905 protein-coding genes, 11 tRNA genes and 11 pseudogenes (2 of these 927 cut by a window edge) are annotated in these 899,800 nt (G+C 63.3%); 447 read left to right on the forward strand and 480 right to left on the reverse strand.

All coding sequences use genetic code 11. The features are described 5' to 3' along the window. Positions 1 to 1,027: the 3' portion of an outer membrane protein assembly factor BamB family protein gene (locus tag HUTA_RS01970; protein WP_012795465.1), read on the forward strand. Its footprint begins 383 nt before the window's first position; only the last 1,027 of its 1,410 coding nucleotides appear in the window; its start codon lies beyond the left edge, outside the window; its stop codon occupies positions 1,025 to 1,027. A 355-nt stretch (positions 1,028 to 1,382) separates the two neighbouring features. Here the strand turns inward: HUTA_RS01970 and HUTA_RS01975 are convergent. After that, positions 1,383 to 1,466, reverse strand: a tRNA-Leu gene (locus HUTA_RS01975). Between the two features lie 85 nt (positions 1,467 to 1,551). On the opposite strand from HUTA_RS01975, the gene HUTA_RS01980 reads away from it, so the two are divergent. Next, positions 1,552 to 1,860 (forward strand): cyclin family protein, encoded by a 309-nt coding sequence (locus HUTA_RS01980; protein WP_012795466.1) that lies wholly within the window; start codon positions 1,552 to 1,554, stop codon positions 1,858 to 1,860. Here the strand turns inward: HUTA_RS01980 and HUTA_RS01985 are convergent, their stop codons facing one another. The 10 genes from HUTA_RS01985 to HUTA_RS02030 all read right to left on the reverse strand — a co-directional run bounded on the left by HUTA_RS01985 (position 1,861) and on the right by HUTA_RS02030 (position 13,895). Beyond that, positions 1,861 to 2,349 (reverse strand): phosphopantetheine adenylyltransferase, encoded by a 489-nt coding sequence (locus HUTA_RS01985; RefSeq protein ID WP_012795467.1) that lies wholly within the window; start codon positions 2,347 to 2,349, stop codon positions 1,861 to 1,863. A gap of 151 nt (positions 2,350 to 2,500) precedes the next feature. Continuing rightward, positions 2,501 to 2,998, reverse strand: a complete 498-nt coding sequence (locus tag HUTA_RS01990; RefSeq protein WP_012795468.1) for a winged helix-turn-helix domain-containing protein — start codon at positions 2,996 to 2,998, stop codon at positions 2,501 to 2,503. A gap of 50 nt (positions 2,999 to 3,048) precedes the next feature. Next, a complete protein-coding gene (locus HUTA_RS01995; protein ID WP_012795469.1) occupies positions 3,049 to 4,146 on the reverse strand; it encodes a glutamate--cysteine ligase in 1,098 nt (365 codons plus the stop codon). Positions 4,147 to 4,227: 81 nt separating this feature from the next. Further along, positions 4,228 to 4,854, reverse strand: a complete 627-nt coding sequence (locus tag HUTA_RS02000) for a fibrillarin-like rRNA/tRNA 2'-O-methyltransferase (RefSeq protein ID WP_012795470.1) — start codon at positions 4,852 to 4,854, stop codon at positions 4,228 to 4,230. Further along, positions 4,851 to 5,690 carry an NOP5/NOP56 family protein gene (locus HUTA_RS02005; protein WP_049941149.1) on the reverse strand — a complete coding sequence of 280 codons (840 nt, stop codon included), beginning with the start codon at positions 5,688 to 5,690 and terminating at the stop codon, positions 4,851 to 4,853. Before HUTA_RS02005 ends, HUTA_RS02000 begins: the two co-directional genes overlap by 4 nt. A gap of 68 nt (positions 5,691 to 5,758) precedes the next feature. After that, the gene (locus tag HUTA_RS02010; protein ID WP_012795472.1) at positions 5,759 to 6,145 is read right to left on the reverse strand and encodes a secondary thiamine-phosphate synthase enzyme YjbQ; all 387 of its coding nucleotides are present in this window, start codon (positions 6,143 to 6,145) and stop codon (positions 5,759 to 5,761) included. 40 nt (positions 6,146 to 6,185) lie between these two features. Beyond that, positions 6,186 to 8,204, reverse strand: coding sequence for a SpoVR family protein (locus HUTA_RS02015; RefSeq protein ID WP_012795473.1), 2,019 nt, complete (start codon positions 8,202 to 8,204; stop codon positions 6,186 to 6,188). Continuing rightward, positions 8,201 to 9,511 (reverse strand): YeaH/YhbH family protein, encoded by a 1,311-nt coding sequence (locus HUTA_RS02020; protein ID WP_012795474.1) that lies wholly within the window; start codon positions 9,509 to 9,511, stop codon positions 8,201 to 8,203. The genes HUTA_RS02015 and HUTA_RS02020 overlap by 4 nt, the downstream gene beginning before the upstream one ends. Continuing rightward, a complete protein-coding gene (locus HUTA_RS02025) occupies positions 9,502 to 11,826 on the reverse strand; it encodes a PrkA family serine protein kinase (RefSeq protein WP_012795475.1) in 2,325 nt (774 codons plus the stop codon). The genes HUTA_RS02020 and HUTA_RS02025 overlap by 10 nt, the downstream gene beginning before the upstream one ends. Then, positions 11,823 to 13,895, reverse strand: coding sequence for a PrkA family serine protein kinase (locus tag HUTA_RS02030; RefSeq protein ID WP_012795476.1), 2,073 nt, complete (start codon positions 13,893 to 13,895; stop codon positions 11,823 to 11,825). Before HUTA_RS02030 ends, HUTA_RS02025 begins: the two co-directional genes overlap by 4 nt. A 457-nt stretch (positions 13,896 to 14,352) precedes the next feature. On the opposite strand from HUTA_RS02030, the gene HUTA_RS02035 reads away from it, so the two are divergent. The 4 genes from HUTA_RS02035 (at position 14,353) to HUTA_RS02050 (ending at position 16,911) form a co-directional block, all read left to right on the forward strand. Then, the gene (locus HUTA_RS02035) at positions 14,353 to 14,739 is read left to right on the forward strand and encodes a DUF5820 family protein (protein WP_049941150.1); all 387 of its coding nucleotides are present in this window, start codon (positions 14,353 to 14,355) and stop codon (positions 14,737 to 14,739) included. Positions 14,740 to 14,765: 26 nt separating this feature from the next. After that, positions 14,766 to 15,218, forward strand: coding sequence for a UPF0179 family protein (locus HUTA_RS02040; protein WP_012795478.1), 453 nt, complete (start codon positions 14,766 to 14,768; stop codon positions 15,216 to 15,218). 5 nt (positions 15,219 to 15,223) lie between these two features. Continuing rightward, entirely contained in the window at positions 15,224 to 16,075 is an 852-nt protein-coding gene (locus HUTA_RS02045; protein WP_012795479.1) for an isoaspartyl peptidase/L-asparaginase, read from the forward strand. 209 nt (positions 16,076 to 16,284) lie between these two features. Further along, entirely contained in the window at positions 16,285 to 16,911 is a 627-nt protein-coding gene (locus tag HUTA_RS02050) for a hypothetical protein (protein ID WP_012795480.1), read from the forward strand. Positions 16,912 to 16,920: 9 nt separating this feature from the next. Here the strand turns inward: HUTA_RS02050 and carA are convergent, their stop codons facing one another. Beyond that, entirely contained in the window at positions 16,921 to 17,964 is a 1,044-nt protein-coding gene (gene carA, locus HUTA_RS02055) for a glutamine-hydrolyzing carbamoyl-phosphate synthase small subunit (RefSeq protein WP_012795481.1), read from the reverse strand. A 102-nt stretch (positions 17,965 to 18,066) separates the two neighbouring features. Here carA and HUTA_RS02060 point away from each other — a divergent pair, with 102 nt between their 5' ends. The 3 genes from HUTA_RS02060 to HUTA_RS02070 all read left to right on the forward strand — a co-directional run bounded on the left by HUTA_RS02060 (position 18,067) and on the right by HUTA_RS02070 (position 19,605). Further along, a complete protein-coding gene (locus HUTA_RS02060; RefSeq protein ID WP_012795482.1) occupies positions 18,067 to 18,480 on the forward strand; it encodes an Lrp/AsnC family transcriptional regulator in 414 nt (137 codons plus the stop codon). 267 nt (positions 18,481 to 18,747) lie between these two features. Then, positions 18,748 to 19,311: an NUDIX hydrolase gene (locus tag HUTA_RS02065; RefSeq protein ID WP_012795483.1), complete on the forward strand. Its 564-nt coding sequence runs from the start codon at positions 18,748 to 18,750 to the stop codon at positions 19,309 to 19,311. Positions 19,312 to 19,407: 96 nt separating this feature from the next. Then, positions 19,408 to 19,605, forward strand: coding sequence for a heavy-metal-associated domain-containing protein (locus HUTA_RS02070; RefSeq protein WP_012795484.1), 198 nt, complete (start codon positions 19,408 to 19,410; stop codon positions 19,603 to 19,605). 30 nt (positions 19,606 to 19,635) lie between these two features. Here HUTA_RS02070 and HUTA_RS02075 read toward each other — a convergent pair whose 3' ends face one another. From HUTA_RS02075 to HUTA_RS02085, 3 genes are all read right to left on the reverse strand, one after another. Then, positions 19,636 to 21,327: a histidine kinase N-terminal 7TM domain-containing protein gene (locus HUTA_RS02075; RefSeq protein ID WP_012795485.1), complete on the reverse strand. Its 1,692-nt coding sequence runs from the start codon at positions 21,325 to 21,327 to the stop codon at positions 19,636 to 19,638. Positions 21,328 to 21,375: 48 nt separating this feature from the next. Then, positions 21,376 to 21,627, reverse strand: a complete 252-nt coding sequence (locus HUTA_RS02080) for a hypothetical protein (protein ID WP_012795486.1) — start codon at positions 21,625 to 21,627, stop codon at positions 21,376 to 21,378. A gap of 198 nt (positions 21,628 to 21,825) precedes the next feature. After that, complete coding sequence (locus HUTA_RS02085) at positions 21,826 to 22,122, reverse strand: DUF5789 family protein (protein ID WP_012795487.1); 297 nt, start codon at positions 22,120 to 22,122, stop codon at positions 21,826 to 21,828. A 173-nt stretch (positions 22,123 to 22,295) separates the two neighbouring features. Here HUTA_RS02085 and HUTA_RS02090 point away from each other — a divergent pair, with 173 nt between their 5' ends. Next, the gene (locus HUTA_RS02090) at positions 22,296 to 22,967 is read left to right on the forward strand and encodes an MBL fold metallo-hydrolase (protein WP_012795488.1); all 672 of its coding nucleotides are present in this window, start codon (positions 22,296 to 22,298) and stop codon (positions 22,965 to 22,967) included. Between the two features lie 24 nt (positions 22,968 to 22,991). Here HUTA_RS02090 and HUTA_RS02095 read toward each other — a convergent pair whose 3' ends face one another. From HUTA_RS02095 to HUTA_RS02110, 4 genes are all read right to left on the reverse strand, one after another. Next, complete coding sequence (locus tag HUTA_RS02095) at positions 22,992 to 23,306, reverse strand: DUF7126 family protein (RefSeq protein WP_012795489.1); 315 nt, start codon at positions 23,304 to 23,306, stop codon at positions 22,992 to 22,994. Beyond that, complete coding sequence (gene guaA / locus HUTA_RS02100) at positions 23,306 to 24,223, reverse strand: glutamine-hydrolyzing GMP synthase (protein WP_012795490.1); 918 nt, start codon at positions 24,221 to 24,223, stop codon at positions 23,306 to 23,308. The genes HUTA_RS02095 and guaA overlap by 1 nt, the downstream gene beginning before the upstream one ends. Beyond that, a complete protein-coding gene (locus HUTA_RS02105; RefSeq protein ID WP_012795491.1) occupies positions 24,223 to 25,881 on the reverse strand; it encodes a CTP synthase in 1,659 nt (552 codons plus the stop codon). Before HUTA_RS02105 ends, guaA begins: the two co-directional genes overlap by 1 nt. A gap of 63 nt (positions 25,882 to 25,944) precedes the next feature. Next, positions 25,945 to 26,787 (reverse strand): hypothetical protein, encoded by an 843-nt coding sequence (locus HUTA_RS02110; RefSeq protein ID WP_012795492.1) that lies wholly within the window; start codon positions 26,785 to 26,787, stop codon positions 25,945 to 25,947. Between the two features lie 100 nt (positions 26,788 to 26,887). Here HUTA_RS02110 and HUTA_RS02115 point away from each other — a divergent pair, with 100 nt between their 5' ends. After that, positions 26,888 to 27,706, forward strand: coding sequence for a PspA/IM30 family protein (locus HUTA_RS02115; protein ID WP_012795493.1), 819 nt, complete (start codon positions 26,888 to 26,890; stop codon positions 27,704 to 27,706). A 58-nt stretch (positions 27,707 to 27,764) separates the two neighbouring features. On the opposite strand, the gene HUTA_RS02120 is transcribed toward HUTA_RS02115, so the two are convergent. Beyond that, a complete protein-coding gene (locus HUTA_RS02120) occupies positions 27,765 to 27,998 on the reverse strand; it encodes a YgaP family membrane protein (RefSeq protein WP_012795494.1) in 234 nt (77 codons plus the stop codon). Between the two features lie 182 nt (positions 27,999 to 28,180). On the opposite strand from HUTA_RS02120, the gene HUTA_RS02125 reads away from it, so the two are divergent. Together HUTA_RS02125 and HUTA_RS02130 are read left to right on the forward strand one after the other, a co-directional pair. After that, a complete protein-coding gene (locus HUTA_RS02125) occupies positions 28,181 to 30,043 on the forward strand; it encodes a threonine--tRNA ligase (RefSeq protein WP_012795495.1) in 1,863 nt (620 codons plus the stop codon). Positions 30,044 to 30,125: 82 nt separating this feature from the next. Further along, positions 30,126 to 30,560, forward strand: a complete 435-nt coding sequence (locus tag HUTA_RS02130) for a universal stress protein (protein WP_012795496.1) — start codon at positions 30,126 to 30,128, stop codon at positions 30,558 to 30,560. 29 nt (positions 30,561 to 30,589) lie between these two features. Here the strand turns inward: HUTA_RS02130 and purM are convergent, their stop codons facing one another. From purM to HUTA_RS02155, 5 genes are all read right to left on the reverse strand, one after another. Beyond that, a complete protein-coding gene (gene purM, locus HUTA_RS02135; RefSeq protein ID WP_012795497.1) occupies positions 30,590 to 31,621 on the reverse strand; it encodes a phosphoribosylformylglycinamidine cyclo-ligase in 1,032 nt (343 codons plus the stop codon). A gap of 208 nt (positions 31,622 to 31,829) precedes the next feature. After that, entirely contained in the window at positions 31,830 to 33,017 is a 1,188-nt protein-coding gene (locus tag HUTA_RS02140; RefSeq protein ID WP_012795498.1) for a GNAT family N-acetyltransferase, read from the reverse strand. 37 nt (positions 33,018 to 33,054) lie between these two features. Further along, a complete protein-coding gene (locus HUTA_RS02145; RefSeq protein WP_012795499.1) occupies positions 33,055 to 33,693 on the reverse strand; it encodes a zinc metalloprotease in 639 nt (212 codons plus the stop codon). Beyond that, on the reverse strand, positions 33,690 to 35,189 hold the full coding sequence (locus tag HUTA_RS02150) for a TraB/GumN family protein (RefSeq protein WP_012795500.1): 1,500 nt from the start codon (positions 35,187 to 35,189) through the stop codon (positions 33,690 to 33,692). The genes HUTA_RS02145 and HUTA_RS02150 overlap by 4 nt, the downstream gene beginning before the upstream one ends. Positions 35,190 to 35,255: 66 nt before the next feature. Next, positions 35,256 to 35,825, reverse strand: coding sequence for a class I SAM-dependent methyltransferase (locus HUTA_RS02155; RefSeq protein WP_012795501.1), 570 nt, complete (start codon positions 35,823 to 35,825; stop codon positions 35,256 to 35,258). Between the two features lie 262 nt (positions 35,826 to 36,087). On the opposite strand from HUTA_RS02155, the gene sucC reads away from it, so the two are divergent. After that, positions 36,088 to 37,233: an ADP-forming succinate--CoA ligase subunit beta gene (gene sucC / locus HUTA_RS02160; RefSeq protein ID WP_012795502.1), complete on the forward strand. Its 1,146-nt coding sequence runs from the start codon at positions 36,088 to 36,090 to the stop codon at positions 37,231 to 37,233. Further along, positions 37,230 to 38,099 (forward strand): succinate--CoA ligase subunit alpha, encoded by an 870-nt coding sequence (gene sucD, locus HUTA_RS02165; RefSeq protein ID WP_012795503.1) that lies wholly within the window; start codon positions 37,230 to 37,232, stop codon positions 38,097 to 38,099. The genes sucC and sucD overlap by 4 nt, the downstream gene beginning before the upstream one ends. 18 nt (positions 38,100 to 38,117) lie before the next feature. On the opposite strand, the gene HUTA_RS02170 is transcribed toward sucD, so the two are convergent. Then, entirely contained in the window at positions 38,118 to 38,915 is a 798-nt protein-coding gene (locus tag HUTA_RS02170) for a hypothetical protein (protein ID WP_012795504.1), read from the reverse strand. 81 nt (positions 38,916 to 38,996) lie between these two features. Here HUTA_RS02170 and HUTA_RS02175 point away from each other — a divergent pair, with 81 nt between their 5' ends. After that, a complete protein-coding gene (locus HUTA_RS02175) occupies positions 38,997 to 39,332 on the forward strand; it encodes a hypothetical protein (RefSeq protein WP_012795505.1) in 336 nt (111 codons plus the stop codon). Between the two features lie 7 nt (positions 39,333 to 39,339). Here the strand turns inward: HUTA_RS02175 and HUTA_RS02180 are convergent, their stop codons facing one another. Both HUTA_RS02180 and HUTA_RS02185 read right to left on the reverse strand, forming a co-directional pair. Further along, positions 39,340 to 40,404: a disk-shape morphogenesis protein volactin gene (locus HUTA_RS02180; protein ID WP_012795506.1), complete on the reverse strand. Its 1,065-nt coding sequence runs from the start codon at positions 40,402 to 40,404 to the stop codon at positions 39,340 to 39,342. A gap of 173 nt (positions 40,405 to 40,577) precedes the next feature. Next, positions 40,578 to 41,555, reverse strand: coding sequence for a DUF7139 domain-containing protein (locus HUTA_RS02185; RefSeq protein ID WP_012795507.1), 978 nt, complete (start codon positions 41,553 to 41,555; stop codon positions 40,578 to 40,580). Positions 41,556 to 41,704: 149 nt separating this feature from the next. Here HUTA_RS02185 and HUTA_RS02190 point away from each other — a divergent pair, with 149 nt between their 5' ends. Beyond that, entirely contained in the window at positions 41,705 to 42,367 is a 663-nt protein-coding gene (locus tag HUTA_RS02190; protein ID WP_012795508.1) for a glycerophosphodiester phosphodiesterase, read from the forward strand. Here HUTA_RS02190 and HUTA_RS02195 read toward each other — a convergent pair. Both HUTA_RS02195 and HUTA_RS02200 read right to left on the reverse strand, forming a co-directional pair. Further along, entirely contained in the window at positions 42,364 to 43,098 is a 735-nt protein-coding gene (locus HUTA_RS02195) for a hypothetical protein (protein ID WP_012795509.1), read from the reverse strand. The genes HUTA_RS02190 and HUTA_RS02195 overlap by 4 nt on opposite strands. Positions 43,099 to 43,152: 54 nt before the next feature. Beyond that, the gene (locus HUTA_RS02200) at positions 43,153 to 44,622 is read right to left on the reverse strand and encodes a protein kinase domain-containing protein (protein WP_012795510.1); all 1,470 of its coding nucleotides are present in this window, start codon (positions 44,620 to 44,622) and stop codon (positions 43,153 to 43,155) included. 158 nt (positions 44,623 to 44,780) lie between these two features. On the opposite strand from HUTA_RS02200, the gene HUTA_RS02205 reads away from it, so the two are divergent. The 3 genes from HUTA_RS02205 to HUTA_RS02215 are packed head-to-tail and all read left to right on the forward strand — an operon-like array spanning position 44,781 to position 48,826. Beyond that, entirely contained in the window at positions 44,781 to 47,063 is a 2,283-nt protein-coding gene (locus HUTA_RS02205; RefSeq protein WP_012795511.1) for a methyl-accepting chemotaxis protein, read from the forward strand. Further along, entirely contained in the window at positions 47,060 to 47,776 is a 717-nt protein-coding gene (locus HUTA_RS02210; RefSeq protein WP_012795512.1) for a bacteriorhodopsin, read from the forward strand. Before HUTA_RS02205 ends, HUTA_RS02210 begins: the two co-directional genes overlap by 4 nt. 54 nt (positions 47,777 to 47,830) lie before the next feature. After that, complete coding sequence (locus HUTA_RS02215; RefSeq protein ID WP_012795513.1) at positions 47,831 to 48,826, forward strand: 3-hydroxyacyl-CoA dehydrogenase family protein; 996 nt, start codon at positions 47,831 to 47,833, stop codon at positions 48,824 to 48,826. Positions 48,827 to 48,844: 18 nt separating this feature from the next. Here HUTA_RS02215 and hisD read toward each other — a convergent pair whose 3' ends face one another. The 6 genes from hisD to HUTA_RS02245 all read right to left on the reverse strand — a co-directional run bounded on the left by hisD (position 48,845) and on the right by HUTA_RS02245 (position 56,363). Continuing rightward, complete coding sequence (gene hisD, locus HUTA_RS02220; protein WP_012795514.1) at positions 48,845 to 50,119, reverse strand: histidinol dehydrogenase; 1,275 nt, start codon at positions 50,117 to 50,119, stop codon at positions 48,845 to 48,847. 88 nt (positions 50,120 to 50,207) lie between these two features. Next, positions 50,208 to 50,867 (reverse strand): ArsR/SmtB family transcription factor, encoded by a 660-nt coding sequence (locus tag HUTA_RS02225; protein WP_012795515.1) that lies wholly within the window; start codon positions 50,865 to 50,867, stop codon positions 50,208 to 50,210. A gap of 80 nt (positions 50,868 to 50,947) precedes the next feature. Further along, positions 50,948 to 51,577, reverse strand: coding sequence for a ferredoxin Fer (fer, locus tag HUTA_RS02230; RefSeq protein WP_012795516.1), 630 nt, complete (start codon positions 51,575 to 51,577; stop codon positions 50,948 to 50,950). 63 nt (positions 51,578 to 51,640) lie between these two features. Next, a complete protein-coding gene (locus HUTA_RS02235; RefSeq protein ID WP_012795517.1) occupies positions 51,641 to 52,864 on the reverse strand; it encodes a lactate racemase domain-containing protein in 1,224 nt (407 codons plus the stop codon). Between the two features lie 62 nt (positions 52,865 to 52,926). Continuing rightward, entirely contained in the window at positions 52,927 to 53,610 is a 684-nt protein-coding gene (locus HUTA_RS02240) for a sugar phosphate isomerase/epimerase family protein (RefSeq protein ID WP_049941397.1), read from the reverse strand. A 44-nt stretch (positions 53,611 to 53,654) separates the two neighbouring features. Then, entirely contained in the window at positions 53,655 to 56,363 is a 2,709-nt protein-coding gene (locus HUTA_RS02245) for an AAA domain-containing protein (protein ID WP_012795519.1), read from the reverse strand. 116 nt (positions 56,364 to 56,479) lie between these two features. Here HUTA_RS02245 and HUTA_RS02250 point away from each other — a divergent pair, with 116 nt between their 5' ends. Then, positions 56,480 to 56,755, forward strand: coding sequence for a hypothetical protein (locus HUTA_RS02250; protein ID WP_012795520.1), 276 nt, complete (start codon positions 56,480 to 56,482; stop codon positions 56,753 to 56,755). A gap of 15 nt (positions 56,756 to 56,770) precedes the next feature. Here the strand turns inward: HUTA_RS02250 and HUTA_RS02255 are convergent, their stop codons facing one another. Continuing rightward, complete coding sequence (locus HUTA_RS02255) at positions 56,771 to 57,790, reverse strand: hypothetical protein (protein WP_049941151.1); 1,020 nt, start codon at positions 57,788 to 57,790, stop codon at positions 56,771 to 56,773. Between the two features lie 101 nt (positions 57,791 to 57,891). Continuing rightward, entirely contained in the window at positions 57,892 to 60,489 is a 2,598-nt protein-coding gene (gene mutS / locus HUTA_RS02260; RefSeq protein ID WP_012795522.1) for a DNA mismatch repair protein MutS, read from the reverse strand. A gap of 133 nt (positions 60,490 to 60,622) precedes the next feature. Here mutS (HUTA_RS02260) and HUTA_RS02265 point away from each other — a divergent pair, with 133 nt between their 5' ends. Together HUTA_RS02265 and HUTA_RS02270 are read left to right on the forward strand one after the other, a co-directional pair. Further along, positions 60,623 to 60,979 (forward strand): thioredoxin family protein, encoded by a 357-nt coding sequence (locus HUTA_RS02265; protein WP_012795523.1) that lies wholly within the window; start codon positions 60,623 to 60,625, stop codon positions 60,977 to 60,979. Between the two features lie 136 nt (positions 60,980 to 61,115). Then, entirely contained in the window at positions 61,116 to 61,346 is a 231-nt protein-coding gene (locus HUTA_RS02270) for a UPF0058 family protein (protein WP_012795524.1), read from the forward strand. Positions 61,347 to 61,353: 7 nt separating this feature from the next. Here the strand turns inward: HUTA_RS02270 and HUTA_RS02275 are convergent, their stop codons facing one another. Genes HUTA_RS02275 through HUTA_RS15480 form a run of 3 tightly spaced genes read right to left on the reverse strand, consistent with a single transcriptional unit; the run spans position 61,354 to position 63,202 of the window. Beyond that, positions 61,354 to 62,088 carry a DUF7530 family protein gene (locus HUTA_RS02275; RefSeq protein WP_012795525.1) on the reverse strand — a complete coding sequence of 245 codons (735 nt, stop codon included), beginning with the start codon at positions 62,086 to 62,088 and terminating at the stop codon, positions 61,354 to 61,356. After that, positions 62,085 to 62,975, reverse strand: a complete 891-nt coding sequence (locus HUTA_RS02280; RefSeq protein ID WP_012795526.1) for an NAD(P)H-binding protein — start codon at positions 62,973 to 62,975, stop codon at positions 62,085 to 62,087. Before HUTA_RS02280 ends, HUTA_RS02275 begins: the two co-directional genes overlap by 4 nt. Positions 62,976 to 63,025: 50 nt before the next feature. Next, complete coding sequence (locus tag HUTA_RS15480; protein WP_169304879.1) at positions 63,026 to 63,202, reverse strand: hypothetical protein; 177 nt, start codon at positions 63,200 to 63,202, stop codon at positions 63,026 to 63,028. Between the two features lie 161 nt (positions 63,203 to 63,363). Between HUTA_RS15480 and HUTA_RS02285 the strand changes: the two genes are divergently transcribed. Beyond that, positions 63,364 to 64,320 carry an L-lactate dehydrogenase gene (locus tag HUTA_RS02285; protein WP_049941152.1) on the forward strand — a complete coding sequence of 319 codons (957 nt, stop codon included), beginning with the start codon at positions 63,364 to 63,366 and terminating at the stop codon, positions 64,318 to 64,320. A gap of 21 nt (positions 64,321 to 64,341) precedes the next feature. Here the strand turns inward: HUTA_RS02285 and amrS are convergent, their stop codons facing one another. Continuing rightward, positions 64,342 to 65,388 carry an AmmeMemoRadiSam system radical SAM enzyme gene (amrS, locus tag HUTA_RS02290; RefSeq protein ID WP_015788232.1) on the reverse strand — a complete coding sequence of 349 codons (1,047 nt, stop codon included), beginning with the start codon at positions 65,386 to 65,388 and terminating at the stop codon, positions 64,342 to 64,344. Positions 65,389 to 65,538: 150 nt separating this feature from the next. Here amrS and HUTA_RS02295 point away from each other — a divergent pair, with 150 nt between their 5' ends. Continuing rightward, positions 65,539 to 66,576: an AIR synthase family protein gene (locus HUTA_RS02295; protein WP_015788233.1), complete on the forward strand. Its 1,038-nt coding sequence runs from the start codon at positions 65,539 to 65,541 to the stop codon at positions 66,574 to 66,576. 107 nt (positions 66,577 to 66,683) lie between these two features. On the opposite strand, the gene HUTA_RS02300 is transcribed toward HUTA_RS02295, so the two are convergent. From HUTA_RS02300 to HUTA_RS02315, 4 genes are all read right to left on the reverse strand, one after another. Beyond that, positions 66,684 to 67,310 (reverse strand): twin-arginine translocation signal domain-containing protein, encoded by a 627-nt coding sequence (locus HUTA_RS02300; RefSeq protein ID WP_143920316.1) that lies wholly within the window; start codon positions 67,308 to 67,310, stop codon positions 66,684 to 66,686. Between the two features lie 466 nt (positions 67,311 to 67,776). Continuing rightward, positions 67,777 to 68,052, reverse strand: coding sequence for an ArsR family transcriptional regulator (locus HUTA_RS02305; protein WP_015788236.1), 276 nt, complete (start codon positions 68,050 to 68,052; stop codon positions 67,777 to 67,779). A gap of 281 nt (positions 68,053 to 68,333) precedes the next feature. After that, positions 68,334 to 68,888 carry a DUF7344 domain-containing protein gene (locus tag HUTA_RS02310; protein ID WP_015788237.1) on the reverse strand — a complete coding sequence of 185 codons (555 nt, stop codon included), beginning with the start codon at positions 68,886 to 68,888 and terminating at the stop codon, positions 68,334 to 68,336. A gap of 330 nt (positions 68,889 to 69,218) precedes the next feature. Beyond that, on the reverse strand, positions 69,219 to 69,755 hold the full coding sequence (locus HUTA_RS02315; RefSeq protein WP_015788238.1) for a DUF7344 domain-containing protein: 537 nt from the start codon (positions 69,753 to 69,755) through the stop codon (positions 69,219 to 69,221). Between the two features lie 886 nt (positions 69,756 to 70,641). Here HUTA_RS02315 and glmS (HUTA_RS02320) point away from each other — a divergent pair. Next, entirely contained in the window at positions 70,642 to 72,450 is a 1,809-nt protein-coding gene (gene glmS, locus HUTA_RS02320) for a glutamine--fructose-6-phosphate transaminase (isomerizing) (RefSeq protein WP_015788239.1), read from the forward strand. A gap of 77 nt (positions 72,451 to 72,527) precedes the next feature. On the opposite strand, the gene HUTA_RS02325 is transcribed toward glmS (HUTA_RS02320), so the two are convergent. The 3 genes from HUTA_RS02325 to HUTA_RS02335 all read right to left on the reverse strand — a co-directional run bounded on the left by HUTA_RS02325 (position 72,528) and on the right by HUTA_RS02335 (position 76,708). Beyond that, complete coding sequence (locus HUTA_RS02325) at positions 72,528 to 73,514, reverse strand: DUF1616 domain-containing protein (protein ID WP_015788240.1); 987 nt, start codon at positions 73,512 to 73,514, stop codon at positions 72,528 to 72,530. Then, positions 73,514 to 75,478: a hypothetical protein gene (locus tag HUTA_RS02330; protein WP_049941155.1), complete on the reverse strand. Its 1,965-nt coding sequence runs from the start codon at positions 75,476 to 75,478 to the stop codon at positions 73,514 to 73,516. The genes HUTA_RS02325 and HUTA_RS02330 overlap by 1 nt, the downstream gene beginning before the upstream one ends. A 297-nt stretch (positions 75,479 to 75,775) precedes the next feature. After that, positions 75,776 to 76,708: a glycosyltransferase gene (locus HUTA_RS02335; RefSeq protein WP_015788242.1), complete on the reverse strand. Its 933-nt coding sequence runs from the start codon at positions 76,706 to 76,708 to the stop codon at positions 75,776 to 75,778. A 329-nt stretch (positions 76,709 to 77,037) separates the two neighbouring features. Here HUTA_RS02335 and HUTA_RS02340 point away from each other — a divergent pair, with 329 nt between their 5' ends. The 10 genes from HUTA_RS02340 to HUTA_RS02385 all read left to right on the forward strand — a co-directional run bounded on the left by HUTA_RS02340 (position 77,038) and on the right by HUTA_RS02385 (position 87,899). Further along, the gene (locus HUTA_RS02340; RefSeq protein ID WP_015788243.1) at positions 77,038 to 78,342 is read left to right on the forward strand and encodes a sulfatase; all 1,305 of its coding nucleotides are present in this window, start codon (positions 77,038 to 77,040) and stop codon (positions 78,340 to 78,342) included. 227 nt (positions 78,343 to 78,569) lie between these two features. Next, on the forward strand, positions 78,570 to 79,151 hold the full coding sequence (locus HUTA_RS02345; protein ID WP_015788244.1) for an acyltransferase: 582 nt from the start codon (positions 78,570 to 78,572) through the stop codon (positions 79,149 to 79,151). Next, positions 79,148 to 80,242 carry a DegT/DnrJ/EryC1/StrS family aminotransferase gene (locus tag HUTA_RS02350; RefSeq protein ID WP_015788245.1) on the forward strand — a complete coding sequence of 365 codons (1,095 nt, stop codon included), beginning with the start codon at positions 79,148 to 79,150 and terminating at the stop codon, positions 80,240 to 80,242. Before HUTA_RS02345 ends, HUTA_RS02350 begins: the two co-directional genes overlap by 4 nt. Positions 80,243 to 80,256: 14 nt before the next feature. Further along, the gene (locus HUTA_RS02355; RefSeq protein WP_015788246.1) at positions 80,257 to 80,841 is read left to right on the forward strand and encodes a metal-dependent hydrolase; all 585 of its coding nucleotides are present in this window, start codon (positions 80,257 to 80,259) and stop codon (positions 80,839 to 80,841) included. Between the two features lie 100 nt (positions 80,842 to 80,941). Beyond that, entirely contained in the window at positions 80,942 to 81,676 is a 735-nt protein-coding gene (locus tag HUTA_RS02360) for a polysaccharide deacetylase family protein (RefSeq protein ID WP_015788247.1), read from the forward strand. Positions 81,677 to 81,700: 24 nt separating this feature from the next. After that, entirely contained in the window at positions 81,701 to 82,933 is a 1,233-nt protein-coding gene (locus HUTA_RS02365; protein ID WP_015788248.1) for a glycosyltransferase family 2 protein, read from the forward strand. Then, a complete protein-coding gene (locus tag HUTA_RS02370) occupies positions 82,926 to 84,053 on the forward strand; it encodes an ATP-grasp domain-containing protein (protein ID WP_015788249.1) in 1,128 nt (375 codons plus the stop codon). The genes HUTA_RS02365 and HUTA_RS02370 overlap by 8 nt, the downstream gene beginning before the upstream one ends. A 60-nt stretch (positions 84,054 to 84,113) precedes the next feature. Continuing rightward, the gene (locus HUTA_RS02375; protein WP_015788250.1) at positions 84,114 to 84,761 is read left to right on the forward strand and encodes an HAD family hydrolase; all 648 of its coding nucleotides are present in this window, start codon (positions 84,114 to 84,116) and stop codon (positions 84,759 to 84,761) included. Between the two features lie 520 nt (positions 84,762 to 85,281). Beyond that, positions 85,282 to 86,772, forward strand: coding sequence for an oligosaccharide flippase family protein (locus HUTA_RS02380; protein ID WP_143920317.1), 1,491 nt, complete (start codon positions 85,282 to 85,284; stop codon positions 86,770 to 86,772). A 71-nt stretch (positions 86,773 to 86,843) separates the two neighbouring features. Continuing rightward, positions 86,844 to 87,899, forward strand: coding sequence for a glycosyltransferase (locus tag HUTA_RS02385; protein WP_049941156.1), 1,056 nt, complete (start codon positions 86,844 to 86,846; stop codon positions 87,897 to 87,899). Positions 87,900 to 87,914: 15 nt separating this feature from the next. Here HUTA_RS02385 and HUTA_RS02390 read toward each other — a convergent pair whose 3' ends face one another. Then, a complete protein-coding gene (locus tag HUTA_RS02390; RefSeq protein WP_015788253.1) occupies positions 87,915 to 89,948 on the reverse strand; it encodes a hypothetical protein in 2,034 nt (677 codons plus the stop codon). Positions 89,949 to 90,344: 396 nt separating this feature from the next. Here HUTA_RS02390 and HUTA_RS02395 point away from each other — a divergent pair, with 396 nt between their 5' ends. The 6 genes from HUTA_RS02395 (at position 90,345) to thiD (ending at position 97,269) form a co-directional block, all read left to right on the forward strand. Further along, on the forward strand, positions 90,345 to 91,634 hold the full coding sequence (locus HUTA_RS02395; protein ID WP_015788254.1) for a DegT/DnrJ/EryC1/StrS family aminotransferase: 1,290 nt from the start codon (positions 90,345 to 90,347) through the stop codon (positions 91,632 to 91,634). A gap of 364 nt (positions 91,635 to 91,998) precedes the next feature. Further along, positions 91,999 to 92,970 (forward strand): Gfo/Idh/MocA family protein, encoded by a 972-nt coding sequence (locus HUTA_RS02400; RefSeq protein WP_015788255.1) that lies wholly within the window; start codon positions 91,999 to 92,001, stop codon positions 92,968 to 92,970. Beyond that, positions 92,967 to 94,355, forward strand: a complete 1,389-nt coding sequence (locus tag HUTA_RS02405) for a nucleotide sugar dehydrogenase (protein WP_015788256.1) — start codon at positions 92,967 to 92,969, stop codon at positions 94,353 to 94,355. The genes HUTA_RS02400 and HUTA_RS02405 overlap by 4 nt, the downstream gene beginning before the upstream one ends. Then, entirely contained in the window at positions 94,346 to 95,497 is a 1,152-nt protein-coding gene (locus tag HUTA_RS02410) for a DUF354 domain-containing protein (protein ID WP_079891666.1), read from the forward strand. Before HUTA_RS02405 ends, HUTA_RS02410 begins: the two co-directional genes overlap by 10 nt. After that, on the forward strand, positions 95,494 to 95,745 hold the full coding sequence (locus tag HUTA_RS02415; protein ID WP_015788258.1) for a hypothetical protein: 252 nt from the start codon (positions 95,494 to 95,496) through the stop codon (positions 95,743 to 95,745). Before HUTA_RS02410 ends, HUTA_RS02415 begins: the two co-directional genes overlap by 4 nt. A 183-nt stretch (positions 95,746 to 95,928) precedes the next feature. Then, positions 95,929 to 97,269: a bifunctional hydroxymethylpyrimidine kinase/phosphomethylpyrimidine kinase gene (gene thiD / locus HUTA_RS02420; protein ID WP_015788259.1), complete on the forward strand. Its 1,341-nt coding sequence runs from the start codon at positions 95,929 to 95,931 to the stop codon at positions 97,267 to 97,269. Between the two features lie 9 nt (positions 97,270 to 97,278). Here thiD and HUTA_RS02425 read toward each other — a convergent pair whose 3' ends face one another. Continuing rightward, complete coding sequence (locus HUTA_RS02425; RefSeq protein ID WP_015788260.1) at positions 97,279 to 99,933, reverse strand: CARDB domain-containing protein; 2,655 nt, start codon at positions 99,931 to 99,933, stop codon at positions 97,279 to 97,281. 95 nt (positions 99,934 to 100,028) lie between these two features. Here HUTA_RS02425 and mutS (HUTA_RS02430) point away from each other — a divergent pair, with 95 nt between their 5' ends. Beyond that, positions 100,029 to 102,776 (forward strand): DNA mismatch repair protein MutS, encoded by a 2,748-nt coding sequence (mutS, locus tag HUTA_RS02430; protein ID WP_015788261.1) that lies wholly within the window; start codon positions 100,029 to 100,031, stop codon positions 102,774 to 102,776. A 12-nt stretch (positions 102,777 to 102,788) separates the two neighbouring features. Here mutS (HUTA_RS02430) and HUTA_RS02435 read toward each other — a convergent pair whose 3' ends face one another. Further along, positions 102,789 to 103,370, reverse strand: coding sequence for a DUF2391 family protein (locus tag HUTA_RS02435; RefSeq protein WP_015788262.1), 582 nt, complete (start codon positions 103,368 to 103,370; stop codon positions 102,789 to 102,791). A gap of 87 nt (positions 103,371 to 103,457) precedes the next feature. Beyond that, a complete protein-coding gene (gene aroA, locus HUTA_RS02440; RefSeq protein WP_015788263.1) occupies positions 103,458 to 104,744 on the reverse strand; it encodes a 3-phosphoshikimate 1-carboxyvinyltransferase in 1,287 nt (428 codons plus the stop codon). Between the two features lie 123 nt (positions 104,745 to 104,867). Between aroA and HUTA_RS02445 the strand changes: the two genes are divergently transcribed. Next, complete coding sequence (locus HUTA_RS02445; RefSeq protein WP_015788264.1) at positions 104,868 to 107,558, forward strand: PAS domain-containing protein; 2,691 nt, start codon at positions 104,868 to 104,870, stop codon at positions 107,556 to 107,558. 14 nt (positions 107,559 to 107,572) lie between these two features. On the opposite strand, the gene HUTA_RS02450 is transcribed toward HUTA_RS02445, so the two are convergent. Both HUTA_RS02450 and HUTA_RS02455 read right to left on the reverse strand, forming a co-directional pair. Continuing rightward, positions 107,573 to 108,433 (reverse strand): ABC transporter permease, encoded by an 861-nt coding sequence (locus HUTA_RS02450; RefSeq protein WP_015788265.1) that lies wholly within the window; start codon positions 108,431 to 108,433, stop codon positions 107,573 to 107,575. Next, the gene (locus tag HUTA_RS02455) at positions 108,430 to 109,512 is read right to left on the reverse strand and encodes an ABC transporter ATP-binding protein (protein WP_015788266.1); all 1,083 of its coding nucleotides are present in this window, start codon (positions 109,510 to 109,512) and stop codon (positions 108,430 to 108,432) included. Before HUTA_RS02455 ends, HUTA_RS02450 begins: the two co-directional genes overlap by 4 nt. 184 nt (positions 109,513 to 109,696) lie before the next feature. Between HUTA_RS02455 and HUTA_RS02460 the strand changes: the two genes are divergently transcribed. Then, positions 109,697 to 110,302, forward strand: a complete 606-nt coding sequence (locus HUTA_RS02460) for a TetR/AcrR family transcriptional regulator (RefSeq protein ID WP_015788267.1) — start codon at positions 109,697 to 109,699, stop codon at positions 110,300 to 110,302. A 31-nt stretch (positions 110,303 to 110,333) separates the two neighbouring features. After that, entirely contained in the window at positions 110,334 to 111,512 is a 1,179-nt protein-coding gene (locus HUTA_RS02465; RefSeq protein WP_015788268.1) for a M24 family metallopeptidase, read from the forward strand. A gap of 31 nt (positions 111,513 to 111,543) precedes the next feature. Here the strand turns inward: HUTA_RS02465 and HUTA_RS02470 are convergent, their stop codons facing one another. Next, on the reverse strand, positions 111,544 to 112,506 hold the full coding sequence (locus HUTA_RS02470) for a carbohydrate kinase family protein (protein WP_015788269.1): 963 nt from the start codon (positions 112,504 to 112,506) through the stop codon (positions 111,544 to 111,546). A 69-nt stretch (positions 112,507 to 112,575) separates the two neighbouring features. Then, positions 112,576 to 113,754 (reverse strand): AGE family epimerase/isomerase, encoded by a 1,179-nt coding sequence (locus HUTA_RS02475; RefSeq protein ID WP_015788270.1) that lies wholly within the window; start codon positions 113,752 to 113,754, stop codon positions 112,576 to 112,578. 143 nt (positions 113,755 to 113,897) lie between these two features. Between HUTA_RS02475 and HUTA_RS02480 the strand changes: the two genes are divergently transcribed. Next, positions 113,898 to 115,760: a PINc/VapC family ATPase gene (locus HUTA_RS02480; protein ID WP_049941158.1), complete on the forward strand. Its 1,863-nt coding sequence runs from the start codon at positions 113,898 to 113,900 to the stop codon at positions 115,758 to 115,760. A 22-nt stretch (positions 115,761 to 115,782) separates the two neighbouring features. Here the strand turns inward: HUTA_RS02480 and HUTA_RS02485 are convergent, their stop codons facing one another. The 3 genes from HUTA_RS02485 to purD all read right to left on the reverse strand — a co-directional run bounded on the left by HUTA_RS02485 (position 115,783) and on the right by purD (position 118,444). Then, on the reverse strand, positions 115,783 to 116,472 hold the full coding sequence (locus HUTA_RS02485) for a hypothetical protein (protein ID WP_015788272.1): 690 nt from the start codon (positions 116,470 to 116,472) through the stop codon (positions 115,783 to 115,785). Between the two features lie 118 nt (positions 116,473 to 116,590). After that, positions 116,591 to 117,001 carry a DUF302 domain-containing protein gene (locus HUTA_RS02490; protein ID WP_015788273.1) on the reverse strand — a complete coding sequence of 137 codons (411 nt, stop codon included), beginning with the start codon at positions 116,999 to 117,001 and terminating at the stop codon, positions 116,591 to 116,593. A gap of 150 nt (positions 117,002 to 117,151) precedes the next feature. Then, a complete protein-coding gene (purD, locus tag HUTA_RS02495; protein ID WP_015788274.1) occupies positions 117,152 to 118,444 on the reverse strand; it encodes a phosphoribosylamine--glycine ligase in 1,293 nt (430 codons plus the stop codon). Positions 118,445 to 118,566: 122 nt separating this feature from the next. Here purD and HUTA_RS02500 point away from each other — a divergent pair, with 122 nt between their 5' ends. Continuing rightward, the gene (locus tag HUTA_RS02500) at positions 118,567 to 120,720 is read left to right on the forward strand and encodes a thioredoxin domain-containing protein (protein ID WP_015788275.1); all 2,154 of its coding nucleotides are present in this window, start codon (positions 118,567 to 118,569) and stop codon (positions 120,718 to 120,720) included. Between the two features lie 7 nt (positions 120,721 to 120,727). On the opposite strand, the gene HUTA_RS02505 is transcribed toward HUTA_RS02500, so the two are convergent. Then, positions 120,728 to 121,102, reverse strand: a complete 375-nt coding sequence (locus HUTA_RS02505; protein WP_015788276.1) for a thioredoxin family protein — start codon at positions 121,100 to 121,102, stop codon at positions 120,728 to 120,730. Between the two features lie 117 nt (positions 121,103 to 121,219). Between HUTA_RS02505 and HUTA_RS02510 the strand changes: the two genes are divergently transcribed. Further along, on the forward strand, positions 121,220 to 122,128 hold the full coding sequence (locus tag HUTA_RS02510; protein WP_015788277.1) for a PLP-dependent cysteine synthase family protein: 909 nt from the start codon (positions 121,220 to 121,222) through the stop codon (positions 122,126 to 122,128). A gap of 91 nt (positions 122,129 to 122,219) precedes the next feature. Beyond that, positions 122,220 to 123,572: a response regulator gene (locus HUTA_RS02515; RefSeq protein WP_049941159.1), complete on the forward strand. Its 1,353-nt coding sequence runs from the start codon at positions 122,220 to 122,222 to the stop codon at positions 123,570 to 123,572. A gap of 29 nt (positions 123,573 to 123,601) precedes the next feature. Here the strand turns inward: HUTA_RS02515 and HUTA_RS02520 are convergent, their stop codons facing one another. The 4 genes from HUTA_RS02520 to cyaB form a co-directional block, all read right to left on the reverse strand. Continuing rightward, the gene (locus HUTA_RS02520) at positions 123,602 to 124,138 is read right to left on the reverse strand and encodes a DUF5804 family protein (RefSeq protein ID WP_015788279.1); all 537 of its coding nucleotides are present in this window, start codon (positions 124,136 to 124,138) and stop codon (positions 123,602 to 123,604) included. Positions 124,139 to 124,177: 39 nt separating this feature from the next. Next, complete coding sequence (locus HUTA_RS02525; protein WP_015788280.1) at positions 124,178 to 125,401, reverse strand: tRNA sulfurtransferase; 1,224 nt, start codon at positions 125,399 to 125,401, stop codon at positions 124,178 to 124,180. Between the two features lie 94 nt (positions 125,402 to 125,495). After that, complete coding sequence (locus HUTA_RS02530; RefSeq protein WP_015788281.1) at positions 125,496 to 126,698, reverse strand: methionine adenosyltransferase; 1,203 nt, start codon at positions 126,696 to 126,698, stop codon at positions 125,496 to 125,498. 63 nt (positions 126,699 to 126,761) lie between these two features. Beyond that, entirely contained in the window at positions 126,762 to 127,307 is a 546-nt protein-coding gene (gene cyaB, locus HUTA_RS02535) for a class IV adenylate cyclase (RefSeq protein ID WP_015788282.1), read from the reverse strand. Between the two features lie 111 nt (positions 127,308 to 127,418). Here cyaB and HUTA_RS02540 point away from each other — a divergent pair, with 111 nt between their 5' ends. Beyond that, a complete protein-coding gene (locus HUTA_RS02540; protein ID WP_015788283.1) occupies positions 127,419 to 128,381 on the forward strand; it encodes an FKBP-type peptidyl-prolyl cis-trans isomerase in 963 nt (320 codons plus the stop codon). 78 nt (positions 128,382 to 128,459) lie between these two features. Next, positions 128,460 to 128,975 (forward strand): NUDIX hydrolase, encoded by a 516-nt coding sequence (locus tag HUTA_RS02545; protein ID WP_015788284.1) that lies wholly within the window; start codon positions 128,460 to 128,462, stop codon positions 128,973 to 128,975. Positions 128,976 to 129,127: 152 nt separating this feature from the next. Here HUTA_RS02545 and HUTA_RS02550 read toward each other — a convergent pair whose 3' ends face one another. The 3 genes from HUTA_RS02550 to HUTA_RS02560 all read right to left on the reverse strand — a co-directional run bounded on the left by HUTA_RS02550 (position 129,128) and on the right by HUTA_RS02560 (position 132,309). Next, a complete protein-coding gene (locus tag HUTA_RS02550) occupies positions 129,128 to 130,519 on the reverse strand; it encodes a hypothetical protein (RefSeq protein WP_015788285.1) in 1,392 nt (463 codons plus the stop codon). Between the two features lie 194 nt (positions 130,520 to 130,713). After that, positions 130,714 to 131,265 (reverse strand): hypothetical protein, encoded by a 552-nt coding sequence (locus HUTA_RS02555; protein ID WP_049941160.1) that lies wholly within the window; start codon positions 131,263 to 131,265, stop codon positions 130,714 to 130,716. 414 nt (positions 131,266 to 131,679) lie between these two features. Continuing rightward, positions 131,680 to 132,309 carry an RAD55 family ATPase gene (locus tag HUTA_RS02560; RefSeq protein ID WP_015788287.1) on the reverse strand — a complete coding sequence of 210 codons (630 nt, stop codon included), beginning with the start codon at positions 132,307 to 132,309 and terminating at the stop codon, positions 131,680 to 131,682. 211 nt (positions 132,310 to 132,520) lie between these two features. On the opposite strand from HUTA_RS02560, the gene pyrB reads away from it, so the two are divergent. After that, positions 132,521 to 133,438: an aspartate carbamoyltransferase gene (gene pyrB, locus HUTA_RS02565; RefSeq protein WP_015788288.1), complete on the forward strand. Its 918-nt coding sequence runs from the start codon at positions 132,521 to 132,523 to the stop codon at positions 133,436 to 133,438. Continuing rightward, positions 133,435 to 133,893 (forward strand): aspartate carbamoyltransferase regulatory subunit, encoded by a 459-nt coding sequence (pyrI, locus tag HUTA_RS02570; RefSeq protein ID WP_015788289.1) that lies wholly within the window; start codon positions 133,435 to 133,437, stop codon positions 133,891 to 133,893. Before pyrB ends, pyrI begins: the two co-directional genes overlap by 4 nt. Positions 133,894 to 134,176: 283 nt before the next feature. Here the strand turns inward: pyrI and HUTA_RS02580 are convergent, their stop codons facing one another. Next, positions 134,177 to 134,740, reverse strand: coding sequence for an NUDIX domain-containing protein (locus HUTA_RS02580; RefSeq protein ID WP_015788291.1), 564 nt, complete (start codon positions 134,738 to 134,740; stop codon positions 134,177 to 134,179). Positions 134,741 to 134,974: 234 nt separating this feature from the next. Here HUTA_RS02580 and HUTA_RS02585 point away from each other — a divergent pair, with 234 nt between their 5' ends. From HUTA_RS02585 to HUTA_RS02595, 3 genes are read left to right on the forward strand one after another with little or no spacing between them, the layout of a single operon-like run. Then, positions 134,975 to 135,226, forward strand: a complete 252-nt coding sequence (locus tag HUTA_RS02585) for a hypothetical protein (RefSeq protein ID WP_049941161.1) — start codon at positions 134,975 to 134,977, stop codon at positions 135,224 to 135,226. Between the two features lie 6 nt (positions 135,227 to 135,232). After that, the gene (locus HUTA_RS02590; protein WP_015788293.1) at positions 135,233 to 135,664 is read left to right on the forward strand and encodes an RNA-binding protein; all 432 of its coding nucleotides are present in this window, start codon (positions 135,233 to 135,235) and stop codon (positions 135,662 to 135,664) included. Beyond that, a complete protein-coding gene (locus HUTA_RS02595) occupies positions 135,664 to 136,371 on the forward strand; it encodes an RNase P subunit p30 family protein (protein WP_015788294.1) in 708 nt (235 codons plus the stop codon). Before HUTA_RS02590 ends, HUTA_RS02595 begins: the two co-directional genes overlap by 1 nt. A gap of 18 nt (positions 136,372 to 136,389) precedes the next feature. On the opposite strand, the gene HUTA_RS02600 is transcribed toward HUTA_RS02595, so the two are convergent. Then, complete coding sequence (locus HUTA_RS02600; protein ID WP_015788295.1) at positions 136,390 to 137,316, reverse strand: hypothetical protein; 927 nt, start codon at positions 137,314 to 137,316, stop codon at positions 136,390 to 136,392. A 257-nt stretch (positions 137,317 to 137,573) separates the two neighbouring features. On the opposite strand from HUTA_RS02600, the gene HUTA_RS15485 reads away from it, so the two are divergent. After that, complete coding sequence (locus HUTA_RS15485; RefSeq protein ID WP_015788296.1) at positions 137,574 to 137,711, forward strand: hypothetical protein; 138 nt, start codon at positions 137,574 to 137,576, stop codon at positions 137,709 to 137,711. A gap of 120 nt (positions 137,712 to 137,831) precedes the next feature. Further along, positions 137,832 to 138,467 (forward strand): METTL5 family protein, encoded by a 636-nt coding sequence (locus HUTA_RS02605; protein WP_015788297.1) that lies wholly within the window; start codon positions 137,832 to 137,834, stop codon positions 138,465 to 138,467. Between the two features lie 21 nt (positions 138,468 to 138,488). Here HUTA_RS02605 and HUTA_RS02610 read toward each other — a convergent pair whose 3' ends face one another. Further along, the gene (locus HUTA_RS02610) at positions 138,489 to 140,213 is read right to left on the reverse strand and encodes a rhomboid family intramembrane serine protease (RefSeq protein ID WP_015788298.1); all 1,725 of its coding nucleotides are present in this window, start codon (positions 140,211 to 140,213) and stop codon (positions 138,489 to 138,491) included. A 133-nt stretch (positions 140,214 to 140,346) separates the two neighbouring features. Between HUTA_RS02610 and HUTA_RS02615 the strand changes: the two genes are divergently transcribed. After that, positions 140,347 to 140,670: a DUF5789 family protein gene (locus HUTA_RS02615; RefSeq protein WP_015788299.1), complete on the forward strand. Its 324-nt coding sequence runs from the start codon at positions 140,347 to 140,349 to the stop codon at positions 140,668 to 140,670. Positions 140,671 to 140,684: 14 nt separating this feature from the next. Here HUTA_RS02615 and aglJ read toward each other — a convergent pair whose 3' ends face one another. Continuing rightward, positions 140,685 to 141,632, reverse strand: coding sequence for an S-layer glycoprotein N-glycosyltransferase AglJ (aglJ, locus tag HUTA_RS02620; protein ID WP_015788300.1), 948 nt, complete (start codon positions 141,630 to 141,632; stop codon positions 140,685 to 140,687). 47 nt (positions 141,633 to 141,679) lie between these two features. Then, the gene (locus tag HUTA_RS02625) at positions 141,680 to 143,140 is read right to left on the reverse strand and encodes a sulfatase-like hydrolase/transferase (RefSeq protein ID WP_015788301.1); all 1,461 of its coding nucleotides are present in this window, start codon (positions 143,138 to 143,140) and stop codon (positions 141,680 to 141,682) included. A gap of 223 nt (positions 143,141 to 143,363) precedes the next feature. Between HUTA_RS02625 and HUTA_RS02630 the strand changes: the two genes are divergently transcribed. Continuing rightward, positions 143,364 to 144,593, forward strand: a complete 1,230-nt coding sequence (locus HUTA_RS02630; protein WP_015788302.1) for an RNA-guided endonuclease InsQ/TnpB family protein — start codon at positions 143,364 to 143,366, stop codon at positions 144,591 to 144,593. 83 nt (positions 144,594 to 144,676) lie between these two features. Here the strand turns inward: HUTA_RS02630 and HUTA_RS02635 are convergent, their stop codons facing one another. Continuing rightward, positions 144,677 to 145,648, reverse strand: a complete 972-nt coding sequence (locus HUTA_RS02635; protein ID WP_015788303.1) for an alkaline phosphatase family protein — start codon at positions 145,646 to 145,648, stop codon at positions 144,677 to 144,679. Positions 145,649 to 145,766: 118 nt separating this feature from the next. On the opposite strand from HUTA_RS02635, the gene HUTA_RS02640 reads away from it, so the two are divergent. From HUTA_RS02640 to HUTA_RS02650, 3 genes are read left to right on the forward strand one after another with little or no spacing between them, the layout of a single operon-like run. After that, the gene (locus HUTA_RS02640) at positions 145,767 to 147,149 is read left to right on the forward strand and encodes a sulfatase (RefSeq protein ID WP_049941162.1); all 1,383 of its coding nucleotides are present in this window, start codon (positions 145,767 to 145,769) and stop codon (positions 147,147 to 147,149) included. Continuing rightward, positions 147,149 to 148,606, forward strand: coding sequence for an MATE family efflux transporter (locus tag HUTA_RS02645; protein WP_015788305.1), 1,458 nt, complete (start codon positions 147,149 to 147,151; stop codon positions 148,604 to 148,606). Before HUTA_RS02640 ends, HUTA_RS02645 begins: the two co-directional genes overlap by 1 nt. Before the next feature lie 53 nt (positions 148,607 to 148,659). Next, positions 148,660 to 150,015 (forward strand): sulfatase, encoded by a 1,356-nt coding sequence (locus HUTA_RS02650; RefSeq protein ID WP_015788306.1) that lies wholly within the window; start codon positions 148,660 to 148,662, stop codon positions 150,013 to 150,015. A 5-nt stretch (positions 150,016 to 150,020) separates the two neighbouring features. Here the strand turns inward: HUTA_RS02650 and HUTA_RS15760 are convergent, their stop codons facing one another. The 3 genes from HUTA_RS15760 to HUTA_RS02665 all read right to left on the reverse strand — a co-directional run bounded on the left by HUTA_RS15760 (position 150,021) and on the right by HUTA_RS02665 (position 152,528). Next, positions 150,021 to 151,154, reverse strand: a complete 1,134-nt coding sequence (locus tag HUTA_RS15760) for a glycosyltransferase family 4 protein (RefSeq protein ID WP_015788307.1) — start codon at positions 151,152 to 151,154, stop codon at positions 150,021 to 150,023. A gap of 39 nt (positions 151,155 to 151,193) precedes the next feature. Further along, on the reverse strand, positions 151,194 to 152,126 hold the full coding sequence (gene aglG, locus HUTA_RS15765; protein WP_015788308.1) for a glucosyl-dolichyl phosphate glucuronosyltransferase: 933 nt from the start codon (positions 152,124 to 152,126) through the stop codon (positions 151,194 to 151,196). Positions 152,127 to 152,201: 75 nt separating this feature from the next. Beyond that, on the reverse strand, positions 152,202 to 152,528 hold the full coding sequence (locus HUTA_RS02665) for a 4Fe-4S dicluster domain-containing protein (protein WP_015788309.1): 327 nt from the start codon (positions 152,526 to 152,528) through the stop codon (positions 152,202 to 152,204). Between the two features lie 144 nt (positions 152,529 to 152,672). Between HUTA_RS02665 and HUTA_RS02670 the strand changes: the two genes are divergently transcribed. After that, complete coding sequence (locus HUTA_RS02670; protein ID WP_049941163.1) at positions 152,673 to 152,966, forward strand: DUF7545 family protein; 294 nt, start codon at positions 152,673 to 152,675, stop codon at positions 152,964 to 152,966. A 35-nt stretch (positions 152,967 to 153,001) separates the two neighbouring features. Here HUTA_RS02670 and HUTA_RS02675 read toward each other — a convergent pair whose 3' ends face one another. Then, positions 153,002 to 153,664 carry a 2,5-diamino-6-(ribosylamino)-4(3H)-pyrimidinone 5'-phosphate reductase gene (locus tag HUTA_RS02675; protein WP_015788311.1) on the reverse strand — a complete coding sequence of 221 codons (663 nt, stop codon included), beginning with the start codon at positions 153,662 to 153,664 and terminating at the stop codon, positions 153,002 to 153,004. A gap of 108 nt (positions 153,665 to 153,772) precedes the next feature. Here HUTA_RS02675 and HUTA_RS02680 point away from each other — a divergent pair, with 108 nt between their 5' ends. The 3 genes from HUTA_RS02680 to HUTA_RS02690 are packed head-to-tail and all read left to right on the forward strand — an operon-like array spanning position 153,773 to position 157,466. Next, complete coding sequence (locus HUTA_RS02680; RefSeq protein ID WP_015788312.1) at positions 153,773 to 155,044, forward strand: Single-stranded DNA binding protein; 1,272 nt, start codon at positions 153,773 to 153,775, stop codon at positions 155,042 to 155,044. Then, the gene (locus tag HUTA_RS02685) at positions 155,041 to 156,711 is read left to right on the forward strand and encodes a hypothetical protein (protein ID WP_015788313.1); all 1,671 of its coding nucleotides are present in this window, start codon (positions 155,041 to 155,043) and stop codon (positions 156,709 to 156,711) included. The genes HUTA_RS02680 and HUTA_RS02685 overlap by 4 nt, the downstream gene beginning before the upstream one ends. Continuing rightward, positions 156,711 to 157,466, forward strand: a complete 756-nt coding sequence (locus tag HUTA_RS02690; RefSeq protein WP_015788314.1) for a metallophosphoesterase — start codon at positions 156,711 to 156,713, stop codon at positions 157,464 to 157,466. The genes HUTA_RS02685 and HUTA_RS02690 overlap by 1 nt, the downstream gene beginning before the upstream one ends. 132 nt (positions 157,467 to 157,598) lie before the next feature. Here the strand turns inward: HUTA_RS02690 and HUTA_RS15200 are convergent, their stop codons facing one another. Together HUTA_RS15200 and HUTA_RS02695 are read right to left on the reverse strand one after the other, a co-directional pair. Continuing rightward, positions 157,599 to 157,739, reverse strand: a complete 141-nt coding sequence (locus HUTA_RS15200) for a hypothetical protein (protein ID WP_015788315.1) — start codon at positions 157,737 to 157,739, stop codon at positions 157,599 to 157,601. A 188-nt stretch (positions 157,740 to 157,927) separates the two neighbouring features. After that, a complete protein-coding gene (locus tag HUTA_RS02695) occupies positions 157,928 to 158,710 on the reverse strand; it encodes a creatininase family protein (RefSeq protein WP_015788316.1) in 783 nt (260 codons plus the stop codon). A gap of 132 nt (positions 158,711 to 158,842) precedes the next feature. On the opposite strand from HUTA_RS02695, the gene HUTA_RS02700 reads away from it, so the two are divergent. Then, positions 158,843 to 161,674, forward strand: a complete 2,832-nt coding sequence (locus HUTA_RS02700; protein ID WP_015788317.1) for a DEAD/DEAH box helicase — start codon at positions 158,843 to 158,845, stop codon at positions 161,672 to 161,674. A 26-nt stretch (positions 161,675 to 161,700) separates the two neighbouring features. Here the strand turns inward: HUTA_RS02700 and HUTA_RS02705 are convergent, their stop codons facing one another. Then, positions 161,701 to 162,306, reverse strand: a complete 606-nt coding sequence (locus HUTA_RS02705; protein ID WP_015788318.1) for a hypothetical protein — start codon at positions 162,304 to 162,306, stop codon at positions 161,701 to 161,703. 103 nt (positions 162,307 to 162,409) lie between these two features. Here HUTA_RS02705 and HUTA_RS02710 point away from each other — a divergent pair, with 103 nt between their 5' ends. From HUTA_RS02710 to HUTA_RS02735, 6 genes are all read left to right on the forward strand, one after another. Continuing rightward, a complete protein-coding gene (locus HUTA_RS02710; protein ID WP_015788319.1) occupies positions 162,410 to 164,161 on the forward strand; it encodes a MutS-related protein in 1,752 nt (583 codons plus the stop codon). Between the two features lie 96 nt (positions 164,162 to 164,257). Then, positions 164,258 to 164,893, forward strand: coding sequence for an AmmeMemoRadiSam system protein A (gene amrA / locus HUTA_RS02715; protein WP_015788320.1), 636 nt, complete (start codon positions 164,258 to 164,260; stop codon positions 164,891 to 164,893). A 54-nt stretch (positions 164,894 to 164,947) separates the two neighbouring features. Continuing rightward, positions 164,948 to 165,232 (forward strand): DUF357 domain-containing protein, encoded by a 285-nt coding sequence (locus tag HUTA_RS02720; RefSeq protein ID WP_015788321.1) that lies wholly within the window; start codon positions 164,948 to 164,950, stop codon positions 165,230 to 165,232. A 249-nt stretch (positions 165,233 to 165,481) separates the two neighbouring features. Beyond that, complete coding sequence (locus HUTA_RS02725) at positions 165,482 to 166,474, forward strand: transcription initiation factor IIB (RefSeq protein WP_015788322.1); 993 nt, start codon at positions 165,482 to 165,484, stop codon at positions 166,472 to 166,474. A 51-nt stretch (positions 166,475 to 166,525) separates the two neighbouring features. Further along, on the forward strand, positions 166,526 to 166,912 hold the full coding sequence (locus HUTA_RS02730; RefSeq protein WP_015788323.1) for an FUN14 domain-containing protein: 387 nt from the start codon (positions 166,526 to 166,528) through the stop codon (positions 166,910 to 166,912). 54 nt (positions 166,913 to 166,966) lie between these two features. Further along, the gene (locus HUTA_RS02735; protein ID WP_015788324.1) at positions 166,967 to 167,377 is read left to right on the forward strand and encodes a GNAT family N-acetyltransferase; all 411 of its coding nucleotides are present in this window, start codon (positions 166,967 to 166,969) and stop codon (positions 167,375 to 167,377) included. Between the two features lie 10 nt (positions 167,378 to 167,387). Here the strand turns inward: HUTA_RS02735 and hpt are convergent, their stop codons facing one another. The 3 genes from hpt to HUTA_RS02750 are packed head-to-tail and all read right to left on the reverse strand — an operon-like array spanning position 167,388 to position 170,540. Next, positions 167,388 to 167,957 carry a hypoxanthine/guanine phosphoribosyltransferase gene (gene hpt / locus HUTA_RS02740; RefSeq protein WP_015788325.1) on the reverse strand — a complete coding sequence of 190 codons (570 nt, stop codon included), beginning with the start codon at positions 167,955 to 167,957 and terminating at the stop codon, positions 167,388 to 167,390. A gap of 43 nt (positions 167,958 to 168,000) precedes the next feature. Next, complete coding sequence (locus HUTA_RS02745; protein WP_015788326.1) at positions 168,001 to 170,049, reverse strand: hypothetical protein; 2,049 nt, start codon at positions 170,047 to 170,049, stop codon at positions 168,001 to 168,003. Continuing rightward, positions 170,046 to 170,540: a hypothetical protein gene (locus HUTA_RS02750; protein ID WP_015788327.1), complete on the reverse strand. Its 495-nt coding sequence runs from the start codon at positions 170,538 to 170,540 to the stop codon at positions 170,046 to 170,048. Before HUTA_RS02750 ends, HUTA_RS02745 begins: the two co-directional genes overlap by 4 nt. A gap of 159 nt (positions 170,541 to 170,699) precedes the next feature. Here HUTA_RS02750 and mbhE point away from each other — a divergent pair, with 159 nt between their 5' ends. From mbhE to mnhG, 7 genes are read left to right on the forward strand one after another with little or no spacing between them, the layout of a single operon-like run. Beyond that, positions 170,700 to 173,105 (forward strand): hydrogen gas-evolving membrane-bound hydrogenase subunit E, encoded by a 2,406-nt coding sequence (gene mbhE / locus HUTA_RS02755; RefSeq protein WP_015788328.1) that lies wholly within the window; start codon positions 170,700 to 170,702, stop codon positions 173,103 to 173,105. After that, entirely contained in the window at positions 173,102 to 173,659 is a 558-nt protein-coding gene (locus HUTA_RS02760) for an MnhB domain-containing protein (protein ID WP_015788329.1), read from the forward strand. Before mbhE ends, HUTA_RS02760 begins: the two co-directional genes overlap by 4 nt. Continuing rightward, positions 173,656 to 174,039 carry a sodium:proton antiporter gene (locus tag HUTA_RS02765; RefSeq protein ID WP_015788330.1) on the forward strand — a complete coding sequence of 128 codons (384 nt, stop codon included), beginning with the start codon at positions 173,656 to 173,658 and terminating at the stop codon, positions 174,037 to 174,039. Before HUTA_RS02760 ends, HUTA_RS02765 begins: the two co-directional genes overlap by 4 nt. Next, positions 174,039 to 175,658 carry a Na+/H+ antiporter subunit D gene (locus tag HUTA_RS02770; protein ID WP_015788331.1) on the forward strand — a complete coding sequence of 540 codons (1,620 nt, stop codon included), beginning with the start codon at positions 174,039 to 174,041 and terminating at the stop codon, positions 175,656 to 175,658. The genes HUTA_RS02765 and HUTA_RS02770 overlap by 1 nt, the downstream gene beginning before the upstream one ends. Next, a complete protein-coding gene (locus tag HUTA_RS02775; protein WP_015788332.1) occupies positions 175,655 to 176,251 on the forward strand; it encodes a Na+/H+ antiporter subunit E in 597 nt (198 codons plus the stop codon). Before HUTA_RS02770 ends, HUTA_RS02775 begins: the two co-directional genes overlap by 4 nt. Beyond that, on the forward strand, positions 176,241 to 176,531 hold the full coding sequence (locus HUTA_RS02780; protein WP_015788333.1) for a monovalent cation/H+ antiporter complex subunit F: 291 nt from the start codon (positions 176,241 to 176,243) through the stop codon (positions 176,529 to 176,531). Before HUTA_RS02775 ends, HUTA_RS02780 begins: the two co-directional genes overlap by 11 nt. After that, positions 176,528 to 176,887 carry a monovalent cation/H(+) antiporter subunit G gene (gene mnhG / locus HUTA_RS02785; RefSeq protein ID WP_015788334.1) on the forward strand — a complete coding sequence of 120 codons (360 nt, stop codon included), beginning with the start codon at positions 176,528 to 176,530 and terminating at the stop codon, positions 176,885 to 176,887. Before HUTA_RS02780 ends, mnhG begins: the two co-directional genes overlap by 4 nt. A gap of 31 nt (positions 176,888 to 176,918) precedes the next feature. On the opposite strand, the gene coaBC is transcribed toward mnhG, so the two are convergent. The 4 genes from coaBC to HUTA_RS02805 all read right to left on the reverse strand — a co-directional run bounded on the left by coaBC (position 176,919) and on the right by HUTA_RS02805 (position 180,849). After that, positions 176,919 to 178,079: a bifunctional phosphopantothenoylcysteine decarboxylase/phosphopantothenate--cysteine ligase CoaBC gene (gene coaBC / locus HUTA_RS02790; RefSeq protein ID WP_015788335.1), complete on the reverse strand. Its 1,161-nt coding sequence runs from the start codon at positions 178,077 to 178,079 to the stop codon at positions 176,919 to 176,921. 78 nt (positions 178,080 to 178,157) lie between these two features. Then, positions 178,158 to 179,321 carry a tryptophan synthase subunit beta gene (trpB, locus tag HUTA_RS02795; protein WP_015788336.1) on the reverse strand — a complete coding sequence of 388 codons (1,164 nt, stop codon included), beginning with the start codon at positions 179,319 to 179,321 and terminating at the stop codon, positions 178,158 to 178,160. Between the two features lie 151 nt (positions 179,322 to 179,472). Further along, positions 179,473 to 179,868, reverse strand: a complete 396-nt coding sequence (locus HUTA_RS02800; RefSeq protein WP_015788337.1) for a type IV pilin — start codon at positions 179,866 to 179,868, stop codon at positions 179,473 to 179,475. A gap of 351 nt (positions 179,869 to 180,219) precedes the next feature. Continuing rightward, positions 180,220 to 180,849 carry a halocyanin domain-containing protein gene (locus HUTA_RS02805; RefSeq protein ID WP_015788338.1) on the reverse strand — a complete coding sequence of 210 codons (630 nt, stop codon included), beginning with the start codon at positions 180,847 to 180,849 and terminating at the stop codon, positions 180,220 to 180,222. Between the two features lie 30 nt (positions 180,850 to 180,879). On the opposite strand from HUTA_RS02805, the gene HUTA_RS02810 reads away from it, so the two are divergent. From HUTA_RS02810 to HUTA_RS02825, 4 genes are all read left to right on the forward strand, one after another. Next, a complete protein-coding gene (locus HUTA_RS02810) occupies positions 180,880 to 181,125 on the forward strand; it encodes a hypothetical protein (protein ID WP_015788339.1) in 246 nt (81 codons plus the stop codon). After that, positions 181,125 to 181,901, forward strand: coding sequence for an NAD(+)/NADH kinase (locus HUTA_RS02815; RefSeq protein ID WP_015788340.1), 777 nt, complete (start codon positions 181,125 to 181,127; stop codon positions 181,899 to 181,901). The genes HUTA_RS02810 and HUTA_RS02815 overlap by 1 nt, the downstream gene beginning before the upstream one ends. 169 nt (positions 181,902 to 182,070) lie before the next feature. Further along, positions 182,071 to 182,508 carry a DUF7313 family protein gene (locus tag HUTA_RS02820; protein ID WP_015788341.1) on the forward strand — a complete coding sequence of 146 codons (438 nt, stop codon included), beginning with the start codon at positions 182,071 to 182,073 and terminating at the stop codon, positions 182,506 to 182,508. 80 nt (positions 182,509 to 182,588) lie between these two features. Then, positions 182,589 to 183,251, forward strand: coding sequence for a hypothetical protein (locus HUTA_RS02825; RefSeq protein WP_015788342.1), 663 nt, complete (start codon positions 182,589 to 182,591; stop codon positions 183,249 to 183,251). A gap of 26 nt (positions 183,252 to 183,277) precedes the next feature. Here HUTA_RS02825 and HUTA_RS02830 read toward each other — a convergent pair whose 3' ends face one another. The 8 genes from HUTA_RS02830 to HUTA_RS02865 all read right to left on the reverse strand — a co-directional run bounded on the left by HUTA_RS02830 (position 183,278) and on the right by HUTA_RS02865 (position 188,395). Then, the gene (locus tag HUTA_RS02830) at positions 183,278 to 183,541 is read right to left on the reverse strand and encodes a DUF7314 family protein (RefSeq protein ID WP_015788343.1); all 264 of its coding nucleotides are present in this window, start codon (positions 183,539 to 183,541) and stop codon (positions 183,278 to 183,280) included. Continuing rightward, complete coding sequence (locus tag HUTA_RS02835) at positions 183,534 to 183,905, reverse strand: DUF7315 family membrane protein (protein WP_015788344.1); 372 nt, start codon at positions 183,903 to 183,905, stop codon at positions 183,534 to 183,536. Before HUTA_RS02835 ends, HUTA_RS02830 begins: the two co-directional genes overlap by 8 nt. Further along, entirely contained in the window at positions 183,902 to 184,723 is an 822-nt protein-coding gene (locus HUTA_RS02840) for a cytochrome b family protein (RefSeq protein ID WP_015788345.1), read from the reverse strand. Before HUTA_RS02840 ends, HUTA_RS02835 begins: the two co-directional genes overlap by 4 nt. A gap of 2 nt (positions 184,724 to 184,725) precedes the next feature. Then, positions 184,726 to 185,529, reverse strand: a complete 804-nt coding sequence (locus HUTA_RS02845; protein WP_015788346.1) for a cytochrome b — start codon at positions 185,527 to 185,529, stop codon at positions 184,726 to 184,728. A gap of 4 nt (positions 185,530 to 185,533) precedes the next feature. After that, positions 185,534 to 186,403 carry a cytochrome b gene (locus HUTA_RS02850; protein ID WP_015788347.1) on the reverse strand — a complete coding sequence of 290 codons (870 nt, stop codon included), beginning with the start codon at positions 186,401 to 186,403 and terminating at the stop codon, positions 185,534 to 185,536. Positions 186,404 to 186,405: 2 nt separating this feature from the next. Then, the gene (locus HUTA_RS02855; protein WP_049941164.1) at positions 186,406 to 186,804 is read right to left on the reverse strand and encodes a DUF7318 family protein; all 399 of its coding nucleotides are present in this window, start codon (positions 186,802 to 186,804) and stop codon (positions 186,406 to 186,408) included. Beyond that, positions 186,801 to 187,439, reverse strand: coding sequence for a halocyanin domain-containing protein (locus tag HUTA_RS02860; RefSeq protein ID WP_015788349.1), 639 nt, complete (start codon positions 187,437 to 187,439; stop codon positions 186,801 to 186,803). The genes HUTA_RS02855 and HUTA_RS02860 overlap by 4 nt, the downstream gene beginning before the upstream one ends. Positions 187,440 to 187,567: 128 nt before the next feature. Beyond that, positions 187,568 to 188,395 (reverse strand): DUF7319 domain-containing protein, encoded by an 828-nt coding sequence (locus tag HUTA_RS02865; protein WP_015788350.1) that lies wholly within the window; start codon positions 188,393 to 188,395, stop codon positions 187,568 to 187,570. 145 nt (positions 188,396 to 188,540) lie between these two features. On the opposite strand from HUTA_RS02865, the gene HUTA_RS02870 reads away from it, so the two are divergent. Next, entirely contained in the window at positions 188,541 to 189,116 is a 576-nt protein-coding gene (locus HUTA_RS02870) for a DUF7321 family protein (protein WP_015788351.1), read from the forward strand. Positions 189,117 to 189,146: 30 nt separating this feature from the next. Here the strand turns inward: HUTA_RS02870 and nth are convergent, their stop codons facing one another. Continuing rightward, entirely contained in the window at positions 189,147 to 189,833 is a 687-nt protein-coding gene (gene nth, locus HUTA_RS02875; protein WP_015788352.1) for an endonuclease III, read from the reverse strand. 128 nt (positions 189,834 to 189,961) lie between these two features. Here nth and HUTA_RS02880 point away from each other — a divergent pair, with 128 nt between their 5' ends. Continuing rightward, positions 189,962 to 190,498: a GNAT family N-acetyltransferase gene (locus tag HUTA_RS02880; RefSeq protein WP_015788353.1), complete on the forward strand. Its 537-nt coding sequence runs from the start codon at positions 189,962 to 189,964 to the stop codon at positions 190,496 to 190,498. Between the two features lie 39 nt (positions 190,499 to 190,537). Next, positions 190,538 to 191,335 carry an RIO1 family regulatory kinase/ATPase domain-containing protein gene (locus tag HUTA_RS02885; protein ID WP_015788354.1) on the forward strand — a complete coding sequence of 266 codons (798 nt, stop codon included), beginning with the start codon at positions 190,538 to 190,540 and terminating at the stop codon, positions 191,333 to 191,335. A gap of 11 nt (positions 191,336 to 191,346) precedes the next feature. Here HUTA_RS02885 and HUTA_RS02890 read toward each other — a convergent pair whose 3' ends face one another. From HUTA_RS02890 to HUTA_RS02900, 3 genes are all read right to left on the reverse strand, one after another. Continuing rightward, positions 191,347 to 192,249 (reverse strand): DMT family transporter, encoded by a 903-nt coding sequence (locus tag HUTA_RS02890; RefSeq protein ID WP_015788355.1) that lies wholly within the window; start codon positions 192,247 to 192,249, stop codon positions 191,347 to 191,349. A 72-nt stretch (positions 192,250 to 192,321) separates the two neighbouring features. Beyond that, positions 192,322 to 192,813, reverse strand: coding sequence for an SRPBCC family protein (locus HUTA_RS02895; protein ID WP_015788356.1), 492 nt, complete (start codon positions 192,811 to 192,813; stop codon positions 192,322 to 192,324). Positions 192,814 to 192,890: 77 nt separating this feature from the next. Continuing rightward, entirely contained in the window at positions 192,891 to 194,147 is a 1,257-nt protein-coding gene (locus HUTA_RS02900) for a Glu/Leu/Phe/Val family dehydrogenase (protein ID WP_015788357.1), read from the reverse strand. 166 nt (positions 194,148 to 194,313) lie between these two features. Between HUTA_RS02900 and HUTA_RS02905 the strand changes: the two genes are divergently transcribed. Together HUTA_RS02905 and HUTA_RS02910 are read left to right on the forward strand one after the other, a co-directional pair. Beyond that, on the forward strand, positions 194,314 to 195,045 hold the full coding sequence (locus tag HUTA_RS02905; RefSeq protein ID WP_015788358.1) for a DUF1028 domain-containing protein: 732 nt from the start codon (positions 194,314 to 194,316) through the stop codon (positions 195,043 to 195,045). A 256-nt stretch (positions 195,046 to 195,301) separates the two neighbouring features. Beyond that, positions 195,302 to 195,511, forward strand: coding sequence for a hypothetical protein (locus HUTA_RS02910; protein ID WP_015788359.1), 210 nt, complete (start codon positions 195,302 to 195,304; stop codon positions 195,509 to 195,511). Between the two features lie 71 nt (positions 195,512 to 195,582). Here the strand turns inward: HUTA_RS02910 and HUTA_RS02915 are convergent, their stop codons facing one another. The 6 genes and pseudogenes from HUTA_RS02915 to HUTA_RS02935 form a co-directional block, all read right to left on the reverse strand. Then, entirely contained in the window at positions 195,583 to 196,188 is a 606-nt protein-coding gene (locus HUTA_RS02915) for a hypothetical protein (protein ID WP_015788360.1), read from the reverse strand. Positions 196,189 to 196,494: 306 nt separating this feature from the next. Further along, positions 196,495 to 196,835: pseudogene (locus HUTA_RS16080) on the reverse strand (hypothetical protein). Next, a complete protein-coding gene (locus tag HUTA_RS02920) occupies positions 196,832 to 197,155 on the reverse strand; it encodes a helix-turn-helix transcriptional regulator (protein WP_015788361.1) in 324 nt (107 codons plus the stop codon). Before HUTA_RS02920 ends, HUTA_RS16080 begins: the two are co-directional and overlap by 4 nt. Positions 197,156 to 197,337: 182 nt before the next feature. Next, a complete protein-coding gene (locus tag HUTA_RS02925) occupies positions 197,338 to 198,738 on the reverse strand; it encodes an FG-GAP repeat protein (protein ID WP_015788362.1) in 1,401 nt (466 codons plus the stop codon). Positions 198,739 to 199,784: 1,046 nt separating this feature from the next. After that, positions 199,785 to 199,857 (reverse strand) — tRNA-Arg (locus HUTA_RS02930). A 91-nt stretch (positions 199,858 to 199,948) separates the two neighbouring features. Further along, positions 199,949 to 200,530 (reverse strand): 2Fe-2S iron-sulfur cluster-binding protein, encoded by a 582-nt coding sequence (locus tag HUTA_RS02935; RefSeq protein WP_015788364.1) that lies wholly within the window; start codon positions 200,528 to 200,530, stop codon positions 199,949 to 199,951. 342 nt (positions 200,531 to 200,872) lie between these two features. Here HUTA_RS02935 and HUTA_RS02940 point away from each other — a divergent pair, with 342 nt between their 5' ends. From HUTA_RS02940 to folP, 6 genes are all read left to right on the forward strand, one after another. After that, on the forward strand, positions 200,873 to 202,036 hold the full coding sequence (locus HUTA_RS02940) for a thiolase domain-containing protein (RefSeq protein WP_015788365.1): 1,164 nt from the start codon (positions 200,873 to 200,875) through the stop codon (positions 202,034 to 202,036). After that, positions 202,033 to 202,416, forward strand: a complete 384-nt coding sequence (locus HUTA_RS02945) for a Zn-ribbon domain-containing OB-fold protein (RefSeq protein ID WP_015788366.1) — start codon at positions 202,033 to 202,035, stop codon at positions 202,414 to 202,416. The genes HUTA_RS02940 and HUTA_RS02945 overlap by 4 nt, the downstream gene beginning before the upstream one ends. Positions 202,417 to 202,517: 101 nt before the next feature. After that, the gene (gene purH, locus HUTA_RS02950) at positions 202,518 to 204,098 is read left to right on the forward strand and encodes a bifunctional phosphoribosylaminoimidazolecarboxamide formyltransferase/IMP cyclohydrolase (protein ID WP_015788367.1); all 1,581 of its coding nucleotides are present in this window, start codon (positions 202,518 to 202,520) and stop codon (positions 204,096 to 204,098) included. Positions 204,099 to 204,242: 144 nt separating this feature from the next. Beyond that, positions 204,243 to 205,154 carry a DUF7537 family lipoprotein gene (locus HUTA_RS15740; RefSeq protein WP_015788368.1) on the forward strand — a complete coding sequence of 304 codons (912 nt, stop codon included), beginning with the start codon at positions 204,243 to 204,245 and terminating at the stop codon, positions 205,152 to 205,154. 66 nt (positions 205,155 to 205,220) lie between these two features. Continuing rightward, positions 205,221 to 206,642: a hypothetical protein gene (locus tag HUTA_RS02960; RefSeq protein WP_143920318.1), complete on the forward strand. Its 1,422-nt coding sequence runs from the start codon at positions 205,221 to 205,223 to the stop codon at positions 206,640 to 206,642. Positions 206,643 to 206,729: 87 nt separating this feature from the next. After that, positions 206,730 to 209,171 carry a dihydropteroate synthase gene (gene folP / locus HUTA_RS02965; protein WP_015788370.1) on the forward strand — a complete coding sequence of 814 codons (2,442 nt, stop codon included), beginning with the start codon at positions 206,730 to 206,732 and terminating at the stop codon, positions 209,169 to 209,171. A 9-nt stretch (positions 209,172 to 209,180) separates the two neighbouring features. Here folP and HUTA_RS02970 read toward each other — a convergent pair whose 3' ends face one another. Both HUTA_RS02970 and HUTA_RS02975 read right to left on the reverse strand, forming a co-directional pair. Further along, complete coding sequence (locus HUTA_RS02970; protein ID WP_015788371.1) at positions 209,181 to 210,239, reverse strand: glycosyltransferase family 4 protein; 1,059 nt, start codon at positions 210,237 to 210,239, stop codon at positions 209,181 to 209,183. A 51-nt stretch (positions 210,240 to 210,290) separates the two neighbouring features. After that, positions 210,291 to 211,349, reverse strand: a complete 1,059-nt coding sequence (locus tag HUTA_RS02975; RefSeq protein WP_015788372.1) for an NAD(P)-dependent glycerol-1-phosphate dehydrogenase — start codon at positions 211,347 to 211,349, stop codon at positions 210,291 to 210,293. Between the two features lie 146 nt (positions 211,350 to 211,495). On the opposite strand from HUTA_RS02975, the gene HUTA_RS02980 reads away from it, so the two are divergent. The 3 genes from HUTA_RS02980 (at position 211,496) to HUTA_RS02990 (ending at position 213,088) form a co-directional block, all read left to right on the forward strand. After that, complete coding sequence (locus HUTA_RS02980; RefSeq protein ID WP_015788373.1) at positions 211,496 to 211,942, forward strand: ferritin-like domain-containing protein; 447 nt, start codon at positions 211,496 to 211,498, stop codon at positions 211,940 to 211,942. A gap of 143 nt (positions 211,943 to 212,085) precedes the next feature. Continuing rightward, complete coding sequence (locus tag HUTA_RS02985) at positions 212,086 to 212,538, forward strand: PPC domain-containing DNA-binding protein (RefSeq protein ID WP_015788374.1); 453 nt, start codon at positions 212,086 to 212,088, stop codon at positions 212,536 to 212,538. A 124-nt stretch (positions 212,539 to 212,662) separates the two neighbouring features. Next, positions 212,663 to 213,088 (forward strand): hypothetical protein, encoded by a 426-nt coding sequence (locus HUTA_RS02990; RefSeq protein WP_015788375.1) that lies wholly within the window; start codon positions 212,663 to 212,665, stop codon positions 213,086 to 213,088. A gap of 172 nt (positions 213,089 to 213,260) precedes the next feature. Here HUTA_RS02990 and HUTA_RS02995 read toward each other — a convergent pair whose 3' ends face one another. The 9 genes from HUTA_RS02995 to HUTA_RS03035 all read right to left on the reverse strand — a co-directional run bounded on the left by HUTA_RS02995 (position 213,261) and on the right by HUTA_RS03035 (position 225,602). Further along, the gene (locus HUTA_RS02995; RefSeq protein WP_015788376.1) at positions 213,261 to 214,016 is read right to left on the reverse strand and encodes an RraA family protein; all 756 of its coding nucleotides are present in this window, start codon (positions 214,014 to 214,016) and stop codon (positions 213,261 to 213,263) included. Positions 214,017 to 214,124: 108 nt separating this feature from the next. Next, entirely contained in the window at positions 214,125 to 215,603 is a 1,479-nt protein-coding gene (locus HUTA_RS03000) for a glutamate synthase subunit beta (RefSeq protein ID WP_015788377.1), read from the reverse strand. Next, on the reverse strand, positions 215,603 to 220,135 hold the full coding sequence (gltB, locus tag HUTA_RS03005; protein WP_015788378.1) for a glutamate synthase large subunit: 4,533 nt from the start codon (positions 220,133 to 220,135) through the stop codon (positions 215,603 to 215,605). The genes HUTA_RS03000 and gltB overlap by 1 nt, the downstream gene beginning before the upstream one ends. 223 nt (positions 220,136 to 220,358) lie before the next feature. Next, positions 220,359 to 220,814 carry a GNAT family N-acetyltransferase gene (locus HUTA_RS03010; RefSeq protein WP_015788379.1) on the reverse strand — a complete coding sequence of 152 codons (456 nt, stop codon included), beginning with the start codon at positions 220,812 to 220,814 and terminating at the stop codon, positions 220,359 to 220,361. A gap of 282 nt (positions 220,815 to 221,096) precedes the next feature. Further along, complete coding sequence (locus tag HUTA_RS03015) at positions 221,097 to 222,005, reverse strand: AEC family transporter (protein ID WP_015788381.1); 909 nt, start codon at positions 222,003 to 222,005, stop codon at positions 221,097 to 221,099. 103 nt (positions 222,006 to 222,108) lie between these two features. Further along, positions 222,109 to 222,675 carry a UbiX family flavin prenyltransferase gene (locus HUTA_RS03020; RefSeq protein WP_015788382.1) on the reverse strand — a complete coding sequence of 189 codons (567 nt, stop codon included), beginning with the start codon at positions 222,673 to 222,675 and terminating at the stop codon, positions 222,109 to 222,111. Positions 222,676 to 222,677: 2 nt separating this feature from the next. Further along, a complete protein-coding gene (locus HUTA_RS03025; protein ID WP_015788383.1) occupies positions 222,678 to 223,106 on the reverse strand; it encodes an aconitase X swivel domain-containing protein in 429 nt (142 codons plus the stop codon). Next, positions 223,106 to 224,284, reverse strand: a complete 1,179-nt coding sequence (locus tag HUTA_RS03030; protein WP_015788384.1) for an aconitase X — start codon at positions 224,282 to 224,284, stop codon at positions 223,106 to 223,108. The genes HUTA_RS03025 and HUTA_RS03030 overlap by 1 nt, the downstream gene beginning before the upstream one ends. A 16-nt stretch (positions 224,285 to 224,300) precedes the next feature. Then, the gene (locus tag HUTA_RS03035; RefSeq protein ID WP_015788385.1) at positions 224,301 to 225,602 is read right to left on the reverse strand and encodes a UbiD family decarboxylase; all 1,302 of its coding nucleotides are present in this window, start codon (positions 225,600 to 225,602) and stop codon (positions 224,301 to 224,303) included. A gap of 133 nt (positions 225,603 to 225,735) precedes the next feature. Here HUTA_RS03035 and HUTA_RS03040 point away from each other — a divergent pair, with 133 nt between their 5' ends. After that, complete coding sequence (locus tag HUTA_RS03040; protein WP_174256014.1) at positions 225,736 to 226,461, forward strand: alanyl-tRNA editing protein; 726 nt, start codon at positions 225,736 to 225,738, stop codon at positions 226,459 to 226,461. 70 nt (positions 226,462 to 226,531) lie between these two features. Here the strand turns inward: HUTA_RS03040 and HUTA_RS03045 are convergent, their stop codons facing one another. From HUTA_RS03045 to HUTA_RS14905, 8 genes are all read right to left on the reverse strand, one after another. Continuing rightward, positions 226,532 to 227,002 carry a hypothetical protein gene (locus HUTA_RS03045; RefSeq protein ID WP_015788387.1) on the reverse strand — a complete coding sequence of 157 codons (471 nt, stop codon included), beginning with the start codon at positions 227,000 to 227,002 and terminating at the stop codon, positions 226,532 to 226,534. A gap of 95 nt (positions 227,003 to 227,097) precedes the next feature. Then, positions 227,098 to 227,712 carry a HemK2/MTQ2 family protein methyltransferase gene (locus HUTA_RS03050; RefSeq protein WP_015788388.1) on the reverse strand — a complete coding sequence of 205 codons (615 nt, stop codon included), beginning with the start codon at positions 227,710 to 227,712 and terminating at the stop codon, positions 227,098 to 227,100. Further along, complete coding sequence (locus tag HUTA_RS03055; protein WP_015788389.1) at positions 227,705 to 228,583, reverse strand: 16S ribosomal RNA methyltransferase A; 879 nt, start codon at positions 228,581 to 228,583, stop codon at positions 227,705 to 227,707. The genes HUTA_RS03050 and HUTA_RS03055 overlap by 8 nt, the downstream gene beginning before the upstream one ends. Beyond that, positions 228,583 to 229,149 carry a DUF655 domain-containing protein gene (locus tag HUTA_RS03060; protein WP_015788390.1) on the reverse strand — a complete coding sequence of 189 codons (567 nt, stop codon included), beginning with the start codon at positions 229,147 to 229,149 and terminating at the stop codon, positions 228,583 to 228,585. The genes HUTA_RS03055 and HUTA_RS03060 overlap by 1 nt, the downstream gene beginning before the upstream one ends. 62 nt (positions 229,150 to 229,211) lie before the next feature. Continuing rightward, entirely contained in the window at positions 229,212 to 229,568 is a 357-nt protein-coding gene (locus tag HUTA_RS03065) for an RNA polymerase Rpb4 family protein (protein ID WP_015788391.1), read from the reverse strand. 5 nt (positions 229,569 to 229,573) lie between these two features. Continuing rightward, positions 229,574 to 229,870, reverse strand: a complete 297-nt coding sequence (locus tag HUTA_RS03070) for a 50S ribosomal protein L21e (protein ID WP_015788392.1) — start codon at positions 229,868 to 229,870, stop codon at positions 229,574 to 229,576. A 97-nt stretch (positions 229,871 to 229,967) separates the two neighbouring features. After that, positions 229,968 to 230,234 carry an elongation factor 1-beta gene (locus HUTA_RS03075; RefSeq protein WP_015788393.1) on the reverse strand — a complete coding sequence of 89 codons (267 nt, stop codon included), beginning with the start codon at positions 230,232 to 230,234 and terminating at the stop codon, positions 229,968 to 229,970. Positions 230,235 to 230,291: 57 nt separating this feature from the next. After that, the gene (locus HUTA_RS14905; protein WP_015788394.1) at positions 230,292 to 230,471 is read right to left on the reverse strand and encodes an HVO_2753 family zinc finger protein; all 180 of its coding nucleotides are present in this window, start codon (positions 230,469 to 230,471) and stop codon (positions 230,292 to 230,294) included. Positions 230,472 to 230,619: 148 nt separating this feature from the next. Between HUTA_RS14905 and HUTA_RS03080 the strand changes: the two genes are divergently transcribed. From HUTA_RS03080 to HUTA_RS15490, 3 genes are all read left to right on the forward strand, one after another. Further along, a complete protein-coding gene (locus tag HUTA_RS03080; protein WP_015788395.1) occupies positions 230,620 to 230,907 on the forward strand; it encodes a DNA-directed RNA polymerase subunit L in 288 nt (95 codons plus the stop codon). A 99-nt stretch (positions 230,908 to 231,006) separates the two neighbouring features. Further along, positions 231,007 to 231,225: a zinc ribbon domain-containing protein gene (locus HUTA_RS03085; RefSeq protein WP_015788396.1), complete on the forward strand. Its 219-nt coding sequence runs from the start codon at positions 231,007 to 231,009 to the stop codon at positions 231,223 to 231,225. Further along, positions 231,222 to 231,398 (forward strand): hypothetical protein, encoded by a 177-nt coding sequence (locus tag HUTA_RS15490; protein WP_015788397.1) that lies wholly within the window; start codon positions 231,222 to 231,224, stop codon positions 231,396 to 231,398. Before HUTA_RS03085 ends, HUTA_RS15490 begins: the two co-directional genes overlap by 4 nt. Before the next feature lie 6 nt (positions 231,399 to 231,404). On the opposite strand, the gene hisF is transcribed toward HUTA_RS15490, so the two are convergent. The 3 genes from hisF to HUTA_RS03100 all read right to left on the reverse strand — a co-directional run bounded on the left by hisF (position 231,405) and on the right by HUTA_RS03100 (position 232,913). Continuing rightward, positions 231,405 to 232,220 carry an imidazole glycerol phosphate synthase subunit HisF gene (gene hisF / locus HUTA_RS03090; protein ID WP_015788398.1) on the reverse strand — a complete coding sequence of 272 codons (816 nt, stop codon included), beginning with the start codon at positions 232,218 to 232,220 and terminating at the stop codon, positions 231,405 to 231,407. A 179-nt stretch (positions 232,221 to 232,399) separates the two neighbouring features. Then, positions 232,400 to 232,651 carry a type II toxin-antitoxin system HicA family toxin gene (locus tag HUTA_RS03095; RefSeq protein WP_015788399.1) on the reverse strand — a complete coding sequence of 84 codons (252 nt, stop codon included), beginning with the start codon at positions 232,649 to 232,651 and terminating at the stop codon, positions 232,400 to 232,402. 1 nt (position 232,652) lies between these two features. Then, complete coding sequence (locus HUTA_RS03100) at positions 232,653 to 232,913, reverse strand: type II toxin-antitoxin system HicB family antitoxin (protein WP_008524752.1); 261 nt, start codon at positions 232,911 to 232,913, stop codon at positions 232,653 to 232,655. A gap of 158 nt (positions 232,914 to 233,071) precedes the next feature. On the opposite strand from HUTA_RS03100, the gene HUTA_RS03105 reads away from it, so the two are divergent. Next, the gene (locus tag HUTA_RS03105) at positions 233,072 to 233,260 is read left to right on the forward strand and encodes a DUF7550 family protein (RefSeq protein WP_015788400.1); all 189 of its coding nucleotides are present in this window, start codon (positions 233,072 to 233,074) and stop codon (positions 233,258 to 233,260) included. A gap of 12 nt (positions 233,261 to 233,272) precedes the next feature. Here the strand turns inward: HUTA_RS03105 and purL are convergent, their stop codons facing one another. After that, complete coding sequence (purL, locus tag HUTA_RS03110; RefSeq protein ID WP_015788401.1) at positions 233,273 to 235,423, reverse strand: phosphoribosylformylglycinamidine synthase subunit PurL; 2,151 nt, start codon at positions 235,421 to 235,423, stop codon at positions 233,273 to 233,275. A 170-nt stretch (positions 235,424 to 235,593) separates the two neighbouring features. Then, positions 235,594 to 236,130, reverse strand: coding sequence for a hypothetical protein (locus tag HUTA_RS03115; RefSeq protein WP_015788402.1), 537 nt, complete (start codon positions 236,128 to 236,130; stop codon positions 235,594 to 235,596). Between the two features lie 349 nt (positions 236,131 to 236,479). Between HUTA_RS03115 and HUTA_RS03120 the strand changes: the two genes are divergently transcribed. The 8 genes from HUTA_RS03120 (at position 236,480) to leuD (ending at position 247,062) form a co-directional block, all read left to right on the forward strand. Further along, positions 236,480 to 238,330 (forward strand): SLC13 family permease, encoded by a 1,851-nt coding sequence (locus tag HUTA_RS03120; RefSeq protein ID WP_015788403.1) that lies wholly within the window; start codon positions 236,480 to 236,482, stop codon positions 238,328 to 238,330. A 60-nt stretch (positions 238,331 to 238,390) separates the two neighbouring features. Further along, entirely contained in the window at positions 238,391 to 239,743 is a 1,353-nt protein-coding gene (locus HUTA_RS03125) for a metallophosphoesterase family protein (protein ID WP_049941402.1), read from the forward strand. A gap of 155 nt (positions 239,744 to 239,898) precedes the next feature. Further along, on the forward strand, positions 239,899 to 241,116 hold the full coding sequence (locus tag HUTA_RS03130; protein ID WP_174256023.1) for a LeuA family protein: 1,218 nt from the start codon (positions 239,899 to 239,901) through the stop codon (positions 241,114 to 241,116). Between the two features lie 369 nt (positions 241,117 to 241,485). Next, positions 241,486 to 243,267 (forward strand): biosynthetic-type acetolactate synthase large subunit, encoded by a 1,782-nt coding sequence (gene ilvB / locus HUTA_RS03135; RefSeq protein ID WP_015788406.1) that lies wholly within the window; start codon positions 241,486 to 241,488, stop codon positions 243,265 to 243,267. Beyond that, entirely contained in the window at positions 243,267 to 243,884 is a 618-nt protein-coding gene (gene ilvN, locus HUTA_RS03140) for an acetolactate synthase small subunit (RefSeq protein WP_015788407.1), read from the forward strand. The genes ilvB and ilvN overlap by 1 nt, the downstream gene beginning before the upstream one ends. Positions 243,885 to 243,956: 72 nt before the next feature. After that, positions 243,957 to 244,967: a ketol-acid reductoisomerase gene (gene ilvC, locus HUTA_RS03145; protein WP_015788408.1), complete on the forward strand. Its 1,011-nt coding sequence runs from the start codon at positions 243,957 to 243,959 to the stop codon at positions 244,965 to 244,967. 56 nt (positions 244,968 to 245,023) lie between these two features. Next, complete coding sequence (leuC, locus tag HUTA_RS03150) at positions 245,024 to 246,445, forward strand: 3-isopropylmalate dehydratase large subunit (protein WP_015788409.1); 1,422 nt, start codon at positions 245,024 to 245,026, stop codon at positions 246,443 to 246,445. After that, positions 246,442 to 247,062: a 3-isopropylmalate dehydratase small subunit gene (leuD, locus tag HUTA_RS03155; RefSeq protein ID WP_015788410.1), complete on the forward strand. Its 621-nt coding sequence runs from the start codon at positions 246,442 to 246,444 to the stop codon at positions 247,060 to 247,062. Before leuC ends, leuD begins: the two co-directional genes overlap by 4 nt. On the opposite strand, the gene HUTA_RS03160 is transcribed toward leuD, so the two are convergent. Together HUTA_RS03160 and HUTA_RS03165 are read right to left on the reverse strand one after the other, a co-directional pair. Next, the gene (locus HUTA_RS03160; protein WP_015788411.1) at positions 247,063 to 247,599 is read right to left on the reverse strand and encodes a hypothetical protein; all 537 of its coding nucleotides are present in this window, start codon (positions 247,597 to 247,599) and stop codon (positions 247,063 to 247,065) included. It lies immediately after the preceding gene. 93 nt (positions 247,600 to 247,692) lie between these two features. After that, positions 247,693 to 248,289 carry a DUF7504 family protein gene (locus HUTA_RS03165; RefSeq protein ID WP_015788412.1) on the reverse strand — a complete coding sequence of 199 codons (597 nt, stop codon included), beginning with the start codon at positions 248,287 to 248,289 and terminating at the stop codon, positions 247,693 to 247,695. 255 nt (positions 248,290 to 248,544) lie between these two features. On the opposite strand from HUTA_RS03165, the gene HUTA_RS15495 reads away from it, so the two are divergent. Beyond that, on the forward strand, positions 248,545 to 248,685 hold the full coding sequence (locus HUTA_RS15495; protein WP_015788413.1) for a DUF7503 family protein: 141 nt from the start codon (positions 248,545 to 248,547) through the stop codon (positions 248,683 to 248,685). Here HUTA_RS15495 and HUTA_RS03170 read toward each other — a convergent pair. Next, positions 248,682 to 250,820: a hypothetical protein gene (locus HUTA_RS03170; protein WP_015788414.1), complete on the reverse strand. Its 2,139-nt coding sequence runs from the start codon at positions 250,818 to 250,820 to the stop codon at positions 248,682 to 248,684. The genes HUTA_RS15495 and HUTA_RS03170 overlap by 4 nt on opposite strands. Positions 250,821 to 251,118: 298 nt before the next feature. On the opposite strand from HUTA_RS03170, the gene HUTA_RS03175 reads away from it, so the two are divergent. Next, positions 251,119 to 251,988, forward strand: coding sequence for a hypothetical protein (locus tag HUTA_RS03175; protein WP_015788415.1), 870 nt, complete (start codon positions 251,119 to 251,121; stop codon positions 251,986 to 251,988). Between the two features lie 204 nt (positions 251,989 to 252,192). Here the strand turns inward: HUTA_RS03175 and fba are convergent, their stop codons facing one another. The 6 genes from fba to HUTA_RS03205 form a co-directional block, all read right to left on the reverse strand. Beyond that, positions 252,193 to 253,185 carry a class II fructose-bisphosphate aldolase gene (gene fba, locus HUTA_RS03180; protein WP_015788416.1) on the reverse strand — a complete coding sequence of 331 codons (993 nt, stop codon included), beginning with the start codon at positions 253,183 to 253,185 and terminating at the stop codon, positions 252,193 to 252,195. Positions 253,186 to 253,294: 109 nt separating this feature from the next. Then, complete coding sequence (gene pfkB / locus HUTA_RS03185) at positions 253,295 to 254,206, reverse strand: 1-phosphofructokinase (protein ID WP_015788417.1); 912 nt, start codon at positions 254,204 to 254,206, stop codon at positions 253,295 to 253,297. A gap of 142 nt (positions 254,207 to 254,348) precedes the next feature. After that, positions 254,349 to 255,329 carry an isocitrate/isopropylmalate dehydrogenase family protein gene (locus tag HUTA_RS03190; protein WP_015788418.1) on the reverse strand — a complete coding sequence of 327 codons (981 nt, stop codon included), beginning with the start codon at positions 255,327 to 255,329 and terminating at the stop codon, positions 254,349 to 254,351. Positions 255,330 to 255,431: 102 nt separating this feature from the next. Then, positions 255,432 to 256,814, reverse strand: a complete 1,383-nt coding sequence (purB, locus tag HUTA_RS03195; RefSeq protein ID WP_015788419.1) for an adenylosuccinate lyase — start codon at positions 256,812 to 256,814, stop codon at positions 255,432 to 255,434. Between the two features lie 63 nt (positions 256,815 to 256,877). Further along, positions 256,878 to 257,078: a DUF7333 family protein gene (locus HUTA_RS03200; protein WP_015788420.1), complete on the reverse strand. Its 201-nt coding sequence runs from the start codon at positions 257,076 to 257,078 to the stop codon at positions 256,878 to 256,880. Between the two features lie 71 nt (positions 257,079 to 257,149). Continuing rightward, complete coding sequence (locus HUTA_RS03205; protein WP_015788421.1) at positions 257,150 to 257,524, reverse strand: 2Fe-2S iron-sulfur cluster-binding protein; 375 nt, start codon at positions 257,522 to 257,524, stop codon at positions 257,150 to 257,152. A 414-nt stretch (positions 257,525 to 257,938) separates the two neighbouring features. Here HUTA_RS03205 and HUTA_RS03210 point away from each other — a divergent pair. Further along, a tRNA-Ser gene (locus HUTA_RS03210) sits at positions 257,939 to 258,020 on the forward strand. Positions 258,021 to 258,607: 587 nt separating this feature from the next. Continuing rightward, entirely contained in the window at positions 258,608 to 259,642 is a 1,035-nt protein-coding gene (locus HUTA_RS03215) for a ferredoxin--NADP reductase (protein WP_015788422.1), read from the forward strand. A gap of 4 nt (positions 259,643 to 259,646) precedes the next feature. Here HUTA_RS03215 and HUTA_RS03220 read toward each other — a convergent pair whose 3' ends face one another. Further along, entirely contained in the window at positions 259,647 to 259,877 is a 231-nt protein-coding gene (locus HUTA_RS03220) for a hypothetical protein (protein WP_015788423.1), read from the reverse strand. Positions 259,878 to 260,059: 182 nt separating this feature from the next. On the opposite strand from HUTA_RS03220, the gene HUTA_RS03225 reads away from it, so the two are divergent. Further along, entirely contained in the window at positions 260,060 to 260,272 is a 213-nt protein-coding gene (locus HUTA_RS03225) for a ribbon-helix-helix domain-containing protein (RefSeq protein ID WP_049941403.1), read from the forward strand. Positions 260,273 to 260,275: 3 nt separating this feature from the next. Here the strand turns inward: HUTA_RS03225 and HUTA_RS03230 are convergent, their stop codons facing one another. The 12 genes from HUTA_RS03230 to HUTA_RS03280 form a co-directional block, all read right to left on the reverse strand. After that, positions 260,276 to 260,710, reverse strand: coding sequence for a hypothetical protein (locus tag HUTA_RS03230; protein ID WP_015788425.1), 435 nt, complete (start codon positions 260,708 to 260,710; stop codon positions 260,276 to 260,278). Then, complete coding sequence (locus tag HUTA_RS03235; protein ID WP_015788426.1) at positions 260,707 to 261,381, reverse strand: hypothetical protein; 675 nt, start codon at positions 261,379 to 261,381, stop codon at positions 260,707 to 260,709. The genes HUTA_RS03230 and HUTA_RS03235 overlap by 4 nt, the downstream gene beginning before the upstream one ends. Before the next feature lie 99 nt (positions 261,382 to 261,480). Next, positions 261,481 to 261,780: a DUF5779 family protein gene (locus tag HUTA_RS03240; RefSeq protein ID WP_015788427.1), complete on the reverse strand. Its 300-nt coding sequence runs from the start codon at positions 261,778 to 261,780 to the stop codon at positions 261,481 to 261,483. Between the two features lie 590 nt (positions 261,781 to 262,370). After that, positions 262,371 to 262,565 carry a cold-shock protein gene (locus HUTA_RS03245; RefSeq protein WP_015788428.1) on the reverse strand — a complete coding sequence of 65 codons (195 nt, stop codon included), beginning with the start codon at positions 262,563 to 262,565 and terminating at the stop codon, positions 262,371 to 262,373. A 71-nt stretch (positions 262,566 to 262,636) separates the two neighbouring features. Further along, complete coding sequence (locus HUTA_RS15500) at positions 262,637 to 262,789, reverse strand: hypothetical protein (RefSeq protein WP_015788429.1); 153 nt, start codon at positions 262,787 to 262,789, stop codon at positions 262,637 to 262,639. Between the two features lie 234 nt (positions 262,790 to 263,023). After that, on the reverse strand, positions 263,024 to 263,263 hold the full coding sequence (locus HUTA_RS03250; RefSeq protein ID WP_015788430.1) for a thioredoxin family protein: 240 nt from the start codon (positions 263,261 to 263,263) through the stop codon (positions 263,024 to 263,026). Between the two features lie 42 nt (positions 263,264 to 263,305). Further along, a complete protein-coding gene (locus tag HUTA_RS03255; protein ID WP_015788431.1) occupies positions 263,306 to 264,466 on the reverse strand; it encodes a permease in 1,161 nt (386 codons plus the stop codon). A 90-nt stretch (positions 264,467 to 264,556) separates the two neighbouring features. Next, positions 264,557 to 264,916: an arsenate reductase/protein-tyrosine-phosphatase family protein gene (locus HUTA_RS03260; RefSeq protein WP_245529157.1), complete on the reverse strand. Its 360-nt coding sequence runs from the start codon at positions 264,914 to 264,916 to the stop codon at positions 264,557 to 264,559. A 95-nt stretch (positions 264,917 to 265,011) separates the two neighbouring features. Beyond that, positions 265,012 to 266,199 carry an ACR3 family arsenite efflux transporter gene (gene arsB / locus HUTA_RS03265; RefSeq protein ID WP_015788432.1) on the reverse strand — a complete coding sequence of 396 codons (1,188 nt, stop codon included), beginning with the start codon at positions 266,197 to 266,199 and terminating at the stop codon, positions 265,012 to 265,014. After that, a complete protein-coding gene (locus tag HUTA_RS03270) occupies positions 266,196 to 266,615 on the reverse strand; it encodes an ArsR/SmtB family transcription factor (RefSeq protein ID WP_049941165.1) in 420 nt (139 codons plus the stop codon). Before HUTA_RS03270 ends, arsB begins: the two co-directional genes overlap by 4 nt. A gap of 971 nt (positions 266,616 to 267,586) precedes the next feature. Further along, on the reverse strand, positions 267,587 to 268,141 hold the full coding sequence (locus HUTA_RS03275) for a CBS domain-containing protein (RefSeq protein WP_015788434.1): 555 nt from the start codon (positions 268,139 to 268,141) through the stop codon (positions 267,587 to 267,589). Positions 268,142 to 268,317: 176 nt separating this feature from the next. Beyond that, entirely contained in the window at positions 268,318 to 268,614 is a 297-nt protein-coding gene (locus tag HUTA_RS03280) for a DUF5785 family protein (protein WP_015788435.1), read from the reverse strand. A 160-nt stretch (positions 268,615 to 268,774) separates the two neighbouring features. Between HUTA_RS03280 and HUTA_RS15505 the strand changes: the two genes are divergently transcribed. Both HUTA_RS15505 and HUTA_RS03285 read left to right on the forward strand, forming a co-directional pair. Continuing rightward, on the forward strand, positions 268,775 to 268,924 hold the full coding sequence (locus HUTA_RS15505) for a hypothetical protein (protein WP_015788436.1): 150 nt from the start codon (positions 268,775 to 268,777) through the stop codon (positions 268,922 to 268,924). Between the two features lie 96 nt (positions 268,925 to 269,020). Next, the gene (locus HUTA_RS03285; RefSeq protein ID WP_015788437.1) at positions 269,021 to 269,575 is read left to right on the forward strand and encodes a DUF420 domain-containing protein; all 555 of its coding nucleotides are present in this window, start codon (positions 269,021 to 269,023) and stop codon (positions 269,573 to 269,575) included. A 39-nt stretch (positions 269,576 to 269,614) separates the two neighbouring features. Here HUTA_RS03285 and purF read toward each other — a convergent pair whose 3' ends face one another. The 4 genes from purF to HUTA_RS03305 all read right to left on the reverse strand — a co-directional run bounded on the left by purF (position 269,615) and on the right by HUTA_RS03305 (position 272,550). Beyond that, positions 269,615 to 271,042: an amidophosphoribosyltransferase gene (gene purF, locus HUTA_RS03290; protein WP_015788438.1), complete on the reverse strand. Its 1,428-nt coding sequence runs from the start codon at positions 271,040 to 271,042 to the stop codon at positions 269,615 to 269,617. Positions 271,043 to 271,050: 8 nt separating this feature from the next. After that, positions 271,051 to 271,224 (reverse strand): 50S ribosomal protein L37e, encoded by a 174-nt coding sequence (locus HUTA_RS03295; RefSeq protein ID WP_015788439.1) that lies wholly within the window; start codon positions 271,222 to 271,224, stop codon positions 271,051 to 271,053. Then, on the reverse strand, positions 271,221 to 271,406 hold the full coding sequence (locus HUTA_RS03300) for an LSM domain-containing protein (RefSeq protein ID WP_015788440.1): 186 nt from the start codon (positions 271,404 to 271,406) through the stop codon (positions 271,221 to 271,223). Before HUTA_RS03300 ends, HUTA_RS03295 begins: the two co-directional genes overlap by 4 nt. Positions 271,407 to 271,470: 64 nt before the next feature. Next, positions 271,471 to 272,550, reverse strand: coding sequence for a zinc-binding metallopeptidase family protein (locus HUTA_RS03305; protein ID WP_015788441.1), 1,080 nt, complete (start codon positions 272,548 to 272,550; stop codon positions 271,471 to 271,473). 81 nt (positions 272,551 to 272,631) lie between these two features. Here HUTA_RS03305 and HUTA_RS03310 point away from each other — a divergent pair, with 81 nt between their 5' ends. Beyond that, positions 272,632 to 272,865: a hypothetical protein gene (locus HUTA_RS03310; RefSeq protein WP_015788442.1), complete on the forward strand. Its 234-nt coding sequence runs from the start codon at positions 272,632 to 272,634 to the stop codon at positions 272,863 to 272,865. A gap of 27 nt (positions 272,866 to 272,892) precedes the next feature. Here the strand turns inward: HUTA_RS03310 and HUTA_RS03315 are convergent, their stop codons facing one another. Both HUTA_RS03315 and HUTA_RS03320 read right to left on the reverse strand, forming a co-directional pair. After that, positions 272,893 to 274,035 (reverse strand): YeeE/YedE thiosulfate transporter family protein, encoded by a 1,143-nt coding sequence (locus HUTA_RS03315; protein ID WP_015788443.1) that lies wholly within the window; start codon positions 274,033 to 274,035, stop codon positions 272,893 to 272,895. Next, the gene (locus HUTA_RS03320) at positions 274,028 to 274,411 is read right to left on the reverse strand and encodes a cupredoxin domain-containing protein (protein ID WP_015788444.1); all 384 of its coding nucleotides are present in this window, start codon (positions 274,409 to 274,411) and stop codon (positions 274,028 to 274,030) included. The genes HUTA_RS03315 and HUTA_RS03320 overlap by 8 nt, the downstream gene beginning before the upstream one ends. Positions 274,412 to 274,689: 278 nt before the next feature. Here HUTA_RS03320 and HUTA_RS03325 point away from each other — a divergent pair, with 278 nt between their 5' ends. Continuing rightward, positions 274,690 to 275,637 carry a zinc-dependent metalloprotease gene (locus tag HUTA_RS03325; protein WP_015788445.1) on the forward strand — a complete coding sequence of 316 codons (948 nt, stop codon included), beginning with the start codon at positions 274,690 to 274,692 and terminating at the stop codon, positions 275,635 to 275,637. A 23-nt stretch (positions 275,638 to 275,660) separates the two neighbouring features. On the opposite strand, the gene HUTA_RS03330 is transcribed toward HUTA_RS03325, so the two are convergent. From HUTA_RS03330 to HUTA_RS03345, 4 genes are all read right to left on the reverse strand, one after another. Next, entirely contained in the window at positions 275,661 to 276,206 is a 546-nt protein-coding gene (locus tag HUTA_RS03330) for a hypothetical protein (protein WP_015788446.1), read from the reverse strand. A gap of 115 nt (positions 276,207 to 276,321) precedes the next feature. Next, the gene (locus HUTA_RS03335) at positions 276,322 to 276,717 is read right to left on the reverse strand and encodes a DUF1667 domain-containing protein (protein ID WP_015788447.1); all 396 of its coding nucleotides are present in this window, start codon (positions 276,715 to 276,717) and stop codon (positions 276,322 to 276,324) included. Then, positions 276,718 to 278,070, reverse strand: a complete 1,353-nt coding sequence (locus tag HUTA_RS03340; protein WP_015788448.1) for an NAD(P)/FAD-dependent oxidoreductase — start codon at positions 278,068 to 278,070, stop codon at positions 276,718 to 276,720. Then, the gene (locus HUTA_RS03345) at positions 278,063 to 279,553 is read right to left on the reverse strand and encodes an NAD(P)/FAD-dependent oxidoreductase (protein ID WP_015788449.1); all 1,491 of its coding nucleotides are present in this window, start codon (positions 279,551 to 279,553) and stop codon (positions 278,063 to 278,065) included. The genes HUTA_RS03340 and HUTA_RS03345 overlap by 8 nt, the downstream gene beginning before the upstream one ends. A gap of 423 nt (positions 279,554 to 279,976) precedes the next feature. Here HUTA_RS03345 and tenA point away from each other — a divergent pair, with 423 nt between their 5' ends. The 3 genes from tenA to HUTA_RS03360 are packed head-to-tail and all read left to right on the forward strand — an operon-like array spanning position 279,977 to position 282,905. Further along, the gene (gene tenA / locus HUTA_RS03350) at positions 279,977 to 280,642 is read left to right on the forward strand and encodes a thiaminase II (protein ID WP_015788450.1); all 666 of its coding nucleotides are present in this window, start codon (positions 279,977 to 279,979) and stop codon (positions 280,640 to 280,642) included. Beyond that, positions 280,639 to 281,388, forward strand: coding sequence for a TenA family protein (locus HUTA_RS03355; RefSeq protein WP_015788451.1), 750 nt, complete (start codon positions 280,639 to 280,641; stop codon positions 281,386 to 281,388). The genes tenA and HUTA_RS03355 overlap by 4 nt, the downstream gene beginning before the upstream one ends. After that, complete coding sequence (locus tag HUTA_RS03360) at positions 281,382 to 282,905, forward strand: sodium:solute symporter family protein (protein WP_015788452.1); 1,524 nt, start codon at positions 281,382 to 281,384, stop codon at positions 282,903 to 282,905. Before HUTA_RS03355 ends, HUTA_RS03360 begins: the two co-directional genes overlap by 7 nt. Positions 282,906 to 283,010: 105 nt before the next feature. Here HUTA_RS03360 and HUTA_RS03365 read toward each other — a convergent pair whose 3' ends face one another. Beyond that, complete coding sequence (locus HUTA_RS03365) at positions 283,011 to 283,508, reverse strand: FlaD/FlaE family flagellar protein (protein ID WP_015788453.1); 498 nt, start codon at positions 283,506 to 283,508, stop codon at positions 283,011 to 283,013. A gap of 202 nt (positions 283,509 to 283,710) precedes the next feature. Between HUTA_RS03365 and HUTA_RS03370 the strand changes: the two genes are divergently transcribed. Together HUTA_RS03370 and HUTA_RS03375 are read left to right on the forward strand one after the other, a co-directional pair. Further along, a complete protein-coding gene (locus HUTA_RS03370) occupies positions 283,711 to 284,622 on the forward strand; it encodes a ParA family protein (RefSeq protein ID WP_015788454.1) in 912 nt (303 codons plus the stop codon). Then, a complete protein-coding gene (locus HUTA_RS03375; RefSeq protein WP_015788455.1) occupies positions 284,619 to 285,620 on the forward strand; it encodes a chemotaxis protein CheW in 1,002 nt (333 codons plus the stop codon). Before HUTA_RS03370 ends, HUTA_RS03375 begins: the two co-directional genes overlap by 4 nt. Here HUTA_RS03375 and HUTA_RS03380 read toward each other — a convergent pair. The 10 genes from HUTA_RS03380 to HUTA_RS03425 all read right to left on the reverse strand — a co-directional run bounded on the left by HUTA_RS03380 (position 285,617) and on the right by HUTA_RS03425 (position 295,854). After that, the gene (locus HUTA_RS03380) at positions 285,617 to 286,768 is read right to left on the reverse strand and encodes an NAD(P)/FAD-dependent oxidoreductase (protein ID WP_015788456.1); all 1,152 of its coding nucleotides are present in this window, start codon (positions 286,766 to 286,768) and stop codon (positions 285,617 to 285,619) included. The two genes, HUTA_RS03375 and HUTA_RS03380, sit on opposite strands and share 4 nt — an antisense overlap. A 65-nt stretch (positions 286,769 to 286,833) precedes the next feature. Continuing rightward, positions 286,834 to 287,805: a phosphomevalonate decarboxylase MvaD gene (mvaD, locus tag HUTA_RS03385; RefSeq protein WP_015788457.1), complete on the reverse strand. Its 972-nt coding sequence runs from the start codon at positions 287,803 to 287,805 to the stop codon at positions 286,834 to 286,836. Positions 287,806 to 287,875: 70 nt separating this feature from the next. Beyond that, positions 287,876 to 289,366 (reverse strand): NADH-quinone oxidoreductase subunit N, encoded by a 1,491-nt coding sequence (locus HUTA_RS03390; RefSeq protein WP_015788458.1) that lies wholly within the window; start codon positions 289,364 to 289,366, stop codon positions 287,876 to 287,878. Beyond that, on the reverse strand, positions 289,366 to 290,898 hold the full coding sequence (locus tag HUTA_RS03395; protein ID WP_015788459.1) for a complex I subunit 4 family protein: 1,533 nt from the start codon (positions 290,896 to 290,898) through the stop codon (positions 289,366 to 289,368). The genes HUTA_RS03390 and HUTA_RS03395 overlap by 1 nt, the downstream gene beginning before the upstream one ends. Next, a complete protein-coding gene (nuoL, locus tag HUTA_RS03400) occupies positions 290,898 to 292,916 on the reverse strand; it encodes an NADH-quinone oxidoreductase subunit L (protein WP_015788460.1) in 2,019 nt (672 codons plus the stop codon). Before nuoL ends, HUTA_RS03395 begins: the two co-directional genes overlap by 1 nt. Position 292,917: 1 nt before the next feature. Then, the gene (gene nuoK, locus HUTA_RS03405) at positions 292,918 to 293,220 is read right to left on the reverse strand and encodes an NADH-quinone oxidoreductase subunit NuoK (protein WP_015788461.1); all 303 of its coding nucleotides are present in this window, start codon (positions 293,218 to 293,220) and stop codon (positions 292,918 to 292,920) included. Then, complete coding sequence (locus HUTA_RS03410; RefSeq protein ID WP_015788462.1) at positions 293,220 to 293,540, reverse strand: hypothetical protein; 321 nt, start codon at positions 293,538 to 293,540, stop codon at positions 293,220 to 293,222. Before HUTA_RS03410 ends, nuoK begins: the two co-directional genes overlap by 1 nt. Continuing rightward, positions 293,537 to 293,809 (reverse strand): NADH-quinone oxidoreductase subunit J, encoded by a 273-nt coding sequence (locus HUTA_RS03415; protein WP_015788463.1) that lies wholly within the window; start codon positions 293,807 to 293,809, stop codon positions 293,537 to 293,539. Before HUTA_RS03415 ends, HUTA_RS03410 begins: the two co-directional genes overlap by 4 nt. Positions 293,810 to 293,956: 147 nt before the next feature. Continuing rightward, positions 293,957 to 294,787 (reverse strand): ABC transporter permease, encoded by an 831-nt coding sequence (locus tag HUTA_RS03420; RefSeq protein ID WP_015788464.1) that lies wholly within the window; start codon positions 294,785 to 294,787, stop codon positions 293,957 to 293,959. Then, on the reverse strand, positions 294,784 to 295,854 hold the full coding sequence (locus HUTA_RS03425) for an ABC transporter ATP-binding protein (RefSeq protein ID WP_015788465.1): 1,071 nt from the start codon (positions 295,852 to 295,854) through the stop codon (positions 294,784 to 294,786). Before HUTA_RS03425 ends, HUTA_RS03420 begins: the two co-directional genes overlap by 4 nt. A gap of 42 nt (positions 295,855 to 295,896) precedes the next feature. Between HUTA_RS03425 and HUTA_RS03430 the strand changes: the two genes are divergently transcribed. Then, positions 295,897 to 296,499 (forward strand): DUF456 domain-containing protein, encoded by a 603-nt coding sequence (locus HUTA_RS03430; protein WP_245529125.1) that lies wholly within the window; start codon positions 295,897 to 295,899, stop codon positions 296,497 to 296,499. 52 nt (positions 296,500 to 296,551) lie between these two features. On the opposite strand, the gene HUTA_RS15205 is transcribed toward HUTA_RS03430, so the two are convergent. The 9 genes from HUTA_RS15205 to HUTA_RS03470 all read right to left on the reverse strand — a co-directional run bounded on the left by HUTA_RS15205 (position 296,552) and on the right by HUTA_RS03470 (position 305,249). Next, positions 296,552 to 296,725: a DUF4177 domain-containing protein gene (locus HUTA_RS15205; protein ID WP_015788467.1), complete on the reverse strand. Its 174-nt coding sequence runs from the start codon at positions 296,723 to 296,725 to the stop codon at positions 296,552 to 296,554. Positions 296,726 to 296,837: 112 nt separating this feature from the next. Continuing rightward, positions 296,838 to 297,299 (reverse strand): NuoI/complex I 23 kDa subunit family protein, encoded by a 462-nt coding sequence (locus tag HUTA_RS03435; RefSeq protein WP_015788468.1) that lies wholly within the window; start codon positions 297,297 to 297,299, stop codon positions 296,838 to 296,840. Between the two features lie 49 nt (positions 297,300 to 297,348). Further along, complete coding sequence (locus HUTA_RS03440; RefSeq protein WP_015788469.1) at positions 297,349 to 298,416, reverse strand: complex I subunit 1/NuoH family protein; 1,068 nt, start codon at positions 298,414 to 298,416, stop codon at positions 297,349 to 297,351. Then, a complete protein-coding gene (locus HUTA_RS03445) occupies positions 298,416 to 300,095 on the reverse strand; it encodes an NADH-quinone oxidoreductase subunit D (RefSeq protein ID WP_015788470.1) in 1,680 nt (559 codons plus the stop codon). The genes HUTA_RS03440 and HUTA_RS03445 overlap by 1 nt, the downstream gene beginning before the upstream one ends. Further along, positions 300,092 to 300,787 carry an NADH-quinone oxidoreductase subunit B gene (locus tag HUTA_RS03450; RefSeq protein ID WP_015788471.1) on the reverse strand — a complete coding sequence of 232 codons (696 nt, stop codon included), beginning with the start codon at positions 300,785 to 300,787 and terminating at the stop codon, positions 300,092 to 300,094. Before HUTA_RS03450 ends, HUTA_RS03445 begins: the two co-directional genes overlap by 4 nt. Position 300,788: 1 nt before the next feature. Next, the gene (locus tag HUTA_RS03455; protein WP_015788472.1) at positions 300,789 to 301,196 is read right to left on the reverse strand and encodes an NADH-quinone oxidoreductase subunit A; all 408 of its coding nucleotides are present in this window, start codon (positions 301,194 to 301,196) and stop codon (positions 300,789 to 300,791) included. Positions 301,197 to 301,390: 194 nt separating this feature from the next. Continuing rightward, positions 301,391 to 302,029: a 5-(carboxyamino)imidazole ribonucleotide mutase gene (gene purE, locus HUTA_RS03460; protein WP_015788473.1), complete on the reverse strand. Its 639-nt coding sequence runs from the start codon at positions 302,027 to 302,029 to the stop codon at positions 301,391 to 301,393. A 65-nt stretch (positions 302,030 to 302,094) separates the two neighbouring features. Further along, positions 302,095 to 303,291: a 5-(carboxyamino)imidazole ribonucleotide synthase gene (locus HUTA_RS03465; protein WP_015788474.1), complete on the reverse strand. Its 1,197-nt coding sequence runs from the start codon at positions 303,289 to 303,291 to the stop codon at positions 302,095 to 302,097. Positions 303,292 to 303,377: 86 nt separating this feature from the next. Beyond that, positions 303,378 to 305,249, reverse strand: coding sequence for a flippase activity-associated protein Agl23 (locus HUTA_RS03470; protein ID WP_015788475.1), 1,872 nt, complete (start codon positions 305,247 to 305,249; stop codon positions 303,378 to 303,380). A gap of 167 nt (positions 305,250 to 305,416) precedes the next feature. On the opposite strand from HUTA_RS03470, the gene HUTA_RS03475 reads away from it, so the two are divergent. The 4 genes and pseudogenes from HUTA_RS03475 to HUTA_RS15815 form a co-directional block, all read left to right on the forward strand. Next, positions 305,417 to 306,571 (forward strand): pyridoxal phosphate-dependent aminotransferase, encoded by a 1,155-nt coding sequence (locus tag HUTA_RS03475; protein WP_174256024.1) that lies wholly within the window; start codon positions 305,417 to 305,419, stop codon positions 306,569 to 306,571. Positions 306,572 to 306,631: 60 nt separating this feature from the next. Further along, positions 306,632 to 307,300, forward strand: a complete 669-nt coding sequence (locus HUTA_RS03480) for a hypothetical protein (protein ID WP_015788477.1) — start codon at positions 306,632 to 306,634, stop codon at positions 307,298 to 307,300. Beyond that, complete coding sequence (locus tag HUTA_RS03485; protein ID WP_015788478.1) at positions 307,297 to 308,616, forward strand: hypothetical protein; 1,320 nt, start codon at positions 307,297 to 307,299, stop codon at positions 308,614 to 308,616. The genes HUTA_RS03480 and HUTA_RS03485 overlap by 4 nt, the downstream gene beginning before the upstream one ends. Before the next feature lie 32 nt (positions 308,617 to 308,648). Continuing rightward, positions 308,649 to 308,768: pseudogene (locus tag HUTA_RS15815) on the forward strand (pyridoxal phosphate-dependent aminotransferase); the annotation flags it as partial. A 13-nt stretch (positions 308,769 to 308,781) separates the two neighbouring features. Here the strand turns inward: HUTA_RS15815 and HUTA_RS03490 are convergent. The 3 genes from HUTA_RS03490 to HUTA_RS03500 form a co-directional block, all read right to left on the reverse strand. Beyond that, positions 308,782 to 309,237 (reverse strand): hypothetical protein, encoded by a 456-nt coding sequence (locus tag HUTA_RS03490; protein ID WP_015788479.1) that lies wholly within the window; start codon positions 309,235 to 309,237, stop codon positions 308,782 to 308,784. Between the two features lie 84 nt (positions 309,238 to 309,321). Beyond that, positions 309,322 to 309,750, reverse strand: coding sequence for an adenylyltransferase/cytidyltransferase family protein (locus HUTA_RS03495; RefSeq protein WP_015788480.1), 429 nt, complete (start codon positions 309,748 to 309,750; stop codon positions 309,322 to 309,324). Further along, the gene (locus HUTA_RS03500; protein ID WP_015788481.1) at positions 309,751 to 310,260 is read right to left on the reverse strand and encodes a Mov34/MPN/PAD-1 family protein; all 510 of its coding nucleotides are present in this window, start codon (positions 310,258 to 310,260) and stop codon (positions 309,751 to 309,753) included. A gap of 186 nt (positions 310,261 to 310,446) precedes the next feature. Between HUTA_RS03500 and HUTA_RS03505 the strand changes: the two genes are divergently transcribed. Continuing rightward, positions 310,447 to 312,372 (forward strand): DHH family phosphoesterase, encoded by a 1,926-nt coding sequence (locus tag HUTA_RS03505; RefSeq protein WP_015788482.1) that lies wholly within the window; start codon positions 310,447 to 310,449, stop codon positions 312,370 to 312,372. A gap of 42 nt (positions 312,373 to 312,414) precedes the next feature. On the opposite strand, the gene HUTA_RS03510 is transcribed toward HUTA_RS03505, so the two are convergent. The 3 genes from HUTA_RS03510 to HUTA_RS03520 form a co-directional block, all read right to left on the reverse strand. Next, on the reverse strand, positions 312,415 to 314,103 hold the full coding sequence (locus HUTA_RS03510; protein WP_143920320.1) for a phospholipase D-like domain-containing protein: 1,689 nt from the start codon (positions 314,101 to 314,103) through the stop codon (positions 312,415 to 312,417). A 71-nt stretch (positions 314,104 to 314,174) separates the two neighbouring features. After that, positions 314,175 to 315,446, reverse strand: coding sequence for a HEAT repeat domain-containing protein (locus tag HUTA_RS03515; protein WP_015788484.1), 1,272 nt, complete (start codon positions 315,444 to 315,446; stop codon positions 314,175 to 314,177). Between the two features lie 130 nt (positions 315,447 to 315,576). Continuing rightward, the gene (locus HUTA_RS03520) at positions 315,577 to 316,284 is read right to left on the reverse strand and encodes a protein sorting system archaetidylserine synthase (protein ID WP_015788485.1); all 708 of its coding nucleotides are present in this window, start codon (positions 316,282 to 316,284) and stop codon (positions 315,577 to 315,579) included. 130 nt (positions 316,285 to 316,414) lie between these two features. Between HUTA_RS03520 and HUTA_RS03525 the strand changes: the two genes are divergently transcribed. Continuing rightward, complete coding sequence (locus HUTA_RS03525) at positions 316,415 to 316,849, forward strand: plastocyanin/azurin family copper-binding protein (protein ID WP_015788486.1); 435 nt, start codon at positions 316,415 to 316,417, stop codon at positions 316,847 to 316,849. Between the two features lie 39 nt (positions 316,850 to 316,888). Here HUTA_RS03525 and HUTA_RS03530 read toward each other — a convergent pair whose 3' ends face one another. Genes HUTA_RS03530 through HUTA_RS03545 form a run of 4 tightly spaced genes read right to left on the reverse strand, consistent with a single transcriptional unit; the run spans position 316,889 to position 319,353 of the window. Next, the gene (locus HUTA_RS03530; protein WP_015788487.1) at positions 316,889 to 317,509 is read right to left on the reverse strand and encodes a 30S ribosomal protein S3ae; all 621 of its coding nucleotides are present in this window, start codon (positions 317,507 to 317,509) and stop codon (positions 316,889 to 316,891) included. Further along, on the reverse strand, positions 317,502 to 317,747 hold the full coding sequence (locus tag HUTA_RS03535) for a KEOPS complex subunit Pcc1 (RefSeq protein ID WP_015788488.1): 246 nt from the start codon (positions 317,745 to 317,747) through the stop codon (positions 317,502 to 317,504). The genes HUTA_RS03530 and HUTA_RS03535 overlap by 8 nt, the downstream gene beginning before the upstream one ends. Next, on the reverse strand, positions 317,740 to 318,888 hold the full coding sequence (locus HUTA_RS03540) for a hypothetical protein (protein ID WP_015788489.1): 1,149 nt from the start codon (positions 318,886 to 318,888) through the stop codon (positions 317,740 to 317,742). Before HUTA_RS03540 ends, HUTA_RS03535 begins: the two co-directional genes overlap by 8 nt. Further along, entirely contained in the window at positions 318,889 to 319,353 is a 465-nt protein-coding gene (locus HUTA_RS03545; protein WP_049941168.1) for a 30S ribosomal protein S15, read from the reverse strand. It abuts the gene before it with no gap. A gap of 301 nt (positions 319,354 to 319,654) precedes the next feature. Between HUTA_RS03545 and HUTA_RS03550 the strand changes: the two genes are divergently transcribed. Further along, on the forward strand, positions 319,655 to 321,196 hold the full coding sequence (locus HUTA_RS03550) for a DUF7289 family protein (RefSeq protein ID WP_015788491.1): 1,542 nt from the start codon (positions 319,655 to 319,657) through the stop codon (positions 321,194 to 321,196). Between the two features lie 45 nt (positions 321,197 to 321,241). Here HUTA_RS03550 and HUTA_RS03555 read toward each other — a convergent pair whose 3' ends face one another. From HUTA_RS03555 to HUTA_RS03575, 5 genes are read right to left on the reverse strand one after another with little or no spacing between them, the layout of a single operon-like run. Next, positions 321,242 to 321,991 carry a DUF7289 family protein gene (locus HUTA_RS03555; RefSeq protein WP_015788492.1) on the reverse strand — a complete coding sequence of 250 codons (750 nt, stop codon included), beginning with the start codon at positions 321,989 to 321,991 and terminating at the stop codon, positions 321,242 to 321,244. Further along, positions 321,984 to 322,484: a DUF7266 family protein gene (locus HUTA_RS03560; RefSeq protein WP_015788493.1), complete on the reverse strand. Its 501-nt coding sequence runs from the start codon at positions 322,482 to 322,484 to the stop codon at positions 321,984 to 321,986. The genes HUTA_RS03555 and HUTA_RS03560 overlap by 8 nt, the downstream gene beginning before the upstream one ends. Continuing rightward, entirely contained in the window at positions 322,481 to 323,449 is a 969-nt protein-coding gene (locus tag HUTA_RS03565) for a DUF7261 family protein (RefSeq protein ID WP_015788494.1), read from the reverse strand. The genes HUTA_RS03560 and HUTA_RS03565 overlap by 4 nt, the downstream gene beginning before the upstream one ends. Then, the gene (locus HUTA_RS03570) at positions 323,437 to 324,066 is read right to left on the reverse strand and encodes a DUF7288 family protein (protein WP_015788495.1); all 630 of its coding nucleotides are present in this window, start codon (positions 324,064 to 324,066) and stop codon (positions 323,437 to 323,439) included. Before HUTA_RS03570 ends, HUTA_RS03565 begins: the two co-directional genes overlap by 13 nt. Beyond that, entirely contained in the window at positions 324,066 to 324,632 is a 567-nt protein-coding gene (locus HUTA_RS03575) for a DUF7287 family protein (RefSeq protein ID WP_015788496.1), read from the reverse strand. Before HUTA_RS03575 ends, HUTA_RS03570 begins: the two co-directional genes overlap by 1 nt. A 182-nt stretch (positions 324,633 to 324,814) precedes the next feature. Here HUTA_RS03575 and HUTA_RS03580 point away from each other — a divergent pair. Next, positions 324,815 to 324,886 (forward strand) — tRNA-Ala (locus HUTA_RS03580). Positions 324,887 to 325,829: 943 nt separating this feature from the next. Here HUTA_RS03580 and HUTA_RS03585 read toward each other — a convergent pair. The 4 genes from HUTA_RS03585 to HUTA_RS03600 all read right to left on the reverse strand — a co-directional run bounded on the left by HUTA_RS03585 (position 325,830) and on the right by HUTA_RS03600 (position 329,173). Further along, on the reverse strand, positions 325,830 to 326,939 hold the full coding sequence (locus tag HUTA_RS03585) for an asparagine synthase C-terminal domain-containing protein (protein WP_015788497.1): 1,110 nt from the start codon (positions 326,937 to 326,939) through the stop codon (positions 325,830 to 325,832). A gap of 2 nt (positions 326,940 to 326,941) precedes the next feature. Further along, a complete protein-coding gene (locus HUTA_RS03590) occupies positions 326,942 to 327,628 on the reverse strand; it encodes a PHP domain-containing protein (protein WP_015788498.1) in 687 nt (228 codons plus the stop codon). An 85-nt stretch (positions 327,629 to 327,713) separates the two neighbouring features. Beyond that, complete coding sequence (locus tag HUTA_RS03595) at positions 327,714 to 328,919, reverse strand: TIGR04347 family pseudo-SAM/SPASM protein (RefSeq protein ID WP_015788499.1); 1,206 nt, start codon at positions 328,917 to 328,919, stop codon at positions 327,714 to 327,716. Beyond that, entirely contained in the window at positions 328,916 to 329,173 is a 258-nt protein-coding gene (locus HUTA_RS03600) for an Htur_1727 family rSAM-partnered candidate RiPP (RefSeq protein ID WP_015788500.1), read from the reverse strand. Before HUTA_RS03600 ends, HUTA_RS03595 begins: the two co-directional genes overlap by 4 nt. A gap of 422 nt (positions 329,174 to 329,595) precedes the next feature. On the opposite strand from HUTA_RS03600, the gene HUTA_RS03605 reads away from it, so the two are divergent. The 4 genes from HUTA_RS03605 (at position 329,596) to HUTA_RS03620 (ending at position 331,208) form a co-directional block, all read left to right on the forward strand. Further along, the gene (locus HUTA_RS03605; protein WP_015788501.1) at positions 329,596 to 329,973 is read left to right on the forward strand and encodes a winged helix-turn-helix domain-containing protein; all 378 of its coding nucleotides are present in this window, start codon (positions 329,596 to 329,598) and stop codon (positions 329,971 to 329,973) included. Then, positions 329,970 to 330,248 (forward strand): DUF7521 family protein, encoded by a 279-nt coding sequence (locus HUTA_RS03610; protein ID WP_015788502.1) that lies wholly within the window; start codon positions 329,970 to 329,972, stop codon positions 330,246 to 330,248. Before HUTA_RS03605 ends, HUTA_RS03610 begins: the two co-directional genes overlap by 4 nt. A gap of 101 nt (positions 330,249 to 330,349) precedes the next feature. Continuing rightward, complete coding sequence (locus tag HUTA_RS03615) at positions 330,350 to 330,649, forward strand: DUF7521 family protein (protein WP_015788503.1); 300 nt, start codon at positions 330,350 to 330,352, stop codon at positions 330,647 to 330,649. A 76-nt stretch (positions 330,650 to 330,725) separates the two neighbouring features. Beyond that, entirely contained in the window at positions 330,726 to 331,208 is a 483-nt protein-coding gene (locus HUTA_RS03620) for a halocyanin domain-containing protein (protein WP_015788504.1), read from the forward strand. Positions 331,209 to 331,248: 40 nt separating this feature from the next. Here the strand turns inward: HUTA_RS03620 and HUTA_RS03625 are convergent, their stop codons facing one another. Beyond that, on the reverse strand, positions 331,249 to 331,755 hold the full coding sequence (locus HUTA_RS03625; protein WP_015788505.1) for a hypothetical protein: 507 nt from the start codon (positions 331,753 to 331,755) through the stop codon (positions 331,249 to 331,251). 107 nt (positions 331,756 to 331,862) lie between these two features. Here HUTA_RS03625 and HUTA_RS03630 point away from each other — a divergent pair, with 107 nt between their 5' ends. Further along, positions 331,863 to 332,954: an aminopeptidase gene (locus HUTA_RS03630; protein ID WP_015788506.1), complete on the forward strand. Its 1,092-nt coding sequence runs from the start codon at positions 331,863 to 331,865 to the stop codon at positions 332,952 to 332,954. Here HUTA_RS03630 and HUTA_RS03635 read toward each other — a convergent pair. The 3 genes from HUTA_RS03635 to HUTA_RS03645 all read right to left on the reverse strand — a co-directional run bounded on the left by HUTA_RS03635 (position 332,951) and on the right by HUTA_RS03645 (position 335,018). Next, positions 332,951 to 333,235, reverse strand: coding sequence for a type II toxin-antitoxin system RelE family toxin (locus HUTA_RS03635; RefSeq protein ID WP_015788507.1), 285 nt, complete (start codon positions 333,233 to 333,235; stop codon positions 332,951 to 332,953). The genes HUTA_RS03630 and HUTA_RS03635 overlap by 4 nt on opposite strands. Next, positions 333,225 to 333,521: a ribbon-helix-helix domain-containing protein gene (locus tag HUTA_RS03640; RefSeq protein WP_015788508.1), complete on the reverse strand. Its 297-nt coding sequence runs from the start codon at positions 333,519 to 333,521 to the stop codon at positions 333,225 to 333,227. The genes HUTA_RS03635 and HUTA_RS03640 overlap by 11 nt, the downstream gene beginning before the upstream one ends. A 138-nt stretch (positions 333,522 to 333,659) precedes the next feature. Next, on the reverse strand, positions 333,660 to 335,018 hold the full coding sequence (locus tag HUTA_RS03645) for a cytochrome P450 (protein ID WP_015788509.1): 1,359 nt from the start codon (positions 335,016 to 335,018) through the stop codon (positions 333,660 to 333,662). A gap of 82 nt (positions 335,019 to 335,100) precedes the next feature. Between HUTA_RS03645 and HUTA_RS03650 the strand changes: the two genes are divergently transcribed. Beyond that, on the forward strand, positions 335,101 to 335,766 hold the full coding sequence (locus HUTA_RS03650) for a helix-turn-helix domain-containing protein (RefSeq protein ID WP_015788510.1): 666 nt from the start codon (positions 335,101 to 335,103) through the stop codon (positions 335,764 to 335,766). A gap of 6 nt (positions 335,767 to 335,772) precedes the next feature. Here HUTA_RS03650 and ilvD read toward each other — a convergent pair whose 3' ends face one another. The 4 genes from ilvD to tmcA all read right to left on the reverse strand — a co-directional run bounded on the left by ilvD (position 335,773) and on the right by tmcA (position 341,952). Further along, positions 335,773 to 337,512: a dihydroxy-acid dehydratase gene (gene ilvD / locus HUTA_RS03655; RefSeq protein ID WP_015788511.1), complete on the reverse strand. Its 1,740-nt coding sequence runs from the start codon at positions 337,510 to 337,512 to the stop codon at positions 335,773 to 335,775. A gap of 52 nt (positions 337,513 to 337,564) precedes the next feature. Continuing rightward, a complete protein-coding gene (locus tag HUTA_RS03660) occupies positions 337,565 to 339,037 on the reverse strand; it encodes an MATE family efflux transporter (protein ID WP_015788512.1) in 1,473 nt (490 codons plus the stop codon). Beyond that, entirely contained in the window at positions 339,034 to 339,618 is a 585-nt protein-coding gene (locus HUTA_RS03665; protein ID WP_015788513.1) for a TetR/AcrR family transcriptional regulator, read from the reverse strand. The genes HUTA_RS03660 and HUTA_RS03665 overlap by 4 nt, the downstream gene beginning before the upstream one ends. Positions 339,619 to 339,690: 72 nt before the next feature. Further along, complete coding sequence (tmcA, locus tag HUTA_RS03670; RefSeq protein ID WP_015788514.1) at positions 339,691 to 341,952, reverse strand: tRNA(Met) cytidine acetyltransferase TmcA; 2,262 nt, start codon at positions 341,950 to 341,952, stop codon at positions 339,691 to 339,693. 296 nt (positions 341,953 to 342,248) lie between these two features. Here tmcA and rpl7ae point away from each other — a divergent pair, with 296 nt between their 5' ends. The 4 genes from rpl7ae to ndk are packed head-to-tail and all read left to right on the forward strand — an operon-like array spanning position 342,249 to position 343,748. Continuing rightward, positions 342,249 to 342,611 (forward strand): 50S ribosomal protein L7Ae, encoded by a 363-nt coding sequence (rpl7ae, locus tag HUTA_RS03675; RefSeq protein ID WP_015788515.1) that lies wholly within the window; start codon positions 342,249 to 342,251, stop codon positions 342,609 to 342,611. Between the two features lie 11 nt (positions 342,612 to 342,622). Beyond that, positions 342,623 to 342,850 (forward strand): 30S ribosomal protein S28e, encoded by a 228-nt coding sequence (locus tag HUTA_RS03680; protein ID WP_015788516.1) that lies wholly within the window; start codon positions 342,623 to 342,625, stop codon positions 342,848 to 342,850. Further along, the gene (locus tag HUTA_RS03685; protein WP_015788517.1) at positions 342,850 to 343,269 is read left to right on the forward strand and encodes a 50S ribosomal protein L24e; all 420 of its coding nucleotides are present in this window, start codon (positions 342,850 to 342,852) and stop codon (positions 343,267 to 343,269) included. Before HUTA_RS03680 ends, HUTA_RS03685 begins: the two co-directional genes overlap by 1 nt. Then, positions 343,266 to 343,748 carry a nucleoside-diphosphate kinase gene (gene ndk, locus HUTA_RS03690; protein WP_015788518.1) on the forward strand — a complete coding sequence of 161 codons (483 nt, stop codon included), beginning with the start codon at positions 343,266 to 343,268 and terminating at the stop codon, positions 343,746 to 343,748. The genes HUTA_RS03685 and ndk overlap by 4 nt, the downstream gene beginning before the upstream one ends. Positions 343,749 to 343,796: 48 nt before the next feature. Here the strand turns inward: ndk and HUTA_RS03695 are convergent, their stop codons facing one another. Then, entirely contained in the window at positions 343,797 to 344,255 is a 459-nt protein-coding gene (locus tag HUTA_RS03695; protein WP_015788519.1) for a universal stress protein, read from the reverse strand. Between the two features lie 83 nt (positions 344,256 to 344,338). After that, positions 344,339 to 345,358, reverse strand: coding sequence for an amidohydrolase family protein (locus HUTA_RS03700; RefSeq protein WP_015788520.1), 1,020 nt, complete (start codon positions 345,356 to 345,358; stop codon positions 344,339 to 344,341). 295 nt (positions 345,359 to 345,653) lie between these two features. Here HUTA_RS03700 and HUTA_RS03705 point away from each other — a divergent pair, with 295 nt between their 5' ends. The 3 genes from HUTA_RS03705 to HUTA_RS03715 are packed head-to-tail and all read left to right on the forward strand — an operon-like array spanning position 345,654 to position 346,695. Then, positions 345,654 to 346,055, forward strand: coding sequence for a hypothetical protein (locus tag HUTA_RS03705; protein WP_015788522.1), 402 nt, complete (start codon positions 345,654 to 345,656; stop codon positions 346,053 to 346,055). Between the two features lie 17 nt (positions 346,056 to 346,072). After that, on the forward strand, positions 346,073 to 346,480 hold the full coding sequence (locus HUTA_RS03710; protein ID WP_015788523.1) for a DUF2178 domain-containing protein: 408 nt from the start codon (positions 346,073 to 346,075) through the stop codon (positions 346,478 to 346,480). A gap of 2 nt (positions 346,481 to 346,482) precedes the next feature. Next, a complete protein-coding gene (locus tag HUTA_RS03715; RefSeq protein ID WP_015788524.1) occupies positions 346,483 to 346,695 on the forward strand; it encodes a helix-turn-helix transcriptional regulator in 213 nt (70 codons plus the stop codon). Positions 346,696 to 346,727: 32 nt separating this feature from the next. Here the strand turns inward: HUTA_RS03715 and HUTA_RS03720 are convergent, their stop codons facing one another. Both HUTA_RS03720 and HUTA_RS03725 read right to left on the reverse strand, forming a co-directional pair. Continuing rightward, positions 346,728 to 347,951 (reverse strand): HD domain-containing protein, encoded by a 1,224-nt coding sequence (locus HUTA_RS03720; protein WP_015788525.1) that lies wholly within the window; start codon positions 347,949 to 347,951, stop codon positions 346,728 to 346,730. Positions 347,952 to 348,056: 105 nt separating this feature from the next. Beyond that, positions 348,057 to 348,584, reverse strand: coding sequence for a protein-tyrosine phosphatase family protein (locus HUTA_RS03725; protein WP_015788526.1), 528 nt, complete (start codon positions 348,582 to 348,584; stop codon positions 348,057 to 348,059). 128 nt (positions 348,585 to 348,712) lie between these two features. On the opposite strand from HUTA_RS03725, the gene cofD reads away from it, so the two are divergent. Genes cofD through HUTA_RS03750 form a run of 5 tightly spaced genes read left to right on the forward strand, consistent with a single transcriptional unit; the run spans position 348,713 to position 352,138 of the window. Then, the gene (gene cofD, locus HUTA_RS03730) at positions 348,713 to 349,705 is read left to right on the forward strand and encodes a 2-phospho-L-lactate transferase (RefSeq protein ID WP_015788527.1); all 993 of its coding nucleotides are present in this window, start codon (positions 348,713 to 348,715) and stop codon (positions 349,703 to 349,705) included. Then, positions 349,702 to 350,490, forward strand: coding sequence for a tRNA-dihydrouridine synthase (locus tag HUTA_RS03735; protein WP_015788528.1), 789 nt, complete (start codon positions 349,702 to 349,704; stop codon positions 350,488 to 350,490). Before cofD ends, HUTA_RS03735 begins: the two co-directional genes overlap by 4 nt. After that, entirely contained in the window at positions 350,487 to 351,329 is an 843-nt protein-coding gene (locus tag HUTA_RS03740; RefSeq protein WP_015788529.1) for a triphosphoribosyl-dephospho-CoA synthase, read from the forward strand. The genes HUTA_RS03735 and HUTA_RS03740 overlap by 4 nt, the downstream gene beginning before the upstream one ends. After that, positions 351,326 to 351,922, forward strand: coding sequence for a DUF447 domain-containing protein (locus HUTA_RS03745; RefSeq protein WP_015788530.1), 597 nt, complete (start codon positions 351,326 to 351,328; stop codon positions 351,920 to 351,922). Before HUTA_RS03740 ends, HUTA_RS03745 begins: the two co-directional genes overlap by 4 nt. A gap of 24 nt (positions 351,923 to 351,946) precedes the next feature. Continuing rightward, positions 351,947 to 352,138: a 30S ribosomal protein S17e gene (locus HUTA_RS03750; protein ID WP_008527874.1), complete on the forward strand. Its 192-nt coding sequence runs from the start codon at positions 351,947 to 351,949 to the stop codon at positions 352,136 to 352,138. A gap of 130 nt (positions 352,139 to 352,268) precedes the next feature. Here HUTA_RS03750 and HUTA_RS03755 read toward each other — a convergent pair whose 3' ends face one another. Further along, positions 352,269 to 353,456: a hypothetical protein gene (locus tag HUTA_RS03755; protein ID WP_015788531.1), complete on the reverse strand. Its 1,188-nt coding sequence runs from the start codon at positions 353,454 to 353,456 to the stop codon at positions 352,269 to 352,271. 126 nt (positions 353,457 to 353,582) lie between these two features. Here HUTA_RS03755 and asd point away from each other — a divergent pair, with 126 nt between their 5' ends. The 3 genes from asd to HUTA_RS03770 all read left to right on the forward strand — a co-directional run bounded on the left by asd (position 353,583) and on the right by HUTA_RS03770 (position 355,544). After that, positions 353,583 to 354,620 (forward strand): aspartate-semialdehyde dehydrogenase, encoded by a 1,038-nt coding sequence (gene asd / locus HUTA_RS03760; RefSeq protein WP_015788532.1) that lies wholly within the window; start codon positions 353,583 to 353,585, stop codon positions 354,618 to 354,620. Between the two features lie 67 nt (positions 354,621 to 354,687). Continuing rightward, on the forward strand, positions 354,688 to 355,074 hold the full coding sequence (locus tag HUTA_RS03765) for a hypothetical protein (RefSeq protein WP_143920321.1): 387 nt from the start codon (positions 354,688 to 354,690) through the stop codon (positions 355,072 to 355,074). Between the two features lie 68 nt (positions 355,075 to 355,142). Beyond that, the gene (locus HUTA_RS03770; protein WP_015788534.1) at positions 355,143 to 355,544 is read left to right on the forward strand and encodes a hypothetical protein; all 402 of its coding nucleotides are present in this window, start codon (positions 355,143 to 355,145) and stop codon (positions 355,542 to 355,544) included. Positions 355,545 to 355,561: 17 nt separating this feature from the next. Here the strand turns inward: HUTA_RS03770 and HUTA_RS03775 are convergent, their stop codons facing one another. Beyond that, the gene (locus HUTA_RS03775; protein ID WP_015788535.1) at positions 355,562 to 356,527 is read right to left on the reverse strand and encodes a D-2-hydroxyacid dehydrogenase; all 966 of its coding nucleotides are present in this window, start codon (positions 356,525 to 356,527) and stop codon (positions 355,562 to 355,564) included. Positions 356,528 to 356,800: 273 nt separating this feature from the next. Here HUTA_RS03775 and HUTA_RS03780 point away from each other — a divergent pair, with 273 nt between their 5' ends. The 4 genes from HUTA_RS03780 to HUTA_RS03795 all read left to right on the forward strand — a co-directional run bounded on the left by HUTA_RS03780 (position 356,801) and on the right by HUTA_RS03795 (position 359,469). Further along, positions 356,801 to 357,403: a response regulator gene (locus HUTA_RS03780; protein WP_015788536.1), complete on the forward strand. Its 603-nt coding sequence runs from the start codon at positions 356,801 to 356,803 to the stop codon at positions 357,401 to 357,403. Positions 357,404 to 357,465: 62 nt separating this feature from the next. Then, complete coding sequence (locus HUTA_RS03785; RefSeq protein WP_015788537.1) at positions 357,466 to 358,833, forward strand: NAD(P)/FAD-dependent oxidoreductase; 1,368 nt, start codon at positions 357,466 to 357,468, stop codon at positions 358,831 to 358,833. 68 nt (positions 358,834 to 358,901) lie between these two features. After that, entirely contained in the window at positions 358,902 to 359,378 is a 477-nt protein-coding gene (locus HUTA_RS03790) for a GNAT family N-acetyltransferase (protein ID WP_079891668.1), read from the forward strand. 17 nt (positions 359,379 to 359,395) lie between these two features. Further along, positions 359,396 to 359,469, forward strand: a tRNA-Thr gene (locus HUTA_RS03795). Positions 359,470 to 359,508: 39 nt separating this feature from the next. On the opposite strand, the gene HUTA_RS03800 is transcribed toward HUTA_RS03795, so the two are convergent. Beyond that, positions 359,509 to 360,147 (reverse strand): NAD(P)-dependent oxidoreductase, encoded by a 639-nt coding sequence (locus HUTA_RS03800; protein ID WP_049941175.1) that lies wholly within the window; start codon positions 360,145 to 360,147, stop codon positions 359,509 to 359,511. A 128-nt stretch (positions 360,148 to 360,275) separates the two neighbouring features. On the opposite strand from HUTA_RS03800, the gene HUTA_RS03805 reads away from it, so the two are divergent. After that, positions 360,276 to 360,689, forward strand: a complete 414-nt coding sequence (locus HUTA_RS03805) for a dCTP deaminase/dUTPase family protein (protein ID WP_015788540.1) — start codon at positions 360,276 to 360,278, stop codon at positions 360,687 to 360,689. A 49-nt stretch (positions 360,690 to 360,738) separates the two neighbouring features. Here the strand turns inward: HUTA_RS03805 and eif1A are convergent, their stop codons facing one another. Next, positions 360,739 to 361,023 (reverse strand): translation initiation factor eIF-1A, encoded by a 285-nt coding sequence (eif1A, locus tag HUTA_RS03810; RefSeq protein WP_015788541.1) that lies wholly within the window; start codon positions 361,021 to 361,023, stop codon positions 360,739 to 360,741. A 134-nt stretch (positions 361,024 to 361,157) separates the two neighbouring features. Here eif1A and HUTA_RS03815 point away from each other — a divergent pair, with 134 nt between their 5' ends. Beyond that, entirely contained in the window at positions 361,158 to 362,159 is a 1,002-nt protein-coding gene (locus tag HUTA_RS03815) for a glycosyltransferase family 4 protein (RefSeq protein ID WP_015788542.1), read from the forward strand. A gap of 100 nt (positions 362,160 to 362,259) precedes the next feature. Then, on the forward strand, positions 362,260 to 362,874 hold the full coding sequence (locus HUTA_RS03820) for a translation initiation factor IF-2 subunit beta (protein WP_015788543.1): 615 nt from the start codon (positions 362,260 to 362,262) through the stop codon (positions 362,872 to 362,874). A 79-nt stretch (positions 362,875 to 362,953) separates the two neighbouring features. On the opposite strand, the gene HUTA_RS03825 is transcribed toward HUTA_RS03820, so the two are convergent. The 6 genes from HUTA_RS03825 to HUTA_RS03850 are packed head-to-tail and all read right to left on the reverse strand — an operon-like array spanning position 362,954 to position 372,785. After that, entirely contained in the window at positions 362,954 to 363,382 is a 429-nt protein-coding gene (locus HUTA_RS03825; RefSeq protein WP_015788544.1) for a NusA-like transcription termination signal-binding factor, read from the reverse strand. A 3-nt stretch (positions 363,383 to 363,385) separates the two neighbouring features. After that, positions 363,386 to 366,217: a DNA-directed RNA polymerase subunit A'' gene (locus HUTA_RS03830; protein ID WP_394295029.1), complete on the reverse strand. Its 2,832-nt coding sequence runs from the start codon at positions 366,215 to 366,217 to the stop codon at positions 363,386 to 363,388. Further along, the gene (locus tag HUTA_RS03835) at positions 366,120 to 369,161 is read right to left on the reverse strand and encodes a DNA-directed RNA polymerase subunit A' (RefSeq protein ID WP_015788546.1); all 3,042 of its coding nucleotides are present in this window, start codon (positions 369,159 to 369,161) and stop codon (positions 366,120 to 366,122) included. Before HUTA_RS03835 ends, HUTA_RS03830 begins: the two co-directional genes overlap by 98 nt. A gap of 1 nt (position 369,162) precedes the next feature. After that, the gene (gene rpoB, locus HUTA_RS03840) at positions 369,163 to 370,989 is read right to left on the reverse strand and encodes a DNA-directed RNA polymerase subunit B (protein WP_015788547.1); all 1,827 of its coding nucleotides are present in this window, start codon (positions 370,987 to 370,989) and stop codon (positions 369,163 to 369,165) included. A gap of 1 nt (position 370,990) precedes the next feature. After that, entirely contained in the window at positions 370,991 to 372,556 is a 1,566-nt protein-coding gene (locus HUTA_RS03845; protein WP_015788548.1) for a DNA-directed RNA polymerase subunit B'', read from the reverse strand. A 1-nt stretch (position 372,557) separates the two neighbouring features. Next, positions 372,558 to 372,785, reverse strand: a complete 228-nt coding sequence (locus HUTA_RS03850) for a DNA-directed RNA polymerase subunit H (RefSeq protein WP_015788549.1) — start codon at positions 372,783 to 372,785, stop codon at positions 372,558 to 372,560. A gap of 279 nt (positions 372,786 to 373,064) precedes the next feature. Between HUTA_RS03850 and HUTA_RS03855 the strand changes: the two genes are divergently transcribed. Then, a tRNA-Asp gene (locus HUTA_RS03855) sits at positions 373,065 to 373,137 on the forward strand. A gap of 405 nt (positions 373,138 to 373,542) precedes the next feature. Here HUTA_RS03855 and HUTA_RS03860 read toward each other — a convergent pair. Continuing rightward, positions 373,543 to 373,989 (reverse strand): zinc ribbon domain-containing protein, encoded by a 447-nt coding sequence (locus tag HUTA_RS03860; protein ID WP_015788550.1) that lies wholly within the window; start codon positions 373,987 to 373,989, stop codon positions 373,543 to 373,545. A gap of 431 nt (positions 373,990 to 374,420) precedes the next feature. Here HUTA_RS03860 and HUTA_RS03865 point away from each other — a divergent pair, with 431 nt between their 5' ends. Further along, positions 374,421 to 375,080: a hypothetical protein gene (locus HUTA_RS03865; protein WP_015788551.1), complete on the forward strand. Its 660-nt coding sequence runs from the start codon at positions 374,421 to 374,423 to the stop codon at positions 375,078 to 375,080. 20 nt (positions 375,081 to 375,100) lie between these two features. Here the strand turns inward: HUTA_RS03865 and HUTA_RS03870 are convergent, their stop codons facing one another. Beyond that, positions 375,101 to 376,204: an aminotransferase class V-fold PLP-dependent enzyme gene (locus HUTA_RS03870; protein ID WP_015788552.1), complete on the reverse strand. Its 1,104-nt coding sequence runs from the start codon at positions 376,202 to 376,204 to the stop codon at positions 375,101 to 375,103. Between the two features lie 557 nt (positions 376,205 to 376,761). Then, a complete protein-coding gene (locus HUTA_RS03875; RefSeq protein WP_049941410.1) occupies positions 376,762 to 377,784 on the reverse strand; it encodes a tyrosine-type recombinase/integrase in 1,023 nt (340 codons plus the stop codon). A 584-nt stretch (positions 377,785 to 378,368) separates the two neighbouring features. Here HUTA_RS03875 and HUTA_RS03880 point away from each other — a divergent pair. Continuing rightward, positions 378,369 to 378,614: a hypothetical protein gene (locus HUTA_RS03880; protein WP_049941177.1), complete on the forward strand. Its 246-nt coding sequence runs from the start codon at positions 378,369 to 378,371 to the stop codon at positions 378,612 to 378,614. A gap of 95 nt (positions 378,615 to 378,709) precedes the next feature. Here HUTA_RS03880 and HUTA_RS03885 read toward each other — a convergent pair whose 3' ends face one another. From HUTA_RS03885 to HUTA_RS03905, 6 genes are all read right to left on the reverse strand, one after another. Continuing rightward, complete coding sequence (locus HUTA_RS03885) at positions 378,710 to 379,183, reverse strand: type IV pilin (RefSeq protein ID WP_015788555.1); 474 nt, start codon at positions 379,181 to 379,183, stop codon at positions 378,710 to 378,712. A 286-nt stretch (positions 379,184 to 379,469) separates the two neighbouring features. Further along, positions 379,470 to 379,880: a type IV pilin gene (locus HUTA_RS03890; protein ID WP_015788556.1), complete on the reverse strand. Its 411-nt coding sequence runs from the start codon at positions 379,878 to 379,880 to the stop codon at positions 379,470 to 379,472. 97 nt (positions 379,881 to 379,977) lie between these two features. After that, complete coding sequence (locus tag HUTA_RS03895) at positions 379,978 to 380,391, reverse strand: hypothetical protein (RefSeq protein ID WP_049941178.1); 414 nt, start codon at positions 380,389 to 380,391, stop codon at positions 379,978 to 379,980. 292 nt (positions 380,392 to 380,683) lie between these two features. Then, positions 380,684 to 380,941, reverse strand: coding sequence for a DUF7692 domain-containing protein (locus HUTA_RS03900; protein ID WP_015788558.1), 258 nt, complete (start codon positions 380,939 to 380,941; stop codon positions 380,684 to 380,686). Positions 380,942 to 381,399: 458 nt separating this feature from the next. Beyond that, positions 381,400 to 382,764, reverse strand: coding sequence for a deoxyguanosinetriphosphate triphosphohydrolase family protein (locus tag HUTA_RS14910; protein WP_015788559.1), 1,365 nt, complete (start codon positions 382,762 to 382,764; stop codon positions 381,400 to 381,402). 17 nt (positions 382,765 to 382,781) lie between these two features. Beyond that, the gene (locus tag HUTA_RS03905; protein ID WP_015788560.1) at positions 382,782 to 382,988 is read right to left on the reverse strand and encodes a hypothetical protein; all 207 of its coding nucleotides are present in this window, start codon (positions 382,986 to 382,988) and stop codon (positions 382,782 to 382,784) included. Positions 382,989 to 383,356: 368 nt separating this feature from the next. Between HUTA_RS03905 and HUTA_RS03910 the strand changes: the two genes are divergently transcribed. The 7 genes from HUTA_RS03910 (at position 383,357) to HUTA_RS03940 (ending at position 389,242) form a co-directional block, all read left to right on the forward strand. Next, positions 383,357 to 383,749: a hypothetical protein gene (locus tag HUTA_RS03910; protein WP_015788561.1), complete on the forward strand. Its 393-nt coding sequence runs from the start codon at positions 383,357 to 383,359 to the stop codon at positions 383,747 to 383,749. 8 nt (positions 383,750 to 383,757) lie between these two features. Beyond that, positions 383,758 to 384,513: a hypothetical protein gene (locus HUTA_RS03915; protein ID WP_015788562.1), complete on the forward strand. Its 756-nt coding sequence runs from the start codon at positions 383,758 to 383,760 to the stop codon at positions 384,511 to 384,513. Between the two features lie 16 nt (positions 384,514 to 384,529). After that, complete coding sequence (locus tag HUTA_RS03920; protein WP_015788563.1) at positions 384,530 to 386,269, forward strand: hypothetical protein; 1,740 nt, start codon at positions 384,530 to 384,532, stop codon at positions 386,267 to 386,269. Beyond that, the gene (locus HUTA_RS03925) at positions 386,269 to 386,808 is read left to right on the forward strand and encodes a hypothetical protein (protein WP_015788564.1); all 540 of its coding nucleotides are present in this window, start codon (positions 386,269 to 386,271) and stop codon (positions 386,806 to 386,808) included. Before HUTA_RS03920 ends, HUTA_RS03925 begins: the two co-directional genes overlap by 1 nt. Continuing rightward, entirely contained in the window at positions 386,809 to 387,621 is an 813-nt protein-coding gene (locus HUTA_RS03930; RefSeq protein WP_015788565.1) for a hypothetical protein, read from the forward strand. Further along, positions 387,614 to 388,744 carry an ATP-binding protein gene (locus HUTA_RS03935; RefSeq protein WP_015788566.1) on the forward strand — a complete coding sequence of 377 codons (1,131 nt, stop codon included), beginning with the start codon at positions 387,614 to 387,616 and terminating at the stop codon, positions 388,742 to 388,744. The genes HUTA_RS03930 and HUTA_RS03935 overlap by 8 nt, the downstream gene beginning before the upstream one ends. Before the next feature lie 117 nt (positions 388,745 to 388,861). After that, positions 388,862 to 389,242 carry a hypothetical protein gene (locus tag HUTA_RS03940; RefSeq protein ID WP_015788567.1) on the forward strand — a complete coding sequence of 127 codons (381 nt, stop codon included), beginning with the start codon at positions 388,862 to 388,864 and terminating at the stop codon, positions 389,240 to 389,242. Positions 389,243 to 389,292: 50 nt separating this feature from the next. Here the strand turns inward: HUTA_RS03940 and HUTA_RS14915 are convergent, their stop codons facing one another. The 11 genes from HUTA_RS14915 to HUTA_RS03985 form a co-directional block, all read right to left on the reverse strand. After that, positions 389,293 to 390,090 carry a toll/interleukin-1 receptor domain-containing protein gene (locus tag HUTA_RS14915; protein WP_015788568.1) on the reverse strand — a complete coding sequence of 266 codons (798 nt, stop codon included), beginning with the start codon at positions 390,088 to 390,090 and terminating at the stop codon, positions 389,293 to 389,295. Between the two features lie 357 nt (positions 390,091 to 390,447). Continuing rightward, positions 390,448 to 392,067, reverse strand: coding sequence for a DUF7845 domain-containing protein (locus HUTA_RS03945; RefSeq protein WP_015788569.1), 1,620 nt, complete (start codon positions 392,065 to 392,067; stop codon positions 390,448 to 390,450). 100 nt (positions 392,068 to 392,167) lie between these two features. Beyond that, a complete protein-coding gene (locus HUTA_RS03950) occupies positions 392,168 to 392,368 on the reverse strand; it encodes an RNA polymerase sigma factor (RefSeq protein WP_015788570.1) in 201 nt (66 codons plus the stop codon). Between the two features lie 157 nt (positions 392,369 to 392,525). Next, positions 392,526 to 392,705 (reverse strand): hypothetical protein, encoded by a 180-nt coding sequence (locus HUTA_RS03955; RefSeq protein WP_015788572.1) that lies wholly within the window; start codon positions 392,703 to 392,705, stop codon positions 392,526 to 392,528. After that, the gene (locus HUTA_RS15980) at positions 392,702 to 392,836 is read right to left on the reverse strand and encodes a hypothetical protein (RefSeq protein ID WP_280985283.1); all 135 of its coding nucleotides are present in this window, start codon (positions 392,834 to 392,836) and stop codon (positions 392,702 to 392,704) included. Before HUTA_RS15980 ends, HUTA_RS03955 begins: the two co-directional genes overlap by 4 nt. Positions 392,837 to 392,919: 83 nt before the next feature. Then, positions 392,920 to 393,150, reverse strand: a complete 231-nt coding sequence (locus tag HUTA_RS03960) for a hypothetical protein (protein ID WP_015788573.1) — start codon at positions 393,148 to 393,150, stop codon at positions 392,920 to 392,922. Between the two features lie 177 nt (positions 393,151 to 393,327). After that, positions 393,328 to 393,399 (reverse strand) — tRNA-Ala (locus HUTA_RS03965). 122 nt (positions 393,400 to 393,521) lie between these two features. Next, a complete protein-coding gene (rpsJ, locus tag HUTA_RS03970; RefSeq protein ID WP_198408540.1) occupies positions 393,522 to 393,833 on the reverse strand; it encodes a 30S ribosomal protein S10 in 312 nt (103 codons plus the stop codon). Then, complete coding sequence (tuf, locus tag HUTA_RS03975; protein WP_015788574.1) at positions 393,830 to 395,101, reverse strand: translation elongation factor EF-1 subunit alpha; 1,272 nt, start codon at positions 395,099 to 395,101, stop codon at positions 393,830 to 393,832. The genes rpsJ and tuf overlap by 4 nt, the downstream gene beginning before the upstream one ends. A gap of 297 nt (positions 395,102 to 395,398) precedes the next feature. Beyond that, positions 395,399 to 396,358, reverse strand: coding sequence for a homoserine dehydrogenase (locus HUTA_RS03980; protein ID WP_015788575.1), 960 nt, complete (start codon positions 396,356 to 396,358; stop codon positions 395,399 to 395,401). Continuing rightward, on the reverse strand, positions 396,358 to 396,888 hold the full coding sequence (locus HUTA_RS03985; protein WP_015788576.1) for an amino acid-binding protein: 531 nt from the start codon (positions 396,886 to 396,888) through the stop codon (positions 396,358 to 396,360). Before HUTA_RS03985 ends, HUTA_RS03980 begins: the two co-directional genes overlap by 1 nt. Before the next feature lie 185 nt (positions 396,889 to 397,073). Between HUTA_RS03985 and HUTA_RS03990 the strand changes: the two genes are divergently transcribed. After that, positions 397,074 to 398,429 (forward strand): isochorismate synthase, encoded by a 1,356-nt coding sequence (locus HUTA_RS03990; protein ID WP_015788577.1) that lies wholly within the window; start codon positions 397,074 to 397,076, stop codon positions 398,427 to 398,429. Continuing rightward, entirely contained in the window at positions 398,426 to 400,183 is a 1,758-nt protein-coding gene (gene menD / locus HUTA_RS03995) for a 2-succinyl-5-enolpyruvyl-6-hydroxy-3-cyclohexene-1-carboxylic-acid synthase (RefSeq protein ID WP_015788578.1), read from the forward strand. The genes HUTA_RS03990 and menD overlap by 4 nt, the downstream gene beginning before the upstream one ends. A 29-nt stretch (positions 400,184 to 400,212) precedes the next feature. Here the strand turns inward: menD and HUTA_RS04000 are convergent, their stop codons facing one another. Further along, on the reverse strand, positions 400,213 to 401,013 hold the full coding sequence (locus tag HUTA_RS04000; RefSeq protein ID WP_015788579.1) for a J domain-containing protein: 801 nt from the start codon (positions 401,011 to 401,013) through the stop codon (positions 400,213 to 400,215). Positions 401,014 to 401,144: 131 nt separating this feature from the next. After that, entirely contained in the window at positions 401,145 to 401,549 is a 405-nt protein-coding gene (locus HUTA_RS04005) for a helix-turn-helix domain-containing protein (RefSeq protein WP_015788580.1), read from the reverse strand. Between the two features lie 244 nt (positions 401,550 to 401,793). Here HUTA_RS04005 and trxA point away from each other — a divergent pair, with 244 nt between their 5' ends. Both trxA and HUTA_RS04015 read left to right on the forward strand, forming a co-directional pair. After that, positions 401,794 to 402,204, forward strand: coding sequence for a thioredoxin (gene trxA, locus HUTA_RS04010; RefSeq protein WP_015788581.1), 411 nt, complete (start codon positions 401,794 to 401,796; stop codon positions 402,202 to 402,204). An 89-nt stretch (positions 402,205 to 402,293) separates the two neighbouring features. After that, entirely contained in the window at positions 402,294 to 402,473 is a 180-nt protein-coding gene (locus tag HUTA_RS04015; protein ID WP_015788582.1) for a DUF7836 family putative zinc-binding protein, read from the forward strand. A gap of 41 nt (positions 402,474 to 402,514) precedes the next feature. Here HUTA_RS04015 and HUTA_RS04020 read toward each other — a convergent pair whose 3' ends face one another. After that, on the reverse strand, positions 402,515 to 402,919 hold the full coding sequence (locus tag HUTA_RS04020) for a translation initiation factor IF-2 subunit beta (RefSeq protein ID WP_049941180.1): 405 nt from the start codon (positions 402,917 to 402,919) through the stop codon (positions 402,515 to 402,517). A 281-nt stretch (positions 402,920 to 403,200) separates the two neighbouring features. On the opposite strand from HUTA_RS04020, the gene HUTA_RS04025 reads away from it, so the two are divergent. Further along, entirely contained in the window at positions 403,201 to 403,440 is a 240-nt protein-coding gene (locus HUTA_RS04025; protein WP_015788584.1) for a UPF0058 family protein, read from the forward strand. Positions 403,441 to 403,618: 178 nt separating this feature from the next. Here the strand turns inward: HUTA_RS04025 and HUTA_RS04030 are convergent, their stop codons facing one another. Continuing rightward, positions 403,619 to 404,128, reverse strand: coding sequence for a DUF555 domain-containing protein (locus HUTA_RS04030; RefSeq protein ID WP_015788585.1), 510 nt, complete (start codon positions 404,126 to 404,128; stop codon positions 403,619 to 403,621). 84 nt (positions 404,129 to 404,212) lie between these two features. Here HUTA_RS04030 and HUTA_RS04035 point away from each other — a divergent pair, with 84 nt between their 5' ends. Beyond that, positions 404,213 to 405,136 (forward strand): DNA-3-methyladenine glycosylase family protein, encoded by a 924-nt coding sequence (locus HUTA_RS04035; RefSeq protein WP_015788586.1) that lies wholly within the window; start codon positions 404,213 to 404,215, stop codon positions 405,134 to 405,136. Positions 405,137 to 405,193: 57 nt separating this feature from the next. Further along, a complete protein-coding gene (locus HUTA_RS04040; RefSeq protein WP_049941181.1) occupies positions 405,194 to 405,472 on the forward strand; it encodes an acylphosphatase in 279 nt (92 codons plus the stop codon). Between the two features lie 26 nt (positions 405,473 to 405,498). Here HUTA_RS04040 and HUTA_RS15510 read toward each other — a convergent pair whose 3' ends face one another. Further along, on the reverse strand, positions 405,499 to 405,651 hold the full coding sequence (locus HUTA_RS15510) for a hypothetical protein (RefSeq protein ID WP_020936015.1): 153 nt from the start codon (positions 405,649 to 405,651) through the stop codon (positions 405,499 to 405,501). A 109-nt stretch (positions 405,652 to 405,760) separates the two neighbouring features. Here HUTA_RS15510 and HUTA_RS04045 point away from each other — a divergent pair, with 109 nt between their 5' ends. Further along, complete coding sequence (locus HUTA_RS04045) at positions 405,761 to 407,212, forward strand: bifunctional ADP-dependent NAD(P)H-hydrate dehydratase/NAD(P)H-hydrate epimerase (protein ID WP_015788588.1); 1,452 nt, start codon at positions 405,761 to 405,763, stop codon at positions 407,210 to 407,212. 54 nt (positions 407,213 to 407,266) lie between these two features. After that, the gene (locus tag HUTA_RS04050; RefSeq protein ID WP_015788589.1) at positions 407,267 to 407,713 is read left to right on the forward strand and encodes an acyl-CoA thioesterase; all 447 of its coding nucleotides are present in this window, start codon (positions 407,267 to 407,269) and stop codon (positions 407,711 to 407,713) included. A 14-nt stretch (positions 407,714 to 407,727) separates the two neighbouring features. Here HUTA_RS04050 and hflX read toward each other — a convergent pair whose 3' ends face one another. From hflX to HUTA_RS04065, 3 genes are read right to left on the reverse strand one after another with little or no spacing between them, the layout of a single operon-like run. After that, positions 407,728 to 409,047, reverse strand: coding sequence for a GTPase HflX (gene hflX / locus HUTA_RS04055; protein WP_015788590.1), 1,320 nt, complete (start codon positions 409,045 to 409,047; stop codon positions 407,728 to 407,730). A gap of 57 nt (positions 409,048 to 409,104) precedes the next feature. After that, the gene (locus HUTA_RS04060) at positions 409,105 to 409,566 is read right to left on the reverse strand and encodes a type II toxin-antitoxin system VapC family toxin (RefSeq protein WP_015788591.1); all 462 of its coding nucleotides are present in this window, start codon (positions 409,564 to 409,566) and stop codon (positions 409,105 to 409,107) included. 3 nt (positions 409,567 to 409,569) lie between these two features. Beyond that, positions 409,570 to 409,914 (reverse strand): helix-turn-helix domain-containing protein, encoded by a 345-nt coding sequence (locus tag HUTA_RS04065; protein ID WP_015788592.1) that lies wholly within the window; start codon positions 409,912 to 409,914, stop codon positions 409,570 to 409,572. A 226-nt stretch (positions 409,915 to 410,140) separates the two neighbouring features. On the opposite strand from HUTA_RS04065, the gene HUTA_RS04070 reads away from it, so the two are divergent. Beyond that, a complete protein-coding gene (locus HUTA_RS04070) occupies positions 410,141 to 410,812 on the forward strand; it encodes a ThuA domain-containing protein (protein WP_015788593.1) in 672 nt (223 codons plus the stop codon). A gap of 10 nt (positions 410,813 to 410,822) precedes the next feature. Here HUTA_RS04070 and rpiA read toward each other — a convergent pair whose 3' ends face one another. Further along, positions 410,823 to 411,509: a ribose-5-phosphate isomerase RpiA gene (rpiA, locus tag HUTA_RS04075; protein ID WP_015788594.1), complete on the reverse strand. Its 687-nt coding sequence runs from the start codon at positions 411,507 to 411,509 to the stop codon at positions 410,823 to 410,825. An 87-nt stretch (positions 411,510 to 411,596) separates the two neighbouring features. Here rpiA and rpe point away from each other — a divergent pair, with 87 nt between their 5' ends. Further along, on the forward strand, positions 411,597 to 412,247 hold the full coding sequence (gene rpe / locus HUTA_RS04080) for a ribulose-phosphate 3-epimerase (protein WP_015788595.1): 651 nt from the start codon (positions 411,597 to 411,599) through the stop codon (positions 412,245 to 412,247). 28 nt (positions 412,248 to 412,275) lie between these two features. On the opposite strand, the gene prs is transcribed toward rpe, so the two are convergent. Both prs and HUTA_RS04090 read right to left on the reverse strand, forming a co-directional pair. After that, on the reverse strand, positions 412,276 to 413,118 hold the full coding sequence (gene prs / locus HUTA_RS04085) for a ribose-phosphate diphosphokinase (protein ID WP_015788596.1): 843 nt from the start codon (positions 413,116 to 413,118) through the stop codon (positions 412,276 to 412,278). Positions 413,119 to 413,221: 103 nt separating this feature from the next. Beyond that, positions 413,222 to 414,241 (reverse strand): NAD(P)/FAD-dependent oxidoreductase, encoded by a 1,020-nt coding sequence (locus HUTA_RS04090; protein ID WP_015788597.1) that lies wholly within the window; start codon positions 414,239 to 414,241, stop codon positions 413,222 to 413,224. A gap of 122 nt (positions 414,242 to 414,363) precedes the next feature. On the opposite strand from HUTA_RS04090, the gene HUTA_RS04095 reads away from it, so the two are divergent. After that, positions 414,364 to 414,909: a peroxiredoxin family protein gene (locus HUTA_RS04095; RefSeq protein ID WP_015788598.1), complete on the forward strand. Its 546-nt coding sequence runs from the start codon at positions 414,364 to 414,366 to the stop codon at positions 414,907 to 414,909. Positions 414,910 to 415,098: 189 nt separating this feature from the next. Here HUTA_RS04095 and HUTA_RS16085 read toward each other — a convergent pair. Then, positions 415,099 to 416,403, reverse strand: a pseudogene (locus tag HUTA_RS16085) (RNA-guided endonuclease TnpB family protein). Positions 416,404 to 416,447: 44 nt separating this feature from the next. On the opposite strand from HUTA_RS16085, the pseudogene tnpA reads away from it, so the two are divergent. After that, positions 416,448 to 416,855, forward strand: a pseudogene (tnpA, locus tag HUTA_RS14920) (IS200/IS605 family transposase). 455 nt (positions 416,856 to 417,310) lie between these two features. Here tnpA and HUTA_RS15830 read toward each other — a convergent pair. The 4 genes from HUTA_RS15830 to HUTA_RS04125 all read right to left on the reverse strand — a co-directional run bounded on the left by HUTA_RS15830 (position 417,311) and on the right by HUTA_RS04125 (position 419,773). After that, positions 417,311 to 417,601, reverse strand: coding sequence for a hypothetical protein (locus HUTA_RS15830; protein ID WP_015788600.1), 291 nt, complete (start codon positions 417,599 to 417,601; stop codon positions 417,311 to 417,313). After that, positions 417,591 to 417,917, reverse strand: coding sequence for a hypothetical protein (locus tag HUTA_RS04115; RefSeq protein WP_015788601.1), 327 nt, complete (start codon positions 417,915 to 417,917; stop codon positions 417,591 to 417,593). The genes HUTA_RS15830 and HUTA_RS04115 overlap by 11 nt, the downstream gene beginning before the upstream one ends. A 99-nt stretch (positions 417,918 to 418,016) precedes the next feature. Then, positions 418,017 to 419,390 carry a dihydrolipoyl dehydrogenase gene (locus HUTA_RS04120; RefSeq protein ID WP_015788602.1) on the reverse strand — a complete coding sequence of 458 codons (1,374 nt, stop codon included), beginning with the start codon at positions 419,388 to 419,390 and terminating at the stop codon, positions 418,017 to 418,019. Continuing rightward, positions 419,390 to 419,773 (reverse strand): winged helix-turn-helix transcriptional regulator, encoded by a 384-nt coding sequence (locus HUTA_RS04125; protein WP_015788603.1) that lies wholly within the window; start codon positions 419,771 to 419,773, stop codon positions 419,390 to 419,392. The genes HUTA_RS04120 and HUTA_RS04125 overlap by 1 nt, the downstream gene beginning before the upstream one ends. Positions 419,774 to 419,952: 179 nt before the next feature. Here HUTA_RS04125 and HUTA_RS04130 point away from each other — a divergent pair, with 179 nt between their 5' ends. Further along, the gene (locus HUTA_RS04130) at positions 419,953 to 420,327 is read left to right on the forward strand and encodes a hypothetical protein (RefSeq protein WP_015788604.1); all 375 of its coding nucleotides are present in this window, start codon (positions 419,953 to 419,955) and stop codon (positions 420,325 to 420,327) included. A gap of 27 nt (positions 420,328 to 420,354) precedes the next feature. Here the strand turns inward: HUTA_RS04130 and HUTA_RS04135 are convergent, their stop codons facing one another. Continuing rightward, on the reverse strand, positions 420,355 to 420,789 hold the full coding sequence (locus HUTA_RS04135; RefSeq protein ID WP_015788605.1) for a hypothetical protein: 435 nt from the start codon (positions 420,787 to 420,789) through the stop codon (positions 420,355 to 420,357). A gap of 102 nt (positions 420,790 to 420,891) precedes the next feature. Between HUTA_RS04135 and HUTA_RS04140 the strand changes: the two genes are divergently transcribed. After that, on the forward strand, positions 420,892 to 421,677 hold the full coding sequence (locus tag HUTA_RS04140; protein WP_015788606.1) for a sulfite exporter TauE/SafE family protein: 786 nt from the start codon (positions 420,892 to 420,894) through the stop codon (positions 421,675 to 421,677). Positions 421,678 to 421,702: 25 nt separating this feature from the next. Here HUTA_RS04140 and HUTA_RS04145 read toward each other — a convergent pair whose 3' ends face one another. Both HUTA_RS04145 and HUTA_RS04150 read right to left on the reverse strand, forming a co-directional pair. Then, complete coding sequence (locus tag HUTA_RS04145) at positions 421,703 to 422,320, reverse strand: helix-turn-helix domain-containing protein (protein ID WP_015788607.1); 618 nt, start codon at positions 422,318 to 422,320, stop codon at positions 421,703 to 421,705. 62 nt (positions 422,321 to 422,382) lie between these two features. Then, on the reverse strand, positions 422,383 to 422,643 hold the full coding sequence (locus HUTA_RS04150; protein ID WP_015788608.1) for a hypothetical protein: 261 nt from the start codon (positions 422,641 to 422,643) through the stop codon (positions 422,383 to 422,385). A gap of 574 nt (positions 422,644 to 423,217) precedes the next feature. On the opposite strand from HUTA_RS04150, the gene HUTA_RS04155 reads away from it, so the two are divergent. From HUTA_RS04155 to HUTA_RS04175, 5 genes are all read left to right on the forward strand, one after another. Continuing rightward, positions 423,218 to 423,442, forward strand: a complete 225-nt coding sequence (locus HUTA_RS04155) for a hypothetical protein (protein WP_049941183.1) — start codon at positions 423,218 to 423,220, stop codon at positions 423,440 to 423,442. Positions 423,443 to 423,444: 2 nt separating this feature from the next. Continuing rightward, the gene (locus HUTA_RS04160) at positions 423,445 to 423,822 is read left to right on the forward strand and encodes a hypothetical protein (RefSeq protein WP_015788610.1); all 378 of its coding nucleotides are present in this window, start codon (positions 423,445 to 423,447) and stop codon (positions 423,820 to 423,822) included. A 129-nt stretch (positions 423,823 to 423,951) separates the two neighbouring features. Then, the gene (locus tag HUTA_RS04165) at positions 423,952 to 424,509 is read left to right on the forward strand and encodes a carboxymuconolactone decarboxylase family protein (protein WP_015788611.1); all 558 of its coding nucleotides are present in this window, start codon (positions 423,952 to 423,954) and stop codon (positions 424,507 to 424,509) included. Between the two features lie 2 nt (positions 424,510 to 424,511). Continuing rightward, entirely contained in the window at positions 424,512 to 425,465 is a 954-nt protein-coding gene (locus HUTA_RS04170) for a sulfite exporter TauE/SafE family protein (protein ID WP_015788612.1), read from the forward strand. 80 nt (positions 425,466 to 425,545) lie between these two features. Then, positions 425,546 to 426,298 carry an HFX_2341 family transcriptional regulator domain-containing protein gene (locus HUTA_RS04175; protein ID WP_049941412.1) on the forward strand — a complete coding sequence of 251 codons (753 nt, stop codon included), beginning with the start codon at positions 425,546 to 425,548 and terminating at the stop codon, positions 426,296 to 426,298. Between the two features lie 545 nt (positions 426,299 to 426,843). Here HUTA_RS04175 and HUTA_RS04180 read toward each other — a convergent pair. Continuing rightward, positions 426,844 to 427,107 (reverse strand): hypothetical protein, encoded by a 264-nt coding sequence (locus HUTA_RS04180; RefSeq protein WP_015788614.1) that lies wholly within the window; start codon positions 427,105 to 427,107, stop codon positions 426,844 to 426,846. A 165-nt stretch (positions 427,108 to 427,272) separates the two neighbouring features. Between HUTA_RS04180 and HUTA_RS04185 the strand changes: the two genes are divergently transcribed. The 4 genes from HUTA_RS04185 (at position 427,273) to HUTA_RS04200 (ending at position 430,794) form a co-directional block, all read left to right on the forward strand. Next, positions 427,273 to 428,133 (forward strand): SDR family oxidoreductase, encoded by an 861-nt coding sequence (locus HUTA_RS04185; RefSeq protein WP_015788615.1) that lies wholly within the window; start codon positions 427,273 to 427,275, stop codon positions 428,131 to 428,133. A 23-nt stretch (positions 428,134 to 428,156) separates the two neighbouring features. Next, positions 428,157 to 429,122 carry a patatin-like phospholipase family protein gene (locus tag HUTA_RS04190; protein WP_015788616.1) on the forward strand — a complete coding sequence of 322 codons (966 nt, stop codon included), beginning with the start codon at positions 428,157 to 428,159 and terminating at the stop codon, positions 429,120 to 429,122. A 78-nt stretch (positions 429,123 to 429,200) separates the two neighbouring features. Further along, on the forward strand, positions 429,201 to 429,887 hold the full coding sequence (locus HUTA_RS04195) for a triose-phosphate isomerase (RefSeq protein ID WP_015788617.1): 687 nt from the start codon (positions 429,201 to 429,203) through the stop codon (positions 429,885 to 429,887). Positions 429,888 to 429,954: 67 nt separating this feature from the next. Next, entirely contained in the window at positions 429,955 to 430,794 is an 840-nt protein-coding gene (locus tag HUTA_RS04200) for an aldo/keto reductase (RefSeq protein ID WP_015788618.1), read from the forward strand. 78 nt (positions 430,795 to 430,872) lie between these two features. On the opposite strand, the gene fsa is transcribed toward HUTA_RS04200, so the two are convergent. The 4 genes from fsa to HUTA_RS04220 all read right to left on the reverse strand — a co-directional run bounded on the left by fsa (position 430,873) and on the right by HUTA_RS04220 (position 434,688). After that, positions 430,873 to 431,529, reverse strand: coding sequence for a fructose-6-phosphate aldolase (fsa, locus tag HUTA_RS04205; protein WP_015788619.1), 657 nt, complete (start codon positions 431,527 to 431,529; stop codon positions 430,873 to 430,875). A gap of 22 nt (positions 431,530 to 431,551) precedes the next feature. Then, on the reverse strand, positions 431,552 to 432,484 hold the full coding sequence (locus HUTA_RS04210) for a transketolase family protein (RefSeq protein WP_015788620.1): 933 nt from the start codon (positions 432,482 to 432,484) through the stop codon (positions 431,552 to 431,554). After that, positions 432,481 to 433,362, reverse strand: coding sequence for a transketolase (locus HUTA_RS04215; protein WP_143920323.1), 882 nt, complete (start codon positions 433,360 to 433,362; stop codon positions 432,481 to 432,483). Before HUTA_RS04215 ends, HUTA_RS04210 begins: the two co-directional genes overlap by 4 nt. 150 nt (positions 433,363 to 433,512) lie before the next feature. Then, positions 433,513 to 434,688 (reverse strand): ABC transporter substrate-binding protein, encoded by a 1,176-nt coding sequence (locus tag HUTA_RS04220; RefSeq protein WP_049941185.1) that lies wholly within the window; start codon positions 434,686 to 434,688, stop codon positions 433,513 to 433,515. Positions 434,689 to 434,896: 208 nt separating this feature from the next. Here HUTA_RS04220 and HUTA_RS04225 point away from each other — a divergent pair, with 208 nt between their 5' ends. The 4 genes from HUTA_RS04225 (at position 434,897) to HUTA_RS04240 (ending at position 438,189) form a co-directional block, all read left to right on the forward strand. Further along, entirely contained in the window at positions 434,897 to 436,354 is a 1,458-nt protein-coding gene (locus HUTA_RS04225; protein ID WP_015788623.1) for a family 4 glycosyl hydrolase, read from the forward strand. Between the two features lie 105 nt (positions 436,355 to 436,459). Beyond that, entirely contained in the window at positions 436,460 to 437,008 is a 549-nt protein-coding gene (locus HUTA_RS04230; protein WP_015788624.1) for a hypothetical protein, read from the forward strand. 104 nt (positions 437,009 to 437,112) lie between these two features. Continuing rightward, on the forward strand, positions 437,113 to 437,703 hold the full coding sequence (locus HUTA_RS04235; RefSeq protein ID WP_049941187.1) for a DUF7342 family protein: 591 nt from the start codon (positions 437,113 to 437,115) through the stop codon (positions 437,701 to 437,703). A 3-nt stretch (positions 437,704 to 437,706) separates the two neighbouring features. After that, on the forward strand, positions 437,707 to 438,189 hold the full coding sequence (locus HUTA_RS04240; protein ID WP_015788626.1) for a hypothetical protein: 483 nt from the start codon (positions 437,707 to 437,709) through the stop codon (positions 438,187 to 438,189). A 79-nt stretch (positions 438,190 to 438,268) separates the two neighbouring features. Here HUTA_RS04240 and HUTA_RS04245 read toward each other — a convergent pair whose 3' ends face one another. Then, on the reverse strand, positions 438,269 to 440,620 hold the full coding sequence (locus HUTA_RS04245) for a glycoside hydrolase family 3 N-terminal domain-containing protein (protein ID WP_015788627.1): 2,352 nt from the start codon (positions 440,618 to 440,620) through the stop codon (positions 438,269 to 438,271). Between the two features lie 140 nt (positions 440,621 to 440,760). Beyond that, on the reverse strand, positions 440,761 to 441,552 hold the full coding sequence (locus HUTA_RS04250; RefSeq protein WP_015788628.1) for an SDR family NAD(P)-dependent oxidoreductase: 792 nt from the start codon (positions 441,550 to 441,552) through the stop codon (positions 440,761 to 440,763). Between the two features lie 154 nt (positions 441,553 to 441,706). Between HUTA_RS04250 and HUTA_RS04255 the strand changes: the two genes are divergently transcribed. Next, complete coding sequence (locus tag HUTA_RS04255; RefSeq protein ID WP_174256015.1) at positions 441,707 to 442,666, forward strand: mannonate dehydratase; 960 nt, start codon at positions 441,707 to 441,709, stop codon at positions 442,664 to 442,666. 53 nt (positions 442,667 to 442,719) lie between these two features. Further along, positions 442,720 to 444,087, forward strand: coding sequence for a glucuronate isomerase (gene uxaC / locus HUTA_RS04260; RefSeq protein WP_015788630.1), 1,368 nt, complete (start codon positions 442,720 to 442,722; stop codon positions 444,085 to 444,087). Between the two features lie 508 nt (positions 444,088 to 444,595). On the opposite strand, the gene HUTA_RS04265 is transcribed toward uxaC, so the two are convergent. Continuing rightward, positions 444,596 to 446,662 (reverse strand): alpha-glucuronidase family glycosyl hydrolase, encoded by a 2,067-nt coding sequence (locus HUTA_RS04265; RefSeq protein WP_015788631.1) that lies wholly within the window; start codon positions 446,660 to 446,662, stop codon positions 444,596 to 444,598. 129 nt (positions 446,663 to 446,791) lie between these two features. Here HUTA_RS04265 and HUTA_RS04270 point away from each other — a divergent pair, with 129 nt between their 5' ends. Both HUTA_RS04270 and HUTA_RS04275 read left to right on the forward strand, forming a co-directional pair. Further along, positions 446,792 to 447,241, forward strand: coding sequence for a Mut7-C RNAse domain-containing protein (locus HUTA_RS04270; RefSeq protein WP_015788632.1), 450 nt, complete (start codon positions 446,792 to 446,794; stop codon positions 447,239 to 447,241). 75 nt (positions 447,242 to 447,316) lie between these two features. After that, positions 447,317 to 447,805: a DUF5797 family protein gene (locus HUTA_RS04275; RefSeq protein ID WP_015788633.1), complete on the forward strand. Its 489-nt coding sequence runs from the start codon at positions 447,317 to 447,319 to the stop codon at positions 447,803 to 447,805. A 21-nt stretch (positions 447,806 to 447,826) separates the two neighbouring features. On the opposite strand, the gene HUTA_RS04280 is transcribed toward HUTA_RS04275, so the two are convergent. Continuing rightward, on the reverse strand, positions 447,827 to 448,876 hold the full coding sequence (locus HUTA_RS04280) for a DUF5787 family protein (protein WP_015788634.1): 1,050 nt from the start codon (positions 448,874 to 448,876) through the stop codon (positions 447,827 to 447,829). A 93-nt stretch (positions 448,877 to 448,969) separates the two neighbouring features. Next, on the reverse strand, positions 448,970 to 449,665 hold the full coding sequence (locus HUTA_RS04285; RefSeq protein WP_015788635.1) for a hypothetical protein: 696 nt from the start codon (positions 449,663 to 449,665) through the stop codon (positions 448,970 to 448,972). Between the two features lie 176 nt (positions 449,666 to 449,841). On the opposite strand from HUTA_RS04285, the gene HUTA_RS04290 reads away from it, so the two are divergent. Together HUTA_RS04290 and HUTA_RS04295 are read left to right on the forward strand one after the other, a co-directional pair. After that, a complete protein-coding gene (locus tag HUTA_RS04290; RefSeq protein ID WP_015788636.1) occupies positions 449,842 to 450,132 on the forward strand; it encodes a hypothetical protein in 291 nt (96 codons plus the stop codon). Between the two features lie 174 nt (positions 450,133 to 450,306). Further along, positions 450,307 to 450,636, forward strand: a complete 330-nt coding sequence (locus HUTA_RS04295; protein WP_015788637.1) for a hypothetical protein — start codon at positions 450,307 to 450,309, stop codon at positions 450,634 to 450,636. A gap of 11 nt (positions 450,637 to 450,647) precedes the next feature. Here the strand turns inward: HUTA_RS04295 and HUTA_RS04300 are convergent, their stop codons facing one another. Further along, a complete protein-coding gene (locus tag HUTA_RS04300) occupies positions 450,648 to 451,070 on the reverse strand; it encodes a bis(5'-nucleosyl)-tetraphosphatase (RefSeq protein ID WP_015788638.1) in 423 nt (140 codons plus the stop codon). Between the two features lie 163 nt (positions 451,071 to 451,233). On the opposite strand from HUTA_RS04300, the gene HUTA_RS04305 reads away from it, so the two are divergent. Together HUTA_RS04305 and HUTA_RS04310 are read left to right on the forward strand one after the other, a co-directional pair. After that, positions 451,234 to 451,560, forward strand: coding sequence for an uS10/mL48 family ribosomal protein (locus HUTA_RS04305; protein WP_049941413.1), 327 nt, complete (start codon positions 451,234 to 451,236; stop codon positions 451,558 to 451,560). Between the two features lie 85 nt (positions 451,561 to 451,645). Next, positions 451,646 to 452,920 (forward strand): amidohydrolase, encoded by a 1,275-nt coding sequence (locus HUTA_RS04310; protein WP_015788640.1) that lies wholly within the window; start codon positions 451,646 to 451,648, stop codon positions 452,918 to 452,920. 52 nt (positions 452,921 to 452,972) lie between these two features. On the opposite strand, the gene HUTA_RS04315 is transcribed toward HUTA_RS04310, so the two are convergent. Beyond that, complete coding sequence (locus tag HUTA_RS04315; RefSeq protein WP_015788641.1) at positions 452,973 to 454,340, reverse strand: geranylgeranyl reductase family protein; 1,368 nt, start codon at positions 454,338 to 454,340, stop codon at positions 452,973 to 452,975. A gap of 128 nt (positions 454,341 to 454,468) precedes the next feature. Between HUTA_RS04315 and HUTA_RS04320 the strand changes: the two genes are divergently transcribed. Further along, on the forward strand, positions 454,469 to 454,807 hold the full coding sequence (locus HUTA_RS04320; protein ID WP_015788642.1) for a 2Fe-2S iron-sulfur cluster-binding protein: 339 nt from the start codon (positions 454,469 to 454,471) through the stop codon (positions 454,805 to 454,807). A 173-nt stretch (positions 454,808 to 454,980) separates the two neighbouring features. Here HUTA_RS04320 and HUTA_RS16090 read toward each other — a convergent pair whose 3' ends face one another. From HUTA_RS16090 to HUTA_RS04335, 4 genes and pseudogenes are all read right to left on the reverse strand, one after another. Then, positions 454,981 to 455,523 carry an outer membrane protein assembly factor BamB family protein gene (locus tag HUTA_RS16090; RefSeq protein WP_394295033.1) on the reverse strand — a complete coding sequence of 181 codons (543 nt, stop codon included), beginning with the start codon at positions 455,521 to 455,523 and terminating at the stop codon, positions 454,981 to 454,983. Between the two features lie 99 nt (positions 455,524 to 455,622). Further along, a pseudogene (locus HUTA_RS16095) lies at positions 455,623 to 456,309 on the reverse strand (outer membrane protein assembly factor BamB family protein); the annotation flags it as partial. Next, entirely contained in the window at positions 456,302 to 457,330 is a 1,029-nt protein-coding gene (locus HUTA_RS04330; RefSeq protein WP_015788644.1) for an outer membrane protein assembly factor BamB family protein, read from the reverse strand. The pseudogene HUTA_RS16095 and the gene HUTA_RS04330, both read right to left, overlap by 8 nt. Before the next feature lie 385 nt (positions 457,331 to 457,715). Then, positions 457,716 to 459,116: an FAD-dependent oxidoreductase gene (locus tag HUTA_RS04335; protein ID WP_015788645.1), complete on the reverse strand. Its 1,401-nt coding sequence runs from the start codon at positions 459,114 to 459,116 to the stop codon at positions 457,716 to 457,718. A 233-nt stretch (positions 459,117 to 459,349) separates the two neighbouring features. Here HUTA_RS04335 and HUTA_RS04340 point away from each other — a divergent pair, with 233 nt between their 5' ends. The 3 genes from HUTA_RS04340 (at position 459,350) to HUTA_RS04350 (ending at position 464,369) form a co-directional block, all read left to right on the forward strand. Then, a complete protein-coding gene (locus HUTA_RS04340) occupies positions 459,350 to 459,931 on the forward strand; it encodes a DUF7110 family protein (RefSeq protein WP_015788646.1) in 582 nt (193 codons plus the stop codon). Positions 459,932 to 460,036: 105 nt separating this feature from the next. Further along, positions 460,037 to 461,014 (forward strand): phosphoadenosine phosphosulfate reductase family protein, encoded by a 978-nt coding sequence (locus tag HUTA_RS04345; RefSeq protein ID WP_015788647.1) that lies wholly within the window; start codon positions 460,037 to 460,039, stop codon positions 461,012 to 461,014. A gap of 217 nt (positions 461,015 to 461,231) precedes the next feature. Next, positions 461,232 to 464,369, forward strand: a complete 3,138-nt coding sequence (locus HUTA_RS04350; protein ID WP_015788648.1) for a PAS domain-containing protein — start codon at positions 461,232 to 461,234, stop codon at positions 464,367 to 464,369. 19 nt (positions 464,370 to 464,388) lie between these two features. Here the strand turns inward: HUTA_RS04350 and HUTA_RS04355 are convergent, their stop codons facing one another. From HUTA_RS04355 to HUTA_RS04390, 8 genes are all read right to left on the reverse strand, one after another. Continuing rightward, positions 464,389 to 464,676, reverse strand: a complete 288-nt coding sequence (locus tag HUTA_RS04355) for a transcriptional regulator (RefSeq protein ID WP_015788649.1) — start codon at positions 464,674 to 464,676, stop codon at positions 464,389 to 464,391. A gap of 3 nt (positions 464,677 to 464,679) precedes the next feature. Beyond that, on the reverse strand, positions 464,680 to 465,309 hold the full coding sequence (locus tag HUTA_RS04360) for a hypothetical protein (protein ID WP_015788650.1): 630 nt from the start codon (positions 465,307 to 465,309) through the stop codon (positions 464,680 to 464,682). A gap of 7 nt (positions 465,310 to 465,316) precedes the next feature. Next, positions 465,317 to 466,153 carry an ABC transporter permease subunit gene (locus tag HUTA_RS04365; RefSeq protein ID WP_015788651.1) on the reverse strand — a complete coding sequence of 279 codons (837 nt, stop codon included), beginning with the start codon at positions 466,151 to 466,153 and terminating at the stop codon, positions 465,317 to 465,319. After that, on the reverse strand, positions 466,150 to 467,148 hold the full coding sequence (locus HUTA_RS04370) for an ABC transporter ATP-binding protein (RefSeq protein WP_015788652.1): 999 nt from the start codon (positions 467,146 to 467,148) through the stop codon (positions 466,150 to 466,152). Before HUTA_RS04370 ends, HUTA_RS04365 begins: the two co-directional genes overlap by 4 nt. A 488-nt stretch (positions 467,149 to 467,636) precedes the next feature. Further along, positions 467,637 to 468,074: a transcription elongation factor Spt5 gene (locus HUTA_RS04375; RefSeq protein ID WP_015788653.1), complete on the reverse strand. Its 438-nt coding sequence runs from the start codon at positions 468,072 to 468,074 to the stop codon at positions 467,637 to 467,639. Next, complete coding sequence (locus tag HUTA_RS04380; protein ID WP_015788654.1) at positions 468,074 to 468,247, reverse strand: protein translocase SEC61 complex subunit gamma; 174 nt, start codon at positions 468,245 to 468,247, stop codon at positions 468,074 to 468,076. Before HUTA_RS04380 ends, HUTA_RS04375 begins: the two co-directional genes overlap by 1 nt. A 96-nt stretch (positions 468,248 to 468,343) precedes the next feature. Next, complete coding sequence (gene ftsZ, locus HUTA_RS04385; RefSeq protein ID WP_015788655.1) at positions 468,344 to 469,504, reverse strand: cell division protein FtsZ; 1,161 nt, start codon at positions 469,502 to 469,504, stop codon at positions 468,344 to 468,346. A 175-nt stretch (positions 469,505 to 469,679) separates the two neighbouring features. Beyond that, a complete protein-coding gene (locus HUTA_RS04390; RefSeq protein WP_015788656.1) occupies positions 469,680 to 470,318 on the reverse strand; it encodes an FAD-dependent oxidoreductase in 639 nt (212 codons plus the stop codon). 136 nt (positions 470,319 to 470,454) lie between these two features. Here HUTA_RS04390 and HUTA_RS04395 point away from each other — a divergent pair, with 136 nt between their 5' ends. The 5 genes from HUTA_RS04395 to HUTA_RS04415 all read left to right on the forward strand — a co-directional run bounded on the left by HUTA_RS04395 (position 470,455) and on the right by HUTA_RS04415 (position 474,265). Next, on the forward strand, positions 470,455 to 472,227 hold the full coding sequence (locus HUTA_RS04395) for a 2-oxoacid:acceptor oxidoreductase subunit alpha (protein WP_015788657.1): 1,773 nt from the start codon (positions 470,455 to 470,457) through the stop codon (positions 472,225 to 472,227). Then, entirely contained in the window at positions 472,224 to 473,087 is an 864-nt protein-coding gene (locus HUTA_RS04400; protein WP_015788658.1) for a 2-oxoacid:ferredoxin oxidoreductase subunit beta, read from the forward strand. The genes HUTA_RS04395 and HUTA_RS04400 overlap by 4 nt, the downstream gene beginning before the upstream one ends. A gap of 67 nt (positions 473,088 to 473,154) precedes the next feature. Beyond that, positions 473,155 to 473,436: a hypothetical protein gene (locus HUTA_RS04405; protein WP_015788659.1), complete on the forward strand. Its 282-nt coding sequence runs from the start codon at positions 473,155 to 473,157 to the stop codon at positions 473,434 to 473,436. A gap of 92 nt (positions 473,437 to 473,528) precedes the next feature. Then, positions 473,529 to 473,849 (forward strand): DUF5783 family protein, encoded by a 321-nt coding sequence (locus HUTA_RS04410; protein WP_015788660.1) that lies wholly within the window; start codon positions 473,529 to 473,531, stop codon positions 473,847 to 473,849. Between the two features lie 50 nt (positions 473,850 to 473,899). Beyond that, positions 473,900 to 474,265 (forward strand): NifU family protein, encoded by a 366-nt coding sequence (locus HUTA_RS04415; RefSeq protein ID WP_015788661.1) that lies wholly within the window; start codon positions 473,900 to 473,902, stop codon positions 474,263 to 474,265. 12 nt (positions 474,266 to 474,277) lie between these two features. On the opposite strand, the gene HUTA_RS04420 is transcribed toward HUTA_RS04415, so the two are convergent. Further along, complete coding sequence (locus HUTA_RS04420) at positions 474,278 to 475,162, reverse strand: ketopantoate reductase family protein (RefSeq protein WP_015788662.1); 885 nt, start codon at positions 475,160 to 475,162, stop codon at positions 474,278 to 474,280. 103 nt (positions 475,163 to 475,265) lie between these two features. Here HUTA_RS04420 and larC point away from each other — a divergent pair, with 103 nt between their 5' ends. Further along, positions 475,266 to 476,546: a nickel pincer cofactor biosynthesis protein LarC gene (gene larC / locus HUTA_RS04425; protein WP_015788663.1), complete on the forward strand. Its 1,281-nt coding sequence runs from the start codon at positions 475,266 to 475,268 to the stop codon at positions 476,544 to 476,546. A 4-nt stretch (positions 476,547 to 476,550) separates the two neighbouring features. On the opposite strand, the gene HUTA_RS04430 is transcribed toward larC, so the two are convergent. Genes HUTA_RS04430 through HUTA_RS04440 form a run of 3 tightly spaced genes read right to left on the reverse strand, consistent with a single transcriptional unit; the run spans position 476,551 to position 479,700 of the window. Further along, the gene (locus tag HUTA_RS04430) at positions 476,551 to 478,161 is read right to left on the reverse strand and encodes a hypothetical protein (RefSeq protein ID WP_049941188.1); all 1,611 of its coding nucleotides are present in this window, start codon (positions 478,159 to 478,161) and stop codon (positions 476,551 to 476,553) included. Beyond that, a complete protein-coding gene (locus HUTA_RS04435; RefSeq protein WP_015788665.1) occupies positions 478,158 to 478,910 on the reverse strand; it encodes an ABC transporter ATP-binding protein in 753 nt (250 codons plus the stop codon). Before HUTA_RS04435 ends, HUTA_RS04430 begins: the two co-directional genes overlap by 4 nt. Positions 478,911 to 478,962: 52 nt before the next feature. Beyond that, on the reverse strand, positions 478,963 to 479,700 hold the full coding sequence (locus tag HUTA_RS04440; protein WP_015788666.1) for a hypothetical protein: 738 nt from the start codon (positions 479,698 to 479,700) through the stop codon (positions 478,963 to 478,965). 280 nt (positions 479,701 to 479,980) lie between these two features. Between HUTA_RS04440 and radB the strand changes: the two genes are divergently transcribed. Then, on the forward strand, positions 479,981 to 480,664 hold the full coding sequence (radB, locus tag HUTA_RS04445) for a DNA repair and recombination protein RadB (protein WP_015788667.1): 684 nt from the start codon (positions 479,981 to 479,983) through the stop codon (positions 480,662 to 480,664). Between the two features lie 242 nt (positions 480,665 to 480,906). Beyond that, the gene (locus tag HUTA_RS15515; protein ID WP_015788668.1) at positions 480,907 to 481,068 is read left to right on the forward strand and encodes a hypothetical protein; all 162 of its coding nucleotides are present in this window, start codon (positions 480,907 to 480,909) and stop codon (positions 481,066 to 481,068) included. 126 nt (positions 481,069 to 481,194) lie between these two features. On the opposite strand, the gene phoU is transcribed toward HUTA_RS15515, so the two are convergent. The 5 genes and pseudogenes from phoU to HUTA_RS04470 form a co-directional block, all read right to left on the reverse strand. Beyond that, positions 481,195 to 481,875 carry a phosphate signaling complex protein PhoU gene (gene phoU / locus HUTA_RS04450; RefSeq protein ID WP_015788669.1) on the reverse strand — a complete coding sequence of 227 codons (681 nt, stop codon included), beginning with the start codon at positions 481,873 to 481,875 and terminating at the stop codon, positions 481,195 to 481,197. Between the two features lie 87 nt (positions 481,876 to 481,962). Further along, complete coding sequence (gene pstB, locus HUTA_RS04455) at positions 481,963 to 482,880, reverse strand: phosphate ABC transporter ATP-binding protein PstB (protein ID WP_015788670.1); 918 nt, start codon at positions 482,878 to 482,880, stop codon at positions 481,963 to 481,965. Next, positions 482,877 to 483,671 (reverse strand): annotated as a pseudogene (gene pstA / locus HUTA_RS16150) (phosphate ABC transporter permease PstA); the annotation flags it as partial. The gene pstB and the pseudogene pstA, both read right to left, overlap by 4 nt. Before the next feature lie 1,658 nt (positions 483,672 to 485,329). After that, positions 485,330 to 486,403 (reverse strand): phosphate ABC transporter permease subunit PstC, encoded by a 1,074-nt coding sequence (pstC, locus tag HUTA_RS04465; protein WP_049941189.1) that lies wholly within the window; start codon positions 486,401 to 486,403, stop codon positions 485,330 to 485,332. 62 nt (positions 486,404 to 486,465) lie between these two features. Further along, positions 486,466 to 487,539 carry a PstS family phosphate ABC transporter substrate-binding protein gene (locus HUTA_RS04470; RefSeq protein ID WP_015788673.1) on the reverse strand — a complete coding sequence of 358 codons (1,074 nt, stop codon included), beginning with the start codon at positions 487,537 to 487,539 and terminating at the stop codon, positions 486,466 to 486,468. Between the two features lie 369 nt (positions 487,540 to 487,908). Here HUTA_RS04470 and HUTA_RS04475 point away from each other — a divergent pair, with 369 nt between their 5' ends. From HUTA_RS04475 to HUTA_RS04485, 3 genes are all read left to right on the forward strand, one after another. Continuing rightward, positions 487,909 to 488,913: a phosphate signaling complex PhoU family protein gene (locus HUTA_RS04475; protein WP_015788674.1), complete on the forward strand. Its 1,005-nt coding sequence runs from the start codon at positions 487,909 to 487,911 to the stop codon at positions 488,911 to 488,913. A 77-nt stretch (positions 488,914 to 488,990) separates the two neighbouring features. Continuing rightward, entirely contained in the window at positions 488,991 to 489,662 is a 672-nt protein-coding gene (locus HUTA_RS04480; RefSeq protein WP_049941190.1) for a helix-turn-helix domain-containing protein, read from the forward strand. Positions 489,663 to 489,747: 85 nt separating this feature from the next. Beyond that, complete coding sequence (locus HUTA_RS04485; RefSeq protein WP_015788676.1) at positions 489,748 to 490,506, forward strand: alpha/beta fold hydrolase; 759 nt, start codon at positions 489,748 to 489,750, stop codon at positions 490,504 to 490,506. 126 nt (positions 490,507 to 490,632) lie between these two features. On the opposite strand, the gene HUTA_RS04490 is transcribed toward HUTA_RS04485, so the two are convergent. Together HUTA_RS04490 and HUTA_RS04495 are read right to left on the reverse strand one after the other, a co-directional pair. Continuing rightward, positions 490,633 to 491,004, reverse strand: a complete 372-nt coding sequence (locus HUTA_RS04490; RefSeq protein ID WP_015788677.1) for a 30S ribosomal protein S8e — start codon at positions 491,002 to 491,004, stop codon at positions 490,633 to 490,635. A gap of 153 nt (positions 491,005 to 491,157) precedes the next feature. After that, positions 491,158 to 491,358 (reverse strand): ferredoxin, encoded by a 201-nt coding sequence (locus tag HUTA_RS04495; RefSeq protein ID WP_015788678.1) that lies wholly within the window; start codon positions 491,356 to 491,358, stop codon positions 491,158 to 491,160. Positions 491,359 to 491,524: 166 nt separating this feature from the next. Between HUTA_RS04495 and HUTA_RS04500 the strand changes: the two genes are divergently transcribed. Further along, the gene (locus tag HUTA_RS04500; protein WP_015788679.1) at positions 491,525 to 491,965 is read left to right on the forward strand and encodes a DUF2240 family protein; all 441 of its coding nucleotides are present in this window, start codon (positions 491,525 to 491,527) and stop codon (positions 491,963 to 491,965) included. Further along, positions 491,965 to 492,330, forward strand: a complete 366-nt coding sequence (locus HUTA_RS04505; protein WP_015788680.1) for a hypothetical protein — start codon at positions 491,965 to 491,967, stop codon at positions 492,328 to 492,330. The genes HUTA_RS04500 and HUTA_RS04505 overlap by 1 nt, the downstream gene beginning before the upstream one ends. Before the next feature lie 139 nt (positions 492,331 to 492,469). On the opposite strand, the gene HUTA_RS04510 is transcribed toward HUTA_RS04505, so the two are convergent. After that, positions 492,470 to 493,801, reverse strand: coding sequence for a hemolysin family protein (locus tag HUTA_RS04510; RefSeq protein ID WP_015788681.1), 1,332 nt, complete (start codon positions 493,799 to 493,801; stop codon positions 492,470 to 492,472). Between the two features lie 109 nt (positions 493,802 to 493,910). Then, entirely contained in the window at positions 493,911 to 494,570 is a 660-nt protein-coding gene (locus tag HUTA_RS04515; RefSeq protein WP_015788682.1) for an HAD family hydrolase, read from the reverse strand. A gap of 142 nt (positions 494,571 to 494,712) precedes the next feature. Between HUTA_RS04515 and pyrF the strand changes: the two genes are divergently transcribed. Both pyrF and HUTA_RS04525 read left to right on the forward strand, forming a co-directional pair. Further along, on the forward strand, positions 494,713 to 495,567 hold the full coding sequence (pyrF, locus tag HUTA_RS04520; RefSeq protein ID WP_015788683.1) for an orotidine-5'-phosphate decarboxylase: 855 nt from the start codon (positions 494,713 to 494,715) through the stop codon (positions 495,565 to 495,567). Between the two features lie 73 nt (positions 495,568 to 495,640). Then, positions 495,641 to 496,348: a sensor domain-containing protein gene (locus HUTA_RS04525; RefSeq protein ID WP_015788684.1), complete on the forward strand. Its 708-nt coding sequence runs from the start codon at positions 495,641 to 495,643 to the stop codon at positions 496,346 to 496,348. Here HUTA_RS04525 and HUTA_RS04530 read toward each other — a convergent pair. Next, entirely contained in the window at positions 496,339 to 496,536 is a 198-nt protein-coding gene (locus HUTA_RS04530) for a zinc finger HIT domain-containing protein (RefSeq protein ID WP_015788685.1), read from the reverse strand. The two genes, HUTA_RS04525 and HUTA_RS04530, sit on opposite strands and share 10 nt — an antisense overlap. Positions 496,537 to 496,656: 120 nt before the next feature. On the opposite strand from HUTA_RS04530, the gene HUTA_RS04535 reads away from it, so the two are divergent. The 8 genes from HUTA_RS04535 (at position 496,657) to HUTA_RS04570 (ending at position 506,099) form a co-directional block, all read left to right on the forward strand. Further along, positions 496,657 to 497,202 (forward strand): CDP-2,3-bis-(O-geranylgeranyl)-sn-glycerol synthase, encoded by a 546-nt coding sequence (locus HUTA_RS04535; protein ID WP_015788686.1) that lies wholly within the window; start codon positions 496,657 to 496,659, stop codon positions 497,200 to 497,202. Positions 497,203 to 497,286: 84 nt separating this feature from the next. Further along, entirely contained in the window at positions 497,287 to 498,408 is a 1,122-nt protein-coding gene (gene hemC / locus HUTA_RS04540; protein ID WP_015788687.1) for a hydroxymethylbilane synthase, read from the forward strand. 39 nt (positions 498,409 to 498,447) lie between these two features. After that, a complete protein-coding gene (locus tag HUTA_RS04545; protein WP_015788688.1) occupies positions 498,448 to 499,182 on the forward strand; it encodes a uroporphyrinogen-III synthase in 735 nt (244 codons plus the stop codon). Between the two features lie 126 nt (positions 499,183 to 499,308). Beyond that, positions 499,309 to 500,877: an ATP-binding protein gene (locus HUTA_RS15220; protein WP_143920325.1), complete on the forward strand. Its 1,569-nt coding sequence runs from the start codon at positions 499,309 to 499,311 to the stop codon at positions 500,875 to 500,877. 84 nt (positions 500,878 to 500,961) lie between these two features. After that, positions 500,962 to 501,996, forward strand: a complete 1,035-nt coding sequence (locus HUTA_RS04555) for a hypothetical protein (RefSeq protein ID WP_015788690.1) — start codon at positions 500,962 to 500,964, stop codon at positions 501,994 to 501,996. Between the two features lie 127 nt (positions 501,997 to 502,123). After that, positions 502,124 to 503,533, forward strand: coding sequence for a DHHA1 domain-containing protein (locus HUTA_RS04560; protein WP_015788691.1), 1,410 nt, complete (start codon positions 502,124 to 502,126; stop codon positions 503,531 to 503,533). Between the two features lie 401 nt (positions 503,534 to 503,934). Further along, positions 503,935 to 504,918, forward strand: a complete 984-nt coding sequence (locus HUTA_RS04565) for a PLP-dependent cysteine synthase family protein (RefSeq protein ID WP_015788692.1) — start codon at positions 503,935 to 503,937, stop codon at positions 504,916 to 504,918. After that, positions 504,915 to 506,099, forward strand: a complete 1,185-nt coding sequence (locus tag HUTA_RS04570) for a cystathionine gamma-synthase (protein WP_015788693.1) — start codon at positions 504,915 to 504,917, stop codon at positions 506,097 to 506,099. The genes HUTA_RS04565 and HUTA_RS04570 overlap by 4 nt, the downstream gene beginning before the upstream one ends. Before the next feature lie 43 nt (positions 506,100 to 506,142). Here the strand turns inward: HUTA_RS04570 and HUTA_RS04575 are convergent, their stop codons facing one another. Beyond that, positions 506,143 to 507,189, reverse strand: coding sequence for a phytoene/squalene synthase family protein (locus HUTA_RS04575; RefSeq protein WP_015788694.1), 1,047 nt, complete (start codon positions 507,187 to 507,189; stop codon positions 506,143 to 506,145). 99 nt (positions 507,190 to 507,288) lie between these two features. On the opposite strand from HUTA_RS04575, the gene HUTA_RS04580 reads away from it, so the two are divergent. The 4 genes from HUTA_RS04580 (at position 507,289) to HUTA_RS04595 (ending at position 509,931) form a co-directional block, all read left to right on the forward strand. Next, positions 507,289 to 507,927 carry a chemotaxis protein CheC gene (locus HUTA_RS04580; protein ID WP_015788695.1) on the forward strand — a complete coding sequence of 213 codons (639 nt, stop codon included), beginning with the start codon at positions 507,289 to 507,291 and terminating at the stop codon, positions 507,925 to 507,927. Between the two features lie 55 nt (positions 507,928 to 507,982). Further along, positions 507,983 to 508,432: a CopD family protein gene (locus tag HUTA_RS04585; RefSeq protein WP_015788696.1), complete on the forward strand. Its 450-nt coding sequence runs from the start codon at positions 507,983 to 507,985 to the stop codon at positions 508,430 to 508,432. A gap of 90 nt (positions 508,433 to 508,522) precedes the next feature. Beyond that, on the forward strand, positions 508,523 to 508,906 hold the full coding sequence (locus tag HUTA_RS04590; RefSeq protein WP_015788697.1) for a 30S ribosomal protein S6e: 384 nt from the start codon (positions 508,523 to 508,525) through the stop codon (positions 508,904 to 508,906). 149 nt (positions 508,907 to 509,055) lie between these two features. Continuing rightward, a complete protein-coding gene (locus tag HUTA_RS04595; RefSeq protein WP_015788698.1) occupies positions 509,056 to 509,931 on the forward strand; it encodes a CheF family chemotaxis protein in 876 nt (291 codons plus the stop codon). Positions 509,932 to 509,955: 24 nt separating this feature from the next. Here the strand turns inward: HUTA_RS04595 and HUTA_RS04600 are convergent, their stop codons facing one another. From HUTA_RS04600 to HUTA_RS04620, 5 genes are all read right to left on the reverse strand, one after another. Further along, positions 509,956 to 510,819 (reverse strand): CheF family chemotaxis protein, encoded by an 864-nt coding sequence (locus HUTA_RS04600; RefSeq protein WP_015788699.1) that lies wholly within the window; start codon positions 510,817 to 510,819, stop codon positions 509,956 to 509,958. 70 nt (positions 510,820 to 510,889) lie between these two features. Further along, a complete protein-coding gene (locus tag HUTA_RS04605) occupies positions 510,890 to 512,116 on the reverse strand; it encodes a HEAT repeat domain-containing protein (protein WP_015788700.1) in 1,227 nt (408 codons plus the stop codon). A gap of 1 nt (position 512,117) precedes the next feature. Next, the gene (locus HUTA_RS04610) at positions 512,118 to 512,933 is read right to left on the reverse strand and encodes a CheR family methyltransferase (RefSeq protein ID WP_015788701.1); all 816 of its coding nucleotides are present in this window, start codon (positions 512,931 to 512,933) and stop codon (positions 512,118 to 512,120) included. A 41-nt stretch (positions 512,934 to 512,974) separates the two neighbouring features. After that, positions 512,975 to 514,987: a chemotaxis protein CheA gene (cheA, locus tag HUTA_RS04615; protein ID WP_015788702.1), complete on the reverse strand. Its 2,013-nt coding sequence runs from the start codon at positions 514,985 to 514,987 to the stop codon at positions 512,975 to 512,977. Between the two features lie 5 nt (positions 514,988 to 514,992). Next, entirely contained in the window at positions 514,993 to 516,057 is a 1,065-nt protein-coding gene (locus HUTA_RS04620; protein ID WP_015788703.1) for a protein-glutamate methylesterase/protein-glutamine glutaminase, read from the reverse strand. Between the two features lie 262 nt (positions 516,058 to 516,319). Here HUTA_RS04620 and HUTA_RS04625 point away from each other — a divergent pair, with 262 nt between their 5' ends. The 20 genes from HUTA_RS04625 (at position 516,320) to HUTA_RS04720 (ending at position 533,634) form a co-directional block, all read left to right on the forward strand. Further along, positions 516,320 to 516,745: a chemotaxis protein CheW gene (locus HUTA_RS04625; RefSeq protein WP_015788704.1), complete on the forward strand. Its 426-nt coding sequence runs from the start codon at positions 516,320 to 516,322 to the stop codon at positions 516,743 to 516,745. Between the two features lie 118 nt (positions 516,746 to 516,863). After that, positions 516,864 to 517,589 (forward strand): RAD55 family ATPase, encoded by a 726-nt coding sequence (locus tag HUTA_RS04630; protein ID WP_015788705.1) that lies wholly within the window; start codon positions 516,864 to 516,866, stop codon positions 517,587 to 517,589. A gap of 203 nt (positions 517,590 to 517,792) precedes the next feature. Beyond that, on the forward strand, positions 517,793 to 518,128 hold the full coding sequence (locus tag HUTA_RS04635; RefSeq protein ID WP_015788706.1) for a winged helix-turn-helix domain-containing protein: 336 nt from the start codon (positions 517,793 to 517,795) through the stop codon (positions 518,126 to 518,128). Between the two features lie 67 nt (positions 518,129 to 518,195). Next, positions 518,196 to 518,534 carry a DUF7521 family protein gene (locus HUTA_RS04640; RefSeq protein ID WP_015788707.1) on the forward strand — a complete coding sequence of 113 codons (339 nt, stop codon included), beginning with the start codon at positions 518,196 to 518,198 and terminating at the stop codon, positions 518,532 to 518,534. A gap of 223 nt (positions 518,535 to 518,757) precedes the next feature. Then, positions 518,758 to 519,384 carry an archaellin/type IV pilin N-terminal domain-containing protein gene (locus HUTA_RS04645; RefSeq protein WP_015788708.1) on the forward strand — a complete coding sequence of 209 codons (627 nt, stop codon included), beginning with the start codon at positions 518,758 to 518,760 and terminating at the stop codon, positions 519,382 to 519,384. Between the two features lie 336 nt (positions 519,385 to 519,720). Then, on the forward strand, positions 519,721 to 520,329 hold the full coding sequence (locus HUTA_RS04650; protein WP_015788709.1) for an archaellin/type IV pilin N-terminal domain-containing protein: 609 nt from the start codon (positions 519,721 to 519,723) through the stop codon (positions 520,327 to 520,329). Between the two features lie 96 nt (positions 520,330 to 520,425). After that, positions 520,426 to 521,082 carry a DUF7500 family protein gene (locus tag HUTA_RS04655; protein WP_015788710.1) on the forward strand — a complete coding sequence of 219 codons (657 nt, stop codon included), beginning with the start codon at positions 520,426 to 520,428 and terminating at the stop codon, positions 521,080 to 521,082. 1 nt (position 521,083) lies between these two features. Beyond that, entirely contained in the window at positions 521,084 to 521,596 is a 513-nt protein-coding gene (locus HUTA_RS04660) for a hypothetical protein (protein WP_015788711.1), read from the forward strand. Next, positions 521,593 to 523,668 (forward strand): hypothetical protein, encoded by a 2,076-nt coding sequence (locus HUTA_RS04665; RefSeq protein WP_015788712.1) that lies wholly within the window; start codon positions 521,593 to 521,595, stop codon positions 523,666 to 523,668. Before HUTA_RS04660 ends, HUTA_RS04665 begins: the two co-directional genes overlap by 4 nt. Before the next feature lie 104 nt (positions 523,669 to 523,772). Beyond that, positions 523,773 to 524,132, forward strand: coding sequence for a chemotaxis protein CheY (gene cheY, locus HUTA_RS04670; RefSeq protein WP_015788713.1), 360 nt, complete (start codon positions 523,773 to 523,775; stop codon positions 524,130 to 524,132). Beyond that, entirely contained in the window at positions 524,133 to 525,353 is a 1,221-nt protein-coding gene (locus HUTA_RS04675) for a chemotaxis protein CheC (protein ID WP_015788714.1), read from the forward strand. Next, complete coding sequence (locus tag HUTA_RS04680) at positions 525,350 to 525,865, forward strand: chemotaxis protein CheD (protein WP_015788715.1); 516 nt, start codon at positions 525,350 to 525,352, stop codon at positions 525,863 to 525,865. Before HUTA_RS04675 ends, HUTA_RS04680 begins: the two co-directional genes overlap by 4 nt. A 273-nt stretch (positions 525,866 to 526,138) precedes the next feature. Beyond that, positions 526,139 to 527,860, forward strand: a complete 1,722-nt coding sequence (locus HUTA_RS04685) for a FlaD/FlaE family flagellar protein (RefSeq protein ID WP_015788716.1) — start codon at positions 526,139 to 526,141, stop codon at positions 527,858 to 527,860. Next, the gene (locus tag HUTA_RS04690) at positions 527,844 to 528,299 is read left to right on the forward strand and encodes a flagellin (RefSeq protein ID WP_015788717.1); all 456 of its coding nucleotides are present in this window, start codon (positions 527,844 to 527,846) and stop codon (positions 528,297 to 528,299) included. The genes HUTA_RS04685 and HUTA_RS04690 overlap by 17 nt, the downstream gene beginning before the upstream one ends. After that, positions 528,292 to 528,741 (forward strand): flagellin, encoded by a 450-nt coding sequence (locus tag HUTA_RS04695; RefSeq protein WP_015788718.1) that lies wholly within the window; start codon positions 528,292 to 528,294, stop codon positions 528,739 to 528,741. The genes HUTA_RS04690 and HUTA_RS04695 overlap by 8 nt, the downstream gene beginning before the upstream one ends. Then, on the forward strand, positions 528,738 to 529,499 hold the full coding sequence (locus HUTA_RS04700; RefSeq protein WP_015788719.1) for an ATPase domain-containing protein: 762 nt from the start codon (positions 528,738 to 528,740) through the stop codon (positions 529,497 to 529,499). Before HUTA_RS04695 ends, HUTA_RS04700 begins: the two co-directional genes overlap by 4 nt. A 12-nt stretch (positions 529,500 to 529,511) precedes the next feature. After that, positions 529,512 to 531,185, forward strand: coding sequence for a type II/IV secretion system ATPase subunit (locus HUTA_RS04705; RefSeq protein ID WP_015788720.1), 1,674 nt, complete (start codon positions 529,512 to 529,514; stop codon positions 531,183 to 531,185). Further along, positions 531,185 to 532,930 (forward strand): archaellar assembly protein FlaJ, encoded by a 1,746-nt coding sequence (flaJ, locus tag HUTA_RS04710; protein ID WP_015788721.1) that lies wholly within the window; start codon positions 531,185 to 531,187, stop codon positions 532,928 to 532,930. The genes HUTA_RS04705 and flaJ overlap by 1 nt, the downstream gene beginning before the upstream one ends. A 59-nt stretch (positions 532,931 to 532,989) precedes the next feature. Beyond that, positions 532,990 to 533,433 (forward strand): DUF5807 family protein, encoded by a 444-nt coding sequence (locus tag HUTA_RS04715; RefSeq protein ID WP_015788722.1) that lies wholly within the window; start codon positions 532,990 to 532,992, stop codon positions 533,431 to 533,433. A gap of 12 nt (positions 533,434 to 533,445) precedes the next feature. Continuing rightward, positions 533,446 to 533,634: a hypothetical protein gene (locus tag HUTA_RS04720; protein ID WP_049941192.1), complete on the forward strand. Its 189-nt coding sequence runs from the start codon at positions 533,446 to 533,448 to the stop codon at positions 533,632 to 533,634. 154 nt (positions 533,635 to 533,788) lie between these two features. On the opposite strand, the gene HUTA_RS04725 is transcribed toward HUTA_RS04720, so the two are convergent. Together HUTA_RS04725 and HUTA_RS04730 are read right to left on the reverse strand one after the other, a co-directional pair. Continuing rightward, entirely contained in the window at positions 533,789 to 534,856 is a 1,068-nt protein-coding gene (locus HUTA_RS04725) for a DHH family phosphoesterase (RefSeq protein ID WP_015788724.1), read from the reverse strand. Positions 534,857 to 534,858: 2 nt separating this feature from the next. Then, entirely contained in the window at positions 534,859 to 535,317 is a 459-nt protein-coding gene (locus tag HUTA_RS04730; RefSeq protein WP_015788725.1) for a universal stress protein, read from the reverse strand. 157 nt (positions 535,318 to 535,474) lie between these two features. Here HUTA_RS04730 and HUTA_RS04735 point away from each other — a divergent pair, with 157 nt between their 5' ends. Beyond that, positions 535,475 to 535,927, forward strand: a complete 453-nt coding sequence (locus HUTA_RS04735; protein ID WP_015788726.1) for a universal stress protein — start codon at positions 535,475 to 535,477, stop codon at positions 535,925 to 535,927. On the opposite strand, the gene HUTA_RS04740 is transcribed toward HUTA_RS04735, so the two are convergent. Together HUTA_RS04740 and HUTA_RS04745 are read right to left on the reverse strand one after the other, a co-directional pair. Beyond that, the gene (locus HUTA_RS04740) at positions 535,924 to 536,553 is read right to left on the reverse strand and encodes a GNAT family N-acetyltransferase (protein ID WP_015788727.1); all 630 of its coding nucleotides are present in this window, start codon (positions 536,551 to 536,553) and stop codon (positions 535,924 to 535,926) included. The two genes, HUTA_RS04735 and HUTA_RS04740, sit on opposite strands and share 4 nt — an antisense overlap. Then, on the reverse strand, positions 536,550 to 536,918 hold the full coding sequence (locus HUTA_RS04745) for a universal stress protein (protein ID WP_015788728.1): 369 nt from the start codon (positions 536,916 to 536,918) through the stop codon (positions 536,550 to 536,552). The genes HUTA_RS04740 and HUTA_RS04745 overlap by 4 nt, the downstream gene beginning before the upstream one ends. A 116-nt stretch (positions 536,919 to 537,034) precedes the next feature. Here HUTA_RS04745 and HUTA_RS04750 point away from each other — a divergent pair, with 116 nt between their 5' ends. After that, positions 537,035 to 537,796, forward strand: coding sequence for a DUF5806 family protein (locus HUTA_RS04750; protein WP_015788729.1), 762 nt, complete (start codon positions 537,035 to 537,037; stop codon positions 537,794 to 537,796). Positions 537,797 to 537,803: 7 nt separating this feature from the next. Here HUTA_RS04750 and HUTA_RS04755 read toward each other — a convergent pair whose 3' ends face one another. From HUTA_RS04755 to HUTA_RS04765, 3 genes are all read right to left on the reverse strand, one after another. Then, positions 537,804 to 539,270: a dihydroorotase gene (locus tag HUTA_RS04755; protein WP_015788730.1), complete on the reverse strand. Its 1,467-nt coding sequence runs from the start codon at positions 539,268 to 539,270 to the stop codon at positions 537,804 to 537,806. Positions 539,271 to 539,336: 66 nt separating this feature from the next. After that, complete coding sequence (locus HUTA_RS04760; protein ID WP_015788731.1) at positions 539,337 to 539,810, reverse strand: GNAT family N-acetyltransferase; 474 nt, start codon at positions 539,808 to 539,810, stop codon at positions 539,337 to 539,339. Further along, positions 539,810 to 540,382, reverse strand: a complete 573-nt coding sequence (locus HUTA_RS04765; RefSeq protein ID WP_015788732.1) for a cysteine hydrolase family protein — start codon at positions 540,380 to 540,382, stop codon at positions 539,810 to 539,812. The genes HUTA_RS04760 and HUTA_RS04765 overlap by 1 nt, the downstream gene beginning before the upstream one ends. Positions 540,383 to 540,527: 145 nt before the next feature. On the opposite strand from HUTA_RS04765, the gene HUTA_RS04770 reads away from it, so the two are divergent. Further along, positions 540,528 to 542,360, forward strand: a complete 1,833-nt coding sequence (locus tag HUTA_RS04770) for an Hvo_1808 family surface protein (protein WP_015788733.1) — start codon at positions 540,528 to 540,530, stop codon at positions 542,358 to 542,360. Positions 542,361 to 542,451: 91 nt separating this feature from the next. After that, complete coding sequence (locus tag HUTA_RS04775) at positions 542,452 to 544,227, forward strand: Hvo_1808 family surface protein (RefSeq protein WP_015788734.1); 1,776 nt, start codon at positions 542,452 to 542,454, stop codon at positions 544,225 to 544,227. A gap of 46 nt (positions 544,228 to 544,273) precedes the next feature. Here HUTA_RS04775 and HUTA_RS04780 read toward each other — a convergent pair whose 3' ends face one another. Together HUTA_RS04780 and HUTA_RS04785 are read right to left on the reverse strand one after the other, a co-directional pair. Continuing rightward, positions 544,274 to 544,675: a hypothetical protein gene (locus HUTA_RS04780; RefSeq protein WP_049941415.1), complete on the reverse strand. Its 402-nt coding sequence runs from the start codon at positions 544,673 to 544,675 to the stop codon at positions 544,274 to 544,276. Beyond that, entirely contained in the window at positions 544,672 to 544,950 is a 279-nt protein-coding gene (locus tag HUTA_RS04785; protein WP_015788736.1) for an AbrB/MazE/SpoVT family DNA-binding domain-containing protein, read from the reverse strand. The genes HUTA_RS04780 and HUTA_RS04785 overlap by 4 nt, the downstream gene beginning before the upstream one ends. 114 nt (positions 544,951 to 545,064) lie before the next feature. Between HUTA_RS04785 and HUTA_RS04790 the strand changes: the two genes are divergently transcribed. Further along, the gene (locus tag HUTA_RS04790; RefSeq protein ID WP_015788737.1) at positions 545,065 to 546,231 is read left to right on the forward strand and encodes a nicotinate phosphoribosyltransferase; all 1,167 of its coding nucleotides are present in this window, start codon (positions 545,065 to 545,067) and stop codon (positions 546,229 to 546,231) included. A gap of 10 nt (positions 546,232 to 546,241) precedes the next feature. On the opposite strand, the gene HUTA_RS04795 is transcribed toward HUTA_RS04790, so the two are convergent. Further along, a complete protein-coding gene (locus HUTA_RS04795) occupies positions 546,242 to 547,930 on the reverse strand; it encodes a sensor histidine kinase (RefSeq protein ID WP_015788738.1) in 1,689 nt (562 codons plus the stop codon). A 331-nt stretch (positions 547,931 to 548,261) separates the two neighbouring features. Here HUTA_RS04795 and dapA point away from each other — a divergent pair, with 331 nt between their 5' ends. Genes dapA through HUTA_RS04810 form a run of 3 tightly spaced genes read left to right on the forward strand, consistent with a single transcriptional unit; the run spans position 548,262 to position 550,804 of the window. Next, a complete protein-coding gene (dapA, locus tag HUTA_RS04800) occupies positions 548,262 to 549,185 on the forward strand; it encodes a 4-hydroxy-tetrahydrodipicolinate synthase (RefSeq protein ID WP_015788739.1) in 924 nt (307 codons plus the stop codon). A gap of 31 nt (positions 549,186 to 549,216) precedes the next feature. Next, complete coding sequence (gene dapB, locus HUTA_RS04805) at positions 549,217 to 549,975, forward strand: 4-hydroxy-tetrahydrodipicolinate reductase (protein WP_015788740.1); 759 nt, start codon at positions 549,217 to 549,219, stop codon at positions 549,973 to 549,975. Position 549,976: 1 nt separating this feature from the next. Further along, positions 549,977 to 550,804 (forward strand): 2,3,4,5-tetrahydropyridine-2,6-dicarboxylate N-succinyltransferase, encoded by an 828-nt coding sequence (locus tag HUTA_RS04810; RefSeq protein WP_015788741.1) that lies wholly within the window; start codon positions 549,977 to 549,979, stop codon positions 550,802 to 550,804. Positions 550,805 to 550,850: 46 nt separating this feature from the next. On the opposite strand, the gene HUTA_RS04815 is transcribed toward HUTA_RS04810, so the two are convergent. The 4 genes from HUTA_RS04815 to HUTA_RS04830 all read right to left on the reverse strand — a co-directional run bounded on the left by HUTA_RS04815 (position 550,851) and on the right by HUTA_RS04830 (position 554,347). Next, a complete protein-coding gene (locus HUTA_RS04815) occupies positions 550,851 to 551,228 on the reverse strand; it encodes a type II toxin-antitoxin system VapC family toxin (protein ID WP_015788742.1) in 378 nt (125 codons plus the stop codon). Next, the gene (locus HUTA_RS04820) at positions 551,225 to 551,485 is read right to left on the reverse strand and encodes an AbrB/MazE/SpoVT family DNA-binding domain-containing protein (RefSeq protein ID WP_015788743.1); all 261 of its coding nucleotides are present in this window, start codon (positions 551,483 to 551,485) and stop codon (positions 551,225 to 551,227) included. The genes HUTA_RS04815 and HUTA_RS04820 overlap by 4 nt, the downstream gene beginning before the upstream one ends. 763 nt (positions 551,486 to 552,248) lie before the next feature. Continuing rightward, positions 552,249 to 553,001 carry a ribonuclease HII gene (gene rnhB / locus HUTA_RS04825; RefSeq protein WP_079891672.1) on the reverse strand — a complete coding sequence of 251 codons (753 nt, stop codon included), beginning with the start codon at positions 552,999 to 553,001 and terminating at the stop codon, positions 552,249 to 552,251. After that, positions 552,998 to 554,347 (reverse strand): tRNA pseudouridine(54/55) synthase Pus10, encoded by a 1,350-nt coding sequence (locus HUTA_RS04830; RefSeq protein ID WP_015788746.1) that lies wholly within the window; start codon positions 554,345 to 554,347, stop codon positions 552,998 to 553,000. The genes rnhB and HUTA_RS04830 overlap by 4 nt, the downstream gene beginning before the upstream one ends. Before the next feature lie 175 nt (positions 554,348 to 554,522). Between HUTA_RS04830 and HUTA_RS04835 the strand changes: the two genes are divergently transcribed. The 6 genes from HUTA_RS04835 to glmS (HUTA_RS04860) all read left to right on the forward strand — a co-directional run bounded on the left by HUTA_RS04835 (position 554,523) and on the right by glmS (HUTA_RS04860) (position 565,452). Beyond that, positions 554,523 to 555,380, forward strand: a complete 858-nt coding sequence (locus HUTA_RS04835) for a CheF family chemotaxis protein (protein ID WP_015788747.1) — start codon at positions 554,523 to 554,525, stop codon at positions 555,378 to 555,380. A gap of 151 nt (positions 555,381 to 555,531) precedes the next feature. Next, entirely contained in the window at positions 555,532 to 558,459 is a 2,928-nt protein-coding gene (locus tag HUTA_RS04840; RefSeq protein WP_015788748.1) for an endo-1,4-beta-xylanase, read from the forward strand. 402 nt (positions 558,460 to 558,861) lie between these two features. Next, positions 558,862 to 561,318, forward strand: a complete 2,457-nt coding sequence (locus HUTA_RS04845; protein ID WP_015788749.1) for a BGTF surface domain-containing protein — start codon at positions 558,862 to 558,864, stop codon at positions 561,316 to 561,318. Positions 561,319 to 561,489: 171 nt separating this feature from the next. Next, positions 561,490 to 562,353, forward strand: coding sequence for a CheF family chemotaxis protein (locus HUTA_RS04850; protein WP_015788750.1), 864 nt, complete (start codon positions 561,490 to 561,492; stop codon positions 562,351 to 562,353). 97 nt (positions 562,354 to 562,450) lie between these two features. After that, positions 562,451 to 563,644, forward strand: a complete 1,194-nt coding sequence (locus HUTA_RS04855) for a sugar phosphate nucleotidyltransferase (protein ID WP_015788751.1) — start codon at positions 562,451 to 562,453, stop codon at positions 563,642 to 563,644. After that, complete coding sequence (gene glmS, locus HUTA_RS04860; RefSeq protein ID WP_015788752.1) at positions 563,644 to 565,452, forward strand: glutamine--fructose-6-phosphate transaminase (isomerizing); 1,809 nt, start codon at positions 563,644 to 563,646, stop codon at positions 565,450 to 565,452. Before HUTA_RS04855 ends, glmS (HUTA_RS04860) begins: the two co-directional genes overlap by 1 nt. Positions 565,453 to 565,461: 9 nt before the next feature. Here glmS (HUTA_RS04860) and HUTA_RS04865 read toward each other — a convergent pair whose 3' ends face one another. Then, positions 565,462 to 565,932 carry a hypothetical protein gene (locus HUTA_RS04865; RefSeq protein ID WP_143920326.1) on the reverse strand — a complete coding sequence of 157 codons (471 nt, stop codon included), beginning with the start codon at positions 565,930 to 565,932 and terminating at the stop codon, positions 565,462 to 565,464. A gap of 11 nt (positions 565,933 to 565,943) precedes the next feature. Further along, the gene (locus HUTA_RS04870) at positions 565,944 to 566,429 is read right to left on the reverse strand and encodes a DUF4330 domain-containing protein (protein WP_015788754.1); all 486 of its coding nucleotides are present in this window, start codon (positions 566,427 to 566,429) and stop codon (positions 565,944 to 565,946) included. Between the two features lie 134 nt (positions 566,430 to 566,563). Between HUTA_RS04870 and HUTA_RS04875 the strand changes: the two genes are divergently transcribed. Beyond that, positions 566,564 to 567,997 (forward strand): sugar transferase, encoded by a 1,434-nt coding sequence (locus HUTA_RS04875; RefSeq protein WP_015788755.1) that lies wholly within the window; start codon positions 566,564 to 566,566, stop codon positions 567,995 to 567,997. A 69-nt stretch (positions 567,998 to 568,066) separates the two neighbouring features. On the opposite strand, the gene HUTA_RS04880 is transcribed toward HUTA_RS04875, so the two are convergent. The 7 genes from HUTA_RS04880 to thpR all read right to left on the reverse strand — a co-directional run bounded on the left by HUTA_RS04880 (position 568,067) and on the right by thpR (position 573,109). Further along, positions 568,067 to 569,296, reverse strand: a complete 1,230-nt coding sequence (locus HUTA_RS04880; protein WP_015788756.1) for an RNA-guided endonuclease InsQ/TnpB family protein — start codon at positions 569,294 to 569,296, stop codon at positions 568,067 to 568,069. Positions 569,297 to 569,466: 170 nt separating this feature from the next. Then, positions 569,467 to 570,387, reverse strand: coding sequence for an NAD-dependent epimerase/dehydratase family protein (locus HUTA_RS04885; RefSeq protein ID WP_015788757.1), 921 nt, complete (start codon positions 570,385 to 570,387; stop codon positions 569,467 to 569,469). 41 nt (positions 570,388 to 570,428) lie between these two features. Beyond that, complete coding sequence (locus tag HUTA_RS04890) at positions 570,429 to 571,094, reverse strand: translation initiation factor IF-6 (protein WP_015788758.1); 666 nt, start codon at positions 571,092 to 571,094, stop codon at positions 570,429 to 570,431. Between the two features lie 2 nt (positions 571,095 to 571,096). After that, on the reverse strand, positions 571,097 to 571,375 hold the full coding sequence (locus HUTA_RS04895) for a 50S ribosomal protein L31e (protein WP_015788759.1): 279 nt from the start codon (positions 571,373 to 571,375) through the stop codon (positions 571,097 to 571,099). Next, the gene (locus tag HUTA_RS04900) at positions 571,372 to 571,524 is read right to left on the reverse strand and encodes a 50S ribosomal protein L39e (RefSeq protein ID WP_015788760.1); all 153 of its coding nucleotides are present in this window, start codon (positions 571,522 to 571,524) and stop codon (positions 571,372 to 571,374) included. Before HUTA_RS04900 ends, HUTA_RS04895 begins: the two co-directional genes overlap by 4 nt. Before the next feature lie 49 nt (positions 571,525 to 571,573). After that, positions 571,574 to 572,377 carry a ZIP family metal transporter gene (locus HUTA_RS04905; RefSeq protein ID WP_015788761.1) on the reverse strand — a complete coding sequence of 268 codons (804 nt, stop codon included), beginning with the start codon at positions 572,375 to 572,377 and terminating at the stop codon, positions 571,574 to 571,576. Between the two features lie 174 nt (positions 572,378 to 572,551). After that, positions 572,552 to 573,109 carry an RNA 2',3'-cyclic phosphodiesterase gene (thpR, locus tag HUTA_RS04910; protein WP_015788762.1) on the reverse strand — a complete coding sequence of 186 codons (558 nt, stop codon included), beginning with the start codon at positions 573,107 to 573,109 and terminating at the stop codon, positions 572,552 to 572,554. Positions 573,110 to 573,162: 53 nt separating this feature from the next. On the opposite strand from thpR, the gene HUTA_RS04915 reads away from it, so the two are divergent. Both HUTA_RS04915 and HUTA_RS04920 read left to right on the forward strand, forming a co-directional pair. Next, entirely contained in the window at positions 573,163 to 573,918 is a 756-nt protein-coding gene (locus tag HUTA_RS04915; protein ID WP_015788763.1) for a tetratricopeptide repeat protein, read from the forward strand. A 1-nt stretch (position 573,919) separates the two neighbouring features. Continuing rightward, a complete protein-coding gene (locus tag HUTA_RS04920; protein WP_015788764.1) occupies positions 573,920 to 574,252 on the forward strand; it encodes a DUF424 domain-containing protein in 333 nt (110 codons plus the stop codon). Positions 574,253 to 574,279: 27 nt separating this feature from the next. On the opposite strand, the gene HUTA_RS04925 is transcribed toward HUTA_RS04920, so the two are convergent. Both HUTA_RS04925 and htpX read right to left on the reverse strand, forming a co-directional pair. Then, positions 574,280 to 575,296 (reverse strand): SGNH/GDSL hydrolase family protein, encoded by a 1,017-nt coding sequence (locus HUTA_RS04925; protein WP_015788765.1) that lies wholly within the window; start codon positions 575,294 to 575,296, stop codon positions 574,280 to 574,282. A 93-nt stretch (positions 575,297 to 575,389) separates the two neighbouring features. Further along, positions 575,390 to 576,268: a zinc metalloprotease HtpX gene (gene htpX, locus HUTA_RS04930; protein WP_015788766.1), complete on the reverse strand. Its 879-nt coding sequence runs from the start codon at positions 576,266 to 576,268 to the stop codon at positions 575,390 to 575,392. 144 nt (positions 576,269 to 576,412) lie between these two features. On the opposite strand from htpX, the gene HUTA_RS04935 reads away from it, so the two are divergent. From HUTA_RS04935 to HUTA_RS04955, 5 genes are all read left to right on the forward strand, one after another. Then, positions 576,413 to 577,642 (forward strand): digeranylgeranylglycerophospholipid reductase, encoded by a 1,230-nt coding sequence (locus HUTA_RS04935; RefSeq protein WP_015788767.1) that lies wholly within the window; start codon positions 576,413 to 576,415, stop codon positions 577,640 to 577,642. A gap of 523 nt (positions 577,643 to 578,165) precedes the next feature. Continuing rightward, positions 578,166 to 578,831 (forward strand): SatD family protein, encoded by a 666-nt coding sequence (locus tag HUTA_RS04940; protein ID WP_015788768.1) that lies wholly within the window; start codon positions 578,166 to 578,168, stop codon positions 578,829 to 578,831. Next, positions 578,828 to 579,583, forward strand: a complete 756-nt coding sequence (locus HUTA_RS04945; protein WP_015788769.1) for a DUF3307 domain-containing protein — start codon at positions 578,828 to 578,830, stop codon at positions 579,581 to 579,583. Before HUTA_RS04940 ends, HUTA_RS04945 begins: the two co-directional genes overlap by 4 nt. Positions 579,584 to 579,751: 168 nt before the next feature. Next, on the forward strand, positions 579,752 to 580,888 hold the full coding sequence (locus HUTA_RS04950; protein WP_015788770.1) for a 60S ribosomal export protein NMD3: 1,137 nt from the start codon (positions 579,752 to 579,754) through the stop codon (positions 580,886 to 580,888). Next, positions 580,881 to 581,978, forward strand: coding sequence for a class I SAM-dependent methyltransferase (locus HUTA_RS04955; protein ID WP_015788771.1), 1,098 nt, complete (start codon positions 580,881 to 580,883; stop codon positions 581,976 to 581,978). Before HUTA_RS04950 ends, HUTA_RS04955 begins: the two co-directional genes overlap by 8 nt. A 193-nt stretch (positions 581,979 to 582,171) precedes the next feature. Here the strand turns inward: HUTA_RS04955 and HUTA_RS04960 are convergent, their stop codons facing one another. Together HUTA_RS04960 and HUTA_RS04965 are read right to left on the reverse strand one after the other, a co-directional pair. Further along, positions 582,172 to 582,999, reverse strand: coding sequence for a purine-nucleoside phosphorylase (locus tag HUTA_RS04960; RefSeq protein WP_015788772.1), 828 nt, complete (start codon positions 582,997 to 582,999; stop codon positions 582,172 to 582,174). A 77-nt stretch (positions 583,000 to 583,076) separates the two neighbouring features. After that, positions 583,077 to 584,843, reverse strand: a complete 1,767-nt coding sequence (locus HUTA_RS04965) for an ATP-dependent DNA helicase (RefSeq protein WP_015788773.1) — start codon at positions 584,841 to 584,843, stop codon at positions 583,077 to 583,079. Positions 584,844 to 584,990: 147 nt separating this feature from the next. Between HUTA_RS04965 and HUTA_RS04970 the strand changes: the two genes are divergently transcribed. Next, positions 584,991 to 585,848, forward strand: a complete 858-nt coding sequence (locus HUTA_RS04970) for a YkgJ family cysteine cluster protein (RefSeq protein WP_015788774.1) — start codon at positions 584,991 to 584,993, stop codon at positions 585,846 to 585,848. 184 nt (positions 585,849 to 586,032) lie between these two features. Here HUTA_RS04970 and HUTA_RS04975 read toward each other — a convergent pair whose 3' ends face one another. Together HUTA_RS04975 and HUTA_RS15520 are read right to left on the reverse strand one after the other, a co-directional pair. Next, on the reverse strand, positions 586,033 to 587,976 hold the full coding sequence (locus HUTA_RS04975; RefSeq protein ID WP_049941193.1) for a PGF-CTERM sorting domain-containing protein: 1,944 nt from the start codon (positions 587,974 to 587,976) through the stop codon (positions 586,033 to 586,035). A gap of 225 nt (positions 587,977 to 588,201) precedes the next feature. After that, positions 588,202 to 588,375: a DUF5786 family protein gene (locus HUTA_RS15520; protein WP_008525757.1), complete on the reverse strand. Its 174-nt coding sequence runs from the start codon at positions 588,373 to 588,375 to the stop codon at positions 588,202 to 588,204. Between the two features lie 183 nt (positions 588,376 to 588,558). Here HUTA_RS15520 and HUTA_RS04980 point away from each other — a divergent pair, with 183 nt between their 5' ends. The 3 genes from HUTA_RS04980 to HUTA_RS04990 all read left to right on the forward strand — a co-directional run bounded on the left by HUTA_RS04980 (position 588,559) and on the right by HUTA_RS04990 (position 590,383). Further along, positions 588,559 to 589,296, forward strand: a complete 738-nt coding sequence (locus HUTA_RS04980; RefSeq protein WP_015788776.1) for a beta-ketoacyl-ACP reductase — start codon at positions 588,559 to 588,561, stop codon at positions 589,294 to 589,296. Positions 589,297 to 589,372: 76 nt separating this feature from the next. After that, the gene (tsaA, locus tag HUTA_RS04985; RefSeq protein WP_049941194.1) at positions 589,373 to 589,861 is read left to right on the forward strand and encodes a tRNA (N6-threonylcarbamoyladenosine(37)-N6)-methyltransferase TrmO; all 489 of its coding nucleotides are present in this window, start codon (positions 589,373 to 589,375) and stop codon (positions 589,859 to 589,861) included. A gap of 120 nt (positions 589,862 to 589,981) precedes the next feature. After that, a complete protein-coding gene (locus tag HUTA_RS04990) occupies positions 589,982 to 590,383 on the forward strand; it encodes a universal stress protein (protein ID WP_015788778.1) in 402 nt (133 codons plus the stop codon). Positions 590,384 to 590,417: 34 nt separating this feature from the next. On the opposite strand, the gene HUTA_RS04995 is transcribed toward HUTA_RS04990, so the two are convergent. The 3 genes from HUTA_RS04995 to HUTA_RS05005 are packed head-to-tail and all read right to left on the reverse strand — an operon-like array spanning position 590,418 to position 593,318. Then, positions 590,418 to 591,476, reverse strand: coding sequence for an ABC transporter ATP-binding protein (locus tag HUTA_RS04995; protein WP_015788779.1), 1,059 nt, complete (start codon positions 591,474 to 591,476; stop codon positions 590,418 to 590,420). Further along, positions 591,473 to 592,312, reverse strand: a complete 840-nt coding sequence (locus tag HUTA_RS05000) for an ABC transporter permease (RefSeq protein ID WP_015788780.1) — start codon at positions 592,310 to 592,312, stop codon at positions 591,473 to 591,475. The genes HUTA_RS04995 and HUTA_RS05000 overlap by 4 nt, the downstream gene beginning before the upstream one ends. 49 nt (positions 592,313 to 592,361) lie before the next feature. Further along, entirely contained in the window at positions 592,362 to 593,318 is a 957-nt protein-coding gene (locus tag HUTA_RS05005; RefSeq protein WP_015788781.1) for an extracellular solute-binding protein, read from the reverse strand. Positions 593,319 to 593,424: 106 nt separating this feature from the next. Between HUTA_RS05005 and HUTA_RS05010 the strand changes: the two genes are divergently transcribed. Further along, positions 593,425 to 594,105: a TOBE domain-containing protein gene (locus tag HUTA_RS05010; protein WP_143920327.1), complete on the forward strand. Its 681-nt coding sequence runs from the start codon at positions 593,425 to 593,427 to the stop codon at positions 594,103 to 594,105. Positions 594,106 to 594,127: 22 nt separating this feature from the next. On the opposite strand, the gene HUTA_RS05015 is transcribed toward HUTA_RS05010, so the two are convergent. From HUTA_RS05015 to HUTA_RS05030, 4 genes are all read right to left on the reverse strand, one after another. Beyond that, positions 594,128 to 596,122, reverse strand: a complete 1,995-nt coding sequence (locus HUTA_RS05015; protein WP_015788783.1) for a MutS-related protein — start codon at positions 596,120 to 596,122, stop codon at positions 594,128 to 594,130. A 136-nt stretch (positions 596,123 to 596,258) separates the two neighbouring features. Continuing rightward, the gene (locus HUTA_RS05020) at positions 596,259 to 596,477 is read right to left on the reverse strand and encodes a YgaP family membrane protein (RefSeq protein ID WP_049941195.1); all 219 of its coding nucleotides are present in this window, start codon (positions 596,475 to 596,477) and stop codon (positions 596,259 to 596,261) included. A 156-nt stretch (positions 596,478 to 596,633) separates the two neighbouring features. After that, on the reverse strand, positions 596,634 to 598,433 hold the full coding sequence (locus HUTA_RS05025; protein ID WP_015788785.1) for a PAS domain-containing protein: 1,800 nt from the start codon (positions 598,431 to 598,433) through the stop codon (positions 596,634 to 596,636). A 102-nt stretch (positions 598,434 to 598,535) separates the two neighbouring features. Continuing rightward, entirely contained in the window at positions 598,536 to 599,564 is a 1,029-nt protein-coding gene (locus HUTA_RS05030) for an LLM class flavin-dependent oxidoreductase (protein ID WP_015788786.1), read from the reverse strand. A 719-nt stretch (positions 599,565 to 600,283) separates the two neighbouring features. On the opposite strand from HUTA_RS05030, the gene larE reads away from it, so the two are divergent. Beyond that, positions 600,284 to 601,114: an ATP-dependent sacrificial sulfur transferase LarE gene (gene larE / locus HUTA_RS05035; RefSeq protein WP_015788787.1), complete on the forward strand. Its 831-nt coding sequence runs from the start codon at positions 600,284 to 600,286 to the stop codon at positions 601,112 to 601,114. Between the two features lie 166 nt (positions 601,115 to 601,280). After that, positions 601,281 to 602,486, forward strand: a complete 1,206-nt coding sequence (locus HUTA_RS14950) for a hypothetical protein (protein WP_015788788.1) — start codon at positions 601,281 to 601,283, stop codon at positions 602,484 to 602,486. Positions 602,487 to 602,495: 9 nt separating this feature from the next. On the opposite strand, the gene HUTA_RS05045 is transcribed toward HUTA_RS14950, so the two are convergent. The 3 genes from HUTA_RS05045 to HUTA_RS05055 form a co-directional block, all read right to left on the reverse strand. Further along, on the reverse strand, positions 602,496 to 603,137 hold the full coding sequence (locus tag HUTA_RS05045) for a hypothetical protein (RefSeq protein ID WP_015788789.1): 642 nt from the start codon (positions 603,135 to 603,137) through the stop codon (positions 602,496 to 602,498). Between the two features lie 24 nt (positions 603,138 to 603,161). Then, a complete protein-coding gene (locus HUTA_RS05050; protein WP_015788790.1) occupies positions 603,162 to 603,575 on the reverse strand; it encodes a MarR family transcriptional regulator in 414 nt (137 codons plus the stop codon). 138 nt (positions 603,576 to 603,713) lie between these two features. Beyond that, positions 603,714 to 605,399, reverse strand: a complete 1,686-nt coding sequence (locus HUTA_RS05055) for a twin-arginine translocase subunit TatC (protein WP_015788791.1) — start codon at positions 605,397 to 605,399, stop codon at positions 603,714 to 603,716. Between the two features lie 129 nt (positions 605,400 to 605,528). On the opposite strand from HUTA_RS05055, the gene HUTA_RS05060 reads away from it, so the two are divergent. Beyond that, positions 605,529 to 607,706: a twin-arginine translocase subunit TatC gene (locus HUTA_RS05060; RefSeq protein WP_079891673.1), complete on the forward strand. Its 2,178-nt coding sequence runs from the start codon at positions 605,529 to 605,531 to the stop codon at positions 607,704 to 607,706. A gap of 91 nt (positions 607,707 to 607,797) precedes the next feature. On the opposite strand, the gene HUTA_RS05065 is transcribed toward HUTA_RS05060, so the two are convergent. Both HUTA_RS05065 and HUTA_RS05070 read right to left on the reverse strand, forming a co-directional pair. Beyond that, the gene (locus HUTA_RS05065) at positions 607,798 to 609,006 is read right to left on the reverse strand and encodes an inorganic phosphate transporter (RefSeq protein WP_015788793.1); all 1,209 of its coding nucleotides are present in this window, start codon (positions 609,004 to 609,006) and stop codon (positions 607,798 to 607,800) included. A gap of 95 nt (positions 609,007 to 609,101) precedes the next feature. Continuing rightward, positions 609,102 to 609,668, reverse strand: coding sequence for a flavodoxin domain-containing protein (locus HUTA_RS05070; RefSeq protein WP_015788794.1), 567 nt, complete (start codon positions 609,666 to 609,668; stop codon positions 609,102 to 609,104). Positions 609,669 to 609,764: 96 nt separating this feature from the next. Between HUTA_RS05070 and HUTA_RS05075 the strand changes: the two genes are divergently transcribed. Both HUTA_RS05075 and HUTA_RS05080 read left to right on the forward strand, forming a co-directional pair. Further along, positions 609,765 to 609,941 carry a CopG family ribbon-helix-helix protein gene (locus HUTA_RS05075; RefSeq protein WP_015788795.1) on the forward strand — a complete coding sequence of 59 codons (177 nt, stop codon included), beginning with the start codon at positions 609,765 to 609,767 and terminating at the stop codon, positions 609,939 to 609,941. Next, the gene (locus HUTA_RS05080; protein ID WP_015788796.1) at positions 609,931 to 610,635 is read left to right on the forward strand and encodes a queuosine precursor transporter; all 705 of its coding nucleotides are present in this window, start codon (positions 609,931 to 609,933) and stop codon (positions 610,633 to 610,635) included. The genes HUTA_RS05075 and HUTA_RS05080 overlap by 11 nt, the downstream gene beginning before the upstream one ends. A 24-nt stretch (positions 610,636 to 610,659) precedes the next feature. On the opposite strand, the gene HUTA_RS05085 is transcribed toward HUTA_RS05080, so the two are convergent. Then, a complete protein-coding gene (locus HUTA_RS05085; RefSeq protein WP_015788797.1) occupies positions 610,660 to 611,259 on the reverse strand; it encodes an IMP cyclohydrolase in 600 nt (199 codons plus the stop codon). 100 nt (positions 611,260 to 611,359) lie between these two features. Between HUTA_RS05085 and HUTA_RS05090 the strand changes: the two genes are divergently transcribed. Then, positions 611,360 to 612,127 carry a hypothetical protein gene (locus tag HUTA_RS05090; protein WP_015788798.1) on the forward strand — a complete coding sequence of 256 codons (768 nt, stop codon included), beginning with the start codon at positions 611,360 to 611,362 and terminating at the stop codon, positions 612,125 to 612,127. On the opposite strand, the gene HUTA_RS15525 is transcribed toward HUTA_RS05090, so the two are convergent. From HUTA_RS15525 to HUTA_RS05100, 3 genes are all read right to left on the reverse strand, one after another. After that, positions 612,122 to 612,265 (reverse strand): hypothetical protein, encoded by a 144-nt coding sequence (locus HUTA_RS15525; RefSeq protein ID WP_015788799.1) that lies wholly within the window; start codon positions 612,263 to 612,265, stop codon positions 612,122 to 612,124. The genes HUTA_RS05090 and HUTA_RS15525 overlap by 6 nt on opposite strands. 96 nt (positions 612,266 to 612,361) lie before the next feature. Continuing rightward, a complete protein-coding gene (locus HUTA_RS05095) occupies positions 612,362 to 613,042 on the reverse strand; it encodes a helix-turn-helix domain-containing protein (protein WP_143920328.1) in 681 nt (226 codons plus the stop codon). 87 nt (positions 613,043 to 613,129) lie between these two features. Then, positions 613,130 to 613,561, reverse strand: a complete 432-nt coding sequence (locus tag HUTA_RS05100) for a nucleoside deaminase (protein WP_049941197.1) — start codon at positions 613,559 to 613,561, stop codon at positions 613,130 to 613,132. Positions 613,562 to 613,706: 145 nt separating this feature from the next. On the opposite strand from HUTA_RS05100, the gene HUTA_RS05105 reads away from it, so the two are divergent. Both HUTA_RS05105 and HUTA_RS05110 read left to right on the forward strand, forming a co-directional pair. Next, on the forward strand, positions 613,707 to 614,546 hold the full coding sequence (locus HUTA_RS05105; RefSeq protein ID WP_015788802.1) for a homing endonuclease associated repeat-containing protein: 840 nt from the start codon (positions 613,707 to 613,709) through the stop codon (positions 614,544 to 614,546). Positions 614,547 to 614,617: 71 nt separating this feature from the next. Then, positions 614,618 to 614,690 (forward strand) — tRNA-Gln (locus HUTA_RS05110). A gap of 102 nt (positions 614,691 to 614,792) precedes the next feature. On the opposite strand, the gene HUTA_RS05115 is transcribed toward HUTA_RS05110, so the two are convergent. Continuing rightward, entirely contained in the window at positions 614,793 to 615,290 is a 498-nt protein-coding gene (locus HUTA_RS05115) for an RDD family protein (protein ID WP_015788803.1), read from the reverse strand. A 142-nt stretch (positions 615,291 to 615,432) separates the two neighbouring features. On the opposite strand from HUTA_RS05115, the gene HUTA_RS05120 reads away from it, so the two are divergent. The 4 genes from HUTA_RS05120 (at position 615,433) to HUTA_RS05135 (ending at position 620,447) form a co-directional block, all read left to right on the forward strand. Then, complete coding sequence (locus HUTA_RS05120) at positions 615,433 to 615,714, forward strand: DUF5789 family protein (RefSeq protein WP_015788804.1); 282 nt, start codon at positions 615,433 to 615,435, stop codon at positions 615,712 to 615,714. A 207-nt stretch (positions 615,715 to 615,921) separates the two neighbouring features. Continuing rightward, complete coding sequence (locus tag HUTA_RS05125; protein WP_015788805.1) at positions 615,922 to 617,118, forward strand: MFS transporter; 1,197 nt, start codon at positions 615,922 to 615,924, stop codon at positions 617,116 to 617,118. A 47-nt stretch (positions 617,119 to 617,165) separates the two neighbouring features. Next, positions 617,166 to 619,367 carry a beta-glucosidase BglX gene (bglX, locus tag HUTA_RS05130; protein ID WP_015788806.1) on the forward strand — a complete coding sequence of 734 codons (2,202 nt, stop codon included), beginning with the start codon at positions 617,166 to 617,168 and terminating at the stop codon, positions 619,365 to 619,367. 72 nt (positions 619,368 to 619,439) lie between these two features. Beyond that, entirely contained in the window at positions 619,440 to 620,447 is a 1,008-nt protein-coding gene (locus tag HUTA_RS05135; RefSeq protein WP_015788807.1) for a sugar phosphate nucleotidyltransferase, read from the forward strand. A gap of 25 nt (positions 620,448 to 620,472) precedes the next feature. Here HUTA_RS05135 and malQ read toward each other — a convergent pair whose 3' ends face one another. Next, complete coding sequence (gene malQ / locus HUTA_RS05140) at positions 620,473 to 621,960, reverse strand: 4-alpha-glucanotransferase (protein WP_015788808.1); 1,488 nt, start codon at positions 621,958 to 621,960, stop codon at positions 620,473 to 620,475. 139 nt (positions 621,961 to 622,099) lie between these two features. On the opposite strand from malQ, the gene HUTA_RS05145 reads away from it, so the two are divergent. Continuing rightward, positions 622,100 to 623,149 (forward strand): glycosyltransferase family 4 protein, encoded by a 1,050-nt coding sequence (locus HUTA_RS05145; protein WP_015788809.1) that lies wholly within the window; start codon positions 622,100 to 622,102, stop codon positions 623,147 to 623,149. An 18-nt stretch (positions 623,150 to 623,167) separates the two neighbouring features. Here the strand turns inward: HUTA_RS05145 and HUTA_RS05150 are convergent, their stop codons facing one another. Next, on the reverse strand, positions 623,168 to 623,539 hold the full coding sequence (locus tag HUTA_RS05150) for a DUF7510 family protein (protein ID WP_015788810.1): 372 nt from the start codon (positions 623,537 to 623,539) through the stop codon (positions 623,168 to 623,170). 107 nt (positions 623,540 to 623,646) lie between these two features. On the opposite strand from HUTA_RS05150, the gene malA reads away from it, so the two are divergent. From malA to HUTA_RS05165, 3 genes are all read left to right on the forward strand, one after another. Next, on the forward strand, positions 623,647 to 625,671 hold the full coding sequence (malA, locus tag HUTA_RS05155; RefSeq protein ID WP_015788811.1) for an alpha-amylase MalA: 2,025 nt from the start codon (positions 623,647 to 623,649) through the stop codon (positions 625,669 to 625,671). 115 nt (positions 625,672 to 625,786) lie between these two features. Further along, positions 625,787 to 630,304: a glycoside hydrolase family 15 protein gene (locus HUTA_RS05160; RefSeq protein ID WP_015788812.1), complete on the forward strand. Its 4,518-nt coding sequence runs from the start codon at positions 625,787 to 625,789 to the stop codon at positions 630,302 to 630,304. Positions 630,305 to 630,419: 115 nt separating this feature from the next. Then, complete coding sequence (locus HUTA_RS05165) at positions 630,420 to 630,707, forward strand: hypothetical protein (RefSeq protein ID WP_015788813.1); 288 nt, start codon at positions 630,420 to 630,422, stop codon at positions 630,705 to 630,707. Positions 630,708 to 630,795: 88 nt separating this feature from the next. Here the strand turns inward: HUTA_RS05165 and HUTA_RS05170 are convergent, their stop codons facing one another. Next, on the reverse strand, positions 630,796 to 631,923 hold the full coding sequence (locus HUTA_RS05170; protein WP_015788814.1) for an ORC1-type DNA replication protein: 1,128 nt from the start codon (positions 631,921 to 631,923) through the stop codon (positions 630,796 to 630,798). A 95-nt stretch (positions 631,924 to 632,018) separates the two neighbouring features. Next, positions 632,019 to 635,000: a hypothetical protein gene (locus HUTA_RS05175; protein WP_015788815.1), complete on the reverse strand. Its 2,982-nt coding sequence runs from the start codon at positions 634,998 to 635,000 to the stop codon at positions 632,019 to 632,021. A 293-nt stretch (positions 635,001 to 635,293) separates the two neighbouring features. Here HUTA_RS05175 and HUTA_RS05180 point away from each other — a divergent pair, with 293 nt between their 5' ends. The 3 genes from HUTA_RS05180 (at position 635,294) to HUTA_RS05190 (ending at position 636,889) form a co-directional block, all read left to right on the forward strand. After that, complete coding sequence (locus HUTA_RS05180) at positions 635,294 to 635,917, forward strand: helix-turn-helix domain-containing protein (RefSeq protein ID WP_015788816.1); 624 nt, start codon at positions 635,294 to 635,296, stop codon at positions 635,915 to 635,917. A 15-nt stretch (positions 635,918 to 635,932) separates the two neighbouring features. Next, positions 635,933 to 636,493: a hypothetical protein gene (locus HUTA_RS05185; protein ID WP_015788817.1), complete on the forward strand. Its 561-nt coding sequence runs from the start codon at positions 635,933 to 635,935 to the stop codon at positions 636,491 to 636,493. 108 nt (positions 636,494 to 636,601) lie between these two features. Beyond that, a complete protein-coding gene (locus HUTA_RS05190) occupies positions 636,602 to 636,889 on the forward strand; it encodes a hypothetical protein (RefSeq protein ID WP_015788818.1) in 288 nt (95 codons plus the stop codon). A gap of 128 nt (positions 636,890 to 637,017) precedes the next feature. Here HUTA_RS05190 and HUTA_RS05195 read toward each other — a convergent pair whose 3' ends face one another. Beyond that, a complete protein-coding gene (locus HUTA_RS05195; RefSeq protein ID WP_015788819.1) occupies positions 637,018 to 638,115 on the reverse strand; it encodes a DUF1616 domain-containing protein in 1,098 nt (365 codons plus the stop codon). A gap of 487 nt (positions 638,116 to 638,602) precedes the next feature. Here HUTA_RS05195 and HUTA_RS05200 point away from each other — a divergent pair, with 487 nt between their 5' ends. Genes HUTA_RS05200 through HUTA_RS14960 form a run of 5 tightly spaced genes read left to right on the forward strand, consistent with a single transcriptional unit; the run spans position 638,603 to position 644,361 of the window. After that, a complete protein-coding gene (locus HUTA_RS05200) occupies positions 638,603 to 639,949 on the forward strand; it encodes a glycosyltransferase family 2 protein (protein WP_015788820.1) in 1,347 nt (448 codons plus the stop codon). Positions 639,950 to 639,955: 6 nt separating this feature from the next. Further along, complete coding sequence (gene wecB / locus HUTA_RS05205; protein WP_015788821.1) at positions 639,956 to 641,062, forward strand: non-hydrolyzing UDP-N-acetylglucosamine 2-epimerase; 1,107 nt, start codon at positions 639,956 to 639,958, stop codon at positions 641,060 to 641,062. Further along, on the forward strand, positions 641,059 to 642,360 hold the full coding sequence (locus HUTA_RS05210; RefSeq protein ID WP_015788822.1) for a nucleotide sugar dehydrogenase: 1,302 nt from the start codon (positions 641,059 to 641,061) through the stop codon (positions 642,358 to 642,360). The genes wecB and HUTA_RS05210 overlap by 4 nt, the downstream gene beginning before the upstream one ends. 7 nt (positions 642,361 to 642,367) lie before the next feature. Then, positions 642,368 to 643,429, forward strand: a complete 1,062-nt coding sequence (locus HUTA_RS14955; RefSeq protein ID WP_015788823.1) for a DUF354 domain-containing protein — start codon at positions 642,368 to 642,370, stop codon at positions 643,427 to 643,429. Further along, a complete protein-coding gene (locus HUTA_RS14960; protein WP_015788824.1) occupies positions 643,426 to 644,361 on the forward strand; it encodes a glycosyltransferase in 936 nt (311 codons plus the stop codon). Before HUTA_RS14955 ends, HUTA_RS14960 begins: the two co-directional genes overlap by 4 nt. Before the next feature lie 78 nt (positions 644,362 to 644,439). Here HUTA_RS14960 and HUTA_RS14965 read toward each other — a convergent pair whose 3' ends face one another. Continuing rightward, positions 644,440 to 644,565: a transposase gene (locus HUTA_RS14965; protein ID WP_245529131.1), complete on the reverse strand. Its 126-nt coding sequence runs from the start codon at positions 644,563 to 644,565 to the stop codon at positions 644,440 to 644,442. A gap of 528 nt (positions 644,566 to 645,093) precedes the next feature. Here HUTA_RS14965 and HUTA_RS05215 point away from each other — a divergent pair. Together HUTA_RS05215 and HUTA_RS05220 are read left to right on the forward strand one after the other, a co-directional pair. Continuing rightward, positions 645,094 to 646,764: a hypothetical protein gene (locus tag HUTA_RS05215; protein WP_015788825.1), complete on the forward strand. Its 1,671-nt coding sequence runs from the start codon at positions 645,094 to 645,096 to the stop codon at positions 646,762 to 646,764. Positions 646,765 to 647,154: 390 nt separating this feature from the next. Continuing rightward, positions 647,155 to 648,201: a glycosyltransferase family 61 protein gene (locus tag HUTA_RS05220; RefSeq protein ID WP_169304881.1), complete on the forward strand. Its 1,047-nt coding sequence runs from the start codon at positions 647,155 to 647,157 to the stop codon at positions 648,199 to 648,201. Positions 648,202 to 648,307: 106 nt separating this feature from the next. Here the strand turns inward: HUTA_RS05220 and HUTA_RS05225 are convergent, their stop codons facing one another. From HUTA_RS05225 to HUTA_RS05260, 8 genes are all read right to left on the reverse strand, one after another. Beyond that, the gene (locus tag HUTA_RS05225) at positions 648,308 to 649,792 is read right to left on the reverse strand and encodes a hypothetical protein (protein WP_015788828.1); all 1,485 of its coding nucleotides are present in this window, start codon (positions 649,790 to 649,792) and stop codon (positions 648,308 to 648,310) included. Next, on the reverse strand, positions 649,789 to 650,265 hold the full coding sequence (locus HUTA_RS15225) for a hypothetical protein (RefSeq protein WP_143920329.1): 477 nt from the start codon (positions 650,263 to 650,265) through the stop codon (positions 649,789 to 649,791). Before HUTA_RS15225 ends, HUTA_RS05225 begins: the two co-directional genes overlap by 4 nt. Positions 650,266 to 650,830: 565 nt before the next feature. Continuing rightward, complete coding sequence (locus tag HUTA_RS05235) at positions 650,831 to 652,222, reverse strand: sulfatase (RefSeq protein ID WP_015788829.1); 1,392 nt, start codon at positions 652,220 to 652,222, stop codon at positions 650,831 to 650,833. 93 nt (positions 652,223 to 652,315) lie between these two features. Further along, positions 652,316 to 653,785 carry a flippase gene (locus HUTA_RS05240; RefSeq protein ID WP_015788830.1) on the reverse strand — a complete coding sequence of 490 codons (1,470 nt, stop codon included), beginning with the start codon at positions 653,783 to 653,785 and terminating at the stop codon, positions 652,316 to 652,318. Between the two features lie 48 nt (positions 653,786 to 653,833). Beyond that, positions 653,834 to 654,766, reverse strand: a complete 933-nt coding sequence (locus tag HUTA_RS05245; protein WP_015788831.1) for an alkaline phosphatase family protein — start codon at positions 654,764 to 654,766, stop codon at positions 653,834 to 653,836. Positions 654,767 to 655,024: 258 nt separating this feature from the next. Continuing rightward, on the reverse strand, positions 655,025 to 655,270 hold the full coding sequence (locus HUTA_RS05250; RefSeq protein ID WP_143920330.1) for a hypothetical protein: 246 nt from the start codon (positions 655,268 to 655,270) through the stop codon (positions 655,025 to 655,027). A gap of 274 nt (positions 655,271 to 655,544) precedes the next feature. Beyond that, positions 655,545 to 656,366: an IS5-like element ISHut1 family transposase gene (locus tag HUTA_RS05255; RefSeq protein WP_015788832.1), complete on the reverse strand. Its 822-nt coding sequence runs from the start codon at positions 656,364 to 656,366 to the stop codon at positions 655,545 to 655,547. A gap of 277 nt (positions 656,367 to 656,643) precedes the next feature. Beyond that, positions 656,644 to 657,627 carry an SDR family oxidoreductase gene (locus HUTA_RS05260; protein ID WP_015788833.1) on the reverse strand — a complete coding sequence of 328 codons (984 nt, stop codon included), beginning with the start codon at positions 657,625 to 657,627 and terminating at the stop codon, positions 656,644 to 656,646. Positions 657,628 to 657,711: 84 nt separating this feature from the next. Between HUTA_RS05260 and HUTA_RS15230 the strand changes: the two are divergent. After that, positions 657,712 to 657,858: pseudogene (locus HUTA_RS15230) on the forward strand (UDP-glucose/GDP-mannose dehydrogenase family protein); the annotation flags it as partial. A gap of 172 nt (positions 657,859 to 658,030) precedes the next feature. Here HUTA_RS15230 and HUTA_RS05265 read toward each other — a convergent pair. Together HUTA_RS05265 and HUTA_RS05270 are read right to left on the reverse strand one after the other, a co-directional pair. Beyond that, complete coding sequence (locus tag HUTA_RS05265; protein ID WP_015788834.1) at positions 658,031 to 659,236, reverse strand: Cdc6/Cdc18 family protein; 1,206 nt, start codon at positions 659,234 to 659,236, stop codon at positions 658,031 to 658,033. Positions 659,237 to 659,947: 711 nt separating this feature from the next. After that, the gene (locus HUTA_RS05270; RefSeq protein ID WP_015788835.1) at positions 659,948 to 660,463 is read right to left on the reverse strand and encodes a winged helix-turn-helix domain-containing protein; all 516 of its coding nucleotides are present in this window, start codon (positions 660,461 to 660,463) and stop codon (positions 659,948 to 659,950) included. Between the two features lie 335 nt (positions 660,464 to 660,798). Between HUTA_RS05270 and HUTA_RS05275 the strand changes: the two genes are divergently transcribed. From HUTA_RS05275 to HUTA_RS05290, 4 genes and pseudogenes are all read left to right on the forward strand, one after another. Beyond that, the gene (locus HUTA_RS05275; protein ID WP_015788836.1) at positions 660,799 to 661,104 is read left to right on the forward strand and encodes a winged helix-turn-helix domain-containing protein; all 306 of its coding nucleotides are present in this window, start codon (positions 660,799 to 660,801) and stop codon (positions 661,102 to 661,104) included. A 62-nt stretch (positions 661,105 to 661,166) separates the two neighbouring features. Then, the gene (locus HUTA_RS05280; protein WP_015788837.1) at positions 661,167 to 661,355 is read left to right on the forward strand and encodes a hypothetical protein; all 189 of its coding nucleotides are present in this window, start codon (positions 661,167 to 661,169) and stop codon (positions 661,353 to 661,355) included. 221 nt (positions 661,356 to 661,576) lie between these two features. Continuing rightward, a pseudogene (locus HUTA_RS14975) lies at positions 661,577 to 661,870 on the forward strand (GDP-mannose 4,6-dehydratase); the annotation flags it as partial. Positions 661,871 to 661,985: 115 nt separating this feature from the next. After that, positions 661,986 to 663,395 (forward strand): ATP-binding protein, encoded by a 1,410-nt coding sequence (locus tag HUTA_RS05290; RefSeq protein WP_015788838.1) that lies wholly within the window; start codon positions 661,986 to 661,988, stop codon positions 663,393 to 663,395. Positions 663,396 to 663,787: 392 nt separating this feature from the next. Here the strand turns inward: HUTA_RS05290 and HUTA_RS15530 are convergent, their stop codons facing one another. Continuing rightward, the gene (locus HUTA_RS15530; protein WP_015788839.1) at positions 663,788 to 663,928 is read right to left on the reverse strand and encodes a hypothetical protein; all 141 of its coding nucleotides are present in this window, start codon (positions 663,926 to 663,928) and stop codon (positions 663,788 to 663,790) included. Between the two features lie 129 nt (positions 663,929 to 664,057). Between HUTA_RS15530 and HUTA_RS05295 the strand changes: the two genes are divergently transcribed. The 3 genes from HUTA_RS05295 to HUTA_RS05305 are packed head-to-tail and all read left to right on the forward strand — an operon-like array spanning position 664,058 to position 666,829. Then, on the forward strand, positions 664,058 to 665,500 hold the full coding sequence (locus tag HUTA_RS05295; protein WP_049941202.1) for a DUF58 domain-containing protein: 1,443 nt from the start codon (positions 664,058 to 664,060) through the stop codon (positions 665,498 to 665,500). Next, entirely contained in the window at positions 665,490 to 665,972 is a 483-nt protein-coding gene (locus HUTA_RS05300) for a hypothetical protein (RefSeq protein WP_015788841.1), read from the forward strand. The genes HUTA_RS05295 and HUTA_RS05300 overlap by 11 nt, the downstream gene beginning before the upstream one ends. Then, a complete protein-coding gene (locus HUTA_RS05305) occupies positions 665,969 to 666,829 on the forward strand; it encodes a hypothetical protein (protein WP_015788842.1) in 861 nt (286 codons plus the stop codon). Before HUTA_RS05300 ends, HUTA_RS05305 begins: the two co-directional genes overlap by 4 nt. Positions 666,830 to 666,852: 23 nt before the next feature. Here the strand turns inward: HUTA_RS05305 and HUTA_RS05310 are convergent, their stop codons facing one another. Continuing rightward, positions 666,853 to 667,410, reverse strand: a complete 558-nt coding sequence (locus HUTA_RS05310; protein ID WP_015788843.1) for a metal-dependent hydrolase — start codon at positions 667,408 to 667,410, stop codon at positions 666,853 to 666,855. A gap of 176 nt (positions 667,411 to 667,586) precedes the next feature. On the opposite strand from HUTA_RS05310, the gene HUTA_RS05315 reads away from it, so the two are divergent. Beyond that, entirely contained in the window at positions 667,587 to 667,862 is a 276-nt protein-coding gene (locus HUTA_RS05315) for a hypothetical protein (protein WP_049941205.1), read from the forward strand. Next, on the forward strand, positions 667,862 to 668,938 hold the full coding sequence (locus tag HUTA_RS05320) for a DUF4350 domain-containing protein (RefSeq protein WP_015788845.1): 1,077 nt from the start codon (positions 667,862 to 667,864) through the stop codon (positions 668,936 to 668,938). The genes HUTA_RS05315 and HUTA_RS05320 overlap by 1 nt, the downstream gene beginning before the upstream one ends. Before the next feature lie 15 nt (positions 668,939 to 668,953). On the opposite strand, the gene HUTA_RS05325 is transcribed toward HUTA_RS05320, so the two are convergent. Further along, positions 668,954 to 671,134 (reverse strand): DUF4129 domain-containing protein, encoded by a 2,181-nt coding sequence (locus tag HUTA_RS05325; protein ID WP_015788846.1) that lies wholly within the window; start codon positions 671,132 to 671,134, stop codon positions 668,954 to 668,956. 110 nt (positions 671,135 to 671,244) lie between these two features. On the opposite strand from HUTA_RS05325, the gene HUTA_RS05330 reads away from it, so the two are divergent. Then, complete coding sequence (locus HUTA_RS05330; RefSeq protein WP_015788847.1) at positions 671,245 to 672,240, forward strand: AAA family ATPase; 996 nt, start codon at positions 671,245 to 671,247, stop codon at positions 672,238 to 672,240. A 4-nt stretch (positions 672,241 to 672,244) separates the two neighbouring features. Here HUTA_RS05330 and HUTA_RS05335 read toward each other — a convergent pair whose 3' ends face one another. From HUTA_RS05335 to HUTA_RS05350, 4 genes are all read right to left on the reverse strand, one after another. Then, on the reverse strand, positions 672,245 to 673,969 hold the full coding sequence (locus HUTA_RS05335) for a hypothetical protein (RefSeq protein WP_015788848.1): 1,725 nt from the start codon (positions 673,967 to 673,969) through the stop codon (positions 672,245 to 672,247). Beyond that, positions 673,966 to 676,929, reverse strand: a complete 2,964-nt coding sequence (locus tag HUTA_RS05340; protein ID WP_079891676.1) for an FtsX-like permease family protein — start codon at positions 676,927 to 676,929, stop codon at positions 673,966 to 673,968. The genes HUTA_RS05335 and HUTA_RS05340 overlap by 4 nt, the downstream gene beginning before the upstream one ends. Then, entirely contained in the window at positions 676,919 to 677,617 is a 699-nt protein-coding gene (locus tag HUTA_RS05345) for an ABC transporter ATP-binding protein (RefSeq protein ID WP_015788850.1), read from the reverse strand. The genes HUTA_RS05340 and HUTA_RS05345 overlap by 11 nt, the downstream gene beginning before the upstream one ends. A 175-nt stretch (positions 677,618 to 677,792) precedes the next feature. Beyond that, positions 677,793 to 679,391 (reverse strand): uracil-xanthine permease family protein, encoded by a 1,599-nt coding sequence (locus tag HUTA_RS05350; protein ID WP_015788851.1) that lies wholly within the window; start codon positions 679,389 to 679,391, stop codon positions 677,793 to 677,795. A gap of 239 nt (positions 679,392 to 679,630) precedes the next feature. On the opposite strand from HUTA_RS05350, the gene HUTA_RS05355 reads away from it, so the two are divergent. From HUTA_RS05355 to engB, 6 genes are all read left to right on the forward strand, one after another. Beyond that, positions 679,631 to 680,899 carry a polysaccharide deacetylase family protein gene (locus HUTA_RS05355; protein WP_015788852.1) on the forward strand — a complete coding sequence of 423 codons (1,269 nt, stop codon included), beginning with the start codon at positions 679,631 to 679,633 and terminating at the stop codon, positions 680,897 to 680,899. Positions 680,900 to 681,279: 380 nt separating this feature from the next. Then, positions 681,280 to 682,422 (forward strand): polysaccharide deacetylase family protein, encoded by a 1,143-nt coding sequence (locus HUTA_RS05360; RefSeq protein ID WP_015788853.1) that lies wholly within the window; start codon positions 681,280 to 681,282, stop codon positions 682,420 to 682,422. Between the two features lie 74 nt (positions 682,423 to 682,496). Beyond that, positions 682,497 to 683,159 carry an Sjogren's syndrome/scleroderma autoantigen 1 family protein gene (locus HUTA_RS05365; RefSeq protein ID WP_015788854.1) on the forward strand — a complete coding sequence of 221 codons (663 nt, stop codon included), beginning with the start codon at positions 682,497 to 682,499 and terminating at the stop codon, positions 683,157 to 683,159. A gap of 109 nt (positions 683,160 to 683,268) precedes the next feature. Continuing rightward, positions 683,269 to 684,384: a DUF3179 domain-containing protein gene (locus HUTA_RS05370; protein WP_015788855.1), complete on the forward strand. Its 1,116-nt coding sequence runs from the start codon at positions 683,269 to 683,271 to the stop codon at positions 684,382 to 684,384. Next, the gene (locus HUTA_RS05375) at positions 684,377 to 684,976 is read left to right on the forward strand and encodes a hypothetical protein (protein WP_015788856.1); all 600 of its coding nucleotides are present in this window, start codon (positions 684,377 to 684,379) and stop codon (positions 684,974 to 684,976) included. The genes HUTA_RS05370 and HUTA_RS05375 overlap by 8 nt, the downstream gene beginning before the upstream one ends. Before the next feature lie 42 nt (positions 684,977 to 685,018). Beyond that, entirely contained in the window at positions 685,019 to 685,636 is a 618-nt protein-coding gene (engB, locus tag HUTA_RS05380; RefSeq protein WP_015788857.1) for a GTP-binding protein EngB, read from the forward strand. A 27-nt stretch (positions 685,637 to 685,663) separates the two neighbouring features. Here engB and pfkB (HUTA_RS05385) read toward each other — a convergent pair whose 3' ends face one another. Next, the gene (pfkB, locus tag HUTA_RS05385) at positions 685,664 to 686,575 is read right to left on the reverse strand and encodes a 1-phosphofructokinase (protein WP_015788858.1); all 912 of its coding nucleotides are present in this window, start codon (positions 686,573 to 686,575) and stop codon (positions 685,664 to 685,666) included. A gap of 163 nt (positions 686,576 to 686,738) precedes the next feature. Here pfkB (HUTA_RS05385) and HUTA_RS15985 point away from each other — a divergent pair, with 163 nt between their 5' ends. After that, positions 686,739 to 686,870, forward strand: coding sequence for a hypothetical protein (locus tag HUTA_RS15985; RefSeq protein ID WP_015788859.1), 132 nt, complete (start codon positions 686,739 to 686,741; stop codon positions 686,868 to 686,870). 82 nt (positions 686,871 to 686,952) lie between these two features. Here the strand turns inward: HUTA_RS15985 and HUTA_RS05390 are convergent, their stop codons facing one another. Next, complete coding sequence (locus HUTA_RS05390) at positions 686,953 to 687,447, reverse strand: hypothetical protein (RefSeq protein WP_015788860.1); 495 nt, start codon at positions 687,445 to 687,447, stop codon at positions 686,953 to 686,955. Next, positions 687,440 to 687,922, reverse strand: a complete 483-nt coding sequence (locus tag HUTA_RS05395) for a hypothetical protein (RefSeq protein WP_143920333.1) — start codon at positions 687,920 to 687,922, stop codon at positions 687,440 to 687,442. The genes HUTA_RS05390 and HUTA_RS05395 overlap by 8 nt, the downstream gene beginning before the upstream one ends. 137 nt (positions 687,923 to 688,059) lie before the next feature. Here HUTA_RS05395 and trmY point away from each other — a divergent pair, with 137 nt between their 5' ends. After that, positions 688,060 to 688,656, forward strand: coding sequence for a tRNA (pseudouridine(54)-N(1))-methyltransferase TrmY (gene trmY / locus HUTA_RS05400; protein ID WP_015788862.1), 597 nt, complete (start codon positions 688,060 to 688,062; stop codon positions 688,654 to 688,656). Between the two features lie 26 nt (positions 688,657 to 688,682). Here the strand turns inward: trmY and HUTA_RS05405 are convergent, their stop codons facing one another. Then, positions 688,683 to 688,970, reverse strand: coding sequence for an amphi-Trp domain-containing protein (locus HUTA_RS05405; RefSeq protein ID WP_015788863.1), 288 nt, complete (start codon positions 688,968 to 688,970; stop codon positions 688,683 to 688,685). A 121-nt stretch (positions 688,971 to 689,091) separates the two neighbouring features. On the opposite strand from HUTA_RS05405, the gene HUTA_RS05410 reads away from it, so the two are divergent. Both HUTA_RS05410 and HUTA_RS05415 read left to right on the forward strand, forming a co-directional pair. Continuing rightward, a tRNA-Pro gene (locus HUTA_RS05410) sits at positions 689,092 to 689,164 on the forward strand. 411 nt (positions 689,165 to 689,575) lie between these two features. Then, positions 689,576 to 689,857: a hypothetical protein gene (locus tag HUTA_RS05415; protein ID WP_143920334.1), complete on the forward strand. Its 282-nt coding sequence runs from the start codon at positions 689,576 to 689,578 to the stop codon at positions 689,855 to 689,857. Positions 689,858 to 690,138: 281 nt separating this feature from the next. Here HUTA_RS05415 and HUTA_RS05420 read toward each other — a convergent pair whose 3' ends face one another. The 3 genes from HUTA_RS05420 to HUTA_RS05430 form a co-directional block, all read right to left on the reverse strand. Then, entirely contained in the window at positions 690,139 to 690,555 is a 417-nt protein-coding gene (locus HUTA_RS05420) for a PIN domain-containing protein (RefSeq protein ID WP_015788865.1), read from the reverse strand. After that, entirely contained in the window at positions 690,552 to 690,800 is a 249-nt protein-coding gene (locus HUTA_RS05425) for an antitoxin VapB family protein (protein ID WP_015788866.1), read from the reverse strand. The genes HUTA_RS05420 and HUTA_RS05425 overlap by 4 nt, the downstream gene beginning before the upstream one ends. 140 nt (positions 690,801 to 690,940) lie before the next feature. After that, complete coding sequence (locus tag HUTA_RS05430; protein WP_015788867.1) at positions 690,941 to 691,927, reverse strand: endo-1,4-beta-xylanase; 987 nt, start codon at positions 691,925 to 691,927, stop codon at positions 690,941 to 690,943. Between the two features lie 154 nt (positions 691,928 to 692,081). Between HUTA_RS05430 and HUTA_RS05435 the strand changes: the two genes are divergently transcribed. After that, entirely contained in the window at positions 692,082 to 692,714 is a 633-nt protein-coding gene (locus tag HUTA_RS05435; RefSeq protein WP_015788868.1) for a hypothetical protein, read from the forward strand. A gap of 45 nt (positions 692,715 to 692,759) precedes the next feature. On the opposite strand, the gene HUTA_RS05440 is transcribed toward HUTA_RS05435, so the two are convergent. From HUTA_RS05440 to HUTA_RS05450, 3 genes are read right to left on the reverse strand one after another with little or no spacing between them, the layout of a single operon-like run. Continuing rightward, positions 692,760 to 693,758 carry an NAD-dependent epimerase/dehydratase family protein gene (locus tag HUTA_RS05440; protein WP_015788869.1) on the reverse strand — a complete coding sequence of 333 codons (999 nt, stop codon included), beginning with the start codon at positions 693,756 to 693,758 and terminating at the stop codon, positions 692,760 to 692,762. After that, positions 693,755 to 694,702 (reverse strand): NAD-dependent epimerase/dehydratase family protein, encoded by a 948-nt coding sequence (locus HUTA_RS05445; protein WP_015788870.1) that lies wholly within the window; start codon positions 694,700 to 694,702, stop codon positions 693,755 to 693,757. The genes HUTA_RS05440 and HUTA_RS05445 overlap by 4 nt, the downstream gene beginning before the upstream one ends. Before the next feature lie 9 nt (positions 694,703 to 694,711). Beyond that, positions 694,712 to 695,890 (reverse strand): NAD-dependent epimerase/dehydratase family protein, encoded by a 1,179-nt coding sequence (locus HUTA_RS05450; protein ID WP_015788871.1) that lies wholly within the window; start codon positions 695,888 to 695,890, stop codon positions 694,712 to 694,714. A 181-nt stretch (positions 695,891 to 696,071) separates the two neighbouring features. On the opposite strand from HUTA_RS05450, the pseudogene HUTA_RS15240 reads away from it, so the two are divergent. From HUTA_RS15240 to HUTA_RS14990, 5 genes and pseudogenes are all read left to right on the forward strand, one after another. Continuing rightward, a pseudogene (locus HUTA_RS15240) lies at positions 696,072 to 696,284 on the forward strand (ATP-binding protein); the annotation flags it as partial. A gap of 445 nt (positions 696,285 to 696,729) precedes the next feature. Next, positions 696,730 to 697,242, forward strand: coding sequence for a hypothetical protein (locus tag HUTA_RS05460; protein ID WP_049941207.1), 513 nt, complete (start codon positions 696,730 to 696,732; stop codon positions 697,240 to 697,242). Positions 697,243 to 697,267: 25 nt separating this feature from the next. Beyond that, a complete protein-coding gene (locus HUTA_RS15535) occupies positions 697,268 to 697,429 on the forward strand; it encodes a hypothetical protein (protein ID WP_169304883.1) in 162 nt (53 codons plus the stop codon). 740 nt (positions 697,430 to 698,169) lie between these two features. Then, positions 698,170 to 698,487, forward strand: a pseudogene (locus tag HUTA_RS14985) (LamG-like jellyroll fold domain-containing protein); the annotation flags it as partial. 196 nt (positions 698,488 to 698,683) lie between these two features. Next, on the forward strand, positions 698,684 to 699,481 hold the full coding sequence (locus tag HUTA_RS14990) for a DUF2334 domain-containing protein (RefSeq protein ID WP_015788873.1): 798 nt from the start codon (positions 698,684 to 698,686) through the stop codon (positions 699,479 to 699,481). On the opposite strand, the gene HUTA_RS05475 is transcribed toward HUTA_RS14990, so the two are convergent. The 5 genes from HUTA_RS05475 to HUTA_RS15010 all read right to left on the reverse strand — a co-directional run bounded on the left by HUTA_RS05475 (position 699,471) and on the right by HUTA_RS15010 (position 705,442). Further along, positions 699,471 to 700,907 (reverse strand): lipopolysaccharide biosynthesis protein, encoded by a 1,437-nt coding sequence (locus HUTA_RS05475; protein ID WP_015788874.1) that lies wholly within the window; start codon positions 700,905 to 700,907, stop codon positions 699,471 to 699,473. The two genes, HUTA_RS14990 and HUTA_RS05475, sit on opposite strands and share 11 nt — an antisense overlap. Before the next feature lie 26 nt (positions 700,908 to 700,933). Further along, entirely contained in the window at positions 700,934 to 702,094 is a 1,161-nt protein-coding gene (locus tag HUTA_RS14995; RefSeq protein WP_015788875.1) for a glycosyltransferase family 4 protein, read from the reverse strand. A 70-nt stretch (positions 702,095 to 702,164) separates the two neighbouring features. Further along, a complete protein-coding gene (locus tag HUTA_RS15000) occupies positions 702,165 to 702,983 on the reverse strand; it encodes a hypothetical protein (protein ID WP_245529133.1) in 819 nt (272 codons plus the stop codon). Positions 702,984 to 703,253: 270 nt separating this feature from the next. Continuing rightward, positions 703,254 to 704,060 (reverse strand): class I SAM-dependent methyltransferase, encoded by an 807-nt coding sequence (locus tag HUTA_RS15005; RefSeq protein ID WP_015788877.1) that lies wholly within the window; start codon positions 704,058 to 704,060, stop codon positions 703,254 to 703,256. A gap of 293 nt (positions 704,061 to 704,353) precedes the next feature. Further along, positions 704,354 to 705,442 (reverse strand): glycosyltransferase, encoded by a 1,089-nt coding sequence (locus HUTA_RS15010; protein ID WP_169304884.1) that lies wholly within the window; start codon positions 705,440 to 705,442, stop codon positions 704,354 to 704,356. A gap of 161 nt (positions 705,443 to 705,603) precedes the next feature. On the opposite strand from HUTA_RS15010, the pseudogene HUTA_RS15015 reads away from it, so the two are divergent. After that, positions 705,604 to 706,251: pseudogene (locus HUTA_RS15015) on the forward strand (IS6 family transposase). A 60-nt stretch (positions 706,252 to 706,311) separates the two neighbouring features. On the opposite strand, the gene HUTA_RS05500 reads toward HUTA_RS15015, so the two are convergent. Then, positions 706,312 to 707,427, reverse strand: coding sequence for a glycosyltransferase (locus HUTA_RS05500; protein WP_245529135.1), 1,116 nt, complete (start codon positions 707,425 to 707,427; stop codon positions 706,312 to 706,314). Positions 707,428 to 707,622: 195 nt separating this feature from the next. Here HUTA_RS05500 and HUTA_RS05505 point away from each other — a divergent pair, with 195 nt between their 5' ends. Next, positions 707,623 to 708,822, forward strand: a complete 1,200-nt coding sequence (locus HUTA_RS05505; protein ID WP_015788880.1) for a glycosyltransferase family 39 protein — start codon at positions 707,623 to 707,625, stop codon at positions 708,820 to 708,822. Between the two features lie 330 nt (positions 708,823 to 709,152). Next, the gene (locus HUTA_RS05510; RefSeq protein ID WP_143920335.1) at positions 709,153 to 709,461 is read left to right on the forward strand and encodes a hypothetical protein; all 309 of its coding nucleotides are present in this window, start codon (positions 709,153 to 709,155) and stop codon (positions 709,459 to 709,461) included. Positions 709,462 to 709,762: 301 nt separating this feature from the next. On the opposite strand, the gene HUTA_RS15020 is transcribed toward HUTA_RS05510, so the two are convergent. The 4 genes from HUTA_RS15020 to HUTA_RS05525 all read right to left on the reverse strand — a co-directional run bounded on the left by HUTA_RS15020 (position 709,763) and on the right by HUTA_RS05525 (position 713,757). Then, the gene (locus tag HUTA_RS15020; RefSeq protein ID WP_079891679.1) at positions 709,763 to 710,113 is read right to left on the reverse strand and encodes a DUF234 domain-containing protein; all 351 of its coding nucleotides are present in this window, start codon (positions 710,111 to 710,113) and stop codon (positions 709,763 to 709,765) included. Between the two features lie 117 nt (positions 710,114 to 710,230). Then, positions 710,231 to 711,304, reverse strand: a complete 1,074-nt coding sequence (locus HUTA_RS05515) for a glycosyltransferase family 4 protein (RefSeq protein WP_015788882.1) — start codon at positions 711,302 to 711,304, stop codon at positions 710,231 to 710,233. 126 nt (positions 711,305 to 711,430) lie between these two features. Continuing rightward, positions 711,431 to 712,231 (reverse strand): SWIM zinc finger family protein, encoded by an 801-nt coding sequence (locus HUTA_RS05520; RefSeq protein WP_015788883.1) that lies wholly within the window; start codon positions 712,229 to 712,231, stop codon positions 711,431 to 711,433. Positions 712,232 to 712,308: 77 nt separating this feature from the next. Beyond that, positions 712,309 to 713,757, reverse strand: a complete 1,449-nt coding sequence (locus HUTA_RS05525; protein WP_015788884.1) for an RNA-splicing ligase RtcB — start codon at positions 713,755 to 713,757, stop codon at positions 712,309 to 712,311. A 201-nt stretch (positions 713,758 to 713,958) separates the two neighbouring features. On the opposite strand from HUTA_RS05525, the gene HUTA_RS05530 reads away from it, so the two are divergent. From HUTA_RS05530 to HUTA_RS15840, 4 genes are all read left to right on the forward strand, one after another. Next, complete coding sequence (locus tag HUTA_RS05530; protein ID WP_015788885.1) at positions 713,959 to 714,561, forward strand: GNAT family N-acetyltransferase; 603 nt, start codon at positions 713,959 to 713,961, stop codon at positions 714,559 to 714,561. A gap of 318 nt (positions 714,562 to 714,879) precedes the next feature. Continuing rightward, positions 714,880 to 715,578, forward strand: a complete 699-nt coding sequence (locus tag HUTA_RS05535; RefSeq protein ID WP_015788886.1) for a helix-turn-helix transcriptional regulator — start codon at positions 714,880 to 714,882, stop codon at positions 715,576 to 715,578. Positions 715,579 to 715,739: 161 nt separating this feature from the next. Then, a complete protein-coding gene (locus HUTA_RS05540; RefSeq protein WP_015788887.1) occupies positions 715,740 to 716,201 on the forward strand; it encodes a hypothetical protein in 462 nt (153 codons plus the stop codon). After that, entirely contained in the window at positions 716,195 to 716,632 is a 438-nt protein-coding gene (locus tag HUTA_RS15840; RefSeq protein ID WP_015788888.1) for an SHOCT domain-containing protein, read from the forward strand. The genes HUTA_RS05540 and HUTA_RS15840 overlap by 7 nt, the downstream gene beginning before the upstream one ends. Positions 716,633 to 716,681: 49 nt before the next feature. On the opposite strand, the gene HUTA_RS05550 is transcribed toward HUTA_RS15840, so the two are convergent. The 4 genes from HUTA_RS05550 to aglF all read right to left on the reverse strand — a co-directional run bounded on the left by HUTA_RS05550 (position 716,682) and on the right by aglF (position 719,471). Continuing rightward, on the reverse strand, positions 716,682 to 717,032 hold the full coding sequence (locus HUTA_RS05550) for a hypothetical protein (protein WP_245529137.1): 351 nt from the start codon (positions 717,030 to 717,032) through the stop codon (positions 716,682 to 716,684). An 80-nt stretch (positions 717,033 to 717,112) separates the two neighbouring features. Further along, entirely contained in the window at positions 717,113 to 717,631 is a 519-nt protein-coding gene (locus HUTA_RS05555) for a DUF7342 family protein (protein ID WP_015788890.1), read from the reverse strand. Positions 717,632 to 717,697: 66 nt separating this feature from the next. Next, complete coding sequence (locus HUTA_RS05560; RefSeq protein ID WP_015788891.1) at positions 717,698 to 718,684, reverse strand: GDP-mannose 4,6-dehydratase; 987 nt, start codon at positions 718,682 to 718,684, stop codon at positions 717,698 to 717,700. 43 nt (positions 718,685 to 718,727) lie between these two features. Next, positions 718,728 to 719,471 carry a UTP--glucose-1-phosphate uridylyltransferase AglF gene (aglF, locus tag HUTA_RS05565; protein WP_015788892.1) on the reverse strand — a complete coding sequence of 248 codons (744 nt, stop codon included), beginning with the start codon at positions 719,469 to 719,471 and terminating at the stop codon, positions 718,728 to 718,730. A 413-nt stretch (positions 719,472 to 719,884) separates the two neighbouring features. Here aglF and aglM point away from each other — a divergent pair, with 413 nt between their 5' ends. The 7 genes from aglM to HUTA_RS05600 all read left to right on the forward strand — a co-directional run bounded on the left by aglM (position 719,885) and on the right by HUTA_RS05600 (position 724,971). Next, positions 719,885 to 721,183: a UDP-glucose 6-dehydrogenase AglM gene (gene aglM, locus HUTA_RS05570; RefSeq protein ID WP_015788893.1), complete on the forward strand. Its 1,299-nt coding sequence runs from the start codon at positions 719,885 to 719,887 to the stop codon at positions 721,181 to 721,183. A gap of 101 nt (positions 721,184 to 721,284) precedes the next feature. Next, positions 721,285 to 721,563 carry a DUF433 domain-containing protein gene (locus HUTA_RS05575; RefSeq protein WP_008527194.1) on the forward strand — a complete coding sequence of 93 codons (279 nt, stop codon included), beginning with the start codon at positions 721,285 to 721,287 and terminating at the stop codon, positions 721,561 to 721,563. After that, on the forward strand, positions 721,560 to 721,922 hold the full coding sequence (locus tag HUTA_RS05580; RefSeq protein WP_015788894.1) for a DUF5615 family PIN-like protein: 363 nt from the start codon (positions 721,560 to 721,562) through the stop codon (positions 721,920 to 721,922). The genes HUTA_RS05575 and HUTA_RS05580 overlap by 4 nt, the downstream gene beginning before the upstream one ends. A gap of 68 nt (positions 721,923 to 721,990) precedes the next feature. Then, positions 721,991 to 722,308: a thiamine-binding protein gene (locus tag HUTA_RS05585; protein WP_015788895.1), complete on the forward strand. Its 318-nt coding sequence runs from the start codon at positions 721,991 to 721,993 to the stop codon at positions 722,306 to 722,308. A gap of 86 nt (positions 722,309 to 722,394) precedes the next feature. Further along, positions 722,395 to 723,327, forward strand: a complete 933-nt coding sequence (gene mch / locus HUTA_RS05590; RefSeq protein WP_015788896.1) for a methenyltetrahydromethanopterin cyclohydrolase — start codon at positions 722,395 to 722,397, stop codon at positions 723,325 to 723,327. Position 723,328: 1 nt separating this feature from the next. Next, positions 723,329 to 724,084, forward strand: a complete 756-nt coding sequence (locus tag HUTA_RS05595) for a class I SAM-dependent methyltransferase (protein WP_015788897.1) — start codon at positions 723,329 to 723,331, stop codon at positions 724,082 to 724,084. A gap of 215 nt (positions 724,085 to 724,299) precedes the next feature. Beyond that, positions 724,300 to 724,971 carry an HAD family hydrolase gene (locus HUTA_RS05600; protein ID WP_015788898.1) on the forward strand — a complete coding sequence of 224 codons (672 nt, stop codon included), beginning with the start codon at positions 724,300 to 724,302 and terminating at the stop codon, positions 724,969 to 724,971. Positions 724,972 to 724,998: 27 nt separating this feature from the next. Here the strand turns inward: HUTA_RS05600 and HUTA_RS05605 are convergent, their stop codons facing one another. Beyond that, positions 724,999 to 725,232: a hypothetical protein gene (locus tag HUTA_RS05605; RefSeq protein ID WP_015788899.1), complete on the reverse strand. Its 234-nt coding sequence runs from the start codon at positions 725,230 to 725,232 to the stop codon at positions 724,999 to 725,001. 123 nt (positions 725,233 to 725,355) lie between these two features. Here HUTA_RS05605 and HUTA_RS05610 point away from each other — a divergent pair, with 123 nt between their 5' ends. Then, positions 725,356 to 726,003: a class II aldolase/adducin family protein gene (locus tag HUTA_RS05610; protein WP_015788900.1), complete on the forward strand. Its 648-nt coding sequence runs from the start codon at positions 725,356 to 725,358 to the stop codon at positions 726,001 to 726,003. Between the two features lie 5 nt (positions 726,004 to 726,008). Next, positions 726,009 to 727,547, forward strand: coding sequence for an FGGY-family carbohydrate kinase (locus HUTA_RS05615; protein WP_015788901.1), 1,539 nt, complete (start codon positions 726,009 to 726,011; stop codon positions 727,545 to 727,547). 6 nt (positions 727,548 to 727,553) lie between these two features. Here the strand turns inward: HUTA_RS05615 and HUTA_RS05620 are convergent, their stop codons facing one another. The 3 genes from HUTA_RS05620 to HUTA_RS05630 form a co-directional block, all read right to left on the reverse strand. Further along, on the reverse strand, positions 727,554 to 729,593 hold the full coding sequence (locus tag HUTA_RS05620) for a glycoside hydrolase family 127 protein (RefSeq protein ID WP_015788902.1): 2,040 nt from the start codon (positions 729,591 to 729,593) through the stop codon (positions 727,554 to 727,556). 73 nt (positions 729,594 to 729,666) lie between these two features. After that, positions 729,667 to 731,178, reverse strand: a complete 1,512-nt coding sequence (locus HUTA_RS05625; protein ID WP_015788903.1) for an alpha-N-arabinofuranosidase — start codon at positions 731,176 to 731,178, stop codon at positions 729,667 to 729,669. Between the two features lie 113 nt (positions 731,179 to 731,291). Next, the gene (locus HUTA_RS05630) at positions 731,292 to 733,016 is read right to left on the reverse strand and encodes a glycoside hydrolase family 97 protein (RefSeq protein WP_015788904.1); all 1,725 of its coding nucleotides are present in this window, start codon (positions 733,014 to 733,016) and stop codon (positions 731,292 to 731,294) included. Positions 733,017 to 733,152: 136 nt separating this feature from the next. Here HUTA_RS05630 and araA point away from each other — a divergent pair, with 136 nt between their 5' ends. Beyond that, positions 733,153 to 734,640 (forward strand): L-arabinose isomerase, encoded by a 1,488-nt coding sequence (gene araA, locus HUTA_RS05635; protein ID WP_015788905.1) that lies wholly within the window; start codon positions 733,153 to 733,155, stop codon positions 734,638 to 734,640. Positions 734,641 to 734,665: 25 nt separating this feature from the next. Here the strand turns inward: araA and HUTA_RS05640 are convergent, their stop codons facing one another. Beyond that, positions 734,666 to 736,303: a GTPBP1 family GTP-binding protein gene (locus HUTA_RS05640; protein ID WP_015788906.1), complete on the reverse strand. Its 1,638-nt coding sequence runs from the start codon at positions 736,301 to 736,303 to the stop codon at positions 734,666 to 734,668. Between the two features lie 111 nt (positions 736,304 to 736,414). Beyond that, positions 736,415 to 737,113, reverse strand: a complete 699-nt coding sequence (locus tag HUTA_RS05645) for a phosphoglycolate phosphatase (protein WP_015788907.1) — start codon at positions 737,111 to 737,113, stop codon at positions 736,415 to 736,417. A 124-nt stretch (positions 737,114 to 737,237) separates the two neighbouring features. On the opposite strand from HUTA_RS05645, the gene HUTA_RS05650 reads away from it, so the two are divergent. Both HUTA_RS05650 and HUTA_RS05655 read left to right on the forward strand, forming a co-directional pair. Further along, positions 737,238 to 738,527, forward strand: a complete 1,290-nt coding sequence (locus tag HUTA_RS05650; RefSeq protein WP_015788908.1) for a TIGR00341 family protein — start codon at positions 737,238 to 737,240, stop codon at positions 738,525 to 738,527. 86 nt (positions 738,528 to 738,613) lie between these two features. Then, positions 738,614 to 739,357 (forward strand): SIMPL domain-containing protein, encoded by a 744-nt coding sequence (locus HUTA_RS05655; RefSeq protein ID WP_015788909.1) that lies wholly within the window; start codon positions 738,614 to 738,616, stop codon positions 739,355 to 739,357. Positions 739,358 to 739,388: 31 nt separating this feature from the next. Here the strand turns inward: HUTA_RS05655 and HUTA_RS05660 are convergent, their stop codons facing one another. The 4 genes from HUTA_RS05660 to HUTA_RS15540 all read right to left on the reverse strand — a co-directional run bounded on the left by HUTA_RS05660 (position 739,389) and on the right by HUTA_RS15540 (position 743,724). Beyond that, a complete protein-coding gene (locus HUTA_RS05660; protein ID WP_015788910.1) occupies positions 739,389 to 740,357 on the reverse strand; it encodes an NOG1 family protein in 969 nt (322 codons plus the stop codon). A gap of 82 nt (positions 740,358 to 740,439) precedes the next feature. After that, complete coding sequence (gene pan2 / locus HUTA_RS05665) at positions 740,440 to 741,663, reverse strand: proteasome-activating nucleotidase Pan2 (RefSeq protein ID WP_015788911.1); 1,224 nt, start codon at positions 741,661 to 741,663, stop codon at positions 740,440 to 740,442. An 80-nt stretch (positions 741,664 to 741,743) separates the two neighbouring features. Beyond that, positions 741,744 to 743,534 carry an oligoendopeptidase F gene (gene pepF / locus HUTA_RS05670; protein WP_015788912.1) on the reverse strand — a complete coding sequence of 597 codons (1,791 nt, stop codon included), beginning with the start codon at positions 743,532 to 743,534 and terminating at the stop codon, positions 741,744 to 741,746. Between the two features lie 43 nt (positions 743,535 to 743,577). Beyond that, the gene (locus tag HUTA_RS15540; protein ID WP_015788913.1) at positions 743,578 to 743,724 is read right to left on the reverse strand and encodes a hypothetical protein; all 147 of its coding nucleotides are present in this window, start codon (positions 743,722 to 743,724) and stop codon (positions 743,578 to 743,580) included. A 161-nt stretch (positions 743,725 to 743,885) separates the two neighbouring features. Between HUTA_RS15540 and HUTA_RS05675 the strand changes: the two genes are divergently transcribed. Further along, positions 743,886 to 746,174, forward strand: a complete 2,289-nt coding sequence (locus HUTA_RS05675) for a glycoside hydrolase family 3 N-terminal domain-containing protein (RefSeq protein WP_015788914.1) — start codon at positions 743,886 to 743,888, stop codon at positions 746,172 to 746,174. A gap of 24 nt (positions 746,175 to 746,198) precedes the next feature. Here HUTA_RS05675 and HUTA_RS05680 read toward each other — a convergent pair whose 3' ends face one another. The 3 genes from HUTA_RS05680 to HUTA_RS05690 are packed head-to-tail and all read right to left on the reverse strand — an operon-like array spanning position 746,199 to position 748,454. Beyond that, positions 746,199 to 746,942, reverse strand: a complete 744-nt coding sequence (locus HUTA_RS05680) for a hypothetical protein (protein ID WP_015788915.1) — start codon at positions 746,940 to 746,942, stop codon at positions 746,199 to 746,201. After that, positions 746,939 to 747,709 (reverse strand): hypothetical protein, encoded by a 771-nt coding sequence (locus HUTA_RS05685; protein WP_015788916.1) that lies wholly within the window; start codon positions 747,707 to 747,709, stop codon positions 746,939 to 746,941. Before HUTA_RS05685 ends, HUTA_RS05680 begins: the two co-directional genes overlap by 4 nt. Further along, positions 747,702 to 748,454, reverse strand: a complete 753-nt coding sequence (locus HUTA_RS05690) for an ABC transporter ATP-binding protein (protein WP_015788917.1) — start codon at positions 748,452 to 748,454, stop codon at positions 747,702 to 747,704. The genes HUTA_RS05685 and HUTA_RS05690 overlap by 8 nt, the downstream gene beginning before the upstream one ends. Before the next feature lie 55 nt (positions 748,455 to 748,509). On the opposite strand from HUTA_RS05690, the gene HUTA_RS05695 reads away from it, so the two are divergent. The 5 genes from HUTA_RS05695 to trpA all read left to right on the forward strand — a co-directional run bounded on the left by HUTA_RS05695 (position 748,510) and on the right by trpA (position 752,361). Next, positions 748,510 to 749,064 carry a GbsR/MarR family transcriptional regulator gene (locus HUTA_RS05695; RefSeq protein WP_143920336.1) on the forward strand — a complete coding sequence of 185 codons (555 nt, stop codon included), beginning with the start codon at positions 748,510 to 748,512 and terminating at the stop codon, positions 749,062 to 749,064. An 86-nt stretch (positions 749,065 to 749,150) separates the two neighbouring features. After that, the gene (locus tag HUTA_RS05700) at positions 749,151 to 749,399 is read left to right on the forward strand and encodes a CopG family ribbon-helix-helix protein (RefSeq protein WP_015788919.1); all 249 of its coding nucleotides are present in this window, start codon (positions 749,151 to 749,153) and stop codon (positions 749,397 to 749,399) included. Between the two features lie 93 nt (positions 749,400 to 749,492). Next, positions 749,493 to 750,278, forward strand: a complete 786-nt coding sequence (trpC, locus tag HUTA_RS05705) for an indole-3-glycerol phosphate synthase (protein WP_015788920.1) — start codon at positions 749,493 to 749,495, stop codon at positions 750,276 to 750,278. Then, on the forward strand, positions 750,275 to 751,525 hold the full coding sequence (trpB, locus tag HUTA_RS05710) for a tryptophan synthase subunit beta (RefSeq protein ID WP_015788921.1): 1,251 nt from the start codon (positions 750,275 to 750,277) through the stop codon (positions 751,523 to 751,525). The genes trpC and trpB (HUTA_RS05710) overlap by 4 nt, the downstream gene beginning before the upstream one ends. Continuing rightward, positions 751,522 to 752,361, forward strand: coding sequence for a tryptophan synthase subunit alpha (trpA, locus tag HUTA_RS05715; RefSeq protein ID WP_015788922.1), 840 nt, complete (start codon positions 751,522 to 751,524; stop codon positions 752,359 to 752,361). Before trpB (HUTA_RS05710) ends, trpA begins: the two co-directional genes overlap by 4 nt. On the opposite strand, the gene HUTA_RS05720 is transcribed toward trpA, so the two are convergent. The 6 genes from HUTA_RS05720 to HUTA_RS05745 all read right to left on the reverse strand — a co-directional run bounded on the left by HUTA_RS05720 (position 752,362) and on the right by HUTA_RS05745 (position 757,401). Beyond that, a complete protein-coding gene (locus HUTA_RS05720; RefSeq protein WP_015788923.1) occupies positions 752,362 to 752,943 on the reverse strand; it encodes a DUF7519 family protein in 582 nt (193 codons plus the stop codon). Continuing rightward, complete coding sequence (locus HUTA_RS05725; RefSeq protein ID WP_015788924.1) at positions 752,940 to 754,349, reverse strand: DUF58 domain-containing protein; 1,410 nt, start codon at positions 754,347 to 754,349, stop codon at positions 752,940 to 752,942. The genes HUTA_RS05720 and HUTA_RS05725 overlap by 4 nt, the downstream gene beginning before the upstream one ends. Beyond that, on the reverse strand, positions 754,346 to 754,876 hold the full coding sequence (locus HUTA_RS05730; RefSeq protein ID WP_015788925.1) for a DUF7269 family protein: 531 nt from the start codon (positions 754,874 to 754,876) through the stop codon (positions 754,346 to 754,348). The genes HUTA_RS05725 and HUTA_RS05730 overlap by 4 nt, the downstream gene beginning before the upstream one ends. Continuing rightward, the gene (locus HUTA_RS05735) at positions 754,873 to 755,559 is read right to left on the reverse strand and encodes a DUF4129 domain-containing protein (RefSeq protein ID WP_015788926.1); all 687 of its coding nucleotides are present in this window, start codon (positions 755,557 to 755,559) and stop codon (positions 754,873 to 754,875) included. Before HUTA_RS05735 ends, HUTA_RS05730 begins: the two co-directional genes overlap by 4 nt. Positions 755,560 to 755,564: 5 nt before the next feature. Further along, positions 755,565 to 756,548: an AAA family ATPase gene (locus HUTA_RS05740; RefSeq protein ID WP_015788927.1), complete on the reverse strand. Its 984-nt coding sequence runs from the start codon at positions 756,546 to 756,548 to the stop codon at positions 755,565 to 755,567. Positions 756,549 to 756,642: 94 nt separating this feature from the next. Beyond that, entirely contained in the window at positions 756,643 to 757,401 is a 759-nt protein-coding gene (locus tag HUTA_RS05745) for a hypothetical protein (RefSeq protein ID WP_015788928.1), read from the reverse strand. 123 nt (positions 757,402 to 757,524) lie between these two features. On the opposite strand from HUTA_RS05745, the gene HUTA_RS05750 reads away from it, so the two are divergent. Beyond that, positions 757,525 to 758,319 (forward strand): 2-amino-3,7-dideoxy-D-threo-hept-6-ulosonate synthase, encoded by a 795-nt coding sequence (locus HUTA_RS05750; protein WP_015788929.1) that lies wholly within the window; start codon positions 757,525 to 757,527, stop codon positions 758,317 to 758,319. 148 nt (positions 758,320 to 758,467) lie between these two features. On the opposite strand, the gene HUTA_RS05755 is transcribed toward HUTA_RS05750, so the two are convergent. After that, a complete protein-coding gene (locus HUTA_RS05755) occupies positions 758,468 to 760,141 on the reverse strand; it encodes a transcription initiation factor IIB family protein (protein WP_015788930.1) in 1,674 nt (557 codons plus the stop codon). 203 nt (positions 760,142 to 760,344) lie between these two features. On the opposite strand from HUTA_RS05755, the gene HUTA_RS05760 reads away from it, so the two are divergent. Next, on the forward strand, positions 760,345 to 761,508 hold the full coding sequence (locus HUTA_RS05760; protein WP_015788931.1) for a 3-dehydroquinate synthase II: 1,164 nt from the start codon (positions 760,345 to 760,347) through the stop codon (positions 761,506 to 761,508). Between the two features lie 42 nt (positions 761,509 to 761,550). Here HUTA_RS05760 and HUTA_RS05765 read toward each other — a convergent pair whose 3' ends face one another. Both HUTA_RS05765 and HUTA_RS05770 read right to left on the reverse strand, forming a co-directional pair. After that, the gene (locus HUTA_RS05765; RefSeq protein WP_245529138.1) at positions 761,551 to 762,012 is read right to left on the reverse strand and encodes a zinc ribbon domain-containing protein; all 462 of its coding nucleotides are present in this window, start codon (positions 762,010 to 762,012) and stop codon (positions 761,551 to 761,553) included. Between the two features lie 88 nt (positions 762,013 to 762,100). After that, positions 762,101 to 762,775 (reverse strand): type I 3-dehydroquinate dehydratase, encoded by a 675-nt coding sequence (locus HUTA_RS05770; protein ID WP_015788933.1) that lies wholly within the window; start codon positions 762,773 to 762,775, stop codon positions 762,101 to 762,103. 175 nt (positions 762,776 to 762,950) lie between these two features. Between HUTA_RS05770 and HUTA_RS05775 the strand changes: the two genes are divergently transcribed. Both HUTA_RS05775 and HUTA_RS05780 read left to right on the forward strand, forming a co-directional pair. After that, entirely contained in the window at positions 762,951 to 763,304 is a 354-nt protein-coding gene (locus HUTA_RS05775; RefSeq protein WP_015788934.1) for a MarR family transcriptional regulator, read from the forward strand. Positions 763,305 to 763,310: 6 nt separating this feature from the next. Continuing rightward, positions 763,311 to 763,709 carry a hypothetical protein gene (locus tag HUTA_RS05780; RefSeq protein WP_015788935.1) on the forward strand — a complete coding sequence of 133 codons (399 nt, stop codon included), beginning with the start codon at positions 763,311 to 763,313 and terminating at the stop codon, positions 763,707 to 763,709. Here HUTA_RS05780 and HUTA_RS05785 read toward each other — a convergent pair. From HUTA_RS05785 to HUTA_RS05800, 4 genes are all read right to left on the reverse strand, one after another. After that, the gene (locus tag HUTA_RS05785) at positions 763,670 to 764,704 is read right to left on the reverse strand and encodes a DNA-methyltransferase (protein ID WP_015788936.1); all 1,035 of its coding nucleotides are present in this window, start codon (positions 764,702 to 764,704) and stop codon (positions 763,670 to 763,672) included. The genes HUTA_RS05780 and HUTA_RS05785 overlap by 40 nt on opposite strands. Positions 764,705 to 764,791: 87 nt before the next feature. Further along, the gene (locus HUTA_RS05790; protein ID WP_015788937.1) at positions 764,792 to 765,688 is read right to left on the reverse strand and encodes a methyl-accepting chemotaxis protein; all 897 of its coding nucleotides are present in this window, start codon (positions 765,686 to 765,688) and stop codon (positions 764,792 to 764,794) included. Positions 765,689 to 765,797: 109 nt separating this feature from the next. Then, on the reverse strand, positions 765,798 to 766,769 hold the full coding sequence (locus tag HUTA_RS05795; RefSeq protein ID WP_015788938.1) for a transcription initiation factor IIB: 972 nt from the start codon (positions 766,767 to 766,769) through the stop codon (positions 765,798 to 765,800). Positions 766,770 to 767,066: 297 nt separating this feature from the next. Continuing rightward, positions 767,067 to 768,887, reverse strand: a complete 1,821-nt coding sequence (locus HUTA_RS05800; RefSeq protein ID WP_015788939.1) for a flippase-like domain-containing protein — start codon at positions 768,885 to 768,887, stop codon at positions 767,067 to 767,069. Positions 768,888 to 769,082: 195 nt separating this feature from the next. Between HUTA_RS05800 and HUTA_RS05805 the strand changes: the two genes are divergently transcribed. After that, positions 769,083 to 770,285: an MFS transporter gene (locus tag HUTA_RS05805; RefSeq protein WP_015788940.1), complete on the forward strand. Its 1,203-nt coding sequence runs from the start codon at positions 769,083 to 769,085 to the stop codon at positions 770,283 to 770,285. A gap of 34 nt (positions 770,286 to 770,319) precedes the next feature. On the opposite strand, the gene HUTA_RS05810 is transcribed toward HUTA_RS05805, so the two are convergent. Continuing rightward, the gene (locus HUTA_RS05810; protein WP_015788941.1) at positions 770,320 to 772,092 is read right to left on the reverse strand and encodes a radical SAM protein; all 1,773 of its coding nucleotides are present in this window, start codon (positions 772,090 to 772,092) and stop codon (positions 770,320 to 770,322) included. 185 nt (positions 772,093 to 772,277) lie between these two features. On the opposite strand from HUTA_RS05810, the gene HUTA_RS05815 reads away from it, so the two are divergent. Then, positions 772,278 to 772,727 carry a hypothetical protein gene (locus HUTA_RS05815; RefSeq protein ID WP_015788942.1) on the forward strand — a complete coding sequence of 150 codons (450 nt, stop codon included), beginning with the start codon at positions 772,278 to 772,280 and terminating at the stop codon, positions 772,725 to 772,727. Positions 772,728 to 772,905: 178 nt separating this feature from the next. Further along, complete coding sequence (locus tag HUTA_RS05820; protein WP_015788943.1) at positions 772,906 to 773,499, forward strand: Hsp20/alpha crystallin family protein; 594 nt, start codon at positions 772,906 to 772,908, stop codon at positions 773,497 to 773,499. A 42-nt stretch (positions 773,500 to 773,541) separates the two neighbouring features. Here the strand turns inward: HUTA_RS05820 and HUTA_RS05825 are convergent, their stop codons facing one another. The 3 genes from HUTA_RS05825 to HUTA_RS05835 are packed head-to-tail and all read right to left on the reverse strand — an operon-like array spanning position 773,542 to position 775,801. Next, a complete protein-coding gene (locus tag HUTA_RS05825; RefSeq protein WP_015788944.1) occupies positions 773,542 to 774,132 on the reverse strand; it encodes an NUDIX hydrolase in 591 nt (196 codons plus the stop codon). A gap of 41 nt (positions 774,133 to 774,173) precedes the next feature. Beyond that, positions 774,174 to 774,650, reverse strand: a complete 477-nt coding sequence (locus tag HUTA_RS05830; protein WP_015788945.1) for a DUF7109 family protein — start codon at positions 774,648 to 774,650, stop codon at positions 774,174 to 774,176. A gap of 53 nt (positions 774,651 to 774,703) precedes the next feature. Beyond that, a complete protein-coding gene (locus tag HUTA_RS05835) occupies positions 774,704 to 775,801 on the reverse strand; it encodes a glycosyltransferase family protein (protein ID WP_015788946.1) in 1,098 nt (365 codons plus the stop codon). Between the two features lie 117 nt (positions 775,802 to 775,918). On the opposite strand from HUTA_RS05835, the gene HUTA_RS15545 reads away from it, so the two are divergent. After that, a complete protein-coding gene (locus HUTA_RS15545; protein WP_015788947.1) occupies positions 775,919 to 776,089 on the forward strand; it encodes an HVO_0758 family zinc finger protein in 171 nt (56 codons plus the stop codon). 69 nt (positions 776,090 to 776,158) lie between these two features. On the opposite strand, the gene HUTA_RS05840 is transcribed toward HUTA_RS15545, so the two are convergent. The 3 genes from HUTA_RS05840 to HUTA_RS05850 all read right to left on the reverse strand — a co-directional run bounded on the left by HUTA_RS05840 (position 776,159) and on the right by HUTA_RS05850 (position 778,859). Continuing rightward, positions 776,159 to 777,349 (reverse strand): DHH family phosphoesterase, encoded by a 1,191-nt coding sequence (locus HUTA_RS05840; RefSeq protein ID WP_015788948.1) that lies wholly within the window; start codon positions 777,347 to 777,349, stop codon positions 776,159 to 776,161. A gap of 197 nt (positions 777,350 to 777,546) precedes the next feature. Beyond that, positions 777,547 to 778,446, reverse strand: coding sequence for an SDR family oxidoreductase (locus HUTA_RS05845; protein ID WP_015788949.1), 900 nt, complete (start codon positions 778,444 to 778,446; stop codon positions 777,547 to 777,549). Next, positions 778,443 to 778,859, reverse strand: coding sequence for a DUF5791 family protein (locus HUTA_RS05850; protein WP_015788950.1), 417 nt, complete (start codon positions 778,857 to 778,859; stop codon positions 778,443 to 778,445). The genes HUTA_RS05845 and HUTA_RS05850 overlap by 4 nt, the downstream gene beginning before the upstream one ends. 128 nt (positions 778,860 to 778,987) lie before the next feature. Between HUTA_RS05850 and HUTA_RS05855 the strand changes: the two genes are divergently transcribed. Beyond that, the gene (locus HUTA_RS05855; protein WP_015788951.1) at positions 778,988 to 780,067 is read left to right on the forward strand and encodes a tubulin/FtsZ family protein; all 1,080 of its coding nucleotides are present in this window, start codon (positions 778,988 to 778,990) and stop codon (positions 780,065 to 780,067) included. 26 nt (positions 780,068 to 780,093) lie between these two features. Here the strand turns inward: HUTA_RS05855 and HUTA_RS05860 are convergent, their stop codons facing one another. The 3 genes from HUTA_RS05860 to HUTA_RS05870 all read right to left on the reverse strand — a co-directional run bounded on the left by HUTA_RS05860 (position 780,094) and on the right by HUTA_RS05870 (position 783,003). Continuing rightward, a complete protein-coding gene (locus HUTA_RS05860) occupies positions 780,094 to 780,759 on the reverse strand; it encodes a hypothetical protein (RefSeq protein WP_015788952.1) in 666 nt (221 codons plus the stop codon). A gap of 48 nt (positions 780,760 to 780,807) precedes the next feature. Beyond that, the gene (locus tag HUTA_RS05865; RefSeq protein WP_015788953.1) at positions 780,808 to 782,151 is read right to left on the reverse strand and encodes an alkaline phosphatase family protein; all 1,344 of its coding nucleotides are present in this window, start codon (positions 782,149 to 782,151) and stop codon (positions 780,808 to 780,810) included. Positions 782,152 to 782,466: 315 nt separating this feature from the next. Continuing rightward, a complete protein-coding gene (locus tag HUTA_RS05870) occupies positions 782,467 to 783,003 on the reverse strand; it encodes an inorganic diphosphatase (RefSeq protein WP_015788955.1) in 537 nt (178 codons plus the stop codon). A 283-nt stretch (positions 783,004 to 783,286) separates the two neighbouring features. Between HUTA_RS05870 and HUTA_RS05875 the strand changes: the two genes are divergently transcribed. Beyond that, positions 783,287 to 783,646 carry a PadR family transcriptional regulator gene (locus HUTA_RS05875; protein ID WP_015788956.1) on the forward strand — a complete coding sequence of 120 codons (360 nt, stop codon included), beginning with the start codon at positions 783,287 to 783,289 and terminating at the stop codon, positions 783,644 to 783,646. Between the two features lie 63 nt (positions 783,647 to 783,709). On the opposite strand, the gene HUTA_RS05880 is transcribed toward HUTA_RS05875, so the two are convergent. The 5 genes from HUTA_RS05880 to HUTA_RS05900 all read right to left on the reverse strand — a co-directional run bounded on the left by HUTA_RS05880 (position 783,710) and on the right by HUTA_RS05900 (position 788,798). After that, entirely contained in the window at positions 783,710 to 784,321 is a 612-nt protein-coding gene (locus tag HUTA_RS05880; RefSeq protein WP_015788957.1) for a DUF7108 family protein, read from the reverse strand. 14 nt (positions 784,322 to 784,335) lie between these two features. After that, complete coding sequence (rnhA, locus tag HUTA_RS05885) at positions 784,336 to 784,932, reverse strand: ribonuclease HI (RefSeq protein WP_015788958.1); 597 nt, start codon at positions 784,930 to 784,932, stop codon at positions 784,336 to 784,338. Between the two features lie 102 nt (positions 784,933 to 785,034). Next, the gene (locus tag HUTA_RS05890; protein ID WP_015788959.1) at positions 785,035 to 786,573 is read right to left on the reverse strand and encodes a TrkH family potassium uptake protein; all 1,539 of its coding nucleotides are present in this window, start codon (positions 786,571 to 786,573) and stop codon (positions 785,035 to 785,037) included. Continuing rightward, on the reverse strand, positions 786,570 to 787,916 hold the full coding sequence (trkA, locus tag HUTA_RS05895) for a Trk system potassium transporter TrkA (RefSeq protein WP_015788960.1): 1,347 nt from the start codon (positions 787,914 to 787,916) through the stop codon (positions 786,570 to 786,572). Before trkA ends, HUTA_RS05890 begins: the two co-directional genes overlap by 4 nt. A gap of 138 nt (positions 787,917 to 788,054) precedes the next feature. Continuing rightward, positions 788,055 to 788,798, reverse strand: a complete 744-nt coding sequence (locus HUTA_RS05900; RefSeq protein ID WP_049941215.1) for an Lrp/AsnC family transcriptional regulator — start codon at positions 788,796 to 788,798, stop codon at positions 788,055 to 788,057. 210 nt (positions 788,799 to 789,008) lie between these two features. Here HUTA_RS05900 and HUTA_RS05905 point away from each other — a divergent pair, with 210 nt between their 5' ends. From HUTA_RS05905 to HUTA_RS05945, 9 genes are all read left to right on the forward strand, one after another. Beyond that, positions 789,009 to 789,506 (forward strand): hypothetical protein, encoded by a 498-nt coding sequence (locus tag HUTA_RS05905; RefSeq protein WP_015788962.1) that lies wholly within the window; start codon positions 789,009 to 789,011, stop codon positions 789,504 to 789,506. Between the two features lies 1 nt (position 789,507). Then, entirely contained in the window at positions 789,508 to 789,951 is a 444-nt protein-coding gene (locus HUTA_RS05910) for a universal stress protein (protein ID WP_015788963.1), read from the forward strand. 68 nt (positions 789,952 to 790,019) lie between these two features. After that, positions 790,020 to 790,706 (forward strand): potassium channel family protein, encoded by a 687-nt coding sequence (locus tag HUTA_RS05915; protein WP_015788964.1) that lies wholly within the window; start codon positions 790,020 to 790,022, stop codon positions 790,704 to 790,706. A gap of 183 nt (positions 790,707 to 790,889) precedes the next feature. Further along, positions 790,890 to 791,312 carry a universal stress protein gene (locus tag HUTA_RS05920; protein WP_015788965.1) on the forward strand — a complete coding sequence of 141 codons (423 nt, stop codon included), beginning with the start codon at positions 790,890 to 790,892 and terminating at the stop codon, positions 791,310 to 791,312. 45 nt (positions 791,313 to 791,357) lie between these two features. Next, positions 791,358 to 793,736 (forward strand): amino acid permease, encoded by a 2,379-nt coding sequence (locus HUTA_RS05925; RefSeq protein WP_015788966.1) that lies wholly within the window; start codon positions 791,358 to 791,360, stop codon positions 793,734 to 793,736. A 6-nt stretch (positions 793,737 to 793,742) separates the two neighbouring features. Further along, positions 793,743 to 794,432 (forward strand): potassium channel family protein, encoded by a 690-nt coding sequence (locus HUTA_RS05930; RefSeq protein ID WP_015788967.1) that lies wholly within the window; start codon positions 793,743 to 793,745, stop codon positions 794,430 to 794,432. Between the two features lie 86 nt (positions 794,433 to 794,518). Beyond that, positions 794,519 to 796,060, forward strand: a complete 1,542-nt coding sequence (locus HUTA_RS05935) for a TrkH family potassium uptake protein (RefSeq protein WP_015788968.1) — start codon at positions 794,519 to 794,521, stop codon at positions 796,058 to 796,060. Beyond that, positions 796,057 to 796,275 carry a hypothetical protein gene (locus tag HUTA_RS05940; RefSeq protein WP_015788969.1) on the forward strand — a complete coding sequence of 73 codons (219 nt, stop codon included), beginning with the start codon at positions 796,057 to 796,059 and terminating at the stop codon, positions 796,273 to 796,275. The genes HUTA_RS05935 and HUTA_RS05940 overlap by 4 nt, the downstream gene beginning before the upstream one ends. 209 nt (positions 796,276 to 796,484) lie before the next feature. Further along, the gene (locus HUTA_RS05945; RefSeq protein WP_008528372.1) at positions 796,485 to 797,450 is read left to right on the forward strand and encodes a transcription initiation factor IIB; all 966 of its coding nucleotides are present in this window, start codon (positions 796,485 to 796,487) and stop codon (positions 797,448 to 797,450) included. A gap of 165 nt (positions 797,451 to 797,615) precedes the next feature. Here the strand turns inward: HUTA_RS05945 and HUTA_RS05950 are convergent, their stop codons facing one another. Then, complete coding sequence (locus tag HUTA_RS05950) at positions 797,616 to 797,927, reverse strand: DUF7521 family protein (RefSeq protein WP_015788970.1); 312 nt, start codon at positions 797,925 to 797,927, stop codon at positions 797,616 to 797,618. After that, positions 797,924 to 798,277, reverse strand: a complete 354-nt coding sequence (locus tag HUTA_RS05955; protein WP_015788971.1) for a winged helix-turn-helix domain-containing protein — start codon at positions 798,275 to 798,277, stop codon at positions 797,924 to 797,926. Before HUTA_RS05955 ends, HUTA_RS05950 begins: the two co-directional genes overlap by 4 nt. A 141-nt stretch (positions 798,278 to 798,418) precedes the next feature. Here HUTA_RS05955 and HUTA_RS05960 point away from each other — a divergent pair, with 141 nt between their 5' ends. From HUTA_RS05960 to HUTA_RS05975, 4 genes are all read left to right on the forward strand, one after another. Then, positions 798,419 to 800,518, forward strand: coding sequence for a heme-binding protein (locus HUTA_RS05960; protein ID WP_015788972.1), 2,100 nt, complete (start codon positions 798,419 to 798,421; stop codon positions 800,516 to 800,518). 70 nt (positions 800,519 to 800,588) lie between these two features. Further along, positions 800,589 to 801,020 carry a type VII toxin-antitoxin system MntA family adenylyltransferase antitoxin gene (mntA, locus tag HUTA_RS05965; protein WP_015788973.1) on the forward strand — a complete coding sequence of 144 codons (432 nt, stop codon included), beginning with the start codon at positions 800,589 to 800,591 and terminating at the stop codon, positions 801,018 to 801,020. Continuing rightward, entirely contained in the window at positions 801,013 to 801,441 is a 429-nt protein-coding gene (gene hepT, locus HUTA_RS05970) for a type VII toxin-antitoxin system HepT family RNase toxin (RefSeq protein WP_015788974.1), read from the forward strand. The genes mntA and hepT overlap by 8 nt, the downstream gene beginning before the upstream one ends. Positions 801,442 to 801,623: 182 nt before the next feature. Next, positions 801,624 to 801,986, forward strand: a complete 363-nt coding sequence (locus tag HUTA_RS05975) for a hypothetical protein (RefSeq protein ID WP_015788975.1) — start codon at positions 801,624 to 801,626, stop codon at positions 801,984 to 801,986. A 44-nt stretch (positions 801,987 to 802,030) separates the two neighbouring features. Here the strand turns inward: HUTA_RS05975 and sufU are convergent, their stop codons facing one another. Then, complete coding sequence (gene sufU / locus HUTA_RS05980; RefSeq protein WP_049941216.1) at positions 802,031 to 802,471, reverse strand: Fe-S cluster assembly sulfur transfer protein SufU; 441 nt, start codon at positions 802,469 to 802,471, stop codon at positions 802,031 to 802,033. A 216-nt stretch (positions 802,472 to 802,687) separates the two neighbouring features. On the opposite strand from sufU, the gene HUTA_RS05985 reads away from it, so the two are divergent. Next, on the forward strand, positions 802,688 to 803,905 hold the full coding sequence (locus HUTA_RS05985; protein ID WP_245529140.1) for a hypothetical protein: 1,218 nt from the start codon (positions 802,688 to 802,690) through the stop codon (positions 803,903 to 803,905). Positions 803,906 to 804,090: 185 nt separating this feature from the next. On the opposite strand, the gene HUTA_RS05990 is transcribed toward HUTA_RS05985, so the two are convergent. Then, complete coding sequence (locus HUTA_RS05990; protein ID WP_015788978.1) at positions 804,091 to 805,338, reverse strand: aminotransferase class V-fold PLP-dependent enzyme; 1,248 nt, start codon at positions 805,336 to 805,338, stop codon at positions 804,091 to 804,093. Between the two features lie 162 nt (positions 805,339 to 805,500). Beyond that, positions 805,501 to 806,067, reverse strand: coding sequence for a hypothetical protein (locus tag HUTA_RS05995; protein WP_015788979.1), 567 nt, complete (start codon positions 806,065 to 806,067; stop codon positions 805,501 to 805,503). 244 nt (positions 806,068 to 806,311) lie between these two features. Between HUTA_RS05995 and HUTA_RS06000 the strand changes: the two genes are divergently transcribed. The 9 genes from HUTA_RS06000 to HUTA_RS06040 all read left to right on the forward strand — a co-directional run bounded on the left by HUTA_RS06000 (position 806,312) and on the right by HUTA_RS06040 (position 816,284). Then, the gene (locus HUTA_RS06000; protein WP_015788980.1) at positions 806,312 to 807,355 is read left to right on the forward strand and encodes a hypothetical protein; all 1,044 of its coding nucleotides are present in this window, start codon (positions 806,312 to 806,314) and stop codon (positions 807,353 to 807,355) included. A gap of 90 nt (positions 807,356 to 807,445) precedes the next feature. Beyond that, the gene (locus HUTA_RS06005; RefSeq protein WP_079891680.1) at positions 807,446 to 807,952 is read left to right on the forward strand and encodes a CoxG family protein; all 507 of its coding nucleotides are present in this window, start codon (positions 807,446 to 807,448) and stop codon (positions 807,950 to 807,952) included. A gap of 14 nt (positions 807,953 to 807,966) precedes the next feature. Further along, complete coding sequence (locus HUTA_RS06010) at positions 807,967 to 808,614, forward strand: flavin reductase family protein (RefSeq protein WP_015788982.1); 648 nt, start codon at positions 807,967 to 807,969, stop codon at positions 808,612 to 808,614. Positions 808,615 to 809,008: 394 nt separating this feature from the next. Further along, on the forward strand, positions 809,009 to 810,268 hold the full coding sequence (locus tag HUTA_RS06015; protein WP_143920337.1) for a substrate-binding domain-containing protein: 1,260 nt from the start codon (positions 809,009 to 809,011) through the stop codon (positions 810,266 to 810,268). 111 nt (positions 810,269 to 810,379) lie between these two features. Next, on the forward strand, positions 810,380 to 812,128 hold the full coding sequence (locus HUTA_RS06020) for an ABC transporter permease (protein ID WP_015788984.1): 1,749 nt from the start codon (positions 810,380 to 810,382) through the stop codon (positions 812,126 to 812,128). Between the two features lie 97 nt (positions 812,129 to 812,225). Further along, complete coding sequence (locus HUTA_RS06025) at positions 812,226 to 813,233, forward strand: substrate-binding domain-containing protein (protein WP_015788985.1); 1,008 nt, start codon at positions 812,226 to 812,228, stop codon at positions 813,231 to 813,233. A 129-nt stretch (positions 813,234 to 813,362) separates the two neighbouring features. After that, entirely contained in the window at positions 813,363 to 814,358 is a 996-nt protein-coding gene (locus tag HUTA_RS06030; protein ID WP_015788986.1) for a substrate-binding domain-containing protein, read from the forward strand. A gap of 64 nt (positions 814,359 to 814,422) precedes the next feature. Then, the gene (locus HUTA_RS06035; protein ID WP_015788987.1) at positions 814,423 to 815,529 is read left to right on the forward strand and encodes an ABC transporter ATP-binding protein; all 1,107 of its coding nucleotides are present in this window, start codon (positions 814,423 to 814,425) and stop codon (positions 815,527 to 815,529) included. Between the two features lie 113 nt (positions 815,530 to 815,642). Further along, the gene (locus HUTA_RS06040) at positions 815,643 to 816,284 is read left to right on the forward strand and encodes a MarR family transcriptional regulator (protein WP_015788988.1); all 642 of its coding nucleotides are present in this window, start codon (positions 815,643 to 815,645) and stop codon (positions 816,282 to 816,284) included. Between the two features lie 63 nt (positions 816,285 to 816,347). Here the strand turns inward: HUTA_RS06040 and HUTA_RS06045 are convergent, their stop codons facing one another. The 3 genes from HUTA_RS06045 to HUTA_RS06055 all read right to left on the reverse strand — a co-directional run bounded on the left by HUTA_RS06045 (position 816,348) and on the right by HUTA_RS06055 (position 819,637). Next, positions 816,348 to 817,343: a substrate-binding domain-containing protein gene (locus tag HUTA_RS06045; RefSeq protein ID WP_015788989.1), complete on the reverse strand. Its 996-nt coding sequence runs from the start codon at positions 817,341 to 817,343 to the stop codon at positions 816,348 to 816,350. 86 nt (positions 817,344 to 817,429) lie between these two features. Then, complete coding sequence (locus HUTA_RS06050) at positions 817,430 to 818,875, reverse strand: hypothetical protein (protein WP_015788990.1); 1,446 nt, start codon at positions 818,873 to 818,875, stop codon at positions 817,430 to 817,432. 180 nt (positions 818,876 to 819,055) lie between these two features. Next, positions 819,056 to 819,637, reverse strand: a complete 582-nt coding sequence (locus HUTA_RS06055) for a DoxX family membrane protein (RefSeq protein ID WP_049941425.1) — start codon at positions 819,635 to 819,637, stop codon at positions 819,056 to 819,058. Between the two features lie 131 nt (positions 819,638 to 819,768). On the opposite strand from HUTA_RS06055, the gene HUTA_RS06060 reads away from it, so the two are divergent. Further along, positions 819,769 to 820,317 (forward strand): NUDIX hydrolase, encoded by a 549-nt coding sequence (locus HUTA_RS06060; RefSeq protein WP_015788992.1) that lies wholly within the window; start codon positions 819,769 to 819,771, stop codon positions 820,315 to 820,317. A gap of 22 nt (positions 820,318 to 820,339) precedes the next feature. On the opposite strand, the gene HUTA_RS06065 is transcribed toward HUTA_RS06060, so the two are convergent. Beyond that, positions 820,340 to 821,518, reverse strand: a complete 1,179-nt coding sequence (locus HUTA_RS06065) for an aspartate kinase (protein WP_015788993.1) — start codon at positions 821,516 to 821,518, stop codon at positions 820,340 to 820,342. Positions 821,519 to 821,795: 277 nt separating this feature from the next. Between HUTA_RS06065 and HUTA_RS06070 the strand changes: the two genes are divergently transcribed. Continuing rightward, a complete protein-coding gene (locus HUTA_RS06070) occupies positions 821,796 to 823,562 on the forward strand; it encodes an ABC transporter substrate-binding protein (RefSeq protein ID WP_015788994.1) in 1,767 nt (588 codons plus the stop codon). Continuing rightward, on the forward strand, positions 823,559 to 824,434 hold the full coding sequence (locus HUTA_RS06075; protein WP_015788995.1) for a phosphatase PAP2 family protein: 876 nt from the start codon (positions 823,559 to 823,561) through the stop codon (positions 824,432 to 824,434). Before HUTA_RS06070 ends, HUTA_RS06075 begins: the two co-directional genes overlap by 4 nt. Before the next feature lie 73 nt (positions 824,435 to 824,507). On the opposite strand, the gene HUTA_RS06080 is transcribed toward HUTA_RS06075, so the two are convergent. Next, entirely contained in the window at positions 824,508 to 825,548 is a 1,041-nt protein-coding gene (locus tag HUTA_RS06080) for a radical SAM protein (protein ID WP_015788996.1), read from the reverse strand. Between the two features lie 223 nt (positions 825,549 to 825,771). Between HUTA_RS06080 and HUTA_RS15245 the strand changes: the two genes are divergently transcribed. Then, entirely contained in the window at positions 825,772 to 825,927 is a 156-nt protein-coding gene (locus HUTA_RS15245) for a rubrerythrin-like domain-containing protein (protein WP_015788997.1), read from the forward strand. 121 nt (positions 825,928 to 826,048) lie between these two features. Continuing rightward, entirely contained in the window at positions 826,049 to 827,827 is a 1,779-nt protein-coding gene (locus tag HUTA_RS06085; RefSeq protein ID WP_015788998.1) for a vWA domain-containing protein, read from the forward strand. 49 nt (positions 827,828 to 827,876) lie between these two features. On the opposite strand, the gene HUTA_RS06090 is transcribed toward HUTA_RS06085, so the two are convergent. Continuing rightward, positions 827,877 to 828,908: a methyltransferase domain-containing protein gene (locus HUTA_RS06090; RefSeq protein WP_015788999.1), complete on the reverse strand. Its 1,032-nt coding sequence runs from the start codon at positions 828,906 to 828,908 to the stop codon at positions 827,877 to 827,879. 212 nt (positions 828,909 to 829,120) lie between these two features. On the opposite strand from HUTA_RS06090, the gene HUTA_RS06095 reads away from it, so the two are divergent. The 3 genes from HUTA_RS06095 to HUTA_RS06105 all read left to right on the forward strand — a co-directional run bounded on the left by HUTA_RS06095 (position 829,121) and on the right by HUTA_RS06105 (position 831,248). Then, positions 829,121 to 829,681 (forward strand): TATA-box-binding protein, encoded by a 561-nt coding sequence (locus tag HUTA_RS06095; protein ID WP_015789000.1) that lies wholly within the window; start codon positions 829,121 to 829,123, stop codon positions 829,679 to 829,681. A 34-nt stretch (positions 829,682 to 829,715) separates the two neighbouring features. Beyond that, positions 829,716 to 830,168: a DUF7473 family protein gene (locus HUTA_RS06100; protein ID WP_015789001.1), complete on the forward strand. Its 453-nt coding sequence runs from the start codon at positions 829,716 to 829,718 to the stop codon at positions 830,166 to 830,168. Between the two features lie 168 nt (positions 830,169 to 830,336). Continuing rightward, positions 830,337 to 831,248 (forward strand): NAD(P)/FAD-dependent oxidoreductase, encoded by a 912-nt coding sequence (locus HUTA_RS06105; RefSeq protein WP_049941218.1) that lies wholly within the window; start codon positions 830,337 to 830,339, stop codon positions 831,246 to 831,248. A gap of 42 nt (positions 831,249 to 831,290) precedes the next feature. Here HUTA_RS06105 and HUTA_RS06110 read toward each other — a convergent pair whose 3' ends face one another. Beyond that, on the reverse strand, positions 831,291 to 831,842 hold the full coding sequence (locus tag HUTA_RS06110; RefSeq protein WP_015789003.1) for a hypothetical protein: 552 nt from the start codon (positions 831,840 to 831,842) through the stop codon (positions 831,291 to 831,293). A gap of 118 nt (positions 831,843 to 831,960) precedes the next feature. Between HUTA_RS06110 and HUTA_RS06115 the strand changes: the two genes are divergently transcribed. The 10 genes from HUTA_RS06115 (at position 831,961) to HUTA_RS06160 (ending at position 842,337) form a co-directional block, all read left to right on the forward strand. Continuing rightward, positions 831,961 to 832,371, forward strand: coding sequence for a MarR family winged helix-turn-helix transcriptional regulator (locus tag HUTA_RS06115; RefSeq protein WP_015789004.1), 411 nt, complete (start codon positions 831,961 to 831,963; stop codon positions 832,369 to 832,371). A 106-nt stretch (positions 832,372 to 832,477) separates the two neighbouring features. Then, the gene (locus tag HUTA_RS06120; RefSeq protein WP_015789005.1) at positions 832,478 to 833,434 is read left to right on the forward strand and encodes a succinylglutamate desuccinylase/aspartoacylase family protein; all 957 of its coding nucleotides are present in this window, start codon (positions 832,478 to 832,480) and stop codon (positions 833,432 to 833,434) included. Between the two features lie 95 nt (positions 833,435 to 833,529). Next, the gene (locus HUTA_RS06125; RefSeq protein ID WP_015789006.1) at positions 833,530 to 833,835 is read left to right on the forward strand and encodes a putative quinol monooxygenase; all 306 of its coding nucleotides are present in this window, start codon (positions 833,530 to 833,532) and stop codon (positions 833,833 to 833,835) included. A gap of 74 nt (positions 833,836 to 833,909) precedes the next feature. Continuing rightward, the gene (locus tag HUTA_RS06130) at positions 833,910 to 834,464 is read left to right on the forward strand and encodes a hypothetical protein (RefSeq protein WP_015789007.1); all 555 of its coding nucleotides are present in this window, start codon (positions 833,910 to 833,912) and stop codon (positions 834,462 to 834,464) included. A 103-nt stretch (positions 834,465 to 834,567) separates the two neighbouring features. Continuing rightward, positions 834,568 to 835,668, forward strand: a complete 1,101-nt coding sequence (locus HUTA_RS06135) for a DoxX family protein (protein ID WP_015789008.1) — start codon at positions 834,568 to 834,570, stop codon at positions 835,666 to 835,668. Between the two features lie 93 nt (positions 835,669 to 835,761). After that, the gene (locus tag HUTA_RS06140) at positions 835,762 to 836,832 is read left to right on the forward strand and encodes a threonine synthase (protein WP_015789009.1); all 1,071 of its coding nucleotides are present in this window, start codon (positions 835,762 to 835,764) and stop codon (positions 836,830 to 836,832) included. A gap of 220 nt (positions 836,833 to 837,052) precedes the next feature. Continuing rightward, complete coding sequence (locus HUTA_RS06145) at positions 837,053 to 838,570, forward strand: methyl-accepting chemotaxis protein (RefSeq protein ID WP_015789010.1); 1,518 nt, start codon at positions 837,053 to 837,055, stop codon at positions 838,568 to 838,570. Between the two features lie 46 nt (positions 838,571 to 838,616). Further along, a complete protein-coding gene (locus tag HUTA_RS06150; RefSeq protein ID WP_015789011.1) occupies positions 838,617 to 840,026 on the forward strand; it encodes a signal recognition particle protein Srp54 in 1,410 nt (469 codons plus the stop codon). 160 nt (positions 840,027 to 840,186) lie between these two features. After that, the gene (locus tag HUTA_RS06155; protein WP_015789012.1) at positions 840,187 to 842,121 is read left to right on the forward strand and encodes an ABC transporter ATP-binding protein; all 1,935 of its coding nucleotides are present in this window, start codon (positions 840,187 to 840,189) and stop codon (positions 842,119 to 842,121) included. Positions 842,122 to 842,139: 18 nt separating this feature from the next. Further along, the gene (locus HUTA_RS06160) at positions 842,140 to 842,337 is read left to right on the forward strand and encodes a hypothetical protein (RefSeq protein ID WP_015789013.1); all 198 of its coding nucleotides are present in this window, start codon (positions 842,140 to 842,142) and stop codon (positions 842,335 to 842,337) included. A gap of 31 nt (positions 842,338 to 842,368) precedes the next feature. Here the strand turns inward: HUTA_RS06160 and pheA are convergent, their stop codons facing one another. After that, on the reverse strand, positions 842,369 to 843,175 hold the full coding sequence (gene pheA, locus HUTA_RS06165; RefSeq protein WP_015789014.1) for a prephenate dehydratase: 807 nt from the start codon (positions 843,173 to 843,175) through the stop codon (positions 842,369 to 842,371). Between the two features lie 116 nt (positions 843,176 to 843,291). Here pheA and HUTA_RS06170 point away from each other — a divergent pair, with 116 nt between their 5' ends. Continuing rightward, complete coding sequence (locus HUTA_RS06170; RefSeq protein ID WP_015789015.1) at positions 843,292 to 844,746, forward strand: protein kinase; 1,455 nt, start codon at positions 843,292 to 843,294, stop codon at positions 844,744 to 844,746. A gap of 65 nt (positions 844,747 to 844,811) precedes the next feature. Here the strand turns inward: HUTA_RS06170 and HUTA_RS06175 are convergent, their stop codons facing one another. After that, positions 844,812 to 845,093, reverse strand: coding sequence for a type II toxin-antitoxin system RelE family toxin (locus HUTA_RS06175; protein ID WP_015789016.1), 282 nt, complete (start codon positions 845,091 to 845,093; stop codon positions 844,812 to 844,814). Then, positions 845,086 to 845,364 (reverse strand): ribbon-helix-helix domain-containing protein, encoded by a 279-nt coding sequence (locus HUTA_RS06180; protein WP_015789017.1) that lies wholly within the window; start codon positions 845,362 to 845,364, stop codon positions 845,086 to 845,088. The genes HUTA_RS06175 and HUTA_RS06180 overlap by 8 nt, the downstream gene beginning before the upstream one ends. Positions 845,365 to 845,675: 311 nt before the next feature. On the opposite strand from HUTA_RS06180, the gene HUTA_RS06185 reads away from it, so the two are divergent. Further along, entirely contained in the window at positions 845,676 to 846,149 is a 474-nt protein-coding gene (locus HUTA_RS06185; protein ID WP_015789019.1) for an SHOCT domain-containing protein, read from the forward strand. A 266-nt stretch (positions 846,150 to 846,415) separates the two neighbouring features. On the opposite strand, the gene thsA is transcribed toward HUTA_RS06185, so the two are convergent. The 6 genes from thsA to HUTA_RS06215 form a co-directional block, all read right to left on the reverse strand. Continuing rightward, positions 846,416 to 848,095, reverse strand: a complete 1,680-nt coding sequence (thsA, locus tag HUTA_RS06190; RefSeq protein WP_015789020.1) for a thermosome subunit alpha — start codon at positions 848,093 to 848,095, stop codon at positions 846,416 to 846,418. 126 nt (positions 848,096 to 848,221) lie between these two features. Continuing rightward, positions 848,222 to 849,277, reverse strand: coding sequence for an AAA family ATPase (locus HUTA_RS06195; protein WP_049941219.1), 1,056 nt, complete (start codon positions 849,275 to 849,277; stop codon positions 848,222 to 848,224). 186 nt (positions 849,278 to 849,463) lie between these two features. Further along, positions 849,464 to 850,012, reverse strand: coding sequence for a KH domain-containing protein (locus tag HUTA_RS06200; protein ID WP_015789022.1), 549 nt, complete (start codon positions 850,010 to 850,012; stop codon positions 849,464 to 849,466). An 81-nt stretch (positions 850,013 to 850,093) separates the two neighbouring features. After that, positions 850,094 to 851,140, reverse strand: a complete 1,047-nt coding sequence (radA, locus tag HUTA_RS06205; RefSeq protein ID WP_015789023.1) for a DNA repair and recombination protein RadA — start codon at positions 851,138 to 851,140, stop codon at positions 850,094 to 850,096. A gap of 140 nt (positions 851,141 to 851,280) precedes the next feature. Next, the gene (locus HUTA_RS06210) at positions 851,281 to 851,607 is read right to left on the reverse strand and encodes a hypothetical protein (protein ID WP_015789024.1); all 327 of its coding nucleotides are present in this window, start codon (positions 851,605 to 851,607) and stop codon (positions 851,281 to 851,283) included. A 179-nt stretch (positions 851,608 to 851,786) separates the two neighbouring features. Continuing rightward, positions 851,787 to 852,017, reverse strand: coding sequence for an Lrp/AsnC ligand binding domain-containing protein (locus HUTA_RS06215; protein WP_015789025.1), 231 nt, complete (start codon positions 852,015 to 852,017; stop codon positions 851,787 to 851,789). Positions 852,018 to 852,146: 129 nt separating this feature from the next. Between HUTA_RS06215 and HUTA_RS06220 the strand changes: the two genes are divergently transcribed. Both HUTA_RS06220 and HUTA_RS06225 read left to right on the forward strand, forming a co-directional pair. Continuing rightward, the gene (locus HUTA_RS06220) at positions 852,147 to 852,833 is read left to right on the forward strand and encodes a potassium channel family protein (RefSeq protein ID WP_015789026.1); all 687 of its coding nucleotides are present in this window, start codon (positions 852,147 to 852,149) and stop codon (positions 852,831 to 852,833) included. 1 nt (position 852,834) lies between these two features. Then, positions 852,835 to 853,065, forward strand: coding sequence for an Lrp/AsnC family transcriptional regulator (locus tag HUTA_RS06225; protein ID WP_015789027.1), 231 nt, complete (start codon positions 852,835 to 852,837; stop codon positions 853,063 to 853,065). 32 nt (positions 853,066 to 853,097) lie between these two features. On the opposite strand, the gene HUTA_RS06230 is transcribed toward HUTA_RS06225, so the two are convergent. Then, positions 853,098 to 853,613 carry a DUF5813 family protein gene (locus HUTA_RS06230; protein ID WP_015789028.1) on the reverse strand — a complete coding sequence of 172 codons (516 nt, stop codon included), beginning with the start codon at positions 853,611 to 853,613 and terminating at the stop codon, positions 853,098 to 853,100. A 134-nt stretch (positions 853,614 to 853,747) separates the two neighbouring features. Here HUTA_RS06230 and HUTA_RS06235 point away from each other — a divergent pair, with 134 nt between their 5' ends. Next, complete coding sequence (locus HUTA_RS06235) at positions 853,748 to 854,638, forward strand: hypothetical protein (protein WP_015789029.1); 891 nt, start codon at positions 853,748 to 853,750, stop codon at positions 854,636 to 854,638. A gap of 143 nt (positions 854,639 to 854,781) precedes the next feature. Further along, positions 854,782 to 855,282, forward strand: a complete 501-nt coding sequence (locus HUTA_RS06240) for a hypothetical protein (protein WP_015789030.1) — start codon at positions 854,782 to 854,784, stop codon at positions 855,280 to 855,282. 562 nt (positions 855,283 to 855,844) lie between these two features. Here HUTA_RS06240 and HUTA_RS06245 read toward each other — a convergent pair. Continuing rightward, positions 855,845 to 855,927, reverse strand: a tRNA-Leu gene (locus HUTA_RS06245). Positions 855,928 to 856,052: 125 nt separating this feature from the next. Between HUTA_RS06245 and trpD the strand changes: the two genes are divergently transcribed. The 11 genes from trpD to HUTA_RS16040 all read left to right on the forward strand — a co-directional run bounded on the left by trpD (position 856,053) and on the right by HUTA_RS16040 (position 870,854). Next, the gene (trpD, locus tag HUTA_RS06250) at positions 856,053 to 857,063 is read left to right on the forward strand and encodes an anthranilate phosphoribosyltransferase (RefSeq protein ID WP_015789031.1); all 1,011 of its coding nucleotides are present in this window, start codon (positions 856,053 to 856,055) and stop codon (positions 857,061 to 857,063) included. Beyond that, on the forward strand, positions 857,060 to 857,698 hold the full coding sequence (locus HUTA_RS06255; protein ID WP_015789032.1) for a phosphoribosylanthranilate isomerase: 639 nt from the start codon (positions 857,060 to 857,062) through the stop codon (positions 857,696 to 857,698). Before trpD ends, HUTA_RS06255 begins: the two co-directional genes overlap by 4 nt. Continuing rightward, positions 857,695 to 859,341, forward strand: a complete 1,647-nt coding sequence (gene trpE / locus HUTA_RS06260) for an anthranilate synthase component I (RefSeq protein ID WP_015789033.1) — start codon at positions 857,695 to 857,697, stop codon at positions 859,339 to 859,341. Before HUTA_RS06255 ends, trpE begins: the two co-directional genes overlap by 4 nt. After that, on the forward strand, positions 859,338 to 859,961 hold the full coding sequence (gene trpG, locus HUTA_RS06265) for an anthranilate synthase component II (protein ID WP_015789034.1): 624 nt from the start codon (positions 859,338 to 859,340) through the stop codon (positions 859,959 to 859,961). Before trpE ends, trpG begins: the two co-directional genes overlap by 4 nt. Before the next feature lie 118 nt (positions 859,962 to 860,079). Then, positions 860,080 to 860,736: a TlpA family protein disulfide reductase gene (locus HUTA_RS06270; protein WP_015789035.1), complete on the forward strand. Its 657-nt coding sequence runs from the start codon at positions 860,080 to 860,082 to the stop codon at positions 860,734 to 860,736. Continuing rightward, a complete protein-coding gene (locus HUTA_RS06275) occupies positions 860,733 to 861,500 on the forward strand; it encodes a cytochrome c biogenesis protein CcdA (protein ID WP_015789036.1) in 768 nt (255 codons plus the stop codon). Before HUTA_RS06270 ends, HUTA_RS06275 begins: the two co-directional genes overlap by 4 nt. Before the next feature lie 142 nt (positions 861,501 to 861,642). Continuing rightward, the gene (locus HUTA_RS06280; RefSeq protein WP_015789037.1) at positions 861,643 to 862,812 is read left to right on the forward strand and encodes a hypothetical protein; all 1,170 of its coding nucleotides are present in this window, start codon (positions 861,643 to 861,645) and stop codon (positions 862,810 to 862,812) included. A gap of 148 nt (positions 862,813 to 862,960) precedes the next feature. Further along, positions 862,961 to 866,548 carry a metallophosphoesterase gene (locus HUTA_RS06285; RefSeq protein ID WP_015789038.1) on the forward strand — a complete coding sequence of 1,196 codons (3,588 nt, stop codon included), beginning with the start codon at positions 862,961 to 862,963 and terminating at the stop codon, positions 866,546 to 866,548. Continuing rightward, positions 866,535 to 867,128, forward strand: coding sequence for a hypothetical protein (locus HUTA_RS06290; protein WP_015789039.1), 594 nt, complete (start codon positions 866,535 to 866,537; stop codon positions 867,126 to 867,128). Before HUTA_RS06285 ends, HUTA_RS06290 begins: the two co-directional genes overlap by 14 nt. 392 nt (positions 867,129 to 867,520) lie before the next feature. Further along, the gene (locus tag HUTA_RS06295; RefSeq protein ID WP_015789040.1) at positions 867,521 to 870,640 is read left to right on the forward strand and encodes an adenosylcobalamin-dependent ribonucleoside-diphosphate reductase; all 3,120 of its coding nucleotides are present in this window, start codon (positions 867,521 to 867,523) and stop codon (positions 870,638 to 870,640) included. Positions 870,641 to 870,734: 94 nt separating this feature from the next. Beyond that, positions 870,735 to 870,854 (forward strand): HVO_2523 family zinc finger protein, encoded by a 120-nt coding sequence (locus HUTA_RS16040; protein ID WP_015789041.1) that lies wholly within the window; start codon positions 870,735 to 870,737, stop codon positions 870,852 to 870,854. A 32-nt stretch (positions 870,855 to 870,886) separates the two neighbouring features. On the opposite strand, the gene HUTA_RS06300 is transcribed toward HUTA_RS16040, so the two are convergent. After that, the gene (locus tag HUTA_RS06300) at positions 870,887 to 871,567 is read right to left on the reverse strand and encodes a TVP38/TMEM64 family protein (RefSeq protein ID WP_015789042.1); all 681 of its coding nucleotides are present in this window, start codon (positions 871,565 to 871,567) and stop codon (positions 870,887 to 870,889) included. 435 nt (positions 871,568 to 872,002) lie between these two features. Here HUTA_RS06300 and HUTA_RS06305 point away from each other — a divergent pair, with 435 nt between their 5' ends. Then, entirely contained in the window at positions 872,003 to 872,368 is a 366-nt protein-coding gene (locus HUTA_RS06305; protein ID WP_015789043.1) for a DUF5830 family protein, read from the forward strand. 26 nt (positions 872,369 to 872,394) lie between these two features. Here the strand turns inward: HUTA_RS06305 and HUTA_RS06310 are convergent, their stop codons facing one another. Next, positions 872,395 to 873,627 (reverse strand): DUF7115 domain-containing protein, encoded by a 1,233-nt coding sequence (locus tag HUTA_RS06310; protein ID WP_143920338.1) that lies wholly within the window; start codon positions 873,625 to 873,627, stop codon positions 872,395 to 872,397. Positions 873,628 to 873,778: 151 nt separating this feature from the next. On the opposite strand from HUTA_RS06310, the gene HUTA_RS15420 reads away from it, so the two are divergent. The 3 genes from HUTA_RS15420 (at position 873,779) to HUTA_RS15550 (ending at position 876,840) form a co-directional block, all read left to right on the forward strand. Next, positions 873,779 to 873,914 (forward strand) — tRNA-Met (locus HUTA_RS15420). A 2,023-nt stretch (positions 873,915 to 875,937) separates the two neighbouring features. Continuing rightward, positions 875,938 to 876,570, forward strand: a complete 633-nt coding sequence (pspAB, locus tag HUTA_RS06320; RefSeq protein ID WP_015789046.1) for a PspA-associated protein PspAB — start codon at positions 875,938 to 875,940, stop codon at positions 876,568 to 876,570. Between the two features lie 132 nt (positions 876,571 to 876,702). Further along, complete coding sequence (locus HUTA_RS15550) at positions 876,703 to 876,840, forward strand: hypothetical protein (protein WP_015789047.1); 138 nt, start codon at positions 876,703 to 876,705, stop codon at positions 876,838 to 876,840. A gap of 84 nt (positions 876,841 to 876,924) precedes the next feature. On the opposite strand, the gene tmk is transcribed toward HUTA_RS15550, so the two are convergent. Next, a complete protein-coding gene (gene tmk, locus HUTA_RS06325) occupies positions 876,925 to 877,524 on the reverse strand; it encodes a dTMP kinase (RefSeq protein ID WP_015789048.1) in 600 nt (199 codons plus the stop codon). A gap of 123 nt (positions 877,525 to 877,647) precedes the next feature. Here tmk and HUTA_RS06330 point away from each other — a divergent pair, with 123 nt between their 5' ends. The 4 genes from HUTA_RS06330 to cofC all read left to right on the forward strand — a co-directional run bounded on the left by HUTA_RS06330 (position 877,648) and on the right by cofC (position 881,170). Further along, on the forward strand, positions 877,648 to 878,523 hold the full coding sequence (locus HUTA_RS06330) for a complex I NDUFA9 subunit family protein (RefSeq protein ID WP_015789049.1): 876 nt from the start codon (positions 877,648 to 877,650) through the stop codon (positions 878,521 to 878,523). 105 nt (positions 878,524 to 878,628) lie between these two features. Next, a complete protein-coding gene (locus HUTA_RS06335; protein WP_015789050.1) occupies positions 878,629 to 879,807 on the forward strand; it encodes a tubulin/FtsZ family protein in 1,179 nt (392 codons plus the stop codon). Beyond that, positions 879,785 to 880,561 (forward strand): hypothetical protein, encoded by a 777-nt coding sequence (locus HUTA_RS06340; protein WP_015789051.1) that lies wholly within the window; start codon positions 879,785 to 879,787, stop codon positions 880,559 to 880,561. Before HUTA_RS06335 ends, HUTA_RS06340 begins: the two co-directional genes overlap by 23 nt. After that, entirely contained in the window at positions 880,562 to 881,170 is a 609-nt protein-coding gene (gene cofC, locus HUTA_RS06345; RefSeq protein WP_015789052.1) for a 2-phospho-L-lactate guanylyltransferase, read from the forward strand. Between the two features lie 17 nt (positions 881,171 to 881,187). On the opposite strand, the gene HUTA_RS06350 is transcribed toward cofC, so the two are convergent. After that, the gene (locus HUTA_RS06350; protein ID WP_015789053.1) at positions 881,188 to 881,373 is read right to left on the reverse strand and encodes a hypothetical protein; all 186 of its coding nucleotides are present in this window, start codon (positions 881,371 to 881,373) and stop codon (positions 881,188 to 881,190) included. 127 nt (positions 881,374 to 881,500) lie between these two features. Between HUTA_RS06350 and cofG the strand changes: the two genes are divergently transcribed. The 3 genes from cofG to HUTA_RS06365 all read left to right on the forward strand — a co-directional run bounded on the left by cofG (position 881,501) and on the right by HUTA_RS06365 (position 885,410). Continuing rightward, the gene (gene cofG, locus HUTA_RS06355; protein WP_049941427.1) at positions 881,501 to 882,589 is read left to right on the forward strand and encodes a 7,8-didemethyl-8-hydroxy-5-deazariboflavin synthase subunit CofG; all 1,089 of its coding nucleotides are present in this window, start codon (positions 881,501 to 881,503) and stop codon (positions 882,587 to 882,589) included. A 206-nt stretch (positions 882,590 to 882,795) separates the two neighbouring features. After that, positions 882,796 to 884,748, forward strand: a complete 1,953-nt coding sequence (locus tag HUTA_RS06360) for an ABC transporter substrate-binding protein (RefSeq protein ID WP_143920339.1) — start codon at positions 882,796 to 882,798, stop codon at positions 884,746 to 884,748. 233 nt (positions 884,749 to 884,981) lie between these two features. After that, the gene (locus tag HUTA_RS06365; protein ID WP_015789056.1) at positions 884,982 to 885,410 is read left to right on the forward strand and encodes a DUF7577 domain-containing protein; all 429 of its coding nucleotides are present in this window, start codon (positions 884,982 to 884,984) and stop codon (positions 885,408 to 885,410) included. A gap of 55 nt (positions 885,411 to 885,465) precedes the next feature. Here the strand turns inward: HUTA_RS06365 and HUTA_RS06370 are convergent, their stop codons facing one another. Both HUTA_RS06370 and cofH read right to left on the reverse strand, forming a co-directional pair. Further along, positions 885,466 to 886,116 (reverse strand): helix-turn-helix domain-containing protein, encoded by a 651-nt coding sequence (locus tag HUTA_RS06370; protein ID WP_015789057.1) that lies wholly within the window; start codon positions 886,114 to 886,116, stop codon positions 885,466 to 885,468. A 252-nt stretch (positions 886,117 to 886,368) separates the two neighbouring features. Next, on the reverse strand, positions 886,369 to 887,733 hold the full coding sequence (gene cofH / locus HUTA_RS06375) for a 7,8-didemethyl-8-hydroxy-5-deazariboflavin synthase subunit CofH (protein ID WP_015789058.1): 1,365 nt from the start codon (positions 887,731 to 887,733) through the stop codon (positions 886,369 to 886,371). A gap of 127 nt (positions 887,734 to 887,860) precedes the next feature. Between cofH and HUTA_RS06380 the strand changes: the two genes are divergently transcribed. Then, on the forward strand, positions 887,861 to 889,477 hold the full coding sequence (locus HUTA_RS06380; protein ID WP_015789059.1) for an MATE family efflux transporter: 1,617 nt from the start codon (positions 887,861 to 887,863) through the stop codon (positions 889,475 to 889,477). Between the two features lie 24 nt (positions 889,478 to 889,501). Here HUTA_RS06380 and HUTA_RS06385 read toward each other — a convergent pair whose 3' ends face one another. The 11 genes from HUTA_RS06385 to HUTA_RS06435 all read right to left on the reverse strand — a co-directional run bounded on the left by HUTA_RS06385 (position 889,502) and on the right by HUTA_RS06435 (position 899,153). Next, positions 889,502 to 889,867, reverse strand: a complete 366-nt coding sequence (locus HUTA_RS06385; RefSeq protein ID WP_049941220.1) for a hypothetical protein — start codon at positions 889,865 to 889,867, stop codon at positions 889,502 to 889,504. Between the two features lie 131 nt (positions 889,868 to 889,998). Next, on the reverse strand, positions 889,999 to 891,063 hold the full coding sequence (locus tag HUTA_RS06390) for a SipW-dependent-type signal peptide-containing protein (protein ID WP_015789061.1): 1,065 nt from the start codon (positions 891,061 to 891,063) through the stop codon (positions 889,999 to 890,001). After that, positions 891,060 to 891,620: a signal peptidase I gene (locus HUTA_RS06395; RefSeq protein WP_342626758.1), complete on the reverse strand. Its 561-nt coding sequence runs from the start codon at positions 891,618 to 891,620 to the stop codon at positions 891,060 to 891,062. Before HUTA_RS06395 ends, HUTA_RS06390 begins: the two co-directional genes overlap by 4 nt. Positions 891,621 to 891,653: 33 nt before the next feature. Beyond that, entirely contained in the window at positions 891,654 to 892,211 is a 558-nt protein-coding gene (locus HUTA_RS06400; protein ID WP_218915306.1) for a TasA family protein, read from the reverse strand. Positions 892,212 to 892,365: 154 nt separating this feature from the next. Then, positions 892,366 to 893,007, reverse strand: coding sequence for a TasA family protein (locus HUTA_RS06405; RefSeq protein ID WP_015789064.1), 642 nt, complete (start codon positions 893,005 to 893,007; stop codon positions 892,366 to 892,368). Positions 893,008 to 893,503: 496 nt separating this feature from the next. Beyond that, positions 893,504 to 894,385: a potassium channel family protein gene (locus tag HUTA_RS06410; protein ID WP_015789065.1), complete on the reverse strand. Its 882-nt coding sequence runs from the start codon at positions 894,383 to 894,385 to the stop codon at positions 893,504 to 893,506. Positions 894,386 to 894,520: 135 nt separating this feature from the next. Beyond that, the gene (locus HUTA_RS15845) at positions 894,521 to 894,706 is read right to left on the reverse strand and encodes a hypothetical protein (RefSeq protein WP_015789066.1); all 186 of its coding nucleotides are present in this window, start codon (positions 894,704 to 894,706) and stop codon (positions 894,521 to 894,523) included. A gap of 216 nt (positions 894,707 to 894,922) precedes the next feature. Continuing rightward, complete coding sequence (locus tag HUTA_RS06420; RefSeq protein ID WP_015789067.1) at positions 894,923 to 895,954, reverse strand: sodium:calcium antiporter; 1,032 nt, start codon at positions 895,952 to 895,954, stop codon at positions 894,923 to 894,925. 48 nt (positions 895,955 to 896,002) lie between these two features. Continuing rightward, positions 896,003 to 897,847 (reverse strand): NAD-binding protein, encoded by a 1,845-nt coding sequence (locus HUTA_RS06425; protein ID WP_049941428.1) that lies wholly within the window; start codon positions 897,845 to 897,847, stop codon positions 896,003 to 896,005. A 105-nt stretch (positions 897,848 to 897,952) separates the two neighbouring features. Further along, entirely contained in the window at positions 897,953 to 898,861 is a 909-nt protein-coding gene (locus HUTA_RS06430; RefSeq protein WP_015789069.1) for an MBL fold metallo-hydrolase, read from the reverse strand. A gap of 142 nt (positions 898,862 to 899,003) precedes the next feature. Beyond that, positions 899,004 to 899,153, reverse strand: coding sequence for a 50S ribosomal protein L40e (locus HUTA_RS06435; protein WP_015789070.1), 150 nt, complete (start codon positions 899,151 to 899,153; stop codon positions 899,004 to 899,006). 94 nt (positions 899,154 to 899,247) lie between these two features. Here HUTA_RS06435 and HUTA_RS06440 point away from each other — a divergent pair, with 94 nt between their 5' ends. Then, positions 899,248 to 899,800: the 5' portion of an enolase-like domain-containing protein gene (locus HUTA_RS06440; protein WP_015789071.1), read on the forward strand. Its footprint extends 491 nt past the window's final position; 553 of the gene's 1,044 nt are visible here — the first part of the coding sequence; the start codon lies at positions 899,248 to 899,250; its stop codon lies off the right edge, out of view.

Raw genomic sequence — 899,800 nt, forward strand, 5'->3', positions numbered from 1 at the left:
AGCGCGCATCGAGTCGTACCGTCCGTCCGGCCGGAACAACTGGACGACCTGGACGGCTGGGACCAGCCTGGGTTTTCACGGCTCGGCAGCGATCGTCGACGACGTCGCCTACATCGGATGCTACGACGGCGATATCTACGCGCTCGATATGGACTCGGGCGACGTAGTGTGGAACGTCTCGTCCGAGGATCTCGGGGATACGCTCGCGATCGGCTCCAGTCCAGCCTATTACAAGGGCATCCTCTACGTCGTCGCCGAGTACGAAAATCCATCGTCCGGGGCACTGTGGGCCATCGACGCCGAGACCGGCGACATCATCCACGTCGACGATCGCATGTGGGGACAGGCCCACCCCTCGCCGACGATCGACCTCGAATACGGCCGGCTCATCTCCGGCTCTAACGACGGGGCCGTCTACTGCTGGAAGTTCCCCTGTCTGGAGTTCGACTGGAAGTTCCAAACCGGCCCCGAAGGCGGCCCGAACGGCGAGCCAAAGGCCGACGGCGAGTTCAACCTCGGCGCGGAGGTCAAAGGGACGGCCCCGACCTTCGACGGCCGCGTCTACGTCGGGTCCTGGGACAACCACCTCTACTGTCTCGACGTCGAGACCGGCGAGGAGCTGTGGTCGTTCGAAGCAGGCAATATCGTGATGTCGAATCCGGCGGCCGACCCCAACGAAGGCGTGGTCTACGTCGGGAGTTCGGATCACTACGTCTACGCACTCGACGCCGAGACGGGCGAGCAACTATGGTCGAGAGATGTCGGCGGTCGAGTCACCGGCTCGGTGACCGTCACCGAACAAACGGTTCTGGTCGGGTCGACTGGCAGTTATCTGTATGCACTCGACAAGGAGACTGGCGAACCGCGTTGGTCCCGCAGCAATCGCGGCCACGTCACGAGCGCAGCGGTCCCGCTCGACGGCCGGATCTACTTCGCGGAACGCGCTGTCTTCAATAACTACTACGACGACACGAAAGAAACCGAACTCGTCGAACCCGGACACGCGTACTGCCTCGTCGAAGACTAGGGCCTTGCTGTGACTGCCTCACACCCGCAGGTGGAGAATATTTGTCCCGCGTTGCCCCTCGCTGCTCACGGCTCCCTGTGGTCGCCGCTCGCCGTTCCGAGGCCCTCACTTCGTTCGGGCCTCGCTATGCGCGGGACCGGATTTGAACCGGACCGAGAAATGCTCGCTCACTTCGTTCGCTGTGCGTTCCTCGTAGGGTTCAAATCCTAATGGCGACTGCAGTCGCTCGCGATTTTGCGAGCGACAGCAATGCGCGGGACCGGATTTGAACCGCGAGGACTTCGCTTCGCTCGTCCTCTGGGCCGCAAATCCTCATCGCGATTGCTGCTGCTCGCGGAGTTGCTCGCAGCACCAATGCGCGGGACCGGATTTGAACCGGCGGACCCCTACGGGATAGCGTCCTAAGCGCTACGCCGTTTCCTGGCTTGGCTACCCGCGCGCATCCTCACCTTCGGCCCGAATCAAATGAAGCTTCCCTTTCCCTGCACGGTGATTTTATATCGCTCCACCGAAAACCCCAACGCGTGTACCGCGCCCGTGATCAGGTGGACAACGAGAAATGGGTCGAGGCCATCGAAACCATCGGTGACCGCCTCGATCTGAGTGAGACTGCCCGCTCGCGCGCGACGGACGTCTTTCTCTCGAATGTCCCCGAGAAGGATCGCTCCAAACGGGCCGTCCTCGCCGCCAGCGTGTACGTCGGCGCGCTGGTCGCCGGCGAACGACACTCGCAGTCGGCCGTCGCCGAGGCCACCGACGTCTCGCGGCTGACGATCCAGCAACGCTGGAAAACACTTCTCGAAGAAACCGGCTTCGACGCGCCCGACTGGTGACTACGCCGTCGGCTCGCGGCCGTCGCGATCCGGAGTCAGATTGCCGTATTCATCGATCTCACCACGGACGATCCGCGTACTCGAGATCGGGTCGCCGTCCTCGGCCATGACGTGATCGACGACTTCGATCGAAAGCGGCTCGCGGTCGTGTTCCTCGCGGATCTCGTTGATTCGCTTGCCCCCGGTCTCGGTCTCCGGGGACACCACCAACACGTCGAATTGCTCTTCGGTCGCGATGCCGGTCGGCTCCTCGAGTTTCCGGATCGTATACGTCCGATCGTACTCGCGAGCGTACGCGGAGAGCTCCGCTTCGAGGTCGGCCAGTCGGTCGTCGTACGAGCGGACGGGCCGCCCCTCCTGGCGGGTCGTCGGCGCAAGCTCGTCGCTCGTCAGTCCAACTGTCACGTCCCCGAGTTCGAAGGCACGGTCGAACAGTGCCCGATGGCCGTCGTGGATCGGATCAAACGTACCCCCCAGCGCGACCTTCATACTGGAAGCCACGGCAGCGGGCGATTTATCTTCTACGATGCAAGAAGCCCGATCGGCCACCGTTTGGTCAGTAAAAACGGTCAATACGTCTATAAATACCGCTCATCGGTCGCCGAAAGTGAACGCCAAGAGTCCCGCTACTGTGGGACGTTCATTCGGAGTCAGCACTGTCGTCGGTTTCCTCGGTCGCGTCCGAGACCGTGATCGAAACTGGTTCGCTCGTCTCCTCGTCGTCCCCACTCAAATACGCGTCGAGATTCACGATGGTGTTCAACTCGTCTTGAATCTCTCCGATTGCGTCCCCGACAAGTTCACTCGGGGCGATCGCACTGTACTCGTAGGGGTTGTTCCCGGTTCCCTCGTGCTCACGTTTCTCGCGAACGACGATTCCATCCGTGTGAAGCTCAGCGAGCGTCTCCCGGACGGTACTCGGGTACAGACCAGTCCCGTCTGCGACCTCTTCGCTCGTCTGTTCGGTATTGGCCCGGAGATAGACGTAAATCCTGGCTCGCGTTTCGGTGTCGAGCACCCACGAGAGAACGTCGATCACACGCTCGTCGAACTCTTCGACCGCGCGCCCGGCCCCTTCCTCCAATCGCGACCGGACGTCCTCACTCTCACCACCGTCGTTCGGGTTGTCGTCGGTCATACTGTTGGGTCTAGAGGGACGAAAGAGTCCGACCGTCAAAAGCCCTCCCCTCACCGCGGTGACGGCCGACGTGGATCCTCGACCAGCAACGACGAGTACAGTCGGTCGACGCTGTCTTCGGCGAGTCGCCGCTGACGGGTAGCCCCGCTCTCGGCGGCCACCAAGGACGCGAGGCGATCCAGGTCGAGTCGGGAGCGATCACGTTCAATTGCCGTCATGAGGTCGATGGTCTCCGCCCCGTCGCGAGTGATAAACGACGCTTCCCGTCCATGCCGGATCGCCCGCCACTTGTTCTCATCGAGTAGTTCCCGTCGAACGGCGGTAATGGTTTCGCCATCTTCGTACCGGGCAGCGAGATCAAGGACGAGTTCGTGCACGTACTCGACCAGCGCCAACACGCGGTCGATGTCGGCCTGTGCGTCAGCCGTCCGGACTTCGACCGTGCCGTACTCAGTGTGTGGCCGGACGTCGAACCAGAGTTCGCCACGGTCACTGATCGAGTCAGTCTCGATCATACGCTGTTCGAAGCGGTGAAAGGACTCGAAGGAGTCAAATGTCGTGGGCATGCCCGTGTTTGGCAAGCCCTCGAACAGCTTGGCCCGAGCGGAGGAAAGCCCCGTGTCGAACCCGTTCCAGTACGGGGAGTTAGCCGCAAGCGCGAGGACGATCGGGAGATGCCACCGGATCTTGTTGGCGATCCAGACCGCTTTCTCGGCATCGTCGACACCGACGTGAACGTGCAGGCCAGCAGTCGTATTCCGATGCTGGGGATACTGGATCCGGTCGAGTTGTGACCGATATCGCGGCTTTTCGGCGTGTTCGAGTTCCCGCCACCTCGCGCCGGGGTGTAATCCTGCCGCGGCGATTTCGAACCCGTGATCGCGAGCGTGCTCGACAAGCGCCCCGCGAACGGCAGAAAGCGTCGCTGCCGCGTCCCCCGGATCCTCGATGACCGGCGTCTGGGACTCGATCACGAACTTGAACAGTTCGTGGTCGAGGCGGTTCTCCAAGATCGCCGGCGGTTCGGAGTTATAGACGAGCGTGTCAGTGCCGGAGACCGGTCGACCGTACTCGTCGACGACGAAGAACTCCTCTTCGATACCCAGCGTTCCCAGCTCCGTAAACGGACTCTCCGAAGCCGTCTCCATCGCTTCGAGCGTTAGATTGGGGCCGGCTAAAGGGTTCTGTTCCCCGACGGTAACGGCGTATCGAATCGGTACGGCAGCAACTCAGCGGGGACGAGCGATCACGGCCAGGTGATCGTCGTGATACGGCTCCAGAGACTGGCGGTCGAGGATCTCGTAGCCGGTCTTTAGCCGGTCGATCACGTCCGCGAAGACGGCATCCGGCTCCCGAGTGACGTCCTCGCTGCGAGCTTTGATCGCCATCACGAGCCGCCCGTCGTCCCTGAGGAATCGGCGGTTCGACAGCGCCACGTCCGCCTGCCCCCGCGTCGCCACGTCCTGGATGATCGCATCGACCGGCTCGACGACGTGAGCGTACGTCTCGGGAGCACGTGCATCCTTCAGGAGGGGAAAGAGTCGATCGCGGTCGGCAGCCACCTCGAGCAGATCCCGCATCGGGCGGGGGGCAAACTCGACCGCATAGGTCGGCCCGGCGAAGTCAGCGACGTGGCTGACAGTCGTCCCGCTCGCCGCACCGAGATAGAGCACAGTCTCGCCGCCCGCCAGCCCAGTGTCGACACCGAGCTCGAACATCGCCCCGAGTTTTGATCGATCCGGCACCCACTGTCGCCACCCCTCGCTGGTCGACTCGCCGTAGACCGGTTCACCCGTTGTAGCCAGCGATTGCGTTCCGTCGAAGGCCCGACGAGTGACGCCGTCAGGTAGGCTCATGCCCCTTCACCTCGCGAGCGGATCGTCTCGATCCGGTCATCGAGTTCAGCGTCGAGCTCGGGTCGTCGGTCGCCGCTGTAATGATCGATCCGTGCGGCGATGGTGAGTTTGCCAGCCAGTGCACGGGCGGCCGACCCACGCTGGGCTGGTACCGTTCCACTGACGTACTCGTGGGTGTAGATGATGCCGTGTTTCGGCGAGGGGGCCGAGCCCTGGAGATGGGCAAACAGCGCGTCCTCCGCGCCGAGCACCTGGACAGTCCCGCTCGGCTTTTTTGCCAGCGGTTCGAGGCCGCCGGCGAGCGAGATGAGCCTGGCGGCGAGCACTGGTCCCGCGAGCGCCGAGAGGTTGGGCGCGACATCCGGCGCAGTGGTTTCGATCGTCCGGCGGAGTTCAGCGGCCTCGTCGTCGAGGGCAACGACGCGCTGGGCCAGCGAAACGAGGTCGGCATCTGCCCGGTCGCTGGTCTCGCCGGTTACTAACTCACGAGCGTACCCGACCCCGGAACCGGCATCCGCGAGTCTGGTTCCGGCCCACTCGGCGACGCGCTCGGCGAGTTCGTTGGCGGTTCGTTCACAGTCGTCCATCGCCCGAACCGCGTGTTTGAGTTGCTGATCGTCGGCCCGCTCGCGCTCCCGGACCGCTGTCTCGGCCGCCGCTGTCGTGATCGAATGCAATGCATCGTAATACGCGTCGACGTCGTCGGCATAGCCCGTCTCGACGGCGAGTCCCGGCCAGTCGGCGGGGTCGTCGGCCTCACCGTCCCTGATTCGGGCCTGGGCGGTCGAATCGTCCCCGGCAGAAACATCGTGAAACCAGGCGCCTTCAGTGTTCATGGTCGTCCGTTGGCCCCCACGGCGAAAAAGCACGCGACTGCCGAAACACCCCGAGTCCATCCTCTCGCTCAACTGGTCGTGACAGTGAGCGACCGGGTTCGCGGTCCGTCACACTCGACGAAGAGGATCGACTGCCAGGTCCCGAGTTCCAGGGTGCCGTCGCTGACGGGGACCGTCACACTCGGCCCGATCAGCGACGCGCGGATGTGAGAGTCCGCGTTGTTGTCGATCTGATCGTGTGCCCAGCCATCGTCCTCCACCAACCCGTCGAGTGCCGTTTCGAGGTCACCGATGAGCCGCGGTTCGCCTTCGTTGATTGTCACTGCCGCCGTCGTATGGGGGACAAACACGGTTGCCGTTCCGTCCGCATTCGCCGGCACCGCGGTTGCGACCTGGTCGGTCACGTCGACGACCGAGAGCCGTTCGTCAGTACTGACAGACAGCGTTGTCGCCATACCTCACTGTGGGCGATTGCCGACAAAAACGCTTGCCCCATCAGAGCCACTCCTCGGGCTTGGTGTCGTAGTCCACGTCGTCGGCCGCAAGGTGTTCGACAGTCTCCCATTCGACAGTTTCCTTCGTCACCTGCGTGCCGTCGTACCGGAGTCGCTTGCCGACCTCGACGGGATCCGGCTCCCGATCGCCATGTCGGGCCCGGTCAACCTCGCGATCGTCGAATTCCTTCGCGATCGTGAGCAGATTGACTGGCCGACCCCATAGCTCGAAAACCCGCTTCAATACGTCGGTTGCCTCCTCGATATCGAGCATGACACCGTTGTACCGATGAGCGAGCAGGAGTTCACCGCTGTTGTCCTCGTTTGCGTCCTCGACGACGATCGTCGGCTTCCCGAAGTTGGTGAACTCCAGCATGAGCTTGCGTTTGACGTCCTCGGCGTCGACGCTTGAAACCCTGAAGTCGCCCGTCTTCTGACTGTGCTCGTACGCGAAGTAGTCATTGGCCGACACGAACTCGCCGGTCAGGAACGCGTCGATGAACGTCACGTCGTTGTGACTCTCACGGATCTCCCGCATGCGATCCCAGCCGCGGGTGTAATCGACGTCTCCTAAGGCCGCCTCGACGGTGTCGTAGCGCTGGTCGTCGAAGAGATACCGGGCGATCGACTCCAGGTCCGACTTGCTCGCCCGTTCGAGAAAGCCCCGTTGCTGGGGCTTCACCAGCGAGTAGTGGCGTTGGGCCAGTCCCTCGTACGTCAGGACTTTCCAAGGGTAGCGGTCGACATCGATGTCACCGTCCCGAGCACCGGAGAGTGTGTCATCATCGACACGCGGATCGTCGGGATCGATCGATTCCAGCCACCCGGGGACGTTCTGCACCCAGGCCGGCGGTTCGAGTCGCTCACGGACGGCCGCGAAGTCGACCTCGTTCTCGAGATTGCGCCAGGTGATCCCCTCGACCCGGAGCAGGCGTTCGAGGACTTCCCGGCGGTTGGTCCGGTTCTCGACGTACTCCCAGAGCTCCTTGCCCAGCTTGTAGGGGTTCAGCCCCCCGGACCCCAGCACGCGGGCCTGGTGATCGGCGTAGGTCAGGAACTCGTCAGTGCCGGCGAAGGCCTCCTCGCCCATCATCATCGACTCCCAGTAGGCCGCCCATCCCTCATTCATAACTTTTGTCATTTTCTGGGGTGCAAAGTAATGGGCCTCCCGGCGCAGTAGTTCGAGGATCTCCCGCTGCCAGTCGGTCATCTCGAGGGCCCTGTCGGTCTCCTCGTCGTACTGTTTGCCGTGGACAGCCAGGAAGCCGATGAGATCCTCGACGGGTTCGGGCGGGAAGCCCGCGTCCTCGTCCGCCCGCTCGTCGAAGAACGCCTCGTCGAACACCTGGCCCGTGACCTCCGCCGAGAGATCGAGTTCCTCGATGGCCGCCTCGGGATCGGGGCCGTCGATCTCTCCGTCCTCCTCTGTCGGTTCGACGGGCGCATAGGCGGCGTGCTGGTCGATCGTGTCCTCGAGACACAGCACGTGGTCGATCCAGCGTTCGACGGCCCCCCGGTCGATCTCGGGGTCCTGCATGAACTCCCGGATCCGGTCGGCGTGGCGGGCGAGCATCGCCGTGGCGTCCGGTCCGCGACGGTCGGGGTCGGCCCGCTGGTCGACCCCGTGGCTGAACAGCCCGAACCACTCGTTGTTCGCGAAGAAGTCGGCGTGGGCTTCGACGTGGGTGATGACGGCCTTCTGGTCGGCCATGCTGTTTGATTCCTGGAGGAACGCGTGGGCCGGGTTGTCGTTGTTGACGATCTCGAAGGCCTTCCCGCCGAGGAACTGGCCCTGCTTTTGCTGGCGGTCGTAGGCCATCCCCCACCGCCAGTGGGGGTAGCGCTGCTGGAAGCCGCCGTAGGCGATGAGCTGGTTCATCTCGTCGTGGTCGACGATCCAGTAGTTGACGGGGTAGGGATCCAGACCCAGGGCCCTGGCCAGTTCGCCCGCTTTCTCGACCGGGTCCCGGAGCCGGCGTGCGGTCTCCTTGGCGTCAGTGCGGTTCTCGATGGGACTCATGATTCCTCCGTGCTGAGAATCTCGTAGATGGCGTCGGTGACGTCACCCGGCTCGTTGACGAACGCCACGGCCACGTCCTCATTCGCGGTGAAGTGGCGCTGTACCTCCTCGGCGTGGGTCGCGTTGATCGCCTCACCGCCCGGCTGGGTTTCGACGTATGCGTGGCGGTTGGCATCGATCTCCTCCATCAGCGGGATCACGCGATCCTCGGTATCGTTGCTGGAGTTCTCGCTGTCGCCGGCGGCCAGCACGTAGCGGTTCCACTCACTGAAAGGATACTCGGCGTCGAGGATCTCCCTGGTTCGCTCGTAGGCACTTGAGATCTTGGTGCCGCCACCCGAGCGGATACCGAAGAACTCCGAACGGTTGACTTCCCAGGCCTCGGCATCGTGGGCAATGTAGACGAACTCGGCATTGTCGTACTTCCCCTGGAGATACCAATCAAGCGGCGTGAACGTTCGCTCGACGAGTTCGCGCTTGCGTTCACGCATGCTCCCCGAGACGTCACGGATGTTGACGACGACGACATTTCGCTCCGTACGCTCGATCGTCTCCGGGTAGCGATAGCGCTCGTCCTGCCGGCGGAAGGGGACGTCGTCGATCCCCTCCCGTCGAAGCCGATCGACGGCGCGTTCACGCTCGACGGACGACTCCATCGCCTCGATCGACGGCCACTTGGTGCGCTCACCCGCCGGCAGGTCGTCGTCCTCGCCTTCGACCCAACCAAGCGAAACGGGTATCCCCTGCTCGCGTGCCCAGGCAAAGACATCCTCGGGGCCCCACCCCTCGACTTTCAGCGCCTCGCGGACGTACGACTCGTCGAAGTCCATCGCCAGCTTGCGAGTGATCCCGCGCTTGAACAGCGTCTCGAAATCGAGCGTACTGGAGGGACCAGTCCGGGCGACATCGGTAAACTCGCCGTCGACTTCCTCGATGACCTGCTTGCCCTTCGGTTCGAGGTCGAGGCCGAGTTCCTCGTCGAGTTCCTGGGCGAACTCCTCGGGATCCATCTCGTAGTAGTCGTGTTCGCCTCCCTCCTCACCTGGATCCCCGTCCTCGTCGCCGTCACCTGGCTCGGGCTGACCGACGGGATCGCCGACGTCCGGCTGTTCGCCCTGGCCCTGTCCGACGCCGCCGCGGTCACGACGGTCGTAGACGAACTCCGGAAGGTCGACGATCTTGATGGGGATCCGCACCGCGTCGGCGCGGCTCTCCCCGAGGTCGCCGTACTGAATGAACTCCGCGAGGTCCTGGCGGCGCTGTTCGCCGACCTCGCGGTAGCGCTCGAGGTCCTCCCTCAGTCCCATCTGTGGGCCACCTCCTCCAAGACGTACCGGCTGGTCAACTCCGCCGAGGCGGGGCTGTAGCCGTAATCTCCGACCAGCACGTCGATCGTCCGCTCCTTGACGCGCTCGGTCTCGGTGCCCGCCGGCGGGTCGGCCCACTGGTGGGGATCGAAGTCCTCGAAGGTGCGCCGGACGGCCTCCCAGTCGTGACTGCCGAGGATCGACTCGATGACCGGGATCGACTCGGGGTCGAACTCCTCGACGGCGAAGCCCTCGTCGCGGGACTCCCAGGCGTGGCGGTTGATCGCCGTCACGATCTTGTCGTTCCTGAATGCGCGGACGGCCTCGCCGGGTTCGTCGCCGTCGTAGTGACTCTCGTCGAAGCGCCCGAGGTGTTCGACCTCGAAGACCCGCATCGTCAGGGGATCCGGGGGCACCTCCTCGCCGCGGTCGTTCTCGACGCGGCCGTCGGTCGCCCACGCGTAGACGGCTTCGACGTACTCGGCGACGGTCTCGCGTTCGACACGCTTCTCCTTGAGCATCGCCCCGAGGACATCCGCCTCCTGACGAGTGGAGATGTGCGTCCGGACCTGGTTGACCCGCTCCTCGAACGTCTCGACCTCGCTCTCGCCGAAGACGGGGGCTTCGGATAGCCCTTCAGCCATCGCCGCCAGCACGTCCCGGGGCATGAGTACCGACTCCACATCCAGATCAGGGTGATGACGCTCGCGGTCGGCGTACAGCAGGTCGGCGATCACGTCCCGGGTGAAGGTGACGGGGATACCGCGTTCGCCGTCGCCAGCGTGATCTTCGAAGTCGAACTCGTCGGCGTCGACCCGTTCGTTTCCCTCCTCCAGATAGCCCTGGTCGAAGAGTAGCGCCTTGTCGACCAGGTCGAGTGCGTCGGGGAGATCCGTCTTCGAGAGTCGCGAGACGACGTCGTACAGTGCCGCCCCCTCGATCGTGTGGGGCGCAAGCTCGACTGCAGTCGTGCCTTCGGCCTCACGGACCTCGACATGTACCGGTTCACGAATGCGCTCGGCGAGTTCATCGTAGGTGCCAGCGGTCCAGACGGCCGTCTCGCCGGTCAGCTCCCGATGGAGGAGTTCGGCCTCCAGCGAGAGCGTCGTGAGGTAGGCGAAGCGGTGTTTGTCCAGGCGGCGCTTCAAGGCCTTCAGCGGGTCCGAACCGCCGCGTTCGGCGTGCTGGTCGAGCTGGGCCTCGAGGTCGGGATTCGAGATAATCAACAGCTGGGTGTCGACGTCCATCTCGATGCCGCGGTCGAGTTTCACCGAGCGCTCGTCGGGGACGTTCAGCAGTTTCCGCAGGAGGTCGGCGTGCTGGGCGGCGTCCTCGACGACCGTGAGCACGCCGTTGCCCTGGCTGAGGACGCCGTCGTAGGAAAAGGCCTGGGGGTTCTTCCGCCCCCGGGAGTTCAGCTCCCGGAGCATGCCGCCCATCCAGGAGCCGACCAGCCGTTCCTTGGGCGTGCCCTCGTCCTCGGCGTGCAGGACGCCGATGCCCTGCCCGACGTCGACGACGTAGTTCTTCACGCGGAGATGGCGCGGGTCGGTCACGGCCGAGAATAGCCCGTCCACGCCGTCCCGGCGGTACTGCTCTTCCAAGTACTCGTAGGCCTCCCGCGAGAACGGATCGAGGTCGGTCTCAACGGTCACGTCCGGGTGGTCGCCGAGCCGGTCGTTGAGGTCGGCGACGAGGTCGGCGCGGACCTCCCGCGGGAAGGCGGCGAGGGGGTGGGTCTGGACCGGGCTCTCCAGCCAGTCCTCCTCGTCGCTCTCGGGCACGTCGCCGTAGGTGAGTCCGCTCCCGGTACTGTCGGCACCAGAGGCGTTCCACTCGACGGTGTAGCGTCGGCCTTCTTCCGTCCGGGAGTAGGCTCGTAGGCCATTGATCAGACACCGTTTGAGTTCGGACTTGCCGGTCGCGGTCGGGCCGGCCAGCCAGATTATCTTCTCGGCCTTCCCGCGGCGGGCGGCGATCGTCCGCAGGTCCTCGACTAATCCGTTGAGTACGTCCGTGTTGCCCAGAATGGCGTGTTCGCCGTCGTTGTGCGGGTCGTCGAAGAAGCGGTATCGCTCGCGCTCCTCGCCCTCCTCGACGACGGTCCGGGTCCCGGCGGCCTCGATCGCGTCGAGGAGATACGTGCTCGCGCCCGCGGCCAAGTGGGGCTCTTCGAGGATCGTCTCGACGTAGGATTCGAGACTCATCGGGGGCTCGTAGGTCTCGGCCAGCTGGCGGTCGGCGGCGGCGACGTAGCTGTCGGCGTCCCGGCCAGCCCGGTCGGTTCCCCCTCGATCGGTGCGTTCGGGACTCATTCTTCGAGTTCGGTCTTGGCGACCTCCGCGCCCGCGAACTCCAGGACTTCGACGGCACCGTCCCGGGAGTAGCCCTGTTCGAGCAGGGCCTCGATCCAGGCGTTTCGGTCGTCGTCGTCCATCTCCGAACTGGCGACCAGCGCGGAGAAGTTGATGTTGTGTTTCTTGTCTTCCCAGAGCTTTCGTTCGAGGGCCCGACGAAGCCGTTCGTTGTCCTGCGGGCTGAAGGTGTCGCCCTCGCGCGCCCGTCGGGAAACCCAGTTCGAGACTTCCTGGCGGAAGTCGTCCTTGCGGTCCTCGGGGATGTCGAGATGCTCCTCGACGCTGCGGAGGAACTGCTCGTCGGGTTCGGCCTCCCGGCCGGTGAGTTCGTCCTCGACGGTGTCGTCGTCGATGTAGGCCATGACGTGGTCCATGTACTTCTCGCCCTGGCGCTGGATCTCCTCGACATCGTAGGCGAGCGCGTGGCGCACGTCGTCGATCGCCCGGTCGCGGTACTCCTCGCGGGTGAGTTCGAGGTAGCGGTAGTAGGTCTCGAAGCGCTCGGCGGGGATCGACCCGTGATGTTCGAGGTTGGCCTCGAAGTGGTTGAACGCCGTCAACGGCGAGAGGAAGTCCCGATCGCGGTGCATCGAGTCCATGATCGCCTCGGCGATCTCGTCGCCGATGAACCGTGGCGAGACGCCGTCCATGCCCTCGCCGATGTCCGCCGACTCGGCGGCCTCCTCCCGGAGTTTCTTGAGGTCGACATCCTCGGCCTCCTCATTCTCGCCGTTGTAGGCTTTGGCCTTCTGGAGGATCGAGACGGACGACTCGTCGGGTTCCTCGATACGGGTGAGCACGCCGAACAGGCCGGCCATCTCCAGGGTGTGGGGTTCGACGTGGATGTCCGGCAGGTCGGCGTTCCGGAGCATCTTCCGGTAGATCATCGCCTCGTCCCCGTAGGAGAGCACGTACGGGAAGTCGATGCGCTTGGTCCGGTCGTTGAACGCCTCCATCTTCTCGTCGCCCTTCTTCTCGCGGTACTCGGGCATGTTCGTCCGGCCGACGATCACCTGATCGATGTCGATCCGCGGGTTGTTGCGGGGTTTGATCGTCTGCTCCTGGGTCGCATGGAGGAAGTCATAGAGGAACTCCCGTTGAAGCTTGAGGAGCTCCTCCCCGGAGAAGATGCCGCGATTGGCGTTACAGAACGCCCCGGAGTAGTCGAACGCGCGCGGATCGCTCTCGCCATAGACGGCGATCTTGCTGTAGTTGACGTCGCCAGTGAGTTCCGTCTCGTCCTGGTTTTTCTTGTCCTTGGGCTCGAACGTCTCGATCGCCTGGCGCATGTTCTCGTCTGCGACCAGCCGGATGATCTCGACGTGGTTTTCAAGGACAGACTGGAGGTCATCGTCGTAGTGGGCGAGCAGTCGATCCATGTAGAACTCACTGGCGGGATCGGGAGACTGCTCGTTACGGATCGTATACGGTGCCTCCAGGGCTTCGTTGAGATCCTCGAGAACCCGGTCGCGCTGTTCCTGGGGCAACAGGACCAGTGGGTCCTGATTCATCGGCGATCGCACGGTATCGTCGTCAGGATCCTGGTCGGGGATGACGTCCCGGAGGTTCGTCCACCGGAAGGTGTACATCCGGCCGGCGTCCCGTATGGTATAATCCTCGAAGTACCGCCGAACCTGTCGGTCGAAGTCGGATTTGCCGGACCCAACAGGACCCAACAGGAGTTTGATCCGTTTCTCGGGGCCGAGTCCCCGCGAGCCACTCTTGACCTTGTTGACGAACTCGTGGATCGCTTCGTGGATCACCCGGCCGTAGAAGGTGTTTTCGCCCTCGTCGAGCGGGTCTGTCGCGGCGAGTGCATACTCGACGACGCCCTCGTCCTCGTCGTACTCCGTCCCGTAATGGTCGAACATGTCCGCGACCCGCTGGTGTGCGTTGCGGGCGATCTTGGGTGATGCCTGGAGTTCGTCCAGATACCACTGGAACGAACGGGTTTCCCGCAGGTCGGCCGGGATCGAATCCCGATAGTGTTCGTTGAGCGTTTCGAGGGTGTTTCTGGTGCCATTCATGCTATCACGATCGGTTCATCCCACCTCGCCTGTTTCCGGGACACGTCAACGACCTGTCCGGGGCCGGGTATTGATGCGGGCGCATATATTGTCATGCGAATTCATACCAAGGCCGGCCCGAGAGAGACGCATCCCGGCAGAGCGGCGATAGCAGGAAACCACCGACGTTTTATGCTAGAAGTTTTTCAATTACTTAAACGTTGTCCTGGCTCGGGAGAGGTGGCTTACACGAGAACCCCAGAACAGACCGAGCACACCGATACTGCGTTGAGATGGGCCGGAAAGTTGCATCGGCTTCGATGGAAACCTGAACGGGGCCACAACCGACGACGATATCACCGGCGGGTCGGTGGCGGGGGGACAGAGACCGGGGACAGTGTCTTGGACCATGCCGCGGTACACTCGGGGAGACGACTCCAAACGAGACGTTCTTGCATCGAGGGACCGAACGGAATCTGTGACCATTGCAGAGCTACCGACCGGGTGGGAGGTCTGGAGCGAAGAAGCAACCAGACTCGTCCTCGTCTATCGACCCGACATCTTCGACACCGAAACGTTTCCTGCCCCGTGTCTGCCGACGCTGTACGTGACAAAAGGGACTCGCGACCGTCGCCCTGGTCGTCCGGATCCCGACGTGGACGATCCATGGCACGTGACGCTCTATCTCGAACCCGAGGTCGAGGGTGAGAATGACGCCTTCGATGATCGGGACGAAGCGCTCTCCGGAGCACTCGAACTCGCGAGGGCGTTCGATGCGGGCGAGCTCGACTATCGCTCCTGGTATCAGGTGCCGCGGGCGGCGTATCTCGATCGTCTCGATGAACTTACCGGTCGAGGGACTTAATCGGCGTGGCGGCGTAGGCCGCTGTAATGACCCAGATAACGCTTCTCGGAACGCGACTCGCCGAACCCGGTACGGAGTTCGTCTATCAAGGTGAGTCTCCCGCCTGCGACGGGTGTCCCTACCGTGACCAGTGTCTCAATCTCGACGTCGGTCGGCGATATCACGTGACGTCCATCCGTGACGGGGCGAGTACCTTGGACTGTGCTGTCCACGACGAGGGCGTCACCGCCATCGAGGTCGAGCCCGCACCGATCCAGGCCAACGTGACGAGTCAGAGTGCATACGCCGGCAGCAAAGTCGAACTCGAGGGGACCTGTCCCCACGAGGAGTGTCCGAGCCACGGTCTCTGTGAGCCGGCCGGGGCCGACTTCGAGACGCCCTACCGGATCGACAGCGTGATCGGCGATCCCCCACACGAGTACTGCATGCTCGACCGCGACCTCACGAAAGTGGAACTCGCACCCCCCGAGTCGGAGTGACAGCCGTGCAAGTGATCGCTCACGGAGGGGCCGGGTCCTCACCCGATGATCCGTCTTCCCGCCAGGCTGTCCTCGACGACGCTGCTGCGAGCGGCCTCGAAGCGGAGACGCCCCTCGACACTGTCGTCGCGACCATCGCTCCGCTCGAATCCGACCCCGCGTTCAACGCTGGCGTCGGAAGTGCCGTACAGAGCGACGGGACAATTCGGACCGACGCGGGCGTGATGACCGACGACGGAGAGGTCGGTGCCGCCTGTGCGATGACCGGCGTCGAACACGCAATCGACGCCGCGTGTGCCGTTCTCGAAAACACACCACACGTGCTCCTGGCCGGGGAGCGAGCCGTCGAGTTCGCTGGGGCTCACGGGATCGAGACCGACGCCGATCTCTGGACGGACCGCACCCGGGATCGGTGGGGAGCGACCTCCCAACCGGGCGAGTCGGTCGCCGACCAACTCGCGTGGCTCGCCGAGCACTTCGACGGCCACGACACCGTTGGCGCGGTGGCGACCGACGGCGAACGGATCGCGGCGGGTACCTCGACCGGCGGGCGCTGGGGTGCACTCGCGGGGCGCGTCGGTGACGTCCCACAGGTCGGGGCCGGCTTCTACGCCTCGCCGGCGGGTGGCGCAAGCGCGACCGGAGCCGGCGAAGACATCGCCCGCGACGCACTCGCACGGGCAGCCGTCGACCGACTGGAAGATGGACAACAACCCCAGACCGCAGCTGAAGCAGCGATAGCTTCGTTCGAAGGATCCGCGGAGGGAACTGCCGGCGTCATCGTCCTGGATACTGACGGCAACGCCGGAGCGGCCTACAACAGTGACGCGATGCAGACAGCAACCGCCGGGTTGTGACCGAGAGTCAGGGGTAGTTGCCTAATTCCGATATTTGCCATTTTGGCCGAGATTCTTTTAGCAATTTTAATTTATTGTCGCTTAGATCCAGCATAATTAATCTTCACAGCGGCTAATACCGACACAGCCGTAACGCTGAAATCGGTCAGGGAGGATCACTCTGCCATGCAACGATCGAGCGGGTCCCGAGGGGATGGGTGGAGGCGACAATGATCGACCAGCGGATCGTCGACAGAGCCGAGACCCTCGCCGAAATGGCACCGGACGATTCGGTGACAGCGGAGGTACTAGCCGGTCGGGAAGGACGCTTTACGACGGCCACACCGCTTGCAGCACCACCGGTGACGTACCTCGAAGACACGGAGGCACCAGCGTACGTCCTGACGAACAAGAAGCGAGGTATCGGGCTCGGATCGAAACGAAATACGACAGCCCCAGCGGGGGAGCGACGGACAGTCATCCTGGTCACCGGGCGGCGGACGCTCTGTCTGGTCGGTGGGGAATCGTCCGACGATGTGATCGAAGTTCCCCACGAGTCAGTTGCAAAGGCCGTTTACAGCACTGGCTTCCGTGGCCACCGAATCGGACTGCGAACCCCTCGCCAGCAGTATCACTGCTGGATTCACCGAAATACGAAAGAATCGCTGCTTGAGGCATCGACCGAATTCATCGAAGCGCGACAGCCGGAGGACCCGGAGCCGCTCGATGGCGACGACGCGAGTCGACTCACGTATCGAGGGCGTCCGGTCACGCGCGAGCAGCTGGCGGATCAATCCGAACAATCAGCCGACGACCGTTCTCTCACGTATCGTGGACAGCCACTCGAGGATTCCTGAGTGGGGCTACTACTCGACCAGTGCGAGCACGTCGTCGAAAAACGCAAGCGAGTCGTTGGGGCCCGGATTCGCCTCGGGGTGGTACTGGCGGGTGATGATGTTCAGGTCGTCGTTTTCTAAGCCTTCCGGCGTGTCGTCATTGACGTTGATCTGGGTCACCTCGAGCGTCTCGCCGGGATCGGCCACCGTGTAGCCGTGGTTCTGGGTCGTCATCACGACCTGGTCGGTCCGGAGATCGCGGACCGGTTGATTGACGCCGCGGTGGCCGAACTCCATCTTCTCGGTGTCGCCACCGAGGGCGTTCGCGACGACCTGCTGGCCGAGACAGATACCAGCCAGCGGGAGATCCCCGACGTATTCGTCGACGAGTTCGGCCGCGGCCTCGAAGTTCTCGGGATCGCCGGGCCCGTTCGAAATGAAGAGGAGATCGGGGTCCAGATCCTGGACCGCTTCGGGCGTCGTGTCGTACGGCAGGACGTGGACGACCGCATCGCGTTCGACCAGTGACTCCTGGATCGAGCCCTTCGCGCCACAGTCGATCAGCGCGACATCGGGGCCGTCGCCGCCTTCGTTGTAGACGACGGGTTCACTCACGCTGACCTGGTTCCCGATGTCCGCGTGGTCGCTCATGTGCTTGCACTGCCGGAGTTCGGCCAGGGCATCTTCCTCGGTGGCATCCTCACCGGCCGCGATCCCGCACTTCATCGCGCCCTCGTCGCGGATCTCGGTCACGAGTTCGCGCGTGTCGATGTGATCGACGGCGGGCCGCCCCTCAGTCTGGAGCCACTCGGCGACGTCGTCGGTCAACTCGCGGGCGACGACCGCGCGCGGGTGGACGCGATCGGACTCGAATCGCTCCTCGCGGACTCCGTAGTTCCCGATCAGTGGGTACGAGAAGGTGAGGATCTGTTCCTCGTAGGAGGGGTCCGTCAGGCTCTCCTCGTAGCCGGTGTAGGCAGTCGTAAAGACCAGTTCGCCACGGGCCGTTCCCGGCGAGCGAGCGCGGGCTTCGACGACGCGCTCACCCTCCAGGGCCACATAGGCATCCGTCATTACGAGATCCGTATGAAAGGTCGGCAGATAAGCGTTGCTTTCGAAGAATCGTTACGAAATTCGTAATCCTCAAGTGATGACCCGCAGTAGCTACCAATCTCGATGGACGATCTGGACAGGGAAATTCTGAGTATCCTCCGGCGCGACGCTCGCACCCCCTATACGGAGATCGCAGACGACGTCGGCACCTCCGAGGGGACCGTCCGGAATCGGGTCGAGCAGCTCGTCGAGGACGGAACCATCGAACGGTTCACCGTCGCGACCCAGACGGGTAACGTCAAGGCGATGATCGAGATCGCCGTCGACGTCAATGTCGACCACAACGCCCTCGCGGACACCTTCGTCGAGTGGGCCGAGGTCGACTTCGTCTGGGAAGTCAGCGGCGAGGAGGACGTCGTGTTGATCGTCGATTGCACCGACACCAGCGAGGTCAACGAGCTCATCACGCGGGCACGTGAACGCGACGAAGTTATGGGGACGAAGACGAGGCTGATCCTCGAGGAGCGCGTTGGATAGTGAGCGGTTGTCGGGTTGTGTCGAGGATCCGCCGAGTGTGGCTGATCCTCGAGGAGCGCGTTGGATAGTGAGCGGTTGTCGGGTTGTGTCGAGGATCCGCCGAGTGTGGCTGATCCTCGAGGAGCGCGTTGGATAGTGAGCGGTTGTCGGGTTGTGTCGAGGATCCGCCGAGTGTGGCTGATCCTCGAGGAGCGCGTTGGATAGTGAGCGGTTGTCGGGTGTCGGAAGCGAAGACTGTTTGAACCAGCCTTCCTACGTGATAGCTATATGAGTACGGAGGCAGATTCGACGGTCACTCACGAGAATGCGGGCGAAGACGTCATCGCGGTCGACGCAGAGGACAACCCTGAAGATCTCGTCAATCGGTTGGACGCCCATACCGGTGAAGGGATTCGTCACCGGGCGTTTACCGCGCTGTTGTTCGATCAGGATGACAACATTCTGCTCGCCCAGCGCTCGCCCGAGAAACGACTCTGGGACACGTACTGGGACGGGACTGTCGCCTCCCATCCCGTCGAAGGGCAGACGCAGGTCGAAGCGACTCGCCAGCGTCTCGAAGAGGAACTCGGTGTCACACCCGACCAGTATGACAACCTGGACGTGACCGACCGGTTCGAGTACAAGCGCTACTACATGGACGAGGGCGTCGAGTACGAGGTCTGTTCCGTGCTACAGGCCACGCTGACCGACACGTCCCTCGACCCTGATCCGGCCGAAGTGGCTGGCCTGATGTGGGTGCCCTACGATCGTCTCTACGAGAACCCGCGCTGGTATCGGCAACTCCGGCTATGCCCCTGGTTCGAGATTGCGATGCGACGCGATCTGGAGTGAGCGGCGTCAATATATTTTCCGTCGAAAGTTCAGGAGGTGTCTCACTTTGACGTCTGAGCCGAAATCCCGAAAAAGCGGAGTCCCCTACCCACGGACATGGCATTGACGATCACTGTCACCGGCATGAGCTGTGAACACTGCGAACAGACCGTTCGAGAGGCACTACAAGCCGTCGACGGGGTGACGAACGCGACAGTCGATCGCGAGGCCGAACAGGCCACCGTCGAGGGGGCGGACGACCCCGGCGTACTCGTCGCGGCTGTCGAAGACGCCGGCTACGAGGCCGAAGCCTGACTGCCGAGACCGAAGCAGCGGGGTCGTCGACTACTTGGAACTATCGTCACCGCGGGGGAGCCGAACGACGACAGTCGTCCCTTCGTCAGTGATTTCGAAGGTGATCGTCCCTCCAACGGTCCGGACGATCCAGGCGACGAGCCAGAGGCCGATCCCGCTGCTGTGTTCGAGGGGCGTCTCACTGCCACGTTCGATGACGGTACGCTCTTGCTCGCCGATCCCAGGGCCGTCGTCAGCGATCCGAACCGTCACCCCGGAGTCATGAGCGTCAGCCTCGACATTGACCCGGACCGTTGGATCGGCATCGTTGTGCTCGATGGCGTTGTGCAGCAGTTCCTCGAACGCGAGACCGATCGAGGCCCCACTGTTGACCCGGATCCCACTCGCAGCTGCGGGGTCGAACTGAATGTGTGCCGACGGGTGTGCTCCCTGGATCGTCCCGATCGCGTCGCGAAGTGTGAGTTCGAGGTCGACCGATTGTGCACCCTCAGCGTCGAAGGCCCGGGTCAGCGTCCCGACCTTGTCGCTACGGTCGGTGACTGTGTCGACGGTGCCCATGATCGTCTCGACGTGGCGCTGGACCGCCGGTCCATCGACCACTTCGGCAAGTAACTCGGCGTGACCCCGTATCACGTTCATCTCGTTGCGCAGATTGTGACGTAACAACCGGTTGAGTACGTCGAGTTGCTGTTCTCGACGGGTCTGATCAGTGACGTCCCGGAGACTAAGGATTCGCGTCTCCACATCGCCGAACGGGCGTTCGATGAGCGACTGCTGAACGTCGTACTTTCGAACAGTCCCGTCAAGTTCGAGGGGCACGACGCGATGATACTCGATCGCTCCGTCGGGGAGTGTGTCGGCGAGCGTCGGCGCGACAGTCTCGAGGGGCCGACCGATCACATCGTCAGCCGTCGTGTCCAGCGTCTCGAGGGCTGCCTGATTACAATCGGCGACAAACCCTGCTTCGTCAACCATGAACACGAGATCCTCGAGTTCGGACAGGATTTCGTCGCGGCCGTGTTCCCGTGTCCCGGCGGCGACAGCGAGTAACTGTCGGCGTAAGATCGCCACGGTGAGAATCGCGCCGGTCGCGACGAAGGCAACCCCCGTTGGGTCGATGCCGCGGGGCACGAACCGAAAGAGAAACGCGGCCTGAGCGACCACCGGGACGGTGATCGATGCGAGGAGAGCCGTACTCTGGGCCCGAAAGAGTGAATCCGTACGGAGCGACAATCTGACGAGCAGAAATGCCCCCAATGCAATCAGGAGGTGCGAATAGCTCACGTGTGCCCAGTATGCGAGGCCCCGTGTCGCGAACACCCCTGTCCCACCGCCGGCAAAGACGATATCAACAGAGCGCAACACCACCTGATGGGGGTTCGTCCAGACGAGCAAAACGAACGCGATCGGTTCGATCAGGAGCGCACCCAGTTGACGCACACTCAAATACCGGTCGCGCCCGGTGTATTCGACTGTCAATAACAGCCAGGAGATCGGGATGATCGTCGTGATGGACAGCCGTAGCTTGGCCCAGAATAGCGTACTCGCCGCGCTGCCGGCGGCAATACTGAGTCCTTCGGTAAACGACCACATCGCTGCGCCGAGCAACAGGAGAGCGAGGGGTCCGGCACCTGGCGTTTCGCGGTGCACCAGCGCGTACATCGCGACACCAGTGCCGATGATGCCGGCGAAGAGGACAACTGCCAGATAGATAGCCGCCATTACGCTAGATCGACGGCCGGCAAGAGCAAAAGGATTGATGCTGTGGGTTCATTGTGATCGCCGTGAGCGGAGTGCCGTCCAGACGCCGAGCAACCCCAGTCCGACCGCCGGCACTAGCGGCACAACCAGATAGGCGTCCCGCAGACTGAACCCGACCAGGCCGATGAGTCCCCGGGCCGACGGCAGGACGATCAGCGACCACGGGATCACGACCAGTGCAATCGCCAGTGCCCCGAGCACCAGCCAGCTCCCGAAGGATGAATCGGTCTCGGGCGGCGTCCGTTCCGGCGAATCAACCATGGCGCGCCATCGGGGTGGGGCGGACAAAAACCTCGGGATCGGGGATGGCGTCCCGGACACTCGAGGGATCCCGGCAGGATGGCCCCTGACGCGTTCCGACAGTCACGTTCGATGTGCAGATCAGGACACTCGGTTGTGACGATATCGATTTCAGTGACGGATCGCTACAAAACGACGGCACCCACTAACGACGGTGCCTCAGAACGATTCCGTCTCGGCGCTGAACATGTCCGAATCCATGCCCGTCCCGCCGCGGTCGTCGTAATACTTCCGGCCGATGAAGCCGTCCTCCAGGCCGCCCAGAAGCGTGGTGTAGAGGCCGTCAGCCGAGTGATACGCGGTTTCGTTCGTCCGCTCGAGGACACTCCGGATCGTGACAACGTCACCGACCGGTGACGTCAGTTCGACATCGCCCAATTGTTCGACGACTGTGTCGTGATCGGCCGGATACTCGAAGGTCTGCTCGAATAGCTGTCTCGTTTCTGAGTGGCGCATCTGTGTTGACTCCACGATACCATCATGAAAAAAGGTTATGGATAGGGCAATGTCCGCCACGGGCGGCCAAACCAAGATCCAAGCGGTGGCTTCGGAAACGTAGAGCAACACCGGGAGAGACGACTGGACAACTCACAGCGGTCTTTTTGCCAGTTCGGCACGTATTGTCGGCTATGGCCACGGAACTCGCGGATGGAATCTGGTGGTTCGACCTCCGAGGTGTCAACGCGTATCTCCTCGAAGACAAGACGGGGGCGACGCTTATCGACGCTGGCGGACCGTGGACCCGGCGGGCACTGGTCAAGGAGTTGGCAGCGGTGGATACCGATCCTCGGAAGGCGACCCAAATCGCCCTCACACACTACGATATCGATCACGTCGGTGGGTTGGGTGCTTGTCGAAAGGATGGGACAGTATACGCCGGGCAACCGGATGCCGACGTCCTCAGTGGAGATCGCCGGCCAGACTGGGCCAACCGGAAGACCGCGTTCCAGCGAGCGGCCGCGCTCGTCCTATCCTCGCCCGAGCAGTCGATCGAGACGGTTGCCGATGGCGATCGGGTCGGTGGCCTCACCGTCTACGAGACGCCGGGTCATACCCCCGGGCATCTGGCGTTCGTCAGCGAGGAGCGATCCGTGGCGTTCGTCGGCGACCTGGTCCGGGAGCGCGAGGGCCGACTCGAAGCGTCGCCGTGGGCGTTGAGCCACGACACCGACGCCGTCGAATCGAGCATCCGCCGGCTGGCGGAGTTGGAACTCGACGTCGACATCCTGGCGATGGGACACGGGACGCCCTTCGTCGAACGCGGGGCGGCTCACCTTGCCGATCTCGCCGCCCGACTCTAAGGCAGACGGTGTCTCCACCGGTTGTCAGGCCAGTTCCTCGGCGACCGCTTCGGGATCCAGCAGCGCGGGATCGATCACCAGATCGGCCTGCCGGGTGGCGAACTCCGGCAGCGACCCCTCGGCGTAGACGACCACGCGGACGTCCGGGTTGTGATCCTTGGCGACGGCGATCGAAGTCGCCTGGGCCATCTCCGTCAGGAGGTAGACGTCGGTGTTCTCGATGCCGGCGTCTGCAAGTGAGGTGCCGTCAGCCACGTCGATCGCGGTGACGTCGTGACCCTCGGCGTCGATGGGATCGGCGATCTCGCTCTCGTCGGCGCCGGCGACAATGACCTGCATCACTCGTACTCGATGGTCGCGGGCGGTTTGTGGGTCACGTCGTAGACGACCCGCGAGACGTTCTCGTTCTCGCCGGTGATGCGACTCTGGATGCGCTGGAGGGTCTCCCAGTCGATCTCCTGGGCGCGAGCGGTCATGCCGTCACGAGATTCGACCGATCGGACGGCGACGACCCAGCCGTGGACGCGGTTGTCGCCCTTCACGCCGGTGGCCTTGCCGATGACAGCGGCCAGGGCCTGCCAGGGCTCGTATTCCTCGAGTTCCTCCTCGACGACGTGGTTGGCCTCCCGGGCCACGTCGAGTTTCTCCGCGGTCACCTCGCCGATGATCCGCACGGCGAGACCGGGCCCGGGGAAGGGCATCCGCTCGCTGATGATCTCCTCCAGGTCGAGTTCGCGGGCGACCTCCCGGACCTCGTCCTTGTAGAGGTCACGCATGGGTTCGACGATCCCGTCGAAGTCGACGACGTCGGGCAGCCCGCCGACGTTGTGATGGGATTTGATCGTCCCCTCGCTCTCGATGCGGTCGGGATAGATCGTCCCCTGGACGAGATAGTCAGCGTCGACCTCGCGGGCGACCGTCTCGAACTCCCGGATGAACTGTTCGCCGATGGCGTGGCGTTTCTCCTCGGGATCGGTCACGCCTTCGAGTTCGTCGAGAAAGCGGTCCGTGGCGTCGACGATCCGGAGACTGTCCATGTAGTCGAACGTCTCGCGGATCTGCTCAGTCTCGCCCTTGCGCATCAGGCCAGTGTCGACGTACACTGGCGTCAGCTGGTCGCCGATCGCGTCGTAGGCAAGCGCAGCAGCCGTCGAGGAGTCGACGCCACCGGAGAGGGCGATCACGGCCTTGCTGTCCCCGATCTGTGCGTCGATCTCGGCTTTCGCCTCCGGGATGAACGTCTCGACGTCGACCATCAGTGCTCAACCTCCTGGGGCTCGTCCGATTCAGAACTGTTCAGCACGGCCTCGACGAGGCCGACGAACGGTGGCGAGGCGCGCGTGGGTCGCGATCGGAACTCGGGATGGAACTGCGTGCCCACGAAGTACGGATGGCTGTCCGGATCGAGTTCCAGAATCTCCATCCGACGATTCGAGACGCCCGAGAACGTCATCCCGGCGGCCTCGATGTCGTCGATGTACTCGGGGTTGACCTCGTAGCGGTGGCGGTGCCGTTCCCGACACGTCGTGTCGTCGTAGAGGTCATGGGCCAGCGTTCCGGGCTCGATGTCTGTGTCCTGAGCCCCGAGTCGCATCGTCCCGCCCATGTCCTCGACGCCCTCCTGTTCGGGCAGGATGTCGATGACGGGATGGGGTGTATCCGGTTCCATCTCTGCGGAGTGTGCCCCTTCGAGATCCAGCACGTTCCGGGCGTATTCGACGACGGCCATCTGGAAGCCGAGACAGAGGCCGAGGAAGGGGACGTCGTTCTCGCGGGCATACCGCGTCGCCTCGATCTTGCCCTCGGTTCCCCGGGAGCCGAATCCGCCCGGCACGACGACGGCGTCGACATCGTCGAGTTGACCGTCGTGTCCGTCAGCGAGGTCCTCTGAGTGGACCCAGGTCGTCTCGACCTCAACGTTCGTCTCGAGGCCGGCGTGTTTCAGTGCCTCGTGGATCGAAAGGTAGGCGTCTTCCAATCCGTACTTGCCGACCAGTGCAACGTTGATCGAGCCTGTGGTGTCCTGGGTGACGAGTTCACGCCACTCGTTCTCGCGCTCGTCCGCAGAGAGCGCCTCGTCCGTCAGATCAAGCGCGTCCATGACGTACTGATCGAGGCCCTCGTCCTCGACGACCAGCGGGACCTTGTAAATGTCCGCGACGTCGGGGTTCGAGAAGACCGCGTCCGTGGGAACGTCACAGAACAGGGCGATCTTCTCTTTGACGTCGGCTTCGAGTTTGTCGTCACACCGACCCACCAGAATGTCCGGCTGCAGTCCGATCGACCGGAGTTCCTTGACGCTGTGCTGGGTCGGCTTGGTCTTCTGTTCGCCGTTCTTCGAGTACGGGACGAGCGTGACGTGGGTAAAGAGAATGTCGTCCTCGTCTTCCTCGTGGGCGAACTGCCGGAGCGCCTCGAGGTAGGGCATCCCCTCGATGTCGCCGACGGTGCCGCCGACCTCGATGATACAGACATCGCTTCCCTCGGCGACCTCGCGAATGCGCCGCTTGATGTCGTCGGTGATGTGCGGGATGATCTGGACGGTCCGGCCCAGGTAGTCGCCGGCGCGTTCCTTCTCGATGACCTCGCGGTAGACCTTTCCGGTGGTGACGTTGTGGTCCGAGGTCATGTCGATGTCGAGGAAGCGTTCGTAGTTCCCGAGGTCGAGGTCGACCTCGCCGCCGTCCTTGAGAACGTACACTTCGCCGTGCTGGTAGGGGTTCATCGTCCCGGCGTCGACGTTGAGATACGGGTCGATCTTGACCGCGGTCACGTCGAAGCCGGCGTTGGCGAGCAGGCGGCCGGTGCTCGCGGCGGTGATCCCCTTCCCCAGTCCGGACATCACGCCGCCAGTGACGAAAATGAACTTCCGACCCAGTTCCGGGTCGTAGTCGGTTTCGGGCTCGTTCGGCATACCGACGGTGGGCGGGCGCGAACCTAAACCGTTTCGGGACTGATTCGAAATCGCTCGTTTGTGTCACTCGATGATCTCGTACCCGTAACCGAGGCGGACGTTGAGATCCTCAAGCGCGTCCAGAACCGTTGCAACCTCCGCTGTCGCGATCGTGAGTCGCATCGGTGAGATGTCCACTTCGCGACCGAACGCGCGCCGAAGCCCACGGACCACGCGGGACCCGCCTGTGGGGGGTTCCCACTGGAAGACGATCTCCGATCGCTCGGGTTCGGGCTTGACCCTGCGTAGTCGTTCGAGGCTGATCGTGCGCCACTGATCCTCGTCTCGGCGTTCCCGAAGCGCGTCCCAGGTCAGTTCGTAGCGGCAGCCGTCGGTATTCCAGGATGCGAGTGGGCCATGGGGGACGATCGCTGTTCCCGGGATGTCACTGAGTTCCCGATGAAGTGTCCTGAGATACGCCTCGACCGCCTCGGCGTTGATCTCCCGGATATGCGTCTCGTGTGGGACGGATCGATAGAGCCACGAATCGTCGGTCACGACGGCGAGTTCCGCGAGTCCGAACAGCCGATCCAGCCAGACAGCCGTGTCCGATTCCGGGAGTGAAAGTGCGGTGGTGACGATATCTGCGTCGGCAGGGAGTTCGGCACGGTATTCGGGAGTGGCGTTTTCGAGAACGCGGGCGTCTTCGACCCCAGAGAGCGTCTCTCGAAGATGTGCGAGCCGATCCGCGTTCAGCGTGTCGTCGATACAGAGGTGGATGGCGGTGCCATGCCGCATGGCCACGTTGATGACGCGATTCTCGACGGCGAGACAGCCTGCAGGGTCAGCATCGTCGATGGCATCACGCTCGCGGACGACAAGTTGATGAGTTGGTTCCTGCGTGCCGAACGGTTCAGCGAGGCCCATCGTTTGGAATGCCGGCGGACACCAAATTTAATTTTCGCCCGTGTTCGTGGGTCACCACCCCCATAAAAGAAATTAAGGCAGGAGCCACCAACCAAGAAGCATGGGAATCCTTTCACGCGCCTCATACGTCATCCGCTCGAAGGTCAACTCGCTGCTGAACCGGGCGGAGAACCCCTCCGAGTCGCTGGATTACTCCTACGAGCAACTCAGAGACGAGCTACAGGACGTCAAGCAGGGGATCGCCGACCTGACGACACAGAAAAAGCGCCTGGAAATCCAGAAGCGTCGCCTCGAGGAGAACGTCGAGAAACACAACGACCAGGCCCGTGAGGCGGTCGAGCAGGGACGGGACGACCTCGCCCGCCGCGCCCTCGAGAAGAAAAAGCAGAAGATGAACCAGATCGAGGACTTGGAGACCCAGGTCGCCGACCTCCAGGGGCAGCAGGATCGATTGATCGAGCAGAAGAACGAACTCCAGAGCCAGGTCGAGCAGTTCCGTACCAAAAAGGAGACGATGAAAGCACGGTATCAGGCAGCCGAAGCCTCCTCGCGCGTCTCAGAGGCGATGACAGGTGCCGGCGACCAGTTCGAGGACGTCGGGAGGGCGATCGAGCGAGCCCAGGAACAAACCGAAGAGATGGAAGCCCGCTCGGCCGCGATGGACGAGCTTCGGGATAGCGGAGCGATCGATGACGCCATCAGCGACCAGGATCAACTCGACCGCGAACTCGAAGAAGTCCGGACCTCGGGGGCAGTCGACGCCGAGCTAGAGACGCTGAAATCCGAGGTCGGAGACGAGTCCGGCGACGAGGATGCCGAGGCAGACACGGAAGCTGACACAGCCGACGTCGACCTCGGCGACGTCGAGGATGCGGCCGTCGAAGAAGAGTTGGAGACACTCAAAGACGAGGAGAGCTGATTCGCCAAGGGCGTTGTCCGCCGACAGAAATCGTTCAGGGGGGTGGTTCCCCGGTCGATCAGGGCTGATAGGTGTCGATCCCCAGCAGGTCGTTGAGGACACATTGCTGGAGTCCACCGGTTACCACGAGAATCAGGCCAACGACGGCGAGAACTGCTGACCCGATCATCGTGGTAATCGGTCCGATCTCGTAGGTGAACTGTTCGGCGAACCCTGCAAGTGCGACAGCGAGCAACACGATCCCGACCGCGAGCCGGACGATACGGTCCATGCCACCGACGTTCTTTTCCATATGGACCACTCCGAAGGATGGATTCTCAGCCCGTCTACTTATATATTGCTCCTGATTGACGTGTCATGTGGGAGTGGGTCTGCACGTGATTCGAATCGGGTACCCCGGCCTGACGGCCGACAGGGGGCGATCGCGTGACCGCATTCGGCACCCTTTTTACCGGCGGCGGGAACGCTTTTGCTATGAGACTACTGTTCGTCCACTCGGACCATCTGGAGTTCGAGACGACTGACAAAGCGGGACCCGAGGGGCTTGCCGAGACGGAAGGCGTCCCGATGGAAGGGCGCATGGAGGACTGCGTGACGGTGTTCATCACTGTCGAAAGCGACGACGAGGCGGACCTCGACGGCGTCGTCGAGAACGCGCTGACGGAACTCGAAGACGTCGCCGGGCAACTCAACACGAACGACGTTGTGCTCTATCCGTACGCACACCTCAGCGAGGACCTCGCGGGCCCCGACGCCGCGAAGGAAGTCATGCAACGACTCGAAGCGAAGATGGAGGCGGCTGGCTACGAGATCCTCCGGGCACCCTTTGGCTGGTACAAGGCCTTCGAGGTCTCGTGTAAGGGCCACCCGCTCTCGGAACTGTCCCGCCACGTTGCGGCTCACCGAGACGAAGACGATGACGAAGCCGAATCCGAAGGAGAGCCCGACCGCGAACCCAGCGAGTGGAAGGTCATGACACCCGACGGGGACATGCAGGACGCGGTAGCGGCCAAAGAGTCGGTCGGGGAGGACCTCGTCTCGTTCATCGAGGACGAGGTCGAGGGGATCACCAGCAACGAAGGCGAGGAGCCCCCGCACGTCGACCTCATGCAGGAGAAGGGACTGGTCGGCTACGACGAACTCTCCGACGTCGGAAACCTCCGATGGTACCCCCGCGGGAAACTCGTCCGGGACGCCCTCATGGAGTACGTCAACGATCTCGTCGTCGACTACGGCGGGATGCCGGTCGAGACGCCGATCATGTACGACCTCGGCGCGCGGTCGATCGACGAACACGCCGGGAAGTTCGGCGAGCGTCAGTACCGCTTCGAGTCGGGCGATCGCCGGATGATGCTGCGCTTTGCGGCCTGTTTCGGGCAGTTCTCGATCATGCGGGACATGCACATCTCGGTCAACGACCTCCCGCTGCGTGTCTATGAGATGTCGACCTATTCGTTCCGCCGGGAGCAGCGCGGCGAAGTGACCGGCCTCAAGCGCCTGCGCGCGTTCACGATGCCGGACATGCACACCGCCACGGAGAGCATGGAGCAAGCCCGCGAGGAACTCCGCAAGCAGGCCGAACTCGCGCTCCAGACCTCCGAAGACCTCGATCTGAACTACGAGCCGGCGATCCGGATGACCCGCGAGTTCTACGAGGACAACGAGGCGTGGGTCGAGGACGTGGTCGCGGAACTCGGCAAGCCCTCGCTCATCGAGATCATTCCCGAACGCCACCACTACTGGTCGGCCAAGATCGACTTCGCAGCGATCGACGGGCTGGGCCGCCCGATCGAGAACCCCACGGTTCAGATCGACGTCGAGAGTGCCGAGCGCTTCGACATCGAGTACACCGACGGTACCGACAGCCACCATCCGCCGATCCTCCATTACTCGCCCTCCGGGGGTATCGAGCGTGTCCTGGCCGCTCTCCTGGAGGACACGGCCTCGATGGACACCCCCCAGTTGCCGACGTGGCTCTCGCCGACCCAGGTCCGGTTCATTCCGGTCAATCCCGATTCGCATTTGGACTACTGCGAAGGACTGGTCGACGAACTCGAAGACGCTGACGTACGGGCGGACATCGACGACCGCGACGAGTCCGTCGGCAAGCGTATCGCCAAAGCCGAGACTGACTGGGTGCCCTACTACGTCGTCGTCGGCGATCGAGAGATCGAGGGCGAGACGATCGGCGTCAACGTGCGCGCAGACGACGACGAGATCGACCTGACGCCCGCGGAACTCCGCGAGGCGGTCCTCGACGACGTCGACGGCCTCCCCCAGAAAAGCCGGTATCTGCCCCGGCACGTCAGCAACCACCCGAACTTCACCGGACGGTAACACAGAAACGGGGGGTTGCCCGGCACCGTGTGCCACCTTGGCACATACAACTATTTGCCTGGCGGTTCAATTTTCGGACGGTATGTACGAGACCATCCTCACGCCGACGGACGGCAGCAGCGGGACGTCCAAGACCCTGCAACACGCCACCGCCATCGCCGAAGACAACGACGCCACGATCCACGGCCTGTACGTCCTTGATCGCCGGATGTACCTCGCTGCCGACGACGACGCCCAGGACGAAGTCATGGAGTCACTGCAATCCGACGGCGAGCAGGCACTGGCTCGCCTGAGAGAGCAGGTTCAACAGGCAGGGGTCGCCGTCGAAACGGCACTGCAGGAAGGGATTCCACATCGTGGGATCCTCACCTACGCCGAGGAGATCGATGCCGACCTGATCGTCATGGGAACCCACGGTCGGACGGGGCGTGACCGACTCGCCAATCTGGGAAGCGTCACGCAGCGAGTCATCGAAAACGCCGACATTCCGGTGTTCGTCGTCGACATCGAGAACTGAACGCGATCGTTCGCCGGCGCTGAGCCCCCCTACTGGAGGTCCAGTCCGCGGATCGAGACGCCTTCGTCGCTATCGACCACGCGTCCGATGATCCGCCCGTCAGCAGTCTCCTCGACAACGTTCATCGCGTCGGCCGGATCGAAGGTTGCGACGAAGCCCGTCCCCATGTTGAAGGTCCGGTGCATCTCCGCGTCACTGACGTCCCCGACCGTCTGGACGAACTCGAAGATCGGCTGGGCGTCGAAGGGTTCCTCGATCTCGTACCGGTAGGGACCCATCCGAGTGAGGTTGCGCCAGCCACCGCCCGTGACGTGGGCGGCAGCGTGTGTCCCGTGCTCGCGAAGTGGATCGAGCAGGTCAGTGTAGATCCGCGTCGGCGCGAGGAGTTCCTCGCCGATGGTCGTGGACGGCTCGGGCGGGAACGGATCGTCGTAGTCGTGATCGCGCGTGACCGCCTCCCGCGCGAGCGTCAGACCGTTGGAGTGGATCCCACTCGACGGCCACCCGACGATCGCGTCTCCCGGTTCGGCCTCCCCAGCGAAGAGGCCGTCTTTGGGAGCCAGCCCGGCCGCGGTGCCGGCGATGTCGAGGCCGTCGATGACATCCGGCATGACCGCCGTCTCGCCGCCGATCAGCGCGATATCTGCGAGTTCAGCGCCGATCTGAAGGCCCTCACCGAGCTGGCCCGTCGTCGTGCTATCCGGCGCTTCGATCGCGAGATAGTCGACGAACGCCACGGGCTCGATGCCCGCCGCGACCAGGTCGTTGACGTTCATCGCGATGCAGTCGATGCCGACCGTCGAGTAATCGTCGAGTGCCTCGGCGACGAGCAGTTTGGTGCCGACGCCGTCAGTCGCCAGCGCGAGGTATCGATCGCCGATGTCGACGAGTCCGGCGAAGTCACCGGCGAACTCGCCCGCCGCGTCGAGCAGTGCCTCGGTCGCCGCTTCGCTCTCGTCGATATCGACGCCGGAGGCCGCGTACGTGAGTTCCTCGTCAGGTTCGTCAGTCGCATCCGACGACGACGCTCCATCGCCGTCGTCCGCCTCGTGTTCGGCCATACCCGAGTGGCCGTCCGGTGAGGCCAAAAGCCCACCGCTCCGCGTGTCGATTCTCTCACTGTTCGCCTTTCCGAGGCCCTCACTTCGTTCGGGCCTCGCTCGTTATATTTGAAGTCCCGTTCGCTTCACTTATCCCGCCTCGCTGCTCACGGCTCCCCTCGGTCGCCGTTCGCCTTTCCGAGGCCCTCACTTCGTTCGGGCCTCGCTATCAAAAGAACTCTCGCAGAAAGACCCGCTCGCTCGGGAACAACTCGGCAAGTGTCTCACGTGTCGCCGGATCGGCCGTGAGATCGCCGACGGTCGCCAGCGTGTCGGCCGATCGAGCTCCAATAACGAGACGTGACAGCGGGCCGACGCCGACGGTTACGTCAGGAGCGTCCGCTGTCACCGATCGACAGGACCCATCCCCGCCCTCGACGAGGAGTTCGTAGGTGCCGTCGTTTTCCGGTAACAGCGGATCGTCCACGGAGAGTGTGACGCGCTCGTCAAGACCGTCGGGATACGGGATCGCTTCGAGCGCCGCCGGAACGTCTGTGAGGCGAACCATCGGCCCCGGAAGCAGTTCGACATCGGCGGCCTGGGGGTCCCCGAGGGTGTCGAAAAGAACCGAATCGCCCGGTCGAGCGAACGAGACGGAATCGACCTGGGAATCGTGGTCGCCGAGGAATCCGAGTACTGCGCGGTAGGCCGCGTGATCGCGTGCGCCGTGGTACTTCACGTCGAGTTCAGCGGCGTCGTCACGTTCCACCGAGTAGACGACGTATCCGGCCGGGGTATCGTCACGATAGTACGCGTAGGCGTGGCGTCTGTCTTCACCCCACTCGTGGAAGATCCGGCGTCGCCACCACTGCTCCGAACGACGCATCGACAGCGTCTCCCCCCGTCCAGCTGCCAGGTGGCTCTTCCGAAGATCCCGCCAGTCATCCGGTTCGACGGGCCGGAACTCGCCAGGTTCCTCTGAAACGCCAGCGAGCGTTTCGGGCGGGACCGTGTAACGGGTGATCTCGTTGGCCGTCGCCCAGCCGAACTGTCGGTAGAACGCCGTCGAGAACGGCCACAGCGTCACCAGCGGGACGACCTCGAACGTCCGAAGTGATTCCCGAAGCATTCGCCGAACGTTACCCTCCCGGCGTCGTTCCGGTGGCGTTGCGACGGCACCGTGACCCCCGACAGTGGTCCATTCACCCCGCACCCGCATCTCGAAGGTGTAGTGAATGCAGATGCTCGCCGGTTTCTCCTCGTCGAAATAGCCGTATCGGGTCCCGATCGGCGGATGATCGTCGCCGTCCTCACCGGCATCCGTGACGTGGGGGCCGTCTTCGGCATGAAACGCGTACTGCCGAATGCGGTCGAACGCCGTGCGTTCAGCCGCCGATATCGGGCGAAACTCGCGCATGAACGTGGGTCTCACCGGGGGGAAAAGAGCGTATCGTTCAGAATCCGAAACCGAACAAGCCGGCGATCGCGAGCACGATCGACGGGACCGCGACAGCGAGGTAGACACCGCGGTTCCACTCGAGAACGGTACGCCCATCGAGAGGTCCATACGGAATCATGTTGAAGCCGGCCAACAGGAGGTTGATCGTGACGCCAAAGGAGGCCACCGAGCTGATCGTCGGGCCGGCCAGGAGCGCAAACGGCGCGAAGGCAGCCGCCAATGCCAGATTCGTCACTGGGCCCGCCAGCGCGATGAGTCCGGACTCCCGGGGCGTGATCCGGCCCCGATGGACGACCGCACCCGGCGCGGCGAAGAGAAACCCCGCCATCGCCGAGACGAGTGCGAGAAACAACATGCCGTAGTCGGCCTGGAAGGCGGCGATCTGTCCGAACCGGATCGCGACCACCTTGTGGGCGAGTTCGTGGAGCATGAATCCGACGCCGACCGTCAGGAGACTCGTGAGGAGGGACTCCCCGAAGGCCGCGATCACGGCAGTCGGATCGGGCGCGTAGGACCACCGTTCGAGCAACCGTGGGTTCAAAAAGAGGGTGAAGGCGACGCTCAGAATGAGCCACGCCGCAAAGAGGTCCAACAGTTCTTTCCGGGAAAACCGGATCGAGCGGAGTTCGATCATCCGACGAGATTCCAGAGCATTTCAGCCCCGTTCCGCGCACCCATTATCAGCAGTTCAGCGACCTCGCCGACGCCACCGACCTCGTTGGACATGAGTGGCAGGATCGTGCTCGCAAACAGCATACTCGCGATGAAGCTCCCGATATTCGTGAGTGCGACGATCAGGATGAGCCTGAATAGCGGCACTTCCCGCATCCTGGCGACCAGTTCGGGGATCGGTAGCTCCTGATCGTCGAGCAACTCGTTGAGCCGGCTGATGTCCGAGACGTTGACATCGAGATAGCGCAACTCGACGTAGCCGGCGAACCAGCCCGGGGCGAGCAGTGGGTTGACGCTCGTCAGCCAGGCGACCGCACCGCCGACGCCCGCACTGCTCCAGTGTGCGCCGGCTACCTTTGCCAGCGCAGCCGCGATGATGCCGTTGACGAGGAACCACGCTGCGAACAGCCTGAGCAACCAACCCTGATTAGCGCCGCCAAGCAGCAGCAAAACGAAGAACGCCCCGAACCCGAGCGTGAACAGATACCCAAGGATCTTGTAGAGTGAAAACCGCCGGCCGGAAATCGTCCCTGTCAGTGAATCCATCGGCGGTAGCGTTTCGGGGTTGTCCAGATAGCCCTGGATCCCCGCACGGTGGCCGGCCCCGACCACGGCGACGACATCGGCCCCCGCCTCCCGGAGCCCCACGAGCTGGTGGGCGATATAGGCGTCCCGCTCGTCGATCAGTGCCTCGGCACCGCCCGGCGAAAACCGCCGAAACTCCTCCATCATCGCGGAGACGACGTCAGTGTCGGTCAACTGTTCGATGTCGAACTCCTCGACGTCCTCGTCTTCGAATCCCGAGAATGCGGCCAACAGCGGGAGGGCGATCACCGTCCCGACACCGCCAGCCAGGAGGAGAACGTCGATTGCACTGGCAAACGGAACCGAGAGACCGACGGCCCCGAGGACTGAAACGCCAAGCGCGGAGCCGAGGATGCCGACGAACAGCCCGACCATGAGGCCGACCGTCCAGGCTGCGGCCCATGGGCCACCGATGCCGGCGAGCATCCCGCCGAAGAGCTTGAGTTTCTCCAGGCCAGTCAGTCGCTTCCAGAACCGCTGGACCGTCGTCTGGATATCCCGGTCGACCAGCGCGACGTCGATACCCGCCGCTTCGGCCGTCTCGACGCCGGCCATCATGTCCGCGCCGGGCGTCACGTCGAAGCGGTCGCCGAGCCGGGCCTGGACGTACGACAGCATCCAGTACGCCAGGAATTGAAAGACAGTGTTCCCTTCGAGAAGGTCGCTCGCCTCGATATCGTCGGGTGATTCGCCTTTGAGCTGTCGATAGCGTCCCTCGTCAAGTTCGACGGCGACGACATCGGGTTGCTCGTCCTCGATCGTCCGCTCGACGCGCTCGGCGCTCTCCGCCGAGACGTGTGCCGTCCCGAGAAGATGGACCGAGCCCTCGCCACCGGCCCCGGACGGTTCCGGTGGATCGACCGTGTCGCTCATTGTATAGGTTAGGACACCCCGCCTCCTTACGATTGTCGGGACACGCCGACGATCCCCACCCACCGATCACGCTGAGGACGGCTCGTAGCGTGCCGAAACGACAAGTGTCTCCCGGCGTTCCCTCGTTCGATCGATCGCGAACCCGTGTTCGGCGAGGTGCTCGGCGACTGTCGCCGCGTCGTACCGCTCAGCAAGCGGCGGGCCGCGCTCACCCACACCCTCGGCCGACCAGTCGGCGACCGCAACGCGGCCACCCGGCTCGATCACCCGAGCGAGTTCAGCGAGCGCGCGGTCGCTGACAAATTCGTGGTAGGTCATCGTCGAGTACGCCGCGGGAAGTGCGTCCGTCCCGACCGGCAGTCTGTCGACACTGGCAGTGAGCCGGTGGACGTTTGCCGGACGACCGAACTCCTCGAAGACGGCGTGCATCGCCGGCTGGATGTCGATCGCCAGCACCGAATCGACGTGGGTTGCGACCGATCGGGTATAAAAGCCGGTCCCGCTACCGAGGTCAGCCACGCAGTCCGTCGCCTCGAAGTCGAACAGCCCCAGCAATTCATCGACCGAGAGATACGCGTACCGAGAGTCGTCCTCCAGCGAATCCGCGCGGTCGATGTCGAACGTGTGATGGCCCATACTCGTGATTCGGTGTTCGAGGCCAAAAGCTACCGGCTACCGGCCATACGTCGCCCGCTATCGTGCCGAGGCCAGCGAGACCAACTGTCCGCAGGTACTGACGGCGTGAAGGCACCGTACTGGTTCGAACGCGATCTGGAAGTACGTGCGCCCCAGCGTGGACGCGTCACCCCAGGCGAGAAAGCGGAAGGTACTGCCGGTAGTATGTGAAATGGTACCAGAAAGCGGGATTTAAGCGTCCGCCGCTCGCCGGTCGTAATACATGCGACTCCACGAGTACCAGGCAAAGCGCGTATTCGCCGAGGCCGGGATTCCGGTCCCAGATGCAACTCTCGCGACGACCGTCGAGGAAGCGGTCGACGCGGCAGGAGAGATCGGCTTCCCGGTGGCGATCAAAGCACAGGTACACGTCGGCGGGCGGGGCAAGGCCGGCGGGATCAAACTTGCCGAGGACGCCGACGAGGCTCGGGAAGCGGCCACGGACATCCTCGGGATGGATCTGAAGGGCTACACCGTCGATCGCGTCTTGGTCGAGCAAGCGGTCGACTTCGTGAACGAACTCTACGTCGGCGTGACGATGGACCGCGGGGCCGGCAAGCCGGTCGCGATGGTCTCGACGAAGGGCGGGGTCAACATCGAGGAGGTCGCCGCCGAGAACCCCGACGCCATCGCGCGCGAACACGTCGATCCGGCCTACGGCCTCCACCCCTACCAGGCTCGCAAGGCTGTCTACGACGCGGGCGTCGACCGCGAGGTGGCCGGTGATGTCGCCTCGATCCTCTCGACGCTGTACGACCTTTGGGACGAGAAGGACGGCAGCGACGCCGAGATCAACCCCGTGATGATCACGGACGACGACGAGGTCATCGCCGCCGACGCCGTGTTCAACGTCGACGACGACGCGCTCTTCCGGCAGTCCGAGATCGCCCAACTGGAAGGCGAAACGACCGACGACGACCTCGAGGCGATGGCCAACGAGTACGGCTTCGATTACGTCCGGCTTTCGGGCAACGTCGGCATCATCGGCAACGGCGCGGGCCTGGTGATGACGACGCTCGATCTCGTCGATCATTACGGCGGATCGCCCGCGAACTTCCTCGACATCGGCGGCGGGGCCAAAGCTGGCCGCGTCCGCAACGCCCTGGAGGTCGTCTTCGCCGACGACAACGTCGACAGCGTCGTGTTCAACATCTTCGGCGGGATCACCCGCGGCGACGAGGTCGCCCGCGGTATCAACGAGGCCCTCGAAGAGTTCGACACGATTCCCAACCCGGTCACCGTTCGACTCGCCGGCACCAACAGCGTTCAAGGCATGGAGATACTCAACACCGATCTCGTGACCGTCGAGGAAACGCTCGAAGAAGCCGTCCAGCGTGCTGTCGCCGACGCCGAGGAGGTGGCACAATGAGCATCCTGGTTGACGAAGACACTCGCGTCATCGTCCAGGGGATCACCGGCGGCGAGGGCGAGTTCCACGCCGAGCAGATGATCGAATACGGGACGAACGTCGTCGCCGGCGCGGTCCCGGGTAAAGGCGGCCAGGAAGTCCACGGTGTCCCCGTCTACGACACCGTCGATCGGGCAGCACGCGAGGAGGACGCCGACGCCTCGGTCGTGTTCGTCCCGCCCGCCTTCGCTGCGGACGCACTCTTCGAAGCGCTCGATGCACCACTTGATGTTGTGGTCGCGATCACGGAAGGCATCCCGACCCAGGACGTCAGCGAGGTGTACGCCGAACTCGAAGACACTGACACGCATCTGGTCGGACCGAACTGCCCCGGCGTGATCACTCCCGGCGAGTCGAAACTCGGCATCCTGCCGGGCAACATCTTCAGCGAGGGCTCGGTCGGACTTGTCTCGCGATCCGGCACCCTGACCTACCAGATCGTCGATAGCCTGACCGAACGCGGGATCGGCCAGACGACCGCCGTCGGCATCGGCGGCGACCCGATCGTCGGGACGGGCTTCATCGACGCGCTTGAACTGTTCGAAGCAGATCCGGAAACGGAGGCCGTCGTAATGTGCGGCGAGATCGGCGGCGAGGACGAGGAAGCGGCGGCCGAGTACATCGCCGAGGAAATGGACACCCCCGTCGTCGGGTTCATTGCGGGCCGGACCGCCCCGCCGGGCAAGCGCATGGGGCACGCGGGCGCGATCGTCTCCGGCGGTGGCACGGGGACAGCACAGAGCAAGATCGACGCCCTGGAGGCCGCGGGCGTCGAAGTCGGCGAGACGCCGAGCGACGTCGCCGACCTGGTCGAAGACATCGCCTAGCCCGACGGCGGAAAGCGTCTAGTAGTGACGGAACAGCAACTGGCGCACGTCGTCCTTTGTCCGGGCCGATTTCGTCGTCCCGTCGGGTAGATCGACCTCGTAGGGGGCATCGCCTTCCCCCTTGCGCCACTTTTCACTGTGGTCGTCCAGGAGTTTGTTGACCGATGCGAGCGGTGACGTCGGGGTTGATTCAGCCTGGGATTCCGATGCCGATTCGTCGCCATCATTCGACCCGTCGCTATCCACCGATCCGGCGGTCGTCTCGTCGGCCCCGTCCATTTTGTCCGTCTCGTCGGCGTCCGTTTTGTCCGTCTCGTCGGCCCCGTCCGTGTCTGTCCCGGCGTCCCCTTGCGAGGGGTCCCCGGTTGTAGCTGGCGAGTCCTCGTCGATTCGCGGTCCGCCGGGAGTCTCGGGAGGACTGTCGGCATCGAACTCCCCAGCCGACGCAGAATCGTCGGCCGCCGACACCTCGTCTTCCTCGGTCTCTGTGTCCGCCGCCCGGAGTCGCTCGGCAAGCGTCTCCGGACCCAGCGCCGCCAGCAAGCGCCCGCGCATCTCCGCGGCCTCGATGCCGCTACCTGGAACCGCATCGACCTCGCTCGCGACGTGCTGGAGCGTCGGGTACGTCGCGGTGGCGACTTCCTCGTAGGCGGCGACGACCGCCCGTTCCTCGGGTGGCGTATAGGTATCGAGTAGGTACTCGATCGCGTCCTGTGGTCGGGTCTCACCGTACGTCTCGACGTACGCGGCTTCGACCTCGCGGCGCACCGCGTCGAGTCGATCCTGCTGGCGTTCGGTAATGGATAGCTCGGGCATTGTCGAGGGCAACGACGGCCTGTGCCATAATTCCGTCCCCGGCCGCATCACATTCATTAGCATACGGTTCTAATCTCCACTATGGAGTGTCCGCGTTGTGGGGGGGACCTGACGACGTTCGCGCTCGGGGGTGAAAAAGCCACGGCGGTGGTGTGTGAATCCTGTGGGTTCAGTGGGGTTCCGGCATCTCACCGATACGAGGGCGGCGAGCCCGAGAGTTGGGACCGGGCGATGGAACGGTTCGAGAGCGAAAACCTATCGGCGGAGCGCACCTGTCTGATCGGCCGGGAAGCTGGTGTTCGGATCCCGTTCGACGAGCCGGATGCCGAGACGAAGCCCGGGATCGATATCGACGACTTCGAAGCGACGGTGACCGTTGCAGCGTCGCTCGATGCAGGAGCAGAAGACGAGTCCTGAGACGGTTTCAGTCGTCGTTCTCGGCTTCCGCCTCGGCCTCGGCCTCGTCCGCATCCTCGGCAGACGCAGCGGCGGCCGTCGCCGTGCCGTCGCGCTCTTCCTCCGAGCGGGCTGCCACCAGCGCGCCCTGGGCGACGCTGTAAAGCGGATTCTCGGCGCGGTCGACCCCCTGAATCGAGAACGGCAGGTCCGCCTCTGCGAGCCGTTCGGCGAACAGTTCCTCGAAGCCATCCGGCGTCGAGGTCCCGCCGGTGACGACGACTGGGACGTCAAGCCCCTCCTCGATGTCCTCCTCGTCGACCTCGTTGATGATGTTCTCGATGACGTAATCGAGTAAGTTGTCGTAGTAGATGCTCAACGCGCCCTCGATCCCGCCGACGTCGGTCTCGAAGTCCAGCGCGAAGTCCTCCTCCTTGACCGAGGTGACCTTGTCGACGGGCGTCCCGGTCGCCTGGGCGGCCTTTTCGTCGATCCAGTCGCCACCCCGAGCGATCGAGAACTTCATGACCGGCACGGCGTAGTACGACAGGCAGACGTTGGTCATGCCGGCCCCGAAGCTGATGCCCAGCCCGGTGAACTCCTTGTCGGCCAGTTCCGAGTAGATGACCGCCATCCCCTCGTTGATCGGTTCGGGATCGTAGCCCATGTCACTGAGCAGCGACTCGACGGTCTTCTGGTGGTACAGCGTCGACGTATCGTCGTCGATCGGATCGGCCGGCACCGAGAAGAACAGTCGCTCGCTCGGATACTGGGGATCACCGACCACCTGTTCGGTGATGAGTTTGATCATCGGGATCGCCGACTTCTCGTCGCTCGAGAGGATCCCAGCCTGCATCGGCCGGCGCGTCTCCTCGTTGAAGATGTTCGCGAAGTTGAGCGCGTCGTCCCCGACGATGTACACCTGATCGTCCTTGCGGATGTGCAATACGTCGCTCCGAGACAGCATCTGATCGGCCATGTCGCTATAGTCGATCTCGACGAACGAGTTGCGCTGTTGTACGAAGACGGTCTCGTCACCTTCCTGTCGGGCGGACAGAAGGTTCATCGTCCCCACGTCAAGTCCCTTTGCCATGAAGGGACATAGCACCAGGGGTTAGAAATAATTTGTTGTCGGCTTGTCGTTCACGAACCGACAGTTAAACCCAATTTGTCAAACTGGAATTGTATCCTCACAGGAGGCCTGTTGATGGCTGCATCGACGATCGCGCCGGTTTCGAACAGAGCGAGAACGTGGCTCGCTCGTTGTCAGTCGAACAGTCGCCGCCGGAGTGCCGCGAGTCGTCCCTCGCCGTCGAGGCCAACCACCCGCTCTCGCAAGCGAGCGAGCAGGCCCGGGCGGTCGACCCCAGTCTCGACATCGTCGTCTGCCTGTTGTTGCTCGCGCATTGCGGCAAGCGCCGAGACCTGATCGTCCGGACTCTCAGTCCGTGCCGTCGCGTCCTCGCCACCCTGGAGTTTTCGCAACCCGTCGACCGCGTCATCAACGGAGCCACCGGCGGATCTGGTCTCCGTGACAGCATCGACGTTGTCCCCAACGTTGCCCACCTCCGCGGCATCAGGCATGTCGAATTCGAGCCGTTTCGTGGTCGGTTCGGCCTCGACGCCCCCCCACGTCAACGAGGAGTCAGCCATCGCGTCGTCGATGTCCGCACGAACGTCCTCGTCGCTGACGTCGTCTGTCGCGGAATCAGCCTCGCCGGACTGGGGACCCTCGGTCGGCTGCTCGGTGGCGCGGTCGATGTACTGCGCGACCAGCGCCGCCCCGGTCGCCCCCACCAGCAACGCGACACCAACGGCATAGAGACTGATTACGCTGGTGTCGTTGGCTTCACTCCATTGCCATGGATACACCCGCGTGAACCAGAGGATCGACACCAGACAGATGGTCGTCCCGATCGCGCTGACTGCATGCGTGCGACGGCCAACTGGCAACAGGATAACGACCGCCAGCGTGACCGCAGGAACCATGAGCGATCCGGAGACGAGCGCAATCTCACGCAGCAACCAGTAGCGGTCGGTCCCGGCAGGCGCGGTTCCACTGTACAGAAACACGACAAGTGCGACAAAACCGAACGTAACGCCGGCGAAGAACAGCCCGAAACCGCTGTAGATCTCCGGGCGACTCGTGTCGGCTTCGACGTATCGCCGGTACGTCGCAACCAGCCTGCTCTCGCCGCCGGGTGTCTCTGCGTCTGTGTTCGACGATGGCCCGTCCCCACTCATAGGTTCATGGTATGGTTCAAGCGCCATAATTATAGGTATTTATCGTGTTCCATGTCGCTAGCTCACCGTCACGACCGGGGAGCGACTACCGGGGATCGAGTTCAGCACCGCCCGAAAAGCCCTTGCAAGGTGGGGACGGAAGGGCAGGTATGCGCTGTATCGCTCACCGTGGCTTCGCTGGGTTATATCCCGAAAACACCCTGACAGCGGTCCGGCAGGCGGCTGCGCAGGCGGACATGATCGAGGTCGACGTCCGACGATGCGCCTCGGGAGAACTGGTCGTCTTCCACGACGAGACTGTCGACCGCCTCACCGACGAGACTGGCGCGGTTGCGGAGTACACGGCCGCCGAACTCGCCGACATGGACATCGACGGGTCCGGGGAAGGGGTTCCGGAGCTGTCCGCGGTGCTCGAAGCCGTGCCGCCAGACGTGGGCCTGGATCTCGAGCTCAAGGAGTCGGGTCTGATCGAAGACGTACGGGAAGCCGTCAAGGGGGCAGACGTCGACGTCTGGCTCTCGTCGTTCGACACGGACGTGGTCGCGCGGGCGACAGAAACGACGGACGTTCCGGTCGTCTTGATCGTCGACGATGCCTCCGAGGCCGCGATCGAGCGGGCGGCGGGTCTCGGCTGTGCGGGAATCGCCCCCCACTGGCGTCTCATCGATTTTGCACTGATCGAGCGGGCGCATCGCTCGGATCTGGCAGTCTACGCCTGGCCGATCAACGACATCGACCGTGCAGCGTCGCTCCAGAAGATGGACGTTGACGGGATCGTCGCCGAAGAACCGACCGCCTGTACCGGCGACTAGAGTCGGGCAAGATTCTGTCGGAGCTTGATGTTTGCCGTCATCAGCGCTGTGGCTGCCATGATCACGAAGACGATCTGGACGTGGAGAACGATCGCTCGATCGATCCCGACGAAGACGACGAGTTCGATCACGGGAACGAACGCACCGAAGGCCAACACCGGGAGCAGATGGCGCAACAGCGTATCCAGCATCGTCCCCTGGACCATCGATCGTGATAGCTGGGTCCGGCCGTGCCAGTACCCGTACGCGGTGAATGCGACTGCGCCGACGCCTGCCAGGGCAACGACGGTTCGCTCCTCGACGCCGGCCAGTTCGCCGAGAAATACCGCAACGACGACGAGAGATAACGCCAGGACAGTTGGCTCGCGTAGCGTATCTGTCTCGTCAGTGCGGTCGTCCGTCGGCGTCGCCTGGCGGGCGATGAGCCGCATCGTCAGCGCCAGCAGCAAGACGAACCCAAGCAAAACGGTGCGCCGGATGGCCGGCATCGCCGGGGTGACGATCTGGAGGACTCCGATGATACCGTAGAGCGCCGCGGCCACGCCAACGCCGGCGAGATAGGTCCAGATCGACGCCTGGGACGGGAGCTGACTCGCGCGTCGGTTCCAGAGGGCATAGACCCCGAACCGGACCCCGAGGACGCCGATCAACACGAACCCGACGAAGTAGATGAACGTCAGGTTCGGATTCCCGGCAATCTCCTGTAGCGATACCTCCCAACCACCGATCATGGACGGTCACCGCTGGTTCGGTAAATCATGGTGGATAGCCATCTGTCCGATCGTTCACGGCCGCTCACTTCCGTCACCCTCACGGCCGGTCAGTTCGTCATGCACACGCACCAGATCCTGTCGCAAGTCATTTATCGTTTCGTATCTCCGGAGCGTCCGCTTGGCCATCGCCTTGGTGATCACGCTGTCGATGTCGTCGGGTACGTCGACCACGAGTGAGGGGATGGGCGGGGCCGCGCTCATGACGTCCTCGCGGATGGTTTCGAACTCGCCGAGAAACGGGGGCCGACCCGTAAGCAACCGATAGAGGACGGCCCCGAGGTGGTAGACGTCGGTCGTGTGATCGATCCGGCCGAACTGGCGGTCGTAGTACTCGGGAGCCGCATATCGCGGGTCGAGACACGAGGCCGGCGTGACGTGAAACCGGTAGACCTCGAGCAAGCCGACGTTGATGAGTGCCGCCCCTGACCCCGTCGCCTGCTCGTCAGTGATCCCGGGAAGCCCGATCGTGCGCGGATCGAGCCCGCCGTGGATCACGCCGTGTCGATGGGCGTGTGCGAGCGCATCGGCGATGTCGATCCCGATCGATATGGCCACGGAAGGATCGACCGGGGTAACGCGATCGGCGAGGGTCGTCTCGTAGAGGTCGGTCGCGGCCCAGGGCTGGGGCGTGGCGTTCCAGTCATGGACCGTTGCGATGTTGGGATGCGCGTCGATCCCTTGCCACCGGTCGAGTGCCGCACAGAGCTCTTCCTCGAAGGACCCGAGTTCGTCCGACGGTGGGCGGTGGAACAACCGCAGCGCAAGTGCACGCTCGACGCCCTCGTCGACAGTCAGGACGCGGGCCACGTCGGCATACCGGCCGCGGTGCTGGCCCGATAACATCATCAGTTCCTCGAAGCGGCTGTACTCGACGATCTCCGAAAGTCGCTCGAACAGTTGATTCCATCGCTGGCGTTCGGTCGTGGTCATCCTCTCGCCCCCAGTGGCACCTGCCGAGTCCGACTCGTCGTGCCCGGTGAGGTTCGATCCACCACCCAGCTGCTCGCGAGCGGGGTCGTCGTGGCGCTGTGGATCCGCGGGATCGATGACGCTTCGATTCGAGTCGACGTTTCGCGGGTCGAAGCCACTGTTCGGTGGGCGGACCCGCCCGACATCGTCAGCGGGTGCGTTCCCGCCCGCCTCCGTGCGCTCGGCCGGCCGGTCACGGTGACCTGTCGGTGCCTCCATGAGTCCATCGTCGAACCGTCGGGGAAACCTCGTTGCGAGGTATGCAAAGGCGAACTCGACTTCCGCGATATCCCCGTCGAGGCGGTCGGACAGTCGACCGGCGATGTACGTCACCGTGTCAGGCTCGGCGAGCGCGATCAGACACAGTGCGAACGCGCTGGCGAGCCGCACGGCCGGATCGTCTTCGTCGAGCAAGCCGATCAGATATGGGAGTTGATCCGCCCCGGCTGCAGGCTCGTCGATGACTGACTGGACCGTCTCGAACGGATCGCGGGTGTCGTTGGCGTTCGCCATGTGGTACCACGTTCTGTGGTCAGTTGAACGTCAGTGGGTAGGAATATGATAGTTGCGGTGCCACGGCGCCGGTCGAACGCGGTTTGCCCGTTGTTGGGTTATCATGGCTGAAAATCGGGAGTGACCATTTACGGTAATTCGACCCATCGCGTCTGGTAATGCCAGAGAAACGTACCGGAGTCCTCCCGTCGTTCGTGCGCGAGCGGTACACCGCACGGCTCGGGGTGGCCCTCGCGTTCGCGGTCGTCATCATGATCGCGTTCGGTGGCGTCATCAGCGCCCAGACGTCGGGTGAACTCCGCACCGATGTCGAGGACGACCTGACGACACAGTCGAATGCACAGGCCGACCAGCTCGAAACGTGGCTGTCAGCCGTCGAAGGTGACGTCCGGACGACCACGAAGCTACCCATATTCGGATCGGGAACCGTCGATCAAATCGATCGGGAACTCGAGGCCATGATCGCGAACGGCGACGTTCCTGCAAACGTGGTCGCCGTCCACTATCTCGACACGGCCGAGATGGAGTTTCTGGTGAGTTCGAGCGACACCATGGAGGGTGTCGATCCGGCTGAACAAGGTGCGGCGTTTGCGACGGATCCGCCGACGTTCACCAGCCCGGACGAGGTCTACATCTCCCAGCCGTTCTCGGTGCCGATCGTCGATCACCCGATCGTGGCAGCCATCTCGCCGATCGAGGGCGCGGAGGACCGCGCGCTCGTCTACATGATTGATCTCGAATCCCGGGCGGCAGCCCTCTCGACGAGCGGAGCCACGTCGACCATCGTGGTCGACGAGAACGGGCAGTACGTGGCCCATCCAAACACGAGCAAGATCCTCGAACCATACGACGGCCCGGCGATCGAGACGGCCAACGCGACCAACGGCTCGTTCCTCCGTCAGGGAGACACTGTCATGGGGATGACGACGATGGGGACTCGCGGCTGGACAGTACTGACCCAGCAGCCCGCCGAGGCAGCCTATGCCCTCTCGGCGCAGATCAATTCCGATCTACTGGGCCTGGTGTTGCTCGCGATCATCAACCTGGGACTGATCGGCGTCACTATCGGTTCGAACACGGCCCTCTCCTTGCGCCGGCTTGCCAACCGCGCGAGTGAGATGGGCGGGGGCGACCTCGACGTCGACCTGACGACCCAGCGTTCAGACGAGATCGGGACGCTCTATCGGTCCTTCGCGGAGATGCGCGATTCCCTCAGACGGAAGATCGACGAGGCCGAAACGGCACAGGACGAGGCCGAAACAGCCAGGCAGGAAGCCGAGGCCGAGCGAGCGGAAATGGAGGCCCTCTCGTCGCATCTCGAAGCGAAGGCGGAGGCCTACAGTGACGTGCTCGACCGCGTCGCCGACGGCGATCTGACCCAGCGTGTCGATCCGGATAGCGACAACGACGCGATGCGAACGGTCGGTGAAGAACTCAATATCGCGCTCGAAGCCCTCGAAACGACCGTCGCGGACGTCGAAGCTTTTGCCGAGGACGTCTCCCGATCGAGTGATAGCGTTCGTCGGAACGCCGACCGCGTCGGCGAAGCCAGCCGACAGGTCAGCCAGTCGATCGACGAGATCTTCGACGGCGCAAGCGAACAGAGCGAACGGCTCCAGGACATCGCCGCAGAGATGGAAACGCTCTCGGCGTCCGCCGAGGAGGTCGCCAGTTCCGCCCAGGAAGTGGCCCAGACGTCCCAGCAGGCCGCCGAAGTCGGGGAAACCGGTCGGCGGGCCGCCGAGGATGCGATCGAGGAGATGCACGCCATCGAAGAAGAGACCGAACGGACGCGCCAGGCGATCAACGACCTCGATTCGGACCTAGACGAGATCGGCGAGATCGTCGATGTCATCACCGAGATCGTCGAGCAGACGAACATGCTTGCGATCAACGCCTCGATCGAAGCCGCCCATTCCAACGGCGGCGAAGGCTTCGCCGTGGTCGCCGACGAGGTCAAGAACCTCGCCGAGGAGACCAAGGACGCGGCCGGTGACATCGAGGCACGGATCGAGCAGATCCAGGACCAAGCCGGTGAGACTGTCGAGACGATGGAAGCGACGAGCGAGCGGATGGCCGCCGGTGTCGAGACGGTGACCGAGACAGTCGATTCCCTGGAGACGATCGTCGAGCGGGCTGAGACAGCCGATCAGGGCATCCAGGAGATCGACGCTGCGACGGAAGACCAGGCCGAAACGGCCCAGCAGGTCATGGCGATGGTCGACGACCTGACGGCGATCAGCCAGCAGACGGTCACGGAGGCAGACACCGTCGCCACGGCGGCCGACGAACAGACGGATTCCATCGCGGAAGTGACGACGTCGGCCGGCGACCTCCTGGATCGGGCGGACGAACTCCAGTCGCTGCTCGATCGGTTCACCGTCGAACAGACAGCGACAGACGGTGGCACTGGGAGAATTTCAGGAGGTGATGCCGCATGATCGAAGTCGGCATCACGCTCTGGTTCACGCTCGGCACGCTCGGCATGGCGCTCGGGAGCGTCGGCCTCGCCTACGGGTTCGTCACCCTGTCGAGTGACCGACATCGCGAATACGCCGACGTCGTCGTCGTGACGCTGATCGCGACGGTCGCCTACGGGCTGATGGCCCTCGGAATCGGCGAGGTTTCGACGGCGAGCGGGGCGGAACTCTTCGTCCCGCGGTACGTCGACTGGCTGTTGACGACGCCGTTGCACGTGGTCTTCATCGCACTCATCGCCGGGGCCGGGCGACGACTGATCGCGAAAGCCGCGGCGCTGCAGGCGGCGACGATCGTGCTCGGATTCCTCGGTGCAGTGTTCGCGACGCCGCTGAAGGAACTGTTCTTCATCGCGGGTAGCCTGGCGTTCGTCGGCGTCGTCTACCTGCTCGTGGTCGAGGCCGCCGAGACCGCAACGCACCGCGACGACGTGACCGCGGGGCTCTACCGAAAGCTCCGGAACTTCGTGATCGTGCTCTGGCTGGTCTACCCGGTCATCTGGCTGCTCGCGCCGACTGGCTACGGGTTCATGGACAACGAAACCGCGTCGCTGGTCATCACGTACATCGACGTGGTGGCGAAAGTTGGCTTCGGCCTGATCGCGCTCAACGGCCTCCAGACGCTCGAATCGTTCGACGTCTCCGACGCCACCGGGTACGGGGCCGGCGAGGACTGAACGAGGCCACGGCCGGGACAAACCCTTATCGGCCCCGCCGTCGATCCACCGTGCATGGACGTTGCGATCCTCGGTACGGGTGTGGTGGGGCGTCGATTCGCCCGGGCGTCGTTCTTTTGCACAGCACGCGCCGGACACACTGACGAGTCGACGGATCGATCGCCGTCGGAACCAGTTACGACAGATAGCGGCGACCCTGACACCACCGAGCAGTTCCCGACTGTCACGCTGTACGGGGTCGATGCCACAGCGGTGATGGACACTGTCGACGTGCTCGAAGAGACCTTTCGGGAACGTGGGAATCCGGGGCCAGCCGACCACCTCGAACGACTGGACGGCACAACCGATCTCGAAACGGCCGTCGGCGATGCGGACGTCGCCATCGAAACACGGTCGGCCGATCTCGAAACCGTCCGCCATCGCCTCGCCGGCGTCGAGGAAGGTCTCGACGATCAAACAATCCTCGCGATCCACACCGACGTCGCCGAACCCACAGCCGCGGCAGCCGCGCTCGAAAATCCGGAGCGCGCGATCGGCCTCTCGATCGTGGACGGCGGTAAGGCCCGAACCCATAATGCACAATCGCCCTCTGGGAACGGAGACCGGGAAGTCATCGAGATCGTCAGAGCGGACCAAACCGACGACGCCACCGTCGATTCGGTGAGTGGGTTTCTCGACGGTCTCGGATGGACCTCTGTCGTTGTAAACGACGCTCCCGGGTACGTCTCCGACCGGCTCCAGCTCGCCCTCGAAGCCGAGGCGATGCGGGCCGTCGAGGCGGAGGTTGCCACCCCCGCAGCGATCGACGACCTCGTCGAGACGGGATTCGGCCACGCGATGGGGCCGCTGGCCGCCGCCGACCGGGCCGGACTGGATAATCGCCTGGAAACACTCGAAGAACTCGCCGTGGAACTCGGCGAGCGCTTCGAGCCACCGGCGATCCTCCGGGCGAAAGTTCAAGCCGGCCAACTCGGCGAGAAAACTGGCTCCGGGTTCCGCGAGTGGGACGACGATCAGCCGGTCGACGAAACAGTCGGGACCGAAAGCTGACCGTCGTGCCGAGCGGCCTCAGTCCTCAAAGCGCGTTTCGACGCTCTGTGCGTGGGCCTCGAGTCCTTCGGCTTCGGCCAGTGTGGTGATCGTCTCCCGGAGCGTCTCGAGCCCGTCCTCGGAGAGTTGCTGATACGTCGCCGGACGGACGAAGTCATCGACCGAGAGCCCGCTTGCGATCGCTGCCGATCCGCCGGTCGGGAGGACGTGGTTGGTACCACTGGCGTAGTCACCCGCGGCAACCGGGGTGAACTCGCCGACGAACGCACTCCCGTAGTTCGTGATCCGGTCGAGCAGCTCGCGCTCGTTCGCCGCGTGGACGAAGATGTGCTCGGGCGCGTAGTCCTCGCTGAACGCCACGGCCGCATCCATCGAATCGGCGAGAAAGACGCCGCTGGCGTCGTTTGCAAGTGCCTCTCGCACGATCTCGGCGCGTTCGCGCTGGGGTGCCTGGCGGTCGATCTCCGCGGCGACAGCCTCGGCGTGGTCGGAATCGGGCGTCACCGCGACAACCCCGGCGTTGGGATCGTGTTCGGCCTGTGCGACCACTTCGGCGGCGACGATCTCGGGGTCTGCCGTCGCGTCGGTCAGCGTCAGCACCTCGCTGGGGCCGGCAAGCATGTCGATCCGGACGTCGCCGCGGACTTCGGCCTTCGCGGCGGTGACCCAGCGGTTGCCCGGGCCGACGATCACGTCGACGGGGTCGATCGAGTCGGTGCCGTAGGCGAGTGCAGCGATGGCCTGTGCGCCGCCGATCTGATAGACGGCGTCCGCACCGGCGGCGTGCATCGCCGCCATCGTGACCGGATTGATCTCCTCGGCCGGCGGGGTCGCCACGGCGACGTGTTCGACGTCGGCGACCTTCGCTGGCACGACGCCCATCAGCACGCTAGAGGGATAGGCTGCCGTGCCGCCGGGTGCGTAGACCCCTGCCGAATCGAGCGGGTAGTACTTCCTGCCGAGTTCGCGCCCCTCGCTTGGCTCGACAGACCAGTCCTCGGGGACCTGTCGTTCGTGGAACGCGCGGATGTTTGCGGCGGCTGTCTCGATCGCCTCGCGTACCTCGTCGTCGATCGCCTCGTAGGCCTTCGCGGCCTGCTCGGTGACGTCGAAGTCGTCGATCTCGACGCCGTCGAACCGGCGACTGAAGTCCCGAAGGGCCTCGTCGCCGTCCTGATGGACCGTTGCGACGATGTCCTGGACATCCTCGCGGATCTCGCCGATCCCGGAATCTCGCTCGAAGAGCGCTCGTCGCCGTCGGTCGTCGAGGTCGGAAATGGACTGTACGTCCATACACTATAGCCTTCCAAGCGAGGTCACAAACTACTTGCTATCCGTCGATATGGCGATTATCGAAGGTGAAGATCCTGCTGGAATGCCGTCAGCGACTGCGTGCGTACCACCAGACACCGACGATGGCGAGGATGAATACCCCCCCGAGAAAGAACGCAACGGCAGGGTCACCGAGAATCGAAAGCGGACCGGTAGCCTCGGACGCCGACTGGACCGTGTCGGCGTTCGCTGACACCTGGACTGACTCGGTATCCATCGCACCAACGCTACCGCCATTCCCGCCCGTGGAGTCCGATGTCGACTCCGTCAGGATCTGCTGGGCAGCGAACCCGAACGCCAGCGCCCCGGCGGCGAGGACGCCGACGCCCGCCAAGAGCCGGCCGACGGCCCGCTTCAACAGGGATTCGTCCTCCTGTTCGCCGGCGACGAGTACGAGCGCCTCGCTGGTTGGCGCGTAGACGTTCATCTCGTTGCCCTTCGCCGAGTAGTCCGTCCCGACCGATTCGATCAAGTCAGCTGATTCGAGTTTCTCGATGTGGTAGTGGACGTTCTGGAGCGACGTTCCGATCTCATCGCGGACCTCGACCGGCGTCCGAGGATCGTCGTAGATCAATGAGAGCACTCGTCGGGCCGTCTCCGACGAAAGGGCGGCAAACGCCTCGTCAGCAGCACCCTCGTTGAGCCCGAGCACCCGCGGCTCCTCGGCGGTGTCGGCCCGCTCACCACGGCGTGGCAGTAACTTCCCCATGTGCGATCGATAAAACGGCCACTGTAAAGGGTGTGCCGATGGGTCAAATGCGAGTTTTATCGAATACACTCCCTGCCCAGTCAGTCGATTCCGCGACTGTCGGCGGGTCGCGGCGGCAGCCGGAGGTCGGCGATCGACGGCAAGTGCTTGACGTTGTACACAACTGCGAGATCGTCCGTGATCGGTTTGCCGACACAGGAGAGTCGAATGCCCCGGTCGATGGCGTCCGCCGGCAGGATGTGATTGACGGGTTGGGAGAGTTCGCCGCGACACACGGCAACGGCACAGTTGGCGCAGGCACCGCCGCGACAGGAGTATGGCCACTCGTGGCCGGTCGCTTCGGCGGATTCCAGCAAGGTCCGTTCGGGAGTTACCGAAAACGTCCCGTAGTCGGTTGCATCCAGTCCAGCATCGGCTGCCTTCCCGAAGAGGCTGCCGTCATCAAGCGTCCAGCCCTGGTCGTCCAGGACATCGTAGTCGAGGTATTCGACGGAGACGGGACCGGCAGACCGATCCAAGCGCGCCCCGTCGTCCGAACCTTCGTGGAACTCCGATAGCAGCGCCTCGTAAGCGGTTTGGACAGCCTGGAATTCGGCAGCCGAGCCACCCTGGTCCGGATGAGCCTCCTTGACGCGTCGACGGTACGCACGGTGGATGGCATCTTCGCTCGCAGCCCGGTCGATTTCCAGGATCTGGTACGGCGACGGCACGGCCGCAGTTAGTCAAAATTCGCGGTTAAACGTTCGCTTGGCGGTAATGTCGACCCCAGACCGTCAGACCAGCAGTGTCTTGGGTGCTTTCGGGACCACGAGGACGTCACTCCCCGGTTCGATCGCGTCCTCGACGGACTCCTCGGCGTGCATCAGACACTCCTCGACGAGTTCCGGGTCCTCGCTGTTGGTGATATAGGCGTCCGCGTGACGCAGCGACCGGACCGTGACGAACCCGCGCTGGGCACCCGGCTCGTAGCCCTGTAGCATCGCCTGGTAGGCCGACTCGGCGTCCTCGGCACCCGAGAGCCACTCGTAGAAGCGCTCCTCGCCCCGACCCGCGCCGTAGCCCTCGTCGAGCACGGCGGGCACGACCACGCGACCGCCCTCCTTCACTGGCGCGCCGTCCGAAAGCACGACGTAGGTGATGCCGCGGGTCGTCTGGTAGAGCTGTGCGTCCTTCGGCGCGCCGACGCCCGAGACAACGGCGTCGTATTCCCCGTCGACCTCGAAGGCCAGCGCCTCGCGGGCGGTCTCGGCGAGGTCCCTGACCACCGCGCCGGAGTCACCCGCGGAAGCGTCCAGAAAGCCGTCGGGGCCGGGCGTGACGTTCAGACAGAAGTCCAGGCCGACCAGTTCGCCCGCTTCCTCGACGGCCTCCCGGAACGGGTTGCCGTCGATCTTGCCCAGCTTGACCGACTCCTGGCTGAGCATGTCCGGGCCGTGGGTGTACTTGATGAAGGACTCGCCGCCCGCGCCGATGATGACTGTCTTCGCGCCGCCCGAAAAGCCTGCGTACTGGTGGGGTTCGCTCTGGCCCGTGGTGAGTACGAGGTCGGCCTCGGCGACGGGGCGGTAGATCTCGATCGGCACGTCGTTGACCTCGCCGAGCGTGACCGTCTCGTCGGGATCGTGGTTCTCCGCGAGGTCGGCGTACTCGCCGAGTTCCGCCTCGATCTCCGCCTCGTCCATCGGCCGGTGCAGGCCGAGCCCGAGGACGATGGTGACCTGCTCGCGATCGACGCCGGCGGCCTCGAGTTCGTCGAAGAGCACGTCCACCAGAATCCCGTCCGGGGCGTCCCGCGTAACGTCCGTGACGACGATGGCCACCTCGTCGTCGGCGCTTGCCCGTTCGACGAGTGGCGGGCCGTGAGGATTCGCCACGGCTTCCTCGGCTGCCTCGCGGACGTCGACCGGTTCGCCGCCGGGGAGCTCCGCAATCGTCACGTCACAGTCGGGGAGATCGACCTCGACGTAGCCGTCTCCGCGTGGGACTTCGAATGTCATCTGTTCGCGTGTCGAGACGGACGCAGGCCACAAATGGATTGCCCACGACGGCCCGAAGACGATCAGTCCGCCCAGTAGTCCTCGAACACCGCCAGCGCGTCGGCCTGGGCGTCCTGGCTGACCTCAAGCACGATCGGTCCGTCGAACGCCGAGTCACGGATCGCTCTCACCGTCGCTTCGAGATCGATCTCGCCGTCACCGAACGGAAGCCCGTCGTCCCGGCGCGTGCTGTCCGTGAGATGGATGAGTCCGATCTGGTCGGGATACGTCGAGAGCAGGTATGCAAGCGCGTCGTGATACTCGCGCTCTGCCGTGTAGAGGTGGGCCGTATCGAGCACCAGACCGTTATCGCGGGCGAGGATCATCTCTTCCAGGTGCATGACGCTCGCGCCGGTGTTGTTCTCGTGGCCGTGGGCCGCATCGAAGCCGATCGCCTCCACCTCCGGCGCGAAGACGTGCATGACGTACTTCGAGTGGAGCACGAGGTAGGCATCGAGTTCGACCGCGAGGCGATCGGTCAGTTCGTAGTACTCGTGCTCTTCCGGTGTGACGTGTGGCGTGTGGACCGAGGCAGCCGAGACGGCCGCGTCCTCGACGACCTGGACCGTCTCCTCGAGCGCGTCGAGATGCTGACGTTCGAGATAGAGTTCGACGGCGTCGAACCCCCGATCGGCGGCGGCCGCGAGCGCCGCTGGTTCGGGTGCGCACTTCCCGGCGACCGTCGGTCCGTCCGTGGCAGGTGACACGCCGACCGATTGCGTCGGATGGCCCTTTTCGGTATCGGTCTTTCTCAGCGCGCCCACTCGACCATCCGCCGATACCGCTCGTCCGTCGAGAGCGCGTCGGCGTCGCCGATCAACACGAGCGCACGCTTCGCCCGCGTCAGCGCGACGTTGATCCGCCGGTAGTCCTCGAAGATCGGCCCGTCGAGGCTCCCTGTGGCGACGAAAGAGACGAGAACGACCTCCTTGCTCGACCCCTGGAAGCGATCGACGGTGTCGACGGTCACCCCGTCGGGGACGCGCTGGCCGATCTCGGCGACCTGCGCGCGATAGGGCGCAATCACGCCCACGTCTCCCGGATCGACACCGGCATCGAGATACGACTCGACCGTCTGCGCCACGGCCGCAGCCTCGTCGGGATTGGTGTTCCCCACCGCCTGCCCGTCGGGATCGAGAAACGTCACCCGGCCTCCGAGATGGTCGGGCAGTGCGGCCGGATCGACGCCATCGAGATCGGCCAGCGTCTGTCCGGCGATCTCGCCGGTCGCGGGCCGCAACTGCCCGTCGTAGAACTCCCGGGAGGAGTAGGCCTGGATTCGCTGGGCCATCCGGTATTGCCGATCGAGTAACACGCCGGCGTCGGAATGGGCGTCGATCAGGCGCTCGAACAGCGACTGCGAGAGGTCGGCGGTCGCATCTCGGTCGGCGATGTCGTCTTCCGCGCGGACGACCGGCGGGAGTTGCTCGTGATCGCCGACGAGGACGAACCGCTCGGCGCGGGCGACCGCCGCCAGCGCGCCGGGTTCTGTCAGTTGGCCCGCCTCGTCGATGACCGCCACGTCGAAGTCCTGCTCGCGCATGATCCGCGAGCCGCAGGTCGCCGTCGTCGCCGCGACGACGGGTGCGTCCGTCAACTCGTCCGCTCGTGCGTCCGGATTGCCCGCCGGATCGAGCCTGACGTGTTTGAGGTCTTCGCGGACGCCCGTCTCGGTCCCCATCCGGACGACGTCCTCGACGCCCTGCTCCAGCAACGCCTCGACGGCGTTGTCCACCGCTCGATTGGTAAAGGCCGAGAGGAGAACGCGCTCGCCGCGCTCGACCAGCGCGTCGACCAGCGTCGCGAGCGTGTAGGTCTTGCCAGTGCCAGGCGGGCCGTGGATCAGTGCGAAATCCTCGGCACCGACGGCCCGCCTGACTGCCCGGTCCTGGGCGGGGTTGTTCTCGACGAACGTCTCCGCGACGTCCTCGAACGCGGGCGCTTGGCCGCCGAACAGGACTGCTTTCTCGTCGGGTGACTGTTGCAACAGGGCGTCGTGGATCGCCGTCAGCATCCGGTCGGTCGAGAGTTCCGAGGGATAGACGTCGAGCCGCCGGAGTTCGACGGGTTCGTCGGCAGTGACGACGATTTCCGCTGAAAGTCGCTGCACGCGGGCCAGTTCCGCCTCACCCTCGATCGGGTCGCCGTCGTTCGCCAGCACGACGTCACCTTCGCGGATCTTCGAGGTCGCGCCCGTCGCTTTGGCTCGCAGTTCCCAGCTGCCGTCGTCGAGTTCGCGTTGGCCGGTGGGTTCGAGGTCGATCAGCGCGCGGTCGTCCTCGGCGCGTTCCTCTTTGTCCTGTCGCCAGAGCTTGGCGTACTCCCGGTGAGCGGCCCGGCGCTCGGCCTCGATTGCGCGGTAGTTGGCCTCGAAGTACTCGCGTTCGTCTTCCGGGATCGGCGTCCCGACCTGGCCGGCCTTCGACTCCTGGTCGAGTCGCCCCGAGACGGCCATGCAGGTGTCCTGTTCGAAGCAGTACTCGCACTTGGCGTCGGCCTCGTAGCCGGTCGGGACATCCATTCCATGCTCCATCGCGGCGATCTCGTTGCGCGTCCGGAGAACGAACTCCAGCAGCCCCGACCCGATCGAGAACTCCTTGGCCGGCGAAAGGTCGCCGCCTTCCTCGGTGCGCTCGACGGCGGCGTTTTTCGTGTAGAGTAGCGTGCCGGTGTTGGGTGGTTCCTCGCCGTGTTCGCCCAGAATGAGGGCGTAGGCGGCGGCCTGGATCTTGTCCTGAAAGCGGGGCTCGCGGTTCGTGTTCTTGCCCGTCTTGAGTTCGACGGGCATCCCCCGCCGGACGGCGTCGGCCCGCCCTTTCAGCCCGTAGCGCTGGCTGATCAGCGTCTGTTCGGAGCGCCACTCGCCTTCCGTCGGGCCGAAGGTGGTCTGGCCGCCGTCAGTCAGGTGTCCTTGCTGGAGCCAGCCCTCGATCGCGCTGGCGTGATCCAGGGCGTCCTGGCGGACTGTCTCAGCGTCCCGTCCCAGCAGGCCGAGTTCAAGGCCGACCTCCTCGACGCGTTCGGCGACGGCGTCCTCGACGTCCCGACCGCGAAGCAGATCGCCGAAGACTTCGTGGACGATGGTCCCTTTGACGACGGGATACGCGAGCGGCGTCCCTGAGAGCTTGTTCAAGTAATACATCCGGGGGCACTGCACCCACGACCGGACGTCGGTCACGTCGACGATGAAGTCGGGTTCGACAACAACCATCGTGTCCTCGCCGGTCGTGAATTGGGTCTCGCCGCGATACTCGCGCTCCTCGGCGTCGTAGACGGCGACGTCCATCCCGGCTTCGAGGACGCTGGCCGTCTCGGTCCACTTACCCCACAGCGTGACGGTGACTGGGTCCGCGCGGCCGTCCTCGGGGCGGATCGTGACCTCCGAGAGGTCGCGTTCGCCGTACTGCGTGCTGACGGTTTTGGTCTCGCTCACGTCGAGGACTGGCCCACGGAGATGCACATCAGGTGACTGGGTTGGGGTGGGAAAAACGCTGTCGGTGAGCGGCAGCGACGGTGGATTGGGCGAGGTGACCGACGACCGCAATCTACAGGACACGGCCGCCCGTCCCGGAGGATATGGCGAAAACTGTCGACGAACTCCGCAACGAGATCCGACTGGCAGTCGACCGCTTCGAGCGCCGGGGATCGGTCGGGTTCACCAAGGAGAGTCTCGCCGCGATCAGCGAGGCCGTCGGTGGGGACGTCGGCCCGGGACAGCTCCCCGCCAAAGCCGAGATGCGCAAAGCGATCGCCCACCGGATCGACGGCCTTGATGATGATCGCGATCACGAGCGGGCGTTCCGAAAAGCGGAACTCGAAATCGTCGCCGCCGTGCTCGACGAGGCAGAGTGAGAGAAAACGCCGCCGTCACTCAACGACAGTGAACGTCCCTGTCTGTTCGATCGTCTCGTCGACGTAGCCGTCGGTCACTTCGAGCGTGATCGTGTAGGAGCCGGGATCCCATTGCTCAGCCGGAGACAGCCGATCCGAGAGATACAGCATCGATGGGTCTGTGTCCGATGAGAATTCGTTGTTGACTGGAATCTTGTTTTCGGCCCAGATACTGCCTTCAGGACCAGTAAGGGTTTCGAATATCGAGATATTCGTCCGTATCGCGTCCTCGGTCTCCCGGTAGTGCATCCCCTGGATCTCGTAATAGTACCAGACCGTGTCCGTCGGTCCATACTCGGCGTTGGGCTGGGGCGTGTACTCGTCGTATCCAGTGGCCTCCCCGGCTGTGAAGAGAATCTCAGGAACCTCGAAGGGTTCTGAAGCCTGTTTCAGCTCGGGTTCGACATCGAAGGTCGCCGTCTGGGACGCCTCGTTTCCGGCGATCGTGTCCCGAACATCGATCTCGACGCGGTGGGAACCCGGCTCGAACGCCATCGACGGCGAGAAATTGAGCACCAGAAATACGGTGGTGAAGTCAGTCGACTCGACGACGGTCCGCTCGAAAGTCCGAGTAATCGTATCTAGTGCTTCTCCGTCCGGCGTGTATATTGTCCAGGACACTTCGTAAGCGAACCGACGCTCACCGTCGCCTGCCGGTTCCGTTCCGACAGTTGACGGTTCGAGATATATCCAGACAACGTCGCCCGGTCTGTAGGTCTGGTCTGGCTGTTCGGTATATTGTCGATAGCCCGTTGGTTGTTCCGCACAGAAGCGGACGTGGTCGATCGAAAGCGACGACGGCATCGTCGGGGTCGGCTCCGGAGTCTGTGTCGGCGTCGGCTCAGACGTCGCGGTCGGTTCCGGGGTCGGCGTGGCTGACGCCTGCGTTTCCGTCGTCGTATCCGCCGACGAACCGTCGTCCTCACCACAGCCTGCAAATCCAGCTACCGTAACGACACTGAGGCCCAGGACAGTCCGGCGCGTATACGAGGCCATACTTACCTGTAAGTGTTTCCGGTACATACTAACTATGGCAATAGAACATTATGTTTGGGGACAAGCTTCACCCGGACGGAGAAGCGGAATGTGACATCTCGCTACTCTCGATCGGCCCGACGCTGTAAGTCGGCCAGCGTGTTCAACGCCTGAATGGGCGTCATCTCAGCGACGGAAAGAGATCGGAGTTCGGCGACGACATCGTCTCGATCGGGTTCCTCGGGCGTTTCACTTCCACGTTCCGTCGCGGTTCGATCGGGCTCTTGACCCGGTTCCCGTCCGTCGGGGGTACTGTCACCGAGCAGTTCTCGCGAGCGACCGACGACCGTGTCCGGCACGCCGGCCACGCCGGCCACCTCGACACCGTAGGATGCCGCGGCGGGCCCGGTGGCGATATCGTAGGGGAACGACACCTCTTCGCCCGCCTGTTCGGTCCGGAAGTGTCGGTTCACTGCGCCGTTGAGATCGGCCGCGACCTCGGTCAGTTCGTGGTGGTGGGTCGCAAACAGCGTCGTCGCGCCGACCTCGTCGTGGATGAACTCCGTCACTGCCTGGGCGATCGCCAGGCCGTCGGTCGTGCTGGTCCCGCGGCCCACCTCGTCGAGCAAGACGAGTGAGTTCGCGGTCGCTCCTTCCAGGATCGTCGCGAGTTCGCTCATCTCGACCATGAACGTCGAGCGCCCGCCGGCGATGTCGTCACTCGCGCCGACGCGGGTGAACACGCGGTCGACGATCCGCAGGTCCGCCGATTCGGCGGGCACGAAGCTCCCGACCTGGGCGAGAATCGAGATCAGCGCGACCTGGCGCATGTAGGTCGACTTCCCGCTCATGTTCGGCCCAGTGATCACCGCGAGACAGGCGTCGTCGTCGAGATGGGTGTCGTTCGGAACGAACGCGTCCTCGGTGCGCTCGACGACCGGGTGGCGACCACCCTCGATGTCGATTCCGTCCCCACCGACCGAGGGGCGGCAATAATCCCGCTCGGCCGCGACGGTGGCAAAGCCAACCAGCACGTCGAGATTTGCCACAGCGTCGGCGACTGCCTGGACGCGCTCGGACTCGGCGGCGACGTCGTCACGCACTTCCACGAACAACTCGTACTCCAGATCGTCGGCCTGCCCTTCCGCCCGAAGGATCTCGTCTTCCCGCTCCTTGAGTTCGGGCGTGTAGTAACGCTCGGCGTTCTTCAGCGTCTGTCGCCGCTGGTAGTCCTCGGGAACCCGATCGACGTTCGCGTCGGTCACTTCGATGTAGTAGCCGTGGACGGCGTTGTGGCCGACCTTCAACGAGTCGATGCCGGTCCGCTCGCGTTCGCTTTCCTCCAAGTCGGTGATCCACTCCTTGCCCTCTCGTTCGGTCGCGCGCAACTCGTCGAGTCGGTCGTCGTAGCCCTCACTGATGATCCCACCCTCGGTGATTTCGGTCGGTGGGTCCGCCGCGATCGCGTCGTCGATCAACCCGCGGACGTCGTCCATCTCGTCGAGACGGTCTCGAAGGTCGGTCAACAGCGGGGCATCGATGCCGTCCAACGCCGCTTTGATCTCCGGGATCACGTCGAGTGTGTCTTTCAACGAGCGGAGGTCACGGGCGTCGGCTCGCGAGCGGGAAACGCGTGAGATGAGTCGCTCGAGGTCGTAGACGTCGGATAGTAGCTCGTGGAGCCGTTCGCGGGTTTGGAGCTCCGAAACAAGCGCATCCACTGCCGCGTGTCTCGCCTCGATCCGGTCGCGGTCGATGAGCGGACGGCGAAGCCATTCGGTCAGCCGACGACGGCCGAGCGCAGAAGCCGTCTCGTCGATCACGTCCACGAGCGTCAGGTCCGCGCCGCCGGTGACACTCCGGCGTTCGAAGATCTCTAGGCTTTCGAGCGCCACCGCGTCGAGTACCATGTACGCCCGCGGATCGTATCGTGTGAGGTGGTTGAGGTAGTCCAGCCGACCGGCTTCACCCCCGCGGGCGTACTCGGCGTAGGCCAGCAACGCGCCACAGGCCCGGACCTCGGCATCGGTCGCGAGGAGCCGATCAGGCGTCCCGAAGTACTCGCCGACGCGCTCGGCTGCCCGGTCAGTGGCGAAGTACGTCCCCTCGACGGGACTGACGGTACACGCCCCATCGAAGAGGTTCGGGACGTCGGGGCCGAGGATTCCCTCAGCGGGCGAGAATCGACCGAGTTCGTCCCTGACCGTCTCCCGGTCGTCGGTGCTGGTCGCGTAGAAGTCCCCCGTCGAAACGTCGAGGACGGCCACACCAAATCGGCCATCGTCAGCGGCCAGCGCGGCGACGTAGTTGTTCTCGGCACCACCGAGCAGTTCGTCCTCGGTGAGTGTCCCTGGCGTGATGATCCGCGTGACCGCGCGCTCGACGACGCCACTGACCTCGTCGGGGTCCTCGACCTGGTCGGCAATCGCCACGCGGTAGCCCGCGTCCAGTAACTTCTCGATATAGGATTCGGCGTTGTCGATCGGCACACCCGTCATCGCGTAGGTGCCGGTCGAATCCTCGCGTTCGGTCAGCGTCACCTCACAGATCCGTGCAAGCACCTCGGCAGCCTCGCAAAATCCCTTGTAGAAGTCACCCGACTGAAAGAGCACCAGGGCGTCGTCGTAGCGCTCGGTCAACTCGACGTACTGGCGCAACATCGGCGTGAGATCCTCGCGCCGGTCGGTCATCTTCGCCGGCGGTCCCAGGGCCGCGTCCATGCCAAAGTGGGTATGGGCCGGCGGACAAATACCCGTTGGTCGTCGGCTGACGGGGATCCGCTGGCGGTCCTCGGTCTTGTTCTAACCAGACAATATCGAGTGGTCTTTGAACCTCCAGGCCTGAAAGAAGACAATGACAGCCGCCAGTCAGTATGACGCCACAGATCCGCCCGAGCGTCCGGTCGCGCTTACGGACGCGACCGATCTCGACGCCCTCATCGAAACATACGATACCGTTCTCGTCGAATTCTACACCGACGGTTGTGGGGTCTGTGCGTCAATGGAGCCGATCCTGGGGATCGTCGCCCAAGACAGCGACGCCGTGGTCGGGACGATCAACCCGCGCGACGATCCGCCGCTGGTCGAACGCTTCGACGTGCGAAGCGTGCCCCTATTGGTCGTGTTCCGGAACGGCGAACCAGTCGAGCGCGTCGCCGACGGCTTCCAACCAGCCGAGGATGTCGTGGCGCTGCTCGAAAGCGCGACGTAAGGATCGTTTCAGCTGATCGGAGAAGAGTTCTGGCGGCCACCGATCGGATACAATGTCGAGCCGTACAGCTATAAGAAATCCCTGGCGTGCCAGGCTTAACAGATACAGTCTACTGGACAGAATATCAGAATATTCTATGCGAAAACAGGAACTCGTTCACCTGCATGGCCTCCTCGCGGAGGTGCGCCGGTACTGCGAGCAGGAGGACAGTCGGTCGCTTGATCTCTCGAAATACGAGTCGCTGGGCACGGACGAAGCCGCAATCCATCGTGGCAAAGAGCAACATCGGTCGGCGGTATTTGCCCTGGCCGAAGCACTCACCGAGGGCTCCGAGGAGAAACAGACAGTGGTGACGACGACGGATTGATTCGGTTTCACCTCATCCGGTGCAACACAAGGATCGAGGCACCGGAGACGAGTGTAATCGCAACGACGTGGCCGACGACCGCTGCCACAAGGATCGGATGGCCCACAACGAACGGGACCAGCGAGAGTTGGATCCAGGCGAAGCCGATCGTGATCGCGTCGATCCGTCGGAGTTCGTCGACCGTTTCCCGGTCAAGCGCTTCGGACAACCACAGACTCCGCCAGAGCCCGATCAGGCTCGCCCACCAACCCGTGCCGATACGATAGCAAACGTCCCAGAGAACCACGAGCGTGAAAAACACCGCTGGTGCCGGGAGTGGCTCACCGAGCAAGCCGGTGAGTACCGTCTCCCCGCCCGATCCGGGATCGAGCACGAACAGATACGTGACGAGGGCGAAAAAGGCGACCAACCCGAGGACGATCTCGATCCCAGTGCCGAACAGTGTGTGCGTGTATTGTTCGGGAACATCGAGCCGACGCGTCCGCCGCCCGATAGTCAGCATGAAGACACTCCCGGCCGAGGCGACGACCACAGCCACTGTCCCGGCCGGCAGACTGCCCCAGCGCCCGTACCCAGCCGCCAGCGCCACCACGCCGGCCTCGAAAATCACGAGCTGGAGCACCAGCGCAGCACCCCTGGAGAGTGAAACACCGGGGATCGATCCGACGATGCTCTCGTACACCCACCGCTGGTTGCTCCGGGGATCACTCACGTCCCGGCCGTCCGGTTGCCGGGGCGTCATTCGCCTGACTCACTGGCGAACGCCCGCCGGACGGCGTCCTCGAAGGAGGTTTTGTCGAGAGTGATAATCTCCTCGATGCTGGCATCGGTGACGACGACGGGGTTTTTCAGTCCCAGGATGAGTGGCCGGGAGATTGCCTTCGGGACGTCAGTGACGAACTCCACCCAATAGGAGGACAGTCGCGGCGTCAGAACGGGTACCGGGATGATGTACCGGCGCTTGCCGAGGATCGCCGCGGTCTTCTCGAGCATGTCCCGGTAGGTCAATATCTCCGGACCACCGATCTCGTAGGTGTTTCCCGCCGTTTCGGGCCGTTCGAGCACGCCAACCAGGTACGCGACCACGTCGTCGATTGCGATGGGTTGGCACTCGGTGTGGAGCCACCGGGGTGCGATCATAACCGGCAATCGGTCAACGAGTTGGCGCACCATCCGGAAACTCGCACTGCCGTCGCCGACGATGATCGCCGCTCGCAACGTCGTGAGGTCGACGTCACCGCTGTCGAGGACAGCCTCGACTTCCTGGCGTGACTTGAGGTGTTCGGAGAGTTCGTCGCCGGCCTCGCCGAGTCCGCCGAGATAGATGGTACGGTCGACGTCAGCTGCATCGGCGGCCTCCACGAAGTTCTCCGCGGCCCGGCGGTCACGGTCCGCGAACGAGTCGCCAGTCTCCAGTGAGTGAACGAGGTAGTAGGCAGCGTCGATCCCATCGGGCAGCGACAGCGACTCGGGTTCGAGCAAATCACCCTCGATGACATCGACGCCGTCGGGGGGAGCGTACGTACTCGCGTCTCGCGTCATCGCGACGACGTCGTGGCCCGCTTCGCGGAGCGCGGGCACGAGTTCGCTCCCGACAAATCCCGTCGCGCCAGTGACCAGTACGCGCATGAATGAATTCGGGGCCGACAGTGGATAAGTTGTCGGGCGACGCGACCGGTTTACTTGCGGGGACGCTGGGACTGATGGCTGATCCGCTCGGCGACGACCGACGGCACCGTCGTCTGGCACCGACTGCACCGCCAGGTCGGTCTCGTGGTGCCATCGTCCTTCTGTAGGTCCTTCTCGTTGTCCAGCGTCGCCCCGCAGCCGTCACAGATGTAGGTAGATCGCGTCACGGGACATCCCTCAACAGTGACTCCGGACGGCAGCTACTTGATGGCTTCTCCGGACGAACGGGTGTTAACGTTTGACATGCCATTGACGGTTGTCCACTAACTGACTCGACATGGCTCCGAATCTTTATCCCCGTCTGTCAATAACCCGTGACCAGATCACCATGCCGGACCAAGCAGTCAAGGGAAAAGTTGCGATCATCGGGGCGGGCGACGTCGGCGCGACGACCGCCTATGCGCTCATGATGAGTGGCTCGGTCTCCGAGATCGCCCTCGTCGACATCGACCACGAGAAAGCCGAAGGTGAAGCCATGGACCTGCGTCACGGCGCTGCCTTCGTCAAGCCGGTCAACATCTACGCCGGTGATTACGAGGATGCACACGATGCAGATGTCGTGATCATTGCGGCCGGCGCAAGTCAGAAACCCGGCGAGACCCGGCTCGAACTGCTCGAACGGAACGTCGACATCTTCCACGACATGGTGCCCCGCATCACCGACGGGCTCGCCGATGACGCCGTCGTTCTCGTCGTCGCCAATCCTGTCGATGTCCTATCATATGTCACCTGGAAAGTGTCCGATCTCCCCTGGCATCGAGTCATCGGCACCGGGACGGTACTGGACACCTCCCGATTCCGGAACGTCCTCAGCAAGAACTGCAACGTCGACGCGCGGAACATCCACGCCTACGTCATCGGCGAGCACGGCGACAGCGAGGTGCTCGTCTGGAGTGCGACCCACATGGCCGGTGTCCCCTTCGACGACTACTGTCCCGTGTGTGACAAGGACTGCGATCTCAACAACCGTGATCTGATCGCCGACGAAGTACAGGGCGCGGCCTACGAGATCATCGAACGCAAAGGGGCAACATACTACGCGATCGGACTGGCGACGACAGAGATCGTCGAGAGTATCATCCGCGACGAGAACTCGATCCTGACCGTCTCGACACTGATGGACGGCCAGTACGGACTCGAAGACGTCTACCTGAGTCTGCCCGCCGTCGTGAATCGGGGCGGTATCCGGCGGGTCGTCGATCTCGACCTCGACGAGAATGAACGCGAGCAGTTCATCGAATCCGGCGAGTTGCTCAGCAACGAGATTGCCAAATTGGATATTTAAGTCACTCCGGTAGCATCGTTCTCAAACGACGACGTCGATGTCGCGTCCGCACTCACACTTGCCATCGAGATCAGCTTCGATACTGGTTCGAAACCCATTGCGCCTGATCCAGGTGGCCCCACAGTCCGGACAGCGCGTGTCGTTGTCGGCGTGCCCCGGGACGTTGCCGACGTAGACAAACTCCAGGCCCACGTCACGAGCGATCGCCGCGGCCCGTTCGAGCGTGTCGACAGGCGTCGCGGGACGATCGCGCATATTGTGATCCGGATGGAACCGAGTGAAATGCACCGGAACCGACCGATCGAGATCCGCACGCACCCATTCGGCGAACGCCCGGATCTCCGCGGGGTCGTCGTTGAGATCCGGAATGGTAAGGTACGTAATCTCCAAGTGGGTGTCCGTCTCATAGAGCGATTCAGCCCCACGGAGCGTCGGCTCGACCCTCGCGCCCATGTACTCGACGTGAGCCCTGTCACGGAACCCCTTGATGTCGACGTTGGCGGCATCGAGATGCGGAGCCACCTCCGTGACGAACTCCTCAGTGAAGTAACCATTCGTGACGATCGCCGTATAGAGACCCGCCTGCCTGGCCTCGCGAGCCGCGTCCCGGACGTATTCGGCGTAGATCGTCGGTTCGTTGTACGTCCAGGCCACGCCCGCACAGTCCTGTTTGGTCGCACTCGCCGTCGCCTCGGCGGGACTGACGTCGCGAAGCGGCACGTCTTCCGGCTCGGCGAAGGCGATATGGTGATTCTGGCAGAATTGACACGCAAAATTACAGGATGCCCCGCCGAAGCTCAACACCCGCGTCGTCGGGTGAAAGTGATACAGCGGTTTCTTCTCGATCGGATCGGCAGTCCCCGGCGGGCCAGGGCTCGGGTCGTGGACGTTGCCGTAGGTCAACAGCCGTAACTCGCCATCGACGTTCTTTCGCACGTCACAGATACCGCGCTGCCCGGGCGAGAGCGTACACCGATGGGCACACGCAGTACACCGAACGCCCTCGCCCTCGGCTGGTTCGGCAAGGGAGGCTGGCTCCCCATCGCCGGTGCTGTCCGTCTGAGCCATTGCTACTACTGATTAGGGAGCCACGAGCAAAAGCCTACCCCGGAAGTGCATCGGGAGCCCCCAGCCAGTGTCCACCCGTCAGTTCGGGCTGGTCGATCCGCGGAGCGATGACGAGGAGTCTAAGTACCACCCGAAAGTACCACCCGGTGTATGAGTGAGCCTGAACTCGGCAAGGCCGACCGCGAATTCTTCGACGAATACATCTACCCACGGCTGGGGGCCGACCGCGACGACGTGCGCCTGCAACCCCAGCACGGCGTCGACTTCGGCGTCGCCGACGTGGGCGGTCAGGCACTGGCGATGGCGACCGATCCGGTATTCATCGTGCCCGCGGCTGGCTTCGAACGTGCGGCGTGGTTCGCGTTCCACATCCTCTTTTCGGACGTCGCCGTCTCTGGGCTGGATCCGGCCTACCTGAGCGTCGATTTCAACCTGCCGCCCGAGATCACTGACGAGCAGTTCGAAACCGTCTGGGAGACGTTCGACCAGGAAGCAGCGGAGCTAGGGGCTTCGATCGTCACAGGTCACACCGGCCGCTACGCCGGGTGTAACTACCCGATGGTCGGCGGCGCAACGACGGTGGCGACTGGTGACTTTGACGATCTGGTCACGCCAGATGGAGCACGTCCCGGCGACCGGGTGATCGTCACCAAAGGACCGGCGATCGAGGCGACAGGCCTCCTCTCCGTCCACTTCGACTCCCTGATGGACGGCGAGGTGCCGGCCGACGAGATTCAGGCTGCCAAGGATCGGTTCTACGACATGAGTCCGATTCAAGAGGCGATGGTCGCCTCAGCGGCCGGACCGGTAACCGCGATGCACGACGCCACCGAGGGCGGTGTCTACGGTGGACTCTTCGAGATGGCCCGTTCGGCCGACGTCGGTTTCGAGATCGAACGCGACCGGATCCCGGTTCAACCCGGCGTCGAGGCCGCCTGTGACTTTTTCGACATCGACCCCTGGATCTCGATCAGCGAGGGGACGCTACTGGCGACGGTCGACCCCGACGGAGCCAGTGACGTACTCTCGGCACTGAAATCCGAGGGGATCCCCGCTGCCGACGCCGGCAGGGTTGTCGAAGGATCGGGATTGACCGTCGACGGGCAAGCCGTCGATCACCCCGGCAAGGACCCTTACTGGGCCGCGTTCGAGGAATACATGGGGAAGTTACAGGCCCAAGACGACTGAGGCCGTGGCTCGGAAAACGGGGATTCAGGCGCGTTAAAGACTGTTTGTAGGGAGCTAGACGCCGTTAGTACACGGGATTCCCAAAAACGTGCACGCGCACCCACGTTTCAGCGGTGCTTGCTACTGGAGCCTTCTTGTTTGACCCATTTCTCCGGGAGGCCTGTCTTTGGATCGTGCCCCGGTCCCTTGCCGAGTCCCAACAGTTTGTGATCGTCGTCATCACAGAGTGTCTCACAATCGTACCCGCCGATCTCTCTGGCTTCCTGGACGCACGACGCGTCGTCCAACGATGGCGTCCATGGCGTCTTCGCACACCAGTGCTCGTTGGTGAAGATGCACGACGCTGAAGAGAACCTGTCCTCGCGGTAATTGTACATGATGACACCGAGTATCTTCTCACCGAGGCCCGCGAACACTTTTCGCACCCGCGCGTCACCGAACTTCCCCGGAACCTGGAACGTGTTCTCGGGGGTGAACTCGATGTCCCGACATTCAGTCGATCCATCGTGGAGCCCCACGACGACCCGCGCCACAGTCGGTGGTTCGTAGGTGACATCATCCTCGTTGACAACAATCCAGGCCAGCGAACAGCCGGTAAAGCAGACGTCCTGACGTTCCCACGCCGTGGCATTGCCGGCCATCGCGCTGACTCCGCCCACACCCACCGCCGCGCCGATACCGATCTTCCGTAGTACGTCCCGCCGGTTCATTCCCCGTGGCTTACTGTCTCGCATCACGAAGTACCTCTCGCGCTTAGCCGTTAGTTAGGAGCTGCGTGTCCGTGTTACGTTACAGCTACCAGCCGTTCGGCCGGTTTCAGTCCTCTGGTGAACCGCGAGTGTGACGTTGTCGGCGGTCTTGCGCTGGTACCGACGTGTCACTCAGTGCCTGGAAAGAGTGTTTGCCCGGCCATATGATACGTATACTAAACAGTCCTGAAACCGTTCGGGTAGTGTATGGATAGTTCCCTCACAGAAAGTGACATGCAACGCATCAGCGAGTTCGCATCGATGCCAAAATACGAGCGCGATCCCGAAATGCTGTTGCCGGAAAGTGACGACTGACTCGATCAGAAATCACTGCACAGATAGCGGAAAACAGCAAATCTGTCGCCAGTCACCAACTCACCACTGATAGGTGAGTACAGGAACAAACTGGCGTCGCACCTGTTGGCTTGCCTTCCCGGCAATCACACACCGCTCATACCAGGTCCTGTTCGCGGATGATCTCCCAGACATCCTGCCCACGGTCTGTCATACCGTAGATGCGTCCCTTTTTTCGTGATTCCGGCACCAGTAGCTCAACGAGGTTCCGGTCTCTGAGATCCTGAAGCGCCCGTGAGATGTGGGATACGGCACAGCCCGTGTCTTCGGCGATCGTCGAAGGGGGAGCCGGTGACTCCGACAAACGCTGCAGCACTTTGACCCGGTATTTCGAGCTGACGACGTAGCCAATCTCGTCCCAGTCGGAAGTCATTGAAACACCTTGTCGTAGTCCGTTCGATTGTATATTCGAATACAGCGGTGTTGAGCGCGAATCATGCGTATCTCGTTTCTGGCTGTCCCCGACCGCCGTTCGGATACAAGCAGATCGGGGCTCGTTTCATCCCAACTATGCTCACTGCCTACTCAGGTATATAGCGCTTACTCGTGTCGTTCGGGTGTCAGAATACATCTGAAACACTCCGTTCGGAAGAATCACAGCAGGATTCAACTGTCTTGGGCCGGGTGGGCATAGCAGACATACACCCCGTTGTATCATTGGTTGTACTCGATCAGTTCGAACGGAATCTCAGCCTGTCGCTGTCGGTATACCCAATACTGAATCGAACCAGACACCACGAAAACAAACAACGTGCTGAAGCTGACCAAGATGATCGGAATGTCACCGAGGACGGGGACGTTGGTCAGCGAGGAGACCATAAGCCCGGCGCTGAGGATGGCCAGGACGGCATAATGGAAAAGCCATGGATACGGCGCCTGATCGTTGGTGGTAAGGAACTGATCGACACTCCAAGTGCGGTCCGTCTGCTGGACCATTCCCTCGTCGGAGTCGTACTCGATTACGTTCATATCTGCCATTTTTGGCAGATGGGTTTGGTACAATGAGACGTAGACGCGCTTGCGCCGCTGGCTTGTCAGCTCCTCGATTGGAACCTCGTTTTCTCTCGCCGCGATCTGTTCGGCGAGGTCATTGACCGTCACCGAATCACCGTTCTGACGGAGGAAATAAAGCACCATCCGTCGGCGATGGTTGCTGAGTATATCGAAGACATCGTCGGGCGTCAGCCCCTCTTGGTCACTTGCACTCATTGTCACTAGCGGTTACCCTGGAATGTCGCACCAGTCAGGTTGCATACAGGTGGATCGGGAAGGAGCAAGTATAGTTATGGCCGGAATAACACAGGGTAATCGCGGATATCCCACACTGTAACCGTCGCGATTGCGAATCATCCGTTGTTGATGCAAACGGTGACGTGGCCACCTCCCCGGGGGATGTGATTACAGCTCGTGCAAAAAGCCATCCTGAATGTGCAACGTACTAGATGAGCCAACTGCTCGCCGACGACAGATCGGTTCTGTCATACAGCTGTTGGGTCGTCAAGCCGAAGACTGCCATCGCTGACTCGGTCGATGTCGGCGCTATCGAGCGGTATACAACGCCGCGATCAGAAGCATTGTACTGGAGAGAACGATGGTGATGGGATCCAGTACCTGCCCCGATACCAGCCATTCGAGGATGCCAAGCGACGGGACAAGAGCCAACATGAGTAGAGATAGTGGCCAGATGTCTCCCCATCCGAGGTGATCGGAATCGTCGTAAATCTGGTCGTCCGCCGGGAGATACTCCTTGACAAGTTCGTAATGCTCTCCATGGTCAACGATCCCCCGTGACTTGTTGAATGAAATCACGTCCATGTCGTCCATCTTCGGCAGATGGCACTGATAGAGTCCGACGTAGACCCGCTTTCGCTCCTGTGACGTGATCCGAGCAACATCTTTGTCGTTTTCCCAGCCAGCGATCTGTTCGGCCAACGTCCCCAGCCGAACCGAATCGTCCGTGGTCGTGAGATATTCGAGGACGTGGCGCCGTCGCTGATTCTTCAAGACGCCAAATATCTGATCCAGGCCGAGGGAGGATTCCCTCGCCCGTTCAGAACCTGACGAAAGTCGACTCACGTCTGTCTTCTGCTGTCGGAGACGCTGTCGTAAGCGATGTACAACCGGAACTCGGCGTCTCGAAGTGACCGTTCCACCGTCAGTGCGTTCGCTTGTATGCGAGTATTTCGTTTGGTTACTCATTCCTAACGGAGAACGTCAGAGTCGGCTAAGCGGATGGGATATCCGACGCTGCCGACTGTGACCCCCCTTCCCCCTTCCTGAGAAGCATGTGACGGGGGACACATAAATGTATCTATTGATGATATTATTTGTTGCCAGAACGGCGAAGGATTGCTGCCGGGATCACCCACGTCGATGGCCCATATATAAAAGGGTCAGCGGAACGCCAGAGTGGACGGATACACTGCCAGGTGCCCGTTTCCTGAGCCGCCCGTGACCCTGTGGGTGGAAGTCGGGTGCGTTCTCCGGGCATCGACCGATGCCAGATACCTAGCATCGGTGCGATCCCGGTTTGGAAATACGCTCCCAGCTATATTGTAATAGAGGACGTTATCGCCGGACAACTTGATTGACACTCTCTACCCGGTCGTCTTGGATGCCTGAGTGGTTTCTGGATTCTCGGCAACAGTTAGTCGAGCAGGTATCATCGACAACGACCGGAGACACGCTCAAGCAGGCACATAGAGTGTGCCAGCAAACAGAGTATCATTGGATTACTCGGCGATTCAGATCCCAACGCGTGCATAACAAAGACCCAACCGTGGTTCTCCCCGAATATGATTTCACAGCCGACCATGAGCCCAGCGCGGGAAGTGAGGGCGAACGAACGCCTTCCGGCTAGCAGCAAGCCAGTTCACTGCACACGGCGACAGCCCAAACAGAAACCAGCAGAGTGGAACCGCAATGGGTTGGCAGGATGGGACGCCAGTGGGAGGCGTACATAATGTGCGGAATCACCGCACAGGTTGGGCCAACCGACGCTGCCGACACACTCCTCACCTGTCTCGAAAACCTTGAATATCGAGGATATGATTCAGCCGGAATCGCACTCTCGGACGAATCAGGACTCACGATCAACAAGAGCGAAGGCACCGTCGGGGACCTCCGAGCGGGGATCAGTAGCGATACCTTCGATGGCGGGGTCGGAATCGGTCACACACGATGGAGTACGCACGGTTCGCCCTCGGACGAAAACGCCCATCCTCACACGGACTGTACGGGGTCGATCGCCGTCGTCCACAACGGTATCATCGACAACCACGAAGCCCTCCGGACGGAACTCCAGTCTCGTGGTCACGAGTTCACCAGCGACACCGATACTGAAGTCATCCCACATCTCGTGAGCGAACGTCTGGAGGCCGGCGAAGACATCGAAGCCGCATTCCGTGGTGCGGTCAGGGAGCTCGATGGCAGTTACGCGGTCGCGATGATCGTCAGCGGCGAGCAACGAGTGTTCGCCACCCGTCACGGTTCACCGCTGGTTGTCGGCCTCGGCGATCGGACGCAGTACCTTGCGAGTGACGTCCCGGCGTTCATCGAATACACCGATCGAGTCATCTATCTCGAAGATGGTGACGTCGCTGTCGTGGGTCCCTCGGGCCATCACGTCACTGACCAGGCTGGCAAACCGGTCGATCGGTCGGTCGAGACCGTCGACTGGGAACCCGAAGCAGCCGAGAAAGGCGGGTACGATCACTATATGCTCAAGGAGATCCAGGAACAGCCGACGTCACTCCGCCAGACGCTGGAGGGGCGCATTCGCGAGGAGAGTGTCTCACTCGAATCATTTCCACCGGGTTCGTTCACGGACGTCAGTACCGTCCAGTTCGTTGCCTGCGGGACATCGTATCACGCAGGACTGTACGGCAGCCACCTCCTTTCGGAAGGAGGGGTTCCCGCGACGACTCATCTGGCGAGCGAGTATGCGGTCTACCCGCCGCCGATCGACGAGGACACGCTCGTCATCGCCGTCACGCAAAGCGGTGAGACAGCGGATACCCTCGAAGCGTTACGTGTCGCGAAAGAGCACGGCGCCCGGACGCTCGCGATCACGAACGTCGTCGGTTCGACGGCCGCCCGTGAAAGCGACGACGCACTATTGATCAGGGCGGGTCCGGAGATCGGCGTCGCCGCAACCAAAACCTTCTCTTCGCAGGTGGCGACGCTACTATTGGTCGCCAATCGCCTGATCGAAGACGTCACTGGGGAGTTACTCGACGGGCATCTCGACCGGCTCGAAAGCCTCAGATCACTGCCCTCGTTCGTCCAGACGGGACTCGACACTTCACAGGCGCCAGCCGTCGCCGATCAGTATCTCAGTGACGGCCACTTCTTCATCGGGCGCGGCAACGGCGTTCCCGTCGCGCTCGAAGCGGCGCTCAAGTTCAAGGAGATTACCTACGAACACGCGGAAGGATTCCCCGCGGGCGAGTTGAAGCACGGTCCCCTGGCACTCGTCACCGCAGACACGCCGGTGTTTGTGGTCTGTACGGGCCGTGACGCGAGCAAGCTGGAAAGTGCAATTCGGGAGGTCCAAACCCGGGGTGCGCCAGTCATCGCGGTCGCACCCAGATCGATGTCCGACATCATCGACACCGCCGACGAGACGCTCACTGTTCCTGCGACCCACCCTGACCTGGTCCCGATCCTGGCGAACGTCCAACTCCAGCTCGTGGCCTATCATGCCGCAGCAAAGCTCGACCGAGCCATCGACAAGCCGCGGAACCTGGCCAAGAGTGTAACTGTCGAGTAACCGGCGGAGAAGTACTGTGTGACGAGACCACTGCTTCAGAATCAGCTTGCCTGGAAGACAAGCACCAGTCGGTTGCCTTACGATCGATTCTCTCCGACGACGTCGATCCAGTGTCGCAACGTCAGTGCTGCGTTCGCTGGCTTGGGGTCGTCCGACACTGGTTGCGTGTAGAGACGGTACTGTAACCGGAGCGATTCACCAGTCATCGTCGGATCGATCCGCCGGGGGATGACAACTGTCTCACCGTCCGCAAGTGAGACCTGACCGCGGTCGACGGTCCTGGTTTCGTTGACGGTCCCGTTCGGCCCGACGCGCTGTATCTGTCCGACGAGCGTGTACGTGATTGGCCGCCCCTCATGGTTTCCGAGGGAGACGTGCAACGTGTTCCCTTCGCCGGCGACGAACGTCACCGACTCGTTCTCGCCGAAGAACGTCTCACCGTCCCCACTCGCGACGAGTGTGGCTTCCGAGTAGGGTGTGCCCGGACTCGGCGTGATGGCGAAAAAGGCAAGCGATCCGACGAGCATCAGGACGGCGATACCGAACGTAACCGTCTGGATTCCAGAGAGGCCCAGCGTACGCGATATGGCGCTCGGTGTCCCACCGGCGGCCGGATCAGCACGCCAGTCAGGAGGGACTCGTCGGCGGCGCACCCAGGCGACCATGGAACCAGCGAACGTGATCCCACCGATACCGATGACGACAGGCGTGAGGCGGAACACGCCGAAGGCGCTTAAGACGATGCCGACGGTCGAGACGACCAGGAGGCTCCCGAGTAGCGACATCGCGACTCGCAGTGCCCAGCCCGGTCCGTACGGGCGACCGAGGGGTGAATCCGTGTTCGGTCTGACGGCAAACAACCAGCGGACATTGGGACTGGTTGGAAACATTGCCGCCACGAGTACGTACCCTGGAAGCACGAGGACGAACAGAACAGCGAGTGGCCATTCGACCGACCGGGGCAGATCAAAGAGCAGAAACCCGGCGATCGTGATTGTGACCACTGCATCCACGAGCAACAGGTCGGTCGGCAATCCGGCCAATCGTAATCGACGGGGCGTCATTACGGTGTTCCTCCAGTGGGCGTGCAGATTTTGGCCTGGTCGTTCGCGTAGGCGACGTTCCAGTCGGGCGGACAAACAGCAGTCTCGACAGCTGCCGGTACTTGTGTCAGATCGGACCCCTCCGCCCGGTGGAACGTGACTGGACCGCTTGATTGGTACTCCCGGTAGATGACCGCGTCCGCCGTCGTTGCTGCACCCTTCTGAGTCAGTTCGAGATTGATAGCACGCTCTTCGTATCGCCCATACCGTTCGATTAAACCGATGTAAGGGTGATCCGAAGCGACCGTCGCGCCGGAGGCAGGCGGCTTCATCTCACGGATGGTATCCACAGTCGCGATCTCCGCTTCCGTGTAGGCAAAGCGCTTGAACTGGTCATCGAAGACCGGGTTATCGAGCGTGGCTTTCTCGGCGACGGCCATCGATGTCGGGTAGCCCACCGAGACGAGGACAAACACCACGAGGACAACCCGACGATGTCCGGAACGGGAAAGATAGTACAGCCCGATGGCACCGAGCAGGGCCATCGAGACGTACAGGAACGCGATCCAGCGAGTGGGCAGGAGTGCGCGAAAGCCGAACAAAGACAGGCCGAAGACGGCCACGAACAGTCCGCCCCCGGCCAGCAGATAGGTGTACGTGAGGTCCGGGACGTGTTTCCAGCCGAGCATGTGAAGCCCGCCGACGACCGCCGCCAGCAACAGGAGTCCGAAGCCGAGCAGTTCGATATACGGAACGGTCTTGGCCAACAACGTCCCGGTCTCGACAGGCCCCCCGATCATCTGGGACGCTTCAGACCCCGTGCTGGCAAGGTTCAAGAACCCAGCCTTCGTCGACATAGCCTCCTGGACGACGGAGATTTCCGTCCAGAGGAACGTTCCCTGCCCCGGGAAGGGCGTGTTCGCCCACGACGCGACAGTCACCACGAGCGTGACGAGAAAGACACCACCGAGTGCACCAGCCGTTCGGTCGCCCTCGAACGCAGACCGTCCTGTCAGACCGAGCGTGACGGCGACGAGCGTGGCAATCCCCAGGAACACGATCGTGACCGCGGTCGATACCTGGTGGATGAACACGATCGCAAGGCTCGCCGCGAGCAGCAGGGCCACGACCCACCGTTCCGTGTATCCCACGAAAATCCTCGTCACGGCGTAAAAGACCACGAGGAACAACGCAAGTCCGAGACTTGTCGGAATAATGTACATCCCCCACCGGATGAATTGTTCGGAGAAGACGAGAAACGCCGTCGCGAGCAGCGCCCATCGCTCGGGGATGAGGAGCTTGCCGGTCCCGTAGATGAACAGCGCCGAGAGCGGGACAAACAGCCCAAGAGTCAGGTAGAGACCGTCGCGGGTGCTGCCGAAGAAGAGTTCGCCGGTCGCCCCGATGATGTGATATATCGGGGCCATGATATACTTGCTTTCGGCGAGCGGGCCGAGCGATCCCGTGCGGACGATCCCGTCGATGAAGACGGTGGCGTGCGTCCAGTTGTCGATGCCGACGTACCCCGGCGTCACGTACAGCGGAGCGAGCCGAAGGACGGTGCCGGCGACGAGTATCTCGAACAGAATGATCGCCGGGGTGAGATGGCCGTCGTCGACGAACAGTAACTGGGCCAGGATGGCCACACCCACCGTAGCGGTCAATAGGTAGACGAGGTTCGTTCGGGTACCAGCGCGGTGAATCGCCACGACGAACCCGGCGAGCACCACGAACGTGAGCGTGGGAAGCAACTGGGCGACGGACTTCGGGAGCGTGACTGACGCGGTTTCGAGTCGCCGGCTCCGCCAGTTGACGAGGTTCGACACCCGATCCGGCCGGTTGATGAGATACACGACGCTCCCGACACCCGCCGCGAGAGGGATCACCAGGAGGAACGCCTGCGCGGCCAGCGTCCGAAGTCCGAGCAGGAGGATCGAGGCGGCGATCCCGACCTTCGCGGCGGAAATATCTACGTCGTGATCCATAGATAGCCACTTGGTGAACCCACGGTTGCTCATCGTCGAGAGCGACAACGGGAAGTTCTCGTTCGCCCACAAGGGGTCGTGCGCAACTGGTTCACGTCACCGCGACTAGCCATGTACGGTATCGGTAGCACTGGCGATACGTACAGCGAAACCAGTGATTGTTATGATCCCCGTACCGACCGTGAAACAGCGATTGACCCGAAGCAAACACCAGCCGAAGAACAGTCATGCGGTCGGGTCGACGAGAGGAGGCAAGGGTCGACCGGTCCGATCTCGTGGTTCTCCAGGTGTGGACAGTTACCGACTGACGGATGCATAGACCGACCCAATCCGCTTGCTCATGCGGTCGACGCCGATATCCTCCACGTGGCGACGGGCCCCCGAGCGATCGTCCTGCTCGAGGACGTCACAGAGCGCGTCGATGAGAGCGTCGTCGGTTCGACAAACGAACGAGTGAGAAACGAGCGCGAGGCGGTCGCCAACGTCCCCAACGTCGGTCGAGACGACCGGTAGGTTACAAGCCATTGCCTCCTTGACGGCGTTGGGCGACCCCTCGTGTTTCGAGGTGAGCAACAGCGCGTCCGCGGCGTTCATATACAGCGGCATGCGGGCGTGCGGGACGTCATGCAACGTCTGGAGGACGACGTCGGCGTCCCGTCGTTCACGGACCCCAGAGACCACCGACTCGGCGCGTGGATAGTCCTTCACCGGGCGCTGTTTCGAGTACGGAAAGAGGACGTGGGCAGCGTCGTCTCGCCAGCCGACCAGCTCGCGCGCCGCGTCCTGTGGGATCGGCCGGAACAGGTTCAGGTCGATGCCATGGGGGATGACCGTCGTCGGCGTGTCGAGTTCCTCGGCCATCTCATCGGTCATTACGATGACCGCGTCGGCGCGTTTCGCACACCATCGACTCAGCCACCCGAACTCGCCGAAGAGATCCGATCCCCACAGCGATAGGACGACCGGACGTCTCGGTTGGGCCAGGGCCGCTGGTGCCGTCAAGCCATAATTGGCGTGAACGAGGTCATACGAGCCACGGGACTCCCGGAGGACGCGTGGATAGAATCGAAGGTAATCGACGATCGATCGGGAGCTCGTTCCCGTATCCGTCGTCAGTCGCTCTCCCGGGACGGCAAGCGTCTCCCCCGTGATCCCCCTGCGTTCGAGAGCCGTTACCTGCTGCTGGAAGAACTGTGCGTTCGGGTTCGTGACGAGATTGAGTATGTGCATCTCCACGGTGGAACCATGCTCCGGCACGGCCAGAGGACGCCACCAGACGGGATAGTAATGGGCTACATACTATCCGTCAAGTGTGATCATGCCTCCCCCATCTCGGTCCACGCGGACGGCATAGTAAACACACCATACCGTGTCACCAGACAGGGTTTTGCTGCGTGGTTTCAGTGTCGTCGGGATGTGGGGTAGCCGATCCGATCAGTCCGGCGGATGTCCCTGACTAACAAAACAGTGTCAGCCACAGAGTCCAGACCAGACGATGTCCGTCACAACGCAATTACCAGCAGGAGTTGCCCACGACCAGGCCCCAGCCAGAGAAACCGATGAGTGAAACCCGCCCAAACCTCGTCCTCGTCTCGATCGACAGTCTCAGGGCCGATCATTGCGGATTCCTGGGTGACGACCGCGGACTCACGCCGACGATGGACGAACTCGCCGACGATGGCGTCACGTTCGAGACAGCCATCGCACCCGGACCCCAAACCTTCTCGTCGATGCCGGCCGTGTTTACCAGCCATCATCGGCCGACAGGCGATCTGGAAACGTATCCTGGCGAGACAAACTGGAAGCGTCGCCTTGCCGCGATCGACGGGCACCTCCGTCGGCATCCATCGCTTCCCGAGCGGTTGACGGAACTGGGCTACTCGACGGCCGGTTTCAGCCCCAACCTCTGGGCGTCGGCAGCCTCGGGGTTCGATCGGGGGTTCGATTACTTTGCCGATCTCGCCGGTGAGCCAGCCGACAGTAGACTCCATACGTTGCTGAGCCGGACGCCAGGAGTCGACGAGACGAGCAAGCCCGTCGAGCTAACGCTTGACATGCTTTCCGGCAACTCGTTTTTCACCCGGTGGCAGCAGTTCTACGACGAACTCGACGCGGTTCGCCGTCGCCTCTCGGAGCCGTACTTTCTGTGGGTCTTCCTGCTGGACACCCACTTTCCGTTCCTGCCCACGCGCACATACCGTCAGGAACAGTCACTGCTTCGAATGTATCTCAACACGGCCCGGACCGAGAAAGTCATGCGGGGACACGCCGAAACAGTGTCGACTCGCGCCCGTGAGTCGATGCAGCGAAGCTATCGGGACACAGTTCGATCGGTCGACGGCTTCCTCCAACGAATCCGCTCGGATCTAGCGTCGGACGATCCGGTGATGATAGTCCACTCGGATCACGGCGAATCGTTCAACGAGCACGACAACTACGGTCACCATCATCGGGAACTGTACGAGGAGAACATACACGTTCCCTACGTCGTCTCGAACGCCGGCACGACGGGGACGATCACCGAACCGACCTCGCTCGCGACCATTCCGGAGGTCGCACTCACCATCGCCCGCGAAGGGGCTTTCACTCCCGAAACCGTCGCCGATACCGGCGTGGTTTCCCGGTGTGAGTACGGCACACACCAGGCAGTTCGATATCCACGGTTCAAGTATGTCGAACACGAGGACAAGCAGTCGTTGTTCGACCTCGAGAACGATCACCGAGAGACAGTCGACGTCTCCGATGAGTATCCGGGTCGGATCGCCGATAGCAGGGCGCGGCTCGCCCGGTTGGAGCGTCACGATCGAGAGACCCACGAGCTCTCGCGTGCCGCCCGGAATCTCGCCGTGGAGTGCAACCTGTAGGGCGCCCACCTGCCCGTTCGTCAATCTGCCGGGTGGCCCAGAGTCAGGGCGATCAAGTAAGTGCAGGGATGGAGCGAAGGCGCTGCATAACAAAGCGCGTATCCGGATTACCGACGGTCGACGCTGGCGGCGACGGTGCCGGTCCCACAAAACCGGCCGCTTGCCAGTATACAGACCATGACGGTGAACACAACTTCGCACGTCCACGGACGCGACAGGGAGGAACGATGACCCGCGCGAAAGTCGGTGACGACATCCATACCGACGCGCAGACGACTGTTGGCTACGAGTACGACGAGGACGCCAGCCCGGCGATCATCGGGGAAGACGCGACGATCCGGAAAGGAACGATGGTGTACTGTGACGTCGAGATCGGCTCCGGCTTTACGACTGGCCACGATGCGCTCGTCCGCGAACAGACGACGATCGGGGACGACGTTATCCTCGGGACGAAGTCAGTTCTCGACGGTCACGTGACAGTTGGATCGGATGTGAGTATTCAGACTGGAGTGTACGTTCCGCCGGGGAGCGAGATCGGAGACCGTGTCTTTCTGGGACCGAACGCCGTCCTGACTAACGACCCCTATCCGCTCCGTGTCGATGTCGACCTGGATGGGCCGACGCTCGGCGACGACGTCTCGGTCGGGGCGAACGCGACGATCTTGCCCGGAGTCACCATCGGAGACGGTGCCTTTGTCGCCGCTGGGGCCGTCGTTACGCAGGACGTTCCACCGCGTCGTCTCGCCGTCGGCGTTCCCGCCGAAATCAAACCGCTGCCGGAGGAACTCAGCGGGGGGAACGTCGCGTGATCCACGTTGCCAGTCCGACGTTCGGGACGGCAGAACAGGAAGCCGTTCAGGCGATATTGGAAAGTGGAATGGTCGCTGACGGTCCGGAAGTCCGGGACTTCGAATCTGAATTCGCCGCCTACTGCGGGAGCGACCACGCCGTCGCCACCGCGAACGGCACCGCAGCGCTGGTGGCTGCGCTCGAGGGGCTCGGTATCGGCGACGGCGATCGGGTCGTCACCACGCCGTTCTCGTTCGTCGCGAGTTCGAACGCCATCCGGCTGGTCGGGGCCGACCCCGTCTTCGCCGACATCGATCCCGAGACGTACAACCTTGATCCCGAGAAAACCCGAGAAATCGTCCGCGAGGTCGACGCCGATGCGATCCTTGCGGTCCACCTCTACGGTCTGCCGGCGGCGATGGCCGAACTCGCTGAGATTGCCGACGAAGAGGACGTCGCTCTCGTTGAGGATGCTGCACAGGCTCACGGTGCGATGTACCAGGGAGACTACGTTGGCACCTTCGGGGACGCCGCGGCGTTCTCCTTTTACCCGACCAAAAACATGACGACTGGCGAGGGCGGAATGGTCCTCACGGACGAGGAGGCGGTCGCCGACCGAGCCGCGAGTTACATCAACCACGGACGGGCAAGCGAAGACGCCCCGTACGCTCACGAACGGGTGGGCCACAACCTCCGCATGACGAGTATGGCGGCCGCAATCGGTCGCGTCCAGTTGGAACGGCTCCCCGACTGGATAGCGGCACGTCGGGACAACGCGTCGACGCTGACTGCGGCACTCGAGGAAGTACCAGGCGTCACCCCGCCGGCAGAACCGTCGGGCGCGCGCCACGCCTACCACCAGTACACAGTTCGGTGTTCCGACCGCGAACGGGTCCGCGAACAGCTCGAAGCGGCCGACATCGGGACGGCGATCTACTATCCGACCCCGATTCCGGACCTCGAGCCGTACGCGGCCTACGACCCCGACATCCCGGTCGCCGAACGGGCAGCCGAGGAGGTTCTCTCAGTGCCGGTGCATCCCGACCTCTCGGCGGCAGATGTCGAGCACATCAGTGATGCCGTACGCAACGCTGCACTCCAGGTGCAGTGAGGATGATCGGTTGAATGTGGCCGTGGGAGCACGCCGCCCTCGGGTACCTCGGGTACTCGCTCGGGTACCGTCTGCTGGGCCGGGACCCACCGGGGGATAGTGACACGGTCGCCCTTGGGCTCGCCACACAGCTGCCGGACGTGGTCGACAAGTCCCTCGCGTGGGGGCTTGGCCTGTTTCCGACCGGATTCGCCATCGCCCATTCCGTGTTCGTGGCGCTCCCCGTCGGCGTGGCCGCACTTGCGCTTGGCCGGCGAAGGGGACGCGTCCGCGAGAGCGCGGGATTCATTATCGGGTACTGGTCGCATCTGGTCGCCGACGTGGTGAACCCGCTACGGGCAGGTGGACAACCGCTGTTCGTCCGTGTCCTCTGGCCACTGGTCGAAACGACAGCCTACGACGCCGATTACGGTCTCGGCCGTGGACTCGTCTACATCCAGGAGTTCATCGCAGCAGTACGAGCGATGAATCCCCTCGATGTACTCGTCCTGTATGCCCTGCTTCCAGGGATGACTCTCGCGCTCTGGATCGTCGAAGGAACGCCGGGGACAGCGGTTTTCCGGCGCGCATGCACCACCGTTCGGCACCGTGTGAGGTAATCCGTCGGTGTCAGTGGCGCTGGAAAAGCCCGCCTACTCCCAGCTCGAACGCAGTAGGCGATGAATTACTAATCGAGAGACCCGCCTCTGCTGAGAAAGGATGGAAAGACAGATTGACCGATTGCTGCCCAGTCTCGAATTCACGTACGACTGGTATCGGGCGCTCCTGGACCGCCTCCAGCACGAGGGATACGCCTTCCGGACGTTCTCGGAGGCCGTCGAATCGAACACGGTGTTGCTCCGACACGACGTCGATCTCTCGATCGAGAAGGCCCTGACCACAGCGCGTATCGAAGCGGAGCGCGGGATCGAAGCGACCTATTGCGTCCTACTCACGTCCCCGCTTTACAACCCGCTCGAAGGAGCGGTCCGTGACAAGTTGCAAGCGATCGAATCGCTCGGTCACGAGGTGGCGCTACACTTCAGCACGCACGAATATTGGGACGACCGACCGGCAGACGGGGCGATCGAGTCGAAAGTCGAGGCCGAACGTGAGATCCTTGGGACAGTGCTCGAACAGACACCACGGACCGTCTCGTTTCACATCCCACCGAAGTGGGTCCTCGGCCGTTCCTTCGACGGATTCACCAGCACCTACAACCCGGCGTACTTCAACGAGATAGAGTACGTTGCCGATTCCGGACAACGCTGGCGAGACTCGACGCCGTCGGTCACCGATCTCTCCTCGACTGTCCAGATTCTTACCCATCCCGGGCTATGGGGGGAGACCGATCGTCAGTTCGAGGAGTGCGTCGACCGCAACGTGACCGAAGCGTGCCTTCGTGTCGACCGAAAGGCCCAACGGGAGTTCTGTGAGGGGGCGTACAGCCAGTGAGTAGAGTCATGACAGGACCGAACGATGTATAGAGAACACACCATCGCCGCGGTCGTTCCAGCGTATAACGAAGAAGGGTACGTCGGCGACGTCATCGACGGGTTACCGCCGTTCATTGACCGGGCGTACGTCGTCGACGACGGGTCGACCGACGACACGTGGGCGGAGATCCGACGCCACGCCACCGAACGCAACGACGCTCACGACGGGCATTTCGATCGGCTCATCGTCCCGATCCAGCACGACGAGAACCGGGGGGTCGGCGGAGCGATCAAAACGGGATATCTGCGTGCTCGTGAGGAGGAGATCGACGTGACCGTCGTCCTGGGCGGCGACAACCAGATGGACCCGCGGGAACTCACACGATACGTCGATCCCATCGTCGACGGTATCGCGGAGTATACGAAGGGCAATCGGTTTGCCCGACCCGAAGACCGCGCCGCAATGCCCCGGTTTCGCCTCTTTGGGAACGTCGTCCTCTCGTATCTCACCAAGATCGCGAGCGGCTACTGGGAGAGTATGGATTCCCAGAACGGCTATACCGCCATCTCCCTAGCGGCACTCCGGGAGACGGACATCGAAGGGATGTACGAGTACTACGGCTACTGCAACGACCTGCTCGTCCGGCTCAACGTGGCCGGCGTCCGAATCGCGGACGTCCCCCGGTGCTCAACGTTCGCATACACCGACGGCTGGAAGAGCCACATCGACTACAGTGAGTACATCCCGCGGGTATCACTGATGCTGTTACGGGACTTCTGCTGGCGACTCCGGGAGAAGTACCTGCTCGAATCCTACAACCCCATTGCGCCGCTGTATCTCCTCGGAGTGGGGGGGTTGAGCACGGGCCTCGCCGGTGTTTTCGCCGCGTTGTCTCGCCGGACTGGAACGGCGGGGACGTGGTTCCTCTCGGCGCTGACCGGAGCACTGGTCTTTCTCTACGCGGGAATACTTGATCGCGCTGACAACGAGTCCTTGGAACGACAAGTCGAACCAGCTTCCGGGGCCGAAGGCGACCAAGCGGCAGCGACGGACGCACCGACAGCGCCGGACGATCCATCGGCCGAGCCGGCACAAACTGACGGATCGGCGTCGGTAACACCCTCGAACCCCCATCCCGACGGCGGTTCAGACGAAGTGAAATACGATGGGTGTGACTCCGGACGCTTTCGAAACAACCGAAGACGCGATGATCGGGGGAGTGCGGGAGACGTCGAGACGGACGACCTGACCGAAGAGGGAGACAAGCATGAGTGAATCATCGACAGCCACACGAACCAACAGAAGCGACGTGACCGTTCTCATGACCGGGGCCGGCGCACCAGGTGCCTGGGGCATCATCAGGAGCCTTCGATTGACCGAGGAACGCGACGTCCGCATCGTCGGCGTCGACATGGATCCCGACGCCTACGGGTTCTCGCTCGTGGACGCGTCCTACCGGGTTCCAGCAGGGACTGACGACGGGTACGTGACCCGGATCGCCGACATCGTCACGAAGGAAGACGTCGACGTCGTCCTGCCGCTGACGACCGACGAGCTACAGCCGCTGGCGACCCACCGCGAGGACGTTCCCGCGAGCGTCATGGTTTCCGCCGCGGAGATACTTTCGATCGCGAACGACAAGGCCGCACTGTACGCGTTTCTCGACAAGCACGGTTTCGACTCCGCGCCGCGGTTCTGCCGGGTTGAGGACGAGGCGTCGTTCGTCGATGCGGTGCAAGCGCTCGAATATCCCGACAACCCGGTCTGTTTCAAGCCGGTCGTCGGGAGCGGCATGCGGGGCTTCCGGGTGCTCGACGAGGATGCCGATCAGCTAACCCAGTTGCTCGACGAGAAGCCGAGTGCGACGACCACGACGTTCGAGGAGATCCGTCCGGTACTGGCCGAGGCCGATCCCTTCCCCAAACTCGTCGTCATGGAGTACCTCCCGGGTGAGGAGTACAGCGTCGACGCGCTCGCGATGGGTGATTCCGTCGGCCCCGTGGTCCCGCGCTCGCGGGCCAAGACACGGGCCGGCATCTCGTTTCAGGGCGTCGTCGAAGAGAACGATCGCCTCATCGAGGAAGCGGGCGAGATATGCCAGAAGCTCGGCCTGGAGTACAACGTCAACCTCCAGTTCAAGTACGACGCCGACGGGAATCCGAAGCTCATCGAGATCAATCCCCGTGTCGCCGGGACGATCATCATGTGTGTCGGTGCCGGGGTGAACCTGCCGTATCTGGGTCTCAAGCACGCACTCGAAGAGCCGATTCCGTCGGTCGATATCGAGTGGGAAACGTCGATGACCCGATACTGGAACGAGGTGTTCCGATCACCCGGTGGCGACTCCTTCCACGTTGATCCGGACGGGGTCACGAACAGGATGGCGACCCGATGAACCCGTGTCAGTGGGAGTGGGGCCGATGATCGAACCACGGTGGGGGTGTACCCGGCAACGATGACGATTCGGGCAGTCTGTTTCGACCTCGACGACACGCTCTTTGCGTACCGGAAATACGCGCGGGCGGGGCTCCGTGCGGCGGCCGACCGTCTCGAAGCCCGGACCGGCGAGGAGGTACACGAGGAGTTGCTGCGGCTGTACTTCACCGAGGGGATCACCGACGGGACGTTCGACCAACTGCTCGACCGCCACGACCGCAACTCGAAGCTGGTCGACGACCTCGTCGATGCCTACCACGACGCAAATACACCGCTGTCACCGTATCCGGAGACGGAGCCGGTCCTCTCGACATTAAGCGAGGGCTACCGACTGGGACTCATCACGGACGGGCGTGGAGGTCACGCCAAACTCCGTCGCCTCGGCATCCGATCGTACTTCGACGCAGTGGTGGTCACACCAACGATCGAGTCGTCCAAGCGCGAATCCGAGCCGTTCGAGCGGGTCCTCTCGACACTCTCGGTGTCGGCCGACGCTGCAGTGTACGTCGGAGACGATCCGCGGTTCGATTTCGAAAATCCCAACCATCTCGGGATGACGACGGTTCGACTCCGTCGCGGCCGCTACAGCGACCTCGAACCGAAGACCGACGCGGCGGTACCCGATCGTGAGATACCGCACCTCGAAGCGCTCCTCGATATCCTCTGATCGGACGATGCAGCACCGATGGGAACGGCGACTCGAGCAAGCGCGCAACCTTGCCAGCAAGGGCGACGGCAGGACGGGTGACTGGCGGTTCGAAACCCGGATTCGATCGGATACATGCGAGGAGGTCGACGAAACCTCGGATGCGATGCGAGTAAACGACGGCCTACCACCGGTCGCCGATCCAGGAAATCCGTCTTATTGCCGCCCAATAGTCCAAAATTCCGCGCCAAGCCGTTCGGCGTCGTCCCGTTCGAAGACAGATCGGTCGACGAACACCGTGAGAAAATACTGGCTGGATCACTGTGAGGCGACCGGAGAATCCCCGTGCCGAGTGGGGTAGTAAACAACCAATAACTACGCGTGGCACGCGACGAGATAGTCCAGAGCCACGAGTGAGTGTCAGTAGGAGGTTCCACGTGCCGGCTGCCAGCCAGCGTTCACCCGTCGGACCTCTCGGAGAGATCCGGCTACGACTGTCCTGGCCGATACGGCGGTGTGTGAATCCCGGGGGCCGACTACCGTGATCGGAACGACGCGTCTCTTTCGCCGGTTTCTCTCCCTGCTCGGGCCGAAAGTGATGACGACAGTGATCGCGGTGATTTCGACGCCGATCATCGTGCGACTGCTCGGCCCCGGCCGCTACGGGGACTACGCCGTCTTGCTCTCGGTGTACTCGTTGTACATGATCCCGATCAGCGCGGCAATCACCGAGGGTGTCCAGAAGTTCGTCGCGGAGGACCGCGAGGACGACGACTGGATCGAACGTGTCCTGCAGTTTTACCTGGTGCTGGCGTTGCTGTTAGCGTTTGCCGGGAGCGTCATCCTCGTGATCGTGACGTGGCTGGGTGTTGGAGCTACCTTCGGCGAGGGATTTTCGTTTTACTTCTACGTACTCGCCGGCTTCATCGTCGTCGGTCAGTTCCGCGGCCTTGCGATGCACACCGTCCTTGGCTTCGGACTCGAACACATCAAGGGGCCGCTCGAAGTCCTCAAGAAATCAGTCACCGTCGTCGTCGGTATCGCGCTCGTCCTCTCAGGGCTGGGCGTCTTCGGAATGTTGTTCGGACACATCGTCGCAAACGCGCTCGTCGCACTCGTCGGTGGATACGCCATCGTGACGCGGATCTCCGTCCGGAAACTGTTTTCGTTTCCGCGGACAGTCTCTTACCGGGAATTTCTCTCCTTTAACGTACTCAACGTCGTGCTCGTGCTCTTCGTGATGTCGCTGTTTCACGTCGATATCATCATGGTCCGAACGGTAGTCGGTGACGAGGCGACGGGCTACTACAAGGCCGCGCTGGCACTGGCAGAGTACCTCTGGATCGTCCCGATCGTCCTCCAGAGCCTCCTGTTGCATTCGAGTTCGAGTCTCTGGAGCGAGGAACGATACGAGCAGATTACCGAACTCGCCGGACGGATCACCCGCTATACGACGCTGCTCATTCTCCTCATGGCTGTGGGGCTTGCCACGCTCGCTCATCGCGTCGTGCCGCTTTACTACGGCGAAGCCTTCATGGTAAGCACCGTGCCGCTCCTCCTGTTGCTTCCGGGAGCCGTGGGGTTCGCGATTGCACGACCGCTTCTGGCGATCTGTCAGGGCTCCGGGGAACTCAAGACGCTCATCCTCGCCACCGGTGCGGCCGCGACGATCAACGTCGTCCTGAACGGCGCCTTGATCCCACTCTTCGGGCTAAACGGGGCGGCGACAGCAACCAGCGTCTCCTATGGTTCGATGTTCGTGTTGCTCGTGTGGGCTGCGAGACGCACCGGATACGATCCGTTAGTTGATTTCCGCCCAGTTCGGATCGCTCTCACTACCATAACTACTGGCGTGACGATCTTCCTTGCCGACAGCCTCATCGGCAGCGACATCGTCTCACTGGTCGTGGTTCCGGTACTCGGCCTCGTGGTTTTCGCCGCTATCGCGCTGGTGACACGGGCAATCGACGTCGATGAGGTCCTCGAAATTCTCGAACAGGTGCCCCTTCCATTCGACATTCACCCGCCGTAGCCCGCCACTGTACCGCGGTCGCCGGAGTAGCCGATTCATAACCAAGAACCCGACGGCCCCTGTTTCGGAGGATGAGCGTCCAGGTGGGGAATGTCAACGACGGAATCCACAGTACCGCGGCCGCCGACGCAACGGTACAACGAGAGACGGGTCGCTCGACGGGGCCGATCGAACTCTCGGTCGTGATCGTGACCTACAACGAAGCGGATCGGATCAAAGCGTGTATCGAATCGGTCATCTCGTCGTGTCGCGACCGGGTCGACTTCGAGGTGATTCTCGTCGATTCGAACTCGACGGATGGGACCGTCGACATCGCTACCGAGTACCCGATTACGGTCGCTCGGATCGCGGATGACGAGCTCACGACGCCGGGCGCAGGCCGGTACGTGGGAACGAAGATCGCTCGCGGCGAGCGCGTGCTGTTCGTCGACGGTGACATGGTGATTCACGCCGAGTGGCTCGGACGGGCACTCGACGTGCTCGATGCGCAGCCGACTGTCGCAGCCGTTGACGGGCACCTCAATACGCCGTCGGCTATCGAGACGACAACACACGTCGAGGCTGTCCGTGGAGTTGCGCTGTATCGGGCCGAGGCACTGGATGCAGTGGGCGGGTTCGATCCGTACCTGCAGTCCCTCGAGGACATCCACCTGGGATTCGAACTGTCCGCCGCAGGGTACGAACTGCGACGTCTCCCGGAAGTGGCCGGGGACCACCCGCCTCGAACCGCTTCTGCCCCGGAAATCCTGCGACGGTGGCGACGTGGCTACACGTTCGGCACCGGACAGGCGTTGCGAAGGTCGGCCGGTTCGAAACAGCTACTCGCGAAGCACCTCTCTCGGATCAGATATCGGCTGGCGCTGCTCGCGTGGCTCTGTGCCGGCGTCGTCTCGATCCTGTTTCCGTTGATACTGCTGTCGTGGCTCGGATTCTCGACCCTTGCTGTGGTACTTCTGACCGTTCGGCTCGGCGTCCGGGATGCCATCCGGATACTCCTGGCAAAAGCAGTCGGCGTCGTCGGGCTCGTCAGGGGACTGTTCGATCCGCCAGCACCACCGGAGTCGTTTCCGCTTGCCGCAGTCGAGATCGTAAAGCGAGGAACAGTCTACACGACGGATGGTATGTAAGCGAGTCCGGAGCAATCAGTCCCAGGGCCGGTCGCCCATGCCCGGGTGACCAGGGATGACTGCTGACGGGTCGTGGGCCCGTTCGGAGCCGTAGAAGTTGCCGTCGTTCTCGACGGGGGCCTGGCCTGGGATGTCCTGGAACGCGTGGGTTTTCAGGAAGAACCAGTTGTCACGGATGGTGATACGTCCGTCTGCCGTGATGCCGTTGCCGTAGCCAGCACACCCCCAGTTCGGCTCGCCATCCGCTGTCCGGGGCTCGTCGTTCTCGACGATGTTGTGTTCCCAGACAGCGGTGCCGCTGTAGGGGTCGTGCGCGTCGATGATGTGTCGGACGCTTTTGGGCCCGAAGTGGTTGTACCGGGCGATATAACTCGTCGACGGGGCCGCCGAGACGCTGTGACGGTTATTGTTGAAGTAGTTGTACTCGACCAGGGCATTGGCCTCCATCGCGACACCGTATCCCAGTCCTTGGGCGTTGTTGTCGTAGATATAGCTGTGATGGACGTGTGCGTTCGGCGCGTTTTCGTTGACGTGGACGGCCCGATTGGCGTGACCCCATAACTCACAGTTGTCGATCTCGATGTCCCGACCTTCGCACTGAATGGCAAATTCCGGGGCAGCGAAATCGATCGGATTCGATTCCGTGACTGTCTGACCCGGATGCAGTCCACGCAGCCGGATCCCGGTGACGCGTGAGCGCTCCTGGGCGCGAATCTGACAGGTCCCTGTCCAGTTAGTGTATATCAGTGACCCGGGCGACCCATCGACGCCCCGATCACTCGCAAGGGTGACGCCGGGCGGAACGGTGAGTTCGGTCCTGCCGAGGTTGATGTCATTGGCCAGGAACACGACGTCACCCGACGCCGCACTCGCGAGCGCTCGCTTTAGTCCGCCACGTGTTCTGGCCACGGTGTCGGCGGCAGCTTTGCTGATCGTGTCCACATATCCCGCTCCGCCACCCAGCGTTGTTGCATCAGCTCCCTGCTGCCAGGGGAAGCCGTGTTTCCAATCGTCTCCCGCGGCACCCGCCTGTGGGTATCGACTGAGATCCGAGGGACGGCCGTCGACGAACGCGCTCGCATCGCCGTCGATGGTAACGTCCACAACCAGATTGTCGAATCGGTAAGCGTGACGTTCCCCAGGGTCGACACGGCCGGCCGCTCTGGTCCCGTCGTCGCTGATCCAGTGAAAATCCGATTCGATGACTGCGCCGTCTTTCGTCGAGGCGATGAGATCGCCACCGTCCTGGACTTCGAGATAATACTCTGCCGGGGTGTCGCCGGTCCCCTCGAATGAATAGCTATGCTCCGGCAGGTTCACTCCGGCCAGTTCATACGTCGAGACCGTCTGCCCGTCGAGCGAGAGCGAGAACTGCCCCTCCAGTGGCGTAAACTCGACGACGTTACCGAGAAACTCGATCGTGTCGCCGTAACCGTTGCCCGTCCGACCGGTCACCGTCCAGGTTCCGTCGTCGTTTTTTGCGACGTCTTCGTTGCTCGTCTCCGCGGTGAGATCGGTGTCGTTGATCACCCTGAAGATCTCGCCCGTCGTCCGTAACGAGTACGTGACAGAGCCGTCCGGCGGCGTCGTGATCTCGAGTCGCCTGGTCGGCGGTTCGACCAGTTCCTCACGCGAGATCGCATTACCGTTTCGGTAGAGTTGATAATCGCCACCGTCAACCTGAAAGGAGTGAACGTCGCCGTCGAGTTCGAACGCATCTGCGTATCCATCGGCGGTCGATCCGGTTACCTTCCACATCCCGTCGTCGTTCTTCTGGATGTGTTCTTCGTACGTCTCAGCGTCAGTCACGCTGTTTTCCTCGAGCAACGCGACAGTGTCGCCACAGGTGAATTGATACTGGATGTCTATCCCTTCCGGAGCGACGATCTCGAGTCGATCTGATTGCTCCTGGGCGTCACCGCGAGACATGACGACCGTGGAAGCGACAAGCCCGCCGCCGGAAAGCTGCAATAGCCGGCGACGACTGAGTGTTCTCTCTCGTGTGTCAGTCCCCCGCTCGTCAGTAGGATCCCCCTTCTGTTGTACCATAGTTAAGCATCACTTACTTACTGGAAAGAGAGTTTTTACGGCTCAACGCAGATTGGTGGTGTGTTGATACCGTTTGTATCGGCGTGAATGCAACATATCTACGGGATTGGTCCCCCAAATCATCGACTGACCCCTGCCTTCAAACTCTATTCCCCCAGCGTGTAACTGTTTAAGGAAGTCTGGTTGATAAATCTGCCGATCGTCGGACAGTTATCGAGTCTGCTCACAGACGTTCGAGTGACCAGGGATTCCCACTGAAGCACCGTCGGACGACTCCTGCGGCGAAGTGCCTCCCTGGACGGACGGGATCACGAGAAGTTGGGTGCTGGTGAACTGCCTAGGACCCCAGTAAGAAGAGTATACCCTTGTAAACAGTCCGTCTGCCCATGTGAATAGATGGAACAGCACGACGCACGGACGATCAACCGGCTGGAAGACGGTGTCGAGGACGATCGCGTGGAACGACCCCGCCGATGGCGGTTAGTTCCACCGGCCATAACGCCGATTGCGTTACGAGACGTCTGCAGCGGCCTCCTCGACAGTATACGAAGAAAGGCACGTGACGGGTTCCAACGGGATATGGAAGCGTTTTTCGACGCCGATACGTCCGCGACGTACACGTCCTACCGCCGCGCGCTTGCCAGTTGCGTTCACGAACTGCGTGCCAATACGCCAGACGAGTGTCGCGAGGTCCTCATTCCCGCGTTCTGCAGTCCGGACTTCCCCGAGACGATCGAAGGTGTCGGTCTCGAAGCGGCTCGGTATGACGTCGATCCAACCACTCTCGCTGCAAACCCCTCCGCCATCGAAGCGGCGGTCACTGAACACACACTCGCCGTCGTCGCCGTCAACGTCCTTGGATACACGTCACCGATGGAGACCCTTGCGGAGACGTGTTCGGATCGGGACGTCTTTCTCATCGAGGCGCTCGGCTACGCGCCAGGGACTGAATACAAGGGACAGCGCCTGGGCACGTTCGGCGACTGTGCGGTGTTGAACTTCCAGCAGGGAAAGCCGATTCCGGTCGGTGGCGGAATGATACTCAGTCAAAATCCTGATCTCGCCTTTAGCGATCAAGGACGCTCCCGGACCAGGGCCAACGTCGGCGCAATCACCGGCTATGCGCTCCTATCCCGGCCACGCCGGTACTACGCCTACACGCGGGCGAAAGAATGGCTCGACCGATTCGGACGGCTGAACTGGCGACCCACGACGCATCCAGAATCCAAATTTGCAGTCGAATACGACCCGCCGTTTGCGACAATGTCCGATTTCCAGGGCGCGATCGCCAGCCGCGTATTCGACCGCCTCGAAGACAATCGGGAGCAGCGCGCGAAGACGGCACAGTTCTACACCGAAGCGCTGTCGACCTGCCCGAAGGTGAGGAGTATCGACCCGATCGGCGGACTCACCAGACATCAGTACGTCAGATTCCCGCTAATTGCCGAGACGCAACCGCTTCGCGATCGGATCGGCCAGGCGCTCAACGAGGCTGGAATACAGGCCACGACGCTGTATGACTGGCCCATGATCGATCCCACATCGTTCCCCGGTGCCGGGAAACTCCAGCGGCACATCCTCACGCTCCCAACCCACCCATACGTCGACGAGAGAGACAGGCGACTTGTCGTCGAGACGATTCGGACGGCCGTTGCCCGAGACACGACCGATACTCACAGCGGGTAAACCAATCATTTCGATCCTTGAACAGTCGGTAAATGGCCATATCTGTCAGTAACTCACAGGTCAAATCGGCTGCATGCAGGGCAATCAGTCCACATCCATCCGCTAATTTATCAATCTGCATTTTCGCCAGCCATTGATGTCGTCAGACATTGCTTACCGCCCGCAAGCTGAGAATAACAATCATATTCCCAAATGGATTCATCCTCGTGACTGAACCAGTTTCGCCTCCCGAACGAGTATCGATGTCGGTGACTGACCCTGCAAAGACGACGCTGTCTCCGAGCGACGCCGTTTCGACGGCGATGGGGCTGAGGGCGTGCTGCAGCGTCCTGCAATCCGCACAGCCGTCATCGGAGGTGGTGGCGTGACTGACGACGTTCTCGCTGCGGGCGTGATCGGTGTGGGGAGTATGGGCCAACACCACGCCCGGGTGTACAGTGAACTGCCAGACACCACACTCGTCGGCGTGACGGACGCCGACGACGATCGTGCGTCCCGCATCGCCGACGAGTACGGCGTCGAGCCGATGAATCGATCGGCCCTGCTGAACAGGGCTGACGTCGTCTCGGTCGCGGTGCCGACGCCGTATCATGCCGAAACCACTCGAGAAGCCATCGAGCACGGAGTCGATGTCCTCGTCGAGAAGCCCTTTGTCGACGATCGGGAACTCGGGCACGATCTCGCCGAGGAAGCCCGCGAGGCCGGTGTGACGCTTCAGGTCGGTCACATCGAGCGATTCAATCCGGCGGTCGCCGTCCTCGCCGACATCGTGCCGGATCTGGACATCGTGTCGATCGACATCGATCGACTCGGTCCGCCACTCGACCGTGATAACGAGGACAACGTCGTGATGGACCTCATGATTCACGACGTCGACATTCTGTTGTCGCTCGTGGACGAGTCAATCGAGTCGCTGTCGGCAGTCGCCCGGGACGACCAGCACGCCACGTCCCAGTTCGAGTTCGAAAACGGGACTGTGGCGACGGTGACCGCGAGCCGGCTCACACAGGAGAAGGTGCGGAAGCTCTCGATCACGGCAGAATCGTGCCGTGTCAACGTCGACTTCATCAGCCAGACGGTCGAGATTCATCGTCGATCACTCCCCGAGTTCGTCGAGTCGGACGGTGACATCCGCTACCGACACGAGAGCGTCGTCGAGCGGCCGATGGTCGAGAACGGCGAGCCGCTGAAAGCCCAGCTCTCGGCATTTGCGGGCGCGGTGACGAACGGGACCGAACCGACGGTCACCGCGGCGGACGCCCTCAACGTACTGGAGATCATCGAACGCATCGAGTCACTGGCGTTCACTCCCGCCACGGAGGTGACGAGCGCGTGACCCAGCACGATAGCCGCGTGTCCCGGGAGACGCGCCCTCGTGACGGATTGTACGATGCGTCCGAGGATGAGGCTACCCAGCGGGCGGCCTTCACGGGCGGGGATGTACCGGTTGCGGTCTACGGGCTCGGCAAGATGGGCGTCCCGCTCGCCGCGGTCTACGCGGACGTCACCGGCAATACGGTCGGTGTCGACGTCGATCCGTCCGTCGTCGAAACGATCAACGGCGGACAGTCCCCGATCAAACGTGAGCCGGGACTCCCGGACCTCGTCGCCGAGGTCGTCGAGTCGGGCGCACTGGAGGCCACGACCGACGGGGAGGGGGCCGCTGAGCGGGCCGCCGTGCACGTGCTCATGGTGCCGACACTGCTGACTGACGACGACGAACCGGATCTCTCGATCATGGATGACGTCGTCGAGACAGTCGGAACCGGGCTCTCGCCGGGGGACCTCGTCATCGTCGAATCGACCGTGCCGCCACGGACGACAGTCGATCGGTTCCTGCCGAAGCTCCTCGAAACGAGTGGCCTTTCGGACGGGGAGTTCGGCGTCGCGGCCTGTCCAGAACGGACCGTGAGCGGCCAGGCGCTCGCCGACGTCAGAGGAACACACCCCAAAGTCGTCGGCGGGATCGACGACGAGAGTACGCGAGCGGCCGCCCTCATTTACGACGAGATATCGTCGAATGACGTGGTCACGACGACGGACGCAACCACTGCCGAGGCAACCAAAGTGTTCGAGGGAGTCTACCGCGACGTCAACATTGCGATCGCCAACCAACTCGCGGTCTTCGCCGAGGAGATGGACATCGACATCAACGAGGCGATCGACGTGGCCAACACCCAGCCGTTCTGTGACATTCACGATCCTGGGCCGGGCGTGGGCGGGCACTGCATCCCCGTCTACCCACACTTCCTCAGCGGTCAGTTCGATGCTGACGCCTCGTTGCTTTCGACGGCACGCGAACGCAACGACGACATGGCGGCCTATACAGCCTCGCTGACCGACGCGATCCTCGAGTCCGAGGGCGTCGAACCCGACGAGGCGCGCGTACTCCTGCTCGGGATGACTTACAAGGCGAACATCGCGGAACTCCGGAACACGCCGTCGATCCCGCTCGCCAGGCATCTCGCAGAGATGGGCCCGACAGTGTACGCCGTCGACCCGCTGATCGAAGACTGGAGCGCCCTTGACACTGTGGAACCGCTCACGCTGGAGGAAGCCCATGATCGGTCGGTTGATGCGGTCGTGCTCGCGACACCGCACGATGAGTTCACGACCCTAGAGTGGGATACCTTCGACGCGCCGATCCTCGACGGCCGGGCAGCCATCGACACAGAGGAGGTCGACGCGCCGGTGTACACGATCGGTGGGCCATGGCCGTGAGAACGACCCGGCCCGCCACGAGCCCAGCGCCCGACACCGACAGCGCCCGTTCGACCCGGAACACGTCGCTCCGTGTGCTGTTCGACGTCGGGCATCCCGCGCAGGTACACCTGTTTCGCAACGCGATCCGGGAGCTCGGCGAGCGAGGTCACGAGACGTTCGTAACCTCCCGCGAGAAGGAAGTCACGAACGAGCTACTCGAGGCCTACGGGATCGATCACGTGTCGCTCTCCAGGCGTGGTGATTCCACGCTCTCACTCGTGTGGGAGACACTGACCCGCGAGGTGCGGCTGCTCTCGTTCGCCCGCCGCTTCGGACCGGACGTTCTCGTCAGTCGACTCGGCCCAGTCCCGGCACACGTCTCGGCGCTTCTCGGTTGTCGACACGTCGTCGTGAGCGATACGTACGTCGACAGACCGTTCATCCGTCGAATCCACCAGAGTGTGACGCTGCCGTTCGTCGATACGATCTGTGTGCCCGACAGCTTCGAGTTGCCCATCGCCGACGAGAAGCGACGGCCGCTGGACTTTCAGGAACTGGCGTACCTGCACCCGGCGTATTTCGAGCCGGATCGGGACGTGCTCGCCGCGAACGATATCGATCCGGGCGATCCATACTTCGTCGTCCGGGTGTCCGGCTGGGACGCGTATCACGACGCGGGCCACGCTGGACTCGGCCCGGCGACCGTTCGACGACTGATCGAGCGGCTCAAAGAGCATGGGGCGGTGTATATCTCGGCCGAAGGCGACCTGCCATCGGACCTCGAACGGCACCGCCTCACGATTCCGCCGGCCGACATCCATCACGTCCTGTACTACGCCGACCTCTACGTCGGTGACTCAGGGACGATGTCGACGGAGGCAGCGGTACTCGGGACGCCCGCGATCAGAACGAACACGATGGTCGGCGAGGACGACGAGCACGTGTTTCGAGCGCTCGAGGATCGCTATGACCTCTTGCGGTCCTATGCAGACGCGGACCGTGCCCTCGAAGCCGTCGAGGAGATACTTTCGTTCGGCATCGACTGCATCGACTGGCAGCAGCGACGAGAGCGACTGCTCGCCGAACAGCCGGACGTGACCGACCGGATCGTCGAAACGATCCTCGAATCAGCATCCGATCCACGGGAGAGTCGACCATGAGCGACCGAACAACCGATCAACCGACCCGCACCATTGAGGTCCCGGAGGATACCGCCGAGGCCATTTCCCAGCGGCTCTCCCGGACGCAGTTCGATACCGTCGACGGGTACGCTGCATTCGCTCTCGAGCAATTGCTCAGGGAACTGGATCGGGAAGAAGAGGCGGAGCCGTCAAAATCGAAATCGAACGGCGACAGCCCGCCGAAGGAGACCATCGAGAACCGCCTCGAACCGCTTGGATATCTGTGAATCGGCCGACGCCGAGAACAACTAATAGTCGTCCAGCGGGCCAAAAGCCGAACCAGTAGTCGGCCAACGGGCCAACCACGATACCAGCAGTCGCCCAACGGAGCAATGACCATGTCAACAGTCTCCGAACGGAGCAGCCACCATAACATCATCACTTTATACAACACGTGAATAAGGGGATTCATGACGCGCAACCAGGCACCACACGACCCGCCGACCGTGCTGACGATCGCTGGAAGTGACTCCGGTGGCGGGGCGGGGATCCAGGCCGACCTCAAGACCATCGAGGCGACGGGTGGGTTCGGTACGAGCGCGATCACGAGCGTCACTGCTCAGAACACGACCGGCGTCCAGGGGAGTCACCTGCTCCCGATCGAACAGATCGAGTCCCAGATCGAGGCCGTTCTCGGGGATTTCGACGTCAGGGCGGTCAAGACTGGCATGCTTGCGACCGCCGACGTGATCGAGACAGTCGTTGGGTACGCCGGCGACCTGCCCGAACTGGTCGTCGACCCGGTCATGGTCGCCGCATCGGGTGATCGGTTGCTCGAACCCGCCGGCGAAGACGCCTACGAGCGCCTCGTTGCCGAGGCGAGGCTGGTGACGCCGAACGCCGACGAGGCGGCCGTCCTCACGGGGATCGAACCGACGGACGAGGCGACGGCGGTCGAGGCCGGTGAGGCGCTCGTCGAGATGGGTGCCGACGCCGCCCTGATCAAAGGGGGACACATCGCCGGGGAGGACGTCATCGACGTACTGGTCACCGGCGATCGCGTCAGGACATTCCGCCACGAACGGGTCGACACCGACGCGACCCATGGCTCGGGCTGTACGCTCTCGGCGGCGATCGCGACCCACCTCGCTCACGGGGAGGCGCTGGCCGACAGCGTGAGCGCCGGGATCGACCTGCTCGCCCGGGCCGTCCGGTACAATCTCGACGTGGGCGAGGGACCGGGCGCGGTCCATCATCTCGTCGAAGCGCGCGAGCGTGCTGAGAGAACAGAGACAGCCGAGACAGTCGAACGGCTCGTCTCCGAGTTCGTCGGGAGAGGGCAGGCCATCGAGGGAGACGTCTCGACGCTCGTTCCGGCGGTCGGGACGAACGTGGTCGGTGCGACGAAATTCGGAGAGCACCCAGGGGAAGTGGCGGCCGTCGAGGGACGAATCACGCGGACAATGGATGGCGTTCGACCGAACCGCGGCGTCCGCTTCGGCGCGTCGAGTCACGTCGCGCGATATCTGCTGGACGTCCGGGAAGTGGCCCCCGCGGCCCGGTTCGCCGTCAACTGGCGGTACGACGATGCGATGGCCGAGGCACTCGATGGACTCGATGGAGATGTCGTCCACCTCGACCGGCGACCGACGCTCGAATCCGGTATCGAACCGGGATTCGCTGCTGGAGAGGATCCAGCCGCAGTCGTCGATCCGGGTGGTGACGGGCGTGCGCCGGCAACGGTTGTGGTGGCGGCCAGCCCGGCCGAGTTGCGAACGCGAACGGAACGACTGCTCGACGCTGTCGGGTGATGAGTCTCGCTACCGCCGCGTAAATCCAAACACGGCGACGACGACCACGAGAAACGCGGTGACGGCGGTAAATCCAGGGCCGGCGGCCGCCGTCGGCTCGGCCGCATCGGTGGCTGTCGATACCTCGGAGGCTGCGGTGGCCGTTGATGAGTCCCTGTCCTCAACAGTGTCCGACGCGGCGTCCGCAGTCGGTTCGACCTCGACCGACGCAGTCACGTTATCCACTCTGATCCTGTACTGACCCGGGCGCGGCAGTGCAACTGTCTTCGAGACAGTCAGCGTCTCGTTGACGGCCAGCGAGACGGATTCGACCCCGACGGTTGTCCCATCGCGAATGAAGCGGATCTCCCCCGCAGCCGGGACCGGTGCGCCGTTGCCAACGGTGGCCGTGACGGTCACGTTGCCGGGTTCCGAACGCGCCGGCGGGTCGAGATCGAGCCTGCGGACGACCGGTGTCGCGGGGTCGCGTACCTGGACGACCGTCTGCATGTCGCCGACACTGATCCGATACGATCCAGGCTGCCGGAACCGATGTTCAAGCGTGACCGTGGTCGATTCGCCGGCGGCGAGTTCGCCCTGGGATCGTGTGGCGACGTCGCCGTCGATCGAAAGGTTCGCCGTGTACTCACCGGTCAGGCCGCCGTCGTTCGTGACGGCCACCGGGATCCGCACCGCCTCACCGACGACCAGCGGCGGCACCTCAGTCGTCGAAAGGGTCCGGTACTCCCCGTCGACGGTGATCTCAGTCGTCTCGTCGACAGCGTACGTGAACCGGGGGGGATCCACGACGACCGTCGTCGTCCGGCCGTTCACGCCGAGTTCGTATCGGCCTGCTTCCGAAAGCGTGACGCTCCTCGTGACCGTACGACTCTCGTTGGGGGCCAGCGAAACGGAACCATCGCCGATAGTCGCGCCGTTCTGCGTGAAGGAGACCGATGCCGTCGCCGGGAAGTCCTGCCGGTTACGAACAGTTGCCGAAAGCGTCACGGTCCCCGGTGCATCGAGAGTGGCGCGATCGACAGCGATCGATTCGACGACGGCACTGCCCGGATCGGACACCTGAATGGTAGTTCTGCTGGCACCGATATTGACCGAGTACGTCCCTGGCTGTTCGAACGTGTGGGGGAGGGAGATCGTCGTCGATTCGTTCCCGTCGAGAGTCCCAGTTGCCCGTGCAACGACAGTTTCCTCGACGCTGAGAGCGATATCGTAGGTCCCGGCCGACCCGCCGATGTTCGTGACGGTAACCGGGACGACCAGCGTCTCCCCGGCGGCCAGTCGATCGATGTCGTCCGTCGAGACGTTCCGGTACGGTCCCTCGATGCGATAGGACGCCGATGCCGACGCGAGTTCGTACGTGAATGCAGCCGGCGTCGAGCCGAACGCGGCCTCGTGTTGGGCACGGGTCCAGGTCGACGGCGTCGCGTCGCTCGTGAGGTATCGATCGCCAGTGGACGCGACCGTCCCGTTGGCGACCGATTCGAGCCGTTCGAGCAACTGCTCGTGCTCGATTGTGGTATCGTCGTTGAGGTCGCCAAAGACAGTCTCGAAGGTCTGCGAGCGGTTCGTCGCGAGCCGGATCTGCCTGTCGAGTTCGCCGATCACTAGCCCGCCCTTGTCGTATTCGGCCAGGTCGGTCCAGGTCGCCTGCTCGGCGAGGACGACGTCGCGGTATCGGTCAATGGTGCCGCGGGCGAGTCGCTCCTCGAAGCCGTCGAAATCCGTGAGGCCACCGTCGAGGGCGAGTTCGGCGGCGTGGTAGGTCGCGGTCGCCTCGATCAGCCACTGCGTTTCGTTCGTCGTGTTGAGTTGCTGTCTGGAGTGAACGTACTCGTGGAGCCAGGTGTTGTCGGCGGTCTCGATCGGCTCGGTCGCTTCAACCCACATGTCGCTGTCCCACGTCTGCAACCCCAGCACCGCCCAGTCCACCGATGTCGGGGCCGCCACAGTGAAGACGCGATCGTCACGATCGCCGACCCGGAGTGCGTCGGAGGCGTTCGCAAAAGCGGCGAGGACGGCGTCTGGTTCGGCTGTCAACGAGGCCGCCTCGGGAACGACCAACTCGAAGGTCTGGCCGTGGGCTGTGCGGGTGTAGGTCTCGTGTGGCCCGAGAAAGGCAAGGAGGTCACCGACAGCACCCTCGCCGGCGACGGTACGTCGGCGGTCGATTCCGACATCGACATCGTTGTCAGTCGCATCGAATCTGCCGCTGATGAATTCGAGATCCGGCGGTCGGACGAGGGCCCACGCGCCCGTGTCGGCGTACAGAAATCGCCCGCTACCTGGCTCGGGACCGGTTCCCTGTGCCGTTTCGTTGGCGTCTAGATCGTAGGTAATCGTCGCCTCGTCCATCTCGCCGGTCCACTCGTATCGTCTCCCCACGGTCGATTCGAACCCATCGGTGTCCGTGACGGTCCCCTGCCAGGGGACAGCCATCTCGAACTCGGTGGCGATGTCCGGGAAGGAGACAGTCGCTGTCACCTCTATCTGGCCGGGCTCATCAGGTTGCAAACGGTATTCCTGCGTAATGGTAACGTTTTCCCAGGTGGTTGTCGCCATCGCGGCATCCTCGCCAGCGACCGCTCCCGCGACACCGACGCCAGCGAACGTCCCGATCACGACCGCCGCGAGAATCGCCGCGGCAATGACCTGCCGGCTGTGCATGTCAAATAGTAACAGACCAGAGTATTTGAGTCCGATGGCCGTTCGCCCAATCGCGTCCCGTAGCGTTTTAACCCGCTTCGCACCCAGGGAGGAACATGACTGAAGCGACGGGGATCGTCGGCGAGTTCTTCTCGCTGAAGGACGGGGCTGACGCCGATCTACTGGCGATGCAGGTCGGGGACTTCTACGAGTTCTTCGGTGCGGACGCAGAGACAGTGGCCGACGAACTCGACCTCCAGGTCTCACAGAAGTCCAGCCACGGCTCGTCGTATCCGATGGCCGGCGTGCCCGTCAACGAACTCACACCGTACCTGACGGCACTGGTCGAACGCGGATACCACGTGGCAGTCGCGGACCAACACGAGACGGACGACGGCCACGCCCGCAAGGTCGAGAAGATCGTGACGCCAGGGACGTTGCTGTCCACGACCGACGCAGGGGCCCGGTATCTCGCGGCGATCGTCGAGGGCGAGGCGTGGGGACTGGCGTTCGCCGACGTGACGACCGGCGAGTTCTTCGTGACGCAGGTCGCCGACCGCGACGCCGTCTTCAGCGAACTCTACCGCTTCGACCCGGCCGAGGTGCTGCCCGGGCCGACTGTTCGGGCCGACGACGAAATGATCGAACGACTCCGGGAACGGACGGACGCGAGCGTCTCGCTGCACGCGACCGAGGCGTTCGCGCCCGGCCGCGCCCGTCACCGACTCCGCGAGCAGTTCGGGACCGAGACCATCGAGAGCGTTGGGATCGGGGACGCCGAATCGGCCATCGCGGCCGGCGGGGCTGTCCTCAGCTACGTCGAGGAGACTGGCCAGGGCGTGCTCGCGTCGATGACTCGCCTCCAGCGCTACGGCGCGAGCGACCACGTCGAACTCGACGCGACGACCCAGCGCAACCTCGAACTCACGGAGACGATGCGGGGGGAGCGTACCGGGTCGCTCCTGGATACGATCGACCACACCGTCACGAGCGCGGGGACCCGGACGTTGCGCGCGTGGCTCCAGCGCCCTCGACGATCGCGGGAAACGCTGGACCGGCGGGGGGACAGCGTCGAAGCGCTCGCGACTGAAGCGATGGCCCGCGAACGCCTCCGTGACGTGCTCGGGGACGCCTACGACCTCGAACGGCTCGCCAGTAAGGCTGCCTCGGGGAGCGCCGACGCCCGCGACCTCCGGGCCGCGGTCGACACACTGGAGTTGTTCGAGACAGTTCGGGCCATCGTTCGCGAGACACCGACGCTGGCCGAATCGCCCCTCTCGACGTGGCTCGACGAACCCGATCCCGCCGCCGTCGCGACTCTCGCGGCCGACCTCGACGCGGCGATCGTCGATGATCCGCCGGGGACGATCACCGAAGGCGGGATCATTCGCGAAGGATACGACGCGGAACTCGACGAGGTTATCGACGAGCACGAAACAGCACTTGAATGGATCGAGACGCTGCCCGAGCGCGAGCAGCGCGAGCACGGCATCACCCACCTCTCGGTCGACCGGAACAAGACGGACGGCTACTACATCCAGGTCGGCAAAAGCGAGACCGGGAAAGTCCCCGACCACTACGAGAACGTCAAGACGCTGAAAAACTCCGAGCGCTACACGATCGCGGAGTTGACCGAACGCGAACGGAAGATCTTCCGGCTCGAAGAGCGTCGCCACGACCTCGAACGCCAGTGTTTCGAGGAGTTGCGCGAAGCGGTCGCCGACCACGCCGATCTCCTCCAGGGCGTCGGCCAGGCCCTCGCGGCGGTCGACGTGATGGCGGCACTCGCCACCCACGCCGTCCGCAACGACTGGACCCGCCCGACGTTGCGCGATTCGCGGGCGCTCGACGTCGAGGCCGGTCGCCACCCGGTCGTCGAGCAGACCACGGAGTTCGTGCCCAACGACCTCCGGATGGACGACGACCGCCGGTTCCTGATCGTGACGGGGCCGAACATGAGCGGGAAATCGACGTACATGCGCCAGGCGGCGCTGATCGTCCTGCTGGCACAGATCGGATCGTTCGTGCCGGCCAGGTCGGCGGAGGTTGGCCTCGTCGACGGGATATACACTCGCGTCGGGGCCCTGGACGAACTCGCCCAGGGCCGCTCGACGTTCATGGTCGAAATGCAGGAACTCGCGAACATCCTCCATTCGGCGACAGAGGACTCGCTGGTCATCCTAGACGAGGTCGGTCGCGGGACGGCGACCTACGACGGCGTCTCGATCGCGTGGGCGGCGACCGAATATCTCTCTTCGGCCCAGTCGGCCTCGCCGTCACCGAAAACGCTCTTTGCGACACATTACCACGAACTCACCACGCTTGCCGATCACATCTCGGGCGTCGAAAACGTCCACGTCGCCGTCGACGAGCCCGCAGGCGGCACAGACGGCGACGATGCCGGCCCGCCCACCACCGACGGGGCCGACGACGATGTCACGTTCCTCCGGACTGTCCGGGACGGCCCGGCCGACCGCTCCTACGGCGTCCACGTCGCCACCCTCGCAGGCGTCCCGGATCCCGTCGTCTCCCGGGCGCGGGAGGTACTCCGGAAACTCCGGGCCGACGAGGCCATCGACGTCCAGAACGGTCGAGCGAGCGAGGAGACCCGGCAGGTCGTCTTCGACCTTGATTCGGGGGAACTGCGGGAATCGGACACGGACGACAGTGGGACAGGAGACCCACCGGCGGATCAGATGGGCGACACCGACGAGACGGTGGGTGGGGGAACGGGTCCGATCGTCGACCAGTTCGGCGAGGACGCTCCGGCGGTCCTCGAAGCCCTCGAATCCCTCGACATCGAGGAGACCCCGCCCGTCGAACTGCTGGGAGAGGTGCAGGAATGGCAGCGGCGATTGGAATGACCGTTCCCGTCGTCAGGACCCGGGCAAGATGTCACCCAACGCGCCACCCACTGACATCGGGAGGATCGCGGCGGCGAGCTCGCCGACAGCGACCAGCGGGGTGTCCCAGGTGAGTCGACCCCACATCGTCATCAGTATCAGGGCAGTCACCGACGCGATCACCAGCACGCCGGCGAAGCGCTGGGGGATGAACCCGAAGTACGGGTCGACCACACGGACGTCCTGGATCTCGGCGACGTAGAGGATCCCGAAGACGAGCGCGAACGTGAACCCAGCCGTCCCGACCAGAAAGTGCGGGTTGGCCGCGAGATACGCTCCGACTTCGCTGGTGCCACCTTCGACGAACATCGGGATGCCGAACAGGACGCTACCCAGCAGTGCCTCCGAGGCGTCGGCGCGGTCGAACCCCGAGATCACGCGCCCGAAGGCACCCTGTTGACTCACCGAGAGCGCGGTCTCTCTGACGACATCGACTTTCGCGCGTTCCTCGGGCGAGTCGACTGTCTCCTCCAGTTCGTCGAGTTCCGCGACCAGATCGACGACGCTGGGCTCAGACGGGGGCGCTTCGGAGTCGTGTCCGTCGAAGAGACTCATGGGAGAAGATTCCCTCGCCCCACACATGAACGTGACCCGCCGATCGGCTCGATCACTCCCGTTGAACCGACGCGCCGATCGACTCAATCACTCCCGTTGAACCGACGCGCCGATCGACTCGATCACGTCGAAGAAGTTCGGGAACGAGACGTCGACGTGTTCGCCACCCTGGACGATCGTCTCGCCGTCGGCGACCAGGCCGGCGACGGCAAGGGACATCACGATCCGGTGATCCGCCCGGCCGTCGACGACCGCCCCCGAGAGGTCGGTGTCGTCGCCGTGGATCGTCAGGACTTCTTGCTCTTCGGTGACGCTTGCACCCATCGCCGTGAGTTCCTCGGCCATCGCCGCGACGCGGTCGGTCTCCTTGTAGCGGACGTGTTCACAGTCGACGATTCTGGTGTCACCGTCGGCGACCGCACCCAGGACGGAGATCGTCGGCAGGAGATCGGGCGTGTCGGCGACGCTGACCTCGACGCCCGAGAGAGACGACCGGCTGACGGTGATCTCGCCGGCGTCCCGATCCCAGGAGATGTCCGCGCCCATCCGTTCGAGAATATCGACGATCGCCGAGTCGCCCTGCGCGCTGGGTCGCGCGCCGGTGACCGTCAGGCCATCCGGCGCGGCAAGTGCGCCGGTCGCGAGCAGGTAGGATATCGACGAGAAGTCGCCGGGAACAGCGTACTCACCGCCGGCAGGGTCGTAGGTCTGTCCACCGGCAACGTCGAATCCCGCAGCCGTCGACTCGACGTCGACGCCAAACGCGTCGAGGACTTCGATCGTGATATCGACGTACGGCGCGGACTTGAGTTCGGTTTCGAGGGCGATCTCGATCCCCTCCTCCGTGATCGCGCCGGCCATCAGCAGGGCCGTGATGTACTGTGAGGAGACGTCACCGGGGATCGAGACAGTGCCCCCGTCGACGGGGCCTTTCACCACAAGCGGGGCCTGGCCGTTCGCCCGCGTACTCTCGGCACGTCCGTCAAGTTGCCCGATCGCGTCGAGCAGCGGTCCCTGCGGCCGCGAGCGGAGGGAATCGTCGCCGGTGAGGACGGTGATGCCGTCCGCGAGGGCGGCCGTGGCCGTCACCAGTCGCATCGTCGTCCCACTGTTCTCGCAGTTGACGATGTCCGACGGGACGGCCGGCCGGCCGTCGAATCCGGTGACTTCGAGCGCATCGACGCCGCGTTCGACGCTGCCGCCGTAGGCTTCGACGGCACCCATCGTGGCTTCGGTATCGGCGCTTTCGAGTGGATCGCGGACGGTTGCGCCCTCGGCGTAGCCGGCGGCGAGGATCGCACGGTGCGTGTAACTCTTCGACGGCGGAGCCTGGACCTGGCCCGTAACGGTCGACGGGGAGACGTGAACGTCCATGTGAAAGTGGTTGTGAGGGGACGATATGAGGATACCGGTGTGATCGTTACCGTCTGCTCTCGTGAGTTGAGCGTTGGTTGTGAATGCCACACATTTATTTCTCCGTGAGAACGAGACGACAGTATGGGCAAGCCGATCCGGGTGCTCCACGTCGACGACGAACCCGACTTCCTCGACCTCGTCGCGACGATGCTCGAAGACGAGGCCGATCAGTTCGTCGTCGAACGGGCGACCACCGCCAACGAGGGGCTCGGACGGCTCGACGAGACGATCGATTGCGTCGTCAGCGACTACGAGATGCCCGGGCTGGACGGGCTCGACCTGCTGGCTGCCGTCCGCGAGGAGTACCCGGATCTGCCCTTCATCCTTTATACCGCCCGTGGGTCCGAGTCCATCGCGAGCGAGGCCGTTTCCGCCGGTGTCACCGACTACCTCGAAAAGGCGGGTGGGACCGAACAGTACACCGTCCTCGCCAACCGGATCGAGAACGCAGTGGGACAGTACCGGGCCAGCAAGCGCGTGGACACCCTCGATCGGATCAGGAGTACCGTCCGGGACGTCAACCAGGAACTCGTCCGGTCGCGAAGCCAGGCCGAACTCGAAAGCCGGATCTGTGAGATCATCACGGACGGACCGCCATACGAGTTCGCGTGGATCGGCGGGCGCGACGCGGAAGCTGGGACTGTCGTCCCGCGGGCGAGCGGTGGGGACGGTGACGGCTATCTGGCGGAGGTCTCGATCACACTCGACGAGGGTCCGACGGGGGGCGGCCCGACTGTCAGAGCGCTCGCTGCGGACGACCTCGTCGTGACCCAGTCGATCGAGGACAGCGAGGCGTTCGAACCCTGGCGTGAGGCGGCCCTGGAGCGCGGTTTTCAGGCCAGTGCTGCCGTCCCGCTCTCCTTCGAGGATCGTCAGTACGGCGTGTTGAACGTCTACAGTGCCGAGCGGGACCCCTTCGACAAGACCGAGAAGAACCTGCTTCGCGAACTCGGCGGCGACATCGGCCACGCACTCCACCGCATCGAACAGGAGCGTCAGTACCGCCGGCTCTTCGAGGAGTCGATCAACGCGATCGCCTTCCACGAGATCGTGACCGACGAGGACGGCGACCCGGTCGATTACGTCTTCCTGGACGCCAACGACGCCTTCGAGGACGCGACCGGGCTCGATCCGGCGGAGATCATCGGCAAGCGCGTGACCGAGGTCCTGCCGGATCTCGACCGGACGTTCATCGAGACCTACGGGGAGGTCGCACTCGAGGGCGAGCCGACTGCGTTCGAATACGACGCGGAGTCTCTCGGACGGCGCTATTCGATCACCGCGTTCCCGCTGGGAGAGGGGCGGTTCGTCACGACGTTCTTCGACGTCACCGAACAGCACGAACAGGAGCGGGAGCTGACCGAGACCAACCGGTTGCTGTCAGCGCTCCTGGAGCACCTTCCCTTCGGCGTCCTCGTCGAGGGGAACGACCGCGAGATCATGGCCGCAAACCCCGCGTTCTGTGACTGCTTCGATATCGGGATGGCGTGTGACCAGCTCGTCGGGACGGACTGTGCGAAGGCAGCCGAGGACGTCGCCGAGCAGTTCGCCGACCCCCAGGGGTTCATCGAGCGGATCGAGACGCTTCTCGACCAGCGTGAACCGGTCATCGGCGAGGAACTCCAGCTGGCCGACGGACGGACCCTCTCGCGGGGCTACGTACCGTTCTCCCTGGCGGACGGCGAGGGGAACCTCTGGCTGTACCGGGACGTGACAGACCGCAAGGATCGCGAACGGGAACTCCGGACGATGAACGAACAGCTGGCGACGGTCCGCGATCAGCTCGAGCTCGCCCTCGAAACGACGAACGCCTGCACCTTCGACTGGCGGCCGGCGGACCAGGAGATCCAGTGGTATCCGACCTTCGAGGCGGTCTTCGGCATCGACGCGTCGGCAGTCGAGCCGATCTTCGACGCCTACTTCGAGATGGTGCCAGCCGATCACCGCGAGCGGGTCAGGACCGCCATCCAGGCGGCGATCGACGATGGAACTGGCTACGATCTCACCTACCCGGTCGAACCCGGCGGGGAGCGGATCTGGGTCCGCGAGCAGGCCCAGGTCATGACCGACGAGGGGGAGCCGCGGGTTGTCGGGACGATCACTGACGTGACCGAGCTCACGGAGTACGAGCGTCGGCTCGAACGCCAGAACGAACGCTTAGACGAGTTCGCCGAGGTCATCTCACACGACCTCCGGAACCCGCTGAACGTCGCCTTCGGTCGGGCGGAGCTCCTCGCCGAGGACGACGAGAGTCCACACACCGGGCCGCTGCTCGACGCGCTCGAACGGATGGAGGACATCGTCGGCAACACGCTGACGCTGGCCCGCCAGGGCGATACGGTGGGAGAGACCGAACCGGTCCCGGTCGAACCGGTCGTCGAGGAGTGTGCGGAGATGATCGATAGCGAGAGCGCGACGGTCGATGTCGCCGAGGAGTTCCGGATCCGGGGTGATCGCGACCGGATCAGACACGTCTTCGAGAACCTGTTTTCGAACGCGGTCGAGCACTCCGCGGAAGATGGTGGGGACGTCACCGTCCGGATCGACCGAATCGACGACCACGGCTTCTACGTCGCCGACGACGGCCAGGGCATCCCGGCCGACGAGCGCGCGGCGATCTTCGATCCGGGCTTCACCACGACGAGGGAGGGGACGGGACTCGGCCTCACGATCGTCGAGCGGATCGCCGAGGCCCACGACTGGGACGTCTCGGTCGCGGAGAGTCGCGAGGGCGGCGCGTGCTTCGAGTTTACCGGTGTCGACATTACCTGACAGGGAGTGGAAAGTTACTGCACGCTGGCACTCGACGCGCGGTTGATCATGTAGACCGCGACCGCACCCAGGATGACGTCGAGGACGATCAGGATCGCGAGCGATGGCACGAGCGTGTTCCAGATACCGCCGAAGGCAGTAACGTCGAGCACTTCCATCACGTCTTTGTTGAGCATGATCGCCCGCGCGGCGTCGACGCCGTAGGTGATCGGGTTGTAGGTCGCGACCGTCTGGATCCAGGGTCGCATCGAACTCACCGGGAGAAAGGCACTCGAGACGAACAGCAAGGGGAGCTGGACCATGTTGGCGGCGATGATCGTCGACTCCTGGTCGCGGGTGATGAGCGCGACCGTGTTCGAGAACGCCAGAAACCAGAGCGAAAAGAGGATCGCGATGCCGATGATGGCCACCGCCCCGGGGATGCCCGTGGCGATCTCCGCGCCGAGGACGACGCCCAGCACGAGGATGATCGTGACCTGTACCACGATGCGGATCAGTTCCGAGAGCGTCTTCCCGAGGAAGACCGCGACCCGGTTCATCGGCGTCACGAGCGTCTTCTGGAAGACGCCACTCTCGATGTCGTCGACCAGGCCGATACCTGACGAGGAGGCAACGACGAGCGATATCTGGACGGCGATCGCCGGCAGGAGGTACGTCTCGTAGTTGATCCCGGTCTGGAGGGCACCGCCGGCGATGTTCCCGAACACCTGCGTGAACAGGACGAGGAAGATGATCGGCTGGAGCAACGAGGAAACCACCACGAAGGGGTTGCGGATCGCGTTGATGTTCCAGCGCATGAAGTTCGTCCAGACGTCACCCAGGAACGAGTTCGACGTGCGGGCGACCTCGCGGTCCGCCCCCGCTTCAGTGCTCATGGGTCACCTCCATCGGCAGCAGTCGTCGGACCGGCCGCCGACTCGACCGCATCGAGATCCGACTCGGCCGGATCCCCATCGTCGAGATGCTCGCCGGTGATCGCGAGGAAGACATCGTCGAGCGTCGGTGACCGGACGTTGAAACCAGTCACCGTGATCCCGGCGTCCCGGAGGGCGACGAGCAAATCGGGACCGCGCTTGCGGGACTCCCGGGACGTGACGGTGATACCGTCGTCGGTGACGTCGACGGTCGGGTCGTCGCTGAACAGTTCCCCGTCGCGGGCGATCGCCGCCGCACGCTCGCGCGCCCCGGAGCCGTCCTCCAGTTCCACGTCGAGAACCTCGCCCCCGACCTCTCGTTTGAGCGTCTCCGGGGACCCCTCCGCAACGATCTCGCCGTCGAGGATGACCGACAGTCGATCACAGAGATGGTCGGCTTCCTCCAAGTACTGGGTCGTGAGAAAGATCGTCGTCCCGCGGTCGTTGATCTCCTCGAAGTAGTCCCAGAGTCGGTTGCGGGCCTTCGGATCGAGGCCGGTCGTCGGTTCGTCGAGAAAGACCAGCGGTGGCCGATGGACCAGTGCCATCGCCGCGTCGAGGCGCTTTTTCATCCCGCCCGAGAACCCCTCGGCCTGTTTATCAGCGACGTCGGCCAGATCCACGAGATCCAGCAACTCGTCGATCCGGTCGCTTCGATCCCCCCGAGAGACGCCGTAGGCGTCACAGGCGAACCGGAGGTTCTCGCGGGCGGTCATCTCCCGGATGACGCTCGTCTCCTGGGCCATGTACCCGATCGACTCCCGGATGGCCTGCTGGTCGGCCTCGACGTCGAACCCGTTGACGCGAACCGTCCCGGCCGTCGGGGACAGCAACGTCGCCAGCACCTTGATTGTCGTCGTCTTCCCCGCCCCGTTCGGTCCGAGAAAGCCGAAGAATTCCCCCTCCGGGATCGTCATCGACACCCCAGAGACGGCTTCAGTCCCATCTGCATACGTCAATTCGAGGTCGCTGGCCTCGATCGCGAAGGCGGTTTTTTCCGGCGACTGCTCGTCGGTCGGATTGCTCCGTTTTGTCCCCATTTGGGACAGATAACGACCGTGATCTATATAAGGACTCTGAATGAATATTCAATCACAGCCGTCACGTCAGCACGCCCACATCGGCGAGTGTTCAGACGCAAGAAGATATCGATAGAATAGCAATCTGACACGACTGCACTGAAACCGGGAAACTAATCGACCCGGCAGACAGATACCATACACAATGCCACCAGGACTATTTCCGGAGGAACCATCGGAGACACGTATCGAGATTCTGAAAGCGACATATTCAGCGTTGTGCGAGCATGGGTACGCGGATCTGACGATCGAACGGATCGGTCAGCACTTCCCGAAGAGTACCTCGCTGGTGTATCACCACTACGAAGGGAAAGACGAACTCCTGCTCGATTTTCTCTCCTATCTACTCGAGGACGCCGAAGAGAACCTGGGCACTGACGCTGCCGCCAACGCCCACGAGCGACTCCAGATAATATTCGACCAGGTGTTCACCCAGGAGAAGAGTTCGGAGGAGATTGCCTTCCAGCAAGCGATGGCCTGGATGCGTGCGCAGGCGACGACCGACGAAGAGTACCGCCACCACTTCACCCAGCATGACCGGTTCTTCAGGGATCAACTCGCCGATATCATCCGTGACGGGATCGAGGAGGGAGAGTTCAAGGAAGTCGACCCCGAACAGATGGGGATCGCGCTCCACACAATTCTGTCAGGCACAATGGCCCAGCAAGTGACGTCCGACGTCGATCTGTCGACGCTCCGAGCGGAGGCAGAGGCCTACGTCGAGGCGCGCCTGCTCGCCGAGGGTCGGTAACCCTTTGGCGAGGGCGGCCCGAACTATCCGCATGGAGCCAGATCTTTCTGCAGTCGACGAACGGCTGGCCGAGTTCGAGGCCGACGGATATCTCCTTGATGCCGATGGAACCGACCCGAACCAGCAGTATCTCTCCGGGTTTGACGCCCCCGATCCGTTCGTGACGCTGTACGCTGGGGAGACGCATCTCCTGTTTGTCCGGAGTCTGGAGTTCGGCCGCGCAAAGCGGGAGGCGCGTGCCGACACCGTCGAACGGTTCGTCGACTTCGACTACGACCGACTTCGCGAGGAACACGACCGTCGTGAAGCGGCCGCCCGCGTTCGCGCCACGTTCCTTCGTGAGCACGATGTCGAGCACGTCGCCGTCCCGCCGCGGTTCCCGACGGGAACGGCCGACGCACTGCGCGAACAGAACATCGAGGTCACGGTCGATCACGACGACGCGATCGAGACCGCTCGGGCGACGAAGACCGCCGCGGAGATCGACCATATCCGGACTGCCCAGCGAGCCAACGAGGCCGCGATGGCGGCCGCCGAGGGCCTCATCAGGGGAGCCGCTGTCGACGACGAGGGGCGACTGCTCGCCGAAGGTGAGGTGTTGACCAGCGAACTGGTCCGCGAGGAGATCGAAGTAACACTGCTCCGGAACGGCTGTGCGCTCGACGAGACGATCGTCGCCTGTGGCGCGGACGCCGCCGATCCCCACGATCGCGGAAGCGGCCCCCTCGTGGCCGACGAGCCCATCATCGTCGACATCTTCCCCCAGGACAAGGACTCAAAATACCACGCCGACATGACCAGGACGTTCCTGGTCGGCGAACCGGACGAGACGGTCGAGGAGTGGTTCGAGCTGACCGATCAGGCTCGTAAGGCAGCCATCGACGCGGTCGAACCGGGCGTCACGGGCGCCGAAGTTCACGATATCGTCTGTGACGTCTACGAGGACGCCGGCCTGCCGACGCTCCGGAGCGACGGGAGCGCCGAGACGGGATTCATCCACTCGACCGGCCACGGCGTCGGGCTGGCAGTCCACGAACAGCCGAGCGTGAGCCAGCGCGGCGGGGAACTCGAACCGGGCCACATCATTACGATCGAGCCCGGCCTCTACGATCCGGCGGTCGGCGGCGTCCGGATCGAGGATCTGCTGGTCGTGACCGACGACGGTGCGGAGAACCTGACCGAGTACCCGGTGGCACTCACCGGGGAGTAACACGACGACAGCCGGGCCACCGAATCGACTGTTATTGTGCGGCGATCAATCGTTCCACGGCCTCACGGTCCGGTAGCGGTTCCATCGCCCCCGTCTCAGTCGTCGTCAGTGCGCCGACGGCGTTGCCAAACGTGACTGCGTCCGAAAGCGATCGCCCCGCCAGCAAGGCCGTGATCGTCCCCGCCGTGAACGCGTCACCGGCCCCTGTCGTATCGACGGCGTCGACGTCGAAAGCCGGCTGATCGGTCTCGGCCGGCCCCCACGGAGCGTCTGCGGTCGCCATCCCGTACGTCCCCTCAGCGCCGCGGGTAAGGAACACCGTGTGGGGGCCGTACGCGAGCAGTTCCTCGGCGACTGACGCGATCTCCTGGTCGATCGTCTCCAGCAGGACAGAGAGATCCTCGCGATCGGTCTTGACGACGTCGGCAAGTTCGAGCGCCCGCCGCATCGTCGGTTCGAGGTCGGCGGGATCGGCCCAGAGATCCTCGCGAGTGTTGGGATCGAACGAGACCGTACAGGCCTGGGCCTGTGCGCGCTCGGCGAGATCGAGCATCGCGGTTCGAACCGGCGCTTCACAGAGCATGACGCCACCGAAGTGGACCCACTCCAGGTTCGCGAGCGTCTCGTCAGGGACGGTTCCGGGCTCCATCGCCATCGTGGCGGTCCCCTCCTTGTAGAAGACGAACGACTGGTCGGCCGCCGGATCGTCGCCGACGAGCGTGTGGGCGGTCTTCCGGTCGGCGTCGACCTCGACAAAGCGGTCGGACACGCCCTGGGTTTCGAGGACGTCAGCGAGATGCTCGCCGAACGGATCGGCCCCGAGTCGCGTCCAGAGATACGGGGCCGTTCCGAGGCGGGTCATCGCGACCGCGAGGTTCGCCGGTGCGCCGCCGGCCCGGCGGTCGAACGTCTCGGCGTTGGCGAGTGGGCCGGTGGTCGTGGGAAACAGGTCGACGAGTGTCTCGCCCGCGATCAGCACGTCTGGATCGGTCATATCGAGCGGTTCGTCACGACGGCCTATCGTTCCTTGCCTTCGAGAGCGAGGGACGGATGCAACCCGAACTCACAGCGACCGGAGTCCCTCGAAGCAGGCTCCGATCGGGTGATACCCTGGCTCGACAGCGGGGCCCTCGTCGGTGTCGATCGGATCGTTCTCCCGCGTCAGCTTGAAGTAGACGTTCCCGCCGGGCGCAGTCAGGTGGTCCTGGGTATACTCCCAGAACCGATCGTACCACGACAGGTAGGTGTCGTCGCCGGTCCGCTCGGAGAGTGCGGCGGCCGCACCGATGCCCTCGGCGACCGGCCAGCCGTATTTGTCGTCGACGATCGCCTCGCCGTCGCGGTCGAACGTGTAGTACAAGCCGCCGTACTCGTCGTCCCAGCCGTGCTCGACCGCGATCTCGAACAGTTCCTCGGCGCGGTCGATCGCCCACTCGACTTCGGCGTCGCGGTCGAGAATCGCCAGCAGTTTCGCCCACTCTATGTGATGGCCAGGCTGGTAGCCCCACGGCCGAAAGAGATCCTTCGGCTTCTCGCGGTTGTATTCCATGTCGTGGTCCCACGATTCGGTGTAGTGTTCCCACAGCAAGCCATCGTGTTCGCCAGCCAGGTCGACGGTGAGTGCATGGGCGATCTCGCGAGCGCGGTCGAGATACCGAGCCTCGCCGGTCGCCTCGTGGGCGGCGAGCATCGCCTCGCAGGTGTGCATGTTGGCGTTCTGTCCACGGTAGGCCGACGCCTCGGCGAAGTCGCCGTCGAACTCACTCTGACAGAGGTGATGGGCCGGTTCCCAGAAGTGCTCCATCAGCAGATCGTACGTCCCTTCGATCCCCTCGCGGGCCCCATCGATGCCGGCCTCATGCGCCCGAGCATACGCGAGCAGGACGAACGCGTGCCCGTAGCAGACGCGCTTTCGATCAACAGTTTCGGCCCCTTCGAGCAGCCAGTCGTAACCGCCGGTCTCGGGATCGAAGTGCCCCTCCCGAAGGAATTCGACGCCGTGCTCGGCGGCATCGAGCCACGGCTCTTGGTCGTCGAATCGAGCCCCGAGACAGCAGTTCACGACGTAGCGCGTCGTGGCGACCAGGTGTTTCGACTCCGCGTCGTAGATCTCCCCGGTCTCCTCGTCGAGTTGGACGATGTATCCACCCTTCTCCTCGTCGATCCCGGTCGGATAGTAGAACGTGAGAACGTCCCGAAGGCGATCGACGAGCCAATCGGCCCGCCGGTACTGATCGGCCATACTGAGAAGGTCGGACGAGGAAAGCAAATAGGCTTCGACGGGACGAGCAAGTGCGGACGAGAAGGAGGGGCGTTGACTGCCGGCCTGACCCCTCCCGCGCCGGGATGCTGGCGTTTATCACCGGCGCGGCCCCACCAACGGGTATGAACATTGTACCGGACACGAGCGTCATTATCGACGGGCGTGTGTCCGATCGCATCAGCGATGGCGAGTTCGCCGACGCGACGGTCGCGGTCCCCGAGGCTGTCGTGGGCGAGCTTGAATCCCAGGCCAACGAGGGGAGACAAACCGGCTGGGACGGGCTCGAAGAGCTTCAACGGTTGGCCGACCTGGCTGACGACGGCGAGATCGAGATTGCATACATCGGCCGTCGACCGGAATCGAGTGAGCGACGGGCCGCCGACGAAGGCGATATCGACGCGTTGATCCGCGATCTTGCGGAGGATCGGGACGCGACGCTGGTCACCAGCGACGTCGTCCAGAGCGAGGTCGCCGGCGCGAAGGGCCTCGACGTCGTCTACATCGAACCGGTCGGCAGAGACGTCGAATCACTCGAAATCGAACAGTTCTTCGACGAGACCACGATGAGCGTCCATCTGAAGGTCGGTGTCGCGCCGATGGCCAAACGCGGGGCGATCGGCGACATGCACTACGAGCGGATCCGGGAGGACGTCTCGACCGAGGAACAGCTCAAGGAGTTCGCCCACGAAATCGAGGAGAGTGCCCGCGCCAGCCCGGACGGGTTCATCGAGATCGACGAACCCGGCATGTCCATCATCCAGTTCCGGGAGTACCGCATCGCGATCGCCCGCCCGCCGTTTGCCGACGGGATCGAGATCACCGCAGTCAGACCGATCGTCAAGACCGAGCTGGCTGACTACGAGTACGCCGACGAGCTCCGGGATCGACTGGTCGAGCGCCAGCGCGGCGTCCTCATCTCCGGTGCGCCGGGGGCCGGCAAGTCCACGTTCGCCCAGGCGGTCGCCGAGTTCCTCTCCGATTCGGACTACTCGGTCAAGACCATGGAGAAACCCCGGGATCTCCAGGTCGGCCCGGAAGTCACCCAGTACACCGAACTCGCGGGCTCGATGGAGCGGACCGCGGACTCGTTGCTGATGGTCCGGCCCGATTACACCATCTACGACGAGGTCCGCAAGACCGACGACTTCGAGGTGTTCGCGGACATGCGCCTGGCGGGCGTCGGCATGATCGGCGTCGTCCACGCGACGCGGGCGATCGACGCCCTCCAGCGGCTGGTCGGGCGCGTCGAGTTGGGCATGATCCCCCAGGTGGTCGACACCGTCGTCTACATCGAGGCTGGCGAGATCGACACCGTCTACGACGTCACCACCGAGGTCAAGGTTCCCGAGGGACTGATGGAGGAGGACCTCGCACGGCCGGTGATCGTCATCGAGGACTTCGAGACCGGCCGGCCCGAGTACGAGATCTACACCTTCAACCGCCAGGTCGTGACGGTGCCGATCGGCGAAAGCGAGGAGAGCGAGAGCGGCGTCGATCGGATCGCCCGCCAGGAAGTCGAACGCGAGATCCGGTCGATCGCCGACGGCCACGTCGAAGTCGAGGTACGGGGCCGCGACCGCGCGATCGTCTGGGTCGAGGATCGGGACATCTCCCAGGTCATCGGCAAGGGTGGCGGCCGGATCAGCGACGTCGAGAACCGCCTCGGGATCGATATCGACGTGCGGACGTTCGACGAACGGCCGGGCGGGAAGCGTCGCGGGTCGGCATCCGGGAGTTCCGGGGGCGGTTCGAGCAGTAGCTCGGCGGGCGTCGCAGTCACGCCGGAGATCACCTCACGGCACGTCATCGTTCCGGCCGACGGTCACGCCGGTGAGACCGTCGAGGTCCAGGCCGACGGCGAATACCTCTTCACCGCGACCGTGAGTCGGGGCGGCGAGATCCAGGTCTCCCGGGGGAGTGCAATCGCCGAAGAACTCGAGCTGGCGATCGACCGGAGCCAGCAGATCGTCGTGTCGCCCTCGTAAACGGTCGATATCGGTCGTTCGCTCAGTTGTCGTTTGAATCCGAGCCGTCGGCCGAGTCGTCTTCGTCCGTGTCAACGACGGATTCGTCGACTTTCTCCTCGACCGTTTCTTCGACTTTCTCCTCGACCGTTTTCTCGACGGTTTCCTCGACCTTCTCCTCGACTGTCTTGCCAACCGACTCGTCGACCGCCGCTTCGACTGTCTCTTCGACAGTTTCACCGACGGTTTCTTCGACCGTCTCCTCGACGGTTTCCTCGACGGATTCACCCACTGTTTCATCGACTGCCGCTTCGACTGTTTCCTCGACCGTCTCTTCGACCGATTCACCGACCGTTTCGTCGACAGCCGCTTCGACTGTTTCCTCGACCGTCTCGTTGACTGACTCGCCGACCGTTTCGCCGATCGTTTCCTCGACAGTCTCGCCGACTTGCTGGTCGACCGTTTCCTTGACGGTGGACTCGACGGTATCACCCACTTGCTTCTCGACCGTCTCGTCGACTGTCTCTTCGACGGTCTGTTCGACGGCCGAAACCATCCAGTCCGGATCGTACTGTGACATCTTCCAGGCGACGTGAACGAAGTACGATACCAGCACGCCGATGCCGAACGCGATCCCCACATCGTTGTCAACGACGACAATCAGCACAACCGAGACGAAGATCAACGCCCCATAAACGAGGTCAACCAGGGCGTCTGTCTGTTGTTGATTCATACGTACTGTTCCGCCCAGCGTGGTGAAATCCTTTGGGATGGAGGGCTCTGAGTAAACTGGCGACGCTCGATTCCCCGGGAAAGCGTTCGAGACGTAGTCGTGGTGACAGGTCGTTACCTCACTCCTCGATGGGTTCGGCATCGGGAACCGCCGCAAGCGCCGTTTCGAGTCGGCTGGCGACATCGGCGACGAGTGGTTCGAGGTCGTCGTTGTCGACGACGGAGAACAGCTCGGTCGGGTCGACGACACTGACGCCCGTGGCGTCGCCGTCATCGTACACGACGACGTTGCAGGGCAACAACGCACCGAGTTCGAACTCCTCGTCCAGTGCGTCGTACGCAATGCCGGGGTTGCACGCACCCAGGATGCGATACTGGCCGAACTCCGCGTCGAGTTTCTCCCGGAACGCCCCCTGGACGTCGATGTCCGAAAGAATGCCGAACCCTTCCTCACCCAGTGCCGCCGTGACGGCCTCGATCGTGTCTTCGAACGATGCGTCGACGCGATAGCGGTTCGTATACGTTGCCATGAGACGACAAACGAGGGCGATCGGGGTAATTCCTCCCCTCCGAACAAGTATTGCCCGTTATTGAACTTTATGAACAAGACTACGGCCCCGAAAGCCGACAGTCGGACGTTGCATCTACCGAAAGATCGGGCGATTCCGCCGGCCGACGGATTACTCCCCGCGCAATTCGGCCATGTGGTCGATCCGGGACTGCACAAGGTCGGCTTTGCCAATGTCCCAGCGCACGCGCAAGCCATCGGTGCCGGCACGCTCCAAGGCCTCGGTCGTGATCGCCTCGGCGTCGGTGATCGAATCCGCGACGCCGACGACCGCAAAGGAGCGTGAGGTGGTCGTGTAGATCCCGTCCTCGCGTTCGTCGACGCTCGCGTAGAACAGTGTCGCCGCGCCGGCGCTTTCGGGGTCGATCTGCACCTTTGCTCCGGCTTCCGGGTCCGCCGGATAGCCGTCGGGGACAGCGTACTTACAGACGGTCGCTGCCGACTGGAACTGGAGTTGCGGCAGCGCCTCGCCATCACGGGCGGCGACGAGGACATCGAGCAGGTCAGTCTCCATCACGGGCAGGGTGTTCATCGCCTCGGGATCGCCAAAGCGGGCGTTGAACTCGACGACTTTCACACCCTCGGCGGTGAGCATGAACTGGCCGTAGAGGACGCCCTTGTACCCCTCCAGCGCGTCGACCGTCGCTTCGAGGATGTCGACGGCTTCGAGGTAGTCCGCCCGATCCATGAACGGCAGTTCGAGGGTGGCGTCGCTGTAACTCCCCATTCCGCCGGTGTTGGGTCCCTCGTCGCCCTCGTAGGCCCGTTTGTGATCCTGGACGGCGGGCGTCACCCGGACGTCGCCGTTCGCGACGAGCGCCTGGACCGTGAACTCCTCGCCGACGAGTCGCTCTTCGAGAACGAGTCGGTCGTGATCGGACTCGCGGATGTATTCTTTGGCCTCCGCGGCAGTCACCTGATCGCCGATGACGCGGACGCCTTTCCCGCCGGTCAGTCCGGCCGGTTTGACGACGAGGTCGCCGTCGTACTCGTCGATGAACGCACAGGCGGCCTCGCTGTCGGTGAACTCCTCGAAATCCGGGAGGCCGGGGATGTCGTTTCGCTCCATGAACCGGCGTTGAAAGCCCTTGTCCGTCTCGATGCGCGCTTCGTTCTGTTGGGGACCGAAGGCGTAGACGCCGGCGTCGTCGAGCGCGTCGGCGACGCCCGCTTCGAGCGGACTCTCCGGGCCGACGACCGCAAGTGTCGCGTCGATTTCCTCGGCATAGGTCCTGACTGCCGTCGGGTTGGTGGTATCCAGCGTCTCGAACCCGTCGGCGAGACTGGCAATGCCTGGATTGCGGTTGCCGGCGGCGGCGTACAGCGAACAGTCCGAATCGGCGAGCGCACGGGCGACCGCATGCTCTCGACCGCCACCCCCGACCAGTAGTACCGTCTCTGTCATGGGAGAATCGCCACGCCAGGGGAGTGTAAAGGTTGCTCTTTGCCGGACAGCCCGCCGGACGGAGATGGCGTCCATATCGCCGCCTGCACGACGGTTTTACCGCCGGGACTCCCAACCCCGGTATGACCGATCCGACCGATCGTAACCGACTTGCCGCGGAGGGGAGCCCGTATCTGCAGGCACACGCCGACAATCCGGTTCACTGGCAACCCTGGGACGAGACAGCACTCTCGACCGCCGAGGACGAGGACAAGCCCATCTTCCTGTCGATCGGCTACGCCGCCTGTCACTGGTGTCACGTCATGGCCGAGGAGAGTTTCGAGGACGAGGCGACGGCAGCCGTCCTCAACGAGAACTTCGTCCCGATCAAGGTCGACCGCGAGGAGCGGCCGGACGTCGACCGGATCTACCAGACGCTGGCCCAGCTACTCGGCCAGCAGGGCGGCTGGCCCCTCTCGGTGTGGCTGACGCCCGATGGTCGCCCGTTTTACGTCGGAACGTACTTCGCGCCGGATTCCCGTGGTGGCCGGCCCGGATTCGCCGACTTGCTCGAAGACCTCAAGGAAACCTGGGAGAACGATCGCGACGGGATCGAACAGCGGGCCGATCAGTGGGCTGATGCCATCAGCGGCGAACTCGAAGGGACGCCCACGCCAGCCGATCCCAGCGACGTTCGGAGCGACGAACTACTCCGTGCGGGCGCTGACGCGGCCGTCCGCACCGCCGATCGGGAACAGGGCGGCTTTGGCTCCGGCGGGCCGAAGTTCCCCCAGCCCGGCCGCCTGCAGCTGTTGTTGCGCGCCGACGCCCGGTTCGGCAGTGAACGCAGTGCTGACGGCGACGGCGCTGACCCCGGCGAATACCGGGCCGTCCTCACGGAGAGCCTGGACGCGATGGTCGACGGCGGCCTCTACGATCACGTCGGCGGCGGGTTCCATCGGTACGCGACCGATCGATCCTGGACTGTGCCGCACTTCGAGAAAATGCTCTATGACAACGCCGAGATCCCGCGGGCGCTCATCGAGGGCTATCGGGTGACCGGCGACGAGCGCTACGCCCGCGTCGCCGGCGAGACGTTCGAGTTCCTCGACCGCGAACTTGGCCATCCCGAGGGCGGGTTCTATAGCACGCTCGACGCCCGCAGCGAGGGCGAGGAGGGGAAGTTCTACGTCTGGACACCCGAGGAGGTCCGGGCGGCCGTTGGGGACGAAACCGACGTCTCGCTCGTCCTCGACCGCTACGGGATCACCGAGGACGGCAATTTCGAGGACGGTCAGACTGTCCTGACGATCGCCGCGAGCGTGGACGAACTGGCCGCCCAGTCGGGGCTCGAAGTCGATGACGTCCAGGACCGACTCGATCGGGCACGCGAGCAGCTGTTCGACGCGCGGTCGGAACGCACCCGACCCCCCCGCGACGAGAAGATCCTCGCAGGCTGGAACGGGCTGGCCATCTCCGCGCTCGCCGAGGGATCGCTCGCGCTCGAGGACGATATCCTGGATCGCGCCGTCGATGCCCTGGAATTCGTCCGGGAGACGCTCTGGGACGAGGATAGCGGCCTCCTGAAGCGTCGATTTATCGACGGTGACGTCCGCGTTGAGGGGTACCTCGAAGATTACGCCTTCCTCGCTCGGGGCGCACTCGACTGCTATCAGGCGAGTGGCGATCCCGATCAGCTCGCGTTCGCGCTGGATCTCGCCGAAGAGATAGAGTCGCGATTCTTCGACGAGGATGCGGGAACGCTATATTTCACCGAGGAAGCTGGAAGCGACGCCGGGACGGACCTGCTTGCTCGCCCCCAGGAGCTGACGGACCGCTCGACACCCTCCAGCGCCGGCGTGGCTGTCGACGTGCTCGTCACGCTCGACGAATTTGTCCCGCACGATCGGTTCGGAGTGGTCGCGGGTGCGGTCCTGGAAACACACCACAGTGCTATCGCCGCTGACGCGCTCCAGCACGCGTCGCTGGTGCTGGGAAGTGATCGCGACCAGCACGGCTCGACCGAACTGACGATCGCCGCCGATGAGATCCCGGCAGAATGGCGCGAACGCGTCGGAGAGGTGTACCTCCCCGCTCGCGTACTCGCTCGACGGCCGGCGACCGAAGCCGGGCTAGCGGAGTGGCTAGACCAGTTCGGGCTCGAGGACGCGCCGCCGATCTTCGCCGGGCGGGCGGCCGACGGCGGGCCGACGATCTACGCCTGCCGGGAGTTCACGTGCTCGCAGCCGCTGCAGGACATCGAGGACGCGCTGGCGTGGTTCGACAGTGGGGCCTGAGTGCGATTCAGGCGGTCGATTCGGCCGATTCGAGCTGAGTTGCCAGATGGACGGCGATCGGTTCACGCTCCGCCTCGACGAAGCGGGCGAGTTCCTCGCCGTCGCGCTCGACGACAACAGTCGGGATGTACTCGATCCCGTATGCATCGACGCCGTCGCCCTGTTTGTCGCGGTCGACGGGATAGTGCTCGACGTGGTCATCGGGAATCTCGGCCGCATCCAGTGCGGCAGCGAAGTCAGGGAGCTGCGACCGGCAGTCGCCACACCAGTCCGCGCCCCAGATTTTGAACGTCGCGTCCGCGAAATCGCCGAGCGTCTCGACCGTGTCGGCGTGGGCGTCGGCGTTCCAGACCGGGTTGGGTTCCATCGTTTCGAGTATCATTGTTCGATCCAGGGGTCGAGGCTGAATAACAGCACCGCTTGGGGAGCCAGTGTCGACACCGGCACGACCTGCCGGTGACCGCCGGGTGTTTACTCCCGGGCTTCGAATCCGGACCCAATGGACGATAGCATTCTCGAGACGATCGGCTCGCCGCTGGTCGAGATCGACTCGCCACCGGGCGCGACCGTCGCCGCCAAAGTCGAATCGTTCAATCCCGGGGGGTCGGCGAAGGACCGTCCCGCACTCGGGATGGTCGAGGCCGCCGAACGCGACGGTGACCTCTCTCCAGGTGACCGGATCGTCGAGCCGACCAGCGGGAACACCGGGATCGGCATCTCGCTGGTCGCGGCCGCGAAGGGGTACGACGTGACCATCGTCATGCCAGCGGACATGTCCGTCGAGCGCCGCCGGCTAATGGAAGCCTACGGGGCGGATCTGGAACTGATCGAGGGCGACATGACCGACGCCCGGGATCGGGCTGATGCACTCGAAGCCGATGAAGGGATGGTCCAGCTCCGGCAGTTCGAGAACCCAGCGAACCCCCAGGCTCATTACGAGACAACGGGGCCCGAAATTCTCGAACAGGTTGGTGATCGGGAAATCGACGCGTTCGTCGCCGGCGTGGGCACTGGCGGGACGATCAGCGGGACGGCCCGGCGGCTTCGTGAGGCATTCCATGATGTGGACGTGATCGGCGTCGAACCCGCCGAGAATGCGGTCCTCTCGACGGGCGAATCGGGCTCGGACGACTTCCAGGGCATGGGGCCGGGGTTCGTCAGCGACAACCTGGATCGGGACGTGATCGACGAGGTCCGGACGATCGAACTCGCGGATGCAGAAGCGGAATGTCGGCGCCTTGCCCGTGCGGAAGGATTGCTCGTCGGCCAATCGAGCGGTGCAATGGGTGTGATTGCCCGGGAAGTAGCCGCGGAACGGGCTGCTCCCGACGCCGAGGAACCACCGCTGATCGTGACCGTCTTCTGGGACAGTGGCGAGCGGTATCTTTCAACCGGATTGTTCGATTGAGAAGAGGATAATCCCACCGCCTTCTGCGTTTTCTCCCCGTTTAAATTTGTACCACAGTTTATGAGAGTCCCTCACAATGTTCGGGACAGGAATGGACCAAGTCACCGTTCTGTGTGTCGACGACGATCCGGACCTCGTCGCGCTGACTGCGTCGTTGCTTGAAGATTCGAACGAACGGTTCGAAACGATCACGGAAACGAATCCGCGTGCGGCCATCAAGCGGGTACACGAGCAGTCTGTCGACTGTGTCGTCAGCGATTACGACATGCCCGAGATGAACGGGGTTAGGCTCCTCGAATCGATCAGAGACGAGTTTCCCGATCTCCCCTTCATCTTGTTCACCGGGAAGGGCAGCGAAGAGATCGCTTCGACCGCAATCGCTCACGGCGTGACCGACTACCTTCAGAAGGACACCGGCAACGAGCAGTACGAATTGCTCGCCAACCGGGTATCGAACGCGGTCGCCCAGCATCGCGCCAGCCAGCGGGCCGGCAACCTGGATCGGATCCGTGGACTCGTCCAGGACGTCAATCAGATGCTGGTCCGAACGACCGACCGGCAACACGTCGAACGCCGGATCTGTGAGATAATCGCCGACGCGGACCCGTATCTACTCGCAAGTATCGTCGAGATCGATTCAAACGCTACAGGGACTGGCACAGTCGAAGCAAACAGCGGAGAGGACAAACGCACGGAGACGGATGTACACGTTCGCACATCGGCAGCTGACTCACAGAAGACAACCACCATCGACAAGACGGATCTGGATTCAGTGGTCGAGTGCTGTCCGGTCGACGCCGCGATCGAATCCAGTTCGATCGAGACGGCGACTCGGGATCACACGGAATCACCAGCCACGACGTTCGATTCGGATTCGCTTTCCTGTGCGGCAGTCCCCATCCAGTACGATGGGCAACTCCGGGGAGTGCTCTGTCTCGTTGCCGACCGTGGTGACGCTTTCGACAGTCGAGAGCGAAATCTGATCGCGGAGATCAGCGAGGATCTGGGGCATGCGATCTATCGCATCGAACTCCAGGACCGACAACAGCGTTTCGAGCGGATCATCTCGAATCTGCCAGTCGGCGTCTATCGCAACGCGCCGTTGCCCGACGGAACGTTGCTGGAGGTCAATCCGGCACTCGTCGAGATGTTCGATGCAGCCGGAAAAGACGAGTTACTGGGGCGGCCGTTTCGAGAACTCTACGCGGATCCCGCGGACCGCGAGCAGTTCGTCTCGAAGCTGAAACGCGACGGGATCGTCCATGACATGCAACTCGAATTCGAGACCCTCTCAGGTGAACAGTTCGAAGCCTCCGTGACAGGGATCACGACGGTCGAAAACGACGAACGCTACTTCGACGGCATCGTCCAGGATATTAGTGACCGGGACACACCCGCGCCGGAGCGAACTGCGATCCCACAGCAGATCCAGCCGGACCGGTGATCCAGAACCCACCAGAGGGATCGGCCGACTCAGCGCGTGAACTCACGTTCGGTAACCCGGACAACGACCGTCTCCGTGACGTCACGGAGATCGTACGTCGGGATCGACCCGTCCGTCCGCGTGACGTACATCGGCTCGACGAGTCGCGGTGCTTCGGTGTCGAAACGCGGCTGACCGTCGTCGCTTGCGCCCGTTTCGGGCTCGTTCGGGGTCGGCTCAGCGGCCGACTGTAGCTGCTCGACGCCATAGAGCATGAGATACTGACCGGACGTTTCTGGCGTAACCTCGCCATCTCGGATCGCGGTAGCAAGATCACGTGAAAGCCATTCAGTGTCAGTGACGCTTGGCTCTCGAATCAGTGCGGCGTCGACGTACCGGACCAGATACCAGTTGAGGTCGTTCAACAATGCGACGGCCGCGCCGAGACTCACCGTCTCCAGTTCGATCGCGTTGTGATACGGCTCAGCGAGATCGTAGGTTGTCAACGCCTCGCGAGCCGTCTCGTGGCCCAGTAACGTCTGCCGGAGTGGAACGTCATCGCTCCCGAGGAGACAGACACGAGCCATTCGATCGAACCAACGACGCGCCAGCCCAAAGCGGTTTCGTCACCGATCGGCCGTCGGCGGCTTGCCGGAGTGTGCGGCCACGTCGACCAGTGCCGGGTCGCGAGCGGCGGATTCGGCCATCGCCAGCAAGTCGTCAGGCTCAACCGCCGTCACCGACGCCGGCGTCCCGGCCGTCTCCGGACGGGACGGGGCGACACGGTTACAGCCGGCCGGGACAGTCGCGTCGTCGTACGTCTCCAGATCCCGAGCCGCCTCGATGATGTCGGTCTTGTCCATCGTAAGCAACGGGCGGTGGATCGGCAGGTCAGTGACGCCGTCGGTCGCCGCGATGTTGGCGGTCGTCTGACTCGACTTTTGGCCGATCGCCTCGCCGGAGACGATCCCGACAGCGTCGTGCTCGCGGGCGACCGTCTCGGCGGCCCTGTACATGAACCGCCGGAGAGAGAGCATCCGTGTGTCATCGGTCTCGGCGACCAGCTCTTCGACGGCCTTGCCGCCGTCCAGCACCCGGAGCCGGAGGTCGAAGTTCGGCGCGCGCCGGGCAAGTGCCGCGACAGTGGTCTCCGCGCGGGCGCGATGGTCGACACCGCCATAATCCCCGAGGTCGACGTAAACGGGGACGACCGGTGCGCCGCGGGTCATGACTTGCCAGGCCGCGACCGGCGAGTCGATCCCGCCGCTTATCAGCGCCACCAGCGGTTTCTGGGTCCCCAGCGGCAGGCCACCCGGACCAGCCCGTTTCTCGACGAAGACGAACGCTTCGTCCGGTCGACAGTCGACGAAAGCCGTGAACGCGGGGTCGTCCAGATCAACTTCAGGCGTCTCGCCCGTGTTCTCGATCGCGTCCCAGATCGCCTGGCCGCCCTCGGATTCGAGGTCGCGACTGGAGAAGTCGTGAGTGTCCGCGTTGCCCGCCCGGCGGGCGCGGACGGCGAAGGGGCCGCCGTCGTGGCAGGCCCGCGCAGCCGCCGCAAGCGCGTCAGTGATCGCATCCATCGTCGGCTCGACCGAGACGGCTGGGCTCGCGGAGACGACACCGGGAGCGTCGACAGCGGCTGCGGTCGCGGCCTCGACGGCGGATGCCTCGGTCCGAATGTACAGCCGGTTGCGCTCACAGCCGGTGTCGCCCGGCAGGTCGCGATCCGCGAGCAGGGCGTTCAGGTTTTCCTGAAGCTGAAACTCCATTTTCATCCGAACCTGGTCGCTCTTGACGCCGACTTCGCCGTGGCGAACGACGACGACATCGGCTCCTGGCGGATGCATCTGGCTTCCGGCTACTCGACGGGGAGATAAACAGGCTTCGACACGGTCGAGCGTGACGCGTCGCCAGCGCTAACGCCCGGATCGCGGCTCCCGCTCAGAACGTCGAGAGGTCGCCGTCGATGACGCGCTCGGTGACGCCCGTAATGTCCGCGAGTTCCTCGTCGATGATCGCTTCGACCTCGTCCTCGACGTCGCTGATAGCCACGCCGTCTGCCGTAATGATGGTCGCATCGGCAACGTGTGGATCGTCGATCGGCGAGCCGATCTGGCTGAGGAGTCGGACCTGCAACTGTCGGATCCCGTCGACCTCCGCGACGACCGACTCGGCGATCTCCGTACTCAGGAGGTTGTAGATCTTCCCGATGTGGTTGACAGGGTTTTTCCCGCTGGTCGCCTCCATGCTCATCGGCCGGTTCGGCGTGATGAGGCCGTTGGCGCGGTTGCCACGGCCGACCGAGCCGTCGTCGCCCTGTTCGGCGCTGGTCCCGGTCGTCGTCAGGTAGATCGCGCCCTCCTCGTAGTCGTCGGCGGTGTTGACCTGCACCCTGACGTCCCGGTCCGTGTACTCCGTCGCGAGGTCGGCGACGAACTCCCGGACGCCCTCGACGGCGTCGCGATACTCGTGGATGTCGTTGACGTGTGCGTCGACGGTCGCGGCGGCAACGGTCACGTCGATCTCGTCGCCCTCTCGCTTGCCCATGACTTTGATGTCCTGCCCGATCTCCGGGTTCTCGTCAGTATACTCGCCGTTGAGACGACGTTCGGTGTTCAGGACGATCTGCTCGGTTTCAGTGAGTGGGGCGTGACCCACGCCGTAGGACGTGTCGTTGGCCATCGGAACCGCGCCGTCCTCGCCGAACACCTCCTGGAGATCGCCGCTGCCCTCCCCAAGCCGGACATCGACGATCACGTCCGACCCGACGTCGAGGTGGGGAAACGTCTCGTCGAGGTACTCGCGGGCCGCTTCGAGCGCGATCGTGTCCGTCGGGATTCGCGTCCCCTGGTACTCCTTGGTGGCGCGGCCGACGAGCAGCAGATAGATCGGTTCGATGACTTCGCCGCCGCCGAACGCTGGGGCAGATGTCCCGGCCACGAGTTGGGTCTCGTCGGTGTTGTAGTGCAGCACTTTCCCGACGCGATCGAGATAGGCCCCCGCGAGCGCCTGGGAGACAGCCTCGGCGAGGCCGTCACAGATCGAGTCCGGGTGGCCGATCCCCTTGCGCTCGACGACCTCGACGCGCTCATCTTCGACTGCCTGACCGCTTGCCTGCGTGATCCGAATGTTGCGTTCACTCATTGCCGAAACGTACTCAGCCCCGGCGTCTATAACTTACGGAAACCTTCGAACCCCAAACAATTACTACGGCTCATCATCGAGCAACAGCCCGAGATACGAGGTCCGGATCCCATCGGCCGGATCGAGGCCGAGGTCCGCAAGCAGCGCCGTCGCCGACTCACGTGCTGCTTCGACGTCGGCCTCGGTCTCGACGTCGGTCTCGACTTCGAGGAACTCGCCGAGGTCGGTCACGTCGTCGAGCGTAACGGTGAACTCCCGAAGGGAGTACCGGTGGCGTTCTTTCTCGACGGTGGCAGCCGGTTCGAACCCGAGACCGCGGAAAATCGCGTCGGCCGTCTCACCGTCGCCGACCGTCGCCTCGTGTTCCTCACGAGTCTTGGACGCGGCATCGATCTTTGGCCCTTTGTACGTGATCTTCGCCGTCTCCTCGCCGTGGGCGTGCTCGCGGCGGACTCGTAGTGCCTCGTCGGTCGCGGCAAAGTCCCGGTATGGAGCGTTGTAATACGTGTCGACCTGCCGGATCGTCCCGAGGGGATCGGCTCCGGCCTCGAGGAGTCGCTCCCTGACGATCCCATGGTCGGCCCGGACTTTGAGTTCGACCTCGTACATGACACGGCGGAAGACTCCATCGGGCAAAAACGGCTCGACTCGGCATGTACTGTCTCTCGGGTACGAGTCGGAAACGTTGTCCTTAAGAGCGAAACGACTGTCGGTTGGGGTATGAGCGACGATACAGCGGCCGACGAGGCCGACACCGAAGCTGAGCACGACGCCGAATCGAACGGCCTCCAGGACGGGGACTTCGTTACGGTCGCCTACACGGCCTGGACCGTCGACGGGGGCGACCTCGTCGATACGACCAGCCAGGAAGTCGCCGACGAAGAAGGCGTCGGCGAGGACCAGGAGTTCGAACCGCGGACGATCGTCCTCGGCGAGGGTCATATCTTCCCGGACGTCGAAGACGACATCACCGGCAAGGAGATCGGCGACGAGGGGTCGGTCGTCGTCCCGGCCGTCGACGCGTTCGGCGAGTACGACGACGAAGAAGTCCGGACCATCAGCGCCAACAAGATCGACGAGGACGACCGCTACCCCGGTGCGGCCGTCACCATCGACGGCGAGCAGGGCTACATCGAGACGATCATCGGCGGGCGAGCCCGCGTCGACTTCAACCACCCGCTGGCCGGCGAGGACATCGAGTACGACTACGAGATCCTCGACACCGTCGACGACCGCGAAGAGCAGGCCGCAAGCCTGCTCGACACCATGCTCGGCATGGAGCTCGACGTCTGGTTCGAGACCGACGTCGAAGAGGAAGAGGAGATCGTCGAGGAGGCCGACGACCTCGAAGAAGCTGCGGAGGAAGGAGAAGACGAGGACGGCCCGGTCACCGAAACCGTCGAGGTCGAGAAGGATACGCTGTACATCGAGGCCACGCCGCAGCTCTCGATGAACCAGCAGTGGATGTTCCAGAAACAGCAGATCGCCCAGCAGTTCGTCGAACTGCTCGGCGTCGACCGCGTCATCGTCCAGGAGACCCTCGGCGAGGGCGGCGGCATGATGGGCGGCATGGGCGGCATGATGCCCGGCATGGGCGGCGGTGGCGGCGACCTCGAGGACGCCCTCGAAGACGCCGACGTCGACGCCGACGAACTGGCCGAAGAGCTCGACGTCGAAGAGTAAGTCGCCGACATCATTGCCCTTCCGTTCGCAACGACCGTCGTCGAGCCGGTTTCGCATGAAAAGTGCTGTCTATCCTGTATGACGATCGTCGATCTCCCCGACCGAGACGACATCCGTACGACCGAGACCCGTGAGCAGATCGATGCGGACGCGTTCGCGGACGCACGCGAATCGGAACCTGTCCAATCAGGCTGGGTCGTGGTGGCGCTCACGTTCGACCCAGCGGGCAGCGTGTTGTTGATCGAAGAGCCCTGGGCCGACGGCTGGCTTGCACCGGGCGGCGCACGACAGCCCGGCGAATCACTCGAAACGGCGGTCACCAGGGAGATCGACGAGGAGACCGGCGTCGAGGCGACGCCGATCGCACCCCGCGCAGTCGACGAGTTCACCTTCGAGCATGAACGGACTGGTGAGACGGTCGGCTGGACGCTGGTCTGCTTCGAGGCCATCGCCGACGATCCCACGATCGACCGCGATCCGTCCGTCGACGACGAGGAGATTACCGACATTCGCTGGTTCGAGGGCCTGCCCGAGAACGTCTTCAACCCGGACTTGATGGTATCCGCCTACGAGGAGTGTGTGAAAGGGCCGTGATGCGGGCCGTTTTGGTTTTTGCTGGAGCTGCTATTGGTCCCTCCGGGGGTGGTACATCCGACGAGTTTGTCTTGAATTGGCTGATCACTGCTTCTGCCTACTGACCATGGCGATAACGGGCGATGATCGTCTCCGTTGATGCGACCATTGCTCTATGATTTAGGCAGTATGTGTAGCCTCCAATCGTCCGAGTGCCCCTCAACTAGTCTACTGGCGAACCACGTGACTCCCTCTAGGGCTGTCTCTACAGTTGCCCCTTCCTCTCCGGTCTCGGCAAATAGAACCTCTCGTTGCCCAGACTCGGTGTAGGCCGTTACAGCAGGAGGAAAATCGCTCTCGTTTTGAAATGTCTGGTTCTGGGCTAGCTTGATGCGCATTCCCGGCGAGAGTCGAACGGCACCAACCACCCCGTTCCATCCTCCCCCTTCAACGTGGACTTCGTCCGAAACTCCTTGAGCATGTACCTCTTCTCCCTCACCGAGTGAAATGGCTTCGAACCCGGTGTTCGATCGGAAAGCGGCCAGATCGATGAGTGTCAGTTTCCATTCGGGTTCGCTTCTCACGTCGAGTTGATACGCTCCCGGGGCGGGAACAAACGCGAACTGTCCGCCGTGCTTCCAGCCGACCCCCTCTTCGGCGATCGTCTCGATGTCCGCGAGTCGCGTCTCATCCTCGTCAGAACCCACCGGTACGAGGTCAATGGTGAAGTCGGACGCGCTTTTCGTTTCGAAATAGAGTGCATGCAACCCCCCGCGTAGCTCGAAGGAATCAGTGACGGTCGACCCAGTCCCACTCCTGCGTATGGCTCCATCATACTCGTATCCCCGCCCGTCTTCGTTGTACTCATATCCCCGCTGGTGTTCGTTGAGCAAAGCTATTGACTCCAATTCGATCGGGTCATGGCGATCGTGAGCCCTTCCCTGGATATCGGCTTCGTTCCCCCACCCGTCGATAACCGTTATGTCGTATCTGGCGGAACCTCCTATGGACTGAACAAGTGCCGACGGGAACGTGGTTTCGTTCTCTCCTTCCTCTGATGTCTGTTTTACTTTCGCCGTCCCAGTAATCGTACTTTCGTGTCTGTGTTCCATCATTTCGATTTCGTCGTATCCCGTGTGGGGACCGACCGATTCGACATATAGGAGCCCCTCACCTGGGTGTTCGGCCGCTCCCCCATAGTGAGTATTTTCGACGAAGGATTTCACATCTTCACGTCGTTCCTTGTCCACTCGCTCGAAGTCAAGCACGTCGAGAGCACTCTGCTCCGAACGGAACAATTCGACGTATCCTGTCCTGTCCGTCCCGTCACTCCACCAGTCAGCGCTCGATGAGACGGCAAACTGTGTTACTTCGAATCCAGAATAGTCCCATCGTTCGTCATCATGCTCCTCTTGTAGCTCGTTTTCGTCATTGCTCTCCTCCTGAGACTCGTTTTCGTCATTGCTCTCCTTCTGGGGCTCGTTTTCGTCAGAGTTATCGAGGCAACCACCCGATCCGAGAAGAAAACTCGTACTGCCCGCGACGAGGAGATCACGTCGATTCATAGAGGACTATATACATAAACGACATAAATAGCTACTCCAGAGGCAAAGAGCGATTTTGACTCATCACGGTTTGTTACCTCTACCGGCTGTAGTGAGCACTTTCCCTGTTCTCGTTGCGACGACCGAAATCCACCGGCTGTAGTCGGTTTCGTGACGAAATTACCGAGTCTCCCTGATGTAGTATTACGGACAGATCAGCAGGGTGACGGACATGCAACCGCTTCTCTAAAGATACTCGACGAGATCTGTCCATCCTCGTCGATTCCAATATACGTGGTCGAGTCATTACAATCGAAATAGTCGCATGGAACTCGGACCGTGTGTTGCCGTTCGATCTCTGGAACGGACACGGCAACGAGATAGTCCGAATGTTCCAGGAGCGTGATCTGCAGCTTTTTGTCCTCGGGGATCGGATGGCGCTCATCGTATACCACTGAGTCAGCCGCCAGATCGACGATACCGACGTAAATCTCCGGCACACCGAGGGGGTTCAAAATACGCACGTCATGCGGGCTATCGCCGGTGACACGATCCCCCAGCGTGACTTCCGTGTGTATGTTCTCCCCGATATCCGACGGGAGTGATCTGTCTCCGTTGCTCACCGGGACGTCTTCGGGTGAAGCCGGGATCTCAATGGTCGTCTCGTCTGATAACGTGACGACATGCTCTCCTCGAAAAACCGCCGGACAGCCAGCAAGCGTCGAAGATACCCCTACGGCAGCAAGAACCTGACGTCGCGTTATCATGTGATACATGGTAATCTCTCAAGTAAAGTGCTTTCTGGGTGGTTGCTCTTCCAGTGATAAGTGCTCATATCTGCCAGCGATGGTCCACTACCGAGAGAATATAGCAACAAGTAACTTGCTGAACGTGGGCATATACTGGCCGATTTTCGAAGAAGAATTGGTAATTTGTCTATTGAACATCCGGCCAGCGATGCGAGATCGCGTATCGATTTCGGTGAAGCGAACGTTGAAACCGTGCGCAGCGAGCGCGATTCATTCCGAGCGCGCCGCGCGGCGCGCTCGGAGGAGTTTTTGGCCGAGCTTTTTGCAAAGGGGGTCGCCGACGGCGACCCCCTGTGGTCCGAAAGAGCGCAAGCGCTCTTTCGTCATCACGAGAGAGCTTCGCTCTCTCGAACGACAGTAAAAAGGTCGTTGTTATGCGATGTCGCGGCTGGTGTCGATGCTGACTTCCTCGACCAGGTCGAGCTTGATGACGTTCGTCGGCGCGCGGCCGCCGCGGAACTTCGGGATCGCGAGTCGGTTTTCGACCTCGTCGTTCGAGATGGTCGTGTTGAGGTCGAAGACGACGTCGGCGAAGTGTTCCGTCGTGTCACGCAGCGGCGGTACCGAGCGACCGTTCAAGCAGTGCAAGACGGCGAGGCTGCCAGTGTTGAATATGTGATTCTGCAGGTCGTTCATGAAGGAACGGAATCGAGACGGTGGTTCCTGTGCTTCGAGGACATCCAGTGGGTCGATGATGAGGTTCGACGTTTCAGGCAGAGCACTGACGAGCTTCCCCGCATTATCGAGCGGTGCTTCCCCTGAAACGTGTCTGATCGTCGGTTGGCCAGTTCTGGTCGGCGACTGCTCTAGGCTGTCACTGATCGCCTGCTCGGCGCGATCGAGCGACAGGTACAGCGTCCCCCGAGTAGCCGTCAGCTCGTAGAGGAACAGCTCCGCCTGACTGGCTGGCGTGGCGTTCAACGCGACGATGCTACCGGCCGGGATGCCCCCGTCGAGTTTCCGATCGAGTACGTCGATCCCGGTCCGGAGCCGGTCGGACATAGATCAATAATCACTACAATCCCCACCTGATTAAAGATTCCGGATATGCCAGCCATAGCCGCTGTGGGAGGATCTGTCCACCGGAATGGGGCGAAATCAAGTGACTTGAATACGATCGGTCGGTCAATCGCGTGCCGTCGTCGCCGTCCGGGTCCGAAATCAATCCGGTGTGTCGGGAGATTCAATAGCCCGGGGGTCAGGAGTGGAACCAATGCGTCACGACCACATCATCAGTGCGAAACAGCTCTCCCGGTCCGACATCGAGGAGGTCCTGGACCGGGCGGCCGAGATCGCACGCGATCCGACGGCGTTCCGACAACGCCATCCGGGCGCGTTGCTCGGACTGTTGTTTTTCGAGCCGAGTACGCGAACGAAGATGAGTTTCAGCGCGTCGATCAAGCGCCTGGGCGGTGACATCGTCGATATGGGGCCGGTCGAGTATTCGAGCGTCAAGAAAGGTGAAAGTCTCGCTGACACCGTCCGAGTCGTCGAGGGATACGCCGACGCGCTGGTCTTACGCCACCCGATGGAGGGGTCGGCGAAGATGGCCAGCGAATTCGTCGACGTGCCGCTGATCAACGGCGGGGATGGGGCCGGACAGCATCCGACGCAGACGCTGCTGGACCTCTATACGATCCGCGAGAACGCCGGGCTGGACGACCTCTCGATCGGGATCATGGGCGATCTGAAGTACGGACGAACTGTCCACTCGCTGGCGCACGCGCTGACGAACTTCGATGCCAGTCAGCATTTCATCAGTCCGGAAAGTCTCCGCCTCCCACGGAACGTCCGGTACGATCTGCACGAGGAAGGGGCGACGATCCGCGAGCACACCGCGCTCGATACCGTCCTCGACAGCCTGGACGTGCTGTACGTGACTCGAATTCAAGAGGAGCGTTTCCCGGAGGAAAGCGAGTACCGGAAGGTCGCGGGCGAATACCGGATCGACGCCGAGACGCTGGAGTCCACCCGCGACGACCTCACGGTGTTGCACCCGCTGCCGCGGGTCGACGAGATCGATCACGACGTCGATGCGACCAGTCACGCCCAGTACTTCCAGCAGGCACATAACGGCGTCCCGGTCCGGATGGCCCTGCTGGATCTCGTCCTCGGGGGTGAGTCGGCATGAGCGACGATCAAGAGCTCCGGGTCAGCAAGATCCGCAACGGAACCGTCATCGACCACGTCAACGGCGGGGCGTCGATGCACGTCCTCTCGATTCTGGGTATCGAGGGAGGCGACGGTGATACCGTCAGTATCGTGATGAACGTCCCGAGCGACCGGCTCGGCAAGAAAGACATCGTCAAGGTCGAAGACCGGGAGTTGAGCCAGGCTGAAGTCGACGTCCTCTCGCTGATCGCGCCGGCGGCAACGATCAACATCATCCGGGATTTCGAGGTCATCGAGAAACGGCGCGTCGCCCGTCCGGACGAAGTCGTCGGCGTCCTCTCGTGTCCGAACCCGCAGTGTATCACGACCGAAGACGAGCCCGTCGAGAGCCGGTTTGAAGTGCTCGAGGACGGCGTTCGGTGTTGCTACTGTGATACGATCGTCCGAGATGACGTCGCTGAGCTCATCGATTGATGTGAGTCGTGTCGACCTGACCAATGGGGGCATCGGCGAACTGGCTGAGTTGGGAAGCCAGCTTCCCAAAATGTGAGTCAAAGGTTCCGGACCCAGAACTGTTTTATCACCACGGATCGAGATTGCACGTGATGTCGAAAAAGAAACTCCTGATCGCCCTGATCACCCTCGTGGTCATCGCGTACATCCTGAAGGAAAAGCGCTGACGAACAGCCCTGCAGTCGTCGTATGCGTTCTCAGAGGGCGGAGGATCGTTCGGTCCTCCCCCGCAAGCACGAACTCGTTAGTTGTCTAGCTCCCGATCCCGGAACCGTACCAGGACATCGCGATCCCGTGTATCCTCCGGGAGCGACCTGAACCAGTCGGCGTCCGTGATTTCGCCGTCCGGGTCCGCGACCGTGAGTGACGTCTCTGTCGCGTGCCCTTCGTAGATCGGCAGGACACCCCACGTTTCGTACTCGTTGCAGTAAAACTGGACGCGCCCGAGGAGCGCGAGATCATCGAAGTCGGCCCCGATGCCGGCTTCTTCGGCGAGTTCACGGCGTGCTGCCTCTCGGAACGACTCCGCCGGGCCGACTTCGCCACCGGGGAGCACCCACTTGCCGACGGCGTCGTGGCGAACGAGCAACAGGGCCCCGTCGTCCCGGGAGACCACCATGTGTGCGCCGTACGGCAGGCCGTTGTCCTGAATCCGTTCGGTGATCGTCTCGAAACGGGGACGGGAGACGTACCGAGTGCGGGTAAACTCCATGACGTCGTCCCGATCGTCGAGGAGTCGATGATACGTCTGTTCGGCCTCCTGCTCGGCGAGGTCGGCGCGATACCAGAGGTCGTCGACGACCGTCATCGCCTGCTGGTTCTTCCGGGTGGATTCGGTCGGTGATCCGATCGCATGGAGAGACGTGTGCGGGAAATCATACGGTTGTGTTCGACCGTCGATGGCTTAAGTGTGTTCGACCGTCGGACGGTAGCGACGAACTGGTCTCGCCCGGTCCGTCTCGAGATACCACCCAGCGTGTGTTTCTGGACACATGCAGTCGAATCAGTCCCTTTTTACTCCCTACCCGACTACCTGTCTCACATGGCATTCGAAGAGGACGAAACGGTCGTTATGCACGACGAGCACAGCGAGTACGACGGGGAGGTCGGGACCGTCACGCGTGTGATGGAGACGATGTTCGGCGACGCAACGTACACGGTGCAGTTCGACGAGGGCCAAGAGCAAGGCGTCCCCGAAGACGCCCTCGAAGCGGCGCCTGACGAGGAAGTGTCCAGCACGGAATCGGACGATGAAGAAGACGTGGCCGAGGCCGACGACGAATCCGACAACTGAACGCGAATGTCGTCCGTCCCCTTCCATTACGTTGATCTGCGGGCGTTCTGTTACGCCACAGAGGACAGCGCGCGGGTCGAGTCAGCCCTGCGGACGCTGATGCCCGAGGACGCCGAACTGGAGCAGACTGCAAGCGAGGGACACCACGGTGATCGGATCCTCGTCCACTCGACGCGGCTGGAACGGGCGGACGAAATCAGACACGTACTCTCCCAACTGGGGGCGCTCGAACCATCCGAGCGCGAGGACCTCCTTGCCGAGCTCGAAGAGCGGGTCGATGACAACACGTCGTTTTTCCTGACGCTCTCGAAACAGGCCGCGTTCAACGGGCGCGTCGAGCGTGGCGACGGTATCACGCTCCGGGGGAAAGTTGAGGCGTATCCGGCGACGAAGGACCGCGCGATAGAGCACGTCCGTGAGGCACTCGAAACACTGTGATGTACGAGGCGGCCCACGCCCGGCCTGACGGCGAAAGCACCGTCGCACGACTCGCAACGACGGCCGCCGAGTCCGGCTACGACGGACTGGTCGTCCGGAACCACGGTGACGCACTCGCCGAATACGATCGAGCGACGATCGCCGAATCCTACGATATCGACATCGTCGACGGCGTCGAGGTCCGGGCCGACGATCCTTCGCGGGCGAGTGGCTTTCTCGGCAACCATCGCGATCATCGAACGCTGGTCGCCGTCCACGGCGGCACCGTCGAGATGAACCGCTTCGCCGTCGAACAGCCGGCGGTTGACGTCCTGGCCCATCCGCTGACCGACGACGGGGACGTCAATCACGTCATCGCCAGGACGGCTGCCGAAAACGGGGTCCACATCGAGTGGTCGCTTCGACACGTCCTCCGGAGCGACGGCGGGCAACGCGTGGGGGCGATCCGCGGACTGCGGAAGTTGCGGCAACTCATCCAGCAATACGACGCGCCCTACGTCGTGAGTGCCGACGCGACCACACACCTCCAGATGCGCGCACCGCGGGAACTGGCTGCACTCGGCGAGGTGCTGGATTGCCCGCCGGCGTGGATCGAAACAGGGCTGAAAGCGTGGGGGAACATTGCGGAGCGCAACCGGACGCGAACCGGCGATCGGTTCGTGGAACCTGGCGTGCGTCTGGGTCGTGACGACGAGAGTGAGCGGTGAGGTTCCGGATACCGCCGGTCAGGCGTCGCTCTCGTCCGCGCCCGATGCCGAGTCGTTCTGTCGGGACAGTTGATCGAGTACCATGCCTGCGTGGGAGGCCAGCAACTCCAGCAACTGTTCGTCCTCCGATGAGAGGCTATCCTCGATCTCGCCGACAGTCACGAGCACGCCAGTGAGCGGTTCGGTTCCGTCGAGACCGATCGACAGCGTCACCGTCGACAGTCCCGACGATGCCGATTGCCCGGAGTCCGTGGCCCCATCTGCCCGGTGGATTCGGACGACATCGTCGTGTTGAACGGCGTTTCTCGCCTGGGTTCTGAGCGCATCGTCGGGGACAGCCGCGACGGTACTGCTGACGATCCGCTCGCCGTCAGGGCCGACCTCGACGTAGGCAGTCTGGTCGTAGCCGAGGAGCGAGGACACCGCCTGGACGCAGAAGGCACCAACTTCCTCGACGGACGAGGACTGGGCGAGCGCCCGGCCGTAGTTGTTGAGGTCGGCGGCCTTGCGGGCGAACGCTTCCGTCCGGTCACGTTCGCGCTGGAGTCGCCGACGGTCGTGTTGACTGCGCGCGTCGTAGAGGCCGACGAGCGTGCCGGCGATGGCTCCGACTGTCACGCCATCGATCGTCATGTACGTCACCCGCTGTAAGGTGCCGGTCGCGACCCGCTGACTGAACAACATGAGGGCTGCGACGGCCCCGAACAGCAACGTCCCACCGGTCGCCCAGGCGGCGATTCGGGGGAGGTCCGGGTCGTACTCGGCCGACGTCGCAAGCCAGTATCCGGCAAACGAAAGTGAAAGTCCCAGCATGGCAAACGGTACCCCGTCGACGACGACCGCGACAGGGACGTCAGTCTGTTCAGTCGCGTGCACTAGCTGTATTCCGGCCAGGAGCAGGCCGACAATGCCGAAGGTAGCCCCGTAAAGGTGACGTCGCTCCATACCCCTCAGACGACCACCGGCCCATTGAGCGTTTGGGGTGAACGGTCGGGCGAGGATCATCCACTCCGATCGGGACCCGTGGCTCGATAGCCGATCTGCCGGCCCAGTTCGTGGCGACTGATGATGGGATCCCTGGACAACGGTCCGGAAGTGACTAGGCCATGCTAATTTACCGGAAAGATTATCCTATATCATGGTTAATTGTTGCATGTGGGCCGGCGTCGGTACAGCCGGACGCCACCGCACGGAGGACACACATGGCAACATGGTACTGCAAGGACTGCTCGGAGTACATCGACGAGCGCATGGCGTCGTGGCACGAATCGCAGGGACACGCTGTACTCGGGTACCGGGCCCCGAAGTCGATGGAGGATCGACACCTCTGGAGTTCGTGAGACGATCGGGATCACGTGGTTGGTGAGACAGGGGGACGCACCGCTGGGACCACCGGTCGGCCGTATCGAACGCTTTTCTACCCATGAGCCCGTTGAGTAACCACACAATACCCGCTATCGATGAGTACCAAACGACAGCTGGCCCAGCAACTGGGTGTCGTCGTCGGGTTCGACGAGCCAGCGGCAGCACTCGAACAGTACCGGACGCCTCCCACGGTTGCGGCGCATCTCGTCCATCTGGCGGACCTCAACGACGATGTCGCGGGACGGACTGTCGTCGATCTGGGTTGTGGAACGGGGATGCTCGCGCTCGCCGCGGCCCTTCGTGGACCGTCACAGGTACTCGGCGTCGACGTCGATCCATCACCGCTCTCGACTGCGCGGGCCAACCGGCGACGGATCGGGACTCAGACGACAGTCTCCTGGGTGCGAGCTGACGCAACCGAACCCCCCCTATGTCCGTCCGATCCAGTCACCGTGGTAATGAACCCACCGTTCGGTGCCCAATCCGGGAACGAACACGCAGACAGGGCGTTTCTGGCGACCGCCGCCGACATCGCGTCGGTCTCGTACTCGATCCACAACGCGGGCAGCGCCGACTTCGTCGAGGCCTTCGCCGCCGACAACGGGGGCACGGTGACGGCAGCGTATGGGTCGACGATGTCGCTTCCGCGGCAGTTCTCGTTCCACGACGCCGATTCGAAGGAGATAGACGTCGAGCTATTCCGGATCGAATGGCAGACCGAGTCATCGTGAACCGCGACGAACGCGAGAGGATCACCGACGAGTCGGGGGCACCTGTCGATTGGCGATCCGGATTGACGTTCCGTCGATACTCGCATAGAGATCCCGGCCAGATCGAGTGACGGTGACACCGTCGACAGTCGTCGTGGCGCCGTCTTCCGGAATAGCTACTTTGTCGACTGTCCGGTTGTCACGTTTGATCGCCACTTCGAACGCATCGCTCGCCGGCCGGAGCTCGATCGTCCGGTTTGCCAACGTGAGATCCGCAACTGCCGGTGATGACGTGTGCACCAGGCGCTTCTCGCGGTCTTTGGGATCGAAAAACACGCGATACGTGCTGTTCCCGCCGACGACCGACCAGCCGGATCGCGTCGCCCAGAGTGACGAGCGCCAGCCCACGCCGCCGACGAGAACGCGACCGCTGCCACGCGCTTCCAGGGCGCGCTTCGATATCGCGACCCGCCAGAGGTGACGCTTCTCGCTCGTGACGATGACGCCGCTGGTACGGACCTGCGTCGCCTGATCGAGGTACGGCAGGTCGAACACCGCGATCTGCTGGTTGGTAACGTTCTCGGCGTAGGCGATCTCGTAATCCTTGAGTTCGACAGCGTCGTCGGGGAGCCCGCCGCCGGCAGGGGCAGCGAGGTTTACCATCGCGCCGACCATCGACATCGTTATCAGCACCGCGAGCAGGACGCTCGCCGCTGCCAGCCGTCGCGGTGAATCCGACGAGCGATCGCCGGTGGCCAGCCGCGACACTGCTGACCGGTCCGGTCCGGCGACGGCAGCGACGATGAGTCCCGCGAGCACCAACACCAGCGCAGTCCCGACCGCCTTGAACTGGACGTACTGTCCCCCACCCAGGAACCAATACACCCGCCAGAGCCCGTTGGCGATGCCGTAGATCACGGCTGCGAGCCATATCCGTTCGGGATGTCCAGTCCGCCGACGCCGTCGAAGCAGGAGCGCGGCGACGAACACGCCGAGCAAGAACCCGAAGGCATGGCCCTGAATGGCTGTACTCGCCCAGCCAACAGTGTCATATCGTACCTGTGCCTCCGCGACGGAGTACGGCGAGACGAACGCACTGTAGACGTGCCAGAGCCGACTCCAGCCCACGAGGGCGACCAGCGTCGTGATCGGGTAAAAGACAAGCGCGAACCCGGCCATCGCGTACGTAACACCCGAGAAGCCGATGATCGGGCCCCATGAGAACGCCGCCGTGACCAGCCCGGTGAGCAGTATCGTTACGAAGACGATCCCGATCCGGACGAACGGATGCCGATGCCACGACGAAAACGACTCGCTGCCGCGTTCGGTCGGGTAATGGCTCCAGGCGAACTCGGCGATCGAGCCGAAGACGAGCCCCGCCCAGAGGTTACCGAACAAGTGACTCCAGCCCAGGTGAGCGAACCCGGCGGTGAGGATGCCGAGCGGATACGCATAGGATGTGGCCTGAAACGGCAAGCTGACGGGATCCCGGAGGTTCCCCCATCCACCCTGGACAAACAGATAGACGCAGACGACGAACGCGAGCCCGAGGAGGGTCCCCCAGGGCAGGCCGAGAACGAATCGCGAACGCAAGCGTTGCCCCCACCGACCCCGAGGGCGGGCGATCCGGTAAAGAATACCGACAGACAGGAGGATACCGGCGGCCAAGACCAGCTGCCAGGCCCACAGGGGAACGGCGTCGATCGTCGCACGAATCCCACTCGTGGTCAGCGGGAGCGGGGCCAGCGCTAACACCATGGCCGACATATACCGATCAACGGGACAGGCGGGTTTATCGCTGACGCCCGGTGTCGCCCCACTAGATTCAGGACTGGAGCCACTCGCGGCACCGGGCGCTCGCCCACAGGTTTTTACAGGGTCGGGAGCGTGCGAGTAAACGATGGGAGTTCGCCCACCAGCCGACGATGGTCTCTCGGAGCCGGACGTCATCGAGTTCGGAATCCCGGCGCTCGACGCACGCCTCGAAGACGTCTCGTTTCCCGCGACGGCCGAGGAGTTGCGCGAAACGCATGGCGATCTCGAAGTGCCGTACAACGCCTCTGGCAACGCCGTTTCCCTGGAGGAGGTGCTCGAAGAGATCGATCAGCGGAGCTTCGAGTCCGAACAGGAACTCCTCAACGCAACCCACCCCGTGTTCGAACGGCGACGAGCGGAAAACCCGAGCGGGATTGTCGGGCAAATACGCTCGCTGATGCCGTTTTGAGGGCCCGTTCTCCATCAGTCCCGTGATCCGTCCTCAGTTTTGCGATCAGCGTCAAGCACCTGATCGAGGCGGTGCATCTGCTCGCGGTGGAGTTTGACGATCATGTCTGAAAGGACGCCGAAGACGAGCAATTGGACGCCGAAAATGATCCCGACGGCGGCAACGAGGGCGATCACCTCGTGGGAGATATTCCGTGTGAACCACTCGACCGCGACGTAGACCCCGAGCAGTGCGCCAACGAGGAGACTCGCCGTCCCGACGCTGCCGAAATAAAACAGCGGATTGTTCGTCTTGGCCATCCGGTACAGCGTCAGAAGGATGACCGCACCATCACGGAACGGCCGGAGGTTTGTCTCGGTGTCTTCGGGCCGACTCTCGTAGCGGATTGGAACAACCTCGGTGGTAATATTATGCTTGACACACTCGACGGAGAGTTCGGTCTCGATGCCGAAGCCTGCCGAAGTAAGGTCAAAGCGTTCGATCGAATCGCGGGTCATTGCCCGATATCCCGAGAGGATGTCGACAAAGTTCCGACCGTGGATTCCCGCGAACGCCCGGTTGATGAGTCGGTTGCCGACGCGGTTGAGTCGCGTCATCGCGCCCGATTCCATGTCCGCGAAACGATTGCCAATGACGTGGTCAGCGTCGCCCGAAAGGAGTGGTTCCAGGAGGGCATCGGCGTCTGCCGGTCGGTAGGTGCCGTCGCCGTCCACCATGAGGACGTACGGTGCGTCGATGTACTCGAATGCCTCTCGGACGGCCTGGCCTTTCCCGCTGCCAGATTGTTCGACGACGCGTGCGCCGTGCTCGGCGGCGATCTCCTGAGTGTCGTCTCTGGAACCGCCATCGATGACGAGCACGTTTTCGAGGCCTTCGGCCTGGAAGCCGTCGATGACATCGCCGATGGCCGCCGCCTCGTTGTAGGTGGGGATGAGAACGCAGACATCGTCGCGAGTATGCATTGTCGGAGTATCGCTGTGCGAATCAAAAAACCCCCTGGAAGTTCCTGCTACACGTAGCCCAGGTCCTCGAGGCGCTGATAGGTACCGTCGCCGATATCGTCAACGCCCCCGCCCTCGTCTCGCACACCGGCGTCGGAGATCCCCTCGAACGCGGCATCGACACCGTCTCTGCCGTCGCCATCGTTCCCGACAGGAAACGACGTTTGTGCGTTTCGAACGTGAATCGTCGCGGATCGATCGCGATCGACGCATGCCTTTCTGACCGCGCACTGGTCGCTTATCTCCTCGAAGGCCGCTCGTGACGTAGACAGCCACGGCGAAAGATCATCTACATACTCACTTGCCCGTTCCTGAAGCGGTTGGTCGAGTCCGACAGCGGAGGCGATCACCGGTCCATCGGGGCAGAACGCGTCGGGACTCCCCTCGCTGTCGCGAACCTGCTCGACCACACGCGGGAACTCCGTGAGAGACGCGGGTGAGTCGACCGACACCCCATCGGATTGTCCAGGGAAGGAAACGAGTAGCGGGACGTGTAACAGGACGTCGTGGATCCCGACCCCATGTTCGGCAATCCGAATACCCGGCCGGAGATCGCTCGGCTCGCCGAACCCCTCGCCGTGATCACTGGTGATTACCAGGAGTGTGTCGTCCAGCGCACCTCGGTCCCGAAGTTTGCCGATCAGTCGCCGTAGCTCGGCGTCCATCTCTCTGATCGCCCCGTCGTATAGGGCTTCGACAGCACGTTTCTGCCACCAGGGACGTCGACCGGCCGAGAAGTCCCACTTGTGATCGTCGAACGAATCGTGTAGCGTCTGCAACCGCTCACCACCCCACAGATCATGTTCTTCGTCTGGTTCGTATGGGATATGGGCGTCCATTAGATTGACGCAGGCGGCCCACGGTTCGGACTGCTCCTGGTGCCACTCCAGAAACGCATCGACATAGGTCCGCGCCGGGGTCGACGCCTTCATGAACTCCGGGACGAGTGTCGGATAATCCGTCGAAAGCTTCGTACTGAGGCCGTTTGCAAGTGATCGGAACGGCATCCCACTGGTGAGTGCGGCCCGTAGAAACGCACCGTATTGGCCTTTCCCGTGGTGTGAGACGAACGATTCCGGATTCAATGCATCGGGAAACATCGCGTTCCGTGCACCGACGACGTGCTCGAAGCCGTCGGCCAGTCCGACATCGACGTCCGTTATCCAGTTGTTCGCCGAGAACACACCCGTCGAATAGCCCTCCCGCCGCAATCGGTCGAAGACCGAACGCGACGGGTCCAGTCGGTACTTCGCAGCCGTCACGTTGTGCTCCTCGACGTGCAGGCCGGAGAAAATACTCGTATGGCTCGTCACGCTACGGGCACCGGGCGAGCGTGCTTGCTCGTAGCGTGTCGCTTCACGGGCAAACTCCGCAAGGAACGGAGTCGTCTCGTTGTAATGGCCGTAAACGCTGCAGTTCCGTGCCCGAACGCTATCTAGAATAACCAGCAGAACGTTGGGATCTGCCATTCGTTGGTCCAGTTATGATTGGGGTTCGACTTAACTGTAGTTATAGAAAGTGGGGGGCGAAAACCCACGGCTTTAGCCGTGGGATGACAGCGCGGAACTACGTTCCGCGGGCCGTGCGAGCGGGCTTGCCCGCTCGCAGAAGCCGACAGCTGGGAATCAAACCACGTTACAGGAGCAGGCCGACTCCCCAATCTTTAAGAAACACAGACCCTACATATAAGATATGGAGGTGCGGCGTACTGTCCCCATTGCGCTCGACGTGGACAGCGATGAAGCTGCACTCCTCGAAGACACCGTAGACACGTTCCTCTGGTCGGCACAGTACGTCGTAGACCACGCGTTCCACGGCGAGTACGTCACCACGAGTAAGACGACGCTCGATGACGAAACCTACGACGACGTGCGAGAGAAAACGGACGGATTCAACGGTGGGCTGGTACAAGCCGCTCGGAACAAAGCCGCGGAAGCCTGCAAAAGCGTCGTCGCACGCTGGAAACAGGGTAAGAAAGCCTCGAAACCGACGTTCACCAGCCCACACGTCGTCTACGACCACCGCACCGCGACGTTCCACGATGACTACGTGAGTCTCGCCACCACGGATGGTCGCGTGGAAGCCGACTACGTACTGCCTGACGAGGATAGTGACACGCCGCACTCGGAGTACCTGTTTTCAGATGAATACGAAATTACGGGTGCGGAACTACACTCCCAAGACGGCGACTGGGTACTTCACATCCACTGCAAGAAGGAAGTGGAGTCCGACACGTCGAAACAGGCGACACCTGAGAACGGAACGGTTCTCGGGGTTGACCTCGGCGTGAATAACCTCGCGGTCACCTCGACGGGAACGTTCTGGACGGGCAACGAGTTCGACCACTGGCGGCGTGAGTACGAGAAGCGGCGTGGCTCACTCCAGCAGTGCGGGACGCGCTGGGCGCACGAGAATATGCAGTCCGTCGGTCGGAAAGAGGAAGGGCGGTTCAAGTTGATGTTGCACCGAATCGCCAACGAACTCGTCGCTGAAGCTCGTGAGAATGAGTGTGCGGTCATTGCGTTTGAGGACTTGACCGACATTCGTGAACGGACTGGCGCGTCGTGGGGGCACAAATGGGCGTTTGACCGCCTGTACGAGTACGTTGAGTACAAATCCGAGGAACACGGCATCACAGTTGAGCAGGTTGACCCTGAGAACACGTCACGGCGTTGCTCGCTCTGTGGGTTCACGCACCCCGATAACCGTGATAGCGAGGACTTCGAGTGCCTGAAGTGCGGGTACGAGAACCACGCCGACTACAACGCCGCGAAGAACATCGGGTTACGGTATCTCCGTCGCAACCAAACTGGGGGCGACGGAGGCGCACCCTTGGGCGTGCGCTTAAACAGCGGGATGTTGAACGTGAATGGAGGCTATTCTCCTGCCGAGGTCGTTCGAGACGGCAAAGCCGTCTCGTGATGACGAGAGACCGGAGGTCTCTCGAACCAAATCGGCCAGAACGGGAGTCCACGCTGAATCCCACGACTTCAGTCGTGGGTAGCTCAAATATACCCTAGATCTTCCAATTGCTCCGTGACGGCATCTCCGTCCCCCTGCGTTCTCCGAAGGGCTTGCTCGTCCGGCGAATGATCGGTCCGACGGAGTTCGGCTTCGATCGCCGCTCGGACGTCGAGAACACTGTCGATGGAGTCGACCATCGTTTCGTTCGTTCCCGCGACCATCGCTTCGCTCGTATGGACGCCGTCCTGGAGACCGTGGTCGCTGACGAGCAGCAGTTCATCGTCTTCACCCAGGTCGTTCCGGAGTTCCCCGACAAACTCGTCGATCTCAGCATACGCGTCCATCTGTAGATCATGGAGGTCGTAGGTGACGTGGCCGATGAGGTCCAGTCCACTCGTATAGGCGAAGACGAGCTCATGACGATCTCCTCGCAACGCTCGTCTGGCACGGGCAATCCTGATCATTGCCATCTCCATACATTGCTCGTAAAACTCGTGGGGATCCGAACTCCGATGCCCACCAGTCGCTTCCGGGTCGCGTTCGAAGAGATCACCGAGACTCCGCCGGAGCGCGTGTTCCCGGTCCTCTGCGTCCGGATCGACGACGTAGTTCGGGATCCCGATCGGTTTTGCGTCCCGGCCGTCGAACACCGTCTCGATGCTTTTGTCCCCGTAGTAGGTCGCCGGTGTCCGGAACGCGTCTGCCCCCGTGTTCGTCAGCAGCCACGCGCCGATACGTGTCTGGAGCGCGTCAGGCAGCACGAACTCGGCGAGGTCACTCCCGAGACGGAGAAACGGGTTCTCCCACGCCACGCCGTCGTCGAGTTCGAGGCCGTGTTCGGACGGCGGAAGGCCGGTGATGATCGTCGGCCAGAGCTCGTGTGTGCTTGGCTCGCCGGCGTGGCTGTCGATGGTGTCGATAGCTCGATGGGAGGTGAGCGTAAGGTTCGGATGCATGTCCGGATCGACGAGATCCGGATCGAGCGCGTCGATGCCAACCACGACAAGAACCATCTTGGTGTCATATTCATTGCGCAGAAGGCTTAATCTCTTTCGAACCGACGAACGATGCAACGTCGGACCGAAAACCGGAATGCAAAAGACGGTACGTGAGAATTCCGACAATACCCCCATGGCCGCGCCAAACGTCATCTGGATTACGCTCGATAGCGTCCGATCCGATCACACAACGATTGGCGGCTACGAGCGCGACACGACGCCTTACCTGGCGGATCTCGCATCGGCCGGCTTCGGCTTCGATACGTGCATAAGCCATGGGAATTCCACACATCCCTCGAGTGGTACGATCCTGACCGGTCTCTCCCCCTCTCGTAATACCGTGGGGATCACCGGCGACGTTCTGCCTGATAGTGTCACGACAGTGTCCGAGCGTTTTTCGGAGGCAGGATACCACACGGCATGTCTTTCGCGTAATTCATACGTCAGCTCCGCGACAGGGCTCGACCGTGGATTCGATCGATTCCAGTGGCTCGCCTCGGAGACGATAACGGAGCTTCCGCTATCCACGTTGATCAAGTATGTCCGGAATATTCGAACGCACTCTGCTGGCCTGACACTGGACACGGCTAAACACGCTTCACCGTACCTCATGAACGAGACGGCCAAGCGTTGGCTTGCGGACATGCGTACCGAGCAGCCGTTTTTCTTCTATCTGCACTACAATGAGCCCCATCGTCCGTACTATCCACCGCTATCCTATATCGACAAGTACACCGACGACATCGAAATGAGTCCACGTGAAGCTGCCGAGTTCGCGCTCGATGTTCACTATAATATGGAGAAAATTGTTGCTAACGGGTGCGAGCTCGATGATCGGGAGTGGGCGGCACTCCGGGCAATGTACGACGCAGAGATCGCGTACACCGACGAGATGATCGAGCGGCTCGTCGATCACGTGCGATCGCTCCCGCTCGAGGAAACGGTAATCGTCGTGACAGCGGACCACGGTGAACTCTTCGGCGAGTACGGACTCCTTTCACACAGTTATGTCTTGACGGACGCCGTGACGCGGGTTCCACTCGTCCTCGCTGGCCTGAACGAGGAACTGACCGTCGGTGAAGACGATCTACTCCAGCACACAGATGTCATGCGAACGCTGCTGGAGGTGGCCGGTGCCGATACCGATGGCATGCTAGGAGTCGATCTCCGATCAGAACAACGGGAGTATGCTGTTTCACAGCGCGGTCCGGTCGAGTTCGATGAGTTCTACGAGTACAACGAGGACTTCGACGCCTCCCGATTCCATCTACCGGCTCTGACCGCGCTTCGGACCGATACGTACCGCTATCAGGAGAGTGAATCGGGATCGGATCTGTTCGCGCTTCCGGATGAAGAATCTGACGTGACGGAGGATCGCCCGGAGATTGCCGCCGAGTTATCCGGGAGCCTCGAGAAGTGGCTCGATGAACACGGCCAGCCAGTCGGTGCCGGAGAGCGCGGCGAGTTCTCCGGAGCCGTCCAACGACAGTTGCGAGATCTCGGGTACGTGGACTGATGCGACTCGGCAAAACAGCGCTGTATCACTTTGGGACACAAGTCGTCATTTCCGTATCGGGATTTCTGGCGACGTTTGCTATTGGCGTATTCGGCGGATCGGCCGACCTTGGCAACTACACACTCGCCGTCGCCGTCGGCTTCTTTTGGCTCGCAATTCCGATAAGCGGCGTCGCACAGGCTGTCAACAAGCGGATGAGCGAAGGGGCCGACCCCGGACAGTACTTCGGCGGGGGACTGGCACTCAATGGGGTGCTGGTCGTCTGTCTCACAGCAGTGGTATCCCTCACGAGTTGGCTCTTGCAGGTAGTAGAGACGCCCAATCAGACAATCGTGCGCGTGATTGTCGAATACGATGTCGAGATCGTAATTCTCCTCGTCGGCGCAGCTGCTATCAAGACGGTACTGTTCGGATTGCAGGGTCAGAAACGTGTCGCTCGGGCAGGAGCCCTGCGGGCACTCGACCGCGTCGTTCGCTCCGGGTCCCAGGTGGCGCTCATTTTGCTGGGGTTCGGCGTCGCGGCCATTACACTGGGACATGCGGCATCGCTTTTGTTCGTCTCGATAGTGGCCATTGTCCTAGCCCCGATACGCCCCTCAGTACCGCGCCTAGAACATCTACGGGGGCTGGGCGAGTACGCCAAGTACGCCTGGGTCGGAGCACTCCGAAGTCGCGTGTACGGCTGGTTAGATACACTGGTCCTGGGGATTTTCCTGACGGGGACAACAGGAGCATCACTGATCGGGATCTATGAAGTGGCGTGGGGAATCGGATCACTGCTCGCGACAGCAAGCGCCTCGATCAGCAGTACACTGTTTCCGGAGATGAGCGATCTCAGTTCGGATGGTGACTACGATCGAGTCGCACATTTTCTCGACGAAGCGCTCGCTTTCAGCGGGGTAATCGTGCTCCCAGGTCTCGTTGGAGCCATCACGATCGGCGAACGAATACTCCGATTTTATAGCGGTGAGTACGTTCGCGGCTACGTCGTCCTCGTCATTCTCGTCGGTGCGTACACGGCTGACGTCTACGCGAATCAGCTTCTCAACACAGTCAATGCAGTCGACAGGCCCGACGCATCAATGCGAGTCAACGCGGTTTTCATTCTCGTCAACGTCGTCCTGAACGTCGTCCTCGTCTGGCAGTTCAGCTGGGTTGGTGCTGCGGTAGCAACGGCGGTCTCGGCGAGCGTCCGGACCGCTGGTGGCGGCATCGTGGTACACTCGATTCTCGAGGAGGCCCCGCTCCCGATTCGTCCGATCGGATCGCAGGTAGTTGCATCGATCGCAATGGGGGGTGCCATCGTGCTTCTGGCACCATCAGTGCCGGCAGGACGCCTGTGGACGATTAGCCTTGTCGGGGCCGGTGCGACGATTTACTTTACAGTCCTGATTGCACTATCGGGGAGGTTTCGGACGAAGGTCCAGTCTCTCGTTCCTGCCGTTGTCAGTGTATGATCTCGTTACCGTGTATGAGAATCCTTAATTGACACCGCCGCCCATCCGGATCCATGGACAAGGTCCTCCTCGTCACTATCGATTCTCTCAGGGCCGATCACGTCGGCTATCACGGGTACGAACGGGATACGACACCAGTACTCGACGGGTATGCCGCCGACGGTAGTCGGTTCATGAACGCATTCGCACACGTGGGTGGCACTCGATTTTCCTTTCCGTCGATCCTGACCGGCGTGACGCCGCTGATGTACGGTGGCCACCACAGCGTTTCAGAGGAGCAAACACTGGTCTCGGAAGTGTTCGACGATGCCGGGTTTCGAACTGGCGGGTATCACTCCAATCTCTATATCTCGGCCGAATTCGGATACGATCGCGGCTGGGACGAGTTCTTCGATTCCGCGCCGGACGACTCGACGACAGCTTCGTTCCGCCGCTGGGCCAAGACCAATCTCCAGAACACTCCGATTTATGGTCTTCTACAGCAGGCGTACGACTTCATCGAGTCCTCGGCCGGTGTCAACGTCGGTTCCTATCACGCCCCCGCGGAGGATATCACCGATAAGGGAATCGAGTTCGTAGACTCGGTAGGATCAGACGAGCCCGCCTTTCTGTGGGTTCACTATATGGATGTCCACCATCCGTTTCTCCCTCCAGCGGAGTATCAACAACAATTCCGCGACGATGTCGTCAGTGACCGACAGTCCATCAAGTTACGCCGGAAGTTCATCGAGGAACCAGACGCTGTCACGGACGAGGAACTCCAGACGTTCATCGATCTCTACGACGCGGAGATTCGGTACAACGACGCCGAGATCGGTCGGCTCCTCGAGCACGTCGAGTCGGAGTGGGGCGAAGACTACCTACTGGCGTTTACGGCCGACCACGGCGATCACTTCCTCGAACACGGATATTTCGGCGGCGCACGAGCGCTGGACGTCAAAACACACGTTCCGCTGTTCGTCAATGGATGGGATGACGACGCCGAATACGACGACATGGTCGGGCTCGTCGATGTCCCATCTACACTCGTCGACGCTGCTGGACTCGACATTCCCGATACCTTCCACGGACATAGCCTCCGGTCGCTCGTTTTCGACGATGAATGGCCCCGTGAGGACGTAATCGGTGGCTGGTTCGACGGCGATGGAAACCACCTCTGTGTCCGTGAACGCGACTGGAAACTCATCGAACGACCCGGAGACAATGCCGACGAGTTGTACGATCTGGTTTCTGACCCCGGCGAACAACGGAACGTATTTGGCGACCATCCCGACCTGACCGAGCGTCTTCGGGAAAAACTCGACCGACACAGACAGCTCGTTCGCTCGACGGAAGACGAAAGCGTCGAGCGCCCGGATATGAACGAAGACGTCAAAGAACGCCTTCGACGCCTTGGTTACAAGGAATAACGAATCTACACGACCGACTCCAGAAGCGCTCGATACCGCTTGCAGGCTGCCTCGAAGCGATATTCCTCCACGATCAGGTCCCGTCCACGGTCGCTGATATCCACGAGATCCTCCCGGAGCAGGATGGACTCGAGTGCACTCCGAAGCACGTCCGGATCTCGCGAATCAATGTGGAATCCGGTTTCGCCCTCGAGGACGACGTCCGGCACTCCCGAAACGGGCGAGGCGTACACGGGGGTTCCACAGGCGAGCGCTTCGAGAATCGTCGTGGGTAGTCCTTCGGTCGGTTCGGAAGGCATCACCAGCAGCTTCATCCGGTTCAACTCGGCGGGGACGTCCCCGTGATCGACCCAGCCGGCCAATTCGACGGAGCCGTCCTCGATTTCCTCTGCCAGTTCGGACGCGACCCACTCGTACAGCGGGCCATCCCCGACGAACCGGAACCTCACATCCCCGGGAAGCTGTTTCGCAACGCTGACGAGTTCGCGGATCCCCTTCTCCTCGTCGAGACGACCCACAAACCCGACGACATCGTCGCGTTCCTCGAAGGGGACCTCCGGCTTGAACGCCGCCGTATCGACGTATCGAGCACCGTGCGGATAGACGCGGGGCGAGTCGGGATCCAACCCCAACTCGCGGGCCATGTTGGGGGTATACGTGACTACTCGATGGGCGATGGCGAATCCCGCCCGCTCGAGCAGTCGAACGCTTCCGGCCAGGATCCCTGCGAGGTGATCGGGCATGCGCTGTTCCCAGTTCAACCGAAGGGTCAAGGGAACGTCGCCGCGGGGTTCGACGAGAACCGTCTTCCCGATGAGGCGGGCGAAGGCGATTGGAATGAGATACGACGTCGCGCCGAAGAACAGCACGACATCTTCCGGACGACGACGGATCGCCGCACACATCCGAAGCTGGTTGAGCAGAAACCGCACCGCGGCAACGAGCACACTCTCACCGGCCCCCTTCTCAGTCAGCTCGATCACCTCACGATCGTCGCGGATCGAGGAATCCCCGGGGAGGTCGGCAGTGACGAGTGCCACCGGCCCGAGTGTGGCGAGAACGTCCAGCAACGTCCGCGTCGCGTTCTCGCCGGCGGCACTCAATGGATGCGTGACCACGCACACACCACTGTCGGACATGCGCCGGAGTTCACGCGGGCCGATTATATCTCTGTCCGTTCAGTATCGCGTGTATCCGTAGAGGTAACCAGCCCCGACGACGCCGGTGAACAGGGCCAGTGTGAGGAGCTGGGTAACTCTCTGGACAGACGGTCTCCGGATCAGCTGACTGACTCGAGCGGGAACGAATCGTCCAAGGAGCAGTCCCAGGAAGTCACCCTCCTCGCCGCCGTCGTCCTCGACCAGCACTTCCATCGCCCGTTTCGAATACCCCTGCCAGAACGCCCGGTCGAGCAACCACCACAGCCCGGTCCGATACGCGAACACCTTGTGATCGACCTCGGCGTCGGGGACGTACCAGACGCCCTCGCCGTACGATTCGCGAAGCCGGGCACATAGCTCTGTCTCGCCCCCTTGGAGGTTTGCGTCGCCCTGTCGCCCCCCAATCTTCGTATCGAACCCGTCGAGTTCCAGAAACACATCCCGCCGAAAGGAGATATTCGACCCAAACGTGTTCCGAACTTCACCAGCCGCATCCATATCGCCGCCGGGGCCGAACCCGCGATGGGTTACGCCGACGAGCCAGTAGAACTCCGCCGGCAGAAAGTCAGGCTTGCCCGCCACCCACTCCGGCGTCATCTTCCCCCCGACCGCGAGCGAATCACGCTCCTCGTAGGCCTCGACAAGTCGATCGATCCAGTCGGGCGCGGCGATCGCATCGTCGTCGAGAAAGGCAACCACCTCACCCGAAGCTGCCTCGGCACCGGCGTTGCGAGCTTCGAGCAACCCCCGATTCTCCGCAAGTTTGACGAGCGTCGCGTCGTCGTCCTCGCCGAAGTCGGTCCGGAACTGTTCGAAGACCCCATCGCTACCGTCGCTGACGAGGACGAGTTCGACGTCGTCGTACGTCTGGGCACGGACGCTCTCGACCGCTTCCGTGAAGTCGTCGTAGCGGTCGAGCGTGTGCAAACAGATGACGACGGAGACGCGCATGTCGAGACGTGCGGGAGCGGTCAGGAAAACGGTTTCCGTTCAGCAGGGCGGCAAGAACGAAACGTGGGGCTCGGTTCAGTCGTCAGCACGCGCGGGATTGACGTCGATGGCGTCGACCGGACAGACGTCGACACAGAGCATACAGTCGATACACTGGGTTTCGTTCGCTGGATCAGCCTTGCGCTCGCTTTCGGGGTGGCCGGGCGTCTCGACCCACTCGAAGACGTCGACCGGGCAGTCCTCCAGACACGCGCCATCCGCCAGGCAGATGTCGAAGTCGACGGCGACGTGGGTCCCGTGAATACCGAGCGTCTCTGGTTCCTCGACGGGGCCCCAGACATCGTGGTCCTCGTGTTCGTCGACGACGTCGCGGTTCTGGGCGAACTCCGGATCGATTGGCATACAATGAGGTTCGGCAAGGGGGTGGATAAATCCACGTCAGCGGGCAGGCTGGGCCGGGTTTTTGGGGAATCTGAACAGCCAAGACCGGCGTGGCCGCCCGTCTGTCCCGATAGAGGCTTAAGGCCGGTCACCGAACGGAGGGCCATGGCAGCCGAAGATCTGGAGACGACGACAGTAACGCTCGAAACTGACGACGCGACCGACGAGATGGAGATTCCGGTCGAACTCATCGACTTGCTGACCGAGGGCGACGAGTCGACGCCCACCGTCGTCGCCGACATCGCGATGTTCGGGTTCGCCCAGCGCATGCACTCCGCCGTCCATCACAGCCAGGGCGAACCGGACGAGCAACTCGAAGCGGTCGAAGCCGCGACGATGGATCGCTTCGAGGAACGCTTCGACACGCGATACGAGGATCTGATCGAACACAGCCACTGAGCGACTGAGTTACCCCGAAGACACAATACAGCTTCTCAGGCGACGTCCCACCGCAACAGGACGCCGCCGTCCATTTGCTCGACGTCCCGTAGATCGAGGACCGGGAACCCTTCGAGGAACCCGTCGCCATCGGCGAGCGTCGGTGCATCGCGCCCGCCGATGAGCATCGGGCCGACGAACACCGAGAGTTCGTCGACGAGATCGTCCGCGAACAACGAGAAGATGAGTTCGCCACCACCCTCGACCATGAGTCGGTCGATCCCATGGGATTCGAGCGCGTCGAGTCCCGCAGACAGGTCGACCCGATCGTGACCGGCGGCGATGACTGTCGCACCCGTGGACTCGAGCCGCTCGACCTTCTCCGTCGCCGCGCGTTCGCCAACGACCAAGTACGTCTCGGCCTCGTCGTCGAGAATCTGAGCGTCGGGTGGTGTCCGGGCGCGGGAATCAGCGACGACGCGAGCGGGCTGGGGTGGATCGCCACGATCACCCCGTTGAGCGATTCGATCGGGGTCGTCGACCGTGAGCGAGGGATCGTCAGCGAGGACGGTCCCGACGCCGACCATGACGGCATCGCTGTCGGCCCGGAGTCCGTCGACGCGGTCGAAGTCCGCCTCGCCGCTGATCGCGACCTGCTCCCGGTCGTGCGTCGAGAGTTTGCCGTCCGCGCTCATCGCGGCGTTGACGACGACGTGCATCGTGGGGGCTTCTCGCGGGAGCAAAAAGCCACTTTCGCCGGGCTAGGCTGAACGTGGTGACGGCAACCGACGGGTGTCTTTTTACCCGCTGCGGTCGAACGGACGACCATGTCCGTCGAAGACAAAGCCGAGGAGCTTGCCTCCGACCTCGGTGTTGACAAAGCGGAGGTCAAAGAAGACCTACAGAACCTCGTCTCCTACAGCGTCCCGCTGGAGGAAGCAGTACAGAGCCTCCGTCGGAAGTACGGCGACACCGACGACAGCGGCGGGTCGATCCCCGAGGCAGACGTCGCCGAGGTCTCGACTGGCGACGACGCCGTCTCCGTGACCGGCGTCTTCCTGACGGTCGGGACACGCTCGATCCGGTACCAGGGGTCCGATCACGTCATCCACGAGGGCGAGTTCGCCGACGAAACGGGAAAGATCTCCTACACTGCCTGGGAGGACTTCGGCGTCGAGCCCGGTGACGTCGTCCGAATCGAGAACGCTGGCGTCCGCGAGTGGGACGGCGAGCCCGAGTTGAACCTCGGCGAGCGCACCACGGTCCGTCTCAGCGACGACGCGATCGACGTCCCCTACGATATCGGCGGCGATCGCAGGCTCGCGGCACTCGCACCGGGAGACCGGGGCGTCAACGCCGAGGTGCAGGTCCTCGAACGCGAGCAGAAGATCATCGACGGCCGCGACGGCGAGACCGAGATCCTGAGCGGCGTGCTCGCCGATGAGACTGCCCGACTCCCCTTCACCGACTGGGATCCACACGCCGGGATCGAGGAAGGCGCGTCGATCCGGATCGAGGACGCCTTCGTCAGGGAGTTCCGCGGCGCGCCGGCGATCAACGTCTCGGAGTTCTCGACCGTCACCGCACTCGATCGGACGGTCGAGGCGACCGACGACGCCCCCCGAATGGCCATCCGCGAGGCTGTCGAGGGCGGCGGGCTGTTCGACGTGGAAGTGACCGGGACCGCAATCGCAGTCCGGGACGGCTCGGGACTCATCGAGCGCTGCCCCGAGTGCGGTCGGGTCGTCCAGAACGGCCAGTGTCGGAGCCACGGCGCGGTCGAGGGTGAGGACGACCTCCGGACGAAGGCGATCCTCGACGACGGGACGGGAACCGTCACCGCCGTCCTCGACGAGGAACTGACCGCCGAGGTCTACGGCGGCGGGCTCGAGGACGCTCGAGACCACGCTCGCGACGCGATGGATCGGGACGTGGTGACCGACGCGATCCGCGAGGCCATCGTCGGGCGAGCGTTCCGCGTCCGCGGATCGCTGAGCGTTGATGACTTCGGCGCGACGCTCAACGCCACCGAGTTCGAGTCCCGCAGAGACGACCCAGCAGCGCGTGCCCGCGAGGTGCTCGCGGAGGTGGAACCATGAGCGCCGAGAACGGAGACGGCGATGCTGACGACGGCGGGGACGACAGTCCAGGCCGTCGCGAGGTCGCCTATCGGGTGTTCGCTGCCGAGTTCGACGACAGCGACTTCGATTACTCCGAGAGCGACGCCGACCGTGCGCCCAACTACGTCGTGACGCCGACCGGCGCGCGCGTCAATCGCCTGTTCGCCGTGGGCGTCCTGACGGAGGTCAGCCCGGCCGGTGAGGACGTCCTCCGGGCGCGGATCGCAGACCCGACCGGAACCTTCGTCGTCTACGCCGGCCAGTACCAGCCCGACGCCCAGACGTTCCTCGAACGCGCCGAACCGCCGGCCTACGTCGCCGTGACGGGCAAGGCCCGGACCTTCCAGCCCGACGATAGCGACGTCGTCTACACTTCGATCCGTCCGGAGAGTCTCAACGAGGTCGACGAGGTGACTCGCGACCGCTGGACGGTCGGGGCCGCCGAGGCGACGCTCGAACGCGTCGGGACGATGGCGACGGCGATGGAACTCGACGTCCGCGGCGACGAACTCCGGGCGGCACTCGACGAACGAGGTGTCGAACCAGGGCTGGCGGCCGGGATCCCGCTGGCGCTGGACCACTACGGGACGACACCGGGGTACCTGGCGGCGATGCGAACGCTGGCCACGTCGGCACTGGAAGTCGTCGCGGGCGAGCGTAGCGAGGTCGAATCCCTGTCGCTGTCTCCAGATCAGGGCGGCGACGCTGATCTGGACGCGCTTGCTGAGACCGCGTCGATCGGCGAACCGGCGGGGGAGACTGTCGGGACGGCCGAACAGGGGGAGAGTCCGGCGACGGAGAACGAGGAGACGCCATCGACCGGGGAGACGACATCGACAGTCGATACATCGGCGTCGACAGCTGACGCGTCGCCATCGGCCGATGACACCGCTTCGACGACCGCGGACAGTGACGCAGGGGCGGCGTCTGAAGAGAGCGCGTCTGCGTCCACGGCTGACGTGTCCGGGGAGAGCGACGCGGCCGAAGGCGATGGATTCGACAGCGACGAAACCCCTGAAGCCGAATCTGCGACCGAGACGAGTGAGGAAAGGAGCGAAACGGATACGGACACCCAAGCGGCAGAGACGGATACCCCCACCGACGATCCGAGTGAGGACACGGCCGACCTCGAAGACTTCGATGGCGAATTCGAACTCGACGAGGACGAGCGTGAGCAGATCAAAGACGAGTTCGGGACCGAGTTCACGTCCGGCGCGGAGGTCGACGAGCCGGGCGAAGCCGGTATCGAGACGCCCGACGAACCGATCGAACCGGAGACGGCTGGGGACGACGAGGGGACTCCTGCAACCGAAGAGACGGCCGACGAAGCGGCTCCTGCAGCCGAGAAAACGGATACGACGACCGAAGGCGAGCCGGAACCGGCTGCCGAGGAACCGGGATCCGAAGAGCTGGCGAGTGGAGCAGACGAATCCGCGGCTGAGCCGGAGGACATCGATCTCGAAGACGCGGCGATGGAGGCGATGGCGACGCTCGACGACGGTGACGGGGCCGACCGTGAGGCGGTCATCGAGCGCGTCCAGGACGCCCACGGCGTCGATGCGGCCGATGTCGAGGACGCGATTCAGGATGCGCTGATGAACGGCCGGTGTTACGAACCCAGCGACGGCCGGCTCAAGTCGATCTGATGGCGGTCGAACCGGTCCCCGGCGCACCTGCAGCGACCGTCGAGGTTCCGGATGGACGCGCCCTGGTCGTCGCGGACGTTCATGCGGGCATCGAGGCCGGATTGCGAAAGGAAGGTGTCGAGCTCGCGTCCGGGGCCGACCAGCGGCGCGAGAACGTGCTCTCGCTGGTAGCCGAGACGGATCCGGACCGGTTGATTGTCCTGGGCGACCTGGGTCATGCCATCGGGACGCCTCAGCGAGACGAGCGCGAGGAGATTGACCGTCTCGTCTCGGAAATCACCGAGCGCGTCCCGCTCACGCTCGTGAAGGGCAACCACGACGGCGAGATCGAGTCGCTGCTTGCCGACCGCGAGGGCGTGGCGATCACTGACGGATCGGGCGTGCGCCTGGGATCAGTCGGGTTCGCCCACGGCCACACCTGGCCCGCACCGGACGTCCTCGCCGCCGAGACGGTCTGCATCGGCCACGAACACCCCGTCGTCCGGCTGGAGGACGAGGTCGGCGGCCGACGGAAGGAACGCGTCTGGCTCCGCGGAGCGATCGATCCCGTCCCTTTTCGGGAGCACGACGACGACACGCGTCTGCAAGTCGACGGCGAACTCGTCGTCTTCCCGGCGTTCAACGACCTCTCGGGCGGCACCTGGATCAACGTCGCGGGGCAGTCGTTCCTCTCCCCCTTTTTACCCGAGGGGCTCGCTGACGGCACGGCCTATTTACTGGATGGGACGCGACTCGGGCCGTACGATCAGATCTAGACGTACCTGTCGTCGCTGTCGAGGAGACGAACCCGACGACGATCACGACGGTCGCACTTCGGGCGGAGTGCATCGTCATCGCGCCGAGGATGGCGACCAGCAGCGCCGCCACGAGCCTACCGTGTAGCGCGATCAGCGGGAACGTTCGACTGCCGGCGAAGGTCTCTCCGGACTCGCTTTGCCCCGCTCCAAGCCGACGAGTGCACCGACCTCGAACGCCAGCGCGAGGTGACCGATCACCTCGACCAGCGGCGCGGTTGACGGATCGACCATCGTCTGAACGTTTCGCGTGTATTGGTATCAAACCACCAGGTGCGGAAGTCGGTAAAGAAATCTATTTTTCCGAAATCTAGATTTCAGAAATGCAGATTTCCGAAAGACGAGTTTCTGCAGTCGATACTGGTATCTGGGGTAGCATATCGTATCAGACGGCAGCATACCTCGATCGAGATGGTCGCCGCCTACGATCTGGTCGATACGTGCTCGCGCGGCATGAGGTCCTCGAAGGGCTGTTCGTCCAGCCACTCGGCGAGTGCGACGAGTTCGTCGCTGGCCGCGTCGAACAGCTCCGCACCGATCTCGGCGGTCGCCTCAGTTTGGTCCCCGAAAACCCCGTTCTCGCTGTTCTCGATCGAATCGTAGAACGTGCGAGCGCCGTGGACGCGGCCCACGTCCTGGCTTACCTCGACGCGACCGCCGTCACGTGCGTCTTCGAGGCGGCCCTCGTGGACGAGATCGGGGTGAAGGTGCTGGATGAGTGCGGTCTCCTTGGGGCCGCCGTGGGGGCCATTGTGGTCGAAGACATCGTTCACCTGCTCGGGAATGCTCTCGTCCCACATCCACTCGACAGCGAAGACGGTCCCGTCCTCGCGGAGTCGCCGACCGACCTCTCTGAGATGGGTTATGTTGCCGCCGTGGGCGTTGACGTAGATCACCCGATCGATGCCGTGGTTGGTGAGACTTCGGGTGAAGCTCTCGACGTAGTCTCGGAACGCGGGCGGATCGACGGACATCGTCCCCGGGAACTGCTGATGATGGGGACTCACGCCGATCCGGACTGGTGGCGTCCGCAGGAATCCAGTCCGGTCGGCGGCCTCCGTGGCGAACGCCTCGGCGATGAGGTGGTCAGTCCCCTCCGGCAGATGTGGGCCGTGTTGCTCGGTCGACCCCAGCGGGATCAGCGCGATCGACTCCGACTCGAAGTACGACGAAAGATCCGGCCACGCGGCGTCGGCGAGGTACATACGCCCGCAAGGAGTCTCGGGGGCAAGAACGTGTCCCCGGATGGAGCGGAAAAAGCGCCGTCTCCCGAGGGACGGGGGCTGTGGACACACCTTCCAGTGCGTTTAATCGGTTCAACACCCAATACGGCGATAATGAGCGAGGCGACGCGCGAGGGTGACGCCGTCTTCGCCCACCTCGGCGACGCCGTCCGGTCGGCACTGTCCGACCGCGGCTTTACGACGCCCACCGAGCCACAGCGTCGCGCGATCCCGCCGATCGCCGACGGTGAGGACGCGCTGGTGATCGCCCCGACCGGCAGCGGCAAGACCGAGACTGCGATGCTCCCGGTCTTCGACGCGATCGAAGGCGATCCACCCGACGGCATCGCCGCGCTGTACGTCACGCCGCTGCGGGCACTCAATCGCGACATGCGGGATCGCCTGGAGTGGTGGGGTGAGACACTTGACCTCGAGATCGACGTCCGCCACGGCGACACGACCCAGTATCGTCGCCAGCAACAGGCCGAGGATCCGCCGGACGTTCTGGTCACCACGCCCGAGACCGTGCAGGCGATCCTGACCGGTGAGAAGCTTCGGGAGGGACTCGCAGACGTCGCCCACGTCGTCGTCGACGAGGTCCACGAACTCGCGGCCGCAAAACGCGGCGCGCAGTTGACCGTCGGCCTCGAACGGCTCCGGGACCTCGCCGGCCCGTTCCAGCGGATCGGGCTTTCGGCGACCGTCGGCGATCCCGCGGAAGTCGGGCGGTTTCTCACGGGCGATCGGGGATGTTCGATCGTCGAGATCGACGCCGGCAGCGACATCGAGATCGACGTCGTCCGCCCTTCGATCGAAGAGCGCGACGAGAACGTCGCCGGCGAGATCGTCACCGATGCCGAGGTCGCCAGTCACGTCAGGCAGATCGACGAACTGATCGAAACCCACGAGTCGACGCTGGTGTTTGTCAACACCCGACAGACGGCCGAAGCGCTGGGCTCGCGACTCAAGGAATACGGCACGGACGTTGGCATCCACCACGGGTCGCTGGCCTCGGACACTCGCGTCGAGGTCGAGGACGCGTTCAAGGCGGGCGACCTGGACGCGTTGCTGTGTACCTCCTCGATGGAGCTCGGGATCGACGTCGGGCGTGTCGATCACGTCGTCCAGTACAACAGCCCCCGGCAGGTCTCCCGGTTGCTCCAGCGCATCGGGCGGGCGGGCCATCGCCGGGATCGAACGTCCGCAGGGACGATCGTCACGACGAGCCCCGACGAGACCTTCGAGGCGCTCGCCATTGCGCGAATGGCCCGGGCCGGCGAGGTCGAACCGGCAGCGATCCACCACGGGAGTCGGGACACCGTGGCCAATCAGATCGCGGGCGTCGTCATGGACCTGGGAGAGGTCGACGCCCGCCGCGCCTACGAGATCGTCACGCGGGCGTACCCCTTTGGCGATATTTCCGAAGCTGTCTTCCGGGAGATCGTGCGTGAACTCGCCGACAATCGCGTCATTTGGCTCGAGGAAGACGACGACGAGCTCTCGAAACGCCGGGGGACCTGGCAATACTTCTATCACAACCTCTCGATGATCCCCGACGAGGCGACCTACGACGTCGCCGACGGCACGAGCGGCCGGCAGGTCGGGACGCTGGACGAACGCTTCGTCGTCAACTTCGCCGCGCCGGGGGAGGTGTTCATCCAGGCCGGCGAGATGTGGCGGATCACCGAGATCGACGAGGACGAGGAGACGGTCCACGTCACGCCGGTCGGCGACCCGGCCGGCGAAGTTCCCTCCTGGACCGGCCAGGAGATCCCGGTGCCCTACGACGTAGCGCAGGAAGTCGCCGAGCTCCGGGGGGTCGCGGCCGAGCAACTCCGGGCTGGGGGCGAGCCCGAAAGCGTCGCCCGGCACCTTGCTGGCAGATATGATGCCGCCGAGGCGACGATCCGCTCCGCGCTCGAACAGATCGAATATCACGAGGGACCGGTGCCCGGCCCGAATCGGATCGTCGTCGAGTTCGAGGGGCGGGACGTCGTGCTTAATGCTGCCTTCGGCCACAAGGTCAACGAGACACTCGGTCGACTCCTCTCGGCACTGCTCGGCCAGCGTACGGGCTCGTCGGTCGGCCTCGACGTCGACCCGTACCGGATTTCCCTGGAGGTGCCACGCAACGTCACCGCCGGCGACGTCGTCGACGTACTCGAATCGACCGATCCCGCTCACGTCGAGGGGTTGATCGAACTCAGTCTGAAGAACGCCGGCGCGCTGAAGTTCCGACTCGCGCAGGTCGCCACCAAGTTCGGCGCGCTCAAGAACTGGCGTGGGCGAGGGAGCAACCGCTTCGGACGGGATCGGCTGCTCGAAGCACTCGAGGGGACGCCGATCTACGACGAAGCTCTCCGGGAGTTGATCCACGAGAAACTCGACATCGACCGGGCGAGCGAGTTACTTCGGGAGATCCAGTCGGGCGACATCGTTGTCGAGACTGTCGGCGGCCGGACGGCGATCGGTCGCGGCGGCCGCTCGGGCAGCAAGGAACTCCTCGCCCCCGAGAACGCCGACGCGAGCGTGATCCAGACGCTGAAAGACCGGATCCAGGAGGACCGCGTCATCCTGTTCTGCGTTCACTGTGAGTCCTACAAAACCACCAAACCGGTCAAGCGAGTGCGCGACCAGCCGAAATGCCCGGAGTGTGGCTCGACCCGGATCGCGGCATTGAACCCCTGGGACGAGGAGACCGTCACGGCAGTCAAGACCGACGAGAAAGATGACGAGCAGGAACGACGGACGAAACGCGGCTACCAGGCCGCGGATCTCGTCCAGAGCCACGGCAAACAGGCCATCATCGCGCTGGCAGGGCGCGGCGTCGGGCCGACGAACGCGGCCCGCATCATCAACAAACTCCGGGAGAACGAGGACGATTTCTACCGGGATATCCTCGCCCGGGAACGCGAGTACGCCCGGACGCGGTCGTTCTGGGAGTGAGAGGAGTGCCCGCTCTTGACGGGAGATCACTCGCGGCGACGAGGACTGGCGTCCTGCCAGGCGTCGCGTTTCCGGTCAGCGACCCGCGAGACGGTCATTCCGGCGATCAGAATCAATAATCCGAAGAGGAGAAACGACCCGTAGATGGCCTGGCTCCCATCGATCGGTGGGTTCGTGGCCGCGGCGCTCCCGACCAGCATCCGGCCACCGGCGACCACCAGCGGCGTCGCCGCGACAACCGCACCCAGAACCACCAGGCCTCTGCCGACGATCAGCGACGGGACAGGCGTCCGGGCCAGCACGGCAGCGGGTGCCATCCAGGAAAGCATGCCGACAAGAATGACGATGATCGGATGGGCGGGAACGAGACTCGTCAGGGCAAACGCCGACAGCGGGGCAAACGGGATGCTGATCGCGAGCGCCGATGCCAGCCTGAGTGGATATGGAAGCGTCCGGCCGGACGGTTGACGTGCCGATGCGTTCGACAGCGTTCGCTCGACGATCGCATCGGCTGCCTCCGAGGTGAGTCCGTCCTCGGCCGTCCGGATCGTGAGTCCACACTCTGGACATTCATCCGCACCCGCGAGCGGCGTTTCGCATCGTGGACAGGACCCTTCGTCGGGCGCACTCATCGGCTGTGATTCTCAGGCGAGGTATTTCATCCTGCCGGCTGACCCGCGTCTGCGCACCGTCGGGAGGGTAACACCTTAAGGACACCCGGGAGAGCATGCGACCATGGACGTAGAGGACTACTGGGGCGTCGGGCCGAAGACCCGTGATCTCCTCGCCGAGTCGCTGGGCATCGAAACTGCCATCGCCGCGATCGAATCCGGCGATCTTCGGGCGTTGACCGAGGCCGGATTGAGTCGCGGCCGAGCGACACGGATCCTTCGCCGGGCCCAGGGCGGGGCGATGGACGTGCTGGCGACCCGCGACGCCCGATCCGTGTACAAGTCGGTGCTGGACCTGGCGAGTGATTACGCCGTGACCCGCCACGCCGCCGACAGCATCCGACTCCTCACGCCGCTCGATTCCCGGTCCGCCATGGAATCACGCCTCGAAACCGTCATGGACGCCGTGGCCGTCTGGAACGCACTCGACGAGTCGACTCGGGAGGGCGTCATCGAGGCGTTCGACGCCTACGACAGCGTCGAAGGCGGTGATCTCGCCGGCGTCCGGACCGCACTGGCATTGCGGGAGACCGGTGTCACCGACGGTGTGTTCGCGCCGCTCGCAGACCTCGAGGTCGAACAGCTCGACGCCGCGGCCGACGCGCTCGCCGCGCTCTCGGCGGACGGCGTCGCGGCCGGGGCTGACGACCGTCTCGACGATCTGAGGACGCAGCTCGGGGCGATCGAGGATATGGCCGCCGACGCCGAGTCGGTGATCGCCACGATCCGCGACGCTGGCGTCCGGGGTGGCGACGAGTTCCGCGAGCGATTCGTCGACCACGTCGTCAGCGAAGCCGGCGTCGATGTCGGGGCCGTCAGGGAGGCGATGGTCACCGACGCCCCGGACGTGACCGACTTCGTTTCGGAGACGCTTCGCGGCCTCGCCGCGGATCGACGTGACGCCGTCGAGGAACGCGAGGCGGACGTCCGCGAGCGCCTCGAAACGAGCCTGGAACTCGCCCGCGAGGACGTCGACGCCGCTGTCGACGTCGTCGACGAGATTGCCCGAGACGTCTCGCTGGCCCGGTTCGCTCGTGCGTTCGATCTCACCGCGCCGACCTATCGTGAGGGACGGGTGCTAGCCGTCGAGAACGCTCGCAACCTCGAACTGATGGGTGGAGATGTCGCCGTCCAGCCGGTCACCTACGGGATCGGCGACCACTCGCTGTCGGTGGCCGGCGCGAACGAACCGCCACGGGGCGACCGCGTCGCCGTCCTGACAGGAGCCAACAGCGGCGGGAAGACGACGCTGCTGGAGACGCTCGCGCAGGTGCAGTTGCTCGCCCAGATGGGGCTGCCCGTGCCAGCGGATGCCGCCGAAGTGGGGGTCGTCGACGCCGTGGTCTTCCACCGCCGACACGCGAGTTTCAACGCGGGCGTGCTCGAATCGACACTCCGGACAGTCGTCCCGCCCCTGACTGACGAGGGACGAACCCTGATGCTTGTCGACGAGTTCGAGGCGATCACCGAACCCGGCAGCGCCGCCGATCTCCTTCACGGCCTGGTCACGCTGACGGTCGACCAGCCGGCGCTTGGCGTGTTCGTCACCCACCTGGCTGACGACCTGGAACCGCTCCCATCGGCAGCCCGAACTGACGGCATCTTCGCCGAAGGGTTGACGACGGATCTCGAACTCGAAGTCGACTATCAGCCCCGGTTTGGCACGGTCGGGCGCTCGACACCGGAGTTCATCGTCTCGCGACTCGTGGCCGACGCCGACGATCGACGCGAACGCGGCGGGTTCCAGACGCTTGCCGCGGCCGTCGGCGAGCAAGCCGTCCAGCGGACACTGTCGGACGCCGAGTGGTCCGGTTGAGGCCTTCGGCCGGGGCATCCCGCCGCACTGGCTCGTCTAAAGGCCCACAATGTTGGGGCCCGGGGCGTAGGAACACGGAAGCCTAACACCAATTCGATGGCAACGGGTGAGAAAGACGGCTGTCTCGACACCGAAGCCGGGAAGCAACTCCTTGAATACGCCCGAGCGGTCGTGGCGGCTGTCGTCACAGATGGGTCCCCGCCGCCGGCTCCCGATCTACCAGTCCTCTCAGAGAAACGGGGGACGTTCGTCACCCTGAAGAGCGACGGCGAACTGCGGGGCTGTATCGGCCGTCCGCGACCCGACCAACCGCTGGAAGCGACCCTGAACGCTGCCGCGACCGAGGCGGCGACGGCGGACCCACGGTTTCCCCCGGTTTCGCCGGATGAACTCGAGACGATCACGGTCTCCGTTAGCGTGTTGACACCGCCGGAAGCGCTTCCGGACATTGATCCGGCGGACATCGTCGTCGGTCGTGACGGCTTGATCATCGCGACGGGCCGACAGCGCGGACTCCTGCTCCCGCAGGTCGCCGCCGATCGGGACTGGAGTGCAGAGAAATTCCTCCAGGAGACCGCGAGGAAGGCCGGATTGTCACCTGATGGCTGGCAACGCGAGAACACGACAGTCAAGCGATTTTCGGCGCAGGTGTTTGCCGAGGAGTCTCCGCACGGGAGCCTTAGAGTGCAGGATTACACGCAGGCCGCGGTGGACGGGCAGCCGACAGACTGAATCAGCGTCGATACAGTCGACAGACTGAGGAGCCAACCCCGTGAACAGCGACCCATGCCAGCCGACCTTGCCGAGAAGACCGACCGCTACGAGCGATTGCTGACCGAAGCCCTCGAGGCAGCCACGGTTCGTCCACCCGAGGGGACGCCCCTTGGGGAGGCAGCCGCGGAGTTCGAAGAGATGGCCCAGTCGTATCTCGAAGACGGCCGTCACTTTCGTGACGATGATGATCTGGTCAACGCACTTGCAGCGTTCTCCTACGGCCACGCCTGGCTCGACGCCGGTGCTCGGGTGGGGCTGTTCGACGTCCCCACGGATGGACACCTCTTCACCGTCTAAGTTTTCGATCAACGAGCATTACTGCCGATGACGTCGGCCGAGGTATATCAGGCTGAGGTGGGTTATAGATGGTAGGTGCATTCGGGGGGATTTCGGGATGGATACTGGTATGCAAATTCCTGCCATGGAGACGCGGCATATATAAGACTTAGGCAAAGATTTAAATATTCACATCACTTACTTTATATCACAACGGGTAATCCAGCGCTTTAATATTTTGTCTCCCGCTGTTACCCGAAACCCCCCATCATGAGTGAAACATCAACCCGGTCACGACCAACAGAGCGAACTAGCGAACGCAAGACTGACGAAAAAGTCGAGCACGAGGAAACAAAGACGGACGTCTGTCCGGAGTGCGGTGGCGGCCTGGTAACGGATTCCGAGCGCGGCGAGACGGTGTGTGGTGAGTGTGGCCTCGTCGTCGAGGAGGACGAGATCGATCCTGGCCCCGAGTGGCGCGCGTTCGACGCCGCCGAGAAGGACCAGAAGTCCCGTGTCGGTGCCCCGACGACGAACATGATGCACGACAAGGGACTCTCGACCAACATCGGCTGGCAGGACAAGGACGCCTACGGCAACTCCCTCTCCAGCCGCCAGCGCGAGAAGATGCAGCGGTTGCGCACCTGGAACGAGCGCTTCCGAACCCGCGATTCAAAGGAACGCAATCTCAAGCAAGCCCTCGGCGAGATCGACCGCATGGCAAGCGCGCTTGGTCTCCCCGAAAACGTTCGGGAGACCGCCAGCGTCATCTATCGCCGTGCGCTGGACGAGAACCTCCTCCCCGGACGCTCCATCGAGGGCGTCGCCACCGCATCGCTCTATGCGGCCGCCCGCCAGGCCGGCAACCCCCGCAGTCTCGACGAAATCGAGCGCGTCTCCCGGATCGGCCGGATGGAACTCACGCGGACGTATCGATACGTCGTCCGCGAACTGAACCTGGAAGTACAGCCAGCCGATCCCGAGAGCTACGTCCCACGGTTCGTCTCCGACCTCGAACTGAACGAAGAAGTATCCCGGCGAGCCCGCGAACTCGTCGATTCAGCCCGAAAAGAGGGGGTTCTCAGCGGGAAGAGTCCCGTCGGGATCGCCGCCGCCGCGATCTATGCAGCAGCCCTCTTGAGCAACGAACGAGTGACCCAGGGTGAGATTTCGGAGGTGGCAGACATCTCAGAGGTCACGATCCGGAATCGCTACAAGGAACTCCTCGAGGCAAAATCAGTCGACGGCACGCGAGTACAGTGATCCCGGGGGGCCGCCACAAGAGTCTTAACCGATGGCGGTGAGGCTCAATATATGGTAGAATTCAATCCGCTACAGCTCGGGCTGGACAGCCCACAACAGCTGGGACTGGAAGTGGGTGGTGGCGCGGTGATCGGCGGCGTGATCGGGTTTGCGGCCAAGAAGATCGCGAAACTCATCGCAATCATCATCGGGCTGGAACTTGCGCTGTTCAAGTTCCTCGAGACCAGGGGAATTCTGGAAGTGAACTGGGATGCGATCTCCGGCGCAGCGGAAAATGCAACCGGCGTCGCGACCAACGCCACCGGGATGGTCAACAACTCGACAGCCGGTGGTGCTGCAACCGCCCAGCCCCCGTCGTGGGTGATGAGCGCCCTCTCGACGCTGCCGATCGGTGCCGGTTTCACCGGTGGCTTCCTGGTCGGCTTCAAGAAAGGATAGTCGAAGGCGGCGTGATCGTCGGTTTTATTTTCCTTCACAGTGGGTCTGTGATCGATGGAAATCCGGGAGCTGATCGACGAATCCGACCGCGAAGATGCGGCCCCCATCCTCAAGCAGCTCTGGACAGATCGCGACCGTGAGGAAATCCTGACGTGGACGGCCGAAGACGACTACTACCTGTTTGGTGCGTTCGAGGACTCCACACTTCTCGGCGTGGCTGGCGTTCGGATCGACGATTTCCTGCACCATCAGCACCACGTCTGGTTGTACGATTTCGTCGTGGATGAGCCACGACGCGGGGAGGGCATCGGGACAGCGCTACTCGAACACGTCGAATCCTGGGCTATCGAACACGACTGTGAGAGCGTCGCGCTGGCGTCGCCACTCGACGGCGAGGAAGTCCACGAATATTACGGCAAGCGCGGCTTCGAGAAGTGGGGATACGCCATCGAAAAAGAGCTGTGACCGAGCGTCGCTACCCGTCGCCCTGTTCGTCGACGATGATGACTTCCATGTCCTCGACGTCGACGTTGATCAGTGTCTTGACGTCGAAATCGGAGTCATCGATCTTGTTCTCGCCGCCGACTTTCTTGATGACCGCGACGATATCGACGATTTCCGCGCCGATCTCTTCGAGCGCGCCGGTGATGCCAGCCAGCGTCCCGCCCGTCGAGAGCACGTCGTCGAGGACGAGCACCTTATCGCCCTCGTAGACGTCGTTGACGTACATCTCGCTCTCGGAGTAGCCCGTGACCTGCTGCAGCGAGACTTCGCCCTCGAGTCCGTACTGACGCTTGCGGATGACCACGAGTGGGATATCGGTCATCAACGAGACAGCCGTCGAAATGTGGATGCCCATCGCCGCGGGCGTGACGATCTTGTCGACGTCCTCGAGTTCTGCCTTCCGGATGATCCGGATGACGATCTCACGAAGGAGTTCGGGGCGGAGCATCGGGACGCCGTCGCTGATCGGGTGGACGAAGTACTGATACTCCTCCTTCTCGATGACTGGGGCGTCGAGCAACGACTGTTTGAGCCGGTCCATGCCCGCGGTACTGCCCCCGCGATTAAAAGCTACACTGATTCGATCACGCGAGCGTCACGGCATCGGCAAGGAGACGCACGAACGGCACGGCGTGATCACCACCGTTCGGATAGGTCCCGATGGCGTCCGTATAGCCGATGCTCACGAGGACGACGAAGGCGGTCGTCGCCGCTGCGGTGAGTCCGAGCATGACAGCGAGCGAACGACCGACGGAGAGGTTCTCGAAGACGGCACTCGAAACAGCGGTCACCGCAAGCGCGCCGGCGAGTCCGAGCGCGATCACCGCGTGTAACTGGACGGCCTCCCCGAACGTCGACGTGAGGGCGACGACTGCGATCACCAGGACCTGGCCACCGATGAACAGGCCAACCGTATACCCCCACCACAGTGAGGGCGCGTGTGCCTCGATGGGTCGTCGAATGCTGGGACTCCGGAGGCAAAAATACAGCCCGATCGGGAACACCGGGAGCAGATACCGGACAGTCAACTGGGCGTGCAACGGAAGACGCGGGAGGTACAGCAACGTGAGGGCGATGGCGTACGCTCCGAGTCCGATATCGGCGGTCCCAACGGGTCGACGAAGCCAAGACGTGAAAGACGACGTCCGATTCAAGAATCGCTGGGTCGCTGCGACCGGCAATGCAAGCAATCCGCCGAGCAACGGCATCGACTCCAATACCGTGAGGCTAATCGCCGCCGTGCCGTCCTCTCCTGCCACGCCAGCCAGATACCCACTTCTGAGGAACGTCTGATACACTCGGACCGGTTCTGTCACTGCCGTCATTATGCCCTCGGAAAGTTCCGAACCGAGTCGTTCGAGCGAGTCGAATACAGACTGAAGCGTCGCCGACACGGCCGCGCCCGCGCCGACGACGAGCCCGACGACATCCGGGAAGAGGGAGTCAGGAGACTCCGGTGGACCGTCGTCAGTGGAGCCAGCGGGTCGATCACCGTCGGAAGCATCTCCCGGCCCCGATGAACCGCCGGCATCCGCCGACGGGTCGGCGTTCACGAGTTCCTGTCCATGGTAATTTGGCAGTTCCCGCGGCGGTTCGAACGGATCACCGCTGATGGCAGCGTTCGTCGCCGCAAGCGGGACGAGCGAAAGCCCGAGGACCAGCAGGATCGCCGCGGTCGTCCGGCCAGGTCGCCACGCGGTCTCGCCCGTCAACAGATCGGTGAAGAGGAGTACGAGAAACAACAGCAGTCCCTCGGCGGCGTGGATCCAGGCGGTCGCGCCGACGAATCCGTAGGCGAGCGCGTGTGTCCAGCGCTTTCGAGCGTCCGATCGTTTCGGGGACGGACCGCCCGCCCGAGAGAGGGCGAGCGTCGTGACGGCGGCGAGTGGAAACAGTGTGGTGAAGACGTGGCGCTTGGGGATCGGAGCCCACAGCAAGACAGGCGTGCCGAGGACGCCGAGGATCCCCGCCGCGACGCCGACCCGGGCCGTTTGCAACCGCCTGCAAAGCCGATACAGGACAACACCGACCAGTCCGCCGGCGATAATGCCCGTCAGCTGCAGCGCCGCAAACGGGAGATAGACGGTATCGAAATCAGTGGCGATGGCCACGTTCGCCAGGAACGATCCGGTCGCGAGAAGGCTTCCAGCGACCGTGAACATGCGCTCGCGCTGGACCAGCGATCCGAGGACCGAACCCAGTCCTAACACGGAAAGGGACCACAGCGCGGCGAGCAGGATGCGAGGATCGACGAGCATCGAGAGCCCGGATAGTAACCAGTAGGCCGGCAGTGAGAGGACGAGTTGCCCGAAGTTGCGTCCATAGAGCTGTCCGTTGACGACGTGCATTCCGGGCGTCGCCAGGCTCTCGCCGTAGACTATTCGCCTGACGTCGAGGTGCCCCTCCGTCAGGGCCACGAAGGCGTTGCCAACGGTATAGCTGTCCGTGATGAAAATGCCGACCCGCCAGATGAGTCCGCTCACGACGAGCGCGAGCAAAAAGACGAACAGCCCCCACCGATCGCCAAAGACCCCGCGTTCCAGTCGTCGGCCGGCGTGAGCGAGGCGTCGGTACCGCCGTCCCCACGGTTGGTTCCGGTCGAAGAGTCGGAGTGACGTTCCGTCACTGGTCATCGGACCACCTCGATAGAGACATTGTGGCGATCGAGAACCCGGACCGACTCGCCGATCCGGACCGAAACGTCGAGGACACCACGGTAGGAGTCAGCGCCGATCCGATCGGGGGCCAGCGAATGCGAATCGATCGTCATTGTCACAGAACCTGTATTCGAAGGCGAAAGAAAGTACGTCGCGGAGTGAGTGAGACCGAGTTCCGGGACCTCAAGCGTATAGACGACCAAAGGCTGGCCGCTGACGGCCTCGACGTCGAGCGTCGCCGGTGGGATCGACAGGGCGTACGCGTCCGCACCGAACCCGCCTTTCTCGAGTGAACCGGTATCGGGCAGCGTCTCGACGGTTGCGTCGATCGCTCCCTCGCCGAGATCCGGTCCGACCGATGCCGCCGGCGAGGCCGTGAAGTCGACGCCAACGAGCGGACCCGAAAGTACCGAGATACCGACGATCACCGTCAGACTCGCGACGACAGCCACACGGGACCCATCCATCGTGGGTGAATGTGTCGAACACTGAGTTAAACCCGTTGCTCTGTGCCAGCCACAGGCAGAGCCACTGGCGTCTCACTAGCGTGGGTGAACGGTAGGCTCGACGGGTGCAGTCGGGGTATTTGAGAAGGGTTAAGTCGCCCCTCACAGGAACTGTGAGGTGTGCAATCACCGAGTCAGAGCGTCCTCCTCGTCGTGCTGGCGTTGCCGTTTCTGGCCGCAGCGGTCGCGCCGCTGGTCTATCGCCTGGTTGGCGAGCGCGTCGCCTACTTCGGAGCGGCGGTCGCAGCACTCGCCTTCGGGCTGATCGGCACCCAGTACGGGGCTGAGGGGGTCGTCTCGATACCGTGGATCCCATCGCTTGACGTTTCGCTCGCACTGTACGTCGATGGCCTCTCGCTGTTGCTCGGGTTCGTCGTCAGCGGGATCGGTATCCTGATTTTCACCTATTCGGGCGGATACATGCACGACGAACCGGGGAAAGCGAAGTTCTACACGACGTTGCTCGTGTTCATGGGCGCGATGCTCGGGGTCGCCTTCGCCGCCGACCTCCTCGCGCTGTTCGTCTTCTGGGAACTCACGAGCGTCTCGTCGTTCATCCTGATCGGCCACTACCAGGACGATCCAGACTCCCAATACGCCGCCCGGAAGGCAATGATCATCACGGTCGCCGGCGGGCTGTTCTTGCTCATCGCCTTCCTCCTGTTGCATACCGTCTCAGCAGACGTCATGGGGACGGCGACGTTCCGGCTGGCCGGCGAGGGCTCGATGATCGAAAACGCCGGGGCGATGCGGGAGAGACTTCGGTCGGCGGGACTGTTCGTGCCAGTTCTGGCGCTGCTCGCGGTCGGTGCCGCGGCCAAATCCGCGCAGGTGCCGCTGCACATCTGGCTGCCCAACGCCATGGAGGCCCCGACACCGGTCTCGGCCTTTCTCCACTCGGCGACGATGGTCAAAGCCGGCGTGTATCTCATCGGCCGGTTCCGGCCGCTGCTTGGCTCGACCGAGTGGGAACTCCTGTTTGCCGGCCTCGGCCTGCTGACGATGACCGTCGGCGCGATGCTCGCGATCAAAGCCGACGATATCAAGGAACTGCTCGCGTATTCGACGGCCTCGCATCTCGGGCTGATCGTCGCCGGGTTCGGCATACAGTACAAATACGGTGCAGAGACAGGCGCGTTCCACATCCTGAATCACGCGCTGTTCAAGGCGGCGCTGTTCCTCGTCGCGGGGATCGTCGCCCACGAGGCCGGCAGTCGGCTGCTGTCGGAACTCGGCGGCCTCTGGCGTGACCTCCCGATCACCGCCGCCGTGGCCGTCGTGGCGGCCCTCGGCATGGCCGGCCTCCCGCCGTTCAACGGTTTCTACTCCAAGGAACTGCTGTTCGAGGCGACCTTCCACGCCGCCGAGCACGCAGGTGGGCTGTGGTGGCTACTTCCGGTCGTCGCGGTCTTCGGGAGTATCTTCACGTTCCTGTATTCGATCAAGTTCCTCTCGCTGTTCTTCGGCGACCGGCCGGACGCCCTCGAGCACGTCCACTCGCCGCCCCTGCCGATGCTCGCGCCGCCGGTCATCCTCGCCACGCTGGCGGGTGTGATCGGCCTCGGCGGTATCGGTGGGACACTCGGCATGCACTTTGATCCGCTCGAAGATTTCGTCGAACGGGTCATCGTGGCCGCCGGTGTCGAGGATCCACACTTCGGGTACTATCTTCCCACCTCACTCACGCCGGCCGCGGGCATGAGTGCGGTCACGATCGGAGTCGGCGTGGTCGCCTATCCCTACTACGATCGGCTCGCGGCCGTGGTCGATCGGCTGGCGTCGATCAAGCCGCTGTCGCCGAACTGGTACTACGACGGGCTCGTCGGCTGGCTCGATCAAACGACGGTCGTCACCGAGCGCATCCATACCGGGCGGATTCGGACGTACGCGAGCTGGCTCATGCTCGGCGTCGCCGCACTGGCGGTCGGTGGCTACGTCGCTGCCGGGATCGTCCTGCCGGCGCTGTCCTCGATCACGCTGGCTGCCCCGATCGTCATCGTGCTTGGCGTCGCCGTCGTGGCGGCACTGGCCGTGACGATCGCACCCTCACATGTCGCCGGCGTCCTGACGCTGTCGATCCTCGGGTTCATGGTCGCCATCTTCTACATCCTGGCGAACGCGCCGGATCTGGCGCTGACTCAGCTCGTCATCGAGACGCTCGTGCTCGTCCTGTTCCTGCTCGTGTTGAACAAGTTGCCGGCGTTCTACGGCGATCTGAAACGCCGCCAGATAGTCACGGACACCATCATCTCGGGGGTCGTCGGCGTGACTGTCTTCCTGACGGTGCTCGTCTCGACGGCCGCAACGCCGGGGAAGCCGATCTACACGTACTTCCTCGAACGCGGTGGGGTCCCCACAGAGCACGGCCAGTGGTTGCTCGAGTGGGGTGGCGGAAGCAACATCGTGAACGTCATCCTCGTCGACTTCCGGGCCTTCGATACGATGGGGGAAATATCCGTCGTCGCCATGGCTGCGCTCTCGATCATTACGATGATCGCGATGCGGCAACGAGGTGAGACACAATGAGTGGTGAGTCGACCCCGACAACGACCGATGCGGAGACAGCAGTCCCGCAGGTGACCGACGGGGATACGACAGTCATCGCACGGACGGTCGTCCGCATCGTCGTCCCGATCATCCTGCTGGTGGCGATCGCGCTCCTGCTCCAGGGACACAACCAGCCCGGTGGTGGCTTCATCGCGGGCGTGTTGACGACGACGGGGATCGCGCTCGTGTACATCATCTACGGGTTGCATTACGTCGAGGACAACCTGTTGTCGGGGACGATACTGCCGCGGTCGTTCCCGCTGGACGTCGGTGACACTGGCTCTGAAAGTTCCGCGTCGATCACCAAGGAGTTCGGCGAGGTGTTCACGATCGGGCTGATTATTGCGGCCGGTGGCGGCGTGGCCGCGATGGCGTTGGGATATCCATTCCTCACACAGGCCGTGGTCTTCCTCGAACACCTCCCAATCTACGGCGAGGTCGAGATCGCAAGCGCGCTCGTCTTCGACCTGGGCGTCTACGTCGTGGTCGTCGGTGGCCTCCTCACGATCCTCGCGGTGGTGGGTAACGAATGATCGAGACACTGCTTTCAGCATCCGGCGGGGCGACGAGCGGTGGCGAGCCACAGATCATTCTGGCCGTCGTGCTCGGCCTCCTGTTCGCGCTGGGGACGTTCCTGATCCTCCGGCGCGACGTCGTCCGGGTCGTCTGGGGCGTCTCGATCATCAGCCAGGCGGCGAACGTCTACCTGGTGACGATGGGCGGCCTCCGTGGCAGCGTCCCGATCGTGAGCCACGGCGGTGGCGGTCACGGAACGCCGACGGACCCGCTGGTCCAGGCCCTCGTCCTGACGGCGATCGTCATCGGCTTCGGGACGACCGCCTTCGCGCTCGTGTTGACGCTCAGAGTCTATGAGGAACATGGGACGATCGATCTCTCGGAGGTGAGTGAATAATGGCGCTTGCACACGTCGTCGTGGCACCGCTCGTGATCACGCTGGTAACGGCGATTCTGACGCTGTTGACGAGACGCTACGGCAGACTCCAGCGCGCGATCAGTCTGCTGGGCATCGGTGGCTACGTTCTGGCTGTCGGGGCCATCGCCAGTCGGGTCTTTTCGATCGGCGTGCTCACCGGAGCAAGCGGGGAGACGACGACGCTGACCTATCAGCTGTCGGACTGGGGAGCGCCCTTCGGCATCTCGCTGGTGGCCGACGCACTCTCGGCGTTCATGCTCGTGCTCGCGGCGATCGTCTCGGTCGCTGCGCTGGTGTTCTCAGCACGGTACGTCACCGAGTACGGCCAGCGCGTCGCCTACCATTCGCTATTTCACTTCATGCTGACGGGTGTCACCGGAGCGTTCCTGACCGGCGACATCTTCAACCTCTTCGTGTGGTTCGAGGTCATGCTCATGCCGAGTTACGTCCTCGTCGTCTTCTACGGACGCAGCGAGCACACCCGCGCGGCGCTGCAGTACACGGTGCTCAACCTCCTGGGCAGTGCGCTCATGCTGGTGTCGATTGGCGGGCTCTACGCGACGACGGGGACACTCAACATGGCGGATATGTCACGCCGCCTCACCCACGCGAGTCAGTACGGCATCGATCCCGCGCCAGTACTGGGGTTGAGTGCGATCCTGCTCGCGGTCTTCGCGCTCAAGGCCGGCATCGTTCCGTTCCAGTTCTGGGTGCCGGCCGCCTACAAGGCCGCACCGGCTCCGATCTCGGCCATGCTCGCCGGCGTCACGAAGAAGGTCGGCGTCTACGCGATCGTTCGGCTGGTGTTTACCGTGCTGGGCGGTGCCAGCCTCGACAGCGCGCTCGGACTCGGGCTCTCGGGGTCGGCCTTCAGCGACTTCCTGGGTCCCGTCCTGTTCATCATGGCCGTCGGGAGTATCTTCGTCGGGGGGCTCGGTGCCGTCTCACGCAATGACCTCGATGGCGTCCTCGCGTATTCGAGCATCGGGCAGGTCGGGTTCATCGTCCTCGCCATCGCGCTCGCCGCGGGGACTGACGGACCAATCAGGATAGTCTCGCTGATCGCCGTGCTCGTCTACTCGCTGAACCACGCGATCGCGAAGTCGCTGCTGTTCCTGATCAGCGGGGTGATCCAGGAGAGCGTCGGCTCAACCCGGTTCAGTGCGGTGGGTGGCCTCGCCTCTCGGCGGCCGATTCTCGCCGGGTCGTTCTTCCTGGGCGCACTCGCGATGATCGGCATCCCGCCGTTGACCGGGTTCTTCGGAAAACTCCTCGTGTTCGATTCGGCTGGCCGGGCACTCGAAGCGGGCGTTCCGTTCGCCGAACTCGCACTCGGGGCCGCACTCCTCGGAGCGATCCTGACGATCATCTACATGTCCCGTGCCTGGAGTCAGGTGTTCTGGGGGAGCCAGACCGAGCCAGTCGCCCACGCCTATCGGCCGACGACGCTCGTCGCGATCGTCGCCGGGTTCTCGCTGCTGGTCGTCGTACTGGGCGTCGGGTTCGATCCGGTCTATCGAGTGGCGGAGACAGCCGCGAACGCGGCCATGGACCACGCCGGCTACGTTGATGCCGTGGGTCCGGAGGTGGGACAATGAGACGCTGGCCCGTCATCGGCGCAGCGCTTGCAGTCCTGTGGCTGTTCGTCAACGGCGTCGAACCAGCCCCCATGCCACTCGCCGGCGCGGCGCTCTCCGGCCTCGCCGTCGGGATGCCGATCGCGTACCTCTTCCGTCGGTTCTACGCGAGCAAGATCGCAATCGGCGGATTGCTCCGGTCGATTCCGGCGACGGTAATCTATCTCGTCCTGTTCCTGACGGAACTCATCACCGCGAACGTCGACGTGGCCTATCGGGTACTCGCCCCGTCGATGCCGATCGAGCCGGCCGTGATCGAGATCCCGCTCCGTGTCGAGTCCGACGCCGCGATCACGACGATCGCAAACAGCATCTCACTGACCCCGGGGACGCTCACGATGGACTACGACGGGGATCGAAACTCGCTGTACGTCCACGCGATCGCCGGCCGCGAACGCGATCTCGTGGTCGCCCCGATCCGCCAGTGGGAAGGGTACGCGCTTCGGATCTTCGACGAGGAGCGGTCACCGACCGATCCAGTCCCGGATCCGGACGCAGATACTGAAGAGACTCCGAATGGAGACACAGACGGAGGTGAATCCGATGGCAAGTGAATTCCCAGCGTTGCTCGCCACAATACTCGATGCAGCCCTGATCATCGCGAGCGCAGTGACCCTCCTGGCAGCCTACCGCGTCATCCGCGGGCCGACCGTCCCGGACCGCGTCGTCGCCCTGGATACGATCGGGACGAACGTCGTCGCCATCGCGGTCCTGTTTGCGCTCACGACCGATACGGGACTGTTTGTCACAGTTGGCCTCGTGCTCGCCATCATCGGGTTCATCAGCACGATCACCGTCGCTCGCTTCATCACAGAGGGGGACATCATCCAATGACGCTGCTCCAGACACTGCAGGCCGTCGTCGTCGGCGTACTGGTCGTGACAGGGACGTTTTTCCTCCTCATCGGGACGATCGGCCTGCTCCGGCTCCCGAACGTGTACAACCGGTTGCACGCGACGAGCAAGGCGACGACACTCGGCGCTGCCTCGCTGTTTCTCGCCGGGTTCGTCTACTTCGGCCCGCGTGGGGCAGGACTGATCTCGCTGGTCGGGATCGTCTTCCTGTTTCTGACGGCCCCGACCGGCGCACACATGATCTCCCGGTCGGCACAGAAGATCGGCGTCCCGTTCGTCGAGGGTGTCTCCTGGCCGGTTCCGGACGACGTTGATGAGCAGGGAGAAACAGACTGACGCAGGCTGGCGACGATCAGCCTGGCGACGGTTATTCCGGAAGCTCGACTGCGAGTTCCTCGGCGATCCGCCCACCGAGTGACGCTTTCGACCCCTGGAAGTCCTCAGTCGTCTCCGGCCGGACGAGCAATGCCCGCGTCTCTTCACCACCAGCGGCCCCCACATCGTTAGCGACCACAAACGACAGATCGACCCGCGACAGCAGATCGCGCGCTGCCGAGGTCAGCGATTCGTCGTTGGCGTCAGCCTCCAGTTTGAACCCGACCATCGCCAGGTCCGGCGCGCGCTCACGAACCCGATCGAGGAGTTTCGGCGTCGGTTTCAGATCGAGTGTGAGATCGTCCTGTCCCGACGTGATCTTCCCCGCCCGCTGCTCGACAGTGTAGTCGCCGATCGCCGCCGCCGAAACGAGCGCGTCTGCGGCTGGCGCATGCTCTTCGGCAGCCGCCACCATCTCCGCCGCACTCTCGACTGATTCGACTGTGGCATAGGGCACGTTCGGCCCGTCGTGAAGGAGTGTCACATCGGCCCCGCGGACGTAGCAGGCTTTCGCGATCGCCCGGCCAGTCGTCCCCGACGCCCTGTTCGACAGCGTTCGAATCGCGTCGATCGACTCCGTCGTCGCGCCGCTGGTGACGACGACCTCCTTCCCTTCCAGGGGGCGCTCGCCGGCCGCCCGGGCCGTCTCCAGAACGATCGATTCCTCGCTCGCGATCTTGGCCTTCGACTCTTCGATCCGTGGGTCAGCGAAGGAGACGCCCCACGATTCGAGGCGCTCGATCGCCTCAAGGACACCCGGGTGGTCGTACATCGGTTCGTGCATCGCGGGTGCGATGACGACCGGAATGCCGGCACCCAACGCTGTCGTCGCGCAGGTCGTCACCGGCGTGTCGTCAATTGCGCTCGCAATCTTCCCGACAGTATTGGCCGTCGAGGGCGCGATCAGGAGCACGTCACCCCACGGATCCTCGCCGAAGAAGGTGACGTGCTCGACGCTACCCCCGATCTCGGTGACGACCTCGCCATCGGTCGCCAACTCGACCGCCCAGGGGTGAATGATGTTCGTCGCCGACCCGGTCATGACCGCCCGAACCGTCGCCCCGCGTCGGCGGAGTTCGTGGGCCAACTCGACGGTCTTGACCGCCGCGATCGACCCCGTCACACCCAGGACGACGTTCGTGTCTTCGAGCATGTCCGAATAGTTCGTGACGGGGGTGGAAAAGTCATTACACCCGTCGCGGGGCCGCTACAGCGACGACCGAAGTTCTGGCTATCCGAGATCGAAGTGCTCGGCGGCGGTCTCCATGTCCTTGTCGCCCCGGCCGCTCAGGTTCACGAGGATCGTGTCGTGCTCGTCGGCGATCTGTTTCGCCAGCGCAAGCCCGTGGCTCGTTTCCAGGGCCGGGATGATCCCTTCGAGCATGCTCAACTCCCGAAACGCCTCCAGGGCCTCGTCGTCGGTGATCCCGCGGTAGTCACATCGACCCACGGCCCGGAACATCGCGTGCTCGGGACCGACGCCCGGATAATCAAGCCCGGCCGAGACGGAATGGACCTCCGTCTCATCGTCGATGACGCGGGTCTTCATCCCGTGGAGGACGTCGTCTTCACCATCGGCCAGCGGCGCGGCGTGTCGGTTTGAGTCGGATCCTTCACCGCCACCCTCCGCGCCGTAAAAGGCCACGTCGTCGTCACGGAACGCGTCGAACAGCCCGATCGCGTTCGAGCCGCCACCGACGCAGGCGACCGCAGCGTCCGGCAACCCGCCGATGCGGTCGCGGATCTGCTCGCGTGCCTCCTCGCCGATCACGGACTGGAACTCCCGAACCATCCGCGGGAACGGATCGGGACCGACGACCGAACCCACCAGATAGTGAGTATCCTCGACGTTCTGGGCGAAGTCCTCCAGTGCCGCGTCGACAGCGTCGGCGAGCCCCTGCCCGCCGCGGGTGACCTCGTTCACTTCCGCGCCCATCAGCCGCATCCGGAAGACGTTCATCCGCTGGCGGGCGACGTCCTTCTCACCCATGTAGATCTCGGTGTCTAAATCCAGCATCGCGCCGACCATCGCCGTCGCGGTACCGTGCTGGCCCGCACCGGTCTCGGCGATCAGCCGGTCCTTGCCGGCCTTCTTCGCCATCAGCGCCTGCCCGAGCGTGTTGTTCAGCTTGTGTGCGCCACCGTGGAGCAGATCCTCACGTTTGAGGTAGATCTCCGCGCCGTATGCCTCCGAGAGTCGCTCGGCGTGATACAGCGGCGTCGGCCGCCCGGCGAAGTGTTCGAGGTGGTCGCGAAACTCGTCCTGGAAGTCGTCGCTGAGGGCCACGTCCTCGAACGCGGCGGCGAGTTGTGCGAGCGGTTCCATGAGCGGATCGGGCACGTGGCGACCGCCGTAGTCGCCGAACGTCCCCGAATCGTCGGAGTCGTCTGACATTGGTGTGTGGTTCGTGGTCACGACTATAGGCGTACCGAAATCAGCGGCGTCGAGATCGAGATGTTACTGTCGCCTGCCGACGTACCAAAGAGGTGAGACGCTATCGCTACTCGCCGTGAAAACAAGAAAACAGAGTGGGGTTAAATATCGCTTACCACTCGCTCAGAATGGCCGTCTGATCGCCGTCAGGTGAGTTCCAGATGACCTGGACAGTGTCACTCGAGGATATCCCAGTGACGTCTATTGAGTCACCGGCAGATATCTCAGATGCGGTCCAAGTTCCCGGACTCCCAGCTGAGGCTTTTATATCAATATTGGCCGACTGCAGCGACTGGCCGCCGCTGTGAGTGATCGTAAGCGTATTACTACCGTCGTGATCGTACGTGAACGTCGCGGACGGTGCCGTATCGCTGATCTGTTCGCCCAGCCCGAGGACGAACGTCGCGATGACGGCCGCCAGAATCACCGTGATGGCGACCATCAGGATCACGCCGATGACTGGTGACACGCCCGATTCGTCGTCTCTGAAGTATGTTATTGGATTCATTGTTTTCCTGGATTTCGAGCAGCGATAGCCGGACTCACTGTATCATCGTCCGTGACTTGTTCGCTGATTTTATCTGTGTCTCTGGTATGTCGCCGCCACCGGGGGACTCAGTGTCCGCCAAACTGACGGCGCTTGGTATATCTGGGCACTATCACGACATAAAGCTTCCTGGCAAGTTATAGAAGATGATAACACCGGCGGGCCTCCAGGTCCGAGCCACTGGTTCGCCACACGAACTGTGCGCCGAAAGACGAGACGTCGACCTGCCCGAAAGCCCCGATCTGCCGATCGAACACCGTGAGCAACGGAGGGCTGCGGAAAAACGACCGCCCTCGGCACACTCGGCGACCCTCACTCGACGTCGCCGTAGTCACCACCGTACTTCATGAAGAAATACGCCAGTCCCAACACGGCAGTCATCGCGAACCCGGACGTCACGCCGAACAGCTTCGCACTCTCGGGGACGACTGGGCCGCTCGGACCTTCGACTTCGACCGTCGGCACGTCATCGCCGACGACGATCGCACCCTTCATGCCGTTCAACTCGTGGGGTTCACAGTAGTATTTGTGGATCCTGGCTTCCGAAAACGTCCGTTCGTAGGTCGTGCCGGCCTCCGCGACGGCCGACCCCGATGTGAACGAGTCGTCCTCAGCCACGACGTTGTGAGCGTTGCCACGGCCCGTCCACTCCCAGGTGACGGTCGTATCGGGGTCGACCCACACCGCCGCCGGCCCGAACCCGAAGTACCCTTGATTGGCCTCGACACCAACTTCGACCGTGACTTCGTCTTCGCCACGGCGGTCGACTGTCGATGAAAAGTTGCTCACGCCCGAGAACCACCCGCTGTAATCGATCTGGCCGCTGCCACCTTCCTGGGCCGCGGCGGAGCCGACGCCACCAATGGCTGCCGTGCCGCCAGCAGCCGCGCCACTGGCACGAAGGAGCGCCCGACGCGAGAATTCGACACTATCGTCGGTCATAGTGGTACCTTGCTCCCATCGGTGGTATATATGTTGGCCCCCACAATAGTCGCCGGTTGGCGGCTGTTCGAAATCATCGCGGAGCACCCACACGCCGAGATCGATCACCGAGGGCGCAGAGACGGCGAATCGCTCGTCGAAGACAACGGCATACTCAGAGAGCGAGCGCTCACCTTCGCTGTGCTCCCGGCTATCACGAACGACGAGCCATCGCGTGGTGGGGATATCACCCTGGTGCGGAGGGTTTTTGGCCGCGACCGGCGACAGTTCGAGTGATGAGTGAGGAGCTGGGCGCTGGGCCAGTCACCGTCGTCGGTGACGACGCCGGTGTCGTCGGGGAGCTCGTCAGATCGGTCGGTGTCCAGGTCGTTCCCGGATCACCTGCCGAGACGAATGAACAAGCCACAGCCGTGATTGCCGTCGGTGAAGCAGCCGTACTCGACCTCGCCCGCGAGGGATGCCAGACGCCGATTCTCCCGGTCGCGGTCGATGGCGGACTCGGCGGCGTTCCTGCAGACGCCCTCCAGTCTGCCATCGAACGGGTTCGAGACGGGGACTACACCCTCCGGGAAACCGCAACCCTCGACGTACGCGTCAACGATGAACACGTCGAGACGGCGCTGGCTGATGTCATGCTGGTGACCAGCGAACCGGCCCACATCTCGGAGTATTCGCTTTCGACGCCCGCCGACGCAGTTGCCACGTTCCGGGCCGACGGCGTCGTGATCACGACACCGGCCGGGAGTCGGGGCTATGCCCGCCGCGTAGGCGGCCCGGTCCTCGATCCGGCTGCCGAGGTCCTCGCGGTCGTGCCAGTCGGCATGTTCTCGACGACCAAAGATCACTGGACGCTATCGCTTCCCGACAGTGGCCCTGCCCTGTCAATGTCGATCAGGCGTGACGAAGCGCCCGTGTCGCTCCTGGTCGACGATCGAACCTACGGTCGAGTCGGCCCGGAGGACCGACTCTCGGTCGGCCGGGGCGAGACGCTTGCTGTGGTGTCGCTCCCGGAAAGTGACCCGCCGTTCGACATCGATCGTGATCGTACCTGAACAGCCACTTGCCGAAAACGTGCAGCCAATCGTAGCCTGATACTTGTCGCGGAGCGGTCGGAATCCAATCGCAGAGAGATTCGAATGATTCGCAGGCGGGGGCACCCGACTTGCCGGCAAGAGTACCGGTTTGAAAACACTCTAATGAACACCGCACGTGGGCTCAACCATGGTATCCGTTTCGCTGTTCGGGCCACTGGACACACTCCTCGGGAACAACGTTGTGTATCTTTTGCTGGTGCTGGCTGTCGTCAATATGGTCACGCGAATACTAGCCCACAGACGTCACGTCAGCCAGGCGGCGAGTGGGGGAGCCGATGCAGTGTCGCGATTCCTGCCCCACGTCGTCTCGAACGGCCTGCTCATCCTGGCGTCGTTTTACTACCTGACGCTACACCACCACGGCGGGTTCGTCACCACGGTGCTTGTACTCGGACTCTTTCTGACGGACTTCTTCGAGTTCGAGGCGCGCAAGGCCGAAGCTCGCCGCGAGGTTACCCTCGACCGGCCGAAAGGCGCGATCACCGCGTCGCTGTTGATGCTCGGATACGTCGGCTACCAGAGCCTGTTCTTCATCGTCGCCCCGGCCTGGAACGCAGTCATCTGATCCGGTAGCGGGTATCGATTTTTCTCGACGACGATTCGTCAGACAGAAAACTTATACCGAGTTGGTGTCGTTCAGTTATCATGCCCTCGTTCACACTGACGTATATATGTCTGGGCGCTGCCGGGCTTGCGGTCCTTGCCGGGGTGGGCCTCCTGTCTCGGGCTCGCAATCCCATTCAAACGGCACGCAAAGCCAAGGCAGGGATCGCCGCTGTCGCCGTCGGTGTGCTCCTGTTTCTCGCCGCAGCTTGGTACACGTTCCGTGCCGCACAGTATTCGTATGAACTTGGGGACTGTGAGGACTGGATGAGCTTCAGCGACAACACGACGTATTCGAACCTTTCGGCGACCGGGCAGGACATCTTCAGGAGTACGCTGGAAGCCGATGGGAGCTATTATTCGGTGCAGTCGGCTCCGGATTTCGAGTACGTGACAGACGCCATCATGCGAACGCCGATCGAATACCAGGGAGAGTGTTACGCGATGCTCGCCCACGATGCGGGGCTCGGCTGGGGCATCATGATCGTTGGACCGATCTTCCTGCTCGGTATTGTGGTGACAACGATTGGGCTGTTGCGGATCCGCTCGGGGGACTGGAGCCTCCGGCTAGTTTGGCTCGTTCTCCTCGGGCTGGTTGTCGCCTGGGTGGCGTTACATTCCCCGTGGCCCCTTCTCGGAGGCGTCGTCGCGACCCTCCTGATTGGCCTCTGGCTATGGCTTCGACCCATTGAGAGACTCCGATAGCCGGTCCAGAAACGGAGACAGCCGTCTTATTTTCGATCGGCGTAGGCCTCACGGGCCTGATTGATCGCGGGAACGAGCACCCAGAAGGCGAGTGCCCCCAGGATCGCGAAGTAAAACAGCCCTTCGCCGACGACCATGGCGATCTGGGTGTAGAAGTCGGGGTTCTCCGGGTAGGTGCCAAGGAGCTGTGGTCCTTGGAAGGAAGGCGTCTTGTACCAGCCGGCGACGACCAGCCACCCGAGCCCGGCCGTCACCAGGATACCGAACCCTTTCATGAACTCGTCAGCCATCCGTCTCACCTCCCTCACCGGCCATGCCTTCAGTACGGAACCGTGTCGAGAACGCATAGACGACCGCACCGAAGAGGATCGAGCCGAGCCCCAGCAACGCCAGCAGCGGATCGATCGCCGAAACCGCAGCCATGCCGCGGTTGGTCGCCGTATCGAGCACGACGAACCCGACGACGATCGCCAGAATCGCAAACAGCGTCGAGAAGACCGTCACGGCCTTGTAGACGCGAAGCGGGACGATGACATCCCGGCGGCCCGCATCGCTGGCTCCAGTACTCTCGGCCTGGTCGGTCTCGGCACCGGCGTCGGTCGCCGTCGATTCGGTCGGCGTCCCGGCGGATTGAGTTGCGTACGTCATTGTCATTTTGGTGGACGAAGCCGGTAGTACCGGCGGTTGAGTTCGAACATGTAGCCCTCCCGCATCGACTTCAACGCCGCGTAGGTGATGAACGCGCCCACGAACGGCAGCAGGAACGTCAGGTCGAACAGGAGATGCGAGTCGAGGGGAAGGAGGTTCTTGATCGACAGCGCTGCGAGCGTCACCGAGAGGATGACGCCGAAGACCCCAACGGCCGCCCAGAACGGCTGTTCGACCGGGCGACGGGCGCTGCCCTTATTGATGAACGGTACGACGGCGATCGCACCGACGACGACGAGGTTCGCCAGCACGCCGAACGTCCGGTCGGCCATGAGCTTCTGGTCGCCAAGCAGCGCGAGGTCGGGGTTCAGCGGCCCGAGCTTTAGCAGGCCAAAGGACCAGTAGAGATACCAGTCCGGCAGGATCGTCGGGGGCGTGACCCCGGAGTTGGCCGGCGCGCCGATGTGTGGCGGCAGCGCCGCCGCCAGGAACACCAGCATGCCGACGAAGAAACTCGTCAGCGCGAGGTTCCGAACGACCTCGTGGGGCCAGGTCGGAAATCCCAGCACGTCGCGTTCGACGTAATCCGACTCCTCACGGAGATCCTGGTCCTCGCGGCGTGAGCGTTCGAAATACTCGTAGGTCGTCCGGGCGAGCCCCTGCCGGCGTTCCTTGCGCTCGCTCCAGGTCGGCGTCTCGTCGTCCGGCGGGACGATCCCCGTCTCACCGCCATCGGTCCGGACGGGCGTCTCGTCAGTCCGGACGGGGTCCTCGTCGGTCGGTTGCTCGCTGACTCCGTCGTCGGGTGAATCGTGCTCGGTCATGGTTAGTGCGGTTCGGCGATGCCCTGCATCCAGACGATTGCGATGTGAACGGCGATCAACGTGGTGACCACGAACGGGAGGAAGAACACGTGGAGGATGTACATCCGCTGGAGCGTCGCCGGGTTCGGTGTGAACCCACCGAAGATGAGCTGGGCGACCCACTCACCGATGAGTGGGATCGATAATGACATCTCGACGCCGATCTGGCCGGCCCAAAAGGCGAGTTGGTCCCACGGCAGCAGGTACCCCGAGTAGCCAAACAGCAGCGTCAGGCTAATCAGGACGATGCCGAGCAGCCAGTTGAGTTCGCGTGGCTCCTTGTACGCGCCGGTGAAGTACACCCGCAGCATGTGGAGGAAGACGGCGGCGACCATGACCTGGGCCGCCCACCGGTGGATACTCCGGAGCATGAACCCGAAGTTCAGGTCGGTCATGATGAACGTGAGCGACTCGTAGGCGATCGTCGGATCGCCCGACGCGCCCAGCGCACCCGGCGAGTAGTAAAACCCGAGCAGGGCACCTGAGATCGCCGCCACGATGTACGCGAGCGTCGAGAACGAGCCCAGCGCGTACAGCGGATACCAGTACCAGAACTTGTTGTCGAGCCCGTACTGCTCGGTGTGGCTCTTTGGCATCTGCATGTTGACCTTGTAGTACAGGCCTTCCAGAATTTCGAGGTAATCGACGATCCGCAGTCGCTTGTCGAACCAGATGAGGACTGTCAGGTACATGCGTTCGACCCGCGAGAAGTCCCGCTTCTCCATCCAGGCGTCGTGGTCGTGATCGTCGGGACGTTCGAGACTCATCTAATCATTCCCCCGGGCGCGGCAGCGCCGTGAACTGTCGTTGGACTGGTTGGAACGGATCGTACACCGACTGGTGGCACTGACAGTAGACTTCGTTCTCGGCGTTGAAGCGTTCGCTCCCGCCGTACGCCTTGAACCCAGGCACACAGCAGAAGTGTGTACACTTGTTGAGCCAGGCCATCACGTCGTCCTCGGTCGCGGCGTCGAGGAACGACCGGACGTCGGGCGATAGTTCGCTGTACTCGCCCTCACCGTTGACCATTTTCGAGACTTCAGGGCTGCGGAGCACCTGGACCGGGATCGTCTGGACGTTGTCGCCCTCCGAGCGCCAGCCCGCCGACGCCGGCTTCCCGAGGCCCGACTCGCCGATGTCGTTGCCCCATTCCTCGTAATCATCGAAATCAGACAGGGTGAGCGCCTGCCCGTCCTCGATGTCGCTTTGCCAGTCGTAGGTCCCCGAAGACGAGCGAAAGGCGTCGTCCTGATCGGCGTCAGGACTGATTCCGGCGTACGTCTGGACGCCACAGTACTGGAACCACGTCGAGCTATACGTCGTCCCGCCCAGGTCCATCTCGGCGACGGTGACGGTCTGGCCCTGGACAGTCGTTTCCTGGGTGTCCGGCCAGACGCCAGCGATCGTGTCGTCATCCTGGATCTCGACCGGAACGATCGGCATCCCGCGCGGGGCCGGCCCGTCGGTGTTCTTGATGCCGATGTACGGCGTGATCCCGCCGCCGACGCCCGACGGTGCCGTCGTCAGCCCGATGGCGGTCGCGCCGCCGGTCGCGACGGTGCCGAGAACGGCCGATCCGACGACGCCCTTGACGAAGCGCCGGCGGCCCGATTCGTTTGGATACTTGTCTTCGTGTGCCATGGTTATCGTTTGTAATAGGGGTAGATCGCGCGTTTGAAACTCTCCGTTGCGCCGTCAGTCAGCGACTCGCCGTCGGCGTCCTCCTCACGGATGTAAAGATCCTCCCACTTGCGGCGTCGCTTCTTGACGATCATGACATCGGGGAGGAACTCCTTGCGGTACAAAAGCAGGATAAAGGCGAGGTTGACGAACATCGTCGCGAGGACGGTCCCGAGAAACATGTTCCCGAACCCGCCGTCGTTCGCTGCGATGCCCCAGCCGTTGATGAGGCCATAGGTGAAGATCCCGACAAGCGCGATCTCGACGAGCGTCAACAGCACGATCGCGACGGCGGCGGCCGCGCTCTCCCGTGGCGGTTCGTAGCGGTGGATGTCGCCGTAGGTGCTGCCGGAGGACATCAGTTGTTCCCCCCGCTCGTGTGTGCGGACTCGCCGTATTTCAGCAGGTAGAACGTGAACGCGAGCGTCGAGGAGATACCCAGCAGCGTGGCGATCCCGACGTAATGGGGCTGAAACGGAACACCCATGTGCTTGGGGTTGACCGGCGTCGACGCACCGGCCGCGACAGTAGGCACGTCGTCGCCGACGACGATCGCCCCTTTCATGCCGTTCAGTTCGTGGGGTTTACAGTAGTATTTGTGGATCCCCGCTTCCGAGAACGTCCGTTCGTAGGTCGTGCCAGCCTCCGCGACGGCCGACCCCGATGTGAACGAGTCGTCCTCGGCCACGACGTTGTGAGCGTTGCCCCGCCCCGTCCACTCCCAGGTGACAGTCGTGTCCGGATCCACCCACACCGCGGCCGGTCCAAACCCGAAGTACCCTTGATTGGCCTCGACACCAACTTCGACCGTGACCTCATCCTCGCCCCGGTGGTCCTCTGTCGATGAGAAGTTGCTCACGCCCGAAAACCACCCGCCATAATCCGGCTGGGCGCCGCCCGAGCCGTCTTCCTGGGCGGCGACGGAGCCAACCGCCCCAGCGGCTGCTGCCCCGCCGGTCACCGTCCCGGCAGATCGGAGAAAGTCCCGTCTATGCATGTGTATCCACACTCAGAGTTGTGTTTGTATAAAACCGCCAATTACGGTTCCATTTACCGGTTACCCCTGGCGAATCGAGCGCACTGCGAACCGGGACGATCGATCGGCCCATCGGCCGTGCTGATCGGTCACTCCGCATCGGTATCACCCACTACCGTGTCGTCGGTCGACGCCCGTTCACGTGGCCGATCGCCGTCCTGGTTCGGTTCGGGCTGTCGGACACTCCCGGCGGCGAGTTCCGCGTCATCATCGGGAACGAACGCCGGCCGCTCGTCGCCCTCGGCCCCCATCTGCCGGAGGCGCGTTCGGTAGGCGTCAGCGCGGAAAGCCTCCGACAGGCGAGCGTTGGCGACTACCACCAGCAGGAAGAGTCCGATTCCCAGCAGGAACAACCCGGCGACGAACGCGATCCCGTTGCCCAGAAAGCCGTACCCGAGCAACACCACTCCCCCGAGCAACTGGGCGATCGAGAGCAACTGGATCATGACGTTGCCGAGTTCACCGTCGCCCTCCTCGACCTCGTCAGGGTCGGGAAGCACGTCACCCCTCGGCGGGTCGGGCACGTCGTAGGAGTCCATCGAGCACAACGCCACCGACGGCTCGACGTCCCGGCGCACCGTGCCCTCTCCCTCGACGGAACCGTCACCGTAGACGACGGCGTAACTCTCGTCGGAGTACGCAAGCAACCGGTCGTCCTCACGCTCGATCCGAGCGAAGACGTCCCGATCGGCGACGCGCTGACGGAGGTCGGCTTCGAGGCGGTCGAGCAACTTCTCGCCGGTGATCCACGTCTCCGTGTCGAAGGCCGCCTCCCACTCCTCGCGGTCCATCTCGTCCATCTCGGCCGGTCCAAAGGATTCGAAGTCGTATTTCTCCTCGACCTGCTCGCGAAGTTCCGACAGCGACGGCTCGCTGTCGCCCGCAGGTGCATCGTTCGTGGACTCGGCAGGAGCCATCGGGATCGCATACGGCCCGTGGATGCTTACCGTTTCTGATAGGCAGTATGATCTGTCCGGGTGTTCTCTGACTCGGCCGGTGGGATAGAGAGTGCTGGCCCATCGCTCCGACGCGTTTTAACGGCCGCCGGCCGAACTGCACTCGATGGCCAGCCACGGGGCACTCGCGGCGACGGTACTGCTAGTCGACGGCGTGACCGATGCGATCGACGGGATCGTGCCGACGCTCGGCGACGACGCGATCGCAACGATCGTAGTGCTTGCAGTCTCGCTCAGTCTCCCCTGTTTCCTCTACGGTGCCTGGCTGATGATCGTCCACGATCCCGTCACCTGGCGGGTGCTTCGAACCCACCTCGCCGTCGTCGGGCTCGGGCTGGCGCTGACGACTGTCCCGCTCGTGTGGTGGATGATCCCGAAGCTCTGGAGTCAGGTTTCGGGCTTCGCTGTCGTGCATGCGTTCCTCGGCCTCCAGGCCTACGCCTTCTTCGCGCTGGCTGGGACCGGAATCGTCCGCATCCTCCGGGCGAAGTGGGCCTCCGAGGCGTATCGTCGCGCTTCGTCCTTCGATCTGGATGACCTCGAAGCGGAGACGGCAGACCTAGAGCTGGGCCACTGGCGCGCACGCCTTCGGATCGGCGTCGTCGGGTACACGAGCTTCTGGATCCTCGCCTACCTGACGGGGATCGTCCGGTACGTTATCAAGTACCAACCACTCGGGTGACGATACGTGCCACAGCCGGGCGAGCACCCGTCACTCCCAGGCCTCGCCGCTCGCGAGATCCACGTCACTGTCAAGTTTCGACGACGGACAGACGTCTTCGAGTGCACAGTCCCCACAGTCCGGATTCCGTGCCGTGCAGACGGCCCGACCGTGGCTGATCATGAGATGAGTAAACGCCTGCCACTCGTCTTCAGGGATGATCTCCATCAGATCGTCCTCGATGGCATCGGGACGCTCCTCCTCGGTGAGTCCCAGGCGACGGGTGAGTCGCTGGACGTGCGTATCGACGACGATCCCCTCGACAACGTCGTGACCGTGCTGGAGGACGACGTTCGCGGTCTTCCGACCGACGCCTGGCAGGGCAGTTAGCGCGTCCATCGTATCCGGTACCTCGCCGTCGTGCTCTTCGACGAGGATCTCGCCGATCCCTTTGAGGTAGCCGGCCTTGTTGTTGTGAAACGTGATGCCGTAGATGTCCTCGGCGAGTTGTTCCTCGTCGGCGGCGGCGTAGTCTTCCGGCGTCTGGTATGTCTCGAAGAGTTCGGGCGTCGTTTCGTTGACGCGCTCGTCGGTACACTGTGCCGAAAGGACGACCGCCACCAGCAGTTCCAGTCGGTTCGAGAAGGTGAGCGAAATTGTGGTATCTGGGTAGGCGTCGTGCAATCGTTCGATGACTTCCGTGGCCTGTGCTGACCGCGAGTCCAGCGAAGTTCCCATATATTTCCTGCGGGCGGGTCGCCCTTTGCGGTGTCGGGTTCGGCGAGTACTGTCGGCATCAGTTTCGCGAGTACTGTCGGCTCCCCGAGACCGACAGTTTTGTGAGCGATCGGATAGATCGACAGTCCATGCCTGGGCCGACGTTCCTCCGAGGCGATACCGTGACGTTGCGACCGATCGAGACCGACGACGCCGAGTTCCTCGCGGAGACGATCAACCATCCCGAGGTCTGGCCGACGCTCGGGGCGTACGAACCACTGAATAACCAGCAGGAGCGCGAGTGGATCGAAAGTCTCGGCGACAGCGATGACGTCCACCTGTTGATGTGTGTGGACGGCGAGCCAGTCGGGACAGTTGGCCTCAACGAAATGATGGACGTCTGGGGGATCGCCGAACTCGGCTACTACGTTCACCCGGACGAGCAGGGCAACGGCTACGCGACCGATGCCACGCGTCGGATGGTCCGCTACGCGTTCGAGGACCGTCGTCTGGAGAAGATCTATGCCAACGTCTATCCGGACAACGATGCCTCCCAGGCGCTGCTCGAAGCCGTGGGATTCCAGCGTGAAGGCGTCTTCCGTGATCACGCGTTCGTCCGGGGCGAGCGAATCGACGTGTATCGTTACGGACTGTTGGCCAAGGAGTTCGAGGCCGACGGCGAGTGACGACGGAAAGCCTTTGACGCTGGGTGCCGGCATGGGCGTATGGCCGTCCGTCGGTTGTTGCGCGGGCAGATCGCCTGGCCACAGCTCGAAGCGATCGTCGAGACCGTCCTGGATCGCTACGACGAGCCCGCGGGCCGCGTCGAGTTTTTGGACGCCAACAACTGGCTGTCGGTGCCACTGGTCGTCAACGATCGGTACTTCGTGAAGATCATCTCCAGACAGCACTCGCTGGTCCACGCACTGTTGACGACCGGTCGCAATCTCGGCGCGTTCACCAGCGGGACCGAGGGGTTTTTCGAACACTTCGGGACACCACTCGAGATGGCCGAACACGAACTCGAAGCGGCCCAGCGGATGCAGTCGGTCGGTGTCAACGTCCCCGAGCCGGTCGAGGCCTTCGAGGTTGCGGACTACGGTGTGCTCGTCTTCGAATACGTTCCGGCATTCCGGACGTTCGAAGCGGTCGAGGTCGCCACCGCCCGTCAACTCGCACCGGACCTCTTCGTGGCGCTGGATCGGATGCATCAGGCGGGGCTCGCCCACGGCGATCTCCGGAGCGAGAACGTCCTCGTCGTCGAGGGCGAACTCTACTTCATCGACGCGACGAGCGTCCGTGGCGACATCGCGGACGCCCGAGCGTACGACATCGCGTGTGCGCTGGGCGTGCTCTCGCCGCTGCTGGGTCCGGCCGAGACTGTCGGGCTCGCCGTCGAAATCTTCGGCGCCGAGACGCTGCTCACCGCCCGGGACTTCCTTGACTTCGTGACGATCCGCCCGGATCACGACTTCGACGCGGCCGCCGTGAAAGGCGAGATCGAGAAAGTCGCGACGGGGTGAAACGACGACGGCTACTGCTGTCGGGCACGCGCGGTCACCACAATCCCGATCAGGACGACGACACCACCGACGACGGTGGCAACCCCCGGAATCTCTCCAAGCAACACGAGCGCCAACACCGTCGAGCCGAGGGGTTCGCCCAGCAGCGACGCGCTGACGACGCTCGATTCGAGGTGACCCAGCGCCCAGTTGACGACCGTGTGGCCGAACACCCCCGGACCGACTGCCATGCCGAGAAAGAGCAGCCACTCCCGCGGGGGATACGCAACGAGCGGCGCACCCTGGAGACCGAGCAAGACGAGCAGGGTCATCGAAGCGACCGTGTAGACGACGATCACGTACGGCAACAGCGCCAGCCGCTGGCGGATCGACCGCCCGGCGAGGACGTACCCCGCCATCGCGAGCGCACCGAGCAGTGCGAGCGCGTTACCGTACAGCGGGTTCGGACCGAGAACCCCCACACCGAGGAGATCCGCGGCCGACATCCCCGCGATTCCGGCGACGGCGACGACGATCCCGGCGACTGTTCGAGGACCGACCCGCTCGTCCAGCAGGAGCGGCGCGGCGGCAGCGACGAACAGCGGTTGTGACTGCACGAGCGTCACCGAGGCAGCTACGCTAGTCCACGCCAGACTCTCGAACCAGGCGGCGAAGTGGATCGCCAGGGCGACGCCTGCCAGCGCACCGCCGGCCAAATCGCGCCACGCAAGCCGCCGAAACGCCGATCGCTGTCGCCACCATGCGACAGGCGCGAGCAATAACGTCGTAAGGAGGACGCGGTAGAACGCGGCGACGATCGACGGGGCGGCGCTCCAGCGGATCAGAATGGCACTGGTCGAGACCGCAAGCACCGCGACCGACAGCCCCGCGAGCGGCGGGGCGCTTTCGATCCGATCGACGAACGAACGCGACACGCCGGGTGATCGCGGGCAATTCGCTTACGCCTTGCGGGTTGCCGATGCCGACGGCGGCCCGCTGGAGGCTTCTCACTCCAGAAGCTGCTTCGTCTCTCGATGGCGATACCGGAACATCGGCGCGAAGCCGACCACTGCGAGCGGGCTCGCGAGCCTGCCGAGCGCGCCACCAGCCAGTCGGTACTCGACGTGATCAGTGATTCGCGTCCCACCCTCGACGGCCTCGAAACGGTGGGTGTGTCGCCAGTGGGCGAAGGGGCCACCGGACATCTCGTCGACGAAATAGCCCGTCTCTCGTCCATCGCCGCCCGTCCGTTCGCGCTCGACGATCCGTGTCGTCGACTCCTGGCGTGGCCCGACGCCGAACGGGCGAAGCGACACGATCGCCGTCGTGCCGACGATCATTTCGTCGGGATCTTCCTCGCCGTCGGGGCCACGGACGGATTCGGCTCGGAGATTGACCCAGCCCGGCGTCAGGGCGTCCAGCCCGTCGATCGTCGAGTGAAACTCCCAGACGTCTTCGAACGGGGCGTCGACGTGGACTGATCGCTCGTAAGTGGACATACACCAGTTAGGAGGCGGATCGGCAAAACGTCACGGGCGGCTCAGCGGATCGACCGTGGTGAGTGAAAGTAGCCGTGTTAGCCCCAGTGGCCTGCCTGCTCACTCGCCGAAAGCACACGACGGAGGGCAACGACGTAAGCTGCAACCCGCAGCGTCGCGAGGTCTTCGTCCTCGTAAGCGGACACGAGATCATCGAAGGCAGTGACGATCACGTCTTCGAGTTCCTCGTTGACGCGCTCCTCGCTCCAGTAGTTGCGCTGGCGGTTCTGCACCCACTCGAAGTACGAGACGGTGACGCCGCCCGCGTTTGCCAGGATGTCCGGAATGACCAGGACATCCTCGTCGGCGAGAACCTCGTCGGCTTTCGGGGTCAGCGGCCCGTTGGCTGCTTCGACGATGACGTCCGCCGTGACATCGGCGGCGAGTTCCTCGTCGATGGCGTTTTCGAGTGCCGCCGGCACCAGAATATCGACGTCCAGCGTCAGGAGTTCGTCGTTGGTGAGTTCCTCGTCGGCACCGGCGTAGCCGACGACGCTGCCCGTCTCTCGCTTGTGGTCTTTGACCGCGCGAGCATCGAATTCGCCGTCGGTCCGGATCGCACCCGAGGAGTCCGAGACGGCGACGATCGAGGCCCCGAGATCCTCGAGCAGATCGGCGGTGATCCAGCCCGCGTTGCCGTAGCCCTGGACGGCCACGGTCGCCTCGCTGATGTCCCGATCGAGGTACGAAAAGGCCTCGCGGGCGACCAGCATCGACGAGCGACCGGTCGCCTCGACGCGACCCTCGCTGCCGCCACTGTCGAGGGACTTCCCGGTGACGACACCGGGTTCGGTGGTGTTCTCCAGTGTCTCGTAGGTGTCCTTGATCCAGTTCATCTCGCGCTGGCCGGTGTTGACGTCCGGCGCGGGAACATCTCGATCCTCACCGATCAGCGGTCGAAGTTCCACCGCGAAGGCTCGCGTGATGCGCTCGAGTTCGCTCTCGGAGTACTCGCTCGGGTCGATGACGATGCCGCCCTTGCCGCCGCCGAGCGGGATCCCGACCGTCGCACACTTATAAACCATCCAGCCCGACAGCGCCTTGACCTCGTCGCGGTTGACGCCCGGATGATAGCGGATACCACCCTTGTATGGGCCGCGGGCGTCGTTGAACTGCGATCGGAACGCTTTGAACGTCTCGAGGCTCCCGTCGTCCATCTCGACAGTGAGCGTCGTCTCCAGAACGCGCTGGGGGTGTTTCAGGCTCTCCAGGACGTCGTCGCCGGCATCAAGGGACGCCGACGCGTCGTCGATCTGTGACTGTAAGCTCTCGAACGGATTGACCGAATTTGACATACGTCCACTTCCGGGAGGGTATTGTTAAGTCCATCGTTGTCGTTCAACCATTCACATATATTGCCGCGTCTGGCCGGCCGATGGTCACCCACTCGAACGGAATGGCCCATCGAGGACACTGGAGCGGCCCCAAACACTGAGGAGGAGGCCGCTTGAGTTCACGCACATGACGTTCAGCATCTGTGTTCGCGAACGGTACACCGACGAGAACGGGACCAACCAGACTCGATTCGGGGTTGCCGTGACGACACGTCTCCCGGGAGTCGGAACGCTGTGTCCGTTCGCCAGCGAACACGGGGCCGTCGCGACCCAGAGTCACGTCAACGTCGAACTTGGCCGGAAAGGCGTCGAGTATCTCGACGACGGGCTTGCCGTCGAGGATGCGCTCGAAGCGCTGCTCAACGCAGACGACGGACGGCCACAGCGCCAGGTCCACGGCGTCGGCACAGCGGGGGAGTTCACGTTCTCAGGCGAGGAGTGCAAACCCTGGTATGGCGACCGCGTCGGTAACAATTTCACCGTCGCCGGGAACCTCCTGACGGGCGAGTCGGTTATCGAGGAAGCGGCGGCGACCTACGAAGACAGCGCGCCGCCACTCGGCCCCGACGCGGACGTCGACCGTCCACTTGCGGCGCGATTGATCGACGCGCTGGCGGCCGGTCACGCCGAGGGTGGCGACAAACGCGAGGAGTTGCCCGTCCAGAGCGCCGCGCTGATCGTCGAAACGACCGAAGACCGCTCGATGGACCCCTATTACAACGACCTCCGTGTGGACGCGACCGAGACGCCGATCGAGGACCTCCGGGAGACGTACGAACAGGCCGAACGCGGGTTCGAGATGACCCGCGAACGGTACGAGGACGCTGACGACGGGGACAATACCGAGGACGCCGGATGAATGTTACAGGGGCAATATTTTCAGCGGGAAACGGGATAATATTCGAATATGAATATCCAGGGCTAGAAAGAGAAATATTGCCATAACAATCAGTGATATATACGGCTATACTCCCTTTGCCACAATCAGTGTGCTAGTCAGTTCCGCTTCGTTGTTTTTCCGAAGCGAGCCCTGTCCCACCCATGCCAGATCCGAGCACACCGCTCATCACCGTGACGAATATTTATCAGCTATCCAAACGAAAATAGTCACGGAAATGAGTGGAATCGTGACCTCGGGTTTCATCGTCCTGCTACTCCTGCAGTTTTTCCTCTGGGTCGGCATGGAGATCGACGTCAAACGGTCCGAGAACGGCGATCTACGGTGGTTCGCAGTCGCCGGGATCTTTCCGGTCATCGGACTGGGTGTCTCTCTCTGGTACGTGCTGAATCGACGTGATTTGCGGGACACCAGCGACGGTAGGTGACCAGCAGATGCGACGCCGAAATGATTCACGGGAAAGTAATCCGCACGATATACCGGTGTGCTCGTAGGGCGTCACTCCCCAACCAGAGCAAGTGTCGACCCGTCCCGAGAGTCGACTCCAGCAAGAGCAATGAAGAACGCCAAGGCGAGCGCCAATCCGCCGATTGACTGGAGCCACGTATGTGCATCGGCAAGTGGCCGAGCGACGACCATACCGAGCGCCACTAGACTGAGCGGAAGGAATCGTCGATCAACCAGCAACAGGTAGCCAGCCGGTGTCATCGCATACAGGACGTGGCTCGAAATATCCCAGAACGGCGTGATGAGAAGGTGCGGGATCGTCACCGCCACGAGAAGAAGTGCAAACTCGGGGATGATGTCCCCCCAGTTCCAGATGCGCCACCCCAGCCAGATCGCCAGCATGCCGATGGCCAACCCCGCACTGCCCGTTGCGTCAACCCCCCACTCCGGGAGTGGTCCCACGACGTGCGGGACTCCCTGATAGATTGCGAATGCCACGACCCACCCAAACCCGAGGACTCCGAGACGCTTGCCGAGTCCCACGAGGGAGTTACTGGCGGACGTGCGCCATTCGTATCCGATGAGACAGAGGCTACAGAGCAGCACGAAGATTTCGGGGGCAAACACCGCCGAATACGTCCGCGCTATTTCGGACATGTGTCACCTCACCTTCCGGGAGCCTTGTATCGATTTCGATCGGATTATCGAACCGTTCTCAAAGGTTGTGGTGGCTCACGCGGCAAGTTCTTTGCTCGTGACACCCACTCGGCCGCTCGCCCTTCGAACGAAAGCATCCGGCGCTCTGTTCGGTCGGAGATCACCCCGATGCTGTCGGGTGATTATGACCGCAAAAATCCGCTACGGGCGGGAAGGACTCTCGTTCGACAATCGAACGGATCGTCCTTTAGGGCGTGAGACGATTAAATTCAGGGGTTTGAAAATTACAATGAGCGAACTGAACTATCAGTCCAGCGCACCAAGGTGAGTCGCTGCTTCACGTGCAATCTGTTCAACAGTGTCCGCTACCAGTTGGCCTTCTATCTCGTGAATGTCAGCGTGTTTGATCGTGACGAGGACCCACGGATTGACGTAGCTCTCACGGGGAAGTCCCCCACTCGTGAAGTCCGTGTCGGCGAGTGGGATCGCTACTGAGCGTCGTGTCGTCGTGACGACCGCATAGACGGCTTCTTCGTCTCGAAACGGCGGGGTATCAGTACTCAGGCAGACGTATGGTCGATACTCGTGTGGACCCAGAGGTCAGGCCCTTTCACCACCGTCCCGCGAGCATACTCGGACGCCGTCATTCCTCGGCCGCACCGTAATAGTCGTCTGTCGTCGAGGCGGAGCTTGCAGCCTGCTGTCCAGCGTACGAGGCCAGGCGTTCATCGTCCCCAATCGCCCAGTAGCGCCCCTGATGTCGGACGAGTCCACGGTCTTCGAGACGGGACAGGACGACTCCGACGCTCCCCCGGGGGATGTCTGTCGCTTCGTGGATTTCGGTCTGTGTGAACGCTTGCTCGTCGTTGGTTGCCAAGAAGGTGAGAACAGTGTGTGGCTGTGTCCCCTCCTGAATATCGAGAGCGTCCTCGGGACCGCTCTCGAATCGATCGATGTTGATCGGCATGTGTAATAGATAGTTGTAGAATGTAATAAGACGTTTGGTGAGGCAGTAGCTCCACCGTGCGCATCTTGCACGGCGTTTCTTCCAAGGGTAGTCACACCCGAGTGCTCAGTATAGTGAGTAAAGTGACCGCTGGGGCAATAGTTCATGGGAGACGGCGATTCCCAACACAAGTACAGTCTCGCCTACAAGGTGAACACGTAAGCCGAACCCGCTCGTTTTCCGTTTGGATCTTCGTCGTGGGGGGCACCAATGAGTGCGGTGGTAGCATCATCAGACACTGCCATTGATACACCGAATCTGTCTCCACTGTCGCCATCAGCTGAGGCGAGTTTGGCCTGCTGGCTCCAAGATCCGCCATTTGCCTCGAAGATGTATGCCGAGCCTGCCTGTTCGCCGTTTGGGTCCTCGTCTTGAGAAGCGCCGATAATGGCAGTGGCTCCAGAACTTGACAGTGTCACTGGGGAGCCAAACCAGTCCGTACTGTCGCCATCATCCGGAGTGAGCTTGGCCTGCTGGCTCCAGGATCCGTTACGGTCCTGGAACACGTACGCCGAACCCGCCTCCTCGCCGTTGGAGTTCTTGTCCCTGTGGGCACTAATGATTGCAGTCGTGGCGTCACCCGATACTGCCGCTGCCGAGCCGAATCCGTCGTTACTCTCGCCATCGTCAGGCGTGAGTTTGGCTTGTTGACTCCAAGATCCGTCGTCGGCCTTGAACACGTACGCCGATCCTGCAATCTCACCATCAGAAGGGTCATGATTCTGGGCACCAATGATTGCCCTGGTCCCGTCACTTGACATGGCCACTGACATACCAAATCTATTTCCACTGTCGCCATCAACTGGAGTGAGCTTGGCCTGCTGGCTCCAGGATCCGTTACGGTCCTGGAACACGTACGCCGAGCCCGCCTCCTCGCCGTTGGAGTTCTTGTCCCTATGGGCCCCGATAATAGCAGAAGTCCCGTCACTTGATACTGCCGCTGACACGCCAAAGAAGTCTTCTCTGTCGCCATCGCCAGGGGTGAGTTTAGCCTGCTGACCCCATGAGTTGTCGTTGTCTTCGAAGACGTACGCCGAGCCCGCTAAATCGCCATTGGGATCTTCGTCGCCGGTGGCCCCGATAATCGTAGTGGTCCCGTCACTCGACATGGCCACAGATCTGCCGAACCAGTCTTCACTGTTGCCATCATCAGGGGTGAGTCTGGCTTGTTGATCCCAGGACTCGCCACTGGTTTCGAATATGTATGCCGAGCCTGCTCCATCGCCGTTGGTGCCTTCCTCAAAGAGCGTGGTGATTATAGCAGTGGCCCCCTCACTCGACATTGCTACTGACCGGCCGAACCAGTCACCACTGTCGCCATCGGTGGGATACACTTTAGCTGCTTGTGTTTTCACTTCATTTGTTTCCGTGAGTGACGTAGTGGGGGTTGGTGACTCCGTTGGTGATTTGATCGCTGTCTCAGAAAAGTTGGTCGGCAGGTCACGCGATTGCGTTTCTTTCCCCTCGCGATTGCTGATACAGGCAGCGAGAACACCAGTCCCAGCAATGCTACAGAGGCTGAGGAATCGTCTTCTATCAGTCATAGTATTATAATTTAATAGATTGGATATAAAACTTATCAGGGCTACAAAAACGGGAGCGTGGATTGGAAATCCCAATCTCTCAACTACCCCGCCAGATTGACCAGAAGTGGACGTATCGGAGCGTCTATACTACTCTTGTGGTATTGGACCTATCTGCATACAGATGTATTGCTCGATAATCACGTTCGTTCTAACAGGTGATACAGCGAAGTCCACCTGAATAGAAACACACGGCGCTTGCTGAATAGATCCGATATATGCAGTAGCCCCTTTCGGCAGGCCATGAACGGTTTGAACGAGGATCTCTCTGCGGACTGCGATCACGCCCCATCAATCAGCGTTGAGTTTCTGAACAGGCGCCAAATTGGTTGCACGCGAATTCCCGTGACACCCACTCGGCCGCTCGTCCTTCGAACGAAAGCATCCGGCGCTCTGTTCGGTCGGAGATCACCCCGATGCTGTCCGGCGATCACGACCGCAAAAATCCGCCACGGGCGCGAAGAGATACTAGTGTACGGCGAGCAGAGCGAGCCGTTTCGCTCGACCGAGCGTCGCGAGGCTCGAACGAAGTGAGAGCCTCGGAATTGCGAACGGCGACCAGCAGGAGCCGTGAGCAGCGAGGTCGAGGTGTTTTTGGTCCACCGGTAGACTCGCTTCGCTCGTCTACCGAGACCTGCTTCGCTTTGCTCTGCAGGACAGCTTTTTGCGAGTCGAGCGGGACCGAAGGTCCCGCTGACCGTGCGAATGGCGTGGGAGCTTGGCTCCCACGGATAGTGCGAGCGGGCAGCGAGGCGGTTTTTCAACCGCCTCGAAGTCGCGGCGCGTAGCGCCGCGCACGGCCCGCGAGCATTCGGACGCTTCGCGTCCGTGAGCAGAGAGCGGTCGCCTATGGCGACCCGACGACGTAAAAAGGTGGACGGGCGCGAAGGGATTTGAACCGGATGCAGACGTTCCTGCTCACTTCGTTGCGCGGGCTGCGACTGCCTGGGTTCAAATCCCCTCGATGGCACATTTGCTGCTCGCGGGATGCTCGCAGCAAAATGCTACGGGCGCGAAGGGATTTGAACCCTCGACATCTTGGTCCGGAACCAAGAACTCTGTCCACTGAGCTACGCGCCCTCTCTTGATCGTTCCGGACAGACGGATAAAACGGTTGTGAACTACTTCGACGAAACCATCGCTCGTAAACTGAGTCGAAACAGGAACACAGTCAGGGCGTCTCGCTGGTCTCGATCGTGAAGTCCGTGGTCGGGTGGGCCGTGCAGGTCAGACAGTAGCCGTTTTCCATCTCCTCCTCGCTCAGCGTGTCGTTGTTCGAGTGTTTCACGAAGTCCTCGGCCGGGCCGTCCTCGACGTGGCCCGAACAGGACAGACACTGGCCCTGACGGCAGGAATACGGAAGGTCCCAGTCCTCGTCCTCGCCGGCCTCCAGGATCGTCTCGTTGTTTGCCACCTCGATCGTCTTGCCTTCCTTCGCAAATTCGATCTCGTAGTGTTCAACCTCGTCCTCCGGGATCGCCTCGGGATCGAAGCCTTGGTCTGCCTCGTCAGCGTCGCCGTCGGCGAGTTCGCCCTCAGCATCGCCGCCTGCCGGGATTGCCGCGCCGCCACCGCCGATCGACCGGTTCATCGGTTCCGGAAAGTCGGTCTCCGGAACGGCGGCCGCTCGCCGTTCGAGCAGCGTGGTGGAGATGTCTTCGGCAGGCTCCCAGCCAGTCCCCTTCGCATAGTGGAGGAGCACCGCGGTGAACGTGAATCCGATCCCGAGTGCGATGCCCAGTGCCTCAACCATTGGTGTACGGCGGTACGGAACACGGGTTTAATTAGCTGTTGTTAGTCCCAATTTGGCCCGGTAGGGTAGCTGGCCCTGCGGGCGGTTCGCGTACACAGTCCGGGTCGCTGTAGCCATCTCGGGCAGGCGAACAGCGAATGGGTATCCGATATCCGAGTTCGTGACCAACGCGGAGAAATCCACAGACGCCGAAACCGTGATTGGGGGGTTCGGGCGATGGCAACGGACAATAGCTAATCAGGCCGTCGTCGGCTGGGTTTTCCCACCCGAGAGTTCGACAACCGTCGGACTCAAGATATATCACTGAGACGTACGAGTGACCGAACGGAGGATCACAAAAATATGTCCACACCGATCGCTGGAGTCGGAATGACGAAGTTCGGCGAAATGGCCGACCGGACGGGTCGGGATCTGTTCGCCGAAGCCGGCGAGACAGCAATCGAAGACGCGGGAATCGACCGCGGAGAGATCGACGCGCTCTATCTCGGGAATTTCATGGGCGAACTCTCCGAGCGCCAGGGCCACATGGGTCCGTTGATGGCCAAAATGCTCGGGTTGGACGTCCCTGCGACGCGCGTCGAAAGCGCCTGTGCCTCGGGCGGGATGGCCGTCCGACAGGGCATTCAGGCTGTGCGTGCCGGCACTGCCGACGTCGTCCTCGTCGGCGGGGTCGAGCGGATGCACAACATGGGAACCACCGGCGCGACCGGCGGGCTCTCGGTCGCGGCCGACGATCTCTGGGAGATCAAACACGGGATCACCTTCCCCGGCGCGTACGCCCTGATGGCGAAGCGATACTTCGAGACCCACGGCGGCGACCGCGAGGATCTCGCCGAGGTCGCGGTCAAGAACCACGCGAACGCCGCGAACAACCCGCTTGCGCAGTACCAGACCGAGATCACGATCGAGAAGGTCCTCGACGCGTTCCCGGTCGCCGATCCGCTGGGGCTGTTCGACGCCAGTCCGATCACCGACGGCGCGGCCGCGGCGATCATCGTCAGCGAGGAGTACGCCGCCGAGCACGACCTCGACGCGCCGGTATCGATCACCGGAACCGGTCAGGGAACGGACGATCTCGCGCTGCAACACCGGGACTCGATCACCTGGACGCCCGCGACGGCCGACGCCGCCGAAGAAGCCTACGCCGACGCCGGCATCGACGCCGACGACGTCGACTTCCTCGAAGTCCACGACTGCTTTACGATCGCTGAAGTCCTGGCGCTCGAAGGATTGGGACTCTACGACGAAGGCGAAGCGATCACCGCCGCCCGCGAGGGCGAGACGACTGCCGACGGCGAGTTGCCCGTCAATCTCTCGGGCGGCCTGAAAGCCAAGGGGCACCCGGTCGGCGCGACCGGACTCGCTCAGATCAGCGAGATGACGAAGCTGTTCCGTGGCGATCACGTCAACAGTGACGCCGTGGAAGACGCCGAAGTCGGACTCACGCACAACGCCGGTGGGACAGTGGCTTCAGCTGTCGTGCACGTTCTGGAGGTGGAACAATGAGCGACGAAGTCCGTGACGATGGCTACGACGACTTCATGGACGCCTTGGAGGAGGGCGAGCCCTACTACGTCGAATGTGCGAACGGCCACGCTTCACTGCCGCCGCGGCGACTCTGCCCGGAATGTGCAACCGACGACCTCGGTGAGGCACCGCTGGCCGAGACCGGCGAGTTGCTGACGTACAACGTCACGCACGTCCCGACGCCGGAGTTCGCCGACGACGTGCCGTTCGTCCTCGGGATCGCCGAGTTCGGCGACGTCCGCCTGACCGGCCAGGTCCGCGCCGACAGCGAAGACGTGGAGGTCGGCGACACCGTCTCGATCGGTACTGACGTCAGCGAGACTGACGGCGAGCGCTACATCGCGTTCGATCTCGAATAACTCGGAGTCGGTCTTCGCTTCGGGTCGTGTCGACAGCGTGCAGATTTTCAGGACTCCGACGTTCCGCAACTACTTTGCTCCGTGCCGTCCCCTCCTCGCACATGAAGGTAGCCGGAATGGCCTCGAACAGAGGTCGCAACCTCATGAACCTCGCCGACCGCACGCCGGGTGGGGCCGAGTTGTCCGTCGTCCTGACGAACGACGCCGACGCACCGGTCCTGGAGAAAGCCGAAGAGCGCGGAATTCCCACCGAGGTCGTCGAACACGAGGCAAGTGAGTCACGTGAAGCACACGAACAGCGTGTCCTCGATGCACTCGCCGACTACGAGTTCGATCTGGTCGCCCTCGACGGATACATGCGGATCCTGACGGAGACGTTCCTCGAGGAGACACCGACGACACTGAACGTCCATCCCGCGCTCCTGCCTGCGTTTAAGGGCATGGACGTCCACGAGGACGTCCTCGAAGCGGGCGTCAGGATGACGGGCTGTACCGTCCACGTCGTGGACGAGAGCGTCGACGACGGCCCGATCGTCACCCAGGAGCCCGTCCCCGTTCGCGAGGGCGATACCGTCGAGGATCTCAAGGAGCGCGTCCTTTACGAGGGCGAGTTCACAGCCTATCCCCGTGCGATCCAGTGGTTCGCCGAGGATCGCGTCGAAATTGACTGGGAGGAAGGCACGGTCGCCATCGAGGGTGACGACGGCGGGGCCTACCCCGAGCGCCGGCTTGCGAGCGACGACCGTGTCCGGGAGTTGCGCTACGGCGAGAACCCCCATCAGGACGCCGCGCTGTACGCGGATCGAACCTGTGAGGAAGCGAACGTCGTCGACGCCCCCCAGCTCAACGACGGGGCGAAGGGGATGGGGTACAACAACTACAACGACACCGACGCGGCCCTCAACCTCGTCAAGGAATTCGACGAGCCCGCTTGCGCAGTCATCAAGCACACCAACCCGGCGGGCTGTGCGGTCGCCGACTCGATCAGCGAGGCCTACGCCGACGCCCTGGCGACCGATCCCAAGAGCGCCTTCGGCGGCATCGTCGCCCTCAACCGCGAGTGTGACGCCGCGACGGCCGAACAGATCATCGAATCGTTCAAGGAGGTCGTCGTCGCGCCGGGGTACACCGACGACGCGCTGGACGTACTCTTCGAGAAGGACAATCTCCGCGTGCTGGATGTTAGCAACCAGTACGAGCCAAGCGAGACTTTGACTGAGAAACCGATCGTCGGCGGCCGCCTCGTCCAGGATCGGGATCTCCAGACCGTCACCGAGGACGATCTGGAGGTCGTCACTGAACGGGAGCCGACCGACGAACAGCTCGAAGCGATGCGCTTTGCCTGGCAGACGATCAAACACGTCAAGTCCAACGCGATCGTCTTCGCAAAGGGGACAGAAACCGTCGGCGTCGGTGCGGGGCAGGTTTCGCGGGTCGATGCTGTCGAAATCGCGAAGATGAAAGCAGACAGCGACGCCGAGGGCAAGGACGCTGACGGGGCCGTGATGGCCTCAGACGCCTTCTTCCCGTTCCCGGACGGGATCGACGCGGCCGACGAGGCCGGTATCGAGGCAGTCATCCAGCCCGGGGGCAGCGTCAACGACGACGACGTGATCGAGCGCGCCGACGAACTCGACATCGCGATGGTGTTCACCGGCTCGCGTGCGTTCCGACACGACTGAAGCGGACGAAGTCACTCCACCTCGATCGTTGGACCACTGAGCCGGGCCAGCAGTTACCCGACGAACGCAACGGTGTGGCGTCCATCCCGTGCTGTAGAAATGCGATTGCTTTTAGGTGTTTGACGGGGAGTATAGGATAGACACATGAGAAAGCGAACGATCGCCCTGCTTGCCCTCCTCGGGCTCGTGGTCCTCGCGGGGTGTAGTGGGGAAACGACTGATACCGAGACGTCGATCGAGACAGACGGAACGCCGACCGACACATTCACCGATACGCCAACGCCGACAGAGACCGACACACCAACGGCGACAGAGACAGAGACGCCGACCGAGACGGAGACGCCCGACGAGACAACGGAGCAAGCGGATCCGTCTGGGTTGCAAGCCGATGTCGTCGCGGCGGCTGAGTCCGTCGAGTCCTATCACGTCTCCGCGAACACGACGATCGTCCAGGAGGCCAACAACCAGCGCCAGGAACAGATGATCAACTCCGAGGGGATGTTCGACCGGGCCAACGAACGACTGGTGATGAATCAAACCGTTCACGTCTCCGGAATAACCCAGAACATCAGTACGTACTTCCAGAACGGGACAGTCTACGAATTCAGTCCGACCTACGCCAGACAATACGGCTCTGAGTGGGTGACGCTCGACCCCGAGCCGGGCTTTTTCACCCAGCAGGACACACTGGCCCGCCAGCAGACGTTCCTCGCTAACGCCTCGGTTTCGAGGGCCGGCACCGAGACGATCGACGGCATCGAGACCCAGGTACTCGAAGCCGACGTCAACGAAACGGCGACGTCGGCCGCCATCGCGGCCCGATTGGGAGCCACGGGCAGCAATGTCGAGTACAACGTGACCAACGTTGACCAGCACCTCTGGATAGACACCGACACGAATCAGCCACTCCGGACAGCGTTCTCGATGAACGCCACCATCACCCAGGCCGGCCAGACGGTCGACCTGACGATGAACGCGGACATGCGGTTTACCTACGACGGCGAGGTCTCGATCACGATTCCCGAGGGTGCCGAATCGGCCGTCTCAATCGACTGAACGGGATCCAGATCCCGAGTCCGCCGGCTTTTATTGGGGCTGAATCCTTCGGGTCGAATGACCGGTATGACACGAGGTCTCCGTATTGTCGCCGTGGTTGTCGTCCTCCTGATTGCGGGCTGTCAGGCCCCCGTAATCGGTCCGGACGCGACCGAGACGGACCTGCCCGACTCGACGCAGACGGACGCGGACGTCGAGACGACAGAACCAGTGCCCACAGACGAGACGACACCGACCAGTACCGACGTGGCCGAAACAGAGACAGAGAAGACGACGACAGAACAGTGGGAAACGACGACAACGACGGCGACTGAGACGACTGAATCGACGGCGTCGAACGGGACGGACGGAACCAATTCGATCGCCGTCGAAGGTGGGAACCTCACTCTCTCCGCCGATCAGGTGTTCGCCGACGTCAAAGACGTGATGGCCGCCGATGTGACCCCGCCCCGGCAGGTCACCGTCTTCGAGAACGAGTCCGAAATGACGGCCACCCTCGGCGGAGGTGCGACCGGCGTTTCTCGATTCAACCGGATTCTCGGACTCCAGCCGGGCGAGGGACTGAACGGGACGGAGTTCGAGCGCATGGAGAACGGCCTCACGTTCAATACCGGGTTCATCTACATCGTGCAGAGTCCGGACGGTGATCCGGCAAGCACGGAGTGGGTCCTCGCCCACGAGTTCGGCCACTACGTCAATCTCCGACTGGATCGCGTGACTACACTGCAATCGAACCTCGGCCGGACCACCGACGAAAGCTACGTCGTGCGCGCGGTCCGCGAAGGGGCGACAGTCCTGACGACGGACGCCTATCTCGCCCGTCACGGCAACCGAACCGAGCCGACGGCCCCGCTGTACGACCAGCTGCTTGCGGCAGTGTCGCCGGGTGAGATTGACCGATACGGCTTCAGCCAGTACGCCTTCGGCCACCGGTACGTGGCCGACCGAATCGACGATCCGGCCGACCTCGATAGTGTCTTTGAGAATCCGCCACAAACCAGCGAACAGGTCATCCACGGGTACGCGCCGGATACGGAACCACCCGCGGAGCTGAACGTTACCGTCAATGCGAGCGGAGCCTGGCGGTCCGGCGGCTCCGATCGCCTCGGCGAGGCGTTCGTCCGGTACGCTCTGGAGAACGGCGTCGCCCCCGACCGGGCGGCTGAAGCGGCCGCCGGCTGGGGAGTCGATCGACTGCATTATCTCCGGCCGACGACAGGCGGCGATTCGAGTTACGCCTGGACGTTCCGATGGGACGACGCGGCGAACGCGACGGAGTTCGAGCGGACCATGCGGGACTCCCTCAAAGAGCGTGGTGACCGAACGGAGAACGCCTGGTCGCTCGGAAACGCCACGGCGACCCTCCACAGTCCAACCGACCGAACGACCGTGCTCCTGTTGGGCAACGAAAGCCTTGTCGACAACACGGCCGTCACGTCTCCGGACTCCGGACAGATACGGATCGAATTGCCGAAGGCGGACGACTGAGAAGCCCGAGCCCCGGATGTCAATCCGCTGTTTCGAGAGCCGACAGACTCCGATAACCTAAAACGCGCCGGACCGGTTCCCACAGATATGCACTATCACGAGGCCGCAAACTTTCTCTTCGATCTGCGGCGGTTTGCCCCCAGACCGGGGACTGACGCCACTCGCGAGTTACTTGCGGCACTGGACGATCCACACGAGTCGATCTCGGCCGTCCAGATCGCAGGGTCGAACGGCAAAGGCTCGACCGCACGGATGCTCGAAGCCGTCCTCAGAGAGGCGGGCCTCGACGTGGGGCTGTACACCTCGCCGCATCTCGACGACGTTCGCGAGCGCGTCCGGGTGAATGGCCGGAAGATTCCGAAAGCGGCGCTCGTCGAATTCATCGAGGAAGTCGAGCCCTACGCCACCGACCGGGCCGCCGCCGGCGACTCGCCGACGTTCTTCGAGACGCTGACCGCGCTGGCGTTCTGGGAGTTCGACCGCCAGAACGTCGACGTCGCCATCCTCGAAGTGGGGATCGGGGGACGCTACGACGCCACGAGCGTCGTCGACCCGATCGCGAGCGCCGTCACGAGCGTGACGCTCGAACACACCGACCTCCTGGGCGATACCGTCGACGAGATCGCCCGGGACAAGGCTGCCGTCGCCCCCGCGGACGCGCCGCTCGTGACCGCCGCGACCGGCGACGCGCTGGCAGCCATCCACGACGAAGTCGAGGACGTCATTCGTATAGGGAGCCCGGACGAGGACGCCGACCTGACGGTCGAGCACGGGGGACGCGACGGGATCGAGAGTCCGATCACGCTGTCCGGACAGGGGTTGGACGTCGAGACGCGACTCCCACTGCTGGGCGAGCATCAGGCACGCAACGCCGGTGTCGCGGCCGCCCTCGCACGACAGGTCGCCGATGTGACTGACGAAACACTTGCTACCGGCCTGCGTCGCGCCCACTGGCCGGGCCGGTTCGAGGTGCTGGATCGCGAGCCGCTGGTCGTCCTCGACGGCGCTCACAATCCCGGCGGCTGCGAACGCGTCGCCGAGACGCTCGACACCTTCGAGTACGACGAGTTGCACCTGGTCGTCGGCGCGATGTGTGACAAGGACCACCACGGCATCGCGGACGCGCTGCCGGCCCCCGATCACGTCACCGCCACCCACCCAGACGTCGACCGCGCCGAGGACGAGCAGGTAGTCGCCCACGCTTTCGAGTCCGAGACGGCTGCGGAGGTCCAGACGCGCTCGGACGTCGCGGGCGCGCTCGCAGATACGCTCGACGCAGCCGGGCCGGACGACGCCGTGCTCGTCTCGGGATCGCTCTATGCCGTCCGGGAGGCCCGAACGCGCTGGACACGGCCGAACGTCCCCAAGCGCGTCGAATCCATCGCGGACGCCGAGGATGTCCTCGAGGGATCCCACGTCACCGAGGCCGGCACCTGGCGGATGCGCGGCAAGGGCGTCCACCGCGTGCTCAAGACCCGCGTCCAGCCACGGCAGGCCCAGTATCTCAAGGAGGAACTGCTCTCACTCGGCGGGGAGTGTGCCGTTTCCGGCCTCGGGGACCAGGATCGCGAGCACGTCGACGCCGTCATGATGGGCACGCTCGCGCAGTTCAAGCGCCTCGCCGGGAAACTCGACGGCCAGCCCTACGGCCTCTCGCCCTTTGCCGACGAGATCAGAGAATCCCTCGAGATCGGCGTCGCCCCGGACGAGCGTGGATACCCCTGGGAGGACGGCACCGCGGTCATGGGCATCCTGAACGTCACGCCCGACAGCTTCCACGACGGCGGCGAGCACAACGCCGCCGACGAGGCGGTCGAGCGCGCCGAGGAGATGATCGATGCGGGCGTCGACATCGTCGACGTCGGCGGTGAGAGCACCCGCCCCGGGGCCGATCCGGTCCCCGCCGAGAAGGAACGCGATCGGGTCGTTCCAGTGATCGAGCGGCTCGCAAGCGAGGACATGACTATCTCGATCGACACGCGGAAGGTTCCCGTCGCCGAGGCCGCCCTGGAAGCCGGCGCGGACATCCTCAACGACGTCACCGGCCTCGACGACCCGGCGATGGCTCACCTCGCCGCCGAACACGACGTCCCCATCGTCGTCATGCACTCGATCGACACGCCGGTCGATCCAGACCACGACGTCCACTACGACGACGTCGTCGAGGACGTCATCGAGGAATTGACCGAGCGCGTCCTGCTGGCCGAGAAGGCCGGCCTGGATCGCTCACAGATCCTCGTCGACCCCGGCCTGGGCTTCGGGAAAACCGACGCCGAGAACTTCGAGGTTCTGGATCGCCTGGGGGAGTTCGAGGCGCTCGGCTGTCCGTTGCTGGTCGGCCACTCGCACAAGTCGATGTTCGAGATGATCGATCGAGGCCCGGATGAGCGTTACGAGCCCACGGTGGCGGCGACGGCACTCGCCGCGGAGCGCGGTGCGGACGTGATCCGGGTGCACGACGTGGCGGCGAACGTCGCAGCGGTCGACGTCGTTGAGGCGGCCGACGATCCGGGTTCGTTTGACGGCTAGAAGGACGCGTCAAAACAGCCCGTGTGATGCCTGGACCCGGCGATAGAGGTCGAGATACGACTCCAGGACGGCGTCGTTGTCGTAGGATTCGAAGGCGTCGTCGATCGTCCGGCGCTCGATGTCGCCGGCCGAGACGATCGCGTCGGCGAGTTCCTGAGGATCGGTCACGTGGAAACTCCGCGGATGGTTCTCGATCAACTCGTGCGCACTCGATTCGGCCTGGTACTCGACGATACCGACGCACCCTGCCGCGAGCGCCCAGAGCAACTCGCGGGCGAAGTGTTCGCGATAGGCGGTCTGGACGAACGTGTGGGCACCGCGGTAGATCGCGAGGCGTTCGGCGCGCGAGCACTCGCCGGCGAAGGTGATCCGGTCGTCGATCCGGAGGTCCGCGGCCTGGCGTTCGTAGTCCGCCCTGAGCGGCCCATCGCCGATGATCGTCGCGCTCCAGTCTCGATTGCGCAATTCCGCCAGCGCGAGCAACAGGCTCTCGACGTTGGCCGAGTCGTCGAGTCGGTGGGCGAAGGCGACGTCGGTCTCCTCGGCAGGCACCGTCTCGGAAACCAGCGAGAAGTCGATCGCGTCCGGAATCACCGTCGTTCGTTGGTCCGGGATTCCCTGCTCCCGGACGCGGGTCCTGACGAGTTCCGACGGCGTGATCACCGTCGTTGCCTCACGGAACGCCTGTCTGAGAAGGCGAGACTCCGAGAGCCCCTCGTCACCGTAATAGTCGATCACCAGCGGTGTACGCGCGAGCGTCCCACCCGCGCTTGCGGCGAACACCCCCGCCAGTGGATACAGACGGGCGTGAATCACGTCCGGGCGATAGCGAGCCAGCACGATGGGAAGCCGTGCGGCGAAGGAGGCGCGAGCGGGCGAGACGGTCACCGCGCGGTAGGTGAGTCCGTCTACCTCCCGGCGGTCGGCCGGGTCGTCCCACCAGGCCGCACAGAAGACGGTCACGTCGTGGCCGCGGTCGGCGAGGCTGCCTGCGAGACGCTCCAGGCGACGGTTCCCATCCGTGTCCCGATGACGGGCGGTCCGCATCGAGACAAAGGCGACCCGCATATCCGCGATGAGTACGCGGGGTGTCAAAAAGGCCCCGTCTTCCTCGGCGGGTCAGATGACGCCAGTGACTTCGGCCGCCTCGCGGGCAGCGGGTTCGCTCATCCCATTGCCGAGGATCGTATATCGGTCGCGGATCTCGTGGGCAGTGGTGAGCGCCTCGATCACGGTCGCCTCGTCGATGCCGAGTTCGTCGGCGGTCGTCGGCGCACCGATAGCCGCCAGGGCATCCCGAATATCGCGCCATTCGCCGTTCTCGCCGCTGTGGAGGTACTCGACCATGATCGAGCCGACGCCGACCTGGTGGCCGTGCAACGCGGCGTCCGGGACCAGCCGGTCGAGTTGGTGGGAGAAGAGGTGCTCGGCACCCGAGGCCGGTCGGGAACTGCCGGCGATCGACATGGCGACGCCCGAGGAGACCAGTGCCTTCACGACGACCCAGGCGGACTCCTCTAACCCCTGTTTGATGGAGTCAGCACGCTCGACGAGGAGTTCGGCAGTCATCCGTGCAAGCGCACCCGAGTACTCCGAGTAGTAGACGTTCTGAAGGCGCTGGGCGAGTTGCCAGTCCTTGACGGCCGTGTAATTCGAGATGATGTCCGCACAGCCTGCTGTCGTGAGCCGCCAGGGGGCGTCCGCGAGAATGCCAGTGTCGGCCACGACAGCGACTGGCGGGTTCGCCGCGACGCTGTGGCGAGTCCCGTCTTCGGGGACTGACGCGCGCCCGCTGACGATCCCGTCGTGGCTGGCGGCCGTCGGGACCGAGACAAACCCGACGCCGAGTTCGTCGGCAGCCATCTTCGTGAGATCGATCGGTTTCCCCCCGCCGACGCCGATCAGATAATCGACGTTCGCCTCCTCAGCGGCGTCGATGACGCGCTGGACGGCCGCGAAACTCGCCTCGTCGACGAGAACCTCCGCCGGCTCGTGGCCGCGGTCCGCGAACTGCTGGCGGACGGCGTTACCGGCCACTTCCCGCGGAATCTCGCCGGTCACGATCAGCGGTCTGCCCGTAAGGTGGAGTTCCTCGACTGCCTCGACAGTCCGATCGAGGACGTCGTGCCCGACGAGGACGTTCCGTGGCAGGCGGATCCACGTCGACTTCTCGAACATGTGAGCACACTCGCCGCGGGGCCTGATAATCCTTTGCGGTCGGCGTCTCGATGTCGGTCCGGGGACGGTCCGGTCGAACGAGCCTCGTTCCCAGCGCGTGGGATCCGGCCACGCGTCTTTATCCGTCCCGACCGATGCCCGGACGTATGGCAGACGACATAGTCGACCTGCTCGAACGGGCGTATCTCGACGAGATCGAAACGGCGATGAACTACCTCGCCAACGCGACGTACCTCGAAACCATCAGCGGCGAGACGGTCGCCGAGTCCCTGAAGGAAGACGTCGAGGAGGAACTCGACCACGCCGAGGAACTCGGCTACCGGCTCCGGTACTACGGCGAAGTGCCGCCCGCGTCGGCCGACTTCGAGGCGCGACAGGACTCGCTGCAGCCCCCCGAAGACGGGAGCGACGTCCTCGCCGTCGTCGAGGGCGTGATCGACGCCGAGGAGGACGCCATCGAGACCTACGAGGCGCTCATCGAGGCGGCCGTGGACGCGGACGATCCGGTGACCGAGGACCTTGCCGTTAAACTGCTCGCCGACGAACAGGCCCACCTCGCGGAGTTCCTGAGCTACCGGAAGGGACTGGAGTGAGCGGCCCGTCGACGTGACGGCCAGGCCGATAGTGAAACCGGGGGTGTGGCGCCCGACTGTCGGGTGGCACTCGTTTCGACGTCGGGGCTGCATCGCACCGCTCACCACATCGTTTTTTATCGACGCCGGCGAACCGTCGACCGATGCGCACCTTCGAAGGCGACACCGGCGAAGTGGTCCTACAGCTCGAACCGGGCGACAAAGCCTTAGAATCGATCGAGGCGGCGATCGACGAGCACGGCATCGACACCGGGTACGTCGCCTCCGGGATCGGCTCGCTGACGCAGTTGCACATCCACTACGTCTCGGGATACGACTCCTTCCCCGACTTCCCCGACGAGGACGAGGAGATCGACGAGTACGTCAAGGAGGAGGCGGCCTGGGAGGTCGGCTCGCTCCAGGGCGCGATCGCCGACGGCGAACCCCACCTCCACATCACGGCGTTCGACGCCGAGCGTGAGAAGATGCTGGCGGGCCACCTCGAACCCGACTCGATCGTCCACGCGCTGATGGAAATCGTCATCCAGCCGATCGAGGGCGTGGAGCTGACCCGTCGCCCCGAGCAGATGGACATCCCGATGCTCCAAGAGCGGTAAACGGCACGTCTGTCCCGAGCGTTGAAGATGGAGACGAGATCGTTCCGGGAACGGTTCCGACTACGCTCCGTGACCTGGTGGATGAGCCACTATTAACTGATAGGGAAGGTAACCGTCAATCTGTATGGACTTGAAGCGATACGCTTTCGTCGATCAGCCGCTCGCAGTTGCCCTCCGGATCGGTCCCCATGCCCTCTCCCTCGGCGGGTGTCTCCTCGGCATTCTGACCGTCGTTCCGGTGTCGAGTGTGGCCGGGATTCAAACCGGCCGTCTCGGGGCTGGCGCGTTTGCCCTGGCGCTCGCAGTCGTCGCGGGCACGGGGGTCGCCGATGACCGGTATCTCCGTCCCGTGGTGGCGACAGTCCTCGCGATCGCCCTGGGCACGATCGCGATCAGTCCGGACACGATCGTGGATGCCGCGACTGTAACCCAGATCACGATGACAGCCTACGTGGTCTGGATCGTCATCGGACAGCTGGCGAATATCGGCATGGACCAACGCGAGGATCCGGCCGTGGGCGATCATCCCAGAGACGAGTGGTCGGAGTAAGTGACGGAGTACGATCGGTCGCTACGGGTCCACGTTCGAATCGAACGGGTCAACGATGGGATCACGTCGGTAGTTTCGGCGACGGTGAGCCACGAGTACCTGAAAACAGCCTTCATTTCATCCCGTCTTCAACGACGCACGCCAAACGCGGCCCTGTGTTGTCCGAGACACGTCACTCCAGCGTGAAGTCGTGTTCGAGGCCGATCTTGTCGTAGTATTCACGGCGGTTGTCCTGGTCGTTTTCGAGAACCTCCCAGGCCGTCTCGGCGACCGTGCGGGCGTGTTCGATCGGGACCGTCACCACGCCGTCGCCGTCGGCGACCACGACGTCGCCGGGCCGAATCTGGCACCCGCTGATGTTGACCGGAACACCCTCCTCGGCGAGTTCGGCGCGACCGGGCGGGATCGTCTTGTTGACTTCCTTGCTGTAGACGGGGATGCCCTGCTTGATGACTTCGTCTGTGTCCCGGGGACCGCCGTCGGTCACGAGCCCGCGAACACCCTCGTTGACGAAGGTCAACAGATTGAACGACCCGAAGATCCCGACTTCCATGTCGTGGGCCTCGGCGACGAGGATGTCGCCCTCACGCATCGCGTCGGTGTCGGGGTCGGGTGACTTGTTCGTCCACCACTCGCCAGCCCATTCGTGATGAGAGGTCTGGAAGTCGAGTTCCTCGTAGTGGGGCAAGTCCCGGCGCTCGTTCGTCGGGAGATACCGGGCCGTGTACGCGAACCCGGTAATCTGGTGGGAGAAGTCCTCGACGTCGCGATACAGCGGCCCGATGTCGTTCGAGACGCGGTTCTGGTTGTGAAAGCCGTGATAGTCCAGGCCATCGGTGACGTCAGCGACGCGAAGGCCGTCGTACAGCTCGAGGATCTCCTCGCGCTCTTCGTCGGTCATCGCCTGCTGGGGGTTGTCGTCTCCCATGGCACTCCCTGACCACCAGACGAGGGTTAAGTGTTACTCCGGGTGTAATCAATCGAGAACGAGACGGTCACACTGGGGACACCGTCGCCCCGCTCAGCCCACCGCCGGTCACTGCACCAGCGGTTCGTTCGGCGTCTCCAGACTCGGCGGCAGGTCGGTCTCGCCGGTGAGATGCAGGTCGACGTGGCGAGCGACGTCCCGGCCGCTGCCGATGGCCCAGACGATCAGCGACGGCCCCATGTCGGCGTCGCCGGCGGCGAAGACGCCATCGACACTCGTCATCATGTCCTCGTCGGTCGCGAGCGTCCCATCGTCTTCGAGTTCAATGCCAAGCGGTTCGAATGGACTCGATTCGGGTGCTTCGAAGCCGACCGCGAGGATCACGAGGTCCGCGGGAATCTCCAGGTTGGCCTCGCTGACCTTCTTTTCGGGCGGTCCCTCGCCGCCCTCCTCCCAGATGACCCGATCTGCTTCCAGGGTGTCGACGACGCCGTCGCCGTCGGCGTCGACGAAGGCGTTGGTGTCGACGCAGTATTCCTCGATCGCCCCCTCCTCCTGGGCGTAGGTCTTCTTGTAGGTCTGGGGCTGGTCGGGCCAGGAATTTTCCGGCGGGCGCTCGACGGGCGGCTTGGGCAGGAGTTCGATCTGGACGACCTGGTCGGCCCCTTGCCGGTGGGCCGTCGCGACACAGTCCGCACCGGTATCGCCGCCGCCCAGCACGACCACGTCCTTGCCGTCGGCGTCGATATCGGGACCGGGGACGTCCTTGCGGGCATTGCGGCGGTTCTGCTGGGTCAGGTAGTCCATCGCGAAGTGGATGCCATCGAGATCACGGCCCGGCAGCGGGAGGTCGATCGGCTTCTGTGAGCCGACCGCGATGACCGAGGCATCAAAGTCCTCCTCGATCCGCTCGACGGGGACGTTGCCGCCGATTTCGGCGTTCGTCTCGAACGTAATGCCTTCCTCGCGGAGCTGGTCGACCCGCCGCTCGACGCGATCCTTGGCGAACTTCTGGTCAGGGATGCCATAGCGCATCAGCCCGCCGATCTCGTCCGCCCGTTCGAAGACGGTCACGTGGTGGCCGGCCCGATTCAGCTGCTGGGCCGCGGACAGTCCCGCCGGCCCGCTGCCGACGATCGCGACCTCGTAGTCGGTGCGCTGCTCGGGCGGTTCGGGCTGGATCCAGCCCTCCTCCCAACCGCGGTCGGCGATCGCTCGCTCGATCGACTTGATCGTCACCGGGTCGTCGTTGTACGCGAGCACGCAGGAGTTCTCACAGGGTGCGGGACAGTTGTAGCCCGTAAACTCGGGGAAGTTGTTGGTCGCGTGGAGGCGTTCGAGGGCGCGTTTCCAGTCGTCACGGTGGACCAGGTCGTTCCAGTCGGGGATGATGTTGCCGATCGGACACCCACCCATGCAGGTCGGCGTCCCACAATCCATGCAGCGCTCGCCCTGCTCGGCTAAGTGCTCGTCGTCCCACTTCTCGGCCCAGACCTCGTCGTAATCGTCTTTCCGCTCGTCGGGATCGCGCTTGCCGATCGGGCGACGACGGTGCTGTCGGTAGCCGCCGGGGTGGCGTTCGGTCATCAGTCGTCACCCTCCGTTGGGTACGTCGGGGTACTCGGCTGTGGCGGCGGCGACGCCCGGATGTCCTCGCCCTCGGCCAGGCGCTGCTCGACGACCGCGGCGTAGGCATCGGGCATCACCTTCACGAACTGCTCGACGTAGGTGTCCCAGTTGTCCAGGATCTCCGCGGCTCGATCGCTGTCCGTGTAGCGAGCGTGGTTCTCGACCAGCCGACGGATCATCCGACGGTCGCGCTCCTCGAGGGCTTCGAGGTGGACCATCTCCGTGTTGACTCGCTCCTCGAAGTCGCCGGCTTCGTCGAGGACGTACGCCTCGCCGCCGGACATGCCGGCCCCGAAGTTCTTGCCCGTCTCGCCGAGGATCACGGCGACGCCGCCGGTCATGTACTCACAGCCGTGGTCGCCGACACCCTCGACGACGGTCTTGACGCCGGAGTTGCGGACGGCAAAGCGTTCGCCGGCTCGGCCGTTGAAGTACGCCTCGCCGTCGGTCGCGCCATAGAGGGCGACGTTGCCGGTGACGACGTTCTCGCTCGCCTCGTAGCCGGCTTCGGCGGGCGTCTCGACGATCAACTTCCCGCCCGAGAGCCCCTTGCCGGCGTAGTCGTTGGTGTCGCCGGTCAGCGTGAGGGTCACGCCGCTGGCGAGGAACGCACCGAGGCTCTGGCCGCCCGTCCCCTCCAGATCCAGCGTGATCGTGTCGTCGTCGAGTCCGTCCTCGCCGTGGGCCTTCGAGATATCGGAACTCAGGATCGTCCCGACGGTCCGGGCTTCGTTACCGACCCGGGATTCGATCTCGACGTCCTCGCCGCGCTCGATGGCTGGCTCGGCCGCCTCGATGAACTCGTAGTCGACCTTCTCGTCGAGTTTGTGGTTCTGCTCGCGGGTCTTGACCGGGTCTTCGTCGGTGTCCGGCCGCCAGAGGAGTTCCGAGAGATCCATGTGTTCCGCCCGGGGATGGTCGACGTCCTTCTGGGCGAGCAAGTCCGTCCGGCCGATCAGTTCGTCCATCCGCTCGACGCCCAGTTCCGCCATGATCTCCCGGACTTCCCGGGCGATAAAGCGCATGTAGTTGGCGACAAATTCGGGGTCGCCGGGGAACTTCTCACGGAGCTCCTCGTCCTGGGTTGCGACGCCGACCGAACAGGTGTTGCAGTGGCATTTCCGCAGCATGATACAGCCACAGGTGATCAGCGGCGCGGTCCCGAAGCCGTACTCCTCGGCCCCCAGGAGGGCGGCCATCGCGACGTCACGGCCGGTCTTGAGCCCGCCGTCGACGCGGACGCGGATGCGCGACCGGAGGTCGTTTTCGAGCAGGACCTGGTTGGCTTCCGAGATCCCGAGTTCCCACGGGAGGCCGGCGTGTTTGATCGACGTCTTCGGCGACGCGCCGGTCCCGCCGTCGTGGCCCGAGATGAGGACGGCGTCGGCCTTGGCCTTCGAGACGCCGGCGGCGATGACGCCGACGCCGGCCTCGCTGACAAGCTTGACGTGGACGTCGGCGTCCGTGTTCGAGCACTTGAGATCGTGGATGAGCTGGGCGAGGTCCTCGATGGAGTAGATGTCGTGGTGGGGCGGCGGGCTGATCAGGGGTACACCAGGGGTCGTCGAGCGCGTCTCGGCGATCAACTCGTTGACCTTCTCCCCGGGCAGGTGCCCGCCCTCGCCGGGCTTTGAGCCCTGTGCCATCTTGATCTCCAGATGGTCGGCGTTGGCGAGGTAGTTCGACGTGACGCCGAAGCGGGCTGACGCGACTTGCTTGTCCGCACACTCACGTACAGTGTTGAACCGTTCGGTCGGTTCGCCGCCTTCGCCCGTCGATGCGAACCCGCCGACGCGGTTCATCCCCTCGGCGAGCGTCTCGTGTGCTTCCGGTGAAATCGACCCGAAGGACATCGAGGCGCTGAAAAATCGCTGGGTGATCTCCTCGACGGGCTGGACGTCTTCGAGCGGGATCGACTCCCGATCCTCGGTGTCGAACTCCAGGAGTCCCCGGAGGGTCTGGAGGCGCTCGGTCTGGTCGTTGATCATCTCGGCGAACTCCTCGTAGGCCTCGTAATCGCCGTGATTGGTGGCGTGCTGGAGCTTGCCGATGGTGCTCGGGTTCCACTGGTGGAACTCGCCGTCACGTCGCCAGTAGAACTCCCCGCCCTGATCGAGATCGAGGTTGCCCGCGACCGACTCCTCGAAGCCGTTCTCGTGACGGTCGAGGACGTCGGCCTCGAGCTGTTCGACGCCGATCCCCTCGGTCCGGTTTTCCGTGCCTTCGAAATACTCTTCGACGAAGTCCGAGGCGAGGCCGACAGCCTCGAAGATCTGTGCGCCCTTGTAACTCTCTAAGGTCGAGATGCCCATCTTGGCCATCACCTTCTGGAGGCCGTCCTCGACGGCGTGGCGGTACTGCGCGAGTGCCGCCTCCCGGTCGACGTCGATGACGCCCTCGTAGACCTGCTCCTCGATGGTCTCGTAGGCGAGATACGGGGTGATCGCGTCCGCGCCGTATCCCACGAGCGTGGCGAAGTGATGGACGGCGTTGGGCTGGCCGCTCTCGAGAACGATCCCGGCGTGGGTCCGCAGCCCCTCACGGACGAGGTGATGGTGGACGCCGCCGACCGCGAGCAGGCTCGGGATCGGCACCCGGTTGGGGCCCGTTGCCGTGTCCGAGAGCACCACGATCTCCGCGCCGCCCTCGATGGCGTCGACGGCTTCCCGGCGGACACGCTCGACGGCGGCCGCAAGCGACGTGGTTTCGGGATCGTACGTGATGTCGACAGTCGCCGAGCGGATGCCGTTTGTCTCGATCGCGCTGATCTTGGCTTGCTGGGCGCGCGTGAGGATCGGCGAATCCAACCCGAGTTGTCGGCAGTGTTCGGCTGTCTCCCCGAGGAGGTTGTGCTGTCGACCGAGGTGTTGCTCCAGAGAGGTGACCGTCTCCTCGCGAATGTAGTCGATCGGCGGGTTCGACACCTGGGCGAACAGCTGCTTGAAGTAGGTAAACAGCGTCTTGTTCCGGCTCGACAGGACCGACAGCGGCGTGTCGTTACCCATCGCGCCGATGGGGTCTTTCCCCTCGTCGGCCATCGGTTCGATCAGGCGCTCGACGTGATCGAGGGTGTACCCGAACGCCCGCTGGTATTTCGAAATATCCTGCTCGACGTAGGTCGGCGTCTCGGCGACGGCCTCCTCGACAGCGTCGAGCGTCACCCGGTTCTCGTCGAGCCACTCGCCGTACTTCTCGTCCGTGAGACGGTCGAAGATCTCGTCGTCGGGAACGATCCGCCCGGCATCGCCGTCGACGTAGAACATCTGGCCCGGTTCCAGACGGTCGGTTCGTTTGACGTTCGCGGCGTCGACTTCGAGCGCGCCGGTCTCGCTGGCCATGATAAGCCGGTCGTCCTCGGTGACGAGATACCGGGCCGGGCGTAGCCCATTGCGGTCGAGGATCGCACCGACGTCGTAGCCATCGGTGTAGGCGATGAGTGCGGGGCCGTCCCAGGGCTCATTGATCGTCGAGTGGTACTGGTAAAACTCCCGGCGGGCATCTTCGAGTCGGTCGTTGCCCTCCCAGGCCTCGGGCACGAGCATCCGGAGGGCGTGGGGCAGCGATCGCCCGCCCTCGACGAGCAGTTCGAGGACGTTGTCGACAACGGCTGTGTCGCTTTGGCCCTCTTCGGTGATCGGCTTGAGTTTCTCCAGATCGCTGCCGAAAATATCGCTCTGGAGGTCTGCTTCCCGGGCGTGCATCCAGTTGAGGTTGCCCCGGAGGGTGTTGATCTCGCCGTTGTGGATCATGTTGCGGTAGGGATGGGCGAGCTCCCACGCGCCGAGGGTGTTCGTCGAGAATCGCGAGTGGACGAACACCAGACTCGTTTCGACGCGTTCGTCGCCGAGATCCTCGTAATAGGTTCGGACCTGGCCGTTTGTCAGAAGCCCTTTGTAGACGACTTTCCGGCGGTCGAGCGAACAGATGTAGAATCGTTCGCTGCCGATCGGTTCCTGGGCTTCGACACGGCTCTCGATGACGTTCCGGAGGACGTACAGCGCCGTGTCGAGTTCCTCGGGACTGACGTCGGCTTGCGGTTTGACGAAGAACTGGGCGACGTCGGGTTCCGTCGCCAGTGCTGTCTCCCCTAGCCCGTCGTTGTTCGTCGGAACGTCCCGCCAGGCGACGACATCGAAGCCCTCGTCGGCTGCGGCAGTCTCGATGAGGGCCTGGAGTTCGTCAGGTTGCTTGTCTCGCGGCAGGAAGACCTGCCCGACACCGTATTCATCGAACCCGCCCAGTCCGTCGACTTCGTCGACGAAAAAGTCGTGTGGCTTCTGGATGAGAATGCCCGCGCCGTCGCCGGTGTTCTCTTCGGCACCGCGCGCCCCTCGATGGTCTAAGTTCTCGAGCAGCGAGAGTCCGTCCTCGACGAGTTCGTGTCCGCCGTCGCCGTCAAGATCGACGAGGACGCCGACACCACAGTTTGCCTTCTGTCTCGACCGGTCATGGAGACCCCGTTCCCGGTCGCTCACGAATGTCTCAGTCATCGTGTGAACTATTCGCAGGGACACGCATAAGCAGGGGGTTGCGCGCAGGAATTGCACACCCCTCGCTGCCACCCGGACGTGTGGAGTCCCTCCCGCTGTGGAAGTGGGTATTCGTCACGCTTCCCAGGGGAAAGCGACGTGATCGTCCATTCCTTTCGCGTCGGATTTGAATACATAATGATCGTCCCTGTCCCTCGGCCGCGGTCCGGATTCGACTTTCCAGTTACGGTTCGATCTGTTTCTCAAAGACTGTTCCCGGAAGGCCGTGCCAGTCGTCGGTACCGACAGCGGTGAATCCACAGGCCTCGAAGAACCCGGCGGATACCTCGGGCGCGACGGCTCGGAGGTGCGACCAGTTGTGGTCACCAGCATGGCGCTGGGCCGCTTCGAGCAGCGACCTCGCGAACCCCTCGCGCCGGTAGTCCGGGCTGGTGTATATGCCGTGAACGTTCCCGTCCTCGACGACCACGTAGCCGACAGACGTGATCGACGTCTCCGCCACCAGCACCGTCCCCGAGCCCTCGACCCACATCGGCAGCCGATCGTCAGGTGTCGCGACCAGGTCAGCAAAGCGCTCCCGGTCGTAGACATCGCTGCACGCCGCCTCGATCGCCTGCCGACGGAGTATCTCCAGACTGGGGACGTCCTCGCTGGCTGCCTCGCGTATCGTGATGGACATGTTGGATACCGTAACGCGCTCGACCCATTTATGTCATCGCCGCCACGCCGGCCGATAGCGGCGGCTCGGCGAGTCCGACTTCGGGCGAATCTACGATGGTAAATAGCCAAGGATATGCCGCCGTCTGCCGATCGTCCGACCCAAGTCTGACGCCCATTTATATGTATTCAAGGGCCAGAATCGAACGGGGGCACGCGAAATGTCACACGCTCCCTCCCCACTTTCGTCGCGGAGCGCACCCCGTGAGTCCTCAACTAGGTAGCACCAGCAACCCGAAACGGCTCACGGCACGATGGCGATCCAGGCCGACAGTGTAAACGCCGAGGCGACAGTCGAGAGAAAGACGAGGATCGACGCCAGCCGACGGTCGCCACCCATCTCGGTGACGTAGACGAACGTCGAGACGGCCGCGGGAGCGCCGAACATCACGACAGCGGTCCGGAGCGTCCAGAGGTCGGCACCCAGGGCGGCGTAGACCACCCAGGCGACCACCGGCATCACGAGGAGTTTCATCGCGAGTACTGGCCCGACGATCGAGCGATCGGCTTCCATGGACTGGAGCTGGATGGAGCCCCCGACACAGAGCAACGCGACCGGCAGCGCCGCCTCGGCGACCAGCGCGATCACGTCGGCCGGGATGCCGGTCACCGTCGCCGGCGAGCGCGAGACCGCAAGCCCGATGACGAGCGCGACGAGGACGGGGTTGGTGGCCAGTCTCCGGACTTCGCTACGGAAATTCCGGCTGTTGCCAGTCACCGCGACCAGGATCGAGACGGTCAGCGGGATCTGGACGAGCGCGCCCATCCCGAGGATGACGCTGCCGATCCCGGCCGCGCGTTCACCGAGCGCACTCGCGACCACCGGGAGGCCGATATAGCCCAGGTTCGTGTGATATGACTGGACCGTCGCGGCGGCCCGCGCCCCGTCGTCGTCGATCCGGCGGTGGACGAGCCACCCGACGCCGGCGGTTATTCCCAGGACGCCGACCAGCCCAACCAGCAGCGTCGGCGTGACGATCTCAGACAGCGGTTTGTCGTACGTCGAGTTGAACACGAGTGCCGGCAACACCACGTAGAAGGCGACACTGTTGAGCCACTCGACCCGCGTCGCGTCGAGGACGCCGACCCGCCGGAGCCCGACCCCCACGGTGAGCAAACCGATCATCACGGCCAGCCGCGTCAACACGTCCATCGGCACTCACTCATCCGTCAGCGCGCTTGTGTCTTTCCTGTCGGTACTGGTTTGGGATGAGATCACACCGAAAACGGGCACAACTGCGGGGATATCGGTCGACTCACGACGAGTTCCACTCGTCGTAGCGGTCGTGATCGAGGTCGAAGCGTTCGAGGATCTTCCCGACGACGTGATCGACGAAGTCCCCGGGTTCCTCGGGATCGAAATAAAAGCCGAGCATCGGCGGCACAACGTCGACGCCCAACTCGGCGAGTTTGGTCAGGTTCTCCAGATGTAGTTGACTCAACGGCGTCTCCCGGGGAACGACCACCAGCCGGCGGCGTTCCTTGAGACAAACATCGGCCGCCCGCGCGACGAGGTCATCCGACCGGCCGGTCGCCACGTCGGAGACGGTCGCCATCGACGCCGGGACGATCACCATGCCGTCGGCGTCGACCGACCCCGAAGCGATCGGCGCGTGGATGTCGCTCTCGCCGTACATCGCCGCTGACGCGTCCCGAAGCCGATCCATCGTCTCCTCGCGGGAGCCGGATTCGTGGGTCATCACCGATTCAGCAGCGTCGGTGACGACCGTGACCACCTCGGCGTGTTCGGCGAGCGCTTCGACCGTTCGAACGGCGATCGGAATGCCCGACGCGCCGGTGATCCCGACGATGACTCGCTCCATGCTCACACCCGCCTGATGGTGCCCGCGTCGGCGTCGACCGCGACGCGTTCCCCGTCTTCGAGCGTTTCCAGGTCCGCGTCGGGCGAGTCCAGGCAGGGAATCTCCCCGAGGATCGCCCCCGTGGCCACGATCGTCTCGGTCTCCTCGTTGACGATCGCGGCGGGTGCACAGTCGTTGTTCGCCAGCCCGTAGAGGACATACGAGCCCACCGTCGACCCTTTCCCCCGCGGGAAGACCAGGACTTTGCCCGCAATGTTCTCGCCCTCCAGGGGATGACCGTCCTCAATGAACTCGCCGGTGTCCGGCTCGACTGCGCCGTAGAAGCTGATCGGCACGTCGGAACGGAGGACTTCGCCGCGGCCCTGCCCCTCGGTGATCGGCTCGGCGTCGATCGCTCCTTCGGCCGCCGAGTCGCTCGATTCAGAACTCATCACTCTGTCACCTCCGCAAGGAGCGCCTCCTTGTCGTTGAACGCCACGTCCTGGTTGCAAAAGCCGGGGAGATACGTCGCGGCCTTCGCCGAGTCGGTCGCGCTGGACTCATAACCCAGCTCTTCGATTGGCGAGACGACGTTGCAGGTGTCCGCAAGGACTTTGCCGCCGGCTGCCTCGATCGTTTCAGTCAGCCCGTTCCGGTCGGCCCAGGTCTTGACCGACGCGCTCGTACAGACCCACAGATCGCTGGAGAGCGTCTTGCCCTCGACGGTCGCGGCCACGTCCTGGATCTCCTCGGGTGAGCAATGCGGACACCCGATGACCACGAGTTCGGGATCGTCGGCGGTCGTGAGTTCCTCGTATTCGGCCTGTAACTCGCCCTCGCCGAAGGTCGCCGTCTCGACGTTCTCGGGCGGCTCCATCTCGGTCGTGACACCCTCGACGAAGTGGAGCGCGACCGCGCCCGTGGCGGCCATCGCCGCCCCGAGGGCCTTCAGGTCGTCCGTCCCGCCCGAATTGATCCCCGTGAAGTAGGGCTTGCCGTCCTCGACGAGGCGCCCCGTCCAGGAGCCCAGCGCCGCGAAGTCGGCCTGGCTCTCGATGTTGGCCTCGACGTCGATCCGGAACGTCGGCTGGCGGTTTTCTTCCAGGTGGAGGCCGTATCTCGGCGTCCGACCCGTGATCGCCGCCGCCAGCGCGGAGGGGCCGCCCTCCCGATTGGTCTTCGCCCCAACCACGCTGTTGACGAAGGAGACGGCCGAGGATTCGGCCCAGGCGACGTGCTGGCCACGCCGCGGGAGATTGCCCGCGAGGTAGGGTGTACAGGTAAACGAGAGGACGATCCCCATCTCCTTGAGTGCATCCCGGATGCGTTTCTGTTTCTCGGCGAACGCCTCGTCGATGCCGAGTTCCTCCCAGCGCTCGAAGTCCATCCCGGCCGGGTTGGCGAACGTGGGAACCGACGCTTCCGCGCCTTCCTCCGCAAATCCCTCCAGGAACTCGACGCCGGGATCGCCGATCGACTTATAGGAAATGCCGGAGGCCTGGGCCGATTCGATCTCGATCATCTCCTCGGCCCCGTAGATATCGCCGAGCTTCACGAGCAGTTCCATCGCCTTCCGGACAGCGTCGTTGTCCGATTCGAGCAAGTCTTCCTCGTGTTGTGTCAGGTGCATGTGTCTCTCCGTTGGGTCACTGATAGTCCGCGAGATCTATCTCGTCGGCACCGGGAACGGTCACTTCCGCGAAGTCGGCCCGGTCCCGGTCGCCGGGCACGGTCGCGTCGACGATCCACTTCGCGAGCGTCCCCCGGTCGTAGTCCTGGGAGGGGTCCAGCGACGAGCCCTTGGCGTTCTCGATGACGGTGATGTCCTCGTCGGGTTGCATCCGCGTGGCGGTGGCCCACTCGACCGCGGTGGGATCGGCGGGGTCGATGTCGCTGTCGACGACGGTGACCTTCTTCATCGAAGGGTGGCCCGCCAGCGCGGCCATCCCGGCGTTTTTGGGGTCGCCTTCCGAGCGCTTCTCGAGCTGGACGACGCCGTGGAGCCACGAGCACCCGCCCGGCGTCAACACGACGTTCTCGACCGTCGGGACGGTGTTCTCGACGATCCGGTAGATCCGGGGCTCCTGGGGGATGCCCATGAGGTTGGCGTGTTCGGTGCGACCGGGGACGATGATCCGCGCGTAGGGATCGGGTCGCATGTAGAGGTCATCGACCTCGACGACGGGTTGCTGGCGCGTCCGATCCCACGTCCGCGAGAGGTCGACGAAAGGGCCTTCCTCGCTCCGCTCGTCGGTGATCGTCGCCCGCATGACGATCTCGGCGTCGGCCGGAACCTGGATTCCGTCGGCGTCGGCGGTCGCAAGCTCGCCATCCAGCAAGCGATTCGCCAGCGCGAGTTCGCTCTTCTCCGGCGCAAACGACGTGGCAGTCGCCAACTCGACTGCCGGATGGACGCCCATCACGATCGCCACGTCCAGCCCACCTTCCGTCCGGGAATACATATCGTGGAGGTGGCGTTCGACCAGCCGCATCACGAGTCGATTGCCTTCGTCGAACATCATCCGGTGGAACGAGCAGTTGGTGACGCCAGTTTCTGGATCCTCGGCGATCACGACCGAAGACGCGAAGTACTGGCGTTCGTGCTCGTCATAGAAGATCGGGATCGGGACGTGCTCGTCGATGGTCGGCTCGCTCGCGACGTGCTCGAAGGACGGGTCAGCCGTCTCTTCGACGGGCAGCGGCTCGTTCATCGCCGACCCCATCGCATCGACGATCGAGGCGGCCTCGACGCCGAGCGCCCACCCGATCATCTCCCGGGAGCCGAGCGTGTTGGCCACCGCGCGAACGTCAGGATACCCCTCGACATCCTCGAAGACAGTCGGCTGTGTCTCCTTCTGGACGGCCAGGGCCGGGAGTTCGAATCGGGGATCGACTGGATCGGTGAGTGTCGTCTGTGCTTCCTCCCGCAGAAAGTCTCGTAACCCCATCGTTGGCGGTGATTGCACGCCATCCTATTCATGTTCCGGGGCGCACTCCCGGAACGTGAGAATGCGTCTCGTCAGGCAGATGGCCGTCGAAATCTCGGGAACATTTGTGGGGCTGGATCGTGAACCAGCCCATATGACCGAACTGCTGTACCTGCCGGACGCCGACGACGTGACCGACTTCGAGGCGACGGTCGTCGAAGCGACCGAGGAGTCGATCGTTCTCGATGGAACCTACTTCTACCCGGAGGGCGGGGGTCAGCCGGCCGATCGTGGGACGATCGAGTGGGACGGGGGCGCTGCGGCGGTCGTCGACGTCCGAAAGGACCACGGCGAGGTTCACCACGAGATCGACGACGTCGAGGGCGATTTGCCGGCGGAAGGCGAAACAGCCATAGGACAGATCGACGAGAACCGCCGCGAGGCCCACCGCCGAATGCACACCGCCCAGCACATCCTCTCGCGAGTCGTCCTCGGAGCATTCGACGCCACCACGGCGGGCAACCAGATCCACGCTGACTGCTCCCGGATCGACTTCGAGCCTGCCGACTTCGACGACGCGGACCTCGAACTGATCGAAGAGCGAACCAACGAGGTGATCGAGCGCGATCTGCGGGTCAATAAGGACGAGCGACCACGGGAGACCGTCGAGGAGACCGTCGCCGAGGGACGGTCGAACCTTTCACTCCTTCCAGATCACGTCGAGGAATTGCGGGTCGTCGAGATCGATGACTTCGACATGTGCCCTTGCGGCGGAACCCACGTCGACCGGACGGGCGAGATCGGCCCGATCGAGATCACGAATCGACTCTCGAAGGGTGCCGAGGTCGAGCGGATCGAGTTCGAGTTTCGCGAGGACTAAGGGCGGCAGATTCTCGATGGGATTTCGTCCTGGCGAGGATTGGTGCCGCTGTACATCGTCGCTGTGGGTTTCAGTGACCGGCCCGGTAGCTCCAGACACCGCCAACACTGAGTACAATACCGACGATAGAAATTCCAACGCCACCGATAACGGACACTGGACTCATCTCGATGACAACGTGGAGTAGATACAGTGATCCGTTGTAGCTGACGAAATACTTGTTCACGATGTCGTTTCGATAGTGAAATTGAGGGCCGTCATCCGACGCTCCATAATCGGTATAGGTGGACTGCGGGGAGTGGATGGCACCTTCGACAGCGGTCTGTTCCGCCGGGGAGAGCGTGGCAAACTCGATCGGGTCGATTTCAGTTGCAGCGGACGATTCCAGCGAGGTTGCCATCGCTGCTTCGCTCGGCTGTTGGTCGACAACCGTGGTTGTATGCGTCGGGAAGCCGAGATAGATCAATCCAACACCGGCGATGAGCATGAGAGCACCGAGGCCGAAAGCGAAGGTGGACTTCTTCGGCAGTGCCATCGCCATGTCGGCGCTAACTGAGGCGTGTGTGTTGGATAATAGTTATGTCTCCAAGCCAAGTTGCCGACACGCGCGACATCGGTGCCGACGAGCATCCGCGTCTACCTCGGCACACACCGCAAGACGACCAGCCGCTCGAACGGAAAGGATTCCTCGGCGACGATCGACGATTCGAGGCCCTGCGCTGTGGCGTACTCTTGTACCGCCTCGATCCCGGTCAGACTGCTGACCAACAGGAGCGCTCGACCGCCATCTTCGAGCACGCGACCAACGTCCGCCAGAAACGGATCGACGGCCGCGCGACCGTCCTCGCCACCGGATAGAGCCGTTTGCATCCAGTCGCCCCACTCCGTGTCGGGCGTCGACGGGAGATATGGCGGATTGAACGTCACCAGATCGAAGCTATCAGCCAGGAACGGATCGAGCAGGTTCGCCCGCGCGACCGGGATCCCGGCATCGCGTGCCTGTTGGCAGGCAGCCGGGTTGAGATCCGTCCCGACCACCTCGACGCCCGCTTCGGCGAGCGCGCTCGCGACGTATCCCGATCCAGTCCCGACATCGATCGCTCGCTCGCCCGCCGTCGCTCCCTCGACGGCAGCCTCCGCGAGCAGATGGGAGTCTTCACTCGCGCCGTACACAGCGTCGACCCCGCGCTGCTCGGCCAGGGACGGTCGATCGGTCGCTTCGGCGTCAGCCGGCTCCTCGGCGTCAGTCATCGCTATCGAGGCCGACTTCGTGAGCGAGACTCGCCAGTTCGGCGAAGTCGGTGGGCGAGAGATCGCCTGCGCGCTTGCGAAGCAGTTCCTCGTCGGCCGCATCGACGACCGCGTCGGGATCGTCGAGTCCCGAGATGTGAGCGGTGTTCCTGATCCCGTTCCGGACGGTTTTTCGTCGCTGGGTGAACACGGCCTTGACGAATCCCAGGAAGAAGTCGTCGTCCGGGACCGTATAGTTCGGTTCGCGAGGCAACGCCCGGACAAGTGCGCTGTCGACAGCGGGCGGTGGCGAGAAGGCTTCGGGCGGAACTGGTTCGACGACCTCGACGTCGGCGTAGTGGCCTGCCGTCACCGACAGCCGACCGTAGTCGTCGCTCCCCGGATCGGCAGCCATCCGGTCGGCGAACTCGGCCTGGACCATCGCGATCAGTGGCTTCCCCGCGGGGAGCAACCGGAAGAGGATCTCGCTCGATGCGCCATACGGCAGGTTCGAGATCGAAGCGGTGTAGTCGGGCAGATCCACCTCGAGGGCGTCGCCTTCGATCACCGTGAGTCGTCCCGCCTCGATCGCATCCGCGAACTCTGTTCGGAGAAACGCGGCCAGATCGGGATCACGCTCGACAGCAGTCACCCAGTCGGCGACCGCGAGCAGCCGATCGGTGAGCGCGCCGTTGCCCGCCCCGATCTCCAGAACGTGACCGAGATCGATCCCCGCCTCGGTCGCATACGTCGGGATCCGATCGAGGACGCGGTCGTCGACGAGGAAATGCTGATCCTGGTCGGGATCGCCCCTCGCGCCAGCGCGGGCCAGGAGGGCATCCGGATCACGACCCCCAACGTTCGGTCCGTCAGCAGCGTCTTCGCCGGCCATCAGTCGTCACGACGGGCGAACGTCCGGTATTTGAGATCCTCCTCGCGGATCTCTTCGAGGATTCGGTCGACGAGGACTTCCTTCGGATTGTGAAGCCCGTCGACCCGTTCGGTGAGTTCCTCGAAACTCTCGAAGGGCTTTCGCTTTCGCTCGTCGAGAATCCCGTTCCGGAGTTTCTTTCCGATCCCTGGCAGGAGGTTGAGAGAATGTAGTCGGGTCGTGATCGGCTGAGCATCGTTGAAGAAATCCACGAAACGGCCCTCGTTGTCCTCGACGATGTCCTCGATCGCGTAGTCGAGTTCGGACTGCGCACCGCTCGAGAGGTCCCCGTAGTCGACGGTGCGACGCGTCTCGATAACCTCGCCATCGAGGTCGATGATATCGCCGAAGGAGATGTCGGCGTCGTCGATAAGCGTCATTTCGAGGAGCTGAAAGTCCGCAGTCGCCACTGCGTACGCCAGCGGCTCTTTTTCGTACTGTGGACGATCGTCGTCCGACCGGCCGCGGGGGAGATGATCGAGAACGACGGCCGTCGCCACGTCTGTATCAGACTCATCACTGCTCATGTCATTCGGGTACGGTAACCGGCTACTTAAAATCACGCGGGGCGGCGACGGGCCGAGGACGGTTAGACGTACTTCGCGACGACGTCGAGAATGTCGTCGAGTTCGTCGCCCGAGAGCGTATAGCGCTCCTGGGCGTAGATCGCCCGGAGTTCGTCCCGATCCTGGGGGGTCAGGTTGGCGATCTTGTAGGCAGTCGGCTCGTCGACCTTCTCGACGTCGAGGAGTTCCTCGACGAACTCCGCCGACTCCTCGATATCGAGGGTGGCAAAGCGGTTGGCGTGCTCGATGGCCCGGGTGAGCTCGTATGGCATCTCCCGGTCCTCGTCGGCTGCCCGCTCGCGCTCGATGTCCGCAAGCAGACCCTTCGCCTCCGCAAAGGTGAGGTACTCCTCTTCGAGTTTCTCCTTGAAGATGGTCATAGCCGCTACTCCTCTGTCTGTTCGCGCAGGTGAGCCGGCTTGACGATGATCGTCTTGTCCTTGCCACCGTCGTTGATCTGGACCTTGTAGGCCGTTCCCTGTTCTCCGATCACTTCACCGGTGTGACCGGAGAATCGCGGGTGGAACCGACCGTCCGCAACGCTGGGGTCGATATCGAGGTGGACCGAGGTCCCGACGTCGAACTCCTGGATCGCACGCTGAGGCGGTGAGGTTCCGCGGTCGCGTGGGTCGTTTTTGAGCTTGTTACGCGTGCCTTCGAGGGGTCCGTTGGAACTAGGCATTCTTGATGTGCGCTAATCCGGTCGGCCATATAAAACGTGCGTTCCGTCCCTCCCGCGTTGCTATCTGACGGGGAAAATCAGCACAACAGCGCGACGATCAGAGACGGCCGACTTCTTCGACGGAAACGCTCTCGACGTCATCGACGTCGCTGAACGCCTCCTCGACGGCCTCGGTCCCACCGGCGTCGTCTGGGACGATCACCGTCGGCAGGAGTGCGACCAGGCCAAAGGCCACGTCGTCGCGTTCGACACTGTTTATCTTTGCGCCCTCTGGCAGGGACTGTTCGAGTCGGTCCTGAAGCTCGTCGAGATCGACCTCAGGACTCTCCGGCATTACCTTGATGTTGGCTGCTACGTCTCCCATATGTGTGGATTGCGGTAGTGGATTATGTGCCTGTCGTTACGGTTCGGGATGTAGTATTCAGGGTCCCGTAAAGCCACAGTCGGGACACTCATAGAGGTTGCTCTGCTTGCGGCAGGTCGGACACCGGTAGATCTGGTGGCCACAGTCGGGACACTTGAACGCGGCGGCGTTCGTTCCGGTGATGTTGATACCGCAGGAGATACACTTCTGCGTGCGTTTTTGTTGACTCTCGCTCATACCGTCTGGTTCCCGACCGGGACGTTTAACCCTTATTACTCTCAGCTGTCGGCACTCAGCACATCCCGATCCGACGCGGTGGGCCAGCACTTCACCGCCGGAGCAGCCAGAGCGTAACGTTCATGCGCCCGAGGCCGAATTTTTTAGCATGGAACTGCAGGTCATCGAAAAGGACGATACGTCCTTGTCTATCGAGATCTCCGGCGAGGATCACACGTTCATGAACGTCCTCAAGGGCGCACTCTTGGAGACCGACGGCGTCGACGCAGCGACCTACGACATGAACCCCGAGCAGTCAGGCGGCCAGACCGATCCCATCCTCACGATCAAAACGGAGAGCGGTACCGACGCACTCGACGCGCTCGAGGCGGGCGCACAGTACGTCATCGAGAAGGCAGACACGTTCGAGGCGGCATACGAAGACGCTGCCGCCTGAACACTCACTCATTCTTGCGGCTCGTGACGGACAGTCCAGACTTCGGTCGACCTGAACGGGAACAAAAGACATACGGGTTGTCAGGTTCGAACGCCGAATATGGTCCCCGATAGCCATTCCGACCGCGGCTGCCCGAAGTGTGGACACGAAGAAACCGACGTCGGTGAGATTTCCACGACCGGCGGCGGTCTGAGCAAGATGTTCGACATCCAGACGAATAGCTTCACCGTGGTATCGTGCACCAACTGCGGGTACTCGGAACTCTATCGCGATACGACCAGCGGTGCCAGCGACTTCGTCGACGTCTTCCTCGGATGACGGCCGGCGGGGCCGGCGGGGCACTCCTCATCGTCGTAATCATCGGCCTCGCCTTCACCGTGGGCCTGTATGCGCTCGTCCGGTCCGAGCACGACAGCCGGAAAGAAATGAGTCGTGACGAGGCCGAACGCGTCGCCCGACGGGATACATCCGAGAATCGGCGACGTGACTAGCGTCGATTACAGCCGGACCGGAACGCCACGCTCGTCGAGGTACTCCTTCGTCTCGGTGATCGAGTACTCGCCGAAGTGGAAGATCGACGCCGCCAGTCCGGCGTCAGCTCCGGCGTCGGTGAACACCTCGTACATGTCCTCGGGACCACCGCACCCCGAAGAGGCGATGACGGGCGTGTCGACGTTCTCGGTCACGGCCCGCGTCAGCGGGATGTCGTAGCCGTCCTTGGTGCCGTCGGCGTCGATGGAGTTGACGAACAGCTCGCCCGCGCCCCGATCCTCGGCCTCGCGGACCCACTCGACAACGTCCATGCCGGTCCCCTCGCGGCCGCCCTTGACGGTCGCCTCGAACCAGACCGATTCGCCGTCGATCTGCTCGTAGTACTCGCCGGCCTCGTCGTAGCGCCGGCGGGCGTCGACGGAGATGACGATGCACTGGTTGCCGAAGGCAGTCGCGCCCGCCTCGATGAGGTCGGGGTTTTCGATCGCGCCGGTGTTGATCGACACCTTGTCAGCGCCGGCCCGCAGGGTCTCCTTGATGTCCGCTTTGGTGCGGATCCCGCCGCCGACGGTGAGCGGGATGAACACCTCGTCGGCGACGCGCTCGACGGTGTCGAGCATCGTCTCCCGCCCGTCGGCGCTCGCGGTGATGTCCAGGAAGACGAACTCGTCCGCGCCGGCTTCGTTGTACTCCTTGGCCATCTCGACTGGGTCGCCCGTGTACTGGAGATCCTCGAAGTTCACGCCCGTGTAGACGGCGGCGTTGCCGTCCTCGTCGAGATCCACGTCGATACAGGGGATGATACGTTTGGTGAGCGTCATCGGTTCTGTTCGTCACTCGGGGGCGGGCCGTCAAAAGCGACCCGGAAGTTCTAGCGGTCGCCCTGGGCGTCCACGCGAAGACAACTGGATTCGTGGGACCAGTCAATAAACGCAAATAAAAATTCTTTGCATCAGAAAACAAAATGAAACAGCCAGTCGCTACATATGCGAACCAAGCGCTACAGGTTTTCAGTGATCCACCGACACCATGCATAGAAATCGTTTGCCCCAGACTGCTCGGCGATCGACTGGAGCGTCCCCGTTGGGATAGCATCCGCTGACTTCATTGGGACGGTGACAATACGGACTTCGTCGGTGTCGGGCGACTCGTAGCGGAGCTTCAAGTGACTGCCAACTCGACCTGTCCGGACGAATCCGTGGTCAATCAGCACAGAAGCGATTTCACGCCCGGAAAACTGTGTCCGCACCATCCTACTGCATGAACTCGGGAAGTTCCGTATCGCCAGACTCAACGTCGTCAAGTCCCCACTCTTCGAGGTCTTCGTCGGTGACTGGCTTTCCGGCACCCTCATGGCACGCAAGCGCCTCGGCAAGCATCTGGAGTGCTTCTGCTTTCGTCTCGCCGAAGGAGGCAACACCACTTTCCAGATCACGAGCGGTAATCCGCCCATCATCCTCGTGGATGAACTCCACGCCTTCTTCGGGAGACTTGTCTCGTGTTGCACTCGCCATACATTGTGTAGATGGACCGAAGAAATAAGTGTTCGGTTGATGGACTGTATTGACCGTCCATCGATGATCCAAGGGAATTTGCGAACGCTTCTGTGACGCGATGGTCCCGGCCTGCTGGCACCGACAGTTCGAAGTGCAACCCGGAGAAAGGCCCTCGTATGAGCGACGATCACGATACCGAGCGCCCCGAATACGATCCGACCGATCCCGCGCCGCCGTCCAGGGAGCCACCGCTGCGAAGCACGGCTCCCCAGGGCGAGTATACCATCGAACAGGTCGGCACAGGAATTGCGATCGCCGCCGTCGGCCTGCTGGCGACGTTCGGCCTCGCGCTCCTTCTGGCCTGATTCGCTCCGGCCTCAGTCCAGCTCGTCTTCCAGAACTGACCGCAGGTCCGCGATCGCCCCTGTATCGTAGCTGAGTGACTCCTCACCGACGGTGAGATCGAGCGATTCCGAAGCGTCGGCTTCCCCAATCTCGACGACCGGGGCCACGCCGTCGAAGGCGTCTTCAATCGCCGCGGGGTCGGTCGTCTCGATGACGGCCCGACCCGGCTGTTCGTGACAGAGCGCGCCGACCGGGTCGGCCGCGTCGATCGTCACGGCCGCGCCCGCGTCGTCGTGGACCATCTCCGCGAGCGTGACCGCGAGGCCGCCGTGGCTGGCGTCGTGGACGGCGAGGGTGTCCTCGTGATCGGCCACGTCGGCGAGCGTCTCGATGAACCCGGACGGATCGTCGGGCAACTCCGGGAATCGGTCGCTGCCGCCCTTCTCGGCGAGCAGTTCGGAGCCACCGAGACGGGGGTCGGTGTCGCCGCCGATCGCCAGATCGCCGACGAGCACGAGCGTCCCCTCGCCCGAGAGCGACATCGGTGGGGCGGAAAAGCCGGGCTTGGTGCCGACCATCGTCAGCGTCGGCGTCGGCGCGATTGGCCCCGTCGAGGAGTCGTTGTACAGCGAGACGTTCCCGCCGACGACCGGAACCGAGAGGTCTGCACAGGCGTCGGCCAACCCGTCGACGATGCCCGAGAACTCGCCGTAGACCTCGGGTTTCTCGGGGTTACCGGCGTTGAGACAGTCGACAGCCGCAAGCGGCGTCGCGCCCTTAGCGGCGATGTTGGTCGCGTTCTCCAGGCCGGCCGCAAATGCGCCCTCATACGGCGCGGTATCCGTCCAGTTGGGGTCCGCGCCCGCCGAAATCGCGAGGGCCGTGTCGGTCTCGGCCTCGCGGATCGCGAGCAGCGCGGCGTCGTCGCCCGGCCGCATCGCCGTCCGGACCTGGACCTCGTGGTCGTACTGGCGGTAGACCCAGCGCTTGCTCGCGGTGTTCGGACTGGCCAGGACGGTCTCGACCGCGTCTTCGAGATCGACGTCGGGTCGATCCTCGTCGGGCTGTTCGGGCTCGACAGTGTCCAGATCGGCCAGCGGCGCGCCCTCGCCGACGAACTCGGCGGGCACGTCGACCGCGACCTCGCCGTCGAGCGTACAGGTGTAGTTCGGATCCTCGGTCACCTCGCCGATGACCGCCGCTTCCAGATCGTAGCGCGCGGCGAGTTCCTGGACGCGTTCGACGTTTTCGTCCGTGACTTCGTAGACAATCCGCTCCTGGGACTCCGAGAGCAGGATCTCGGTGGCGTTCATGTTGGGCTCGCGCTGCGGGACGTCATCGAGATCGATGGCCGCGCCGAACCCGCCCTTGGCGACGAGTTCGCTCGACGCGCCGCCGAGACCGGCCGCGCCAAGGTCCCGGGCCGACTCGACCAGGTCCTCCTCGATGAGCGCCTCGTTGGTCTCGATGAGGAGCTTCTCCCGATAGGGGTTGCCGACCTGGACGGCCGAGCGGTCCTCAGTCTCGGCGTCCTCGGCGATGTCCTCGCTGGCGAAGGAGGCCCCGCCGAGGCCGTCCCGGCCGGTCGAGGCCCCGACGAGGACGAGGTTGTTGCCCGCCGCCTGGGCCTCGGCGGTGATCAGGCGGTCGGCCGAGAGCATCCCCACGCAGGCCACGTTGACCAGCGGGTTCTCCTCGTAGTCCTCGTGGAACGCGACGCTGCCGGCGACGGTCGGCACGCCGATCGAGTTGCCGTAGTCCGAGATGCCTTCGACGACACCCTCCAGCAGATAGCGGGAGTGTTCGCGATCGAAGTTGCCGAAGTAGAGGCTGTCGGTCAACGCGATCGGGAACGCACCCATCGAGAGGATGTCCCGGACGATGCCGCCGACGCCGGTGGCCGCGCCGTCGTAGGGATCGACGTAGGAGGGGTGGTTGTGGCTCTCGATCCCCATCGCCAGATAGGTGTTCTCGTCTTCGGGCAGCGCCACGACGCCGGCGTCGTCACCCGGCGGGACGACGACGTGCTCGCCGTCACTTTCGAAGCGCCCCAGGAGTGGACGCGAGGAGCGATACGAGCAGTGCTCGCTCCAGAGGTTCTCGAACAGCGCCGCCTCCGCCGTCGTGGGGTCACGGTCGATCTTCTCGACGACGACCGCCCGGTCCGAGGTCGAAAGGGCCATTACCGGCCTCTCGCCACCGCCAGCGTTTATCGCTTTCCATGCGGGCGCGCGCCTCGATGTCACCGAGAGAGGCGTCCGACACTGCACCACATCATAGAACCCCACTCACAGCTGTGAGATGCCGTTTGACCCTTGGGTGTTCGGGCGGTTGTTGATTCGATGAGATCTGCCTATTCACGTGGCAGGACGCGGAAATTGACTGCTAGTGGCGGGTTGTTGGCTAGAACGAAGAACCGGTACTTCCCGGGTGTGAATGCGACGCCGTCAGCTTCCTCTTCGGTGACACCATGCTCCTCCCCCGCTAACGCGGTTGCTGACAGCGGCACTGTTATGGTCTGCGTCTCACCGGGCGAGATCGTCGTCCCGCACAGGAGGGTCCATCTCCCGTCCGTCCAGACTACGTGTTCCCACGTTCCGTCCTCGTATCGCTGGATGGCCCACGGGACGTGACAGCCCAAACTGATGTCCTCCGATTCGCCAGTGTGATGGAGTTCGAACGTGATGGATTCCCCACGGGGGACGGCGTCCGTCGGTGCCTGCAGGCGGAGTGATTCGCGCTCGTAGGTGATCGGATCGAACGCTGAGTCGAAATACACCGGTTCGTCGGTGTCGTTCGTGGCCAGCGGGCCGAAGCCGGCGGCTGTCGCGGCAGCACCCCCTCCGAGAAGGGCTAACGCGCCTGCCCCGAGTAATTCTCTCCGTTTCATTCTATCTCCTCATTTACATCTGATCCTGCATAATGGTATGGTCGCATAGTCATCACCTCAACGAAGGTCTCCCAAGGGAAGCCGCAGAGCTTAGAAATTGTGTCCAGCAGTATCATGTCCTATAAGATGTAGTTTCGGCAGAAGAATTCGTGAATGCGGCGGCTACCGGGACAGTGCCCTGTTCAAGCAGCTTGAGTTCGATATTCCTTGCGCTGTGCCCACGACTCGTCGTTGCAATCACCGATTACGATCGGAAAGATGATCCCAGTCTAGAGGAGCTCACGCTATGAAAAGAATTCTATGACAGGCTCACACAGCGCTTAAGGAGACACCCCGAGTTAACTCCGGCATGGCTGTCGCAGGGATCCCCTTCGAGGCGGCGCTCGTCTTCGGGCTGATCGGCATTGCACTGGTTCTGTTCGTCTCGGAAGTGATCCCGAACGACGTGACGGCGATCGGTGTCATCGTCGCACTGGCTGCACTGGGTCCGACCATCGGCGTCACGCCGAGAGACGCGATCGCCGGCTTCGCCAACCCGGCGACGATCACCATCGTCGCGATGTACATGCTGAGTGCCGGGATCCAGAATACAGGACTCGTCCAGCGCCTCGGCGTCTCGCTCGCCGGGTTCGTCCGCGGCGACGAGGGACGGGCGTTGCTGGCGACCGTCGGCACGACCGGCCCGATCGCGGGGTTCGTCAACAACACGCCGGTCGTCGCCGTGTTCATCCCGATGATCACCGATCTCGCCGAGGGGAGCGACGTCTCGCCGTCGAAGCTGCTGTTGCCACTGTCCTATGCCGCGATCCTCGGCGGGACGCTGACGCTCGTCGGCACCTCGACGAACATCCTCGCCAGCGACTTCGCCCGGGAACTCATCGATGGCCGAAGCGGCATCGGGATGTTCGAGTTCACGCCGCTTGGCGTCGTCATCCTCGTGGTCGGGCTGGTGTACTTGCTGACGATCGGCCGTCGACTCACCCCGGCCCGGATCCCGGTCGACGCCGATCTGGTCTCGGCGTTCGACCTCGAAGATCACCTCGCGCAGTTGCGTGTCCCCGAGGGCTCGTCGCTCGTCGGCGAGCGCGCCGCCGACGTGGATGCGCGCGAGGATGTCCCGGTCGATGTACTCCAGGTGCGACGAAACGGCGAGGCCTACGCCGTCCCGGACACCGACCAGCGACTCGCTGCCGGCGACATACTGGTGGTCAACGGTCCCAGCCAGGCGACGACCCGCTTCCGTGACGCCTTCGACCTGCGTCGACTCGTCCGGGAGGACGTTACCGACGGGACCTTCGACGAGAGCCCGACCGAGAACACGCTTGCCTCCGCAGTCGTGCCAGAGGACTCGGCGTACGTCGGGGAGACGCTCGCGGAGGCACGCTTGGAGGAGTTTCACCGGACGACGGTTCTTGCAGTCCGACGGGGTGGGAATCTCATTCGCCAGGACCTCGACGACGTGACTGTCGAGCCGGGAGACCTCCTGCTGGTTCGGCTATCGCCGACTGCGATCGAGTACTTCGGGGAGTCTGGGGACCTGATCGTCACCGAGGAGAGCGCTTCCGAACGGATCGACGCGGTGGAGCCGGAGACAGCCGCACCGCTTTCCGCGAAGACGCCACTCGCGGTCGCGATCATGGCCGGCGTGATCGGCGCGGCGGCGCTGAATCTCCTGCCGATCGTGATCGCCGCGCTCGGGGGCGTCTTCGTGATGATCGTCACCGGCTGTCTGTCGCCCTCGGACGCCTACGACGCCGTCTCCTGGAACATCGTCTTCCTGCTCGCGGGCGTGATTCCACTCGGGTCCGCGATGGGCGAGACCGGTGGCGCGGAGGTGCTGGCGGACGCACTGGTCGCCACTGAGGCGTTCCTGCCGCTGATCCTGGTGATGCTACTGTTTTACGTCTTCACTGGCCTGCTGGCGAACGTCATCACGCCCGTTGCGACCATCGTGTTGATGATTCCAGTGGCCGTCAACGCGGCGGGCCAGATGGGGGCCGACCCCTTCGCGTTCCTGCTGGCAGTGATGTTCGCGTCGGCGACGTCGTTCATGACGCCGGTCGGCTACCAGACCAACCTGATGGTCTATGGTCCTGGCGGCTACCGGTTCTCGGACTTCCTGAAGGTCGGTGGCCCGCTGCAGTTGCTGCTCGCGGTCGTGACGACGGTCGGCATCGCCGCGATGTGGGGGCTTACCTGATCGGTCGTGACCGATACCGCGGGCGAAGACATTATGCCCCAGCGCGAGCACGAAGAGACGATGGGTGAGGCCCACGTCGAGAACCATGCCGACGAGGACGAACCAGTCTACTATGTCATCAGCGACCTCCACATCGGCGGCGACGAGCAACTCGAACACGTCGAGTTCCTCGATGAGCTGCTTTCGTTCCTCAAGCGGCTCGAACAGTTAGACGAGGACGCCGAACTCGTCATCAACGGCGACGCGTTCGGCCTCTGGGAGTTCACCACCCTGGAGGGGATCGAAAAGTTCGACGCGCTGGTCGAGCGATACCCGAACCTCTTCGAGCAACTCCGGGCGACCGGGGAGAACGTTCAGATAACGCTGCTACCCGGCAATCACGACCACGAACTCGCCGCCTACGACGCGTACGTCGAGCGCTTCGCCGCGTACAACGTGGATCTCGTCCAGGAGCAGTCGATCACCCGTCCCGTCGGGGACCGGACGATCCACTTCGAGCACGGCAACCAGCGCGACCCGAACAACCGCTTCGAAGATTTCGGCAATCCCCACGAGAAGCCGCTTGGCTACTATTACAACACGCTCGTGACCAGCCGTGCGGGCCAGGTGTCGGCTCTCGGCCGGCGCAACTGGCTGAAGGACATCCAGGCAGTCACACCGACCGAGCGGGTCCCGGTGTGGTTCCTCTCGAAGTACTTCTACAACGAGATGCACCCGCTGTTGCGGTACGCGATCGTCCCCTTTCTGTTAGTGTTCAACCTGAGTGCGATCGCTGCGATCGCCGTCGGTCTCGACCTGGTTGGCGTCTGGTCGATGCCGACCGAGACTGTCGAGGGGGCCTTTGGCCGGTTCGGGTCCGCCGGGGCGCTCGCGTTCTCGCTGCTCGCGATCAACGTGGCGATCGTCGGCATCCTCGTGCTGGTCTGGATTCCGATTCGGTTCATCCTCCAGGATTTCAAGCGGACGATCGATCGCTTCGGCCTCGTCGAGACGGAGTTTACCGTCGATCCGAGCAAACCATACCGAGCGGCGGCAAAGGATCTCTTCGAGGAACACCCCGAGACGGCCGTCTTCTGTTATGGACACACCCACCGGCCGGCGGTCGACGAACACGACGGGCGGTTGATCGTCAACACAGGGACGTGGCTCAAGCGGTTTCACCGACGGCAGGTCATCGCCGGGATCCTCCCGCCGGTGTTCCACCCGACATTCCGGCTGAATATTGTCCGGATCGCCGCCGAAGACGAGGGCGTGGCCGTCGAGTACGAGACGATGGACAAACCGGACCCGGCCAAGACCGACCTGACGTTCACCGAGCGACTGCTGACGGTCGGTCGTGTGCCTGACCCGACAATCCCGGATCGCGTGGTCGCCGATGACACAAGGGCAGCATCGACATCTCCTGACGAGTAGGTCGAGGGCCAAAGATCGTGTGTGGCTGCTCCTGGCGGACACGCGTTCGATCTCACGTCGGAGAACGGGCGGCAACTTGCCGTGTGTGGGATTCCCGCGTTCGCATCGAGAAGATTTAAATACGACCACGCCGTCACTTCGGTTGCAAATGTCCAATACGCACGAGGTTACGTCGGGATCCCCGGCGGATCGAGTTCTTCCAGGGCACACTCGATAGTACGTCCGAAATCACGGACGCACGAATTTTCGACACCACGCTTCGCGACGGGGAACAGACGCCGCGAACCTCGTTTTCCTACGAAGACAAACGAGAGATAGCGGCGGTGCTCGACGAGATGGGCACCCACGTCATCGAAGCGGGGTTTCCCGTCAACTCCGACGCGGAGTTCGAGGCGGTACGCGATATCGCCGAAAGTACCACGACGACCACCTGCGGGCTCGCCCGCGTCGTCGAGAAAGACGTCGAGGCGGCCATCGACTCGGGCGTCGAGTTGATCCACGTGTTCGTCTCGACAAGCGACATCCAGCTCCAGGATTCGATGCACGCGACCCGCGAGGACGCCGTCGAACGGGCCGTCGAGTCCGTCGAGCGCGTCAAAGACGCCGGCGTCGAGTGCATGTTCTCGCCGATGGATGCGACCCGCACCGACGAGGACTTCCTGATCGACGTCGTCGAAGCCGTCACCGAGGCGGGCACCGACTGGATCAACATCCCCGACACGACGGGCGTCGCGACGCCCGGTCGATTCCAGGAAATGGTCGGAAAAGTCGTCGCTCACACGGACGCACGCGTCGACGTGCACACACACGACGACTTCGGGCTGGCGACGGCCAACGCCCTCTCGGGCTTCGAGGCCGGCGGCGCACAGGCCCAGGTCAGCGTCAACGGCATCGGCGAGCGGGCCGGCAACGCCGCCTACGAGGAAGTCGTCATGGCCTTGGAGAGTTTGTATGACGTGGATACGGGCATCGATACGACCCGGATCACGGAGCTCTCCCGGCTGATCGAGGAGAAAAGCGGCGTCGACACGCCGGGCAACAAGCCCGTCGTTGGCGACAACGCCTTCTCCCACGAGTCGGGCATCCACGCCGCGGGCGTCATCGAAAACAGCGATACGTTCGAGCCCGGCGTGATGACTCCCGAGATGGTCGGTGCCGAGCGCGAACTCGTCCTCGGGAAACACACCGGCCAGCACTCGGTCCGGGAGCGACTCGTCGAGGCCGGCTTCGAGCCGACCGAGCAAGAGGTCCGGACGGTGACTCGCCGCGTCAAGGAGTACGGCGCGGAGCAAAACCGGATCACGATGGACGTCCTCGAACGGTTCGCCCGCGACGTGGACGTCGACCGGGCGCGCGAGGAGGTCCGCGCCTGACCATGTCGTCCACGTCGCTCGCCCGGATCGATCAGCGGCCGCTGTACGGCGCTCGCTCGGGCGTTCGGGAAATCGTCTCACGGAACGTTTATAATGAACGACGGCGATGTTCCGATACTGATGCGTCCGCTGTCCACATCCGGCGTTCGATCCGGCGACAGCGACGCGACCGACCTGCTTCTTGTCGGTATTGTAGGGGCGGCATAGCCCCGACAGTACCCCATTTCCACGACGATCGCACGGCGCTGCAACCACCAGCGACACGACTCCACCCATGACACACAAGCGAACCATGACATCCCAGGATTCACCGACGCCGCGTCCGCGAGCCACGCGCTCACGACCGGCCACGACACGGAGGTATCGACCATGAGCGAACGCGCGTTCCACCAGGACCGCGAGCCGGATCCCTCGACAGATGCTGCCGATGACGAGGACGAAGCCGACGACGCGCGCGAGGTAACGACGGGCGCGGAAGCGGCGATCATCGCTCTCGAAGAGGCCGGCGTCGACATGGCCTTCGGCGTCCAGGGCGGGGCGATCATGCCCGTCTACGACGCCCTCTATGACTCGGACATCGAGCACATCACGATGGCCCACGAGCAGGGCGCGGCCCACGCCGCCGACGCCTACGGCATCGTCTCGGGCGAACCGGGCGTCGCGATGGCGACCTCCGGGCCAGGAGCAACGAACCTCGTGACGGGCATCGCCGACGCCTCGATGGACTCCGATCCGATGATCGCGCTGACCGGCCAGGTCGCGACGGACTTCGTCGGCAACGACGCCTTCCAGGAAGTCGATACGGTGGGGATCACCCAGCCCATCACCAAGAACAACTACTTCGCCGGCGACCCGGACACGCTGGGTGCTGACGTCAGCGAGGCGTTCGCCCTGGCCGAGTCCGGTCGCCAGGGGCCGACGCTGGTCGATCTCCCGAAGGACGCAAGCAAGGCCGAGACCGACGTCCAGCCGGTCTCCCCGGAGACGCCCGATACCTATCACCCGCCGGAGACTGCCGACGAGGCTGTCATCGAGGCCGCGGCCGAAACGATCGAGGACGCCGATCGGCCGGTCATCCTCTCGGGCGGCGGCGTCATCAAGGGCGAAGCCAGCGACGAGTTGCGCGCGTTCGCCCGCAAGTACGACATCCCGGTGATCACGACGATGCCGGGTCTGGGAAGCTTCCCCGAGACGGACGACCTCTCGCTGGGGATGGCGGGGATGCACGGCACCGGCGCGGCAAACCTGGCGATCACGAACACCGATGTGCTGATCGGCGTCGGGACGCGCTTTGACGATCGGTTGACCGGCGGCGTCGACACGTTCGCCCCGGACGCCGAGGTCATCCACGTCGAGATCGATGCCGCCGAGATCAACAAGAACATCTACGCGGATTACCCGCTGCTGGGCGACGCCGAGCGCGTCCTTGAACAGCTTGAGGACGCACTGACCGACGCGCCCGACGCCGACGAGTGGCGCGAGCAGTGCCAGACCTGGAAGGCGGAGTATCCGCTGGACTACGAAGCACCCGAGGACGAGCCGATCAAACCCCAGCACGTCGTCGAGCGCTTCGCCGAGATGGCCGACGACGACGCGATCGTCACCACGGGCGTCGGCCAACACCAGATGTGGGCCTGCCAGTTCTGGACCTACACCGAGCCCCGGACCTGGGTCTCCTCGAATGGCCTTGGGACGATGGGCTACGGCGTCCCCTCGGCCATCGGCGCGAAGCTGGCCGCCCCCGACCGGGAGGTCGTCGCCTTCGACGGCGACGGCTCGTTCCTGATGACGATGCAGGAGTTGTCCGTGGCGGTCCGCGAGGACTTAGACATCACGTACGTCATCCTCAACAACGAGGCGATCGGGATGGTCCGCCAGTGGCAGGACGGCTTCTACGAGGGCCGCCGGATGGCCAGCGAGTATCAGTGGGTGCCGGAGTTCGATCTGCTGGCGGAGTCCTTCGGCGCACGCGGGTTCCGGCTGGAGGACCACGACGAGGTTGAGGAAGTCATCAAGCAGGCCCGCGAGTACGATGGCCCGGCGGTGATCGACGCGATCATCGATCCCGGCGAGAACGTCTATCCGATGGTCCCCAGCGGCGGCGACAACGGACTGTTTGCACTCTCGGAGAAACAACTGGAGGGGCTATAATGAGTAGTGGCGAACTCCCAGGGCCGGCCCCCGACGAGCGAAAGCGACCCGAGGGACGGCGCAACACGCAAGGTATTCGTATCGATCCGGAAGCGGAGGCGACCCACCAGCCCCGGATGGCCGTGCTGTCGGCGCTGGTCGAACACGAGCCCGGCGTCCTCGCCGAAGTGTCGGGGCTGTTCAGTCGCCGGCAGTTCAACATCGAGAGCCTCACCGTCGGACCGACGACCGACGACGACATCGCCCGGATGACGATCGTCATCGAGGAGGCCGAGCCGGGCATCGAGCAAGCCAAGAAGCAACTCGAAAAGCTCGTCCCCACGATCGCCGTCGAGGAACTGAAGCCCGAGGCGATGCGGCGGGAACTCGCCCTCGTGAAGGTTCGCGGCGAGAAGCCCGACGACATCCAGTCCGTCGCGGAGATGTACAACGGCCAGGCCGTCGACGCCTCGACGAACTCCGTGACCGTCGAAATCACGGGCAGCAAGCAGAAGGTCGACGCCGCCGTCGAGGCGTTCAAGCAATTCGAGGTCCAGGAGGTTGTCCGCACCGGCGCGGCGGCGCTGGAACGCGGCGCGGACACCATGGACGCAAACGGCCACCTGAGCGAGGAGTAGTTCGACGACCGAGCACGCCGACACGATAGATTGAACACTGACCCATCCGGAAACGAAGACGACACACTACCGATGACTGACGAATTCGACACGACTGTCTACTACGACGACGACGCGGACGAATCGTATCTCGAAGACGTAACTGTAGCGGTCCTTGGCTTCGGCAGCCAGGGCCACGCCCACGCCCAGAATCTCGACGACAGCGGCGTCGACGTGGTCGTTGGCCTCCCCGAGGGCAACGAGGACCGCCCGGTCGCCGAGGACGCTGGTATGCAGGTCGAGACGCCCCCCGAGGCAGCGGCCGAGGGTGACATCGTCGTGTTGCTCGTGCCCGACAACATCCAGCCGATCGTCTACGACGAGATCGAAGACGCCCTGGAGCCGGGGGACACGCTGCAGTTCGCCCACGGGTTCAACATCCACTACGGCCAGATCGAACCCCCGGAAGGCGTCGACGTGGCGATGGTCGCCCCGAAGTCACCGGGCCACCTGGTCCGACGGACCTACCAGCGCGGTGAAGGTACCCCTGGGCTCGTCGCCGTCTACCAGGACGAGAGTGGCGAGGCCAAGGAACAGGCCCTCGCGTACGCGAAGGCGATCGGCTGTACGCGGGCGGGCGTCATCGAGACGACCTTCCGCGAGGAGACCGAGACCGACCTCTTCGGCGAGCAGGCCGTCCTCTGTGGCGGCGTCACCGAGATGATGAAGGTCGGCTACGAGACCCTGGTCGACGCGGGCTACAGCCCCGAGATGGCCTACTTCGAGGTCCTCAACGAGCTGAAGCTGATCGTCGACCTGGTCTACGAGGGCGGGCTGATGGAAATGTGGAACTCCGTCTCCGATACCGCCGAGTACGGCGGGCTGACCCGCGGGGAGTACGTCATCGACGACTCCGCCCGCGAGGGCATGGAGCAGATCCTCGAAGAGGTCCAGGACGGCACCTTCGCCAAGGAGTGGATCTCCGAGAACCAGACCAACCGGCCCAGCTACAAGCAGCTGCGCGAGGCCGAGCAGAACCACGAAATCGAGGAAGTCGGCGAGCCCCTCCGGGAGCTGTTCTCCTGGGACGAGGCCGCCGAGTGAGCGACTGAGACAATGCAATCACGTTATCGAACGCACACGACAGACAGAGGACGAGTATGAGTCAGGGAACGCTGTACGACAAGGTATGGGACGAGCACAAGGTAACGCAACTCCCCAACGGGCAGGATCAACTGTTCGTCGGGCTGCACCTCATCCACGAGGTCACGAGCCCGCAGGCCTTCGGGATGCTCCGGGAGCGCGATATCGAGGTCGCCCGGCCGGATCTGACCCACGCGACGGTCGATCACATCGTGCCGACGAGCGACCAGTCCCGGCCCTACAGCGATGACGCGGCCGAGGAGATGATGAGCGAGTTGGAGGAGAACGTCCGCGAGGCGGGCATCCAGTTCTCCGATCCGACGACAGGCGATCAGGGCATCGTCCACGTCATCGGCCCGGAGCAGGGCATCACCCAGCCCGGCAAGACCATCGTCTGTGGCGACAGCCACACCTCGACCCACGGTGCCTTCGGCGCGCTGGCCTTCGGCATCGGGACCTCCCAGATCCGGGACGTCCTGGCAACCCAGTGCATCGCCATGGAGAAACAGAAAGTCCGAAAGATCCAGGTCGACGGCGAACTGGGGCCGGGCGTCGAAGCCAAGGACATCATCCTGGAGATCATCCGTCGCCTCGGAACTGATGGTGGCGTCGGCTACGTCTACGAGTACGCCGGCGAGGCCATCGAGAATCTCGACATGGAAGGCCGGATGAGCATCTGCAACATGTCCATCGAGGGCGGCGCTCGCGCGGGCTACGTCAACCCTGACGAGACCACCTTCGAATGGATGCAGAACACCGATTACTTCCAGGAGAATCCCGAGGCCTTCGACGAGCTGAAGCCCTACTGGGAGTCGATCCGGAGCGACGCGGACGCCGAGTACGACGACGTCGTCCACATCGACGCGAGCGAACTGGAGCCGGTCGTCACGTGGGGCACGACGCCGGGCCAGGGCATCGGCATCACCGAGCCGATCCCCCACCCCGAGGACCTGCCTGCGGACAAGCAGGACACCGCGCGTCGCGCCCAGGAGCACATGCGCGTCGAGCCCGGCGAGACGATGGCGGGCTACGACATCGACGTGGTCTTCCTGGGCTCGTGTACGAACGCCCGCCTGCCCGATCTGCGTCGGGCCGCGGACATCGTCGAGGGTCGGGAAGTCGACGACAGCGTCCGGGCGATGGTCGTCCCCGGCAGCCAGCGTGTCCAGCGGGCCGCCGAGGAGGAAGGCCTGGGGGATATTTTCCGCGAGGCCGGCTTCGAGTGGCGCAACGCCGGCTGTTCGATGTGTCTGGGCATGAACGAGGACCAGCTGGAGGGCGACGAGGCCTCCGCGTCCTCCTCGAACCGGAACTTCGTCGGTCGCCAGGGCTCCAAGGACGGGCGGACCGTCCTGATGAACCCCCAGATGGTCGCCGCGGCGGCCGTGACGGGCGAAGTGACTGACGTGCGCGAACTGCCGGAGGTGACCCCCGCATGAGCGAGTTCGATGCGGACATCCCCGAAGTGCGCGAAGTGACGGGAACGGGCGTCCCCATCCGGGGCAACGACATCGACACTGACCAGATCATCCCCGCGCGCTTCATGAAGGTCGTCACCTTCGACGGCCTGGGGCAGTTCGCCTTCTTCGACGTCCGCTACGACGACGAGGACAACCAGAAAGAGCACCCGATGAACGAGGATCGGTTCCGGGACGCCAACGTGATGGTCGTCAACGACAACTTCGGGTGTGGATCCTCGCGAGAACACGCCCCCCAGGCGTTGATGCGCTGGGGGATCGACGCCTTCATCGGCGAGTCCTTCGCCGAAATCTTCGCGGGCAACTGCCTCGCACTCGGGATGCCGACCGTGACGGCCGATCAGGAGACGATCGCCGACCTCCAGGACTGGGTCGAAGAGAACCCGGACGGCGAGATCGACATCGACGTCGAGAGTGAGACCGTTACCTACGGCGGCCAGACCGTCGAGGTCACGGTCGACGACGCACAGCGTCAGGCCCTGGTCGAGGGGATCTGGGACACGACAGCGCTGATGAGTGCCAACGAAAACGAGATCGAGCGGACGGCAACGTCGCTGCCCTACGTCGGGAACACGTAGCTACGGTACCCCGTCGGTACTTCCCAGGGCCGCGTCAAAGAGATCTTCGTCGTCGAGTGCAGCCGCGAGTTCGTCGAGTTCACATTTGATGTCCGCAATCTCCTGTGCAGATTTGTCCGTCTCATTCTCCGAGGCACGTTCACTTCGAGCGCGAGAGAGAGAATAAAATCGAGAGAGGAGCCGGTTGTACCGTGCGCGACGCTGGAGGCGATCGACGGTCGAGCAGATCGTGTCCGTCTCGGCGGCGTGAGTCAGAACCGCATCGGCACGACCCGCATTCGGATCCATGCTCGTGCCGAGTTGGAGTACCTGTGCGTCCGGCGATTGTTCGGTTGTCATCGCCGCCAGGTCATCCAGCGACAGCCCAGCAAACGCCGTGTCGAAGACGACGACAGTGACATTCTCGTCAAGGCTGCGGGTCGTTTCATCCGGCGACGTTGCGGTTCGTGTCGGCCATCGATCCCGAAGAGTAGCCGTCAGTGACGATACGACGTCTTCATCGGGAGAACTGACCAGCACGGCCTGGATCGGGGCCATGATATCGATGGTTTCTGTGGGGGCGAATAAAAATGATCGGCTTCCGGCCCGCGAAAGTCGACGGCAAGACGAGACTGCAGTACGTGGCGGGCGTCAGCCCAGGTCCGGGTCTGCCCGGACAGTCGCCTCGAACAGTGGTGAGAGCGTCTCGAAGACGCGCTCCGGATGACCGTGGGCGTCGATATGATAGTGGGCTGCCACCCCGGATTCGTTCACGCGTGTCGTGAGGACGTGGAGGAAGCGACTGAGCGTCTCTTCGGATTCGAATTGCAGCAGGTCCGTCAGCGAATCGATACAGACAGCGACGGTCTCGTTACTGTCGCTGTCGAGTTGGTTCGTGATCTCCTTGCCGATATCGCGGAGGTCGACCTCCGGGACTTCCACGACATCGACGAGTGCGCCGTTCTGGCCGCCGAACCCGTCAGCGGACATGGCGGCCGAACGACCCCCGTGGGAGACGTCGATGAAGGTCAGTTCGGTCGTCATCGGATTGATCGCGTTGCCCCATTCCGCCATGCGACCGCCGGGCGACGACGCGACGGTGACACCCACGATCCGGTCAGGGATCCCGCAGCGCGTCAGCAACTCCTGGCAGCACTCCTCTTTGGAGGTGCTGATCTCGGGAGAGATACACAGCACGTTCGAGGCCTCTTCCAGCGATTCATCGGCGTCAAAGACATCGAAGCTCACGTCGGGTCACTCCCCTGAAGTGCAATGCTCGGTTGACTCATCTGTGTTACCTACGTCCGATTACAATATTAACAATTAAGTAAGTTACGGGAGAAGCCAAATTATCGAGGTTTGCCAGTCGATAGCACCCATACCTGAAAAGGACCGTACTACCGGAATTATACATTTAAATTTTCCATGTATTGTATTAAATAATTTTGTATTAGATGATTTTAGAAATATATTTTATACAATGGAATAAAGGTTGAGTTGGCTATGAGCCACTCAGAATCGGAGGAAACGAGCTTCCTGGCACAGCACCCACGAATGATCGGCGTCCTGTTCATGCTCCTCGTTCTGCTGACGCAGATGGGGGCGGCGGCGGCAGGCAACGCATCGGTGACATTTGGCCCTTAATCAATCTGAAAGTCGTCACTCCAAGTTAGTTCGTCATTGATAAATATTGGATAGTCTTCTCTAGAGAGGAACTCATCAAATTCATGCTTAGACATTTCCATCTCTTCGATTCTTGTGGGGTTTATATAATCATATCCAAATGATTTTGAATGCCAGCTCCGCAATCCACCAATAGAAAGAGATGGTGACGGATAGCCCTGTATGCTAAACATTATCGGTGTGCGTGTATTTCCCTCAATTTCGATATAGTATGGGGCCCCCGACTGACTTTCCACGATATTCGAATACCCATCACCGACGACCATATACCGTTTGGCTAGTTGTTCATCTTTTTCCAAAAATGACCGGGCTGTCGCGATCGAAAATCCGGAATTCAGTAACCGCGCTAGCGTCTTCCCGATGCTCGTCGCCGTCGGATTCGGAATGTTCGCGAGGGTGACGATCCCACCGACGGCACCGGCGTCAACGAGCGCACGACCTTGCACGTAGGACTGGCAGGCGTTGAGAAGAAAGCCGCTGATGTTTACCGACGACAGCGATCGGACATCCAGATAGCCGTCGCTGCATTTGAACCCCTCGTCGTCGACGTGGCCGATATAGTGGAGGAAGTCAGTGTCGCGCTGGAAGACGTCAGCGAGTTCGCCCTGCGTGAGGTCCGAGTGGATCGTGACGTCGAAGTCGATCCAGTCGCGTGTTCCGTAGACGTCCGAAACGGCAGTCTCGTCGCTCATCGCTTCCTCGTTGACGATGACGTCGACCCGGACCCGGCCGGACTCGACTGGTTCGTACTCCAGGCGGCGACGGAACATCTCGGGCGTCATCTTGGTCGCACCCAGGGGAATCCCGTCGCCGACAAACGTATGCATCAGGCTGTCAGTGGGATCCGGCCGGAAGACCCGCTCTGCGACCTCGGATTCACCCGACGAGGTCCCCGAACGCACGTCGGCAGCGCCACGAAGTAACACCGGTTCGTCCGGCATCGCCGGGCCGTCACGGAAGAACGATTCGACGTCCGGCGAGGCCTCCGAGAGGTCCTCCGGCTCGATGTCGTCGTCGCCCGTCGCCCGGATGAGGGCGAGGTCAGACGAGAGGAACGGCAACACTCGAGCGTTCTCCGGTTCGGGCTGGACGTCGGCAGTCAGCTTCCACTCCGGCGTGGCTGGTTCGACAGTCTCAAACGGGACATCCAGATAGGCCAGAGTCCGCTCGGCCAGCGGGAGGTCGTACAACCGCTGGAAATCCAGGTCAGTGCGGGCTTCGAGCACCGATCGCTCGTGGAGATCAACGTTGTACAGCCCCTCGGTCCGGACCACACAATCGAGCGTGAACACGTGCTTGAGAATCTGTGCGATCCGCTGTTCGTAGCCATCGGGCCCAACGAGCGGAACAGTCTCCCCATCGAGATGGAGCCGAGCCCGATCGCCGGGAACGAGATCCGCATCGAGATAGTACGATAGCGGCGCGGCCGGCAAGATGCGATCCCAGCGGGGTGGCAATTCGATCGACAGCGACGCCGGAGACAGCCGAGCACCACCAGGTGCGGAAAACTCCTCGCCGAACTCCACCAGCGGGGGATGACCGCGCAACGTGGGAAACGACCGCTCCGGTGACGTGGTCTTCAGCGCACCACGGAACTGTGAAATCGCCTTCATGACGTCATGTGGGCTCTCCGTCGTCGTGATCGTCCGTGCCGGCTGTTCGTGATACGATCGCAAGCCGACGACCACGTCGGACTCTCCCGACGTCGAAAATTCGACGAGATCACCCGTCGCATCGACGGTCGCTGGCCCGTCGATTCCGAGATAGAGTTTGAGCTGGACGGAGGAAAACTCGACGACGTATCGCCCGTCGGGAAGTGATACCTGATCGCCCCCCGTACACTGCTCGACGAGGTCGAACTCTCCATCTCTGATCCAGACGCCCACGAGATACGGCGTCCGAATCACGTCAGTATCGATCGACACTGCGCCGTCGACTGGCACCGGCAGCGCGTCCTTCGGTGCCGGGTCCGTCTCCACCGGATCGGGAGTCAGAAAAGTGAACTGCCCTCCGTCGATCGGATCGACGACCTGAATACCGGTTGGTGCAGCCAGCGGTTCGAACCGCGGCGTCGAGGACAGTGGTAGTGTTTCCATGGATGAGATGTTTCGTCGCGATTGACCCGACTCTGTGTGTAAGACACGTCGACAGCGGCAAAAAGCGTTCTGGAGGGGGAACAGTTCACCCGAATACTGCGTCGAACGGCCCCGAAAACCGCACTTGGAGGGAGTCTGACCGGAGATGCCCGCGACCGTGAGAGGATGGCTTCGTCGATTCTCTTCAACGGGACGAGTCCACTGCCAGGTCAATCGGCAACCGCTCACTGAAAGCAGCGATAGAGCACTGTCTGCCGGACCCGAACGCTCAAGTGTCGATGGGGCAACCACTCCGGCAGTGCTCTATCGCCCTTCGACACTGTCGGCGGCCGACCAGGGTGCCTTCGAGGAACACGCAGACGCCTGTCGTGAGCGGATGCTCGACCACGTCGAGACGCTGGTCGAAAGAGTACCGCCGCCGGGGGCGCGCCCGGTCTACGAACTGGCGTTCTCTCCGAGCGAGGCACTCCCAAAGCGCGACCGTCGCCCGAAGCTGGACACGGTGATACTGATCGAGGCGGTCGCAGAGGCGCTCGATCTGCCGGCGTCCGATCGTGACAGGGTCGTTCGGATGACGATACTCACGCAGGAATACTTCGATATCGTCGACGACATCGTCGACGGAGACGTCGCCGAGGGGCGGACCGCGGAAGCGCTGATCGTCTCACAGCTGCTGGTGGCGCTCACCGTCGAAGCGGCGAGCCGACTCGGTCCTGACGCTGTAGCGTACTGGAGTTACCACGCACAGACGGTGCTCTGTGCGCCGTTCGTGGAAGCCCGGAAGACTCCGGGAGCGGAGACGTATCTGGAACTCCTCGACCGCCAGGCTGGACTCTATGCGGTGTGTACCGGCGTGGCGGCGGTCGTCGCCGGGGCCGACGACAGCGTTGTCGAGCGCTACGAACGCATCGGCGCGACGGTGTGCAAACACCGACAGGTCGTGCTGGACTACGAACAGACGGGCGACGGCACCTGGAACGCCGGCCAGCTGTTCGACGAGACGACCCTCGTCGAGACGCTTGCTCGCTTCGAGCAGACGGTGACGGACCTCGTCAGCGACCTACCGGACCGGCCGGCAGGCCACATCCGTGGGCTGGTCGCACTGGACGTGCCACGGTGGCGCGAGGCCGTCGAAAAGATGGTGGATGAAAATCCGAGCGATCGGTGACGCCGATCACCAGACGCCCAGACGGGCGTACTCTTCGTCGCGATCTTTGCGCCGCCGGATGTCGGCGGCTATCTCTTCGAAGTCGCACCCCTCACGTCCCATTGCAGTCATTGTTCGTATACCTCAATCGTGCAATCAGCCCAAACATATATAATAGTTTGGGGAATGGGCTGACAGAATCAGTTCGCCCCAGTCCGCAGACTCTTACTTGTAGAGGCTTCGACCGGCGCTGCCCGAGACTTCCGCGAGGCCGGCATAGACTTCGGCGATACGCTCGCGGACGTCGCGGCCGCCGACACGGGGATCGAAGCGGTCCTTGTTGGGCGACCAGTCGACGTCGTTGAAGAACGAATCCCGCTGGTCCTCGACGCCCTCCGGCGGGACGATGTCGTTCGGTTCCTCCCGGTAGAGGTCATAGAGGGTCCGCGTGTACTCGTACTGGTAGCGGGTGTCCTTGTTGACCTTGCAGATCCCGCGATTCATGAAGTCAGACAGCTGATCCGGCTGGAGGCCCGAAGAGCCGTGCAGGACCAGCGGCGTGTCCAGCCCGTGGTCCGAGAGGGCCTCCTTGATATCCGTCGCGAGATCGGGTTTGAGATCGAGGTCCTTCCCTTTGGCGACGCCGTGTTGGGTTCCGACGGAGATCGCCAGCAGGTCACAGCCCGTCCGGTCGACGAACTCGACAGCCTGTTCGGGGTCGGTGTAGAAGGCCTCCTCGGCGACGATCTCGTCCTCGACACCCTTGATCTGGCCGAGTTCGGCCTCGACGAGGATCTCCTCGTCGGCCTGCTCGGTCTTTTCGACGACCTTCTTCGAGCGGGCGACGTTCTCCTCGAAGTCCTCGTGGGAGGCGTCGATCATGATCGAGGAGGGGATGGCCGTCTCGACCTGCATGTCGATGAAGTCCATGTCCGTCTGGTGGTCCATGTTGAGGAAGACGCCGATGTCGTACTGCTCGGCGATGGTGTCGATATACGTCCCCATCGAGCGCAGGCCCGCCTCGGCGTCGCCGTTGCCCGCAAAGCGGCAGGCACCGGCGCTCATCTGGATGAGCAGGTCCGAATCGGCCTGGTCGGCTCCCTCCATGAGCCCCATCATCGTGTTCGGTTCCGCGACGTTACTCGCGACGAGTCCGAACCCTCCGTCGAGAGCCTCGTCGTACACGTTTCCGAGTTCGTCTCCGCCGTAAAACGGCATCAGTAGGTCACCGAGTCGTCGTTTCGGTGCCGTCGTAATAACGTATGCGGAATTTCCTGCCGACTGATTTTACTCGCGACCCCACTCGCTCACTCCCGGACGGTGACGCTCACGCTCGCATCGACCAGACGCGAACCTCGTCCATCGTCGCTTCGGGATCGAGTTCGTGGACGCTCGGCCCCTTGACGCTGACGAGTTGGGCCGAGGTCGCGACCCCGGCACGGAGCGCACGTTCGTCGTCCCAGCCCTGCTCGTAGGCCCACAGCACGGCGGCGAACATCGAGTCGCCGGCACCGATGGTGTCGACCACGTCGACGTCGAGCGGCGGCGCATACAGCGTCTCCTCGGGCGTAACCAGTACCGCCCCGTCGCCGCCCATCGACGCGATGACGCGCTCGTAGCCCCGCTCCTGAAGTTGGCGGGCCGCCTCCGCACAGTCGTCGATGGTCTCGACCTCGATCCCGGTCGCGGCCGTCAGTTCCTCGCGGTTGGGCTTGCAGTATTCGTACTCCCCGTCGAGTTCGATCATCAGTTCGCCGTGAACGTCGAGGGCCGTGTCCCAGTCGCCGGCCGACGCGATCCGATCGACGTCAGCAGCGTCCATCTCCGGCGGCAGGCTGCCGCCGATATTGATCACCGATGGGTCGTGATCCTGCAACGTTTCGATCAGTTCGTCGACGGCGTCTCGGTCAGCCGACGGGCCGGACTGATTGATGTGGTACTCGCTTTCGGGCGTCAGCAGTGTCGTATTGATCCGGGTTTCGCCGTCGACCTCGACGAAATCGGTCGGCACGTCGTACTCGACGAGATCCTGCTCGATGAAGTAGCCGGTGAAGCCGCCGATGAAACCCGTTGCAACTGTTTCCGTCCCCAAAGCGGAGACGAACTGTGATACGTTGATGCCGTTCCCGCCAGAGTTGAACTGTGCGTCTGTACTTCGCTGGACGGTATCGGCTTGAACCTCTTCGTCCATCTCGATCGTCTGATCGACCGCCGGATTCGGTGTGACTGTCAGTATCATGGTAATCTCCTCCGGGCCGTCGGCGTGCCGACAGTCCCGTTTTCCCTCTGAGCGTTGCACTACTCCGTCTTAAGAAGGTCGGTCTCGACGTGCCGAGTGCGATTGCCGGCCCGCAAGCCGCCAGGGAGGCACTATCAGCCGTTCAAAGCTGTTCGAGAACGGCGTCGGTGAACGTCTCGGTAGAGGCGTCCCCACCGAGGTCAGGGGTCCGCGGTCCGTCTTCGAGCACGGTCTCGACGGCGTTGCGGACACGCTGGCCGTCCTCGTCGTAGCCGAAGTACTCGAGCATCATGGCGGCCGAGAGGATCATCGCCGACGGGTTGGCAACCCCCTCACCGGCGATGTCGGGGGCCGAGCCATGGACGGGTTCGAACAGCGCGTTGTCGTCGCCGACGTTGGCGCTCGGAAGCATGCCGAGCCCACCGACGAGTCCCGCTGCGAGGTCCGAGAGCACGTCGCCCGCGAGGTTCGGCGTCACGATCACGTCGTAATCCTCGGGGTGCAAGACGAGGTGCATCGCCAGCGCGTCGATCAGCGCCTCGTCGTATTCGACATCCATCTCCTCGGCGACCTCGGCGGCGGTGTCGACGAACAGCCCGTCGGTCTTTCGCATCACGTTGGCCTTGTGGGCGACAGTGATCCGGTCGGCGTCGTGCTCGTCGGCGTACTCGAAGCCGTACTCGGCGATCTTCCGGGACGCATCCTCGGTGATGAGTCGCGTCAACGTTGCGACGTCATCGGTAAGGTCGGATTCGAAGCCGGCGTAGACGCCCTGGGTGTTCTCCCGGACGAAAACCAGATCGGTCTCGGGTTTGACGGCGTCGACACCGGGGTACGCGCGAGCCGGCCGGATGTTGGCGAAGGACTCGACGTCCTGGCGGAGCGGGAGGATGATGTCGGCCGCAAGCTCCCCCGCGGCACCGAACAGCGTCGCGTCGGCCTCGCGGGCGAGTTCACGCGTTTCTTCAGGCAGGGGCGTGCCCTCACGTTCGTAGACGGCGTTGCCCGCGCGTCCCTCGACGAACTCGAAATCACGATCGAGCGCTTCGAGGACGTCGATGGCCGCGGGGAGCACTTCCTGACCGATGCCGTCGCCCGGAATGGCGGCGATCTGTTTCGTCATGGCGATAGATCCCACAGGCGGGGAAAAGAGGGTATCGATATGCCTGAGCGATAGGTCGAAGACGGCGTGTCCCAACGGGAGGGCGAACGCGTCGGTTCCCGGCTACTGAACGTCAGCCAGTTCGTCGGCGATACCCGTATACGATGCCGGCGTCAAGGCTTCGAGTTCATCCCTGACCGCCGGATCGACATCAAGATCCGCAAACAGCGCTTCGAAGTCTGCCATCGTGATCGACTCACCGCGGGTGTGTTCTTTGACGCGCTCGTAGGCGTCGGTGTAGCCCTCCCGCCGGAGAATTGTCTGGACGGCCTCGCCGATGACGGCGGGGGTCGCCTCGAGGTCCTCGCGCATGACTGTCTCGTTGGGGACGACCTTTCCGAGTCCCCGCTGGAGTTTTTCGTAGCCGATCAGACAGTGAGCGAGCGCGCCGCCGATGTTGCGCTTGACCGTCGAGTCGGAGAGGTCACGCTGGAGTCGGGAGTTGGTGACGTACCCCGCCAGAAAGTCCAGATCGCTGTTGGCCTTCGAGAGGTTGCCCTCGCTGTTCTCGAAGTCGATCGGGTTGACCTTGTGGGGCATCGTCGAGGAACCGGTCTCACCGTCGACGGATCGCTGGCCGAGATAGCGATCCGAGACGTACAGCCAGGCGTCGAGGTCGAGGTCAAGCAAGATCCGGTTCGCGCCCTGGAGTGCGCCGAACAGCGTCGCGAGATCATCGCACGGGTTGACCTGCGTCGTGAGTGGTTCGTGGTCGAGCCCGAGCGAGTCGACGAACCCCAGCGCGAAGGCCGGCCAGTCGACGTCGGGATAGGCCGCATGGTGGGCGGCATAGGTCCCCGACGCCCCGGCGAGTTTCCCGGAGAGCCCATCCGTCGCCCACTGAATTCGCCCGAGTGCACGGCCGAGTCGCGAGGCGTAGACGGCCATCTCCTTGCCGAAGGTCGTCGGCGTGGCCGGCTGGCCGTGGGTCCGGGCGAGCATCGGCGTGTCCCGATAGGTCTGGGCAAGTTCGACCAGGGCGTCCCGGACGTCCCGCAGGGCAGGCAGGAGGACGTCCTCGACAGCAGGCTTCACCAGGATTCGCTGGGCCAGGTTGTTGACGTCCTCGCTCGTGAGCCCAAAGTGCAGCCACTGTTCGGCGTCGAGATCGGCGGGGAGTCGCTCCCGGAGGAAGTACTCGACGGCCTTGACGTCGTGGTTGGTCGCGTCGTACGTCTCGGTCCCTTCGGTTTCGATCTGTTTGACCAGTGCGGCGTCCTCGTCGTCGAAGTCCTCGTAGACGGCCCGAAGTGTCGCGCGCTGGTCGTCGTCGATTTCGAGGGGCGTCGCGTCGAGGTCGGCGAGCGCGAGCAGGTACTCGACTTCCACGCGAACGCGGGCGCGGATCAGTCCCGATTCGCTGGCGTAGGGTACCAGCGGGTCGGTGTAGCGGGCGTAGCGGCCATCGAGCGGCGAGACCGCTGACAGCGGATCGCGATCAGTCATGTCCCTGGCTCGGTGCAGGCGGCGAAAAAACTTGCCGGTCGGCCGGCAGCGACCGAACCGTGATTAGGTGTTCGCGCGGTGCTGGCCGTGCATGACACCGACGACGAACACGACGACGGCGAAGACGAGCATCGACGGCAGTACCATCATCAGCGTCGTCTCGGCCGTCATCCCGATCGGTGCCACGATCAGTCCACCAGTGCCTGCGGCGATAACTGCGAGGATGATCCCCACAGCCACCGGCAAGGAGAGTTCACGATCCATAGGGGATACTTGGACTCAACCATCAAAAGGTCAGGGCTGTGGGCGCGAAGTTTCGAGCCGTGGGCCGGCCGTCACCGGGAATCGTTTTCGGTGGCGTTCCGAGATCCCCAGATGCGTTTGTCCGCGACCAGTTCGACGGTGAGATCGGCCTCGACGGTCACCTGACAGGACAGGCGGGGGTAGCCAAACCGGGCTGCCAGCCGGTCGTGCCAGTGCTTCGGCGGCGGCCCATCACGCAACCGCACGCCACAGGTCGCACAGAGCCCACGGCCGCCGCAGTTCGCTGACGCTGTCAGCCGTGTGTACGGCGAGAATCCCTGTTCGAGGAGTCCGTCACGAAGTATCCGGCCGCGCGTGACTGATACCTCGGTCCGAGTCTCGCCGTCAAAGACCGTCACAGTCACTGTGTCGTTTTCTCCTGTTTCGGCCGTCGATTCGTCACTCATCAGCAGTGTCTGGTGGTATGGACGGCGGTGCCTGTTTCCACGTGGTCAGTTCCGTCGCGCGATTGGTCGACGTGGCCCCAAAACTCGAAAGGAGACATGCTCACAGGTAGGACCTGGATCACCAAACGCGTTTGGCTCGTTGCTGTGTGGCCCATGTCGTTGCAGTAGCGGACCACGAGTACGACAGCTATCCCTCTGATCGTGGTCGTCAGGTCGCGTTCGGGGCGTCACGGCAACCCGTCAGGCCACGACTGAGAACGACAGCTTGAAATTCAGTGTGTTCATTCGTTTAGATGCCGCAGCCAATCGCACACGCGACCGCTCGGTTCCGGTTTGGCACGTGTTGGTGCTGGCAAACGCACCTGAGTGACCGCCGGTGTGACCATACCGAGGCATGGTCGTCCAGGCTATCGTGGTGGGGTGGCAGAGCGGCCCATTGCGCCGGTCTTGAAAACCGGTGGCGCAAGCCTCCTGGGTTCAAATCCCAGCCCCACCGCTTCTGCGCGAACGAACGTGAGCGCGGAGCGGTGCAACTGGATTTGAATCACGGCAGACGCGCGCAGCGAAGCGAGCACGTCTGGCATCGGGTTCAAATCCCAGCCCCACCGTACTTTTGTCGCGAGCAAAACCGCGAGCGATAAATACGTCAACTGGGATTTGAATTAGAGAAGGTGGAGCGCGAGTGGAGCGAGCGACCACCTTCGCGTGGTTCAAATCCCAGCCCCACCGCTTCTGCGCGAACGAACGTGAGCGCGGAGCGGTGCAACTGGATTTGAAGCCGACAAGTCGCAGCCCGCGCAACGAAGTGAGCAGGACCGTCTTGGCTCGGTTCAAATCCCAGCCCCACCGTCGGATTCCGTTCGTCATCCGACGAGCGCTGTCTCGCTTCGCTCGACAGGACACCGTATTTTACTGCGAACTATCCGTGAGCAGCAAATGCGACAAGTTGGGATTTGCATCACGCCAGACGCGCACAGCCGAGCGAGCATTTTCGTGCGCAGATACCGGTCAACGTGGAGAGCCGGCGGAAGAATCGTTTGACGGGGCCGGTATGCATTTCCATCGGTGCCTCATGCGTCCGGTATGGATGCTCAGGTCAGGGACCACGCATCCCAGCACGACGCGATCGCCGACCTCCCGCTGGTCACGGAATCCGCTCGCGTGACGCGGGTCACGAAGATGGATCAGGACCGGCGGCCGGAGGTCACGCGGGCGATCAATCGCTGGGTCGCCGAGTCCGCTCCGGAATACAGCCCGATCGAGGGGCCGGCCGACTGGGATGGCTTGCGCGAACGCCTCGTCGCCGACGGGCATCAGCCCGTGGCCCGACGCGTGGCGACGCTGGCAGAGCGATACGATCGGCCGAAGCCGATGCTCGCCCGCGTCGAGTTGGCCACCGAGTCCGATGTCGATTTCGTCGCCGGTCAGTACATCGGACTCCGTTACGATGGAACGTCACGGGCGTATTCGCTTTCGAGTTCGCCTACCCGCGACACCCTCGAGATCTGCGTGCGGCGGGTACCGGGCGGGCGGTTGTCACCTCGGATCTGTGACGATATCGCCGTCGGCGACGAGGTGACTGTCCGCGGTCCGTACGGGGACCTCGTCCTGGCAGATTCCTCGCCACGGGACATTGTCTTTCTCGCGACGGGTACCGGCGTGGCCCCGTTCAAGAGCATGATCGACTACCTGTTCGAGACCGCGCGCGACGAGTACGACGGAGAGCGACGCGACGTGTGGTTGTTCCTCGGCGCGGCGTGGGCCGACGACCTGCCGTACCGGGCGGCGTTCCGAAGACTGGCCCGCGAGCGCGACAATTTTCACTTCGTGCCCTGTCTCAGCCGGGAGCCGTATCTCAGCGACTGGGACGGCGAGACGGATTACGTCCAGCACGCCCTGCTCAAGCACATCGACCAGACGAAAGTCGCGACGCCGGTGGGGGCGCTCCTCGACAAACGGATCGAAGACGGCCCAGATTCGAACGAGTCCTCATCGATCGATCCCGACAACGTCGACGTCTACGCCTGCGGGATCAACGCGATGGTGTACAGTCTCGTTGCGGCCGTCGAACGATTGGGTATCCCGGAGAAGCGGATCGAATCCGAAGGCTTCGGATGAATCGTCACTCGCCGGCGAGGCCCGTCATCGGGGACGCGCCAGCGACGATCGCCCCTGACGAGAGGATCGCGGCCGAGAGCGTCACGAAGTCCGGACTCGGACTATCCACTGCCAGATTCGCCCCGACGTCCACGATGAACACCGTGACAAAGAAACTCAGGATCGCGAACACCAGCATGACCAGTGCCGCGATCAGGCCCGCTACCAGTCCACCGAAGGAATCGAGTATTGCCATGGTTAATATCCCAAAACAACCGTCACATGGAACATGGAAAAAATGAGGGGTTGTTCCATCACGATAGTTTTCATTGCAATCACACTCTCTTCCCACGGGGATCCTTCCCGTCGTCCGGATTAGCAGAACCATCAGTAACTTTCGACGCAATGCCTAACCCGGTCGCTCCCGTCTGGATCGACATGACCGAATACACCACCGTTTCGATCCCGAAAGAACTCGCAGACCGCGTCGAACATACGATCGAGGGGACAAGTTTCTCCTCGACGAGCGACCTCGTCCGGTTTCTGCTCCGAAGCATCGTCATCCAGCACCAGCGCTCGGGGGAGCTCACCGAGGCAGAGTTCGAAGAGATCGCCACCCAGCTGCAGGACCTCGGTTACTTGGAGGAGTAGATATCAGTCCAGGTGCTCTTCCGGTGGTTCAACGTCGAGCACCCGAAGCTCACGCGGCGAACTGTCGCGGTCGAAGACGGCAATCGAATCGCGATTCCACGGTGGGACGGCCACGAACACGACCGCGTGGAAGTCGTCCGACTGGGCGGGCTCGAGTCGTCCCTCAGGGTGGGACAGAAATCGCCCCTGGGTCTGTCCCGCGGGCGTGCCCAAATCGACGCCGAAGACGAAGTTTATGGAACTGCCGGCATCCGGGAGGTAGAGATGGGTGAACACGGGCGTCTCTGGCGGAAGGTCGAGCGCCGAGAAATCGCCAGCGGCTGTCACTGACAGCGAGATCGTGACCGGATCGGGTGCGCGCTCGGCCGCCTGCTCTAAGAGGACGTCGATCAGTCCCGCAGTAGCGTAGATCGGATCCGTTGTCCCCGGAGCAGTCATCCGAATACGAGGTCCTTTGCTGCGTCGAAATACAGCGCCGGCGTCCGGCGTCGTGCCCCGTCTACCGCGTCGGCAAGTGCGTCGTCGGCGTCCGACCGGAGCGGTTCGCCATGGCCGACGAGGATGCGCTCCGGACTGAATTCCCGGAGTCGGCGGGGCGGTCTGAGACGGAGCATCGGGTGGATCCCGATGCGTTCGCGACCCGTGCGGAAATACGACGCCGTCCCGACCGCTTCGGGAATCACGAGCGTCCCGTCGTCTTCGTCGTACAGCGCGGCTTCCTGCCAGAATCGCGAATCCTTGATCGGGTAGACAGTATACGTGTCCGCCAGCGTCGTCCCGAAGCGTTCGACCGGTGCAGTCATCGCTTCGGCCACGCCGTCCATCCACTCCGGGATGTACACCGGCACGTCGTGTCTGAGTGCGACCGCATCGGTGTCCCGCTTGTGGCGGTCGAGAAGGACGACGACGCCCGCGACATCGCCGAGGTCGGCGAGATGCTCGTCGAGTCCGTCGGCGTCGACGGGGTCGACGACCCACACGTCACCATCGACAACCAGCGCGTGACTCGCCCGTTGCATCGACTCCTCGGGATGGGCGATCCAGGTCGTGCCGCCGTCCCAGCGGTCGTCTGGGTCGAACGTCGCCTGGCTCGTGGACTTCAGTGGCATACCTGATGGTACGGGCTCTGCGGGTATAAACCGTCAGCCTGCGGACAACCATGCGGCCGAACGGGCCATCGCTCACCGGCAAGCGTCCCCCGCGGCCGGTCAGGACAGCCGGTCCGTGTCGATCTCGATGCCTGGCGGCGTCACGACGAGGAAGCCACGAAAGTGCATCAAACTCCCACCCGCATCACGGATGTCTCGGGCGAAGCCAGCGGCCCGTTCGTTGACGTCACCCTCGACGTTCAACACGAGGATCGCGCCGTCATCGACGAGATCGACCCACTCTCCCTCGGGCGTCGTTCCGTCGAGAACATCCAGGACAACACGGCCGTCCGGCGACCCGTCGTCCGCGTCCGGCAACTCTGATTCGACGGCTCCCAGATCCAGGTCGAATTCGCCCATGTCCCTCTGTGGGTGAGCGGACGGTAAAAATCCACGCGCTCACGACAGGGCAGTGTTCAGATAAGCACCGAGCAAAGAGTTTGTTTCTGCTGGCTTTTCAGCCGGGTCCTGGCGGCCTGCGAAAATCGAAGATTTTCGGGCGACCAGAAGACTGCGTCTTCTGGTAAAATGAAAGGGCGATCCACGCGTGGCGGCGCAGCCGCCACGGTTTGCGGAGGTCGGCGACGCCGACCTCCCTTTTCGGGAACCCCGACGAAGCAAGCACTGCAGGCCGCAACGCGGCCGAAGCGCGTGGTCCGAAAGAGCGAAGCTCTTTCGTCATCTCGGAAATCTCCGATTTCCGGCGACAGCGAGGCGCGGGACCGAAACTGGATCGCCCTTTCAGGGCAGTCTCACTCTGGTTAGATCCTTATCTGAACACTACCCACGACAGCGCGTGACTCTTCGTCCAGAGGCGACGGACACGTTTTCGAAATGCCGGGAGGGCTCTTGCGGTTCGAGGTGGTCCCTGCTCACGAAATCAGTCCGACCGATGTCTCATCTGAAAAGACTATCGTTACAGCGCTGCCGACCGGCAGCGACGCGAAGATCTATGCGCGGACGACGTTGGTCGCGCGGGGCCCCTTCTCGGCCTGCTCGATGTCGAATTCGATATCCTGTCCCTCTTCGAGATCCGGGCCCGAAACGTCCTCCATGTGGAAGAAAACGTCGTCGTCCGCGTCCGCAGTCTCGATGAAACCGTACCCGCCAGTGTCGTGGAAGAAATCTACTTTTCCGTTTGCCATTGCAAACAAATGTACAATTGTAGCGGGCATAACCCTTCCGAGAGTGACGATACCACGAGGGTTGGGGTGGATCACTCCAGCAGCGACGCAACGTCCTGCTCGTAACATTGCTGACAGACGTACCACTCGAGGACGCCGTCCTCAGTGTTCGTGTGCACGAGAAGATGAACAGTGCTATCGAACGGAAACTCCCCGTCACAGACTGCACACGTCTCGGTTGCCATCCCAACCCATGTGATACAATACCACAGTATTTATAACTACGTCATGGACTGAAAGTGAAAGATCGTGATCAGAATCTGACGATTAGGCGAACAGAACTCACCGACCGAGATCCAATCTGGACGGTAAACGGACGTGTACTCGCTGGTTTTCACAGGGGCACAGACGACCGGTCGATCGATGGAAGCCGGTCGCTTCTCCGGCCTCGCCCGATGGAGGCCGCACGCATCTACGCCTTACGCCGACTGCAGCACCTCGACGAGTCGATCGACGTCCGGGATGTCGCCTTCCGTCTGTATCTCGCCGTCGACGGCGACGGCCGGCGTGTGCATCACACCGCGGTCGATGATCTCCATTTGGTCCTCGACTTTCTCGACAGTCGCATCGATAGCGTCGAGTTGATCGAGTGCTTGCGTGACGTGCTGTTCGGTCTTCTTACACCTGGCACAACCAGGGCCGATGACTTCGATTTTCATGGGTCGTGTTGTTGGTTCGTATGGTGATTCGATAGCGATAGCTCAGACGATCAGCAGGCCCCAAATCAGCCCAGCAACGGTGGCCGCGAGGGCGACGAGTCCGACGTAAAGCGCCGTCCGCTTGGTGCCGATGGTCTTCCAGATCACCAGCATGTTCGGCAGCGACAGCGACGGGCCGGCAAGTAGCAACGCGAGCGCGGGGCCGTCAGCCATCAGACCGTTCGTGTACCCGAACAGCGAGCCGACGATGGGTACTTCCAGCAGCGTCGGCATGTACAGGATCGCGCCGATGACCGCGCCCAGGCCGGCCGACAGCACCGTCGTCTCGCCGAAGATCCCCTTCGTGAGCAATCCAGGCGCGACCTGGTGGGCGACGAACGTCTCGCCGCCTCGCGTGATCGTCTCTAAGGGCCCCATCCCCTGGACGATCGCTGCGATCGCGCCGATGATGCCGATGACGAACGTGCCCACGAGCAACAACGGAAAGATCGTCCGCGTGAAGAACCACGTTTCCTGCAGCCACTCGTCGATCACGTCCCGATCGAATTCGGCCCACAGAAGGTAGCCGAGTGTGGCGAACAGCGGCGCGAGCACCGGTGCTTTGACCGCCCAGGTGAGCAAGCCGGTGGCGGCGATCAGGAGGATCGCGACCTGACTCCCGAAAAAGCCGCCCGTCACCCACAGCGGCCGCTCGCGCTCGGTTCGCTCACCCCCGTCAGTCATCGCGGGTTGTCCCTCCGGAGTCTCGCGATCGTCGCCACTCCCGAAGACGAAGGCCATCGTGAGGCCGATCGCCCCGGCCATCGTGACCGCGAAGAACGCTCGCGCGCCCCCGAGCGGGAGGCTGAGCGCACTCGCGGTGAACACGACGGCGAGGACGTTGATCGCCGGCCCCGAGAACAGAAAGGCCGTCGCCGGGCCGATCCCCGCGCCTTTCTTGTAGAGGCCGGCGAACATCGGGAGGATCGTGCAGCTACACACCGCCAGCGCCACGCCCGATACGGACGCGATCGAATAGGCGTGCAGTTTCGGGGCGTCCGCGCTCAGGTACTTCGTGACGAAGTGATCCGACAAGACGGCCGAGATCCCGCCGGCGATGAAGAAGGCGGGCACCAGACACGTGATGACATGCAACGTCAGGTACGACAGCGTCTCGTCGATCCCCGCTCGGAGTATCTCGAAGAGGAGTGTCACCAGCGCCACTGTGTGACCACCATTTCAAACAAATCTAAAACGCAGGGAGACATATAGCTATCGGTTTCAAATGCTATTGAAACAGATTCGGGAGTCTGCTCACTCGCTCGTCTCGAGTCTCTCGGTTGGGACCTCGTCGAGCAGTTCTATGACTCGCCGTTCGATCTCGTCGCGGATCGCGGCGACCTTCCCGGGCGGTTTGTCGTCAGGATCTTCGAGGCCCCAGTCGCGGCTGTCGCCGCTCCAGGTCGCCGGACAGACGCCCTCGGCCGAACACCCCATCGTGATGACGTGGTCAGTGTCTGCGGTCTCTTCGAGCGTGGTTTCGCGGGGCTTCCGATCCGAGAGATCGAACCCGATTTCGCCCATCGCCTCGACCACTTCCTCGTGGACGTAATCCGCTGGTCGGGTCCCGCCCGTGACGATCAACAGCTGTTCGTCAAGACCTCGCGCGTCCAGTTCTCACTTCACGAACGCGTAGGCCATCTGTGAGCGACCGGCGTTCTGGACGCACACGAACGCGGTTCGGGGCTATCGGTGGCTTCCGTCATGGGTTAATCGTCCTCCGTAACGGGTTCCGCGTCAGTCTCCGCAACTGTCGTCGGTTTCGTGCTGTCGAGCTGTCCGGTAGTGTGGCCGCGCCAGTCGACCGTCCGCTGGAGCCACAACGCGACGTAGACCAGCGAGAGCAACACGGGCACTTCGATCAGCGGGCCGATAACGGTCGTGAAGGCGACACTCGACTCGACGCCGAAGACCGCGACGGCGACGGCGATCGCGAGTTCGAAGTTGTTCGAAGCAGCCGTAAAGCCGATCGCAGTCGTCGTCGAGTAATCCGCGCCGATCCGGTGACCCATCGCGAAGCTAACGACGAACATCACGAGGAAGTAGATCGTCAGCGGCACGGCAATGAGGACCACGTTCCCTGGCTCGTCGAGGATCTTTCCGCCCTGCGTGGCGAACATCACGATGACGGTGAACAGCAGTGCGACAAGGGTGAGGGGATCGATCTTCGGGACGAACTCCTCGTCATACCACGCTTCGCCCTTCGTTCGGGTACCGACGAACCGCGAGGCAATGCCTGCAGCGAAGGGAATCCCGAGGAAGATCGCGATCGCCGCAAAGACCTCGCCGGCAGTGATCTCGAACTCGGCGATCCCGGCCGTCAACGTCTCCAACCCGAGCACGTCCGGCAGAACGAGTGCGAAGAAGGTAATGTACACACCGTACGTCAAAATCTGGAAGACGCTGTTGAACGCCACCAGGCCGGCGGCATACTCGCTTGAGCCATCAGCAAGATCGTTCCAGACGAGCACCATCGCGATACATCGGGCCATCCCGATGAACACGAGTCCGAGGAAGAAATCGGGGCGTGCCGGCAGTCCGGGGACGATACCGCCGAAGAAGAGCAGCGCCAGCCCGACCATCAGGGTCGGCCCGATAAGCCAATTCTGCAGCAGGCTCAGGCCCAGGACGCGCCACTGGGAAAATACCCGCGGCAACTGCCCGTAGTTGACTTTCGCCAGCGGTGGGTACATCATCAAAATTAGGCCGATTTCGACGAGATAGAAGTCATTGATCGGCGCGGTGACACTGGGCGCGACGTATCCCAGTCCGACGCCGATCGCCATCGCGCCGAAGATCCAGACAGTGAGATACTTATCGAGAAAGTCCATCGACCGCGGATCGCCACAGTCGGGACAGTCACAGTCCGGGCCGTGCTCGTGTTCGACCGCGCTCATTGGGAGTCCCCGTTACTTGCTGGCTCGACCGCCACGGTCCCTTCGAGGACGGTCACGATCGCGACCGCGCGATTCGTCGCACGGTACTTCTTCCAGCGGCCGTCCTTGCGGGATTCGACCAGCCCCGACGCCGCGAGTTCCGAGAGGGCGTGACTCAACCCGCTCTCGCTGACCGCGACCAGCGGCTGGAGTTCACACACGCACAACTCCTCGCGGGCTGCCACCAGCGCCCGCGCGAGGGTGTAGCGTGTCTCGTTGGCCAGCGCCGCGAGCACGTCGAGTTCGACCGACAATTGCTCGTCGATGGTCCGCTCCAGCGATGCGATTTCTTCCAGACGCGCCTGTACGTCCTCGTTCCGGCACTCCCCCAGTTCGTCTTCCATATACCGACGAAGTCGATCTGTCGCTTGACTCATCACTCAATTGTTGAGATAGGATTCAATTAATGTTTTCGTCTTTTTCGCCTAAAGCGTCTCAAAGCTGCGATGTAGCCGCATTTTTAAACGGCGAAGATTTATCTCAGTATTATACTTGACTGGAAGCTAAATTAGAATGTGGTACTGAGCGAATCCAGAGACTCTCACCAGGATCAGGGAAGTACGGCAACTCGAAAGCAGCGTGAGGGCACGGAGTGCATCGGCGAGTTTTTGCGCGAAGGAATGCCACCGGGAACCGCCTGGTGACGGAATCACTGTGGCCTCTGGGACAGGGGCTTGGTGAACCTGTTATCGACAGTGGGTGCGCCCGGAACACTATCGGGCGAGAAACTACTAGTAGGTTCATGGGATTTGTAATCGGGCGTCCGGCGACCGAGCGGTCCGAAGGACCCGGAAGGTCACCGGGGGACTTCCCTTCGGTCGTCTCCCGAGCCTTTGCTCGCTACGCTCGCAAAGACGCCGGTTCACTCGCGCGAACGGATGTGAGCGCGAGGCCGACGAGCGACTAACGCGAGTGAAGCGAGCGGCAGAAGCGAGGAGTGCTTTTGGTCGAGCTTTTGCAAGCGAGCGACGCAGTCGCTCGCGTAGTAAAAGGTCGTAGTGTACGCCCGGAACACTAACGACCGACCTCATCCCTGGCGGCGTGCCGGGTTGGTCGGGAAACCCTCGTGCCGGGCGGGAGATCCCGCCAGGGATCTCCGAATGCGCGACCGGCGGTAGCCGGGAGCGCGGGGGACACCGTTCGGTGTCCCCGAATGCCGAGGCGGTGTCAACCGCCGAGGCGGGAGGAGTCGGAAGACGCCTCCGAATGCCGAGACGGCGAAAGCCGTCGAGATATCACGTGCCCGGGTTCGCCGCGCGGTCATCGCACCCCTGTGGGTGAACTCGGGCGGGGACTGAGGCACGTACCCGGAGTTATCACCGCACGGAGTAAAGCCCTTCGCGCCGACTCAGACGTCACGGCAATCGGTACAGAGGAGCTGCCCGTTGAACGAGATGAGGTCGCTCGTCAGCGCGCCGCATCGTTCACAGATGCCCTGGTTGGAGTAGCCGGCGTCAGTTTCGTTCGTGGCTTCGGTTCGAGCAGGTTCGAGATTGCTGCCGTCGGGCTGTGCATCTCGATTAAGTGCCACGGAGCGGACCAGGTCATCCTTGGTGATGACGCCGGCGACCTCATCGCGTTCGTCGAGGACGACCAAAAGCGAGACCGAGTTCGAAAGCAACTGGTCGGCCGCCGATTCGACGTGGTCGTCGACGTCGATCCGCGGAACCATCGACTCCATCGCGTCGCTGACGGTCTCGGCCGTCGGATCCTCGACCTCGAGCATCTGATCGAGGACGTCCTCACTCGAGACTGTTCCGACCGGCTCGTTGCCCCGTAACACGACCGCACCGTCGGCGCGTTCGTCCCGAAGCAGACGGCCAGCCTCCACCAGGCCGTCGGACTCACTGACGCCGACGTAGTCTCTCCGCATCACCTCCCGCACGTTGGTCGATCCGTTCATACCTCGTACTTTGCTACGTTGACTCTAAAAGATACCTACGCCACGTTTAAGTCCGGAGAGTCCCTATGCGTGAGGGTGACAACCATGCGGGTTCGGTGGGGCAAGAGCCGATAGCAGCCCAACTGCCGTGCGCACAAAATCGAACTGGTTTTCGAGCGAATAAGGGACTCCGCAAATCAGGCGTGATCTCGTTCCAAAGGCCAGTAACCGGCCTCACGCATCGCCGCACCGACAGCCGTGTGGAACGCCGGGAAATCGTCGAACTCGGCGTCATCAACGTGCTCGAAGATGTCACCGACGCTCACGACCTGTTCGTGGTCGATCCGTACCGGGTGATCGCCATACGTTTCGACGAACGCCCCGGTCGAAACGGGAAAGTCCTCGGCGTCGAGTTTCTTCGCGACGATCGCCTGTCCGTACTTGCGCCGTCCTTCGCTTCCCTCGTCGCTGTCGGGGTCGTGGGGCCAGTCCATACGGGTTTCTGGAGCGGTTCGGACAAAAGGATTGTGTGGGTCCATGGACTCGTCCGAAACAGGCGATAGTTTTTTGGTATCGTGTTCTGAGCATTAGATGTATCGTATCGATCGAACGTCCAAGAGGGGGAAACACCACGACAAAATGGGGGACATATGAATGGAGTCACCGGGTAACTCGTCGGGGAAAGACCGACCGCGAATCGACGCCGAGCATACGGACGAACAGCTGTATATCATCTACGATCGGGTGAACTTCGACGCCTGGATCCAGTCGGACTACCACGTTGATCGGACCGGGTGGCGATAAGTTCGACCATCGCATTCGTCGACTGTACCGACATGCACCTGGTCGTCGAGGCTGTCGACCGTAACCATCGTGGAGTTGCAACACCGAGTGACGAGTATGCGATCGATCGTCCGCAGACGGACCGTCGAATTGACCGTCGTTCTCACAGTGGGATCGCTGGCACTGATTTTCGGCGTGGTGGGTGGAGTGGTCCCATCGTCGTGGCTGCCACATACTGCCGCTGTCGACGTGTTGGCGCACGTAAACGCCGTACTGAGTGTCCTCGCACTGGTGTCGATCGGAGCTGGAGTGCTCGCGGTCCGCCGGGGGGATATCGACGCGCACCGTCGACGGATGGGGGCCGCGTTCGCGCTGTTCGTCGCCTTTCTCGCCAGCTACCTCTATCGGATCACCGTCGCGGGTACGCAACCGTTTACCGGGCCAGGAGTGCTCGAACCGGTGTATCTGGTCATCCTGGCGGTTCACGTCACGCTCGCGATCGTCTGTCTGCCACTGCTTTACTACGTGCTATTGCTGGCCGCCGCGTACGACCGACGCGAGCTTCCGGAGACCTCCCACCCCCGCATCGGACGGATCGCCGCGCCGCTTTGGGCAATCTCGTTCACACTTGGACTGGTCGTCTACGTGGTCCTGTACATAGCCCCGTGGTGACGCGCTCCAGAACAAGCCGCGAAAGAGTTACCAACCCGCTCAGTCCTCAGCCACGCTCGCCCCGTCGATGACGGGACGGGCGATCTCCCGATCGGTCGCCTCGCCGTCGATGTCGTAGGGATACTCACCGGTGACACACCCAAGACAGAGGTCGTCGCGGTCGGTCCCGAGTGTCTCGGAGATGGCGTCGATCGAGAGGTACGAGAGGCTGTCGGCACCGATCGTCTCACGGATCTCTTCGACCGAGCGGTCGCCGGCGATCAACTCATCCCGGGAGGCCATATCGATCCCCATGTAACAGGGAGCGACGATCGGCGGCGACCCGATCCGGAGGTGGATCTCCTCGGCTCCGGCGTCACGGAGCAGATCGATCAGCTGTGTCGAGGTCGTCCCGCGGACGATCGAGTCGTCGATGAGCGTGACGCTTTTGCCCTCGATCGTGTTCCTGATCGGGTTGAGCTTCAGCCGGACGGCGCGTTCACGCTCGTCCTGCGTCGGCATGATGAAGGTGCGGCCGACATACCGGTTTTTCATCAGTCCTTCGGCGAACTCGACATCCTCGGCGGCCGCCGCATACCCGGAGGCGAAGGCACGCCCGGAGTCCGGGACGGGCAAGACGACGTCGGTGTCGATACCCGATTCGTCGTAGAGCTTCCGCCCGAGTTCCCGCCGGGTGTCGTAGACGAGTTGACCGTCGATATCCGAGTCCGGGCGGGCGAAGTAGACGTGTTCGAAAAAGCAGTGGGCCGTCCGGTCGTGCTCGACGAGTTGATACGTGTCATAGCCCTCGCCGTCGGGCTGGAGGACGACCAGTTCACCGGGTCGGACGTCCCGGATGACCTCGCCGTCGAGCGTGTCGATCGCGGCCGACTCGGACGCGAGGACGTAGCCGTCCTCGAGTTCGCCGATACAAAGCGGCCGGTTGCCCTCCGGATCCCGAACCCCGAGGACAGTGTCGTCGTGGGTGATCGTCAGCGAATACGAACCGTGGATGCGTTTCATCGTCCGTTTGACAGCCCGGACGAGATCAGCTTCGAGCAGGTTCCGGGCGAGGTCGTGGGCGATGACCTCCGTATCGCCGTCGGAGGTAAAGGCGTGGCCGAGGTTCGCGAGTTCGTCTCTGACGTCGTCGGCGTTGACGAGGTTGCCGTTGTGACTCAACGCGAGCGAGCCACTCTTGAAGGAGACGGTAAACGGCTGGGCACAACTCGAGTCGACGCTGCCGGCGGTCGGATACCGAACGTGACCGATACCGACCGCCCCGGTGAGATCGTCGATATCGCCGGAATCGAAGACGTCACCGACCAGCCCCATGCCGATGTGACTGTGCTGCTGGAAGCCGTCGTGGGTCACGATCCCCGCGGATTCCTGGCCGCGGTGCTGGAGCGCGTAGAGGGAATAATACAGCGGACGAGCGGCCTCACGATCCTGTAGCGAAATGCCGACCACACCGCACTTTTCGTCCATCGATCGGGTTATTCGCCGGCCTTCTCTTGCCAGGCGTAGTCACGCCGCTTGGCGGACTTCCCGAAGCCACACGACGCACAGACGCCTTTCGTGGCGTGATAGGACTTCTCGCCGCACCGTCGACACTTGACATGTGTCGTCTTGTTCTTCTTGCCCTGGCTCGGAGTTCCTTTCCCGGTCATAGGTGTATCGATACGACGTTGTCGCCGCGTATAATCGTTGTGTCTTCGCCCGCCGACAGCACCAGATTCAGGTGCTGATCGTAGCCAGTGAGTTCGCCTTCCAGAACCTCGCCGCCTTTCAGATCGACCGTAACCGTCGACCCGACAGTCTCTTCGAGAACGTCACGTGGTTGACCACTCATACGGATACGAGACGGCGGTAGTCTGATAAACGTGTCGGCTTTCGAAACGACCTCTCGCTGGTGACTAGGCCCTCGACTCAGTGTCGAATTCGACGCCGAAGGGCGCAAGCGACTCGGCGGCGACGGCGAAGGCCCCGAGGAGGGTGGCCGCGTTCGTCAGGTCCGCGGTGTCGATCACTTCGACGGGCGTGTGCATGTAGCGGTTCGGCAGCCCCAGGTTCACCGACGGGACGCCCCCACGCTGGGTGTAGAACGCGTCGGCGTCAGTTCCGGTCCGGATGCCCGTCGCTTCGAGCTGGACGTCGACGTTCTCCTCGTCGGCCACGGAGCGAAGTGACTCGACAAGCTGCGGGTGGTTCGCGCTCCCGCGAGCGACGACCGGGCCGGCCCCTAATTCGACGCCGTTCGATCGTTTTCCCGGCACGTCGGGCGTATCAGTCGCGTGCGTGACGTCCACCGCCACCACGGCGTCGGGATCGAGATCGAACCCGACCATCTTCGCGCCCTGGAGTCCGAGTTCCTCCTGGACGGTGCTGACGGCGTAGACCGTCGCCGAGGCGTCGGCGTCGCTTGCCGTTCGGAGCGCTTCGGCGGCCGTCCAGATCCCCACGCGGTTGTCCATGCCGCGGGCCGACAGCCGCGTCCCCGCGAGCGATTCGAGGCCCGAGGCAAATGTCACTGGATCGCCGATCTCGACGCGCTCGCGAGCGGACTCGCCGTCGGAGACGCCGATGTCGACGTGTTGTTCGGCTACGTCGTCGATACTGTCGTCCTCACGATCACGCAGGTGGATCGCCGTCTGGCCGACGACGCCGGAGACAGGTCCCGCATCGGTGTGAACAGTGACGTGTTGGCCGCGAGTGACCGTCCGATCCGACCCGCCGATCCGGGACAGTTCGATGAATCCATCGTCCGTGATGTCCCGGACCATGAATCCGATCTCGTCACCGTGGCCGGCGATCGCGATCTCGCGATCCCCGTCGCCCTCGTGGACCGCGACGGCGTTGCCGTAGTCATCAGTCCTGACGTTGTCGGCGAACTGTGAGACGTACTCGATCCAGACGCGCTGGCCGGGCGTTTCAAAGCCCGATGGGCTGGCAGTGTCGAGGAGCGATTCGAGAAAGTCCCGCTGTGGGTCGTCCATGCGACCATTCGGGGTGGCCCCACCAAGAAAACCTCGCCTGCCCGGCGGAACTTCTTTGGGAGCACTCGTCGAGCCCCCTGTATGGACGAGTTCACGTTCATGGAACTACATTTCGAGGACGGGTCGATCCCCGCCGGAAGCGAGTACGAGGGAGGTAGTAACCGCGGTGAACTGAACGGGACGGACGAAAACGACGAGTCAGGTGGCGCGGGCCTCGGCATTCCACTCCTGGGACTTGCCGTCCTGGCCATCGGGATTGCTCTTGCCCGAAAACTGCTTGCCGGCGACGGCGAAGATATCGAAATCGAAGCCTGACTTGTGAGGACCGGGCGAACAGCCGTGCTATCCCCGGGCACGAAAAAGCAATCGGGTACTGGCGTACGCACCGAGGACGATGCCGGTTCCGGCGACGATCCCGTGGATGCTCAGTGATGCCAGGCCGGTGTAGAGGTTCGTCACGTTACAGCCGGGGGCGAGGGTTGCGCCGACGCCCATCAGGATGCCGCCAGCGACGGGCGTGACGCCAGCCGAGCGCGACGGCGGCGTGAACTCGAAGTCGCCACCGGCGAGTGCCGCGAGAAAGGCACCCAGGAGAAATCCGGCAATGACGCCCATCCCCGGCGAGATGCTGCCGGAATAGGCGGCCGCGAAGCCGGGGACAGTTTCCAGCAGGTCGGTACTGATCGCCCCGAACCCGAACGCAACCCAGTCCTCGAGTGGGCCCGAAACGGTCCAGACGCTCGACACGCCGATCCAGAGTGTCGCCGTGAGCGCGATGCCGATCCCGCAGGTCCGGGGATCCCACGGTCGGCGAAGCGCGCGGGCGACATCGATCCCCGACGTTCGCGCACCGACGTACTGGCGCGTGCCTGCAACGAGGCCCGCCAATCCAACGCGTACGGATTCGCGAAGCCCGTTGATCCGCCCCTCGTCTTCGTCGATCGGCCCGTCGAATCGGCGCGTCGTCGATCCAGCGACCCCAGCGTACGCGAGCACGACGACGCCGACGAATGCGACCGCCACGAGCGGTGCGGGGACGGGAGCGGCGAAGGCAGTCCCGCCAGTTCCGAGCCACAGCGGCGTGAAATAGAACTCCGCCAGCCAAGGGTGGGCCAGTCCGGTGAGGAAGAATCCCACGAGGATGCCCACCAGCACGAGCGCGTACTGGCCGCTGCCGCTGGCGACGCGCCAGAGCGTGCTCGTCAGGCAGGCACCCGCAAGGATCATCCCGACGCCGAAGATAGCGCCGCCGATCAGCCCAGAGAACCCCCACGAGGGGAGCCAGAACCCGGCTTTGCCGCCCAAAAGATACGCACCACTCCAGGAAAGCGTCGTCAGCAGCGTGGCGAGCAGGATGCCGCCGCCGACCCGAGACGATCGAAACAGAAAGAAATCCGACAGCGCGCTCGCATAGCAGAGCCGCCCTTTCTGAAAGAAGACGCCGAATCCGACGCCCGCCACCAGCGCGAGGACGAGTTCACTCATTGGACTCGTCGAGGCTACACCCACCCAGCATATCCGCGGGCACGGCTTCGAGTTTGAAAGGGCCCATGGTCCCGTTGCACTCGATCGCATAGTCGCCCGGTTTCTCCGGGACAGCCACCGTCCGGCTGACGGTCTCGCCCGCCGGCACGCGAACATCGAAGTCGCCGAAGTCCCCCCGCAAAACGTGTTCTCGGTCGTCGTGGTTCTCGAACACGACGGTCACTTCGTGGCCCGCAGCAGCCTCCCACGAACGCGGGGAAAACGCCCCGTCGCGAATCGTGACGGTCGTCCGATGGTCGCGGTCGGTGCCCGTCGATTCGTCCTCTCCCGACGCGTCGAGACAGCCACTCAACGCCGATCCGACCCCCACCGCCATGCCCCCGAGGAAACAACGTCGATTCAGTGCCATCCTCTAACAGGACAATATTGCCTGTACCGGACTATAACCGTTACGACGGCTGCCCAGGTGGCGGTTGGTTAACGGTTCGCGATTGCGAACAGCAAGAAAGGGGCCGCGCCCGCAAGGATCCCCGGCGTCCGCGGCTCTGCCGCGTGGCTCGGGGACCCTCTGGCTCTCACATCCCATTCCTGCGAAACTAAACACTAGTGCTGCCCGAGGGGAAGCCCTATCTTCGGCGACCGGCTACCGACCGTATGAATCTGTTCGAAAGTGCCCGGGCCCTCAGGGAGGCATCGGGAACGGGCCCGATCGACTGGGAGGCGGCCGGCGACGCGGCGACTGCTGCGACTGATCCCGGGTCGGTATCCCTGACGGCGGCCGAAGAAGAGGCCTACGCGGCCGACGTTCGGGCAGCCAGAGACGCGGTCACTGCGGCGACGAACGCCGCCTTCGAGTTACCCGAGTCGGTCACGATCCTGAACCGCAACCACTGGATCGAGGCGAACGTCGGGACCTTCGAGCGCGTGATGGAACCGATCGAAATCCACGCAGCGGAAATCCCGGGCATCGCCCGCACAATAAACACCGGGACGATGGCGGTCATGCTCGCCTTTCTCGGACGGAACGTCCTCGGGCAGTACGACCCCGTCTTGCTCGGTGAGGACCCCCACGAACTGTACTTCGTCCACCCCAACATCGTCGAAATCGCCGACCAGCTGAACGTCCCACTCGCCCGGTTCCGGCGCTGGATCGCGTTCCACGAAGTGACCCACGCCGCGGAGTTCGGGGCCGCACCGTGGCTGTCGACCTACCTCGAAACACGCGTCGAGGAAACTGTGGGGGACCTCGCCGACGGTCAAATTGATCGCGACGCCTTCGCCGAACTCAACACGGCGATGACGGCCGTCGAAGGGTACGCCGAACTCGTGATGGACGACGCGTTCGATCGGCCCTACCAGGATCTCCGGGACGCACTCGACCGCCGGCGGAACAACCGTGGCCTGGTCGCCGGGCTCATCCAGCGACTGCTCGGGCTGGGCCTGAAGCGCCAGCAATACGAGCGCGGGAAGGCCTTCTTCGAGGCCGTCGCGGCCGAGAGAGGGATCGATGGCGCTCACGCCGTCTGGGAGCAACCGGAGAATCTCCCCACCGACGACGAACTCGATACGCCCACCCGGTGGCTCGATCGTGTCGATCCGTAACCGGTGATCGGTGCGGCCACCAGTCAGTAAAAGCCCCGACCGACGTTCTCGTCGATCAAGTCCTCGAGTTCGGCGTCGAGCAGCTCCTCGGCCTCCTCAAAGGTGTCCGTGAGGTCGTCCATCGCGTCGGGGCGGCCGTCGGCGTCGAACTCCATCGGGCCGTAGGCCGGGCTGTCCAGGGCGTCCATCAGGTCCTCGAACAACGCATCAGGGGAGGTCGATGACTGGGCGTGTTCCTGAACGACTGCCTCCAGTTGGTTCGCCTTCTCTCTGGCCTCGCGCTGGTCTTCGACCGGCTGCTGGACGCCGAAGCGGCCGGCCCCCTTCTCGGGGAACAGCGGCTCGATCTCGTCGTCAAGGTTGCGGGCGACTTCCGCGCCGACGCCCTGGACCTCGAAGGGGTTCTTCGCGTAGGTCTTGAGCTGATAGACGCCCACCGAGGGGTGGCCCAGGTAGAGGTCCTCGCCGATTCCGGTGGCGCGATCACCACCGACGGCGCGCCATCCATCCGGGTCACGGTCGTTCTCAACCACGTCCGCGAGGATGTCCTGCCAGTCTCGAACGCGCATAGGGATGGATAGTCGATCGGGCAGAATGAACGTGACGGTCCACGCGATGGAACTGCCACCACGGGAGCGGCGTCCGAGGGGGTCGTTGCCGTCTCAGTCTCGGCTGGCCCACCGATCAGTCGGCGGCTTTCGGCCCCTCGTCGGCTGCCGGGAGGTCGCGGGTCGCGACAATGTCGACATCGGTGTCACAGACGTTTTCGACGATCACGTCACCGAGTTCGACCGGGGCCTGGACTTCGACGGCAGCGATCTCACGCATGGCAGCTTCCAGCTCCGGTTTGGGCATCGGCTCGGCGGATTTGACGGGCACTCGTGGGAGGACGCCACCCGCGACGCGTGCCGTCGTCGGGAGGATCCGCGTCGGGTTCCGGTACTCCTCTTTGGCGTATTCCTTGCCTCTGGGGCAGGTGAAGCCCTCGATCGACTGGATCTCCCCACCCTCGACCTCGATGGAGACGTCACAGCCGACCGGGCAGGCGATACAGGTTATCTCGACGGTTTCAGGGCTCATCTAGATCTCCTCCTTTGGAACGACGTCAACCACGAGACGATTCTCCGGGAGGTCTTCGAGCGCCTCGGCGTCGAGATCGACCGTGATCATCTCGCCGGGTTCGGCACGGCGCTCGAACTCGCGAGCCAACTGCTCGTCGCCGCTCTCGACGGTGACGAAGACCTCGTTCATGGGCGCATAGACCCGCAGATACAACGGAAGTTCCTCGCGGTCGGCGTCGGATTTGCTGATCCGCTCCGGGACGACGTAGCTCACCGCGCCGGTGGATTCGATCTCGATCGGTTCCTCGCGGATGTCGATCTCGTCGTTGAGCTGTTTGGCGACCGATCGCCCGGCGATCATGCTCTCCTCGGTCACCCAGTCGACGAGATCGTGGACGTGGAGGACGTTCCCGCAGGCGTAGATGTCCTCAACGCTGGTCTCCCGACCGTCGTCGACGACCGGCCCGCCAGTGACGGGGTGCATGTCCACACCGGCACCCTCCGAGAGTTCGTTTTCGGGAATCAGCCCGACAGACAGCAGGACGGTGTCACACTCGATGTCGTACTCAGTGCCGGGGATCGGCTCGAAGTCGTCGTCGACCTCCTGGACGGTAACGCCCTCGACGCGTTCGTCGCCGTAGATCTCGGTGATGGTCTGTTGCGTTCGTAGTGGAATGTCGAAGTCCTCCAGACACTGGACGACGTTGCGAGTCAGTCCGCCCGAGTACGGCATTACTTCGAGGACTGCCGGGACCTCAGCCCCTTCGAGGTACATCCGCCGAGCCATGATGAGGCCGATGTCGCCCGAACCGAGGATGACCGCCTTCTCGCCGGGCATCTTCCCTTCCATGTTGATGTAGCGCTGGGCTGTTCCGGCGCTGAAGACGCCGGCCGGGCGGTCACCCGGAATGTCCAGGGCCTCTCGCGTCCGCTCGCGACAGCCCATCGCCAGGACGACAGCCTCGGCGTCGATCTCGGTCAGCCCGACGTCTTCGCTGACGGCGTAGACGGTCTTCTCGTCGGTCACTTCCTGAACCATCGTGTTCAGCCGGATGTCGACGCCGCGCTCGGCGACGTTCTCGATGAACTCCTGGGCGTACTCGGGCCCCGTCAACTCCTCATCGAAGTAGTGCAGGCCGAAGCCGTTGTGGATGCACTGCTGGAGGATGCCGCCGAGTTCGAAGTCCCGTTCGAGAATGACGATATCGTCGACCCCGTGATCGTAGGCTTCCTGGGCCGCAGCCAGTCCGGCCGGACCACCACCGACGACGACCAGATCGTGTGCTTCGCGTCGGATCGCACTCTCGGCCGCGGCGGCCGACTCGGTCGAATCAGCGGGCTCTGCCTCAGCCTCGGCCTCGGTTTCAGTCATCGGCATGCACCTCCTCGCTATCCTCGGCCAACAGCAGTTCTTTGGTGTCGCCGATCAGGACTTCCGAGCCGTTGCCTTCAAGTTTGATGTCAGTTTCATCGACGCCGTGTTCCTCGGCGAGGATCTCGACGACGCGTGGCTGGCAAAAGCCACCCTGACAGCGACCGGCCCCGGGGCGAACCCGTCGCTTGATGGCGTTGATCGTCCGAGCGCCGACGGGTTCGTTGATGGCGTCCCGGATTTCACCCTCGGTGATCATCTCACACCGACAGATGATCTGTCCGTAGGCTGGGTCTTCCTCGATCAGTGCCGCGCGCTCGGCGTGACTCATGTGTCGGGTCTTCGGCGGCGGTGAATAGTATGGATCGAACGTCGGGTCTTCGCTCAGCCCGCCTGCGAGGTCGCCCACGAGATCGACGACGAGTTCGGCGACTGCCGGTGCCGAGGCGAGGCCCGGCGACTGGATCCCGGCGACGTTGACGAACCCGGGGTCACGGCGTTCGATCCGGATCCGGAAGTCGCCGGTCTCTTTAATGGCCGGCCGAAGCCCCGCAAACTCCCGGATGACGTCGTCTTTCGAGAGGTCCGGGACGGTCTCCTGGGCTCCCGCAAGCACCTCGTCGAGTCCCTCGCGAGTCGTGGCCTTCTCGGTCACGTCATCGACCTCCTCGGCGTTCGGGCCGATCATCACGTTGCCCTCGTCGGTCGGGGTGACGACGATCCCTTTGCTGACCTCGGAGGGGACAGGGAAGACGGTCCGCTGGACATCGATGTCCGTCTCCTTATCGTAGAGGTAGTACTCGCCGCGGCGCGGCGTGATCTCGAAGTCGTCAACGCCGACCATCTCCGAGATGATATCGGCGTACAACCCGGCCGCGTTGACGACGATCTGGGCCTCGATGTCGCCCCGCTCTGTCGCAACGCGGAACGCATCGGCGGTTTCCTCGATGTCCGTCACCTCGGCGCTCAGTTCGACCGTCGCGCCGTTGCTGACGGCGTTGTTGGCGAACCCGACCGTGAGCTCGAAGGGGTTGACGATCCCGGCCGTCGGGGCCCAGAGGGCGGCGATAGCGTCGTCGGTGAGGTGCGGTTCCAGTTCGTGGAGGCGCTCGCCATCGACGATTTCGAGGTCCTCGATGCCGTTCTCACGCCCCCGTTCCAACAGGGATTCGAGTTTCGGGCGCTCGGCTTCCTCGGTTGCCACCACGAGCGCGCCGCGCCACTCGATCGGGACGTCGAGTTCGTGCTGGATCCGCTCGTGATAGAGTTCGTTCCCTCTGACGTTGAGCCGTCCTTTCTGCTTGTCCGGGTTCGCGTTGAAGCCGGCGTGTAGCAGGGCCGTGTTGGCCTTGCTCGTCCCGGTACAGACGTCCGGCGCTGCTTCGAGCAACGTGACATCGAGTTCGTACCGGGAAAGTTCGCGAGCGATAGCTGTGCCACTGACACCGCCGCCGATGACTGCTACGTCAGTCCGGTCGTTCATTGTTGGACTCCGTGTCGCCCCACAGCGCACAGCCCCCGCCCTGTCAACGGGAACAGCGACCCGGATCGGTCGGTGACTGCTCACGAGACGGGACCTGAAACGGCCTTCAGTTCCGATCCGTCCACAGGCAGGCTGTTGGACGGACGGATGACCCGCTCGTTACTGACTACTAGTCGTTTGGACGTGCCACGCCATATTAGCCTTTCTCAGCTTTCCCAGCCCCTGTGAACTCTCTTTCGGAGATTTTCGACGGCTGTGGATTTGCATTCTCGAAGGCGTGTCACAGATCTCCCCGTTCCCGTCGTTCTTGATCTGATCACCGTGTCTATGCTGGCAGGCCGGAACTCCGAAACAACCCTCGTTTCGTCGTATAATTTGGTAGTATTAGTGAGTTATAAGCCCATCGAGTTCCACGCATCATCTATGAGCTTCACCGACGATCTGGAACCGACTGCCGAGCAGTACTGGGACGCCATCGTCGACCATCCCATGGTGGCCCAGCTGGGCGAGGGGACGCTGGATCCCGAGCCCTTCAAACACTGGGTCCGCCAGGACTACGTCTACCTGATCGAGTACGGGCGCGTGTTCGCGCTTGGGGCCGGGACGGCCCCCTCGCTCGCCCGGATGGGGCGCTTCGCCGAGTTGCTCGACGCGACGATCAACACCGAGATGGATCTCCACCGCGAGTACGCCGCCGAGTTCGGGATCAGCGAGGCGGAACTCGAAGCGACCGAGCCATCGCCGACCACTCGGGGGTACACGGACTTTCTGGTGCGGACGGCCGCCGTCGGGACGTTCGGCGACACCGTGGCCGCGCTGTTGCCCTGTATGTGGGGCTTCAACGAGACTGCAACGCGACTGGACGCACAAGGCCGGCCGGACGATGATCGGTACGCCGAGTGGATCGACACCTACGCCGGCGAGGAGTTCACTGAACTCACCGAGTGGTGTCTGGACCTGATGGACGCCGTCGCCGCTGAATCGAGTGCCGAGGACCGGGAACGCTATCGGGAGCTGTTCGAGACCTCGGCGCGCTACGAGTATCGCTTCTGGGACGCCGCCTGGCGGCAGGAGGCGTGGTCGATATGAGCGACGCCACCCCCACGCAGGCAGTCCCGGACAGCTTCGAAGCCTATGCCGCCGATCGTGGCGACGCGCGATTCACCGAGTGGCTCCGGGCTCGCGCGGAGCCGGACTTCTCGTCGGCCGTCGACCACCGATTCGCGGAGGAACTCGCAGCGGACACGATCGACGACGCCGTCTTCCGTCGGTACCTCATGCAGGACTACGCCTTCCTCGATGCGCTCGTCGGCACGTTCGGCCACGCAGTCGGGGACGCGCCGGACATGGCCGCCCGCTCGCGCCTCGTCGAGTTTCTCGCCGTCCTGACTGACGACGAGAACGACTACTTCGAGCGCTCGTTTGCGGCACTGGATGTCCCTGAATCAGCGTACGTCGACCCCGAGCCGACCGCGACGACCCGAGCCTTCGAGGATCTGCTCGGGCGGGCGGCCCGGGAGGGTGGCTACGCCGAAACGTTGGCCGTCCTCGTTCCCGCCGAATGGGTGTATCTCTCCTGGGCCGACGCGCGGGCCGACGCCGACCCGGACGCGTTCTATCTGCGGGAGTGGATCGACCTCCACGCCAACGACGGGTTCCGGTCGTTCGTCGGGTGGTTGCGCGAGGAACTCGACCGGGAGGGAGCCGACGCCTCACCCCGACGCCGGGCACGGCTCGACCGACTCTTCCGGCGGACGGTCGAACTGGAGCGGGCGTTCTTCGAGACGGCCTACGGCAGCCAGGACGCCGACGCCGGAGGTGAGGTTCCATGGTGAGCACTGGCGTCGCCCTCGGACTCACCGTCCTGACACTGGTCGCGTTTTCCGGGCTCGGCCTGTTGCACTCCCGGGGTCGCGTCGGCTCGGTCGAGGATCTGATCACGGCCCGCGATTCAGTCGGCGAGAAACGGATGACGGCGACGCTCGTCGCCTCGGTGATGGGCGTCTGGATCCTGCTGTCGGCCCCCGAGGCCGGTGCGAGTTTCGGGATCGCCGCGGTCGTGGGCTACGCGATCGGCGAAGCCCTGCCAATGCTCGCTTACGCAAAGATCGGCCCCCGCGTCCGGGCGGTCATCCCAGACGGTCACTCGCTGACGGAGTACGCCCACGCCAGATACGGGGCGTCGATGTACGCCTTCGTCCTCGCCGTGAGTGGGCTGTACATGTTCGTGTTCCTCGCCGCCGAACTGACGGGCATCTCCCGGGCGCTCGCGATGGTCGCCGACGTGCCGCAGTGGCAGACCGCCGTCCTCGTCGGCGGGTTCGTCCTCCTGTATACGGGCTATGGCGGCCTCCGGGCGAGTATCTTCACTGACACCCTCCAGGCGATCATCGTCATGCCGTTGCTTGTCATCGCCGCGGCCGGTGCGGTGTTCGCCCTGGGCGGTCCCGGAGCCGTCTACGACGGGATCGTCGCCACCGATCCGACGCTGCTCGATCCGGGCTTCTGGCCGGGATTACAGTTCGGCCTCGCGCTCTCGTTTGCGATCCTCGGTGCGGAGTTGATCAACCAGACCTGGTGGCAACGCATCTACGCCGGCAGCGACAGTGAAACCGTCGAGCGTGGCTTCCTGCGGGCATCCCTCGCGAACGGGCTGATCGTTCTCGTGGCCGCTTTCTTCGGCGTTATCGCCGCCGGGCACGCGAACGTCGTGACCGCCAGCGAGGGGTACAACGCGGACCTCTCGTTTTTCCTGTTGCTGAACGAGTCCTTCCCCGAGTGGCTCGTCCTGGCCGTGGTCCTCCTGGCGCTGCTGCTCGTGATGAGTTCCGTCGACACGCTGTTCAACGCCCTTTCGAGCCTCGTGACCGCTGACCTGCCGCGCCTGATCGACGATCCGGACGACCGGACGCTCGCACTGGGCGCGAGGGCATTTACCGTCGTCATCGCCGTGGCAGCCATCTACGTCAGCCTGCGGGCCAGGAGCGTTATCCGGCTGTTCTTCCTCGCGGATCTGCTCGGAGCCGCCGTCGCGTTCCCGCTCCTGTATGGCCTGTACTCGCGCCGATTGACCGGAACCGGCGCGCTCCTCAGCAGCCTCGCCGGACTCGCCTTCGGCCTGGCGTACTTCCCGGATCTTCGCGAGTACATCACGGCGATCCCGATCGTCGGCGGCCACCTGCCAGCGCCCGATGGGCTCTATCTCACGTCGTTTGCCGGCGCGTTCATCCTCTCGACGCTGCTGGCGCTCGTTGCCGCGCAACTCTCGACGCCGACCGTCGACCACGACGCGCTATCGCATCGCATCCGCCGCCTCGACGGCTCCGGTGCCGAGAGCCCGGCTGACGACTGACTGGCCACAACGATCGGAGGTGGTCGGTGCTGCGGGCTCTCACGCAGGAAACAGCCACAAGGATGAAGAGACGGACAACAGAGGCCCGGGACGGACCGCGTCAGATCATTGCATCGACGCCAGCTTGCCGATGTGGACCAGACTCAACAGATGATCGTCGATGGTCAGATCGCCGTCGGCCGAGCGCTCGTCGAGGCCGAGCAGGTAGTCATCGAGGTCGTCGCCGACATCGTCGGTGATCCAGTTGACCTCGACGTAGTAGTCGATGGCCTCGTTCGCGCCACGGAACCCGGCTTTTTCGAGCAGGTAGGATAGCCACTCGAAGACGATGAGTTCACCCGCGTACGTTTCGGGCAACGAATGTAAATACGGCTTTTCGGGGTCGCCGCCGGCCATACTTTCCAGTGGCAACAGCTGGCGGTACAGCTGGGAGCGATACGCGTCGTCGCCGAGGACGTCACCGCTCAGGCCGCCGGCATCCAGGTCTGGCGCTGGCGTGGATCCGTCCTCCTCGTCGTCGCCGACCGGAATCGTGGCCCCGCCACGCTCACGGGCCATCTTCCGGAGTTCGTCGAGGTCGTAATCCCGGGGATTGATCGACATAGGTTTTGATACTCGTACCTTCGCGCTACTGTATGTTAAATCTTGCAGTGCGGTCAGACGCCTGTCTGACGGGCCGAGACGCCGCCCAGCCGGCGGAACGTGGTTCAGCGAACCGAACGACGGCGTCGGCCTGATTTCAGCATTTGATACCCGCGAGCGTATTTTTATTAGCTGTCGACACGGATGATTCCGATAACTGACGATGAGCAGCGACACAGCGGCCCGGCCCGCCACTGTTTGCGTGACCAACGCGAAAGGCGGGACGGGCAAAACGACGATCGCGATCAACGTCGCGGGGGCACTCAACGACCGGGGCCACGACGTCCTGTTCGTGGACATGGATCCCCAGGGCAACGCCACCGAGGGGCTCGGCCTCCTCGACGCGTACGACGCCGAGCCCCCGACGATGTTCGACGTGTTGACCGACCGGGAGGCGAGGTCTTCCATCGACGACCTGATCGTCGAACACGAGGAGATGGACGTCGTCCCGAGCAGCGTCGACCTGCTCCAGGCCGAACACGAACTCACGATCGCTGATCTCGTGGCGTGGGCGAAGACTGACCCGACGGTCGACGTCGACCCGGCGACGCTGTCCTCGCTGGCGATCAACGTGACGCCGGAGACGGTGACCGGCGAGCACGCGCTCGATCTGCTCGATCGCGCACTGGCGGAACTCCACGCCGAGTACGACGTCATCCTCATCGACTCGCCGCCGTTCTACGGGAAGCTGACCGATACGGCGATTTACGCGGCCCGCAGCGTCCTCGTGCCGGCACTGACCGAGGCGAGTTCCGAGCGGGCCATCGAGTTGCTGATCGATCAGATCGCCGCGCTGGAATCGCAGGTCGACATCGAAGTCGACACGGTCGGCGTCGTCGCCAACCGGGTCGAACAGACCAACGAAGACACGGCCATGCTCGAATGGCTCGAAACCGTCTTCGACGACTATCCGGTCTGGGAGGTCCGCAAGCGAGTCGCGCTCCAGCGTGCCTTCTCGGCCGGCACATCTATCTTCGCCTACGAGCAAACGGTAGACATGGAATCGGTCTTTCTCGATATCGCCACACAGATCGAAACGCGATACGGCGTCGAACGCCCCGAGGTGCCAGCATGAGTGACGACGACGAGCGCATGGACAGAGCCGAACGCATCAAAAATCTACGCCAGGGTCGCCGTGGCGGAGATCCGGAGCAAACGGATACGGACGCGATGAGCGACGACAGCGATGACGATTCGAACCCCAGATCTGACGATGCCGACGCCGAGAAACCCACAGCCGACGACGCCGAAGCCGACGAGAGCGAGCAAAGTCCGGACACAGTAGCTGGGGCCGGGGACACTGCTGAGAGTGACGAACCCACCGAGACTGCCGAGAACGCGGACAGTGCGAAGACGGACGTGAGTGAAGAGCGGGCTCGGACAAACCAGGGCGACGGACAGCCATCGAAGGGTGCAGAGACGAACGAGGACGGGGCCGACTCGGTACCGGGCGAGTCTGACAGTGACGAAGACGCGGATGCGCTCTCGGCTGCCGAGGCGGCAGCCAGGGCGGCCGCCGAGTTCGAGACGGACACGGATCTGTCCGACGCTGAGGCGACAGGAGACGCCGCGGCCAGCGAGACGCCAGACGAGGCGGCCGCGCCGGCCGGTGCGACCATCGCCGGGGCCGACGTCGAGGAGACGACCGAGGAAGAGACGCGCGTCCTCGAGTTCCGCCTCGGCGAGGAGCGATACTGTCTCGACATCGAGTACGTCGAGGAGATCGTGCGCGAGGAGAGCGTCACGCGGGTGCCAAACACTCCGGAGTACGTCACGGGCGTCGTCGACCTGCGTGGACAGATCACGACGATCCTGGATCCGAAAGTCGCCGCCGACATCGAGACGGACGACGGCGATCGGCTCATGATCGTTTTCGACGCCGACGTGTTCGAAGATCACGGGGAGATCGGCTGGCTCGTCGACGCCGTCGATCAAGTCTCGCTCATCGCCGAGTCCGACGTCAAGGAGTCGCCGATCCAGGAACCCTACATCAACGGCGTCATCGAGCGCGAGGACGAATTCGTGATCTGGACGACACCCGAGCTGGCGCTCGACGTCGAGGAAACAGACTAGGCGTCCGGCGACTGGCCGAAGACAGTCTCCCGGAGGTGGGCCCCCGCGTCTCCGAAGGCACCGATACTCGATAGATACCCGGCCCCGACGGTCGTCTTGACGGCTTTCGCCGCGTCACCACGGAGAAGCGTCGGACCGACCTTGGCGACGGCGTCGTCGCCGACGCTGACGAGCCAGCCCGTCTCGTCGTGACGATAGCGCTCGAGTCGGGGCGCAAAGCCGCCGTTTTCCCGGCGATACTCGATAACGCGAGTGACGTTCGTCGCCGCGACGCCGGCCTGGCGGATCGCCGCGTGTGCCGTCGGCGGCACGCGCGTCCCATCGGCGTCGACGACTTGGGCGGCATCGCCGAGCGCAAACGCGTTCTCACTCAGTCGAAGCGTCGCCGGCACCGTCGGCCGGTCGCCGGCCTGAGCCACCGGCCCCTGGATCCCGCCCGCCCAGACGAACTGCTCGTAGGGGATCGGTTCGCCGTCCGCCACCGCGACGGCGTCCGCGGTCGCGCCGGTGATCGTGGTCGATGGGTGAAGAACCACCCCGGCCGCCTCCAGCGCGTCCCCGACGGCGGTTTGCAATCGATCGTCGAACCCCGGCGGGACGGCGTCGCTCTGCTCGAGGAGGGTCACCTCGACCGTCTCGCTCGCGTCGCGGTGCCGGGCGAGCGCGGCGAGTTCGCCAGCCGTCTGGATGCCGGTCAGTCCACCGCCACCGACGACGACGCGGCCGCCGTCTTCCAGAACTGCCTCGAAGTCGGCCCGGATCGTTTCGACGTCGGACGGTCGATGTAACGGCGTGGCGTGCTCGATGACGTCTTCGAGACCGTAGAATTCGGGTTCCCCGCCCAAGGTGACGACACCGAGGTCATAGGCGAGCGTCTCGCCGTCGGCGAGGGTAGCGACACCCGCGGTGTGATCGAGGGCCTCGACGCTGGCCTCCCGGATCGTCGCGCGCTCGAGAACCGTACCGAGCGGCAGGCGAACGTGCGCTAGTTCCTCAGGGTAGCGGATTCCCCGATGCAGGAGGTGCCGGACGACGTGCTCGCCTGACTCGTCGACGACAACCAGATCGTCGTCGTCGGGCAACGTTCGTTCCAGCCGTCTGGCAACACCGAGGCCGGCGTATCCCGCTCCGAAGATAGCGACGCGCATACAGGCGGTTAGCGCGCCAGTAGCCTAAAGGCACGGACCGACCGGGACCCTGCAACTGAGACCGATCAGAACAGTGCCTTCTCGGGATCACGGACGCGCGCGGGGCCACCGACGCGCCAGGTGAGCGTCTCGATCCCGAGGGTTTCGATCGCCGATTCGACGCGGTCGACGTACTCGGCCGTGGTGTTGACGTAGATGCTTGCGCCGGTATCCCCGGAGAAGTAGACGGGAACCCCGTCGTCGCGAAGGTCCCGAACCGTCTCGAAGACTTCGAGGCTCTCGGGTTGCCAGTAGACCCAGCCGCTCGGTCCGGTCATCGTCGTCGCCGCCAGCGAGAGTGTGTCGTGTTCGGCGATCTCGAAGGACCGCTCGAAGTCCCCGCGACCGAGCGCGTCGCGCATGTCCGCGAGTTGCTCGTGGACGTGGGCGAGTCGGCCCTCGAACATGTGGCTCTCGGCGGCCTCCTCGTGGGCCGCCTCGGTCTCTTTGTATGCAGGAATCACTGCGCCGACGATGCGAACGTCATCCTCCAAGGGGACGTCGAGTCGCTTCGAACGGCAGTCGGCGTCGTTACTGCCCGCCCGCAGATCCGAAAAGCCACCCGTGACCGCCCGCGCCGCCGAGGTCGAGCCGCGGCGGGCAATCGTCGAGATCTCCGGGCGTGAGAGGTCCAGGCCAGCGGCCTCAACGAGAGCAGTCGCCAGCGCCGCGAATCCCGACGCCGAGGAGCCAAAGCCGACGTTCGACGGGAAGTTGTTCTCACTTGCGACGCGGACGCGCTCGTCGAGATCGGCCCGTTCGCGAACGTTATCGACGACGGTCCGGATGCGCTCGGCCCCGCGCCCGTCGATGTGTTCGCCGTCGATGACGTACTCGTCCTCGGGACGCTCGGGTTCGAAGGCGACCGTCGTCGTGGAGTTACTCGGCGCAGTGCAGAGGCTGATCGAATCGTGATACGGCGTCCGGAGTTCGGGGTCGCGTATCCCGTGGTACTTCACCAGCCCCTGGATCGGGTGGGCCGTCGCTGTCGCTTTCATACCTGCTGGTGCAGTGGGTTGCACTTAGATGCCGCGTAATCGGTAACTATCGGCGTCGAATGACCGAGATCTACACCAGTGCGCCCGCGGCGGCGATCGCTTCCTCGCTCGGGAAGCCGAAGGCAGGCAGGAGCAACACCGTCACGACCGCCGCGACGATGATGGCGGTGTACAGCCCGATCGGGTACGAGTCGATCTCGAAGGCCTGGGTCGGCTCCTCGAACCACAGCGCCTTGACGACCCGCGAGTAGTAGAACAGGCTCAGGGCACTGGCGATCGCGCCGACCGCGGCCAGCCACCACACGCCTGCGTTGACAGCCGCGCCGAAGAGGACGTACTTCGAAAGGAAGCCCGCGCCGACGGGCAGGCCCGCGAGGCTGAACAGGAAGATCGTCATCGCCACGGCGGCGACCGGGGCTTCCCGCGCCAGGCCGTTGTAGTCCTCGAAGGTCCGGCCGACGTCCCAGTACTCCGCCAGCGCGACGAACATGAACGCGCCGGTGTTCATGAACCCGTAGACCAGCAGGTGGAGCATGCCGGCCCCGAGCACCAGGCTACCGTCGGCCTGTGGCGTCAGCGCCGCAAGCGAGATCAGGACGTACCCCGCGTGACCGATCGAAGAGTACGCGAGCATCCGCTTGACGCTCCGCTGGGTCGCCGCGGCGAAGTTCCCCAGCACCATCGTGGCGACCGCCAGGATCTGGAAGAGGAGCAGCCAGTCGATGGTGCCGCTGATGAGGTCATAGGGGAACGCGGTCGTGAAGAGCCGGAACGCGAGGACGAATCCGGCGGCCTTCGACGCCGAGGAGAGGAACGCCGAGATCGGCGTCGGCGCGCCCTCGTAGGCCTCGGGGGCCCAGAAGTGGAAGGGGACGCTCGCGGTCTTGAAGGCGACGCCGCCGGCGACCATCACGACGCCGACGCCCAGAATGCCGGCCGGGGCATCGCCGAGTGCGCCCGCGACCTCGGTGAACGCGAGGTGGCCCGTCGCGGCGTAGACCAGGCTGATCCCGTAGACGAGGATCGCCGAGGACAGCGCACCGACGAGGAAGTACTTCAGCCCGCCCTCGACGCTGCCCTTGTTGTCCTTCAGCGAAGCCACCAGCGCGTAGGAGGGAAGACTCGCCAGTTCCAGCGCCAACAGTGCCGTCGCGAAGCTGTTGACCGCGCCGAGCAGTGTCATCCCGGTCGCCGCCAGGAAGAGTAGCGAGAAGTACTCCGCCCGGTAGGGCACGCCAGTATAGTAGTCGTAGCTCCCGAGAACGACCAGTGCGAGGACGCTGGCGACGATCGTCCCGAAGAACAGCGTCATCCCGTCGACGAGCAACTGATCGCCGAACAGTTCGATCGCGGCCGGATTCCCCGTGCCGGCGACCAGGAACCAGACGTTGAACGCGAGTGCGGCGAGTGCGCCGGCGAGTCCAACGCCAGTGAGAAGACCGGTGTTCGTCGTGTCGGGTTCCGGCTCGATGCTGTCGATCACGAACAGGGCAAGCGCCGTCAGCCCGAGTACGAGCGCGGGTGCGAGCGCGGCCCACTGTGGGAGTTCTATGGCTGCCATCAGACACCACCTCCGAGTTCGACGATGGGCGCAACCGCGTCCTGGATCATCCCGTAGAACAGGTCAGGATGGATCCCGAGGATAATCACACAGGCGAGCAGGACGAGCAACGGCGCAACGTCCTGGACTGGTGCGCGAGAGAGTTCGTAGTCGGTCGCGAGGTCGAACGGCCCGAACAGCGCCCGCTGCATCGCAAAGAGGAGGTAGCCGGCGACGATCACGATACCGAACATCGCGCTGGCGGTGAACAGCGGCGCGCCCGGGAGCACGTCCGATGGGAACGCGCCGATGAAGATCAGCGCCTCCCCGATGAACCCACTCATCAGCGGCAGCCCCATGTAGCCGAAGGCCGCCGCGACGAAGATCCCCGCGGTCACCGGCAGTCGATCCGCCAGCCCGGACATGTCGCCGACCATCCGGGTGTGGGTCTGGTTGTAGACCACGCCGACGACCATGAACATCAGCCCGGAGATGAATCCGTGGCTGACCATCTGGAAGGTCGCCCCGCCCACGCCGTGGACGGTGTAGGCGATCAACCCGAGCAGGACGTAGCCCATCGACGAGATCGAGGAGTACGCCACGATCCGTTTGAGGTCGCGCTGGGCCAGCGCGAGCATCGCGCCGTAGATGACGCTCACGACGGCGAAGATCCCGATGATCGTCGCGTTGGCCGCCGCGACGTCGGGCAGCATGGTGAAGTTGAACCGCAGCAGGGCGTAGGTCCCCATCTTCAGGAGGACGCCCGCGAGCAGCACCGACACCGGCGTCGGCGCTTCGACGTGGGCGTCCGGCAGCCAGGTGTGGACCGGGACGATCGGGACCTTGACCGCGAACCCGGCGAACATCGCGAGGAAGGCTGTCGCCTTCAGTGCATCCGGCTCCAACCCGGCGAAGCTACCGAGCGCACCCTCTTCCTGGAGCGTCTGGGCGATCACCGGCAGGTCGAGGCTGGCGACGCTGTCGCCCAGCCCGAACACCAGCGCGATGAACCCGATGAACATCACCAGGCTCGCCACGTTGGTGTAGACGAAGAACTTGATCGCGGCGTACTTCCGGCGCGGGCCGCCCCAGATCCCGATCAGGAAGTACATCGGGACCAGCACGACCTCCCAGAAGACGAACCACAGGAAGAAGTCCAGTGCGGCGAAGACGCCCAACAGTCCCGCCTCGAGCAGGAGCACCAAGGCGTAGAACTGCGACTCCCGCTCGTCGATCGGCGTCCAGGCCGAAACGATCGCTGCCGTCGTGAGGATCGTCGTCAGGACCAGCAACGGCAGGCTCACGCCGTCGAGGCCGACGTGCCACTGCAGCGCGTACGGCCCCAGATCGAACCAGGCGAACTGGGTCTCGAAGGCGGGATCGTTACCGAGCAGGGCATTGCTCGCCCCGTCGAAGGCCGACCACAGGTAGAGGCTCCCGCCGAGCGGGACGAGGCTGAGGACGGCAGCGAGTTTGCCGGCGTAGCGGTTCGGGGCCAGCGCAACGACACCGGCACCGACCAGCACGCTCACGAGGAGGGCTTCGAGCAGCATTAGAACCACCCCCCGAGCAGTGCGAAGGCGACCAGCAACGCGACCAGCCCGAGCGTGACCAGCGAGGCGTAGTTGGTCACGACGCCGGACTGGATCCGGCGGACGCGCTCGCTGCCGAAGAGGCTCACGCTACTAGTGGCGTTGACGACGCCGTCGACGATACTCTGATCGAATGTGTCGGCCGCGCGGGCGATCGGTACCGTCACGCCCCGGGCCAGCCAGACCTGATACTCGTCCTGGTAGTAGTTGTTCATGAGCAACGTCTTGAGGCCGCCGAGCCGGTCCGTGTGTTCCTCGGGATCCGGCACGGCATAGAGTCGATAGGCGATGCCGGCCCCCAGGAGAGCGAGGCCGAGCGAAACCGCTGCGCCCGCGAGGACGGTTCCGACCTCGCCGAGCGGGTTCTCGGCCGTGTAGTGCGCGTAATCGTGGAGCAGCACTTCGTAGTGATGAACCGAGAGTAGTTCCGTGGCGCTCCCCAGCCAGTCGTGGAGGAAGGTCAGGTGGACGCCCGTAACCTTCTCGACCGGCGCGAGGTTGATGACGCCGCCGACGGCCGCCAGGATCCCGAGCACGGCCAACGGGAGTTTGACGTTCCACCGGACCGCATGGGGGTTCTCGGCCGTCTCCGTCCGGGGCTCGCCGTGGAAGGTCAGCAGGACCATCCGGAAGGTGTAAAAGCCGGTGAAGGCGACGGCGGCCAGTCCCATCGCGTAGCCGGCGAGCAGGAGCGGCGAGCCGCCCAGCCCGTGGATCAGCGTCTCGTAGAGCACCTCGTCTTTCGACCAGAAGCCGGCAAAGGGGAAGATGCCAGCAAGCGCGAGCGAGCCCGAGAGGAACGCGTAGTAGGTCACGGGCATCTTGTCTTTGAGCCCACCCATGTCCCACATGTTCTCGTTGTGGTGCATGGCGATGATGACCGACCCGGCACCCAGGAACAGCAGCGCCTTAAATATCGCGTGGGTCGTGAGGTGGAAAACCGCCGCGACGTACCCGCCGCCGCCCAGCGCGAGCATCATATACCCGTACTGGGAGATCGTCGAATAGGCGAGCACCTGCTTGAGTTCCTGTTTGACCAGCGCCATCGACGCCGCAAAGAGCGCGGTGAATCCGCCGACGAGGGCGATCACGCCCAGGGCGGTCGGGGAAAGCAGGTAGAAGCCGTACATCCGCGCGACGAGGTAGACGCCGGCGGCGACCATCGTCGCCGCGTGGATCAGCGCCGAGACGGGGGTCGGACCCTCCATCGCGTCAGGGAGCCACGTGTGTAGCGGGAACTGGGCGGACTTGCCGATCACACCGCCGAGCACCAGCAGACCAGCGAGCGTAATGGCCGTCTCCGCACCCAGGCCATAGAAAGTCTGGCCCCCGTCGATCGCATGCTGGGCGAGTTTCGGGAAGCCCTCCTCGCCGACGAACAGCCCGGTGCCGAACATCGAGAGGATGGCGACGGTGCCCACGAGGAAGAAGTAGTCCCCGAAACGGGTCACGAGGAAGGCTTTCTTCGCGGCCGACGCCGGCCCGGGTTCGCGGAACCAAAAGCCGATCAGCAGGTACGAACACAGCCCGACGAGTTCGAAGAACATGAACGCCATCAGGAGATTGTCCGCGAAGACGAAGGCGAGCATACTGAAGGCGAACAGCGAGAGCTCGGCGTAGTACCGCCGGAGGCCGCCCTCTCCTTCGTCGTTCATGTACCCGAGCGAGAAGACGAAGACCAGCAGGGCGATCAACGAAACGAGGGTGAGCATCAGCGCCGAGAGCGGATCGATCAGGATGCCGAAGTGCAGACTGATCGCGCCCTCTCCGGAGAGGAACGTATAGAGTTCCGCGTGGTACGGATCGCCGTTGGCCACGGCCACCAGCGAAAGCGCCGAGAGGACGAGCGAGCCCCCCAGCGCGGCGATGCCGGCCAGCGCGCCGCGCTTTGGCAGGTAATTGCCGCCGAGCAGCACGACGACGAAGGCGGCCAGCGGGAGCAATGCGATCGCCGGAGCGAAGTCAAATATTCCTGTCATGTTACCACCGCATCGTCGTCGGAACGGTCACGTCGATATCACCGAAGTTACGGTACAGGACGAGGATGATGCCGATGCCGACTGCGACCTCGGCGGCGGCCAGCGCCATCACGAACAGTGCGAACACCTGCCCCGTCAGGTTGCCGTAGTGCAGCGAGAACGCCACGAAGTTGATGTTCGCGGCATTGAGCATCAACTCGACGGACATGAGGAAAATCAGGGCGTTCCGGCGCGTCAGCACGCCGAAGACGCCGATAGCGAAGACAGCAGCCGACAGCAGGAGGTACGGAATGACACCGACCATCACTGATCACCACCATCGTTCCCGGAGAGTACCGAGCCGTCTTCGTCCCGGGCGAGCAAGATCGCGCCGTCAAGCGCCGCGTCGAGAACGACGGCGATCAGGACGAACGACACCAGAAAGCCCTCGGTGACAAGGGCGGACTGGCCGGCCATGTCGAACAGCGCGTAGCCGATCCCCTCAGTGATGCTGAGGTCGGCCTCGAAGCCGGCCGCCTCGGGGAAGTTCGCGGTGACGAACACCGCAGCGAGGACGGCGAACAGCGCGATCGCCGCCACGCCGTGGCTCGCCCGCAGGTCCGTCGCCAGACGGGGACGGCTCACTGTGCCACCCCATCCGAGTCAGGATCATTGCGGCGCGTCAACATGACGGCGAAGCTAATCAGGATGAGGACGCCGCCGACGTACACCAGTACCTGCATCGCGGCGACGAACGGTGCCTGGTTCATGACGTAGAAGACGGCGACGCTGAGCAGGGCGATACCTAGCATCAGCGCCGCGTGCCAGACGTCACGTACCAGCACGACCCCCAGGCTGGCACCGACGGTCGTCAGTGCGAACAGCCCAAAAGCGATCAGTTCGAGTACTCCCATGCTACTACCCCAATGCGCCCGCACGCCCTTTGAAGATTACCTTATCGTTCAAAGATTCCGGCAATTACAGCCGACATCACGGCTAGGAGCCTGTCGTCCACCAGAAATCAGGATGATCTGTTTTGACAGAATTCGAAAATATGCCGCTCAGTAATCGCCGAGGACCCCGAGACGCCGCGCCCGCCTGGTCGCCAGGACGAACGCGAGATAACCGGCCCCGAGATAGAAGCCGGCAGTCCCGACCAGAATCGCGAGCGCGAGCGGGTCGAGTTCCCAGAGTCTGTCGCCGTCCCGCATGACGACCTGCAGGAGCGCACTCCCCTGGACCAGCGGGAGGATTCGCGTCCAGGGTATCTCGAACACCGGCGCGGAGATCAGCCCGATAAACGCGAACTGGAGGAGGTTCGCCACGTTGTTGATACGCTTATACAATACGCTCAGCCCACCCATCGCCAGCCCGAGACCGAACGCCGAGGCGACCGCGAGGGCTGCCACGACGACCACAGTCACGAGCGGCAATTCGAGGCTCCGGCCAGTCATCACGAGCATCGCCGCCAGCACGACCGCAGACGTGAGAAACGTCCGGAGGACGACGGCGATCGACTTCGCGAGGATCACCGGGCCGAAGCCAAAGGGCGTCATGAAGTGCCGCTCCAACGTGCCCCAACCGGCCTCGGCCTGGACGTCGTTCGTGATCCCGAAGTACGCCCCCTGGGCAAGCGTCCACAGGAAGTAGCCCACGATCAACCCCTCGATGGTATCGTCGATGGCCTGGCCGGCGACCAGCCGCCCGCCGTAGAAGATAAGGCCGAAGAAGATCAGGGCCATCAGGATCCCGGTCGCGGCGTTGACGGGATATCGGAGCCAGATCACCAGGTCCCGGTGGATCACAGCCTTCATGAGGTGGTAATACCCGCCAGATCGTGGGGGTTCGTTGCCGGCAGTCGCGCGCCCTCGACCAGTGTCACCATTAGTCATTGGTCTGTCCCTCCCGTAGCCCCGTTGGCCAGCGAATCACCGTTTCCGGTCACTTCGAGGAACGCCTCCGCGAGGTCCGGCTGGACCGTCTCGACGCCGCCGAGTTCAACGTCGGCCGCCTCCAGCGCGTCGGTCAGCCGATAAAAGGTCGCCGAGTCGGCCGCCACTTCGAAGCGAACACGGCCGTCCAGCCGTTCGACGGCCGACAGCTCGAATCGATCCTGGAGATCGGCAAGCGTCGGCTCGTCCAGCCCGCGGGCCGTGATGCGATAGCCCGTCGTCTCGAAGCCGTCGAGCAGATTCGCCACCGTGTCATCGACGACGATCCGTCCCTGGTTCATGATGATCACCCGATCACAGACGGCTTCGATGACGTCCATGTCGTGACTGGAGACGAACAGCGTCAGCTCGCGCTCCTCGACCAGCCTGACCAGCTCGCGCTGCAGCGTCAGCGAACTCTCGACGTCCAGTCCGAGCGTGGGCTCGTCGAGGAAGGCGACCGAGACGTCACCGGCGAGGACGCTGGCCAGCGAGACTTTCTGTTTCATGCCTCGCGAGAGGTCACGGACCTCCGTGTCGGCCTCCTCGGCGATGTCGAACGCCTCCAGTAATTCGGTATGGCGATCATCAAGTGTGTCCGGATCGTTGCCGCGGATCGCCGCGAAATACCGGAGGTTCTCCCGAACGGTGAGCCGCCAGTAGTCGTTGCGAGCACCCTCCAGCATCGCGTCGACGTGTTCGTACGCCCGACGTGGGCGGTCAGCGACGTCAACTCCCTGAATCCGAACGTCGCCCTCGTCGGGGAGAACCAGCCCCAGGATCGACTTGATCGTGGTCGTCTTGCCCGCGCCGTTTGGGCCGAGCAACCCGACGACTTCGCCGGGTTCGACCGTGAAAGAGACGTCGTCGACCGCGGTGACTTTGTCCTCGCCGCTGCCGAAGGTCTTCGACAATCCATCGACGGAGAGCGCGGCTGTCTCTGGAGTGAGCGCCTGCTCGCCATCGGTGGTGGTGTCTGGGGGTGGTCCGTCGGAGGCGTGATCAACGTTGTGGCGGGAACCCGACATCGGTGTCGTCCCGCCGTTCACCGGCCGGTGAAGTAAAAGTACATGTCTGTCACGGCTTCGACTCGCGGTCCGCACGTCGACGCCTGGCGACGAAGTGTCCAGGAGCAACCAGTCAAGTGTGTCGGTGGGCACTTCAACGCCGAACGTCGACTGTGTCCCATGGAGATCACCGTCTTCCTCCTCATCGCCCTGGCGTTGCTGGTCGGCGGCGTCATCGGGAGTTTCGTGCCGATGGTCCCCGCGGGCCTGCTCTCGATCGGTGGGATCGTCGTCTACTGGTGGAGTACCGGCTACGTGACCCCCGGGCCGTTCGTCCTCGTCGGCTTCCTCGCCGTCGGGGTGCTCGTCGTCGTGGTGGACTACCTGGCGGGCGCGATCGCCGCAAAAGCCGGCGGTGCCTCGACGCTCAGTAGCGTCGCCGGCGCGGTCGTCGGCGTGCTGTTGTTCTTCCCGCTCGGGCCGGTGGGAATCGTCCTCGGCATTACGGCCACCGTCTTCGTCCTCGAACTCTACCGGGGGAGAGCGCGGGGAGAGAGCCTGAAGGCCGCCGCCTACGCTCTGGTTGGCACCCTTGGATCGAGCGTGATGCAGTTCGTCCTGACGCTGTCGATGCTGGTGGCGTTTCTCATTGGGCTCGTAATCTGAGGTCGGTCGGTGCCCCGAAAGCTATCGGCTTGGCGATCTCGGATCTCGTTCGTCACGAGACCTCGCGCTCGAAGACGAGCCCAATCGTCGTGCCGTTGCGCGCGATCGTTTCCGTGAGGTGCCATCCTTCGCTCGCGTACTCGTTGATGATGGCGTCCAGATCGCCGATCGATTGCTTGTTCCCTTCCGTTTCGTGGAGTGTGTAGACGTATTGCTGGTCCGACATACTAGACAGAAGGGTCTCCAGGCCCAAAAGAACCGACCCGAATGCGGGTTTCAAGCAGCGGACCTCGCTCCGCTCGGTCCCGCGAAACGCGGCCTTCGGCCGCGTATGCTTCCTACTGATAGTCGACTTCGCCTTCACCTTCACCGATCCAACTGCCACGGTCCGGCTCCCGGGACTCCAGCGGGTCAATGTCCTTGTACCACGGGACGTTCTTGAGTTCCTCCTTGTCGTAGGCGAGATCGTCCTTCGTATCGCCGACGAACTCGAAGTTCTGTGTGAGCACGATGGCGTCGGTCGGACAGACCTCCTCACAGAGCCGGCAGTAGATGCACTGGCCGACGTGAAGGTTGTACTGCTCGCCGTTGCGCTGGTCGTCCATCACGATCTGGATGGTGTCGTTTGGGCAGACGTTTTCACATTGACGACACCAGATGCACCGTTCCTGGCTGTACTTGTGGACACCCCGGAACCGCGGGCTGACTTCCGGTGCGGTCTCGGGATACTCGACGGTGAACGTCTTGCCGTCGAGGGCGTGTTTCATCGTCGTTGCCATACCTTTGAGGACGCCGATCATGTCATGTCACCACCAGTGTAAACGCGTGTCGGGGACCCGTCAGCGAACATCAGGCGACCACCCCGACGATGATCGCCGTCAGCAGCAGATTTATCAGCGCGAGCACGAGCATCACCTTCCAGCCGATCTCGATCAACTGGTCGATCCGGACGCGGGGGACTGCCGAGCGCGCCCACTGCGTGAACAGGAACACGCCCCAGATCTTGATGAGGAACCAGACGATCCCCGGCAGGAGTGGGCCGGCCGGGCCGCCGAGGAACAGCGTCGCGACGATCGCCCCGCCGAGAAAGATGTGGATGAACTCCCCAAGGTAAAACAGGACGAAGTAGACACTGGAGTATTCGGTCTGATAGCCGGCGACGATTTCAGTCGGCGCTTCGGGGATGTCGAAGGGGTTGCGGCCGACCTCGGCAAGGTTCGCCAGCATGAACAGCGCGAACGCGAAGGGGTTGATGAACGCGAACCAGTTCGGGATCGCCACCGGCCCGAGCGAGAGGAACGTCCCCTGCTGGGCGGCGACGATCTCGCTGAGTCGCAACGAACCCGCGAAGATAACGACGGACGCGCCGGTCAAAACCAACGGGATCTCGTAAGCGAGGTTCTGGGCGACCGCACGCAGCCCGCCGAGAAAGGAGTACTTGTTGTTCGAAGCGTACCCGGCCATCAGCAGGCCGAGCGACGCGATCGACGCGACGGCGAAGACGTACGCCAGCCCGATCTCGGGGTCGGCGACCTGGATGCCCGACCCCATCGGAATCACGGCGAACCCGAGCAGCGCCGAGGAGGCGAGGAGGATTGGCGCGAGATCGTAGGCCGGTCGGTCGGCCTTCTCGGGGATGATCAACTCCTTGGAGAGCAGCCGGACGGAGTCGACGACGATCGTCCCAATCCCCATCGGCCCGATCCGATTGACCGAGATCCGGTCGGTGAACGCCGCGGTGATCTTCCGCTTCGCCCATGGCCCCGCGAGTGCCGCGTTGAGCAGGACGATCGTGGCGACGAGTGCCGCCGCAAGCAATCCGGCCAGCAAGACCACGAGCGGGTTCGCGGCGTCGAGTCCGAGCGAGCCCAGCACGTCGGCGATGGTGTCGGTCAACGTCGTTGCCTGCAGGATCATCACCGATCCACCTCCCCGAGCACGATGTCGAGGCTGCCGAGCGACGCCACCATGTCAGGGATGTACTCGCCCTCGGACATCACCGGCAGCGTCTGGAGATTCGAGAAACACGGACTCCGGATCTTGAACCGCGCCGGCTTGTCCGTGCCGTCGCTACGGATGTAGATGCCGAGTTCACCCTTCGCACCCTCGACCGCGCGGTAAACCTCCTTGTCCGGATCCGGTCGGAGGGTCCGCGGGACGTTCGACTGGATAGTGCGATCGTCTTCGGGCCAGTCCTCGAGCAGGTCGAGACACTGTCGGATGATCTTCGCGGACTCCTCGACCTCCTGAAGCCGGACCAGAACCCGGGCGTAGTTGTCCATCCCGTCCTCGGTCACGACGTCCCAGTCGAGTTCGTCGTAGTAGCCGTAGGGATCGTCACGACGAAGGTCGTAATCGACGCCCGAGCCGCGAGCAACGGGCCCGGTCGCGCCGTAGGACTTGGCGACCTCCGGCGGGAGGACGCCCGTGTCGATACACCGCATCTGGAAGATCTCGTTGCCCGTGATGAGGTCGTGGTACTCCTCAAGTCGCTCGGGGAGCTCATCGGTGAATTCCCGAACCTTCTCAAGATACTCCTGGCGGGGTTCGGGCAGATCCCAGGCGACGCCGCCAAGCCGGAAGTAATTGAACATGAGCCGCTGGCCAGTGAGGTCCTCGAGCAGGTTCTGGACGACTTCCCGGTCCCGCACGGCGTACATGAAGATGACCGTGAAGTCCCCGTAGAGGTCCAGCCCGAAGGTCCCGACCGCGAGCATGTGGGCCGCGATCCGGGTCAGCTCGGCACTCATCGTCCGGAGGACCTGGGCGTACTCCGGGACGTCGATGTCGGCCAAGTCCTCGGCTGCGCGGGCGTAGGCCCACTCGTTGAGCAAGCCACCGGGCGTGTAGTCCCACCGGTCGGGATAGGGCATGATCTGGTGGCGGTAGGTGCCCTGCTGGCACATTTGCTCCTCGCTCCGGTGGAGATACCCGATATCGGGGTCGAGATCGACGATCTGCTCGCCGTCCAGCACCGTCTTGACGTGGAGGACACCGTGAGTCGCCGGGTGGTGTGGCCCGATATTGACGAACATCGTATCGGGATCCTGGGGGCTCTGTTTGTCCTCCTGCAGGGGATTGGCGTGCTCTCGAAGGGTGACGACCTGTGGTTGGGTCTGGTTGTACTCATTCGAGAGCGGATGGCCCTGCCAGGTTTCGGGGAGGAGAATCCGGCGGAGATCCGGGTGCTCGTCGTACTCGATGCCCACGAGGTCGTAGGCCTCCCGCTCGTGCCAGTCGGCAGTGTCGAACACCGACGCGCCCGACTGACTCACCGGCTCCTCTGAACTCGTCGGAACGACGACGCTGAGTTCCTGGGTCGGGTCGTCGTACTTCTTGAGGTGATAGATCGACTCGTAGCGGTCGTCGTACTCCTGGGCGGTGACGGCCGAGAGGTGATCGAAGCCGGCCCGTTCCTTCAGCGTCGAAAGGACGTCTTCGACCTCGTCGGGCCGGATCACGAACCCTTCGGCGTTGACGTGTTCCTCGCGATCGAGGACGTGGTCGCCGAGGAGATCGGCGAGTTCGTCGTAGTCCAGTCCGTCCTCGGTCACGCCGACGTCCGGTTCGGCCGGCGAGCGTTCCTGTAAACTCATGGCGAATCAGCCCAGTTGTACCGCATGACGAGATCGTCCTCGTCGATCTGGTCGGCGAGTTTCTCGACGATTTCGTCCTGTTCGAGGTCGCCGAACTCCTCGAGTTCGTAGGGCTTGACGACCACGGGGGAGGACTCGCCGTTGGCGATCCGCTCCTGGAGTTTGGCGACGCCGTAGATCAGCGCTTCGGGACGGGGCGGACAGCCCGGAATCTGAATGTCGATCGGGATGACCTCCTCGGCCCCCTTCACGACGTTGTAGCCCTCCTGGAAGGGGCCGCCGGAGATCGTACACGACCCCATCCCGATGGTGAACTTCGGCTCGGGGACCTGATCGTAGACGCGCTTCATCCGCGGGGCGAACTTCGAGACGATGGTTCCGGGGACGATCATCACGTCGGCCTGCCGTGGCGAGGCGCGGGGCACACCGGCGTGGAAGCGATCGAGGTCATGTTTCACCGAGTAGGTGTGCATCATCTCGATCGAGCAACAGGCGATCCCGAACTGCAGCATGAACATCGACGACCCCCTGGCCCAGTTCATGAACTGGTCGAACTTCGTGAGGATGAACGGTGTCGAGCCCAGCGCCTCACGCAGCCGTGAGTTGAACCGGTCGTCGACCCCCTCGCCCATCCGGGCCTCGCGTGTGGATTTCGTGCCGGTACTCTCGGACTGCTGTGTGTTCTGACTCATACTATGATTCGACCCGTTGTCGGCTCGCGCGCTTGCTGGTCACCCATCTGACGGCCCCGTTGCGCCACGCCCAGCCGAGACCAACGGCGAGGATGGCGATGAACCCGACCATCGGCGCAAGCGCTCGCCAGAGGCCGACCGCCTCGACGGCGTCGCCGTAGATGACCGTCCAGGGGAAGATGAGGACGGTCTCGATGTCGAAGACGACGAACAGCAACGCGACCATGTAGTACTGAATGTTGAACTGGATGCGGGTACCGCCGGTCGGCACCTCGCCGCTCTCGTAGGTGGCTCGTTTGCTCTGTTCGGGGACGCTCGGGCGGATCAACGCCGAGATGGCAATCATCGACAACGGAATTACCAGCCCGACGACCGCCAACGCCCCGATCGCGATCCAGGGATTGCTCATTCGATCTCTCTGGGTCGGTTTGGGAGCGGTCCCACATAAGGGTTCAGTGTTCCGGCGGGAATCGCGGGCAATAGCGGTCGATGTTGCCGTTTTCCGGAGAATTAGCGATCGTTGAATGCCCGACAGGTGTGTCCGGAGCGAGTCGGTCGCCGAAGGGCTGACACGACTGGTCTGCTGTATCGTGTCGGGGAGCCTTAGGTGTCTCTGAATCCGGGCGTTCCGCGTTCGTGGAGGTCCCGCGAGACCTCGCCGACACCCTGCTGTAACCCCTCGTGGTACGCGAGGAGGCGCTCCTGGAGTTCGGGATGCTGCCGGGCGAGGATCTGGACAGCCGATAAAGCGGCGTTGAAGGATTTCCCGGCGTCGACGGCCACGATCGGCGCGCCCTGTGGCATGCCGATCACCGACGGGAGGGATTTCTCCTGAACGGGGACGCCGATGACGGGCAGTGGGTAGGCGATCGAGGCGGTCATGTTCGGCAGGTCGGCGCTCTTGCCGCCCGCGCCGGCGATGATGACGTCAAGGCCCCGATCCTCGGCCGTCTCGGCGTAGGTGTACATCAACTCCGGCGTCCGGTGGGCCGAGACGACGAACGTCTCGAAGGTAAAGCGTGCCTCGGGCGCGGTCTCGTAGTCGGTCTGCTCTTCGAAGCCGAGTTCCTCGGTCAGCACGTCGAAGGCCCCCGGCCGGCCGGATTCGGAGCCGGCCATCACGTCGAGATCCGAGTCCGAGCCCATGATGATCCCGATCTCCGGTGTTGCCTCGACCGGGCGATCCATTGCTGCCTCTGCTTCGAGCTGGTCGATCAACGACTGGACGCTCTCGCTCGTCATGAGCGAGTGTGCTCGCGGAGGTAGCCTAAGCGTGTCGGGATGGAGTCAGATGTCGTCCCAGTTCCTCAACTCGGCTGGAACGTCAGCTCGTCGCGAACGTCACGCGTCCGTTCGAGTAGCTCGCCCGGATCGGCGTTGTCATCTCCGACGGCAGTGACGTGGCCCATCTTCCGCAGGCGATAGACCTCCTCTTTCCCGTAGTAGTGCATCGACGCGCCGTCGGCTTCGAGCACCGATTCGAGATTCCGGAGCGTCGCTTCCTGTCGGTCGTCGACGTCACCCAGAATATTCCCAGTCACCGTCGGCGAGCGGCGATCGGTCGCCCCGAGCGGCCACCCGACCACGGCCCGGAGGTGCTGTTCGAACTGGGAGGTGAGCGCGCCTTCGATGGTCCAGTGGCCGGAGTTGTGCGGGCGAGGGGCGATCTCGTTGAGGAAGATCCCGTCGTCAGGCCCCTGGAACAGTTCGATCCCGAAGACGCCGCGGCCCTCCATGACGTCCAGCACGTCCAGGGCGACCTCCCGAGCGCGCTCGCGGACTGCCGGCTCGGCGCGGGGCGGCGAGACGGTCTCCCGGAGGATCTCCTCGCGGTGGATCGTCTCGGTGACGGGGAAGGTATCGCGCTCGCCGTCGCCCCGGACACCCATGACGGCGAGTTCGCGCTGGAAGTCGACGAATCCCTCGACCATCGCCGCCCCGGACGGATCGTCGAGAGTTGCACCGGGCGCGGCGTCGACAATGGTCTCGAAGGCGTCTTCCACGTCATCGGGCGTCTCGATCGGGACGTTGCCGCGGCCGTCGTAGCCACCTTCCCGGGCTTTCAGCATGGCTGGGTAGCCCAGTTCGTCGAGTGCATCGTGTAGCTCCCCGACGGAGTCGACACCGCGGAATTCGGGCACCGGAACCCCGGCGTCTTCGAGGCGGCGCTTCTGGACGAGTTTGTCCTCGATGAGCGACAGCGTTTCGGGCTTGGGATGGACGGGCGTCCCCGTCTCCTGGCTGACGGTCTGGAGCGCGCCAGTCCCGGCGAGTTCGATCTCGTACGTAATGTAGTCAGCGCGGTCGGCGAGTTCGGCAAGCGCGTCGGGATCGTCGAAGTCGGCGACGATCTGGTCGGCGACGACGGGCGATGCGGGCGCGTCGGGTGTGGGATCGACGACGATCACCTCGATCCCGAGCGGCGCGGCCGCCTCGCCGAGCATCCGGCCGAGTTGGCCGCCGCCGACGACACCGACGGTCGGGCCAGGTAGCGTAGTAGTCATTACTGGCTCGCGGTTTCACCAGCGCGGGCAAAAGGATTGCCTTGCCGACCGAACACGAGCGAGGTGACACCTCTACCGATCCACTCTCACTCCGCAGAGACGTCCTCGTGGACGTAAATTGTCGCTTCCGAGCCGTGCGTCCGGAGTCGATACGTGCGGGGCTGGTAGTCCGCTTCGAGCGCATCTTCGGGCACAGTGGCGTCACTCTCGCGCGTGATCACGATCGGGGGAGGATCCTCGGTCTCGATGCGCTCGATGAGACCGTCGCTGTCGGCGACACACTCGGTGTCGGCGTCGTAGGCGGCGAGATACCAGTTCAGCGGCAGTGTGTTGTCCCACTTCGTGCAGGTCGGCCGGAAGTCCTTGCTGGCTGTCTCTGAATCGCCCCTGACGAACGGTTCGCCGGAACGCGAGCCGTCGTAGACGATGACATCCGTCCCGGCGTGGGTGACAGCGGCCGTCTGCAACTGATCGAGCGTGGGGCGAAGGTCGTCGGCGGGCTGGCCGTACTGCACGAGCGGGTTGTCACCGGACCGATCGGCCGGCGGATACGCGCCAGGAACGGCTACCCACGCGACTAGCAGCGTGACGAGCAAGAGGACGACTGCGGACAGTCCAAGGTCGACCCGGTCGTGCCGTCGATAGGCGACCGTCGCCCACCGACCGACGATCCCGAGACCGACAGCCGCCGGGATCGACAGCGGGACGACGACGTGGACCATGTTCCACTTCCAGCCCGTGTCGATTGACAGTGTCAGCGGATAGCCGACCAGCGAAAACAGCGCCGCGAAGAACATGAACAGCACCAGCGTCCGGCTGCGTTCGGCGAGATATCGCTCATAGAGCACGCCGACGAGCCCGAAACCGAGGACGACCGGTGCCTTCGCCAGCAGACCGCCACCCATCGCGAACAACCGCGACAGGTACGGGACGGTTTTGGGATCGGAGCCCGATGCCGTCGCGTCGACTGCCGGCGGCCCCGGAAGGTCGATGAGGACGGCGTCCATTTTCGTGAATGCGAAGTACTCGCCGTTGGGATATATGACGTACGTGAGGGTATCGCTGACCAGATTCAGGATCCGCCACGGACTCGTGATCGCTGCCCAGAAACTCAATCCCTCCGGCGGCTGGTAGATCCCGTCGATGCCACCGCCACGCGTGGCGAACAGGAAGGTAAACAGCGCGATGGCCACGACTGCAATCCCGATGGTGTGGGTGGCATACTGCTGTCGATGCCGGATGTCGCCGAGTCGGCCCTTGAGGTGAGCGAACTTCGTCGCGATCAGGCCGAGGCCGCCGCGGTAGTTTCGGGGTCGGTAGAGTGCGACATCGAGGAGGATCGCTCCGGCCCCGAGCCACGTGAGGACGTACAGCGGCGCGTTCTCCTTGGACCCGATGCCAAGGACGATACAGATTGTTGCGGCATAGAGATACCGTATCCGGCGGGTATCGTAGAACCGAACGAGGAGGCCAAACGCGGTGAACATGAACGTCGCGACTAGCAGATCGCTACGCATGAACCGCGAATAGTACAGCAAGACGGCGTTAGCCGACAGCAATCCGGACAGGATGACGACCTCGACGTCCCGAAGGTGCTCACGATAGAGCAGTGCAGATACGGGGAGCAGGCCGCCGATGATCGCGACGGGGATTCGGATCGTGGTGTCGCTGGGACCCAGAATGCCGAAGAGATACCGCGAGAGGTGCTGGATCACCGGGCCGTGGGTGTGTGAGTTGTACGCGAAGCGGCCGGTCTCGAACGTGTAGTCGACCCAGTAGGCGACGCGGGCCTCGTCCCAGTGGGCAATCCGCGATCCCAGGATGGCAAAGCGGGCGAGCAACCCGATGGCCGTGATCGTGAGCACAGCAACCACGACCGGATGCTCGGCGACGAAGCTCCGATCCCGGGGACTGCCGTCGGCGGAGGGCGGATCGACAGCGTCTACAGCCTCGGCCATATCGCTTGCTGTGGCCCGGGAGGTTAGAATCCTTCCGATTGGCGGAGTGGCCGGGAGCGTCGATAGTCGAGCGGTACACCTTTACCCGCCGCGTGGTCATCACCCACCACGACACGCGGAAGCCGGGTCGTGACGGACTACAGCCGGCGACCGCACCAGGAGAGACTATACACATGGACTTCGCCGAACGTGTCACGAGAGTCGAACCGAGCGCAACCATCGCGATCAGCAACCTCGCCGCCGAGTTGGAGGCCGACGGCGTCGATGTCGTCGACCTGAGCGTGGGCGAACCGGACTTCGATACGCCCGAAAACGTCAAAAACGCCGCCAAGGAAGCCATGGATGCAGGCAACACTGGTTATACCCCCTCGGATGGCATCCCCGAACTCAAGGATGCCATCGTCGAGAAACTGCACGCCGACGGCCTCACCCAGTACGAGAGCGAGAACGTCCTCGTGACGCCGGGCGGCAAGCAGGCGCTGTACGAGGTCTTCCAGTCACTGATCGACGACGGGGATGAGGTCTGCCTGCTTGACCCCGCCTGGGTCTCCTACGAGGCAATGGTCAAACTCGCGGGCGGGAGCCTGACTCGCGTCGACACCGCCGCCCACGGTTTCGACCTCGAACCCGCGCTGGACGATCTGGCCGCAACCGTCAGCGACGACACCGAACTGCTGGTCGTCAACTCGCCGGGCAACCCCCACGGGTCGGTGTACTCCGACGCCGCCCTGGAGGGCGTCCGTGACCTGGCCGTCGAACACGACATCACCGTGATCTCCGACGAGATCTACAAGGAGATCACCTACGACGGCCGGGAAGCGACGAGTCTGGGCACGCTCGAGGGGATGGCAGACCGGACGATCACGCTCAACGGCTTCTCGAAGGCCTACGCGATGACAGGCTGGCGACTGGGTTACTTCGCCGGGCCCGAGGAACTGATCGAGCAGGCCGGGAAACTCCATTCCCACTCCGTGACCTGTGCGGTCAACTTCGTCCAGCACGCCGGCGTCGAAGCCCTCCGGAACACCGACGAGACCATCGAGGAAATGCGCGCGGCCTTCGAGCAGCGACGGGACATGCTCGTCGATCTGTTCGCCGAACACGGCAAAGACGTACCGGAGCCGGAAGGCGCGTTCTACATGATGCTTCCCGTGGATGGGGACGACCAGGACTGGGCCGAAAAAGCCGTCGAAGAAGCCCACGTCGCGACTGTGCCGGGGAGTCCATTCGGCACGCCGGGGTACGTCCGGCTCTCGTATGCGGCGAGCCGGGAGCGCCTTAGAGAGGCTGTCGAGCGACTGGCGGAAGCCGACTTGCTGTAGCGTCTTTCGTTCAGTATCGTATACGAAAAGTACTTAGTCTGTTCCGTTTCACCGACAGGTATGTCCCCAACTCGCCGCCAGGTCCTCCACGGGGCAGTGCCGACAGTCCTCGGACTTACAGGGTGTGTGAGCAGCGACGGCAACGAGAGCAACGACGACACCGACCCCTCCCATCGTGAGGCCGACCGCGCAACGGTCGAAAACTCCGGTCGCGTGTCGGATCCGTCTGTCGTGAAGCCCCGGAACCCCGACGGCCGGAGCGTCGTCGAACCGCCAGAGGACGATCCCGGCGACAGCTTTTTGATAGGTTCGACGGAGAAAGCGGATGCCCTGCAGTTCCAGCCGGGTGTGCCGTCTGAAGATGTGACCGCGACGCGGGAGTTCCTGAACGCGACGGACTTCAGCGAAGAGACCGTATACGTCACACACATCCGGCCCAAGTCCTGCTACCAGTACCGGATCCACTCGGTGAGCTGGCAGTACACCAATATCGAGTATGAGTACTGCAGTGAACTCCGGCCGCCCGACGAGCAGTGTGCGGCCGACACCCGGGTCGGCATGGCCCTTTGCTTTCGATTGCCGGCCGTCGTCGACATGGACGTCCACTCCGGCGGCTCGAGTGGCCACTTCCCGTGCGAGAGGAGCACCACTGATTGGGATGTCATCGAAAGCAATGGGACGGCGGGGAACAACACGACGACCGACGACACCGCGAGCGAGGACCGATGACCCGACAGTACACGCGCCGAAGCCTTCTCGCACTCGCTGCCGCGGGGGCGACTGCGGGCTGTCTGGGGAACAGTGAGTATTTCTGGGACGACCCGCCGGCCTTCGACCGCTCCGGCCTCGAATCGGTCACCGACCGACCGGTCCCGGATCGGCCCGCCGTCATTCCGGTGGCGCTGACCGAGTCCCAGCGTGGAGACCTCCGCGAGCGCGTCGAGAGCCGGCTGGCAACGGTCCCCGAACCGCTCACTGCTGAACGCCTCCCGAACGGAACGATCCGGGAGACGATCGTGGATCATCGGGCTGAAGCGCGATCGGCCCTCAAGGGGATGCGATCGGCGTCCGGAACTGTCAGGACTGTCGAGGCCGCCGCCCATGCCGCGGCACACGCCGGGCGCGCGGCGGCCATCTGGGCAGCCGTCCTTGTCGACCGGTCGCCGGCCGACGTCGTTCTCACGAACACCCAGGCGGAAGACAGGGTACGACGGGCTGAAGAGTCGCTACCGGGCCGGGCCGCCGACACCCAGTCGGCGGTCGTCGTCTACGGTGCCCTCGAGTCCGGGCTCTCCGAGGCAAGTCACGACATGCTCGCCGGGGGCACCACGAGTCCCCTCCGTGTCGGCCGATACGCCGCGACAAACGAGCGCGCCTGGGCGTGGACGACCGCAGCCGGATTCGTTCGGGACCGCTACGAATCGAGCCTGACGGATCCCGAGCCCGTCGGTGACGCCCTCGAGGAAGCCGTCGCCACGCTGGTTGAACCCACCAGAGAACGGTTGGTCGAGTTCCGGCCGTCGGAGTCGGACGAGAAGCTGTACAGACGGCCCGACAGGGACGCGCTCGTCGAGCGGGACGTCCGGCAAGGTGAGCCGGGAATGGCGCTATTGGGGGAGAAGCTTGACGAAGTATATCCCGACTACGACTTGCGAACAGTCGTCTGGTCCGACCAGCGATCCTACCCGGCCTATCGACTTCGCGAAACCCACTGGGTGTATGCCGCCCTCGACGCCCTCGAGACGGTGATCGCCCGTATCGACGACGGCGCGGATCTGTTCCCCCCAGACGCCGCGACTATCGAGAGCACGCGACAGGAGGCTATCGAGGCTGTCGAGACGTTGGTTGGATCCGATCAGCCACTGGATCGGTTCGTCGGATCCCGACTCGCCGAAACACTCACTGAAGCGGACGATGCACTGGCAGGAGCTGATGACGACATACAGACGGTGTCGAGCGCTCACAGCGAGTACGTCTGGACCCGGCTCGTGGCAGAGGCGGTGCCGGCTGCGACAGAGACGATCATAGCGGCGATCGACGGGTAATAGTCTCGACCGCAGACAGAACACATCTCAGAGTCGCGACTGTGCTGGGGAGCGCGTTCGGGACGCCGGGGTACGTCCGGCTCTCGTATGCCGCGAGTCGAGAACGACTCCGGGAAGGCGTCGAGCGGCTGGCCGAGGCAGACTTGCTATAGCACGATCGTTCGCTCACCCGGACATGTTCAAGGCTCCGCCGACAGCGATCACGATGCCGGCGGCCAGCGTCGCGATGATCCCGATGCCGGGGTCCGAGACGGCATCGCGGAAGGCACCCTCTATCCCACCGCCGAAGACCGTCTCCGGCGAGACGACAAAGATCACGGCGACGAGGGCGATCACGACGCCGGCGGCGATCTCACCCATCCGGGCGAGGTCGTTGTCCGGTACACCGACGCTCAACACGACGGCGAGAACGGCGAGCCCGACGGTCAGGATCGGGCTGTAGATCGGCAGCGCCGCGTCCGAAATCATACCGAGACCACTGGCGATGCTCGCGTCGCCAAGCCAGCCACCGGCCGTGAGCCACGGGAGGAACGCGCCAACGATCGCCACCAGCGTGCCGACGCCGATCAGTCCCGTCCCGACGTCGAGTTGCCCGTTTTGGCGCTTCGTATCCACTGACATATTATTCCGTCTACAAGTGTGGACTACCTAAACGTTTCCCTCCGGACGGAGAGTGCCACGTCGACAGAGGGCCGGCCGGAGACGTCAGTCCCGGGTTTCGAGAATCCGCTCGACGATCCGGCCCGTCGAGAGGACGGCCCCCTCGTAGCCGGGTTCGTACTCGCTTGCTCGCCTGACGACGCAGTCGATCCCGCGCTCGGCGAGTGCGTCGGCGATGTCCCCCCGGTCGTGATGCTGGTCGTATCCGAGCACCAGGAGATCAGGATCGATCCGCTCGACAGGAATGAAGATGTCGTCATCGTGGCCGACGATCGCCTCGTCGACCGGGTCGAGGGCGGCGACCATCTCCCGGCGCTGTTCGTTCGGCAGGATCGGCGGGTCCTTGTGGGTAACGTTCTCCCGCCGGGCGAGGATGACGTGAAGCTGATCACCCATGCCCGCGGCCTCGCGGAGATAGTGGAGGTGGCCCGGATGGAGCAAGTCAAAGGTGCCCTGAGCGACGACGGTCGTCATTCAGCGGTGTCCCTCCCAATCGTCGCTCTCCTCACGGAGTTCCCGGTCGATATCTTCCTGTGTGAAATCGAAAAAGGACTCCTCGGGTGGTTCGACATCGAAGACCGGCAACTCGATCGGCTCCCCGTCGCTGTCGAAGGCCTGCCAGTCGCCGCGCTCGTAGGGTGCGCCGACGATGATGTGGACGTCCCCGCGCTGAAACGAGGCGAGATCGGCGTCGCTCGGTCTGAGGACGCCGTTGGGGTGAGAGTGAACCGAGCCGACGCTCTGGACGTCGTTGGGAATCATACTCGTCTTGACGGTCGCACTCACCGAATTCGATTCAGTCCCGGGAATCACGAGTACGTCCGTGATGACTGTTCCGTCCCGATCGATACCGAGTGAGTGGGCGTCCTCGCCCCGGAGCATCCCCATGTACTCGTGGGGATGACTGTCACGGCTGGCTGCAAGCGCGAACGACAGGGCGGCCTCGGCGATGCCGACGACACCCGCGGAGCGAAACAGCCGCATGGTTCCCGTTCCGGCCGGGTTCCTTCTAAGGGTTCCGATGCGATCAACCTCGAACGATCGGCACTGTCTCCCGCCGTTGCTGTGGGCGTGTCCCAACCCGGATGTGAGCGACCGACCTCCAGCATAGAAGCCCTGACGGTCGTTTCCAAAGCTTAAAACGGCGACGACGCCGAACGCACATACACAATGCCGATTTCGTCAGATTCCAACGCCGGAAGCGCCGATCCGGATTCTTCGGACGGCGATCGTCCGGTCGTTTACGATCTCGATCCTCGCTGTACGTTTGAGGACGTCGAAGCGGGCGAGCAGTACCACGCGACAGTCAACGGCGTCGTCGAGTACGGCGTCTTCGTCGACCTCTCGGAAGAAGTCTCGGGGCTGGTTCACGAGTCGAACCTCCGGGGCAGCTACAATCGAGGCGACAAGCTCATCGTCGCGCTCGAAGACGTCCGGGAGAACGGTGACCTCGCGTTCGCCGAACGCCGGCCAGACGACTACCGCACGGTCGCCGTCGAAGCCGACACCGACGTCGGCAGCCCGGCCCTCTCGGACAACATCGGCGAATCAGTCCGACTGGCGGGCGAAGTCGTCCAGATCAAACAGACCGGGGGTCCGACCGTCTTTCACGTTCGAGACGGCGAGTCGGTCGTCCCGTGTGCCGCCTTCGAGGACGCAGGCGTCAGGGCCTATCCCGATGTCGATATCGAGGATCTGGTCCAGATCCGCGGGCGCGTCGAGGAGCGCAACGGCGGCATCCAGATCGAAGTCGAATCGCTGGAATCGGTCACGGACGACGCCGGGGCTGACCTCGCGGAGCGCCTCGAAACCAGGACCCAGGAGGCCGCACAACCCCACGACGTCGAGCCGTTCGTCGAGTGGGACGCGCTCGATCCGCTGCTCGATGACCTCGAAGGCGTCGCTCGCCGGCTCCGTCGTGCTGTGATCGAGGGACGGCCGATCCGGATGCGCCACCACGCAGACGGCGACGGGATCGCAGCGAGCGTCCCGCTTGCAGTCGCCCTGGAGAACTTCATCGAGGAGGTTCACGCGGACGGCGACGCCGCCCGGCACTTGCTCAAGCGCCTCCCGAGTCGCGCGCCGTACTACGAGATGGAGGACGTCACCCGCGACCTCAATCACGCCCTGGAGAGTCGCGAGCGCCACGGCCAGAAGCTCCCGCTGCTGATGATGCTGGACAACGGCTCGACCGAGGAGGACGTCCCGGCCTACCAGAATCTGGCCCACTACGACGTCCCGATCGTCGTGATCGACCACCACCACCCCGACCCCGAGGCGGTCGAGGGGCTCGTCGACGACCACGTCAATCCCTACCTCCACGACGAGGACTACCGGATCACGACGGGCATGCTGTGTGTCGAACTCGCCCGCATGATCGACCCCGACCTGACCGACGACCTCACGCACGTCCCGGCGGTCGCCGGCCTGGCCGACCGCTCGGAAGCCGAGGCGATGACCGACTACCTCGCTCTGGCCGAGCAAGCGGGATACAAACAGGAGGATCTCCGGGACATCGGCGAGGCGCTGGATTACGCCACCCACTGGCTGCGCTACGACGACGGCGACCCGCTGATCACCGACGTCCTCAACGTCGCGTGTGACGATCGCGATCGCCACGAGGAGATCGTCGACTTCCTCGCGACGCGGGCCGAACGTGACGTGGAGGAGCAACTCGACGCGGCGATGGATCACGTCGAACACGAGGAACTCGACAACGGCGCACACCTCTACCGCCTCGACGTCGAGAACGCCGCCCGGCGGTTCACCTACCCCGCGCCGGGCAAGACGACGGGGACCATCCACGATCGAAAAGTCGAGGAGACCGGCGACCCCGTCATCACGATCGGGTACGGCCCGGACTTCGCCGTGCTCCGGAGTGACGGCGTCCGGCTGGACATCCCGACGATGGTCACCGAACTCCGCGAGGAGATCCCGAGTGGCGGCGTCAGCGGCGGCGGCCACCTCGTCGTCGGCTCGATCAAGTTCGTCGAGGGACGACGCGAGGATGTCGTCGACGCCCTCGTCGAGAAGATGGCCGACGCCGAGATCGACGAGGAACTCCACAGTTCGGCCGCACTCCCCGAAGACGTCTGAAGCGCCAGAAAGTCGATTGCTGGCGGCTGGCTCTCGCAGTTTTCAGAACTCTCGATCAGGGATATCACCGAAATCCTCCGCCAGAAGCCTGTCCTCGCCGGGAGAGCCCGCGGTGTCGGCGAATTCGATGCGTCGGCCGACGAGGATCGCCACGAGGGTCGCCACGGCCACGACGACGGAGAGGCCGACGGACAGCCGCCAGACGGCCGCCTGCCAGTCGTCGGCGAAGACGCGTCCGAAGTATCCAGCCACTCCCTGCCCCGCCAGCGCGACGACGACCTCGCGGTTCTCCCGCGCCGAGTGGTCGTTCCAGTTGAGGCTGCCCACCAGCACCGTCTCGCCGTCGACGACAACGCCCTTGGCGTGGATCTTGCCAAACCGATCGCGGGGCCGGGCCAGCCGGACCGACAGTGACGCCTCCGCCTTTGTGGCCCACCGTTCGAGTCGGTCGGCGACTGCTTGATTCTCCTCGACGGCGTACCACGCCCGCGAGAGCAACAGTCGCACCTCGACACCCCGATCAGCGGCGCGTTTCAGCGCCCGGACGAACGACTGGTTGGCCCCGCCGACGCCGGCCTGGACGACGTCGATCGACGTCTCGGCGGCGTCGAGGCGCTCGATGACGGCCCCCTCGGCGTTGTCGGGAGCCACGAGCAGGGACGCACCCCTCGCGTCGTGTCGTTGTGGGCCGTACCGGCGGGCGAAACTACCGTCGGAGGGTTTCGGATCGCTGAACTCCCGGCCCTCGCGGAACTCCTGCCACGGAATCGCATCGCGCCACCCGGCGTCCGCCCGGAAGGTGTCGACGAGCGACTCGACGATCGCTGGGTCCGAAAGGACGACACCCCAGCCACGACTCGACCGACCACCAGTCCCTGCGGGTTTCCAGTTCTCGGTCAGCACCATCGCCCGGTCGTCGACGACGGCGTATTTCGCATGGTGGTGATCGACGCGGGCGGCGTCCCCGCCGACGGCGTTCACTTCGACGCCACCCTCGGCGAGTCGATCGAGGAGTCGCGCTTGCCGTCGACTCATGCCACCCACTGGCCCACCCTCGACGAGTACCTGAACGTCGACACCGCGCTCACTCGCGGCGATGAGGGTCTCAGAGGCGTCCCGCGACGTGAACGTATAGGCCGCCAGCAGGATCCGGTCGTCCGCGCTCGCGAGCACGTCACTCGGCAGACCGCCCGCGTCCGGAAGGACGAACGTCCGCACCTGTCCGCCGTCGCCCCGCCGGACGTTGAAGTCCGTTACCCCGATCGGTTCCCAGGCGATCGCCCCGTTCTCGACGCGACCGAGTTCTCCCTCGGGAGCGTCCTCGTAGCCGACAGTGTCGAGAACTCGGTCGCCGTCCCTGAGTGTCAGAGTCTCGCCGCTGTTGGCCAGTGGAACGTGGCCATCGAGCGTGTAGACGGGCACATCCGTGTGGTTGCGCGCCCGCGCCGGATCGGTCGAGAGCGCGAAGCGGCCGGAGACGGTCGCGTTCGGGAGCCGTGCCGTCGAGTGGTCATCGGCGAGCGTCCAGCCGGCCACGTTCGTCTCGCTGGACACTGAGAGGACGACGTACTCGCCAGCGTCGCCGTCGGCGACCGGATTCGGATAGATGGCGTCGATGGAGGCGTTGGCGGGCGTCTGCTCGGTCGCGTTCGGGCCGGGATCGGCGACCACGACACCGGCCCCGAGTACCACCACCATCCCGACCACCAGACAGGCGAACGCACGACGCACGGCGAGTGCTGGGTCGGTTCTGGTATATAAAATCGCGGGGCGCGGTGAACGTTGTCTCCGGCCGCGGCCGCTCAGACGCCGGCGGCCTTCTCGGCCTCAACCTGGACGACGTAGGCGCGGTCGTCGGCGTACTCGGCGGCGATCTCTTTGGCGCGTTCGGTCCCGATCTGGTTGAGCGCCCACGCCGCGCTGGCCCGGGCGTCGTCGGCGTCGTCCTCGGCGAGGACGTCCGCCAGGGGGTCGATCGCCCGCGTATCTCCGATGAGTCCGAGCGCGCGTGCGGCCGAACTCCGGACGCTGTCGGTGTCGTCGTCGAGGCAGTTCGCGACCGCCTGCGTTGCCTCGTGGCTGCCGATCTCGCCGAGGGCGCGCAACGTCACCCGCTGGAGCGCGGGGTCGCCGTCGAGGAAGTCCACAAGTGTCTCGACCGCTCGGTCATCGCCGATCTTCCCGAGGACGCGGATCGCCTGCTTGTCCCGGCGCTGGGCGAGTTGGTGAACCGGGTCGAACGCCTCGGGCGGGCCGACTCGCTCGAACGCGTCGAGGATGTTCTCCTCCATGAACTCCGAGTCCATGAGATCGAGTGCCAGGAGGATCTGTTCGACGTCGTCGGGATCGCGGCTCTGCTTGTAGCGGTGCTCCCAGGAAAGCACGGCGTTGAGCTCCGGCGGGAAGTCCTTGCGGTGCTCGCCCTCGATAACCTCGTAGAATCCCTCATAGCGGAGTTTTGCCCGGACGGAGAGGTCGTCGAAGGCTTCGGCGGCCTCGATGTCATCGGCGAGTGTCTCGGCCGCGTCGAGCAGCGACGCGATCACCTCGCTGTCGTCGTCGGGATCCAGATCGCGGTCGGCGAGGACATCGCTTGCTGCGGTGAGTGCCTCGCTCGCGGCCTGGATGTCGCCCGCGCCGTTCACGTCGACGTGCTCGGCGACGGCCTCGCCGAAGGCTTCGACAGCAGCGATCACTGCTTCCTCGCCGTCGTCAGTCCAACGCGTCTCGCTGACCGTCCCCGCGGCGGTCTCGACCTGCTCGGCGATGTCTTCGACGTATGGACCGCGCTGATCCGCAACGCCGTCCCGAAGGTCGCTCAGCCGATCTTCGAGCGCTTCCTGAGGATCGTCTTCGTCCTCGTCCGGTTCCGGGAGGTCGGCGTCCACCAGGTCCTCCTCGATGGCCGACAGCGTTCCCTCGACATCGTCGAGGTCAGCTTCCGTCTCGGCAGCATCGAGCGTGTCCTCGGCGTCATCGAGACGCCCCTCGAAGTCCTCGACTCCGAGTTCCGCGCCATCTCCGGACGCGCCGTCAGTTCCGTCCGGCTCGGCGTCGTCGTCACCGTTGGTCATGGAACGGATTGGGGCTGTGGCGGCCAAGAGCGTTTCCCTTCCCGCCATAGTTGGCCGGAATCACGGTATGAGAAGCAGCTGTGGAGAGCCGCTGGATGACGTGCTTCCGAATTGCCCGCTGGCCAGCCGCTCACGTCTCGACGCGCGGATAGAATCGCGGGGCGAGCAGCAGGTACGCCAGCGCGACCGTGAGGAGAAGGCGCGGAAACACCCGGGAGGCAATCCCGGGAACGAGTACCGCACCGGCCTGGACGACGCCCATGCTCAACGCATCCCGGGTCCGGAGGTCGGGATAGGGGATCCGGGTAATCATCAGGTACGCGAGGACGCCGACCGCGCCGACCAGCCACCACGCCGGAAGGTCGATGGCGAGCACTGCGGCCGCAAGCACCGTCGCAGCAAGCGTCGACTGGACCCCTTCGGTGACGCGCTCCTCGATATCGTAGGCGGTGTACATCGCCAGCCGGATCACCGCGGCAGTCACGAACAACGCGGGGACCCCGACGACCACTGCGGCCTCGACGGAACCCAGCAGGCTCGAAACGCTGTCGAGGTGGACAGTCTCATCCGCCAGGCTCACGACCACGGCGGCCGGGGCGACGCCGAAAGAGACAGCGTCAGCCAGTGAGTCGACGAACTCGCCGACCGGCGTCGAGCCGTACGAGCGGGCGATCAGTCCGTCGAGGCCGTCCGCGATCGCTGCCAACAGGATGAGCCGTGCGGCCAGGGCGGGATCCAGGGGGGCAACGATGATCGCGACGAACCCGACCACGACGTTGGCGACGGTGACGACGTCGGCGAGACCGAGTCGGCCCAGGAATCGCGGCCGCAATTGCATACCCTGGCGTTGGCGAGCGTCGCCTTAGTCGGTTCGATCTCTCCCGGCAGGACGCACTGCTCGACCCGTGCCTTCCGGCAGGGGCGACAGCAACCGGGAAGACTTTGTTCCGTTCGACCGAAGACGCGATATGATCGACCGGCGGACGTTCCTCGCCACGACGGGAGCCCTCGCGACCGGCCTCGCCGGCTGCCTCGGACGTGGCGCGGACAGCGGGAACCACGACATCGGGATGTCGAGCAGCGCCTTCCTCCCCGCCGAGTTGCGCGTCGAGCCCGGAACAACGGTCGTCTGGAAGAACACGAGCACCCACGCCCACACCGTCACGGCATACGAAAACACGCTCCCCGACGGAACCGAGTACTTCGCCTCCGGCGGTTACGAGACCGAACAGGGGGCCCGCGACGCGTGGTACGAGAGCGGCGGCGGCGCGATCTACGCCGGCAAAACGTTCTCACATACCTTCGAAGAACCTGGCCGCTACTCGTACGTCTGCATCCCGCACGAATCGAGCAATATGGCCGGCGTGATCCTCGTGGGCGACGTCGGAGAAGCGGACAGCTGATCGCCAGTCATTGCAACCGAAACCGAAGCAGAAACGGCGTTATTCCTCGACGTCGACGCTCGTCTCTTCCTCTTCGGCGACTTCTTCGGGATGGGCTTCGAGCGTCGTCTTCTGGATCTCGACGCGGCGAAGCGGGTAGATCGTCTTCGCCTCGTTGTAGATCGCACTCGAGAGCCGACCCTCGACGACGCTGTCGATCAGATCGTCGAAGGTCCGTTCCTCGGCCGCCTCCTCGATCATCTCGACCATCTGCTCGCGGATGGCCTGCTCCTGGCTCGCGTCGGCCTTCTTGGTCGTCAGCGCGACCGGCTGGATCTGGACGCGGTAGTCGTCCGTCGTCAGCACGGTGACGTAGGCCTCGACCTTCGAGGAGCCACGGCGCACGAGACTCCGCAGATAGTCCCGCGTGAGTTCGTGTCGGATGAACTCCGTATAGGCCGTGTCGCTGCCCATATCGCGGATGCGGAAGGTCAGCTTCGTGTTGTTCTCGCCAGCGTCGTTCCGGAGGTCACCGAGGGTCGTCTCGATGGTCCGGCCGAGCACCTGTTCCGGTTCGTCTGCAGGGGTGGTGCCGAGTTCCTCGCGGCCGAACTCCTCGGGCGCGAGCACGGTGTACCACCGCTTTTCCTGTGTCTGTCGTGATACTGATCGTTCACTCATGAGTAGGGTGTGTCTTCTCGTTCGATAGCTGTACGGCGACGGAGAGGTTCACGACGTAGTCATCGACCGTCGCGGCGAGGCCAGGAGTCGTCTCCCGGTCGATCGTCGTCTCGACGGTCCGTTCCTCGACTGTCGTCGTCATCTCCGTGGTGTTGTCCGGTGCCAGTGCCGCCGCGACTTGCGTCGCCGTCTCTTCGTCCTCGTGGGTCGTCCTGATCGTCGCCCGGCGCTCACTCATCGGCGATCACCTCGCGAACGGCCGCGACCAGCGTCTCGGTTGCGCCGGAGACAGTCAGGTGCGCCCGGTCGGCGTCACCGGCGACCGCTTCGGCGTGATCGATCGACGCCGTCGCCGAGTCGAGGATCGCGCGTGCGTCGTGGTCGGCGATCGCCGCCAGTGTGGCGCGGTCGCCGTCGGCGACGAGCGCGAGTGGTTCGGGCGAGCGGAAATCCCGTACGAGCCGAGCGACGGTGCCGGTCGGCCCCGCAGTCTCCGCGACGACGAGTCCCGCGTGTCGCCGAACGGTCGCGTCCCGGACGGCGTCGTGGGCTCGTTCAGCGTGGGTCCGCCAGGCCGACAGCGCGCCTTCAATTGCTGGCTCGTGACCGAGTGCAAGCGCGACCGCAACGCCGGGTTGCTCGCGAGCGGCGGCATCGAGGACGTCGGCGTACCCGCCGATGGTCGTCAGCGGACCACCTGCGTACGGTCGAAGGACATCCTCGACTGCCTCGCTTGCCCGGGAGTCGGCGTCCGCACCCTCGACAGCCGTCAGCGCGACGATCGACGCCGCGCGGAGACGCGCCTCGTCGTCTTTCGGGTCGAGAGCGTCACGCTCGGCGAGTGTCGCTCGGGCCGCTTCGGGATCGCCCGAAAACGGCGCGTGTACCAACGTCGAATAGGCGAGCCCATCGGCGAGGTCGGCCGTCGGGACGGCCACGCCCGGTCGACGCTCGATATCGGCCTCTTCGAGTGCGTCGGCGAGCGCGCCTGTCGGCTCGTCACCCGCAGCAACGACGCCCGCCGCGGCGAGTGCGACGACGTCGGTCGCGTCGGTTGTCGGCGCATCGAGCGAGCGGGCGACCCCGAAGGCCGCCACGCTCGCGGGTCGATCCGATCCGAGCGTCAGGTCTGCATCCTGGCTCGCCGGGCCGAGTGTGACCGTTCGATCCGCTTCGGTCGCTCGCGCGGCGTCCGCTGGCGTCTGGACGACGCTGATCTGGAATGGGACGCCGATCGCATCGAGCGCGCGGGCGAGAACGCCCGTCGCGGCGATGGCGTCACCGGTCGCTACGGGTGCGAGGTGGACGAGCCCAGCCTCGCGGAGGCGACTGGCGGCGTCGCGAGCGCCCTCACCCGACTGGCGACCGGTGGTGGACATCTATTCGAGGAGGGAAACGGCGACGTCGTAGCTGTAGGTGAAGTCCGCCTCGAGCTTGTCGCCGCGGTAGTAGTCGACGAGCCGGCGGATCTTCGACTCCGTGTTCTGGAGGGCGCGCTTGTTCTGGGCGTCGCCGGGATTGTCGTTCATGTGCTCCCGGAGACGGATGGCCCGCTCCATCAGATTCCGGAGATCTTCCGGAATCTCGGGGTCGGCGTCGTTCGCCTCGAGGATCTCGGTCACCTTCTTGCCGGTGGCAAGGGAGACATCCGGGATCGGTGTGCCCTGGACGCCCTCGTCGCGCAACTTGACGCCGATCTCGCTCGGGCTGTGGCCCTGTTCGGCGAGTTCGACGACGCGCTCCTCGATGTCGTCTTCGTCTACGTCGCTCCACTCCGGTGGGTCATCTGCCACTGGCTTGTCCGAGTCGGACGAGCCGCGGCGGCGTGTATGCATTCGTGCCATGGTCTGAATTGGAACACCTGAGACCGCCACGTGTGGCCGGATCGACCGACGCGACCGACTGGTCGGGTCGCCGATCCCGGCCGGACACGTCCGCAATCCCAAGTCGCGCACGGCGAAAGAGGCCTGAGGTGAGTGTCACCCGCGCGACGCGTCAGATTTGCGATCGTGTGTTCCCGTAGGATCACTCGGGAGTCGGCCACTAAACGGTTTCTACTTCAGTCCCAGGCGAAAGGTATGCAGCTACCGGGAGCACACTCGAACGGCCACTCGACTTATACGCCTGCACCTCGAATTCTCAGTGATGATATTCCCCGGATCCGACGAGCGATCCCAGTCGGAAGTACTTGGGACAGTGCTGTTGCTCGGGCTCGTGGTCGCCGGCGTCGGCATTCTCGGGGTGGTTGGGACAACCGCACTGACGGGGACTCAACAACAGGTTGGCGTCGAGCGCGCCATCAATTCGATGACGCTGTTCGACTCGCGCGCGGCGCTGGTGGGGCTCGGCGACGCCGACGCCCAGGCAGTCGACTTCGGGACTGGTCAAGGCAGTTACGAGGTGCAGCCGGATGCTGGACGGATCCAGATCACCCACTACAATTACAGCAACGAAGGGCGCACGGAGATGATATACAACGAGACGCTCGGAGCCTTGGTTTTCACATCGGGCGAGACGGAGATCGCCTACCAGGGTGGCGGCGTCTGGCGGCGCGGAGCGAACGGGGGCAGTCTGCTGCTGTCGCCGCCGGAGTTTCACTACCGTTCGGCGACGCTGACGCTGCCGATCATCCGGCTGGCAAACACTGCCGTCGACAGAGCGGGCGGCGGCCCCAGAGCGGTTGTCGAACCACGCGAACGTGCTCGGAAGATATTCCCGAACGAATCCGCGACAGCTGACGGGTCCAGCGAGGTTGGGGCACCCTATGACCCCAACAGTGCCGGCAACGAGTTAGCCTACGCGAACGCGATCCGCAACGGATCGGTCCAGATCACCGTCCAGAGCCGGTATTACCTGGGCTGGGCGCGGTATTTCAATCAGCGAACGGACGGCGATATCGAGATTTTCAAGTCCAACCAGTCGGTGCGCCTCGAACTCGAGACGATCGGCGGCAGCATCGGGGACTTCGACGTGCCACTGGACGGGAATGCCCTGCCTGTTCAAGGGATCGCCGCCGACCACCCGTTGACGGACTTCGAACTCACGCTCGCGCCGGACGGTCACTACGGCAACTTACACTGGTCGCTGTACGCTGACGAGGGCAACGAGGGCGTCGAAGTTCACTTTCACTCGTCAAATCCCGGGAAATGCAAGAGCGGATCCTTCGACGGTGAGCTCCGGCTCAGCGTCTATTACTTCAACGACACCGGAAGCGAGTACTATCACGAGGAGTGGCGAAACGAAACGATCGATCCGAACTCGAACTCGGACGTTTCGATCTCGTGTCCGAGCGGGGAATTGAAAGCCGATCTTCTCGGTGACATCACGATGACGTACGACGACATCGAGGACATGCCGGGCGTCAGTGGGAGTTCCAACAAGTGGTACTTCGGCTCGAAGATCACCGGCGAATCGATCACCGGCCCGACCGAGACGCTCGACATTCACAGCGTCGACCCAGGTCAAAAATCCGTCGGCGGGACGGCCGATCTCGGCCTGCTCGTCGACCACTACCTCGGACTGATGGGACCACAGTACGATCTCACCGTGACAGACGGGCCCGGCGGTTCGAGTCGGGTCGACGAGAGCGCCTCGACGGGCACGCTCTCGTTTGACTCCGCGACGTCGGCGGAGTATCTTACCTTCCTCCACATCACCGAAAACGAGATCGACATCGCCCTGGAGTGAGAGCCGTAATTGCGCCCGTGAACAGAGACGGGCCGGAGACCCAGTTCAGGTCGAAATAGAGACGTCGATCCTGACGACCGAAACGGCGACACGCGTGGGTACCCCCGAGGCAGTGAGATTGCAAGCCACGACATCACTCGGAGTGACACCGCCGGAATGACACGAAACGCCCGGCCGCTGCAAGGCCGTCTCCCACTGTTCCCAGCGCGGTGACGTGACGTTGAGCCAGAGGGGGTCCTCGGTCCCGTACTCGGCCAGAAATGCCGAAGCACGCTCACTTCTGAGGCGGACGGTTCCGCCGGTGACGGAATCTGCCTGCCGAGATCGCGTACCGACGACGGTCACGTGGACGCCATCGGGAGCGGTGATCACTGGCGGTTCACGGAGCACGACGCCACTATCGTCCTGCGTCCGAAAGACAGCGCCACCCTCGTAGACGATCCGGGATCGCGCCTCACCCTCGTAGACGATCGGCGTGATCTGCTGGCGGAGCAGCGTCGTCGATCCGTTCGTGACGTTCATCGTGATCGGCGTCCCGAGCGAGAGACTGGCCGAGGCAAGGTCGATCTCGGTCGCGCGACTCGGCGCGCCGCTCGCGTAGACGTCCCCCAGGTTCTCGGCGATCACGTCGAACGCCCGCTCGGCGTTGTCGATTTGCTCGTTCGTCCGGATATCCGCAAGCTCCGAAAGACCGGTCGTCGAGACGATGACGACTGCGCCCAGGATCAGCGCGAACACGAGCACGTACCCGATCACGTCACTGATCCCGCGATCGTCCAGTGGTGTCTCAGGCATTGTCCACCTCGATCTCGTCGTCGCCGTCGTCGTAGCGGATCACCACGCTACCGCCGACCGCCACGCTCGGCCCGATCGCCGTCGAACTGTGGATGGGGACGGTGATTGACATGTCCCGGTTTTTCGTTCGGAGTTCCAGAGCCGGGTCCGGGCCACTCGTGAGTTCAACGACGTACGGTTCGCCGGCGATGCTCTCAGGTAGATCCCGCCTGATCTGTCCTTCGTCTATCCGGGACGGGCTCGCGGCGACGACGCGGTCGAGGCGTTCGATATCACTGGCCAGCTGTTCGCCGACGATCTGTAGTTCCGTCTGGATGGCGCGCTCGCGCTGATCGGTGACGAACTCGCCACCGGCCAAAATGAGCCCAGTTGCCAACAGCGTCGTGATGCCCAGGGCGAGGACGTACGATAACGCGGTCGAAACAGCCCGCTCGTTCCCTGCGGTCGAGTCGGCATGCGTTTGGGTGGCGGAGAACCCAGCGCCCTCGCTCACGGCCACTCACCCGGGGCGACCCGGACCGTTCCGTTGTAGACGATGCGCTCACTGCGCTGAGTGATCCGAATCTCGGTCGCATACGCGGCGTGTGTTACGCGTGGCGATTCCGACGCAGTCGGTCCGAAATAGCGATCCGGATCGGGGCTGGTTGCGATCGTATCGTCGTCGACGATCACCTCGAAGGTGCCCGTAGCCAGGTCGCCATGGACCACTTCCAGATCGTATGGCGGGCCAGGCATGGACGTTCGGAGCGCCGGACACGCGGTGCCGTCGATCGTCCCCGCGGCGAGGTCGATACTCGCCCGCGTGGACCCGTCCGGGGATGGACTACAGGTGGCGACTGTGCCATCGACCCCCTCGACCTCGACGACCATGTCGGTCGAGTTCTCGTAGACGGCCATCCGCCAGACGTCCCCTCCGGACGTAGCATTCAGCTGAAAGCACTTGCCGCCGGGTGAACACGAGGTGCTCGACGTCCGGTTGTCCTCGATATCGAAGACGAGCGAACGCGCGTGCACGCCGCTTGCTAGCGTCCAGTTCGCCGTCCCGTCCCGGCGCGTCAGGTTTCGCGTCGCATTCGTCTGGCCGAGTCGACTCCCCATCGCGATGGACTCGATGGACACGTTCACCAGTCGCCCATCGACGGCGGCCCGTCTGCCGGCGATCTCACGGTAGTCCTCGACGGCCGCCGTCAGGTTGTCCGTGACGTGACTGGCGGCTGTGTTGTTGTACGTGTTGACGAAATCGAGTATCGATGCCGTCCCGCTTTGGACCTCGTTCCGTACTGAAATCGGGCCGTCGCCGGCCCCGGTCTCACTTCGCGTCGCCAGGTTCTCCGCGTAGATAGCCGAGTTGAGGATCAACGCCAGGGCGACGAACAGCACGGCCAGCGTGAACCCGACCAGGAGCACGATCTGTCCGCGGTCGTCCCGGGAGCGTGCCTCGCCGATCAGATCCGCCACACGACCACCTCCACGCTGAGGACGTTGTACAGCCCAGTCTGACTCACGTCCGGCGCGTAAAAGGAGTCGGTCTCCGAGACGTTCGTTGTCGTCGGCGTCCCGTCGGCAGCTCTGAGGGCGGCATCGTCCGTCAGCGTCACGGTGTGGCTCACCCGAACGGCGCTGTCACTGGGCGCTCCCTGATAGACCATCTGAATACGACGTTGGTCGTCTCCGGGGATCGCGAACGTCACGTAGACGTTGTACGCGATCCCCCGGCGGTCGAACGTCTCTTCGAGGAGTGTGCCGAACTCAGTGGGCGGTGCCGAGGCGTACCTGCCACGGGGCCCGGTATCGTGAAACGACGGGCCGCTCTCGTCCCAGTAGAGGGCAGTCCGTTCGAGCGCTCCACTCTCGGCGGCCGACGCGAGCACGCCAGCCGTCGCCGCACGCTGCTGGTTCTGGATGTGCTGGCTCGACGTGCTTGCCGACAGCGGTGTCACCGCCGTCACTTGCAGGGCAAAGACGATGCTGGAGAGGACGAGCAAGCCAGCGATGATCCCTTCCAACGTGTGGGCTTGCCCTCGTCGACCGTCGCAGGCGTCTCGCCGGGATCGCCGGTCGGCGCCAGTCGACATTACCAGATCACCACCCGAATGACGGCAGTCGTTCCATCGATAGCGACAACGCGTCTGGCGGTGATCGTCGGGATCGAAACGCTGGGAATCGGATCACCGGTCGCCAGTCGCTTGTCGCCAGTCCCACAGTTGGGTGAGTCGGCCTCCGTGAGGGCGGTACCGTTCCAGCAAAGCAGGCTGTAGTCAGTCCCGGACGTCGAGCCCCGAAGCGTGACGTTGACGTCCTGGAACGAACCGATCGACAGCCGCTCGGTGGCGGTCGAGCCGGTATACCGACAGCCGCTCGGAACGCCGGTGTCGAAGAATCCCACAGTACAGGTTGTATTGAGTACGTACGGGGTGGCTGGATCACCGAGCGTCCCCTCGGCGAGCGTATCCGCCGCCCGGTTGGCCCCGACCGTCTCGGCGGCCGTTCCCTCCGCGAACGGCTGGAGGATTCCCGGGATGAACGTGAATGCGAACGCCAACACGAGAAGGAAGATACTGACCCCGAACGCGAAATCCAGCGTCGTCTGCCCGCGATCGCGTGACGATGACCGTTCGGGGGATAGTTTCTGGGGAAACATTGTTCACTGCCGGTCGACCGGTGCCTGCGACAGCCGGTCGGTCGAGTCGACGGCTTCCCGATCATTTCGGGCGAGCAGTCAAAGCTATTATGGCCGTTCGACCGAACGGAGGGGGACTGGCGGAACCACTGTCGCTTCGATGGGTTTAAGAAAACACACCGGAAACGTACCGATGTCGACGCGGGCTCGTAGATCAGCGGTAGATCATCCCCCTGGCACGGGGAAGGCCGCGGGTTCAAATCCCGCCGAGTCCATCGGAGCGACCGAGTTTTCGAGGAAGCGAGAATGGTCGAGGCGGGATTTGAATCACGCGAGACGAGCGTAGCGAGTCTCGCCATCGGGTTCAAATCCCGCCGAGTCCACTTCTTTCGCTTCGTTGCACTCCGCTCAGCCAGTGGACTCGCCGAACATCGCAAACCCGTCGGGTTTGCTCAATCCCGCCGAGTCCACTCGACTCACTTCGTTCGTCTCGTTCCCTCGGCGACCTTCGCGAATCCACCGGATTCGCTCAATCCCGCCGTCCTCGCGAGTAGCGAGGGAGCTTGCTCCCTCGGACCATTCGCGCGGCTCGCCGCGCGAAGAAGGCGAGCGAGGGCTCGGAAGACGAACGAAGTAAGTCTTCCGGTGAGTCCATATGTTCTGTCGCTCGCAAACTCGCGAGCGACGCTGTTCTGATTGTTCGAGGCGGGATTTGAATGAGAACAGTCCCAGCGCCGAGAACAGTGGAGACGATCCGTTGGGGCCTCCGGAAGGGCGAAGTCACGATCGAAACGACCGGGAAACACTTCCCAGCGATTACCGGAGTGATCTCGTCGAGTAGTGGCCACCGAGACATACCGCCTCCAGTCATTGTGAGCTGGAAGAGCACGTTGGGCCGTTTGTCGCCCGCCCCAACATAGTGATACTCAGGGAACACTCCTCTCGACAAAATGTGGCGAACGGCGTCGTAGAAGATACATAACGGTTCGGTACTGACTCTATCACTCGAAATTCCTCGTTAGAGACACCGAAACCCAGTGATTGAATACTTATTCACATAATAGGATATATACCAAAGTTTTACAAGTAACCTCCTACATGAAGTAATTGGATCGGACGATTGCCCCCGGCGATACGCCGCGTCAATTGCCACGTGATGTGTCGAGCCTTCTCCCCCGATGGCTCGATACCCCCCGATTCGTCCGGTCCGCCGTTCTCTTATCCTTTCAGCGATTCCACGTACTGAGTGACGTGGTTGTCCATGCGGCGTTTGAACCCGGCCTGGCGGGCCAGGCGGTCGAGCTCGCGCGCGACGAGGCTGCCATACTGGAGTGCCTTCTTTTCGCGAAAGGCGATCCGATCGGGCAGCCACGCTCGAGTGGCAAGTCGAAACGCGTACTTCCGATCTCCCCGAGGAGAAACCAGCAAGCGGCCAGGGAGAGAAAGCGCGGCCTCGACGACGTGATCGTCGAGCAACGGCGCGACAGGTTCGACACCAGCCGCACGAATCGCCAGGATATCGCGTTCTAACTGGTCCGGGAGCGTTTCGAGTCCCTCGCGATGCGCACCCCGAACCGTGTCGGCCCCGACGCGAGAGTGCTCCGGCGCGTTGGCGACCTTGGCGTACCCGCCGAACAGTTCGTCGGCTCCCTGGCCAACGGCCAGACGGTCGAACCCGTCAGTCGCCGCCCGAGATGCGACGAGATACAGCGGTACGGCGATCTCGACGTCCATGGCGTTCGTCCGCCCCGTGGCCGCGACGACGTCCGGAACCGTCCGTTCCAGGAGTGCGTGATCGAGTTCCACGACGCGGAGGTCGGCGTCGAGCAGTGCGGCGGCTTCCCGAGCCGCCCGGACGTCGTGACTCTCGGGAAACCCAGCAACGTATAGCGGGACATCGAGTCTGGCCGCGAGGAGTGCCGAGTCGACGCCCCCCGAGAAGGCGACGGCGAGCCCGTCCGTCTCGACGGCATCAAGAGCGGTGTCCAGAGCCGAGCGGACGGCGTCGACCGCCCGTCGGCCACTCCGGGGCGATGGCTGTGGCAGCGACCACCATTGCGTGACGGTCTCGCCGTCCTGGACGGTGCCGGCAGGAACGGGAACCGGGTCGGCCAGTTTGCCGGGTTCGAACGACCAGCTGTCCGGATTATCGCGTTCGACGAACAGCGGGTAGCGCCCGAGGACGTCCCGGACGAGTCGCCCGTCGAGTCGGCCAGCAAACCCACGGGTGCCGGGCAAGGGATCGCCTGCCTCGATCGCCGCGCGGACAACGTCCGGATCGGCACCCTGGAGCCTCGATGGTGACGGATCGGAGGGGACGGAAACCATCGTCACTCAAGCAGCGAGGCGAGCCGCTCCCGAAACTTGCGCTTGGCTCCGCCGGCCGCCTGTCGGAAGCTGATGTGCCAGGGCGTTCGGCGACCCTCGATGTGGGTCCGTCCCTCACGGATCGCCTCGAGGATCGCCGGAACCGACCGCTCGTCAGTCTCGACGAGCGTGACGGCCCGGCCGACCATCTCGCTGATGTGAGCATCACTGCCGGCGGTCTGTGGAATCCCGTGTTCGCGGGCAAAGGTCCGGGCCTGTCGATTGGCACGACCGGTCAGTAACCGCGAGTTGTACACTTCGATGGCGTCGGCTCGCGCCAACTCCGCGCGCGAAATCTTCGCCATGACGCCACTACGCGATTCCTGGAACGGGTGCGGGACGACCACGACCCCGCCCTGGTCGTGAATCCGGTCGAGCGTCGTCCCGAACGGAAGCCCGTCCGTAATCTTCTCGTCGACACCCAGGGCAAGGACGTGCCCGGCGGCACTCGTCACTTCCATCCCCGGAATGCCGAGGAGGCCGTACTCGGGAGCCAGTTCGACGGCTCGGAGACTCGCTGCGATCTCGTCGTGGTCCGTGACCGCGAGCGCGTCGAGTCCTGCGTCTGCCGCCCTGGCGAGCAGTTTCTCGACACCATCCCGTCCATCGTACGACAGCGACGAATGGGCGTGCAACTCGACCGAAAGCACACTCCCGGGTACAGGGGGCAGTACAAAAAGCACCCCGATCCCGGGTGGAAATCACCGGAATGTCACGCGGAAAAGCGATAGGGCGTCAGTCGGCAGAAGAGGGGGAAGTATCGGCGTCGAGGCCGATCTCCTCGTCGGTGAGATAACACTGGGGATCGCGAGCCCAGACGTCGCCCTCGGCCGCGAGTGCCCGGTGACGGGAACCGCCACGACACATCGCGTAGTACTCACAGTTCGGACACCGGTCCGGGACGTGCTCCTTGCGGTCCCGAAGCTTCGCCAGCAGGGGGTTGGATTCGTCCTCCCAGATGGCGCTGAAGGGGCGATCACGGACGTTGCCAAGCGAGTACGACTGCCAGTACGGGGTGAGGTGGACGTTGCCCTGGTAGTCGATGTCGGCGAGACGGTCGCCCGCTGGATCGCCGCCGACAGATGCGAGTCGCTCGCGGATCGCCGCGGCACGATCCTCACTCAGTTCCTCACGTGCGTACTGATAGATGTAGCCGGTGTCAGCCCAATTGCCGTCGAGCAGCGTCTCGACGTCGTGGCCGCGGTCGTGGGCGTCCAGCGTGATATCACAGACCCGCCGGACGGCACGTCGCTGGGCATCGTGATCCACGTCGAGTTCCATGAGCTCGTCGTCCTGTGTGCTGTACTCCAAGTGATGAAAGCGGAAGCGCTCGACACCCTGGAGAGCGAGCATATCGACGAGTTCCTCCATATCCGTGGCGTTGGTCTCGGTCAGCGTAAACCGAACGCCCGGATCGAGCTCCGCGTCCTGGGCAGCCTGAATGCCGTCGAGCGCATCGTCGAAGGCCCCCTCACGACCGACTAATTCGTCGTGATGGTCCGGCAAACCGTCGATGGCGACATCAACGTCATCGAGTCCGGCGTCCCGGAGCGACTCGGCCCGTTCGTCAGTGAGTAGGGTACCGTTGGTCGACAGTTCCGTCCGAAGACCGGCCTCGCTGGCTCGTTCGATCAGCGTTTCGAGATCGTCGCGCAATAGCGGCTCGCCACCGGCAAACCGAATCGCAGCGACGCCGTAGCCGGCAAGATCGTCGATGACGGCCGTCGCCTCCCCAGTGGTCAACTCGCCGTCGCCGTGGCCCGGGCCGGCAGTATCGTACCCGTATTCGGGATCGAGATTGTTCGCGCCAGTCACATGCCAGACGACGACTGGCTGGGATCGATCGGGTGCCAAGGACTGTTCGCTGGCCGCCCCATCCGCTCCAGCACCACCGGATTCGTCGTCCCCGACGCCGACCAGTAGATCACTGACTGGAATCATACACGCTCACCCGGCAGGAGTTCCGGATCGGGATATCGGGCGACTGCACTCCCGGGACAGAGCCAGACGGTAACGACGTCACCGAAGAGTGATTCAGCCTGCTCGCGGGCAGTTGCTTTCTCATCGGCCGTGACGCTTCCGACGTGTCTGAGCGGGTCCTCAACCGTTTCGCGGACGAACACTTCCCACTCGCGGGAGTCTCGACCGCGCGGTTGGTCGATCGCCTCGGGTCGACCGTCCGCATTAGCTGTCATCGGTCGTTCTTCTCTACGAACCTACAAACCAATCCTGTGAATTCCCACGTACTGGGAACGCGAGAGATCGCTTTGATGGACGGGACAGAAACACTCTAACGGAGGAACGCCAGCAAACAATCAGCAATATTGTCCGCTTTCTGCCCCATTTAGCTCAGAAGTTCGATACTTTTTGGACGGGCGGTGACCGGGAAAGCGGTTCGGGCGAGGACGCGAAATCCGTGGAAGCGTATTCTGGGGTTCCAGGGGCTGAGGACGACACTGATTGGCGATCGCCGCAAGCGGTTGGAGCGGAAGCCGAACCGAAACACAAATTCCGGTGAAGCGCCGACTCGAAGACATGCACCGGTCTCGACGAACGCGCGCCGTCCCCATCCATTCCGGATCCGTTTTCCCGACAGGACGGGGAGGGTCGGAATGAAATGGTCCGGGATCCGTTCGCAGCCGACGAATCTCCTGATCTACAGGCCGTCCTGGACGCACTCGACGATCCGGAGTGTCGGCGGATCGTCGAAGAACTCGACGAACCCATGACCGCCTCGGAGATCTCCGACGCGAGCGACATTCCGCTGTCGACCACCTACCGGAAACTCGACCTGCTGACAGAAGCCTCGCTGTTGACCGAGGGCGTCGAGATCCGGCCCGACGGCCAGCACGCGAGCACCTACGAGGTCGCTTTTGAGGAGGTCATCGTCGGCCTGTCGGACGACCGCGAGTGCGAAGTCCAGATCGCCCGTCGGGCCCAGACGGCCGACGAGCGCCTCGAAACCCTGTGGTCGGAGGTACGCAAAGAAACATGAGTCCACACTCGATAACCGTCATCGCACTGAAAACGCTCACCCTGCTGTTGGGTGGACTGATAACGTTTCTCGCTTACCGGGCCTACCGGCGGACCCAAGCCCAGTCGCTGGGCGCACTGGCACTTGGGTTCGGGGTGATTACACTCGGTGCATTTCTCGCGGGTGCCGGGAATATCGTCTTCTCGCTTGGGCTGAAAGAGAGTCTCCTCCTGGAATCCGGGCTCACGGCCAGCGGGTTCATCGTCATCGTCTACTCGCTGTACGCCACCGACTGAGTGTCGTCAACCCCGACGTTCTGTGAGACGTTCCCAAGAGGTGGTAACTGACTGCGGTTTATATTTGGCCAGCGGGCGGAGTACACCGACAAGGGCCGATAATGGAAAGCAGCGTGGCTATCGTGACCGTGGCCGAGGTGATCGTCCTGGGATGTACCGGCATCCTCACGTATCTCGCCTATCAGGCCTATCGACGCACCGGCTCTCCCTCCCTGCGGACGCTCACGCTCGGCCTTGGACTCGTCGCGACGAGCACACTTGCCGGGGGACTCCTGTATCAACTCGGTTTTATCGAGTTCGACGTCTGTATCGGCGTCGAGAGTAGCCTCACCGCGGTCGGTTTTCTCGTCGTCCTCTACGCGCTGTACGTCGGGGACACAGGCGGCGGTGTCACTCCCTGAGCCGCGCCGCGACAGCGACCAGTGATCCCCTCGCGAGCGACGCGGTTTTCACCCCGGCACTCCGTAGGTGACCCACATGGTACAACGACGGGCAGTACTCGCTGCTATCGGTGGCATTGCTGGTGGATCACTGGCCGGTTGCTCGGGCGACGAACCGGCCGAATCAACCGAGAGTGACTATCCCGAGTACACTGACGTTCCGGACGACGTCAAAGAGTATCTCTCGAACACGAGCAACTTCGACGGGACCGGCGTGGATCGAACTGACGCGGAGGAAGTCTCCGTCACCGTCGGTGCCCGCGGGAACGGGAGCTACTGGGCGTTCGATCCCGCTGTCGTCGCGGTCAGCCCCGGCACGACGGTCGTCTGGGAGTGGACGGGACGCGGCAGTACGCACAACGTGGCCTCACCTGACGGCCGTGAACCGCTGTACAGCGGCCCGGCAGTGACCAGCAGTAGCGAGACCTACGCCTACACCTTCGAGGAGTCAGGGGCCTATCAGTACGTCTGTGAGCCCCACGAGATCCAGGGGATGAAAGGCGCGGTGATCGTCGTCTGAGGCTCCGGACGGGACGCGACGACGACAGGACTCGTGTCCCTCACTCGGATTGTCGATCCGTGCCGGGAGCTGCCGTGTCCGCTTCCCCGTCCGCCGTCGTTCCGTCATCGTCGAGACGTTCGTCGAGTTCAGCTTCGACCTCGTCGGCGACCTGTGCTTCGAGTTCCGCCTCGACTTCATCGACAACCTGCTCCTCGACCCGATCCGTGACCTCTGCCTCCACCTGGTCGTCGAATTCCGTCTCGACTTCGGCAGGCACCTGTTCCTGTACTTCGGTCTGGACCTCCTCGGGAACCTGTTCGTCGAGTTCGGCCTCGACCTGGGACTCCGCGGCTTCCGAAACACGCTCTTCGATGATGCGCTCGTAGATGGACATCTTCTCCCAGACGCGGAGGATGTAGCCGATCACGAGCCCCCCTTCGAACGCCGCGACGCGGGGATCGAACTGGAACATGAGCAGCGCGAACCCGGCGATAAACAGGAAGCCGTAGAGGAACTCGATGTAAAACTGTGTCTGGCGACCCTGCAAACGACTGCGCCACGACATGGTTCGATCGAACGTAAGCGATTCGAGCAAAAAAGCGTAACTCGCGACGGACTGGCTGTGTGACGACCATCCGCCGTCGTTTTACCGCCGTCTCCCGTGCAGCCGGCATGGACGATCGCATCCACGAACACGCCGCAGTGCTGGTCGACTGGAGCGCACGGATCGAGTCGGGTGACGACGTCGTTCTCTCCGTGGACGAGGGCGCACACGATCTCGCTGTCGCGGTCGCCGAAAAGCTGGGTGACCGGGGCGCGAACCTCGTGAACGTCTATCGCTCTGACGAGATTCAGCGTGCATATCTCCAAGCGCACGACGACGATTTTGACGACGATCCTGAGTACGAACGCACACTCTACGAGAACGCCGACAGCGTCCTCGTGCTGAAGGGTACACGCAACACCGCTGGAATGGCCGACGTCCCCGACGACCGCCAGCAGGCGTTTGCCCGCGCCAGAGAAGAGGTCCGGGAAGCGCGCCTGGCGACCGACTGGGTCTCGACGCTGCATCCGACCCGCGCACTCGCCCAGGGGGCCGGGATGGCGTTCGAGGAGTACCGCGAGTTCGTCTACGACGCCACGCTCCGGGACTGGGAATCCCTCTCCGAAGAGATGGATCGACTCAAGACGATTCTCGACCAGGGCGACGAGGTCCACATCGACGCCCCTGGCACCGATCTCACGCTCTCGATCGCGGGGCGGACGGCAGTCAACAGCGCCGCGTCGGTGGCCTACGACTCCCATAACCTCCCCAGCGGCGAGGTCTTCACCGCGCCCGCCGACGCCGAGGGCGAGGTCACTTTCGACGTGCCGATGACGGTCCGGGGCAACACCCTGCGGGACGTCCACCTCGTCTTCGAGGACGGCGACGTCGTCGAGCACGCGGCCGCGGCCGGCGAGGAGACGCTGGCAGCGCTACTGGAGACCGACGCTGGCGCTCGTCGGCTCGGCGAGCTCGGCGTCGGCATGAATCGCGGCATCGACCGCTACACGGACAATATCCTCTTCGACGAGAAGATGGCCGAGACCGTCCACCTGGCGCTGGGCCGGGCCTACGACGCCTGTCTGCCCGAGGGCGAATCCGGCAACGACAGCGCGATCCACGTCGACCTGATCGCCGACACGAGCGAGGACGCGACGCTGTCGGTCGACGGCGAAGTGATCCAGCGGGACGGCGTCTTCCGGTGGGAAGACGGCTTCTAGTCGTCGGCGGTGTACGCGCCGCTTCGATGTTCGATCCGATGGACTTCGAGGACTGACGATTCCCTATCGAGGACACAGGCGAGACGGTACTGGCCGACGCGGAGTTTCGAGAACGGCCCGCCGGTCAGTGGTTCGAGAAAGTCGTCGGGATCGCGCCATTCCGAGCCGACGACTTCGTCGAGTTTCGAGACGATTCGATCCTGCACGTGTGCATCGAGATTTTCAAACTGATCTGCGGCTTGGGATGTGAACGCCCAGGTCCAGTCGTCACTACTCGGCATCGTCGTCCCGGTCCATCATCGCACGCACCTCGTCACGGGAGACGAGTTCCGCCTCGCCCGACCGCAACTCGTGTTCGCTCGCCGCGATCTGTTTCCACCCCTCACGGGAGAACGCCGGGTGTTTCACCGCGTCGCGAGCGGCGTACCGGAGAAACTCGCTGCGGGAGTTGAACCCCTCCTCCGTCCAGGTCGCGTCGATGTCCTCGAGAAACGCCTCGCTGAGCCGGAGGTTGATCTGTACTGTCTCCGGTTCGTCGTCGCCGGCCGCGGCGCTCGCGTTTGACATATACGAATGCTTTACGCTTGGGTACAGTAAGTCTTGGGGACAGTTCCGAACCATTCGGCGAAGACAGTGACCAGAGAACGTCAAGCGAAACGGCGTCTTCCGGTGGGAAGACGGGTTCTGACCGAAGGCGTGTGCGTTTCAGTCCCGTTTCCGGACTCGCACACGGACATCCTCGGCGGGCCGCAGGGTCGCCCCCATGGAGAAGTCCGGATCCGGATCCGAGAGCAACTCAAAGTCGACGCGCTGGAGCACTGTCGGGAGCACTGTCTTCAGTTCCTGCATGGCGAATCGCATCCCGATGCAGTGGCGCGGACCGCCACCGAACGGGAAGTAGGCGTAGTCGTGTAGCTCGTCCTCGAAGCCGTCCGTCCATCGGGACGGGTCGAACTCGTCGGGATCGTCGTAGAACGCCTCCTTGCGGTGGATCCAGAACTGCGGGACTGTGACCTTCTGACCCGACGGGACGCGGTAGCCGCCGAGTTCGACGTCCCGGTTGGCCTCCCGAAAGAGGACGTACACCGGCGGGTAGAGCCTCAGGGCTTCCTTGATCGCCCGCTCGGTGGCCTCCAGTTGCGGGAGCTGTGCGAGGCTGGGAATCCCGCCATCCAGGACTCTCTCGTGCTCCCGGTTCAGACGCTCACGTGGACCGGGATGGGTGGCAAGTGCCATGCAGGCGTAGGTCAACGCCAGCGAGGTCGTCTCGTGTCCGGCGAACAGGAACGTGGTCATCTGGTCGCGGATCTCCGTCTCGGTAAGCCCGTCGCCCTCGTGGGCCAGCAGGAGCGACAGCAGGTCATCGCGCTCGGTGGCGTCGGCCCGGCGCTGCTCGATCAGCTCCTCGACGAACGATTCGAAGGCCGCGACGCGCCGCTTGAACCGGCGGTTCCTGGGCAGCGGGACCCACAGCGGAACGAACGCGGTGAGATTGTCGACGTCCATGCGGTCGTTGACCGTCCGCGTGAACTCGGCGACCGTCCCCGCCTCCGCGTCGATGTCCAGATCGAACAGCGAGTGTGCCAGGATCCGGAGCGTGAGCCGGGAGAACGCCTCGTTCAGCGCTATCTCCTCGCCGTCGTCCCACGCCTCGACGGCCTCGGCGGCGTACTGCCCCATCGCGTCGCCGTACGCCCTGATTCGGTCCATCGTGAAGGCGTCCTGGATCACCCGGCGCTGGCGCTGCCACTGCTCGCCCTCCGTGAGGACCAGCCCCTCGCTCCCGATACCGCCGCCGACGTCCCCCAACGCCCACTTGCCGTAGGCATCGTGATCAGTCAACAATACCTGCTCGACGAGAGTCGGATCGAGAACGACGTTGAAGTCGTTCCCACCGGCCGTATAGTGGACGACATCGCCGTACGATTCCAGCTCCTCGTACAATGCCCACGGATCGCGATAGAGATCCAGCGTGTTCCCCAGCAGCGGCAACCCGCCCGGTCCCGGTGGCGTCTCACTCGGCTGTTCGCCCCGTTCGGTCGACGACCCCTGTGTCTCTGCCATGGCTGTTCGTTCGCCGCGCGGCCCAACCAGCGCTCGGCCGACGTCACTAGGCTATTTATTATCCCCCGCCGTCGACCCGGGCATGCGATACCTCCGTGCCAGGCTGGACCTGCCGGCGGAGTTGCACCATCCGATGCAGGAGTTCCTCCGGGAGAGCGACCGCATGGAGCGCGAGGAGTTGCTGACCTGGAACGTCCTGCCCGGCCGCGACGTCGAGTACGCGCTGTTCTACGCGGTCGGCGACCGGGCAGCCTATCGCGAGGCGATCGACGACGTCGACTCGATTCCCGAGTACACGCTGACGCCAATCGACGATGAAAGCTTCTACATCTACGTCTGCCAGGAGACTCGCGAGGAAGAGCGGGTCTGGCGAACGGTCTTCGCCGACCTGAACCTCGTTGTCATGCCGCCGATCGTCTACGACAGCCGCGCCCGAACCCACATCACGGTCGTCGGCACCGACGACTCGCTGAGCACCCTCGTCGAGCAGCTGGAGGCGGGTCCGGGCGTCGACGTCGAGGTGCTGGAGTTGGGTGACTTCGACCGCAGACACGGGGCGATCGCCGGCCAGTTGACCGGTCGTCAGCTCGAACTCGTCGAGACCGCCGCCGAACTCGGATACTACGAAGTGCCCCGAGGGGCGTCGCTGGAGGCGGTCGCCGACGCGGCGGGCGTCGCGCGCAGCACGGCCTCGACGGTTCTCCGACGGGCGGAATCGGCGGTGATGGGGGCGCTGGTCGGGGCCTAACAGGACTCAGTCGTCCGCCGGTGTCGACGTGCCATCGGACGGCACCTGGATCGACGGCGTCGGCAGGTCCGGCACTTCCAAGACCCCACCAGTGGCGGCGCTGGTTGCCATCGCGGCGAACCGTTCGAGATTCCCGCTTGCCTCGAGTTCCGGCGGTTCCCAGTCCGCAGCGCGCTCGCGAAGTTCGTCGTCCGAGACCTCCAGCGACAGCACGCCCTCGTCGACGTCGATCCGAATGGTGTCACCCTCTTCGACGAGCCCGATCGGGCCGCCCGCGGCCGCCTCGGGACTGGCGTGGCCGATGGCCGCGCCGCGCGTGCCGCCCGAGAAGCGACCGTCGGTCAGCAGCGCGACTTCGCCCGAGAGACGCGGTGACCCGCTGATCTTCGAGGTCGGTTCGAGCATCTCGGGCATCCCGGGGCCGCCCTTCGGGCCCTCGTACCGGATGACCACGAAGTCGCCGGGCTCGATCGCGCCCTCGTCGTAGGCATCGAGCATCGCCTGCTGAGACTCAAAGACCCGCGCACGGCCTTCGAACTGGTGCATGTCCTCGTCCATCGCGCCGGACTTCACGACGGCACCCTCGGGCGCGAGGTTCCCCCGGAGCACTGACAGGCCGCCCTCAGCGTGGACCGGGTCGTCGCGCGGCTGGATGACCTCACCGGGTTCGTCGCCTGCCTCCATGCGCTCGCCGATGGTTTTCTCGTCGACGGTGGGAAGATCGAGGTGGAGGAGATCCTCGATCCGACGATAGAGCGCGGGCAATCCGCCATCCTCGCGCAGGTGCTCCATCCGCCAGGGGCCGGCGGGACTCATGTGTGCGAGGTGAGTCGTTCGTGCCGCGATCTCCTCGAAATCGGTGAGCGTGATGTCCAGGCCCGCCTCCTGGGCGATGGCCGGGATGTGGAGCATGGTGTTGGTCGAGCCACCGAGGGCCAGGTCGACGGCGACGGCGTTCTCGAAGGCCTCCCGCGTCAGGAACTCCGAGGGGCGGACGTCCTTCTGGACGAGGTCGAGAATCTGCCGACCGGACTCGCGGGCGATCTCGAACTTGCGCTCGTCGGTCGCACCGTGGGTCGCACATTCTGTCCAGGAGAGTCCGAGCGTCTCCGTGACGCAGGCCATCGTGTTCGCGGTGAACATCCCGGCACAGGATCCCTCGCCCGGACAGGCGTTGCACTCGAGTTCGTAGAGTTCGTCGTCGGTCATCTCGCCCTCCTCGTACTGGCTGACGCCCTCGAAGACGGTGACGAGGTCGGCCGGTTCGTCCTCGAATTCGCCGGCGGCCATGTGTCCGCCAGTGACGACGATCGCCGGAATATCGAGGCGTGCGATCGCCATCAACATGCCAGGGACGATTTTATCGCAGGACGCGAGCGCGACGATACCGTCGAACTGGTGGGCGTTGGCCATGAGTTCGACCGAGTCGGCGATGACTTCCCGGGAGGGCAGCGAGGAGCGCATGCCCTCGTGACCCATCGCGATGCCGTCGTCGACGGCGATGGTGTTGAACTCCAGGGGCGTCCCGCCGGCCTCGCGGACGCCTTCCTTGACGTATTCGGCGAGTTCGTCCAGGTGGACGTGGCCGGGGACGATCTCGTTCCAGGAGTTGGCGATCCCGATGTGGGGATTATGTATCTCCTCGTCGCTCAGTCCCGCCGCACGAAACAGCGATCGATGGGGCGCACGGTCGGCCCCCTCGGTGACCTCCGCACTCCGGAGCCCCTCTTTTGGTGAGTCGGCCATTGCTGCCGCTAGATCAGTCACTCCCGGGGGTTAGCGTTTCGGTTCGCGCCGGTCAGTCGTCGACCGTCGGCTCCGGTTCGGTCTCGGCGGGATCGGTCGCGTCGACCTCGATATTCTCCCGGACGTCACCGTCCCGCCACGTCCCCCGCCGATACCACAGCCAGGCGATCAGCGCGCCGCCGGCGTTCGAGACGACGAAAGCGACCCAGATGCCGGTTCGCCCGAGCCAGAACTGCGAGGTCACAAACGCGACCGAGAGGCGAATCACGCCCAGGGTAAGCACGGCGATGGCGGCCGCGATCAGCGTCTTGCCCGCCCCGCGGAAGCTCCCGGAGAACGCCCGGATCACGCCGATGAAGCCAAACGAGAGGGCGGTGTAGCGCATGAATTCGACGCCGATCGCCGTCACCTCGGCGCTGGGCGACAGCGGCGCGACGATCGGCCGGGGGAACAGGAAGATCAGCAGCCCGAGGACCGACAGGATGGCGAACATCGCCTTCGCGGCGGCGTAGGCGGCCATCCCGGCCCGCTCGGGCTTGCCCGCGCCGATGTTCTGGCCGGTCATCGTCTCGACGCCCCGGCCGACGGCGATCGCCGGCAGGAAGATGACCGAGAACACGCGCGTCCCGATGCCGAAGGCGGCGACAACCGGATCGGCGAACATGCCGACGACGATCAGCATGGCGTTGACCGACAGCGCCCGGCCAGTGGACTCGACGCTCGCGGGCAGGCCGACCCGCAGCAGCGTCCGCAGGTAGCCGATGCTTGGCAGCATCGACCGGAGGTCGATGCGCACGCCGCGGCGACCCGAGAACATGATCGCCAGGCCGACGACCATCGCAAGGCTCCGTGAGAACACCGTCGCGATCGCCGCCCCCTGGATACCCAGTTCGGGGAACGCGATCGTCCCGACGACTGGGGCGTTCTCGACCAGCGTCCACCCGTAGATCAGGAACGGGTCCAGGGCGATGTTCAGGACGACGGTCCCGAACATGACGAGCATGGGCGTGATCGTGTCGCCCGACCCGCGCATCAGCGCAATGAACACGAAGAAGCCGAACATGAACGGCAGGCCGAGCGCGATGACCCGCATGTAGGCGCGTGCACCGGGGAGGACACTCGGCGAAGCCCCCAACAACTCGATGAGGGGGCCGACGACGGGGAAGGCCAGCAGGCCGAGCAGCGCCGAGCCACCGATCGCCCAGGCGACCGTCTGGGAGGCCGCGTACCGGGCCTCGCTACGCTCCTCGGCACCGAAGTGCTGGGCGACCAGGACGCTGCCGGCGACTGACAGCCCCATCCCGAAGGAGATGAGCAGGAACACCAGCGGAAACGCGAAGGTGATCCCCGCAACGGCGTCGGTACCGGCCTCACCACCGATGCCGCTCAGCCAGAAGGTGTCGGCGATGTTGTAGGCCACCTGCAACAGGTTCGTGACGACGATCGGCAGCGAGAGGTAAAAGAGGGGTTTGACGATGCTGCCCTCGGTGAGCGCCAGTTCCGACTGGCCTTTGAACAGGCTCACGCGTCGACCTCCGGAGCCCAGCCCAGGCTCTGTGCTAAGTACGCCGCAACGACGGCGCGCGTTTCCGCTGGCTCCTCGCCGAGTGCGACGCCGCGGACGTGGCCACCGTTGGCCATCGTGACGACACTCCGTGCGACCGTCGCAGGATCGACTGTGGCGAACTCGCCTGCCTCGATACCCTCGTTGACGGCCGCCCGAACTTCTTGGCGCATCCGCTGGTCGAACCGCTCGAAGTGGTCCCGAAACCCGTCCTGGTAGGGGGCCTGTGCCTTCAGTTCCATCAGCGCGACGGCGAACTCCCCGTCGTCGGTCTCCGGGGGCGTAAAGAGGACGTCGAGAAACTGCGCGAGTCGCCGCCGCGGATCAGCCGTCTCAGCCGCCAGCTGCCGCTCGATCCGGTCGATCGACCGATCCAGGAATGCGGTCAGGAGCGCTTCCTTCGTATCGAAGTGATAGTGTATCGCCGCGGTCGTCAACGAGGATTCCTCGGCGATGTGCTTGATCGTCAGATCCGCAAACCCGTGAGCACAGAGCGCACGACCGGTCGCTCGAAGGATCTCCTCGTCAGTCTCGCTATCCATCGGTACTGGCCCTAGTTGTCTGCGCTTCAAAAACTTACTGACTAGTCAGTCAGGCCAGGGCATGGCTCGCTCTCAGCCGAACCGATCCCGCTCCGCTCGTGGCACGGCCTCGTCTGACGCCGCCACCAACGTCCCGATGGCCCTCCCCAGCGTGCGCATACACTCCCGCTGGGAGTCGACGTCTAGCCGTTCCGTCACCGCAGCCCACGGTCGGCGCTGAAGTGCTTTCATGACCAGCAATCGTTCCTGGCGAGCTGTCAGCTCGCCCCCGTCGCGCGGCCCAGAGCAATGCCGAAGCGCCAGTCGGGCAAACGCTGCCGGGGCAGTAGCATAGAGTCCAGCACCGTGCGGTGACCCGGCGAGCACACGCCACTCGAAGGCAGTGAGGTCGAGTTCCGGAGTCCCGTCGACTGTCCGCAGGACTGCCCGCACGACGTCGGGATCGAGATCGGCGAGTGGGTCCGACAGCATCCCGCCGACGCGGTCGAGGAACCACTCGGTGTGTCGATCCAGCAGTGCCCGCCCGTCGTCCGACGTCGCAGTCAGCATGATCGCCGAGTGCTCGCCGCTGCGCTCGTTTCGCGAGGTCGAAAGGTGGACCGTGTGATAGCCGTTCCGGGCCCAGAAGTCGACGAGTGCCGGCGTCGCACCGTAACTGGTCCCGAGCCAGTCCACGTCGGGCACGAACTCGGATTCGATCTCGGCGAGGAGATGCGATCCCAATCCGCGCTCCCGGACGGCGTCGTGAGTCGCGATCCGCATGACACGCTGGCCGACGGGGACGGCGGCCGCCTCGTCCCGCAACTGGCTCGTCAGGACGTCGGGGATCATGTTTCCCGCGACGCGGGACCCCTCGTACATCTTAGCCCGCAAGTCGGGCGGCAACGCGCCCTCACGAGCCAGCAGGGCGACCGAGACGACGTGCCCGTCGTGGGTGAGCGCCCGCACGCTGACGTTCGGGGCGTCGAGTAACCGGGCGAGGTCAGCTGGCTCCGTCCGGTAATGGGCGGCGACGAGGAGGCCGAAGACTTCCCGGAGCAAGTGCTCGTCAGCGAGCAGTTCGGCCGGTTCGAGCCGCGCGTAGGAGGCTGACTCCGGCGTCGCGCCGGCGACGAGTTGCGCCGCTGGTGGACGCGCGTTGAGCAACAGCGCCCGGAACGCCCAGACTTCGACCGGATCGCCCGCAGCGTACCGGATCGGTTCTGTCAGCTGGCGCTCGGTAACGTCGAAGGCAGAGTCAGTGAGTCGGTCCCGGAACCGCACAGAAAACCCCCGGCCTGCGCCCTCGTAGCCGTGGACGGTCGTCGTGAACGCAACGGCCGGCGCAGCCAAGAGTGCTTCGAGAACACGGACCGGCAGTGCCGCGGCCTCATCGACGAACAGGGCGTCGACGTCCTCGGCGTGTGTGGTCGCTTCGGTCGGGGGTTCGAACCGGACGCACCCGTCGCCGACCCCGATCGCCCGTGGATCGGCTTCCCGATCACGTTCGACCTCCGCATCGACCGCCGTCGCGAGTTCCTCGACGCGGGCGAACAGTTCGGCCGCGCTCCGGTACTGTGGCGCGGTCACGAGGACGTCCTGGCCAGCGAGTGCGAGACTCCCGGCCGCCAGCCCGGCAGCGCTCGATTTGCCGCGTCCGCGGTCAGCCTCGATCACGACGGCGTTGCCTGCTGCACGGAGCGCCTCGAGGGCGGACACACATTCGACCTGGTCCGCTGTGAGACACGCGTCGTAGGCTGCACTGGGAAACGCATGATCGTCCGGCGGGGCTGGGACATCGCTATCCAGACGCGGGGCTGGATGAGTCAGTCCGTCGCGTTCGACACGGTCCGCCTCGGCATCGACGATGGCGATTCCAGGATGGGTTCGAAGCGTCTCGACGAGCCGGGACCGGAAATGTCCCGACACGTCCGCACGGTCGAACGGCGGAACGGCCAGTGACTCGTCGAAGGCGTCACGGCGATCGCTCCATCGATCGAGCGGCGGCGCGAGCAACACGAACAGCCCCCCACCGTCGACCGCGCCGACGACGCGGCCGAGGGCGTTGGGATCACACCGTTCGTGGCAGTCAAGGACGACCACGTCACGGGTTCGGCCGAGCAGGCGGTCTGCATGCGCCGGTTCGAGGTGTTCGTGAGACGCTCCAGCAAGGTCGCTTGTCAGCCCGTCGCCCGGACTGACGGTAGTGACGGTCTCGTCGTCCGCGATGACGCTCTCGACGGCCGTCGCGGCGGTCGAGCGCGTTCTTGCGGGATCGCCGTGGACCACGAGCAGCCGACGTTCGTCGGCGTTCCGGGCCTCCGCACGGAGCGGGACGACCACGTCCTCGATCATGGCTCCCGAATGGGTGAGTACGCACATGGACCCATCGATTCAGCAGGTGAGGGTCGGCCATTGTCGACAGATCTCGACCGTCGTGTGGCGGCCTCACACGCGCAAGCGGCTTCGAAAGCGCTTTTACGTCCGCCGGACCACGTTCGGGTACAGCCTGCACGGGGTTGATGATACTCCTAGCCATCTAGGACTTTCGCGCCGCCTCGATCTCCGGGGCGACGCCGGGATCTGCCCGTCCGGGGACGGTCCCGCACGGCGGGGGAGTGTGAGCCCACGTGCAGGAGGTGATCCAACCCATGCCAGTATACGTCGATTTCGATGTTCCCGCGGACCTCGAAGATGACGCCCTCGAGGCGCTCGAGGTCGCGCGAGACACAGGCCGAGTAAAGAAAGGAACCAACGAGACGACCAAGGCGATCGAGCGCGGCAACGCCGAGCTCGTCGTCGTCGCCGAGGACGTTCAGCCGGAGGAGATCGTGATGCACATTCCGGAACTCGCAGCCGAGAAGGACGTCCCCTATCTGTTCGTCGGCGCCCAGGACGATCTCGGTCACGCGGCCGGCCTCGAAGTCGGCTCCGCGGCGGCCGCGATCGTCGATGCGGGCGACGCCGACGGCGACGTCGAGGACATCGCCGGGAAGGTCGAGGATCTCCGCTGAGGTGATCACGCATGAGCGCTGAGGAGTCCACCGACGACGGATCCACGCCCGCGGAGGTCATCGAGGTCGTGGGCCGGACGGGGATGCACGGCGAGGCCATGCAGGTCAAGTGCCGCATCCGCGAGGGCGAGAACAAGGGCCGAATCATCACCCGCAACGTGCTCGGTGGCGTGCGCGAGGGGGACGTCCTCCAGCTGCGCGAGACCGCACGCGAGGCGGACGCCATCGGAGGCCAATAATGCCACAGACACGCGAATGTGACTACTGCGGCGCGGACATCGAGCCCGGCACCGGGACGATGTTCGTCCGGAAGAACGGGACGACGATCCACTTCTGCTCGTCGAAATGCGAGAAGAACGCCGATCTCGGTCGGGAGGCACGCGATCTCTCCTGGACCGAGGCCGGTCGCGGAACGGGCGGCGACGCTGCCGCCGAGCAGCAAACGGACACCGCCGACGCTGACGAGCAAGCCGAGACCGAAAACGAAGACGAAGCTGCCGAAGACGCTGCAGCCGCTGACGATGCGGACGAGGCCGAAGACGAAGTCGAAGCAGACGAGGCCGAAGACGAAGTCGACGCGGACGACGAATCTGACGCCGAAGCTGACGCAGACGCCGAGGAGACCGACACGGAGGAGCCGACGGAGGCTGACGCATGAGCCATCACGATGAGCGCACGTTCGTCATGGCCAAGCCCGACGCTGTCCAGCGCGGACTCATCGGCGAAATCGTCTCCCGGCTCGAGGAGCGCGGCCTGAAACTCGTCGGCGCGAAGTTCATGCAGATCGACGAGGACCTCGCTCACGAGCACTACGGCGAACACGAAGACAAGCCCTTCTTCGACGGGCTCGTCGAGTTCATCACCTCCGGCCCGGTCATGGCGATGGTCTGGGAGGGCGCGGACGCGACGCGGCAGGTCCGCCAGATGATGGGCGCGACCGATCCCGCCGAGGCCGCCCCCGGCACGATCCGGGGCGACTACGGTCTCGACCTGGGGCACAACATCATCCACGGCTCGGACAACGAAGATCCCGGAGCGAACGAACGCGAGATCGAGCTGTTCTTCGACGACGAGGAACTGGTCGACTACGAGCGCGCCGACGCTGAGTGGGTCTACGAAGACACCGGCGACCACTGACCGGCGGTCCCGTTCATATTTTCGACACCACCGTAGCGAGCAGTGACCTCACTCGTCAGGACTGCTGACTGCCGGCGGATCGCCGACCCGGTAGGTCAACACCGGGACCGGCGCGGATCGGACGACGCGCTCGGCGACGCTCCCCAGCAACAGTCGATCGAGTCCGCCCCGGCCATGGGTCCCCATGACGATCAGGTCGACGTCCGATTGCTCGGCAGCGGCAGCGATCTCCCGACTTGGCGCACCTTCGGTCATCTCGGTCTCGACAGGGACGTCCCCGTCGGCCAGTTCCCCGATCTGTGCCAGTGCCTGCTCGCCCTCTTCGCGCAACATACCGGAGACGGCCTCCCAGGACGTGTCCATCGGCATCCGACTCATGGTCGCCGTGTCCAAGACGTATAACCCGTGAACCGTCCCATTGTGAACCGCTGCCAGCTCCAGGGCGTGCTCGATGACGGCGTCGATGCCCTCAGACCCGTCCGTCGGAACGAGAATGCGGTCGTACATGGACCTATGTTAACGTACAACGCCCCCCGACATAAGAGGCCATGTCAGTCGTCTGTCCAAATAGGCGGTTGCCCGGGATGAAATCAGTTCGCGAGGAGGACGTCAGTCACGTCGTCGACGCCGGCCCGCCGAACCACGGCGCGGACGACGTCTTCCGCGCCGGCGAGATTGTCCGAGTCGCCGTCCAGAACCAGCAGCCGAGCCTCGCGTCCCGGCTCGATCACGCCGGCGTCCAGCCCGGCGATCTCGGCACCGGCGACCGTCGCCATCTGCAGGACTTCCCGCGCCGAGACGTCGTAGAGTTTCGCGGCGAATTCCATCTCGCGGAACATCGACGGGCTGTTGAGGAACACGTTGTCCGTCCCGAGTGCGACTGTCGTGCGGTCGAAGAGTTCGCGGGCCGGCGCGACCCCGGCGTCGGTCACGAGGTTCGAACGTGGACAGAGGACGACCGGTGTCCCCTCGTCGTCGAGGCGTTCGTAGTGAATCGCGTCGAGGTGGACCATATGAACGAGGAAGTCCGGATCCAGATCCAGCGCCGGGTTGACGTCGTCGCTGTCACGCTCACCGGCGTGGATGCCAAAGAGTTTGCCGGCCTCGCGTGTCGCCGAGCGTTCGGCCCCGAACTCGCCGTCGCGTGCGCCGCTTGCGCCGAAGCCGTCGGCGGCGGCCATCGCGTCGATCGTCTCCCGGCCCAGGATCACGCCCTCGATCGCGAGCCCGTCGAGGGCCGCTTCGATCGCTTCGACGCCGGAGACACCGCCCTCCCGGAACTCGAGGAACGCACCAGTTCCGGCCCGTTCCATGAACGAAAGCGAGCGCCGCATGGCAGCGACAAGCTCCTCGCGACTCGCCTCACGGAGGAGCTGGTGTTTCAACCCGTCCGGCGGCGCAACGAGTTCGTCGAGGCTGAGGCCGGCCCCGGCTTCTTTTGCGATGGAATCGCCGATGTGCGTGTGGGCGTTGACGAACGCCGGCAGGATGATCTGATCGGTGTCGATGCTGGCTTCTTCGACGGCTGTGATCTCACCGTCCTCGACGACGACTCGGCCTTCGACCGGCGCGAACTCCCGCCCGCGGAGAATCGTCCCTTCCAGTTGCATGGTCGGGTCGTTGGGGTGAGCGGGGTTTGACGGTTTCGAGGATCGTACGGTTCCAAGGGAGGAGGCTCCTGGCCGACCGGCGGTTGCGTCGACTCGAGCCGGCGTTGTTGTTCGGAGTGACACCACTATCCGACGTAATGGAAAACTTTTATGACTCTTGGTAAAGTTAGCTTTACACAGAGATGCGGACAAAACGGTATCGACACGCGTCGGTCGTGGCATCGGCGGAGGGGACAACCACGACAGGCGAGCGACAGTTTGACGACGAGCAGACCGTCGAGTACCGAGGGAAGCCATGACAATGTGGTATCGAGCCAAGCGCGTCAGGTTGCTCGTGGCCTTCGCCGCCGCTATCCTGTTCGGGGTCGTCCTCGAGGCGGCGATGGACCCGTTCGAGGGTACTGGCATCGCAGCGATCGGCCTCCTGGCTGGGATGGTGGGTATGGGAGCCGTCGGCGGGTATTGGTACTGGCGTGAGATACGAACAGTCCCGGACGCCGACGAGCGCCAGCGATCGATCGAGCGCCGTGCATCCCGCCTGGCCCATGGGGCGTTGTTACTCGGGGTGACAGGGCTCGGGACCGTCCTGGCGACGCCGTTGTATACCGGCCCAGTCTGGCCGCTCCTGCTCGGCCTCGTCGGCCTGAACATCGCCGTCCACGAGCTTTCGATCGAGTATTACCGTCGACAGATGTAATCATGAGGCTTTCAACAATGGAATTCACCAACTGGAGTTCGATCGGTCGTATCAGAGTCGTAATCGTGGGGATGTTCCTGGGCGGTATCGGGTTCGGTTTCACCATGGCAATGCTCGAAGATTCGATCCCGGCCTTCTCCCCGTTCTGGGCCGGTATCGGTCTGATGGGGGTCGCCGGTGTCGCCGGGTACGCGTACTACAGACGACTGGATCGGGCGGGGATCGCCGACGAGCGGAGCAAGCAGATCAGTTACAAGGCAACCGCAATCTCCTGGAGCGGACTGCTGGTCGGCCTGTCAGTGGTGCTGTTGATCCTTAGCATGACGAATCTCGACCTCCCGATGATCCCGGTGCTGCTGGGGTTCATCGTGGGAAGTATCGTGGTTCAGCAGGTAGCAAACGAGTACTACCGACGACAGATGTAACCATGGAGAACGATCTCAAGGTCTGGCGGGCGAAAGAGGACATCACGCAGGGGGAACTCGCCGACGCGGTCGGCGTCTCCAGACAGACGATCAACGCGCTCGAACGGGAGCGCTACGACCCGAGCCTCGAACTGGCGTTCAAACTCGCAAGACACTTCGACTGTGCGATCGAGGACATCTTCGAGTATGACCCAGCGGATGCATCAGAGAAGTAAACCATGTGCTCGCCGACGGCAGACCACAACCATCACTCGAACTCGTCTAAGGTTGCATGAATCCCCCGCGGCGTGTCGCTGACGCGCGCGCCATCGATGTCGAGGCCGAGCGTTCGCACGGCGGCGTCGCCGACGCGCTCGCGGACGTCCGTCGGGGCGTAGACGCCGAGCCGCCAGCGGTCGCGTTGGGCTGCCTGCAGCGCACGCACGAGCGTCGATTGTTCTTCGAGCCGGCGCACAGTCCCGTTGACGAGTACCTGGGAACTCGACTCGGCCATCGACGGGTCCGGGGCCACGTCGAGGATGACTGCTTCCGGGTCGACGCCCGCGTCCGCAGCAATCGCCCGCTCGCGCTCGCGGATCGCCCCCTGCTCCATCGCAAGGAGGTCCGCAGGGACCGCACCGCGCTCGGCCCACACCGCACGCTTGTAGAGATCGCGGTAAGTCAACCGCCGCCCGATCTCGGCCGTCTCCTCGGTCGAGCGCAGCGCGACCAGCAGTTCGGCGTCGTCCATCCGTCGAAACGTTTCGGGGCTGGTCTCGGTCTCCTCGAGGAGGCGGGCACTGCCACGACGAAGCATCGCCTTGGCGATGCGGGCGACGTGATGGCTGTAGACCGTCGGCGTCATCAGCGCGCGAGCGAGCAGGAGGCTCTCGGCAGTCTGGACGTTGCCCTCAGCGAGGACGAGTTCGCCGTCCCGGAAGCGCAGTTCCCGGACGAGTCGCCCGTGGTCGATAGTGCCGTAGGGGACGCCCGTGTGATGGGCGTCCCGGACGAGATAATCCATCCGGTCGACGTCGAGTTCGCCCGAGACGAGCTGGCCGAGTTCACCGTCCCCAGCCACCAGATCCGCGACTGCATCGGGATTCAGCCCCGCTTCGGTCAGCACGCGTGCGACCTGGCCCTCGCCGATCAGGTCGTGAACGTCGTCGTGGTACTTGCCCGTGTGTCGGTGGATCAACCCCTCGACGTTGTGGCTGTACGGGCCGTGACCGATATCGTGAAGCAACGCAGCCGCACGGACGCGTTCGCCCTGCTGGCCGGAGATGCCGAGGTGTTCAAGCGCCTGGTCGGCGAGATGGTAGACGCCGAGGCTGTGCTCGAATCGCGTGTGGTTCGCTGAGGGATACACCAGCGTGACCGTACCGAGCTGGCTGACGTGTCGCAACCGCTGGAGTGGCGGCGTGTCCAGCAGCGACAGCGCCACGCCCTCGACCTCGATGTAGTCGTGGACGCTGTCCTTGATCGTCTTCATGCTCGACCGTATGAAGCGCCACCTCAAAACAGTGGGTGGCCTACGTGTCGACGGATTCAGAGACAGTGGCGACGCAGTGAATCGAGCGAGATCCCGGGAAGCAGGTCAGCCAACCGTTTCCAGGTGCCCGAGCAAGTCTTCCTCGGTCGTCCGGTCGAATTCGATCGGCTCCTCGGGATAGCGGCCCATCGCTTCGACGGTTTCGACGGCCCGGTCGGGCTGGTAGCCACGGCCATAGACCAGCCAGGCGGCAAGTACCTGCCCGGTCCGTCCCAGTCCGGAGAGCCCCTGGACGACAACTGGCTCGTCACGCCGAACAGATTCTTCAAGAAAGGGCAAGATGGTTTCTTCGAGGACGGTACTGTCGCCGAGTTGCCGGTCCAACAGCGGTGCGTGAACAACGTTGTCTTCACCGAAGGCAGCCGTATACTCTTCGAGATTGTACCCACAGCCATCAGCATCGGCACCTGGCAACAGACAACAGACTCGTCGGATTCCCCGGTCTCGCATGAACTCGATCCAGGCTGAGACGGCTACCGCCTGATCGGCAGCCGAGTGCCACCCCGGCGCAGCCGCCCCGTGGACGTATTCTTCATCGGGGGCGGCCGGCGCGAACCGATACGCGTCATCCATATGCAATGAACTGCGACCCAGAGTCTTGAGTCTATACCTCCAATTCTCAGGTTTGAAACGTGGGTCGATGTCAGGAGGAATCGGGGTGAAGACACACCCTTATGAGTGTCCTGGACGCAACGGTCGATATGATCACGTTTCTCGCCGGCGGGACGGGAACCCCGAAGCTGCTCGCCGGTGCCGACGACGTGTTTCCGCCGTCGGAGACGACCGTCGTCGCGAACACGGGCGACGACGTCGAACTGGGCGGCCTGCTGGTCTGCCCCGACGTCGATACGTGTCTCTTTCAGGCGGGAGAGATCCTCGATACGGACACCTGGTGGGGGATCGACGGCGACACGGCTGAGACCCACGAGTACGTCCGGACGCTGAGTGAGCGGGCGGGATTGGATGGCGGCCCGCGATATCTCCCCGACGAGCGCCAGACTGCCGGCCGCGACCTCGCCGACTGGCGACGCTTCTCGGCCGTCGGCGAGTTCATGTACATCGGCGATCGCGATCGGGCGATCCACGTCACCCGGACAAGCCTCCTCGACGAAAGGCACACACTCACGGAGGCAACGCGGATTCTCGGCGACGCCCTCGGAGTCGACCGCGAGATCCTGCCGATGAGCGACGACTCCGTCGCTTCAATCGTCCACACGCCCGACGGGCCAATGCACTTCCAGGAGTTCTGGGTGGCCCGTGATGGCGAACCCACGGTCGATTCAGTCGAGTTTCGTGGCGCGGAAGACGCGGCGGCGACCGACGCGGTCCTCGATGCCCTTTCCGCCCCGGTCGTGATCGGCCCGTCGAACCCGATCACGAGCATCGGGCCGATGACTGCCATCGACGACATCGCCGCCGCCCTCGACGAGACGCCCGTCGTCGCCGTCTCCCCCTTCGTCGAGGACCAGGTCTTCTCCGGTCCAGCGGCGAAACTCATGGCCGCGGAAGGGTACGATCCCTCGACAGCTGGGGTCGCGGCAGCGTATCCATTCGTGGACGGGTTCGTCCTCGACGAGGCTGACGGGACCGATCTCGACCGGCCGACAGTCCGCACGGACACGACGCTCGACACCGACGAGGACGCCGCCCGAGTCGCCCGGGCCGTCCGGGAGGCCCTGGAGGTGGTGGCGTGAGTGGTGTCGAGCCCCTGCCGTTCGAGCCACGGGTCGCCGCCGCCAGCCTGAGTGGCGAGTCAGATGTCGAGTGGGCAAAAGCAACTATCCCACACGTCGGCGCGGCGTTCCTCGGCGGATTGGCGATCGACGAGCCGACGCGGGCGGCCGCCCGCAAGATGGTCGAAGACCGCGACCGTGAGGAGTTCCTGCCCGCAAATCCGTTCGCGTTCGCCGACGAGCAACTGAATCGGCTCGCCGACGAGCCGCTCGTCGCCGGGCTGAACGTCCGGAGTGCATCCCGCGAGCCGCTCGAACGGATCGCGGAGAGCTGTGCCGACCACGGCGCGATCTGTGAGCTCAACGCCCACTGCCGACAGGACGAGATGTGCGAGACAGGGGCGGGAGAAGCGTTGCTGGCCGAGCCGGATCGACTCGCCAAGCAGGTCGAGACCGCGGCCGATGCCGGCGCGACCGTCAGCGTGAAAGTCCGGACAGAGATCGACGGCGTCGACCTCCTGGCCGTTGCCCGACGGATCGAGGCAGCGGGGGCGGACGCCGTCCACGTCGACGCGATGGACAGCGAAGGCGTCGTCGCCGAAATCGTCGCCGCGACCGATCTGTTTGTCATCGCCAACAACGGCGTCCGCGACCGGGAGACGGTCCGCGAGTACCTCGCCTGCGGCGCGGACGCCGTCAGTGTCGGTCGGCCAAGCGACCGCCCCGCCGTGCTCAAACGCGTCCGAAACGCGACTGAAGGGTGGTTCGAATCGGCCGAGACAGCCACGAGGGAAGCCACACAATGACGCGAACCATCGCCCAACAGGCCGAACTCGCCCTCCTGCTGGAAGTGGCAACGACGCCCAAGCCGGGCAACGTCGACCGCCACCGCGATCACGACGACCTCCGTTTCGAGCACTTTCTCGCTGGGGCCGTGGGCGCAAGTGAGGGGCTTCGAGACCTGGCAGATCCTGACGGACCACCGATCGGGGTGGCCTTCGAGCAGGCGGTCGCGGGCATGAGCGACCAGTCCGGCGGCAACACCCAGTTCGGCGGGTTGTTGTTGCTCGCGCCGCTGGTCCGGGCCGCCGCGCTGGGGGAGTTGACGCCGGAACGGGCCACAACCGTCGCCGAGGGGACTGGCGTCGAGGACGCTGCGGGGTTCTACCGCGCGTTCGAGCACGTCGACGTCGCTGTCGCCGACCCACCCGACGACATGGACGCCCTGGATGTCCGTCGTGGAAGCGATGCGGTCCCTGAAATCCGAGAGCGTGGCCTGTCGCTGTCCGACGTGCTGGCTCGCTCGACCGATCACGACGGTATCGCCCGCGAGTGGACGAGCGGGTTCGAACGGACTTTCGACGCTGCGGACCAGCTCGTGAGTCGCGACGGACCGCTGCCTGATCGCGCCGCCGATGTGTTTCTCGAATTGCTCGCAGCCGACCCTGACACCTTCGTCGCGATCAACCACGGCGAAGAGACGGCCCGCGAGGTTCGTGGACGGGCCGAGGCCGCCCGAGAGGGCGACACCGATCCCGAAACGCTCGCCGACGAACTCGTCGCCGAGGGGATCAACCCCGGAACGACGGCCGACATGCTGGCCGGCGGGCTGTTCGTCGCGCTCGAACGGGGGGCCGAGGTGTGAGCGAGGACTGGCCCGTCGAACTGCGCGGGATCACCGAGTCCGTCGTGACGACGCAGGGGCCGGACGGATCGTACAACGTCGCTGCGCTGGGACTATCGGCCGACGATCCAGTCACCGCGACGACCTGGGGACAAACGCGGACGCGCCGGAACTTCGAGCGGGTTGGTGAAGCCCACGTCCAGTTCACTCGGGATCCGGTGGACTTCGTCGAAGCGGCGCTGACAGTCCGGGAGATCGAGGAACCGATCCTCTCGAGTGCCGACGCCTGGGCGCGCGTGGCGGTCGAAGAGATCGACGCCGGAACGGAAGACGGAACCGAATGGGTCGAATGGGCGCTCGAACCGGTCGAGTCGGCGGTCGAGCGCGAAACGGTAACGACGACGAACCGGGGGTACGCCGCCGTGATCGAGGCGACGGTCGCAGCCTCCCGGCTCGGCGTCCCGGCCTACGACGACGACCGCCTCGCAGCGCGGCTAGCCTATTTCGCGGACGTTATCGAACGGTGTGGCGGCGAGCGCGAGCAGGTCGCCTGGCAGCGCCTGGAGACGGCTGTCGATCTGCCGGCGTTAGACGGGCGATTCGAATCCTTTTAGGCCCCGAGTCGGTAACGGGTCTACATGGCAATCAAACCCGCATACGTCAAAAAGACCGGGACGATCCTGCTGGAGCGATATCCGCGGGCGTTCTCGGCGGACTTCGAGCACAACAAGGACGTCGTCGAGGAACTCACCAACATCGAATCGAAGGGCGTGCGCAACCGCATCGCCGGCTACGTCACCCACAAGCAGGGCTCGGCCGTCGAAGCCTGATCGTCGTCTCGAACACTGTTTTCTCTCAGTCGGGACGTACCACCGGCGGCGATCGTGAGTTCAGCAGTATTGATAGACAGCACAGGCGTGCCTCAGTCCGGCAGTTATCACAGACAACACCACGTCTCGGTCAGTAAATCACTGCGAAAAGGTACTGACCGATCGCTGAATCGATGAGAACGAAATACGCACCGAAGGCGAGTCCCGGCACCCAAACGGACTCCGTTCGTTCGTAGCCGATCGCCGCGGCAGCCGGGACAGCCGCGAGGGAGATCATCGGCAAAGCGCCGACAGCCGGATCGCCCCGGACGAGAGTTGTGAGTACAGCCCCGATCGAGACCACTGCGACAGCGGCGATCCCCGAATACAACGGAGTCACCCTCCCGTCCACCCGCGACTGGACGATCTCCACACTGCGTGCGAACAGCCACGCAACCATGACACCGACGACCACCGCTGCGATCGCTCTACCGAGCGATTGAGCGAGCGGAACCGACGACATCGCCCGCTGTCCTGCGGCAGTGAGCGAGGATATTTTGGCCCCGGCCCAGGCGCGGACGGGCAGGAGTACTGTCACCGCCGCCACAGCCTGAGCAGGTCCCGTCACCCCAGCCAATCGCCCCTGGATCGCAGCGTTATAGAGGAGTGCGTACCCTACACCGCCGAGCACACCGGTGACGACGACGCTTCGAAGTATCTCGATCGGGCCGATCCGTGGCTCGAAAAACCACTCGAACCCCATGTCTCGGCCAGTCCCCACACCGAACAGGACGCCACTCCCGGCGATGACGGCGACAACGGCGACGCCCAGAACAGTCGGCAGTGCGTCAGAACCCGGAAGCGCCCTTTGGACGGTCACGTCGCGATACTGTATATATCCGACCGCGAGGACGCCTATTGTGGCGGGGCCGGCAAGATAGACGGCGATCGGCGTGACCGACTGCTGTATCAACTCGATCGCGAGGTACGCGATGACGAATGCGGCCGCGCCGATCGTCCCGGCGATCGTGACCAGATCGGGACTCGCTACCCGATCGAGCCGATCAGTCCAGTCACGGATCAGCACGTAGCTGACACCGACCACGAGCATGACGAGAACGGTGTAGACGACCGCCAGGAGGATGTGTCCGGTGAACGCCCCTCCTGGACCGATGATGGGATCGTTGGTCGGCGGGACATGCATAAGCTGGTTGAGTACTCTCCGCAACACCGTGCCCACAACGACGACGGCAGCCAGCAGGACTGCCACACTACCGTATTCGATGAGTGACGCACGGGCCGAAAGCACGCGTGATCGTTGGAGGGGACGATCAGTCATACGGAGACCAATCAAGGGAACGTGCAAATAGATTTATGTTCGGGTCGATGGATGTGGCTGGCCGGTGGCAACCGGCCCACCGGCGATCCAAACAGTTTTGACTCGTCCTCGCCCAATCCTCCAGTCATGCCAGTAACCGTCGGAATTCTGGGTGCGACAGGGGCTGTGGGTCAGCGACTCGTCCAGCTACTCGACCCGCATCCGGACTTCGAGATCGCCGCACTGACCGCGAGTGAAAACAGTGCCGGCACGTCGTATCGCGAGGCTGCCAAATGGCGCATCGACACACCGATCCCCGATCACATCGGCGAGATGACCGTCCGGGCGACCGAACCCGCGGCCGTTCCCGACGACATCGATCTGCTGTTCTCGTCGTTACCCTCCGCAGTGGGCGAAGCGGTCGAGCCCGACTTCGCCGAGGCGGGCTACGTCGTCTCCTCGAACTCCTCGAACTTCCGGACGGACCCGGACGTGCCGCTCACGATCCCCGAGGTCAACCCCGATCACGTCGAACTCCTCGACGTCCAGCGCGACCAACGCGGGTGGGACGGCGCACTCCTGAAGAACCCCAACTGCTCGACGATCACGATGGTCCCGCCGCTGGCTGCGCTGGATGAAGCCTTCGGCGTCGAGCGCGTCGACGTCTCGACGCTGCAGGCTGTCTCCGGGGCCGGCTACTCGGGGGTCACCTCGATGGAGATCATCGACAACGCCATCCCGCACATCGGCGGCGAGGAAACGAAGATGGAAACCGAATCCCGGAAGCTCCTCGGCGAGTTCGACGGCAGCGAGGTGGAGTGGTTGGATGCTGACGTCGCTGCTTCGTGCAACCGGATCCCGACCCTCGACGGCCATCTGGAGAACGTCTGGGCGGACCTGGACGGGGATGTCAGCGTCGAAGAAGCCGCCGAAGCGATGGCGGCGTACCCCTCCGCGGACCTCCACAGTTCGCCTGGTCCGCTGATCAAGGTCTTTGACGAACCCGACCGACCCCAGCCCCGACTCGACCGCAACCGCGAGGACGGGATGCAGATCAGCGTCGGCGGGATCCAGGAAACCGAGACCGGAATCCAGTTCAATACCCTCGCGCACAACACCCTCCGCGGCGCGGCCGGCGCGAGCATCCTCAACGGCGAGTTGCTCGTCGAGAAAGGCTACGTCTGAGACAGCGGACGACGGGAACGGAAATCCACGGGGGAAGACACTTCACCCGTCCCCGCACATGCTGGGCATGGTCTCCCGTGAAACGCTCGTTCACCTCGGTTCTGTCCTGGCGGCGTTGTCGCTACTCGTCGTCTCAGGATGGCTGTTCCCGGCACTCGACGGTTCGCTGCTCGTCTTCGTGTATCTGTGCTATCACGCACTGATCTTCGGGGGTGCCCACGCATATTTTGCCTGGCGTGGCGAGGCTGGTACCGTGCCGGTACCCTCACGCTGGCGATTCCTGTGGGCACTCGCCGCATGGATCGTCCTCGGGGTTGTCGGTGCGTTGGGCCCCGATTGGACTGTCCAAGGCGTTCCGACTGATGCAGTGATGGCCGGCCTGGGTGTCGTCGTCCTCCTCGGCTACTGGCTCCTGGAAGCACAGGACGGCTACCGAAGCAGTCGGCCCACCTGACACGCGAGATGGCTCGAACGGCGACTCCGGACCACAACGCCTTCGTAGACACCGCCCGCAGGTGGACTATGGCCGATCGTCAACGCGTCCGGTTTGTCATCGGGGCGATTGCGACCGCCGGGTTGGTCGCGGTCTCGCTGTTCACCGATCTGGACGATCCCGTCGTGTTGGGTGCCGTCGTCCTCGCGTATTTCGGCGCGATCTACGGCGGGACGAGCCTGTATCTGTGGTTTCGCGAGGAACGGTCCGTCCGGATCACGGGACGGGTGCGGTTCCTGGGTGCACTCCTCGTGCTCCTCGGGGTTGGTCTGCTCAACCGGTTCGGCCCGAACGGGCAGATCGCTGGGGCCGACGTCGACGCTGTCCTGGCCTGGTTCGGACTCGCCGTCCTCGTCGTCTTCGGCGCATTGGCCGTCCGTGATCGCTACGTGGACGGCCGACGCACCGAGTTGCGTAGAGAGCGACCCTAGCCGAATGACGACGCCCCTCAGCCGACCCTGTTTTCGAGTTCGTCGTGATCGCCGCCAGCGAGGATTGTCTCGACGTTCGGCGCGACGATGTCGGCCAGCCGCTCGTAGTATTCGGGCGTATGACCGGAGACGTGGGGCGTGATGAGCACGTTCTCGAAGTCCCACAGCGGGTGGTCGTTCGGCAGTGGTTCGGGGTCAGTCACGTCCAGGGCTGCGCCGCGGAGGTGGTTCTGACGGAGTGCGGAGAGGAGTGCGTCCGTGTCCACGATCGGTCCCCGGGCGACGTTGACGAGTACCGCCGACGGCGGGAGCGTCTGGAGTTCGTCACGGCCGATCAGCCCCCGCGTCTCCTCGGTCAGCGGACTGGCGACAGCGACGTACTCAGCGTCGACAAGGGCCTCGTGGATCTCGTCGAGTCCGTAGACTTCGTCGGTCGGCCCGCCCTTCTCGGGACTGTACCGGACGCCAACCGTCGTCACGTCGAAGCCGGACAGCCGTTCGACGATCGTCCGCCCGATCGCGCCCATCCCGACGATGGCGACCCGACTGCCGGTGAGTTCCGTCGACTGGAAATGCCGCCACTCGTGACGGTCCTGCTGGCGACGGGCGCGATTGAAGTTCCGGGCAAAGGAAAGAAACGCGCCGATGACGTGCTCGGCGATGTTGGGGCCGTGGACGCCGGCGGCGTTGGTGACGGCGACGTCCCGCTCGGCAAGCGTCTCCAGGGGGAGGTGTTCATAGCCGGCGTACATACAAGCGAAGAGTTCGAGCGCCTCGGCCCGCTCCAGCAGTTCCTCCCGGAAGTGCCCGCCCGAGACGACCGACGCGTCGGTGATCGCCGTCCGCTCCTCGGCCGGCGTCTGAGCGATCCGGACACTCACAGACGCAGGCAGTCGCTGTCGGAGCGCCTCGGCGTATTCTGCGCCCGGGATCCCGTGGGGCTTCTCACGGAAGACGAGGACGTCGGGGCTCTCAGTGCGCACACTCGCGCCTCCGTTGAGTGCTTTCCTCAGAGTCAAGCATGCCTCAGGACTGGGACCCGAACGGCAAAAGCGTCCGGGGCTCGACGCCACCGCCCCCGTGGCGCGCGGGTGGCCGCTCGACGCACTTCTCCGCCCTGGCCGGAGCAGACAGAGAGTCGGTCACTCGTTCGTGGCATAGAAGTCGAGAAGCGTGCTGTCCGGGGATTAAACGGTCGTGAACGGTTCGAACAGTCGAGTGTATATACGGTCTTTCCACCCAGAGAGTGAATCGAAATGGCTGGCCCAGTGTCGATTCTCGTCGTCGAAGACGATCCGGATCTGCGGAGTCTGTTCCGTGTCTGGCTTGCGGACGACGACGTCAAGACGGTCGAAAGTGGGGAATTAGCCGTCCAGAGCGCGGACGAGACCGTCGACGTCGTGTTGCTGGACCGTGACTTGCCAGGCATAGATGGCAAGGTCGTCGCTCGTCGCCTCCAAGCAGAGGGGTTCCAGGGGACGGTTGCCATGGTTACTGGTCGGGACCCGGAGCCAGCCGTCGCAACGTTCCCGATCGACGAGTACGTCACGAAGCCGATCGAGCGCGCCGAGCTCCGGGCCGTCGTCGACCGGTTGTCTGCGCGTCGTGAGGTGCCCGAGTCGGTGCGGACCCTCTTTGGACTGCTCACGCGGCGCGCCCGACTGGAATCGACGCTCGATACCCGCCGCCTTGCCGACAGCGACGAGTTCGAGGCACTCACAGGACGGATCGACGACCAGTGGGCGACCGTCCGAAAGGAGACAACCGTCTCAGCGGTATCGACCATGGCCGAGGCGTGTCTGTCACCGGTCGTCGACTGTGGCCGGACACTCGAAACCCCGGCCCGGGTGCAACAGTAACGGCGACGGCTGGTCCGAACCGAGGACAGGACCTTTAAGATGCACCGGGTCAGGGTTGCGGTATGGAGCGGACAGACGTCGCAGTCGTCGGCGGTGGTCCGGGCGGCGCCGCCGCCGCCCGAGCGGCGGCAATGGCTGGTGCCGACGTCACACTTTTCGAGAAGGGAGTCCCGCGGACGGACAGAAACGACGAACTCGGTCCGGACTCGACGGATGCTGCTGGCATTCTCGACTACTGGGTCGACATCATGGACGAGGATCCGGCCGAGATCCCCGAAGACGTCATCCTCAGCGAGCTCGACGGCGCGACCTTTCATGGCCCCACTGAATCGGTCACGATCGCCGACACCGGTCTCGACGGATCCTACGACGGATTCGGCTTCACGGTCCATCGGGCCCGGTTCGACGACTGGCTCCGGCAACGTGCCGAGGACGCGGGTGCCGACTATCGGGTCGGAACGAGTGTCACCGGCGTAGAAACTGAGCTCTCAGGATCATCCCCCACGCATACGCTCTCGCTGGCTGGCGACGGGACGGTCGAGGCCGACGCGCTGGTGCTGGCTGACGGCCCACAACGGACCGTTACCCTCGACGTCCTGGATCAGTTCCTGCCGGACGGCGAGAGTTCGGGCCAGTACCTCTCGCCGGACCGGGCGAATCACATCGCCTACCAGGAACACCGTCGCATGCCCGCAGAGCTGTTCGACCCCGATCACATCGAGTTCTGGTGGGGGGTCATGCCCGGCCACACTGCCTATCCCTGGATCTTCCCGAACGACGATTACGTCGCCCGGATCGGCCTGACGATGCCCATCGGGATGGACATCGACGACGTCGAGGACAGAGACGACTATGCCTTACTCGAACCGGACGACGAGAGCATTCCGCCGGGCCGTGTCTATATCCGCCGGCTGCTCGAACAGGAGTTCCCCGACTACGATCTGGAAGACTTCCCGATCGTGGAAGATCGGGGCAAGCAAGCCGGCACCGAAGCCTATCCGATCTCCTCGACCCGACCCGTCGAGTCGCCGACCGGCGCGAACGTGGCGGTCGTCGGTGGCGCGATGGGGGCAACCTCCGCGTTCCACGAAGGCGGCGATCACGTCGCGATCCGGACAGGGAAGATCGCGGGGGAGCTCGCAGCCACAGACGATCTGGGACAGTACAATGCGGCCTGGAAGGACGCGCTCGGTCCGGAGATGCGCCGAAACGTCACGTTTGCTGACCTGGTTCGCGGGATGGGGCCGACGGACTGGGATCGGCACTTCCGGACGATTCGGCGGATGCTCGAGCGGACGGGCTCACGTAAGCGACAGGCGATTGCGGCGGGAATCAGCGGGATCGACGTCTATCTTCGCTACCGACGCAAACGCTGGTCCTATCGCGGTGACCGATACATTCAGCTACCCGAGTCGCAATACACGGTCTGAGAGGGAGTGACTTCGGGCGGCGTCCGACCGGGCGCAACATCCATACTCGTCGGGACCTGACTGCAGGTGTGCGTATCGAAACCCCGTCGATGAGTGCCGTCGACGCGCTCGCGGATCTGTGGGTGGACCTCGCCGAGGGCCAGCGCGCGTACGGCTCCCACCTCGCGACAGCCCCGAACCGAGGACGGATCCGCGAGTCGATCAGTCGCCACGTCGTGACCGGTCGGATTCGGGTCGCCCGTGAAGCCGACCGCACAATCGGCTTCGTGATGTTTACCGTCGAGTCGGGCACACTCGAACGGACGGAACTGCGCGGGCTGATCGAGAATCTCTACGTCGTACCTGCCCGGCGCGATGAAGGCATCGGCACGAAACTCCTTGCGGAAGCCGAGACAGCGCTACGGGAGGAAGGCGCAACTGTCGTCGTGCTCGACGTCCTGGCCGACAACGAGGCCGCCCGGGAATTCTACCGAGCCCGTGGGTACGACCCACACCGCGTGACCGTCGAGAAGTCGATCGAAAGCGATACGCCTTCAAAGGGGTAGGAATAACTACCGACTGCGCCAGGGGAGCTTGGGTGGTTCAAGCACTCGACTTGTAATCGAGAATGCGTGGGTTCAAATCCCACCCCTGGCTTACTTTTCCATTCGCCAGTACTGCGTCCCGGTCGGCCGCTCAATACCCGGTCCCAAGGTAGGTGTGGACAGCGTCGCCGGATTCGAGTTCGTCCACGAACGCGACGGCGAAGTCTTCCATCGAGATGTAGCTGTCGCCGTCCTCGTCGGCGACGAGTTCGCCATCGGCGGTGCGGTACTCGCCGGTCCGCTCGCCGGGTTCGATCAGCGCGGCGGGCGCGACGTACGTCCACGCGAGATCCTGGGTCTCCGCGAGTCGGTCGTAGGCGTCGATCGCCGCCCGGGCGACCGGCTCCCACTCTTCGGGGAACTCCTCGGTGTCGACGAGTCGCGTCTCCGGGCCGACATGCAGCCCGCCAGCGCCACCCGTCCAGACGAGTCGCTCGACTGAGGCGCGTCCCATTCCGTCGATGACGGCGTCCATCATGTCGACGAGGACATCCGGTGGCGTGTCCTCGTCGGGACCGAGCGCGGACGCGACGGCGTCATGGCCGGTCGCGAGTTGCGCGATGTCGTCGGGGTCGGTCGCGTCGCCCGCGACGGCGACGAACGCCGGATCGTCGATTGCATCGACATCGCCGCTCCGGGAGACACCCGTGACGGTGTGGCCTCGATCGAGCAGTTCCGCCGCGATTCGCTGTCCGATCCGCCCGCTCGCGCCGAGAAGTAACACGTCCATGGTCAGTGACACGCATAGCTGGGGGAGAAGCATAGAACTTCTGCCGTGGTGTCCAGTTTTCCGGTTTGCGGGACAGGTGTGTCCCTGAAGCTGGATGCTTTTTGTCCGCACCGAAAGTACGGCCACATATGAGCGAACTCGTCGACAACGTCGAAGGCATCGTCCATGAACCGACGCAAGTGCATGAGGACGGGGGTGTCGACCTCACCGTGACGGAGATCTATACCGTCGAGACGCCGGGACGGGTCGACTTCGGCGGTGGCGAACTACAGCCGGCGAACGTAGCGCCTCATCCCCGAGTCTGGCGCAACGACGATGACGACTACCAGTGGTGGCATCTCGACGCGGGAACCTACCTGATCGAGTACAACGAATCCCTCTCGGAGACGGCACTCCTCCAGCCCCGGAGTGAGATCGTCGAACGTGGGGCGAGTCATCCGACGCTCCGGATTGCGGAACTGCCGCGGATGCCGCTCACGGTCGGTGGAGCAGGGCTCCGCCTCAAGGAGAACGCGCGAGTCTCGACGCTGATACCCCGGTGAAGAAGTAGAAAAAACCTACCGTCGTCCCGCCCTCACGCCGACGAGCGGGTCACTCGATGTGGCCTTCGCGCCGCAGCTGGTCGGCGTCCTGGTTGTCGTAGCGCCATTCGATGGTCGCCTTCTCGTCTTGCCAGTCCCACGGCTCGGCGATGACGACGTCGTCCTCTTCGATCCAGACGCGGTACTTCATGCGGCCGGGGATCCGACCCATGCGGGTCTCGCCGTCCGCACACCGCAACCGGACGTGATTCCCACCGAGGTGTTCGGTCACGACCGCGAACACTTCGTTGCTGTCGGGCATACGGAGGTTCCGTCGCCCTGAATTTTCACTCATACCGTTCCTACGAGCGGCGCACGATTAAGTGATCCGCGATTCCCGGTATCGTGTGACATGCGGCGGAACCGCCACCGTGGGCCCGCGTCGATTCCGGAAACTACTGGACGCTCGGGTGTGAGACCCCGGTACGTGTGTTGATCAGCCATTACTTCGAATGGGAGGGCGTCATCACCGGCGGCCACGCCCAGTCGGTCCAAAACCAGCGGAAGATGCTCGACGCCCGCGACGTCGAGTACACGACAGAACCCGTCCTGGACGCCGACATCCTCCACCTCAACAACATGGGGCCGCGATCGATCTACTACGCGAAGCGGGCCCAGCGCGCGGACGTCCCGGTCGTGGTTCATGCCCACCAGACAGCCGAGGACTTCCGGGAGAGTTTCGCCTTCTCGAACGCCCTGGCCCGACCGATGCGTCCCTATCTCGAGTACGCTTACTCCCTCGCTGATCACCTGATCTGTCCCTCCGAGCACAACCAGGACGTGATCGAGACCTACACCGACACGCCGACGACGGTCCTCTCGAACGGTTTCGACCCTGATCGACTGACCGGTTTCGAATCGCTTCGCGAAGAATACCTGAATCGGTACGACCTCGACCCGCCGGTCGTCTTTACCGTCGGCCACGTCATCCCACGGAAGGGACTGGAAGCGTTCGTCGAGACGGCCCGCGCCATGCCGGATCTCGACTTCGCGTGGTTCGGCTATCTGAACCCGACCGGCGGCGGGCCCGTGGACCGACTGCTCCGCTCCAAAGAGACCACGCGGCTCGTCGAAAACGCCCCCGAGAACTGCACCTTTACCGGCTACGTCGAGGACATCCGCGGCGGGTTTGCGGCCGGCGACATCTTCTTTTTCCCGACCAAAAACGAGAACGAAGGGATGGCGCTACTGGAGGCGATGGCGTGTGGCCGCCCGCCAGTCGTCCGGGACATCCCGACCTTCGAGTGGCTCGAAGACGGCGAGGACAGCCTGAAAGCGTCCGAAGATTTCACCGACCCGCTCGACCGGCTACGCGATCCGGAACTGCGCGAGCGACTTGGCCAACGCGCCGCCGAGCGGAGCGAGGCCTTCACACTCGACGCCATCGGTGACGATCTCGTCGACCTCTATCGGCAGGTTCTGTCGAACTGAATTCTATTGACAACTTCGGCGGCGAACAACAAGCCGGGAGCGTGTTGGAGTGTATCACGACTCACAGAGTTGGCTTACGTCTGGAAAACATATTGTAGGTATGAACTACGATCAGGCACTCGATCGCGCCTACGAATCGCTCCCTGAGCGGCCTGCAGACGGTGACGAGCGGCTGTCCGTTCCAGACCCCGAGGCCCAGACCGACGGGGCGTTCACTCGCCTCACGAACCTCCGGGACATCGCCGATGCCCTCTCGCGGGAGGCCGAACACCTCCATCGCTCGATCCAGCGTGATCTGGGAACCAGCGGCCAGTTCGACGAGGACCGCGCCCGATACAACGGGTCGTTCGACGCCGGTGACTTCAGCGCCGCGGTCGACCGCTACGTCACGGAGTTCGTCACGTGTTCGGAGTGTGGCCTGCCGGATACAGTCCTGACGAGCGAGGACGGCATCGAGATGCTCCGGTGTCAGGCATGCGGGGCCTTCCGGCCGGTCGAGACCGGCACCACGACGAGCAATACCCACACTGACCGTCCCACGGTCGAGGAAGGCAAAACCTACGAGGTCGAGATCGTTGGCACCGGCCGAAAGGGAGACGGTGTCGCCGAGAAGGGCAACTACACTATTTTCGTCCCCGGCGCACAAGAGGGCGACGTCGTTTCGGCCTATATCGAATCGATCAACGGCCATCTGGCGTTCGCACAGCTGGCGTAGGCCATTCTCTCGAAAATGATTCAAACCACCACCGTAGTGGCAACGCTTTCAGATACGTCCTACCATGCAATCCAGCCCGTCACGCAAGCTGGATGTCGTCGATCTCGAAGTGACGGCCAGCAAGTCGGCGGGCGAGTTCGATCGTCCGCCCCTCTGTGCCGATCGCTGCGCCGGTGTCCGCCTCGTCGACATCGGCGAAAGCGACGCGTTCCCCGTCGCGCTCCTCGATCGTGACGTCGTAGACCGCGGCCGGCGCGAGTGCGTTGGCGACGAACCCCTCCGGAGTGGGGGCATCCTCGACCAGCGTGACGTCCCGACCCAAGCGGTCCTCGATCCGGGCGACTGTCTCGCCGTCCCGACCGATCGCCTTGCCGACCTCGCCGGCCTTGACGACGAAGGCGATCCGGTCGTGCTCGTCGTCGATAAGACAGTCCCGGATAGTCACGTCGGCGATCTCCTCGGCGACGACGATCGCCCGGCGCTCGTCGTCCGACAGCGAGATGGTCACGGGTCAGTCGGCCGCGCCGCCGCCGGTGTGACTGCCCATCCGGAGGTTGACGTCGCCGGTGCCGAGCTTGATCGGCTTGCCGACGATGACGTTCTCGGTGACGCCGTTGAGGGCGTCGATCTCGCCGTGGATGGCGGCGTCCAGCAGGTGTGAGACGGTGACCTCGAAGGCAGCCCGTGCAAGGACGGAGTCCTTGCTGCCGGAGATGCCGTGGCGACCGATCGACTCGATGACCCCGTTGTTGGTCATGATGTCGGCGACCAGCATCAGGTGACGGACGTTCACGTCGTCCAGCCCCTGTTCCTCGAGGGTGTTCATCGTCTCCTCGATGATCGACTCGCGTGCCGCCTCGACGCCGAGATTGCTGTAGATCTCGTGGATGTTGTTACACGTCGTCCGCGAGGCGTCGACCCCCTCGATCCCGAGGACGTCGCCGAAGGCCGACCCCTCGGTGTAGAGGACGAACTCCTCGTCGTTCTCGTGGTCCTCGTCCATCTCCTCCTTGCGGATGACGACCCGGGAGACTTCCTCGATCCCTTTGAAGACGATCTCGCGTAACTCCTCGACCAGCTGGAGGAGATCCCGGTAGGACGGTTCCTCTGGGCCGAACTGGATGACCGTCTCCTTGCGCTGGGTTTCGACGCCCAGCTGGGACTCGATCGTGGCGGCGATCTCCTCGGCGACGCTCTCGACGCTGTCGGCCGTCGGCCAGCGCTCCTCGAGCGTGTCGGGATTGAGATCGACCTGAACGAGCATGTCCGCGACGTTCGTCGAGACGTCGCCCAGCGCGAGGATGCGCGTCGCCTCGATCTTCCAGACGACCTCGTGGGCGCGCTCGCGCTCGGTGGCGTACTCGCCGTCCAGATTGACGGTCATCATCGGCGTGTCGGGCTCCTTGCGGGCGTCGACCAGCTCGATGAGCCGCGGTAGCCCCTGGGTGACGTCGATCTCGGCGACACCCGCATAGTGGAAGGTGTTCATCGTGTTGTGAGTCACGACGCCCTGCGCGGTCGTGAACGTCTCCAGACCGGCCACAGAGAAGTCGTATACGTACCCGCTCTCGGGTTCGACGGTCCGGATGGATTCGATCCGTTCCCAGACGACATCGCCGTCGACTGCCCGTTCGAGTGCACCCAGTTGCGGGGGACGTTCCTCGGCCGTTTCGTCGATCTGCTCGACGAGCGAACGGAGACGGTTGCGACCGACTCGCTGGCGCTTGTGGGCGCTATTGACCTGGCGTGATGGGATGCCCGCCGCTTTGGCCGCCTGTTTCAGCGAATCCCCGAAGTTCGGGATCTGATCCGTCGTATCCGGGCCGTCGGTGTCGACGTCGGTCGCCAGATCCTCGAGTTCGTCACCGCGCTCACCGATCATCCCGATGCGATCTGTGAACGCCGGAACGAACTTCTTGGGCACCCGAAGCGTCTTCGAGTCGTCTTGCGTGCCGAACGTCGCGTAAATATCGAATCGTGCCAGCAGAAGCGTGACACCGTCGATCAGTTCGTTGGACGTCGAACTAGCTCGGACGGCGTTTTTGCCGACGTTTCCGTCTCCACTGAAGTATCCTGAAAGGAGCCCCCGGACAAACGAGGACGTTGCACCGAACGCGAAGTCCGGAATAGCCTTCTCGCCGTCTACGGTGCAGACTTCTCGCAGGAAGTCAGCGAGAACGGTTCCATTGACGCGAATGTCGTAACCAGTGGCAAATCCGCTGTCATTCTCGTATTCGTTGACGGAGAGATCGAAGCGCTCCGCGAACGCACGGACCCGATTCTGGAACGTCTCGTCGACGTTCGAGATGGAAACGTAATGATCCGTCAGGTTCCCCTCGGCGAGGAACGCCCCGACGAAGAATCCGGTTTCCTCGTCGAGCGGGAACCGTTCGGGTAGTCCGACCGTTCCCTGGACGGGATAGACAGCGTGTTCCTCGATCTCGCCGGCTTCGAGCGCCTGGCGTTTGTTCCGGATCTGGTCTTCACCGCCCGGGAGCGTCGTGGCCCCACCGTCGGTCAGGGTCGAGGTGTACCAGTAGTCACTCGCCGGGAGATACTCCCGCAGGTCGACGGAATCCTGGCCGTCACTGTCGAGCGAACGGACGACGGGCAACCAGTCGCCTTCCTCGAGATCACTCCCTTCGACAGGGATGACCTCGTTGTCTTCCCGTGTGACAAACGAGTGTGCTTTTGTCGCCCGGATCGTCCGGCCGGATTCGAGTTCGAACTGGAGGAGCTCGTCGGGGGCTTCGTGACGACTTACCTGTTCGAGTGGCTTCCACTCGACGCGCTCGTCAGCCCGGAGAGACGGGACTTCCATCTCTTCGGGCGCAGAGACTACCTCGTGGCCCTCTACAGTCGTGGATTCTCGTACGGACGCGAGACCGTCGACGAGCGAGCCGATCTCGGTCACGTCGGTCTCGCCATCCCGGCGGACGATAACCCTCTCGTCACCAGGAATCGACATCTGGGTGCCGGGTTCCCCGATCGACTGGGCCGAAACCGTCCCGACGGGGTCGAGCGGATCGACGCGCGTGTCGAGATAGCGGGACTCGACGGCCTTGGCGATGTCGTCGGCCTGCTCGACCGTGACGCCGTCGCGGTCCTCGATGGCCTCGTAGACGCGAGTTTTCAGCCGGCGCGGCAGGTCCGTGTCCTCGACGACGGCCGCGATGTCCGTGTCGACGGCCGCATAGCGGTTCATCGGATCGTATTCGGTTGGCGTGTCTGTCATGATAACCACCTCAGTCTCCGGCCTCCGCGTGCCACCACTCGTCTGCGTGTTCCGAGAGGTTGGTCGGACTCGCCTCGCGCTCGAGGAACGTCGCCTTCTCGCTTTCATCGTCGAACTCGGCCTCGACGATCCGCTCGGTGATCGCCTCGACGTCGATGTCGAAGTCCTCGTTGGAGGAAACATCCACGGGCGAGGTGCCGTCCTCGCCGAACTCGAACTGGACGACGGTATCGCTGGTGTCCCGAACGGTGCCGTCGTACTGAGTTTCCAGTTCGGAGAGGGCGTTGATCAGCCGACGCTGGAGGTACCCGGACTTGGAGGTCCGGACTGCCGTGTCGACCAGCCCCTCGCGGCCACCCATCGCGTGGAAGAAGAACTCCTTCGGGCCGAGGCCCTCACGATAGGAGTGCTCGACGAAGCCGTGGGCCTCCGCCGAGAGGTCGTTCTCTTCGAAGTGGCTGAGCGTGCGGTCCTCGTAGCCACGGTTGATCCGCTCGCCGCGGACTGCCTGCTGGCCGACACATCCGGCCATCTGGGTCAGGTTGAGCATCGACCCACGCGCACCGGAGTCGGCCATCACCACTGCCGGGTTGTCCTCGGCGAAGTGGTCCTCGGCGATGTCACCCGCGCTGTCACGGGCCTGGCCGAGCGTCTGCATGATCTTCATCTCCAGGGTCTCGTCGACCGTCCGACCCGGGAGCGATTCGAGATCGCCCTGTTCGTAGGTCTCGATGAGTTCCTGGACGCGGTCGTAGGCGCTGCCGATTGCCTCCTCGACCTGCTCCTGGGCTGCCGGCGGGATCGACTCGTCGTCGATCCCGATCGAGAACCCGAAGTGCATGATCGTCCGGACCGCGAGCGTCGAGACCTCGTTGATGAAGATCCGCGCCCGCGTCTTGTCGTAGACCTTCGCGATCGTGTCGACGATCTCGCCGCCGAAGGCCCCGACTGCGCTGTCGTCGATCGTCCCTTCGAGCAACTGGCCGTCCTCGATGACGACGTCGTCGCCGGCCTCGCTCGTGAATTCGAGGTCGAGGTCGTCCGGCAACAGTTCCGAGAAGATCGACCGACCCGTCCAGTAGGCCCGGCCATCTTCCTCTCCATCAGGTTCCGGCAGTTCGTCGACGTTCGTCGCCCGCAGGAGGTCCAGGGCCTGGGTCTCGTTGAAGTGGGGGTTCTGGTGGGTCAGCAGGTACACCGACGTGATGTGGTCCTGGATCGCCCCGATGATGTTCTCGCCGAAGCGCGGCGAGAGCATCTGTTCCTGGACGCGCATGAGGACGCGAGCCTCGGCACGGGCCTCCTCGTTCTGGAGGGCGTGCATGTTCATCTCGTCGCCGTCGAAGTCAGCGTTGTACGGCGGACAGACGACGGTGTTCAGCCGGAACGTCTTGTAGGGCATCACCACGACCTCGTGGGCCATGATGGACATCCGGTGGAGACTCGGCTGGCGATTGAAGATCACGATGTCGCCGTCGAGCAGGTGGCGAGCCACTTCCCAGCCCGGCTCGACCTTCTCGGCGAGCTCCTCGCAGTTCTTCTCGGTCACCTTGAGCCGCCGACCGTCCGGCCGGCGGACGTAGTTCGCACCCGGATGGGCCTCCGGTCCGTTGGACACGTACTGGCGGGCCTCCGCGAGGTTGCGCTCGTTGACGTTCATCGTCTGGGTCATCTCGCTTGCGACCCGGTCGGGCACCCCGACCTCGTTGAGGCTAAGGGTCGGGTCCGGGGAGATGACGGTCCGGGCCGAGAAGTTCACGCGCTTCCCGGAGAGGCTCCCACGGAAGCGACCTTCCTTGCCCTTCAGGCGCTGGGAGAGTGTCTTCAGCGGCCGTCCGGAGCGGTGTCGGGCCGGCGGCGTCCCGCTGATCTCGTTGTCCATGAACGTGGTGACGTGGTACTGCAGCAGTTCCCAGAGGTCCTCGATGATCAGCTGTGGCGCGCCGGCCTCGCGGTTCTCCATGAACCGCTGGTTGATCCGGATGATGTCCACCAGCTTGTGAGTCAGGTCGTCCTCGCTCCGCTGGCCGTTGTCCAGCGTGATCGAGGGACGGGCCGTCACCGGCGGCACCGGCAGGACGGTGAGGATCATCCACTCCGGCCGGGACGTTTCAGGATTGACCCCGATCGCCTCGAGGTCGTCGTCCGGGATCTCCTCGAACCAGTCCCGGATGTCGCTGGGCATCAGCTTGTCCATGTCCTCCTCGAGGAGGAACGACGACGGACTCTCGATGTCGAGTTCGTCGCCGAGGTGCTCTTCGAGGTCGTTGAACCGATGGAGCGCGCTGCCGATCTCCTGGAGCGCGGGGATGTCATTGCGGTCGGGGCGGTAGGTGTCCGAGAGGAGTTCCCGGATCCGACCGGCGTCGAACCCACCGTCAGTCGCCTCTTCGAGTTCGTCGGGCGTGACTGGCTCACCTTCCGGCGGGTCCATCGCCATGCTGAGCCGCTCGGCGAGTTCGGCGTGGGGAACCTCGATGATCTCGTAGTACGTCGTCGGTTTCTCGTGTTTGACGTCGAACTGCTTTTCGCCGCAGTGGGGACACCGGCTGGCCGAGCGGGCCTGCCGGATCGCGGACTTGAGGACGTCCGAAGGGTCGTTCGAGAGTTCTCGCGCCCGCCGGAGTTCCTCCTTGAATTCGCGTTTCTTGTCCTCGGCAGCGGCCGAAGCCGCTTCGAGATCGACGTTGCCGTCGCCATCAGTGTACTTCGAGCCGTCGACGGCTGTCAACCGCGAACACTCCCGACACGTTCCGCGAAGGAGCCGTCGGATGAGCTTCGAGAAGCCGACGTGGATGACGGGAGCGGCGAGTTCGATATGTCCGAAGTGGCCGTTACACGAGCCCGAGTGTTTGCCACAGGTCTTACACTCCAGTCCGGGGTCGATCACGCCGAGTCGCGGGTCCATCAGCCCCATGTCGATGGGGAAGCCGTCGTCGTCGTAGGTGTCGGCCGTGATGACCTTCGTGGCACTCATATCCCGGTACTCCTCGGGGTTCATCAGCCCGAAGCTGAGACGCCCGATCGACTTGGGTGATTGTCCTGTGCTCATGTTAGACTGCGTCCTCCAGTTCGATCCGCGGAGCAATACCCAGGGCCTTCATCTCGTCCAAGAGGAGTTTGAAGGCGTAACTCATCTCGACCTCGTGGACGTCCGTCTCCTCGTCGCAGTTGGGGCAATACACCCGGCGCTGGTCGACGTTCTCGACGGCGGTCATGCCACACTGCCCACAGACGTGGATCCACTCCTGGTCTGACTCGTCGAGCAGACGCTCCTTGAGCGTGAGTGCTGCCCCGTGACCGATGAAGACGTCGCGTTCCATCTCCCCGATCCGGAGGCCACCCTCGCGGGCACGCCCCTCGGTCGGCTGGCGGGTCAGCACCTGGACCGGGCCACGCGAGCGGGCGTGGATCTTGTTCGAGACCATGTGATAGAGCTTCTGATAGAAGATGTTCCCGACGAAGATCTCGGCCTCGACCTTCTCGCCCGTGATGCCGGAATACATGACCTCCTTGCCCGAGGAGTCGAATCCGTGGTCCTCCAGGGAGTCCCGGAGGTCCTCCTCGTCCTCGCCCGTGAAGGCCGTCCCGTCGACCCGTCGGCCTTCGAGTGCGCCGACCTTCCCGCCGATCATCTCCAGAATGTGACCGACGGTCATCCGCGAGGGAAGTGCGTGCGGATTGATGATGAGGTCCGGGACGACACCTTGCTCGGTGAACGGCATGTCCTCCTGGGGCGCGATGTGGCCGACGATCCCCTTCTGGCCGTGCCGGGAAGCGAACTTGTCTCCGAGTTCCGGGATCCGCTCGTCGCGGACCTTGACCTTCGAGAGCTTCGAACCGTCCTCGCCCTCCATCAGGGTGACCGTGTCGACGACCCCGCTCTCGCCCGATCGCATGGTGACGCTCGTTTCGCGGCGCTTCTGGGGGGAGAGCCCACCCATGTCGTCCGGTTCTTCGAGGAACCGGGGCGGCGAAGTCTTCCCGAGCAGGACGGCGTTCTCGCCGACCTTCGTCTCGGGGTTGACCAGGCCGTCCTCGTCGAGATGCGTATAGGCGTCCTCGCCGCGTGCGCCCCGAACCTCGTCGTCGGGGATCTCGAAGCGATCCTCCTGGCCGCCGGGGTAGCGGCGTTCCTCGCCCTCGTAGGTCCGGAAGAAGTGCGAGCGGGCGAGCGCACGCTCGACCGACCCCTTGTTCATGACGAGGGCGTCCTCGATGTTGAACCCCTCGTAGCTCATTACGGCGACCGTGAAGTTCTGGGCGGCCGGACGGTCGTCGTACCCGATCTGTTCGGTGGTCTGGGTTTTGACCATCGAGAGCTGGGGGTAATGCAGCAGGTGCTGGCGCGTGTCCGGGCGTACCCGGTAGTTCGCGCTCGGGAGCCCCAGACTCTGCTTGATCATCCCCGAACCCATGGTAATCCGCGGGCTGGCGTTGTGCTCGGGGTAGGGGATCATCCCTGCACCGATCCCGAAGATGAGTTGCGGGTCGACTTCGAGATGGGTGTGATTCTCCGTGAGTTCGTCCGTATCGACGGCGACGAGGATGTCCTCTTCCTCCTCCGCGTCGATGAACTCGACGAACCCGCGTTCGACAAGCTCCTCGAAGGTGAGTTCGCCGTTCTCGATGGCGGCGTACTCCTCCTCGGAGATCAATGGTTCGCCGTCCTCGACGACCAGCAGCGGGCGGCGCGCCCGGCCGGCGTCGGCGTTGATGATGACTTCGCCGGTGCGCGGTTTCACCGAGACGTTGACCATCTCGCTGATCTCGCCGCGCCGGCGGGCTCTCCGTACCTGATCGGCGAGCTGGTTCGGTTCGGGATGGGTCCCGACGAGACTTCCGTTGACGTAGACTTTGGCGTCGCGTCCCTGACTCATGTTAATCGTCCGCGGGCTGTTGTGCGGCTGTCTCGATGGCGGGGATGCCCTGGACCCCCATCTCAGCGAGCGTCTGTTTGAGTTCCCGTTCGTCCTCGACGTGCTGGGAGAGCTCCATCGCCTGCGCGAAGTTCTTCACCAGCCCACAGTTGGGCCCCTCGGGCGTCTCCGAGGGACAGATCCGCCCCCACTGCGTGGCGTGAAGGTCCCGCGCTTCGAAGTGTGGCTGTGACCGACTCAGCGGCGAGCGCAGCCGGCGGAGATGGGAAAGCACACCCATGAAGTCGGTCCGGTCGACAAGCTGGCTCACGCCGGAGCGCCCGCCGACCCAGTTCCCGGTCGCGATCGGGTGTTCGAGTCGCTCGGTCAGCACGTCCGACCGGACGACCGTCGAGACCGACAGTTGCCGGTTGCGCATGTTGGCGCGTTCGAGCTGGTACTTCACGTCACGTGCGAGCTTGTTCAGCGCCGTCCGGAAGAGGTCCCGCATGAGGTCGCCCGACACTTTCAGGCGCTTGTTGGCATAGTGGTCCTTGTCGTCTGACTCCCGGCGGTCGAGTGCGAGTTCGAAACACGCCTCGGCCATCCGACAGAGATAGTAGGCCTTGTTGATCCGGGTCTCCTCCTCGTCGATGCCCTCCTCGTGGAGATGGGGCAGAAGGTACCGGTCGATGACGTAGTTGGCCCGCTTGAGCTGGTAGTTCTTGCCCTGTCCGGAGGCGACGCGCTGACCCAGCGTCTCGATGGCTTCCTCCTGGGTCTGGACTTCGGCAGCCTCCAGATTCTCGAGCATGAACTTCACGATCTCGGGATCGTCACTGACCTGGTGGACGATCTCCTCGTCGCTTTCGAGGCCGAGTGCCCGCACGAGTGTCACGAAGTTGACCGAGCCCGAAACGCTCGGGAACGAGACTTCGAGCAGGCCGTCCCGGGTGCGCTCGGTGAGCACCAGCGCACGGTAGCCACGGCGCTGAGAGAACGTTTTGGCGACCTGCACCTCGTCGCCGTACTTCGTGTCGTATTCGGCGAGGATCTTGTTCGGCGCGAGGTCCTCGCTGGTCATCAGGACGCGCTCGGAGCCGTTGACGATGAAGTACCCACCGGGGTCGGCGGGGTCCTCGCCGATGTCGATGAGTTCCTCGTCGGAGAAGCCGGCGATGTTACACTTCTGTGAGCCGACCATGATCGGCATCCGGCCGACCTTGGTCTCGGTCTGGTCGACGACCCGCTCTTCCTCTTCCTCGCCGCCCTTGACGATCGCCATTTCCATGAAGACCGGCGCGGCGTAGGTAATGTTCCGGAGGCGGGCTTCCTGGGGGTACAGCAGTTCCTCGCTGCCGTCGGCCTCCCGGACTCGCGGGGTGACGATCCGGACGTCGCCCAACTCGACCCAGACCGGTTCCTCGCCCTCCTTGTCGCCGATGTCGGTTTCGATGGTGGCTTTCTCGTCGACGACTTCCTGCATGCCCCGGTCGAGAAACGCGTTGAACGACCGGAAGTGGTGTTCGGCGAGTCGATCCCTTGAGAAGTACTCCCGTGATATGGTGCGTCGATTTTCCGTGTCCATGTTATTCCACGACGAGTCGATAGACGACCGCGGTGTCAGTTGTGCGTGAATCCCGAGCGATCTTGATGACGTCACCGACCTCCGCCTCGTCAGGCAAAGCCGGATCCGCGCGTTTGATCTTCGGGAGATCTGTCCGTTTGATGTCGTATTCCCCGAGCACTTCCTCGAGTTCACCGTCGTCGAGAATGGTGTGCTCCGGGACGAGTTCGTGTTGGCTTACATCTACCATGTGTGGGGTGGTTGTATCGACTGGAGAAGGCTGTTCGAGATACTACAGGCGGCTACTACTGGGAGGCATTTAACGCTTGTCAAAACCGCCGGCAACAGCTATCGACGTGTGGGCGTTCTGCGGGCATGTGTTGGTCAACCATGGATAAATGTGTTCTGGTCGGGTACAACCGGGAGCGTAGACGGAAACCACGACAGATCGCCCCACGGCATCCGTCCGCAGTCCGGATCTGTTTGGAAAGCCTTAATAATGGCACCGCGATACGGAGTAGTGTAGCAGGCCCGGATGGTGTAGTGGCCCATCATACGACCCTGTCACGGTCGTGACGCGGGTTCAAATCCCGCTCCGGGCGTATTTTTGCCGAACTCAATTCACGAGCGAGGCGTCTCGTCGCCGAGCGACCCGAGTTCGGCAAATACCTCAAAAGGGATTTGAACACAAGGAGTCGCAGCCCCGCGCAGGCGAGTGGAACGAGCCGAGCAGGAACGTCTCCGCACGGGTTCAAATCCCGCTCCGGGCGCTTCTGCAAATTCAAACAACAAGCGGCGCGTTTCATCGCGCCGCGTGCTGGATTTGCTGTGCGACCAAGAGGGGTTTGAACCCTGCCAGTCGCGCGCAACGAAGTGAGCACGTCTGGCTTCGGTTCAAATCCCGCTCCAGGCGGCCTTTTGTCGAACTCAGCCCACAAGCGAGGCGTCTCATCGCCGACAATTCGGGGCCGAGCAACGAAACGATATCGACAAGGGTCCAGTACCGTCTACTCGTCCATGCTGGCAGCCTGAGCACGGATCTCGTCGAGGGTCGTGCCGTCATAGGAGTTCTCCAGCAGGGCAACGAGTGCGGCGACGCCGAGCGCCTGTCTGACGTCGGGTTCCAGATCAGTATCGGGAGAGGGAGCGTCCGTAAGATCGCCAAGCGTGTCGTCGTCGATATTCAGGATCTCGTGGAGGTCCAGTTCGTCGACGTCGGTGAGGTGTGAGAAGTCCGCGAGGCCGGCCTGAACGTCCGAAAGGAGCTGGTCGTGGTAGGCCACCTCGGGGTCCAGCGGTCGTGCCCCGTGGCGAACCCCCTGGAGATACTGGATCGACGAGCGCTGGAGGAAGCCATCACGGGAATCCTCATCGAAGGTGAGCCGTTCGCCACACCGGTCGCAATAGCGGGCGTCGTCCTCGGTGTCGGCACCACAGTACGGACACTCGATCATGGGGACTGGTTCGACCCTCCCCGTCAATTGCCTTTCGCCGATATGGATTACTGTATTTGTTTGGTGTGGTGGTTGTGGATGAGTTTTCAACAACAACAGGAAAGCCCCAGCCGGCTACGCTCCCGGGCCTCGCTGCGCGCGCTCGCTTCGCTACGCGTGCTTACGTCGGCCGGGTTCGCGTAGCCGGCTGCCCCTTTCAGTCCCGCCCAATTTGGTTTGCCACGCCGGGTGGGACTGAAAGGGGCGTGTCGTTCGACGAGCGAGACGACGCAAGCACCACAGCGAAAGTAGTGAGCGAGGAGCGCAGCGAGTCGCAGCCGTCGAACGACACGGGGCTTTCTTGCTGTTCTCGATGCGCTTCCCCGCAGCTCTCGTCCGAGTTCACGTCCAGAGGCGAGAAGGGTTTTGTACCGCGGCCCGAAACGCTCGGCATGGACCAGCCGGACGAACCCAGCGGCGAACTCCCAGGCATACTCGCCGAGGAGTATTTACAGCGCGAGGCAGGGGTGCGGGCACTGCTTGACGATCTCGATCGACAGGCGCTCGAAGGCGAACACGAGGCGGTGCGCGAACGGATTCGAGGGCTTGCCGAGACCGACCAGGGCGTCTTCTTCACGATCGCACTGAGCCTGACTGGCTCGGCGCAGTTCTTCGGCGACGTCGAGGCCCAGCTCGACGTGACGGCCGCCGATCGGCTCCGGGACCTTGCCGACTCCTATCCCGCCTTGGAGCAGCCGTTCAGCATCGTCAGGCGCGAACAGGCCCACGACCGACAAAATCCGGTGACTGGACTCCAGACGACGACCAGCTATCATGCCGAGGAGGAGTTGCCGCTGATCCGTTACACCGTCTCCTCTGGATCGGTGGATCTCTACGAAGGATGTGAATCGCCGGAGGAGATTCTCGGCGTCGCCACGCAGTTCGTCCAGTCGACGGCCGACTCGCTCGACGCCGCACTCGACGAGGAGTTCTCCGTGAACACCGAGGAGTTGAGCAACCTCATCGACCGCCGGGAAGAGCTCGAATCCGAACTCGACCGGCTGCGCGACCAGATCGACGAACTCCGCCGCCGGCCGATCGGTGACGAGTGAGAGCGTGTAACTGGTCCGACTCAGAGTGCTTCGAGCAACCGATCGACATCCTCGGCCGTATTGAACCCGTGAACCGAGGCCCGCACAGCCTCAGGATACGGCAGTGATCGAACGATGACACCGGCGTCCGCCAGCCGCTCGACCGTGGCTTCGGGATCCCCAGCGTCGAACGTGACCAGGCCCGATTCGTACTCCCGGGGGCTGATGAGCCGCTCGCCGAGTCCCGCCTTCAGCCGGTCTGTCAGTCGTTCGATCCGTGTCTGAACAGTTTCCATCCCGATCGATTCCAGCAGGTCGATCGCCGCGGCGAGGCCGACGTGCGGGGCTGGCGAGGCCGTCCCGAGTTCGAATCGCGGTGCGCCGGTCTTGTACTCGTAGGACGTAGCCCCGGACTCCTCGACACTCCGGTAGCCGATCTGCCGCGGCGCAAGTGCGTCGATCGCCTCGGGCGCGACATAGAGAAAGCCAGCCCCCCAGGGGCCGAGCAGCCACTTGTGACCCGACCCGGCGACGAAGTCCGCGTCCCAGGCCTCGAAGTCGACGGGCCGCTGGCCCGGCGACTGGACGGCGTCGATCAATACTCGCGCCCCAGCGTCGTGGGCGATATCGACTGTCTCCTCGACCGGCAACCGGGTGCCGTGACTCCAGGTGAGAGAACTCATCGCGAGCAGGCGGGCGTCGTCGACGGCAGTCCGGAGTTCGTCGCGGTCGATTCGCCCGTCGGTGGTTTCGAGCGTCCGGACTTCGATCCCGTGGAGATCGGCCATGCGATCGAACGGGAGGACGCCGGCGGGATGCTCCAGATCGGTTCTGACGACCACGTCGCCGGGTTGCCAGTCGATCGACGAGACGATCAGGTTGATGCCGTGGACCGTGCTTGACGTGAGGGCGATCGTCTCCGGCGAAACGCCAAGGAAGGGAGCGATGGTTTCGCGGGCCGCCTCGTAGCTGTCCCAGGCGTGTGGGTAGATTCCCTCGTCGATCGGGGCCTCGAAATTGTGATACTCGATCCAGTCCGTCGTCGCTTCGACGACCGACCGCGGGGCAGGGCTGCTCGCACCGGTGTTCAGGTACGCGGTATCGGTGAGGACGGGGATGTCGTGGCGTAGCGCGTCGAGGTCCATATCGGACGAAGGGGCGGACGCTACGTGAATCCACGGAACAAGCTCGTCCAGTGGTTGTGGTGTGACCTGCCGGAACGCAATTCAGGTGGTGAGTGTTCGATCCTCGACGGTTCGGATTCGCATGGAAGCTGAGCAATAGCAAGTGTGAACTCGCGGGGGTCTCGCGAGGTGCGAGACGTGAGCACCGCGAACGTCTCGAAGCGAGTGAGACCACGCGAGGGAACGAGTGTGTTCGCGCAACGCGCGAACCAGGAGTGGACTCGCGGGGACTGAGCGGCGACATCGTCGCCGCGAGGGTCGAAAGGCGGCTCGCCGCCTTTCGGAATTTGAACAGCGGAAGACGGTCGCCTCGCTGCCTCACGGCGACGCCGTTCGGCTTTCGAGGTCGCTCCGCGACCTCGCATCGCTCGGCGCTGCGACTTCCTGGCTCAAATCCCCGCTCAGACAATCAGGTTTGCGTCGCTCGCGAATTTGCGAGCGACAGCAGACATGGACTCGCGGGGTAGGAGGGATAAATTCGACAGACAGCGTGGGGTTCGTGTTGGGTTCGGTCATGGTCAAAACTCCGAAAGTTGACGCTTTCGCACAGCCATTTTCTCCTGGTCAGTGCGGACATCGTAGTGCTCATACAGCACGTCAAGCGTCACGTCGCACCGTTCGCTCACGATCTCCGGCGAGACGTCCGTATTCAGGTGGTGAGTGATCGATCCCCGGCGGATACCGTGGGGTGATCGCGCCGACGGGCACCGGCTCGGTGATCCATCACTCCCGAGCGCATCGCAGGTGCTCGGGTCGGACGGATCGCGGTCGTGGGGGCAGCCACCGATCCGGCAGGGCTGCGTCAGTCGGTTCACCCACGAATAGATCGTGTCACCGATCGGCCGCCCGTACGGCGTCGTCAACAGCGGTTCGCGGCCGTGATCGTCTGTCACGTCGTACCGATCCGGATTATCCAGATAGTCGTCGATCACCTGGTACGTCGACGGACCGAGGTAGACCCACCGCTCGCCACTCTCGCCGTTCTTGAGCTTGGTTCCCTCGTCGATCCGATGCCGGAGCACGATCGCGTGGTCATCCGGCCGGAGGTCGTCGACGTCGATCGAGCGGAGCGCACCCCGGCGCATCGCGGTCCGCCACAAGATCTCCATGACGACGTGATCGCGGCTCGCGTAGTGGAGTTCGCGAAGATACTCCAGAATGTCCGCCGCCCGATCGGCATCGAGGGCGACGTCTCGACTCTCCGCACCGTCGGGCAGCTCCGGCGCGTGCAACTTCTCGGCGAGTCCCTCCTGGACGGCCTCGACGTCAGCCCAAAATCGCAGGGCGGTCCGAATCGTCGATAGCTGTTTCTGGAGAGTGAGGGCCTTCACGTCACCACGTCTCCAGGCGACGAAATCGGCCAGGTCACGCCCGGTGAGGGTGTTGAGGTTCTCGATCTCGCGCTCCTCACACCATTCACGGAAGAACCGCAAGCGTGTCCGGGCGTTGCGCATCGTACTCTCGCGCACGCTCGGCTCGCGATGCCGGAGGAACCGATCGATTCCCTCCTCCGGGGACAAAGGGGAGAGTTCCTCGCTCACGCCCGGCCACCTCCGCATTTCGACCAGCCGCATTCAGGGCAGAACGGGCAGCCACCGGACGGGTGGACGCGCCCGCTGTTGCACTCGGGGCAGGTCATGGTCATGATCGATACACCTCTCGGGGGCACCTCAGGGGAGGCATATCTGAACCGACCGCCGTGTTGCCCTTAGCTAAATCCGGGGTGTTTCCGGATTTCCGGATTGAACGGTATTTGGCGAATATCGACAAGTAATAGCGCTGAAATGCAGATACTCTCAGTTTCCGGGTAGTTTCCGGGTAGGCGATACCGCCCGGCGGGAGTGCCGGGGTGACTTTTTGTCGCGGGGTTGGTGGTCTCATTCGGGTCGCTCCTAAGAGCGACACCCCGGCCGACTGGCACCTCGGCGGGCAACTCCTTTTCGCGGCCCTGCGCGTGCAGGTCCAGGTGTGTCGCTCTTAGTGAGTCTATGATACAGCCCCCTCACTTAAAACCTAACGTACGTTATTCTATATCGTATTATATGGTATCTAACTCAGAGCCGTCCGATGGAAATATGCAATCGTCTCACAAGTATGGAATATGCGACGACCGAGGGTTTCGTGGATGACTCAAGCAGATGACCGTCTTCTCGAAACCCTCGAAGAGTCCAGCTTGATCCTCTCGCCACGTATTCTATCCGTCAATACGGACTACTCACGGCACTACGTCAGCGAACGCCTCGCGAAGCTTCTCGATGCAAAGCTCGTAGAGAAAAAAGGGGACGGCCTATACCAGATCACGGAAGACGGTCAAAAATATTTAGCGGGGGATCTCGATGCCGATGCACTTGCACGTGAAAACGAAAAATAAGTAGTGGCAGGGAAATTTTCGAGGTCAAACCGAAGCACGAGTTACCACTGCTTAAGCGTGTGTGAAATACGGAAGAAAACTGCTACGGCGCTACGTCAGGCTTCCCATTCGGCCATGATCTGAGTCTCGCCCGAGTCGGGGTTCTCCCAGATGATCTGGATTTCGCCATCGCTGAAACTAATACTACTTTCCTGGATGTCAACACTACTACTGCCACTAAACCCAACTACAAGATCGCTTCCAGCGGTCAACTCACTACCGGAACCATACGGGCTGACGGAGCTTAAATCTGTAGACCCACCACCACCACTGCCGTCAGAGACCTTTATCTGTACGTTGTCGGCTTTGACAGGACTGCCGCCATTGTGTTCGATTGTAACTTCACTAGCTCCCTCGTCCTCGTTGAAGTTCCACTGCGCGTTGGGCATCGTAGTCTCGGTCGGCCCCATGTTCATCACGAACGTCGCGATCACGGCCGCGAGGATCACCGTGATAGCGACCATCAGGATGACGCCGATAACTGGTGATACGCCCCGATCTTCGTCCAACAGGAATCCTTTTGGATCCATACGCTATCACGAATGATAGATATGCATATAAAGGGAACCTACGGTTTGCCACGGATTTGGCGTTTTCAGAGATATTAAATGCCGCTTTGTCTGGTGGTTTTACTCAAGTGCGCTCACGAGCGACCGATTCCAGTCGATCAACTCCTCGCTGGAGTGTCCGCCCGGAGCACTCCGGGCGTTGGCTGACAAGCGCCTGCACGTCCGCGAAGCGTGGCCGCGTGCCATGTAATACCACATGGTCACAGGCGGTTGAAAAATACAGAAGAAAAGCTGCTACGGCGCTACGTCAGGGTTCCCAGTCGGCCATGATCTGAGTCTCGCCCGAGTCGGGGTTCTCCCAGATGATCTGGACTTCATTGCCACCATGGGTAAGAGGATCAGTCTTGGCACCTGCTGTTATCTCCGTTGATCCGAAGGCATTACTAGCGGTACCGTCCGTGGTACCACTATTATGCTTAATCTGGATGTTGGACGGATCGACTTCACCGCCGCCGTTGTGCTCGATAATCACGTTATTACTACCGTCCTCGTCAAAGTTCCACTGTGCGTTCGGCATCGTGGTCTCGGTCGGCCCCATGTTCATCACGAACGTCGCGATCACGGCCGCGAGGATCACCGTGATAGCGACCATCAGGATGACTCCGATAACTGGCGATACGCCCCGATCTTCGTCCAACAGGAATCCTTTTGGATCCATACACTATCACGAATGATAGATGTGTATATAAAGGGAACCAACGGTTTGGCCGGGAAATAGCGTCTTCAGATTCGTTAAACGCCCCTTCGTCTGGTGATCACTCCTGAGATCGCTCTGCAACGATTGATTCCAACCGATCAACACCACGCCGAAGTGTCCGCCGCACACTTCCAGGCTCGACACCACGTCGACGGGCCTGTTCGGTAATGCCGCGTCCTTCGACCGCGACCGCCTTGAGATCCTCACGCTGCTGGGGCGTCAACCAGTCGAGATACTGGAGCAACTCGTCGTCGAGATCGTGGAACTGACTCTGCTGTTGTGCCCGCGTCTCGATATCGAGTGCCTGCAGACGCTTCCAAATCTGCGCTTTTGACCACCCAGTCGCTTCGGCGATCTCGGCGGTCGACTGGCCGCGGTCGTGATACCGACGAACCAATAACTCGCGGGTTAACTCCGGCCGCTCCTCCTCAGCGGCACTGTCAGCATCCGCGTCTATCTCGGACCCACCCATATGTGTGGCAAACATCGGCCGGCCCAAAACAGCTCTGGGTCCGAAAGAGCGGGCCGTTTGCAGGCTCTGAAACCAGCAAGAAAGTTTATGTGACTCACCGGTAATATCTCGCGTAGGCCGGGACGATTCCCGTCTCCGGCCAGGGTGCGTCCTGACCCCAATCGGGACTCCATCCCCATGGTGTTTGATTCGAGTTCGTCCCCCCGAACTCCCCCACCATCAATTGTCCTGCCAGGCTCCCCCTGCCTGGCAGACTCCTAACGCCCGCGTAGCACTACGCCCGCGCGGCCATTCACTCCCGCCCAACGGTCACGTCCTCGTCGATCTCGACGTCCAGCGTCCCGGCGATCGAGAGCGTCTCGGCGATCTCCCGCTTCTGCCGGCTCGTCAGATCCTCCCGCGCAAGGACTTGCTCGATTCGCGGAACGATACGCGGCGCGAAATCGGCGCTCAACAACAGCGCTCGCGTCTTGTTGCAGTCCCAAAACTCGGCAGCCTCCTCGATCGTCGTCTCACGGTGGGATCTATCTCCGTCGGTTCGAATTCGCATGGCTCGCGCTCGTACACACGACGCCGTAAGTCAGGGTCATCTAAGGTCACAGAAAGCACGTTCATTTATATACCTCGCCGGATAGTCGGCTCGATCACGCCGAACACCCACCCCGGCGGGCTGGGCAGCCTCGAAATATGCACACGCTGGCGAGCATCTCGTGTGCATATCGAGAGGAGCGTATTTCTCTACGTGTGAACCCAGGGTGTGAGAGTGTTTGTTCAAGACTCCCCTTCTTATCCGAGTTCGTCCGCAAGCCCAAACCCATCCTACGAGAAACTCTATACACAATAATATGTCCGGCACCTTCACCTGGCGTTCAATTGATGAACAAACAAGGATTAATTATGTATGGTATGGTGGCCATCAGAACATGGATTGAGTTCCATTAAGTTGTTATTACGTGAACTGTGGCGGGCACACATTTCGAATGATAGGGTGTCGATTTTCAATAATATTTATAGAATACTCTCTGTAACGGACCCCGGATTTTCGCCTGACACCCGTTGATAGAGATCTACTGCTTGGCTTTCGCTGAGGCTTGCAATTAGATCCGCTACTATTCGAGCCCGCGTTTCTTTAGATGTGCTATCATCAAGGTCGGCCTCATAGACATCTTGGTTCAGCATTGAGCAAAACGGCTCAGGGATAATTTCATTGTATTCAGCCCCCTTTTCAGAGGCTTTATAGAGAGTGGTGAATAGTTCTTCAATGATTTTTCTTTGACCACGTTGCTGTGCTACAAGAGTGGGGTCTTGGAAAACATAATATTCTGTTAGAAACTTGAGTAATTTGATCTCATGTTTTAGTGACTCGGTGATATACAGACCTCCATTAATTGAGGGGTCAACGAAAACTTCGGTATCTTTGTTCAAACCAAGGTATCTTCTAATCAATTCGGATGTCATGAAATTGAGGGTGCCTCGATTTTCAGGCTTATTTGAAAATGAAGATTTGAAGGGGTTTTCTCCTCCAGATGCAGCGATCTCCCCAGTTTTCAAAATGTTTTCCTCCAAAAACTTTTCTGGGTCCCAATTCTTGGGTGTGTCATATTTTTCGCCGAATGCTTTGACAAATACTTCTCTTTCTGAAGAGTCTCGTATAAGTTGTTCAAGAGGAATCAGTCCTGCCTTGTAGAAGTCCGACATATCATGGATAGCATATGCTATGTCGTCTGCCCAATCCATAATGCACGCTTCCAGACTTTGACCCTGATCATCCGGGCCTGGCGTTGGTAATTTCCTCACCTCTTCAAAAATCTCTCTTTCCGTATGGTACGTGCCCCATTTTGTCCGTTCTGGACCAGCTGAACCACGGGTCCAAGGATATTTTAGTATTGCATTAAGCGTGGCATAGGTGAGATCGAGTCCCCGATAATCACTGCTATGCGTAGCAACTTTATTTACAATCCGAAACGATTGTGGATTTCCCTCAAATCCCCCTATAAGACCCTTAGCTGCAGTCTGTATCATCAATTCTTCTTCAGCTGCATGTCCGAATGGAGGATGGCCTAGGTCATGAGCCAAAGCAGCGGCCTCGACGACATCAGGGCTCAGACCACCTGCTTTTTGGATAGTGTCTTCGTCTGCATCTTCAATCAGATATTCAGCCAATCGCTGCCCAATTTGAGCTACCTTTAAAGAGTGCGTGAGGCGATTATGATAGTTCATCCCCTCATCGGCATGGACAACCTGAGTCACACTACCGAGGCGACGAAAAGCACGAGTGTGAAGAATACGGTCTCTGTCCCTTTGAAAAGGACTTCTTCTGTCATTGGTTTCTTCAATATGGAAACGGTCAGTCCGAGAAACCTCTGGACCCATAAATCAGTGTAGAACAGTTAATCTTCTAAAATCAGCTGCCAGTCGCTAGTATGAGAGATCTCGTTTTTTCGCATCATCTCTTTCAATGCTGCGTAAACCTCCTCTTCCTCAAGCCCAGAATTAGTTAAACGCTCAATTAATAGATCCTGGTCTAAACGATTGTCCGGAGCTTTCCTTAATGATTTCCGGATTTTATTTTCCGGTCTTTTGACTCCAACAGCCATGTATGTATGTCTGGACGGGATAGACTTATAACTTTGCAAGTAAGCATCAACTATGATAATTTTAAAAACCGCTTACCAGGGGTATGCACACCACAAAGACAGGCACGCTGTTTTGACTATGACGTTTGGGATGGTACAGGGGGGATCATAAATGGATTTCTATATTTATCTTACCAATCCGAAGTGGATATTGTATCTGAGGATGCGTTCAGGGCTAGGTGTCTTTTACCGTACTAGACAGGTCGGTCGGGTGTGCAGCATTGCAATTGCTGTGGCACCCGACTGAACCGGATCAAAGTCCGGGTGTTTGACTCGACGTATTGTACCGTCTGTGCACCGATCTCGGCCGTTACGGGGGTGAGTGGGTGATGGAGAAGCGTATCGACTTGAACGACGCCTTCGTGAGTCCGTTCTTCGTGCTCGCGAGTGGCGTCCAGGCGAAGCTCTTCGAGCTCGTCCTGTTCGGCCTCGACTTCTCGAAGTCGGTCATGGTCATCGGCAGCGGGCCCGCCGCGATCACGATCTCCGCGGCGAAGATCATCAGCATCCTGGCAATCGTCGTCGCGATCGGGACGAACAAACCGGACCTGGATTCGATGGGCGCGGTCCAGACCTGGACGGCGATCGCCACGATCGGGCTGGTACTCGCGCCGCCGTTCTCGCCGATGCTCGAAGCACTGATTCAGAGTAGCGCGATCGCCGGCATCATCGCGCTCGTCGTGCAGTCGGCCGGCTTCTACACTCTCAGTTACCTGGGGTGATCCATTCCATGAAACAGACACACATCGGTATGATCCTCGCCGCATCGCTCCTCAGTCTCGTCCTGGTCGTCGTCGCGATCGCGCCGGCGGCCGGGGCGCTCACGACCGACACGATCACGCTCGACGACCCGGCCAACGAGACTGTCGAGGTCGATCTGGACTTCTCCGGCTCGACGTCGGCGACCGTCGCACTCGAAGACAGTGATGGGTCGGTCGTCACCAGTGAAACGCTGTCCGGTGCCTCCGGAGACACGCTGACGGCATCGCTGTCGGCAGGCTACGCGACTCCCGGAAATTACACGCTCAACGTCACGGCGACGGATGAGACAGTAGTCTCACTCAACGAGACGCGCCTGACGGACACCGAGACCGTCGAAGTCACCGACGCCGGCAACGAGACGCTGGCAGTGGAAGCTGGCTTCGAGGGATCGGAGAACGCCACGGCGACCGTCTCGATCGAGAATGAATCTGGTAGTGAGATCCTGACGGACTCGATTCAGTACGTCGCCGACGGCGGCAACGAAACCACGATCGGCGCGGAGTACAACGGCAGTGACCTTGTGACCGGGAACCTGACGGTCTCGATCACCACGACCCCGGCCACCGCCTACACGGGCGGATGGGCGACGATCGCTGACGACACGGGCCAGGGGGCTGGCGCGATCATCCCGGAAGGCGGACCCTCAATCCCCGAAGCGGTCGGTCTCGTGGCATTGATCGGCCTGCTGGGGCTCTTCGGGCTCCGGAGCAACCGAGGCGACTAATCGGAGGATCTGATTTATGGGATATTCAAAACACATTGCAGCAATCGCATTGATCGCGCTGCTGGTCGTCTCGCCGATCGCGTCGATGCTGGCGGTCCCTGGTCCCGGTCCTGTCGGGACTGCATCCGCGAGCGACGACCGCTGCCATCCGGGGATTTGGCCGCTGAATCCCGGCTACTGTATTGCTCAAGAGATCGACTACAGTGAAAACGATTCGGTCTCTGAGTATTCGTCAAAGCTCGACGCCTACCGAGACGCGAAGTCGATCGAGGCACAGACGAAAACCGCGCTTCAGCAGGCTGAAAACTCGGTCCATGACGCTGAGAATCAAGCATGGCTCGAAGCCGAGCAAGCGTTCTTAGAAGCCTACATGAACGGTGACTCTCTGTCTACCTCGAAACAGGCCGGCGTCGATGCGATGAAATCGCATTACACTGTCCGGCAGACGGCCCTGGCAGAGTTGCAAAACAATTTCGTCGCTTCTCTGTACGGGTATCAAAACTCATCATCGGCGCTGTCCCGTCCGGGAGATGTATCGTCGAACTCGTACGGGATGCACACGTATCAGGATTACCCGGCAATTCAGTTGAAGGTTAACATTACTGACTATACCGAGTCGTATTCGGATCAGAATTACAACACCCAACACCCTCCGGGTGAGCCGATCAAGTTCACTGCCGACATTCTCGGTACTGAATCGAAATCTGTCTCGCTGCTGGATGGCTCCACGAAGCCCATGATCGGGTTGGACTTGTCGTCTGATGCGTATTATGTAGGCTCGAATGACGATTTCGTCAAATTCCGCTGGTTCGAATCGAATCCCAAGATGTCGTCTGTTGACTCGTCGTACTATCTGATTGATGACACTGGATCTAGCGATGAGTTGGCGCTAACGTATACGTATGATTCTTATGACCCTTCGACAATCGGTGTCTGGGGTGATATCTCTGATATCAAGGCTAATCTCTATCCTGACGATTACCCGATCACGTCGTCTAAACAGACGCATATTGCGTCAACTGCCCGATTCGGTCAGCTATGGCAGGACTACATTGATTCGTACAATCAACAGTCCAGTGCGTTCGAAACCTGGGCTGACGGGAGCTATACCGCCCTGGAGAACGGCACGATCTCCGCGGAAGACGTGCTCTCACGGCTGAATCAGATGCAGATGGCTGCCGATATTGACTGGCAAAATGCTACGTTCAATGACGGCGTGGTCGCGCTGTCCTCGATGGGTCTCGCTGCCCCGTCCGGCAGTACGGCCTATATGAATCTCTCCTATCAGACGAGCTTCAACGGGTCGATGCAGACGACGACGGGCCTGCTCATGTCCCAGACGAACCCGCCTAACGGGACGTGGACGAGAGGCTTAACCTACAACTCCACGATGCTCGACGGCAGTCAGATCATCATGCATCTGGACGGCAACCAGTCGTCCGTCCGGGGCGACTTCCGGATCAACGGAGCCTACGACGTGAACGGGACGCTGATCGAGGGCGGTAACATCTCCGTCGATCAGGCCACCTATCAGGCGACGAACCTCACCGATCTTCGGAATGAGGTGCTCAACCTCTCCGAACGGATCGGGGAGTTACGGAACCAGTCGCTCGCTACTGCCGGCGGTGGCGGTAGCTTCGCTTGGCCGGACATGGGCATCCCGAACCCGTTTGCTGCTCTCGGCGCTGTCGGGCAGTGGATCACCCTGTTCGGCGTCCTGTTCGTCGCCTTATTGCTACTCTCGGTGGTGAGTTGATGAATCGGACACTCCCGTTACTGGCGGCACTGGCAGCCGTCTTGGTACTCGTCGGAACAGCGGCCCCGGTCGCTGCTCAGTCCAACGCAACCACCGCACCGAACGGAACCAACGCGACTGACGTCGAGCGCATCGATTCCCAGACGGTCCTGCTCGATACCGGGTACAACGCTCAGACGGGCATGGCAAGCGTCACGATCCGGTCGGAGACGCTTCAACAGATCACTATCACGGACGCGGGCGGGTTCTGGCAAGGTGGCGAGATCGCCCGGCGCTCGGTCATGGTCAAGCCAGGTGAGACGACGACGCTCAAAGTTCCCGTGACAGAAGTCCGTGGGTTCGTTGGCGTTTCGATCGGGACGCCAAACACGCTCTATGGCGCGCCTATCTCCGGAATGAATACTAACACGCTGTCGTTCGTGGACCGTCTCACGTCGCCGGAGGCACTCGCGACGGGCGCGGGCAGCATGGCGCTATGGATGGTGATCGCCGGGCTGTACGTGCTCTGGATCGAAGGCGGCGAGCCGGAGGTGGCCTGAATGGACCGCGAACCCATCCCTACCTTTCAGGATCGGTGGGACCGGCTCACCTGGCTGTTGCACTCCTATCGGTTCTGGATCGGGACGGCCGTCGTCGTCGCCGTGCTCGCGCTGGCGTACTTCCGGCCGACGATCGACGTCCCGCCCGAGCTGACCGCGGCGATCGGCGCGTTCGTGCTCGTCGGGATCCCCGGCATCCCCGCGGGCTTCTACTTCGGCCGGTGGCTCCGGCGCTACCGGGCGGTGACGGTCTATCACGTCAACGCCGTCGACGACGTACTTGAGAAGTGGTACGTCCCGCCCGCGCTGTGGGATGAGAAGCGCGTCGACGGGGTAGATCCCTACCCGGTGAACGACAGCGATGACTACGCTGTTCGGGAGTTCGATTACTACGATGGCCTGGATCAACTGGTAGTCCGTGGCGTCTGGCTCGAAGGCGCTCAGGATGATCAACTCTTCACGAAGAAGGGGCAGGTCGAGGAGATCCACGAGTTCCTCCTGGACGGCTACGAGGCGATCGCCAAGATCCGCGGGCGTATCTCCCGCATGGCGATGGACGTCCAGCGACGGACAATCACAGCTCTAGCTGAGGCACAGGAGAAAGGGAAGATGATCGATCAGGACGCTGTTGAAGATGTCTGGCAAGAGGCGTCTGAGAACATCGAGGATGAACTCCCCGACACCCCGCCGAAGCTCGATCCCGACGCCGACCTGGACGGCTACCGAACGCCCGAGCATGACCTAAATGACCACGAGAGTCTCACCGCGGCGATGAACCAACACGATCACATCCAGACAGAGACCGATGAGTGACGACAACACCGAACTGTACACGGCCGCACAGACACGCGAGTACCTCGAAGGCCACGGCGTCAGAGACCCGAAAGCAGGCCCACAGGCCGGCATCATTCGAGACCCGCACATCTCCCGCACGGCCGCAATCGCTCGCGAAGACTACGATCCGAACCTTCTCGACGAGCCCGGCGAGATGCCCGCGGACCTCCTCGATGCCGACCCGTGGCAGGACATCGTGGCCGTCGAGGAGACCGAGACGATCCGCGAGGCGATGGACGCGGGTGATATGCCCTCTCTCAAGCACATCACCGGGGACGCCGGGCAGCGGGCAGACGTCAGTGGCCTGGAGGCGATCGGCGATCTCCGTGACCATGTGACCGGCGATGCCGTGATCATCTACCTGTGGGCACCGCCAGGACGCGGGAAGACGGACTTCGCGCTGTTGCTCAGTCAGCTATACGAGGAAGCCCATCCGGGCGCGGAAACCGGGAGCAACATCCGGACCTGGACGGAGAAAGACGAGTGGATCCCGACCTATCCGGACCTCATGGACTGGATGGAAGCCGATGAAGAGGCTGTCCTGGCGGGCGACGTCGAGGATAAGCTGTTCATCTTCGACGAGGCGAGCAGCCACGCCAGCGGGCGCGGTGAGGACGGGTATGAAGCCGGGCAGAAGCTCGGTCCGCTCGTCTACAAGATCCGGAAGTACGGCGGCTCTATCATCATAATCGGCCACGACGGGAAGGACGTCCACCCGGTCGTCAGGGAGATGGCGACCTGTATCAAGAAGACGTCGAAGAAGTCGGCGAACGTCTTCGAGACGGTGAACAACCGGAGGGGGATGAACAAACTCCTCGAAATCGACGGCATTCCGGCGACGGACCACACGTTCAACACGAACGAACCGACCGCCTGGCGGTGGGACGGCACGGGCGAAGACGACGGCGTACCGGAGCCTGGATCGGTCGCCTACGACGTCGCGCTGTGGACAGTCGTCAAGTGCAAACAGGACGGACTAACCCACCGCGAGACGGCTCAATACGTCCCATATAGCAAGTCCTGGGTCGGCGATCGGTGGGGTGAATGGGAAGCCGGCGAGCACCGGGACGCCGTGGACAAAGTGGAGGAACTCACTGAGTGACAGCGAGGCGATCGCCGACTGTCCATGACCATGACCCCCCATGTGTACGAAGGGATGGACGTGACGTCCATGACCAGCAGGAGGAGACGGTATTTATGACGCACGCGAGGCAACAGAATGACTGAATCGAAGAAGGCCGCGAGGTACGGCAGTCGCGCCGAGAAGAAGGCGGCCGACCGCTTCAACCTGACACTGGATCACTCCCCGTGGCACGATGCTCACCGACCGGACGGGACGCCCGTCGAGATCAAGGCGGCCGCCGTCGAGCGAGCCAACGGCAGTGAGGGACGGTTCCGGGTGTTCAGGAAGTACCACGATCGGCTCCGGCGCGAGGGCGGCGTCTACGTGTTCGTGGCGTATCGGCCTCGCGGGACGGGGATCTCTGTCGTCGACATGACCATGACCCACAGCAGCAACCTCCCGCTGTCAACGTGGTACGGCGCTGGCGGCCACCGAGAGAGCCAGCAGCGGAAGATCCCCGTCACTGCCGTCTTCTGACGGTTGATTAGGTCGTCAGCCGTTTACTGCTTCATGCAGACAAGATGTGATCAGAAAACAGATTTGTATGCGTCCCGATCGTCTGGAAGTTCGTCATACTCATCTCTTGGAATCCTCAACTCAAAGTCAGTACTTCCAGTAGTCTTATTAGATATGTCTGATATATACCCTTCCAGCGGGATTTTCTGCACTTGTGTTGTACCTACGAAATTTGATCCAGAATATTCTTGACTGTTCTTAAGAACAGTCATTTCGACAACAGTGATTGTCGTATTTCGGGGATGATCCTTTGATCTCCACCTGTCAATCCTCACTTTGTCACCCTTTTCAATATCTGCTAAATCTTTGAATGAGGCTTGGACCTCTGCAAAGTGATTTGAAGGTGCATCTTCCAGATTAACCTCTTGTTCTTCAGATGCATCCTTAATTGATTGGAAAACTTTTGAGGCAACTTCTTGTACATTATCTTTACTGATTTCTACTCCATGTAAATCTGACAAACTCCAACTCTGTTGCTCTAACTCCTCAAATGATATTTCATATAAGACTGGGAGAATTACCTTTCCATCAGACCGGCTTTGCTTTTTGAATAGTCCACCAAGCTCCAGATCAGACATGCCTTCAAAATATGACGGAGAGACTATAACGACTGCGTGATTGCTGGTTTGAAGGCCTCTATCAATTGAATTAGATATGCGATCTCCTATAGAAATATCAACTTCATCATACCAGACGTCTAGTCCATACCCAGTCAATTCTTCAAATAACATTTCTGCAATTTCAGAAGAATCGCTATGCGAGTATGATATCATCAAGTCGCGGTTTTCATCATCTTTTGACTCCGTCATGAGATTGATTACGGAAGCTGGACTAATAAATTCTCCAACTACCTTCTCTATTTTTCGCGCGACCCGCAAGGGGTCCGTTTCGGCTCGATTTGCGCAACCGCGGGCGGTGTGTTTTAGAGAAGTGGCCTTAGCCACACCCCTAAGCGAGAACCAAACCCCTGGGGTGGTGTTCTCGCGCCGGCGATCGCCCCGATCTCCCCGGCGCGCCGATCGGCCAGCTCGAGGAAGTCAATTCAGCTTGCACTCACGGCGCCGTGAGGCATAACCTGAGTTGCATAACTCCCCGAAAATAGAGTCGAAACCGAGCGTTGCCACTGTCCGCGGACCGGGACTTTCCCGGCCCGCGGGGGCTACCTACTACCCTGGCGTGAGCCACCGCCAGGCGTCACCGCGGCTCCCGTCCTGGAAGAGAACCTTTGCCATCCGATAGCGCTCTTCGGGCAGCCCGGCATCTTTCCAGACGCGGAATCCCTCGCGAATCGACCGGCCAACGTCAGTGTGATCGTTGAACCGGAGCGTCAGGCGGGCCTCACGGGCGTCGTTCACGTCCACTCCGTGGCGGGCGGCCCACGCGATGAACGCACTCATGGTCTCGCCCATCCCGCGCTCGGCGGCTTCCATCGCCTTCGCCGTCGTCTCCGCCGCCCGCTTCACCGACTCGCGGGCCTCGGCCACCGCGTCGTGGACAAGCTCGGCGACGTACTCACTCCGGAGAGATACCTCGGCGTACTCGCGATGCACGAGGTCCTCCATGTCCCGAAGCGCACTCCGGACGGTCTCGACGTGGCGGTCATGGTCATGCGCGATATCTTTCGGCGCGATCTCGCCGCCGTCCGTCACGAGCGTCTCCAGGGCTTCCCACTGTGTCGGCCGGAGTCCATCGGCGAGGTGGCGAACGACCACGCTTTCCTGGCTCTGTCGGACGCGAGTCAGGTCCAGACCGATCGGTTTCGGCCCGCTTTCGTCGACGTCGGGCGTGAAGTACGCACCTTCGAAGAACGGACCGTTTCCGTCACTCGGCGCGATGTCTATCCCGGCGTCTGCCAGTACGGACAGGACGGTCTGGTCTAACTCGCGCTCCAGTCGGTCAAGGTCACGCCAGCGCACGGTCTCGTCATCACCCAGGCGCGACACCTGGAGCGACGCGCCGACCTTCGGATGTGCCAGCGGGTGATCCTCGTCGAGGCGCTTCGCCTCGCGAGCGTAGTAGTGCTTCACCTCTTTCGGCAGGCGGTGATCGGGGAACGCCTCTCGAATCCGCCGCTCACCGAGCGTCACCGTGTGGTAGTAGCCGGGCAGCTTCTCTCCTTTCTCGTCGTCATCGTTCTGAACCAATTTCCGGTAGCCTGAACGATCGTCTTCGAGGAGGTGGCCCATCGACGCGATCGGGCCGTCTCTCGCGTGGACGGGACCGCTCGCGTCTCGATGCAGCCGGGCGTACCGCTCGGCGTCCTGGATGTTCGTCATCGGGTGTGGGTCGCGGAAGTACCGCCCGGCGATCCCCAGGGCTGCACCGGCGCGGGCGAGGAGATCGGGATAGCGCTCGAAGGCGACGTTCGAACCCTGGACCCGGACGTTGATCCCCTCGCCGAATCCCTTGGGAACGGGGATCTCTTTGAGAGAACCGTCTGTTTTCTCTCCCTTCATCCCCGGCCAACGCGGCGCGATGTGGGCGGTGAAGTCCTGTTTCCCGATCGGATCTTCCTCCGGATCGCGGAAGACTTTGATCCGGTACTCTTTGACGGTCTCAAGCCGGAACTCGGTACCGAGAGGGGTCTTCTCGCCCGGATGGATGAGGTTACTCGACTCGTAGGACAGCCTGGCGTGCCACTGTTCGCCCTCAGCGCTGAATTTCGCTGACTGTGACCCTTGACCCTCTTTGACCGCGGAATCAGCCGCGAAGAACGGCGCGAGCCCGTCGTCAGAGTAAAGGAGATTCGCGTTAAACTCGTGACACGCGAGCGTAACCGTCTTCATGACGGCTCACCCCGTTCGTCTTCATTCCAGGCGTGGGGTATCCGCTCGCCAGCCTCTACATCGTAGAGGCGGGAGGCAGGGACGAAGTGTCTGGAGCCACTCACGACCCTTCACCTCCCACTTTCCCACGTGCTCGACTCAGTAGATTCCCGACCGTGCCTGGACGGCGGCCGGTCTTGCGGGCGAACTCACGGACGCCGTAGTCCTCGATCTCGACGGCTTCGTAGGCGTCTTTCTCGGCGGGCGTGAGTGCTGACAGGTCGGCCTCGAAGTGGTGCAGCGTCGTCTGTGCGCCCGTCAAGGCTCCTCACCTCCGGCACTCGCCAGCCGTTGCTGGCGGGAATCGCGCTGCCAGTGTTGCGGACAGACAAGATCGCCGTCACGCCGAATCGCGTCGCCACGACTGACCAGGTGGTCCCCGGTATCGCAGTGGAACACGACCGGACGGAGATCGCCCGTCACCGCTCTTCACCTCCGTAGCCGTGGAAGTAGATGCTGATCTGCTCCAGCGCCAGACGGACATCCGGCGGGATCTCAGCGTAAGTGACCACGCCGTACAACCAAGCCTGCGCCCAGAACACGATCCGGAGATTGAAGCGCACCGCGAGGGCGGCCCGACGGAGGCAATCGGCGATCACTGCCCCTCACCTCCCTCAGACTGATCGAACTCATTGATCTCGTCTCGAATTCGATCGGCACAGCCAGCACAGAGCTTGATCGTCGCTCCAGCGATGACCAAGCCGGCTTCTTTCTCGCCGAATTCTGGCACGACAACATCGCCACATCTGGCACAGTGGTAGAGCGCGCCAGGTTGTCGCCAAGATGGCGTCGGCCAATCGACACGCTCCCCACTCACGACTGCTCACCCCCGAAACACTGCGGGTAGCCACAGAGATCGTAGTGCGGCCGGTACGCGGCGATCGGAACCCGTGTGTACTCAGCATCCGCGTCGTAGCAAACGGGGCAGGCGGGTTCCGGCTCGTCGGCGTCCGGGTCCGGCCGGTGGAGGGTTCGGGCGTATTGTGATCGATTTCTGACAGCTATTTCGACGTCGGTTTGGCCCGAAACAGTCCGACTGCTCACGGCCACCACCTCCGCGTATCCTTCGCTAAAACCGCCGGACAGGACGCCGCAACCGGTCCATACGCATTCCTTCGGTTTGCAGCGGGGTTTGTTGCACTACCCGTCGAGTTACAAATACCCTTCTCGACGACGCTACCCGGAGCTAACCGGATAGTTCGCGAAGAAGACAGGGTGTAGTGGACTCGCGGGGATTTGAACCCCGGGCCTCTTCCTTGCGAAGGAAGCGATCTGCCACTGATCTACGAGCCCGCAACGGGATATCCGTGATACGGATAGTTGAATCCGACGATTCGACCTGCGCGTGAGGGCGCACGGAAATCGTCGAAGATCGACCGAGAGTCGTAGGTTCGGGATCCGAACCCGCCGATCGCTCAGTCTTCGAGGACGATCTCGATCGAGACGTCGTTCGGCACCTGAATGCGCATCAGCTGTCGAAGGGCGCGCTCGTCGGCGTCGATGTCGATGAGGCGCTTGTGGACGCGCATCTCCCAGTGCTCCCACGTGGCGGTCCCCTCGCCGTCGGGGGACTTGCGCGCGGGCACTTCGAGTGTCTTCGTCGGGAGCGGCACCGGACCGGACAGTTCGACGCCGGTCTTGTTCGCGATCTCCTGGACATCGTCGCAGATGTCGTCCAGGTCCGCGGGGCTGGTTCCGGCGAGACGGACGCGTGCCTGCTGCATTATTCGCGCTCGTCGACGCTCAGCACTTTGCCGGCCGCGATGGTCTGACCCATGTCACGGATGGCGAAGCTGCCGAGCTCCGGAATCTCGCCCGACGGTTCGATGCTGAGGGGCTTTTGCGGTCGGATGGTGACGACAGCCGCATCACCCGACTGGATAAAGTCGGGGTTCTCCTCGGCGACCTCGCCGGAGGAGGGGTCGATCTTCTGGTCGATGGACTCGACGGTACAGGCGACCTGTGCGGTGTGGGCGTGGAAGACCGGGGTGTAGCCCGCGGTGATCACGCTCGGGTGCTGCATGACGACGATCTGCGCCTGGAAGGTCTCGGCGACCGACGGCGGATCGTCTGCGGGACCACAGACGTCACCACGGCGGATGTCGTCCTTGCCGACGCCGCGGACGTTGAATCCGACGTTGTCGCCGGGGCCGGCGCGGTCGACTTCCTCGTGGTGCATCTCGACGGTCTTGACCTCGCCGCCGACGTCACTGGGCTGGAAGGTGACATCGTCGCCGGGGAACATCTCGCCGGTCTCGATTCGACCGACCGGGACGGTCCCGATACCGGAGATGGTGTAGACGTCCTGGATCGGGAGTCGGAGCGGCGCGTCCGTCGGCGGCTCCGGCTCCGGCAGGTTGTTCAGCGACTCGAGGACGGTCGGTCCGTCGTACCACGGCATGTTGTCGCTGAGTTCGTTGATGTTGTCGCCCTCGAACGCCGAGGAGGGGATGAAACTCGCGTCGTCGGTGTTGAACTGGACCTGCTTGAGGAGTTCCGTGACCTCCTGGACGGTCTCCTTATAGCGGGATTCCTCGTAGTCGACGAGGTCCATTTTGTTGACGGCGACGATGAGCTCGTCAATGCCCAGGGTGCGGGCCAGGAAGACGTGCTCCTGGGTCTGGGGCTGGACGCCGTCGTCGGCGGCGACCACGAGTACGGCGTTGTCGGCCTGCGAGGCGCCCGTGATCATGTTCTTCACGAAGTCACGGTGGCCCGGACAGTCGACGATGGTGAAGTTGTACTCCTCCGTGTCGAACTCCTGGTGGGCGATGTCGATGGTGACACCACGCTCTCGCTCCTCGGCGAGGTTGTCCATCACATAGGCGAACTCGAAGCCGCCCTTGCCCTTCTCTTCGGCTTCCTCTCGGTGCTGCTCGATGACGTGCTCCGGAACGCTGCCGGTCTCGAACAGAAGTCGACCGACGAGAGTGGACTTCCCGTGGTCGACGTGTCCGATGATGGCGAGGTTCTGGTGTGCTGTATCCTCACTCATTGTAATCTCACGCGCAGAGGCGCTGTATCGGAATCGTTCGGCTGTTGGTGTTAAAACCATTTCGATAGCGAGCGTAGACCACTCCGTCGCCGTCTTGCGATTTGGGAACCGCTGTCACGGCACACTGGCGACGGGCGTCGATACGATTCGCTGCGGGCGATTCGCCAGGGGTCGATACGTGTTTCGTGATGTAACCGACGGTTGTGCCATCGAGCGTGTGCCGATCGGCCGTGAAAGGACGGTCCGGGGAGGGTGAGCCAAGACAACCAAGAAAACCAAGAAAACCAGGCCCGAGGCTCAGGGTTCGGGAAGCCGATTGACGTCCGCGAGAATCGCGGTCGCGGTCTCGGGGCCGCCCGCGCCGCGGCCGGAGAGGTTGAGCCGACCGGCGTTGTCGGTCTCCAGCTGGACGATGTTGGTCGTCCCGCTGACGGCGAGCTCGCTGTGCTCCGGAACGAGTCGCGGGCTCACCCGGATCTCGTCGCCCGTCACCTCACCGATGAGCCTGATCGTCCGGCCGTCCTCGCGGGCGAGTTCGAGCGCGCTGCCCGGGATGTCCTTGATGCCCTCGACTGACGCGTCCTCGAGGGAGAACTCCCGGTCGCCCTGTGCAAGGACGTTCGCCAGGATGACGCACTTCAGCGCGGCGTCGGTCCCCTCGACGTCGAAGGCCGGATCGGCCTCGGCGACGCCTAAGTCCTGGGCCTCCGCGAGGACGTGCTCGTAGCCGAGTCCTTCGGCAGCCATCCGCGTGAGGATGAAGTTCGCCGTCCCGTTGAAGACGCCCCGGACGGCGGTCATCGTGCCCGGCCCGTAGTCCTCGATCGTCGAGAGCACGGGGATCGCACCCGCGACGGTGGCCTCGAAGCGGACCTCGCCCTCGCTTTCGGCTTCGAGCGCACGGACGTCGGCATAGCGTTCGGCCATCGGTCCCTTGTTTGCGAGCACGACGTGTCGATCGCGCTCCAAAGCAGCCTCGACGTGGCTGAATCCCGGTTCGGCGTCGCCCAGCGTCACGGGCGTCACCTCCACCAGGGCGTCGTACTCGGCGGCCAAGACATCGTCGGGATCGGCGTCACCGAGATGGGCCATCCCCTCGGAGCGCTGGCGTTCGAGCGCGCCAGCGGTGTCGATGCCGTCGGGGTCGATCGCCGCAGCGTCGACGTTGGCCATGGCAGTGACGCGATGCCCGTACTCGCTGGCGAGGTCGGCGACGGAACTCCCGACCGTCCCCGTCCCCATGATCGCGAGGTCCATCAGGCCTCACCTCCGGGGGCAAGCGGCTCGACGACACGGAGGTCCTTCTGGTCGGCCACCGAGCGGACCGCATCGAGGGTGTCATCGACGGCCCCCTGTTCGGTCCGGAGTCGGAGCCGGGCGCTCGATACCTCCTCGGCCCCTTCCGGCGCAGCCAGCGAAATATCAGTCACGGCCCCGTTCTCCGCCCGGAGTTGTGAAAGGGTATCCGAGAGATCAGTATCGACGAGATGGCCGACGAGGACGACCGTGAGTTCCTCGCTGTAGCGCTCCTTGCCGGCCTGGATGACGTTGACGCCGGCGTCCCGGAGTGCCTCGACGATGGCGTCGAAGCGCTCGGCCGACGCCTCCAGGTCGACCTCGACGGGGATGTGCCCGCGCGGGGTCATGTTCCCGCGTTCGTGGTAGATGCTCAGGAGGTTCCCGCCGTTCTCGGCGATCGGTTCGAGAGTTCTGAGTAGTTCGCCGGGTTCGTCGACGAGTTCGAGCCGAACTGTGTACGCCCGGACTTCGTCCTGCGGATCGCTCATCGCACGTTCACCTCGGCTATCGAAGACGCGAGTCTGGGCGCGTACATCGTATTCCATCCACAGGGAGGGAGGTATAAGAATCTGCTTGAACGGAAGCCAGTCACTCGAAAGAGTCCCCTCCCGAAGAGCGGACTCCGGTGGGGGTATCGTCAGCCCTTAATGGATTGTGCCCCTAGTACGGGAAGATGGAGTCAGTGCGTGCCGACGCAGTCGGGACCGAACACGCCGGCGAGATTCTCGCCGTCCGTGGCTGCCAACTCGACGCCGTCGATCCGGCCACGTTACTCGCTGGGGATGTCGAGAAGCGGCCGTGGACGGCCTGGGCCGGCCCCGAGGAGACGATCGCGACAACGGGCACCGTGGCGACGATCACGGCAACGAGCGGGGATCGGTTCGAGCGGGTCCGTCGCCAGGCAGCCAGCCTCTTCGCCGACCGGGACGTTTCCGAGATCCTCCCGGCGTTCGCTCGCCCGCGACTGTTCGGCGGATTTTCGTTCCACAGCGGGGGCACAGACCGCCACGCTGACGCTGACTGGACCGGGTTTCCGGACGCGTACTTTCACCTCCCGACGGTCTCGGTGATCGAACGCGACGGCGAGACCTGGTTGACGACCGCTGCCGTCGGCCCGGACGCGGCGACCACCGCCGAGGCGGCCCGCAACCGGTGGGAATCTCGACTGACGGACGCTCACCCGACAGCATCACGGCCGCCGGGGATCGCTGCCCGCTCACAGATCCCCGAGCGCGAGGCGTGGGCCGAGCAAGTCGGGGCTGCCGTCGAACGCATCGATCGGGGCGACCTCCGGAAGGTCGTCCTGGCCGGCGCACAGACCGTCGAACTGGCCGGCCCGCTGTCGGTTCCGGCCGCGCTCGATCGACTCGGGGAAACCTACCCCGACTGCTATCGCTTCGGGTTCGCGCCGGCGGCGGCCGGATCGGGGACGTTCTTCGGGGCGACCCCCGAACGGCTACTCAGACGGGACGGTCGCCGGGTACAGACGACGGCGCTGGCTGGCTCGATCGGTCGCGGAGAGACGCGGGCCGAAGACGAGTGGCTCGCCGAGGAGCTCACTGCGAGTCCCAAAGACGGCCACGAGCACGCGCTCGTCGTCGAGGCCATCAGGGCGCAACTCGACGACTTCGCCGACCACGTCGAGACCGGCGAGCGAACTGTCAGGCAACTCGCGACCGTCCAGCACCTCCAGACGCCGATCGAGGCGACCCTTGATGAGGAGGTCCACGTCCTCTCGCTGGTCGAAGCGTTGCATCCAACGCCGGCCGTCGGCGGACTGCCGCCGGACGACGCGCTGGCGGCGATTCAAGAGTCGGAGGCCTTCGACCGCGGGTGGTATGCTGCCCCGATCGGGTGGTTCGACGCGGCCGGTGACGGCGAGTTCGCCGTCGGGATCCGGTCGGCGCTGGCCCACGATCGCGAAGCGACGCTGTTTGCCGGGGCCGGCATCGTCGCCGATAGCGATCCGGACGCCGAGTGGGACGAGATACAGCTCAAGTACCGCCCAATCCTGGACGCACTACGATGACGGCCCCCAACCGGAACACGCTGTGGGCGACCGTCCTCGTCGAGGAACTCGCCGCCGCCGGTGTCGAGTACGCCTGTCTCGCACCGGGGAGCCGGTCGACGCCGCTGACCAGTGCCTTCGCGGCCCACGAAGATGTCGATGCGGTCTCGCTGCTCGACGAACGCTCGGCCGCGTTTTTCGCACTCGGTCGGGGTCGACAGACCGGCAAGCCGACCGCCGTCGTCACGACATCCGGGACGGCGACGGCAAATCTCCACCCCGCGGTGATGGAGGCCGACGAGGGGCGGGTACCACTGGTCGTCCTCACGGCCGATCGACCGCCCGAACTCCAGGACAGCGGGGCGAACCAGACGGCCGATCAGACGAAGCTGTACGGGTCGGCCGTCCGCCGCTACCGGACGCTGCCCGAACCGGCACCGCGGCCACGGGCGCTGCGCTCGCTTCGCGTGACCGCAGCCCGGGCAGTCGCCGACGCGACGGGGACGCCGCCCGGCCCGGTTCATCTCAACGTCCCCTTCCGAAAGCCGCTCGAACCGGTCCACGTCGAGGGTGACGTCCCCGACGACCTCGCCGAGCGCGCGCCCCTGGCGGTCGACGGACGCGACGGACCGTTCGTCGAGGTCTCTCAAGGGACGCCAGCACTCGCGGACAATGATCTCGACGACGTCGTCGACGCCATCGAGGGAAGCGACCGGGGACTCATCGTCGCTGGCCCGGCGAGTCAGCCGACGCCAGCCAGGGACGCCCTGGCGGCACTCGCCCGCGCAACCGACTTTCCCGTGCTGGCCGATCCGCTCTCGGGCCACCGGTTCGGCCACGGCGAGGACGTACCGATCTGTGGCGGCTACGATTCGTATCTCGATGCCTGCGGGGAGTGGGGGTGGCCGGAGCCCGACACCGTCGTCCGATTCGGTGCCTCGCCCACCTCGAAGATCCTGAGACACTACCTCCGGGATAGCGAGGCGCGCCAGTTCGTCGTCGATTCAGCCGGCGAGTGGCCGGAAGCGGAGTTTACCGCGAGTGACCTACTGGTGGCCGATCCGACCCGGCTGGCCGGGCGGCTGTCCGACCGGATCGCGACTGGAGGCAACAGCGGGTGGCGCGAGCGGTTCGAGCGCGCCGAGAGCGAATACTGGTCGCTGCTCGACCGGCGGACCGCGGATGGTTCCTTCGAAGGGGCGGTGCTTTCGACGGTGGCGGCGACGGTTCCGGATACCACCACACTGGTGGTCGGCAATAGCATGCCCGTCCGGGATCTCGATCGGTTCGGACAGCCGCGGCCGGCGGCCGTTCGTGTCCTGGGTAATCGCGGCGTGAGCGGGATCGACGGCGTCACCAGCACGGCACTGGGTGCCGGAAGTGCCGCCGAGGGCCCGCTGGTGGCCGTCCTCGGCGATCTGTCGTTCTATCACGACATGAACGGCTTGCTCGCGCTGGCGCGCGCCGACGTGGCGGCGACGATCGTCCTGCTCAACAACGACGGCGGTGGGATCTTCCACATGCTGCCCATCGAGGACTTCAACCCGCCGTTCAGTGAGTTCTTCAAGACGCCACACGGCCTGGATTTTTCGCCAGTCGAGGACCTTTACGACGCCGAGTTCGTCCGTGCCGACTCGCTTGCGGCGTTCGACTCGCTCTTCGGGGAGTCGCTTTCGGCCCCCGGCACGCAGATCATCGAAGTCACCCTCGACGCCGAGGAAAGTCATCGGATCCGAGACGCGATCCACGAGGACGTGCGAGCCGAACTGCAGTGAACAGCCGCGGCGTTCCGCCGACAGCTCGACTACCGAACCAGGCGAAACACCACGATCGAAAGCCCGAGCGGGAGCCAGGTCGCCGTGATTGCGAGGACGCCCGGGAGTGTGATCACACCGAGCGCGCCAGTCAGAATAGCACCCGCTGTGACGACCCCCCAGAACCCGAACACGAGGATGCCGACCTCGGGGAGGGAGATCAGATAGCCGACGAGCACCAGGGTACACAGCAACACGACGAAATTGATGACGACCGGAAACGGCGGGTAGATGCTGAACAGCAAAAACGGCGGGTAACAGATGAACGACGCGAGCAGCAAGACGACCGACTGACCGGGTGGGAACAGCCGACTCCACCGGACCGCGTTCGGGTCTGACGGGTGGGCGGCCACATCCCCCGAACCACTCGACCACGCGCGCTCTGTGCCAGCCTGATTGGGTGGTTCAGTCCAGGGATTCTCACCCGTTCCATTGCGGGCCTGTCCATCCCGGCCGACGGACGACGGGTCGCTCGTGGATTGACTCCGGCTGGCTCTGGAGGACTGGGTTGCAGTCCTTCCCGTGGTCGAACTGCTGGTAGAGGCCGTCGCTGTACCAGTGAGATCGCCGGCGACGTACGCCTCGTGACCTAACCGGTCGTAGCGGGCCCGCTCGGCTTCGTCAGTCAGCACGTCCCTGGCGTCGATGACTTCCTGGACCGTATCGGTCGCGTTCGGATCGTCAGTGACGTCGGGATGTGTCTCCTTGAGCCGGTCGCGATAGGCGGCCTCGATCTCGGCAGTCGACGCCGACTCGTCGACGCCCAGGATCTCGTAGTACGTTCGGGCCATCCGACGGGAACCTGCCCGATGTAACTCAGGCCGACATATAAACATCCGTCGGTCACCACCGGCCTGGACACCCGCCCCAGAGCGACGCTGACACCATCAAACAGGATCGCAGTACGTGCGTCGCGGCCCCCTCAAGTGTCAGCCGTCGAGTCCATCGCCGTCTCCGCGTCGTACTTCTCACGGAACTCGCCGATGAGTTGGCCCATCTTGGCGTACCAGTCGTTGAGCGTCCGTTGCATCTGATCCGCGATCTGGTCGGGATCCGTCGGGTGGTAGACGTGATAGTACCCACCTTGATCGTAGTTGACCTGTTCTTTCTGGATGAACCCCGACTGGAGCAGGCGCTGGACCGCCCGGTAGGCAGTCGACCGCTCCCGATCGACGGCATCCGCGATCTCGTCGATCGTCATCGGATCAGTCCGCGCGGTCAAGGTCATGAACACGTCCCTGTCGAGTTCCTTGAGTCCATGGATGCATTCCAGCAACCCCTCACACTCCATGTCCTGTTTGAGGTACTCACTGATCGAGTCTGACATTCGTAGCCCGATGTAGGCGAAGTGTGTTCAAAAGTGTTGTGAGTGGTGTACATCACTCTAGAACTGTCCTGGCCGCTCCTCGTGAGTCCGTCACCCGACGACCAGACGGTGGAGACCGCAGATAACCCAGCAGTCGGCCGAGAATGTCCCATAATCTGACCGTTCACCACGAGGATAGTTCGCCACGGTATTGTATGATCCATTCACAATACTTAAGCCCCGGGACGGCCTAGGACGGGTTGCTATGACCGGCGGTGACGACATCGAAGCGATCAAACAACGCAGGAAAGAGCAACTCATGCAACAGGACCAATCAGAGCAGACGAGCGCCCCGAACGAGCCGATTCACGTCGAAAGTACCGAGCAGTTCAACGAGGTCGTCGGGACCCACGACGTCGTCCTGGCTGACTTCTACGCGGACTGGTGTGGTCCGTGCAAGATGCTGGAGCCGATCGTCGAGGAACTCGCCGCCGACACGGACGCGGCGGTCGCCAAAGTCGACGTCGACGCCCACCAGCAACTCGCCAGCCAGTACCAGGTTCGCGGCGTCCCGACGGTGATCGTCTTCGCCGGTGGCGAGGTCGCCGAACAGGTCGTCGGCGTCCGCGATCAGAGCCACTATCGGAGCCTGCTCGAACGACACGGCTCGGACTGAGCGGACCACTTCGACTGAGACGCCCACCGCGGTGACCGGTTCGACGGCAACAAGTCTTATTTCCGTGGGTGTGCCATACATACCCATCGATGGAGGAAGCGTACGTCAGACTCGTCTGTCCCGAGTGCCGCAAAGAGTGGGAATCGACGCCGCGCGATCTTCCGGCCCCCGAGAAACTGTTCGCGTGCCCTGACTGTGACGAACAGCGCCGACTCTCGGAGTTCATGCGGACCGACCGCGACCTCGAAACGCTCCAGGAGTTACACTGACCTGCCACGGTCGCCGTCGAGCTCTGTGAAAACCGGTCCGGCTACCCGCTGGTGGCCGACCGCGCGCCGCAGGCCTCACACCGGAGCAATATCGCGCCTTGCTCACGGATGAGCCGCGTGTCCGGGAGGCCACACTCCGAACAGATGACGAACTCCTCGGTGTAGGCGTCGATAGCCTCGCGGATCCGGCGCTCACCGAACTCACCCGTCAGTCGGGCGCGACCGCTCTCGTCGATGTGGCCGCTGGTGCCAAGTTCGTCCTGGAGGAACTTCATGACGTGCTCCTCCTCGCGGTCGAGGCGACGCACCGTCGCCTGGAAGTTCTCGTAGACCGTCATGTTCCCTTCCTGGCGGACGTCCGGATCGGGCACGTCGAACCGGTCGGACCCTGACTCGATGTCCGGCGTGTCCTCGATCGCCCGATCGAGCATGTCATCGTAGTCCATGCCTGTAGGTCGTCATCGGCTGAATAAAAATCTTTCAAACCGAGCCGAAACGACGCCCGACGCCCAGTCTGGGCCGCTCTCCGTCGATGATCACCAGTGTATACCCGTACTGAGGCCGGGAACCATCACCTAAATTTGCTATGTTTGTGTCGGTAGACGAACCCCCACGGCTCGACAGAACTATCGAAATCAACCGTTAGGAACGCCCTCTCCCCCGGAGAAGTGTGGTAACAGTACTCAGGATACTACTATAACCCTCCAGTCGTTACCAACGAGTGACTATGAAAAAGCAGGAGCTCATCCATCTTCATGGCCTGCTTGCACAGGTACGCGATCACTACGAACAAACACTCGACACCGAAGTCGAGCACCAGCGATACACGGAGCTCGGTGTGAAGCCGACGTCCATCCACAAGTCCAAGACGGACCACAAGGCTGCCGTGTTCGCACTCGCCGAGGGCATCACCGGGGAACTCGAATCCACGACGGACACCGAGCGCGTCTCCGCGGCTGCTGACTGATCCTGCTGGGAAGCGACCCGACAGTTTTCGGCATCTCACGGTCGACAGCGGCTGCTTCAGTTGCAGTACGTCGCGCTCGCTTTTGCCGTGATCGGCGAAGCACCGTTGTTGAAGCAATCGAGTTGTCTGCGTACTCGGCAAGGAGCCAAGATCGGGCGTCAGTCCATGAAGGGGTGCGTTACTCGTCGATCAGTTCCTCGAACTCCGGCAGGACGTCGTCGTCCCTGTCGTCGTCATCCGCATCAGTTTCGGACCTCTCGGCGCGCTCGGAGGCAGCCGTCGATTCCGCCTCAGTCGAGTCGATCATTTCACTTCCGTCACTGTCATCCTCGGTAGTCTTGTCGTCCTCGTCTTCCATCTCCTCGATCTCGACGATCTCGAGCGGGATGTTTTCGAGTCGCTGGCCGATCTCCTTGCGAGCGATCCGGGCGGCGTGTTCGTCTCGTTCGACGTTGAACACCGTCATCTCGAGTTCGAGGGCGACGAGACTCTCGTCAGCAGCGATGAACGCCGGATCGAGTTCCTCGCCGCAGTGGGGACAGTGACGCCCGCTCATGTTGATCTCGACGTAGTTGAGATCCGGATTGAGCATCTCCCCTGTCTTCGAGATGGCGATGCGAACGGCCTCGTCTGCGGTTTCGACGTCGTAAACGGGGACTGCCGCTTCGACGACAACTCGACAGTTCATGTAAACGAGTTTGCCCGCCTGTGATAAGAAGGTTAGCCCGGTCGAACGCGAAACCGACAAGGCACGCTCACCCCGAGACCAGGCATGCACCGCGGAACCCTGTCGCTTCCGTCGGTCGGCCCGTTCGATCTCCAGTCGACGGTCGAGAGCGGCCAGAGCTTCCGCTGGGTCCGGGAGGACGGCCGAACCTACGAGGACGACGAGGCGTACGGCGGCGACGCGTGGTATGCAACAGTCGTCGGCGGGGACGAGGGTGCTGACGCTCCCACCACAGGGGTCGTCCGCGTCCGGCAGATCGACGACCGGTTGGAGTGGGAGGCGAGTTTCGACGCCGAGGAAACGCTACGACGCCGTCTCCGGCTGGACGATGATCTGCCCGCGATCCGGGCGGCGACGCCCGACGATCCGCTGCTTGACGCAGCCTTTGATCGGTACTGGGGGCTGCGGCTTGTCCGCGATCCTCCCTTCGCGACGCTGATCGCGTTCATCTGCTCGGCCCAGATGCGGATCGGCCGGATTCACGAGATGCAGCGCGCGCTGGAGGAGCGCTTCGGCGAGTCCGTCACCTTCGACGGGGTGGAGTACCATGCCTTTCCGACGCCCGCCCGACTCGCCGAGGCCACTGAAGCGGACCTTCGGGACCTTGGCCTCGGTTATCGCGCGCCCTACGTTCAGCGGACGGCCGAGATGGTCGCGGAGGGGACGGCCCACCCCCAGGAGGCGACGGACCTGGCATACGAAGACGCCCGGGAGTATCTCACCCAGTTCGTCGGCGTCGGCGAGAAGGTGGCCGATTGCGTCCTGTTGTTCTCGCTGGGATTCGTCGAGGCGGTCCCGCTTGACACCTGGATCCGGTCGACGATCGAGGAGTACTACCCCGAGTGTGACCGCGGGTCCTACGCCGAGACCTCACGAGCGATTCGGGAGCGCTTCGGCGGGCAGTACGCCGGCTACGCCCAGACGTACGTCTTTCATCATCTCCGTAACGGCGGCGGGTCGGCTGAGTGAGGACGACAGATGACACCCGGGAGTAGCATTTTTGCCTCGGCGTCCGAACTGCAGCACATGAGTGATCAAGTTCGCGCACACGTCCACGTCTCCGGCAACGTACAGGGCGTTTTCTTCCGGGCGACGACCCGCGACACAGCCGAGGAGCACGGCGTCGACGGCTGGGTGAAGAACCTGCCCGACGGCCGTGTCGAGGCAGTCTTCGAGGGGAGCGAGTCGGCAGTCGACGCGATGGTCGAGTTCTGTCACGAGGGCAGTCCGGCGGCCCGGGTGGACGAAGTCGAGGTGACGCACGAGGAGCCCCAGGGACTGGACGGCTTCGAGATCAGACGGTGACAGTCGAATGGCGGCCCGGCGGCCGATCAAATCTCGGCGATCGAATCGTACTCCTCCCAGCACGCACAGTCGAGGTCGTCCATGGAGGTGACCTCGTCCGGCAGATCCGAGACAGGCATCCAGCCGCTCTCTTGCTTCTCGCAGTCGTCGTCGTGGATGGAGAAGTCGTCATCTGACATCAGCGGCATGCACGGAATAGTTGCTCATCGACGCCGAAAAGCATCCGGATCCACCTTCAATCGCTGATAATGCTGAACTGTTAACCGCCGAGCGTTCGAACCCCCGGCCATGACCTTCGGGAGCGAACTCACCGGCCGGGAGATCGCCATCGTCGACGCAAATGCCGCCGCGCTGGGTGTAACCCGGAAACAACTCATGGAATCGGCCGGCAACGCCGCCGCTGGAGTGATCCGCGATGTCGCCGACGCCGACGATCGGATCGAGATCGTGGCCGGCCGTGGCAACAACGGCGGGGACGCGCTCGTCGCGGCACGGTTCCTCGGCGCGTACGACTGTCGCGTCACGCTTCTGGGCGATCCCGACGACATCGGGACCGACATTGCCCGCGAGAACTGGGACGCTCTCGAGCGCTCGACCGTGGAAACCCGGACGATCGGCGACTCGACGGCGTTCGATCTCTCGGACCCGGACGTGATCGTCGACGCGATGCTTGGAACGGGGATCTCGGGTGCGCTCCGGGAGCCAGTGGCGACCGCCGCCGGAGCGATCAACGAGGCGGACGCGACAGTCGTGAGTCTCGACGTCCCCTCCGGACTCGACGCGTCGACTGCGGCCCTCGCCGACGGTGCCGTCCGCCCCGACCGCGTCGTCACCTTTCACAAGCCCAAGCCGGGCCTCAGTGAGCTCGGCGTCCCGGTCGACGTGGCCGACATCGGCGTTCCACCCGGCGCGGAGTACTTCGTCGAGCGCGGCGATCTCCTTCGGCTCTCGCGGCCCGCGGACAGTCACAAGGGCGACTTCGGCGAGGTGCTGGTGATCGGCGGCGGACCCTACACCGGCGCGCCGGCACTCGCGGCCCAGTCGGCGCTTCGATCGGGCGCGGACCTCGTCCGGGTCGCCGTCCCGGCCGCCATCGCCGACGAAGTGCAGGGCTACAGCGAGGACCTGATCGTCCGGCCCTTCGACGGCACCCAGCTCACTGAACCCGCCGTCGACCCGCTACTCGACCTGGCGGCCGATCACGACAGCGTGGTCCTCGGTCCCGGACTGGGTGCCGGCGAGGCGACGCTTTCGGCCGTCGAGGCGTTCCTCGCGGACTTTGAAGGAACCGCAGTCGTCGACGCCGACGCCCTTCGGGTCGTGCCGGACGTTGAGACCGAGGCTACCCTGATCTGTACGCCCCACCGGGGCGAGTTCGAGCGCATGGGCGGCCAGGACGCGGCCGACTGGGAGACGCGGGCCGAGAACGTGGCGGAGTTGGCAGCCGAACTCGGGATGACGCTGCTCGTGAAGGGGCCGGCGGATATCATCTCGGACGGCAAATCGACGCGAGTCAGTCGGACCGGCAACCCCGGCATGACCGTTGGCGGGACCGGCGACGTGCTCGCGGGCGTCACGGGTGCGCTCGCGGCGACGCTGGACCCGCACCCGGCGGCCTCGCTGGGGGCGTACGTCACCGGCCGGGCAGGCGATCTCGTCGTCGAGGAGCGGGGATACGGGCTCGTCGCGAGTGACCTGCTGGATCGCGTCCCGACGGCGATGTGGGACGAACAGCCCTGAACCCGTCGACAGCCGGTCGATAGAATCAACATCTGGCTGGCCTGAAACCGACCCATGCCGACGATCAGCGAAACCTACCTTGAGAACCGCTGGCGCGTCCAGCCCAACCACGCAAACAACTACGGGACCGTCCACGGCGGCAACGTGATGAAGTGGATGGACGAACTCGGCGCGATGTCGGCGATGCGCGCCGCGAACGAGCCCTGCGTCACGGCCTCCATCGACCAGATGAACTTCAACCGGCCGGTCCCGACCGGCGAGACCGTGATCATCGAATCCTACGCCTACGAGACGGGTCGAACCAGCGTCAAGGTGGCACTCGACGCCGCCCGCGAGAACCCCCGGACGGGTGAGCGAGAGCCGACGACGAAGTCACGGTTCGTCTTCGTCGCCATCGACGAGGACGGCAAGCCAGTCGAGGTCCCCGATCTCTCGGTCGGCAGCGACCGCTGCCGGCGACTCCGCGAGCGGGCACTCGAACGCGAGCGCGATGACAGCTGAGCGGAAAACCAAACTCAGGACGCCGACTCCGCGGGGACGAGATCGCTAGCCTTCGCCCGTGACTGTTCGACGACAGCGGGCCGACCCTCGAACTCGACGACGACTTCCTCGCCGTAGTCGACATCCTCGACGTGGGCGTGGTCGTGGATCCAGGAGACGACGCTCATCGCGTCGTCGGTCATCGGGAGGACGAGGCGTTCGTGTTCGAGTTCCGGCAACGACTCGTCGATCCGCTCGCGGAGCGCGTCGACGTTCTCCCCGGTCCTGGCACTGACAGCGACGGGATTCGGCGCGAGCGCCGAGAGGGCCTCGCGCTTGCGGTCGAGTTCCGCCGCCTCGACGGTGTCGATCTTGTTGAGGACGGTCAGGATCGGGGCCTCGTTGCGCTCGTAGAGCGTGTCGTGGGCCGTGACCAGCTTCTCGCGGATCGACTCGACGGACTCGCCCACGTCGACCACCAGCAGGACGAGGTCGGCCTGATAGACCGAGCCCAGCGTGGACTTGAAGGATTCGACCAGCCAGTGGGGCAGATCGGAAATGAACCCGACCGTGTCGGTCACGAGCACGTCCCGGCGATCGAAGTCGGCCCGGCGGGTCGTGGTTCCCAGCGTCGTGAACAGCCGATCCTCCGACTCGGCCGTCTCGTCGAGATCCGGATGGACGTCCTCGTTCTCGTCGACGTCCAGATCTTCCGCCAGCCGGCGAAGCAGCGTCGACTTCCCGGCGTTCGTGTAGCCCGCAAGCGCCACGAGATCGAAGCCCGACTCCCGGCGCTGTTCGCGACGGTGCTCGTCGGTCCGTTCGATCTTCTCGAGTTCGTCGCGGATCCGTGAGATCCGGTTTTTGATGTCCTGCTCGCGGCTCTCGTCGTACTCCCCCAGCCCCATGAACCCCGGGTGCTCCTCGCGCCGGGCGAGGCTGGCCTTGGCCTCCGCCCGCGGGAGTTCGTACCGGAGTTCCGCGAGTTCGACCTGCAACTGGGCCTTCCGGGTCTGGGCGCGCTGGCCGAAGATTTCGAGGATTAGCCGAAACCGATCCAGGAGTTGGACGCCCTCGGGGAACTCGGTGCCGAGGTTGTACGTTTGGTAGGGCCCGAGTTGGTTGTCGAAGATGACGACTGTTGCGTCGCGAGCCCGGAGCTCTTCGGCGATCTCGGCGGCCTTGCCCTCCCCCACATGGTAGGCGGGGTCCTCGGTCCGCGTCTGGGTGAGCGTCGCCAGGACGTCGTAGCCCGCGGCGTCGGCGAGTCGCTTGATTTCGGTCGTGTCGGCGGATCCCTCGTCGACCCGCTTGACGACGATCGCGCCGTCGGTAGGTCGGTCTGTTCCGGTCACTCACTCCGTGCTACGGCCTACCGATATTTAAGTTTGCGTCGATTTTCGGTGGGTGGCTCAAAGTCCCTCGCCGGTGTCGTCGGGAACGGCCGTGAACCCAAGCGTTCGGAAGTGATCGGGATCGAACGTGAACACGTGCTCGATATCTCGGTCGTCGGCCAGGACGCCGCTCATGTGGTCCGTGAATGAGATCTCGTGATCGTCGTAGCGTGCGAACTCCTCGCAGGCCCGGTCGAAGTCCGCCCGGCCCGGCTGGATGACGGTCGTCGGTGACTCGCGAACGCGCTCGAGCGCGGCGGTCGCAGCGTCGTGGTCCCGATGGCTCAGGATGAGTGTCGCCAGTTCGTCGAGGACGTAGGTCGACGTATACAGCGGCCGATACGCAACCTCCCCGGTGCCGATCGCTTCGAACACCGCGGTGGCACGATCGTGCCGTTGTGCTGTCCCTACGAACCGGGCGTAAAACGCACCGGTGTCGATAAAAAGCGGTATCGCGCCGGGATCAACAGTCCGCGACACGTCTCAGCCCTCGCTGTAGAGAACGTCGTCGATCTCGGTCTCGTCGACCGGGTCGTCCGGCGAAAGCAATGGCTCGCCGCTGAACAGCGGATCGTCCACCGGGAAATCGTGCGCTGATACATTGTCGTCCGAGATCCACCACACACGGCTCCGCCCACCAACCTTTTTGCTCGTGATGTGGCCACGCTCCGCCAGTTCGTGGAGCCGGTCGAGCACTGTCCGCCGCGAGCAGTTGAGATCGTCCGAAATCTCCGGGGCGGTAAGCGGCTCGCTATCGTCAGCACGATCGCGGAAGACTTCGAGTACGTCCTCGGCGACGACTTCCGGATTCGGGCCTGGTTTCCCCATATCCAACCCTACGCACGTAGGAATGAAAAATCTTTCTCGGACGGATTGGCCAAAGAATAGCTGACATAGCAGCCTACAGTCAGACATTATCAACACACAGGTAGGTATAGTTAGCTTGCAATACATTCTATGAACACAACCCCCACACGACCGGCGTTTCTTTGTGCGTGCCGAACGAACGTGGCCGGCAGACGATGACTGTACACGATCACACGGGGGCAGAGCAATGACCCAAAATCTGCAGGCACTCCTCCTCGGCGGCACGGCGTTCCCGTTCCACGATATCGAGGAACTCGGCCCGCACATCGAGGCCGCGCTGGCGGCCGAAGGCATCGACGCGGAGACGACGACCGACCGCGAGGAACTCGCAGCGCTGCCCGACAGCGAGTACGACGTCTGCATCGACTACACGACCGACAGCGAGATGACCGACGCCCAGCTGTCGGGGCTGCTCGAATTCGTCGAGAGCGGCGGCGGGTACGCGGGCGTCCACGGCGCGGCGGCCCTGACGACCACCGTGCCCGAAGACCCCGACGACGTCGTCGGGGAGCGCGAGGAGCCAAACCCCGAACTCGAGGCACTCATCGGCGGGCGATTCATCCAGCATCCCGAGCCGCAAGCCTTCGACGTCCGGATCGTCGACTCCCACCACCCGATCACGATCAACCGTTCGGACTTCCAGGCCTACGACGAACCCTACGAGGTCGTCACCGACGACGTGCGCGTCCTCGCGCGGATGGACCACCCCGATCTGGGCGACATGCCGGTCGCCTGGGTGCAATCCTACGGCGACGGTCGGTCCTTCTATACTGCGCTCGGGCACTTCCGGTCTGCGTTTGAAGGGGACTCACGGGCGCTACTCGGAGCCGGCGTGCGGTGGGCCGGCGGCCGGGCGTAAATCAATCAGTTCAGTACTCGAAGACGGTCACGCCGTCCTCAGTCCCCATGTGAACGGCGTCAGCGTAGCCGGGGAAGATCCCGTGTTCGACCACGCTGGGGATCGTCGCGATCTCCGTCGCGAGGGTCTCTGGATCGTCGATCGCGCCGAAGTCGGCATCGAAGAGAAGATTCCCGTTGTCGGTGACGACCGGGCCGCTCTTGCGCTTGGCCCACCGGAGTTCGGGCTCGCCGCCCAGCTCGCGGATCGCGTTGGCGACCGTCGTCCGGGCGTCGGGGAGGACCTCGACCGGGACCACAGTGTCCAGCACGTCGGTCTCCTTGGTCGGATCGGCGACGATCTGGAGGCTGTCGGTCGCGCTCGCGACGATCTTCTCGCGGGCGTGGGCCGCGCCGCCGCCCTTGATCAGGTCGGAGCCGGCGAACTGGTCAGCGCCGTCGATCGTGACGTCGATGTGGCCGTCCGTCTCGTCGAGCGTCGTGAGGTCGATCCCCTTCTCGATGGCGATCTCGCGAGCCTGAAAGGAGGTCGTCACGCCGACGATGTCCAGCCCCTCCTCGACCCGATCGCCGAGGATGCGGATGGCGTGCTCGGCCGTGGAGCCGCTGCCGAGGCCGACGACGTCGCCGTCGCTGACGGCTTCAACCGCACTCTCGCTTGCCCGTCGCTTCGCCGCGTCACGAGTTTGTTCGTCCATGTGAGATTGGTCGCCGTGGGGGAGGAAATACCCTGCCCTTCGGCGGCGGTAGACACCGTTATAGGACTGGCTTGGAAACCGGGGACCATGGCGCGCATCGCACCGTCGATCCTCGCAGCGGACTTCGCCGATCTCTACGGGGACGTCCGGCAGGTCGAGTCGGCCGAGATCCTCCATCTCGACGTCATGGACGGCCACTTCGTGCCGAACATCTCCTTTGGCCCGCCGGTGATCAGTTCGCTCCGGGAGCGGACCGACCTCTACTTCGATACGCACCTGATGATCGAACACCCGAGCGAGTACGTCGAGGCGTTTCAGAACGCCGGCGCGGATCGGCTTACCGTGCACGTCGAAAGCGAGGACGATCCGGGAGCGGTCATCGAATCGATCCACGACCACGGCATGGACGCCGGGATCGCACTGAATCCCGACACCGATGTGGGGAGAGTCGAGCCGTACCTCGACGACGTCGAAGTCGTCCTCGTCATGAGCGTCCAGCCAGGCTTTGGCGGGCAGTCGTTCATGCCGAAGACGCTCGATCGGATCGAGCGACTCGACGCGATGGGGGCCGCCGAAATCGAGGTCGACGGCGGCGTGAACAGTGAGACAGGACCGAAGTGTGTCGAGGCAGGGGCGGAGACGCTCGTCATCGGTTCGTCGCTGTTCGGCCAGTCGGACGTGGCACGGGCGCTCGCGGATCTGAGAGAAAGCGTCGGCATCGAGGCCAAGTCGCAGTAGCAGGAACGGTCAGGAAAACAGCGATGGCTTACAGCACGTCGGCAATGGGCGGCGCGGCGCTGACGCGGCTGATCGAGCGGTCGATCGTGTCGGTCGCGTACAGCGACTTGACGCCGGCCCGGGCGAGTTTGCTCAGGGCGTTGTCGACGAGCAGCGGGTGGACACACGAGACGTAGACGTGGTTCGTGTCCTGCTTGCTGATGAGCCGGACGGCCTCGCTCATCGTCCCGCCGGTCGCGATCATGTCGTCGACGAGGACGACGTCGCGGTCGGTGAAGTCCTTGTCGTCGGCGCTCATCTCGACTTCCGTCGCGGAGTGGCGGATCTTCTCGAAGTTGTCGACGTGTCCCTCGCCGTATGTCTCCTGGACGGACTCGGCGAGCCAGACCGCGTCCTCGTCGGGGCCGAGGAAGACGGGATCGGAGAGATCGTCGGGCAGGGGCTCGGCAAGTTGAGGGGCCGCGTCGATCGGCTCGGCCGGAACGTCGAAGTAATCCAGCACCGAGACGTTGTGTGGATTGACCGAGTAAACGCGATCCGTGCTCGGGCTGAGGGCCTTTGCGATCGCCCGGACGGAGACCGCCTCGCCGGGGTTGAACAGCTTGTCCTGGCGGGAATAGCCCATGTAGCCGATAACCGTGACGATCTCGTCGGGATCGCGCTGGACGGCCCGCTCCTGGAGTTCCAGCAGTTCGAGGTGGGCCTGACTCGACGTCGTCGAGCCGACGATGACGACCCGCTCGTCGTCGCCGACGGTGACGTCCTCGGCCGCCTCGACGCTCCCGTCGAAAGCCAGTTCGACCAGTGGCTCCCCAAGGATGTTCGAGACTTCCATCGCGATGGGCTGGGCAGTCGACGTCCCCGTGATCATGTATCCCTTCCTTCGTCAGAGGTGAATAAGACACTTCGGTCTTTGCCCGCCGAAGCGAAGACTGCCGAAACGGCGAAGGCTCCGACCGTCCAGCGCCTAGCCGTCACTCGCCGTAGGTGTGGAAGTCCACGGCCTGTTCGAGCAACTGATCCGGGATGCCGGGGACCTCTTCGTCACGAACCGGACCCTGTGCGTCCAGCACGTCGGGATCACGGGGGAAGTCACGCAGTGAGAAGTGAATATCGATGCCGGCTTTCGCGCCGGCCCCGAGTGCGATCGGGAGTTGATTGTGACCCGGCGTCAGATCCCCGACTGCGTAGACGTTGTCGGCGCTTGTCCGGCCGTGATCGTCGACCTCGACAGTCCCGTCGTCGTTGATCGCACACCCGAGTTCCCGCGCGAGACCGTTGTTGTATTCGGCACCGTACATGGCGAAGCCGCCCTTGTATTCCCGGATCTCGCCGTCAGCAAACTCCAGCGTTTTCAACCAGCCGTCCTCGCCGTTCTGGACCCCGGCGATGTCTTCGTGGATCACATCGATCGGATGCCCTTCGATCGTCTCGGCGGTCCCCTCACTCCACTCGGGATCATCGCCGCGGGTCAACAGATCCACTTCGTCGGTGAAGTTGAGCATTATCCCCGCGACGTGGACAGCACTCTCGCCGTGACCCATGACGTAGACCGGTTCGTCGACGAACATGTGGGCGTCACAGTGCAGACAGTAGTGCAGCCCCCGCCCGGTCCGAGGCAGCGGCGGCTCCGGCCGGACGTCATTGAACCCAGTCGCGAGAACGACCGCCGTGGCACTGTACTCGTTGGAGTTACCCACCAGCCGAATGTCGTCTCCCTCGCGTGAACAGGAGGCAACCCGGTCGCGATAGAAGTCACAGCCGTAGCCTTCGAGTTGCTCCCGGCCCGTCTGAAGCAACTCCATCCCGCTGTCGTCTTCGGGGACGCCGATCAGATTGTGGACGTCCTGGATCATCGCCGCTCGGCCGCCACCAACATCGACGATCGCCGTCCGATGGCCGAGTCGCGTGGCATAGAGCGCCGCCGACTGGCCCGCCGGCCCGCCGCCGACGACGACCACGTCGTACTCGCTCGGTTCGTTCGATTCGGTCATGACTCCACCGACGGAGAGATCTTATAAATAGCTCTGTCCTCCGGAAGGCGGGTTACGCCAGCCACAGGGCCTTACGGGGACGGTACCGACTGTTGATACGCCCCGATATCGAACGGCCCGATATGTCAGAGACGACGCTCGCCGAGGGCGTATTCGACTTCGAGTTACCGAACGTCGGCGTCGGGCCGGACCCACTGGGTCTGGACGCTGTCGTGGCCGCTTCGGACTTTGCCGTCTTGCTCTTCCTGCGGGACTATCACTGCCCGAAGTGCAAAGCCCAGGTGTCCGAAATCAGCGAGCACGCCCGGACGTTCAACGAACTGAAAACGGCCGTCCTGCCGATCCTGCCAGAGCCACGCGAGCGGGCCGAACAGTGGCGTGAGAAGGTCGTCGAGGACTTCCCGTTCCCGCTGCTTGCCGACGGCGAGAAGCGGGTCGCCGAACAGTACGACCAGCCGACGCGATACGGCCCCGTCGGGAACCTGCACGACCTCCTCGGACGACTCCCACAGAGCGTCGTGCTTGACACGCGAGGCGATGCCGTCGAGGTGATCTTCACCCACCAGGGTGATTCAATCGACGATCGACCGGCCGCCGCGGAACTGATCGGGACCGTCGAAGACATCCAGGAATCGTTCGTCTTCGATTGCTCACTGGTGGAGTGTTAGCGACGGGAGCGTGAGATCGATCTGTTCTCATACAGATTGCTCTACCTGTTTACCGTGACGACGATCCGACTGCAGGCGGTCGATATTGTGATGACGTAAACAACCTCGGGCGCGGTGTTGACGCAAATCGGAGATTTGCGAAAGCCGAAAACCTGCGGTTTTCGGAAGCCCGAGGCTTTTGTAATTCCCTCAGCCGTGCGCTAGCACTCCCTGCTCGGCAAGCGAGCGGGATGAGGTTGGGCGGCTTACACGCCCCGACCCGGACAGACGCACCAACCGAACCTGCGGCTGGGTTTTGTGAGTCCGGTAATCCGCATTATTACCGTCAAGTTTCGCCTTCTCGCGCCACGCGATGTTCACCGACGCATTCCGGTCAGCGTGGTCTTGCACCACGTCACACTCGTCGTTCGGACACCGGAACCGCCGTCCTTGACGATCCCCACGCTCACCACAGCACGAACATGTCTTCGAGTTGTAGTACGCATCCACAGTGTCCGTGGGAATCTCTCGCCACGTCGCCTTGTACGAGACGAACGTCTCGAACTTGTGGAACGGCAGTTTGTGCAACCGGCGGTTCATATACGACCCGTACTGCATTTCCTCGCGAATACCCTCCATATCCTCGAACACGATGACCGGGTTCGGGAACTATTCTGCGAACGCCACGACAGCACGGGAGAGCCGATGCAACACCCACTCGGTGAATCGTTCCTCTTTGTCACCGAGTTTCCGGTGGATGCTCGTCTTGCCGTGTTCTTGACAGCGAGTAGTGATGGTGTGGTAGCGTTGGCGTTCCTGCTTGACTCGTCCGTAGTCAAGGACGAGCGTGCCCTTCGTCCGCATTGTCTCGTGGTCGAGGGCGGTGAGTGCGACGTTGCGCTCGTTGATGTCCACTCCGACGAGCGTGTCGCTGATGTCGGGGTCGGGCACGTCGAACTCGCGTGTGACCGTGACGTGTAGGTAGTACACGCCATCGCGGTACAGGAGTTCGGCCTGCCCCACATCCACCTCATCCGACGTGATGGCGTCTCGAAGTTCGTCCATCGCGTCTGGCTCACCCCGAAGGTGGCCTGTTACCTTCTTGTAGGGTTTTGGGCTGATGCGGACTTGGACGCGGTTCGTGTCGTCGTCCACGGTGAGGCGGTAGCCTTCCGTGTGCGCCATCACGAGCGGGTACGCACCAGATTTGTCCGTACTCGGCGGCGTCGGCTTGCCACCATCAGGGTCATCTTGTTCGCGCCACCAGTCAAGGAGTGACTGGTAGGAGTCCCATGTTTGGAGTGCTTTGCCGACGACCGCGCACTTGTTGTTCCGCAAGAAGTCGTCGCGATCAACCTCCTGCTGAATCTTAGTGCGCGTGTATCCCTGTTGTTTGAGGTGGATGGTTTGGTTGAATATCTCGCGTGAGGCGAGGCGGGCGTCGTGAAGCCACGACCGCTCACCAGACGCTATATGGAGGCGCGTCTGAATCGTCTTCGTGGCTTCTTCACCCATGCTTTGACAATCGTTCCAGACTGTCATAAATGTAGGGATTAGGGATAGAGGAGTATCGCAGTCATGCACATTCTATTAGTTCCTGCAAGTATCACTTCGTCTGGTGTCCGAAGTACCGCCACCTGGTTCTCAACGTGATTGAAGACGATATCCGGGATCTGTTAGGTTAGGCTGCTGACCACTTTGGGCACGAGATCCTTACGTTGGAGATCGCAGATGACCACGTTCACCTGTTCGTGCAAGCAGACCCGAAGCACAGTCCAGCCGACCTTGCCCGGCAGTTCAAGTCGTACTCGGGAAAGCACTTGCTGGAGCGGTACCCTGAGATTCGGGAGTCGTATTTCTGGGGCGGTGGGTTCTGGAAGGTCGGGTACTACGTGGGAACAACGGGAGCGGTGTCGGAAGAGGTGGTTGAGCGGTATATCGAAGAGACGGAACATGCGCCGAAGTGACGCGCTTCACCCCCGCCCACGGTGTTGACGCAAATCGAAGATTTGCGAAAGCCGAAAACCGTAGGTTTTCGGAAGGGCGGGGAACTCGCGCTACTTTTCGTTTAGAGCAATCCGTATCAGTCGCGTCCCGTTTGACTGACTCTCAGGGTGGGAGGATGTCGTCGTCGAGGAACTCGGCACAGTCAACGGGAATGCTTGTCCAGGCGTGCTTGACGACTTCGTAGCCCGTCCACCCTTCCGTCCGGATCATCTCACCCGTCGCCTCGCAGAATGCAGCCTTCGAAATGAGGTCGTTATCAAATAGAACGTGGAGAAGATACGGCGGCCCCACAACGTCAACGTCGTATCCGTGGTCCTCGACCAGTCGCCTGATCGACCGGCGTGCGGCTCCATCGAGCAGCGAGACGACCTGGTAGGCGTCACCGTGTGCGGACAGCTCCTGCTGTAGCGATTGCTCACCTGCATCCGGCCCGTGGGGGGCGCGGAACGACAGTCACACACGACCACGACGAGGAATCATCGTCTACGTGCTCAAGCACGCGCTCACTGCCTTCTTTCAGGTACTGTTCGCGGCTTCCTTCCGGTGCGTACGTGTTCGAGTTGACGTGGTTCTGCAGTTCGTGCTTGCAGACGTTCGTGGTGGTCAACGCGAGCGAGTCCGCCAGTACGTCCCACTGGTCGGTGTTCGCAACGGCAATCAGGGAGCTCGTATCGGCCAGGAGTGGGTGGCGAGGCTCACTCGCCATCGCTCTCAGCGAGGAACGTCGAAGTGTCCCGCTCCATTGCCGACTCGAAGGCGTCTCGCTCCGCGTCCATCCGGTCGATCTTCTCACCGAGAAGAACCTGAGCCACGTCTTCGTCGATCTCGTCGCGGCTATATCGTTCGTAAATTGCGATCTCATCCCGTTCGTCAAGCGACCGGCGGAGCATCTCGACCAGGCCTGTCCGGGCGAGTTCACTCACGTTGATGCCCCCGATATGGACCTCGTCGAGCAGTTCTGCGGCCTCCTTTTCGGACCCGGCGCGGAACTGAATCGTCGTATCGTAGCTCGAACCACTCATATTGAGGCGTCCGTCGCGCAGGCGGTTATATGTTATGACGTGTGGGTACCTGTTAGTACATTTTTCGGCGCCCGGTCTCGCGAGTTGCAGTTTCCGTGATCAGGCGTCCAGGGCGTCCCGGAAGGCGTACTCGACGGCCTTGTTCAGCGTCGGATGGGCGTGGATCGTATCAGTGATGTCGCTAAGTTGCCCCGAACCAGCCCGCATCGCCACGAGCACCTCGTGGATCATCGTCGAGACTTCCTCGCCGAGCATGTGACACCCCAGGATCTCGCCGTCGGGAGTGGCGAGCACCTTCACGAACCCTTCCTCGAGTTTCTTCGCACGTCCCATGGGGGTGTCGGGCAGAGCCTGCCGGCCGACGACATACGGGTGATCAGCTGTCTTGAGTTCGGCTTCCGTCGCGCCGACGCCGGCGATCTGTGGCTCGGTGAAGACAGCGTGGGGCAGCGCAGAGAGATCCATCTCCCGGCCGGCGTCGTGAACAACGTTGTCGATCACCACGCGGGTCTCGTAATCGCCGGCATGCTTGAACATCGCGTTGCCCGCGATGTCGCCCTGGGCCCAGACGTTCTCGGCACTGGTTTGCAGGCGTTCGTCGGTCACGATGAAGCCCCGGTTGTCGGTCTCGATGCCCGCCGACGCGACGTCGAGGGAGTCAGAATTCGGCCGCCGACCGGCGGCCACGAGCACGTCCTCGCCGGAACATTCGATGACGTCGTCGCCACCGTCACCACCCTCGGCAAAGACGCGGACGCCCTCGCCGAGCGGTTCGACCGCTGTCGCACGATAGCCGGTGTGAACGTCGTGGCGCTTTCGGGCGATTTCCGTGAACGCTTCGCTGACCTCAGGATCTTCCCGGCCGAGCAAGGTCTCCCCGCTCTCGATGATCGTGACGTCGGTCCCCAGCGTCTCGAAAACGTATCCCAGTTCCACCGCGATGTACCCCCCGCCGATGATCACCAGACTCTCGGGTTGTTCGTCGAGGTAGAGCGCCTCGCGACTCGTGAGATATTCGACGGTTCCGAGCCCCTCGATCGGCGGAATAAACGGCCGACTCCCGGCGGCGACGACGACTTTCTCCCCACTGATGTGCTCGTCATCGACCAGAACCGTCCGCTCGTCGACGAAGACAGCCTCGTCGTCGTACAGCGTCAGATCGTCCGTTGCCCGGTAGTCGGCTTCCATCCCCTCGGCAAGTCCGGACAGTGTCTCGTCCATGTCGGAGACGATGGCAGAGAAATCCACGTCATGCAGAGAAGCGTCGAGAAAGAATCGGTCAGCGTCCTGCACCTGTTGGGCAGCATTTGCGGCCTGGATGAGCATCTTCGAGGGATTACAGCCGCGATTCAGACACGTGCCGCCGAGCGATCCCTTCTCGATCAGTGCCGTGTCCAGCCCGGCGTCGGCAGCGGCCGCTGCGACATTGTTTCCGGTGCCGCCACCGATCACGACGACGTCGTAGTGAGCCATCAATCGTCCTCCACGCGGTCAAACTCGGCGTCCCACTGGAGGAGTGCCGCGATAGCTGGTTCCAGTGCCGAACCGCGGTCGGTGAGAGAGTATTCGACGCGCACCGGCTGGTCGCTGACGATCTCACGGGCGACGATCCGTTGTGCTTCCAGGGCGGAAAGGCTCTCTGAGAGCATCTTCGAAGAGACCCCGTCCAGAACCCGCTTAAGTGCACTGAAACCCATCGGGCCCGCCTCCAGAAGGTGGTAGACGATCCGAAGGTGCCACTTCCGTCCGGTGATCTCCTGAATCGTATCGAACGCCTCCCCGGGTTCGAAAAACCGTGGTGGGTTCGCCATCGTTTGTTCGGGAACGCTCGTCGCCGTCTGGGCGTCGGAACTCATGATCTACGAACACGTTATACCGAATACATATTTAACGTGTCCCGGGTGGGCACTGACCGTCCAGATCACCGATGGATTTAAGTATTAGGTCGGGAATCCCACGCACTCAGCCGGGGCGAGAAAAGACAGGATGGGGGTCTAACCATAATATAAAACCGTGTGCCACTGAACACCAAGGTATGCCGGAAGATTTCGAAGACGTCGTCAAACACGTCAAGTCCCACGCGGGCGAGACACTGCAGGCGATCGTGATCTACGACGAATCCCGTCATCGAGACATCTACCGCCGCGAGGACGTTGACGCGCTGCATAACTCGAACCTGGAAGCGGAGGTTCTCGCGGACATCCGTACAGATCGCCGGCGACGGGAGAGTCCGGAAGCCACCGAGTACGAGGGCGAACACCGCGCGAGTGCCCACGTGTTCGACGAACGAGTGATCCTCCATCTCCCGCGGGACGCGGACTCGGGCACGATCCTCATCCTCGAGACGGCAGCCGCCCGCGACCTCGCCGAATTCGTCGCGGACATCCGCGGCGACATCTACAGCGAGTGAGTTCGACTGGTGGAAAACCGGTCACAGTCACATCCCACTTGAGTCCGCCATCCCGGAGGGGCTCCGCGTCATGATGAGCCCGCTGACGAGCATGAGAAGGGCGAGTGCGACCATCCCGGCGTCCCAGCCCATCCCGCTGGTCATCGCGCTCCCGCCCATCCCCATCCCGCCGTCCATTCCCGTGCCCATCCCGCTGCCGTCGTCCAGCATGCCGTTCGCCAGCAACGCCTGGTTGAGCAGCATGACCGCCGCGTAGCCGATCATCAGCGGCCCGCTGGCTGTCCCGAGTCGGTCGGCGAGATGCGTCAGCAGGACGGTGCCGTGAACCAGCACGACGACGCCGAGACCGAGCATGAGCCAGCTGCTTGTCACCATCTCGCTCGCCGAACTGGCACTCCACAGCGAGTATAGCCCGGAAGCGAAGGCGATCGACGCGCCGTACAGTCGCGTGTTCGAGACCATGGTCTGGACCACGGACGGAATACCTAAAGAAATACGTGACAGGTCATTCGGGTTACCGGACGGTAACCAATCGTTTAGACCGCTGGTGCCGTAGCGAAACGCATGCTCTCGGCGTTCACGCCGGAACTGATCGTGGCCATAACTGTCGTGATCGTCGTCGCTGGCGCAGTCAATGGCCTGGCTGGCTTCGGATTCGCTCTCGTCGGGACGATGGCCCTGGCGACGGCCATCGATCCCACCACGGCGGTCGTGTTCATGATCGCACCCATCCTGGGCGTGAACCTCTCGCTGCTCGGTGACCTCTCACTCACGGACCTCCGAACCTGCGGCCGTCGGTTCTGGCCGCTCATGTTCGCAGCGCTGGTCGGGACGCTGGCGGGTCTCGTCGTCCTGGATCGCGTCCCCCAGGGACCGCTGAAGGTCGGCCTGGGCGTGCTCTCGCTGGGGTTCGTCCTCAGTACACAGCGCCACCTGCGGGTTCCCGGGCTCGACCGTGCGAAAAAGGACTGTTTCGTCGAATCGACCGCAGGCATGGTCGGCGTGGGTGCCGTCTCGGGACTCCTCTTTGGCGGGACGAACGTCGGCGTCCAGCTGGTCGCGTATCTCCGAAGTTGTAACCTCTCGCACGGCCTGTTCGTCGGCGTCGTCGCGATGGTCTTTCTTGTACTCAACGGAATCCGGATCGGCGCGGCCGGCGCACTCGGTCTGTACCCGAGCGTCGGGCTCGCGGCAGCCTCGTTCGTTGCTGTCGGCCCGGCTGTCGCTGGCGTCGCCGTCGGGAAACGGTTGCGCGCGATCGTCGGCGAGCGTGAGCGCCAGTTCGTCGTGCTCGGTCTGTTGACCGTGATCGGCATCCGGCTGCTCCTTGGCGGGTTCGGGATCGCGTGAATGCAGTGGAACTGCACACAGAGCGCTACTGGTCGTCAGCCCGCGCGCCGTCGAACTCCTCCCAGAAGATCGCATCGAGCGATTCCTCGTGATCGGCATCCACGTACTCCGCCTTCGTGAGATTGGCCTCCTCGATGAGGGCAGCCGCCTCGCCGGCCCAGGCGTAAAATCCCGTCAACGTTTCGCGTCGCATTTCGTCTAAGTCCACCGAGTGAAAGACCGAGACGAACCCGCCACCTTCGCGGTTGAGCTGAGACTGCTGGAGGAGTCCCAGATCGACGAGTTCGTTCAGATACGACCGGATCGTGCTCTCGTCGTAATCGAGTTGAGCGGCGACTTCCGCCGGCGAGAGCGGTCCCTCGCCGATGACACACAGACAGATATCCAGGCCCGCTTTCGGGAGGCCGAAGGCGTCGAGCAGAACTTCCCGAAGATCCGGTGGCTCGATATCCATCGCCGCCTCGGTGACGCGCTCCATCGGCTCATCGTGACAGGTCATCCCACCGTCACAATCCTGCATCGAGAGGACAACGTTCCGACAGTCGGTACACCGATAGATTGCGTAGGGCCGATCGGTGATGTCACCGTCTGTAGCCGTCTCGGAGCGAAACGCCGGGGCTTCCTCGGAGTTCTCGTGGCTCATCGATCGTTGCAGTGTGGCTCAATCACTGGGTGGGTCGCCTATAGGAGTTTCGCGCGCGGCAGTCACGAGGAATCGTCCGTGTCCACGATGATCGGCCCGCACTCGACATCGAGATCGAGGAACTCCCGGCCGGTTACGGTCGGTCGGTACCCGTCCTGAACGGGCGCGAGCAACTCACAGTCGACGAGTTGCCGAAACCGTGTTGCAACGGCCGCCTCGTCACGGTCAAGGGTGTCCGTGATAGCTGCCGGCGTGACAGGGCCACCGGTGCTGTCGTAATACTCGACGGTCGCGGCCAGCACCGGGCAGTTGGCTCGTTCCATCAGCGATCTGTGTTGGTATGCATTGGTTGGTGACGACAGCACTGAATCGTGAGATCGGCGGCCGGACAGATGCTCGGTCTCCTTAGTCGCCGTGGTTACGCTGACGGAGTCCAGTATATAACCGCTTGCTGAGGGGCGAGAAAGGCAGTCACAGGGAGGTAACCGACCGGAGGTGCCGAGAGGACGCAGAACAAATAGGCGACAGTAGTGAAACCGCGATATTCAGCAGGCGGACACGTGAATCGATAAGCGAACCCTGAGCAAACAGCTGTGATGGGTGCGACAGGATCGAACAGCTGTGATGGGTGCGACAGGATCGAACAGCTGTGATGGGTGCGACAGGATCAAACAGCTGTATTGTCCGCGACGGAACGCAACACTGTGGGTCTCAAAAAGGATGCTGGCTACACGAACGAGATGCAAACCAACATAGTGGCGACGAAGAGACCGGGCACTTCATCGGTCCATGACCGCTCTGAGCTGGCCGGATCCTCGGGGATAGACAAGGCGTTGCTTTGCGGCCAACTTCATCCCGTGGCACAGGTATATCTGTAGTGAACCTTAATTGAAAATGATGAGTGAATCTGACACGGGAGCCGAGAACACCATCGAGGAGACGACCAACTGGCCCGAGCTCGCGGTTGGGCTGTACGATCGACTGACCGGTCGGGGCGCCGAAATCGTCTACGACTTCGAGGACCTCGACGTGGCCGTTCCGAGCAAAGTCGGCGAGGACGCCGAGCACGCACACTGGCACGTCGACGGAACGGTCCGCGTCACGACCAACGAGCGTGAGTAACTGTGCCAGCGAGCGGTGACCTGCTCGCAACCGTAGAGGGTCTCGCTCGACGCGGTCCCGACCTCAGTGTCACCGCCAATCTTTCAGTCACGGTCAATGACATCGACCTCGCTATCAGTACTGTCGAGGATCGGATCCGCATCCAGGTGCCGTCAGTGTGGGCCGGGTTCCGTCTATTACGAAGTGAACGCGACCGGTTACCGCAGCTTTCGCGGGTGCTTTCGGCGGCTGATCTGACCGCCGAGGTCCGCGTCGGCAGTGCCGTGATTGCGATCGCCGGGGCGGACGCCGTGCCCGGGCGGCTGTCAGGCCGACTCGCAGTGGGGCCAGTCGAGGTTCGCCTCCGGGCGCTAGTGCTTGCTATCCTGCGGCTCCGGTAACGATTGTGCCGTGTTGCCCGGGTAAAGGACCAGAAACCGCCGGACAATCCAGAACGCAACTGGTGTCAACGAGAGGGGGTTACCACAACGTGAGATGCAGATTTACCTCGCACTCACACACGTCCTCTCGTGACCCGACTCGACCTGCTCGACATCGACGAGATTCCGGAGGCGTACCATCACCTCTTCACCGACGACTACCTGGGTGATCGCCACATCTTCCGCGTGTGGGCACACAACCCCGAAGTGCTGGAAGCCACGCTGGAGTACCTCAACACGCTGTACGATCAACTCACCCCGCGGACGAAGGAACTCGTCATTCTCACGGTTGCACGGACCCACCAGGCCCGGTACGAGTGGCACCAGCACGTCGACATCGCCCGGCCCAAGGGCGTCGAGACCGGCGAAATGCGGGCGATCGGCGGCAACGACTTCTCCGTGTTCCCCGACGACGAGTTCGTCCTCTTGCAGTACGCCCGCGCGGTCGCCGAGGGCAACGTGACGGACCAGATCCACGACGCGCTCGCGGCCGTCTACGACCCCAGCGAGATCGTCGCCATCGGCCTCATCGTCGACTTCTACGTCGGCCTGTGTAACTACGTCGCGTCGGTCGACCTGCCGTTCGAAGGCGGCGAGTTCGTCGGCTGGACGCCAAGCGACGAACGGGTCGCCGACTTCTTCGCGTAGCGATGGACGTGCCAGTTCAGGGGAACCGGTTCGTCGCATTCGGCACGGTGGCCTCGCTGAGCATGGTCGCGATCACGGGCCAGCTCCCGTCAATCGCGGCGTTCCCGACCGAGCAGTTCCTCGCCCACTGGTGGGTCTTTCCGGCGTCGATCGTCTTCTCGACGGTCGCGCTGGCCGCCGGGGTTTCCGGGGCCCTGTTCTTTAGCCCCTTCTTCATGCTCGGCGTCGGGCTGACCCCCGCCCAGGCGATCGGGGCCGGCCTCCTGACGGAGGTATTCGGGATGGGCAACGGCCTCCGATCCTACGTCAAGCAGGGCGTCGTGGACTACGACACTGCGAAGTGGCTACTGGCCGGCGCGGTCCCGGCGACCGTCGTCGGCGCACTGCTCGCTCACGCCGTCGATCCGACGCTGTTGAAACTGCTGTTCGGTGCCGGACTGATCGCGCTCGGTGCCTTCCTCGTCTACTACGATCCACCGGAGGACTGCGAACCCGGGGAAGGCGAGGGAAAGTTCCTCGAAGCACAAAACACGGGCCGCGGCACGACGACGATCGAAGCGGCCGACGGCGAGACGTTCACCTACGAGACGTGCTGGCGAGCGCCCGGATTGACACTCTCGACCGTCGGTGGGTTCATTACCGGCCTCATCAGCGCTGGCCTGCCCGAAATCGTCACGACCCAGCTCATCGTCCGGTGTCGCCTCCCGCCGCGAGTCGCAGTCGCGACGAGTGTCTTCACGCTCGGGATCGCCGCTGGCGCAGGCGCGCTCGTCCACGCGCTGTCGGCCTCGCCGGTCTGGTACGTCGTCGCCTGGTCGATCCCGGGCGTACTCGTCGGCGGAACGATCGGGTCTCGGGTCGGCAAGTACGTTCCGGGCGACCTGATGGAAGTCGGTCTCGGAATCGTCTTCGGGCTCGTGGGCGCGTTGGTGCTCGGCGTCGAGCTGTTGGCGTGAACGAACTCGAGGTCCGTAGAGAGGGATCGGTCTCGACGACGACCGAAACGTTCCTGACAATCGGCGTTGGTATCTGTGACATGCAACCCATCGAGGAAGTCCACGTCGTGCCCCTGGGGTACGAGCACGACCGGATTCTCTCGCCGATTCGCGAACACGACGCCGACCGCGTCTATCTGCTCGCGGCGGCCCACCAGGACCGTCACCTGACACCCTATCAGGAAGCGCTCGTCGAGGAACTCGAAGCGGACAGCCGGGCGGTCGCGTTTCGAGAAACCGATCTCGCCGACATCTACGACGTGCTTGCGGTGGTCACCACCGTCGCCGCCGAACACGCCGAGGACGTGGTTCGCGTCAACGTCTCCAGCGCCGGGAAGCTCGCGGCCATCGGCAGCGCGATCGCCTGCATGGCGACCGACGCGACTGCCTACTACGTCCACGTCGAGGAGCACGTCCCGGACCTCGAATCGAACCCACGAACGCGGGGGTTCGAGGAGGCGGAAGTCCTCCCGTCGTATCCGATCGAGGCCGTCTCCTACGATCAGGTGGCGGTGTTGGACTACCTGGCCGAGACGAACACCGACGCCTACACGGCCAAGAAGTCAGACCTGATCGAGTTCGCCGAGGCCGCCGAGCTATCCTTCATGACCGAGGCCGATCCGGCCAACGACAAAGCCAAGTTCGCGCTGTTGAACGCCAACATCGTCGATCCGCTCGAATCCGACGGCTACATCGCGGTCGAGGCAGTCGGTCGCCAGAAACAGATCGATCTCACGGAAACCGGCTGGAACGTGCTCCACGCGTTCCGGCACAAATTACAGGACGACAGCTGACTGTCCCGTCCGACTAGCTGTCTCGGTCGGTAGATATGTTTTGATAGCCATGTCGTTAATGAAACTACCGCATATAAGTATAGATTCGATTGTATAAATAGTATTGTTACTATTGGTAGTAAGTATTGTATTACGATAGAAGCTACAAACTACCCGGGTATAGCTGGAATTGCGCAGGATGGCGGGGGTGTGGTAACCCATCGAGATCCGGTCTCCGCCCGCTTCGGCCCTCCGAACGCCGTTCCCGCCGCCCTGTGCATTTCGACACTGCCCGTTTCCCGTGGGCGTGTGGATCAAAACTGCTCCTTTTCGGGCGCTGTACCAACCAGCGTGCGGTCTGTGGAGTCAGGCGATTCCGTGCCCCCTCAAAAAGTGTCACCGCTGATGGCAAAGCCGACCGAGATGAGTGCGCCGGTGAGCCCGAAGAAGCCGACGATCAGAAGTACCAGTGGCGGATCGTCCCGTCGCACGGTGACGAGGACTCCAAATGCACCGAGGCCGACCACGGCCAGACCAACCGTCAGAATCAGATCCGACCACCCATTCTAGGACGATTCGAGCGCCGGTTCGAGCTGGGACAGCCACCAGTCAGAGTCGTCGGCTGGCGAATCGACCGGCTCGGGACGGCCGATTAATCGCCTCAGAGCCGTCCGTCCACCCGTAGCGAACAGCGCGATCAGCGATGCGACCCCGAAGCCGACCACTACCGCGGGTGGCACGAGTCCGGTCCGCGCGAACAGGAACGTCAGGATAAAGCCGATGGCTGCCAGCCCGGCCAGCATGCCTCGAAACACCGTGTGGGCACCCATTCGATACGGGATTTCCGTCGAGGGACCCCCTGTATATACCGATATTCGACGATTGGTGGCTAACGCGTTCGCTGCACCAGCAGTTGAGTGAGTGTGCCGATGATGCCGAGGAACTTACGTCACCGTGAGCTACCATTATCCGTGGGGCATGCGAGTGCTATCCGTATGAGTGATGATTTCGATCTGAGCGCACCTGAACTGACCCCCGAGGACCTGCTCGTCCTGGAAGACCCTCGATTCACCGAAGAGAGTGTCGCACTCGTGACGGGCGCAGCCTCCGGCATCGGCCAGGCGACCGCCGTCGCACTCGCGGCGAACGGCCTGACGGTCGTCGGGGCTGACGTCGACGAAGACGGGCTCGCCGAGACGGACGGTTTGATCGACGAATTCGATCTACCTGGCCCGTACCACCCCGTCGAAACTGACCTAACAGACGACGATGCCGTGGACGCCGTCGTCGAGGCCGCCGCCGAGCAAGGCGATCTGCGATACGTCGCCAACATTGCCGGGATGCAACACATCGATCCGATCGCCGAGTTCCCGATGAAGAAATACGATCTCCTGACGGACATCATGCTTCGCGCCCCCTTCTACACCGCGAAGCGAGCCATGCCGCACATCCGCGAGACCGAGGACGGCGTGGGAGCCATCGCGAACATGTCCTCGGTGCACGGCCACTACGCGACCCAGGCCAAGCCGGCCTACATCACGGCCAAACACGGCATTACGGGCCTGACGCGGTCGATCGCCGCCGAGGGCGAGGGTGACCTGCGCGGATTCTCTGTCTCGGTGGGATACGTCCTGACGCCGTTGATGGTCAACCAGATCCGGGACACCGCCGCGGAGCGTGGCATCAGCGAGCAGGAAGTCGTCGAGGACGTGATGCTCGGTCAGGCCCGAACCAAGGAGATGATGACGCCTGCCGAAGTCGCGAACCTCTTCGTCTTCGGCTTTTCGAGCCACGCCAGTCACCTCAACGGCGGCGACCTCTGCTTCGACGGCGGCTACACCACCACCTATGAGTGAGTGGCGTGTGAGTCAGTTCACAGATGAGTGAGACGACGAACGTGGCCATCGCCTGCCAGGGCGGCGGCAGCCACACGGCGTTTACCGCGGGCGTCCTGGAGGAGTTACTCCGGGAGTGTGACTGGGACGAGGAGTTCGAACTCGTCGGGATCAGCGGGACGTCCGGCGGGGCGTTCAACGCGCTGGCGGTGTGGTACGGGCTGGTCACCGAGGGACCGGACCGCGCGGCCGACCTGGTCACGTCGATCTGGGATGACCTCGCGGCCGACGAGTACGGCGATCGGCTGCTCAATTCCTGGCTGACGAGCCTCAACCGGCTGGGCGACAGCGGCTGGCCACTCCCCCGGATCAGTCCCTACCAGGTGCCGGGCAAGGAGATCGGCAAGGAGCGCATCCGCGAGGTACTCGAGACGCACATCGACTTCGATGCGATCCCCGTGTTCTGTCGGCACGAGACGCCGGAACTCGTCGTCGGAACGGTCAACGTCAACGCGGGCGTCTTCGAGACGTTCGTCGACGAGGACGTCACCGTCGAGGCTGTTCTCGCGTCGGCAGCCGTCCCGAACGTCTTCGAAGCGGTCGAGATCCACGGCCATTACCACTGGGACGGGCTGTTCTCACAGAACCCACCCGTTCGGGACATGATGCATCAGCCACCCGAGCGCAAGCCCGAGGAGCTCTGGATCATCCAGATCAATCCCCAGGAACTGGAAGGCGAACCGACGACCTTGGAGGAGATCGCCGACCGGCGAAACGAGCTGTCGGGTAACATCTCGCTGAACCAGGAACTGGGGTTCGTCGAGCAGATCAACGAGTGGGTCGCCGAGGGAAAACTTCCGACCGAAGAGTTCGCCCAGACGGAGATCCACCGCATCGAGATGGGCCGCGATTACCACTGCTCGACGAAACTCGACCGTGATCCGGAGTTCATCGCCGAGCTGATGGATCTCGGTCGATCACAGTGTGGAGCGTTTCTCGACGAACGGTGAGTGGGTCAGCCGAGTGGCCAGCAGTCCAGACGCATTCAGCGCGGGATTTTTGCTCGACACACGAGTAGCGAAACCCCAATGAATCTCCCGTATCCACACTTCCAGATCAACTACAAAGTGTACCCGGGGACGTGGGGGGCTGACGGCCTGGCGCTGGCCGAGAAAGTCGAACAGGTGAGCGACGAGACCGGCGCAAATTTCGTCCTGACGCCACAGGTGCCTGATATTCGGCTGGTCGCCAGGGAAACCGACCTACCCGTCACCGCGCCGGCCGTCGATCCCGTCGAGCCGGGTCGCGGCATGGGAAAGCTCCTCCCCGAGGCACTCGCGGAAGCTGGCGCGGTCGGTGCGGTCATCAACCACGCCGAGAACCGCGATACCCTCGCCGACATCGAACGGAAGATCGACCGGTGCCAGGCCGTCGGGCTGGACGCGATTGTCTGCGTCGACAGCGTGGCGATGGGACGAGCCGTCGCGGCATTCGAACCGGACCAGCTGCTCTTTGAGCGCCCCGGCGACATCTCGACCGACCGGGCGATCTCTCGAAGTCATCCCGACCGCATCGAGGCGTTTCTCGCCATGCGTGACGAGGTGGCTCCGGACACGAAGGTCCGCGTCGGCGGTGGAATCTCGACCGCCGAAGCTGTCGATCGGGCCTTCGAACTCGGGGTGGACGCGACCGGTGCGGCCTCGGCGATCGCGACCGCTGATGATCCCGCGAATCAACTCCGAAAGATCGGCGAGGTCGTCGCCGCACTCAGCTGAGGGCCAAGTCAGAAGAGGCGTCGAGCGGGTATGTTAAGACCCGGGGAAGCGAATATTCGATCGAACAATGCCTGTCCCAACCACGACACTGCCGAGTGGCGACGAACTGCCCGTCGTCGGCAAAGGAACGTACGAACTCGAGGGTGAGACCGTCCAGGAACCGGTCGAGATCGCGCTCGAGTCGGGGTACACCCACGTCGACACCGCCGAGGGGTACATGAACGAGGCCGCGCTGGGCGAGGTCCTGGCCGAGCACGACCGCGAGGACCTTTTGTTGACCTCGAAGGTACTCCCCAAGCACCTCAACTACGAGTCGGTGATCGAGACGGCCAAACAGACCCTGGCAGACCTCGGGACGGACTATCTCGACCTCTATCTGATCCACTGGCCGAACCCGGCGATCTCCGTGCGCGAGACGATGGATGCGATGGCCACGCTCAAAGCGGAGGGGCTGGTCCGGAACGTGGGTGTCTCGAACTTCAGCCGCTACCAGCTGAGTGCTGCCCAGCACGTCGCCGACGTGCCGATCGCGGTCAATCAGATCGAGTTCAATCCCTACTTCCAGCGCACCGAACTCGTCGAGTACTGCCAGGACAACGACATCGTCGTCGAGGCGGCCGCGCCGATCGCCCGGGGCGAAGTTCTCTCGGATCCGACACTGCAGGAACTGGGCGAGAAATACGACAAGACGCCCGTTCAGGTCGCCCTCCGGTGGGCGGTCGAGAAGGATATCGTCGTGCTTCCGCGCTCGACCTCCCGAAGTCACATCGAGGAGAACGTCGATCTCTTCGACTTCGAACTCGACGACGACGAGCACGCCCGCATCGACGACCTCGATCGTGGCGAACCGTCCTACGACGACCGCGCCCGATCGTGGGACGACGAGGTCTGGGGCATGGCGGAGTAACGACGGCTGATCAAATCGCATCGCTGGAGGTCAGTTTCTCCGTTCTATCGACCGCGTGAAAACGAAGATGTCGCGTCGTTACTTCAGTGCGGGACTCTCGCGGTCGCCCCAGTCGTCGAGGAAGGCCTCGAGCCCGCTGTCGGTGCGGGGGTGGTCGAACATCTTGTCGGCGACGCTCGGCGGCAGCGTGGCGATGTCCGCGCCGGCCTTGGCGACCTCCTGGACGTGGTAGGGGTGGCGGAGCGACGCCGCGAGGATGTCCGTCTCGAAGTCGTAGTTGTCGTAGACCTCGCGGATGTCCTCGATGAGGCCGACGCCGTCGTGACCGTTGTCGTCGAGGCGGCCGATGAACGGCGAGACCATTGTCGCGCCGTTCTTCGCGGCGATGAGTGCCTGGTTGACGGAGAAGATCAGCGTGATGTTGGTCTGGACACCCTCCGCGGTGAGTGTCCGGAGAGCCTTCATGCCGTCGCGGGTCATCGGCAGCTTGACCGCGATGTTGTCGCCCCAGGTGTCGTACTCCCGGGCCTCCTCGAGCATCTCCTCGTAGTCGGTCGCGATGACCTCGACGCTGATCGGGCCATCGACGAACTCCGTCAGCTCGTCGATGATGTCCCGGTACTCCCGGTCGGTCCCGGCGACCAGCGACGGGTTCGTCGTGACCCCGTCGACCAGCCCGAGTTCGTATGCTTCCCGTACGTTTTCGACTTCCGCTGAATCAATGTATGTTCTCATGGTTGCAATCCTCCTAGTCGGCTTACGCCAGTAGGTCTTTCGCTGCTTCGGCGATGTCTTCGCCGGTAAATCCGTAGTAGTCGTAGAGATCCAGCCCGTTGCCGGAGGTCCCGAACTCGTCTTCGATGCCGACGCGCTTCATCGGGGTCGGCTGGTTCTCGGCCAGCACTTCGGCGACCGCGCTGCCCAGCCCGCCGATGACGTTGTGGTCCTCTGCGGTGAGGACAGCACCGGTCTGCTCGGCGGACTCGACGATGAGTTCCTCGTCGATGGGTTTGATCGTCGACATGTTGATCACACGAGCGTCGACGCCCGCCTCGGCCAGGACTTCGGCGGCTTCCTGGACGACGTGGACCATCGCACCGTGAGCGATCAGCGTCACATCCGAGCCATCGCGAAGGACCTCGCCCTTGCCAATTTCCGGCTCGTAATCGTCCTCGTCGTGGATGACGGGGACGGATTCACGGATGAGTCGGAGGTAGGCGGGATCGTCGTCCTCGGCGAGGGCAGTCACGAGCGCGTTGGCCTCGACGGCGTCGGCCGGCGAGATGACGCGCATGTTCGGCAGCCCACGGTACGCCGAGATGTCCTCGATGGTCTGGGCGCTGGGGCCGTCCTCGCCCGTGATGACGCCGGCGTGGCTGCCGACGACGGTCACGTTGCGCTTCGGGCGGGCGATCTGCTGACGCACCTGCTCGAAGCCACGCTCGGAGAAGATGGCGAAGGTGTTGGCAAAGACAGGGCGACCGGTTTCGGCGATGCCGGCCGCCGTCGCGAACAGATCCTGCTCGGAGATACCGACGTTGATCCAGCGCTCGGGGAGTTCGTCACGGAACCAGCCCCCGCGGGTGGATTTCGCCAGGTCGGCGTCCATGACGATGAAGTCCTCACGTTCCTCAGCCTCGCGAAGCAGTCCGTTCCCGAAGCCGTTCCGGGTCGAAATCTTCTCGCTCATTTCGTGCTCACCTCCACGGTGTCGGGGTCAAAGCCAAGCTCTTCCATCGCCTCGTCGAGTTCGTCGTCGGTGATCGCCCCGGCGTGATAGCCGTTGGGCTGGGCCTCCATGAAGTCGATCGGGTAGCCCTTGACGGTGTTTGCGATCAGCAGGCGCGGGCCGTCCGCGTCGTTGATCTCCTCGAAGGCCTCGGCGATCTCGCCGAAGTCGTGGCCGTCGACCTCCCAGACGTCCCACCGGAAGGCCTCGAACTTCTCGGCCAGCGGATCGATCTCCATCGTCTCGGCGACGGGGAGATCGTTCTGTTTCTTGTTGCGGTCGACGATCGCGACGACGTCGAGTTCCTTCTCGCCCGCGGACATCGCGGCTTCCCAGATGTTGCCTTCCTGGGTCTCGCCGTCGCCCAGGATGGCGTAGACGTCGTAGTCACGGTCGTCGAAGTCGGCTCCCATCGCCTGTCCGTTCGCGTACGAGAGACCCTGACCGAGCGAGCCCGACGGGAATTCGACGCCCGGGACCTTCGGCGAGGAGTGGCCCGGCAGTTCCCCGCCAAGCCGGCGGAACTCCTCGTTGGGGTCACAGTCGACGAAGTCGTATCGAGCGAGCAACGCGTACAGAACCGGACACGCGTGACCTTTACTGTAGATGAGACGGTCACGATCCGGATCCGACGGGTTCGCGGGATCGACGTTCAGTTCCTCGTTGTACAGCCAGAGCAGATACTCGACGGCCGAAAGCGAACCGCCTGGATGCCCTGACTGGGCCGCATAGACCATCTCGATGATGTCCCTGCGAACCTCCTGTGCTGTCTGGCGATACTGGTCGATTCGATCGTCCAGATCACCATCTGACGTACTATTTCCAGGCAAAGTTTTCACCCGGCGAGATTTTCCCATTTCGGCAGTAAAAAGCTTCCTATCGGCCGTAGTCACCGCCACGACGCGGCCCCCTTTTGACGGATGAACGATGGAACCGCAGCGCAGTGAACCCGTGGAAGGTGCAAGCGTCTGCGGCCGATATAACCCCGCTCAAGAGAGGATATCGGCGAGTCTGTCGGCGGTCGTCGCCGGATCGGGATCGGAGACGAACTCCGCCATCGTGGACTTGACTTCGATGAGTTGCTCGGGATGGACCGCCAGACCGTGGGCCATCGACGGGACCTGTGAGGTGGCGGCGTCGAAGTCCGCCTGCTGATCCTGAAGGAAGTCCGTGAACTCCGAGCGATCGGTGTCGGTCCGGGGTGGGGTCGAACCTTTGTGACGATTGAACGCGGTCTGTGCCTCGCGGGAGCCGGCGTAGGCGAGGAACTCGTCGATCGCCGTCGTGTCGCCGGCAGTACTCGACGGGATGAGCGCGTCCATGTTGATGGGATACTCGCCCGCAGTCCCCGGGAACGGGATCGTATCCCAAGTCTCGCCGTAGTCGTCCTGATCGTACGCGCTGGCAGCCCAGTCGCCCATCAGGAACAGCGCCCCCTCGTCGTCGACAAAGTGGGCGTTGGCGTCGGGCAGCGAGGAGAACTGCGCGTCGTCGTTGGCGAATTCCAGATAGCGTGCCAGAATCGAAAGCGTCGACGCGATGGCATCGCGGTGGCGGTCGGCATCCCCGTTGATGATGTCCCGATACGTCTGGGGATCGGTCTCCCCGAGGACGATCGTCTCCCAGACGTGGATCGCTCCCCAGGGGTTCCGGAGTGCCATCAAGAACGGCGCGACGTCGAGGGCATCATCGAGTTGTTCGAGGACGTCGACGAACGCTTGCGGTGAGTTGACGTCGATATTGACACCGGCTCGCTCGACCATCTCGACGTTGTAAAACAGGTTGTTGATCCGGTGGATGTTCAGCGGGATTGCGTAGTAACTGCCGTCGAAGCGGACCTGTTCTTTGGCCCCCTCGGTGAAGGCATCCACGAGCCCGTTCTCTTCCCAGACATCGGTGATGTCACGGACTGCACCGGTATCGATGTACGGCGTGATGTGCTGGCCCGGCCATTCGATCCAGGCGTCCGGGGCCCGTTCCTGAAGGATCCGGATCTTCACCCGGATAGAGAGATCGTCGGCCGACGTCGTCGTCTCCTCGACGGCATACGACGTTCGGCGCTCGTAGCCATCAACGAGCGCGTTCAGCGCCGCCCCGCCCCACTCAGCCCCCACTAATTGGTGCAGGAGTTCAAACCGCTTTTGTGCCGGTTCGGTCTGTGCCATGTGGTGGAGGTAAATCACCGACGCCCTTAAGCGTATGTCCACATCGGCCGGTCCATTACGGAGATAGGGTCAATTCGACCGGTCATGCGTCGGTCCATTCGGCCGCTGTCGGCCATTTTTGTAACTGTGAGGAACAATCCGTTCCGATTTTCGAAAGCACTATACGATCGCCTGGACCAAAGGTACCCGGAGTCCCTGACGACACACAATGACAGAATCATCATACGGCGTACAAGCCGAGGGTATCGACACCGACGACGTGACGATCGCCTACATCGGCGGCGGGAGCCGCGAGTGGGCACCGAAGTTCTTCCGGGACCTTGCGATCTCTGACCTCTCGGGAGAAGTGCGGCTACACGACATCGACCACGAGAGCGCCGAGCGCAACGCCGAGTTCGGCAACTGGGTCCAGGACCGCGATGAAGTCGAAGCCGAATGGGAGTACGAAGCCGTCGCGGATCGCGACGAAGCGCTCGACGGCGCTGACGCTGTCGTCCTTTCGACGCAGTACAACCCCGCGGAGACCTTCGTCCACGATCTGGACATCCCCAAGGAGCACGGTATCTACGGCGCGGTCGCCGCCACCATCGGCCCGGGCGGGATCTTCCGGGCGATGCGGACGATCCCCGTCTACCGGGAGTTCGCCGCCTCCATCCGCGAGCAGTGTCCCGACGCCTGGGTGTTCAACTTCACCAACCCCGTCCACTTCGTCACCCGCGCGCTGTACGACGAGTATCCCGACATCAACGCTGTCGGCTTCTGTCACGAGGTGCTGTGGACGCGCCATCATCTGGCGAAGATCGTCGAGGAAGAACTCGGCGAGGAGGCCGCGCGGTCGGACATCTCGGTCAACGTCAAGGGCATCAACCACTTCACGTGGATCGACGAAGCCCGGTACAAGGGCCGGGACCTCTGGCCCCTGCTCGAAGACCTGGTCGACACCGACCGCGCGAACCGCGAGTTCACGCCCGAGGACCTCGAAGACGATTCGCCGTTCACCGACAAACAGCAGGTCACCTGGGAGCTGTTCCGCCGCTTCGGCGTCTTCCCGGCGGCGGGCGACCGCCACCTCGTCGAGTACGCGACCTCCTTCCTCGTCGGCGGCAAGGAGGGGCTCAACCGCTGGGGCGTCAAACGGACCACCAGCGACTATCGCGCGAAACACTGGAACCCCGCCGAGTCCGAACAGACCACCGACGTCGAGGCCTGGATGAACGGCGAGCGGGAGTTCGAACTCTTCCATTCGAACGAAATCTTCGACGACATGATGATGGCGCTGGCCGGGGAAGACACGATGGTCGCGAACGTCAACATGCCCAACGAGGGGCAGGTCACTGACATCGAAGACGGTGCCGTCGTCGAAACCAACGCCGTGATCCGAGAGGGCGAGATCAAGCCGACCACCGCCGGTGGGTTCCCCCGTCCGGTCCGGTCGATGATCAACGGCCACGTCGACACCATCGAATCGATCATCGAGGCCTCTCGCACCGGCGACATCGACGAAGCCTTCGCCGGCTTCCTGCTCGACCAGCAGGTCCGGACGCTCCAGACCGAGGAGGCCCGCGAGATGTTCGCCGAGCTGGTCGCTGCCGAGGAAGAGTATCTCCAGGGCTGGGATCTCGACGGCTCGGACGTGCTGGCGGAAGCCGACGCCTACGACGCCTAAGATCGCTCGGTTCGGTTTCAGAGTGATGCTGCGCTGAAGACAGAACGGGCCACGCGCCGGTCACCACGATTTATGCCGTCCGTTCACAATGCTTCGAACCCCCGCATGAATCCGCTCCCGTGGCTGCTCGATTGGCCCCCGAATCGCGGTACGATCGCCGTATTTGTGGTCCTGACCGCGTTCAGCGTCGGGACGCTGGTACTATTTGGCGGCGTGACCGACGAGATCACGGCCGAGAACGTCACGATCGAGTCAACCGATCTCTCCGTCAAATTGAACGGCGAGATCGACTTCCCGGACGTCGAGGACGACTCGGTGCAGACGTGTATGGGATACGGAACGCCGGGTGACAGTGTCAGCGTCCTCGGGGACGTGTCCGTCCGGATCCCGGCCGAGAGAACCCGAACCGACGCGGAGACGGAGCGACTGACACTCGCAGTGAGTCTCGATCACACGTCGGAGCGCACCACGCAGCCACTGACGCGGACCGGCGACGTGACGACGGACGTCTTCTGGATCCGGAACGACGACGAAACCCTCGCCGTGAACGAGACGGCAGGGGTTGAAATCAGCGTGCTGTCGGGTAATTCGACGGTGGCCAACAGCACGATGGCGATGCCCGTCGAGAACGGCACGCGAACCTATGACTGCTGACTGGCCAGCGACAGAGATCTCGAAAGAAGGAATGCCGGAACGAAGAGCGGAATAGTATAGAACCGTACCGAAGGGCTATGTTACTCCAACCAGTAGCTGTCCACATGAACGATCAAAGTCAACCGGAAGAGTTCGCGGATGTCAACGAGGCGGTCGAAGACGAATGGGAGTCCGAGACGACTCCCTACGAACGCATCCGGCACGTCGTCGCCCACGCGTACTCCCCTGTCTCGGCCGATGCAGTCGCCGACGACGCGCTAACAACCCCGAAGACGGCGCGAAAACACCTCGAGACGCTCGCCGAGGAGGGGTTCGTCGAGACGTCGCCCGGCGAGCATGGCGGAACGCTGTATCGCCGGTCCCCGGAATCACTCGTCGTCGAACAGGCCGCGGACATCCTCGAGCACGTTACGACTGACGAACTCGTCACGCGGGTCACCGAGATGCGCGAGCGACTCAACGAGTACCGCACCGAGTACGGCGTCGACTCCCCGGAAGAACTCGCCGTCGAACGGACGAATCAGACGCTGTCCGAGTCTGGTTCCGCCGGGCAGGAGATCGATCCGGAAACGGTCCGTGACTGGAAAACGCTCCGTCGAAACCTCGCGTTCGCGAACGCTGCCCTCTCGATCGGGACCGCCGAGCAGTTCGTCGGCGAGGACGATCGCTCGACTGACGAGAGCATTCCCGCCTGAGACATGACGGGCCCGACCGATCAGCCGGAACATCATAGCCTTCGCGGGGCGATTGATCGCCCGGCACTACTCACCATTCGGGATATCGTCGAGGAGATGGAACCGCTCGCGACAGCCCGACTCGACGACTATCTCGATCCTTCACGTGTCGAAGTCACTCTCGACGACGGACTCGGTGAGGCAGACCGCGCACGGATCGATATCCGATGGACGACACGGGGAGACTACGCCTTCCACTATACGGACACGGAAGGGGTGGACGTCCGCTGGGGGAAACATCCCCATGGAGGCGAATACAGACGTGTCGAGGGACTCGAACACCATCACCCACCGCCGGATGCGAGTTCCGATCCTGACAAGGTCCAGGACTCCTGCATCACACAGTCTTCGGAGGCACTCGTTACCCGGGCCGTTCTTAAACTCTGGCGTGTGGCCTACCACACTGAGGCATACACACCACTCAACGCTGGGAGCAACCCGCCATAGGACAGTACGCCGTGGCCCTTGTCGTTCCCGCCTGATAAACCGAAACGCAAACCCGGGTCGCGAGACCCGACGAATGGGTCTATTCGACCGGTTCGACGCTCGTCTCGGTCAGGTAGCTCCGGGCAGTCCGCGGGACGACTTTCGTGTCCGTGACCTCGAAATCAGCAGTGTCGACGATCTCGGCCGCGGATTCCCCGACGCGGAGTTCGTAGGGGCCTTCCTCGACGGCGAGATGCATATTGAGATCATAGTAGGCGAGTTGCGTCGCGTCGAAGGTGAACGTGACACGCTTTGACTCGCCGGGTTCGAGATGGACGCGTTCGAAGCCGAGCAGTTCCTGGACGGGACGGGCCTGGCTCGGGTTCTCGGCGTGCTGGTAGAGCTGGACGACGTCATCGCCTGCCCGCTCGCCCGCGTTCGTGACCGTCACGCTCGCCGATAGACTGCCCATCGGTTCGACCGTTCCCTCCTCGAGTTCCAGTTCGCCGTACTCGAAGTCGGTGTAGGAGAGTCCGTGACCGAAAGAGTACAGCGGCTCGCCGTCCATGTAGACGTGCTCCTCATTGGCCGAGTTTGGCTTGCGGCTGTAGTAGACCGGTTGCTGCCCGACTGATTTCGGGATCGACACCGGCAGATGCCCGCTCGGGTTGTACTCGCCGAAGAGTACGTCCGCGATGGCGGTGCCGCCCGCTTGGCCGGGCAACCAGGCATGCAGCAGGGCCGGGACAGTCTCGGCGATCTCCGGGATCGCGTGGGGTTTGCCGCTCACCTGGACGACGACCAGTGGCGTGTCGGTCTCGGCGAGACGGTCGATCAGTTCCGCCTGGACGCCCGGTAACTCGAGGTCGGTGACGTCACAGTTCTCGCCGCTGGTCGGGACGTCAGGCAGTTCGGACGGGTTCTCACGGTCCGCGAAGTCGATGTCCGAGCGTGCGCCGACACACGCGACGGCGACGTCCGCGTCGGCGACGGTCTCCTCGGCAGCATCGAACTCCTCGGTCGAGGGGCCGGTCATCGTCGCACCCTCGACGTACTCGACGTCGAAGCCGGCTGTCTCGCCTTTGGCTTCGAGCGCATCCCGTGGCGTGACACACTCGAAGTCACCGTCTTCCTCGGTGTCGAAGCGGGCGGCGTGGGTGTAATCGCCGACCTGCGCCCGGCCGTCGTCGGCTTGCGGGCCGACGAGCGCGACCGAGTCGAGATCCTCACCCGCGAGCGGCAGGAGGTCGTCGTTCTCGAGCAGCGTCATCGACTCGCGTGCGGCCCGGGCGGCGAGTTCGGTCTGCTCGTCGGTGTCGAACGGCTCGGACGCAGCCTCCGGGTCGACGTACGGGTCGTCGAAGACGCCGGATTCGATCTTCGCCCGGAGCACTCGACGGACAGCGGTGTCGACCGTCGCCTCGCTCAACTCGCCGTCCTCGACGGCCTTGAGGAGGTTCTCGCCGTAGCAGTCGGTCGCCGGGAGTTCGATATCGAGGCCCGCCTCCAGTGCGGCGACGCCGGCCTCGCGCTGGGTGTCGGCGATCCCGTGTTCGGTCTTGAGCAAGTCCACGCTGAAGTAGTCCGCGACGACGTGGCCATCGAAGCCCCACTCGCCACGGAGGACATCCGTCAGCAGCCACTCGGAACTCGCACACGGGACGCCGTCGATGTCGTGATACGCGTTCATCACGGCTCTGGCGTCGGCCTCCCGGATCGCGACCTCGAAGGGATAGAGATGAACCTCTCTCAATTCGCGCTCGCCGATCTGGACCGACGAGCGGTTCTTGCCGCCTTCACCGCTTCCGTGGGCCGCGAAGTGCTTCAGCGTCGCGTCGATCCCGTCGCCGTCGTTCTGGAGCCCCGAGACGTAGGCGGCACCCAACGCACCGACGAGTTGCGGGTCCTCGCCGTAGGTCTCCTCGACGCGGCCCCACCGCATGTCTCGGGAGACATCGAGCACCGGCGAGAGCGCCTGGACCGCGCCGACTGCCGCAAGTCGTTTGCGGATCGAGTCCGTGATCGATTCGACGAGTGCCGGCGACCACGTACTCGCCAGCCCGATCGACTGCGGGAAAATGGTTCCGCCAGGGCCCCGGTAGCCGGTCAGACACTCCTCGTGTTCGAGCGCGGGGATGCCCAGCCGCGTCTCCTCGACGAGATACTCCTGGAAGGTGTTGATCATCTCGGCCGCGTCTTCGGGATCGAGCAGTCCCTGACTGGCGATCTGGGTCAGGTGGCCGATCCCGTTTCCGAGATACTCCTCGACCACGTCATCGTCGATCCCGCCGTCGTCGTCGATCATTTCCTTCTCGGGGATCACGCCGATCTGCTTCGGGGGAATCCCGCTCAGCTGGCCGGCTTTCTCCTCGAGCGTCATCTCCGCCAGTAACGCGTCGATCCGGCGCTCGGTCGGTGCTGTCGAGTCCTGGATGATATCGGAGTCAGTCATGGAGAGTACCGTCCCTTCGTGCTCGGGTAGCACCATTCAACGTTTCGGAAACTATCAATTCAACAATCAAAATGACACTGCAGAAGTCGAGCCGTTGACGACGTGAACGGCGTTCGCGGGCGCAGCGACTGAGTGGACCGTTACTCCCGGTAGCCCCAACCGTCCGCGCTCCAGCCGCCGTCGGCGTGGAGAACTTCGCCAGTGACGAAGTGATCGTCACGAGCAAGGAAGAGGATGTTCTCGGCCATCTCCTCGGGCGTCCCGTAGCGACCGACCGGCGTCCGTCGGCGGATGTCCTCGTTGGAGTAATCGGCAGAGTCCTGGGTCTGTTCCGTGATATCAGTGTAGATATAACCGGGAGCCAGGGCGTTGACGTAGATGTCTTCGGGCGCCCACTCGACGGCGAGGGTGCGGGTGAGGTTGATGACGCCGCCCTTGGCGGCGCAGTACGGCGAGCGCTTCTGGAGCCCCATCTCGCCCATCATCGACGCCATGTTGACGATCGACCCGCCATCCTCCTGTTCGAGCATCTGCTGGCCCGCGATCTGGCTGCCGATGAACACGCCCGTGAGGTTGACGTCGATGACCCACCGCCAGTCGTCTAAGTCCATCTCCTCGGCGGGGGCGATCTTGGTGACGCCGGCGTTGTTGACCATCACGTCGAGTGAGCCGTACTCGGAGACGGTGGCGTCGACGGCGACCTGGACATCCTCCTTCGAGGAGACGTCGGTCTCGACGTACTTGGCCTCGCCGTCGTTGTCCGCCTCGTTGATGGCCTCGTGGGTCGGCGTCCCCCCGGTCTGGGGGTCCGGCTGGATGTCCGCGTTCGTGACGTTCGCGCCGGCTTCCCCGAAGCGTTTCGCGATCGCGCGCCCGAGCCCCGAGGACGCGCCAGTGACGATAACTGCCTTGTCTTCAAATTGATCTGTCATTGTTTACCTCGTCTAATCGCAATCCAGTTACTCACTTCAAGCCGTCGATACAGCCACCCTGCTGGTATTTCGGGCGTTCCGAGAGCCGCCGTTCGATGACGGGACCGACGGCCACAGCGAAAGATAGAATTGCCCACGTTCGAAAGTCGCGTCCATGGATACAGCACTGATGCTCCCGCCGCGCCCCGACGAGCGCTGGACCTTCGCCAAGCAACTCGGCGTCGACACCGCCGTCGTGCGCTTCTGGGGCGTCGACGGCGAGTGGTGGGACTACGACACGCTGATGCAGACCAAGAGCCGCTTCGAGGACCACGGTTTCGACCTCGATGTCGTCGAGGACCGCCCGCCGATGGAGAAGACAGTGCTGGGCAAGGAGGGCCGCGACGAGGAGATTGAGGCCGTCAAGCAGCTGCTGCGGAACATGGGCCGGCTCGACATCGACGTCTACAGCTGGGTCTGGACGGAGCTCCCGCTCGGGGTCATCCGGACCTCCGACTCACTGCCCGGCCGCGGCGGTTCCAAGCGGATCGGCTACGATCACAAGTGGATGGAGCAGGCCGAAGACCACCCCGAGGCCGGCATCACCGAAGAAGAACTCTGGGACAACCTGGAGTACTTCCTGAACGAGGTCGTCCCCGTCGCCGAGGAGGCCGGCGTCAAGATGGCGCTGCACCCGGACGACCCGCCGCTGTCGCCGGTCCGTGGCGTCCCACGGATCGTCACCTCACTCGAGGACTACGAGCGCATTCTGGACCTCTATGACAGCCCGAACCACGGCGTCAACTTCTGCCAGGGGAACTTCGGCGCGATGGAGGCCGACACCGAGGAAGCCATCGAGGCGCTCGCCGAGAAGATCCACTTCGTCCACTTCCGGGACGTCGAGGGGACGCCCGACTCCTTCGCCGAGACCTGGCACGACGACGGGCCGACGGACATGCTCTCGACCATGCAGACCTACGCCGACGTCGGCTTTGATGGGCCGGTCCGGCCCGATCACGTCCCGCGGATGGTCGGCGAGGAGGACCGCGAGGAGACGATGGCCGGCTACACCGACATGGGCCGGCTGTTCGCTGTCGGCTACATGAAGGGGCTGCTCGAGGCCGTCGAGGCCTGAGCGACTGCGACCGTCTCGTAACTACTTACTGCCGGCGGGTCGGACGTGACGACATGGCATTCCTCGACGACGACTATTTACTGGAGACCGACGCGGCGATCGACCTGTACGACCACATCGCCGACCGACCGATCGTCGATCCCCACAACCACATCGATCTGGACGAGATCCTCGCGAACGATACCTGGGACGACATCTGGGCGGTCGAGGGCGCGACCGACCACTATATCTGGCAACTCATGCGCAAGCGCGGCGTCCCGGAAGCAAAGATCACCGGCGACGCCACCAATCGTGAGAAGTGGGACGCCCTGGCCGAGACGCTGCCGATGATGGCCGGCAACCCGACCTACGAGTGGCTCCATCTCGACCTCAAGCGCCGCTTTGGCATCGACAAAGAGGTCACCCCCGAGACGGCTGACGAGATCTGGGAGGAGACCAAAGCCCAACTTCAGACCGACGAGATGCGCCCCCAGGCAGTCCTCCGGGAGATGGACGTCGAGATCATCTGCAGTACTGACGACCCGACTTCCCAACTCCAAGCCCACGAGCGATTCGCCGAAGAGGTCGAGGACGTCGAACTCCACCCGACGTTCCGACCCGATCGGGGGATGAAGATCGACAACGCCGAGTGGTCGACCTTCGTCGAGGAACTCGACACCGTCACCGAGGCCGACGTTTCCACCTTCGATGGCTTCCTCTCGGCGTTCGAGGAGCAACACCACTACTTCCGCGAGCACGGCTGCAAGGCGTGTGACATCGGGACTGGCACGAACCCACATTCCAAGCCCGTCAGCCAGCAGCGGGCGGCGGAGATCTACGACGCTGCTCGCCGCGGTGAGAACCTCGACCCAGCGGCCGTCGAGGACTTCTGGGCGTTCATGCTCGAGTTCATCGGCGAGCTGAACGCCGAAGCGGGCTGGGTCACCCAGCTGCACGTCGGGGCCGTCCGAGACTATCGCGAGTCGCTGTTCGACGAGGTCGGCATCAACGCCGGCGGCGACGTCGCGACCCAAGACGTCGATATCGTCGAGGACATCGACTACTTCCTCGATGCCTTCGACGGAAAAATGGAGATCGTCCTCTACACGCTGGATCCGACCCACTACCCGAGCGCGACCGTCGTCGCCCGAGCGTACCCGAACCTCTCGATCGGGCCGGCCTGGTGGTTCCACGACTCGCCGATGGGCATCGAGGAACAACTCGAGGAGGTCGCCTCGATCGACCTGCTGGCCAACCACGCCGGCATGGTCAGCGACTCCCGGAAAGTGGTCTCGTACGACTCGCGCTTCGAGGTGTTCCGCCGCTCGCTCGCGAACGTCGTCGGTCGGATGGTCGACCGTGGCCAATTGTCGATGGACCGCGGCAAGGACCTCGTCGACCATCTGGCGTATGACCGGCCGAAGGAACTCTACGGGTTCTGAACTAGCACACTCCGGTATTCGTGCCGGGAAAACAACTGCAGAGACGACGGAATCGGTGACAGACAGCCTGAAAGCCCCGGCAGGCTTCGCTCCCAGGCCTCTCACGGCTTCGCCGTTCGAGGAAACGTGGCCTCGCTTCGCTCGGCCACGCACTCGTTGCGCGCGCTTGCTTCGCTGCGCGTGCTTACTTCGGCCGGGTTCGCGTAGCCTGCCGCCCCTTTCATTCCCACCCGAGCAGTTGATCAATCGGGCTACGTGGGTGGGAATGAAAGGGGCCGCTCGCTCGATCCGTCCCGGACGACGTAAGCAGCGAGGGACCGCGGTCCCTCGGGCCGTGCGAGCGGCGTAGCCACGAGCAGAGACCGCAACGGAGTGAGGACCGCAGCGAGTCCCGGACGGATCGAGCGAGCCGGGGCTTTCAGGTTGTTCGGAATGCTCCCAATCTACTGGAAAACGTGCTTAACGTAAATTATCTTGTAGCCAGCGCGTTACTGACTGGCAGCAGCCCTCAGGAAACGCGACCCTGCTCGTCCTCGATTTCCGCGAAATCGTAGAAGTACCCGGTGATGACGTCGCGCCACTTCTCGGCCTGGTGGACCTGCTCGTCGAAGCGCGTCGCGACGTGCTCGAAGCGCCGGTCGTCGATCTTGCCTTCGAGAGACATCCATAGATCACGGAGGCGTTCGGCCTCCTCGACGCCGTCGTAGAAGTTGTCGTAGAGGCGCTGGATAACCGTGGTGCCGTCCTCGAGTTTGTGATCCCACGGGAGGTGATGGAAGAACAGGAGGTACTTCTCGGGACAGGTCTCGACGTCCTCGAAGCGCTCGGCGACGGGCTCGCGGAACTGCTGGGCGTAGCCGCTCCCTGAGGACGTTCGATCGTAGCCGATGCCGTCCTCGGTCGCTCCGTGATAGCCCGGCCACTCGCCGGGGGAGGGGAGGTAGTGGTTTTCGAGATACTCCTGACCGTTGTGCATCATGTGGATCAGGCCGAGGCCACCGGTCTCGTAGTCGATGCAGGCCTCCCAGGAGTCCAGCAGGATCTCCCGGACGGTGTCGATGACTTCCTCGTCGGCCCCGAATGTCTGGGTGATCCACTCGTCGGTGATCGTCTCCGCGTCGAGGTCGGGATCCCAGATCAGCCGCCCGAAAGCGTAGAGGTTCGATTGCATGAGGTAGTGGCCCGTCCAGGTGCGATCCTCGCCGATGGAGGTGACGCCGACGACGCCCTCGCCGTCGCCCCGGAAGAAGTCCTGGACGCGGGACTCCTGGCGGTCGGCGTGGGTGTCGAACTCGAGGATCTCCTTCCACATCGGGAGGTGGGAGGTCGCGTGGACGCCCTGGCCGGTGTACTCGCCGGTGATCTGGAGTTCCAGGCCGAGATCGGTCTCGGGCATTGCGCCGAACAGCGTCGAGACGGGTTCGCGGGGCTGGAAGTCGATCGGGCCGTTCTTGACCTGGACGGTGACGTTCTCGGCGAAGTCGCCGTCCAGCGGTTCGAAGGTGTCGTAGGCCTGGATGGCGCGATCCTCGTGGGAGCCGTAGACGAACGCCCGCCACCAGACGCGCCCGCCGTGGGGTTCCAGAGCCTGCGCGAGTGCGTTGGCCCCCTCGACGTGGTCGCGGTCGTAGTTGTAGGGGCCGTCCTGGCCCTCGGAGTCGGCCTTCACGAGGAAGCCACCGAAGTCCGGGATCAGGTCGTAGATCTCGTCGGCCTTCTCGCGCCACCACTGCCGGACGTCCTCGTCGAGCGGATCGAACGTGTCGAGGTCGCCGATGCGCTTGGGCGCGCCGAAGTTCACCGAGAGGTAGATCTGGATGCCGTACCGCCGGAACACCGACGCGAGGCTGGTGAGGTCTTCGAGTCGACGAGTTTCGAGGAGTCGCCACCCATCAAATTCCTGGGACGCCTCGTTCGTGCTACCCCGGGGGTAGTACTCGGTGTTGACGTTGTTGAGGACGACACCGTTGATGCCCAGGGAAGCGAGCAGGCGGGCGTAGTCCTCGTATCGGTCCCGGAGATCGGGCAGGCGATCGAAGTCGAAGATCGACTCGCCGGCGTAGCCCCGTTCGACCGTCCGGCGGAACGGGCAGTCCCAATGGTTGATCACTCGGTTGGCGTAGGCCGGCTCTTCCCGGACGTCGATTTCGTCGATGGCCTCGCCCATGTTCAGCAGTCGAAGGAGGTGGAAGGTGCCATAGACCAGGCCCTGATCGGCCCCGCTCGTGACGACCAGGCAGTCCTGGCCCTCGTACTCGACGGATCGGATCAGATAGCCGTCGTCGTCGAGGTCGTCGACCGCCCCGTCGGGGATCGATTCGGCGATGACTTCCATGTCGCCGGGCGTCCCGATCGCGAGGAACCCATCGACCGTCTCCGGGCGGTGTTGCCAGAGGTGGACGTCCTCGTCGAGCAGGCCGGGGATCGCCTCCCGGAGTTCGTCCCGGACGGCGGTGCACTCGGGGGATTCCTCGGCGACGTAGGCATGTTTGAGACGGCGGCGATACGACGCGCGTTGGTCCTCACTGACGCGGTCGTATCGGAGCCAGCAGTCGTCGTATTGGTCACGAGGCATATGCTCCGGAAATCACCGCCCGGCCACAAAACTGTACTGATCAGGGGGGTGGCCAACGCAGTCGGGTACGGGGCCGAAGCAGTGACCGTCGCTGGCCTTTTTCAATCAGCACGCGTGGTCACAGACAGCATGGCCGATCGGCTGTTACTGGACGCGATGCTGGGGAAACTCGCGACGTACCTGCGGATGTGCGGGTACGACGCCGCCTACGCACTCGATCGCGGCATCGAGGCCGACGACCGGTTGCTCGCGATTGCCGACGCGGAAGACCGCACCCTGCTTACCCGTGATCGACAGCTCGCAACGCGGGCAGCGGACAGCCTGTTGCTTGCATCCCACGACGTCAACGAGCAGTTGCGCGAGTTGCAGGACGCCGGATACGAACTGACACTCGCGACGCCGCCCGTGCGGTGCGGGACGTGTAACGGTCACCTCGACGCGGTGGGAGCCGACGAACCGACGCCGGCGTCGGTCCCCAGCCCGGACGCCGAGTCGGTCTGGCAGTGTCGGGACTGTGGCCAGTACTTCTGGCAGGGCAGCCACTGGGACGACGTCGCCCAGACGCTCGACGAGTTGTGAGTGGCCACGCGAGACAGGCTGCTGGGACGGATCGAATCCAGAAGGCTGTAATACCGTGTGGGCGAATCACCGTCGATGACGCTCTCCGATGAGGCCCTACAGCGCCTGGCTGACGTAGTCGCCCTCCAGCCGACGAAAAATGCCGAACTCCAGGGGGAGTGGGACTTAGAGAGCGGCAGTGAAGTCCACCAGGTGCTCGAATCCGACCTCGGCGAGTACTATTATCGCGACGAGGACAGCCTGATCCGTGCGACGCCGGAAGCGGCCGAACTCGTCGAGCGCGAGGGACTGGTCGAGGGAGGAAACGACGACTTGACAGTCCACGTCTCGGCGTTACAGTGCCGTGTGCTGGAGGTGATCGCCGGCCCCGAAGCGGAACCCCAGAGCGTCGTCTCGGTATTGCAGGACGTTCGTGAGACCGGGGAAGATCCGTCAGTCGACGACGTCCGAAGCGCACTCGGCAGCCTGACCGACAAGGGGATTCTCGAACGCGTTCGCACGACAGTCCCGACCTATCGACTGGCCGTCGAACGTGACGAACTCACGGTCGAAAAGCGCGAGTGAAATCCCTGCTGCGTTTCTGACTTACTTCATGCCGGGGCGCTGACGCCGACGCCGCCGTGCCAGCAGTCGCTTGATCGCCGCACCTGGCCCGCCCTCGATCGGCCATCCCTTCGTCCGCCAGACTGGCGGTTCGGGTTCGAATTCACCGCACGAACCGCGACACTCCGCGGCAGTCTGCCGTCGGTCCTTGGCGGCACAGAACGGGGTCGGTCCGGGCTCTTCCCAACTCAGCTCAAAATGGCGACAGTCGGGCCGCATCGACTCGACGTAACTTCGCCACCCGCGTTCGTAGGCGCGTTCGGCGATCTCTCGGCGTTTTTGTGCCTTCCACTCCGGGTCGACGTACTCGAAACGCGCGGCCGAGGCGTCGTGGTCGCCACCCGAGGGGCGGTCGAGAATCCGGACGCCAGGTTTCGACGGGTCGAGCGTCCGGGGGTTCCAGGCGACATCGGCATCGCCAGCCGATGGATCGACGACCAGGATGCCGGCCTCGACCGGGACGTTCTCGAGTAACGCGGGTTCGATCCGCTCGCCCGTCTCGGCCGTGGCGACCCACACTTCGTCGGCCAGTCCCATCGCGACGTCGCGTTCGATCTGAGGGGCGAGGTGGCGCGCCGCACTCGCGTCGAGATCCGGTTTGTTCTCGATCGCGATCACACGCTCGATCCATGACGGATACACGGACTTCCGGCGGATCTCGATCCGGCCACCGCTCTTGCGGACAGCCAGGATTCCTCGATCTCCTGCACGATGGATCGCCTCCCGGACGTACCGCCAGGGATAGCCGGGATCGGGGAGTGCATCGCGGTAGTAGGTCCACTCGGCGGGCGCATGCGGGATGACGTCGAGTAGATCCGAGTCGAGAGCGCGTTCGCCGAACTCGGCACGCTGACGGAGACCATCGCGATCACATTCGAGGACGATCGTGTCCCACCGGCGACGTTTCGTGCCAAGTTGCCGGGCGACGACCAGTGGGTTCTCGCAGTCGCTATCGGGCGGCCAGGCGCGCTCGGCCCACTGACAGACACCCAACTCGAAGTCGAATTCGGCGTGAAAGTCCTGGCCGGTCACGAGTGAGGTAAGTGGCGCGGTTGTCGAAGGCGTTTCGATAACCCGGGGATGGTGAGTCCTCGCGAGTCAGATGACATCCTGCATCCCCGCGGATCAGACCACGTCCCGGCGCTTGTAGATGTAATACCCGCCGATGACGTACGGACCAGCCAGCAGGACAGTCGTGAACAGGATGGACGTAAAGTACGTGATCGGGTTGGGATGCCACGCCGTTCTCGCGTTCATCCGCCTGGAGTCGTGATACACGGCGAGCGCCAGTGGCGGACCAAGCCCCAACAGGACGAGTGTCGCCGTGACGTCCAACCCGCCGATCGCAAACCCGACCAGCGCCAGCAGCCCCCCACCGACACAGAACATGACGATCGGAAACCAGAACGGAGACGACGAATCGGGCGGGAAATACTCGTACCGTTTCCGGAGATACGGCAGGACAACGAGCCCGGACAGTGCGAGTCCGCCGAGGGCATAGAGGATTGGAAGCGGATGCCACTCGATATCGGCTGCCTGGAGCGTGCTGGCGTCGGCGTACAACCCGACCGCGGCGATCATGTGATACAGCACGCCGTACAGCGGCAAGGCGATCAACAGCCAGCCACTGATCGAGGCGATCGGTTCGGGAAACACCGCTGTGGTAGTCGTCCTGAATCCGCTCGTCGTCACTGTCGCCGCGGTCATCGAAACGTAGCTGAAAATGCCACCGGCGGCGATCGTCAGCACCCACAGCAGGAAAAACCCGTATTCGAGCACCCGACACCACCGAGTAGACAGTTCGTCCCCCTCCCCCGTCATACAGACCGAATTTCATTAATGGCTGATAAAACTATCGGATTTTCGGATGGGGGGCCACTCGAATCGAAGAAAGAAAGCCGCTGAACCGCGCGTCCCGTCGAGAAATACCAGGAACGGATCCGAAAACGAACCCGCCCCAGCACAACGTATTTGATTGGACGAGTAAAGCTATCAATATGAACGACAAGCAGCGATTGATTGTCGGGTTCAGTGGGATCGCGCTCGGGAACACCCTGCTGGCTCTCGGCTCCTGGCTACGGGCGGACTCAATCATCTTGACCGCCGGTCAAATCGTGGTCGCCCTCAGCATGGCCATAGTGGCAGCCGGGTATCTGTTTGATTTCAGCCAGTACGAGCCACCCAACGACAACCGAATGTGGGAATTGTTCCCAACAACTGTCATCCTTCTCGGGATCATCATTTCGGCCATGGGTGCTGTCCTCGTCATCGTGGCGCTGATCAACTGATCGGTCGGTGCCAGCCGCATCGTCCCAGCCTCTTGGAGTCGTTGCCGAGGGGCCAGGCGTACTTGGTGCACAGTCAGATGTGAGTTTCAGAGACCGACACCACTGACCGTCCCAGACGTGACATCTCAAAACTATATCGTTGTTCATAAAACCCTACCAGTCGACCGAAGAGGTATGCCCTCCGATATCGAAGTGCTTGCCCGACACGTCCGTGGAGTCAAGCGCTGGCTCGCCATCATCGCGACACTCCTGGCTGCCATCGTGCTACAGGTGGATGCAATGTTTTATGAGTTCACTCTGGACCCGACGCCGGCGTTGCTACTGGGTGTGATTATGCTCGTCGGCCTGGGCTATGTCGCGATCTCGTTGCTGCTCGAACCGTTCCGTCGCCTTGAGAGCGAAGTGGACGACGGTCCCACCAAGGATGACGCCGAAGAGACCGACAGCCGGCAGCTACCGAGGCGACGTGGCTCGCGGACGGAATCGCCCCGATTCCGGGAGTGACCCCAGCTGCCTCACAGCTCTTTCTCGTCGATGAAGTCGTGGGCCTCCTCGAAGATTTCCCGCGGGCCGTCCTGGGTGATAGTGTTTACCGCCTGTTCGTAATCGCGCCACTGATGGTCGTGGTGCTCCGTGGAGAGTTCGGCACTCGCCTCGAAGGACTTCGCGATGAACAGGTGGACGGTCTTGTGGATGGTCTCGCCGTTCGCCTCGAACACGTAGTCGTACTCCTTACGGAAGCCGTCGATGAGCCGGAAGTCGTCGATTCCGGCCTCCTCTTTCACTTCGCGGATGGCGGTTTGCTGAAGTTCCTCCTCGCCCTCGACGCCGCCTTTGGGAAACTCCCAGTCCCCCGGGCGGCTCTTGAGCAGCAGGTACTCACGCTGGCCACGCGTATCGCGAAAGAGGATGGCTCCCGCGCTCGTGGCCTCGATCATTACCAACGGCTAGTCATGCGGAACTTAAGAGCATATCGGAGCGCGGAACGGAGCGACGTGACGGCTAATGTAAATAAGTTAAAAGCTTCAACAAATGATCGGCCGGCGTGAGCGTACCAAAAGAATGGCTTTTTCCCCCTCGACCGCGGATCCAGAAGACGAGATGCCGTTCGCCATGACGTTGACGGTCGAAAGTGGGGACCGCTACGTCCTCGAAGACGTGGTGACCGAGATCAAGGAGGCCGCCGAACAGAAGGGCGTCCAATTGAAAGGCCCGCATCCCCAGGCCCCCCAGGAGCTTCGCGTCCCCCAATCGGCGGATCTCAGTGCGGACGGTAACCGACTCGATCCCTGGCACTACACGGTATTCACCCGGACGATCGAGATCATCGGCCACGACGAGTTCGCCCGGGATGTCACCGAATGGGACTTCCCCGAGCGCGTCCATATCGGCGTGTCCGTCGAGCAGCGCCGCGGTGCCGGTCGCTGAGTCGGTCGGGCCGGATCAAGCGGACGAGCGCGAGCCAGGACGACAGCACGTGCGATTTACATAGCACAAACGTTTCTGCGGACGTATGACCGAAACCCCAGAGCATCTCAAGCGACTTCGACGTGATCTTCATCGGCACCCAGAACCTGCCTGGCGGGAGTTTTACACGACAGCCCGCATCCTCGAGGAGATCGAACGGATCGGTGTCGACGAGGTGTTCGTCGGTCCCGACGCGCTCGCCACCAATGCCAGAGCCGGCGTCCCGGACGACGACCTCGCCCGGTGGCGGGAACGCGCGAGCGAGGCAGGCGTCGACGAGGCGACCCTCGACCGGCTCGACGGCGGACAGACGGGAGCGATTGCGGTCCTCAAGCGGGGAGACGGACCGACGGTCGGATTGCGAGTCGACATCGACGCACTCCCGCGAACCGAATCGAGCGATCCCGACCACCGGCCCGTCGCCGAGGGATTCCGGCCCGAACACGACGACGCGATGCACGCCTGCGGTCACGACGCCCACGCAACCATCGGCGTCGGCGTCCTCGAAGCCATCGCCGACAGCGATTTCGAGGGGACGCTGAAACTCATCTTCCAGCCCGCCGAGGAGGTTATCGGCGGCGGGCACGCCATCGCCGAGAGCGGCCACCTCGACGACATCGACGCGTTGCTGGCGATCCACATCGGTCTGGACTACCCGACCGGCGAGATCGTCGCCGGGATCGAGGGGATGTTCGCCGTCTCGAATTTCCGGGCGGAGTTCGCGGGGGAATCGGCCCACGCCGGCGGTCACCCGGATCACGGTCACAACGCCGTCCAGGCGATGACGACGGCCGTCGGGAACCTCTACGCGATCCCGCGACACACCGACGGCGCGACGCGGATCAACGCCGGCGACGTCGGCGGCGGTTCGGCGTCGAACGTGATTCCCGAGTCGGCGTACATTGACGGCGAGGTCCGGGGCGGGACAACCGAACTGAGGGAGTACATGCGCGAACGCGCCGAGACGGTCATCGGAGCTGCCGCGGAGATGCATGACTGCGAAGCGAGCGTAGAATGGGGGGCACAAGCCCCGAGCGCCGATCCCGACCCGGAACTTCGGCGACTCGTCTATGATGTCGCAGGTACTGTCGACGGCGTAGCGTCCCGACGCGAACGGGGCGAACTCGGCGGCAGCGAGGACGCCACGTACCTCATGCGTCGCGTCCAGGAGCACGGCGGCCAGGCTACCTTCGTCGGAATCGGGACGGATCACCCGGGAGGTCACCATACGGCGACGTTCGACGTCGACGAGACGTCGATCGGGATCGGCGTCGACGTCCTCACCGACGCGATCCTGGCGATCGGCGAGCAGAAGGCCTGAAAGTCGCCACGGGCCGGGACCCGGCGGCTGTCCAGAAGTGCGCAGACGGCAGTCAGTACTTCGCCTCGGCCCCGGTCGTCTCGTAGACGTCCTGGATGAGGTCGTCACGCCGATCCTGCCAGGCCTCGAAGCCACTCGGTGACTCCGGATATGCCTCGTAGTGCTCGAGGAGTTCGTCGGCGTGGCGTTTGGTGCGATAGAGGTCGAGAATCGTCCCCCAGTGGCCCCGACTCTTCAGTGCCGTCTTGAGTTTCAGCGACCAGCTCAGGTCGGCCGAGCCCGAGTACAGCGCCTCGGAGAGTTTCGTCATCGGGAGGCTGGCCAGCATGCCCGTCAGGTCGTCGATCTCGTAGGCGGTCGTGAAGATGTTGTAGACGTCAAGCGCTGCGTAGCGTGCGCCGAAGTGCTCCATGACGCGCTCGTTGTACCGCCACAGCGTTGCCTCGGAGGGATCGCCGTCCTCGACGGCCTCGATAGCTTGGTCGGCGGCGTACTTCCCGGCGTAGGCCGCGCCGGCGATCCCGCCGCCGGTGGTCGGGTTGACGTGGGCTGCGGCGTCCCCGATTGCCATGAATCCGGGGGCAACGGCGGAATCGTAGGGCCGCCGAGTCGGGATCGACGCGCCGAGTTTGTCCTTAACAGTCGCGTTTTTGAACTCCGCGCGGTTCTCGATGTCCCGCCGCAGGGCGTCGACGAGTTCCATCGGTTCCTCGCCCATCTGAAAGCCCAGCCCGACGTTGATCTCTGTCTCCGTCCGCGGGAAGTACCACAGATAGCCGGCCGAGCGCTCGGTCGGTTTGAGCACCAGCGCGTCGTGCCACTCGACGGGTTCCTCGACCTCGATGATCTCCCGGTAGCCCGAAGAGAACTGCGAGTAGGTGACGTTCGTATCAAAGGTCGCGTCGGCGAGATCGGCCTCGTCCTGGAGGATCGACAGCGCGCCGGCGGCGTCGATCACAACTGGGGCTTCGTAGGTGACTGGCTCACCCTTGCGGATCGCCTCGATGCCGGTGACGCGAGCGCCGTCCTGGAGCACCGTATTGACGACAGTGTCGTAGTGAAACGTTACGCCCGCGTCTGCTGCCCCTTCGATGAGTAACTTGCCGAACTCAAGGCGGTCGATGACGGCGAGTTCGCCCGGGACGGGGATGTCGACGGCGGTGCCCTCACTCGGTAGTTCGAAGTGGCCGTGGTCGACGACCGAGTTGGTGATCGACGGTTCGATCTGCGAGCGTGGGATCGCCTCGGGGAAGTTGCTTGCGCCTTTGAGTGCATCCCCGCACGCGATGTGGCCGGCCTCCGATTCGGACTTGCGCTCGACGATCACCACGTCGAGGCCCTCCTCGGCCATGGTCGCCGCCGCGTAGCAACCGGAAACGCCGGCTCCCACGACGACAGCGTCGTACTCGGCGGTGGTCATGGACTCCGGTCAACGCCGAACGGGGTTAACTCTTTGCGCTTGGGCAGCCGATCTGGCAGAGTCAACAACGGGTAGCGGTGCAAGCGAGCAGATAAAGAGTTTTGTCGGGGACTTGCGTACGCCACCCTATGGCTGTATACACCGTCGAATTCGTCGGCACCGGCGAAACCATCGAAGTCGAGGACACGGACACCATTCTGAGCCGGTGTCTCGACGAAGGGATCGCCCAGGAGTACTCCTGCCGCGTCGGGATGTGTCTGGCGTGCTCGGCGAAGATCATCGATGGCGAGGTCACCCAACCGGCTGCCCGGGGATTGACCGACAAGGAGAAGGAGAACTACGCCCTGACCTGCATGGCCCGCCCGCAGTCGGATCTCAAACTCGATCGGGGCAAGTACCCGCCGAGCATCGAAGCCGAGGCGGCCGTCGAAGCGGGTGCGGGCGACGAAGCAGCCGCGGACGACTGACGAATTTCTTCCGGCGTCGGGCACGTAGGGGACGATAGCGCGCCATTGAACCACACACATTAGACGAGTTCTCGAAATTCGCCGTACCAGGATCGCGTACGCTCGGCGTCATCGCGTCGTTGGTAGATGATGTCCTACTTACAATCTGGTCCAGATAATCGAGTACTCCTGGATCAATCCGTTGGCAATCGCGCCAGGCCCCCGGTGTCTCTGTGTGAAATGTACAGCGCGCCATCAGCCGCCGACACGCCAATCTGCGAGGATTCCGGGTTGTATTGCCACCGACGCGAACCGCTGTCAGGGTCATAGGCAGCGATTTCGTTGTCGCTGGCAACAAAGAGAACCCCACCGACACGCCCCAACGATTGAACTGTCCCGCCGATGTGGACGTCAGTCGTCGTCTGCCATCGCCGGGTGCCATCGAGGGAAAAAGCGTCCAGCCGAACCAAGATACCGCCGTCGGGGTCAACGACCGAGCTCGCAACGAAGACGCCCGCAGAAGTCGGCGTCACCCTCTCGAGTTCGTATCCGACGCTTCGACGCCACTGAATGGATCCATCCGCACGGTCGATGGCGACGAGTTCATCCGGACGTTCGTCACGGCTACTTTGCACATAGACGTGCTCGCCAAGCCAGAGTGGCGATCCAAAATGACTGGAGACGTCGCCAGCAACCGCAGTCTGCCATCGGATATGGCCATTGCTGGCCCGGCGCATGCACACGGTAGAATATGAGTCACTCCGCCAATACGCCGTGAGGACCCACTCATCCGCAGCTACGACGGAGGGAGACCGATCGCGAGCTTTCGACTCCCACAGCACTTCACCAGTCCTCGGAGCGTGCGCCACCAGCTTCTCGTCTCCATCCGAGTTCGGAGCCGAAAGGAGGCACACCGACCCACTGAGCGTGGGGGACCTACTGAACGGAGAGGGAGGGTACGGATCGGCTTGGCCCGACAGCTGGAAGCGACGTGTACCATCACGCGCATCGTAGCCGGTGACTCCACGGCCGTCCGGAGCGGTGCCGAACAGCAACGGGCCCTGACGATCGAGCCATCTGTTCTGTGCCTGGCCCTCCACATGCCATAGCTTCGCCCCCGACAGTCCGACCGTGTAGAGGTCACCGTCAGTGCTGTGGACATGTACCGGTCCACCCGATGCAGGGACAGCCGGTCGTGCCTCGATCGGGCCACCGGTTTCGAAGCGAAAGGTTCGCTCCCCGTCAGCACTGAACGCGTGCAGTTGCGTATCCTGTCCACCGACGACAACGTGTTCATCAGTCGCGGCTGGTGGGCCCGCGGCCATCGCAGACGAGAAATCCCGTTCCCAGAGTGGTTTCACACCTGGCATCACCGACTGGAAGTTGCACCCGGCCAGTGCGAGCGTCCCAACCGACGTAAGCGAGACGAGGGCCTGACGGCGAGAGTAGTACCGGCTGCCTTCTCGCTTGGTTGCGGGCTGTCGAGAGTTCTGTGTATCGCCAGCGGTGTCGAGTTCACGCATCGGTAATCGCCTCCGGGGCGAGCCGTGTCAGACCAAACGTTTGTCCCAGATAGACGGTCTCGCCAGCTGCCTGTGCCCACTCCACGCCGCCGCCGTCCTCGAAGGGCCGCCCATCAAGCGGAACTGTCCGGACACGTGTCCCGTCCTGTTCGTGGACATAGAGAACGGTCGGGTCGAACGGGATAGTGCCGCTTGAGCCACGGATGCGGTGGTTCCCGCCGACCAGCGTCACCAGGCGATCACCGACCGGCAGTGGGCCGTGCGTCACGGCGTTCCCGAGGTCATCGCGCCACAGCTGCTGGCCCGAGACAGTGTCGAACGCCCGGAGAGTGTAGTCGGCACCACCAACGTACACGCGGTCATCGGCCACTAGCGGACGAGTGAACACGGTATTTGACAACTGGCCACGCCACAGTACGCTCCCAGTCGTGGTGTCCATCGCCAGTAGTTCCTCCGTGGCGGCACCGAGATATGCAGCCCCATCAACAGCACTCACGGCTGAGAGCGCCGCCCCAATCTCGCGAGTCCATTCGACCGCCCCAGTCCGATCGAGGAAGAGAACACGGCCGTCGACGAGGGGTGCAATCACCCCATTTGCTGTCGCGCCAGGCGCACCCGACAGCGACGCGGGCAATGAGTGGATGAAACGCGTCTCACCGTCGGCGCGGTCGACCACGACCAACCGATCCGGAATGTCATCTTCGGTGCCGGAGATCGGGACCACAAGACGGTCGCCGAGGGGAATCGGGGCAAACTCGACGACGCCGGGGTCAGCATCGTCGATCGGAGCAAGCGGGCGCTGCCAGATGGTGTCACCAGCGGCCGCATCGACGGCGATCATCGTTTCGGCCTTCGAAATGGCATAGGCCTGGCCGCCATCGACACCAATGGGTGAGTTTTTGCCTTTCCCGACTGTCACCGTCCACGTGGTTTCCCCGGTGGTGCGATCCAGGCCAGCGACGATCGGCTGGTCGCCAAACAGACCGTGCCAGCCAGCAAGGAGATGGCCTGTGGCGGTCATGGCGACGGATGAGCACTCGTGAATTCCCGTATGCCACGAGCGCTGAATCGGGGGCGATTCTCTCCCGCGGAGACTGGCACAGCCAGCGATGCCGCCAACGACGCTTCCGAGGACGGCGAGGGCTCCACGACGTGTCACGGAGGGCATATCCCAAATGGTACAATAGCCTATATTTCAGTCTAACGAATGCCTTTGCGTCGTCGCAATCACCAACGATGAACGTGAGAACAATCCGGAAAGCACGATCATCATGGTGTCCGACCAGTTCTGGAAGAGAACCGTCTTTGAGCGACAATCAGCTCACTCACCTGCCGAACGCATTTTTCGACGCCGATCCTGCCCCATGTCATGGAATACACCACCCTCGGCTCCACCGGGATGGAGGTCAGTCGAGTTTTGCCGCCGTATCGCCGATGAGACCGTCGAGAACTTCGGGCGTCGTCGGGTGGTATGCCCGATCGGGGATTTCTCGAACATCGAGTTCCATCTCGACGGCGAGTTGCATCGTCTTGGCCATCACATCGGCGTGATAGTGCAGTCCCTGATACCCCAAAACAGTGCCGTCGGTGCCGACGACCAGCCGTGCGAGTCCGTCGGCAACGTCTTTCGTCTTGAACACGCCGTCGCTTGATGCGTCCCGAGTGGCCGTCACAAAGTCCAGGCCGGCAGCCTCGGCCGACTCAACGGAGTGCCCGACGCGGGCATAGGGAAGCACGCCGAGCCCGGAGAAAATAACGTGGTGGTGAACGTTCTCGTACTCGTCGAGGGATTCGCCGTCTCGGAGATGACGGATGTTCTCGGCGGCGGTAAAGCCCTCCTCCTTGGCGACGTGAAGGATCGGTTCGCGGCCGTTGACGTCGCCGACGACGAACACCCGGTCGTCGCCTGCGGCCTGCATCGTGTCGGAGACCCAGCCCTCGCCTGGCGAGAGTGACGTGTTCTCGATGCCGAGCCGATCGAGTGCCGGTTCGCGGCCGGTGAAAGCGAACAACTCGTCGGCTTCGATGGTGCGTGTCTCGTCGCCAACGTCGACAGTCATCCGGACGCCGCCGTCCGCTGTCTGCTCGACGTGCTGGCCCTCGGCGTCCAGCAGCACGTCGACGTCGAAGTGCTCCTTGTAGTAGTCGAGCAGTTCCTCGCCGAAGGGCTCGTCGGCCTCCTCGAGGACGTCGGGGAGCGCCTCGACGACAGTCAGATCCATGTCGGCGGCCTCGGTCAGGTACGGGACGAGTTCCAGCCCGATGTATCCGAGTCCCAGCGCGATCGCGGAGTCGCCGAACTCGGTCCGGTCGAGGACGTCGGCACTTGTCCCGACTGGGACGTCCTCGATGCCGGGGATCGGCGGGATCGCGACGTTCGATCCCGTCGCGATCACGACGTAATCGGGCTCGATCCGGCGACCGTCGACCTCGAGGACGCGGTCGTCGACGAACCGGGCGGTGTCGTGGATGAACTCGACGTTGTCCTGCTCGGCCAGCTCAGCGATCGCGTCGCGGCGGTGCTGTGCGAACCCCGACGTGTGCTGGTCCTTGCGCTCGACGACGGCCTCGACGTCGACGTCCGGAACATCGCCGACGAGTCGCTCGTCCTTCCGGGCCGCAAATCGGTGTTCGGCGGCCGACAAAACTTCCTTCGAAGGCATACACCCGCGAAGGATACAGAGCCCGCCGCCGGGATCGCCGTCATCGATCAGTGTGAGTTCGATCTCGGGATCGTCGGCAAGATCACCGGCGACTGCCGCGCCGGCACTCCCGTACGCACCGACGACTGCAACGTGTGTGCTCATACCGAAATACCCGGGGTCGGCGAAGAAAACCGTTTGGAAACGCCCAGTGGAGTATCACCACGTCGATCTCGTCGCCGGTTACGCCCGGTTCCCATCAGTCCAGAATCACAACTGTGATGCGTGACAGCCCGTATCCTGAAGGGCAGGCCATATATGCTCGGGTCTCGTATGGTTAGACGAATATCGGTGTCACACGATCGTCGCGCCAGATGGCCATATTCCCTGTTCAAACCATGACGAGCCGCGTATACAGACTTCATTCGACGCTCGAACTGCCCCTCGAAGACGTCCACGATCACTTCGACGACCCCGACTTACCCGAAGCGATCGACGACGTCGAGATCACGCGACGGAACAACACGCTGATTTTGAGCGCGGTCGCCGACGACGAGTCGATCAGCAAGTACACGCCGACGGCCCAGCTCAAGGCCAGCGTCACGGAAAATCGCGTCTACGAGGAAGAACCCGAACCGCCGCGGGGTACCGGCGGTGGCGGCCAGTGGGGGGCACTCGCCGAAGAGGAAGAAGAGGAGATCGAATCGGAACTCGTCGAGTACGCCTGCTTCAAGGGCGACCGCGAGACTGTCCTCCAGAACACGAGCCTGCAGTTCCCGATGTTCGAGGTACTGTGTGGCATCGCCGAGATCGCCGAGAAGGGGACGCTCACCGCAATCATTGCGATCGACGAGGAACTCCGAGCCGTCCAGATCGTCGACGGCGAGCGAACGCCCGCCTCGATCACCGTCACGGAAGACCCTGCCGACGACCAGGGAGAGGACGGGGTCGACTGGCGCGACAACGAATTCATCCACTGACGACGATCATCCGCTGACGGTGGGTGCCAACTGAGACGGCCCTCGATCGTCGGGTGACGCGTTCCGAAAGACTCATCCGACAAGTAATTATATCTAATTACACGCATGACGAGCGCAGCCGAATTCCCCGCGTCCGTCGACGTCGATTATACCGACGGCGACGGCGAGGGGCCGGACGACTACCCGAGCATCGAACACCAGATCGAGAAGGCCATCGAGGTCACGAAGACCGGGCTCGAGCAGTACGACAACCCAGTCGTGATGTGGACCGGCGGTAAGGACTCCACGCTGACGTTGTATTTCGTCAAGGAGGTCGCCGACCGCTTCGACCTGGAGGTCCCCCCGGTCGTCTTCATCGACCACTACCAGCACTTCGACGAGCTCATCGACTTCTGTAAGCACTGGGCCGAGGAGTGGGATCTCGAAATCATCTGGGCACGAAACACCGACGTCGGCGACTACGTCGACGAGAACGGGCTGGAGCCGGGCGACGACATCCCTGTCGATGCGCTGAGCGAGCACAACCAGCACCACATCCGGAACATCCTCGAGTACGAGGAGGACACGTTCCCGTTCCTGCTGGATACCTACGTGGGCAACCACCTGCTGAAGACCGTCGCGCTGAACGACGCCATCGAAGAGCACGACGTCGACGGGATTCTCAGCGGCGTCCGCTGGGACGAACAGGAGGCCCGCGCCGACGAGACGTTCTTCAGCCCGCGCCACGACCCCGACATCTACCCGCCGCACGATCGGATTCAGCCGATCCTTCAGTTCGCCGAGGCTGACGTCTGGGAGGCCTTCTGGAACTTCGTCGTCCCGGACACGGTCGAGGAATTCCCCGAGGAGGGATACGTTCCCCAGGGCTCCGAGGACCTGCCCGACGGACTCACCAAGGAAGACGTGCCGGTCTCGCCGAAGTACTTCGCCGGCTTCCGGTCGCTGGGAAGCGAAGTCAGCACCGACAAAGCCGCTGAAGAGCCCGCCTGGCTCCAGGACATGGCCAACACGACCGAGCGCGCCGGCCGCGCCCAGGACAAGGAAGACCTGATGGAGCGCCTGCGCGATCTCGGCTACATGTAGGCGACGACCTTTTTACTTCGGAGGGTCGCAGGGCGACCCTCCTCGCAAAAAGCTCGGCCAAAAACACCCGGACACTCCCTTCGGTCGTGTCCGGTGAGTGCCAATCAATTCCACGCAGTCATACCGCTCAGGGCCGCCCCGAGCATCCACTGAAAAGTACCGGCGTGCCTGCAACTTATTACCATGCATTGTGAAAACATTCCACATTGGAACGATCATGAGCGAGACAGCCGAATCAGTCCGCATCCTCCACGTCGACGACGACCCGGACTTTCTCGATATCACGGCCGAATTTTTACAGCGGGAAAACGAGCAGTTCACGGTCGACGTTGCGACGAGTGCCGCGGATGGGTTGGATCGCCTCACGGAGAATGCCTACGACTGCATCGTTTCGGACTACGAGATGCCGGGCCAAGACGGGATCGAATTTCTCAAAGCCGTTCGCAAGGACCACCCCGACCTCCCGTTTGTCCTATACACCGGCAAAGGAAGCGAGACGATCGCCAGTGAGGCAATCTCGGCCGGGGTGAGCGAGTACCTCCAGAAGGGAAGCGGGACCGATCAGTACACGGTGCTTGCCAACCGGATCGAAAACCTCGTCTCCCGCCGCGAAGCCGAGATCACGGTCGCCCGGTACGACCAACGGGAGCGCGAAAGCGAGCGGTATCGGCGGGAACTTCTGGATATCACCGCCGATCCGGACACCACAACCGACGAGAAAGCCCATCAGTTGCTCGAACTGGGCCGCGAGCGCCTCGGGGCTGAGAACGGCCATCTCGTCAAGATCGACGAGGATCGGAACCGACACGAAGTGATCAGCGTGACCGGGTCCGAAATCGTCCAGAAGGGAGTAACCGACCTCTCGAAAACGTACTGTCGACAAACGATCGACTCCGACTCGATCTTCGACGTTCACGACGCCCCAGGAGCTGGCTGGGAGGACGATCCTGCCTACCAGCAATTCGAGTTGGGCTGTTACATCGGCCGGAAACTGCTCGTGGAGGGGGAGCTGTTCGGCACACTGTGTTACGTCAGCAGCGACCCGCGTGAGGAACCGTTCACCAACGACGAGAAGACGTTCTTCGAGCTGCTCGCCCGGTGGTTCACCCAATTGCTGGAACGGAAACGCTATCGGTGCCAGGCGGAGACGGTGTTCGAACACGCCCAAGATGGGATCTTCCTGATCGACGTCAGCCCCGAGCAGCGGTTTCGGATCCGGCGGGTAAATCGGGCGTACGAGGCACTGACCGGCCACTCGACCAAGGACATCGAAGGGAAAAGCCCCACCGACATCTACGGCGCTGACATCGGGACCGAAATCGAGACCCAGTATCGTGAGTGCGTCGACCGAGAAGAACCGATCGAATACGAAGTGGCGTTGCCGGTCGGTCCCCACGACGAGCCCAGGCAGTTTCACACGAAACTCGCACCCGTCGTCGAGGCGGGCACGGTCGTCGAGCTCGTCGGTGCAACCAGAGATGTTACCCAGCGCAAGGAACGACAGTCGAAACTTGAAGCCGAGCGTGCGTTCATCGAGGAAACACTCAACAGCCTCGAAGATGTGCTATACCTGATCAATCCCGATGGCAGCCTCCGTCGCTGGAACGATCGCCTCGGTGCGGTGACCGGCTACGACGACGAGGAGATCGAGACGATGGCGGCGACTGACTTTTTCCCACCAGAAGAACGCGAGCGCATCGCCGACGCGATCGACGAGGCGCTTGCGACTGGCAGGGCAGTCGTCGAGGCAGACGTCCTCACCGCCGCGGGGGAACGGACCCCCTACGAGTTCACCGGCACGCGATTGACCGACTCGTCCGGCGACGTGCTCGGGGTGGTCGGGATCGGCCGGGACATCGCCGGCCACAAGGAACGCGAACGCGAGCTCAGACAGTACCAGCAGATCCTCGACGCGATGCTCGACCCGGCGACCGTCATGAACGAGGACGGGGAGTACACTGTCGTCAACAACGCGATGGCAGCAGTCCACGAGATGCAGGCCGAAGAACTGATCGGCGAACCCAGCCCGTTCATCCGGGAGCTTCGCGAAGCGCGTTCGGACGACCCCTACCGGGAACTCGTCGATGGCGAACGCGAGGAGTATCGCGGGGAGTACACGATGGAGATCCCCGACGCCGACCCCATCTACTTCGAGTATCGGCTCAGCCGGCTGACCATCGACGGGCGCTTCTGTGGGATTGTCGCGGTGGGCCGTGACGTCACCGACCGGAAGCGCCGCGAGGAGACGCTCGAAGCCCTCCACAAACGGACGCGCCCGTTCATCACGACGCCGGATCAGGAGGTCGTTGCCGAGCACGCCGTCGAGACGGTCGCCAGTGTCCTGGACCAGGGGATCAACACTGTCTGGCTCTACGACGAGGACAGCGAGACACTGGAACCGGCCGCCTGGACCGACGCTGCCGCGGAGCTGCTGGGCGAGATGCCGAGCTATACCGGCGAAGGAAGCCTCACGTGGGACGCCTTCCGGAGCGGAGAGGTACTGGTGATCGACGAGATGAGTACGGTGAACGGCCGGCACAACCCCCAAACGCCGATCCGGAGTGAAATCATCCTCCCGCTGGGCGAGTACGGCGTAATGAACATCGGATCGACGGAACCGGACGCCTTCGAAGACATCGACATCTCGCTCGCCCGTGTCCTCGGCGACATGGTCGAAGCAGCTCTCATCCGGACGGACCGGGAGGAGGAACTCCGCGACAGACGTCGTGAGCTCGAACGCCAGAACGAGCGTCTCGAAGAGTTCGCCAGCCTCGTCAGCCACGACCTCCGCAACCCGTTGAACGTCGCCGAGGCACGGGTCCAACTCGCCCTGGACGAGCGCGACAGCGAGCACCTGGACGTCGCGGCGAAAGCGATCGACCGAATGGGTGTCCTGATCGACGATATCCTTCAACTGGCCCGGGAAGGCGAACGGATCGACGAGATGGAACGCATCGACCTCGAAACGATCTGTGCCGATTGCTGGGACGCCGTCGAGACAACCGAGGCGACGCTATCCGTCGAATCGAACCGGCCGATCCGTGCCGACCGGAGCCGGGTTCGACAGCTGCTCGAGAACCTCTTTCGAAACGCGGTCGAACACGGGGGCGAAGACGTACAGATCACGGTCGGTGCCCTGGAGGAGGGCTTTTTCGTCGCCGACGACGGGCCGGGTATCCCGCCGGACGAACGAGAAACCGTCTTCGAGAGTGGCTATACGACCCGCGAGGACGGGACCGGGTTCGGGCTCGCGATCGTCGCCGAGATCGCCGACGCACACGGCTGGGACGTCGCTGTGACCGACAGCGAGGACGGCGGCGCTCGCTTCGAGATCACCGCCGTCGAAGCCCCGTAGGAGTCGGTGCAGATGCGTCTCACTCCTCGAGACTCTCGATCAGTGCCTCTAGCTGTCCAACGTGCTCCTCGAACTTCTCGCGACCGTGATCGGTCAGTCGGTAGGTCGTCTGCGGGGAGCCATCCACGAACTGCTTTTCGACGGCGACGCAGTCGGCGTCTTCGAGTTTGTTCATATGGCTGGCGAGATTGCCCTCCGTCATGTCGAGTTCGTCGACGATCTCCGAGAAGCTCGACTCGCCGTGCCGGTACAGATACGCGAAGAGTTGTAGCCGCGTCGGCTGGTGGACGAGTGTGTCGAAGTCCATGGATCACCGTGTCAGGTAAGCATATGCGACGACGGCATAGAGGGCGAAGATGACACCGAAAAGCCCGACGCCGACGTATCGCAGGAATGCAACGTAGGGTATCATCGAGGCGAAGGCGAGCGTCCAGACGCCGCCGGCGTAGAACACCAGTCGATCGCGGCGGCGGACGCGGTAGGCCGAAAGGACGACGCCAGTCAGGAGCAACGCCAGTCCGAGGACGGCGATCACGAGCCCGAAGTACAGGGTCGCCCGGTCGAGCCCACTGACCTGTCCGGCGACCTTCCCCGGGACGCTGGTGGCCGCGACGAGGAACGCACCCAGCGACCCGAAGAGGGCGCGCCAGCTCGGCGCTGTCTCGGGTGCGTCGTTTCGGGGGAGCCTGGTGGCCATCACCCACAGCGCCAGGACGGCCACGACGACGAACACGCCCCAAATGAGGACGTACGCCGTCGCGGAAAGCGTCTCGTGGAAGAAAAACGTCACCTGAACGCCGAGTGCGACTGCGCCGACGAGCACGCCGGCGAGCAACCACAGTCGTGCGCGGCCGGGATACCGCTCGGCAAGCCCCATCGCGCCCTTGATGTCGTCGAGTTGTCGCTGGAGTTCCGCCGGGTTGACGTCTTCGTCACTCATCGGTCGGTCACCCGAGTTCCGCACCCCGGAAGCGCCAGTAGCCGATCGCCAGCGGCACGACAGTCCAGGCGAGCAGGATCACGACACTGAACCAGGGTTTCAGGTAGAACGGCTGGGTGGCGTCCAGGGCCGGAAGTTGTTGATACGTACTCGGGTCGAAGATGAAATACATCGTGTTCAGATGTGAGCCCGCCGGTGTGAGATTGAACACGAAATCGTAGAAGTGCTGGCCGAGTTCCAGACCGAGCGTCTCGGCGAAGAGGAACCGGAGCGCGTTGACCAGCGAGAAGTTCCCGAAGACGATCAGAACGTCCGTGAGTACGTAGAACCCGGCCGCGCCCGCAATCGCCCGCGATCGCGTGTCCGTCATCGCCGAGATGGCGACCGACGGCCCGACGTACGCGCCGACGAAGACGATCGAGAGGACGACGAACGGTCCCACCACACCCAGCTCCAGACTCGGATACATCACGACGGCGATGATCCCGCCAACCACGAACGCGACGAGCAGTGACCCGACGATCAGCAGACTTCGCGAGAGGAACTTCCCGGCGACGACGGCCGCCCGCGAGGTCGGCTGGCTCAACAGGAACGCGACCGTGTTCGACTCACGCTCGCCGGCGATCGCCAGGTAGCTTCCGGCGATCGCCACCAGCGGCAGCAACAGCGTCGTCATGAAGAACTGACCGAACAGCGCCGTGGCGAGGTCAGGCTCGGACGCTGTCCCCTCCGCGTAGAGGATCAGCGCCGTAAACGCGACGTAGATCCCCATCACGCCCCACAGGAGTTTCGAGCGCCGAACGTCACGGAAGTCGTTCCGCGCGACGGTCAGCGTCTGGCTCATGCTGTCGCCTCCGTGGAACCAGCGTCAGCCTCCTCGGTCGATCCGTCAGCGTCGTCGCTGGACCCGTCGGCGTCCTCCATCCCCTCGGCCGCTGAGTCCCCGTTGGCGTAGCGATCGAACAGCGCCTCGAGGGAAGCCGGCTCGGAGATGACGTCCCGGATTTCGGCGACCTGATCGACCCGGCGGATGACCTCGATCTTCGCGCCAGCGTCGGTCACCAGCGCAGAGAGCGTGCTGTCCTCGACGCTCATAGAGGCCACGCCATCGAGATCGGTGAGGTCGAAGCCCTCCGGCACCGCGTCCACGCGAACGTCCAGCGGCGAATGCGTCTCGGTCCCGTCTCTGAGTTCGTCGATCGTCCCCTCGGCCACGAGGCCACCGTCGACCAGAATCCCTATCCGGTCACAGACGGCTTCGACCTCCGAGAGGATGTGACTCGAGAAGAAGACGGTCGTCCCGTCGGCGGCTTCCTCGCGGATCAGCTCGCGCAGCTCGGCCATCCCGCGCGGATCGAGCCCGGAGGAGGGTTCGTCGAGGATCAACACCTCGGGATCACCAACGAGTGCGCAGGCCAGCGCGAGCCGTTGCTCCATCCCGGTCGAGAACCCACCGGCAGACCGGTCCCATGCGTCCTCGGTGAGCCCCACTCTGTCGAGAAGTACGTCCGGGTCGACAGCCACGTCCTTGAGATCGGCCGCGTATTTGACGTGTTCGCGGGCGGTGAGCCGTTCGTAGGGCGAGAATGCTTCCGGCAGGACACCGATGCGCCGGCGAAGCGCTCGGGACTCGCGTTCGATATCGTGGCCGAGCACCGTCGCCGAGCCCGAAGATGGATCGAGAAAGCCAAGCAGGAGGTTGATCGTCGTCGACTTCCCCGCCCCGTTCGGGCCGAGAAAGCCGTAGACTTCGCCCGTCTCGACGCTGAGGTCGAGTCCATCGAGGGCTGTCAGGTCGCCGTATTCCTTTCCGAGGCCGTCGATCTCGATGGCAGTCATCCACGGACACCTCCCGAGGATGGCCGGCTCGGTCCGTCTCTCGATGCGACTCGACGCTCGCGACCAGCAGTAGCCCGTCGGCTCGTGGGAAGGGCCGTCACGACAGCGCGGTTCATGCGTACGATTCCGTCATCTTCCCACCGTTCATTAAACTTTGCGGTGCAAATCGACTTTTCGATGCAAAGTTTACTGGTTCGGGACTGGCCCGAAGGTCAAGACAGATCCCAGAGACCGGCGACCGGCTGCCGGCGAAAACAGCTACCACTGGTGGCGGTGAGAAAACGCCAGCACGCAGTGAAAGCGTTCCGCGATGTAGAGATTCAGGGCTCGTTTCGCTCGCCTCGGACAGTTCGACTGTCACGCTGCCACCTTTTTCTTCGTCGGGTTCGCTCCCTTCGGTCGCGAACCGCTCCTCGAAAAACGTGGGCGAAAAAACCGCGACTCACTCCGTCCGTCGCGGCGAAACCGCTCACTTCGCTCGCGGTACGTTACCGCTCTTCCGAGTCGAGTACGCGGATTTGATCCCCACGCACGGTAACCGGAATCGGAACCGTCGCCTCGTAGAGCTCGACGGTGACCTGATCCTTGCCCTCGTCGATGCGCTGGACCTGGGCCTTCTCGCCCTTGAACGGGCCGGCGATGAGTTCGACGATGTCTCCCTCGGCGATCCCTTCGACGTCCGGCGTCGGCGAGAGGAAGTGCTCGACTTCCTTGATCGAGGACTTGCCCTGGACGACGCCGTTGGCGTGGGGAATCTCGTCGAGAATGCGTTCGAACACCGAGGCGTCCTCGGCCTCGACCATGACGTAGGAGGTCAGGCTGTCGGGTGCAAGCGCCGCGTGGACCGAGTCCTCCTCGCGGTTCATGATCATGTCCGCGACGGTGCGCTCCTGACTGGCCGTGGTCTTGACGGCGAAGATCCCCATCACAGACCACCCGTGATCGGGATCATGATGACGAAGATGAGGAACCCGAGCAATCCAACCAAAAGGATGCCCGCGCCCGCGATCTTCGCGATCTGAGAGAACTCCTGCCAGGAGGGGGTACTCGCGAGCTTGAGTACCCGCACGTATGACGTGATATCGTACGGAACGTCCATGGAAGAGGGTTGCAACTCGGGGCTTTTCTATCTATTGATGGCTCTCGACGGTGAGAACAGGCGAGCGAGCAAACCTGCGAGCGCAAGAGAGAGGCGTTACTCGACGTAGTCGATGTCGTCGCCCATGCGCTGGGCGGCCTTCTCGCGTTCGGCCTCGCTCTTGCCGTAGATCTGTGGACTCTCGACGCCCGTGACGACGATCATCGTCTCCATCTGGCCGTCGTAGTCGTGGTTGACCGACGCGCCCCAGATGATCCGAGCGTCCGGATCGATCCGGTCGTAGATCTCCTCGACGACGCCCTCGGCCTCCTCGATGGACATGTCCGGGCCACCGACGACGTTCACGAGGGCGCTGTTTGCGCCATCGAACTCGACGTCGAGCAGCGGCGATCGAAGCGCCGAGCGGATCGAGTCCTGGGCCTTGTTCTCGCTGTCGGACTCGCCGAGGCCGATCATCGCGACGCCACCGTTCTCCATGATCGTGCGAACGTCGGCGAAGTCGACGTTGACCAGGCCGGGCTTGGTGATGAGTTCGGTCATCCCCTTGACCGAGCGCATGAGGACGCGATCGCAGATCTTGAAGGCGTCCTGCAGCGGCATCGACGGCGCGTAATCGAGGAGTCGATCGTTCGGGACGACGATCACGGTGTCGCTGACGGCACGGAGGCGCTCGAGGCCGGCGTCGGCGTTGGCCCGCCGTCGCTCGCCCTCCGCGGTGAAGGGGATCGTGACGATCGAGATCGTCAGCGCGCCCGAATCCTGGGCGGCCTGGGCGATCACCGGCGCAGCGCCGGTGCCCGTCCCGCCGCCGAGACCGGCGGTGACGAAGACCATGTCCGAGCCGTCGATGGACTGCTGGATGTCCTCGATGTTCTCCTGGGCGGCCTCCTCGCCGATCTTCGGCACCGAGCCGGCCCCCCGACCGCCGGTGCGCTTCTTGCCGATCAGGATCTTCGTGTCGGCTTTGACCTCGTCGGCGAGGTGCTGAGCGTCGGTGTTGGCCGCGACCAGTTTCGCGCCGTGGATCCCCTCCTCCATCATCCGGGTGACTGTGTTGCCGCCAGCGCCCCCCGCGCCGACGACCGTGATCTTGGTTTCGAGGTCCTCGACGACGTCGGCGAGTTCCTCGTCGGTCATCTGGCCGGACGTCGCGGGCTCCTCGGCAGCGGTGTCTGTCGGTTCATCGTTCCCCTCGACCGGCGACTCCTCGGGGTCGTCGTCGGCCTCCTCCATGGCGTCGTCGATGATAGAGTCCATATTTAAATGAGTCGTAGCGGGTCAGGACTAATTATCTTTCCCCTCCGGTCTGACGCGCGTCAGACGTGAAGAACCACCGATTCGGCCATCGAACGTGCCGATCTGGCTGCTTCCGCGGTGGCGGTAGGCCGGTGAACGGACTGGGAGTTCACGAGGGAGGTGCGAAAGGTAATGGTTACCCGAAGTTCTCGACTTTGGCCGCCTCGGCGTCGCCACCGGCCGTTTCGATCGCGTCGGTCGCCACGTCCAGAAAGTCCGCGAAGCCATAGACAAACACCTGCTCGTCGGGGTCGCCTGTGATCGCCTCCCGTACCGCGTCAGCGACACCCCCGTCAGTTTCGGGGAGCCGGACGAACGCCCCGCGGTCGGCCAGCGCGTCCAACCGGTCGGCGTGAATCGGCTCGTCGTCGCGGTAGACCAGGGCGGCTTCGCCGTCGTCATCGAGCGCACGCTCGGCGATCCCGATCGCAGGACCGACACCGGGACCGCCCGCGAGCACGACGACACGATCCTCGCCCTCGTAGTATGCACTGCCGAAGGGGCCGGATATCGCCACCTCGTCACCGACCGCGAGGTCGGCGATGTGTGGTCCGAGTTCCCCATCGGGGTCGATCTCGACAGTGATCTCGAACGTGTCGCGGACCGCTGGCGAGGAGACGGTATAAAATCGGGAGTGGTCGCTCACAGCGGGCAGCGAGAACTTTACGAATTGGCCCGGGGAAGCGTCAAAGTCCGTCGGCGTCGCCAAGCCGATTGCCACCGCGTCGGAGCCAACTGACCGTATCGCCTCGACAATCGTCGTTGTTCGGTCCATATTCGGTGCTACGACCGTAGTAGTCAATGGTGTTTGGGTTTGCGGCACGCTGACATCCAGCGAGCAACCGCGATACGCCCCGCAAACTGCAGGTTGCAGAAGGCTTTTTCTCGGTGGCGCGATAGTTCGGACCCACATGGTAAACGATCTCAATTGGGCCATCGGCGGGGAGGCTGGCGACGGGATCGACTCGACGGGCAAGATCTTCGCCCGGGCGCTCTCACGAGCGGGTCGCCACGTCTTCACGTCGAAGGATTTCGCCTCGCGCATCCGGGGCGGATACACCGCGTATAAAGTCCGGACGGCCGTCGAGCGCGTCGAGAGCGTGGTCGATCGCCTCGACATCCTGATCGCGCTCACCGAGCGGACCATCGACGAAAACCTCGACGAACTTCAGGAGGGCAGCGTCATCATCTACGACGGCGAGCAGACCACGATGGCTGACGTCGAGGTCCCCGACGGCATGATCGGGCTGGAAGTCCCGCTCAACAGTCTCGCCGAGGAGGCCGGCGGGGCGATCATGCGCAACGTCGTCGCCCTGGGCGCGGCCAGCGAAGTCGCTGACTTCCCCGTCGAATACCTCGACGAAGCCCTCGTCAAACGGTTCGGCGAGAAGGGCGAAGCCATCATCGCCAACAATCGCGAGGCGGCCCGTCTGGGCCGCGATTACGTCCGGGAAGAGACGGACTGCAGCCACGAGTTCGCCCTCGAAACGACCGACGAGGACTACGTCCTGCTGAACGGGGACGAGGCCATCGGCATGGCCGCGATCGCCGCCGGCTGTCGGTTCTACGCCGGGTATCCGATCACACCGGCGACGGACGTCATGGAGTACCTCACCGGCCGGATCGAGGCCTTCGGCGGCGCGGTCGTCCAGGCCGAGGACGAGTTGTCGGCGATCAACATGGCGCTGGGCGCGGCCAGGGCCGGCGCGCGGGCGATGACCGCCACATCCGGGCCGGGGATCGACCTGATGAACGAGACGTTCGGGCTGGTCGCCACCAGCGAGACGCCCCTCGTGATCGCGAACGTGATGCGTTCGGGGCCATCGACCGGGATGCCCACAAAGCAGGAACAGGGTGACCTGAACGCGATGCTCTATGGCGGCCACGGTGAGATCCCCCGGTTCGTCCTCGCGCCGACGACCATCGGGGAGTGTTTCGACCGGACCGTCGAGGCGTTCAACCTCGCCGAGAAGTACCAGATCCCGGTGTATCTCACCGCGGACCTCGCACTGGCTGTCACCGAGCAAACCTACTCGCCGGAGCGCTTCGACATGGAGGGCGTCGAGATCGACCGCGGAAAGGTGGTCGACGCCGACGAGGTCGGGGAGTGGCTCGACGAGAAAGGGCGCTTCAAGGCCCACGCCGCGACCGAGGACGGCGTCAGCCCGCGGGCGCTCCCGGGGACACCCGACGCCGCACACATGACGACGGGCCTCGAACACGACGAGTTGGGTCGCCGGACCGAAGAGGAGGACGTCCGCGTCGAACAGGTACAGAAGCGCCAGCGGAAGGTCGACACCGCCCGCGACCGGGAGGCCTTCGACTACCGGGAGTTCGGGGATAGCGATGCCGAAACACTCGTCATTTCGTGGGGTTCCAACGAGGGAGCGATGCGGGAAGCCCTGGGGATGCTCGACGATCGCGGGATCGACGTTCGGTTCCTCTCGGTGCCGTATATCTATCCGCGGCCTGATCTGACCGACGAGGTCGAGGCTGCGGAGGACGTTATCGTCGTCGAGTGCAACGCGACGGGGCAGTTCGCGGACTTAATCGAGCACGACACGCTGAGCCGCGTCCAGCGCGTCACGAAGTACACGGGCGTCCGATTCAAGGCCGACGAACTCGCCGACGAGATCGAAGGGGCGATCGCCGGCGAACGCGCCCCACAGGAGGTGAAACGATGAGTTCCGACACGCACTTCACGGACTTCAAATCCGACAAGCAACCGACCTGGTGTCCCGGCTGCGGTGACTTCGGGACGATGAACGGCATGATGAAAGCCCTCGCCGAGACCGGTAACGATCCCGACAACACGTTCGTCGTCGCCGGGATCGGCTGTTCGGGCAAGATCGGGACGTACATGCACAGCTACGCGCTGCACGGCGTCCACGGCCGCGCCCTCCCGGTCGGAACCGGCGTGAAACTCGCCAACCCTGACCTGGAAGTGATGGTCGCCGGCGGGGACGGCGACGGCTACTCGATCGGCGTCGGCCACTTCATCCACGCCGTCCGGCGGAACATCGACATCACATACGTCGTGATGGACAACCGCATCTACGGCCTGACGAAAGGGCAGGCCTCGCCCACCTCGCGGCAGGGGTTCGAAACCTCGACGTCGCCGGACGGCACCGTCGAGCCCCCAGTCAATCCACAGGCGCTGGCGCTGGCTGCCGGTGGCACCTTCATCGCCCAGTCCTTCTCCTCGGACTCACAACGCCACACCGAACTCGTCAAGCAGGCGATCGAGCACGACGGTTTCGGCTTCGTGAACGTCTACTCGCCATGCGTGACGTTCAACGACGTCGACACCTACGACTATTTCCGGGACGCGATCGTGAACCTGGACGAAACCGATCACGACCCCACCAACTACCAGAGCGCCCGCGACAAGATCATGGATCCGAGTACCGAGCACATCGGTATCCTCTATCAGAACGAGGAGAGCGTGCCCTTCAGCGACCGTGAGGGGATCGACGCGAACATGGCCGACATTCCCGACGGCGCGCCGGAGCGAGCCGATCGACTGGTCCGGGAGTTCTACTGAACGCACGACGTTGCTTGCCTGACTGGCCAAGGGTTATAAATTAACGGCCGGAGTATCGACCAGAGTGATGACAGAGGATACCACACCCGCGATCACGGACGACCATCGACTCCTGCTCGGCGCAGGGTTCGCCTTCGGCGTGATGATGACACTCCTGGTGCTGGTGCTCGTCCTCGTTCTGGACGGCACGTTCGCCGTCGACGACCTCGTGACGACGTCGGACGGACTGATCGCGGTCGCGGGGATCGTCTTTGCGGGCATCCTCGGGATCGCGATGTACGTCCTCGCGTTCCCGGACAACCGGGCCATGATCCCGATCGCAAAGGACGACGAACGAGCCCGGGAGTAACGCCCGCATCGACCTTGTCGACGGACCGATGCGCGCGGCGAGCGGACTGCCGGTGACGTCGGGTTTTTGCCCGGCTTCGAGAAACATCACCCATGACCGAATTCGATCCGGACCGCTTCACCGACAAGTACGAGCACTACTTCACCGAGCTCCAGCAGGCCTATCGCCGGGCGTTCGAAGCGATGTCGGAGCGCCACGACTCCGACCTGATCCACGGGATCGACCAGCGAATCCTCGCCGAGAGCGAGCCCTTCTACGAGGGAGACGGCGAGTTTCGGATCGACCTGCCCGACGACGCCAGTGATCGACTCCCCGACGTGGACGCCGACCGCCTGGAGACGGTCCTCGGGGAGTACACCGGCGAACTCGAAACCCAACTGCGCTCCGTCTTTGATTTCGAGGAGGCGTGGTAGTTGTCGGAGTCCAAAGGCCTAAAGCCACAGCTCGGCTACGTGAGGATACAATGAGCACAGAGTCACAGGAAGGGTCGTCCGATCTCGAACAGCGCGTCGTCAACTTCCTGCGGCGCAACTTCCCGCAGATCCAGATGCACGGCGGCTCGGCCGCGGTACAGGATCTCGACGAGGAGGCCGGCGAAGTGACGATCATGCTCGGTGGCGCCTGCAGCGGGTGTGGTATCTCGCCGATGACGGTTCAGGCGATCAAGTCCCGCATGACCAAGGAGATTCCCGAGATCAACACCGTCCACGCCAACACCGGTATGGAGGGTGGCGGCATGGGCGGGATGGAAGAGTCTTCGAGTCCCGGTGACTCCCGCGGCGGCAGCCTGGACAGCGACGACGACGAAGGCCCGAGCGCACCGTTCTGACTCGCCGATCCGTTACTTGCCGAGTTTGCTCTCCCGTTCCCAGCCCCTGAGTAGCGCCGCCAACGTCTCGTTGACCGGCGTTTCGACGTCGCTATCGGCCACGTAGCCGTTGATCGCCTCGACCTCTGTCCGGCGGCCGGACTGGACGTCACGGTACATCGACGATTCGTTGTCGGCGGTCGCGTCGACAACCGATTCGAGCGCGGCTATCGCCGCCTCGTCCGGCAGGTCGACGCCGTGATCTCTCGCGACCCGGGCAGTCTCGCGAGCGGCCCGGCGGGCGACGTCCGACAGCGGGCCGTCGCTGAGTGCGCCGTTCGGCACACGAGAGAGTGCTGTCGTCGCGTTGATACCGGCGTTGACGGCGAGTTTCTCCCAGCGCCGGCGTGGCATGTCAGCGGCGACAGTCGTCTCGATCCCGGCCGTGCTGAAGGCCTCGCCGATCCGATCCGCAATCGTGCTCTGGCCCCCGTCTGGCGGGCCAAGGACGATCTCGCCGATGCCAGTACACCGGACACTCCCGGGTTCGTCCTGGAGCGCGCCGTAGGTCGCCGTCCCTGCGAGCACCGTCGCCACGAGGGAGGCCAGCCGTTCCTCGTTGCCCATGCCGTTCTGCAGGGAGAGGACCGCGTCACAGTCACAGCCGGAAAGGGCCTCGACGGCCGCGGGCGTGTCGTACGATTTGACGGTCACGATCGCCAGGTCTGCAGCGCCGGAAACGGTTTTCGAGGCCCGGGGACGGACCACCGCTTGGATCTCGCCGGTGATTCGAAGCCCGTCTTCCTGCACGGCGTGTACGTGATCCTCGCGGCCGACGAGCGTGACGACGTGTTCACGGGCGAGTAGCCCGCCGATCAGACTCCCGAGACTCCCCGCGCCGAAGACGACGACATCCATTGGTGGCGCTGGGGCCGGCGAAGACAAGTCAGTACCGGCGACCGCCAGGAGAGAGCGAGCGGAGACACCAGCGCTTTTTGTCGCGCGTCGCCTCCGCACGTGCATGGACACGCTCGCGTTCGACGGCCGGATGGGTGCCAGCGGCGACATGATCCTGGCGGCACTGCTGGATCTCGGCGCTGATCCCGACGTGCTCGCGCCCGTCGAGAATGCCCTCGGCGTCGAGTTCGACATCGACCGGACGACGACGGGCGGGATCGATGCCGCGAGCGTCGACGTGCGCTATGCAGCGGAGGCTGGCGACGGGACTCACGAACACGAGCATGGAGCGGAACACGACCACGACCACCATCACGATCACGCTACGCACGAGCACGAGTCCACGGTAGAGGGACACGGCCCGACGCGGCGCTACGACGAGGTCATCGAGGTCGTCGAGAGGATGGCCCTGCCGGACGCGGTCGAGGAACGGGCGCTGTCGATCTTCGCGCGCCTCGGGACCGCCGAGGCGGCCGTCCACGGCACCGACCTCCACGCGACGCATTTCCACGAGGTCGGGGCCGACGACGCCATCGCTGACGTCGTCGGGGCGAGCCTGTTGCTCGCAGATCTCGATCCAGACAAAGTCCTCACCACGCCGCTGTCGACCGGCGACGGGACAGTTTCGATGGCCCACGGAACGGCGACAGTCCCCGCACCGGCGGTCGTCGAGATCATTGCCGACGCCGACTATTCGATCCAGGGTGGCCCCATCAAGCGCGAACTCCTGACGCCGACGGGCGCGGCGATCCTCGCCGAAGTCGCTGACGGCGTCGAGACGCTCCCAACCATGGACGTGTGGGCGTCGGGCTACGGCGCGGGCGATCACGACACCGGCGACCGGGCGAACGCCCTCCGGGTGCTACTCGGCGAGACAGCGGGCGACCTCCGGCGGGAGTCGATCACGGTCCTCGAGACGAACGTCGACGACGTGAGTCCGGAGATGCTCGGTGGGCTCCAGGAAACATTGACCGAAGCAGGCGCCAGGGATGTCTCGATTCTCCCGGTGACAATGAAGAAATCCCGACCCGGCCATCTGATCAAGGTCGTGGTCAAGCCCGAGGACGCCGATCGCGTGGCCCGGCGACTGGCCGAGGAGACCGGGACGCTCGGCGTCCGTGAGCACGGGGCCGGGCATCGCTGGGTGGCCGAGCGCGAAACGCGGACGGTCGACATCGAACTCGACGCCGAGACCTACCCGGTCGACGTGAAGGTTGCCAGCGACCGCGAGGGGACATGGCTCGACGCGAGTGCGGAGTATGAAGATGCGCTGTCGGTGGCCAGGGAGACGGGGCGACCAGTCAGGGAAGTCATGAAACGAGCCGAGCAGGCAGTGGGTGAGTGACTATTCAGAGTAAGTCGGGGTCCGGAACGTAGCCGTCCAACTGTGTCACCGTATAGCGGAATCCGGCCCAGCCGAACAGCCAGGCGAGACCGACACTCCCGACAGCGGCCAGAACGAGGACGACGGGACCAGTGCCCACCGCCCAGGCGACAGTCACCGGCAGTGCCGCGATGCCGAGGCCCACCGCGAACAGGAGAAACGCGTAGGTACTCGGCTCGACCGTCTCCGAGCCCCCGGGCAGCGACTGTGTCTCGATCGACGGGAAGACGACGCCCCCGAACATCGCGATACCCGGGGCACCGAGTGCCATTCCACTGGCCACAAGTACGATGGAACCGATGGTCATCGGCGGGATTCCCAGGAGGAACCCGGAAAGGATCGTCCCGCCGACCGTCGCCGGAATCCCGACCACCCACCCGGCCACGGTGAGGCCAGCCAGGAACGACCGGGAGTCGACACCGCAGGTGAGCGTGATCGGGAGCAAGCCTTCCTCGCCGCCGATCGGGTTCAGGGCGAAGGCGGTTCCCGTCGCGACGACACCGGCCACGGCCATGCCGTGGGTCAGCCACGATGGGATCGAGCCGCTCTGGATGGCGAACTGGATGCCGAACATCGCCAGCACGAAGTACGGAACCAGGGCATACTGGACGATGAACGGCGAGCGACGGGCACGCAGGACGGACTTGCGGACGACTGCCCGTGTGGCCACCGGCAGGTGCGCGTCGGGCAGCCACCCGAGAAGGTCCGTCCCGGCGACAGTCACGCCGGATCGCTCCGCCGGGCGGACGCGCTCGCCGAACCAGACACGCCGTGACAGCGCGACCCCGGCTCTCGCACCGATCGGCACACCGAGCACGACGACGCCGACAGCCCCGAGTAGCTGGCCCGACGACGCGGAGACGTTCGGCGTCCCGGCGAGCGCGAGATCGCCGAGCCAGGCCGGCGGCAGCCCGAGCAGTGGGTCGACAATCGCCCGGGACAGCGCGTGGCCTTCCAGGAAGAACATGTAGCCGCCGAACGCCAGGAACGTCCCCACAACGCCGAGTTTTCCGCGGTGACGCGTGACGAACTGCGATCGCATCGAGACGCGTCTGGCCGCCATCCCGGCGGCGAAGCCGACGCTGATCACCACGGCGAGCACACCGAGGGCGACCGCAGCCAGGACCACCGCCGCCAGCGGGTCGCCCGTGCCGAGTCCGTACGCGAGGATGGTCACGCCGGCGGGAACTCCCAGGAACAGAAGGGCGCGGCCGAACTCCGCACCCATCACGCCGACCGCGACAGCCGCCGGTGAGGCCGCCGTCAGGACCGCCCCGGGCGCATCGAGGGACCCGGTCCGCTTGACCGTCCGCTGGGCGACGATGAACGTGCCGATGACCAGGACTGCCAGCGCGACCATCCGTGGCTGGGTCATCGTCGACAACCCCTCCTCGGCCACGAGCGATCCCAGGAAGAACGCCATCACGGCACCGATGAGCGCGTAGAACAGACCAACAACGATGCCGGCGATCATGTTGTTGCGGCTCGAGGTTCGGACCCGTCGCCACGTCCGTCGGATCTCAGTGTGGGCGACCAACCGGGCAGCACTCGGCCAGGGTGCTCGCTTTCGGGTCATTGTTCGCCAACAGTCCCGACACTGGCACGCGAACGGGTCACGTTCAGGAAGACATCCTCCAGGTCGGCGTCTTCACCGAGCCGGGATCCCAGGTCCTCGGGTGGCCCCTCGGCGACGAGCTGGCCGTCCTGCAAGACGCCGACTCGATCACCCAACTCCTCGACGACGGGCAGGATGTGCGTCGAGAGGAACACCGTGACCCCTCGCTCGGAGACATCGGCGATGGTGTCCTTGACGGTCCGGGCCGCCCGAGGGTCCAGCCCGGCGGTCGGCTCATCGAGGAACAGGACCTCGGGCTCGTGGACCATCGCGCCGATCAAGCCGAGTTTCTGTTTCATCCCCTTCGAGTAGCCTGCGACGGCACGGTTAGCCGCCTCAGCGAGCCCAAACCGCTCGAGGAGCGTCTCGATGCGATCGTCGGCCGCGACACCACGAAGCCCGGCGACGTACTGGAGGTTCTCCCGGCCAGTGAGTTCGGGATAGACTGGCGGCTCCTCGGGCAGATAGCCGATGCGTGGTGTGACCCGCTCGCGGCGCTGGATCGACTCACCGGCGACCGTCGCCGTTCCGGACGTCGGTTCCTGCAGCGTCGTCAACATCCGGATTGTGGAGGTCTTGCCAGCGCCGTTCGGGCCGAGGAAGCCGAACACCTCGCCGTGGGAGACCGTCAGGTCCAGATCCCGTACGGCGACTGCCGTGCCGTATTCCTTGCGGAGGGAGTCGGTTGCGATGGCGGGGGTATCGCTCATGTGGATGTGTCCAGACAGACCCCCAAAACGCGTTTCGGTATCGCTTGGTCCTTCAGGCGTCGTCCTCGCGATGCTCGGCGAGGGCCTCCTCGATGGTCAACTCGCCGGCGGCGACCCGGCGGGCCAGAGCCTCGTCGATGGCACGGTTCGTCTCGCTTTCCTCCCTGGAGCGTTCCTTGATTCGGTCGAGTTCCCCCGCAGTCGGGTCGATATCGATCGAATCGACCCGCTCGCCCTCGATTCGGGCGATATTGACGGCCGCGAGCACGTCGCCCATCCCCCTGGCACCGGTGCCGAGGTACGGCGTCGTCCCGGTCTCGTCGACCACTTCGACGGGGACGGCTTCGAGGTCGTCCACGATCCGCGAGCCGACGAGTCGCGCGCCGTCGCCGATCCGGACCAAGGGATCCGCGGCGTCTTCGACTTCCCGGCGGACCACGTCGCCGACCTGATCGGGCGGCACCTGGAAGGCCCCGATCACCACGTCGCCGGCGAGGACAGCGATCCCCGGTTTCTCGCCCGGATCGACGCCGACGACGATCCGTCCGGCTTCCCCGCGCATGATAGCCAGGAGATCCTCGACGGCGCGTCTGGGTTCGGCGGGGTCGGCCTCGACGACGGCGACGTCCCCCGGGACGTCGATTTCGTCCTCGGGACCCACGACGATCGCCTCGGTCCGGTCGGGGAGTTCGTCGGCGGGCTCGATCGTGGTGAACGTCACGCCGCGGTCGCGTAGCTCCGTGACCACGCCGTGATAGAGTTCGAAGTCCGCAGTGGCGACGACGATCACGGTCGTGCATCGCGTCGTGTGTACTTGTCACACTCGATACTCAGCGAGTTCCCGTTCTTCTTGATAGCAATTTTCATACACTCACAGGATCTCGTAGATATCGTGAAAATAGATGCCAAAGAATTGGCAGCCGCCTATCGGAACGTCGCCGAGAGACATATCGACGTAGCCGAAAAAGGAGAAGAAACATCGATGGAAGCCTGGGAGAAACTCAACGAACGAAACAGCAGTCGACCCTGATCCGCGGGGTTTTTGCACGGACCGCCAGTAGAACTGCGCAGTGAGCGACCCGATCTCGACCGGCTGTGACGCCGTCGACGACCTGCTCGGCGGGGGACTCGAACGTGGTGCCGTCACGCAGATCTACGGCCAGCCGGCGGCCGGGAAGACCAACCTCGCACTGGGGGCAGCCGTCGAAACGGCCGCGGCGGGGGAGTCAGCACTCTACCTCGACACCGAGGGCGTCTCGATCGACCGCTTGGAGCAACTCGCCGACGCCCGCGGCGACGTGTCGGAACTCGCTTCGCGGATCATCCTCACCGAGGCCCACACCTTCGAGGAACAACAGGAGGCAGTCCGCGACGCCGAGGAGTTCGCCAGTCAGGTCGATCTGATCGTGCTGGACAGCGCGACGGGATTCTACCGGCTGGAGCGCACTGAACAGGAAGACGGCGAGGCGCTGCGGGCGGTCGCCCGCCAGATCACACATTTGCTGGCCCTGGCCCGTAAGCACGATCTCGCCGTCGCCTTTACCAATCAGGTATTCAGCGATCCTGACGGCGATCGGGTCCGGCCCCTGGGCGGCCACACGCTCAATCACTGGTCGTCGCTCGTCCTCCGGCTGGATCGCTTCCGCGGCGGCAAGCGTCGCGCCACGCTGGAGAAACACCACGCGAAGGCGACCGGCGACACCGCCCGTTTCCAGATTACGGACGCCGGTATGTCTGGCGTCGAAGAGATCTGAACGGTGCCTTCCCCCCGGATTTTTCTGTGAACTGCCTGAGAACAGCGCATAGATCCCGACGAGGACGCCTACGGGCTAGCGATACGCGACTATCACGAGCGGGAGGCGGGGTTCGAAATCATCAAGCGCGACGACGGACGGATTCTCGCTCAGAGCCGCGATCCACACGACACCGACGAGCCGCCCATCGGGAGTACCACGCGTTCAACCGGGACCGCGGTCGGTTGCCCGGTGCGCTCAGGATGCGGACGCGCTACAAAACCTTCGCGACGGCGTGGTTCGACTACCTGCTCGTCTCGCCGACGGAGATGGACGACGTTCTCGAAGCGACTGTCTGGACGCGAACGGAGACGTGGCAAGGTGAAAGGGATCTGTATACCGCGATGCTAGAAAAGGAAAGATAGTGGACGAGCATACGCGGCGCGAAGCGCCGCGTTTCGCCGAGCGCCGACGGCGCTCGGCTGTTTTTGGCCGAGCTTTTTGCAAGTGGGGGTCGCCATAGGCGACCCCTCGCAGTAAAAAGGTCGTCTTCAGTAGATCAGGGCGTCGTCGTTGTCGACCATGTACAGCGTCCGGGCGGCGATGTTGACGGCGTGGTCACCGACGCGTTCGAGGTCCCGAACCGTGAGGAGGAGCCGTGAGACGTCACGCATGAGGGATTCGATCTCCTCGTCGGTGGTGTCCTCGTCGATCTCGCGTTCGATGAGGTTGCGCATGACCGTGTCGGAGGCGTCCTGACACATCGCGTCGACCTCGTCATCGCGGTCGCCGATCGCATAACAGAGTTCGCTGTCCTCGTCAGTGTAGGCCGCCATGGCCTGCTCGTTCATCTCGACGACGATCTCGCCGATCGCCTGGACGTCGACGTCCGGTCCGTGATCCTGTTCGGCATCGATGGCGTACTCGCCGAGGTTGACGGCGAGGTCGGCGATGCGTTCGAGGTCCGTGATGATCTTGAAGCTCGCAGCGATGAAGCGAAGGTCGCCGGCAACCGGCTGCTGGAGCGCGAGCAGGTTGACGCACTCGCGTTCGAGATCGAGATAGAGCTGGTTGATCTCGTCATCGCCGTGGATGACTTCTTCGGCGAGTTCGTCGTCTTTCTTCTCCAAGGCGTCCAGTCCCGTCTGGAGACGGTCGAAGACGATCTCGCTCATGTAGAGGACGTCCTCCTGGAGTTCGTCGAGTTTCTCCTGATATCCTTTACGTGGCATGGTTGGTCCTGGGTGGCTCGATCCTATATATGTTGGTCATGTTCGAACGATCCGCGGCACGGCCACGAGATCCGATGGATCCCCGTGTCATCCGAACTTGCCGGTGATGTAGTCCTCGACGCGCTGGCTCTCCGGGTTCTCGAAGATCTTCTCGGTGTCGTCGTATTCGACGAGTTCCCCGCCGGTGAGGAAGACGGCCGTCTGGTCGGAGATTCGCGCCGCCTGCTGCATGTTGTGGGTGACCACCACAACAGTGTACTCCTCGGCGAGTTCCTCGATCAGATCCTCGATCTTCGAGGTGGCGATCGGGTCCAGGGCGGACGCGGGTTCGTCCATCAGGAGGACCTCGGGGTCGGTCGCCAGCGCCCGGGCGATACACAGCCGCTGTTGTTGGCCGCCGGAGAGCCCCAGCGCGTTGTCGCCCAGGCGGTCGTTGACCTCGTCCCAGATCGCAGCCTTGCGAAGCGAGGTCTCGACAAGGTCGTCTTCTTTCTCTTTCTCGTCACGGCCGAGCAGGCGTGCGACCAGCCCGCGGTTGATCTCGCCGTGTTTGCGTGGCCCGTAGGCGATGTTGTCACGGATGGATTTGGGGAACGGGTTGGGCTCCTGGAACACCATCCCGACGCGCTTGCGCAGTTCCACCAGGTTCGTTCCGGGCTGGTAGATGTCCTGGCCGTCGAACGCGACGGTCCCCTCGATGCGAGCGGCATCGATCCGGTCGTTCATCCGGTTGAGACACCGGAGAAACGTCGACTTCCCACAGCCCGAGGGACCGATCAGTGCGGTGACGCTCTTTTCCGGGATATCCATCGAGATGTCCTTCAGCGCGTGATCGTCGCCGTAGTAGACGTCGAGGTTCTCGACGGACATGATCGGCTCGCCGCCGACGTCGTAGTCCGTCCAGGCGTCCCTGGTTTCCTCGACGCTCTCGCCGCTGGTCGTGACCGTGCCGGCTGTGGTCTGGTCTGACGTCGATGCATCGGTTGTGGTGTCGGTTTCGCTCATTGGTTGAGTTTCCTCCTGAAGTAACGCCGGGAGGCGATCCCGACGGCGTAAAACGAGAGGACGACAGCGAGCAGGACGAGGGCCGTCCCGTAGCCGAACAGCAGATCTTCGCCCACACCGGCCGTGATGATGGCGTACAGCTGGTAGGGGAGAGCGCTGGCCGCGTCAAGCAGTGCCGGGTTCTGGACGGAGACGAACGGTGGCGTCAGGCCGGTCGAGACCTCGAAGCTCCCGAGGACGTCGGGACTACTGCCGGGGAAGTTCGCCCCACCGGTAACCAGCAGCAACGGGGCGGTTTCGCCGGCTATCCGCCCGATCCCGAGGATGACGCCCGTGATCACGCCCGGCATCGCCGCGGGGATGACCACGCTCCGGATCGTCTCCCACTTGGAGACACCGAGTGCCGCACTGGCGTCGCGGTACTCGTCGGGGACGCTCTTTAGCGCCTCCCGGCTGGTGATCAACACCAGCGGCAGCAGCATGAACCCGAGCACGAGCTGGCCGGCGAAGATCGACTTCGAGTTGCCGAACCGCGGGATCAGAAACGCCAGCCCGAACAGCCCGAAGACGATGCTGGGTGTGCTCCAGAGGCCGTTGGTCGCAATCTCGACGATGCGGGTGACGACGGTCCCCTCGGCGTATTCGGTCAGGTAGACCGCCGCGCCCAGCGCCAGCGGAACCGCCATCACGACGGCGCCGGCGACCAGCCAGACGGTGCCGACGATGGCCGGCATGACGCCCGGCTGGATCCCCAGTCCTTGCGAGGGATTCATGATGAACGGCCAGTCGAGGGCGCCGAACGGCGAGATGACGAGCAGGTCGAAAAAGACCAGTTCGTTGAACGTGAGAACGGCGTGGCCGACAAGGGCGACCAGGGAACCGGTCAGGCCGACGAGCGCGAGGTGAGTCTGTGCGAGCGAATCGTCTCGTGTCTCGGGATCGCCCTCCCCGCGGACGTGGACGACACCGATCACGGCCGCGTAGATCCCGAAGCAGAGCCCAACGAGCTGGGCGGCGACCGACACGGTGACGACGCCTGCAAGCGGTCCGAGTCGCGGACTGCCGACGGCGACGATACCGCTTGCCACTTCGAACCAGACTGCGAGCGCGAGGTAGCCAAGGCCACCAGTGACGGCGAGTTTGAGTTCTTCGGTCGGTGCGACGGTCGCGGAACGGACGGCGTCACCGGCACGGAGACGACTGAGCAACAGGACGACTGGATACGCGACCAGCGCGACGGCGACGGCGCCGGCGAGGGTCGTCCCGACGAAGGCGAGCACGGTGTCGGCCACGTCCGAGACGAGCGCGAACCCGCCGACGCCAGCCAGCACGAGCCAGCCGATCAACAGTCCAGCCCGGACCGTCTCCGGAACGGTATCGCGTGCGTGCAACACGTCGATCCCGTCGTACTGGCGGCGGGCGAGCGCGAACAGGAGGACGACCGACAGCATTGCGAACCCAGTGCCGACCCGGGGAGACGGCGAGACGGTGACGCCGCCGGCCGAGACCGACTGCCGGGTCGCGAGAACGACCGCGAAGAGGACGCCAAGGGCTCCGACGACCGTCAGGATACCGGCTCTGACGATCGCGCCCACGATCCCGAGCACCGATCCACGGTCGACATCGAACGTCCAGGCGTCCCGCATAACGAGGGCCGGGAATAGCGTTCCCGAGAGGAGCAGTCCCGTCGCGGCACCGATCGAGAGGTTCTCGACGACGATCCCGAGTCCGCGGGACGTGATGAACGTGATCAGTCCGACCAGCACGCCGAGGACGGCTACGACGACCAGCGAGATCAGCAGGTACGCCCCGGTCTGGCGGCCGCGCGTGCCGAACCCGCTGTAGGCTTTGCCGGCCGTCCAGCCACCGACCAGCGCAAGCACGAACGCCAACGACGGGACGACGATGCTTGACGGGAACGTCGCGGAGATGTCCGGCGGCGACCAGGTCCAGGCCGGTCCCAAGAGACCGAGCACGACCGCAGCGCCCGCCACCGTGAGCAACAGGCCGACCGGCACCGTCGTGGCAAGATCCTCGCGCGTGAGGACCGAGAAGCCGACGACCGCGAGGCCGACGATCGGCGCCACCGCGAACCAGCCCAGCGTCCCGAGCCCGAGTGTGTTTGCAGCGATCAGGCCGGCCGCGACTGCCCACATACTGCCGAAGATGAGTCCCGTCACGAGGCCACCGGCGCGGCTGGGGGACGTTTGGACCCACTCCCGCCAGGAGACGACGCCGAGTCCGAGCGTGGCCAGCCCCAGCGCGAGGAGTCCGACGCCGAACCACCGGAACAGCGCCAGCCCGGCCACCGTCGCGTCGACGGGTTGGCTGGCGAACAGCGCGTAGACGGCCGACAGAAGAACGGCCAGCGCCACGCCGACGGTTCCCACGGCGAACCGTTCGTAGGGCGAGGAACCCTCGGCGACCAGCGTTCGATCGTAGGCTTCGCTCATCGGTCACCTCCGAGTTTGCGTTGCATGCGTTTCTCGATGTACTGCGAGGCGATCGAGAGCGTCGTCACGATGACGAACAGGACGACGCCGGCGGCGAACAGCGCACTGAGGTAGTACTCCGTGCCGACCGCGGGCCCGAAGTTGCCGGCGATCAGCGTCGTCAGCGTCTCGCCGCTGTCGAAGACGTCGAACGCCGGCTGTGGCAGTTCCTGGACGTGGGCGATCATCACCGTCGCGGCCATGGTCTCGCCGATGGCGCGCCCGATCCCGAGCAGGACGGCCGCCGAGATGCCGGAAAACGCCGCGGGGACAGTGACGCTCTTCATCGTCTGCCAGTCCGTCGCACCCATCGCGAGCGAACCGCTCTTCATCGCCTCCGGCACCGTCGAGATCGCGTCTTCGGCGACCGAGACGACGGTCGGAAGCGCCATCAACCCGATGACGACGCCGATCGGGAGCAGCGCACCGAAGCCCGTCGAGAGCTCGGTGCTCACGTAGGGGTTGATGATCGTGAAGCCGATGAAGCCGTAGACGATTGAGGGGATCCCGGCCAGGATCTCGACGCCGGGCTTGACGACCTCACGCACCTGCTCGGGCGCGATCTCGCTGATGAACAGTGCACCGGCGACCCCCAGCGGACCGGCGACGAGCGTCGCGACGACGGTCGTGATCGCCGTCCCCCAGATCATCGGGACCAGCGAGAACGTGTTCGTACTGGGATTCCAGAGGTCGCCGTCCAGCGGGAGCAGGATGTCGATGCCCATCAACTGGAACGCGGGGATCGCTTCCAGAAAAAGGAAAATCGCAATGAGAGCCAGCGTGACGACCGTCGTGATCGTCATCAGAAACGTGAGAACGCGGGCCGCGACGGCCTGGCGTGTCCCCCACGCGACCCCACTCACCAGCAGAAAGGCCAGCAAAAGCGGCATCGTCCACGGCGACTGGAAGAAGAAGGCCGCTGCCGCCCCGACGAGCAACAGCGACTGGATCACGATAAGGAGGAGACCGAACGGATCGGCCTCCTCGAATACGGTCGGCGTCAGCCGCTGGCTCATCGGTTGTGTCGACATGTTCCCCCCGAATTAGCGACGTACCTACCTGCGCGTTTGAGTGCACTCGTGTTCATTGGTGATCAGGGCGATGGGAGCTTCTCGCGTTGGTTCTGCTGGCGATCGGCCGGGAGCTTGAAGTAGTTGTTCGATGCGACGCAGATCTCCTGTCCGAAGTCCGAGAGGATCAGGTCGAGGAAGGCTGCCTCCTTTCTCGACGTGTTCTTCCAGGTGTACATGTGAAGATCCCGGGAGAGGGGGTACTCCCTGGCGCCGAGGTTCTTCCCGTACTCGTAGACCGTCCCGTCGACTTCCAGCGATATCGGTCGGACGGGACCGTTCTCGGAGACGAACTTCAGCGCCAGGTACGCAATCGCGTTGTCGGACTGTTCGACCAGCTGTGACACCTGCTGGTTCTGTCCCTTCCGGACGTCCGGACTGATCGACGCGTCAGGGTCGCCGTAGAGATTCGCCCTGAAGGCAGTGTCCGTCCCCGACCCCTCCGCGCGACCGATGACGCGGATGGTCTTGTCCGGGCCACCGATCGCCGACCAGTTGGTGATCTCCTTGCGATAGATCTGTTTGAGTTCCGTGGCAGTGACGCCGGTGACGCCCGCCTCGAAGATCTCTTCGCTGACGACGATCGGCTGGCCGTCGACGCCCACGACGTGGTCGACGAAACTGTCGAGCACCTCCTGGCTCGCGTCCGGCAGTTCGTCGGTGACCGGCGCGCTGGAGTTGCCCATGTCCACGCGGCCTTCGCTGACGGCTTTGACGCCGGTTCCCGAGTGACTCAATGCGATGTTGGCCCGGAAGGGGGGCGTCGATCGGACGGCAGTCGGTTCGAACCCGTACTTGCTCGCGAAGTGATCCGCGAGGTTCTGGGTCGTGTCGATGTCGAACTCGCCGTGTGGCCAGTACTCCGTGTCACTCGAAGGTGGGTTGCCGTTCCACCGCTGGGAGGCAGTGTTGGCGATCGGGTACACCGTCGACGAACCGTCAGCGGTCAACGTCGACTGCCCGCCAGCCCCGCCATCAGCCCGTGCTGGCTGGAGTGCTCGCTGACTCGCACACCCGGCGAGTCCTGCGATTCCGACTGTCCCGGCACCGAGGAGAAAGTCCCGCCGTGAAACGTCACGCACGGTTTTGCGTGCCATTGTTCGACCAAGTCGCCGAGACGAATAAGTACCCTACTATTAGCAGTATATAGACTATATAGCCATATTTACTCGGGCACGAAACGCGGCTCCGGCAACCGAATGAAACCACGTAACCGCCTGACAGAGTGGCATGATCTGGGTTGCCTAGGTCATGATAACCTGTAGGACCGACAGAAGGAAAGCGTTCATCAGGCTCTTCGATCCTGGCGAGAAGAAAGAGGAGAGGACGGTGCGTACACGAGGTGTATCAAAATCCGGTCGCACACAGTCCGAGACGCAGGATGTTCCACCCGGCAGGACCGGCCGTTGCGGATATTATATATAGATTCGAAAGCGTTTATTGTGATACGGTCAAAATACGATAGCATGGAGACCCGCAAGGTTCAGGTCACCGGTGGCTCGACGTATACGGTCTCATTACCGAAAGAGTGGGCGACGGAAAACGACGTCAGCGCGGGCAGCGTCGTGGAGTTCCACTCCGAGGAGGACATGTTGTTGCTCTCCCCGCAGGACGATCGCGAGCGGGCGGAGGGGAGCCTCGACGTGAGCGGGCTGACCGAGGAGACGGAGTTGACCCGCGCCGTGATGACGATGTACGTCAGCGGGTTCGACATCATCCGCCTGGAGGCCCCCCGGATCAGCGCGACCCAGCGCCGGTACATCAGAAACGCCACCCAGGGACTCGTGGGCCTGGAAGTCATCGAGGAGACCGGCGACCGGGTCGTGCTCCAGGATCTGCTCGACTCCTCTGAGCTGTCGGTCAACAACGCGATCACCCGGATGCGGCTGGTCTCGCTGACGATGACGGCCGACGCGGTGACGGCCCTGATCGAGGACGACGACGAACTCGCCGCCGACGTCATGGAACGGGACGACGACGTCGACCGGCTATGGTATATGGTCTCACGGGTGTTCCGAACCGTGTTGCGAAATCCGACAGCGGCCAACGATATGGGCTTCCCCCGGGAGACCGTCTTCGATTATCAGTCCGGCGCACGCCAACTCGAACGTATCGCCGACCACGCCAACAAGATCGCCGACATCGCCACCGACATCGAGGCAGTCCCCGAGGAGGAGGCTGACGCGCTCGACGAACTCCGGGAGATCGCCATCTCCGTGCCCGAGACGGCGATGGACGCCCTGCTGGCCGACGATCCTGACGAGGCGGTCTCGCTGGCCAACGAGGCACGGGGGCGTATCCCCGAAGTCGACGAGAAAGCCCGAGAGGTCGACAGTCTGATCCGGCAGTTCGACGACCCCCAGCGCGCCCACCGACTCGGCCTGGTGGTCGACTCGTTGAGTCGAACCGCCGACTATGGAAGCAACATCGCCGAAAGTGCGCTGCAGAAGGCGGTTCCGCGACCGGCCTAACAAGCGGCGACTGTGGCCTCTCGAGAGTCTCCGGTTCGTTGCAACACCCATTAGTGCCACCTGACCCTGTCATGTTCATGGCGTTGCGTGCGACCTACGAGATCACGTGCGAGCACCTGCCGTTCGTCTCGGTCGCGGCCAGCGTGCCCGAGGCAACTCTGTCTGTGCAACTCGTCCCCAGCCAGGACGAGTACACATCGTTCGTCGTCACGGTCACCGAGGGACCGGTGTCAGCCCTCAAAGACGCGTTCGAAGACGCACCGTTCGTGGCCGGGTACACCCGTCTCAACAAGTCCGCTGATCCACCGCGATACAAAGTGTTGCCGGATCTCAGCATGAGCGACCAGTTCCCCGCGGACTTCGACGTGGGTGGGCTGAAAGCCCTGGCCGACACCGATTCTCTTGTCGATGAGATCCAGGCGACAACAACCGGCTGGATACAGTCCGGTCAGTTCGCCGACCGGGAAACACTCGCTGAGTTTCAAATGTTCTGGGAGCGCCACGGTGGCTTCGATCTCCGCCGGATCGAATCCACTTCACGCCCTCAGGCGGGAGCTGACGGGCTAACCGATCGCCAACGCGAGGCGCTCCTCGCGGCCGCTGAAATGGGCTATTTCGACGTGCCAAGGGACGCATCGCTGGCTGATGTTGCAGCCGACCTCGATATCAGCGCGTCTTCGCTCTCCGAACGGCTCCGACGAGGCCAACTCGCACTGATCGAGACGCACCTCGACAGGTCGGAAACTTGACTTCCGCAAATTTTCCTGCCCCCATATGAACGGCCGTACGACTGAGAGTTAGTGTTAGCTTCGCCCATCCCCGAGCGATCGACCCATGCAAACTGTCACGTCCGCAGACGGCACACGTATCGCATACGACCGACACGGCGAGGGATCGCCGCTCATCCTCTTACACGGCACCAGCGCCGACCGTCACAGTTTCCGACCGCTGATCCCCCGTCTCGCCGACGAACACACGCTCATCGTCCCGGATCGCCGAGGGCGAGGCGATAGCGAAGACGGGTCGGCGTACAGTCTCGACCGCGAGGTCGAAGATCTGCGCGCACTCGTCGGGGCAGTCGACGGCACACCCTCGGTTTTCGGTCACTCCTTCGGGGGGCTCGTGACGCTGGCGGCTGCGCCGGATCTCGCAATCGAGCGACTCGTCCTCTACGAACCGGCCGTACTGGTCGGTGACCATCAAAACACCGACCTGGCAGACCGCTTGGAGGAACGTTTCGATGCTGGCGACCGTCGGGACGTGCTCCGACTGTTCATCGAAGAAGCTGGCGGGGTTCCCGACGCGACCGCGCTGCCGTGGTGGCCCGAGGATGCCCCGTTCGATCGGGCAGAGACCATCGTCCGGGAGAGTCGCGCTGTCGAGGACTACCGACTCCCTGTCGATCCCTCGATCGACGGACCGGCACTCCTGCTGACGGGGGAGCGCGGGCCAGAGCCGCTCAGGGATGCGATAGTCACTGTCGAAGATCGACTGCCGGATGCTCAGCTAACGGAGTTCGAGGGCGTCGGTCACATGGGTCCCGAATCGGCAGCCCACCGGGTCGGCGACACCGTCACTTCCTTCCTCGGATAGGCGACGTTACTGTCGACGTGTCCGTGTCCTCTCTGAATCAGTACCGCCAGTGAGGTGTGAGGGAGGGCTGTCCGAATCAGCAGAGCTGTCGACAGCAATAGGTCGACTCGAAAATGCGAGACTGCGTTATTCGAGCACTTCGGCGTTGACCTGGCCGTCCTGACCGGGTCGGGAGGTGACGCGAGCCTCGCCCTCGCTGGTGGCGACCACTGCGCCCTTCGTGATGATGTTCCGCCGGACGTAGTTGGGATTGGCGGGGTTCTCGACGACGTTCTCTATCTCGGCAGCGACGGTGCCGTCGTCGGTCGCCACACTGGCGACGTCGGTCACGATGGCGCGGATCTTCTCGGTCCCACCGCGGGCATCGACGAACTTGAGTTTCTGCTCGCCGACTTCCGTCTCGGTCGGTTCGTCGCCGAGTTCGTGGCGGCGCTTGTTCCGTGCGTGACGTCGTCGACCTCCAGTACGTTTTCGCGTCGAACGGCCCTGGAATTTCATGTCGAAGTAAAGTATCAGCGCGCACTTGAACCTCTCGAATCACAGCCGCCGGTTCACTCGCGACGGAAATGTGGTGTCTCGGCAAGACGGGACATCTGCACGGACCAGCGACTCGCCGATCGACCGACCGAAAACGACGGGGTACAGCGACCCTTATTCCTCGACGATGATCGCGTCGACGGGACAGGCGTCCGCAGCCTCTCTGGCGGCCGCGACCATATCGCCGTCGACCTCTTCTTGCCCGTCGACGACGTACGCGAGCCCGTCGTCACGCATTTCGAAGATTTCCGGTTCCATTGCTGCACAGATCTCGTCGCCGACACATAGGTCCTGATCGACTTCCACTGTAGCCATTATTGTTACCTCCGGTGGAATTTGCCGATTCAGACTCATAAAGCACACTGGTATTCTCTGCGCTCTGGAATCCTCACGGAGAATCGTGGGAGTCCACGCCGGACCGTTCCCCGGCGGCAAGATGTGATCGCCAGCTTTAGGCGTATCTGTGGTCCACGTCCGGACGATGAGTCTCCGGACGGCCGTGGCCGCCCCGTTCGTGCAGGCCGGAAGCGACCAGCTTCCGCGGAGTGACTTCGTGGTCGACCTCAGCCTCGACCGTGACTGGTTCTCCCCGGAGCAGGCCAAGCGCCTGATCGACGTCGCCGAAGGCGAAGGATTACTGACAGCGAGCGACGGGACCCTGAAGCTCACCTTCGAATCGGCGTCGGTGACCATCCCCGATGGATACCAACCCGACGAGTCGATCCTGCGCAAACGCTCGACGTTCGAGCGCGTCCTCGATACGGTCGTGGCCGAGGGGACGGACAAACAGCAGGCCGTCGCGGCGATCAACGGCCTCCAGTCCGATCTCGGCGTCACCCTGGAGACGGCGGCGATCCTCTACGCGCGCCGGCAGGGCATCGACGTCGACGAGGCGATCGACCGCACGCTGGAGGCACTCTGATGGTCGACGATTGCGTCACCGACGGCGAGCGCATCGCGACGCTCCTGCGGGCGGAGATCGACGGCCGCGAGACGGCCGGGCTGGATCGGCTCTCTGTCGTGGAAGGCGAGGACCGAGAGCCGTCCGCTCCGGATGGCGGCCCGGCAGTCGTCGACGACGATGGTCGCGTCCTCGCCACACTGGAGCCGACGTCGGACGGGCTTGTCCTCGGCGTGCGGGCCGGCGAATCGACTGTGCAAGCCCACGCGGACGATGAATTTTTGAGAGTGGACGTAACTGACGAGCAAGTGCAGGTCACCGTCCCGACCGCCGCCGCGGTCAAACGGGCCGTCGATCTGCTCGTCAGCGTCGCCACTGAGAGGTGAGCCTGTCCAGCGTGTCATCGAATCGGTCACCGCCAGTCGGGCGAGACGCGAACCTTCGGCGGACTCACGGATCCGCATTCGTGCGCATCCGGTTCCGGTCGAAGGTGTTCGGACCTCCGGCCAGCCAGGGGATGTCCGATCAGTCTACTGCTGAGTCGCCCTCTTGACGTTCCTGGACCCGGATCGTCGAAATTCGGGACCCCTCGACGCTCGTCACCGTGACGACGTACCCGGCGACCGCAACGCGATCGCCACGTTCCGGCGCACGGTTGAGTTGCTCGAGTACCAGCCCACCGATCGTTTCGACCTCGTCACTCGTGAACTCCCCCTCGATCATGTCGTTGATTTTTGACAACGGGACGCCCCCATCAATGTCGTATCCCCCATCATCACGCGGGCGAATCGAGGGTTCGCGCTCGTCCATATCAAACTCATCCCGGAGGTCCCCGACGAGTGCCTCGACGACGTCTTCAACCGTTGCGATCCCCTCAAACGCCCCCCACTCGTCGATAACTGCAACCATTTGCTGTTGGTCTTCCCTGAACTGTCTCAGGAGATCGCTGAGTGCCATCGTCTCGGGGGCGATCGCGATCTCGCGGGCGATGTCGCCGACTGACTCGGCGTCCCCACCCTCCACCTCCGCTCGTAACACGTCCTTGACGTCCACGAATCCGATCACTTGATCGCCGTCCTCGGCGGCAAGCACTGGATAGCGGGTATGACCAGCCTCGAGGACGATCGACTGGAGGTCCGAGAGCGCGGCATCCGCCCGAACGCTCACCACGTCAGGCCGTGGAACCATGACCTCCCGCACCACGATGTCGTCGAGATCGAAGACCCGCTCGATCATCGTCACTTCTGCCAGGTCGATGTCCCCCACCTCACCCGATCGTGTGAGTACCCGGAGGAGCTCTCGCTCACCGAGTGTCTCATCCGTCTCGGAAGCGGGCGGCACACCGAGCGACCGCGTGAACGCGTTAGCCGCCCCGTTAAAGACGACAATACCCGGATAGAGTATGAAATAAAAGAACTTCATCGGCGGGGCGAGAAACAGCGAGAGTCGCTCGGTCTGGGCGATTGCGATCGTCTTCGGCGCGAGTTCACCGAAGACGACGTGGAGGAACGTGATGATACTAAATCCGATTGCGAACGCCACGAGATGGATGAGACTCGCCGGGAGAACCGATTCCAGTATTGGCTCGATGAGCGCCGCCACGGCGGGTTCGCCGACCCACCCCAATCCGAGCGAGGCGATGGTGATGCCGAGTTGCGTCGTGGCGAGGTAGTTATCGAGATTCGTCATCACTTCTTGCAGCGTCGCCGAGCCGGGCCGCCCTTCCTCGGCGAGCTGGTCGACCGACGTCCCCCGAACCCGAACGAAGGCGAACTCCGCAGCGACGAAGAAGCCGTTTAAAACCACCAGAATCAGCGCCAAGACAAGTTGTGCTGCCGAGAGCGCGACGTTTACCATCGGTGCCACCAGCAAGGACTACCGCTCGATTGTAACAAGCGCATATCTATGCATCTCGTTCCATATACAAAAATCATCGAACGGATTCACGGGCCACGTCGCCGCCCGCTCACAGGCCGGCGAGAACGTCGAGCAAATCCGTCCGAAGCTTGTCCCGATCGACCGCGGCGTCGGCCCGCGGGTGCAACTCGGGACCACCGGGATAGAGTACCTGTACCGCGGCCAGGCCGGCGTCTTTGGCTCCCGCGACGTCGACCTCCGGCTTGTCGCCGACGTACACCGCCTCGGACGGGCGGACAGACATCTCCCCGAGGATCGCCTCGAACGCGATCGGATCGGGTTTGCGCGTCTCCAGCGCGCCGGTCACGACACTGGCGTCGAGATAGTCATCCCACCCGAGCACGTCGAGTTTGCTCCGCTGGGCGCGAACCGGCCCATCGGTCAACACGCCGACGCGGTAGCCCGCGCCGTTGGTGAGATGGGCGAGCAGGTCACTCGCGCCATCGACCGGAACGAGCGCGTCGTTGACCGCCTCGCGGTAGGTGTCGGCTACGGCGTCGGGATCGACCGTCTCGTCGTCGATGACGGCCTCGAAAATAGGGGCCCGCGTTTCGCTCGTGACTGCCTCGTGGTGGGTATCCTGATAGGTCGTGTACTCGATCGGGTCGCCGCCGGCGACGGCGGTCGCCTCCTCGATCAGCGTCCCCCGATCGCGCGTGGTCACGGCCAGCGTCTCATCTAGGTCGAAGACCACCGCGTTGACGGTCATCGAGAGAGGATACAGCGGAGGCACAATTGAGTGTTGTGTTCGACGCAACGTCTGGGTCGCGTTCACAGACCGAGCACGAGAGGAGCGAGGAAGTCGTCGCCCACATGGAAATACTTGAGTCGAGGGGATCCGGAGGGAAGATATGACCTTCTTCGAGCGACTGGCCGGCCGGATCGACGCGGTCGACAGCGTCGTCTCGGTGGGCTTAGATCCCGATCCCGACCGCCTCCCCGACCACCTCGCCGACCGGGAGTTGCCGCGGTGGGCGTTCAACCGCCGGATCATCGACGCGACCCACGAGCACGCCGCCGCCTACAAACCCAACGCCGCGTTCTACGAGGACCCCGACGGCTGGCGCGCGCTGGCCGAAACCATCGCCTACGCCCACGGCAAGGACGTGCCAGTCCTGCTCGATGCAAAGCGGGGCGACATCGGCAACACGGCCCGCCAATACGCCGAAGTGCTCGACGGGGACGGTCTCGACGCCGACGCGATCACCGTCAACCCCTACATGGGCCGGGATTCCCTGGAGCCGTTTCTCGCTCGCGAGGAGACCGGCGTCTTCGTCCTCTGTCGGACCTCGAACCCGGGCGGGGCGGACCTCCAGGGCCTCGAACTCCAAGACGGTGAGGCGCTCTACGAACGCGTCGCGGCGCTCGCCGACCTGTGGAACCGCAACGACAACGTCGGCCTGGTCGTCGGCGCGACGGCCCCGGAGGAACTCGAATCGCTACGCGAGCAGGTTCCGGACCTCCCCTTCCTCGTGCCGGGCGTCGGCGCGCAGGGTGGGGACGCCGAGGCTGCCGTCGAGCACGGGCTGGCGGACGTGCCGGGTGTCGACCCACAAGTCGGCCTCGTGAACTCCTCACGGGGGATCATCTTCGCCGGCGAGGAGGCGGGTGGCCCGGGCGACGCCGATCCGGATGCCTACTATCGGGCAGCCGGCGAGTCGGCGAAGCGGCTCAAACGGAGACTGAACCGTCATCGAGACGGATAAAATCTTACGGCGAGTTGGTGACAGCGTAATCTGGGCCGCCTTTTCGTATCCCCGGGCAACAAAAGATCGATCCATGACGGCCACGTCTAATAGATCGCTGTCGCGTCGCATCCTTGGCGTCGTGGTGGCGAAGCGAACGTATCGCAACCTGGCGTACATGTTCCTGCGGTTCCCGCTGGGGATCGCGTACTTCACGCTGTTCCTCACTGGAATCACTCTGGGAATCGTCTTGATCCCGCTAGTGATCGGCGTCCCAATTCTAATCGGCGTCCTCGGAGCCGCCGACTATGCGGGTGTGATCGAAGCACGGATCGCAACAGGGCTGCTGAACGTCGACGCGACCTGGACACCCACCGACGCGGACGAGCTGTCGGTCCGCAACTATGCCAAGACGGTCGTAACCGACCGCCACAACTACGGGATGGTTGTCTATTTCCTGGCGCAGTTCATCGTCGGCACTGTCGCGTTCGTCGCGCTCACACTCGGGTTGGTGATCCCACTGACGCTACTGGTCGCGCCGCTGGTGTACTGGTTGCCCGGCGTCCGCTACGAGCTGTTGACCGGCGAGGGGTCGACCGTCGAACTGGGGGCGCTCTCAATCGATAGTTCAACCGGAGCAGGCGGGTTCGGTCCCATCGTCATCGACACGCTCCCGGAAGCACTCGCCGCGTCGGTCGTCGGTGTGATCGTGTTGCTAGTGACTCTCCATCTCGTCAACGCCGTCGCCCGGGTGATGGGGTGGCTCACGTGTACGATCTTCTCGTCGTCGAGTCAGAACTGATAGGTGTCGCCGGTGTCCGGCTGATCGTCCCCACTCGGTTGCCCGCCACCGCCCACTTCGCGGGCGCACTCGACGCAGAACCCGACCGACGCCTCGTAGTGGCGCTCACAGACGAGCGTGCCACATCTATCGCAAGTGTACCCGGCACCGGTGCGACCGCAGATGCCACAGAGACCGGAACTGCTCATATCCTCTCTTGGCCGGCCACGGACTTCAGAACTGGGGGTACATGCTTGCCGGATCAAACCGACCACGCCACGAGCGGAATCAGATGTCTTTAACTGACGGCCATCGTATCGCCGGGAAAGATGTCGTGGCTCTCGGTCGTCGTCATCGCGTTCTGGGCGATGTTGCCCGCATATCTCCCCAACAACGTCGCCGTGCTGGCCGGCGGCGGTCAGCCGATCGACGGCGGGCGAACCTATCGCGGTGCGCGCCTGCTCGGCGACGGTAAAACCTGGCGTGGCACGGTCGCCGGCACCGCGGCGGGGGCGGCCCTGGCGCTCGCACTCGACGCCGCGGCACCCGCCATTGGCGACGCGATCGGGATCGACCTGCCTGGATTCCCGATCGCGGCCGCCGTCGCGCTGGCACTGGGCGCGATGGTCGGTGACATCGCCGCCTCGTTCATCAAACGCCGCCTCGATCGCCAGCGCGGCGCGCCCGTCCCCGGCCTCGATCAACTCGATTTCGTACTCGGCGCGCTCGGCCTGGCCGTACTCGCCGCGCCAACCTGGTTCGGCGAGACGTTCACGCCGGCCGTGCTGGCAGTCGTCGTCATCCTGACTCCCATCCTGCACGTCACGACGAACGCGCTCGCGTACGTGTTGGGGCTGAAAGACGAGCCGTACTGATCGGCTGGCGACACTTCGATCCAAGCCAGCTATCGCCAGCGTCGAGCGGTGAGGTTATCCCGCTCGACCGTGGACACACGGCTAATGAGCAGCCGTGCCACGACGTTCCGGTTGGCCACGCGCGGGTCGGATCTCGCGCTCCGGCAGACCGGGGCGATACGCGACGCCCTGGAGAGTCGCCGTCACGAGGTCGAACTCCTCGAAGTCGAGACGACGGGCGACGAACTCCGTGACGAACTCATCCATCGCCTCGGCAAGACCGGCGCGTTCGTCCACAGCCTCGACGAGCGCGTCCGGGCAGGCGAGGCCGACGCCGCGGTCCACTCGTTGAAGGACGTCCCGACGGAGGATCGCGAGGGGTTGACCGTCGCCGCGGTGCCCGAACGCGCGCCGGCGAACGATGTCCTGGTCACGCCCGACGGAACCGACCTCGATGACCTTCCGGAGGGCGCAACGGTCGGGACGTCCAGTCTCCGCCGGCGCGCGCAGTTGCTGGCCGAACGCCCGGATCTCGACGTCCAGCCACTGCGCGGCAACGTCGACACCAGAGTGGAAAAGTTACTCGCACCCACCCTCAAGGCAGAGTATACGGCGCGACTGGATGCCCAAGAGAGCGAAGAAACCACCGAAAATGGCGACGACGAAACGAAGGCGACGGGCCAGACGTTCGAGCAGTCCTTCGACGACTGGTTCAACGGCCTCGCCGAGATCGAGCGCAAAGCCACGGCACGCGAGGTCGACACCGAATACGATGCGATCGTGCTCGCCGAAGCCGGGCTGGATCGGCTGGGACTGACCCATCACCTCGACTTCCAGGCACTCCCCGACGAGCAGTTCGTTCCATCTCCCGGCCAGGGGGTCGTCGCCGTCGTCGCCGAGGAAGGCGAAGCCGCCGAGGCGATCCGCGATATCATTGATGACGCTCGCACGCGCGTCGAGGCGACCGTCGAGCGCACGATCCTCGAAACGCTGGGCGGCGGCTGCGTGGCCCCGATCGGCGTCCGGGCGGTGTTCCAGGGTCGAGTCGTCACGACGACAGTCCGCGTGCTCGCGCCCGACGGAACCGAGGAGATCGCCGACCGACGCGCACTCCCGGTCGAAGACCACGTCGACGCCGCCCGCGAACTGGGCGAGGACCTCGCCGACCGCGGTGCAGATGAGGTGATCGAACGCGCCAAGGAGATGGCGGAGGCCGACGACACATGAGGCCGGTCGCCGGCACTCACCACACCGGGAGGGAGAGACATGACTGACGACCGGCCGACCGTCGCCGTCTTCCGCCCGGACGACGAGCGACTGGAGACGGCGGTCGAACTCCTCGAATCGCTCGACGCGAACCCAATCGCCGACCCGATGCTCGCCGTTGAGCCGACGGAGACGCTTCCCCGCACGGACGCCGAGGTGGTCGTTTTCACGAGCAAGACCGGGGCCGAACTGGTGGCCGGCGAGTGGACGCCCGGCGACGCAACAGTGTGTGCGATCGGCGAGCCGACGGCCGCCGCACTCCGGGCGAACGGGATCGCGGTCGACGTCGTGCCGGAGACGTACTCCTCGTCCGGACTCGTCGATGCACTCGGGGAGCAAGTCGACGGGCTGCGAGTCGAGGTCGCCCGCAGCGACCACGGCAGCGACGTGTTGCTGGACGGGCTGGAATCGGCCGGCGCGTACGTCCACGAGACGGTACTGTATCGACTCGTCCGTCCAGCGAACGCCGGCGAGTCCGTCCGGCGGGCCGCCGAAGGCGACCTCGACGCCGCGCTGTTCACCTCCTCGTTGACGGTCGAACACTTTCTGGCGATCGCGAGTGAGCGAGGCCAGCGAGCGGCGGCGATCGAGGGATTGTCCGAGGCAGTCGTGGGGACGATCGGCGGACCAACCCGAGAGACGGCAGCGGGACAGGGAGTCGACGTCGATGTCGTTCCCGAAGCGGCCGAGTTCGAGGCACTTGCCACAGCGGTCATCGATCGGCTCGATCGATAGTTGATCGACGAGCGCACGGAGAATCGCAATTCGACGACGAGCGCTACCGACGTATTCCACCCAAGCTATTTTGGCGACACCGACCACTCTCCGAACACCGTGTCTTTGTTCGGATTGCGCTCCGCCGTGAACCGGCGCCTCTCCCCGGCGGGGCTGATCGTGGCGGTGATCGGGTTCGGCCTGACTCGCTTTACCGTGACGTTCACCGTCGGAGAGCAACCGTTGCGGTTTGCCTTCGCTGGCATCGTCCCACTGACGCTCGGCCTGACCCTATCGGCATTCGGGGTCGCGTTGACCGTCGGGTCGTTCGATCGACGCTACGTCCGAATCACGGCCCTCTGGACCGTGATCGGAACGGCGACCATGTTCCTGCTCGTGGTCCTGACGCTGATGGGATCGGGCGTCGATGAGATGGGAGAAATCGCCGGTGTGCAATGGCAACCAGCGCTGTCGAACTTCCTGATCGGCGGGGCGATCGGGGGCGCACTGACGGGTATCTATGCGGCCGAGAACCGTCGCCAGCGCGGGGAACTCAAACAGCAGACCGACCGCCTGGAGATTCTCAATCGCAGTCTGCGCGACCGAGTACTCAACGCCGTGCTGGTGATCGACGGCCAGATCGGTGTGCTCGACGACCGCGACGATCCGGAGTTGCAGGGCCGGGTCGTCGAGACAGTCCAATCCCAGTCGAAAAGCATCCAGCGAACCGTCGAAGACGTCAAGCACCTGGCTCGCTCGACGGAAGGTGCCAGGCGCGGACTCGAAGAGATGGATCTGACCACCGTGGTCGAACGAGCCATCGGGACCGTCTCCGCGGATTGTCAAGATTGCCAATACGAGGTGACGACACGCCCCGAGAAACCGGTGTCTATCTGGGGGAACGAGATGCTCGAACGCGCGATAGAGCACGTCCTCCGTCGGGGAACCGACCGCGACGACGGGCCCACGCAAGTGTCGATAACCATCGAGCAAGGAAATCGGCTTGCCCACCTCCGAATTACGGACGACGGCGCGGAGTTGAGCGACTCTCAGCGTGAAATCCTCGAAGAAGGGGCCGGTAGTGACTACGACGACCCGTCGAGCGGATTCGGACTCAACGTCGTCAGGTTGGTACTCGACACGATTGGCGGCCACGCCGAAACGAGCGACGATGGCGGGACGACCACGATCGAACTGGCGATCCCACTGACGTCGGCAGCGACCCATCCCGGTCGATCGACGGTGCGAGCGCCGGATTCCTTCGGTGTCTCCCGCCGTGAAATGTGGCTGACTGTCGTGGCGTCGCTGGTTGCTGGCGTCACGATGGGCGTCGTCGGCCAAGCGACTTCGGGCGTGGTCCCGATCATCGGGTCGTTGTACGGCAGCACGCAACCAGTCGTCGGCTGGATCACTCACGAGTTCCACAGCGTCGTCTTCGGGTTGATGTACGCGGGGATACTCGCGTCCGTCCCCGACCCCTACGCCGAGGACGTCAGATGGTGTCTGGCAGCCGGGATGGGGTGGGCGCTCGCCCTCTGGCTCGTCGCCGCAGGCGTCATTATGCCGCTGTGGTTGCGCCTAGTCGGACAGCCAGCTGTGGTGCCGAGTCTGTCGCTTCTGTCGCTGCTCAGTCACCTCGTTTGGGGCGCGACGATGAGCGCGCTGTACGTCGGTGGGCGGCTGGCGATGGATCGAAAGGCAGGGCAATCAGACTGATCGCGTCGCAGCCGACCGCGTTCCGGGTTACTTCCCGTTCCCAGCCACCACAACATTCATTGGTCGCGTCGTGGGCCACCACGTATGTTCGGCGACCAGCGCCACACCCACGTCGGAATCGACGGGGACGTGTTCACGATCAACGGCCAACGGACTTACGCCGGGCGAACCCACGAGGGCCAGTCGATCGAGGGGTTGCTTTTCAACGCCCGCCTGGTCCACGCTATCTTCGACGACGAGAACCCCGAAACGGTCGACAACTGGGCGTATCCCGACACCGGCGAGTGGGATCCGGAACGCAACGTCTCTGAGTTCCTCGGTGCGATGCCGACGTGGCGAAAGCACGGGCTCCGGGCGATCGCGACCAACCTCCAGTGCGGGAGTCCCGAGGGGTACTCCGAATCCCAACCCTGGACGGTCTCGGCGTATCGACCGGACGGGACGCTGAAACCGGTGTGGATGGGGCGACTCGAACGCGTGCTGGATCGCGCCGACGAACTCGGCATGGCCGTGATCCTCGGGCTGTTTTACTTCGGGCAGGACGACGTGTTGGCAGACGAAACGAGCGTGATCCGGGCCGTCGATGAGGTGATGGCGTGGCTTCACGAAAAGGAATATACCAACGTCGTCCTCGAAGTCGCAAACGAGTGTGACATCAACTACGACCACGCGATTCTCCAACCGGAGCGCATTACCGAACTGATCGAGCGTATCAGGGAGACCGAACACGACGGCCATCGCTACCCCGTCGGGACGAGTTTCTCGGGTGGGGTGGTCCCGACGGACGACGTGATTGACGCGTCGGATCTCGTGCTCCTCCACGGCAACAATGTCGACGATCCCGAGCGGATCCGCGAGATGGTCGCCGAGGTCCGGTCGGCACCTACCTACGAACCGATGCCGATCGTCTTCAACGAGGACGATCACTTTCGCTTTGGCTCCGATAGTAACATGCTGGCCGCCCTCGAGTCCGGGGCCTCCTGGGGATACTTCGACCCCGGCGAGAACGATTACTGGCACGGCTACCAGTCACCGCCGGTCCGGTGGGACCCCAACACCGCCCGCAAGCGCGCCTTCTTCGCGTATCTCGACGGCGTTACCGATCCAGACGGTCGCTAATCAGGTGGCCGGTCCGGAAATAGACGATCGGAAATGATTCAATTCCCCACCCATCATTGATATAGCGCCATATGATTTATCCGCCCGATCCTGACGTTTTTATCGCTGTCCGAACCAAGCAATAGCGATGGCACCCGTGCCGAAACTCGCCGATCGAGCCGCGGAGTGTGCCCAGCGCCTTCGAAGCGCCGATGAGGTGCTCCTGGCCTCGCACATCGATGCTGACGGATTGACGAGCGCCGGAATCGCCACGACGGCCCTTGAACGGGCGGGGATTCCAACGACAACGGTCTTCAAGAACCAGCTCGACGACGAAGAAATCGCGTCGATCGCCGCACGAGACTTTCAGACGGTGCTGTTCACCGACTTCGGGAGTGGCCAACTCGATGCGATCACGAAACACGAACAGCAAGGGGACTTCGAGCCGATCGTCGTCGACCATCACCAGCCGGCCGACGCCGAGACGCGCTATCACCTCAATCCCCTCCTCGAAGGGATCGACGGCGCATCCGAACTTTCGGGGGCTGGGGCAAGTTACCTACTCGCACGCGCGTTGGAGGAAGACGAACAGGACAACCGTGACCTCGCCGCGCTCGCGGTGGTCGGCGCTGTCGGCGACATGCAGGCAGTCGGCGGCGAGCTCGTCGGTGCGAATCGAGCGATCGTCGAGGACGGAATGGGAGCAGGCGTCCTCGAGGAGGCGACCGACATCGCGCTGTATGGCAAACAGACCCGACCGCTGCCGAAGCTGCTCGAATACGCCGATCAACCCCAGATTCCCGGGGTTTCGGGCGACGAAGCCGGCGCGATCGACTTCCTGGAATCGCTCGGGATCGATCTCGAAGTGGATGACGAGTGGCGTCGATGGGTCGACCTCTCCGCGGAAGAGCGTCAGACGGTCGTCAGCGGGCTCGTACAGCGTGGTGTCGAGCGGGGCGTGCCGGCGGACCGGATCGACTCACTCGTCGGGACGAGTTATACGCTCTCAGGAGAGGCACAAGGCACCGAACTCCGTGACGCAAGCGAATTTTCGACCCTGCTCAACGCGACGGCGCGCTATGAACGTGCCGACGTGGGCTTGGCCGTCTGTCTCGGCGACCGCGAGCAAGCCCTCGAACGCGCCCGTCGATTGCTCGCGAACCACCGGCGGAACCTTTCGGAGGGCCTTGAGTACGTCCGCGAGAACGGCGTCGAGTCGGGCGAGACAGTCCAGTGGTTCGACGCCGACGACGCTATCCGGGAGACGATCGTGGGGATCGTCGCCGGGATGGCACTCGGACTCCCCGGCGTCGACCGCGAACGGCCGATCGTCGCCTTCGCCCGGAAGTCCGAGGACGAGCGGAAGGTTTCGGCCCGGGGGACCGCCACCCTCGTCCGCCAGGGGCTGGACCTCTCGGATGCGATCCACACGGCGAGCGTCGCGGTCGGTGGCGGTGGCGGGGGCCACGACATCGCCGCCGGCGCAACGATCCCGGCGGCCCGCCGAGAGGAGTTCATCGACCGGCTCGAGAGTGCTATCGCCGAACAACTGGCCTGAAATCCGCGGATGACCGACGAATATCTCGCCAGTGGGCTGTCTGTCTGCCACTGCATAAACCATATTACGCTATAGCAAATACAGTGGGCCGGTCGAGAAGCGAGTTCGGCTCGTTCGAGTCAGGACGCGGACCTCGTTCGGCGATCTCAAACAGAAAGCGGCATAAAGCGCCCACACATTTTCGTCAGTATGGGTCGAACCCATTCGATTCCGGGCGCCACCTCAAGCAGGCGGCGTGACTGGGATCAACCGATGGTGCCCCACCGACAGCCGCGGGCACGCCGACGGGCACGGGTTCACGATCAACGCTCCTTCTCACCGTCTCTTGGCTGTTGTCGCTGTTGAGTTCGCTGCATAGCGGCTCGCATCGGTGACGAACGATTCGAACACAGCCTAGAGACATGACGACACATCACGAACCTGCGACATCCGTACTCGAAACGATCGGCCGAACACCCCTTGTCGAAGTTGACAGCGTCGACGGGGCGGAGATATACGCGAAGGTGGAGACGTTCAACCCGGGCGGCAGCGTCAAGGACCGGATCGGCAAGCGCATCATCGAGCAGTTGCTGGAGCGCGGGGCGATCCCACCCGGTGGGACGATCGTCGAGCCGACAGCCGGCAACACCGGCATCGGAATGGCGATCGCGGCCGGCCGACACGACCTTGAGGCGATCTTCGTCGTTCCGGAGGGCTTCAGCCCGGAGAAGGAACGACTGATGGCCGCCCTCGGCGGCGAGATCGTCCACGTGCCGGGCGAGGGCGGGATGGACGGTGCGATCGAGCGCGCACACGAAATTGCAGAAGAGGAAGAAGACGCTACCGTCCCCCAACAGTTTTCGACGCCGCTGAACGTCGAGGCCCACTACCGGACGACTGGGCCGGAGATCCTCGAAGCACTCGACGGGGAGATCGGGGCGATCGTCGTCGGCGTGGGCTCGGGTGGGACCCTGACGGGGATCACTCGCGCCGTCCGCGAGCACGTCCCGGACGTCCACGTCGTCGCCGTCGAGCCGGCGGGGTCGACGTTCGGCACGCTGCTCGGAAAGCCACGGGACGAGAAGCCATACAAGACAGAGGGGATCGGGACACACGACCCCGAAGTTACGGAGCTGCTGGAGCCCGACGAGCTCGACGACTTCGTGACGATCACCGACCGGGAGGCCCACGCCGAAGTACAGCGCCTCGCCGCCGAGGAAGGCCATCTCGTCGGATCAAGTTCCGGCGCGGCGAGTGTCGCCGCGCGGCAGGTGGCCGATGAGATCACGGCGGGTGACCGGGACCCGCCCCACGACACCGTCGTGACGGTGTTCCCGGACGGGAGCGAGCGATACCTCTCGAAGAACATCTATGGAGCGTTCGACGAGTGGGAGGGCAAAGCATGAGCGAAGAGCACGACAGCGAATTCGTCGGTAGCGCGTTCGAGACGCGGGCGATCCACGCGGGGTGGGAGCCCGATGCGGAAACAGGAGCGATCATGCCGCCGATCTACGCCTCCTCGACGTTCGCCCAGGACGCCCCCGGAGACCATCGCGGCTACGAGTACTCCCGGACGGGCAATCCGACGCGGACAGCCCTGGAGGACAACCTCGCCAGCCTCGAAGGAGGATCACACGGCCGGGCGTTCGCGAGCGGAATGGCCGCGATCAATACGGTCCTGAACCTGCTCGAAGCCGGCGACCACGTCGTCGTCGGTCAGGACGTCTACGGCGGCACTCACCGGCTGTTCACGGAGGTCTACGAGGACTACGACCTCGAATTCTCATTCGTCGACGCGACCGATCCTGATGCACTCCGTGAAGCGGTCACACCGGCGACCGAGCTCGTCTGGATCGAAACGCCGACGAACCCGCTCATGCGGGTGCTGGACATCGAGGCCGTCGCGGGCGTCACCCACGCGAACGACGCGCTGCTTTCCGTCGACAACACGTTCGCGACGCCGTACCTCCAGCGCCCGCTCGAACATGGCGCGGACATCGTGACCCACTCGCTGACGAAATATCTGGGTGGTCACTCCGACGTCGTCGGCGGCGCACTGTTCACCGACGACGCCGAACTGGACGAGCGACTGGGCTTCTACCAGAACAGCGTCGGGGCGACGCCGGACCCATTCGCCTGTTTTCTGGTCCTCCGCGGGATCAAGACCCTCCCCGTCAGGATGGACCGCCACTCCGAGACAGCCATGGGGCTGGCATCGTGGCTCGCCGAGCAACCGGCCGTTGAAACAGTCCACTACCCGGGCCTTTCCACCCACCCACAGCACGACGTCGCCGCGCGACAGATGGACGACTACGGCGGGATGGTGAGCGTTGAACTCGACGCGCCGCTAGACGCAGTCGAGACGTTCGTTTCGAACACCGAAGTGTTCACGCTGGCAGAAAGTCTCGGGGGCGTCGAGAGCCTGATCGAGCATCCGGCGTCGATGACTCACGCAGCGGTCCCCCCAGAACAGCGACGACAGAACGGTATCACTGACGGCCTCGTTCGACTCAGCGTCGGTCTGGAGGGGGTCGAAGATCTCCGGGCAGACCTGCAACAGGCACTGTCAGAAGCGATCGACGGCTGATGCGGTGACGAGCAGGGGACGACCCGAGGGCACCCGGCCGGGATCACTCGACGGCGAGGTGAAACGGTTCCCGCTCGATCGAGGTCCGGAGATCGCCGAGCGCATCGCGGCCGGTATCGCTTGCGACGGACATCACGGCAAAGACCTCCTCGCGATCCACCTTCACGCCCGTTTCAGTGAGCGCATCACCCGGCCGGTTCCGGAGTTCACGGAGTGTCCCGACACTCAACAGATACGGGACTGACCAGGCAGCGAGCGTATTACCGTGAGAGAGCGGCATAGCTTCGAGATAGGACTGGGCGTCGTCGAGAAAGGTTCGAGCGCGGGTAGCCGTGCGGTCGACGACACGACCGACCGCATCCCGGTTTCGATCGGCCAGGACATGCTCCTGCTCGACGTTCTCGGCGGCCAGCCAGGTGGCCGGCAGGTAGACGTTGTTCTCCTCGTGGAAGTCCGCGTGGACGTCCTTGGCGACGTTGACGAGTTGGAGGAGCCGGGCGAACGAGCCGGCGGTCTCGTAGAGGGTTTCGCTCCGGCCCTGAGCGACGCCGTCGCGAGTGAGCAGGTTCGTGATGAGCATGCCGACGGTCCCGGCGGCGTAGTGACAGTACTCGTCGAGTTCCGCGTAGTCCGCGAGCCGGAGCCCGCCGGTCGCGGCGTGCGCCGAGAGAAAGTCGGCCATCCCGTCGACCATTTCCCGAACGGGCGGGACGATCGCCGCCCGTGCGTCGGCCGGTTGGTCGGCGAACGTGGCCCACACCGTCGGCGCGCGTGCGACGACCCGCCAGTCCTCGGAGCGTTCCGGCTCAGGGAGCCAGGGATCGACGGCCGATCGGAAGTCGAGCATGGTCCCGTCGGCGTCGGGATCGAGTGCGGCGTCGTAGGTGGCCAGGAGCGAGACCTGCTCGTCCGGCGGAATGTGTCCGGCGTCCTCGATCGTGTCCGCGACGCGACAGAGCAGGTACCCCAGACCGATCTGGGATGCCATCGGCTCATCGAGTGCCTCGACGGTGAGCGCAAACGTACGGGAGACACCCTGTACGGCCTCGTAACACCACTCGATGTCGGGAGGAGGGTGCCCGGAGTTCATGTTGATCAACGCGAGATGGTACGGCCCCCGGGGGCAAAAACCCGTGCCCCGCGAGACACAATCACTAAGTAGCCTATTGGTGTGGATACGACCGATCAGATGCCGCTGCTCATCGACATCAGGAAATTACGGGTCATCAACCAGCTGATCAAGGCCGGTGCGGAGAACGCGGCCACCTCGCTCGGATCACTCGCTGGCGTCGAATCGACAGTCGAGATCAAGAGCCTGGCGTTCGTCGAACCGCCGGACATCGCCCGCGAGATCGGGACCGATCCGATCTACAGCGCGAGCATCCGGCTCAACGAACCTCCCTACGGTGTGTTTTTGCTCACGTTCTACGAGGAGACAGCCCGTGAGATGGCCGAACTGTTGACCGGCGCGAGTGTCGACGATGAGTTCAACCAGTTACAGGAGAGCGCACTCCAGGAGGTCTGTAACATCCTCACGTCGGGGTTCATCGACGGGATCGCAAACACCCTCGGGACGACTATCGACATGGGGACACCGACGCTCCGGTTCACTGGGGGCGAAGAGATCGCGGAGGACGCACTCTCACACGTCCGGGTGGACTCACTGTCGATCGTCCTCGACAGCCTCGTGGACGTGACTGACCGGGACGCCGCGTTCAAGATCAGGCTGTTCCTGATCCCCGATCCGGGCGCGTTCGTCAACATGCTGGACCAACTCGAACTCGGCGAGATCGACGAGGACGACACCGAAGCGGACCCTGTATTTTGAGGGGCTCCGAGGGCGATCCCGTGTCTTGATGTGGATCGAGGCCGTTCGCACGTCCATGACATTTGCAGACGTGGTTGTTGCCGGGCTGCACTTGCTGTTTGCCGCCGTGTGGGCGGGTAGCGTCGTCTTCATGACTGTCGCCGTCCTGCCGGCAGCAAGAGACGGGGTACTCGACAGCGAACCGCTCGCGCGCCTGACGACGCAGTTCAAGCGGATCGCCCGCGCGGGTGCGATAGTGACCCTGCTGACCGGCGGCCACCAGGCGGCCACCGGTTACATGGAGACGCTGTTCAGTTCGACGCGGGGGCATCTCGTCCTCGGAATGGTCGTCCTGTGGCTTGCACTCGCCGCGCTCTCGGAGATCGGTGCGGCGCGGCTCACCGACGGGACGGACCAGCAGAAAGTCAGGACGCCCGCCGCCGATGCCCGGCCGTTCTTCCTCGCCGCATCGGTCGTCGCCGTGGCACTGTTCGTCGACGCCGGCGCGCTGGCTGCCCCCTGGTAAGCCCGCGGACGGCCACCACGAGGAGACCAGACGGAGGGGGAACCGCGGCGTTCCGACGGGCTTTTTTAGCGCGACCGGTTTGAATCGGGTATGGTTGACTTCACTGTCGCCGTGGCCGATCCGGACACGGGCGAAACCCATCAGGTCGACATCGACGGACAGGACGCCAATCGCTTCGTGGGCCGAGAGCTCGGCGACGAGGTCGAAGGGAGTGCGATCGGTCTCGACGGCTTCACCCTGGAACTGACTGGCGGATCCGACGACGCCGGCCGCCCGCTCCGGGCGGACGTCCGTGGGCCGAATCTCAAGTCGATCCTGCTCGAGGGCGGGACCGGGTTCAGCCCCGAGCGCGACGGCGAACGCAAGCGTGTCACCGTCCGTGGCCGGGAGATCAGCGACGCAGTCAGACAGCTGAACGTAACGATCGTCGAACACGGCGACGGCGACGTGGCCGACCTGCTCACCGAAGAGTGACGTCACTGGAGCGAGGACCGCTCCACGAGAAGTCACGGCGTCTGCGATACGCCGAGTAGCGAGGGTCACCGTGCGTTCTCTCGATTGATATTCGCACGTAACGCTCAATAGTTGGCCAGTCCTATCGAGGGATAGACAGACGAGAATCCATGTCGGAATCAGTCATCGCGGATTTCGTCGCCTCGTTCAATTCCGAGCGCTCGGCTCGCGCCGAGCCCGTCAAGGGGCGGGTGCTCCTCAGCCAGAAGCGGCTGGTGCTCGCGGCGGACGACTCGAAGACGACGATTCCGCTCTCGTCGATTTTCGACGTCGCAGTCGGGCATGTCCCCCCCGATCTCGGTGACTTTTTCGATTCGACGGTGACAGTGGCCTTCGAAAAGGGAAACGACCGCTTCGTCGCCGTGGTCGAGGCCGACGACGACACGATCGAGAAGTTCTCGACGGTGCTGTTCAAGGCCCTGCTCAACGGGACCGACACGACGGTCCAGCACCCCGCAGAGATCGGTGGCCGGGTGACCGATTCCGAGTACGTCCCCGCGAAGCTGTTCCTCGATCCGAAAGGCGTGAAGTTCAAACGACAGGGTGACACCGTCACGGTGTCGCTCGCAGCAGTCACGAAGTTCGAGCGTTCGACCAGGGAGATCGCTGGCTCGGAACGTGCCGTCCTGTCCGTACGACATATGCCGGATGGCCAGGCGATGACGACCGTGGCAGCGATCCCCTCCGCCCGGAAGCTCAGTCTCCTGGGCCGGTACCTTCGGCTGGAGTACTCCGATCTCATGGCCGAACTCAAGGACATCGAGCTCGCGGACCCGGAGATCGAACTCCTGGTTGCGGTGTACTCGACCGGCGATATGGACGGGATCCCGCTCGCGAACGTCCTAGACCGCGAGGCCAGCGAAGTGACGATGCTCGTCAACGACCTCTCGGAGAAGGACCTGCTCACGACCGGAGAGGCGGGACCGACGCTCACGCCGAAAGGCCGGGTCGTGGTCAATCGCCACCTCGAAGACGTCAACGAATGACATCCTCCTCGCCGACCGCGAGGGTCACTGATCCGCGATGACTTCGCTCGCGATCGATCGACCCCTGGGTTTGAGTCCGACCTCCCGTCGGGTTCGCTTCTGTTTCACCACGCCCTGTTCGGCGAGTTGATCGAAGATATCCTCGACCTCCGCGATATCCAGACCCACAAAATCGGGGATCTCGAACGGAGAAACACCCGAATAGAGCGCCATCAACACTTCGCGTTCCGCGTCGCTCAACTCGAGGTCGGACTCGACGTGTTGGTCCCCGGAGCGAAGCAACGACGCGAGGATCGAGCAGTCACTCGCCGACCCTGACAGATAGGTTTTGACGCTCGTCCCGTCGATGGCATGTTCGACTTCGAGGACGCTCCGCTGTTTCTCCAGAACGGTACGTTCGGTCTCGTCGATGGTGCCGACGTCGCTGAGTTCGATCTCGACGAACTGCCCGCTCGAGATCGCAAGTTCGACGGATTCCTCGCCGACTTTGATCCGCGCTTTCTCCCAGGGGGCGTCCTGGACGACGCCACCCTTGACCGCGGGGTGTTTCGCGAGGACGACCTGTTGATCCAGGCGGGCGCTGTAGATCTCTGACGCGAACTCGTCCACGTCGGACGGAGAGAGCAACAGCACGTCCCGGCCAGTCTGAACCGAGACGTATCCCGAAACGTTGGCGATCGCCTCATTGACGTTTTTCCGGGTCTTGACGCTCCGGATCTCCGCGAGAGAGACCGTTTTCTTGCCCTCGTTGCTCGCCAGTACCAGACGCTTGTTCGAGAGCAGAATCCGGCCCGGGAGCCACTCGACGTCGTTGAGTTTGCGGCCATTCTCGACTACCTGGACGAATTTGCCCCGGCTGTCGGCGAGTTTGCGTTCACCCTCGCTCATCGGAATGGACGCCTCGTGTCAGGAAGTTGGCGGCCCCTCGTATTAACGTCTCGGCTCCCGCAGTGACAGGTCACAGTCGCCCTCCGAGCTTTGAGATGGCCGAGAACGCGCGTTTGCGTATCTCTTCGTTGTCGGTCTCGTCGATCAGCGTGTCCAGCGTCTCTCGCGACCGGTCGCCACCGACCTTCCCCAATGCAAAGATCGCCTGGGTCCGGGCCTGTGTCGGGCGCTCATCGTCCGTGACGACGTCGAGAAGACGGCGCTCGACGCTGACGTCTTCAAGTTCAGTCAGACTGGTCGCCGCGAACTGTGAGGTCATCTGATCGTCGTCGTCGAGCGCCGCGATCATCGCGTCGAGGACCCGATCGTCAGGTTCGGTGACGACCCGGCCGAGTAGCCACGCCGTGTTCCGGCGCTGTGCGACCTGGGTCCCCTCCTCCAAAATCTCGACCAGTGGAGCTACGACGCTGTCGTCGTCAGTCTCGCTCAACCGGTCGACGATCGTCTCGCGGATCTCGTGACTCTTCTGTGTGGGGACGTTCGCGAGCAATTGAATGATCGAATAGACGGCCGTCCGCCGAACGGTCGCCGCATCGTCACCGAGTGCATTGACCAGCGCATCGACGGGCGCGGCGTTATCGAAGTTACCGAAAGCGTTGACCGCGATCCGGCGGACACGCTCCGCTGGATCGTCGTAGAGGTCGAGCAGGGCCTGGAGTGCCTGTCGGTTCCCGATCTGTCCGAGTGCCTCGGCGGCTTCCCGCCGGACGACGCCGGCGTCGTCCGTCAACAGGGATTCAAGCGGCTCCGTCGCCCGCGGGTCGCCGATCGACCCGCACGCCCTGGCAGCCCGCGCACGCACTCGGGGATCAGGATCGGTAAACCGCCCGACAAGTGGTTCGATCGCATCGGTGTCACCGAACTGCCCGAGGCCGTTGGCGGCGGCCATCCGGAGTTCGGGCACGTCGGCTTCGAGTGCGTTGACGAAGGCCTTCGCGCGCACCCAGTCCGCTTCGCCACCCTCGAAGTCGACCCCCGCCATCGACTCGATGAGTGCCTCGATGGCATCTTGGCCGAGTTCGTCGAGGGAGTCGACTGCCGCGGCAGTCACCATGCCCGAATCGTCAGTTTCAGCAGCCTCGACGAGTGCACTCACGACATCCCGCCGATCCGCATGCTCGTCGAACTCCCCGAGCATCGACGCGGTGCGCATCCGAACCTCCTCGTTGTCGCTCTCCCGGAGGAGCCTGATGAGTTCCTGGACGTCGCCCTCGCGCTGGAGTTCGAACAGAGACATGCTACACCCTGGTGTAGATGCGACGCTGTTTGTCGACCGATTCGAACGTCCCCCGACACTGGTTCGGGATCGTCTCGGTCATCCCGATCATGAGATAGCCGCCGCTCCGGAGGGACTCGCTGATCGTCTCGAAGATGGGTTCCTTGAACGACGAGTCGATGTAGATGAGGAAGTTCCGACACAGCATGAGGTCGAACTCGCCCTGCGGGTCCCCGCGGATGAGATCGTGTTGCTCGAAGGAGACCATCTCGCGGATCGAGTCCCGGACGGTGAACGTATCGCCGTCGCGGTCGATATACGGCGACACGTCCGACAGCGGTTCGAGTTCGGCCTCGATGTCGGTCGTCTGTGACGTCTCGTAGACGCCCGCCCGCGCTTCGGCCAGGATATCCGGATTGATATCCGTCGCGAGGATGTCCAGACGGCGTTCGTCGATCTGGGCGTCGTCCCGTGCAAGCATCGCCAGGGAATACGGCTCCCGCCCGTCCGCACACGGGGCACTCCAGACCCGGACCGTCCGGTGGTCCGTAGTGAGCTCACGGAGGACGTCACGGAGGCGTTCCCAGGCCTCCGGGTTCCGGAAGAACCCGGTGACGTTGATCGACAGGGAATCCATCAATGCCTCGGCCTCGTCGCCGTCGCGTTTCAGCAGTCGCTCGTACGCGCGGTAGTCATCGCTGTCGGTCCGGCGGATCCGGGCCGTGATCCGTCGGTCGAGATAGGCGTCGTTGTAGAAATCCGTCTCGAAGTCGAGCTCCGACCCGATATACTCGAGCAGCGACCGGAACCCACGCGGTGACCCTGATCTGCGACTCATCGTCCCCTCGTCAGTGAGTGAGTGTCAATTGTCATGTAGTATCACAGTGTGACGACGTCGAGAATGTGCACGATGTTCCCGTCGCCGATCACCGCAGTTCCGGAGAGCCCCGGGGTTCCAGAGAGCAGTCCCTCCAGCGGTTTGACCACGACTTCCTCCTGGCTGTTGACCTCGTCACAGTGGAGTGCGACTTTGCGTTCAGATTCCCTGACGCGGATCAGCATCCCGTCGCCGTTCGTGCGTTCGCCGGGGACGTCGAAGGCCTCGTCGAGGTGGATGATCGGGTAGATCTCGTCGTTGTGTTTGATGACCTCGTTGCCGTTGATCTCGCGCGCCTCCCCGGCGTCGGTGATCTCGTCGACGTTCTTGATCGGGATCCCGTACTGTTCGTCGCCCACCTGGATGAACAGCACCTTCACGATCGCCATCGTCACCGGGAGCCGCAGCGAGACGGTCGTCCCCTCGTCGGGTTCGCTCTCGACGTTGACCGAACCGTCCAGTTGCGAGACGGTCTCGTGGACGACGTCCATCCCGACGCCGCGGCCGCTCGTCCCCGTCACTTCCTCGGCCGTCGAGAAGCCGGGGTGGAAGGTGAGATCGTAGATCGCCGAGTCGTCCATCCGGTCGAGTTCGTCGGCCGACCGGATGCCCTGCTTGCGGGCCTGCTCGCGGATCGCCTCGACGTCCAAGCCCGCACCGTCGTCTTCGACGGAGATGACGACGTGATCACGCTCCCGGCGGGCACGCAACTCGATCGAACCCTCCCGGGACTTGCCCTTGCGCTCGCGTTCCGCCGGCGGTTCGATCCCATGATCCACGGCGTTCCGGAGGATGTGCATCAACGGATCGGAGATCTCGGTCAGGATCGTCCGATCGAGTTCGATGTCCTCGCCCTCGATCGAGAAGTCGATCTCCTTGCCGAGGTCCCGCGAGAGATCCCGCACGAGACGGGGGAACTTCCCGACGACCTTCCCCAGCGGGATCAGCCGCATGTCCATGACGGTGTTCTGGAGGCTCGCCGTGATCTTGTCGAGTTCGTTGAGGGTCTCGCCGGTCGAATCGACGTTGTTCTGTTCGGCCGCCCGGCGAAGTTTGATCCGGCTAGTCACAAGCTGTTCGACCAGGCCGTGTAAGTCGTCGAGCTGATCGACGTCGACCCGGACGGATTTGATCTCGTCCACAGCGGTCTCGGAGGCACTCGACGACGTGGACGCGCTGGTACCGGCGTCGTCCGTGGCTCCCGTCTCATCCGCCGTGTCTGCAGCCGCGACTGCCTCCGAGACGTCCTGTACGGTCGCGGATTCGACGGGACCGACGTCGTCGACCGCTGCCCGAACTGTCGATTCGTCGGCGGCCGCGAACACGGCGAACGTTTCGTCGAACACGCCGTTCTCGATCTCGTCTGTGGATGGATCGGTCGCCACAACGTCGAGGGCGTCCTCGATGGCGTCCAGCGCCAGCATCGCGTCGACGCCCTGCATGTCTCCGCCGCCGATGTCGACGTCCGCAAGCGTGACAGTGCCCGATTCCGGCTCGGGAACGTCCACACGATCGAGGATCGGTTCGACATCGATCGAAGGCCCGGATGCCGAGGTGTCGCCCTCGGCCCCGGCGTCGACGTCACCATCCGAACCGGACGACCGACCGTCGTCACTCGCTGCACCGGCGGCGTCGGGACCGTCTTCCATGACTGCACGGATGTCCTCGACCCGGTCGGCCGTGTCGGCGGACGGTTCACCGTTCGCTTCGATCTCGGTGACGATGGCTTCGATGTCGTCGACACCGGCGAACACGAGATCCATGATCTCCGGCGTGACGTCCATGTCGCCCTGGCGGATGGCATCGAGGAGGTCCTCGATCGCGTGGGCGAGGTCGCTGGCGTCGTCGAATCCCATCGCGCCGAAGTTCCCCTTCAGCGTGTGGGCTGTTCGGAAGATCGAATCCATCGCCGCCTGATCGCTGGGGTCCGATTCAAGTTCGAGTAACGAGTTGTTCAACTCCGTGATTGCCTCCTCGCTCTCGCGAATGAAGGCGTCGAGATATTGTTCGTCCATATGGGTTAGTGCACCTCCGCGTTGATCGCGTCGAGAATCCGGTCCGAGAGGGTATCGAGTGGACAGATGGCGTCGACCTGTCCGGTCTCGACGGCCCGCTTCGGCATGCCGTAGACGGCCGAGGACGCTTCGTCCTGTGCGAGGGTCGTCCCACCCGCAGCCTTGATCGCCCGAATCCCAGCGGCACCGTCAGTTCCCATGCCGGTGAGAATGACACCGACCAGCGGGTCGTCGATGACCGCCGCAGCGCTCTCCATGGTCACGTCGACTGACGGACGGACGCTGTTGACGGGGTCGTCATCAGTCAGGGCCACGCGAAGCCGACCACTCCGGTAGTTCGAGACCTCCATGTGTCGGCCGCCAGCAGCGACCAGTGCTTCGCCGCCACCGATCCGGTCGCCGTCGCCAGCCTCCCGAACGGTGTATTCGCTTCGTTTGTTCAGGCGCGTGGCGAAGCGGCCGGTGAAGTCCGTTGGCATATGCTGGACGACGAGGATCCGCAGATCCGCCGCGGCCGGCAGCTCCGAGAGAATCTGCTCGACGACTGTCGGTCCACCCGTCGAGGAGCCGATGACAAGCGTCGGGTTCTCGACGACGCTCCCCGGTTTGATCGTCGGTTCGGAAGCGCTCGCCGGCTCACTCCGCCCGGCGTCGGTCGTCACGTCGACCTCGGCGACCGAGAGCACCATATCGACGAGCTGTTCTTTCAGTCGCGACATCTCCATCGACACTTCGCCGCCGGGTTTGGTGAAAAAGTCGACAGCGCCCTTCTCTAAGGCCTCGAACGTGACGTCCGCGTTTTCGTCAGTGTGGGCACTGAGCATCAGGATCGGCGTCGGGCGCTCGGCCATGATCCGCTCGGCCGCCTCGATGCCGTTCATCTCCGGCATCTCGACGTCCATCGTCACGACGTCCGGTTCGTGCTCCCGAACGGCAGTGATCGCCGCACGGCCGTCTCTCGCCGTCGTGACAACCTCGATGCCGCCCTCTTCGAGGATGTCGGAAATGACGCTCCGCATGAAGTGAGAGTCGTCGGCGACGACGGCCCGGGGCGATGATCGTGATGACATGTTCCGTGTGCAGACCTGTATGGGGGCGGATTTAAATGTGACCGACCGAACAGGAGCGGCCAGTCGACAGTCCGATCGGATCGATCTGTCTCCGGTGAAACCTTGCTAAACCGGGCAAATAAAGACTCCGGCGTCGTAATCATCGTTGATAACCCGGTGGACACACTTAAGGTAGTTTTGCCGAAAGTCAGGATAGAGTCAGTCGGTGGCGGCAGGGGTACTCGGTAGACGAGTTCCGGTGCGCCGCCGGGAGGACATACAGATGACAGACACGATCGGCCAGGTACTCGAGTTCGAGCTCGGATCGGAAACGTACTGCGTGAGTATCGACCACGTCACCGAGATCGTCGACATCGGCGAGGTCACCAGCGTCCCGAACTCACCACGACACGTCCGGGGGGTCATGGACCTTCGGGGACGCACAACCTCGATCGTCGACCCCAAAATAGTGTTCGGGATCAACGAGGACGGAGCGGAACGACGGATCATCGTCTTCGATCCCGAAATTATCGCCGACCAGGAGGCGGCAGGATGGCTCGTCGACGAGGTCCACCAGGTCAGACAGATCGACGAGGGCGATGTCGACGACTCACCCGGCGGCGCGGACTCGGCGTCGATCAAGGGCGTCGTCAAACGGGACGAGGGGTTCGTCATCTGGGTGGACCCGGTAGCCGTCCACGCCGAGTAAACCACGGAGGGAAATCCACTCCGCGTGAAACAGTAGACTGTCTGAGACGATCCGGAAGCCTTTTTCACTGGTGGCGACCCAACGTGGGGTAGATGACAACGTCCACGGGGTATCCACGATGGTAGAACTCACCGAAACTGGCATTGACGGGCTCGATTCGATTCTCAACGGCGGTATCGTGACGAACTCGACGACACTGGTCGTCGGCACACCGGGGGCCGGCAAGAGCATCCTGGGGCTGCAGTTCATCTACAACGGCGTCACGCAGTCCGACGAACGCGGCATCTACCTCTCCTTCGAGGAGAACCGCGAAGATCTGACAGCGGCGGCCGAATCGATCGGCTTCGATCGGTGGTCGGAGTTCGAAGACAACGGCGACATCAAGGTCTACGACAAGCGCCGCCTCCTCCAGGAAAACAGCTTCACGGACACCCTCGATGTCCTCCTGGATGACATCCAAGACGGCGAATACGACCGGCTCGTGTTGGACTCACTGGCCATGTTCGAGTTGTTCTTTGACGACGACGCCGAACGCCGGACGTATCTCCTCAAGTTCACGGACATCCTGAAACAGAACGGCCTGACCAGCTTGCTGACCAACGAGCAGTCCACGGTGTTTCCCGACAACGACATCGGCTTGGAGAACTTCCTGACGGACGGCAACATCTATCTGATCCAGACGCCGACCGAGTCGGGAGTCAATCGGTACGTCTGGGTGGCGAAGATGCGCAAACAGGAGATCGAGACGGACATCTTCCCGATGGAGATCGCCCACGGGGGTATTCAGGTCCACGACAATGCGAGTGCGTTCTCGATGATGAACGACTCCGAGTCGCCGCTGTGAAGCAGTGAGTCCGAGCGGGACACGCAGAACCCACATTTGTTGGCGTTACCGGCAATGATAGACCGTTCTTATGGCTGAGAATGAGGGGTAGCGGGCTGCTGGAGCACAGTTCCAGTAAAAATAGAAATACTCGACGAGGGTGATTTCACGGCGATTTCATCGGCGATACTTTTATCTTTACGCTGATTCATATTCTGATAACGATGGCATCGGTCGAGTTACTGCGGACCCTCGGGAACAAGTACAGCGCCGAGATACTGGACGCGACCGACGAGCCGAAGTCCGCACAGGATCTGAGCGACGAACTCGACATCCCGATCGCGACCTGTTATCGGCGCATCGACGAGCTCACCGAGCACGATCTGCTGGAGCTTCACGACAACGTGTTGTCCGACGACCGCCGTCGTATCAAGGTCTATCGGCGAAACGTCGACTCGATCCAGGTCGGGTTCGACGACTCCCTGATGGTCGACGTCCAGGAGCGCTCGGAAGTGACGAACAAACTCGACGAGGCGTGGCGGACGCTCTCGGAATCCTAGGTTTCGAACACGCGGACAGGCACCATCGATAGAACGGCGATCGTGGTCCGCCATCGACCGATTATCAATGCAGATATTTTCGAGGAATGATTTAATACGGGTGCTCGGAAACTCTCAGGCAGTGCCAGTACTTGAACTCCTCTATGCGGTTTTGACCCTCGTCTTCGTAGTCGCGGGACTCACGATGGTCGGTATGGCAGTCCGTGCGTACGCACAAACGTCACGACGGGCGATGTTACACCTCTCGCTCGGGTTCGCGCTGGCGGTGGCCGGCGCAGCGGCCACGATGATCAGTGCGTTCGTGACTGACTTCGACGGTGCGCGCGGATTGTTGCTCGTCAACAGCGGGTTGACGACGTTTGGCTACCTGTTCGTGATGTACAGTCTCGTCACCTACGAAGCGTGAGCGGTTCAGGACTCGCCACGATCGTGCAGTGTGTTACCTGTACACGGCGACTGAAGGCGAACACGCCCATTTCGGGCCGACTATGCTACATTCTCAATATTTGAACGGGGCGAGGATGCCGGCCAATCCCCGTTTTCAGAATAGATAATTTGAGAGATATTCTTAAAGGGGTGTACGAATTCGGTTCAATTAGAGTCTGGGAGTAACCCAGGCGGAGCATACAATGTTCGAACGAACCAACGACAAACCGAACGAGCGGGCCCAGGTCGGGATCGGCACACTCATCGTGTTCATCGCGATGGTGCTGGTCGCCGCGATCGCCGCGGGCGTGCTGATCAACACGGCCGGGTTCCTGCAGAGTAGTGCCGAAGAAAGTGGTGAACAGGCAGCCGAGCAGGTCACGAATCGCCTGGTCGAAGTCAACACCGTTGGCACAGTCGATACCAGCCAAGATCCGACTGTCGTCACGGAAGTCAAGATCACGACCCGACTGGCGCCAGGATCGTCCGACGTGGACCTAGATGGCGTGACGATGCAATGGGTCCAAGCAGGCGGGAGTTACAATCTGGTGTCGGACCAGACCAGCGACATCAATAACGCCGATGGGGTATTCAGTTACGATGAGCTGCGGGACAATGACGGCTCCGTCGGCACCGACAGTACGTTGAACAACCGCGTCGACCGCGCAGTCATCACTATCGGCCTCGATGGATCCAATGACAACATTGCCGGTCAGATGGAAGGTGGCGAGACCGCCACGCTGACGATCAGTACGCAGTCCGGTGGCGAGACCACCATCACGCTGGTCGTGCCGGACTCCCTGACTGAGAAGTCCTCGGTCAACCTGTAAATCCGCCTCCCCTCTTTCGTCTACGCTGTTTCTGGGTTCCTGTGTACGCGTTGAGCGGCGGCCTTCTCATGAACTGATTCACGCATTCACTATCCATGCGAACTGATATCGATTCGATCCGCAGTTGTGAATATTGATTTCGAAATGTGACCATCGGCTCGCCTGCCGGACTTCTCTCGGCTCGTGTACACCCATGCCATGTAGTTAGGCTTCAGTATCCCCTGAATTCGAAGGACGGAGCCCCAAATTCAATTGTGATAATTTGGGAGTTGCAATTAAATAGGTGTGTGAAGTTGATTCACGTAGAGTCTGGGAGTAACCCAGGCGGAGCATACAATGTTCGAACGAACCAACGACAAACCGAACGAGCGAGCCCAGGTCGGGATCGGCACACTCATCGTGTTCATTGCGATGGTGCTGGTCGCCGCGATCGCCGCGGGCGTGCTGATTAACACGGCCGGGTTCCTGCAGAGTAGTGCCGAAGAAAGTGGTGAACAGGCAGCCGAGCAGGTCACGAATCGCCTGGTCGAAGTCAACACCGTCGGAACGGTAAACAATGGCCAGGTCGAGGCCGTTGATATCACCGCTCGTCTGGCACCCGGGTCAAACGACGTCGATCTCGAGGGCGTGACGATGCAATGGGTCCAGGCCGGCGGGAGTTCCAATTTAGTGGCAGACGGTAGTGGCGACGAAGGCAATGCGGATGGTGTCTTTACCTTCTCAGAGCTGCGGGACAATGACGGCTCCGTCGGCACCGACAACACGTTGAACAACCGCGTCGACCGAGCGATCATCAGCATCGACCTGACACAGACAGACGTCAGCAGCTCCATGGCAGGTGGCGAGACCGCCACGCTGACGATCAGTACGCAGTCCGGTGGCGAGACCACCATCACGCTGGTCGTGCCGGACTCCCTGACTGAGAAGTCCTCGGTCAACCTCTAAATCCGCCTTTCCTCCTTCGTTTTTCGAATTGCCAGCCAACCACAGGCGAGTCTGCTCAGCGACGGAATTATACCGCGTCACGTCGAATACTAACACATGCCACCAGGGGACGACAACGACGACGAGGACGGACGCGTGCTCGCCCCCGAGGAGCTCGACATCTCCGAGGACGAGCACGTCGCGGAGATCGAGGACGGCCGGTACGTCGTCTCCCCGAATGATCCGATCGGTGATGTCGACGGGATCAAAACAACCGAAACAGAGCCGGAACCAGCCACCGATGAATCGGAAAGTGACGTCGACGAAGCATCCGATCAGGCGTCGCCAGCCCCGTCAAATACGCCGACGGACGCAGCGTCCGAATCCCGGGAGCCCTGGCAAGACAACGCAAGCGAGACGGGAGAGATGACCGAAGCGGACGTCGAAGCGTGGCTCCGGGACTCGTTCACTTCGGCTGACTCCAGGTACGGCTTTCACGTCACGGCGACGTTCGACGGCCGGGTGTCCCAGCGCCGGATGATGTCCAACGATGTGGTGACGATCTTCGAGAGCCTGATCCTGTGGTACGCCCAGCACATCGACAGCGAGACGCCAGTCGAGGAGATCCTCGGTATCCTGCTGACCGAATCGAACGTGCCGATCAGTTACCCGACCGAGAGTCTTTCGGCGGCGATCAAAGCCCGGGGCCTCGGCCCGGACGATTCGATCGGGGAACTCATGAACGCCATCGGCGACGATGGCTTCGAGCTCTGAGATGAGTCGTGCGTTCGATTCCTTCTTCGGCGATCCACTCGGCCTGAGCCAGCAACTTCTCGTCGGCGTCGTGGTCGTGACGCTCGTGTTCTCCGGCCCGCTCGTGCCCGGACTGTCGTTCGGGGGGGCCGGCCCGCCGGCGACGATCGGCGACGGCAACGCCAGCGTCTCGTCGGTGGCTATCGATCTCGACGCCGTCGAGATCACACCCGGCCGGTTCGGGACTGACGTCGAGTACCTCCGGATTCCGGACGCGAGACTGTCCATCGACGACGTCGAAGGAGAGCCACGGATCGTCTACCGACTGGTCGTCCCGGAACTGCAACTCGACCACGCCGAGACACGGCTGCTTGCGAGTCCCGGTGACGTCACCGTTCGGCCGAGCGACGTGGCCTTCCTGTCCGGGGAACTGTCGGCAGCGCACTATAACGGAACGCTACGCGTTCGCGTCCAATCGCTGTCAACCGATCGAACCGTGTTCAACGAGTCCATCAGGATCGAGGTAAGACGGTGACCCGGGTTGGTGCAGCCGAAGTCGACGAGTGGCTATCCGAACGTGGGTCGATGATCCGTCGACAGGCCGTCGCTGTCCTGTTCGGCGATCGCGTCGGCCTGACCCTGTTTCTGGGTGTCGTCGTCGTGCTGGCGGCCCTCTGGCGAGTCGGGTTTTTCATCACCGACACCTACGCCATCGCGAACACGCTCGTGAATCTGGCCGACGGACGGCTCCACATCGCTCGGATCGAGTACTCGCTGACGCTCGGGTCCCAGCCGGGGTTATACGAACACGGCGGTCAGGTCTTCGGGCGCAACTACGGCCAGGCGGCACTCGCTCTCCCCTTCTACTGGCTGCTCGAAGGGACCGCGGCACTCGCCGAGTTGCGGCTGGTACTCGCGGGCGGGTGGAGTCTGCTCGTGGCCGCATTCGCGTCACAGCTCGGTCAGGTGCTTGATCGCCCCCGCGTGACGTTGGCTGGAACGCTGGGCGCGCTGGGCCTGTTCGTCGGCAACGTCGCGCTTTCGACGCCGCTCGATCCCCGGTGGAACGGCTTGCTCGCTCTCCAGCTCCTCTCGCTGGTGGCGGCAGGTGTGGTCGCCGTGGCGGTGTATCGATTGCTCAGTGAGTACCACGGACAGCGAGTCGGCGTGGCCGGGGGATTGCTGGCGGCACTCGCCCTGCCGATCGCGTTCTGGGCGACGATGCCGAAACGCCACGTCATGTCGGCGGCGCTGATCGCAATCGTCGTCTTCGGGTTCGCCCGGAGTCGAAATGCTGCTCGGCCACTACCGTCGCGAGCCCTGTCCTACGCCGCTGTCGGGGTCCTCGCGTGGCTACACGCCGCCGAGGCGTTGGTGGTGCTGGTGGTACTCGTCCCGTTCGACCTCGCGACCGCTCGACGCAACGGAATTCGAGAGCTAGGCGTGCTCGGCGTCGTTTTCGCCCTCTCGCTGGTTCCGTTCGGACTGACGAACTACCTCATCACCGGCTCGCCGTTCACTGCCCCGCGAATGCTCTCGAATCTCGGTGGACTCGCGGAACTCAGCCCCGGGGGAGATATCGTCGTCGACGGCGGTGGCGAGCCCACACAACCGACGACACCGGATCCGACGCCACCGGGCGAGCCCGCGTCGCCAGGCGAAACGTCACCCCCCGACGGAGCGAGCGGCCCTGGCGATCCCGGGACGGGGCTCTGGAGCCAGATCACCAGTGCTCTCGGTGGTGTGATCGGACTGGGGGCCACCGGTATCAACGGCGCTATCGGGGTTCTCGACAGCCTCGTCGGGGCGGTCGTGTTCGGCATCGAGGCAGCGGCGGCCCGGATCGGCGAGCTGTGGGGATACGTCGCGGAAGGGATCGGGATCGCCTTCGGGGACCTCGAGCGACTCGGCCACGTCTTCCTCAGGAGCGGCCGGATCCCGGGGGTGGACTACGCGACCAACGACCACGAGACCGTCGAGCTGACCGTCCTGGAAGCCGCGCCGATGCTCGGGACCCTCGTCGCCATCCCGATCGTCCTCGGCAAACGAGGGCTGGAAAGCGGGGGAGGGAAGCTTCGTGGACGACTGACGGCGATCCGCTCGACTCCGCGATACCAGACGGACCTCTTCGCGGGGACGCTCGTCGCCGCGTTCACCCTCCTGTACCTGCCCAGACTGCCGCTTTACTCCCAGATCACGGTCCGGTATCTGGTTCCGATCATGCCCGTGGCGGTCTACGGTGTGATGCGGCTGCCAGCCGTCCGGCGGAGCCTCACGACGAACGTCCGGGAGTTCATCGACGCATACGTCGGAGCCACTGTGGTTGGCATTGTCGGCGTCATCGCGGTGTTCGTCGCGATCGACCCGGCGATCGGCGAGGCGATGCAGTTTCACGCCCTGTTGAACCTGATCGCTGCGGGGATTGCCGCGGCTGTCGTCGTCCTGGACACGATCGACGGCCCCGACCTGCCAGTCGCGACGGCGATCGGGACTGCGGGCGGGGCCGCCACGACGCTTTATGTCCTTGCCGGGATCGAGTACATCACGTACGGCCAGTTCGCACTCCCGGTCGCCGAGTGGCTCTCGACACTGATTCCAGTGTTCTGAAAATATCCGCCGAGTGACGGCACAGAGCCGGCGTTTGCTATCAAACGCGATAATAGTACGGAAGCATTTATCTAGGCAATTCGCTAATCTGAGAAGTAGAACCCATGCCAGAAGTATTGATCGCGGACGATTCGGAGTTCATGCGGAACCTGCTGCGCGAAATCCTCGAGGAAGACCATCAGATCGTCGGTGAGGTCGAAAACGGCGTCGAGGCCGTCGAGGCCTACAAGGACAAGGATCCGGACCTCGTGATGATGGACATCGTGATGCCGATCAGAGACGGTATCGAGGCCACCGACGAGATCAAAACCGAAAGTCCAGACGCGAACGTGATCATGTGCACCAGCGTCGGCCAGGAGGAGAAGATGAAAGAGGCCGTGAAGGCTGGGGCCGACGGGTACATCACCAAGCCGTTCCAGAAGCCAAGCGTCATGGAAGCTATCGAAGACGTCGTCCCCTCATAGATGAACGTCGACATCCAGTCGCTCGGGACGTTCAACGAACTCGCCCACGAAGGGGCAAAGGAGGCCACGGCATCGATGACCCAGATGACGGGCATCGACGCCGACGTGGACGTGACCCAGATCACGCTGATGGATCGGGGCGACGTCGGCGAAACGCTGGCCGAGCAGGCGTTCGTCGGGGTCGAATTCGACTTCGAGGGCGAGCTATCGGGTCAGACAGCGCTGGTACTTGATCAGGACAGTAGCGAGACGTTGGCGGGAACGCTGATGCCCGGCGACGAGATCAGTGCCGAAATGGCCAAAAGCGGGGTCAAGGAGATCGGCAACATCATGATGAGTGGGTTCATCGACGGCTGGGCCGACTATCTCGAAACCACGATCGATCACTCCCCGCCGACGTACATCGAAGGGACCGGCAAGGAGATCCTTCCGACGTCGGATGATTCATCGCCCGACGATCAGGTCTTCGTGTTCAAAAGCGAGATCGAGTGGGTCGACGAATCAGTCGACTTCTACATCTACATGTTGCCGGATCAGGACTCGCTCACGGACCTGATGGCGGACCACGCCGACGCCGAAGCCGACGCGATCCCGGTCGACAAGCTCCACGTCTTCAACCGGATGACCCAGCAGGGCACCAAGCAGGCCGCCGAAAACGTCTCGATGATGACTGGAATTGATGTCGAAGCGGAAGTCTCACAAATCAACTTCACGCGGATCGAAGACATCCCCAAGCAGGTCGGGACCGACCGATACGTCGGGACGGCCGTCGAGTTCACCGACCTCCCGAGTGGGTTCCTGCTCGTGTTGTTCGACGAGGCCTCGGCGAAGAACGCGGCCGAGGCGCTGATGCCCACCGCGGTCGAGGGTGAAGAACTCACCGACCAACACACGGCAGCCATCGAGGAACTGGGGAACATCATGACCAGCGGGTTCGTCGACGGCTGGGCGAACGTCCTCCAGACGTCCATCGATCACACGCCGCCGCGGCTGGTTCACGACATGGGGCGGGCGATCATCGACCCGCTTGCGGCCCAGGTCGGGCAACATCAGGACCACGCGTTCGTCATCGACTCGCGGATGCGAACGGACGACGTCGAGTTCGAGAGCGAGATCTACGCGTTGCCCAACGACGAGGAACTCCGGGAAGCACTCGAGGAACTGGCGGTCGAACGGGCGGAAGAGACTGACGCGGACCCCGAAGAAATATTCCAGGAATGAAGGTCTACGACGGATCGCAGACTGAGCAATCGAGCACGCCCGAGCGCATCAAGGTCGGGATCGCCGAGTACGACGTCTCGACGAACGGCGCGACACTGTCGACCAGTGGACTCGGCTCCTGTATCGGCGTCGGGCTCCACGACGAGGAGTCCAGCGTCTCTGGGCTCGTACACGTGATGTTGCCAGTCTCGGAGGAAGTCAACGGCGGAAACCCGGCGAAGTTCGCGGACACCGGCGTCAAAACCCTGGTCAGAGAACTCGAAGACCACGGTGCGGATCGGTCGAACATCGTCGCGAAGATCGCCGGCGGGAGCGACATGCTCGATTTCTCGAAGAACGGCTCCGGCATCGGTGTCCGGAACGCGAACGTCGTCGAGGAAACCCTCTCGGCACTCGACATCCCGATCGTCGGCGAAGACATCGGCGGCGACCACGGCCGATCGATCCGGCTCGAAGGCGATACCGGCGATCTGATCGTCAAAAGCGCAAACCGGGACTCGAAGCGGCTCTGACCGGTCAGAGATGACACCCAGTCGATTCGAGAGGGCGTCTCTGGCCGTTTTTTCGGAGAGACATACGGGAACCGTCATAACTACCGACCAGCGACAGTGAACGTCAGTTCGTTCTGAATATCGATACCAATACCGCGCCGGCGGAGGGTTACAGCACAATCACGCGACGTCAGACGCTAATTTCCGATCGATTTTGCTGAACGGAACCGTCAGTTATCAAATATGATACTCTAAACGGTACATTGAAGGGCGCGTGCGGGGATATTACTCCTAATGAGTACGCTCTCGTTGCTCCAGTCCGGGACAGTGGTCGAGGGGGTGGACCCTACCCTCCTCGCGGCCACCGGTGACTGGATCGTCGAGTCGGTCGGCTCGCTGTCGACCGAACCGCTCGCCGTCGGTGTCCTGACGGTGGGGGTGGTCGGCATGAGTATCCGATCCGTCTTCGACTCGATCCTCTCGGACGAGGACGGGGGCCCCGACGTGGACGAGGGGGACGACGACGGGTTGATGCCCGAGGAAGGCGGGGATGACCTCGGCGACCTTGGCGGCGGGTTCGGTGATGGCGGCGACGACTTCGGAGATTTCGAAGACGACGACTTCGGCGAGATGGACGGGGGCGGTGCGGACACTGACGAACTACAGCACCGCCTCGACGAGCTCGAAACCGAGGTCGGCAGCCTCTCCTCGACGGTCAACACGGTCCGCAACGAGAACGAGCAGATCTCTGAAACGGTCGACGACGTCGAGGAAAACGTTCGAAAACTGCTCGACATCTACGAGATGGTGACTCGGGGCGTCAATCCCTTCGCCGACGACATCGACGCCGGCGGATTGGGCGGCCCCGGAGAGGAGTCGTTTGGCCTCTTCGACAATGGTGACGACCAGTCCGAAGAGGGAGACCTCGACGAAGACATCGCCAACGCCGACGCGGAAGGGTTCTTCGACGAAGACCTCGTCGAGGACGACGAGCTGGAAGCCGATGCCGACGTCGGCGATGTCCTGGGCACGGGCGAAGACGACGGCGGTGACGACGGTGGGTTCGAAGACGACTTCGAGGACGACTTCGACATGGACGATGATTTCGGCGACGCCGAAGACGACTTCGACATGGACGAGGGCGGCGACGGTGACGCGGACAGCGGCGGTGAGGGCGGGAAATCCTTCGCCGAGCTCAAAGACGAGTACGAGGCCGGCGACGCCGAATGGGCCGAAGGCGACGCCGAAGATCCGGACGAAAGCATCGAGGAGACGACCGACGACCTGGCGGCAGACGACGACTCGCTTGATGACGATGAAGCCCTCGTGGACGAGGACGACGACTTCGCCATGGAGGACGACGGTGGAGAGGCGGGCGACGGGCTGGCCGACGACGATCTCTTCGATACGGTTATCGAGGACGAGGGCGACGAAGAGAGCGCAGACGAGGCTGTCGATGCGACTGAATCCGCCACGAGCGTCGTCGAGGACGACACAGAGACAGAAGAAACCGAGCCGGATCAGGAGACGATTACCCCCGAGGAGGAGAGCGTCACGGAAACGGCGCAGACCGAGGAGGACGCGACTGAGCCGGCGGCCAACGCCGAAGCGCCGTCAGCCAAAGAAGAGGCCGACGGGTCGGGAGCAACCGAAGGAGCGAGCGCCGAATCCGACGACGGAAAGCCATACCTCACGTCGCTTCCGGACGGGTTCCTCGCCGACCTGATCGTCGTCGAATGGCTGGAGTTCCTGGTCGAGGAAGTCGGGATCCGGGCCACCGCGGAGGCCATCGACTACTACGAACGCATCGACTGGATCGACGAGTCCGTCGCCGACCAGTTACAGGCGTACCTCAAGGGCTTCGAGGAAGGCGGTGAGTCCGAGAGCCTGACCATCGACCACCACACCAAGAGTCTGCGGTACGTGAGCCAGCTGAACGGCGGCGGGGCGGAGTCGATCGCCCTCCAACAGCTGCCACGCCAGACCGGAGGTGGCCCCGATGGGATTCAGCGTTAGTGGCTCGGCCGCGATCCTCCTGGTCGCGTTCTTCGTCGCCTTCGGGACGTTCTACAGCGCCGCCTCGAACTCCATGGAGACTGTCAACGATGCGCGAGGCGCTGCCCAGGACGACCTGCTCGCCCAGCAGAACACGGCGATCACCCTGACGGACGTATCGGTGGCACACAACGTCTCCGGGGACGAGCTGTACTACGTGAACGCGACCGTGAAAAACACCGGGGCCAACGGGTTGAGCGTCGCCGACACCGACTTCATGGTCGACGGCGAACTGCAGACGTCGTTTCTCGACCGGGCCGTCGACGGCGACAGCTCGACGGACGTCTGGGCGACCGGGCAGCGACTCACCGCCAACATGACGGTCCCCACCCAGCCCGACCGGCTCAAGGTCGTCACCGGCCCGGGTGTGGCCGCGACGGAGGTGGGACTGAGTGGCTAGCGTGTCAGCGTCGCATTTGATCATCTTCATCGCGAGCATCCTCGTAGCGGCGAGCGTCGCGGGGACGATCACCAGTACGGTCGGCCAGCTCAGCGATGCGGTCGACGATCTCGGGGTCGACGCCAGCCAGGAGGTCCGGACCGAGATCGAGATCATCAGCGATAGCGGCGCACAGGTGTACGACAGAGAGGGCAACGGAAACATCACGCTGTACGTCAAAAACACCGGGTCCCAGCGGCTCCCGGCCGACGGGGTCGGAATGGACGTGATCGTCGATGGGATCTACCGGACTGACGTGAGTATGACTGTCGTCGACGGGAGCGTCTGGCGACCCGGAACGGTCGTCCGCATGGGGATCTCGATCCCGGACCTACAGAGCGGGGACCACCGTGTCCAGTTGACGATCTACGGTGACAGGGAGGTGTTCGAGTTCAACACATGAGCATCGCAACCACTGATCTGTACTCGCTTGGCTTAGACGAGCGCGACAGACTGAACAAGGAACTCGGCGGCGGCATCCCGCCCGGCAGCATCGTCCTCGTCGAAGGGGACTACGGTGCCGGGAAGTCCGCGATGAGCCAGCGCTTCGCCTACGGCCTCTGTGAGACCGGCCAGACGGTCACGATGCTTTCGACGGAGTTGACCGTCGGCAGTTTCCTCGATCAGATGCACAGCCTGGACTACGGCATGGTCGAGCACATCCTCGACGAGAACCTCCTGTTCCTGCACGCCGACATCGGCGACTCCAACACCTTCCAGGGTGGCGACGACGACAACGACCGCATGGACCTGCTCAAGCGGCTGATGGACGCCGAAGTAATGTGGGACACGGATGTCATCATCATCGACACCTTCGACGCCATCCTCCGGAACGACCCCAAGTTCGAGGCCCTGGTCCGCCAGAACGAGGAGCGCCAGGCTGCTCTGGAGATCATCTCGTACTTCCGGGACGTCATCGCCGAGGGGAAGGTCATCATGCTCACGGTCGACCCCTCGACGCTTGACGAGGACGCGATCGGCCCCTTCCGGGCCATCGCCGACGTGTTCATCGAACTCGAGATGATCGAGGTCGGCAACGACGTGCGCCGACAGATCTCGGTGAAACGCTTCGCCGGGATGGGCGAACAGGTCGGTGATACCATCGGGTACTCCGTCCGGTCTGGGACGGGCATCGTCATCGAATCGCGCAGTGTCGCATAAGGGGAAATACACATGACAGATCACGGCAGACCCAAACCGTCGGACGAACTCCGCCAACACGCAGCGAGGCGTCCACACCTCCGTGATCACCTCCAGAAGTTCAAGCAGATCACCGGCGAGTTCCCGATGTTCGTCGAGGAAGCCGACGGCGAATACGAGACCAATCGCCCGAACATCCTCTACCCCGTCGGCGGCCCTATTTACACGCACGTCTACGGCGACATCGGCCAGGACATCAAGTACTACGCGATCGAGCCGGAACTGGCAGAGGACGAGCAGACGGTCTTCGAGAAGGTCCGCAACCGGTTGCTCGAACGCAGCGTCATGAAGCCCGCACCGACCGAGGAAGGTGAGTACGACGACCGGATCGAAGAACTCCTTCAAGAGACGACGAACGTCAAGCGGCGTGAAAGCGGTGACGGCGTCCTGAGTCGACTGGGGAACATTACGAACCTCGGGAAAGTTGACGTCACCGAGGAGACCTACGAAAACATCCGCTACCGGCTGAACCGCGACATCGTCGGCCTCGGTCCCCTCGAGCCGGTGATGCGGGACCCGGCCAACGAGGACATCCACGTCATCGGTCCCCACGAGTGTTACGTCGATCACTCCGTCTACAGCCTCATCAAGACGACCGTCGACTTCGGCGAACCCGCGGATTACGAGCAGTGGCTGCGAAACATGGGCGAACGGATCGGCGACCCCGTCTCCGACAGCGACCCGATCATCGACTCGACGCTGCCGGACGGCTCGCGTATCAACATCATCTACTCCGACGATGTCTCGTTGAAGGGGCCCTCGATGACCATCCGACAGGGCACGGAGGTGCCCCTGTCGATCTTCCAGATTACGAAGTGGGGCACCCTCTCCCCGGAACTGGCGGCCTACCTCTGGCTCGCCCTGGAGAACGAACAGACGGTGTTCGTCGTCGGGGAGACCGCCTCCGGGAAGACGACGACGCTGAACTCCATCATGTCGTTCATCCCCCGGGATTCGAAGATCTACACCGCCGAGGACACCTCCGAGGTCCTGCCGCCACACGACACCTGGCAGCAACTCCTCACCCGGGAAGGTGACGACGAGGGGACGGACGTCGACATGTTCGACCTCGTCGCCGCCGCGCTCCGGTCGCGGCCCGACTACATCATCGTGGGCGAGGTTCGTGGCGAGGAGGGTCGAATGGCGTTCCAGGCGGCCCAAACCGGCCACCCGGTCATGCTGACCTTCCACGCTGCCGACATCGTTTCGATGATCCAGCGCTTCACCGGCGAACCGATCAACGTCCCCGAGACGTTCATGGACGTCGCCGACATCGCGCTGTTCCAGAACCGGGTCAAGCAGGGCGACGACGTCCTCCGCCGGGTCACCTCAGTCCAGGAAATCGAAGGCTACTCCAAGGAGATGGACGGTGTCGTCACCCGCCAGAGCTTCTACTGGGACCCCGTCGAGGACGAGATCGTCTTCCAGGGGATGAACAACTCCTTCGTCCTCGAAGAGCAGATCGCGACCCTGCTAGGGTACGAGGACACCCGCGACATCTACGACGACCTCCAGTTCCGGGCGGATATCATCAGGCGGGCGATCCAGGAGAACGTGCTGGGCTACCACGAGGTCAACGAGTTGATCGAGAACTTCCAGCGCGACGGCGTCGAGGGACTCCCCTTCGACATCCACCGCCAAGACTGATGGCCTCCGAAGAAGCCACCCTCGACCTGACGATCTCCGGCACGATAGCCTCGCTACTCGAATCCTATCGCCGGATGGGGATCCCGATTCAGCGGTATCTGTTCGGCATCCTCCTGCCGGCGTTCGTGTTCTTTCTCGCCACCCTCGGCGTGGCGCTGCTGGTGAACCTGCCGCTTGGGATCAAGCTCCCCTTCCCGCTGCTCGGGTTGCTCCTCCTCGGGGCTGCGGTGTTCTATCCCAGAGTACAGCTCTCCCAGCGCAAGCAGGCGCTGAACGACAGATTTCACCTCATGGTCACCCACATGACGGTCCTCTCGACGACGAAAATCGACCGCATGGAGGTGTTCAGAGCGCTCGCCAGTGAAGACGAATACGGCGAACTCGCCACCGAGATGGGACGGGTCGTCGAACTGGTCGATACCTGGAATCTGAGCCTCGACGACGCGTGTCGTCGCCGGGCGAAGGAAGTGCCAAGCGACGCGCTCGCGGATTTCTTCGACCGACTGGCATACACTATGGGCGCGGGACAGAGTCTCGAGGACTACCTACTCTCCGAACAGGACATGATCATCGAGAACTACAAGACGATCTACGAGGGGACGCTTGGCAACCTCGAGGTGATGAAAGACCTCTACCTGTCGATGATCCTCTCGATGACGTTCGCCCTGGTGTTCGCTGTGGTCCTCCCGATCCTGACGGGGACGAACCCAATGATGACCGTGAGTGCGGTCATCGTGCTGTTCATCTTCGTCCAGACGGGCTTTTTCGTCGCGATCCGCTCGTTGGCCCCCTACGACCCGGTCTGGTACCATCCGGAGGAGATAACCTCGCCGATGGAGCGGCGACTCAACGTTAGTTTCGCCGCTGGCGTGGTGCTGACATTGGTGTTCGGGTTCATCAGCTTCGGTGGGTTCGCCGGGATCAGCCCGATCACGCTGGACATGATATTCTTCTTCTGGGACCCCGTCCCCCTGTCGATTTACGCCGTCTTCCCCATCACGCCGCTGCTCATCCCCGGACTCATCATCCGACAGGAGGAGAAGAAGATCAAGGCCCGCGATCAGGAGTACCCGAGTTTCATCCGGGCACTTGGATCGACCGAAGGAGCCAAGCAGTCGACGACCGGTGCCGTCCTGGAATCCCTTCGCGAGAAGGAGTTCGGGCCGCTCAGCGAGAACATCGACAACCTCTATAAGCGACTCAACATGCGGATCGAGCCCGAGAAGGCCTGGCGACACTTCACCGCCGAGTCACGGTCGTACCTGATCCAGACGTTCAGCGAGATGTACCTCATCGGCCGGAAGATGGGTGGCAGCCCGAAGCAACTCGGGGAGCTCATCAGCGAGAACATGAACGAAGTCCTCCAGTTGCGCCAGCAGCGCGACCAGGAGACGACGACCCTCATCGGCGTGCTCTATGGCATCTCCGCGGCCGCGACCTTCGCCTTCTTCATCGGGCTGCAGGTCGTAAACATCCTCTCGGAGATGAGTCTCAACCTCCAGACGGGATCGAGCAATTTCGAGGTCAGCACGCTCATCCACACCTCCGTCTACGAGATTCCGATCATCGAGTTCCTGCTCATCACCGTGATTATCTTCAACGCGCTCCTGTCGTCGCTGATGATCCGGACGACCGACGGCGGTCACAAGCTCAACAGTTACATGCACTTCGTCGTCCTCTCGTGGATCGGCGCGCTGGTCGCTATCTTCACGAAATTAGTCGTCTCCAGCGTCATCAGCATCTGAGTCGGCACCGTTCTCACGCTATCGCGAAGCTTTTGCCGGTGGCTCCGCTCGATTCAGGCATGATTGACCGCGCGGAGTTTCTGGCGGGAGACCGACCTGAGGACATCGCCTTCTTTCTACACGAAGACAGCGTCTCGAACCTCGACGCGCTCGACGCACACGCCGAGACAGTCGCGGATGGCGCTGTCCTCGTCCTCCCGGGCGAGAAGGGGCGGAGTGCGTTTGAGTCAGTCGTCGGGATGGACCCGATGGCCCTGGCCCAGCAGGCGATGGACACGCCGGGCGACATTCACGACGACCTGACTGGCGGGGTCTGTCCGGCGAGTGACGACGATCCCGAAGCCGATCACACGGTCAAGTTCGTGTTCGCGTTCGCCGAGGCCCAGAACGACGAGGTCGGCGGGCTCTATGCCGAGGGTGACGTGATCCACGCCTACGCCGTCTGTACCTGCGGCGAGACCTACAGCGAGAAGTGGCTCGCCGACGAACCTGACGCTCAATAACGCCCGATGCAGATGACAACAGATGTGAACGGGACGAAGGGCGTCCTCACCGGCTTGATCGGGCTCGTCGGCACAGTGGTCTTTCTCGGACTATTCGTCTACCCGTTGCAGTACGGACTCAAAGAGAGCGCTGCAGTGGCAGGACTGATCGTCCTCGCTGGACTCTGGGAGTTCGTCCTCGATAGTGCGGAACTCGGGTGACTGTCGAAACATTCACAGCCGGAACAGTTCGAGTGGCTGGCCAACCAGCACCCGAACGAGGTCTGTCAGGGTCTCCTCGGCTCGCTTCGCTCACGGCTTCACCGTTCGAATTTCCGAGACACTCCCTTTGTCGTGTCCCGCTTCGCTCGGGGTACTACTCCTCGACCTCTAACCGCCGGAAGGCATCTACAATGGCCTGCTTGGCCACCGCCCCCCGCGTCGTCCAGTGGTGGGCGTAATCCAGCATGTCGTCGTAGACATCGGGTTTACAGCCGGCCGCCTTCGGGTGGCCGCCGCCGTTGACCTGGGCCGCGACCTCGTGGGCACGCTCGAAGTTCTCAGTCCCACGGATCGAGGCCGAACCGGCGGGTTTGACGATCACCCCGGCGTCGGCTCCCTGCTCGCGGAGTGCCTCGGCGACCTCGTTTTGCGAGCAGCGACCGTAGGTCACGCCGACCGTCCAGGGACCGACCTCCCGAAGTTGAGCGCGTTCGACGGCCTTCTCGATCAGGGCTTCCTTCTCGATGCGGCGCTCGGCGAGCAACTCCTCGGCATCGGTCGGTAGGTCTGCACCGTGCGCTCGGATGATCTCGACGTACTCCTCGGGTTCGAGCCAGTGGGCGAGGTCAGCCAGATCGTCGCTCCGGGGATCGTCGCGGATCCAGAGGTCGTGGTCGCGGGTGACAGCCGTCAGATCGACGAAGCGATCGGGGAAGTCAGCGTCTAGTTCGGCGAGTGCGACGTCAGCGGTACACGCCTCATCCGACTCGCCGACAGTGAGTGTGACGCCGGCATCCGCAACCATCCCGGCAAGATCCTCGTCCCACTGATGGTGGTCGAACCACCGGACCGATCCAGCGCGGGCCACGATATCGTCGAGTCCCGCAAGATCAGCAGCCTCGTCGGGGCAGAGATCACAGACGAACACGTCCGTGTCGGGTTCGAGATACTCGGCGACCCATTCAAACGCACGGGCGAGATCGTGCGGACTCGCTTCCAGAAGCGCACCCTCGCCGAAGGCGTCCCGGATCAAGGCGACGCAGGCGAGGCCGTCGGCGTCGGGATCGGCGATCACGACTGTGCCAGCGTCGGCGAGCGTGTCGGCGGCTTCCCGCTCGCGTTCGATCTCCTCGACGGTATCCGGATGAAAGAACCCCTCACCGGGGAGGATCGACTTGCGCTCGATCGAGAGGCGGTCGTCGTCGATGAGCCAGTCGTCCACGCTTAGGCCTCCTGGGGCGTCACGGCACTTGTCTCGTCGGCGTCGAGTTGCCGGACGGTCAGGACGGGAACGGGCGAACGTCTCACGACCGCCTCGGCGACGCTACCGAGGAGGAACGCGTGTTCGCCGTGGCGGCCACGCGTCCCAGTCACGACGACGTCGGCCGCGACCTCCTGGGCGTAGGCACAGATCTCCGCAGCCGGCCGTCCCTCTCTGACAGCCGTGACCACCGATCGATCAGTCTGTTGGGTCAGTTGGGCAAGCACATCCTCACCGTGCTGCTGAAGCGCGGCTTCGAGATCGTCCCGGACCGCCGCCGGGGAGGCGTCGACCTCGCTCGCGTCAGTCACGTACAGCGCATGGACCGTCGCGTCGAATCGACGGGCGAGATCAAGGCCGACTGTCACCGCCCGGTCAGCGCTCTGGGAGCCGTCAGTCGCCAGAACCACCGTGTCGTACATAGACGAGCATGGCGGTCGGTTCGTATAAAGGTTCAGTGACCGCCCACGGAGGACCTGTCCAACCTTGATCAGGACTGGAGATGCAGTTCGATAGGGAAACGGTCCGAGAGTCGTCCCTCGGTGGGTTTTTTGAGGGGTCACGCCGCAGGAGAGGATAATGGCTGTCGAAATCGACACGATACTGGTACCGGTCGACGGCACGGACCGTTCTGATCGGGCCGTCAAGCACGCATTGCCGATCGCCGACCGGTACGATGCCGAGGTACACATCCTGTACGTGATCGAGGAGACGGTCGCTGCGGGGCTCGAACAGGGAGATATCGAAGCCGACAGTGTCGCGAACGAACACCGGGCGTTCATGGACGCCGTCCGGGAACAGGTGCGTGCGGACGGCCACAACATCGACCTCTCACAGTCGACCGTCTTTGGCTATTCGGCAAGTTCACTGACTCGGCACCCAGTCAGCGTCGTGTTGGACGCCGCCGAGGACATCGGCGCGGACTTCATCGTCATTCCCCGCCAGTCCGTCATGGACGAACCTGGCGCAATGCTCGGCAAAGTCGCCGAATACGTCCTCACGTACGCGAGTCAACCCGTTCTCTCGGTCTAGGGTTCGTCGTCGGGTTCACGTTCGGCATCGTCATCTGCGTCGGAAGCCGAATCGGTTCCTGTGTTGGCCGCCTCGGAAGCCGAATCGTCACCACTGGAGTCGGCGATCCGGATCGCCATCTCCAGTTCGAAACTCTCGGTGTTTCGGATCTCGAAGCCGACTTTCTGGTAGAGCCCGATGGCGGGTTCGTTCCAGCGCTCGACCGTCAACCAGACGCGATCGATGCCGCTGTCTTTGCCGTAACCGAGCAGCGTCTGGAGTAACTCCGTGCCGATACCCGCCGACTGGTGACTGCCGAGGACGAAAATCGCCAGTTCGGATGCTCCCTCCTCGTCCGGGACTAGCATTGCATGGCCGACGGCATCACCGTCGTGCCAGGCGATCGTGTTCAGGCAGTCAGGCTCGAAGACGCGTTCGAGCCATCGCCGGATCGACTCCTCGCCGACCGGCGGGATGCCCTGGGCCCGGTCCTCCGAGTCGAACGCCTTGTACATCTCGACGAGTGCCTCTCGATCGTCGTCGGCGACCCGGACCACGATCTCCCGACCGATGCCGTCGATGAACCGATGTGGCGGAGTCGGAAACGGCCCGGATATCTCCGCCGGGTAGGATCGATCTCCGTTCATCGGATGAGTGTCACCGGGGTTTCGGCGTTGAGTATCACGAACTCGGCGATGGATCCGAGCTGGATCTTCCCGAGAGGACTCCGCTGGCCGCCACCGATCACCAGTCTGTCGAAGTCCCCCTCGTCGGCCAGCCCGACGAGGTCACCGGCTGGATGGCCCGACAGACGATGGATCTCCGCATCCACGCCGGCCGAGTCGAGAACGTCACGGACGTCGGACTCGATCTCGGTCGTCGTCGCGTCGACGTCTTCGGCGTCGAAGATCGCCACCGCCAGCTCGTCGCCAGTTTCCTGCACCCGCTCGACGGTGTCCTCGAGCGCGCGTCGGGAGCGTTCACTCCCGCCGACTCCCAACAGGATTTTCATATGTCTCCCATTGGGGTAGCGCCTAAAAAGTCTCTGTTCCTCGGTACACGTCCCGGCAGGGTTTGCCAGAGATTTCCGGCGACATACTTTTTCCCACCGGGTCCACAGGTCATCGCATGGACGACCGCTCACCGCCCGCAGACGAGGAAGAGCCGACCGATGGTTCGTCGTCACCGACCGAAGACGTGACCGATCCGGCGGCGAGCGCGAACCGGCCCGCCGACCAGCGCGACGCGACCGCTGACGCCGTCGACAACGCGAAGGACCCGACCGAGGCGGACGACCCGATTGATCGCTCCGACGAGACGGGGGCCTCGACGGCGGAGGGCGAGACAGACGAGGACGTCCCGGCGGACGTCCGCTCGTACGAACGCTTCCAGAAGATCGACGGCGGCACCTACGAGCGGGCCAACGACTTCCTCCGGGAACGTACCTACATCACTGCCCGCGAGTGGGCCATCGCCCGCCTCTGTGCGGACTTCCGGACCGAGACCGGGGTCGAGATGACCAAGATCGGCGAGAACCTGCCAGAACTCGTCCCGTTCATGACCGACACCTACTCGCCGCAGGCGGTCAATCAGGCCCGGGCTTCGTTCGAGGAGAAAGTCCGGATGGCCGGCGCGACCTTTCTCTATGGCGCGATGAGTGACTTCTTCACCGCCGACGAACTCGACGATCTGATGTACGAAGCCACGGAAGTGGCGAAGTTCCTCCTGGAAGTCGAGGGCGTCGAACTGAGCGTCGGCGAGGAACTCGAAGCCGAGGATCGGATCTCGGAGGTCATGCGCGAAGTGCGCGATCAAAGTGTCGCCCTGCGCCACGACGAGGCCGAGTGCCCCGAGTGCGGGCATACCTTCGAAGTCGCCGTCGACGAGTAAGGGGTGGTTACTGGACCTCGTCGCCCGGCTCCGCGACCACGTCGTCGGTTTCAGTATCGTCGCCGCTCGGTTCCGCGACCTCGTCATCTGCCCCGGTATCGTCCAAGTCAGGTTGGGCTGTCCCGGCCGAGGCACTCGACAGTTCCCCGTCACTGGTCGTCTGCTCGTCCGGTTGTGGTGCCTCTTGGGTTACGTCGCGCGCGAGACGAACGTTCCGTCCCTGATGGTCGGCGAAGTCCTCGTCGTCCCGTTCGTAGACGACGGCCCCTCGAACCATCGTGACCTCGGGGAAGACGGCCTGCCAGCCCTCGAAGGGCGTCCAGTCACACTTCGTGTGGAGGTCGGCGGCCCGGATCTCCCGTGTGGCTTCGGGATCGACGAGGACGAGGTCGGCGTCGTAGCCAGGTGCGATCCGACCCTTCCTCGGCAGGTCGAACAGCGCAGCCGGGTTCGCGGCCATCAGATCCCGAACGCGTTCGTAGGTGAGATGGTCCCGACGGGCCTCTTCGAGCAGCAGCGGGAGGGCCGTCTCGACGCCGGGGACTCCACTCGGCGCGTCCCAGATGTCGGCGTCCTTCTCCTCGCTGGTGTGGGGGGCGTGGTCCGTGGCAATGATGTCGACCTGGCCGTTGCGGACCCGATCGTAGACACGCTCGCGGCGCTTCTCGCGGCGGAGGGGTGGATTCATCCGGCCATGCGTCCCGAGGTCACCCAGAGACGAGCGGGAGAGAAACAGGTGATGGGGCGTGACTTCGGTGCTGATCCCGGCCGCGCCCGCGGCGTCGATCGCTTCCGGGGTACTCGCATGGGCGATGTGGAGGTCGACGTCGTACTCACTCGCGAGGGCACAGACCCGTTCGACCGCGTCGATCTCGGCTCGGGCCGCGCGATAGGCCGACCAGGCGTCGGCGTCGATTCGGTCACGTGCGCCCAGGTTGAACCGACTCGCGTCCTCGGCGTGGACGGTGACGGTCACGTCCGCCTCGGCGGCAGCGGCGAGCGCGTCCCGGAAGCGACGCTCGTCGATCCCCATGTCGCCCGTCGAATCCGCCAGGAACACTTCTCCCAGGGCGAACACCGGCCGGTCGAGCAGCGAATCGGGGTCCCACGCCGGGGAGACGCCGCCGTTGAGGCCGAAATCGACCAGCGATTCGGCCGCCAAATCGGCCTTCCGGTCGAAGGCATCCCCGTCGACAGTCGGCGGGTCGGTGTTGGGCTGGTCGACGACGGTCGTCACCCCGCCGGCGGCCGCGCTCTGCGAGCCGGTCGTCCAGGTCTCCTTGTGCGGATAGCCGGGTTGCCGGAAGTGGACATGGGCGTCGATCATGCCCGGCAGAAGCCGTTTGTCCGTCGCGTCGATCTCCCGCTCGCCCTCTGCCCCCGATAGAGCCTCACCGACGGCCCCGATCTGTTCGCCGTCGACCCGGACGTCCCGGCGGCGACCGTCCGGAAGCGTCGCGTTCCTGATGAGCATGGACTCGGGTCGTCGCCCCGCGACCCTAAGTGTTCCCAAGGCGGTCGAGAATCGGCCCCTCTCACGTCACAACGGCTTCTCGTATTCCAGCAGCGTGTACCCGTTCACCCGGCGCGTCCCCACGAGTTCGTACCCCCGGGCGGGATAGAACGCCGTCGCCGCCTGCTGGCGCCGGGCAGTCGTGAGGACAACTCGCACACAGCCCTGGCTCTCGGCGCAAGCCTCCAGACCGTCGAGGATCGCGGTCCCGTACCCCGATCGCTGGTGTGCGGGATCGACGGCGATCCGCATGAGTTCGGCCGTTTCCCCGCCGACGAGGAGGCCACCGCAGGCGACGATCTGGCCGTTGTCTTCGGCGACCAGAAACGTCCCGCCGGACCTGCAATACGTCTCTTCGATCCACCGGAGATCCTGGTTGCCGGGGACGTCCTCGGGATCTGTGCCTTCGACGCGGAGCGCGTCCCGGTGGACGCGCCGCACGTCGGGGCCATCGCCGGGCTGAAACCGCCGGACAGTCGAATCGCTGGAACGGCCGGTCATCACGCGAATTCGATCGACTCGCGGTCGAGTACCTCCCCGAACAGCCAGTCGGCGTGCTCCAAGGCGTACTCGCGGTGATCCTCTTTCAGGTACCCAACGGCGTCCTCGACGAGGACCGGGCGGTAGTCCCGGAGTCCGGCGCTGGCGGCCGTATGGAGGACGCAGACGTTCGCCAGCGTCCCACAGATCAGCAGGTCGTCGATCCCGTGGGCCGTGAGCCACCCGTCGAGTTGGGTCTCGTGGAAGGCGTCGTAGGTGTGTTTCTCGACGATCAGATCGGCATCGCGGGATTTGAGCTTCGAGACCAGTTCGGCATCCCAGGTGCCCTCGCGGACGTGTTCGCCCCAGCGGTCGAACTCGTCGTAGTAGTGGGCGTCCTCGAACTGCTCGTCGGTGTGGACGTCGCGAGTGTAGACGACTGACGCGCCCATTTCACCGGCGCGATCGACCAGTTCGACGCAGGGGTCGATCGCGTCTTCGCTCGGCGGTGCGTAGAGGCTCCCCTCCTGGTGACAGAAGCCGTTCTGCATGTCCACGACGACCACGGCGGTCGAATCTGGATCGAATATCATTTCACGATCTGATTGGCACGTGACGCGCAAAATGGTTTCCCGACATCGGTTCGGTCGCGTCGGGCCGCACCGCCGAGTGGGTGACGCCCGTACGAGACAAAAAGGAAAATACTTATTACTATAGGTAAAGGGGGCTTTACACACGATGCGACGAAGGTATACAAAGATCCTGACTGCCCTGTGCGTTGTCGTGCTGGCACTCCAGCCAGTCACCGCAGCGACAGCGATGGCAGGCGACGTATCGACACCGGCAGCGAGTGAATCACTCACAGCAGCCGACGTTGCCGAAACGGGGACAAACGAGACGATTTCGAACGAAACCCATCCACCGGACCCTGAAGCGGACGTCCTGGGGTGGGAGAACGGCTACTGGTACAACGAAACGATCGACGTTACCCCAGAAGACGGACTGAACGAGTCGGAACTCGACGCTGTCGTCGCCCGGAGTATGGCCCGCGTCGAGCAGATCCGACAACTCGAATTCGAGGAGACGGTCCCGGTAGAAGTGATCTCTCGGGAGGAACACAGCGAACAGATCACTAACCGGTCGACGAACGCGACCACTGCACAGCGCCTGAGTGCGAACGTCATATACGAAGCGCTATTCATGGTCAACGAATCGGCCAACGCGGTCCGCAATGTAGAACAGAATCAGGCCAATTGGCGCGGCTACTACGACCCGTCGGCTGGTGAGATCAAGATTATCTCGGCGAACGCCTCGACGCCGAAGATGGATGAAATCGTCCTGTCACAGGAACTGTTCCACGCGCTGCAGGACCAGCGTTTCAACCTCTCGTCGTTCAATGGGCCCACACAGGAACTCCGTAACGCCAACGACGGCATCATCGAAGGTGACGCCAACTACGTGGATTATCGCTACCAGGAGCGATGTGAGAACGAGTGGAGCGGGACCTGCATTGTCCCTGAACGGTCACAGAGTGGATCGAACAGCGACACCCACGTCGGCCTCTACCAGATTTTCCTCCAGCCATACGCTGACGGCCCGGCGTTCGTTCGAGACCTCCACCAATCCGAGGGCTGGGATGCGGTGAATGCGGTCTACGAGAACCCGCCAGCCTCGACCGAGCAGACGATCCACCCCGAAAAGTACGGTGAAGACGAACCGTCGCCAGTTCCCATCGAAGATACCAGCGACGACCGCTGGCGACCACTCGATATCAACGCGAGCATCAACTACGCCTCCTTCGGCGAGGCTGGACTGTTCGTGGCGCTTTGGTATCCGGGCTACGAGAGCCAGCTCTCGACAGAGATCATTCCCTACCGGGACCACGTGAATATCGGTGCCGATGGTGCCCTCGACGAGTTCGATCCCTACGACTACGACCACCGGTACACGGCAGGATGGGACGGCGACAAACTCCTGCCGTACGTGACCGAGGAGTCGAGCGAGACCAACGAGACCGGCTACGTCTATAAGACGGTCTGGGACTCGCCGGACGACGCCGAAGAGTTCCAAAATGGGTACGAGCAACTCCTCGCCTTCCACGGCGCTGAATCCGTCGAGGGCCACGAGAACGTCTACCGGATTCCCGAGGGAGAGGAGTTCGACGACGCCATCTCCCTGAATCGGACCGGCGAGACGTTCACGATCGTCAACGCGCCGAGCGTCGATGAACTCTCGGCCGTCCGGGAGGGGGCAACTCCTGAAGTCGAGGAATCAACCGAGTCAGACGAGACGACCGAGACAGACGGTTCGACGACTGACACTGACGAAACAACCGAGACAGACAAATCGACCGAGTCTGACACAGCGACCGACGAACCTGATTCGACGACTGAGAGCGGTGATGAAACCGCGGACGAATCGGAAACGGCAGAGTCACCGACGACTGAGAGTCAAGATGAGACCGACGAACAGTCAACCGAGACGACGACAGCGTCCGGTCCTGGGTTCACGTTCGGGGCGGCAGTTGTCGCGCTCGTCGCGCTGATCGGGACGGCGCGACGCATCGACTGACCGGCGACACGGTGGCTAGACCGACTGCCGGGTTTCGTCGGTACGCCACCGGTACCGAGAATTTTTAACCGACTCGCCCTCCAGTCGAGGTATGGTCTCCCGAACACAGATCTTCGTGATGGTCGTCGGGCTCGCACTGGTGGGCGTACCAGTCGCCGCGGCGGCCGGCTCCCCGAACACAGCCGCTGCCCCAGACAGCTCTCCAACCAGCACAGATCTCTCGAACGTGACGAGTGACGCCACCGTTGCTGATCAGCATCCGCCCGACCCCGAGTCGGACGTCCTCGGCTGGGAGAGCGGCTACTGGTACAACGAGTCGATTGCCGTCACGCCCGACGATGGGCTGAACGACTCTGAACTCGACGCGGTGGTCGCCCGCGGGATGGCACGCGTCGAGCAGATCCGGCGTCTGGAGTTCGAAGAGACGCCGCCCGTCGAAGTGATCAGCCGGGAGAACTACACCGAGCGTGTCGGCAATCAGACGGCGAGCGTGACCACCGCACAGCGTCTCCACCAGAACGTCAAATACGAGGCGCTGTTGATGATCAACGAGTCGACCGACGCGATCGCCGCCCAGGAACGGAATCAGGCTGGTGGTGTCGGTGGGTTCTACGATCCCTCGAACGGCGAAATCAAGATCGTCTCCGAGAACGCCACGACGCCGAAGATGAACGAAATCACCCTCTCACAGGAACTGTTCCACGCGCTGCAGGACCAGCAGTTCAACATCTCGTCGTTCAACCAGTCGACCCAGGAACTCCACAACGCCAAAGACGGGATCATCGAAGGCGACGGCAACTACGTCGACCGGCTATACCAGCAGCGATGCGAAGGTGAGTGGCAAGGCGACTGTATCATGCCCGGGGAGTCACAGACGCCGGCGAACTTCAGTCCGCACATCGGCCTCTACCAGATCACCCTCCAGCCCTACAGTGACGGCCCGGCATTCGTTCGAGACCTCCACCAGTCCGAAGGCTGGGACGCGGTGAACGCGGTCTACGAGAACCCGCCGGCCTCGACCGAGCAGACGATCCACCCCGAGAAGTACGGTGAAGACGAGCCGTCGCCGGTTCCCATCGAAGATACAAGCGACGACCGCTGGCGACCACTCGACATTAACGCGAGTATCAACCACGCCTCCTTCGGCGAGGCTGGACTGTTCGTGACGCTGTGGTATCCGGGCTACGAAAGCAGCACTGCGACCCAGATCATCCCGTATCGAGCCCACCTGAACATCGGCGCTGACGGGCTCAACGAACTCGACCCATACAACTACAACCACACCTACACCAACGGCTGGGACGGGGACAAGTTACTGCCGTACGTGACTGAGGAGTCGAGCGAGACCAACGAGACCGGCTACGTCTACAGGACTGCCTGGGACTCGCCGACAGACGCCGAAGAGTTCCAGAACGGCTACGAGCAACTCCTTGCGTTCCACGGCGCTGAATCCGTCGACGATCACGAGAACGTCTACCGAATCCCCGACGGCGAAGGGTTCAACGACGCCTTCTACCTCGATCAAAGCGGCGAGACGCTCACGATCGTCAACGCGCCGACCCTTGCAGAACTGTCGGGCGTAGATGTATCGGCCCCGCAGATCGAGGAATCCACAGAGACGACGCCCGACGACGGAACGACCACTGAGGCGGACGACGACGAACCGACGACCGACGACAGCGAGGACGAGACCACGACGTCCGACGGCGAGACGACGACGGACGAACCTGACGACAGCGAGACCACCCAGTCGACAGACACCGACGACTCGACCGACGCGACGACGACCAACGGCCCCGGATTCGTCGCCACGAGCGCGCTGATCGGCCTTCTCGCCGTTGCACTCCTGGCGCTCCGGCGACGGTAAATACCCAAGGTCCGACGGCGCCACGACCGTCTTTTTGCTGGTCAATCTACGCCCAGACAGTATCGTCGGCAGCGAACGCGTCATCGTTGGTGACGATCGCCTCGGTGCCGCGAACGCGGTGATTCCCGATCAACAGCGCGTCGTGGAGCGTATGGTGGTCGAGCAAACTCCCGTAGACCGCGAGGTCCTGCTCGTCGGTCGGCGCTACCTGTACTGGGCCGTCGTTCACGAGGCCGCGCAGTACCGCGTTCGGCGTTGTCTCGACGTCGACGCCGGCGATCGTTCCCTTGTTGACCGCCGTCCAGATCGCCTCGCTGACGGCCACCGTCGGCGCTTCGATCACGTCGATACCCTGCTCGGCCCGCTCGAACACGTCGTCTGCGGCCGTCGGGAGTCGATCGACGAGGTACCGAGCCATCGCGACGCCGTCGACAGTGTAGCGAGTCACGGCTGCCACTCCGAACGGCGCTGCTCGCGGATCTCAGCAGCCATCTCTTCGGCCATCGCCTCTCGCTTTGCTTCGGAGATGTCTTCGTCGACGAGCATGCCGCGACCCGCCGACTGCGTCGCCTTCCGCACTCTGATGCCGTCTTCGGCTTTCTCCCAGCGGACCTCGTCGCCCTCCTCGAGACCGAACTCATCGCGGAGTTCCTTCGGGATCGTGACTTGCCCCTTCCGAGTGACGCGTGTCGTCTCGCTTTCGGTATCGTTGTCAGTTCTCATATGGAGTACTACGAACTGTAGTACCTAAGTGTTTGGCCACGATCCCGTTCTCAGTTCTCGCGCGACGCGACGACCCGGGAGGTTTTTGCGACGCGGCGAGAACCGAGTGGCAAGATGACCGAAGAGACGCCGTTCGACATCGTCGGCCCCGAGGCGATCACCGCGGGACGGGCGACGGACGCCTACTTCGACCGGACGATGGAAGCGCTCGAACACGCCGGCAAGAACCCGAACGTGGTCGCGGAGGTGTCGGCCGATCAGTTTCCGACCGGCGAGTTTGCCGTCCTCGCCGGGCTGAAAGACGCCGCCCACCTGCTGGAAGGACACCCCGTCGACGTCGACGCGCTTCCCGAAGGCCAACTGTTCGATCACGGGCCAGTGATGCGGATCGAAGGCCAATATCAGGAGTTTGCTCGTCTGGAAACGTCGCTGCTGGGCTTTCTCTCTCATCCAACCGGAATCGCGACGAACGCACTCCGGGCACGCCGGGCCGCTCCCGAGTCGACAGTGCTGAGCTTCGGGTCCCGGCACGTCCACCCGTCGCTGGGTGCGATGGTCGAGCGCAGCGCGCTGATCGGTGGGCTCGACGGCATCTCGAACGTCGCCGCCGGCGAGGTGATCGACCGCGAGGCTGGCGGAACGATGCCCCACGCGCTGGTGATCTGCTTCGGGCGGGGCAACCAGGAGGCAGCCTGGCAAGCCTTCGACGAGGCTGTCGGGCCAGGCGTTCCACGGGTCGCGCTGTGTGACACCTACAGCGACGAGGTCGACGAGGCGATCCGGGCCGTCGAGGCCGTTCCAGATCTCGACAGCATCCGGCTGGACACCACGAGTTCACGCCGCGGGGACTTCCGCCGGATCGTCCAGGAAGTCCGGTGGGAACTCGACGCCCGCGGGCACGACGACGTGGGCATCTTCCTCAGCGGCGGGCTCGATCCCACGACGCTTCGGGAACTGCGGGATGTCGCCGACGGGTTCGGCGTCGGCGGGTACGTCTCCAACGCAGAGCCGAAAGACTTCGCGCTGGACATCGTCTCGATCGACGGCGAGCCGGTCGCCAAGCGGGGAAAACTCTCCGGAAAGAAGGCCGTTTACCGAACGGACACCGGCAGTCACGAGGTCGGACTCGCCGACGAAGAGGGGCCGGGCGACGCCGAGTCCCTGTTCGAGCCACTGCTTCGGGACGGCGAGCTCGTCCGGGAGTTCGATATCGACGACGCGACGCGTCGGGCACGCAAAGACGCCGAGGCCGTCGGATTCGGAGATCACGCCGACCAGTAGCGTTCGCCAGTCACTCCTCGGACATGATTGTCAGCGTGATCGCTGTTCCATCGTCTCCAGTCTCGATGTCCAACGAACCCTGCAGCGAGTGTGCAATCCAGGAGACGAGCCAGAGCCCGACACCACTACCGTGTGACAGCTGAGTCTCCTGCCCGTTCGTGATCGGTTCGAGTTCGTACGCCGGAATGCCGGGACCGGAGTCAGTGACGACGATTGTCGCCTGTCGGTCCTCGACAGTCGCGGTGACTCTCACGGCTGGCGCGTCACTGGGATCGTGTTCGATCGCGTTCGTCAGCAGTTCCTCAAGGGCGATCCGGAGTCGCTCCTGCCCGTCGAAAGACATGGTCGTCTCCGGCATGTCCACCGTCAGCTTGGCATCCGGATAGGCCGTCCGGACGTCGTCGACGACGGCTTTCAGGAGTGTATCCAGGGACTTACACGTGTAGCTGTCGCGTTCGAAGGTCCTGAGGACGCGATCGAGCTTTTCCTGTTTGTCCATCATCGCCGCGGCGTTGTCCTCGATGACGGCGAGTCGCTCCCGGACCTCGTCGTCACGGGCCCTCTCGGCGGCGTACTCGGCGTTGCCATGGATCGTCGTCACAGTGTTCGAGAGGTTGTGCCGGAGCAGCCGATTGAGGACGCTCACTTGCTGTCGGTTGTGCTGGCGAGCAGTCACGTCCCGGAGTGCAAGCAGTAGTCCGGAATCAGCCACCGCTTTCTGGGAGAGCGGGGTCACCTGGATGTCGTAGTACCGGTCGACGTTGTCGACCTCGTAGGAGATGGTTTGCTCGGCGCGGTCGCTGTCGAGCCAGTCAGCCAGTTTTGGGGAGACAGCCGAGAGGCCTCGGCCGATGACGTCCATCCGCTCGGCGGCGAAAACGTCCACAGCCGCTGGATTCAGATCGACCACATGACGCTCGTCGTCGATGACGACGACCGGGTCATCGAGCGTCTTGATCAACTCCGTGCGAGCGAGTTGTCTGGCTGCCGGAACGATTTCGAGAAATCGGTGGCGATAGACGGTCATGAGCAGGAGCAAACAACTCAACACGATCCCGAGGATCGTCGGATCGTACGGCGTCTGAATCACGTTGGCGAGATAGAGCGCGTTCGCACTCCACGGTGCAACGACAGCCATCAGAAGAACCCCTGCCTGTGCCCGGTAAAGGAGGTCCGCGTTCACGACGAGCTCAACAAGCAAGTACGATCCAACCGCAAGGAGCGAGTAGGAATACGCGGCATGGAGCCAGAAAAGCGGACCGTACTGGGAGGACCCAGCAGTCCCTGAACCGTCCGTCATAAATCCGAGGTCCTGCCAGAATAGCGAGTGGATCCCGTAGGGCTCGTTCGTGATGGCCGCCAACATGGTGATCACAGGAACAACACCCAGCAGAACGAGTCGGGAGCGCGAGAGCCAGGCTCGTCGTCCGGTGTACGCGAGAACGAACACCACCCAGGCGACAGGGACGACAGCGATACCGAAGTAGGTGGCTTTCGTCAGGACGACGCTCGTGAACAGATCAGTCCGGAAGAGTTCAACGCCAGCCAGCAACGACCACCACCCGGCGGCGACCGCGATCACCCCGAGCGCACGCCCACCCGGCGCATCACGCTTCCTGAAGACAGCGATTGCGACGGCTGTGGCGACCAGCGTCGCGGCAAACAACGGCACGACACCCAGCGAAAACTGCCAGACCATACGCTATGCTGCGTGAAAGATGGGAGAACGAACGGAAGACAGTACCGGCCCAATTCTCACGATCAATAACCCACGTTCAGCCCGATTGACGAGCGTAACCACTAAGGCATCCGGTGGCGGGAATAGACACATGCTGGCGACACCCCGACGTCAGGCTGGTTCCGGGCAGCCACGCTGCGGGGTGGCCCTCGATCGGACTGGGGCAGACCGTCGGGACGGCCCACGTCCGAAGCGCAAGCGTGCGTAAGTGACTCGGGGCGAGCGTGGCACACTCGTTTCGGGTCGGTTTTTTGGTGCGGCCCGTCAATCATCCAGTATCCCGATCAGATCCATGCCACCACAACCACTGTTCGAAGGCGTCTATCCCGCGATGACGACGCCCTTCGAAGACGACGAACGCATCGATTTCGACCAACTGCGGGCGAACGCTCGACGGCTCGAAGCTGCCGGCGTCGACGGGGTCGTCCCCGTCGGCTCGACCGGCGAGAGCGCGACGCTCTCTCACGACGAACACGTCGAGGTGATCGAAGCAGTCGCCGGGGCACTCAAGGACGTGCCCGTCATCGCCGGGACCGGGAGCAACAACACCCGCGAAGCACTTTCCCTGTCCCGCCGGGCTCGAGACGCCGGTGCGGACGCCCTCCTGCTCATCTCGCCGTACTACAACAAGCCCGAGCAGCGCGGCCTCCGCGAACATTACCTGACGATCGCCGACGAGATCGACCTGCCACAGATCGTCTACAACGTCCCCTCACGAACGGGGCGCAACATCGACCCCGACACGGCGGTCGCCCTCGCTGATCACGAGAACATTCAGGCGTTCAAGGCAGCCTCTGGCGATCTCGGCCAGATCACTGAGATCGTGGAGCGGACGCGCGAGAAGGACTTCACCGTCCTCTCGGGCGACGACGCGCTGACGCTGCCGATGCTATCGATCGGTGCGCGTGGCGCGATCAGTGTCGTCGCCAACGTCGAACCCGTCCGGACCTGTGCGATGGTCGGGGCGGCGCTGGCGGGTGACTTCGAACGCGCTCGCGAGTTGCATCACGAACTCGGGCCGCTCGCCCGGGCGCTGTTCGTCGAGACGAACCCGATCCCGGTCAAGGAGGCGATGGCGATCCGTGGCCACGGCTCGCCGGAACTCCGGTCGCCCCTGACCCGGCTCGCCGAGGAACACCGAGCACACCTCCGGGACGTCCTCGACGAGCTCGATCCGATCGACGTCGAGACGCCGGTCGAGACGACGGATCGATAACCATTCCGGGACCGAGGACGGAGCGAGGGGTATGATACGAGTTGGCGTCACCGGCGCGGCAGGTCGCATGGGACGGACAGTCATCGAGACGGCGGGCGATCGCGAGGACGTGACGGTCGTCTTCGCCGTCGACGCCACCGACGAGGAGACGGTCGCCGGCACCCCGGTCCACGAGCCGGATGATATCGGGGCGCTGCTGGCGACCCACGAACCAGACGCGATCGTCGACTTCTCCGTCCCCAAGGCGACCGTTGCGTTCGCCGAGGCCTGCGCTGCGGCCGGCGTCCCGCTCGTGACCGGGACGACTGGTTTCGAGGACGACCAGCTCGACGCGCTGGAGGGGGCCAGCGAGGACGTGGCCGTCCTGAAGGCCGCGAACTTCGCCCGCGGGATCCAGGCCCTGTTGTCTACCGTCCACGCGGCTGCCGAGGCACTGCCAGGCTACGACGTGGAGTTGACGGAAACCCATCACAACGGCAAGCAGGACGCGCCGAGCGGGACCGCAAACACCCTCCTCGACGCGCTCGCCGAGGAACGCGATTTCGAGGAAACGTATGGTCGCGAGGGGATGCAGCCGCGGGAAGCGGGAGAAGTCGGTGTCCATGTCCGACGGGCCGGTGATGTCCGTGGCGAGCACGAGCTCATGTTCGCGGGCAACGACGAAGTAGTGACGCTGACCCATCGCGCCGAGGATCGCGGGGTTTTCGCCGCTGGCGCAATCGATGCCGCGGTCTGGATAGCTGGCCGGGATCCGGGATTCTATACCTTCGGGGACGTAATCGAGGGCTAACATGAGTCTGGAAAGCGATGTCGAGGCGCTATGGGATCGATCGGACGACCTGACGCCCGCAGACCTTGCCGAGGACCAGCAAGCCACCCTGGATCGCTTCCTCGAAGCCCTGGAGGCCGGCGAGGTTCGGGCGGCCGAGAAGCGCGAGGGCACCTGGGAGGCAAACGCCTGGGTCAAGCAGGGCATTCTGCTGAATTTCACTCTTCGAGAAACCGAAGCCCGGGAGTACGGCGACGTGACCTACCACGACGTGCTTCCCCTTCGAGAGACTGCTGACCTTGGCGAGCGTGGCACCCGAAACACACCTGACGGGACCGTCATCCGACGCGGTGCCTACGTAGGCAGCGACGCGATCTTGATGAGTCCTGCGTTCGTGAACATCGGCGCGCACGTCGGCGACGGCACGCTCGTGGACTCCAACGATGTCGTCGGGTCGTGCGCTCAGATCGGTGACGACGTGAAGCTCGGCGCGAACACCGTCATCGGTGGCGTGCTCGAACCCGTCGAGGATGCGCCGGTGATCGTCGAAGACGGCGTGGCACTGGGAGCCGGAAGCCGCGTCACGTCTGGATTCGTCGTCGGCGAGAACTCAGTGGTCGGTGAGGACACGCTGCTGTCACCCCGGATTCCCGTCTACGATTTGGCCGAGGAGGAGATTCTCTATGGCGAATTGCCGCCGGAACGGCGGGCCTTCCAGCGGTTCGTCGAGTCCTCCGTCGGCGAGCACGATCTGTTCGACGGCGGCGCGTTCAAGCCGGCCGTGGTTGCGACCCACGTCGAGGAGGAAACGTTGGAGGGGGCAGAGCGAGAGGACGCGTTGCGGGAGTAAGAGAGAAAACGCGTTGCGGGAAGAGCATCCGCGTGCAGGAACGCAATTACTGGGATTCCGCTTCGATCGGAATACGGTCGTTGGTGAGGTCGTCAAACGCTTTGTCCGAGGAGACGATGGGATCGGTGTCAGCATAGGCGACGTGGTAGGCGTCGAATGCCGTGAGGTCGTACTGTTCCATGTAATCCGCCGCCTGAAAGAGAACGGATTCGTCCTCGGGAACGTCCGCGATTTCGAGGACGTAGCTGAGTGCCTCGAAGCGATCGAACGCGAATCGATCGGAGATCATCAACAACTCGAGCAGCGTTGCCCGTGACGTGTAGATCTGCCCATCGTTCTCCCGGGCGATCGAGACAGCACGCTCCTGGAGCCAGTCGTCGTCTTTGACCAGCGCGATGAAAAAGTCGGTATCGGCGTAGATCATTGCGACGAGTCCGAGAGATCCTCGACCGCTGCTTCCCTGGCGGCCGTCCGCGCCTGCTCTTTGATCTCGGCGATCGAATTTCCGTCGAACGCATCGCCGACGGCATCTCGAAGCCCTTCGATTGGATCCCGGTTGATCGGAATGAGTTCGACCCGATCATCGAGTTCGACGACCCGATACCGATCGCCGTGCTTCTCTCGGATTTCATGCGGAATGACGATCCGCCCCCGATCGTCGGCCTCGGCGGTTTTGCTCATGTGAATATGGCTACTCGGGGAGTGAATAAATATCTTCCCACAATACTCACTGAGATCCCGCAAGGTCGAATCTATTCAAGAATAGACAGCGATCACAGCGCGAAGGTGCAGGAATATCGTCGTGGGAGAAGGCAGCCGGATGTTCGCACCCTGAATGGTAGTGTTCAGATAAGGATTCGAGATGATTGAAACCAGCCAGAAAGCCCTCGTCAGTTCCGGTCCCGCGGCTCGCTGTGCGTGGTTCGAGAGAGCTTCGCTCTCTCGTCATCACGAAAGACCGCAGGTCTTTCGAACGACTTCGGCCGCGTTGCGGCCTGCAGTGTCTGCTCACGGGCGCGAAGCGCCCGTATGCTCGCGGGCTGATGGCCCGCTCGCATTGTTCGTGGGAGCTTCGCTCCCACGCTATTCGCACGGGCCATGCGCGGCGCTGTGCGCCGCGAGTTCGAGGCGGTGAAACCGCCTCGCAAGGCGGCTCTGCCGCCTCGCGGCTTGCGTCGCCGGGGTTCCCGGAAAGGGAGGTCGGCGTCGCCGACCTCCGCAAACCGTGGCGGCAGGGAGACGGCGTCGCCGTCTCCATTCGAGGCGGTGCAACCGCCTCGCAGCCGCCACGCGTGCCTCGCCCTTTCATTTTACCAGAAGACGCAGTCTTCTGGTCGCCCGAAAATCTTCGATTTTCGCAGGCCACCAGGATTTAGCCGATTCGCCGGCAGAAATAGGCTCTTTGATCGGTGCTTATCTGAACACCGCCCCCTGAATATGCCCATCAATCAAAATCATCGAGAGCGGCCTGCCCGGCCGCGTTACGGACGTCGCGGCTCGTCTGCCAGGATTCCCGCGCACACGCCGGGAGTTCACCGTGTTCCGCGATATAGTCCTCCAGAAAGTCCCGGGTCGTCGAATCGCCGGGGTAGCCGCTGCCGAGGTCGCCGTACTCGGCCGCAAGCTCCGCAACGTGGGCGTCGCGTTCGACTTTGGCGATGATGCTCGCCGCCCCGACGATCGGGTAAGCGGCGTCGGCACCGTGTTCGGCCCGGAGGTCAAGGTCGGCCTCGATCCGGTCGGCGACGCGGCGCTCGAAGCGGACGGCGTTGGTGTCCCCAGCGTCGAGGTAGGTGGCGAGTCCGTCGCTGGCGACTGGTTCGAGTGCTTCGGCGTGGGCCACGACGGTGAGAGTGTTCATGTCGGTCTCGGTATCGTCGATCCGCGCGACCGGAATCTCGCTGACTGCCACGGCGTGCGCTCGATCGCGAATGACGGTCGCGAGTTCCTCGCGACGCTCGGCCGAGAGGTCCTTCGAGTCGTCGACGTCGTCGGGCAAGTCGGCGGGGTCGGCGACGACACAGGCGGCGAACATCGATCCCAGGACCGGGCCCTTGCCGGCCTCGTCGACGCCAGCCCGAAGATCGCTCTTGCCGTCGTCGGTCCAGTCATCGAGGCACGTCCGTTCACCGGGGGCTTGCTCGTCCACGTCGGCGGAGTCCTCACCGGCGGTCGAACCGTCGCCACTCCCCGTCATTCCGCTCGGGCGTCCCGGAAGAACGCCTCGCGTTCGAACGGTTCGTCCTCGCCCTCGACCTGGAGGACGTCGAGAGCTGTCACCTCAGCGGGCGTGTCGAGTACTCCGGCAAGACTCGGCTCCGTTCGGCCCTCGTCCCCCGAGATCAGTTCCTTCACGTAGAGGCCCCCCTCGCCGTGGACCTCGATCGTCGCGTGGTTGGCTGTGGACGTGCCGGAGTCGTCGGCTTCCGCTCCGACGGACAGGTCCATCCCCGCCCCGTCCGGGTCGAGTTTGCCATCGATGGCGTAGACGTCACGCGTGCGGACGATGTCGCCGCGGCGGTGAGCAACGCGGTTTGGCGTCCGCTGCTCGATCGTCTTCCCTTCGAGTTCCGCGAGGGCCGCTTCGAGGGTCGGCGCGTCGACATCCTTGTCGAGCGCGACCGTCATCCGGTAGGTCTTGCTCGCATCGTGTGCCTTGACGCGCTCGACCATGTCGTGGGTCGCGAGGGCGAGCCCGTCGACTTCGACCTTCCCATCGGCGAACTCGTTGATGTCGTCCTGGAGGTCGCCGACATCCACGTCGCGCGTCCGGGGTTCCTTGACCTCGATCACGAACGGGCGACCGGTGCCGAGCATGCGCGCGTCGACGTCCTCGCGGCCGGCTCCGTGGAAGACCGCCCGGGAACCGTCCATCGCCTCGCGGACGACCGGCGCGGTGAGTTCCTCGACGCTCTCGTCGTAGCGATAGCCCGTTCCGCCACAGCCCTCACAGGGCTCGCCGTCGACGGTGCCGGTGGCGTTGCAGTCGTTGCAGGGCCACTCAGTCTGTGGGATGTCGCGCTTGATCTTTCGGTAGCGACCGTAGACGAACGCCGAGTTGACCTGGACCTCGATCTGGTCAGCGTCGAGGTCCAGAAGCAACTGGACGTCCGGCCGATCGAAGTCGACCTCGGCGTCGATCTGCCCGCCCAGGCGCTTGCCGACCTCGCGGTTGAACTCCCCCTTGAGCGGTTCGCCCGCGTCGGGTGCGAGGCCGGCGTCTTCTCTGAGCAAGCGCTCGTTCTCCTCGATCAGTGCGGGGACGCGCGTCCCGACCTGATAGGTGTCGAAATCGTATTCGGCGATGGCGTCCGCGGCGCGGTCGGCCCAGTCGTCGAAATCCTCGCAGGCACCCTCACACACCCAGCACTCGTCGGGAGCGTCGATCGGTTCGTCGTCGTCCAGTGCGACGGTGGTCCGTAACGCACGGCCGCGCTCGGTGTTCGTGAGTCCGAAGCTCCGGTCGGCGACCGGCCGGCCGAGACACGCGTCACAGAGCGGGCCGGTCGCGCGGGCGGCCCGGGCGAATTCGAGGAGATCCATAGGGAACGTGTATCGGCAGGGGCGTATTTCCCTTTCGTGTTCGGCTCGGACGAATTCATCCCAAGCCGGGAAACGGGCCGACCGGACAGTGAGTACTGCTCCGTACGATCACCCGGCGTCGGGTGAGAACTTATATGCCCGTGAGTGGCTAACTCCCGGGTAGGCACGCGGGCCCATGAGCGAGGAAGAACGAAAGATCCTGGACATCGCCGGAGACTACCGGCAGGTCCGCCGCGACGGCCAGCCGGTCGAGGATCCCGACTGGCAGTCCGCACGGATCGTCCTGACGGACAGACGGCTCGTCCTCGCGGGCAACGGATCGAACCGGACGATCCCCCACGGGCGGGTCACGATCCCGGACGACCTCGATGGGGCCGAAAACGCCGCCGAGACGCTCGTTTTGCAAATGGGCTCGACCGTGATCGAAGTGTCCCCCGCGGGTGAGACGGATTTTCAAGACGCGTACTATCGGGCAAACCTCGCCGGCGAGGTCGTCCTCGTGAATCATCCAGCAGTCGTCGGCGGTGTCGTCCAGGAGGACGCAGCGTGGGAGAAAGCGAAGTTCTCGACCACCGAAGACGGGTTCTCGCTGACGTTTCCCGGCGGGGATCGCGTCAGGTGTGACTTCGCTGACGTCGGGACCGTCGAGACGGGATCGCGATCGGTCATGGGAGAGACACGACCGGTCGTCGAGATCGAACACACCGACGATGATGACCGGAGCGTCGAGACCCACCTCTCCGGGACGGAGCGACACACGTCCGTCCTCCGGGAACTGTTCGAGGAACGCGTCGCCGAACGCGACGAGGATTACGAACTCACCGAGACAGAGAGCCAGGTGTTGATGGCACTGTACTCCGGCGTCTCCCCGTTCGAGATGAGCGACTTCGTCGGCCTCAGCGTCGATGAAGTCGAAGAAATCTACCAGAAGCTGCTCGACGTCGGTGCGGTCGACAAAGTCCGCACCCGCACGGAAGTCTCACTCAACGCTCAGGGCCGCAACATGGCCAGCGAGGCGATGAGCGAGCAGTGAGCTCGGTGTGTTTGAATTGCTTCCTGACGGTAAATGATATCAAATGGTCATACTTTTCGGCGGAAGTCCCACGCAGGTTGTGCGATTCGACGACTATTTTTCCCAAAACACTAAGTAAAATCGTGACGAACCAACCAACCGCTATACACAGATGACAGACGATAGATTACACGTTCACGGCGACAGGCGGACGTTCCTGAAGTCCGTCGGGGCACTGGGGGCGGCAACTGCAGTCGGGTCGGGGACAATTGGGTCAGTGGCAGCCGATGGCCACCTCGACGAGTATCACCAGACGCTGCAGAGTGAACTCCAGGAGCAGTACGACTTGCCGGCTGGGTCGTTCCTGTTCGGGGCGACCGAGCAGGCGACGATCGACAGCTTCGAATTCCAGTCGGGGGATAGCGGGAATCTCTCGGAGATCTCGATCGACAACGACAGCGTCCCGATCACACAGGGCGTCCAAATCGAGGTAAACGAGGAAGGCGCAGACTCCTGGTCGTACTCCTACCAGCGGTTCCTCACGGAGCAGGACTTCGCGCAAGGTGACGTCCTCCTCGGTGTCGCGTACCTCCGGAGCGAGTCGGACAACGCGGAGACGGAAGGGTTCTTCAAATATCGGTACAAGGACGCCGAAGGCGACGACTGGAGCTATCAGAACGCGAACTACATCACGGACAACTCGGCCGTCCAGCCCGGCTCGGAGTGGACGCGCTATTACTTCCCGATCGAAGTCGGGTCCCGCCCGGGTTCAATCCGGGACGCATACGTCGAATTCTGGCTCGGGATGGCCCAGCAGACCGTCGAGTTCGGCGGGATGGCGCTGATCGACTACAGTGACGCCGACGTCGGGATCGGCAACCTCCCGAGCGGGGAGGCGGTGCCGCCCGAGGAGAGCAGTGGCTATCAGATCTGGACGGACACTGACGACCCGTACTACTCGGATCTCGTCAGCGACCTCAAGGGGTACAACCTCGGTGGGGCGGGTAAGTTCGCCTACGGGACGACCGAAGCCGCGACCTTCGACGCCTACGAGGTCGCCGGCGGCAGTTCCGACCTCGCCAACCAGGAGTCCATCGATGTCGGCGACGACGTCCCGTTCTCGGAGGCGACCCGGATCGAAGTGACCGAGCAAGCCGACGACGACTGGCTCGTAAACCTCAAGGCGTACGGCGATCGGGCACTCGAGAGTGGTGACGCGTTGCTCGGCGTCGCGTACATGCGCGCCCCCGAGGGAGACACATCGATCACCTACAAGATGACCTCCTCGGGTGACGAGTCGGCCAACTACGTCACCAAGCCGCGCCCGCCGCTCACCGGCGAGTGGAAGCGGTTCTACTTCCCGATCGAGGCCGGAAGCGCCGCCGCATCGGGCGAGTGGTGGACCGAGATCTGGCTCGGCGCACAGGCCCAGACCGTCGACATCGGCGGCCTCGCCGTGGTCGACTTCGCCAAGGGTGTCTCGGTCGGTGACCTCCCTGCCTGGGAGCAAGAGATCAACGAGGAATGGGAAGACGAAGCCGATGCTCGGATCGAGGAACACCGCAAGACCGACGTCGCGGTCGAAGTCGTCGACGGCGACGGCAGCGCCGTCGAGGGGGCCGACGTCGAGGTCGCGATGCAGGAACACGACTTCAGCTTCGGCACCGAGGTCACGGCCGACCACCTGATCCAGAACACCGAACCGGGTGATCAATATCGACAGGTCATCACGGAGAATTTCAACACCGCCGTCCTGGGCAACCATCACAAGTGGCGCTTCTTCGAGGAGGCACAGGACATCGCCGACTCGGCGACCGAATGGCTCGTCGAGCAGAACATGCGGATCCGCGGGCACGTCTGTCTGTGGGCAGCCGTCGACTCCTACGCCGTGCCGGAAGACGTCGTCGCGGCGATGGGGCGCGAGTGGTCGGAAGTCGAGAATCCCGAGCTCGATCCGGAGTACGTCCGCGATCGGACGATGTCTCACATCGAGGAGATCATCAACCACTACGCGGACTTCCAGGACTACGGCAGCGTCATCGACGAGTGGGAGGTTCACAACGAGACCACCCACGTACCCGGATTCATCAAGGCGGTCCGCGGTGTCGGTCCCGACGAGGAACTCGACATCAACGCCGTCGAAGCACCGGTCCTCGCCGAGTGGCACAACCACGCCGAGGATGTCGCCCCCGACGACGTCGGGATCGCGATCAACGACTACAACACCATCGAGGGGCCGTATCAGTCGACGCGTGACAACCACAAGCGGATGGCCGAGTTCCTGATCGAGAACGACGTCGATCTCGACGGGATCGGCCTCCAGAGCCACTTCAGCCAATCGTCGGCACTCACGCCATCCGAGATCTGGGAGGCCCTGGAGTTCTACAGCGGCCTCGGTGCCGGCATCCGGATCACCGAGTTCGACATGGCCGACGACACCTGGATGGAAGCCGACAAGGCCACCTTCTTCAAGCAGTTCCTGAAGATAACGTTCAGCCATCCGAACGCGGAGACCTTCATGGTGTGGGGCTTCCAGGACTCCCTCCACTGGCGGGACGACGCTCCGTTCTTCGACTCCCAGTGGAACCCCAAGCCGGCCCTGGACGTCTGGCAGAACCTCATCTTCGACGAGTGGTGGACCGAGGAATCCGGCAGCACGGACGCCGACGGAATGTTCGCGACGGACGCCTTCAAGGGCACGTACCACATCACCGCGACCCACGGCGAGGAGACCGTCGAGCGCGAGGTCGAGATCAGCGACGACACCGACACCCTGACGATGACGGTCGGCGAAGGCGATGGCGAGCAAGACGACGGCGAAGCAGACGACGGCGAAACAGACGACGGAGAGGACGATGGCGAAGAAACGCCGCCCGGTGCACTGCCCGGCGGCAAGGGAGCCCCCCAGGACCTCGACGGTGACGGCCTCCACGAGGACGTCAACGGCGACGGCAACGCTAACATCGCCGACGTCCGGTCGCTGCTGAACAATCGTAACAACGAGATGGTCCAGTCGAACGCCGACGCCTACGACTTCACTGGAGACGGCAAAGTCGGCGTCAGCGACGTCCTGGAGCTGTTCCGGAAGCTCTACCGGTAACGCCCGTCCCGCAGCCTATCCGGTCCGGGAATCGACTTCGCTTGAACACCGTTCGATGGCGGCGTATTCGATAACTAACCTTTTGTCCTGTGTGCGCGAAGCAGCATTCGCACAGCCGGCAGCGTGACATCAAACCGGGGCGGACCCGGGCGATTCGACACCCGACTTAAATGCTTTGTGGGAGCGACCGCGATCGAAGAGGAAGAAACCGGGAATAGAGTGACGTTCGCGGCCAGTCGTGGGGCTTGCGGGGGTCGGGCATACCCGGCCTGAACCAGAAAGCATTTACCACATCTGGTAGATGGATTACAACGTGAACCGTCAGTCCCGTCTACCACTGGAGGGCCGACGCAATGTGTCCCCAGTGGCAGGGTGCTGACGGGGACAGACACACTACAAACTATGACAGACACAACAAGCAAACTCCGCGCGCTGTTCCTCGCAGCGCTGATGGTCTTCAGCGTCTTCGCTGGGACCGTCGCGCTGAGTGGCAGTGTCGCGGCAGCGGAATCAGGAAACACCAGCGGCGTTGACGGCCCGGTGTTCCAGGGAGAAGAGCTTACAGTTGACTCGGGAACCTATTCGGCCCAAGGTGGCGGCGACGACGTGATCGTCGGGAACGGCGACCTCGTCCAGGTTCGAAGAGGTATCCTCGGCGACCAGGACTCGACGCAGGAGGCCGTTGCCGAGGTTGAGAGCGGATCGGCCGTATTCTCGGGTAGTCAGATGGATCTCGAGACGGGGTACTACTTCCTCCGTGCAAACGGGTCGAACCTTCAGGGTACCCAGTTCGAGATCGTCCAGCAGGACCTCGAGGTATCAAACTGGGGAGGCGTCTATTACGATGACGAGGCCGGATTCGACGACAACGGTCTCAACGTCAAGACGGACAACCTCGGCGTCGCCGAGGGATCCTTCAACATTCTCGTCAACTCCACGAGCCTCGACCAGAGCGAACTGAACACGGTCTTTGGCGGGGCAGCATCGGCCCACGGAGACCACAAGATCCAGCTGACCGTTGACTCGTCGGACAAGTACTTGGGTGTCAACTTCTCCAGCCTGGACCTCGGCACGTACGACTTCACGGTGGAGTCCCAGACCTCGAATGCCGAGGGCACGTTCAGCATCGAGTACAAGACGGCCGGAGAAACCACGGCATCCTTCGAGAACAACGTCTTCAGCCAGGAAGTCGGTGACAACGCCGCGTTCACCGTCAACATGGAGAACACCGACACGGCGACGGTCAACATCACCGACGATTCCGGTGAATACTGGGCCAACCTCACCGTCATGGACAGCACCAACGGCGGCGACGCCGACGACGGTCAGGTCACTGTCCAGATGAACACCTTCCTCGCCGGCGGACACGGAAACGCATTCTCGCCGGCAGAGGGTGCAGACACCGTGAACGTTGACTACGAAGAATCCATCGGAGACTTCCGCCTCGCGACCGGCTCGTACGACCTGACGGTCAACGCCGGTAACGAGGAGCAGGACGTCGCGACGCTCGCGCTGAACCCGCGTGAAACGGTCAGTGCATCGACGATCGTCGCGCCGATGAACGACAACTTCGAAGATGTCTCCGAGATCACGAACGGGACCGAGATGTCCCACGTCGCCTTCGGTGACAACCTCGCAGTCGAGGTCGAGGCATCCGGTGTCTTCGCCTACCTCGGTAGCGCCACCAGCGACGGACTCAACGTCACGTTCAAGCAGGAGAACTTCGACGGCAAGTACGGCAACGCGCCCGAATTCGACATTAGCGGGGACGACTTCAGCATCGAGCCGGACGCTGCCAACAACCGCTTCTTCGTCGTCGTTGATACGGACGCACAGACTGGCCTTCCGGACACGCAAGACATCAGTGCCGGGGAGGAGTACTCGGTCACCTTCGAAGTCGACGGCGATAACAACCCGTACGTCGCCAGTGGTGAAACCGAAACCGTGAGCACGGACATCACGTTCGCCGAGCGGAGTAGCTCCTTCGACCTGGTCGAGTCTCCGTACGATGTCGAGAACGTCGACAGCGCCGAGATCAAGGGTAGCAGCAACCTTGCGCCCGGCACCACGATCACGGTCCAGGCGCTGAAGTCCGGTGACTTCCTCGAACAGGACACTGACGTCGAAGTCATGGACAACGGCACGTGGACTGCCCAGTTCGACTTCGGCGACCGCGAGGTTGGCGAAGAGTTCGAACTCTCGCTGAAGCGCGCCGGTAACACGGACGCTGTCGACGCGGTCTTCTCGGACACGCCCGAATGGGAGACCCAGGAGTCCGCCGAGGCACTCCAGGCCCAGATCGACGAGCTCGAGACGCTCCTCAACAGCACGATGGACGAGCTGAACGCGACCGAGAGCATGCTCGAGCAGAAGAACGCCACGATCGAAGAGCTCGAACAGGAGCTCAACGAGACCGGTGGCGCAAGCCAGGAACTCCTCGACCAGAAGAACGCAACCATCGCGGAGCTCCAGAACCAGACCGAGGAGCTGAACCAGCAGCTCGCGGACGCTGAGAGCCAGCTTCTCAACCAGACGACCACGATCGCGGACCTCGAGTCCGAAGTCAGCGCGATGAACCTCTCGGCCCGGAAGTGGGAAGCGGAAGCCTCCGACCTCCAGAACCAGACCGAGAGTCTCCAGAGCATGCTCGAGGCCAAGAACTCGACGATCTCCGAGCAGGAGTCGACGATCTCCGAGCGAGACTCGACGATCAGTGAGCTCGAATCCGATGTCTCCGATCTCGAGAGTCAGATCGAAGACGCACAGAGCACGACCGCCAGCGGCCCCGGCTTCACGGCCGTGCTCGCGCTGGTCGCACTGATGGGCGCCGCACTGCTCGCAGTCCGCCGCCAGCAGTAAGACACCCATCCGAATCACGACTGACCGCCGAAAGCGGTTCTGACGCGCGATCTTCATTTTTTGGTGCGCTACGTCGGACAGCGATAGCTCCGTCCGCGACACCGATAGGCCAACGGCCGAAACGCCTAATCACCCGGGTGCCGTATCTCGAAGAGAGCGAGATCACTATCGATGAGCGAGGGCGAGCGTAAACTGATGGACGATCGGGGGCAGTACCTCCAGGCAGCCACGGACGGCAGAGACATCCAGGATGCCGACTGGACGCAGTGCCGAATCGTACTCACGACAAAGCGGATCGTCCTCATCGCCGACGAGAAGCAGGTGATTCCACTGACCGACGTCGACGACGTCGGTGGTCGCTTCGACGTCAACCAGAACGCGGCCGGCGTCGCGAATTACGTCACGCTCCATATCGACGATGACGTCATGCTCCTGCGGGCACCTGAACAGGAGGCTTTCGAGACGGACCTCTACCGGGCGTTTCTCGATAATACGCTCATCTACGTCCAGCATCCGGCGGTCAAGGGTGGCGTCGTCCAGGGAACGGAATGGCAACGGGCGAAGGTCAAGCTCACAGACGAGGCGATCAAACTCGCGGTCGCCGACGGGCAATACGTCACCATCGGCCGGGACGACATCGGTGACGTCGAGACCGACGAACGGACTGTCGACGGGGCCGAACGACGGATCTTCGAGGTCGAGCACACCGACAGCGAGGACCGGAGCGTCGAGACCCACATCACCGGTGAAGGCCAACAGATCACGATCCTGGAGGCGATTCTGGAAGAAGGTGTCGAGCGAAACCGCGCGAACCTCGACCTCTCGCCGACCGAACAGCAGATCGTGATGGCGCTCCACACGGGCGTCTCGCCCTTCGATATCCCCGATTTCGTCGACGAAGACGTCAGGGAGATCGAGGAGATCTTCGATCGGCTGATCGAACTCGACGTGATCGAAACGATCCGCGAGCGGACCGAAGTCGAGATGACCTCCCGAGGGCGACAGGTCGCGAGCGAGGAGATGGGGTCACAGTAACGTCACGTGGCCGTCCGATCCGGAGTCGTGGCTGGCAATTCTCGCAGAAATTGTGTGAACCCATCAGGTTGAAACCAGGTCCACGCGTCTGTCCGATATGAGCTGTCAGACAGCCATCGTCCTCGCAGCCGGAGAAGGCACGCGTCTCCGGCCGCTGACACACAACCGCCCGAAGCCCATGCTCCCCGCGGGAAATACGCCGATTCTGGAGTACGTCCTCGACGCACTCGTCGAGGCTGGTGTCGAGGAACTCGTCCTCGTCGTCGGCTACGAGCGCGATCGGGTCCAGAATCACGTCGGGCCGACCTACCGGGGGCGGCCGGTCACGTACGTTGACCAGACGAAACAACTCGGCACGGGTCACGCACTCCTCCAGGCCCAGGCAGCCGTTGAGGGATCGTTCCTCGTCGTCAACGGCGACACTCTCATCGACCCGACAATCGTCGAGGACGTCACCGACCAGTTCGAAGAGAGTGAGCCGCGAGCGACGTTGGCCGTCCTCGACGGTCCCGACCCCACGGATTATGGAGCTGTCCTCGTCGAGGATGGGCTTGTCACGAATCTGGTCGAGAAACCGGACGCTGGCGAGTATCGCTACATCAACGCTGGCGTCTACGCGTTCGAGCCGTCGATCTTCGAGATGATCGAACGGACGCCGCGCGAGGCGGGCGAGTTGGCGCTGACCGACACCCTGGCACGGCTGATCGACGATCGCAGCGTCGGCGCAGTCGAGACCGACGGCACGTGGGTCGACGCAACCTATCCGTGGGATCTGCTCGAACTCGCACGAACGGTCCTCGCGAACGGCCGGCTCGATCCCCCGGAGTCTCGCGACCAGGTCTGGATCGACGCGAGTGCGTCTGTCCACGAGGCAGCGACGATCCAGCCACCGGCAGTCATCGGTCCGGATAGTGAGGTCGGTGCAGGTGCGGTGATCGGGCCAAACGTCGCGATCGGTCGGAACGTCACCGTCGGTGCCAACGGGACGATCGCCACAGCCGTCCTCGACGACGACGCACGCGTCGGCCCGGGTTCGACCCTGATCGATGCGATCGTCGGCCAGGCCGTCACTCTGGGTCCGAATGCCGTCGTCTCGGGTGGACCGGGCGACGTCCGGATCGGAACGGCGATCTACGAGGACGAGCCACTCGGCGCACTACTGGCCGACCGGGTGGAGGCAGGGGGCGACGTCAGCTTCGCACCAGGGACACTCGTCGGGCCGAACGCACATCTGGCGACCGGCGTCAGCGTCGAGGGGTGTGTCACCGAAGGGGCGGAGGTGCGGCGCTGATGTGCGGGATTATCGGCTGTGTGGGTCACGACACGGAAACGACCGACGTCCTCGTCGAAGGTCTCTCGACCCTCGAGTATCGCGGGTACGACTCGGCGGGGGTCGCACTGGCAGACGGCCAGCTAGCGGTCACGAAGCGATCGGGCACGATCGACGAACTGCGGAAGGCAGTCGACATCGAGCAGCCCGACGGGCCAGTCGGCATCGGCCACACGCGCTGGAGTACCCACGGCCCGCCGACCGACGAGAACGCGCATCCCCACACCGATTGTACGGGTGACGTCGCCGTCGTCCACAACGGGATCATCGAGAACTATCAGGAACTCAGAGACGAACTCGGCGAGGACCACACCTTCCTGAGCGAGACCGACACTGAAGTGGTTCCACACCTCATCGAGGAAGCCCTGGAAACCGGTGCCGATCCGGAGACTGCAGTGCGCCAAGCTGTCTCCCGGCTGGAAGGAAGCTTCGCCGTCGCCGTCGTGATCGCCGGTCTGGAGACCGTCTTTGCCGTTCGAAACGACTCGCCGCTCGTGCTCGGACTCGGCAGCGACGGCGGCGAGGGGCCGGCAGACGCCTACTATCTCGCGAGTGACGTCCCGGCGTTCCGTGCGTACACTGATCGCGTCGTCTACCTGGACGACGGCGAGTTCGCCCGGATCGATCCGGACGGGTGGACAGTCTCGACGATCGCTGGTGAACCCGTCGAGAAGACGGTCGATACCGTCGAGTGGGACCCCGAAGAGACGGGCAAGGCCGGCTACGATCACTTCATGGCCAAGGAGATCAACGAACAGCCCCGGTCGTTGCGCCAGGGTCTCTCCGAACGGGTCGACGAACTCGCCGGCGAGGTCGATATCGGCGACCTGGCGTACCTCAACCCGCGCGGGGTTCAACTGGTCGCCTGTGGCACGAGCTATCACGCGGCAGTGTACGGCGCTCAACTGTTCCGGGACGCCGGCGTCCCGGCACAGGCCTTCCTGGCTCACGAGTACGCGAGCGCGCCACCGCCGGTCGGCGACGATCTGGTGATCGGTGTGACCCAGAGCGGCGAGACGGCCGATACGCTCTCGGCACTGCGAGCGGCCCGATCGAAGGGCGCAACGACGCTCGCGGTCACCAACGTCGTGGCTTCGACAGCCGCACGGGAGTGCGATCACGTCTTCTACATCAAAGCGGGCCCGGAGATCGGCGTCGCCGCGACCAAGACCTTCGCCTCGCAATTGACAGCGCTCAACCTGCTGGCGACCGGAATGGTCCCGACCAAGGACGATCGCGAGTCGATCGCCGCACTCAGAGATCTGCCCGCCGACGTCCAGGAAGTCCTCGACGAATCGCAGGCCGAAGCGGTCGCCGAAACGTATCTCGACAGCGACGCCTACTTCTTCCTGGGTCGAGGACTCCAGTACCCTGTCGCCCTGGAAGGGGCACTCAAGATGAAGGAGATCACGTACAAACACGCCGAGGGGTTCGCCGCCGGTGAGTTGAAACACGGTCCGCTCGCGCTCGTGACGGCGAACACCCCGGTGTTCGCGATGGTGACTGGCGACGGCGAGCAGGCCCGCAAGACCATCGGCAACGTCAAAGAAGTGGAAGCGCGGGACGCGCCGGTCGTCGCCGTGACTGACGGTCAGAGCGACGTCGAACGCTACGCCGATCACGTCCTCTCGGTTCCCGAAAGTCCGCCTCGGACGGCCGCGGTCCTGACGAACGTGCAACTCCAACTCGCGGCCTACCACACGGCCGCGAAACTCGGTCGCCCCATCGACAAGCCCCGGAATCTGGCGAAAAGTGTAACTGTCGAGTGAAATCGGGGTTCAACGAGTTCGCTCTCTTGGGTCCGGATCGGCCTTATCACCGCCATCGGACAGTTCAGGCGGTTCAAACACTGTCTGGAGCACCTGGGCCGTTCGGGAGTTTGCCGCGGTTGTGGTGAGACCACCGGGTCCGTCCCCGGGTGCGAGTCGCGACCCACGATACCACTGGGAAAGAATCGACCCAAGTGGCTGAACCAGTCGAAGAACGGGGCCGACAGTCACCGTCTCTCGGAGGTCGATCACGATCACGTCGGCGTCAGGTTCAGACGTGAGCCAGCGATAGATCGGGGAGTGGCGAAGGAAACGCTGGATCGTTCGGAACAACCTGCACGCGGCCGATGACCGCCGACCGGCCCCAAAGAGCATGCCGACGAAGACGACGAACTCGCGTAGCCGTGACCGACTGACAGCCCGTCGAAACGTGGTGCTGTAGTTGTCGACGGCACCGATCACCTGCGATGACTGAGTCATGGGTCGATCGGTCATCCTGGTTCAGATGCAAAGCTCGTGACCGTTCCGTTGACGGAGACACGCCCGAAGTCAAACGTGACGCTACGGCCGATCTCGAGCGGCTCGTCGTTGAAACGATACGCCGTCACTCCGTCGTCGGGTACCTCACTAACGGAGAGGGTCACCGCCATCGTCACAGTGCGATTCAACGGATGGTCACGTTCGTGTAACGTCCCGTTGTCGGCTCGAACGGCAACGGTCGTCGGTCTGATCGACTTGTTGTGAACGGCTACGACCGAACTGCCGTCAACTGAGCCTTCGGGAATAGCTGCGGCGACGTACGGCTGGACGGGTGGCGTTTGTGCGGAGATGGTTATTTCCCGGGGTTCAGCTGGAGACTCCTGGCCAACGACCAGGGCCGCGCCGGCGACAACTGTCGAAAGGACGACAAGGACGACCAGCGCGTCGATGACGTTGACAGTGCCGAACAGTCGACCCTGCTCGTCGATGACATCCATCGTAGTAGTAGCGACACGCGGTTGTCGGATAGACTTTTCGCGTCGAAACGAATCCAGGCACGAGGAGTTGTCATGGGAAAATATATTCCACACGGGCGCAGGATTTATTCGATCCGGTAACGCACACTACGTCGATGGAAACCCACTGGCGGTACCGGATTACGGGCGTGTTCGGAACCGCCATCATCGCGTTCGTCGGGGTCGTCCTGTCGAACGAGCCACTTATCCGATCGGTTACCGGTCTGGTGCCGGTGTTGTCGACACTGCCGGCCGATCGGGCGGTCGGCGGTGAACTCCTCTTCGAGGCCACGACGGCGACGGTCGTGGTGCTCGCGGCGATGGCACCGCTGTACAAACCGCGCCCACGCCGGATCCTGGACACGTGGATGAAGGCCGTCCGTCGGACGATACTGGCGTTACTTTCGCTTGCGACCATCGGCTACTTCGATTACACCTATCAGCTTCCACGGGCGACGTTGCTTGTAACCGGTGGCTTCCTGCTGGTGGCCCTGCCGCTTTGGTTCGTGGCGATCCGGCGTCGACCGGCCGAAACCGGCGAGCGCACGATCATCATTGGCGACGACGCAGCGCCAATCCGGGAGATCTTGCGCGCCGTGGATCGACGTGTCATCGGCTACGTTTCACCACCATCCGCGTACGTGGGAGACGACCAGCCACCGGCGGTGCGCGCCCGAAAGACGGACGGTGGAGAAGTGCCGAGCCCTATCGAGACCCTGTCGTATCTCGGGGGGCTCTCACGGCTCGAAGAGATCCTGCTCGATTACGACATCGACACGGCCATCCTCGCGTTCGACCGACCGGACCGTGCGGAGTTTTTCGGAGCATTAGACACCTGTTATAAGCACGGTGTCGCCGCGAAGGTACACCGGGATCACGCCGATGTCGTCCTGACCAACGGGGCCGCAGGCAGCGAACTCGTCGACGTCGAACTCGAACCCTGGGACTGGCAAGACCATCTGATCAAGCGCGCGTTCGATCTCGCGTTCGCCACAGTGGGATTGATCGTCCTCTCGCCGATGATCGGGCTGATCGCCGTCGCGATCAAACTCGAAGATGGGGGCTCAGTTCTCTACAGTCAGGACCGGACGGCCACGTTCGGGGAGACGTTTACCATCTATAAGTTCCGAAGCATGGTGCCTGATGCCGAAAGTGAGACCGGCGTGAAACTGAGCGAAGAAGACAGCGGAGGACGCGACCCCCGGGTGACCAGAACGGGCCGGATCATCCGTCAGACACATCTCGACGAGATCCCACAGTTGTGGTCAATACTGGTCGGAGACATGAGCGTCGTCGGCCCGCGTCCGGAGCGGCCCACACTGGACGACGATATCGAGAGTACCGTCTCCGAATGGCGACGACGGTGGTTCGTGAAGCCCGGATTGACGGGACTCGCCCAGATCAACGATCTGACCGGAACCGAACCCGCACAGAAGTTCCGCTACGACATGACGTATATCCGCAAACAGTCCTTTTGGTTCGACCTGCAGATCGTGGTTCGGCAAATTTGGAAGGTGCTGGGTGACCTCTGTAAGCTAACCCACGGCTAAAGCCGTGGGCTTTCAGCGTGGACTCCCGCTCTGGCCGATTTGGTTCGAGAGACCTCCGGTCTCTCGTCATCACGAGACGGCTTTGCCGTCTCGAACGACCTCGGTAGGAGGCTCAAACTCTCCGTTCGCGTTCAGCGTCCCGCTGTTCAAGCGCACGCCTACGGGTGCGCCTCCACCAGAACCAGTTTGGTTCCGGCGGAGATACCGCAAACCGATATTCTTCGCCGCATTGTAATCCGCGTGGTTTTCGTAGCCACACTTCAGACACTCGAACGATTCACTCTCACGATTATCCGGGTGCGTGAACCCACACTCAGAGCAACGCCGCGACGTGTTCTCGGGATCAACTTGTTCAACCGTGATCCCGTACTCGGCGGCTTTGTACTCGACATATTCGTACAGGCGGTTAAACGCCCACTTGTGGCCCCACGACGCGCCAGTACGCTCGCGAATGTCAGTCAGGTCTTCAAACGCTATCACCGAACAGCCGTTCTCGCGGGCTTCAGCCACCAACTCGTTCGAGATACGGTGAAGCGTTATCTTGAACCGACCTTCTTCCTTGCGTCCGACAGCCTGCATATTCTCGTGTGCCCACCGCGTGCCGTGTTCCTGTAAGTCCCCACGCCGTTTCTCGTATTCCCGTTGCCAGTGGTCGAATTCGTCGCCCGTCCAGAACGTGCCCGTCGAGGCAACTGCGAGATTGTTCACGCCGAGGTCTACCCCGAGAACTGTGCTGTTCTCGGTGGCATCCTGTTCCGGCGTGTCAGGCTCCACGTCCGTCTTGCAGTGGATGTGAAGCATCCAATTACCGTTGCTGTAGTGCAGTTCTGCCCCCGTGGTTTCGTACTCGTCGGAGAAGAAATAGTCCGCGTGGGGCGTGTCTCGCTTTTCGTCAGGGAGCACGTAGTCGGCTTCGATGCGCCCGTCAACCGTTGCTAACGACACGTACTCGTCGTGGAAGGTGGCTGTTCGGTGGTCGTAGACGAGGTGCGGGCTGGTGAAGTGGGGCATCGACGCCTTCTTCCCCTGTTTCCACTTTTTGACCACGCTTTTACAGGCGTCAGCGGCCTTGTTCCGGGCGGCTTGGACGTGATTACTGTGTAACGCCGTCCCATCGCGCACGTCTTCGTAAGTGTCGTCGTGGAGCGTGGTCTTGCTCGTGGTAACGTATTCGCCCTCGAAAGCGTGGCGTGTGACGTAGTTAGCCGCCCACAGAAACTCGTCTACGGTGTCTTCGAGGAGTGCGGCGTCGTCACTGTCCACGTCGAGTTTGACCGGGACAGTCCGCCGCTTCTCCATACATCATATGTATGCTTGATAGTTCAAAAGCGTTGGGGAGTCAGCCCTGTCGTCGTTAGTCGATTGTCGCACGGAGCGGACGCGCTTCCTCCCACCCGTGAACGGGTAGGTTTCCGCGCTGTATCCGCTATGAGATGGTTGTCGGGACTGAGAGCAGTCGAATCTGAGTTTCACTGATCGAACAGCGTCGCGAGACCCGTTTCGAGTGGGACAGAAGGTTCGTATCCGAGCCGTTCGCGCGCCGTCGTGATATCAGCACGACTCCGTTGGATGTCCCCCGGTCGCGGATCGCCGTGAACGATCGGCGAATCAGTGCCGACCGTCGCCTGGATCGTTTCGGCGAGTGATCGGATCGACGTCTCCCCGCCAGTGCCAATATTGTAGGCTGTCCCGACGTGTTCAGTCGTCGCGGCCAGCAGGTTGGCTGTGACCACGTCGGAGACGTGAACGAAGTCTCGGGTCTGGGTGCCATCACCGTTGACGGTGATCGGTTCGCCAGCGCGGGCCTGCTCGCCGAAGATGCTGATCACACCACTGTAGTCACTCGCGGTCTGACGCGGCCCGTAGGCGTTGAAATAGCGGAGTGCGACGGTCTCCAGCCCGTAGAGGTCGTGATACGCCCGGAGGTACTGGTCGGCGGCACACTTATCGATCCCGTATGGGGATTGTGGATCCACTGGATCGGATTCGGTGATCGGGAGAGTGTCGGGGTCGCCGTAGATCGCCGCACTCGAGGCGAAGACGACACGCGCATCCACCCGTCGCGCCGCCTCAAGGAGTGTCAGCGTCCCGTCGAAGTTCACCTCGTGAGAGAACGCCGGCTCGTCGATCGATCGCTCGACACTGACGACGGCGGCTTTGTGGAAGATCAGGTCGACCCCATCGGAGACGTCGGCGACCACATCCGCATCACGGACGTCGCCCTCGACGAAGGTCGCGCCGTCAGGGACGTTCTCCCGTTTCCCAGTGGAGAGGTTATCGAGGACGATCACGTCGTTGTGCTCGACAAGTGCGTCAGCGAGGTGGCTCCCGATGAATCCGGCACCGCCGGTGATCAGGACGGTCTGTCCGCTCACCCGAGGTTGGCTCATGACAATAGCAGCGAACCACGACGTACAATAAGGTAGTGATATCAGTCGACGTAGCCGAGCGCACGTTCGATCCGACCGAGCTCCGGCCCGGTCGTGTCCTGCCCGACCACATAGCCGTTCCCGTTGGCGACCAGCCCGGAACCGACGAGCGGGCCACCGTAGTTGATGGTTCCGACGTCCGTCGGCACGTCCAGCAGATCAGCCACCCGGTCGAGTTCGGTATCGGTCGCCTTGGGATGGCAGAGTGCACCCCGGTTGGTCGCAACGGCCGCCGCCCCAACCGTCTGGGTACCGCCAATGTCACCGCGTTCGACGGGGACATCCAGCGCATCTTTGACGGCCTGGACGGCGTCTCGTGAGAGATCAGGGTGGACGAACGCGCCGTTGTCGTTCGCGAGGACGACGTTCCCGGCGGCGTTGATCCGCCCCGGGAGTTCGACGACCGGGGCGTCGATCGACGCTTCGATCCGGTCGCGTTCCTGTTCGGTCACGCGACTCGTCACGAGCAGCCCGTTCTCGTTGCCGGCGGCGAGGGCACCCACGGTCCCGGCCCCGCCGATCGTCGTCTCGACGATCGGGACCGACAGCTCCGAACCGAAGGCGTCGATGACGTCCTCGTCGGCGTCGGGGCGGACCAGAATATACTCGTCAGTAGCGCGTGCATAGACACCGACGTACGCCGATCCGGCGAAGGCCGTGCGGAGCAAGTTTACTCGGCGGGTTCAGCTTCGACGACGCTCTCGCCCGCTTCCTCGAAGCGCGCAGCGCGAACCCGGATCGAACTCGGCGGGTTCGAGCGGCCGTCCGCCCAGATCTCCTCGTTGATCGACGGGTCGAGGCGGACGTCATCGCCAGCGACCGAGAAGTGCTGTGCGAGGTGCTCACGGACCAGCGACATGGCCCTGCCGGCCCGGTCGCCGCTCGGTACGGCCTGGACGTCGCGGAGCGGGACAGTGACGACCCGCTCTTCGAATTCTTCGGCGCTCATTCGTCGGTATCGTTCCGTCGCCAGTGGCGTCGTTTCGGGTTGCGCTGTACGTCCTGATCGGTCTTCATCACGACCCACGCGGGGACGCGGCTGTTCTGGCGTTCGAGCTTCGCCAGACGCTGCTTCTTGCCCTTTGATTTCTTACCCATTGTACAGCCTCGTTCGCTGTCGTCGTTTATAGTTGTGTTCTTTCGGCCCTCAGATCAACGCGAGCGGAACCATGATCGCCACCCCGACGACGACGCCGGCAGTCAGTTCCGGCCGTCCCCGGGAGGGCAGGTCCGCGCCCGTCTCCAAGGCCTCGGGAATGAACTCCGTCAGGACGAGGTAGATCATCGCCCCCGCAGCGAACCCAAAGCCGTAGGGCAGAAAGTCCCTGGCTACCCGGACGAACGCGAACGCGAGGACGGCCCCGATCGGCTGGGGGAGACTCGAGAACACCGCCCACCAGACCATCCGCCACTCGCCGACGTCCATCGACCGTAGCGGGATGGCGATCGCCGTCCCCTCCGGGACGTTGTGGATCGAGATGGCGATCGTCATGAAGACTGCCAGGATGGGGACCGTCACGCCGAAGAGTATCGGGCCTTCCGCGCCCTCCAGCCCCAGTTCGGCGAAGGAGACGCCGACGGCCACGCCCTCGGGGAAGCTATGGACGGTCAGAATGCCGAGGATAAGCACGAGCTTCTTGTAATCGGCCTCCGCGTACTCCTGGGGGTCGATCTCCGCACCGTCGAGGACGCGATGGGCGAGGACGACCAACACGACGCCCGCGGCCATCCCGATCGCGATCTCGATCGCCGTTCCCTCGGCGAGCCCCTCGAAGATCAGGCCAAAGAGCGACGCGGCCACCATGATCCCCGAGGCGAGGCCCCACAGCGCCACATACCACTGGTCGCTGATGTCCTCGACCAGGAAAAACGGCAGCGCGCCCAGTCCGGTCGCCAGCGCGGTGATGAATCCCGCGACGAACACCAGCGTCAGATTCGCCAGCAAACTCATTAGACGATGGTTGGGTCGGGACGCACTTAAGAATTATCAATATACCAACCAATTTTGGTTGGCCTAAGTCGTTTGTCCGGCCTAAATCGCCATCTAATCCGATTAGAGCCGATATTTATTGGAAGTCCCCTGTTCCAGAATACACCATATTTCTTATATTACACACCACAGGCGTCACAGTTCGAACGATTCGAGCGTCGAATATTCGGGGCCACCGTCGGTGAGGACGCTCTCGGTCAGGCGGACCTCGGTAACGTCGAGGGTTCCGACGGTCGGATCTGCCTCGCGAAGGACGGTCTGGACCTGCTCCTTCCCGCCAGCGTGGTCCATCCGGGCGATGGTGACGTGGGGCGTGAACTCGTGGTCTTCCGGGTCAAAGCCCATCGCGACGGTTCGGTCCTCGATGGCTTCGTGGAGGGCTGTCATCGCCGGGCCGCCCTCGCGGACGCCGACCCAGACGACGGTGATGTACTCCTCGCTGGGGAACGCGCCGAGGCCACCAAATCGGGCCTCGAAGGGGGCGACGCCGCTCTCTTCGACTGCCGCGGTGAGTTCATCGGTGAGTTCGGGGAGGCGGTCCGGATCGGTGTCACCGAGGAACTTCAGCGTGACGTGGGCCCCCTCGGGATCGACGAAGTTCAGGCCCGAAGCACCCTCGAAGCGATCCTGGACGGCCGCGAGCGCCTCGGCGAGGCCGTCAAGATCGATGCTGACGAACAGTCGCTTGCCCATACCAGCCATTGGTGACGCAGGCCTTAACCATTTGACTGCCGTAGACGGTCTACATGACTGAGGAACCCGAAGACCACGAGTTCTCGGAGGGGCAGGGCTTTTCAGAGCCCTACGAAGGGTTCGACCTCGAACCGCCGGAACTCAACGTCGACCCCGACAGCGTCGACCCGGTCGACTCCCGCGTCGTGAGCGACCTCCTCGACGAGCGATCGATCGGTGGGGACGAAGTCGACGCCGAGGAATTGCTCGACGTCGGCATCAGCTACACTCGGATCCAGCGCTTCGAGGAGGCGACCGAGACCCTCGAACGCGCCGCCCGCTACGCCGAGGACGACTCGGTCGCACAGGAGGCCTGGGCGAACAAAGGAGCCGCCCACGCCGAGTTGGAGGAGTACGACGCCGCGATGGGGGCCTACCGCGAGGCGATCGAGATCGATCCCGACTCCGAGCACGCCGCGACGGCCGAGACCAACCTCGCGTACGCGCTCTGGGAGTCCGGCCGCTCCGAGCAGGCGCTCGAACACGCCGAGCGCGCCGTCGAGATCGACCCCCGATTCCCGCAGGCGTGGTACAACCGCGGCTTCTTCCTGCTCGAACGCGGCCTCGCAGAGGAAGCCATCGACGCCTTCGACAACGCCATCCGCCTCGGGTTCCGCAACGCGACCCTCCTGGAGGAGAAAGCCCGCGCCCACGAGGAGGTCGGCGAGGACGAACGCGCCGAGGAACTCGTCGAGGAGGCCGAAGAGCTCCGCCAGGAGACCGAAGAGGAGTTGATCGACGACGGCGCACAGACGGAACTCTACGAGTAAGATGACCGACGACGAGGGAACGGACGCGCCGGCGGATGCCAAACTCCTGCTCACCGAGCGCGAGACCGAGGAGGGACTGCTCGTCTCGGTGTGTGACGCGGACGTGCTGGGCGAGACGTTCGAAGATGGCGAGCTCTCGCTTTCGGTGACCGAGGAGTTCTACGGCGGGGATTCGGCGAGCACCGAGGCGGTCGCTGCGAGTCTGGCCCGGTGTGATACGGCGAATCTCGTCGGTGAGATGGCCGTCGAGATCGCCATCGATGAAGGGTTCGTCGACGAGGCGAACGTCCTCGACATCGACGGGACCCGCCACGCACAGTTGCTGTGGATGTGATTGCTCGACAGCGGCGCGGGCTGTGACTCACTCGACGAGCGGCTCGAGTTCCTCGGCGAGGTTGTGCCCGATCTCGACCATCCCGGCGTCGCCGGGGTGGAGGATATCGTCCATCAGCCCGGGCACAGAGAGGAGCTTCGAGCCGTCGATAAACGAGAGGTTGTCGTGGGCCGATTCGGTGACGAGTGTCTCAAGCGTCTCCCGGTAGGCCGCCGCTCGTTCCGGGTCGTCGCCCGCAACGACATCGGCATGGTACGGGAACAGCGAGACGGCGACGATCGGCTTTTCGGGGTGTGCGCCGGCCACCGTATCGAGCAGCTGGTCGGCGCTCTCACGGAACTGCTCGACAGTGAATCCCCGATTCGACATGTTGACCGAGACGGCGATCGTGGCGAAGTCCCAGTCGTCTCGGCCGGCGATGTGGTCGGCGATTGCCGGTTCGCAGTACGCCGACCCGGCCATGCCGAGGTTGATCGGATCGACGCCGAGCTGTCGAGCGGCGGTGGCGACGTACGCCAGGTGTGGATTCGAGAGCGCCCCCTCGGTGATGGAGGTGCCGTAAGCGAGATACCGGGTGTCGGGGAGTTCTGCGTCTCGGGGTGGACGAGCGTCACCGGCGACGTCGTGGAGCGCAACCCGTGACCACGCGTCGAAACGAAGGCGGCAGATTCGGGTGTCATACGCGGCGTCCTCGGCAGCCGCCGGATCGAGGTTCCGGACGCGGTCCGGGACGGAGAAGGTGTGCGTCGAAGGGTCCGGGCCGATCTCGAACGGTTCGGCCCCCTGGAACGGCCCCCAGAAGGGCTGGACGGTCGTCTCCCCCGCAGCCGAGAGCGTCACCTCGACAGTCGCGTCGTCGCCGTCGGGGACGAACCGAATCTCACTACCCGTCGGGCTCTGGACGCGGTCGCGGGCCATGACGTTGAGGTTCGCGGCCACGTCCCGCGGGACCCGATGGAGATGACCGCCGCCGTTGGTCCAGTCGGCCGGGGCGAGTTCGGCGACGTTGTGCAAGGACACGGACGGAAAGGCCTCGAGTTGCATGCGGACGCCCGGAAGATTCCGGCGACGGGCACAAATAGCTACGGTTGTCCCGTCATGGAATCCCGAGCGAGAAGATCGCGATCGAAGACGCCCTCAAACCGTCTCCATCTCGCGTTCGAGTTCCTGGAGGCGATCGATTCGCTTCTCCGTCGAGGGGTGGGTCCGGAAGAGGTTGGCGATCATCCCCTTCGAGATCGGGACGATGAAGAAGGCGTTCATCTCCGACTGGCTTCGGAGGTCCTCCTTGGGAACGCGGTCCATCCGATTGTCGATCTTCGCCAGCGCGGAGGCCAGCGCCGAAGGTTGGCCGGAGATGATCGCGCCGCCTCGATCGGCCGCGTATTCCCGGTACCGCGAGAGGGCCCGGATCAAGATGTACGAGACGATCCAGACGACCAGCGAGACGGCGATCGCGACGAAGATACCGCCGCCACCGCCCCGGCGGTTGCGCCCGCCGCCGAACAGCCATCCCCACCGGACGATCATGAACGCGATCGTCGAGAGGAAGGAGGCGATCGTCATCACCACGACGTCGCGGTTCTTGATGTGGGCGAGTTCGTGGGCGATGACACCCTCGAGTTCGTCTTGCTCCAGGGTCTCCATGATTCCCGTCGTCACACAGACCGTCGAGTTCTTCTTCGAGCGCCCGGTCGCGAAGGCGTTCGGGACCGAGGAGTCGGCGACGGCGACGTCAGGCTTGGGGAGGTCGGCCTGCTGGGCCAGCCGGGAGACGCTCCGGTGGAGGTCGGGGTACTCGTTCTCGTCGACCCGTTTCGCGCCCATGCTCCGCAGGGCGAGTTTGTCGCTGAAGAACAGCTGACCGAACGAGAACAACCCCATCACGACGACGATACCCACGAGGCCGACGCCAGCGGACGCGAGGACGCCGACGAAGACGATGTAGAGGGCAAACAGCAGGAACATCGTCACGACCATGCGCCCGCGCAGCCCCCAGTCCGGTTGCCACTGCATACGGGGGTCGTAGGCGGTCAGGGAAGAAAACCCCTCCGGGCACGGATACGGACCGGCCGACTGCCTCCACCGGAGCTATCACTCACCCCCAATATCAGGGGTACAGGTGGGAACACTCTTGGGGGAGACGCCGGATTGGGCTGTATGGTCGAAGGGTACGACGTGGTGATCGCGGGCGCCGGCCCGGCCGGGTGCCAGTGTGCACGTGACGTTGCGAGGCGGGGGTACGACGTGGTTGTCCTCGAAGCGGAATCGGCGGCCGAGTTCCCGCGCGGGAGCAACAAGTCCACGGGAGGGACGTTCCCGCCGATGCTTGCGAGTTTCGGCATCCCGGACGACGTGGTGATGCAGTTCACCGATAGCGTGGTCATCGAGTCCCCAACGGAGTATTTCCGGGCGGACCAGGTCGGTGCGGTCCTCGAGTTCGGTGCGTTCAAGGAGTTCCTCGTCGCGGACGGACGCGAGGCAGGGGCCGAGTATCGCTTCGACGCACGGGTCAGCGAGCCCCTGCTGGACGGCGACGACGTCATCGGCGTCCGATACAACGGTTCCGAGGAGGTCCACGCCGACGTCGTGATTGACGCCACGGGACCGGCCGCGCCCCTCGCCACGGCGCTCGGGGTCTCCGACCTCGAGCGAACGCGGCAGGCGATCGGGATCGAGTACGAGCTAGAGGGCGTGACCCTCGACGCCGACGGGATGGCCGACCTCACTGACGCGATGATGCTCCGCCTCGATCACGAGGTGGCCCCCGGCGGGTACGCGTGGGTCTTCCACACCGGCGACGATACCGCCAAGGTCGGCGTCTGTTACATCAACAACGAGGGCTATCAGCGCCACGCCACCGACGATCGAACCATCGACGGGTACCTCGACCACTGGTTGACGATCGACGACCGCTTCGCGAACGCGACGCGGATCGAGGGTCGACAGCATCGCGGTTCGGCACACATCCAGTCGCCGGGACGGATGACGACGGCCGGGTTCATCGCGATCGGCGACACGGTGCCGTCGCTCGACCCGCTGTGGGGCGAGGGCATCCACAATTCGATGCAGTCCGGGCGGGCGGCAGCGGTCACCGTCGACCAGGCGTTGACACCATCGCAGCCGGACACGAGTGCCGAGGCCATGGCGTACTACGAGTCGATCTGGCACCGGAAGATCGCGCCACGGATGGACTCGCGCCTCCGGATGACCGAGTTGCTCTACCTCGCGTCGAACGACCGATACGACCGGCTACTCGCCGAACTCCAACGTCTCGACGACGAGACGCTTTCGGCCGTCAACCAGGGGAGCTGGCGGGCCGTCGCTAAGCTGTTACACATCGAGGACGTCCCGCTGCTGGCGAAGTTCGTCAAAAAGCACGTCACGTAGCGAGAACGCGCCGCTTTTAGACGCCTGTCCCCTGCGGAAACCCAATGACGCGATCGGGTGCGTTCTGTCCGCGCTGTGGCGATCCAATCGAGTGCGGCCCTGGCAAACGGCCGGACCACTCGGCCGCCCGCGCAAGTCCCAGTCCGGTTGCCACTGCAGACGGGCACACGTAGGCAATTCAGGGAAGGACACCATCCGGGCGGCGGTGTCGGACAGCGGACATGTCGAGTAAACGACCCTCCCGGCCACCGATCATCGGGTGGTTCAGACCCACCGGTTTCATCCCGCGCCCGAAGGGGCACCCGCCTCGACTCAGTATGACACAGATGGCCCAAATAGTTCGCCAATATAGCCGAATGTAGTATTAGTTCGCTTTCTAAGCCGAATACATGATTGATTCACTTCTAAAGCCGAATGTGTGGTTTGTTCGTCCTGATCACGAACTCCGACCGCAGTCGAAATACTGATATGAGTTGGCCCAAAAACCCGAACCTGGTCCCAATTCGGCAAATGAGGCGAACAAATGAACGAGGACAGTGCCACTCCCCGATACGTCGCACTGATCGGAGACATCCGCGGTTCCCGGGAGCTGGCGGACCGCAACGAAGTACAGAATGAATTCAAAAGCGTTGTAGACTCCCTCAACAATCACGTTCCGGACAGGTCTATCGCGTCACCGTTCACCGTGACGACAGGAGACGAGTTCCAGGTACTCCTCACGGATGCCAAGGCTGGCGTCGAAGCTGCGGTCTCGGCGAGCGATCAGTTCCACCCGGCCGGATTGCGATTTGGGATCGGCCAGGGCGAACTGGACACGGCGGTTAATCCGGATCAAGCCATCGGGATGGATGGCCCATGCTTCCACCGAGCCCGGGAAGCGATCAACTCGGCTCGAAAGGACGGGGCGTGGATCCGCGTGGCCGGTTGGTCGAACGGGATCGACGACCACGTCAATTCGATGTTCGACCTGGTGCAATGTGTCCGTGAGGATTGGACGGACCGACAGGCCCAATTTGGGCGGGCACTGAAGGAAGAAGACACGCAAAAACGTGTCGCGAGCCGCTATGGGGTCTCGAAATCCACCGTCAGCGAATCACTCAGTGCCGGACACGTCCATGCGGTACGGGCTGGGGAGAACTCGCTTGGGACGTTACTACAGGACACCTTCCCCGGCGGTGAGAGCCCATGACCGGGTGGTTGACCGCGCTCGGGCCGGAGGGGACGGCCCTCGCATTGCTCCTTCTGGGTCACGTCCTCGGCGACTTCGTCTTCCAGACGGATGCACTGGCACGGAACAAACACAGATGGGGGCCACTGCTCGCTCACGCCGGGATCGTCCTCCTCGTCCACGGTGTCGCGTTCATCCCGCTATTGACTCCCCAAACGGTCCTGATCATCGGCTTCGTCGGCGCCTTTCATTTCCTCATCGACGCCGTCTCGGCCCGGATACGAAAGCAGAGGGCGGCGTCTGCGCATCTCTTTCTCGGGGATCAGATGGCTCACCTGGTGGTCCTTCTCGTTGGCTGGTCCCTGATCGACCCCTCGGCCTGGACGAACGCGCCGGTTGTGACCAGCCTCGGCGGGGAAACCTCCCTACCCTGGTCAGAAATGACCATCGGGGCGGTGTACCTCTCCGCGTTCGTCTTCGCTCACGAAGGCGGAAACACGATCGTCCGCGGAATCCTCCCGGCAGACGGCCCCGAATCTCCGGAAGGGGATCTGGAGGCTGGTTCCCTCATCGGGAGCTTAGAACGGTGGCTCATCCTCGTCCTCGGCCTGGCTGGCCGCTGGGAAGCGGTCGCGCTCGTGGTGGCGGTCAAGTCGATTGCTCGTTTTGAGGAGCTAAAGCAACGTCCGTTCGCCGAGTACTTCCTCGTCGGAACCCTGGCCAGTGTGCTGGTGGCAATCGCGCTGGTAGTACTCGTCTCTGTCCTGGTGTGAGAACGGGGGCGACACCTGCTTGCCGAAGACAGTGTCGTAGATATGAACCCCACGGGAACTGAAGCAACGACAACGTCGACAGACACCGAACACTCCTGAGAGAAGCCCACAGATCCAGGACGACCGAACCCGCGCCGTTTTTACAGACCAATCCCCTACCGCAGTGTAATGACGCGATCGGGTGCGTTCTGTCCGCGGTGTGGCGATGCGATCGAGAGCGACCCGACCGAGCGGCCGGGCCAGCCTGGCGCGCACGATCCCGACAGCGTGCTGTGTGACGCCTGCTACTTCGAGGAGTTCGACCTCGTGGACGCGCCCGAGCGGATCGAGGTCCGCGTCTGTTCGCGGTGTGGGGCCGTCCACCGGGGCAATCGGTGGCTCGACGTCGGTGCGGAGGACTACACCGACGTCGCGATCGAGGAAACCAGCGAGTCGCTGGGTGTCCACCTCGATGCGACCGACGTCTCCTGGCAGGTCGCGCCCGAGCAGGTCGACCGCAACACGATCCGGATGCACGCGACGTTTTCGGGGGTCGTCCGCGGGACGGCGGTCACCGAGGAGGTGGTCGTCCCCGTGAAGGTCTCCCGGCAAGTCTGCACGCGGTGTGGCCGGATCGCCGGTGGGTCCTACGCCTCGACCGTCCAGGTGCGGGCACGCGACCGGACGCCGACCGACGACGAGATCGAACGTGCCAAAGCGATCGCCCACGAAATCGTCGCCGACATGGAAGCGACGGGCGCTCGTGACGCGTTCGTCACCGAGGTCGGCGAGGACGACGACGGGGTGAACATCAAGGTCTCGACGACGAACATCGGCAAGCAGATCGCCAGCCGGATCGTCGGCGAGTTCGGCGGATCCTTCTCGGACTCGGAGACGCTGATCACCGAGGACGAGGACGGCAACGAAGTCTACCGGGTGACCTACGCCGTCCGGTTGCCGCCCTATCGACCAGGCGAGGTTATCGACCCGGAGGACAGTGACGGGCCGGTCATCGTTCGGAGCGTCCAGGGCAATCTCAAGGGAACGCGGCTGAAGACCGGCGACGCCTACGAGGCGAGTTTCGAGGCGGGTAATGCACCCGACGCCCGACGGCTTGGCGATCAATCCGACGGCGTCGAGACGACGCTGGTGGCGATCGAGGACGACCACGCCGTGCAGGTGCTCGATCCCGAGACCTACGAGACCAAATCGATCCCGCGACCGGACTATCTCGACGCCGACGCCGAGACAGTTCCGGTGTTGAAATCGCGAGCCGGGTTGCACGTCCTCCCGAGCGGCGAGGCGGACGAGATCAACGATGAGTGACGACAGTCCGATTCCGGACGACGAAGAGGAGGTGTCCGAGGTTCTCAGCGGCGAAAGTGAAGGGGCCGGGGTTCTCACCGGGGAATCTGAGGGTGAGCTCGCCGTCGTCGTCGAGAAACCCCGCGCCCAGCAAGCCATCGACGCCCTGACCGACGAGGGCGTCTACGACGCAGACCGGCGCGTCCGGGCCTACGGCGACGGCGGCGTCTCGATCCCCGTGACGGCCGTCCCCGAAACCGTCGACTTTCACGAAGTCGTCCGGCAGGTCGGCGATCCTCGACTGCGGACGCTGGCCGATCACCTCCGCGAGCGCGGGTGGACCGGAGCGGAGGTCGACCGTGCGCCGTCGTCGTGGGCCGTCGTCGGGAGCGTGATCCTCGTCGACGTGGGTGACGCGCCGCGACCGGCAGAAGTGGGTGAAGCGCTCCTCGACCTCCACGGCGAGGCCGACACCGTCCTCCAGCGCCACGGGATCGCCGGCGAGCATCGCGAGCCGAACGTGTCCGTCCTCGCTGGCGAGGGCGACACGGAAACGATCCACACCGAGCACGGCACGCGCTACGCGTTGGACCTCGCGAAAGTCATGTTCTCGCCGGGCAACAAGGAGGAGCGGTCCTACATGGGAGACAGAGTGGGAGACGACGAGACCGTTCTGGACATGTTCGCCGGGATCGGCTACTTCACGCTCCCGATGGCCCGTGCCGATGCTGACGTGATCGCCGTCGAGCGCAATCCGACGGCGTTCCAGTATCTGCTCGAAAACGCCCGGCTCAACGACGTGACCGACCGGGTCCAGCCCTACCGGGCCGACTGTCGCGACGTCGTCGACGGGGTCAGTGTCGATCGCGTTGTGATGGGTTACTACGACGCGTACAAGTATCTCGACAGCGCGCTCGATGCGCTCGAACCCGGCGGCGTCCTCCACCTCCACGAAGCGACGCCCGAAGACCTGATCTTCGAGCGGCCGATCGACCGGCTGGAGGCGGCCGCGAGCGATCGAGGCCGGTCGGTCGAGGTACTCGACACCCGCCGGGTGAAGTCCTACAGCGAGGGGGTCGACCACGTCGTCGTTGACGCTCGCGTCGACTAACAGAGACGGTAGTCATCGCGATGAGAGGGCAACATCTATTCGTCCCGGCCGTCAAGCAGCGATATGGACCGACAGCAGATCCTCGCGATCATCCTCGTCGTGCTGATGGTCGGCTCGTCGTTCGCCTACGCGGCAGCCAGCATGTTCTGAGCCGACCCGGGACGGTCGCTATTCGAGTGCCGAGAGCCGACGCTCACTCGAGTTCCGGGAAGCGCTGGAGCAGCGCCGTCACGTACGTCCGCAGATCGTCCTCAATCGTCTTGATCGTCTCGACGACCTCCTCGTGGGAGAGCGGGTCCCCGACCACGCCGGCAGCGTAGTTCGTGATCGTGGACATCCCGACGACGTCCATCCCCAGTTGGTTGGCGACGATCACCTCCGGCACGGTCGACATCCCGACGGCGTCAGCACCGACGGTGTCAAGCATCTCGATCTCGGCCGGCGTCTCGTAGCTTGGCCCCGGCATCCCCGCGTAGACGCCGCCGTCATGGATCGTGAGAGAGGAGTCAGCGGCGAGGTCGCGTGCCGCCGCGAGCAGGTCCGGGCTGTAGGCGTTGGTCATATCCGGGAACATCGGGCCGTCGCCCAGCCCCGCCCGGCCGATGAGCGGGTTGGTCCCCTGCATGTTGATGTGATCCTCGATGAGCATCACGTCCCCGGGTTCGTAGTCGGCGTTGATCCCGCCGGCGGCGTTCGTGATGAGGAGGCGCTCGCAGCCGAGTTCCCCAAGGGCCCGGATGGGCGCGACGATCGGGTCCATGTCCCCGGTTTCGTAGTAGTGGACGCGGCCGTCCATCCCCAGGACGCTGACCTCGCCGACCGTGCCGACGACGAACCGCCCTGCGTGCCCCTCGACGGTCGAGGCTTCGAGCGTCGGGACGTCCTCGTATGGCACGGACAGTTCGATCTCCATCTCGTCGGTCATCCCACCCAGCCCGGAGCCGAGAATCATCGCGGTCTCGGGGGTCAAGAGATCGTTCGCCTGGAGCTGTTCGCTGAGGTAGTCGGCCGGTGTCGTCATGGTCGATTTTGCGACTGACTCCCTATAAACGGGTGTGTTCACGGATCGCCGCCGGATTGTGCGGCCGCGACGCGCCCCTATTCCGTGTCCCAGACGTCGGCGACGGGGTTCGATTGCGACCGGGAGGAACTGGACCGGCGCGATCGCCGTGAGCCGCCCGACCCTGACCGACCGCTCCCGCCGTTCGACCGGCCGTCGGTCAGTCCAGCGAGCGCAGCGTCAGGATCGGCCGCCGGGAGATCGGGGCGCTCCATCCGGTCGACCTGCTCGGCGAACCACTCCGGCATGTCGGTCCGGGCGCGATCGAAGAGGTCCAGCAGGCTCGCGTCGGCGAGGTAGGTCACCCCGTGATCCTCGGGCGAGCGGACGATCCGCCCGGCAGCCTGAATCACCGTCCGGAGCGCACTCCGGTAGTACCACGCCCAGTCGCCGTCTTCCAGGCGACGCGCGACCCGTGAATCCCGCGTGTTGGGGTAGGGAGCCTTGCAGAGCAGTTGCCACCGACAGAGATCACCGTCGAGATCCAGGGCTTCTTCCATCTTCACCGAGAGAAAGACCGTCGGGTCGTCGCTGCGCTTCCAGGCGGCGAGTTGGCCGTCGCGGTCCTCGCTGTCGTGAGAGCGGACCCGATCGCCGACGCCGAGCGCATCGAGTTCGTCGGCAAGGGCATCCTGGATCGCGTAGGAGTGACAGTGCACCAGCCCGGGTTCTTCGGGATGACGGGCCATCAACGAGACGAGCGTCTCGGCGACCTTCGGAATCGTCGCATCGCGTTCCTCGTAGGTCATCTTCCCCTGCGTGACGTCCACTAGCGGTCGGTTCTCGACGGGGAAGGTGTGTTCGAGGTCGACCAGCGCCACGCGGCCGGGATCGAGACCGGCGCTCGCGCAGAAGGCGTCCTTGTTGAGGATCGTCGCCGAGAGCAGCGCGAACTTGTTCCCACGATCCCAGACCGTATGCGAGAGAAAGCGTTCGGGATTGAGGGGTTTAAACGTGGTTCGACCTCCCTCGCCGTCGGGCTGATCGACGACCCACGTCGTCGGACTGTCCGGATCGCGGACGGCCTCCTGGAACCACGTCAGATCCGACCGGAGTTCCTCCAGCCGGTCGCGTTCGGCGGCCTCCTCGGGTTCGAGTTCGACCTGGGCGCGGAGGTCGGTCAGCCGACGATCACAGACCCGGGAGAGCCCCGCGGCATAGTCAGCAGCCGTCTCGACATCGTCGATCTCAGGGGGCGGACGGGCGTCCCAGACGGGGACCGTATCGGGTGCGAGGTCGATCGCGGCGTACATCTCGGCCCACTCGCCCAGGCCGTGGGCCTCGTCGATGACGACCACGTCGCGCGTGCCGAAGACGTCCGAGCCGGCGGTTTGCATGAAATAGGCGAGCGTCATCGCGGCGATCGACTGGTTGGCGGCGATCGATCGATCCGAGAAGTACGGACACCGGTGTTTGACCTGGCAGTCGAACTCCCGCTCCCGGGCACAGGGTGCCTGGGTGACAGGGGTATCAGTCTCCCCCGAGAGGATGCACTTGTAGTTCGATTTCCCGCGGATGATCGAGAGGTCGTCGAGTAGGGGGTCGGCCGCCACGTCGTCGAGTTGGGAAACCTGCGGGGTGGTGTAGTAGGCCCCGATCGCGTCGGTCGCGCTGGCCTGGCTGCCCTGGCGGGCACACCCGGCGATGGCTCGCGCGAGCAGAGACTTGCCGCTGCCGGTCGGCGCGCGGACGAGGACGACGTCGTTGCCGGCCTCGAACGCCGCCCGGATGCGACGCAGGGCGTCCTCCTGGTTGCCACGGTAGGACGGCGCAGGGAAGGCCGACTCGATACGGGAGGGATCCACGCTTGCCCCGAACGGACGGACGGTCCTAAGCGCACCGATCGACGGTGTGGGTCGCCGGGACTCTCACCGTCACCCGCCTCACGTCGCCGAACGCAACGGTTCCGGCCCACCCACACGTCTTTGGTTCACGATAGCGTCTACCGAGACATGGAGGTCGACTGCGAGGGGTGTGCGGGCTGTTGCATCGACTGGCGACCGCTCGCCGCAGGGGACATCGACCACGAGCGCCGCGGCCCCTACGAACCGCTCGACGACGAGTACAACCTCGTCCCCCTCCATCGCGACGAGGTTCGTGGGTTCGTCGAGGAAGGGCTGACCGACGCGCTCGTCCCACGACTCTTCGCGAGCGAGAACGGGATCGACGTCGGCGGGATCTCCGTCGCGGCGATCGACGGCCGCCCGGCGTTTTTCGTCGGCCTGCGGTCGGTCCCGAAGCCAGTAGCTCCGTTCGGCCACGAGCCGACCTGGCTGTCGAGTTGCGTCTTCCTCGACCCGACGACGTTGCAGTGTCGGATCCACGATACCGAGCACTATCCGGCAACCTGCTCGACCTATCCGGGTGAGAATCTGGTGCTCGACGTCGAAACGGAGTGTGAGCGCGTCGAGGGCGAACACGGCGGCGACCGGTTGCTCGACGACGAACCACCCGCGGACGCGACGCCGAACTTCGGTCCCGCGGCGATCGGGGAGACAGTCTTCGCCCATCCGGATCCGGATCGGATCGAGGACGCGATCAGACGCCTTCGCGACGGTGACTCGACGAAGCAAGACCGCGCGGAGTTCGTCGCCGTCGCCGCGGCGTCGAGTCCGGGCACGCTCGAGATCGAACCGACCGAGTACGAACAGGTTCGCGGGCGGGCAGCGACCGCAGAGTCATGGGTCAGTGCGGCGATTACCGACTGGCGACGGCGGGGAGGAATTGAGACGGCCGACCCGGCACTCGCGACCACGGTCGAAACCCAGCGCGGAGCGACACCGACGCCCGGCTGGAACCGCGACCACTGATCGTGCCAGGAGTGAGTCCTCCCCAGACCGGCCGAGTGCAGGCCCGGATCATGACGGTTGACTCTTCGGGCGTCCGTGCGAGGAGCGTCGCCGGCTGGACCTGCTGGCGAACCAGATCGGATCGTCGATTCAACGTGCAAGCGACCCGCGAAACCAGCGCCAATGCAGCCGGAGATACTTCGCGTTACTGCCGCCGGGCGAGCAGCGCCGCGCTCACAACACCGATCAGCCCCGCGACGACACCGAATCCTGGGCCGGACTCGTTGGTGACCGCCTCGATGTCAACGTCTTTGTCGAGGTACTCGGCGGCCGCCTCAGTGTTCGGCTGTGGGAACTCCCGGTCCCACTCGGCAGGCAGGTGGACGGTAGTGCGCTCGCTCACGCTCGTGAGAGCGTGGACGTCAGCGGCCGTCACGGCCGTCCCGTCATCCACGAGATCATCGGCGAAGACGTACAGGGTAGCGGTGTCGCCATCCGTCTCGCTCGACGCGCCGGTCGGCGTGCCATCGAGGCGAGTCGGCATCATCGCAGCCGCATCTTCGAACCGGGCACCGACCTCCATTTCGGCTCCATCTTCCCCGGCGCTCATGTCCATCCTGGCGATGTCGGGGTCGGCCGCGTCGATCGAACCCGCCAGCGTCTGCATCTCGGGACCCATCGTCCGGTCCTCAGCGATCATCTCGAACATGCTACCGACGAGGTCCTCCTGATTGACGGTAAGGGCCCCGTCGGCGGTGATCTCCTCGCCCTGTGTCGCGGCCTCCAGGGAGAACGCCATGCCAGTCCCGATGTCGATGCCGCGGTCTTTGAGTTCCGCAACGTAGTTGTCCCAGTTGTCCGTGTCACTGGAGACCATCGCCTCGATGACGAGATCCTCCTCCTCCTCAGTAGCCATCGAGGCGTTCCAGGTGAACTCGGTCGCCAGATCGGATGCCTGCTGGGCCGTCAGAATTGCCTTGAGATCCGCAAGCTCGTCCGTGTCGACACCCTCGGTATTGGCGACGTCAGCCGACTCGATCAGGGAGATCAGCGCCGTCGTCATGCTGTCAGTTTCCTCGAGTGCGATGTCCCAGCTTACGTCCGTCGTGGTCGCGGATTCCGCCATGGAGAACTCGAAGGTCTCGATGTGCAGGTCAGTGATCGAGGCGGCGATCTCCCGGGCATCGTCCTGGGTCACGTTGAGATCGGACTCCTGGAGGAGCTGTCCGGCCAGCATGTTCTCCAACCCGTCCTCGATGCCAGTGTACTCGACGGTGAACGCAACGTCGATCCAGTAGGTACCGTCATCGAGTCTCTCGAAGTCGTGACTCTCGAGGGTCAACTCGCCTTGCCCGCCCATCATCTGGGCGGTGGCAACATACTGAGATTTGAGGGTTTGGCGGGCCTGCTGTTCGCTCTCCCATCCACCAGCCTGGAACTCGCTGACAGCCTGTTTCTGGGTCACCGAGGCAGTATAGCCCTCGTCAGTGTCATCGACCGAGAGTTCGAGAACCTCGGTGCGGTTGGGACCGTCACTAAGCCCCATCTGCTGTTCGATCGAGAACTCGCCGCTGGTCGCGATCGTGTCCGACGTCGTCGTGAGATCGCCGCTAGTCGCGATATCGCCGAACAGCATTGCCATACCGCCCGACTCGGCGATCGTCATCGAGAGGTCGCCGTCGAAATCGTTGCCCTCATCGGAGACCTCACCCGAGAGGTCAACCGAGAGGTCGGCGAGATTCTCCGGGCGCTCGGCGGTCATCTCACCATCCACCCCGAAGCGATCGCTCTCGAGGACGCCGGTCATCTCACCGCTAACGTTTTCGAAGTCCGAGTTCACGTCCTCACTGCCCACCGTCGCGTGGAACAGCCCCTCGGCCACGTCGGCGTTGACCGCTGTGGATTCACCGTCCTCGAGGTCGGTCTGGTAGGCGAAGACGGCATCACCGTCTTCCTCGACGTAGACGTCGTCGGCATCGCCCCAGCCCCCGGCAAAGACCTCCGTCTCGCCAAGTTGCTGGCTGTCGGCCGCCACGATACCACCCGTTAGCACCACCGCACCGCACAATCCCACGACGAGCACGACCATGACCGACGCCGGCCACGAGCCGTTCCCGTCGGAGTCTGTCGTCCGTGACTGTCGAGCCATGCACAAATGAATTCTACAGCTTTCATTAAGTTTTGGTATTCCCACAATCAAGATCTTCTCACGGCTGAACGGGTCTGTGGATCCAGGCTGGGGCCGTCTGCGTTTGCGCACCGACCATTGAACGGCCACGTGACGATGGCTCAGGTGGTTCCTGACCGACAGCGCACAGGCTACCGATAGCGAACACTCAGGGGCGGCACTGTCACCGGCGAGCAAGCGGGGCGATCAATCGGACTGGATCTCCTTGAACGTCTCCAGCAGTTCTTCGGTCGAGTCGTCGCTGTCGTAATCGACACTGCCGTGGTAGTCCGTTCGGTCGTCGTCGAAACTCGCATCGACCGAACTGTTCTTGCGTTCACGGCGCTCGTGTTCCTCGTCGTCGTACGCACCCATAGACATGGTGTACCATACCGACCTTCACGATATATCCCTATCAATGTAACGGTCTCCCACGGGGGAGTGACACACGGGATTGAACGCGGAATATGATCGTCAAGCAGGCGTCGCGTGGCCAATTCGGGGCCCGCTGGCCAAATTTGCGGCACGCCGAACTGTTTTGAATCCCTCCGACAGAAAGCAGGTATGGAACCGAAGACCTGTGTCGTGACGGGTGCATCACGAGGGATCGGCCGTGGAATCGCCGAACGGTTCGGCGAGGCAGGCTGTAAGGTCGCTGTCAACTACCGAAGCTCCGGCGAGGCCGCCCGTGAGGTCGTCGAGACGATCGAAGACGCCGGTGGGTCGGCGATCGCCGTCAAAGCCGACGTGACCGAACCCGAACAGGTGCAAGCGATGGCCGAGGACGTCGAAGACGCCTTCGGGACAGTCGACGTGCTGGTCAACAACGCCGGCATCAATCAGGACGTCTTCTTCAAGGAGATGAGTCACGAGCAGTGGGACACCGTCCTCGACGTCCACCTGGACGGGGCCTTTCACTGCACCCAGACCTTCTACGACGACATCGCGGCCGCTGAGAGCGGTCGCCTGATCAACATCTCCAGCATCGTCGCCAAGGGCGGTAATCTTGGGCAGGCCAACTACGCGACGGCCAAGGCCGGCATCTTCGGGTTCACCCGGACGCTCGCCCAGGAACTCGCCCGCGAGGGATCGACGGCCAACTGCGTCGCCCCCGGGTTCATCGAGACGAGCATGGTGACCGACCTGCCCGAGTCGATCATCGAGCAGGTCGAGGAAGACACCCCACTCGGCCGGATCGGCGACGTCGAGGAAGTCGCCGACGTCGTCGCCTTCCTCGCGAGCGAGCGGTCATCGTTCATCACCGGCGAGGTCATCGACGTCAACGGCGGGATGGATCTCTGATCGTGGTCACCGTGGGCGGTGCCCGCCGGAGTCGGAACCCATCGAATTGATGGCCGTGGCGGGCCCCTGTATCGGCATGGCCGACGAAGCACTCGCGCTCGATCCGATCGGCACGATCCACTCGCCGTTCGAGTCGGCGGTCGATATGCCGATCCAGCCGGCCGGGTCCGATGCCCGCGGGACAGTCGAACTCGAAGGAAGGTACGCCGACGGCCTCGCGGACCTCGGGGGCTTTTCGCACTGCATCCTCCTCTATCACTTCCACGAATCACCTGCGGACGCGCCGCTGTCCGTCGAGCCGTTCCTCGACGATCGGCCGCGGGGCCTCTTCGCGACGCGCGCCCCACGACGGCCCAACAGCGTTGGCCTCTCGGTCGTTCGGATCGAAGCCGTCGACGGCCCCACCATCGACGTCTCGGGCATCGACGTGGTCGACGGGACCCCGCTGCTCGACGTGAAACCCCTCGTCGGCCGCTTCGACGTGCCCGACAGCGTCGACGACGGCTGGATCGCTGCGAGCGACGACGCGGTCGAGCAGCGCCGGGCGGACGACCGCTTTCTCTGACGGAGACATACGACATACGTCTAATTCTATTTCAAATTACTGGTAGGAAACCCAAACGACATCGAAACTATTGCTATCTTCCAATTATTATTTCCGCTTTCTGGTCGAGTTCGTCGATTGATGTACACGGTACTGATGCCGGTCGACAGTAGTCGCGCCCGTGGAACAGCCCAGGCCGAGACCGTCAAGGCCCTGCCTGATGCCGCCGAATCCGTCGACGTGACGGTGCTGTACGTCTTCGCCGACGAGGCCGACGCCGATGGGCAGACGGTGGCGGACGTCCCCGGCGGCGAGGCGGCGATCGAGCGTCTCGAGGGGACCGACGTCGAATACGAGGTCGAGTCCCGGATCGGCGATCCCGCCTCGGAGATCCTGAACGTGGCCGAGGAACTCCCCGCAGACCAGCTCGTCCTGGGCGGCCGCAAGCGCTCGCCGTTCGGCTCGCTTCTGTACGGCAGCGTCACGCAGGCCGTCGTTCTCGACGCCGACCTGCCCGTGACGATCACCGGCCGCTCGAAGTGAGCGGGCGATCCCGGGTACGGGATCGCACCTTCGATCACGGACATCGGTTCGGCTCGTCCGGGAAGATGTGCAGCGCGGTGGGGTCGATCGCGATCGAGCGACGGTCGCCCGTGGCGATCTGTTCGGCGGTCCTGGCCGTGAGTCGCCCGAGGCCGTCGGCCGCGAGGACGACCGTCGCGCCGTCCCGTCCCGGCACCACGCGCTCGACCTCGACATCGAGGGTGTTCTCGGCGTTAGCCCCGTTCGCGAACTCGATCGCCGTGGGTCGGAAACCGACGACCACCTGCTCGATGCCAGTTTCGACTCTATCCGCCACGCGCAGTGTCGTCCCCCCGATCTCGACCGTCGTCCCGCCGACATCGGCCGTCGTCGCCTCACCGTCGCGACGCTCGCGGACGGTCCCCTCGAGGAGGTTCTCCACTCCCAGAAAGCGTGCGACCGTCGGCGTCGCCGGGTCGTCGAAGACGGTCCCGACGGGCCCCGCCTGGCGGATCGTCCCGTCGAAGAGCACGGCGACGCGATCGGCGACGACCGCGGCCTCCTCCTGATCGTGGGTGACGTAGACGACCGGAACGTCGAGACCGGACAGGATGTCCCGGAGGTCGAGGCGGAGTCGCCGCCGGATCGGTGCGTCCAGGCTCGAGAGCGGTTCGTCGAGCACCAGCGCGTCCGGATCGGTTACCAGTGTCCGCGCCAGGGCGACACGCCGGCGTTCCCCACCCGAGAGCGTCGTCGGGTCCCGATCCAGGAGGTCGCCGATCCCCAGCGTCCGGACCGTCCTCTCTATGTCGGCCCCCTCGGGCGCGCCGTATCGCAGGTTCCCGGCGACACTGAGATGCGGGAAGAGCGCGGCGTCCTGAAAGACCATGCCGACGTTTCGCTCCTCCGGCGGCAGTCCGTCGATCCGGGTTCCAGCCAACGAGACCGTCCCCGACTCCGGCGTCTCGAACCCGGCGATCACTTCCAGTAGCGTGGACTTCCCCGCGCCCGAGGGACCGAGCACCGCGGTCACGCCGTCTTCGACCGAAAGCGAGAGCGGGCCCAGCGAGAAGTCCCTCCGGGTCGCCTCGATGCCGGCCAGCGCCAGGCTCATGGCGAGAACTCCAGGGACGTACCCAGCAATCGAAGGACGAGCACGACCGCCACGCCGGCACTCAGCAGCGCGACCACCAGCGGGACCGTCGCGTCGGTCCCGCCGGCGACGAACTCGACCCAGATCCGCGTCGGCATCGTCTCGGGCGGATGGCCAAGCAGCATCGTCGCGCCGAACTCACCCAGCGCGCGGGCGAACGTCAGGACGATCCCGGCGACGATGCTCCCCCGTGCCAGCGGCAGCGAGACCGTCCAGACCGTCGCCAGCGGCCCCTTTCCGAGGTTCCGGGCCGCCCGCTCCAGATCGCGATCGACCGACGCGAACCCCGAGCGGGCGGTCACCACGAGAAACGGCGCGGCGACGAACGTCTGGGCGAGGACCACCCCGGCGTAGCCCTGCGTCAGCGGGAGGCCGAGCGCCGCGGCGGCGCTCCCGATCGGCGTCAGCCGGCCGAAGGCACTCACCAGCACGACGCCGCCGACGACCGGCGGCGTCACCAGCGGCAGGATGACCAGTGCTTCCAGGAGTCGCTTGCCCCGGAAACTGTACCGGGCGAGGACGTACGCCAGCGGGACGCCGAAGACCGTCGCCAGCAGCGTCGCCACCGGCGCGGTCACCAGCGAGGTGACGATCGCCGACCGGACCGCCGGATCGGCGAATGCGCCGGGGGCGGGAAGTCCGTGCTCCAACAGGAACGCGACGAACGGCCCCAGGAGGTACGCCACGAGGACGGCCCCCAGCAGTGCGACGATGGTCCACTGGCCGGTCGCGCCCGGCGTCGGGAGCGTCCGGTTGCCGCCGGTGGCCGATTCCCGGCCCCGATCGGTGGCGCTCACGGCCGTCCCTCCCGCTCGATGCTTTCCGGGACCGTCGAATCGGTCCCGATCACGGTAGCACCCCGTCCGGCACGTCTCCGTGCCCCTTCGGAACGCCGTCGGGCACGACCAGCCCCGACTCCCGGAGAGGGGCCGGCCGCTCGGCGAGCAACCGGACGAACCGCCGGCCCGCCTCGGGGTGCTCGGCGTTCGCCGGGACGGTCGCGTTGTATCGGATCGGCCGCCCGGGCAGCGAGGTGCCGTCCTCGGTCGTGTAGGTCGCGGTGGCGTAGTGGTCGGCCAGCCCGGGGTCGGCGAAGTTCAGCTCCGGCGGGAGTTCGACGCTTGGCACGTCCCAGTCGTGGGCCATGTTTCGGTAGGCGACGGCGGCGGCCCGCTCGCCGCTCTCGACGGCCGCGAGTAGTTGCGGTTCCTCGGGCTCGATCACGGTGTTGGCCCGGAGGGCCCCGGCCAGTCCGGGCTCGTCGTAGTACGATTCGGCGAGGTCGAACAGCTGGATCGCCCGATAGCCGAGCGGATCCAGGTCCGGATCGGTCCGTGCGATCCGTCCGTCCGCAGCGGCCAGTACCGCGTGCCAGGGTTCGCCGTCGGCGAGTCGGGCCCCGATGTCGGTCTCGGGGTTGTACGCGATCACGAGCGCGTTCGTCGCGAAGACCACGTCCCAGTCAGCGAGTGTCGGCTGGAGTCGCTCACGAAGCAGTTCCGCGTCGGCACTGACGACCACGTCCGGGCGACGCTGGCCGTCCTCGACCAGTCGCATGACTGCACGGGACCCGTAGTACGTCCCCTGGAACCCGAAGTCAGTCGCTTCCTCGAAGGTCGACCCGACCCGCTCCTCGAAAGCCGACGCCAGACTCCCCGCCGAGAGGACCGACACCGTGCTCGCGCTGCTGGCGAGACACCCTCCAAGTGTCCCCACACCCAGCGTGGCCGCTCCCGCGAGGAACCCGCGGCGCGAAACCCGCTCCAGGCCCCCGGATCCCGGGTGATCGTTCCGTTGTTCCATTCGAGATATAACGACGATGTGTCTTCTCGGACATAACGGTTGTGTCGAACCCAATAGTTGCCCGGCGGTGGAAACCTCTATGCCCGGCCCGGGGCTAGGCGCCGACATGGACGCGGGGTTTTCCGCCCACCTGCGGATCGGCGGGGTCACCTTCGACGGCGACGACGCCGCGCTGTTGCGGGCGATCGAGGATCACCGGTCGCTCAATGCCGCGGCCGAGGCCCTCGGACGGTCGTATTCGCGGGCCCACCAGCGCGTGACCGACCTCGAGTCGGCCGTCGGCCCGCTGGTCGAGCGCCGCCGTGGCGGGGCCGACGGCGGCGGCAGCGAACTCACGGACGACGCCCGGGACCTCCTGGCGCGGTTCGCCCGCCTGCAGGCCGCACTCGAGGGGACCGCCCGGACCGAAGAGGTCGTCCTCTCGGGGACCGTCCGCGAGCGCGACGGCGAACTCGCCACGATCGAGACCGGTGCAGGGATGGTCCGCGCGCTGCTGTTCGAGGACGCGACGGACGTCGAAGTCCTGTTCCGGGCCGACACGATCACGCTCCATCGGCCCGACACGGCCCCGCCCGCCGCGGACACCAGCGCCCGCAATCGCTTCCGGGGGACCGTGACCGATGTCGAGCGCGGCGAGGCGATCGCCCACGTCTCAGTCGCGGTCAGCGAGGAGGTGACCCTGCGGGTCGTCGTGACTCTCGCCAGCGTCGAGCACCTCGAACTGGCGGCCGGCAGTTCCGTCGTCGCGACGTTCAAAGCGGCCGCGACGCGGGCCGTCCCGCGCTGAACGGGACCGACTGATGGGCGCGCTACTCGAACTTCTCGAGCAATCGTCCGTAGAAGTTCCCCTCGCCGTCCTCGCGATCGTCGCCGTCGGCGAGTTTTTCGACGATCAACTCGGGCGTCGAGCGCGCCAGCGTGTCCTTCCGGGGCGTCCGGTCGACCTGTAACTCGCCGTCTTCGAGGCCGAGTGCCTGGATGCCGTCGACACCGATGTCCTGATCGGCCGTCTCGCGGATCTCCCGGGCGAGGTGGGAGACGAACACGGCCGTCTGGTCGCGTTCGGCCAGCGCCTCCAGAATCCCGGCCATGATCTTCGCGCTCGCGCCGGGTTCGGTGATGCTCTCCAGCTCGTCGACCAGCACGAGTGTCTCACCCTCGTTCGCGGCGTCAGTAACCAACTCGCCGAACGATCGGAGCGTGCTCTCGAAGGCCCCCGCGTCCAGCGTGCCCTGGGTCTTGGCGTGGTAGTGCAGCGCGTCGATCCGCCCGACTCGGGCCCGGTCTGCGGGCACCGGTAGCCCCATGTGCGCGAGGATGACAATCAGCGCGAGCAGGTCCAGCGTCGAGGTCTTCCCGCCGCTGTTCACCCCCGAGAGGAGGCGAACACCGCTGACCTCATAGTCGACTGGTTCGACGTCAACGAAGTCCACGTCGAGCAGCGGCGACCGACCCCCCTCGATCGTGATCCCGTCGCCGTCGAGTGCCGGCATCGTCGCGTCGAAATCGGCAGCCAAGCGGGCGATGGCGAGTTCGACGTCCAGTTCGAGCGCGGTATCGACGAGATCCTCGGCCGGCTCTCGCATCGACGCCAGTTCGTCGGCCAGCTCGGTTTTGAGCCGTTCGGCCCGGCGGTCCCGGGCCGTCGTGAGCTCCTCCCGGAGTCGGGAGACGACGCTCTCCTCGCGCTCGACGGGAAACGTGGGTTCGTCCGGGAACGCCCGCTTCGTGATGTCAGCTACGTCCCGCAGGTCGAGTGTGTCGATCACGTGCTCGCGGGCCGCTTCGACGGCGTCGTCGTACTCGTCGGCCAGTTCCCGGGAGAGCACCTCGTCGACGCCAGCGCCCCGCTCGACGAGCGAGAGCAGGTCCGCCCCCTCGATGGTGACATCCTGCGCTTCGATCGCTTCCCGGAGGCGGTCGTTGGCGACCGATTCGGCCTCGCTCACGGCGGCGTCGAGGTCGTTGACGGCAGCCTGCAATCGCGTTAGTTCGTCGTCACCGGTCGGCGTCCCCTCCGCGTCGAGTCGGTCCAGCGCGGCTTCGAGCGCGTCGAGGTCGCACGGCGGATCGAAGTCGGCTGCCCGGTGGACGGAAATCGCCGCGAGGATGCGGTCGCGGTTGTGCGCGAAAAAGGCAATCGGGCGCTCGGGCACGACCGAGGCCGGATCCTCGAGGGCGTCGGGTTCGACGCGGACGTCACCCTCGACGTCGACGCCGGCGAAGGAATCGTCCAGTGCGACGACCGTCGCGTATCCGCGGGCGAGTTCCGCCAGATCGCGGCTGTCCTCGACGACTTCGACGCTCATCTCGGGGATCGCCTCACGGGCGCTGGCGTAGGTCTCGCCGTCGGTCGTCGCGAGACACCGGTCCCGAACACGAACGTCGCCAGGCCGCTCCAGCGGTTCGACGTCTTCGAGCGCCTCGAGGACGGTCTCGTCGGGATCGCGTTCGATCGCCCGCTCGCTGAGTTGGCGGACTTCGGCGATCCGAGAATCGCTGGCGCTGGGGTACAGCGTCTCCAGGCGGGCGGCGGCGTAGTCGGTGACGGTGCGTGCTTCGAGCAGTTCCAGAACGTCCCGGTACACTTCCCGGGCGCGCGGCGTCGCCAGGAACTCGCCCGCGTCGCCGTGGCGCTCGCGGATCGCCGCGCGGACGATCCGGGCGGCACGACCCTGACTGATGCCGGGGGCCCGAGCGACGGCCGCGACGTCGCCGTTCTCGATCGCCGCCGCTGGATCGTCGAGTTCGGCAAGCGACGCCGCGGTCTTCTCGCCGACGCCGGGGATCGCCGTCAGGTCCATCTATCGATGTCTCGACGCCCCGTGAGAAAAAACCTCACGTCCTGCCCGATCGCCCAGTCACTCCCCAAGTAGTGATGGAGAACACCGGTCTCGATTCCGGCCACGGCTCGTCCGATAGTTCTGTGTCCGCCGGGAACTATCGTTCGCAGGTGTCGATGCCAAGCGGCCGGTAGAGCATGCACTGGCGGGTCAGCCCCGTCCCGAGCATGACAGCCCCGGCGACCAGCGCGATCGCGCCGACGATCGTTCCCAGACTGGACAGCGGGCCGGCGAAGACGGCAGCTCCGACGATCCCGAGGACGATACCGATCGCAATGCGGACGGTTCGATCCAGTGACCCGACGTTTGGTTCCATTGTACCCATACGTTCGGCGGCTGACCATTTACCTGTTGTGGGTGGCTGTGACAATATCGAGAAGCAGAGTCTCTCCAGTATCGCGTTGACTTGCCGCTGTGTGCTCGACATCCCAGATCAGCCCGCGGAATCACTCGAACGGGACCACCGGTCCGGTCATTCGACAATGTCGACACCAGTGAACTCAAAGCGCGCGCCACCGGCCGCCCCGTCTGTCACGTCAACGGTCCACCCATGGGCCTCGGCGATCTGACGGACGATGGTCAACCCAAAGCCCGTTCCCTCGTCCTGGATCGAGAACCCGGGCTCGAAAACAGTCTCGTGATCGGCCGCGGGAATTCCGGGGCCGTCGTCTTCGACGTAGAAACCGTCGTCCCCGAGCCGACCGACGCTGATCGTCACGGCCTCGCCAGCGCGCTCGATCGCATCTCTGGGAGTCGAAGACGAGTGAGGGGTCCTGGAAGCATGTTCCACGGCATTCCGGAAGAGGTTCTCGAAAACGTGCTGGAGACGGTCGCGGTCAGCTCGCAGGGAGAACTTGTCGGCGATCTCGAGGGTTGTCTCCCCCGTCGTCACCGCGTCCCAGCACTGCCCGACGAGGTCCGCGATGGCGACCGCTTCGGTCTCGCCGACGGTCTCGCCTTGCCGGGCGAGCATGAGCGTGTCCTCGATGATCGACTCCATGCGATCCAATGCGTTGACGACAGGGGCGATGTGCTCGTGGTCGTCGCCACACTCCTCAGCCGCCAGCGTGATTCGGCTCTGGGCGACGTTCAGCGGATTTCGGAGGTCATGAGAGATGACGCCGGCGAACTCCGCGAGTCGGTCAACCTCCAGTTCGAGCTGTCGTTCCCGCTCCTTCCGAGCAGTGATGTCCCTGGCGACGCTCAAGACGGCCTCCTCGCCGAAGTACGACACCAGACTCGACGTGATCTCGACCGGGATTTGCTCGCCGGACGTCGTGAGGTGGACGGTCTCGAATGTCAACTCACCCTCGTCCCGGATCGTCTCGACCGCTTCACTGATCTGGCCCGTCAGCTGGCCGGCAGTGATATCATGGGGAGTCATACCGAGCAGTTCACCCTCGTCGTATCCGAGCCGCTCACGGGCTGTCTCGTTGACGGCGAGAAACTGACCGTCGAAATCGTGAACGAAAACGGCGTCGTTGATCCCGTGGAACAGGCCTTCGAAGGTGTCTCTGGTTTCCCGACGCTCGCGCTCGCGTGCCCGCTGTTCGGTGACCTCCCGCAACGCGGCGACGGCACCCTCCACCGTGTCGTCGTCAGCCACGAGCGGGAAGTACCGGACGTCGAACGTGCGATCGTCGCCGTCCGGGCCGGGACGCGTGATCTCGTAGGCCAGCGATTCGCCGGCCAGCGCCCGGTCGACAGCGGGCTTGATCGCTTCGAAGGTTTCGGTCCCGTAGACGTCCGCGATCGTCAGTTCAGCCGGGATCTCCTCGCCCAGGCCGTGGAATCGCCGGTAGTTTCGGTTGGCCAACTCGTAGGTGTACTCCCGGTCGACGACTGCGAGTTGATTGGTCGAACTCTCGACGGTCTGTTCGTACCGGCGGAGGCGTCGCTCGGTTTCGGCCCGCTCGGTGACGTCCGACCCGGAGACGAGCAGGTGCGTGACCTCGCCGGCGTCGTCGCGAAGCCCGGTGACGTGCCACTTGATGCGTCGGATCTCGCCGTCCACGGTCCGGACCGTGTTCTCGTGGACGTCGAACTCGTCGTCGTCTCTGAGGCCGTCGAGAACCGCCGGCAGACCCACGTCACTCTCCTCGGGGACGACGGTCTCGAACCAGTCCGAACCGAGCAGTTCGTCGCGATCGTACCCGAGGACCGCACACCCGCGGTCGTTGATGCGCTGGATCGTTCCCTCGATGTCCAGCACGAGCATGATCGTGGCTGCCTTCTCGAAGGCTTTCCGGGCAACTTCGTCGTCAGACGCCATTGGTCACGGTACGCGTCAGAACTCCTTTAAATATCGCTTCGGCCGAAAACTTGCTTCACCAGCAACTGGCGACCCACCCCGTTCGCTGGCCACTCTCACCGGTCAACACGGGGCGATCCCGACGCCCTCGGCCAGCAGTTCGTGCGAGCGTAGCGCGTCGTCGTGGTCGGCGACGACCTGCTGGATCATCATCTCATCGACGCCGACCCTGTCGGCGAGTTGCTCGAGCAGTCCCGCGAGCGTCTCGGGACTCCCCGAGATGGTCCGCGGCCACTCCCCCGCCTCGAGCGTGGCCGGCGTCGGGTCGGGCACACCGTCGAGTTCGTCGATCGCTTCCTCAATTGAGGGCGTCGAGCCGACGACGCCGCGTGCCATCCGCTGGAAGGACGCCTCGGCCACCGCCCGCTTGCGCGCCGCTTCCGCGTCGGTCTCGGCGGCGATGGCGTTGACGGCGACCATCCCTTCCGGTTCGTCGATGCCGCCGTCGCTGTCGGCGGGCTCGAAATGCTCGCGGTAGGTCTCGAAGGCCTGGGTCACGAACCCGGGGCGGATGAACGCCGCGAAACAGTAGCGCAAGCCGAGTTGCCCGGCGACTTTCGCACTGGACGGGCTCGATCCGAGCACCCACGGGACCGGCGGCTCCTCGCCGGAGCGAGGGATCGCCAGGTCGCTGTAGGCGTGGTCGTCGGGAAAAGCGTCGTAGAGGTGGGCGACGACGGACTCGATCTTCTCGCGGTGCTCGGCGTCGGGGTTCTCGACACGACGCTCGGTCCCGAGGGCGCGATCGGCAGCCGGCGAGCCGTTCGCTCGGCCCAGTCCGGCGTCGATGCGGCCCGGCGCGAGTCCATCGAGCGTGCCGAAAACCTCGGCGACCTTGTAGGGGCTGTAGTGGTTGAGCAGGACGGCTCCCGAGCCGAGCCGGATCGAGTCGGTTTCTGCCGCGAGATGGCCAAGCAGCACCTCTGGCGTCGTTCCGGCGAGGGTGTCGCCCATTGCGTGGTGTTCGGCCACCCAGACCCGCGAGTAGCCGAGTTCCTCGGCCTGTTTCGCGGCGGTGACGGTGTTCGCGTAGGCATCGGTCGCGGTGCCGCCCTCGGGGACCGGAGAGAGATCGACGATCGAGAGGTCCATAGTGGAAGGCGGGGACGGCGCGGGGTAATCGTTCGGCTCCCGGCAGTTTCGTGGCCGGAGGCTGTCCCGTCGCCCCGCCCTGGGTAGTGTGTCGTGTAGTAGGGGTCGCTGGCAACAGCCAGAAAGTCCCCCCGCTCTCAGCTGCCGCGACTCTCACGGCTCACTCCGTTCGCCGTTCGAGCGGACTGAGACGCTCACTCTGTTCGCGTCTCGCGCTCGCTGCGCTCCGGTGGGTGCTTACGTCACCGGGAGAGCTTCGCTCTCCCGAGCCACGCGGCAGAGCCGCGGACGCCGGGGGTCGCTGCGAGCGCGGCCCCTTTCAGTCCCGCCCGATGCCGGTTGATCAGCCGGCCTGGGCGGGACTGAAAGGGGCGAGTGGCTCCGGGAAGACGGCCGACGCTAGGCGCGAGGCGGCAGAGCCGCCTCGGCACGCGCGAACGGGCCCACGGCCCGTGAGCGGACACCGTGGTTCGAAAGAGCGAAGCTCTTTCGTCATCCCGGAAATCTCTGATTTCCGGAGACAACGCAGTGAGGAGCGTGGTTCGAGACGGACGAAGTCCGTCTCGTCATCCCGGAAATCTTCGATTTCCGGAGACAGCGAGGGCCTCGACCGGAGCCACTCGGGGCTTTCTGGCTGTTTCCAACCGCGCTCGCTCAACTAAACACCACCCCGCCGCGGGACAACGGGCTTTTGCGCGTCCATTCCGTACCGCGGCGTAATGGAATCCACCCAGCGGTCCGTCGAGGACAAACTCGCGGCGGCCCGCGCCGATCTGGCCGAGCGCGACGGCGTCCTCGTGGCATTTTCGGGCGGGGTCGATTCGAGCGTCGTCGCCGCGATCGCCGAAGACGCACTGGGCGCGGACGCGGTCGCCTGTACGGCCAGAAGCGAGACGCTCCCCGAGGCCGAACTGCAGGAGGCCAAGCGTGTCGCCGAGGAGATCGGCATCCGCCACGATATCGTCGAGTTCTCCGAACTCGAAAGCGAGGCGTTCATCGAAAACGACGGCGATCGGTGCTATCACTGCCGGTCGATGCGCCTCTCCGCGATGTACGACCGGGCGAAGGAACTCGACATCGAGACGGTCTGTGACGGGACGAACGCCGCCGACCCCGGCGAGGGACACCGCCCCGGATTGCAGGCCGTCGAGGAACTCGACGCGACCTCACCGCTGCTCGAACACGATATCACGAAGGAAGAAGTCCGGGAGATCGCCGACCACTACGACCTCTCGGTCGCCGAGAAGCCGTCGATGGCGTGTCTCTCCTCGCGGATCCCGACCGGGCTGGAAGTCACCGAGGAGAAACTCACGCGGATCGAACAGGCCGAACGTGTCCTCCGGACCTGGGGCTTCGAGCAGTTCCGCGTCCGCGATCACGACGGCATCGCCCGGATCGAGGTCGGCGAGGAGGAACTCGAGGCGGCGCTCGATCCGGAGTTCGTCGCCGCGGCGCGCGAACACATCGGCGATCTGGGATTCGAGCACGTCACGCTCGACCTGGAGGGGTATCGGACGGGAAGTGTGAGCCCGGCGAGCGAAGACGACTGATCGGTCGCTACGTGTGGATTTCGAGCGAGTGGTCTACTGCTGACGATCAGTTGTTGGACGGCAGTCACGAGATGCCGTCTGGCGCGTGGGATATCTTCGGTCTAAGTTGGACGGAAAATCCGAATCGACCAGTAGAATCAAGTACCAGTCTCAAGAGCATACGAGTATGATATCGCGCCGTCACGTCCTGATTTCGCTCGGCGCTTCTGTCACAGGGGCCGTCGCTGGTTGTTCGAGTAGCGGCGACGACGAACCAGCAAACACCGACACAGCAATCGGCACGCCGGTCCACACCTACACCGAGCACCAGCCGAACGAAACAGAAGTTGAAGTCGAAACACCGAACGGAACAACCACAGTCAGGAACGAAACCACACCAGAAAACACAACCACTCCAGACAACACGACAACTCCGGAAAACACTACAACCCCTGACAATACAACCACTCCAGAAAATACTACAACACCAGACAATACTACAACTCCGGAGGAAACAGTCCCTGTCCACGACTACGAACCATCACAAATCAACGCCGGAGACATCCACGCACAGAGACTGGAAGAATCCAAACCAGAAAGCACGAGCTCAACAATCAGACGAATCGACTTGGAAGAAATCCAGTCATACGACACCAGAACAGAACAACTCACAGAACTCGCCGTCCAAGTCTCAAAAATAACAGGAGACAGAGACGCCGCCGCAGACGCAATCAACTACATCGCACTAACAGAACTCGACTGGACCAACGAAGACAACTTCCGCGGCAACCACACCCGATTCTACAACGGCGGCCCCGGCGACTGGACACAACTCCTCTACCAAACACAAGAAGACGAACAAAAACAATTCGACGCATTCAGCCCCCAAGCCAACGTCACCGACAAAAACAACATGATCCAAAACGTACCCGAAGACAGCTACTTCGATGACAGCGGAACTGCTACAAGATCATACTTTGATAAGAGTGCTTTCGATACAGATCATCCGGAATGGGGCTCAAAAGATTGGGAAGGCTGGCATGAAAACCTGCATCAGGTGATTTACGGAGATACAATAGACCTCATCAACCACGACGACTTTATTGCATCTGAAAACTTTGAAATAGGATTCACTGATGCAGGCTTTGAACTCCTCGAAAGAGAGTTTGAAGAGTTTGACGGTTGGGAGTTCCTCGACCACATCAACGAGGAGTATGAGAAAGCCAGACAGGGCGTCCAGGAATATGAACACGCTCTTGAAGATGATGAGTACCTGAGAGTCGGTGCCAACATTGAGCAAGTTGACGACATAGAAGAAGCCGAATTCCTGTACGACGTCGGCGATTTGGAGGAGTGGGAGACGGGAGCCGGAATGGCTCCTTCACCCTCCTAATCTTCCTCCTTAACAGCTATCAGTAAACGTTTTACAGAATACTCTTGGATTTCTCCTTATTGGATTCAACCCTCCTGTTTCGGCGGGGAAGTCGGTGAAGATGTCGGTGTTGGTGCTGGAGGTGTATTGGTCAAGTTCGTTTTCTTCCGTGTTGAGCGGTGTGCCCGGATTGAAGTTGATTAGTCCGCCGTAGTCTGTTGGTGATTCGGCGGGGATTCCTTCGATGATTGTTCCTTGAAGCGGTACGTCGTCACTCCATCCTGCAGCGTTGGTGCCACGCCAGGAGTTGTGAACCGGTAAAAGATCAATACCCGTGTTCTGAGCGAATCCGTACAGGCATTTGAACCTTGACTTGTTTTCTCGGGACAGTCCGTTCCGTTCCGGGATCTCGGTGACGACCCGGGTTGGTTCGCCGTCACCGAGTTCGACCGTTGCCGTCGTGTTCGATACTATTTCCGCGTCTTGCCTGTTGGGAATGTCTGTGCCTTGGAAGCATTGCGCGACGACTTTGACACTGTTTTCGACATCCGGGTGCTGGTCGGCGTCGGCGGGGATGCCACGGGCTTGCTCCCAGTTCCGCATCTCCGAGTCGTTGATCTGGAAGCCGACCGGTTGACCGGAAAGCGTCTCCCGCAGGCCGCTAGGATGCAACTCTCCTGCGGGCCGATACTCGTTCTATTCATCGTGATCGCCGATCTCGTCTTCCAACGCCGCAAGTTCGGCATCGGTTTTCTCGTCAGTACGATCTGCAGCGATCTGTTTCTCGGGCGCTTCCGGCGTGGCGTCCGCATCGCGGTGGTGACCGAACAGTCGATGTGCCTGCTCAAGGCTAGAGACATACCGTCGAATGTCATCTCGTTCGCCCAGGGCGTGGTAGTAGCCGTCGTCGGTTTTCCCGACGTAATCGTCGTCGTACAGCCGTTTGAGTGTCGTCGTGGCGGTCCCTCGCGGGATGTCGAGGGCTTCCGTGATGTCCTTCGGCGAATATCCCCACTCGGGGTTTCGATAGAGGTACGCGACGATATCCGACTTCGTGGTCCCTGGCCGAAGGGTAAGGTCGGAATCGTGATCGTTGAGGAGGACCGGCATATTGTAATCAAATGTAGTCAATTGTAGTATAAGAGTATTTCGGTCAGTTCACACGGTAACTGGCCTGACCGGGACGCGGAAACATCGCTCGCAATCGTCTGACAGTTGCGTGACGGTTGGCCAACCGACTGCAATCGATCATCGATCGAGGGGCAATCGCTGGCCTTGTTCCGGCCGAACATACCGCCAGATAGCAAGCGTCACTTCGAAAGCGACGATCAGCCCGCCGGCCAGTGCTGCGGCCTCGACCGGCGCGAGCGCGATCTCGTTCGCGCGATCCAGCAGGAACGGCTCCGGGCTCGCGAAGTATCCGATCGTCAGCGAGAGAATCCAGACCGGCGCGCGGAGTCGGAACAGCGACACACGGCCCGTGAACAGCACCTGCTTGAGCCGCCCCATCGACAGCAGCCGGATCGCCAGAAACACCAGCAGTTCGTAGGTCGCGATGAGCGCGCCGCCGACGACGACCGGCGTCATGCCGAGCAGGCCGTTGCTCTCGATGAAGCCACTGACCACGCCGGGCAGTTGCTCGTAATACCCCGCCGGAAGCGGGGCGTCGCTGGCGAGATAGCCGGTGACGAGAGCGAGGAGCCAGGCGTAGGGCCGGCGAGCCGCGATGCTTTCGGGGGAAGGGAGGATTCCATCGGACCCAGTCCAGGACAGCAGGAGGAGTGTCCCCTCGAACAGCGCGATCATCGTGGCGGCGACGATGAACGGGGCCATCCCGGTCGGATCGGGGTTGAAAATGAACGCGATCCCGCCGAAGGCCGCCCAGAACAGGAGTCGACGGTCAGCCAGCCACTGCCTCGAAGTCACGCCCATCATGATCGCGAGCATGATGAACAGCGGAATCTGGAAGATGGCCGCGAAAAAGCCCATCATCAGGACCATCAGATCGAACGTCTCGGTGAGGGCGAAGGCGATGTCCGCCGCGCTCTCGGAGTAGTACAGGAAGTACGTGAAGATCGCGGGGAGGACCAGGATGTACGAAAAGGCCAGTCCAACCGTGGCGAGTATAAGACTCGTCGGCACGGCGGCGAGATAGTATCGGCGCTCGCGGGGGAACAGCCCGGGGCGCATGAACAGGTACGTCTCGTAGACGAAGGCAGGGAGCGCGACGACGAACCCGGCAAGCGTCGCGACCTTGAACCGCGCCAGGATCGTCGCGACCGGATTGTAGACGCGTGGACAGGCCGGCTTGATCGTCACGCCCGCGGGTGTCACGACCGTCCCCGTCGTCGGGCATTGCTCGAAGGTTCCCGGCAAGAAGGAATACCAGATTGTGTTGATGATCTGCTCGCCGAAAGGAAAGACGACGGCACTCACACCGGCCATCAACACCAGCACGACGCCGAGACGACGCACCATCTCCTCGATGTGATCGGCCAGCGGCATCTCCTCGTCATCCGGTGCCTTGTTGTCATCGACCGGTTCGGTCGGATCGGACTCGAAGGTGGGGCGTGGCGGCTCCTGATCAGGTGGTTCGTCCGCCGTCCGAACCGGCTCCATCGAGTTGATCGTGCCGTTGCCGTCCGCTGACTCCGCACCCGTACCGTCACCGTCCTCGTCGTCTGCCCCTGAATCGTCCTCCGTGGCGTCGTCCGTCTCGGGGTCGGCATCCGTCTCGTCGTCTGTCCCACCGGAACGATCTTCGACCCCGGCTTCGTCATCGGGTTCGGCTGACTCGTCCCGATCGAGAGTCGAATCATCGGATCCGTCGGCCGTCCCGGGAGAATCGACGGCGTCGTCCCTCGCCGAGTCGGGGCTGTCGCGTCCGTTCTCGGATGGATCCTCGGAGTCGTCGGGACCGTCGCCGTCGGTCATCGTTTCGTCGGGTTTGCACCCTCTTGTTGTAAGCCTTCTTTTCGCGTCCGGGTAGCCCCTCCCCACGGGCAAGCCGATACGTCGATGAATAAATTGATAACGGCGAGTTCGTTACTCCTCCGAACGAAGATGTCCGGAGCGCTCGACGACGGCACACGTCGCACACTCGCGAGTGGTCGAGAGACGCTGGGAGCGATGCTTCGGTCTGCACAGCAGGATCTCCAGAAGGTGTTTATCGCGTTCGTTCTCGGCCTCGTGGGGACGATCTGGATACTGCAGTCGTTCGTCTGGGATCGGCTCAAGACCGATATGTTTGCGGGCATGAGCGAAGAGGTTCGGGAGGGAACCAACGTCGTTACCGTCTCGCCGTTCGACGTCATTCTCTTGCAGGTGAAGATCGGACTTATCGTCGGTGCGATCCTATCGGTCCCGCTGTTTCTGTATTTCTCGCGTGACGCACTCAGACGACGCAACTGGTTGCCACAGGCTCCGATCGCCCGCTGGAAGATGGTGTTTTTGGTCGTCGCTATGCTCGCGCTGTTCGTCGGCGGCATCGCCTACGCCTATTCCGTCTTCTTCCCGATCATGTTCCGCTTCCTGGCGTCAAACGCGATCAACGCCGGGTTCGTCCCGACGTATCACATCGTCAAGTGGGTCGAGTTCATCCTGTTGCTCTCGCTGTCGTTCGGGATCGCATCCCAGTTGCCGCTCGTCATGAGTACGCTCGCGTACGCCGACATCGTGCCATACGAGACGTTCCGTGACAAATGGAAGCACGCCATCTTCGGCCTGTATGCGGGGGGTGCGGTGTTCACCCCGCCGGACCCGATCACGCAGCTGATGTGGGCGACGCCGCTTGTCGGCCTCTACGCCGTCAGTCTACAGATTACGAAACTCGTCGTCGGTGCAAAGCGTTCACGCGGGCAAGTCGACGTGAGTGAAACGCTCCGTGCACGGTGGAACGTCCTCGCCGGGACAGCGATCACAGCTTTCGCCGTCGTCTACGGCTTCTTCAGTGCCGGCGGCGTGGGAGCGATCAACGAGGGACTCTCGATGGCTCCCGGCGATCTTGGACCAGTACCGACCATCGGGGCGGCCCTGGGGCTACCCGAGTCCCAGGCGGCAGCACTGGTTGCCGGTGTCGTCGCCGTGATGGCAGTCGCTATCGTCGGGTTTCGCTTGGTCGCCAGTCAGGTACAACAGGAAGCAGGTCTGGCGATGGCGACGATGGGCGATCCGTCCGCGATCGACATCGGGAACCTCGATAAGGCCGGTATCGAAGCCGCACCGCCGGAGGCGTTCGAAGCACTCGAAGAACACGAAGCGATGGCCCACGTCAACGAGGCGATCGGGAACGGGAACACGGACAAAGCGGAACTCATCCTCGACCGGTACGACGAGGCGAACGAGCGGGCTCAAAACCGACAAGACGCGACAGCCGAGGGGGGCGAAGAAGGCGATTCGGGCGTCGTCTCGGAGACGGCGACCGGTGTCGTCGACGCCTTCACCGAGGAGGAAACGACCGAAGACGACATCGGCGGCTACATGTATGACCTGCGGTTCATCCTCGAATCGCTCACGTCGAAGGCGTTCAGACTCGTCGCGGTCTTCATGGCCGTGCTCGCGGGATCGTTCATGTACCTCTACTCGGGCGGGATCGGTGACATCCGACGCGACTTCCTGCGCCGACTGCCGGCTGACAAGATCGATCAGGGGGATATCGCCGTCCTCCACCCCGTCGAGCATCTCGTGTTCGAGATCAAGGTGAGCGCGTTGCTCGCCGTCGTCGCCGTGCTTCCGCTGGTGCTGTATTACGTCTGGCCGGCCCTGAAAGAGCGCGGGTGGGCCGCCGGTGACCGACGGACGTTGCTCGTCTGGGGCGGATCGCTCGTGGTCGGCATCAGCGTGGGGAGTTACATCGGATACAGCTTCGTCGCGCCAGCCGTCATGTCGTGGCTGGCTTCGGACGCGATCAACGCCCACATGGTCGTCCGGTATCGGGTCAATACCTTCGGGTGGCTGCTGGTGTTCACCACTGTCGGGATCGGCCTGCTCGCCGAAATCCCCATCACAATGCTGTTGTTCTACCGTGGTGGCCTCGTCTCCTACGAGCGCATGCGCTCCGGGTGGCGCGTGGTCGTGTTGGCGTTTTTCGCCCTGGCAGCAGTCGTGACGCCCGGCGGGATGTTCTCGCTTTTGATGGTCGCCATTCCGGCCGCACTGGCGTACCTCCTTGGCCTTGGCATCCTCTGGCTGTATACGCTCGGCGGCAGACGGAAGGGGCCGCTGACGCCGGCGACGACCTAGCCGGCGGGCGAGCCCGAACCGCTCCGATCGAGCGGTCCATGGCAGCGGGACGAATCACGCCGACTGCTGACAACGTACAAACGGGGAGCACTCAGACGACGAACAGTAATTCAAAGGTCGCAAACGACGCGATAGTGGCGAGCATGGGGACGAGGTTCTGCATGAGGAGGACACGAGCAGTCGTCGACGGGTCGAAGAGGTTCGACTGGGCGGGCGGTTCCTGAGCGGGTTCGTCGCCGATCGGCTCCGGGTCGTGTTCGTCCTCGATCAGTTCCGGTTTCCCCACCGTCGGGGCATCGTCGTCCGCAGCCAGCGCCCCGACAGACACCGGTGGGGTTTCGTCGCCGACGACGGCGTCCTCGATCTTGACGACTCGGGTCGCCCGCCCCCATCCGAGGCCCACGATGTTCACCGTCGCGATCACGACGAAACTCGCCGGGACGCCGGCGGCCGATAGCGCGATCACGATCGTCGAGCTGACGACAGCGACGACGATCGCCGCGGTCAGCGGCAGATCGGTGATGTCGTTGCCGAGCGTCTCCATGGTCCGGCGAGCGATCGTAAAGGCCCCGACGGCGACGGCCGCACAGCCGAGAAGGATAGCGGGGTTCATCTTGAGTTCGTTCGAACCCACCAGCGGCGCGATCGCGTTGGCGATGTTGCTCGTCCCGGAACTGAAGGCCATCAGACACCCGATCGCGACGAGAACGACAGTCCCGACGATCTCACGACGGGACGTGTTCGGGCCGGGAGCGGGTCGGGGGAGCCCACCCTCACGGTCGAGCGTCAACAGTGGTCCCTCGGACTGGTCGATCGCGATGAGTCGCCGCAGGTGCGTATAGAAGTATCGGCCGATGACCGCGGAGATCCAGAAGCCGATTACCGGTGAGACGATCCACCAGGAGACGATCTCACCCACGACGGTGAGATCGAGCGTCCCGGAGGCGATGCCGAGCCCCGCGATCGCGCCGACGGCAGTCATCGACGTCGAGGCGGGCGCACCCGAGAGGTTGCCGATCAACAGCGCCCCGCCGATGAAAAACAGGACAGCGATACTGACCGGCAGGCTGAAGATCGTCGGATCGGTGACGAGTTCCGTCCCGAGCGTGTCGACGACCTCCCGGCCGATCGTCCACGCGCCGACGAAGAAACTGACGGACATCAGCGCGGCCGCGCCGACCTTGCCGATCGCCCCCGCGCCGACTGCCGGCCCGAAGGCTGGACCGGTCGTCGCGCCGCCGATGTTGTACGCGACGAACGCGGTGATGACGATCCCGACGACGAGGAGTGGTTCGACCATCTGTCTACCTGAAACGTGGCCGCTCTGTCAGTAGATACTGTCGGTTCTCGTATCAAACTCACGGTCGCCAACACCCCCGGTTCGCGGGCGACCGCTCACTCGGTCCGCGGCGGGGCTTCGCCGAGGCGTCCCTCCACGAACGCAGCGAAGTCCTCGGCGAAGGCCTCAACCTCGTCCCAGTCAGTGTACTCGTAGTCCCGCGAGGTGTCCGTATCCCCCGTTGCCCGCTTTGCGATCTGCTTCATCAACAACCGCTTGAGGAACCCGTACTTCGAGTACCGCAATGCGCCGCCGAACAGGCCGACGCGGTCCGGATGAAACGCCGTCGAGTCCTCGAAGTCCTCAACGTAGCCCGCGGCCTCGGCACGCCGGTCCGGGTCGTCGGTGGCGGATGATAGCGACACCTGGAAGAACCCCGTCGGACGACCGGCGAGCGCCTCGCGGTTTTCGCGGACGAACCCCTCGATGCTTGACTGGTGACTCCCCATGTGGATCGACGACCCGATCACGACGGCATCGTAGCCGGTCGGGTCGAGGTCGTTCTCGGCCACGTTCCGGACCGGGGCGCGGTGGCCACGTTCGGTGAGCCGGTCGCCGATCCGTTCGGCGATCGTCTCGGTCTGGCCCTCGCTGGTGCCGTAACACACGAGAATCGTTGCCATAGGAGACCTACGACTGCGGCGGGTAAATAGATATCTGAGTGACGAGTGTCGCGAGCGAACCGCGAGGCTAAAGTATTCTTGAGAGAAGTCCCCAGTATGCCCAAGATAAGCGTCGAAGTGCCCCAGGAACTCCTGGCGGATCTCGACGATCACGTCGGCGAGGAGGGGAAGTTCGTCAACCGGTCGGAGGCGATCCGGGCCTCGATCCGGAAGACGCTGGATCTACTCGACGAGATCGACGAGCGCCAGGGGAGGCAGACCGATGAGCGCTGAACGGTCTGCGACGCCGTTGCCGCTGGCTCGCCTCGGGCTGATCGCGGTCTTCGTGACGGCGCTGATCACCTCACAGGTGACCGCGAGCAAACTCGTCGGCATCGATATCCCGTTCTCGCTCCCGCTGGCCGGGTCAACGCTGATCGTCCCGGCGGCCGCCTTCGCCTACGCGGTGACCTTTTTCGCCTCGGACTGTTATGCCGAACTCTACGGCCGCAGCGAGGCGACCAAGCTGGTCAACGTCGCCTTCGCGATGAACTTCGTCCTGCTTGGGCTGGTATGGCTCGCGATCGAAGCACCCATCTTTGTCGGCTCGCCCGTCGACCAGTCACCGTTCGCCAGCGTGCTGGGATCGAGTACGGGCGTCGTCGCCGGGAGCATGCTCGCCTACCTCGTCAGCCAGAACCTCGACGTCTTCACGTTCCACTGGCTTCGGGACCGCACCGACGGCCGACTCCTGTGGCTGCGCAACGTCGGGTCGACGGCGACGAGCCAGTTCGTCGACACGGTCATCTTCATCACCGTCGCCTTCATCCTCTTCAAGGGGATACCACTGGGTGACGCCGCCGGGTTGATCGTCGGCCAGTACCTCGTCAAGATCGGCGTCGCGGTGTTCGACACGCCGTTCGTCTACGCGGTCGTCCATTTCGTCCGGGACCGCGAGGTGGGCGCGAACGTCGTCCCGAGCGACTGAGAACAGAAGGCAGTCGACTGCTACTTACTCGTTGACGATCGCCGTCTCGTAGTCGCCCGCCGACCCGGAGACGCCGGCCGCACACACAGCGTGTTCGAACTCGTGATCGTAGAGTTCTCGCGCCGCGCCCGCGGCGTCATTCGCGCCGAGGTCGAACGGGACCGGGTCGTCGCGCTCGTAGGTCGCCACGAGCGTCGGCTCCTCGACGGCCTCAACCACCAGCGCGTCACGACGGACGATCCCGATGGCTGCGCCGGCCTCGCCGGCAGTTGGATCGTCCTCGCTAACGCCGACGATGCCGGCGATCCGGGGCGTGTCGTAGTCGTCCTTCTCGAAGTCCAGCGCTTTCAGGGGCTCGGCCAGCGCGTCCCGGGCCGGCGTGCCGAGCGCGAGTTTCTCGGCGATGGGATCGACGTGGCTGCCGTTGCCGATCACCGCACCGCGGTCGGTCAGCCGGACCGCGTTGTAGGAGATGTAGGGGTTGTCCGTCTCGGGGGCGTCTGCCGTCGGCGCGACGGTGATCGTCCCGTCGCGATCGACGGCCTTGCGGTTGGGAAACGAGCGGGAGGAGACGCGATACGCGCCGACCTCCGGGGCTACGACGACGAATCGTCCAACGTACATGTTCCCTCCTGAGACGCAGACCGGAAAGTAGGTGTCGGTTCCGCGATCGACAGCATCGGACTCGGTGGCGTTATCCGCTCTGAGTTCCTCTCCAGTGGCAATGACGACTGGCCTGGACAGCGAGATCGGCGGGACCGAGGCCGCCGCCGAGCGCCGCGACGAGGTGGTCGCCGAAGTCACCGAACACGCCGGCCGGATCGCCCGCGAACTCGCCCGGCTGCAGGGCGGCGACTACGGCCAGGCGGACTTCGAGACGGAGGCGGGGACCTGGACACTCAAATACGAGGCCGGCGACGTCCAGTACCTCCGCTTCGACGGTCGGGGGGCGGACGTCTACGTCGTCTCGACCCAGCAACCGCCCGATCCGGACGCCCTCGCAACGGCGATGGCGGATTACGACGCGTTCGTGGCGGCGTTCAACGAGCACGTTCGCTCGCTCGCGGGCGTGCTCGACGACGTGAACAGCGACTTCCCCGCCATCGAACCGGTCGATAGCGTGGTCGCGGAACGCGAACGGATCCTCGGCCAGATGCGCGAGGCGACCGACGCTATGGCGCGCCAGCTCCAGCGCTACGAGGGCGGCGACTACGGGACGTTTTCGGCACGCGTGACAGACAACGGTGGCTCCGGTGGATCGAGACGCGGTAGTTCCGGCTCCGGGGGCTCGCGGTGGGAACTCAAGTGGGAGGACGGCCGGACCAGTTACCTGCGGGTCGGCGGCGAAGGCGGGATCTATCTCCTCTCACAGTATCAACCCCCCTCGGCGCATGACCTGCGCGCTCACGCCCCGAACTTCCCCGGTTTCGTCGCGGCGTTCAACGAGGAGATCGCCGCCGAATCCGAATCACTCGAAGACGTCTCGTTATAGCTCGTTCGCGCTGAACCCGATCGTCTCGAGGTCGCTTTCCGCGTAGACGAGTCGCCGACCGGCGATGTCGACAGTCAACCGAAGGTCGGTGGGTTCGTGTCGGCCGTCGCCAGTGTCGACAGGTGCATTCCGTTTCATGCCGAAAGATGGTAGGAGACACCACCTGATACCGACTCCGTCGAACTGCTCCAGACTTTATAAGCAACATAAGGCAGTCCGCAGGGCTGTCGGCACTCACTCGGTTTCCGCGGAGTCGGAAGGCACGTCGGCGACAAGACTCCCGACGACGTGACCGAGCGCCCGCCGGAGTCGGACCGACATCGTCGATTCGGAGACGTCGAAGTGCTCGGCGAGGTCGGCAAGGGAGGTTGCCCGGGGGACTTCGAAGTAGCCCGCCTCGAAGGCCGTGGCCAGAAGCTCGAAAGCGTCGCGTTCGACGGGCATCGCGATTTCGCCGACCGGATCGCTCGCTTCGAAGACCCGAGCGAGTCGGCAGTCAATGTCCTGCTCGGCACAGAACGCCAGAAATTCGCGGATCGAGGCGCGGTCGGTCGTCCGAATGCGGACGCGCCAGCCGTCCGCGGTCGAACGGAGGTCAAGCAGTTCGTCGCCGAAGCTGGCGACGTGTTCGGTCATCACGGGGACGTCGGGGGCGATCGTGAGCCGGTACGTCCGCCGGTCGCCGTACGCCGCGAACACCTCGCTGTCGGCGACAGTCGGGTCCGCGGCGAGCGCGTCCTCGAACGCGTCGAAGTCGGCAGCCAGGACTGTCACCTGAAACCAGGTCGTCCCCTCGTGAGAGACCGGCAATCGTTCCGCGTAGACGGTGACGTCGAGGTCGCTCGCGAGCGTTGGGCCGAGCACGACCTGCGGCGAGGTGACGTCGAGTTCCACGATGATGGTCTCCTGATCCACATTGTTTCGTAGGAGGGGGCGTAACAAGCCCATTTCGGCTTTGCACACCGAAATCGTCAGTGGCTCAATCGAGTGTTCCACCCTGCGTCAGTGAAGAAGCCGAGTCGCTTCCGCGTGCATGAATCCGTCATGGAGTTCCGGCCGATGCTCACAGCTGTCACGAATCTCGCGTGCGGACACGGCGGAGAAAATCGTCCCCCAGTCAGCAGGCATGTCCTCGTCCGTCAGAGCGTAGACGACGCCCTCGATACGGGCCCAGCAACACGCAGCCGTACACATCGGACACGGTTCGTGGGTCGAGTACAGCCAGCAGCCGTCCAGCCGTTCGGAGTCGAGTCGTTGGCACGCCTCACGGATCACTTCGATCTCCGAGTGAGCGGTCGCGTCGGGCCGTTCGAAGATCGCGCCGGTACCGCTGGCGACGATATCGCCGTTCTTGACGAGCAGCGCACCGACGGCCTCTGGATCGGTACCGAGCGAGATTGCCGTCCGCATCAGTTCTTCGTTCGGATGGTCCATGGTGATCCAGTATTTGACAATCACGGCATAAATCATTCACCCGACCGAGGGCGTGAGCGGACCCGATCATCGGCCACGTGAGATCGGGTTCCGTCGAATCGGGTCGTCAGTACCTTTACATATCGGGACGGAGCCAGCGGTTGGCGTGACGACCGAAGAAGAGTGCCTCGACGCTCTGCAGGACGCCGCGGAGGAACTCGACGCCTCGCCGACGAAAGTCGAGTACGAGACGCTCGGACTGACGCCGTCGGCGTCGACGATCCTTCGGGTCGTCGGTGGGTGGAACGAGGCGAAACGACGTGCTGGACTCGAAACGAACCCGTCTACAGGGTCGAGAGTCGCGCCGAAACCCGAGGACGTCGACCTTCCGGACGGCACGGGCTGGGAAGCACTGACGCAGGACCAGCGCTGGCACTACAGGCACGCCGATCACAACACTGAACGGACGCTCGAACGACGGCAGCGGCTCCGGGCGTGGGTGAACGATCGAAAGGCGGAACGGGGCTGCTCGGAGTGTGGGGAATCAGACCCGGCGTGCCTGGATTTCCATCACCCGAACGACGACAAGGAGATGGCGATCACCGACATGGTCACGCATGGGTATTCGACCGATCGGTTGGAAACGGAGATCGACGGCTGTGAAGTGCTCTGTGCGAACTGTCATAAGAAACGACACAATCGACAGGCGGCCGTCGTCCGTGAGGAGACGGCCCCGCCACGGACCAAACGCGAACGACTGCAACAATGGACCGTCGAGTACCGTCGTCGCACGGGCTGTCAACGATGTTCAGAGGGTGATCCGGTCTGTCTGCAGTTCCACCACTCCGATCCCGAGGGCAAGACGGCTTCGGTCGGTAAACTGATCTCGGATTCGGCCCCCGAAGCGGAGATCCGCGAGGAAGTGTCGAGATGTATCGTTCTCTGTGCAAACTGCCATCGAAAAGAACACGTCGAAGTGCCGGACATGTCGGCCGCCGGGACGTGATGTGTTCCGGACTGTCGGGGGGAGACACGGTTCGCAAAACTCAAGTACGACAACCGGATATACTCGGATGAAGTCCTGTGGTGTAGTGGCCAATCATGTAGCCTTCTGGGGGCTACGACGGAGGTTCGAATCCTCCCAGGACTACTTTCTCGCGAACAAACTCGTGAGCGAGACGTATCTACGATGATTCGAATCAGGGAAAGCGAGCGGAGCGAGCTTTCAGACGGTTCGAATCCCGCGAATCCCTCACTCCGGCGTGACGTACTCGACGCCCGTGGGTTCGCTTTCGCCACGCTCGATCACGATCGTCCGCGAGAGCTTGTTGAACACGCGGACGTACTCGCCGCCCATCGCGAGCCAGCCGATCAGGACGTCGAGTGGGAGGAGGAACGCTTTTCCGAAGGCCTGGATGGCCGCTGTCACGTAGTCGATGTCCTCACCGCGCTCGTCAGTCACGGCGATGTTCATGACAAGTTTCCCGGCGGATTGCCCGCCGTAGCCTTCCAGGACGGTCCAGTAGAGCCAGAAGCCGAGGCCGTTGACGCTCAGGAGAGGGAGTGTCATCGAGACGTCACCGACGGAGAGGGAGTAGACGCCGGCGATGTCGCCGAGCGTCGAGATCACGGCCCCGACGAGAAGGATGTCGATCAGCCACGCGAAAAACCGGTCACCCCAGGACGCGAGGTGAATCCGCGTGTCGTCTCCCCGCCGCACCCCGTCAACATCGCCTATTTCAGCAGTCATCTCTCCATGATAGCTCTCGGGGATGGATAATAACTTACGCGTCCGGCAAACGAGCAATCTCGGGCACATGTCAATATCGAATATAAAATCCCAAAATATAGGGGCATGGTGTCAATGAACACGTCAGAGCAACTCGACTGTGATGTACCTCAATATCGAACGGGCCCTCGAGGACATCTCGTATCCGACAGACTGTGCGGACGTCGTCGAGACCTGTGGCGACCGCGTGATCACGTTCCAGGTCGGCGAGGAGACGGTCGCGGAGGCGATCGGGCGGTGTAACGCCGGGGAACTCCGGACCCGAGAGGAGGCACGCCAGACGGTCCTCTCGTCGGTAAGCGAGGGCGCGATCGGTCGGAAGTACTACAGCGACCGCGATCCGCCGATCCCGGACGCCGAGTGGCACGATCCAGTCTCGCTGTAGCGAAACATCGACGTCCGTCGTCCGGATCGGGACAGTGGCGACTGAGCCGGTGGTGAGCAGTAGCCGGAACCGGGCCGATCATTGAAGGCTATCGGGCCCGTCGATGCGGGTAATGCGGTCGTTGGTCGAGCGGACCGAAACGATGGTCGGAGACAGATTCTCACAGGTGTGCGAGCGGCGATTGGGGATGGACACGTGTCCGGACCCATGACCGAGCGGACGCGGCTCGCGGTGGTCGTCTGGGCAGTGCTGGTCTCGCAGGTACTGCTCTACCCTGGCCTCGAAGACACCGTGATCGCACTGGGTGGCGGCGACCACCTCCTCGCCGGAACCTGGTTTCTCGTTGCGGAGTTCGGAGCCTTCGTCGGGATGGCCGTCCTCTGGGGATTGCTCAGTGACGCACTCGGTCGACGGACGCCACTGGTCGTCGCCGGGGCGGCCGGTGGAGCGGTGAGTTACCTCGCCGTCGCGGCGGTACCAGGTCTCGGCGGTAGCTTCGACGTGGTGCTCGTGCTACGGGTGATCGGCGGCGGGTTCACGATCGGGGCGTTCTCGTTGTCGATCACGAAGCTGATGGATCTCGCCGGAGGGCACGGCAGAAACATGGGAGCAGCGGGGACGGCGATCGGCTTCGGCGCGGCGCTTGGCTCGATCGTCGGCGGGGGACTCGCGACGCTGGATCCGCTCGCCCCACTCTACGCCGGGGCAGTTGTCCTCGCAGGGGCGGCACTGCTGGCAGCGACGGTCCCGGACCGGGGCGTCGGCGGTGGGCTAGCCCTCGAGACCGTCTTCGCTCGCATCCGTACCCGTCCAGCACTGCTCGTCCCCTACGCGTTCGGGTACATCGACCGCCTGACAGCCGGCTTCTTCGCGCTGGCCGGCGTAGCGTACTTCCGTGACGCCTTCGACGTTGGGCCCGCACTGGCCGGGGTGACACTCGCGCTGTTTTTCCTCCCGTTCGCCGCGCTCCAGTACCCGATGGGGAACCTCTCGGATCGGATCGGCCGGTTCGTGCCCGTCGTCGCCGGATCGCTCTGTTACGGAGTGGCGATTATCGCTGTCGGGCTCGCCCCGGTGTACGCACTCGCCGCGCTCCTCATGGTCGTCGTCGGCATCTGTGGCGCGGCGGTCTCACCGGCAACGATGGCGCTCGTGACTGACCTCGTTCCGGCGAGCGAACGCGGCGCGGCCATGGGCGGGTTCAACGTCTTTGGCAGTCTAGGCATGCTGACCGGCTTCCTCCTCGGTGGCGTCGTTTCCGGCGTCTTTGGCTATCTCCCGGCGTTCGTCGCGGTCGGCGGCCTCGAAATTGCGATCGCCCTGCTCGCGGCACGGGCCGTCTTTCGAATGACGGCCGGCCAGCCGGGCGCTGAATGGTTTCGACATGCGATTCGGGATGGATGAAATTGTTCTACAAAGATTGAAATAGCTCGGTCGAGTGCGTTCGAACAATGACAGGAGTCAGCAACACGGCGCTCACCGAATACGTGGACGAGCAGCGACGCGAGGCTATTGCCGAGCGAGTCGAGGAACTGCTCGCAGCGATGACCATCGAGGAAAAAGTCGGGCAGCTAAACCAGCGGTCGGTCAGTTTTGTCACGGGGTCGGAAGACGACACCGACGATCTCGAAACGGCGATCGCCGATGGGGAGGTCGGATCCGTACTCAATGCACAGGGACTCGATGCAAAGCGGCACCTCCAGGAGATCGCCGTCGAGGAATCCAGACTCGGCATCCCGCTGGTGATGGCTTTCGACGTCATCCATGGCTACCGGACGGTGTTCCCGACGCCGCTGGGCCAGGCAGCCAGTTGGGAACCGGACCTCGCCGAGCGAGCGGAACGCGTCGCCGCGACGGAAGCCAGCGCCGACGGCCACCACTGGACGTTCGCCCCGATGGTCGACGTCTCCCGGGACCCACGGTGGGGCCGGGTCATGGAAGGGTCGGGCGAGTCCCCCGTCCTCGGGAGTGCGTTCGCCCGGGCGCGCGTCCGGGGATTCCAGGGCGATGATCTCGCTGATACCGACACAATGCTCGCCTGCGCGAAGCACTTCGCCGGGTACGGCGCGAGCGAGGCCGGGCGGGACTACAACACCGTCAACGTCTCCGAGACGGCGCTCCGAGACAGGCATCTCCCGCCGTTCGAAGCCGCGGTCGAGACGGGCGTCGCGACGGTCATGAACGCGTTCAATACCATCGAGCGAATCCCTGCGAGCGGTAACGAGAGTCTGGTCTCGGGCGTCCTCAAGGGCGAGTGGGGATTCGAGGGCGCAATGGTGTCCGATTGGGACTCCTTCGGTGAGCAAATGCCACACGGTGTCGCGGCGGACGAACGCGAGGCCGCCAAACGCGCCATGCTGGCCGGGTCGGACGTCGACATGGTGAGTGAAGTCCTGCTCGAGGAGCTGCCCGAGCTCGTCCGCGACGGCGAGGTGCCCGAGTCGCGACTCGACGACGCCGTCGCGCGCGTCCTCTGGATGAAAGGCCTCCTCGGTCTCTTCGAGGACCCGTATCAGTACTTCGACGAGGATCGGCGTGAAGCCGTCACTCGCACGGACGAACAACGCGAGACTGCCCGGGAGGTCGCCGAACGATCGTTCGTCCTGCTGAAAAACGAGGGCGTCCTCCCGCTCGAGGACGACGCTGAGGTCGGAGTCGTCGGTGCACTGGCCGACAGCGACGAGGACACCCTCGGCGCGTGGGCGTGGGGCGGCGATCCCGAGGACGTGACCACGATCCGCGCGGGACTGGACGATCACTTCGACGGCGTTCCCTACGCGGCTGGCTACGACCTGCCGGGCGAGGTGACCGACGAAACGCTGGCTGACGCCCGCGAAGTCGCCGAGGCGTCGGACGTGGTCGTGTGCGTCGTCGGCGAGCCAGCAGACATGACCGGCGAGGCTGCGAGTCGGGCGCACGTCGATCTGCCCGACGAGCAGCGTCGGCTGCTGGAAGCCCTCCACGACACCGGAACGCCGGTGGTCGCGCTGCTGATGAACGGCCGCCCGCTGGCGGTCGAGTGGCTCGACGAGCACCTCCCGGTCATTCTGGACATCTGGCATCCGGGCACCGAAGCAGGCCCGGCGGTCGCCCGAGTGCTCGCCGGCGACACCTCCCCCGGTGGTCACCTGCCGATGAGTGTCCCCTACACCGAGGGCCAGATCCCGGTCGCTCACGACCGACTGCCGACGGGCCGACCGGCGGACCAGGCCGAACGCGAGGAGGAGTACGTCTCGGCATATCTCGACGTGCCCAACGAACCGCTGTACGCCTTCGGCCACGGCGAGAGCTACACCGACTTTGCCTATAGCGACCTCTCGCTGTCGACGGACACCCTCGTGCCCGGTGCGACGCTCGAAGCGAGCGTCACCGTCGAGAACACCGGCGATGTCGCGGGGCGTGACGTTGTCCAGTGGTACGTCCATGACCTCGTCGGCAGTCGGTCACGGCCGGAGAAAGAACTGATCGCCTTCGAGACAGTGGATCTCGAACCGGGCGAATCAGCGACCGTCACGGTCGAGATCGAGGAGAGCGACCTGGCGTTCTGGACTGCCGAGGAAGCGTGGGCCGCCGAACCCGGCGAATTCGATCTCATGGTCGGCCATGCGGCCGATGACATCGTCGATACCGAGCGCTTCGCGTTCGAAGCGTAGGCCGGACTCGACACGCGAACAAACGTTGCGGTCACCGGCACACAGAAGTAGGTTGATATTGTGTGTCACGATATGGACGCTGTTGTACTGGCTGGTGGGTTCGCGACGCGACTGTGGCCGATCACCCGCAATCGGCCGAAGATGTTCCTCCCGATCGGTGACACGACAGTCATCGATCGCATCTTCCGCGAACTCGAAGCCGACGACCGGATCGAGGACGTCTACGTCTCGACCAACGAGGAGTTCGCCGACGAGTTCCGCAACCACCTGGCCGACTCGCCCTTCGAGAAGCCACGCGTCTCGGTCGAGGAGGCCCGGGCGGAGGACGAGAAGTTCGGCGTCGTCGGCGCGCTGGGCGAACTCGTCGAGCGCGAGGGGATCGACAGCGATACGCTGGTGATCGCGGGCGACAACCTGATCAGCTTCGACATCTCGGCGTTCATCGACGCCTTCGAGGCCAACAACGGCCCGACGATCGCCGCCTACGATGTCGGCGACCTGGAGAGTGCAACGCAGTACGGCGTGATCGATGTCGACGACGACCGGGTTGTCGAGTTCCAGGAGAAACCCGACGATCCGGCGAGCACGCTCGTCTCCATCGCGTGCTATGCCTTCCCCGCGGAGACGATCGGGCTCTTCGATACGTACCTCACCGGCGAGAACAACCCTGACGAACCCGGCTGGTTCATCCAGTGGCTCATCGACCGCGAACCGGTGTACGCCTTCCCCTTCGAGGGAGCCTGGTTCGACATCGGGACCCCCGACGGGTACCTCGATGCCGTCTCGTGGTACCTCGACGGCGGGACGCTCGTCCATCCCGACGCGACGGTCGAGGGATCGGACCTCGGCGAGAACGTCCACGTCATGGACGGCGCGACGGTGGTCGACTCGAAGCTCGAACGGTCGGTCGTCTTCCCGGACGCGACACTCGATCGGTGCCGGATCGTCTCCTCGCTCATCGACCAGGAGACCGAACTCGAAGACGTCAACCTCTCGAACGCCCAGATCGGGGCCCACACCTCACTCACGCAGACGCCACCGGACCCCTGGGTGTGGGAACAACATCGCGACTCCGAGTGATCGCGCGACGGAAATCGATCGGGGGCTACCGGAGGGACGCGCGCGTGACTGCTGCCAGCCGATCAGCGGTGTCCGCGTCGAGTTCGTCGGCAGTCACCCGCCAGGTCCAATTGCCCTCGCCGGTACCCGGCTGGTTCAGTCGGGCATCGCTCCCGCGTTCGAGCAGATCCGGCACTGTCGTCATCGCCAGGGCCGCGTCGGAGTGCCAGACGGCCTCGATCAGATCCCAGGCGATCGAATCCCCGTCGGTCGCCAGCGCGTATTCGAGGCAATCGCGTTGCTCGGCCGAGAGCTTCTCGTAGAATCCCACCGCAGTGTCCGTGTCGTGCGTCGACGTGTAGCCGACGCAGTGGTCCGGATAGACCGTCGGTTTGTAGCGGTGGCCCTCCCGACACCAGTCGGCGTACTGCGGGACGCGCATCCCCGGAAACTCGAAGCGATCCCGGAGTGCAACCATGCTCTCGTCGAGAAAGCCCAGATCCTCGACGACGAACGGCAACTCCCCGAGTTCGGCCCGGATCGTCTCGAAGAAGTCCGCGCCGGGTCCGGGTCGCCACTCGCCGGCGGCAGGGTCGTCGGCGTCGGCCGGGATGGCCCAGTACTCGTCGAAGGCCTTGAAGTGGTCGATGCGGGCGATATCAACCAGCGAGAGCAGTCGGTCCAGCCGGTCGCGCCACCAGCCATAGTCCTCGGCCCGGAGCGTCTCCCAGTCGTAGACCGGGTTGCCCCAGCGCTGACCATCGTCGCCGGGATTCGGCGGGACACCCGCGACCGCGGTCGGCCCCCCCTCGTCGTCGAGTTCGAAGGCCTCGGGGTTCGCCCAGACGTCCGCCGAGTCCCAGGCGACGTAGATCGGGAGGTCGCCGACGAGTGAGATACCACGCTCGTCGGCCGCCGCCCGCAGCGCGCGCCACTGCTCGTCGAAGAGCCACTGGACGAACGCGTGATACCGGATCGCCTCGGCATGGGTCTCCCGCGCGGCCTCGAGTGCCGGAGGGTCGCGTCCGGCGAGGTCGGCCGGCCACTCGGGCCAGGGCACCCCGTCGTAGGCCGCTTTCAGCGCGGTGAACAGGGTATAGTCCCTGAGCCACGTGGCTTCGCGCTCACGGAACGCCTCGAAGGCCGCCCGGTCGTCCGCCTCGGCGCTCGCCTCGAACCCGTCGAAGGCCGCGCTGAGACGTTCACGCTTGAAATCAGTCACAGTGTCGTACTGGACTGTACGTGGGTCGCCCGGCGGGTTCTCGAGTGTTTCCTCGTCGAGCCATCCCCGTTCGACGAGGGCGGTCAGGTCGACGAGGAGCGGGTTGCCGGCGAACGCCGAGGGAGAGGCGTACGGCGAGTGGCCGTGGACGCCACGGGTCGGCGTGACGGGACAGAACTGCCACAGCGATTGCTCGGCACGCTCCAGGAAGTCCAAAAACGTCCGCGCGCCGTCACCGAGGTCGCCGATCCCGTGCGGGCTGGGCAGCGAGGTGAGATGCAGGAAAACGCCGCTTTGCCGGTCGAAGGACATGCGGGACTCTTTTCACGGGTGGGATAAGTTCCTTGCGCGGGAAGAGACAGTGCGTTTGCCGCCAACGGGCAACATTGTCTGACACTCTCGGGAGAACGGAGCCAACAGGTAAGTAAATCCATTCACAAGAACGCACCAGATGGTACCGAAGGTGCTGATGCTCGGCTGGGGATTCCCGCCGAACGTGAGTGGCGGTCTCGATACAGCTGTCGGGGAACTGTTCGAGCAGTTCGAACCCCGCGACGACATCGAGATCGAACTGGTATTGCCAGCCGAATACGCACCGGATCGCGACGGGATCTACGGCGTGCCGACGGGCGAGGGTGACGTCGCGGACCGCATCAACCGGCTCGCGGGCGAGTTCGCCGACCGGGCAGCCGACGCCGACATCGTTCACACCCACGACTGGTTCGGCTACGGGCCGGGGTCGCGCGCCTGTCGGAGCCACGACTGTACGTGGGTGACGACGTTTCACTCGCTGACGAGCGATCGCAACCGGAACCCACCCGATCGCGAACGCCAGACCGAGCAACGCATCGTCGAGGGGGCTGACCACCTCATCGCCGTGAGTGAACTCGTCCGCCAGTCAGTTCGCGAGCAGTACAACGGCGATTCGCGGGTGATCTACAACGGCTTCTCCGCGGTCGAGACGACCGGCCGGGATGTCAAAGCCGAACTCGACATTGATGGAGCCATGCTGTTTTTCGTCGGCCGGCACACTCACCAGAAGGGAATCGAACACCTCGTCTACGCCATGGATCGGTTCGAGCCAGGAGAGGTGACGCTCGTCGTCGGCGGCACCGGCCACCTGACCGACCGCTTGCGGCGGTTCGTCGATATTCTGGGCGTCGAGGAGATGGTCAAGTTCGTCGGATACGTGCCCGAGAGCGAACTCGGCGATTACTACGAGAGCGCGGATCTGTTCGTCTCGCCGTCGCTCTCGGAGCCCTTTGGCATCACGATCGTCGAGTCACTGTCGGTCGGAACCCGCGTCGTCGCCTGCGAGTCGGGGGCGGCCGAGGTCCTGCCCGAGGGGTGTATCGTCGAGGTTGAACCGGACTCGAAATCGATCGCGAACGGTATCAGGCAAGCGCTCGACGCCGGCCCGCTCCCAGATTACGAGGAACGAACGTGGGACACGGTCGCCGACGAGCACGTCGCGTTCTACCACGAGCTCCTTGCGGAGTGAGGACGCGTCTCGAGGCTTCTATCGCAGAATCCGAACGTCATCGGCGGGTTCGGGGTGGACCACCCGAAACCCGTCGGCCGTCGGGTTGACTCCGAGTGCGACGTCAGGCTGGCGGCGTGATCCGTATGGACTGTCGTCCTGAATCCCTTCGTAGGGGCTGTCGCCGCTGCTCCCCGCGGTCGCACTGTCGCTGTCCCCGGTTGGCCGATACGGGCTGGGCTCGCCGTCGTGTTCGCCCTCCTCGGGGGGCAGATAGACGCGTTCGCCCGACACGGAATTGACGACGACTGCCACGTTCCGGTTCCCGGTGACCGTGACCACCGTTCGGCCGTCCTCGAACTCGGTGGTGACGTTGATCGGCGGCCCACCGCCGCGAGCACCCTGAGACATACCCACAGGTCCGGCGAGTTCGGCCTTAAGCGTTCTGACGAGGGGGCGCGGAAAATATGTCAACACCACAAGGACAAAGGCACCGGTCACCGACGCTCTAGATACGAATGCATCACCCCGGCCCACCCCACTTCGTCGCCGTCGGCGAAGCAATCGAACTCGCCCCCCGCGATCCGGACCCGGAAGCGACCTACGCGTGGGACGTGACCGCCCGACCGGACGGATCGACAGCGACCGTCGGCGACGACCCCGTCGAGCATCTCGAACCCGACGTCGCGGGAACCTACGTCGTTCACCTCGCGGCCCCCGACGGCGGCCACGACCTCACCGTTCGCGCGTTCGCGTCGGAACTGACCCCCTCGACGGGCGGCGTCTCCGGGGCATCGGGCGTTTCGGCGGGCGAGAGTGGATTCGAGAGCGGGGGATCCGGATCGGGCGGTCGATCGGGCAGTGCTCGCGCCGACGCCGTAACCGGTGACGGGGGCCGACCCCGGCTCACCCTCGAACCCGCGATCGAGGGGGACGAAGCCGTCGTCCGGGCCGATCCGCTCCCGCATCCCGACGGACCGGAGACGTCGGCCGACCTGGCCGTCGAATTTCTGCTCGACGACCGGGACAATGTCGACCGCGAGGCGGTGACCATCGATGAGACCGAGCTCCGGGTTCCGCTCTCGGCGATCGACGACAGACTACGGGTGCACGCCGTCTCGGTCGGGGATCGAGGCTACAGCGTCCCGGACGCCGTCGAGTTCGCGCGGGAGGACCCGACCGGGTCGGCAGTCACGGATGGGAGCGTGACTGCCAGTCACATCTACGAGCCACCCGCGTGGGCCGAGGACACGATCATCTACGAGATCTACGTCCGGACCTTCGCGGGCCAGGCAGGTGATCAGCGGAGCGGTGGCGATGGAGCGGCTGCGGGCGAGGGGGAAACCGAGCGCTCGGCCTTCGACGCGATCGTCGACCGGCTGGACTACATCGAGTCCCTCGGAGTGGATACCCTCTGGCTGACGCCGGTCCTGGAGAACGACCACGCGCCCCACGGGTACAACATCACGGACTTCTTCTCGATCGCCGAGGATCTTGGGTCACGGGCCGATTACGAGCGCCTCATCGCGGCCGCCCACGACCGCGGGATGAACGTCCTGTTCGACCTCGTGTGCAATCACTCCGCGCGAACCCATCCGCACTTCCAGGCGGCCGTCGCCGATCCGGACAGCGAGTACCACGAGTGGTACGAGTGGCGCGGCCCCGGCGAGCCCGAGACGTACTTCGAGTGGGAGCACATCGCGAACTTCGACTTCACGCACCTGCCGGTCCGGCGACACCTCCTCGACGCGATCGATCAGTGGGCCCCACTGGTCGACGGCTTCCGGATCGACATGGCGTGGGCCGTGCCGAACAACTTCTGGCGGGAGGTCCACGACCGGGCGAAAGCCATCGACAGCGAGTTCCTGCTACTCGACGAGACGATCCCGTACATTCCGGACTTCCAGGGCGGGTGTTTCGACATGCACTTCGACTCGACCACGTACGCGGCGCTGCGTCGGGTGGGCAACGGCGCGCCGGCCGCGGAAGTGCTCGATGCTGTCGACGAACGCGCAGCGATCGGCTTTCCGCCACATGCCGGGTTCATGCTGTACGCGGAGAACCACGACGAGACGCGCTATCTTGTCGAATGTGGTCGTGCGGCCGCCCGTGCCGCCACGGGCGCGCTGTTCACGCTGCCGGGGTCCCCACTGGTGTACGCCGGCCAGGAGTTCGGCCAGCGCGGCAAGCGCGACGACCTCGCGTGGGAACACGCCGACGAGGACCTCCAGGCGCACGTCCGACAGCTCGCGGCGGCGCGTCGCGACGTGACGGCGCTGGAATCGGCCGCGACACTCCATCGCATCGAGTGGACCGTTCAGTCGGGTGCGGCCGACCGTGTCGTCGCGTTCGGACGCGTTCGTGGCGACGATGCCGTCGTCGTCGTCCTGAACTTCGGGCCGGAGACGGCGACAGTCGAACTACCGATAGCGACCGGGACGACCGACGCAGTGTCCGGGAAGGCTGTCGGAACTGGCGAGGGGGGACTGCGGGTCGACAACGTTCTCGTCGTGCCGGCCGAGTCGGAGACGATCAAGGGGTAGCTCCCTCGCGGTGGATCCACCGGCCAGTAGCCACACGCGATGGGTTCACCAGTGAATCGACGCGATCTTTTCGGCAGGGAATGGGTTTATCCGCTCACACCCGTTTGGGGAAGGCATGCGGCTGACGACAGCGCTCAACGAGTTCAAGCGGTCTCGTGACGAGCGCTTTCCTGAAGAGAGTAGAACGGCCAGGGGGGCGTTCTCGGGGTACGAAGACCGTCTGGTCCACGTCCGGCCGGACGGTTCGGTGCGGGATTACTCGTCGCCACTGTCGGGGCTGTACGGCGTCGACCGGTCGCGCCTCGGGATCGAAACGCCCGACGGGATCACGTGGTTTGCCGACCTCGAGACGATCCGCCAGCACTACTATCGTGATACGCGCCTCGTCGAGACGGAGTACGACGCCGGGTCCTACACCATCCACCAGTACGACCTGACGCTGGGGCGCGCCCACGTCACGCACGTCGAACTGCGGGGCTCGATCCCCGCCCAGGCCCGGCTGGTGGCGTTCATCACGCTGGCCCCCGAGGGCAAGGAAGGCGGTGTCGGCGCGCTGATTCACAACGACGGCGGGCCCGACGGCACCCAGGCCTTGGAAGTGTACCACCGCCGGGAGCACGACTACCTAGCGGCCTCGACCGGGCTGGACTCGGTGCGCGGCCAGCGTCCCGAACAATTCGAGGAGATCGTCGACGACGCGCCCGTCGAGTTCCCCCGCGGGTCGGTCACGCGGGCCTACGACCAGACGCGACTCAGTGGCGACTTCCTGGTGAGCGCGCCCCTGGAGGAGGTCGGACGGGGATCCCGGACGACGCTGGTGAGTCAGTTGTCCGACCACGACGAGATCGATCGCGGAACGGCACTCGCTGACTTGCGGACCTGTGCGCTGGAACACGACAGTGCGGACAGCTTGCGAGCGGCGGCGCGGGACCGAACCGTCGTGACCGTCCCGCAGTCGGTCCCCCGGTCGGATCTCGTCCGGACGGATATGCGCGTGCTGGACCTGCTCGAGGCACGATCCGGTGGCCACATCGCCGCGCCCGAGTTCGACCCCTTCTTCGCCAATTCCGGCGGGTACGGCTACGTCTGGTTCCGCGACGACGCCGAGATCGCGACCCACCTGCTGGCGGCGGGCGACCGGCTCGGCCTCGACGTGACCGGGGCCGTCGAGCGCAGCGCCGCCTTTCACTGTCGCCAGCAGTTGCCCGACGGCACCTGGCCCCACCGCGTGTGGGCGGTCGACGGCTCGCTCGCGCCGGGATGGGCCAACGCGAACGTCGAGCACAACGACGACTCCCTGGAGTATCAGGCCGACCAGACGGCGTCGGTCACGGCGTTCCTGGCGACGTTGCTCCGGGAGCGCCACGGCGAACTCGACGACGAGTTGACCGTCGAGGTCCGGGAGACAGTCGTCGATGCGGTCGATGCGCTCACCCGGAATATCGACGACGGCCTCCCGGCACCCTGCCAGAACGTCTGGGAGGACGCTGTCGGTCAGTTCACCCACACCGCAGCCAGGTACATCGAGGCGTTGTCGGCGGTCGCACGAGCCCCACTCCGAAAGCCGATCCGCGAGCGGGCTCGTGAGGCGGCCGAGACGGTGTTCGGCGGGCTCGACCAGCTGTGGGACGAGGAGACGGAAAGTTACGTGATGCGACTGGACGAAAACTACGCCGACCGCCGGACTGACGCGGCCTCGCTGGCACTGGTCGACGCCGTCCGGGAGTACGATCACATCGAGGGAGCGGCGATCGACGACGACTGTCTCGATCGCCTCGTCTCCCACGTCGAGACCGTGCTCGAAACGCTGCATCGCGATCCGGACGGTGACGTGGCGGGGCTGATCCGCTACGAGGGCGACCGGTGGCGGTGTGGCGACCAACACGAGGAGAAGATCTGGTCGGTGACGACGGTCTGGGGCGCGCTGGCGGCGGCGCAACTGGCCACGCTCCTGGAGTCTCACGGTCGCGACGGCGAGTCGTTCCTGGAGCGGGCCGGCGAGCTCTACGATCTGTTCAGCGCGGACGGCCCGTTGACGACTCCGGCTGGCTACCTCACCGAGCAGGTGTTCGACGACGGGAGCCACGACAGCGCGGCCCCGCTCGGCTGGTCACACGCGCTCCGGCTGCACGTGACCGCGTTGCTCGATGAAGCCGACGCGCTTCCGACGACGGCCGAGATCGAGGGACCAACCGAGCGGCCGACCTGGACGACCGGCGAGAAGTTCGGGCTGTTGACCGCGGCGGATCACTACGAGGACGACCCCTCCCGGATCTGGTGTACGCTGACCAGGGGCGCAGTCACCGAGGTGCGGTTCCCGCGAGTCGACCTGATGAACCTCCGGACGCTGGACTTCCTGATCCGGTCGAGTGACGGCGAGTACACCGTCCGGACCCATCGGGAAACCCGCCGGGCCGACGATTCGGTCGAGCGCCGGGTGGAACCACTCGACGACGAGTCCTTGCGCTTCCGGCACGTCTTCGTCGAGACGGGCGACGGCCGCGGCCACGAGTGGGAACTCACCGTCGAGTACGCCGTCGATCCCGCCCACGACGCGCTGTTGGCCGACGTGGACTTCGAGGCAGCCGATGGCGAGGACTACGATCTCTTCGCGGTCGCCGATACGTCGCTGACCAACACCGGGACGGCCGAACGCGGCCTGCGACTGGGCGAGCCGGGCGCACATCACCTCGTCGCCCGGGACCCGACGGCCTACACCGGCGAGACGGACGACCCGCTGCTGGTCGACGAGGAGGGAGAGGCTTACTCCGTCGCGATGGCGATGACCGCCACGACGCGGTTCGACTGGGCGACGGTGGCCGCCGCCGGCAGCGACCACCTCAAGGACCTGTTTGCCGACGGCGAACTCCCGCCGCCCAAAGACGACGTCGACAACGAGAACATCGTCCTCCTGGGTCGGATCGGGAGCGGCGAACGGACCGTCGAGACGCTGGCGCTCGGGTTCGCTCGCTACGCCGACACGGCGGCAGCACTCGGCGAGGCGACCGGGGCCCTCGATCGCGGCTACGGGATGGCGGAGGCCGCCTACGACGACACCTGGGCGGCGTTCCTGGCCGACAAGCCCGTCCCTGCAGCGATCGCAGACGACGAGGACCTGGCCGCCCAGTACCGGACTGCGCTGATGAGTCTGCTCGCGGTCGAGGACAAGACCTATCACGGCGCGTCGATCGCCTCGCCGTCGGTGCCGTGGGGGGTCGCAGTCGACGCCGACGAGCCCAAGGGCTACGGCTACAACTTCGTGTGGTCACGTGACCTCTATCAGGTCTTTACGGTCTTCGAGACGGTCGACGAACTCGCGATCGCGACCAGCCAACTCGAGTACATCTACGCGTTCCAGCAGGACGAGACGGGGTTCATCCCACAGAACACCTACGTCAACGGCCGGACGCGGTGGGGCGGCGAGCAGATGGACAACATCTCGTTCCCGCAGGTGATGGCCGCCCAGCTCTACGAGCGCGGCGTGGGCTTCGAGGAGGCTGACTACGACTACGTAAACGTGGCACGGTCGGCCGACTACGTCGCCCGCAACGGCCCCGACACCGCCCAGGAGCGCTGGGAGGAGGAATCGGGCTACTCACCCTCGTCGATCGCGACGGAGATCGCCGGGCTGACGGCCGCGAGTTACCTCGCGAGCGAGACCGGTCACGACGCCGACGCACTCGTCTGGCAGGCAGTCGCCGACGAGTGGGCCGCGTCGGTCGAGAGCTGGACCGCGACGACGACTGGGACCGACCGGCACACGACGACACCGTACTACGTCAGGGTCGCCCGCGACGGGGATCCCGACGCCGGCTATCTCCGGACGCTGGCCAACGACGGGCCGACGCTGGACGAGCGCAACGTCATCGACGCCGGCTTCCTCGAACTCGTCCGGTTGGGTATCACGCCCGCCGACGATCCCGTGATCGAGAACTCGCTCGTGGAAGTCGACGACACGATCCGCGTCGACGTGGGCGACGCCGCCGGGTTCTACCGGTACAACGGCGACGGCTACGGCGAGCGCGAGGTTGGCGATAAGGGTGCGCCCTGGTCAGTCGAGCATTCGGGGAAAGGGCGGCTGTGGCCGCTGCTGACGGGCGAACGCGGCGAGTACGAACTCCTCGCCGAGACGGAGATGACGGCAATGGAGTGTCTGGAGTCGATGGCCCAGTTCGGAAACGAGGGACGGATGATCGCCGAGCAGGTCTGGGATCGCGACGTCGAGACCGACTACGGGTGGGAGTTCGGCGGCGGGACCGGCGCGGCGACCCCACTCGCCTGGGCGATGGCCCAGTACGTCCGGTTGGCTCACGGCCTCGATACCGGCGAACCCGTCGAGACGCCCGCGATCGTCGCCGATCGGTTCCGCGAGCGGGGCCTGCACGACGCCGAGCGTCCCGACCTCCGGGTCGAGACGACGTTCCGGGGCAACGCCATCGAAGTCTTCGGCGAGACGACAGCGAACGTCGTGGCCGTCAAGAGTCCCGTCGACTCGACGGTCATCCCGGTCGAGGACGGGACCTTCCAGGGGACACTCGAGGTCGAACACGGCGAGGGACAACTGCTGGTCGCTGCTGGAAGCGATACCGAACTCGAAGACGCCACGACGGCGATCCGTCGACTCCGAATCTGAACGGGTGCCCCTCGTCGCCACCCGATCGAGCGAACCCGGATCACGCGACGTCTCTGGCCGGCAGGATAGTCACGCCGCACGGCAGGTATATATCCGACCCGGGTGAACTGTGGGTATGGTCCTAGAAAACCTAACACTGTTCGAGGTACACCTCGATAACGCGCGAATCGGCCCGTCGATCGACGATGAAGACAACCCGGAGACCGATGCGCCCACCGCGGACGAGACCACCGACGGCGACGGGTGTGCCAGCTCAGTCGGTCGCCTCGTCGTCGCGAGCGTGGTCGTCTCGATCGTCGTCTCACTGATCGCCAGGAAACTGGCCGGCGACGACACAGAACCCGACGTCGCCATCGACGCACCCGAGGAGAGCGACGCCGTCGACGTGGCGACCGAGGACTGAGGCAGGACAGTCGAAGACTAAAGCTGGGAAGATGAGGCAGGACAGTCGAAGACTAAAGCTGGACAGTCGAGGATCGAGACGGGCCGCCCTATAGCCGGTCCGTGATGGCTTCGGGCTCGTACTGCAAGGAGAGTTCCCGCGAACGCCCCCGGCCGTCGACGCTGGTGTAACTGGTCTCGATGAGGCCGAGTTGGTCGAGTTTCTTGATGATCTCCGAGTACCGGGTGTACCCGAGGTCGGTCTCCTCGGCGAACGTCTCGTAGACGTCGCCCGCGAGTTCGCCCTCGTGGTCGGCGATCACCGCCAAAAGCGTCTGTTCGCTGTCGGAGAGTCCCTTGAGATGCCGAGAGAGGTGGACGTGTTTGGACTTCTCGAAAGCCGCCTCGACGTCCTCGCGCTCGATCTGTTTGCTGGCACGCATCTCGGCGTTCAGCCCCGCCCGGCGCAACAGGTCGATGCCGACCCGGAGGTCCCCGCCCTGGTCGGCGGTGAGTTCGGCGACGCGGTCCAAAATCGGCGCGTCGACGACGCCTTCGTGGAACCCACGCTCGACACGCTCGTCGAGGATGTCGACGATCTCGGGTTCGTCGTACTTCGGGAAGTAGACTTCCTCCGGGCGGAAAACGCTCTGGACGCGACCGTCGAGTTCCTCGATGACGTCTAAGTCCAGATCCGAGGAGACGACGACCACGCCGATCTTCGCCCCGGAGTGGGCCTCGTGGGCGCGAAGGAGCGAGTAGAGGGTGTCGGAGGCCTCACCTTCGTAGAAGAGATAGTTGATATCGTCCAGGGCGACGGCCAGGACCTCCTCCTCGTCGACGAGTTTCTCGGTGATCTGGCCGAAGAGTTTCTTGAAGGAGATGCCGCTGGCCGGCGGTTCGTACTCGAAAACGCTCTCGAACAGCCGCGAAAACACTGCATATCGCGTCGAATCGACCTGACAGTTGACGCGGGCGACCCGGACGTCCGTCTGGGAGCCGAGTTCGCCGTAGAGTTTCTGGACCGCCGTCGTCTTGCCCGTCCCCGGCGGCCCGCGGGCGATGACGTTGAGTGGCCGGGATCCGCGGACGGCCGGCCGGAGGGCGTACTTCAGGCTCTCCATCTGGCTCTCGCGGTGGCGGAACGTCTCGGGGACGTAGTCGATCTCGAAGACGTGCTCGTCCCGGAAGACGGATTCGTCCCAGGAGAGCATCCCCTCCTCGGGGTCGTCGGTCATCGTTTGCAGAACGCTCGGGACGCTACTTAACTGTTGGCGGGTGACTTCCGGAAACGGTGTATTCGGCACGGGGACGGTGCTTCAAAAGCGAAGGGTCAGGAACCGCGCGCCCGCTCTTTCAGCGCCTCGAGATGGCCACGCTTCTCGGCGAGGACGACCGCGACGAGCACGACGCCGACGATTGCAAGCACGACCGATTGCATTGTCAGCGCACCGAACAGGCTCTCGATGATGCTTCGGATCGCCTCGCCGACGCCGGTTCCGGACAGCTCGTCTTCGGACGATTCGAGGGCGGTATCGACGATATCGAGGACTGGAACGCGCGCGATGAGTCCGACTGCAGCGCCGACGATTCCGGCGACGAGCAACGAGTAGCCCGTCGTCGCGACCGTGCGGTGGATCGACCGGGTGATGGCGTAGACGACGCCGATCAGTGCCAGGAAGACGAGCGGGAGGACCAGCGTGAGCGTCCCGAGCAACCCGACACCGGTCCGGGCGGTGTTCAGGGCGTCAGCCAGCTCGCCGGTGACGTTCCCGAGTTCGATCCGATCGTCGACCCGGTCGTCGATCCGCTGGCGGAGTTCCGTAGCGAGTGAATCCGCCAGGGCAGCCTCGGCGTCGTCACGCTGGCTCGCGTACCCGTCATAGGAGAGATCGGGGTGGGTCAGCCCATCGATGACCGTGTTCTGAAGCGCGACGACGTCATCGAGGGTGTCTTCGGAAACCCGATCGCCGAACTCGTTTCGAATCCGCTCGGCAGCGTCCGCTTTGACGTCCGTGCCGGCCTCGCTGAGTTTGGTGGTGAGTTCACGATCGAAGGAGTCTTCGAGTGCGGCTTCGGCGTCGTCACGCTGGCTCGCGTAGTCGCTGTACTCGTCGAGATCAGGATGGGTCAGCCCGTCGATGACCGTGTTCTGGAGCCCGACGATGTCATCGAGGGTCTCGTTCGACACGGCGTCACCGTACTCCGAACGAACTTGCTCGGCAGCCTCGGCTTTGATCTCTTCGTTGGCCTCGCGGAGTCGATCCTCGAGCTCGGCGGTGAGAGAGCGTTCCAGGGCGACCTCGTTTTGGTCACGCTGGCTCGCGTATTCGTCGAAGTCGGTGAGGTCGGGATGAGTCAGCCCGTCGATGACCGTGTTCTGGAGCCCGACGATGTCATCGAGGGTCTCGTTCGACACGGAGTCGCCGTACCGGTCGCGGGCCTGCTCGGCAGCGTCTGCCTTGATCTCCTTGTTCGCCTCGAGGAGTCCGTCGTCGAGTTCGCGGTCGAAGGAGTCTCCCAGGGCAGCTTCGTCGGCGTCACGCTGGCTGGCGTACTCATCGAAGTCGGTGAGGTCGGGATGAGTCAGCCCGTCGATGACCGTGTTCTGGAGCGCGATGATGTTGTTGACTGTCTGGTTGTCGACCTCGTCGCCGTACTCGGTGCGGATCTGGTCGGCGGCGGTGGCTTTCATCTCCTCGTTGGCCTCCCGCAGTCCGTCGTCGAGTTCGCGACCGAACGAGTCCGCAAGCGCCGACTCGTCGGAGTCTCGGCGGGTCGCATACGTGTCGTAGTCCTCGAGATCGGGGTCGGTCAGCCCGTCGATGGTCGTGTTTTGCAGTGCGGCGATGTCATCGAACGTGTCTTCGGAGACGTTCTCGCCGTAGTTGTCCCGCGCCTGCGCAGTCGCGTTCGCTTTCAGTTCGGCGTTGATCTCCTCCAGAGCCGTATCGACCTGGGAAGCGGTCGCAAACGACGGTAAATCCTCCCGGACCTGATCGCGGATTTCCTCCCGAACCGCCGCGTAGCCGTCGGAATCCTCGTTCAGCCGCTCGATCATGTCGTCGGTGACGTCGATCCGCTGCGTGGCGGATGCGAAGTCGAGTTCCTGGACGATGTCGACTGTATCGACGACGACCGCGCCGTTCTCATCGACGTCGACCGGGAACTCCTCGACGGCCTGTCTGCGAACGTCGACGCGCACGGCGTCGTACCCCGACTGGTTTGCGTTCAGCCGGGCGATCATCCCGTCGTCGACTGTGAAGTCCTGTTCGGCCGTGACGTTCTGTTCCTGGGCGATATCGACCGTGTCGACCACGACCTCGCCGTTCTCGTCGAGCGTCACTGGGAACTCCTCGACGGCCTGTCTGCGAACGTCGACGCGCACGGCATCGTACCCTGACTGGTTTGCGTTCAGCCGGGCGATCATCGCGTCGTCAATCGAGACATCCTGGCTATCAGACGAGAAGTTGGCCTCACGCGCGATATCGACCGTATCGACCTCGACACTCCCGTCCTCGGCGATATCGAGCGGGATATCCTCCTGGGCGAGTCCTTGGGCACGAATGTCAGCCCGGGCGTCCGCGTACCCGGACTCGTTCGCGTTCATCCGGACCAGCATCGCGGTGTCGACCGTGACGCCGTTGCGTTCGGCCTCGAACTCCGTGTTTCGGAGGAACGTCTCCGTGTCGACGACGACGGAGCCGTTCGCGTCGATCGAAACCGGAACGTCCGCCCCCTCGACGGCCTGTGAGCGAAGCTGGATCCTGGTTTGCTCGTAGCCCTCCTGGTTTTCGTTCAGCCGGACGAGCATCTCGCTGTCGACCGTGACGCCGGCCGTCGTCACGTTGACGCCGCGTTCGTTCGCTAGAGCGACCGTATCAACGGCGATGGTGTCGTTCGCGACGTACTCGCCCAGCGAGTCCTTGACGGGCACGAGGTCGACCGCCAGGGCGAGTTCCTCGGCGTCACCGTTCAGATAGGCAAGCAATTGCTCGACGTTGGCCGAAACCTCCTCGTCGACGTACGCCTCCGTCAACGCTGTCTCGGCCGCGGCCCGACTGTCGAAATCCAGCGTGATCCCCGCCGGAATCTCGTCAGCCCGCTCGTCGAGCGTCGTGTTGAGTTGGTCGCTGATCCGGTCCTGCCCCTCCGTCGCCACGGACGCGTAAACGCCCTCCTCCTCGAACGTATCAGTGAGATGGTCGCTGTCGAGGACGGTCCCGTTGACCGCGAACGCGGCACTGGCCCCGGCGATCGAGAGGACCATTATGATCGCCACGACCACGACACCGATGCGTTTGAGCAGACTCATGATCGACACCTCTTGGCTGGCCACAGCGCGACAGGGAATGGATTGATCATCTTGTTCTCGGTACTGATTACCACGCTTGCAGGCTACAAAGACGTTGGGTGTCCGGGGCCGGTAGTGTTCAGAGAAGGATCTAACCAGAGTGAGACTGCCCTGAAAGCCCTCGCCAGTTTCGGTCCACCAGGATTCGGCAGATTTGGAAGCAGAAACAGACTCTTTGGTCACTGCGTATCTGAACACCACGCCGGGGCCAGTGGCAAACGTTTATTGTTTCGAGTTTCGTAATAGTATACAAGATGAGTTACGATACCGAGCATGTACGAAACGCAGCGGATCCGCCAGGGATAATCACTGGTATTCCAACGTTTGCCGAATTACTCGATAATGCCGCACTAGCTGGTCTCTACACTACAATAAGACAGTCTTCGACCGCAACTGGTCCTGAACTCGTCAAAACTTCGGACGTCTCGAAGAAGACAGTATACGACTATCTACACAAATTGGAGCGAGCCGGCTTGATACGGAAGACCGGCGATGATGGGGGCACTGCCAGATACGTCGCTGAAGGGTTCGAACTGACAGTGACAGTCCGTGAAACAGCAGTGACAATCACACCGGAACTTATCGAGGTCATCGCCCACAGGAACGACTACCCGCCTATCGAGCGTGTGCTCAACGAGCGCGGAATCACCACGTTCGCTCTCGTTTACGATCTCGTCAAAGCACATAGTGAGGGCGACGTCACAATTCGGCAAATCGCCGATCTCACGGACCTCGCTCCGGGAACGACATATGATCTCGTTGACGCGCTCTATTCGGTTCTCTCGCTTGGTGACGATGAATCGAGTCCGACGACATATACGCCAGCTGATTTCGATGCGGAAGGAAACGATTTGCTTGTGGAAATGGACGACGAGTGAATCTCGTAGTGATCGATGTATACTGCAAATATCGCCGACACAGTGATCTTCCGGAGTTTGGGAAAGCATCCCAATTCGCGACTAAAAGCGCTTGCGTCAGCCCTCGAAGAAGCGGGGACAGCGATCTGGGTTCCCCCAGCAGTGTACCACGAACTGACGGATCCAGCGAGTACTGACTCGCCGAGGAATCCATACCTGGATCCAGCGATCGAAGCGGGGTGGGTCCGGGTAGCGACACCACTTCCAGGGGATCGAAACGCTGGGTTCGATAGTCACGGCGACCCAGTCAAAAACGCACGCGTTGTCGCTGACGAGTTTCTCAATCAGCAGAGCAAGTATCCGGAAACGAACAACTGGCAGGACGCCGCGATCGTTGCCTTGGCAGTCCGCCTCTTTGAGGAGAACACACGAATCCGCGTGATAACCCACACGGCGGACCAGAATCTCGCACGAGCATGCGCCCGGATCCCGCCGGAGTTCGGCTACTACGATATCGAGTCCCGATATTACAACCCGCCACAGACAGCGAAGACCGAGTTTCCCACTGTCGATCAGCTCACGTGGCGTGGTCGATGATGCCGCCGGGATTCGGGTACGGATCAGCAGAACCGAAACCACTTCTCGAACTACTCGAACCGCCACCAGGGCCGGTATCTTGATTGTCCAGTCAGCCGAATGTGGCGTATGAGCAGGCTCCGCCGTCTCGGCTACAGTGCCGCCGTCGGGATCACCGTGTTCGCCTTGCTGTCGATCCCTGTCCTGGGCCAACTGTACGGCCCTGTCGTCTACCTGCCCGTCTACGCCCTCGTGGCGATCGTTGCCGGTGGTCTCACCTGGGCACTGCTTCGTCGCATCTCGACGGCGGACGAACGGGTGCAGGAAGCGATCGAGATAGAGCAGGGTCGGAGTCGGGACAATGCCGAGGAAGTGGACGTCGACGCCGAGATCGACCAGCTGAAAGACGAGGAGTGAGACGCACACGAAGCGTCCTGCACGACCGGATTGTCGGCGAATCACGGATGCTACCCTGTGACACCGCCAGATGAAGATGCGGTGAATCTAGTCGCGGCTTCACGTGAACAACGCGTAAACCCGCATGCTCATCCTGCCCCGTCGCTTGCGACGTCAACCCAGAGCGCGAGCCACCGGTAGGCCGACTCCGTCGAGGGATCGGCCGGTGGGTCACCGCGATACACCTGGTAGGTGAGTCGAAGATCGTCGCCGGCGAAGGGCGGCGCAACCGTGTGCTCCTGCAGCCAGGTCTCGTTGTGGGCCAGCGAGGTGCGGAAGCGATCGAGTTCGACGGCCCGATCGACGCGGATCGACATGTTGGTCGCCCGCGTCGCGTTCTGTGCAGTCCGATTGACCCGGGTCGAGCCATTTTCGAGCAACGTCACCTCCTGGAGTTCGACTACGATGGTGTAGTTGGTCGGCTCGTGCTCGTGGTTGGACACGCCGACGAGCAGTGACTGGGGTTCGCCGACGGTGAAGTTCGTCGGATAGTTGTCCGCAACGAGGTCGCCATCGTCGGATTCCGTCAGCAGGTACGCTTCAGTGAACGCTTCGCCCTGTTTCGGGACGGCGACGGCGTAGGCCACACTCGCTGTCGCGAGCAGAATACTAATGACGAGCAAGACATTCAACGCAGCGTCCGTCCGGCTGTTCGGTTCGAACAGTTCTTCGCCCGCACTGTCGATCCACTGGCGGTATGGAACTCGAAAGCGTTCTTCCGGCGGCAGTTCCTGGCGTCGGTAGGCTGCGATTGCCCCGGTCACGATAGTGAATATGCTCACCGTCACCATGATCGGGACGAGCCGGATTCCGAACGGCGTGAAATTGAGGACCAGTCCGAGCAGGGGAACGATGGCGATACTCAACCCGAACGAAAGGGCGACACGTTCGATGCCGTCGATTCCACCCTCGGCCGTGGACGGAGCGGCGTGTGATTCATCGGCCGTGTCCTCGGTGTCGACAGCCCGTTGTCCACGTTCCGGGAACAGTGCCGCGATGAATGCGTACCCAGGAATGAACAGCACGAACGGAAGGCCGAACACGACACGAAGAGGGGTGTCCTGGACGAACGGAAGAAACACGGAGAGGTTGACGGCGCCGACGAACGCGAACACGAACGCGAGATCGAACGGCAAGCGCCGAACGTTCTCGGGTAACAGTAATCGCCAGTCTGACCCGTGTGCCATTATGAGAGGTCAGTGATTCCGGCCCAATAAGACAGTCGATTGTTCGATTGTCGGCTGGAGGGAATCGAGTGACAATCTCGGCTGTATCTTTTGCACAACTGTGTCCAGGGAGGCAGACATCAATGATGAACCTGCAAGCAGGCCAGAGAGACCTGGCGATAGTCTCTATCCTCGCAAACTCTCAAGAGAAGTAGATATAGTATTAAAATTTCCCACATATAACATATTGTATATAGAGTTGTTCCAACGGGAACTACTATATGAGCGGGGCTGAAAACAGTCATTGAGTGAGGGTAATGACCTATTATATCTCTATCTCCGACAGGATCCATGCGGTAAGCGATCACTGTAATGTACATCGAGCCCTCAAGCGGTTCTGGATGTCCGTCGATCGTTCAAACAACCCGCTACCGACGGACCGGCAGAGAAACCAGTCGTTGTCACGACAGAACATCAGCGGAACGACACCACAAACGTTGCAGCTATCATGACCACGGGATCAAAACATCGGAAGAGTGAAACGATCCGGGTAGATGGAAAAATCGAGGGCAGGGGATCAGCGACAGACGATGCGCTGGTCGGGATCCGCGTCCTCCCGGGTGTTGACGAGGATCATCTCGCAGGTTCGATACTCCGGGCACGGAAAGCCGGTCACGACGTCGTAGTCTGTGCGTGTGGCGATGTCGGAGAAGCGGTGCTGACGTTCGCGGACGAGCTCAGTGTCCCGGTATTGTACACTGACTCCAACAGGCTGGACGCGGCAGATGCACTCGTTCCTCACGCACGGGAGGCTGGCTATCCAGGCGTCCTCTGGCAAGCCGATCCCGCCTCGCGAGTCGACTTCAAAGCGAGCGTAGATGCGCTGCAAGCAAGTAATCGATACGCAACCGAGGTCACGTCTGTGTGCTCGGAACCATCTGGCGGTGTGGACAGCACTTCCCAGGAGGGGATTGTCGTCGGCATCCCCGCCTACAACGAGGAGGTGGGCATCGGCAGCGTCGTCGTCGAGGCCAATCAGTATGCCGACGAGGTCGTCGTCGTCGACGACGGAAGTTCCGATCGGACCGTCCAGGTAGCGGACCGTTCCGGCGCGACCGTGATCGAACACGCGGAAAACCGTGGGAAAGGCGCGGCGTTGCGGACGCTCTTCGAGGGAGTTGAGCTCGACGGCGGTGACGTGCTCGTGACGATCGACGGCGACGGCCAACACGTCCCCGCGGAGATCGAGGACGTCGCCGAGCCCGTCCAGGAGGGCGACGCCGATATAGTGATCGGGAGTCGGTATCTCGACGGCGACGACGAGACCCCGCTGTATCGGCGCTTCGGGCAGACTGTGCTGGACACGGTGACTCCAGGAGGGGCCAATGGAGACCTCTCGGACACACAGAGCGGGTTCCGGGCCTTCTCGCCGACAGCAGTGGAGAAGATGGCGATCAGGACGGACGGGATGGGCGTCGAATCGGAGATGATCTCGGAAGCGAGTTCGAACGGGTTGGACATTACGGAGGTTCCGATCGACGTGCGATACGACGGGATCGACGGACAGACACACAACCCGCTCCGTCACGGGCTCGAGGTGCTGAACTTCCTCATCAAGCTGATCCGCGATCGCCATCCTCTGTTGTTCTTTGCACTGCCGGGAGTGGTTCTGTCACTGATCGGGAGTATAGTGGGATTCGACGCCGTCATCATCTATCAGAACCAAGGTGTGTTCTACCCGACGAAAGTCATGGTGGCCGGCTTCGCAACGATCCTGGGTATCTTGAGTATCTTTACGGGACTTACGCTGAACCAGTTCCAGAACATGATGCATTCGATGGCTGAGGGAGAGTGATTGACGGTGACTGAAGCGACAGTGGCTATTGCGCTTGGAACCCGTCCGGAAATCATCAAGCTCTCTCCCGTGATTCGGGAGTGTGAACGGCGGGACATCAACTACGAATTGATTCACACCGGCCAACACTACTCAGACAATCTGGATCAAGTGTTTTTCGACCAACTAGAGTTGCCCGATCCGGATCACCACCTGCAGGTGGGTTCGAAGTCCCACGGAAAACAAACTGGGGAGATGATCGCCGGCATCGAGGATATCCTGCTGGATGTCGAACCGGAGGTTCTGTTGGTGCAGGGTGATACGAATTCGGTCCTGGCAGGCGCGATCGCGGCAAGCAAACTCGATGTCGCACTCGGCCACGTCGAAGCCGGCCTTCGTAGTTTCGACCGTGAGATGCCCGAGGAGACCAATCGAGTCCTCACGGATCACGTTGGGGACTATCTGTTCGCTCCGACCGAGACGTCCGCGGACTATCTTCGTGATGAGGGGATCGACGACAAGCGAATCCATGTCACCGGAAACACGGTCGTTGACGCGGTTGGACGCCATCGCGAATTGGCTGCCGAGAAGAGTTCCGTCCTTGATGATCTTGGGGTTGCAGTCGGTGAGTTTGCACTGTTGACGGCCCACCGTGCGGAGAACGTGGACGAACGCGATCGGTTTGCGGAGTTGCTGACCGGCGTTGCGCGTGCGGCGTCGAGTCTCGATCTCGATGTCGTGTACCCGATCCATCCACGAGCAGAGAGTCGTCTCAATGAATTCGATCTGGACGTTCCGGATCGCATTCACCTGGTGGAGCCCCAGGAGTACCTCGACTTTCTCGAGCTAGAGCGAACGGCGCGGCTGATTTTCACGGATTCGGGGGGCGTGCAGGAAGAAGCCTGTATCCTGGGCGTTCCCTGTGTAACATTACGTGAGAATACGGAGCGCCCAGAAACGGTTGACGTGGGGGCGAACCGACTGGTCGGGACTGATCCGCAAACGATCCACGACGGAGCGTTAGCAATGACGAATTCAACAACAGACTGGGAAAATCCGTTTGGCGATGGGACTGCATCGGAACAAATAATGGCTACCCTGCGGCAGACACATTCAGTGAGGACTATACAATGAGTACGATTTGCGTCCACGGACTGGGGTACATCGGATTACCGACGGCGGCGATGCTTGCGAACCATGGACATCAGGTAACAGGATACGATTCGGACGAAACAGTTGTGCAAAGCCTGGCAAACGGAGATATCCATATAGACGAGCCGGGACTTCGAGCTTTTGTCACACAAGCTCTGGAATCCGGTCATCTCACCGTGAGTACTGAGGTCGAGGCCGCAAAATATCAGATCGTCGCAGTACCAACCCCGTTCGATGACGAAACCAAGGAAGCCACACTCGATTATGTTAAAGAAGCCGGCGAAGCGATCGCACCACATCTACGGGAAGGTGACACGGTCGTGCTTGAATCGACCGTGCCACCGGGGACGACAGTTGAGGTCCTCCAGCCGACACTGGAGAAGTCAGGGTTGACAGCAGGGACTGACTTCGCGCTCGTACACTGCCCAGAGACGGTACTCCCCGGAGACATTATTACGGAACTCAGGCAGAACGATCGCGTTTTGGGTGGCGTCAACGGTGTCTCGACACAAGCAGCGGTTCGCCTGTACGAGTCGTTTGTCGAAGGAGACATCTATACTGCCGAGAATGCGACTACAGCTGAGTTCGTCAAACTCATCCAGAACACGTTCCGAGACGTCAACATCGCGCTGGCCAACGAAATCGCTCTCGTCGGTGAGGATTACGGGGTGGACTCGCGGGAAGCCATCGAGATGGCGAACACGCACCCACGGGTCAACATCCACCAACCTGGTCCCGGCGTCGGAGGACATTGTCTCCCAATTGACCCGTGGTTCCTCGGATACGACTCCGAACAGCTCGATCTGATCAGCACTGCGCGAAATATTAATGACAGCATGCCCGGGCACGTTATCGAGATGCTTCGGGAGGAACTGGGTTCACTCGAAGGGAAACGTATCGCGCTGCTTGGCGTCGCGTACAAGGGCAACGTGGGCGATACCCGGCAGAGTCCGACGCTTGATCTAGCCGCTGAATTACAGGAAGCTGTTGCTGACGAGCAGAAGGCAGCAGCTGATGGCGGTAGATCCCAGTCAGCTGGGGGTATCGACATTCGATTGCACGATCCATACGTCGAGGATCAGACGTTGGACCTCATTGGACTCGAAGAGTCGGTTTCCGATGCCGATGCGGTCGTGATTGCAACGGATCACGACGAGTACGAGGAATTACCCATCGATAGATTTGAAGAACAGATGGCAGGCTCGCTTCTCGTTGATACGAAGGCTGTCCTCGATGTAGATGTCTGGACCAAGGAAGGCTTCACGGTAGAGCGAATCTAACACCGGTATGTCTGATACGAATACAGCGTGGGTGGACCTGGTGAGTCCATCCCACCCATTCTTTTTCAAGTCACTACTGGATGAGCTCCCGGAACTGAATCGGAACGTGACTGTCCGACAGAAAACAGAAACCGTTGGATTGGCCGATTCTGCCGGATTTGATTACGACATTTTGGGTCGAGACTTCGATAATACATTCCTGCGAAAAGTTGGAATTCCACTTCGAACAATACAAGCGACACTTCAGGCCCCGGATGCCGACATCTCGCTGTCCTCCCGAAATGCGATGTGTGTCCTCGCTTCGAAGGCTCGTGGAATCCCCTCTATCCATTTCACTGATAACGATATTACGGCTCATGTGGATGGATTACACATTGAAAAACTGTACAATCGATTCGAAGCTCAAGCAACTCATAACGTCGTCCCAGCTGCATTTGATACCAATGAATTGACTCGCTGGGGAGCTACTTCTGAGCAAATCCACACGTACGACGGGTACAAGGAAGACATCTATATCGCCAACTTTGAACCAGATACAACGTTCCAAGACCAACTTCCGTTCAATGACTACATTGTGATCCGTCCCGAAGCACTAGGTGCCGCATACGTCGATACCGATCAATCGATCATCCCAGAATTACTTGAAAGAGCAACGGATGAAGGACTTAACGTAGTTTACCTCCCTCGCGGACGAGATGATGAAGAATATGCAGAGCCATTCTCATCTTCTGGTGTATATATTCCCTCGGAAACTTTGGACGGACTTCAACTCGCATGGTACTCGGATGGGGTTCTTACTGGTTCTGGAACGATGGCTCGAGAGGCAGCGTGTATGGGGATACCAGCTGTTTCCTTTTTCCCTGAGACTCCTCTTTCCGTAGATCAGGAGATGATTAACGATGGCATGATTTTCCATTCTCGTGACTCCCAGGCAATTGTTGAATTCATTGACTCACAATCTACACGAGATCGGGAAGCAGATATTTCTCGATCCGAAGACGTCCTTAGTGATGTTGTTGCTACGGTCAACTCAATAATCAACTCCGAAACCACCAAAAACGAACTATGAAAGTACTCAATCTGATCAATGCACGGAAGCCGTTTCTAATGGACCAGATTAATGCGTTGGAAGAAGCGGGTATAGAGAGTGACACGATCTGTGTTCCTGGTGATTTCAATGCTGACGGATCAGAATTCACAAGTCGTTCTATATTGGATTATGCTAAGTTTTATCCGAAAATACTATCCAAAATTTCAAATAAATATGACATTATCCATGCTCACTATGGATTAACCGCTCCATTTGCTCTGGCACAGCCATACCGACCAGTCGTTCTGTCGTTGTGGGGTCGAGATCTATTTGGTCCAGCCGCTCCGTTGAGTAAGGTTTGTGCTAGATTCAGCGATGAAGTCATTGTTCGAAGTGAGGAGATGCGTGAAGAGTTAAGCCAGCCTGCTCATATTGTCGAGCGTGGCGTTGATCTAGAGAAATTTGAGCCGATGGACCAAAAACAGGCACGAACAAAAGTCAACTGGTCAAAAGATGGGAAGCATATTTTATTCCCATACTCACCTCAACGAGAAAAGAAGAACTACCCACTTGCAGAAGAAGTTGTTGGAAAAGTAAACTCAATGTTAGACGAAAATGTAATTCTACATGCAATTTTTAATGAACCCCATGAGAAGATCCCCATCTATATGAACGCAGCAGACCTCCTCCTCATGACATCTCGCCCAAAAAGCGAGGGGTCACCAAACACTGTGAAAGAGGCTCTCGCTTGTAATACTCCAGTTGTTTCTACAGATGTGGGAAATGTGTCTGATCTTATTGGATATCTTCCGAATTATCATGTTTGCTATAGTACATCCCAGCTCGTTAGTAAAACGATTGCTGTTCTGAATGCAGAGACTAATGGAACTGGGCGTGAACGGGCCAAAGAGCTCTCTTGGTCGAACACCACGGATTCTCTACTCTCTGTGTATAGTTTGGCCAAAAGTTAGGTGAAAATATAAAGGAATTAAAAGTTCATTCTCAGTTAGATACGGCCAGATGTTTGGTTCGTCAATCGAGTTCAGTCCTCATGGAAGGTAGCTTTTCAGCGTCGAAAAATCTGGCATAAGACGGTACTTGAACCACTCTTGGAGCGGGTCCCAGCATCTTTCGATGGCGGACAATTCAGGGTGTTTTGGTGGGAAGTAACACACTTCGAGATCGTCCCCGCCTACGCGCGAGACCGAATTATCTCCGATAGTTTTTGATCAAGTGACACAGCGAGTTAGCTACGCCAAGAAGTGGTGCAAGCAGCTCCCTTACTTTCAGAAGATATCTTGAGTGATATTGCTACAGCCTGCTCCTCGTGACGGGCTTGGAACTCATCAGAGAGGAACTCGGAGGGAAACAGTGTAGTAAGCCGACGCATGATTCTCAACGAGGAGGCGTCAGTGTGCACAGCGGACACCTCTTCATTCCTCTCGAAATGTAGCCTCGATAAGCCGCTGCTGTCACGTGGTTCGTCTCTTAGCTAAAATCGGATCGGGGACCCCCTTGCACACGGTCATGAAAAACGGCGGTGACTTTACGAGCCCTTCTCGGACGATTGGTTTCGCTAGGCGATAGGTAAGGGGCGATTGGGTTGTTTGATACGTATCTGTTGATGTCTGGCATCGCCGTCACGGTTCGTTGACTAACTATAACCCAATGGTTATCTAAAAGCGGGTCATTTCCGTACGCAAATGCGAGCCAGGCGAGTTGCAATACTTTTCTCCATTTTGACTGTCTGGGTTGTGACGGCCTTGGTTATCGGTCTTAAGCTCTCTCCTATCGACGGGTATAAACTTTCACCCTACTCCTTCTGGTTACTCCCTCTCTTGGGGTTCGGACTTATCGCGTCATCCATTGCCACAATCTTCGCTCCAAAATCACCAGCACGATGGCTGTTACCAGCGTTCCCTCTCGTGATCGTCGCACTCCCAATCCTCCGAGGGTACTTCTACTTTGGTGAAGGCGACCCCCTATACCACCTCGGAGCTGTGCGACAATTGGTCGAAGGGAGCCTGCCCGCAGAGGCCGAATTCTACCCAGCCCTGCATTATTTAGCAACGATTACATTAGAGGTGACTGGACTCGAGGCGAGGCAATCACTCCTGTTGGTGATGGTCGTCGCGTTTGCTCTTTGGATACTCGCCGTCCCACTGTTGGCGAGGGCGGTGACCGGCACAAAACTCTACCTCGGAGTCATCGCTGCAGCCGCGCTACTGCCAATTACACCGATTTCGACGTTCCCGAGACCTCATCCAGCCACGGCCGCAATCTTTCTCACTCCCGTGATCTTACTCCCTGCATTTTTGCCGAAAATCTCCCGAAAGCAACGTTCGGTAGTTTATGTAACTCTATTCTTGGCCGCGATCCTCTATCACCCATTCGTTGCGCTCGTCACCGTGGGAATGATGTTCGTCTGGACAAACTGGGGAATCGGGGACTCACCGAGCGCACTCCGTCCAGCACTACTCGTTGGCTCTATCATCGCCGTCTTGGCTTGGTTACTACACTTTTCACAGTTCCAAGGGGCATTGGTCAGTTCGATTATCGGGATACTCCAAGGGAGTGTCGGAGCGGATACTGCAAGCAGAGTAGGATCGTTACAGATCCTCGGCCTGTCACTCGTAGAGTACGTGGCGCGAGTGGGCGGAAAATACCTCATTTTCGGAACTCTGAGCATCATCGCGGTCATCGCTTCGCTCCGACGTAGAAATTGGAAACTAGTCATCTTCACACTCGGGTCGGTGCCGGCGATACTCGGGGTCATCTTGTTCTTTTCAACGGGCAGTATCGGTCTCTGGACGCGCATTTTCGGCTTATTCATGCTCATTGGGACGATTCTCGCAGCGGTTGGGGCCTCCGAAGTGGGTGAGTTATTCGGTTCAGAAAATTCGAGAATTCGCCATACAGTATCAGCTTTGGTCCTGGTACTCGCCGTCGGGCTGGCTCTTCCCACAATCCTTCCTGCCCCCTATACACTCCAGGCCAACGACCAGGTCATGGAAAGCACCTACAGCGGGTATCACACGAGCTTCGAGTATGGAGACGATTCGACTCCATGGTACGAAATTCGATCGCCAGTTCGGCGTTATCACTCAGCGATCTACGGGCCTGATCAGACAACAGGTATGGAACTTGCATCCGGTCAAGGAAGGTACTCCCGAGTGCCAGACCATTTCAACAATCGGTCATTGGACGAAATCGAGGCGGGCTATCTAGCTACAACGTCCGCCGACTATGAACGAGATGTCAATCTGTTCGATGGGTTCAGGTATAACGAGACCGACTTCGAATATTTGTCATCTAGCCCCTGTGTGAATAAACTAATTGACACCGGCGGATTCTCTTTATACAGGATATGCTAAAGCGTGAACTCGATTGGTGGGCCCCAGAAGGTTCTACTACATGGGCAACGCCAACGACAAGCGGCTCGGAAATTTCGTTGACGGTCGGGAGACCAACAATTGCGATCCATCCATTACGGGCGACAGGAACGGCTCAGCTGTCTACATCGGAAAAGGATTGGACGATACACATGCCGTCAATGATAGTTTCTACAAAGCCGTCGCTGGCGCATGGACAGATCGGTTATCGATCACTGCTGAGGACTCGCAGACTAAGAGCCAAATTCGTGAGAGATAGTAACTTACATTAGCCCCATCTTATATTGCTGATGTATGATTGGGAGAAAGTACCTTAGTCAGGTTCTCAACCTTTCGTCTACCCTTCTATCTACGGTTGGGAAGCCGGTGGTGATGCAGCGTCCCGAACTGAAACAGTATGCACGGGAACGGGGTCAGTTATTCCACTTTGGTTCATCTGAGACCTATTCTTTCGGCCCGCCCCAATATCCCGACGAAGTGCTGTACTCCCTGCAACGCAGATTTGGCGAATATCAAACTCCGAAGCCGTTCGTAGCCGAAGTGCGCGACGTTTCACTAATCGGTCTCTATCCAATTCCGTTCAAGAGGGGAAATGCCCTTGTAGAACCTGTCGTCAGCGAACGGAACTTAATCCTCAATCTCTTCTATTCGGTTGTTGACTCACGCCTGCAACACCGCAGCCTGACGTCGAAGGATTTCGATTGCGCCTGCCTCCTATTCAACTCCCAGAGCCGGGGGGTGTTTCATTGGATGGTAGAGGACGCCTTGAGAGCCGAAGGCGTCCTGAGATACGAAGAGAAAACGGGTCGCCGTCCGACTCTTATTATACCCCCAAACCCGAAATCGTGGCAGACCGAGACACTGGAACTGCTTGGATTCGAGTCGGAAGACTGGGTCGAATGGGACGCTTTTAGAGGGAAGGTGGACCGATTGGTCGTCCCCTCCGTCCGGCGGATATACGATGATGGAGTGGTCTCCCCGGCACAAACGGAGTGGTTCAGTGAGCGGATGGTGGGCGGTGCAGAAGGCCAAGTGGAGGCTTCCAAAACCTCCTCACGGGTGTATATCTCCCGTGACGATGCCGGGAGACGTCGGTTGACGAACGAAGACGATCTTATGGATCAACTCGGTGATCTCGGGTTCGAACGCCACTATCTTGAGCGCATGTCCACCGCCCAGATCGTGAGCCTGTTCAATAACGCCAACATAATAGTCGCTCCTCACGGAGCAGGCTTGACCAACATCATGTTCGCAACGGATGCCAGCGTCATCGAACTGCGCCCCAACGACTCCTATTCCTGGGTATATTACGTATTGAGCGAGCAAAATGGACTCGACTACTGCTACGTGATGGGTGACGACGATAAGGAAGGAACGGACTTCCGGGTAGAGCCTGCGAAGGTCATTGATGCTCTGTAATGGAGGGCGAATGAGTTCTTGTTTTCCCCACTATGGACTGAAAAATAAATCCACTAAAGGATGCGAAAGTCCCGACTCTGGAGTAAGGTATAGTCCAGCGCTGTGATCAGCGGTAGGTCCCTTCCTCGCGAGTCTCCCGGACGGTTTGGATGTGGAGGTCCGCGTCCATTGAATAGTACCTGATGTCCCGCAAGTCAGGTTGGGGTACGAACGTATCCGTGGCCGTCCCTTGACTAGTCCCGTCGACGATCAATTCAACGCCTATGTTCCCGTTGCCGTCAATGTCTTTCGACCTCACGAACTTGATGGTATGAGACGCGGTATCAACGCTCCACGAGCCGGAGACGACCGTGCTGACACTCCCGGAATCAGCTTTCTCTAGGTTTACAGTCCCATCCGCAAACACCTTGATGCGCCAGAGGTTATCATTGTCGTCCACAATTGGCCGGACGGCGAAATAACTCGACGACGGCGTTACCTGGAACTGGTAGTCCCATCGCCAGGTGCCAGTCATCATCCGCGATATTCGGAAGGTAGTGATACTGCCGTCGGCTTGACGGACGCCCGGTGAGACGATATGCTTGCTACCGCTGGGGAACACCAACGCGCCGGATGTTGCCGACGGCGAGCCGACAATCGTCTTCCACTCGGGGTAAAAGCCGGCTCGTGACTCGTGCAGGGCGCGGTCGGTGAGTTGGCCATCTGCGAAGTCATCCGAGAGAGCGACCTTATTGTGCGCGTAGGTCCCGTCACGGTGGCGCAACGCGCCGCCGTTACCCGGGCTGATGTATCCAAGTTCTCCGTAGACCCCGTTATTGGTGTCGACCAATGTCGCCCCTCGGTTTACCTCGGCGACGTACTTCGAGAGGACGCCCGTGCAGCTATTGAGTTCGAGCTGGCACCCTTTCGAGATTAGCGCACCGGTACCGTAGTTGTTCGCCCCGAAGTCACAGTTGTTCAGTTCGACCCGGCAATCGGCGTGGGCGTTGAACGCGATGTCGCCGGTACCGTCTGGCATCGATAGCGGCGACCCAGAGGCGTCGAACACGCAGTTCTTGTAGGTTACATTCCCGACTTTCTGGAGGACGGTGCCGCCGATGGTGATGTCGCTGACGGTGGCTTGATCTGGTTCGCCGTCGATGACCGAAACCTGTAGCGTCTTGCTGATGGTGATGTCTGAGGGCCCCAATCCACTATCCGGACGGATTTTAAACGACTTGTCGTTATTGGGTTTGGCCGTCGATATTATTGGTGGGAATTTTCCCGTGCCATAAGTCCCACTACGAAGGGTGATAACAACGTCATGATTTTGGAAATAAGGGACCCGATTGGCGGCCTCTTGCAGCGTTTGCAGCGGGTTAGTTGAAGACCCGTCGTTGCTGTCGTCGCCGTTGACTGGGTCGACGAATAGCTCGATGTCCTCCGTTGTCACCAACGAACGCTTGCCTTCGTCCCATTGATTCTCTTGAATTGGTGTGTTGATTATGCGCTCTGCTCCCAGCTCTTGAAATTTGACTGGGACCTTTTCACCCGTTTCGGTATTATATCCGACGATCTTGCCGTTTTCATTCCGAAGTTCGATGTCAGTCATGAATCCCCCTCCAAGAGTCCGAGTCCGCCGCCTTGCTCAATGACGAGACGCCCAGTATTGTACCACTCGACCGCTTCGTAGGAGACGGCTGCCGATACCGTCTCGGTGTCACCGCTTGGAATGATAAGCCGCTGGAGCGGCGTCGGAGTTGCTGTAGGCGTCGAGGTCGGTGTCGGTGACGCCGTTTTCGTCGGGGTCGTTGTTGGATCGGTCGTTTTCATCGGCGTTTCTATCGCCGTACGTGTGCTTGTCGGCGCTGGTTCTGGTGGCGATGTTGCTGTTGGGGTGACTGTGGCAGTCCCATCTTCTGGAACAACGAGCGTCTCGGCCGCCGTTGGCTCTGGCGTCGTAGTTTCGTCGTCTTCATTGGTACTGAGGAACCCACATCCAGCAAGTGCCGTCGTAGAACCAGCGAGCGTGCTTGCAAGAACTGCTCTTCGTGTGACTAGACGCTGTTTTTTACCATCCACCATGATTATATGTAATAGGGTCAGGTGGTGTGAAAACTCTTACCATCGTCCCAATCCTCCTCCGAGGTGTCTTTGAGCTATACCCTCTGAATCTCATCGATTGTATTCCCTCCGCCGTTGCAGAAGTCTTGGGGATATCACTCAACTACGGGGAAGTCTATTGGTGGGCATGATCGGCTATTACCTAAGATTCGTCGACGGTGGCTCCGGGATAGATTTGGGTGAGAGTGTACCGACGGCGTTTTGGATGGACGAGAAACCCGCAAACTCGACGTTAGAATCAAAAATCAATTCATATAGAAACCGTGAGTGACTCTCATGGTTTCGCCTGTTCGACAACCTGCACTATGTCCTGTTCAAGAATCGGTCTTAAATCCATAGCCTATTGCTCTATCCTCACTCCACCACGACCGGCTCGCATTGCTCAACTACACTTCACTTCGTCCGTGGCACGAGCAATCAGTAGACCCATCCAGCATCTATATTCTCAAAAAATAGCGGGACCGCGACCGTCAGGAGCGCTCGTTGCTTCTTCCACTGTGGCGACGGCTGAATCGGTTCGTTCTCGTCACTCTTGGAGATATCCCAGTCCTCGAAGTTGTTTTTTCATTTGTTCGTCGAACTCGGCTTTTCGGACGTCTCCGACCGGTTCTCCGACATCTGTCTTCCACTCTTCGTACCGCTCCCTAAACTCGGCTACCAGGTCGGCATACTCGTCGCTTACATCGTTCGATTCATCGGGGAGATCGTAGAGGCGGGCACTTTCCTCAGAAACTTCGAATCGGTACGTCGGAGTGATCATCGACGTCACTGTAGCCTTCGGATAGTGAGAATCAGAGAAGTCGCTGTTGTGTTGTTTTATTTGCTCAAGCTTTTGCTCCGCCCTGTCCTGTCCACGTTGCACGAATGCGTACTCCCGAGGTGTATCACGAATATCTACACCAGCTGGCACTGAGTGGTCGACCCCTACATCCTCGAGGATCGTCTTCATGACGTCGCTGTGTTGAACTAATCCGGTGTCCTCGAGGCCCCGAATTCCTTCGACGGCCAAAGGCACGTTCGATACTTGCGTACTGGGTTCGAGCATGTGGGCGAGCAACCCTCGATAGCCGAAGAATTCTCCGTGATCGCCGGTCACGACAATGATGGGGTCTTGTAACTGTTCCCGAGCAGTTGAGATAATCTCCCCGGTCAAGTGATCCACGTACTCGACCAAGGCGTCGTACAAAACCCTCAGTACCTCCCATTCCGTCTCCGAATACGGATCATCGTCGGCGATCCGTTCGTGCAGGTTGTTGCTCATGTCTCGAGCGATTTCCTCGGCTCGTTCCACCGAGATAGAGAGATCCTCCGAAACCGCACTTTCCCACATTCCTGGCGGAATGTATGGGTGGTGGGAATCATTCAGGTGGGTATAGAGGAAGAGCGGGTGGTCCGCTCCCTGGGAATTCGAAATGTGGCGTTTAGCGATTTGTGTCGAGAGGTAACCGACACAATGCTCGTTAGCCGCCGTCGAGAGACCAATCGAATGGCTTCGAATTTTGGTTAACCACTTTATGACTGAGCGCAGTCCGGCTTCCTGGACGACGGTGTCCCTGTTAATGAAGTGGAATGCATCGAAGCCTCGACCCAGCCCAGTACTTTGACTGATTTGTCCATTGGACGTAACACAGGCCGTTCGGTAGCCTTGCTCGCTGAGGGATTCAGGGATTGTCGTAATCTGTTCTGGAAGCTTTGCCGAATTGGACCAGGTCCTGTGTGCTGATGGTGGATGTCCGGTCAATATGGAGGCAGTGGAAGACCGGGTCCAGATATCGTGTGAATGGCACTCCCCGAAAGCGGTTCCTATCTCGCCTACGGATTCGAGATGTGGCGTTTTGGCCCGGTCTGACTGAGAGAGGGAGGTGTGGTCTGCCCGTACGCTATCAAGCGTAACCCAGATTATATCAGAGTGTTTCATTTCGAGTCGCTTTCCCTACAGCGTATTTCTACACTGGATCTCTCACGTATTCAATGTACTGAAACCGTCGTGTAACGGTGCTACATAGACCGACTAAAATTGCAAACTGCTCTGGAGTTTCTCTCTCACCAGTTTGATGTCTTCACTTGAGAACTCTCCGATGAGGAACAACACCGCGAAATAGGAGAGTCCCCCAACTCCTATGTCGAGAAGCATCTCCGATGCTGGAGAGTTTCCTAAATCGAGTAGCATCAGGATGACTGCCATCACTACCGTTGCTACAGAACAGCGGACCAAGGTGATCCACGGAATCTCGAATCTGACTTCTTGGAACGAGACGTACAGGATCATAAAGAATAGAACTCCCTGTGCTGATAACGTTGCGATTGCCGCTCCTGACAGTCCCATCGTCGGTATCAACGTGAGATTCAGGATCACATTTACGAGCAGCGATAAGGTGACTGCAATCCCAATAGTTCGTGTTCGTTCGACGGAGGTCAGAATGTACCTCAATGGGTTGTCATATCCTTTGAGGAAGTAACCAAGAATGAAGATCGGCACAAGTGGGACGGCCTGTCGAGCTATTTCGGTGGTGGATATTATATTCAACAATGGCTCGGCGACGAGGACCAATCCTACCGCACCTGGAAATGCTAAAATGGTATAATACCGGAAAATGTACTCGTACGCTTTCTCTATCACTTCGTAATCTCCCTGGTCCCAGGCGCTTGCGATCGTGGGATACAGTGTGGAGTTGAAGATCCCAGTCAGGTTCACGATCGGTTTGCAGACTCTTTCAGCGACACTGTATATCCCAACAGGTGCTGGGCCGAGTAAGAACAGGAGAAAGTATTTGTCGATGTCAGCCAGCAGGGAGGATGACAGAGCCGCCGGTACCATGGGGACGCCGTACCGGATGTACTTTCCAACGTTGTGGACTTCCGGGCGGGGCAAGCCGCTATGTATGTATACGTAACTGAATATCCCCGCGTTCAAAAATACGGACACACCAACGATACCCCAGATCCCAGCCAGGATATTTCCTCCCAGCAGAAATATAATTGCGAGGGCTGTGACTTCCATTACGTTACGCAGGATCCGGACTCCCTCATATTGCTTGACAAAGCCCTTCGCTCGAGGGTGATTCAAGTTTACTTTCAACGGAATGCGGACTGCGATGAGGGTGCTCGTGGCGAATACCAGGTCGTGGGGAGTATCGAACCCGAATACAGTAGGAGAATACAGTGAGAAAATTACGCTTCCAATTGCTCCGATACCGAACGTCACCAACCCAATTAGTGTCGCGAGAGATAGCACGTCGCTGTAAGTTTGGTTGTTTGAGGGGTCTGATGAGGTGTATCTGATCAACGCACCATGTAAATGAACGCTGGCCGTCATGCTGACCATGGAAACTGCCGCGATGATGGTCACCCAAATCCCGTAACTATCTGGACCCAGCAAATTGACGATCAGGAAGAGGACGACGAATCCCCTCAGTATATTGATAATCGACAACAAAGCAGTAAAGGCAGAATCGGATAGAATCTTCCTTAGTACACTCATTTTTGAGAGCAGTCAACTCCGTTGTTCACTCAACTCAGTATCTGCCATCTATAAATAGCCGAGCGATTCGAGTCGGTCTTCGACCTGGTCTCCGTCGCTCGCTTCGGACTCCGACGTTTCGACTTCTTCGATCTCTCTGCTGCCACAGCCTTCGACTTCGAGCCAGGGGATGGCTACGAGCTCATCCGTGTAAATTCGTGAGGGGTGGCCCCATTCACGTATCGGAACTGGACGAGCCCGCTCACCGAGCATGTTCCCGTGGTCGGAGGTGACGACAACCCGCCCGAGATCCATCTCAAGTAGTTCCTCTATCGAATCAAGTACGAGTTCGAAGTTCTTCTCGTACGACTCGTGGATTGACTCGATATCGGCGTCTAATTTCCCCCGGAAAATACTGTTCCAGAGGTTGTAGCCCTCGGCGTGATCCTCACCGATCCCCCTCGTGGAATCGCCGATCTCGGACACTAAGAAGGGATAGTGCGGTTGGATGTAGTGGAAGATGTGGCGTTTCTTCGGATACTCGCTGAACGACTCGATACAGGCCTCTGTCATCCTATCCGGGGGAACTGTCCCGTCGTCTTCGTCCCAATAGGAACTGTCCCAGGCGTTGTTCACGTCACAAAACGTCACGTCGATCTCGTCCCGACGTGAACGGAGTTGGGGGGACGCCGTCGTATAGACCGTGTCCAACAGTTCTCTGCCGTTGAAGTTCCCGTAGAGGAACTGTGAAGTGTGTGACCCACGGGAGGTCCGTTGGTCGAGGTCACCTGCAATGGTATTTTGCTCTTCGAATAAGTCGTAGCGACAGGCGTCCAAGATGATCAGCGTATCCCACTCCGCGTCCATGATGTCCATCCCGTATTTGTTGTACTGCTTCCCGGACCGGAGGCCGTGGTAGTTCTTGTTCAGTTCCCGGAATAGGACGTTGGGACTCTCTTTAGTTTGCTTGAGTCCACGGATGAGTTGATCAAGGGAGTACATCTATTGAAGTTGAATTGTCAGGCGGTATTTCCTCTCACTCTCAGACGGAGTCATAAATCTCAAGTGTCCTTTGTGCTGGTGAATTCCACGTTAGGTCTTGGATAGACTGTCGGCCACCTTCATCGGTTCCATCGCTTGTGAAGACGTCCTTCACGGCGTTTACCAATGCTTCTTCTGAACAGACGGTGGACGCCTGCGAGCCAGTGATCAATTCGGCAACACCCCCGACATCTGTCGCCACGACTGGTGAATCACATTTCATATATTATTTGACAGTATTGAATGAACCTCTCTCTTGGAGGTCATGAGCAAAACGTCTGCTGCATTCCTGCAGAATGGGATTATCTCGTGGGGTTCGTTGCATTCGCTGTGGAGTTCGATTTCACGCTTTAATTCAATATTTGCGGATTCCACGACCTGCTGTGCAAGTGGATAGTTCTTCTTCGAGAGAGAAGGTGCGTAGGGGAAGAGAACGTGAGACTTTGTGGGATCCCAGCCAATCATATTCTGAACCTTCTGCTCCATCGGGTAAAACTTGTCGTGATTCAAACCCCGCTCTACAACGTATAATTCACCGTCGGTTTGATTAGCCATTTCTTGGTTTCGAACGATAACGGCATCAGCCAAGAAGGCACACTTCAGACTAACGAATCCGTATTGTCCATTCAAGTCAATTTCCTATAAGAACATAACGACAGGTCATCGGGGCTGGGCCAGCGCAAAAGGGGCTGTTAGTCCAAAATGAGGGCTCTGTAGTTTCGGTACACGGCGGTTGATTTCACGGATATCTCACGCTTCGGCGAAGGTTGTAGACGGTCGCTTTCAACAGCATTTCACGGAATTCCAGCCACCAGCTGCGCGCACGCACGGCAGCGCCGAGCGTGCGCTTGATCGAGGAGAAGACGGTTTCTGACATGGAGCGCTGATGATACCGATCACCGTCCATGCGGGCGTTATGCGCGTGATCGAGCGGGTTCATGATCCTGTGCTTGATCAGCGGTCTGATACCGTTCTCACGGAGTTCGTCGCGGAAGGTTTTCGCGTCATAGCCTCGGTCAGCAGCGAGGCTCCGCAGGTCGCCGGCGTTGCGCCGGGCGACCTGCGGGCCGATCTTCGCATCGTGTTTCTTCGAGGTCGTCGAGTGGATGTCGGTGATGTACAGCGTTTCGACATCCACGAGAGCAGTGACTTTCAGCGCTCGAACGCGGTAGTTCGTGCGGTTGGCGTAGTGACGGCTCGGCTGATCGCGGTCGAAGCCAGTCGAATCGATAGCAGCGTGGCCAGTGCGTTTCTCGGCTGACGCGCCGAGAAACGCACGCCACGTTGTAGTCGGAATCCGGGCAAACCACGTGCGGAGAACCGTGTAGTGAGGCAGTCGCGTGAGGCCGATTTCTTCGAGGACGCCTGGCATCTCGCTGAGCAAATCCACCGCGGCGCGGTAGGATTTGCCCAGCTCGATGCGGAGTGCATGCAGCGTGAGCATCGCCCACTCGGCGAACCCGCCACCCCCTTCGGGGTCGGCGGGTTCGTCCGGGTTAGCGACAACTGATTTAGCCTTAGCGACCGTAACACGGGTGAAGAGACGGAATTCCGAAGTCACAATACTCCGTCTCTTCGCTTTCTACGGCAATAACGCAGTCGCTGCTGTCGCGTCTAGCGAAACTACAGAGCCAAAATGAGAGTAATTATGTCGTATGAATGGATTGGTTCCCGGAGGACTGTGTTCCTTGCGCTCTGCCTACGACTCGTCGTTGCAATCACCAACTACGGGCGAGGAAGCGAACCGGGCTGTGAGAGGCTATGAGATGGATTCTATGACTGGCGTAACAAATATACAAATATTAATATAGCGACAAAATGTCTGGTGGTCTTATCCCTCATTTACGAACCAGCGATTCGTACCAGCCACGATTATCCTGATACCACCCAACGAACTCCTCGACACCCTCACGGATGGTGTGACTGGGCTCGTATCCGAGCAGTTCCCGAGCACGTGTAATATCCGAATGTGTATGCTCGGCATCGGCGTCGTGACGCTCCTCATACACTAGTTCCCGCTCTGGCGCGAGTTGATCCCGAATTTCCTCCGCAAGCGTCCGGATCTCGATGTTATCCGTCGATCCGATGTTCAGCACTTGACCGTCTGCAGCGTCGGTATCCAACAGCGAAATATTCGCGTCAACAACATCGTCGATATAGGTGAAATCACGGGTCTGAGTACCGTCGCCGTAGACGATCGGCGGTTCGCCGTTCATACACCGGGAAACGAAATTCGAGATAGCCATGTTCGGGCGCATCCGCGGCCCGTAAACTGTGAAGTACCGTAGCGCAACGGCCGACAGATCATACACCTGGCTATAGGCCATCGCGTAGCGCTCGGCAGCCAGTTTCGAAGCCCCATAGGGTGAAACTGGCGTCGTCGGATGGGTCTCTTCGTACGGCAGCGACCGCGGGATGCCGTAGACTGACGACGAGGAGGCCATAACGAACCGTTCGATGCCAGTGTCCCGACAGGCATCGAGCAGATTCAGCGTTCCATCAACGTTGACCTCGTCGTATTTCCGCGGATCTTCCACACTCGGTCGGACGCCAGCCTGGGCAGCCTGATGGTAGACGTAGTCGGCGTCGGTGACAAGCTCCGTCACGAGGTCGGCGTCCCTGACATCGCCTTCGATAAACTCGTAACTGCCGTCTCCAGCCTCCGCAGCTTCGCGAGCGATATCGATGTTGTGGCGCTTGATGTCCAGATCGTAAAAGGGATCGAGGTTGTCCAGAACGACGACATCGTGGCCATCAGTGACGAACTGTTCGGCGAGATGCCCGCCGATAAAGCCCGCGCCGCCGGTGACAAGAATATGCATGTCCGGAGATGTTACAGGAACGAACTAAAAGGCGTCGTATCGAAGGGCACCTCTCGATCGAGAATGATCACGTTAACATTGTGGGCAAGCGCGGCGCTGGTAGTCACCGATTGGGAGGACATCACCGCCCTCGACGAGGAGTTCGACGCGATGGCGACGCCGGTCGTCATCGACGGCCGCCATGCGATCGATCGTCGCAATGGCATCGTCTACGAAGGCCTGACTTGGTAGTCCCACGTCCCGCCACAAGACGAAACAATCGACGAATACCTCGTGGACTCGAACCGAAAGTCGAAGGAAAATCAACCGGGGAGACACACCCGACAACGAGTGACGTTCGGACCATCGAGGCCCCAGACGCACACACCCCGCACCGAGTGAAAACAACACAATGCTGAACTCCTCAGTCACCCGCAGAATCGTCGAGCGCCTGGATCACGATTTCGGGCGCTCGTAGCAGTCGGTGTTCGAGATAGCTTCCTCCACCTTGACCGCCACCGGTATGGTTCGATTCGGTGATCCCCAGAAACGACTGCTCTTTCAGGAGCCGATAGACACGATCTTCGGATAGCGGATCGTTGCCGTCACGTTCGACGAGTTTCGTATAGAGCGTGTATATTCGGTGCGTTCGGAACCCTTCCTGTTCGGGGTTGTCTGTGGTGAGCAGGGCAAGCGCGTGTAGAATGTATTTTACGTGGGGCGTCGTTCCGCTGACCAGTTTCTCGAAGCGGTTGACCTCAGCTTGCCGAACAGCGTCATCGACGTGCTCGACTGAGACAGTCCGGGTCCCCTCTTTCTCCGCGAGTCGTCCCGCTTCGTACAGCGTATCGATCGCTTTTCGGGCGTCTCCGTGCTCTTTGGCGGCAAGTGCAGCAACCTTTGGAATGACGCCCTGTTCTAATACCCCATCTTCGAAGGCGTCCGTTCGATGCTCCAGAATCTCTTTGAGCTGTCCGGCGTCGTACGGGTCGAACACCAACTCGTTGTCCTGTAAGCTAGAGTCGATGCGCTCGTTGAGGCGTTCGCGGAACTCGATCTTGTTGCTAATACACATCGCGCCGATATGCGAATCGGACTTGCCGCTCTCACGAGCCCGTGAGAGGCTCCGAAGGAGTTCATCGTCGTCCAGTTTGTCGATCTCATCGAGGATGACGACGAAGGAGTCAACATCATACTCCGCAAGTAACTCCCAGGCGATGTCGCGATAATCAGATGCAGCGATGCCAACCCGCGGAATATCGTGACCAGCGCCGAGATTCGACGCAAGCTCGGTAGCCATCTCCCTGCTGGCTTTGGCAGCAGTCTGGTAATCCGAACAGTCAACGTAGGCGTGCTGAAACGACACGTTGTGTTTCCGTGCTTCGTCGTGAGCCCGCCGGGAGACACACCGCGTAACGAGTGACTTCCCCGTCCCCGTTTTTCCGTAGACGATCGTTGTTTCGGGTGGCCCACCGGCGGTCGCGGGCCCGAGTGCTCGTCCGATCGCCGCGACTTCATCGTCCCGGCCAACGACTCGTTCAAGCTGTGGTACGTGACCAACCCGCACGAGTTCTCGGTTCGCAAAGATATCCCCTGTCTCGAAGATATTTGTTGCGTCTTCTTCAGTCATCAATATTGGACAATACAAAGTCATTATATTTTAATCTATCGACCTCGTACCGAGTGTATACACAGATAAGACGAATACTCCATAAATCAAAGAGCATCAAATCCATTTATATTCAATATTTGTTGGTACACACACCAAGTAACGAGTGAAAGCACAGGAAAACTCACTCAGAGACAGAGTAAAATATCGCTGCCGACGCCACCGACGCTGGACCGGTTCGAGACACAGTGCTTCACTCGGTGCGAGGTGTGGGAGTACCGCTCCAGCCATACCGACGCTGCAGGCTTTCACTCGGTGTGAGGTGTGTCTCACCGCGCCGGCTCTTCCTCAATCATCACGGGAGTTCGACGACTGGCTTCCCGACCCTTCGCGTAATGTCCACTGGTCACACGAAGGTAATCTCAGGGCCTTCCTCAGTAACTCGACCGAGGATGTCGTTGCAGTATTTGGCTTCTCGCCGAGAGAGTGATTTACTCAGTCTGTAACTTGGATCTGTTCGTCCGAATTTCCATGTGTTGATATTTGTATCATCGTGACTTGTGCTGGATCACCAGTCACCTCGGCATACTCTTGTGGCGAGATCCGGAAGACAGTATCTCGCTGACGGGCTTCACGAGCGAGGGCCTGGAACCGTGCACCGCCTCGCCGGCCGCAACTGATAAGAACTGACGAATCAATGAATACGACGTCTCGATTGGGGGCCATTCCGATTCAATCCTCGATGATCGGGCGGAGTGCGTCAAGAATGACGCCTGCTTCCAGTGGAGAGAGTGCTTGTTCACGAGCCATGATGTGATGCGTCACAGCGCCGTCGGCGTACTCGTGAGCGTATTCGAGTGCGACGGCGAGTCCATCAAGTCCATGTCGATCGATGTACGTATCGATGTCGTCGTCCCGTATCCGACGGGCAACCGCCTCGACTAACGCCACTGTGATTCGTTGTTCGGCATCGCCTGCAACCAATTGGAGGTCGATCTCGTGAGCTGTATATTCCGCCGGTCGTCCGTCGTTGGACTGCTCGAGTAAGTCCGCGGCTTCGAGGTCGTCGATATAGTCGTAGACAGTACGCTGTGGGAGCTCAAGCGTTTCGACGATCTCCTGGACCGTCGTCGCCGAGTGATGGTGAACATAGGTGTAGATCCATGCCTTGCGAGGGCTTCTGAGAAGCTCGAACGCCTCGCCACCCATATCAAGTGGCGCATCCCAGTCTGCATCGCTTGTCGCCATCTATAGTAGCGAATTGCATACAAACTGCAATAAGTCTTGTTGAGCTGGAGTTGTCACGGACTCGTTCCCGCTGCCGGCAGCGTGAACGCTTTCACCCCGGGCTCGGCCAGCACTAGGCGGTGGCATTGTCGATCAGGTCCGACTGGACGCCCAGCCGACCCGTCAGGCGACACTCCGCGGTGCCGAGCGTCGGCGTCGCGATCCCCGCGGGCACACAGTCGAAACAGTAACTCCGGCAAAAAGACTTACATGTGGTGTCCAATAGATTCAACACTCTCTGGTCCCAGCACCTGTGTATAGCAAGCCGACAAACGCGTTCAGAATCTGACGAAAACATGACGGATCTCCGTGATGAGTATCCAAGCGGCTGGCGTATCTTGACTCAACATAGCAGCGTCGGCTACATGATCGATGCCCTGATGGACGCCCCTGAGTATCACTTCAGCAAGTCCGAACTCGCGGACCTGGCTGGGGTGAGTAGACAGTCCGTTCATACCCATCTCCCATTGCTTCGCCGGCTCGACATCGTGCGGGTCGTCGATGACTCCTCCCCGGAGGAGTACACGCTCAACTCCGGTGACGAGTTCGTCAGAGAACTCCATCGGCTGAACGGACTGGTAAATGCGAAGCTCGATGCCTGAGCATGGATGGGACGGCTCGGATCGTCTGGAAGCTGGCCAGGAATCACACGTAGGGCACGCCAATGGATGCCGAGACGGTGATCCGTTTGGCTGCGACTGACGAGGACCACGACGAAATGAGACGCCATCTCGAAGCAGTACTGGAACTGCCATTTGTCTCCCGTGGTCCGGACGGTATGTTCATCTCCAATGAACAGGACGCACATATCGAAGCCGCGAACTGGAGCTGTTGGATTTTGATTTGGTTATGACATCCTCCCCGTCGTTCACGACGGGGTTTCCTCCGTGAGAGTCTCAGCCGGTCTAGGACTCGCCGAAGGCAACATTCCCGCCACGGTGGACGGTACTCGGGTCTGTGCGCTGTTCTTTGGGACGGTGAGAGCGTGGTAACTCCGACCATTCGTGGTCGTCCCACTCGAACCGTGCTTGAAAACGCTGCGCGTTTTCAGCATCCCGGAAACCGTCGGTTTCCGAGGACACGGGCCGCGCCATCGATCTCGTCCTTCGGGACGGAAACATCGGCGAGATTCACAACTTCGGTTCGGGCGAGGAACGGACGAACCGCGAAGTCACCGAAGCGATTCTCGAGGCCGTCGACGCAGACGCAGACCAGATCACGTTCGTCGAGGACCGGCCGGGACACGACCAGCGCTACGCACTCGACACCACGAAGATCGAGGCACTCGGCTGGGAACCACACTACACCTTCGAAGAAGAACTCGAGCGGGCCGTCGCGTACTATTGTGATGCCTCTCCCGAAGCTTGAACCCGGAACGAAGAGGCATCTCAAACTCTGCAAACTGTGTTCAGACAAATCGTGTTCAGACAAATCGTATTTAGCCATCGGAATATTTATGGATTCGTCGAGTTGATACTCGTGCATGCCCCCCTCATTCGTCAATCGTTCGGAAGAGCTGTCGCGGATTCAGCGGGCTTACGGGAGTGATTCCGCTGAGTTCATCGTCATCCTGGGACGCCGGCGGATTGGAAAGTCAGCGCTTGTCCGCGAATCAATCCCCGACGAGAATACCGTCTACTACCAAGCCACACGGGATACCGCCGCGGTTCAGCTCTCCGACTTCATCCGGGAAGCGCAAGCGTCGTATCCCGGGAGTGAGCGGATTCGAGAAGATTGGGAAGCGCTACTCGGGTATCTCGGCGATCAGAACGCCACGGTCATCATCGACGAGTGGCCGTTCCTCGTCGAAGCGGATGGGAGCGTTCCGACGAAATTCCAGCGCGTGTGGGATACGGAACTCCAGGACACGGAGATGACGCTTGTCTTAGTCGGGTCAGCGATCAGCATCATGACGAACAAGATCACGGAGCAGGATGCCCCGCTGTACAATCGGGACACGGTTCGATTGGATCTCACACCGCTATCGCTCGGTGATGCGGCCCCGTACTACCCTGCCACGGCGGACGAACCGATCGAAGTCCTCGAAAGCTGGAGTATCTTTGGCGGCACACCGTTCTATCTCCAGCTCATCTCGCCCGATGAGTCGCTTGCCACGAACGTAAATCGGCATATTATCAGTCAACACGGGCGGCTGCACGGTGAGCCCGAGACGATTCTTCAAACGGAGAGTGTGCGGAAACCGGAGCGATATATGAGTATTCTTCGGGCGCTCGCCGATGGGAAGCGCGAAACGGGCGAGATCGCCGACTACGCTGGATTTGATGACTCGCGGGGGGTCTGGCAGTATACCGAGCGACTGAAACAACTCCGGGTGATCGAGGAAGACCAGCCGGTTACAGAGGAGACATCGAGTCCGAAACGGTATCGGATTCAGGAACCGTTGTTCCGGTTCTGGTTCCGGTTCCTCTACGGGAAGAACCCGCAGCACATCACCGCTGACGATCCGTTCACGGAGCAGATTCGTCCGGAGTTTCCGGCCTACGTTGGCCGTGTCTTCGAGGGCGTGTGCCGAGACGCACTCCCGGTACTGTTCCCGGAGGCGTCGTTCAGTCGCATCGGTGGGTGGTGGGACTCGGAGGGTGAACTGGATGTCGTTGGGCTCGACCACACTGGGCGCATCATCGGTGGTGAGTCGAAGTTCACTGCGAGTCCGATGCATCCGGGACACCTGGACGACGTCGAAACGCGAACGGAGCGTATTGAGTGGACACCGCCGAACGAACCGGAAGTAACCCGACAGTACTGTCTGTTTAGTCAGTCCGGCTTCACCGATGCACTGGAAGAAACCGCGCAAACCCGGGACGACGTGCAGCTGTTTTCGGTAGCGGACGTTGTGACTGCCCTCACGGACTCAAGTGGGTCATTTTTCTGAGGGCTATGCGACCTCCCGTGAACGTTTCGTGTCGTTCGTACCTTGACGGACACTACAATCACAACGATGTGTAAGCTAACCCACGGCTAAAGCCGTGGGCGTTCAGCGTGGCCTCCTGCTCTGGCCGAATTCTCGGCAGGAGGCTCATACTCTCCATTCACGTTCAGCGTCCCGCGATCTGCTCACGGGCGCTACACGCCCGTTCGCATGGTCCGAGGGATGTTGAACGTGAGCGGGGAGTACGTTCCCCCTGCCGCTGCTGAGGCATAGAACGGGAGTCCACGCGAAAGCTCTAGTGCAGGCTCACAGCCTGCACGTCGTCAGACCTCGTCTGACGGAACCCTCAACGAGCGAGTGGGGCCATTGCCCCCGAGCGAAGTAGGTAGGGTAGTTTACGGGAGTTCCTCGTCGAGAGTCTCGCGGTCTGCATCGTCATCAGCCTCGAAGTCGGCTTCAAGCGCGTCAGTGTCCCAGGCATCGCTGGCGTCCTGGACATCGTCCGCGAACTCAAGCAGGCCGTACCCGCCGACCATCCGTTCGAGCGCGTGGCTAAACGACTCACCCTCGCGTTTTTCGTGAGCAGGCCGAGGGCTTTCGACGTAGAACAGATCGATAGCCCAGACACCAACACCTTCAATGTCGTCTCCGACAACGCCTGTATAATGCGAGCCACGCGTCGATTCTGGGCCAGCAGTGCGACGATCCTCGCCCTCGCAGGGCTGGCACTCCTCTACACCGCCCCCACACTCCTTGCAGGCGTCGTCCTCCTCTCGGCGTGGCTGCTGACCGAACAGTTTCGCTTCGCCCGCCGTGCAGCCCACACGATCGACACAACGACAATCACACAAACACTCCCACAGCAACGCGTCGCCGTCGAATCGTCGACAACAGTCACACTCACCGTGCAGCGAGAGTCCACAGCGCTGGACATGGAGATCATCCCACAAGTACCAACCGGCGCACGCGGTACCCCACAACCACTTACCCTGGACCCGACCGACCACGACGCAGAGACGACCGACGACCTCTCCTGGCCGATCGCCGGCGCGTTCACCCTTCCGAAACCCACCATCACACTCCGCGACCGGTTTGGCCTCTTCGAAGAGACGCTTACGCTCGGGACCACACCCGACCTCGTCGTCGAGCCACATGCCCCCCGGAACCTCCATGTCGGGGCCGGTGGCGACGAGATCGCCGCGACCTACGGCAGCCATAGTGCCCAGCGCGGCGGCAGCGGCCTCGACCCGGCGGAACTCCGCAAGTACGTGCCTGGCGATCCCTCGAACCAGATCGACTGGAAGGCGACAGCCAGACTCAACGAGACGTACGTCCGGGAGTTCGAGGCCCAGACCGATCGCGAGACGATGCTGGTCGTCGATCATCGCGACTCGCTCGCTGACGGCGACGAGGGCCAGACGAAGTTCGCGTACCTGCGGGAGGTGCTGCTGGCGATGACCGACGTCGCCGAGGGCCTCGACGATCCACTCGGGATCACGGCGATCGACGACGACGGAATTACCGCACAAATCGACCCATCCCAGACACGCAATCAGTACGAATCAGTCCGGACTCGACTGCACGAACTCACGCCGACAGGGAGCCAGTCCCACGGCGATCAGAGACAGCAGACCGCCACACAGGCGACACGAGCGAATACAGTCGGGACGGTGCTACAGGGTGACACGACAGAGTACGGAACGACACTGCAGCCGTATTACGCCTCACGCAAAACCCACGTCGAACGTGTCACCGACGAGCCGTTGTTCCACGCAGTCAATCAGCTGAGCGACAGCGAACCAACGCGGCTCCTCGTCGTCGCAACTGATGACACACACCGACGGGAACTCCAGGAGGCGGTGAAGCTCGCGGTCCAGCGCGGCAACCAGGTTGTTGCCTTTTTGACTCCGAACGCTCTCTTCGAGAGGTACGCACTCGCAGATATGGAGGCGACCTACGAAGCATACGTGTCCTTCGAAGAGTTTCGTCGTACACTCGATCGGCTCCCACGCACGCGGGTCTTCGAGGTTGGGCCAGGTGATCGGATCGACGCCGCATTGCGTGCCGGCCGCACACGACGCGGCGGGGAGGTGGCCCATGAGTCATAGCGACACTGTCAGGGCCGCCATCTCCAGGCCCACGAGACGCCTCGCCGCATTCGGTTGGCTCGCCACTGGCCTGGTACTTGCGTCGAACAACCCCATGATTGCGGTAGCCACGCTCGGTGTGGGCCTGTTGCTCTGGACACGTGAGACACGAATCGGGGCGGTTGCACTCACGCAAGTCGGTGCCGGCATCGTCGCCCCGAACGCCCCACTCGCCGTGATTGCGATCCTCGAGATCGGTCCGACACTCCTCGTGCTGGCACTCCTCGCCGAAGACGGGCTTTCGGTCCGCACAATCCGCTCGGGACTCGCCGTTCTCCTCGTTCTCTCGGGTACGGCGCTGGCGACGTTCGTCTGGGGCGAATCCCTCGCCGCCGCAACCGGGGTGGTCGTGCTGGTCGTTGCACTGGGCAGTTACGCGATCCATCGGTACGAACTCGTTGCACTCGGACTAGCTGACGGTGAAATGGCATGAGTATGGATACACTTGCGGACGCGACAGCATCGAACAGGGGAGCGGAGGAGCAAGAGATAGATGCGGGCGTGGTCGGTGAGGCCGAACTCGCAGTCCTCCGAACCGAAAACGAGCGCCTTCGCGATCAGTTCCGACAGGCCAAGCGGACCACGTACCGTCGAACGATGGTTGCATTTCTCGTTGTGGGCCTGCTCTCGTTCGGTGGCGCTTTGCTGTTCCCGGACGTCCGCACGGTTCTGGTCACGCTTGGCGGGACAGGTCTCTTCGCCGCGATTCTCACGTGGTTCATCACGCCCGAGACATTCCACGCCGCCAGCGTCAGCGAGCAGATCTTCGACGCCACGGCGAACAATGGGGCCGCGATGGTCGAGGAACTTGGGCTTCAGGAGACACGACTCTACGTACCCGTCGGAGAGCGTGACGCCAGGCTGTACGTTCCGGCACACCGCAACTATACTATCCCCGACGAACAGGCCCTCAACTCACTGTTCGTCGTCACTGGTGACCAGCGGGAACGCGGTGTGTCGCTCCATCCAACGGGGGGATCACTGTACGCGGAGTTCGAAACGGTCACGACCGCCGCAAACAACCCCGAACAATTCTCGGCCCAGTTGGCCGATGCAATCGTCGAACAGTTCGGACTAGCCCGAAGCGTCGAGACAACGGTAATTCCGGCGGACAACGAAGCGCGATTCGAGATCACTGGCAGTACGTGTGGAACCGTCCAGGCGTTCGATCAGCCGATCGTGTCCTTCCTTGCAACGGGGCTCGCACGACACGTCGGCGAACCAGTCCGAGTCGAGGTTCCCGACGCCGACGACGGGATCGTTCGTTGTGTCTGGGGCGAGATCGCGTGAGAGTTGCGATCCTGTCGGCGAAGCTAGGTCATCTTCCGGAGCCGTCGGAACCAGAGGGAACGGCCACCTGATCTGACCCGTAAGATCACCCAGACGGCAATCGCGAGTCCAACGAGTGCAAACTCGAACAGAACCGTGCCGGTCGGTTCGAACTGCTGGAAGTGCGCGATGAAGCTCTGTTCGGTCTCGTATGCCGGCGGTGCCAACACCGGCCAGGCCAGATACGAGAGATCCGAGTACATACCGTCGAGGAACGCATGGAGGCCGTCACCGAGGACGTGAGTGACGTGACCCAGTGCGAACCCGAGAGTCGCCACCAGGTACGAGCGACGGGGACGGGCCCGATATGCGATCAGGAGCGCGCCCAACAGAACGGGGCCGGTCGTGACCAGTGAATGAGCGAGTGACCGGCCAGACGGCAACAGCGGGACTGTCCAGGCTAGGGGTTTGTCGATCAGGTCAGGGAACTGCGTGCCGAGCAACACGGCCAGGACCGGCAGGCCGTACCGGCGATCGCCCGTGATCGTCGCGATCCCGACGTAGCAGAGATAGCCGACAGCTGCGTGTCCCCACGGCCACATTACGGGGAGGACAGTGACCCGAACGGAAATGTCTTCGTTTCCGGGGGCAGGGGAAGCAAACGCTGGACGAAAAATACTGAAAGCCCCGATAGACCGTTATCGAACAATGGACCGGTTGACAACCACCCGAGTGGATCCCGATACTTTCTAACCCGTCGCACCACGCTGATGGGATAGTGACAACGCGACGCCGCCAGCAGTACGTCGTCGGCGTGCTCGCCTGGGCGTTGAGCGCCCTGCTCGTTCTCGTCGTACTGCAGTCCCTCTCCTATGAGCTGTACTTCGTCCTCACGCTGATCGGCGTCCTCGTCGTGACGGAGCTGACGGCCCCGTTCAACCTCACGCCGCGGTGGCGATCCCGGCTGAAGTGGGTGATACTGGCCGGCCTCGTCGTCTTTGCGTACGTCGTCGTCAGGCGAATCCTGTCGATACTCCCGGAGGGGGTGTTCTGATGAGAGATTTGCGTGACGTCACGGTTCCGGAAGCCGTTCTCGTAGCTATAACGATCGCGGTGGCTGGGGCGATACTGTTCGGTGCCGCGACGTCGGCGACGGCCTTCGGCGCGTTCAATTACGGCTGGGACGGAACGGCTGATCTCCGGACGGTCGCCGGCGAAACGACCGACAGTGCCGTCCTCGAGAACGCGAGCGCGTACGACCGACTGGCAGGCAACGGGACGCTTGCTGTCGTCCTCGGCCCGAGCGAACCATACACCCCCGCAGAGCTCGAACGCATCGAGACGTTCCTGAGAGGTGGCGGAACCCTGCTCGTCGGCGGGGATTTCGGGGCCGGTGCGAACGAGTTGCTGGCTGGGATCGACGCCACGGCCAGAATCGACGGGCGATTGCTCCGTGACGAGCGAAATTACGGCCGCTCGCCGGCCTTCCCGCTGGCGACGAACGTCAACGGAACTGTGGGAGTCGACGAACTCGCCCTGAACTATCCCTCCGCGGTCGTGACGCCGAACGGCACGAACGCGACCGTGATGGCGTCCACCTCGCCATATGCCTACGCCGACGAGAATCGCAACGGCGAACTCGACGACGCGGAGTCGATGCGGGCGTACCCGATCCTCACCCGGGAATCAGTCGGGAACGGAACCGTTCTGACGCTCAGCGATCCGAGCGTGTTCATCAACTCCATGCTCGACCGGGGCGACAACCGGGCGTTCGCACAGACGCTGTTCGGTGATGCCCAACGAGTACGGTTCGATTACACCCACTCCGGCGGGATCCCGCCGCTCGTCCGACTGCTGAAACTGATCCGGTCGGGCCCACTCACGCAGTTCCTGTTCGGAACACTGCTCGTCGGTGGCATCGTCGTCATGGCCAGATACGGGCGGGCCATACGCAACCGGTTCAGTCGCCGGGCACCGGCAGCTGAGGATGTGGCGCTGACCGAGGCCGAGATCGTCGACCTCGTCTCGAAGCAGCATCCGGACTGGGATCACGATCGCGTCACCCGGATCGCCACACAGCTCGCGACGCGTCGATCCGGCGACAGGGACACGAGCAGCGACGATTCCTGATCGTCGAAGCCACGGCTAGTCGTCTGCGGGGGCGTCTGCGTCCTCACCAAAGTCCTGCCGGACAGCTGCGATCATGTCTTCGATCCGATCCGTAGGGACGCTTTCCGGCGCGAACTTCGCCTGTTCGTACAGGGTCGTCACACGCTCGAAAACAGTCGCCTGCTCGGCGGACAGTGCGTCCCTGGCTGCACGATATCGTTCGCGTGGCGTCAGGTCGGGGCGTACATCCGCAGCGGCGTATCTGCTGACCACCTCATAGAGGGAGATGACGGCTGCGTCGGGCCAATCGTGTTCGATCGCCGCCTCGACATCGGCAAGGGTTGTTGCGGTCGGTTCTGGCGTCTGTGGCGTCTCTGTCCCGGATTGACCGGACTGTGTCGCTGTCGGCGTCGCCGACGGCGAACGACGACGCCAGAAATACCCGGCAATGAACAAGCCAGCGACCGAGACGACACCTGCTCCCACGACAATTGGATTCGTAAGGGCGTCCCACAGTGGGCTGCTTTGATCACCCGGTGCGTTCGGTCCGCCGGATTCACCCGGTGCGTTCGGTCCGCCGGATTCACCCGGTGTATTCGTCTCTTGCTTCAGTCGTTCGCCGACGGCACTCGCCCGGGATGGTTCCAGGTTCGAGGTCGGTTCGTCGTAGCGGGCAGTGATGGTCACCGACTGTCCGACCGTCGCACTCTCACTGTCGATCAACCCTGTAAAGACACCCGTCGCGTTCGTTCGGACGATGTCGACCACCGTCCCATCGACGCTGAGCCGGATCGGCTGGTCGGCGACCGGCACGCCATTGGCAGCGAGCAACTCGCCGTGAACGCGGATCGAACTGCCGTTGGTCGTCGCAAGCGAGAGGTCAGTCGGTGACGATTCGACGGTGACTGTTCGTGTCGCGCTCGATGCGGCGACTGCCCGGCTGTCGGTCCCGGCGCGGGCAGTGAGATCCACCGTCCCGTTTCGAACGGATGGCGGGAGCTGGACAGCCGATTCGAACCTACCCGATTCGGTCGTTCGACCGGTTGCGAGTGTCCGCCCGTCAAGCGTGATCGCCACTGGTACGTCACCGGCTGGACGTTCGGCCACGGTGACGTCGACGACGACTGACCGCTCCGCACCGAACGAGATCCGGTCGAAACTGTCGATAAACGCAACGCGAGGGTCGACCGACGAAATGTTCGTCGTGACTGTCGTCGTGGTTGGGAGATACACCGAGGCGTTGTCCGGCGTGGCTGAGACCGTGATGGTCTGATCGCCAGTTTCGAGGTCGATCGGCCGATGGGTCAGTCGGAAGCTCCCATTCGACGCCGTGGTCGTCTTCGAACCAGGACCAGGGACGGCGAGTGCGATCACACTGTCGCCGATCGCGGTTCCGTTCTCCGTCACATACTGCCCTTCGATCACGAGAGGGTCGTCGTAGGCCGCTGTCGGTGAGACTGACGTGATTCGGAGTTCCGTCCGGACGAGAGACTGCTCGACCACGGCTTCGACCTGGGAGAGTGTACGGTTCGTCGTGTTCAAAATAGCTTGCTGGCCATCTTCAAGTGAAGCTCCAGTGATATTCGAAAGCGTTTCGTATCTCTCAACGAGCGTTTGTCCGGTCTCGTTGATGTTCGAACCGAGACGTTCGAGTCGCTTTGCGAGTCGACGAGCCTGCACGGTGTTACCAGCTTCTTTGGCTTCCTGATACTCCTCATACAACTGCTCAAACTCACGGACTTGCTCAGAATATGTCTGTTGCGTCTGTTGGGTTTCGTTGAACGTCTTCGCGACCTGATCGTCCTGTTGGATATCAGTGTCGCCGGCGACATTGACGTATCGACCCAAATCGTTACCGAATCCCTCACCGAGAAGAGAGCGGGCTAGCTGATACTGCCCCTGACTCAGATTGATCGCACCACCTTCGAGCCGGCCCGCCATCGAACCAACGAGCCAGCGTTTGACGGCGCTCTGGGACCCATCTTCGGAGACGTTCTCCGGGTTGCGGTGATGGTCCGTCTGATTCGTACTTGTGCCGTTAGCCGAACCCTCGCCGGGAGATTGCTGTGCGATCGTCTCCGAGAGCGGGGATTGGTCCAGGACTGGGTGGGCTTCCGTGACTGGCCCGTCAGTTGCCCCGCCGACAGTGACAGCGACACCGCCGACGCCAACCAAGAGACAGCAGAGGACGGCGACCAACCGGGCGTGGGTACTCACATTCGGACAGACTAGTTCCGGAACCGTGTTTGTTTCGACCGCTCGTTCGGCGGTGAGCAGACGCCGAAAATGGCAAACATATTACTGTCGCCTCACCGCAGGTAGGCACAATGAGTGACGCGGAGGCAGTGTACGATGCGCTACGTGAGGAGATCGGGACCGTCCTCGTCGGCAACGAAGACATCGTCGAGCAGCTCACGGTCTCGCTGTTGACGCGTGGGCACGTCCTGCTCGAAGGGGTGCCCGGTGTGGCCAAGACGACGGCGGCGAACCTCTATGCGGAGGCGACCGGACTAACCTACAAGCGCATCCAGATGACGCCGGACATCCTCCCGGCGGACATCACAGGGACGCAAGTGTATCGCGAGCCCACCGGGGAGTTCGAACTCCAGCGCGGGCCGATCTTCGGGAACATCGTGGTCGCCGACGAGATCAACCGGGCGACGCCGAAGGCCCAGTCCGCGCTGCTGGAAGCGATGCAGGAGAACCACGTGACGATCGACGGCGAAACGCTCCCCTTACCGGATCCGTTCATGGTGATCGCGACGCAAAATCCCATCGAGATGGAGGGGACGTTCGAACTCCCGGAAGCCCAGCGCGATCGCTTCCAGTTCAAACTTATCGTGGAGACGCCGAACCAGGACGACGAACGACAGCTCCTGGATCGGTTCGACGCGGAACCGACGCTCGATGCCGATCGAATCCAGCAGGTCGTCGACGAGGAGCGTATCCGGTCGCTCCGTGACCAGGTAACCGAGCAGTACGTCGACGACAGCGTCAAGGAGTACATTCTGGGCATCGTCGAGGCGACCCGATCCTCACCGGACATCGACGTCGGGGCGTCACCGCGAGCGACGCTGACGTTGATGGACGCCGGGAAAGCTCGGGCGGCGATCCACGGCCGCGGGTACGTCATCCCCGACGACATCAAGCAACTCGCGAAGCCGGTCTTGCGACATCGGCTGATCCTCAGCACGGACGCCGAGTTGACTGATCGAAGCGCCGACGCGGTGATCGAGTCCATCCTTCAGTCCGTCCCGGCGACGGAACCGGACGACGCGAGCGCGCACCCACGAGAGGACGAAATACCGTCCTCGGCCGAGTAATCTGTCAGCAACTTCTCGACAGACCGGGTGGACGGACGATCGTGAGCGGATCGGGTGCCGAATTGCTGTAGATGCGATCGTTCGCGTGCATGTACTTCCAGAGACGGCCGTCGTCGATCACGATCGGGGGTTGGGGAAACACCTGTGCGCCAGTCGTCGTCCAGGAGGACTGGACGACTGTCGGACAGCCCGGCGGCGGGCCGCCCTCGATCCAGTCGAAAACGGGGGCCACGCGATGGAGTGTCGTGTTCGTCCCGGAGTTCCCCGGCGAAAAGTATCGGGAAACACGCGAAATATGATCGTCGCTGGTCCACTCCGGCAGCGACGTGACGCTGAACTCGGCGGCCGCGAACTCCCCTGACGTCGTGACGCCCTTGTAGGGAAGGTACTCCAAGCCGGCGAACGCCACCGGAATGGAGATCGCCATACAGATCACTACCCCAACGACTGCCACAGTGGACACTCCCTGTCGCCATGACTGGCGGGGCACCACTCGACCCATTCGATCCAGCAGCGTGCCGATCCCGAGCGCGACGAAGACGGCGATCGGGAGATGAAGGAACGTCTGGACGCGATAGGCAGTGTTGTAGTATTCAGGAGTGAGCGTCGCGGTGAATGACATGCCCGCGATGGCGAACCCGGCTCCAAGGAGTGCCAACAGCGCGAGCCATTCGGGCATCGAACGGTCACCCAGCGGGACCGCCCAGGCCCCGATCGTGAGCGGAATCAACAGGGGCAGCACCAGCAATACGACTGCGTCCGGCGTCGTCCCCATTCCAGGGAAGACGGGACGGACAGCGTTGACAGCCGCAATCGCGACGAAGCTCGCGAACGTCCCGGTGAGCAACAGTCGCTGGGTCCGGGTTCCGAGACGCGAAAATCGGGCCAGCAGCAGACCGACGAGGATGAGCCAGGCGGCCAACAGTCCCGGCGCGTAACTGATCCGCTGTGACTGGATGACGGTTGCCGGCGTGAGTGCGGCAATGCCCCAGGAGTAGCCCACGAAATAGCCCAGGAACCCGAGTGCGACGAGACCCCCGACCAGGAGGGTTCGGACGCTGACGCGACGGACACAGACGACCAGGACGAGGGCGAACAGCGCGACCATGCTGTCGAGGTTATGCAACGGCGGCAAACTCACGAGGAGTGCCCCGAGCACGACGTACCAGCGACGTCTGCCGTCCGGCATCGACCGAGCCAGGACGAGTGCAGCCAGCGGGACGACGAGGAGCCCGACAGTCTGTTCGTCGACGGGCATCGACCGGTGAAGGTAGACGCCATCGACCGCGAGCAGGAGGCTGGCAAGCGATCCAGCGAGCCGGCGTCCCGAGAGTGACCAGCCCAGTCGTCCGGTCAGTCGATGAGCAAAGACGGCGGCCACGAGCGACGGAAGTGCGCCGACGATGGCGATCACCGGCTGGGAGAGGAACCGACTCGGATGACCGACGACCGTTTCCCAGATGGCAAGCATCGTGGTGAAATGAAAACTGTCAGCCGGGAGCCCGTCCAATGGTAAGTGGCCGGTGGCGATGGTCTCCCTGACGAGGCCGGCGTAGACGATCCCGTCGGGGTTGAACGGCAGCGGGGACCAGAACAGCGGCCCCATCCGGAGCGCGACCGCGACGCTGAACGCGGCCAGGAGGCCGAGGAGATACTGCGCCCTCGACAGCCGGACTGGTGCCCACAGACAACTGGCTCCGGTCGAGTGACCACGATCGGGGCCGATCATCGTTCGATCCCTCCGGTTCGCTCGCCGAGGAGTGTCCTCGCCGGGGCGGTCCGAACGAGCGTTGCCGTGGCGAGAGCGGCACCGAGACCGACGAGCGCGAGCACGATGGCTGTCCCGAGCACTACGATCCAGGGGGCGAACACCGGTTGGATGGCGACGCCGAAGACCGAAAGCACGCCGGCCGAGGAGAGACACGCCAGGAGCAGATAGGTGAGCGGGAACGCCACCAGCAACGAAACCGTGCCGATCACGCCGGCGTCCCGAAGCACGAGGACGAAAACCTGGCCCGGGGTCGCACCGGTCGCCCGGTAGATCCCGATCGTCCGCCGTCTGGCGTGGACACCCCGGGAGAAGATGGCAGTCAGCCCGCCGACAGTCATGAGTGCGCCGAGCCCGGCGACGGCACCGACGAGCAGGGTGAGGTTCCCGAACACCAGCGACACGGCGCGGGAGAACGGTGTACTCCCCCGCTCGCCGTGGGTTGCAAGCGCAGCGACGAGGCGCTCGTTACCCGTCACGACCATCGTGGTTCGGGCCAGTTCAGTGTCCGTGTCGTCTGTCACTGTCACGTCGTACTCGCCCGGTGGATTGCGCGATAGCTGGGCCGAAACTGTCGTCGTTTCCCCGGGATCGAGTGACACTGTCCGATCGTGGCTGCTCGTCGGCCCAGAGATCGTCAACTCGGGAGCGACCGTCCGGTTCCAGGGGTTTTCGAGGTGTATCCGGGCGGTCGGCTGGACTCGGAATCCGGGGGATTCGGGCTGGATCGAGACCGAAACCAGCGGTCGACCGTCGCCGCCGGACCGATCGTCGCGGTCAACCCGGTCACTGATCGCCGTGACAGACTCGGTCACGGTTCGGCTATCGGCCGTCACGGTAAGCGTGTCCGCGCCGGGCGGAACCGTGATCCGGGCGACACCGGCCGAATCGGTTTGCACAGTTCGATTGCCGAGTGTCACCGTCGCATTGTCGACCGGCTCGCCGGCGGCGGTCGAAACTGCGACTCGTGGGGAAGCCCCGACGCGAACTGCCGACGGGAAGCGAACCTGGAGGGCGTTCGGCTGCCGGACCGCTATCGACTGAGTCGCCGATCCGGCCCGAATCGACCAGATACCGGGTCGGGCGACCGACAGCGTCGTCGTCCGTTCGGTTCGTTCGCCCGGCGGGATCGCCAGGGTCACGTTCCGAGACGTGTTCGCGACCCGGATGGACACGGTTCGGGTTGCATTCGTCCGACCGACGTTGACGGCGGTGACGGTGGTCTGGAACGACCGGTTGCGCACCACCGTCGCCGGCGCGGAGACGTCGACGACGTCGATCCCGCTCCCGGCCGCCGGCAGCCGGGTCGCTCGGACGACGTGGACTTGCCCCGGCGCGCGAGTGCTGAGATCGCGGGCCGTCGGCAACGGGACAAGCAGATGACTCTCGTAGATCCCCGGCGCGTCGTAACTGCCGACGATCGTCGTCCGCGTGAACGCCGATCGGGTGCTCCCGCCCACCAGGACGGTATCGCCGACGGAGAGGTTTCGCCGGGCGGCGAGGGACTCGCCGACGACCGCTTCGTCCGCCGACCGCGGGGCGCGGCCGGTCACCAGCGATGCCCCGGACACGTTCGCGAACGACGAGAAGTCGACGCCACGGGCGAGCGTCGGTTCCCCGTCGACGATCGGAAACAGCAAGATCTCCGGACTCGCATCGATCCCCCGGTCCTCGAGGACGGTCGCGAACGACTCCGGGACTGAGCTCGCGACGGGATGAACGGAGCCCGGTTCAACGATCGTCGCGTCCCCCGAATCGACCATGGGGGCCACCGCTGTGCCGGTCGAGACGAGGACGACCAATAGCGTCAGAAAGACAGTGATCGTCGCGATGGTCGGAATCACTGCCCGAAAGCGAAGCAGCGTCAGGTCGACCCAGCCTGGAATCCACTCCCGAATCCACCCACCGGTGGTGGGATCGCCGCCACCGCTCGATCGGATCGCGGCGGGCGGTATCCGACTCACCGGCCGGGACGCGAGATACCCGGCGATGGCCCCCAAGAGAACCACTCCCAGGTAGAGTGGGACCAACACGCCGAGTGCCGGGCGGGAGAGTGAGAGGTCCAGCGACACAGGGACGCCGAGAAAGACCGAAGCGTTGACCGCGACCCGAGCGGCGATGAGTCCGACCGCATAGCCGATCGCGACGCCGACCACCGTCACGATCGTGGCTCGCGCCGTGAACAGGGCGCGGACTGCACGAGGCGTGGCTCCCGTCGCCCGGACGATCCGGATCGTCTTCGCCCGATCCTGGACGCTCATCCGGGTGACGCTGAAGACGATGACCCCCACCAGGCCGGCCACCCCGGCGACGATCACGCCGAACAGAGACAGCGCTTCTTGGGCCCCACTGACGAAGAAGCGTGCAGCCCCTCGCAGCGGGATCGCATCGCGGTCGCTCGCCCGCTCGATCGCGTCGGTGCCGGTGTCGATCACGACAGCGCCATCCGGATCGAGTTGGTCGACGAGGCCACGCTCGGCGAGATACCAGCTGTCGGGAATCATCTCGACGTGCTGGCGGCCGGCGATCCGGACCTGGTCGACACCCGTCGTTGCCCCGACATCGGCGGTCGCCACGCCGTTCGTGAGGGCGCTCGCGAGCCCGGTCGCCGGCGTCGCCGCGGCGATCGTCTCGTTGGCACCCGGCGGAACCCCCAGAACGGTCGCGTTCGTGCCGTCGATCGGGACCGTTGCGATGGGAAAGACCGCATCACGGCCAGCGCGGGCCGCCAGCTCGGCGGATCGGTAGCCGGTCACGTATCCCGTCGTGTCGAAGTCAGCGGCGATCGTCTGTAGCTGCTCGGTCCCGCTCACGAGAAGCAGCGCGCTCCCGGTCAGAAACGCGATCGAGACGCCGATGACGACCATCGACAGCCGATCGCGACGCGAATACCGCGCCAGGAGCTGTCGTCTATGACTCATCACTCGAAATCGGTCGCTGATCGCCTGTTTCGGTCCGGGTGAGTGTGCCGTCTGTGAGTCGATAGATGGTTTCGAAATGCGAGGTGATCCGACGGTCGTGACTGACAGTCAACAGCGTTGTCGCCGCAAGTTCACTGGCCTCGAACAGCAACGAGATGACGCGATCGGTCGTTTCCGGATCGAGTTGCCCCGTGGGTTCGTCGGCGAGAACGATGTCCGGTTTGTTCGCCACCGCCCGGGCGATGGCGACACGCTGTTTTTCGCCCCCGGACAACGTCGACGGATACCGATCGGCGATCGGCGAGATACCCAGTCCGTCGAGGACGGTATCGAGCCACGCGTCGTCGTACGATCGAGCGTGACTCTGTGGCAATTGCGCGTTTTCCCGGGCGGTCAGATCGTCGATCAGCTGGAAGTCCTGATAGACCATGCCCAGTCGATCTCGCCGGAAGAGCGCCCGCTCCCGCCTCGAAAGTCCCGTCACGTCGACGCCATCGATGACGAGTTCGCCGGACGAGCAGTCCGATAGCAAGCCGAATATCTCGAACAGCGTCGTCTTCCCGCTCCCGCTCTGTCCCTGGACGAGCACCGTCTCGCCGTCGTCGACAGCCACCGTGACGCCATCGATGACGTCGTTGCCTCCCCGCCGTACACGCAGATCCGTCGCGCGGAGGACAGTTTCAGACACGACCGATAGTCACACCCCCGCCACTATGAATGGTGTGGACGGGACCGACCGTCTTTTCCCGTTCGGTCCGATGGTCCCCGGAACGGCAGTGCCGACATCGGGGCCACGGGCTGTGGGGGCGATCGGATCGACCGGCTGTCGTCGAGAGCGCCGTGGCTGCCCATGGGCGCGCCGCTCAGTCCCCGGAGAACGGTGGGCGCTCACTCCCCAGTCGATCGGAGACGCGTTCGATCGCCGACGTGAACTCGTCGTCGCCTTCGGTCATCTCCTCCCAGGCGACCAGGCCACGTTCCTCGCGAGTCCCCGGCACCGTGTTGTCGAGCACGAACGCGATGACCCCACCGACAGCCATCTGGACGCCACCGACGATGTAGACGGTCTGGGAAACGATTTCAGTACTGAGTATCGAGCCGAACAGTGGCACGTCGGCCATCCCCTGGCGGAGCAGTTCATACCCGCTGTCGACAGCATCGATCTGGGTGGCCGCAGTATCAATGTTACCCATATACGCTGGAATCGCCATCCCGGCGAAGATGGCGATCCCGACAATGAAGAGATTCCGTGAGGAGTCCAGATCCACGTACTTCAGGTTCGAGAGCCCGACAGCGACGATCTGGCCGAACATGGCGATGTACAACCCGCCGACGATGGGATCCGGGATGGTCGCGACGAGCGTACCGAAGTAGCCCACGAACCCGACCAGGATCATGACCGCTGCGCCGATCTGAACCACGTATCGAGATGCGACGCCGGTCAGCCCGATTGCGCCGATGTTCTCGGAGTACGAGGTCGATCCACCGGTCCCCATCAGCCCGGAGAAGAGGTTCGCGACACCTTCCATGCCGATGCCGTGGTTGATCCGCTGTTTCGATGGCGCGCCCTCACCCGAGAGTCGGGCGACGGCGTGATAATCGGCGAAGGACTCGATGATCGACGCGAGGACGCCGGCGAACATCCCGATGGCGAAAGACAGTTCAAAGCGCGGCATTCCCCACATCAATGGATAATGGACCAGGATCGGATCTGCGCTCTGAATCGCAGCCAGATCGACAAATCCCGGCGCACCGGACGGGATGATCCCGGCGACCGAGGCGATCGCCGCGACCAGCCACGCCACCGTGATCCCGAGCAGGATGGGAAACAGACTGAACAGCCGGCTCCGGTTTTTGAGATACTGCGAGAAGACGACGATCAGGACCAACGTCAACAGGAGGAGATACCAGTTTTGCTGTGCACCGGCCAGGTTGGAATTGACGTCAGTGATCTGCGGTGCCGAAAACAGCGATAACCCGATCAACGTGACGACCGGGGCCACGACCACCGGCGACAGATACTCGCGGATCTTCCCGACGAGTCCGAAATAGCCGATGGCAACTTCGACCACCGCGGCACTGATGATCGCCCCCTGTAAGAAGAGGAGTTTGGCGTTCCAGCCGGCCAGTTCGGGGATTGCGACGTTCGCCCCGACGATCGCGAGCGCCGGCGCGAGCATCGAGAACGGCGCGCCCTGGACGATCGGGTACCGATTGCCGAACGTGGTCTGTGCCAGGGTCGCGATCCCGCTGACGACGAAGAAGGTGCCGATAAACTTCGCCGTCACATCGCCGGGCATCCCCATAGCCGATGCGAGAATCAACGGGACGGCGATGTTCGCGCCGATCATCGTCAGATAATGCTGGATGCCGAGAAGGAGGGAACGGGAAAGCGGCGGTCGGTCTTCGATGCCATACTCGACGAGCGAGTCGCGTTCGTCCACTGGCTCCGTGTCACCCATGCCTGTCGCCTACCTGCACAGAGGGCATTGAAAAAGTATCGGAACGGCCGCTTCCTTCGATGGTAACTCACCTAACACATCGGGGGCCAATCCACATCAGGACCGTTGGTTTATCGTCAGTTCACCCCCGATACCGATCAGTTCGTCTCGAAAGTGTAGGTTTAAAATTACTATCGTCAATTCATGAAGATAAAATATCACAACGCTTATCGAGCGGGTCCAAAAATTTGGACTGTCGTATGTCAGACCAAGATACGGGGGAGCGGACGACGGTCGATCGTCGGCGGTTTTTGACGATCGCGGGGGCAACAGGACTCGCAGCGCTTGCCGGCTGCGAGGAGGATACGACGACAGAGGGCGGGGAAACACCGACGGAAACGTCGAAACCGTCGGATACAGAGACAGACACGGAGACGGAAGCCGACACGGAAACGGAAGCCGAAACTGCGGATGAAACAGAAACCGAAACGGAGACTGAAGCGGAAACCGACACGGAGACCGAACCGGAACTGGATCCAGAAGTCCCGCAGTCGGCGAACGGGCCGCTGGCTCCATTGCCGACGCCCGACCGAAACGAGGTCCCGAAGCCGGCGGGGGATGCAGGGGGCCTCGAAGTGCTCGACTGGGCCGGATTCGAGGGCGCTGTCACCTACACGTACGACGACGGCCAACCCTCGAATCTCGAACACTACAGCGCACTCGCAAAGACCGAGATGAATATGACGTTCTATCTCACCAGCAACGTGAACTTCGATGGGTACGAAGGCGGCTGGACGCTGGCCGCTCAGGACGGTCACGAACTCGGGAACCACACTGTCAGCCATCCCTACGCCGATATGAGCGATAGCTCATTCGCCGAGCCAGCGGCGGACCCAGCAGCCGAAATCGAGGGGTGTTCCCGGTATATCATCGACAATCTGGGCCAGGAAGACGTCTGGACGATGGCTGCTCCATTCGGCGACACCGGCTGGAGTGAGCCGGCCAAGCAGTCCGATCTCTTCCTCAATCGTGGGGTCGGTGGCGGGGCCGTCGCTCCCAATGACGACACTGACCCGTACAACCTGCCGTGTTACATGGCCCAGGAGGGCGACACTGCCGGGACCTTCACCGATCTGATAGACAATGCACGGGACAACGGTGAGTGGCAAATCTTCCTGTTTCATACGATCGCTCCGACCGACGAGGTGTGGTACGCGCCAGTCGAAGTCGACGCGATCATCGACAGTATCGAGCACGCCAAATCCACCGGCGACGTCTGGATCGACACGCTTGCCACCGTCGGCGCGTACTGGCGCGGCCAGCAGATACTGGAATCCGCCGACGTCACGGAGTCCGACGGGGAAACCGTTTGGTCGTGGACACTGTCCGAGTCGTTCCCGGCCGGTCGCCACGTCCGTGTGACCGTCGACGGCGGGACGCTCTCCCAGAACGGCACGGAACTGGAGTGGAACTCCCACGGGTATTACGAGGTCGCGCTGGACGAGGAGTCCCTGACGCTGTCGGCATAGGGAATCCGAGCCGACGGTTCACGATGGCTGGCGGCCCAGGTCGAACCGTCAATACCCGACCGCCCCTCTATACAGATGAGCGATATCGACGAGGCGGTTGAACGCGACCCACTCCGCGAGCAATTCGAGCAGGATCGAAAGAAGCGCGGGACAACCGACCACTGATGAGCAAAAATATGAAGGCCCATGTATTTTGAGCCTAAAATATCACACGTCACATGACAGATCAGGATACGGGGGCACGAACCCGGATCGACCGTCGTCGATTTCTGACGATTGCGGGAATATCTGGACTTATCACACTCGCTGGCTGTGGGGACGATAGTTCATCTAACGGGGGGACACCGACGGGTACTTCGAACACTCCGGAGCAGTCGGGTATGGTAGAAATCGGGGGCGAGACGCCAACCCAGACGGAAACCGAAACCGAGACTGAAACCGAAACGGAAACAGAAGAGACTGAAACGGAGACCGAAGCGGAAACCGAGACTGAAACAGAGACTGAAACGGAGACCGAACTGGATCCGGAAGTCCCGCAGTCGGCCAACGGGCCGTTGGCTCCATTGCCGACGCCCGACCGAAACGAGGTCCCGAAACCGACAGGCGAAGTAGGCGGCCTCGAAGTGCTCGACTGGGCCGGATTCAAGGGGGCCGTCACCTACTCATATAACAACGGCCAACCCTCGCAGCTCGAACACTACGACGCGCTCGCGGCGACAGAAATGAACATGTCGTTCTATCTCTCCGTCAACGTCGAGGACGACGTCTCGGGGTTCGAGGAGGGCTGGACGCAGGCCGGTCAGGATGGCCACGAACTCGGCAATCAAACCGTCAGCCATCCGTACGTCGATATGACCGAGAGCTCCTTCGGCGAGGCGCTTTCGGATCCAGCAACCGAGATCGAGCAGTGTAGCCAATACATCACCGAGACGCTGGGACAGGAAGACGTCTGGACGATGGCAGGACCCTACGGCGACAGCGGCTGGAGTGAGCCAGCCGAGCAGTCCGATCTCTTTCTCAACCGCAAGCTTGGTGGCGGTGCCATTGGCCCGAACGACAACACCGACCCGTACGACCTGCCGTGTTACGTGGCCGAGGAGGGCGACACGGCCGAGACCTTCACCGGTCTGATCGACGACGCACGGGACAACGGAGAGTGGCAGATATTTACCTTCCACTCGATTTCACCGACCGACCAGGAGTGGTACGCGCCCGTCGACATCGACGCAATCACGGACAGTATCGAATACGCCAAATCCACCGGCGACGTCTGGATCGACACGCTTGCCACTGTCGGCGCGTACTGGCGCGGCCAGGCGCTCCTCGAATCCGCCGACGTCACTGCGTCCGACGGGGAAGCCGTCTGGTCGTGGACGGTGCCGGAGGAGTTCCCGGCCGGCCGCCACGTGCGCGTCACCGTCGACGGCGGGACGCTTTCCCAGAACGGCACGGAACTGGAGTGGAACTCCCACGGGTATTACGAGGTCGCGCTGGACGAGGAGTCCCTGACGCTGTCAGCGTAGGGATTTCGCGTCGGTCGATCCCGACCGGCCAGGAGGTCGCAACGTCTATGTCCGTTGACCGGCCCTCTAGACACATGAGCGACTTTGACGAGGAGGCCGAACGCGAGCGCCTCCGCGAACAGTTCGAGCAGGATCGAAAGAAGCGCGAGGCGACCGAACAGATGAGCGAATTGCTGTTGCAGGGCGCGACGATGACGGATACCCACTGCGAGACGTGTGGCGATCCCATCTTCCGGTACGACGGCCAGGAGTTCTGCCCGACCTGTCAGCAGGCAGCCGGCGAGAACGCAGCCGACGGAACGAACGCCGGCGATGGAGCCGACGATACGGCAACAGCCGACGACGGAACACCCGAAACCCAAAGCGCGGCGGCGAGCCAGCCAGCTGAGCCGGCGGCGAACACCACAGATACACCGGATGAGCAGGCGGTCGAATCACCGGAGAACGTATCGACAGGGAAAGGCGGACAGCCCGGGGCTTCGGGCCAGACGGCAAGTCCGCCGTCGAGTGCCCAGCCCGGGCAGCGTGTCGACGTCCCGGGACTCGAACCCGGTGAGCAGCGACCGCCGTCTCACGGTGCCGGCGACCTGCAAGACGCGCGGGACTCACTCGTCGCGACGCTGTCGTCGTTTGCCCGCCAGGCGGAGGCGACAGACGACCCACGCCGTGCGCAAGATGCCCTCGAAGCCGCCCACGAGGCCGCCGAAGCGCTGGCGGCACTCGAGAACGTCCGTTGATCCGTTCGTCGATCCGTGCCGATGCGTGATCGGTTCGGCCGAGAAGGCCGTTTTCCGGTTACTTCGTGGTTAGCGCCCACTTTTACCCGAGAAGAACGTCGATTTGACCATGCGGCGTCACGTGACCAGGAGAGCCGTGCTCGCAAGCGTTGGAGCCACGTCACTCGCCGGCTGTCTGGGCGGGACCGGCAACGACGAGCCCCGATCCGCCGCCGATAAGGAGTCGACTGATCGGAGCGAATCAGCCGAAAGCGGGCCGCCGACGGCCGAGCAACGCCACCCCCTTCCGATGGAGCCAGCGCGGCTCAAGAACCGGGCCGTCTCAGGGGGGCCACCGAAAGACGGGATCCCGTCGATCGACGATCCGACGTTCGAACCCGCAGACGCGGCCACAGAGAAACTGGAGCCGGGGGATCCTGTCTTCGGCATCGCTACCGGAGAGACGGCCAAAGCCTATCCACAGCGGATTCTCGTCCACCACGAGATCTGTAATGACAGTATCGACGGGCGCCCCATCGCCGTCACGTACTGTCCGCTGACGGGGACGGCCATGGGATTCGAGCGCGGGGAGACGACCTTCGGCGTCTCCGGCCGGCTGGCGAACAACAACCTGATCATGTACGACAGGGCCACGGAGACATGGTGGCCACAGGTGCTGGCGACCGCGATCCCCGGCCCCTGGAACGACGACCCGGCGATCCGTTCCCTCCGGGAGTTCCGGGTCGTCTGGACGACGTGGGAACGTTGGACCGCGGTCCACCCCGACACCAGGGCCCTCTCGACGAAGACGGGATTCGCCAGGGAGTACGGCCTGGATCCATACGGGTCGTACAACCCTCGGACTGGATACTACTCCCCCGAGTCCGACCCACGGTTTCCAGCCTTCTCCGGGGACCGCCAACTGGCCCGCAAACGCGTCGTCATCGGCGCTCGGAGTGCCGACGGGGCGGCCGCGTTCCTGAAAGACACACTCAGAGCGGAGAAACTCATCAACGGCGAACTCGGTGGATCGCCAGTGGTGGCGGTCTACGAACCGACGCTCGACACCGGCTACGTCTTCGGGAACCCCGAGGACGAACAGTTCGAGTACCGCGACGGTCAGCTCGTCGACGAAGCGGGCGAGACGTATGCCCCGTCGTCACCGCCCGGCGAGCGCATCCTGGCGTTCGACGCGATGTGGTTCGCCTGGAGCGGATTCTATCCCGAAACCACGCTGTATGCCTGAGAACGACCCCGCCATCTCGACACGCGACGTCGGCGTCGTCGCTCGAACAGGAGTTGCCCTCAAAATCGCCGGGACCCGATGGGACACACGGCTGGCGTTTCTCGGCGCATCCCTGCTCTACGTGGTGGTGTATCTGTTCACCGTTGGCGACCTCTCCGTGATCACCGGCTCCGAGGGTGTCACGGTTCGGATCGCCGACGATCTCTCGCGAGCCCTGGTCAGTCGCGGCTTCTTCCGGTTCGACGCGATCGCGCTCGTCTCGGTCGGGCCAGTCAGCTATCTGTTCGCGCCGCTCAACCTGATCGTGGCGTCCGTTCTCGCGGGCCTCGTCGGGGCGAACGTCGCGCTCACGTACCTCGGGTACACCCAACCCCGCGCATGCGGACTCGAATCCTCGACGGGCGTCCTCGCCGGGATTCCAGCCCTCCTGTCGGGAGCAGCGTGCTGTGGCCCGACCATACTGGTCGTGATCGGCGTCCAGGCCAGCGCGACGCTCATCACCGCCTTCCGACTGTTGGTTCCGATCGCAATCGTCCTCCTCGTCGGTGGACTCCTGTTGATCGGCCGGCAGATCGATCCCGGGCTACTGTGACTAACAGGACAGCCTTTTCGCCCTCGACAGGGTAGAGACGGTATGTTCGAGACGCGGCCGGATCGGAGCGCCGAGGTCGTCCTCGCCGGACGGTCGAACGTGGGCAAGTCGACGCTGATGCGCGAGCTCACCGGCCACACCTTCGACACCGGCCAGCGCCCTGGCGTCACCCAGGAGCCAAACCACTACGACTGGACGAGCGAGGACTTCGTGCTGACGGACCTCCCCGGATTCGGCTACATGAAGGGTGTCCCCGACGAGGTCCGCGAGCAGATCAAGACCGACGTCGTCCGGTACATCGAAGCCAATGCCGATTCGATCCTGGTCGGGGTGCTCGTCGTCGATGGCAAGAGCGTCATCGACATCATCGACCGCCACTCCGGACCCGACGAGATCCCCCACGACGTCGAACTGTTTCACTTCCTGCGGGACGTGGGCATCCCCCCGGTGGTGGCCGTCAACAAGATGGACAAAGTCGACGACCGCGACGAACGTTTGAACGAACTGTGTGACCGGCTGGGGCTCCACCCACCCTGGAAACAGTGGCAGGGGACGATCGCCCCGATCACCGCCAAGCGCGGCTCGATCGATCCGCTCACGGAGGCTGTCCGGGACCACCTCCACGAGGCCGAGCGCGACGACCTCTTTCAGTTCTTCTGAGCAGCTAGGGGCCGACGGAACCGACAGTCAGCCGTCCAGCGCCCAGATGCGTACCTCGTCCAGTCGCGGTTCCGGATCGAGCTCGCGAACGCTCGACCCCATTACGCCGACCAGTTGGGCCGAGGCAACCACGCCGGCCCGGAGCGCGCGCTCGGCGTCCCAGCCCTGTTCGCGGGCCCACAGCACCGCGGCGAGCATCGAATCGCCGGCCCCGAGCGTGTCGACGACTTCGACATCGAGCGCCGGGGCGTAGAGGGTCTCCTCGGGGGTGACCATCACCGCCCCCTCGCTGCCCATCGAAGCGATCACGCATTCGAATCCCCGCTCCTGGAGAGTCTTTGCGGCATCGACACAGTCGGTGACGGAATCGATCTCGTGGCCGGTCGCGGCCTCGAGTTCCTCGCGGTTCGGCTTGCAGTAGGCGTAGTCGGCGTCGAGTTCGGACAGCACTTCGCCTGGCACCTCGACGGCGGTGTCCCAGTCGCCGGCGGTCGCGATCCGGTCGACGTCGGCCGCGTCCATCCCCGGTAGCAGGCTCCCGCCGATGTTGAGTGTGTCCGGGTCGTGCTGGGAGATGATCTCGATCAGTTCGTCGATCACGTCACTATCGACGGTCGGCCCCGTCTGGTTGAGCTGGTACTCGTTTCGGGGTGTCAGTATCGTGGTGTTGATGCGGGTCACGCCCTCAACCCAGACGAAATCCGTCGAGACATCGTACGTGGCGAGATCGTTTTCGATGAAATATCCCGTGAAGCCACCGATAAGCCCCGTCGCCACCGTCTCGGAGCCCAGGGCCTGGAGGAACTGCGAGACGTTGACGCCGTTACCACCCGAAGTGAACTGGGCCTCGGTGCTCCGCTGGACGCTCCCCGATTGGAGTCCCGTGTTCATCTTGATCGTCTGATCGACAGCGGGGTTCAGGGTGACAGTCACTATCATATACCCGACACCAGCAGTAGCTGTCTCCTGTTTCTTTCGATTGTGTCAATTCTTCGCATGGGATTTTCCGGGTCAGCGACACCGCTTCCGATGCACGGTACCCCGTCCCCAAAACGTATTTAAGTCTGGAGGTAAATTGAGTTACTAAGGATCTGAGTAACACATGAGTGAGACAGACGACGCCGACTACGAGCATCTCGACGACGTCGAGGACGGGTGTGGCTGTGCGGAGGTCTGGGAGACGATGAGCGAGCACCGCGAGTCCTCGGGCGATGCTGGTGTCGCCGACGATTGAGGCCGCCAAACGAGTAGTGTGATCTTCAGACTGGTTCTGTGCCCCTATCAGCGGCCGCTGCAGGCAGAATCTCTCGAGGAAATCAGGACTGCGTCGACGTGCGCCACCGGTCGAGACCGAACGTCATCACGCTGATCAGCAACGCAACGACCAGTACGGCGGGATCCGACGAGACGAACAGATTTGGCGTGGGCGGACGGACCCACAGCGGATACAGATAGAAGCCCGCAAAGCTATCCGCGTAGACGCGCATTCCGTCGATCAAAAGCGAGAACCCGCCCCCCGCGACCAGGACGGCATAGGCTTTCCGTCGCCACCGCTTGCCAAAGCAGAGGGCGATGATACCCGCGGCGACTGCCACGCCCGCGACGCTCGCCACTGGCGCATAGTCGAACGGGAGGCCGAGTGCGTTCTCGACTGTGCTCTCCTCGACGAGGATCTGGATCTTCACGAGATCCGGGATCGCGGCCCCGCCCATCGCAACGACGATCCAGCGGCGATCCAGGCCGTCGATCCACCAGCTGGCGATCGTAAACGCCGCGTAGGTCACGAGGACGGTCGACAGCAGATCAGCCATCGTGACGCACCCCGAAGCTCCAGGAGTCCGTGTCGATGCGCCAGTATCTGAAGAACGCGATCAGGACGACAATTGCGCCGATCACGGAGACACCGTACTTGTACCACTCCGCACCGCCGGAGTCGTTGACCACGACGACGCGGTCGGCATCAACGGTTCGCTCGTCCGTGAGTTCGCCAAGCACCTGCACGGTCCCACCGGACTGGGCAGCCCGATCGAACGACTGCACGGTGATCGAGATCGACTCCGGAGATGCAGCGACGCGGATCGTCGCCGTCTCCGCGTCGGCGTCGACGGCGGTCACCGTGCCGAACAGGAACAGCTCCTCGCCGATGTGTTCCGCCGGTTGACCGGCGATTTCATCCGCTTCAGGGTAGGGCCAGTGATCCTCCTCGACTGCCCCATAGTGGACACCCATCCCCAGGAGTAACCCAGCAAGCCCGATCACGAGCAGTCCGCGCTGCCACTGTCTCACAGGTCGTCGATCGGAGTGGGATGTAATGTAGGTTTTCGTTCCGATGCGTTCGATGGGTACCTTCGGGACGGCGAGGATCGACCGGCGTTCGAGCCAACAGCGACGCACGTAAGAGCCACTGGATCCCATCCAGAGCCATGCGCCAGTTCGTCGTGATCGGTCACGAAGCACCGACGACGCCCGATTTCCCGCTGGAGGATCTGCCCGGAGCGGCGGGACGGCTCGACCTGCTCAGCCGGTCGATCACTGCGGCGTTCCTCCGCTCGCACGGCCTTCGTGAGGACGTTCGATTTCGGCTGATTCTCGGTGACGAGTTCACCCTTCGCTTCGAGGGGGCGAAATTGCAGGGACTCAACCCCGACGAGCGGAGCACAGCCGCCCGAGTTCGGAGCGCGCTCGAACAGCGCGAGGGCGCGATCGGCCACCAGGCGGTCGAGACGTCGCCCGGAATCTATCTCGCCCGGCGGGGCGTCGAAGCGGCCCTCCGGGACGCCGCCGAGGAGGGCACGCTACTCCAGCTTCATGAGGACGGAAGGCCGATTGTCGAGCGTGCCGTGCCGGACGATCCCGTTTTCGTCCTCTCGGATCACCGGGATTTCACCGAGGAAGAGCAAGCATTGCTCGATGAGTTAAACGCCGAACGAGTCAGTCTCGGGCCGAACGCAATCCACGCCGATCACGCGATCAGCGTCGTCCACAACTATCTCGATACCGACGGCTACGAGCGCTATTGATCGATCGGACGGCGTTAGTGAGGGGCTTACTCGATCCGGAGTTCGCCGTCGCCCTCGGTCCCACCGTCGGCGTTCTCGTCCCACTCGAGTTCGAGTTCGATGGAGAGTTCCCCGGAGCCATCGACCGGCCCCTCGCGTTCGGCTTTGACCTCGAAGGTCGGCTGGGCGGGTGGTTCGAGCGTCACCGACTGGTCGCCGGCTTCCAGCGTGATCGCGTCGCCGCCCTCGAGGTTGTCGGCCACGGTGCGGAGGTACGTGGCGATGTCTGCGCGGGACATGGACTGCTCGGTTTCGAAGAGGACTTCTTCGGGCATACAGGGTAAAAGGTGCCCGGCGGGGATAAGTGTTGCAGCGGCAACACGCCACGATAGCTGATTCGCCCGACTCGGCCAGTCTCGCAAGAGTTAAAGGCAAACCTCGGCAACTATAGAGCGCGGGCCGGTGGGGTAGCTTGGTATCCTTCGGCCTTCGGGTGGCCGTAACCGCGATTCGAATTCGCGCCGGCCCACTACCTTTCCCGCGAACAAACTCGTGAGCGGGAAGTCCGTGTAGCCGCGCGAATTCGAGCAGGGAAGTCGCAGCGCGCGAGCGAAGTGAGCGCGACCGTATTCCCGAGTTCGACATTCGCGCCGGCCCACTACGTATATGGGCTTTTTCCCGCATTCCTAGACAGTTAGCGGCCGGTTTAGGGGGTGGTCCCCGTGGCTGTTGACGAGCGTCAGGAGTCCGAATACCCGCCCATCTGCAACTACTGCGGCGGGTACATCGAAGAGCCGTCTCAGCGGTGCCCCGCGCTCGACGAGGGGGTGTGTCGGCCATGAGCATCGAGACCGACACTGGCGGCCCACCAGCCGCCCTCGATCGGCCCGCCGGCAGTGCCGCGCGGCCTTCCATGATCAGCCGACCGAATGAATCGTACATGGCAAGCGAGGACGACTCCGATCAGCTCAAAACGTTCACCGGCGATGGGGAGCTACGGAAGAGTCGCGGGGATCCAATCCGAGACCCAACCTTCCGGAAAGTCGACGCCGATTCGATAGCTACAGAGGAGCGGTGTTTCGATTCGTGGCACTGGTCGGTTCGTCAGGCAGCTACTGGGATGGACGAAGCGATGGCACTCGCAATGATTCCATCTGCGATCAACAGGAAGATTGCAAATCCGCCGTTGAACTCGTGGGAATCAGTGGTGATTGATGCATGAACGTACGCAGCCAGACTTACGACCATAATTCAGGAAGAAAATGTAGGCCAATAAGTATAGCGGAACCGAGCGGTTCACAGAATCGGGGACCCGATACAAATGGGGGAGGTAGTTACCAGTCCATTCGGATTCGCGCCCGCCCACTACGTATATCGGCTTTTCCCGGATTCCTAGACAGTTAGCGGCCGGTTTCGGGGGAGAGTAACGTGGCTGTTGAGCTGTCCGAAGCCAAAAATCCGCTTGCTGATTGCCCAAGTGAGTAACTAAGCAGCCGAGACGAGTTAGTGGTCGTGTTCGGGCTCGCGATACTCTTCGACGTCGATCACGTGCTTCGTCTCTGGGTGCGTGAGGTCACTGTCGCCGGAGACCACTGGCGCATCCAGTTCCCTGCCGACGGCGGCGATCAGCGCATCAAGGCCGTCCAAATACGGCCCACTCGATCCGACCTCGTCCGCGATCTCCCCCGCTGTCACGGCCGTCCGCTCGTCGACGGCGTACGTCTCACCCCACGAGAGAGCTCCACGAGCACCGTCGACGTCGCCACTCGGCAGGTTCCCCTCGCCGACGAGTGCCTCAGCGTAGGCCGGAACGGGCATCACCCAGCGTTCGTTCTCGCCCCCATGTGCCTCATAGAACGCTTTGGTCGCTTCGACGCCGTCCAGATAGTCGATCAGAAAAGTCGCGTCGAGGACCCTCATGCCGTGTCCGCACCTCGCTCTCGCAGTCGCTGCTTTCGCTTCTCTTTTGACTTGCGGCGGGCCTCACGGACGCGGTCGGCTTCCTCGTCGGACCATCGACCGAACCCGTCGTAGAAGTCACCGAGCTTCTCCTCGTCGAGGACGCGCTCGAGCACATCGTTGTAGCTCTCGTTCTCCCGCCGGAGGCGGTCGAGTTCTCGCTTCACCCGGTCGCTCACTCGTATCTGCTCGTCAGCGGTGGCCATTGTTACGTCAACGTTGGCGTTGACAGGGTTTAGTTGTTGGGCTCAAAACAGACACAACCGACATGTTCAGGCCCCAGCGTGCGTCTTCCGCAAGCGATCGCAGGCCCCGACAACACAGGGATGTTGCTGACCTGATTCGCTCAGTCCCGATTCGCCAGCAGGTCCTTGATCGCGAAGTAGGCGGGCTTGGGATCGAAGTCCTCGTCGAACAGCAGCGGGTCGTCGGTGATCGTCTGGTCGTAGTTTCGCAGCCAGGAGGCCGTGTCGTGGACCCCCCAGGTGACCAGCGTGTCACAGCCGTTGTCGAGACACGCCTCGAGGATGTCGCGGTAGTACTGGGCCTGGTGTTCCAGGTGGTCCTCGGGGACGTTCTCCCGGTCGTAGGCGACGTCCATCTCGGTGACGTGGACGTCCAGCCCGAGGTCTTTGAACCGCCGGATGTTCTCGCCGAGGGCCTCGGGCGTCACGTACTCCTGGGCGCGAAAGGCGTGCATCTGGAGGCCGACGCCGTCGATGGGGACACCGCGGTCGAGGAGGCGTTCGAGGAGTGCGTAGACCCCGTCGGCCTTCTCGTTGATCTCGTCGATGCCGTAGTCGTTGTAGAAGAGGTCAGCCTCCGGGGCGACCTCGTTAGCCCACTGGAAGGCCAGGTCGATGTACTCCTCGCCCATCGCGTCGTACCACGCCGTCTCGCGCATGGTACCGTCGTCGGCGACGGCCTCGTTGACGACGTCCCAGACGTCGACTTTCCCGCGATAGCGACCCGCGACGGTGTGGATGTGGTCCCGGAGGAACTCCCGGAGCTGGTCGTCGGTGTACTCCCAGGGGTAGAACCACCCAGGGGTCTGGTTGTGCCAGACGAGCGCGTGGCCCCGAACCAGCAGGTCGTTTTTGACCCCGAGGTTCACGATGGCGTCGGCATCCTCGAAATTGTAGGTGTAGCGCTCAGGGCGCAGCGGCCCCATCTTGAGTGCGTTGCCAGTGGTGACGGCGTTGAACTCCCGCGTGAGCGTCTGTGCGACCGCCGGATCGTCGGGGTACGTCCTGAATGCGTCTGCCGTGATGCTTGCACCGAGCGTGAGGTCGTTCTTGTCGGCCAGTTCGCGGAGTGTCTTGTCACTGGACATCTCTGAATACGTCGACCGGAGGGAAGAAAGTCGTTGGGGCTACCGGCTGCACGAGGCGATGTCGATTGCGAGTCGTTCTGCATTCGGCCCGTCGTTTCGGCGAGAACGCACACAGCCGAGAAACGGTTATCCGTCTGACGGAAATAACGCAGGCATGAGACCGGAGAAAGGGCCACGGCGACAGTTTCTGGCCAGTCTCGCCGCCGGGGCCATCGGACTTGCGGGCTGTACGGACCGGGAGACGGGTCCGGAGGACGGGAACACGTCGATGGACGGAGACACGACGACACGGGAAGATGCGGAGACAGCGGTAGCGACGTCAGACACGACAACCAGCGAAAACGGGGAGCCATCCGACACAGGCACCGGGACGACCGAGGAAAACACGCCGGCCACAACCACGAACGTGTCCGAGACGCTCGATCGACGGGAAGCCAACGTCGTGGGGGTCGAGTTCCAGGCCGTCGACGGAGGGGTCAGATTTGACGTGAGCCTGCATCACGACGACCACGGCGAGGAGGGATACGCGAACTGGTGGCAGGTCGAACGGCTGGACGGGACGCAACTGGGGCGGCGAGAACTACTCCACGCTCATGCGAACCAACCGTTCACGCGATCGGCGACGATCGAGATTCCGGACGACGTGAGCTGTGTCGTCGTCCGCGGCCACGACCAGACCCACGGCTACGGCGGGCTCGCGATGCTCGTCTCCCTGGATTCCGGGGAACGAAAATCGGTCGACCAAGGATCCGAACGGCAGTCATTCGACGTGGGGCAGTGTCCCTGAGTCCAGAAGCGCTCACGAGCGAAACCGGGGCCGCCTGTCGATGAATCAGTCCGGTTGACGGTCGAGGCGCTCCCGGACCGTCTCCTCGATGGAGTGTCGGACTTCCCAGCCGAGCGTCTCGTGGGCGGCCGACGTGTCGACGCCGAACTCCGAGACGAGCGTCTCGTCGCCGGCGCGGGGGTTCTCGACGAGATCGACATCGGCGTCGAGGCCGTACTCGCCGGCAATCTCCTGAATCTGCTCGGCAACGGTCATGACGCTCGGATCCTCGTCGCTGGCGATCTCGTAGCGCTCGACGCCGGTCTCGCCAGCGGCGAGTTGTTCTTCGAGGCGTTCGGCGCTCCGGACGTACGCCCGGGCGACGTCCTTGACGTGGATGTAGTTGCGTGCCTGGGTGCCCGGCTCGTAGACGGTGAGCGTCTCGCCGTCGAAGAGTCGGCCCAGGAAGAAGTTGATGACCGTCCCCTTCGAGACGACCCTGTCGCCCACTTCGTGGCTGCCATAGAGGTTCGATTTGAGGAAGAGGTGGGCCGGGAACGCGCCGTCGGCGTAGGTCTGGATGGCCTGCTCGCCCAGGACTTTCGTCCGACCGTACCAGTTCATCGGGTCGCGTGGCTGCTCGACGGTGATCGGGAACGACTGGGGATCCCCCAGCACGGCCATGCTGAAGGGAAAGACGAGTGCCGCGCCGGTCTGGCGACAGAACCACGCGACGTTGTGCGTCCCGACGACGTTGGTCTCGTAGGCGAGGTCGGCGTTATCGCCGCAATCGTCGACGCCACTGACCGCCGCGAGGTGCATGACAATGTCGGAGCCGTCGAGAGCGTCTGCCAAGCGGTCGCGCTTCCGGACGTCGACGTGTTCGATGGTGACGTCGCCGACCTCACGGACTTTGCCCAGATAGAAGTTGTCGATCGCCGTGAGTTCCCACTCCGGGTGGGCCGCCTGGAGGCGGTCGAGGACGCGCGAGCCGATGAAGCCCGCCGCGCCGGTGACAGCGATCGAGAGCGGTTCGTCGGGGTCGAAGGAATCATTCTCAGTCATGCATCGATCTCCTGACGGTCGCGAAGGACGGTGGCAAGATCGCCAACGCCATTCCGGAGCGTCCATTCGGGCTCGAACCCGGTCTCTTCGAGGCGGTCGAAGTTGACGTGATAGGAGGGTCCGGGATGTTCGTCTTCGAGATACGTCACGTCGACAGGTGCAACCTCCTCGCTGACGATGTCAGCGATCTCGCTGATCCGGTAATTGCCAGCCTCGCTGCCGACGTTGTAGACGGCCTTCGGCCACGAGTCGGGGTTGCGTGCTGCGTGGGCGAACGCCCGGGCGGAATCCCGGACGTGGATGAACGGCCGCCAGTTCGACCCGTCGCCGTAGACCGTCAGCGGCCGGCCGGTCAACGCCCGGAAGACGAAGTGGTTGACCACCAGGTTGAACCGGACGCCGGGGGCGAACCCGTAGTTTGTGCTCATCCGGAGGGAAGTCGCGTTCGCGTCGGTCTCGTCCGCAAAGTCGGCGACGGCGTCTTCGGCGGCGACTTTCGCCTCAGCGTAGGGATTCAGCGGATCGGGCTCGGTCGTCTCGTCGATGTCAGTCGTCGCTGCGCGGCCGTAGTTGTTACACGAGGAGGCAAAGACGAGGTTCCCGACATCGAGTTTCCGCGCCGCGGTGACGACGTTCTCGGTGCCTTCCAGATTGACCGCCATCGTCTCTTCGCGGCGGTCGTGGGTGCTCGCCGCACCGGTGATCGCCGCGAGGTGGATCACCGTGTCGACCCCGCGCATGGCGCTCTCGACGTCGCCGTACTCCCTGACGTCGCCGCGTCGGAACTCCAGATCGCCGTCGACGCGCGCTTCGAGTAGATGGCGTGGCGACCCGCTGGCGAGCGAGTCGAGCACGACGATCCGGCCCACGTCGGGGGCGTCGGCGAGCAGGGGCAGCAATGCGCTGCCGATGTAGCCCATCCCGCCCGTTACGAGTACGTCCATGACAGTCGGTCAGTCCTCGTCGTCTGTCAGCACGCCCGGGAGGAACCGATCCTCGTGGGCCGTGATCCGATCGTCGTACTCGACCAGGGTTCCCAGGATCGACCGGACGCCCTCCTCGAAGGTCGTGTCCTGGCCGTCGATGAGGTCGGCGTAGCGATCGTTCTCGATCTCCATCTTGTGGGTCTCGTCCTCGTCGCGGGGGTTCTCGTAGTGTTTGACGTCAACGTCGAGATCGAACTCGCCGGCGACGTCGGCGATGGTCTCGGCGACCTCGACGATGGAGATCGCACGCGTGACCTGGTTGTAGACGACGTGGTCGTCCGGCCGGTCGTCGGGATCGATGAGCGCGAGTTCTGCGAGTCCCTCGACGGCATCCTCCATGGCGATGAACGGTTTGCGCTGCTCGCCCTTGCCGTAGACGGTCATCGGGTAGCCGGCGACGGCTTGGGCCGCGAAGCGGTGGGCGACGACGCCGAAGTAGTAGTCGAAGTCGAAGCGGGTGGCAAGCCGCGGATCGGCCTCGGTCTCCTCGGTCCCCGTGCCGTAGGTGATCGCCGTCCGCACGTCCGAGATGGGGATGTCGAACTGCGAGTTGGCGAGCCGTAAGTTCGCCGCGTCGTGGCTCTTGGTGAGGTGATACCAGCTCCCAGCCATCGCCGGGAACGGGACCTCGTCTGCTTCGCCCTGGTTCTCCATCGTCGCTCCACCCTCGGGGATCGGGAACTCGGGCGCGCCGTAGACGCCGGTCGTCGTCGTCTCGATGAAGTGGGTGTCCGTCAGGTCGTGTTCCTCCAGGCCCCACAGCAGGTTCCGCGTCGCCTGCATGTTGTTGTGCTGGGTGTAGTTGGCGCGCTCGCCGTTGATCTGGCTGTAGGGTGCGGACGGCTGGGCGGCCGTGTGCACGATGGTGTCGGGTTCGTGGACGGCCAGGAGTTCGTCGACGAAGGCCTTCTCGACGAGGTCGCCCTCGACAAACGAGAGGTTCGTGATACCGTGGACCTCCTCTGCGGCCTCGATGCGCTCGTCGATCGAGGTGATCGGGACGCCGCTGACGGAGCCGACCTCCTCGACCCACTCCCGTCGCGCGAAGTTGTCGACGAGAATGACGCGGTCGTCGGTTCGGGTCGCGATGCGTAGTGCAGTCGGCCAACCGATGTGTCCGTCGCCGCCGGTGACGAGTATCGTCATGTGTTACTCATAAAGTGAGTAACTGGCTGCATAAGTCTTTCTGTCGGGGTGCGTTCGACATAGTTGGGGTGTCGCGGGTCGAGACAGCGGGCTGGATCAGTTTTGGATGCCGCCAAACGCACTTGGCGTCGAGACCGACAGGAAGGCATGAGTGATTATCGCAGTAATTATCGTCGAGAGAATGACCATCTACGACCGGACGGCGGAACTCGACGCTCTCGAGACGGCGACTGAATCGTCGGGCCACGATTTATCCGTGGTCTACGGCCGCCGCCGGGTTGGGAAAACCGAACTTCTCACGGAATTCTGTACCAGCCGACCACACATCTGCTTCCGTGCGTCCCAGGAGGCCCAACACCGCCAGCGTGAGAAGTTCGTCGAAAAGACCGCCGAGGTACGACGTCGCTTCGGTTGCGATCGTATCAGCCATGAGTCGGGCAAGCTTCCCTGTGGGTCGTCACACCGGTTTCGGCAGTGGTCCGGAGCCTGGGACAGTCCCCGCTAAGTAGGCAGCGTGACTGCTGGATCCAACAGCGACGACGGGGAAGCGATGGCTGTTGAAAGCCCCTGCTCGCTCGCGGTCGCTGTGGGACATATCCTCGCTCACGCTGGTCGCTCGGATAGCGGTCCCACAGGCGATTATATGAACGCGAGCGAGCAGCCCCTTTCAGTCCCACCCGTACGGCTGGTTGGCCGGGCTCCGTGGGACCACCTGCTGGACCAGGCTACGTGGGTGGCGGAAGTGGCGGGTGGGTGTTCACAGCCGAATTCGCTTACCGAAACACTACCGATCACCCCGACCCGTGACTTTATTGAGTCAGGCAAAATGTGTAGGAGTAATGACTGTCGTGGAGGCGACGACTGCGGAACTCCTCGAAGAGAAACCTGCCCTCTCGGACGGACTGACAGAGTTGCTCGACGTTGACGCAGCCGAGAAGACCTGGACCTTCGATGACGTCCCTTTCGACTCGGGGACGTTCGGCGAGCTGGTCTCGCGTGGCGTCGTCGAGAAGCGCGACGGCGAGTACGCGCTCGCCGATCGTGCGGCTGTCAAGCGGGCGCTCGGCATGGAGGCAGAGACGAACGATCGAACGGCGGGGACTTCTACGGGCAATAACTCGGCAGGGAGCTTCTTCAAGGATATCTCGATACCGGACCTGCACGTCGAGCGGCCGGTGGCGACGCTAGGGCTCGTCGGCGCGCTCGCGTTGGTGGTTCCTGTTGCTGTCGGTGATCCAGAATCGGTTTGCCGGGCAGTTAACGCTGTTCACGGCGGTGTTCGGCGGGTTGGGGTTCGTGCACGTGGCTGCGTGGGTGGATCTGGCGGCGTATCTACAGCCGTTCGGTTATGAGGCGGGGAAGTCAGAGGAACGTGGGTTGTCCTCGGGTGAAGACGTCACCGAAACGGAGGACCTGGAGTGGCCGGAGCGGCGGCACGCGTTGTCGTTGATGGGGCTCTGGCTGGGTGTCGGGTCGCTCGGGATTTTGAACACGCCGATCAAGCACTCTCAGTTGTTGATCGACGAGTCGATGTACTAGGCTGCCCAGTTCATGCGGGAGTATTCTGCGGAACGAGGGTGGAAGTATCCCGAAAACTACGTGTTCAGTTCGTGGGGGCGCAATCGGGTGTATAACTGGTTCGTGAACGGGGAATCTTCGAGCTATGGATTTGCATTTGGGAATTATGAGGGGTTCATCAACTCTGGAAATGGCGGGGAATGGTATGAGCGATTACGGAATCGCGTCGGATTTATAGTCGTAAACCAAGAATCGCCCGAATGGGAGCGAACAGAGACAATTCACGATGAACTCAGAAGCGACGAGCTCGGGGCCGGGACGGATCACTACCGCATTGTCTGGATGGATAATTGCGATTCGTTGCGGGTGTTTACGCTCGTTCCGGGGGCGAAAGTGACTGGTCCTGCGCCGGCGAACTCAACTGTGACCATCGACATGTCGGCGGAGATTGGTGGGGAATCACAATCGATTACGATGGAGTCGGATATCGGTGAGCACGGTGTCTATCAGGAGATATTACCATTACCTGGGACGTGCGAGATTGATAATACGAGAATTACTGTTTCTGAGAACGATGTCCTGGAGGGAGCACTTCGTTCGGGATTTAAGCGGGACGGATTTGCCTATTGGTCGTTCGATGAGGGTACGGATGAGTGGGCTTATGATCGCGTTAGTGGACACCATGGGCGGATCCACGGTGCCGAGTGGACCGATGGCGGGCAGTCAGGGTCGACATTAACTTTTGACGGACAGGATCAGACTATGTAGAGGCATCCACAAAGTCGTTACAGGAGTTTACGATTGGCCCATCGGCGTACCCAACGGCACTTGATTTCACAGATGTGTATGATTGGGTTGTACTCTTACGAACAACAAGCGGGGCTCTTCTAAACCTGGAACAAAACGGGACAGTGAGTTTCCAGCTATCGAGGTACGACGGGGAACCATTGAGAGCTGGTAGAGTTGAGAAGAAAACATGGTCACAGATCGTGGTGACATACGACGGATCAGCTCGGAAAATATTCATCGACAGCACACAAAAGGCACGTGACGAGGTTTCCGCGGGAGAATTAAACTAGGGAGAGAAACCCTGTATTGGCAACCGCTTCTTTACACCCTCGGGAAATGGCTATGCAGGGTCGCTCGATGAGATACGGATTTATGATCGAGTTCTTCCTCCTGCTGAAATTAACGAGATGATCGAGTAGAACTGGAATCACCATAGTCAAGGTTCCGCGAATACTCTTCTAAATCATAGGCAGGCAGACGAATATCATGAAATTCTGTATTCGAGACGACGATACAAATTACTACACCGGTCCATCTGTATTGGAATCCGTTTTTGGATCAATATGGGACGATGTTCCGATCACTCTCGCTTGTATTCCTATGATCTCTCCAGATTCAGATGCCCTGGTTAAGCCGACTGAATCATTACCTATGCCGATAGGGGAAAACGAAGAATTGGTCTCGTATTTAAATGATCGATTGCGGGATGGTTCCGTCGAACTTGCTCTACATGGTTATCACCACGATGCACCCAACGGAGATCCGGAATTCGTCTCCGGAGAACGACTAGCTGAGAAGGTTAAAGATGGACGTGATCAATTAGAAAGCGCGTTTGAGAGCACGATTCAATTATTCGCCCCACCCCACGTTCGTCTGTCGAATAAAGGAGTACGAGCGGTTCAAAATGCAGGGCTGGACATTGTCCGAGGATACGGCCCCCGTCCAAGAGAGGGTCAGTTACATCCGAAATGGTGGGCTAGTTACGCGAAGTTCCTGGCTTTCTATGCCCGTTACCGTAAGGAATTTCGATATCCGTTCCCGATTGACTACGGAACTCACCGGGAAGTCTATTCTCACCGTCTCAATCGTCAAACCGATCTCGACTGGTGTAAGCGTGCCTTCGATTACATCGAGAGCAAAGACGGTGTTTTTTGTCTGTCTGTTCACGCTCATGGATTGAACCAAACCGGACAAAAAAAGTTAGAGGAGATGGTCTCGTATGCGAAACAGCACGATCCGGATTTCGTTACAGCAAGTGCTGCGATAGCTGAATTCAACCCTTGATCATCTCGACGATATCGAATAGATCGGATCTGACAGTGCGATTCAGGGCAACCAGTACAATCGCGAATATAGCACCCCCGACGATTACCAGTGAGATGAGGGACACGATGTTTGAGGGAACCATTTTTGAGAGGAGTTTGACGGCCACGAACATGACACCGGAAGCGACGACGCCGGCGAACAGTTGTTTGAACTTTGGATACCCGACTCGGTCGGCTAATAACTGGAACAGGAGCATTGCGAGAACGATATACGAGATGAGGCTGCTGATGGCTGCGCCAACGATGCCGATCCACGAGATCAAGAAGAGATTGACAACTGCATTGAGTACGGCTGCCGAGAGACTTGCACGTGCTACCCCTTTATCGATGTTGTAACTGTATCCCAATTGGACGAGGATCCTCGATAGACTGTAGGGGATCCGTCCGGCCAGGAGTACGACCAGGGGCAAATATGCTGCGGCATAGCTTGTGCCGAAAATGATCGTAACGAGATCAGTTCCGATGGCAAGTGCACCAGCGAGGGGAGCGACCATTAGCACACTGATATAAAAGAATAGTTTGCCAGTACATCGCTGTATCTCGTGGTGGTTTTCTCGATCAACAGCCTCAGCAAATCGCGGATAGAAAACTGATGCCACGGCATTAGTGGCGGTCAATCCAACCGCGGAGAGCCGCCACGCGACTTCGTAGATCGCAACCATTTCTGGGGTTGAAATTGCGCCAATGAGTAGTGTATCGACCCATTCCTGACCAAGGCTCCCCAACCCTGTAGCCGTTAGATCTACAATTTTCCGAGCGAGGTCTTGAAGCTCTTTCAGTTGTGGTATCCCCGACGGACTGATATTCATCATTAGAACGCCACCTCCGAATTCGAAAAATTTCCCACAAAACAACCCCGCCATGAGAGCGAATCGCGGGTCAATACCAAAAATAATTGCAACACTTCCGATAAAGTATGTAAGGACCTTCTGAATTGTCCGTAGGATCATGGCGCGGGTATTCTTTTTTTCGCCCCGAAGTACAGCACCTGTGAGAAGAGAGAAAGTACTCACAGGCAGCAAGATGAGAAGTGCCACTCCGAACGTTTGCCCGACAAAGCCGTTGATGACCGGCTGAGCAAGAAAAATACAGACAATAAGTAGTACCGTAACGATGCCCTCAAAAACTGTAGCAGTCATTAACTCCTTTTCCGGACTCGAAGACTGGTTGATTCGTCTGGTTATATTCGTTGAGACACCAGTCGCGCCAATAAACGATATAACACCAAGAATCGCCACTAAGAGAAAGTAAGATCCTAGGATACTCTGTGGAACCAACTGCGCATATGCGATAACTCCGAGAAAACTCGCCAACTGCCCGATCAATTCAAATCCGCCTGTCCCGAAGATTTGTTTAACTATTGTACGGTGAGAAGATGAGGACATATTGTGTTGAATATTCCGAAGACAGACTACTTAGAATTGTTATCGTCGGAAATTATATCAATAATTTTATTAGTGTGCTTATCCCATGGGTTTTCTTTAGCAGTTTGTAATGCTTTATCTCCCATCTGTTTTCTTTCTTCTGGATTATCTCGCAAGTATTGAAGTTTATTGGCAATCACGTCTGAATCTCTAGTTTCCACAATATATCCCTCCTCACCGTCAGTCATTACATCTCGTGCTCCGGTATATTCTGTAGAAATAACAGGGAGTCCTGAGGCCATCGCTTCAAGTATTACTTTTCCGAATCCTTCCGAAAGGGAAGGAAAGCAAAACACGGACGCATTTTGGTAGTAATTTCGAGGTTCAACATACCCGGGTGTCTTTAGGTTGTTTATATTTTTCTCCTCAATGATCTCTTCCAATTCTGGAGAGATCCTACCACCAAGAATGAGTTGGGCTTCGTTATCATATTCCCATCCATTTTTTTGCCACGCATCAAGAAGGTAAGGAACCCCCTTATTTATATTTATACTTCCAATAAATAAAACTGTGAATTTATCTATGTCTTCAGTTTTGGTGGGGTAGTCATCTGAATTCACTCCAAACGGAGCAAGATCTATCTTATTTTCCGGTACACCTCCGTTTATAAGCGATTCTTTAACAAATTTTGAGATAGCTATGACTTTGTCTGCCTTGTTTATCGTTTCCTCTCTTCTTTTTATTCTCTTTTTGGGTATTGGGTAGCTATTAATTGTATATTTTTTATATTCTGGGGCCAATCTCTTCTTTTTTTCTCTTTCATATTCTGTAGCAGTTCGTACTATTACTTGATCAGAGTGTTCTTTTCCTTTTTCTAATGTTTTTGGATATCCTGGAGAAAAATGGAGTTGAATATCGTCCGTCTTTGAGATCCTTTTTGCTGAATAATAGTCAAACATATACTCAGAATAATATCTGTTCTGTATATCGTAAACATGTCTCCCGATACCATTGATTAATCTCGGGAAACGTCGACCGAATGGAATTGGTGTGGTAACACGCTCCTCGGGCAACTCAGTACCCTCAATACCTCTACAGTATGCCTGCGATAGAATTCTTTCATCGAATAAGGCGTTAGCTAATTCGGTAAAATCTTGTCCAGGCTGTGACCCAATATCCGCGTATCCCACTAAAGACACGTCAGTCATATGTGAAACCTCCCCTTAGGAAGTATAAATTGACACCGGCATATGAGGCAATTCGGATGATGTGAGCAAGTCATATCTTATAGCCGAGGTCGCGAAGTCGTTTATCAATTTCCACTTTACTAGTTGTGGTCTTAGATTGTGGAGGTTCCTCAACCACCTGCTTGCGATGTTCCCTTTCAACGATGTGCCAGGGGACCTTGATAAGCTCGTCATTATAAATCCCCTCGTGATGACCGTAATCCCGAAAAGGTACAAACTGATGGCGATCACCAAGCATTTCACCGTGGTCGGCCGTAATGACGGTTCGTCCAGGTAGCTCGCTAATCAGTTTTTCTATTTCAGGGAGAACAAGCTCCAAGTTTTCACGGTAGGCTTTCTGGACTTTTTCTTGAGTGATATTCGGCGTCTGATCGATGACCTCTGTTAGCGAGCTTGACTGGTGAGAAAACCATTCGCGCCCTTGTTGTCCTATAAATGGATGATGTGGCTGGAGATAGTGAACAATGAGGCGTTTGTTTGGATATCGTTCGTGCGCTTTCAGTGCTGCATTTGTCACGGACTTCGGTTTAGGGACATCAAGCTCTTCAACTGCGAACTCAACATCGGTATCTCCATGTTGCAAATCAAGGAAATCGTGGATCTCAGCGTTGATATCATCTCTGAGTTTGAGGAACCAGGTATTTCCTCCGACGTAGACTGTATCGTGAAGGGTTTTGTTCTCAAAATTTTGACGGATGAATTCATAAGTCGCTGCTCCTTGGGAGATGCGGAACTCAGTCCGTCCTGGGAGATCAACGATATCAACAAAGGTATCGTATCGACAGGCATCAAGAATGAGAAGATTATCCCACTCTTCCTCAAAAATATCTATTCCCTGTTTGTTTTTCAAGATTGATCTGGAAAACGTATGAAAATATCTATTAGCCTCTCGGATGATAGACTTAGGATTATTAATTCCCTTCACAATTTCCGACCATGAATACATTTTTCTCTGGAGAATACTCGAGACAGAGGTGAAAATCTTCCGGTTATCGGGCAAGGGAAACGCGAAGAAAAACGCGGACGGGAAATGTGGTAGGTGCTTAGAGGACGCTTGACCGCGTGATAGAGCAAGCACACGGGGGAATGTATTGTTCCACCTTGATACCTTGTCTAATAACTATAATTTCCCAATCCCAGCTATAGTAGTTTCTTTCATCCACCGATCTGGCACATAATCATCCAATGAATCGGACACAGAAGCATATTTATTTGTGAAATCCATGAAAGCATCGTTCCAATCTACATCGTCAGATAAGACAACTCCTTCAGAGTGTAAATGCTCCTGGGCAGTATTGAACTCAAACATCATATTTTCATACGAATGGTCGCTATCATGACAAAATATATCAATAGGACCAATATCCGTCAGAAGTGGTTCAAGAATTTCGTCCGAGCTTCCAAGATGAAGCTCCCAATTATCTCGCAAGCTTTCAGGCACCTTTTCGCCGACTTCACTTTTGTCAGACAACTCATATTTCACAGTACCATAAGGAGAAGTTGAATCAACTATTGGGTCTCTTTTAGTTCCAGGAAGATCAATAGAGTGTAGTTTCCCATGGCCGTTGTCGGCCAGCGCCTGTAGTATTGTCACGGAACTGGTTCCCGTATGAACACCTGTCTCAACAACTATTTCGGGCTCCACAGCTCGACAAGTCAAATAAAAGAGCAGGGCATGCTCGGGTACCGCAAAGTGTGAGATAAAATCTCCCGTTGATTTTACGGACTCGATGATTGTCTTAGATTTTTTCAAACCATTATAATATTCCCGAACCACAGAATGGTCCTCCTCAAGGACTCCGCTTACCATCTCTATAACAGCAGGATGGGTGTGTCGCCGGCGGTACAATTTCCTAATCTGATCATGTATATGAGAGGGGATTTTTGAGGGAGATTGAATTGCTTTCAAAACGGCTGACTCTGTCATGTAGTTATCCCATATGCATCTGACACAAATATATTTTCATCCTCTGGATAGAGGACTTTGATCGTAATCAATGTGTCGCAACGCAAAGTAATATACAGGTTTATTAATTTGTATATAATTGTGAGTAAAAGAGCTGTCGATTGCGTTCGTGATAACCTTTGTCAGTACAGTGGGCAACCAAACATTTGTCGTCAAAGGCTGAACAAAGTAGTCTACACCCCGAATCAATTCTCTTGCAATTTTAATGATTTATCTACACGTGAATGTTGAACCATTATCAATAGTTCTGATAGTTAAAACATCACTCGTTTATATATTGCTGCAATTCTATCAGGATCAAACTCCTTACTACGCTCTCTAAGTTTCGTTGTGTCTGTTGGGTTTCTGAGCTCGTTACGAATCGCATGAGCCAAACCGTCTGGATCCCCGACTGGAGCCAATTTCCCAAACTCTCCATCAGAAAGGACCTCTGCTGGTCCGACCGGACAGTCCGTCGCTACGACTGGCGTACCAACCATCATTGCTTCAACGATCACGTTTCCAAACCCTTCCCACCGAGAACTGAGAACGAACAAGTCGGCAGCGGAGAAATATGGATAAGGGTCACTAACATATCCCTCAAACGAAACGGATTGTTCGATCCCGAGATTGGCAGCCAACTTTTTGAGATTGGGCGTCTCCGATCCCTCGCTCAATAGAACGAGTTTTGTGTTGACTCTGTCACTCTTGAATTTAGCCACCGCATGGAGAAGAGTTGAGAAATCCTTTTGAGGTTCATGTCTACCAACCGCTAACAAAACTGGACCAGAATCTTCGAACCAAGGATTGGGTGGAGATTGAAGATCTGATTCATCTGGTCTGCGGACCGGATTATGGATTGTCTGGATTAACTCCTCTTTCAATCCCAAATCGTCTTGAAGTTCGCTTGCGATACCGTTTGAAACTGCGACGACTCGATTCGCTCGTGGATATAACCGAGCTGCTGCAGATAGAATGAGCTGGTCCTTCCTTCCACATTCACGATTGGAGATCGTGGTGTGCTCTGACACCACAATCTTTGCAGGCTGATATGCCATCTCATTCGCAAGTATTGCTGCAACGTTTGTGTGAGTCATAAACGACAATACGGCATCTGGTTGCGTCTTTCGCAAATATTGCGAAAAGTAGGGAATACTCGTTAGAACTCGAGATTGATCTAGAGATGCGTGTTTGACAGAATCATCGAGCTGATCCGAAATATCGTCACCAGAAGTCGCTGTTATAAGGCTAGTTTTGATCCCTGATCGTGAGAAGGCGTTAGCCAAAATAACCGCAACTTGCTCTGCTCCGCCATATGTGAGAGAGGGGATGAACAAGACAATATGACGATCCGAAGAGTCCATAATTGCATATCGGATATCCGGCATCATATAACGCTTGGTTTTCCAGGTAACGTCACAACTCAGCCATTCATGTTTACGTATTTGAGGGCGTATTAATGACTGATAGTGAGGCGGTGTTCAGATGAGGTTTGAAGAGTGAGGCGTGCGTTTTCAAAGCGGTCATGCCCGAAAGCGCACGCTTCAGCGGTAATATCGACCAGATAGACTTAGCGTTTGTGGAGCGCGAAGCGACACCGCGATTGCTGATGAAGCTCAGTATTCAGGTGCACCTGGCTGGACTATCGCTTTCGAATACTGTTTCGATTCTTGGGGTATTCGGTGTCCAGCGCGCTCGTTCAACTGTTCACAACTGGGTTCACAAGGGCGATCTACAGCCCGAAACCGGATGAAGCCCGGATCACGTTGCGGTTGATGAAACCGTGATCCGACTCGACGATGAGAAGTATTGGCTGTACGCCGCCGTCGATCCAGAAACAAACGAATTGCTGCATACAAAGCTTGAACCGAGCACTAACTCGGCGTTTGCTCACGCGTTCTTCCACGAGCTGCGTGAGAAACACGATGTTGACGACGCGGTGTTTCTCATCGATGGATCGCACTCGTTGAAAGACGCCTGTAATCGACACGGCCTCGATTTCAGCATCGAACGCGCTGGAAATCGGAACAGTGTCGAACGTATCTTTCGTGAGGTAAAACGCAGAATATCTTCGTTCTCAAACTGTTTCAGTCACGCCGCTGCAGAAACAGCTGACGACTGGCTCAAATCATTCGCATTCGCATGGAACCAGCTTATGGGAACACTACCCTAAACCTTCCACAAACTATAGCTATCTGGTTACGTGATAGAATAACAGATCCGTCTGAGCAGATCACTCCCTCATAAGACCATCGTACAGTTCCTGGAAGTTCTCAACCATCATTTCGAGACTGAACGAGGATACCGCCCGCTCGTGGGCGGTAGCGGCATGCTCGCCAGCTAACTCCGAATATTCGACATACTGAATGATTGCCTCCGCCAATTCCTCCACATCGCCGACCGGAACGTGAGTCCCGTGGACGCCATCTTCGACCAGCTCTGAACAGCCATCGACTGGAGTCGTCACGATCGGCAGTTCGGCACACATCGCCTCCAGGAGCGCGCCAGGTAATCCTTCGTAGTACGTCGGAAACGCGAAGACGTCGAACAGTGCCAGCAGTTCCGGCACGTCATCACGTCGCCCCAGAAGATGCACAGAATCCCCACATTCGAGTTGGTCTACTTCCCGCCGGAGTCGGTCGTATTCGGGTCCATCACCTACCAGAACCAACTGTGCATCGTCCGAATGGGCACGAATCGAAGGCCATGCAGCAATCAGATCGTGGTGCCCCTTCCGACGAATGAGCCGTCCGACAGTGCCGACGACCGGGCCCTCGGGGAGTCCCAGACGATTGCTATATCCGTCCGGAACTGGCTGGTGGTAACGATCGACATCCCGACCGTTGGGAATCACCGAAACGCACTCCGCCGACGCGCCACGGGAGATGATCCACTCGGCACCCGCCTCGGAGTTCGAAACGATGGCATCAGAGAGCCTCAACGTCGTCCGATCGATCCACTCACGATGTCGTGGTCGACTGTCGGGCACGGCCCGAACGCCGGTAATCACCGTTGTCTCCGGACTGACGAGTCCGGCCAACCGTGCGAGCGTATTATCGAAAAACAAAAACGACTGGAGAAGCGGTGGTCGTTCACGACGGACTGCCCGGACGAACCGAATCGGGGCTCGAACGTCAGCTTTCGATTGAGCACCGAGCGATCGCACGGGGACGTCTTCCGGGACAGCATCAGCTAGCGGCCCCGGCTCTGCGATCGTCCAGATGACTGGATCGAACCTGTCGTCGAGTCTCGACACCAGATCGACCAGCGTTCTTTCGGCACCGCCGACCGTGAGCGTCCCGATAAGATACCACACTGGTATCGAATCGTCGTCGCTCCTTTGGAGCACGGCTCATTTTGAGACGGCAACCGAATTATGCCTACCGTTTCCCCCTTGATAGTTGATTGGCAACCCCGTGAATCGTCGGGTTTAATTGATTCGCATTATTCAAGGCATGATTTCATCGAAGGTATAAGTCTCGTGCTGGACTGATAGGCAGGCCAGTGAAAAGATATTACTCTATCCCTGTGCCATTACTGTTGTATGGCGCTTTTGGCCGTCGTCTTTGCTCTCATCGTTCTCCTCCTTGTGACACGATACACGGATCTTCCTTGGTATCGACCAGCAGCTCTCGTTGCATTTCTCGGTCACGTCTTCGTCGCGCTCGTCGTTCTCCCCCGATTGCCCTACCGATGGGATATCGCACAGTTTCATCAGACAGCGAGCGAAATCGCGACAGGGTCATTCACGTCTGGATCCTCGACTGTGAGTTCGTTCGGAGGATTCCAGGCCCTCACGTACACCGTCTTCAGCCCACAACCCGAAACCATCGCGATATTCAGCGGGTTATTCGCCGTCCTGACAGTAATACCCATCTCGTCTCTTGTCCGCCAGCTGTACCCGTCACGAACGGAATCGCGACTCGGTCTCGTGCTCATCGTGCTGTTCGCACCGCTGCAGTTTCTGTTCCTCAGCCTCCCAATGCGAGATGGGTTATCTGTCCTGCTGTTTTTCTCACTCCTCAGTGTAGCCCTCCGGGCGCTCAAGACACACCAGCTGAGGTCTGTAGCCGTTGCCATTCCACTTTGGGGCATGCTGTACCTATTGCGACCCGAACTTGCGCTCGTGTTTGTACTCGGTAGCCTAGCAAATGTGATCGTCAAAGTGGTCCAGACGACCACTGACGATTTGTCGCTTACGTCACTTACGGCAGTAATCGGTACTGCCGGTGCGATCGGATTCGGGTTGTTCGCAGAAGTCCTCTATTCGTTCGAGAGTGCAAACGCACAAATGACAGGACGGTCGAGCGGTGGGGCCGTCTATCTCGACGGAATGGAATACGCCTCCTGGTTCGACTTTCTCCTCGCTGCACCGGTACGGGCTATCTATTTTCAGTTCGCCCCGTTTCCGTTGCACGTCGAGTCGATATTTCACTTCTTGGCCTTCACCGTCTCTGTAGCTGTCATTGTTCTCACCGTGGCTGCTGCTCGATCGCTTTACGAATGCCGGTTGGACGAGACAACTGCTGTGTTTCTCGTCGTCATTTACTTCGCGGGAATCGTCGGGTATGGAACGATCAACGCAAACTTCGGGACGAATGTCCGCCACCGGATCGTCTTCGATTTCTTGCTGCTCGGGTTCGCTTTGCCGGTGATACAGCACTGGGAATTACATATTCGTGAGTGGCTCGGTATAATTCCACGTCAACGCCGTAAGCGTGACGAAAAGAAGCGCGAAACTTAAGAATTTAACCGGGGCTTGCATACTCGAACTCAAGACTCTGAAGAGACTCCCCAGTAATCCGATGGTGATGATCGCGGCCAGAACTCTCTCATCCCCGAGCAGACGTGCGATCGTACTATGCTTTGTCCAGACCAGCAACTTTGATGCTACCCAGTAAAGCAGAGAATTCCGAACCACATCGGCGATATCCGATGGCATAGCTGTATGATTGGCAGTGTTCGCCTTATGGATTCTTGTTACGACTGGTCTCATCGATGGATGTCTACAAATATTAAATGAATATATATTCAGATAGTTCGGTTATTTGACCATCAGCATGAATCCATGGAGATGGCCGACATCGAACAGAACAAGGATGATGTCGTCGCGGATCTCGATGCTCGACTAAACGAGTGGCTCGATTCCTTCGAGCATGCTGACCCGGACGGCGAAATCATAATGTCCGAAAACACAAAAGCACGCCTCGAGGACCTTAGCTACCTGCAGGACTACCGCCATTCGGTGACGCCAACGCGCTCGGTTCCCCCAACCAATGAATCGAATCTTGCTCGCAGTATCAACAACCCATTCGCAGCCGGCGTCGTCCGCCCGAAGTCCAACGTACCGAACCCCGAACGTCCACCCCGTCTCGGGCGATAATACGAGCCACCTGGGTGGGAATGAAAGGGGCTGCTCGCTCGCGTTCATGGAGTCGCCTGTGCGGCCACTATCCGGGCGAACGTCGTGAGCGAGGATATGTAGCACAGCGACCGCGAGCGAGCACGGGCTTTCACCATCCATCTCGTTCCTGTATCGCTACAACAGCGCGTACACAGGACGTGCCGATCGTGACAGCCAACGTCGATCACGTCGGGCGTATCGACAACGTGCTAGTGATCGACTGGACGACACTGTGATTGGCCATCGTTCCAGGCCGCACGGCAGACACGTACCGCGACCGCTAGAAGGCAGAATCGAACAGATCGGACAGAGAAAACAACTGTACATCGTCCCGCACGTCGGCAGTACGTTCGAGGTCGTCCGTGTAGCCCGAGCGGCTGAACAACACGTACAGCGTCTCCCCGTCCACAGGCGCCCCGGACCATCGGACTTCGGACGTGGTTCGTTCGAGGTCCGCGAAAACGCCTTCACTGACCTGCCGGGAGGTGAACGTGCACTCGCCAGCGACGAGCCCTTCGTCCGCGAGCCCGAGGACGTCGAGTTCGTGTTCCCGGAACCACCACTGTCTGACGTTGCAGAATTGTCGATCGACGAGACCGGGGAGCGCGCGCTGGCAGAGCTGTTCGGCTATAACGACCTATTCGGAAATCACTATTTCTTTCTACTGCTGTCACAACATCGAGGATCAAAATCGGAGGTCACACGACAATCTCGAGTATCTACAGAGGGGGCGACGCCACCCAAACCCCTACAGCCCCTCCAGAACCTCAGTCGTCCGACCGACCGTCTCCGCCCAGTCGAACCGACCCTCGACCCGAGATCGCGGATCACCGACGCCACCGTCAAGCACCGTCTCGATTCCCGCCACGAACCCCTCAACGTGCCCGACCGAGACCGTCACTCCAGCACCCCCAACCACAGGCGCGACTTGTTCCAGATCGCTCACCACCACGGGCAACCCGGAAGCCATCGCTTCCAACACAGTCCGTGGCAGCCCCTCAGCTCGACTCGGCAACACGAGCACGTCCCCGGACCGATACACCTGCGGCATCTCCTCGTAGGGAACCTGCCCCAGGAACGTCACCTCCTCACCAGCCATCGCCTCCAGCTCCGACCGCATCGGCCCGTCGCCGACCATGTACAGTTTCGCGTCCAGTTCGTCAGGCAACCGCGCCACCGCCCGCACCGGGTCCTGCGGTCGCTTCCCCTCGACCAGCCGCCCGACGAACAACACCACACTCCCATCGTGTTCGATCCGGTCACTCTCATCCCCCGCAGGCGTAAATCGCTCCGTGTCCACACCGTTCGACACGACTTCGATCCGGGAGTCCACGCCGAACTCCCGCACCCGATCGCGATCCTCGTCCGTGTAACAGAACACCACGTCAGCTTGCTCAAAGGTCCACTGACCCACGCTCCGCAGATACAGGTCGAACACCCACTTGGGTGCACTCTGGGAATACAGTCCGTGGTTCGTCAGCGCCAGCGGCACGTCCCCCAGTCGACGCCGTAGCGCGGCCAGGTTCGTCGAGAAGTACAGGTGCGAGTGGGCATGCACCACGTCGAAGTCATTCGCCGAGAAGAGATACCGTGCCAGCCCGGGACTGATGTCGTTCCCCAGCGCGGAACACGCAGGATCGTAGCGCACCACCGTGTACCCTGCACGCTTCTCGAAGTGGGGAAGCGACTCGTCGTGACGGACGGTCAGCAGCGTGACGTCGTGGCCCATCGCGGCCTGGTCACGACTCATCGCGTGGACGTGATAGGTCCCGCCGCCGGGGACCTCGGGGTAGACCTTCTGGGCGACCCGCAGGATGCGCATATACCTCGGATTCCGGTCGCCCGGACAAGAAAACACCGGATCGAGAAAGACGGACGTTCCGATCGAGTACACGCTTGTCGAATACCGTTTACCGTCTACGATAGTTCCAAAACATGCAACGAGAGACTACCGTCGCTCTTCAAGCTCCTCGAGCGCACGGCGGAATCGCTCGTCGTTGACCGGCGAACCAGCACTCGACAGCTCCGCCAGCACGCCGGCGTACGTCTCGAACCTCTCTTGGTCGAGATCGGCCGCGATGACACAGTCGACGTACCCATCGAGCGCGGACTGAAGCGCCCGGGCGTGGTGATCGTACGCACCGTCGATCCGTCCCTCGTTCTCGTCGATCGCCGTGAAAATCGCGCGGTAAACGGCTGCGGCCGCGAAATGACGGTCCCGCTCGCGGTATCGCTCTGCCATCTCGAAGAACCGCCAGAAGTCGATCGCGTCCGTGACGGCCGGGTGGTCCTGTGTGTACTGGTCGAACAGCGCCTCGATCTCGTCCCGAAGTTCTTCGAACGAGACCGCAGCGTCGCCGTACCGGGCAAGAAACCGATCCCGGAGGGCTGGCCGTTCAGCGAGCACGGCGCGAACGAACGCCCGCAGGTCCGCGGGCGAGACATCGTCGAGCACCGCCGTGACGCGCTCGCTGTCGTCCGCTGGCGGGTCAGCAGCGATCTCCAGCAGGACTGCCACGACGTGCTTGCAGTCGCCCGGGCCGTCGTAGGGACACGTACATCGTGACTCGATGTTGGATTCGTCTAGTTCGACGGTTACGTCGTACTGACTTGATCCCTGAACGATCGCCGTAACGACATCGCCGAATCGATCGATTCGGCGGATCCGGCCGTCGGTTCGATAGTGCTGCCCGCGTTCGAACACCGCGTCGGTACACCGATCTCGGATCCATGCCTCGTCGATTTGCATAGAATTACTATTTGGAGGGCATGATTCGGGAATCGATAGTTCTTGTCGCTCTACTGGTTTTGTCCGACAGTCATCGGCTACTCCGTCGCCTTCAGATTGTGAACGACGTCGAGCCGATCGATTATCTCCGCAGTCGGTTCGATCGCCTCGACGATCGCCTCCACAGACTTGTAGGCCATCGGGGCCTCGTCGAGCGTCGACTCACCAACGGACTCCGAATACACTTCCGCCATCGCGGTCTCGAAGTCCTCGACGTTGAGTGTCTCGTGAGCCTCGCGACGCCCCATCGTCCGGCCGGCCCCGTGGGGAGCCGTCTGGTGGGACCGTCGATTCCCCTTCCCACGTGCCAGTAGCGAGCCTTCGGCCATGTTGAAGGGGATGACGAGGCGCTGTCCGTCCCGGGCCGGCGTCGCGCCCTTTCGGATAGTCAGGTCGCGGAAGTCGACGTAGTTGTGGATCGACTGGAATCGATCGACAGGCTCGAGATCCAGCGCCGCACAGATAGCGTCGCTCATCAGCTCCCGGTTCCAGCGGGCGTACTGCTGGGCGAACAGCATGTCGACGAAGTAGCCGTGGGCCTCCTGACCTTCCAGCCAGTCGAGATCCTCGTTGCGATCTTCGAGAGCTTCCTGCGGCCGAGACAGCGCCCGGAAGACCTCGTCGACCTCCTCGCCGTCGAAGTCCGCCCGGATCGCGTCTTTGCGGACGTGCGATTTGCCCTTCCCGCCGGTGACCCACGCGAAGAGGTCCGCGTCGCTGACCGTCTCGGGGTCGAACTTCAGATACTCGGCGTATTCCTCGGGTATCGCCTCGCGGATCGCGTCGGCCTCGCGATACTGCGTCGCCTTCTCCTGCCAGTACTCGGCGACGGACTTGCCGAGATACCGCGAGCCGCTGTGGATCACCAGCCAGTACTCACCGGAATCGCGAGCCTTCGCGAACTCGACGAAGTGGTTGCCACCGCCGAGCGTGCCCGCACCGCGGATCACGTAACCCATGCCCTGCCGGGATCCAGCGAGCACGCGCCGGCACAGCGCCTTGAAGTACGCCCCATCGTAGCCCTCGAAGTCGAACTCGAGCGGGTCGATCGGGCGGCCGAAGCGCTCGCGGTAGGCGGCGTCAAAGCGTTCGAACACGTCGTTCGCCCCCTCGAACGGGAATTCCTCAACGAGATGCGGCGCGTCGTCGTAGTCGTGGACGGCCCGCCCCATCGGTACGGCCTCGCGCACCCGCCGCTCGCGTTCCGGGCCGTCAAGTGGTAGGTCCTCGCCGAGGTTCGTCGCGACCATACCACAGCCGACGTCGACGCCGACGATGTTGGGCACGACCCGGTCCGGCAAGGGCATGGTGAACCCGATGGGTGCGCCCGCGCCGACGTGGGCGTCGGGCATCATCCGGATCGGCTCGGTGAATGCAGGGTGGTCAACGAGCGTCCGGACCTGGTCGAGACAGTTGTCCTCGATGAGCGACTCCTCGTCGACGAGAAATTCGGCGGTCGTGTGTTCGCCTGTGATTTCGATTGGCATGATAGCGTCGTAGTTACGGAGGTGGCATTCAGTGTCGCGTTTCGACAGTCAGCGAGAGCCACCGATCGATGTTGTATTCCCATCTGACCCGACTCCCGTATAAAAAGATCGGGGAGATTGGAATACGAACGAAAACAACCTGGACGGATTGGTGACTGGAGGAACACAACACTCCAGTACCCGCAAGCAAATCGTTCGAATATGCACGCGTCGCTCCGGATCGCCACGCCCGCGGACGGGCCTGCGATCCGGTCGATCTACGCGCCGTACGTCGAATCGACGGCGATCACCTTCGAGACCGAAGTCCCGACGACAGAGGAGATGACCGACCAGATCGAGCAGACCCACGAGGCGTTCCCCTGGATCGTCTGTGAGACCGAGAACGAAGGCGTCGTGGGCTACGCGACGGCGAGTTCGCTCCGGTCGAAGGCGGCCTACGCCTGGGCGGTCGAACTCACAGTCTACGTCGACGACGACATCCAGCAATCGGGCGTCGGCACCGCACTATACACATCGCTGCTGGAAACCCTGCGCGAACAGGGCTACGTCGACGCGTACGCCGCGGTGACGCTGCCGAACTCGGCGAGTGTGAGCCTCCACGAGAACTTCGCGTTCGAGCCGGTGGGAACCTTTCCCGCGGCCGGGCACAAGCAAGGCTCGTGGCACGATGTCCAGTGGTGGCACCGACAGTTGGGCGAACATCCAGCCGATCCAGAGCCGCCAACGCCGATGGAGACGATGAAAGACTCGTCTGCACTCGAAACGGCGCTGCGATCGGGCGAGGCAGCGCTCGCGGACGAGTGATACCTTCGACCGAGCCGCAGACGTTCTGCGATGGACCGACGAACGACCAACTACCCGGCGAGCGGATCTGACTCGACCAGTGGCGTGACATGTTCGTGTTAACAGGCCTCATTCCAGGTGCTCCCAGAGCCTCGTCGGGTCGGTCTCGTTGAGTTCGGCGTTGGTCTGCATGGTTCGGAGTTCCGCGATACAGCCCTCAGCGACTAGGGAATCGCGTCGCGACCCACAGTCAGCGAGCAAGCCGAATCACAACCCGTTCATTCCTGGGACTCGAAGTATGTCCATGGACGGCCGATCCGACGAGCCGAGGGGATCCGTATGAACCGGCGACGCGCCGACATCGCGGCGGGGATCCTGCTCGGCGTGATGCTCCTCCTCGGCGGCGGACTCACCTGGAACGCGACCCGGCGGCGGACCGCCGACGGGACGATGGGTTCGATGATGGACACCTCGATGGGGTCGATGCACGGCCCGGACCCGCTGTGGTACGCCCTCGGAACGCTGGTGATCGCCGCCGTCCTGGGCGGACTCTATCTTCTCGTCCGGCCCGAATTCGGGGCGGGGCAAGCCGGGACACGATCCGGACAGACCGGGACTCGACCGGGGCAAGCCGAAACTCGGCCGGGACAGGCCGGGACGCAACCGGACCAGCCCCAGGCGACGCCAGCGTCGGAAGACGCCGCCGGACAGACGGACGAGGAATCGACCACAGACGACTCAGCCGCCGAGAGCGCCGAAACCGACGCGACCGACGGGCAGGCGACCGCTCCCGAGGCGAATCCGACCGGGCGCGTGCTGGATCTCTTGCCCGAGGACGAACGCCAGGTCCTCGAACCCGTCTTCGAATCGCCGGGGATCACGCAGATCGAACTCCGGGACCGGTCGTCGTTCTCGAAGAGCAAAGTGAGCCAAACGGTGACCGACCTCGAGGAACGGGGCTTGCTCTATCGGGAACGCCAGGGGCGGACCTACCGGATCTATCCGAGCGAGGAACTCGGGGCGAACCGGGAGTCCTGATCCGATCTGCCGACGGATGCCGAATTCGCCCGCGATGAACGGTCGCTTCGAAGAGAAACGATTAGCGGCAGTTAGAAACGGTCTCGGACGATCTCGTGGTTGCGTTCACACCCTCGTGAATAACCACCGGAGGACCCTACCGAGTGTCGAGGTGAACCACGATGGCAGAACCGAACGCAGTAACCTGGTTTCTCGTCGGGATCGCAATCCTGGGTGTGGTGATCGCCGTTCCGCTGATCAGCGCCCACGGCGACGGAATCACAGTGGACGAACCGCACGAGAACGGTACAGAGCAAGACCGACACGACGACCAGCGGATTCGGATGCACGCATACGGCCCAAGCCATCCGGACGGCAATACGACCGCGTGGATGGCCGCTCACATGGGAATGACCGAAATCGAGTGGCGGTCGACGCACATAAACACGACCGAATGGCGAACGACGCACGCGAACGCGACCGTCTGGAATAGCGGACACGCTGGCGTGAACGAAAGCGGGTGGCCTGGCGACGGTAACAGCGTCGGGATCCACCCGCACGCGTCGATCGACGGCGACCCTACCGACCGCCACGACGAACGCGGTGGCCACGGTGGAATGTACGGGGGAGGACATGGATGCTGACTGGGAAGCACGCTGACGGCGTCGGTCGGACGGTCGAAGCCGAGCCTGCGGGTTCGAACCCGGCGTCGCGGAGATTCCCGCAAGCCATCGTCGGGGGCGGCGTCCTCGCCGTGGGCCTGCTCGCAACGGTCGGCACCGCGAGCGCCCAGCACGGCGGCGGTGGCATGACGGGCGGCGGCTACGGCGGGTTCGGGATCCCGGGGTTCGGCCTCGCGTTCTGGATACTGCTCGGCCTCGGGATCATCGGTCTCTTCGCTTACACGCGAGATGGCCGCCGATCCCGATCGGGCGCGACATCGAGGGCCGACGAAGGGCGTGAACACAGCGATCGCGCCGTCGATACCCTCCGAGAACGGTACGCCCGGGGGGAGCTTACTGACGAGGAGTTCGAGACCCGCCGCGCGAAACTCGTCCGGCAGCGATCGCGGTGAGAGCACGAATCCGTCAGGTCACCCGCTCCGGGGCGCATTCGCGAGGCGGTCACGCATCGTCCCAGAGATCGCCGAATCGGGTTTCCACCCACGGCAATACGACCTCACGGATCACCGTCGTCAGGTCGGTCGGGAATTCCCGATCCTGTGCGTCCCCCGTGCTGGCGTCCGGCAGCGGGTGAAAGTGATCGCGACTGTTGTGATTCTGGTCGTGGCGATCGAACCGACACTGGCGCAACTCACCGATATGCGTCTCCAGATAGGAGACGTGAAAGTCGCCGTTTGTGTACGCACGGACCTCGAGACGGACCGCACCGATCGATTCCGGATACGCAGCGGTCTCGAACTCGATCACCAGACTCTCCTGTCTGTTCGGCGGGAACAGCGACACCCGGTTCACACTCGAGAGACGACCGAAAATCGACCGCAGATGGTCCAGCAGGGCTTCGTTGACCTGTCGCGGCCCGTCCCCCGACACGGTCAGGCTGGTTCCGAATGCGACGAGGAGTCGTTCGCCCGCCGCTGTCGGACCGCCTCGAGGCGCTCGATCCGGCGTCTGACGGTCCGCCACTCGCTGACGTCCAGCCAGACCTCCTCGACGGCGTCGTACTCGGCGTGTTCGAGTGCGTCGACGGCGTCCGGATCGCTCACGCCGTACGTCTCCCGGAACGTCGCGTCCCGGTCGGTGAGATCCGCGAGACGCTCCCGTAACTCCGCGGTCGAGAGCTCGGCGAGGCGGTCCCGTTTGCGCCACTCGAAGTACGACTCGTTGCGTCGATACGTCTCCGGTTGCTCGGAGACCGCCTCGAGGACGCCGATATCGGCGAGCCGCCGACAGTGCCGACGGGCTGTATCGGGCGTGCAATCGGCCCTGTCGGCGATGTCGGCGATCCGGGCCGGCTCGTGAAGCTGGAGTGCCACCCGGTAGACCCGCTCGTCCGTCGGCGCGTCCGCGAGTTCCCCCTCGAACGCCGCGGCCACGTCGAACGTCGGTGCCATGGCAAAGAATTGGCGCCGCTGACTAATATATTCTTTCCCGGAAGATAAATTTCGCCACCCAGCCTCTCAGCTTTCCCGGACCAGCGGTTCGTACCACTCGCGATTCGCCCGGTACCACTCGACGAACTTCGAGACGCCCTCACGGATCGATGTCGAGGGTTCGTAGCCCAGCAACGCCGCGGCCTTCGAGACGTCGGCGTGGGTGGCCTCGGCATCGGCGTCGTGGCGCTCGGCGTACTCGAGCTCGAGCTCCGGCGCGAGTTGATCGCGGATTTCTTCGGCGAGCGTCTTGATCTCGATCGTCCCGTTGCTACCGATGTTAACGGCTTCGCCGTCGGCGGCGTCGGTCGAAAGCAGTCGGACGTTCGCCTCGACAATATCCTCGATGTAGGTGAAATCGCGGATCTGGGAGCCGTCGCCGTAGACGACCGGGGCCTCGTCGTTGATAGCCCGGGAGACGAAGTTCGAAATCGCCATGTTAGGTCGCATCCGCGGGCCGTAGACGGTAAAGTAGCGCAGGGCGACCGCGGGGAGGTCGTAGCAGTTCGCGTACGCGCAGGTGTAGCGTTCCTGGGCGAGTTTCGAGGCCCCGTAGGGGCTAACAGGCATCGTCGGATCTTCCTCGTCGTAGGGCAGCGAGATGGGCTTGCCGTAGACCGACGACGAGGAGGCGACGACGACCCGCTCGATGCCGTGCTCGCGGGCGGCGTCGAGAACGTTCAGCGTCCCGTCGACGTTGACCGCGTCGTACTTGCGGGGGTTCTCGACACTCCGGCGGACGCCCGCCTGGGCGGCCTCGTGATAGACGTAATCAGCCTCGGCGACGAGTTCCGCGACCAGGTCCGCGTCGCGGACGTCACCCTCGACGAGTTCGTAGGAACCGTCGCCGTCAGCAGCCGTGTCCCGGCAGATTTCGACGGTGTGTTCCTTGATCTCCCTGGCGTAGAACGGATCGAAATTGTCCAGAACGACGACATCGTGACCGTCGGCGACGAACCGCTCGGCGAGGTGCCCGCCGATGAAGCCCGCGCCGCCGGTGACCAGAATTTGCATGGACAGCGATGTGACGGGGACGATCAAAAAGTCGTCGGAAGCGTCAGGTGGGCGTCGACTCCGGGGCGTCGGGTTCGGCGTCCTGCAACCGCTCCTCGGCGCGGTCGCGGTCTTCGGGATAGCCGACATCGATACGCCAGCCGTCGAGTCGGATGGCGTCGATCGTGCGGCCGCTCTGGAGGAGCAGGTCGATCGCGTCGCTGATCTCGTACTCGCCGCGGTCGGAGGGCTGGACGAGCTTCGCGGCGTGGAAAATGGCCGGCGAGAACGTATAGAAGCCGGTCATCACAAGGTTCGACGGCGGATCGTCGGGTTTCTCGATCACCTCGACGATCTCGCCGTAGTCGTTGGTATCACAGACGCCGTAGCGCGAGGCTTCGTCCCATGGAACCTCCTCGACGAGGAAGGCTGCGTCGGTGCGCTCCTCGCGCTGGCGCTTGACGACGTCTTCGAGGTTGGCCCGAAAGATATTATCCCCGAGCATCAGCATGAAGTCGTCCTCGATGTGCTCCTCGGCGGTCAACAGCGCGTGGGCCAGCCCATTCTGTTCACGCTGGTGGGTGTAGGTGATCGGCACCCCATCGAACTCGTCGTCGTAGTGGTCGATGACGTCCTGCTTGCGATAGCCGACGACGACGATGAGTTCGTCCACGCCGAGGTCGATCAGTTGTTCGAAACTATGCGTCAGGAGGGGCTTGCCGTCGACCTCGACCATCACCTTCGGCTTGTCCTCGGTCAGGGGTCGGAGGCGGGTGCCCTTGCCCGCCGCGAGTACGACAGCTTTCATCAATTCGGTATTTCGGTCCGGGAAGTATATGCCTTGCCGTCGGCCAGCAGGCTCGCCGCGGTTCGACCGAATCGTGGGCCGACACTACCGTCTTCGACTTCGATCGTCACTCCGGATCTCCCAGTCGAGACATCCCGGCGTCCCCAGTCCACTCCTCGACGAGGTCACCGACCGTGGCTGCGTTCGTCGATACGCCATCGCGGACGGGGGTGTCCCGAAGCATCTCGACTGCCGTGAAGAGTGGATCGGCGGGATCTACCTCGTCTGGGATCTCAAACCACAATTCGGTCCGATTCCTGAATGAAATACCGATCGCACAATTGTGAGAGGAATCACCGTTGAAACCCACGTTCGATCGTGAACCCGATATCGAAAGGGAAACAACCAAATCCGATGGGCAGGAAATCAGAACGATGCACGTAAGCGTCGTCGGCAGCGGATACATCGGCACGACGATCGCCGCCTGGTTCGCGGAGTTGGGACACACGGTCACGAACGTCGATATCGACGAGGACGTCGTGGCAGCCGTCAACAACGGCGAGGCACCCATCCACGAGCCCGGCCTGGACGAGCTCATGGCCGCCCACGGCGGAGACGCCCTCGTCGCGACCACGGACTACGACGAGGTTGCCGGCAGCGACGTCACGTTCCTCGCGCTGCCCACACCCTCCAACGATGACGGCAGTATCGACCTCTCGGCGATGAAAGCCGCCGCGGAGTCACTCGGTGACGTCATCGCCGAGAAGGACGACGACCACCTCGTGGTCGTCAAGAGTACCGTCATCCCCGGGACGACGGCCGAGACGATCGCCCCGATCATCGAGGACGCCTCGGGGAAGACCGTGGGCGAGGGGTTCCGGATCGCGATGAACCCCGAGTTCCTCCGGGAAGGGTTCGCCCTCGATGATTTCAAGGACCCGGACAAGATCGTTATCGGGGCCGAGGACGACCAAGCGGTCGAGACGCTGAATCGGGTCTACGAACCGCTGGTCGAGGCCGCGGCGGGCGATCCCGCGATCGTCGAGACGGGGATCCGCGAAGCGGAGATGATCAAGTACGCAAACAACGCCTTCCTCGCGACGAAGGTCAGCCTGATCAACGAACTCGGGAACATCTGCAAGGAGTACGGCGTCGACGCCTACGAGGTCGCCGACGCCATCGCGCTGGATCACCGCATCGACGAACACTTCCTCCGCTCGGGCCTAGGGTGGGGGGGCAGCTGCTTCCCCAAGGACGTCGCGGCGATCCGCGCCGCCGCACGCGACCGCGACTACGACCCCGTCCTGCTCGACGCCACGGTCGAGGTCAACGACCGCCAGCCCGAACGTCTCCTCGATCTGCTGGACGACCACACCGACGTTGCGGGCAAGCGCGTCGCCGTGATGGGGCTGGCGTTCAAGCCTGGGACGGACGACATCCGCTATACGCGAGCCGTCCCGGTCATCGAGGGGCTACTGGAGCGTGACGCCGAGATCGTCGCCTACGACCCCGTCGCGACCGAGAACATGCGCGAGCAGTACCCCGACATCACCTACGCCGACAGTGCGGCCGAAGCTTTAGAGGGTGCCAGCGCGGCGCTGTTCGTCACCGACTGGGACGAGTTTGGGGCCCTCGATGCGGAGTTCGAGGCGATGGCCGAGCCCGTCGTGATCGACGGTCGCCGGATCGTCGAGCCCCGGGACGGAATCGAGTACGACGGCCTGACCTGGTGAGGGTGAAAGAGTCAATTCAGGTAATTGGCTGGGAAATAGATACCAGACGGGTGAGACCCTGACGAACGTTTAAATATCGACACGATCAATGTCTGTATACAATGTCAAGCATCGTCCGAACCGAGGACATCCTCGGGGGAGAACCGCGGATCGAGGGGACCCGAATCGGCGTCCGACACGTCGCCGGGAAAGTCGTCGATGCAGGGTATGCACCCGCTTACGTAGCTGATCAGCTCGATATCTCGTTGGGGGCCGTCTACGAGGCCCTCTCGTATTATTATGACAACATCGAGGAAATCCGGGCGGTCGAACGGGAGAACGCGGAGACGCGCGACCGGTTGCGTGAGTCGTCGCTGCAGCCGAAAGAACCGGTTTCATGAGTAAGCTGCTTCTAGACGAACACGTCAGCCGGATTTGCGAACACGTGCTTCGGGACCGCGGATTCGACGTCAGCCAAGCAAAAGATCGGTTCGGCGAATACACGACAGACGAGGAGTTGCTCCAATGGTGTGACCGAAACGACGTCGTGTTGGTGTCGAACAACGCGAGGGATTTCGAATTGCTGCATCGCAAAACGGACCACGCTGGACTGCTGATCTACTATGACCAGTCACTACCCGACGACGATCCGGAGGGATTCGCTCGGACTGTCGAAGAAGTGTTCGAACAGTACGGAGCCGAGGAACTCCGTGACGAATACGTCGAGATCGACACGTGGTACGAGTGGTTACAGGATTGACCCCTCTTCTTCCGTCGTTTCGAGACAGACCACGAACCGTTTTGTACGCCGCGAACCCACACGCACCTATGACAGCGTTTGGCTTCCTGAGCGTCGCACCGGTCATCGAAGGCAGCATGTCGGGCGAGGTCGCCAAGGCGGTCGCCGCGATCGAGGAACACGACGTCGGCTACGAGACCACGCCGATGGGGACGATCATCGAAGCCGAGGACGCAGCGGCGCTCTTCGAAGCGGCCGCCGACGCCCACGCGGCGGTCGACGCCGATCGCGTCGAGACGTTCCTCAAGATCGACGACAAGCGCGCCGTCGAACACGCTGCCGGCGAGAAAGTCGAGTCCGTCGCCGAGGAACTCGGGCACGATCCCAAACGCGACGCCGAGGAGTAAGACCCCTCGCGTTGGGATGTGACACCGGACCGGTACCAACTAGCCGGGAGGGATGGGTTTTCAGGGTCGGGGATCGATCGGGGCGTATGGACCAACTCAATCGCCTCGGCACCGAACTCGTCGACGAGGCCATCGACTTCGCCGACGAGCTCGGCATCGCGGAGTATCGACTCGACAACGAGACGACGGTCCTCGACTTCGGCGTCGAGCACGCTGGTGGCGTCGAAGCGGGGCTAATGCTCACCGAGATCCAGACCGCGGGACTCGCCTCCGTCACCACGCGACTGGAGTCGGTCGGCGACGCCGCCCTCCCCCACGTCGAGGTGACGACCGACCACCCGGCACTGGCGCTGCTCGCCGGGCAGAAGGCCGGCTGGGAACTCGCGACCGAGGATTTCGAAGGGCTGGGTAGCGGCCCCGCACGGGCCTTGGTCGCCAGAGAGGACATCTTCGAGCGGCTGGAGTACGTCGAGGCCTTCGACTTCGCCGTGCTCGCCGTCGAGAGCGACGCGCTGCCGACCGAGGCGGCCGCAGCCCAGGTCGCCGACCTCGCGGGCGTCCCCGAAAGTAGCGTCTTCCTGCCGGCGTTTTCGACGGCGTCGATTACCGGCAGCGTCGCAGCGGGCGCGCGAGCGAGTGAATCTGCCGTCTTCCAGCTGTTTGAGTTGGGCTACGATCCCGAAGATGTCCACTCGGTATCGGGCGTCGCACCCGTCGCGCCCGTCGCCGAAAGCGAGGAGGCGGCTATCGCGCGGACGAACGACGCACTCGCCTACGGCGGTCGCGTCCATCTCACCGTCGAGTCCGGCTTCGACAGGTTCGAAGAGATACCCTCGACGGCAGGCGAAGAGTACAGCCAACCCTTCGCCGAGATCTTCGAGGACGCCGACTGGGACTTCGAAGAGCTGCCCGCGGACGTCTTCGGCCCCGCGCAGGTCACCGTCGACGTCATCGGTGGGGAGACGGCCGTCTACGGCGAGACCGACGAGGCACTACTCGTCGAGAGTTTCGGGCTGTGAGATGAGCGACGGAAACGACTGGGATCCGGCGGCCTATGAGGATCACGCGTTCGTCTACGAGTACGGCGAGTCGCTGCTGTCGCTGCTCGATCCACAGCCGGGCGAGCGGATTCTCGACATCGGTTGTGGGACGGGAGAACTGACAGCCGAGATCGCAGCGAGCGAGGCTGAAGTCGTCGGGATAGACAGTTCCGCCAAGATGATCGACGCGGCCCGCGATCGACATTCCGAGCCGACGTTTCGGGTGGCCGACGCGACGGCATTCGACCCCGACGAGTCGTTCGATGCCGTCTTCTCGAACGCTGCCTTCCACTGGATCGACGATCAGGATGCACTGCTCTCGACCATCGCCGACGCGCTGGTCCAGAATGGCCGGCTGGTGGCGGAGTTCGGTGGCCGCGGGAACGTGGCCGCGATCAACGGGGCACTCCAGTCGGCACTCCGGGAGCGGGGATACGACGCCGAACTGCCGTGGTACTTCGCGAGCATCGACGAATACGCGCCACGGCTTGCGGATCACGGATTCGAAGTCCGCTTGGCGCGGCTGTTCGACCGGCCGACCGAACTCGACGGCGGTAAGAACGGCCTTCGACAGCTCTACGACATGTTCTGTGACGACCTGCTCGACCATCTCGACAACGAGACCCGAGCGGCCGTCATCAGCGACGCCGAAGACGCCCTGCGGGAGGAATACTTCGACGGCGAGACCTGGACGGCGGACTACCGCCGGCTGCGAATGGTTGCCGTCAAGGAGTGAGCGAAGTCGTCACTCCGCCAGCCAAGAGCGGTTCGTGAATCACTCCGCCAGCCAAGAGCGCTCTGTGAAGTCGAGATCGGCGGACGTGGTCAGGCCCTCGTAATCGATCCCGCATTCGGCGACGATCATGGCTGAGAGGGTGCTGGCCAGGATGAAAGCCCTTCGGTCAGCGCTGTCCGTTGTCGTTTTGAATCACGGGCCCCTCTGGACGCACAATGACCGTCGACGCCGTGCTGTTCGATCTTGACGACACCCTCTGTGAGTATCGCCGCCCCGCCGGGGACGTGCTGTCGGCGGCCTTCGAGCGCGTCGGCGTCGAGCCCTGGTTCCCGATCGAGACGTTCTACGATCGCTTCGAGGAGTTCGCACGCCCGGGTGACGACATTCGGGACCTCCGCCGGCGGAGTTTCGCGGCGTTCGCCGAGGAGGCGGGACTCGACGAAGGCGTGGGTCGGGCCGTCGCCGAGGCCTTCGAGGCCGAGCGCGACCAGTCGAACGTCCGGTTTCTGCCCGGGGCGCGGGAGGCCGTCCAAACGGCTGCCGAGCGGTATCGCGTCGGCCTCGTCACCAACGGCGACCCGTGGATGCAATCCCAGAAACTCGCCGGCCTCGGGATCGGAGACCGCTTCGAGACGATCGTACACGGCGGCCACGACGCGGCCTACAAGCCCGATCCCGAACCGTTCTACACGGCGCTCGACGAACTTGGAGTCGACGCCGGGCGTGCCGTTCACGTCGGCAACTCTCTCTCAGCCGATGTCACCGGCGCACACAACGCCGGCCTGCGGTCGGTCTGGCTCGACGGGGACGCCAGCATCGACCCGGACCCCGTCCCCGATCATCGGGTCGAGTCGATGCACGACGTGGCCGAGGAGCCCTGGCACTAGCGGAAACCAAAGGAGGCCAGTGCCGGTTCAAAGCCCGAGACCGGCCAGGACGAACAGCAGGCCGAGAAAGACGATGAACGCACCGGAATATCTGTACATCGAGACTTTCCACGGCGCCGCCTCCGTCTCGGCGGCCGAGTGCGTGCTCCCGATCGCGTCCAGTTGCTCGGAGAGGTCCGCGATCGAGCGAGCGCCGACGATCGACGCGACCCCGGCGAGTGTGAGTCCCAGACCCAGAGCGACCTCTGCGATGTCGACCATACGTGACACTACGACGATCAGTTCAAAAGTATTTTGTTGATATCGTCGACAGATTCGACCGATAGAACCCGGGTCGAGCAGTACCAAGAGATTTTACCCACCCAAGCGAACGGTCGGGTGAACATGGCACTCGAGAGTCTACGCGAGACGGTCTACGAGACGCTGATGGCACTGCCGGAAAACGACCTCGTCAGGGGCACCAGCGGGAACGTCAGCGGTCGTGAGGGCGATCGCGTCGTGATCAAGCCCAGCGGCGTCGACTACGACGAACTCTCGCCGGAGAACCTCGTCGTCGTGGACATGGACGGCGAGGTCGTCGAGGGCGATCTCAAACCCTCGGTCGATACAGGCGCACACCTCCACATCTATCGGGCAAACGAGGAACTCGGCGGGATCATCCACACTCACTCGACGTACGCGACCGCCTTCGCCGCCGCCGGGCGGGAACTCCCCGTCTACGTCACCGAACTCGCCGACACGTTCGGCGAGTCGATCCCCGTCTCTTCGTACGTCCCGCCGGGCACCGAAGCCATCGGCGAGGAGTTCGCCAAGCACACGGGCGATGGCAAGTTCCAGGGCCTGCTGATGAAAAACCACGGCCTCTTCGCCGCCGGTGACACCCCCGGCGACGCGCTGAAGGCAGCGCTCCACATCGAACACAGCGCGAAGATCTCCTCGATTGCCGAGGACCTGGGCACGCCCGAGGAGATCCCCGACGAGGAGGCCGAACGCCTCAACCAGGAGTATCTCGAGGGCTACGGCCAGGAGTGATTCCGATGGACGGACAATACCTCGTGGGGACGGACATCGGGACGAACAGCACGAAGACGATCCTGGTCTCGCCGGAAGGCGAGGTGCTGGGCACGGGCAATGCCGGCTACGAAGTCGAACAACCCGAACCGTCGTGGGCCCAGCAGTGGCCCGACGTCTGGGTCGAAGCCACCTACGACTCGATCCAGCAAGCCATCGACGAGGCCGAGGTCGATCCCAGCGAGATCCGCGGGATCAGCATCTCCAGCCTCTACGGCGGCGCGGGCGTCCCCCTCGATAGCGAGGGCGAACCGGTCTACCCCTGTCTCATCTGGATGGATCGCCGCGCGACCGACCAGGTCGAGTGGGTCAAGGAGAATGTCGACCTCGATCGGCTCTTCGAGATCACCGGCAACTACGTCGATTCGTATTACGGGTACACGAAGATCCGCTGGATCAAGGAACACGAGCCCGAGGTCTGGGACGACATCGAGAACTTCGTCCCGCCGAACAACTACGTCGAGTACGTCATGACCGACGAGCTGGCCGTCGATTACTCCTCGGCCGGCAACGTCGGCGGCGTCTTCGACATCCACGACCTGGCGTGGTCCGAGGAGGCCTGCGAGATGCTGGAGATCCCGATCGAGAAGTTCCCCGAACGGCTGGTTCCCACTGAGGAGATCGTCGGCGAGGTGACCGCCGATGCGGCCGAAGCGAGCGGGCTGCCGGAGGGAACGCCCGTCCTCGCTGGCGGCGTCGACGCGCCGATGGCGACGCTCGCCGCCGGTGCGTTCGAGGAGGGCGACAACGTGAGCATGATGGGCACCTCGACGTGCTGGGGGACCATCCACGAGGGTGCGGGCCTGGACCAGCAGCTCGTCTCGATGCCACACGTCGCCGAGGGCGAGGAAAAGATCTACACCTGGGGCGGGTCAGCCACGACTGGCGGGCTCATCGAGTGGTTCAAGGACGAGTTCGGCGGCCCCGAAGAGCAGGCCGGCGAACTCGTCGACGTCGATCCCTTCGAGTTGCTGAACATGAAAGCCGAAGAGATCCCGGCCGGCTCGGAGGGACTGGTCGCGCTGCCGTACTTCAAGGGTGAGCGCTCGCCCATCTGGGATCCGGACGCGCGCGGGATGTTCACCGGACTGTCGCTCTATCACGGCAAGTCCCACATGTACCGGGCGCTGATGGAGGCCGGCGGGTACAGCCTCCGGCACAACGTCGAGGTCGCCGAGGAGATCGGAATTCCGCTGAACGACGAGACCAGCGTCGTCGGCGGCGTTTCGAACTCCGAGCTCTGGATGCAGATCCTCGCGGACGTCACGGGCCGGCGGATGGAGGTGCCGGCCGGCGGCGTCGGCGCGCCGCTTGGCGACGCGCTGGTCGTCGGCGTCGGGACGGGACTGTTCGAGGACTACGACGTCGCCACCGAGTGGACCGAGACTGGTGAGGTGTACACGCCGGAGCCAGAGAACGTCGACACCTACGACGAGTACTACGACATCTACAAGCGACTCTATCAGAACACCAAAGACGAAATGCACGACCTCGCGCAGCTGTAGAGGCCCCTACGCTTCTCGCACCCAGACAGCCATCTCGCCGGGCTCGCGGTTGTCCCAGGCGTAGTAGGGGACGGCGGTGATCGACACGTTCTCCGTCGCAGTTTCGACAGCGGGCCGGTAGAGTTCATCGTCCCAGCCGTCGAGTGACGGCACCGTGGCCTCGCCGTCGAGGACGGTAACTCCGTCAAGCACGTCTTCGCGATGAGTCGCCGCGAAATCGGTCGTGGGATCGATCGCGTACTGGTGGAGCGGGCGGTCGTGATCGACGCCCTCCAGACAGTACACCAGCGGGCCGCGCGTCAGTGCCACGCGGCCGGCGTCGGCCGCGACGTCGGGGTGGGCTTCGAACACCTCGACGGACATCCCGAACTCGACGCTGATCTCGGCGTCGGCCCACTCCCGGTCGAGCGTGACGTACGTCGGCGCGTCCGCGGCGTCGACGGCCGTGTCGACCGCCTCGCCGTCGACCGCGATCGAGACATCCTCGGCCCAGCCGGGCACCCGGAGCCGGAGGGCGAACGTGGCTGGTTCCGCGGCGTCGATGTCGAGCGTGACGCTGCCCTCCCAGGGTAGATCGGAAACCTGGCTGATCGAGACGGCCGTCCCAGCGACCGATAGTTCGGCCCTCCCGCCGACGTACTGGTTGACGTAGAGCGCCTCGTCGTCGGTGGCGTAGAGATACCGTTCGAGCGAGGCGAGCAATCGCGCGACGTTCGGCGGACAGCACGCACAGTCGAACCACCCCTCCCGGTGGCTGTCACCGTCACTCGCGAGCGGGTTGTCGTAGAAGAACTCCCGCCCGTCGAGCGAGACGCCCGGCAGTACGGCATTATACAGCGTCCACTCGATCAGATCAGTGTACTTTGCGTCGCCAGTCGCTTCGAACAGGCGCTGGTTCCAGAAGATGCTCCCGATCGCCGCGCACGTCTCGGCGTAGGCCGTCTCGTTCGGCAGGTGATAATCGATCGTGAAGCGCTCGCCGGGGTGCTGGGAACCGATCCCACCGGTGACGTACATCCGTCGCGTCGTCATGTTCTCCCAGAGGTCATCGAGGTGGGCGAGCAGACCATCGTCGCCCGTCTCGGCGGCGACGTCGGTCGCGCCGGCGAAGTAGTACATCGCCCGGACGGCGTGGCCCTCGACGGCGTCCTGCTCCCGCAATGGGGCGTGGGCCTGGTTGTAACTCGCGTCGTACGGTTCGACCTCGGCGTCCTCCCACTCGTCGTTCTCCTCCGCAGCGTCGTCATTACCTCCCTCAGCGTCGTCATTGCCCTCCTCGGCGTCGCCATCGCTGTCGGCGTCTTCGTCGTCCGCCCCGATCTCACCGTCACCCTCCGCACCGCCCTCGTCGCCCTCCCACTCCTCGAGCGTCGCGATCTCCTCGCGGTGGTCGTTCTCCCACGCGAAGCGATCGGTCGTCCCGCGCACGTCGACGAAGTATGCCGCGAGGTCGCGATACCGGTCCTCGTCGGTCACGGCAGCGAGTTTGATCAGCGCGAGTTCGATCTCCTGGTGGCCCGGCGCGCCGTCGATCTGCTCGGGGAACATCTCGTCGACGTGATCGGCGAAGTCCCGCGCCACGTCGAGCAGGGTCTCCTTGCCGGTCGCGCGGTAGTGCGCGACCGCGGCCTCGATCAGGTGGCCCCCGCAGTACAGTTCGTGCATCGTGTTGAGGTTGCTCCAGCGTTTGTCGGGTACCTCCAGGTCGAAGTAGGTGTTGAGGTAGCCGTCGGCCCCCTGGGCATCGGCGATCAGATCGATCACCTCGTCGACGCGGGCTTCCAGGTCGTCGTCGTCCCGCGAGGCAAGGACGTAACTCGCCGCCTCGATCCACTTGTAGGCATCCGAATCCTGGAACCACATGCCGCTGTGCCCGCCGCGTTCGCCGTCGCGCACCCGCCGGAAATTGTCGAGGGTGCCCGCCGCCTCCAGTTGCTCGTACTGGTATTCGATCGTGACCTCGCGGTTGACCTCGCGTCGCGGCCGGAAGAACTCGTCGTCGATCGTGACGTCACCGATCGAGGGCGACTCCCGTGGGTCGTTCATGCTCTCGGCCAACACAGCGGACGGCAAAAACGCTTCCCACCGAGTCTGCCGAAACCACACGGAGGCGTCAGTATCAGGCGTCGAGGGTCAGCGCCACGACCGAACTCGCCGGGACCGTGACCTCGAACGTCCCGTCGCCGGTCGCCTCGACGTCGATCTCCTCGGGCGCGAACGCCGCCGCGTTGTCCTTCCGCGAGTACGCCTCGACGTCGGTGTCGGCGAACAGCACCGCGCTGTCGCGGACAGTTGCGCCATCGTCGTCGAGCGTAAGGGTGACGTCCTCGCTCTCCAGGGCCCGGTTCGACAGCGTCACATAGATCTCCTCGTCGTGCTCGGAGGCCGAGGCACTCACCAGCGGCACGTCGTATGGCTCGTCCTCGACCTCGTGGGCGTCGGTGTCGACCACCGTATCGAGGGCCGTCCCGCCGGCGTGGCCCTCGTAGAGGTCGAACACGTGATAGGTCGGGGTCGGCCAGGCGTCGTCCTCGTCGGTCTGGACCAGGCATTGCAGGACGTTGACCGTCTGGGCGATGTTCGCCATCGCGACGACGTCGGCCCGCTCGTGGAGGTCGTCGAAGACGCCGGCCGCCGAAATCGCGTCCCGGACCGTGTTCTCCTGTTCGAGGCCGTTGGTGTTGGTCGCCTCGGGGTGCCAGACGCCCCACTCGTCGACGACGATACTGATGTCGGATTCGGGGGCGTAGACCGACAGCGCGTCGACCGCATTGTCGACGTCACCCCCGACTTTGCGAGAGCGCGCGAGCAGTCGGAAGTACTCCTCGTCGTCGAAGTCCGTGTCGCTGCCCGCCTCGTAGTACCGGTGGACGGACATGTGCTCCATCAGGTCGTAGGGGCCTTCGGTGAAGCTCGCACACTCGTCGAGCGCGTCGAGGAATTTGCGGTTCCAGTCGTCGTGGATGTGCCCGACGGAGACGAGTTCGACGTCTTCCTCGCTCAGCAGGCCGTCGACGCTGCGGAGGTACGTGGCGAAGCGACGGAACTCCTCGGCGTATTGCTCCGGACTCATCCGGCCGCCACACCCCCAGTTCTCGTTGCCGACGCCCCAGAACTTCACGTCGTGAGGGTCGTCGCTGCCGTTTTCCGCACGGCGATTCGCGAGTTCGGTGTCGCCGTCGTAGTTACAGTACTCCAGCCAGTCGGCCGCCTCGCCGGGCGACCCGCTGCCGAGGTTGGCCGCGAGGTAGGGTTCGGCATCGAGCAGATCACAGACCCGCATGAACTCCTCCGTGCCGAACTCGTTGGGCTCTTCGGGGATGTCCGCACGTCCCTGCGTCCAGAAGGCGTTGCGGCGGGTCGGCCGCTCCTCGCGCGGGCCGATCCCGTCCTCCCAGTGGTAGTCGTCGGCGAAACAGCCGCCGGGCCACCGCAGGACAGGCATATCCAAATCCGCGAGAAGGTCGATCGTGTCCATGCGGACGCCGTCCTCGGTCGGGACCCGGTCGTCCTCACCGACCCACAGTCCGCCGTAAATGCACCGCCCGAGGTGCTCGGCGAAGTGGCCATAGAGGTTCGGGTCGATCTCGGCGATCGGTTCGCGCTGCTGGACGTGAATTGCAGAGCCCATAGCCTAGTCGAGCGGCCAATTCGTATTTATAAATTGTGTTCGAAGGAACGCAGCCGTCCGGCGGATTCGACGGGCGGTCCGTGGGGGGTTTCGACGGCGCGACACGGCGCGCCTCAGAGTCTCGCGACGAAGCCGCCGTGCTCGGCGACGGGGACCGACAGTGTCCCGCCCGGGGAGACATCCCGCTCGAACGCTTCGAGCCGGTCCCGGTCCCCTGCGTCGGTCGTGACGGTCGCCGTCGTCGAGGCGTCGAGGAACTCGAGATCGGGAAGGGATACCTCGACCGTCCGGGCGGGCCCGGCGGTGATCGACCCGATGAACCACTGCTCACCCCGCCGGCGGGCGAGCGTCGCCTCGCTTCCGGGATGACCGCCGAGGAAGACCGTCTCGTCCCACGCGGCGGGGACGGCCGCGAGCACGTCCTCGGCGAGCGGCTGGTCGGCGTAGGACTCGATGCTGTCGGCGAAGTGCTGGAGGCCCGACTCGTAGACGACCGACAGCGCGAGTTCGTGGCCCGCCGAGGTGAGTCGCCGCTCGGCCGAGAACGTGACCGGCGTGTAGTCCATCGGCCCCACCACGTTGCGGGTGAAGGGCAGGATGGTGTTGTGCTCGGGCGTGTTCGTGTCCCACTTGTAGTACTCAGCGCCGCGGACGCCCTCGTAGGTCATGATGTTGGGGTAGCGCCGCCGCAGGCCCGTCGGAACGGCCGAGCCGTGGAAGTTGACCGTGAGTTCGTATTCGGCGGCATCGGCGGCCAGATCAGCGTAGAACTGCATCCGCCCCTGGTCGTCGCTATCCATGAAGTCGACCTTGATCCCGGCGACGCCCCACTCGCTCCACCGGGATAGTCGCTGTTCACGCTTGCTCTCGGTGTTCAGATCGATGAAATTGGCCCAGAGTTCGACACCGATACCGCGCTCGTTGGCATACTCAACCAGGTCTGGGATCCACGCCTCATCCCACTCGAAGTCGACGAGGACGTACTCCCAGCCCCGCTCGGCAGCGTAGTCGACGTACTCCTGTTGGGTCTCGAGATCCCGCACTTGCGATCCGCTGGACCACCACGACCACGCGACGCGACCCGGTTCGACCCACTCGGGATCGAACGCCGGCCCCTCGATGAGGTCGGTCGGCAGCGTCGACTCGACGACGGTCGCGAGGTCGCCGACAATCGCGACACGCCACGGCGAGGTGACGGGGTCGTGGCCCCAGACGTGGGAGGTCGGACTCGCCTCGGGGAACGCGATGTCGACGCCGACCGGGTGGTCGTCGGCAGGGGTGAGTCGCCCGGCCATCCAGGTGCCGTCGACGCCGGCCTCAGCGATGAGTGCCCAGGACTCGCCGACGCGAAACAGTCCCGGGAGGTTGTACTCGCCCTCGAGGGCGGTCACGGGCGACTGGCAGCTGTGGCCCTCGTGGTTGGCCTGGTACTCCGATACCCAGGCGACTGCCCCGTCGGGGAACCGGAAGCCGGACTCGTCGCCGGGCAGGAGATACTGGTCGTGGTCGCCCTCGATGTGATACCGGTAGGCGACGCCGTCGGTCGCGACCCGGACCTGGAGGTCGACGGTCCCGCCGTCGCCCGCGAAGGTCAGCGTCGTCTCGGTCGCCAGATAGTGCGGGCTCGATTCCTTCCCGTGGGAGAGTTCGTAGGTCTCGTCGATCTCGGCTTGGGACTGCTCGCGCAGAGCGAAGTCGTCCGGGAACTGACCGTACGGCGTTCTGATGCCATACGGCGATGGATCGAGCACGCGAGTGCCGTCGTGGTTGAGCGAGATCGTCCCGTCAGGATCGACCTCGGCGGTGAGTTCGCCGGTCGGATCGGTGATCGTGACCATGCCCGCGGGGTTCACTCGACGGGATAATGAATCAGGGGGTGACGCGGTCGGGCGAAGGGTGGGCAACGCGGCCGGCCGCGTTCGTCCGCTCCCATCGATCATTTTTTACTCGCGGTCGTCCGATCTGTGACTATCTATGTCACCCATCCCGCACGGAACGGACTTCGATGACCTGGAAGTATGGTTCCTCACCGGGAGCCAGCACCTCTACGGCGAGGAGACGCTCGACCTCGTCGCGGAAGACGCTCGCGAGGTCGCCGCCGGACTCGACGATGACGACCGGATCCCGGTCAGCGTCGAATTCAAGTCAGTCCTGACGACGGCCGACGCCATCGAGTCGGTCGTCAGAGAAGCCAACGCCAGCGAGGACTGCATCGGCCTCATCACCTGGATGCACACCTTCTCGCCGGCGAAGATGTGGATCCGTGGCCTGCAGGCGCTGGACGTCCCCTTCGTCCACCTCCACACCCAGTTCAACCGCGAGTTGCCCTACGACGAGATCGACATGGACTTCATGAACGCCAATCAGTCCGCCCACGGCGGCCGCGAGTTCGGCCACATCGTCTCGCGACTCGACATCGACCGGAAGGTCGTCGTCGGCCACTGGGAAGACGACGACGTCCGCGAGCAACTCGACACCTGGGCTCGCGCGGCTGCCGCACGTCACGAACTCCGGGGCGCGAAGATCGCCCGCTTCGGCGACAACATGCGCGACGTCGCCGTCACCGAGGGCGACAAAGTGTCCGCCCAGATGGCCTTCGGCGCGAGCGTCGACGGCTACGGCCTCGGCGACCTCGTCGAATTCGTCGAGGACGTCACCGAGAGCGAGATCGACGATCTCCTCGAGGAGTACGACCAGCAGTACGAACTCGCAGCCGAACTCCAGGCCGACGGCGACCGACGCGATTCGCTCAGAGAGGCCGCACGCATCGAACTCGGAATCAGAGCCTTCCTCGAGGACGGCGAGTTCGTCGGCTTCACCACCACCTTCGAGAACCTGACCGGCCTGTCCCAGCTCCCCGGCCTCGCAGTCCAGCGGCTGATGGCCGACGGCTACGGCTTCGGCCCGGAGGGCGACTGGAAGTCGGCGCTGTTGACCCGGGCGATGAAAGTCATGGGCCAGGGACTGAATGGCGGCACATCGCTGATGGAACACTATACCTACGATCTTACCGAGGGCGACGAGAAGGTCCTCGGGGCCCACATGCTCGAGATCTGTGAGTCCATCGCCGGTGAGCAGCCACGCCTCGAGATCCACCCGCTCGACATCGGCGGCAAGGCCGACCCCGTGCGGGCGGTCTTCGACGCCGACACCGGTCCGGCGATCAACGCCTCGCTCGTCGACATGGGCGATCGCTTCCGGCTCATCACCAACGACGTCGAGTCGGTCGGGCCGGACGAACCGCTGCCCGAACTCCCCGTCGCGCGGGCGGTCTGGAAACCCGAGCCGGACTTCGAGACCGCCATCGAGGCGTGGATCAAGGCCGGTGGCGCCCACCACACAGGCTACAGCCAGGCCGTGACGAACGAGCACCTCGAAGACTTCGCGTCGATGACCGGGATCGAGCACCTCCACGTCGGCGCGGACACCGACATCGCGGACGTCGAGCGGAAACTCTCGTAGAACGACCGGAGTATCGAGAAACGCGTCACTCCACGCCGGTCACATCGGTCACTGTCCCGACGCCCTTCGAACGCCCCTCCCGGAAGACGAAGCGCTGACCTTCCTCGACCAGATACGGGCGGAACTTGAATCGAATGCGCGCCCGCCCGCTGTCGCCCGGAAGTAGCTGGCCGCCCTCGGGATAGAACGCGGCGGCCTCGCTGATTGTCTCTAAGTGCACCACGGGTTCGTAGCCCTCGCCGATCCGCGTCGGGTGGTTGAGCACCATCACCTCGGCCTCGAACTCCCGGACCGGTTGGGGATCGGTCTCGCGGGGCAGGAGGACCATCCCGCGTTCGACGTCCTGTTCCTCGACGCCCTTCAGCGCGATACCGACGATGCGGCCGGCCCGGCCCTCGTCGACGCGATGGTAGTGCATCTCGATCGAGCGGGCCACGACCTCCCGGAAGCTGCCGTCGGCCATCGGCCCCAACAGGAGTTCGTCGCCGGCCTCGACGCGGCCGGCGTTGATCGTCCCCGAGGCGACCGCGCCGACGCCGGTGACGTTGTAGCTCCGGTCGACGTACATCCGGAACTGGGCCGTCTCGTCGCCGCCGGTCTTGGGCAGTCGCTCGAAGAGTTCGTCTAAGGTGTCGAGTCCATCGCCCGTGACGGCGCTGGTCGTCACCACCGGGACGACAGTCTCGCTTATCTCCTCGATCGCGGCGTCGACGCCGTGGCGCTCGACCGGCAGCGGTGTCTTCTCGACGTCCCGCAGCAGGCGCTCGACCTCACGCTCGACTGTGGCGATCCGGTCCTCGTCGACCAGATCGGCCTTCGTGATGGCGACGATCGTCGGGAGTTCGGTCGCCAGCAGGATGCCCAGGTGCTCGCGAGTCGTCTTGGTGGGTCCGTCGTCGGCCGCCACGGTCAGCAGGCCGTAGTCGAGCTTCTGGCCGACGAGCCCGCGGATCGTGGTCCGGAGCCAGGGCTCGTGGCCGACGGTATCGACGAAGCTCACGAGGCGGTCGGCCTCCTCGACGATGCGGGCCCGATCGGTCTTCCGGTCGGGGTTGTCCATCCGGACGGGGCCGTCGTCGTCGAAGCCGTAGACGCCATACGAAAGATCGGCGGAAAGGCCGCGCTCGACCTCGTGGGGGCGAACATCCATGTACGAGCGCGTCCCGCCCTGGCCGTCGTCGGCCTGGCCCGTTACGAGCGAACCGACGAGCGTGCTCTTGCCGTGATCGACGTGGCCCGCGGTGCCGACGACGATGTGCTCGTCGTCGTCCATGACCGCCCCCTCCCGGATCGTCGCCACGCCGACGATCCCGCGCTCGCCGGACTGGCCGCGGACGGCATTGCCCTCCCCGTCGACCCCCCAGGTCTCGACATCCTCGATGTGCGCCCCGGCTTCGTCGGCGAGCAGCGAGAGGACATCCATCGATTCGGAGAACGCCTCGGGGTCGATACCAGCCAGGTTTCCATCGTCGGTGATCCCCACAACGTAGGTCGCCTCGCCGTCGCCGCTGAGGACGCGGTGGCGAAGCTGGGCGGCCAGACTTTCGAGGCGACCGTCGACGAGGTGGGTCTCGCGGGTGAGCCGCTCCTTGAACTCGACGCTGCCGCCCTCGCGCTCGCCGCGCTCGATCGCACGTTCGAGGACGGCCCGGTCAGGAGTCATGCGGATAGGTAACGCGGGTGTCCCCAAAAACCTTCCCCGGAAATCACCGCGCAGCGTCCCCGATAGGGGCGTTTGTGAATATATGACAATGGAGCGTATGATCGCGCGGAGTCACCACTCACCGGCGTCGACTCGATCGAGGGCTTCCAGAAAGCCATCGGCGAATTCCGCGTCCGTGACGTGGTCGGCCGCCGCGAGGGCCGCGTCGTCGGCGTTGGCGACCGCGATGGCCGTCCCGGCGGCCTCGAAGGTCGAGACGTCGTTGGTCGAGTCGCCCACGGCGACGAATTCCGTCGGCTCGTACCCAAGCGCGTCGGCGACCGTTTCCAGACCCTTTCCCTTGGTCATCGACGGGGACTTGACGTGGTAGGCGTACTGGGTGTCGACGACCTCCAGGCCGTGCTCGGCCGCAAGGTCTCGAAGCGGTTCGAGCGGCTGGTCACGGGCGGCGATCACCTCGGTCTCGCGCCACCGGTTGGGCAGGTCCGCCGGCCCCCACCCGAGGTCGTACCCGGCATCGACGTAGGCGTCGGCGACAGCCTGGGCCGCCTCGCGGTCACCGTGGACGCCGAGTTCGTCGGTCGCGTCGACGAACGTGACGCCGCCGTTCTCGGCGATGACAGTCCGCTCGATGCCGAGGTAGTTCGCGAGTGCGATCGGGAAGGGGAGGACCTTGCCCGTCGCGAGTACGACCGGGCCGTCCCATTCCCGGAGGGCGGTCCCCATCCGGGGATCGAGACGTAATTCGTCGTCGGTCAGCGTCCCGTCGACGTCCGTCACCAGCGGGGGCGCGCTACCGGATTCAGCCATGTATTCCCGTCGCGTCTCCGGGGATTTCCAGGTTGCGTTTCGACCCCCGGCCGGCGAGCAAATGGTGTCCCGACAGCCGCCAGCGACCCAACCTTTCATTTCCATCGCCGACGAGGCTCCGAGTGTGCGACTCGTTCAGGTCACGATTCCCGCCGGCAAACGCGAGGCGGTCGAAGCGGCACTCGAGGAGGTCGACGTCGATTACGTCCTCACCGACGAGACCAGCGGCCGGGAGTACACCGCCGTGGCGTACATTCCGCTGCCGACCAACGCCGTCGAGCCGGTCTTAGAGCGACTTCGCGAGGCGGGCATCGACGAACAGGCCTACACGGTCGTCGTCGAAGCCAACACCGTCATCTCAAGGCGGTTCGAGGAACTCACGGATCGCTACGCCGAGGAGAAAAGCGAGGAACGCATCGCCCGGGAGGAACTCACCTCCAAGGCCGCGGACCTCGCGCCGGCGACCTGGAGTTACGCCATCCTTACCGTTGTCTCCGCCGTGATCGCGACCGCCGGCCTCCTGCTGGACTCGCCGGCGGTCATCGTAGGCTCGATGGTGATCGCCCCGCTGATCGGGCCCGCGATGGCCGCAAGCGTCGGGACCGTCGTCGACGACCAGGGGCTGTTCCGGCGGGGCATCGGCCTGCAGATCGCGGGGCTGGGGCTGGCCGTGCTGAGCGCGGCCGCGTTCGCGTTCGTAGTCAAAAACCTGTTTCTCGTCCCGCCCGGACTCGACGTGACCGAGATTCCGGCCGTCCGCGAGCGACTCCTGCCGGATTTCCTCTCGCTGGTCGTCGCGCTGGGTGCCGGGGTCGCGGGCGTCGTCAGCCTCTCGACGGGCGTCTCGACGGCACTGGTCGGCGTCATGATCGCCGTCGCGTTGATCCCGCCCGCCGCGACAGTCGGCATCGGCATCGCGTGGGGGCTGCCAGCCGTCAGCCTCGGATCGGGCATTCTGACGCTCGTGAACGTCCTCTCGATCAACCTGGCCGCGCTGGCGGTGCTTTGGTACCTGGGCTACCGGCCGACCCACTGGTTTCGTGAGGACGACGCCCGGTCGAGCACGCTCAAGCGCGTCCTCGCACTCGTGGCTGCGATCGCTGTCCTGTCGGTCTTTCTGGGCGGGGTGACCTACGACACGTACACGCGAGCCACTGTCGACGGCCAGATCGACGAGGCAGTCCGGGAAGTGGTCGAAGAGACGCCGGGGTCGACGGTCCACTCGATCTCGACCGAACGGACCGGTGGACTGTTCTTCCAGCAACCCGAGCGGATCGTCATCACGGTCGGCGTGCCGCCCGGCGAGTCACCGCCGGCGCTCCACGACAGCCTCGACGACCGCCTCGACACGCGTCTCGACCGGGACGTGACTACCGAATTGCGATACGTGGCGACCGAAGTCGCCGCCGGCTGAGGCCGGTCGGAGGGGGCCGGGCCGCTCAAACGAGCGTTTGAACGTTCGATTGGACTATATGTTCTCCGGGTGTGGGATCACCTGTAATGCAACTCAATAGATCGACCCTCCTGGTGGCCGCCGTGGCGGTGTTGTTGCTCGCTGCGGTGGGCGCTGCGACGGCCGTCACGCCCGAAGCACAGCCTGACCAGCCAGCCAAACAGATCGACGTCGCCGGATCAGCGGAAGTTTCAGCCCAGCCGGATCAAGCCGTGCTCCGACTCGGCGTCGTTGCAACTGCCGAGGATGTCCAGACCGCCCGCGATCAGGTCGCCGAGAACCTCACCGCCGTCCGTACCGCACTGACTGAACTGAACGTCTCCGAGGATCAGATCGAGACGGGATACTACGACGTCGGCGAGGTTCACCAGCGTCCCGAAACCGAGAAGACAACCGAGTACCGCGCGATCCACACGCTCGAAGTCACGCTCGATGATACCGAGCGTGTCGGCGACGTGATCGACACTGCCATCGACAGCGGTGCCAACCGCGTCGACGGCGTCTCCTTTACGCTCTCAGAGGAGCGGCGCCACGAGCTTCGCCAGGACGCCCTCGAAAAGGCGATGGATCGAGCGCGAACGGACGCGGACACGCTGGCGAACAGTTCCGGGCTGCACGTCATCGGTGCGTCCTCGATAAGCGCCAGTGACGTCAGCGTCAGTCCCTACCGCGTCGAGGAAACTATGATGACCGCCGATGCCGCAGGCGGGTCAGCCTCGACCACGATCGAGAGCGGTCCTGTCGACGTCACTGCGTCGGTTCAGGTCGTCTATAACGCGACCAGCGCCTGAGAACGCTGACGACCGGCCCGCCACAAACCGCTTATTCTTCGAAGGGAAGTTCGGGTTCGTACCCGACAGCGTCGATCGCCGCGTCGAGGACACCCTCAACGTTGTCGTCCTCGGTAACGCTCATGTAGTGGTCGGCCGCGACGTCCCGCGAGCGATCGGCCTTGTTACAGACCGTCAATACGGGCGCGTCGCCGAACCGGGAAGCGATGTCGTCTCTGAGTTCGAGTTGGACGTCGATCGGGAAGCCACACTCGCCGCTGGCGTCGACCATCACGAGGACGGCATCGGCGAGGTGTTCGAGCGCACTCACGGCCTGGGCTTCGATCGCGTTGCGCTCCGCCGGCGGGCGATCGAGCAGGCCCGGCGTATCCACCAGTTGATAGCGGATATGATCGCGCTCAATGTGGCCGACGTGAATCTGGGTGGTCGTGAACGGATAGGCGGCGATCTCGTTGTCGGCCCGCGTCACGCTGTTGACGAACGAGGACTTCCCGACGTTCGGGTAGCCCGCGATGACGATCACCGGTTCGTCGGGTTTGATATCCGGCAGTTTTCGAAGCTCCTGGCGGGCATCGGCCAGCGCCGCGAGGTTCTCGTCCACCTGACGGGTGATGTCGGCCAGGCGGGCGAACGCCTGCTTGCGGAGTTTGCGCGCGCCGTCGACGTCGACGCCCCGAAGCCGGGACTGGTACTCGTCACGGATGTCGCTGGTCTTGCGACTCGCCCACGTCACTTCCGAAAGGTGCTGGCGTAACTCGTCAACACCGTGTTCGGCGTCGGCGAGTTCGCGGTAGAACGGGTCGAGAGTGTCGAAGTCGGGCCATTGGGTGACGACGTTCTCGAGGTTGTCCGAGAGGACGTTCGCGGCGGTCTGGAGCATCGACTGCTGGGCGTCGTGACCGGACTTGGCCCGGCCGGCCCGGGCGGCCCGCGAGAACGCCTGGTCGATGAGTTCCTCCGACGTGGGAGTCGTCGGGAGGGTCTCGAAGGGATGGCTCATTAGGGCGGGATAGACCGTCTGGGGGTAAAAGGGCGTTCTTCCGCGTGTTCGGGTTACCGGACGCAGTGAGAGATGCCGTCCACTATTGGAACATGACTGGCGTACCGACGCTGTCCTCGTCAGCTTCCCGGACCTTCTCGATGGCGTCTTCGAAGTCGGCCTCGGTGACTTCGGTCCGGGTGTCCCGGATCGCGAACATCCCGGCCTCGGTCGTGAGGCTCTCGATTTCTGCGCCGGTCATGCCCTCGGTCTCGGCGGCGATGGTCCCGAGATCGACCGAATCGGCGAGGTTCATCTCGCGGGTGTGAATCTCCAGGATGCGTTCCCGGCCCTCGACGTCGGGTTCGGGCACTTCGATGAGGCGATCGAAGCGGCCGGGCCGGAGGATTGCCCGATCGAGCATGTCAAAGCGGTTGGTCGCGGCGATGATGCGGATTTCACCGCGGTCGTCGAAGCCGTCCATCTCCGAGAGCAGTTGCATCATCGTCCGCTGGACCTCGGCGTCGCCGGAGGTCTTTGAGTCCGTCCGTTTCGAGGCAAGGGCGTCGATCTCGTCGATGAAGATGATTGCCGGCTCGCGTTCCGCGGCGAGTTCGAAGAGATCGCGGACGAGTTTCGCGCCCTCGCCGATGAACTTCCGGACGAGTTCGGAGCCGGCCATCTTGATGAACGTCGCGTCGGTCTGGTTGGCGACGGCTTTGGCCAGCATCGTCTTGCCCGTCCCCGGCGGGCCGTGCAGGAGGACGCCACTCGGCGGGTCGATCCCGACCTCGCGGAACTGCTCGGCGTTGAGCAGCGGTTCCTCGACGGCTTCCCGGACTTCCCGGATCTGTGCCTCGAGGCCGCCGATGTCGTCGTAGGTGACCTCGGGACTGCCATCGACCTGCATGGCCTGCGCGCGGGAGTCCGTCTCGGCTGAGAGCGTCGCCTTGAGGTTGAACGAATCGTTGATGGCGACCCGGTCACCGGCCTCGACCTCGTCGACGAGACCCGAGGGCAACTCGGTCAGCACCTCCTGGTTGTTGCCGTGCTGTCTGACGATCACGCCGTCGTCGGTCACCTCCTCGGCGGTCGCGATATACAGCGAAGCGGTCTTCAGCGCCTGGTTCTCGCGCTCGAGGGTGTCGACATCCTCGACGAGCGAGCGCTGTGTTTCCTGGGCGGCGTCGAGTTTTTGCTGTAGCTGTTCGTTCACGCGAACGACCTTCGCGTAGTGTTCCTCGAGTGCTGCGAGTCGTTCGGACGGCGACATCTCGGGATCGAGATCGAGCGTCGGGCGATCCGGCAGCGAGGGACTGCGGGACATCTGACACCCATATCTACTCCGCGCGAGAAAAAGTGCCTTTGGGTCGCGGGGTTTGCATGGGATTTGCTACCAATTGTCGATCACAGCAGATCGGCCATCCGATCGAGTGCGTCGTCGTACTCGGCGATGGCGTCCTCGATCGGGTCGGCAGTGGTCATGTCGACGCCGGCGGTCTGGAGCAATTCGAGTGGGTACTCGCTCGATCCGCTTTCGAGGAACGTCCGATAGCGCTCGGCCGCCGGGTCCCCCTCCTCGGCGATGGACTGGGCGATCGCGACGGCCGCGGAAATCCCCGTCGCATACTGATAGACGTAAAAGGCACGATAGAAATGGGGGATGCGCATCCACTCGCGGACGATCCGGTCGTCGATCTCACCCGGCGCGTAGTAGTCACCCTTGAGTTCGCCATAGAGGTCATCAAGGCGATCGGGCGTTAGTGGCTCGCCGGCCTCACTCATCTCGTGGGCGCGGTGTTCGAACTCCGCGAACATGGTCTGGCGATACAGCGTCGACCGGAAGCGTTCAAGATACGTATCCAGCACGTGCCGACGGAGTCGATCATCCTCGACAGTGTCAAGCAGGTGTCGGGTCAGCAAGGCCTCGTTGACCGTCGAGGCGACCTCGGCGACGAAGATCTCGTAGCCCGAATAGACGTAGGGCTGTGCCTCGCTCGTGTACTCCGAATGGAGCGAGTGGCCGAGTTCGTGGGCCAGCGTGTACATCGACTCGACATCGTCCTGATAGTTCATCAGGATGAACGGCTGGGAATCGTAGGTCCCCCCGGAGTAGGCCCCCGATTGCTTGCCGCGTGTCTCGTAGACGTCCACCCATCGCGAGTCGAGGCCCTCGGCGACGCGGGACTGGTACGCCTCACCGAGCGGCGCGAGGGCGTCGACGACGTACTCGCAAGCCTGCTCGTACTCGATCTCGGGGCTCTCGGTCTCGGTCAGCGGGACGTAGAGATCCCACATCGCCAACTCCTCGCCGTCGGTGTGCTCGCGCTTGAGTTCGGCGTGACGGTGGAGCGGATCGAGGTTCCCACGGACGGTCTCGACCAGCGTGTCGTAGACGTCGGTCGGAACGTTCGGCCCGTCGAGGGCAGCCTCGCGTGCCGTCTCGTAATTGCGCGCCTGGGCGATCTTCGAGTCAGTCTTGACCGCGTTCTTGTAGGCCGACCCGACGGCGTTGCGCACGTCTTCCCACTCGTCGTAAAACCCCTCGTAGACCTCGCGGCGGAACTGCCGGTCCTGGCGCTTCTGGAGCGTCGTGAAGTTGTTGAGCGTGATCTCGACGGCTTCTCCCTGGGAATCCTCCACCGTCGGGAACGACATATCAGCGTTCGTCAGCATGTCGTAGACGTCCCCGGCCGCACCGGTGACCTCGCTCAGATCCGCCAGGAGAGACTCGACTTCCGTCGAGCGGGTGTGCGGTTTCATCCGCAGCACGTCGTCGAAGTAGTGCTCGTATTCCTCGAGTGCAGGCTCGGCCTCGATCATCGCCTCGACCTCGTCGCGGTCGAGATCCTGGATCTCGGGGTCGAGAAAGCTCGCGGCACTCGACGCGTCGGCCGACAGCGATCGCGCGCGGGCAAAGAGAGCCTTCGCGTCGTCGTCGCGGGTATCCTCGTCCTGCCGCATCCGGGCGTAGGAGACAACGTTCGAAACGGTACGCATCAGCGCTTCGTAATCTTCAAGCACCGATAGCAGCGTCTCGGCGTCCTCGGTCGCCTGCCCTTCGTAACTCGCGACGACCTCGGTCAGCTCGTTGGCCTCCTCGAAAGCAGTCTCCCACTCGTCGGTATCGGCATACAGCGACGCCAGATCCCACTTGTACTCCTCGTCGATCTCGCTTCGCTCGGGTACAGTACTCACGACCGCCGCATAAGACGGGCGGGCGCTAAAACGTTCGGGGCCGCTACGGCGTGGGATCGACTGTCAGATCGGTCGCGATCCAGCCGTCGGGATTGCCCTCTTCGGTGAAGACTGTCCGGTCGGGCGACGATTGGAAGGACTGAACCGCCGTCGACGCCTCGCGATCGGGGCCAGCGTCGGATCGTGGCATTACTTCCCCGTAGGAGACTGGGTAGTCTTATGTGTTTTGGCTAGCCTAAAACAGTGAGAACGGTCGGCTGGCGAGGGGCCATCGGCTGGTATCCGATCGGGGCACGGGGATCGCCCCCGGAGGGTCGAAGCATTAACACGCCGGCGAGTGAAGGGCGGGCCATGGACGAAGACCGGCCAACAGACGAGGATCTGTCGATGAACGACGATCCACCGTACATGGATTCGAACCGGTCCACCGGGGATCGGATCGAAGACCTGCTCTCGCGCATGACGCCCGCGGAGAAAGTCGGCCAGCTCGTCGGCACGGCACCGACGCTCCGACCAGGTCGTGAAACTGTCTCGGGCATCGCCGAGGCTGTCACCGAGCACCACCTCGGCGCGGTCTCGCCGTTCGGTCACGGCGGCTCCCCCTGGGAGACCCCAGCGGAGTGCGTCGAGGTCGCGAATGCGCTCCAGCGCGAGGCCATCCAGAACACCAGACTCGGTATCCCGGTACTGTTCTACGTCGACGCCGACCACGGCCACGGGTTCGTGAAGGGTACCACCGTCTTCCCACATAACCTCGGCATGGCCGCAACCCGCGATCCCGCTCTCGTCGAACGGGCGGCGAGCGTCACCGCGACTGAAGTCGCCGCGACCGGCGCACACCAGAACCTCAATCCGGTCGCCGACGTGGGGCGTGAGGCCCGCTGGGGCCGCATCTACGAGACCTTCGGCGAGAGTCCCTCCCTCTGCGCGTCGATGAGCGCGGCCGCCGTTCGGGGCTATCAAGGCGACGATATCGGTGACGAAGGGAACGTGATCGCGACGCCGAAACACTTCCCGGCCTACAGCGATCCAGTCCGGGGCGAGGACGGCTCGCCGGTCGACGTCTCCGAGTACACCCTCCGGCGGGTGTTCCGACCGCCGTTCGAGGCTGCGATCGACGCCGGCGCGGGCTCGATCATGCCCGCGTACAACGAACTCAACGGGTATCCCGTCCACGGCTCGACGGAGTATCTGGAAGGCTGGCTCCGGGGAGAACTGGATTTCGATGGGTACGTCGTCTCGGACTGGAACGGCATCAACATGCTCCATCACGACCACCGGACCGCCCGCTCGATGGACGAAGCCGTCTGGCAGGCGACGACCGCCGGCGTCGACGTCGCGAGCGTCGGCGGGGTCGAACACGCCGAGCGATTGCTCGATCTGCTCGAATCGGGGGATCTCTCCGAGAACCGGATCGACGAGAGCGTCCGGCGCGTCCTCGAAGCGAAGTTCCGGCTGGGGCTGTTCGAGGACCCCTACGTCGAGGCGGACCGGGTCGAGCAGGTCGGAACCGACGACCACCGCGCGGTCGCTCGCGAGGCCGCCCGCGAGTCGATGACGTTGCTCCGGAACGAAGACGAGGTGCTCCCGCTCGATGCAAGTCTCGACTCGATCGCTGTCCTCGGCCCGAACGCCGACAACCTCCGCAACCAGTTCGGTGGCTGGAGCACCATCTCCGAGCCCGAACCACCGGGGACGACCATTCGCGAGGGGATCGAGCGGGCCGTTCCAGTCGAAACGACGGTCCGGTACGAACAGGGCGCGTCGATGACCGAGACCGTCGATCTCGACGCTGCCCGCGAAGCTGCAGACGCGAGCGAGGCCGCCGTGGTCGTCGTCGGCGAGACCGGGTATCGCCACGAGTTCCACCGCAGCGAAACCGACCGCGGCGAGTTCCCGACCCGATCAGAACTCGAACTTCCCGAGGCACAGCGTGAGTTGCTCGGGGCGGTCCGAGAAACCGGAACGCCGACCGTCGCCGTCTTCGTCGCCGGCCGCCCGCTCGCCATGGAGTGGACGGCCGAGCACGTGCCGGCGATCCTGTTCGCCTACCTGCCCGGCTCAGAGGGCGGGAACGCAGTCGCCGACGTGCTCTTCGGCGACGCGGACCCCGGCGGGTCGCTGCCGGTCTCGATTCCGCGGTCGAGTGGTCACCTGCCGACCCATTTCGACTACCGCCCACACCCCCATCCCATCGAAGGCAGCCCCCGCGAGGAGAACCCGCGCCCGCCGGAGCATCCCGAGACATACGATCCGCTGTTTCCATTCGGCCACGGCCTGAGCTACGCGGCCTTCGAGGCCGGCGAGCTGTCGGTGTCGACGGAGCGGGTCGGCCCGGAGGGAAGTCTCACGACGACCGTCGCGGTCGAAAACGTCAGCGACCGAGGGGGATCGACGACGCTGCACCTCTATGGGACCGACGAGTTCAGTTCCCGGGTAACGCCCGTCCGGGAACTGGTCGGCTTCCAGCGGGTCGAGCTAGCGGCCGGCGAAGGGACCGAAGTGACCTTCGAGATCAACTTGGCGGATCTGGGTGTCCTCACGGAGAACGGTGAGCGGCGCGCGGAAGCCGGATCTATTACGCTGTCGTGCGCTGGCGAGTCCGTCGAAGTCGTCGTCGAGGGCCGATTCGACCGCTGAGACGAAAATTTGGGACGCTGCTCTTCACGTCCGCAACGCACGGTAGTACGCCAGCGCCGCGACCCCCCCGGCCACGCCGAGCCAGGCCAGTATGGGACCAAACTGGTTCCATGCGACACTCGCTGAGAAGCCGGCGTCGACAGTGACCGCCGTCGGAAAGTGACCCGGGAGGAGCGTCGAAAGCCAGTGTCCGTCATCGATCATCGGATTCTGGAAGAAGAACACGTCGAGCATCGGCGCGATCAACATGAGGTAGACGCCGGCGAGGCGACTGACGATGAGGCCGGCAAGCGTCCCCAGCAGGCCGTAGGTGACTGCGAGAACCAGCGACGCGAGTACGAACGGGACGATCGCTTCGGGGACGAACGCCGTCGCCAGGACTGCCAGCGAGACGCCGACGGCGGCCAGCCCGGCGACGACGATCAGCGTGAACCGGGCTGCAAGCAGCGAGACGGGTCCCACGCCGGCGATCGAGAGCCGCGCGTCGGCGTCGGTGGCGCTGAGCATGACGAACAGCCCGGCGATCCCGCCGATGAGTGCGCCCATCAGGGGAACCAACAGCGCGCCGTAGATCTCGACCGTCTGGACCGTCATCCGGCCCGAGCCGGGGACGTAGATCGGCAACGACGACGTGGGCAGGACGTGAATGAAGATTCCGACGAAGTACGCCGGGAGGAACAGAACCAGCCCCAGCAGGACTGGCGTTCGGGCGTATTCTCGCAACCCCATCTCGAACGTAGTACGGAACCGCCGACCGCTCGCAGTCATGCGAGTTCACCTCCGTTGCCGGTCAGGCGAACGTATACCAACAGGGCGACGACGCCGGTGACCAAAACGTACGTCACACCTGCGGCGGCGTTCCCGAGCGCGACTGACCCATCGAAGACGGCACTCCGAAACAGCTTGTGGGGGAAGTGCAGCGGGAAGAGGGGCAAGATCGGCGAGTCTATATCGAGCAGTCCCGACGAGAGGAAGTCATCAAAGTCGACGAGAAAGACCATCACCAGCGATCCCTCCAGCGCACGGGGGAGGACAGCGCCGACCAGCATGCCGATGAGCCCGTAGACCAGCGCCGCGAGTGCAAGCGCGCCGAACGCGAACAGCGGGGCCTCGGGCGGGACGTTCCACCATAGGACTGCCAGCGCGGCTCCCGTGATGATCAGACTCCCCAGGGCGACGGTGATGAGCCGCGAGGCGAACAGCTCGCTGCGGGAATAGCCACAGATCCGGAGGCGTTCGTCGGCCTGCCGGGCGCTGATAACCTGGAAAAGGCCGAGAACGCCTGCGAAAAACGCGACCGAGTAGATCGCGCCGTTGACCCGCCCCATCTCGGCGAGGGTCCCAGTGTCTACGAACGGCAGTTGCGGAAACGCCGCCATGGCGACCCCGTAGCCCTCGACGACGACCAGCGGGAGCACGACCAGCAGGACGACGTTGATCGGCGTGCGGACGAACGCCCGGATCTGGGCCCCGATCCCGGCCGAGAGCCGCCGGGCAGGACTCGCGCCCGTCTTGAGATCGAGCGCCTCAGTCATCGGCACTCACTCCCCGGGGATCCGCACTCGCCGCGTCTTTGGGTCCACCGTCGGTGACATCCGTGAGGCGGCCGTCGGCGAGTTCCAGGATACGGTCGAAGCGCTCGCGCTCGCTGACGAAATGTGAGATGATCGCGATGGCGGTTCCCCGCTCGGTCAACTCCTCGGTTAACTCCCAGAATTCGAGGTAGGTTTCCCAGTCGAAGCCCGTGTACGGTTCGTCCAGCAGGAGTACGTCGGGATCGTGCATCAGGGCGACCGAGAGATTGATCTTCTGTCGATTACCGCCGCTGAGGTGGTCGATCCGATAGTCGAGGAACTCCGCGAAACTCAGCCGGTCGGCATACTGATCCCGGGCCGTAACGATCGCCTCGTCGTCCATCCCGTAGGCCGTCCCGAACAGCCGGAAGGTCTCCCGGACGGTCAGTCGATCGTACAAAAGCGGTTCCTGTGGACACCACCCGACCTGGCCGGACCGCCGGACGTCCCCGGCGTCGGGAGCGAGCGCACCGACCAGGATCTGCATGAGCGTCGACTTTCCGGCCCCGTTCTCCCCGACGATACCCACGATCTCACCCGCATCGATCGTGATCTCGGCCCCCTCAAGCACCCCGACACGCCGTCCCATCGGCACCCAATCCGGCCAGGGCGGCTCGTAGGTCTTCGTCAGCTCGACCCCTTCCAGGACGTGGCTATCCGCCAGATTCGCGTCACCTTCGCGCACTCTATTTTCTATATTCGGCATTTACCGAATATTTTGTAGAAAACGATTTAAAGGTTGTGACTCAAAACAGTGGATGATGGAAGACAGCGATACCGACCAACCGACAGCCGAGGGACCACCGCCAGACGCAGTCGTGGAAGCCAGAGAGACGATGATCGGGGCCTTCGAACGCTCGGCGGAGATCTACGGCGTCAAACGAAGCTACGGGCGACTCTACGGGGTCCTGTACTTCGCCGAGGAGCCCCTCTCGCTTGACACACTCGCCGCGCGAAGCGAGTACGCCAAGTCGACGGTCTCGACGGCGATGAGCGACCTCCAGCGCTACCACATGGTGACCCGTCGCTCGCTCCCGGGAGAGGGCAAAAAAGCGTTCTACGAGGCCGAAACCGACTTCTGGCAGATATTCCGGGCGTTCCTGAACAACGAAGTCCGCCGGGAGATCGAGACGATGACGGGCGCGCTCGAAGCCGCTATCGACTCGCTCGAAGATGTCGAGGACGAACGCGCCGAGCGCGACCGCCGGAAGCTTCGTGAGCTGAAACAGGTCTACGAGCGGAGCGATCGGATCGTCGGCCTGTTCAACAGCCAGTCCATGGACCGGATCGTCTCGGCGCTGGAACGGCTCCAGTGATCCGGAAGCGATGTGGCGACCGACTTCGAACGGTCAGGGAGATGACGAGGGATAGATTAATCCGGCCGCGATTCTGACCGTCTGCTATGCCGAAGGTATCGATCTCGCTGCCCGATCGAATCGAGAACGACATCGAGCGCCTCGTCGACCAAGGGGAGTTCGTCAACCGCGATCAAGCCGTCGAGGAGCTGCTGACGATGGGCGTCTCCGCGTACGACACGGGCGAGGACGAACCGGAAGTCGCCGCCGAAGACGACTTCTTCTCACAGACGGTCGAGGACCAGCAAGATCCCGCCCTCCACGACGACGATCCCGACGACGGCTACACGTTCTGACTGGGAGCGCTCGCTCCCGCTCGCCAATCTACAAGCGATAGTGACCGGTATGTCGCAAGTCTTATGTCCATGTCTGTACGTTAGTGTACGGTAATGGACGCCAGTGATGAAATAGCGCCTGACGTGCGATCGATCCTCTCGGCAGCGAGAGATCGTGGCGGCGCGTCCGGGACGGTCGACGTGACGGCTCGCTCGCTGTCGGCAGCGTTCGATCGCGCCGAGCGCGACGGTCGAGTGCCGACGATCACCGAAGTCAAGCCGACGAGTCCAACGACCGAGGGCCGACACGACGGCGATCCGGTCGAGCTCGCAACGGCCATGGTCGAGAACGGGGCGGCGGCACTGTCGGTGTTGACCGAACCCGAGCACTTCGGGGGATCGCCCGAGACGCTTGCCCGCGTCCGGGCAGCCGTCGACGTGCCCATCCTCCGGAAGGATTTCGTCCTCCACGAGGCTCAACTCGACGTGGTCGAGGCCGATCTCGTCCTCCTCATCGTCCGGTTTCTCGAGGAGGACGGCACGGACGACCTCGAAGATCTGATCGACGCCGCGCGCGACCGCGGGTTCCAGGTACTCGTCGAGGCACACGCCCGATCGGAAGTCGCGGCCGCGGTCGACGCCGGCGCGGAGATCATCGGCGTGAACAACCGCGACCTGGCGAAACTCGACGTCGACCTCGAAACCTTCGAGTCGGTCGCGCCCGCAGTCGACGATGATGTGACATTGATCGCCGAGAGTGGGATCGAGACGCCGGCGGATGTCCAGCGGATGCGCGCGGCCGGTGCCGATGGGCTGTTGATCGGCTCGGCGATCATGGACGGCGACGTGGCGGCGAACACGCAAGCACTTACCACACCGACGGAGACACCCAACCAATGACCACAGACGATACGAACGGCAGATTCGGCGGCTACGGGGGCCAGTACGTCCCCGAAGCGCTTATGCCCGCCATCGAGGAGCTTCGGGACGCCTACGAACGCTACGTGCTACACAACGAGGACGGGTTCATGGACGAACTCCGCGCCCACCTCGCGGACTTCGGCGGTCGGCCCACCCCGCTGCAGCGGGCCGACCAGTTGAGCGAGCGCTACGACACCGAGGTCTATCTCAAGCGCGAGGACTTGCTCCATGGCGGCGCGCACAAACTCAACAACGCCCTCGGGCAGGTCCTGCTGGCGAAGTACATGGGCAAGGAACGGATCATCGCCGAGACGGGGGCCGGCCAGCACGGCACGGCGACCGCGATGGCCGCCGCCCACCTCGATATGCCTGCTGAGATCTTCATGGGCGAAACCGACATCGAACGCCAGCGCCCCAACGTCTTCCGGATGGAACTCAACGGCGCGACGGTCACGCCAGTGACGACCGGCCGGGGGACCCTGAAGGAAGCCATCAGCGAGACGATGCGCGACTGGGCGACCAACGTCGAGGACACCCACTACGTCATCGGGTCAATCGTCGGCCCGGACCCGTTCCCCGAAATGGTCCGGGACTTCCAGTCGGTCATCGGTGACGAGACCCACGAGCAGATCCTCGCGAAGACCGGCGACACCCCCGATTCGATCGTCGCGTGTGCGGGCGGCGGGTCGAACACGATGGGTGCCTTCCACGAATTCAGAGACAAGGAGGACGTCGACCTGATCGCCGTCGAGGCCGGCGGGTCCTCGCTGGAAGTCGACGAAGAAGCTGGCGTCGCACCCAACTCCGCCACCCTGTCGACCGGTGAGGAGGGCGTCCTCCACGGTGCTCGCACGAAACTCCTCCAGGACGAGGACGGCCAGATCATGGAGTCCCACAGCGTCTCGGCGGGGCTGGACTACTCGGGCGTCGGCCCGGAGCTCGCCTATCTCGTTGATACGGGCCGCGTCGAGGCGGTCAACGTCGACGACAAGACGGCACTCGAATCGTTCCATCGCGTCTCGCGGCTCGAAGGCATCATTCCCGCCCTGGAGACCGCCCACGCCTTCGGGTACCTTGAGGAGAATCCCGACGCCGTCGGCGACGTCACCGTCGTCAACGTCTCGGGCCGGGGCGACAAGGATCTGGAGAGTGTTGTCGAGGAGACCAAAGAGCGCGATCTCGACGTCGAAACGGCCTCAAGTGTCCTTCAGGAGGCGAAGGAATGACCGCAAACAGCGAGATCGGGGCCGTCTTCGAATCGGGCGAACCCGCGTTCATCCCGTATCTGGTGGCCGGTGATCCGGAGTACGAGGCCTCCCTGGAATACGTCGAGGCCCTGGAACGCGGCGGAGCCGATATCGTCGAACTCGGGTTGCCCTTCTCCGAACCGATCGCCGAAGGGCCGACGATCCAGAACGCGATCGTCAGGTCGATGGAGGGTGGGATGACACCCGATCGCTTCTTTGCGTTCGTCGAAGAGCTGGACGTCGGGATTCCGCTGGTCTGTATGACCTATTATAACCTCATTTTTCAATATGGATCCGAAGCGGGTCCCCGGCCGTTCGTCAAGCGCGCCGCCGAGGCCGGCATCGCGGGGCTTGTCGTGCCGGATCTTCCAGCCGAGGAAGCCGACCCGTTGCGGGATGCCTGCGACGAATACGGGCTGGATCTGGTCTTCATCGTCGCGCCGACGACCCGTGGCGACCGTCTGAAGACCATCATGGACCAGGTCTCGGGGTACGTCTACGTCCAGGCGCGCCTCGGGACGACGGGCGCACGCGATGACGTCAGCGATCAGACCGACGAGAGTCTCGCGCGCCTCCGGGAGTGGGACGTCCCGAAGGCCGTCGGCTTCGGGATCAAGACCGGCGAGCACGCCGAGCGAATCGTCTCGGCCGGTGCTGACGGGATCATCGTCGGGAGCGCCCTGGTCGACATCGTCGCGGACGGTGCAGACAGTGGCGAATCGACCGAAGCGGTTGCTGATCGGCTCGAAGCGAAGGCCCGGGAACTCAAAGACGGCGCGTTGCGGGGCACGCCATCGGCGGCAGTCGAAGACTGATCACCGGAGTGTGAGGACGACCGCGCCGACCAACAGGAGGGCGAGCGCGGCGACGGGCTGACCGCCGGCCATCACGCGATAGGCGGCGTAGCCGAGTCCGGTCCCTGCGGTTCCGACGAGTGTGTTCAGCGTCACGTGAGTGAGTTCGATCCGAAGCGTCTTCGCGTCCGGACCGAGTTGCTCGCCGATCGTGATCCCGTACCGGCCAGCGTCCCACGCGAGGACGGCGAGGAGTGTACTGACGAGGAGTGGTTCCGGCGGCGCGCCCTGGAACCCGCCGATCAGCACGCCCACGAGCAGGATCAGCGCGCCATAGCCGACATACGTCCGGGATCCGTGTATCGCGCCGATGCCGACGAAGAGCGTTCCGAGCAGGCCGACGGCGACCAGCGCCGGCGTCACCATCGTGAGCGCCCCCAGGAACGCGAATCCGGTCGCGATAGCGACGCTGGCGCGCGCGGGGGTGCGGTCGATCCCGCCGCCGGCATGCTCCACGCCGTCGTTCGCCGCGTCACCTTGACTGTCGGCGGTCGATCCGTCACCGCGTGCACCATCGAGGCCGGGCGACGGGGGAGGACTCATGCCGACCACCGTGCCTGCGCGCGGGCGAGCGCCGCCGCGAAGGACTCCCCGTCGCGCCAGTCGAGCACACGGATCCCCTCGCCACGGAGGCCGTCCAGGCGATCCGCGCGTTCCATGCTGGCGAGTTCGCGAATGGGCGTATCGTCGGTCGTCGGATCGGGACTCAACACCGTCACGAGTTGCCCGTGAGCGTCGAGCCGGCGAGCGACGGTCGGGACGTACCCGTCACAGCACGGCGAGAAGACGAACACCTGGGTGTCCGCGGAGAGCCGACGGCGGAGCCGGGTGACCTGCCGGTCCTTGAGTTGCTCACGGCGGTCGTCGCGGATCGTCTCGAACAGCCCCTCGTCGGGTGGGATCGGCGAGAGTGCGGGATGGGAGTTCAGCAACGCACGGCCGTGAGCGCGGTGTTCGTCGCCGGCCCCGGGCGACAGCCAGCACTCCTCACTGGCCGGGCCGAGCGTTGTCACACCGACGCGGTCGCCGGTGTCGAGCAAGGCGGCGAAGACCCGGTTGGCCGCGTCGACGCTCCGCTCGACGGCGTGATACGCCCCCGGTTCCGGCGCTCGATAGGCGGCCTGCCGGGTGTCGATCACCAGCATGACCGTCGCGGCGCGTTCCTCGCGATATTCGAGCGTGCCGAGCTCCCCGGTCTTGGCGTGGCGACGCCAGTCGATCCGCGAGAGCGGATCGCTCGACCGGTACTCCCGCGTCGAGAAGAACTCCACGCCCGATCCACCCTCGTCCGTGTCGACGCGCCCGACGTACGGCGTCGTCAACCCCCGAAGCGGGAGTTGTTCGCTGGTGAGCGCCGGGAGCGAACAGGACAGCGTCGTGGGGGCGTCGACGGTCGTCTCGCGTTCGACAGCCCCGCTCGGATCCGCGACCGTGATCTGCGCGGGTCGCCAGTCGTGCTCGCCGCGGGTCGCGGTCACCGTATAGGCGTAGGTCACACCCTCGTCGGGCCGAAGTACCGCGCCGTGGCGTGGCGTGCCGTCAGTGACATCGAGCGCCGGCGGGACGCCGTCGACGATCCGCACGTCGGTGAGGACGCCCGCCCCCTCGTTGCGGAGTTCGACCGTGACGGTGACGTCCTCGCCGGGTTCAGGCGCGTCGGGCTCGAGTCGTCGACGGATCGACAGCGCCGGCTCGCCGGTTTCCGGATCGCGGACGGGGATCGGCTCTGCGCTACGTGCGTACCCCGTAAAGACCGCACCGACGACGCCGGCGAGCAACAGGGCTGGCTCCCGGAGGGCGATCCCGAGGCCGCCGAAGACGAACGCGACCGCGCCCACGCCGGTCCAGTGACCGGTTCGGTGATCGACGACGCCGGCCTCGACGTGCCCCGCGCGACCGCGGTCCGCCCGCTGTCTTCGATCGGGCGCATCGTCACCGGATGCCGTCATCGGGATCCCTCCGCCCGGAGCGATCTGAGCGCACTGATCGTGTGGCGGCGTGCGCGCGCTTCGGTGGACGTGCCACGGACCAGCTCCCGGAGTTGCGTCGTGAGGGGGAGTCGAACTGCCTCGGAACCGAGGTACGCGGCCGCGAGCCGATCGTCGGTCCAGGTGCCGTCCTCGATCTGTGCCCGCGCGTCGGCTTCCGAGCAGTTCCGGACAGCCATCAGGGAGACGACGACGCGTCGCCGGAGGCGGTCTTGCAGTTCGGCGTCCGGAAGGTCGGCGAGTTCGTCACCCGGAACCGGCACCCGGTGGCCGGACTCGGTCGGTGTGGGGCGCCACCACTCGCCGGTCGTGGCGTGACGGTCGGCGAGTTCCAGGCCGCCGAGGACCGTCACACCGAGTCCGAACAGCAGGACAACGACGTAGCTGTACTGGCCCAGGATGGCCAGTGGCGAAACGTCGACGACCACCAGCGCGAACCCGGTCAGGACGGCGGCCAGGCCGCCCAGGTGTGCCGGTCGCCAGTTCATCCGTTCGCACCCCCCGAAGCGTCGCCGGCCTCGCCGGCATGGGCGGCCTCGATCCGCCGGAGCGCGTCGAGTGCGCGTTCCTCCCGGCCGTCCGGATCGCGTTCACCGTATCGAACCTCCGCGAACAGTCGCGTGAGTTCCGCGACGTCGTCCGGACGCATCCCCGCTGCGACCGCCGTCGCCTCGAACTCCTCGGGGGTCGTGGTCTCAGGATCCGAAACCGGGAGGTGACGGACCATCTCGCGCCACGCCCGGTAGACTTCGTTGTCGACATCGGCCCGGGACTCGATGCGATCCGCGGCGTTGCCCGCCGCCTCGCCGACCGCCTGCAGATCGGGTTCATCCGCCGGGTCGGTCGGTTCGTCGACGTCGATCGGATCGCCCGTCCCGGTCCGGACGAACAGGAAGACGAGCGCGCCGACCAGGGCGAGCGTCAGCCCCCCCAGAACGGCGGGGAGCGGCGGAGTCCACCACGTGACGGAGAAGGAATCCGCAGGAGGAACTGGGGTCCGCTCGGGAGCATCGCGCGGCCCGCCGCTCGGGTCCGGTGTCAGCGCCGGACCCGACGCGTTAGAGGACGTGTCCGTCGGCAACTGTCCGGAGTCCAGCGTCGCGGCGGCGGCACCCAGCGCAACCACGACGAGGGCGAGCACGACGATCGTGGGGAGTCGGTCACGTGCCATCGGCCCTACCCGGGAGCCGGCGCGTCGACATCTGAGACAGTCGGGACGGGGATCGAGTCGAGAACGTCAACGAGGACGTCGCGCTTATCGACGTTCTCGACGGTCGCGTCGGGTGTGAGGACGAGCCGATGGGCGAGGACGTCCGGCGCGATCGTCTTCACGTCGCCCGGCGTGACGTACTCTCGCCCCTCGATGACGGCGCGGGCGCGGGCGGCTTCGAGGAGTCGCTGGGTGCCACGCGGCGAGACGCCAACCCGGATCTGGGGCTGATCGCGGGTCGCCCCGACGATGTCGGTCATGTAGGCGATGAGATCGTCGGTGACAGTGACGTCCTCGGGGAGGGTCTGGATGGCCGTCACCCGATCGGGTTCGAGCACGGCCTCGACCGACGGTGTCTTGCTCGCCCGGTCGGTCCGTCGCCGGAGCAGCGTCTGCTCGGCGTCAGGATCGGGATACCCGATACTCGTCTTGACGATGAAGCGGTCGATCTGGGCCTCAGGGAGCGGGAACGTCCCCTCGCTCTCGACGGGGTTCTGGGTCGCGATCACGAAGAACGGTTCGGGCAGGTCCCGGGTCGTCCCGTCGGTCGTCACCTGTCCCTCGGACATGGCCTCAAGCAGCGCGGCCTGGGTCTTCGGCGGGGCGCGGTTGATCTCGTCGGCCAGGACGACGTTGGCGAAGATCGGTCCCTCGCGGAACTCGAAGTCCCGCTCGCGCTCGTTGTAGATGTGCGAGCCGGTCACGTCCGCCGGGAGGAGGTCGGGTGTGAACTGGATGCGGTTGAACGAGAGCCCGAGCGCCTCGGCCATGCTCCGGGCAGTCAGCGTCTTGCCCGTCCCGGGGACGTCTTCGAGGAGGACGTGCCCGCGGGCGAGGACGCCGGTCAGGACGGTCTCGAGGAACGTGCGATCCGCGATCACGGTTCCTTCCATCGCATCAAGGACGTCGGTACAGCGGGCGCTTGCGTCGGAGATGTCGAGTGAGGGCATTGGATATCGGTCTCCGTGCGGTGATTCGATCGAGTGAACTTTCGGGGCAGTGAAACCTTTTTTGGTGTAGTGTGCCCTGATGGTCCACTACCCGTCACCCGCCGGGACAGCCCAGTGTGCGGACCTCGTCGTCAGATATCTCCGGGATCTTGACGGTGATCGATTCGTCGTAGTCCGTGTAGTCGATCATCACCTTCGCCGTCGCCTCGCCGCCGTTACCCGAAATCTGAAGTCGCAGGAGCGACCGGACGGGGCGGGACGTCTCCCGATCGACCCAGAGTTTGGCGGTGATGTTCTCGACGTTGGCGTCCGGGTTCGCGAGATCAGTCTGGCTTTCGCCGGGGAACGAGGAGAGTGTTTCTTGGGTGGGATGGGCGACAATCACCGCGGTATCGTGTCCGTCGACCGTCGCCGTCCCGTCCCAGTAGACGTTCGTGCGTTCGAATAGCTCGACCTGTCGACCGAGCGGCGTCAGCGTCAGCCACTCGATGTCGGTCGACTGATTCTGTTCGCCCCATCCGGACCACGGACTCGGACACTGGGTGTAGGCGGTCCTGTTTTGGAGGTAGCTGGTGACGGTCCGACTTTGGACAGTCATGTTCATCCGCATCAGCCGGGCCGTCCGGTTAGCGATGCCGTCGCCGGTGGCCGAAATCGACTCCGACCGCCCCTCGGCCGACGCCGAGACATCCATCGACATCCCGTAGGAATCGACGTTTTCGAGTGCGTCGATCGTCTCGTTTCTGATCTCGAGAGCGCGGTCGTCGCTCGGCGGCTGACTGTCGCCAAGCATGCCACACCCCGCGAGGACGAGCAGGGCAGCCAGGAGGGCAGCGGGGACTGCGCGATGCATACGTTGCACTGTGGTCAGACGATAGCTAATAAATCTTGGTGTATTGAAAGATGAATCGCGATAGCCGTTCGTGGACGCCGGGACCGGAACGCCCATTACCGTCACTTGCCACAGCATCACACAATGACTGCCGGGAAAGACGCACGCCTGACACGCATTGGTACAGGGGGCCGATACCTCGTGGTTCCGATGGACCACGGCCTGACGATGGGGCCCGTCACGGGACTCGAAGATCTCGAATCGACCGTCGAGGGGATCACGCGCGGCGGGGCCGACGCCGTCCTGACCCAGAAGGGCGTCGCCGACCGCGTCCACGGCAACCTGAACGGCGCGGGCTACATCGTCCACCTCAACGGCTCGACGACGATCGGCCCCGACGAGGAGGACAAACGCAAGACGGGAACCGTCGAAGACGCCGTCCGGGCCGGGGCCGACGCCGTCTCCTTTCATATCAACGTCGGCAGCGAGTACGAACCCGACCAGCTCACCCAACTCGCCGAAGTAACGGGAGAGGCCGAACGCCTCGGGATGCCCGTCCTCGCGATGGCCTACGCCCGCGGCCCGGGCATCGACGAGTCGGATCCCGATTCCCTGGCTCACGCCGTCCGACTCGCCGAGGAAGTCGGCGCGGACGTGATCAAAACGGCCTACAGCGGCGACGCCGACTCCTTCGAGCGCGTCGCGGCCGCGTCGGCCAAACCCGTCGTCATCGCCGGGGGATCGAAAGGGACGGACGAGGAGACCCTGGCGATGGTCCGGGGCGCGATGGACGCGGGCGCGGCCGGGATCTCGATGGGGCGGTCGATCTTTCAGCACGAGGATCCCGAGGCGATCACTCGTGCCGTCGCGGCCGTCATCCACGACGACGAAAGCGTCGAGGAGGCGATGGGGAACGCCGGACTCCGTGTCGAAAGCTGACGCACTCGGTCTAATCGTCGAAACGACTCTTGTCGGGCAGACACTGGACTGCTCCTCTGTGGACGCGTGTATCGATTCAGAGAATAGCTGGTGAGAATGGCGTAGAACGCGTTCCGATCGCCGATAGAACGCGTCGCCGTCGATCCGTTCAGTTCTCGTCGAGCAACACGTCAAGCGTCCCTTCGTCGACGTGTTGGCCTTCCCGACCGGCGACGTAGGTTTTTGCGGCGGCGACGGCCCGCCCGGTCTGGGGGTCACCGATCTCGGCGATTCGGTCGGACTCGAGCAGGTCGGCCGTCCAGAACGACTCCTCGTAGTCGATCTCGCCGCGGATCAGGCCCCGGCACAGTGAGACGAAGACGCTGTTCATCGCGTCCGTGACGTGACTCGCCTCGAAGCCGATGCTGTCAGCGAGTTCGTCGACGTCGATCGGTTCGCCGCCGGTCGTCGCCGCGAAGAAGACGGCCCCGGCGGCCAGTTCCGGCGCGGCGAACGCCGCGTCGTCCGCCGCCGGTTCGTAGTGTTCCAGCGTGCGGCGACTGTCCTCGAGAACCGTCTCGGAAAACTCGATATCCTCGGCCAGTGACTCGACGACGTCCGACGGCCCGCGCCGCGGGATGTCGACGGCGGCGATCTCCCCGAGGCGGTCGAGCCACTGGTAGAGCGCCCGCGTCCCGAAGTCGCGTTCCGCTGCGACCGTCGCCGGATCGAGATCGCCATCGTTGAGTCGGCTGCTGGCGATCAGTGCCGCACCCGCGAATTCGGCGGCGTCCTCGACAGCGACGCTCTCGGCGGCGTCACTGACCAGGCCCCGGGCAAACAATCGCACGGACGCGTCGACGTCGAGTGCCTCGACCAGTGCGTCGACCTCGCTGTGGACGGCGTCGATCGTCAGGTCCGCACCGAGTTCGTCCCGATCACCCGGAATCCAGGCGACGGTCTCGCCGGCGCGCCTGGCCGCGAGTTCGCCGCGATCGGCGAGGTCCTGCAGTCGATCACCGACACGCTCCTCGGGTGCATCCAGCGCCTCGGCGACCGTCGCCGTGGTCGGGAGTTCGTCCGGGAACATCCCGCGGACGGCATCCATACACGCGTCGGCCGGGACGTCCGAAACCCCGCCGTCCGAGGCGGAGGATTTCGCGTCCGGTCGCCCGGTGTCCGCGGACGCTCCGTCCTCGACGGCGTCCGCCTGATAGCGTCGGGCGTCCAGGCCCCCCTCGTCCAGCACTTCCCGGAAGGCTTTGTACCGGTTCTTGATCGTGACGCCGCCGGCCGCGCCGACATCCGCAACCTCGTTGGGTCCGACGCCGTCGACGCCGTTGGCCTCCGCCGCGAGGACGAGTGACGCGCCGGCCGTCTCCGCCGGGGAGGACGCCTCGGCGACGACGCGGGGGGCCTCCCGGAAGACGTCTGTGAGGATTCGCTTGCCGGCCGTGCCGACTGCTTCGGACAGATCAAGCGTGTCGGCGTAGCGCTCGACCAGCGTGTCGGGGCGCTCCGGGGGGTGGTCGATGTCGAGCCGGTCGGCGACCGCCTCGATCTGTTCGGGGAGGCGTTCGGGATCGAGTTCGGTCGCCTCCGGATCCGCAAGCAGATCAGTCCACGGTTCGACGATGTCCCGACCGGTGATCGGGAGACCATCTTCCCGACAGGAGAGTGCGAGTACTGCCGGCGCAATCTGGTTGAACTGTGCCGCGTCGACGTCCGCCTCCCCGTGGAGATGGTCGAGACGGACGCGGGTGATCTGCAGGGTACTATCGGGTATCTGTAACTTCTCTGCCACATCGTAGAGCCGGTTTTCGTAGGTTTCGTTGCTTGCCATGCCGGGGGCTTCTTCGGCCACGCTCTTAACTGTTGAACGACCGGACAAATGACTGACACCACAGCGAACTCGCACTGTCAACGCCGATACGACGGCGAAGTCGTGTGATCCATCACGTTCAGGCCGGACCGCCCAATCCATCACGTTCAAGCCGGACCGCCCAATCCGCCACGTTCAAGCCGGACCGCCGCGAGCGTGGACACATGACACGCTCGGTGTGGCTCAAAGCCGACGATGCCGTCGGCGACTGGGAAGCGCGCAAGCGACGCATCACCGCCGGCCTCGAAGCCGGCGTCGACTGGGTACTCGTCGACGAACACGACGTCGAACGCGTCCGCGAACTCGGTGACATCAACGTCGCCGCCTTCGCCGGCGACGACGTCCACGTCATGGACGCCGAGGGGACGGCCGAATCGACTGCTGACGCAGTGATCGTCGGCAAGGACGGCGAGGGCGACGGCACGGTCGGGCTCCCCTCTGACTTCTCGGGATCGGCCGATCTCTCCGCGCTCCGCAGCGGCGGGGCAAACGGGGGATACGTCCGCATCTTCGACGAGGACTACGAAGCCTTCGCCGAGGCAGTCGCCGAAGACGCCGCGTACACCTTCGTCGTCGCCGACGACTGGCAGATCATTCCGCTGGAAAATCTCATCGCCCGCGTCGGCGAGGAGACGGAACTGATCGCCGGTGTTCAGACCGCCGAGGACGCCCGGACGGCCTACGAGACCCTGGAGATCGGGGCCGACGCCGTGCTGCTGGACACCGACAACCCCGACGAAATCCGCGAAACCGTCGAGGTGCGGGACGCCGTCGGTCGGGAGACGCTCGACCTGGAGTACGCCGAGATCACGGCGATCGAACAGACCGGCTCGGCCGACCGGGTCTGTGTGGATACGGGGTCGATCATGGATCACGACGAGGGGATGCTGGTGGGCTCGATGGCCCGCGGCCTCTTCTTCGTCCACGCCGAGACCGCCGAATCGCCGTACGTCGCCTCGCGCCCGTTCCGGGTCAACGCTGGCGCGGTCCACGCCTACGCCCGGACGCCGGGTGGCGAGACGACGTACCTCTCGGAACTCGCGAGCGGTGACGAGGTCCAGGTCGTCGATCGGGACGGCAACACCCGCGAGGCGATCGTCGGCCGCGCGAAGATCGAGAAGCGCCCCATGTTCCGGATTCAGGCCGAAACCGAGGGTGGCGACCGGATCGAAACGCTGCTCCAGAACGCCGAGACGATCAAAGTCGCGACACCCGATGGCCGGATCGCAGTCACGGACCTGGAGGTCGGCGACGAGGTGCTGGTCTACCACGAGGACACGGCCCGGCACTTCGGCGAGGCCGTCGAGGAGAGTATCATCGAGAAGTAGCGCCATCGACGCCAGCAGTGGTTTCTTCGAGCGGGATCGTCCCTAGATGTCGATATCCGACTCCGAAGTCGTCGCGCCGTTCGACTCGGATTCCGCGTCGGTGCCCGTTTCGAGTTCCGTCGCACACCACGGACAGAACGTGATGTCATCGTCGTCCAGTTCGTGGCCACACTCGGGACACTGTCGTCCGGATTCGACGGCGTCCGCAGTCCGGTTGCGCTGGCGTGCGAGGACGTACGCGTCGACCACGTTGAGGACGCGAAGTCCCAGAATGAGGAGCGACGCCTCGTCGGGGATATTCCGGCTGGCTTGCATGATCGCCTCGGCGGACGTCTCCTGGGGGATGATATCCGGCGGGATCACCAGCCAGGCGGTCGCGAACAGCAACGCGAGCCACAGTCCCGTCCGGATCCACTCCCGGAGGTAGACGTGACCCAGTCCCGGGAACACCACGGACAGGACGATCGCCACCCACGGGCGTTTCGTCGACGAAGTCTCAGTCACTGTCACGACACAATGAGCGGGCGGACGTAAACCTGACTAAGCGGCTCGAAGCCACTCACTGCCGGTCGGGCTGTGCGGCGAGGTCCACTCACTGGCCGCCGAGTTCCGCGACGAGATCGGCGAGCGTCGCGAGATCATACTGCCCCGGTGCGGTCGCGTTGGTGGGCTCGACCGGTGCATAACCGATCCGGGAGCCGTACAGCGGGGCGACCGCCCGGGAGTGGCGGCCGGCCTCGCCCATCGCCATCGTCGCCACGGTGTGGCCTTCGACGGTGGCCGCCCGCGTCGCCACCAGCAAATCGAGCACGTCATCTGGCGTCTCGGCGGTGACGGCGAGTTTGCCCACGTCGCCGAATTGCGCAGCTTCACGCAACATCTCCTGAAGGTCGCCCATCCCCGGCGTCCCCTCGAAATCGTGCGTGGAGACGACCACGGCAACGTCGTGCTCGTGGGCGGTCTCGATCAGCCCGTCGGCGTCACCGTCACGCGCGGTCGCGAGTTCGACATCGACCGCGGCGACGGCGTCGTCGGTGACGGCCGCTTCGAGCGCGGCGAGGCGACCAGCGTCCGCGGCCTCGCCACCCTCCCACTCGGGACGGTTGGTCACGAGCAGCGGCAGCTCGCCGTCGTAGTTCGAGAGCTGCGTGAGTGGTTCGTCGGCCAGATCCATCCGCAACTCGACCAGGTCGGCGTGCTCGCGAGCAGCCGGCTCCTCGGTGAGATCCGCCGTCGACGCCGCGAGTCGGAACGAACTGAAGTTCATACCGGGGATGGGTAGCCGCGGGGCAAAAGCGCCCCGGCTCGAACCCCCACACGACGCCCCCTATATCGAAAACTGAGGGGTGGAGCGTGCCCTTCTCCCCCACGTCAAAGCCGACTGAGCGTCCCCCTGGGCCATGTCCATTACATCTATTACAATCGATTACGTACTGTACGGTATGCCCATCAACATCAGACGGTTCGAAGAAAGCCCACCCGAGGACCTCCGGGCCAGTGGACGCACGAATGCGGAGGCGATACTCTCTCTCCTGGCGTCGACCCCGGACCAGGCGTTCACGCCGAAGGAGATCCACAAGGCGACCGACGTCAAGCGGGGGAGCGTCGGGGTCGTCCTCTCCCGTCTCGAGGAGCGGGGGCTCGTCCGACATCGGGGCGATTATTGGGCGATCGCGACGGATGTAGACGCGGAGAAGACGCTGAGTGCGATGTCGACCGCACGAGCGGCCTCGGAGCGGCTCGGTACGGAGGATCCCGACGAGTGGGGCCCCGGCGTCGATTCGGACGACGAGTGAGTGTCAATGAGCTATGCTCAGGGGGAGGTCTGGTGGGGGCCAGCACCACACAAATCCGATCCGGCGTACCGTCCGTGGTTGATCGTCAGCGACTCGTCTCATCCGTTCGAGGACGTCGAGTCGATCGTCGTCGGCATGACGACTCAGCAACATCCGGAAGGGATCCCCGTCCCTGACGACGCGTGGACCCAGGGCGGGTCGAAAAAGCGTGCGTACATCTCACCCTGGTACGTGACCACGATCAAGGAGCGTGACTTTGACGACCAACAGGGGACGCTGTCACAGTCGATCGTCGGGGAAGCGTCGAATCGCTACACCAGTACACGCCCACACCCGACGGTTGAGAAGCGGTCTGATCGTTTCTCTCACTCCAGGTTCTCGATCGGTTCGTGCATCACCGTGTAGCCGTCCTCCGTTTCCGCCACCGACTCGACGGCATAGAGTCGAAGGTTCCGCTCCTGTTTCGTCCGGACCGGCGTGTCGTAGTGGTCGTTCTCGTGGCCCAGTTCCTCGCCCGATTCCTGGCGATCGGCGACCCACTCGCGGTGTCGCTCAAGCCGCTGAGTCGCGCGCTCTCGAGACCGTTCGGGCAGCCCCTCGATGCGGTCGTCGAAGGCCGCCCGGAGGTCGGCGTCGCGTTCGTAGCCCACGGACTCGCGGCCGGCGAGCATCGCCGCGAGCGTCGTCGTGCCGGTCCCCCAGAAGGGATCGAGCACAGTGTCGCCGTAGACTGAGAACATCCGGATCAAACGGAGGGGAATCTCGACAGGGAACGCCCCCGAACGTTCGCGGAGTCCGGCGTCGAGCCCCTGTGGCGTGCCGGTCATCTCCCAGAGGTCCGAGAACCACTGGTTGCGCTCCTCCCAGAAGTACGCACTCTCGTAGCGCGTCTCGTCACCCGGCGGAAACGACCGTCGTGGGCCGTTTCGAAAGAGCAGGATCGACTCGTGTTCGAGCGTGGGGTAGGCGTTAGGCGGCACCATCCCCGAACCCATGAACTTCGCGCCGCTATTGGCTGGCTTGCGCCAGACGATATCGGGGAGCGGATCGAACCCGTAATCGACCATCCGGCGAGTGATCTCGCCGGCGTTTGGGTACTGCCGGAATCGGTCGAGCGTTCGCGTGGCGTCGCCGACGTTGATCGCGGCGATGCCGCCCTCGACGAGAACGCGCTGTAGCTGTTCCCATACCACATCGAGCACGTCGTGCATGGCCTCGAAGGCGCGCTGCCCGTCGTCTGCGTCGAGCGCGTCGCCGATTGCGGGGTCGAGCGCGGCAAAGATGTCGTCCCACATCTCGATCATGGGGTAGGGCGGCGAGGTGACCACGAGGTCGACCGAATCCGCGGGCAACGAAAGCTCGCGGGCGTCGCCCGTCACCACGGCGTGGTCGGTCTCCATACTCGTGGCTCGACCCGGAGGCTAACGTGGTTTGTGATCCACTCGAACGCGGACGTCACGAGCGTCGACGAAACGTGAGACGTGGCTTCAGTTGCGGTCCAGCAGCGACTCGAGTTCGTTGACCTTCGCCGCCTGCTGTTCGTTGGCGGCCGCGATATCCTCGATCTCGTCGGCGACTTCCTCGGCTGTCTCGGCGGTCCGATCGACCATCGAAGCGACCTCCTCGGTGCTGGCGGCCTGGTCGTCGGTCGCCTCGGCGACTTCCTGAGCCCCTTCGGCGGCCTCGGTGACGGCCTGATCGATCTTCTTGAGGATGTCGACTGTCTCGTCGACCTGTTCGATCCCGTCTTCGACCTGCTCGTTGGCATCGCCGATGCTGTCGACGGTCGACTCGGTCTCGGCCTTGATGTCGGCGACCATCTCCTCGATCTCGGTGGCGTTCTGCTGGGACTCCTCGGCTAAGCTCTTGACCTCGTCGGCGACCACCGCGAAGCCCTCGCCCGCCTCGCCCGCTCGAGCGGCCTCGATCGAGGCGTTCAGCGCCAGCATATTGGTCTGATCGGCGATGTCGTTGATGACCTCGACGATCTCGTCGATCTCGTCGATGCGATCGCGCAACTGCTGGACATCCTCCGAGACCTCCTCGTTGGCCTCGTCGACGCCCTCCATGGCGTCGATGGCGTCGTCGGCCACGTCTCGACCCTGATCGGCGAGCTGGCTCGCCTGCTGGCTGACGGCCTTGACCTCGTTGGCACTCGAAGCGACCTCCTCGACCGTCGCCGAGAGGTTCGACACCTCGCCCGCGACCTCCTGCATGTTCTCGGATTGTTCGTTCGCGAGTTCGCTGATCTGCTGGGAACTCCGCGAGACGTTCTCGGACGTCCGAAGCAGTTCGTCGATAGCGTTCCCGATCGCCGCCGTCGAGACCGACCCACCGCCATCCTCGACAGCCGTGTCCAGTTGACTGTCCGATTCTGAAGCCATATACCCTAATTCCGTGTGGCCGATGGATTAAACGTGACTGTTCGGTTATCAGGTCTGATAGCTCTCACGCCGGGAAAACGGACGACAGAAGACGGCGAGCGGCGGGAGATCAGGCGGTCGGGATCGACTGCTCGGCTTCCAGCAGTTCGTGGTAGCGGTTGCGGATCGTGACTTCGGAGATGTCCGCGACCTCGCTGACTGCAGCCTGGGTGGTCTTCTCGTTGGTCAACAGCGAGGCGGCGTAGATCGCGGCGGCCGCGAGCCCGACAGGGCTCTTTCCGGAGTGGACGCCCTCCTCTTTGGCGTTGGCGAGCAGTTCTCGCGCACGGCGCTCGGCCTCCTCGCTCAGCTCGAGATCCGAGGTGAACCGTGGGACGTAGCTCTCGGGATCGGCCGGGCGGACTTCGAGGCCGAGTTCACGGACGACGTAGCGATACGTGCGGGCGATCTCGTCTTTCTCGACCCGGGAGACGTCGGTGAGTTCGTCCAGGCTTCGCGGGACGCCAGCCTGACGGGCGGCAGCGTAGACGGATGCCGTCGAGACACCTTCGATGGATCGACCGGGGAGCAGATCCTCGTCGAGTGCCCGCCGATAGATGACCGACGCGGTCTCGCGAACGTTCTCCGGGAGTCCAAGCGCGCTTGCCATGCGGTCGATCTCGCCCAGCGCCTGCTTGAGGTTGCGCTCCTTGGAGTCACGCGTCCGGAAGCGCTCGTTCCACTTCCGGAGGCGCTGCATCTTTTCACGCTGGCGCGACCCCAGCGAGTTGCCGTAGGCGTCCTTGTCACGCCAGTCGATGTTGGTCGACAGCCCCTTGTCGTGCATCATGTTCGTCGTCGGGGCACCGACGCGGGACTTCTGGTCTTTCTCCTTGGCGTCGAACGCGCGCCACTCCGGACCGGGATCGATCTCGTCTTCCTCGACGACGAGTCCGCATCCCTGGCAGACGGTCTCGCCACGCTCGGTGTCCGAAATGAGTTTGCCGTCACACTCGGGACACTGGACGTCCGAGGTCTCTGCTTCGTCTTCTGTGACGTTCGTCGACTGATCGAGTCGGGTTCTGGTGTTGGTCTCGCTCATGGGTCTGAAGGCGGGAGCTATCCGGGCACGTCGTCGGAAAATCCCGGGTAGTCGTTCGGTGAACAGGGGTTAGTCCGAAACTTATTAAAGTGTTTCGGTGGTTGGCCGATTCCCGGCGCGCGAGCGGTCGAAGCCGGCATTTGGTGATCATTCACACGGCCATTAAAGTACATGATGGTCACGACTGGTGGAGTGCGACCACGGTCGACGGAAGAGTGGACCATCTCTCCCGGCGAGTGAGAGGGATCCGATCTGTCGTGCAACCCTGCCTTACTCATCCAGTGGCGCGCTACTCGTTCAATCCTGTGGGGCGACTGTCGATCTGTCCTGGGCGTCGGCACTCTCCTCGACGGCCGTCGTCAGCGAGACGTTCAGCCAGGCCATTGAGACAGATCCACCGGCAACCGTAACCATATTCTTGACGGCGTGATCCACGACTGCGACCGCGAGTGCGAGTTCCCAGGTGACTGTCGGGATAAAGGCGAGGACGAAGACCGAGAAAACACCCTCATAGAGCCCGATACCGCCGGGCGACAGCGGGAGAACCTTCGCAAGATTGCCGACACTGACTGCGAAGAAACTCACGACAACGAGCATCCCCAAAGAGGATGGGACGTCGAAGGCAGCGAAAACGACAATCGCGGTCACGACATCGATCGTCCAGATGAGGACACTTGAGGCGGCAACACGGCCGAACGCGGTCGGGTTCGCGGCGACAGTCTGGACGTCACCGGTAAAGTCCTCGATGACACCGGCGACGTACCCGGCGTAGGCGTCATCGCTGAGTCTATCGAGCGTCCCCCGAACGAGATTCCGATCCGAACGGGCCGTCAGGACGGTCAACGCAGTCACGCCGATCGCGAGAAGGCCAACAGCGGCCGCCACCACCACGCCCCGCCGTCCACTCTCGCGTCCGCTAGTCAGCGCCGCAATGAGATCCGCAAGTGCCGAGGGATCAAACGCTGCAAATCCGACGAGCACGACGCCGGCAAGGGCCGCAATCGTCAGAAGATCAAAGACACGCTCGACGGCGAGGGAGGCAAACCCCGATGAATAGGGGACCGACCGGCGGGCCTTCATGACGTACGCCCGGACGCCGTCACCGAGTCGCGCCGGAAACACGAGGTTGCCGGTCTGGCTGATGAAGACCGCACCCGTCAGAAACCCGACATCGGAATCATAGCCCAACTCGGCAAGAATGTCCCGATACCGATAGCCCCGAAGCGGCCAGGAACTGAGATACACGAACGCGGCGGTCCCGATCAACATGGGGTCACCACGTTGCATCTCTTCGAGAACATCGGCGGAGGGATCGAGATACACCGTCATAAGCGCGAGCGCGAGCATGATCAGGCCGCTCGCGGCGATCATACTCCGAGTGCGGGTGATCCGCGGACTCACGGAAAGCTGCCAGAACGTCCGGAGGATCTGGCTGCCCATTCCCAGGACGTCCCGGACGAGATCGACCTTCGAGTCGCCTTTCGGCGTCCAGGCGACGGGAAACTCATGCACGCCGAGGCCGCGGCGCTGGGCGCGGACGAGCATCTCCGTGTCCCAGAACCAGTGGTCGTCCTCGACTGCGTTGGCCAGTTCCTCGAACGCCTCCCGACTGAAGGCTTTGAAGCCACACTGGTGATCAGCCAGGTCCGATCGGAGGACCAACCGGACGAGGGCGTTGTATCCTCGGCTCGGGACGCCGCGTTTCGCCGGCCGGTCGGCGTCGCTGTCCGGGAGCATCCGCGAGCCCGTCGCCACGTCGTAACCTCCCGTCCGGACGCTCTCGACGAGTTCTTCGAGGTGGGCCATGTCCGTCGCCAGATCGGTATCGAAGTAGACGAGCGTGTCACCTGCAGCCTGGCGGAAGGCGTACTCCAATGCGGCGCCGCGGCCGAGGCGCTCGTCGCTGTGGACGTGCCGAACACGGTCGTCTTCACTCGCCAGCCGCGCAGCGATCTCCGGTGTCCGATCGGCACAACCGTCCTCGGCCACGATCACCTCGAAGGAACCTGCGGGGAGAAACGCGGCCAGTCGGTCGAGCGTCGCGCTGACGGTCTCCTCGATGGACGCGGCCTCGTTGTAGGCCGGGAGCACGACACTGACCTCGACTGCCCGATTCATTGATACATACACGGTCGCGGTTCACCAAGAACCTTCTGTTGCCTCCTTGGGCCCACGCCAGGACGAACGTGGCGACGTCCGCCGAATCGCGTGTGAGTTTGTGACAGACAAACGCGCTGGATGGGAAACAGAACACACAGGTGGGACAGCCCCAGACGGGCAAGCAGTGTACGAGCGACAGGTGATGGCGTCTCGATGAATCCGCTCGCGTCGATCGGCCGGGAGGCAAAGGCACTCTGGAGTGAGGGGAGAGGCCCCTCGCTCGGAGCCATCGCAGGCACGTGGGGGTTGTTGCTGGGGACGCGGATGATCTATCCCGTCCTCCTGCCGGCCCTCCGGGACGACTTCGGCCTCTCGCTTTCGGTCGCCGGGTTGCTGGTGACGATCCTCTGGCTGGGCTCCGCACTCGGGCAACTCCCCAGTGGAATACTCGCTGACCGGTTCAGCGAGCGAAGCGTAATGGCGACCGGAACGCTGGTGGCCGCGCTGGGCGTCACGTTGGTCGTGGCCGCCCCGACGGCCGCTGTCCTGTTCGCCGCCACGGCGCTCGTCGGCGTCGGGCAGTCGCTGTACCCGATCGCGCGGATCACGATCCTCACCGACATGTACCCAGATCGGATCGGCAGCGCCCTCGGCGTGACGATGGCGACGGGCGACCTCGGGCAGACAATCGTGCCCCCGATCGCCGGCACGCTGGCCGCCGCGATCGCCTGGCAGGCCGGCTTCGGCATGATGGTTCCCGGGCTCCTCGTCGGATCGCTCGCACTGATGTTGGTCCTCCCCAGCCAGACTGGCTCGACGGACACCGGCGGGACATCCGACGACAACAGGCTGGGGGAACTGATCAGCGATCTGCGGGAGGGAGATGTCCTCTTTCTGGCGTTTATCCTGTTTCTGTACGTCCTCGTCTGGCAATCGTTCACGGGGTTCTATCCGACGTACCTCACCGAGGAAAAGCCCGTCTCCAAGCCGACTGCCAGCCTGCTGTTCAGCCTGTTTTTTGCCTTCGGCGTCGTGATCAAGCCGGCCGCGGGTGCCGCCTACGACCGGATCGGGCCCCGACGCTCGCTGGTCGCAGTGCTGTCCGGTCCAGTGGTCGGACTCGGCCTGCTCCCGTTCGTCGACAGTCTCCCGGCACTCGTCGTGATCACGGCCCTCGTGAGCACGATGCTCGGGTCGGGTGCCATCACGCAGTCGTTCCTCTCGGAAGCATTTTCTGACGAAGCCCGTGGCACCGGGCTGGGCATCGTTCGGACCTCAGCGGCGACGCTCGGTGCCGCGGGGCCCGTCCTGTTCGGCGTGATCGCCGAACGGGGCTACTTCGACGAGGGCTACTTCCTGCTTGCCGGGCTGATGGCGGTCATCGTGGTGCTCACGCTCGTGTTCTTCGAGGAGTGATAGCGCTGCCGAAGACGCCTAACCCGGCGCGTCGTCAACTCGGCGACTCACGTCCGATCGTGGTGAACGCCTCGAAGTCGACCCCCTCGATATCCGGCGTCGAGTCGTAGGGCCGCCCGACGATGATGTTCCCCGCAGTCTGTGAGCCGATTCCCGGTAGCGCCTGGAGTTCGTCCATCGACGCCGCGTTGAGATCGAGTGGGTGGGGCACCCCCGTGACGGATCGATACCCGTGGTCGGTGATCGCCACGTCGATCGTCTTCCCGAGCGGGCGTTCGCCCGGAATGCCAACGAGCAGGGGGTACGTCCCCAGCTGTCGGCCGAAGGTCTTGCCGTCCTGGTGGTATTCGAGATGCACGTCTTCGAGGATCGTTCCCGGCGGGGCGACGCGCTGGAGCATCGGGTTGTCGATCGTCTCGCGGACCTCACGCTTGTACGCCTGGAACTGGCGCTTGTGATCCTGGGCGATCTCGGCACCCGTCTCGTCCATCTCCGTGCCGGGGAAGGCCATGACCTGGCGAATGTTCACCCGCCGGATCATGAGTCCCTCGTCGAGAATTCGCTGGAGGAACCGCTTGTTGTGTTCGAACGTCTCGGCCGTCTCGCCTTTCAACCCGTGAACGAAGTTGATCCCGGGGAGGAGCTTCGGCAAGCCGCGGGCGGCGTCGTCGCCGAAGGTTGGGGCGTTGTCCCTGTCTCCGCCGGGCTCGCGGCTATCGCCGCTCGCTCGTCCGGAGCCCGTCGCTTCACTTCGGGCTCCCGGGCGGAACCCCCCTTCCTCGTTGACGATCCGGACCGCTTCCAGCGCCTCGTCGGCGGTGACGTTGAGATTGTTGTCGCTCTGAACCGCGGGGTCGGCCGATTCCACTCCGAAGGCCGCGGTGTCGCCCGGTGTGTTGTGCTCGGCGATGATCCGGATGCCCTCGCGAGCCTTCTCGGGCCACTTCACGACCGTGATCGGGTTCATGTTGTCAAGGTGGAGCGTCTCCAGACCAGGCGCGACTTTCCGGATGCCACGATAGAGTTCTCGGAGCGCGTCGGGGTTCGGGGCCTCGCCGTCGCCGCCGTAGGCGAGAATGTCGGCCTGTCGACCCAGCCGGAAGTTGGTGACGCCATGGTCGGACAGTGCGTCGACCTCACTCACGACGGCGTCGGGTTCCCGGAAGGAAGCGTCGCCGTACAGCGGCTCCGTGCAGAACGAACACCGGTAGGCACACCCCCGCCCGGTCTCGATCTCGCAGATGAGATAGTCGGGATGGTTGGGGTGCTGTTCGACGATGAACGCCCCCTCCCGCGCCCAGCGCGACGACTCGTCCATCGTCCGGTAACGGGGGTCGAACCCCTCCAGGCCGTTTTCGACGAGGTCGAAGACGGCGGCCTCGATATCCGCACCGGCCAGAAAGTCAAAGTCCAGATCGTCGCGTTCGGGTTCGCTCGCCCCCTCGTTTTCGTCGCCGACGCCGAACCGGACCGGCCCACCCATGAGGCTCGTCCCGTCGGCCGTCCAGGCGATCCGCCGAACTTCGTCGGGTTCGGCCGGCGTCCCGCCGACGTAGTTGCCGGGGACGGTCATCCCGCCGACGTAGACCGTCAGATCGGCTTCCTCGACTGCCTGCCAACGGCGGTTCTCCTCCCGGAGCCCGTCGATGGTGTGATAGGTGATCGATTCGTGGGGAACGCCCGCATCGACCAGCGCGCCGGCGACGTATCGGGGATAGGTGGAGATGTACGGCGGCACGCCGAAGTGTGCCGGTTCGTCGACGTAGCCGTCGACGATCGTGACGGTGAGATCCGCTGGGTCGGTCATCGCTTTCAGGTAACCGCCCGAGGCGTAAAACCGTGTCTTCACGAGGCGTGTGGGCCAGCAGCGTCAAGCCAGGGTGAGAGACAAGCCCCGGGGCCGCACAGGTCTGTGGCAGGGCGACGCACTCTTCGAGCACGACCGAAATTATTTTATAAACGCTTTTCGTGGGTCGGCAGAACCATTCACACATGAGTGACGAACGGCGACAGCGGGAGCCAATACTGGCGCTGGTCGGGTACTGGCTGATACCCACTGTGCTGCTGGGCGTCGGTCTCTGGGGTGGCGGGATCAGACCGGCCATCCTCGACCTGTCGGGGTTGTCGATCGGTCCGGCGGCGAGCATCGGGATACTCGGAATCATGGCAGGCGGGGTGTTTTCGTTGGTCCCGTCGCCTGAACCCGCGTCCGAAGGCCGGACACCTATCGAAGACGAAGAAGCGACACCCGAAGAGATGGACGGAGCGACCGGTTCACGCTGGTTGGCGATGGGGATGATCGTCGTGACCGTCATCGCGTTGCTCGCTGGCGCGATCGCTTCGGCCACTGGTGCGTTCAACACCTACGCGGTACTATTCTGGATCTGTGTTCCGTACGGGGTCGGTATCGTATCGTTGTACGAGCACTTGTGGGCCCGGTGATCAAGGGGCGATCGGAGCCCGCAGTGATGTCGCGTCCCCGGCGGATTGTGACGGCGCGAATACGCCTTTCGATGAGGCGAGTGGTATCGGCCAGGGCGGTCTCTCTGACCGCCGGTGTTTTCTGTCGGCTCACCGCGGGCACAACGGCTAAGGAGACGCCGGCCTAACGGGGGCATACATGAACCAACTCCGCGAGTTCACCGAAGAGATCGGTGAGACCGTCATCGAAAGCGTGGGCCGGGCCGTCAGCAAAGCCCAGGAACGGACGCCGCTTCTGGTCGACCTGCTGGAAAGCGACGACGCCTATCTCGCGGTCTTCGACGCCCCGGACGCGACAACCAGCGACGTCCAGGTGCAGTTGTCGGGCCGGACGGTCGAAGTCAGACTCGACCGATTCCGCGAGCCACGGGAGGGCTTCGAGATGCGGTTCCCCGGCCGGGGATTGACGCTCGACGGCCACGTGACGCTGCCGCCCGACGCGGCGATCGACGGCGAGGGTGCGACGGCGACACTACAGGAGAACGGCACACTCCAGGTCCGGATCCCGAAACGCGACGGCGGGACGACCGTTGCGGTCACCGACGAAAACGAGCACGACGAGCCCGAAGCGCCAACCAGCGAAATCGAAACCGATTCCGAAAACGGTGGCGACAGTGAGAGCGAAGGCGATGGTGACGGCGAAGGCGATGGTGACAGCGAAGGCGATAGTGGCAGTGAGAGCGAAGACGGTGGCGACAGTGACGGAGATGGTGACGCCGAAACCGAAGCGTAGTGAGCACGCCTCGACACAGCGGCCGATAACCGTCACCCAGAATCACGCCGGCGGGTTTGTCTCGGGCTGACAATCGAGCGTCCGTGGGACACGCCACTCGGTCGAGAGTTCGAGGAGTTGGGTCAGAATCCGTGCTGTCGCTCCCCAGACTGTGTAGTCCCCGACGTGGAAGTAATGGAGCTGGACGGAGCCGTGGTCCGGATGGTCGCGACACTCCGTCTCGTAGTTCGCTGGATCGGTCAAGGCATCGACCGATAGAACGGCAATCTCCGCGACTTCGCCGTCGTTCGGTTCATACGACCGATCGGGAACGTGCCCCACGAACGGCCGGATCGAATACTCGCTGACAGTCCTGATGTCGTCGAGTCGGCCGACGATCGTCGCCTCCGACGGCTCGAGGCCGACCTCCTCGCGGGCCTCCCGCAACGCCGTCTCCGAGAGGTCGGCGTCGACCGGCTCGGAGCCCCCACCCGGAAAGCTCATCTGTCCGGGATGGTCCTCCAGATGATCGGCCCGCCGGGTGAACAACAGGTGCGTCCCGGCGGGCCTCTCGACGATCCCGACGAGCACCGCGGCTTCACGCGGAGCCGTCACGCTCGCGGGGTCGTGGGCGGCGACGGGACCGAGATCCATACTGAAACGAACGACGCCCTGACTCTTAATTCGATCGACGGTCAATCATGGTTGTTTCCTTCGAGGGCATCATCGAGTCGATCGCGGGTCTCGGCGAGGTCGACAGGTGCCCAGGCTTCGAGTTCGTAACTCACGTCCAGCAGGGTTTCGATGCGGTCGTGATCGTTCGATGCGACGGCCTGGCTGGCGTCACTTCTGAACCGCTTTTCCGCAGCCGTGCCACGCCGTTCGGGATCGATCGATCGCTCGGGCACGTCCAGAATGTGCGGGAGGTCGCGAGCCCCCTCCGGCAGCGTGGGAAACGCGACGGGGCCGGCCACGAGCAGCGGCGGGTCGCCGGGGAGTCTAAGTAGGTGATACGACTCGATGGCGGACTCGACGGCAGGTTCGAACTCGGCGGGGGGCCGATCCGCACCGCGCTTGAACGCGAGTTCCGCGAGGGCCGCTCGAAGCGTCGCCGGGGGCAGTGCCCCGAAGAGGTCGACGACGCCGGCCAGGTCGTCCGCGGACAGATCCATATCGGAGGATGTGGTCCCCACCACTTAGCTCGACGGGTGAGCCAGGAGCCGGATCACGTTCGGTGTTCCGCAAGTGATTCAGTGGCGAGCGTCGCGATCTGTGCTGGATCGAGACTCGTCCGGGCCCAGGCCGGCAGCCGGTCGTCCTCGCCCGGCGGCTCGATCGACCTCGCATATTCGTCGACCTGTGTCCGCTCGTTCGCCCGATCGTAGGTGAGACCGTTGAACGCGGCGTCGGTGGCGTACTGCTCGACGGCCGTCTGGGCCGCCGTCCGGTATCGGTCCGGCAGGGACGCGTAGTCGGGAGTGACGCCGTTTGCTTCCAGCGCGCGAAAGAGCGCCGCGGCGACCTCCCGGGCCATGTTGCCGAGCCCCTCCGGACCGCCGACGGCGCGGTGATCGTGTTCGTGCACGCCGAGATCGACCTGCGCCGAGTTGTCGAACCCGGCCGACTGGAAGGCGTCTCCGAGTGTGCCGACTTCGAGACCCCATCCGCGCGGCGGTCGCAGCTCCCGGACGAGCTCGCTCGTTGCGGCGAACTCCCCTGCGAGGGCATACCGGAACGCCCCGAAATACTCGAGGATAGACGCGTCGTGGGATTCAGCGAGCGCTCGAACCAGTGGCACGTAAAAGAGCCGGAAGAGCCGACCGTACAGCCGGTCGTTCTCGACGCGGGCGTAGTACGCCTTGGTGAAGTCATAGCCCTGTGCGAGCGGGAAGAGCAGGCGGGGGACGTGCGTGGGTGCGTAGTTCTCCGCGTCGGCGTCGTGGACGACGACGTACTCGGCGCGCTCGGCAGCGACCCCCAGCGCGAGCCAGACGTCCCGGCCCTTCCCGTCAGATCCGTCCAGGCCGGCTTCCGTCAGGGCAGAGGCGACAGCAGGCGCACTACACCAGAGGGTTTCCAGCGGGAGATCGAACGAGGACAGCCACTGCGCGACCGCAGCAACCCGGTCGGGGTCGGCACGGAGCGCAACGATCACCCGCTTGGGGTCGACAGCTTCCAGCGTCGAGAAGACACGTTCGGCGGCCAGGCTGGCGCGATCGCGAGCCATCATCGGGACGACGACCGCGGAGCGATCAGCCGGGGCCGAAGGTGTGGCACCATCGAAGTCGTGGAGGGTGGCGATCCGTTCCTGGACGTACTCCATTCATGACCCATGGGGGCGGGAGATCAAAAAAGGGACCGACAGCCGCCGGTTTCGCCGGGTCACCCGCCACCGGGCGCGAGCGCGGGCTTTTTGTCACATGGTCGCATACGACTTCGTATGGAATCTGTCAGGAAGGGGCTGCGATCCGGGGATCTGGAGAAGGACACCTACGAGCGGTTACAGTGTGTCGAATGTGAGGAGGAGTTGACGACGGAAAACGACCCGGAGGAAGTCGGGTCGGTCCGGGTCTGTCCGGGGTGTGGTCGCGAGTGGAAACAAGTGGGCTGAGCCGGCCACCACCCGTTCGAAGAGTGAGCCGCGGCCGCTGAGACGGCTGTTCATTGACGGACGATCGTATCACTGCCGATCACCGGTCATCGCCTCGAACAGCCGTTCGTGGAGGTCCGCGCGCGTCACGCCCTCGCCCGGCCCGAGGCCGTTCATGTGTTCGACGCTAACCTGGCCCCCGCCCATGCGGGCGTGTCCACCGGCCTCGGCCATCGGGATGTCCTCGACGGCGGCCTGGAGGGCTTTGCCCATATGAACACGGTCGTCCCGGGACCGCCCGGAGAGATGGAGTGTGTCCTCGACGTCCCCCAGGACGACGATGGCCGTCACGCCTTCGAGTCGGAGGAGTTCGTCGGCCGCCTGTGGGATGGCATCGACGTTCGAGAGCGTCCCGACGTCGCTGCAGGCGAAGGCACCCCGGACATCCCGTTCGGTGATCGCCCGCGCTTTCACGTCGAGAACTTCGGTATCGACCTCCGGGTTGGCGATGCGATCGAGCAACTCCTCGTCGATCCCCGGATAGAGATACGATGCAGCGACGAACTCGGCCGGAGAACACCCTGTCGTGAGGTGATTGGTGTCAGCTTGAATGCCGTAGAGCAACCCCGTCGCGACGGGCGGCGAGAGCGTGCATGCACCCTCGGTCCCGTCGGAATCGGTGGATCCCGGCTCGATCCCCTGCTCTTCGAAGTACTCGGCGACGATCGTCGCGCACGCGCCGTACTCGGTTCGGACGTCAGTGAGCGCCGTTCCGTTTCCGTCACCGGGATGATGGTCGATAACGGCGACGGGTGAGATCCCGTCTGCGCCGGGGAATCCGCGCGCTTCGTTGTGGTCGACGAGGACGACCGCGTCGGCGTCGATGTCCCCCGCCGTCTCGATCTGTTCGAGATCGAGATCGAGGACCGTTTCGAACGCACGGTTCTCCTGATGGCGGATCTGGCCGGCGTGCTGGAGAGCCGGTTCGGTATCGACGGCCGCCGCGAGTTCGGCGACGCCCTGGGCGGCCGCCATCGCGTCCGGATCGGGGTTCGGATGCATCAGGACGCTCACCCGATCGTGGTCCGCCAGGATCCGGCGGAGGCGTTGGCCAGGCGTTCGCCGCTGTCGACGGACGAAGAAGGCAAGACCGATGAGCACGACAAGGACGACCACGACCGCGGCGACGGCGAGCAACGGCTCCGCGGTGACGCGATCGAGTGCGTCTCTCAAACCCGCCTGTGCGACAGTACCGCCGACAGCGGGGCCCGGGACCGACATAGAGATGATTGTCTCGCCGATCTGTTAAGAAGGTTCGGCAACCACACCCACCAATATTTTGATTCGAGTTAAAACAAATGCACCCACGCGATCGTGCCAGAGAAAGCGAATACACCCACGCGATCATCCCAAACGTGGGGCCGAGCAGCGGAGGGGCCTCGTTGCAGTCCGAGAGAACCCCTCTCAGGGAGACAGCGTCACGGGTCCGTCTCGTCCGTCCGAAAGCGATCGATCGCAGCTCGATATCCCGCACGATAGGTCGGGAACGCGAACTCATAGCCGTACTCGCGAAGGCGCTCGTTGCTGACGCGCTTGGTCGCCCGGATCCGCCGACGGGTGGACGTACTGTCGACGTCGGCGAGTCGCTGCTCGACCGTCTGTTTCGGCGGAAATTCGACGCCAGCCTGCTCGGCCAGCCAGTCGGCGAAGCCCCACTTCTCGACCGGTTCGTCGTCGACGAGGTTGACGATCGCGCCGCGGCCGCGATCACGTTCGAGCAGGAACCGGACCGCACCGGCGGCATCGTCACGATGAACCATGTTGAGCACGCCGGCCGTGACGGGACCGTCGAGATAGCGTTGCAGGCGGTAGCGATCGGGGCCGTACAAGCCGGCGAACCGGGCGACCGTCCCGTCGACGCCGGCCGGCGGGCGGTCACGGGCGAGTCGTTCGGCCTCGGCCAAGATCTCGGTCCGCTCGTCGCCGGGGTCGATGGCGGTCTCCTCGTCGACCCACTCCCCATCGTGGTCGCCGTAGACGCCCGTACTCGACGTGTAGACGAACCGATCGGGAGGGCTATCGCGGTCGGCGAAGTGATCGATCGCCGTCCGGAGCCCTTCGACGTAGGTCTCCCGAGCAGCGTCGGCGTCCCGCCCGCCGGCACTCGCGGCGAAGACGATCCACTCGACGTCCGGGACAGATGCCAGGGAGTCACCGTCCGTCACGTCGGCGCGGACGGGGTCGGCCCCCGCTGCTTCGACCGCCGCCAGCCCCGACTTGGAACGACGAACCCCGACGACGTGATGGCCGGCGTCGCCGAGTTGGCGGGCGAGTTCACACCCGACGTAGCCACACCCCAGAACGGCGACGCGAGTCACAGCTTCCCCGCGACGAACGCACGGATCTCGGCGTATTCGGCGAGCGTCATCGGGTGTCGCCCCTCCATCTTTGCCTGGAGTTCCTTCGGCGTCGCGTCGCTATCGAGCCCCTGGGCGAGCGCATCGACGTCCAGCACTGCACTCGACAGTTCGAGCAACAGCCGATCGCGCGCCTCGGCGGCGATGGCGTCGGCGTCACGATCGGCCGAGAGGGCGAACACGTCCGCCGCCTCCGTGAGTGTGAGTGCTGGCGATTCCGCGTCGGCGAGTCCACGGACCGTCTCAGCGTCGAGTGACGTGCCCTCGACGACGGCGTCTTCACTCACCGTTTCGACGACGTCGGCAAGCTCGTCCTCGTAGACACGACGGAGCGTCGTGGCGTCGTGATCCTCAGCGTCCACAGCTGCAAGCATACCCCTCCTATGTCCGGGCCCTACAAGGGGGCGTCGCCACCGGCGATCCTGTTGCCGGACGATGACCGGGGCAGAACCACCGCCGAACTGTCACAAGGTTTGAATAGGCAGTACGCTAACCCCTGGGTATGAAGGTCGTCCTGATTGGTCTCGGCCAAGCCGGGGGAAAACTCACCCAGGCACTGGCTTCGTACGATTACGAGATGGGATTCGACGCGATCCGGGACGCACTCGCGGTCAACACCGCCGAGGCGGACCTCCAGCCGCTCGATATCGACACGATGTTGATCGGCCAGGATCGGGTCAAGGGCCACGGGGTCGGCGGCGACAACGAACTCGGCGCGGAGATCATGCAGAGTGCAGCCACCGAGGTACTCGACGGGCTCGACGGCCGGATCACCTCCCAGGCCGAGGGTATCTTCGTCGTCGCCGGACTGGGCGGCGGGACCGGCAGCGGCGGCGCGCCCGTCCTGGCGAAGGAACTCAAGCGGATCTACGACGTCCCGGTGTACGTCCTCGGCATCCTCCCCGGTCGCAGCGAGGGGTCGATCTATCAGGCCAACGCCGGCCGATCGCTCAAGACGGTCGCCCGCGAGGCCGACGCGACGCTGCTGATCGACAACGACGCCTGGCAGAGCGCCGACGAAAGCGTCGAGGAGGGCTTCGAGACGATCAACCAGCAGATCGCCCAGCGGGTCGGGCTGTTGCTGGCGTCCGGGGAAGTGATCGACGGGGTTGGCGAGAGCGTCGTCGACTCCAGCGAAGTCATCAACACGCTCCGCCCGGGCGGGATTGCCGCCCTCGGCTACGCCAGCGCCAAAGCCAGCGAGGACAGCGCCGAGAATATCAATACGATCACGAGTCTGGCCCGCAACGCCCTCCTGACCGGGACCAGCCTCCCCAACGCCGTCAAAGCCGAAACGGCGCTGCTCGTTATTGCGGGCCAGCCGGAACGCATCTCCCGGAAGGGCGTCGAACGCGCCCGGAGCTGGCTCGAAGACGAGACCGGCAGCCTCGAAGTCCGTGGCGGTGACTTCCCGCTCGAGAGCGATCGACTCGCCGCGCTGGTGTTGCTCGGCGGCGTCGAGCGTTCGAACCGACTCCAGGCGTTTCTCGACCGGGCCGCCGAAGCCTACGAGCAAGCCACCGAACAGCAGGCCGAGCCGGCGGCGACGTTCCAGAACGACGAACTCGAAGACCTCTTCTGAAACAGGGGGCGCGTCGCTCTGACTTACTACGACTCCTCGGTGGGTTCAGGGTCGTCAGTGTCGTCACTCTCGGCGTCCGTCTCACTCTCGTCGATGTCGATGTCCGCGATGGCATCGGCGATCTCGTCGTCGTCGGCTCCGTCCTCGGGTTCGCTGGCCGGCGCGTCGGTCGCCTCGTCTCCCCCATCGGGCGGTTCGAGGTCGTCCGAATAGGCGAACTCCGAGACGGAATCATCGGTCGTTGCCTCGTCGTCCGCTTGGTCACCGAACGCGAATCCACCCTCGTCCCCAGCGGCATCCTCGGGGACGTCGGCATCGGCGTTGGCGTCTGGTTCCCGGGCCGTCGGCGCAGTCCCGGTCGCGTCCGTCTCCCGCTCGGTGCCCGCCACATCAGTCCCGGTGTCGTCCCACGTGTCAGCCTCCCGAGATGCGTCGATCCAGTCCGAGGGCTCGGAACTCGGCGTCGACGGCGGTGATTGTTCGAGATTCCCCTCCTGTAGCGCCAGGGTGAGTGACTCGATGCGACCCTCCAGCTGTTCGAGACGCGCCTCGATACGCTCGCCGGGCGGCTGCAGGACTGACTGGCGGTGTTCGAGCAGCCAGCGGACGTACGCCTCGGTCGTCTCGAACCCGCGCCGCTCGGCCTCGGCCGACAGCGACTCGGCCACCGTCGGATCCAGATCCAGGTCCATCCAGCCGTGCGTACGCGGTGTCGGCGCAAAAAGGTGCGGGGCGACCGCCTAGACCAGACTCGACCCGTCGAATTCGGTCCGGTCGTAGTCGACGTCCATCAGCGAGAGGATCGTCGGCGCGATATCGTACAGGTCCGCGCCGGAGATCCTGGCGTCGTCGTCCTCGACGAACAGACAGGCGTTGTCGAAACTGTGCATGCCGTTTCGCGGCCCGGTCCCGAAGACCGCCTCGCTCCCCTTGAATCCGGCCTTCAGATCGAAGCCGTGGTTCGGGATCACGACCAGGTCGGGCGCGATGTCGTCGTGGTCGCCGCGAAAGGCGTCCTCCTTGGTGACGACGCGGTCGGCCACCGGCCGGCCATCGGGGCCTTCGAGGCCCTCTAGCTTCTCCCTGAGGTCGGCCCGAACCGCCTCGTAATCGTCCTCGGGGACCCCACCGTTGGCTTCCCGTTCCTCCAGGTTGATGTAGAACCGACCGGGGATCAGTGAGTAGGCTTTCGTCGACGCATCGAGGTCGCCGAGTTCCTCGGGGTCGTCCGTATCGAAGGCGAGCCAGCCTTCCTCCTGGAGCCACTCGTTCAGATGGACCTCATAATCGAGGCTGGTAAAGCCGTGATCGCTGGCAACCATCATCGTCACGTCGTCATCCAGCAGCGCCCCAAGTTCACCCAGATACTCGTCGACCGTGCGGTAGAACTCGATGAATTCCTCCTTGTACTCGCCGTCTTCCTCGTAGTGTTTGAACAGGAAGTGATTGACCCGATCGGTCGTCATGAAGACGCCGAAAAACAGATCCCAGTCGTCTTGCGTGATGTAGTGTTTGAACGCCTCGAAGCGTTTTTCGAGGGTTTCGTATGCATCGTCGAGGAAGTCAGTCTTGTCCTCGTCGTGCCCGAGTTTGGCATTGACGTCTATGCGGTACTCCAGTCCCTCCAACGTCTCCCGAAGTTCGTCCGGGTAGGCGGCCTCCTCGACGCCAGGTGAGAGAAAACCCGAGACCATCCGCTGGACGTCACGCTGTGGTGGGAACGTGACAGGGACGTTCATCACGGTGGCGTCCCGGCCGGCCGACTGGACGCGGTCCCACAGCCGCGTGGCCTGGACGTCACGCCCCATCGGGACGTACGTCTCCGCGGAGCCGATCTCCCGATCCTGGAAGCCGTAGACGCCGGTCTCGCCGGGATTGACGCCGGTCGTCAGCGACGGCCAGCAGGCACTCGACTCCGGCGGGACGATGCTGTCGATGGCTCCACCCGCGCCCTCGGCAGCCAGGGCGTTCAGGTGTTCGAACTCCTCGTCGTGTTCGGCGATCAGGCTGTACGGGACGCCGTCGATACCGAAGAAGGCGACGCGGGGATCGTCGTCGCCGCGTATCCGATCGAATAGACCCATATATCGCGATACTGTGGACTGACACAAGAAGGTTCTTCTCGCGGCCGAGGCCGACGGGTAACCGCGACACCGGCAACGTTTGCGATCTCAGCCGTCCCGGTCAGCGGAGTTTTCCACTGACTCAGGTGCTGGATCGGCCGGTTTGAAGTTCTCGGGGACGACCGTGTAGTGGGCGATCCCGATCGCCGGGCGTTCGGTAGCCATCACAGTCAAATCAAGGGTCGGCGCACCCAAATAATTACCCATAATTATACCGCATGGCCACAGCGGCGGGGTATAACCCGCAGGAATCGGGCGGGCCGTCCGAGCGGGGCGTTACTCGGCGATCTTCTCCTCGTAGAGCTCGCGGGAGTGCTCGATGGCGTCCCGGGCGGCGGCCGCGTCCTCCCAGCCCAGCGTCTCGACTTCCTTGCCCTCCTCGAGGTTCTTGTAGGTCTCGAAGAACTCGTCGATCTCGTCCAGTTGCTGGGAGGGGATGTCCTCGAGGTCCTCGATGTGGTCGTAGCGGGGGTCCTCGGTCGGGACGGCGATGACCTTGTCGTCCTGTTCGCCGTCGTCGTCCATCTTCATGAGCGCGACCGGCCGCGCCTCGATGACACAGCCCGGGAACGTCTGGTCCTCGACGAGTACGAGGACGTCCAGGGGATCGTCGTCGTCGTAATGAGACTGCGGGATGAACCCGTAGTCACTGGGATAGTGGACGTTGCTGTGCAGGACGCGATCGAGGACGACACCGGGCAAGTCCTTGTCGTACTCGTACTTGTTACGCTCGCCTTTCAGGCACTCTACGACCGCGTAGATCTCCTCGGGCGGGTTCGGGCCCGCTTCGAGGGCTTCGAAGAGGTTTACCATCACCTGAACTCTGGCGGGGGCCACCAAAAAGACCTTTCGAGTCGGGAGTGAAACCTCGAAGTTACCCCAGATATCAATTATGATAACTTGAGGGGTGTGCCGGGCGTCCGTCGGTACCGTCTGACACTGCTCGAAACAGTATTTTCAGGTGACCGGATACAGAAAGCAGGTCGGAAAGCGACGGTAAGGGCAGCAGCGCCGATATTAGAAGATGACGAAATATTTCGTGAGTCTCCGACCACAGGTAACAAAGGTTAAATGTCCGGATGACATTCCTTTAGGTATGTCAGAGGCACAAACCGAAGTAGTGACTCCAAGCATCGCGCGAGAACTCAGTGCGTTCCAGCAGAATATCCTCGTTATTCTGGCTGAGGAAGCGCGATACGGACTCGCCGTCAAGCGCGAACTCGAGACGTACTACGACTCCGACGTCAACCACGGTCGACTGTACCCCAACCTCGACGACCTCGTCGAGATGGAACTCGTCGAGAAGAGCGAACTCGACAAGCGGACCAACGAGTACAGCCTCACCGAGAACGGCTACGACGTCCTCCTCGAACAGCTGGCCTGGGAGTTCGGCAAGATCACGACCGAGGAAGGTCGCGTCGACGACATCCGCGAGCTGCTCGAAGACGCAGCCTGAGACAGTCCCGGACGACGCAGACGTATCCCAGTTCGTCGGCGCACTTCGCGTCGGCGTTTTTTATCACACGTCCGAGCCGTCGGCTTCGCGTTCGATCGGCGGGCCCTCGCCGTCGACCACTTCGAAAACGTGTTCGAGTGACTCCGAGAGGACGGCTCGCTGCTCGTCGTCGGGGAAGGCGTTGCGCGGGAAGTATTCCGCGCGAAACTCGGCGACGTGATCGGCGGTCGCGTCGGCGATCCGCAATGCGTGATGGTTGCTCATGAAATCGGCGAACGCCGCCGCGTTCGCGGCGTGTACCGGGCCGTAGCGTTCCTCGACCATGTCGACGATCCGGCGGTTGTCGGCGTCAATCGTCTCCCAGTCCGCGTCAGTCTCGGGGTCGAGCGGGCGTTCAACCGCGCGCGAACGGTCGTCGATCCGGTCGAAGACGACCTCGCCGTCGTCGAGCCATCCCGTCGGATAACACACCAGCACGTCGCCGTCGCGTTCCGAGCGGATGCGCGCCTCGAAGCCGTGCTCGGCAAGTAGTTCGTCACGGCGGTCCCGAAGCCCCGCGGTGCGTTCCTCGTCGGCGCGACGCGCGTGGCGGGTGAGTCGCTCGACTGTCTCGATCACGTCGGTCGGGAGCCCGTCAGCCGTCGTACCGCTGCCCGTCGAATCCTTCTCAGCCATTCCCGAACGCCTCCTTACCCATCCTCGAACGCCTCGTTGGCGAGAGCATCGGCGCGCTCGTTGATCTCCCGGGGGACGTGTTCGATCGACCAGTCGTCGAATTCGCGAAACAGCTCCCGCACCCGGACGCGGCGCTCGCGGAGGTCGGGATCGTTCGTGTCCCACTCACCGCGAACCTGGCGGACGGCCAGTTCGGAGTCGCTGCGGACTTCGACGGAATCGAAGCCGTAGTCGGCGGCGATCTCAAGGGCGTGGATCAGCGCCTCGTACTCCGCGCGGTTGTTGGTCGTCGAGCCGATGCGTTTGCCCCCCTCGGTGACGATGCCGCCGTCGCCGGTGAGGATCACCCAGCCGATGGCCGCCGGGCCGGGGTTGCCACGCGAGGCCCCGTCGACGTAGACGTGCGCGCGACCACCCTCGTCGGTCAGGACCCCGGTCAGTTTGCCCGGATCGCTGCCCTGCACGACGACTTTTCCCTCGTAGGCGACGGCCGTCGCTCCGCCCGATTCGGCCCGCCAGCGCTCGTGATCGGTGTTGCCCGACTCGACGGTGATGCCCGCGGCTTCCAGCCGTTCGCGGGCGGCCGCCGGGTCGCACTCGATAACCGGCATTGGCAGGGGCTATCCGGGGGAGGGGTTAGGGCTTTCCGGTCGGTGACAGTCGGTCGACCGGGTCGCGACGGAGTGCGATCCCAAAAACAGACGAGGCCGGCGTTAGGACCGCCAGTAGGCCCGCGTCAGCAGCACGAGCACGGGGAAGATCTCCAGTCGGCCGATCCACATCAGAAAGACCATCAGGAATTTCGAGGTCCAGGGGAACGAGAGGTAGTTCTCCATCGGCCCGACAGCGCCGAATCCCGGCCCGACGTTGCCGATGGTCGCCGCGATCGCGCTCATGCCGTCGAGCACTTGCAGTTCCATGCCGATCCGCCCGGCGTCGAGCATCAGGACGACGACGCTGAGGAAGAACAGCGCAATGTACAGCAGCGTGAAGGCGTGGATCCCCCGGATCGCCGACTCGTCGAGCGCCCGGCCACCGAGTCGGACGGGCTTGACGGCCTCGGGATGGACCGTCGTGAACAGTTCCCGCTTGATCGACTTGGCGATCACCAGCCACCGGACCATCTTGATCGCGCCGCCGGTCGATCCTGCCGAGCCGCCGAGGAACATCCCAAAGAGCAGCAGGTACTGGGCGGTCGTCGTCCAGCCGTTGAAGTCGAAACTCGCGTACCCCGTGGTGGTGACGATCGAGACCACCTGGAAGAGGCCGTGCCGGAGTGACTGCTCGACGCCCGCAAGACCGACAGTACCGGGGAGGCTCGATCCCACGAAGAGCACCACCGTGACGACGGCGGTCAGAGACGCCATCACGCCGGTGTAAAATCGGAACTCCTCGTCCGCCAGTAGCGAGCGGGGGTTCCCCTGGACCAGCCCCCAGAACAGCGCGAAGTTGGTGCCGGCGACGACCATGAACGGGATGATCGCCCATTGGACGGCCGCCGAGAACACCTCGATCGAGTAGGCCTCCGGCGAGAACCCGCCGGTCGGCAGCGTCGTCAGGCCATGCGAGATCGCGTTGAACAGCGTCATCTCCTTGGCGAAGCCGGCGAGATGGAGGCCGTACAAAAGCGCCATTTCGAGGACGGTAAAGGCGAAGTAGGCGATCCACAGCACCCGGGCCGTCTCGGCGATCCGCGGCGTGAGCTTCTCGATGCCGGGGCCGGGCGCTTCGGCGTCCATCAGCTGTGCCCCACCGACCGAGAGTTCGGGCAGGATCGCGACCGCGAGCACGACGATCCCCATCCCGCCGAGCCACTGCGTCAACTGTCGCCAGATCAGGAGCGCGTGGGAGTGGTGCTCGACGCCGATGTTCTTCATGACCGTCGCCCCGGTCGTCGTGAACCCACTCATCGACTCGAACAGCGCGTTCGGGACCTGGGGCCAGCTAAGCGTCGACGCCGTGCCGTGCTCCGCGAGCAGATACGGGAGCGTCCCGACGAGTGCGACCGCGAGCCACGTCGTCGCGACCATCAAAAAGCCCTCGCGTGCACCGATGTCCCGGTCGTCGTCGAGTTGGGAGAGTCCGTATCCGAGCAGCGTCGTCACGACGATGGTGACGAGGAAGGGGAGCCACCCCTCGCCGTAGATCAGCGCCGTGATGACGGGGATTGTCAGCGGCACCGCCAGATAGAGCAGCACGCGCCCAGTCAGCGAGAGACTGGCCCGCCAGTCGACCCGGAGATGCCCGTTCATATTTTTGCGAGCGTCTCGTCGAGTGCGGTCGTCTCGACGAAGAAGACGACGTGGTCGCCGGCGTGGACGACGGTGTCCCCACGGGGCCGGACGAACTCGCCATCGCGGACGATCGCGCCCACGACGACGCCGTCGGGCAGGTCCGCGGCGGCCGACTGGATGGTCCGGTCGTGAAAGACGCTCTCGTCGTCGATCTCCACCTCGATGACTTCCGCCCGGTCGCTCTCGATGATCGCCACGTTCTCGGCGTGTTCCTCGCGGGTGAACCGCGTGATCTCCTCGGCAGCCACCTCGCGGGGCTGGACGGCCACGTCGATGCCGACGGTCTCGAACAGGTCGACGTACGAGCCCTCCTCGACGACGGCGATCGCCCGATCGGCGCCCAGTCGCTTGGCGAACAGCCCCGCGAGCAGGTTCGCCTCGTCGGACTCCAGGGTCGTGACGACGACATCGACGGCGTCGATGTTCTCGCTTTCGAGGAAGTCCCGATCGGTAGCATCCGCTTGAAGGACCGTCGTCTTCGGGAGCGACTCGGCGAGAAACTGCGCGCGTTCGGGGTCGCGTTCGATCAGCTTCGGTCGGATCCCGCGACCCTCGAGGAGGCGTGCGGTCTGGTAACCCACTGAGCTCCCGCCGACGAGCAACACGTCGTGGTAGTCGTCGTCCGGCGCGACGGCGTGGCTGAACGCCGTCACCGCCTCGTCGGTCCCGATGACGATCACCTCGTCGCCGGCCGACAGCCGGGTATCCCCCCGCGGAACGACGATCTCATCGCAGGTGCCGTCGTCGTCAGGACACAGGATCGCTGCGAAGGTGAGATCGTCGAAGCGGTCGGCCTCGGCGACGGTCTGTCCGGCGACGGGACTCCCCGTGGCGAGTTCGAACTCGGCCATCTGGATCGTACCGTCGGCGAAGCTGTCGACGTCCCGGGCGGCCGGGAGGCCGATCATGCTGGCGATCTTCCGGGCGGTGAGCAGGTTCGTCCCGACCATGACGTCGACGCCGAGCGCCCCCTCGGCGTTCTCCCAGGTGTCTAAGTACTTGGTATTGCGAACGCGGGCGATGGTCGTGACGTCGTCGAGGGTCTTTGCGGTCCCACAGGAGACGATGTTGGTCTCGTCGTCGTCCGTGACGGCGATCAACAGCTCGGCCGCCGCGAGGCCGGCCTCCTCTAACGTCTCGATCGCTGCGCCGTCGCCCTCGATCGCCAGGACGTCCAGTTCGTAGGTCAGCGCCTCGACGCGATCACCGTCGACGTCGACCACGACGACTTCGTGTTCGTCGGCCAGGCTTTCGGCGATGCTCGACCCGACCTCGCCGGCACCGACAACGATCACGCGCATCCGGGCCCCTCCATCATTGTGCCGAACTACCCCCTCATCCGGGAAGTGTGTTTTCTTCCGGAACAGCCCGACCGTCGGAAACGATCGCCACTGGGTCGTGGCTGACCAGCGTCCCGAACACTGTCAGACCGATCGAGCTTACTGGGCCCCGAACACCGTCAGCGCGTCCGTCTCCAGGCCGGTCTTCGAGAACAGCGACACGACGTCGCCTGCCTGAATGACCGTCTCGCCTTTCGGCGTGAGGACGTCCCCGTCGCGTTCGATGCCGACGACGAGCATCTCGTCGGCCAGCAAGTCCGACTCGACGGCGTCCTCGATGGTTCGGTCGGCGATCTCGGCCCCCTCCGAGACCGTGAACTCGACGACCTCCGCGCCGCCGGCAAGCCCCATGAAGTCCGTCAGCGACGGCCCCTTCGGGGCGTCCTCGGGACCGAACGGATCGTAGGGCCGGAAGTACTGCTCCTCGATGACGCTCTCGTCCTCGATCGTCAGTCCGAGATCCGACAGTTCGGCCGCGATCCGCCCGATGTCGTCCGTATCGGTCCCGACGGCAGTGACCGTGAGGTTCGTCGTCCCGGCCATCAACTCCCTGGCGGCAACGACGCCCGAGATGTCCAGGGCTGCCTGTGCGAGGTGGTCGCGATCCGGGATCGGAGCCGTACACCGGAACTCGTAGGTGACGTGTCCCTCGATGGCCTTGTAGTCGATGTCCGCGAGATAGCCCCGCAGGATCCCCTCCGTCTCGAGCTGGCGGATCCGGTTGCGGATCGTCGCCGCCGTCACCTCCATCTCCTCGGCGATCTCCGGCGCTGCCGTGTTCCGGGCGTCCGCCGCCAGATAGTAGAGAATGCGCTTGTCGATCTCGTCGAGGCGATGGTCCATGCGCGCGCTACGACCGTCTCGCATAATTACCTCCCGATATATCAGTGGCTGGCGAACCCGTCCACACGAAATATAAGACAGCCGTTACTATTTTCGGAATTTGTCCATACTCGGCATTCATTTTCGTATCGAAAACAGAATCCGTGGATATATACCTTTTCGATAATCTAGCGGGAGGTAGACAGCGATCGGCAGACACGGCCACCACCCATGACCCAGCCAGACGACGAGTCGCCGGACGTCCCCGAGGACGTCCAGGCGGCGCTCGACGACAGTAGCGATCGACAGCTTCGAGAGATCATCCACGACGCCCAGGCACGCCTCGAAGCACATCCGCCCCTGAACGAGGAGGTGCCCCTGGAGACGGGCGAGACGTTCGTCGGCGAGGAGGTCGAACTCGACGAGGCGATCGTTGAGGCATTCGAAACGACAGACGACGAGCTGCTTCGGGAGGTCGTCACGTACGCTCGTCAGTGCCTCGAGGACCGCCCACCGCTAACGGCGGTCATCGAAGCCCGGGACAACGAGGAACTCGTTCGAATGGAAGACGAAGGACCGTACACGACCGTCGTCGTCGAGCGGCCGGACGAAACGGGCGCGGCACGTGGCCCCTTCGCCTACATGGTCCAGTGGGAACCCCACGTCGAGGACGAGGGCAAATACAAGTGGCACTATCTCGGCCGCGTCTTCGACGAGGAGGAGACCTGACGTGGGCGAGTCGCTCTTCGGGCGCGTGGTGGTTCCGGTCGCGAGTCGCGACGACGCGGCGGCGACGGCGGCCGCACTCGCGCCATACATCGACGCACCGGATCGAACAGTAATCGCCGTACACGTCATCGAGAAGGCCGACGGCGCACTCGACAAGGCCTCGGTCGAGCAGCGCGAGGCGGACGCCGAGGCGATGTTCGGGATCGTCACCGAGGGACTCGACGGGGTCGATGCCGCCCTCGAAACGGAGATCCGCTACGGGACCGACATCGCGGGGACGCTCGTCGAGACGGCGGACGACGTCGCGGCGAGCGCGATCGTGTTCACGCCGCGGGGCGGTAGTCGATGGAAGCAACTCCTCTCGGGCGACGTGACCCACAACCTCGTCCACGAGAGCGACGTGCCGGTCGTCGTCCTTCCCGATCGAGAGGTGAGCGACGCGTGAGCGAACGTGCCGGTCTGAGAGCGTCGGTATCGGCCGATCTAGCTGAGTGAACATACTGAATAGGAGCCATGTACGTCATCATCGTCGGTGCGGGAGACATCGGGACGCCACTGATCGACATCGCAACGCGATCAGGCAACGAGGTCGTCGTCATCGAGCGCAACGCCGAACGGGCCAACCGGGCGGCCGATCGCTTCGACTGTCTCGTCCTCGAGGCGGACGCGACGACCAACAACACCTTAGAAGAGGCCGGCGTCGAGCAGGCCGACGCCGTGGTCTCGACGACCGACCGGGACGCGACCAACGTCATGGTGTGTCTGCTCGCCACGGAGTACGAGGTGCCGTCGATCCTCTCGGTCGTGCACAACCCCGAGCACATGAGCCTCTTCGAGCAGATCGGGGTGAACACCATCGAGAACCCCCAGCAACTCATCGCCGAGTACCTCTACCGGTCGGTCGCACGGCCGGCGATCGTCGATTACATGCGGATCGGTGAACAGGCCGAGGTCTTCGAGATCGCCGTCACCGAGAACGCACCCATGGCCGGGAAGACGCTCACTGAAGCAGGAGAGGGTGACATCCTCCCCGAGGATACGCTGATCGTCGCCATCGACCGTGAAGGGGAGGACAGGCCACTGACGCCCCGCGGGAACGTCCGGATCCGGCCGAACGATCTGTTGACGGTGTACTCGGCACGCGGGGCCGACCCGGAACTCACGGACGTCTTTGGCCATTACGAAGACCAGACAGCATGAAACACTCGACCGACGCGGTCCCCACCGCACGCACTGGCGAAACGTCCAGCGATCGAGGCGGTGATTTGGGACTCCGTCATTTATTAGCCGGTCCAGTCTGTGGGTCCGGGTATGATCGCCCCATCTACCGTGACAGCGCGGACAGCACGGGTCGACCGATCGTCGAGCCGGGGGCACTGATCCATGCCCGAGTCACTGACGGGCCACCTCGTCGTGCCGGTCGACGACGCCGAGGACGCCCACGCCACGGCGACGGCACTCCAGGCTTACGCCGTCGAGAAAGTGACTGCAGTCCACGTCGTCGAGAAGGGGGGCGGGTCACTGGACACGATCCCGCTCGAACAGGCCGAGCAGCGAGCCGAGGAAGCTTTCGAGGCGTTTCGGGAGGTGATCCCGGACGCAAACACGGAGCTCACGTATCACACCGACGTAGTCGAGGGGGTATTCGAGGTCGCCACCGACCGCGAGGCGACCGCCATCGCGTTCCACCCGCGTGGCGGGGGGCGACTCACGCAGTTCCTGTCGGGGGACACCGCACTCAGACTGATCACGGACGCCGACCGGCCGGTGATCGCTCTGCCGGACCCTGCCGAGGGAGGAATGTAACACAAATGCTCACAGACTACTTCGAGACCGAGGTGAACGTGCTCGATGAGTGAGACCGAACAGGAGTTGGCTCGCGACCTCGGCTTCCTCGAGGCCTACACCATCGGCCTCGGGACGATGATCGGCGCGGGCATCTTCGTCCTGCCGAGCATCGCGGCCAAGGCGGCGGGACCGGCGGCGATGGTCTCCTTTGCCCTGGGCGGTGTCGTCTCGCTGCTCGCCGCGCTGTCGCTGTCGGAACTCGCGACGGGCATGCCCAAGGCCGGCGGGAGCTACTACTACGTCAATCGGGCGCTCGGCCCCTTCTTCGGGAGTATCGTCGGCTGGGGGATGTGGGCCGGGCTGACCTTCGCGAGCGCCTTTTACATGCTCGGGTTCGGCCAGTATCTCCTCCCCTTGCTGACGCCACACGTCGATATCCTCGCCGAGATGACCGGGATCGGCAAGACCGTCGCCGCACTGGGGATGGCTATGCTGCTGACGGGCGTCAACTACTACGGCGTCAAGGAGACCGGCGACCTCCAGAACGTCATCGTCATCACGCTGGTCGGACTGATTTTGGCCTTTCTCACGCTCGGCTTGCTCAGCGGTCCGACCATCGGCGAGTTCAACCCCGAAGGCTGGCCGGCCGTGGCCGCGACGGTCGGGACGGTCTACGTCTCCTTCATCGGCTTCGAGGTGATCGCGACGAGCGCCGAGGAGATCAAGAACCCGAGCCGGAACCTCCCGCTGGCGATGATCGCGGCGGTCGTCACGCCGACGATCCTCTACGTCGGCGTCATGTTCATCTCGACCGGGACGATCCCGCTCGACGTGCTGGCGGATTCCGAGGTCCCGGTCAAGATCGTCGCCGAGGATATCCTCCCCGACTTCGCGTCGCTCGTCCCCGGGGTGTCGCCCTCGTTGCTCGCCTCGATCGGCGGGACGGTGATGATCCTCGGTGCGGTCCTGGCGACGGTTTCCAGCGCGAACGCGTCGATCCTCTCGGCGGCCCGGGTCAACTTCGCGATGGGCCGGGATCAGATCCTCGTCGAGTGGCTCAACGAGGTCCACGACCGCTTCCGGACGCCGTATCGCGCGATCACAGTGACGGGCATCATCACGCTCGTGTTGATTGCCATCGGCGTCGGGATCGGGACCCTCGCCGAGGTGGCGAGTTTCATGTACCTGGTGACCTACACGCTGGTCCACGTCGCCGTCGTCGTCCTCCGGCGGGCGAGCCCCGAGGCCTACGACCCGTCGTTCCGGATCCCGTCGGTGCTGTACCCTGTTGTCCCCATCCTCGGGGCGGCGGGCTGTCTCGGCGTCCTCGTCCAGATGTCGACGAACATGGTCCCGTACACGATCGCGGTCGGGAGCCTGAGCGTTACCAGTCCGTTCCAGTTGACGGTCGTCGGCATGATCGGGATCGTGCTGATCGGCTTCGGCATCGGGTGGTACTACCTCTATGCCCGCGATCGAGCCCCGTCGAAGAGTCTCGTCGGCGACGCGATCGCGCCGACGCCGGCGGCCACCGCGGACGGCGATGACGTCTACCGGGTCGTGGTCTCAGTGGCGAATCCCGACACCGAACGCGACCTCCTCCGGAAGGCCGCGGCGAGTGCCCACGCCCACGACGGCGAGGCCGAAATCGTCGCCGTCAACGTCATCGAGGTGCCCGACCAGACCTCCCTCGCCCAGGACCTCACCTTCGAGGAGGAACGCGTCGATCGCCAACAGGAACTGCTGGCGGCGGCCCGCGACGTGGCGGTCGATCTCGATGTCGGCCTGCGAACCCGGGCGATCGTCGGCCGCGACGCCGCGTCGGCCGTCCTCGACGTCGTCGGGGAGGAGAACGCCGACCAGGTGTTGCTCGGCTGGACGGGCAAGCGGAGTCGCCGCGAGCACGTCCTCGGTTCGACGATCGATCCGATCGTCGGTCACGCCTCCTGTGATGTCACGCTCGTCAAGCGTGGCCCGGACCCGGATGACGGCGAGGAGATCATGGTTCTCGCCGGCGAGGGGCCACACGCCCCGGTCGCCGCCCGGCGGGCCGCCGAGTACGTGGCTTCGACCGAGGGCGCGTCGCTGACGCTGTTGAACATCCAGCCCCCCGCCGAGGAGGGCGAGGACGCCGTCGAACCCGTCGAAGCGGGCGAAGCACTGATCGAGGACCTCATCGAACAGGCCGACCTGACCGAGACGAGCTACGAGACGCGCGTCATCGTCGAGGAAGACACCCAGGACGCGATCCTCGAGACGGCCGCGGCGTACGATACGATCTGTGTCGGCGCGACCAGAGAGAGCGCCGTCTCCCAGGCGCTGTTCGGTTCACTGCCGGAGCGTCTCGGCACGGAACTCGATCGGACGGTCGTGGTGGCGCGCGGATCGGAACGTTCACCAATGTCGATGCAAGACGCACTTATCAAACGACTGGAGGGCTGATAGCGCATGTATATCATCATCGTCGGCGCGGGCGATATCGGCACACCGCTGATCGACATCGCGACGCGATCGGGCAACGAGGTCGTCGTCATCGAGCACAACACCGAACGGGCCAACCGAGCGGCCGACCGCTTCGACTGTCTCGTCCTCGAAGCCGACGCCACCACCAACGCAACCTTAGAGGACGCCGGGGCCGCACAGGCCGACGCGATCGTCTCGACGACCGACCGGGACGCGACGAACATCATGGTCAGTCTGCTCGCAAAGGAGTACGACATCCCGGCGATCCTCTCGGTCGTCCACAACCCCGAGCACATGAACCTCTTCGAGCAGATCGGGGTGAACACGATGGAGAACCCCCAGGAACTCATCGCGGAGTACCTCTATCGGGCGGTCGCACGCCCCGCCATCGTCGACTACATGCGCATCGGCGAGAACGCCGAAGTCTTCGAGATCACCGTCACCGAGAACGCACCTGTCGCGGGGAAGACTCTCCAGGAGACCGCCGACGAGGACCTGCTCTCTGATGACGTCCTCGTCGTCGCGATCGAACGCGAGAGGGCCAGCGAGCCGATCACGCCGCGCGGGAACACGACCATCCACGCGGGCGATCTCCTGACCGTCTACTCCGCCGTCGGTGCCGAACCGGCGATCACGGACATCTTCGGCCACTACGAGGATCGGATCGAGGACTGACAGACAATGGGGATCGGATCGATGACTGACCGGGCCAGGCAACTCCAGGCAGCGAACGAAACCGTTGCGACAGAGACCACACAGCCATGAACGGGACGACAGCAACCATCGGACGCGACGTGGGGCGGATCCTCGAAGCACTCGGCGGCCTGATGATCGTCTCGATCGTCGTCCCGCTCGTCTGGGGCGAATGGTTCGGCGCGCTCGCCTTCGGCATCTCGGCGCTCGTCCCGCTGGCCGTCGGCTACGGGCTCCACCGCCGCTTTGCCGAGGCCGACTCCCCGTCGCGGCTCCACGGCATGGTCGTCGCCGCGACTGGGTGGCTGTTCGTGGGCATCTTCGGGTCGGTTCCCTTCCTGCTGGTCGCCTGGGGCGTCCACCTCGGTCTCCCGACCGGACTGGAGGGGACGCCGACACTCGCGGCCTTCCGGGAGCCACTCAACGCCGTCTTCGAGAGCATGAGCGGCTTCACCGGGACCGGGCTGACGATGACCGACGACGAAGCAGTGCTCCCGCGGACGCTGCAGTGGTGGCGGACGTTCAGCGAGTGGATCGGCGGCGTGGGCGTGATCGTCCTCACCACGGCGATCCTGGCTCGCCCCGGATCGGGGTCGCTCACGCTCTACGAGAGCGAGGCGCGATCCGAGAAGATCCACCCGAGCATCGTCTCGACGGTCCGGACGATCTGGTGGATCTTCATCCTCTTCACGTTCGTCTCGATCCTCGCGCTGTTCGCGGCCGGCATGCCGATCTGGGGGGCGATCAACCACGCGATGACCGGCCTCGCCACGGGCGGGTTCTCGATCACGGACAACTCGATCGCGACCTACGACAGTGCCCTCATCGACGCCGTGTTGATCCCGATCATGCTGCTTGGCTCGATCGCGTTCCCGGTCCACTACCTCATCCTGCAGGGCGACCTCCGGAACATCTACGAGGACCTCCAGACCCGGTGGGTGTTCATCTACATGAGTCTGGGGTCGGCGCTGCTGTGGGCGTTCCTCTACGTCGGCCCCTACGACTCCCCCCTGTCCGCACTGCGCTACGGGGGCTTTCAGTTCGTCTCGGCGGCGACCTGTACCGGGTTTCAGACGGCCGTCGACGCGACGAACGTCGCCCTCGGCGCGTGGCCGGCCCAGGCCCAACTCCTGGTCGCCTTCGGCATGTTCGTCGGCGGCGCAGCCGGCTCAACCGTCGGCGGAATCAAGCTCATCCGTGGACTGACGCTGATCAAGGGGATTCGATATCAGATCGGCGACGTCTTCTACCCCGACAGCGCCGTCCGTCGGCTCGACATCGACGACCGCCGACTCACCGAGGCGGAGGCAAACCGGGAGTTCGTCGAGGCGGCGATCATCGCCGTCCTCTGGACGACGTTTCTCGTCGTCGGGACGGTTCTGCTGCTGGTCATCTTACCCGCAGAGGAGTTCTCACTGGCGAACGCGTTCTTCGAGGTGGCGAGCGCCCAGGGCAACGTCGGTCTGTCTTCGGGTATCACCGGGCCCGAATCGCTCCCGACCCTCGGCAAAATATCCTTCCTCGGCCACATGTGGATCGGTCGCCTGGAGATCATCCCGGTCCTGGTCGCGGCTCGGACGCTGTTGAGTCGTGGGGGGATGTATCAATGAAGCTCTCGGCGCTGCCGTTCGTCTCGGCTGTCCTCGAGTCCGGGGCCGACGATCGCATCTACGACGGACTGTTGCTGACTGGTCCCGTCGTGATTCTCCTGATCCCGGTCCTCGAAACCACACGCTTCCTCTCCGGGGTCGCCAAAGCGCTCGCGATCGCGTACGTGACGGCGTTCGTCGCCTACGTGCTCTATCGCGGTGTACGTGGGGAGTGACCGCGTCGACCCGGTATGGCCACGCTCCGGGCTGGAAGGATCCGATCGTCCCGGGGGTGGACCCATCAATCAGGAAGGGGAATGATCAATAATAGGGGATGGCGGGGCGATCGACGCCGAACAACCGACGGCGAATTGCCCTCCTTGGTATGTGAGCTGAAAGTATGCCAAAGCCTTAAGTGGGATTACACTGCTACTATATAAGTGCGATGACACGGTCTACCCGCCAGCGGGAGCGCGAGCGCGAGTCCGAGACCGAAACCGACGAACAAGAGGGGGTGGAGGAGTGTCCGGAGTGCGGATCCGATAGCCTGGTGAAGGACGCGGACCGGGGTGAACTCATCTGTGAGGACTGTGGGCTGGTCGTCGAAGAGGGGAACATCGACCCCGGTCCCGAGTGGCGGGCGTTCAACCATCAGGAACGTCAGGAGAAGTCCCGCGTGGGCGCGCCCACGACCCAGACGATGCACGACAAGGGGCTGACCACGACCATCGACTGGAAAGACAAGGACGCCTACGGCCGTTCGATCTCCAGTAAGAAGCGCAGCCAGATGCACCGCCTGCGAAAGTGGCAGGAACGCATTCGGACGAAGGACGCCGGCGAGCGCAACCTCCAGTTCGCCCTGAGCGAGATCGACCGGATGGCGTCGGCGCTTGGCGTCCCCCGCTCCGTACGGGAGGTCGCTTCGGTCATCTATCGACGGGCGCTGGACGACGACCTCATCCGTGGCCGATCGATCGAGGGGGTCGCCACTTCGGCGCTGTACGCTGCCTGTCGGAAGGAAGGCATCCCCCGGAGCTTAGAGGAGATCAGCGAGGTCTCCCGGGTCGAACGCAAGGAGATCGGCCGTACCTATCGGTACATCTCCCAGGAACTCGGCCTCGAGATGGAGCCCGTCGACCCCAAGAAGTACGTCCCCCGCTTCTGTTCGGAACTCGAACTCAGCGAGGAGGTCCAGAGCAAGGCCAACGAGATCATCGAGACCACTGCCGAGAAGGGACTGCTGTCGGGCAAATCCCCGACTGGCTATGCCGCCGCCGCGATCTACGCTGCCTCGCTCCTCTGCAACGAGAAGAAGACCCAACGCGAGGTCGCCGACGTCGCCCAGGTGACGGAAGTCACGATCCGGAACCGCTATCAGGAGCAGATCGAAGCGATGGGCATCCACAGCTGAGCGTCCCTGTTGCTCGCGAAACTGTCCACCCACGACTCGGACCGCTGGTCGGAGGGTAACCGCTCGTGAATCAGTGTACACGAACACGATAGTGACGTCCAGAAGCGAACTCACAGCACCCATCAGCGGCGTGTCTCGATCCCGAACGGCAGGAGGCCCACCCAGTCAGGGACGGCGATACAGCGAGTAGGTGATGAAGGCGAGGCCGGTGAACTGTGAGATCCGTGCGACCAGTCGGATCGGGGTCTCCAGCGACGCCGGAAGCAGTTCCAGGCGAAGGAACAGCCCGCCGAAGGCGGCCAGCGAGAACGACACGGTCGTCAACAGGATCAGCCCGATCGAGAGATACCGCATCGACGGGCTGTCGTTCCGGCGAAAGCCCCGATAGGCCTGATACCCGATCAACAGCCCAAGGACAGCCGAGGCCAGTGGGATCGAGATCCGTGTGACTTCGACGGGGTCGACAGCGCCGATCATAGGTCCTGCCACATCCTGGTGAAGCGATCGGCCGGGTCTTCCTCGGCCGGGCGGCGTCGTTCGAGTTCGATCCGGTACTCCCCGTCTTCGAAGGTGACGGTAACCGACTCGAGGCAGGAGACGTAGACGCTGTAGTGGTGGCCGTCCGGATCGAACTGTGTCTGTTCGTCGATCAGATCGTGATCTTTCAGCCGGTCGACGCGCCGGTAGATCGTCGAATCCGACGCGTCACAGTGCTGGCTGAGCCGTTCTGCTGACATGGGTTGGGCACTCGTAGCTGTGAGGATTTCGCGGGCGTAGTCATCCTCAAGGAGGGCGAGCAATTCGGCGTCGTCGCTGTCGCCGCTCACAGCCCAAGTCAGTGCGGTGGAGGTTAAAAACCCACCCCCGACTGCTGAGTCTGTGACTGTGCTCCCGGGACGGCGAATGACTTCGAGGCGGCATTCGACGGGAGGCCAAGGTTCCTTATCGGTCGGGACCAACGGACGGGCATGGTCAGACGCCGCGCACCGCCCACCCTCGAAGGCTGGTATGCACTCCACGACTTCAGAACGATCGACTGGGACGCCTGGCGGGAGGCACCCCAGCGAGTACGCGATCGCGCGATCGACGAGGGGCGATCTCACCTCCAGAAAGCCACGGCCGTCGCTGACGCCGATGACGGTGGCTCGGCCGTCTACGCGATGCTGGGCCACGAGGCCGACCTGCTGATCGTCCACCTCCGGCCGACGACAACCGCCATCGACCGCCTCCAGCGCCGTTTCGAGCAAACCGAGTTCGCCGGCTTCACCGAACGGACCGACTCGTTCGTCTCCGTCACCGAGGCCTCGGGGTACTCCAAGAAGGGGCGGGAGTTCATCGAAGGCGAGGTCGACGACGACTCCGGGCTGGCGCGGTACATGCGCTCGCGACTCGAACCGGAGATTCCCGACGCCGAACACGTCAGTTTCTATCCGATGGACAAGCGTCGGGATCCCGAGTACAACTGGTACGATCTGCCCTTCGAGGAACGCGCCGAACACATGGACGCCCACGGCGAGGTCGGCCGGGAGTACGCCGGCAAGGTGACCCAGATGATCACCGGTGCGATCGGGATGGACGACTGGGAATGGGGCGTGACGCTGTGGGCCGACGACCTCACCGACGTCAAGGAACTCCTCTACGAGATGCGATTCGACCCCTCCAGTTCGAAGTACGCCGACTTCGGCCCGTTCTGGGTCGGTCGCCGGATGGAACCCGCCGACCTTGCGGCGTACATGGCCGGCGAGACGATTGCCGGTGACGACGAACACTCCGCGGCGGACCACTCGAACGTCCCTGCTACACCCGAAGACGCTGCCGACGGGCACGGTGGCGGCGAGCACGATGCGGAGGAGCACGGCGAAAGCGCACACTCCGGGGGCCACCCCGGTGGACATCCCGAGACGGACGAATCTGCCGACGGCCACCCGTCCGGCCACGAGACAGGCGAAGACGGAAGTCACCCCACAGGCCACGAGACGGGCGAAGACGGGGGTCACCCCGGCGACGCGGGCGAGCAATCGGACGAGGACGGCCATCCCGGAAGCGGCGGCCGTCCGTCGGTCGGCGACGTCTCCTACTCGGAGGTCGATGATCTGCCCGAACGGCTCTTCCAGCTCGGGTTCAGGGCCGGCGAGGACTACGAGGGCGGCGAATACGGCCTCCTGTTCTATTCGGACGCCGACGCCAAGGAACTCGCCGACGAAGTCGACGGGCTCAGGGACAACTTCGATCACTACGATCGTCACGTTGCCACGCTCGTGCGGGCTTCCGGCGGACGATCGGCCGTCGTCTCCGTATGGACAGCCGAGGACGCCGCCGAGACGGCGGCGGGGTTCCTGGGTGACCTCCCCGGCATCACCGAGCGCTACGCCGGCGTCCTGACGGCTGATACGGCAGAGGGACCAGCCGCCGAGAGTGAGCCGGCCCAGGAGTCGAGTGAGCAACCTGCCGAGGACTCGGCGGCGGAGATACGAGAGGAACTCGCCGAGGCGGGCGTCTACGCCGGCCAACCACACGGCGAAGACGTCTACGCCATGGTGGTCTACTCCGAGGCCGCACCCGACGAACTCGCCGGCCCCGTGGGGGGACTCCGCGACCACTTCGCCGACGCCGAGGGCCACGTCAGGACGGCCGTCTACGAACCCGAAGTCGGCGAAGTGACCGCAGTTGAGGATCGCGAGGCGACAGCGATCGTCAGCCTCTGGGAGCACGAGCACGACGCCGAGTCCGCGGCCGACGCCCTGGCGGAATTGCCCGGCGTGCTTGCCCGCGCCGGCGAGGGCGACGGCTTCGGCACGATGGGGATGTTCTACCAGGTCAAACCGGACTACCGCGAGGAGTTCGTCGACACATTCGGGGCCGTCGGCGAGAAACTCGCCGAGATGGACGGCCACCGGGGAACGGCGTTGCTGGTCAACGACGACGACGAGACCGACATGTTCATCGCCTCGAACTGGGACGCCCGCGAGGACGCCATGGCCTTCTTCCGGTCCGAGGACTTCCGTGAGACTGTCGAGTGGGGGCGTGAAGTCCTGGCGGACCAGCCACGGCACGTCTTCCTGGCGTAGACCACTTGGCCCCGTTCCGGCTGTAGAACCGGAGGGAATACTTTTGTAACAAAACGTTCGAATAGCATCTATGGCGACGAACAGCGGCAGTGACCCACTCCCGTCCGCAGTCAAACAGCGACTGTGTGACGATCCGGACGTCGAGTTCGTCGTCGCCTTCGGTTCGCGAGTTACCGGGACAGCGAGTGCGTCCTCGGATATCGACATCGCCGTCAAGTTCACCGATCGCCTCTCCCCCGAGGAACGGTTTCGAAAGCAGTATCGACTTTCTGGCCAGCTTCAGGACAGTGAACTCCCGTTCGTCGATGTTTCCGATATCGAGGAGTTGTCGCTCGAGTTCGCTCAGGCGGCTGTCAGCGGGGAACTGCTCTGTGGAAACGACGCGGCCTTCCGGACATACCGTGAGAACATTGCGGCCGAGTTCGAGCGCAAGCGCGAACAGTTAGCCGAGAACCACCGTGATCGCATTCGTCGAATCGCGGAGGAGGGACTGCGTGGCTGACGCCGCCGTCATCGGGACGAAACTCGAACAGATCGAACAGTACCATAGCGAACTACGGGCGAAGCAGGACCTCGGGAGGGAACCGTTTCTGGAGGACATTACCCAGCAACGGGCAGTCGAGCGCATGTTCGAAAACGCGATCCAGGCATCGGTCGACCTCGCAAAGCACATTGCGTCGACGGACTTCGGATACGAGGAAAATACCTCGAAAGGAGCAGTGAAAGTGCTTCGAGACAACGGCGTCATTCGTGAAGAAACCGCGTCGACACTGATCGACGCGGTGGGCTTTCGGAATATTCTCGCTCACGAATACGGCACCGTGCGACCGAAGCAAGTGTACGAATACCTCCAAACTGATCTCGGCGTATACGACGATTTCAGCCGGCAAGTCGCGACCTGGTGGCACGAACAAGCAAACTGAGCCTGCCGTTCGAGTGGGGAGCCGACGACGTCAAGAGCGGTCAGCCAGCCATCAGTCCGGGGACGTTCAGGATATCGTCGAATGGGGTCGCGAGGTACTGGCCGACCAGCCACGGCACGTCTTCCGAGCCGGATCGGTCCGCCGACGCGAATCCTCAAGTGTGTCCCTGTCCAGTGATCGCTATGCCCAACGACAGCGACGAGGGGCCAGCTGGTCCACCCGGCCCTGCGGATATCGAGGACGTGCCCACGATCACCTGCGAGCGCTGCGATAGCGAGTGGGACCTGGCCTACGAACTGGAGGAGCTCGCCGTCGGCAACCAGGCACTTGAGCAGTTCGCCCTCGACCATCAGCGCCACACCGGGCACTTCCCCGATGGCGTCTCGACCTGGCAGGCCGAGTGCCGGCGCTGTCCCGAATCGGTCCAGCGTCTCGACGAGCGCGGAGCCCGACGGTGGGCACAGACGCATGCCCGACACACCGATCACGCGGTCGCAATCACCCACGCTGACGAGGAGTCGACGCTGATCGAGCGACCCGAGTGAACAGCCGAGACGGAGAGTGCGGCCCGGAAAAAACGATCGACCGGCTACTCCTCGTGTGCGTCGTCGTCCTCGGTCGAGGTCATGTCGAGGTCCTTCTCGCCGAAGTAGATCTCCGCGCCGTCCTGGGCGACCTTTTCGGCGAGCACGGCACATTTGACGCGCATCGGCGAGATGTCCACCCCGAGCATGTCGATGACGTCGTCCCGATCCAGTGCCTCCAGTTCCTCGATCGTCATGCCTTCGAGCCGTTCGGAGAGCATCGACGCCGACGCCTGGGAGATCGCACAGCCGTCTCCCTGGAAGGCGACGGCTTCGATCGTCTCCTCGTCGTCGTCGAGGACGACATCCATCTCGATGGTGTCGCCACACATCGGGTTCTCGCCGACGTGGGTGAACGTCGCCCCTTCGATCTCACCGTAATTGCGGGGGTTCTTGTAGTGATCCAGGATCTGCTGTCGATACATGTCGCTGCCGCCGATTCCCATAGTATCATTCGATACGTGACACTCGCCGAAAAACGTTCCGCGGGAGTGCATGGCATGCTGGCGGAAGGAATGTCACCAGTGGCCGGAAGGCGCACAATTAATAACCTACGATATCACATATCACAGTAGGGAGTGCTCCGAGCGAGGGGCGAGACACCAATGTTCGACAGAGTGAATGACCTATCCGACTCGCTGATTGGGGGTGGAGAGGGAGATGTGGATCTCGATCCGGGTGCGTTCGCCGAACTGCTACAGAACGGCGAGCAGCCACAGCACGTGCTCGCGAGCGACAGCGTCGAGCACGAGACAGACGGCCGGACCACGACCGTCAAACCCGATGGGGATCATGCAGCATATCTCCTCGTGACCGACGAACGAGTGAACATCATTCTGGGCGATCAACCCGACGAAGTGGAGATTGCTTTCGGAATGGACGCGATCACGACGTGTGATGTCGACTCCGGGTTGCTGAACGAGACGGTGGTGGTCGGTCACGGCAACGAGTCCATCACCTTCTCGCCGACGGCAGGTGACCTCGAAACCACGGCGGCGTACATCGAGACCGTGTCTGAGACCTACCAATCAGTCGACGACGCGATCGAAACCGCCATGGATCGCCTCGACACGCTCGAAGAACGCATCCGTGGGGACGAACCGACGGAGAACCGGATGGTCCGCACCCGCTCGAAGCTCTCGGAGGCACGCCACGAGGCGGCCAACGCCGAGAAAGGCTCACCCGAGAAACTGGGCGAGCGGGTGGCCGAGGCCGAACGGGAATTCGAGCGCCGATACGTCACGGCCTGGCTCGAACGCGGCGAAGCGGCGCTCGAAACGGCGACGTCGGCAGCCGAAGACGACTACGCTGCGTTCTGTACTGCCTATACGACGGCGGCCACCGCGGTCGACACGCTCAAAAACGTCGACGAACGGTTCAATCACGTTGCCGAGACCTTGATCGACCGCGTCGACGCGCTCGTCGAGGACGCCGACGGTTTCGATACCCGCTACGTCGAAGCAAGCCGGGATGCACTCGATGGGGCCAGCGACGCGGACGATCCGGAGGCGGCGGCGACACGCTGGCTGGAGGCCTACCGGCGGTTCGACGCCGCCCACGAGGCAGACTGGGATCGGACGGCCGACCTCCCTGAGCTATCGACCGATGACGAACTCGACGGAATCGCCGAAAGTACCGTCGAAGCGCTGGTCGAGTACGCCGAGTCGCTGGAAACAGATGGCGAAAACCGGGAGGACGACGACGCTGAAGCGGCACGCGAACGCTACGAGCAGGCAGCAGAACAACTCCGTCAAGCCCGGGACATCGCCGAAAAGTGGGCGGAGACCGACGCCGACCCGTTCGAGACCGAACTGGCGACACTCGACGAGAAGATCGACCGCACGAAATGGGAATGGGGATCACCCGGCTCCGCCGAGTGAAACGCGGCCGAGGCCGCGTCTGCTCAACCGAACAACTGGCGAGCGTCGTCAACCACCTTTTTGGTCGTCGGGTCGCCTCGCTCGCCGGACTCGCTCGCCGACCACTCCGCCAAAAACGTGGGTGAAAAAACCGGTCCCTCGACAACGTCTCGGGACCGGCGAAACGCGGCCGAGGCCGCGTATGCTCAGCCGAACAACTGGCGAGCGTCGTCAATGGCGTCGATCAGCACGTCAATCTCGTCGCGGGTATTGTAAAGATAAAACGACGCGCGCGCAGACGCAGCCACGCCCAGCTTATCGTGCAGCGGCTGGGTGCAGTGATCGCCGGCCCGGATCGCGACGGCGTAGTCGTTCAGGATAGAGGAGAGGTCGTGGGCGTGGACTGATTCCAGATTGAACGAGACCAGACCACCCCGCTCCTCGCCTGCGGACGGACCGTAGATCTCGATGTCGTCGAACTCGCTCAGCCGGTCGATGGCGTACTGGGCGAGTTCGTTCTCGTGGCGGGCGATGGCGTCCAGCCCGATCTCGTCGAGGTAGTCGGCGGCTTCCGCCAGTGCGATCCCCTGGGCAATCTTGGGTGTCCCGGCCTCGAACTTCCAGGGCAGTTCGTTCCAGGTCGCGTCCTCGTAGGTGACCTTCGTGATCATGTCGCCGCCGTAGTTGAACGGCTCCATGTGTTCAAGGATCGCTTGCTTGCCGTAGAGCGCACCGATCCCGGTCGGGCCGGCCATCTTGTGGCCCGAAAAGGCGTAGAAGTCAGCGTCGATCGCTTCGACATCGACCGGCCGGTTGGGGACGGCCTGGGCACCGTCGACGAAGATGAAGGCGTCCTCGGCGTGGGCGAGGTCGGCCAATTCGGCGACGGGGTTGATCGTCCCGAGCGTGTTCGAGACGTGGACCACCGAGACCATGGCCGTATCCGGGCCGATGAGTTCCGTGGCGTGGTCCATGTCGAGGTGCCCGTCCTCGTCGACCCGGATGTACCGGACTGTCGCGCCGGTCCGCTTGGCGATCTGTTGCCAAGTCACCAGCGAGGCGTGGTGCTCCATCTCGGTCAGGACGACCTCGTCGCCGGGACCGAGTTCGTTCAGTCCCCAGGCGTAGGCCACCAGATTCTCCGATTCGGTCGTGTTGCCGGTGAAGATCAACTCCTCGCGACCGCCGCTCGCACCGATGAACTCGGCCATCCGATCGTGGGCCTCCTCGTAGGCCACACTGGCTTCCTGGCTGAGGTGGTGGAGGCCCCGATGAACGTTTGCGTTGTAGGTCTCGTAGTACTCGCTGATGGCGTCGATGACCCGCTGGGGCGTCTGTGTCGTCGCCGCGTTGTCGAGATAGACCAGCGGCGTCCCGTCGAACTCCCGCTCCAGGATGGGGAAATCCTCGCGGATAGCGGAGACGTCGAGGTCTCCCGTTTCACGTGCCGTCATTATCTGATACTGGGGGACCGAGACGGAACTTTCCTTCGGTCCACCTAGACCAGTAGGGGCAAGCGTGCTCAGGGGTTCGGGATCCGGGCGTGTCTGAGAAGAGTTCGAACCAGAAGAAAGGCGGACCACTGCTATGGGCGACGGGGGCGAGAGTTGGGACCGCTAGACGATCTTGAACTGATCGGAGATCCGTTCCTCGCCACCAACGCGGTCGCCCTCGACGACGATCTCGTACCGATAGGTCCCAGGTTCGGCGTCGGCTGTCGATAGCTTCCCGCCCCACTGCTCGTCAGTGAACTCCTCGTGGGGTCCCGACCAGTCGAGTTCGAGCGGGTCGAAGTCGGCGTCCGGGAACTCGACTTTGACGCCGTCTACCGCGCTCGAATCCAGGTGCTCACCCGACTGCTGATCGAAGACATCGACGTTCATCGCGACGTCCATCCCGGACAGGAATCGACCGAAGCTGGCACAGCCGCCTCCGCCTCCCGACTCGGTGGTGGTCGTCTCGTTGGTGACTGTCGTGTTTCCGTCGCCGCCGGGTGTCGTCTCGCCCCCGGTATCGGTCTGTTCGTCACTATCCTCCGGACCGGGATCGGTGATGTACGAACAGCCGGCCAGTCCGACCGTCGCCCACGTCACGGCTCCCGATGCAACGAGCTCGCGCCGCGAGAGGTTCGATCCAGGGCCAGAGCGCCCGCCCTCGTCGTCTCCGGACTCGTCTTGACTCATTTCGTCGGAAGGTTACGTGGCCGTCTACTTAAGCGCAAGTGTGATTACGGCTTCCTGGGAGTCCTGTCCCCACATTTGTAAAGCGACGTTTAGTCGGCCAGATGAACATCTAAACGTTTGTTTTTCCTCCGAAAAAGTTGCCATCCACTTTTATATTCTGGTAATTATGAAACGTTCGAAGTATTATTGGTCGGCTAAGACAATAATAGGTTTAATATGCATGGGGACACGTGTTTAGTACACAATGGATGCCGACAACGATCGGAAGGAGACCGAAGAGCCGTCCGCGCCCGACACGGAGAACCGGGCGGGACGAACGACGACGCGACGGAAGTTACTCGCGACCGGTGCCGTGACATGGGCGACGGTCGGACTGGCCGGCTGTTCGTCCGGCGACGACACGGAGACAGAGAACCAGACCGACGCTGACACCGAGAACGGAACGGGGCAAAACGGAACGGACGCCGGTGCCGAAGACTACATCGTCTCGACGAACACGTACTGGAACGGCCACCCCGCGCCGGAGGGGACCGGCGGGTACGTCGGCTCGTGTTCGCCCGAGCGGCAGTTCCGCCGCGACATGGACGTGACGTTCGTCATGGGAGTCTACGACAGCGACACCGGTGACACGGTCTCCAGCGATGCGGTGGACTCGATCACGGTGTCGTTCCCGGACCGGCCCTTCGACGACGTCGAACTCACGTACGCCCAACCGGACGACGGTGCGCCGCGGTGGAACGGCACCTTCGACATCCCGGACGACGCCGAGACGGGATCGGTCGCCTACGAGGTCCAGGTCACCGACGGCGACGCTGACTTCCACCAGGTCGGCATCGCCGCGGCGTCGTTCTCGATCATCGACCCGTCGCCGATGGGCGAGGCCAACTACGTCGTCACGACGAACACCTTCTGGAACGGTCACCCCGCGCCGGACGGCACGAACGGCTTCGTCGGCGCGTGCTCGCCCGAACGGCAGTTCCGCCCGAGCGACATGGACGTGACGTTCGTCATCGGGATCTACAACAGCGCGAACGGCGAGTTCGTCGGCGCGGACGCCGTCGACGGGATCAATGTCACATTCCCCGAGAGCGACCAGTTCGACCCGGTTGCGCTCACCTACCAGCCCGGCGAGGAGGACAACACCCAGGAACAGTGGCACGGCACGCTCGACCTGACCGGTGACACCCCGGCCGGCACCTACACCTACCAGGTCGCCGTCGAAGGGGCCGAGTACGACATCTACGACCTCGGCATCGCCTCGGACACGTTCACCGTCCTCGAGGAGTAACCGAACCTATCGACCTCGTTTTCCCGCCGGCTCGTATTTGCCGAAGCTTTGTAACCTCCCCCCGTCGTACGCCGGTGTAGAGCCGGATCTATGAGTCAACACAACGACGCGGACGAGGAGACGGCCGAATCGGAACCCGACCAGCTGGAGTTCGCCGATACCGTGGAACTCCCCACCACGAAGGAGCAACTCTGGTCGCTCATCTCCGACCCGGAGACGCTCACCGAATGTGTCCCGGGTGCCGACTCCATCGAGCGCGTCTCCGAGCGCAAGTACGAACTCGGCATCACCCGCGGCGTCGCCTCGATGTCGCTGTCACTGACCGGCGAGGCCGAGTTCGTCGAGATGAACCCGCCGGAGTACATCGTCACGACCGGCAGCGCCTTCGACGGCAAGACCGGCAGTGACTTCGAGGTGCTGGCCGCCATGGAGATGACCGACGTCGAGGACGGCGTCGAGTTGACCTACACCGCGGAGGTCCAGTACAGCGGCGGCGTCTCGACGATCCCCAAGCGGGTGCTCCGGCCGATCGTCAAGCGTGACGTCGACACGTACTTCGAGAACGTCAGCGACGTCGTCAACAACCACGAGGCCTGAGGGGGGAGCGAGCCATGGACATCGATACCCACTTCGAGGAGATCTCCGAACACGACTCGAAGTCGCTGTTCAAGCCGAAGGTCGTCTCGCTGGTCGTCTCGAACAGTCCGGAGACGGGGCCGAACCTGATGACCGCTTCGTGGTGGATGCTGGCCGGCTATGACCCCCTCCGGTATCAGCTCGCGGTCGGTCACCACACCTACACCCATGAGGTCATCGAGAACAACCCCGAGTTCGTGCTGGCGGCCCCTTCGACGGAGATGATCGACGCCCTGACGCTCGCGGGGTCGGTCAGCGGTCGTGACGTCGACAAGATCGAGCACCTGGGACTGGAGACCATTCCCGGCCAGGGGGTCGACGTCCCGCTGCTTGCTGACGCCGTCGGCAACATCGAGTGCTCGGTGATGGACTCCTTCGAGTTCGAGAACTGCACGTACTACTTCGGCGAAGTCGAGCACGCCTACGTGACCAAAGGTGGCCTCGACGGCCGGGTTCTCTCGCTCGACGACGCGGACGTCCTCGCGTACATGGGCAGCGACTGGGGCGACGATCCCGACGAAAAGGACCGGTTCTACGCCGACCTTTCGACGGACGTGATCGAGCGCTTCCCCGGGGAAGCGGCCAAAGAGACGCTGCCCGATGGAACCGACGAAGATAGCTGACTGAGCCCTGGCGAACTCGCCCGGTTCGATCGACCCGCCGCTGTCCCGGCACTTGCCGACCGAGGGGGGAACGCAGCTGCGACGACCGGTGCGCTTCCTAGCAGCTGTTCGACTCTGTTAAGTCCGATCACCGCTCGACGCCGCGTCGACATCCCGACGAGCAGCGACCAATAACCCGTTCACAGGGCCGAAACCGTCTGACGGTGGCACGTATCACTACCTATATAATTCATGTCATGTCCGATATCGGTGGAACTTGCTAAACACCTGTTTAGCCAATCCCGTGTTAAGAGACGTTAAATCGGGTTAGACGGCGATATAAAGTCTGGTTTAGGATTCCCAAATTACTGGAAACCTCGTCGAATTATAACCGGCCTGCAATATAGTGAACACTGTGACTGACAACGACCCCACCGATCGACCGAGCAATTCGACGGCGAGTTCACGGCGTAGATTTCTGCAGGCGAGCGGCGTGTCGGCTGCCGCAGTGCTGGCAGCCGGTTGTCTCGGCGGTCAGAATGGAGACGACACGACGGGAACCGGCAACGGCACGACGACTCCCACGGGAACGACGGAAGCCGACGCCGAGACGTGGCGCGAGGAGATGAAGGCACAGGCCGAGTCGGAACTCGAAGACGACAAGCTGCAGGTCTGGGCCCAGAGTCCGACCGAGAAGAAGGTGATGGAGGAGGTGTTCAACGGCTATCCGGTCGAGGAGTCCATCCTCTTCGAGGAGGCACCGATCATCGACGAGGGCGAGCCATGGGAACCCTTGAAGGACAACGTCGAGATCGAGGCCCTCGATACGACCAAGCAGGCGAACACCTACCGCAGGCAGGTCAAGACCGGCTCGGTCGAGAAAGACATCATCACGACCGACTACCTCCCGACGCTGGTCAAACAGGACGTCGAAGTCACCGACCTCTCGGACATCCCGGCCTGGCGCGAAAACGTCCCCCAGCGGCTGCGGGACCTGACCTCCGAGATCGCGTATTACCGCGGGAAGGCAGTCAGTTGCGTCTACAACACCGAGAGCGTCGAGGAGCCGCCGGAAGACCTCATGGATCTGCTGTCGGACCGCTTCGACGACAAGAGCCTCATCCTCGACGTGACGCCGAACCCGATCGTGGCCCACGTCTTCACCGAGAAGTACGCCGACTCCGTCCCACCACGCCTTGAAGCGCTCGGATCGGACATGACCGGGACGGAGTTCCTCGAAGCGATCGGCGCACAGAACCCCGCGCTGGACCAGAGCGCCTACGCGATGCAACAGGAGGTCGGCACCGGATCGAGCGATGTCGCACTGTTCGGGCCGCTGACGGTCACCTACGACCTCCAGGTCGAGGGCCTCCCGATCAAACCGGTCGAACATCCCTCGGCGCACATTCTCCGGCCCAAGGGCATCGGCATTACCAACGAGCCGCCCCACCCGGCCGCCGCGAAGCTGTTCATCGATTACGTCCTCTCGAACCCGTCGGTCCAGCTCTTCGAGAAGGGCGTGCTCTCGATGGACTACCAGCGGTCCAACCCCGAGGGGGCGGCCGAGTGGCTCAACGCCGACTGGCAGGAACCCTACACCCAGTTCGAGATCGAAAGCTCGACGAAGACCGTCCGGGAGAAGTGGCGCGAGGCGCTGGACGTCCCGAACGTCTGATGGGGTCGGCGACCCGGGCGCGTAAGGGTCACGGCTCGACAGTGGGGACTCGCGGCATCGTCTCGCAAGGCTGACGCCACGTCGAAACAAGACAGACACCGATCCCGGTCTATGACAGACACCGATCCCGGACTTCGCAAGCGCGTTCGCGCCCTGTTCGACAGCCGTTCGCTCGTCCGGATTGGGCTCTTTTTGATTCCGGCCGTCTTCCTGCTCGTAATCATCGGCGCGTCGCTGGTGTTTTTCGCGTGGGGGTCCGTGTGGTCGACGACGCCCGGCTTTGGCGGCCACTTCACGCTCTCGGGCTACTGGACCGCACTCACCAGCCCTGTCGTCCATCAGACGCTACAGAACACCCTGATCCTGGCGGTGGTCGGGACGGCCGTCGCGGTCGGGATCGGTCTGCTCGCGGTGGTCTTCACGCTCAAGATGGACATCCCACGGTGGCTGGCCAGCGTCGTCAGCGCGCTGATGATCATCCAGTTGCTGTTGCCCAACTTCATCCAGGCGCTGGCCTGGCAGTTCTACCTCGGCCCGCAGGGACCGATCAACCGCCTGTTCATGGCGTTACCGATGATCAGCGAGGCGGTCGTGGGACCACACAACATCTGGGCCATCGCGTTCATCTTCGGCACGCACTACGCCGGGCTGGTCTACCTGCTCACCAGCGGCGCGGTCAAGTCCATCCCGCCACAGCTCGAGGAGATTGCCCTCGTCTCGGGGGCCAGCCAGCGGTCGATCTTCTCCGAGATCGACCTCCAGCTGGTGGTTCCTTCCGTCCTCATCGCGGGGATCATCGTCTTCGTCCGCGGGATCCAGTCGTTCGGCGTCCCGCTAGTGCTGGGCGTCCGAAACAACGTCTACACGCTCGCGACGCTGATGTACTTCGAACTCAACGAGTTCCCCCGGAACTTCACGTTCATCGCGGCGGTGGGGATCATCATCCTGCTGTTGAGCCTCTGGCTGCTGTTGATCCAGCGTCGGATCTCGGGGTCCAAGGAGCAATACGAGACCCTGAAAGGGGCCGGCGAGGACACCGGGACGCTGCGGTTCTACGAGAACCGGCCGCTCGCCGGGGGCTTTCTCGCACTGCTCGTTTTCGCGTACCTCATGCCCATCGCGATGATCGTCCTCGGCAGCGTCCAGCGGGCCTGGGTCGGCCTTCGTTTCCAGTTCGTCCAGTGGGATCTCCAGGGGTATCGAACCCTGCTCGGCGGCGAGCGAACGGACGTCTTCGTCGAATCCGTGACCAACGCCACGATGCTCGGCGTCTCGGCGGCGCTACTGGCACTGTTCCTCGCGGTGATCGTCTCGTACCTCTCGATCAAGACCGACTGGAAGGGCGGCACCTTCCTGAACTACCTCTCGTATGCGCCCCTGGCGATCCCGGGGATCGTCGTCGCCACGGCGCTGCAGTGGATCATCCTGGAGTACCACCAGACCATCGGCTTTCTCTACGGGTCGCTGTACATTCTGGTTGCCGTCTACGCGGCGAAGTTCCTGATCTACGGCGTCCGAGCGGCCAACTCCTCGCTGCGCTCGGTCGGCTCGAACCTCGGCGAGGTCGGGTCGGTGCTCGGCGCGAGCACGCCGACGGTCATCAGGGAGATCTACGCACCGCTGATGGGTCCCGGGCTGCTGGCCGGATTCATCATCATCTTCATCGACACGACCAAGAGCCTCTCCATCCCGCTGATCCTCGGGGGCAACGAGTTCAAGATCGTCCAGAACGCGATCTGGCTGTTCATCACCGAGAGCCAGCTCAACGTCGCGGCGGCCTACTCGGTCATCTTACTCGCCGTCCTCACGACCATCTACATGATCGCCTACAAGCTCGGCATCGACATCACGAGCGTCTAACCGACACACGTCCCATTGTTTTCACGAGCGTCCGAGTCGACGGCAGGGGCATCTGCCCATCCAAGGATATAGGATCGCGGCCCCGCTGGAGTGACACATGACTCTCGAACTGTCGATGGCACTGGGCGGCCGAGACGTCACCGAGGCGCTGCTCGACGGCACGGTCGAACCCGACGGCATCGACCTCAACACGGTCTCGTTACACCCCTCGAACCGCCACCGGCGGTTCTTCTCCCATGGCCGCTTCGACGTCTGTGAGGTCGGGATGGCGTCGTACGTCTCCTCGCGGGCCGACACCGAGGCATATCCGTTCACCGCGATCCCGGTGTTCACGAACAAGCGATTCCGCCACGCCTACTTCTACAAGCACACCGACGCCGGGATCGAGGAACCCGCGGACCTCGAGGGCAAGACGGTCGGGATCTCCTCCTGGCAGACCGCCGCCAACGTCTGGACGCGCGGGATCATGCAGGAACACTACGATCTCGATCTCACCGACGTCGAGTGGTATCGCCGCAAACAGGACGACGTCCCGATCGAGGTGCCCGAGCGCTACGACGTCCGGGACCTGCCGGGCAAACACGGCGGGGACGCCGTCGCCGAGCGCGAGGACCTCATCGACGCGCTGGTCGCCGGCGACCTCGACGCCGTGATGGACCCCGCGGGTGCGACGATGCGGGCCGTCGACGCGGCCGAAACGACGGACTTCGTCTTCGAGGATCCGATCGCCGAGGAGCAACAGTACTTCCGGGAGACGGGGATCTTCCCGCCGAACCACGTCGTCGTGATCCGCGACGAGGTGCTCGAAGAGCACCCCTGGGTTGCGCTGAACATCTATCACGCCTTCTGTGAGGCGCGCGACCACTGCTTCGAGCGCAATCGGTCGCCGAGCACCAACGCTGCGATCACCTGGGCACCGCTGTATCTGCTCGAACAGCAGAACGTCCTGGGCGAGGCGGCGTGGGACTACGGCCTGACGGAGGCCAACCGCAAGGCCGTCGAAACGTTCCTCCAGTACAGCCACGAGCAGGGACTGATCGACGAGCGCTACGATGTCGAGGCGCTGTTCGACGAGAGTACGATCGCCCGCCCCGATCCAGCCTGAGGAGAGCCGGCGAGCGCACGACCAACCCGTCCGAATCCTGCCTGAGACTTGCGGCTGTCAGCGTCCGCCAGGTGAGACCCGAGCCGGGCCACCGAAACCCTCATTGGTCGGTCGTCGGTTTGGCCGAGTATGTCCCTCGAACTCTCGCTGTCGTGTGGCACTCGCGATCTGAACGAGGCACTGCTGACCGGCGCGGTCGAGCCGACCGGCATCGATCTGACCGTCATCCCGGAGTACCCGCCACGGCGCCACCGCCGATTCTTCGAACGCGGGGACTTCGACGTCTGTGAGGTCTCGCTGGCGTCGTACGTCTCCTCGCGGTCGGCCCCCGAGGAGTACCCCTTCACCGCCATTCCGGTGTTCCCGGCCAAGCGCTTTCGCCACTCGTTCTTCTTCAAGCACACTGACGCCGATATCAAGGAGCCGGCGGACCTCGAAGGCAGGAAAGTCGGCTGTCAGTCCTGGCAGACGACCGCGAACGTCTGGGTGCGGGGCATCATGCAGGAACACTACGACCTCGACCTCACCGAGGTGGAGTGGTACCGCCGCAAGGAGGACGACGTGCCGGTGGACATCCCCGAGAAGTTCGACATCCGGACGATCCCAGGACCACAGGGCGGGGAAGCCATCGTCGAACCCAACGACTTCCGCGACATGTTCTTCGACGGCGAACTGGCGGCGGCGATGGACCCCGCGGGGTCGTTCTTCCACGACGTGCTGGACGCCGAGAACGCCGAACTCTTCTTCGAGAACCCGATCGAAGAGGAACGCGCTTACTACGAGGAGACCGGTATCCATCCGATCATGCACACCGTGGCGATCCGCGACGAGATCCTCGAAGAACACCCCTGGGTTGCCGTGAACCTCTTCGACGCCTACTGCGAATCCCGGGATCGGTGTCTCGACGCCAACCGGTCGCCGAGCACCAACACCTCGATCACCTGGGCGCACCTCCACCTCGACGACCAGCGTGAGGTGCTCGGCGAGGACGCCTGGGAGTTCGGCCTGACCGACCGCACGACCCGGGAGGTCGAGACGTTCGTCGAGTACGCCGTCGACCAGGGGCTCGCGCCGCGGGCGTACGATCCCGCGGAACTGTTCGCCGACGTCTCGGTCGCCCGGTAGTTCCCGCGGGCGGAGAGACCCCGCAGCCCTTTTGAGGAGATAGCCCCCAGGCGACAGTGACACCATGGCAGCTGAATCGGCGTTGACCGTGACGGGGCTGCGGAAGGCCTTCGGCGATGAGTTCGAGCTCTCGGGGATCGACGTCACCGTCGGGACCGACGAGATTGTGGCGCTGCTGGGGCCGAGCGGCTGTGGCAAGACCACGGCGCTTCGGTGTATCGCCGGGGTCGAGACGCCCGACGCGGGGCGGATCGAGGCCGGGGGCAAACTCGTCCAGGGTGAGGGCGTCTCGCTCCCGCCCGAGCAGCGCGACATCGGGATGGTGTATCAGAACTACGCCATCTGGCCGCACAAGACCGTCTACGGGAACGTCGTCTTCCCGCTCGAACACGCCGAGCACGACGTGCCGGCCGACCGCTACGAGGAGCGCGTCGAGGAGATCCTCGACCTCGTCGAGATCGGCGACCTGAAGGACTCGCCGGCGACGGACCTCAGCGGCGGCCAGCAACAGCGGGTTGCCCTCGCGCGGTCGCTCGTTCACGACCCCGAACTGCTGTTGCTGGACGAACCCCTCTCGAACCTGGACAAGGGGCTGCGCAAGCACATGCGCTACGAACTCCAGCGCCTCCAACACGAGATCGACGTCTCCATGCTGTACGTGACCCACGATCAGGAGGAGGCGTTCTATCTCGCGGATCGCATCCTCGTCATGCGCGACGGCGAGGTGGTCGAGCGCGGCGAGCCTCGCGAGCTGTACAACCGGCCGACGTCGCCGTTCACGCGCCGGTTCGTCGGCGACCGCAACCGATTCATCGGACGGATCACGACGAACGCCGAGGGCGAGTCCCTCGTCGAGACGGACTTCGCAACGTTTCCGCTCGCCAGCGCCGACTTCGTGGCCGAGAGACTCGAGGACGCCCCGGCCACGTGTTTCGTCCGGCCCGCGGACATCTCGATCGGCCGGTTCGGCGGCGAACACGGCGGCGTCCTCGAGTTCGCCGGCACGGTCGTCGCCGAGGGCCTGCTCGACGAGCGATACGAGGTGACAGTCGATCTCGGAGGCACGAAACTGATCGTCCACACCGGCAACGGCCGGGAGTTCGAGCGTGGCGAATCGGTCCCGATCTACTTCGAACCGGGTGACGTTCAGGTGTACGCCGGCGACGAGTGACGTGGCCGTGACCGACTGTGCCACCCCGTGGGGGGTCTCGACCGGGAGCGAGCACCGTCGCCACAGGCTCAGGGTTTTTAATATGCCGCGACCGAAACACCGTGTGTGAGTCCATGAGTCGGCCCGAGGAGGACCAATCGGCGCGACCCGACCGCGAGGCGATCATCGAGGCGGCAGCGGCCGATCCCGACGCGTCCGCGGCGGACCTCGCCGAGGCGGTCCCGAACGCCACCCCGGAACTGGTCGAGCGCGTTCTCGGCGAGCACACCGTCCCGGGCACTGACGGGTCCGGAACCACCGACACCGACGCGTATCCCGACCGCGAGGACATCTCCGAGCGCCAGATCAGGACGCTCCAGGCCATCGCCGCCCACCCGGACGCGACCCAGCGCGACATCGCGAGCTTTCTCGACGTGACGGCTGCGACGGTCAGCAACCGGGTCAACAGCCTCCCCGGCTTCGACTGGGAGGACCGCCGCACGTTCGTCAGAGAGGTGCTCGATCTCGACGTGATCCCGGGTAGCGACCGGACGGCCGACGCCGGCGAGGGCGAACTCTACGAGACGGTCCAGGAGCTTCGCGACCGCGTCGATCGGCTCGAACGGCGACACGCTGGCGAGACATCGCGGGACGAACCGAGGAAGGCACCGTTCGACGACCCCGAGCTTGCCCGGAAGGTGATCCACCTCTGTCTGGAATCCGAGGCGATCACCGACGAGGAGGAACAGCGGATCCTGGCGTACTTCCTCGAATGACGCGACGCCCGCCACCGTCGTGACCGGCTGTGATCGAGGGGTACGAGGATGGGGGCCCCGACCTCAGAGGTCCCGTGTCGTCTCGAAGAACAGTTCCTCGACGTCGTACTCACGGTCGATCAGGCCCTGATCGTGAGCGTAGCCGACGAACGTCCGCAGTTCCTTTCGGGTCTTCGGGCGCAGGCCGTATTCCCAGGCGTCCTCGCCGAGGAGTTCGTGTTGCTCCTTGAAGTGGAGGTGATTCCAGGTCAGGGAGGTGTGGCTGCTGGGGCTGACGTTGCGCTGGATGCACTGTTCGAGGGCCTCGCTGAAGGCATCGTAGACGCTGACCGCGACCCAGGGATCGTCTTCGAGGATCTCGTCGCGGATCGCGACCGTGTGCATCATCGGGTGCATCCCCGTCTGCTCGAAGAACTCGATCTCCTCGGCCTGGGGGTCCGCGAACATGAACTCGGCCTCGTCGTTGCGACAGACCGCCCGGAACAGCGAGCCGGAGGGGTCCATCGCCGCGTCGAGTTCGCCCGAGAACAGCATGTCCTGCATGTCCCGGGGCTCGTAGATGGCGTCCCCGCCCTGCTTGCCGGGCACGCGCTGGATGTCGAACTTTTCGGGCAGTTCCACGGGAACGTCGTCCTCGCGACGGCGATACCACTCGACCTCAGTCAGATCGAGGTCGTAATGCTCCTGGGCAATACCGCGCACCCAGACGTCGGCGGTCGTCTGCCAGGACTGGGTGCCGACCTTCTTGCCTTCGAGATCCTTCGGTTCCTCGATACCCGCATCGGCGTTCTTATAGAAAAAGGCGAGTCGGAACTTCCGGTTGGGGAAGACGGGGATCGCGGTGTAGGGGAAGTCCTCGCCTTCGGCCATCGAGGAGACGTACGAGGCGACACACACTTCGGCGATGTCGAACTCGCCGTGCCGGAAGAACCGCCGGTGGCGCTTTGGCGGATACTCGCTGATCGGCGTCAGGTCGATCCCCTCGGGCTCGACGTCGCCAGTCAGCAGCGGCTGTACGGTGTCCATGTCGCCGACGCTCAAAGAGAGATCCAACGTCATAGCCACACCCGGGCCAGAACGATCTTAGCTCTTGTGCTCCGGGCCGACGGCCTCGAACGACGCGACCCCGTCCGGGAGCGGCGACCTCACTCCTCGGTGACCTCGAAGCTGAAGTGATAGGCCGGGAGCGGCCGCATGGGGTGGTTGTCCAGGTACGAGAGGTGCGGGAAGATCTCGAAGTTGGGTTCGTCCTCCTGCATCTCGTAGATGGTCGGGTAGATATCGATGAAGTGATAGCCCGGTTCGCCGGCGGCCGGGATGTCGAGTCTGATGACGCCGCCCTTGTCGTCGCCGCTGGTCCCGCAGGCGTAGCCAAGCGGCTTGTTGTCGTAGACGAGGAAGGGACCGTTCTCGTACATCGTCCAGCCGACGCCGGAGAGTTCGATCTCGATGGAAGAGCCGACCGGCCCCGACTGCGGTTCGAACCGCTCGATCCGGGGCTGGACGACGAAGCCAGTGACGGCGATCTCCTGGCCGTCGACTTCGGCCGTGATCGGGCGGGTCGACCCCTCCTCGGGCGGGATCTCGACCTCGACCTGAAAGCTACCGTCGGCGTCGGCCTGGACCGTCGGGAGGGTATCGCGGTGGGGTTCGGGCGTGATCGGGATGCCCTTCACGCGGTGGCCCTCGTGGCGGTACCAGATCAGGTCGACCTCGGCGTTGGGCGGGAAGTCCTCGCCGGTGATGAACGCCTGCGTGCCGGCCTGGCCCGACGTGGGCGTGATCTCCAGGCTGGCGTCGCTCTCGACGTCCAGGTCGGGGTAGTGGAGGTCGAGCGGTTGCTCGTCGAACTGTTCGTCCATCCAGCAGCCCGTGAGGTCGCCCTCGGGTTCGGTCACCTCGACGGTCCACCGGGAGGGACGGTCGCCACAGACCTCGCCGTAGGGCGACTGGGTGTTGTTCTGGAGGTAGGGGATTCCGCGATAGTTGCGCCAGACCTCGAGGACGTGTTTGCCGGGCGGGCCGACGGCGCGGATCTCGGCGGTGGCGGTCCCGCGGTTCTTCACGCCCGTCATGAACCCGAACGTGGAGTTGTCCCAGGAGACCTGGTAGTTGTTCGTGACGACGTTCGGGCCGAGGCCGTACCCCTTGAACGTGAACGTCTCGCCGAGGGGCACGGACTCCTCGGCGAGTTCGAACCACGGCGTGATATCGAACTCCGCGCGGTCGACCGTCTCGCCGTCGTGCTGGACTTCGATCTTGTGGGCCCCGCCGTAGTCCTGGGGGATGGTCCACTCCTGGTCGAAACTCCCCGATTCGTCGGTGGCCACTGTCAGAATGTGATCCGTCCGGGGGCGATACTGCGGGCCGACGATCTCGTTGCCCTTGAGCACGCCCCAGTCGCCGGCCGTCGAGTGCCACAGGACGTCGACGGACTCCCCGGCGGGGAAGTTCCGGCCTTTGATCGTGATCGTGTCGCCGACGTACCCTTCCTGGTCGCTCAGAACGACGGTGCCGGACGTCGTTCCCCCGATCCGGTGTTTCTCCAGGGTTTCCTCCAGTTCCGACGAAAGCGATGGTTCCTCGTCCATACCCCGGGATTGCGGACGTACACAAATATACTTGCTGTCGTCTCCAGATCGGTGGGAACGAGAACAGACTGCATCGGGCACAAACGGTCGCCATCGGTGCGAAGAAGCACAAACCTGGCAGTGAAAATCCCACCCGGCGACAAAGAATCACCCACCCGACGCCGGCAACCGAACAGCGACTCACCCCAGGAACAGGTTCAGCCAGGGGTAGCGGTCGAGATATGGTTTCGTCACCGGGTGTTCCTCGATGATGGCGTCCAGACCGAGGATCCGGCCGGTCCCGAACGCGCCGATCCCGAACAGCAACAGCACGTACACGAAGTGGAAGTCGATCAGGACCGACCCTTCGAGCGGGAACGCCGCAAGCCAGTAGAACGTCATCATGAGCGCGCCCCAGAACGCGCTGAACCGGACGAACGCCCCGGCGATCAACGCGAGCCCGACAAGTGTCAGTCCGAGTTGGTTCAGGGGTGTCAGTAACTGGTACCAGTACAATCCCGTGCCCAGGATCTCTCCAGTAGCCATGATGTCCCAGATGTTGTACCCGGCGAGGTTACTGAGCGGGTTCTCCGGGCCGATGCTGTAGGTGAGGAACCCGCGGACGCTCCACTCGGGATTGAGAACTTTCGTGATCCCGGCATAGAAGAACGTCCAGCCCATGATGAGCCGGAGACTGAGTAACGAGTACCCGATCCAGGTTTCGGAATACCTAAACGAGACTGCGCGACCGAACAACTCGGCGTCGAGTTCTCTTGTCGTCATACGTAGTGCCTCGAACGGAACATAGACGGCCAATTCCATAAAGACATGACCTCTTCCCGAGAGCCGGGAACCGTCCCCACGACGCAGTAGTGTCCCACAACTGGTTTGTCGAACCAGCCGACAGTGCGGGTATGGAAGACAAACCGCTCACCTGGGAGACGCTTTCGAGCGAAATTGCCTACTCCTGCGACGGCTTCGACGTGGTCAGAGAAACAGTGAGATTGCCCGACGGGGCGGAGGTCGACTTCGATTACCTCACCGAGAGCGAGAGTGTCGTCATTCTGCCGCTGACACCGGACGGCGACGTAGTTGTCATCGAAGAGTGGCGAGAACCGGTCCGGCGAGTCAACTACGGGCTGCCGGCGGGCAGCGTCGAGCCGGACGACGACGACCGCAGGACGGCAGTTGCCCGCGAACTCGAAGAGGAGACCGGCTACGAGCCCGGCGACGTGACCCACCTCACGACCGTCGAGCCCGCCAACGGCTTTTCGGATGCCGTCTTTCACTACTTTCTGGCCGAAAACTGCACGCCGACGGGCGAACAACGACTCGACGACGACGAATCGATCCGAGTGGAAACGACGACGCTGGATGGGCTTCTCGAAGCTGCCGAAAGCGGTGCACTCAGAGACGGCCGGACCATGCTCGGCGTGCTGTACTACGAGTTGTTCCAGGGGTGAGGCGTGGTAACCCGACGGGCACTCAGAAGGCGTCCTGGACGAGTTGGAGGGCCTGTTCGCGGTCCTCCCAGGGCACGAAGATGGCGATCGACGTGGCGCTCGTGATCACGTCAAGCAGGTTGATGTGGGCGTCCGAGACCGGGTTGATTACCTGTTTGACCGCGCCCGGCTGGTCAGGCAACTCGCCGCCGGTGACCCGGATCACGGCGACGTCCTGGATCACGGTGATACTCGAGAGGACGTCAGCGTCGACGACCTCGTCGTGGAGGATCGCCTCGGCCGACTCGGCCACGGCAGTGTCGAGGTAGAACGTGATCGAGTCCATCCCGCTGGAGACGGCCTCGACGTTGATGTCCTCGGCCGACAGGGCGTTCGAGAGCTGTGCGAGGATGCCCGACTGATTCCGGATCGACCGGCCGGCAGCGGTCAGACAGCACAGCTTGTTCTCCTGGAGGTCGATGAGTTTCTGGAACTCACCTTCGATTGATGTCCCGCCCTTCAACAGGTCGTCGTGCTGGTAATGGACGACGCGGACGTCCATGTTGCCGTCCTTGTACGAGAGGGCGCTCGGCGCGACGACTTCGGCCCCCCGAAAGGAGAGGTTCCGGAGTTCGTCGACGGAGATCTCGCCCACGTTGCGAGCGCCCTCGACGACCCGCGGATCACCGGTCATGACGCCCTCGACGTCGGTGACGATGACGACCTCGTCGGCGTCCATGTACTTCCCGAGCATCACCGCGGTCGTGTCGCTGCCACCGCGCCCCAACGTGGTGACGTCCCCACTGTGATCCTCGGCCAGGAAGCCAGTCATGACGGGCACGACATCCTGTAACTGCCCGGCCAGGGCGTGGGCGCGTTTTTTGGTCTCCTCGACGTCGACCTCGCCGTACTCGTCGGTGATGATCGGCCAGTCCTCGCTGCCGGGTTCGAGGAAATCGGCACCGATGCCGCGGGCGGACAGCGCCCCCTTGAGCATCCGGACGGACGTCCGCTCGCCCATGCTGACGATCTCGGCCTGGTCGGCCTCGTCGGCGTCGTACTCGATCTCGTCCAGCAGATGGTCCGTCGTCGACCCCATCGCGCTGGCGACCACAGCCACTTCGTGACCCTGTTCGACGACAGCAGCGATCGAGTCTGCCGCCCGCTCGATGCGATCACCGCTCCCCAGACTCGTGCCACCGAACTTGACTACGACGCGCATACGATCACCATGCCCCTGATACCGTGACTCATCCTGGCTGGTCATTAGCCCCCGGGCGAATAACTGCTTTCATTCGTGGTCGATATAATCGACGCTCGACACCGGAGCACGCTGTCCAACGGCATGATAGATCCCAGGAACGGGGCCGAACGCACCAGCTAACGTACCGACTACACCAGCGCACGGAATCTGCCCGGACCGATCCAGAAATCTGCCTGAAACTGAACCGCCGCAGTTATGTGAGCCAGAGCAAAACCTCGTATGTACCCCTCCGTCCATGGACTCCTCGGATACGCCCAGTGGTCTCTCCCGCCGCAGTCTACTTGGCGGTGCCAGCGCTGGCTTCGCCGCTTCGAGTGCCGGCTGCCTCCAGTACGCCCGCAGTCTCGTCGATCGAGAGTCCCCCAAGCAGGTGTCAGTGCGGATCAAGACTGTCCCGGCAGACGAAGACGAAGCAGCGGTCCAGATTGCACGGGCCTTGCAGAAAAACATGGAGACGGTCGGCATCGACGCGTCGATCGTCCTGATGACCGGAGCAGAGCTGCTTCGGGACGTGCTCCTCAACGAATCGTTCGACATCTACGTGAGTCAGTACCCCTCACATCACGATCCTGATTTCCTGCGACCGGCGCTACACTCGACGTTCGTCACCGAGCAGGGATGGCAAAATCCGTTCGGCATCTCCGATCTCGATCTCGACGAGCAGTTGACCGAACAGCGAACGGCCGTCGGAGCGGAGCGACAGCGTGCCGTCGCCGGCGTCGTCGGGTCCGTCACGGAGATCCAGCCGTTCGCGATGGTGTGTTTCCCCACGCGAATCACCGTCGTCCGAAACGACCGCTTCACCAACTGGAACGGCCTTGAGGACCCGATCAACTACCTGGCGTTGCGACGGACCGAAGACGCCCCCGACGGCGAACCCACGCTCCGGATCGCGTTAACGGACGACCGAATCACGAAGAACTACAATCCCCTTGCCGTGGAGTACAGGCGGCCGAACCCCCTGACTGACCTCCTTTACGATCCACTCGCTCGCCGTTCCGATGGAGAGATCCAACCCTGGCTGGCTGGTGACGTCACGTGGCAGTGGACCGAGGACACAGCCGTGACGGCGACCGTCAAACTCCGGGACGGGCTGACCTGGCACGACGGCCAACCCCTGACCGCAGCCGACGTCGCCTTTACGTACCGATTCCTCGACGACACGAGCCTCGGGACAGGAAACATGAACGTCCCCTCGCCCCGGTTTCGGGGGCGGACCTCACTGGTCGAGTCGGTCGAACGCCTCGACGCCCAGACAGTCCGGTTGGAGTTCGGTGACACGGCGGAAGCCGTCGCGGCCCGTGCGCTGACTGTCCCGATCCTGCCGTCGCACGTCTGGGAGGAAAAATCAGCGGCCACGAACATCGCCGGCATCAACATTTCCGAAGGAGTCACGCAAGCACTGACCTGGGCCAACCCCGATCCGGTGGGAAGCGGCCCGTTGCGATTCGAGTCTCGGACGCCGGGGGAGCGGGTCGTATTCTCGCGGTTCGACGACCACGTTCTGGTCGGTGGTGGCCCGGACCGCGTTTCCGTCCCCTTCGAACGCTTCGTCGTCCAGATCGCGCCGTCGGACACGGCAGCAGTCTCACTGGTTACCGACAGCACGGTCGACGCAACCGGCGATCCGATCCACCCGAAGGTTCTCGACAGGGTGACCGAAAACGACCCCATTGAGGTCCTCTTCGGGAACTCACGGTCGTTCTATCACGTCGGATTCAACACGCGGCGTGAGCCGTTCGGCAACGTCCGGTTTCGGCAAGCAGTCGCCCGACTCCTCGACGCCGAACACATCGCCTCGTCGGTGTTCGACGGCCATGCCACGCCAGCAGCGACGCCCCTGGCCGGCACCGACTGGGAGCCACCGGAGTTCGAATGGGACGGCACAGATCCGGTCGTTCCCTTTGCCGGGACGGACGGTGAACTCGACATTTCGGACGCAAGAGGCGCGTTCAGGGAAGCCGGGTATAGGTACGACGGCGACGGGAGACTCCTGAAATGACGGTCCCGATCGGACTCCTTGTCATGGTGGTCGCCGTCACCGTCGGGCTGGTGAGCGTCACGGCGGCCATCGTCATCGGGTGGCAACGGCTCGCCAGACTCCAGACCGAGTATCGCTCGACAGCCCGGGCGGCCATCCCGTCGCTTGCTGTGCTCGCCGGCGTGCTCGCGATCAACAGCGTCGTTCGGGATATCGGCGTGGAGATCTCCTGGCTCATCGGCTGGAACATCACCGACCAGATCTACGCGCTCGAGCGGAACCTCGTCCCAGTGATTCAGTCACTCTCCCACCCGTGGTTGACGATATACTTTTCGAAGATTTACATATACGGGTACGTCTTTTTGCTCGTGTTCCCGCTCGTTGCCTATCTCGTCCTCGATGACATGGAGTGGTTCCGGACGACAACGATGGCCTACGCGCTCAACTACGCGATCGGACTGGGAATGTACCTCATTTTTATCGCCTACGGCCCCCGGAACATGTTACCTGATCTCACTGAGGGGCTCCTGTATACGAACTGGCCGACGTCGCAGTTCCTCGTGAGTGAGGTCAACGCGAACACGAACGTCTTCCCGTCGCTGCATACGTCGCTGTCTGTGACGGTCATCGCCCTGGCCTACCGAACACGCCATGAATACCCGCGGTGGCTCCCGATCGCCACGCTCGTGGGCGGGAGCGTCGTGATCTCGACGATGTACTTGGCCATCCACTGGGGGACCGACGTCGTCGCAGGTGCTGTTCTCGGCGTGGGCTGTGTCTGGCTCGCCCAGCGACTCGTCGACATCGCCATCGTCGAGACGCTCGTCGATACTGCGATCACCGCACTCCAGGCATTGCGTCGGGGGCTATCACGCCTCCGGAACGGACGGTAGGAATCGCTGATTGGGTCCCGCTACATCGATGATACCCACTGGCTCAAGAACCGACCGAACCGATGGTCACGCGTTACTCGGCTCGCACAGACTGAGCCGACTCAGTCCCCTCGATCGATCCGTCAGGAAGCGGCGTTCGTTCGACCACCGTCCCGTCCACCGTGGGATACTGCTCGACGATTTCGCCCTCCGCGATATCGCCCTCCGCGATCATCTCCTCTAAGAGCCACCACGCCACCTCGACGTGCTCGGATTTTTCGACGTAGTACTCCGCGGGAACACCGAGTTCGTCGAGGCGGTCGGCGTCGACCCAGGCCTTGCCGTAGACGAGTGTGCCGTCGTCCGTGGTTTCGTCGAAGGGACGGCGGACGTTCTTGGCCATCCGCTTGAGGCGATTGCGATGTTGGGCAGCGTCTTTGAACACCGACGTACAGAAGTAGACCTTCGGGTGTTTGGCCATCGAGTCGAGCACGTCGTGGCTGCCCTCGACAGCACTCATGTGGTCCTCTTTCAGATCGAACCCTTTCTGTTGCATCCGCCGGTAGTTGCCCTGGCTCATCTCGAACTCGTTGACGTTGACGAATTCGGCGGCCCCCTCCTCGACGAAGGTGATGAACTCGTCCTCCGGCCGAATGCCGGGAATCTCGAAAGCCGGCGTGAGCCCTTCCTCACGGGCGATGTAGAGGATGTCTTCCCACTCGGTGCCGTGGAGGTCACCCCACATGTCCAGGGGCGGGTGGAACCGAATTTCGTCCAGACCGGCCTCGGCGAGGCGGCGCATGTTCTCGCGCCCCCCGGTGATGCCGGTATATAGGTGGATGTGGTGGTCCTCGCCGAACTCGTCTTTGAGCAGGGAGATATATCGGCAGGTGCGGTCCATGACTTCCTGGGGTTCGCCGCCGGTCAGTGACGATCCCAGCGCGTCCATGCGCTTTGCTTCCTCGATGAGGTCCTGGTCGTCCTCGACTTTCCGCTCGTTGGCGTAGACATCGGTGACGTTCTTGCGGTTCTCGCCGAGCGGACAGTAAAAACAGTCGCGCTGGTCGCAGTAGCCGTAGACAAAGATCACCATCTTGCCGCCCTTGGCACACTGCTCGCAGCCCTCTGAAATCATTGCGTAGAACTGTATACCCGACTCACGACTAAAAGACGTGCGGCTTGTGCAAGCCCGGCCGGTTACTCCTGGGATGGCCTCTCCACCTCGCTATTCGACCCCCGACCGTGGCAAGGAACGACGTCTGTCTCGGCGACCCGTTCAGCCGACACACCGTGTGTATATATGTCATTATATTCCTCGTACCATTAATACTTAGGAATCGCGGCCCACATCTGTTAGTATGCCGCACAATCAGGATGTCGAGAACGACACCGCAGACGTGACCTCGAAGTTCGAATGTATGGGCTGTGGAACGATCGTCGAGGCGGAGACCCACCCTGGCGAGTGTTCGGATTGTGGCGGTGAGTTCCAGAACCGGGCGAAGTCCCTCGAGTAAGGACCACGGACGGCCCGGTGATCGTCGATCGATAGATCGGGCTGACGCCGAGTCCACCGGCGATCAAACACCCGCTTGACCGTTCGGCTCTTTTATACAAACGGCGAGAGTATCAGCCCACATGGCGTCCAACAGGCGACAGTACCTCCGGCTGTGTGCGGCCGGTGCCGGCGGGGCACTCGCCGGCTGTGCTGGACTGTTCACAGACCCAAAGAGCACTGAGAACGACGGGATTCCCGGAAACACGGATACGGACGACGACCCGGAAACTCCCGGGAGCACGGACACCGGCGAGTTGATCGACGACTGGCAATACGATCCCCAGGAACAAGCCGAGGTTGCAAACACGAGCAGCGGTGTATTGCAATCCAGCGGCGGGAATGGAGCCGCTGCAGGAGGTGGGGGCTCGGGCGATCTTGGCTTTGCCGTCGGCGGGGCTTCGAACGTCGCCGACTTCCGGCGCAACGTCGAGGAGGAGTACCTGCCGCTCCCTGACAGCCTCCCAGTGGAGGGACTGTTCTACAACTACTACTTCGACACTGGCGGGACAGGTGAGTGCTCGTCGCTGTTCTGTCCCTCATACGCGACGGCGATCACGGCAGACCCGCTAGGCGAGTCAACGGGCCGGTATTTCACCGTCGGTCTGAACTCGACGCTGGATACGTCGACTTTCGAGCGTAAACGGCTCGACGTCGTGATCGTCCTCGACATCTCCGGATCGATGGGGTCGCAGTTCGACCAGTACTACTACGATCGATTCGGGAACAGACACACCGTCGAGGAGGGTGACAGCCGGTCGAAGATGGCGGTCGCCAAGGACGCCCTGGTGGCGCTGACCGAGCAACTCCACCCCGACGATCGGGTGGGGGTCGTCCTGTTCAACAACGAGCCGACCGTCGCCAAGCCACTCCGGGACGTCGAGACGACCGACATGGACGCGATCCGTGGGCACATCCGCGAGGACATCGAGGCCGGCGGCGGGACGAACATCGCCGACGGCATGGCCGAGGCCGCCGACATGCTCGGCGAATACGCTGACTCCGACCCCACGGAAGCCGAGACCAGACAGATCGTCATCACCGACGCGATGCCCAACACGGGCCAGACTGACGACCAGGCCCTGCAGGATCGCCTCGCGGGCTACGCCGAAGACGGGATCCACACGAGTTTCGTCGGCGTCGGCGTCGACTTCAATCCGGAACTCGTCGACGAGATCACCGCCGTCCGTGGCGCGAACTACCGGTCGGTCCACTCCGCCGAGGACTTCGAGACGTACCTCGGCGAGGAGTTCGAGTACATGGTGACGCCGCTCGTGTACGATCTCTCGGTGGAACTCGACGCTGCGGACGCCGAGATCGCGACCGTGTACGGCTCGACGGCTGCCGAAGACGCGACCGACGAACTGCTATCAGTGAACACGCTGTTCCCGTCCCCGAAATCGGACGGTGAAACGCGCGGCGGCGTGGTCCTGGTCAAACTCGACGGGGAAGCCAGCGGGGACATGACGTTGCGGGCGTCCTGGGAGGATCGATCGGGGTCGACGGACGAGACGACGCGGACCATCGAATTCCCGGAAGAGCCCCCGGAATATTTCGCAAACACGGGAATCCGGAAAGCGGTCCTGCTGGCCCGGTACGCCGACCTCCTGAAGAATTGGATGGTCCACGAGCGCGATCCCGACCGAGTCGCGGTCACGTCCGACGACGAGATCGGAGTCCCACCGGAAGACCTGCCACTCGGCGAGTGGGAACAGCAGTCCCAGCCGCTGGCGGTCTCTTCGCCCTACGAGTCCCGGATCGAACGGTTCCGGGCGTACTTCGAGGAGGAAGCTGATTCGATCGGTGACGACGAGCTCACCCAGGAACTCGACATGATGAGGAAGATACTCCAGGCGGCATGATTGCGGAAAACGGGGAAGCACTCTCGGCGGCAGCCAGGGCTTGACGGACTCACTCCCGATCAAGCACGTGAATGAACCGATCGAGCGAGCGGTGGACGCGGCGCTGGAACTGTGCCGAGACGGTCCAGCCAGCCTCGCGAGCCACCGCAGCCCAGGGTCGGTCCCCGACGACGACGGCCCGCGGCGCGACCCGACGGGCTTGCGCGAGTGCATCTTCGAGGAGCACAGCCAGCGAGTCAGCGGAGATCTTCGTCTGTCGACCGTACGGCGCATCGACGACGACGGCGTCGAACGCGTCGGTCCCGAATGGAAGCCGTCTGGCGTCGCCCCGGCAGACAAGGAACTCGTCAGCCCCCGCAGCCACGAGGTTCTCGCGCGTCCCCCGAACCATCTTCTCTAAGGCGTCGACGCCGACGACCGTCGCACCGACGCGACTTGCTTCCAGCAACAGACCGCCAGTCCCGCACATCGGGTCGAGCACGCGCGCGCCGGGCCGTGCGCCGGCAGCGTTGCCCAGCGCTCGGGCGAGAGCCGGATCCATGCTCCCCGGCTGGAAGAACGGCCGGTCAGTGGGGGCACGGTCGGTAAAGTCCCGCTCCGGTTCGACTGTGAGCCAGCCGAGCGCGCAGAGTCCGTCCTCGCCAGCAGCAGACGGGATTGCGATCGCGTCACCGTCCCATTCGGTCGTTGAGGGCGGGCCGGCGAACACCGCCCGGAGCTCGTGATCGGGATCGTCGAGGTCGACCGTAAACCCGCGCTCGACGAGGATCGAACCGAGCGCGCGTTCGACGGCCTGCGTGCTCACGCCCGTCGCGCCGCGGACGTCCCGCGCTCGCACCGCGACCGACCCCGAGCGGTCGATGCTGGCTGCCTCCACCAGTGCGCGAGCGCTCGCAAGGTCCGGTGCAGCCGTCCCGAGCAACTCGTTCACCCGGTGGGTCAGCGCCAGCTGTGACACCCGGTCGGTGATCCCGCGGGCAGTTGCGACACCCCCGCCGCGGACGGTGACCCGACTGGCCGCGCTCGCGGCCTCGTAGGCGGCGAAGGCGTCGTCGGTGCCGGCGAGTTCCAGCAGGTACACGCGTCTCAGCAACAGGGCTCGATGCTTGGTTCTGGCGATCGGGGCTGAAGACGGTTCGATCGTGGTGGACGCGGTCGAAATGGCTGCCTCTCGTTCTCACCTGAAATCCCGTCTATTTGCCCGTCAAAGCGACCGTACCCCGAATATAGGGGTGCTTATAAACGTTAAATACCAACCTTTATAAGCCTTAAATACGATTTATAGTTCGAGTCATGGTTGACCCCAAGGAAACAATCAACATCGAAAACGTCGTCGCCTCAACCGGTATCGGTCAGGAGCTCGATCTGCAGAGCGTGGCGATGGACCTCGAAGGGGCCGATTACGACCCCGAGCAGTTCCCCGGCCTCGTCTATCGTACCCAGGAACCCAAGTCGGCGGCGCTGATTTTCCGGTCGGGCAAGATCGTCTGTACCGGCGCAAAGAGTACCGACGACGTCCACGAGAGTCTTCGGATCGTCTTCGGGAAGCTCCGTGACCTGGAGATCCAGGTCGACGAGGACCCCGAGATCGTCGTCCAGAACATCGTCACCTCGGCCGATCTGGGCCGGAATCTCAACCTGAACGCGATCGCGATCGGGCTGGGCCTGGAGAACATCGAGTACGAACCCGAGCAGTTCCCCGGTCTCGTCTACCGGCTGGACGACCCCGACGTCGTCGCACTCCTCTTTGGCTCCGGCAAACTCGTCATCACCGGCGGCAAGGAACCCGACGACGCCAAGAAGGCCGTCGACAAGATCGTCTCCCGGCTCGAGGAACTCGGCCTCCTCGAATAACAACGCAGAAACGACTGCGACTCGAATCGCGAGTATGTGGACGCTCTCCCCGTCTTTCTCTTTCGCTTCGATCGACGCGCCAGCGGTGTCACTCGCATCGATCCCGTTGCAGGGCGGGCCATTCAGCAGCACCCTCGTCCTACTGGTCGCAACCTTCGTCGGGGCGTGGGTTTTCTACGCCGTGACACTCCACCTCGCAGCGACGTTCTTTATCGGTGAAGTCCGTTCCCAGCGGGCTGCCTATGCCGGTGCCGTGCCGGCGGTCGTCTCGCTGCTGCTCCAGCGCTACGGCGTGGCGAGCGTCGGCTTCGTCTCCCCCGAGTTGGGTGTCGGGATCGTCGTCGTCGCGACCGTTCTCGCCGACGCCGTCGCGATCTCGACGGTCTATGACCTGCCCCGACCCGCGACGGCCGCGCTGACGCTGCTGCACGTCGCCTTCGCCACGGTGCTCGGGATCGCGCTGGCGAATCTCTTCGGGATGGTCTAAGCGCGGATCGGCACCATTTGATCACAAGTCCCGCAATATTGTGCTCGAACTGTTGACTGCTACCAAGCGATAATGGCCCGCAAAACATGACTATTCATGCAGAATACGGCGTATAGTTCGCCCGAAGCGAGTCGTTTATACGCGACGGTATTGTACTATCAATACACAATGGCAGACGTAGCGATCATCGGTGGCGGTCCGGCTGGATTGGCCGCAGCCGTCTACACGGCACGCGCAGATCAGGAAACGCTCGTCTTCGACAAGGGCGGCGGCACGACCAGGGATGTCGACTGGATGGAGAACGTCTACGGGTTCCCGGAGGGCGCGAGCGGCCCCGAACTCGTCGACGTGGGCCGCGAGCAGGCGACGAAGTTCGGCGCGGCGATCGTTGAGGAGGAGGTCGTCCAGGTCGGCGAGGACGGCGACGGCTACCACATCGAGACCGAGGTCGACGAGTACGAGGTGAAGGGCGTCATCCTCGCGACCGGCGCGTCCTACGAGACGCCGGCGATCCCTCACGTTGATGACTACGAGGGCGGCGGCGTCTCCTACTGCGTGGAGTGTGACGCCTTCTTCTATCGCGACAAGCCGGTCGCGGTCGTCGGCGCGGGCAACTACGCCGCAAAGGAGGCGATGATGCTGCTGGATTACACCGACGACGTGCGCGTGCTCACCAACGGCAACGCTATCGACATGGACGACGCGCTGCTCGACCAGCTCGAGGGCGAGGGCATTCCGGTCATCGAGGAACCGGTCGATCACATCGTGGGCGACGAGGTCGTCGAGGGTGTCGAACTCGACGCCGGCGAGCAACTCGACGTCGAAGGCGTCTTCATCGCGCTCGGCGCGGCGGGCGGGACGGACATCGCCGACATGCTGGGCATTCCGCGTGACGGTTCGTACCTCGACGTCGACGAGGACCAGTACACGGGCGTCGACCGCGTCTACGCTGCCGGCGACCTGACTGGCGGGCAACGCCAGGTCAACGTCTCGGTCGGCGAGGGGACGACGGCGGCGATCAACCTGCTGGAGGACTTCCGCGGCGGCGAGTACATCGACTACAAGAAGATCGAAGCCTAGGCCGGACGAGCGGGGCAATCAGTTCCGGGCGTGACAGCGATCTCAGGGCAGTGACTCCGCAGCACTGAGAAGTTCATCTTCGGTTTGCCAGCGGTACAGGCGTCCCTCACGTTCGAACAAGTCGAAGACACCATCTTGCATCCAGCCGAACGGATGGTCTACATTGTTGTATTCGCGTTTGAGGACGTGGCTCTTCGCGAAGTACTCGGTCGTGCCGACAAGCAGTCCCTGCTCAACAAGGAAGTCACTCGGCTCCTTCTCGGCGACGCCGACGAGATACGTCACGATATCCGCGATCAGGCAGAACTTCTGAATGCTGTTGTCCCACTCTCCTTGAACGTCGACCATCCGGAACGCGTAGGCATCGGTGCGTCGATTGAGGCGGTCGACGACCAGGTTGAGTCGTCGGATCTGCTCTCGATCGTAGTTCCCGAGGACGAAGTAGGATCGGTCGTTCTCATAGACGGGCGTTAACTCGCTCAACGCGTGGAGAACTTCCTCGTTGTCGGAAAGCGAGAGTTCCTCCTCGTCAAGTTGCTCGCTCGCACTCCCGAGGACTTCCTCAGGGACAGGCGGCGCGTCCATGCTCCACATTTCAGACACGCTAAAATGTAGTTTGCGAATTAATTAACGAACGATAGTAGACCAATTTTACTATAGAGTAAATTACCTAGGAGTAAACTACTTGTCGCCAGAGCGCGAACAATGACTTATGAGCACCGATCTGGAAACCGTTGAGGGGACAGAAACCCGCGAACTCGTCCACTTCGTCACCCAGCAGACGCGGTTTGCCCTCCTCAACAACATCCTTCAGCATCCCGAACAACTCCCGTCGATGTACGAGCTGGAGGAACTCAACCCCAGCGTGAGCGAGGCCACCGTCTACAAGCACGTCCAGAAGCTGATAGACGCCGGCATCGTCGAGGAGGTCGCCCTCGCGGACGACCGGCGACGGCAGGGCTACCCCTGGAAGTTCTACGGGCTGACCGAGGAGGGCCGGGCGTTCCTCGAGGACCACAATCTGCTCGCGGCCGAGGAGACGCTCCAGCGGATCTACGAGACCATCTCGGACAAACCCGAGAAGATGGTCAAATACGAGAACGCGCCGCGTCCTGAGTCATAGATGCCTGAGACGGTTAATCGAGCTTCATTCTGCGAGCGGTCTCCAAAGCGTGCATCCCACGCCGGAGACAGCACACTAAAGAGCGTTCCCCTTCGCAATACGCCCAATGACGAGTTTGGGCACGGCGAGCGCCGATCCCGGCGAGGTCGCCACCGGGCGACTGTACGTCGGCGAGACACGGGACGGGAGTGACGTCGGGTTGCCGGTGGCGGTCGTCAACGGAACAGAAGACGGGAAGACACTGTATCTGCAGGCCGCCAGTGACGGCGACGAACTCAACGGCGTCGGCGTGATCCAGCGGCTGGTCCCGCGACTCGATCCGACGGAAATCAGCGGGACGATCCTGATCGTCGGGATCGTCAACTACCACGCCTTCCAGGTGGCCGAGCACCGCAACCCGATCGACGACACGAAGATGAACCGGGCCTACCCCGGCGAGGAGACGGGGACAACCAGCGAGCGCATCGCCGCAGCGACGTTCGAGGCGGCGACGCGGGCCGACCTCGTTGTTGACCTCCACCAGGGTTCGACCAGCCGGATGATCGATGAGACACGCGTCCGGTGTGGCACCCGCCATCGCCTCCACGACGAGTGTCTCGAACTCGCGAAGGCCTTCGACTGCGGGACCGTCCTCGACAAGAAGGGGCCCGACGGCCAACTCGCACGGGCCGCCCCCGACGACGGCGTCCCGACGATCGATCCGGAACTCGGCGGGGCGGTCGGGTTCGACCAGGAGTCGATCAAGATCGGCGTCACAGGCGTCCGGAACGTGCTCAGGCACTACAACTTTCTCGACGGAGAGGCCCCGATGGAACCCCAGACCAGAGCGAGTTCCTTCGACCAGTACGGCGCGCCGGCGGGCGGGCTCGTCGACTTCGAGCCCGATCTGGGTGACCGGGTCGACACCGGCGAGACGCTGTTCACCGTCACCGACGTCTTCGGGACGGTCAAGGAGCGGGTGACCGCCGACTCGACGGGCATCTTCTGGCGGACACGCCGGCTCCCGCAAGTGGCGACCGGCGAATACGTCTGTTCTGTCGGCACCGATATCGACTCGTACTGACGTGCCGGCTTTCGGTTCGTTCGTGGGCGCGCCCCGGCCGCCCCCGTTTCGACAGGACTTACATCGACAGGGGTCGAACCACGCGAGGAAGCCACATGATCGTACTCCACGCGTCGTTCCCGATCAAGCCCGAGAAACGAGAGCAAGCCATCGAACTCACCGACGACCTCGTCGAGGGGTCGAACCAGGAGGACGGCACCATCGAGTACCGGGCCACGGTCGACCTTCAGGACGAGAACGTGATCCGGTTCATCGAGCGCTACGAGGACGCCGAAGCGCTGGAGGCCCACACCCAGACCGACCATTACCAGGCCTTCGGCGAACACCTCCCGGACCTGCTCGACGGCGAGCCCGAAGTGCTGCGCTTCGACGTCGAGTCGATGGAAGCACTCGACGTATAGGGCGACAATCACGAGATTTATCTTCGCCGGATCAGTGTCACGACACTGTGAGTCACGTGGGTGGGGGAACACCAATGGCCTTCGGCGATCCGCTTGAACCGCTCAGCACCGTCTCCGGGATTGAACCGTTCCAGATCCTCGGGGGCGGAACCATCATCGCGGTGTGTCTGGTGCCGTTTCTGCTCGCGTTCGCCCCGAAGTGGACGGCGGACGCAACCCGGACTGCCAGAACAAGTACACTGCTCTCGTTCGGTGTCGGAATCGTCGGCGCAGTCGGCTACGCGATTCCCTTGCTGACCCTGGTAGCATTTGGTGTGTACAGTCAGTTCCGGGCGCTGAGTTGGCTGGTCACGTTCACCATCCAGGCGTGTTTCGTGCTCGTGAGCGACGCGGTCGCGATCCTCGCACTCGGCAAGACGATCAGTCACCGATCGGGCCGTCTCACGACCTGGCTCGGTGTCCTCGTGGGTTCGACCACCCTGGTCGGGCTGTCAGCCGTTCCAATACTGGGGCCGATCGTGGTCGGCGTCGTCGCCCTCGTCGGCTTCGGTGCGAGTCTCAGACGAACGTTCGGGAGCGGCGTCACCACGGAAGCAACCCGGGCGATCCCACCACGGCGGCGACTGTGACGGCGACAGCTGTCGAGACGGATCGACGATCGAAAAATGAATTCATTCCGACACGAAATTCCGGGAGGCCAAAGGTAATACTTCGCTCGACCCTAGGTTTCGTATGTCAACAGCTTCGGAGAGAACGCTTCTCACCGTTCTTCTCGCTGCGCTCTCGTCGGCCATTCTGTCCGGTCCGGCGAGCGCGCACATCAAATACGTCACCGACGAGGATAGTGCCGGGAGCGCGGCCGAACTCTTCGCCGCCGTCTTCAACGACCCGGGGAGCGTCGCACTGCTTGTCGGGGGCGCACTGGGCGCAGGCTTGCTCATAACTGGCTATCTCCGGTTTTCGCGGCTGGTGCCGGACATCGCCGTCGCCAGCCGGACGTTGCAGTCCTACCGGCCGTACCTGCCCTGGATGCTCCGGCTGACGGTCGGTCTGCCCCTCGTGGGGGCCGGCTTCGCCGGCTACCTCTTCACGCCGAGTCTGCCGGTCGAGGCACGCCTCCTGCAGGTCGCGATCGGGTTTTTGCTCCTGTTCGGGCTGGCGACGCGACTGGTTGCCGCCGTTGGCCTGGTCATCTATCTCGGCTTGCTCGCCACTGACAGTACACTCCTGCTGGCCAGCGAGTACATCGCGGGCTTTCTGGCCATCATGATCGTCGGTGCCGGCCAACCAAGCGCGGACATGCTACTCCGACGGCTGGTCGTCACCGAGGGGACGCTCGCCAGCCGCGCCCGTGGCCTGCCGACGCCCGCGGAGATGATCGCCAGAGTCGGCATCGACAAGTTACCGGTTGCCCCCCTGTTGCGGCTGTTCGTCGGGGTGAACTTCATGTTTCTCGGCGTCACCCAGAAGTGGCTCAACCCGGCGGGTGGCATCGCAGTGGTCGAGAAGTACAACCTCACGGCGGTCGTGCCGGTGTCGCCGGAGCTGTGGGTGTTCGGTGCCGGATTGGTCGAGGCCGCGGTCGGCGTTGCGTTCATCCTGGGACTGTTCACCAGAGGGACCGCCGCCGTCGGGTTCCTGATGCTGACGACGACGCTGTTCGGGCTGCCCGACGACCCCGTGCTGGCTCACATCACGCTGTTCGGACTCCTCTCGGCGCTGCTGGTCGTCGGAAGCGGGCGGTACTCGCTCGACGCATCACTCGTGCCCGCAATCCGGCGTCGGCTCGACCCGGACTGGGAACGCCGAACCGACCACGCTGCGGCCGACTGAGCACCGAGGGCCTGAGGCGACTGCATCCCGAGCGACACTGGGCGAGAGAATCACGAGCGACAGATCCGTCATCCCAGGGCTGAAAGCACGCTCATGGAGCGCGTCTGTACTGACTGCGGACGGACGTACCCACTCGAGGGCCCCTGGCGATGTGCATGCGGGAGTCCGCTCGACCTGGGGGGGCTCCCCGATCTGCCCGCACAGCCGCCCGAGATCGACCGCGACAGCGGTCTGTGGGCCTGCGAAGGCTTCCTGCCCGTCGAGCCACTGGTAACGCTCGGCGAAGGGTGGACCCCGCTGATCGACGCCGAGGCAACTGGCCTCCAGTACAAGCTCGAACACCTGTTTCCGACGGGGAGCTTCAAGGATCGCGGCGCGGCGGTCGTGCTCTCCCACGCCCTCGATCGGGGGGCCGACCGGGTGATCGAAGATTCCTCGGGCAACGCGGGGCTGGCGATCGCGACATACGCGGCCCGTGCCGGCATCGACGCCGAGATCTTCGTCCCCGTCGATGCCAAACCGGGGAAACTTCGGGCGATCGAACGGACGGGAGCCGCCCTGCGGCGGATCGACGGTGACCGGGAAGCTGTGACCCAGGCCTGCATTGATGCGGTCGAGGCCGGCGACGGCTACTACGCCAGCCACGCTTGGGAACCGATGTTTCTGGCCGGAACGGCGACGTTCGCGCTCGAAGTCGCGGCCCAGCGCGGCTGGGAAGCCCCCGACGCCGTGGTGACGCCACTGGGTCACGGAACGCTGTTTCTGGGCGCGTCTCGCGGGTTTGATCGCCTGCAGCGTGCCGGCTGGATCGACGACGTGCCGCGACTCTTCGGCATCCAGGCGAGCGGCGTCGCCCCGATCACCGCGGCGCGAGGGAACGACCGCGACGCCGAACGGAACAACCTGGCCGACGGCATCCAGATCGCCGAGCCGGTCCGAGGGGACGGAATCCTCGACGCGATCGAAGCGAGTGGCGGCGACGCGGTCGCGGTCACGGCTGCCGAGACAGAAGCCGGCCATGAGCGCCTGCTCGGAGAGGGTCTTGACCTTGACCCTACGAGTGCGACTGCGCTCGCCGGCCTCGAACGCCTTCGCGAGCAGGGTGTCATCGCCGCCGATAGCGACGTTGTCGTCCCATTGACGGGCCGAAACCGATCGGTGTGAGGATCCCAGCGGAGAGCGGAGGGTCCGAACGGCAAGACGTTGGTCGTGTCTGATTTGCAAAGCAGGAGACAGGGTGCAGTCCGTGATCCGTCAGGGTTCCTCGACAGTCCGCGCGGCCCTCACGGCGTGTTGACCGGCGGGAAACTGTCGCATCGATAGCGATTTCAATAACAATATTTGCCGGTGAACAGTTAAGTGAGTCCGGTCACTCGTTCGTGCCATGTCAGAATCACTCACCCATGATTCGGAAGCCGAGGCGGACGAATCAGGGGAGCGGGAGACTGAGAAGCGGCGAGTGACAGATGCGAACCTGCTCGATACGCTCGTGGCCGGCTGTCCGATTTCACTATTTATGATCGACAGAAACGGGAAGATCTCCCGGTGGAACGAAGGGATGACGGCATATTTCGGCGTCGACGAACTACACGCACTGAACGAGCCCGTCGAAAACGTGTTCCCGGCTGTCGAACACGGCAAAGCGGGCGAAGGACCGCTGGCGATGGCAGCACTGGAAGCCGACCGGGACTTCTACAACGTCGAAGTCCGGACGGAAGTCGATGGTGAGCACCGCCACTACGTCGCCAGTGCGGCCCGGATCGAGGACGACGAGGGGAGCGTCCAGGCCGTCGCCGAGACGATCAAGGACGTCACCGAACTGAAAGAGACCGTCGAGCGCGTCACAGGCACCCTGGGCGCAGTAGCCGACGGCGATCTCAGTGCGCGGATGGACGATACAGGATTGTCTGGCGATCACAGGCGGCTGGCGACAGCCGTCAACGAAACGGTCGCTGCGCTCGACGAAGCGCTGACCGAGATCGAACATGCAGTCGATAGTGTCGACGACGCGGCGGCGACTGTCGCGAACACGGCATCACACCTCGACGGTGCATCTGACGAGGTATCGTCGTCGGTCGAGGACATCGTCGAAGGTGCCAGCGACCAGTCGGAACTGACGACCGGCCTGGCAAACGAGATCCAGTCGGCAGCGGCCAACGCCGAGGAGTCGGCCGCAAGCACCGACGAGATCGCGACCTTCGCCGGCGACGTCTCGGCGGAGGCCGAGGAGGCCGGATCCGCCGCGAGCACTGCCGAGGACGCCATCGAGGAATCGCAGGCAGTCCTGGCGGCAGCGACCGAGAGCGCCAGGACGCTCGAATCGCACTCCGCGGACATGGCCGAGATCGTCGGGACGATCGCCGACATCGCCGAGCAGACCAACATCCTCGCGCTCAACGCCTCGATCGAGGCCGCTCGCGCCGGCGAGGAAGGGGAGGGCTTCGCCGTGGTGGCCGACGAGGTCAAGAGCCTCGCGGCGGAGACCCAGGAGGAGACGGCGGCGATCCGGGACGTGATCGATAACGCACGAGAGGAGATCGAAACGGTGACGACCCACGTCGGTGACGCTGCCGAGGCCGTCGACACGGCCGAGTCGGTCGTCGAAACTAACAGCGAGACCTTCGAGCGGATCGACACCAAAACTGACGAGGTCACCGACTCGATCCGAGAGGCCTCCGACGCGATCGACGAACTGGCAAACACGATGCAGGAAGCCGCCTCGGACGTCGACCACATCGACGAGATCACCACCGACACGCGCGAACGGGCCCGCTCGTCGGCCGAGGCGGCCGAGGACCTCGTGACCTCGATCGACAATCTCTCGACCTCCGCCGAGCAGCTCACCGACCTCTCGACGGAACTCACTGGACTGGTGAGCGAATACGAGACGACGGCGGAGTGAGCCACGACAGCAAGGCTTTACCGCCGTCGTAGCGTACCAGCGACAAATGGTACTCGACGATCTGGGATCGTCCCTGCGGGGGGCCCTCGACGGCCTCCGGGGGAAGTCCCGCATCAGTGAAGAGGACGTCCAGGCGGTCGTCAAGGAGATCCAGCGATCGCTGCTCCAGGCCGACGTCGACGTCGACCTGGTGATGGACCTCTCCGACAGCATCGAGACCCGCGCCCTGGAGGAGGAGCCGCCGGCCGGCACCTCCGCCCGGGACTGGGTACTGCGCATCGTCTACGAGGAACTCGTCGACCTGGTCGGCGAATCGACCGAGCTTCCCCTGGAACCCCAGACGATCGTGCTGGCGGGCCTCCAGGGATCAGGGAAGACCACCTCCGCGGCGAAGATCGCCTGGTGGTTCTCGAAGAAGGGGCTCCGTCCCGCAGTCATCCAGACCGACACCTGGCGGCCCGGAGCCTACGAACAGGCCGAGGAGATGGCCGAGCGAGCGGAAGTCGACTTCTACGGCGATCCCGACGAGGACGACGCGGTCAAGATCGCCCGCGACGGACTCGAAGCGACCGACGACGCGGACGTCCAGATCGTCGACACGGCGGGCCGACACGCCTTAGAGGACGGGCTTATCGACGAACTCGAAGACATCGAATCGGTCGCCGACCCGGACCACAACCTGCTGGTGCTCGACGCCGCGATCGGCCAGGAAGCCAAAGAACAGGCCAGCCGCTTCGAGGACGCGGTCGGCATCGACGGCGTCGTGATCACCAAACTCGACGGGACGGCCAAGGGTGGCGGTGCCCTCGTCGCCGTCAACGAGACCGACTCGACCATTGCCTTCCTGGGCACCGGCGAGACGGTCAAGGACGTCGAGCGCTTCGAGCCCTCGGGGTTCATCTCCCGGCTGCTCGGGATGGGTGACCTCCAGCAACTCACGGAACGCGTCGAACGCGCGATGGAGGAAACCCAGGCAGAAGAGGGTGACTGGGGGCCGGAGGACATGCTCGATGGCGAGTTCACCCTCAAGGACATGCGCAAGCAGATGGAGGCGATGAACAAGATGGGGCCGCTGGATCAGGTCATGGACATGATCCCCGGCCTCGGCGGCGGGATGATGGATCAGTTGCCCGACGACGCCATGGACGTCACCCAGGAGCGCATGCGTGACTTCGAGGTTATCATGGACTCGATGACCGAGGCCGAACTCGAGAACCCGCGCCAGATCGGCCGCAGCCGGACCGAACGCATCGCGCGAGGTTCGGGCAAGCCCAAAGACCGCATCCGGGAACTCTTAGAGCAGCACAAGATGATGGATCGGACCCTCAATCAGTTCCAGGGCATGGGCGACGCCGACATGGAACGCATGATGAAGCAGATGGAGGGCGGCGACATGGGGGACATGGGCGATATGGGCGGGATGGGTGGCATGGGCGGCGGCGGCAACCCGTTCTGAGTTTCCGTTCGAGAAGCCGATACCGTCGAGTGGTTTTGCGTGTGCAGTGCTGAACCCGGCGCCCGAGACGTGGGTCTCGACAACACGGAACAAATCTAAGATGTGATTTATCACCATCTTTCCGATGGTCTTTTCTCCCGGCGACTCCTGGGACAGTCGAATGAGCATCGACCTCGACGACGACGAAGTATTCGAGGACGTCCGCGACCGCGCGGATCGCCCGATGCGCCGGCTGTTTTCCGAATACGGGGGACGATATTCGTTCCCGTTCGTGATCGGGTTCGTCAGTAGCGTCGCCGCCCGGATCCTCGACCTGCTTCCGCCCCTCCTGCTTACGCTCGCCATCGACGCCATCTTCGACGACCAGCAGTACAGCCTCTGGTTGGTCCCCCAGTCGCTGATTCCCAAAACCCAGAGCGCACAGCTCTGGCTCACCGTCGGTATCATCGCCGCCGCGTTCCTGATCGGGGCCGGCTTCCACTGGACGCGCAACTGGGGGTGGAACACCTTCGCTCAGAACATCCAGCACAACGTCCGGACGGACACCTACGACAAGATGCAGCGCCTCAACATGGACTTCTTCGCCGACAAGCAGACCGGCGAACTCATGTCGATCCTCTCGAACGACGTCAACCGGCTCGAACGCTTCCTCAACGAGGGGATGAACGCGTTCTTCCGGCTGTCGATCATGGTGCTCGGGATCTCCGTGATCCTCTTCTACTGGAACTGGCAGCTCGCGCTGGTGACACTCGGCGTCGTCCCCCTGATCGGCTTTTTCACCTACAAGTTCGTCGAAACTATCCAGCCCAAGTACGCCGACGTCCGTTCGTCCGTGGGCCAGCTCAACTCACGCCTGGAGAACAACCTCGGGGGCATCCAGGTCATCAAGGCCGCCAACACCGAGACCTTCGAATCCGATCGGGTGGATGATGTCTCCGAAGACTACTTCGACGCCAACTGGGACGCCATCGGCACCCGGATCAAGTTCTTCCCCGGCCTCCGGCTGCTGTCGGGCGTCGGGTTCGTCGTCACCTTCCTCGTCGGCGGCCTGTGGGTGTTCACCTCCCAGACCACCGGAACCGGGCCGTGGTTCTTCACGGGCAAGCTCTCGGTGGGGGAGTTCGTCGGCTTCATCCTGCTGTCCCAGCGGTTCATCTGGCCGATGGCGCAGTTCGGGCAGATCATCAACATGTACCAGCGCGCCCACGCCTCCAGTGAGCGTATCTTCGGGCTGATGGACACGCCCAGCCGGATCGTCGAAGACCCCGACGCCGAACCCCTCGCGGTAACCGACGGCCACGTCGAATTCGACGATGTCACCTTCGGCTACGACGACGAGGAGACCATCGTCGAGGACATCGCCTTCGAGGTCGAGGGCGGCGATACCGTCGCCTTAGTCGGTCCGACCGGCGCGGGCAAGTCCACCGTGATGAAGCTCCTCCTCCGGATGTACGACGTCGACGAGGGAGCCATCGAGATCGACGGGACGGACCTCCGGGACGCCACTATTCCGAGCCTCCGGCAGGCGCTCGGGTACGTCAGCCAGGAGACGTTCCTGTTCTACGGCACGGTCCGGGAGAACATCGAGTACGGCACGTTCGACGCCGAGAAGGAGGCAGTCGTCGAGGCGGCCAAGATGGCCGAAGCCCACCGCTTCATCCAGAACCTGCCCGACGGCTACGACACGAAAGTCGGCGAGCGCGGCGTGAAGCTCTCGGGTGGCCAGCGCCAGCGGATCGCCCTCGCGCGAGCGATTCTCAAGGATCCCGAGATCCTCGTTCTGGACGAGGCGACCTCCGACGTCGACACCGAGACGGAGATGTTGATCCAGCGCTCGCTGGATAAACTCACCGCCGACCGGACGACCTTCGCCATCGCCCACCGGCTCTCGACGATCAAGGACGCCGAGAAGATCGTCGTGATCGAGGACGGCCGGATCGTCGAACGCGGCACCCACGAGGACTTACTCGCCGATGACGGCCTCTACGCCAAGCTCTGGGCCGTCCAGGCCGGCGAGATCGACGAACTGCCCCAGGAGTTCATCGAGCGGGCTGCCGAACGCCGTGCCCAGACGGAATCGGAAGCCGACGACTGAACTGGCTGGAGGCCCGAGATGGAGGCCAAAATGACCGACCGCGCCATCGATCACCTCCGACAACTCGACCACTGGACGTTCCTGCTCGCACTTGTCCTCGCTGCGATCGACGCTGTGCGGACACGCCGTCGCCTTCCTGCGGTCGTGACCGCCTTTCTCACGGTTGCACTGCTGTATGACGCCTACGAGTTCCTGGTCGAACGAGCGTCGACGTAAACGGGGACGGAGAGAGAACGGACGCGTCGCACTACTCGACCACGTGACGCGTATCGTAGGAGCCGAGTCGCCGGACCCACCCTTCGCTGGCCAGTTCCTCGATTTCATCCAGGGCATCCTGCAGTCGCTGTTCGTAGAGGCCGGCCTCGACGTCGATGTGGAAGACGTAGTCGCCCAGCCGCTCGCCGCTGGGTCGGGACTCCAGTCGCGAGAGGTTGACGTCCCGGTCGGCGAACGGTTCGAGGAGTTCGAGCAGGAGGCCGGGATAGTCGACGTTCGGGTAGACGATCAGCGAGGTGTTCCCGCCCTCGATCGAGCGGGTCTGCGGGTCAGCGATGGCGAAAAAGCGCGTCGCGTTCGAGGACTGATCCTGAATATCTTCGGCGAGGACAGACAACTCCGCGCCCGCGTTGTCGGGATGGGCGATGGCGGCGACTGTGGAGTCCTCGCGGGCGTGCTCGACGCCGCGTGCCGTGCTCGCGACGGCTTCCAGGTCAGCATCGGGGTGATGCTCTTCGAGATAACTCCGGCACTGGGCGAGTGCCTGGGCGTGGCTCGCGACGAGATCGAAATCCTCACTCTGGGCCATGAGACCGTGGCGGATCGGCGTGATGATCTCCGCAACGACCGCGACATCGGAATCCGCCAGCGCGTCCAGCGATTCGGTGACGCTGCCCTCGATGCTGTTCTCGATGGGGATGACCCCGCGGTCGTACTCGCCGTCGGCGACCGCCTCGACGATCGCCGTGACGGACTCGGTGAACTCGACGGATTCCGAAAGCGCCGACGCGGCCCGATGAGAGTAGGTGCCCGACGGGCCGAGCGTGATCGTTCGCATACAGGTCGCTTCGGCACAGTGGCCCAAAAACGTCGCGGTCACACACTCGGGAGCAGATGACGTGTGACGACCGTCTGACGGAGGTTCTTGATCCCTGGCGGGGATAGATTCGCGTAATGGGAGCCGAAACCGGCGGCGCTTCCGACGATACACGCTACGCGGCCGAGCCCGACGCCGAGGACGTGCTCTCGCTGGTCCTCCCGTCGGTGCTCGACGGGCTGGCCGCCGAGGCCCGCCGGGCGCGCGTCAGCGCCGCCTGGACGGCCTGCCGGCTGGCCGACGAACGCCCCCAGCTCGGGGCCGAACTCGCCACCCGTCTCGTTCGATCCGCCGGGGAAGCTCACCGGGAGGCCCTGGTTCGAACGCTCGCGACGCTCCACGAGCGCCACCCCGAGCAGGTCGGCGATGCCCTCCGCGCGTTCGACGGGACCGTCGTCCGGGCCGTCCGAAAAGCCGGTAGCTGGGACTTCGACGCGGAACTCCGGGCCGACGGCGGCGCGACGACCGCTTCCGGCAGCCAACAGATCGTCGAGACGTCTCAATCGGGCGTCTCAGTCTACGAGCGCTCACTGCCCGACGAACCGGTCGAACCCGAGCCGCCGGACCGGATCGTCGACGACAGGGTCGAATCGGAACCCGAATCCGAACCATCGCCAGCAGTCGACGGGAGCGTCCCCGAGGGGCCGGGGACACCGGAGCACGTCGAGGAGCGCCGCCGCCGCATTCAGGCCGCCGAAAACTCCGAAGCCTTCGCCGCGGTCCAGCTGGTGAGTGCTTTCGACGAAATCAGCGTGATCGAGCCGCCCGAGCGCGGGCAGTACGGCCACATCCTGCCCTCGCGCGCTCGCATGGACCAGGCCGAGTACGGGGTCGATCTCCTGTTCTTCGACGAACCGGGAGAGGACGCCCGGGACTTCGGATCGGCCGTCCACGAGCGCCTCCACCAGTGGTACTGCGCCGACGAGGCGACGGGGATCGTCGCCGTCGCCGACTACGGCGACCACCCCCGGCCGTGGGTCGCGACGCCGCGGGCCGAGCACACGCTTGCCGATCGCAGACCCGCGGATCTCGACGTTGCCCTGCGGGACGCCCGAGATCTCGCCGCCGGCCTCGCGGCCGTCAACGAGCGCGGGCTGGTCCACGGCGGGATCGACCCACACGACGTGGTCTACCCCTCGGTCGGCTTCGAGGAGAACCCCGCGCCCAGCCTCGCCAACCTCGGCGTGATGACGGTCTTCCGGCGACACTTCCAGCCCGCCGAGTACGTCGATCCCCGCTACGCCGCCCCGGAATACTTCGACGATCGCTACGGCTCGGTCGACCACGCGACCGATGTCTATCACTTCGGAACCGTGCTGTTCCGGCTCCTCACCGGCGAGGATCCGTACCGCGGCGACTACGACGACGTCCGGGCGGCCATCCTCGACGACGAGACGCCCGTCCCCAGCGACGTGCGACCGGAAGTCCCCGAACCCGTCGACGAGATCGTCGCCAAGGCGATGGCCCCCCGGAAGCTCACTCGCTTCGAAACGGCGGCCCAGCTGCATCGACAGCTCGATCAGCTCGTGTGAGTGGGGTTGGACGGTCGATGAGATCGTCGGGTAGGAGCGTCACGTTGTCAGCGTCCGGAAACGTTCTAATCGTCGCCTGGCTTATACGCCCCGCCACGTCGTTCGATCGTGTAGATGTCGAGAACCTGATCGTCGTGGTCACACTCGGCACCGAGCCGAAACTGGCCGATCCGGAGCTTCGAATGTGGTGCCCCGGTCAGCGGTTCGAGGTAGTCGTCGGGGTCGCGCCACCGATCGGTGACGATGTCGTCCAGCTTGTCCGTAATTCGCGATCGTGCGTGTTCGTCGAGATCGTCGTACGTCCGCTTGGCCGGTGCCCGTAGCTGCCACGTCCACTCTTCACTCATCGTCGTTCAGCAACTCGTCGCGGGAGAACGTCTCGCTGTCACCCGTTCGGCGTGCGTGCTCGACCGCCGCGATCTCCTTCCAGCTCTTGCGGGTGAGACCGGGGTGCCGGACGGCATCACGAAGGGTTTCCCGAATGAACTCGCTTCGGCTATTGTACCCCTCCTCGCCCCACGTCGCGTCGATGTCTTCGAGTAACGTCTCCGTGAGACGGACGTTGATATTCGTCTTTTCGGGTCCACCACCGCCACTATCCGTATCTGCATCAGACATACGAATGTGTTACGTTCAGGATCGAATAAATGTTCGGGGTCAACTGCTGTCCTCTCGGGAAATGGACGAGTCCCTCGATATTCCGATCGAAACTCGCCTGAATGAGTGGGACGCCGGTGAGAGATGGGACAGACTGGTTTCAAAGAATCGTCGCCAAGGCGATGGCCCCCCGGAAGCTAACTCGGTTCGAGACGGCGGCCCAGCTCCACCGACAGCTCGACCAACTTGTCTGAGACGGGCCGCCATCGGGAGTTCGATACATTGGGAAGGACGACAGTACATTTTTCAAATAGGATCGACCAGTGTCACGTATGGAAAGTGTGCGTCGTCTCGCCGGCTTTCTGATGGTGGTTTTCGCGATCGCGACGGTGCCCGGTGGCGTCGCCGCGTATGTGTCGGAAGGGCTGGGAGAGGCAGTGTGGGTGTTCGTAGTCGGGTGGCTCTTTCTGACTCCGGCTTACGGCGTTCTCGCCGGGTATGTGCCCAACCCAATGGATGTGATCCATCAAAAACTGCGGCGAGACGAACAGACGGCAAATGAGAGCGACAGCCGCTCGAAAGACCAAGACGGAGCGAACAGCGCTTCGGAGGAACTCCGTCGTCGATACGTAAAGGGGAAGATCAACGAGCAAGAATTTGAACAGCGACTTGAAACGCTACTCAGGAGCGAAAAGTCCCAACCGGCAGACCCAGAGCGGATCGAAAGCGCACCCGGTAATTCAACGGGGACAAACGAGACGGGGGTTCGCCAGCGCGAACTCGAAACGACGAGGAAAGAGAACTAACAACGGCTCGCTGCCAGTCTGCTCGGGAAAGAAATTCGTCGAATCAGTTAGTTCACGTCCGCGAGGCAAGCGGACGGCGAGCGATGGCGTCAGGCGGTGGCCGGGGTGACGGCCTCTGTGAAATCGTTGACCGACTTCGCCTCGCGGGTCGTTCCTCCTCTCACGTGTCGCTTCGCTCCACGTTCGAGCAATCGAGGCCTCACTCCGTTCGGCCTCGCGCTCCCCGCTCGGCGTTCCGAGGTTCTTCGCTGCGCTCAGAACCTCGCTTACATCGCGCCGCCCATGCCACCCATACCGCCCATGCCGCCCATGCCGCCGCCCATACCGCCGCCGGGGCCGCCAGCGGGCGGGCCGCCGTCGTCGCCGTCGTCGCTGCCGCCGCCCTTGAGGTCGCCGGCGGCGATCACGTCGTCGATCCGGAGGATCATCACGGCGGCCTCCGTCGCACTCTCGACAGCCTGGGTCTTGACGCGCAGCGGCTCGTAGACGCCGTCCTCGCTCATGTCGACGATGTCGCCGGAGTAGGCGTCCAGGCCGACGCCGATGTCGCCGGCGTCGTGCTGACTGCGGAGGTCCACGAGGGAGTCGATCGGGTCGTGACCCGCGTTCTCGGCGAGGGTGCGCGGGACGACGTCGATGGCGTCCGCAAAGGCCTCGACGGCGAGCTGCTCGCGGCCACCGACGGAGTCGGCGTGGTCACGCAGTCCAAGCGCGAGTTCGGCTTCGGGAGCCCCGCCGCCGGGCAGGACCTTGCCGTCCTCGAGCGTGACGCGAACGACGCCCAGCGAGTCCTCGATGGCGCGTTCGACCTCGTCGACGACGTGCTCGGTGCCGCCGCGCAGGATGAGCGTGACGGCCTTGGCGTCCTCGACGTCCTCGACGAAGACGCGCTCGTCGCCGGCGACACCCTTCTGGGCGACGCTGCCGGCGAAGCCGAGATCGTCCTCGGTGATATCGTCGATGTTCGAGACGGCGCGTGCGCCCGTGGCACGCGAGAGCGCCTTGATGTCGGACTTCTTGGCGCGACGGACCGCGAGGATGCCCTCCTGGGCGAGGTAGTGCTGGGCCATGTCGTCGATGCCCTTCTGGCAGAAGACGGCGTCGGCACCGACGTCGGCGAGTTGATCGACCATCTCCTGGAGCTGGGCCTCTTCCTGATCGAGGAACTCCTGGAGCTTGTCCGGGTCCGAGACGTTGACCTCGGCGTCGATCTCGGTCTCCTGGACCTCGATCGCCGTGTCCAGCAGCGCAACGTTGGCGTCCTCGACGGCGTAGGGCATGTTGTCGTGGACGCGCTCCTTGTCGATGATGACGCCTTCGACGAGTTCGGACTCGTCGGTCGACCCGCCGACGACGGTCTCGACTTTGACGTTGTCCGTGTCGATGTCCTCACCGTTGGCGACGGACTGGACGGCGTTGACGACCAGTTCGGCGAGCGTTTCCTTGGAGCTCTCCGCACCCTTGCCGGTCATCGCGGTCGCCGCGATCTGTTCGAGGATCTCGTCGTCCTCGGGAGTGACCTCGATGGCGTTCTCCTCGAGAATCTGTTTCGCCTGCTCGGCCGCCTGGCGATACCCCTGTGCGAGGATCGTGGCGTGGATGTCCTGTTCGAGGAGGTCCTCGGCCTTGCTCAGGAGTTCACCGGCGATGATGACGGCCGTGGTCGTGCCGTCGCCGACCTCGTCCTCCTGGGTCTCGGCGACCTCGACGATCATGTTCGCCGCGGGGTGCTCGATATCCATCTCGTCAAGGATGGTGACGCCGTCGTTCGTGACGACGACGTTGCCCGTCGAGTCGACGAGCATCTTGTCCATCCCCTTCGGGCCGAGCGTCGTCCGAACGGCCTCGGCGACGGCGGTCCCGGCGGTGATGTTCATCGATTGGGCGTCCTTCCCAGAGGTTCGCTGGCTGTCCTCGGAAAGTACGATGAGGGGCTGGTTACCCATTTGTTGAGCCATAGTCAGGCAAGGATTGAATGTCCTTCTATATAAGCATATCGTTACGGAGCACAATGAGACAGCCTCATGCCAGCGGACGTGGGTCCATGTGATCCCTTGGCAGCCATTTAAGTACTACCTACCCATGCCGAACCGCCGGTGGCGGAGTTCGGGAGTGATCCGGATGCGCTCGACGTCCTGGCCGGTGCGATGCCAGACGAACGCCGCGCGCGTGAACAGTTCTCGACATTCCAGGCGGACGTCCCGCGGGTTGCCACCGGTCCGTTCGTGAATGTCCGCGATGGCAGTCGGTTCAAAGAGGTCCGGCGACTCACCGTCGTATGCTTCCCCCCGGAAGTGTGCCAGCGACCGGGCGATGTACTCGGCGATGTCCTCGACGTCGAACGGATCGATCCCCTCGTAGTAGCGAAGACGGGAGTCAAGCGTCGCTTTGACGTCCTGGAGACGTTCCTTCCCCGCGGGCGTCCCGCTCAGGAACAGCCGGACGCCAGCGTCACCCGCGATCTGGATCGCCGAAAGCAGGTCGCTGGGGAGATCCTCGATCTCGTCGACCACCAGGAGCAGCGTCACGTCCTCGGCCCGCGCGTCCTCGGCGATTTCCTGGACGGCTTGTTTGGTTTCAGCCGTCGCCCACGGGATCCCGTCACGGACCTGCCAGTAGTTCCCGGGATCGATCTCGAATCCCGCCTCGGCTGCTCCCCGGAGAACCGTCTCGTAGAGACCTCTCGGCGTGGTTTCCCGAGGGTTGTCGACGTGGGCGACGACGAAGTCGTCACGTCGGCCCAGGTCCCGTTTGAGGATCTCCCGGAAGGCGGTCTTGCCGGTGCCGTAGCCGCTGATGAGGCCGATGTGCTGGCGCTGGAGCAGCCAGCTCGTCACCTGGTTGAGCAACGTCCGATCGTGCCGGACGTACAGCGGCTCGGCCATGCCGTCCCGGCCCGCCTCTTCGGTGAACGGGAGGGCCGCGACGTCGTCCGGATCGCCCCCCAGGGCCCGCCCGAACGCGAGGAGTCGTTCCTCGACCGCATCGAGTTGATCCAGCACGACACCTGCCTCAGCGTGCTTCCGGCGCTGTTGGTCCGCAGCTCGCAGTTGTCGGAGTCGATCGACGATGTCTTCGACCCGTTCCCCCGTCTCGTCCTGATCGTGCTCGTCGGCTGTCTCCCCCATGAATCCACCACTAGCCATACTGTTCAGTACAGTGATGTATGTTACGGCCGCCTCTGAAATCCTCTCACGATGAAAGCCGTGGGGTCCCCCACTGAGGGTTGAGCCCACGGAAACGGAGCGGTACGGAGGTTTGGCGTCACGGTGGACGGTACCTGTCCCACAGCGACAAAATCGCAGATGGAGCGGTCAGCCGGTGAACTGGTGATATTCGAGACCCTGATGTTTCATCTCGTTGTGGCGGCGTTCGAGGAACGAGTACACCGAGCCGTGGGGGGCCCCCTCGAGGATCATCTCGGCTGCCTCCCGGACTGCGTCGACTTGCTCGGGGCCGCCGATGATCGACAGCGTCGAACCGTAGATGACAACGTCCGCACCGGTGAGGTCCTCCATCAGCTCCCGGGTTCGGCCGTTCTCGCCGATAAGTCGACCCTTGAGGCGCTTGAGATCGTTCGGGTTGCGCGCGACCGCGTCGATGTCGATCACGTCGAACATCATCATGTCGCCATCCAGCAGTCGAAGGGCGGCCTCAGGGGAGAATCCGCGACCGATCGCCTTGACGATGTCTGGTCCCTTGAGCCCCAGGACGGGATCGCCCACCGATTCGACCGCGACGGCGCCGGTCTCGCTATCGATGTCGAGTCGAACTTCGGCTTCCTGCTCGATCTCCCGCATCGTCTCACCACCCTCGCCGATCACCACACCGATCCGGTCCTGCGGAATCTTCACGTGTTGCATATGCGCCATATAGCGGCCGCGTTCAGTTAAGTAGCTCGCACTGTCGATTCGGCGGGGACACGCCCTCGACCGCCCGAGGCCTTACTCCGCCATCAGGCCGCCACCTTCGACGCGCATGACGCCCTCGCCGTCGGGCAGGTTCGGCGCGTCGACCAGGCGGACGATCCGCTTGTCACCCTTCGATTTCCGGAGGTAGAGTCGGAACGTCGAGGTGTGGCCCAGAATGTTCCCGCCGATGGGCTGGGTCGGGTCACCGAAGAAGGAATCGGGGTTGGCCGCGACCTGGTTCGTGACGACGACGGCGGTGTTGTTGAGGTCGCCGACCCGCATCAGGTCGTGGAGGTGCTTGTTGAGCTTCTGCTGGCGGTCGGCGAGTTCGCCACGACCGACGTACTCCGCCCGGAAGTGGGCGGTCAAGGAGTCCACACAAAGGAGGCGAACAGGGAACTCCTCGTCCTGGCCCTCGCTGGCGAGTTCCTGGGCCTTCTCGGCCAGGAGAATCTGGTGGTTGGAGTTGAACGCCTTCGCGACGTGGATCTTGTCGAGGATAGACTCGATGAGGTCGTCGAAATGGTCGTCGTCGGCGGGGTCGGCCTCGCCCTCTTCGGCAACGCCGTGGAGAACCATCGTGTCCGCGATCACGTCGTCTTCAAGGCCCTCGACCATCTGCTCGATACGTTCGGGCCGGAACGTATCTTCGCTGTCGATGAAGATCGAACTGCCTTCCAGTCCACCGTGCTCGGCCGGCAGCTGAACGTTGACGGCCAGCTGGTGCGTGACCTGGGACTTGCCGGCCCCGAACTCGCCGTATACTTCGGTGATCGATTGTGTCTCGACGCCACCCCCGAGCAACTCGTCGACCTCCTCGACGCCCCACGTGAGCTTGCCGATCTGTTCGCGGCGTTCGAGCACTTCGGCCCCGCTCTCGAACCCGCCGATGTCGGCGGCCTCGCGGGCGGCCTGGATGATGTCCGCCGCGCTCGATTCGCCGACGTCGGCGGTGTTACTTAATTCGCCGGGACTCGCGACGGCGATGCCCTGATAGGAGTCGTAGCCGTTCTCGGTGAGCTTCTCTGCGGTCGCCGGACCCACGCCCGGCAGATCTTCGAGATCTTCTGTTGCTGCCATACCAATCGGTTTGCCCGGCCCGGCATATAAAGCCTCGTTAACACCGGAGTGAAAGTGAAAAGGGAGAACGAAACCGGGAGACTGCACAGAAACAGCAAGTACGGCCCCGCTCCCGCCGGATCGTCGGGTCAAACGGCCAGTCAGGGTCGATCCGCGGGTTCGGGCAACTCGACGGCGGCCGGATCGGGCATCCAGAAGTAATCGATCGTCAGGCCGATGGTGAGGGGGCCGACGATGGTCAGACCGACGACGGCAACGCGGCTGTCGAGGTTGGGGCCGAGTCCGAGAAAGCCGGCCAGGATGAGCGTCGTGACGAACAGGATGAGTGTGCCAAACAGGACCGCGTAGATCGCCGCGCCCCAACGAGTGTGCAGCCGCACACGGAAAAAGCGAGTCGCAAGCGCCACCACCGCCGTGTTGAGGAGGACGATCACAGCCAGCCCGACGGCGTCAGCCACCCCAGTCATATGTGCACCCAGGCAGCCCAGCCCCTTCGAGGTGTCGTTGTCGGCAGTCCGGAATCTGCCACGTCGTCCCCGACGGAGTGACCGCGATAGTAGCTGCTGGCGTCTGTGGTGCCTTCGCGTACCCGGGACGGAAACCGATCGCCACCACGGGACTCACCGCTCGACGGGTGGGGCGACCCTCACTCCAGACAAATGTACGATCGAGTGTCAGTGACGCCGTCAAGGTCGCGAATGCCACTGGCCACCGATTCCATGATCTCGTAGATGGAGTCGCGTTCGGCCTCGACGACGAGGTCGTACTGTCCAGCTACGATGTGGGCCTCCTCGACGCCGATGGCCGCCCGCGCCTCCCCGAGGAGTTGCTCGGCCGTGCCGGCGGCGGTCTTCACCAGGATGAACGCTCTGACCATCGCGAACTATGGTACGTCGTAACATGACATGAATCTTTCCCTCCCGGGACCGCTTTCGTGTCGGGCGGGGCCGGTGTCGGTTTCGCCGGCGAGGATAGCTTTATTCGTTCGCACGTGAATAGCACACATATGCGATTCGTTATCGTGGGTTCCGGTCGCGTCGGACTCCGGACGGCCCGGGCACTCGACGAGAGCGGCCACGAGGTTGTCCTCGTCGAGGCCGATCCGAAGACTGCCGACCGGGGGCGCGAAGCAGGGTTCGAGGTGATCCACGGAGACGGTTCCCTCGAACCTGTTCTCGAACAGACGGATCTCGAATCGGCGGACGCCGTCGGCGCACTCACGGGTGATCTCAACGCCAACTTCGCTACCTGTCTGATCGCCAGCGAGCACGGCTGTCGGACGGTGTTACGGATAGACGAAGACTACCGCGAGGACATCTACCGGCAGTACGCCGACGCCGTCGATGAGGTGATCTACCCCGAGCGACTCGGCGCGATCGCGACGAAAAACGCCCTGCTCGGAGGCAACAGCGTCGCGATCGCGGACATCGCCCAGCACCTCCAGTTGATCCAGTTCACCGTCACCGCCGACGCGCCGGTCAACGGCTACAGCCTGAGCGAACTCGAACTGCCGGCCAACGCGCGGCTACTCGCCTTCGGCAAGCAGGACGACCCGGTCGACGTGCCGAACGTCGACGCGTCCCTGGAGGTCGGCGATCGATTGGTCGTCCTCGCGGATTTCACCGTTCTCGGGGACGTCCGACAGTTGATCGTGGGCGAACAGACTCCACAGCAAGCACTCGGAGGTGCCTGACATGGTCACAGCGTACGTAATGGTCAAAGCACACACCGGCGAGGCGGACCGACTCAAGAACACCATCGAAGCCATCGACGGCGTGGTGAGCGCCCACGTCGTCGCCGGCGACGTCGACCTCATCGCAAAGGTTGACGTCCCGTCACCGGCCGACGTCAAGGAGATCGCCGCGACACAGATCCAGGAAATCGACGGCATCGAGGACACCCAGACCTACGTCGCGATGGACTGAGAGACGGGCGTCACGTCCGAGCTGCCAGCCTCTTACAGCGGGGTGCCGCCGCGCTCGTTGTCGCCGGCCGTTTTGGCGTTCTGGATGAGATCGGCGACCGGTTCGCGGTAGTCGTAGCCCGGCACGATCCCCTCGACGTAGGTACCCTCGACGTACTCGACGAGCGTCTTGGCGATCGCCGCGGCCTGATCCGGGTCCCCGTACGAGAAAACGAACGTGGCGACCGCCTGCCCGTCGTCGGCGACGAGTCGATGCTGGTCGAGTTCGATCTGCGCTCGCGTCGCCTGGGTCGCGTCCTCGAGCCGTCGAGCAAAGGTATCGAACCAGCCATCCGCAACGGCCGGGCCAACGACCTCGCCCTCGACGGCCGCTCCGAGCATCGGCGTCCGGACGGTCACCGTATATTCGTGGCCCACCCCTTCGATGTCGGTCGCCGTCACCGTTGGGTCGAAGACGGTCGTCGTCACTCGATATCCCTCCGCAGCCGGTTCGAACGAATCGTGGTCGTCGAACGCGTCGGCGACGGCCGGCGGCAGCGTATCAGTCATCGATCTCCCGTTGGGCCGGAGTACAAAAAAGAACGTCGCGTGAGTCGTTGCCGTCCTGTTTCCCCGCCGAAGTTCGGGCCGCAGTCCGACATCCCAACCACAAAACACATGCCCATATCATGTGACTACAACGTATGCACCGCCGCTCAGCCCTCCTCACCCTGCTTGTCCTCCTGCTGGTCGGGCTCTCAGGGTGTTCGGCGGCCGGATCGCTCTCGATGCACCCGGCACCGAACGCCACGGTGATCGCCGACCACGCCACGCTGAACACAAGCGACCTTGACGAGGAAGCACACCGACTCGCGGTCGGTGCCGTAAACGGCTCCGGCCCCACCGTGACGAATGACTATCCGCCGTTCACGCCGGACCGTCCGATCGCGGTCGACGGGACGTACTACAACGTCTCCTGGTCGGCAATCGACTCCAGGCAGGTTCCCACGTTCGTGCTCGAAATTGAGAAGGACCCGACCAACACGACCGGCGATCGCATCGCGTATCAAGATCTCCCGGCTGTCGACCAGCACGCGCTCCCGGACCCCGGTTCGACAGCGGTCACCGGCGACGGGGATATCGCAACGCTGGCCGTCTACAACAAGACCGAACAGGAGACGTCCGTGCTGGTTCCGGAACCGCGTTACGAACTGGTCGAGTTCGAGGATCGAACGGTCCGTATCACCGTGGACGGTCCGTCGCCGAAAACGATCTACACCTATCGATACGAGGCCGAACAGGTGGCAGCCAACAGTGACGAACTCGCGACCAGGCTCGAATCGACCCATCTGTTCACGCTATCGAACCTCTCGACGCCACAACAAAAGATCATCAACGACGCGATCGGAGAAACGTACTATCAAGAGCAGGAATCGGACGCCTGGACCAGGCTCCTCGAGCGGTTCGACGCCGCCGATCCGGTCTACGGTGACGACGAGAACGACAGCGGTTACGTCGACGGCGAATATCTCGTCCGGTACGACGGCACCGTCTACTGGGCCGACATCTACGGCTATACGGACGGCGGGGCCTGAGATTGCAGGGTGCTGTCGACAGGACGGGACTCGTGCACGCTGTACGACAAAGTATCACACCGCATTCCGGAATGTACGAACGGTAGTTCCGCGCCACCAACCCGTCGACATAGCTATATGAACCGTGGCCACCACGCTCCGGTGTGCCGCTGACGCCCTTCCACCTTGGTCCCGCGGTGTTGCTCGGCAGTCTAGCCACCCGACGGCTCAACCTGCCGGCAATCTGTCTCGGGAGCGTCGTCATCGACGTCCGCGCCGTGCTGGTCATCTTCGGCCCGCTGGAGCCCCCGACTCACGGCCCGCTCACGACGCTGCCTGGCGGTGCCGGCGTCGCCGCCGCCGTCACGATCGCCGTCCTGGCCGGGTACGAACTGGCTGGCCCCTCGATCGAACGATACGGCCTCGACGTCCGCTGGTCCCGATCGAGTGTCGCCGCCGGTGCGCTCGTCGGTGCCTGGTCCCACGTGGTCCTGGACGCGGTTCTGTACACGGATGCCCGACCGCTGGCACCGCTCGTTGGGAACCCGCTGCTCGGCCTGCTCTCGCCCACAGTCGTCTACGCGGGGTGTGTCCTGGCTGGTGGTGTGGGGATTGGGCTCTACTGGCTCCACTCCGCTCGGGGAGAGGCAGGCGTGTGGACCTGAAGGGCCTCGAAAGCGTCGCTGTCGATAGCAATCGGCGCGACTTTGCCGACCTCTCTACGGTCGGTCTCATTCCTCACGGCTGGCTTCGCTCGCCGTTCGTACTTTCGGAGACACTCACTCCGTTCGTGTCTCCCTGCTCACGGCTCACTACGTTCACCGCTCGCGAAAATCGAGACGTTCGCTTCGCTCACGTCTCGCCATGCGAGGGAGGGGAGTGAGCAAACGCGAAGCGTTTGCGAACGTCGATCGACGCCCCGCATCGATCGGAATTCGAACCGAAATCAGACGGTCGGCCTCACTTCGTTCGGCCGCTGCGACTGATAGGCTTCGAACCCCTCCGTTTGATTCACACGGCCCTCACGTCTGTTCGGGCCGATTTCATACGAGGACGGGGATTCGAACCACGGTCGCTCCCGTTCGCTCGCTGCACTCGCTCACCTCCCGCTCTCTGATTCGAATCGCGCTCGCATCGCTCCTCACGTCCGTTCGACCGCGCTACTCACGGTTCGCTTCGCTCGCCGTTCGCAATAATCGAGACGTTCGCTTCGCTCACGTCTCGCTATGCGAGGGAGGGGATTCGAACCCCTGGACCCCTTCGGGAGCGGGTCTTAAGCCCGCCGCCTTTGGCCGCTCAGCCACCCTCGCGCATCAACCCCTCAGCCCGACAGCGGAAAATCGGTTTCGGTACCGACCGACGACCGACCACACCGGTCCCGATACGCTTAAGTCGTTGTACGGATTTGTACACTACAATCCGAATACGTACAACAATGTCCACACTACAGACACACATCGAACGCGTCACCGAGGGCGAGGATCTGACGGTCGAACAGGCCAAAGAAGCATCGAGTGCGGTCTTCGAGGACGCGACGGAGGCCCAGATCGGCGCGCTCCTGAGCGCACTCCGGGCGAAAGGCGAGACCGAGGCCGAGATCGCGGGCTTCGCCCAGGGGATGCGCGAGGCCGCCCGGACGATCAAACCCGATCGCGACCCGCTGGTCGACACCTGCGGGACGGGCGGGGACGACTACGACACGATCAACGTCTCGACGACGAGCGCCATCGTCGCCGCGGGCGCGGGCGTCCCGATCGCCAAGCACGGCAACTATTCGGTCTCCTCCTCCTCGGGCAGCGCCGACGTGCTGGAGGAGGTCGGCGTCACGGTCGACGCCGAACCGCCGGCTGTCGAGGACGCCATCGAGGACGAGGGCATCGGGTTCATGCTCGCGCCCGTCTTCCACCCGGCGATGAAGGCCGTCATCGGCCCGCGCAAGGAACTCGGCATGCGGACGATCTTCAACGTCCTCGGCCCGCTCACGAACCCCGCCGGCGCTGACGCGCAGGTGCTGGGCGTCTACGACCCCGATCTGGTCCCCCTCATCGCGCGCTCGCTCGCGCACATGCCCGTCGAACACGCCCTGGTCGTCCACGGCAGCGGCCTCGACGAGATCGCCATCCACGACGAGACGACCGTCGCCGAAGTGCAGGGCGACTCCGTCGAGGAGTATACCCTCTCTCCGAGTGACCTGGGGCTCGACCGCCACGACATCGCCGATGTGGCGGGCGGGACACCTGAGGAGAACGCCGAGGCCCTCCGCGGGATCGTCCGCGGCGAGGCCAACGGCGCGAAACGGGACATCATCCTCGCGAACGCCGGCGCGGCGATCTACGTCGCGGGCGAGGCCGACTCTCTCGAGGACGGCGTCGAGGTCGCCCGCCAGGCGATCGACTCGGGCGCGGCGGGCGAGAAACTCGCCGGCCTCCGCGGTGTGGTCGCATGACGCGCGTGAAGGTCTGTGGGCACACCCGCGAGGCGGACGTGCGGGCGAGCGTCGCCGCCGGCGCGGACGCCGTCGGCGTGATCAGCGGCGTTCCAGTCGAAACGCCCCGGGAAGTCGCCCCTGAGCGCGCCGCCGACCTGCTCGACGCCGTGCCGCCGCTCGTCTCAGGTGTCCTCGTGACGATGCCCGAGACAGTCGAGGAGGCCCGGGAACTCGTCGCGGAAACCCAGCCGGACGCCGTCCAGGTACACGGAACGCTCGATCCCGAGGAAGTCGAAGCACTCACAGCGGAAATTTCCCAGCCGATCCTGGTCGCACTCGACCACGACGCCGAACTAGACGCCTACGCCGACGCGGCCGACGGACTCGTCGTGGACTCGCTGGACGAAGCCGGCGGCGGCGGGACTGGTCAAACCCACGACTGGGACCGAACGGCAGAAATCGTCGAACGCCTCGACGTCCCGATCCTGCTGGCCGGCGGACTCACGCCCGAGAACGTCGCTGAGGCCGTCGAGACCGTCCGGCCCTTCGGTGTCGATACCGCCAGCGGTGTCGAGCGCGACGGTGGGGTCAAGGATCACGACGCCGTCGAACAGTTCGTCGATCGGGCTGGGGAACCGCGGGTGGTGGCATGACGGGCGAGCCGTCGCTCTCCCACGATGCGTTCGTGGACCTGGCCGACGCCGACGAACCGGGCGTGATCCGGGTCGCCGTTGAACTCGACGCCGACGTGGATCCGCTCGCGGCCTACGCGGCGGTGACCGGTCGCGAGAGTGACTCCGAGAACGCCAACGCCGACGAGTACGCGTTCCTTCTCGAAAGTGCCGAGAAGGTCGCCTCCAGCGATCCCAACGGCGCGTTCGCGCCCTCGACTGACGACCGCCACGCCCGGTATTCGTTCGTCGGCTACGATCCCGTCGCGGTCGCGACTGTCGAATCTGACGGGACGGATCTGGATATCCTCGACGACCGGTACGCCGACATGCTCGAAACCAACGGCGGGGACGTCCTCGACGACCTGCGGGCCGTCCTGCCCGACGTCGAGCGCCGCGGCTTTCCGGCCCACGACCGCCAGACGCTCTCTGGCGGGCTCGTCGGGTTTCTGGCCTACGAGGCCGTCTACGACCTCTGGCTCGACGAAGTCGGCATCGATCGGCCGGACTCGCGGTTCCCGGATGCCCAGTTCGCGCTCGCGACGAAGACGCTGGTGTTCGACCACGCCGAGGACACGGTCTCGCTGGTGTTCACGCCGGTCGTTCGGCCCGAGGAGGACGCAGGCGCGCGATACGACGAGTTGCTTGCGGCGGTCGAGCGCGTCGAGTCGCTGCTTGCCGACGCGGGGGATCCCGAGACCGGCGGATTCCACCGGGTGCACGAGGACGCCGGCCCACAGGACGAGTACGAGCAGGCGGTCGAGCGCGCCAAGGAGCACGTCCTCGACGGCGACATCTACCAGGGCGTCATCTCCCGGAAGCGAGAACTCTACGGCGATGTCGACCCGCTCGCGCTGTACGACTCGCTGCGCTCGATCAACCCCTCGCCGTACATGTATCTGCTGGGGTACGACGACCGCACGATCGTCGGCGCGAGCCCGGAGACACTCGTCTCGGTCGGCGGCGACCTGATTACATCGAACCCCATCGCAGGGACATCCACGCGCGGAAACAGCCCTGTCGAGGACCGTCGGCTGGCGGGCGAGATGCTCGCCGACGAGAAAGAGCGGGCCGAGCACACGATGCTGGTCGATCTGGCACGCAACGACGTCCGCCGTGTGGCCGAGCCCGGCAGCGTCCGCGTCGAGGAGTTCATGAACGTCCTGAAGTACAGCCACGTCCAGCACATCGAATCGACCGTGACGGGGACGCTCGCCGAGAATAGCGACGGCTTCGACGCGACGCGGGCGGCCTTCCCGGCCGGGACGCTCTCAGGTGCGCCGAAGATCCGGGCGATGGAGATCATCGACGACCTCGAAGCGGATCCACGCGGGATCTACGGCGGCGGCGTGGGCTATTTCTCCTGGAACGGCGACGCCGACTTCGCGATCGTCATCCGGTCGGCGGCGGTCGAACACGGGATCGATGCCGTCGACGGAAGTGGCGAGAAGCGAACGCAGGACCGGATCACCGTCCAGGCCGGGGCGGGGATCGTCGCTGATTCCGACCCGGCCAGCGAGTACGAGGAGACCGAACAGAAGATGGGCGGCGTGATCGACGCGCTCGAACGGATCGAGTCGCCGGACGAGGACGCTGAGACCCCAGTCGAGGAGGTGTCACAATGAGCGAGTCAACCAGCGCGAACGCGACCGAGACACCCACCGACGACCTCGAGGTGCTGTTCGTGGATAACTTCGACTCGTTCACGTACAACCTGGTGGAGTACACGTCGGAATACGCCAACACGACTGTCGTGAAGAACACGGCCTCGCTGTCGGACGTTCGGGCAGCCGACCCGGACGCCATCGTCATCAGCCCGGGGCCGGGCCATCCGAGAAACGACCGCGACGTCGGGGTATCGACCGACGTCCTCCGGGAGATCAGTCCGGACGTGCCGACGCTGGGCGTCTGTCTGGGCCTCGAAGCGGCGGTCTACGAATACGGCGGCACGGTCGGCCACGCACCCGAGCCGATCCACGGGAAAGCAGCCTCGATTTCCCACGACGGCAAGGGCGTCTTTGCGGGGCTCGACCAGGGATTCCAGGGTGGGCGGTACCACTCGCTGGTCGCGGGCGATGTCCCCGATTGCTTCGAGGTGACCGCGACCACGGAAACCGACGACGCCGACCTCGTCATGGGAATCCGCCACCGCGAGCATCCAATCGAAGCCGTCCAGTTCCACCCCGAATCGGTGCTGACAGCCGTCGGCCACGACGTGATCCGGAACTTCCTCGTGAGTGTCTAACCGGCTGCTGCGGTCGAAGGCTGATCGCGGCGAGGGGCGATGTCGCCGGACGAGCGGGCGTTCGCGCTCGACACACACCCGCCGCGGGTTTAAGTATGGATCTCCCCCCGTTCCGGCTATGCAACCACCCTCGCGACGTGCCCTTCTGGCGGCTGCCGGGACCGCCGCTGTCTCACTCGCCGGGTGTGCGAGCGACGGGACGGACTCGCCGGCAGACGGAGACACCGATCAGACAGCCTCGACTACCGAAGCGGATACCGGGGAGCCGACCGCGGATCCCCGGACGACGGCCGCGGAGACCATGGCTGCGAAGACCACGGCCGGTTCGAACGACACCGAGCCGGTGTGGTACACTGAGCAGCTGACCGACGCCCGAACGGGCGAGAGGTTTTCCATTGCGGAGCTGAACGCCGACGGCCCGGTCCTGCTGGAGACGTTCGCCATCTGGTGTTCGAACTGTCAGCGCCAGCAGGTCGAACTGCAAACGTTCCACGAGCAGGCACCCGACGACGTCACAACGGTCGCGCTGAACGTCGACCCCAACGAGGACCGGAGTGCAGTCGCCGATCACGCGGAAGAAAACGATTTCGACTGGCGGTACGCAGTCTCGCCACCGGCAATCACGCAATCGCTGATCGGCGAATTCGGGCGGTCGATCACCGTCCCGCCGCAGGTGCCAATGGTCCGCATCTGCCCCGGTGGCGAAACAACCCGGTTACCTGACGGGCACAAGTCGACGGATGATCTCCTCTCGGCGCTCGACTCCTGCGAATGAGTACGCACGCCGCCTTGCTCGAAGTGTTTCTCATCGGCCTCGGGACCCCGCTGACTGCCGCCTGCGCCCTACCGCTGTACCCCGGCTTTCTGGCCTATCTGGCCGACCAGAGCGCTCGCGGTGAGGAGGCCGGCTGGACGGTACCAGTCTGGCTGCTCGGCGTGCTCGTCCTCGCCGGGGCCGTCTCGTTCATGGGGCTTGCGGGCCTGCTGTTCTCGTTCGTGCTCGAAATCTCGCTGACAGCGGTCGTCGAAGTCGCCTCGCCAATTGCTTTCGTGTTCGTGCTGGCAATTTCGATGGCCCTCATCGCCGACGCGGAGGTTTTCGGTCGGATCCCGGCGGTCGAACCCCCACAGACCCAGTATCCGAGTGCGACCGCCTTCGGCTATGGCTTTCTGTTCGGCGCGATCGTCCTGCCCTGTAACCCCGGATTCATCGCGCTGTTTTTCGCCCGCGTGCCGATCCTCTTCGATTCGGCACTGGCGTCACTGCTTGGCTTTCTCTCGTTCGGCCTCGGTCTGGGCGCACCGTTGCTGGCCCTGGCGGTGGTGTCGGAAAGTCTCGGTCAGCGGGCCACCCGCTGGCTTGCCCGTCACCGGACGGCGATCAACCGCGTTGCGGGCACGATCATGCTCCTCGTGTCGATCTACTACCTGCTGGTCGTCTTCGACGTCCTCGCGATGGTCGGGATCGAGGGTGCCGACGACCTGATCAGTGCGGGCTACGATGTCATCTTTGGCCCCCTCGGCGACCTCCGCCCCTGAGTGCCCGTTGTCTCACCGAAGCCGGCCCTCACAGTGTACATTTGGCAGGCTCCGCTTCGGTTTCCTGGGCGTTCTTTAGTATGGGAGTGTGTGACTTGCCGACACCCCAACAATTACTTATTGTCCATTTCAGGTGAGGGGTATGGTTCCGGAGGCAGGCCTCGTCTGGCGGGGGTTTCACCACGCCTGGCGATACAACCACCGGCTGAATCGACTCGCGAGTTACCTCGCGTGGACCGGCGGGGACTGGGAGTGCGTCCACGCCGCGGCGTCGGGCACGGGTCCGGACACGGCCCAGTTCTGTGACCTCTACACGCTGATCGAAGACCCGGACGTGGCCTTTCAGTCGGTGACTGAACCGTTCGAGGTCACCGGTGACGAGAACGTCTCACACACCGTCTCCCGGACACTGACGATCGACCTGGAGAGCGAACTCCAGGGCCGGGACACGATCGAAGTGGTGCTGAACGGCTTCGACATCGCCGCCGCAAGTGACGCCGACAAGCTCCAGAAACTCCACCTGTCGGTCGGCGAGCCGACCGAGTCGGCCGACGGGACGTCTCTCGACGTTCCTGTCGAGGTCACCTTTCAGGGTGACTGTGGGACGCCCGAATGTCGCGAGGACGGGGTCGACTACGGGGTCGACGTGCGCTACCTCGTGGTGGCGGGTGACGACTCGACCGTTCGCTCGGGGTCGACGGTCAGCGCTGGCTCGGACTACACCTGGGATCGGTCACAGGAACCCGATCACAAGGCCGACGGCCTCGCCCGGGCGTCGATCACCGATCCGGACCGCTGGACGGGCGATAGCGTCGAGAACGCGCTCGGCTTTACCGAACTGCAGGTCGATCTGACGAAAACCGGGGACCCGGCGCTCATCGCGGCCGTTGGCGAGCTGGCCGACCACGCCGAGGGGATGCACTTTCTGGAACTCGACGCGTCGATCGAATCGATCACGGCGGACAACGGAACCCTCGACGCGGCGTTCCTGCTGTTCTACAAGAACTGGGAGCGCGGGATGAAACAGCTCGTCCCGCCGGATTTCCTCCAGACGATCACCGACTTCATCCCCGATGACACCGAGTCCGCGATCCGCAACGACCCCGACCTCTCCTGGACGGACGTGATCGACGCCTCGATCCTCGCTCACCGCAGTGCGGGCCGGGCCGACATCGACGCCACCGCCCGCCTGCTGCAGTTCGACGATCCGGAACGGTTCCACCACAACGCCGTCCCCGGCGATGTCGACTGGGAGGGCGAGAACGCCGATCCGAACAGCGACGACGCCGTCCAGCGCACCCTCATCGAATGATCGACACACGCCACATCATGATCCAGACCCACTCCCGCGCTTGTTCGATCGCATCGGCTGAACACCACTCGATCGTATCGGCCGACCAGTACTCGGTCGCGTCGACTGAACAGCACCGTGACAGGGCTTCCGTCGGAGGTGCGTCGCGATGACTCACGACTTCGACGTCGCCGCCGATCTGCCGGGGGTGAGCCGGGAGACTGTCGCCAGGAAACTCCGCCGGACCGAACTCAGCGAGGACCACTACTTCGACGCGGTCGAAGTGAGCATGAAGCGCGACCGGGCGGAGGGGCGGGAGGTACTCGAAGGCCTCATGCGGACCAAATCGGCTTCCCGGGTGGGCCAGCGACTCCTCAAGGACGCCTGTGCCTGCGGCGACGACCAGATCCGCCGGGACGTTGTCGCAGCGTTCCGTGAGACCCGTCGGGAGGACGCTTTAGTGACCAGTGCGGGTCTGCTCACGGTCGAGGACGCGACGCAGGTGTTCAAGGACTTCTTCGAGGCCGGTGGCGACACCCGTCCGATCGCCGAGTGGCTGTCGGCCATCGGCCCGGGCTATCGACGCGAGAAGCGCCGTGGGAACGTCGACCTCGAATACGACGGCTGGTTCAGCGACGCCTGGGACACGATCAAGGACGCGGGCAAGACCGTCGCCGAAGCGGTCAAGACGGTCGTCGACTCGGTCGTCGAGGCCGGCAAATCCTTCGCCGAGGTCGTCAGCGACGTCGTCGACTACGCCCAGCGTCGAGTCAACTCGATCGTCGAGTCCCTGCTCGACGCCGGCAAGACGGTTGCGGACATCATCTCGGGACTCGCCCAGGAGGCCTACGCGACGATCAAGAAGATCGTCAAGGCGATCATCTCGGCCGGGAAGTCACTGGGTGCCATCCTCCGGGAGGCGATCGACATCGGCGAGTCATTCCTCCGGAGCGTCGCTCGGGCGCTCCGACAGGCCGGGACCGCGATCTCGGACCTCGTGGTCGCGGCAGGGAAAGCGTCGGTCGACGTGCTCCGGGTCGTCTCCCGAGCGCTCGTCGCCATGGTGACCTACGCTGAGTCCCGGGCCAACTACATCATCAATACCATCAAAGACGAACTCCCGGCCCTCGCCGAGGACATCATCGACATCCTCGGCGATTTCGTCGACGAGGCGTTCGAACTCGCGAAAAACGCCGTCGAAGACGGGCTCTCAGCCGTGCTCGATCAGGTTCGGAAGGCCGCAAACAGCATCCGCTCGACAGCGAGGTCCGTCCTGCAGGGCTTGCTCGAAGGGGGTCTCGCGCTGGGGGACCTCATCGCCCACCTCCACCAGGAGGCCAGCCAGTTCTTCGAAGACGCCGTCTCGCTGCTCGGCGAGATCGTCGATCGTGCTGAGGACCTCTTCGCGGCGGCACTCGATCTGGGCGAGTGGGCGCTCGGCGAGGTCATGGAGGCCCTGGCGGCGGCCGGCGAGTCGGTCGCCGACCTGATCGCGTGGGCCAGGGAAGCCGGGGCCGCCGCGCTCGATGCCGTCGTCGACACCCTCGACGCCATCGGTGAACTCACCAGCGAGGCGCTCGCCGAACTCGGTCAGGCCGTCGTCGAACTCGGTCGGGGACTCACCAGGCTGGTCGAGCGGGTCGCCGACTGGGGCGAACTGGCGGCCCGAGCGGCCTTCGACGGCATCCTCGACGCCGGCGGGGCGGTCCTCGACGTGCTGGACGCGCTGTGGGATCGGGCCCGGAACTTCCTCGAGGCGGGCATCGACACCCTCCTGCGAGTCGGCGCACGCATCCGGGACGTGCTCGCGGCGGGGCTGGACATGGGACTGGACATCCTCGGCGAGTTCGTCCGCCACCTCCGGGACCTCGGGCGGTCGATCTGGTACATCCTCGACTGGGTGGTAGACACGGTCGGCCGCGTCGGGGACGCACTCGAAGTCGTCTTCGAGACGCTGATGGACGTCGGTGTCGCGCTGGGCGAACTCGTCGCCTGGGCGGCCCGGCGGACTGCCGACATCATGCGGACGGGCTTCAGCGCGCTGCTCGCGATCGGGGTCGGCCTCGGCGAGATCCTCGTCGCGCTGTTGACCGATCCGGGCAACGTCTTCTCGACAGCCATCGACGCGTTGCGCGACATCGGAACCAGCCTCGAGGAGTTCTTCACCGCAATCACCGACGCCGGCCAGCAGGTGCTGGGCCGGCTCTACCGTGCACTGGAGTCGATCGGCGTCGCGCTGGCCGACATGCTCGGCGCGCTGGTGTCACTCGGCGCGGAGACGTTCAAACAGTTGCTCGACGGCCTGCTGAAGATCGGCGTCACGGCCTTCGAGGTCGTGCTGTGGGCCGCCGACCGAGCCTTCGACGTCTTCGGCTGGGTGATGGAGGTCGTCGAGGCCGCACTCGACTCGCTGCTGGACCTGATCGAGTGGGCGGCCGGCCTCGGCGGCCCCGTGCTCGAACAACTGGCCGACTGGTTCGCGAAGGGGGTCGAAAACGCCTTCGACTTCGTGCGTGACAAGGTGATCGTCCCGCTGGTCTCGGCAGCCAAACTCGGGCTGGTCGTCGCACTGGCATCGGTGAGTCTCCCCTTCCTTGTGGTCGCCTACGTCGTGCTGGGGTCGCTCGTCAATCCCGACCAGACGACCTACAAACACTGGCCGGACGATCTGCGGACGTTCGAGTGCGAACAGCGCGTCGAGATCCGCGAACTCTCGCCGCCGAGCGACGACCGCGGGATCGTCGTCTTCAGCGACCTCCACATGGAGGACCAGGACGACATCGACGCCGGTCTGGGCCATTTCCACGAGAACGCCGACCTCGTCGAGTCCGTGCTGACCGAGTACGCCAGCGAGGAGTCGGCGGGCTACGACTGGACGGTCGTGTTCAACGGCGACAGCGAGGAGTTCTGGGTCGACAACGACCTCACGTCGAGCGAACCCGCCGACAAGGTCGACGAGATCGTCGCCACCCACCCCACGGTGCACGAGACCGTCTCCGAGGACTTCTACAAGTTCGAGTCACCACGACGGTTCGTCAAGGTCCGCGGGAACCACGACGCGAGTTACAACGATCCCCACGTCGTCAACGCCTACGAGGACCACGGCTTCCCGGATCTGGAAGTCTACGACTACGTCACCACGCAGTTCGACGGCGAGGACGTGCTCATCACTCACGGCCACCAGTTCGATCCCTGGAACTGCGACCCGAACAACGACTTCGGGAAGTTCTCCAGCAACTTCGTCGCCGAGTCGATCGACGCGATCAGCAACACCCTCGAAGACGTCTTCGGCGAGGACGCCAGCCTGGAGGGCGAGACCATCGAGGTGTTCGACCTCGAGATTCCGGTCCACGCTATCGCGCCGTACTACGATCCCGGCGAGTGGCGACCGATGGTGGAGAACAGCGTCAAATCCCCCTCGATCGAGGACGGTGCGATGTTCGAGGAAAGCGCCGTCGTCGAGACGATCCGCGAACTGGATGCGAGCATGATCATCGGTCATACCCACGGCCCGAAGGTCATGCAGGACGGGACCGATTCCAGCCGGTTCTACGTCAACAGCGGGACCGCAGGCTGGTGGGAGGACTGCGTCTGGACGGTCGAGATCACCGAAGCGAACGTGACGCTCAACGGCTTCACGCCGGACGGGAGTGGCGGTCACCAGCGCGAGTACGTCATCGCGCTGGACGATCCGACCGACGACGGGTCCTTCGGTGCGGGCGACCCCGACCGGCTGGTGTCGAATGGGACGTTCTGAATCGGTCCTGCTGCTGGGGTTTTACCATCCCCGGTACGTCGACCCGCTCCGGGCGTGGGCCGACCGGCTGCGGGCGGCCGGGTGTTCGGTCACGGAGGGCTATCCGGATACCTGGTACCCAGAGGACGTCCTCGACGCCCTCACAGCCCCGCGCGACCTGGTGGTCTACTTCGGCCACGGCGAGCCCGGTGCCTGGTCCGGGTTGGGTCGGATCGACGCCGCTGCCGTCGCCAGTGTCGGGGGGGAGCCACACCGGCTCGTCCTGAGTGCCTGCTGTAGCACGTTCGAAGGGAAGCGTGCGGGGAGCGAGGGGAGTCAGAAGAATTCCGATGGCGCTGCCGAGGGCGGCGACGGCGAACGAGCGCAGTCGGTCGGTGCGGCGTTTCTGGAGGGCGGTCTCGCCGAGGCCGTCGTCGGGTACGACGATCGCATCCGCCACGACGATAACCGCGACGTGCTCGATCACCTCCTGGCTGGCTACCGGACGGCGATCCGTGACGGCGACGACGGGGCAAGCGCGGTCCTGGATCGAGCGCGTCGGGATCCCGCACTTCGCGTCGCCGGGCAACGCGAGCGGTGACCTCCCCAGATACGTCGACCGGGACTGTCAATCCTCGTGGGGGGGTTGCCACGAACTCCAGTCCGGCGACGTAGCGAAGACCCCCTGCTTTCGAGTCCGTCCTGCCACAGGGGAAGGGGGTTGGGATGCTTTCGTTCACTTTCACTCCGGTCTACGAACGCTTATGTATCCCCATCTCGTTGGCTGTGAGCGTGTGAGCCAGCCCTTTGAGCCTCGGGCTTTGACACGAAACATACGGATTATGACAGAGGTTCGGATCGCAAACAATCGCGCAAGCCAAAGCGTTATGAGGCATCCAGGCTAACAGGACTTCCACCATATATGATACAAACGAGAGCGAAAACAAGGGGACGGAGTACCGGATCGACATCCGCGTCGTGGGGGGCCGAACAGTGAGCGACGCCGAACTCGCCGTCGACGAGGTCACGCTGCCGATCAAGCGTATCGAGGGCGACACCCTCGCCGACCGGCTGACCGACAACGCCTACCACAACATTCTGCCGGCACGGTACCTTCGGAAAGACGCCGACGGCGAACTCGTCGAGCAACAGGAGGATCTCTTCGAACGCGTCGGGAAGAACATCGCGCTGGCCGAAGCCGTCTACGAAGCGCGAAATCAGGACGTCGAGATCACCGTCACGCCCGACCAGCTCAAACCCGACCATCCCCGTCGGGACGAGCTCGCCGAGGAAGTCTTCGGGAAAGGGACATCCATTGGCGACGACGCCGAGACGACCCTCTCGGTCTATAACGTCAACAAGTTCGCCTACGAGACTGTCGTCCCCGAACTCCCCGCGGACGTCCGCGAGCACGTCGAGGAGACCGCCACGGAGTTCCAGGACCTGATGGAGAATCTCTCCTTTATGCCGAACTCGCCGACGCTGATGAACGCCGGCGACGAACTTCAGCAGCTCTCTGCGTGTTTCGTCGACAGTCCCGAGGACGACATCGATGACATTCATCAAACAGCGAAAGAAGCCGCACAGGTTTTCCAGAGCGGCGGCGGAATGGGGTACGCCTTCTGGCGATTACGGCCCTATGGAGATGCTGTCGGATCGACGGGAGGAATCGCTTCCGGTCCGATAACGTTCATGCGGACGTTCGATCAGATGTGCGAGACGATCGCCCAGGGCGGTGCCCGGCGGGGTGCCCAGATGGGCGTCATGCGGGTCTCCCATCCGGACGTCATCCAGTTCATCCACGCCAAGAACAAGGACGTCTCCCTGGCGCGGACCTTGCGGCTGAACGATCCCGACGATTTCACCCACACGTCCTTCTCGGACGCCTTGGAGGAAGCCCGCGAATTGATCGACGACGACGGGCGGGTTCCCGAACACCTCCGCAACGCCGTCGAGGGCCACCTCTCGAACTTCAACATCTCGGTGGGCATCACCGACGAGTTCATGGACGCCCTCCAGAACGACGAGGAGTTCACGTTCACCAATCCCCGGACGGGCGATCCCCACATCGTCACCGCCGAAACCAAGGAACTGTACGACATGTTCGGCCTCGGCGAGTACGTCGAGGTCGGCGAGGAACTGTCGATTCCAGCCAGCGAGCTCTGGGACGACATCGTCGAGGGCGCTCACGAGAACGGCGAACCCGGCGTGATCTATCTCGAACGCGCCAACAAGGAACATTCCTTCGACGTGGAAGAAAATTCAGACCATAGAATCCTTGCAACAAACCCGTGTGGTGAACAACCCTTGGAGGAGTACGAGGCCTGCAACCTCGGCCACATCAACCTCTCGACGCTGGCCGCCGAGGGGGCCCCGGACTGGCGGGTCTGGTCCGAACGCCACGCCGACGACTATGACGACTTCGAGGCGGCGGTCGAGGCGTATCTCGACGAAGCCATCGACGTCGAGGAACTCGAATACCGCATCGAGATGGCGACCCGGTTCCTCGAGAACGTCGTCACGATGTCGGACTTCCCGGTCGAGAAGATCGAGGAGAAAGTCCGGGACATGCGCAAGATCGGGCTGGGGATCATGGGACTGGCCCAACTGTTCATCCAGCTCGGCGTCAAGTACGGCAGCGACGAGGGCGACGCGATCGCCGGCCACCTCATGCAGAAGATCAACCACGACTCCAAGTGGGCGAGCCACGAACTCGCCGAGGAGCGGGGCGTCTTCAACGACTGGGAGGACTCCAAATACGCCGACCCGACCGAGTACCGCGAGTGGTTCGAACACTACGTCGGCGAGGACGCCGACGACTGGGCCGAGGGCTTCCCGATCCGCAACCACAACACGACGACCATCGCTCCGACCGGCACGACCAGCATGGTCGGGAACACGACGGGTGGCTGTGAGCCCGTCTACAACGTCGCCTACTACAAGAACGTCTCCGACGACGTCCAGGGCGACGAGATGCTCGTGGAGTTCGACGACTACTTCCTCCGCGTGCTGGAGGAGAACGGCATCGACGTCGAGACCGTCAAGGAGGAGGCCCAGGAACAGATGGCGACAAACGAGTTCGACGGCGTCGAGGGGCTCTCGACGGTGCCCGACGCCATCGGCGAACTGTTCGTCACGACGGGCGACCTCTCGCCCAAGCAGCACGCCTCGATCCAGTGTACGCTCCAGGACGGCGTGGACAGCGCCATCTCGAAGACGGTCAACGCGCCCAACGACTCCACGATCGAGGACGCCAAAGATGTCTTCGAGTACATCTACGAACACGGCGGCAAAGGCGTCACCTATTACCGGGACGGCACCCGGAGCAAGCAGGTGCTGACCACCAGGGCGGAGAACACCGACTTCGCCGACATGGACACCGAGGAGGTCATCGCCCAGATCGAGGCCGTCTTCGGCGGGATCGAGGCCTTCCTCGATGACGAGGACGTCAGGGCAGCCCTCGACGGTGAAATCGAAACGCTCCTCGGCGAAGCCGACGGCGAATACGCCGACTACGCCAAAAAGCGCCCGCGGCCTGACGTCCTCCATGGCGTGACCCAGCGTATCGACACCGGCTACGGGAAGGTCTACGTCAACATCAACGAGGATCCCGAAGCCGAACGGCCCTTCGAGCTGTTCGCCAACATCGGCAACTCCGGCGGCTTCACGGCGTCGTTCACCGAGGCCCTCGCCAAGACCGTCTCGGCCGCACTCCGGGCCGGCGTCGATCCCAACGAGATCGCCGGCGAACTCCAGGGTATCCGCTCACCGAAGGTCGCCTGGGACAAGGGCGAACAGATCCAGTCGATCCCGGACGCCATCGGCACGGCGATGCGCCGATACCTCGATGGCGACATCGAGCGGGCCTATCCACAACAGCAGACGCTCGAAGAGACCGCCGACGAAGAGGATCCGGAAGCCATGGGCCACTCGACTGACGGCGGCGCGACGACTGCGCCGAGTGAATCGGTTGAGCCGACCGAGCCGAGTGGTGACCAGCAGGAACTCATCGAGAACGGCGAGAGTCCCGAATGTCCCGAGTGTGGGTCGATGTCGCTGTATTACTCCGAAGGCTGCAAGACCTGTGAGTCCTGTGGCTGGTCGGAGTGTTGAGCGCCGACTGAGCTGACTCGTTCGCTACAGCGATCGTTCACGTTCGTTTTTCCGCCTTCCGAACTATCAAGCAGTCCGCTTGCCAGGAATACACATGGAAGAGTCCGGTGGCCGGCCCTGTCCACGCTGTGGTCGCCCGCTGTTCGAACGCCACTGCAAGTACGTCTGTCCAAGCCACGGCGTCGTCTACGACTGTGCGGACACCTTCTACTGAGGAGAAACAGCCGGCGAAGAGGATGGAATCGATCACTGCGAGCCGGACGATCCCATGGAGGGCAGTCGGTCGTAGTCGACGATGTGACGGATCACGGGACTGGCAAGAACGAGCACACCGACCGCAGCAGCCCCGACGACCAGGGGAAGGCCGCCGGCGCTCCCCTCGACGGCGAGCGTCCGCATCGAACTGCCGGCGACGACACCCGCGAGCACCCATGGAAGCTGACCCACGAGCGTCCCGGCGACGAACGCTCGCGTCGGGACCGAGGAGAGGCCGGCCCCATACGAGATCACGTCCGCTGGCAGGGGGAGAAGTCGTGCAGCCGCCACGCCGCGGAACGCGCCGGTGGTCTCGACGACGTGGCTACCGCGGTCGTGGAGTCGGCCGAAGAGACCGCGCTCACGCGGGGCGTGACGGGCGAGCAGATACGCCGGCAGCGAGGTACAGACGGCCCCGAGAAGGCCAACAGGGACGCCAAGCGGGATGCCGAGACCATACCCGACGAGGATCGACACCAGCGAGACAGGCCACAGCACCAGCGGCCGGACAGCGTAAACGGCAAGCAGCACGGCAGCGAATGCGAGTGGCGACCCGACAGCCGTCTCGACGACCGAGCGCAGGGCGTCGAGCGAGCCGAACACCGCGACGCCGGCAGTGGCGAGAGCGACGAGCGCGATCGCGCCGAGTTGGCGTCTCACTGCCGGTTCCATTACCAGAGAAAGGCGCGGGAGTCGGCAAACCTCTTGTGGTCCCATCTTTTTCGTCGTCGGGTGTCCTCGCTCACTTCGTTCGCTGCGGGCACCGCGTGGCGACTGCGAGGCGGCTTCACCGCCTCGATCGGAGACGGCAATGCCGTCTCCGTCGCCACGGCATTCGGTTGCGGGCCGTCGCCCCACAACCCGCTCCCGGCAAAAACATGGTCCACGCGAACGCAGTGAGTGTGGGCTCGGGAAAGCTTGCGCTCCCGGTGGTGAAAACGGCCGCCTCCGCCGTCTTCGACGGGTCCGGCGGTGAAACGTCTTGCTTCGCTCGGCGTACGTTCAACCCGATTTGCACTGGTAATCTATTCCGTTCGACACAGGCCCAACTAGAGACATCGCCAACGAAGGCCAACGATTCTTGGCGGCGGAGCACGAACGAGCGGTGTGGACGAGACGAACGACCCGGTGGAACTCGGCGTGACGCTGCTCGCGAACTTCGAGGACGCCGAACTGTCGATGGCCGAGGCGGTCGACCGGATCGAGACGGTCACGACCGATCCACACCTGACGCGTGAGATTCTCGATACCGCCGAACGCCGGGGGATCATCGAACGCGAGGCGGGACTCGTCCGCCCCACGACTGGACAGTACGTCTCCTTCGAGAGCCAGGTCGTGACTCGCGATGGGGACTTTTCGTGTCAGCGCTGTGGCGCGGGGCTCTCGACGGGCCATTTCATCCGGTTCGAGGACGACCGCGAGCTGGGGCCCTTCGGGTCCTCGTGCATCCGAAAAGTCACCGGCAGAGACTGAGCGAAAGGGGCTCCGTCGAACGGCCGTCACTCCGCTGAGCGGTTCTCGAGGAGGTGCTTGATCGCCCGATGTTGCTTTTTCAGCAGCTTGTTCTGTCGCTCGACGGCCGCGGAAAGCTCCGAAACCTGCTCGCGCAACGCCTCGACTTCGTCTGCGGTGGCCACGTCCGCGTTCGACGCCAGAGAACCCCGAGTCGGTTGGTCGGCAGTCGATTGCTCAGCAGTCGGTTGGTCGGCAGTCGGGGTTTCAGTGGGTGCTGATCCCGTGGAGGCAAACTCATCGGTTGTCTCGACCGCCTCACGGTGCTCGTTCACCGGCGTATCGGCAGTCGATTCCCGGGACTCGTGATCGCCAGCATCGGAACCGGGCTGGGACCGCTTCGGCTCTCTGTCAGCTGCGGGTGTGCGGGTGTTGGCAGGCCCCGGCTCCGGTTCAGTCGTCGAATTGGCCGCCGGTTCCGGCTCGTTCTCAGCAATCCTCGACTGGTCATCTTCAGCAATGTTCGGCTGGTCGCCCTCGGCAGGGCTCGGCTGGTCGCCCTCGGTCCCAGAGACGAGCGGATCGATGTTCGAACCGAGCGTTAGATCGTCCGGTTCGTCGGTGGCCGGCGCATCCTCCTCGGTCGGTTCGACGACTTGCTGGAGTTCAGCCATCGTGGCCACGTCGTAGAACTCGAAAACGGCCTTCTTGATCGTCTCCTCGACGAGCCTGGCGTCCTCCCGCGGCGTCTTGATCCGCTGCGGTCGGCCGTCGATCGAGATGGCGATTTCCGTGGCGACACTGCCTTCCTGGAAGTCAAGCCCCGTGAGGTCGGCGTATTCGTACTGGGTAAAGTCCTCGTCCCAGACGGTCTCGCCGATATGCCTGACGAGACGGTTCTCGGCGATGACCAGCGTCAACTCGCTGAAGCGGAACGCGCCGACGACTGATTCGTCCTCGTCGAGGACGCCGTCGACGCCCAGAATCCCTTCGAGCAAGAGCGTCAGGACCTCCCGGCTATGCCTGGCAGGGACCGAAAACGATCGGGTCCCGTCGACGTACGTGAGTTTGAACGTGGTTTTGCGGCGTCCTTCCGAGAGAACCAGCTGATCGACTTCGTGCGGAAATGTCTCGACGCGTTCGTCGCTCAGAAGTCCGTCTGGTCGATAGATAAGCGTCCGCGTCGCCGTCGCACAGACGACTTCCTCGTCACCGATCGCGACCCCGGATCGTATCTCTTCGCCCCCCAGCTCCTCGTGGACGAGGTCTGGAATCTCCATATCCAAGGTGTACCGGTCCGGTGGCATAAATCCGCGGGTGGCCCTGGATGACGGCGTCCACTGAACGAGGGGCTCGATATCCCCACGGGGCCCGGCCGTCCGGCGGACAGATGAGAAGCTTAAAGAAGACCCTCACGCAATCTCGGAGTGAGCCCGGGTGGCTTAGCTGGACATAGCGCCGCACTCATAGGGTCGTTTCACTGTGTGCGCCATCGGCATGGCCACGGGGTTCGTCACCCCGGACCTGGGTCATGCGGAGATCGAGGGTTCGGAGCCCTCCCCGGGCACTTCTCAACGCGCCACTCACTCTGTTGAGTGGCAACTCCAGAGTGTGCCGGTGGCGGGCTCCGAACCCTGGAAGGTCTCGCGCGAGCGCCAGTGAGCGCGAGGGAGGGAAATCTCTGATTTCCCGTCGTTCGGCAGCCCTCCCCGGGCACTACTTATCCGTGGCTCGCGTCGGCGAGCCACAGCTCCAAGGTTGATCGGCGGTGGGCGACGAACCCTGCAAGGTTCTGCACGAGCGCCAGCGAGTGCGTGACCGAGTGTAACGAGGTCACGTTTACTCGAACGGGGAGAGCGAGGCGTGAGCGAACGCGAGCGCCTCGTTTGCGAGCGGGGAGCGAAGTGACCCGTGAGCGAAGCGACCCGTGAGAGGCGCGAGGGGGGAAATCTTGATTTCCCGTCGTTCGGCAGCCCTCCCCGGGCACTTCTCAACGCGCCACTCACTCTGTTGAGTGGCAACTCCAGAGTGTGCCGGTGGCGGGCGGAGAACCCTGTAAAACCGACCTGACGAGAATGCTAGAAAAGGGAATTGACGATAAACTCCCCGATCGTTGCGCCAATCACTCTCGGAACGAGGAATCCAACCACGACCAAGACTTCGACCACACCCAGTACAGTCACACCTAACTGTAGCGGATTCGAAATGAGCGAGCCGAGGCTCCCGACCAACAGACCAATCCCGACGAATAATCCGATTACTGGGATGAGGACACTGATCGTGCCAGTTCGACCGACATGGTCCCGGTCGGGAGAACTCAGATAATACCCAACCGGAAACACGCTACTCCCAAACAAAACGAGGGCTGGTAGCCAGGACATACCACCAATTTTAGACGATGATTAATAAAGGCATCTCTCCAATTTTAGTTAGCACTAATATATATTTATTTACTTGATTAGTTACTGATTGATTTGGTACATTCCGCAACTGCCCGATCTAGTATCACGTCCACCACTGTCGAAAGGATGTGCCCGGATTTGGATAGTGCCGGGGTGGGGGCCCGGCCACCGACAATTGATAGTGGACGAGTCCATGGGGGTGAACTCGGTCGATGCACCGCGATGGGATGGCAACTCGACAGCGATCGAGGGTCACCCAGGGCCGGCGACAGGGAGAAAGACGTCGCGGCCCAGGTGGTCGAAAGCGTGAGTCATACCGAAAGACCCGAGAAGAGTTTCAGAATCGCTCAACGGTACAGGGTTCGAGAAGAGAGTGGCGTTGTGAGACCGTCCAAGCCCTGCTCGCGGGGATGGCTACCCCCCGCGAATGATCCACTCGAAGCCACACTCCTCACAGGTGAAGTCGATCCCGGAACCCGATGCCGCTGCGCCACATTTCGGGCAATAGTTCCCCATTCTAGAGGGTTGGACAACTGAATCCCGAATAAAGGTTGTCATCTTGGAATATCAACCGAAACAGGTTCAGGATTCGACTTTCCAAAGAGGAGAGGTACCAACAGACGGTTCGCTGACAGTGGTGGATCAAGAGAGGGAAGCGTATCCAAAGACGAGTTCAGAGAAGATTCAAAATGGGGGGTATGCCAGGCGGGGGGAGCCTGGCAGAAAACAATTGGTGGTGGGAGAGTTCGGGGGGGCGAACTCGTCCGAGACACCATGGGGATGGAGTCCCGAGTATGTCGAGACCTATCCTGGCCGGTGACGGGGAACGTCCCGGCCCAGGCCAGTCATTGGCAGTGACGTATATAAACGGGTCCGATCGTTTTCGGGCCGAACTGTCGTATGGCGATACAGGCGCTGAGACGCAATTCTGGCTGGCTCTTGCGGAGGTTGAAAACGGAATTTCCGAGAGTCTAATCGCTCATGAACGGACAACAGTGATCGAGGGGTCGGGTTTGGGACTGCCGGGCGGTCATCACGGACCCGCCGTGCGTCCGGTCTGCAGCGTGGCAACCGGTCGCGAGCACAGCGTAACCCCGACGATTGGGACGAGTGTTGGACAGCAGACGAGAGCAGCGGCCGCCCACCGACCGAAGAGGCTACCACGGTGCCCGTTCGTAGAATTCGCTAATGGGACTGCTCGATGGGATCAAGTCCGCGCTGGGACTGAAAGCCGAGGCCGACGCGACCCGGGACGCCGATCCCGAGGACCTCTTCGGGATGAGCACCGCCTACGTCACGATGGCGGCCGACCTGGGCTACGAGCCGGCGGGCGAGGCGGCGCTGTGTTTCTCCGACGTCGACAGCACGGACTTCCAGGACGCGATCTCGGAAGTCAGGCAGATCCTGGCCGCCGGCGAGATCGAGACGGGCACCACCGCGGAGTTCGTCGAGGACGCCCACGGCTACACCTGGGTCGTCCTCGAGGACGACGACGTCGAGGATCTCGTCACGAGCGTCCACTTCGCCGCGGACACGCTCGTCGAGAACGGCTACGGCTCGCGGCTGCTCGCGGCTGTCTTCGCCTTTCGCGATCCCGAGGATTCGACCGCCTGGGACGACAGCGACCGGTACGTCTACTGGGTCTACTCCTTCCGTCGCGGGTCGTACTACCCCTTCGCGCCCAAACCCGGCGAGCGTGAGCGCGACGCCACCGCGGAGTTCAAACTCCAGAGCGTGCTCGACGGCGAACTCGACCTTGAGGACGACGAGGCCTACTGGTATCCCCTCTGGCCCGAGGACGAGGGCCACCCCTGGGAGTGACTCGGCAGTGTGGATCTGAGACCGATACTGGCACTACTGTGGTAGCAATCACAGAGAACACGCGATTGGACCGGACAGCAGTCGTTCAATCTACCAACAGGTATATGCGCAGCAACGTCGTTACTCACGGCCATGGCTACCACGGAGATGCTCTCCCTCCTCGCCCTCGCTGCACTGCCCGCCCTTGCCCTGCTCGGACTTGCCGGGAAATACCTGCTGGGATGGATGCAGGAAGGATACGAAAGTGCTGAGGGACAGGCGAACAAGTAGTCCTCTTTGTGAGTCGGAGTGATTGCTTCAAGAGCCGCCGGATCGGATGTAAGATCCGTTCGTCCGAGTGGACTCCGAGAACGGTTATTGTTCTGAAAGCAACCGTTCGACCGCATCGAAAACGTCCGCCCGTACCGCTTCAGCTGCTCGAGTCGCGTCGATCCGGACGAACCGGTCCGGGTCATCGTCGATCAGTCGCTCGTAGTTCGCCCGAACAGCCCGCAGGTGCTCGACGCGCTCGAACTTGTTCGTCCCGCCGCTGCGCTCAGCCCCGGTCTCGGCGTCGACGTCGAGGTAAATCGTCGCGTCAGGCGGTCGCGTCCAGGGCTCGTGAATCTCCCGGACGAAGGCGAGGGGATCGTCCAGCCGGTCTTCGAGCGTCGCACCCTGGTAGGCATATCGCGAGTCCGAGTAGCGATCGGAGACGACGACCTCGCCGCGGTCGAGGGCTGGTTGGACCGTATTCGCGAGGTGGGCGGCGTGGTCGGCAGTGTAGAGGAACAGCTCGGCGAGAGAGTCGGCGTCGTCTTCCTGAATCGAGCGCTGGACGGCCTCGCCATACCACGACTCGGTCGGCTCCCGGGTGAAGGTGAAATCGGGGTCGAGGTCGGCGGCGTGCTCCCGCAAGGATTCCCAGGCGGAGGACTTCCCGCTGCCGTCGATCCCTTCGAGCGTGATGAGCATAGCGATCGATCGAACCCGGGATACGTAAGCCCGCCGGCTCGTCGTGAGGAAGTGGCTGTGTACCATCCCGTCCGGCTTGCCGGCCACCGTAGGTTTAGGGTGCGTGAGACCAAATGTCGTGGTATGAATGTCCTTGTCACTGGCGGCGACGGCTTCGTCGGCCGACACCTCTGTGCAGAACTGGACGAGCGCGGCCACGACGTGACGGCGCTGTCGCGTGATCCCGATCCGACCGTGCTTCCCGACGGCGTGGAGACAGTCGCGGGCGACGTGACCGATCGCTCGTCGATCGAACCGGCAGTCGAGGGCGTGGACGTCCTCGTGAACCTGGTGGCGCTCTCGCCGCTGTTCATCCCGAGCGGCGGCAACGAGATGCACGAGCGCATCCACCTCGGCGGCACCGAGAACCTGGTCGCGGCCGCCGAGGACGAAGGCGTCGAGCGCTTCGTCCAGATGAGCGCGCTGGGAGCCGACCCCGAGGGGCCAACGCACTACATCCGCGCGAAGGGGCGGGCCGAGGAAGTCGTCCGGGAGTCCGCCCTGAAGTGGGTGATCGTCCGTCCCTCGGTGATCTTCGGCGACGGCGGGGAGTTCGTCGGCTTTACGAAGAAGCTCACGCCGCCGCTGGTCGCGCCGCTGCCTGGCGGCGGGAAGACGCGATTCCAGCCGATCTGGGTCGAGGACCTCGCGCCGATGCTCGCAGATTGCGTCGAGGACGACGAGCGGGCTGGGGAAACCTACGAACTCGGCGGACCCGAGAGACTGACGCTCAAGCAGATCGCCAAACTCGTTCGGGGGAAGGTCGCGGTCGTCCCCGTCCCGATGGCGCTGGCCGGCGTCGGCCTCTCGGTCGCCGGGGCGATCCCCGGGTTCCCGATGGGGAAAGACCAGTACCGCTCGCTGCGGTTCGACAACACCACTGCTGACAACGACGTGACGGCCTTCGGCACCGAACCCGACGTGCTGTTCACGCTCGAAGACTACCTCGACGGCGTCTGAAGGGGCACGTGGCCGGCAGCTTCCTGTTTCTGAGTATCAGGCTCGGGAACGGGGCAAAAAGCTTATACGCACATTCCGACTGTTTTCACGCCAAGAGGCACACTTATGAAACTCGCGATGATCGGCTTCGGGCAGGCCGGCGGGAAGATCGTCGACAAGTTCCTGGAGTACGACGACAGGACGGGCAGCGGGATTGTCCGGTCGGCGGTCGCGGTCAACACCGCTAAGGCTGATTTGCTCGGCCTCGAACGCGTCCCAGAGGAGAACCGGGTCCTGATCGGACAGGCGCGGGTCAAGGGGCATGGCGTCGGTGCGGACAACGAACTCGGCGCGGAGATCGCCGAGGAGGACATCGACGAAATCCAGGGGGCCATCGACAATATCCCTGTCCACGAGATCGACGCGTTCCTCATCATCGCCGGGCTCGGCGGCGGAACGGGCTCGGGCGGGTCGCCGGTTCTCGCCAAACACTTGAAGCGGATCTACACCGAGCCGGTCTACGGCCTCGGGATCCTGCCCGGCAGCGACGAGGGTGGCATCTACACGCTCAACGCCGCCCGGTCGTTCCAGACGTTCGTCCGGGAAGTGGACAATCTCCTCGTCTTCGACAACGACGCCTGGCGGAAAACAGGCGAGTCCATGGAGGCGGGCTACGCGGAGATCAACGACGAGATCGTCAAACGCTTTGGTATCCTCTTTGGCGCAGGTGAAGTCGAACACGGCGGCGAGGTCGCCGAGAGCGTCGTCGACTCCAGCGAGATCATCAACACGCTCGCGGGCGGTGGCGTCTCGACAGTCGGGTACGCGGCCGAGGAGGTCGATCTCGACGATTCCAGCGGATTGCTCTCGCGGTTCCGCGGCGACGATTCCGCGGACTCGATGGAGTCGGCGAACACGACCAACCGCATCACGTCGCTGGTCCGAAAGGCCGCACTTGGCCGGCTGACGCTGCCCTGTGAGATCGACGGGTCCGAGCGCGCGCTGCTCGTACTCTCGGGGCCACCCGGCCACCTCAATCGGAAGGGTATCGAACGCGGGCGAAAGTGGCTCGAAGAGCAGACCGGCAGCATGGAAGTCCGGGGCGGGGACTACCCCGTCTCCGATTCGGGATACGTCGCAAGCGTCATCCTGCTCTCTGGGGTCCACAACGTCCCCCGGATCAAGGAGCTCCAGCAGGTCGCCATCGAGGCCCAGGACAACATCGACGACATCCGGGACGAAAGCGAAGAGAACTTAGAGGCGTTGGTAGAAGATGATGAAGATGAGTTGGATCCGCTCTTCTAAGGGGGTCACCCTACTGGCGGTGCTGATGGTCGCGTTCGCCGGGGTCGGCGTCGTTACAGCCGTCTCCGTCTCACCGGACGCACCAGCAGAGGCACAGGTCGGCGAAGAAATCACTGTCTCGGCGACGATTTCTGCGGTCTACGAGCCCTCGTCGGAGTGGACGCTCAACGGGACGACCGAACTCCGGAACGTGACCGGCTGGGAAGTCACGAAAATCACACCCAGCGGAGACGAAAATACGACCCGCTTCGACGGTTCGACGAGTTTCGAGGTACCGATCACCAGCGATGAGAACCTCGACCGTATCGACGTCTCGATCACCGGGGACGTTCCCCCGGTCGAGACGTTCTCCTATGATCCGCCACAGTCGTTCGTCGGGGCCGACTTCACCCGGATCGAAGGGAACAACGAAAACGACATCGAGACTATCTCGATCCATCACTACACGGAAAACAGTAGCCAAACTCGCGCGTTGCTCGACGAGGCGAGTACAGCTGTCGAGAACGCAAGCAGCCAGGACGCCCGTGACACACTCGACAACGCGATCGGCGTCTTCAACGGCGGCGGCGAGAACTTCCAGCAAGCTCGCAGCCTCGCTGAGGATGCGAAAGACACGGCCGAATCCGCCAAGCAGTCCGCCCAGACCACCCAGCTGGTCCTGTACGGTGTGGGCGCACTCGTCGTGCTCGCGCTGATCGGTGGCGGGATCTACTACTGGCGCTCCCAGCAGAACGACTACGACAAACTCCGGTAGATGCACGTCGTCGTTCCGTTCGACGGTCGCGATCCGAAAACCCGTTTGGCCCCCGTTCTCGACGCTCCGGAGCGACGGGATTTCGCACGCGCGATGCTTGCAGACGTCGCGGAGACGATCGAATCCATCAGCTTCGAGCCGACGATCCTCGCGACGACTGACGTCGAGTGCGAATGGCCCGTCGTCGTCGACGAACGGTCGCTCGACGCGGCCGTGAACGACCAACTGGCGGTGGCTGACGGACCGGTCGCAGTCGTTATGGCCGATCTGGCGCTTGTGACGCCTGACGCACTGGATCGACTGTTCAGGGCCGGCGGCGAGGTCGTCCTGGCCCCGGGCCGTGGCGGCGGAACCAACGCGTTCGTGGCCCGCCATCACGACTTCCGCGTCGACTATCACGACGCCTCGATCACGGACCACCGATCGATCGCCGAGGAAATCGGCGCGGACACTGTCGAGGTCGACTCCTTCCGGCTGGCGAGTGACGTCGACGAACCCGACGACCTCGCCGAGGTGCTGTTACATGGTGAGGGCCGGGCGGCGGCGTGGCTTCGCGAACACGGATTCGACCTCTCGATGGACGAGGGCCGTGTCAGCGTCCAGCGGTGACCGCCGCTGTCGTCCCGTCAAAGATCTCGCCAGTTGATCTCCACGAACCGCTTCTCGACGTTGATCCCCGCAAGTAGTGTGGCTGCACTCATCGTCAGGAAAAGCACTGACAGGCCCAGGTTTTCCTTCGGTATTTTAAATAATATCGACACTAACACGAGATAGATGCTGACGGCAAAAAGGAGCTCCGCGTTTCGTTCCATCTCAGAGTAATGTCCTGACCGGATCGAGTATAAATATGGCTATTTCAGCGCAATTCAGCGTTGCAGTTCGACGTTCGCGACTGCCGTCGACAGAACGTTTTTGACCGACGTGATCCGAAACCCGGACGTGATCCCCGGGGCCGAGGAATACGACGTCGACGTCACGATCGATCCGGCCGAGCGCGAGCGACTGCTGTCGGTCGGCCCCGAGGACGTCGCCGGACCCGGCGAGGACGGCGGCCCCGACCACCTCTCCTTTGCCAGAAATGTCTTCATCCCATTGACGACGGCCTGCCGGTACACCTGCACCTACTGTACGTACTACGATCCGCCGGGCCAGGCCTCGTTGCTTTCGCCCGAAGACGTCCGCGAGATCTGCCGGGAGGGGGCCGACGCCGGCTGTACGGAAGCCCTCTTTACCTTCGGCGACGATCCCGACGACCGCTACGACGCAATCTACGACCAACTCGCCGAGTGGGGCCACGACTCGATTCACACCTATCTCCGGGAGGCCTGCGAGATCGCGCTGGAGGAGGGACTGCTGCCCCACGCCAATCCGGGCGATCAGACCCGCGAGCAGATGGCCGAAGTCGCCGATCTGAACGCGAGCATGGGTGTGATGCTAGAGACAACCGCCGATCTTGAGGCCCACTCGGGTTCGCGCCGCAAAGAGCCGGGCCAACGACTCGCAACGATCCGGACGGCAGGGGAACTCGGCGTGCCTTTCACAACCGGGATTCTGGTCGGCATCGGCGAGGACTGGGCGGATCGCGCCGAGAGCCTGCTGGCAATCGCTGCCCTCCACGAGCGGTACAACCACGTCCAGGAGGTGATCGTCCAGCCCGTTTCGCCGAACGAACGCTGGGATCGCGAGCCGCCGAGTCTGGAGACGATGCGCCGGACGGTCGCGATGGCACGGGCGGGATTGCCAGAGACGGTCAGCGTCCAGGTCCCGCCGAATCTGGCCCGGACGCGCGACCTGCTCGACTGCGGCGTCGACGATCTTGGCGGTGTCTCCCCGGTCACCGATGACCACGTCAATCCCGACTACGCCTGGCCGGCACTGGACGAACTCCGCGCGATCGCAGACGATGCGGGTGTCCCGCTACGCGAGCGGTTACCGGTCTACGATCGCTACGTGGACGAAGACTGGCTGAGCGAGCAGGTATTGGCAACGGTCTCGACAGTGACATCGACGGACGAAACAGGGACCTGAAAGCAGGATTGCTCGGCGAGTGGCGAGAAACAGATTTCCGATAGTTTCAAACCGATGTTGTGAGAGGATAATCCATCATGGCGACAGATGACGACGTTCACCCGGCAGCATCACGGGAGGACAAAAAAGTGTCCAGTGTGGAGCAATCCGACCCGGCAAACCAACAAGAGACCGACTCATCACGAGACAGAGCCCTGGGGACAGATATGCAGACGACGCGACGATTGTTCCTCAGTCTCGCGGGGGTCGGAGTGAGTGCCGGGGCAGGATGCACCACGCTGGGGCCGGACGATGATGGGAACACGGAGACACCCACGAGCACGCCGACAGGAACTGAAACGGACACACCGACGACAACAGACACGAACACACCGACAGAGACCGACACGCCGACGGAGACTGACACGGACACACCGACTGAAACCGAGTCCGACACACCGACTGAAACCGAAGCGGAAGAGACGACTGAGGAAGGAAGAGAGACGGAGGAAGAGACGAACGAGGAAGCGGACGATGAGACGGTTTACGACGTCACGGTTGACTCCGTCGACGCCCGTTCGATGGACATGCTGGACTGGAACTCCCAGTACGCGGGCTGGCCATACATTTGGGGGCGGTGGGCTGCCTACGAGCGCTTTGTGCAGTATGATCTGGAGAACAACGTCTGGATCCCCCGCCTCATCGATAACTGGTCGATTGACGGGACGACAATCACGCTGGACATCCGTGATCCACATAAATACGAGGACGGGGACGAGGTGACGGCCGAGGATGTCAAGGCCAACATCGTGATGAATCTCGCGACCGGGGCACCGTTCTCGGAGATCTTCGAATCGTTCGACGAACCCGACGACAAAACCCTCGTGATCGAGACGAAGAAGTCTGTCAACAAGACGATCCTCGAGTTTTCGATCTTCTCGCAGTTGCAACAGGCCAAAATGGCACCACCGTACGACGAGTTCTATCAGCGCTTTTGGGTAGACGGCGAAGAGGGCGTCGGCAGAGATATTCAGGCCATGGAACCCAACGAGCCCCACTACGTCTCGGGTATCTTCGGCCAAATGAGGAAGGACTCCGAGCAGTACCTCATGGAACGCAACCCCGAGCACCCGGACGCCGATAACGTCAACTTCGAGCGGTACCGGTTCCGGACCTACCCGGGGAACCAGGCCAAGTGGGACGCGATGTTAGCCGATGAGGTGGACACGGTGATGAGTGCGTTCACCCCGGCGAATGTCAAAGCGGAGCTCCCGGATCACTGGCAGGAGTACAACTTCCCCGGCAACTGGGGCGTCGGGCTACTGCCCCAGCACGATCCGGACACCGCGCCCCACATTTCAAAGCGACCGGTTCGCCAGGCCATCACGCATGCGATTAGCCGCGAAGCTGTCCGGAGCGCCGGTGGTCCGCGGGTCAAGACGGCATTCCCGACCCCAGCCGCGATCTCCGCGAGCGTGCAGGATGAATGGATTGACGTCGATGGGACGTTCGGCCCAATGCAGGGAGGCAAAGCGAAAGCCGCCGAACGCATGCAAGACGCCGGCTACGAGAAAAACGCCAACGGTATCTGGGCGATGGACGGCGACACCGTTTCCTTCGACATCTCAGTGCCGGGTAGCTGGAGTGACTGGGTGACGGTGATCCAGGCAACGGTTTCCCAGCTAACCCAGGCCGGGTTCGACGCACGACTGAACCGCGTCAACAACATCTATAGGATTGTCGCCAGCGGCGAGTTCAAGATGGCTGCCCGCCCGTGGTCGTCGGGTTACGCACGGTCGTCGTTCCCGTATTTCCCGCTGGACTGGGTGTTCGGGCGAGCCTACGGCAACGCTCACAGCTACCCCGGTGGCGAGGAAGGCACCGAGATCACGGTTCCCGCCATGGACGGAGACGGCACCATGTCGGTCGATGTCCAGCAGCACCTCGCGGATCTCTCGATGGCTCGTGGCGACGACGTCAAGCCGATCGTCGAGGAACTCGCGTGGGTTTCCCATCAGGATCTACCGATGATACCGATCGTCGAAAAGCTGGAGCAGTCGTTCATCAGCACGAACAATCTCTCTGCGCCCGATCCTGACTCTTTGGCCGGCAACGTCAAATGGCCGTGCTTTTACGCTCCACGGGAGGGCGAGATGCAGTGGCAGGGCGGCCAAGAGTGAAGCGGGGGGCAAGGCGAGCAAGCGACCCGTCCACGAAAAAACACGGCTCCGTTCGGATTGGTCGAGTACCCGGATGCGATACAGCGCGACAGGGGCGCGGGTGACACGCGTCACTGAATTTGGACGCCACCTTCGTCAAAGACACCGCCGACGAGCGGTCTCGCGCAGTGCTCGCGCCCCAAGCGCTGTGCTGACGGCCACTTTGATACTGGTTCGGCCCGTCAGTGAGAGACATGCGCGAGTCACTCCGATCGGCGTTGGCCTGGCAGGCGCTCGCCCTCGGCTGTTACATGGCAGGTGTCACCCTGTTCGTTCTCGGGGGCGTCGGGCCGTTTCTCGCCCCGCCGGAGCGGTCGCTGGCGAACCTGACGACAGTCGACATCGCGTTCGTCGCCGGCAGTATCGTACTGTTCGCAGCCGGTGGCGTGGCCAGCTGGAAAAGCGGCTGGCGAAATACGTTGCCCGCCACCTCGTCGTGGGGAACGCAGCCCGATCAATCTCACGGGGGTCTCCCCGACCGGAACGGCCGAGAAGCCGACCGCGAGCCGACCACGGCCTACGAAGACGGCGAGCTGTACCTTCGCTGTCCCGAATGCGGGGCGACGAACGACACGTCCTACTCCTATTGTGGGGAGTGTTCGACCAAGCTACCACGACCCTGAAGATGGCGTCGCGTGACCGGGTCGGTAGACGGGTGATCGAAACGGTGGGCCAGCGTCATTCGACGAGATGTGAGAACACTCGCGACTCGATCTTCCGGAGGTGTTCACCGACGGTGCCCGGCGCGAGATCGACAGCATCGGCCAGCTCATCCTGTGTCGCCTCGCGCGGGCACTCGTAGTAGCCCTCCTCGACAGCGCTCAACAGCACCCGCTGCTGGGTCGGCGTCAGGGACGCAATCGGATCGTCAGGTTCGGGTTCGTATTCGCCCGTCTCGAGCAGTTCGACGTCGACAGCCGCCGGGACAGCGTCCAGTGAGTCGTCGAAGGACTCGTCGTCGCCGAGTAGTGTCGCGACCGGCGCGCCGTCCGTCTGGCGAAACTGGAGGGGCATCACCAGGATGATGTCAGTCTCTCGCTGGAACCGGAGCATCTGTCGTGGTTCGGTCGGCATCTCGACGCGCAACGAGAGCAGCCCACGAGCAGCGTCCACAAGCGTTGCAGTCCTGACAAGCGGGTGATCACGGGTTAGCCCAAAGCCATGCTCGACATCGCCATAGACCCGGCAGAGCATTTTCGCGACCTCGTCGTCGACCATCTCCATCACGTACATCGGCCCCCGAAGCACCGATTCGTCCCGAGCCAACGTCTCTCCCCAGGGATGTATCGCCCCGCCGTCCTTGGTGAACACCGCGCGGAGATACCGCATACACGTCGGTGTTCGGCCGAATATTTAAATCCACCTCGGATGTGAGGCACCAATATTTCACTGTCTCGGCCCCGTTATATTTAGTGCCGGGGTGGCGCCTCTGACACGCAATTTTACCTCGGCGTCCCTGTTCGATCGTGACGCACTCGGTCGATCTGGAGGGCAATAACCCGAGTAGTGATACTGTCGGCAAACACTCCGTGCCGAGACTGGTCACCCCGAGATGTCGATGCTTCGCACACGGGCGCTCGATCAAGCACTGTCATCGAGCAGTGGCGTCCCGTCGGCTTGCGGGCCGAGTCGGGGGCCCGGTGGCTCACCGCGGATCGGCTCTCGCTGTCGGTAATCCGTCGAGCGCTCGACGGGCCGGCGACCGACCGACCGGATGAGTTCGTCGTAATCCGCGAACGAGCGATACTGGCCGAAGTCCCCGCCAGCGCGCGCGGTGATCTCCTCGGAGAGGATCGTCCCCATGAAATCGTCGGCACCGCAGGACAGCAGTTTCAGCCCGAACTCGTCGCCGTACTTGACCCATGACGATTGAATGTGCTCGATATTGTCGAGGAAGAGTCGCGAAACGGCGATCATGAGTTCGTCCTCCGATCGGGTCGCCCCGCTGTCGACCATGCCGTTCTCCGCCAGCGGCGTGTTCGGGTGGACAAAGGAGAGCGGAACGAACTCCGTGATCGCGCCCGTTCGGTCCTGGAGATCACGGACCCGTTTCAGGTGGAGCGCCCGGTGGGCCTCGTTCTCGACGTGGCCGTACATGATCGTCGACGTGACGTCGAGTCCCACGTCGGCGGCAGCTTCCATCGCCGCGAGCCACTCGCCGGTGTCGATCTTGGCGGGACAGATCACGTCCCGAACTTCGTCGACGAGGATCTCGGCAGCGGTGCCGGGGACGCTGTCCAGCCCGGCATCGGCGAGCCGACGGTAGACCTCGCGATAGTCCCAGTCAGTGCCACGACGGGCGTGGGCGGCCTCTTCCGGGGTCATCGAGTGAACGTGAACGTCCCCGACGGACATCGCCTCGATCTGTTCGACGTACGTGCCGGGGTCGGTTGTGTAGGCGTCGGGCGGGCGGTAGTTCACCGTCCCCCGGTCCGCGGGATCGACGGCCTCCAGCAGCTCGCGGTGCTCCTCGTCCAAGGCGAAGGCAGGGTGGAGCCCCGAGACGGACGTCACTTCGTAAATGCCGCGCTCGACCGCCTCGGCGACGATCTCGCGGGACTCTGCAGGCGTCTTCGTAAAGCCCGGGTGATCGTCCGGTCGGTCGGCACGGAACTGTTCGGCGCTATCCTTGAAGTTACAGAACAGACACCCCGTATCACAGGCGGTCGTGACGTTGTTGTTGAGGTTGGCGACGACAGTGACCTCCTCGCCGACGACCTCGGCACGCCGGCGATCAGCGGCCTCGAGGACGGCCTCCTTGCGCTCGCGGTCGATCCCCGGCGCGTCGCTCCCGGTCGTCAGAAGTTCGATCGCGTCCGCGACGGTCAGCCGGCTGCCGTCCCGGGCCCTCCGGAGGGCGTCCGCGAAGGACTGGTCGCTCGTCGGTCGGATCTCGAAGTCGAACTCGTCCCGGGGGACGTTCGTCTCCGGTTCGAAAGCGGCCATCGTTACCACACCGGGCGTCGGGGGGCATAACGCCACTGTTCGCGTCGAACGTGGCCGGCGTCGACGACGCGGTCTGCGTGCTCCGGGATCACAACGTTGATTGAGTGGCCGAACATCGGGGAGAGCAGTGAACGATCGTCCCCCCAGTGACAAGTCGGACGGCAGTGGGACTGACCCATCATCATCGTCCGCCAAGGGGCCAGACCCGAATGACGACGGGCCGGACCTCGACTCGGACGGTCCCGAGTCCACAGCCGACCCGAGCGATGGGGACGACTCGGGTGACTCGATCACCCAGGGGAGCCTCATCCGGCCGCTGATCGGCCTGGCCTGGCCGATCGTCGTCATTCAGCTGTTGCAGGTCACCTACAACATCGCCGACACGCTGTGGCTCGGCCGACTCTCGGCGGACGCCGTCGGCGCGATCAGTCTCGCCTTTCCGCTGATCTTCCTGCTGATCGCCGTCGCGGGCGGCTTTACGACCGCCGGGGCGATCCTCGTCGCCCAGTACACCGGTGCGAAGGGTGAGCGGTCAGCCGGCCACGTGACCGGCCAGACCGTCTCGTTCGTCGGATTGCTGTCGGTCGTGATCGGGGTCGTCGGGTACTTCTACACCCGCCCAGCGCTCGAACTCCTCCCGAGCGATCCCGAGACGTCGGCGTCGGTCATCCCGCTGGCGGCTGATTACATGGAGGTCATCTTCATGGGGATTCCGCTGATGTTCGGGTTTTTCATCTTCTCGGCGCTCATGCGAGGGTACGGCGACACGCGGACCCCGATGTTCGTGATGGTGGTCTCCGTCGGGTTGAACGTCGTCCTCGATCCCTTCTTCATCTTCGGATTTGCCGGCAATCCCCTGTTCGAGTGGGTCGGCCTCGGCGGCCTGGAAGCGACCCTGGAAGCCGCGACTGGCTTTACCGGCCTCGGTATCGAAGGCGCAGCACTGGCGACGATCCTCTCTCGAGGCGTCGGCACGGCGATCGGCCTCTGGCTGCTGTTCGGCACGGGCATCGGCCCCGCCGTCACGTTCGAGCATCTGCGGCCCGATTTCCCGGTCATCAGAGATATCATTCGATTGGGAACCCCGAGCATGGTCGAGCAATCGACCAGCGCCCTGGCGATGATCACGCTGACGGCCATGATCGTCACGTTCACGCCGCCAGTCGTCGCCGCCTACGGCCTGGGCAACCGGCTCATCTCGCTGGTCTTCCTGCCGGCGATGGGGCTGGGCCGGGCGATCGACACCATGGTGGGCCAGAATCTGGGAGCCAACCGGCCGGACCGGGCGTCCCGGGCGACCTGGCTGGCCGCCGGGACGGGGGCAGGAGTCATGGCGGTCGTGGCCGTCGTCGCCGTCGTGTTCACCGAGCCGATCGTCGGCGCGTTCATGGGCGACGTGCCCGACGCGGCCGCGACGATCGCAAACGGCGTCGAGTACGTCCGGATCCGCTCGGTCGAGTTCACGTTCATCGGTGTCACGCAGGTGATCCTCGGGGCGTTCCGGGGAGCCGGCAACACCCGGACGGCGATGGTCATCTCGATCATGACCCTGTGGGTCGGCCGCGTTACCAGCGTCTACGCCCTCGTGTTCGTCTTCGAGTGGGGCGCGACCGGCGTCTGGGTCGGGATGGCGCTTGGCAACATCGTCGGCGCAGTCCTTGGCGTCGCGTGGTTCCTCCGGGGGACCTGGAAAGAGCGATACATCGACGAACCGGCCCTCGACGCCGACGAGGCGGTCTCGTAAGTCGCGAATTCGGGACAGCGGCGTTCAGGAAAACAGCAACCCGAGGTTGATCCCCGTGATCACCGTGCCGACGAGGGCGAGGAAGATCGGCGGCCCGTAAAACAGCAGGCGATCGTCTTCGAGGCGGCCGGCCCAGATGCTGATCCCGAGACAGAGATAGAACACGAGTAACTTCATCGCCAGGAAACCGCCGCCGCCGAAGAGATCGATCGAGAGGTTGACGATCGGGTTCGCCTCGACGTGGATCCGGCTGAAATAGGCGATCGTGATCGTCGTGACGATGTCGCCGACGCCGTAGGTCGCCAGCGCGAGCAACCACACGTTGCGGAAGGAATCCTCTTCGAAGGGAGAGCCATCCAGGTGGAGCCATTCAGGGCGGGCCGTTGCCATCATTTACTAATTGAACTGACAGCCCTAATCGTTGGCGATGCAAGTATCAGTGGCGATATTTAATGAGTTGAGAATGAGTACCCATTGCCAAAATGGTGTGATATACGAATGTTCCCACTGTTTCTGGCTAGTCAGGGATTCGAACTTGGGCTGACAGCGCCAAGCCCCTGTTTCGGAGTTCCCACGATGGAGATATCAGCAGGATCGTAGACAAGAGTATTGGTGTACTCGATATCCGTGTTGTCCACGTACAGCGTTGTAGCGCTAGTCCCGAGATCCGCGGTCACATCACCGTTCTGCGTCGTGAGTGTGGAATCGTTCAGCCACATCGATCCGACCGATTCAAGCACGATCCCTGCGTTTCCACCGGTCATGTCCGCACCAGTCGCATCGAGTGTTCCGCTAGTGGCGTTCAAGACAGTGCCACCGTTCGATGCCTGTACGGACGCATAGCGGGCCGTGACCGTTTGTGCCTGTAGATCTATATCATAGCTCCCTGAGCTCGTAAGTGTCGCGTCGTCGATATCCAGATCGGAATCAGCAGTGATGTCGATAGCTCTCCCGGAATCGATAGTGGTTGACTGGGCAGTGATCGTCTGTGCCTGTAGGTATATGTCACAATTACTCGATAGATGTGCATTATCCAGATCAAGATGTCCGTCAGTACTGACGGTGATCGCCCCGTTATCACTCTCAACTGTTACCCCATTGAGATCAATGTCTTTCGTCGCTTCAATCGTGACGTCGCCAGTCTGGCCGATCACCGAGTCCGCACTGATCGATATTTCCCCATCCGTCGCATTGAGATGAATACCACCGTTCTTGGCATCAAAACCAGCAGATGAGGTGATGCTCTTTGCCGTAATCGAGACATTACCGTTTCCGTTCCGTGACACTGAACCGATATCGCTTGGAATGACAAGGTTAGCGTCGGGATCGTTGAAATCTCGAAGACGGTTCTTGTTAATTGTCTGTTCGTCAGAATCGTACTCACCATCGCCATCGGCATCATTGTACGCCTTCTTTCCTGGCGGTGTACCACCGCCCGGACCACCACCTTGGAACGAGTCCGCAGCCTGGATCGTTCCGGACGCCTGCTCGGTGTCTGAGAAGTAACTGACGGTGGCCGCGCTACCAGCCGTCACGAATAGGACCACACAGAGTACAGCCGCAAAGGACCGAAGCGGGACAGTCATCCGGTTTCACCCTCTGTACGTTCCGGTTCGTCCTCATCCCGGGCTACAAACAATTCCCATAGCTCAGTCGCTGCCAACAGCAACGCAGGGACAATAATCAGTAACGCGATACCAAGATCCGTGCCGGCGAACGCGACGACGTACCCCATATACGGAATCGAAAAAGCAACCCGACCGATGACCTGATCCGCCGAGACAAGAGTCGGATCGGGCCCCTCGTTCGCGTCGCCCTTCGTGCGGTACAACTCTTGACCATCGCGCTCAACGACCTCCACGATCCGATGTGTCACCGGATTCTCGGATCCACGACGGTACGTGATTATCTCGTTCTCGGACAATCGGTCGGGAGTGACATCAGCCACGTATACGACCGATCCCGCATCGATCGTCGGCGACATACTGTCGGATTGGACAACGTAACTCTGGTCAGCGCCAACGATCTGGGGGATCGCGATCGAGACGAACAGAAGGACGACGGCGATGAACAACACCGTTCCGAGAAGTTTGCCAGTCCGCCGCCAGTCGATCGCGCGCACGGCCGGCAGTGATCGACTCACGACCGATCACCGTCGTGTGCGCTCGCTATCCGGTTACTGACTGTCATTCTGGTTCAGATGGAAGTCGAACGTAACCGCCACGCCATCGCCCTGGAACTTGTTCTTGACGTCCTTCAGTTTGAAGCCGACAGTAAAAGTCGTTCCGTCGCCAGGATCTGGCAGGTCCGTTAGATCGTTCGGTGTCGCTTCCCCCGAGGTCTGATCATTATATTTGAGGTCAAAAAGCGTAGGTGGCGAGCCACCATCTATCCTTCCGGTGAGATCAGTGTTATCGTAATCGAGGGTCTGGACTTCCAGGTTCTGGGCGAACTCCTGGGCCGTCTTGTCGTGATTCCCGGTGTTGCCGTCGTCTTCGGTGTAATCCACGTCGACATCAAGCGATCCCGAGAGCGATCCGTCACTAACCAGCGTCACGCTTTTCGTAGTCGTTTCGTTCGGTTTTAGATTCCCACTGAACGCGAACGAGCCGCCGCTGTCGAACGAGAGATTCAGTGTGCCGGCTTGTACAGTGTTCCCAGTGCTGGATTCAGTATCGGAGAAAAGTGCCATCGTCCCTGCCCCGGCGGCGGCACTGGCGGCACCGACGGTCACGAGACCGCCGAGCAGCCGTCGCCGGGTGACTTTCTTTCCCTCGTCCGACATTACGCGAGTGTGTCTTGCCGTCGTTTCTCTGAATTGTATCGTACTCAACTATCCAGAAGATCTTTCCCACTTTCGGGACTCGGAATGGGCTTCGAAGACGGATTTATTGGCCGTCCTGCTGGTTCAGCATGAACTCAAACGTTACATCCACTCCTTCGCCTTGGAAATCGTTACCAGCGTCTTCATGCAAGCTGAGTCCGATTTTGAAATCTGTTCCATCTCCAGGATCTACATGATTGCTTAGATCATCATCCCCATCGGCATTGTTCGCTAAATCGTAAAGGGACTCGTAAGGATTGGCACTTGAATTGTCGAATACGTCGTTGGGATCCGTTTCGCCACTGATGTTGCTAATCAGACCGCCGTCATAATTGAGGGTATCCACCTGCACGGCCTTCGCAAACTTTTCCTTATCGATATCGCCAGTGATAGACTCATCGTCGTTATTGTCGGAGACAGTGACAGACACATCTAAGGAACCAGATATACTCCCAGTGTTTTTTAGAGTCCACGTATGTTCATTCGCTGACCCCCCCGGCTTTATTCCATCAAATGTGAAGGTGCTTATGCTAGCCTCATTAGTTGTAAGCTCTATCGTTCCTGCCTGTACCGTGTTTCCGTCACTCGTTTCCGAATCACTGAACAGCGCAAACGTCCCGGCACCAGCCGCCGCACTCGCGGCCCCGACCGTAATCAATCCGCCCAGTACACGCCGCCGTGTGAATTTGCTGTCTTCCTCTGTCATAGTTCGATCGCTGTGGGTTGCGCCCTCAAAAGGCGTTTCTACGTAAGTAGACACCCTACACCCACTTAAATCACCGTACGTCTATTCTCCGCATGAAAAAGCAAGCAAAAATTTGATAAATAGGTATAAAACTGGAGAAAATCAAGTGAATAGCCAGAATACGGATCGTCCCGCCACCAATCCGGCTCAGACTGTGAAGTCTCACAACACCTCGTCGTGATAATAGCGTATCAGAACGCTTCTCTGTCCCGATTTCGCTAGTTTTAGCGATCCTATCTCTTGAGAGAACAGTATCACCAGTGATATCGTTGGTTTCAGACTCCAAAACGCGTGTTTCCTGAGTGTTTCCATCAGCGAAAACTAATTCCCATACGATCTATCTATCGAGAATACACTGTCAGCAGACAGAAATCCAGGATCGAGCGGCCGAAGCTGCGAGTATCGATTTTGAAGAGTGTGGGCAGACGCGCATGGGTCTCGGCGGCCTCGACAGCGTTCACCCCTCGATATCCGTCGGCGAGGCGTCGTACCGGCGGAGGAACTGCTGGATCGACTCGTCGGAGCCGACGACCGTGATGCGTTCCTCGCCCGTGAGGGAGCGGTCGGGATCGAGAGTCGTCGTGTGGCCGGCGTCGTCCTCGACGACGATACGCTCGTGGCGATCGAACGCGTGGGCGGAGCGGACGACATCGCCGAACACTGTCAGGCAGTCGTGTGAACCGGTAACGATCAACACGGTGTTGGGCTGGATGGTCGCGTCCGGATCCAGGGGCAACTGGAGTTCGCCGTCGATCCACGCGCCGACGGCGGTCGCGCCGGTCCGCTCGCGGATCTCCGAGTCCCGGATCCGGGTCCCGATAAGCTGGCTCCCGTGGGGGATCGGGACCTCCGTCACCTCGAGGTCGGTTCCGACGTCGATCGTGTCGGACAGCTCGGCACTGAACGCGGAGACGGCCTTCTCGGCGAGTCGATGTCCGAGGACGCCGTGAGGCGAGAGGACGCTGTCCGCGCCGGTTTCGAGGAGGATCTCCCGCATGTCGCTGTCGTCGGTCAGGGCGATGATCTCGACGTCGGGATCGACCGATCGGACCGTCAGGATGGTGTTGACGGTGGCGTCACCGGCGTCGGTGATGACGGCCCGCGCTTCGTCGATCCCGGCCCGCTCCAGCGCGGCGGCGTCCTGCGGGGAGTCGTGGATGGCCGCGTAGCCGTCGTCACTCAGCGCGGTCGCCGCGTCGCGGTCAGCTGACAGCAGGACGTACTCGATCCCGAATTCGTCGAGCTCGTCCAGGAACACGGCCGAGTCCCGGCGGTACTCACAAACGATGACGTGGTCGTGTTTGGGCGACAGCCGGTCGTCGAGATTGCGTTCGGACACCGAGAACAGGGGGGATGATGATCAGCCGGAGCGTCAAAAAGCCGATTTCGATCCCCGAAAGCTAGGCCAGTGTCACGAAGATGAACATCAGGGGATGGCTCCACAGCCCGGCGTCCTGACCGTACCCCGTCGTCGTCATCGTCTGGACGATGAACTCGAGGGAGGCGAAGACTGGGATTCCCCCTCGAGTACCAGCAGTGCCGTGTTGTAGACGACTGTGTAGGTGACGATGAGGATCGCGAGACCCACGATGTAGTACGCGATCAGCCCGTTGCGCCGGGAGAACTCGAACCGCCGTCGGAGGCCGGTGACTGAGACCATCTGATTCTACCGGTGGGACCCACCAAGGACGGAGAAAGGATCGGGGCGTTGACGGCCGAGGGACAGAGACGAATCGAACAGAAGCGTGTTTCTGCTCCACAGGTTGCTGAATCCCGGCGGCATGGGAACTCGGAGAGGAGAGCCCACCAGCAGCCGACGGCGTCTAGTACCATGGCAGGGCGCGACTCGCGTGATGGCAGGGTGACGGGGGCTCGCTCACGCGTTCGGCAACAGGTCGACGAGCACGTCCAGTGTTTCGAGGACCACCCAGCCCACGAACAGGGCGTAGATACCGAGCAAGCCGAGCGCCTCCCGATCGGACAGCCAGAGATCAGTCCGAAGCGCGGTGAAAAGCGCGATCGTTGCTGCCGTGAGCACGCCGAACATCGGGACAGCCATCGCGAAGTCGACTGCCGCGTCCCCAACAATGAGAACACCGACTGGGATCGCCACCAGCAGGTCGAACGTGTTCGAGCCGAGGACGTTCGCCAGCGACGTCACGCCGCGATCCTCCCGAGCGGCGCGGACGCTCACCAGCGCGTCCGGCAGGCTGGTCGCGGCGGCGATGATCGTCACGCCGAGTAGAAAGGCAGGAATACCGAAGGTTTCGGCCAGCGCGGAAACCGACTCGACGAGAAAGTGAACGGCGACAACGATCACGACCAGGCCGGCCGCGAGCAGGCCCCACTGTCGACGCGGATCGGTGTCATCGCCATCCGTCGGCGGGACCGTACTTGCCCGGTGGTCGGCGGTGTCCTGATACTGAATGAAGACGTACAGCCCGTAGAGAGCCAACGGGAGGACTGCGAGCGGGCGGGTGATCGTCCCCGCCAGGGCGACACCGTCGACGGGGTAGTAGATGACCCCCAGCGCGAACGTGATCAGCAGGACCGAGACTGCGAGCATGTAAAACTGGGCCTCCTTGTAGACGAGCGTTCGGTTGGACTCGATCGGATCGTCGGTCAAGAGCCCGGCGAGAGCAGGGATGACGAGAACGTTGAAGATCGCGGAGCCGACGATCCCACCGACGCCGAGGGCGAGCGAGCCGGCCAGTCCAGCGATGACGACGGTCGCGAGTTCGGGCATGCTCGATCCCACGGCCGCGATCACCGCCCCCTGGACGACCTGTGGGAGTCCGTAGTGGGTAGCGAGTCGATCGCTAGCCGCTTCGAGCCACCCGCTCCCGAGCCAGATCGCACTCGACGTGAGGAGAACGATCGCCACGTCGGCCAGGACACCGCTACTCATGTTTGTGTGTTCCTCACAAAGATCATCTCGTTCAGCGAATCACGTGTTCTATGACTGGTGACAGAATGCCATGCCCTCGCGGACGGCATCGCTCTCGCCCAGCAGCGTCACCTTGTCGCCTGCCTGGATCGTAAACTCCGCGTTCGGAACGATCGTCTCGCCGTCACGGTTGACGAGTGCGATCAGACAGGAATCGGGAAGTTCCGGACCGATCTCGCGGAGGGACCGACCGATCAAGTTCTCGCTGGTCACTTCCACTTCCTGAACGTCACCGACGCGGTCGATGTCCGTCATCCAGTGGGCGATCGCCGGGCGCTCGATCTGGTTGTCGATCGCCCACGCGACCGCCATCGACGAGGAAATCGTCCGGACACCCAGATCCTCGAACGCCTCGACATTGTCGGGGTTGTTCGCCCGAGCGATGACGTCCTCGATCTCGAAGTTCGTGCTTGCAAGCTGGGCGACGAGCAGGTTGGTGTCGTCGTCGCCTGTCGCGGCGACCACTGTCTTGGCGTTGTTCGCCCCGGATTCCCGTAACACGTCAGTATCCGTTCCGTCGCCGATAATTGCGGTGAACCCGTCGTTTCGGATTTCCTCGACCTGTGTTTCGTCGTCCTCGATGATGACGACGTTCTCTCCACGATCCTCTAACCGGTCGGCGAGCGCACGGCCGACGCGGCCGCCGCCCACGATGATGACTCGCATTGGTATCACGTCGAAGTATTGTGCCACGTATCTCGCCAGGCCGCCCTCGACGACGGCCGTGGCAAGGATAACCAGGAAGACGGTACCGATCAGAACGTTGGCCTCGGCGGCCATGCCCTGTGACTGCAGTTCGATGGCGAACAGCGTCGCGACGGACGCCGGGATGATCCCACGCGGGCCGACGAAGCTCATGAACGCCCGTTCGCCGAAGGTGAATCGGCCACCGACCGTCGAGACGTACATCAAGAGGGGTCGGATCACCGCCGCGACCGCGACCGCGACGATCAATCCGGGCACCAGGACATCAAACAGGACCTCCAGTTCGAGGATCGCCGCCAGCGTGATGAACACAAAGGATAGCACGAGCAACGTCACGTCACCCTTGAAGGCGGTGATATCCTCCTCGTAGGGGATGTCAAGGTTGCCCAGGACGATCCCCGCCGTCGCAGCAGCGGCGACGCCGGCCTCACCCGAGAGATAGTTCGCGCCGGCATACGAGACGATCGCGCCGGCGAGCACCAGCAGTCGGGCGTTCCGCGGGGCATCGCCCGGCGAGAGGTCGATGTACCGCAACAGGTAGTAGACAACGCCGGCGACGATCACCCCGACCAGAACGCCCTGGCCGAGGCGTTCGGCGAACGCACTGAGCAGTTCGACGGGCGGGTTACCGCTGAGAACGACAACCTCGAAGACCACGACCGCGGTGATCGCCGCCGTCACGTCGTTGACGATCCCCTCGGTTTCCAGTGCGGCAGCGACGCGGTCCCGAACTGGCACGACCTGCAGGATGGGAGCGATGACGGTCGGCCCCGTTGCCACGAGCAACGCACCGATCAAAAACGACAACCCCCAGGTGGCGGTTCCGAAAGCAAGTTTGACGGCGACAGCCGTCCCGACAAGCGCGATACCCGCACCAAGGGTGACCAGCCTGAACGTCGCCGCCGGCGCTTCGCGCAACCGGTCCAGATGGAGATGGAAGGCCCCCTCGAAGACGATGATCGCCACCGAGAGGCCGACGATCGCCGAGAGTGGCCCGGCACCGAAGGTTTCCAGCGAGAACAACCGTGACGGGAGGACGAACCCGGACAGCGGTCCGATCGCCAGTCCGGCCGCGATGTAGAAGATGATGCTCGGGAGGCGCAAGCGCGCCGCCAGCAGTTGTGCGCCGACGCCGAGCGCGAAGATCATCGCGACCAGCAGGACGATCACGTCCGCGCCGCCTGCGCTCACGGGGATACCTCCATACCATCCAGCACACGCCCGATCGGCATAAAACGGGCGATTCCGGCGGTGTCACGCTGTCCGGTCAAGGTATGTTAGCACACCTCTCACATTCATTGCAGTCTCGCCGCGTCCCTTATCGGGCCCCCAGATGTCGCTGGCGGCCGTCTCGCCGGCGAAGTGCTCGATCACGGCGTCGTCGTCTTCGAGTTCCGCCCGTGCCGCCGCCACGGCCTGCACCCAGTCACTCAGCGTCCGTGCGTACTCAGCCAGTTGCCCGGTCGCCATCGCTGGCCCGAAGTGGGAGTACAGCAACGTCTCCGGGTCGATGGCCTGGATCGTCTCGACGTCCCGGAGGGCCTGCTCCAGGTCGAAGTCCGGTGGCGGCGAAGTCGGCTCCACTCGCCCACGTTCGGGGACGTACAGTCCGGCCGCGTCACCGGTGAAGACGGCGTCGTTGGCCGGATCCTCGTACACCACCTGATGCGGGGCGTGGCCCGGTGCGTGATGGGCGCGAAGTGCGTGATCGCCGAGGTCGATCCGATCGCCGTCTTCGATTTCCCGGATCCGCGCCTCGGGGACGGGTTCCGGTTCGACGTAGTGGGTGATCTGGTCGCCGACAGCCTGTTTGGTTCCCGCCCAGAGACGTTCGGGAGCAGCCAGATGGGGAGCCCCGATCTCGTGGACCACGATCGACGCGTTCGGACACGCCTCGGCCAGGAATCCGGCCCCGCCCGCGTGATCGAGGTGGACGTGCGTGACCGCGATCACCTCGATCGCTTCGGGGGCCAGTCCAACTTCTTCGAGTGCATCCAGAATCCGGTCGTGGTGGGTCCCGATCCCGGTCTCGACGATCGCCGGCCGCTCGGCGTCGAGGATATACACCGACCCGTACTGGCTCACCGCGTACATGCCGGTGTCGACGAACCAGAGATCCGAACACGACCCAGTCGCTACCTGTCTGACGTCACCGATTCCCATGCCCGACAGTGTGCGTTGGCGCGAGAAAAGGGCTTCCAACCGGGCGCGAGTGCGAGGTGGCCCATCGGGAAGCGCGACCGATCGAAACGCGTGAACCCGAGAGCCGGTCGGAAAACGGACCCAGGACGTCTCGTCCGTCGAATCAGGCGTTTCGTGGTTCCTTGGCCTTCGGACGGAGGTTGCCGTAGCCACACTTCCGACAGCGGTCGGCACGTTCGGGGTTGCGGGCGTTACAGCGCATGCAGATCTGCTTGTCGAGGGTTCGCCCCTCTGCCTTGTCGAATTGAGCCATATGGCCTCGCTTGCCGGTGTGGGCGTATAACGTTTGCGAGACCAGCTTCTTCCGGCGACACATTGCTTATGCCGCTTCGATCACAGGAGGCGACATGGACTACGCAGACGTTGCCGATCTTTCGGTCACGATCGACGACATCGAACTACGACAGCAAGAACAGGAGACCTCGAGTGGGTTCACGCGAACGACGACGACAATCACGCTGCGGGGCGAGGAACGCGTCGGTCGGGGCGAGGACGTCACCTACGACGAAGAGGACCATCGCGCACTTGCCGAGTCAGGGGGCTTTTCGATCGAGGGGAGCTACACACTCGATGAGTTTGCCGAACGGGTGGAGTCCATGGATCTCTTTCCGGGAGGACCGCAGCGACCCCCCTCCCGGCGATACCGGCGGTGGGCCCTCGAAAGCGCAGCCCTCGACCTGGGGCTTCGACAGGCCGGAGTTTCCCTCGGCGAAGCGGTCGATCGATCCCCCGAGCCGGTCCGGTTCGTCGTGAGTACGACCCTCGGCGAGTCACCCTCATTCGATCGGATCGCCCAGTTGCGGGAGGCGTATCCGGACGTCGAACTCAAACTCGACCCGACGCCGGAGTGGACGGCCGAACTGATCGATCGGCTGGCTGCGATCGATGCCGTCCGGATCC

Origin of the sequence: Halorhabdus utahensis DSM 12940, from assembly GCF_000023945.1 — an archaeon.
Lineage (GTDB): Archaea > Halobacteriota > Halobacteria > Halobacteriales > Haloarculaceae > Halorhabdus > Halorhabdus utahensis.

Coding starts and splice junctions, on each gene's coding strand:
- HUTA_RS01985 (WP_012795467.1), bottom strand. CDS start 2,349: ATGAAGGTCGCGCTGGGGGGTACGTTTGATCCGATCCACGACGGCCAT.
- HUTA_RS01990 (WP_012795468.1), bottom strand. CDS start 2,998: ATGACCGACGACAACCCGAACGACGGTGGTGAGAGTGAGGACGTCCGG.
- HUTA_RS01995 (WP_012795469.1), bottom strand. CDS start 4,146: ATGGAGACGGCTTCGGAGAGTCCGTTTACGGAGCTGGGAACGCTGGGT.
- HUTA_RS02000 (WP_012795470.1), bottom strand. CDS start 4,854: ATGAGCCTACCTGACGGCGTCACTCGTCGGGCCTTCGACGGAACGCAA.
- HUTA_RS02005 (WP_049941149.1), bottom strand. CDS start 5,690: ATGAACACTGAAGGCGCCTGGTTTCACGATGTTTCTGCCGGGGACGAT.
- HUTA_RS02010 (WP_012795472.1), bottom strand. CDS start 6,145: ATGGCGACAACGCTGTCTGTCAGTACTGACGAACGGCTCTCGGTCGTC.
- HUTA_RS02015 (WP_012795473.1), bottom strand. CDS start 8,204: ATGAGTCCCATCGAGAACCGCACTGACGCCAAGGAGACCGCACGCCGG.
- HUTA_RS02020 (WP_012795474.1), bottom strand. CDS start 9,511: ATGGGACTGAGGGAGGACCTCGAGCGCTACCGCGAGGTCGGCGAACAG.
- HUTA_RS02025 (WP_012795475.1), bottom strand. CDS start 11,826: ATGAGTCCCGAACGCACCGATCGAGGGGGAACCGACCGGGCTGGCCGG.
- HUTA_RS02030 (WP_012795476.1), bottom strand. CDS start 13,895: ATGAATGGCACCAGAAACACCCTCGAAACGCTCAACGAACACTATCGG.
- HUTA_RS02040 (WP_012795478.1), top strand. CDS start 14,766: ATGACCCAGATAACGCTTCTCGGAACGCGACTCGCCGAACCCGGTACG.
- HUTA_RS02050 (WP_012795480.1), top strand. CDS start 16,285: ATGATCGACCAGCGGATCGTCGACAGAGCCGAGACCCTCGCCGAAATG.
- carA (WP_012795481.1), bottom strand. CDS start 17,964: ATGACGGATGCCTATGTGGCCCTGGAGGGTGAGCGCGTCGTCGAAGCC.
- HUTA_RS02060 (WP_012795482.1), top strand. CDS start 18,067: ATGGACGATCTGGACAGGGAAATTCTGAGTATCCTCCGGCGCGACGCT.
- HUTA_RS02065 (WP_012795483.1), top strand. CDS start 18,748: ATGAGTACGGAGGCAGATTCGACGGTCACTCACGAGAATGCGGGCGAA.
- HUTA_RS02070 (WP_012795484.1), top strand. CDS start 19,408: ATGGCATTGACGATCACTGTCACCGGCATGAGCTGTGAACACTGCGAA.
- HUTA_RS02075 (WP_012795485.1), bottom strand. CDS start 21,327: ATGGCGGCTATCTATCTGGCAGTTGTCCTCTTCGCCGGCATCATCGGC.
- HUTA_RS02080 (WP_012795486.1), bottom strand. CDS start 21,627: ATGGTTGATTCGCCGGAACGGACGCCGCCCGAGACCGATTCATCCTTC.
- HUTA_RS02085 (WP_012795487.1), bottom strand. CDS start 22,122: ATGCGCCACTCAGAAACGAGACAGCTATTCGAGCAGACCTTCGAGTAT.
- HUTA_RS02090 (WP_012795488.1), top strand. CDS start 22,296: ATGGCCACGGAACTCGCGGATGGAATCTGGTGGTTCGACCTCCGAGGT.
- HUTA_RS02095 (WP_012795489.1), bottom strand. CDS start 23,306: ATGCAGGTCATTGTCGCCGGCGCCGACGAGAGCGAGATCGCCGATCCC.
- guaA (WP_012795490.1), bottom strand. CDS start 24,223: ATGGTCGACGTCGAGACGTTCATCCCGGAGGCGAAAGCCGAGATCGAC.
- HUTA_RS02105 (WP_012795491.1), bottom strand. CDS start 25,881: ATGCCGAACGAGCCCGAAACCGACTACGACCCGGAACTGGGTCGGAAG.
- HUTA_RS02110 (WP_012795492.1), bottom strand. CDS start 26,787: ATGGGCCTCGCTGAACCGTTCGGCACGCAGGAACCAACTCATCAACTT.
- HUTA_RS02115 (WP_012795493.1), top strand. CDS start 26,888: ATGGGAATCCTTTCACGCGCCTCATACGTCATCCGCTCGAAGGTCAAC.
- HUTA_RS02120 (WP_012795494.1), bottom strand. CDS start 27,998: ATGGAAAAGAACGTCGGTGGCATGGACCGTATCGTCCGGCTCGCGGTC.
- HUTA_RS02125 (WP_012795495.1), top strand. CDS start 28,181: ATGAGACTACTGTTCGTCCACTCGGACCATCTGGAGTTCGAGACGACT.
- HUTA_RS02130 (WP_012795496.1), top strand. CDS start 30,126: ATGTACGAGACCATCCTCACGCCGACGGACGGCAGCAGCGGGACGTCC.
- purM (WP_012795497.1), bottom strand. CDS start 31,621: ATGGCCGAACACGAGGCGGACGACGGCGATGGAGCGTCGTCGTCGGAT.
- HUTA_RS02140 (WP_012795498.1), bottom strand. CDS start 33,017: ATGCGCGAGTTTCGCCCGATATCGGCGGCTGAACGCACGGCGTTCGAC.
- HUTA_RS02145 (WP_012795499.1), bottom strand. CDS start 33,693: ATGATCGAACTCCGCTCGATCCGGTTTTCCCGGAAAGAACTGTTGGAC.
- HUTA_RS02150 (WP_012795500.1), bottom strand. CDS start 35,189: ATGAGCGACACGGTCGATCCACCGGAACCGTCCGGGGCCGGTGGCGAG.
- HUTA_RS02155 (WP_012795501.1), bottom strand. CDS start 35,825: ATGGGCCATCACACGTTCGACATCGACCGCGCGGATTCGCTGGAGGAC.
- sucC (WP_012795502.1), top strand. CDS start 36,088: ATGCGACTCCACGAGTACCAGGCAAAGCGCGTATTCGCCGAGGCCGGG.
- sucD (WP_012795503.1), top strand. CDS start 37,230: ATGAGCATCCTGGTTGACGAAGACACTCGCGTCATCGTCCAGGGGATC.
- HUTA_RS02170 (WP_012795504.1), bottom strand. CDS start 38,915: ATGCCCGAGCTATCCATTACCGAACGCCAGCAGGATCGACTCGACGCG.
- HUTA_RS02175 (WP_012795505.1), top strand. CDS start 38,997: ATGGAGTGTCCGCGTTGTGGGGGGGACCTGACGACGTTCGCGCTCGGG.
- HUTA_RS02180 (WP_012795506.1), bottom strand. CDS start 40,404: ATGGCAAAGGGACTTGACGTGGGGACGATGAACCTTCTGTCCGCCCGA.
- HUTA_RS02185 (WP_012795507.1), bottom strand. CDS start 41,555: ATGAGTGGGGACGGGCCATCGTCGAACACAGACGCAGAGACACCCGGC.
- HUTA_RS02190 (WP_012795508.1), top strand. CDS start 41,705: ATGCGCTGTATCGCTCACCGTGGCTTCGCTGGGTTATATCCCGAAAAC.
- HUTA_RS02195 (WP_012795509.1), bottom strand. CDS start 43,098: ATGATCGGTGGTTGGGAGGTATCGCTACAGGAGATTGCCGGGAATCCG.
- HUTA_RS02200 (WP_012795510.1), bottom strand. CDS start 44,622: ATGGCGAACGCCAACGACACCCGCGATCCGTTCGAGACGGTCCAGTCA.
- HUTA_RS02205 (WP_012795511.1), top strand. CDS start 44,781: ATGCCAGAGAAACGTACCGGAGTCCTCCCGTCGTTCGTGCGCGAGCGG.
- HUTA_RS02210 (WP_012795512.1), top strand. CDS start 47,060: ATGATCGAAGTCGGCATCACGCTCTGGTTCACGCTCGGCACGCTCGGC.
- HUTA_RS02215 (WP_012795513.1), top strand. CDS start 47,831: ATGGACGTTGCGATCCTCGGTACGGGTGTGGTGGGGCGTCGATTCGCC.
- hisD (WP_012795514.1), bottom strand. CDS start 50,119: ATGGACGTACAGTCCATTTCCGACCTCGACGACCGACGGCGACGAGCG.
- HUTA_RS02225 (WP_012795515.1), bottom strand. CDS start 50,867: ATGGGGAAGTTACTGCCACGCCGTGGTGAGCGGGCCGACACCGCCGAG.
- HUTA_RS02235 (WP_012795517.1), bottom strand. CDS start 52,864: ATGACATTCGAAGTCCCACGCGGAGACGGCTACGTCGAGGTCGATCTC.
- HUTA_RS02250 (WP_012795520.1), top strand. CDS start 56,480: ATGGCGAAAACTGTCGACGAACTCCGCAACGAGATCCGACTGGCAGTC.
- HUTA_RS02255 (WP_049941151.1), bottom strand. CDS start 57,790: ATGGCCTCGTATACGCGCCGGACTGTCCTGGGCCTCAGTGTCGTTACG.
- mutS (WP_012795522.1), bottom strand. CDS start 60,489: ATGGACGCGGCCCTGGGACCGCCGGCGAAGATGACCGACCGGCGCGAG.
- HUTA_RS02265 (WP_012795523.1), top strand. CDS start 60,623: ATGACAGCCGCCAGTCAGTATGACGCCACAGATCCGCCCGAGCGTCCG.
- HUTA_RS02270 (WP_012795524.1), top strand. CDS start 61,116: ATGCGAAAACAGGAACTCGTTCACCTGCATGGCCTCCTCGCGGAGGTG.
- HUTA_RS02275 (WP_012795525.1), bottom strand. CDS start 62,088: ATGACGCCCCGGCAACCGGACGGCCGGGACGTGAGTGATCCCCGGAGC.
- HUTA_RS02280 (WP_012795526.1), bottom strand. CDS start 62,975: ATGCGCGTACTGGTCACTGGCGCGACGGGATTTGTCGGGAGCGAACTC.
- HUTA_RS02285 (WP_049941152.1), top strand. CDS start 63,364: ATGCCGGACCAAGCAGTCAAGGGAAAAGTTGCGATCATCGGGGCGGGC.
- amrS (WP_015788232.1), bottom strand. CDS start 65,388: ATGGCTCAGACGGACAGCACCGGCGATGGGGAGCCAGCCTCCCTTGCC.
- HUTA_RS02295 (WP_015788233.1), top strand. CDS start 65,539: ATGAGTGAGCCTGAACTCGGCAAGGCCGACCGCGAATTCTTCGACGAA.
- HUTA_RS02300 (WP_143920316.1), bottom strand. CDS start 67,310: ATGCGAGACAGTAAGCCACGGGGAATGAACCGGCGGGACGTACTACGG.
- HUTA_RS02305 (WP_015788236.1), bottom strand. CDS start 68,052: ATGACTTCCGACTGGGACGAGATTGGCTACGTCGTCAGCTCGAAATAC.
- HUTA_RS02310 (WP_015788237.1), bottom strand. CDS start 68,888: ATGAGTGCAAGTGACCAAGAGGGGCTGACGCCCGACGATGTCTTCGAT.
- glmS (WP_015788239.1), top strand. CDS start 70,642: ATGTGCGGAATCACCGCACAGGTTGGGCCAACCGACGCTGCCGACACA.
- HUTA_RS02325 (WP_015788240.1), bottom strand. CDS start 73,514: ATGACGCCCCGTCGATTACGATTGGCCGGATTGCCGACCGACCTGTTG.
- HUTA_RS02330 (WP_049941155.1), bottom strand. CDS start 75,478: ATGGATCACGACGTAGATATTTCCGCCGCGAAGGTCGGGATCGCCGCC.
- HUTA_RS02335 (WP_015788242.1), bottom strand. CDS start 76,708: ATGCACATACTCAATCTCGTCACGAACCCGAACGCACAGTTCTTCCAG.
- HUTA_RS02340 (WP_015788243.1), top strand. CDS start 77,038: ATGAGTGAAACCCGCCCAAACCTCGTCCTCGTCTCGATCGACAGTCTC.
- HUTA_RS02345 (WP_015788244.1), top strand. CDS start 78,570: ATGACCCGCGCGAAAGTCGGTGACGACATCCATACCGACGCGCAGACG.
- HUTA_RS02355 (WP_015788246.1), top strand. CDS start 80,257: ATGTGGCCGTGGGAGCACGCCGCCCTCGGGTACCTCGGGTACTCGCTC.
- HUTA_RS02360 (WP_015788247.1), top strand. CDS start 80,942: ATGGAAAGACAGATTGACCGATTGCTGCCCAGTCTCGAATTCACGTAC.
- HUTA_RS02365 (WP_015788248.1), top strand. CDS start 81,701: ATGTATAGAGAACACACCATCGCCGCGGTCGTTCCAGCGTATAACGAA.
- HUTA_RS02370 (WP_015788249.1), top strand. CDS start 82,926: ATGAGTGAATCATCGACAGCCACACGAACCAACAGAAGCGACGTGACC.
- HUTA_RS02375 (WP_015788250.1), top strand. CDS start 84,114: ATGACGATTCGGGCAGTCTGTTTCGACCTCGACGACACGCTCTTTGCG.
- HUTA_RS02385 (WP_049941156.1), top strand. CDS start 86,844: ATGAGCGTCCAGGTGGGGAATGTCAACGACGGAATCCACAGTACCGCG.
- HUTA_RS02390 (WP_015788253.1), bottom strand. CDS start 89,948: ATGGTACAACAGAAGGGGGATCCTACTGACGAGCGGGGGACTGACACA.
- HUTA_RS02395 (WP_015788254.1), top strand. CDS start 90,345: ATGGAACAGCACGACGCACGGACGATCAACCGGCTGGAAGACGGTGTC.
- HUTA_RS02410 (WP_079891666.1), top strand. CDS start 94,346: ATGGCCGTGAGAACGACCCGGCCCGCCACGAGCCCAGCGCCCGACACC.
- HUTA_RS02415 (WP_015788258.1), top strand. CDS start 95,494: ATGAGCGACCGAACAACCGATCAACCGACCCGCACCATTGAGGTCCCG.
- thiD (WP_015788259.1), top strand. CDS start 95,929: ATGACGCGCAACCAGGCACCACACGACCCGCCGACCGTGCTGACGATC.
- HUTA_RS02425 (WP_015788260.1), bottom strand. CDS start 99,933: ATGCACAGCCGGCAGGTCATTGCCGCGGCGATTCTCGCGGCGGTCGTG.
- mutS (WP_015788261.1), top strand. CDS start 100,029: ATGACTGAAGCGACGGGGATCGTCGGCGAGTTCTTCTCGCTGAAGGAC.
- HUTA_RS02435 (WP_015788262.1), bottom strand. CDS start 103,370: ATGAGTCTCTTCGACGGACACGACTCCGAAGCGCCCCCGTCTGAGCCC.
- aroA (WP_015788263.1), bottom strand. CDS start 104,744: ATGGACGTTCACGTCTCCCCGTCGACCGTTACGGGCCAGGTCCAGGCT.
- HUTA_RS02445 (WP_015788264.1), top strand. CDS start 104,868: ATGGGCAAGCCGATCCGGGTGCTCCACGTCGACGACGAACCCGACTTC.
- HUTA_RS02450 (WP_015788265.1), bottom strand. CDS start 108,433: ATGAGCACTGAAGCGGGGGCGGACCGCGAGGTCGCCCGCACGTCGAAC.
- HUTA_RS02455 (WP_015788266.1), bottom strand. CDS start 109,512: ATGGGGACAAAACGGAGCAATCCGACCGACGAGCAGTCGCCGGAAAAA.
- HUTA_RS02460 (WP_015788267.1), top strand. CDS start 109,697: ATGCCACCAGGACTATTTCCGGAGGAACCATCGGAGACACGTATCGAG.
- HUTA_RS02465 (WP_015788268.1), top strand. CDS start 110,334: ATGGAGCCAGATCTTTCTGCAGTCGACGAACGGCTGGCCGAGTTCGAG.
- HUTA_RS02470 (WP_015788269.1), bottom strand. CDS start 112,506: ATGACCGATCCAGACGTGCTGATCGCGGGCGAGACACTCGTCGACCTG.
- HUTA_RS02475 (WP_015788270.1), bottom strand. CDS start 113,754: ATGGCCGATCAGTACCGGCGGGCCGATTGGCTCGTCGATCGCCTTCGG.
- HUTA_RS02480 (WP_049941158.1), top strand. CDS start 113,898: ATGAACATTGTACCGGACACGAGCGTCATTATCGACGGGCGTGTGTCC.
- HUTA_RS02485 (WP_015788272.1), bottom strand. CDS start 116,472: ATGAATCAACAACAGACAGACGCCCTGGTTGACCTCGTTTATGGGGCG.
- HUTA_RS02490 (WP_015788273.1), bottom strand. CDS start 117,001: ATGGCAACGTATACGAACCGCTATCGCGTCGACGCATCGTTCGAAGAC.
- purD (WP_015788274.1), bottom strand. CDS start 118,444: ATGACAGAGACGGTACTACTGGTCGGGGGTGGCGGTCGAGAGCATGCG.
- HUTA_RS02500 (WP_015788275.1), top strand. CDS start 118,567: ATGACCGATCCGACCGATCGTAACCGACTTGCCGCGGAGGGGAGCCCG.
- HUTA_RS02505 (WP_015788276.1), bottom strand. CDS start 121,102: ATGATACTCGAAACGATGGAACCCAACCCGGTCTGGAACGCCGACGCC.
- HUTA_RS02510 (WP_015788277.1), top strand. CDS start 121,220: ATGGACGATAGCATTCTCGAGACGATCGGCTCGCCGCTGGTCGAGATC.
- HUTA_RS02515 (WP_049941159.1), top strand. CDS start 122,220: ATGGACCAAGTCACCGTTCTGTGTGTCGACGACGATCCGGACCTCGTC.
- HUTA_RS02520 (WP_015788279.1), bottom strand. CDS start 124,138: ATGGCTCGTGTCTGTCTCCTCGGGAGCGATGACGTTCCACTCCGGCAG.
- HUTA_RS02525 (WP_015788280.1), bottom strand. CDS start 125,401: ATGCATCCGCCAGGAGCCGATGTCGTCGTCGTTCGCCACGGCGAAGTC.
- HUTA_RS02530 (WP_015788281.1), bottom strand. CDS start 126,698: ATGAGTGAACGCAACATTCGGATCACGCAGGCAAGCGGTCAGGCAGTC.
- cyaB (WP_015788282.1), bottom strand. CDS start 127,307: ATGTACGAGGTCGAACTCAAAGTCCGGGCCGACCATGGGATCGTCAGG.
- HUTA_RS02540 (WP_015788283.1), top strand. CDS start 127,419: ATGAGCGACGATACAGCGGCCGACGAGGCCGACACCGAAGCTGAGCAC.
- HUTA_RS02545 (WP_015788284.1), top strand. CDS start 128,460: ATGACGATCGTCGATCTCCCCGACCGAGACGACATCCGTACGACCGAG.
- HUTA_RS02550 (WP_015788285.1), bottom strand. CDS start 130,519: ATGAATCGACGTGATCTCCTCGTCGCGGGCAGTACGAGTTTTCTTCTC.
- HUTA_RS02555 (WP_049941160.1), bottom strand. CDS start 131,265: ATGATAACGCGACGTCAGGTTCTTGCTGCCGTAGGGGTATCTTCGACG.
- HUTA_RS02560 (WP_015788287.1), bottom strand. CDS start 132,309: ATGTCCGACCGGCTCCGGACCGGGATCGACGTACTCGATCGGAAACTC.
- pyrB (WP_015788288.1), top strand. CDS start 132,521: ATGCGTCACGACCACATCATCAGTGCGAAACAGCTCTCCCGGTCCGAC.
- pyrI (WP_015788289.1), top strand. CDS start 133,435: ATGAGCGACGATCAAGAGCTCCGGGTCAGCAAGATCCGCAACGGAACC.
- HUTA_RS02580 (WP_015788291.1), bottom strand. CDS start 134,740: ATGACGGTCGTCGACGACCTCTGGTATCGCGCCGACCTCGCCGAGCAG.
- HUTA_RS02585 (WP_049941161.1), top strand. CDS start 134,975: ATGGCATTCGAAGAGGACGAAACGGTCGTTATGCACGACGAGCACAGC.
- HUTA_RS02590 (WP_015788293.1), top strand. CDS start 135,233: ATGTCGTCCGTCCCCTTCCATTACGTTGATCTGCGGGCGTTCTGTTAC.
- HUTA_RS02595 (WP_015788294.1), top strand. CDS start 135,664: ATGTACGAGGCGGCCCACGCCCGGCCTGACGGCGAAAGCACCGTCGCA.
- HUTA_RS02600 (WP_015788295.1), bottom strand. CDS start 137,316: ATGGAGCGACGTCACCTTTACGGGGCTACCTTCGGCATTGTCGGCCTG.
- HUTA_RS15485 (WP_015788296.1), top strand. CDS start 137,574: ATGGCAACATGGTACTGCAAGGACTGCTCGGAGTACATCGACGAGCGC.
- HUTA_RS02605 (WP_015788297.1), top strand. CDS start 137,832: ATGAGTACCAAACGACAGCTGGCCCAGCAACTGGGTGTCGTCGTCGGG.
- HUTA_RS02610 (WP_015788298.1), bottom strand. CDS start 140,213: ATGTCGGCCATGGTGTTAGCGCTGGCCCCGCTCCCGCTGACCACGAGT.
- HUTA_RS02615 (WP_015788299.1), top strand. CDS start 140,347: ATGGGAGTTCGCCCACCAGCCGACGATGGTCTCTCGGAGCCGGACGTC.
- aglJ (WP_015788300.1), bottom strand. CDS start 141,632: ATGCATACTCGCGACGATGTCTGCGTTCTCATCCCCACCTACAACGAG.
- HUTA_RS02625 (WP_015788301.1), bottom strand. CDS start 143,140: ATGGCAGATCCCAACGTTCTGCTGGTTATTCTAGATAGCGTTCGGGCA.
- HUTA_RS02630 (WP_015788302.1), top strand. CDS start 143,364: ATGGAGGTGCGGCGTACTGTCCCCATTGCGCTCGACGTGGACAGCGAT.
- HUTA_RS02635 (WP_015788303.1), bottom strand. CDS start 145,648: ATGGTTCTTGTCGTGGTTGGCATCGACGCGCTCGATCCGGATCTCGTC.
- HUTA_RS02640 (WP_049941162.1), top strand. CDS start 145,767: ATGGCCGCGCCAAACGTCATCTGGATTACGCTCGATAGCGTCCGATCC.
- HUTA_RS02645 (WP_015788305.1), top strand. CDS start 147,149: ATGCGACTCGGCAAAACAGCGCTGTATCACTTTGGGACACAAGTCGTC.
- HUTA_RS02650 (WP_015788306.1), top strand. CDS start 148,660: ATGGACAAGGTCCTCCTCGTCACTATCGATTCTCTCAGGGCCGATCAC.
- HUTA_RS15760 (WP_015788307.1), bottom strand. CDS start 151,154: ATGTCCGACAGTGGTGTGTGCGTGGTCACGCATCCATTGAGTGCCGCC.
- aglG (WP_015788308.1), bottom strand. CDS start 152,126: ATGCGCGTCTCCGTCGTCATCTGTTTGCACACGCTCGACCGCTACGAC.
- HUTA_RS02665 (WP_015788309.1), bottom strand. CDS start 152,528: ATGCCAATCGATCCGGAGTTCGCCCAGAACCGCGACGTCGTCGACGAA.
- HUTA_RS02670 (WP_049941163.1), top strand. CDS start 152,673: ATGGCAGCCGAAGATCTGGAGACGACGACAGTAACGCTCGAAACTGAC.
- HUTA_RS02675 (WP_015788311.1), bottom strand. CDS start 153,664: ATGCACGTCGTCGTCAACGCCGCGATGAGCGCGGACGGCAAACTCTCG.
- HUTA_RS02680 (WP_015788312.1), top strand. CDS start 153,773: ATGTCCGTCGAAGACAAAGCCGAGGAGCTTGCCTCCGACCTCGGTGTT.
- HUTA_RS02685 (WP_015788313.1), top strand. CDS start 155,041: ATGAGCGCCGAGAACGGAGACGGCGATGCTGACGACGGCGGGGACGAC.
- HUTA_RS02690 (WP_015788314.1), top strand. CDS start 156,711: ATGGCGGTCGAACCGGTCCCCGGCGCACCTGCAGCGACCGTCGAGGTT.
- HUTA_RS15200 (WP_015788315.1), bottom strand. CDS start 157,739: ATGGTCGATCCGTCAACCGCGCCGCTGGTCGAGGTGATCGGTCACCTC.
- HUTA_RS02695 (WP_015788316.1), bottom strand. CDS start 158,710: ATGTACCTCGCCGACGCCGCGTGGCCGGATCTTTCGTCGTACTTCGAG.
- HUTA_RS02700 (WP_015788317.1), top strand. CDS start 158,843: ATGAGCGAGGCGACGCGCGAGGGTGACGCCGTCTTCGCCCACCTCGGC.
- HUTA_RS02705 (WP_015788318.1), bottom strand. CDS start 162,306: ATGAGTGCGCCCGACGAAGGGTCCTGTCCACGATGCGAAACGCCGCTC.
- HUTA_RS02710 (WP_015788319.1), top strand. CDS start 162,410: ATGGACGTAGAGGACTACTGGGGCGTCGGGCCGAAGACCCGTGATCTC.
- amrA (WP_015788320.1), top strand. CDS start 164,258: ATGGCAACGGGTGAGAAAGACGGCTGTCTCGACACCGAAGCCGGGAAG.
- HUTA_RS02720 (WP_015788321.1), top strand. CDS start 164,948: ATGCCAGCCGACCTTGCCGAGAAGACCGACCGCTACGAGCGATTGCTG.
- HUTA_RS02725 (WP_015788322.1), top strand. CDS start 165,482: ATGAGTGAAACATCAACCCGGTCACGACCAACAGAGCGAACTAGCGAA.
- HUTA_RS02730 (WP_015788323.1), top strand. CDS start 166,526: ATGGTAGAATTCAATCCGCTACAGCTCGGGCTGGACAGCCCACAACAG.
- HUTA_RS02735 (WP_015788324.1), top strand. CDS start 166,967: ATGGAAATCCGGGAGCTGATCGACGAATCCGACCGCGAAGATGCGGCC.
- hpt (WP_015788325.1), bottom strand. CDS start 167,957: ATGGACCGGCTCAAACAGTCGTTGCTCGACGCCCCAGTCATCGAGAAG.
- HUTA_RS02745 (WP_015788326.1), bottom strand. CDS start 170,049: ATGACCAGTGACGGAACGTCACTCCGACTCTTCGACCGGAACCAACCG.
- HUTA_RS02750 (WP_015788327.1), bottom strand. CDS start 170,540: ATGGATGGGTCCCGTGTGGCTGTCGTCGCGAGTCTGACGGTGATCGTC.
- HUTA_RS02760 (WP_015788329.1), top strand. CDS start 173,102: ATGAGTGGTGAGTCGACCCCGACAACGACCGATGCGGAGACAGCAGTC.
- HUTA_RS02765 (WP_015788330.1), top strand. CDS start 173,656: ATGATCGAGACACTGCTTTCAGCATCCGGCGGGGCGACGAGCGGTGGC.
- HUTA_RS02770 (WP_015788331.1), top strand. CDS start 174,039: ATGGCGCTTGCACACGTCGTCGTGGCACCGCTCGTGATCACGCTGGTA.
- HUTA_RS02775 (WP_015788332.1), top strand. CDS start 175,655: ATGAGACGCTGGCCCGTCATCGGCGCAGCGCTTGCAGTCCTGTGGCTG.
- HUTA_RS02780 (WP_015788333.1), top strand. CDS start 176,241: ATGGCAAGTGAATTCCCAGCGTTGCTCGCCACAATACTCGATGCAGCC.
- mnhG (WP_015788334.1), top strand. CDS start 176,528: ATGACGCTGCTCCAGACACTGCAGGCCGTCGTCGTCGGCGTACTGGTC.
- coaBC (WP_015788335.1), bottom strand. CDS start 178,079: ATGCTCGAAGACACGAACGTCGTCCTGGGTGTGACGGGGTCGATCGCG.
- trpB (WP_015788336.1), bottom strand. CDS start 179,321: ATGTCAGACGACTCCGACGATTCGGGGACGTTCGGCGACTACGGCGGT.
- HUTA_RS02800 (WP_015788337.1), bottom strand. CDS start 179,868: ATGAATCCAATAACATACTTCAGAGACGACGAATCGGGCGTGTCACCA.
- HUTA_RS02805 (WP_015788338.1), bottom strand. CDS start 180,849: ATGACCGACGATAGTGTCGAATTCTCGCGTCGGGCGCTCCTTCGTGCC.
- HUTA_RS02810 (WP_015788339.1), top strand. CDS start 180,880: ATGTTGGCCCCCACAATAGTCGCCGGTTGGCGGCTGTTCGAAATCATC.
- HUTA_RS02815 (WP_015788340.1), top strand. CDS start 181,125: ATGAGTGAGGAGCTGGGCGCTGGGCCAGTCACCGTCGTCGGTGACGAC.
- HUTA_RS02820 (WP_015788341.1), top strand. CDS start 182,071: ATGGTATCCGTTTCGCTGTTCGGGCCACTGGACACACTCCTCGGGAAC.
- HUTA_RS02825 (WP_015788342.1), top strand. CDS start 182,589: ATGCCCTCGTTCACACTGACGTATATATGTCTGGGCGCTGCCGGGCTT.
- HUTA_RS02830 (WP_015788343.1), bottom strand. CDS start 183,541: ATGGCTGACGAGTTCATGAAAGGGTTCGGTATCCTGGTGACGGCCGGG.
- HUTA_RS02835 (WP_015788344.1), bottom strand. CDS start 183,905: ATGACAATGACGTACGCAACTCAATCCGCCGGGACGCCGACCGAATCG.
- HUTA_RS02840 (WP_015788345.1), bottom strand. CDS start 184,723: ATGACCGAGCACGATTCACCCGACGACGGAGTCAGCGAGCAACCGACC.
- HUTA_RS02845 (WP_015788346.1), bottom strand. CDS start 185,529: ATGAGTCTCGAACGTCCCGACGATCACGACCACGACGCCTGGATGGAG.
- HUTA_RS02850 (WP_015788347.1), bottom strand. CDS start 186,403: ATGGCACACGAAGACAAGTATCCAAACGAATCGGGCCGCCGGCGCTTC.
- HUTA_RS02860 (WP_015788349.1), bottom strand. CDS start 187,439: ATGCATAGACGGGACTTTCTCCGATCTGCCGGGACGGTGACCGGCGGG.
- HUTA_RS02865 (WP_015788350.1), bottom strand. CDS start 188,395: ATGGCTCCTGCCGAGTCCACGAACGATGCACCTGCGGGCGACAGCGAG.
- HUTA_RS02870 (WP_015788351.1), top strand. CDS start 188,541: ATGGCCAGCCACGGGGCACTCGCGGCGACGGTACTGCTAGTCGACGGC.
- nth (WP_015788352.1), bottom strand. CDS start 189,833: ATGGGAACTTCGCTGGACTCGCGGTCAGCACAGGCCACGGAAGTCATC.
- HUTA_RS02880 (WP_015788353.1), top strand. CDS start 189,962: ATGCCTGGGCCGACGTTCCTCCGAGGCGATACCGTGACGTTGCGACCG.
- HUTA_RS02885 (WP_015788354.1), top strand. CDS start 190,538: ATGGCCGTCCGTCGGTTGTTGCGCGGGCAGATCGCCTGGCCACAGCTC.
- HUTA_RS02895 (WP_015788356.1), bottom strand. CDS start 192,813: ATGTCCACTTACGAGCGATCAGTCCACGTCGACGCCCCGTTCGAAGAC.
- HUTA_RS02900 (WP_015788357.1), bottom strand. CDS start 194,147: ATGTCAAATTCGGTCAATCCGTTCGAGAGCTTACAGTCACAGATCGAC.
- HUTA_RS02905 (WP_015788358.1), top strand. CDS start 194,314: ATGACGTTCAGCATCTGTGTTCGCGAACGGTACACCGACGAGAACGGG.
- HUTA_RS02910 (WP_015788359.1), top strand. CDS start 195,302: ATGAGTGGAATCGTGACCTCGGGTTTCATCGTCCTGCTACTCCTGCAG.
- HUTA_RS02915 (WP_015788360.1), bottom strand. CDS start 196,188: ATGTCCGAAATAGCGCGGACGTATTCGGCGGTGTTTGCCCCCGAAATC.
- HUTA_RS02920 (WP_015788361.1), bottom strand. CDS start 197,155: ATGCCGATCAACATCGATCGATTCGAGAGCGGTCCCGAGGACGCTCTC.
- HUTA_RS02925 (WP_015788362.1), bottom strand. CDS start 198,738: ATGACTGATAGAAGACGATTCCTCAGCCTCTGTAGCATTGCTGGGACT.
- HUTA_RS02935 (WP_015788364.1), bottom strand. CDS start 200,530: ATGGTTGAGGCACTGGGCATCGCACTCGGGATCGGATTCACGTTCACC.
- HUTA_RS02940 (WP_015788365.1), top strand. CDS start 200,873: ATGTCCACACCGATCGCTGGAGTCGGAATGACGAAGTTCGGCGAAATG.
- HUTA_RS02945 (WP_015788366.1), top strand. CDS start 202,033: ATGAGCGACGAAGTCCGTGACGATGGCTACGACGACTTCATGGACGCC.
- purH (WP_015788367.1), top strand. CDS start 202,518: ATGAAGGTAGCCGGAATGGCCTCGAACAGAGGTCGCAACCTCATGAAC.
- HUTA_RS15740 (WP_015788368.1), top strand. CDS start 204,243: ATGAGAAAGCGAACGATCGCCCTGCTTGCCCTCCTCGGGCTCGTGGTC.
- HUTA_RS02960 (WP_143920318.1), top strand. CDS start 205,221: ATGACACGAGGTCTCCGTATTGTCGCCGTGGTTGTCGTCCTCCTGATT.
- folP (WP_015788370.1), top strand. CDS start 206,730: ATGCACTATCACGAGGCCGCAAACTTTCTCTTCGATCTGCGGCGGTTT.
- HUTA_RS02970 (WP_015788371.1), bottom strand. CDS start 210,239: ATGCGGGTCGCCTTTGTCTCGATGCGGACCGCCCGTCATCGGGACACG.
- HUTA_RS02975 (WP_015788372.1), bottom strand. CDS start 211,349: ATGTTCGAGAAGTCGACGTGGATCCGCCTGCCACGGAACGTCCTCGTC.
- HUTA_RS02980 (WP_015788373.1), top strand. CDS start 211,496: ATGGCAGACGACATAGTCGACCTGCTCGAACGGGCGTATCTCGACGAG.
- HUTA_RS02985 (WP_015788374.1), top strand. CDS start 212,086: ATGCGCACCTTCGAAGGCGACACCGGCGAAGTGGTCCTACAGCTCGAA.
- HUTA_RS02990 (WP_015788375.1), top strand. CDS start 212,663: ATGGACTTGAAGCGATACGCTTTCGTCGATCAGCCGCTCGCAGTTGCC.
- HUTA_RS02995 (WP_015788376.1), bottom strand. CDS start 214,016: ATGGGAGACGACAACCCCCAGCAGGCGATGACCGACGAAGAGCGCGAG.
- HUTA_RS03000 (WP_015788377.1), bottom strand. CDS start 215,603: ATGACCGAACGCCACCCCGGCGGCTACCGACAGCACCGTCGTCGCCCG.
- gltB (WP_015788378.1), bottom strand. CDS start 220,135: ATGACTGAGACATTCGTGAGCGACCGGGAACGGGGTCTCCATGACCGG.
- HUTA_RS03010 (WP_015788379.1), bottom strand. CDS start 220,814: ATGTCCATCACGATACGCGAGGCAGCCAGCGAGGACGTCCCCAGTCTG.
- HUTA_RS03015 (WP_015788381.1), bottom strand. CDS start 222,005: ATGGACGTGTTGACGCGGCTGGCCGTGATGATCGGTTTGCTCACCGTG.
- HUTA_RS03020 (WP_015788382.1), bottom strand. CDS start 222,675: ATGGAGCGAGTCATCGTCGGGATCACCGGCGCGTCGGGCATTCCGATC.
- HUTA_RS03025 (WP_015788383.1), bottom strand. CDS start 223,106: ATGAGTTCTGAATCGAGCGACTCGGCGGCCGAAGGAGCGATCGACGCC.
- HUTA_RS03030 (WP_015788384.1), bottom strand. CDS start 224,284: ATGCACCTGACACAACACGAGGAAGACTTGCTCGAATCGGACAACGAC.
- HUTA_RS03035 (WP_015788385.1), bottom strand. CDS start 225,602: ATGGGGTTACGAGACTTTCTGCGGGAGGAAGCACAGACGACACTCACC.
- HUTA_RS03040 (WP_174256014.1), top strand. CDS start 225,736: ATGACCGAACTGCTGTACCTGCCGGACGCCGACGACGTGACCGACTTC.
- HUTA_RS03045 (WP_015788387.1), bottom strand. CDS start 227,002: ATGGCGATGGCACTGCCGAAGAAGTCCACCTTCGCTTTCGGCCTCGGT.
- HUTA_RS03050 (WP_015788388.1), bottom strand. CDS start 227,712: ATGACTGACGCCGAGGAGCCGGCTGACGCCGAAGCGACCGATCGACCG.
- HUTA_RS03055 (WP_015788389.1), bottom strand. CDS start 228,583: ATGGCCGGCGAAGACGCTGCTGACGGACCGAACGTTGGGGGTCGTGAT.
- HUTA_RS03060 (WP_015788390.1), bottom strand. CDS start 229,149: ATGAGCAGTGATGAGTCTGATACAGACGTGGCGACGGCCGTCGTTCTC.
- HUTA_RS03065 (WP_015788391.1), bottom strand. CDS start 229,568: ATGACCATCTTCAAGGAGAAACTCGAAGAGGAGTACCTCACCTTTGCG.
- HUTA_RS03070 (WP_015788392.1), bottom strand. CDS start 229,870: ATGCCTAGTTCCAACGGACCCCTCGAAGGCACGCGTAACAAGCTCAAA.
- HUTA_RS03075 (WP_015788393.1), bottom strand. CDS start 230,234: ATGGGAGACGTAGCAGCCAACATCAAGGTAATGCCGGAGAGTCCTGAG.
- HUTA_RS14905 (WP_015788394.1), bottom strand. CDS start 230,471: ATGAGCGAGAGTCAACAAAAACGCACGCAGAAGTGTATCTCCTGCGGT.
- HUTA_RS03080 (WP_015788395.1), top strand. CDS start 230,620: ATGGAACTGCAGGTCATCGAAAAGGACGATACGTCCTTGTCTATCGAG.
- HUTA_RS03085 (WP_015788396.1), top strand. CDS start 231,007: ATGGTCCCCGATAGCCATTCCGACCGCGGCTGCCCGAAGTGTGGACAC.
- HUTA_RS15490 (WP_015788397.1), top strand. CDS start 231,222: ATGACGGCCGGCGGGGCCGGCGGGGCACTCCTCATCGTCGTAATCATC.
- hisF (WP_015788398.1), bottom strand. CDS start 232,220: ATGACGCTCACCAAACGTATCATCCCCTGTATCGACGTGGATCTCGAC.
- HUTA_RS03095 (WP_015788399.1), bottom strand. CDS start 232,651: ATGGTGCGGACACAGTTTTCCGGGCGTGAAATCGCTTCTGTGCTGATT.
- HUTA_RS03100 (WP_008524752.1), bottom strand. CDS start 232,913: ATGGCGAGTGCAACACGAGACAAGTCTCCCGAAGAAGGCGTGGAGTTC.
- HUTA_RS03105 (WP_015788400.1), top strand. CDS start 233,072: ATGAGCGACGATCACGATACCGAGCGCCCCGAATACGATCCGACCGAT.
- purL (WP_015788401.1), bottom strand. CDS start 235,423: ATGGCCCTTTCGACCTCGGACCGGGCGGTCGTCGTCGAGAAGATCGAC.
- HUTA_RS03115 (WP_015788402.1), bottom strand. CDS start 236,130: ATGAAACGGAGAGAATTACTCGGGGCAGGCGCGTTAGCCCTTCTCGGA.
- HUTA_RS03120 (WP_015788403.1), top strand. CDS start 236,480: ATGGCTGTCGCAGGGATCCCCTTCGAGGCGGCGCTCGTCTTCGGGCTG.
- HUTA_RS03125 (WP_049941402.1), top strand. CDS start 238,391: ATGGGTGAGGCCCACGTCGAGAACCATGCCGACGAGGACGAACCAGTC.
- ilvB (WP_015788406.1), top strand. CDS start 241,486: ATGAGCGAACGCGCGTTCCACCAGGACCGCGAGCCGGATCCCTCGACA.
- ilvN (WP_015788407.1), top strand. CDS start 243,267: ATGAGTAGTGGCGAACTCCCAGGGCCGGCCCCCGACGAGCGAAAGCGA.
- ilvC (WP_015788408.1), top strand. CDS start 243,957: ATGACTGACGAATTCGACACGACTGTCTACTACGACGACGACGCGGAC.
- leuC (WP_015788409.1), top strand. CDS start 245,024: ATGAGTCAGGGAACGCTGTACGACAAGGTATGGGACGAGCACAAGGTA.
- leuD (WP_015788410.1), top strand. CDS start 246,442: ATGAGCGAGTTCGATGCGGACATCCCCGAAGTGCGCGAAGTGACGGGA.
- HUTA_RS03160 (WP_015788411.1), bottom strand. CDS start 247,599: ATGGCCCCGATCCAGGCCGTGCTGGTCAGTTCTCCCGATGAAGACGTC.
- HUTA_RS15495 (WP_015788413.1), top strand. CDS start 248,545: ATGAGCCACTCAGAATCGGAGGAAACGAGCTTCCTGGCACAGCACCCA.
- HUTA_RS03170 (WP_015788414.1), bottom strand. CDS start 250,820: ATGGAAACACTACCACTGTCCTCGACGCCGCGGTTCGAACCGCTGGCT.
- fba (WP_015788416.1), bottom strand. CDS start 253,185: ATGCCGTTTTACGGCGGAGACGAACTCGGAAACGTGTACGACGAGGCT.
- pfkB (WP_015788417.1), bottom strand. CDS start 254,206: ATGATACTGACAGTCACACCGAATCCGGCGGTCGATCAGACGATCGAG.
- HUTA_RS03190 (WP_015788418.1), bottom strand. CDS start 255,329: ATGACGAAACAGATCGCCGCCATTCCGGGCGACGGCATCGGTCAGGAA.
- purB (WP_015788419.1), bottom strand. CDS start 256,814: ATGACTGATCGCGATCCGCTGTCAGCGGTCTCGCCGCTCGATGGCCGC.
- HUTA_RS03200 (WP_015788420.1), bottom strand. CDS start 257,078: ATGGATCGTGAACTCTCCTTGCCGGTGGCTGTGGGGATCATCCTCGCA.
- HUTA_RS03205 (WP_015788421.1), bottom strand. CDS start 257,524: ATGAGTGACGAATCGACGGCCGAAACAGGAGAAAACGACACAGTGACT.
- HUTA_RS03215 (WP_015788422.1), top strand. CDS start 258,608: ATGGATGCTCAGGTCAGGGACCACGCATCCCAGCACGACGCGATCGCC.
- HUTA_RS03220 (WP_015788423.1), bottom strand. CDS start 259,877: ATGGCAATACTCGATTCCTTCGGTGGACTGGTAGCGGGCCTGATCGCG.
- HUTA_RS03225 (WP_049941403.1), top strand. CDS start 260,060: ATGACCGAATACACCACCGTTTCGATCCCGAAAGAACTCGCAGACCGC.
- HUTA_RS03230 (WP_015788425.1), bottom strand. CDS start 260,710: ATGACTGCTCCGGGGACAACGGATCCGATCTACGCTACTGCGGGACTG.
- HUTA_RS03235 (WP_015788426.1), bottom strand. CDS start 261,381: ATGCCACTGAAGTCCACGAGCCAGGCGACGTTCGACCCAGACGACCGC.
- HUTA_RS03240 (WP_015788427.1), bottom strand. CDS start 261,780: ATGGGCGAATTCGACCTGGATCTGGGAGCCGTCGAATCAGAGTTGCCG.
- HUTA_RS03245 (WP_015788428.1), bottom strand. CDS start 262,565: ATGGCAAACGGAAAAGTAGATTTCTTCCACGACACTGGCGGGTACGGT.
- HUTA_RS15500 (WP_015788429.1), bottom strand. CDS start 262,789: ATGGCAACCGAGACGTGTGCAGTCTGTGACGGGGAGTTTCCGTTCGAT.
- HUTA_RS03250 (WP_015788430.1), bottom strand. CDS start 263,263: ATGAAAATCGAAGTCATCGGCCCTGGTTGTGCCAGGTGTAAGAAGACC.
- arsB (WP_015788432.1), bottom strand. CDS start 266,199: ATGAGCGCGGTCGAACACGAGCACGGCCCGGACTGTGACTGTCCCGAC.
- HUTA_RS03270 (WP_049941165.1), bottom strand. CDS start 266,615: ATGAGTCAAGCGACAGATCGACTTCGTCGGTATATGGAAGACGAACTG.
- HUTA_RS03275 (WP_015788434.1), bottom strand. CDS start 268,141: ATGAACGGATCGACCAACGTGCGGGAGGTGATGCGGAGAGACTACGTC.
- HUTA_RS03280 (WP_015788435.1), bottom strand. CDS start 268,614: ATGGACTGGCCCCACGACCCCGACAGCGACGAGGGAAGCGAAGGACGG.
- HUTA_RS15505 (WP_015788436.1), top strand. CDS start 268,775: ATGGAGTCACCGGGTAACTCGTCGGGGAAAGACCGACCGCGAATCGAC.
- HUTA_RS03285 (WP_015788437.1), top strand. CDS start 269,021: ATGCGATCGATCGTCCGCAGACGGACCGTCGAATTGACCGTCGTTCTC.
- purF (WP_015788438.1), bottom strand. CDS start 271,042: ATGGACGAAAAGTGCGGTGTGGTCGGCATTTCGCTACAGGATCGTGAG.
- HUTA_RS03295 (WP_015788439.1), bottom strand. CDS start 271,224: ATGACCGGGAAAGGAACTCCGAGCCAGGGCAAGAAGAACAAGACGACA.
- HUTA_RS03300 (WP_015788440.1), bottom strand. CDS start 271,406: ATGAGTGGTCAACCACGTGACGTTCTCGAAGAGACTGTCGGGTCGACG.
- HUTA_RS03305 (WP_015788441.1), bottom strand. CDS start 272,550: ATGGACGACCCACAGCGGGACTTTCTCGAATCGCTCCTCGACACTGCC.
- HUTA_RS03310 (WP_015788442.1), top strand. CDS start 272,632: ATGGACGAGTTCACGTTCATGGAACTACATTTCGAGGACGGGTCGATC.
- HUTA_RS03315 (WP_015788443.1), bottom strand. CDS start 274,035: ATGAGTGAACTCGTCCTCGCGCTGGTGGCGGGCGTCGGATTCGGCGTC.
- HUTA_RS03320 (WP_015788444.1), bottom strand. CDS start 274,411: ATGGCGGTGGGGGTCGGATCGGCGTTGAGTGGCTGTCTCGACGCGTCG.
- HUTA_RS03325 (WP_015788445.1), top strand. CDS start 274,690: ATGAATCTGTTCGAAAGTGCCCGGGCCCTCAGGGAGGCATCGGGAACG.
- HUTA_RS03330 (WP_015788446.1), bottom strand. CDS start 276,206: ATGCGCGTTCGAGACTGGCAGGACATCCTCGCGGACGTGGTTGAGAAC.
- HUTA_RS03335 (WP_015788447.1), bottom strand. CDS start 276,717: ATGAGCCCTGAAACCGTCGAGATAACCTGTATCGCCTGCCCGGTCGGC.
- HUTA_RS03340 (WP_015788448.1), bottom strand. CDS start 278,070: ATGACTGAAACCGAGGCCGAGGCTGAGGCAGAGCCCGCTGATTCGACC.
- HUTA_RS03345 (WP_015788449.1), bottom strand. CDS start 279,553: ATGAACGACCGGACTGACGTAGCAGTCATCGGCGGCGGTGTCAGTGGC.
- tenA (WP_015788450.1), top strand. CDS start 279,977: ATGAGCTTCACCGACGATCTGGAACCGACTGCCGAGCAGTACTGGGAC.
- HUTA_RS03355 (WP_015788451.1), top strand. CDS start 280,639: ATGAGCGACGCCACCCCCACGCAGGCAGTCCCGGACAGCTTCGAAGCC.
- HUTA_RS03360 (WP_015788452.1), top strand. CDS start 281,382: ATGGTGAGCACTGGCGTCGCCCTCGGACTCACCGTCCTGACACTGGTC.
- HUTA_RS03365 (WP_015788453.1), bottom strand. CDS start 283,508: ATGTCGATCAATCCCCGGGATTACGACCTCGACGAACTCCGGAAGATG.
- HUTA_RS03370 (WP_015788454.1), top strand. CDS start 283,711: ATGAGCAGCGACACAGCGGCCCGGCCCGCCACTGTTTGCGTGACCAAC.
- HUTA_RS03375 (WP_015788455.1), top strand. CDS start 284,619: ATGAGTGACGACGACGAGCGCATGGACAGAGCCGAACGCATCAAAAAT.
- HUTA_RS03380 (WP_015788456.1), bottom strand. CDS start 286,768: ATGCGCGTCGCTATCTTCGGAGCGGGATACGCCGGCCTCGGTGTTGCC.
- mvaD (WP_015788457.1), bottom strand. CDS start 287,805: ATGAAAGCGACAGCGACGGCCCACCCGATCCAGGGGCTGGTGAAGTAC.
- HUTA_RS03390 (WP_015788458.1), bottom strand. CDS start 289,366: ATGGCAGCCATAGAACTCCCACAGTGGGCCGCGCTCGCACCCGCGCTC.
- HUTA_RS03395 (WP_015788459.1), bottom strand. CDS start 290,898: ATGCTGCTCGAAGCCCTCCTCGTGAGCGTGCTGGTCGGTGCCGGTGTC.
- nuoL (WP_015788460.1), bottom strand. CDS start 292,916: ATGACAGGAATATTTGACTTCGCTCCGGCGATCGCATTGCTCCCGCTG.
- nuoK (WP_015788461.1), bottom strand. CDS start 293,220: ATGGTCGGTGTCATTCCGTACCTCCTGCTGTCGGCTGCTGTCTTCGCT.
- HUTA_RS03415 (WP_015788463.1), bottom strand. CDS start 293,809: ATGGGAGTACTCGAACTGATCGCTTTTGGGCTGTTCGCACTGACGACC.
- HUTA_RS03420 (WP_015788464.1), bottom strand. CDS start 294,787: ATGACTAATGGTGACACTGGTCGAGGGCGCGCGACTGCCGGCAACGAA.
- HUTA_RS03425 (WP_015788465.1), bottom strand. CDS start 295,854: ATGTCGGGTTCCCGCCACAACGTTGATCACGCCTCCGACGGACCACCC.
- HUTA_RS03430 (WP_245529125.1), top strand. CDS start 295,897: ATGTCTGTCACGGCTTCGACTCGCGGTCCGCACGTCGACGCCTGGCGA.
- HUTA_RS15205 (WP_015788467.1), bottom strand. CDS start 296,725: ATGTCGGACCAGCAATACGTCTACACACTCCACGAAACGGAAGGGAAC.
- HUTA_RS03435 (WP_015788468.1), bottom strand. CDS start 297,299: ATGATCGGCGTCCTCAAAGGTATGGCAACGACGATGAAACACGCCCTC.
- HUTA_RS03440 (WP_015788469.1), bottom strand. CDS start 298,416: ATGATCCTGCAGGCAACGACGTTGACCGACACCATCGCCGACGTGCTG.
- HUTA_RS03445 (WP_015788470.1), bottom strand. CDS start 300,095: ATGAGTTTACAGGAACGCTCGCCGGCCGAACCGGACGTCGGCGTGACC.
- HUTA_RS03450 (WP_015788471.1), bottom strand. CDS start 300,787: ATGAGTCAGAACACACAGCAGTCCGAGAGTACCGGCACGAAATCCACA.
- HUTA_RS03455 (WP_015788472.1), bottom strand. CDS start 301,196: ATGAGCAATCCCTGGATCGCGATCGGGGCGTTGGCGGTCGTCGGGCTG.
- purE (WP_015788473.1), bottom strand. CDS start 302,029: ATGACGAGCGAGAGCGTCCAGTCGTTGATCGACCAGCTCGAAGCAGAG.
- HUTA_RS03465 (WP_015788474.1), bottom strand. CDS start 303,291: ATGACTACTACGCTACCTGGCCCGACCGTCGGTGTCGTCGGCGGCGGC.
- HUTA_RS03470 (WP_015788475.1), bottom strand. CDS start 305,249: ATGGCCGAGGCTGTAGACGCTGTCGATCCGCCCTCCGCCGACGGCAGT.
- HUTA_RS03480 (WP_015788477.1), top strand. CDS start 306,632: ATGTCCCCAACTCGCCGCCAGGTCCTCCACGGGGCAGTGCCGACAGTC.
- HUTA_RS03485 (WP_015788478.1), top strand. CDS start 307,297: ATGACCCGACAGTACACGCGCCGAAGCCTTCTCGCACTCGCTGCCGCG.
- HUTA_RS03490 (WP_015788479.1), bottom strand. CDS start 309,237: ATGTCAGTGGATACGAAGCGCCAAAACGGGCAACTCGACGTCGGGACG.
- HUTA_RS03495 (WP_015788480.1), bottom strand. CDS start 309,750: ATGACGACCGTCGTCGCTCAGGGCACCTTTGACTTGCTCCATCCGGGC.
- HUTA_RS03500 (WP_015788481.1), bottom strand. CDS start 310,260: ATGCGGCTGTTTCGCTCCGCGGGTGTCGTCGGCATCGCCGAGGCCGCC.
- HUTA_RS03505 (WP_015788482.1), top strand. CDS start 310,447: ATGCCGATTTCGTCAGATTCCAACGCCGGAAGCGCCGATCCGGATTCT.
- HUTA_RS03515 (WP_015788484.1), bottom strand. CDS start 315,446: ATGACCAACGGTGACGACGACGCCGAGCCGGACGGAACTGACGGCGCG.
- HUTA_RS03520 (WP_015788485.1), bottom strand. CDS start 316,284: ATGCAATTGCGGCCGCGATTCCTGGGCCGACTCGGTCTCGCCGACGTC.
- HUTA_RS03525 (WP_015788486.1), top strand. CDS start 316,415: ATGATCGACCGGCGGACGTTCCTCGCCACGACGGGAGCCCTCGCGACC.
- HUTA_RS03530 (WP_015788487.1), bottom strand. CDS start 317,509: ATGAGTGAACGATCAGTATCACGACAGACACAGGAAAAGCGGTGGTAC.
- HUTA_RS03535 (WP_015788488.1), bottom strand. CDS start 317,747: ATGAGTGAGCGCCGGGCGACGATCAGGACGACCCACGAGGACGAAGAG.
- HUTA_RS03540 (WP_015788489.1), bottom strand. CDS start 318,888: ATGTCCACCACCGGTCGCCAGTCGGGTGAGGGCGCTCGCGACGCCGCC.
- HUTA_RS03545 (WP_049941168.1), bottom strand. CDS start 319,353: ATGGCACGAATGCATACACGCCGCCGCGGCTCGTCCGACTCGGACAAG.
- HUTA_RS03550 (WP_015788491.1), top strand. CDS start 319,655: ATGATATTCCCCGGATCCGACGAGCGATCCCAGTCGGAAGTACTTGGG.
- HUTA_RS03555 (WP_015788492.1), bottom strand. CDS start 321,991: ATGCCTGAGACACCACTGGACGATCGCGGGATCAGTGACGTGATCGGG.
- HUTA_RS03570 (WP_015788495.1), bottom strand. CDS start 324,066: ATGTCGACTGGCGCCGACCGGCGATCCCGGCGAGACGCCTGCGACGGT.
- HUTA_RS03575 (WP_015788496.1), bottom strand. CDS start 324,632: ATGTTTCCCCAGAAACTATCCCCCGAACGGTCATCGTCACGCGATCGC.
- HUTA_RS03585 (WP_015788497.1), bottom strand. CDS start 326,939: ATGGTTTCCGTCCCCTCCGATCCGTCACCATCGAGGCTCCAGGGTGCC.
- HUTA_RS03595 (WP_015788499.1), bottom strand. CDS start 328,919: ATGATTCCAGTCAGTGATCTACTGGTCGGCGTCGGGGACGACGAATCC.
- HUTA_RS03600 (WP_015788500.1), bottom strand. CDS start 329,173: ATGACAGCTAATGCGGACGGTCGACCCGAGGCGATCGACCAACCGCGC.
- HUTA_RS03605 (WP_015788501.1), top strand. CDS start 329,596: ATGGTCCGGGATCCGTTCGCAGCCGACGAATCTCCTGATCTACAGGCC.
- HUTA_RS03610 (WP_015788502.1), top strand. CDS start 329,970: ATGAGTCCACACTCGATAACCGTCATCGCACTGAAAACGCTCACCCTG.
- HUTA_RS03615 (WP_015788503.1), top strand. CDS start 330,350: ATGGAAAGCAGCGTGGCTATCGTGACCGTGGCCGAGGTGATCGTCCTG.
- HUTA_RS03620 (WP_015788504.1), top strand. CDS start 330,726: ATGGTACAACGACGGGCAGTACTCGCTGCTATCGGTGGCATTGCTGGT.
- HUTA_RS03625 (WP_015788505.1), bottom strand. CDS start 331,755: ATGTCGTGGCGCAGTCGTTTGCAGGGTCGCCAGACACAGTTTTACATC.
- HUTA_RS03630 (WP_015788506.1), top strand. CDS start 331,863: ATGGACGATCGCATCCACGAACACGCCGCAGTGCTGGTCGACTGGAGC.
- HUTA_RS03635 (WP_015788507.1), bottom strand. CDS start 333,235: ATGCCGAGTAGTGACGACTGGACCTGGGCGTTCACATCCCAAGCCGCA.
- HUTA_RS03640 (WP_015788508.1), bottom strand. CDS start 333,521: ATGTCAAACGCGAGCGCCGCGGCCGGCGACGACGAACCGGAGACAGTA.
- HUTA_RS03645 (WP_015788509.1), bottom strand. CDS start 335,018: ATGGCAGAGACACAGGGGTCGTCGACCGAACGGGGCGAACAGCCGAGT.
- HUTA_RS03650 (WP_015788510.1), top strand. CDS start 335,101: ATGCGATACCTCCGTGCCAGGCTGGACCTGCCGGCGGAGTTGCACCAT.
- ilvD (WP_015788511.1), bottom strand. CDS start 337,512: ATGGCCGACTCACCAAAAGAGGGGCTCCGGAGTGCGGAGGTCACCGAG.
- HUTA_RS03665 (WP_015788513.1), bottom strand. CDS start 339,618: ATGGATAGCGAGACTGACGAGGAGATCCTTCGAGCGACCGGTCGTGCG.
- tmcA (WP_015788514.1), bottom strand. CDS start 341,952: ATGATCGAGGACGTGGTCGTCCCGCTCCGTGCGGAGGCCCGGAACGCC.
- rpl7ae (WP_015788515.1), top strand. CDS start 342,249: ATGCCAGTATACGTCGATTTCGATGTTCCCGCGGACCTCGAAGATGAC.
- HUTA_RS03680 (WP_015788516.1), top strand. CDS start 342,623: ATGAGCGCTGAGGAGTCCACCGACGACGGATCCACGCCCGCGGAGGTC.
- HUTA_RS03685 (WP_015788517.1), top strand. CDS start 342,850: ATGCCACAGACACGCGAATGTGACTACTGCGGCGCGGACATCGAGCCC.
- ndk (WP_015788518.1), top strand. CDS start 343,266: ATGAGCCATCACGATGAGCGCACGTTCGTCATGGCCAAGCCCGACGCT.
- HUTA_RS03695 (WP_015788519.1), bottom strand. CDS start 344,255: ATGTACGACCGCATTCTCGTTCCGACGGACGGGTCTGAGGGCATCGAC.
- HUTA_RS03700 (WP_015788520.1), bottom strand. CDS start 345,358: ATGCAACTGGAAGGGACGATTCTCCGCGGGCGGGAGTTCGCGCCGGTC.
- HUTA_RS03705 (WP_015788522.1), top strand. CDS start 345,654: ATGACAATGTGGTATCGAGCCAAGCGCGTCAGGTTGCTCGTGGCCTTC.
- HUTA_RS03710 (WP_015788523.1), top strand. CDS start 346,073: ATGGAATTCACCAACTGGAGTTCGATCGGTCGTATCAGAGTCGTAATC.
- HUTA_RS03715 (WP_015788524.1), top strand. CDS start 346,483: ATGGAGAACGATCTCAAGGTCTGGCGGGCGAAAGAGGACATCACGCAG.
- HUTA_RS03720 (WP_015788525.1), bottom strand. CDS start 347,951: ATGAAGACGATCAAGGACAGCGTCCACGACTACATCGAGGTCGAGGGC.
- HUTA_RS03725 (WP_015788526.1), bottom strand. CDS start 348,584: ATGGATGACGCGTATCGGTTCGCGCCGGCCGCCCCCGATGAAGAATAC.
- cofD (WP_015788527.1), top strand. CDS start 348,713: ATGATCACGTTTCTCGCCGGCGGGACGGGAACCCCGAAGCTGCTCGCC.
- HUTA_RS03740 (WP_015788529.1), top strand. CDS start 350,487: ATGACGCGAACCATCGCCCAACAGGCCGAACTCGCCCTCCTGCTGGAA.
- HUTA_RS03750 (WP_008527874.1), top strand. CDS start 351,947: ATGGCAATCAAACCCGCATACGTCAAAAAGACCGGGACGATCCTGCTG.
- HUTA_RS03755 (WP_015788531.1), bottom strand. CDS start 353,456: ATGACTGATCGTCCCCTCCAACGATCACGCGTGCTTTCGGCCCGTGCG.
- asd (WP_015788532.1), top strand. CDS start 353,583: ATGCCAGTAACCGTCGGAATTCTGGGTGCGACAGGGGCTGTGGGTCAG.
- HUTA_RS03765 (WP_143920321.1), top strand. CDS start 354,688: ATGGTCTCCCGTGAAACGCTCGTTCACCTCGGTTCTGTCCTGGCGGCG.
- HUTA_RS03770 (WP_015788534.1), top strand. CDS start 355,143: ATGGCCGATCGTCAACGCGTCCGGTTTGTCATCGGGGCGATTGCGACC.
- HUTA_RS03780 (WP_015788536.1), top strand. CDS start 356,801: ATGGCTGGCCCAGTGTCGATTCTCGTCGTCGAAGACGATCCGGATCTG.
- HUTA_RS03785 (WP_015788537.1), top strand. CDS start 357,466: ATGGAGCGGACAGACGTCGCAGTCGTCGGCGGTGGTCCGGGCGGCGCC.
- HUTA_RS03800 (WP_049941175.1), bottom strand. CDS start 360,147: ATGGACGTGTTACTTCTCGGCGCGAGCGGGCGGATCGGACAGCGAATC.
- HUTA_RS03805 (WP_015788540.1), top strand. CDS start 360,276: ATGAGCGAACTCGTCGACAACGTCGAAGGCATCGTCCATGAACCGACG.
- eif1A (WP_015788541.1), bottom strand. CDS start 361,023: ATGAGTGAAAATTCAGGGCGACGGAACCTCCGTATGCCCGACAGCAAC.
- HUTA_RS03820 (WP_015788543.1), top strand. CDS start 362,260: ATGAACTACGATCAGGCACTCGATCGCGCCTACGAATCGCTCCCTGAG.
- HUTA_RS03830 (WP_394295029.1), bottom strand. CDS start 366,217: ATGAAAGCGAGAAGGCGACGTTCCTCGAGCGCGAGGCGAGTCCGACCA.
- HUTA_RS03835 (WP_015788546.1), bottom strand. CDS start 369,161: ATGAGCACAGGACAATCACCCAAGTCGATCGGGCGTCTCAGCTTCGGG.
- rpoB (WP_015788547.1), bottom strand. CDS start 370,989: ATGAGTCAGGGACGCGACGCCAAAGTCTACGTCAACGGAAGTCTCGTC.
- HUTA_RS03845 (WP_015788548.1), bottom strand. CDS start 372,556: ATGGACACGGAAAATCGACGCACCATATCACGGGAGTACTTCTCAAGG.
- HUTA_RS03850 (WP_015788549.1), bottom strand. CDS start 372,785: ATGGTAGATGTAAGCCAACACGAACTCGTCCCGGAGCACACCATTCTC.
- HUTA_RS03860 (WP_015788550.1), bottom strand. CDS start 373,989: ATGATCGAGTGTCCGTACTGTGGTGCCGACACCGAGGACGACGCCCGC.
- HUTA_RS03865 (WP_015788551.1), top strand. CDS start 374,421: ATGGACCAGCCGGACGAACCCAGCGGCGAACTCCCAGGCATACTCGCC.
- HUTA_RS03870 (WP_015788552.1), bottom strand. CDS start 376,204: ATGGACCTCGACGCGCTACGCCACGACATCCCCGTCCTCACCGATACC.
- HUTA_RS03880 (WP_049941177.1), top strand. CDS start 378,369: ATGACTCAAGCAGATGACCGTCTTCTCGAAACCCTCGAAGAGTCCAGC.
- HUTA_RS03885 (WP_015788555.1), bottom strand. CDS start 379,183: ATGGATCCAAAAGGATTCCTGTTGGACGAAGATCGGGGCGTATCACCA.
- HUTA_RS03890 (WP_015788556.1), bottom strand. CDS start 379,880: ATGGATCCAAAAGGATTCCTGTTGGACGAAGATCGGGGCGTATCGCCA.
- HUTA_RS03895 (WP_049941178.1), bottom strand. CDS start 380,391: ATGGGTGGGTCCGAGATAGACGCGGATGCTGACAGTGCCGCTGAGGAG.
- HUTA_RS03900 (WP_015788558.1), bottom strand. CDS start 380,941: ATGCGAATTCGAACCGACGGAGATAGATCCCACCGTGAGACGACGATC.
- HUTA_RS14910 (WP_015788559.1), bottom strand. CDS start 382,764: ATGGGTCCAGAGGTTTCTCGGACTGACCGTTTCCATATTGAAGAAACC.
- HUTA_RS03905 (WP_015788560.1), bottom strand. CDS start 382,988: ATGGCTGTTGGAGTCAAAAGACCGGAAAATAAAATCCGGAAATCATTA.
- HUTA_RS03910 (WP_015788561.1), top strand. CDS start 383,357: ATGGAGAAGCGTATCGACTTGAACGACGCCTTCGTGAGTCCGTTCTTC.
- HUTA_RS03915 (WP_015788562.1), top strand. CDS start 383,758: ATGAAACAGACACACATCGGTATGATCCTCGCCGCATCGCTCCTCAGT.
- HUTA_RS03920 (WP_015788563.1), top strand. CDS start 384,530: ATGGGATATTCAAAACACATTGCAGCAATCGCATTGATCGCGCTGCTG.
- HUTA_RS03925 (WP_015788564.1), top strand. CDS start 386,269: ATGAATCGGACACTCCCGTTACTGGCGGCACTGGCAGCCGTCTTGGTA.
- HUTA_RS03930 (WP_015788565.1), top strand. CDS start 386,809: ATGGACCGCGAACCCATCCCTACCTTTCAGGATCGGTGGGACCGGCTC.
- HUTA_RS03935 (WP_015788566.1), top strand. CDS start 387,614: ATGAGTGACGACAACACCGAACTGTACACGGCCGCACAGACACGCGAG.
- HUTA_RS03940 (WP_015788567.1), top strand. CDS start 388,862: ATGACTGAATCGAAGAAGGCCGCGAGGTACGGCAGTCGCGCCGAGAAG.
- HUTA_RS14915 (WP_015788568.1), bottom strand. CDS start 390,090: ATGACGGAGTCAAAAGATGATGAAAACCGCGACTTGATGATATCATAC.
- HUTA_RS03945 (WP_015788569.1), bottom strand. CDS start 392,067: ATGAAGACGGTTACGCTCGCGTGTCACGAGTTTAACGCGAATCTCCTT.
- tuf (WP_015788574.1), bottom strand. CDS start 395,101: ATGAGTGAGGATACAGCACACCAGAACCTCGCCATCATCGGACACGTC.
- HUTA_RS03980 (WP_015788575.1), bottom strand. CDS start 396,358: ATGGACCTCGCGATCATGGGGACGGGGACGGTCGGGAGTTCCGTCGCC.
- HUTA_RS03985 (WP_015788576.1), bottom strand. CDS start 396,888: ATGAGCGATCCGCAGGACGAAGTCCGGGCGTACACAGTTCGGCTCGAA.
- HUTA_RS03990 (WP_015788577.1), top strand. CDS start 397,074: ATGGAGTCAGTGCGTGCCGACGCAGTCGGGACCGAACACGCCGGCGAG.
- menD (WP_015788578.1), top strand. CDS start 398,426: ATGACGGCCCCCAACCGGAACACGCTGTGGGCGACCGTCCTCGTCGAG.
- HUTA_RS04000 (WP_015788579.1), bottom strand. CDS start 401,013: ATGGCCCGAACGTACTACGAGATCCTGGGCGTCGACGAGTCGGCGTCG.
- HUTA_RS04005 (WP_015788580.1), bottom strand. CDS start 401,549: ATGTCAGACTCGATCAGTGAGTACCTCAAACAGGACATGGAGTGTGAG.
- trxA (WP_015788581.1), top strand. CDS start 401,794: ATGACCGGCGGTGACGACATCGAAGCGATCAAACAACGCAGGAAAGAG.
- HUTA_RS04015 (WP_015788582.1), top strand. CDS start 402,294: ATGGAGGAAGCGTACGTCAGACTCGTCTGTCCCGAGTGCCGCAAAGAG.
- HUTA_RS04020 (WP_049941180.1), bottom strand. CDS start 402,919: ATGGACTACGATGACATGCTCGATCGGGCGATCGAGGACACGCCGGAC.
- HUTA_RS04025 (WP_015788584.1), top strand. CDS start 403,201: ATGAAAAAGCAGGAGCTCATCCATCTTCATGGCCTGCTTGCACAGGTA.
- HUTA_RS04030 (WP_015788585.1), bottom strand. CDS start 404,128: ATGAACTGTCGAGTTGTCGTCGAAGCGGCAGTCCCCGTTTACGACGTC.
- HUTA_RS04035 (WP_015788586.1), top strand. CDS start 404,213: ATGCACCGCGGAACCCTGTCGCTTCCGTCGGTCGGCCCGTTCGATCTC.
- HUTA_RS04040 (WP_049941181.1), top strand. CDS start 405,194: ATGAGTGATCAAGTTCGCGCACACGTCCACGTCTCCGGCAACGTACAG.
- HUTA_RS15510 (WP_020936015.1), bottom strand. CDS start 405,651: ATGTCAGATGACGACTTCTCCATCCACGACGACGACTGCGAGAAGCAA.
- HUTA_RS04045 (WP_015788588.1), top strand. CDS start 405,761: ATGACCTTCGGGAGCGAACTCACCGGCCGGGAGATCGCCATCGTCGAC.
- HUTA_RS04050 (WP_015788589.1), top strand. CDS start 407,267: ATGCCGACGATCAGCGAAACCTACCTTGAGAACCGCTGGCGCGTCCAG.
- HUTA_RS04065 (WP_015788592.1), bottom strand. CDS start 409,914: ATGGGGAAACCAGGCCCGAATCCGGAAGTCGTCGCCGAGGACGTACTC.
- HUTA_RS04070 (WP_015788593.1), top strand. CDS start 410,141: ATGACCCAAAATCTGCAGGCACTCCTCCTCGGCGGCACGGCGTTCCCG.
- rpiA (WP_015788594.1), bottom strand. CDS start 411,509: ATGGACGAACAAACTCGTGACGCGGCGAAGCGACGGGCAAGCGAGAGT.
- rpe (WP_015788595.1), top strand. CDS start 411,597: ATGGCGCGCATCGCACCGTCGATCCTCGCAGCGGACTTCGCCGATCTC.
- prs (WP_015788596.1), bottom strand. CDS start 413,118: ATGATCACGGGGACGTCGACTGCCCAGCCCATCGCGATGGAAGTCTCG.
- HUTA_RS04090 (WP_015788597.1), bottom strand. CDS start 414,241: ATGACCGAATCGAACGAACCGAGCGAGTACGACGTGGTCGTCGTCGGC.
- HUTA_RS04095 (WP_015788598.1), top strand. CDS start 414,364: ATGTCAGAGACGACGCTCGCCGAGGGCGTATTCGACTTCGAGTTACCG.
- HUTA_RS15830 (WP_015788600.1), bottom strand. CDS start 417,601: ATGGCGAGTGAGCCTCGCCACCCACTCCTGGCCGATACGAGCTCCCTG.
- HUTA_RS04115 (WP_015788601.1), bottom strand. CDS start 417,917: ATGAGTGGTTCGAGCTACGATACGACGATTCAGTTCCGCGCCGGGTCC.
- HUTA_RS04120 (WP_015788602.1), bottom strand. CDS start 419,390: ATGGCTCACTACGACGTCGTCGTGATCGGTGGCGGCACCGGAAACAAT.
- HUTA_RS04125 (WP_015788603.1), bottom strand. CDS start 419,773: ATGAGTTCCGACGCCCAGACGGCGACGAGCGTTCCCGAACAAACGATG.
- HUTA_RS04130 (WP_015788604.1), top strand. CDS start 419,953: ATGCCGGAAGATTTCGAAGACGTCGTCAAACACGTCAAGTCCCACGCG.
- HUTA_RS04135 (WP_015788605.1), bottom strand. CDS start 420,789: ATGGTCTCGAACACGCGACTGTACGGCGCGTCGATCGCCTTCGCTTCC.
- HUTA_RS04140 (WP_015788606.1), top strand. CDS start 420,892: ATGCTCTCGGCGTTCACGCCGGAACTGATCGTGGCCATAACTGTCGTG.
- HUTA_RS04145 (WP_015788607.1), bottom strand. CDS start 422,320: ATGAGCCACGAGAACTCCGAGGAAGCCCCGGCGTTTCGCTCCGAGACG.
- HUTA_RS04150 (WP_015788608.1), bottom strand. CDS start 422,643: ATGGAACGAGCCAACTGCCCGGTGCTGGCCGCGACCGTCGAGTATTAC.
- HUTA_RS04155 (WP_049941183.1), top strand. CDS start 423,218: ATGAGTGAATCTGACACGGGAGCCGAGAACACCATCGAGGAGACGACC.
- HUTA_RS04170 (WP_015788612.1), top strand. CDS start 424,512: ATGGACGTGCCAGTTCAGGGGAACCGGTTCGTCGCATTCGGCACGGTG.
- HUTA_RS04175 (WP_049941412.1), top strand. CDS start 425,546: ATGCAACCCATCGAGGAAGTCCACGTCGTGCCCCTGGGGTACGAGCAC.
- HUTA_RS04180 (WP_015788614.1), bottom strand. CDS start 427,107: ATGGGTGCCCACACGGTGTTTCGAGGCATGCTGGCCGGGCTGGCAGCC.
- HUTA_RS04185 (WP_015788615.1), top strand. CDS start 427,273: ATGAGTGATGATTTCGATCTGAGCGCACCTGAACTGACCCCCGAGGAC.
- HUTA_RS04190 (WP_015788616.1), top strand. CDS start 428,157: ATGAGTGAGACGACGAACGTGGCCATCGCCTGCCAGGGCGGCGGCAGC.
- HUTA_RS04195 (WP_015788617.1), top strand. CDS start 429,201: ATGAATCTCCCGTATCCACACTTCCAGATCAACTACAAAGTGTACCCG.
- HUTA_RS04200 (WP_015788618.1), top strand. CDS start 429,955: ATGCCTGTCCCAACCACGACACTGCCGAGTGGCGACGAACTGCCCGTC.
- fsa (WP_015788619.1), bottom strand. CDS start 431,529: ATGAGAACATACATTGATTCAGCGGAAGTCGAAAACGTACGGGAAGCA.
- HUTA_RS04210 (WP_015788620.1), bottom strand. CDS start 432,484: ATGAGCGAGAAGATTTCGACCCGGAACGGCTTCGGGAACGGACTGCTT.
- HUTA_RS04220 (WP_049941185.1), bottom strand. CDS start 434,688: ATGGCACAGACCGAACCGGCACAAAAGCGGTTTGAACTCCTGCACCAA.
- HUTA_RS04225 (WP_015788623.1), top strand. CDS start 434,897: ATGACAGAATCATCATACGGCGTACAAGCCGAGGGTATCGACACCGAC.
- HUTA_RS04230 (WP_015788624.1), top strand. CDS start 436,460: ATGAATCCGCTCCCGTGGCTGCTCGATTGGCCCCCGAATCGCGGTACG.
- HUTA_RS04235 (WP_049941187.1), top strand. CDS start 437,113: ATGAACGATCAAAGTCAACCGGAAGAGTTCGCGGATGTCAACGAGGCG.
- HUTA_RS04240 (WP_015788626.1), top strand. CDS start 437,707: ATGACGGGCCCGACCGATCAGCCGGAACATCATAGCCTTCGCGGGGCG.
- HUTA_RS04245 (WP_015788627.1), bottom strand. CDS start 440,620: ATGACTGACTCCGATATCATCCAGGACTCGACAGCACCGACCGAGCGC.
- HUTA_RS04250 (WP_015788628.1), bottom strand. CDS start 441,552: ATGACAGATCAATTTGAAGACAAGGCAGTTATCGTCACTGGCGCGTCC.
- HUTA_RS04255 (WP_174256015.1), top strand. CDS start 441,707: ATGGATACAGCACTGATGCTCCCGCCGCGCCCCGACGAGCGCTGGACC.
- uxaC (WP_015788630.1), top strand. CDS start 442,720: ATGGCATTCCTCGACGACGACTATTTACTGGAGACCGACGCGGCGATC.
- HUTA_RS04265 (WP_015788631.1), bottom strand. CDS start 446,662: ATGCCTCGTGACCAATACGACGACTGCTGGCTCCGATACGACCGCGTC.
- HUTA_RS04270 (WP_015788632.1), top strand. CDS start 446,792: ATGGCCGATCGGCTGTTACTGGACGCGATGCTGGGGAAACTCGCGACG.
- HUTA_RS04275 (WP_015788633.1), top strand. CDS start 447,317: ATGACGCTCTCCGATGAGGCCCTACAGCGCCTGGCTGACGTAGTCGCC.
- HUTA_RS04285 (WP_015788635.1), bottom strand. CDS start 449,665: ATGACGGGGGAGGGGGACGAACTGTCTACTCGGTGGTGTCGGGTGCTC.
- HUTA_RS04290 (WP_015788636.1), top strand. CDS start 449,842: ATGAACGACAAGCAGCGATTGATTGTCGGGTTCAGTGGGATCGCGCTC.
- HUTA_RS04295 (WP_015788637.1), top strand. CDS start 450,307: ATGCCCTCCGATATCGAAGTGCTTGCCCGACACGTCCGTGGAGTCAAG.
- HUTA_RS04300 (WP_015788638.1), bottom strand. CDS start 451,070: ATGATCGAGGCCACGAGCGCGGGAGCCATCCTCTTTCGCGATACGCGT.
- HUTA_RS04305 (WP_049941413.1), top strand. CDS start 451,234: ATGCCGTTCGCCATGACGTTGACGGTCGAAAGTGGGGACCGCTACGTC.
- HUTA_RS04310 (WP_015788640.1), top strand. CDS start 451,646: ATGACCGAAACCCCAGAGCATCTCAAGCGACTTCGACGTGATCTTCAT.
- HUTA_RS04315 (WP_015788641.1), bottom strand. CDS start 454,340: ATGACCACCGCCGAGTACGACGCTGTCGTCGTGGGAGCCGGCGTTTCC.
- HUTA_RS04320 (WP_015788642.1), top strand. CDS start 454,469: ATGGCTGTATACACCGTCGAATTCGTCGGCACCGGCGAAACCATCGAA.
- HUTA_RS16090 (WP_394295033.1), bottom strand. CDS start 455,523: ATGCGCCGGGCCAGCAATGGCCATATCCGATGGCAGACTGCGGTTGCT.
- HUTA_RS04330 (WP_015788644.1), bottom strand. CDS start 457,330: ATGACCGCCACAGGCCATCTCCTTGCTGGCTGGCACGGTCTGTTTGGC.
- HUTA_RS04335 (WP_015788645.1), bottom strand. CDS start 459,116: ATGAGCACACACGTTGCAGTCGTCGGTGCGTACGGGAGTGCCGGCGCG.
- HUTA_RS04340 (WP_015788646.1), top strand. CDS start 459,350: ATGACGAGCCGCGTATACAGACTTCATTCGACGCTCGAACTGCCCCTC.
- HUTA_RS04345 (WP_015788647.1), top strand. CDS start 460,037: ATGACGAGCGCAGCCGAATTCCCCGCGTCCGTCGACGTCGATTATACC.
- HUTA_RS04350 (WP_015788648.1), top strand. CDS start 461,232: ATGAGCGAGACAGCCGAATCAGTCCGCATCCTCCACGTCGACGACGAC.
- HUTA_RS04355 (WP_015788649.1), bottom strand. CDS start 464,676: ATGGACTTCGACACACTCGTCCACCAGCCGACGCGGCTACAACTCTTC.
- HUTA_RS04360 (WP_015788650.1), bottom strand. CDS start 465,309: ATGAGTGACGAAGACGTCAACCCGGCGGAACTCCAGCGACAACTCGAC.
- HUTA_RS04365 (WP_015788651.1), bottom strand. CDS start 466,153: ATGAGCCAGACGCTGACCGTCGCGCGGAACGACTTCCGTGACGTTCGG.
- HUTA_RS04370 (WP_015788652.1), bottom strand. CDS start 467,148: ATGACTGCCATCGAGATCGACGGCCTCGGAAAGGAATACGGCGACCTG.
- HUTA_RS04375 (WP_015788653.1), bottom strand. CDS start 468,074: ATGGGGATCTTCGCCGTCAAGACCACGGCCAGTCAGGAGCGCACCGTC.
- HUTA_RS04380 (WP_015788654.1), bottom strand. CDS start 468,247: ATGGACGTTCCGTACGATATCACGTCATACGTGCGGGTACTCAAGCTC.
- ftsZ (WP_015788655.1), bottom strand. CDS start 469,504: ATGGACTCTATCATCGACGACGCCATGGAGGAGGCCGACGACGACCCC.
- HUTA_RS04390 (WP_015788656.1), bottom strand. CDS start 470,318: ATGGACCGAACAACGACGATTGTCGAGGCGATACGGTCAGTTGGCTCC.
- HUTA_RS04395 (WP_015788657.1), top strand. CDS start 470,455: ATGGTAAACGATCTCAATTGGGCCATCGGCGGGGAGGCTGGCGACGGG.
- HUTA_RS04400 (WP_015788658.1), top strand. CDS start 472,224: ATGAGTTCCGACACGCACTTCACGGACTTCAAATCCGACAAGCAACCG.
- HUTA_RS04405 (WP_015788659.1), top strand. CDS start 473,155: ATGACAGAGGATACCACACCCGCGATCACGGACGACCATCGACTCCTG.
- HUTA_RS04410 (WP_015788660.1), top strand. CDS start 473,529: ATGACCGAATTCGATCCGGACCGCTTCACCGACAAGTACGAGCACTAC.
- HUTA_RS04415 (WP_015788661.1), top strand. CDS start 473,900: ATGAGCACAGAGTCACAGGAAGGGTCGTCCGATCTCGAACAGCGCGTC.
- HUTA_RS04420 (WP_015788662.1), bottom strand. CDS start 475,162: ATGGATGTCGTCGTCTTCGGCGCGGGGAGTCTCGGGAGTCTGATCGGC.
- larC (WP_015788663.1), top strand. CDS start 475,266: ATGGACACGCTCGCGTTCGACGGCCGGATGGGTGCCAGCGGCGACATG.
- HUTA_RS04430 (WP_049941188.1), bottom strand. CDS start 478,161: ATGACCCGAAAGCGAGCACCCTGGCCGAGTGCTGCCCGGTTGGTCGCC.
- HUTA_RS04435 (WP_015788665.1), bottom strand. CDS start 478,910: ATGAGCGATACCCCCGCCATCGCAACCGACTCCCTCCGCAAGGAATAC.
- HUTA_RS15515 (WP_015788668.1), top strand. CDS start 480,907: ATGCGGACGCGCTACAAAACCTTCGCGACGGCGTGGTTCGACTACCTG.
- phoU (WP_015788669.1), bottom strand. CDS start 481,875: ATGCCACGTAAAGGATATCAGGAGAAACTCGACGAACTCCAGGAGGAC.
- pstB (WP_015788670.1), bottom strand. CDS start 482,880: ATGAGCGAAACCGACACCACAACCGATGCATCGACGTCAGACCAGACC.
- pstC (WP_049941189.1), bottom strand. CDS start 486,403: ATGTCGACACAACCGATGAGCCAGCGGCTGACGCCGACCGTATTCGAG.
- HUTA_RS04470 (WP_015788673.1), bottom strand. CDS start 487,539: ATGGCACGCAAAACCGTGCGTGACGTTTCACGGCGGGACTTTCTCCTC.
- HUTA_RS04475 (WP_015788674.1), top strand. CDS start 487,909: ATGGAGACCCGCAAGGTTCAGGTCACCGGTGGCTCGACGTATACGGTC.
- HUTA_RS04480 (WP_049941190.1), top strand. CDS start 488,991: ATGGCGTTGCGTGCGACCTACGAGATCACGTGCGAGCACCTGCCGTTC.
- HUTA_RS04485 (WP_015788676.1), top strand. CDS start 489,748: ATGCAAACTGTCACGTCCGCAGACGGCACACGTATCGCATACGACCGA.
- HUTA_RS04490 (WP_015788677.1), bottom strand. CDS start 491,004: ATGAAATTCCAGGGCCGTTCGACGCGAAAACGTACTGGAGGTCGACGA.
- HUTA_RS04495 (WP_015788678.1), bottom strand. CDS start 491,358: ATGGCTACAGTGGAAGTCGATCAGGACCTATGTGTCGGCGACGAGATC.
- HUTA_RS04500 (WP_015788679.1), top strand. CDS start 491,525: ATGAGTCTCCGGACGGCCGTGGCCGCCCCGTTCGTGCAGGCCGGAAGC.
- HUTA_RS04505 (WP_015788680.1), top strand. CDS start 491,965: ATGGTCGACGATTGCGTCACCGACGGCGAGCGCATCGCGACGCTCCTG.
- HUTA_RS04510 (WP_015788681.1), bottom strand. CDS start 493,801: ATGGTAAACGTCGCGCTCTCGGCAGCACAACTTGTCTTGGCGCTGATT.
- HUTA_RS04515 (WP_015788682.1), bottom strand. CDS start 494,570: ATGACCGTCAACGCGGTGGTCTTCGACCTAGATGAGACGCTGGCCGTG.
- pyrF (WP_015788683.1), top strand. CDS start 494,713: ATGACCTTCTTCGAGCGACTGGCCGGCCGGATCGACGCGGTCGACAGC.
- HUTA_RS04525 (WP_015788684.1), top strand. CDS start 495,641: ATGACGGCCACGTCTAATAGATCGCTGTCGCGTCGCATCCTTGGCGTC.
- HUTA_RS04530 (WP_015788685.1), bottom strand. CDS start 496,536: ATGAGCAGTTCCGGTCTCTGTGGCATCTGCGGTCGCACCGGTGCCGGG.
- HUTA_RS04535 (WP_015788686.1), top strand. CDS start 496,657: ATGTCGTGGCTCTCGGTCGTCGTCATCGCGTTCTGGGCGATGTTGCCC.
- hemC (WP_015788687.1), top strand. CDS start 497,287: ATGAGCAGCCGTGCCACGACGTTCCGGTTGGCCACGCGCGGGTCGGAT.
- HUTA_RS04545 (WP_015788688.1), top strand. CDS start 498,448: ATGACTGACGACCGGCCGACCGTCGCCGTCTTCCGCCCGGACGACGAG.
- HUTA_RS04555 (WP_015788690.1), top strand. CDS start 500,962: ATGTTCGGCGACCAGCGCCACACCCACGTCGGAATCGACGGGGACGTG.
- HUTA_RS04560 (WP_015788691.1), top strand. CDS start 502,124: ATGGCACCCGTGCCGAAACTCGCCGATCGAGCCGCGGAGTGTGCCCAG.
- HUTA_RS04565 (WP_015788692.1), top strand. CDS start 503,935: ATGACGACACATCACGAACCTGCGACATCCGTACTCGAAACGATCGGC.
- HUTA_RS04570 (WP_015788693.1), top strand. CDS start 504,915: ATGAGCGAAGAGCACGACAGCGAATTCGTCGGTAGCGCGTTCGAGACG.
- HUTA_RS04575 (WP_015788694.1), bottom strand. CDS start 507,189: ATGAACTCCGGGCACCCTCCTCCCGACATCGAGTGGTGTTACGAGGCC.
- HUTA_RS04580 (WP_015788695.1), top strand. CDS start 507,289: ATGCCGCTGCTCATCGACATCAGGAAATTACGGGTCATCAACCAGCTG.
- HUTA_RS04585 (WP_015788696.1), top strand. CDS start 507,983: ATGACATTTGCAGACGTGGTTGTTGCCGGGCTGCACTTGCTGTTTGCC.
- HUTA_RS04590 (WP_015788697.1), top strand. CDS start 508,523: ATGGTTGACTTCACTGTCGCCGTGGCCGATCCGGACACGGGCGAAACC.
- HUTA_RS04595 (WP_015788698.1), top strand. CDS start 509,056: ATGTCGGAATCAGTCATCGCGGATTTCGTCGCCTCGTTCAATTCCGAG.
- HUTA_RS04600 (WP_015788699.1), bottom strand. CDS start 510,819: ATGAGCGAGGGTGAACGCAAACTCGCCGACAGCCGGGGCAAATTCGTC.
- HUTA_RS04605 (WP_015788700.1), bottom strand. CDS start 512,116: ATGTCTCTGTTCGAACTCCAGCGCGAGGGCGACGTCCAGGAACTCATC.
- HUTA_RS04610 (WP_015788701.1), bottom strand. CDS start 512,933: ATGAGTCGCAGATCAGGGTCACCGCGTGGGTTCCGGTCGCTGCTCGAG.
- cheA (WP_015788702.1), bottom strand. CDS start 514,987: ATGGACGAACAATATCTCGACGCCTTCATTCGCGAGAGCGAGGAGGCA.
- HUTA_RS04620 (WP_015788703.1), bottom strand. CDS start 516,057: ATGTCATCACGATCATCGCCCCGGGCCGTCGTCGCCGACGACTCTCAC.
- HUTA_RS04625 (WP_015788704.1), top strand. CDS start 516,320: ATGACAGACACGATCGGCCAGGTACTCGAGTTCGAGCTCGGATCGGAA.
- HUTA_RS04630 (WP_015788705.1), top strand. CDS start 516,864: ATGGTAGAACTCACCGAAACTGGCATTGACGGGCTCGATTCGATTCTC.
- HUTA_RS04635 (WP_015788706.1), top strand. CDS start 517,793: ATGGCATCGGTCGAGTTACTGCGGACCCTCGGGAACAAGTACAGCGCC.
- HUTA_RS04640 (WP_015788707.1), top strand. CDS start 518,196: ATGCAGATATTTTCGAGGAATGATTTAATACGGGTGCTCGGAAACTCT.
- HUTA_RS04645 (WP_015788708.1), top strand. CDS start 518,758: ATGTTCGAACGAACCAACGACAAACCGAACGAGCGGGCCCAGGTCGGG.
- HUTA_RS04650 (WP_015788709.1), top strand. CDS start 519,721: ATGTTCGAACGAACCAACGACAAACCGAACGAGCGAGCCCAGGTCGGG.
- HUTA_RS04655 (WP_015788710.1), top strand. CDS start 520,426: ATGCCACCAGGGGACGACAACGACGACGAGGACGGACGCGTGCTCGCC.
- HUTA_RS04660 (WP_015788711.1), top strand. CDS start 521,084: ATGAGTCGTGCGTTCGATTCCTTCTTCGGCGATCCACTCGGCCTGAGC.
- cheY (WP_015788713.1), top strand. CDS start 523,773: ATGCCAGAAGTATTGATCGCGGACGATTCGGAGTTCATGCGGAACCTG.
- HUTA_RS04675 (WP_015788714.1), top strand. CDS start 524,133: ATGAACGTCGACATCCAGTCGCTCGGGACGTTCAACGAACTCGCCCAC.
- HUTA_RS04680 (WP_015788715.1), top strand. CDS start 525,350: ATGAAGGTCTACGACGGATCGCAGACTGAGCAATCGAGCACGCCCGAG.
- HUTA_RS04685 (WP_015788716.1), top strand. CDS start 526,139: ATGAGTACGCTCTCGTTGCTCCAGTCCGGGACAGTGGTCGAGGGGGTG.
- HUTA_RS04690 (WP_015788717.1), top strand. CDS start 527,844: ATGGGATTCAGCGTTAGTGGCTCGGCCGCGATCCTCCTGGTCGCGTTC.
- HUTA_RS04700 (WP_015788719.1), top strand. CDS start 528,738: ATGAGCATCGCAACCACTGATCTGTACTCGCTTGGCTTAGACGAGCGC.
- HUTA_RS04705 (WP_015788720.1), top strand. CDS start 529,512: ATGACAGATCACGGCAGACCCAAACCGTCGGACGAACTCCGCCAACAC.
- flaJ (WP_015788721.1), top strand. CDS start 531,185: ATGGCCTCCGAAGAAGCCACCCTCGACCTGACGATCTCCGGCACGATA.
- HUTA_RS04715 (WP_015788722.1), top strand. CDS start 532,990: ATGATTGACCGCGCGGAGTTTCTGGCGGGAGACCGACCTGAGGACATC.
- HUTA_RS04720 (WP_049941192.1), top strand. CDS start 533,446: ATGACAACAGATGTGAACGGGACGAAGGGCGTCCTCACCGGCTTGATC.
- HUTA_RS04730 (WP_015788725.1), bottom strand. CDS start 535,317: ATGTACGACACGGTGGTTCTGGCGACTGACGGCTCCCAGAGCGCTGAC.
- HUTA_RS04735 (WP_015788726.1), top strand. CDS start 535,475: ATGGCTGTCGAAATCGACACGATACTGGTACCGGTCGACGGCACGGAC.
- HUTA_RS04740 (WP_015788727.1), bottom strand. CDS start 536,553: ATGAACGGAGATCGATCCTACCCGGCGGAGATATCCGGGCCGTTTCCG.
- HUTA_RS04745 (WP_015788728.1), bottom strand. CDS start 536,918: ATGAAAATCCTGTTGGGAGTCGGCGGGAGTGAACGCTCCCGACGCGCG.
- HUTA_RS04750 (WP_015788729.1), top strand. CDS start 537,035: ATGGACGACCGCTCACCGCCCGCAGACGAGGAAGAGCCGACCGATGGT.
- HUTA_RS04755 (WP_015788730.1), bottom strand. CDS start 539,270: ATGCTCATCAGGAACGCGACGCTTCCGGACGGTCGCCGCCGGGACGTC.
- HUTA_RS04760 (WP_015788731.1), bottom strand. CDS start 539,810: ATGACCGGCCGTTCCAGCGATTCGACTGTCCGGCGGTTTCAGCCCGGC.
- HUTA_RS04765 (WP_015788732.1), bottom strand. CDS start 540,382: ATGATATTCGATCCAGATTCGACCGCCGTGGTCGTCGTGGACATGCAG.
- HUTA_RS04770 (WP_015788733.1), top strand. CDS start 540,528: ATGCGACGAAGGTATACAAAGATCCTGACTGCCCTGTGCGTTGTCGTG.
- HUTA_RS04775 (WP_015788734.1), top strand. CDS start 542,452: ATGGTCTCCCGAACACAGATCTTCGTGATGGTCGTCGGGCTCGCACTG.
- HUTA_RS04785 (WP_015788736.1), bottom strand. CDS start 544,950: ATGAGAACTGACAACGATACCGAAAGCGAGACGACACGCGTCACTCGG.
- HUTA_RS04790 (WP_015788737.1), top strand. CDS start 545,065: ATGACCGAAGAGACGCCGTTCGACATCGTCGGCCCCGAGGCGATCACC.
- HUTA_RS04795 (WP_015788738.1), bottom strand. CDS start 547,930: ATGGTCTGGCAGTTTTCGCTGGGTGTCGTGCCGTTGTTTGCCGCGACG.
- dapA (WP_015788739.1), top strand. CDS start 548,262: ATGCCACCACAACCACTGTTCGAAGGCGTCTATCCCGCGATGACGACG.
- dapB (WP_015788740.1), top strand. CDS start 549,217: ATGATACGAGTTGGCGTCACCGGCGCGGCAGGTCGCATGGGACGGACA.
- HUTA_RS04810 (WP_015788741.1), top strand. CDS start 549,977: ATGAGTCTGGAAAGCGATGTCGAGGCGCTATGGGATCGATCGGACGAC.
- HUTA_RS04815 (WP_015788742.1), bottom strand. CDS start 551,228: ATGATCTACGCCGATACCGACTTTTTCATCGCGCTGGTCAAAGACGAC.
- HUTA_RS04820 (WP_015788743.1), bottom strand. CDS start 551,485: ATGAGCAAAACCGCCGAGGCCGACGATCGGGGGCGGATCGTCATTCCG.
- rnhB (WP_079891672.1), bottom strand. CDS start 553,001: ATGACGGGGAGTGGCGACGGTTCGACCGCCGGTGAGGACTCCGCCGAC.
- HUTA_RS04830 (WP_015788746.1), bottom strand. CDS start 554,347: ATGGATCTCCTCGAATTCGCCCGGGCCGCCCGCGCGACCGGCCCGCTC.
- HUTA_RS04835 (WP_015788747.1), top strand. CDS start 554,523: ATGAGCGAGGAAGAACGAAAGATCCTGGACATCGCCGGAGACTACCGG.
- HUTA_RS04840 (WP_015788748.1), top strand. CDS start 555,532: ATGACAGACGATAGATTACACGTTCACGGCGACAGGCGGACGTTCCTG.
- HUTA_RS04845 (WP_015788749.1), top strand. CDS start 558,862: ATGACAGACACAACAAGCAAACTCCGCGCGCTGTTCCTCGCAGCGCTG.
- HUTA_RS04850 (WP_015788750.1), top strand. CDS start 561,490: ATGAGCGAGGGCGAGCGTAAACTGATGGACGATCGGGGGCAGTACCTC.
- HUTA_RS04855 (WP_015788751.1), top strand. CDS start 562,451: ATGAGCTGTCAGACAGCCATCGTCCTCGCAGCCGGAGAAGGCACGCGT.
- glmS (WP_015788752.1), top strand. CDS start 563,644: ATGTGCGGGATTATCGGCTGTGTGGGTCACGACACGGAAACGACCGAC.
- HUTA_RS04865 (WP_143920326.1), bottom strand. CDS start 565,932: ATGACTCAGTCATCGCAGGTGATCGGTGCCGTCGACAACTACAGCACC.
- HUTA_RS04870 (WP_015788754.1), bottom strand. CDS start 566,429: ATGGATGTCATCGACGAGCAGGGTCGACTGTTCGGCACTGTCAACGTC.
- HUTA_RS04875 (WP_015788755.1), top strand. CDS start 566,564: ATGGAAACCCACTGGCGGTACCGGATTACGGGCGTGTTCGGAACCGCC.
- HUTA_RS04880 (WP_015788756.1), bottom strand. CDS start 569,296: ATGGAGAAGCGGCGGACTGTCCCGGTCAAACTCGACGTGGACAGTGAC.
- HUTA_RS04885 (WP_015788757.1), bottom strand. CDS start 570,387: ATGAGCCAACCTCGGGTGAGCGGACAGACCGTCCTGATCACCGGCGGT.
- HUTA_RS04895 (WP_015788759.1), bottom strand. CDS start 571,375: ATGAGCGCCGAAGAATTCGAAGAGCGGGTCGTCACTGTCCCGCTCCGC.
- HUTA_RS04900 (WP_015788760.1), bottom strand. CDS start 571,524: ATGGGTAAGAAATCAAAGGGCAAGAAGCAGCGTCTGGCGAAGCTCGAA.
- HUTA_RS04905 (WP_015788761.1), bottom strand. CDS start 572,377: ATGAGTTTGCTGGCGAATCTGACGCTGGTGTTCGTCGCGGGATTCATC.
- thpR (WP_015788762.1), bottom strand. CDS start 573,109: ATGGGCAAGCGACTGTTCGTCAGCATCGATCTTGACGGCCTCGCCGAG.
- HUTA_RS04915 (WP_015788763.1), top strand. CDS start 573,163: ATGACTGAGGAACCCGAAGACCACGAGTTCTCGGAGGGGCAGGGCTTT.
- HUTA_RS04920 (WP_015788764.1), top strand. CDS start 573,920: ATGACCGACGACGAGGGAACGGACGCGCCGGCGGATGCCAAACTCCTG.
- HUTA_RS04925 (WP_015788765.1), bottom strand. CDS start 575,296: ATGCAACTCGAGGCCTTTCCGTCCGTGTCCTTGCACAACGTCGCCGAA.
- htpX (WP_015788766.1), bottom strand. CDS start 576,268: ATGCAGTGGCAACCGGACTGGGGGCTGCGCGGGCGCATGGTCGTGACG.
- HUTA_RS04935 (WP_015788767.1), top strand. CDS start 576,413: ATGGTCGAAGGGTACGACGTGGTGATCGCGGGCGCCGGCCCGGCCGGG.
- HUTA_RS04940 (WP_015788768.1), top strand. CDS start 578,166: ATGAACGAGGACAGTGCCACTCCCCGATACGTCGCACTGATCGGAGAC.
- HUTA_RS04945 (WP_015788769.1), top strand. CDS start 578,828: ATGACCGGGTGGTTGACCGCGCTCGGGCCGGAGGGGACGGCCCTCGCA.
- HUTA_RS04950 (WP_015788770.1), top strand. CDS start 579,752: ATGACGCGATCGGGTGCGTTCTGTCCGCGGTGTGGCGATGCGATCGAG.
- HUTA_RS04955 (WP_015788771.1), top strand. CDS start 580,881: ATGAGTGACGACAGTCCGATTCCGGACGACGAAGAGGAGGTGTCCGAG.
- HUTA_RS04960 (WP_015788772.1), bottom strand. CDS start 582,999: ATGACGACACCGGCCGACTACCTCAGCGAACAGCTCCAGGCGAACGAT.
- HUTA_RS04970 (WP_015788774.1), top strand. CDS start 584,991: ATGGAGGTCGACTGCGAGGGGTGTGCGGGCTGTTGCATCGACTGGCGA.
- HUTA_RS04975 (WP_049941193.1), bottom strand. CDS start 587,976: ATGGCTCGACAGTCACGGACGACAGACTCCGACGGGAACGGCTCGTGG.
- HUTA_RS15520 (WP_008525757.1), bottom strand. CDS start 588,375: ATGTCTATGGGTGCGTACGACGACGAGGAACACGAGCGCCGTGAACGC.
- HUTA_RS04980 (WP_015788776.1), top strand. CDS start 588,559: ATGGAACCGAAGACCTGTGTCGTGACGGGTGCATCACGAGGGATCGGC.
- tsaA (WP_049941194.1), top strand. CDS start 589,373: ATGGCCGACGAAGCACTCGCGCTCGATCCGATCGGCACGATCCACTCG.
- HUTA_RS04990 (WP_015788778.1), top strand. CDS start 589,982: ATGTACACGGTACTGATGCCGGTCGACAGTAGTCGCGCCCGTGGAACA.
- HUTA_RS04995 (WP_015788779.1), bottom strand. CDS start 591,476: ATGAGCCTGGCGCTGGCCGGCATCGAGGCGACCCGGAGGGACTTCTCG.
- HUTA_RS05005 (WP_015788781.1), bottom strand. CDS start 593,318: ATGGAACAACGGAACGATCACCCGGGATCCGGGGGCCTGGAGCGGGTT.
- HUTA_RS05010 (WP_143920327.1), top strand. CDS start 593,425: ATGGACGCGGGGTTTTCCGCCCACCTGCGGATCGGCGGGGTCACCTTC.
- HUTA_RS05015 (WP_015788783.1), bottom strand. CDS start 596,122: ATGGACCTGACGGCGATCCCCGGCGTCGGCGAGAAGACCGCGGCGTCG.
- HUTA_RS05020 (WP_049941195.1), bottom strand. CDS start 596,477: ATGGAACCAAACGTCGGGTCACTGGATCGAACCGTCCGCATTGCGATC.
- HUTA_RS05025 (WP_015788785.1), bottom strand. CDS start 598,433: ATGGCGTCTGACGACGAAGTTGCCCGGAAAGCCTTCGAGAAGGCAGCC.
- HUTA_RS05030 (WP_015788786.1), bottom strand. CDS start 599,564: ATGGACCTCTCGATCGTCGATCTCTCTCCGGTCCCCGAGGGCGGCACC.
- larE (WP_015788787.1), top strand. CDS start 600,284: ATGGAATCCACCCAGCGGTCCGTCGAGGACAAACTCGCGGCGGCCCGC.
- HUTA_RS14950 (WP_015788788.1), top strand. CDS start 601,281: ATGATATCGCGCCGTCACGTCCTGATTTCGCTCGGCGCTTCTGTCACA.
- HUTA_RS05050 (WP_015788790.1), bottom strand. CDS start 603,575: ATGCCGGTCCTCCTCAACGATCACGATTCCGACCTTACCCTTCGGCCA.
- HUTA_RS05055 (WP_015788791.1), bottom strand. CDS start 605,399: ATGACCGACGGCGACGGTCCCGACGACTCCGAGGATCCATCCGAGAAC.
- HUTA_RS05060 (WP_079891673.1), top strand. CDS start 605,529: ATGTCCGGAGCGCTCGACGACGGCACACGTCGCACACTCGCGAGTGGT.
- HUTA_RS05065 (WP_015788793.1), bottom strand. CDS start 609,006: ATGGTCGAACCACTCCTCGTCGTCGGGATCGTCATCACCGCGTTCGTC.
- HUTA_RS05070 (WP_015788794.1), bottom strand. CDS start 609,668: ATGGCAACGATTCTCGTGTGTTACGGCACCAGCGAGGGCCAGACCGAG.
- HUTA_RS05075 (WP_015788795.1), top strand. CDS start 609,765: ATGCCCAAGATAAGCGTCGAAGTGCCCCAGGAACTCCTGGCGGATCTC.
- HUTA_RS05080 (WP_015788796.1), top strand. CDS start 609,931: ATGAGCGCTGAACGGTCTGCGACGCCGTTGCCGCTGGCTCGCCTCGGG.
- HUTA_RS05085 (WP_015788797.1), bottom strand. CDS start 611,259: ATGTACGTTGGACGATTCGTCGTCGTAGCCCCGGAGGTCGGCGCGTAT.
- HUTA_RS05090 (WP_015788798.1), top strand. CDS start 611,360: ATGACGACTGGCCTGGACAGCGAGATCGGCGGGACCGAGGCCGCCGCC.
- HUTA_RS15525 (WP_015788799.1), bottom strand. CDS start 612,265: ATGAAACGGAATGCACCTGTCGACACTGGCGACGGCCGACACGAACCC.
- HUTA_RS05100 (WP_049941197.1), bottom strand. CDS start 613,561: ATGGACCATCCGAACGAAGAACTGATGCGGACGGCAATCTCGCTCGGT.
- HUTA_RS05115 (WP_015788803.1), bottom strand. CDS start 615,290: ATGACTGCTGAAATAGGCGATGTTGACGGGGTGCGGCGGGGAGACGAC.
- HUTA_RS05120 (WP_015788804.1), top strand. CDS start 615,433: ATGTACCTCAATATCGAACGGGCCCTCGAGGACATCTCGTATCCGACA.
- HUTA_RS05125 (WP_015788805.1), top strand. CDS start 615,922: ATGACCGAGCGGACGCGGCTCGCGGTGGTCGTCTGGGCAGTGCTGGTC.
- bglX (WP_015788806.1), top strand. CDS start 617,166: ATGACAGGAGTCAGCAACACGGCGCTCACCGAATACGTGGACGAGCAG.
- HUTA_RS05135 (WP_015788807.1), top strand. CDS start 619,440: ATGGACGCTGTTGTACTGGCTGGTGGGTTCGCGACGCGACTGTGGCCG.
- malQ (WP_015788808.1), bottom strand. CDS start 621,960: ATGTCCTTCGACCGGCAAAGCGGCGTTTTCCTGCATCTCACCTCGCTG.
- HUTA_RS05145 (WP_015788809.1), top strand. CDS start 622,100: ATGGTACCGAAGGTGCTGATGCTCGGCTGGGGATTCCCGCCGAACGTG.
- HUTA_RS05150 (WP_015788810.1), bottom strand. CDS start 623,539: ATGTCTCAGGGTGCTCGCGGCGGTGGGCCGCCGATCAACGTCACCACC.
- malA (WP_015788811.1), top strand. CDS start 623,647: ATGCATCACCCCGGCCCACCCCACTTCGTCGCCGTCGGCGAAGCAATC.
- HUTA_RS05160 (WP_015788812.1), top strand. CDS start 625,787: ATGCGGCTGACGACAGCGCTCAACGAGTTCAAGCGGTCTCGTGACGAG.
- HUTA_RS05165 (WP_015788813.1), top strand. CDS start 630,420: ATGGTCCTAGAAAACCTAACACTGTTCGAGGTACACCTCGATAACGCG.
- HUTA_RS05170 (WP_015788814.1), bottom strand. CDS start 631,923: ATGACCGACGACCCCGAGGAGGGGATGCTCTCCTGGGACGAATCCGTC.
- HUTA_RS05175 (WP_015788815.1), bottom strand. CDS start 635,000: ATGAGTCTGCTCAAACGCATCGGTGTCGTGGTCGTGGCGATCATAATG.
- HUTA_RS05180 (WP_015788816.1), top strand. CDS start 635,294: ATGAGTTACGATACCGAGCATGTACGAAACGCAGCGGATCCGCCAGGG.
- HUTA_RS05185 (WP_015788817.1), top strand. CDS start 635,933: ATGTATACTGCAAATATCGCCGACACAGTGATCTTCCGGAGTTTGGGA.
- HUTA_RS05190 (WP_015788818.1), top strand. CDS start 636,602: ATGAGCAGGCTCCGCCGTCTCGGCTACAGTGCCGCCGTCGGGATCACC.
- HUTA_RS05195 (WP_015788819.1), bottom strand. CDS start 638,115: ATGGCACACGGGTCAGACTGGCGATTACTGTTACCCGAGAACGTTCGG.
- HUTA_RS05200 (WP_015788820.1), top strand. CDS start 638,603: ATGACCACGGGATCAAAACATCGGAAGAGTGAAACGATCCGGGTAGAT.
- HUTA_RS05210 (WP_015788822.1), top strand. CDS start 641,059: ATGAGTACGATTTGCGTCCACGGACTGGGGTACATCGGATTACCGACG.
- HUTA_RS14955 (WP_015788823.1), top strand. CDS start 642,368: ATGTCTGATACGAATACAGCGTGGGTGGACCTGGTGAGTCCATCCCAC.
- HUTA_RS14960 (WP_015788824.1), top strand. CDS start 643,426: ATGAAAGTACTCAATCTGATCAATGCACGGAAGCCGTTTCTAATGGAC.
- HUTA_RS05215 (WP_015788825.1), top strand. CDS start 645,094: ATGCGAGCCAGGCGAGTTGCAATACTTTTCTCCATTTTGACTGTCTGG.
- HUTA_RS05220 (WP_169304881.1), top strand. CDS start 647,155: ATGCAGCGTCCCGAACTGAAACAGTATGCACGGGAACGGGGTCAGTTA.
- HUTA_RS05225 (WP_015788828.1), bottom strand. CDS start 649,792: ATGACTGACATCGAACTTCGGAATGAAAACGGCAAGATCGTCGGATAT.
- HUTA_RS15225 (WP_143920329.1), bottom strand. CDS start 650,265: ATGGTGGATGGTAAAAAACAGCGTCTAGTCACACGAAGAGCAGTTCTT.
- HUTA_RS05235 (WP_015788829.1), bottom strand. CDS start 652,222: ATGAAACACTCTGATATAATCTGGGTTACGCTTGATAGCGTACGGGCA.
- HUTA_RS05240 (WP_015788830.1), bottom strand. CDS start 653,785: ATGAGTGTACTAAGGAAGATTCTATCCGATTCTGCCTTTACTGCTTTG.
- HUTA_RS05245 (WP_015788831.1), bottom strand. CDS start 654,766: ATGTACTCCCTTGATCAACTCATCCGTGGACTCAAGCAAACTAAAGAG.
- HUTA_RS05250 (WP_143920330.1), bottom strand. CDS start 655,270: ATGATTGGCTGGGATCCCACAAAGTCTCACGTTCTCTTCCCCTACGCA.
- HUTA_RS05260 (WP_015788833.1), bottom strand. CDS start 657,627: ATGCATATTCTTGTCACCGGCGGCGCGGGCTTTATCGGCGGGCATCTC.
- HUTA_RS05265 (WP_015788834.1), bottom strand. CDS start 659,236: ATGACTGAAGAAGACGCAACAAATATCTTCGAGACAGGGGATATCTTT.
- HUTA_RS05270 (WP_015788835.1), bottom strand. CDS start 660,463: ATGGCGACAAGCGATGCAGACTGGGATGCGCCACTTGATATGGGTGGC.
- HUTA_RS05275 (WP_015788836.1), top strand. CDS start 660,799: ATGACGGATCTCCGTGATGAGTATCCAAGCGGCTGGCGTATCTTGACT.
- HUTA_RS05280 (WP_015788837.1), top strand. CDS start 661,167: ATGGATGCCGAGACGGTGATCCGTTTGGCTGCGACTGACGAGGACCAC.
- HUTA_RS05290 (WP_015788838.1), top strand. CDS start 661,986: ATGCCCCCCTCATTCGTCAATCGTTCGGAAGAGCTGTCGCGGATTCAG.
- HUTA_RS15530 (WP_015788839.1), bottom strand. CDS start 663,928: ATGGTCGGCGGGTACGGCCTGCTTGAGTTCGCGGACGATGTCCAGGAC.
- HUTA_RS05295 (WP_049941202.1), top strand. CDS start 664,058: ATGCGAGCCACGCGTCGATTCTGGGCCAGCAGTGCGACGATCCTCGCC.
- HUTA_RS05300 (WP_015788841.1), top strand. CDS start 665,490: ATGAGTCATAGCGACACTGTCAGGGCCGCCATCTCCAGGCCCACGAGA.
- HUTA_RS05305 (WP_015788842.1), top strand. CDS start 665,969: ATGAGTATGGATACACTTGCGGACGCGACAGCATCGAACAGGGGAGCG.
- HUTA_RS05310 (WP_015788843.1), bottom strand. CDS start 667,410: ATGTGGCCGTGGGGACACGCAGCTGTCGGCTATCTCTGCTACGTCGGG.
- HUTA_RS05320 (WP_015788845.1), top strand. CDS start 667,862: ATGAGAGATTTGCGTGACGTCACGGTTCCGGAAGCCGTTCTCGTAGCT.
- HUTA_RS05330 (WP_015788847.1), top strand. CDS start 671,245: ATGAGTGACGCGGAGGCAGTGTACGATGCGCTACGTGAGGAGATCGGG.
- HUTA_RS05335 (WP_015788848.1), bottom strand. CDS start 673,969: ATGATCGGCCCCGATCGTGGTCACTCGACCGGAGCCAGTTGTCTGTGG.
- HUTA_RS05340 (WP_079891676.1), bottom strand. CDS start 676,929: ATGAGTCATAGACGACAGCTCCTGGCGCGGTATTCGCGTCGCGATCGG.
- HUTA_RS05350 (WP_015788851.1), bottom strand. CDS start 679,391: ATGGGTGACACGGAGCCAGTGGACGAACGCGACTCGCTCGTCGAGTAT.
- HUTA_RS05355 (WP_015788852.1), top strand. CDS start 679,631: ATGTCAGACCAAGATACGGGGGAGCGGACGACGGTCGATCGTCGGCGG.
- HUTA_RS05360 (WP_015788853.1), top strand. CDS start 681,280: ATGGTAGAAATCGGGGGCGAGACGCCAACCCAGACGGAAACCGAAACC.
- HUTA_RS05365 (WP_015788854.1), top strand. CDS start 682,497: ATGAGCGACTTTGACGAGGAGGCCGAACGCGAGCGCCTCCGCGAACAG.
- HUTA_RS05370 (WP_015788855.1), top strand. CDS start 683,269: ATGCGGCGTCACGTGACCAGGAGAGCCGTGCTCGCAAGCGTTGGAGCC.
- HUTA_RS05375 (WP_015788856.1), top strand. CDS start 684,377: ATGCCTGAGAACGACCCCGCCATCTCGACACGCGACGTCGGCGTCGTC.
- engB (WP_015788857.1), top strand. CDS start 685,019: ATGTTCGAGACGCGGCCGGATCGGAGCGCCGAGGTCGTCCTCGCCGGA.
- pfkB (WP_015788858.1), bottom strand. CDS start 686,575: ATGATAGTGACTGTCACCCTGAACCCCGCTGTCGATCAGACGATCAAG.
- HUTA_RS15985 (WP_015788859.1), top strand. CDS start 686,739: ATGAGTGAGACAGACGACGCCGACTACGAGCATCTCGACGACGTCGAG.
- HUTA_RS05390 (WP_015788860.1), bottom strand. CDS start 687,447: ATGGCTGATCTGCTGTCGACCGTCCTCGTGACCTACGCGGCGTTTACG.
- trmY (WP_015788862.1), top strand. CDS start 688,060: ATGCGCCAGTTCGTCGTGATCGGTCACGAAGCACCGACGACGCCCGAT.
- HUTA_RS05405 (WP_015788863.1), bottom strand. CDS start 688,970: ATGCCCGAAGAAGTCCTCTTCGAAACCGAGCAGTCCATGTCCCGCGCA.
- HUTA_RS05415 (WP_143920334.1), top strand. CDS start 689,576: ATGGCAAGCGAGGACGACTCCGATCAGCTCAAAACGTTCACCGGCGAT.
- HUTA_RS05420 (WP_015788865.1), bottom strand. CDS start 690,555: ATGAGGGTCCTCGACGCGACTTTTCTGATCGACTATCTGGACGGCGTC.
- HUTA_RS05425 (WP_015788866.1), bottom strand. CDS start 690,800: ATGGCCACCGCTGACGAGCAGATACGAGTGAGCGACCGGGTGAAGCGA.
- HUTA_RS05430 (WP_015788867.1), bottom strand. CDS start 691,927: ATGTCCAGTGACAAGACACTCCGCGAACTGGCCGACAAGAACGACCTC.
- HUTA_RS05435 (WP_015788868.1), top strand. CDS start 692,082: ATGAGACCGGAGAAAGGGCCACGGCGACAGTTTCTGGCCAGTCTCGCC.
- HUTA_RS05440 (WP_015788869.1), bottom strand. CDS start 693,758: ATGACTGAGAATGATTCCTTCGACCCCGACGAACCGCTCTCGATCGCT.
- HUTA_RS05445 (WP_015788870.1), bottom strand. CDS start 694,702: ATGGACGTACTCGTAACGGGCGGGATGGGCTACATCGGCAGCGCATTG.
- HUTA_RS05450 (WP_015788871.1), bottom strand. CDS start 695,890: ATGACGATACTCGTCACCGGCGGCGACGGACACATCGGTTGGCCGACT.
- HUTA_RS05460 (WP_049941207.1), top strand. CDS start 696,730: ATGACTGTCGTGGAGGCGACGACTGCGGAACTCCTCGAAGAGAAACCT.
- HUTA_RS14990 (WP_015788873.1), top strand. CDS start 698,684: ATGAAATTCTGTATTCGAGACGACGATACAAATTACTACACCGGTCCA.
- HUTA_RS05475 (WP_015788874.1), bottom strand. CDS start 700,907: ATGTCCTCATCTTCTCACCGTACAATAGTTAAACAAATCTTCGGGACA.
- HUTA_RS14995 (WP_015788875.1), bottom strand. CDS start 702,094: ATGACTGACGTGTCTTTAGTGGGATACGCGGATATTGGGTCACAGCCT.
- HUTA_RS15005 (WP_015788877.1), bottom strand. CDS start 704,060: ATGACAGAGTCAGCCGTTTTGAAAGCAATTCAATCTCCCTCAAAAATC.
- HUTA_RS15010 (WP_169304884.1), bottom strand. CDS start 705,442: ATGGACTCTTCGGATCGTCATATTGTCTTGTTCATCCCCTCTCTCACA.
- HUTA_RS05505 (WP_015788880.1), top strand. CDS start 707,623: ATGGCGCTTTTGGCCGTCGTCTTTGCTCTCATCGTTCTCCTCCTTGTG.
- HUTA_RS05510 (WP_143920335.1), top strand. CDS start 709,153: ATGGCCGACATCGAACAGAACAAGGATGATGTCGTCGCGGATCTCGAT.
- HUTA_RS05515 (WP_015788882.1), bottom strand. CDS start 711,304: ATGCGCATCCTGCGGGTCGCCCAGAAGGTCTACCCCGAGGTCCCCGGC.
- HUTA_RS05520 (WP_015788883.1), bottom strand. CDS start 712,231: ATGCAAATCGACGAGGCATGGATCCGAGATCGGTGTACCGACGCGGTG.
- HUTA_RS05525 (WP_015788884.1), bottom strand. CDS start 713,757: ATGCCAATCGAAATCACAGGCGAACACACGACCGCCGAATTTCTCGTC.
- HUTA_RS05530 (WP_015788885.1), top strand. CDS start 713,959: ATGCACGCGTCGCTCCGGATCGCCACGCCCGCGGACGGGCCTGCGATC.
- HUTA_RS05535 (WP_015788886.1), top strand. CDS start 714,880: ATGAACCGGCGACGCGCCGACATCGCGGCGGGGATCCTGCTCGGCGTG.
- HUTA_RS05540 (WP_015788887.1), top strand. CDS start 715,740: ATGGCAGAACCGAACGCAGTAACCTGGTTTCTCGTCGGGATCGCAATC.
- HUTA_RS15840 (WP_015788888.1), top strand. CDS start 716,195: ATGCTGACTGGGAAGCACGCTGACGGCGTCGGTCGGACGGTCGAAGCC.
- HUTA_RS05555 (WP_015788890.1), bottom strand. CDS start 717,631: ATGGCACCGACGTTCGACGTGGCCGCGGCGTTCGAGGGGGAACTCGCG.
- HUTA_RS05560 (WP_015788891.1), bottom strand. CDS start 718,684: ATGCAAATTCTGGTCACCGGCGGCGCGGGCTTCATCGGCGGGCACCTC.
- aglF (WP_015788892.1), bottom strand. CDS start 719,471: ATGAAAGCTGTCGTACTCGCGGCGGGCAAGGGCACCCGCCTCCGACCC.
- aglM (WP_015788893.1), top strand. CDS start 719,885: ATGCACGTAAGCGTCGTCGGCAGCGGATACATCGGCACGACGATCGCC.
- HUTA_RS05575 (WP_008527194.1), top strand. CDS start 721,285: ATGTCAAGCATCGTCCGAACCGAGGACATCCTCGGGGGAGAACCGCGG.
- HUTA_RS05580 (WP_015788894.1), top strand. CDS start 721,560: ATGAGTAAGCTGCTTCTAGACGAACACGTCAGCCGGATTTGCGAACAC.
- HUTA_RS05585 (WP_015788895.1), top strand. CDS start 721,991: ATGACAGCGTTTGGCTTCCTGAGCGTCGCACCGGTCATCGAAGGCAGC.
- mch (WP_015788896.1), top strand. CDS start 722,395: ATGGACCAACTCAATCGCCTCGGCACCGAACTCGTCGACGAGGCCATC.
- HUTA_RS05595 (WP_015788897.1), top strand. CDS start 723,329: ATGAGCGACGGAAACGACTGGGATCCGGCGGCCTATGAGGATCACGCG.
- HUTA_RS05600 (WP_015788898.1), top strand. CDS start 724,300: ATGACCGTCGACGCCGTGCTGTTCGATCTTGACGACACCCTCTGTGAG.
- HUTA_RS05605 (WP_015788899.1), bottom strand. CDS start 725,232: ATGGTCGACATCGCAGAGGTCGCTCTGGGTCTGGGACTCACACTCGCC.
- HUTA_RS05610 (WP_015788900.1), top strand. CDS start 725,356: ATGGCACTCGAGAGTCTACGCGAGACGGTCTACGAGACGCTGATGGCA.
- HUTA_RS05615 (WP_015788901.1), top strand. CDS start 726,009: ATGGACGGACAATACCTCGTGGGGACGGACATCGGGACGAACAGCACG.
- HUTA_RS05620 (WP_015788902.1), bottom strand. CDS start 729,593: ATGAACGACCCACGGGAGTCGCCCTCGATCGGTGACGTCACGATCGAC.
- HUTA_RS05625 (WP_015788903.1), bottom strand. CDS start 731,178: ATGGGCTCTGCAATTCACGTCCAGCAGCGCGAACCGATCGCCGAGATC.
- HUTA_RS05630 (WP_015788904.1), bottom strand. CDS start 733,016: ATGGTCACGATCACCGATCCGACCGGCGAACTCACCGCCGAGGTCGAT.
- araA (WP_015788905.1), top strand. CDS start 733,153: ATGTCACCCATCCCGCACGGAACGGACTTCGATGACCTGGAAGTATGG.
- HUTA_RS05640 (WP_015788906.1), bottom strand. CDS start 736,303: ATGACTCCTGACCGGGCCGTCCTCGAACGTGCGATCGAGCGCGGCGAG.
- HUTA_RS05645 (WP_015788907.1), bottom strand. CDS start 737,113: ATGGCTGAATCCGGTAGCGCGCCCCCGCTGGTGACGGACGTCGACGGG.
- HUTA_RS05655 (WP_015788909.1), top strand. CDS start 738,614: ATGCAACTCAATAGATCGACCCTCCTGGTGGCCGCCGTGGCGGTGTTG.
- HUTA_RS05660 (WP_015788910.1), bottom strand. CDS start 740,357: ATGAGCCATCCCTTCGAGACCCTCCCGACGACTCCCACGTCGGAGGAA.
- pan2 (WP_015788911.1), bottom strand. CDS start 741,663: ATGTCCCGCAGTCCCTCGCTGCCGGATCGCCCGACGCTCGATCTCGAT.
- HUTA_RS15540 (WP_015788913.1), bottom strand. CDS start 743,724: ATGCCACGATCCGACGCTGGCCCCGATCGCGAGGCGTCGACGGCGGTT.
- HUTA_RS05675 (WP_015788914.1), top strand. CDS start 743,886: ATGGACGAAGACCGGCCAACAGACGAGGATCTGTCGATGAACGACGAT.
- HUTA_RS05680 (WP_015788915.1), bottom strand. CDS start 746,942: ATGACTGCGAGCGGTCGGCGGTTCCGTACTACGTTCGAGATGGGGTTG.
- HUTA_RS05685 (WP_015788916.1), bottom strand. CDS start 747,709: ATGACTGAGGCGCTCGATCTCAAGACGGGCGCGAGTCCTGCCCGGCGG.
- HUTA_RS05690 (WP_015788917.1), bottom strand. CDS start 748,454: ATGCCGAATATAGAAAATAGAGTGCGCGAAGGTGACGCGAATCTGGCG.
- HUTA_RS05695 (WP_143920336.1), top strand. CDS start 748,510: ATGGAAGACAGCGATACCGACCAACCGACAGCCGAGGGACCACCGCCA.
- HUTA_RS05700 (WP_015788919.1), top strand. CDS start 749,151: ATGCCGAAGGTATCGATCTCGCTGCCCGATCGAATCGAGAACGACATC.
- trpC (WP_015788920.1), top strand. CDS start 749,493: ATGGACGCCAGTGATGAAATAGCGCCTGACGTGCGATCGATCCTCTCG.
- trpB (WP_015788921.1), top strand. CDS start 750,275: ATGACCACAGACGATACGAACGGCAGATTCGGCGGCTACGGGGGCCAG.
- trpA (WP_015788922.1), top strand. CDS start 751,522: ATGACCGCAAACAGCGAGATCGGGGCCGTCTTCGAATCGGGCGAACCC.
- HUTA_RS05720 (WP_015788923.1), bottom strand. CDS start 752,943: ATGAGTCCTCCCCCGTCGCCCGGCCTCGATGGTGCACGCGGTGACGGA.
- HUTA_RS05725 (WP_015788924.1), bottom strand. CDS start 754,349: ATGACGGCATCCGGTGACGATGCGCCCGATCGAAGACAGCGGGCGGAC.
- HUTA_RS05730 (WP_015788925.1), bottom strand. CDS start 754,876: ATGAACTGGCGACCGGCACACCTGGGCGGCCTGGCCGCCGTCCTGACC.
- HUTA_RS05735 (WP_015788926.1), bottom strand. CDS start 755,559: ATGGCACGTGACCGACTCCCCACGATCGTCGTGCTCGCCCTCGTCGTG.
- HUTA_RS05740 (WP_015788927.1), bottom strand. CDS start 756,548: ATGCCCTCACTCGACATCTCCGACGCAAGCGCCCGCTGTACCGACGTC.
- HUTA_RS05745 (WP_015788928.1), bottom strand. CDS start 757,401: ATGCATCGCGCAGTCCCCGCTGCCCTCCTGGCTGCCCTGCTCGTCCTC.
- HUTA_RS05750 (WP_015788929.1), top strand. CDS start 757,525: ATGACTGCCGGGAAAGACGCACGCCTGACACGCATTGGTACAGGGGGC.
- HUTA_RS05755 (WP_015788930.1), bottom strand. CDS start 760,141: ATGGCAAGCAACGAAACCTACGAAAACCGGCTCTACGATGTGGCAGAG.
- HUTA_RS05760 (WP_015788931.1), top strand. CDS start 760,345: ATGACACGCTCGGTGTGGCTCAAAGCCGACGATGCCGTCGGCGACTGG.
- HUTA_RS05770 (WP_015788933.1), bottom strand. CDS start 762,775: ATGAACTTCAGTTCGTTCCGACTCGCGGCGTCGACGGCGGATCTCACC.
- HUTA_RS05775 (WP_015788934.1), top strand. CDS start 762,951: ATGCCCATCAACATCAGACGGTTCGAAGAAAGCCCACCCGAGGACCTC.
- HUTA_RS05780 (WP_015788935.1), top strand. CDS start 763,311: ATGAGCTATGCTCAGGGGGAGGTCTGGTGGGGGCCAGCACCACACAAA.
- HUTA_RS05785 (WP_015788936.1), bottom strand. CDS start 764,704: ATGGAGACCGACCACGCCGTGGTGACGGGCGACGCCCGCGAGCTTTCG.
- HUTA_RS05790 (WP_015788937.1), bottom strand. CDS start 765,688: ATGGCTTCAGAATCGGACAGTCAACTGGACACGGCTGTCGAGGATGGC.
- HUTA_RS05795 (WP_015788938.1), bottom strand. CDS start 766,769: ATGAGCGAGACCAACACCAGAACCCGACTCGATCAGTCGACGAACGTC.
- HUTA_RS05800 (WP_015788939.1), bottom strand. CDS start 768,887: ATGAATCGGGCAGTCGAGGTCAGTGTCGTGCTCCCGGCCTACAACGAG.
- HUTA_RS05805 (WP_015788940.1), top strand. CDS start 769,083: ATGAATCCGCTCGCGTCGATCGGCCGGGAGGCAAAGGCACTCTGGAGT.
- HUTA_RS05810 (WP_015788941.1), bottom strand. CDS start 772,092: ATGACCGACCCAGCGGATCTCACCGTCACGATCGTCGACGGCTACGTC.
- HUTA_RS05815 (WP_015788942.1), top strand. CDS start 772,278: ATGAGTGACGAACGGCGACAGCGGGAGCCAATACTGGCGCTGGTCGGG.
- HUTA_RS05820 (WP_015788943.1), top strand. CDS start 772,906: ATGAACCAACTCCGCGAGTTCACCGAAGAGATCGGTGAGACCGTCATC.
- HUTA_RS05825 (WP_015788944.1), bottom strand. CDS start 774,132: ATGGATCTCGGTCCCGTCGCCGCCCACGACCCCGCGAGCGTGACGGCT.
- HUTA_RS05830 (WP_015788945.1), bottom strand. CDS start 774,650: ATGGATCTGTCCGCGGACGACCTGGCCGGCGTCGTCGACCTCTTCGGG.
- HUTA_RS05835 (WP_015788946.1), bottom strand. CDS start 775,801: ATGGAGTACGTCCAGGAACGGATCGCCACCCTCCACGACTTCGATGGT.
- HUTA_RS15545 (WP_015788947.1), top strand. CDS start 775,919: ATGGAATCTGTCAGGAAGGGGCTGCGATCCGGGGATCTGGAGAAGGAC.
- HUTA_RS05840 (WP_015788948.1), bottom strand. CDS start 777,349: ATGTCGGTCCCGGGCCCCGCTGTCGGCGGTACTGTCGCACAGGCGGGT.
- HUTA_RS05850 (WP_015788950.1), bottom strand. CDS start 778,859: ATGCTTGCAGCTGTGGACGCTGAGGATCACGACGCCACGACGCTCCGT.
- HUTA_RS05855 (WP_015788951.1), top strand. CDS start 778,988: ATGAAGGTCGTCCTGATTGGTCTCGGCCAAGCCGGGGGAAAACTCACC.
- HUTA_RS05860 (WP_015788952.1), bottom strand. CDS start 780,759: ATGGACCTGGATCTGGATCCGACGGTGGCCGAGTCGCTGTCGGCCGAG.
- HUTA_RS05865 (WP_015788953.1), bottom strand. CDS start 782,151: ATGGGTCTATTCGATCGGATACGCGGCGACGACGATCCCCGCGTCGCC.
- HUTA_RS05870 (WP_015788955.1), bottom strand. CDS start 783,003: ATGGTAAACCTCTTCGAAGCCCTCGAAGCGGGCCCGAACCCGCCCGAG.
- HUTA_RS05875 (WP_015788956.1), top strand. CDS start 783,287: ATGTCAGAGGCACAAACCGAAGTAGTGACTCCAAGCATCGCGCGAGAA.
- HUTA_RS05880 (WP_015788957.1), bottom strand. CDS start 784,321: ATGGCTGAGAAGGATTCGACGGGCAGCGGTACGACGGCTGACGGGCTC.
- rnhA (WP_015788958.1), bottom strand. CDS start 784,932: ATGCCGGTTATCGAGTGCGACCCGGCGGCCGCCCGCGAACGGCTGGAA.
- HUTA_RS05890 (WP_015788959.1), bottom strand. CDS start 786,573: ATGAACGGGCATCTCCGGGTCGACTGGCGGGCCAGTCTCTCGCTGACT.
- trkA (WP_015788960.1), bottom strand. CDS start 787,916: ATGCGCGTGATCGTTGTCGGTGCCGGCGAGGTCGGGTCGAGCATCGCC.
- HUTA_RS05900 (WP_049941215.1), bottom strand. CDS start 788,798: ATGGACCATCGCCTCGACGAGATCGACAAGCGCATTCTCTACTATCTG.
- HUTA_RS05905 (WP_015788962.1), top strand. CDS start 789,009: ATGACCCAGCCAGACGACGAGTCGCCGGACGTCCCCGAGGACGTCCAG.
- HUTA_RS05915 (WP_015788964.1), top strand. CDS start 790,020: ATGTACGTCATCATCGTCGGTGCGGGAGACATCGGGACGCCACTGATC.
- HUTA_RS05920 (WP_015788965.1), top strand. CDS start 790,890: ATGCCCGAGTCACTGACGGGCCACCTCGTCGTGCCGGTCGACGACGCC.
- HUTA_RS05925 (WP_015788966.1), top strand. CDS start 791,358: ATGAGTGAGACCGAACAGGAGTTGGCTCGCGACCTCGGCTTCCTCGAG.
- HUTA_RS05930 (WP_015788967.1), top strand. CDS start 793,743: ATGTATATCATCATCGTCGGCGCGGGCGATATCGGCACACCGCTGATC.
- HUTA_RS05935 (WP_015788968.1), top strand. CDS start 794,519: ATGAACGGGACGACAGCAACCATCGGACGCGACGTGGGGCGGATCCTC.
- HUTA_RS05940 (WP_015788969.1), top strand. CDS start 796,057: ATGAAGCTCTCGGCGCTGCCGTTCGTCTCGGCTGTCCTCGAGTCCGGG.
- HUTA_RS05945 (WP_008528372.1), top strand. CDS start 796,485: ATGACACGGTCTACCCGCCAGCGGGAGCGCGAGCGCGAGTCCGAGACC.
- HUTA_RS05950 (WP_015788970.1), bottom strand. CDS start 797,927: ATGATCGGCGCTGTCGACCCCGTCGAAGTCACACGGATCTCGATCCCA.
- HUTA_RS05960 (WP_015788972.1), top strand. CDS start 798,419: ATGGTCAGACGCCGCGCACCGCCCACCCTCGAAGGCTGGTATGCACTC.
- mntA (WP_015788973.1), top strand. CDS start 800,589: ATGGCGACGAACAGCGGCAGTGACCCACTCCCGTCCGCAGTCAAACAG.
- HUTA_RS05975 (WP_015788975.1), top strand. CDS start 801,624: ATGCCCAACGACAGCGACGAGGGGCCAGCTGGTCCACCCGGCCCTGCG.
- sufU (WP_049941216.1), bottom strand. CDS start 802,471: ATGGGAATCGGCGGCAGCGACATGTATCGACAGCAGATCCTGGATCAC.
- HUTA_RS05990 (WP_015788978.1), bottom strand. CDS start 805,338: ATGACGGCACGTGAAACGGGAGACCTCGACGTCTCCGCTATCCGCGAG.
- HUTA_RS05995 (WP_015788979.1), bottom strand. CDS start 806,067: ATGAGTCAAGACGAGTCCGGAGACGACGAGGGCGGGCGCTCTGGCCCT.
- HUTA_RS06000 (WP_015788980.1), top strand. CDS start 806,312: ATGGATGCCGACAACGATCGGAAGGAGACCGAAGAGCCGTCCGCGCCC.
- HUTA_RS06005 (WP_079891680.1), top strand. CDS start 807,446: ATGAGTCAACACAACGACGCGGACGAGGAGACGGCCGAATCGGAACCC.
- HUTA_RS06010 (WP_015788982.1), top strand. CDS start 807,967: ATGGACATCGATACCCACTTCGAGGAGATCTCCGAACACGACTCGAAG.
- HUTA_RS06020 (WP_015788984.1), top strand. CDS start 810,380: ATGACAGACACCGATCCCGGACTTCGCAAGCGCGTTCGCGCCCTGTTC.
- HUTA_RS06025 (WP_015788985.1), top strand. CDS start 812,226: ATGACTCTCGAACTGTCGATGGCACTGGGCGGCCGAGACGTCACCGAG.
- HUTA_RS06030 (WP_015788986.1), top strand. CDS start 813,363: ATGTCCCTCGAACTCTCGCTGTCGTGTGGCACTCGCGATCTGAACGAG.
- HUTA_RS06035 (WP_015788987.1), top strand. CDS start 814,423: ATGGCAGCTGAATCGGCGTTGACCGTGACGGGGCTGCGGAAGGCCTTC.
- HUTA_RS06040 (WP_015788988.1), top strand. CDS start 815,643: ATGAGTCGGCCCGAGGAGGACCAATCGGCGCGACCCGACCGCGAGGCG.
- HUTA_RS06045 (WP_015788989.1), bottom strand. CDS start 817,343: ATGACGTTGGATCTCTCTTTGAGCGTCGGCGACATGGACACCGTACAG.
- HUTA_RS06050 (WP_015788990.1), bottom strand. CDS start 818,875: ATGGACGAGGAACCATCGCTTTCGTCGGAACTGGAGGAAACCCTGGAG.
- HUTA_RS06055 (WP_049941425.1), bottom strand. CDS start 819,637: ATGACGACAAGAGAACTCGACGCCGAGTTGTTCGGTCGCGCAGTCTCG.
- HUTA_RS06060 (WP_015788992.1), top strand. CDS start 819,769: ATGGAAGACAAACCGCTCACCTGGGAGACGCTTTCGAGCGAAATTGCC.
- HUTA_RS06065 (WP_015788993.1), bottom strand. CDS start 821,518: ATGCGCGTCGTAGTCAAGTTCGGTGGCACGAGTCTGGGGAGCGGTGAT.
- HUTA_RS06070 (WP_015788994.1), top strand. CDS start 821,796: ATGGACTCCTCGGATACGCCCAGTGGTCTCTCCCGCCGCAGTCTACTT.
- HUTA_RS06075 (WP_015788995.1), top strand. CDS start 823,559: ATGACGGTCCCGATCGGACTCCTTGTCATGGTGGTCGCCGTCACCGTC.
- HUTA_RS06080 (WP_015788996.1), bottom strand. CDS start 825,548: ATGATTTCAGAGGGCTGCGAGCAGTGTGCCAAGGGCGGCAAGATGGTG.
- HUTA_RS15245 (WP_015788997.1), top strand. CDS start 825,772: ATGCCGCACAATCAGGATGTCGAGAACGACACCGCAGACGTGACCTCG.
- HUTA_RS06085 (WP_015788998.1), top strand. CDS start 826,049: ATGGCGTCCAACAGGCGACAGTACCTCCGGCTGTGTGCGGCCGGTGCC.
- HUTA_RS06095 (WP_015789000.1), top strand. CDS start 829,121: ATGGTTGACCCCAAGGAAACAATCAACATCGAAAACGTCGTCGCCTCA.
- HUTA_RS06100 (WP_015789001.1), top strand. CDS start 829,716: ATGTGGACGCTCTCCCCGTCTTTCTCTTTCGCTTCGATCGACGCGCCA.
- HUTA_RS06105 (WP_049941218.1), top strand. CDS start 830,337: ATGGCAGACGTAGCGATCATCGGTGGCGGTCCGGCTGGATTGGCCGCA.
- HUTA_RS06110 (WP_015789003.1), bottom strand. CDS start 831,842: ATGTGGAGCATGGACGCGCCGCCTGTCCCTGAGGAAGTCCTCGGGAGT.
- HUTA_RS06115 (WP_015789004.1), top strand. CDS start 831,961: ATGAGCACCGATCTGGAAACCGTTGAGGGGACAGAAACCCGCGAACTC.
- HUTA_RS06120 (WP_015789005.1), top strand. CDS start 832,478: ATGACGAGTTTGGGCACGGCGAGCGCCGATCCCGGCGAGGTCGCCACC.
- HUTA_RS06125 (WP_015789006.1), top strand. CDS start 833,530: ATGATCGTACTCCACGCGTCGTTCCCGATCAAGCCCGAGAAACGAGAG.
- HUTA_RS06130 (WP_015789007.1), top strand. CDS start 833,910: ATGGCCTTCGGCGATCCGCTTGAACCGCTCAGCACCGTCTCCGGGATT.
- HUTA_RS06135 (WP_015789008.1), top strand. CDS start 834,568: ATGTCAACAGCTTCGGAGAGAACGCTTCTCACCGTTCTTCTCGCTGCG.
- HUTA_RS06140 (WP_015789009.1), top strand. CDS start 835,762: ATGGAGCGCGTCTGTACTGACTGCGGACGGACGTACCCACTCGAGGGC.
- HUTA_RS06145 (WP_015789010.1), top strand. CDS start 837,053: ATGTCAGAATCACTCACCCATGATTCGGAAGCCGAGGCGGACGAATCA.
- HUTA_RS06150 (WP_015789011.1), top strand. CDS start 838,617: ATGGTACTCGACGATCTGGGATCGTCCCTGCGGGGGGCCCTCGACGGC.
- HUTA_RS06155 (WP_015789012.1), top strand. CDS start 840,187: ATGAGCATCGACCTCGACGACGACGAAGTATTCGAGGACGTCCGCGAC.
- HUTA_RS06160 (WP_015789013.1), top strand. CDS start 842,140: ATGGAGGCCAAAATGACCGACCGCGCCATCGATCACCTCCGACAACTC.
- pheA (WP_015789014.1), bottom strand. CDS start 843,175: ATGCGAACGATCACGCTCGGCCCGTCGGGCACCTACTCTCATCGGGCC.
- HUTA_RS06170 (WP_015789015.1), top strand. CDS start 843,292: ATGGGAGCCGAAACCGGCGGCGCTTCCGACGATACACGCTACGCGGCC.
- HUTA_RS06175 (WP_015789016.1), bottom strand. CDS start 845,093: ATGAGTGAAGAGTGGACGTGGCAGCTACGGGCACCGGCCAAGCGGACG.
- HUTA_RS06180 (WP_015789017.1), bottom strand. CDS start 845,364: ATGTCTGATGCAGATACGGATAGTGGCGGTGGTGGACCCGAAAAGACG.
- HUTA_RS06185 (WP_015789019.1), top strand. CDS start 845,676: ATGGAAAGTGTGCGTCGTCTCGCCGGCTTTCTGATGGTGGTTTTCGCG.
- thsA (WP_015789020.1), bottom strand. CDS start 848,095: ATGGGTAACCAGCCCCTCATCGTACTTTCCGAGGACAGCCAGCGAACC.
- HUTA_RS06195 (WP_049941219.1), bottom strand. CDS start 849,277: ATGGGGGAGACAGCCGACGAGCACGATCAGGACGAGACGGGGGAACGG.
- HUTA_RS06200 (WP_015789022.1), bottom strand. CDS start 850,012: ATGCAACACGTGAAGATTCCGCAGGACCGGATCGGTGTGGTGATCGGC.
- radA (WP_015789023.1), bottom strand. CDS start 851,140: ATGGCAGCAACAGAAGATCTCGAAGATCTGCCGGGCGTGGGTCCGGCG.
- HUTA_RS06210 (WP_015789024.1), bottom strand. CDS start 851,607: ATGACTGGGGTGGCTGACGCCGTCGGGCTGGCTGTGATCGTCCTCCTC.
- HUTA_RS06215 (WP_015789025.1), bottom strand. CDS start 852,017: ATGGTCAGAGCGTTCATCCTGGTGAAGACCGCCGCCGGCACGGCCGAG.
- HUTA_RS06220 (WP_015789026.1), top strand. CDS start 852,147: ATGCGATTCGTTATCGTGGGTTCCGGTCGCGTCGGACTCCGGACGGCC.
- HUTA_RS06225 (WP_015789027.1), top strand. CDS start 852,835: ATGGTCACAGCGTACGTAATGGTCAAAGCACACACCGGCGAGGCGGAC.
- HUTA_RS06230 (WP_015789028.1), bottom strand. CDS start 853,613: ATGACTGATACGCTGCCGCCGGCCGTCGCCGACGCGTTCGACGACCAC.
- HUTA_RS06235 (WP_015789029.1), top strand. CDS start 853,748: ATGCACCGCCGCTCAGCCCTCCTCACCCTGCTTGTCCTCCTGCTGGTC.
- trpD (WP_015789031.1), top strand. CDS start 856,053: ATGTCCACACTACAGACACACATCGAACGCGTCACCGAGGGCGAGGAT.
- HUTA_RS06255 (WP_015789032.1), top strand. CDS start 857,060: ATGACGCGCGTGAAGGTCTGTGGGCACACCCGCGAGGCGGACGTGCGG.
- trpE (WP_015789033.1), top strand. CDS start 857,695: ATGACGGGCGAGCCGTCGCTCTCCCACGATGCGTTCGTGGACCTGGCC.
- trpG (WP_015789034.1), top strand. CDS start 859,338: ATGAGCGAGTCAACCAGCGCGAACGCGACCGAGACACCCACCGACGAC.
- HUTA_RS06270 (WP_015789035.1), top strand. CDS start 860,080: ATGCAACCACCCTCGCGACGTGCCCTTCTGGCGGCTGCCGGGACCGCC.
- HUTA_RS06275 (WP_015789036.1), top strand. CDS start 860,733: ATGAGTACGCACGCCGCCTTGCTCGAAGTGTTTCTCATCGGCCTCGGG.
- HUTA_RS06280 (WP_015789037.1), top strand. CDS start 861,643: ATGGTTCCGGAGGCAGGCCTCGTCTGGCGGGGGTTTCACCACGCCTGG.
- HUTA_RS06285 (WP_015789038.1), top strand. CDS start 862,961: ATGACTCACGACTTCGACGTCGCCGCCGATCTGCCGGGGGTGAGCCGG.
- HUTA_RS06290 (WP_015789039.1), top strand. CDS start 866,535: ATGGGACGTTCTGAATCGGTCCTGCTGCTGGGGTTTTACCATCCCCGG.
- HUTA_RS16040 (WP_015789041.1), top strand. CDS start 870,735: ATGGAAGAGTCCGGTGGCCGGCCCTGTCCACGCTGTGGTCGCCCGCTG.
- HUTA_RS06300 (WP_015789042.1), bottom strand. CDS start 871,567: ATGGAACCGGCAGTGAGACGCCAACTCGGCGCGATCGCGCTCGTCGCT.
- HUTA_RS06310 (WP_143920338.1), bottom strand. CDS start 873,627: ATGGAGATTCCAGACCTCGTCCACGAGGAGCTGGGGGGCGAAGAGATA.
- pspAB (WP_015789046.1), top strand. CDS start 875,938: ATGGGACTGCTCGATGGGATCAAGTCCGCGCTGGGACTGAAAGCCGAG.
- HUTA_RS15550 (WP_015789047.1), top strand. CDS start 876,703: ATGGCTACCACGGAGATGCTCTCCCTCCTCGCCCTCGCTGCACTGCCC.
- tmk (WP_015789048.1), bottom strand. CDS start 877,524: ATGCTCATCACGCTCGAAGGGATCGACGGCAGCGGGAAGTCCTCCGCC.
- HUTA_RS06330 (WP_015789049.1), top strand. CDS start 877,648: ATGAATGTCCTTGTCACTGGCGGCGACGGCTTCGTCGGCCGACACCTC.
- HUTA_RS06335 (WP_015789050.1), top strand. CDS start 878,629: ATGAAACTCGCGATGATCGGCTTCGGGCAGGCCGGCGGGAAGATCGTC.
- HUTA_RS06340 (WP_015789051.1), top strand. CDS start 879,785: ATGAGTTGGATCCGCTCTTCTAAGGGGGTCACCCTACTGGCGGTGCTG.
- cofC (WP_015789052.1), top strand. CDS start 880,562: ATGCACGTCGTCGTTCCGTTCGACGGTCGCGATCCGAAAACCCGTTTG.
- HUTA_RS06350 (WP_015789053.1), bottom strand. CDS start 881,373: ATGGAACGAAACGCGGAGCTCCTTTTTGCCGTCAGCATCTATCTCGTG.
- HUTA_RS06360 (WP_143920339.1), top strand. CDS start 882,796: ATGCAGACGACGCGACGATTGTTCCTCAGTCTCGCGGGGGTCGGAGTG.
- HUTA_RS06365 (WP_015789056.1), top strand. CDS start 884,982: ATGCGCGAGTCACTCCGATCGGCGTTGGCCTGGCAGGCGCTCGCCCTC.
- HUTA_RS06370 (WP_015789057.1), bottom strand. CDS start 886,116: ATGCGGTATCTCCGCGCGGTGTTCACCAAGGACGGCGGGGCGATACAT.
- cofH (WP_015789058.1), bottom strand. CDS start 887,733: ATGGCCGCTTTCGAACCGGAGACGAACGTCCCCCGGGACGAGTTCGAC.
- HUTA_RS06385 (WP_049941220.1), bottom strand. CDS start 889,867: ATGGCAACGGCCCGCCCTGAATGGCTCCACCTGGATGGCTCTCCCTTC.
- HUTA_RS06390 (WP_015789061.1), bottom strand. CDS start 891,063: ATGACTGTCCCGCTTCGGTCCTTTGCGGCTGTACTCTGTGTGGTCCTA.
- HUTA_RS06405 (WP_015789064.1), bottom strand. CDS start 893,007: ATGACAGAGGAAGACAGCAAATTCACACGGCGGCGTGTACTGGGCGGA.
- HUTA_RS15845 (WP_015789066.1), bottom strand. CDS start 894,706: ATGGTCTCAGTCACCGGCCTCCGACGGCGGTTCGAGTTCTCCCGGCGC.
- HUTA_RS06420 (WP_015789067.1), bottom strand. CDS start 895,954: ATGAGTAGCGGTGTCCTGGCCGACGTGGCGATCGTTCTCCTCACGTCG.
- HUTA_RS06425 (WP_049941428.1), bottom strand. CDS start 897,847: ATGATCTTCGCGCTCGGCGTCGGCGCACAACTGCTGGCGGCGCGCTTG.
- HUTA_RS06430 (WP_015789069.1), bottom strand. CDS start 898,861: ATGGGAATCGGTGACGTCAGACAGGTAGCGACTGGGTCGTGTTCGGAT.
- HUTA_RS06435 (WP_015789070.1), bottom strand. CDS start 899,153: ATGGCTCAATTCGACAAGGCAGAGGGGCGAACCCTCGACAAGCAGATC.